General features: G+C 42.3%; 678 protein-coding genes, 11 tRNA genes and 1 other RNA gene (1 of these 690 only partly in view). 330 read left to right on the forward strand and 360 right to left on the reverse strand.

The window, feature by feature from the left end:
* Positions 1-848, reverse strand: partial view of a hypothetical protein gene (locus tag H6571_01010; GenBank protein ID MCB9322297.1) — the 5' end (the start) only. 1861 nt of this gene lie to the left of the window's left edge; the window shows 848 of its 2709 coding nt (coding positions 1-848); the start codon lies at positions 846-848; its stop codon lies beyond the left edge, outside the window.
* Positions 849-1288: 440 nt separating this feature from the next.
* Between H6571_01010 and H6571_01015 the strand changes: the two genes are divergently transcribed.
* From H6571_01015 to H6571_01050, 8 genes are all read left to right on the forward strand, one after another.
* On the forward strand, positions 1289-4417 hold the full coding sequence (locus tag H6571_01015; GenBank protein ID MCB9322298.1) for a glycosidase: 3129 nt from the start codon (positions 1289-1291) through the stop codon (positions 4415-4417).
* A 21-nt stretch (positions 4418-4438) separates the two neighbouring features.
* Positions 4439-6781, forward strand: coding sequence for a hypothetical protein (locus H6571_01020; protein ID MCB9322299.1), 2343 nt, complete (start codon positions 4439-4441; stop codon positions 6779-6781).
* Between the two features lie 66 nt (positions 6782-6847).
* Positions 6848-7669 (forward strand): glycoside hydrolase family 16 protein, encoded by an 822-nt coding sequence (locus tag H6571_01025; GenBank protein ID MCB9322300.1) that lies wholly within the window; start codon positions 6848-6850, stop codon positions 7667-7669.
* Positions 7670-7760: 91 nt separating this feature from the next.
* A complete protein-coding gene (locus H6571_01030) occupies positions 7761-11180 on the forward strand; it encodes a hypothetical protein (GenBank protein ID MCB9322301.1) in 3420 nt (1139 codons plus the stop codon).
* 1 nt (position 11181) lies between these two features.
* Positions 11182-12477 carry a glycosyl hydrolase family 17 gene (locus H6571_01035; GenBank protein MCB9322302.1) on the forward strand — a complete coding sequence of 432 codons (1296 nt, stop codon included), beginning with the start codon at positions 11182-11184 and terminating at the stop codon, positions 12475-12477.
* 51 nt (positions 12478-12528) lie between these two features.
* On the forward strand, positions 12529-14022 hold the full coding sequence (locus H6571_01040) for a glycoside hydrolase family 30 protein (protein MCB9322303.1): 1494 nt from the start codon (positions 12529-12531) through the stop codon (positions 14020-14022).
* A 2-nt stretch (positions 14023-14024) separates the two neighbouring features.
* The gene (locus tag H6571_01045; protein ID MCB9322304.1) at positions 14025-16364 is read left to right on the forward strand and encodes an MFS transporter; all 2340 of its coding nucleotides are present in this window, start codon (positions 14025-14027) and stop codon (positions 16362-16364) included.
* A 3-nt stretch (positions 16365-16367) separates the two neighbouring features.
* Positions 16368-17252 carry a glycosyl hydrolase gene (locus tag H6571_01050; protein MCB9322305.1) on the forward strand — a complete coding sequence of 295 codons (885 nt, stop codon included), beginning with the start codon at positions 16368-16370 and terminating at the stop codon, positions 17250-17252.
* 76 nt (positions 17253-17328) lie between these two features.
* Here the strand turns inward: H6571_01050 and H6571_01055 are convergent, their stop codons facing one another.
* Positions 17329-18852: an arylsulfatase gene (locus H6571_01055; GenBank protein ID MCB9322306.1), complete on the reverse strand. Its 1524-nt coding sequence runs from the start codon at positions 18850-18852 to the stop codon at positions 17329-17331.
* A gap of 382 nt (positions 18853-19234) precedes the next feature.
* On the opposite strand from H6571_01055, the gene H6571_01060 reads away from it, so the two are divergent.
* The 3 genes from H6571_01060 to H6571_01070 are packed head-to-tail and all read left to right on the forward strand — an operon-like array spanning position 19235 to position 27987.
* Positions 19235-25264: a hypothetical protein gene (locus tag H6571_01060; GenBank protein ID MCB9322307.1), complete on the forward strand. Its 6030-nt coding sequence runs from the start codon at positions 19235-19237 to the stop codon at positions 25262-25264.
* Between the two features lie 10 nt (positions 25265-25274).
* Complete coding sequence (locus H6571_01065; GenBank protein ID MCB9322308.1) at positions 25275-26552, forward strand: S8 family serine peptidase; 1278 nt, start codon at positions 25275-25277, stop codon at positions 26550-26552.
* 25 nt (positions 26553-26577) lie between these two features.
* Positions 26578-27987 carry a PASTA domain-containing protein gene (locus H6571_01070; protein ID MCB9322309.1) on the forward strand — a complete coding sequence of 470 codons (1410 nt, stop codon included), beginning with the start codon at positions 26578-26580 and terminating at the stop codon, positions 27985-27987.
* 79 nt (positions 27988-28066) lie between these two features.
* Here H6571_01070 and H6571_01075 read toward each other — a convergent pair.
* From H6571_01075 to dnaA, 5 genes are all read right to left on the reverse strand, one after another.
* A tRNA-Gln gene (locus H6571_01075) sits at positions 28067-28143 on the reverse strand.
* Positions 28144-28150: 7 nt separating this feature from the next.
* A complete protein-coding gene (locus H6571_01080) occupies positions 28151-28408 on the reverse strand; it encodes a GIY-YIG nuclease family protein (protein ID MCB9322310.1) in 258 nt (85 codons plus the stop codon).
* A 71-nt stretch (positions 28409-28479) separates the two neighbouring features.
* A tRNA-Ser gene (locus H6571_01085) sits at positions 28480-28571 on the reverse strand.
* Positions 28572-28593: 22 nt separating this feature from the next.
* Positions 28594-28668 (reverse strand) — tRNA-Pro (locus H6571_01090).
* Positions 28669-28745: 77 nt separating this feature from the next.
* On the reverse strand, positions 28746-30173 hold the full coding sequence (gene dnaA / locus H6571_01095) for a chromosomal replication initiator protein DnaA (protein ID MCB9322311.1): 1428 nt from the start codon (positions 30171-30173) through the stop codon (positions 28746-28748).
* A gap of 336 nt (positions 30174-30509) precedes the next feature.
* Here dnaA and H6571_01100 point away from each other — a divergent pair, with 336 nt between their 5' ends.
* From H6571_01100 to H6571_01110, 3 genes are all read left to right on the forward strand, one after another.
* Positions 30510-31904 (forward strand): HlyD family secretion protein, encoded by a 1395-nt coding sequence (locus H6571_01100; protein MCB9322312.1) that lies wholly within the window; start codon positions 30510-30512, stop codon positions 31902-31904.
* A gap of 6 nt (positions 31905-31910) precedes the next feature.
* Positions 31911-33233 carry an ABC transporter permease gene (locus tag H6571_01105; GenBank protein MCB9322313.1) on the forward strand — a complete coding sequence of 441 codons (1323 nt, stop codon included), beginning with the start codon at positions 31911-31913 and terminating at the stop codon, positions 33231-33233.
* A gap of 64 nt (positions 33234-33297) precedes the next feature.
* Complete coding sequence (locus H6571_01110; GenBank protein ID MCB9322314.1) at positions 33298-34770, forward strand: TolC family protein; 1473 nt, start codon at positions 33298-33300, stop codon at positions 34768-34770.
* A gap of 51 nt (positions 34771-34821) precedes the next feature.
* Here the strand turns inward: H6571_01110 and H6571_01115 are convergent, their stop codons facing one another.
* Positions 34822-35289: an Lrp/AsnC family transcriptional regulator gene (locus H6571_01115; protein ID MCB9322315.1), complete on the reverse strand. Its 468-nt coding sequence runs from the start codon at positions 35287-35289 to the stop codon at positions 34822-34824.
* 146 nt (positions 35290-35435) lie between these two features.
* On the opposite strand from H6571_01115, the gene H6571_01120 reads away from it, so the two are divergent.
* Complete coding sequence (locus H6571_01120; GenBank protein ID MCB9322316.1) at positions 35436-36716, forward strand: cystathionine gamma-synthase family protein; 1281 nt, start codon at positions 35436-35438, stop codon at positions 36714-36716.
* A 73-nt stretch (positions 36717-36789) separates the two neighbouring features.
* Here the strand turns inward: H6571_01120 and ilvN are convergent, their stop codons facing one another.
* The 9 genes from ilvN to H6571_01165 all read right to left on the reverse strand — a co-directional run bounded on the left by ilvN (position 36790) and on the right by H6571_01165 (position 45892).
* Positions 36790-37326 carry an acetolactate synthase small subunit gene (gene ilvN / locus H6571_01125; GenBank protein MCB9322317.1) on the reverse strand — a complete coding sequence of 179 codons (537 nt, stop codon included), beginning with the start codon at positions 37324-37326 and terminating at the stop codon, positions 36790-36792.
* Positions 37327-37403: 77 nt separating this feature from the next.
* Positions 37404-39110: a biosynthetic-type acetolactate synthase large subunit gene (ilvB, locus tag H6571_01130; GenBank protein ID MCB9322318.1), complete on the reverse strand. Its 1707-nt coding sequence runs from the start codon at positions 39108-39110 to the stop codon at positions 37404-37406.
* 63 nt (positions 39111-39173) lie between these two features.
* Positions 39174-40850, reverse strand: a complete 1677-nt coding sequence (gene ilvD / locus H6571_01135; GenBank protein ID MCB9322319.1) for a dihydroxy-acid dehydratase — start codon at positions 40848-40850, stop codon at positions 39174-39176.
* A 282-nt stretch (positions 40851-41132) separates the two neighbouring features.
* A complete protein-coding gene (locus H6571_01140; GenBank protein MCB9322320.1) occupies positions 41133-41831 on the reverse strand; it encodes an acyloxyacyl hydrolase in 699 nt (232 codons plus the stop codon).
* Between the two features lie 84 nt (positions 41832-41915).
* Positions 41916-42623 (reverse strand): hypothetical protein, encoded by a 708-nt coding sequence (locus H6571_01145; GenBank protein ID MCB9322321.1) that lies wholly within the window; start codon positions 42621-42623, stop codon positions 41916-41918.
* Positions 42624-42668: 45 nt separating this feature from the next.
* A complete protein-coding gene (locus H6571_01150) occupies positions 42669-43253 on the reverse strand; it encodes a hypothetical protein (GenBank protein ID MCB9322322.1) in 585 nt (194 codons plus the stop codon).
* 64 nt (positions 43254-43317) lie between these two features.
* A complete protein-coding gene (locus tag H6571_01155) occupies positions 43318-44283 on the reverse strand; it encodes a ParB/RepB/Spo0J family partition protein (GenBank protein ID MCB9322323.1) in 966 nt (321 codons plus the stop codon).
* Positions 44284-44325: 42 nt separating this feature from the next.
* Complete coding sequence (locus H6571_01160) at positions 44326-45111, reverse strand: ParA family protein (protein ID MCB9322324.1); 786 nt, start codon at positions 45109-45111, stop codon at positions 44326-44328.
* Between the two features lie 100 nt (positions 45112-45211).
* The gene (locus tag H6571_01165; protein MCB9322325.1) at positions 45212-45892 is read right to left on the reverse strand and encodes a metal-dependent hydrolase; all 681 of its coding nucleotides are present in this window, start codon (positions 45890-45892) and stop codon (positions 45212-45214) included.
* A gap of 252 nt (positions 45893-46144) precedes the next feature.
* On the opposite strand from H6571_01165, the gene H6571_01170 reads away from it, so the two are divergent.
* Complete coding sequence (locus tag H6571_01170; protein ID MCB9322326.1) at positions 46145-46687, forward strand: NAD(P)H-dependent oxidoreductase; 543 nt, start codon at positions 46145-46147, stop codon at positions 46685-46687.
* Here the strand turns inward: H6571_01170 and H6571_01175 are convergent.
* Together H6571_01175 and H6571_01180 are read right to left on the reverse strand one after the other, a co-directional pair.
* Positions 46684-47958 (reverse strand): tyrosine--tRNA ligase, encoded by a 1275-nt coding sequence (locus H6571_01175; GenBank protein ID MCB9322327.1) that lies wholly within the window; start codon positions 47956-47958, stop codon positions 46684-46686. The genes H6571_01170 and H6571_01175 overlap by 4 nt on opposite strands.
* A 145-nt stretch (positions 47959-48103) precedes the next feature.
* Positions 48104-49234: an acyl-CoA desaturase gene (locus H6571_01180; GenBank protein MCB9322328.1), complete on the reverse strand. Its 1131-nt coding sequence runs from the start codon at positions 49232-49234 to the stop codon at positions 48104-48106.
* Between the two features lie 305 nt (positions 49235-49539).
* On the opposite strand from H6571_01180, the gene H6571_01185 reads away from it, so the two are divergent.
* The 4 genes from H6571_01185 (at position 49540) to H6571_01200 (ending at position 54849) form a co-directional block, all read left to right on the forward strand.
* Entirely contained in the window at positions 49540-50835 is a 1296-nt protein-coding gene (locus H6571_01185; GenBank protein ID MCB9322329.1) for an ABC transporter permease, read from the forward strand.
* A gap of 187 nt (positions 50836-51022) precedes the next feature.
* A complete protein-coding gene (locus H6571_01190) occupies positions 51023-51970 on the forward strand; it encodes a magnesium transporter CorA family protein (protein ID MCB9322330.1) in 948 nt (315 codons plus the stop codon).
* Positions 51971-52474: 504 nt separating this feature from the next.
* The gene (locus H6571_01195) at positions 52475-54133 is read left to right on the forward strand and encodes an OmpA family protein (GenBank protein MCB9322331.1); all 1659 of its coding nucleotides are present in this window, start codon (positions 52475-52477) and stop codon (positions 54131-54133) included.
* A gap of 2 nt (positions 54134-54135) precedes the next feature.
* Complete coding sequence (locus H6571_01200) at positions 54136-54849, forward strand: outer membrane beta-barrel protein (GenBank protein MCB9322332.1); 714 nt, start codon at positions 54136-54138, stop codon at positions 54847-54849.
* A 23-nt stretch (positions 54850-54872) separates the two neighbouring features.
* Here the strand turns inward: H6571_01200 and H6571_01205 are convergent, their stop codons facing one another.
* From H6571_01205 to H6571_01215, 3 genes are all read right to left on the reverse strand, one after another.
* Positions 54873-55568: an NAD-dependent deacylase gene (locus H6571_01205; protein ID MCB9322333.1), complete on the reverse strand. Its 696-nt coding sequence runs from the start codon at positions 55566-55568 to the stop codon at positions 54873-54875.
* Between the two features lie 3 nt (positions 55569-55571).
* On the reverse strand, positions 55572-57077 hold the full coding sequence (locus tag H6571_01210) for an NAD(P)H-hydrate dehydratase (protein MCB9322334.1): 1506 nt from the start codon (positions 57075-57077) through the stop codon (positions 55572-55574).
* 79 nt (positions 57078-57156) lie between these two features.
* Positions 57157-57483 carry a YegP family protein gene (locus H6571_01215; GenBank protein MCB9322335.1) on the reverse strand — a complete coding sequence of 109 codons (327 nt, stop codon included), beginning with the start codon at positions 57481-57483 and terminating at the stop codon, positions 57157-57159.
* Positions 57484-57579: 96 nt separating this feature from the next.
* On the opposite strand from H6571_01215, the gene xseA reads away from it, so the two are divergent.
* The 7 genes from xseA (at position 57580) to H6571_01250 (ending at position 67048) form a co-directional block, all read left to right on the forward strand.
* The gene (gene xseA, locus H6571_01220) at positions 57580-58818 is read left to right on the forward strand and encodes an exodeoxyribonuclease VII large subunit (protein MCB9322336.1); all 1239 of its coding nucleotides are present in this window, start codon (positions 57580-57582) and stop codon (positions 58816-58818) included.
* A 12-nt stretch (positions 58819-58830) separates the two neighbouring features.
* Positions 58831-59028, forward strand: coding sequence for an exodeoxyribonuclease VII small subunit (gene xseB / locus H6571_01225; GenBank protein ID MCB9322337.1), 198 nt, complete (start codon positions 58831-58833; stop codon positions 59026-59028).
* Between the two features lie 263 nt (positions 59029-59291).
* Positions 59292-61586, forward strand: a complete 2295-nt coding sequence (locus H6571_01230) for a PSD1 domain-containing protein (protein ID MCB9322338.1) — start codon at positions 59292-59294, stop codon at positions 61584-61586.
* Between the two features lie 6 nt (positions 61587-61592).
* The gene (locus H6571_01235; protein MCB9322339.1) at positions 61593-63080 is read left to right on the forward strand and encodes a DUF1501 domain-containing protein; all 1488 of its coding nucleotides are present in this window, start codon (positions 61593-61595) and stop codon (positions 63078-63080) included.
* A 10-nt stretch (positions 63081-63090) separates the two neighbouring features.
* Complete coding sequence (locus H6571_01240; protein ID MCB9322340.1) at positions 63091-64128, forward strand: 6-bladed beta-propeller; 1038 nt, start codon at positions 63091-63093, stop codon at positions 64126-64128.
* A gap of 1 nt (position 64129) precedes the next feature.
* Entirely contained in the window at positions 64130-64975 is an 846-nt protein-coding gene (locus H6571_01245; protein ID MCB9322341.1) for a chitobiase/beta-hexosaminidase C-terminal domain-containing protein, read from the forward strand.
* A 12-nt stretch (positions 64976-64987) separates the two neighbouring features.
* Positions 64988-67048, forward strand: a complete 2061-nt coding sequence (locus H6571_01250) for a chitobiase/beta-hexosaminidase C-terminal domain-containing protein (GenBank protein ID MCB9322342.1) — start codon at positions 64988-64990, stop codon at positions 67046-67048.
* A gap of 69 nt (positions 67049-67117) precedes the next feature.
* On the opposite strand, the gene H6571_01255 is transcribed toward H6571_01250, so the two are convergent.
* The 3 genes from H6571_01255 to H6571_01265 form a co-directional block, all read right to left on the reverse strand.
* The gene (locus H6571_01255; protein ID MCB9322343.1) at positions 67118-71668 is read right to left on the reverse strand and encodes a gliding motility-associated C-terminal domain-containing protein; all 4551 of its coding nucleotides are present in this window, start codon (positions 71666-71668) and stop codon (positions 67118-67120) included.
* 217 nt (positions 71669-71885) lie between these two features.
* On the reverse strand, positions 71886-72803 hold the full coding sequence (locus tag H6571_01260; GenBank protein MCB9322344.1) for an alpha/beta hydrolase: 918 nt from the start codon (positions 72801-72803) through the stop codon (positions 71886-71888).
* Positions 72804-72851: 48 nt separating this feature from the next.
* Positions 72852-73457 (reverse strand): TetR/AcrR family transcriptional regulator, encoded by a 606-nt coding sequence (locus H6571_01265; GenBank protein MCB9322345.1) that lies wholly within the window; start codon positions 73455-73457, stop codon positions 72852-72854.
* Positions 73458-73671: 214 nt separating this feature from the next.
* Between H6571_01265 and folK the strand changes: the two genes are divergently transcribed.
* The 4 genes from folK to proC all read left to right on the forward strand — a co-directional run bounded on the left by folK (position 73672) and on the right by proC (position 77119).
* Positions 73672-74166 (forward strand): 2-amino-4-hydroxy-6-hydroxymethyldihydropteridine diphosphokinase, encoded by a 495-nt coding sequence (gene folK / locus H6571_01270; GenBank protein ID MCB9322346.1) that lies wholly within the window; start codon positions 73672-73674, stop codon positions 74164-74166.
* Between the two features lie 119 nt (positions 74167-74285).
* Positions 74286-74933, forward strand: coding sequence for a deoxynucleoside kinase (locus H6571_01275; protein ID MCB9322347.1), 648 nt, complete (start codon positions 74286-74288; stop codon positions 74931-74933).
* A gap of 27 nt (positions 74934-74960) precedes the next feature.
* Positions 74961-76283 carry an NAD(P)/FAD-dependent oxidoreductase gene (locus H6571_01280; GenBank protein ID MCB9322348.1) on the forward strand — a complete coding sequence of 441 codons (1323 nt, stop codon included), beginning with the start codon at positions 74961-74963 and terminating at the stop codon, positions 76281-76283.
* Between the two features lie 32 nt (positions 76284-76315).
* Positions 76316-77119 (forward strand): pyrroline-5-carboxylate reductase, encoded by an 804-nt coding sequence (gene proC, locus H6571_01285; GenBank protein MCB9322349.1) that lies wholly within the window; start codon positions 76316-76318, stop codon positions 77117-77119.
* 73 nt (positions 77120-77192) lie between these two features.
* On the opposite strand, the gene H6571_01290 is transcribed toward proC, so the two are convergent.
* The 5 genes from H6571_01290 to H6571_01310 form a co-directional block, all read right to left on the reverse strand.
* Positions 77193-78389: an IS256 family transposase gene (locus tag H6571_01290; GenBank protein MCB9322350.1), complete on the reverse strand. Its 1197-nt coding sequence runs from the start codon at positions 78387-78389 to the stop codon at positions 77193-77195.
* Positions 78390-78466: 77 nt separating this feature from the next.
* Complete coding sequence (locus tag H6571_01295) at positions 78467-79435, reverse strand: prohibitin family protein (GenBank protein MCB9322351.1); 969 nt, start codon at positions 79433-79435, stop codon at positions 78467-78469.
* Positions 79436-79580: 145 nt separating this feature from the next.
* Positions 79581-81419 (reverse strand): ABC transporter ATP-binding protein, encoded by a 1839-nt coding sequence (locus tag H6571_01300; protein MCB9322352.1) that lies wholly within the window; start codon positions 81417-81419, stop codon positions 79581-79583.
* Between the two features lie 187 nt (positions 81420-81606).
* On the reverse strand, positions 81607-82971 hold the full coding sequence (gene ffh, locus H6571_01305; GenBank protein ID MCB9322353.1) for a signal recognition particle protein: 1365 nt from the start codon (positions 82969-82971) through the stop codon (positions 81607-81609).
* Between the two features lie 173 nt (positions 82972-83144).
* Positions 83145-84077, reverse strand: a complete 933-nt coding sequence (locus H6571_01310; protein MCB9322354.1) for an amidinotransferase — start codon at positions 84075-84077, stop codon at positions 83145-83147.
* 248 nt (positions 84078-84325) lie between these two features.
* On the opposite strand from H6571_01310, the gene H6571_01315 reads away from it, so the two are divergent.
* From H6571_01315 to H6571_01345, 7 genes are all read left to right on the forward strand, one after another.
* The gene (locus H6571_01315; GenBank protein ID MCB9322355.1) at positions 84326-84772 is read left to right on the forward strand and encodes a SoxR reducing system RseC family protein; all 447 of its coding nucleotides are present in this window, start codon (positions 84326-84328) and stop codon (positions 84770-84772) included.
* Positions 84769-85680: a Fe-S cluster domain-containing protein gene (locus H6571_01320; GenBank protein ID MCB9322356.1), complete on the forward strand. Its 912-nt coding sequence runs from the start codon at positions 84769-84771 to the stop codon at positions 85678-85680. The genes H6571_01315 and H6571_01320 overlap by 4 nt, the downstream gene beginning before the upstream one ends.
* 115 nt (positions 85681-85795) lie before the next feature.
* Entirely contained in the window at positions 85796-87103 is a 1308-nt protein-coding gene (gene rsxC / locus H6571_01325; GenBank protein ID MCB9322357.1) for an electron transport complex subunit RsxC, read from the forward strand.
* A gap of 5 nt (positions 87104-87108) precedes the next feature.
* A complete protein-coding gene (locus H6571_01330) occupies positions 87109-88113 on the forward strand; it encodes an RnfABCDGE type electron transport complex subunit D (GenBank protein ID MCB9322358.1) in 1005 nt (334 codons plus the stop codon).
* Positions 88110-88697 (forward strand): RnfABCDGE type electron transport complex subunit G, encoded by a 588-nt coding sequence (locus H6571_01335; GenBank protein ID MCB9322359.1) that lies wholly within the window; start codon positions 88110-88112, stop codon positions 88695-88697. Before H6571_01330 ends, H6571_01335 begins: the two co-directional genes overlap by 4 nt.
* 41 nt (positions 88698-88738) lie before the next feature.
* Positions 88739-89332, forward strand: a complete 594-nt coding sequence (locus tag H6571_01340; GenBank protein MCB9322360.1) for an electron transport complex subunit E — start codon at positions 88739-88741, stop codon at positions 89330-89332.
* A 46-nt stretch (positions 89333-89378) separates the two neighbouring features.
* Positions 89379-89954 (forward strand): RnfABCDGE type electron transport complex subunit A, encoded by a 576-nt coding sequence (locus H6571_01345; protein MCB9322361.1) that lies wholly within the window; start codon positions 89379-89381, stop codon positions 89952-89954.
* 3 nt (positions 89955-89957) lie between these two features.
* Here H6571_01345 and H6571_01350 read toward each other — a convergent pair whose 3' ends face one another.
* A complete protein-coding gene (locus tag H6571_01350; protein ID MCB9322362.1) occupies positions 89958-90773 on the reverse strand; it encodes a queuosine precursor transporter in 816 nt (271 codons plus the stop codon).
* Between the two features lie 80 nt (positions 90774-90853).
* Between H6571_01350 and H6571_01355 the strand changes: the two genes are divergently transcribed.
* The 3 genes from H6571_01355 to H6571_01365 all read left to right on the forward strand — a co-directional run bounded on the left by H6571_01355 (position 90854) and on the right by H6571_01365 (position 94076).
* Positions 90854-91762 (forward strand): hypothetical protein, encoded by a 909-nt coding sequence (locus H6571_01355; protein ID MCB9322363.1) that lies wholly within the window; start codon positions 90854-90856, stop codon positions 91760-91762.
* Between the two features lie 84 nt (positions 91763-91846).
* Complete coding sequence (gene hscA, locus H6571_01360; protein ID MCB9322364.1) at positions 91847-93706, forward strand: Fe-S protein assembly chaperone HscA; 1860 nt, start codon at positions 91847-91849, stop codon at positions 93704-93706.
* Positions 93707-93722: 16 nt separating this feature from the next.
* Positions 93723-94076: a translation initiation factor gene (locus H6571_01365; protein MCB9322365.1), complete on the forward strand. Its 354-nt coding sequence runs from the start codon at positions 93723-93725 to the stop codon at positions 94074-94076.
* Positions 94077-94272: 196 nt separating this feature from the next.
* Here the strand turns inward: H6571_01365 and yidC are convergent, their stop codons facing one another.
* Entirely contained in the window at positions 94273-96165 is a 1893-nt protein-coding gene (yidC, locus tag H6571_01370; protein MCB9322366.1) for a membrane protein insertase YidC, read from the reverse strand.
* A gap of 111 nt (positions 96166-96276) precedes the next feature.
* Here yidC and H6571_01375 point away from each other — a divergent pair, with 111 nt between their 5' ends.
* A complete protein-coding gene (locus tag H6571_01375) occupies positions 96277-96708 on the forward strand; it encodes a DUF3293 domain-containing protein (protein ID MCB9322367.1) in 432 nt (143 codons plus the stop codon).
* A 162-nt stretch (positions 96709-96870) separates the two neighbouring features.
* On the opposite strand, the gene H6571_01380 is transcribed toward H6571_01375, so the two are convergent.
* The 3 genes from H6571_01380 to H6571_01390 all read right to left on the reverse strand — a co-directional run bounded on the left by H6571_01380 (position 96871) and on the right by H6571_01390 (position 98925).
* On the reverse strand, positions 96871-97755 hold the full coding sequence (locus H6571_01380) for a tetratricopeptide repeat protein (GenBank protein ID MCB9322368.1): 885 nt from the start codon (positions 97753-97755) through the stop codon (positions 96871-96873).
* 64 nt (positions 97756-97819) lie between these two features.
* Positions 97820-98407, reverse strand: a complete 588-nt coding sequence (locus H6571_01385) for a dephospho-CoA kinase (GenBank protein ID MCB9322369.1) — start codon at positions 98405-98407, stop codon at positions 97820-97822.
* Entirely contained in the window at positions 98404-98925 is a 522-nt protein-coding gene (locus H6571_01390) for a dihydrofolate reductase (protein MCB9322370.1), read from the reverse strand. The genes H6571_01385 and H6571_01390 overlap by 4 nt, the downstream gene beginning before the upstream one ends.
* A 115-nt stretch (positions 98926-99040) precedes the next feature.
* On the opposite strand from H6571_01390, the gene H6571_01395 reads away from it, so the two are divergent.
* From H6571_01395 to H6571_01415, 5 genes are all read left to right on the forward strand, one after another.
* Positions 99041-100057 (forward strand): PorP/SprF family type IX secretion system membrane protein, encoded by a 1017-nt coding sequence (locus tag H6571_01395; protein MCB9322371.1) that lies wholly within the window; start codon positions 99041-99043, stop codon positions 100055-100057.
* A gap of 13 nt (positions 100058-100070) precedes the next feature.
* A complete protein-coding gene (locus H6571_01400; protein ID MCB9322372.1) occupies positions 100071-102050 on the forward strand; it encodes a hypothetical protein in 1980 nt (659 codons plus the stop codon).
* 28 nt (positions 102051-102078) lie between these two features.
* Complete coding sequence (locus H6571_01405; GenBank protein ID MCB9322373.1) at positions 102079-104307, forward strand: hypothetical protein; 2229 nt, start codon at positions 102079-102081, stop codon at positions 104305-104307.
* Positions 104308-104389: 82 nt separating this feature from the next.
* Positions 104390-105277, forward strand: coding sequence for a DNA/RNA non-specific endonuclease (locus H6571_01410; protein MCB9322374.1), 888 nt, complete (start codon positions 104390-104392; stop codon positions 105275-105277).
* Between the two features lie 8 nt (positions 105278-105285).
* On the forward strand, positions 105286-106863 hold the full coding sequence (locus H6571_01415; protein MCB9322375.1) for a DUF853 family protein: 1578 nt from the start codon (positions 105286-105288) through the stop codon (positions 106861-106863).
* 4 nt (positions 106864-106867) lie between these two features.
* Here the strand turns inward: H6571_01415 and ribD are convergent, their stop codons facing one another.
* A complete protein-coding gene (gene ribD / locus H6571_01420; GenBank protein MCB9322376.1) occupies positions 106868-107905 on the reverse strand; it encodes a bifunctional diaminohydroxyphosphoribosylaminopyrimidine deaminase/5-amino-6-(5-phosphoribosylamino)uracil reductase RibD in 1038 nt (345 codons plus the stop codon).
* 310 nt (positions 107906-108215) lie between these two features.
* Between ribD and H6571_01425 the strand changes: the two genes are divergently transcribed.
* On the forward strand, positions 108216-108812 hold the full coding sequence (locus H6571_01425) for a Pathogenesis-related transcriptional factor and ERF protein (protein ID MCB9322377.1): 597 nt from the start codon (positions 108216-108218) through the stop codon (positions 108810-108812).
* Positions 108813-108868: 56 nt separating this feature from the next.
* Here the strand turns inward: H6571_01425 and mnmD are convergent, their stop codons facing one another.
* From mnmD to H6571_01440, 3 genes are read right to left on the reverse strand one after another with little or no spacing between them, the layout of a single operon-like run.
* Complete coding sequence (mnmD, locus tag H6571_01430) at positions 108869-109549, reverse strand: tRNA (5-methylaminomethyl-2-thiouridine)(34)-methyltransferase MnmD (protein MCB9322378.1); 681 nt, start codon at positions 109547-109549, stop codon at positions 108869-108871.
* Between the two features lie 39 nt (positions 109550-109588).
* Entirely contained in the window at positions 109589-109924 is a 336-nt protein-coding gene (ytxJ, locus tag H6571_01435; GenBank protein ID MCB9322379.1) for a bacillithiol system redox-active protein YtxJ, read from the reverse strand.
* Positions 109925-109931: 7 nt separating this feature from the next.
* Positions 109932-110099 (reverse strand): hypothetical protein, encoded by a 168-nt coding sequence (locus tag H6571_01440; protein ID MCB9322380.1) that lies wholly within the window; start codon positions 110097-110099, stop codon positions 109932-109934.
* 265 nt (positions 110100-110364) lie between these two features.
* Between H6571_01440 and H6571_01445 the strand changes: the two genes are divergently transcribed.
* The 3 genes from H6571_01445 (at position 110365) to H6571_01455 (ending at position 117385) form a co-directional block, all read left to right on the forward strand.
* Complete coding sequence (locus tag H6571_01445) at positions 110365-111351, forward strand: pyruvate dehydrogenase complex E1 component subunit beta (protein MCB9322381.1); 987 nt, start codon at positions 110365-110367, stop codon at positions 111349-111351.
* 23 nt (positions 111352-111374) lie between these two features.
* Positions 111375-112364 carry an alpha/beta fold hydrolase gene (locus tag H6571_01450; protein MCB9322382.1) on the forward strand — a complete coding sequence of 330 codons (990 nt, stop codon included), beginning with the start codon at positions 111375-111377 and terminating at the stop codon, positions 112362-112364.
* A 107-nt stretch (positions 112365-112471) separates the two neighbouring features.
* Positions 112472-117385, forward strand: a complete 4914-nt coding sequence (locus tag H6571_01455) for a translocation/assembly module TamB domain-containing protein (GenBank protein ID MCB9322383.1) — start codon at positions 112472-112474, stop codon at positions 117383-117385.
* 98 nt (positions 117386-117483) lie between these two features.
* Here the strand turns inward: H6571_01455 and H6571_01460 are convergent, their stop codons facing one another.
* Positions 117484-118497, reverse strand: a complete 1014-nt coding sequence (locus H6571_01460) for a hypothetical protein (GenBank protein MCB9322384.1) — start codon at positions 118495-118497, stop codon at positions 117484-117486.
* A 144-nt stretch (positions 118498-118641) separates the two neighbouring features.
* On the opposite strand from H6571_01460, the gene H6571_01465 reads away from it, so the two are divergent.
* On the forward strand, positions 118642-119304 hold the full coding sequence (locus tag H6571_01465) for a DUF2461 domain-containing protein (GenBank protein MCB9322385.1): 663 nt from the start codon (positions 118642-118644) through the stop codon (positions 119302-119304).
* Here H6571_01465 and aroC read toward each other — a convergent pair whose 3' ends face one another.
* The 3 genes from aroC to H6571_01480 all read right to left on the reverse strand — a co-directional run bounded on the left by aroC (position 119305) and on the right by H6571_01480 (position 122784).
* Complete coding sequence (aroC, locus tag H6571_01470) at positions 119305-120384, reverse strand: chorismate synthase (protein MCB9322386.1); 1080 nt, start codon at positions 120382-120384, stop codon at positions 119305-119307. It abuts the gene before it with no gap.
* Positions 120385-120414: 30 nt separating this feature from the next.
* Positions 120415-121710, reverse strand: coding sequence for a hypothetical protein (locus H6571_01475; protein MCB9322387.1), 1296 nt, complete (start codon positions 121708-121710; stop codon positions 120415-120417).
* A 204-nt stretch (positions 121711-121914) separates the two neighbouring features.
* Positions 121915-122784, reverse strand: coding sequence for an outer membrane beta-barrel protein (locus H6571_01480; GenBank protein MCB9322388.1), 870 nt, complete (start codon positions 122782-122784; stop codon positions 121915-121917).
* A 276-nt stretch (positions 122785-123060) separates the two neighbouring features.
* Between H6571_01480 and H6571_01485 the strand changes: the two genes are divergently transcribed.
* Positions 123061-124911: a SulP family inorganic anion transporter gene (locus tag H6571_01485; GenBank protein ID MCB9322389.1), complete on the forward strand. Its 1851-nt coding sequence runs from the start codon at positions 123061-123063 to the stop codon at positions 124909-124911.
* Positions 124912-125030: 119 nt separating this feature from the next.
* Here the strand turns inward: H6571_01485 and H6571_01490 are convergent, their stop codons facing one another.
* From H6571_01490 to H6571_01500, 3 genes are all read right to left on the reverse strand, one after another.
* Complete coding sequence (locus tag H6571_01490; protein MCB9322390.1) at positions 125031-126236, reverse strand: hypothetical protein; 1206 nt, start codon at positions 126234-126236, stop codon at positions 125031-125033.
* Positions 126237-126447: 211 nt separating this feature from the next.
* Entirely contained in the window at positions 126448-127512 is a 1065-nt protein-coding gene (locus H6571_01495) for a TlpA family protein disulfide reductase (protein ID MCB9322391.1), read from the reverse strand.
* A 260-nt stretch (positions 127513-127772) separates the two neighbouring features.
* Positions 127773-128390, reverse strand: coding sequence for a cytochrome c oxidase subunit 3 (locus H6571_01500; GenBank protein ID MCB9322392.1), 618 nt, complete (start codon positions 128388-128390; stop codon positions 127773-127775).
* Positions 128391-128506: 116 nt separating this feature from the next.
* Between H6571_01500 and H6571_01505 the strand changes: the two genes are divergently transcribed.
* Positions 128507-129331: a zinc ribbon domain-containing protein gene (locus tag H6571_01505; protein ID MCB9322393.1), complete on the forward strand. Its 825-nt coding sequence runs from the start codon at positions 128507-128509 to the stop codon at positions 129329-129331.
* Between the two features lie 896 nt (positions 129332-130227).
* Here the strand turns inward: H6571_01505 and H6571_01510 are convergent.
* Positions 130228-130860, reverse strand: coding sequence for a hypothetical protein (locus H6571_01510; GenBank protein MCB9322394.1), 633 nt, complete (start codon positions 130858-130860; stop codon positions 130228-130230).
* A gap of 112 nt (positions 130861-130972) precedes the next feature.
* Between H6571_01510 and H6571_01515 the strand changes: the two genes are divergently transcribed.
* The 3 genes from H6571_01515 (at position 130973) to H6571_01525 (ending at position 132138) form a co-directional block, all read left to right on the forward strand.
* Positions 130973-131173, forward strand: coding sequence for a hypothetical protein (locus tag H6571_01515; protein ID MCB9322395.1), 201 nt, complete (start codon positions 130973-130975; stop codon positions 131171-131173).
* Positions 131174-131442: 269 nt separating this feature from the next.
* On the forward strand, positions 131443-131670 hold the full coding sequence (locus H6571_01520; protein ID MCB9322396.1) for a transposase: 228 nt from the start codon (positions 131443-131445) through the stop codon (positions 131668-131670).
* Between the two features lie 51 nt (positions 131671-131721).
* Positions 131722-132138 (forward strand): transposase, encoded by a 417-nt coding sequence (locus H6571_01525; GenBank protein ID MCB9322397.1) that lies wholly within the window; start codon positions 131722-131724, stop codon positions 132136-132138.
* Between the two features lie 911 nt (positions 132139-133049).
* On the opposite strand, the gene H6571_01530 is transcribed toward H6571_01525, so the two are convergent.
* The 5 genes from H6571_01530 to H6571_01550 all read right to left on the reverse strand — a co-directional run bounded on the left by H6571_01530 (position 133050) and on the right by H6571_01550 (position 137779).
* Entirely contained in the window at positions 133050-133511 is a 462-nt protein-coding gene (locus tag H6571_01530; protein MCB9322398.1) for a hypothetical protein, read from the reverse strand.
* 838 nt (positions 133512-134349) lie between these two features.
* Positions 134350-134703 (reverse strand): hypothetical protein, encoded by a 354-nt coding sequence (locus H6571_01535; GenBank protein MCB9322399.1) that lies wholly within the window; start codon positions 134701-134703, stop codon positions 134350-134352.
* 237 nt (positions 134704-134940) lie between these two features.
* A complete protein-coding gene (locus tag H6571_01540; protein ID MCB9322400.1) occupies positions 134941-135237 on the reverse strand; it encodes a hypothetical protein in 297 nt (98 codons plus the stop codon).
* A gap of 251 nt (positions 135238-135488) precedes the next feature.
* Entirely contained in the window at positions 135489-135686 is a 198-nt protein-coding gene (locus tag H6571_01545; GenBank protein MCB9322401.1) for a hypothetical protein, read from the reverse strand.
* A 29-nt stretch (positions 135687-135715) separates the two neighbouring features.
* Positions 135716-137779 carry a Na+/H+ antiporter NhaC family protein gene (locus tag H6571_01550; GenBank protein MCB9322402.1) on the reverse strand — a complete coding sequence of 688 codons (2064 nt, stop codon included), beginning with the start codon at positions 137777-137779 and terminating at the stop codon, positions 135716-135718.
* Between the two features lie 120 nt (positions 137780-137899).
* Here H6571_01550 and H6571_01555 point away from each other — a divergent pair, with 120 nt between their 5' ends.
* Positions 137900-140227, forward strand: a complete 2328-nt coding sequence (locus H6571_01555) for a T9SS type A sorting domain-containing protein (protein ID MCB9322403.1) — start codon at positions 137900-137902, stop codon at positions 140225-140227.
* A gap of 336 nt (positions 140228-140563) precedes the next feature.
* Here the strand turns inward: H6571_01555 and H6571_01560 are convergent.
* The 4 genes from H6571_01560 to rseP form a co-directional block, all read right to left on the reverse strand.
* Positions 140564-140645: transfer RNA gene (locus H6571_01560), tRNA-Leu, on the reverse strand.
* A gap of 165 nt (positions 140646-140810) precedes the next feature.
* Positions 140811-140894, reverse strand: a tRNA-Leu gene (locus tag H6571_01565).
* Positions 140895-140922: 28 nt separating this feature from the next.
* The gene (locus H6571_01570; protein ID MCB9322404.1) at positions 140923-141447 is read right to left on the reverse strand and encodes a DnaJ domain-containing protein; all 525 of its coding nucleotides are present in this window, start codon (positions 141445-141447) and stop codon (positions 140923-140925) included.
* A 33-nt stretch (positions 141448-141480) separates the two neighbouring features.
* Positions 141481-142806 (reverse strand): RIP metalloprotease RseP, encoded by a 1326-nt coding sequence (rseP, locus tag H6571_01575; protein ID MCB9322405.1) that lies wholly within the window; start codon positions 142804-142806, stop codon positions 141481-141483.
* A 145-nt stretch (positions 142807-142951) separates the two neighbouring features.
* Between rseP and H6571_01580 the strand changes: the two genes are divergently transcribed.
* Both H6571_01580 and H6571_01585 read left to right on the forward strand, forming a co-directional pair.
* A complete protein-coding gene (locus H6571_01580; GenBank protein ID MCB9322406.1) occupies positions 142952-143653 on the forward strand; it encodes a 16S rRNA (uracil(1498)-N(3))-methyltransferase in 702 nt (233 codons plus the stop codon).
* Between the two features lie 127 nt (positions 143654-143780).
* Positions 143781-144455, forward strand: coding sequence for a DUF4159 domain-containing protein (locus H6571_01585; protein MCB9322407.1), 675 nt, complete (start codon positions 143781-143783; stop codon positions 144453-144455).
* A 12-nt stretch (positions 144456-144467) separates the two neighbouring features.
* Here H6571_01585 and H6571_01590 read toward each other — a convergent pair whose 3' ends face one another.
* Positions 144468-145055, reverse strand: a complete 588-nt coding sequence (locus H6571_01590; protein ID MCB9322408.1) for an SAM-dependent methyltransferase — start codon at positions 145053-145055, stop codon at positions 144468-144470.
* Positions 145056-145077: 22 nt separating this feature from the next.
* Entirely contained in the window at positions 145078-146262 is a 1185-nt protein-coding gene (locus H6571_01595; protein ID MCB9322409.1) for a DUF4230 domain-containing protein, read from the reverse strand.
* Positions 146263-146486: 224 nt separating this feature from the next.
* On the opposite strand from H6571_01595, the gene folP reads away from it, so the two are divergent.
* Positions 146487-147323: a dihydropteroate synthase gene (folP, locus tag H6571_01600; protein MCB9322410.1), complete on the forward strand. Its 837-nt coding sequence runs from the start codon at positions 146487-146489 to the stop codon at positions 147321-147323.
* Positions 147324-147332: 9 nt separating this feature from the next.
* Complete coding sequence (locus H6571_01605; protein ID MCB9322411.1) at positions 147333-148724, forward strand: hypothetical protein; 1392 nt, start codon at positions 147333-147335, stop codon at positions 148722-148724.
* A gap of 51 nt (positions 148725-148775) precedes the next feature.
* On the opposite strand, the gene H6571_01610 is transcribed toward H6571_01605, so the two are convergent.
* The 4 genes from H6571_01610 to ung all read right to left on the reverse strand — a co-directional run bounded on the left by H6571_01610 (position 148776) and on the right by ung (position 153294).
* Positions 148776-150059 carry a hypothetical protein gene (locus tag H6571_01610; GenBank protein ID MCB9322412.1) on the reverse strand — a complete coding sequence of 428 codons (1284 nt, stop codon included), beginning with the start codon at positions 150057-150059 and terminating at the stop codon, positions 148776-148778.
* A gap of 25 nt (positions 150060-150084) precedes the next feature.
* Positions 150085-151233 (reverse strand): hypothetical protein, encoded by a 1149-nt coding sequence (locus H6571_01615; GenBank protein ID MCB9322413.1) that lies wholly within the window; start codon positions 151231-151233, stop codon positions 150085-150087.
* Between the two features lie 114 nt (positions 151234-151347).
* Complete coding sequence (locus H6571_01620; GenBank protein ID MCB9322414.1) at positions 151348-152580, reverse strand: MFS transporter; 1233 nt, start codon at positions 152578-152580, stop codon at positions 151348-151350.
* A gap of 36 nt (positions 152581-152616) precedes the next feature.
* Positions 152617-153294: a uracil-DNA glycosylase gene (gene ung / locus H6571_01625; protein ID MCB9322415.1), complete on the reverse strand. Its 678-nt coding sequence runs from the start codon at positions 153292-153294 to the stop codon at positions 152617-152619.
* Positions 153295-153618: 324 nt separating this feature from the next.
* Between ung and H6571_01630 the strand changes: the two genes are divergently transcribed.
* From H6571_01630 to H6571_01675, 10 genes are all read left to right on the forward strand, one after another.
* Positions 153619-154167: a YceI family protein gene (locus tag H6571_01630; GenBank protein MCB9322416.1), complete on the forward strand. Its 549-nt coding sequence runs from the start codon at positions 153619-153621 to the stop codon at positions 154165-154167.
* 2 nt (positions 154168-154169) lie between these two features.
* Positions 154170-157085 carry a histidine kinase gene (locus tag H6571_01635; GenBank protein ID MCB9322417.1) on the forward strand — a complete coding sequence of 972 codons (2916 nt, stop codon included), beginning with the start codon at positions 154170-154172 and terminating at the stop codon, positions 157083-157085.
* 22 nt (positions 157086-157107) lie between these two features.
* Positions 157108-157857 (forward strand): response regulator transcription factor, encoded by a 750-nt coding sequence (locus H6571_01640; protein MCB9322418.1) that lies wholly within the window; start codon positions 157108-157110, stop codon positions 157855-157857.
* 821 nt (positions 157858-158678) lie between these two features.
* Positions 158679-160073 carry a tetratricopeptide repeat protein gene (locus H6571_01645; GenBank protein ID MCB9322419.1) on the forward strand — a complete coding sequence of 465 codons (1395 nt, stop codon included), beginning with the start codon at positions 158679-158681 and terminating at the stop codon, positions 160071-160073.
* A 171-nt stretch (positions 160074-160244) separates the two neighbouring features.
* Positions 160245-162122: a glycosyltransferase gene (locus tag H6571_01650; GenBank protein MCB9322420.1), complete on the forward strand. Its 1878-nt coding sequence runs from the start codon at positions 160245-160247 to the stop codon at positions 162120-162122.
* Between the two features lie 139 nt (positions 162123-162261).
* Positions 162262-162999 carry a hypothetical protein gene (locus H6571_01655; GenBank protein MCB9322421.1) on the forward strand — a complete coding sequence of 246 codons (738 nt, stop codon included), beginning with the start codon at positions 162262-162264 and terminating at the stop codon, positions 162997-162999.
* Positions 163000-163028: 29 nt separating this feature from the next.
* A complete protein-coding gene (locus tag H6571_01660; GenBank protein ID MCB9322422.1) occupies positions 163029-163400 on the forward strand; it encodes a hypothetical protein in 372 nt (123 codons plus the stop codon).
* A gap of 56 nt (positions 163401-163456) precedes the next feature.
* Positions 163457-163864: a hypothetical protein gene (locus H6571_01665; GenBank protein MCB9322423.1), complete on the forward strand. Its 408-nt coding sequence runs from the start codon at positions 163457-163459 to the stop codon at positions 163862-163864.
* A gap of 28 nt (positions 163865-163892) precedes the next feature.
* Positions 163893-164450 carry a YceI family protein gene (locus H6571_01670; protein ID MCB9322424.1) on the forward strand — a complete coding sequence of 186 codons (558 nt, stop codon included), beginning with the start codon at positions 163893-163895 and terminating at the stop codon, positions 164448-164450.
* Between the two features lie 67 nt (positions 164451-164517).
* The gene (locus H6571_01675) at positions 164518-165414 is read left to right on the forward strand and encodes a hypothetical protein (protein MCB9322425.1); all 897 of its coding nucleotides are present in this window, start codon (positions 164518-164520) and stop codon (positions 165412-165414) included.
* Between the two features lie 57 nt (positions 165415-165471).
* On the opposite strand, the gene H6571_01680 is transcribed toward H6571_01675, so the two are convergent.
* Together H6571_01680 and H6571_01685 are read right to left on the reverse strand one after the other, a co-directional pair.
* Complete coding sequence (locus H6571_01680; protein ID MCB9322426.1) at positions 165472-166704, reverse strand: multidrug effflux MFS transporter; 1233 nt, start codon at positions 166702-166704, stop codon at positions 165472-165474.
* A 96-nt stretch (positions 166705-166800) separates the two neighbouring features.
* Positions 166801-167139 (reverse strand): hypothetical protein, encoded by a 339-nt coding sequence (locus H6571_01685; protein MCB9322427.1) that lies wholly within the window; start codon positions 167137-167139, stop codon positions 166801-166803.
* A gap of 215 nt (positions 167140-167354) precedes the next feature.
* On the opposite strand from H6571_01685, the gene H6571_01690 reads away from it, so the two are divergent.
* The gene (locus H6571_01690) at positions 167355-168878 is read left to right on the forward strand and encodes a SulP family inorganic anion transporter (GenBank protein MCB9322428.1); all 1524 of its coding nucleotides are present in this window, start codon (positions 167355-167357) and stop codon (positions 168876-168878) included.
* A gap of 8 nt (positions 168879-168886) precedes the next feature.
* Here H6571_01690 and ygiD read toward each other — a convergent pair whose 3' ends face one another.
* From ygiD to H6571_01705, 3 genes are all read right to left on the reverse strand, one after another.
* Positions 168887-169771, reverse strand: coding sequence for a 4,5-DOPA dioxygenase extradiol (gene ygiD, locus H6571_01695; protein ID MCB9322429.1), 885 nt, complete (start codon positions 169769-169771; stop codon positions 168887-168889).
* A gap of 219 nt (positions 169772-169990) precedes the next feature.
* Positions 169991-170064: transfer RNA gene (locus H6571_01700), tRNA-Arg, on the reverse strand.
* A 301-nt stretch (positions 170065-170365) separates the two neighbouring features.
* Entirely contained in the window at positions 170366-171214 is an 849-nt protein-coding gene (locus H6571_01705) for a hypothetical protein (GenBank protein MCB9322430.1), read from the reverse strand.
* Positions 171215-171389: 175 nt separating this feature from the next.
* Here H6571_01705 and H6571_01710 point away from each other — a divergent pair, with 175 nt between their 5' ends.
* Positions 171390-174650 carry a hypothetical protein gene (locus H6571_01710; protein ID MCB9322431.1) on the forward strand — a complete coding sequence of 1087 codons (3261 nt, stop codon included), beginning with the start codon at positions 171390-171392 and terminating at the stop codon, positions 174648-174650.
* Between the two features lie 96 nt (positions 174651-174746).
* Here H6571_01710 and H6571_01715 read toward each other — a convergent pair whose 3' ends face one another.
* From H6571_01715 to trxA, 6 genes are all read right to left on the reverse strand, one after another.
* A complete protein-coding gene (locus tag H6571_01715; GenBank protein MCB9322432.1) occupies positions 174747-174953 on the reverse strand; it encodes a PspC family transcriptional regulator in 207 nt (68 codons plus the stop codon).
* Between the two features lie 121 nt (positions 174954-175074).
* Positions 175075-175521 (reverse strand): PKD domain-containing protein, encoded by a 447-nt coding sequence (locus H6571_01720; protein MCB9322433.1) that lies wholly within the window; start codon positions 175519-175521, stop codon positions 175075-175077.
* Positions 175522-176433: 912 nt separating this feature from the next.
* Positions 176434-177792, reverse strand: a complete 1359-nt coding sequence (locus H6571_01725) for an NAD(P)/FAD-dependent oxidoreductase (GenBank protein MCB9322434.1) — start codon at positions 177790-177792, stop codon at positions 176434-176436.
* Between the two features lie 4 nt (positions 177793-177796).
* On the reverse strand, positions 177797-178207 hold the full coding sequence (locus H6571_01730; protein MCB9322435.1) for a YeeE/YedE family protein: 411 nt from the start codon (positions 178205-178207) through the stop codon (positions 177797-177799).
* Between the two features lie 12 nt (positions 178208-178219).
* Positions 178220-178813 (reverse strand): YeeE/YedE family protein, encoded by a 594-nt coding sequence (locus tag H6571_01735; GenBank protein MCB9322436.1) that lies wholly within the window; start codon positions 178811-178813, stop codon positions 178220-178222.
* A gap of 193 nt (positions 178814-179006) precedes the next feature.
* On the reverse strand, positions 179007-179324 hold the full coding sequence (trxA, locus tag H6571_01740) for a thioredoxin (GenBank protein MCB9322437.1): 318 nt from the start codon (positions 179322-179324) through the stop codon (positions 179007-179009).
* 185 nt (positions 179325-179509) lie between these two features.
* Here trxA and H6571_01745 point away from each other — a divergent pair, with 185 nt between their 5' ends.
* The 3 genes from H6571_01745 to H6571_01755 are packed head-to-tail and all read left to right on the forward strand — an operon-like array spanning position 179510 to position 182407.
* Positions 179510-180283, forward strand: coding sequence for a tryptophan synthase subunit alpha (locus H6571_01745; protein ID MCB9322438.1), 774 nt, complete (start codon positions 179510-179512; stop codon positions 180281-180283).
* Positions 180284-180321: 38 nt separating this feature from the next.
* Positions 180322-181380: an RluA family pseudouridine synthase gene (locus H6571_01750; GenBank protein MCB9322439.1), complete on the forward strand. Its 1059-nt coding sequence runs from the start codon at positions 180322-180324 to the stop codon at positions 181378-181380.
* 10 nt (positions 181381-181390) lie between these two features.
* Positions 181391-182407 (forward strand): acyl-CoA reductase, encoded by a 1017-nt coding sequence (locus H6571_01755; GenBank protein ID MCB9322440.1) that lies wholly within the window; start codon positions 181391-181393, stop codon positions 182405-182407.
* Here H6571_01755 and H6571_01760 read toward each other — a convergent pair.
* Both H6571_01760 and H6571_01765 read right to left on the reverse strand, forming a co-directional pair.
* Entirely contained in the window at positions 182402-182977 is a 576-nt protein-coding gene (locus tag H6571_01760; protein ID MCB9322441.1) for a GNAT family N-acetyltransferase, read from the reverse strand. The two genes, H6571_01755 and H6571_01760, sit on opposite strands and share 6 nt — an antisense overlap.
* A gap of 475 nt (positions 182978-183452) precedes the next feature.
* A complete protein-coding gene (locus H6571_01765; protein MCB9322442.1) occupies positions 183453-183833 on the reverse strand; it encodes a hypothetical protein in 381 nt (126 codons plus the stop codon).
* A 95-nt stretch (positions 183834-183928) separates the two neighbouring features.
* On the opposite strand from H6571_01765, the gene H6571_01770 reads away from it, so the two are divergent.
* The 4 genes from H6571_01770 (at position 183929) to H6571_01785 (ending at position 194389) form a co-directional block, all read left to right on the forward strand.
* Positions 183929-189778, forward strand: a complete 5850-nt coding sequence (locus tag H6571_01770) for a hypothetical protein (protein ID MCB9322443.1) — start codon at positions 183929-183931, stop codon at positions 189776-189778.
* 13 nt (positions 189779-189791) lie between these two features.
* Positions 189792-191855, forward strand: coding sequence for a fibronectin type III domain-containing protein (locus H6571_01775; protein MCB9322444.1), 2064 nt, complete (start codon positions 189792-189794; stop codon positions 191853-191855).
* Positions 191856-191881: 26 nt separating this feature from the next.
* A complete protein-coding gene (locus H6571_01780; GenBank protein MCB9322445.1) occupies positions 191882-193588 on the forward strand; it encodes a hypothetical protein in 1707 nt (568 codons plus the stop codon).
* Positions 193589-193693: 105 nt separating this feature from the next.
* Positions 193694-194389: a response regulator transcription factor gene (locus tag H6571_01785; protein MCB9322446.1), complete on the forward strand. Its 696-nt coding sequence runs from the start codon at positions 193694-193696 to the stop codon at positions 194387-194389.
* Between the two features lie 43 nt (positions 194390-194432).
* On the opposite strand, the gene H6571_01790 is transcribed toward H6571_01785, so the two are convergent.
* Positions 194433-194747, reverse strand: a complete 315-nt coding sequence (locus H6571_01790; GenBank protein ID MCB9322447.1) for an Hpt domain-containing protein — start codon at positions 194745-194747, stop codon at positions 194433-194435.
* Positions 194744-198271: a response regulator gene (locus H6571_01795; protein ID MCB9322448.1), complete on the reverse strand. Its 3528-nt coding sequence runs from the start codon at positions 198269-198271 to the stop codon at positions 194744-194746. The genes H6571_01790 and H6571_01795 overlap by 4 nt, the downstream gene beginning before the upstream one ends.
* Positions 198272-198479: 208 nt before the next feature.
* On the opposite strand from H6571_01795, the gene H6571_01800 reads away from it, so the two are divergent.
* Entirely contained in the window at positions 198480-198908 is a 429-nt protein-coding gene (locus H6571_01800; GenBank protein MCB9322449.1) for a VOC family protein, read from the forward strand.
* 111 nt (positions 198909-199019) lie between these two features.
* Here the strand turns inward: H6571_01800 and H6571_01805 are convergent, their stop codons facing one another.
* From H6571_01805 to rlmH, 4 genes are all read right to left on the reverse strand, one after another.
* Positions 199020-199625, reverse strand: a complete 606-nt coding sequence (locus H6571_01805) for a thioredoxin family protein (GenBank protein ID MCB9322450.1) — start codon at positions 199623-199625, stop codon at positions 199020-199022.
* Between the two features lie 2 nt (positions 199626-199627).
* Positions 199628-200143: a TlpA family protein disulfide reductase gene (locus H6571_01810; GenBank protein MCB9322451.1), complete on the reverse strand. Its 516-nt coding sequence runs from the start codon at positions 200141-200143 to the stop codon at positions 199628-199630.
* 95 nt (positions 200144-200238) lie between these two features.
* A complete protein-coding gene (ychF, locus tag H6571_01815) occupies positions 200239-201336 on the reverse strand; it encodes a redox-regulated ATPase YchF (protein ID MCB9322452.1) in 1098 nt (365 codons plus the stop codon).
* A 281-nt stretch (positions 201337-201617) separates the two neighbouring features.
* Entirely contained in the window at positions 201618-202094 is a 477-nt protein-coding gene (gene rlmH, locus H6571_01820; protein MCB9322453.1) for a 23S rRNA (pseudouridine(1915)-N(3))-methyltransferase RlmH, read from the reverse strand.
* A gap of 426 nt (positions 202095-202520) precedes the next feature.
* Here rlmH and H6571_01825 point away from each other — a divergent pair, with 426 nt between their 5' ends.
* The 12 genes from H6571_01825 (at position 202521) to H6571_01880 (ending at position 220447) form a co-directional block, all read left to right on the forward strand.
* The gene (locus H6571_01825; GenBank protein MCB9322454.1) at positions 202521-203888 is read left to right on the forward strand and encodes a PDZ domain-containing protein; all 1368 of its coding nucleotides are present in this window, start codon (positions 202521-202523) and stop codon (positions 203886-203888) included.
* Positions 203889-204001: 113 nt separating this feature from the next.
* Positions 204002-204778, forward strand: a complete 777-nt coding sequence (locus H6571_01830; protein MCB9322455.1) for an SDR family oxidoreductase — start codon at positions 204002-204004, stop codon at positions 204776-204778.
* A 512-nt stretch (positions 204779-205290) separates the two neighbouring features.
* Complete coding sequence (locus tag H6571_01835) at positions 205291-207027, forward strand: NAD(P)H-dependent oxidoreductase subunit E (protein ID MCB9322456.1); 1737 nt, start codon at positions 205291-205293, stop codon at positions 207025-207027.
* Positions 207024-208295, forward strand: a complete 1272-nt coding sequence (locus H6571_01840; GenBank protein ID MCB9322457.1) for a (2Fe-2S)-binding protein — start codon at positions 207024-207026, stop codon at positions 208293-208295. The genes H6571_01835 and H6571_01840 overlap by 4 nt, the downstream gene beginning before the upstream one ends.
* Before the next feature lie 46 nt (positions 208296-208341).
* Positions 208342-209793, forward strand: a complete 1452-nt coding sequence (locus tag H6571_01845) for a Ni/Fe hydrogenase subunit alpha (GenBank protein MCB9322458.1) — start codon at positions 208342-208344, stop codon at positions 209791-209793.
* Complete coding sequence (locus tag H6571_01850) at positions 209774-210241, forward strand: hydrogenase maturation protease (GenBank protein MCB9322459.1); 468 nt, start codon at positions 209774-209776, stop codon at positions 210239-210241. The genes H6571_01845 and H6571_01850 overlap by 20 nt, the downstream gene beginning before the upstream one ends.
* A 283-nt stretch (positions 210242-210524) precedes the next feature.
* Positions 210525-213788, forward strand: coding sequence for a hypothetical protein (locus H6571_01855; GenBank protein ID MCB9322460.1), 3264 nt, complete (start codon positions 210525-210527; stop codon positions 213786-213788).
* A gap of 33 nt (positions 213789-213821) precedes the next feature.
* On the forward strand, positions 213822-214895 hold the full coding sequence (locus H6571_01860) for a hypothetical protein (protein MCB9322461.1): 1074 nt from the start codon (positions 213822-213824) through the stop codon (positions 214893-214895).
* A 162-nt stretch (positions 214896-215057) separates the two neighbouring features.
* Positions 215058-215228, forward strand: coding sequence for a hypothetical protein (locus tag H6571_01865; GenBank protein ID MCB9322462.1), 171 nt, complete (start codon positions 215058-215060; stop codon positions 215226-215228).
* A 604-nt stretch (positions 215229-215832) separates the two neighbouring features.
* Positions 215833-218727, forward strand: a complete 2895-nt coding sequence (locus tag H6571_01870) for a tetratricopeptide repeat protein (protein ID MCB9322463.1) — start codon at positions 215833-215835, stop codon at positions 218725-218727.
* Positions 218728-218761: 34 nt separating this feature from the next.
* The gene (locus tag H6571_01875; GenBank protein MCB9322464.1) at positions 218762-219571 is read left to right on the forward strand and encodes a hypothetical protein; all 810 of its coding nucleotides are present in this window, start codon (positions 218762-218764) and stop codon (positions 219569-219571) included.
* Between the two features lie 399 nt (positions 219572-219970).
* On the forward strand, positions 219971-220447 hold the full coding sequence (locus H6571_01880) for a CYTH domain-containing protein (protein MCB9322465.1): 477 nt from the start codon (positions 219971-219973) through the stop codon (positions 220445-220447).
* Positions 220448-220515: 68 nt separating this feature from the next.
* Here H6571_01880 and H6571_01885 read toward each other — a convergent pair whose 3' ends face one another.
* The 3 genes from H6571_01885 to H6571_01895 are packed head-to-tail and all read right to left on the reverse strand — an operon-like array spanning position 220516 to position 225299.
* Positions 220516-221724 (reverse strand): glycoside hydrolase family 27 protein, encoded by a 1209-nt coding sequence (locus H6571_01885; GenBank protein MCB9322466.1) that lies wholly within the window; start codon positions 221722-221724, stop codon positions 220516-220518.
* 28 nt (positions 221725-221752) lie between these two features.
* The gene (locus H6571_01890) at positions 221753-222835 is read right to left on the reverse strand and encodes an SGNH/GDSL hydrolase family protein (GenBank protein MCB9322467.1); all 1083 of its coding nucleotides are present in this window, start codon (positions 222833-222835) and stop codon (positions 221753-221755) included.
* A gap of 31 nt (positions 222836-222866) precedes the next feature.
* Entirely contained in the window at positions 222867-225299 is a 2433-nt protein-coding gene (locus tag H6571_01895) for a DUF5060 domain-containing protein (GenBank protein MCB9322468.1), read from the reverse strand.
* A gap of 386 nt (positions 225300-225685) precedes the next feature.
* Here H6571_01895 and H6571_01900 point away from each other — a divergent pair, with 386 nt between their 5' ends.
* From H6571_01900 to arsC, 11 genes are all read left to right on the forward strand, one after another.
* The gene (locus H6571_01900) at positions 225686-228901 is read left to right on the forward strand and encodes a TonB-dependent receptor (GenBank protein MCB9322469.1); all 3216 of its coding nucleotides are present in this window, start codon (positions 225686-225688) and stop codon (positions 228899-228901) included.
* 32 nt (positions 228902-228933) lie between these two features.
* Complete coding sequence (locus tag H6571_01905) at positions 228934-230595, forward strand: RagB/SusD family nutrient uptake outer membrane protein (protein MCB9322470.1); 1662 nt, start codon at positions 228934-228936, stop codon at positions 230593-230595.
* Positions 230596-230678: 83 nt separating this feature from the next.
* A complete protein-coding gene (locus H6571_01910) occupies positions 230679-231896 on the forward strand; it encodes a hypothetical protein (protein ID MCB9322471.1) in 1218 nt (405 codons plus the stop codon).
* 18 nt (positions 231897-231914) lie between these two features.
* Positions 231915-234035, forward strand: coding sequence for an IPT/TIG domain-containing protein (locus H6571_01915; protein MCB9322472.1), 2121 nt, complete (start codon positions 231915-231917; stop codon positions 234033-234035).
* A gap of 84 nt (positions 234036-234119) precedes the next feature.
* Positions 234120-235301, forward strand: a complete 1182-nt coding sequence (locus H6571_01920) for a beta-mannosidase (protein ID MCB9322473.1) — start codon at positions 234120-234122, stop codon at positions 235299-235301.
* A gap of 44 nt (positions 235302-235345) precedes the next feature.
* Positions 235346-237175 (forward strand): Na+:solute symporter, encoded by a 1830-nt coding sequence (locus H6571_01925; protein ID MCB9322474.1) that lies wholly within the window; start codon positions 235346-235348, stop codon positions 237173-237175.
* A gap of 27 nt (positions 237176-237202) precedes the next feature.
* Positions 237203-238387 carry a glycosidase gene (locus H6571_01930; GenBank protein ID MCB9322475.1) on the forward strand — a complete coding sequence of 395 codons (1185 nt, stop codon included), beginning with the start codon at positions 237203-237205 and terminating at the stop codon, positions 238385-238387.
* Positions 238384-239604: an AGE family epimerase/isomerase gene (locus H6571_01935; GenBank protein ID MCB9322476.1), complete on the forward strand. Its 1221-nt coding sequence runs from the start codon at positions 238384-238386 to the stop codon at positions 239602-239604. Before H6571_01930 ends, H6571_01935 begins: the two co-directional genes overlap by 4 nt.
* An 81-nt stretch (positions 239605-239685) precedes the next feature.
* A complete protein-coding gene (locus H6571_01940) occupies positions 239686-243900 on the forward strand; it encodes a response regulator (protein MCB9322477.1) in 4215 nt (1404 codons plus the stop codon).
* 527 nt (positions 243901-244427) lie between these two features.
* Positions 244428-245357 carry a cellulase family glycosylhydrolase gene (locus tag H6571_01945; GenBank protein MCB9322478.1) on the forward strand — a complete coding sequence of 310 codons (930 nt, stop codon included), beginning with the start codon at positions 244428-244430 and terminating at the stop codon, positions 245355-245357.
* A gap of 129 nt (positions 245358-245486) precedes the next feature.
* Positions 245487-245828, forward strand: a complete 342-nt coding sequence (arsC, locus tag H6571_01950) for an arsenate reductase (glutaredoxin) (protein ID MCB9322479.1) — start codon at positions 245487-245489, stop codon at positions 245826-245828.
* Between the two features lie 89 nt (positions 245829-245917).
* Here arsC and miaA read toward each other — a convergent pair whose 3' ends face one another.
* The 5 genes from miaA to H6571_01975 all read right to left on the reverse strand — a co-directional run bounded on the left by miaA (position 245918) and on the right by H6571_01975 (position 258935).
* Positions 245918-247066: a tRNA (adenosine(37)-N6)-dimethylallyltransferase MiaA gene (gene miaA, locus H6571_01955; protein MCB9322480.1), complete on the reverse strand. Its 1149-nt coding sequence runs from the start codon at positions 247064-247066 to the stop codon at positions 245918-245920.
* Positions 247067-247384: 318 nt separating this feature from the next.
* A complete protein-coding gene (locus H6571_01960; GenBank protein ID MCB9322481.1) occupies positions 247385-248311 on the reverse strand; it encodes a TIGR01777 family protein in 927 nt (308 codons plus the stop codon).
* A gap of 106 nt (positions 248312-248417) precedes the next feature.
* Entirely contained in the window at positions 248418-251876 is a 3459-nt protein-coding gene (locus H6571_01965) for a gliding motility-associated C-terminal domain-containing protein (protein MCB9322482.1), read from the reverse strand.
* Positions 251877-252086: 210 nt separating this feature from the next.
* The gene (locus H6571_01970; protein ID MCB9322483.1) at positions 252087-257903 is read right to left on the reverse strand and encodes a gliding motility-associated C-terminal domain-containing protein; all 5817 of its coding nucleotides are present in this window, start codon (positions 257901-257903) and stop codon (positions 252087-252089) included.
* 84 nt (positions 257904-257987) lie between these two features.
* The gene (locus H6571_01975) at positions 257988-258935 is read right to left on the reverse strand and encodes a PorP/SprF family type IX secretion system membrane protein (GenBank protein MCB9322484.1); all 948 of its coding nucleotides are present in this window, start codon (positions 258933-258935) and stop codon (positions 257988-257990) included.
* A gap of 727 nt (positions 258936-259662) precedes the next feature.
* Here H6571_01975 and H6571_01980 point away from each other — a divergent pair.
* From H6571_01980 to H6571_01995, 4 genes are all read left to right on the forward strand, one after another.
* Positions 259663-261150 (forward strand): hypothetical protein, encoded by a 1488-nt coding sequence (locus tag H6571_01980; protein MCB9322485.1) that lies wholly within the window; start codon positions 259663-259665, stop codon positions 261148-261150.
* A gap of 8 nt (positions 261151-261158) precedes the next feature.
* Positions 261159-262604: a LysM peptidoglycan-binding domain-containing protein gene (locus H6571_01985; protein MCB9322486.1), complete on the forward strand. Its 1446-nt coding sequence runs from the start codon at positions 261159-261161 to the stop codon at positions 262602-262604.
* Positions 262591-264315, forward strand: a complete 1725-nt coding sequence (locus H6571_01990) for an MBOAT family protein (protein ID MCB9322487.1) — start codon at positions 262591-262593, stop codon at positions 264313-264315. Before H6571_01985 ends, H6571_01990 begins: the two co-directional genes overlap by 14 nt.
* 127 nt (positions 264316-264442) lie before the next feature.
* A complete protein-coding gene (locus H6571_01995) occupies positions 264443-265075 on the forward strand; it encodes a DUF502 domain-containing protein (protein ID MCB9322488.1) in 633 nt (210 codons plus the stop codon).
* Between the two features lie 222 nt (positions 265076-265297).
* On the opposite strand, the gene H6571_02000 is transcribed toward H6571_01995, so the two are convergent.
* A complete protein-coding gene (locus H6571_02000; GenBank protein MCB9322489.1) occupies positions 265298-266503 on the reverse strand; it encodes a septal ring lytic transglycosylase RlpA family protein in 1206 nt (401 codons plus the stop codon).
* Positions 266504-266830: 327 nt separating this feature from the next.
* Between H6571_02000 and mnmA the strand changes: the two genes are divergently transcribed.
* From mnmA to H6571_02020, 4 genes are all read left to right on the forward strand, one after another.
* Positions 266831-267928, forward strand: a complete 1098-nt coding sequence (gene mnmA / locus H6571_02005) for a tRNA 2-thiouridine(34) synthase MnmA (protein MCB9322490.1) — start codon at positions 266831-266833, stop codon at positions 267926-267928.
* 25 nt (positions 267929-267953) lie between these two features.
* Entirely contained in the window at positions 267954-268724 is a 771-nt protein-coding gene (locus H6571_02010) for a hypothetical protein (protein ID MCB9322491.1), read from the forward strand.
* 337 nt (positions 268725-269061) lie between these two features.
* Positions 269062-276525 carry a choice-of-anchor L domain-containing protein gene (locus H6571_02015; protein ID MCB9322492.1) on the forward strand — a complete coding sequence of 2488 codons (7464 nt, stop codon included), beginning with the start codon at positions 269062-269064 and terminating at the stop codon, positions 276523-276525.
* A 33-nt stretch (positions 276526-276558) separates the two neighbouring features.
* Positions 276559-276981 carry a nuclear transport factor 2 family protein gene (locus H6571_02020; GenBank protein MCB9322493.1) on the forward strand — a complete coding sequence of 141 codons (423 nt, stop codon included), beginning with the start codon at positions 276559-276561 and terminating at the stop codon, positions 276979-276981.
* Between the two features lie 10 nt (positions 276982-276991).
* On the opposite strand, the gene H6571_02025 is transcribed toward H6571_02020, so the two are convergent.
* The 5 genes from H6571_02025 to H6571_02045 all read right to left on the reverse strand — a co-directional run bounded on the left by H6571_02025 (position 276992) and on the right by H6571_02045 (position 282609).
* Positions 276992-278920: an ABC-F family ATP-binding cassette domain-containing protein gene (locus H6571_02025; GenBank protein ID MCB9322494.1), complete on the reverse strand. Its 1929-nt coding sequence runs from the start codon at positions 278918-278920 to the stop codon at positions 276992-276994.
* Positions 278921-279066: 146 nt separating this feature from the next.
* Positions 279067-280116, reverse strand: a complete 1050-nt coding sequence (locus H6571_02030; protein ID MCB9322495.1) for a sensor histidine kinase — start codon at positions 280114-280116, stop codon at positions 279067-279069.
* Between the two features lies 1 nt (position 280117).
* Positions 280118-280804 carry a response regulator transcription factor gene (locus tag H6571_02035; protein MCB9322496.1) on the reverse strand — a complete coding sequence of 229 codons (687 nt, stop codon included), beginning with the start codon at positions 280802-280804 and terminating at the stop codon, positions 280118-280120.
* 190 nt (positions 280805-280994) lie between these two features.
* Positions 280995-281498 (reverse strand): hypothetical protein, encoded by a 504-nt coding sequence (locus tag H6571_02040; GenBank protein ID MCB9322497.1) that lies wholly within the window; start codon positions 281496-281498, stop codon positions 280995-280997.
* A gap of 160 nt (positions 281499-281658) precedes the next feature.
* The gene (locus H6571_02045) at positions 281659-282609 is read right to left on the reverse strand and encodes an SPFH domain-containing protein (GenBank protein MCB9322498.1); all 951 of its coding nucleotides are present in this window, start codon (positions 282607-282609) and stop codon (positions 281659-281661) included.
* Between the two features lie 156 nt (positions 282610-282765).
* On the opposite strand from H6571_02045, the gene H6571_02050 reads away from it, so the two are divergent.
* Both H6571_02050 and nth read left to right on the forward strand, forming a co-directional pair.
* The gene (locus H6571_02050; GenBank protein ID MCB9322499.1) at positions 282766-283938 is read left to right on the forward strand and encodes a phosphoribosylformylglycinamidine cyclo-ligase; all 1173 of its coding nucleotides are present in this window, start codon (positions 282766-282768) and stop codon (positions 283936-283938) included.
* Positions 283939-283982: 44 nt separating this feature from the next.
* Positions 283983-284615: an endonuclease III gene (gene nth, locus H6571_02055; protein ID MCB9322500.1), complete on the forward strand. Its 633-nt coding sequence runs from the start codon at positions 283983-283985 to the stop codon at positions 284613-284615.
* Positions 284616-284646: 31 nt separating this feature from the next.
* Here the strand turns inward: nth and H6571_02060 are convergent, their stop codons facing one another.
* Positions 284647-287118, reverse strand: a complete 2472-nt coding sequence (locus H6571_02060) for a BamA/TamA family outer membrane protein (protein ID MCB9322501.1) — start codon at positions 287116-287118, stop codon at positions 284647-284649.
* 2 nt (positions 287119-287120) lie between these two features.
* On the opposite strand from H6571_02060, the gene H6571_02065 reads away from it, so the two are divergent.
* The 6 genes from H6571_02065 (at position 287121) to H6571_02090 (ending at position 297895) form a co-directional block, all read left to right on the forward strand.
* On the forward strand, positions 287121-287876 hold the full coding sequence (locus H6571_02065) for an RNA methyltransferase (protein MCB9322502.1): 756 nt from the start codon (positions 287121-287123) through the stop codon (positions 287874-287876).
* A 291-nt stretch (positions 287877-288167) separates the two neighbouring features.
* The gene (locus H6571_02070; GenBank protein MCB9322503.1) at positions 288168-289850 is read left to right on the forward strand and encodes a S8 family serine peptidase; all 1683 of its coding nucleotides are present in this window, start codon (positions 288168-288170) and stop codon (positions 289848-289850) included.
* A gap of 222 nt (positions 289851-290072) precedes the next feature.
* Positions 290073-292337, forward strand: a complete 2265-nt coding sequence (locus H6571_02075) for an inorganic phosphate transporter (GenBank protein ID MCB9322504.1) — start codon at positions 290073-290075, stop codon at positions 292335-292337.
* A gap of 191 nt (positions 292338-292528) precedes the next feature.
* Positions 292529-293011 (forward strand): hypothetical protein, encoded by a 483-nt coding sequence (locus H6571_02080; GenBank protein ID MCB9322505.1) that lies wholly within the window; start codon positions 292529-292531, stop codon positions 293009-293011.
* Positions 293012-293043: 32 nt separating this feature from the next.
* A complete protein-coding gene (locus H6571_02085; protein MCB9322506.1) occupies positions 293044-294342 on the forward strand; it encodes a TRAP transporter large permease subunit in 1299 nt (432 codons plus the stop codon).
* Between the two features lie 154 nt (positions 294343-294496).
* Positions 294497-297895: a hypothetical protein gene (locus H6571_02090; GenBank protein ID MCB9322507.1), complete on the forward strand. Its 3399-nt coding sequence runs from the start codon at positions 294497-294499 to the stop codon at positions 297893-297895.
* A 76-nt stretch (positions 297896-297971) separates the two neighbouring features.
* Here the strand turns inward: H6571_02090 and H6571_02095 are convergent, their stop codons facing one another.
* The 4 genes from H6571_02095 to H6571_02110 all read right to left on the reverse strand — a co-directional run bounded on the left by H6571_02095 (position 297972) and on the right by H6571_02110 (position 303549).
* Complete coding sequence (locus H6571_02095; GenBank protein ID MCB9322508.1) at positions 297972-298667, reverse strand: response regulator transcription factor; 696 nt, start codon at positions 298665-298667, stop codon at positions 297972-297974.
* 53 nt (positions 298668-298720) lie between these two features.
* Complete coding sequence (locus tag H6571_02100) at positions 298721-299755, reverse strand: sensor histidine kinase (protein ID MCB9322509.1); 1035 nt, start codon at positions 299753-299755, stop codon at positions 298721-298723.
* 107 nt (positions 299756-299862) lie between these two features.
* Positions 299863-302301: a TonB-dependent receptor gene (locus H6571_02105; GenBank protein ID MCB9322510.1), complete on the reverse strand. Its 2439-nt coding sequence runs from the start codon at positions 302299-302301 to the stop codon at positions 299863-299865.
* A gap of 129 nt (positions 302302-302430) precedes the next feature.
* Positions 302431-303549 (reverse strand): TRAP transporter substrate-binding protein, encoded by a 1119-nt coding sequence (locus tag H6571_02110; GenBank protein ID MCB9322511.1) that lies wholly within the window; start codon positions 303547-303549, stop codon positions 302431-302433.
* Between the two features lie 249 nt (positions 303550-303798).
* Here H6571_02110 and H6571_02115 point away from each other — a divergent pair, with 249 nt between their 5' ends.
* The 5 genes from H6571_02115 to H6571_02135 all read left to right on the forward strand — a co-directional run bounded on the left by H6571_02115 (position 303799) and on the right by H6571_02135 (position 310240).
* Positions 303799-305040, forward strand: a complete 1242-nt coding sequence (locus H6571_02115; GenBank protein ID MCB9322512.1) for a U32 family peptidase — start codon at positions 303799-303801, stop codon at positions 305038-305040.
* A 171-nt stretch (positions 305041-305211) separates the two neighbouring features.
* Positions 305212-305442, forward strand: coding sequence for a ferredoxin (locus tag H6571_02120; protein MCB9322513.1), 231 nt, complete (start codon positions 305212-305214; stop codon positions 305440-305442).
* 395 nt (positions 305443-305837) lie between these two features.
* On the forward strand, positions 305838-308702 hold the full coding sequence (locus tag H6571_02125; GenBank protein MCB9322514.1) for a leucine--tRNA ligase: 2865 nt from the start codon (positions 305838-305840) through the stop codon (positions 308700-308702).
* A gap of 291 nt (positions 308703-308993) precedes the next feature.
* Entirely contained in the window at positions 308994-309704 is a 711-nt protein-coding gene (locus tag H6571_02130) for a hypothetical protein (protein MCB9322515.1), read from the forward strand.
* The gene (locus H6571_02135) at positions 309704-310240 is read left to right on the forward strand and encodes a DUF1415 domain-containing protein (GenBank protein ID MCB9322516.1); all 537 of its coding nucleotides are present in this window, start codon (positions 309704-309706) and stop codon (positions 310238-310240) included. The genes H6571_02130 and H6571_02135 overlap by 1 nt, the downstream gene beginning before the upstream one ends.
* Positions 310241-310248: 8 nt before the next feature.
* Here H6571_02135 and H6571_02140 read toward each other — a convergent pair whose 3' ends face one another.
* The gene (locus H6571_02140) at positions 310249-310980 is read right to left on the reverse strand and encodes a ZIP family metal transporter (protein ID MCB9322517.1); all 732 of its coding nucleotides are present in this window, start codon (positions 310978-310980) and stop codon (positions 310249-310251) included.
* A 10-nt stretch (positions 310981-310990) separates the two neighbouring features.
* Entirely contained in the window at positions 310991-311593 is a 603-nt protein-coding gene (locus H6571_02145) for a phosphatase PAP2 family protein (GenBank protein MCB9322518.1), read from the reverse strand.
* A 411-nt stretch (positions 311594-312004) separates the two neighbouring features.
* On the opposite strand from H6571_02145, the gene H6571_02150 reads away from it, so the two are divergent.
* From H6571_02150 to H6571_02165, 4 genes are all read left to right on the forward strand, one after another.
* Positions 312005-313990, forward strand: a complete 1986-nt coding sequence (locus tag H6571_02150) for an acetoacetate--CoA ligase (protein ID MCB9322519.1) — start codon at positions 312005-312007, stop codon at positions 313988-313990.
* A 44-nt stretch (positions 313991-314034) separates the two neighbouring features.
* Positions 314035-315330, forward strand: coding sequence for an aspartate kinase (locus tag H6571_02155; protein ID MCB9322520.1), 1296 nt, complete (start codon positions 314035-314037; stop codon positions 315328-315330).
* 23 nt (positions 315331-315353) lie between these two features.
* A complete protein-coding gene (tilS, locus tag H6571_02160; GenBank protein ID MCB9322521.1) occupies positions 315354-316691 on the forward strand; it encodes a tRNA lysidine(34) synthetase TilS in 1338 nt (445 codons plus the stop codon).
* Between the two features lie 183 nt (positions 316692-316874).
* Positions 316875-317933, forward strand: coding sequence for an Omp28-related outer membrane protein (locus H6571_02165; GenBank protein ID MCB9322522.1), 1059 nt, complete (start codon positions 316875-316877; stop codon positions 317931-317933).
* Between the two features lie 67 nt (positions 317934-318000).
* On the opposite strand, the gene ruvB is transcribed toward H6571_02165, so the two are convergent.
* The gene (ruvB, locus tag H6571_02170; protein MCB9322523.1) at positions 318001-319035 is read right to left on the reverse strand and encodes a Holliday junction branch migration DNA helicase RuvB; all 1035 of its coding nucleotides are present in this window, start codon (positions 319033-319035) and stop codon (positions 318001-318003) included.
* A gap of 225 nt (positions 319036-319260) precedes the next feature.
* Between ruvB and H6571_02175 the strand changes: the two genes are divergently transcribed.
* The 6 genes from H6571_02175 to msrA (H6571_02200) all read left to right on the forward strand — a co-directional run bounded on the left by H6571_02175 (position 319261) and on the right by msrA (H6571_02200) (position 327649).
* On the forward strand, positions 319261-320400 hold the full coding sequence (locus H6571_02175; protein MCB9322524.1) for a lamin tail domain-containing protein: 1140 nt from the start codon (positions 319261-319263) through the stop codon (positions 320398-320400).
* 155 nt (positions 320401-320555) lie between these two features.
* Entirely contained in the window at positions 320556-323282 is a 2727-nt protein-coding gene (locus H6571_02180; GenBank protein ID MCB9322525.1) for a TonB-dependent receptor, read from the forward strand.
* Positions 323283-323322: 40 nt separating this feature from the next.
* Positions 323323-325533, forward strand: coding sequence for a T9SS type A sorting domain-containing protein (locus H6571_02185; protein ID MCB9322526.1), 2211 nt, complete (start codon positions 323323-323325; stop codon positions 325531-325533).
* A 151-nt stretch (positions 325534-325684) separates the two neighbouring features.
* Positions 325685-326065 (forward strand): hypothetical protein, encoded by a 381-nt coding sequence (locus H6571_02190; protein ID MCB9322527.1) that lies wholly within the window; start codon positions 325685-325687, stop codon positions 326063-326065.
* A 108-nt stretch (positions 326066-326173) separates the two neighbouring features.
* Complete coding sequence (locus H6571_02195; GenBank protein ID MCB9322528.1) at positions 326174-326905, forward strand: methyltransferase; 732 nt, start codon at positions 326174-326176, stop codon at positions 326903-326905.
* A 66-nt stretch (positions 326906-326971) separates the two neighbouring features.
* On the forward strand, positions 326972-327649 hold the full coding sequence (gene msrA, locus H6571_02200; protein MCB9322529.1) for a peptide-methionine (S)-S-oxide reductase MsrA: 678 nt from the start codon (positions 326972-326974) through the stop codon (positions 327647-327649).
* Positions 327650-327939: 290 nt separating this feature from the next.
* Here msrA (H6571_02200) and H6571_02205 read toward each other — a convergent pair whose 3' ends face one another.
* Positions 327940-328452, reverse strand: a complete 513-nt coding sequence (locus H6571_02205) for a DinB family protein (GenBank protein MCB9322530.1) — start codon at positions 328450-328452, stop codon at positions 327940-327942.
* Positions 328453-328547: 95 nt separating this feature from the next.
* Between H6571_02205 and H6571_02210 the strand changes: the two genes are divergently transcribed.
* From H6571_02210 to H6571_02240, 7 genes are all read left to right on the forward strand, one after another.
* Complete coding sequence (locus H6571_02210; GenBank protein ID MCB9322531.1) at positions 328548-329966, forward strand: sugar MFS transporter; 1419 nt, start codon at positions 328548-328550, stop codon at positions 329964-329966.
* A 33-nt stretch (positions 329967-329999) separates the two neighbouring features.
* Complete coding sequence (locus H6571_02215; protein ID MCB9322532.1) at positions 330000-332933, forward strand: glycoside hydrolase family 92 protein; 2934 nt, start codon at positions 330000-330002, stop codon at positions 332931-332933.
* A 19-nt stretch (positions 332934-332952) separates the two neighbouring features.
* Positions 332953-333801 (forward strand): hypothetical protein, encoded by an 849-nt coding sequence (locus tag H6571_02220; GenBank protein ID MCB9322533.1) that lies wholly within the window; start codon positions 332953-332955, stop codon positions 333799-333801.
* Between the two features lie 64 nt (positions 333802-333865).
* Entirely contained in the window at positions 333866-334888 is a 1023-nt protein-coding gene (locus tag H6571_02225; GenBank protein ID MCB9322534.1) for a N(4)-(beta-N-acetylglucosaminyl)-L-asparaginase, read from the forward strand.
* A complete protein-coding gene (locus H6571_02230; protein ID MCB9322535.1) occupies positions 334878-335576 on the forward strand; it encodes a copper homeostasis protein CutC in 699 nt (232 codons plus the stop codon). The genes H6571_02225 and H6571_02230 overlap by 11 nt, the downstream gene beginning before the upstream one ends.
* A 61-nt stretch (positions 335577-335637) precedes the next feature.
* Positions 335638-337929: a glycoside hydrolase family 2 protein gene (locus tag H6571_02235; protein MCB9322536.1), complete on the forward strand. Its 2292-nt coding sequence runs from the start codon at positions 335638-335640 to the stop codon at positions 337927-337929.
* A gap of 298 nt (positions 337930-338227) precedes the next feature.
* A complete protein-coding gene (locus H6571_02240; protein ID MCB9322537.1) occupies positions 338228-338887 on the forward strand; it encodes a hypothetical protein in 660 nt (219 codons plus the stop codon).
* 58 nt (positions 338888-338945) lie between these two features.
* On the opposite strand, the gene H6571_02245 is transcribed toward H6571_02240, so the two are convergent.
* From H6571_02245 to H6571_02270, 6 genes are all read right to left on the reverse strand, one after another.
* A complete protein-coding gene (locus H6571_02245; GenBank protein ID MCB9322538.1) occupies positions 338946-340136 on the reverse strand; it encodes a trans-2-enoyl-CoA reductase family protein in 1191 nt (396 codons plus the stop codon).
* Positions 340137-340174: 38 nt separating this feature from the next.
* Positions 340175-342019, reverse strand: coding sequence for a TonB-dependent receptor (locus H6571_02250; protein ID MCB9322539.1), 1845 nt, complete (start codon positions 342017-342019; stop codon positions 340175-340177).
* Between the two features lie 157 nt (positions 342020-342176).
* A complete protein-coding gene (locus tag H6571_02255) occupies positions 342177-343514 on the reverse strand; it encodes a TolC family protein (GenBank protein MCB9322540.1) in 1338 nt (445 codons plus the stop codon).
* Between the two features lie 38 nt (positions 343515-343552).
* Positions 343553-346711 (reverse strand): efflux RND transporter permease subunit, encoded by a 3159-nt coding sequence (locus H6571_02260; GenBank protein MCB9322541.1) that lies wholly within the window; start codon positions 346709-346711, stop codon positions 343553-343555.
* A 52-nt stretch (positions 346712-346763) separates the two neighbouring features.
* Positions 346764-347873 carry an HlyD family efflux transporter periplasmic adaptor subunit gene (locus tag H6571_02265; GenBank protein MCB9322542.1) on the reverse strand — a complete coding sequence of 370 codons (1110 nt, stop codon included), beginning with the start codon at positions 347871-347873 and terminating at the stop codon, positions 346764-346766.
* Positions 347874-347898: 25 nt separating this feature from the next.
* On the reverse strand, positions 347899-348369 hold the full coding sequence (locus H6571_02270; protein ID MCB9322543.1) for a MarR family transcriptional regulator: 471 nt from the start codon (positions 348367-348369) through the stop codon (positions 347899-347901).
* A 231-nt stretch (positions 348370-348600) separates the two neighbouring features.
* Here H6571_02270 and H6571_02275 point away from each other — a divergent pair, with 231 nt between their 5' ends.
* A complete protein-coding gene (locus tag H6571_02275; GenBank protein ID MCB9322544.1) occupies positions 348601-349347 on the forward strand; it encodes a polysaccharide deacetylase family protein in 747 nt (248 codons plus the stop codon).
* On the opposite strand, the gene H6571_02280 is transcribed toward H6571_02275, so the two are convergent.
* The 7 genes from H6571_02280 to H6571_02310 all read right to left on the reverse strand — a co-directional run bounded on the left by H6571_02280 (position 349344) and on the right by H6571_02310 (position 359265).
* Complete coding sequence (locus tag H6571_02280; GenBank protein MCB9322545.1) at positions 349344-350531, reverse strand: DUF5009 domain-containing protein; 1188 nt, start codon at positions 350529-350531, stop codon at positions 349344-349346. The two genes, H6571_02275 and H6571_02280, sit on opposite strands and share 4 nt — an antisense overlap.
* Before the next feature lie 27 nt (positions 350532-350558).
* Positions 350559-352328, reverse strand: a complete 1770-nt coding sequence (locus H6571_02285) for a glycoside hydrolase family 9 protein (GenBank protein ID MCB9322546.1) — start codon at positions 352326-352328, stop codon at positions 350559-350561.
* Positions 352329-352395: 67 nt separating this feature from the next.
* Positions 352396-353514: an AhpC/TSA family protein gene (locus H6571_02290; protein MCB9322547.1), complete on the reverse strand. Its 1119-nt coding sequence runs from the start codon at positions 353512-353514 to the stop codon at positions 352396-352398.
* Positions 353515-354110: 596 nt separating this feature from the next.
* Positions 354111-355745: a glycoside hydrolase family 32 protein gene (locus H6571_02295; protein MCB9322548.1), complete on the reverse strand. Its 1635-nt coding sequence runs from the start codon at positions 355743-355745 to the stop codon at positions 354111-354113.
* Positions 355746-355792: 47 nt separating this feature from the next.
* Positions 355793-356662, reverse strand: coding sequence for a carbohydrate kinase (locus H6571_02300; protein ID MCB9322549.1), 870 nt, complete (start codon positions 356660-356662; stop codon positions 355793-355795).
* A 55-nt stretch (positions 356663-356717) separates the two neighbouring features.
* Positions 356718-358082, reverse strand: coding sequence for a sugar porter family MFS transporter (locus H6571_02305; protein MCB9322550.1), 1365 nt, complete (start codon positions 358080-358082; stop codon positions 356718-356720).
* 409 nt (positions 358083-358491) lie between these two features.
* Positions 358492-359265 (reverse strand): HAD family hydrolase, encoded by a 774-nt coding sequence (locus tag H6571_02310; GenBank protein MCB9322551.1) that lies wholly within the window; start codon positions 359263-359265, stop codon positions 358492-358494.
* Positions 359266-359464: 199 nt separating this feature from the next.
* Between H6571_02310 and H6571_02315 the strand changes: the two genes are divergently transcribed.
* Positions 359465-359746, forward strand: coding sequence for a hypothetical protein (locus H6571_02315; GenBank protein ID MCB9322552.1), 282 nt, complete (start codon positions 359465-359467; stop codon positions 359744-359746).
* 85 nt (positions 359747-359831) lie between these two features.
* Here H6571_02315 and lysA read toward each other — a convergent pair whose 3' ends face one another.
* Positions 359832-361064 (reverse strand): diaminopimelate decarboxylase, encoded by a 1233-nt coding sequence (gene lysA, locus H6571_02320; GenBank protein ID MCB9322553.1) that lies wholly within the window; start codon positions 361062-361064, stop codon positions 359832-359834.
* Positions 361065-361200: 136 nt separating this feature from the next.
* Here lysA and H6571_02325 point away from each other — a divergent pair, with 136 nt between their 5' ends.
* Positions 361201-361737, forward strand: a complete 537-nt coding sequence (locus tag H6571_02325; protein ID MCB9322554.1) for a sigma-70 family RNA polymerase sigma factor — start codon at positions 361201-361203, stop codon at positions 361735-361737.
* Positions 361738-361807: 70 nt separating this feature from the next.
* Positions 361808-362194, forward strand: coding sequence for a hypothetical protein (locus H6571_02330; protein MCB9322555.1), 387 nt, complete (start codon positions 361808-361810; stop codon positions 362192-362194).
* Positions 362195-362201: 7 nt separating this feature from the next.
* On the opposite strand, the gene H6571_02335 is transcribed toward H6571_02330, so the two are convergent.
* Positions 362202-363176 carry a helix-turn-helix transcriptional regulator gene (locus H6571_02335; GenBank protein ID MCB9322556.1) on the reverse strand — a complete coding sequence of 325 codons (975 nt, stop codon included), beginning with the start codon at positions 363174-363176 and terminating at the stop codon, positions 362202-362204.
* Positions 363177-363491: 315 nt separating this feature from the next.
* Between H6571_02335 and H6571_02340 the strand changes: the two genes are divergently transcribed.
* From H6571_02340 to H6571_02420, 17 genes are all read left to right on the forward strand, one after another.
* A complete protein-coding gene (locus tag H6571_02340; GenBank protein MCB9322557.1) occupies positions 363492-366632 on the forward strand; it encodes a TonB-dependent receptor in 3141 nt (1046 codons plus the stop codon).
* Positions 366633-366685: 53 nt separating this feature from the next.
* Complete coding sequence (locus tag H6571_02345; protein ID MCB9322558.1) at positions 366686-368116, forward strand: RagB/SusD family nutrient uptake outer membrane protein; 1431 nt, start codon at positions 366686-366688, stop codon at positions 368114-368116.
* A gap of 49 nt (positions 368117-368165) precedes the next feature.
* Complete coding sequence (locus H6571_02350; protein MCB9322559.1) at positions 368166-371273, forward strand: T9SS type A sorting domain-containing protein; 3108 nt, start codon at positions 368166-368168, stop codon at positions 371271-371273.
* A 50-nt stretch (positions 371274-371323) separates the two neighbouring features.
* Positions 371324-375424 carry a T9SS type A sorting domain-containing protein gene (locus H6571_02355; GenBank protein ID MCB9322560.1) on the forward strand — a complete coding sequence of 1367 codons (4101 nt, stop codon included), beginning with the start codon at positions 371324-371326 and terminating at the stop codon, positions 375422-375424.
* A gap of 265 nt (positions 375425-375689) precedes the next feature.
* The gene (locus H6571_02360; protein MCB9322561.1) at positions 375690-376739 is read left to right on the forward strand and encodes a glycosidase; all 1050 of its coding nucleotides are present in this window, start codon (positions 375690-375692) and stop codon (positions 376737-376739) included.
* A 25-nt stretch (positions 376740-376764) separates the two neighbouring features.
* Positions 376765-378084: an extracellular solute-binding protein gene (locus H6571_02365; protein MCB9322562.1), complete on the forward strand. Its 1320-nt coding sequence runs from the start codon at positions 376765-376767 to the stop codon at positions 378082-378084.
* Positions 378081-379196: a Gfo/Idh/MocA family oxidoreductase gene (locus H6571_02370; protein MCB9322563.1), complete on the forward strand. Its 1116-nt coding sequence runs from the start codon at positions 378081-378083 to the stop codon at positions 379194-379196. Before H6571_02365 ends, H6571_02370 begins: the two co-directional genes overlap by 4 nt.
* Positions 379197-379239: 43 nt before the next feature.
* The gene (locus tag H6571_02375) at positions 379240-380097 is read left to right on the forward strand and encodes a sugar ABC transporter permease (protein ID MCB9322564.1); all 858 of its coding nucleotides are present in this window, start codon (positions 379240-379242) and stop codon (positions 380095-380097) included.
* Position 380098: 1 nt separating this feature from the next.
* The gene (locus tag H6571_02380) at positions 380099-380908 is read left to right on the forward strand and encodes a carbohydrate ABC transporter permease (protein MCB9322565.1); all 810 of its coding nucleotides are present in this window, start codon (positions 380099-380101) and stop codon (positions 380906-380908) included.
* Between the two features lie 51 nt (positions 380909-380959).
* On the forward strand, positions 380960-382390 hold the full coding sequence (locus H6571_02385) for a glycosidase (GenBank protein ID MCB9322566.1): 1431 nt from the start codon (positions 380960-380962) through the stop codon (positions 382388-382390).
* 227 nt (positions 382391-382617) lie between these two features.
* A complete protein-coding gene (locus tag H6571_02390; GenBank protein MCB9322567.1) occupies positions 382618-383877 on the forward strand; it encodes a hypothetical protein in 1260 nt (419 codons plus the stop codon).
* Positions 383878-383904: 27 nt separating this feature from the next.
* Entirely contained in the window at positions 383905-385002 is a 1098-nt protein-coding gene (gene ugpC, locus H6571_02395; protein ID MCB9322568.1) for a sn-glycerol-3-phosphate ABC transporter ATP-binding protein UgpC, read from the forward strand.
* 134 nt (positions 385003-385136) lie between these two features.
* Positions 385137-386534, forward strand: a complete 1398-nt coding sequence (locus H6571_02400) for an arginine decarboxylase (protein MCB9322569.1) — start codon at positions 385137-385139, stop codon at positions 386532-386534.
* 39 nt (positions 386535-386573) lie between these two features.
* On the forward strand, positions 386574-387548 hold the full coding sequence (locus H6571_02405; protein ID MCB9322570.1) for a deoxyhypusine synthase family protein: 975 nt from the start codon (positions 386574-386576) through the stop codon (positions 387546-387548).
* 295 nt (positions 387549-387843) lie between these two features.
* On the forward strand, positions 387844-388458 hold the full coding sequence (locus tag H6571_02410) for a hypothetical protein (GenBank protein MCB9322571.1): 615 nt from the start codon (positions 387844-387846) through the stop codon (positions 388456-388458).
* Between the two features lie 233 nt (positions 388459-388691).
* Positions 388692-389369 (forward strand): response regulator transcription factor, encoded by a 678-nt coding sequence (locus H6571_02415; protein ID MCB9322572.1) that lies wholly within the window; start codon positions 388692-388694, stop codon positions 389367-389369.
* A complete protein-coding gene (locus tag H6571_02420; GenBank protein ID MCB9322573.1) occupies positions 389369-390352 on the forward strand; it encodes a HAMP domain-containing histidine kinase in 984 nt (327 codons plus the stop codon). The genes H6571_02415 and H6571_02420 overlap by 1 nt, the downstream gene beginning before the upstream one ends.
* 2 nt (positions 390353-390354) lie before the next feature.
* Here the strand turns inward: H6571_02420 and H6571_02425 are convergent, their stop codons facing one another.
* Positions 390355-391752 (reverse strand): hypothetical protein, encoded by a 1398-nt coding sequence (locus tag H6571_02425; protein MCB9322574.1) that lies wholly within the window; start codon positions 391750-391752, stop codon positions 390355-390357.
* Between the two features lie 5 nt (positions 391753-391757).
* Positions 391758-392897 carry a DUF1343 domain-containing protein gene (locus H6571_02430; protein ID MCB9322575.1) on the reverse strand — a complete coding sequence of 380 codons (1140 nt, stop codon included), beginning with the start codon at positions 392895-392897 and terminating at the stop codon, positions 391758-391760.
* Positions 392898-393039: 142 nt separating this feature from the next.
* Between H6571_02430 and H6571_02435 the strand changes: the two genes are divergently transcribed.
* Positions 393040-394431 carry a GIY-YIG nuclease family protein gene (locus H6571_02435; protein MCB9322576.1) on the forward strand — a complete coding sequence of 464 codons (1392 nt, stop codon included), beginning with the start codon at positions 393040-393042 and terminating at the stop codon, positions 394429-394431.
* Between the two features lie 98 nt (positions 394432-394529).
* Here the strand turns inward: H6571_02435 and H6571_02440 are convergent, their stop codons facing one another.
* A complete protein-coding gene (locus H6571_02440) occupies positions 394530-397178 on the reverse strand; it encodes a PKD domain-containing protein (protein MCB9322577.1) in 2649 nt (882 codons plus the stop codon).
* Positions 397179-397272: 94 nt separating this feature from the next.
* Positions 397273-398397 carry a T9SS type A sorting domain-containing protein gene (locus H6571_02445; GenBank protein MCB9322578.1) on the reverse strand — a complete coding sequence of 375 codons (1125 nt, stop codon included), beginning with the start codon at positions 398395-398397 and terminating at the stop codon, positions 397273-397275.
* 237 nt (positions 398398-398634) lie between these two features.
* On the opposite strand from H6571_02445, the gene H6571_02450 reads away from it, so the two are divergent.
* Positions 398635-400053 carry a hypothetical protein gene (locus tag H6571_02450; GenBank protein MCB9322579.1) on the forward strand — a complete coding sequence of 473 codons (1419 nt, stop codon included), beginning with the start codon at positions 398635-398637 and terminating at the stop codon, positions 400051-400053.
* 18 nt (positions 400054-400071) lie between these two features.
* Here H6571_02450 and H6571_02455 read toward each other — a convergent pair whose 3' ends face one another.
* On the reverse strand, positions 400072-402231 hold the full coding sequence (locus tag H6571_02455; protein ID MCB9322580.1) for a T9SS type A sorting domain-containing protein: 2160 nt from the start codon (positions 402229-402231) through the stop codon (positions 400072-400074).
* Positions 402232-402538: 307 nt separating this feature from the next.
* On the opposite strand from H6571_02455, the gene H6571_02460 reads away from it, so the two are divergent.
* Both H6571_02460 and H6571_02465 read left to right on the forward strand, forming a co-directional pair.
* Positions 402539-404350 carry a T9SS type A sorting domain-containing protein gene (locus H6571_02460; GenBank protein MCB9322581.1) on the forward strand — a complete coding sequence of 604 codons (1812 nt, stop codon included), beginning with the start codon at positions 402539-402541 and terminating at the stop codon, positions 404348-404350.
* 6 nt (positions 404351-404356) lie between these two features.
* Positions 404357-405274 (forward strand): hypothetical protein, encoded by a 918-nt coding sequence (locus H6571_02465; protein ID MCB9322582.1) that lies wholly within the window; start codon positions 404357-404359, stop codon positions 405272-405274.
* A gap of 81 nt (positions 405275-405355) precedes the next feature.
* Here the strand turns inward: H6571_02465 and lpdA are convergent, their stop codons facing one another.
* From lpdA to H6571_02490, 5 genes are all read right to left on the reverse strand, one after another.
* The gene (gene lpdA / locus H6571_02470) at positions 405356-406753 is read right to left on the reverse strand and encodes a dihydrolipoyl dehydrogenase (GenBank protein MCB9322583.1); all 1398 of its coding nucleotides are present in this window, start codon (positions 406751-406753) and stop codon (positions 405356-405358) included.
* Positions 406754-406907: 154 nt separating this feature from the next.
* The gene (locus H6571_02475) at positions 406908-408506 is read right to left on the reverse strand and encodes a mucoidy inhibitor MuiA family protein (GenBank protein MCB9322584.1); all 1599 of its coding nucleotides are present in this window, start codon (positions 408504-408506) and stop codon (positions 406908-406910) included.
* A gap of 427 nt (positions 408507-408933) precedes the next feature.
* A complete protein-coding gene (locus H6571_02480) occupies positions 408934-412197 on the reverse strand; it encodes an ATP-dependent Clp protease ATP-binding subunit (GenBank protein MCB9322585.1) in 3264 nt (1087 codons plus the stop codon).
* Between the two features lie 89 nt (positions 412198-412286).
* The gene (rmuC, locus tag H6571_02485; GenBank protein ID MCB9322586.1) at positions 412287-413639 is read right to left on the reverse strand and encodes a DNA recombination protein RmuC; all 1353 of its coding nucleotides are present in this window, start codon (positions 413637-413639) and stop codon (positions 412287-412289) included.
* Between the two features lie 58 nt (positions 413640-413697).
* Positions 413698-413913, reverse strand: coding sequence for a hypothetical protein (locus H6571_02490; GenBank protein MCB9322587.1), 216 nt, complete (start codon positions 413911-413913; stop codon positions 413698-413700).
* 169 nt (positions 413914-414082) lie between these two features.
* Here H6571_02490 and H6571_02495 point away from each other — a divergent pair, with 169 nt between their 5' ends.
* Positions 414083-415852: an agmatine deiminase family protein gene (locus tag H6571_02495; protein MCB9322588.1), complete on the forward strand. Its 1770-nt coding sequence runs from the start codon at positions 414083-414085 to the stop codon at positions 415850-415852.
* 766 nt (positions 415853-416618) lie between these two features.
* Here H6571_02495 and H6571_02500 read toward each other — a convergent pair.
* From H6571_02500 to H6571_02550, 11 genes are all read right to left on the reverse strand, one after another.
* On the reverse strand, positions 416619-416843 hold the full coding sequence (locus H6571_02500; GenBank protein MCB9322589.1) for a hypothetical protein: 225 nt from the start codon (positions 416841-416843) through the stop codon (positions 416619-416621).
* Between the two features lie 27 nt (positions 416844-416870).
* Positions 416871-417818, reverse strand: coding sequence for an RHS repeat-associated core domain-containing protein (locus tag H6571_02505; protein ID MCB9322590.1), 948 nt, complete (start codon positions 417816-417818; stop codon positions 416871-416873).
* A 3-nt stretch (positions 417819-417821) separates the two neighbouring features.
* A complete protein-coding gene (locus tag H6571_02510) occupies positions 417822-419168 on the reverse strand; it encodes an IS4 family transposase (GenBank protein MCB9322591.1) in 1347 nt (448 codons plus the stop codon).
* Positions 419169-419412: 244 nt separating this feature from the next.
* A complete protein-coding gene (locus tag H6571_02515; protein MCB9322592.1) occupies positions 419413-420360 on the reverse strand; it encodes an EamA family transporter in 948 nt (315 codons plus the stop codon).
* A gap of 21 nt (positions 420361-420381) precedes the next feature.
* Positions 420382-421569 (reverse strand): glycine C-acetyltransferase, encoded by a 1188-nt coding sequence (kbl, locus tag H6571_02520; GenBank protein MCB9322593.1) that lies wholly within the window; start codon positions 421567-421569, stop codon positions 420382-420384.
* Positions 421570-421662: 93 nt separating this feature from the next.
* Positions 421663-422607, reverse strand: a complete 945-nt coding sequence (locus H6571_02525) for an NAD-dependent epimerase/dehydratase family protein (protein MCB9322594.1) — start codon at positions 422605-422607, stop codon at positions 421663-421665.
* A gap of 148 nt (positions 422608-422755) precedes the next feature.
* Positions 422756-423205 carry a type I restriction enzyme HsdR N-terminal domain-containing protein gene (locus tag H6571_02530; GenBank protein MCB9322595.1) on the reverse strand — a complete coding sequence of 150 codons (450 nt, stop codon included), beginning with the start codon at positions 423203-423205 and terminating at the stop codon, positions 422756-422758.
* Positions 423206-423346: 141 nt separating this feature from the next.
* Positions 423347-424006, reverse strand: coding sequence for a fructose-6-phosphate aldolase (gene fsa, locus H6571_02535; GenBank protein ID MCB9322596.1), 660 nt, complete (start codon positions 424004-424006; stop codon positions 423347-423349).
* A gap of 71 nt (positions 424007-424077) precedes the next feature.
* An RNA gene (gene ffs, locus H6571_02540) (signal recognition particle sRNA small type) lies at positions 424078-424173 on the reverse strand.
* A gap of 84 nt (positions 424174-424257) precedes the next feature.
* The gene (gldC, locus tag H6571_02545) at positions 424258-424620 is read right to left on the reverse strand and encodes a gliding motility protein GldC (GenBank protein MCB9322597.1); all 363 of its coding nucleotides are present in this window, start codon (positions 424618-424620) and stop codon (positions 424258-424260) included.
* A 3-nt stretch (positions 424621-424623) separates the two neighbouring features.
* A complete protein-coding gene (locus H6571_02550; GenBank protein MCB9322598.1) occupies positions 424624-426741 on the reverse strand; it encodes a cation-translocating P-type ATPase in 2118 nt (705 codons plus the stop codon).
* A gap of 524 nt (positions 426742-427265) precedes the next feature.
* Between H6571_02550 and H6571_02555 the strand changes: the two genes are divergently transcribed.
* The 6 genes from H6571_02555 to H6571_02580 all read left to right on the forward strand — a co-directional run bounded on the left by H6571_02555 (position 427266) and on the right by H6571_02580 (position 436791).
* A complete protein-coding gene (locus H6571_02555; GenBank protein ID MCB9322599.1) occupies positions 427266-428057 on the forward strand; it encodes a phosphopeptide-binding protein in 792 nt (263 codons plus the stop codon).
* Between the two features lie 510 nt (positions 428058-428567).
* The gene (locus H6571_02560; GenBank protein ID MCB9322600.1) at positions 428568-431396 is read left to right on the forward strand and encodes a TonB-dependent receptor; all 2829 of its coding nucleotides are present in this window, start codon (positions 428568-428570) and stop codon (positions 431394-431396) included.
* A gap of 45 nt (positions 431397-431441) precedes the next feature.
* Complete coding sequence (locus H6571_02565; protein ID MCB9322601.1) at positions 431442-433016, forward strand: T9SS type A sorting domain-containing protein; 1575 nt, start codon at positions 431442-431444, stop codon at positions 433014-433016.
* Positions 433017-433264: 248 nt separating this feature from the next.
* Positions 433265-433714 carry a hypothetical protein gene (locus H6571_02570; protein ID MCB9322602.1) on the forward strand — a complete coding sequence of 150 codons (450 nt, stop codon included), beginning with the start codon at positions 433265-433267 and terminating at the stop codon, positions 433712-433714.
* 195 nt (positions 433715-433909) lie between these two features.
* Positions 433910-434968 (forward strand): T9SS type A sorting domain-containing protein, encoded by a 1059-nt coding sequence (locus H6571_02575; protein MCB9322603.1) that lies wholly within the window; start codon positions 433910-433912, stop codon positions 434966-434968.
* Between the two features lie 56 nt (positions 434969-435024).
* A complete protein-coding gene (locus tag H6571_02580) occupies positions 435025-436791 on the forward strand; it encodes a T9SS type A sorting domain-containing protein (protein MCB9322604.1) in 1767 nt (588 codons plus the stop codon).
* 602 nt (positions 436792-437393) lie between these two features.
* Here the strand turns inward: H6571_02580 and H6571_02585 are convergent.
* The 8 genes from H6571_02585 to H6571_02620 form a co-directional block, all read right to left on the reverse strand.
* On the reverse strand, positions 437394-437738 hold the full coding sequence (locus tag H6571_02585; GenBank protein MCB9322605.1) for a hypothetical protein: 345 nt from the start codon (positions 437736-437738) through the stop codon (positions 437394-437396).
* A gap of 429 nt (positions 437739-438167) precedes the next feature.
* Positions 438168-438833, reverse strand: a complete 666-nt coding sequence (locus H6571_02590) for a hypothetical protein (GenBank protein ID MCB9322606.1) — start codon at positions 438831-438833, stop codon at positions 438168-438170.
* An 89-nt stretch (positions 438834-438922) separates the two neighbouring features.
* Positions 438923-439165: a hypothetical protein gene (locus H6571_02595; protein MCB9322607.1), complete on the reverse strand. Its 243-nt coding sequence runs from the start codon at positions 439163-439165 to the stop codon at positions 438923-438925.
* A gap of 672 nt (positions 439166-439837) precedes the next feature.
* Positions 439838-440242 (reverse strand): hypothetical protein, encoded by a 405-nt coding sequence (locus H6571_02600; GenBank protein MCB9322608.1) that lies wholly within the window; start codon positions 440240-440242, stop codon positions 439838-439840.
* A gap of 12 nt (positions 440243-440254) precedes the next feature.
* Complete coding sequence (locus H6571_02605) at positions 440255-441088, reverse strand: RHS repeat-associated core domain-containing protein (protein ID MCB9322609.1); 834 nt, start codon at positions 441086-441088, stop codon at positions 440255-440257.
* The gene (locus H6571_02610) at positions 441075-443021 is read right to left on the reverse strand and encodes a hypothetical protein (protein MCB9322610.1); all 1947 of its coding nucleotides are present in this window, start codon (positions 443019-443021) and stop codon (positions 441075-441077) included. Before H6571_02610 ends, H6571_02605 begins: the two co-directional genes overlap by 14 nt.
* Positions 443022-443344: 323 nt before the next feature.
* Positions 443345-444994, reverse strand: a complete 1650-nt coding sequence (locus H6571_02615) for a Zn-dependent hydrolase (protein MCB9322611.1) — start codon at positions 444992-444994, stop codon at positions 443345-443347.
* A 27-nt stretch (positions 444995-445021) separates the two neighbouring features.
* The gene (locus H6571_02620) at positions 445022-446269 is read right to left on the reverse strand and encodes a M28 family peptidase (protein MCB9322612.1); all 1248 of its coding nucleotides are present in this window, start codon (positions 446267-446269) and stop codon (positions 445022-445024) included.
* A 785-nt stretch (positions 446270-447054) separates the two neighbouring features.
* Here H6571_02620 and H6571_02625 point away from each other — a divergent pair.
* The 3 genes from H6571_02625 to H6571_02635 all read left to right on the forward strand — a co-directional run bounded on the left by H6571_02625 (position 447055) and on the right by H6571_02635 (position 450268).
* Entirely contained in the window at positions 447055-447759 is a 705-nt protein-coding gene (locus tag H6571_02625; GenBank protein MCB9322613.1) for a hypothetical protein, read from the forward strand.
* Between the two features lie 50 nt (positions 447760-447809).
* Positions 447810-448709: a serine hydrolase gene (locus H6571_02630; protein MCB9322614.1), complete on the forward strand. Its 900-nt coding sequence runs from the start codon at positions 447810-447812 to the stop codon at positions 448707-448709.
* A gap of 92 nt (positions 448710-448801) precedes the next feature.
* Complete coding sequence (locus H6571_02635; GenBank protein MCB9322615.1) at positions 448802-450268, forward strand: acetyl-CoA carboxylase biotin carboxylase subunit; 1467 nt, start codon at positions 448802-448804, stop codon at positions 450266-450268.
* Between the two features lie 52 nt (positions 450269-450320).
* Here H6571_02635 and H6571_02640 read toward each other — a convergent pair whose 3' ends face one another.
* Entirely contained in the window at positions 450321-451166 is an 846-nt protein-coding gene (locus H6571_02640) for an acetyl-CoA carboxylase carboxyltransferase subunit beta (protein MCB9322616.1), read from the reverse strand.
* A 134-nt stretch (positions 451167-451300) separates the two neighbouring features.
* Between H6571_02640 and H6571_02645 the strand changes: the two genes are divergently transcribed.
* A complete protein-coding gene (locus H6571_02645; GenBank protein ID MCB9322617.1) occupies positions 451301-451741 on the forward strand; it encodes a hotdog fold thioesterase in 441 nt (146 codons plus the stop codon).
* Positions 451742-451863: 122 nt separating this feature from the next.
* Here the strand turns inward: H6571_02645 and H6571_02650 are convergent, their stop codons facing one another.
* Genes H6571_02650 through H6571_02660 form a run of 3 tightly spaced genes read right to left on the reverse strand, consistent with a single transcriptional unit; the run spans position 451864 to position 455175 of the window.
* Positions 451864-453405 (reverse strand): OmpA family protein, encoded by a 1542-nt coding sequence (locus H6571_02650; GenBank protein MCB9322618.1) that lies wholly within the window; start codon positions 453403-453405, stop codon positions 451864-451866.
* 51 nt (positions 453406-453456) lie between these two features.
* On the reverse strand, positions 453457-454482 hold the full coding sequence (locus tag H6571_02655) for a hypothetical protein (protein MCB9322619.1): 1026 nt from the start codon (positions 454480-454482) through the stop codon (positions 453457-453459).
* Positions 454483-454488: 6 nt separating this feature from the next.
* On the reverse strand, positions 454489-455175 hold the full coding sequence (locus H6571_02660; protein ID MCB9322620.1) for a hypothetical protein: 687 nt from the start codon (positions 455173-455175) through the stop codon (positions 454489-454491).
* A gap of 189 nt (positions 455176-455364) precedes the next feature.
* Here H6571_02660 and H6571_02665 point away from each other — a divergent pair, with 189 nt between their 5' ends.
* From H6571_02665 to purE, 5 genes are all read left to right on the forward strand, one after another.
* Positions 455365-456099, forward strand: coding sequence for a glycosyltransferase (locus H6571_02665; GenBank protein ID MCB9322621.1), 735 nt, complete (start codon positions 455365-455367; stop codon positions 456097-456099).
* On the forward strand, positions 456089-457009 hold the full coding sequence (locus H6571_02670) for an aldo/keto reductase (protein ID MCB9322622.1): 921 nt from the start codon (positions 456089-456091) through the stop codon (positions 457007-457009). The genes H6571_02665 and H6571_02670 overlap by 11 nt, the downstream gene beginning before the upstream one ends.
* A 13-nt stretch (positions 457010-457022) precedes the next feature.
* Positions 457023-458162, forward strand: a complete 1140-nt coding sequence (locus H6571_02675) for an FAD-binding oxidoreductase (GenBank protein MCB9322623.1) — start codon at positions 457023-457025, stop codon at positions 458160-458162.
* Between the two features lie 51 nt (positions 458163-458213).
* Positions 458214-459476: an arginine deiminase gene (locus tag H6571_02680; protein MCB9322624.1), complete on the forward strand. Its 1263-nt coding sequence runs from the start codon at positions 458214-458216 to the stop codon at positions 459474-459476.
* Positions 459477-459552: 76 nt separating this feature from the next.
* Positions 459553-460041 carry a 5-(carboxyamino)imidazole ribonucleotide mutase gene (purE, locus tag H6571_02685; GenBank protein MCB9322625.1) on the forward strand — a complete coding sequence of 163 codons (489 nt, stop codon included), beginning with the start codon at positions 459553-459555 and terminating at the stop codon, positions 460039-460041.
* 154 nt (positions 460042-460195) lie between these two features.
* Here the strand turns inward: purE and H6571_02690 are convergent, their stop codons facing one another.
* Positions 460196-461650, reverse strand: coding sequence for an OmpA family protein (locus H6571_02690; protein MCB9322626.1), 1455 nt, complete (start codon positions 461648-461650; stop codon positions 460196-460198).
* Positions 461651-462122: 472 nt separating this feature from the next.
* On the opposite strand from H6571_02690, the gene H6571_02695 reads away from it, so the two are divergent.
* Positions 462123-463649 (forward strand): S8 family serine peptidase, encoded by a 1527-nt coding sequence (locus H6571_02695; GenBank protein ID MCB9322627.1) that lies wholly within the window; start codon positions 462123-462125, stop codon positions 463647-463649.
* Positions 463650-463676: 27 nt separating this feature from the next.
* On the opposite strand, the gene H6571_02700 is transcribed toward H6571_02695, so the two are convergent.
* The 3 genes from H6571_02700 to murB form a co-directional block, all read right to left on the reverse strand.
* Positions 463677-464366: a PorT family protein gene (locus tag H6571_02700; GenBank protein MCB9322628.1), complete on the reverse strand. Its 690-nt coding sequence runs from the start codon at positions 464364-464366 to the stop codon at positions 463677-463679.
* A 123-nt stretch (positions 464367-464489) separates the two neighbouring features.
* Positions 464490-465824 carry a dihydroorotase gene (locus H6571_02705; protein MCB9322629.1) on the reverse strand — a complete coding sequence of 445 codons (1335 nt, stop codon included), beginning with the start codon at positions 465822-465824 and terminating at the stop codon, positions 464490-464492.
* Positions 465825-465858: 34 nt separating this feature from the next.
* Positions 465859-466872, reverse strand: coding sequence for a UDP-N-acetylmuramate dehydrogenase (murB, locus tag H6571_02710; GenBank protein MCB9322630.1), 1014 nt, complete (start codon positions 466870-466872; stop codon positions 465859-465861).
* Positions 466873-467438: 566 nt separating this feature from the next.
* Between murB and H6571_02715 the strand changes: the two genes are divergently transcribed.
* A tRNA-Val gene (locus H6571_02715) sits at positions 467439-467513 on the forward strand.
* A 50-nt stretch (positions 467514-467563) separates the two neighbouring features.
* On the opposite strand, the gene H6571_02720 is transcribed toward H6571_02715, so the two are convergent.
* The gene (locus H6571_02720; protein MCB9322631.1) at positions 467564-467770 is read right to left on the reverse strand and encodes a hypothetical protein; all 207 of its coding nucleotides are present in this window, start codon (positions 467768-467770) and stop codon (positions 467564-467566) included.
* 187 nt (positions 467771-467957) lie between these two features.
* Between H6571_02720 and H6571_02725 the strand changes: the two genes are divergently transcribed.
* From H6571_02725 to H6571_02795, 15 genes are all read left to right on the forward strand, one after another.
* Positions 467958-468311, forward strand: a complete 354-nt coding sequence (locus H6571_02725) for a four helix bundle protein (GenBank protein MCB9322632.1) — start codon at positions 467958-467960, stop codon at positions 468309-468311.
* A gap of 6 nt (positions 468312-468317) precedes the next feature.
* Positions 468318-468391: transfer RNA gene (locus tag H6571_02730), tRNA-Pro, on the forward strand.
* A 36-nt stretch (positions 468392-468427) separates the two neighbouring features.
* A tRNA-Pro gene (locus H6571_02735) sits at positions 468428-468501 on the forward strand.
* Positions 468502-468660: 159 nt separating this feature from the next.
* Positions 468661-469008 (forward strand): thioredoxin family protein, encoded by a 348-nt coding sequence (locus tag H6571_02740; GenBank protein MCB9322633.1) that lies wholly within the window; start codon positions 468661-468663, stop codon positions 469006-469008.
* A gap of 13 nt (positions 469009-469021) precedes the next feature.
* Entirely contained in the window at positions 469022-470050 is a 1029-nt protein-coding gene (gene trxB, locus H6571_02745) for a thioredoxin-disulfide reductase (protein MCB9322634.1), read from the forward strand.
* A 313-nt stretch (positions 470051-470363) separates the two neighbouring features.
* On the forward strand, positions 470364-471665 hold the full coding sequence (locus H6571_02750; GenBank protein MCB9322635.1) for a hypothetical protein: 1302 nt from the start codon (positions 470364-470366) through the stop codon (positions 471663-471665).
* A 39-nt stretch (positions 471666-471704) separates the two neighbouring features.
* Positions 471705-473792, forward strand: coding sequence for a hypothetical protein (locus H6571_02755; GenBank protein ID MCB9322636.1), 2088 nt, complete (start codon positions 471705-471707; stop codon positions 473790-473792).
* Positions 473793-473908: 116 nt separating this feature from the next.
* On the forward strand, positions 473909-475045 hold the full coding sequence (locus H6571_02760) for an NAD(P)/FAD-dependent oxidoreductase (GenBank protein MCB9322637.1): 1137 nt from the start codon (positions 473909-473911) through the stop codon (positions 475043-475045).
* A 123-nt stretch (positions 475046-475168) separates the two neighbouring features.
* A complete protein-coding gene (locus H6571_02765; GenBank protein ID MCB9322638.1) occupies positions 475169-475723 on the forward strand; it encodes a DUF1599 domain-containing protein in 555 nt (184 codons plus the stop codon).
* Positions 475720-477210 carry a hypothetical protein gene (locus tag H6571_02770; GenBank protein ID MCB9322639.1) on the forward strand — a complete coding sequence of 497 codons (1491 nt, stop codon included), beginning with the start codon at positions 475720-475722 and terminating at the stop codon, positions 477208-477210. The genes H6571_02765 and H6571_02770 overlap by 4 nt, the downstream gene beginning before the upstream one ends.
* An 87-nt stretch (positions 477211-477297) precedes the next feature.
* A complete protein-coding gene (gene nusB, locus H6571_02775) occupies positions 477298-478203 on the forward strand; it encodes a transcription antitermination factor NusB (protein ID MCB9322640.1) in 906 nt (301 codons plus the stop codon).
* A gap of 270 nt (positions 478204-478473) precedes the next feature.
* Positions 478474-479910, forward strand: coding sequence for an OmpA family protein (locus H6571_02780; GenBank protein MCB9322641.1), 1437 nt, complete (start codon positions 478474-478476; stop codon positions 479908-479910).
* 128 nt (positions 479911-480038) lie between these two features.
* Positions 480039-481580, forward strand: coding sequence for a glutamine-hydrolyzing GMP synthase (gene guaA, locus H6571_02785; GenBank protein ID MCB9322642.1), 1542 nt, complete (start codon positions 480039-480041; stop codon positions 481578-481580).
* Positions 481537-483009: an amino acid ABC transporter substrate-binding protein gene (locus tag H6571_02790; GenBank protein MCB9322643.1), complete on the forward strand. Its 1473-nt coding sequence runs from the start codon at positions 481537-481539 to the stop codon at positions 483007-483009. Before guaA ends, H6571_02790 begins: the two co-directional genes overlap by 44 nt.
* Before the next feature lie 35 nt (positions 483010-483044).
* Positions 483045-484433, forward strand: a complete 1389-nt coding sequence (locus H6571_02795; protein ID MCB9322644.1) for a dipeptidase — start codon at positions 483045-483047, stop codon at positions 484431-484433.
* Between the two features lie 649 nt (positions 484434-485082).
* Here H6571_02795 and H6571_02800 read toward each other — a convergent pair.
* Positions 485083-487575 (reverse strand): T9SS type A sorting domain-containing protein, encoded by a 2493-nt coding sequence (locus H6571_02800; GenBank protein MCB9322645.1) that lies wholly within the window; start codon positions 487573-487575, stop codon positions 485083-485085.
* Between the two features lie 266 nt (positions 487576-487841).
* Between H6571_02800 and H6571_02805 the strand changes: the two genes are divergently transcribed.
* Positions 487842-489266, forward strand: coding sequence for a hypothetical protein (locus H6571_02805; GenBank protein MCB9322646.1), 1425 nt, complete (start codon positions 487842-487844; stop codon positions 489264-489266).
* Between the two features lie 15 nt (positions 489267-489281).
* On the opposite strand, the gene H6571_02810 is transcribed toward H6571_02805, so the two are convergent.
* The 6 genes from H6571_02810 to H6571_02835 all read right to left on the reverse strand — a co-directional run bounded on the left by H6571_02810 (position 489282) and on the right by H6571_02835 (position 497177).
* Positions 489282-490016: a hypothetical protein gene (locus H6571_02810; GenBank protein ID MCB9322647.1), complete on the reverse strand. Its 735-nt coding sequence runs from the start codon at positions 490014-490016 to the stop codon at positions 489282-489284.
* Positions 490017-490049: 33 nt separating this feature from the next.
* Positions 490050-491372, reverse strand: coding sequence for a T9SS type A sorting domain-containing protein (locus H6571_02815; protein MCB9322648.1), 1323 nt, complete (start codon positions 491370-491372; stop codon positions 490050-490052).
* Positions 491369-492370, reverse strand: a complete 1002-nt coding sequence (locus H6571_02820) for an OmpA family protein (GenBank protein ID MCB9322649.1) — start codon at positions 492368-492370, stop codon at positions 491369-491371. The genes H6571_02815 and H6571_02820 overlap by 4 nt, the downstream gene beginning before the upstream one ends.
* A 133-nt stretch (positions 492371-492503) precedes the next feature.
* Entirely contained in the window at positions 492504-495956 is a 3453-nt protein-coding gene (locus H6571_02825) for a pyruvate carboxylase (protein ID MCB9322650.1), read from the reverse strand.
* A 100-nt stretch (positions 495957-496056) separates the two neighbouring features.
* A complete protein-coding gene (locus tag H6571_02830; protein MCB9322651.1) occupies positions 496057-496521 on the reverse strand; it encodes a sporulation protein in 465 nt (154 codons plus the stop codon).
* Between the two features lie 119 nt (positions 496522-496640).
* Positions 496641-497177, reverse strand: a complete 537-nt coding sequence (locus H6571_02835; protein ID MCB9322652.1) for a TRAP transporter small permease subunit — start codon at positions 497175-497177, stop codon at positions 496641-496643.
* Positions 497178-497352: 175 nt separating this feature from the next.
* Between H6571_02835 and H6571_02840 the strand changes: the two genes are divergently transcribed.
* Positions 497353-498684, forward strand: coding sequence for a hypothetical protein (locus H6571_02840; GenBank protein ID MCB9322653.1), 1332 nt, complete (start codon positions 497353-497355; stop codon positions 498682-498684).
* Between the two features lie 52 nt (positions 498685-498736).
* Here H6571_02840 and H6571_02845 read toward each other — a convergent pair whose 3' ends face one another.
* The gene (locus H6571_02845) at positions 498737-499651 is read right to left on the reverse strand and encodes a hypothetical protein (GenBank protein ID MCB9322654.1); all 915 of its coding nucleotides are present in this window, start codon (positions 499649-499651) and stop codon (positions 498737-498739) included.
* A 149-nt stretch (positions 499652-499800) separates the two neighbouring features.
* Here H6571_02845 and H6571_02850 point away from each other — a divergent pair, with 149 nt between their 5' ends.
* Complete coding sequence (locus tag H6571_02850) at positions 499801-503256, forward strand: T9SS type A sorting domain-containing protein (protein MCB9322655.1); 3456 nt, start codon at positions 499801-499803, stop codon at positions 503254-503256.
* A gap of 242 nt (positions 503257-503498) precedes the next feature.
* Entirely contained in the window at positions 503499-504488 is a 990-nt protein-coding gene (locus tag H6571_02855) for an IS110 family transposase (GenBank protein MCB9322656.1), read from the forward strand.
* Positions 504489-504860: 372 nt separating this feature from the next.
* Here the strand turns inward: H6571_02855 and prfB are convergent.
* From prfB to H6571_02870, 3 genes are all read right to left on the reverse strand, one after another.
* Positions 504861-505941 (reverse strand): peptide chain release factor 2 gene (gene prfB, locus H6571_02860; protein ID MCB9322657.1). Its coding sequence is split into 2 segments (ribosomal slippage): positions 504861-505880 and positions 505882-505941, totalling 1080 coding nucleotides; the frame shifts between segments, so codons are not numbered across the junction.
* A gap of 6 nt (positions 505942-505947) precedes the next feature.
* Positions 505948-506853: an FKBP-type peptidyl-prolyl cis-trans isomerase gene (locus tag H6571_02865; GenBank protein MCB9322658.1), complete on the reverse strand. Its 906-nt coding sequence runs from the start codon at positions 506851-506853 to the stop codon at positions 505948-505950.
* A 52-nt stretch (positions 506854-506905) separates the two neighbouring features.
* Entirely contained in the window at positions 506906-507916 is a 1011-nt protein-coding gene (locus H6571_02870; protein MCB9322659.1) for a bifunctional oligoribonuclease/PAP phosphatase NrnA, read from the reverse strand.
* A gap of 263 nt (positions 507917-508179) precedes the next feature.
* On the opposite strand from H6571_02870, the gene H6571_02875 reads away from it, so the two are divergent.
* From H6571_02875 to H6571_02885, 3 genes are all read left to right on the forward strand, one after another.
* A complete protein-coding gene (locus H6571_02875; GenBank protein MCB9322660.1) occupies positions 508180-508599 on the forward strand; it encodes a nucleoside-diphosphate kinase in 420 nt (139 codons plus the stop codon).
* Between the two features lie 406 nt (positions 508600-509005).
* Positions 509006-511996, forward strand: a complete 2991-nt coding sequence (locus H6571_02880) for a histidine kinase (protein ID MCB9322661.1) — start codon at positions 509006-509008, stop codon at positions 511994-511996.
* 20 nt (positions 511997-512016) lie between these two features.
* Positions 512017-512763, forward strand: a complete 747-nt coding sequence (locus H6571_02885; GenBank protein MCB9322662.1) for a response regulator transcription factor — start codon at positions 512017-512019, stop codon at positions 512761-512763.
* Here H6571_02885 and H6571_02890 read toward each other — a convergent pair.
* Complete coding sequence (locus tag H6571_02890; GenBank protein MCB9322663.1) at positions 512760-513302, reverse strand: exonuclease domain-containing protein; 543 nt, start codon at positions 513300-513302, stop codon at positions 512760-512762. The genes H6571_02885 and H6571_02890 overlap by 4 nt on opposite strands.
* Positions 513299-514078 (reverse strand): ion transporter, encoded by a 780-nt coding sequence (locus H6571_02895; protein ID MCB9322664.1) that lies wholly within the window; start codon positions 514076-514078, stop codon positions 513299-513301. Before H6571_02895 ends, H6571_02890 begins: the two co-directional genes overlap by 4 nt.
* A gap of 274 nt (positions 514079-514352) precedes the next feature.
* Here H6571_02895 and H6571_02900 point away from each other — a divergent pair, with 274 nt between their 5' ends.
* The 4 genes from H6571_02900 to ypdA all read left to right on the forward strand — a co-directional run bounded on the left by H6571_02900 (position 514353) and on the right by ypdA (position 518357).
* Positions 514353-515438, forward strand: a complete 1086-nt coding sequence (locus H6571_02900) for an NAD(P) transhydrogenase subunit alpha (GenBank protein ID MCB9322665.1) — start codon at positions 514353-514355, stop codon at positions 515436-515438.
* A gap of 52 nt (positions 515439-515490) precedes the next feature.
* Positions 515491-515802 (forward strand): NAD(P) transhydrogenase subunit alpha, encoded by a 312-nt coding sequence (locus tag H6571_02905; GenBank protein MCB9322666.1) that lies wholly within the window; start codon positions 515491-515493, stop codon positions 515800-515802.
* Positions 515803-515890: 88 nt separating this feature from the next.
* Positions 515891-517294 carry an NAD(P)(+) transhydrogenase (Re/Si-specific) subunit beta gene (locus H6571_02910; GenBank protein MCB9322667.1) on the forward strand — a complete coding sequence of 468 codons (1404 nt, stop codon included), beginning with the start codon at positions 515891-515893 and terminating at the stop codon, positions 517292-517294.
* Between the two features lie 94 nt (positions 517295-517388).
* On the forward strand, positions 517389-518357 hold the full coding sequence (gene ypdA, locus H6571_02915) for a YpdA family putative bacillithiol disulfide reductase (protein MCB9322668.1): 969 nt from the start codon (positions 517389-517391) through the stop codon (positions 518355-518357).
* Between the two features lie 26 nt (positions 518358-518383).
* Here ypdA and H6571_02920 read toward each other — a convergent pair whose 3' ends face one another.
* Both H6571_02920 and H6571_02925 read right to left on the reverse strand, forming a co-directional pair.
* Positions 518384-519322: a FecR domain-containing protein gene (locus tag H6571_02920; GenBank protein MCB9322669.1), complete on the reverse strand. Its 939-nt coding sequence runs from the start codon at positions 519320-519322 to the stop codon at positions 518384-518386.
* A gap of 103 nt (positions 519323-519425) precedes the next feature.
* Positions 519426-519995 (reverse strand): RNA polymerase sigma-70 factor, encoded by a 570-nt coding sequence (locus H6571_02925; GenBank protein MCB9322670.1) that lies wholly within the window; start codon positions 519993-519995, stop codon positions 519426-519428.
* Between the two features lie 431 nt (positions 519996-520426).
* Here H6571_02925 and H6571_02930 point away from each other — a divergent pair, with 431 nt between their 5' ends.
* Positions 520427-525439 (forward strand): hypothetical protein, encoded by a 5013-nt coding sequence (locus H6571_02930; GenBank protein MCB9322671.1) that lies wholly within the window; start codon positions 520427-520429, stop codon positions 525437-525439.
* Between the two features lie 43 nt (positions 525440-525482).
* A complete protein-coding gene (locus H6571_02935; protein MCB9322672.1) occupies positions 525483-527153 on the forward strand; it encodes a hypothetical protein in 1671 nt (556 codons plus the stop codon).
* On the opposite strand, the gene H6571_02940 is transcribed toward H6571_02935, so the two are convergent.
* Both H6571_02940 and H6571_02945 read right to left on the reverse strand, forming a co-directional pair.
* Positions 527141-528187 (reverse strand): hypothetical protein, encoded by a 1047-nt coding sequence (locus H6571_02940; protein ID MCB9322673.1) that lies wholly within the window; start codon positions 528185-528187, stop codon positions 527141-527143. The genes H6571_02935 and H6571_02940 overlap by 13 nt on opposite strands.
* A gap of 2 nt (positions 528188-528189) precedes the next feature.
* Entirely contained in the window at positions 528190-529152 is a 963-nt protein-coding gene (locus H6571_02945) for a GNAT family N-acetyltransferase (protein MCB9322674.1), read from the reverse strand.
* 38 nt (positions 529153-529190) lie between these two features.
* Here H6571_02945 and H6571_02950 point away from each other — a divergent pair, with 38 nt between their 5' ends.
* Positions 529191-530903: a hypothetical protein gene (locus H6571_02950; protein ID MCB9322675.1), complete on the forward strand. Its 1713-nt coding sequence runs from the start codon at positions 529191-529193 to the stop codon at positions 530901-530903.
* Positions 530904-530908: 5 nt separating this feature from the next.
* Positions 530909-532216: a glycosyltransferase gene (locus tag H6571_02955; GenBank protein ID MCB9322676.1), complete on the forward strand. Its 1308-nt coding sequence runs from the start codon at positions 530909-530911 to the stop codon at positions 532214-532216.
* On the opposite strand, the gene H6571_02960 is transcribed toward H6571_02955, so the two are convergent.
* Positions 532193-533227, reverse strand: a complete 1035-nt coding sequence (locus H6571_02960; protein MCB9322677.1) for a glycosyltransferase family 4 protein — start codon at positions 533225-533227, stop codon at positions 532193-532195. The two genes, H6571_02955 and H6571_02960, sit on opposite strands and share 24 nt — an antisense overlap.
* Positions 533228-533283: 56 nt before the next feature.
* Between H6571_02960 and wecB (H6571_02965) the strand changes: the two genes are divergently transcribed.
* Positions 533284-534393, forward strand: a complete 1110-nt coding sequence (gene wecB, locus H6571_02965) for a UDP-N-acetylglucosamine 2-epimerase (non-hydrolyzing) (protein MCB9322678.1) — start codon at positions 533284-533286, stop codon at positions 534391-534393.
* Here the strand turns inward: wecB (H6571_02965) and H6571_02970 are convergent.
* From H6571_02970 to H6571_03135, 34 genes are all read right to left on the reverse strand, one after another.
* Positions 534390-535664 (reverse strand): glycosyltransferase family 4 protein, encoded by a 1275-nt coding sequence (locus H6571_02970; GenBank protein MCB9322679.1) that lies wholly within the window; start codon positions 535662-535664, stop codon positions 534390-534392. The genes wecB (H6571_02965) and H6571_02970 overlap by 4 nt on opposite strands.
* Positions 535665-535752: 88 nt before the next feature.
* Positions 535753-536832 carry a mannose-1-phosphate guanylyltransferase gene (locus H6571_02975; protein ID MCB9322680.1) on the reverse strand — a complete coding sequence of 360 codons (1080 nt, stop codon included), beginning with the start codon at positions 536830-536832 and terminating at the stop codon, positions 535753-535755.
* A gap of 201 nt (positions 536833-537033) precedes the next feature.
* The gene (locus H6571_02980) at positions 537034-537768 is read right to left on the reverse strand and encodes a hypothetical protein (protein ID MCB9322681.1); all 735 of its coding nucleotides are present in this window, start codon (positions 537766-537768) and stop codon (positions 537034-537036) included.
* 5 nt (positions 537769-537773) lie between these two features.
* Complete coding sequence (locus H6571_02985) at positions 537774-538406, reverse strand: Uma2 family endonuclease (protein ID MCB9322682.1); 633 nt, start codon at positions 538404-538406, stop codon at positions 537774-537776.
* A gap of 59 nt (positions 538407-538465) precedes the next feature.
* Positions 538466-540172 (reverse strand): DUF1186 domain-containing protein, encoded by a 1707-nt coding sequence (locus H6571_02990; protein MCB9322683.1) that lies wholly within the window; start codon positions 540170-540172, stop codon positions 538466-538468.
* 19 nt (positions 540173-540191) lie between these two features.
* Positions 540192-540872 (reverse strand): sugar transferase, encoded by a 681-nt coding sequence (locus H6571_02995; protein MCB9322684.1) that lies wholly within the window; start codon positions 540870-540872, stop codon positions 540192-540194.
* Between the two features lie 9 nt (positions 540873-540881).
* Positions 540882-542096 carry a polysaccharide biosynthesis protein gene (locus H6571_03000; protein MCB9322685.1) on the reverse strand — a complete coding sequence of 405 codons (1215 nt, stop codon included), beginning with the start codon at positions 542094-542096 and terminating at the stop codon, positions 540882-540884.
* Positions 542097-542102: 6 nt separating this feature from the next.
* Positions 542103-543020, reverse strand: a complete 918-nt coding sequence (locus tag H6571_03005; protein ID MCB9322686.1) for an NAD-dependent epimerase/dehydratase family protein — start codon at positions 543018-543020, stop codon at positions 542103-542105.
* A gap of 10 nt (positions 543021-543030) precedes the next feature.
* Complete coding sequence (locus H6571_03010) at positions 543031-544221, reverse strand: glycosyltransferase family 4 protein (protein MCB9322687.1); 1191 nt, start codon at positions 544219-544221, stop codon at positions 543031-543033.
* Complete coding sequence (locus H6571_03015; protein MCB9322688.1) at positions 544222-545790, reverse strand: alginate lyase family protein; 1569 nt, start codon at positions 545788-545790, stop codon at positions 544222-544224.
* A gap of 215 nt (positions 545791-546005) precedes the next feature.
* Positions 546006-547094, reverse strand: a complete 1089-nt coding sequence (gene wecB, locus H6571_03020) for a UDP-N-acetylglucosamine 2-epimerase (non-hydrolyzing) (GenBank protein MCB9322689.1) — start codon at positions 547092-547094, stop codon at positions 546006-546008.
* A 51-nt stretch (positions 547095-547145) separates the two neighbouring features.
* Positions 547146-549266, reverse strand: a complete 2121-nt coding sequence (locus tag H6571_03025; protein ID MCB9322690.1) for a bi-domain-containing oxidoreductase — start codon at positions 549264-549266, stop codon at positions 547146-547148.
* A gap of 11 nt (positions 549267-549277) precedes the next feature.
* The gene (locus H6571_03030; protein MCB9322691.1) at positions 549278-550405 is read right to left on the reverse strand and encodes a glycosyltransferase family 4 protein; all 1128 of its coding nucleotides are present in this window, start codon (positions 550403-550405) and stop codon (positions 549278-549280) included.
* A complete protein-coding gene (locus tag H6571_03035; protein ID MCB9322692.1) occupies positions 550405-551367 on the reverse strand; it encodes an O-antigen ligase family protein in 963 nt (320 codons plus the stop codon). Before H6571_03035 ends, H6571_03030 begins: the two co-directional genes overlap by 1 nt.
* Before the next feature lie 331 nt (positions 551368-551698).
* Positions 551699-552868, reverse strand: coding sequence for a glycosyltransferase family 4 protein (locus H6571_03040; GenBank protein ID MCB9322693.1), 1170 nt, complete (start codon positions 552866-552868; stop codon positions 551699-551701).
* Positions 552869-552874: 6 nt separating this feature from the next.
* Positions 552875-554074 carry a hypothetical protein gene (locus H6571_03045; protein ID MCB9322694.1) on the reverse strand — a complete coding sequence of 400 codons (1200 nt, stop codon included), beginning with the start codon at positions 554072-554074 and terminating at the stop codon, positions 552875-552877.
* Positions 554075-554084: 10 nt separating this feature from the next.
* Positions 554085-555116 (reverse strand): glycosyltransferase, encoded by a 1032-nt coding sequence (locus H6571_03050; GenBank protein ID MCB9322695.1) that lies wholly within the window; start codon positions 555114-555116, stop codon positions 554085-554087.
* A 96-nt stretch (positions 555117-555212) separates the two neighbouring features.
* Positions 555213-555767 carry an acyltransferase gene (locus H6571_03055; protein MCB9322696.1) on the reverse strand — a complete coding sequence of 185 codons (555 nt, stop codon included), beginning with the start codon at positions 555765-555767 and terminating at the stop codon, positions 555213-555215.
* A complete protein-coding gene (locus tag H6571_03060) occupies positions 555748-557232 on the reverse strand; it encodes a hypothetical protein (GenBank protein ID MCB9322697.1) in 1485 nt (494 codons plus the stop codon). Before H6571_03060 ends, H6571_03055 begins: the two co-directional genes overlap by 20 nt.
* Positions 557233-557235: 3 nt before the next feature.
* Complete coding sequence (locus H6571_03065; GenBank protein ID MCB9322698.1) at positions 557236-558813, reverse strand: hypothetical protein; 1578 nt, start codon at positions 558811-558813, stop codon at positions 557236-557238.
* Between the two features lie 38 nt (positions 558814-558851).
* Positions 558852-559676, reverse strand: coding sequence for an SDR family oxidoreductase (locus tag H6571_03070; GenBank protein ID MCB9322699.1), 825 nt, complete (start codon positions 559674-559676; stop codon positions 558852-558854).
* Positions 559676-560662, reverse strand: a complete 987-nt coding sequence (locus H6571_03075; GenBank protein ID MCB9322700.1) for a Gfo/Idh/MocA family oxidoreductase — start codon at positions 560660-560662, stop codon at positions 559676-559678. The genes H6571_03070 and H6571_03075 overlap by 1 nt, the downstream gene beginning before the upstream one ends.
* A gap of 1 nt (position 560663) precedes the next feature.
* On the reverse strand, positions 560664-561200 hold the full coding sequence (locus H6571_03080) for an HAD-IIIA family hydrolase (protein MCB9322701.1): 537 nt from the start codon (positions 561198-561200) through the stop codon (positions 560664-560666).
* Positions 561181-562929, reverse strand: a complete 1749-nt coding sequence (locus H6571_03085; GenBank protein ID MCB9322702.1) for an N-acetylneuraminate synthase family protein — start codon at positions 562927-562929, stop codon at positions 561181-561183. Before H6571_03085 ends, H6571_03080 begins: the two co-directional genes overlap by 20 nt.
* Before the next feature lie 73 nt (positions 562930-563002).
* A complete protein-coding gene (locus tag H6571_03090) occupies positions 563003-565330 on the reverse strand; it encodes a polysaccharide biosynthesis tyrosine autokinase (protein ID MCB9322703.1) in 2328 nt (775 codons plus the stop codon).
* Positions 565331-565354: 24 nt separating this feature from the next.
* Entirely contained in the window at positions 565355-566128 is a 774-nt protein-coding gene (locus H6571_03095) for a polysaccharide biosynthesis/export family protein (protein MCB9322704.1), read from the reverse strand.
* Positions 566129-566133: 5 nt separating this feature from the next.
* Positions 566134-567105 (reverse strand): SDR family oxidoreductase, encoded by a 972-nt coding sequence (locus H6571_03100; protein MCB9322705.1) that lies wholly within the window; start codon positions 567103-567105, stop codon positions 566134-566136.
* Between the two features lie 35 nt (positions 567106-567140).
* Complete coding sequence (locus tag H6571_03105) at positions 567141-568106, reverse strand: Gfo/Idh/MocA family oxidoreductase (GenBank protein ID MCB9322706.1); 966 nt, start codon at positions 568104-568106, stop codon at positions 567141-567143.
* A 143-nt stretch (positions 568107-568249) separates the two neighbouring features.
* Positions 568250-568804 (reverse strand): UpxY family transcription antiterminator, encoded by a 555-nt coding sequence (locus tag H6571_03110; GenBank protein MCB9322707.1) that lies wholly within the window; start codon positions 568802-568804, stop codon positions 568250-568252.
* Between the two features lie 68 nt (positions 568805-568872).
* Positions 568873-570165 carry a nucleotide sugar dehydrogenase gene (locus H6571_03115; GenBank protein ID MCB9322708.1) on the reverse strand — a complete coding sequence of 431 codons (1293 nt, stop codon included), beginning with the start codon at positions 570163-570165 and terminating at the stop codon, positions 568873-568875.
* 4 nt (positions 570166-570169) lie between these two features.
* Positions 570170-570748, reverse strand: a complete 579-nt coding sequence (locus H6571_03120; protein ID MCB9322709.1) for an N-acetyltransferase — start codon at positions 570746-570748, stop codon at positions 570170-570172.
* Positions 570749-570770: 22 nt separating this feature from the next.
* Entirely contained in the window at positions 570771-571901 is a 1131-nt protein-coding gene (locus H6571_03125) for a DegT/DnrJ/EryC1/StrS family aminotransferase (protein ID MCB9322710.1), read from the reverse strand.
* A 59-nt stretch (positions 571902-571960) separates the two neighbouring features.
* Complete coding sequence (gene lhgO / locus H6571_03130; GenBank protein ID MCB9322711.1) at positions 571961-573181, reverse strand: L-2-hydroxyglutarate oxidase; 1221 nt, start codon at positions 573179-573181, stop codon at positions 571961-571963.
* A gap of 154 nt (positions 573182-573335) precedes the next feature.
* Entirely contained in the window at positions 573336-574133 is a 798-nt protein-coding gene (locus H6571_03135) for a hypothetical protein (protein MCB9322712.1), read from the reverse strand.
* Positions 574134-574498: 365 nt separating this feature from the next.
* Here H6571_03135 and lepA point away from each other — a divergent pair, with 365 nt between their 5' ends.
* Together lepA and H6571_03145 are read left to right on the forward strand one after the other, a co-directional pair.
* Positions 574499-576289 (forward strand): elongation factor 4, encoded by a 1791-nt coding sequence (gene lepA, locus H6571_03140; GenBank protein ID MCB9322713.1) that lies wholly within the window; start codon positions 574499-574501, stop codon positions 576287-576289.
* Positions 576290-576556: 267 nt separating this feature from the next.
* Positions 576557-578449: a T9SS type A sorting domain-containing protein gene (locus H6571_03145; GenBank protein ID MCB9322714.1), complete on the forward strand. Its 1893-nt coding sequence runs from the start codon at positions 576557-576559 to the stop codon at positions 578447-578449.
* A gap of 106 nt (positions 578450-578555) precedes the next feature.
* Here the strand turns inward: H6571_03145 and H6571_03150 are convergent, their stop codons facing one another.
* From H6571_03150 to H6571_03165, 4 genes are all read right to left on the reverse strand, one after another.
* Entirely contained in the window at positions 578556-581282 is a 2727-nt protein-coding gene (locus tag H6571_03150; protein ID MCB9322715.1) for a valine--tRNA ligase, read from the reverse strand.
* Positions 581283-581517: 235 nt separating this feature from the next.
* A complete protein-coding gene (locus tag H6571_03155; protein MCB9322716.1) occupies positions 581518-583311 on the reverse strand; it encodes an acyl-CoA dehydrogenase in 1794 nt (597 codons plus the stop codon).
* Positions 583312-583360: 49 nt separating this feature from the next.
* A complete protein-coding gene (locus tag H6571_03160; GenBank protein MCB9322717.1) occupies positions 583361-584149 on the reverse strand; it encodes a diaminopimelate epimerase in 789 nt (262 codons plus the stop codon).
* A gap of 20 nt (positions 584150-584169) precedes the next feature.
* The gene (locus H6571_03165) at positions 584170-584370 is read right to left on the reverse strand and encodes a hypothetical protein (protein MCB9322718.1); all 201 of its coding nucleotides are present in this window, start codon (positions 584368-584370) and stop codon (positions 584170-584172) included.
* Between the two features lie 330 nt (positions 584371-584700).
* On the opposite strand from H6571_03165, the gene H6571_03170 reads away from it, so the two are divergent.
* The 7 genes from H6571_03170 (at position 584701) to H6571_03200 (ending at position 596066) form a co-directional block, all read left to right on the forward strand.
* A complete protein-coding gene (locus tag H6571_03170) occupies positions 584701-586368 on the forward strand; it encodes a T9SS type A sorting domain-containing protein (protein MCB9322719.1) in 1668 nt (555 codons plus the stop codon).
* Positions 586369-586457: 89 nt separating this feature from the next.
* Positions 586458-587111, forward strand: a complete 654-nt coding sequence (locus H6571_03175) for an ABC transporter ATP-binding protein (GenBank protein MCB9322720.1) — start codon at positions 586458-586460, stop codon at positions 587109-587111.
* 30 nt (positions 587112-587141) lie between these two features.
* Positions 587142-588566 (forward strand): DUF389 domain-containing protein, encoded by a 1425-nt coding sequence (locus H6571_03180; GenBank protein ID MCB9322721.1) that lies wholly within the window; start codon positions 587142-587144, stop codon positions 588564-588566.
* Between the two features lie 9 nt (positions 588567-588575).
* Positions 588576-590471, forward strand: coding sequence for an ornithine--oxo-acid transaminase (gene rocD, locus H6571_03185; protein ID MCB9322722.1), 1896 nt, complete (start codon positions 588576-588578; stop codon positions 590469-590471).
* Positions 590472-590638: 167 nt separating this feature from the next.
* A complete protein-coding gene (locus tag H6571_03190) occupies positions 590639-593743 on the forward strand; it encodes a tetratricopeptide repeat protein (protein ID MCB9322723.1) in 3105 nt (1034 codons plus the stop codon).
* A 56-nt stretch (positions 593744-593799) separates the two neighbouring features.
* The gene (locus tag H6571_03195; protein ID MCB9322724.1) at positions 593800-595440 is read left to right on the forward strand and encodes a hypothetical protein; all 1641 of its coding nucleotides are present in this window, start codon (positions 593800-593802) and stop codon (positions 595438-595440) included.
* Positions 595441-595814: 374 nt separating this feature from the next.
* On the forward strand, positions 595815-596066 hold the full coding sequence (locus H6571_03200; GenBank protein ID MCB9322725.1) for a DNA-binding protein: 252 nt from the start codon (positions 595815-595817) through the stop codon (positions 596064-596066).
* 45 nt (positions 596067-596111) lie between these two features.
* Here H6571_03200 and H6571_03205 read toward each other — a convergent pair whose 3' ends face one another.
* On the reverse strand, positions 596112-599432 hold the full coding sequence (locus H6571_03205; protein MCB9322726.1) for a WG repeat-containing protein: 3321 nt from the start codon (positions 599430-599432) through the stop codon (positions 596112-596114).
* A gap of 140 nt (positions 599433-599572) precedes the next feature.
* A complete protein-coding gene (locus H6571_03210; GenBank protein MCB9322727.1) occupies positions 599573-600550 on the reverse strand; it encodes a polyprenyl synthetase family protein in 978 nt (325 codons plus the stop codon).
* Positions 600551-600675: 125 nt separating this feature from the next.
* On the opposite strand from H6571_03210, the gene H6571_03215 reads away from it, so the two are divergent.
* The 6 genes from H6571_03215 to H6571_03240 all read left to right on the forward strand — a co-directional run bounded on the left by H6571_03215 (position 600676) and on the right by H6571_03240 (position 606691).
* The gene (locus H6571_03215; GenBank protein ID MCB9322728.1) at positions 600676-601116 is read left to right on the forward strand and encodes a response regulator; all 441 of its coding nucleotides are present in this window, start codon (positions 600676-600678) and stop codon (positions 601114-601116) included.
* A gap of 238 nt (positions 601117-601354) precedes the next feature.
* On the forward strand, positions 601355-603274 hold the full coding sequence (locus H6571_03220) for a response regulator (protein MCB9322729.1): 1920 nt from the start codon (positions 601355-601357) through the stop codon (positions 603272-603274).
* 96 nt (positions 603275-603370) lie between these two features.
* Positions 603371-604444 (forward strand): phenylacetate-CoA oxygenase/reductase subunit PaaK, encoded by a 1074-nt coding sequence (gene paaK, locus H6571_03225; protein ID MCB9322730.1) that lies wholly within the window; start codon positions 603371-603373, stop codon positions 604442-604444.
* Between the two features lie 34 nt (positions 604445-604478).
* Positions 604479-605048 carry a TetR/AcrR family transcriptional regulator gene (locus H6571_03230; GenBank protein MCB9322731.1) on the forward strand — a complete coding sequence of 190 codons (570 nt, stop codon included), beginning with the start codon at positions 604479-604481 and terminating at the stop codon, positions 605046-605048.
* Positions 605049-605141: 93 nt separating this feature from the next.
* Positions 605142-606149 carry a potassium channel protein gene (locus H6571_03235; GenBank protein ID MCB9322732.1) on the forward strand — a complete coding sequence of 336 codons (1008 nt, stop codon included), beginning with the start codon at positions 605142-605144 and terminating at the stop codon, positions 606147-606149.
* Between the two features lie 23 nt (positions 606150-606172).
* Positions 606173-606691, forward strand: a complete 519-nt coding sequence (locus H6571_03240) for a gamma carbonic anhydrase family protein (GenBank protein ID MCB9322733.1) — start codon at positions 606173-606175, stop codon at positions 606689-606691.
* A 41-nt stretch (positions 606692-606732) separates the two neighbouring features.
* Here the strand turns inward: H6571_03240 and upp are convergent, their stop codons facing one another.
* The 8 genes from upp to H6571_03280 all read right to left on the reverse strand — a co-directional run bounded on the left by upp (position 606733) and on the right by H6571_03280 (position 615660).
* On the reverse strand, positions 606733-607383 hold the full coding sequence (upp, locus tag H6571_03245; GenBank protein ID MCB9322734.1) for a uracil phosphoribosyltransferase: 651 nt from the start codon (positions 607381-607383) through the stop codon (positions 606733-606735).
* 111 nt (positions 607384-607494) lie between these two features.
* Complete coding sequence (locus H6571_03250; GenBank protein MCB9322735.1) at positions 607495-608814, reverse strand: polysaccharide deacetylase family protein; 1320 nt, start codon at positions 608812-608814, stop codon at positions 607495-607497.
* An 11-nt stretch (positions 608815-608825) separates the two neighbouring features.
* Positions 608826-610160, reverse strand: coding sequence for a hypothetical protein (locus H6571_03255; protein MCB9322736.1), 1335 nt, complete (start codon positions 610158-610160; stop codon positions 608826-608828).
* Between the two features lie 12 nt (positions 610161-610172).
* Complete coding sequence (locus H6571_03260) at positions 610173-611747, reverse strand: glycosyltransferase (GenBank protein ID MCB9322737.1); 1575 nt, start codon at positions 611745-611747, stop codon at positions 610173-610175.
* 1 nt (position 611748) lies between these two features.
* On the reverse strand, positions 611749-612447 hold the full coding sequence (locus H6571_03265; protein ID MCB9322738.1) for a glycosyltransferase family 2 protein: 699 nt from the start codon (positions 612445-612447) through the stop codon (positions 611749-611751).
* A gap of 194 nt (positions 612448-612641) precedes the next feature.
* Positions 612642-613532, reverse strand: a complete 891-nt coding sequence (gene era, locus H6571_03270) for a GTPase Era (GenBank protein ID MCB9322739.1) — start codon at positions 613530-613532, stop codon at positions 612642-612644.
* Entirely contained in the window at positions 613532-614113 is a 582-nt protein-coding gene (locus H6571_03275; protein ID MCB9322740.1) for a hypothetical protein, read from the reverse strand. The genes era and H6571_03275 overlap by 1 nt, the downstream gene beginning before the upstream one ends.
* 50 nt (positions 614114-614163) lie before the next feature.
* Positions 614164-615660: a hypothetical protein gene (locus tag H6571_03280; GenBank protein ID MCB9322741.1), complete on the reverse strand. Its 1497-nt coding sequence runs from the start codon at positions 615658-615660 to the stop codon at positions 614164-614166.
* A 301-nt stretch (positions 615661-615961) separates the two neighbouring features.
* Here H6571_03280 and dnaK point away from each other — a divergent pair, with 301 nt between their 5' ends.
* From dnaK to H6571_03300, 4 genes are all read left to right on the forward strand, one after another.
* Complete coding sequence (dnaK, locus tag H6571_03285; protein MCB9322742.1) at positions 615962-617890, forward strand: molecular chaperone DnaK; 1929 nt, start codon at positions 615962-615964, stop codon at positions 617888-617890.
* 301 nt (positions 617891-618191) lie between these two features.
* On the forward strand, positions 618192-618995 hold the full coding sequence (locus H6571_03290; GenBank protein MCB9322743.1) for a hypothetical protein: 804 nt from the start codon (positions 618192-618194) through the stop codon (positions 618993-618995).
* A 43-nt stretch (positions 618996-619038) separates the two neighbouring features.
* Entirely contained in the window at positions 619039-619599 is a 561-nt protein-coding gene (locus H6571_03295; protein ID MCB9322744.1) for a sigma-70 family RNA polymerase sigma factor, read from the forward strand.
* Positions 619589-620992, forward strand: coding sequence for an outer membrane beta-barrel protein (locus H6571_03300; protein ID MCB9322745.1), 1404 nt, complete (start codon positions 619589-619591; stop codon positions 620990-620992). Before H6571_03295 ends, H6571_03300 begins: the two co-directional genes overlap by 11 nt.
* Positions 620993-620998: 6 nt before the next feature.
* Here the strand turns inward: H6571_03300 and H6571_03305 are convergent, their stop codons facing one another.
* Positions 620999-621349, reverse strand: coding sequence for a 4Fe-4S dicluster domain-containing protein (locus tag H6571_03305; protein ID MCB9322746.1), 351 nt, complete (start codon positions 621347-621349; stop codon positions 620999-621001).
* A gap of 405 nt (positions 621350-621754) precedes the next feature.
* Between H6571_03305 and H6571_03310 the strand changes: the two genes are divergently transcribed.
* Positions 621755-624088 carry a TonB-dependent receptor gene (locus H6571_03310; protein ID MCB9322747.1) on the forward strand — a complete coding sequence of 778 codons (2334 nt, stop codon included), beginning with the start codon at positions 621755-621757 and terminating at the stop codon, positions 624086-624088.
* Positions 624089-624104: 16 nt separating this feature from the next.
* Here H6571_03310 and H6571_03315 read toward each other — a convergent pair whose 3' ends face one another.
* Complete coding sequence (locus H6571_03315; GenBank protein ID MCB9322748.1) at positions 624105-624821, reverse strand: glycosyltransferase family 2 protein; 717 nt, start codon at positions 624819-624821, stop codon at positions 624105-624107.
* A gap of 135 nt (positions 624822-624956) precedes the next feature.
* Between H6571_03315 and H6571_03320 the strand changes: the two genes are divergently transcribed.
* Together H6571_03320 and H6571_03325 are read left to right on the forward strand one after the other, a co-directional pair.
* On the forward strand, positions 624957-626807 hold the full coding sequence (locus H6571_03320) for a hypothetical protein (protein MCB9322749.1): 1851 nt from the start codon (positions 624957-624959) through the stop codon (positions 626805-626807).
* Positions 626804-629854 (forward strand): histidine kinase, encoded by a 3051-nt coding sequence (locus tag H6571_03325; protein MCB9322750.1) that lies wholly within the window; start codon positions 626804-626806, stop codon positions 629852-629854. The genes H6571_03320 and H6571_03325 overlap by 4 nt, the downstream gene beginning before the upstream one ends.
* A gap of 66 nt (positions 629855-629920) precedes the next feature.
* On the opposite strand, the gene H6571_03330 is transcribed toward H6571_03325, so the two are convergent.
* The 6 genes from H6571_03330 to H6571_03355 all read right to left on the reverse strand — a co-directional run bounded on the left by H6571_03330 (position 629921) and on the right by H6571_03355 (position 639320).
* The gene (locus H6571_03330) at positions 629921-631363 is read right to left on the reverse strand and encodes a glycoside hydrolase family 125 protein (protein MCB9322751.1); all 1443 of its coding nucleotides are present in this window, start codon (positions 631361-631363) and stop codon (positions 629921-629923) included.
* Positions 631364-631484: 121 nt separating this feature from the next.
* Positions 631485-632711 carry a patatin-like phospholipase family protein gene (locus tag H6571_03335; protein MCB9322752.1) on the reverse strand — a complete coding sequence of 409 codons (1227 nt, stop codon included), beginning with the start codon at positions 632709-632711 and terminating at the stop codon, positions 631485-631487.
* Between the two features lie 12 nt (positions 632712-632723).
* Positions 632724-633350 (reverse strand): hypothetical protein, encoded by a 627-nt coding sequence (locus H6571_03340; protein MCB9322753.1) that lies wholly within the window; start codon positions 633348-633350, stop codon positions 632724-632726.
* 34 nt (positions 633351-633384) lie between these two features.
* Positions 633385-634044, reverse strand: a complete 660-nt coding sequence (locus H6571_03345) for a hypothetical protein (protein ID MCB9322754.1) — start codon at positions 634042-634044, stop codon at positions 633385-633387.
* Between the two features lie 56 nt (positions 634045-634100).
* The gene (locus H6571_03350; protein ID MCB9322755.1) at positions 634101-637556 is read right to left on the reverse strand and encodes a CoA activase; all 3456 of its coding nucleotides are present in this window, start codon (positions 637554-637556) and stop codon (positions 634101-634103) included.
* A gap of 57 nt (positions 637557-637613) precedes the next feature.
* Complete coding sequence (locus H6571_03355; GenBank protein ID MCB9322756.1) at positions 637614-639320, reverse strand: activator of (R)-2-hydroxyglutaryl-CoA dehydratase; 1707 nt, start codon at positions 639318-639320, stop codon at positions 637614-637616.
* Positions 639321-639658: 338 nt separating this feature from the next.
* Here H6571_03355 and H6571_03360 point away from each other — a divergent pair, with 338 nt between their 5' ends.
* Positions 639659-641998, forward strand: a complete 2340-nt coding sequence (locus tag H6571_03360) for a gliding motility-associated C-terminal domain-containing protein (protein ID MCB9322757.1) — start codon at positions 639659-639661, stop codon at positions 641996-641998.
* Between the two features lie 267 nt (positions 641999-642265).
* Positions 642266-646252 (forward strand): gliding motility-associated C-terminal domain-containing protein, encoded by a 3987-nt coding sequence (locus tag H6571_03365; protein ID MCB9322758.1) that lies wholly within the window; start codon positions 642266-642268, stop codon positions 646250-646252.
* 24 nt (positions 646253-646276) lie between these two features.
* Here H6571_03365 and H6571_03370 read toward each other — a convergent pair whose 3' ends face one another.
* Positions 646277-647971, reverse strand: coding sequence for a SulP family inorganic anion transporter (locus H6571_03370; protein ID MCB9322759.1), 1695 nt, complete (start codon positions 647969-647971; stop codon positions 646277-646279).
* 94 nt (positions 647972-648065) lie between these two features.
* Positions 648066-649481, reverse strand: a complete 1416-nt coding sequence (locus H6571_03375; protein ID MCB9322760.1) for an MBL fold metallo-hydrolase — start codon at positions 649479-649481, stop codon at positions 648066-648068.
* Positions 649482-650044: 563 nt separating this feature from the next.
* Here H6571_03375 and H6571_03380 point away from each other — a divergent pair.
* Entirely contained in the window at positions 650045-652216 is a 2172-nt protein-coding gene (locus H6571_03380; GenBank protein ID MCB9322761.1) for a S46 family peptidase, read from the forward strand.
* An 87-nt stretch (positions 652217-652303) separates the two neighbouring features.
* Entirely contained in the window at positions 652304-653074 is a 771-nt protein-coding gene (locus H6571_03385) for an FkbM family methyltransferase (GenBank protein ID MCB9322762.1), read from the forward strand.
* Here H6571_03385 and H6571_03390 read toward each other — a convergent pair.
* Positions 653058-653312, reverse strand: a complete 255-nt coding sequence (locus H6571_03390; protein MCB9322763.1) for a hypothetical protein — start codon at positions 653310-653312, stop codon at positions 653058-653060. The genes H6571_03385 and H6571_03390 overlap by 17 nt on opposite strands.
* A gap of 196 nt (positions 653313-653508) precedes the next feature.
* Here H6571_03390 and H6571_03395 point away from each other — a divergent pair, with 196 nt between their 5' ends.
* A complete protein-coding gene (locus tag H6571_03395; GenBank protein ID MCB9322764.1) occupies positions 653509-654309 on the forward strand; it encodes a hypothetical protein in 801 nt (266 codons plus the stop codon).
* 4 nt (positions 654310-654313) lie between these two features.
* Here H6571_03395 and H6571_03400 read toward each other — a convergent pair whose 3' ends face one another.
* On the reverse strand, positions 654314-657526 hold the full coding sequence (locus H6571_03400; protein MCB9322765.1) for a UvrD-helicase domain-containing protein: 3213 nt from the start codon (positions 657524-657526) through the stop codon (positions 654314-654316).
* A gap of 3 nt (positions 657527-657529) precedes the next feature.
* Positions 657530-658066 carry a dCTP deaminase gene (locus tag H6571_03405; GenBank protein ID MCB9322766.1) on the reverse strand — a complete coding sequence of 179 codons (537 nt, stop codon included), beginning with the start codon at positions 658064-658066 and terminating at the stop codon, positions 657530-657532.
* A gap of 203 nt (positions 658067-658269) precedes the next feature.
* Between H6571_03405 and H6571_03410 the strand changes: the two genes are divergently transcribed.
* The gene (locus H6571_03410) at positions 658270-659235 is read left to right on the forward strand and encodes a hypothetical protein (GenBank protein ID MCB9322767.1); all 966 of its coding nucleotides are present in this window, start codon (positions 658270-658272) and stop codon (positions 659233-659235) included.
* Between the two features lie 13 nt (positions 659236-659248).
* Here the strand turns inward: H6571_03410 and H6571_03415 are convergent, their stop codons facing one another.
* The 3 genes from H6571_03415 to dusB all read right to left on the reverse strand — a co-directional run bounded on the left by H6571_03415 (position 659249) and on the right by dusB (position 662500).
* Positions 659249-659740, reverse strand: coding sequence for an inorganic diphosphatase (locus tag H6571_03415; GenBank protein MCB9322768.1), 492 nt, complete (start codon positions 659738-659740; stop codon positions 659249-659251).
* Between the two features lie 133 nt (positions 659741-659873).
* Positions 659874-661295 (reverse strand): HD domain-containing protein, encoded by a 1422-nt coding sequence (locus H6571_03420; protein ID MCB9322769.1) that lies wholly within the window; start codon positions 661293-661295, stop codon positions 659874-659876.
* Positions 661296-661492: 197 nt separating this feature from the next.
* Entirely contained in the window at positions 661493-662500 is a 1008-nt protein-coding gene (dusB, locus tag H6571_03425) for a tRNA dihydrouridine synthase DusB (protein ID MCB9322770.1), read from the reverse strand.
* Between the two features lie 195 nt (positions 662501-662695).
* Here dusB and H6571_03430 point away from each other — a divergent pair, with 195 nt between their 5' ends.
* On the forward strand, positions 662696-663079 hold the full coding sequence (locus H6571_03430; GenBank protein MCB9322771.1) for a hypothetical protein: 384 nt from the start codon (positions 662696-662698) through the stop codon (positions 663077-663079).
* A gap of 42 nt (positions 663080-663121) precedes the next feature.
* Here the strand turns inward: H6571_03430 and H6571_03435 are convergent, their stop codons facing one another.
* Complete coding sequence (locus H6571_03435; GenBank protein ID MCB9322772.1) at positions 663122-663511, reverse strand: group III truncated hemoglobin; 390 nt, start codon at positions 663509-663511, stop codon at positions 663122-663124.
* A 246-nt stretch (positions 663512-663757) separates the two neighbouring features.
* Between H6571_03435 and H6571_03440 the strand changes: the two genes are divergently transcribed.
* Together H6571_03440 and H6571_03445 are read left to right on the forward strand one after the other, a co-directional pair.
* Positions 663758-665032: a replication-associated recombination protein A gene (locus H6571_03440; GenBank protein MCB9322773.1), complete on the forward strand. Its 1275-nt coding sequence runs from the start codon at positions 663758-663760 to the stop codon at positions 665030-665032.
* Positions 665033-665228: 196 nt separating this feature from the next.
* On the forward strand, positions 665229-665831 hold the full coding sequence (locus H6571_03445) for a PorT family protein (GenBank protein MCB9322774.1): 603 nt from the start codon (positions 665229-665231) through the stop codon (positions 665829-665831).
* Positions 665832-666182: 351 nt separating this feature from the next.
* Here H6571_03445 and H6571_03450 read toward each other — a convergent pair whose 3' ends face one another.
* The 3 genes from H6571_03450 to H6571_03460 all read right to left on the reverse strand — a co-directional run bounded on the left by H6571_03450 (position 666183) and on the right by H6571_03460 (position 678434).
* Positions 666183-667748: a peptidase C1 gene (locus H6571_03450; protein ID MCB9322775.1), complete on the reverse strand. Its 1566-nt coding sequence runs from the start codon at positions 667746-667748 to the stop codon at positions 666183-666185.
* A 175-nt stretch (positions 667749-667923) separates the two neighbouring features.
* A complete protein-coding gene (locus tag H6571_03455; protein MCB9322776.1) occupies positions 667924-676200 on the reverse strand; it encodes a gliding motility-associated C-terminal domain-containing protein in 8277 nt (2758 codons plus the stop codon).
* A gap of 413 nt (positions 676201-676613) precedes the next feature.
* Positions 676614-678434, reverse strand: a complete 1821-nt coding sequence (locus H6571_03460) for a tetratricopeptide repeat protein (protein ID MCB9322777.1) — start codon at positions 678432-678434, stop codon at positions 676614-676616.
* A 699-nt stretch (positions 678435-679133) separates the two neighbouring features.
* Between H6571_03460 and mqnE the strand changes: the two genes are divergently transcribed.
* From mqnE to gap, 4 genes are all read left to right on the forward strand, one after another.
* Complete coding sequence (gene mqnE / locus H6571_03465) at positions 679134-680333, forward strand: aminofutalosine synthase MqnE (GenBank protein MCB9322778.1); 1200 nt, start codon at positions 679134-679136, stop codon at positions 680331-680333.
* A 3-nt stretch (positions 680334-680336) separates the two neighbouring features.
* The gene (locus tag H6571_03470; protein ID MCB9322779.1) at positions 680337-681113 is read left to right on the forward strand and encodes a menaquinone biosynthesis protein; all 777 of its coding nucleotides are present in this window, start codon (positions 680337-680339) and stop codon (positions 681111-681113) included.
* Positions 681114-681175: 62 nt separating this feature from the next.
* On the forward strand, positions 681176-681718 hold the full coding sequence (msrA, locus tag H6571_03475) for a peptide-methionine (S)-S-oxide reductase MsrA (GenBank protein MCB9322780.1): 543 nt from the start codon (positions 681176-681178) through the stop codon (positions 681716-681718).
* Positions 681719-681993: 275 nt separating this feature from the next.
* The gene (gap, locus tag H6571_03480) at positions 681994-682995 is read left to right on the forward strand and encodes a type I glyceraldehyde-3-phosphate dehydrogenase (GenBank protein MCB9322781.1); all 1002 of its coding nucleotides are present in this window, start codon (positions 681994-681996) and stop codon (positions 682993-682995) included.
* On the opposite strand, the gene H6571_03485 is transcribed toward gap, so the two are convergent.
* The gene (locus H6571_03485) at positions 682974-683114 is read right to left on the reverse strand and encodes a hypothetical protein (GenBank protein ID MCB9322782.1); all 141 of its coding nucleotides are present in this window, start codon (positions 683112-683114) and stop codon (positions 682974-682976) included. The genes gap and H6571_03485 overlap by 22 nt on opposite strands.
* Between H6571_03485 and H6571_03490 the strand changes: the two genes are divergently transcribed.
* Positions 683113-684315: a phosphoglycerate kinase gene (locus H6571_03490; protein ID MCB9322783.1), complete on the forward strand. Its 1203-nt coding sequence runs from the start codon at positions 683113-683115 to the stop codon at positions 684313-684315. The genes H6571_03485 and H6571_03490 overlap by 2 nt on opposite strands.
* A gap of 57 nt (positions 684316-684372) precedes the next feature.
* Here the strand turns inward: H6571_03490 and H6571_03495 are convergent, their stop codons facing one another.
* The 3 genes from H6571_03495 to H6571_03505 all read right to left on the reverse strand — a co-directional run bounded on the left by H6571_03495 (position 684373) and on the right by H6571_03505 (position 687092).
* Positions 684373-684753: a rhodanese-like domain-containing protein gene (locus H6571_03495; GenBank protein MCB9322784.1), complete on the reverse strand. Its 381-nt coding sequence runs from the start codon at positions 684751-684753 to the stop codon at positions 684373-684375.
* 85 nt (positions 684754-684838) lie between these two features.
* Positions 684839-685630, reverse strand: coding sequence for a (Fe-S)-binding protein (locus H6571_03500; GenBank protein ID MCB9322785.1), 792 nt, complete (start codon positions 685628-685630; stop codon positions 684839-684841).
* Between the two features lie 115 nt (positions 685631-685745).
* Positions 685746-687092 (reverse strand): (Fe-S)-binding protein, encoded by a 1347-nt coding sequence (locus tag H6571_03505; GenBank protein MCB9322786.1) that lies wholly within the window; start codon positions 687090-687092, stop codon positions 685746-685748.
* Between the two features lie 117 nt (positions 687093-687209).
* On the opposite strand from H6571_03505, the gene H6571_03510 reads away from it, so the two are divergent.
* Complete coding sequence (locus H6571_03510) at positions 687210-687707, forward strand: phosphoribosyltransferase (protein ID MCB9322787.1); 498 nt, start codon at positions 687210-687212, stop codon at positions 687705-687707.
* Between the two features lie 200 nt (positions 687708-687907).
* Here the strand turns inward: H6571_03510 and H6571_03515 are convergent, their stop codons facing one another.
* From H6571_03515 to H6571_03530, 4 genes are all read right to left on the reverse strand, one after another.
* Positions 687908-688696 (reverse strand): patatin-like phospholipase family protein, encoded by a 789-nt coding sequence (locus tag H6571_03515; GenBank protein MCB9322788.1) that lies wholly within the window; start codon positions 688694-688696, stop codon positions 687908-687910.
* Between the two features lie 175 nt (positions 688697-688871).
* Entirely contained in the window at positions 688872-690017 is a 1146-nt protein-coding gene (locus H6571_03520; protein MCB9322789.1) for an acyl-CoA dehydrogenase family protein, read from the reverse strand.
* A 226-nt stretch (positions 690018-690243) separates the two neighbouring features.
* Complete coding sequence (locus H6571_03525) at positions 690244-693390, reverse strand: glycosyl hydrolase (GenBank protein ID MCB9322790.1); 3147 nt, start codon at positions 693388-693390, stop codon at positions 690244-690246.
* A 175-nt stretch (positions 693391-693565) separates the two neighbouring features.
* The gene (locus H6571_03530; GenBank protein MCB9322791.1) at positions 693566-695314 is read right to left on the reverse strand and encodes a PDZ domain-containing protein; all 1749 of its coding nucleotides are present in this window, start codon (positions 695312-695314) and stop codon (positions 693566-693568) included.
* Between the two features lie 241 nt (positions 695315-695555).
* Between H6571_03530 and H6571_03535 the strand changes: the two genes are divergently transcribed.
* Positions 695556-696848, forward strand: a complete 1293-nt coding sequence (locus tag H6571_03535; GenBank protein ID MCB9322792.1) for a DUF4403 family protein — start codon at positions 695556-695558, stop codon at positions 696846-696848.
* A 146-nt stretch (positions 696849-696994) separates the two neighbouring features.
* Here the strand turns inward: H6571_03535 and H6571_03540 are convergent, their stop codons facing one another.
* Both H6571_03540 and H6571_03545 read right to left on the reverse strand, forming a co-directional pair.
* Complete coding sequence (locus H6571_03540; protein ID MCB9322793.1) at positions 696995-698620, reverse strand: SDR family NAD(P)-dependent oxidoreductase; 1626 nt, start codon at positions 698618-698620, stop codon at positions 696995-696997.
* 568 nt (positions 698621-699188) lie between these two features.
* On the reverse strand, positions 699189-699989 hold the full coding sequence (locus H6571_03545) for an NINE protein (GenBank protein ID MCB9322794.1): 801 nt from the start codon (positions 699987-699989) through the stop codon (positions 699189-699191).
* A 238-nt stretch (positions 699990-700227) separates the two neighbouring features.
* Here H6571_03545 and H6571_03550 point away from each other — a divergent pair, with 238 nt between their 5' ends.
* Positions 700228-701424 carry an IS256 family transposase gene (locus H6571_03550; protein MCB9322795.1) on the forward strand — a complete coding sequence of 399 codons (1197 nt, stop codon included), beginning with the start codon at positions 700228-700230 and terminating at the stop codon, positions 701422-701424.
* A gap of 37 nt (positions 701425-701461) precedes the next feature.
* Here the strand turns inward: H6571_03550 and H6571_03555 are convergent, their stop codons facing one another.
* The 3 genes from H6571_03555 to H6571_03565 form a co-directional block, all read right to left on the reverse strand.
* The gene (locus tag H6571_03555; protein ID MCB9322796.1) at positions 701462-703192 is read right to left on the reverse strand and encodes a dynamin family protein; all 1731 of its coding nucleotides are present in this window, start codon (positions 703190-703192) and stop codon (positions 701462-701464) included.
* A gap of 90 nt (positions 703193-703282) precedes the next feature.
* On the reverse strand, positions 703283-703912 hold the full coding sequence (locus tag H6571_03560) for a WbqC family protein (GenBank protein MCB9322797.1): 630 nt from the start codon (positions 703910-703912) through the stop codon (positions 703283-703285).
* Positions 703913-704059: 147 nt separating this feature from the next.
* Entirely contained in the window at positions 704060-705460 is a 1401-nt protein-coding gene (locus H6571_03565; protein MCB9322798.1) for a TonB-dependent receptor, read from the reverse strand.
* Positions 705461-705604: 144 nt separating this feature from the next.
* Between H6571_03565 and H6571_03570 the strand changes: the two genes are divergently transcribed.
* Positions 705605-706843, forward strand: coding sequence for a hypothetical protein (locus H6571_03570; GenBank protein ID MCB9322799.1), 1239 nt, complete (start codon positions 705605-705607; stop codon positions 706841-706843).
* A 351-nt stretch (positions 706844-707194) separates the two neighbouring features.
* On the opposite strand, the gene H6571_03575 is transcribed toward H6571_03570, so the two are convergent.
* The 5 genes from H6571_03575 to H6571_03595 form a co-directional block, all read right to left on the reverse strand.
* Entirely contained in the window at positions 707195-708184 is a 990-nt protein-coding gene (locus tag H6571_03575; GenBank protein MCB9322800.1) for an IS110 family transposase, read from the reverse strand.
* Positions 708185-708440: 256 nt separating this feature from the next.
* A complete protein-coding gene (locus H6571_03580; GenBank protein MCB9322801.1) occupies positions 708441-709769 on the reverse strand; it encodes a hypothetical protein in 1329 nt (442 codons plus the stop codon).
* 99 nt (positions 709770-709868) lie between these two features.
* Complete coding sequence (gene gyrA / locus H6571_03585) at positions 709869-712505, reverse strand: DNA gyrase subunit A (GenBank protein MCB9322802.1); 2637 nt, start codon at positions 712503-712505, stop codon at positions 709869-709871.
* 223 nt (positions 712506-712728) lie between these two features.
* Positions 712729-713532 carry an ABC transporter ATP-binding protein gene (locus H6571_03590; GenBank protein ID MCB9322803.1) on the reverse strand — a complete coding sequence of 268 codons (804 nt, stop codon included), beginning with the start codon at positions 713530-713532 and terminating at the stop codon, positions 712729-712731.
* Positions 713533-713591: 59 nt separating this feature from the next.
* Complete coding sequence (locus tag H6571_03595; protein MCB9322804.1) at positions 713592-714701, reverse strand: ABC transporter permease subunit; 1110 nt, start codon at positions 714699-714701, stop codon at positions 713592-713594.
* 249 nt (positions 714702-714950) lie between these two features.
* Here H6571_03595 and H6571_03600 point away from each other — a divergent pair, with 249 nt between their 5' ends.
* Entirely contained in the window at positions 714951-715691 is a 741-nt protein-coding gene (locus H6571_03600) for a class I SAM-dependent methyltransferase (protein MCB9322805.1), read from the forward strand.
* A 232-nt stretch (positions 715692-715923) separates the two neighbouring features.
* On the forward strand, positions 715924-718047 hold the full coding sequence (gene ppk1, locus H6571_03605; protein MCB9322806.1) for a polyphosphate kinase 1: 2124 nt from the start codon (positions 715924-715926) through the stop codon (positions 718045-718047).
* On the opposite strand, the gene H6571_03610 is transcribed toward ppk1, so the two are convergent.
* From H6571_03610 to H6571_03625, 4 genes are all read right to left on the reverse strand, one after another.
* Positions 718022-718552 carry a hypothetical protein gene (locus tag H6571_03610; protein ID MCB9322807.1) on the reverse strand — a complete coding sequence of 177 codons (531 nt, stop codon included), beginning with the start codon at positions 718550-718552 and terminating at the stop codon, positions 718022-718024. The genes ppk1 and H6571_03610 overlap by 26 nt on opposite strands.
* 136 nt (positions 718553-718688) lie before the next feature.
* Positions 718689-719657 (reverse strand): YbbR-like domain-containing protein, encoded by a 969-nt coding sequence (locus H6571_03615; protein MCB9322808.1) that lies wholly within the window; start codon positions 719655-719657, stop codon positions 718689-718691.
* Positions 719658-719661: 4 nt separating this feature from the next.
* A complete protein-coding gene (gene yajC, locus H6571_03620; GenBank protein MCB9322809.1) occupies positions 719662-719994 on the reverse strand; it encodes a preprotein translocase subunit YajC in 333 nt (110 codons plus the stop codon).
* Between the two features lie 79 nt (positions 719995-720073).
* The gene (locus tag H6571_03625; GenBank protein ID MCB9322810.1) at positions 720074-720577 is read right to left on the reverse strand and encodes a DUF1573 domain-containing protein; all 504 of its coding nucleotides are present in this window, start codon (positions 720575-720577) and stop codon (positions 720074-720076) included.
* A 90-nt stretch (positions 720578-720667) separates the two neighbouring features.
* On the opposite strand from H6571_03625, the gene H6571_03630 reads away from it, so the two are divergent.
* Complete coding sequence (locus H6571_03630) at positions 720668-721183, forward strand: shikimate kinase (GenBank protein ID MCB9322811.1); 516 nt, start codon at positions 720668-720670, stop codon at positions 721181-721183.
* Positions 721184-721215: 32 nt separating this feature from the next.
* On the forward strand, positions 721216-721983 hold the full coding sequence (locus H6571_03635; GenBank protein MCB9322812.1) for a class I SAM-dependent methyltransferase: 768 nt from the start codon (positions 721216-721218) through the stop codon (positions 721981-721983).
* A 168-nt stretch (positions 721984-722151) separates the two neighbouring features.
* Here H6571_03635 and H6571_03640 read toward each other — a convergent pair whose 3' ends face one another.
* A complete protein-coding gene (locus H6571_03640; protein ID MCB9322813.1) occupies positions 722152-723438 on the reverse strand; it encodes an MATE family efflux transporter in 1287 nt (428 codons plus the stop codon).
* A gap of 241 nt (positions 723439-723679) precedes the next feature.
* Between H6571_03640 and H6571_03645 the strand changes: the two genes are divergently transcribed.
* The 4 genes from H6571_03645 (at position 723680) to H6571_03660 (ending at position 733394) form a co-directional block, all read left to right on the forward strand.
* Positions 723680-725740, forward strand: coding sequence for a S9 family peptidase (locus H6571_03645; GenBank protein ID MCB9322814.1), 2061 nt, complete (start codon positions 723680-723682; stop codon positions 725738-725740).
* Between the two features lie 214 nt (positions 725741-725954).
* A complete protein-coding gene (locus tag H6571_03650; protein ID MCB9322815.1) occupies positions 725955-729203 on the forward strand; it encodes a SusC/RagA family TonB-linked outer membrane protein in 3249 nt (1082 codons plus the stop codon).
* A gap of 21 nt (positions 729204-729224) precedes the next feature.
* Positions 729225-730820: a SusD/RagB family nutrient-binding outer membrane lipoprotein gene (locus H6571_03655; GenBank protein ID MCB9322816.1), complete on the forward strand. Its 1596-nt coding sequence runs from the start codon at positions 729225-729227 to the stop codon at positions 730818-730820.
* Positions 730821-730874: 54 nt separating this feature from the next.
* Positions 730875-733394 carry a T9SS type A sorting domain-containing protein gene (locus H6571_03660; protein MCB9322817.1) on the forward strand — a complete coding sequence of 840 codons (2520 nt, stop codon included), beginning with the start codon at positions 730875-730877 and terminating at the stop codon, positions 733392-733394.
* 69 nt (positions 733395-733463) lie between these two features.
* On the opposite strand, the gene H6571_03665 is transcribed toward H6571_03660, so the two are convergent.
* From H6571_03665 to H6571_03715, 11 genes are all read right to left on the reverse strand, one after another.
* Entirely contained in the window at positions 733464-734588 is a 1125-nt protein-coding gene (locus tag H6571_03665; protein MCB9322818.1) for a cysteine desulfurase, read from the reverse strand.
* Positions 734589-734700: 112 nt separating this feature from the next.
* Positions 734701-735585: a DDE-type integrase/transposase/recombinase gene (locus H6571_03670; GenBank protein ID MCB9322819.1), complete on the reverse strand. Its 885-nt coding sequence runs from the start codon at positions 735583-735585 to the stop codon at positions 734701-734703.
* Positions 735582-736004, reverse strand: a complete 423-nt coding sequence (locus H6571_03675) for a transposase (GenBank protein MCB9322820.1) — start codon at positions 736002-736004, stop codon at positions 735582-735584. Before H6571_03675 ends, H6571_03670 begins: the two co-directional genes overlap by 4 nt.
* Positions 736005-736148: 144 nt before the next feature.
* Complete coding sequence (locus H6571_03680) at positions 736149-737651, reverse strand: aminotransferase class V-fold PLP-dependent enzyme (GenBank protein ID MCB9322821.1); 1503 nt, start codon at positions 737649-737651, stop codon at positions 736149-736151.
* A gap of 204 nt (positions 737652-737855) precedes the next feature.
* Positions 737856-738488, reverse strand: a complete 633-nt coding sequence (locus H6571_03685; protein ID MCB9322822.1) for a DUF975 family protein — start codon at positions 738486-738488, stop codon at positions 737856-737858.
* 110 nt (positions 738489-738598) lie between these two features.
* Positions 738599-739990 carry a phosphoglucosamine mutase gene (gene glmM, locus H6571_03690; protein MCB9322823.1) on the reverse strand — a complete coding sequence of 464 codons (1392 nt, stop codon included), beginning with the start codon at positions 739988-739990 and terminating at the stop codon, positions 738599-738601.
* Between the two features lie 260 nt (positions 739991-740250).
* Complete coding sequence (locus H6571_03695; protein ID MCB9322824.1) at positions 740251-741663, reverse strand: hypothetical protein; 1413 nt, start codon at positions 741661-741663, stop codon at positions 740251-740253.
* Between the two features lie 222 nt (positions 741664-741885).
* A complete protein-coding gene (locus tag H6571_03700; GenBank protein MCB9322825.1) occupies positions 741886-742749 on the reverse strand; it encodes an AraC family transcriptional regulator in 864 nt (287 codons plus the stop codon).
* 105 nt (positions 742750-742854) lie between these two features.
* Complete coding sequence (kdsB, locus tag H6571_03705; GenBank protein MCB9322826.1) at positions 742855-743610, reverse strand: 3-deoxy-manno-octulosonate cytidylyltransferase; 756 nt, start codon at positions 743608-743610, stop codon at positions 742855-742857.
* Between the two features lie 79 nt (positions 743611-743689).
* Positions 743690-744574 (reverse strand): DDE-type integrase/transposase/recombinase, encoded by an 885-nt coding sequence (locus H6571_03710; protein ID MCB9322827.1) that lies wholly within the window; start codon positions 744572-744574, stop codon positions 743690-743692.
* Positions 744571-744993 (reverse strand): transposase, encoded by a 423-nt coding sequence (locus tag H6571_03715; protein MCB9322828.1) that lies wholly within the window; start codon positions 744991-744993, stop codon positions 744571-744573. The genes H6571_03710 and H6571_03715 overlap by 4 nt, the downstream gene beginning before the upstream one ends.
* A 243-nt stretch (positions 744994-745236) precedes the next feature.
* Between H6571_03715 and H6571_03720 the strand changes: the two genes are divergently transcribed.
* Both H6571_03720 and H6571_03725 read left to right on the forward strand, forming a co-directional pair.
* The gene (locus tag H6571_03720; protein MCB9322829.1) at positions 745237-745590 is read left to right on the forward strand and encodes a hypothetical protein; all 354 of its coding nucleotides are present in this window, start codon (positions 745237-745239) and stop codon (positions 745588-745590) included.
* Positions 745591-745684: 94 nt separating this feature from the next.
* A complete protein-coding gene (locus tag H6571_03725) occupies positions 745685-746647 on the forward strand; it encodes an endonuclease/exonuclease/phosphatase family protein (protein MCB9322830.1) in 963 nt (320 codons plus the stop codon).
* Between the two features lie 381 nt (positions 746648-747028).
* Here the strand turns inward: H6571_03725 and purL are convergent, their stop codons facing one another.
* The 5 genes from purL to tnpA form a co-directional block, all read right to left on the reverse strand.
* The gene (gene purL / locus H6571_03730; protein MCB9322831.1) at positions 747029-750697 is read right to left on the reverse strand and encodes a phosphoribosylformylglycinamidine synthase; all 3669 of its coding nucleotides are present in this window, start codon (positions 750695-750697) and stop codon (positions 747029-747031) included.
* Between the two features lie 304 nt (positions 750698-751001).
* Positions 751002-752057, reverse strand: coding sequence for a hypothetical protein (locus tag H6571_03735; GenBank protein ID MCB9322832.1), 1056 nt, complete (start codon positions 752055-752057; stop codon positions 751002-751004).
* Between the two features lie 152 nt (positions 752058-752209).
* Complete coding sequence (locus H6571_03740; protein ID MCB9322833.1) at positions 752210-753475, reverse strand: right-handed parallel beta-helix repeat-containing protein; 1266 nt, start codon at positions 753473-753475, stop codon at positions 752210-752212.
* 25 nt (positions 753476-753500) lie between these two features.
* Positions 753501-755897 carry a TonB-dependent receptor gene (locus tag H6571_03745; protein ID MCB9322834.1) on the reverse strand — a complete coding sequence of 799 codons (2397 nt, stop codon included), beginning with the start codon at positions 755895-755897 and terminating at the stop codon, positions 753501-753503.
* A gap of 199 nt (positions 755898-756096) precedes the next feature.
* Positions 756097-756546 (reverse strand): IS200/IS605 family transposase, encoded by a 450-nt coding sequence (gene tnpA / locus H6571_03750; GenBank protein ID MCB9322835.1) that lies wholly within the window; start codon positions 756544-756546, stop codon positions 756097-756099.
* Between the two features lie 174 nt (positions 756547-756720).
* Between tnpA and H6571_03755 the strand changes: the two genes are divergently transcribed.
* From H6571_03755 to H6571_03765, 3 genes are read left to right on the forward strand one after another with little or no spacing between them, the layout of a single operon-like run.
* Positions 756721-757188, forward strand: a complete 468-nt coding sequence (locus tag H6571_03755; GenBank protein ID MCB9322836.1) for an energy transducer TonB — start codon at positions 756721-756723, stop codon at positions 757186-757188.
* Positions 757189-757236: 48 nt separating this feature from the next.
* The gene (locus H6571_03760) at positions 757237-759579 is read left to right on the forward strand and encodes a M1 family metallopeptidase (protein ID MCB9322837.1); all 2343 of its coding nucleotides are present in this window, start codon (positions 757237-757239) and stop codon (positions 759577-759579) included.
* A 31-nt stretch (positions 759580-759610) separates the two neighbouring features.
* A complete protein-coding gene (locus H6571_03765; GenBank protein ID MCB9322838.1) occupies positions 759611-759817 on the forward strand; it encodes a hypothetical protein in 207 nt (68 codons plus the stop codon).
* Positions 759818-759954: 137 nt separating this feature from the next.
* Here the strand turns inward: H6571_03765 and H6571_03770 are convergent, their stop codons facing one another.
* From H6571_03770 to H6571_03870, 21 genes are all read right to left on the reverse strand, one after another.
* Positions 759955-760662 carry a sulfite exporter TauE/SafE family protein gene (locus H6571_03770; GenBank protein ID MCB9322839.1) on the reverse strand — a complete coding sequence of 236 codons (708 nt, stop codon included), beginning with the start codon at positions 760660-760662 and terminating at the stop codon, positions 759955-759957.
* A gap of 52 nt (positions 760663-760714) precedes the next feature.
* Positions 760715-761194 (reverse strand): thioredoxin, encoded by a 480-nt coding sequence (locus H6571_03775; protein ID MCB9322840.1) that lies wholly within the window; start codon positions 761192-761194, stop codon positions 760715-760717.
* A 9-nt stretch (positions 761195-761203) separates the two neighbouring features.
* Positions 761204-762181, reverse strand: a complete 978-nt coding sequence (locus tag H6571_03780; GenBank protein MCB9322841.1) for a permease — start codon at positions 762179-762181, stop codon at positions 761204-761206.
* 56 nt (positions 762182-762237) lie between these two features.
* Positions 762238-762672, reverse strand: coding sequence for a hypothetical protein (locus tag H6571_03785; GenBank protein MCB9322842.1), 435 nt, complete (start codon positions 762670-762672; stop codon positions 762238-762240).
* 2 nt (positions 762673-762674) lie between these two features.
* The gene (gene arsB, locus H6571_03790; protein ID MCB9322843.1) at positions 762675-763703 is read right to left on the reverse strand and encodes an ACR3 family arsenite efflux transporter; all 1029 of its coding nucleotides are present in this window, start codon (positions 763701-763703) and stop codon (positions 762675-762677) included.
* A 158-nt stretch (positions 763704-763861) separates the two neighbouring features.
* On the reverse strand, positions 763862-764095 hold the full coding sequence (locus H6571_03795) for a TM0996/MTH895 family glutaredoxin-like protein (GenBank protein MCB9322844.1): 234 nt from the start codon (positions 764093-764095) through the stop codon (positions 763862-763864).
* A gap of 56 nt (positions 764096-764151) precedes the next feature.
* Positions 764152-764493, reverse strand: a complete 342-nt coding sequence (locus H6571_03800; GenBank protein MCB9322845.1) for a winged helix-turn-helix transcriptional regulator — start codon at positions 764491-764493, stop codon at positions 764152-764154.
* 145 nt (positions 764494-764638) lie between these two features.
* Complete coding sequence (locus tag H6571_03805; protein ID MCB9322846.1) at positions 764639-765679, reverse strand: T9SS type A sorting domain-containing protein; 1041 nt, start codon at positions 765677-765679, stop codon at positions 764639-764641.
* 63 nt (positions 765680-765742) lie between these two features.
* The gene (locus H6571_03810) at positions 765743-766996 is read right to left on the reverse strand and encodes a T9SS type A sorting domain-containing protein (protein MCB9322847.1); all 1254 of its coding nucleotides are present in this window, start codon (positions 766994-766996) and stop codon (positions 765743-765745) included.
* Positions 766997-767261: 265 nt separating this feature from the next.
* Positions 767262-768836: a hypothetical protein gene (locus H6571_03815; GenBank protein MCB9322848.1), complete on the reverse strand. Its 1575-nt coding sequence runs from the start codon at positions 768834-768836 to the stop codon at positions 767262-767264.
* A 267-nt stretch (positions 768837-769103) separates the two neighbouring features.
* Positions 769104-769865: a hypothetical protein gene (locus H6571_03820; protein ID MCB9322849.1), complete on the reverse strand. Its 762-nt coding sequence runs from the start codon at positions 769863-769865 to the stop codon at positions 769104-769106.
* A 333-nt stretch (positions 769866-770198) separates the two neighbouring features.
* Positions 770199-772289: a DPP IV N-terminal domain-containing protein gene (locus H6571_03825; GenBank protein MCB9322850.1), complete on the reverse strand. Its 2091-nt coding sequence runs from the start codon at positions 772287-772289 to the stop codon at positions 770199-770201.
* Positions 772290-772676: 387 nt separating this feature from the next.
* The gene (locus H6571_03830; protein MCB9322851.1) at positions 772677-773942 is read right to left on the reverse strand and encodes a hypothetical protein; all 1266 of its coding nucleotides are present in this window, start codon (positions 773940-773942) and stop codon (positions 772677-772679) included.
* Positions 773943-774142: 200 nt separating this feature from the next.
* Entirely contained in the window at positions 774143-775426 is a 1284-nt protein-coding gene (locus H6571_03835) for a T9SS type A sorting domain-containing protein (protein ID MCB9322852.1), read from the reverse strand.
* Positions 775427-775520: 94 nt separating this feature from the next.
* Positions 775521-781217: a gliding motility-associated C-terminal domain-containing protein gene (locus H6571_03840; GenBank protein ID MCB9322853.1), complete on the reverse strand. Its 5697-nt coding sequence runs from the start codon at positions 781215-781217 to the stop codon at positions 775521-775523.
* A gap of 306 nt (positions 781218-781523) precedes the next feature.
* Entirely contained in the window at positions 781524-784373 is a 2850-nt protein-coding gene (locus H6571_03845) for a T9SS type A sorting domain-containing protein (protein MCB9322854.1), read from the reverse strand.
* A 217-nt stretch (positions 784374-784590) separates the two neighbouring features.
* Positions 784591-786090 carry a winged helix-turn-helix domain-containing protein gene (locus H6571_03850; protein ID MCB9322855.1) on the reverse strand — a complete coding sequence of 500 codons (1500 nt, stop codon included), beginning with the start codon at positions 786088-786090 and terminating at the stop codon, positions 784591-784593.
* Between the two features lie 96 nt (positions 786091-786186).
* Positions 786187-790314, reverse strand: a complete 4128-nt coding sequence (locus tag H6571_03855) for a carbohydrate-binding protein (GenBank protein ID MCB9322856.1) — start codon at positions 790312-790314, stop codon at positions 786187-786189.
* Between the two features lie 444 nt (positions 790315-790758).
* Complete coding sequence (locus H6571_03860; protein ID MCB9322857.1) at positions 790759-791586, reverse strand: M28 family peptidase; 828 nt, start codon at positions 791584-791586, stop codon at positions 790759-790761.
* A gap of 226 nt (positions 791587-791812) precedes the next feature.
* On the reverse strand, positions 791813-793627 hold the full coding sequence (locus tag H6571_03865; protein ID MCB9322858.1) for a hypothetical protein: 1815 nt from the start codon (positions 793625-793627) through the stop codon (positions 791813-791815).
* A gap of 642 nt (positions 793628-794269) precedes the next feature.
* Positions 794270-794773, reverse strand: coding sequence for a hypothetical protein (locus H6571_03870; protein ID MCB9322859.1), 504 nt, complete (start codon positions 794771-794773; stop codon positions 794270-794272).
* Positions 794774-795340: 567 nt separating this feature from the next.
* On the opposite strand from H6571_03870, the gene H6571_03875 reads away from it, so the two are divergent.
* Positions 795341-796162: a hypothetical protein gene (locus H6571_03875; GenBank protein MCB9322860.1), complete on the forward strand. Its 822-nt coding sequence runs from the start codon at positions 795341-795343 to the stop codon at positions 796160-796162.
* Between the two features lie 692 nt (positions 796163-796854).
* Here the strand turns inward: H6571_03875 and H6571_03880 are convergent.
* From H6571_03880 to H6571_03895, 4 genes are all read right to left on the reverse strand, one after another.
* On the reverse strand, positions 796855-797400 hold the full coding sequence (locus H6571_03880; protein ID MCB9322861.1) for a hypothetical protein: 546 nt from the start codon (positions 797398-797400) through the stop codon (positions 796855-796857).
* Positions 797400-798641, reverse strand: a complete 1242-nt coding sequence (locus tag H6571_03885) for a hypothetical protein (protein ID MCB9322862.1) — start codon at positions 798639-798641, stop codon at positions 797400-797402. Before H6571_03885 ends, H6571_03880 begins: the two co-directional genes overlap by 1 nt.
* Before the next feature lie 96 nt (positions 798642-798737).
* A complete protein-coding gene (locus H6571_03890) occupies positions 798738-799718 on the reverse strand; it encodes a hypothetical protein (protein ID MCB9322863.1) in 981 nt (326 codons plus the stop codon).
* Positions 799719-799793: 75 nt separating this feature from the next.
* A complete protein-coding gene (locus H6571_03895) occupies positions 799794-800174 on the reverse strand; it encodes a hypothetical protein (GenBank protein MCB9322864.1) in 381 nt (126 codons plus the stop codon).
* Between the two features lie 314 nt (positions 800175-800488).
* On the opposite strand from H6571_03895, the gene H6571_03900 reads away from it, so the two are divergent.
* The 7 genes from H6571_03900 to H6571_03930 all read left to right on the forward strand — a co-directional run bounded on the left by H6571_03900 (position 800489) and on the right by H6571_03930 (position 805765).
* Positions 800489-800773: a hypothetical protein gene (locus H6571_03900; GenBank protein ID MCB9322865.1), complete on the forward strand. Its 285-nt coding sequence runs from the start codon at positions 800489-800491 to the stop codon at positions 800771-800773.
* Between the two features lie 31 nt (positions 800774-800804).
* Positions 800805-801089, forward strand: a complete 285-nt coding sequence (locus H6571_03905; GenBank protein ID MCB9322866.1) for a hypothetical protein — start codon at positions 800805-800807, stop codon at positions 801087-801089.
* Positions 801090-801091: 2 nt separating this feature from the next.
* Positions 801092-801487 (forward strand): hypothetical protein, encoded by a 396-nt coding sequence (locus H6571_03910; GenBank protein MCB9322867.1) that lies wholly within the window; start codon positions 801092-801094, stop codon positions 801485-801487.
* A gap of 294 nt (positions 801488-801781) precedes the next feature.
* Positions 801782-803104, forward strand: a complete 1323-nt coding sequence (locus H6571_03915) for a hypothetical protein (protein ID MCB9322868.1) — start codon at positions 801782-801784, stop codon at positions 803102-803104.
* 101 nt (positions 803105-803205) lie between these two features.
* Positions 803206-803430 carry a hypothetical protein gene (locus H6571_03920; protein ID MCB9322869.1) on the forward strand — a complete coding sequence of 75 codons (225 nt, stop codon included), beginning with the start codon at positions 803206-803208 and terminating at the stop codon, positions 803428-803430.
* Positions 803406-803723 carry a hypothetical protein gene (locus H6571_03925; GenBank protein MCB9322870.1) on the forward strand — a complete coding sequence of 106 codons (318 nt, stop codon included), beginning with the start codon at positions 803406-803408 and terminating at the stop codon, positions 803721-803723. The genes H6571_03920 and H6571_03925 overlap by 25 nt, the downstream gene beginning before the upstream one ends.
* Before the next feature lie 563 nt (positions 803724-804286).
* A complete protein-coding gene (locus tag H6571_03930) occupies positions 804287-805765 on the forward strand; it encodes a hypothetical protein (protein ID MCB9322871.1) in 1479 nt (492 codons plus the stop codon).
* Positions 805766-805781: 16 nt separating this feature from the next.
* Here the strand turns inward: H6571_03930 and H6571_03935 are convergent, their stop codons facing one another.
* From H6571_03935 to H6571_03965, 7 genes are all read right to left on the reverse strand, one after another.
* On the reverse strand, positions 805782-807224 hold the full coding sequence (locus H6571_03935; GenBank protein ID MCB9322872.1) for a tetratricopeptide repeat protein: 1443 nt from the start codon (positions 807222-807224) through the stop codon (positions 805782-805784).
* 18 nt (positions 807225-807242) lie between these two features.
* Positions 807243-808916 carry a tetratricopeptide repeat protein gene (locus H6571_03940; protein MCB9322873.1) on the reverse strand — a complete coding sequence of 558 codons (1674 nt, stop codon included), beginning with the start codon at positions 808914-808916 and terminating at the stop codon, positions 807243-807245.
* Positions 808906-809211 carry a hypothetical protein gene (locus H6571_03945; GenBank protein ID MCB9322874.1) on the reverse strand — a complete coding sequence of 102 codons (306 nt, stop codon included), beginning with the start codon at positions 809209-809211 and terminating at the stop codon, positions 808906-808908. The genes H6571_03940 and H6571_03945 overlap by 11 nt, the downstream gene beginning before the upstream one ends.
* A 207-nt stretch (positions 809212-809418) precedes the next feature.
* The gene (locus tag H6571_03950; GenBank protein MCB9322875.1) at positions 809419-810012 is read right to left on the reverse strand and encodes an ATP-binding protein; all 594 of its coding nucleotides are present in this window, start codon (positions 810010-810012) and stop codon (positions 809419-809421) included.
* Positions 810013-810600, reverse strand: a complete 588-nt coding sequence (locus H6571_03955) for a hypothetical protein (protein ID MCB9322876.1) — start codon at positions 810598-810600, stop codon at positions 810013-810015.
* 1 nt (position 810601) lies between these two features.
* Complete coding sequence (locus tag H6571_03960; protein MCB9322877.1) at positions 810602-810922, reverse strand: hypothetical protein; 321 nt, start codon at positions 810920-810922, stop codon at positions 810602-810604.
* Positions 810882-811166, reverse strand: coding sequence for a hypothetical protein (locus H6571_03965; GenBank protein ID MCB9322878.1), 285 nt, complete (start codon positions 811164-811166; stop codon positions 810882-810884). Before H6571_03965 ends, H6571_03960 begins: the two co-directional genes overlap by 41 nt.
* A 45-nt stretch (positions 811167-811211) precedes the next feature.
* On the opposite strand from H6571_03965, the gene H6571_03970 reads away from it, so the two are divergent.
* Positions 811212-811490 (forward strand): hypothetical protein, encoded by a 279-nt coding sequence (locus H6571_03970; GenBank protein ID MCB9322879.1) that lies wholly within the window; start codon positions 811212-811214, stop codon positions 811488-811490.
* Entirely contained in the window at positions 811474-811887 is a 414-nt protein-coding gene (locus tag H6571_03975; protein ID MCB9322880.1) for a hypothetical protein, read from the forward strand. The genes H6571_03970 and H6571_03975 overlap by 17 nt, the downstream gene beginning before the upstream one ends.
* Before the next feature lie 66 nt (positions 811888-811953).
* Here H6571_03975 and H6571_03980 read toward each other — a convergent pair whose 3' ends face one another.
* Positions 811954-814110, reverse strand: coding sequence for a hypothetical protein (locus H6571_03980; protein MCB9322881.1), 2157 nt, complete (start codon positions 814108-814110; stop codon positions 811954-811956).
* A gap of 315 nt (positions 814111-814425) precedes the next feature.
* Here H6571_03980 and H6571_03985 point away from each other — a divergent pair, with 315 nt between their 5' ends.
* The 15 genes from H6571_03985 to H6571_04055 all read left to right on the forward strand — a co-directional run bounded on the left by H6571_03985 (position 814426) and on the right by H6571_04055 (position 827179).
* Complete coding sequence (locus H6571_03985) at positions 814426-815016, forward strand: hypothetical protein (protein ID MCB9322882.1); 591 nt, start codon at positions 814426-814428, stop codon at positions 815014-815016.
* 29 nt (positions 815017-815045) lie between these two features.
* Positions 815046-815357, forward strand: coding sequence for a hypothetical protein (locus tag H6571_03990; GenBank protein ID MCB9322883.1), 312 nt, complete (start codon positions 815046-815048; stop codon positions 815355-815357).
* Positions 815358-815362: 5 nt separating this feature from the next.
* On the forward strand, positions 815363-815629 hold the full coding sequence (locus H6571_03995; protein MCB9322884.1) for a hypothetical protein: 267 nt from the start codon (positions 815363-815365) through the stop codon (positions 815627-815629).
* Positions 815630-815922: 293 nt separating this feature from the next.
* Entirely contained in the window at positions 815923-816069 is a 147-nt protein-coding gene (locus H6571_04000) for a hypothetical protein (GenBank protein ID MCB9322885.1), read from the forward strand.
* A gap of 3 nt (positions 816070-816072) precedes the next feature.
* Complete coding sequence (locus tag H6571_04005) at positions 816073-816450, forward strand: hypothetical protein (GenBank protein ID MCB9322886.1); 378 nt, start codon at positions 816073-816075, stop codon at positions 816448-816450.
* A gap of 165 nt (positions 816451-816615) precedes the next feature.
* Positions 816616-816873 carry a hypothetical protein gene (locus H6571_04010; protein ID MCB9322887.1) on the forward strand — a complete coding sequence of 86 codons (258 nt, stop codon included), beginning with the start codon at positions 816616-816618 and terminating at the stop codon, positions 816871-816873.
* Between the two features lie 192 nt (positions 816874-817065).
* Positions 817066-817641: an N-acetylmuramoyl-L-alanine amidase gene (locus H6571_04015; GenBank protein MCB9322888.1), complete on the forward strand. Its 576-nt coding sequence runs from the start codon at positions 817066-817068 to the stop codon at positions 817639-817641.
* Between the two features lie 18 nt (positions 817642-817659).
* A complete protein-coding gene (locus tag H6571_04020) occupies positions 817660-818229 on the forward strand; it encodes a hypothetical protein (GenBank protein ID MCB9322889.1) in 570 nt (189 codons plus the stop codon).
* The gene (locus tag H6571_04025) at positions 818229-818591 is read left to right on the forward strand and encodes a hypothetical protein (GenBank protein MCB9322890.1); all 363 of its coding nucleotides are present in this window, start codon (positions 818229-818231) and stop codon (positions 818589-818591) included. Before H6571_04020 ends, H6571_04025 begins: the two co-directional genes overlap by 1 nt.
* The gene (locus tag H6571_04030; GenBank protein MCB9322891.1) at positions 818592-818807 is read left to right on the forward strand and encodes a hypothetical protein; all 216 of its coding nucleotides are present in this window, start codon (positions 818592-818594) and stop codon (positions 818805-818807) included.
* A gap of 31 nt (positions 818808-818838) precedes the next feature.
* Complete coding sequence (locus tag H6571_04035) at positions 818839-819120, forward strand: hypothetical protein (protein MCB9322892.1); 282 nt, start codon at positions 818839-818841, stop codon at positions 819118-819120.
* Positions 819120-821465 carry a hypothetical protein gene (locus H6571_04040; GenBank protein ID MCB9322893.1) on the forward strand — a complete coding sequence of 782 codons (2346 nt, stop codon included), beginning with the start codon at positions 819120-819122 and terminating at the stop codon, positions 821463-821465. The genes H6571_04035 and H6571_04040 overlap by 1 nt, the downstream gene beginning before the upstream one ends.
* Positions 821466-821478: 13 nt before the next feature.
* The gene (locus H6571_04045) at positions 821479-823026 is read left to right on the forward strand and encodes a S8 family serine peptidase (GenBank protein ID MCB9322894.1); all 1548 of its coding nucleotides are present in this window, start codon (positions 821479-821481) and stop codon (positions 823024-823026) included.
* Between the two features lie 32 nt (positions 823027-823058).
* Positions 823059-823271: a hypothetical protein gene (locus H6571_04050; protein MCB9322895.1), complete on the forward strand. Its 213-nt coding sequence runs from the start codon at positions 823059-823061 to the stop codon at positions 823269-823271.
* 92 nt (positions 823272-823363) lie between these two features.
* A complete protein-coding gene (locus H6571_04055) occupies positions 823364-827179 on the forward strand; it encodes a hypothetical protein (GenBank protein ID MCB9322896.1) in 3816 nt (1271 codons plus the stop codon).
* Between the two features lie 227 nt (positions 827180-827406).
* On the opposite strand, the gene H6571_04060 is transcribed toward H6571_04055, so the two are convergent.
* From H6571_04060 to H6571_04140, 17 genes are all read right to left on the reverse strand, one after another.
* A complete protein-coding gene (locus H6571_04060; GenBank protein ID MCB9322897.1) occupies positions 827407-828327 on the reverse strand; it encodes a hypothetical protein in 921 nt (306 codons plus the stop codon).
* A 244-nt stretch (positions 828328-828571) separates the two neighbouring features.
* Entirely contained in the window at positions 828572-829282 is a 711-nt protein-coding gene (locus tag H6571_04065) for a hypothetical protein (protein ID MCB9322898.1), read from the reverse strand.
* Between the two features lie 528 nt (positions 829283-829810).
* Positions 829811-831007 (reverse strand): IS256 family transposase, encoded by a 1197-nt coding sequence (locus H6571_04070; protein MCB9322899.1) that lies wholly within the window; start codon positions 831005-831007, stop codon positions 829811-829813.
* Positions 831008-831226: 219 nt separating this feature from the next.
* A complete protein-coding gene (locus tag H6571_04075; protein ID MCB9322900.1) occupies positions 831227-832840 on the reverse strand; it encodes a hypothetical protein in 1614 nt (537 codons plus the stop codon).
* 292 nt (positions 832841-833132) lie between these two features.
* Entirely contained in the window at positions 833133-834278 is a 1146-nt protein-coding gene (locus tag H6571_04080; protein ID MCB9322901.1) for a hypothetical protein, read from the reverse strand.
* Between the two features lie 135 nt (positions 834279-834413).
* Complete coding sequence (locus tag H6571_04085; GenBank protein ID MCB9322902.1) at positions 834414-834758, reverse strand: hypothetical protein; 345 nt, start codon at positions 834756-834758, stop codon at positions 834414-834416.
* Between the two features lie 184 nt (positions 834759-834942).
* Positions 834943-835674 carry a restriction endonuclease subunit S gene (locus tag H6571_04090; protein MCB9322903.1) on the reverse strand — a complete coding sequence of 244 codons (732 nt, stop codon included), beginning with the start codon at positions 835672-835674 and terminating at the stop codon, positions 834943-834945.
* A gap of 436 nt (positions 835675-836110) precedes the next feature.
* Positions 836111-837613 (reverse strand): N-6 DNA methylase, encoded by a 1503-nt coding sequence (locus H6571_04095; protein MCB9322904.1) that lies wholly within the window; start codon positions 837611-837613, stop codon positions 836111-836113.
* Position 837614: 1 nt separating this feature from the next.
* The gene (locus tag H6571_04100; GenBank protein ID MCB9322905.1) at positions 837615-839393 is read right to left on the reverse strand and encodes an ATP-binding protein; all 1779 of its coding nucleotides are present in this window, start codon (positions 839391-839393) and stop codon (positions 837615-837617) included.
* On the reverse strand, positions 839394-841715 hold the full coding sequence (locus tag H6571_04105) for a DEAD/DEAH box helicase family protein (GenBank protein ID MCB9322906.1): 2322 nt from the start codon (positions 841713-841715) through the stop codon (positions 839394-839396).
* A complete protein-coding gene (locus H6571_04110; protein ID MCB9322907.1) occupies positions 841712-841906 on the reverse strand; it encodes a helix-turn-helix transcriptional regulator in 195 nt (64 codons plus the stop codon). The genes H6571_04105 and H6571_04110 overlap by 4 nt, the downstream gene beginning before the upstream one ends.
* Before the next feature lie 352 nt (positions 841907-842258).
* The gene (locus H6571_04115) at positions 842259-843023 is read right to left on the reverse strand and encodes a hypothetical protein (GenBank protein ID MCB9322908.1); all 765 of its coding nucleotides are present in this window, start codon (positions 843021-843023) and stop codon (positions 842259-842261) included.
* 69 nt (positions 843024-843092) lie between these two features.
* Positions 843093-844268, reverse strand: coding sequence for a tyrosine-type recombinase/integrase (locus H6571_04120; GenBank protein ID MCB9322909.1), 1176 nt, complete (start codon positions 844266-844268; stop codon positions 843093-843095).
* 188 nt (positions 844269-844456) lie between these two features.
* Positions 844457-844532 (reverse strand) — tRNA-Lys (locus H6571_04125).
* A gap of 316 nt (positions 844533-844848) precedes the next feature.
* Complete coding sequence (gene dinB / locus H6571_04130; GenBank protein ID MCB9322910.1) at positions 844849-845925, reverse strand: DNA polymerase IV; 1077 nt, start codon at positions 845923-845925, stop codon at positions 844849-844851.
* Between the two features lie 273 nt (positions 845926-846198).
* Positions 846199-846594 (reverse strand): hypothetical protein, encoded by a 396-nt coding sequence (locus tag H6571_04135; protein ID MCB9322911.1) that lies wholly within the window; start codon positions 846592-846594, stop codon positions 846199-846201.
* A gap of 263 nt (positions 846595-846857) precedes the next feature.
* Positions 846858-847238: an STAS domain-containing protein gene (locus H6571_04140; GenBank protein MCB9322912.1), complete on the reverse strand. Its 381-nt coding sequence runs from the start codon at positions 847236-847238 to the stop codon at positions 846858-846860.
* A 699-nt stretch (positions 847239-847937) separates the two neighbouring features.
* Here H6571_04140 and H6571_04145 point away from each other — a divergent pair.
* The 4 genes from H6571_04145 to rplT all read left to right on the forward strand — a co-directional run bounded on the left by H6571_04145 (position 847938) and on the right by rplT (position 851903).
* The gene (locus H6571_04145) at positions 847938-850490 is read left to right on the forward strand and encodes an ATP-dependent Clp protease ATP-binding subunit (GenBank protein MCB9322913.1); all 2553 of its coding nucleotides are present in this window, start codon (positions 847938-847940) and stop codon (positions 850488-850490) included.
* Positions 850491-850575: 85 nt separating this feature from the next.
* Complete coding sequence (locus H6571_04150) at positions 850576-851163, forward strand: translation initiation factor IF-3 (GenBank protein MCB9322914.1); 588 nt, start codon at positions 850576-850578, stop codon at positions 851161-851163.
* A gap of 116 nt (positions 851164-851279) precedes the next feature.
* On the forward strand, positions 851280-851474 hold the full coding sequence (gene rpmI / locus H6571_04155; protein MCB9322915.1) for a 50S ribosomal protein L35: 195 nt from the start codon (positions 851280-851282) through the stop codon (positions 851472-851474).
* 81 nt (positions 851475-851555) lie between these two features.
* Positions 851556-851903: a 50S ribosomal protein L20 gene (gene rplT, locus H6571_04160; protein ID MCB9322916.1), complete on the forward strand. Its 348-nt coding sequence runs from the start codon at positions 851556-851558 to the stop codon at positions 851901-851903.
* A 72-nt stretch (positions 851904-851975) separates the two neighbouring features.
* Here rplT and H6571_04165 read toward each other — a convergent pair whose 3' ends face one another.
* On the reverse strand, positions 851976-853205 hold the full coding sequence (locus H6571_04165) for a hypothetical protein (protein MCB9322917.1): 1230 nt from the start codon (positions 853203-853205) through the stop codon (positions 851976-851978).
* Positions 853206-853814: 609 nt separating this feature from the next.
* Here H6571_04165 and H6571_04170 point away from each other — a divergent pair.
* The gene (locus tag H6571_04170) at positions 853815-854600 is read left to right on the forward strand and encodes a type III pantothenate kinase (GenBank protein ID MCB9322918.1); all 786 of its coding nucleotides are present in this window, start codon (positions 853815-853817) and stop codon (positions 854598-854600) included.
* A 58-nt stretch (positions 854601-854658) separates the two neighbouring features.
* On the opposite strand, the gene H6571_04175 is transcribed toward H6571_04170, so the two are convergent.
* The 8 genes from H6571_04175 to H6571_04210 form a co-directional block, all read right to left on the reverse strand.
* Complete coding sequence (locus H6571_04175; protein ID MCB9322919.1) at positions 854659-857766, reverse strand: hypothetical protein; 3108 nt, start codon at positions 857764-857766, stop codon at positions 854659-854661.
* A 372-nt stretch (positions 857767-858138) separates the two neighbouring features.
* A complete protein-coding gene (locus tag H6571_04180) occupies positions 858139-859062 on the reverse strand; it encodes an aspartate carbamoyltransferase catalytic subunit (protein MCB9322920.1) in 924 nt (307 codons plus the stop codon).
* An 85-nt stretch (positions 859063-859147) separates the two neighbouring features.
* Positions 859148-859714 (reverse strand): bifunctional pyr operon transcriptional regulator/uracil phosphoribosyltransferase PyrR, encoded by a 567-nt coding sequence (pyrR, locus tag H6571_04185; protein ID MCB9322921.1) that lies wholly within the window; start codon positions 859712-859714, stop codon positions 859148-859150.
* 67 nt (positions 859715-859781) lie between these two features.
* Positions 859782-861452 (reverse strand): glutamine--tRNA ligase/YqeY domain fusion protein, encoded by a 1671-nt coding sequence (locus H6571_04190; GenBank protein MCB9322922.1) that lies wholly within the window; start codon positions 861450-861452, stop codon positions 859782-859784.
* A gap of 20 nt (positions 861453-861472) precedes the next feature.
* Positions 861473-863314 (reverse strand): arginine--tRNA ligase, encoded by a 1842-nt coding sequence (locus tag H6571_04195; GenBank protein ID MCB9322923.1) that lies wholly within the window; start codon positions 863312-863314, stop codon positions 861473-861475.
* A gap of 93 nt (positions 863315-863407) precedes the next feature.
* The gene (locus H6571_04200; GenBank protein MCB9322924.1) at positions 863408-863944 is read right to left on the reverse strand and encodes an RsmD family RNA methyltransferase; all 537 of its coding nucleotides are present in this window, start codon (positions 863942-863944) and stop codon (positions 863408-863410) included.
* A gap of 132 nt (positions 863945-864076) precedes the next feature.
* Complete coding sequence (locus H6571_04205; GenBank protein ID MCB9322925.1) at positions 864077-864916, reverse strand: DUF3822 family protein; 840 nt, start codon at positions 864914-864916, stop codon at positions 864077-864079.
* Complete coding sequence (locus tag H6571_04210) at positions 864904-865488, reverse strand: hypothetical protein (GenBank protein ID MCB9322926.1); 585 nt, start codon at positions 865486-865488, stop codon at positions 864904-864906. The genes H6571_04205 and H6571_04210 overlap by 13 nt, the downstream gene beginning before the upstream one ends.
* A gap of 759 nt (positions 865489-866247) precedes the next feature.
* On the opposite strand from H6571_04210, the gene tsaD reads away from it, so the two are divergent.
* Together tsaD and H6571_04220 are read left to right on the forward strand one after the other, a co-directional pair.
* Positions 866248-867252: a tRNA (adenosine(37)-N6)-threonylcarbamoyltransferase complex transferase subunit TsaD gene (gene tsaD, locus H6571_04215; protein MCB9322927.1), complete on the forward strand. Its 1005-nt coding sequence runs from the start codon at positions 866248-866250 to the stop codon at positions 867250-867252.
* 156 nt (positions 867253-867408) lie between these two features.
* Positions 867409-867945, forward strand: coding sequence for a hypothetical protein (locus H6571_04220; protein MCB9322928.1), 537 nt, complete (start codon positions 867409-867411; stop codon positions 867943-867945).
* Between the two features lie 255 nt (positions 867946-868200).
* On the opposite strand, the gene H6571_04225 is transcribed toward H6571_04220, so the two are convergent.
* From H6571_04225 to H6571_04235, 3 genes are all read right to left on the reverse strand, one after another.
* A complete protein-coding gene (locus tag H6571_04225) occupies positions 868201-868866 on the reverse strand; it encodes a DUF697 domain-containing protein (protein ID MCB9322929.1) in 666 nt (221 codons plus the stop codon).
* 302 nt (positions 868867-869168) lie between these two features.
* Positions 869169-870503 carry an alpha-L-fucosidase gene (locus H6571_04230; protein MCB9322930.1) on the reverse strand — a complete coding sequence of 445 codons (1335 nt, stop codon included), beginning with the start codon at positions 870501-870503 and terminating at the stop codon, positions 869169-869171.
* Positions 870504-870789: 286 nt separating this feature from the next.
* A complete protein-coding gene (locus H6571_04235) occupies positions 870790-876894 on the reverse strand; it encodes a hypothetical protein (GenBank protein MCB9322931.1) in 6105 nt (2034 codons plus the stop codon).
* 236 nt (positions 876895-877130) lie between these two features.
* On the opposite strand from H6571_04235, the gene H6571_04240 reads away from it, so the two are divergent.
* A complete protein-coding gene (locus H6571_04240; GenBank protein MCB9322932.1) occupies positions 877131-877634 on the forward strand; it encodes a hypothetical protein in 504 nt (167 codons plus the stop codon).
* A gap of 173 nt (positions 877635-877807) precedes the next feature.
* Positions 877808-878725, forward strand: a complete 918-nt coding sequence (locus tag H6571_04245; protein MCB9322933.1) for an ion transporter — start codon at positions 877808-877810, stop codon at positions 878723-878725.
* A 338-nt stretch (positions 878726-879063) separates the two neighbouring features.
* Here the strand turns inward: H6571_04245 and H6571_04250 are convergent, their stop codons facing one another.
* On the reverse strand, positions 879064-880146 hold the full coding sequence (locus H6571_04250; GenBank protein MCB9322934.1) for an FAD-binding oxidoreductase: 1083 nt from the start codon (positions 880144-880146) through the stop codon (positions 879064-879066).
* Between the two features lie 79 nt (positions 880147-880225).
* Here H6571_04250 and H6571_04255 point away from each other — a divergent pair, with 79 nt between their 5' ends.
* Positions 880226-880840, forward strand: coding sequence for a class I SAM-dependent methyltransferase (locus H6571_04255; protein MCB9322935.1), 615 nt, complete (start codon positions 880226-880228; stop codon positions 880838-880840).
* 108 nt (positions 880841-880948) lie between these two features.
* Here H6571_04255 and H6571_04260 read toward each other — a convergent pair whose 3' ends face one another.
* Positions 880949-881305 (reverse strand): MmcQ/YjbR family DNA-binding protein, encoded by a 357-nt coding sequence (locus H6571_04260; GenBank protein ID MCB9322936.1) that lies wholly within the window; start codon positions 881303-881305, stop codon positions 880949-880951.
* Between the two features lie 93 nt (positions 881306-881398).
* Between H6571_04260 and H6571_04265 the strand changes: the two genes are divergently transcribed.
* The 6 genes from H6571_04265 (at position 881399) to H6571_04290 (ending at position 884366) form a co-directional block, all read left to right on the forward strand.
* Positions 881399-881470, forward strand: a tRNA-Arg gene (locus H6571_04265).
* A gap of 267 nt (positions 881471-881737) precedes the next feature.
* On the forward strand, positions 881738-882307 hold the full coding sequence (locus H6571_04270) for a TIR domain-containing protein (protein MCB9322937.1): 570 nt from the start codon (positions 881738-881740) through the stop codon (positions 882305-882307).
* Between the two features lie 5 nt (positions 882308-882312).
* Positions 882313-883158, forward strand: coding sequence for a hypothetical protein (locus H6571_04275; GenBank protein MCB9322938.1), 846 nt, complete (start codon positions 882313-882315; stop codon positions 883156-883158).
* 123 nt (positions 883159-883281) lie between these two features.
* On the forward strand, positions 883282-883578 hold the full coding sequence (locus H6571_04280) for a helix-turn-helix domain-containing protein (GenBank protein ID MCB9322939.1): 297 nt from the start codon (positions 883282-883284) through the stop codon (positions 883576-883578).
* Positions 883568-883834: a hypothetical protein gene (locus H6571_04285; GenBank protein ID MCB9322940.1), complete on the forward strand. Its 267-nt coding sequence runs from the start codon at positions 883568-883570 to the stop codon at positions 883832-883834. The genes H6571_04280 and H6571_04285 overlap by 11 nt, the downstream gene beginning before the upstream one ends.
* A gap of 16 nt (positions 883835-883850) precedes the next feature.
* Positions 883851-884366 (forward strand): hypothetical protein, encoded by a 516-nt coding sequence (locus H6571_04290; GenBank protein ID MCB9322941.1) that lies wholly within the window; start codon positions 883851-883853, stop codon positions 884364-884366.
* A gap of 2 nt (positions 884367-884368) precedes the next feature.
* Here H6571_04290 and H6571_04295 read toward each other — a convergent pair whose 3' ends face one another.
* A complete protein-coding gene (locus H6571_04295) occupies positions 884369-885391 on the reverse strand; it encodes a replication initiator protein A (protein ID MCB9322942.1) in 1023 nt (340 codons plus the stop codon).
* A gap of 645 nt (positions 885392-886036) precedes the next feature.
* Here H6571_04295 and H6571_04300 point away from each other — a divergent pair.
* From H6571_04300 to H6571_04320, 5 genes are all read left to right on the forward strand, one after another.
* Positions 886037-886687 (forward strand): ParA family protein, encoded by a 651-nt coding sequence (locus H6571_04300; GenBank protein ID MCB9322943.1) that lies wholly within the window; start codon positions 886037-886039, stop codon positions 886685-886687.
* On the forward strand, positions 886680-886916 hold the full coding sequence (locus tag H6571_04305) for a hypothetical protein (protein MCB9322944.1): 237 nt from the start codon (positions 886680-886682) through the stop codon (positions 886914-886916). The genes H6571_04300 and H6571_04305 overlap by 8 nt, the downstream gene beginning before the upstream one ends.
* 48 nt (positions 886917-886964) lie before the next feature.
* Positions 886965-887864, forward strand: coding sequence for a toprim domain-containing protein (locus H6571_04310; protein ID MCB9322945.1), 900 nt, complete (start codon positions 886965-886967; stop codon positions 887862-887864).
* Positions 887865-888157: 293 nt separating this feature from the next.
* The gene (locus H6571_04315) at positions 888158-888562 is read left to right on the forward strand and encodes a single-stranded DNA-binding protein (protein MCB9322946.1); all 405 of its coding nucleotides are present in this window, start codon (positions 888158-888160) and stop codon (positions 888560-888562) included.
* Between the two features lie 544 nt (positions 888563-889106).
* Positions 889107-889565 (forward strand): hypothetical protein, encoded by a 459-nt coding sequence (locus H6571_04320; protein ID MCB9322947.1) that lies wholly within the window; start codon positions 889107-889109, stop codon positions 889563-889565.
* 22 nt (positions 889566-889587) lie between these two features.
* Here the strand turns inward: H6571_04320 and H6571_04325 are convergent, their stop codons facing one another.
* From H6571_04325 to H6571_04340, 4 genes are all read right to left on the reverse strand, one after another.
* Positions 889588-889974: a hypothetical protein gene (locus H6571_04325; protein MCB9322948.1), complete on the reverse strand. Its 387-nt coding sequence runs from the start codon at positions 889972-889974 to the stop codon at positions 889588-889590.
* Positions 889975-890017: 43 nt separating this feature from the next.
* The gene (locus tag H6571_04330; protein ID MCB9322949.1) at positions 890018-890548 is read right to left on the reverse strand and encodes a hypothetical protein; all 531 of its coding nucleotides are present in this window, start codon (positions 890546-890548) and stop codon (positions 890018-890020) included.
* Positions 890549-890802: 254 nt separating this feature from the next.
* Positions 890803-891225, reverse strand: a complete 423-nt coding sequence (locus H6571_04335; GenBank protein MCB9322950.1) for a hypothetical protein — start codon at positions 891223-891225, stop codon at positions 890803-890805.
* Complete coding sequence (locus tag H6571_04340; protein ID MCB9322951.1) at positions 891188-893983, reverse strand: relaxase domain-containing protein; 2796 nt, start codon at positions 893981-893983, stop codon at positions 891188-891190. The genes H6571_04335 and H6571_04340 overlap by 38 nt, the downstream gene beginning before the upstream one ends.
* A 221-nt stretch (positions 893984-894204) precedes the next feature.
* Here H6571_04340 and H6571_04345 point away from each other — a divergent pair, with 221 nt between their 5' ends.
* From H6571_04345 to H6571_04360, 4 genes are all read left to right on the forward strand, one after another.
* Positions 894205-895704, forward strand: coding sequence for a hypothetical protein (locus tag H6571_04345; protein ID MCB9322952.1), 1500 nt, complete (start codon positions 894205-894207; stop codon positions 895702-895704).
* A 5-nt stretch (positions 895705-895709) separates the two neighbouring features.
* Positions 895710-896411 (forward strand): hypothetical protein, encoded by a 702-nt coding sequence (locus tag H6571_04350; GenBank protein MCB9322953.1) that lies wholly within the window; start codon positions 895710-895712, stop codon positions 896409-896411.
* 9 nt (positions 896412-896420) lie between these two features.
* A complete protein-coding gene (locus H6571_04355; protein ID MCB9322954.1) occupies positions 896421-897344 on the forward strand; it encodes a hypothetical protein in 924 nt (307 codons plus the stop codon).
* Positions 897345-897405: 61 nt separating this feature from the next.
* Positions 897406-898029: a hypothetical protein gene (locus H6571_04360; GenBank protein MCB9322955.1), complete on the forward strand. Its 624-nt coding sequence runs from the start codon at positions 897406-897408 to the stop codon at positions 898027-898029.
* An 88-nt stretch (positions 898030-898117) separates the two neighbouring features.
* Here the strand turns inward: H6571_04360 and H6571_04365 are convergent, their stop codons facing one another.
* Together H6571_04365 and H6571_04370 are read right to left on the reverse strand one after the other, a co-directional pair.
* Positions 898118-898387: a hypothetical protein gene (locus tag H6571_04365; GenBank protein ID MCB9322956.1), complete on the reverse strand. Its 270-nt coding sequence runs from the start codon at positions 898385-898387 to the stop codon at positions 898118-898120.
* 51 nt (positions 898388-898438) lie between these two features.
* A complete protein-coding gene (locus H6571_04370; GenBank protein ID MCB9322957.1) occupies positions 898439-899551 on the reverse strand; it encodes a hypothetical protein in 1113 nt (370 codons plus the stop codon).
* Between the two features lie 149 nt (positions 899552-899700).
* On the opposite strand from H6571_04370, the gene H6571_04375 reads away from it, so the two are divergent.
* The 6 genes from H6571_04375 (at position 899701) to H6571_04400 (ending at position 908534) form a co-directional block, all read left to right on the forward strand.
* Positions 899701-900102, forward strand: a complete 402-nt coding sequence (locus H6571_04375) for a hypothetical protein (GenBank protein MCB9322958.1) — start codon at positions 899701-899703, stop codon at positions 900100-900102.
* 795 nt (positions 900103-900897) lie between these two features.
* On the forward strand, positions 900898-901488 hold the full coding sequence (locus H6571_04380; GenBank protein ID MCB9322959.1) for a recombinase family protein: 591 nt from the start codon (positions 900898-900900) through the stop codon (positions 901486-901488).
* A 169-nt stretch (positions 901489-901657) separates the two neighbouring features.
* Positions 901658-903223: a type I restriction-modification system subunit M gene (locus H6571_04385; protein ID MCB9322960.1), complete on the forward strand. Its 1566-nt coding sequence runs from the start codon at positions 901658-901660 to the stop codon at positions 903221-903223.
* A gap of 12 nt (positions 903224-903235) precedes the next feature.
* Positions 903236-904429, forward strand: coding sequence for a restriction endonuclease subunit S (locus H6571_04390; GenBank protein MCB9322961.1), 1194 nt, complete (start codon positions 903236-903238; stop codon positions 904427-904429).
* A 16-nt stretch (positions 904430-904445) separates the two neighbouring features.
* A complete protein-coding gene (locus tag H6571_04395; GenBank protein ID MCB9322962.1) occupies positions 904446-907364 on the forward strand; it encodes a type I restriction endonuclease subunit R in 2919 nt (972 codons plus the stop codon).
* A gap of 87 nt (positions 907365-907451) precedes the next feature.
* On the forward strand, positions 907452-908534 hold the full coding sequence (locus tag H6571_04400) for a DUF4935 domain-containing protein (protein MCB9322963.1): 1083 nt from the start codon (positions 907452-907454) through the stop codon (positions 908532-908534).
* A gap of 97 nt (positions 908535-908631) precedes the next feature.
* Here the strand turns inward: H6571_04400 and H6571_04405 are convergent, their stop codons facing one another.
* On the reverse strand, positions 908632-910758 hold the full coding sequence (locus H6571_04405) for a hypothetical protein (protein ID MCB9322964.1): 2127 nt from the start codon (positions 910756-910758) through the stop codon (positions 908632-908634).
* A 519-nt stretch (positions 910759-911277) separates the two neighbouring features.
* On the opposite strand from H6571_04405, the gene H6571_04410 reads away from it, so the two are divergent.
* From H6571_04410 to H6571_04420, 3 genes are all read left to right on the forward strand, one after another.
* A complete protein-coding gene (locus H6571_04410) occupies positions 911278-911742 on the forward strand; it encodes a JAB domain-containing protein (protein ID MCB9322965.1) in 465 nt (154 codons plus the stop codon).
* Between the two features lie 160 nt (positions 911743-911902).
* Positions 911903-912814 carry a DUF1738 domain-containing protein gene (locus H6571_04415; GenBank protein ID MCB9322966.1) on the forward strand — a complete coding sequence of 304 codons (912 nt, stop codon included), beginning with the start codon at positions 911903-911905 and terminating at the stop codon, positions 912812-912814.
* Between the two features lie 308 nt (positions 912815-913122).
* On the forward strand, positions 913123-916893 hold the full coding sequence (locus tag H6571_04420; protein MCB9322967.1) for a CHAT domain-containing protein: 3771 nt from the start codon (positions 913123-913125) through the stop codon (positions 916891-916893).
* Between the two features lie 11 nt (positions 916894-916904).
* Here H6571_04420 and H6571_04425 read toward each other — a convergent pair whose 3' ends face one another.
* Together H6571_04425 and H6571_04430 are read right to left on the reverse strand one after the other, a co-directional pair.
* On the reverse strand, positions 916905-917555 hold the full coding sequence (locus tag H6571_04425) for a DUF3800 domain-containing protein (protein ID MCB9322968.1): 651 nt from the start codon (positions 917553-917555) through the stop codon (positions 916905-916907).
* Between the two features lie 263 nt (positions 917556-917818).
* Complete coding sequence (locus H6571_04430; protein MCB9322969.1) at positions 917819-918130, reverse strand: helix-turn-helix domain-containing protein; 312 nt, start codon at positions 918128-918130, stop codon at positions 917819-917821.
* Between the two features lie 418 nt (positions 918131-918548).
* Between H6571_04430 and H6571_04435 the strand changes: the two genes are divergently transcribed.
* Positions 918549-918911 carry a hypothetical protein gene (locus tag H6571_04435; GenBank protein ID MCB9322970.1) on the forward strand — a complete coding sequence of 121 codons (363 nt, stop codon included), beginning with the start codon at positions 918549-918551 and terminating at the stop codon, positions 918909-918911.
* A gap of 49 nt (positions 918912-918960) precedes the next feature.
* On the opposite strand, the gene H6571_04440 is transcribed toward H6571_04435, so the two are convergent.
* The 4 genes from H6571_04440 to H6571_04455 all read right to left on the reverse strand — a co-directional run bounded on the left by H6571_04440 (position 918961) and on the right by H6571_04455 (position 922666).
* Positions 918961-919212 carry a hypothetical protein gene (locus H6571_04440; GenBank protein MCB9322971.1) on the reverse strand — a complete coding sequence of 84 codons (252 nt, stop codon included), beginning with the start codon at positions 919210-919212 and terminating at the stop codon, positions 918961-918963.
* Positions 919209-919895 carry a hypothetical protein gene (locus H6571_04445; protein MCB9322972.1) on the reverse strand — a complete coding sequence of 229 codons (687 nt, stop codon included), beginning with the start codon at positions 919893-919895 and terminating at the stop codon, positions 919209-919211. The genes H6571_04440 and H6571_04445 overlap by 4 nt, the downstream gene beginning before the upstream one ends.
* A gap of 26 nt (positions 919896-919921) precedes the next feature.
* Entirely contained in the window at positions 919922-921241 is a 1320-nt protein-coding gene (locus H6571_04450) for a tyrosine-type recombinase/integrase (protein MCB9322973.1), read from the reverse strand.
* A 384-nt stretch (positions 921242-921625) separates the two neighbouring features.
* Positions 921626-922666, reverse strand: a complete 1041-nt coding sequence (locus H6571_04455; protein ID MCB9322974.1) for an OmpA family protein — start codon at positions 922664-922666, stop codon at positions 921626-921628.
* Positions 922667-922746 lie beyond the last annotated feature (80 nt).

Below are 922746 nucleotides of genomic sequence, written 5' to 3' on the forward strand. Positions count from 1 at the left end.
AAAGCTTCATAACCGCTTCCTTGCAAATTAATTTCCTGGTTCAAAAACCGCGTGGGGGAATTGATGTCCACCAGTGCAATCCCGTTTTGCATACCTACCCACAAGTTTCCGGAATAATCCTGAAAGGCGCGTAAGCAAGTATTGGTTAATAAGCCATCTTGTGTAGTGATGTTTTCTATAGTCTGTTTCTGTAAATCATACAAAAATAACCCTGCTGTTTGTGTAGAAATAGCTAACCTGGTATCGGAGAGCTGTAACACATGATTCACATACTTCCCCTGCAAAACTTTGCTCAGGTCGTCATATTTTGCAGTAACGCCAAAAGAGGTGGAAAATTCAATCTTTCCTGAATTGTAAAAAAATAAATATCCTTCATCTTGAGGAATTACACCAGCGATAATCTGATTTTTTTTGTTTTGGGGATAATCAGGAAGAAGCTCACGATCTCTTACTTCAAGAAGATTTCCTCTCGGATTTTGAGTAAACAGTTTTCCATTGGCTTGAAACGACCTGCCCAGCCCATCCTTATGTTCTATAACAGCAATTGATTGGCCATCATACACATAAATACCCTGGAAAGTGCAGAAATAAACTTTTGAATCAAACAGAAAGACGTCCCATACTTCATCAAAATCTCTTGAAGATTCCGGAATTTCTTCCGTTAGGGATACATAATTCCAGGCATCATTAAAATAGCCAAAGGCTCCTTGTGCGCCAACGTATAACCGGTTGGTATTTTCGTCAAATGCCAGGGATCTTACTTTCTTGCCTGTTTTGAAAGCATGTACTTCCCAATGGTTACCATTGTAGGAGAGCACGCCTAAATTGTTGGCTACAAAAAGAGTCATATCTCTGTTTTGAGCAAAATCAATATTTTGAATTCCGGCTTTATAATCCGCTGGGGTGAAATTTTGAATGGGGTATTTTCCCAAAAAGGCTTGGGCCGGTTGACTTGTCAAAAAAAGAAAAATCAAGCAAAAAATGTACTTTGTGATGTGTTTTAAATAATGCATGAGTAAGTTTGTGAAAAACAAATATACTTAATTATCAATTGTTTAGGTTTAATTATAAATATTTTTGTAGTAGTTATTTATTTAATTGATGAAATAATTGATGAGGTGATTTTTTAAATCTTTAATTTAAATTAAACCTAATTTTACGTAAATCAATGAAGTTTTTTAAAAAATCAAAACTATGGGAAATCCATAATTTATGGAATATTAATTGGTTTCCTTAGTCGATAGAAAAAGACAGAAAATATTAATTTAAACCAAATTCAATGATAAAAATGAAAAACATCATTCAAACACTGATTCTTTTCTTTTTTTCCACTTCTTTATTTGCCCAGCCTGATCAAGTATCTGTTGTTAATAACAATGAAGGGCTAAAACTGACAGTCAATGGAAATGATTTTATGATCAATGGGATGAATTGGGATTATTTCCCGATTGGCACCAATTTCTCTTATAGTTTATGGAATCAACCAGATGATATTATCAGGTCAGCGCTTGATACCGAAATGTCTTTGCTAAAAAACATGGGCGTAAATTCCGTTCGAATGTATACCGGAGTGCCTGCAAAGTGGATTAAGTATATCTACGAAAAATTTGGCATCCATACCATGCTCAATCATGCCTTTGGTCGTTATGGACTAACATTGGGAGGTACCTATGTGGTGAATACGGAATATTCCGACCCCCGTGTCCGCGAATTGCTCCTTGCAGAGGTAACGGAAATGGTACAAGAATACCGGGGTACTCCGGGCTTACTCATGTACTTGCTTGGAAATGAAAATAACTACGGTCTTTTCTGGGAGGGGGCTGAAACAGAAGACATTCCAATGGAGGATAGAAAATCCACCATGCGTGCCTATCCTTTGTATAAGTTGTTTAATGAAGCGGCAGTGGCGATGAAAGCGCTTGATACCTCGCATCCTGTTGCGATGTGTAATGGTGATTTACTTTTCCTGGATATTATTGCCGAAGAATGTAAAGATGTAGATATTTTTGGTACCAATGTGTACCGTGGCGTTTCCTTTGGAGATGCCTTCCAAAGAGTCAAAGATGAACTGAATAAACCAATCATGTATACAGAGTTTGGTGCCGATGCGTTTAATACCATTGAAAATGCAGAAGACCAGCAGTCGCAGGCTTATTATATGGTAAATAACTGGAAGGAGATCTATGAGAATGCTGCCGGTTTGGGAAAAGTAGGAAATTCTATTGGGGGGTTCACCTTCCAGTTTAGCGATGGCTGGTGGAAATTTGGCCAAACCAAAAATCTGGAAGTGCATGACAACAATGCTTCATGGGGTAACGGGGGATATCAAAGTGACTTTATTGAAGGAGAAAATAACATGAACGAGGAATGGTTTGGTATATGTGCAAAGGGACCAACAAGTGTTCGTGGGTTATATCAACTTTATCCTCGGGCGGCTTATTATGCTTTAAAGGAAGCTCACCAAATAGATCCATACGCAAATGGCGTTAAGCTTGAAACCATTGATAATCATTTTTCAAATATCCATTTGATGGAGGCTGTGCTCAAAGCCAGAGGAGATAAGGCTGCACTGGAAAGTGAACAAACCAAAAAAGTTCGTGTCAGCGGTTTGAGGGTTGATTTGTCTACCTTTAATACAGGTGGAGATCTGATTTCAACGCCCAAAGAGGCAGATCCTGATCAACTTAAATACCCCAATAGACTCGGTTTTGATCATATGCAGTCCTTTTACGTGGGAGTCGAAGCAAAACCTACCGAAAGTGTTCGGGCGAATGTCGTATTTAACGTTCTTGGAAATGTTGCTGAAAATCCGATTGATGAAATCTTTTACGAAAACCGCGGTCGTTCCCGTTTCGTCGATACTCAAAACGGAAGTCTGCAATTGCCATCAGTAGATCGCCTGAACATCTACAGAGCCGATTTTACCTGGAACAGCAAGATGTTCGACCTGACCGGATTTTACCGTACCGGCCATTATCATTGGGGTTATGAGGGTGATTTTTTTGGATTATATCCGGAAGCGAATTATGGTCCTAATATTGATATTTACAATGGCAATGCACCCTTTGGCTTTGAAATTGAAGGTAAAAAATCGCTGCATGGACTGAAGGTGGCTTTTGGCCCTGAATTGTGGTGGGGAGCCAACCCGGCAGTTTTGGTCAAGTACAGCCGAAAAGTAGCTTCTTTTGATCTTACGGGAATCTACCACGAAGACATTGCTGAGCAGGCACCGGCGGTAAGTTCTTTTGCCGTTCCAATGCCCCTTACACGACGGGTCACCCTTCATGCCCAAAGAAAATTCGGGCCTATTGGATTTGAAATCGGAGGTATTTGGGGTGGTCAGCCGCTGGTGAACAGATCATTCCAGATTGTAGATGAAGAAAAAGAAGAGGTTTACCAGGATAATATTACCTTAAAGGATACCTGGGGTGGAAAAATGAAACTCACCTACATGGGCGGTCCGGTCAAGTGGTATGCCCAGGGTGCAGCGATGGGATTGGTGGCCAACGGAGGCGCTGATTATACCAAAACGTTCACAGGCTGGAGACTTAAAGATAGCGGAAGTGGCAATCAATTTAATGTTTTAACCGGTTTGAGTTACATCATTGGTGATTTTGAAATAGCTCCTAATTTCTTGTGGCAAAAGCCCGTTGTGGGTCCAATCTCCGGAGATGTAAGTGCTCCCGGAAGACCAAGAAACATTCTCGATGATCCATTTGCGGTCAGAAGCAACAGGGAAACGATTGCCGGAGAAATCCTGTTTACCTATGACCCTACGCCGGGAACATGGATGTATGAATGGGATAATGATACAGCGGAAGATGCTGGTTTTGCTATCAGTGCCGGATTCGTTTACCGCCACCTGCCTACCATACAAGATGCCGCTATTGGTATTTTTGCAGACGGCCGGTCGCTTTTTGCTTTTCCCGGATCTGCTCCCGCAGAAGACCTTTGGGAAGCCTATGCACGTATTGTATCCAAGGTAAGTCCTGATTTTGGGTTTATTGCCAACCTCTATGGAGGTAATGCACAAGCCAATGGCAGCGACTCCAGATTAATTCAAAGAGTTGGAGGTGATCTGCGAATGGTCTATAAAAAAGTTAAATTGACTTCCATGGTTAAAGTAGATGACTGGGGACCATTCGATTATCATCGTGATTTCAACCTTACTTACCCGCTACAATTAATGGCAGACTTGTCCACTTCAGTGGGAAAACCAGGGTGGTTAAACCTTCCAAGTACCCGAATGGGGATTCGCTATACCTGGCGATCCCTGGATCAATACTCTCCGCGCTACTGCCCGGCGTACACCTTTGATGCAGCCGGTAATTACGTTTGTGACCCTACGGCTGTAGGATTCGGTAACGGCAATGAATGGGAGTTCAGAACTTATTTTCAAATTAACATTGGTATGTAATCCATAAAAAAGTTTAAAAAGATGACAACTAAAAAATATAATTATTCAAAATTGACCTTAATAACAGCTTTATTACTTTTTTTAGGGGTTAGCTGTATAAGAGACTTTGAAGATTTAGAGCCCGCCACTTACCCGGCTAATGGAGAAGTTTTTATTGATAATTTTAGCTCCGGATTGAATTATGCTGTTTTTGGCGGAGCAAGTTTGACGGCCTTTGATGTAGATACTGACGTTAAATACGATGGGTCAGCATCGATGAGGTTCGCCGTTCCTGATGCGGGATCCCCCGATGGAAGTTATGTCGGAGGGGTGTTCCTCACTTCGGTAGGCCGCGACCTTTCTGGATTCGACGCCCTCACTTTTTGGGCCAAAGCTACCCAACCGGCCACTATTGACGAGATTGGTTTTGGAAACGATTTCGGGGAGTCGAAATTCCTTGTTTTATTAAAAGGGGTGAAACTCAATACGAACTGGAAAAAATACATTATTCCGATTCCGGATGCTTCCAAACTTACCCGGGAAAGTGGTATGCTCCAAATTGTTGCAACACCAGATAACGGGAATGGATATACATTTTGGATGGATGAAGTCCAATTTGAAAAGCTTGGCACTCTTGCCCATCCACAGCCGGCCATCCTGGAAAAACAAGATCAGGTTGTTTCGGCAGCAACAGGCGATCAACTTACGATAGGAGGTTTGTTTGAAACGTTTAACCTGCCTAATGGTGTTGATCAAAGAATCGAAGTAGCGCCTTCCTATTTTACCTTTAATTCCTCTGATCCAGGTATTGCTTCGGTAAGTGAATTAGGAATCGTGTCGGTTATTGATAGCGGTGCTGTGGTGATAACGGCAAAATTAGGGGATATTGACGCCGCTGGTTCTTTGACCATTGCTACTTCAGGACAAGCGACGGGGCCTTTGACTCCCGCTCCTGTACCAACCGTTAGCCCTGATAGTGTGATCTCATTGTTTAGCAATGCCTATACCAATGTGCCCGTTGACTTATGGAATACTTACTGGGAATTTTCAACGGCTGAAACTTTTGATATTCAAATTGCAGGCGATGATGTAAAACGTTACAAAAATCTCAATTTTGTCGGCATTGAGTTTACTTCTCAAACGATAAATGCCACCAATATGACCCACTTCCATATGGATATCTGGACCCCTGATCCGACGGATTTTCCGGCAGCCTTTAAAGTTTTGCTGGTAGATTTTGGCGCAAACGGAACTTATGATGGGGGGGATGATTCTTCGCATGAACTTACGTTCACCAGTCCAACATTAGCCACAGGAACCTGGGTGAGTTTGGATATGCCTCTGTCTAGTTTTGTTGGCCTGACGAATAGAGCACATTTGGCTCAGTTGGTCCTTTCCGGAGACTTGCCCAATGTTTATGTCGATAATGTTTATTTTTACAATGCAGGGGATGTGGAAACTACTGGGCCAGCTACACCCGCCCCGACGCCAACGAATGCTCCTGGTGACGTCATCTCCATATTCAGCAATGCTTATTCCAATGTTCCGGGGACGAATTTTTATCCGGATTGGGGACAAACGACCAGCGTTTCGGAAGTGCCTATATTTGGGAATAACACCCTGCTTTACGCAGGATTTAATTACCAGGGCATTGAACTGGGTAGCAACCTGGATGTTTCCGGAATGAGCCACCTGCATATTGACTACTGGACGGCAAACTCCACGGGATTGAACGTGTATTTGATCAGCCCGGGGCCTGTAGAAGCGCCCTACGTATTAGGCGTTCCTACCTCAGGGTGGGCAAGTGTCAACATTCCTTTATCAAACTTTTCACCCGTTGATCTGGCTGATTTGATCCAGCTTAAATTTGATGGTAGCGGCGATATTTATCTGGACAATATCTATTTCTATAATGAAACGAGCGGGGGAAACATGCCAACTACTGCGGCGCCGACACCCACTGACCCTGCATCAGGTGTTATCTCTATTTTTAGCGATGCTTATTCAAGTGTAGATGGAACAAATTTCAACCCTGGTTGGGGACAGACTACGGTAGGATCAGTAGTGCCGGTTGCCGGCAACAATACACTGCTCTTTTCCGGCTTGAATTATCAGGGAATAGAACTGGGCAGTAGTCAGAATGTTTCCGCAATGACCCACCTGCATATTGATTTCTGGACAGCAAACTCCACCGCTTTAGACGTGTTTTTGATCAGTCCCGGCCCTATTGAAACGTCGTATGCACTAACCGTTCCTACCTCAGGCTGGGCAAGTGTGGACATTCCATTATCTAATTTTTCACCCGTTGACCTTACAGACGTTTTTCAGTTTAAATTCGTAGGTAATGGTGATATATATCTGGACAATATTTATTTCCATAACTAAATGGGATTTTTTTAATAACAGGGTTTAAAACTAATTAATAAAGAAACCGAATTAACAATATTAATCATGAAATGGAATCATTCAATTTTGACAAAAAGTATTCTGCTGTTCACTGCACTGTTCATTGGTTGGAGTTGCACAGATGATAATAAGATTGTAGACCGCAACTGGCAACTAGTATGGCAGGATGAGTTTGAGGGCCCTGCGGGTCAATCCCCTGATGCTTCGAAATGGAACTATGATATCGGAACAGATTGGGGTAACGCACAACTGGAATTTGATACGGATCGTCCGGAAAATGTCTCCCTTGACGGGGCAGGGAACCTGGCTATTATTGCGAGAAAGGAATCTTATTCGGGTTCCGCTTTCACCTCTGCGAGAATTACCACTCAGGGATTATTTGATCAGGCTTACGGCCGCTTTGAAGCGAGGATAAAAATGCCATGGGGCCCCGGTATCTGGCCGGCCTTTTGGTTGTTGGGGGCCAATGTTGACCAGGTTGGATGGCCTCAATGCGGTGAAATTGACATTATGGAATATCGCGGACAGCAGCCGCACTTAATTCATGGGACTATCCATGGACCTGGTTATTCCGGAGGTTCACCTATTTCAAAAACCTTTGGATTTGAAAATGACCGGTTTGATAATGATTTTCATGTTTTTGCGGTAGAATGGGTAGAAGGTACTATCAATTTTTTCGTCGATGATACCCTATATTCACAAATTAAATCAGACGATGTGCCCGGAGAATGGGTCTATGATCATCCTTTTTATATCATTTTGAATGTGGCAGTGGGCGGTAATTTTGTTGGCTTTCCAACTGATCAGACAACATTCCCTCAATCAATGCTTGTGGATTGGGTTAGAGTATATAAGGAAATTAAATAATGATTATCTTAGAGCGTTTAAAAAGGTCGGCTTAATTATTCGACCTTTTTTTACTCATTAACATGACTATAAGGTGTTGAAAAAAGAAATTATGACAGGGATAAACCGTGTTCAAATAGGGGGGGGAGATTATTACAGGATTTCAAACAGTGATGCGCTCCGCCCATTTTTTATGAGCATTGTAAGTGATTCCAACCACTGGATGTTTATTTCCAGTAATGGTGGATTGAGTGCCGGGCGAAAAAATGCCGAGTATGCTCTTTTCCCTTATTACACAGATGATAAGATAACCGAATCTGCGGAAATTACCGGGAGCAAATCTATTTTTTTGGTAAACAAAGAGGATAAATCCCATATTTGGGAACCCTTCTCTTATAGGTTTGAAGGACTGTATCAGGTCAGCAGAAATTTGTATAAGAATGTTTATGGAAATAAAATTCTTTTTGAAGAAGAAAACCATGACCTGGGATTGACTTTTAGATACCAGTGGAATTCGAGTAATATTTTTGGGTTTATTAAAAAGTCAACCCTTATTAATAATACAGGGAATGAAGTCAGGACATCTGTTTTAGATGGCATCCAGAATATTTTACCTTATGGGGTAGGCAGCGATTTACAAAACCAATCCAGTAACCTTGTAGATGCTTATAAACGGAGTGAACTTCAAAAAACGACAGGATTAGGCATTTTTTCACTGAGTGCTATTATCGTTGACAAAGCAGAACCCAGTGAAGCATTAAAAGCAAATATTGTGTGGTCTCTGGGCCTGGAAAATCCCAAATATCTCCTTTCGTCCCTGCAGCTCAAGCACTTTAGAAAAGGCATTCCGATTCAGCAGGAAGAAGATGTAAAGGCAGAAAAAGGGGCTTATTTTATTAATGCAGAGGTAATACTATCGGCAAAGGCTGAGAAAGCATGGATGATTATGGCTGATGTGAATCAAAATCATTCGGCCATAGCCAGAATTTCGGAAGCCATAAAAAGCGAAAAGCAATTAGATTCGATTGTGCAGCAGGATATAGATTTTGGCACCCAAAATTTAATAAGATTAAATGCGGCGGCGGATGGAATTCAACTTACCTCAGATAATTTGAGGGATACGCGACATTTCTCGAACACCCTGTTTAATATAATGCGAGGTGGAATTTTTGATCATAATTACCACATAGAAAAATGGGATTTCAGTGCCTATCTGTCAACAGCCAATAAGGACGTTTTTGAAACATCTAAAGATTTAGTAAATGCTCTTCCTGATGTGTTTTCGCTTTCCAGGTTAAAGGAAATGGCGCAGCAGAGTCATGATAAGGATTTCTGGAGGTTGTGTACAGAATATATGCCGTTAAAGTTTAGTAGAAGACATGGCGACCCCAGCAGGCCCTGGAATAAATTTTCTATCAATACCCGCAGTGAAATTGACGGGTCGAAAATTCTTGATTACGAAGGAAATTGGAGAGATATCTTTCAAAATTGGGAAGCACTGGCACATTCATATCCGGAATTCATAGAGAGTATGATTCATAAGTTTTTGAATGCGACTACTTTCGATGGATACAATCCTTACAGGGTTACAAAAGATGGATTTGACTGGGAAACCATTGAACCCGATAACCCTTGGTCATATATTGGTTATTGGGGAGACCACCAGATCATTTATTTATTGAAATTTTTAGAGTTCATTGAGCATCATTCCCCACAAAAACTGGAAAGTTATTTTAACGAAGACCGCTTTGTTTATGCTAACGTTCCGTATAAAATAAAAAGCTACGCAGACATTCTTAAAAACCCTAAGGATACCATTGAATTTGACCATGAATTAGATCAGCAGGTGCGTAAGCGACGGGCAAGTATTGGAGCGGATGGTGCTTTACTGCAAGATGTAAACAAGTCCATCTACCAGGTCAACTTCATTGAAAAAATATTGGCAACCTTGTTGGCTAAGTTATCTAATTTCATACCAGAGGGCGGAATATGGATGAACACCCAACGGCCGGAATGGAATGATGCCAATAACGCTTTGGTGGGAAATGGCGTTTCCATGGTGACGCTCTACTATTTAAGGCGATTCCTGAAGTTTTTTGAAGAGCTACTCGCCGCTTCGGAAATGGAAGGGGTAAAAGTCTCCAGTGAAATGGTTGACTTTTACAAAAATGTGCGTGATACCTTTAGTAAATTCAAGCACCTTCTGTCAAATAAAATCAATGATAAAGACCGCAAACTGGTTTTGGATGGATTAGGACAGGCTGGTAGTGATTTCAGGCAACATGTGTATAAACATTCATTGGGGGGCGAAAAAACCACTATTTCATTCAGGGATTTAAGGGATTTTATCCACCTGAGTCTTCAATACGTGGATCATTCCATCAAAGTGAATATAAGGCCTGATAATTTATACCATGCCTATAACCTGATGACGGTAAAAAATGAGGCTGAAATATCCTTGGCTCATTTAAGTGAAATGCTGGAAGGACAGGTGGCAGTATTGAGTTCGGGGTACTTATCGGACGCAGGAGCGCTGGAGGTTTTAGATGGTTTAAAGAACAGCTCCCTTTTCCGAGCCGATCAATACAGCTACTTACTCTATCCTAATAAGAATTTACCACTATTTACAGAAAAAAATAACGTACCTAAAGAAGCGGTCGCTCAATCAGCATTGCTCACTCAAATGCTAAGCGACGGTCAGGTTCAGATCATTGAAAAAGACATCAATGGGCTAATTCATTTCAATGGTAATTTTAAAAATGCCCATGATCTCCAGGCAGCCCTGGAGGGGCTTTCCCAAACCCATTATGCGGCTCTGGCAGAAAAGGATAAAAATTGGGTGCTGCAAACCTTTGAGCAGGTATTCAATCATAAAGCATTTACCGGAAGATCGGGTACGTTCTTTGGTTACGAAGGCTTGGGATCTATTTATTGGCACATGGTTTCCAAGTTGCAGCTGGCGGTACAGGAGTGTTGTTTAAAAGCCATTAAAGCGCAAGCAGGTGAAGAGATTATCGGTAGGTTACTGGAACATTATTATGAGATCAATGAAGGCATTGGCGTTCATAAGTCGCCCTCACTTTATGGTGCTTTCCCTACTGACCCGTATTCCCATACCCCTGCCGGTAAAGGGGCACAACAACCGGGGATGACCGGACAGGTAAAAGAAGATATCATATCCAGATTTGGTGAGCTTGGTGTTTTTGTCAGTGAAGGCCAATTGTATTTCAATCCCTGCTTACTCAGAAAAAATGAGTTTTTGGAGGAAACCAAAATTTTTGAATATGTCGATGTCTTCCTGGAACATAAACAGCTGACACTGGAGAAAGGATCTCTGTGTTTCACTTATTGCCAGGTGCCGGTGGTGTACAAACTGGGAACACAGAACCATTTGGAAATCCTGCATAAAAGCGGAACCTCTGCCATGTTCGAAACATTAAGCCTCGATCAAAATACCAGCAGGCAGGTTTTTGAACGAACTGGAGAGGTTGTTCAGATCATGGTTCACATTAAAGAATCTAAATTGAGGTAACATGAAAACAATAATTTGGAAAGCAATGGTATCTTTGATGGCTTTGATAATTAGCTTTTCGTGTAACAATGAGCAACCGGACAAAGGAATGAACCAATTACAAATAAAAAAAGAAGTGACAGCTAAAGATATCTTAGGAAACCCGAATTATCTGGCAATATCTTATGGTGGATATCGTGAGAAAACCCGTGACATACAACCCACCATCGACCAGTTGAAAGAGGATATGAAGATCCTTGCGGCAATGAATGTCAAAATTCTGCGTACCTATAATGTTAAGTTAAAACATGCCTCTAATGTACTGGAGGCTATTCATCAATTAAAAAAGGAAGACCCGGATTTTGAGATGTACGTCATGCTGGGAGCCTGGATTGATTGTAAAAACGCATGGACAGCCTATCCTGATCACGACAGTGAAGATGCAGAGGGCAATGCAGCGGAGATTCAAAGAGCAGTGGATCTGGCCAATCGTTACCCTGATATTGTCAAGATTATTGCAGTGGGCAATGAAGCTATGGTGAAGTGGGCGGCCAGTTATTTTGTACAACCGGGGGTAATACTGAAATGGGTTAATCACCTGCAGGAGTTAAAGGAAACAGGTAAACTGTCTAAGGATCTTTGGGTGACTTGTTCAGATAATTTTGCCTCCTGGGGCGGGGGCGGTGAAGAATACCATACCGAAGATTTGAAAAAATTGATCAGGGCTGTGGATTATGTATCCCTTCATACCTACCCAATGCATGATACTCATTACAACCCTGATTTTTGGGGTGTTTTGGAAAAGGAAGAAAATTTGGCGGATACAGAAAAGATTGCCGCTGCAATGGCCCGCGCCAGGGATTATGCCATGTCTCAATATCAAAATACAGCCGATTATATTAAGGGGTTAGGGATTGAAAAAGCGATTCATATTGGAGAAACAGGTTGGGCAAGTGCGTCCAATAGCTTCTATGGCCCTGAAGGTTCGAAAGCTACGGATGAATACAAGGAGGGGTTATTTTATTCGCTCATCAGAGACTGGACCAACCAGGAAGGAATATCCTGCTTTTATTTTGAAGCTTTTGATGAAATTTGGAAAGATGCCCCAAATCCAGGGGGATCAGAAAACCATTTTGGCCTTTTCAGTATAGAAGGACAAGCGAAATATGCCTTGTGGGATTTGGTGGATCAGGGTGTTTTTGAAGGGTTGAGTAGGGGAGGGAACCCTATTGTTAAAACTTATGGTGGAGATGAAAAAGCATTGCTGGAGGAAGTTTTGCTCCCTCCGGTAAAGCAAAGCATAGTGGCAGAGCATTAAAATAGAAGTGTATTGACCTTTCATTGTTGGTATTGAAAAATTTATAGGATAATGATAAAAAAAATTAGTTTTTCATTGTTATTGATGCTTATGCTTAGTACTTGTACCTCAATAGAAAAATTGGAAGTGGATGTTTATGAAACTTCCGCAGGTGGCAATAAGCTCCAGAAAATAACCGAATTTTCTCCCGGGGATACTCTGTCTTTTATAAAATTACATCCCGAAGATAAGTTCCAGACCATCACCGGGTTTGGAGGGTCCTTTACAGAGGCATCTGCCTACCTTTTAAACCGTTTAAGTAAAGAAAATCGCGACAAGATTTTGGACGCTTATTTTGGAGAAAACGGGGCCAGATATTCCTTAACGCGCACCCACATGAATTCCTGTGATTTTTCTTTAAGTAATTATTCCTATGCTCCGGTTGAAGGGGATACAACATTGGAGAATTTCTCCATAGAGGAAGATCGCGACGATATTATTCCGATGATCAAGGAGGCTATGGCTATTTCCAAAGACGGATTTAAAATAATATCCTCTCCCTGGACCGCCCCACCATGGATGAAAGATAATAATAATTGGGTAGGGGGTAAATTACTGCCTGAATATAATGATACGTGGGCATTGTTTTTCTCCAAATATTTAGAGGCCTATAAGGCTGAGGGGATAGACATTTGGGGCTTCACCGTTGAGAATGAACCCCTGGGGAATGGCAATAATTGGGAAAGTATGATTTTTAGTCCAGAGGAAATGACTGAATTCGTTAAAAATCATTTAGGTCCGAGGCTCGAATCCGATGGCCATGATGTGAAAATTCTCGGTTACGATCAAAACCGTGGCGAGGAACTCAAGGAGTGGACGCGGGTGATGTATAAAGACGAAGCTTCTGCAAAATATTTTGATGGAATGGCGATTCACTGGTATGCAAGTACTTACGACTGGTTTGCTGAGTCGCTTCAATTTGCCCACAATGCTGCGCCCGATAAATACCTGATTCAATCCGAGGCTTGCGTTGATTCTGAAATACCTCATTGGCAAGACGATAATTGGTACTGGTCAAAAGAAGCTACCGACTGGGGCTGGGACTGGGCTCCTGAACAAGACAAATACCTACACCCTAAATATGCCCCTGTTAATCGTTATGCGCGGGATATCATCGGCTGCCTTAACAATTGGGTCGATGGCTGGATTGACTGGAATATGGTACTAGACAAACAGGGTGGGCCCAATTGGTTTAAGAACTGGTGCGTGGCGCCTGTCATTGTAGATCCGGAAAAAGATGAGGTTTACTTTACCCCCATTTATTACACACTGGCCCATTTTAGTAAATTTATCCGGCCAGGTGCGCAAAGAATAGGATTTGAGAACGGTGACGATAGCCTTATGGTCACTGCGGCCCAAAATCCTGACGGATCTATTGCTGTGGTTATTTTTAATCAAGGATCAACTGCAAAGGATATAAAACTTTCTTTGGGCGAAAGTACAACGGAAATAAAAATAAGCGCTCAGGCTATACAAACAATAATAATACCAACTAAAAACAAATAATCATGTCAAAAACCAACAATCAACTCCCATTCGGACAAAAAGTGGCCTTCGGAGTAGGGATGCTTGCCAATCAAATGTTTCCTGCAGCGCTTGGAATATTTATGGTAGTATTAGTGCAGGACCTGGGATTCCCTGGTTGGATGTGGGGAATTTTGTTCTTTCTACCCAGGGTTTTTGATTCTATTACTGACCCTATCATGGGCTTTATTTCCGACAATACAAAATCGCGTTGGGGACGGAGAAGGCAGTATGTGTTCATAGGAGCTATCGTTATGGGTTTGGCATTTGTCATCATGTGGCAACTGTATAGAGAAAATGGGATCAACTATAATTTTACCTACTTCCTGCTGATGTCATTTGTTTTCTATTTAGGGCTGACTATTTTTAGCGTGCCCTATGTAGCCATGGGTTACGAAATGAGTAATGATTTTCATGAACGGACCAGCATAATGGCCATTGCCCAATGGATTGGTCAATGGGCCTGGGTTATTGCTCCCTGGTTCTGGGTAATTATGTATGATAAAGGCTGGTTTGAATCAGCCGACGTGGCAACCAGAACACTGGCCGTATGGGTGGGTATAGCCTGTATGCTTTTTGCTATGGTTCCGGCTATATTTATTAAAAGTAAATCCACGATTAATGAAAATTACTCTCCACTCACTGTAAAAAATATAGGAGGCGGGCTGAAAGAAATTCTTCTTGGTTTTAAAGAAGCCTTTCAGTCAAGGCCATTTGTAAAACTTTGTGTCTCTACCTTTTTAATTTTCAATGCCTTCAATACCATAGCCGCATTTTCATTTTTTATCATCGTTTATCATTTATTTAATGGCGATGCCGGGGCAGCCGGAGTATGGCCAACCCTTTTTGGTAGCTTGGCTTCTTTGGTCACTACTTTTTTAGTGATTCCCACCGTGGCCTGGATGTCAAAGAAAATGGGAAAGAAAAGGGCCTTTATCTTTTCTCAAAGCATTTCTGTCATAGGATATTTGATGCTTTGGTTTCTCTTTGTTCCGGGAAAACCTTTTATGTTTATATTCGCTTTGCCCTTTTTCTCCTTTGGTATCGGAAGTTTATTTACGTTGATGATGTCTATGACTGCTGATGTCATTGATCTGGATGAATTAAATACTGGAAAACGTAGAGAGGGTATCTTTGGAGCCATTTATTGGTGGATGGTAAAATTTGGTTTTGCTATAGCAGGATTGCTAAGTGGTGCTATTATGTCATTGGTAGGTTTTGTCCCCGGCGTGGCTGAACAGACAGAAACTGCCATTGTAGGTCTGAGGTTATTTTATTCTGGTTTCCCGATTTTAGGTACCCTCATAGCCATATATGTTATGCGCAATTATGACGTTACGGAAGAACGGGCGAATGAAATCCGGGCAGAATTGGACAGGCGTAAGGCTCCTGCTAAAAAATCGACTTCTTACTATCAAACAGATAAGCTGGCCTCCTTAATAACCCATGATTTCAATATAGGGTCAACATCTGATATTGACTTTACCTCTAAAAATACTTACGAAATAAAGAAAATTTTCGCTCAATCGTTAAACAAAGGGATTCACGGCATGTGTTTTAGTCCCTATCTGGCAGACCAGAATATTGGGGATCAATTATCTGAGGAACAAATCCGCAGGCGAATGGATATCATAAGTCCTTATACCCAATGGGTGCGTTCTTTCTCCTGCACAGAAGGAAATGAGTTTATTCCTAAAGTAGCACGTGAAAAAGGGTTGAAAACAATGGTTGGAGCATGGATTGGAGCAGATAAAGCCCAAAATGAAAAAGAAATTGAAGCATTGATTAATTTAGCTAAACAAGGATATGTTGATATTGCTGTAGTAGGTAACGAGGTGCTGATGCGTGAAGAGTTGTCCGAACAAGAAGTACTTAGCTATATAAATATGGTCAAAAAAGCCTTACCGGGTACGCTTATTGGGTATGTGGATGCTTATTATCAATTTCATCAGCGTCCGGGCCTTGTGGAGGCATGCGATGTAGTGCTGGTAAATTGTTATCCATTCTGGGAAGGTTGTAGTATTGATGAGGCGTCCTTGTATTTAAAGCAAATGTATGCTGTTTCAAAAAGTGCTGCTCAGGGTAAACCGGTTATCATTACGGAAACAGGATGGCCTAATCAGGGAGAAAGTACCAATAATGCGGAACCTTCTCAAACCAATGCCATGAAGTATTTTATCAATACCAATGAGTGGGCCCGACAGGAAGATATTCAACTGTTTTATTTCTCCTCTTTTGATGAATCATGGAAAGCACATCATGAAGGAGATGTTGGAGCACGTTGGGGAATTTGGGATAAAAACGAAAAATCCAAATATATTTAGAATATGTCATTTAGAAAAGATAAAAAATTGGCATTGGCAGGAATAGATTTTGCCAGTAAAACCCAGGAAGAATTAAAAGATTTATTCCGAAGTGTTTTGAATAATGGAACGCATGGGTTGTGTTTTAGTCTTTATGAAGAAGGACAAAAGCCCGGGGATATTATTACCGAAGAACAAGTAAGAAGAAGAATGGAAATTATTAAACCATTCACCAGTTGGGTCAGGTCTTTTTCCTGTACAGATGGAAATGAGCATATTCCCAGGATAGCCAAAGAATTCGGCCTTAAAACGCTGGTAGGGGCCTGGCTGGGCGATGATCCTGACATTAATATCCGGGAAGTGGAAGGCCTTATCCAATTAGCTAAAGAAGGCTATGTCGATATTGCTGCCGTTGGTAACGAAGTCATGTATCGTGGTGATCTGGCAGAAGAAGAATTATTGGATTTTATTCTCCAGGTAAAAAGAGCCATCCCAACTATTCCTGTGGGATATGTAGATGCTTATTACGAATTTTCTGACCATCCAAAAATCACCGAAGCCTGCGATGTGATTTTAGCCAATTGTTATCCTTTTTGGGAAGGTTGCAGCATTGAATATTCTTTGGTGTACATGCAACAAATGTATCATCAGGCTCTGAGTGCCGGGCAAGGAAAAAAGGTGATCATTACTGAAACGGGATGGCCTAGCCAGGGAAAAAGCATTGATGGAGCGCACTCTACCTCAGAAAATGCCTTGAAATATTTTATTAATACGCAACAATGGTCCGCTCAGGATAACATTGAGGTGTTCTATTTTTCTTCGTTTGATGAATCATGGAAAGTCGGAGCCGAAGGCGATGTAGGGGCCTATTGGGGACTGTGGGATAAAAATGAAAACCTTAAATATTAAAAAATGAAACATCCCGGCATTTCATGCCGAGTGCAAGTTCCCGAATTTTGGCATAAGTCAAAATTCGGGATGTTTTTTAATGAACAGTTCCTCTTATGGCTTCAAAGTCTTTAATCATTTCCTGCAGTTTTTCCGGATGACTTGCGGCCAGGTTATTTTGTTGCCCGAGGTCGTTTTTTAAATTATACAGGGCAAATGCTTTGGAGTTTCCTAATTCGTTTTTCGTTTGTTCGCTGATGGCAGGCCCTGGATAAGGAGGTATTAAAACCCAGTTCCCTTGCCGGAAAGCAGTTCTTGAGGTAGCTTCCAGGACAAGGCTTTTTCTGCCTATTTGCGTTTTTCCGAGAAAATCATCCAACAGTTGTTCGCTGTCCCTTGCACGGTATTCGCTTCCCACCATCGTTGCTAGGGAAGAAAACAAGTCTACCTGAGAAACCATCGCATCTGATTTGCCAGGCTGGATATGTCCTTTCCAAAAAGTGACAAAAGGGACTCTCGTTCCTGCTTCAAAAAGGCTGTATTTCCCGCCCCTTAATGGGCCGGAAGGTTTGTGGTTACCAAGCTTCTCGACGGCATCATCATAGTAACCATCGTTCAGCACAGGGCCGTTATCGCTGGACAAGATGATGAGGGTATTTTCCAATAATCCTACTTTTTCCAGAGTTTTTATCAACTCCCCGATACACCAGTCTGCTTCCACTATTACATCACCTCTTGGCCCCAGGCCTGTAGCCCCTGCAAACCGTGGGTGCGGAGTACGGGGCACGTGCGGTTGCTGCAGGGCATAATACAGGAAGAAATGCTCGTTTTTATGTGTCTGTATGAAATGCTGAGCTTTGACCAGAAAAGTGTCCGCCATATTTTCATCCACCCATTTCGCATGCTCACCGCCCTTCATGTAGCCGATGCGCCCTATGCCGTTCACGATGCTGTTGTTGTGACCATGTTCCCATTTCATTTTCAGCCTTTCAGGATGATCCAGGGCCGTCGGTTCCCCCGGGAAGTTATTTTTATAATCCACAAAAATCGGATCGTTTGGGTCTGAGTTGACGACCTGTCCATTTTCAATAAAAACCGTTGGTACCCGGTCTTGTGTGGCTGCGAGGATATAGGAATAGTCGAAGCCCACTTCATTGGGCCCAGGCGAGATTCTTTCGTTCCAGTTGACATGGCCCATTCCAAGACCCAAATGCCATTTGCCGACGATTCCTGTGTGATACCCTTTTTCTGCCAGCATTTTAGGAAGGGTCATTTGAGACGTGTCGATCAACAATGGTGCATCTCCCGGGAGGATTTTCGCCTCTTTATTCCGCCAGGGATAAACGCCGGTCAAAAGAGCATACCTGCTTGGCGTGCAGGTGGCAGAGGTGGCATACCCCTGTGAAAATTGCAGTCCTTGATGTGCCAATTTATCCATGTTTGGAGTAGCCAATTCGGTGGCACCGTAAGCTCCTAAGTCGCCATACCCTAAATCATCCGCATAAATGATGATGATATTGGGAGTGGAATCCTCATCGTTAGTTTGTTGATTGCCTTCTTTGTTTGAGGAAGAACAAGCCCAGCAGGAAATAGACAGGAATGTCAGGATGAAAAATTTCATGAACAATATTTTTTTTAAAATAAAGAGTAACTGCCAAAAGGGGAGTAGGATTCGAATTTACCTGGCTAAAACCAGTTAGACAGGCCTGCGGCCCTCCTCGACGTGACTTTCATTCATCCCGAACCGTAGGTCGGAATGGGCTAACCAGACTACGCCACACACCTCGAAAGTTAATCTTATTTTTTGATTTTCACAAATCTAAGCCAGGACGCTCTCTATTCTTGAAACCTTTAAGTTGAATAAATATTTTATATCTTTTTCCTGCAGAGATTGTATTTAATAATTGGTAATAAAGCAATAATATGGAAGATTATTTTTTAGAGTAATTAAAATTTGTATTTTTAGTACTTTATTTAGATTATTGTCCAATTAAAATGAAATAATGCCTAAACCCAATAGACTTATCAACGGCTCAGGAAGACTAGTTCAATTTGCCTTGCCAGAAGCTGGTTTCAATGAATCAAAAATTCAATCAATTGCTCCAGGAGAGGCCTATCCAATCTCTTCAGACACGCCAGAACAATATCTTGTCCGCGATGCCCATAGCAAGCGGCCACTGGTCCTGAAAAGGACAGATTTACCGGAAGGGAGCCTTGTCATTACAAATGAGAATCTGAATTCACAGGACGATGGCATTTCAGTTCAGCTTCAGATATATAATGATACCAATGCTGCCATTGAAATATGCAGATTGGAAGGAATGGGGCAGGAAGAACATTATGGAGCCAGCACGGTAGCTAAACTTCCTCCCAATGCTGTTATCACCATTGATGCCAGGGCTCAAAATGTCTATGCAGCAAGAATTTATGCCTCAGGAACCTATATACGTACCTTTATTACTGGTGATCAGCCCGCTCAAATTTTTAATGTAAAACTGAGACCCGGGGGGAGCCATGTTTCAACAAATGTCTTATTTGAGAATCAGAGTACCCTGGATCTGGTCCTTCAATGGGTTGATTTTGATGGCTCCCTGAGACGTTCAACAAAACTGGAGCCGGGGCATCTTATCCAGCAGGAAACATTCCTGTCTCATTTCTGGGTACTCCGGGATTTGCACAGTGGCTTCCTGGTTGACGCAAGCGTGGGAAGTCATCAAAGTAAAAAATGGGCTTTCACAGGAAGTGGATTGCGCTCGACAGGAGGAACCAAAACAACAATTGTCGAATTCTGGAACGCTGCTGCTTATCCTGTGAAACTGATTTGGGTGGATTTTGAAGGAAAAGGAACCGTAGTGGAAACACTTTTGCCTGGAGCCCGTAGGATACAACCAACCAATGCTGGTCATGTATGGGAAATGCGAAATGCTCATTCCAATGACCTGATTAAGACATTCCTTCCATCACCTGTCAAAGAACAGTTATGCAGGATCATACCAAGAAATACAAATCTTGAGCTTCCTCCTGAAATCACTTTTGATAATAATACCGGCTTAACGGTTGAATTGGTCGCCAAAGATATGGAAGGAGTGGAACGGGTTTTCGCAACCTTACCCCATCGGGCGATTCATCAGCAACCAACGACAACGTCAGACAGGTGGTTTATCAGAGATCAAATGACAGGTCTGGTTTTTGAGGAAGTGGTGACCAGCCAGGAGAATTTTACACACCTTATTACCGCTCAGGGGATTTCATCTCAATCCATGGTCAATGAAGTGGTCGCTGAATTTGTCAATACCACGCCATTTCAGGTGGATGTTTCCTGGCTTGATTATGATGGTATTGAAGAGCAATTTTACCGCTTAAAACCTGGTCAAAGTATCACCCAACCTACCCATGCAACGCATGTGTGGCGATTCCGTGAGCGGGAAACCCGGGATATTTTGCTTTTGTATGTTGCCGGCGAGGAAGCCAGTCAACAGGTGGAAATATTCATGAAACCTATCCACTCCCGGGAACCCGCTGTATTGCGTTTCAGAAATTACACCGGCCTGACAGTCGAAGTCGTATGGTTTAATGCAGAAGGCAAACCCGAGGTGTTGAGAACCCTCATCCCGGGCAGAAAAGCTGCTTTTAATACCTTTGCCTCACATGCCTGGGTATTACGGGATAAGTGGAGTGGAACGGTGCTCAAAACAATTGTCGCTCAACCAGGTGACAGAACGGAGACGGTGAACCATTCAGACATCCGCTCGAAACGATCTGATCGGGGAACTCAGCTTATCTTCACAAATAACATGCCCTTTAAAGTTGATGTCCATTGGATCGACTACGATGGGGCCGAAACGCCACACGAGACCTTGCGTCCCGGCGAACGATTGGTCAAAAGCAGTTATACCACGCAGCCGTATCGGTTCAGGCACCATATTACAAAACGCGAAGTTGGCGTCTTTTTACCAAAAGATGTTGCAAGGCAGGCAGTAAATATTGCCCTTATGGCTTATGAAGACCGGACAGCCACCTCTGTGGAGGTTCGGAATATGACTGCGCTGACGGTAAAAATTTTCACGGTTGATTTTCAAGGAAAGGAACAATTCAAGCACGAGTTAAGTCCCCGGGATGGCGTGAAAGTACAAACCTTCTCAACCCATCCGATTATTGTAAGAGATAAAGTCAGCGATGAGGCTGTAGCCTTTACTATTGCCGGTGACAAACCCCAATTGCTGGAGGTTAACGCTGAAATACTTCGATCTAATCGCACAGATTTTCCAGTGTGGATCAACTGGGAGAATACGATGGAGTTACCTGTTGACCTTTTTTGGGTGAAGTATGACGGAAGCGAGGAACACATGAGAACTCTGGAACCGAAGCAATCTTTTGAAATCAGTACCTACCCGACACATGTGTGGCGTGCAAAGTTTCAAAAAGCGGGCACAGAGGTTGATCTGTACATTGCGGGCATACAAGATAAGCAAACCAGAAGAATTGGAGCTGTTCCTCCATTGCGTACGCAAGAGCGTGAGGGAGGAAAATTGTGGCCAGGAGAGGTAGCCCTTTATGAGAATCCCAACTATGAAGGCCGGGTCTGGATTGCACATGGGGATTTGCCTGATTTTAGTTTGTTATCCGGGTTTAACGACAATATTGCCTCCCTTAAAGTGGCGCCGAATACGGCAGTATCGGTTTTTGAAGACAGCTATTTTAATGCCCTTCCACAGGATTTGAGCCTTATGGCTCGTGAAGTCAGAACTGTCGTTGAAGATGTTTTTAGTACTCGATTGAACACATTTAAAAGTGTCATGGTTGACGCTCTGGCAAATATCAGGCAAACGAATGCAGGTCAACAGGATTTTATTGCTAAGGTTGACCAGATACAAAGCATCATGGATATGGCTGCGGATAATTCCCCCCGACAGGTAGGGGTTATCATAGAGCGTTTTGTTGCCGGATCTGTTTTCCAGCCGGGGGAAATATTATCGAATCTCAACCTTGAGTATAGGGCTGATGTCTTCGAAGCTGATTTACGATCTGTTCTTGCATCCCGGGTGTCTACGGATGACCGTGGCGCGTTTGCCGAAGCTATAAAACAGGCTCTTTTTGAAACGCAGGAGGCGATTTTCTTTGCTTTTTCACGGGAATGGGTCGGCAAACTTGATGCCTCTATTCGGGATGTTGTTCACCAGCCCATTGAACAGCTCGGTGTAATGTTGGAAAAGGCAGCGGAAAGCGCAGGCCTTAGGGCCCGTCCGTTGGTTCAACAACCGGAAAGTGATGTTTTTCATATGGACGCACCGGATCTTGAAGGGACGGATATTGGACGGAGTGCGATGTCCTCAATCCGGGTGCTTCGAAACTATGCGCCCGAAAAACTGAAGATATCTTCGACCAATAAAGTAGCAGATGACCCCAAAGTGGTTGACAAAAAGCTGGTTTACAACCCTGTTTATCGCACTACTTTAAACTTTCCTCCGGAGGTGACAGAAGTACAGATTTGGGGCACTGAGGAAATGGTGATTTCAATTGGCGGTGTAGAATTGGACGTGGGTCCAAAGGACGATCAATTCGTAGGAGTGAAACCTAATGCCGGAGGTATTTTGATCATACAGATGACGCCTGACCGAATTGGAATTTCGCCCCTAATGATCCGGACCAACAGCATGCCGGCCAATGCAAGAGTTTTTATTTTTCCCGATGCAGATGTTCATCGCAAATTGGTGAAAATGGATGATGATGCTTTTGTCAATGGTATTCCTGACGAAAAGGAACCGGGGGGGCGGCGGAAACTAAAAACAAAACCTGGGGCATCCTCCGAAGAACTTACCTCCACGCAGAAAGCCATTCAGACTTTGTCCAGAACATCAGCTGCCTCCGCGAATGTCAATGGTACAGGTTCGGCAGCTGATCGTAGGTTGGTAGTCGGACGGATGGATATGTCTGCCTTTCAACTTGATTTTGGCACACCAAAGGGGGGCACAGATACTGCTTTCCGGCCAATTGATCCGGCACAGGTTCATGCAGGAGCGGAAGATGCTGAATTGCTTGGGCAAGGTTTCTTTGAATGGTTGGAAGATGTTGGTGAAGGGATTGAGCACATAGCTGTCGCTGCCGTGGATCTGGTCGAGGAGGGCGTTGATTACCTGGAGCAGGCAGCTCTAGACACAGCCCAGTGGTTTGAAGATGCTGCCAATACTATTGCCGAAGGGTTTGAAGATTTTGGCGAGGCACTTGAAAAAGGATTTGCGGAGATCGGTGAGGCCTTCCAAGATGCCGGCGAATGGATAGAGGATCGCTTTGAGGAAGGCCTGGATTTTTTTGAAAATGTGATAGAAGAAGCAGGAGAATTCTTTGAGGATATCGGAGCTGCCATTGAAAATGCAGCCCTGGCTGTAGCCGAAGGCATCAAACAGGGTTTGCAGATTATCGTCAATGTAGCGGGAAAGGCCTTTACGGTGATAGTGGATACTCTTGAAAAAGTTGGCGAGGTGGTCATGTATGTCGTCACACAGGTAGTTGAAGCAGTCGAACAGGTGATTGATTTTATCTGCTCCTTGTTTAATTGGGGGGATATTGTCAAGACTCAGAAATTCATAAAAAAATCCATTGACCGCGGACTGGAGATGGGCCTTGAATTGGAGCAGAAAGCAAGTGTCTTTGTAGAGGAACAAATGGATAACGCCAGAGATCTGGTTCATAATTTGCTCAATGACTGGCGGTCTGAATTAGGCATTGAAGTCAGACCCAAGGAACCTGATTCTGAAGAGGATAGCTCAGGTGCCATGGATGCCCTGATGTGGATTCTTGACAAGATAACTTCAGCTATGGATCTGATACCCAAGCCGGAACTCCCTCCTCCAAATTTTGCATCCGGAATGATAATCCCCGGAGAAATAATGAAGGAGTTGGAGGGCATTGGCGAGGATGTCGGAAGCATTCTTTTAGAAGGCCTGGTATCTGGAATTGACGGTGTTTCAGATTCTTTTCAACGGTTTGTTACAGGGATATCTGACGGAATTGAGAACCCCACAGAAATGCTTCAACTCCTCGGTGGTCTGATATTGGATATGCTGGAAGTCGTTATTGATCTTGCCCTGGATATTGCAGAAGCTCTTGCAAAAGTGGTTTTGGGAATAATCCGTGTTGGAATCAAATTGGTACGTTGGTTAATTGACTTTCCACTGGATATTCCTTTGGTAAGTGAACTGTATGAATTAATTACAGGGGATACGTTGACCATGAAATCTCTTGCCACCCTGGTGGTTGCAATACCTGCGACAATAATTGGGAAACTTATTTTTGGAGTCGATGAATATTTAAGCTATTTAAATGAAACGAAGAAACAGGAATTCGCCCTGGATATGGGGAATGGTGAAAGTTTTTTAAAGGCACTTTATGGATCGTGTCACCTGATAATAACCCTCACTGGTGCGATACAGGACGGTTTCCGGATAGCCGGCCCAAAAAAGAAGCCACATACTTATTATACATCTTTGAAAATGGTTGAGAAAGACGCTCTGATGACAGGGATTAATCTTTGCATTGGTATTGTTGCCGGAGTTTTTAGTGCACCCTACTTTCCCAGTGACGATAAAGAACAAAAGGATATTTACAACGGATTGAGTTGGGCATCCTGGGGTACCCAAATGGCCCTTCTGGCGCCAAGTGTGGTCGGTTTGGGTTTGGCCGGCTTGCAAATGAAAAAAGGGCATAAAAAATTAAAAAATTCAGATGCATTGGGCTCTGTCCTTACTGCTTTGATAGGTATTGGGGGAGTCGTGCATCTTGGGATAAACATTGCACTAACAATATATGAAAGCAAATTGGATCATTTTGATAAAGAAGGGGTAGGGGATGAGACTACGTTGAAGGCATTATTAGGCACTTCATACATTGCGACAACCTTGCCATCCATTGCGGAGTTTGCCTTTTTCGCCAAGGATAAAAGGATCCAGGGTGTGGCTGCCGCAATTAGAGGCATCGCTCATTTGTTGGAAGGGAGCGTGATGCTGGGAGCAGTTAGTGTCGCCAATGCAAAATAATGATCAGGACATGGGAAACCGATCAATGACAGAGAGGGAAAGAAATCAGGAATTCTCTCCCACGGAATATCCTATACGCTTAGCGGACCCACTCATCCGTTCAGGTATTTTGCCATTGCGGAATATGGGGCTTACCGGGTCGGGATCATTTGTGGGGCATCTTGATTCGGGCATTGATCCGAACCAAAAGGATTTGATATCACAAATGACCATCTTCGCAGAGATCGATAATAGCGGCCAGGTCATACTAAACCATGCCCCGATTGACGAAACGGGGCATGGTACACGGACAGCCGGGTTAGTTTCAGGAGGCTGTAGAAAGCGCAGGCTCCTTGGGGTGGCCCCTGAATCTTCACTCATAGTAGGCAAGGTGCTGGAAGGTGGAAATACGGTCGTTCGAATTCTTTCTGGTCTGAACTGGCTCATGGGAAATGATGTACGCGTCGTTCTTTTTTGTGGTGGGTTCCCTACAGCTAACCCCATTTTAGGACCTATGCTTTTACAAATGCGGAAGGCGGGAATATTGGTGATTTGTCCTATTGGAAATCAGGGCCAAGGAAATTACAGACAACCCGGTGATGATCCCTCGGTATTATCGGTGGGAGCAATAGATTCAAGTGATAAACCTGCTAAGTTTTCAGGAAGCTGTATCGGACGATTTTCGCACGAGGTGAAAGCACCAGATATATTAGCCCCGGGAGTTGCCATTCCATGCATAAGTGCTAAAGGCGGCGTGACCCGGTCCAGTGGAACTTCGATGGCTGCTGCCATAGTTGCCGGTGTGGTTGCCTTACTATTGGAGGCGGAAACGGAGGCGAGTGCTGATCAGCTTTATGACGCCATTTGTTATGGCTCAAAACCATTGGACAATGAAACACGGAAACATGCCCGTTTTGGTGTTTTGAATGCAGAATCTGCACTGAAATACCTCCGGGAGCATAAAAATAAAAAAACTTTACCCCGTCCTGAAAGACTTCCGCTGGTAAATTCCGGATGGAGGGATCCTCGGTTAAAATACCAACTGACCCATTCTGGACCTGAAGATACTATTATGGCGGTTTATGTTCTTTATCCTGAATTAGAAGCAGACCAATGGGGACGGGCTGTTCGTGAATTTCTGGCTCATGGGTTCAAAAAGCTGGACCAGGATTCCGTAAAATATTTGCCGGGGGGACGTGCACTGATTATCAATACGACATCTACGGTGCATCTTGAATTGATCGAAAATCCTCTTGTGACTTACGCTAGTGCGGCAGATGCAGGGCGCTTACTTATTCCAAATAAATAATTTTACTCTATTAAAATACAACGATATGTCACGATCTTTTAAATATCTCGCACTCTGTACAGCTGTCATCCTTTTTGTGTTCACGGCATGTACAACGCCTAAGATATTGTTTTCTGTTGCTGGAGGCAAACTATTAAGCGAAGAATCTGATCTGGTAATGGTCAGCCGGGACGATAAAACGCTACCTGGTAAAAATGATCTGAAACTCAAGGAAGGCGACCAAATTACAATCGCAGAAGGGGTTGACGGTACCGGTATCCGAACCTTTTATACCGTGAGTACTGTACACGGACCCGCAACTCTGGTGCTCTCCAAAGATTTTCTGGAGCAAAAAGATGGAACGGTGCTCCACGATGCTCTGCGGGGAAAATTACTCATTCCTGAAATGTCTATAGACCATGAAGGTGCCGCTTATCTTGTGGCTATCCAGGAAAAAACGATTGAATTGATTGTATTTGATGGGAGAATACTTGTAAGTTCCACCCAGGCAAATCCTCCCTGGAAACCTTTCTTTGTCGAAAGCCAACAAAGGCGAAAGATATGGCGGGATGGTCGTCTGGCACCCAACCAACCATTGGGTCCGGATGATTTGAACCATTGGATAGATAGTGAGAATCAGTTGCTCAAGGCCGGAAATTCGACTACTCGAATGGTGCCTAGCGTGATCACTTTACCTTCGGTTGATGCGGAGGCTTTAGTCGCATCAGCAGAATTTCCAGTAAGTTTACAATACCTGGAAGAAGGAGAAGGAGAGCTTGGTACCATCACAAAACAGGAACCAAGAGCAGGCCGTAGGGTTAAATCTGGTCAGCAAGTGGTGATTTATGAGCGTTCTCGCCCTGTTATCGTACCTGATGTTTTGGGACTTAGCCTTGGAGCGGCTATTAACAAATTACAGGATCTGGGCCTGGAAGGTCATGAGGCTGGGAGAACCATAACCCGTAAGGTTGATCCACATTTGGTAAATACGCAGATTCCAGCCGCCGGTGAAATGACTGCCGCCGGATCGTCCGTTGCACTCAGTATAGAGGCCGTTTCCGTTATGGTTCCAAATATAATCGGTATGTCAATTAGCAGTGCCAGTCAGGCTCTGGGGGTATTGAAACTGGAAGTTGATAGCACATATTATGTTTTGAACTTTGAAGGTGAGCCTAAAGTGATTTCTCAGACACCATTAGAGAATACCTATGTTATCCCGGGAAGTGTTGTAAAGGTATGGCGACAGGCCCTGGGATTTGAGGTACCCAATGTTGTTAGAAAAACTTTATTGGAAGCCACTGAAAAACTTACAAACGAAGGATTCGCCATCGGAGAAACAAAATTAAAATCCAGTGATAGTGTTGCTAAAAATTTAATTATTTCACAGGAGCCGGCTGCCGGGGCCATTAGCGGAAAAGACGTGCCAGTAAAACTTATCATTTCTAAAGGAAGGTAGGACTGTATTTGTGAAACATTTGGCATTGGAATTTGACTAAAACAAAAAAAGGCCAGCACAAGTGCTGACCTTTTAGTCGGGGTAGTAGGATTCGAACCTACGGCCCTCCTCGACGCAGAGCGTCGGGATGCGCTAACCGGACTGCGCCCTACCCATTTTCACCTTAATCGGCCTCCTTATTTTTTTCAATCCAGGCCAATATTCTTTCCCTATTTTTGAAACCTTTAAGTTTTCGTTCCAGTTGAACGGCTTTACTTCTGGATTCAAAAGGCCGGGAAAATATCAAAACCCATGGCCCCTTGTTTTTGGTCCATTTATTACGATTGGTGTTGTGTCGGATGATTCGATCATCGAGGTCATTGGTTTGCCCGATGTATAACTGATCTGTTTGAAGGGAGTGAATAATGTATGTGTGAAACATTTGGCATTGGAATTTGACTAAAGCAAAAAAAGGCCAGCACAAAATGTACTGACCTTTCCTTTATCTTTTTATGGCGGTGAAGGCGGGATTCGAACCCGCGGTACCCCTTTCAGAGTACGTCGGTTTAGCAAACCGGTGGTTTCAGCCACTCACCCACTTCACCAGAAAAATAGCCGATTATTTAGTCGGGGTAGTAGGATTCGAACCTACGGCCCCCTGCTCCCAAAGCAGGTGCGCTAACCGGACTGCGCCATACCCCGAGTGCTATTTTTCATAAGCGACTGCAAAGATAAAGGTTCATTTATAAATAGCAAATTGCAGTGGCTTTTTTTTCAAATTATTTTTCATTCAGGCTTAATTTGATCTTTTTTTCCAGATCAGCTACCGTGTCTTTTAGTATAGCATCGGTCTCCATAAGGTCCTGCACTGTTTTGCAGGAGTGGATAACGGTACTGTGGTCGCGCCCTCCGAAGTTTTCGCCAATGGCTTTGAGTGACTTGCCGGTTAGTTTTTTGGTCAGGTACATCGAAAGTTGACGAGCGATGACCACCTGGCGCTTCCGGGTCTTCCCGTGGAGTTTTTCAACAGAAACATCGAAATGATCAGCCACGAGCGACTGGATGAATTCAACCGTAATTTCCTTATTGATATGCTTGACAAAGTTTTTGATCACTTCTTTAGTGAGATCCAGATCAATTTCCCTGCGGTTTAGGGAAGATTGTGCGATCAGTGAAACCAAAACTCCTTCCAGCTCACGAATATTGTTTTTGATATTATAACAAATGAATTCGGTGATATCCTGGGGGAGATCAACTCCTTCCTGCGACATCTTTGATTCAAAGATGGCCATCCTTGTTTCCAGGTCGGGTGCCTGTAGGTCGGCGGACAATCCCCATTTAAATCTGGAGATGAGCCTTTCTTCCATGCCGTTGAGGTCCTTTGGTGGACGATCGGAAGTCAGGATAATTTGCTTGTTGTTTTGATGGAGCTGGTTGAACACATGGAAGAAAATTTCCTGGGTCTTGGTACGGTTGGCCAAAAACTGTATGTCATCAACGATGAGCACATCCATCAGTTGGTAATAAGTTACCAGGTCGTTCACTGCATTATTCTTAATGGACTGGATGATCTGGTTGGTAAACTTTTCTGTTGAAACGTACAGAATATTTTTATCCGGCCATCTTTCCATGACTTCATTTCCAATTGCCTGGGCAAGGTGGGTTTTGCCAAGACCAACATCGCCAAAAATGACCAGTGGGTTGAAAGAGGTTTTTCCCGGATTTTTGGCAATGGCCAATCCGGCAGAGCGTGCCAGGCGATTGCAATCTCCTTCAATATAATTTTCGAAAAGGTAGCTAGGGTTGAGCCGGGGTTCAACTTTTACTTTTTTTATACCCGGAATAATAAAGGGATTTTTAATATTCTCAGTGTCCACCATTCCCGGTGTGTAGGTGCTATCAGTGGTCTGGCCATTCTTTGATATCGGTGCTGCAGTGGCCGACACAGAAGAGCGGTTGGTGAGAATCTGATACTCCAGCTTGGCTTTACTTCCTAGTTCTTTGCGAATAGAAGTTCTCAACAGAGAAACATAGTGCTCTTCGAGCCACTCATAAAAGAACCGGTTAGGAACCTGGATGGTTAAGGAATTATCTTCAAGACGGACGGGTTTGATCGGCTCAAACCAAGTCTTGAAACTGCGTCCATTCACATTTTTGCGAATATTTTGCAGACACCTATCCCACACTGAAGTATGATCAATTACCATGCAGCAGTAAATTAATAGGGCCAAAGGCCTTGTTAAACAAAAATCAGTTGTAAAAGTATAAGTATCAGTGAGTTAGACTCAGTAGGGGGTGAAAAGGCAATCAGAAGAATACTGTAAGTAAATGGGCTGTAATTCAGCTTTTACCAGCTTCATTTTCTCTTTAGCCGGATTGCAAAGTTGCAACTTTTTTCCGACTTCAGAAGGGCTATTGGATTTATTTTTTATATTTTTTTTTCTTTAATAACTAAACGCTTCACCTCGAATTGTTTTTGTTGATTTTTTCCTTTTTTTGGCATTAATTAATTACTTTGGTGTTTCAAACGTAATCAAAAATCTATGAAAGCCAGATCCCGATATTTTTATCTTGGAGGATTTCTGCTCCTCCTTGTCGTAGCGTATTTTTTCTTCAGAAGTGAAAATAAAGAGCAAGACTCCGATATTTTTACGACCGTAAGCCAGGGTGAATTTTATATTTCAGTGAGTGGAACAGGGGAATTGAAAGCTAAAAATTCGGTCAAGATTCGTGCCCCCCAGGGCATGCGTCCTGCAGGGATATACGAAACCACTCTTTCTGACCTTGTACCAGAAGGAACCATTGTGAGTGAAGGTCAATATGTGGGTTCACTTGACCGGACGGAAATTTCAAACAAAATGAGTACTGTTCGGTCGGAGATCGAAAAAATAGAGACTCAGCTGGAACAGGCGAAGATCGATACGGCCATTGAAATGCGTGCCCTGCGCGACCAGCTGGTAAACCTCAATTTTAGCAAAAAAGAGAAAATGTTACTCGTTGAACAAAATAAGTACGAGGCGCATTCTGTTATCCGTCAAACAGAACTTGACCTCGAAAAAATAGAAAGAGATTATTCACAGCTTGAGCAAAAATATGTCTTAAAGGAGCAACAAACCGTAGCTAAAATCAGGGAAATCAATGCGTTGCTCAGACAAAATCAGCAAAAATTTGACACTTTTGTTGAATTGTCCGATGAATTTTCCATTTCTGCCCCCACCTCGGGCATGGTCATTTATGCACGGACCTGGAATGGTAAAAAAGAACCTGGCTCAAGAATTTCTGCCTGGGATCCTGTGGTGGCTGAGTTGCCTGACCTCACTGACATGATCTCCAAGACCTATGTCAATGAAGTGGATATCAGTAAAGTAAAACCGGGGCAGGAAGTCAAAGTCAAAGTGGATGCTTTCCCGGAAGAAAATTATTCCGGGGTGGTGTTGACCGTGGCGAATATCGGGGAACAATTACGTGGATACGATTCCAAAGTTTTTGAAGTGGTCATTCAGATCAATGAATCTGATACGATTATGAGGCCAGCCATGACGACGAGCAATGAAATCATTACCGATACCTTTCATAATGTAATGTTTGTCCCACTGGAATGCCTTCAGACGGATTCTCTCTCTTTTGTTTACCTGAAACAAAAAGGAGAGACGGTTAAAAAAGAAGTGATCACCGGCCTCAGTAATGATAACCAGATTATTATTGAACAAGGAATCGAACCCGGCGATCAGGTATTTTTGAGCATTCCAAAAAATAATACTGACCTTAGATTTATTCCCATAGATCCTGAAATTAAAAAAGAGATTCTTCGCAAACAGGAAGAAGCCAAAAAGGAAAGGGAGGCTCGATCCCAGGCCCGAAGGGATAAGATCAAGAACATCGATTTACCTTCCAACTCGGGCAGGGGTGATGATGGGATGTTTATCATTATTGAATAACCGGCTATGTTGCAAAAAATATCATTTAACCTATCCCTGGCCTTCGAAAGTGTGCTCAGTAATAAATTGAGATCCATATTAACGGCTTTGGGTATCATTTTTGGCGTCGGAGCCGTTATTGCCATGCTGGCTATCGGTACTGGTGCAAGGCAGTCCATCCTGGATCAGATGAAATTGATTGGTACCAATAATATTGTCATAAAATCAGTTTCCACAAGCCCTGAAGACGGAGAAAGTACAGGTGAAAATAATGGGCAGGAGGAAGAAAAGAAGAAGTGGTCTCCCGGCCTGAACCTTCAAGATGTTCTGGCTATCCGGGAAGTGTTACCGAATGTGGATCTGGTGAGTTCGGAAATTGTCATTCCAACAACTATCATTCAATCTGCCCGTTTGGAAAAGGCGAAATGTGTTGGGGTGAATAATGATTTCTTCAAAATGAGTCGCTTAAACCTGGAATCCGGCCAATATTTTCATGAGGTTCACATGGAGATGGGGAAATCAGTTTGCATTATTGGCAAAAATATCCAGTTGAAATTTTTCGGAACGGTGGATCCTATTGGTCAAATGATAAAATGCGGGAACACCTGGCTTAAGATAATCGGGGTCATTGAAAAAAGAAGCACCAGCAAAGCCAGCCTGGAAAGTCTCGGCATCCGTGATTATAATTCGGATGTTTATGTTCCGGTAAAAACGGCTCTTTTGAGATTCCAAAACAGGGGGATGCTCACCGAAGAGAATATTGGTAACCGAGGTGACGAGGAACAAACAACGGAGAACTACCATCAGCTGGATCGGATTGTGGTCCGTGTTAAAGAATCGAATACGATGAGGGCTTCCGCCGAAATCGTTGCCCGATTGCTGACCCGCAGACACCAGCAGGTCATTGATTTTGAAGTGGAAGTCCCGGAGTTATTGCTGGAACAGCAGCAGAAAACTCAGGATATTTTTAACATGGTACTCGCGGCCATCGCGGGAATTTCCCTGGTGGTGGGAGGGATCGGGATTATGAATATAATGCTGGCCTCCGTTCTGGAAAGGATCAAAGAAATTGGTGTGAGACGTTCCATGGGGGCACTCAAGACCGACATCATCCAGCAGTTCCTGTTTGAAGCCGTAATCATTAGTGTGATCGGCGGATTATTGGGTATTCTCCTGGGGTTTGTGGCTTCAGGGATTATTGCCCATTCAGCCGGTATTCCGTCTATCGTTTCGGCATGGTCTATTCTGCTGTCGGCCGGTGTGGCGATCATCGTTGGATTGGTTTTTGGCATTTTTCCAGCCCGGAAAGCTGCAGAGCAGGATCCTATAAAGGCTTTGCGTTCAGATTGATGGGCGATTATTTAATCAAACAGGAACATGTCGCTATGTTAAAGTAACTGAAATTGAACTAAAAATGAAAATAAAAACGCTCGCTTTTTTGATAAGTCTGTTGATGTCCTGCTCTTTAATTGGACAGACAGATACACTTAGCCTGAGCCTGATGCAAACCATTAAAATAGCTCAGCGGGACGGAATCGATTTGAGGTTTGCTGATGTATCTTTTCAAAATAACTACTGGCAATATCAGGCATTTCTGGCCAAATTAAGGCCTCAGCTCAATCTTCGGGGTGAAATTCCCAATATCAATCGCAGTATCGAACCAATTATTCTGCCCGACGGCACGGAGGCTTTTATCAACAGATCATTGATGTCCAATTCGGCGCGGATCAACCTGCAGCAATCTATCCCTCTGACAGGAGGCCAGATTTTTGCCCAGACAGGATTGAGGCGTATCGATTTGTTTTCGGCCGTTAACAATACAAACATCTCCTATTTGTCGACACCGGTTTCGGTCGGTTTTGTCCAGCCGATTTTTGGATTCAACTCCCTAAAATGGGAAAAGAGGATCGCACCCCTTCAATATGAAGAATCAATCAAAAAATACTCTGAGGATTTTGAAAAAATTGCCTATGACGCGACGGGGTATTTTTTTGAAGTGTTGATCGCTCAATTGAATTTACAGGCTGCCTACCGCGACAAGGCGAATGCAGATACCTTATATGTCATTTCAAAAGGCAGGTACGATGTTGGTAAAATTGCCGAAACCGAGGTGATGCAGATGGAGCTTCAGGCGATGCGCGCCAACACAACCCTTTCTGAAAGTATTTTGAACCTTCAAACGGCAACGGAAAGGCTACGGAATTTTATGGGAATTCAACAGGAAGTGGCTTTTAAACTGGTACCTCCCGAAGATATTCCAACTTTTGAGACCGATGCAACGGAAGCCCTGGAACTGGCTAACCGTAACCGGGCAAACGCCCTGGCGCGTCAGCGGCGGATGCTCGAAGCCGAAAGAACCCTTGCCCAGGCACGGGCAAATACAAGGCCTAGTTTTGACCTTTATGCTTCCTTTGGGTTATCGCAAACGGCCAATAACCTCGAGGAGGTTTATCGTAAGCCACTGGACCAGGAGGTCTTTACCCTTGGTTTTGATATTCCTATTGCAGACTGGGGTAAATCCAATGCCGCCAAACAAATTGCCAAAGCCAACGCCGAGTTAGTCCGGTTGCAGGTCGAGCAGGATGCGGTAAACTTCGAACGGGAAGTACTGGTGCGTGTGCAGCAATTTAAATTGGTTAAGGATCAGGTGAATTTGGCGAAAAGGTCTTATGATCTGGCACAAAGACGCCTGGATATTACACAGAAACGTTACCTGATTGGAAAGATTGGCCCCACAGACCTCAACCTCGCTATTACTGAAGAATCTTCTGCCCGGCGTTCTTATTACAGCGCGCTGAGCAGCTACTGGCTGGCTCATTATTATCTTCGGGGCCTGACGCTCTACGATTTTGAAAATGGTGTATCATTGGTAAAAGAAACCAAATAAATCCGCAAACCCGACGAACATCCGAAAATCATAGTATCAAAAAGTCAAACATCAATCCTCCGCTTCGATGACATAGGAATGTTTAATTTCTTTCATGACGAATGAACTTTTCACATTGCCTATGTTTTCCAGTCCAGCCAGTTTTTTGGTGATGAAGAGCTGGTAGTTTTCGATGTCTTTGGTATTGACCTTGAGCATGTAATCGTAATGGCCGGCGATGTGATAACATTCCTGTACCTCAGATAATTGGGCTACCTCCCTTTCAAATTTTTCCAGGAAATCTTTGGCATGTTCTTTAAGCGAAACATTGCAATAGGCGGTTAGGGTTTTACCGAGGGCTTTTTTATCCACGATGGCGATAACCCGTTGGATAGTCCCGTTGTTTTTTAACTTTCGTATACGTTCGAAAATGGGGGTGACGCTCATGCCTAGCCTGGAAGCAATTTCCTTATTCGTATAATCGGCATTCTCCTGGAGCATCTGGAGTATTCTTTTGTCAGTAGGATCTATATTTGACATCTAGATTTTTTTTCTGTTCAACCATTAAAAAAAAATGAGTTTAAGTTGTTTTTTCCTTAAGTCGCATAATAATAAGAAATAAAAACTGCTTGATTGTAAATTGTAGATTTAAAATTTAAAATATAGTAATTTTATAGAAAAAAGATATGGATAAGCGTAAAAAATTTCAACCTGAAAGTCTGATGATGTCTTATGGTTATAAACCTGAATTGTCTGAGGGGGCGATTAAAGTTCCGGTTTTTCAGACGTCCACTTATTGTTTTAAGACCGCAGAAGAAGGAAAAGCTTTTTTTGAGGTGGCATTAGGGAAACGTGAACAAAGGAAGGGCGAAGAAGTTGGTCTGATATACAGCCGCCTGAACAATCCCAATATGGAAATTTTGGAAAACCGACTTTGTTTGTGGGATAAAGCAGATGATTGTGCGGTTTTTGATAGCGGGATGGCGGCCATTTCTACGGTTTTACTCGAGTTTTTAAGACCTGGTGATGTATTGCTCTATAACAAGCCCTTATATGGAGGAACGGTTCATTTTATCGAGCATATATTGGTTTCCATGCATGTCACGGTAGTTGCGTTCCATGCCTGGGATGACCTCGAAGACGTAAAACAACAACTAATTGCTGATGGGCTGGCAGATAAGTTGAAGATGATTTACGTGGAAACTCCGGCAAATCCTACCAATCACCTCGTTGATATTGGGGGATTGCGGGAAATGGCTGATGCGTTGTCCACTAAGGAAAGACAAGTAATTTTGGGGGTTGACAACACCTATCTTGGTCCGTTATGGCAACACCCTTTGCAAGTCGGGGCTGATCTGGTTATTTATTCTGCCACCAAATTTATCGCCGGACACAGTGACCTGATTGCCGGGGCTGTACTTGGAAGCAGAGACCTGATGCGTCGGGTAAAAACATTGCGTACCTTCCTGGGTAATATGGCTTCTCCATACACCAGCTGGTTGATGTTAAGAAGTTTGGAAACCCTTAAGATCAGGATGGAGAAACAGGCCGAAAATGCTAAAAAGGTAGCTGATTTTCTCAGGAATCATCCTAAGGTAGAAAAGGTATATTACATTGGTTTTCTCAAAGAAGAAGATCCTAAATCGTATCAAATTTTTAAGCGTCAGTGTAGTTCAGCGGGATCGATGCTGGCCTTTGATGTAGTAGGGGGCGAAAAAGAAGCTTTCATTTTTCTTAATAACCTGCAATTGATGAAACTGGCCGTCAGTCTTGGCAGTACAGAATCACTGGCAGAACATCCCGCCACCATGACACACTCAGAGATGGAGGATGAAGTGAAAAACAAACTTTTTATTACAGGAAAATTGGTAAGGATCTCTGTCGGCATTGAAAATGCAGATGACCTGATCACCGATATCAGAGAAGCTTTAGATAAAGTTCCTATGCTGGTGGGAACTGAATATTAGTTACTTGTTGCTCCTCGATACTCGTTGCTGGTTTTTTACCGGCAGTGAGTATCGAGTATCGGGTAGCCATCGGTCAGATTCCCTGGGCTTTTTTTAATTCCTGCAAATATTCATTGAGTTTTTCCATAGGTTTGGCAACGGCAACTCTTCCTGACCGAACGAATTCGTAGATTCCGATCTTTTTAAACTCATCCAGCAGTGCTTCTGTTTCATCCGGATGGCCTGTTTTTTCGATCACCACGTATTGGGGTTCAATTACCAGTACCCGTGCATTGTGAGCCCTGATCATTCTTTCAACAGAATTTCCGTTCATAAAAACTTCCGTGGGCACTTTGTACAAAGCAATCTCCTGGTAGACGATCTCATCAGGTTCGTAATAAAACGCCTTGAGCACATCTATTTGTTTCTCCAACTGGGCCACCAGTTTTTTTACCATTATTTCGTCCACCATAATAACAATGGTAAATCGGTGGATATCCGGCATGGATGACTTGGAGGTGGTAAGGCTCATAATGCCGATATGTCTGCGGCTAAAAACTGAAACTACCCTGGCCAGTAAACCTGTCTGGTTTTCTGTAAAAACGGTTATCGTATATTTTTTTTCCTCCATTTTCTATTTTTTTGATAATCTGTTTGGGTATAAATGATCTTTATTTAATTCGATAATAAAAAACCTGAACGGTATGATTAACCCAATTGATCGGAAGTCAGGATAATCTCATCTACACCAGCACCGGTAGGAACCATGGGGAACACATTATCCTCTTGTTCAACCCTTACATGTAACAGGTATGGGCCTTTATGAGCGAGCATTTCGGTAATGGCCTCATTGAGTTCTTCAGGTTTGTCAATACTGCGTCCGGGCACTCCGAAACCATTGGCGATCATTACAAAATCGGGATTTGTCAAGGCGACCGAAGAATACCTTTTGTCGAAAAATAACTGTTGCCATTGGCGAACCATTCCGAGGTAGTTGTTGTCCAGTAATACGATTTTCACTGCTACGTCCCATTGGCTGCACATGCCGAGTTCCTGTATCGTCATCTGGAATCCTCCGTCACCGATAAAGGCGACCACCTCCTTGTCGGGAACGGCTACTTTGGCACCGAAAGCAGCAGGTAGTCCAAAGCCCATTGTTCCTGCACCGCCTGAACTTACCCATTGGTTTGGACCGAGGTACGAATAGTACCTTGCCGCATACATCTGGTGCTGACCCACATCTGTCACCACGATTGCCTGACCTTTGGTGACATCGGAAATTCTCTTGACCACCATTCCCATCCTGATCTTATCGGTTTTGGAAGGTTTGGTATCTTTTTGAATCACCTTTTCATCTTCTTCAGCCATGAAATCTGCAAACGTTTTCATCCATGCGGGGTAAGTCTTTTGATCGACCATGGGTAATAATTGTTCAAGGGCCTGTTTGGCATCTGCATGGATGGCCACGTCTGCATGTACGTTTTTATTAATTTCCGACTTGTCAATTTCTATGTGAATGACTTTCGCTTGTTTGATGTATTTTTCAAGATTCCCAGTAACCCTATCGTCAAATCGCATACCAATGGCAATGATAAGATCACTGTGGTTTTGGTTAATATTGGCTCCGTAATTGCCATGCATGCCGAGCATGCCCACGAAAAGGGGATGGTCAGAGGAAATAGCCCCCAGTCCATGGATAGTGGATCCAACCGGGATGCCGGTTTTTTCTACAAAATCCTTGAATACTTCCTGGGCATGAGCGATATGAATACCGTGTCCGGCGAGGATCATGGGGCGTTCAGCCTGGTTGATCAGTTTGGCAGCATGGGTGAGGTCATTTAAATCCGGGGAAGGCTTGGGGTGGTAACTCCTGATGACCGGATCCGGTTCATAATGGAATTCCATTTTATCTATCTGAGCGTTTTTTGTAATGTCAATCACCACAGGCCCGGGTCTTCCTGAATTGGCAATACGGAAAGCTTTGGCAAACACCGCAGGGATTTCGTCTGCGTTAGTCACCTGGTAGTTCCATTTAGTCACAGGCATGGTACAATTGATGACATCCATTTCCTGGAAGGCATCCGAACCCAATAGTTTTTGAAATACCTGCCCTGTGATGCATACTAGAGGGGTAGAATCAAGTAATGCATCTCCCAGTCCGGTAATCAGGTTCATGGCGCCAGGACCTGAAGTAGCCATACAAACAGCCGTTTTTCGGCTTGCGCGGGCATAACCTTCCGCAGCATGGATAGCTCCCTGCTCATGCCTTGGCAGGATGTGTCTGATCCTGTCGGTATAGTGATACAACTCATCGTAAATAGGCATGATCGCACCTCCCGGATACCCGAAAACGGTGTCTATGCCTTCTTCCACCAGGCATTTCAAGACGGCTTCTGCTCCTGTGATCTTTTCCATGTGTTGTGCTTATTTGTTTTGGCCTTTTAAAAGGCAACTAATATGTTTTTTGTTCTCACGAAATTAAATTTCATCGGTCACGCATCCTTCACTGGCTGATGAAACGGTCATAGCGTACTTTCTCAACAAACCGCCGGTTGCATTGATGGCCGGGGTGATCCAGTTTTTGCGTCTCTTTTCAATTTCCTGTTCGCTCAAATCCGCTTCAATTTTATTGTTTTTGGCGTCAATGGTAATCTGATCTCCATTTTCAATCAGGGCGATCAATCCTCCATTTTGTGCTTCCGGGGTAATATGTCCTACTACAAATCCGTGAGTTCCCCCCGAAAACCTTCCGTCAGTAATAAGAGCGACTTTATCGCCCAGCCCTTCACCCATGAGGGCGGAGGTGGGCTTGAGCATTTCAGGCATACCTGGTGCGCCGCGTGGGCCACAGTAACGGATAACGATGACTTCTCCTGCTTTTATTTTCTTTTGGCTGATGGCTTCGTTCACCTCATCTTCTCCATTGAAAACATGAGCGGGGCCGGTAAATAATTCTCCTTCTTTTCCGGTAATTTTGGCTACAGCACCCTCCATGGCAAGATTGCCAAAAAGGATCTGAAGGTGGCCGGTTTCTTTAATGGGATCTTCAAAGGAATGGATTATGTCCTGGCCTTCTTTTAATGGCTGTACCTGGCTGAGGTTTTCAGCTACCGTTTTTCCGGTTACCGTCATACAATCACCATGCAGGTATCCTGCTTCGAGTAACATTTTCATCACGGCAGGTACCCCGCCTACGTTATAAAGGTCTTCCATTACATATTTTCCGCTCGGTTTCAAATCGGCAAGGAAAGGAGTTTTATCGCTTATGCGCTGAAAATCCTGTATAGAAATATCCACTCCTACTGATTTTGCCATGGCGATGAGATGTAATACAGCATTGGTTGAACCTCCGAGCACCATAACGACCGTGATGGCATTCTCAAAAGCCTCCCTGGTCATGATGTCGCGGGGTTTGATATCCTTTTCCAGCAGGTTTCTGATGGCGGTCCCTGTATTGAGGCAATCAATTTGCTTTTCCGGGCTGGTGGCAGGGTAGGAGGAGTTGTAAGGAAGACTCATACCCAGCGCTTCAATGGCAGAGGCCATCGTATTGGCTGTATACATTCCGCCACAAGCTCCCGGGCCTGGGCAGGCGTTTCTTACAACTCCTTTGTAGTCTTCTTCATTGATGGAGCCCGCTATTTTTTGCCCCAGAGCCTCAAAGGCGGAAACGATATCCAGTTTCTGATCATTATGACAGCCCGGGCTAATGGTACCTCCGTAAACAAGGATTGCCGGGCGGTTGAGTCGGCCAATGGCCATCATGGCTCCCGGCATATTTTTATCACAGCCAACTACGGCAATTATTCCGTCATACCATTGGGCGGAAGCCACAGTTTCAATGGAATCCGCAATGATATCTCTTGAAGGCAGGGAAAAACGCATCCCGGAGGTTCCCATAGATATGCCATCACTCACTCCAATGGTATGAAATATTAGGCCAATTAGATCACTCTGCAGGACACCTTGTTTTACAGATTCCGCAAGTCCATTAAGGTGCATATTACAGGTATTGCCTTCCCATCCGGTACTGACTATGCCTACTTGGGCTTTATTAAAATCATCTTCTGTAAAACCAATCCCAAACAACATGGCATGCGCGGCCGGTTGGCTGTCGTCCTGGGTAATTCTTTTGCTGTATTTGTTTAATTCCATTGATACTGTGGTTGTTTATACATTAACAAGGCTGAGAGGAAGGCAATGACCGGTCTCAATCCTCAGATGTAAAAGAACAAAGGTATCATTACAGGATTTTGTTTTCAGGGTAAAATATGCTGAAGTTACGATGTAAAATGCAGTGTATTTATCCTTAAAATATTGATAATTAATGGTTTAAACAGGTTCCGCCTACAAGATGAATCAAAAGTATTGTCCATTAGGTCATAAGCGCGATATGGCAGGCTCTTTTGTTACGGAATTTCGACGAGAAGTAAAGGATTACTGGTAGTCGAAACGAAAACCTAACCTCAGCCCCAGGTAGATTTGCTTTAGACTGGTTTCGTCTTCCGGGTAATTCCATTCTTTGATTCCTATGTCGACGGTGGAAATATCTTTCCAGTCAAGAGTAGGGTAGTAGCGAAACATCGCAATGGGGGTAATGGTCACAAATTCTGATATCCCGAAGTCTATTCCGGCGCCGGCGCCGATGCTGAAAGCGAAAGCTTCCCCTTTGCTTTCGATTCCTGTTGACTGGATATTGCTTGAAAAATAACTAACCCCGGGAGAAATACGCAAAAATAACCCTTTCTGTAACTCGGGGCCTTTTTTGGAAAAAGTAGGACAGTGACAGTCGCCTTTTAAATCAAAGACATAAAAATTGGTATTGGCGAAAAAGCTGATTGTGGTGGAGCTCAATTCATATTTCAGCGGATCGTATTGATAACTATTTTTATTATTCTGGTAATTCAGTTCAGGCGTAAATTCAATCCTTTTATTTGGCAAGCGGAACCAATAATCAATACCAAAGCCAATATTATTTTCATAAAAATCGTGAATAACATCGTTGGTATTGTCGCCGTTCACTATTTTCCATTTTTCTGCATCATTAAAATGGTAACCGCCGTTAATTCCGAATTGAGCAAAAGAAGTGGAGATAGAAAATATAACTATTGACAGGGAAATGATTGTTTTTTGCATTTGCTTTGTTTTTAGTTCAAAAAAAACGAATAAAATAATTTGGGTTTTACACGATCATTAGAATTACCTCCAATGGTTTTCCAATTAATACATATCATATCCGCCCAGGGAAATGCTCGTTCGGAGGCCGAGGGAATAAATGCTCCTGTTGAGCTCACCGTCTTTCAGGATGCCTTTGATCCACATGACGAAAACGGGCTCGAGCGTAATGGCCAGTCCGCTCTCAAAGGATCGTTTCCATCCCATTCCGGTTTGAAAGGCAAAATTAACCTTCCTGAAATTGTCCCCGTCCAGAATAATGGTCTCTCCGTTTGTTTTTGATTCTCCTGAATAAAAAATGCTTTTTTCAGTATTTTGAAGGTTGTAACTCAACGCGGTTCCCAGGTTGAAGTATATGGCATTTTTATCATTGGGTCGCTGAATGAATTGCAGGACTATCGGGATTTCGATGTTTTTATTCTGATAAACAAATCGCTGGTAGGTATAGTTCTGTGAGAGTGGGTCGTCCGGTAAGATGAAATTTTTGATGCTTCGGTATCCGGTACTCATATAGTTTAATCCGAGATACAAGCCAATTTTTTCACTTTGCCAGTTGGCGAAAACACCACAGGAGTAGGAAGGACGAGCCGTTTCCATACTGTCAATTGTAACGATATCCTGTTCTGAAAAATTACCAATAGCGATCAGTCTTCTATTGGAAAAATTCGGGTGAAGGCTGATTCCCCAATCAAAACTCTGTCCAAATGAGGTGAGTGCACAAAAGAGGAAAAACAGGCTTAATACTTTATTCATGGAGTTTCATGCTTTTTTCTATCGGAAAATTATTAAACGAAATTTTTACCGGCTTATTGGAATGGTTAAGCTTAAGCCGACAATTGGCTGGTTTATTTCTGGTAGAAAATCAACGTTTGGGGTTATGTTAAAGCCAAGATCTTCATCGATATCAAAATTGCGCAGGTGCGCATCCACGAAAGCTTCGGTACCCTGAAGTACATAAATGGCAAAAGTAGCCAGAAAGGCCTGCTGCATGTATTTGTTGGCAAGATCTCTTTTGATTTTTAAAGTGGTGCTGGTGAATCCCAATTCAGAAAATTCGTGGGGCAACCCCTCCCGGGAAAGGTTTAGGGCATCTCTGAACCTGATGTAAAAACCGCGATTGTAATCAATGACCCAAATACCTCCTGCGATGGCTCCGTAAACCAGGGGCAATTTCCACCATCTTTTGTTGTAAATCTGGCCACCACCGGGAATGATGGCAAACAGTATCGCTTTGTTCGGATTGGGCCATTCCGAAGACCGGGTGGTTTTTTCCAGTTTTAAATCAGGCTCTTTTTCTGGCTTAATAGCCAGGCTATCCAACTGCTGCCCAAAGCCCTGGCACAAAAAACCCACAAGAAAAACAAAAAGGATTAGTTTTTTCATAGTAGTTCAACGATCAGACCGATATTTTGGTTGCGTTCGACGGATCTTTAACCCTTAAAACCATTTACTGCTCCACCCGCTTAAAATACTCATTGAGTTCATCCGTATCTGTAAAAGCGATCACGATCCGCCCGCCGCCCTTCTCTTTGTCGGTCAGTTCGATCTTCACTTTGATCGTTCCGAAAAAGGCTTTAAAATCATCCAGCACTGCTTTATAGTCCTGGCCGGCGTCAAGATTTGCTTTTACCTTTTTGGTGGCCACGGAAAATTTCTTGGCTTCTTTTTCAGCATCGCGTACTGAGAGTTTGTTGTTCAGAATTTTATCCAGTAGCTGTTTTTGCAACAATTTATCCTGAATTCCGGCTATGGCGCGGGCATGGCCCATAGACAACTCCCCTTTTTTCAAAGCCTCAATTACTTCGATGTGCAGATCCAACAATCTTAAATAATTGGTGATGGTGCTTCTTTTTTTGCCTACACGTTTGGAGAGCTCAAGGTCAGTAAGATTACATTCTTCTTTAAGGCGGTAATAACTGACAGCAACTTCAAAGGGGTTAAGATCCTGCCGTTGAATATTTTCGATAAGTGCCATTTCCAGGATGGTCTGGTCGTTGGCGATACGAATGTATGCAGGCACCTCTTCGAGTCCGGCAATTTGAGATGCCCTGTAGCGTCTTTCCCCGGAGATGATCTGGAATTCGTGGTCATTGAACCTTCTGACGGTAATCGGTTGAATGAGGCCATGAACCTGAATGGAGGCAGCGAGTTCTTCGAGTGCCTCAGGATCAAAATCTTTTCGTGGCTGCCCCGGGTTGGGTTCGATTTCTTTGAGCGGGATCATGGCAAAATGCTGGGAAAATTCCTTGACAATCTTTTCCGGATCCCGCTCAATCTCTTCGTCGATGTTTTTGGGGATAATGGCATGAATACCCCCTCCACTGCCCGTTCCTGCAAATCGGCTCTGAATACTTGATCTGAGTTGATCTTTGCTTACTTTTGTTGGGTTCTTACTACTTATTTTTTTTGCCATCCTAAAGGTTTTTACTGGTTTTATATACTGATTGATGGGGAATTATAAGTTTGCTTTGACTGTATCCTGGTTTTTTTCCAGGAATTCCATGGCAAGATTGAGGAAGTTGATGCTTCCCTGCGAGCCGGCGTTGATCATAATGGCCGGCATGTGCATATTAGGGGCTTCCCCTATTTTAGAGTTTCTGTGCACGATAGTATCATACACGAGGTCACCGAAAATATCCCTGATCTCGGCCACGATGACATTGGCCAGTCTGAGCCTTTTATCATACATAGAGAGCAGGATACCCTCAATGGTCAGTTTCGGGTTCAATTGTTTTTGGACCAGGGCGATGCTGTCTCTCAGTTTGGCCAACCCTTCGAGGGCAAAAAACTCACATTGCACGGGAACTAAAACGGAATCCGCAGCGGTGAGCGCGTTTAGCGTGATCAAACCAAGGGAGGGTAAACAATCGATGAAAATATAATCGTAATCATCTTTTACCTGCTCCACGACACCGCGAAGCACAAATTCGCGGTGCTGCATGCCGGCCAATTCAATTTCTGCGCCAACGAGGTTAATGCTGGAAGGAATGATATGCAAATTAGGGGTGTCGGTTTCGTATATAGCTTCCGTCGGATCAAGCCCGTTGATGAGGCAATCATAAATATTGGTGTCTACGTCTTCTTCAATAGCCCCAACACCAGAGGAAGCATTTGCCTGTGGATCTGCGTCGATGAGCAGTACCTTTTTTTCCAATACGGCCAGACTGGCAGCCAAATTGATGGCGGTGGTTGTTTTACCGACGCCTCCTTTTTGGTTGGCGATCGTCACTACTTTTCCCATGGTGTTCTTTTAATTATGAATTACTGGTTATGAATTACTATAAATGTGATGGTTTTGATTTGGCGGTTTGAAATGCGGCGGATTTATTAAATTTACCGAGCTATAATCCTATGCTTTCGCCAACCGGCAGCAAAATTAATTCTTTTCCGGTATCTTCAAAAGCTTTTTTTGCCGCATCATGGTCGATCATGATATAACCAAAGGTATCGTAATGGCAACCCACGATTTTTTTGCACTCAATAAAGTCTGCGGCATGGGATGCTTCGTTATAATCCATCGTGAAATTATCTCCGATGGGTAAAATGGCGAAATCAAGTTTGGGACAGCCCATCGGAATGAGTTTCATATCCATCGTGAGGGCCGTATCCCCGGCAAAATAAAAGCAATGGTTTTCATTCCATAGGACAAACCCGCCTGGATTACCGCCATAAGTACCATCGGGAAGCGCACTGGAGTGAATGGCATTAACATATTTTACAGTTCCGAAATCAAAATTCCATTTCCCGCCGTGATTCATGGGATGCCCGCTAAGGCCTTTTTGTTCAAACCAGGAAACAATTTCAAAATTGGAGATCACTTTGGCCCCTGTTCTTTTTCCGATAGACTCTACTTCCGCTACATGATCTCCGTGACCGTGAGAAATCAGGATGTAATCGGCAGGTATTTTTTCTATATCAATATTTTTTGCAAGGGCATTGCCGGAAATGAATGGATCAAAAAGTAAATTTTTTCCATTCATTTCTACGCCAAAACAAGCGTGACCGTAATAAGTGATTTTCATGATCTATTATTTTTCAGGTTAATAGTTTTCGTCAAAAGGCTGTGATCGGTTGCTTAAACCGTAAGAAATTCCTTTTGGTGTAAAATCTGTAAAGACGAAAATGATGAGATAAGGTGGTTAAATTTACCTAAACCTTATCTTTGCCGCCAAATTTAACAAAAAATTCGCCCTTTAAGGATTTATATTGAACAATAATGAACTAATCGACTTTTATTAATTGTTCTATTCATGTAGGAAAAAAATGATCAAAAAATGATTACAGTAGTATCGGGTTCGAACAGGGAATACAACAGGACGCTGGCCTTTGCGAAAAAGTACGTGGAAATTTTGAAGGAAATGACAGAAGAGGAAATCGTGCTTCTCGACATGTCCGAAATGCCTTTTGACTGGATGCATGAGGCCATGTATTCTGAACATCAGCAGTCGGAGAGTCTCGCTGGCTTGCAGGATAAGTATATTACCGCAGCAAATAAATTTGTATTTATCACCCCTGAATACAATGGCAGTTATCCCGGTATTGTAAAATTGTTTTTAGATGCTTGTTCCGTCAGGAATTATGATTCCAATTTCAAGCAAAAAAAAGTGGCTCTCGTAGGGGTGGCGACAGGCCGTGCCGGTAATCTCAGAGGTATGGACCATCTGGCCGACGCTCTCAACCATATGGGAGCCATCACCCTGCCCAACAGGATGCCTTACTCAAGCGTTTCGGGCCTGATTGATAAAAATGGTAACGTGGTTGATGAAGCCACGATCAAAACCATTCGCAAACATATAGCCGAGTTTGTGGAATTTTAGACCACCTCTACCAGGAATTTATTTTTCTTCCCGTTTTCTACCATAAGAAATCGTCCGTGCAGCAATTGAGATGCAGGCACTTCTTCCTCATGGTTGGTGATTTTCTCCTTGTTCACTGAAATGGCATTGCCCTGGATGGCCCGGCGTGCATCGCCATTGGAACTTACCACGGACGTCAGTCCGGCTAAGAGGTTTACGATATTTACACCCTTATTGAATTCATCTTTGGCAATCTGAAACCGGGGAATTTCCTGTCCCACTGTTTCCAGTTCAGCAGGAGTAAGGCTGGTTAAAAATGCCTGGTCAGCATTTTTATTAAACAGGAGTTCCGTAACTTTCAAAACCGATTCATAATCCTCCCTGGAATGAATGCGTACCGTCAGTTCTTCCGCCAAAATGCGTTTCAGTGTCTGAGGATCATTGGCGTACTCGGCTTCCATTCCTTCAATTTCTTCGCGTGATTTGAGACTGAAATAGCGGAAAAACTTTGGCAGGTCGGCGTCGTCTGCATTAATCCAGAACTGGTAGAACTGGTAAGGAGAAGTCAATTTGGGGTCGAGCCACAGGTTGCCCTGCTCGGATTTTCCAAATTTTTTCCCGTCGGCCTTGGTCAGCAGTGGGGTAGTGGCGGCATAAGCTTTTTCCTGTAGATTACGGCGTATAAATTCCGTACCGGAAGTGATGTTACCCCATTGATCCGATCCTCCCATTTGTACTTTACATCCGTATTCTTTGTAAAGGCACTGAAAATCGTAGGCCTGGAGCAGTTGGTAGCTGAATTCCGTAAAAGACAAACCCGTTTCGAGCCGGTTTTTGACAGAATCCTTTGACATCATATAGTTTACCGTCAGGGTTTTGCCTACATCGCGCAGGAAATCCAGTACGTTCATATTTTTGTAAAAATCAAGGTTGTTGACGATCTCAGCCTTGTTTTCTCCTTTTTCAAATTCCAGGAATTTATACACCTGTTTTTTTTGAAATTCGAGGTTTCCATCGAGTTCGTCGTATGACTTGAGTTGTCTTTCCTCATCTTTTCCGGAGGGATCCCCAATCCTTCCAGTAGCCCCACCCATCAAAACAATGGGTTTGTGGCCTGACAGCTGAAAAAATTTAAGCAACATGATTTGCACATAATTCCCAATCGTCATAGAAGGGGCTGTAGGATCGAAACCTATATAACCAGTCATCATGCCTTCATTGAGTGCTTCCTTTGTACCGGGAGTGGCATCGTGCAACATACCTCTCCATTCCAATTCTTCGATAAAATTCATGTTTTTAAATTTTTGAACCGCAAATGTATGGGAATTTAATTTTTAAAGCTAAAAGTACCCGGCAAAATTAAAGTTTTGCCCTTAAAAAAACAGGCGAATGAGTGTAAACTCATCCGCCTGCCGTATTTTTTATGACTTAGTTTTTTTAGTCGATCCTGAGTGATCCGCGCCAGCCCAGATCTGCTGTGGCGCCAAGTTGTTTCAGCATCCTGGCGTGGCTGATTAATGCCGAGCGGAATGTCTTTTCAGAATTATAGGGCAAGCCATATTCCAGGGCTGTTTTTTCTATGATCTTATTGATTTTGGAATAGTGTATATGGCAGACATGGGGGAACAAATGATGCTCTATCTGGTAATTCAATCCGCCGATAAACCACGAGAGAATCTTATTATTCGGGGCAAAATTGGTGGTCGTGTACATCTGGTGTACCGCCCAGTTGTTTTCAATAATGCCGTTTTCGTTGGGTAATGGAAATTCTGAGGTCGGCATGACGTGTGCCGGCTGGAAAACACTGGCCAAAATGAGTCCTGCCACAAAATGCATGCTAAAAAAGAAGGCCAGGGTCAGCCACCATGAAAAAGGTAACATGATCATGGGAAGGACGAGAAACATGCCAAGGTAAACTACTTTTGCGAGTAAAACTTTCACGAACAGGGTCGAAAATTGAGTCTTTTCAAATTGATTCAGTAAGCCTTTTATACGATACCGCTTCAATTGTTTGAAATCTTTGGTCGTTGACCACATGATCGTCATTAAGCCGTAAAAAAACCAGGCATATAAATACTGGAACTTATGGATCTTGTGGTGTTTTTGGTGAGGGGAGAAACGGAGAATACTTACCGTTTTTATGTCTTCATCAAGTCCTTCAACATTAGTGTAGGTGTGGTGAAGGACATTGTGTTGTATTTTCCAATTGAGCGCATTGCCTCCAAGGAGGTTGATGATCAATCCGAGGTATTTGTTGACGGTTTTGTTTTTTGAATAGGAATTGTGGTTGGCATCATGCATGACAGAGAATCCAACTCCTGCCATACCCACTCCCATGACAAGGTACAAGGCAAAAATGATCCAGGCATTGGTAATCAACCCGCTTAGGATGAGAAAATACGGAGCCAGGTAGATTAAGACCATTGCAACAGTCTTGATATACATCTGGGTATTGCCGTATCGGGAAATATTATTCTCATTGAAATACGCCCTGACTCTCTCCTTGGCTGTATTGATAAAATCAGAGGAAAATTCCTTTGAATATTTTACTTTTTTTGATTGCTGCATAGTAGCTTTTGTTTGTTATGGGTGTGAAAATAGGCTAATTATTAAAAAAAGAATGACTTTACTTCTTTTTTCTTTTTTCATAATGCTGAAATTTTCACCACCGGACTATATTTAATGCTTGTAAATCAATCGATTATTAACTGATGTGAATCACACCGGCCAATAGATTGGCAAGGTTAAAAAATTTAGGGAAAGGATATTTATTGTGGTCAGGATGAAAACTTAAACAACTAAGTTTGCGAATTGTTTATCATTCTCTTTTTCTTTGTTGGAATTTCCTACTTTTACGATCTTAAAGAATTTTTATGAATTTTGCTTATTTTATCACAAGGAAGGTCGCACGTTTCGGGCAACAATCTTTTTCAAGGCTGATTATCAGGTTTGCGGTGATCACGGTTGCGCTCAGCGTAACCGTGATGATTGCTTCCACTGCTTTGATCGCAGGGTTTAAAAAAGAAATAAGCAGTAAAATATTCGGATTCTGGGGACATATTCACATTTCAGATTCGGGAGTGAGTCGTTCCATTCTTGAAGCCAAACCAATCAGTAAATACCAGGATTTTTACCCTTCAATGGATACGATAAGGCAGGTTTCTTATTTTGATTACGAAGAATGGAGAGGTAAGGAAATAACCGTGGAGAAGAAGAGCAGGGAAGGCATCAGGCATGTCCAGGTTTTTGCCGTTAAACCGGGGATCATACAGGCGAATGAAGAAATCGAGGGCATTATCCTGAAGGGAGTGGATCAGGATTTTGACTGGAAGTTTATTCTAAGTTATATCAAAGAGGGCACGGTTTTGAATCTGCAGGATTCGGTTATGTCGAATGAAATACTGATATCAAGGCAAACGGCAAACAGGCTAAAAGTTGGCGTTGGGGATAAATTTACCATTCATTTCCCTGAAAAAAATGAGCAAAGGAAACGACGCTTTACCATTTGCGGAATTTACAAAACAGGGCTTGAGGAATACGACCAGAAATTTGCACTGGTGGATATCAGGCAGGTGCAGCAATTGTCTGATTGGAAGGAAGATGAGATCAGCGGATTTGAAGTTTTTCTGGATGATATTGAAGACCTGGACGTTATTACCAATTATGTTTATTACGATATATTGCCACCCACTTTGTATGCCGAAAAAATAAGTGAAAAATTCAGCGAGGTTTTTGATTGGCTCGACCTCCAGGATATCAACGAAGTGGTTATTATCGCTCTCATGCTTGTGGTGGCGATAATTAATATGATTACAGCCTTATTGATCCTGATCCTTGAGCGGACCAATATGATCGGGATATTGAAAGCGCTGGGGAGTACAAACTGGACCGTCAGGAAAATATTTTTGTATTATGCAGGTTATATCGTTTTGGCGGGATTATTTTGGGGTAATCTTCTAGGGCTTGGACTTTGTTTTTTGCAGGATACTTTTGGGTTTATAAAGTTGTCTGAAGAAAATTATTATCTCAGTGTTGCTCCTGTTGACATCAATTGGCTGGCCGTCCTGTTTCTAAATGCGGGGACACTGGTGGTAACGGTTCTCGCATTAATTATTCCTTCTTACCTGATTACCCGAATCAGCCCTGTTAAGGCCATTCGGTTTAAGTAAGTACAGGTATTTTATTTTGAATGCCCTGTTAATCGAAAAAGGATTTGGGTATTGCGCCGGCAAGTTGTAAGTTTGTAGGGATTTTGTTTTGAGTATTTATAAAATCCAGCCAATATCGTTTCGCAAAGGAGCTATTCACGGTAGATCAGGCCAAATAGTTGAAAGCTTAATACTGAATTTACAGATTATGATTCGCTATTATATAAAAGAGGATGGAAGATTAAAAGAACTGGAAACTCCAGAAGTTTCCTGCTGGATAAATATTAGTCCGCCTTTTACTCAGGAAGAGCTCGAAAATGTGGCCATTCAATTTGAGGTTCCATTGGATTTCCTTACTGACTCGCTGGATATTGACGAGCGGTCCCGCTATGAACGTGAAGATGAGACCCGATTGATTCTTTTTAACACCCCGATTCTCAATGAACTGGAGGGCGAAAATGAATCCATTTATACCACCGTTCCTATAGGCATTATTTTCACCATTGATCACTTGATTACCATATCGGCCCACCAGAGTCCTGTTTTGCAACGATTCCTGGATGGACGAGTCAAACATTTTGATCCGGAAGATGAGGCACTTTTCGCTCTTCAGATCATGGAACAAAACGTTTATCGTTTTTTGACTTGCCTGAAAAAATTAAATCTCAAACGGAACCTCATCGAGAATGAATTATCCGATTCAAGCAGGAACAAGGAATTAAAACAATTGCTTAGCATAGAAAAGAGTTTGGTGTATTTCGTTAATTCCCTGAGTTCAAACGAACTGCTGAAGCTAAAAATGAAACGAACTGATTTTCTCAACATCAGGGAAGACGAGGAAAAAGCTGATCTTTTTGAAGACATCATTGTTGACAACAGCCAGGCCCTCGAAATGTCTAACGTTTATACTAATATTTTGCATGGAACCATGGAAGCTTATGGGTCCATTATTTCCAATAATTTGAACATTACCATCAGGAGATTAACCACGATCACCATTATTTTGATGGTTCCAACCCTTTTGGCGAGTTTTTACGGAATGAACGTTCCTTTGCCGAATGAAAAAGATCCCAATATGCTGCTGTATATTCTCATCGGATCCATTTTAGTCAGTGCACTCCTTGCCTGGTATTTCCAGCGGAAACGACTTTTTTAAATGTCTTCCAATTTCCTTATGTATTTGTTTTTCGGGCTTATTTTTCATTTCTTGAGAGTTATCCACATATGTGGATAAAAAAATGTTAAACTTAAAGACTTCATTTATAAGTACTTGTGTTTTGGGTTCACAAAATGTGGATAACTTTATTAAGATGATTTTTTAATGTTTTTTATCTTAGTGGTCAAGTTATCTAATAGCTTTTATTAGATTCAAACTTACTGATACACAATTAACTGTCTGTTAAGTTTAGGGCAGACAATAAAAGGTAGTCCATGTAAATGGTCTACCTTTTTTACTTATCCTAACAGGAATAACCGTTCCGTAAATGAGCCGAGAATTTTAACACGTATTGCCTACCTTTATTTTTGTTTCGCCCATTTTCAAAATAGCTGTTGTTTTTTGCAATGGCAAAGTTTTTCATACATACTTTAAAGAACTGCTGCACAATTCAATTCCGGCTGTATTCTGCCGGTATAATAATGTTATGAAAATTTTGAACAAATGCAGCGTATTTATCTAGTGGTTCTTTCTCTTTTTGTTTTTCAATTGAGGGCCTATGCTCAACCGAAATGGGAGCTCAATACCTTCGGGGGATTCTCTAATTATCTGGGGGATTTGGTGGACACTCCCTTTCCTTACGCCAATACAATGATGCCTGCTTTTGGTATTGGAGTCGGTTTTTTGCCAAAACCATCTTTTGCCTTCGAATTCAATGCATCCATGGTGAACTTTACCGGTGATGATCAAAATATTGGAGGTAAAATTTTTTCAAGAAGATCCTTTAGCTTTACCTCACGGGCTGTGGAATTGAGCATAAATACCCGGTGGGAACCTTTGGGGGCACAGCGTTATCAGCAATATGGAAATTTTTCAGGCATGATTTCACCTTATGTTTATGTAGGAGCAGGAATCCTTTTTGTGGATGCTGCCCCGGATTTTAGTCAGTCAAAATCCGATAATTATTTTGAAGGAATAAATGAGGATATGAAAAATAATGCCCCTACCACAGCATTTGCCATTCCTGTCGGAGGAGGCCTTAGGTTTGATTTTAGAGAAAATTTCGCAATTGACCTGAGGCTGGGTGTAAGGGCTGCCTTCACTGATTACCTCGATGGCATAAGCTTTGCCGGAAATCCTGAAGCGAATGATTGGTATATGACAGGAGGACTAAATTTTGTCTTTAGATTAGGCGATAAGGATACGGATAAGGATGGGATAAAAGACCGGGAAGATTTGTGTCCGCGGGTTGCCGGGGTCATTTCTGCAAAAGGCTGTCCGGATGCGGATGGTGACGGTTTGGAAGACCTGGAGGATCTTTGTCCTTACAAGGCAGGAGTCATGGAGCTGAACGGATGTCCGGACAGGGATGGCGATAAAATTCCCGATGCAGAGGACGATTGTCCCGGCATCGCAGGGTCTCCGACTGCCGGGGGTTGTCCTGACCTGGACGGAGACGGTATTCAAGATGCCTTGGATTGGTGTCCGGGAGAAGCAGGCGGAAAGTTATTAAATGGTTGCCCGGATTGTGACCATGACGGCGTGATCAATTGGTACGATAAATGTCCGGAAGTACCCGGAAGCCCTCTATATGCAGGATGTCCGCTGGAACTTTATGATCGTGACTATGACGGGTTTGCCAACGATATTGATGAGTGCCCTGATTTGGCGGGCACAGCTGCAGGGTGTCCCGATGCCGACGCAGACGGTGTGGCTGATTCGCTTGATAAATGTCCGGATGCTCCGGGCGAAACGGGAAGCCTGGGTTGCCCGGTAATCACAAAAAATGAGTTGACAACTTTGGAAATAGCCACAAAAGCGATTAAATTTGAAACCGGTAGTGCTGTCCTTATCCAGGAATCAATCAGCAACCTACAGCAAATCATACCTATTTTCATGAAATACCCGAATTATAATATTGAAATTCGGGGACATACGGACGACGTAGGAGAAGAAACGCGTAATCAAAAACTTTCTGAAAAAAGAGCAGCAGCCTGTTACCAGTTTTTAATGGATAATGGGATTGCTCCCTCCAGGATGAAGTATGTGGGTTTGGGAGAAGCCGAGCCCATTGCGGACAACCGTTATCTGCAAGGCAGGAAATTAAACAGGCGTGTTGAATTTGTTTTGCATCAATTTTATTCCGGTATCGAAACTCATTGACTATGAAAAAACCTTACGCTCTTCTTTTGACCTTCTTTTTTACCCTGTCCCTAGAGGCACAATATTCCTGGGAGTTGGGCCTGACTGCAGGACTTGCAAGTTACCAGGGCGATTTTACCACAACCCCTGTACCCGGATTTAAAAACAGTTCATTTGGTTTGGGGGTCATCGGGAAGTATGTCTTTAATTACAAATGGTCGGTAAGGCCAGGTGTGTACTTTAGCAGTCTTAAAGGGGATGATTTTTCTTCCGGCGATGCCTGGCGTGAAAATATCAGGCGCGCATCATTTTCAACCGAGCTGACCGAAATTTCTTTTATTGCTGAATTTGAGCCTTTTGGTGAGGAACGTTACCTGGGAGGCCGTGGGTTCAGAAAACTGGTCTCTCCTTATTTCTTCGCGGGCATTGGCCTGGCGATCATTAAACCTGAGCCGGATTTTTCTAAGACCAGTGGTTCTGCCGACTTCCTTATGAAGGTTGGGCTGGACGAAAATGCCGGCAAAATAAAGTCCCATTTTGTTTTACCTCTTGGAGCGGGAGTGAAATTTGATCTTTCAGAGTGGTGGAATGTAAGTCTTGAAATGGGGGCGAGGGCCACTTTTACGGATTACCTGGACGGGCTCTCGGAAGCAGGAAATCCCGATGCAAATGATTGGTACTACTTTACCGGAATTACGGTCTTGCGCCGGCTGGATGGATCAATGAAAATTAGATAACTAACTGTTCCTTAAACATTATTTTAACCCAAAAGCTGATCAACAACTTTTCTTACTCCGGTGCTGGCCATTTCCGCAATGACATTAAGGTTTTTTCTCATGCTTAATTCAGCATTGATGGAGGGCTTGGGGTCAACATAATAAATAGGAGCCCGGTATGGGGCATACCCAACAAGACCTGCAGCCGGATAGACTTGCATGGAAGTCCCAATAATGATCACATGATGAGCTGTGGTGATTTCCAAAAGTGCTTTTTCCAGCATGGGCACCTCTTCTCCAAACCATACTATGTGCGGACGAAGTTGGCCCCCTTTTTCGCATTTGTCACCCATCTTCAAATCATCCGGCCAATCGTAAACCAAAGATGAATCCAGCGTGCTTCGAACTTTTGTCAGCTCTCCATGAAGATGAATGATATTACTGCTTCCACCGCGCTCATGGAGGTTGTCCACGTTTTGGGTAACCACGACGACTTTGTATTTTTGTTCCAGCTCTTTTAGGGCAAAGTGGGCGGGATTGGGATCCACTTCCTTGAGTTGTTTCCGACGTTGGTTGTAAAAGTCAATCACCAATGCGTTATTTCTGCGCCATCCTTCAGGAGAAGCTACTTCCATTACATCGTATCCTTCCCAAAGCCCCCCGGCATCTCTGAAGGTTCTTATTCCACTTTCAGCACTTATACCGGCTCCGGTTAAAACCACTATTTTTTCTTTTGCCATGCTCTAATTGTTTAATATTTCATACGCTTTTCCAATATATTCTATAATATCTCCTGCGATCATACTTTTCATCCCATGTTGTTGGGAGGCAAGGTCTCCTGCTAATCCGTGCAGGTACACCCCAAGGATGGAAGCTTGCAAAGGATCATAACCTTGTGCCAGCAGGCTTGTGATCATGCCACTGAGTACGTCCCCGCTACCTGCTGTGGCCATTCCCGGATTTCCGGTAGAGTTGAAATAACAATTTCCATCCGGGCTGGCAATACAGGTATGAGCCCCTTTTAAAATAATGATGACCTTTAAATCCTGGGCCAGTTGTCTTTGAAGTTTATTTTGCTCGAAGTCGTCAGCCGTTGCCCCAAACAGGCGTTTGAATTCCCCGGGATGTGGGGTTAAAATACTGTTGGGCGGTAACTCCCTGAGCCACGCCTTGTTTTCAGCCAGGATGTTAAGGGCATCGGCGTCCAACAAGAGAGGTTTTCGGGCGGTTTGAATCACCTGATGAAGTCCTTTTTTTGTGATGTCTTTAGTATCTAAACCACAACCCATGCCCACGGCTGAGAATTTTTCCATCGCCGGAGCCTGGGAAAAATAATGCTCTTTGTCATCAATGCTCGCCATAACTTCCGGAGCACTTATTTGCATGATTGCATAACCGCATTTGGGCAGGTGAACCGTAACCAATCCACAACCTGTCCGAAGACAGGCCTTGGCGGCGAGCACAGCTGCCCCAATTTTCCCATAACTGCCCATGATGAGTAATGCATGCCCATAAGTGCCTTTATGATCGAATTTTTTCGCAGGTTTTAAAAGTAATTTTACATCCTGCTGAGTGGTAAAAAAAAAGGATGTTTTTTCATTTTGTATATAGTGATTGGACAATCCGATACTCCTGGTATGCCATTCCCCCACATAATTTTGATTTTCCGGCAATAGAAAAGCCAGCTTTGGGAGTTCGAAAGACAGGGTTTGGTCGGCCATGATAATACTTCCGGAACTGTGCTGATCCGCAAATAACCCGGATGGAATGTCGATGGAAACGACCGTATTTTCCAGGCCATTGATATATTCGACAAGATTACCCCAATACCCTTCAACAGGCCTGCTCAGGCCTGAACCAAAAATGGCATCAATAACGATCCAGCCATGCTTAAGGGGTGGAAACGGGTCTTCTTTTTTGAGCACTATTTGAGAAGACTTTATACTGTCCGGTAATCTCTGGGCATTTATTTTATTGTCCTGAGTTGCATTAGGGCCAATAGCGCAAAAGATCACCGATACCGTATAGAACCTATCGTGTAGTAGCCTGGCCACCGCCAGACCATCGCCGCCGTTATTGCCGGGGCCGCAAAAAATACATACAGGAATATCTTCGTCAGGGTTTTGTTCAATAAACCAATTGGTAAAAGCAAGAGAAGCTCTTTCCATCAAGTCGATAGAGGTAATGGGCTCATGAGCAATGGTATAGGCATCCAGTGCTCTAATTTGATTTGCTGAAAAAATTTCCATATAGAAAAAAATGGCTCCTGCCAGTTTTAGCAAGAGCCATTTGTTGGTGAAATGAATAAAAACCTTAAAAGATCAGGTATTATACTTCTTCAATAGTAGCTTTTGGAGCATTGGTTTTAACAGAGTCAATACCATTTTCCATTCCTGATTTTCCGGCATACATCTGGCTTTTGCCAATTACTTGCTTATTTTGTGCAATCAAGTTGAAATGTAGCTTGCCGTTGGCCGCTTCTTTTCTTTCATAATTGGCATCATCGGCTGCATTTTTTTGAACGGATTCAACCCCGTTCATGCAACCTGCTTTGCTGGCGTAACCCTGGCTTGATAAAATGATCTGACCATTTCCCGCTTTGAGACGGAAGTAGTATTTTTGGTCTTTATCACTTTGGAAAACTTCAAACTTCATAGTTTTCTATTTTTGTGTTTAAAAAATCAGTCCCCAAATTAAAAAAAGAAAAGGAGAGCCACAAACTTTTTGTTGAAAGAATAAAAAATCATCATTTTGCAGGCATTATCATTGTTTGAACTTAACGAATTTATCAGGAGAATTACGGCATTGAACTTCCCGGAACCAATATGGGTGCGGGCAGAAATTGCGCAGTATTCCATTGCGCGGGGCAATCATTTTATCAGCCTGGTGGAAAAAGATGAATCGGCAGGTGGGGTCATTACGGCAGAATCAGAAGCCGTAATCTGGAGCGGACAATTCCACAGGATGGCGGCAGCCATGAATGTCCCTGTCAAGGCTATTTTGCAGGAAGGAATGGAAGTTTTAATAAAGGTGCAACCGGAATTTCATGAACGTTATGGGTTGAAATTGATCATTGTTGAAATTGATACAGCCTATACCATTGGCAAGCTGGCTCTTGAGCGGCAAAAAATCATTGAACAGTTGCGCGAAAAACAACTCCTTGATCTTAATGCGGAGGTTCGATTGGCTCCAGTGATTCAAAATATAGCCATTTTAAGCAACGATACGGCGGCCGGGTATCAGGATTTTATGGATCAGATCACTCGCAACAGGTTTGGATATGTATTTCAAACACGGTTATTTAAAACAGCTATGCAGGGCGAAAATACGGTGGCCGAAGCGCTGCAAAATCTCAAAAGAATTCGACGTTCCGGAATAAATTTTGATTGTGTCATCATCATCAGGGGCGGGGGCGCAAAATTGACCCTGAAAGCTTTTGATAATTATGAACTCAGTGAGGCCATCGCCAAATTTCCGATTCCTGTTATTTCGGGTATTGGCCATGAACGCGATGAATCCGTTTTGGACCTGGTGGCGCATACTTCCCTTAAAACACCTACGGCTGTGGCTGAATTTATCATTCAGCATAATTATTTTTTTGAAAGCGATCTCCTGTTATTGGGAAGGCAATTCGGGCAACAAGTGAGATACCGGCTGGGCAATGAAGTCCTGAAACTGAAAAATGCTCAGATGGAAATGAAACATTTGGCATTGGCCAGTTTAAAAAGCGATCTTCAAAAAGTATTGCAGTGTAGCTTAATTTTACCAACACAGGTTCACCGAAAACTTCAAACCGAGCGAAAAGAACTGGACCATGCTTCTCTAATTGCGGATCTGCTAAATGTCGAAAAAACACTGACAAGGGGGTTTAGTTTAACCACCAATGAAGCGGGAACACTACTCACTTCTTCGCTACAATTGAAAAAAGGAGACACCATTGTCACCCGATTAAAAGATGGAACGGTAAATAGTAAAATTACTAAAGCATAAAATTTAACAACCATGGAGCAAATGACTTATCAGCAGGCTTTTACGGAACTGCAATCCATCATAGAAGCACTTAAGGAAGAAATAATCGATATTGATGAATTGACGGAGCGATCCCGGCGTGCAGCCTATTTGATCCAGTTTTGTAGTGAAAAATTGAGGTCCACAGAGGAAGAGATTAAAGCGCTTTTTGATGATACTGAATTCAATTAAATAAAAAGTTTTCCTATTTTAGTATAGCTTTTTATAAACCAGCTACCATTATTTTAAAATACCTTAAAACCACCCCGACCTAACGTTCTGCGCTCAACCTGAAACCACTTGAAACAACTTTGAAACAACCCCAACCTAACGGTACGGGATTTCGCTGCGCTCAACTTCGAAACCATTTTGAAACCATTTTCCACACACTCTATTTATCCATCTAAAACCAACCGACCTTGACAAAAACAATCTGCCTGTTTCTTTTAGGCGTCATGATGATAAATGTGCAATCCTGCTCTAAAAACAAAGGAGTTCAGCAGGCCGACGGAGACCTCATTTCAGCAGGTTTCATTCCCGAAAAAGTAGATTTCAACCTGCATGTAAAGCCCATCCTTTCGGATCGTTGTTTTAAATGCCATGGCCCGGATGCAAATAAGGTGGAAGGTGGCCTTTCTTTTGCCGTAAAAGAAAAAGCCTTTGCTGCCCTGGGCGAAAATATGGATCACTATGCCATTGTTCCGGGCAATATAAAAGAGAGTGCCCTGATCGACAGGATTTTTTCTGAAGATCCACAATTTTTAATGCCTCCGCCGGAATCCAATCTGATGTTGGAGCCCTATGAAAAAGAAATCCTGAAAAGGTGGATAGAGCAGGGAGCCGAATGGAAAGAACATTGGGCGTTTACCCCTCCTGCTGAAGTGGAAATCCCAAAAGTCGTCAATAAAACCTGGGGTAAAAATCCGATTGATCAATTCATTCTCAGTAAATTGGAAGCCAGGAAGATCGCCCCTTCACCCCCCGCCCGGGCGGAAAAAATTTTACGTCGCCTGAGTTTTGATCTCACCGGATTGCCCCCCACGATGGCAGACCTTGATAATTTCCTTGCCGATCCTTCTGACGAAAATTATGAACACTTTGTTGATACTTACCTGAATTCAGCCGCTTATGCAGAACGCATGGCATCTGAATGGCTTGATTTAGCCCGTTATGCCGATACCCACGGGTACCAGGATGACCTGGAAAGGACCATGTGGCCATGGCGTGATTGGGTTATTCATGCTTTTAGGGAAAATATGCCCTATGATCAATTTGTCACCTGGCAACTGGCTGGAGATTTATTGCCGGATGCTTCCAGGGAACAGATCATTGCCACGGCTTTTAACCGCAATCATAAAATTACTCAGGAAGGTGGAGTTATCCCGGAAGAATACCGTGCGGAGTACGTGACCGACAGAACCAATACTTTTGCCACCGCCTTTTTGGGACTTACCATGGAATGCGCGAAATGCCATGATCACAAATATGACCCGATCAGTCAGAAAGAATATTTTCAGCTCTTTGGTTATTTTAATAATATTGATGAAAAAGGGCTGATCGAAAATTATGGGGAGATTCCTCAGCCATACATTATCATCACTGATGAAGAAATTAGGAAGACGTTGAACTTTATCCGGAACCCCGATTCATTGAAAGAAATTTCCTTGCTGGTAATGAAGGAAAAAAAGGAACCCAGGCAAACATATGTGCTGGAACGGGGATTATACGATAAACCTACCATACCTGTAACACCTGCCGTCCCCTCCTTTGGTAAGAAAAAAAGTGATCAGGAAGTATCTGATCGACTGGGGTTGGCTTTATGGCTGTTCAACGAGGATCATCCTCTTACCGCTCGTGTCATGGTCAACCGTATTTGGAAACAGTTATTTTTACGTGGAATTGTTGCTACTTCCTATGATTTTGGGAACCAGGGAGCACTGCCCAGCCACCCTGAGTTGTTGGACCACCTGGCGGTAAAGTTCAGGAAAGAAGGCTGGGATATCCACAAATTGATCAAATACATTGTAATGTCTTCCACCTATCGGCAATCGAGTTCCGTGTCACCGGAGTTGTTAGAGATGGATCCTGAAAACAGGTGGCTCGCCCGGGCTCCCCGGGCCCGGTTATCAGCAGAAATGATTCGGGATCATGCCCTGAGTATCAGTGATTTGCTGGTTTGTGAAATCGGTGGCCCCAGCGTTAAGCCCTATCAGCCTCCGGGCCTTTGGGAAGAGACCACAGGCGGTGGTGGCGGCAGTACCTCAAAATACGTTCAGGATGAAGGAAAGAAAAATTACCGCAGGAGCCTTTATACTTTTTGGAAACGCACCGTTCCTCCTCCGAACATGATGACTTTTGACACGCCGTCGAGAGACATGTGTAATGTGCAAAGAGAAAATACCAGCACGCCCTTACAGGCCCTGGTTATGCTGAATGATCCACAATTTCTGGAAGCCTCAAAGGCTTTGGCTTTTCGTGCAGTCAAAGAAACTCAAAATAGTGAAGATGAGACAATAAAGTACATGTTCAGACTGGCCACCTCCCGAAAACCGGATGCCGACGAATTAGCTTCCTTAAAAGAATTGTATCGTGAAGAGTATGAAATATTCAGGGGTAACCTCGATGGCGCCACCACCTTTTTGAATATAGGCCATATTGATACACCGGAGGGAGAAGCACCAAGAATGGCTGCTTACACTTTTATTGCCAACACCATTATGAATCTCGATGAGACGATTCGAAAAAATTAATTTGTGATGAATAAAAATAATCCAATAGAAGAACGTTCTTATTTGCTAAATCGGCGGGCTTTTTTAGCCAAATCGAGTATCGGGATTGGAGCTGCAGCATTAGGGGCTATAATGGGAACCGGGTTAACCAGTTGCATCAGAGGATCCGCGGAAGAAGAAGTTTCGGCTTCTCTTAAAGGAATACTCAGCAATCCTCATTTCGCCCCCAAAGCAAAAAGAGTTATTTATCTATTTCAAAGCGGGGGACCGTCGCAGCTGGACTTATTTGATTACAAACCGCTTTTGACCGAAAGAAGAGGTCAGGAATTGCCGGAATCCATCCGGAAAGGGCAGCGACTCACCGGGATGACCTCAGGGCAGACTTCTTTTCCGCTGGCTGATTCTATGTATAAATTTAAACAACACGGACAAAGCGGAACCTGGTTGAGCGAACTGCTGCCCTATACTTCAAAGGTGGTCGACGATATTTGCATCATAAAATCCATGTACACGGAAGCGATCAACCATGATCCCGCCATTACCTTTTTTCAGACGGGGTCTCAGCAAACGGGCCGGCCCTCTATGGGATCCTGGCTTAGTTACGGTTTGGGGAGTGAGAATGAAAATTTACCGGCATTCTGCGTATTGTTATCCCGGGGCACGGGGCGTCCTTTTGGCCAGCCGTTATATTCCAGACTATGGGGAAATGGTTTTTTACATTCCCTGCATCAGGGCGTTCAGTTCCGGTCAGGGAAAGATCCCGTGCTTTACCTGAAGGATCCGGAAGGACTTTCAAAAATGAGCCGTAGGAATATGTTGGATAAAATTGCGGCCTTAAACCAGAAACAGTACGATGAATACGGGGATCCTGAAGTTCAGAGCCGTATTGCGCAATACGAAATGGCTTACCGGATGCAGACTTCGGTTCCGGAATTAATGGATGTTTCCGGAGAGCCGGATAGTGTATATCGCCTTTATGGCGCGGAATCCACCCAACCCGGAACTTTTGCGGCCAATTGTCTCCTGGCCCGTCGATTGGCTGAGCGAGGCGTTAGGTTTATTCAACTGTACCACATGGGCTGGGATCAGCATTTTGACCTGCCTACGCAGATCAGGGGACAGGCAAAAGATGTCGATCAGGCTTCAGCGGCGTTAATCACGGATTTGAAGCAGCGGGGAATGCTTGAAGACACTCTCGTCATCTGGGGCGGAGAATTTGGCAGAACCAACTATTCGCAGGGCATGCTTACGGATACCAATTACGGAAGAGATCACCATCCGAGGTGTTTTACCATCTGGATGGCCGGCGGTGGGATAAAACCGGGTCTGGTTTATGGGGAGACGGATGAATTTGGATATAATATTGTTTCCAACCCGGTTCACGTTCATGATTTCCAGGCGACGGTTTTACACCAGTTGGGTATTGATCATGAAAAATTGACCTACAAACACCAGGGACGAAGATTTCGCCTGACGGATGTAAGTGGGGAAGTTGTCCACGATTTGATCGCTTAATGCAAATTTTATGATCCGAAGAAATTTTATAAAATCTACTTCCAGGCTATTGCTGACCCTTCCGCTGGGGATGTCAGTTTTTGATTTCCAAAAACATTTGGGATCAAAAGACCTGGTGGTGGGCCATAACACTCATCAGTATAAAGTGGATCTATTGTGGGGAGCCTTGGACCCATTGCGTTATCCTGTAAAGGATTGTCATGAAATGGTGCTCGACTCCAAAGGACGTATCGTGCTGTTGACCAATCATACCAAAAATAATGTCATCATTTACAACAAGGATGGAAAACCGGTACAAACCTGGGGAACGGAATATCCGGGGGCTCATGGATTAACCCTGGTCGATGAAGGGGGAGAGGATATGTTGTACATCACCGATACCGAAAGGCATGAAGTGATAAAAACGACCCTCGACGGGAAAGTGGTCATGACCTTAACCTATCCGGCTGACTTTGAAGGATACCGGGAGGCTGCCCAATATGTTCCTACCGAAACAGCCATTGCTGACAACGGAGACATTTTTGTAGCCGATGGTTATGGGGCGCAATACATCATGCACTACAATGCAAAAGGAGAACTGCTGAATGTATTTGGCGGACCCGGGAATGAAAAGGATAAATTTAACAATGCCCATGGAATTTGTATCGATAAGCGTTCGGCCATTCCTTCGCTTCTGATTACTGCCAGGCAACAAAATAAACTCAAGCGATTTTCCTTAGAAGGTCAGTGGGTGGAAAATATAGATCTACCGGGGGCTTATATTTGCAGGCCGGTCATCAAAGGCGAGCATGTTTACCTGGCAACCATTTGGTCGGGAGACGGATCTCCTAATTCCGGCTTTGTTTCCATATTGGATAAAAACAATAAACTTATTTCCGCGCCCGGAGGCTGTGATCCACATTATGATCAAAATGACCTGGCTCCGATGTATCAGAACCTCCAGTTGTTTAAACACCCTCATGATGTTTGTGTGGATGAAGATGAAAATATTTATGTGGCGCAGTGGAATGCGGGGCAGGTCTATCCTTATAAACTGATAAGAATTTAGTATGAATATCCGCTTTATAGTTTTGGTAAGCTTCTTTTGTTGGTGCCTGTTTCCGGGATGTGGGGCTCAGAAAAATATTGGCGAAAACCCGCCTTCGCCTGAGTTATTGATCACCAGGATTTTGACCCAGGAAGAGGATATTCAGTTGTCTTTGCCTGTTGCTCATTATAAATCCACTTTATTTGAAGATTCCATGGCCCTGGATTTTGCCCAGGGTTACCCGGGAAGTGTAGTTCGTTATACTACGGACGGCAGCCAACCTGATGAAACGTCTCCCGTGTTCGCCGGCAGGCATTATCTTACTTCCGAAACTTTAATCAAAGCAGGAGCCTTTCATGCTGCGCTTAAAAAAAGTCCTGTGGTCACCCTTGATTTTATCCAGGTGCCCAAAATGGATGATGTAAAAAGCATCACCATAGTACCGGAGCCCAATGAAAAATACAAAGGCCAGGGAGCAAAATCGCTAATAGATTTAAACAAGGGGTCCCTCAATTTTAAAGAAGCTGCCTGGATGGGTTTCTCTGACAGGGAAATAGAAATTGCGATAGATTTCGACCAGCCTCGAAAAGTGAGTAAAGTAATGTTGAGTACCATGGCCGATCATGGCTCCTGGATATTTTTGCCCGAAGAAATAGAGGTAAGCGGTGGGCAGAAACAGTTTACGGCTAATTTTAAAATACCAGAAAAGGAAGAAGAGAAAAGATTGGAATACCTTGTCGTCAGCTTCGATGAAATCAAAACAGATCATCTGCAGATTCGAATCAGGAATTTGGCGACACTACCTGCCTGGCATTCTGGCGCCGGTAATGCTCCCTGGTTTTTTATGGATGAGATTGTAATAAAGTAAGAAAATTAATAAATGTTAGATCAACTCTTTATTTTAGGCCGGTTCCACCCGTTGTTGGTTCACCTTCCCATTGGGATCCTGACCCTTGCCTTTTTATTGGAAATTTTCAGCCGGCGGGCTAAATATGCAGCCCTGAAACCTGCCGTTCCTTTTGCCTTGCTTTTTGCAGGAATAAGTGCTTTGGTCACTGTGTTTACTGGCTGGATCATGCCCAAGAATGGACAATTTGATGAATCGTTGCTCAACCTGCATTTTTGGTTTGGGGTGGCGCTGACTTTTGGCATTTTTATTTTATACAGACTTTCCCGTGCGGATGCGGCCGGACTTTCCGGGAAACTTTATTGGCCCTTTTTTATTTTAAATATGCTTTTGTTAATGGCCACCGGTCACTTTGGCGGAAGCCTGACTCATGGCAGCAATTATCTGTTTGAATCCAATTCGGAGGAAGGCGTATTGCTTGAAGGAAAAATAGAAGACATTAAGCTTTATGAACAGGTCATAGTTCCCGTTTTTAAAATGAAATGTACTTCCTGCCATAACCCGGAAAAGTTAAAAGGAGAGTTGTTGTTAACCACAAAGGAAGGCATTTTGAAAGGAGGGAAAACCGGTGCTTTTCTCCTTCCCGGGGATGCCGCCCACAGCCTTGTCATGGAAAGAATAGCCCTTCCAAAAATGGAAAAGGAACATATGCCTCCAAAAGGCAAAGTTCAACTCAATAACGAAGAGATCATGCTGTTAAAATGGTGGATCGACGAAGGGGCCGATTTTGAAAAAACAGTTGGAGCAATGAATCCACCGCCGGAAATAATGGATTTGCTTAAAAAATATAAAACCGGATCCACTCCATCACCCACGGCTAACCTGAAACCTGTAGATGAAAAACTGTTGAAGACTATGCGTTCCAAAGGGATTTTGCTCAATCCCCAGGATGAAAACGGTATTTTATTCGAAGCAAATTTAGCATACGACAGCCATGTTACCAGGGAAAAAATCAACGCATTAAAGAAGATCAGCGCCCATATTGTCAAGTTGAATTTTTTGTCCACCAATCTTGATGATGAACTGGCCAGAGAGATCAGATCGTTTAAAAATTTACAAAAGCTAGACCTTCAACACACCGATATTACTTCGAAAGGGTTGACCTTTTTGAAAAAAATGAACTACCTGGAATCTCTCAATCTCTATGCTACAAAAATCGATGACGAGGCAGTTCCCTACCTCGCAGCATTGCCCGCATTAAAGCATTTGTATTTGTGGCAAAGTGGCATTTCCTCTGAAGCCGTATTGACCCTTCAGGTAAAAAAGCCCCAACTCAGTATTTATCATACTATCGACAAAGGTCTTTTCAGTGATGCCCAACTAAAAGCTCCCGCATTTATTACCAAACAAGATCTTTTCAAGGATTCTCTATCCATTGAGATCGACACCCTCTTTAAAGGAGTGGTGGTTTATTACACCCTCGATGGTGCTGAGCCTGACACCAATGCATTGGTGTATAAAGCGCCCTTCAAAATTTATAAAACCACACGGGTTAAAACGCTGGCCCATAAAGCGGGCTGGCAGGAAAGTGAAGTGGCCGAGAAAGTATTTGTTGGGGCAAAATATGAAATAACCAAGGTTCAATTAAGCACTCCGCCAAACGAAAGTTACCAGGCCAACGGGGCGCTGTCTTTGGTGGATTTTGTGAAAGGAGGAGAGCGTTTTGCGGAGGGGGGCTGGTTGGGATACCAGGGAGAACATCTTACAGCCACCCTTGATTTAGGGGCATCAAAGAGGGTTTCCAGCGTAACTGTGGGGGCACTTGAAGATGTAGGCTCCTATATTTTTTATCCCCAGGGCATAGAAATTTTCACTTCCGGAGATGGTCAATCCTTTAAAAAAGTATCTGATAAAACCATTCCGATAGCTAAAGAGGCTCACCCCTCCGAAATAAATAATTTCCTCCTGGAGTTTGACGAGATTGAAACTCGTTTTGTCAAGGTATTCGTGAAGAGTAATCTCGTTAATCCCCCCTGGCATCCAGCTCCCGGGGCTAACTGCTGGATTTTTATCGATGAGATTGTAGTTAATTAGTAATAAAAAACCCCGAATCTTACTGCCGCAAGATTCGGGGTTTTTTATAGAAAGAAAAGATTTCAGATTTTATCTCAATAGCGTTATTTCGCCAGATTCTTCTTTTTCCTCTCCATTTAAAACATACACAGTCGTGTAGATGTACACGTCAGCCTGGGCAGGTTCTCCCTTGTAGGTGCCGTCCCATGCTTCATCAGTGGTTGTTTCAAAAACGAGTTGACCCCAACGGTTGTAAACGCGCACCAATTTGACATTCACTCCCTCAGTATGGTAAACTTTAAAGATATCGTTAAAGTCATCCCCGTTAGGAGTGAATACGTTTGGAATTCTTAAATCTGAGTAACGGATGACCAGAGAGGTATCGGCCATTCTTACACAGCCCTCAACGGAAGTTACCGTTACGCTAACCAATTCAGTAATATCTTTTGTTGGGTTACCCTGGATATTTGTGGCGGTGAATGTCGGCACATTAGTGGTACCAATGAGCTCACCTGCCAAAAACCAGTCATAGGTAAGGGTTCCGGTCAACGGAGGGTCAGAAAGTACTGTCGCTGTTAAAATGGCAGCCCCTCCGATAAATACGGTGTCAGGTTCTGTGTCAACGGTAACAGAGAAGTTGTTGCCCACGACATTGGCCGTAGCGGTTTGAGTAATGGTTCCGCAATTTTGTCCATATGTGTAATTGAGCGTAATCTCTGTTGTTTCAGTCAGATCGGGCACCTGAAGAGGATTGGTCATCGAAGTCATTCCGTTATAACTCCAGTCAAAAATCTGGTTGATACCTGCAGGAAGATCGGTGATGGCTTCCATGAACAAAATGTCTCCAAGACAAATCGTTTCGTCATTGAGCGTCAGATTTGGTTCTTCCACAACGGTTATGGTAACCGAGGCCGTTCTTGGCCCACATTCATTTTCGGCAACCAGTTCATAAGTAGTGGTCATGGCCGGTAATACCTGAACGAGGGGGTCACTTGAATTAAAAGTGGCATCGTCAGGAGAAGTCCATGTGTAGGTTACGCCAGCTTCAGGATCGGCTGTAAACAACTGGATGAAATCGGTATCCGTATCACAAATGGTAAGATCCGAAATGACACCAATAACAGGCAGGTTCTCAACTGTCACCGTAACGGATATCGAACTTGGACAGGCATCATCACTTGTGGCAGTAAATGGACTTGTAGTCGTCGGGGTCACCATTGGATCCAGGCAATCCTCGCAGGAGATCGTTCCACTGGAAGGTTCCCAGCTGATGCTTCCCTCTCCGTCATAGGTTAAGGTCAACTGAAGGCTTTCACCTTCACAGATCGTAGGATCTTCAGGGGTAATGCTCATGTTGGGAGGCTGTTGCACATTGATGAGGATGGAAGCCGTATCAACGCATGCCCTGTTGGTGGTTATTCTTTGATAATTAAAAGTATCCTGAGTGATGATTACCATGTTCCATAATGAATCAGGGGTTTGGTATCCCAGACCATTCAACCAGTCATGTTCGATAAATGGAAAACTTGAAGGATCGTAGGTAGTAGAGATCAGGGTAATCGTTTCTCCAGGGCAATAAGGGTCTTTTTCCGGGATGGCCATTATAGAGAGGTTCGGCAGGGAATCTACCCGGATAAATACTGAGTCGGTTCTTCCACATCCCGGAACGGAGTGACTGGCAAAATACCAGGTGGAAACTTCCGGTGTTGCCACAACCAGATTACCGGTGGTGTTGTTCAGGGAACCGTCATTGGGTACCCACACGGCTTGTTCACCCGCCGGCAGTACAAAGGCATCCAAATCTACGCTTTCCCCAAGGCATATTTCTACAGTATCTTGTGTAATGTCCACTGCGATTTCTACTACCTGGACATTTACGGTTTCAATCACCTCGCAAACTCCACGTGTGGCATTCAATGCATAAATACCGCTCACGCCAGGAGTGGCCAGGGTATTGACAAAAGTATCTGCTTCAATTTGATCAGGCCCCGTCCACATGTACACAACACCTTCTTCGATTTCAGTATTTCCAAGGGTAATGATTTCTCCCTGGCAAATCGTAGTGTCATTGGCAACCGAAATAATGGGGGCTATTTCAACCCCAATGGTTACACTATCCGTTACCGGGGTAGGGCAAATACCGTTTTCTACGGAAATAATGTAGGTGGTACTAGTTGTTGGAGCTACATTCGGATTGGATTCATCAGAAATAAACCCTTCAGGATTAGAGGTCCAAGAGTAAGTTACTCCAGGATTAGCAGCCCCCCCAATATTTACATCTTCTCCTTCGCAAATGGTAAAATCATCAATTAATGCATATTCCGGCGCGGGGGCTGAATTGACAACAATGGTTAATTCATCCTGAGTAGTACAAATATCAGTGATTAAAGTAGCCATTATATTGTAAGTACCTGGAGTGGAAGCCGTAACTTCTGGATTTGGACAATCCGTACAGCTGAATTCCAGACCGGCAGGAACATCCCATTCATAGGTGGCAAGATCAAAATTGCTTCCCGCGGATAATTGGAATTGTTCGCCAAGGCATACATTCAAGTCTGGACCTGCATCCACACTATATACGAAAACTTTTACATCGATTGTGTCCACATAACAAACGAGGTCTAAAACAACTTTATATACCGTCGTTTCATTGACCGTGGCGATTGGATTCGGACAATCGGTACAGGATAAAGTGCCTGTTGGATCTATCCATTGGTACTGATCTACCTCATTGGAGATGGACAATTGAACTGATTCTCCCGGGCAAACTGCCGTGTCAGAACCCATAATGGCCACTGCAATAGGTGCAAGTACCGCAGGGTCAGAAGGATTCCAGTCAACAGAAATTCCTCCTCCTTGTATCTGGTTACCCCAGTCATTGGCTAAAACGATATAAACCTCCCCTTGCTGAGCAGCAATGGTCTGTACGATATCATCATTATTTCCCTGGCAATCGTAAACATCTTCAATGGGGTAACCTAATTGCGGGTGAATATCGGCCAGGCCTGTAGGTTCTGTACCCCCCGAATATGAACTTCTTATCGGTTCGTTATTGGTTACGTAATTGATAATAGCAGCAGGTGTTTGACAAACTTCATCATTGGTAAAAGGGCCCCATACGTTAAAGTCAATATCAGAGGGAATGTCGGCACTTTCAAGGATAAACCCAAAAGGGCCATCAGCCTGAGCCTCAATGGTAAACCAGTAAAAGTCAGGTTGAGCACCAACGCCTAACCAACATCCACTATTCACTCCATTGACCATGGGTACGTCCTGGAATCCGTCCTCAAACATGAAAATAGAAGGAACACCTCCGTCTTCAATACAGCCGTTCAGCGGATTACAAAGGGCATCCACAAGGGCAGGGGAGAGGGCGCACTCCGTTTCGGTTATGTTTATATTAAAGTCATCACACCCTGAATCGTTGGCCACGACGATATAGTAAGTCCCGGCATCCTGGAAGTTGGCACTGGCAATGACTCCTGAAGCACTTTGCGCCACACAAACGGTTCCCGGGGCGCCTGGAATTCCATTAAGGACGAGTACTCCTGTTCCGGTCGGTGCATTGGAAACATTGATCTGGGCACAAATACCCCCCGGCGAATCATACTGGAAAACATATTCAGGACCTGCCATAAAATTTGCGCCTCCACAGGGAGTGGCCATAAAAGTAGCTCCTCCGTCACATAAGGAAACTCCGGTGGCTGTAAATGGCAACGATCCGATTTCAGTGGGGTTGTTCAACCCTGAACCATTACAGGCGAGAGGCGAACATTGCCAGGTCAGTTCAAAACCAGCCTGAACCGAGCTTCCGTCAGAAGTGAACTGAATGGTAACACATTCACTGGAAATCATTACCGGGAATCCATTCCCAATCATTGCGCCGGTAATCTGGGCTATAAGAGGAGCAGCGGTTGTATTCCCGGCATAGAAGTTTAGGAAATCAAAGTTGTTTTCCATATTAAAAGAAGCAACATCAATATAAATGCAGGAATTCAGGTCGCTAGGGCATATCGTAAAAGTATGGTTTTCATTGGAAGTATAATCATTTTCCGGTCCTCCGGAGTCGTAGAGAGTACCAAAGCAGGCAGTCGAGCCCGGCTCATCGCCTATATTGATATCCGGAATGTATTCTTCTGCACAAATGGTAAAATCTCCCCAGTTAGGCGTAGCCGTAGCTGAATAATCATTTACCCGGATAAAATAAGTTTCATTAGGAGTAAGCCCTAGGATATCTATCCGGGCAATCGTTTCTCCGTTAGCAGCTGAAAAACAGGAAAGCTCCGAAAGCCCATCGACTTCGCAACTACCCCTGTAGATCGCAATTTGCGGGTTTAGGATAGAGCTGTTTGGACCAGCATCTGTACCCAGAACGGAAACTGTGACGTCAACAATATCGGTCGAGGTGGTAAATGAAAACCAAATGTCATTTGCCACACTACCTCCGTTAAAGCAGGCAGGAATATTGCCAAAGCCAATGTTACTGGCGGTTGCATCAATATTGTTGTAAATTTCAGTATTGGCCGGGCAAGTTGGCACAACGCCCAGGTCAATTAATCCGCTACAGTCATCATTAGCGGGTTGTGCCCAGATCATGGTCGAAAAAAGCAGAGAAAAAGCAGTAAAAAAAAGTGTCCTCATTTTAACGTGTTTGTGCAATAGAAAATGGTCTCCCACCGGACGGTATTATGGTGTGTCTTATTTCAGGTGGAATTCCTTAAATTTCATGGCATTAGTTAAAGAAATTAAGTGGCTAAACAGAAGTGGAAAACAGCCCATTTAGCATGTTTTGACCAAAAATAGGCAAAAATTTGGAATTGAATAATGTTTAATTGGAAATGGTGTTAAAATGACAAATTTAATCGCATGAAATAAATTGTACTACCTTATTGATTACCATGGGGTCTTTTATCAATAAATAGTGGCCAAGTCCTTCTGTGGAGATCAGCCTGGCGTTATCAAATGCTTCAAAAGTGGCTTCAGAAGACAGAAAAGGCACCATTTCGTCTTCCTTGTCGTGGATGATTAAAAGTTCCTCTACTTCCACCGCACCGGCCGCATGCGCCAGGGAAGTCTCTTCTATGGGCAATTGAAGGATTTGTTCTATTTTATGAATAAATTTTCGGGCTGCTTTCGGGGGGAGATTTAATGTTTTTATGGCTTCAGAGACAGGGTCTCCGATATTCCGTGGAGAGGCTATTAAAACGATTTTTCTTGTTGAAAGGGTTGGATTGATTCGGTGAAAGGCAAAAATAGTGGCGGCTCCTCCAAAAGAGTGTGCTATTATAGCGTGTACGGGGCCCCTAAGGGTTAAAAGGGAAGTAATTGCTGTGGCGTATTCTACAATGTTCGTTTTGGTGCCCGGGGAGTCACCATGGGCAGGAGCATCAAAGGTTATTACCCGGTAACCCTGCTTTATTATGCCGGGAACGAATGTACGAAGCGCAGTGCCCCTGGATTCCCATCCATGTACCATTAATACATATTTTTCTCCTGTTCCCCATTCATAACCTTTTAATTGAAGCCCTCCTGATTCAAAAACAAATGGCCGGGCGGCTTCGAGAATAGAATCGCTGGTTTTGTGACGCGCTCTTACTCTTGGGGTGCCGAATAATTTCAGGGCCAGATTACTCGCCGCTTCGGGGAGTAATCGTCCAAGGGTCGCGAACCCAAACTGAACCAACTTCAGGATACGGGGTAGGGGAACGCCTCCATTATTTCCGTTTTTGGGAGACTCGGTGACGAGGTGTTCAATTCTTGGATTTCTTTGCACCATATTCAGGTTATGTTTAATTCACTTTAACAATTATACAGGAGATAAAAATCAAGCTTTTAGGTCATCAATTAATTTAATAAGTTGTCTGGCAATCACATCAAAACAATGTAATTCTTTATAAAGGCGTGAAAGCATGATGCCTCCCTCCAGGATGCCGATGAATTGGATGGCAAAATCAGCCGCATTGACATCCAGCCTCACTTCACCCCTTTTCATTCCTTTTTCCAGGTTGGCAACAATATTGGCTCGCCAGTTATCTACAGTTTGCTGAACTTTTTTTCTCAAAACAGGGTTGCCGTCATCAGCCTCAATGGTCGTATTTTGGATAGGGCACCCTCCTTCAACCGGTGGGTCCAATATTCTTTCTTTGTAGAAATACACCACTGCTTTTAGTTTGTCTAAGGAATGGTCTATCACTTTTGTTCTCTTTTTTACTTCCTCCCATACCATCTCCACCGCCTGATCATAGGCCGCTAATGCGATGTCTTCTTTGGTTTTAAAATTGCCATATAGCCCTCCTTTGGAGAGGCCCGTTGCGTCCATAATATCTTTCATGGAAGTCCCGGAAAATCCCTGCAGGTTGAAAAGTGTGGCGGATTTCTCAACAATCATTTGCCTGGTAAGGTCAGATTTTGAAACAACATTGTTTTCCATAGACTATATGGTTTGCCTTAAACCCTTTTATTTATTATAGTTTAATATTATTTTTCACAAAAATAGACCGATCGGTTTATTTTTCCTAATTTTTTAAATTTTAAAACCTGGTTTTTTTCGACAATGGTGGCAACCGGGAATTGAGAAGAATGGGTATTTCTGACTTTGGATAACTTTTTTAAGTATAAATTTATCAATTTAAGTATTTTTGGCCATGATTAAAATTTATCTTCATACCGGTTCGAATATTGGGGACAGAAAGGGTAATCTTTATGCGGTTAACCAACATATCATTGATTCTATTGGAGAGATCACCCGATTGTCAAACATTTATCTAACGGAAGCCTGGGGATTGAAAGATCAGGATGATTTTTACAACCAGGCCCTGGAAGTATTAACGACTTTGGGTCCGTTGGCTGTTTTGGATCAGATCAAGCGTATTGAAAAAGAAATGGGAAGGGTCAGGAATAAAAAATGGGATCGTCGTATAATTGATGTGGATATTCTTTTTTTTGGGAACGAGGTGCTTGATACCGAACGGTTAACCGTGCCCCATCCATTTTTACATGACAGGAATTTTGTACTTGCTCCGCTTTGTGAGTTGATTCCTGATTTTATACATCCCGTTTCCAAAAAAACGATAAGAACCTTGTTTGAAGAAAGTATCGATACGCTCAAGGCTGAGGTTTTGGAACCGGATATTATATGAATTACCAGTAAAGGGTTTTGGGCAATATAATTTCAGGATGCCTCCTTGGAAAAATGTCCGGGATTATCGACCTTCATGCCTTATTTTTTTATGTACTTTTTCGAAGCCTAAAAGAAACGATGGCGGATAAAAATTTACCGTATAAGTTTATCACCATAGAAGGAAATATTGGTGCCGGAAAGACCACCCTTACCCACATGGTGGCCAGGGATTTTAATTATAAAATCATCCTGGAAGAGTTTTCCGACAACCCATTTCTTCCTTTTTTTTACAGCAACCCCGAACGTTATGCTTTCCCGGTTGAATTGTTCTTTATGGCCGAGCGTCACAAACAATTACAGGAAGAACTGGCTAAAAAAGACCTTTTTCAACAGTCAGTAGTCTCCGACTATTTTTTCCTAAAAACCCTTTTATTTGCCAAGAACAACCTGAATGAAGAAGAATACAGACTTTTTCAACGTTTATTCGACGTGCTGAATCTTAGTTTTCCGTCTCCTGACCTCCTTGTTTACCTGCACCGCCCGGTTGAAAAACTGTTGGAAAGCATAAAAACCCGTGGCAGAGAATACGAGCAGGTGATTAAATCTGAATACCTGCAAGAAATCCAGGGGGCCTATTTTGGTTTTTTTAAAACGGAGGTGAATTTTCCGGTATTGATTATTAACCTGGGCGATGCTGATTTTTTGAATGAAACCGAAACTTACCAAAGCATTATCGGTTTACTCAATAAAAAGTACCCTGTTGGGATTCATAATGTTGAACTTTAAGTTAATTTTTGTCAAAAATATTGCTCCATGATCAACTTGCCGGAATCATCGCAAAAACGTATTGTCATAATTGGCGGCGGGTTTGCCGGGTTGAGCCTTGCCCGTAAACTGGCTAAATCGGATTACCAGGTGGTGTTGCTCGACAAAAATAATTACCACCAGTTTCAGCCTTTGTTTTATCAGGTGGCTATGTCCGGACTCGAACCCAGTTCCATCGTTTTTCCATTGCGGAAGTTGTTTCATAATCGTCAAAATGTCTATATCAGGGTTACGGAGGTGTTGTCTATTGAATGGGAAAAGAACAAGCTGAATACGCCCCTGGGTATTGTCAATTTTGATTACCTCATTATAGCCACCGGCGCACGCACCAATTATTTTGGAAATAAAGCGCTTGAAAAACTGACCATACCCATGAAATCAGTTTCCGAGGCATTGTACCTTAGAAACAGGATACTGGCTGACTACGAAACGGCCCATAGTATCACCGATTATGCCGAAAGGCAAAAATACCTTGATATCATTATCGTCGGAGGTGGTGCCACGGGTGTCGAGGTGGCAGGGGCTATAGCCGAAATGCGAAACACCATTTTTCATAAAGATTATCCAGAACTCAATCCCGGTGAAATAGATATTTATCTAATACATGGGGCAGATCAGTTACTCAAAGGGATGTCTGAAGCAGCTTCAGGGAAAGCTTTTAAATTTTTAGAAGCCCTTGGGGTTAACATCAAACTTAATACCAGGGTGACGGATTTTGACGGCACAACGATCACGATGAGTGATGGTTCTACTTTGCAGGCTTATAAAGTGGTTTGGGCGGCAGGCATTATTGCCAATGGAATAAAGGGATTGCCCGATTCATGTTTTACCTATGGCGGCAGATTAAAAGTAGATCGTTTCCATTTGGTGGAGGGTACCAAAAATATTTTTGCCGTGGGAGATGTCGCTTTTATGGAAGAGGAAAATTATCCTCATGGACATCCACAGGTAGCCCAGGTGGCGCTTCAACAAGCCCACAACCTGGCGAATAATTTTAAAAGGAAACAAAAAGCGGAAACTTTGCGGCCCTTTTCTTATGACGATAAAGGCTCAATGGCCACAATAGGAAAACACAAAGCGGTGGTAGATTTACCCAAATGGAAATTCCAGGGCTTTTTTGCCTGGATTGTCTGGTTGGTGGTTCACCTTTTTCAATTGATCGGGGTGAAAAATCGTATTTTTGTTTTTTTAAACTGGGTCTGGAATTACCTCACCTACGATCAGTCCCTGCGATTGTTGATCAGGCCTTACAATCCCGGTAATAAAAATGTAGAAATGGTTTCGGAAAACGAACCGGAGAAGAGTGAATAGCTCCTGTTTTTAGAGACTCAAAACGTAAAAAAATGAACATATTGATTATTGGTGGCGGAAACATGGGCAAAACTTATGCACATAGTTTTTTGCGCTCCCATATTTCCAACAAAGAAGGTATGATGATCCTGGAAAGGTCACTTGAAAAAGCAGAAGAGCTGCGGGCTGCGAATGTGGGGACAATATATACGGAGCCGGAGGAATGCATTCAAAAAGCAGATCTGGTTATTTTTGCCGTTAAACCTCAGGATTCTATGGCTTTATTTGAAACTTTAAGACCGTATGTTGATCCACAACAGGTATTCCTGTCTATTATGGCCGGGGTGAAAATTTCTACGATCGAAAAAGCCCTGGGCGCCAAAAAGATCATTCGGGCCATGCCGAATTTGCCGGCTCAGATCGGTAGAGGGATGACGGCTTTTACTTCTTCCGATGATGTAACACGCATTGAACTGGTCATGGTACAAAACCTGCTAAATACAACAGGGAAAACGGTTTATGCTGAAAAGGAAGATGCCATCGATGGGGCAACAGCCATCAGCGGCAGTGGACCGGCTTATGTCTGGCACTTTATGGATTCCATGCTGAAGGCGGCTCAGGAGATGGGCTTCACTTATACGGAGGCGGAATTGCTGGTCACCCAAACTTTCCTGGGAGCCGTAGAACTCTATAATGCTTCTGATATTTCACTGGAAGAATGGATAAAAAGGGTTTGCTCCAAAGGGGGAACCACCGAAGCTGCCCTGCATTCGTTCAGGGAAAATGAAGTGGAAAAGGATATCATTGCTGGCGCTCATGCGGCCTTAAACAGAGCCCGGGAACTCGGGGCACAGTAAAAAGTGATGTTACTTTTTATGACAGTATCCTATTAAGTGTGTAAATAAAAAATAGAGGGCTTCGCCCGAATTTTTAGATTTTGACTCTTTCGTCAAAAATAGCAATAAATTGGTTAAGAATAATGGGCCAGTTGCGAATCGGCATGGTCCATTTTTTCGTTATTTCAAAAATCGCCAGATAAACCGACTTTTTCAATGCATTATCCGTTGGAAAAGACATTTTGTTTTTGGTGTATTTTCTGATTTTTCCGTTGAGATTTTCAATCAAATTTGTGGTATAAATGATCGTTCTAATTTCAAGAGGGAAGTCAAAAAAAGTGGTCAGCTCATCCCAGTTATTATACCATGATTTAATAGCGTAAGGATACTTGTGATTCCATTTTTCATCAAAGTCCTTTAGAGCTGCCTGGGCGGCTTCTTTGGTCGGTGCTCCATAAATGGTTTTCATGTCTTTGGCAAAAACCTTACGATCTTTCCAGACAACGTATTTGGAAGCATTCCTGATTTGGTGCACGACACAAATTTGAGTGCTCGTTTCAGGAAAAACACTTTTAATAGTCTGGGTAAAACCGTTGAGATTATCCGTCACGGTAATTAAGATATCTTCTACGCCCCGAGCTTTGATATCGGTCAGTACGCCCATCCAAAAACTGGCGGCTTCACTTTTACCCAACCACATGCCCAAAACCTCTTTCCTCCCGTCTTTCTTGAGTCCTACGGCCAAATAGACTGTTTTATTGGTCACTCTGGAGTTCTCACGGACTTTAAAAACAATCCCATCCATCCACACGATTAGATACTGAGATTCCAGGGGGCGATTTTGCCAGGCAATGATATCCTCGGTCACCTTATCGGTGATTTTGGAGATGGTAGACGTAGAGATGTTGAAGTCATACAAATCCCGAATTTGTTCCTCAATATCGGCATTGCTCATCCCTTTGGCATAAAGTGAAATTACGATCGATTCAATGCCTTTAGCCAGCCTGGATCGTTTAGGAACAATCTGAGGTGTAAAACTTCCATCCCGGTCTCTGGGCACCTCGATTTCAGATTCGCCATAGGAGGTTTTGATTACTTTTTTAGAATTGCCGTTCCGGGCATTTGGATTGTCGCTCCTCTGGTGTTTGGCATAATCCAGATGGGCATCAATTTCTCCTTCCAGCATTTTTTCAATGCCGCGTTTGTGAAGCTCACTGAGGAAAGATTCTAACTCATCCCCAGTCTTAAATTGCTTCAGGAAATCATCGTTTAATAGATCTTCTTTTTTCATCATCAGTAAAGTATGTTTTAAAATTACAAAAAATTAAAATAGGGGGCCATGGCCCCCTATTTTAAAACTTACACACTTTACTGGATACTACCCTTTTTATCCAGGTTAAGCATTATCCCCTGGCCTGAACCGAGCATATAAGTAGGCAGTACCCCGTTCCATTTGTTTATCCATTCAAGTTCAATGATTTTTGGATTACTTGCAATCGATGAACCCTTGATTTGTAAGGCTTTTGCTTCACCTTCTGCCTGTTGTATAGCAATATCTTTATCAATCCTTGCCTGTTTAAGCAATTCTTCTTTTTGCCTGGTTACGTCAACCAGCCGAAGAGCTTCCTGCTCGGCAAGCTTTTTATTGTTTATGGCCGCTTCATATTCCAAATTATAATAGACTTCCCGAATGTCCACCTGATCAATAATCAAATGGTATTGTTCAACCTCTTTTCGGATTCTCCCTATTACATCGTTTTGAATGGCTTCTCTTTTGGTGCTATAAACTTCAATAGGGGTATAATTACTTACACTCAAGGCTAAGGTCGATTTAAGTTTTGTTCGTATTACGTTTTCTTCAAGCCATAAATACCTGCCCGTATTTCCCCCGTCATTTTCTGTTACGTTTTGATAAATCCAGGAAGCCATAGCAGGATCTATTCTCCATGAAACGGAAATATCAATCCCCATTTTTATCCCGTCTTTGGTGGGAGCCCAAATAGCATCTGAATGATCTTTTGCGCCCTCCCCTTGTTCATTGGTACAGGTATAAACCCAAACGGTTTTATCCATTTTGTGTACATCATTCCAGGGCATTACGATATGCCACCCCGTGTGTAATTCTTCATCACTAACCCCTGTAGGTGTCACTAAAACACCGACTTGCTGAGGATCAACACGAACAATCATGGAAGAAAAGGAGAAAAGAATAATCCCTACGATTAAGGCTGGAAATATCAGGGGGTAATTTATGGGTGACTGTCGTTTGCCAGAAATTAATCCAATAATGGAATAAATGATAAGCAGGATTGAAATTAAAATAAATATTGAAATCATTTTTTTTGAATTTTTGTTAATATTTATTCATTGTTATTTGTTGCGAAAAACTTCTCTACATAAATCTAATACTTCCCCTTAATTCAATAAAGATTCTTTCCTTTTTTTTTTCACTGGATTACAATAATAAATGGCACCGGCTTCATTACTGATACCCTTGCGCCTGCAGCTCAAACAGCTCTGCATAGAGCTGACGGTTTTCCATCAGTTCTTCATGAGTTCCGATCTCTAATACCCTGCCGTTTTTGAGTACCATTATGCGATCGGCCATTCTTACGGTACTGAAGCGGTGAGAGATGATGACGGAGGTTTTGTCTTTGGTCAGGGCGATGAATCTTTGGAATGCCTCATATTCAGCCCGGGCATCCAGGGATGCCGTCGGCTCGTCGAGGATCAGGATATCGGCATTCTTCATATAGGCTCTGGCCAGGGCAATTTTTTGCCATTGGCCGCCGGACAGGTCTTTTCCCAGTTTGAATCTTTTTCCAAGTTGCTGATCCAATCCCATGGTCATTTCATCCAGAACTGAGTTGGCGAGGCTTTGCTCTGCTGCCCTTAATATTCTTGCCTCGTCTGCCAGCTCATCGATTTTACCCACTCCAATGTTTTCCCGAATGGTCAGTTCATATCGGATGAAATCCTGGAAAATCACTCCAAAGAGTTGCTGGTACGCTTCCACGTCAAAGTTGGTAATATCTATCCCTTCTAATAGGATTCTTCCCGAGGTGGGTTTATAAAATCGGAGCATTAGCTTAATAAGGGTTGTCTTTCCTGCTCCATTTTCACCGACAAAGGCAATTTTCTCCCCTGGGAGAATAGTGAAATTTACCTCCTTCAACACGGTCTCCTCAGCGCCCGGGTACGAAAAACTTACCTTTTCAAAAGTAAAACCCTGTTTGATTTCTGAGGGGATGGGAACCAGGGTTTCATTGGGAATTATATGGCTCTTAATATCTACAAAATCAAAATAGTCCCTGAGGTATAGAGCGCTCTCAGCTATCCTGGTAAAACTGGAGAAGATCCTTTCCAGTCCGGATTTTAACCGATTGAAGGATCCTGAGAGGAAGGTTAATTCCCCAACGGTCAATGCGCCGTTTAAAACCCTGTAGATGATAAAAACATAGGCAGCATAGTAGCTGAGGACTCCAAGGGCGTTGAATACGCCTCCCCAAACAGATTTCCTAATCGTCAGGATTTTATTTTCTTCGTAATATTGATTGGCCAGGTTCCAAAATCGGTCTGCGATGAAATCGCTCAACCCAAATAATTTCAATTCTTTGGCGGTTCGATCATTGGCTCCAATGTACCTAAGGTAGTCTAATTCTCTTCGTTCCTGTGTCCAGCTCCTTGCCAATGAATACCCTTTTGAACTAAACCTAAACTCGTTGATAAAGGCAGGAATGATGGAGAGCACCACCAGCACGACCAGTAAAGGTTCAAAAATGATCAGCCCTATGGCAAGAGAAGTCACCGTGATCATCCCTTGAATCTGGCCTAAAGAAGAAGACATTAGGTTTACCCTGTTGTTGGTCTGCGTTCTGGCTCTTTCTAATTTATCATAAAATTCGGCATCTTCCAGTTGGCTTATCTCTACCTCTTTAGTCTTTTTGATCAGCAATACGGAAGAATTATTAGAGTATTTATCGCCCATTAGTCCATCAGTGAGGCTGATGGCTCTGTTGATCAGGTCATTGATAAATACAAGTCCCAACTCAATTCCTACATACATCCAAAGGGTTTGATAAGAAGTATTGTCCTGGTCAATTAGGGCCAATATCTCATCGACGATCAGCTTGCCCACCCATAAGACTAAAATGGGGGTTGAAGAGGATAAAAGCCTGCATATTATATTGGCCCAAAACAATTGGGGGCTGCTGTGGTGAATCTCTCTGAAAAATCTGGGGATATTCTTTAAAGCAATAAGATTGGATCTTAGGTTTATTTTCTTTTGATCGTTTATGGAATTGGGAGGACGTCTTGCCAATTTTTATTTATTTTGAATCGTTATTCTTTTTGCCACCAATACTATTTATCCCTCCACGAAGAGTGTTTACCTCAGGAGATTATTGCATAACAATAACGTATTGCCATTGAGATAAAATGATAGGTGCGGAAAAAGGGTATTTATCGTCGTCGGAGTGTTTGCCCCCCAAACGCCAGGTAATATAATCCTACCTCCGTCTGAAGCCAGGTTTTACGGCTCCACCGCCAAGACCACCGGCAGCGCCGCCCATGCCTTGCATTTTGGTCATCTGGCGCATCATTTTACGCATTTGATCAAACTGTTTCATGAAACGGTTGATCTCGTCCAGTGATTGACCACAGCCGCCGGCTATTCTTTTTTTGCGGCTCAGGCTCAACAACTCCGGATTAGCCCTTTCCTGGGGGGTCATGGAAAAAATGATCGATTCCACTTTGCTGAAAGCAGAATCGTCAATGTCCAGATCCTTGGTCATTTTGTTCATCCCGGGAATCATATTCATGAGGCTCTTCAGATCCCCCATTTTCCGGATTTGTCCGATCTGACTGAGAAAGTCGTTAAAATCAAATTTGTTCTTTTTGATCTTTTTCTCCAGTCTTTTGGCTTCCGCTTCATCAAACTGGTCCTGGGCGCGCTCTACGAAAGAAACGATATCCCCCATACCGAGGATACGCTGAGCCATACGATCAGGGTGGAAAATGTCAAGGGCATCCATTTTTTCGCCTGTGCTGGCAAATTTGATGGGTTTTCCAACGGTATATTTGACAGATAATGCCGCACCACCGCGGGTGTCACCATCCAACTTGGTCAGTACAACTCCATCGTAATTGATGACATCATTGAAGGCTTTGGCTGTATTTACGGCATCCTGACCCGTCATGGAGTCTACGACAAAAAGAGTTTCATTGGGAAGAACGGCTTCTTTGATGGCCGCGATCTCGTCCATCATTTCCTTGTCCACGGCCAAACGTCCTGCGGTATCGACAATGACGACATCATAACCATTTGTTTTCGCAAAATGAATGGCTTTGAGGGCAATCTCAACCGGGTTTTTACTCTCCGGTTCTTTATAAATTCCTGCTCCAACCTGCTCTGCAAGAACGGTTAGCTGATCGATGGCCGCCGGACGGTAAACATCACAAGCCACCAGCAGCGGTTTCTTTTTATCCTTACTTCTCGTTTTAAGATGATAGGCCAATTTGCCCGAAAAAGTCGTTTTACCGGATCCTTGCAGACCGGCAACAAGGACTACAGCGGGATCGCCTTTGACATTGATTCCTGTGGTCTGTCCGCCCATCAGGTCCACCAACTCGTCCATGACGATTTTGACCATCAATTCTCCGGGCTTAACGGATTGCAGTACATTCTGCTTGCCCAGGGCTTCATCCTTTATCTTATCGGTGAATTCCTTGGCAATCTTATAATTAACGTCGGCAGCGACTAACGCACGACGAATTTCCTTAATAGATTGCGCTACATTGATCTCCGTCAGTTTTCCTTCTCCCTTTAGGTTTTTAAAGGCCGATTCTAATCTATCATTTAAGCTGTCAAACATGGTCTATATATATTTTCGAGTTCGCAAGGCTGTTTTAAGTCAAAAAAAGAACTAACAAACAGCTCGTTTGGTTTTGAATTAATGGCGAAATTTTTGAAAGTCGCAAAGATACGGTGATTTGTTCCAATTAGACAACGGTTAACGGATCAATTTGAAAAAAGCCTGAATATTAGTTAGCACTCCGGCAAAAATACCTCTGCCATCATACACCGTACACTGCCGCCGCCATAGGTTTCAATGACCGGGATGGGGCTATGAATTATCTGAGTGTAATGCTCTATTCTCTTTAATTGCGATTCTGTCAGCGCATTAAAGGCAGTGTCTGACATCACCAAAAAGGTATCCTCCCGGTCATTTTTAACCTGCAGCATGTTTCCGGCAAAAGCATTCATCTGTTCAAGGCTGATGTCAATGATTTCCTTTCCTGTAGATTCGAGCGTTTCTGTTACCAGGGACCTTTCCTTTTTACCCCTGATGGAATCCAGGCAGATAACTGCAAAATCTGTTCCCAATGCCATCATTACATTGGTATGATAAATTTCCAGCCCGTTGGCATCAAAAGCGCCAAAGGTGACTTTTTTATAACCGGTCTTTTCACAGAACTCGTCCAGTAGCTGCAAATCGGTTCTAATACTCAGGCAGGCATAAACAATTTTGTTCACCCTGTCCAGGATCATGCTTCCTGTTCCTTCAAGAAAAACCTCCCGGTCTTCCGCTGATTCCATATGCAAACGATTGGTGATCAGGAATTTTTTAGCCAGTGTTTCAATGATTTCCTCTCTTCTTTCCTGTCGGCGGATGGGGGAGAACATGGGATAGGTGATTACTTTCCCATCCTGGTGAAAACTGACCCAGTTATTGGGAAAAACAGCATCCGATTTTACCGGTATATCCGTGTCCTGGATCACGATTACATTGATTCCGTTGCTGCTTAAATGGTTTACAAGACGATCGAATTCTTCGATGGCTTTTATACTAATTTCTTCGGAAGACAGCCTTCCGTCATTGGTCTGAAAGGCATTGTTGGCTGCCGTTTCGGCATTGAAGCCAAAGTGGGCCGGGCGAACCATGAGAATGTTATGGGTTATTTGCCTTGTTGTATGCATTGGATACTTAGTGATTTTTTGCAAATGTAGTTATTGTTTCACATTTAAAGGTCGAAACCTAATGATTATCCTTGTTCTTTTTCTTAAAAGAATTTTACTCAGTTATAAAATTCTTTCTATTATTTTTTAAATAAAAAACTGGAAACCAATACCTACCAGGAAAATTGATATTATTCATTCAGTTATGGTGAGAAAAGTCATTCGATTCGGGGTTACAAAGTGTCAATTTTACACTATAAATAATAGAAATGAGCGCCAGAATGCACCAGGAACAGATTACACACAAAGCTACAGTTCGACAACTGACCCAGGATGGGGTAGAGGTAGTACTCGAAGACCCACCTGGATGTGATGCATGCAATGCCCGGAGCAGTTGTGGTTTAAATCCTGAAAACCAGGGAGAAGAAGCGGCTAAATCACTATTTATTCCTGTTTTGGAGAACGTTTACCAGCCAGGCGAACAGGTGGAGGTTTCCATTTCCCCTGCTTTGGGCCTTAAAGCTGTTTTATGGGGATATATCCTGCCTTTTATCCTTTTAATGACTGTTTTACTCATTAGCCTGAATTTTTTAGGGGAACTGATGGCCGGTCTGACAGCCCTGGCTGTAGTGGCTCTGTTTTATATAGCGCTCTTTTTTAACAAGGAAAACATGCAGAAAACTTTTGCCATTGACATAAAGAAACTAAGATCATGACAGACACTATTTTATACACAGTTATTACTTTGACATCGGTAGGCGTTATTGCTGCTGCCATTCTTTATATACTCACCTTGTATTTCAAGGTATATGAAAATCCCCTGATTGATGAGGTGGAGGAAGTGCTACCCGGCGCGAATTGTGCAGGATGTGGATCTCCCGGTTGCCGTCCATTTGCCGATAAACTGGTGAACACGGAAGATATTTCCGATCTGTTCTGTCCGGTTGGAGGAAATGAAGTGATGGCTCAGGTAGCTAAAATTCTGGGAAAAGTAGTAGCCGAAAAGGATCCTGAAGTCGCCGTTTTACTTTGCCAGGGAAGTTGTGAGGTAAGACCTAAGACCAATTTTTATGATGGTCCATCTTCCTGCTCCATAGAATCGATGATTTATGGCGGAGATACGGGATGTGAATATGGCTGTTTAGGCGGCGGGGAGTGTGTTGACGCCTGTACTTTTGATGCCATGTATATGGATGAAAAGACAGGATTGCCCATTGTCATTACGGATAAATGCACCGGTTGTAATGCTTGTGTAACGGCATGTCCCAGAGATTTGCTTGAGCTCCGGCCAAAAAATAAGCGGGATTTGAAGATTTATGTAGCCTGCAAAAACCAGGAGAAAGGAGGATTGGCAAAAAAATCGTGTGCCGTAGCTTGTATTGGTTGTAATAAGTGCGTGGACGTATGTCCAAAAGATGCCATTACAATTGAGAATAACCTCGCTTATATCGATGCTGTTTTATGTACCCTTTGTCGAAAGTGTGTGCCCGTTTGCCCTACAGAATCTATCCTTGAAACCAATTTCCCGGCAAGAAAAGTAAAACCGGAAGATAGTGCAAAAGAGAAGAAACCTGTAAAACAAGAGGCGGGAATAGAAATGACCCCTGATCAAAAAGAGGTTTAAGCGGTAGCGTCGGACAAGCCATGTTATCTCATTTCCAATTTCCTTTTTCTGCAGTGATAATACAACATAACCGGCTGGATATTTCAGCCGGACAGTAGATTCTAATTTCAGCATTATGTTAAAAACATTTCCAAAAGGCGGTATTCATCCAGCGGACAATAAACTTTCCGCCAACATGGCTATTGAGCCATTGCCTTTACCCGTTTCGGTTTCCATCCCCATTTCCCAGCATATCGGTGCCCCGGCTGAAGTTATTGTAGAAAAAAAGCAAAAGGTGAAAGTGGGGGAAGTAATCGCTACAGCAAAAGGATTTGTGTCTTCAAATATCCATGCTACGGTTTCTGGCACTGTAACCAAGATCGATACCGTGCTGGATAGTTCTGGCTACAAAAGACAAGCCGTTACCATCCGTGTAAAAGATGATGAATGGGTCGATGGTGTTGACCTGGGGGATGAATTAATAAAAGATTTTGATCTTACGAAAGAGGAAATCGTCAGAAAGATCATGGAAGCCGGTGTTGTTGGCCTGGGAGGCGCGGCATTCCCTTCTCATGTAAAACTGGCCCCTCCGAAGGGAAAACATGCGGATATTCTTATTGTCAACGGGGTGGAATGTGAACCTTTTTTAACCGCCGATCACCGGTTGATGGTTGAAAAACCAGAGCAAATATTGGTCGGGATAGATATTTTAAAAAAGGCCCTTGATGTCAAAAGAGTTGGCATTGGAGTGGAAGCCAATACACCGGATGCGGTAAAAATATTCGAACAATTGACAAAAGACCGTGACGATATAAAAGTGTACCCGCTCCAGGTAAAATATCCGCAAGGAGGAGAAAAGCAGTTGATCAAGGCTGTTACCGGGCAAGAAGTGCCCGCGGGTGGGTTGCCTATTGATGTCGGCGCTATTGTTCACAATGTAGGAACGGTCTTTTCTGTTTATGAGGCCATCCAGAAAAATAAGCCTCTGGTGGAAAGAGTGGTTACCATAACAGGGAAATCCCTTGCTCGTCCTGCCAATTTCAAAGTACGGATCGGTACCTCTGTGGCCGATTTAATTGAAGCGGCAGGGGGGATGCCCGAAGATACCGGCAAGATCATCAACGGGGGTCCCATGATGGGAAAATCATTGAGCGACGTGACGGTGCCGATTACCAAGGGCACCTCCGGTATCTTGTTGGTTCCTGAAGAGGAAACGCGCAGGGGAAAGGTTAAAACCTGCATTCGCTGTAGCCGTTGTGTCAGTGTTTGTCCGATGGGCCTCGAGCCATATCTCTTAATGACTTTGGTGGAAAAGAAACTCGATGAGAGAGCACGGGATGAGGATCTTTTCGATTGTATAGAATGTGGGTCCTGCAATTACATCTGCCCTTCGAACCGGCCTTTACTGGATTATATCAGATTAGGAAAAAAAGTGCTTAAATAAACGCCATGGATAAATTTATAACCATATCAGCTTCACCTCATATTCATACCGATGAATCGGTGAAAAAAATAATGTATCGTGTGGTCTATGCATTGATACCGGCCTATTTAATCTCTTTGTACGTATTCGGATTGGGAGCGCTCGTCGTCAGTATGGTCGCCGTTATATCCTGTGTTGTTTTTGAATATATCATTCAAAAGTATATTCTGAAATCAGAGGTCACCATTATCGATGGTTCTGCGGCTTTGACGGGGTTGTTACTCGCATTTAACGTGCCTACTAATTTACCGGTATGGATGATCATCGCGGGTAGCTTTTTTGCGATTGCGGTGGCAAAATTATCCTTTGGCGGGCTTGGGAATAACGTCTTTAATCCTGCCCTGGCAGGTCGTGTATTCCTGCTGATCTCTTTCCCGGTGCAAATGACTTCATGGCCACTTCCTTTTGTAAATCAATATGCCTATACAGACGGAGTAACGGGAGCAACGCCTCTGGGGATCATGAAGGAAGGACTGAATAACGGAGAAGCTATAGGTTCCCTAACGGCCCAAATTCCTGATTACGCAGATATGTTATATGGATTTATGGGCGGCTCAATGGGGGAAATTTCCGCACTGGCGCTGCTGCTTGGAGGAGGCTATATGCTTTACAAACATGTTATTACCTGGCACATTCCCGTTTCCATCCTCGCTACCGTCGCTGTCTTTAGCGGGATCATGTGGATGGTGAATCCGCAAACCTACATGGATCCTTTGTTTCACCTTACTGCAGGGGGATTGGTACTTGGAGCCTTTTTTATGGCAACGGATATGGTGACCAGCCCGATGACGGGAAAAGGCATGATCGTCTTCGGGATCACCATAGGGCTGCTCACTATGGTGATCAGGTATTTTGGAGCTTACCCGGAAGGGGTTTCCTTTGCCATACTCATCATGAATGCTTTTGTGCCTTTGTTGAATAAATATTTTAAACCAAAACGATTTGGTCACAATTTAATCCAAAAACAATGAGTAAGCCAAAATCGACACTGATCAACATGGTATTGGTGTTACTGATAATTACCGGCGTATCCGGTTTTTCCCTGGGGTACATCAATGAGTGGACCAAAGGACCTAAAGAGGCTACCCGCCTGGCCAGGAAGCTGGAAGCCATCAAATCCGTCCTTCCTGAAATTACCAATAATCCGGCAGAAGAAATGGTATTATTGCCGGTGGGTACTTCCGGAGATAGCCTGGAGTGTTATATTGGAAAAAAAGACGGAGTCCCTGTGGGATTTGCCATTTCCACTTATTCCAATAAAGGGTTCAGTGGCCTGATCCGGATCATGATAGGTTTTACCGCTGATGGAAAGATCTTTAATACGGCCGTATTGGAACAAAAGGAAACGCCCGGGTTGGGTACGAAAATGAAGGATGCCAAATTCAAAGACCAGTTCCCGGGAAAAGATCCTGCTTCCTTTGAATTAAAAGTCAAAAAAGACGGGGGAGACGTGGACGCCATAACCGGAGCCACTATTTCTTCCAGGGCTTTTTCAGGAGCTGCTAAAATGGCCGTTGATGCACTGAATCAAAACAAGGAATTATTGGAAAAATAAGCTTTTTGGGGTTCAGCCCTGTAAATGCAAAATATACAAAAATGACACAGTGGAAAAATTTTATTAAAGGGGTGATCAGTGAAAACCCGGTATTTGTCATGCTGCTGGGAATGTGTCCTACCTTAGGGGTGACTTCAACGGCAATAAACGGGCTTGGAATGGGGCTGGCAACGGCTTTTGTCCTGGTCATGTCAAACGTAGTGGTCTCCCTGGTCAAGAATTTAATTCCCGATAAGGTAAGGATACCGGCTTTCATCGTGATAATAGCATCCTTCGTCACTATAGTGGAAATGGTGCTCGAAGCCTTCCTGCCGGGTTTGTACGAGCAGCTGGGTATTTTTATTCCCCTGATCGTCGTAAACTGCCTGATCCTTGGGCGTGCGGAAGCTTTTGCTTCGAAAAATCCGGTGATTTCGTCCATTGTAGATGGATTGGGTATGGGAATCGGGTTCACTCTCGCTCTGACGGCGTTAGGATCTGTTCGGGAAATCCTGGGGAATGGATCTATTTTTAATTTCTCGTTCGTACAGGAAGGCGCTTCTACTTTTATTTTGTTCATACTGCCTCCGGGAGCGTTTATTACGTTGGCCTATTTAGCGGCCATTTTCAACAGGGCAACCAAACAACAGAAATGATCATAAGTACTTTAATCTTTTGTCTTTAAACTTTAGCCTTTTTATCATGGAATACATTGTAATCATAATATCGGCCATTTTTGTTAACAATATTGTATTGAGCCAGTTTCTGGGGATTTGTCCATTCCTCGGGGTTTCAAGCAGGGTTTCCACTTCAGCAGGTATGGCAGGTGCTGTCGTTTTCGTTATGACGATAGCCACCATGGTGACCTTCCTGCTTCATCAATATTTACTTCTTCCCCTGGGCCTGGATTATATGCGTACCATTACTTTTATCCTGGTGATTGCCGCACTGGTGCAGATGGTGGAGATCGTGCTTAAAAAAGTAAGCCCGTCCCTTTACCAGGCCTTGGGCGTATTTCTTCCTTTGATCACGACCAATTGTGCCATTTTGGGCGTTTCCATCCTGGCTATCGGCTTTGAAAATGCTACTTTATTGAAGGCAGTCGTTTTTGCTGTATCCACTGCATTAGGATTTGGTCTGGCGCTGATTGTATTTGCCAGCATCAGGGAGCACATGGACCTGATTGATATTCCCAAAGGGATGAAAGGAGTGCCCATGTCTCTGCTCATTGCAGGATTGCTTTCTCTGGCATTTATGGGTTTTATGGGGATTGTTTAACAATTAATCTTCAGCAGCCTGGGCTTTCATAGCTGCGGCAACGGTATGCCCCAGGTATTTTTCGATAAAATAATGTCCAATGTATATCACGGGAGTTAATACTACTGCCATGATGAATTTATAGATATATTGAACCGTGCCTACAGCAAAGAGTAATGGCCATGACCAGGGCTCAATGAATCCGGTAAGCTGAGGGCCCAGCCTGAAGGCAATATACAAAACAACAAAACTATCCACCAACTGAGAGATTAAGGTAGAGCCGGTAGCACGGAGCCATATCCACTTTTCCCCCGTAGCATTTTTTATCCGGTGGAAAGATACAACATCCACCATTTGCGCCACAAGGAAAGCCATCACAGATCCTACAATGATCAAAAGCCCCTGTCCGAATACTGAATTGAAGGCACTTTGCATGTCCGGCACACCCCTGGAAACGTTTTGAACCACCCACCAGTCGGCAGGGGCCAGCCTGATGGCTCCGTAAACCATGATAAAGGCATAAATGATCATCCCGACCGCCAGGAAGGATAAAAGTCGAATACCTTTTCTGCCGTAATACTCATTGATGATATCTGTCATGATAAAAACCACGGGCCATAATAAAACACCGGCTGAAAACTGGAGGGCTCCTTTTTGGCCAAACAGGTTAAAATTAAAAGGTGCCCAGCCCAGCGTATCTTCCAGGGCAAATATTTTAACGCCGATAAATTCAGCGACCAGGGCATTGGCTATAAAAAAACCTCCCAGGAGGATAAAAAGCCGGGTAGGCTTTTGGCTAATAATATGATTGATACCGGTTACTTTTTCGTGCAGGTCCATTTGAGTGTGTTATTTGGCTCTAATTTAACGGGCCATCACCGGCTTTCCAAAACTTTTTTTATTTTGCAAAAAAAACGCGCATGAAGATTTTGATTAAAATGGTACTGTCGCTCCTATCTCTTTTGCCTTTTTGCCTTAATGCACAAACTTTTAGCCCTAATTTCAATTTTTCCGATACCACTCAAATTCACGTATTAAAAACTCATCGTGGTGATGTTTTTACAGGGAAGGTTATTGAAATAAAGGATACAAACTTGCGCTTTCTTGCCAATGGCGATATCCCCCTTGAGTTCCGTTTTGCAGAGATTAGTTCGGTGTCTGTGCAGGGAGAGGACCAAACAGCCGAAGCACCTTCGATGGAAAACCATAAACAAAAAGAGGATCACGGACTTGAAAACGATACTTTTCCCACACAGATCATGTTTTATACGCAATCGGCTTTTGCTTTGAAAAGAGGAAAAAAACTATTTACCAATGTGGATCTGCTTTGGAACTCCTTTGATTTTGCCGTTACGGATCGGTTTTCTGCGGGCGTGGGGGTGTTTTTACCCATTATGGCCATCGTCAGGGGAAAATATGCTTATGAGATTACCGAAAAGGTACACCTTGGAGTGGGCAGTAATATTTTTACGATTTATGATTTTTATGATCTGAACATGATGGGGCATGTTTACGGAGTGGCAACCTTCGGCACCCCTGAATTATTCGTCAATATGACTGGTGGATATTTTCTACCAGTTGGTTTTATTGAAGATCGGGTGATTGGGACGAGTGCAGGGGTGGGAGGCGAATCGAAAAGGTTTATTTACAAAGCGGAAGTTTTTGTTTATCGGGAACCCAACTGGAATGGTCAATTTATTACGAGCATCTTCCCTGAATTGGGTTTTGTAGTAAAATCGGGAAATAAACGTTATGAATTTGGTGTATTAGGCGTTCCGTTTTGGGATATTGCCGTTTTCCCTTACCTGGCTTTCAAGTCGCATTTTTAAAAGACTGATAAAAAACCCCTTTTAATAAAACCCTACTCCTTACCTTTGCGTTTCCAAAAATAAAAAGTAGTTTAAAATTGAACCATGGCAAAATTATCGATTGACCTAAAAGAGGGAAAGCTTAAAAAGGAGAGTGACGTGATCATCGGGATAGACCTGGGAACCACCAATAGCCTGGTGGCCTACATTCGTGACGGTGAGGCCATAGCGGTAAAAGATGAGCAAGGGAAAAGTACTTTGATGCCTTCCATCATTCATTTTCAGCAGGATAATAAGGTAGTTGTTGGGGAAATTGCCAAGCAAAAATTGATTTCAGATCCTTCCAATACTATATATTCCGTCAAAAGACTTATGGGAAAAGCCTTTAATGACCTTTCCGGACATGAGAATTATTTCGGTTATAAAATTATTGATGACGACACGGAAAGCCTCGTGAAAATAAGGGTTAGAGATTCCTTTTTTTCCCCCATCGAGCTTTCAGCAGAGATATTGAAAGGACTTAAGGAAAGAGTTGAAAAAGTATTGGGAGAAACAGTGACCAAAGCGGTGATCACGGTTCCTGCCTATTTTAATGATACACAGCGGCAGGCTACAAGAGATGCAGGTAAATTAGCTGGTCTGGATGTTTTGAGAATTGTGAATGAGCCAACGGCTGCAAGTCTTGCCTATGGCATAGGTCGTGAAAATGATGATCAGAAAATAATTGCAGTTTACGATCTGGGAGGGGGGACTTTTGATATTTCCATTTTGAGCATCCATGACGGAATTTTTGAAGTATTATCCACTAACGGGGACACTTACCTGGGCGGGGATGATTTTGACCGAAAGCTCATCGATTTTTGGCTGGAACAAACGGGCATTCAGCGTTCCGAGTTGATACAGCAAAAAGAACTTAGTCAAGCCATCAGGCTGCTTGCCGAAGAAGCCAAAAAAATCCTTTCAACAGAAGACAGTTACACAGGAAAGTTAAATGGCTATCAGGTTTCTATCACCAAAAGTCAGTTTGAAAAACTGATTAGTCCTTTAGTAGATAAGACGCTTGATTGTTGTAAAACGGCCCTGAAAGATGCTGCGGTCAATGTCGCTCATATCGACCATGTGGTCATGGTTGGAGGGTCTACCCGGGTTCCTTTGGTAAAGGAAACGGTGGCTGCATTTTTTGAGCAGCCGGTGTATGATAAACTCAATCCAGACGAAGTGGTCGCCCTGGGAGCCGCTATCCAGGCAGATGTCCTGGCCGGAAACAATAAAAATATTTTGCTCCTGGATGTAACTCCACTTTCCCTCGGGATTGAGACGGTCGGTGGGTTGATGGACGTTATCATACCCAGGAACAACAAAATTCCAGTGCGTGTGGGCCGGAACTACACTACCTCTGTTGACGGTCAAACTAACCTTAAAGTGGCTGTTTTCCAGGGAGAAAGAGATTTGGTGGAACACAACCGAAAATTGGGCGAGTTTATCCTACGGGGCATTCCTCCCATGGCGGCAGGAATGCCTAAAATTGAAATCCAATTTCTGTTGGATGCTGATGGCATTTTACGGGTGAAAGCCAAAGAATTGCGCTCCGGAGTGGAGCAGGAAGTTGAAATTCGCTCACAATACGGGATTAGCGAGGAAGAAATGGCCAAAATGCTGATCGAATCCATTCAAAATGCCGAGAAAGACGTCGCCATTCGTGGTTTACTGGAGGCAAGAAACGAAGCCAATAATATTATTTTGTCCTCAGACCGTTTTCTTAGTCAGAATGCGATTATCTTGGAAAAGGAAGAAATAGAAGAGACAAAACGGCTGACGGCTATATTGAGAAAAAAGGTAGAAGAAACGGATAAAGATGCCATCAATTTGGCGATAGAGGAATTGAATGCCTTTACCAACCCATTGGCTCACAGAGCTATGGATATGGCCATCGTCACTGCCATGAAAGGTAAAAAAATTGAATAACCAGTAACCAGGCATCATGTCAAAAAAAAACAAAAACACTCGTTCTGGCGTCGTTTTTTCAACGAATCCTGATTTCGAATATGTTTACGAAGATCAGTCTGAAGAGGTGAAAGAAGCGCCCGCTTCCCAGCAAAAATTACGTGTATTCCTAGACAGGAAACAGCGGAAAGGAAAGGATGTTACCCTGATTGCCGGTTATGCCGGTCCGGAAGGAACACTTAAGGAATTAGGCAAAATGCTCAAGACGAAGTGTGGGGTAGGAGGGTCTGTTAAAGAGGGTGAAATCCTGCTCCAGGGAGATCACAGGGATAAGGTGGTCGATATTTTGAAAGGCCTGGGATACACCCAGACTAAAAAGGCCGGAGGTTAAAAATAGATTAAAAAATATGAGTCATCCCGGCGTTCCATGCCGAGGACAGGTTCCCGGAATTTACCCCTCTTTAAAATGGAAATTATATGATTATTTGAAGAATTTTTTACGTTTTGTGGTTTACTTCTTAAAAAAAATCCCGAATTCCATCTGATGAGATGAAATTCGGGATTTTTAATATTAATGCGTAGATGGTTTACTTTTTCTTTTTGTCTTTCGCGGCCTGTTGCTTCTGTTGTTCTTCCATTGCAGCCGAAAGGCGTTCCCTGAAACCGGATTTCTTTTTAGGCTTTTGCTTGAATGCCTCAAGTTCTTTCTGTATTTTATCCTGATCGATAATATAGTTCTTGGTGATCACTGTCTGTGCTATATTTAGCAAGTTACTGAATAGCAGATAAGTGGTCAATCCTGAGGCATAACTGTTGAAGAACCCAAGGAACATGACGGGCATAATATATTGCATATATTTCATGGCCGGGTTAGCCGACATATCCATGTGCTTGGAATTATAGTAAGTATAGACCAGCATTGACACGGCCCACAATATAGTGAGCAGACTTACGTGGTTTCCAAAACCCAGTGGGACGGAAAAAGGTAAGTGCAGTATAGAATCATAAGTCGATAAATCCGTGGCCCACAAAAAGGATTGCTGTCGGAACTCAATAGCGGCGGGAAAAAACCGGTAAAGGGCAAACCATATAGGCATTTGCATTACCATAGGCATACAACCTCCCAATGGATTGGCACCATATTCCTGGTAAAGTTTCATGGTTTCCATCTGCTGAGCCTGCTTGTCATCTTTATACTTTTCCTTCATTTTCTCCATGCGGGGTTTCAGGGCCTGCATTTTGGACTGGGAGTAAAGCATTTTATAAGTCAAAGGATACAAAAGCAATTTAACCAGTAAGGTCAACAGGAGGATGGCAATCCCCATATTTCCAACCAATTTTTGCAAAAAGTTGAAAATAGGACGAATGACCCATCTGTTAATGGTGCCGAGAATACTTCTTCCAAAGGCTACAATATCTTCCTGGCCATCATCAAACTGTCGAAGAATGTCAAAATCATTGGGGCCAATATAATAACTCATGCCAAAGGTTTCACTGCTCGCATGGTTAAAGGGAATATTCACCTCTGACTTGGCGATTTTGAGATCTTCCATTTCATCCCCAAGGGTTTCAATCTCAAAAACTCCACTCGTAAAAGCCTGGTCAGCAACGAGGATGCTGCTAAAAAACTGGTTGGCATCTGCCATCCATTTTATCTGACCGCTGGGCGTTTCTTTATCGCTTGAGGTCCAGGAACAATTGTCCGGATCATCGTCCGTCTTTTTGAAGTGTACCGTAGAGTATGTTTTTTCAAAACGAACACTTCTTTCAATTTTATCGAGGAAATTGACCTTGGAAAGTTTAATGGACTGAGCCTCGCCTGATATGATGGTATTTAAATTTTCAAATTTGATATCGTAATCCAAATCATAAGAGCCATCCTTTAAGGTATAGGATTGTTCAAAATATCCTCCGTTGGCCGCCATGGCCCGGAAAGTAATTTTTTTACTTTCCGCAGTAGCTTCGAAATAAAGATCGCTCGTTTTCACACCTCCGGCTGGCAGGTTAGCGATGGGCAGAAAGTATTCGAATTTATTTTTTTCATCCTCCAGCAGTAACAAAGGAATTTTCACTTCTTTTCCCTCCTCATCCTCAAGTGCTTTGGAAAAATGCTTCAATTGAACTTGCTTGATTTTTCCTCCCTTATTGGTAAAAGTAATCTTCATCAAATCATTTTCGATGACACTTTCCTTTTCGGAACCGTTGGCAGAAGTAGAAAATGGGCCATAAGCACCTGCCATTTGTAATTGTAGGAGCGAATCAGATACCTGACTGGGAACGTTGCTTTCAGCCTCTTGCGCTGAACTATCGCTAGATTTGATCTGTGCGGAACTTTCGGCTTGCTTTTGCTCTACCAGGGCAATTGAGTCGCTGTAACGCTTTTGGGCCTCCAGCTGTTCCTGTGACGGAGCCGTTACCTGCTGGTAAACGACCAGCATGATAAAGATTAAAACAAGACCAATTATGGTATTCCTGTCCATTTATTATTATTTTAGTTTTTGCTTAAGTGTCCTGGATTTTGCAATCCTCACATAAATTCGGACGCAAATGTACAATTTTGTTTAAGATTGGCCGATAATTAAGATTAAAGAATGGATAACAATCACTTAAAAATAGACAAAAGCCTACTCCAGGCTTACGAGCGGGCTGATTATGTCGTACCGGAAATCGGCGAAATACTCCATATTGGGAAGCTTCATCCTCTATTGGATGCGTTTCTTGAGCAGCATCTTTATGAGCAATGGGCTTTTATCAGTGCCTTTAATCCATACTCAAATGTAAAGGATGAACAGTGGAATAAGGAAAGGCAACAAGAGCTTAAAACGCTCTTACTGAAAGAAGGTTATGCCTTTTTGGAGGCTTATGGTAAAGATCCTGAAGGAGAATGGCCGCCGGAGGATAATTTTCTTGTGATGGACATTTCAGAAGAGCGGGCCGTTGCAATGGGTAAAGTCTTTAAACAAAATGCTATTCTGGTTGGAAAACGTGGCGGGGCAGTCAGGTTGGTTTTTTGCATTGAATAATAAAAGACGGCCAACTATTTTTAATCCGAATGATTCAATCAATGATGAGATACACAGGCCTGATTTTTTACCATTAGCTCACTATTTTATTTTATCACGGGTTGCGAAAAAACAACAACCCGTAATAAAATAAATCTTTAGCACTAAATCTATTTGTTCCGGTTACTTTTTCTCAAAAGAACGGATCAGTTCCTCTTCGCTTTTGCCAAGGTTGTTCAATAGAAATTGGGCGTCATCGGCAAATTCATTGTCCGGGTATTTTTTGATAAAAGCCTCGTACTGTTTTTTGGCCTCATCGTATTGCTTTAGGTCGTTATCAAGTGTAAATCCATGGAGGAATAAAGCCTGTGGTGCTTTTTCGCTTGTGGGATAAACATTGTATATCCATTCGTAAAATTCAATGGCTTTGGGGAATAATTTAATGGAACGGGCTGTTTCGGCGGCTCGATGAAGCCATGTTGGATTTTCCTGATCTTTAGGATTAATCAGGGCATACATCTCGCAATTCAGCACAAAATTATTGGCGGAACGATAATCTACTTTGCCCGTCGTTTCATTGAACATCTGGGGGATCATAGCTTCCATTCTTTCTGCGAAAGGTTTCGTTTCTGCCGTAATTTCACCTTTCACCTTTTCTATACCTTCGTAACCAGGGAAAGCCGCTACCAAAGCCTGGCGTATGGTTGTGGCAACCTCGGGGTTCTGTAATTTATTGGCGTAAATTTCTGCGAGAAGATCACACGCTTTGGCTGAATTATCTGATTCGTAGTAATTTTTAAGGGCGAGTTTCAGATTTTCGGTCGCCGTAGCAAAACGATTCATGCGAAACATAATACTGGCAGATCTATAAAGGTAACGTGCGTTGTTTATGTCATCAGGATGTTCCTCAATGTATTTGCTGTAAGCTTCCAGAAGGGCCTCTGCATCCTTTGGATCTTTAGAAGTTTCGAGTTTTTGTTCAAGCGTGTCAATGGCACTTTTTTCAGAGTCAGCACCGCATCCTGAAATCATTACGGCTGCGATCAATAAAACGAATATTTTTTTCATGGATCTAGATTAAATTAATTTGAATGGTCAAAGGTAATAAAATGATAAAATTATTATAATAAATTCACCCGATCAACGACCGGTGAATAGTCACCACTTGTTCTATCAGACTTTTGTCCCCGTCATTATAAATCACAAAGTCGGCTTTTTTTACTTTTTCTTCATCGGGCATTTGTTTGGAAACCCTGTCTAATACCTCCTCTCTTTTCGCTCCGTCCCTTTCCATTACCCGTTTGATCCTTATTTCCAGGGGGGCGTAAACAACAATGATACTGTCCATCCGTTCAGCGCCTCCCATTTCAAACAAAATGGCTGCTTCTTCGAGTGTATAAGGGGTATCTTTTTTTTGATTGTGCCATTTTTCATAATCCCTCCACAGCGCAGGATGTACTATTTTATTGAGTTTTTTCAGTAAATTTTCATCTTTGAAAACAAGTTTTGCGAGATAGGCTCTGTTTAAAACTCCATTAATGTAACTGTTTTCGCCAAAGGTTTCTTTTATCCGGTGAACCAGGTCGGCGTCTTCTACCATTATCCGCTTCGCTTCCTCGTCAGCGTAATAAACAGGAATACCGAGCGTTTCAAAAATCCGGCAGACAGTGGTTTTTCCGCTGCCAATGCCTCCGGTTATGCCTATTTTTTTGACCTTCATAAAAATTGGTAATGCATGGCCACTACACCGGTAGGATACGACCTGCTGCTGATTAATTCCACTTTCCTGTCTGAAGAAGATTCGAGAAAAAGAGGAAGTCCATCGCCAATAATTACCGGCATGATGAAGAGCATCAGTTCATCAGCAAGGTGTTCTTTTGTGGCAATATCTACAATTTCACCTCCTCCTATGAGCCAGATATCCTTTCCTTCTTCTGCTTTCAGTTTTTTCATAAATTCAGCCGGAGATTCCTGGATAAAAAGAGTATTCTCATCCTTTATAAGGGCTTCGTTCCGCGTAAAAACATAATTCGCACAATCTTTGTAAGGATATTCGATGTCAAAATCCAAAATTTGTTTGTAGGTATTGTTTCCCATCAGAACGGTATCAATGGTTGCCAGGAAATCTTTATAGCCATAATCTTCCCCCTCGGCTGTCGGCAACCAGTCAATCGATCCATTTTTCCGGGCGATGAAACCATCCATGCTGGTGGCAATATAAACGACAATTTTCCTCATTGGACAATCTTTTTTCAGGCTAATATAAGGGTATGTTTTTGACAAAAAGTGCAAAATTGATGTTTTTGTTTGTGGGGATTGGTTTTCTTTTTTAACTTGGGTGAAAAACCGAACCGTGCATAAACCCATTTTTTTTGCCTGTTGTCTCCTATGCTTTTATTTAACTGGGCTAAACGCCCAGGATATTCATTATTCCCAGTTTTATCAAAATCCCGTTTATTTAAACCCGGCCCTGGCTGGCGTTACACAAGGGGATATGCGGTTTAGTGCCATTTACAGAGATCAGTGGAGTGGGGTGCCGGTACCTTATAAAACCTTCTCTGCGCATTTTGATCAAAAACTGACCTATCCTTTTTTGGGAGATGGCTGGCTGGGCGTCGGTGGGATTTTCACACATGACAAGGCTGGTGATGCAGGACTTTCCTGGGATGCAGTGGAGGCTGTTGCGGCCTATATCAGACCTTTGACAGATGAACATCATCTTTCAGCAGGGATAAAAATCGGTGCAGGACAACGTTCCTTTGACCCTGAAAAACTGACTTTTGGGGATCAGTTTAATGGAGATATTTTTGTGGCGGATCAGGTGAGCCTGGAAGCTTTCGAGCGTCCGGCTTTTCTCATGCTGGACCTATCTGCCGGAATTTCCTGGTTTTACAAGCAGTATGATTCGAGGACCAGTTCGGTGATTGGTCTGAGCTTCTCTCACTTAAACCAGCCCATCGCCAGCTTTAGGGGGAATCCTGAATACCGGCTTCCTGTTCGATATAGTGTTCATGGTATTTCCAGGCTGCAACTGGCCTCATCTGTAGATCTGGAAATCAACATTTTATGGAATTTTTTGCCTTCAACCAATATGGAGACCGTTTTCATGGCTGGTGGCAGGTATTATTTTCAGGAAGGGCTGGAAGAGGCTTTTAACATTGGGATTGGCGGCGGTTATCGTTTGAAGGATGCTTTTGTGGGTTATGCCTCTATCGGGTATCAAAACTGGAGGGTGAGTTTTAGTTATGATGTAAATACTTCGCCTTTTTTGATAGCGACCCACAAACGGGGAGGCCCCGAAGTTTCCATACAATACCTGATTTTTACCGTCAAACCGCCAGAAAATTTCAAGGCTTGTCCTATTTTTTAATTTTAATATAATTATGCAAACCTTCTTCATTAGAAGCCTGCTCTTTCTATTCCTGGTATTGCCATCCGTGGGCAACAGCCAATCCTTCAATGCTTACAAGAAAGCAGGGGATGAGGCTTTCCAGGCGAAGGACTATAACGCTGCCATGCATTATTATGCCCAGGCAATTGCCAAAAACGACAAGGATCCTTATCTCTGTTATCGATACGCTTTATCCGCACAATCTTTTTCCGCTTTTGAGGTGGCTGAAGACTATCTGTTGAAAACATTAAAAGCAGATAAGGAAAAAGCCTTCCCTGAAGCCGTTTATCACCTGGGAATGGTCTATAAAAATCTAGGGCAGTATGAACAGGCCATTCAGCAATTTAATCGGTTTATAACAGAAAATTCACAAGGCGGTTTGCGTGAAAAAGCGATAGAGGAAATATCTGCGTGCGGGCGAGCTATGGCACTACTGGAAGAGCCTGACCAAATGGAAATTGTGCATTTAGGTAAATCGATCAATACGGCATATTCAGAATTTGGTGCTTTAAAAAGGGGAGATACTTTATATTATTCTTCCTATCGTTTTGACAATAAAAAAGATAAAACCATCCCTTCCCGGAAGAACAGCAAAGTGCTGATCTCTGTTAAAAACGGACAGGGACGCCTTTTAAGAAAATTCAACGATGAAGAAGCCAATACCGCTCATGTAACCTTTAGCCTGGACGGCAATCGTATCTATTACAATGTTTGCACCTATGGTATTGGGCTGGATATAAAATGTACCCTTTTTTATAAAGAAAAAGACAACCGTGGTCGATGGAAAAAAACCGGAATTGCCTTGCCGGATACCGTTAATTTAAAAAATTTTACATCTACTCAGCCAACTATCGGGTATGATTCGGTGGAACAAACAGAAGTCCTCTTTTTTGCCAGCGACCGTCCGGGCGGCGCCGGAGGCCTGGATATCTGGAAAGTGTCGGTGGGAAAAGAGGACAAAAAATTTGGGGATCCTATGCCGGTAGAAGCCGTCAATACCTCCGATAATGAAATTACGCCCTTTTTTGATGTGGAGCGGCAGGTGCTTTATTTTAGTTCTGACCGAGTGCAGGCCATGGGAGGGTATGATATTTTTTCCTGGAAGATGAATCAGGGAGATGCCGTGGTGGAACAACTTTTTCCGCCAGTTAACTCAAGTTTTAATGATATCTATTATGTTCTGAATGAGGAGGGCGAAACCGGATATTTCTCGTCCAATCGTCCGGGAACCTATTACCTCGATAAATCCAATAAAGCTTGTTGTAATGATATTTATTATTTCCGGCCCATCCCTCCCGAAGAAAAAATGGATTCTTTTCTGGTGGAGGACAACTCTCTGGCTCCCTTACCTTTGCCTAAACAGGAACCTGCGTTGGAAAAAGAACCTGAAACGCTTGAGGATTTTCTTCCCCTGGCTCTTTATTTCGACAATGATGAACCGGACAAACGCACCCGGCGAACCACCACCCGGAAAAATTATGATGAAACTTTTCAGAAATATTATCCCAAAAAGGAACTTTTCGGAGAAAATTTCGCCGCGCCCCTGGAGGAAGATCAAAAAGAAGAAGCCCTTTTACTGGTGGAGGATTTTTTTGAAAACGAAGTGGGAAAAGGACATCGGTACCTTATGCTTTTTTCAGAGATATTGCTGAAACGTTTGGAGAACGGAGAAGAAGTGGAAATCTTTATAAAAGGGTTTACCAGTCCGCGGGCTCAAAGTGATTATAACCTTTCCCTGGGAAAACGAAGGGTAAGTTGTTTGAAGAATCATTTTTTTGATTATAAAAATAAAATATTTAAACCATATATTGATGCAGGGAACCTCAGGATCACCGAGCGCTCTTTTGGGGAAACTTCGGCGGCCTTAAATGTGAGTGATGCATTGGAAGATTTGCGAAATTCTGTGTTCAGCCCTGCTGCTTCCAGGGAGCGAAGGGTGGAAATAGTTGAGATTAAAATAGGGGAGGAGTAACTCCAAATTATAAAGCACAAAAGGTTGTATGAAAATTTTGGGGATTTCAGCTTTTTACCATGATTCTGGAGCAGCTATTATTGAAGATGGTCAAATACTGGCTGCCGCCCAGGAAGAGCGGTTCACCCGGATAAAACATGACCCTTGCTTTCCTGTCCAGGCGATCAGGTATTGCCTGGATCATGCAGGTTGCAGCATCGACGAACTGGATGCTGTCGTATTTTACGACAAACCTTTGCTTAAGTTTGAAAGATTACTGGAAACCTATTATGCTTTTGCCCCTAAGGGCATTGCTTCTTTTGTTAAAGGGATGCCCGGTTGGCTCAACGAAAAGTTGTTTCTGAAAAGGGTGATCAGGACAGCGCTTGAGGAAGTCGAAACTTATTCAAAAAAGAATCTCAGACTCTTATTTACCGAACATCATTTATCCCATGCAGCCAGTGCTTTTTTTGCCTCTTCTTTTTCCGAAGCGGCTATATTGACCATTGATGGGGTGGGTGAGTGGGCCACAGCGTCGATCTGTAAAGGGAGTGGGAATAAAATTGAATATCTGAAGGAACTCAAATTCCCTCATTCTCTTGGATTGTTGTATTCAGCATTTACTTATTGGTTGGGATTCAGAGTCAATTCCGGAGAATATAAGCTGATGGGTCTCGCCCCTTATGGAAACCGGGATTCGCCTCAGGTGGATCGTTTCATCGGGATCATAAAAAGCAAATTGGTGGATATTCGCACCGATGGATCTATGTGGCTGAACCAGGACTATTTCACCTACGCTACCGGTTTGAGGATGGTGGATGATACAAAATGGACCCACTTATTCGGTTTTCCTAGAAGGTTGCCTGACCATGAGTTGGAGCAGGTTCATTGTGATCTCGCATTGGCCATCCAGACGGTTACAGAGGAAGTGGTGCTGAAAATGGTCCGGGAAGCCAAACGACTGACCCATTCCAGTCACATCTGTCTGGCAGGAGGAGTCGCCTTGAACGGTGTTGCCAATGGAAAAATATTTAAAGAAAAAATATTTGACCGCATTTTTGTTCAACCCGCTGCAGGAGATGCCGGAGGCGCCCTGGGAGCAGCATTGGCAGCGTATTACATGTATTTCAACCGTCCACGAAAGGTGGATTCGCTTTTGCCGGATCTTATGCAGGGATCATTGCTGGGGCCTGAGTTCAGTAACCTGGAGATACAAAAGAACATTCGACGATATGATGCTCACTGGACCCTATATTCCCCATTTAGCGAGCTTACCGAAAAGGTGGTCCAAGCATTAAAAAACGGCAAAGTAATTGGCTGGTTTCAGGGAAGAATGGAATTCGGCCCGCGTGCTTTGGGCAATCGAAGCATTCTGGGCGACGCTTCCAATGTCGAAATGCAGCGAAAGTTAAATTTAAAAATAAAATTCAGGGAAAGCTTTCGCCCTTTTGCACCCTCGGTTCCGGAAGAGGATGTTTCCAAATATTTCGAGATTGATGTGCCTTCCCCTTATATGCTTCTGATGGCGAATGTGCAACCCTTTTATAGAAAACCACTGGATACCCATTTTAATGCCTTGCCCTGGCGGGAAAAACTCAAGGTGCAGCGATCCGGCTTGCCGGCTGTTACGCATGTTGATCTTTCCGCTCGGATTCAAACGGTAACCAAACAGGGAAACGAAAGATATTGGGAACTGCTTAAAAAGTTTGAAGAGCACACAGGTCAGAGTGTTCTGGTAAACACCAGTTTTAATGTTCGGGGAGAGCCCATCGTTTGTACTCCTGAAGAGGCTTATCTTTGTTTTATGAAAACTGAAATGGATCTCCTGGTAATGGGCGATATGATTTTTGAAAAACAAAACCAGGGCCCCTTAAAACAAGATAATAGTACAAGGGCAAAGCTTCCATCTGCAAATGTAAAGGATAAAACCATGGAAACCAGCTTAGTGATCACTACCGGATTGCTGCTCCTGTGGTTTGTTTATAAAATAGATTGGATCCTTTTTGTTTCCCTGATGATTGGGGTACTCAGCCTTATTTCGAGTACCTTTGCAGGGGGGATCACGATCACCTGGAAAAAGATAGCCGATATTTTAGGCTTGGTGATGCCAAAGGTGTTACTTTCCATCGTTTTTTACCTGGTACTTACTCCTGTTGCTCTGGTTTCAAGATTATTTACCAAAGATGCACTTTCATTAAAGCGTAAAAATAAAGAGGAGTCTTATTGGATAGAGCATGTCCATTTGTTTGAGCCGGAGGATTTTGAAAAGACCTGGTAAAAGAAATAAATTACAATTTACCCCTTAGAAATATACTTTTAAAACAAATTGTCTATTTTTACGATAAAATTAGTGACAAAATATGGCAAAGTTTCAGTCTAACCATTCTCAAAAGAGCGCAGGAACCTCGGGGATGATCGTTAAAGTCGGAGTTTTTGGGGCACTTATAGCCGGGTTGTTTTTTGTTTTTAATAAATTTACCGGCAAAACTGTTGGGGGAGAAGTGGATGATTACGCCCCGCTGGCCTTGTATTATCCAAAGAGCAGCAGTGGGGAGATCATTGTGCATAAAGGTTATGCGTTATCCTACAATGAGGAGCACGAGCAAGCGGAATGGACAGCCCATGAGTTGACGAGGGAAAATCTTGAAAAAGAATGGAATGAGCGGAGTGATAATTTTTTGCCGGATAAAGAGGTGAAAACAGGTTCAGCCACCCCTGATGATTACCGCGGGTCGGGTTATGATCGCGGGCATTTGGTTCCTGCAGCCGATATGGCATGGGATGCCAAGGCCATGGAAGAAACCTTTTTGTTAAGCAATATCAGTCCCCAGGCCGGGAATTTTAATAAAGGGATTTGGAGAGAACTGGAGGAGCTTACCCGGAACTGGGCCAAACAATTTGGACACCTATATGTGGTAACAGGTCCTGTTTTGACCCTTGATCCGAAAGGAAAAATAGGCGAAAACGAGGTTTCGGTTCCGGCAGCCTATTATAAGATTTTGCTGGACGATCAATCTGAGCCAAAGAAGGCTATCGCTTTTGTGATTCCCAATGAAGTGAGTTATGAACCCCTTTATTCTTACACGACCTCCATTGATGAGGTGGAAGCGTTAACCGGTCTGGATTTTTTCCCAGACCTGTATAGCCAGGAGGAAGAAGACCGTATTGAAGGCAGCTTTAATAAAGACCTTTGGACATTCAATAAGAAAAAATTTGATACAAGAATCAATAGTTGGAATAAACAATAAGCATAAAAATGGCAAATAAAGAAGCATTTATAAAGTTATTGGAAGGTGGTTATACCTTTAAAGGAGATCATATAGTTTTAGGAGGCGCCATGTTCCAAAAAGAGTGTTTAACAGGAACATTAGTAAAAATACCACTGAAGACGATGAACCGGCACGGACTTATTGCTGGGGCTACCGGATCAGGAAAAACAAAAACACTCCAAATCATTGCAGAGCAGCTTTCCGCAAAAAGCATTCCGGTGCTGCTGATGGATGTTAAAGGGGATCTTAGTGGGATTGCCGTCCCCGCTGAAGGGCACCCAAAAATTGATGAGCGCCATGAAAAAATAGGTTTCCCGTTTCATGCCGATTCAAGTCCGGTGGAATTCCTGACTTTGTCAGATGAAAAAGGGGCTCGCCTGAGAGCTACCGTTTCTGAATTTGGCCCTGTTTTGTTCTCTAAAATGTTGAATCTCAATGAAACCCAGGCGAGTATTGTCGCCGTTGTTTTTAAATATTGTGATGATAACGCCCTTCCTTTGCTCGACCTGAAGGATTTTAAAAAGACCCTTCAATTCATGTCTGGTGAAGGCCAAAAAGAAGTGGTAGAAATTTACGGCAGTATCGCATCGGCATCTATGGGAGCCATCATCAGGAAAATCATTGAACTGGAGCAACAGGGAGCCGACATTTTCTTTGGAGAAAGATCTTTTGACGTTAAGGATCTTTGCAGACTCGATGAAAACGGAAAGGGCATGGTTTCCATCATTCGTCTGACAGACATCCAGGACAAACCAAAGCTGTTTTCCACCTTTATGCTGCAAATGCTGGCAGAAATATATTCTTCCTTTCCGGAAGAAGGGGATATGGATCAGCCCAAACTAGTCATTTTTATCGATGAGGCGCACCTTGTTTTTGACCAGGCCTCTGAAGCTTTAATGGACCAAATCGAGGCGATCGTAAAATTGATTCGTTCAAAAGGAGTGGGACTTTTCTTCGTCACACAAAATCCGGCGGACATTCCTGAAAGCGTTTTGAGCCAGCTGGGGTTAAAAGTCCAGCATGCCTTACGTGCCTTCACCGCAAAGGACAGAAAGGCGATAAGGCTGGCAGCCCAAAATTATCCGGAGTCCGAATTTTACGAAGTGGATCAGCTGATCACAGAATTGGGGATTGGAGAAGCGCTTGTCACAGCACTTAACGAAAAAGGCATTCCCACTCCGCTGGCCCATACGATGCTTCGTGCTCCGCAATCCAGGATGGATGTTTTGACCAGTGTGGAGATCAGGAACATCATCAAGGATTCCTATATTATTGAAAAATACAATGAAGAAATAGACCGGGAGAGTGCCTACGAAATCCTGCAGGAGAAAATTGAAGAAGCGCATGAGGAGAGCAAACAACAGGAATTGAGAGATCAGCGGGAAAAAGCAACGACCACAACCACCCGCAGGGTACAAAAAAGTGCAATCGAGAAATTTATCAGCAACCCGACTACCCGACAAATAGGAAGAACGGTCGCCAGGGAGTTAACCAGGGGCTTATTAGGCGTATTAGGGATTGGCGGAACTACAAAAAGACGTACCACAACAAGGAAAAAGAAATAATTATTTAACAGCCTAAATCATTCAAATAAACAGAGATTTCATCACTTTCCAGTTGGAAAGATTGAGATGGAACCTTTTCAGGCATGGGAGCTTTTAATCCATTAACCAGGTAATTTGCCGAGGTAATGACGCGTGCCTCGTCCCATAAATTATCGTGGTAAAAAGAATCCAGTAAAGTCGCTCCCCCTTCAACCATGAGTGTGCCGATTTTGTGTTGAGCAAGGACGGTGAGTAGATTGTGAATCAGCTGTTGATCAAAGGCTATTTTTACCCTGTAAATGTTATCCAGTTCCAGATTTTCTTTTTCATTAAAAACAATGGTTTTCGCCTGGTGGTCAAAAATCTTTAATTTTTTGTCCAGGAGAAGGTCCTTATCCAGGACAACTCTAACAGGATTCTTACCATAGTAGAGTCTGTTCGTCAGGGAAGGGTTGTCCAGTAAAGCGGTGCGGGTTCCTACCATGATGGCATTGATCTCTCCTCGCCATTTGTGGGTTAGCCTATTGGTAAAATCATTGCTTATCCAAACCTGTTCTCCATTATTTTTAGCCATGAAGCCATCCTTGCTTCTGGCGTATTTTAAAATCACATAAGGCCTTTTCCGGCAAACGTAAGTGGTGCGTGGCTGACTCAATTGTATGCCAACTGCGGGCAAAACATCCTGGGTAACCGATATGCCGGCTTCGTTGAGAATTTTCAGGCTTTTTCCATTCACCTCGGGACTTCGGTCAATGGCTGAAATAACGACCCGTGGAATTTTTTGATCCAGGATCAGGTTGGTGCATGGAGGCGTTTTACCATGAATACAACACGGCTCCAGGGAAATATAAATAGTGCTTTGCGGGAGCAGATGGCGGTCTTGCTGTTTTACGCTGTTTACCGCATTAACCTCTGCATGAGGCTCCCCGTAAGCTTTGTGAAATCCTTCCCCTATTATCCTGTTTTCAGCTACGATAACTGCCCCTACCATGGGGTTGGGACTCACCTTTGCTCCCCCCAGCCTGGCAAGGTCAAAACTTCTTTGTATGAATAATTCATCCATGTTTTGTGTGGTAGGATTTCTGATTGTTCAATACGGATAGCAAAAATTAATATTCTATAAAACTGGAATTTGCTGCAAAAATACATGATTCATTCATATAACAACTTTTTTTCCTTCTTAACATTTGTTGTATGACAATTTTTTATTATTATTGTCGGAGCAAAAGCACCTGACTTCCCATGAACTTTTCTTAATGATGCATTTTCTTATTTTAAATCAATTTTGTTCCCCGCATTCTCCAAAGGAATTCTTCCCAAACTAAGCTACTTAAAATTCCGGTATTTTTATTTCTAATAAAAATCAAAAGAGCGTGTTATACAAAGTAAAACTCAAAAATGCTGACGAGGAGGTTTTACTCGATTCAGCAGTGTATGAGTACCTGACTACGGACCCATATTTAGTTAAAGTTGATTTTATCAATAGTCTGAGAAGGCACTCAAGCGGCTGCGCCGTTTTCCAGAAAACATGGAAAAAAGCCAGTGGCGGTTTTAAGACCGAAACGATTTACCTGCACAAACTCATCGCAGAAAAATTCCTTTCTGAATCAAAAAAAGGAAAGCAGAATCTCGTGGGCGCCAAAAATGGCAATAAACTTGACTGCCGACTGGATAATATTACTTACCGGTCGAGAGCCGTTGCCAGCCGGCAGCGAAAGTCCAGTAGTAAGGCAGGATACACTGGCGTTTACCAGGAGGGAAAACGTTATCGGGCTGTGATCTCCATCAATCGAAAATCAGTCCACATCGGCATGTTTGATACAGCCGAACAGGCAGCACTGGCGTACAATGTTGCTTCCCGGGAACTGTACGGTATTGATGGCAAGCAAAATGTATTGCATACCACAGTCCCGGTCCCCGAACCTGAAGTGGACATGAAAAAATTATGGAAATTATTTAAAGGGAAGTGATATCAGAAAAACGGCAAATTTTAAATACCCAATTTTAAAGTATTATTATCCGTATTTTATTTTAAAGCTCTAATCATCTCTCTTTTCCCCGGGGGGCCGGGGAGATCTTCTACTACAAATCCAAGTGATCTAAGGTTTCTTTTCACGCTGCCTTTGGCTGAATAGGTGACGAATATCCCTCCAGGCTTGAGTGCATTGTACATGAGAGAAAGGATCGGAATTTCCCATAATTCCGGTTGTGTGGCGGGAGCAAATGCATCATAATAAATCAGATCAAAAACCTCATTGTCAGTTATTTGTTCGAATTTTTTCAAAGATTTTTTCAAAGAGAATTTAGGTGAGATCTCGTGGACGAGGTCCCAATCCAATTGGTGCATCAAATTAAAAACCTCCTTTTCGGGCATTGCTCCAAGCAATTCGGGGAAATTGAGTTTTTCAGCTTCCTCCACAGGCACAGGGAAGGCTTCCACGGCTTCGTAGTAAATAAATTTTTCCCGGGACATGGTTTCCAGGTAAGTAATAAAAGCATTCAGCCCGCTTCCGAATCCTATTTCCAGGATGGACAAAGAATGCCCCGTTCCAAATTTGTAAAAAAGGCCTGCCTCAATAAAAACGTGGCGTGATTCCCGGATGGCTCCGTATCGTGAATGGTAAAACTCTCCGAACTGTTCAGAAAACAGGGAGTGCGAACCATCTTGGGTCGTTACAACCTTAATGTCGTCCTTTAAATTGGACATGGGTGAATTACTTTAAAATCTCCTGTTTATATTAAATGATCAGGAAAGTCGGGCCTGTAATTTTTCAGGAGAAATATCCAGATGTGAAGTATTCCAGGTACAATCACCATGCTCAATCAACAAAAGTTGAGGAGAGGCATGTTCCACCTGGAAAACTTCAGCTATTTTATTAGATATATCCCGACGTTCGATCAGATCCAGATAATAGACCTTAACCGAATGATTATCCCAATCCTTGCTTTTCTCCAAACGAGATTTTGCAATTGAACTGATAGAACACCTCGTACTGTGTTTGAAAATGACACAAGGAGTTTCTGAGGAGGATTGCCTGATGGCATTCAACTCTTCAATATCTTCAAGCGCTATCCAATTTATCATTCTTCTACTTATTGAAAATAACAGCAGATACCGTTTCGGCAACGTCCATGACCGTTATATTATGAGAGAAATTCGTCGGACAACCTACTCCTCTGTTGCAAGAAGAAAAAATGGTGGTTACTGCGAAAAAAGTCAAAATGATGGCCAGTCGATTTACAATTCGGTTATTCATCTGAATATGATTTAGTTTTAATAAAAAAAGTTGATTTTTTATGTTCTGAGTGTTAACGATTGAGCATTCAGGATATTATACACCAATAACATTAATTTTGTTTCGATAAGGTATAATTGATTTTGAATGGCACAAAGCGCTGCAAAAGTAAGTAATCTTGTTGATATATAGTTATTTGTAAAAAAATGATTAAAGCAAATGGCTAATTTTGTCGTTAGCTGTATTTTTTTTCCTAATTTTGCCCTCTGCAAAAAAAAGTAAACATATGAGTAATATACTAGCATTACGCGATGCATTAAATGAGGCTATGTCGGAGGAGATGAGACGTGATGAAAACGTCTTTTTACTCGGAGAAGAAGTAGCCGCTTATAATGGAGCCTATAAAGTCAGTAAAGGAATGTTGGACGAATTCGGTCCAAAAAGGGTGATTGATACCCCTATTACGGAATTGGGTTTTACTGCTATCGGGGTAGGAGCCGCTATGAACGGACTGAGACCCATTGTAGAGTTTATGACCTGGAATTTTGCGATTTTGGCATTTGACCAGATTGTCAACAATGCAGCAAAAACCCTTTCTCAGTCGGCAGGTGCTTTTAGTTGTCCTATTGTATTCCGCGGACCTTCAGGCTCTGCCGGACAGCTGGCACAACAACACTCACAATCTTTCGAAAGCTGGATGGCCAATGTTCCCGGGTTGAAAGTGATTTCCTGTATTGATCCGGGCGATGCCAAAGGATTACTCAAATCTGCTATCCGTGATGAAGATCCGGTATGTTTTATGGAATCCGAATCATTGTATGGATTTAAAGGAGAAGTGCCTACAGGTGAATACCTGGTTCCTATTGGTAAAGCTGCAGTGCGCCGCGAAGGAACAGACGTGACCCTTGTTTCTTACAATAAAATGATGCTTCCTACGCTTGAAGCTGCCGAAGCACTGGCTAAGGAAGGGATTTCAGCCGAAGTCATTGATCTGAGAACCATCCGTCCACTCGATTACCAAACGATTGTAGAATCAGTCAAAAAAACCAATCGTCTGGTTGTCATTGACGAATCCTGGCCGTTTGCCGGTATTTCATCAGAAGTGGCTTATCAACTGCAAAAATACGCCTTTGATTATCTTGATGCTCCGGTGTTAAGGGTAAATTCGGCGGACACTTCTTTGCCTTATGGCGCAGCTTTTGTGGAAGAATACCTTCCCAATGCCCAGAAAATCATCCAGGCAATGAAAGAAGTGAGTTATTCTGCTCAATAACAGTACCTCTTAATTTTGTAGAAATGCCTGTAATTCCTGGATCCAGCTACAAGCCTTCTTTTTTATTCAGGTTCAGGCACATCAATACCATATATCCATCTTTTTTTAGATCCTTTCCCGATTTTCCTTACAAACGGGAAAGGATCTTTACTCCTGATGGCGATTTTCTGGACCTGGACTGGACTGGAAATGGAAGTGATCGGCTGATCATTGTTTTACACGGATTGGAAGGAAGTGCTCAGCGCCCTTATGTAAAAGGAATCATAAAACATTTTAAGTCCCAAGGGTGGGATGGGGTGGGGCTCAATCAGCGAAGCTGTAGCGGAGAACTCAATGCTACCCTTAGGTCCTACCACATGGGCGTGAGCGATGATCTTGAGTTGGTGGTGAATCATATCCTGGAAAAATACAAATACAAAACCATCGTTTTGGCAGGGTTCAGTATGGGCGGCAATATTTTACTTAAATATATGGGGGAACAAAAAGATCAGATTCCTAAAGCCATAAAGGCCGGTCTGGCCTTTAGCGTTCCTTGTGAAATAGTTTCAGCAAATGAGCAGATCGGCAAATGGTACAACAGGCACTATGTGTGGCGGTTTATGGAAACATTGAATAAAAAGATGTTGAAAAAGGCGGATAAATTCCCCGGCTTGTTGAATGTCGATAAACCCTTGCCCAGGAATTTCACAGAGTTTGACGACCGGTTTACCAGCAAATTACACGGGTTTAAAGATGCAGTGGATTATTGGCAAAAGTGCAGCAGTCTGCCTTTATTGGAAGACATCAGGATCCCGGTTTTACTGGTAAATGCAAAAGATGACAGCTTTCTAAGCGAAAAATGTTTTCCCTATGAAATTGCAAAAAAAAATCCTTACTTTTATCTGGAGACCCCTGATTGGGGCGGACATGTCGGTTTTGCAGGTCATCGTCATGCAAAGGGGGCATACTGGAGTGAAATCCGGGCTTTTGAATTTGTAAGCTCAATGATCACTGAATCATTAATAAATAGTTAAAATTCAGTGGTTCGTACCACCTTTTTTTTGTTAATTGAGTTTATACTGGTAACGGCACGGTTTTTAATACATGAATCCTTATCGCCGGTTTATCGTATCATTATATAATGGAAGAACAACGAGATTACATTGAGGAACGGGTGCAGAAAAACTTTGTGATGCGCCAGGTTTTCCGCGTGCTCACCAGGACAGTGGCTTGGATAGGAGTCTTGTTGTTGGTTTTTTTGCTCATTTTTCAGATTCCCGGCGTTCAGAACTGGATGGTTCGAAAAGTAACAAGTGCCATTTCCCAAAAAACAGAGACGATCGTCAGACTAGATAATGCCTATCTTTCTTTTTTCGATCACCTGATATTAAAGAATGTTTACATAGAGGATTACAATTGTGATACCTTGCTTTTTGCCGGAAAACTCGAAGTGGATTTTAACCTCAATCCCTTAGTGTTGATCAGAAAAGGGCTGGTGGTGGAAAAAATAGGCCTTACCAAGGCTCTTGTGAAAATACAACAGGTTGAAGGGGAAAACTCTAGCAATATAGAAACTTTTGCTCAAAAATTATTGGCTTCCGATACTCAGTCGGAAAAGCCAAACCAGGATACAGTCAGGCAATCCTTTAGTTTAGGGTTGGAGGAATTGACCTTAAACAAGGTGAAATTCCTGAAAAACAATGAAATTTGGGGAAGTAAACTAGAGATTTTTCTTAATTCCGGGACCTTTTTGTTTAATGACCTGAATCTGCCCGATAAAATAGTCGATATTCAGACCATTGACATTAACGGTTTGTCTATGAGATCCGAAAATCATCCTTCAAAGCCCCTGCCAGCCGGTTCTTATGTAGAATATATCAATGAAGGATCAGACGATACAGCCCCCGGCGATACTACTAAATTTAAACTCATTGTCAATCAAATCGATCTTACCAATAGTGCTTTCTCCTTGCATAATTTTGAAAAAGCTCCGGTAAAAACCACCCCTGAATCGGAACTCGATTTTAAACATCTTGAAGTCTTTGATATTGGCATCCGGATTGATAGCTTTGAATTTCATGATATGAATTTCATGGGTAAAATCAATTCTATTGCGGCCAAAACTTCCAGTGGTTTTCAGTTGAATGAATTGTCGGTTAAGGATGCCAGGGTGACTCCGACAAGGACCACCCTAAATGGCCTGAAAATTATTACCCCCGATAGTGAAATTGGAGATACGCTCGTATTCAGATACCATCAATATCCTGATTTTAAAGAGTTTGTCGATGAAGTGCGCATCAATGCAAAAATCAATGAGTCATTCGTGGCGCTGAAGGATATTATGGCTTTTGCTCCGGCTTTGGAAGAAAATATTTTTTTCAATAACAATCGTAATACCATTTTAAAAATTGATGGTGTGGTAAACGGACAGATCAATAATCTCAGTGCGCGTAACCTGGATATCATATTACCTGACGGCAGCAAGATTGCAGGGAACTTCGGTTCGCGAAACCTGGCCGTTAAGACCCAGGAAATGGTTGATCTCCAACTGACGGAATTGCGGACTACCATGCACACGCTCAGACAACTCATCCCTAATTTTAACCTCCCGGAAACTTTTGGTAGGCTGGGCCATCTGTACTTTACAGGAAGTTTTTACGGCTTTTTTGCAGATTTTGTAGCTTTCGGTGATCTTCGGACAGATATTGGTCGGGCTAAAATGGATATGCAAATGAATCTGCTCAAAGGGTTGGATAAAGCCAGTTACCGGGGTAAATTAAGTTTGTTCAACTTCAACCTGGGCACCTGGACACAAAACCCTGACTTGGGATTGGTTAATTTTTCTTCAAAGGTGGAAAACGGAAGCGGGCTTACCGCAGAAACGGCCAATGCCGATTTGCAGGCCAATATTGAAAGTTTTTACTTTAAAAAATATAATTATCAGAATGCCATTCTTACAGGAAAGCTGAATCAGAATTTTTTTAACGGAGATTTTATCATTAAGGATGAGAACATTGATTTTTCCTTTGGGGGTGAAATCGACATGAAGGGAGAGATTCCTGCCTACAACTTTAAAGCCAATGTCAGGAAACTGGCTTTAAAACCATTGAACCTTTCAGGTCAGAACATTACGCTGGCCGGTGATTTTGACCTCAATCTTAGGAACAAAAAACTGGAGGACCTGGCCGGAAAGGCCATAGTAAAGAACTTCGTCATCCTGAGGGAAGATACCCGGTATGACATTAATTCCATGGTGGTGGAATCATCGGTAGACATTGAAGGAAAAAAGACCTTTATCCTGCTTTCCGAGGTACTGGGCTGCAAAGTGGAAGGAAATTTTAAAATTGATCAGCTGCCTAATATATTTGTTGGGTATATGGCCGAAAATTTTCCAGGTTTTGCCGGCAGAATGAACATTATCCCCCCCAAAAAGGAAGTTGAACAAGCAGACTTTAACTTTGAACTGAATATTATTGATTCAAGAGGGCTCAATTGGCTGGCGGATGAAAAGTTGGGGATTTTAAAAGATATACGTATCGATGGATTTTTGAGTGGGGCAACTAAAAGAGCATCTTTTAATCTTGTATCCCCGGGATTTAGTTACGGGAATATTGCTCTGGGGGAAACCACCCTGACTTTTAATGGGCAAGACAGCCTGGCCCAGATAGACCTGGAAGTATTTAATATTTTTTCCAAGGATAAAAAGGTATTACCCACATTAAATTTTGGGGGAAAATTGAGGCCTGATACGCTTGGGTTTAAAATAAGTTTTGCGGCTGATTCTCCTGCTTTTTTTGACAACCTTGCCTTACAGGGAGTTATTTTTCTTGCGGATACCTCCCATTATGGTCTGACATTGCTGCAGGACAACCTCATGATTTTTGAAAACCCCTGGCTGATCAACCCCAAAAACAGGATCATTTTTAAAAAGGACGAATTGGCCATCAGTAATTTTGAATTGAATAATGAAGACAAATTTGTAAAACTATCCAGCTTAGGGTCAAAAGGGGTAAATGTTAAAATTTCAAATTTGGATTTTAGTTATATAGATGAAATATGGGATTATGACCGGCTTGATTTCGCTGGAAATTATGACCTCAATGTCAATGTTCAGGACATTTTCAAACAGGAGAGTATTAGTGCTTCGTTTAGGTCGGACGCTTTTTATATAAACAATGATTATTTTGGTCAACTTGAACTTGATTTGTTTGCCAAAAGCCTCAGGGGAAGAGCCAACGCCCACCTTGAAATTGTCAAAGATGACTCCAGGCTGAATGTAGATGGATTTTACAATATAATGTCTGCCACAGAATCTCAGAAGATCCCTGAAGAGCAGAAAGCTAAATATTTTGATTTTAATCTGACCGTTGAAAATTATCCACTGAATTTCGCTGGTTATTTCGTTGCCCCTCAGGTAAAAGATATTACAGGGTCTTTTGATGTGGATTTTGCCATGAAGGGAATGTTTCCCAAGCCTGATATTTCAGGTAAGGTCATTGCCAAAAACGGCGCGTTTACAGTCGACTACCTAAAAACCCGCTACACCTTTGATCACTCTGAAGTAGTAGCCAAACCCTTATTGTTCGATGCCACAGGAACAGTTATTCATGACAAGTTTGGCAATACCGCAACCATTAAAGGGGGCATCAGTCACAATTATCTCAAGGAACTGGGGGTGGCAGCAACCCTTACGACGGATCGTTTTCTGGCCTTGGACACCAAAAAAGAAGACAATAGTCTTTTTTATGGAAAAGCACTAGGGAAAGGAGAAGTTCTTTTTAACGGTCGGTTTTCACAAGTAGACATCTATGTGAATGCAACGGTGAATGAACAGACTCACATTGTTGTTCCGGTAACTTACGATAGAGAAGCTACCGAATTGAATTCCATTCGATTTGTAAACAAACACGAAGACATGGAAGAAATCAGCGGCTTTACCACAAGGGAAAGTCCTGAAGGGATCAGCGTTGAAATGGATTTGTCAGTACGTGAGGATGCAATAATGGAATTGATTTTTGATGAACAATTAGGGGATATCATTCGGGGGCAGGGGAGAGGCAACATCAGGATGTTGGTGCCAAGAGGGGGAGAGTTCCAGATGTTTGGGGATTATACCATTGAAAGGGGGAATTATCTCTTTACTTTCTGGAATGTAATCAATAAAGATTTTAATGTCAGGGAAGGAGGCACCATCCTCTGGAACGGGGATCCTTTTGCCGCCAAAATCAACCTGGTGGCTGAGTACAAAAACCTGACGGTAACCCCTTTGAATTTTATCAAAGAATACATTATCCCTGGTAGCGAACTGGAAGCTGAGGCTTATAAACGGACGGATGTGGAGCTGACGCTGTTGTTGCAGGGAGAATTGCTTAAACCCGATATTAATTTTGACATCAGGTTTCCTAATCTGACCAGCCAGTTGCAAACTTTTGCTGACAGTAAACTCAGGTTGCTAAAAGGAGATCAGAACGAGCTGAACCGCCAGGTATTCGGGCTTATCGTTATGGGACAGTTTTTTCCTTCAGACTTTTCTTCTGCCAATGTTTTGGGTAACACAGCCGGCAATACCCTGAGTGAATTTTTATCCAATCAGTTTTCTTTATTGATCAATCACCTGTTCTCTGAAGCTTCTGAAGACAATAAAATATTTTCAAACACCCAATTTGATTTCGTTTATAAAACCCAAAACCAAAATGTGATTACTTCCGGACAAACCACTGGCACGACGGCTAATCAGGATATTCAACTCAGTATAACAAAGAAATTTTTAGATGACCGACTGTCCATCCAGGTTGGAGGCAATGTGGATATCGGAAATGATGTTTACGGGGTGCCCGATGAAAGTGGTGCATTTGTGGGAGACGATATTGTAATTGAATATATCCTGAATAAAAGCAGATCGTTGAAGTTGAAGATTTACCAGAAACTGGAACCGGATATCAGCGGTGGGAGAAGATTCCAGGTTGGAACCGGTTTGAGCTATAGAAGAGAATTTAACTCCTTTAGTGACTTCTTTGAAAGCTTTAAAAAGGCCAATCAAAAAATAGACAACTAAGACAGTTGGTGAAGGGTGGTTCAAGGATTTGTTTGAAATTCCGGCTACTTTCTTTTACAGAATTTCAAACAAACCTTTGAAATTGCCCACATCCCTTATTATTTCCTTCCCATCAATTCAATAGAAACAGGAAGATGGTCGCTGAACCCCCCATAATAATTTGGACCGCCGTAAGTTCTGTTCGGCGTAAAGCCGTCTTTCCCTTTATACATCAGCCAGCTAAAATCAACAATAGTGGCCTTTTTGACCAGTAACGAACCTTGTGGATTTCTTAGATCGGCAGAAACGATGAACTGATCCAGCATATTCCAGTCACCTCTATAGTAATAGGATCCTTTTTTTTCTGTATGGAAGCTGTAAAAACAATTGTACAGTAATCCTTCCAGGGAAGCACTGGAATCGGGAAGTGCCCCCAAAACCGAATTGATGCTGGTATTATCAGGTTCGTCATTAAAATCTCCCATGATTACAATTTTGGCACTGGGTTCCTTTCTTAAAATTTCATCGACTGCTTTCCTGACCTGTTGAGCCACAAACAATCTTTTGGGTTCACTCTGCTCAAGGCCTCCTCTTCGTGAAGGCCAGTGGTTGACAAAAAGGTGGATAATATCTCCATTGGAAAGTTTACCTTTTGCGTAAAGGATATCCCTGGTCGTGTAATCTTTTTCAATAAATTCGGGAAAGTTAACCCGGATAAATTCGGTTTCAAGTACCTTAAAATCTTTCTTTTTGTAGAGCAAGGCCACATCAATCCCACGCACATCGGGAGAATCTTTATGAATGATGCCGTAATCTTCCTCAACCAGTCCGGGGGCGTTGATCAGATCTTCCAGCACCTTTTTATTTTCGATCTCTGCCAGGCCTATAAAATTTGGCCTGCCAAGACTATCCATCACCTGGGCGATCTTCCCTATTTTAAGCTGATAGCGTTCCATATCCCATTTCTGCACTCCTTCGGGTGTGAAATCTTCGTCCAATGTGGCAGGATCATCTTCAATGTCAAAGAGGTTTTCTACGTTATAAAAGGCCAGTTTGTAGGACTGCTGCCCCATGAGTCCGGTGCTCACCAGCAGGAAACAAAACGCCAACCAGAATATTTGTTTTTTTTGCATTTCAATTTTTTTACAAAAGTAATTTTATTTTTACAATAAATTGTTTTAAATTGTGCTTAGATTATATCAATTGTTACATTGAGTAAAATCTTCCTGTAAATAACGTAATTATTCCCGTATTCGTTACAAATAAAAAGGCAAACCATGTTGACAAAAAAATCATTTGACTTTCTAAAAGATCTTTCCAAAAATAACAACAGGGAATGGTTTCAAACGAATAAGAAACGTTATGAGGCTGAGTTGAAATTGCCCTACGAGCAATTTATTTCCAACTTAATAGAGGCCTACAAAAAATTAGATCCTCAAATCAACATATTACCCAAAGATGCCGTATTCAGAATCTACCGGGATACCAGGTTTTCAAAAGATAAAACGCCTTATAAAAATCATGTTGGTGCCCTGATCTCACGATATGGAAGAAAAGGAAAGGAATTTCCCGGACATTACATACATATTGAAGTTGGCCGGTTGATGTTGGGAGGAGGAGCCTATTTCCTTGAAAAAGGCTCACTGGATGCCATCAGGGAGCATATCATGAGAAACCCGGAACGATTTTCTAAAATTATTAATAAGCCTGAATTTATTGAAAAATTCGGCGAGGTAAAAGGCGAGAAGAATGTGCGTATTCCAAAAGATTTGCAGGCCTTTGCAAAAGAACAACCCCTGATTGCCAACAAGCAATTTTATTTTATGGCCGAGTCACCCCCCGAAAATATTATGGGAGAAGGGGCCGTTGAATATGCCATGAATTATTTCCGTGCGGGAGAAGAACTTAATGTTTTTCTTCGTGAAGCCTTGGGCCTCTGATTACAAACGGGACATTTTATTGCGCAAAAAGTGATCTGCGATGACCAGCGCTGACATGGCTTCAACGATGGGAACGGCCCGAGGAAGTACACAAGGGTCGTGTCTGCCTTTTCCCTCCACCGTGGTTTTTTCTCCTGTCTGGGTGATGGATTCCTGTGGGGGGACTATAGTGGCGACGGCTTTGAAGGCTGCCCGAAAATAAATATCCATACCATTTGAAATGCCTCCCTGGATGCCTCCCGAAAAGTTGGTCCTGGTTTTGATCTTTTCTTTTTCCATGTAAAAAAGGTCATTATGGGCTGAACCTCTCATCGTTACTCCCGCAAATCCTGAGCCGTATTCGAATCCCTTACAGGCATTAATACTCAACATGCTCTTGGCAAGATCCGCCTGTAGCCGATCGAAAACCGGTTCTCCAAGTCCTGGGGGACATCCTTTGATCACACAACTTACTACTCCGCCAATAGTGTCTCCTGCTTTTCTTACTTCACGGATCAAATCCTCCATTTTTTTGGCCATTCCCAGGTCAGGGCAACGAACCGGATTCGATTCTACGAGGTTAAAATCTATTTCATGGTAAGCCGTTTGCAATTGGAGCGGCCCGACCTGCGAAACATAAGCATTAATTTGAATGTCTTGTTCAGATAACAATATTTTTGCAATGGCTCCGGCAGCTACCCTGGCTGCGGTTTCTCTGGCGGAAGAGCGGCCGCCGCCTCGATAATCCCGGATTCCGAATTTGGCCCAGTAAGTATAGTCAGCATGAGAAGGTCTGAACTTCTCTGCAATATGACCGTAATCCTTTGAGCGGGCATCGGCATTAAAAATCACCATGGAAATGGGAGTTCCTGTGCTTTTCCCTTCAAATACTCCTGACAGGATCTGTACCTTGTCGGCTTCCTTCCTTTGAGTGACAATCGCTGATTGGCCGGGACGCCGCCTGTCGAGTTCTTGCTGAATGAAAGATTCGTCGATGGCCAACCCGGCAGGACATCCATCGATGATCACGCCAATGGCTTCACCATGGGATTCTCCGAATGTCATTATTTTAAATGCCTGTCCAAATGTATTGCCTGCCATAAAAAAGATTTAATTGATGTACATTTTAGATTAGTAAAATGCGTGTGTCAGATTGATTCCGTAGGTAAATTTAAAGCCATCCAGTGCACTAATGGGTGAAAATACAGTACTCACGCCACTTTGAGAATAAAAATAGCCCAAATTTAATTGCAGCGCCGTTCTGGGTGAAAAATAGTAATACATGTTGCCGGCAATGCTCGAATAAACGGTAAATTGACCATCTGAATTGAAGGCAGTCCCATAAACACCCCCTGCTGTCAAAGTTGAATTGAAATAGGTCCGCGAATTTGGATAATAACCGAGAGCAACCGAAACTATTGGCTTGAGATACAGTCCGATATCCCTAAAAATATTCGTGTCCCAGGTGTACCCTCCCTTGAAATTTGCATTGATGTCCAGTTGCCACAATTGATCGATAGGGTAATTGAAAGTATAATCCACCAGGGCAAAAAAGCCGTATCCTGTTGAAGTGGTTTTAATTTGTTCATTGAACATATAAATGGATACCTCTGGCGCCAGTCCGAAAGTAAGCCGTTCTCCTGAACTGCGGAAGGCCTGGATACCATATTCGTACATATCATAAAGAGAGGTGAAATATGTGCTGTTGTGTTCTTTTACCAGCCCTGTTTTTTCGATGTACTTATCCAGGGTGCCAATTCTCCTGATCCTGCCCAGCCGGCTGTCAAAAATGCGTTCGTACCGCAATTGGGACAATACCTCGGCCATTTCATAAATATCCGAATGAGTTGGGTCATGGTCAAGCAATCCTAAGGTTTCAAAATCGGCCAGAATGCGCACGGCATGCCAGGCATCTGTAACGGGTTCAATCCTCCCGAACCCAAAAGTGAGGGGAATATTCAGGCTAGACTGAAGGGTATTATCATAGTACCTGATGTTTCCATTGTTCACCCCGGAATTGAAATTATTGATCAGTGAGAGGTTGGCGCTGACCCCGTAAAACCGTTTGGACGTGTAATAATTTCTATTGGTTTGATCGTAATAAATGCTTACGTTGTTGTGTAAAAGATCCATCACTGCCTGGCCATTGAGATCCTGTGCTGCATTTTGATAATTCAACGAAACCCCAAAATTTCCGCTTGTTATTTTCTGATGCCCGGGATCACTTTCGAAATTACTGTAGAAAAAGGAGGCCTGGAGGTTTTGACTGGTGTAATTCCCCGTGTTGATCACCGAGGAATTATTCCTGGTTTCTCCGTTTAAAGTACCCGAAAAATTCAATGATTTCCTCGAAATTTCAGGTAGGATAAACTGGCTGATATCAAAAGTATCTATTTGTGCTTTCAATGATGGTATGATGGAAAGCATAAAAAAAATAATTACGGAATATATTCTCATGTCGTGGAATGATCTGGCAAAAAAAACTGGTCAGTTGGGTTTCGAAATTAATACTGATTGCTTTTTAGGTACGATAAAAAAAATTGACATTCTTAATCTTGTAAATAATTGAAAATCAGTACTTTTAAACCTGCCTTCCTGCGGAGCTGGCAGGTTTATCGTTTTAAATTTTCATCAGTCCGTTGGGCAACCGGTTTTTCTTCTTTTGATCCTTTTACGGCTGCCCAGCATGCCGCTGTCGATGAAATTGTAGGTTATGGTTAACCCGGCAATGAAATAGAGGTCGTGGGATTTTTGATCACCGCGCTGAGTTCCGGTAGGTACCAGCACAGGAGGTTTTCCCGAATATTCTCCTTCCCTGTTGCCTAGGGCCGCTGTCAGTTCGCCATTGGTGGCGAAAAGATCTTCGTAATTCACATAAGTTCCCCCTACATCATCCACATAATCGGAAAGGGTGTACCTTGCCCCGAATTCTATACCCAGCGTCCAGTTTTCGCTCAACAGGTATTTGGCTCCCAGGCCAAAAGGAAAAGCCAGGTCGAACAATTTATATTTTGCTGACCTGTCGGGCATGCCCTGTCCTTCGGTGCCAAGGGGTTGCAGCGATACTTTTTGCCCCAGGTATTCAGTTTGAGGGTCAAATTTAAACCCCGCAATGCCTCCGAAAATAAAAGGGGAAAACGGCCGGCTGTAATTATAGGGTTGAAATCCCATAATGTTCCATTCTCCGCGGAGTGAAAATTCAAAAACATTGGTGAAAAAGCTTAGGTTCCTGGCCTGAATCAATTCATCTTTTGCATTGGCATCACTGCCGGATAACCGGGCATAATTGACCCCCAGTTTAAGTTCTGCAAAATCGTTGAACTGGTACCCGGCGAACAGCCCCCCCGCGAGTTTGGTCTCACCAATGATAATACGAGAAGAATTTTCACTAAGGTCGCCCAAATAATTGGATCCTCCTGCGAGCAAACCTGCATAAAAATGCTGGGCAAAGGTCGTTACGGAAAATAGAGAAATAATAACAAAAATGATCGATTTCTTCATGACTGAAATTTTTCACCCGGGAATTTGTAAAACCGGAGGTGCGAAGTTCTTATTCTCGGGGGATAAATCCAAGAACTTCCTGATTTAGATGTTTTATTAGGATAAGCTTGTTTTCAATTAAACGAAACTATTTATTAATTGTTTTTAGTGAAAATCATAATTGCGGCCTACCCATTTGCCTTCATTAGTAATTTTAAGGTTATTTTTGTGTTTTATGCTTTAAGCCCAATTGAATAGTTCTCTCTGAACTATTGCATTAAAAATTTGAACTGCAAAATGAAAAATTTATTTAACTTGAAACACTTCAGGGGGGACCTGTTCGGTGGAATAACGGCTGGGATCGTTGCCCTTCCACTCGCCCTGGCATTCGGAGTAAGCTCAGGCCTCGGCCCGAGTGCCGGATTATACGGGGCCATTTTTATCAGTTTTTTCGCTGCCTTATTCGGAGGGACGAATACCCAGATTTCGGGACCAACGGCACCAATGACCGCCGTAAGTATGATTGTCATTGCAGGCATCATTGCCACCTTTGACGGTGATGTTAACAAAGCGATGCCTGCTATTCTTTCTGTTTTCCTATTGGCTGGATTGATGCAGGTAGGATTGGGTGTTCTGGGGATCGGAAAGTATATAAAATACATCCCATATCCCGTGGTTTCAGGTTTTATGACCGCCATTGGGGTGATCATCCTCGTGACCCAGATTTTGCCGGCGGTGGGTTATTATCCAAAAGAAGATACAGCCTTTGTTGAACAGTATAAACCTTATGCGGAGGAGATCATTCTTGATAATATTCTTAAAGAAGAGGCAGGAGAAGGGATCCTGGTGTTGGAGGATTTTAAAGAAACGGTTGAAAGAGCAAAATACATCACGGACAACGATGTTCTGCAAGAATCACAAACCCTTGCGGGCAAAGAAGCTTCGGGCGTAATTGGAGCTTTGAAGGTGATGCCAAGGGCTTTTAAAAATATAAACTGGCTCGAATTCCTGTTGGCCCTTGGAACAATTTTCATCATTTATGGTTTCAAAAGAATCACCAAGGCGGTGCCGAGTACTTTGGTGGCGCTGGTGGTCATGTCTGGAATTGCTTTCGGGTTTGGATTGGATTACCGGCCGATTGAAACCATTCCCAGCGGGTTGCCAATTCCTAACCTCGCTATTTTTACCGAATTCAGGCTGGGGAGTATTACGCCCTATATTTTTACGGCCTTAACACTGGCCCTGCTTGGAGCTATTGATTCATTGCTGACTTCTGTGGTGGCTGATAATATGACCAAAACAAAGCACAAACCCAACCAGGAACTGATCGGGCAGGGAATAGGCAATGGGGTGGCTGCGATCTTTGGTGGAATACCCGGTGCCGGAGCGACCATAAGAACGGTGGTAAATATCAATGCCGGGGGAAAAACAAAATTATCAGGGATGGTTGCCGGGTTGTTGCTTTTGGCTATTTTACTGGCCCTGGGACCTGTCGCCTCTCAAATCCCCGCCGCGGTCCTGGCAGGAATATTGATTACTGTTGGAATAAATGTGATGGATTATAAAGGTTTGAAAGCCATCCCGTCAATGCCTCGTTCGGAAGTGGTTATTCTTCTTGTCGTTCTTGTCCTGTCTTCTGTCTGGAACCTGGTGGCTGCAGTGGGCATTGGATTGGTGATTGCTTCCCTGATGTTTATGAAACAAATCGGAGACCTGATGGGCAAGCGTTCAGATGTAGAGCCTTTATTGAAAGAAAAGGCCTGGCCGGACGAAGAGGGATTTCCGGATGAATTGGAAAAGAAATGTTTTATCAAACATATCAAAGGCCCTTTGTTTTTTGGCTCTACGAGTGATTTCCAGCAACTGGCCACGCAGATTCCCGATACTGCCCAAACCGTCATCATCAGAATGGGAAGAATGCAATACATGGATCAATCCGGCTTGTATGCTATAGAGGATGTTTTGGTGGATTTGGTCAATCAGGGCAAAAAAGTATTGCTGGTGAATATACCTGAACAACCCCGGTATATGATGGAACGCATCGATATTATTCCGGATTTGATCCCGGAAGAACAGATTTACCCTTCCTTCGCGCATTGCCTGGCCTGGATCAAGGGAAATTTACAAAACGGTAAGGATGGTTTTTAGACTGGAGCCATAACGGTATTTACTGGCAAAGTTGGCGGCAATTATAAAAGAATAGAGGAATGACCGCCAACTTTGTCTTTTTTGAGTTTGGTTAAGTGACAAAAACTGGACGTACTTTTTTAAAACGCCACCTGGAATTTCATTTGAAAAATATTGCTGTTTCCAACCGACTCTAACATCGCATGGGAATAGTCAACGCAAAATTTACTGGCGGGATTGAGGTGCCAGTTGATTCCTGCCGTGAATGTTTTTTCGATTCCCCCATTGACTGTTTTGTCAGAAAAATCAGTGGAGGCGTATCTTGCTATCAGTTCAAAAGCTCCTTTGCCTTTTTCGACCGGGTTAAAGTTTGATTTTGGGGAAACCCGTTTGAAAAACCCAGCCTTGTTGGAATAATTACGGCTCTCGCCTGTGAGAAAATAGCTGACTTCCATGTAGTAGCCTGAAAAATTGAATTGCTCAGGAGTACTTTGTACACTGGATTGAATGTATTCTCCCTGCATGGAAAAAGCATTATGAACCAGGGCGATCTCGGCACCGAACAATTGGACTTTATCTACATTTTCAATGATGCCTGTTTGGATAAAGGAGGGTAAAAGATGGGCCTCCGGTATCGATTTCAGGCTGTAATCGCTTTGATCTTTCATCCGGTAGCTGTAGGCTAATCCAAGGTGCAGCAATTGATTCTTTTCCTTGAAATAGGGGAGTGCAGAAATTCTTCCTGTAAAGTTGAGGTTTTTTGTATTCAGCGATTTTCCAAAGTTGTCGGTCTCTTTGTAAAATCCAATGGACCAGGTTGCCCGGTGGTCTTTCAGGGCGGTATTCGAGATTTGAATTCCGTTGTTTCTTCCCGGTGTGATATCGAAATTTGAGGCTCGCTCTATGAAGGTCATATCATTACTGCTGTTCAACTGGTCGAGTCCGAAGGGTTCCTTAAAATGACCGATGGTAATTTTACCAATGACAGGAATTTCATTCAGGCTAACAAAAATGTCTTTAATGGTGGTTGATCCTCCCGTAAAATCAACTTCAAGTTTGTACCCAATATATTTATAAATAGTGCCCTGGTTGTAGAAACGAATTCTTCTGAACTCAGAGCCTCCTGAGTATTTTCCGAACATTTGGTCTATTTCCGGATCACTGGAAAACAAGCTGATATGCTGATGGAGACGTCCCCCGAATTGGAGGCTGAACTGCCCGTCTTTACTTTTAACCTGAAATCCCTTGTCCCAGTAGGCATTGAAGTCAGTCTGATCTTGTGCATTTAATGAAGTAAAAAGCATTACATGGAACAGGATGAATATAAAAAGACTCCCTTTTTTCATGTTTTTGTAGTTTTTTCGTTTTGGATTGATGGGCAAATTTAGAAATAATTCAAAATTATTAACAATAAATTAACATTGAATTAATATTTGATTTACATGTAGTTAATGTATGAGGTTGGAATGAAATACCAGTCTGAAGGAAATAAAAAAAACCGGCCATTTGAGTGTTAATCAAATGGCCGGTTTTTTACCACAATTATACCCTATAAGATTACAATAGTTTTATCAACTCTTCTTCCAATTCTTCAGCGCCACGAACGCTGGTAGCGGCTACATTTCCGTCCCGATCAATCAGGAAAGCTCTTGGAATGCTGCGAACGCCATAAGTCGCAGCAGGACCGGATTGCCATTTGCGGAGATCACTTACGTGGTAGGGCCATGATAGTTTATCCTGCTGGATTGCGTCTGCCCAGCGTTCTTTACTACCATCCAGTGAAACACTGAATACTGTAAATCCTTTGTTTTTATATTTTTCGTAAACTTTTACCACATTCGGGTTTTCCGCACGGCAGGGGCGGCACCAGCTGGCCCAAAAATCGAGTAGCACGATTTTGCCTTTAAGGTCGGAAAGCTTGTATTCTTTGCCTTCAGGAGAAGTCAATCTGATTTCGGGAGCAGGTTGTCCCACTGCCACAGGGCCTGCCGGCTCTACGGCGCTTTTTGAATTTTCCAACTGCTGCAAAAATGAGGCGTAGGCTTCTGCCGTTGGGGAACCAGGTTCGGTGGCATTAAGTTTTGCAAGAGCTTTTTTCTGGAGGTCCAGTCCGTTTTTGCCCAGGGACATATAAGCCAAAAATGCTCCCAGTTCAGGGTTGGAGGTGGTGTCTATGAAAGTTTCCATATTGGAAGAGTTGAATGTCCTGGCCACCATCTGCTGGATTACATCGCGGAGCACTTTTGAATCTTTTGACCCGGTAATCTCAAAATTGTACCGGGATATTTCTTTGAGGTCACCCTTAAATTCTACTACTTTTTCTCCTCCTGAATACGCCATGCCTATTCTTCCATTACTTCCGATCCTCATATTGTAAATTCCTTTTTCAATGCCTTCAGGAAAGGAAATAGAAAAATTGCCATCGGCATCAGTGGTGGTACTGGTTAGCACTTCACTGGCCTTTCCAATGTACATTCTGTCGATAAAAATCTGGGTGTTCGAACCATTGGTGAATTGTCCTTTAATGGTGGTACCCGGCGGGGTGTTGTTGCAGCCCGACAAGGAAAGGACCAAAAAGCCCAGGACCAAAAAGGTGAAATGTGTTAGGATATTTTTTGTCATGATTATAATGTTTGTTTGATTTAACAAAATTAAACCTTGGCGGTTTAATTTCAGTGAATTTTGAAGGTTTAATATTGTTTCTGAATGCGAAAAAACGGTTTTGCCGTGAGTCTTTCAGTGAAATGGATCACAGGAAAAATTTGTTTGTCTCCCGTGAATTTTCAATGTGCTCATTTTTTGGAAGGCAAAGATAGGCTTTGGATTGATAATATGGAAGTAACTTTTTTAAAAACAAAAGGGAATCATGGTATGGTTCGGGGTCATAACAGGGAATTGATGAAGAAAAAAAGCACCAGGTAGATCCATAAAAAATCCAAAAAATGCCAATACACCGAAACCAATCTCAACCTGAGCTGGTTGGCTTTATCGGAAAAGTAAACGAGTTCTTCCACCGGTTCCCGGGTTTGTTCATTGGCCCGATATAAAAAAACTGAAAGAAAAGGAATTCCCGCCATGACGTGTATGAAATGAAGCGCCGATAATAGGTACAAATAGCTGGCGGAATTATCTGTTCTCAGCAAGATATTTTTTTGGATCAGCAGGTTCCATCCCCAAATCTGGGCGGCCAGGAACAGAATGGATAGAACAAGCGCTGCGCTTAAGTATTGTTTGTATTGTTTCGACTGATCATTTTCAAAAGCCTTTTTGGCACGAGCCATGGCTAAACTACTGAGGATCAATAGACCTGTATTAAAAAGAAACAGGTAGGGGAGTTCCAGAGGAGCAAGATTACTCTGCACACGGGTGTACACAAAAGCTATCGTCAGGCTAATGAACATGGCCGAAAGGCCGAAAAGCCCTACAAACAAAATGACGTTGTAAGGATGGAAAACAAATGACTGGTATTCTTCAATACCATGTGCATAATATTTACGCATGGAAAAGATTTTTAACCCGGTAAAGGTATAAAAATTACTTTAACCGATCATCGCTTTACCTTGCCCGGGCATCCATTTATTACTCAATTTTACTATCTTAGCAGAAAAGAAAAGCCATGTTGACTTGTAATACTTGCAAAACGGTATTGCCGGCGGAAGCCAGGTTTTGTTTTAATTGCGGAACTCCGGTGAAAGTTACAGAAAAAAAACAGGAAGAGCCTCTCGTGCTGGATCCTCATGGAAATGTAACCCTGCAAATTAATGAGTTGTTTTTTAAGCATTTGAAAGTATTACTGCAACAGGAGCAGGATGAAAAATTGTTCCAGAGTTATTCTGAAAGGGTTTACCAATGTGGCTATCGTGACATCATTCAGCGACGTGCAGAAGGCCTGGCTGAAAAAATAACCCGTCCCGGATTCAGGCTGGCAGATCTCAATGAGATGGTATTTGACCTGATCGACGAATTGCTCGACTTTTTTATTATTCGTTTTTGTGGTGATCTGAATGTTGTTTCCATGCCTGAGGCTATTTTAAAATACCATAAAAAAGGCATTCATTTCGCGGAGCTTTTTCAAATGACGCTGGATTATCTCAATTTTGACAGCGAAGAGGAGACCGTTTATACGGATTTTCTAAAGATGCCTGTCGAAAAACTAAAGACCGCTGGAAGATCCTTTCTTTTTCCTGAGCCGAAAGAAAAAATCCTTTTCATTTGCGACCTCAGCCTGCTCGGTTCCTGCCGGGAAGGATTTGCGATGACAGAAAAGGCCATTTATTGGAAACACCCCATGCAAAAGGCGAAAAAGGTCTTTTATAACGACCTGGAGGAAATCAATAGAACCGAAGATTGGATCACCATCAACGGGCACTTTTTCAATGTCAGTCCTTCCCTCAATATTCGTGTTTTGAAATTGTTGAAAAAACTACACAAACTCAACTAACTTATTGGGTCGGGGCTTTCTGCTTCGCCCTCTACGATGGTGATTATTGTTTAGTGAGACATGCTTTGGATATCACATTCCGTACCTAACGACACTTGAGTACCTGCATATCATATTGCGTCCCGCAGGGACTCAGGGATAGCCCATCAACCAAGACCTTCAGTCTCGTAGAGACGTAATATCGGCAAAACCCTGCCGTGATAAAAAAGGTAGTGCCGTCAGGTACGGAATGCGGGTTCCCCGATAGCCGAAGCACTGCAAAAAAAGAAAAAAGCCGATGGTCGCAGCCTGTCAACTGACGCCGGAGGCAGGCTTTAAACTTCGACTCCGCTCGCCTAAACCATTGACTGGAACAAGAAACTTGAACCGCACGGGTGCAGAGCACCAAAATCTTTGTTGTCCAACAAAGGAAAAAGAATCCAAGGTGCAGAGCACCGCAACATCCCTCCGATCTGCCATTACCGTATGCTGTGGTGGCCAGCGCTCTTTTCATGCCACAAAACATTCCCTCCGAAGCCCGGCCCAAAGCACGAACCTGTCTGCCGCCGCAGAAAGGCAGGCCATAATGGACGCTACCTCGACCATGCTCCTGTTAGTCTCACGGCGGGTAGCTCAGCCATTATGGGTCATGTATAAGACAAACGGCCGCCTCCAACATAGAAGACAGCCGCTTGATCTTTCTTTCGTTGTCTGTGTAACTATTTTAGCCTTGACTAAAAGTCTTAAAAGTATATTTCAGTCAAAGCTTTTAGCCTAGGCAGGCGGTCGACTTTTTTATTTTTTTATCGATTCGCTTCGGGCATCACGAGAATTCCTATCGGAGCGAAAACGCCTAAACGATCGGTTCTTTTTTTTATAAATACGCTTCGAGCATCAGGGAAATACAACCCAACTCGTTATTTTGCTGTACCAAATTTAAATCCTCCCACTTTATCAATTTCGGATTTTAAATAGACTAAGTGACCTTCTTTTAATATGTAATAGTCTCGCATATATGGGTAAAACCCAGAAGACCAATATCCATCTTTGCGATGCTTCTCTCCAAAGGCATAAAAATTAAGTACTTTTTTTGTAGAGTGAACTAACGATTTTCCACCGGTTTCGTTCTCGTAAATGAAATGTTTTAAACTTCCATTGAGTTTTACTAAAATACCTTTGTAGATAATTACTCCAAACCCTTTGTCAATCACACTGGGATTATCTTCATCTGGGGGTCTAAAGTCCAAGGTGTAGCCCTTTTTCGCAGATAGTACAAAACATGGCGAATTATCCTCAAAAAGGGGAGTAATTACAATATAAAAAGGGTAATCAGGTACCTCATTCCTGAGTTCTGGGAATTTATCCACTATGGTAAGAAGACAATCAATTTTCTCACTTAGTAGGCTATTCGTAAATTCATACAATGGCAGAGATACTTGAAAAGAATCAATTTTAAAATTTTTTTCCCTTGGACTTTTTTCTCCAAGACCAATAGTACCTTTACATGATTGTAGAAAACTAAGTGAAGATAAAACAAATATTATTGTCAATCGAATCGTATTAATATTTTTAGGGTAGTATCCAGTAAAGTGTGTAAGTTTTAAAATAGGGGGCCATGGCCCCCTATTTTAATTTTTTGTAATTTTAAAACATACTTTACTGATGATGAAAAAAGAAGATCTATTAAACGATGATTTCCTGAAGCAATTTAAGACTGGGGATGAGTTAGAATCTTTCCTCAGTGAGCTTCACAAACGCGGCATTGAAAAAATGCTGGAAGGAGAAATTGATGCCATCTGGATTATGCCAAACACCAGAGGAGCGACAATCCAAATGCCCGGAACGGCAATTCTAAAAAAGTAATCAAAACCTCCTATGGCGAATCTGAAATCAGGTGCCCAGAGACGGATGGAAGTTTTCACCTCAGATTGTTCCTAAACGATCCAGGCTGGCTAAAGGCATTGAATCGATCTAATTTCACTTTATGCCAAAGGATGAGCAATGCCGATATTGAGAACAAATTCGGATTTGTATGACTTCAACATCTCACGTCTACCATCTCAAAATCACCGATAAGTGACCGAGGATATCATTGCTGCAAATCGCCCCTGAATCTCAGTATCTAATCGTGGATGGATGGGATTGTTTTTAAAGTCCGTGAGAACTCCAGAGTGACCAATAAAACAGTCTATTTGGCCGTAGGACTCAAGAAAGACGGAGGAAAGAGGTTTTGGGCATGTGGTTGGGTAAAAGTGAACCGCCAGTTTTGGATGGGCGTACTGACCGATATCAAAGCTCGGGGCGTAGAAGATATCTTAATTACCGTGACGGATAATTCAACGGTTTTACCAGACTATTAAAGTGTTTTTCCTGAAACGAGCACTCAAATTTGTGTCTGCACCAAATCAGGAATGCTTCCAAATACGTTGTCTGGAAAGATCAAGTTTTGCAAAGACATGAAAACCATTTATGGAGCACCGACCAAAGAAGCCCAGGCAGCTCTAAAGGACTTTGATGAAAAATGGAATCACAAGTATCCTTACGCTATTAAATCATGGTATAATAACTGGGATGAGCTGACCACTTTTTTTGACTTCCCTCTTGAAATTAGAACGATCATTTATACCACAAATTTGATTGAAAATCTCAACGGAAAAATCAGAAAATACACCAAAAACAAAATGTCTTTTCCAACGGATAATGCATTGAAAAAGTCGGTTTATCTGGCGATTTTTGAAATAACGAAAAAATGGACCATGCCGATTCGCAACTGGCCCATTATTCTTAACCAATTTATTGCTATTTTTGACGAAAGAGTCAAAATCTAAAAATTCGGGCGAAGCCCTCTATTTTTTATTTACACACTTAATAGGATACTGTCATTTTTAGAAATCATCATATCAATTTCCATTTATATAAAACCCTTCATATGGTTTGCTATATCTTCCTTGAGTATAAATCCTGAATTTTGCACTCTTATTTCCTGCCTTTCTAACTTTTGTCACCCCCGATGGTCGCAGCTTTCAGCTTCGACCCTATAAGCTCATCATATCACCCGACCAAAAATAACCCATTCCTTTTCACAAATCAATATATCCAATATTATTCCGAAAATCCAAAATTTCCACATTCTAGCAAAGCACAAAAATCCAATGCCCAAGGTGGTCAGCCTTATGTTTTTGTTTCAGTATAAAAGTAATTCAGATCGCCCAGGTTCACCTGGCTTTGGACAGGCTGCAAGCCTTACAGGCATATTCCGGTCAAAGCTTTAAGCCTTGACCATCGACTAGATCGACCTTTTTTTATTTTTGGTCGATATGCTTCGGCCATCAGGGTATGCGCAAACCCACGAAAACAAAACGGCCATCTCCGATTTGAAGACAGCCGTTTACTTTTATCATTTCATTATCTGTGTAACCCTAACGCCCGAGCTGTAAGCTCTACAAGCGTAGCCCGCTTAAGCGATGACGCTTAACCGATCGACCTTTTTTATTTTTTGGTAGGCATGCTTCGGCCATCAGGGACTTTTTTTATTTTTGTGGCATGCTTCAGCCATCAGGGTATTGCCTGACGCACGAGCTGGAAGCTCTGGAAGCATATTTCAATCAAAGCTTTCAACTTTGACGAACAACTGTTTATTTTTTTGTCGATATGCTTCGGTAATCAGGGAAAAAAAGCTGTGAATTTCTTAGCCATGGTCAAACTCGCATTCATCAAAATATATTTTAAAAAACATTTTTCAGACACACTTTAATCTAGTTAATATATTATTAACCTCTTCGATGGTCTGTTCTTTCCAAAATGATAATTGTGATGTCATTTTACCAATTAATTTCCCATCTAAATCTTTTATTCTTAAAACCATACCTTTTGCTGTTCGACCATATCTTTCCCTTTCATAAGATATTTCAATTTCATTATGCTGCAGTTCAATTTTTTCACTAAGCATTGTAATTATTGAGGTAGTTATTTCTACCCTTTTAGTTTTTTCATCTATTGAAATTTTTCTAATATTTTTTTTATCCAAAACCTTTCCGAATAAAACAAGATCAAAAATTATAATGAGAATTAAATATGCATTTACATGATATCGCTCTATAAGAAAAAATATGGAAATTGAAATAAAATTCAAAAAGACGACGAATGAATAAAAATTCTTTAATGAAATTGAAAATACATGAATAGGATCATTTTTTTTCATGAGACACCTAATTAGAGAGTTTTAAAATAATAATAATCAATAGTTCGGTAATTTTTTAACAGGCGATTTTGCCAAAATTCAACAGTTTTTGAAAGCCGGATTTATTTTTCTACAAGTTTGGGTTGATTTCAAAGTTTGATAAAAACCCGATTTTCGAGACAGCCGTTTGGGCTTTCTTTCGTTGTCTGTGTAAATCCTGAGGCATCAAGACTGATATTACCGTCTATGTATGAGAAAACACTTTTCTTCTTTATTTCCCAAGCTATCCAAGGAAAATAGCTTTTTCCCTTTCACCAAGAATGCATCTTTGCTAGAAGAATAAGCCCCCGATGGTCGCAGCTTTCAGCTTCGACCCTATAAGCTCATCATATCACCCGACCAAAAATAACCCATTCCTTTTCACAAATCAATATATCCGATATTATTCCGAAAATCTAAAATTTCCACATTCTACCAAAGCACAAAAATCCAATGCCCAAGGTGGTCAGCCTTATGTTTTTGTTTCAGTATAAAAGTAATTCAGATCGCCCAGGTTTACCTGGCTTTTGACAGGTTCACCTGGCTTTAGACAGGCGGCAAGCCTTACAGGCATATTCCGGTCAAAGCTTTAAGCCCTGACCATCGATTCTTTTTTTATTTTTTTGTCGACATGCTTCGGACATCAGGAGGCAAAAAGCCCGACGCGCGGCCAGGCTTTTTGTTTCATTGTTTATGTATTTGAAAACGCCCGAGCTGCAAGCTCTACAAGCATAGCCCGGTTAAGCGAAAACGCTTAACCGATCGACCTTTTTTTATTTTTGTGGCATGCTTCGGACATCAGGGGTACGATAAAAAAACACTAATTATTATAAAAATAATCCATTTGAAAAGTATAGAAAATTGTTTCATCTTTTTTTATTAATGTTAATGTATCTGCAAAAGCCGGTTTTTCAATAAAATCTCCAATATTAGCATTTTGATCGAAAATTCGAAAATCATTCAATTTACTTGTTACCGGTTTAAAAACGAATACTTCATTGTTTATGGTTATATGTACACCTGAACTTCCAGCATATAATTTTTCAATTTTCCCACTTATTTCAGACGAATAAAAATCATCAAATTGATTTTTTGACTTTTCATCAAAGTAAAAAGTTAAATAAATGAGAATTCCAACAAATAGGATTATTATAAAAAAAAATATTTTTTTCATTTTTATTTAACTCAGCTAAATATTAATGGTTCTTTGACATTTTAGTTGGTGAATCCGAAAAAATGTAAATTTCTATTCCCAAGGAAATTTACAGTTGCTTAAAAATCACCGATCGACCTTTTTTTATTTTTGTGGCATGCTTCGGCCATCAGGGGGTAGGTTAAAAGCCTTGAAGAACGACTTTTCTATTTTTTTGTCGATTTGCTTCGGGCATCAGGGTATTAACTACATAGGAAGCTAAATTTCAATTTTATCAAATCCAACAGGAAGACAAATCTTTTCTATGAGAAAAGACCTAAAATTCGTCATTAAACCTGCTTGTTCCTTGGCTGATAATTGCCTATTATTATCCATTATTTTTGAATAATTGTCAAATTCAATAATCAAGCCAAGTTTTTTTGATATTTTTTCAAAATCGTTTGATTCCATCAATTCTAAAAACAAATCGAGCCGATTCTGGGAAGCCGCTAATAGCTTCATGGACTTAAAGTCCATATTCTTCAATAAAAGCTGTGCATTACTCGAAGGTTTCATGATATTATAAAATTTTTTATCAACAATTATATAAGAATTTAAGATGCTTCCAAAGGATTTAACAAAGGTCAGCTTTTGGCTATATTTTATTTAAAGCAAATAAATTAAATCATATACAATTCGATTAAAGGTTACAGAATCTTGTTCATACGTTAATAAACCATTGTGAAGATTTTTTTGATAAACTTGCCATCTTTTTGCAATATTATTCAGTGCTCTGGTGGTCTTTGGGTTTTTACTATATTTAATTGCTAATTCAATTGCTTCAGCGACCTTTCCTTTAGAAAGTGTTCTTCTAATAAGATCTCCGGATCAATCAAGCTTATCGGATTCCCCATCACATAATTATAAGGGCTCCAGGCTGCATATTGTTCTGCCAGTGGATCCACCGCATTCCACCTCCCGATCGCCGGATCATACCACCTGGCCCCATAGTCATACCAGCCAATATCCTCATTCCACTCCTGATAGGTTCAGTTCATAACTCAATTTTCCTTCCAAATGTCCTGAGGATTAAATACATCACGCCAAACCCGGCAAACAGGATCAGGGTACAGATCAGCCATCCGCCGCCCAACAAGGCTGAGATGGTTCCGGAAAGAACACTTACCCCGCCAACGGTCAGGGCGTAAGGCAACTGCGTTCTGACGTGCTCAATGTGTTTGCAATCCGAGGCAAGAGAACTCAGGATAGTGGTATCCGATATCGGAGAACAGTGATCGCCTAAAACGGAGGCCGCCAGCACTACTGCAATAACGTTCAGTAAAATTTCCAAAGAAGCCTCGTTGTCCATACCGGCGCTTTGGCATACGGCCCAGGCGGTCGGAATGGCAATCGGGTATAAAATAGCCATGGTACTCCAGCTTGAACCGGTGGAAAAAGAAATCAGCGCAGCCAATACAAAAATAATGGCCGGCAATAGGTAAGGGTTAATGCTGTCGGCCAGGGCAGAGGTGAGAAATTCTGCCGTATGCAACACATCGGTGGTGCCGGCGAGGGACCAGGCCAAAGTTAATATAATGATGGCGGGAAGCATCGTTTTGAATCCGGTGGTCATGGTGTTGATGGTGTCTGGCAATTTCATGATACGACTTACTATAGTAAGAAAAATCGCCACCACCAAACCACTGATCGAAGCCCAGATCAGAGCCACATAAGAGTCTGCACTACCAATTAGTTTGCCGAGTTTCAGGAAGAAACCCGCTCCACCATTTGGAAATAAAACATTCATATTCCCCCAAACCTCTCCCCAGCTATGGGCGATAATTCCTCTACTGCCTAATTCAGCACTCAGGGAAGTGATTCCTGTATCAACCAATCCGAAAAGGGTCATGAAAATTACTACCAGGACCGGTAAAGCCGCATTGTACCACTTCAATGGTGCACCTTTTACAGGGGTTAGATCCTCCATTTCTTCAGTAAGTCCCGTTTCGGTTTGTGGGGGAGCTACCTGACCTGTATCATTGGCTCTTTTTTCAGCTTTGAGCATTGGACCATATTCTCTTCCCATCCAGATCACCATTAGCATAAAAACCAGCGTTAGCACCGGGTAAAAAGAATATTTCAGGGAGTGAAAAAACACTGTGTAGGGAGTGAGTCCCAGTTCTGTCATGATTCCGATTTTATGCATCCCGTCGTCAATATAGGTGAGCTCCGCGCCAATCCAGGTAGTAATGAAGGCTACCGAGGCCACAGGGGCTGCCGTACTATCGACGATATAGGCCAGTTTTTCTCTTGAAATTTTAAACCGGTCGGTTACCGAACGCATGGTATTTCCTACGATGAGCGTATTGGCATAATCATCGAAAAAGATGGCTACGCCAAGAAACCAGGTGACCAATTGGGCACTTTTTCGGGTCGTCGCAAATTTTGCCAGTACATTAACGACTCCTGCCATGCCGCCGTTTCGGGAAATGACGGCCACCATGGCACCGATCAAAAGGGAAAAGATAATCACCGACATGTGGCCGCTATCCACCAGTGCCGAAATAATATATTTTCGAACCACCTCGAAAAGACTCATGAGGAAGTAATAGATTGAATCTATCCGCAAGCCGCCGGCGATAAAAGCCCCGGCGAAAATGCCTACGAAAAGAGACGATACCACTTCTTTGAATAAAAGGGCAAGAAAGATAGCAATGAGCGGCGGCAGAATGGAGAACCAGAAAGGAATATGTCTGAATCGGAACGAACCGTCTGACCGGGCGGCAATGTGGTATAATTTGTTGCCTTTTTCCGTATGGAACAACAACAATTCCCCTTTGGCGTCTGTGTTAATTGGTAGTTTGGCAATACCGTTTTCGAAGATCAATTCACGGCTTTCCCCACCAATATCGATGGAGGATTTTCCATTGAGCGAACCCGATCGAAATTCGAGATTTCCTGCATTGGTGGTTACCTCGTAATCCTCTAAGGTCACTTGAGGAATTTGTACTTCAACAGGCGCAATGGTAATTTGTGTGGAATCTTCCGGGCTTTGAGCGATGGAATTGAATGACAGACTACAAATGCCCAAAAAAGAAAGCAAATAGCGGATTTTCATAAGCGGATTTTATAAATTTGGTGTTTGTTGTTTATGCCGGGAGTAATGGGTGGAATTAGGAATGATCATAATTCAAATCCAAGAAACGAATATTCCTCGATTTGTCAAAATAATAGAGAAATGAATAAAATGAAGCGCTTTTTCAAGTATCCCAAAAACGTGGTGAATTCTTATTTGTACAGCCTTTTTCGGGGTTATTACCACCTCAGATTACAGGTATTAAGCTTTAGCCCGATCATTATAATGCTTGTTTTCAGTCAACAGGCCTTTTCCCAGTTAACCGGCCGATTGGATATCGACTTTATTGTCGATGGAAATCAATTGGCCACCCCTTTGACGGGCGGACTCAACGCACCCCAACTTTCCGAGGTTGACTTCAATAATGACGGGATGCAGGATCTTTACATTTTTGACCGGATAGGAAATCGCCATCTCACCTTTTTAAATACAGGAGGAGAAGATTATGAATACGCACCGGAATACGAAGAGAATTTTCCTCCTGTCACAGGCTGGATCTTATTGCGGGATTTTGACGGAGACCACATCATGGATATTTTTGCTTATTCCGATGCGATTGTAAGCGGGGTCATGGTTTTTAAAGGGGAATATGAAGCGGGTAAAATAAAATTCGTCCGGCATAATTTTAATGAATTGCTCAACATTATTTTTATTCCCTTACAAACAGGAGGGAGTACCCAACTTTATGTCAGTGAAGTTGATGTGCCGGCCATAGATGACATCGACTGTGATGGAGACCTGGACATTATGACCTTCAGCGTTGCCGGAGGATATATTGACTGGTATCGGAACACTTCGGTGGAGAGCGGGTTTGGAATGGATAGTCTGCGTTACGTCCTGGAAACAAATTGCTGGGGCGGTGTTTTTGAAAGCGGCATTTCCAATGAAATTAACCTCTCCGGTGGTGCCGGGGATTGTTATGAAGGCTTTCAGGACGAGTCGGTGGAAGAACGCCATTCCGGATCCACTTTACTTACTTTTGACCGAAATAATGACGGTAAAAAAGAACTTTCTCTGGGGGACATCTCGTTTTCAAACATCATATTGTTGAACAATGGCGGCAATTGTGGAGAAGCCTGGTTTAATGCCCAGGAAGGCAATTTTCCTGCAGAGGATGTGGCCGTGGATATTCCTGTTTTTCCATCGAGTTATTACCTTGATGTGGATCATGACGGAATTAAGGATTTCCTGGCGGCTCCTAATTCTACCGCTGCCGCGGAAGATTATAACGCTTTATGGTTTTATAAGAATACCACTTCTAATGAATATCCGTCTTTCCAGTTGCAAAAGAAAAATTTTCTCATAGACGAAATGCTGGACTTTGGCTCCGGAGCACAACCGGCACTTGTCGATTACAATGCAGATGGTTTATTGGACCTGGTGGTGGGCAACTATTCCTATTTTGTTCCATTCGGCGACAGGGATCCCCGGTTGTTTCTGTTTTTAAATACGGGAACCGCTACTAATCCAGCGTTTACACTGGAAGATGATGACTTTCTGAATATGAGCCTGTTTTCTCAAAGTTCCTACAATTATGCACCCACCTTTGGCGATTTGGACGGGGATGGGGATATGGATATTCTTATAGGGGAACAATATGGTCAGTTATTTTACGGAGAAAACACGGCAGGACCGGGAAACCCCGTGAACATTCCATCGGTCACTTACAATTACCTGGGCATCAATGTCGGACAGGCCAGTGTGCCGCAGATCATTGACCTGAACAGGGATGGTTTGAAGGATTTGGTCATCGGTGAAAAAAATGGGAACATAAATTATCTTGTCAATACGGGTACTACTACCTCGCCAGTTTTCAATCCCGATCCGGCAATGCCGCCAAATATTTTTTACCTGGGAACCGTCGATACCCGTATTCCTGGATATTCTACGGGTCATTCTGCTCCTTTTATCATCGATACCGAAACAGACGGCTACAGGCTCTATACAGGTTCCGAAATTGGCAGGATTGAGGTTTATGGAAATATTGACGGAAACCTGGGAGGGACTTTTTCCACCCAGACAGAAACTTTCGGTGGCTTGGCAGAGGGGATTCGCACGCATCTGGTGTTGGAAGATCTGAATGAGGATGGTTTTTTGGATTTAATTCTCGGCAATTTTTCGGGAGGACTGGAGATTTTCGGAACGGATATTCCAAAGTATATCAATGTTTCTAATGAAGAGGTGGCTGATGTGGATGGCTTGAGGATATTCCCAAATCCGGCCGATGAAAAAATCATCATTTCAACAAACCATTCTTCTGGTGAATTAATAGAAGTTGAGCTATATGACCTTACCGGAAAAAAACTCCTGACCAGCAAATGGTCAGGAGTTTCCCAAGCCATTGATGTATCAACATTACCCCCGGCCATTTATGTGGTTAAAGTTTTACGGGGGCACCAAATAAGGGTAGAAAAAATAATAGTTGAGTAAAATCACCAAAATAATGGTGCAAAGGATTAAAATTTGTTTTACCTTTGCGTTATTATATTTAGAAGATAATTTTATCAAAGATAGTTTTCATTTGGTTTTTTGGGGTTGGAGCCTCCCACAATGGGAGGCTCTTTTTTTTTATTCCTGAATAGTTTACGATTTTTACGCCCGGAGGGGAAACTCGCACCACGCCTTGCGGCACACGCACCTGAAATGTGCACGTCTACCAACCTGCCTACTGACCGTAGGGAGGTAGGTTCCGCCACTCCGGCAGTTGTTTTTCATCCGTTCAGTAAAATAAAAAAAGCCCAACCAGAAATATGATTGAGCTTTTCGTGCCCGGAGGGGGACTCGAACCCCCACGCCTTGCGGCACACGCACCTGAAACGTGCACGTCTACCAATTCCGCCACCCGGGCCTTTTTGTATTGGAAGCGCAAATATGAACAATTTTTAAGTTAATTGCAAATAACTTTTCAGGGAAAAAATTAAAGTTTTTTTTGACCTTACTTTTCATTAGGAATTAAGCCAGTACACTAATACAAAAGCCCAAACCTTGGATTAAGATTTGGGCTCTAATTTTGTACCGACGGGGGGAATCGAACCCCCACTCACTTGCGTGAACTGGATTTTGAATCCAGCGCGTCTACCAATTCCGCCACGTCGGCTCAGTACTATTTAATTGATAACTTTCTATCAACGGGACGCAAATGTAGCTAATTTTTCAGAAATTCGCAACAAGTAGCGTTTTTTTAGATAATAATTTTTGACCTCTAAAAGTTCCTCTTCCGAAGCTTCTGTTATGGTCTTTTTTTTCAGTATGGAAGCTACTTCATTACGCAATTGATTTTCAATTTGTTGTAGTTCATTTTTTGATTCTTCCAATATTTCCGGTGAAAAATCAAACTCCAGTTCCATCAGTTTTTCATTAAAATCCATCATATCCATCAGGAAGTCCTGCGGGATGTCGTTTTTATTTTCCTCCGTGAGAATTTTTTCAGACTCAAGGATATATTTCATCCTTAAGTCTTCATCCGACAGTACTTTATAGGCTTCATTGTTCAGACTTGATAATTTCAGGATTTCATCTTGTCTGGATTCAGATTCCTGGGTGAAAAAGTCAGGATGATATTGCTTGCTGTTGACAAGGTACTTTCTCCGGATTTCAGTCATATCCGGAGAAAAGGAAACGGGAATTTCATAAAATTTAAAATAATCCATCATACTCCTGTCTTCAATCAACATTCTTTAATCCTAAAACCACGCCCGTACAATATCAAGTCCATTGGCATAAAGCAAAAGCCCTAAAACGAGCACGAAGCCAATCGTGTTGGCAACTTCAATGACCTTATCGCTTGGTTTTATACCGGTGACTACTTCAAAAATGAGAAACATCACGTACCCGCCGTCCAGCGCAGGAATCGGCAATAAATTCATAAAGGCCAGGATAAGAGATAAAATGGCCGTCATGAGCCAGAACCGTTCCCAGTTCCACTGGGCTCCGAACATCTTGCCTATTGAGGCAAACCCTCCGAGGCTTTCAGAGGCGTCAATATTGCCCCGGAACATCTGCCCGAAAGCTTTTAGCTGGGTAGTTAAAAAGCTGATTCCTTTGGTGAATCCTGCGGGAATAGAGGCTCCAAAAGTATAATCGATTCGTTCAAATTCGAATCCGATTGGAGCCACCCCAATCGTACCATTTTTAGTGGTGGTCATATTAAAGCTCAAGGTGTCCGTTTGATTGCGAATCACCCCTACCTTGACGGGAGTTTCCTTGAGGCCTCCTACCGCTTTGGCAAATTCATGGAAATAAGGTACCGATTGATCATTCAGGCTAATAATGCGGTCATTTTTTAGCATACCGGCTTTATCAGCAGGAGAATCCGTTATTATACTGTCTGCGATAAATAACATCCTCGGCCCAAAGATGGCTTTATCCTTATTGTCGTGGCTGATCAGTTTATTGGCCCATTCATCACTTACGGGAAGATCGATCACTTCATTATTCCTGTTCACCTTAATATGATCTGCATTCTCAATGCTTATGGCATGAATGAGCTGGCGATCGTTAAACTGGTCAAAAGGCGTATCGCCAATGCTAATGATCTTATCTCCATCCTGCAAGCCAAGTTCCATCCCTAATGAATCGACATAAATGCCTTCTGTCACCTTATCCGCGGGAAGATATTCTTCGCCCCACACCCAAAGCACCATACCGTAGATGAAAAATCCTAATATAAAATTCACCGTTACGCCCCCAAGCATAATAATGAGTCGTTGCCAGGCCGGTTTGGTCCTGAACTCCCAGGGTTGGGGAGGTTGGGCCATTTGTTCTTTATCAAAACTTTCATCGATCATGCCGGCAATTTTGACATATCCTCCCAGGGGAAGCCATCCGATGCCATATTCGGTTTCACCAATCTTCTTTTTGAAAAGGGAAAAACCTGCGTCAAAAAATAAATAAAATTTTTCAACACGGGTGCCAAACAATCTCGCCGGGATAAAATGTCCCATTTCATGCAGAATAATCAGTATTGAGAGACTGAGCACCAATTGACCGATCATTATTAATATATCCATTCTAAGTATTCTTTATTAAACCTGTAAAACCAAAGAAACAGGCATTTAATGACTTTTGTTGTGAAAGTGCCGCAAAAGTAAGCCTTCTTTTGCAATTATTTCCCTTCAAATTTTAAAAAGACAGTAAGGAGATTAAATTTGCAGCGTGAATATATTTTATTGCGACAATATTGAAGGTGACAACGCCCGCCTTAGTGAAGAAGAGGCTATCCATTGTTCCCGCGTGCTGCGCAAACGGGAAGGAGATGAAATTGTCATCATTGACGGAAAGGGTCTGATGTGTAAAGCCGTTTTGACCAGTGTGACCAAAAAAGGGTGCGAAGCACGGGTAGGAGAGGTGCTGCAAAAAGATAAAAAAAGAAATTTCCACCTGCACATTGCCATAGCTCCCACCAAGAATATAGATCGTATAGAGTGGTTCCTTGAAAAAGCAACGGAAATCGGCATTGACGAGGTAACCCTTTTGCTTTGCGAACATTCCGAAAGGAAAAATGTCCGCCTGGACCGGCTGGAAAAAATTGTGCTTTCAGCGGCGAAACAATCGCTAAAAGCTAGGCTGCCCAAAATCAACGGGCTGATGCCTTTTTCGGAATTTGTCGGGCAATCTTTTGGCGATTCACGCAAATTCATGGGTTGGTGCGAAGAGGATGAACAAAAACTGCTCCGAGATCATTATCAACCGAAACAGAACGTATGTTTTCTCATAGGTCCCGAAGGAGGGTTCAGTTTGCAGGAGGTGGAAATGGCCCGAAGTCATGGTTTTGAAACCATAAGTTTCGGAGATAGCCGTCTTCGCACGGAAACTGCCGGACTGGTGGCCTGCCTTTCTGTTAATTTTGTGAATTAAATAACAGTAAAACGCATGAGGTGTCAAACATTTATTTCACCTTACTCGTTTTAAGAGGTACGTTGTGTGAAACCATTTAAAAAAACACACGTTTTTTGTCAAAAGGAATAATTAAAATTTAACGCTAATGAAATACTTCTTAATGCTGCCTGTTTTGGTCCTGATATCAGCTTTTTCTTTTGAATCGATTCACAGCAGCAGCGAACCCCCAACCCTTCAATTGGCACTGTTAAAATACAACGGTGGGGGAGATTGGTATGCCAATCCCACCTCTCTGCCAAATCTGGCGGCTTTCTGTAACGATAAACTGGGGATGAATTTTGAAAAGGACGAAGCGGTGGTTGAAGTGGGAAGTGCTGATCTTTTCAGTTATCCCTTTGTACACATGACCGGCCACGGAAATGTGGTCTTTTCGGAAATGGAGGCTGATAACTTAAGGAATTACCTTAAGGGAGGTGGGTTTCTTCACATTGATGATAATTACGGCATGGATCCTTATATCAGGGTAGCAATGAAAAAAGTATTCCCGGAGCAGGATTTTATTGAATTGCCTTTTGAACATGAAATTTTCCACCAAAAGTTTGACTTCAAATCAGGGTTGCCCAAAATCCATGAACACGACGGAAAACCTCCGCGTGGATATGGTCTTTTCTGGGAAGGAAGACTCGTTTGCTTTTACACCTATGAATGTGACCTTGGAGATGGATGGGAAGACCCCGCTGTTCATAAAGATCCTGAGGCTACTCGTCGGATGGCTTTGCAAATGGGGGCCAACATCATCCAGTACGTATTTGAGAAATAAATCGGGCAGGCCCTATTTTTTTTCCAATTCAATAAATAGCTCCCTGCCCAATCTGGGTTTAATTGACTTTTTGCTGCTTTCCATGAGCCTGATGTGAAAATAGGGTTCAAAGTATTGGATGTACTCGGCTGCCGTTCCTCCAAAAGGCGGCCCCGGAGTGGTAAAGTTCTCGGAAAACAATACGCCGGCTAATTTTCCTCCATCGGCAAGTAATTCCGATGCTTTCCGGGCATAATCAGGCCGAAGGGATGGCGGGATGGCGCAAAAAAAGGTTTGTTCCAGGATCAGATCAACGCTTAACTCCAGCTTGAAAAAATCATTGACCAATTTGTGTGCTGAAGGAAAATCAGGGCAAGAACGGTCAAGATGTTTAAAAGCTGTTGGCGCCCAATCACAAACAAAAACATTTTCAAAGCCCCTTCTGTGTAAATAAATGGCTTCATGAGCATGGCCCGCCCCGGGGATCAAAATCCGTTGAGTCATATCGCTGACCTGATCCACATAATGCCTCAATGGGGGAGAGGCGTAGCCGATATCCCAGGGAGTTTGCTGACCTTGGTACTTATCTTCCCAAAAGGAAGGAATAGTAGGTGAATCCATCGTTTTTATTGGGTTTATGAGGTCAATTTTCAAAATTTTCCTCTATGGCTTCATCAGGTTCAGGCTCCTTAAACCGAACCTTGAGTTTGTACTTATTGTTCATGGAAGTAATAATGGGTAAAAACATGGTATTCATCAATTCAACTGCCTGAGTTTTTGATTTTTCCATAATATCACTTTCCAGGGCTTCCTGCCGGAAGACGGTTCTTAACTTATTAAACCCTTCGTTTAAATTGACATCCTGAACTTCCCTAAGCCATCCGATGTCCAGTTTTTCAATTTTGGGATAGACTTCATGAGAAAGAATCACCGGCTCAGGAAGGGTGATAGTCACTACATTGGCTTTGGAGTTTAGATCCACCTTGAAATAGTCATTCAGCCGAAATCCTACTTTCAATATGCTAATGGCCGTGATTTGAATATCAGAGGAAGAAACATTTACTCCCCATATTTTAGTCTGTAATTGTTTGTTGATACCCTTTTTATCGCGTACTTCCATGGTAGCAAGTTCCGCTATGACCTTTTCCACTTTTTCCTGTAATAACCCCTTTGACCGGCTGAAATCCTCAATGGCGGCACGGTCTTCCATTCTTTTCAATAATGGCCGAAGCGCCTCGGTCAGGGCAATGCCACAAGGGGTATCCACATTGGTTCCTTTCCCCAAAATACTTCCGCCATGGGTTTCGACCAGGGTAGTTACTATTTGGTTGACGAAAAAGCAGGTGTATTTGGAAGCCACTTCGTTCAATACATCAATGGCATTAGTCGATTCGTTGTCGTACCAGGTTTGGTATAAGGCAGAGGTAGTATCTTTGAGTGCCACAAAATCGTGGTAGTATAAATTTTTGAGATATGGATGGTGTTTTTGGTATTCTCCTTCCAGTTTGCTCTTGAGGTTATCGTCTAACCCCATCCTGTTGGCAACGTGCTTTAAAATGGACATATTGAGGTTGTAAACCAGGTTATCAAAATCTTTTCGGTTTCGCTGAGGATTGGCCAACACAGCTAGAGCTTCATCCGTATCGATGTCAGCCTTAAAATCTGAAGGAAGATAGTTGATGGTCATTTCCTGGGGAATATTCGAATAGCCCGTTTTCCCGGAATAATTTCGGTAGATTAGAATCCCTCCAAGGGTAATGGCAAGCACAACGACCAGCAAACGACCCATGTTTTTGGCCCGGGTTGTTGAATCAATTTTAGTTGACATGTATTATTTTTTTGCGAATTTAAGGATTAATAAGTAAAATGGCTTAAAAATGAAATCCTTTATCCTTTGATCCTCTTTATTGAATTTTTCTACATGGTTAGACTTCATGCATTGGATGAGGTAACAAGTTTGTTTGCCATAACGTTTAGGGTTCCGCTCTTTAAAAATTAAAATTTATCCTTTAAAATTTATCATTTCCGTTACCTTAGCACCAAATTTAATTCATGCTTAACCCTCAGCTGACAATTAACTGTGCAGGGCAACTGCTGAGCCTGGAATCTCCCGTGGTAATGGGGATCATAAATGTAACTCCGGATTCTTTTTATCAGGGAAGCAGAACCCTGAGTGTGGATTCGGCATTGGCCCAGGCTGAAAAAATGCTCCGGGAAGGTGCCCGGATTATTGATGTAGGGGGCATGTCTACCCGGCCAGGAGCTGATTTGGTTACCGAAGAGCAGGAAACCAGCAGAGTAATCCCTGTTATCGAAGCAATAAATAAGCGTTTTCCTGAAGTTCATATTTCCATAGATACAGTCCATGGGTCAGTAGCCAGGAGAAGTGCCGCGGTCGGGGCAGGAATGATCAATGACATTTCTGCCGGTCGTATGGATCCTGAAATGTATGCCACGGTGGCTGAACTGGATTTACCTTATGTTTTAATGCATATGAAAGGAACGCCTAAAGATATGCAGCAAAATCCTGCTTACGAAAACGTAAGTTTGGAAGTATTGGATTTTTTGATTGCGGAAGTGGGTAAATTGCGTGAACTTGGTGTAAAGGATATTGTACTGGATCCCGGGTTTGGGTTTGGCAAAAAGGTGGAAGATAATTATGAACTGCTCAAAAATCTTGATGTGCTAAATATCCCCGGATTGCCTTTGATGGTTGGAGTTTCACGTAAATCAATGATATACAAACCATTGAATATCAATCCGGAAGAAGCTTTGGCCGGAACTTCAGCTCTACATCTATTTGCATTGATGAGGGGAGCAAAAATTTTGAGGTGCCATGATGTAAAGGAAGCCATGCAGACTATTAAACTTTGGAAAATGTTACAGTAAATTAAAACTTTGGAAAATCTCACCGAACAAAATATTAAGATAACGGTCCTTAAGTTTCTGAAGGCCCATTATAAACACCGTACTCGCGCCGGGGAGACCATTGCGAAAATTGATATGCAGGGGGAGGGGGGGATCATTGCCGACGGATATTTGAAATTTACCACGGACGAAAACAAATCTTTCCTGGCCACCTTTGAGGCGACCTCATTTGATTCAAAAGAAGAACTATTCTTTTCGCGTGAGAACGACAAGCTTTATTGGGACAGTCTTGCTTTATCTTTTCTTTTTTCGACGCTTTGCCTGGCTATTGTGCATGGTATGGGGATTTACCCGGCTCAAAAATTCATGTTTTTGCCTGCGGTTGGGATTGGGGTTGTGGTCATCCTGATTTTCTTCTATTTCTACAGGTTTATTTTTAAGACATTCAGTATCAGTCGGTACCGATATATTTATGCCATTGAACAATTCAAACGGTATTTTGCAGATGAACAGTGGATCGCCTTTGGTGAGGATGTATTTCCCAATCAGGATGATAAGCATTTTAAGGAATTAAAGCACCAGTGTTTTAGACTGGGTATCGGGCTGATCATTGTCAACCGAAACCTGGGATGCAGATTTGTAGCTACGCCCTCTATCCATAATTTAAGTTTGACCAACAGGGAAACGATTCGTTTTTTCAGGAAAGAAAAAGCAAAACAGACCACAGGGAATAGTTATTTGGGTACGCTGAAAGGAACGTTGCTTTACTGGTTGAATCCCTACAGAACCATCGATTTGTTCAGGTTCAAAAAAGTGCCTTTTCATCAGTTCACTCTGGTAGTTATTTCTTTGATCATCATCCTGACTTTACTGATCTTTGAGTTGTATAATGGTCCTGTAAAAATCATTGCCGATCAGAAAGCATACAATAAGGAATTGGCTGAGAATGGCAAAAACGCCCGAAGTGAACCCCTTTCTTATATTGTGGATACTCCCTTGGAACCCGGAGATTTCGAGCTCCAGAAAGAAAAGGCGAAGAATGAAATAGACAAATTGTTCTCAGCAAAAGTCCCTACGGATATTATCATCTCCGATGCAAGGAAAGAGGCTTTTCTTTATTATGATTGCTCCCGTTTTGCGAATTACTCAGGTAAATATTACATTGTACAGGATACCATTCTTTTTACTTTCCAGGAGACCATGCAAAGGATTCGGAAGCTCAAGGAATACGGTATGGATGCCACAGCCATCTGGCGGGGATGTTTTCTGGGTTACGGCACGGGATATTTAATTTATTTTGACGAAATTTATCCCGATACAAGTAGCACAAGAGCCGAATTGGAGGCTACCTATTTGAGAACTTTTTTTAGTTCAGCAACGATTGATTCTCCTGCGAAAGTAACTAAACTGGAAATAAAATAACCAGGAAGGAGTCGGTGAACCCTGTTGACAAACTCCTTCCTGGTTTTAGATTTATTCGATTTCCATTTCCAGCCATTTTTCAAGGGCATTCACGAGTTTTTTACGCTCTTCGCTCGTCATGTTTATGATTCGCGCATCTCCATGGTTTCTGCCTTCCAAAATGAACCACAGCGCATCTACTTTATCCGACTTTGGAACACCCGCTGAAGTCCAGGTATCGGTTCCCCCGTAAATATAGATGAATTCGTTGCCATGTGTGGTGACCCACTCCAGTGCTTTTTTACTCAGGGTGGCATCGTATTTTATGGAGGCGTCTTTTGGATAAAAAGACGCATGGAATTTTAGAGGTCTTGTTTTGAGTAACTTTTTGAAATCATCGGTCTGGTATCCGTAATATCCTGTTTCCGTGGCGGATTGGTAGTAGTGTGGATAATAGGCTGCAATTTCCTGGTCAGAGAAAAAAGACATTCCGACAACATCGATAAAATGGTCCAACACCTCATTGAGCGGGGCATCGGGGCCGGGAATACTTTCACATTTATGGCCCATTTGCCAAAAGCTAAAAGAATATTCCAGTACACCGTATTCGAAAGCTGTTTCAAAACCAAGGTAATCAAAAGTATGATTGAGTGCTTTTTCATACCAGTAAAGTCTGGGCAAACATTCCTCCCTGGATTTTAAAAGCCGGGTTTGAAAAGCAGTTATTTTATCCCTGCATTCATCCGTACCTACAGTATGCAGAAAGTTGTAAATACGGGTGTCTTCGAAGGCAGTATCGAGTGGGGCTACGTAAGGAACAGAGACGTCCACATCTTCAGGGTAGAAATACCGGTAATAAATGGTGGTCATGCCTCCCTTACTGATGCCCGAGCTTACCCATTTTCCGGAATAAATGTCAGCAAAAAGGGTCCTTACGTGGTGAAGGTCTGCAGTCGCCTGTTCCATGTTCAGATATTTCCAGTCCATGGGCTCCGGCACCGATTCTGCAAAAAAACGATGTTCCACACGGATTTGGTTCGCCTTGAGGAGGTCCGGCAACTCATAGAGCCTGTTGGTAGGCGTATCATAACCTGAAGTAATGATCACAGTTGGACGATCGGAACCTCGGTGGTTGAGCCATACCCGCTGATAGAAATATCCCATTTGGGGATTATTATGGTCAATAGGTTGTTTGACTTTAAGGACATAGGATGCCTCATAATCCTTACCCGTAGTGATTTTTTCGAAAATAACATCAGGTAAATTAAAGAGCTGTTCTTCAAGTTTCGTCTGTGCCTTAATGCTGAATTGGAGCATGACGAAAAAAATGAGGGTTAAAACGTATTTGAATTTCATATCAATAAATTTTTGATTTTATTTATCAGAAAACGGTTTCTGCATTGAAACGCATACTTAATTCTAAAAAATCTTTCCATTGATACCCTTTAAGGGTTCTACCTGACGGGCGTTTTGCAAAAACATCATTCAGCCAGAGCTGATTGGTTAGCTGGAAATAGGTCAGGCGGTCGCCATAGTTTGCGGCAGCCTTTAATGCTGCGATAGCCGGGGAAACCGAATCCAGGGGATGAAGCAAGTTGGAAGCATAGGCCGGGGTGATCTCTTTGGGATGGTATTGTTCAAAACTGGCAAAGATGCCAAGCTTCCCGTTTTTGTATTTGTTTTTAAATTCCTTCCAGATTTTTTTGGACAGGGCAGGAGCACAATGTGATAATCCACTGACCATCGTCGCGAGGTGCGTACCATGTGGCATTTCCTTGCATTTGTTTTTTTCGGTGAAGGCCGAACAGGGCAAACTACTGCCATCATAAGAGACTTCGCTAGCAACAAAATTTGACCAGTCTTTTGAGGCGCGGACCGCCTTATTGGTATGGCTCAGTTGATCCGTTTCGTAAAGGCTTGAGATCAAAATGCTATTATCGGCCGGCCAGTAGCTATTATCGCCCTTCAGGGTTTGAATATTTTTATAACGTGACATAACGATTCCGTCTGCCAGGTAGTTATTGACATTTTGGTGAAGCGGACTGATTGAATCACGACCCAGCGTTTTTTCATAGCTGGCAAGGATGCTGTTCAGGTGAATAAGATAGAAGTAGTTATTCTTCCAGAGTCTTTTATTGGTGGCGGACGGATAATTGGCATCGTCCGTAACAAAGTCCACAATTGATCTTAATTGACTCAGGCAAAAGGAATCCTTTTCGGGATAAGCCGAGGCGTATTGGGCGATTCCTTCAGCGGCATTACTCAAACCCATTAACAGATATTGCTGTTGATTTTCATCTGACGGCACAGCAAGCGATCCGCTTACGATACTGCTGATACTATTAAAATGAGAATGGGCCAGGGAGTCCGATAGGTCAAGGATCCAAAGCAGGGTAATAAAAGCCACAAGACTAATCCCGCTGATGAGGAATACCCTGGCAAGAATCAATTGTTTGTTTTTTAGCCAAAAAAAGATCAGGATCAATACCAGCCCCGGCAGGAGCATTACGAGAAGTGCGAGTAAGTTCATAGTATTATCTTTTGTTAAAAAGGACCATGTGCTTTTTATGGGATCGCATGCATTTCAATGGCCTAAATATAGTCAAATCACTTCGCAATCAGCCTTTCCCCAGACGTTTTTACTTTAATATGTTTTTTTCCTGTCCTTAAAAAAAAGCATATAAACCACCCAGCTCAAAAAGATCAAAACGGCAGCGGCAATGATAGGGTAGGCGGTATCCAGAGAAGTAAGATACCCTGCGATAAGCGGAGGTAAAGCAGCCCCAAGCGATTGCATCGACTGTTTGATCCCGAGGACTTCGCCCTGCCTTTCATCAGTAGCCTGGTCTGAAACCACCGCAGTTAAGTTAGGCCCGGTTATTCCGTTTGAAATCGCAATCAAAGGGCTAATGAGAAAAAACCAAAAACTTTTTTCAGGAATGAGGAGCATACCCACGGCCAAGGCCAACACTAAAAGAGCATAGGTAATCACCCTGGTAGATGCGATATTGCCACTCATCCTTCTCACAATGAACCCTTGGGTAAAAACAAGCCAAAAACCAATCCAGGCATAAAAAAGCCCAATATCCTTTACACTATAATCAAAATCCTGGATCAGGTAAACAGAGAAAAATTGAGTGAAAAATGAAAATCCAAGACCAAGCAGTAAAACTACCGTGAATATTACCCGAAGGTTCGGTAATTTGAAGGACAATACTACATTTTTTGCACCGGAGAAAAAGCTGATTTTCCGGTTGTTCCTTTCTTTTAGGGTTTCAGGGAATTTGAATTTCACCAGAGCCATATTTACCAGGGTAAGAAATGCAGTTACCCAAAAGGGAGTGGCATGGTTAAACCAGGAAACGATACTACTGTCTCCCAGAAGGCCACCTAAAGAAGGCCCCAACACAAAACCGATCCCAAAAGCTGCTCCTACCAGCCCGAAATTTCTCGCTTTTGATTCGGGACTGCTGATGTCCGCCATGGCTGACATGATAATGGAAATATTTCCGCCCATGAAACCAGGTAACATTCTGCTAAAAAATAACAACCATAGATTTTGTTGTAAAATAGCAATAGCGAACAAAATATAACCAATAAAGGTCCCCAGAAGGGAAATACTTAAAATGGGTTTTCGCCCATAACGATCCGACAATGCTCCCAGGATGGGGGCCCCGAAAAATTGCATAAGCGGATAACTGGCCACCAGTAATCCATACAATATGCCAATGGTAGCATTAGAGGTACCTGCAGAGAAAAAATCGGAATTCTCTGTAAAAAAAAGGGCCGGAATGATAGGAATTACAATACCTACACCCAGCATATCGATAAGCACTGTCAAAAAAATTACGGAGGTGTTGGCTTTTTGATTATCCATGGTTCAAAATTTGAAGCCGCAATATAAGCATAATCCTTACAATGGCAACCGCCAATTTATGGGTGAAACGCCGTTTTGCTCTAAATAATGATTGGCCTTCGAAAAATGCCCACTGCCAAAAAAAGCACCCCTGGCTAAAGGAGAAGGATGGGCGGCTTCCAGGACAAGGTGTCTGGAGGCATCAATCAATTCTTTTTTTTCTTTGGCAAAGTTACCCCACAACATAAAAACCAGGTTTTCCCGGTGGTCGGAAAGGGTTTTGATCACCGCATCCGTGAAATGCTGCCAGCCAGACTTCCTGTGAGATCCGGCATTTTTATGTTCAACCGTAAGCATGGCGTTCAGTAAAAAAACCCCTTGTTCTGCCCAGTAAGTCAGGTCGCCATGAACGGCCAAAGGAATCTTGAGATCATTGTATAATTCTTTATAAATATTGACTAATGAGGGGGGAGTTTTGATTCCCCGGGGAACCGAAAAGCTAAGTCCCATCGCCTCTCCTGGATTGTGGTAGGGATCCTGCCCTAAAATAACCACTTTAACCTTTTCAAAAGGCGTCGTATTGAAAGCATTAAAAATGAGTGCCCCAGGAGGATAGATTTTTTTGCCGGCCGCTTTTTCTTTTCTAAGGAAATCTCCCATCGATATAAAATAGTCTTTTTCAAATTCTTCCTTTAAAATGGCCTTCCAGCTTTCTTCTATTTTTACATTACTCATGGGTATTATCAATTATTTGCAAGGGGATAAAGGTAAGGAAAATGTAAAATTTAAAATGCTAAATTTAAAATTTAAAAGTACTGATTCTCAGTAATTTCTTAATTCTAGGTTTATTAAATTCGGTTTCAGCGCCTTTTTTTTCCCGGTGGGCCGAAAATTTGCAATATTGGGAAGACGTTTACCTAATTTAGAACCGGTAAATGAACAATTTGCAGATGGAACAAGCATAAACTTAGTTCCACTGAACATAACTTTGAATAAATAATCGTTGAGCATAAGAAGTTGTTGTGTTTGCCCTTGATAGATATAAAAATTTGTCCAAAAATGAAATACTTGCCAATACCTGTTTTACTGCTCTTGTTTTCCTCTTTTTCGAGTCAGGATGAAAAGGTTTTTCGTGTGTCTGACGGGAATGTTCATTTTTTGTCGGAAGCTCCCCTGGAGATCATCAAAGCTTCCTCCACGGAATTAAAAGGAGCACTGGATACCGAAAAGGGCACTTTTGCCTTTTCGGTATCCTTGAAATCCTTTGAAGGATTTAACAGCCCTTTGCAAAAGGTCCATTTTAATGAAAACTACATTGAAAGCAACCGGTTTCCTGCTACCACTTTTGCCGGCAAATTAATTGAAAAATACGACCTGTCGCAAGATGGAACATACAGCGTTCGTGCCAAAGGTAAGTTCACTGTACATGGAATCACCCAGGAAAGGATCATCAAAAGTCAGGTGGTGGTCAAAAGCGGTAAAATTAATATCCAGGCTTCATTTACAGTTCTTTTGGAGGATCATGATATCGAAATTCCAAAAATCGTTTTTCAAAAAATTGCCGAAGAGATCAAAGTGACCCTTGAGGCTAATTTGCAAATTCAATAAAATTGACTGTATCCGGCATAAATAGCATTGTATTGGGAATCTTCCTGCTCTTTTCAGGCAGCGTGGCAGGACAGTCGTTCTTTTTCAAAATCCCCGAAATGGACGAAAACATGAAGGGACTCTCTATCCATAATGTCTTTCTGGACAAAAAGGGGTATTTGTGGCTGGCTTCTTCAAGGGGATTGATTGAATATGACGGGGTGTCTTTCGAATTTTTCGAAAAACAGGATTCGACTTCAAATGTGGCCACCGCCATAGGTCAGGATCTGGAAGGGAATATTTGGGTAGGGTATGAGGATGGTACCGTATGCAAAAAGACGTACAGCGAGCTTATACCTTGGGTGCCGGAAGCAGGAAATCCCCAGGTACCGGTGAACGGATTGTCGTTTCTTCCCAACGGACAGCTCTGGCTATCCACTTATGGTGAGGGGATTTATGTCTTTGACCATGACCGGTTGTACAATTTTAATATGGATGACGGTCTGACAGGGGATGACGTTTACGATATGGTGCAGGACGATGACGGGCGTATATGGGCTGCTACGGATGGCGGAATCAGTATTTGCACTTTTGTAAATGCCCGGAAAAAAGTACTGAATTACACGCGCCAGGACGGATTGCCCGACGAAATTGTTCACGAATTAAAAAAGGATACCGAAGGAAACATTTGGATAGGCACTTACGAAGCGGGTTTTGTTTATTTTGATAAATCCCTGGACAGGATCGTTGACCCGGGAGTCATTTGGCCGGGAGGGATCATCAACTGCTTTGAGGTCTTTGACCAAAAAGAACTTTGGATCGGTACGGAAGACAATGGTTTGTGGAAGTACGATTTCCTGAAAAAACACCTTTATCCTATAACAGATGAGGTCTTCCTGGCCAATGCCAAAGTGCAGGATCTGCAAAAGGACAATGAAGGAAATATTTGGATTTCCACGAATAAAGTCCCGTTTTTTTCCACAAACCGGCTATTTGAATTTGTTTCCCATCCACCGGAAAACATACAGGCGGTAACCACGGATAAAAAAGGGACGATATGGCTGGGAACCCAAAGCGGACTCTTTTCCTTTTTGCCCAACGGGACGCTTCCGGGTAAATTCATTGAACACCTGGGCAAACTCCATATGAATGTTGTGAGCCTTTATGAAGATGACTTCAATCATTTGTGGATCGGTACTTTTGGAGATGGCCTTTATTGTTATAATCCGCGAAACGGCAATTACAGGCATTTCGGCAAAAAGGAGGGGTTGACCAATGGAAGTATATTGTCGTTGGACGGTGCCAGGGGGGAAATATGGATCGCCAGCCTGGGCGGGGTAACAACCTTTAAATACGATGGCGAGCTCATCAATAACGGGAAGTTTGTTTCGAGGAATTTTAATGAAACTTCAGCCCTGGGGACAAATTTCATCTATAAAGTATTCCTGGATGATTCGGGGAAGGTTTGGTTTGGAACCGATGGTCATGGATTGGCCGTTTTGCAGAATGGTGAGATCATAAATTACGAATATGCCCTTGATGTTACCGGCATGTCTGAACGTAAAAAAAAAGACCAGAGGTTAAAGACCGTGTACTCCATAACCCAAAGTGCTGACGGAAACATCTGGTTCAGTACGGCCAGGGAGGGACTGTTTAAATTTGACGGACAAAAATTCACCCGTTTTACCCTTGAGAACGGGTTGAGACAATTGGAAATATCCTGTTTGGGTGCGGATGAAAAAGGCAACATTATCATTGTCCATCCGGATGGAATTGATTTGCTGAATACGAGCACCGGGAGTATTGTATATTATGGAGAAGAAGTGGGGGTGTTTGATTTTGATCCCAATTTGAACGCCATTACCACAAACAAGGATGGGGCAATCTGGGTGGGTGGACAAAAAGCTTTGATCAAATACGCCCCGATTAACGAAAACCTCGTGATTCAACCTCAAACCATACTAAAAGAAGTATCTGTTTTTCTTGAACCTATACCAATGGATAAGGATTCCGTTTTCAAACACAATGAAAATTACCTCAGTTTTAAATACGATGGCCTTTGGTACACCAACCCAACGGGGATAAGGTTCCAGTATATGCTGGAAGGTTATGATCTTGAATTGATCACTTCAAGGGATAATGTGGCCACTTACTCCAATTTGTCTCCCGGAACCTATACCTTCAAAGTGCGGAGCACCCAAAATAAAGTTTTCACCAACGAGGTATTTGAAACCTATGTCTTCAGGGTCAGGGAACCTATCTGGAAAAGAGTCTGGTTCATTATTTTATGTGTCGGCATGGCTTTGTTCTTATTTTATTGGTATCAAAAGGTAAGGGATCAAAGGCTTCAAAAAGTGAATTTATTAAAAAAAGAAAAAATCGAAAGTCAATTTGAGGCGCTGAAAAGTCAGATCAGTCCGCATTTTTTGTTCAACAGTTTTAACACCTTGATCACTATCATTGGCGAAAACCCAAAACTGGCAGAGCAATACGTAGAAAACCTTTCCGATTTTTACCGTTCGATCATGCAATACCGCGACAAGGAACTTATTACCCTCAAAGAAGAAATGGAATTGGTTATGAATTACCGTTTCCTCCTGGAGAAACGGTATGAGGACCACTTCCGGCTTGATATTGATGTTAGCCATTATGATGTACTCGTGGTGCCACTGGCTTTGCAAATGCTGGTGGAGAATATTGTCAAGCACAATGTTATTTCCAAATCTCAGAGGCTTCATGCAATGATTGAATATCACGGAGGGGATTACATCGTCATCAAAAATAATATTCAGAAAAAAATTACCCCCGAACAATCCACCCGGTTCGGACTGCAGAGCATAGTGAAACGTTACGATTTACTGACCAACAGAAAGGTCTTGATCACTCAGAATGAAAAGGAGTTTATCGTCCAATTGCCTGCCATTTTAAAGAATACCTAAACATCCACAAAACACTAGACTTATGAAAGTATTAATCATTGAAGATGAAGCCGCCGCGACGAGGAGGTTAACAAAACTAATCCGGGAAATCGATTCGCAAATTGAAATAATAGATACCCTGGATTCCGTAACGGCCAGTATCAACTGGCTGAGTTCTCGGGAACATCCTGATTTGATCTTTATGGATATTCATCTAGCTGACGGCAGCAGTTTTGAAATATTCAATTTCGTCGAGATTAAAAAACCCATTGTATTCATCACAGCATTTGACCAATATGCCGTTCAGGCCTTTAAAGTGAGTGCTATCGATTACCTGTTGAAACCCATAAAAAGCCATGAATTGGCTCAGGCCATTGAAAAATTCAAGGCCTTGAAAAAGAACCAGGCTTTTGATTACCAGGAGATTGCCCGGGCGATGCGCAAGGATACGGTGGGGAAGCGTTTTCTCATCCGTTTCGGGCAACAGATCAAGGTGGTCGAAATGTCACAGGCTGGATATTTTTACACACAAGACAAAATCACTTTCATCATAACCAAAGACGGTAAAAGATATCCGTTGGATCATTCCCTGGAAAAGCTGGAAGAAATGCTGGATGAAAATCTTTATTTCAGGGTCAATCGACAGTTTATTGTCGGTATTGAATCTATCAGGGAAATGTATGCCTATTCAAAATCAAGAGTCAAGGTAGAATTGATCCCCCCTTGCGAAATTGAAACCATTGTCAGCACCGAAAGATCCCCACAATTCAAAAAGTGGCTAACAGGAGAATAAATCTTACTCAGTCAGGAAAAATTCCTGTTCGGAGGACTTTTATTTTAATTGCCTTCCTTGTTGTCTAAATTTAACTTCTGAGAATATAAGGTTTAATTGTATCAGATGCCAAAGATTTTCCCGAGCATCCTGATGGTTTAACCGTGGGACTTATTGTCCCGAAAAGAGTAGGCAAGCTTTCTTATTATTCGCCCCACACCGGTAATCACTGGTGTGGGGCTTTTTCTTTGGTTTTTCGGTTTTTTTTTTTGACATGAACATACAACTGAAACAGACCGGATTTTCAACAGGAAAAGATGACCCGATTGGGGGGCTAATTATTCCCGTTGGGGGAATTTTTGTTTACCGAACCTTGCATTACCCTTAAATTTGTAATATCAAAGGCAAGATAATATGCTAATTACCTTGCTGATATGTCTGAAAAATTTTTAGTTGAAGGACAAAATCACAAATCGAATCTTTGCTTGTAACAATAAGTTTTTGCGACAAATCATAAGAAGCCTGCCAAAACTACAGCCTTGAATGGAGGCTGTACAACAAAAGAAAAAATGGTGTTACGGCACATGAATTAGTTGAATTTAGAATCACATACAGTTCAATCACCAACGATGTGGCTGCCCGGAGGAGTCATCTGGAAGGTTTTAGCAGGCGACTAAGGTTGACTATCACCGAGGCGGTTTCAGGAATCACTCCGCCCCCCTTTCAAGGAGTGATTCCTTTTTAGATTGTTTACTGGACTTTTTATTACCTATAGGCTTTTGGAACAACCAGAGGAAGATAACCCGGATGGTCATGGCCGGCCTATGCAAATTATGCAAATTATGAACAGACATCCTTTTATTCCAGGCATTTTTTTAAGGAGAAATTATTTCCCGGCTGCCTTTAATTCAGTCAATTTCTTGTGGCTTTTTATGCTGTGTCTTATCGGGACTCCCGGCTTTTCACAACAGGAAATTTTGAATGAGGCCCGGCAATTGGCCATAAACGGAGCACATGAATCAGCAGATTTGTTGCTAAGTGACCTGGTCAATTCCGGTGCAAACCCAATTGAAGCACGTTTGTTAAGAGCGCATAACTATTCCTGGTGGAAAAAATACAAGACCGCCATTGATGAATTTTCGGAAGTTTTAAAAAATGATCCGGATAATATCGAGGCTTTAATTGGTAAAGGATATGCTGAAACCTGGTCCGGATCTTCCGATGCTGTTGGGACCTTTACAAGGGTGCTGAACATGGACAAAGGATCAGTAGAAGCCAAAAAAGGACTTGCCCATTATTTTCTCGCCAGCAAGAATGCCAGGATGTCTGACCGGATTTACGAGCAACTGACCCTGGAGGATGCCGAAAATCCCGAATACCTTATTGGCAGGGGCAAGGCCTTATTGATGCTGAATGAGAAACAAAAAGCCCGAAAACAATTTCAGCAGGCGCTGAAACTGGATCCCGCCAATACAGTCATCCAGCAATTAATCGAAGATACCCGTTCAGAAATTTCGGTTCTTGAATTTGATTTTACCACGGGTTATTCCTCCGTGGGTGATCAGGGCAGCTTTGGGGTAAGGTTACTGCAGGCTACGTGGCATTTTGCACCGAAATTCACTGTTTATGGCAGGTATGATAACACCCTTTCCCTGGACAACCTTGACCTGGTCAATCGCAGAAAAGCAGTGCCTCAAACAAGTTTAGGCGGCATGGCCGCCTGGAACGACAAGACAGTGACACGCTTAGAGCTCGGATCCAGGTTTTTTCCCGGGAAACCCTTACAGAGTATGTTCAGGCTGGAACAGGTTTATTTCCTTCCTGAATCCTTTAATTTAAAAATAGGAACCTATGGAGGATTTTCCGCTCAGGAAGCTCCCGAGTGGGTTGCATACTCAAGTGTAAATATACCCGTATCGGAGAGATTTGTTTTTGAACCTGCTTATTTCTACGCCAGGGATGGCAACAGTTTAAAACCGCAACATCGCTTTCTGGTGGTTGGAAAATTCCATCACCCCAAAGGGCTGGAACTTTCTGTTGGGGGATTTTACGGCATACCCAATATCAAAGGGGAAGGCCTTAACGATAACATCACAGGAGGGTACGCGCTTGTCTTTTTTCCGGTCACGAATAAATTATGGGGCAATATTTCGCTTAGCCTGGAAAACGGGGTTTTCGATCGGTCAAGAGTGCTGTCCTTTGGAGTGAAATGGAAATTAGAAAAAACCGAAAAATAATTGATTGTTCAATTCTGGGAATAAAAGTGGTCCACGTTGCAGGTTCATCAATCTGTTGTTTATAACCCGGAATAAAGATGATTAAATCATATTGTTGATAATCATTGGCTTATAGTTCTCCATTTAAATCGGGACGACCTGAGTTTTTCCGATTAATAAAAAAAATACATCATGATACAATATACCAAGAAAGACGAAAAAGCAGCTCATAATGTAATTGATTTACCACCGTTGGTTTCCATTGGATCTTCAAAGCTAATAACAAAGAGCGTGCCCACCCAAAAATTGTCCTATGATCCCAAACCTCATTTATACGTTTCGGTTTTTGTGGCCTGGATCGCCTCTATTGTCTGGTTTCAGCCAAGATTGTTTCAGCTGCTTGACATGAGTTACAACTGGGGCAGTTGGATGGCATTGATGGGCTTTATTTTGTTTATTGACTTCGCCTGGTTATATGGTTTTTACAATATTGGTGTAGTCGTTTTTTCATTGATACACAAATATTTTTCTCCAAAGCCGGAGCAGGCCCTTACCCGATCCTGTCTTACGGATGCACCGGCGGTAGCCATACTCTATACCACTTACAATGATTTCATTGAGGAAAGTGTATTATCCTGTGTCAACCAGGATTATCAAAACTTTAAAGTCTATATTTTAGACGACAGCACCCACCCTGAATTCATGGATCAGGTGGATGCCTTCTCTGCCCGTTTCCCGGGATTGGTTCAGGTTGTCCGGCGGGAGGACAGAAAGGCTTTTAAGGCCGGGAATATGAACCATGGTCTGGCTCATTTTGCTACGGAGGAGCCCTATTTTGCCATCGCGGATGCCGATGAGATTCTTCCTCCCGATTTTTTGACCAAACTTGTTCCGATTATGGAATTTGATCCCATGGTTGGTTTTGTACAGGCCAACCACCGTGCCAACCCGAAGAACAAAACCCCTCTGGGAAAATCTCTGGGTATCGGCATCGATATCCATTGGCAGTGGTATCAACCGCTGCGCAATGAATACGGATTCGTAATGTTCCTGGGACATGGAGCATTGCTTAGAAGAAAATGTTGGGAAGAAATCGGTGGTTTTCCAGACATCGTCAGTGAAGATTTGGGGTTTGCAATAGAAATCAGAGCAAGGGGATATCGTGGCAGATTTGTGGAAGATGTGGTTTGTTATGAAGATTTTCCGGACACTGTGAGGGCTTTTCGTATCCGTCACATGAAATGGACCCGTGGAACAAGCGAGTTTCTGAAAAAGAAAATGACTTGGTTACTCAGAGCCAGACGCATTACCTTGACCGAAAAGCTCGACATACTTTTTCCTACACTTAATTTACCTTTAACCCTTTTGTATTTCTTGTTTATGATCAATGCCAATTTATTGTTGCCTTATTTTTTTGGTCATCAAAGGGACATTACCATGGCATTGGGGGGTACAGCATATATATTCCCGGTAATGGTTCTGGATGATGCCTTCAGGGCAATATATTCACCTGATTTTTTCGCCATCACCATATTGACCTTTTTTGCGCCGGTACTTTGTTTTATTCTGGCCATGGCCAGGGAGCCACGCAAATTATTCAGGTTTCTTACCCATAGCACCGTACTTTATGCGGCTTTGGGGCCTCTTTCCTCCATTGGAGTGATCACTTACATGATTTCGGGAAAAGCGATCTTTTTGGTAACCGGGGATACCCTTCAGAAGGAACATAAGACAAAAGAAAATGCCATGGGTTTAATTGGTGGAATGAAATCTGAATGGCAAAAATTCATCACCAGGAGCCATCCTGACTCCCTTGTAGTTCAGGCTTTTGAAGTATTGACGGGGATTGTATTCGCGGTGGTTTGCGTGTATATGTTCCAGGTTTCCTTTTTGGGGTTGTGTTTGGCCTTCATTCTGCTTCCTGCCATGCATTATTTGGGGTGGGATCATAAAATTATTAAACCACTGGTTTATATTCCATTTGCACTGATTTTGATTGGTGTGGGACTTGCAACGCTCAGTCTTGTAGGCATGCAGTCTGTATTTTTTGGATATGGGTTTCATTTTTAGGTGTTTGTTTTGAGGAATTTGGGTTTTCTTAATTGAAAACCCAAAATTCCTTATTCAGGGGGCTTTTATGCCCGTTCGGAGATTATTGTTATTTAAGTGGACATGTTCCCTTTAACTTTGTAATGAAAATTAAATCACAATGCGAAAATTTCTACCTGCTTTGATGTTTATTACAACGGTAATTGCCGTGGCCGGTATTTCTTCCTGTAGACATGATATCTCCTTTGATGACGATATCGTGATGCCGAGTGATACCCTGACCAATCCCATAGACACGCTCAACAATCCTTGTGATCCTGATGTTGTTTACTTTCAATACGAGGTGCTCCCAATATTGATATCCAATTGTTCCACCACTGGCTGTCACAATGCCGCTTCCCATGAGAAGGGGGTCATTCTTGAAAGTTATCAAAGCCTCATGGAAACTACTGACTTTGAACCTTACAATCTGGAGGATACTGAAATTTATGAAATGATCACTGAATCAGAAGACGAACGTATGCCACCTTCTCCCAATGCGCCACTTTCACCAGAGCAGATTCAACTTATCGCTACATGGATTTTACAAGGTGGAAAAAACCTTGATTGCGACTGGGAGTCAGAGACATGTGATACGGAAAATGTGACCTACACCCAGGTAATTTCACCGGTCATTTCAACCTACTGTTTGGGATGTCATAGCGGGGCAAATCCAGGGGGCGGGCATGATTTCAGCACCCACTCCGGGCTAAAGGAAGCTGCAGATAGCGGTCATCTGTTGGGAGCCATTAATTGGGATTCAGGATACCCTGCAATGCCACAGGGAGGCGATCGATTGCCCCAATGCACCATCAACCGGATCAAAGCCTGGATTGATGCCGGGGCACCCAATAATTAATATTTAACAAAGGAAAAAATACCATTGACATGATACTGAAAAGATTATTTTATCTTCTTTTGATTTCCGGTACCTTCTTTTATTCCGGATGTTATTATGATGTTGAAGAAGTTTTATACCCTTCCGGGGAATGCAATACCGACAGTGTGACTTATTCCCTGGTAGTCTTACCCATCCTGGAGCAGCAATGTTATGGTTGCCATACCGGGCCTTCATTGTCGGGAAATGTCAATCTGGAGGGATACAATAATTTAAAAACCCTGGTAAATAGCGGTAAATTTCTTGGAGCCATAAAACATGAAGTGGGCTATACTCCGATGCCCGATGGAGCACCTCAATTACCTCAATGTGACATTGCCATGATTGAGGCCTGGATTGCGGAGGGAGCACCAGATAATTAAGCGGGAAAAACATAGGGCAAAGGGAAAGATCTTTAATATAAGAAAAACAGAATAATATGAAACTCCTTAAAATAGGACTCGTTCTGGCAGCGGTAGGATTGATAGCCGGCTTGTATTTATACAACAAACCTCATCAAAACATGATGAGTGCCAAAACCGATATCAGCATAGAGGCCGCTCAGTTGTTTGGAGCCTTTGAGGCTGACGAAAACGGTTCCAATGAAAAATACCTGGATAAAATAATTGAAGTCAAAGGCAAGGTTCGTGAGGTTAAAAAAGATGAGACCGGAAACCTTTCCGTGATATTGGAGACAGACGACATGATGTTTGGTGTTGTTTGCCAGCTGGATGAATTATCAACGCCGAAAAGAACCGCCTTTCAACCGGGAGAGGAAGTAACCTTTAAAGGCGTTTGCACAGGAGTCCTGATGGATGTTGTTTTGGTCAGATGCGTTGAATTATAATTTTTGAATCAATATAAACCATATCAATATGAAAAAACTTAATTTTTGCCTGTTATGCCTGTTTTTAGGGACTGTTTTTTTGAATGCACAAAAAATTTATACCCGTGAAGGCAATGTCTCATTTTATTCAGAGGCACAAAAAGAAAATATTCAGGCTCATAATTCAAATGCTACCAGTATCATTGATACGGAAACCGGCAAAATCGAATTTGCTATCCTGATCAAGGCTTTTCAGTTTGAAAAAGCACTCATGCAGCAGCATTTTAACGAAAATTATATGGAAAGTAGCAAATTTCCTAAGGCTTTATTTAAAGGTCAAATTATTAATTTGTCTGAAATACATTTCGATAAAGATGGCACCTATACAGCGCAAATAAAGGGTGAAATTACGATTCATGGTGTGACTAAGCCGATTGAGACTGAAGGGGTAATTACGGTAGCAGGAGGGGAGGTGTCCGGGAAGTCCGATTTTCATCTGACCGTAGCTGATTACGGAATTGAAGTCCCTTCCATTGTCAGGGATAATATTGCCAGGGAGATCACTGTGGACGTATCCTGTCACTATCAGGAATTTAAAAAGTCATAAAAAATTTATATGGCATAGACGGGAACCTAACCAATCGAGATAGCCATTATGTTTAAACAAACCGCATATGAAACGTTTTTTAAGTTTATTGCTAATCATTTTTGCTTTACCGGCCGGTGTCTTTTCTCAGGAAGATGAGGACGATTTATTATCCTTATTGGGTGAAGAACAACCGACTATTGATTTTATCACCGCGAGTTTTAAAACCAATAGGGTGATCAATTTGCATTCCCTTGAGAATACGGCAAGGGGAGTGCTGGATGTAAAAATTTCCCACCGCTTTGGTTTTGTTAGCGGAGGTATCCAGGAATTGTACGGGCTGGATGCCTCCATGGTGCGTATTGGCGCCGATTTTGGGTTGACGGACAGGATTTGTATTGGCGCCGGGCGAAACAGTTTCGAAAAAACTTTCGACGGGTTTTTGAAATACAAATTCCTGAGACAAAGTAAAGGGGCAAAAAATATGCCTGTAACAGCGGCAGCCCTGGCTTCCATGGCGATAAAAACCATTCCATGGAGGTATCCTGATCGCGACAATCATCCTTCTTCAAGACTTTATTACACCTTTCAGTTGATCGTCGGACGAAAGTTCAGTGAAGGATTCTCCCTTCAACTTTCTCCCACGCTGGTGCACAGAAACCTGGTGGCCACGGTGAACGAAAGCAATGATGTTTATGCACTCGGAATTGCCGCCCGGCAAAAACTGAACAAACGACTGGCTGTAAACGCAGAATATATTTATGTCTTTCCTGATCAGTTAGGATCCGCTTTCACAAACTCCTTGTCGATCGGACTCGATATTGAAACCGGCGGACACGTATTCCAATTACACTTTACCAATTCCACTTCAATGGTGCCCAAGGGATATATTACTGAAACTGTTGGAGACTGGGCAAAAGGAGATGTACATTTTGGCTTTAATGTATCAAGAGTTTTCACAGTTGTTAAACCTAAAGGGTTTTAATTAGAATGAACCCGATTGATTTGAATGGCTTGCCCCCAATCCCCGGGCAAGCTTTTTTTATATGCGGGCTTCCGCCAATTCCACTTCGTAATTTTCTGGTACTTTTTGTCCCCTCAGCCATAAAAATATGATCATGGAAATTAGGCCGGAAAAAGCAAAGCCCAATACCAGTGGCAAGGCCGTTTGTTCAATGTAACGTCCGATTGAAATACCCAAAGGAACGGAAATTAACGTAGAAACGAATCCAACAACCGTTGACCCCAACCCGGCAACATGTCCTAATGGTCGCATCGCCAGGGCATTTAAATTTCCGAAAAGGATGCCCGTGCAAAAGAGTAAGGCAATCAGGAAGACCATAAACATCCATAATGGAGGGTTCTGATGAGAGAAGATGGTAAATAAAACGGCTGCGATGACCGACAGTACCGTAAAACCCGCCAGAGACCAGAATGTCATTTTATCCATTCCGAAGATCATCACCATCTTACTGTTGACCAGTGATGCCACACCGATAGACAAGGCTAAAAGAGCGAAAACAAGGGGGAATTTATCGCCCAGGTTATATTGTTCCTGGAAAATTTGCTGGGCGGAACTCAGGTAAACAAGAAAAGCTCCCTGGATCAGGCCCATTATGAGCGTAAAGGCAAGGGTGGTTTTTGTTCTGAAAATTTCGGCTACCGCTTTATTTATTTTCCTGATGGAAAACGGGATTTTATTTTCAGGTTTGAGCGTTTCCTCCTGGCGAAAGTAGAACCAGAATACAATAACAATGGCAATCAATATCTGGGTCCCGTAGATGGCTTTCCAGCCGGCAAGGTGTAAAACTTCCTGGCCCACTGCCGGGGCAACCATGGGAACCAGGATGAAAACCACCATAATAAAAGACATGATCCTGGCCATGAAATCGCCAACGTAACGATCCCTTACCATCGCCATACCGATCGTTCTTGGTGCGCCGAGTCCAATCCCCTGGATGAATCTGCTGAACAGCATCCATTCAAAACTCGTGGAAATTATGGAAAGCAGACTCCCCACAATAAATATGGAAAAGCCAAAGTAAACCGCAGGTTTCCTGCCCAGGCTGTCTGATAACGGGCCGAAAAAAATCTGCCCTATGGCAAGCCCCAGAAAGACCAGGGAAACAAGTAATTGATTGTCGTTGGTATTGGTAATTCCAAAATCATCCCCTATAACCTGCATGGCAGGAAGTATTGCGTCTATGGAGAAGGCCCCGATGGCCATCATGAACGCCATAAGAGCAATGAATTCGACCGGCTTTTGATTTTTCATAAGTTGCAAAGGTATGGAATTGCCCCTAAAGGACATTTTATGCTGTGTTTAAAAATAATTTAAGGAAGAGGGCATTGCCGGTTTAAAGAACTGCCTTTAAGTCAAAATTAATCGTTTGAGTCCTAAAAATATATTCCTTTCCATGGTATCAAATGTTCCATCGGAGAGAAAGAGTTTCATGATTTCTGAGACAAGAATTTCCTTTGCTTCGGGGGTGGGATAATATTTCCCTGCAGCGGCAACGATCTTTTCAATACTTTCATAATCATTATCCCCGTCGAATTCTTGGTGAATTTTTTGGTAGACTTCTTTATCAATCTTCGATTTAATCAAGTCTTTTTCTTCTTCGGTCTCAATATAGTCAGCGTGGGCGCAATACATGAACAGATATCCCAGGAATTCATTTTTTGACCAGTTTGGCATTTTATCGCTCATTATGTTTTTTTTACAATGTAATTTCAGATAAAGGGAATGCTTCAAAAGTATATCAAAAATAGGATAAAATGTGGTGTTTGCCGTAATAAAAAAAATACCTTTGCAAACTTTTGCTTTAACCTGGGACGATTGCCTTTGTTCCAAAATAATAGAGCCACCTAAATTTTATTCATTTTGCCTTCCGGGATCCATGCCGGAGAGGTTAATTTATACTTATGAAAAAATATTTAAATTTATTTGATTTATCCCAAAAGGTGGATTATAAAATAGAGGTCCTGTCAGGTCTGACCGTCGCTTTGGCATTAATACCGGAAGCCGTTGCTTTTGCCCTTATTGCAGGCCTTTCCCCTCTGACGGGTTTATATGCAGCTTTTGTTATGGGTTTGGTTACTTCGGTGCTGGGTGGGCGTCCGGGGATGATTTCCGGAGCTACCGGGGCGGTGGCCGTTGTTTTAGTGGTACTGGCTCAAACTTATGGCATTGAGTATATTTTCGCAACGGTTGTTTTGGCCGGTATTATGCAAATTTTGGCCGGAGTTTTGAAGCTGGGAAAGCTTATGCGATTGGTTCCCCATCCTGTTATTTTTGGTTTTGTAAATGGATTGGCCATCATTATTTTTATGTCACAACTGGAACAATTCAAGGATGCCTCCGGGAATTGGCTGACAGGCCAGCCTTTGTTTGTTTTGTTGGCCCTGGTATTGTTTACCATGCTGATTATCTGGGGATTGCCGAAGTTAAGCAAGGCCATTCCTGCCTCCCTGGTAGCTATCCTGGTTATTTTCGGACTGGTGGTCGGGTTTAATATTGATACAAAAACGGTGGGGGATATTGCTTCGATCAGTGGCAGTTTTCCTCCATTTCACATTCCGGAAATCCCTTTGAGCTTTGAGACTTTTCTAATCATTTTACCCTATTCCGCTATCATGGCAGGAGTGGGGCTGATTGAAAGTTTGCTGACTCTGAATATCATTGATGAGATCACAGAAACGAGAGGCCGTGGCAATAAGGAGGCCGTGGCACAGGGAATCGCCAATATGCTTTCAGGATTTTTTTCCGGTATGGGAGGATGCGCCATGATTGGTCAAAGCCTTATCAACATTTCTTCAGGAGCAAGGGCCAGATTGTCAGGGATCGTAGCGGCGGTGATGTTATTGGTCTTTATCATGTTTGGTGCCAACCTGATTGAAAAACTTCCAATGGCTGCCTTAACTGGGCTGATGATTATGGTTGCCATCGGAACTTTTGAGTGGGCCAGCCTGAAAACTTTTAAACGCATGCCCAAATCGGATATTTTCGTGATGGTCATGGTCACCCTGGTGACTGCTGTTTTGCATAATCTTGCCCTCGCTGTGCTGATAGGGGTGGTCATTGCGGCCCTTGTTTTCGCATGGGACAATGCAAAACGCATCCGTGCCAGAAAGCACATCGATGAAAACGGAGTAAAACATTATGAGATCTACGGACCGCTGTTTTTTGGATCGGTTTCTGTTTTTAATGAAAAATTTGATGTGCTCAATGACCCGGATGAGGTGATCATCGATTTTCAGGAAAGCAGGGTAGTGGATATGTCTGCGATAGAAGCCCTGAATAAAATAACAGAGCGATACCAAAAAGTAGGCAAAAAAGTACATTTGAAACACCTGAGTGTGGACTGCCGCAAATTGTTGCAAAATGCGGAAGAGATCATTGATGTCAACGTACTGGAAGATCCTACTTATAAATTATTGGTGGATTGAAATAATCCTTATGAAATTTTAACCGAGGTCATGCTCAAAGAGCCTGCCAACAATTTGTCATTAAAAAGAGCTATTTCTTCGTTTTTTTGTTTGAGACTAAGGCTGTAAATAAGTGGCAGATAATGATCAGGAGTAGGAACAGCTAATTGCAGGGCTTTCCCCTGCTGGTGATAATCAATAATGGGCTGAAAATTGCCATCCTGCATCCAGACATTGATTTTTTCTCTGGTTTCAATAGCCCAGTCATACCCGTAATTGTCCTTGTCCATATTTTGCCAATCGACCATCCCCAGGTTATGGATAATATTACCACTACCGATGATCAATATTCCTTTACCCCTTAGGGCATTTAACTTTTTGCCTAATTCGAAATGGTATGCAGGAGGTTTTGTGTAATCAATACTCATTTGAATTACCGGAACATCTGCCTGGGGAAACAAATGTTTGATCACACTCCATGCGCCGTGATCCAGTCCCCATTTTTCGTCGAGTTCCACTTCGATGGGGGCGAGTAGGGTCTTGGTATTTCCGGCCAGTTCAGGGCTACCTTTGGCCGGGTACTGTACTTCAAAAAGTTCCTGTGGAAAACCGCCGAAATCATGGATGGTCCTGGGCATTTCCATGGCAGTTACCTTCGTGCCCCTGGTGTACCAATGAGCAGATATGCACAAAATCGCCTGTGGCCTGGGCAATGATTTCGCAACGGTTCTGAAGCCGGTTACAAATTCATTCTCCTCTATGGCGTTCATCGGGCTGCCGTGTCCTAAAAAAAGTACGGGCATTTTTTCTGTTAAAGGAAAGCCCTGGGAAAGTTTGTCTAAAGCATTGAGTGGTTCCATATAAAAAGTAAAGGGTGTCAGACCAATTAATTGCAAGAATTTTTTCCGGTTCATTTAAGCTCGATTGATTGCCTGTTTTTTCTGGTGAATTCACTTTTGTTATTTTGAGATGTTGGGGTAGAAATGTGAGGGAAAGATAATAAAAACTGGGGGGATTACCTAGCCTTGTAATCAGTCAAAAGTTATGCAAAGTTCCTCTTTTTAAATCGACAGGAATTAACAAAAAAAGTCCTTGCGCATTTCTACACAAGGACTTACCGATTTTCCGGTCTGTGATCCCGCCAGGGCTCGAACCTGGAACCTGCTGCTTAGAAGGCAGCTGCTCTATCCAGTTGAGCTACGAGACCGGATAAATATTTTTTGTTTCACTTGGTACAGTTGTATGGCCAGGGCTCGAACCTGGAACCTTCCCGACACTTAGTGTCGCGGATGCTCTATCCAGTTGAGCTACGAGACCGGATATTCCTTTTTTAGCGGCGCAAAGGTATCTTTTTTTAAAAAAACTTCAAAGTTAAATGAAGAAATATTTAAAATAACTATTTCCAGAGGTTTTAAGATAACTTGATACCAGCTTATAAAGGGAGTGTCTGTTATTTTAAACCGGGCACAAATTTGTAACAAAAGGATTCCTAAAAAGGTTCAACCTGGTTATTTTCCTCTTTTCGTAAGACTAAGGTTAATGTCGGTACTGGTTTTCATATTCATCCCCTGGACCGACATGTTGAGGTTTTGTTTAATCACCGAAGTTTTCAAAAAGCCATCCGCCCTGTTGATCGTTATGTTGCCGTTGAAATCACCTGAGCCGGACATCATGGCTTCTGGACTAAATTTGATGGTACCTTTTACGTCGAGTAAAACAGTAGTAGCCGTAATTTCCTTGACAGTATAAGTTAAATGTTGAGTCATAGGCGCTTGGCCCTCAATATTTATATCCGCATTCCAGCTGTCGCCTACCTTCAGCACATTTTCAGGATAATGAATGAAAGTGTTCTCCAGGGATTGGTTCATTTGTTGGATCTGGCTGGTCATTTCCGGATCGTCTCCAAAAATTTTATGGTAATCAGGATATTCAAGCACTTCTCCTCGGGTATTTAGTTTACTCACCATGGATTTATTTAACATTCTTCCCATCGTTTTATGCATTTCCTCGATAGAGGGATCGCTGAGGTCCGGATTATCCGAGTCATAGTCAATACTCATCATCGAATTTTTGATATTCATCCCTGCTTTTTTGACGGTATTCTCCAGGTAAAAAGCCCCATCTTTACCCACCTCCCCAATGGAAAGGTCATTGTCCATTTTCATGGACATGGTCATACTTTGAGCACCGTCCATTAACAGGTTCATTTGCATGCTCATGCCATATTGGTCTCCTTTTGCGGGTTTGAATCGCAGCAGTACTTCTTTAGTACTTAAAACTTCAGCCGTTTTACAACCCGAAAACGCAATGGCTAAAAGGGTAAAAGCTAGAATGGAATGCCTGAAAAATTGATTCATTACAGCAATATTTTATAGTGATAACAATAATTACTTTTTAGAAGTCAGGTGGGTGTTGAATACTGAAAAGACTTAATATCATGACTTCGAAAGACAAATTTACAAAATAAGGTATCGCAATCGGAACTAATTTATAAATTTATACTTCACAATTATTCATTAAAAAATCCAGTCCATGAAATCTGCTGTATACAAAACCTTCCCTATTCCAGGGAAATTAATCGTATTGAGTATTTTATTGTTCCTTTCCACAGGCCTGTTTGCCCAGTTGGATCTGGACAAACTAAAGGAACTGAAACCCAGGGCCATTGGGCCTGCGGGCATGAGTGGCAGGGTAACCGCAGTTGACGTGGTTAATGATCATCCGGAAATTATTTATGTGGGAACGGCTTCCGGAGGCTTATGGATGTCTGAAAGCGGTGGCGTCGAATGGGAACCTGTTTTTGAGAAAGAAGCCGTGGCATCCATTGGTTCAGTAGCCATTCAGCAGAGTAATCCCGATGTTATCTGGGTAGGCACCGGGGAAGGAAATCCGAGAAACAGTGTGTCAGGGGGCTATGGTATTTACAAAAGCCTCGATGGCGGTAAACACTGGAAACTCATGGGGCTTGAGAAAACACGTAATATTCACAGAATTGTGATTGATAAAGATAACCCGAATACGGTTTATGTGGGAGCTATTGGCTCTCCCTGGGGGGAACACCCTGAGCGCGGGGTATTCAAAACTACGGATGGAGGCAAAACCTGGAGTAAAGTTTTATACGTAGATGAAAAAACAGGATGTGCCGACCTGGTGGTGGATCCTTCAAATCCAAACAAACTCATTGCTGCGATGTGGGAACATCGTAGAAAGCCATGGACATTCAATTCAGGCGGACCTGGATCCGGTTTGTACATTACTTTCGATGGAGGAGAAACCTGGGAGAAAAAAACAGACAAAGACGGTCTTCCGAAGGGGAACCTGGGAAGAATAGGTCTGGCCTTTGCCCCGTCTGAACCCAGAATTATTTATGCTCTTGTGGAAGCCAAAAAGAATGCCTTGTACCGATCAGACGACGGAGGATTTAAATGGCAAATGATCAACGATAAACCAGACATTGGCAATCGGCCATTTTACTATTCTGACATTTTTGTCGATCCACTGAATGAAAACAGGGTTTATTCCGTGTTTACCTATATCAATGTAAGTGAAGATGGCGGACGATCTTTTAGCCAATTGATGCCAGCGTATGGAACGACCAAAGGAGTTCATCCTGACCACCATGCATGGTGGATACATCCTACTGATCCTGATTATATGATTGATGGGAATGACGGAGGGATGAATATTACCCATGACAGAGGGAAAACCTGGCGCTTTGTTGAAAATCTTCCTGTAGCCCAGTTTTATCATATCAATGTGGATATGGAATATCCGTATAATGTTTATGGGGGGATGCAGGATAACGGATCCTGGGGCGGCCCAGCCTATGTATTAAAGGATCAGGGCATCAGAAATTCCTATTGGCAGGAACTTATGTTTGGTGACGGTTTTGATGTGGTGCCGGATCCTAAGGATTCCCGTTATGGGTATGCAATGTCTCAGGAAGGATTTATTGGCCGTTACGATCTTAAAACCGGAAATACAAAGATGATCCGACCTACCCATCCGGATCCGGACGTGCAGCTGAGGTTCAATTGGAACAGCGCCCTGGCGATGGATCCGTTTGACCAGACTACCCTTTACTTTGGGAGCCAGTTTGTCCATAAATCTTCTGACCACGGATATACCTGGGAAATCATTTCACCGGATCTTACGACCAATGATCCTGAAAAACTCAAACAATACGAGAGTGGGGGATTGACCATGGATGCCACAGGTGCTGAGAATCACTGTACTGTGCTGGCCATTGCGCCAAGTCCGATTGAAAAAGGATTGATCTGGGTAGGAACAGACGATGGCAATGTGCAGTTAACGAGGGATGGAGGTTCCACCTGGACCAATGTTTCCCCTTATTCAGCCGGGATGCCCAAAGGAAGTTGGGTTCCCCAGATCAAACCTTCCGAATTTTCAGCCGGGGAAGCTTATGTGATTGTCAACAATTATCGGAATTTCGACTTCAAGCCCTACCTTTTTCGGACCAAGGATTATGGTGCGACCTGGGAAAGCCTCGTAGAAGAAAAAAATATTCCGGGGTACACCCTTTCTTTGGTGCAGGATCCAAAGGAGAAAAAACTGGTATTTCTGGGAACGGAATACGGATTATACATAAGCATAGACGAAGCTAAAACGTGGACCAAATGGACCAATGGATTTCCGACCGTTTCTACCATGGATCTTGCCATCCATCCACGTGAACAAGATCTCGTTATCGCTACTTTTGGTCGGGCAGCGTTTATTCTGGATGATATCCGGCCGCTTCGGGCCATCGCCTCCGAGGGAAAGGAAATTCTCGACCGGCAATTAGTACTTTTTGATCCTCCCTCTGCCTTTATCAATGAATATCAGCAACCTTCCGGTACGCGGTTTGGCGCAAATGCCATTTTCAACGGTGAAAACCGACCCGGGGGAGCCATGATCAGTTTCCTGGTGAATAAACCCAAAATGGAAAAGAAAGCAGAATCCAAGGAGGACGATGAAACCTCGGAAAGAATAGAGGGAAAAGAAGAAGGAAAAGAAAAAATAAAACTGGACTCTATCAAACTTGAAATCTTTAACGTTGGCGGAGAGTGCATTCGGATTCTCAAACAAAAAACTCCGGAGGAAAACGGGTTCCATAGAATGTATTGGTATCTCGACGAAAAAGGCGTAAGAGGACCTTCTCGTAGGGAAAGGAGAGGAGGAAGAGGTGAACCAGGAGGGGTAACTGTACTCCCCGGAAAATACATGCTAAAAATGACTTTCGGGGATCAGGTGGATTCTGTTTACATTGATGTTGATTACGATCCAAGAATTGAAATGCCTATGGAGGTTTTGGTCCAGCAGCACGATTTGTTAAAAGAACTGGAAAGTAAAACAGAAGTTGCTGGAAAAGCAGTAGAAAGATTAAGAGCCTCTCTGGAAATTATTGATGATTATAAATCGCGTATTGAAGCTGAAAAGGATAAAACAGCTTTTGAGGATTTGTTGAAAAGACAAAAAACGTTGAAAGACACCATCAATACCATGATGGATGAACTTTTGGGCAAGGAAGACAAACGACAGGGAATCACTATGGATGAAAAACCCAGTACGGTCTCTTATTTATATACTGCCCGAAGTTATGTAAGATCACTGCAAGCAGTACCCGGTCCAACGGAAAGACAGTTGATTAAAAATGCGGATGACAAATTGAATCAGGTCCTCGATAAGATCAATAATTTTTATTTAAATGAATGGCCTGTTTACAGGAAAGAAGTGGAGGAGTTGAAGTTATCTCCATTTAAAGATTTAGAACCTTTAAAACTTAAGGAATAACCAGATCTTGCCTTTTGCCGGGAGAGTTGAGTTATGCTCTTTTCTCCTGGCAAAATCCAAGATTTTCCATATGAATTGTGACAGGATTTAAACAAATTATTGCCAGAGTAAATTCTTTTTATTTCTGATATAACGTTTCACATTTAGCCAGAAGGCCAAAAACAGGTAAATTATAACAGGTGAACCCAGGGTTAGGAAAGAGAGGTAAATAAAATACAGCCTGACTCTGGAAGTAGCGATCCCTATTTTAACGGCAAAATAGTCGCACACCCCAAATGCTGAACGTTCCAATAATTCTTTCATGACTTCAAAGCGGGTTGGAATTTTCATTTAATGAACATTTTAAATAAAAGTACAAAAAAAAGGCTCTTATGTTTAAATAAAAGCCTTTTTAAGTAAAAAATTGTAGTTTTTTAACAAAAAATCAGTTGGAACCTAAAATTTCAGCACTTGCAACTATCTGGTTGTCAATACTTATAATTTCAGAATGTGCCAGTTTTGTTTTTCCATTGTAGGTTACGTACAATTTAAGATTAAAATCCCCGGCATCCTTGTAGGTATATTGTTCTTTCTTGCTGTGGACAGCTTTTTTCTCACCATTGCCAAAGTCGATCAGGTAGTGGGCATTGCTGTTAAAGCTCTTTACTTCAAATTGCATCTTTGCTCCGACTTCCTGAATACCCCTGATTTTTAAAATAGAGTTCGTTGCATCCTCGGTAAAAGTATGACTTTGAGATTTGGTTATGCCCATAATCGAAGTTTCTACGGAATCCTTTTCAAGTGTAGCGGATGAGGTAAAACTGAAAGTCATGCCTGCTCCGCCCAGAATGATTAATATTAATAAAAACGCATTTTCAATTAAGTGTTTCATTGTAAAAAAAATGTTTCATAGTGTTGTTAGTGTTTTATTGCTTTTTCCTTTTTTATCTTGACGTAAAATAACCTTTGGACATAGGAGGGGCCTGACGATTCGGGACCATTCAGTTCCTTCCGTTTTGTAAATGGCATAACTTTGACAGGGATATGCAGGTGCATATCAGTCCTGAAAATGAAAATTTACCAATGACGATTTATCTGCAGGATTCAGGGAGTGGGGACAATTTCACTGCCTGATTTGCAGGTTGAACAAGGTTAAGTTCGGTTGCGTTTTTCTGAATGTTGCATATCCGATCCCGTTTCAAGATCCCATGGAGGGAAAAAGCCGAATTGTTTGTAAAAAGATTTCATAGTGTTTCAAATTTTAATAATAAATAGTGTTTTACTTTTTTTTTGGTATGGAAAGACAACCTCAAAGTGGGAAGAAATAGCCACAATTGATTCCGCTGCACAATTTGACAGCGCAAGGAAGATAGCCTTGATTGTTGTTGTAGGATAGCAGTAAAATGCGCTAAGCGCATAAAACAGTTATTGGGAAGAAAAAAGAGTGATGTGTTGTTCGTATTATAACAATTGCAAATATGTAATTATATTTTAAATTTTCATAATGTGTGAACAATTTTTTTCCTTTTTTCTTCATTTTGCTCTCACTTTATTAATAGGCAAAATGCGTGCCAAACTAGCTTTCAGTAGTTAATGAATATGTTTTTTATCTAATATTTTAAGGTAAAAGCTTTGTATGGTAAAATATTATCAATCAATAAATATTTGATTTTTAGTATTTTACATCAAAAAAGTACTGTCCTTATTCTTTTTGCCGGGTTTACAAAAAAATAACCCTGCTTCGGGAAAGAGGCACTAAGCCATCCGGAGCAGGGTTAAGTTTTTTTTACGAAAAAATTATTTTCTACCCATCTAAACTGGTAACCAATTCACTGACTGAAGGGTAGGCGAGAGGTAATTTATTGATATCAGTGTAGAGCAGGTTATTGTTCATCGCCACTTGAATAACAGCCATGACGTCGGGCATATGGTCTCCGTAACCTGAGGCCCCCAAAATGAGTCCGGAGGTTTTTGAGATTTTTATTTTAAGGAAGCCTTCTGTTTTATGCCTGATGTTTAATTTGAGTAAATCGCTATAGGATTTTGTAATATATAAAGCATCTTCATCCTGGCTCATATCACCGATTTGGGCAATAGCAGGGCTGGTATAGATGGCTTCAATAAATACTCCGGGAAACAAAGTGGATTCTTTACCTCTTAAAATATGACTGACCGCTATCCGGGCCTGCATGGTGGCACGGTTTGCCGTCATGGGTGCCCCGGTTACATCACCAATAGCATAAATTCCAGGAATACTTGTCTTACAATAATCATCGACCTCAACGGTATTTCTTTCCGTTAATTGGGGTTTCATTGATTCCTCAGCAATAAAGGAAAGATCAGCCTTTCTACCTATTGCAATAAAGCCGTATTCACTTTCGAAAGTTCTCCCATCCAGGGTGGTGGCAACTACCTTTTGGTCAGCCTGAATCATGCTTTCCACCGTAGCATTGGTAACGATTTCAATAGGGTAGTGAGAGGTCAGATAATTTTCAAAAAGGAGGCTAACTTCTTCATCAAGGCGCGGAAGCAAATGGTCGCTGTTTTGTAAAATGGTGACCTTAGTCCCCAGCGCTGCAAAGGCATAGGCATATTCCGTTCCGGTCACACCTCCGCCTGCCATCACTAATGATTCCGGAATTTTGGGGATGCCGCTGGCAATTTTTGGAGCAATGATATGATCCATATTGGGTTTAATCCCTGGTTTAAACATCGGCTCGGATCCACTTCCTATAATAATATGCCTTCCGTATATTTCAACCGGTGCATGATCTTCTTTGGCAATGACAACTTTTTTGTCCTCATGCAATGTAGCTACGCCATACAAAAGATGAACACCGGCTGTATTTAGGTTTTCGAGATAGCGGTCAGAAGCTCCCTGGCTCTGTGCTCCCACTTTTTTTCTCAATTTATCCAGGTTTAGGGCAGGAATCTCAGCAACAGGTTCAAAAGCAAAATCATCTGTTCTTTTCAATGCATCAGCTTTTTCAGCGCTTGCAAGCCAAACCTTGGAAGGAACTAAACTGCCCCAGGTAGCTCTTCCTCCGATTTTTGTGGCCGAAATCAGGCAAACAGAAAGCTTTTCTTTGGCAGCGACTAGGGCCGCCTCAATTCCGCCGGGTCCGGCTCCGATTACAATTAAATCGAATAATTTTTGATCCATGATTTTAATGAGGAAGTTTATGTTTTATTGTTGCGTAAGAAAAAGTTCCAAGGGTCGCACTTATTATGACGAGGACAAATATCCAGTACCCGTGTCCTAAAAGGGTGTACATAGGTCCTGGACAGGCCACTAAAGCCCAGCCCAGACCGAAAATAGTGCCTGCGATCAGGTGGCGCGGGATATATAGTTTTTTCGGTGTATAGGAAACATAATTACCATCAAGGGTTTTAATTTTATACTTTTTCATCGCCCACATAAAAAAAGCTCCAATGACCACCGCCGTGCCAATAACTCCGTACATGTGAAAACTCTCAAATCGGAACATCTCATGGGTTCTGTACCACGAGATTGCCTCTGATTTTGACATTACAATGCCAAAAAGAATTCCTATAATAAAGTATCTAATTATTTTCATGTTTTAAATTGGTTAGCCTAGAATAAAAGGTAGAATTCCGAAGGTCATAATAAGCCCCCCGATAAAGAATCCAATGACCGTGATTAGGGAAGGCAATTGGAGATGAGCCAATCCCGTAATGGCGTGCCCTGATGTGCATCCATCACCGTATCTCGCTCCAAAACCTACTAAAAATCCTCCAAAGCAAGCCAAAAGCATCCCCTTTAGGTTTTTGAGGTTATAAAGCGATAGGGGGATATATCCATCGCCTTCGGAGAGGTCTTTTGGATAGGTCATTCCATAGTCGTTCTGAAGGTGGTCAATAGTGGCTGTTGAAATAGCAATAGGTTCCGGGCTATGCAAATGGTGACTGGCAATATATCCGCCAAGCACTGTACCAGCAACGAAAGCCACACGCCAGAATTCATCTTTGAGATTCAAATTAAAAAAGGACATGAATTTACCTGCCCCTGCCATACTACAGAATACTTTATAAGAAGAGGAGACCCCGAAGCTTTTTCCAGCCCAGGTGGAAACCAACAATACCAAAGCAATGATAAGGCCCGAGAAGGCCCAGTGCCAGGGTTGACTTAAAAGGTCAATAATTGAAAGGGTTAAAAAACTCATTGGTTAGGTTGTTTTCAGCGTTCAATATTTACTAAAAAAGTCTGGCAGAGACAGGAATTTACTTTTTTCAAATTTATTTGTTTGGGTAATTAACTTGAAGTAAATCCTGCCTGGGTACCAGACTTTTTAAGTTATATGATGTTTATCCTTAAATTTTCCTTACATCGGTTTGATGTTTAGGGTCAAAAACAATTTATAATTTTCCGGAAATAGCCTGATCTATAACGTTCTCCAGTGCATTGGCTGATTGCATCCCTGCCTGACTCCATTTTTTTATTCCGTTTTGGAAAAGCATAAAAGTAGGAACACCCCTTACGCCCATTTCTGCAGCAAGCGAGGCATTTTTGTCCACATCAATTTTGATGATCTTTGCTTTGTCCCCAATGGATTTTGCAACATCCTTAAGAATGGGATTCATGGCCTGACAGGGACCGCACCACACTGCAGAAAAGTCAATTAATACCGGTTTGTCACTGTTTATTAGTTCTTTAAACGAAACTTGTTTTGCCATTTTATTAATTTTCACAGTTTGTTTAATGCAAAAATAGTATCCCTTCAACTGGAGGTCTGTGATGAGCGTCACAAACAAGGCAGAAATTAAATTTTTGATCTTTATTAAATTGACATCAAATACCGAATTTCACTTGTTGAAGACTACCTTTGCGTGAATTATGTCGAAATAAGAACATTTTTTACATGAACAGAGTTGATAAATTATTTGCTAAAAAACAAAACGGGGTCTTAAATGTCTACTTTACAGCAGGTTATCCCTCGCTGAATAGTACGGGTACTATTATCAAGGCCCTTGAGAAAGCAGGAGTGGATCTTATTGAAGTGGGAATGCCTTATTCCGATCCGCTTGCGGATGGGCCCACGATACAACAAAGCAGTCAGGTGGCCTTAAAAAACGGCATGACCCTTCCCCTGTTATTTGATCAAATTGAAGCGGTAAGGAAAACAACCGAAATTCCCTTGATTTTGATGGGGTATTTTAACCAGGTTATGCAATACGGGGAAGAAGCTTTTGTAAAAAAATGTGTTGAGGTAGGAGTGGATGCACTCATTTTGCCGGATCTTCCGTTGAAGGAATATGAAGAATCCTACAAACAGTTATTTGAAGATTATGATCTCGGCATCAGCTTTTTAATGACTCCTCAAACGGATGAAGCAAGGGTCAGGAAAATAGATGCACTTTCACGTGGATTTGTTTATATGGTGTCAAGCGCCTCCATAACAGGGGCAAAAAGTGGGATTACCGACGAACAGATCACTTATTTCGAGCAAACTAAATCCTTGAATTTAAAGAGTCCCAGGCTCATAGGATTTGGTATTTCCGATAAAAAAACATTTGATACAGCCTGTAATTACGCTAACGGAGCCATTATCGGTTCCGCTTTTATCAAAGTTTTGGATCAGGAAGATAACCTGGAAGAGACTGTCAATTCTTTTATTGAGGGAATTTTATTGTAGTTTTAACTTTATGTAATTTTGTACTTTATTGGAAAAAGATGGATGAAAAAAATTTTGACGAGCTCCAGGAGGCGTTTTACGAGACTTACGATATTACTGTTGATCCCAAGCAATCCCCCCTTAGGATCGATAAGTTTCTGTTGGACCGACTGGCAAAGGTGTCCAGGTCTAAAATTCAGTTAGCCATTAAGGCTGGTTCAATAACGGTAGATGATGAGGAGATAAAACCAAATTTCAAAATAAAACCGGGTCATAAGATCACGGTGGTGCTTCCCCGTACTTTTGATGGGGAGACAGAAGTTATTCCTGAAGATATTCCCTTGGATATCAGGTATGAGGATGACGATCTACTCATTGTACACAAACCTCCGGGAATGGTTGTTCATCCCGGTATTGGCAACCGGACCGGTACTTTGGTTAATGCACTGGCCTGGCATTTTAAGGATCTGCCGGTCATGGAAGGCAATTCAAATGACAGAATTGGCCTTGTCCATCGTATAGATAAAGATACTTCAGGATTATTGGTAGTGGCCAAAACGGATTTTGCCATGACTAAAATGGCCAAACAATTCTTTGACCACACCATTGACCGAACTTATACGGCACTGGTTTGGGGTAATATGGAGGAAGAAGAAGGTACTATTATTGGAAATATCGGCAGGCACCCTGTCAATAGAAAAATCCGGACCGTTTACCCGGAAGGGGAGGAAGGCAAACATGCGGTGACACATTATAAGGTGCTGACCAATTATTATTATGTTTCCCTGGTGGAGTGCCGTTTGGAGACAGGCAGGACACACCAGATTAGGGTACACATGAAGTATCTTGGGCATCCTTTGTTTAATGACATGACTTATGGAGGCGATCGGATTGTAAAAGGCACGGTTTTTAGCAAGTATAAATCTTTTGTGGAAAACACCTTCAAAGTACTTCCGCGTCAGGCTTTACATGCCAAATCCCTGGGCTTTGTTCATCCTACCAAAGGAGAATATATGTTTTTTGAGTCCGATTTGCCCGATGATTTTAAGAATGCGCTGAGCCGTTGGGAAAAATACCTGGATGGCAGGAAAGCCGCTTTAAAATCGGATGAAATCTAATAATCATTCAATGAAGCTTTCGGAAAGATTAGCAGTCTTGGTGAAATTGGGAGAACATCTCAAGGGACAAGATGAATACCTCGAAGCGGTAATGGCCCGCTCTTTATACCATAATGGCTGGTTTACGATTGAAAACCAACAGGCGGCAGTGAAAGCTATAGCCAGTGAATTTCTGGATAAAAAGAAACTGGAGGACTGGGCTTCCCTGTATTTTATTGGAGAACCACCCCTCCCCAAAACGGTGGGAATGGTTCTCGCGGGAAACCTGCCTTTGGTAGGCTTTCATGATGTACTCGCTGTATTCGTGTCGGGACACAAATCTCAGGTCAAACTTTCGGAAAAAGATAAATTCCTGTTGCCTTACCTTTTTCAATTATTGAAAAGGTATGACGACCGTACGGCCCATTATTTTGAAGTAGTGGAACAGCTTTCCGGTTTCGAGGCGGTTATCGCTACCGGAAGCAACAATTCTTCCCGGTATTTTGAAGCTTATTTTGGTAAGTATCCGCACATCATTCGTCGTAACAGGAATGGAATTGCTGTACTCACCGGCCATGAAACGCCTGAAGCACTACACCTTCTCGGGGAGGATGTTTTTCGCTTTTTTGGACTGGGGTGTAGAAATGTCTCAAAAATTTACGTTCCGGAAGGATATGACTTTGATCCCTTACTGACGGCATTGCATGAATTCAGAAAAATAATCCTGAACAATAAGTTTAAGAACAATTTTGATCACAATTACGCCATCCTGATCCTTAACAAGGCTTCGTTTAAAGCCAATGGCTGTATTTTGATGAGCGAAAACGATTCATTATCCTCACCGATTGCCTGCCTGCATTATAGTTATTATTCCTCTTTGGAGATACTGGAAAAGGAACTACAGTTCAAAAAAAATGAAATCCAATGTGTGGTCAGCCAACAGGAATTCACCAATGTGCCCGTAATTCCTTTCGGTAAAGCTCAGGAACCGGGCTTAACGGATTATGCCGATGGCATCGACACCATGGAATTTCTGCTGGGATTATGATCCGACTCCGGTTAAATTTTTCACTTTGTCATACTCGGTTTTGGTGAGCCGGTACTGCTTCACACTTCGGTATTCATTTCCCTTTTTGTAATGATCCGCCAATTCACCTTCCTTGATCATGCCGTTTTTGGTCATTACCTTTCCAGAGGCAGGATTGCCAATCAGGTGACGGGCATAAATTTTATGCAATTTTAGTTTGTTGAATCCATATTCAAGCACCAGAGCCATGGCTTCTGAGGCAAAACCTTTATTCCAGAAAGGTTCTCCTACCCAATAACCGACTTCGGCATTGTCATGTGAATGATTGACATGTAAGCCGATTCCGCCAATGAATTGATCTCCTTCATTGAGAAAAATGCCAAAAATATGCTGGTGCCCTTGTTTGAAGCCCTGGTGAGCCATATTCAACCAGAAGATGGCATCTTTTTCAGAATAGGGCGTTGGAATATTAAGGGTCATTTCCGAAATGCGGGGATGACTGGCATACTCAACAATTTTGGGAATATCACTGGCTCTCAGTTCGCCGAGTCGGAGCCTTTTGCTTTTTAGATTGGGTTGTGTTTTAGTCATTTTTATTTTGTTTCAAATCTCAACTTCCTTTTTCATAATTTAGTTCCCTCGATATGGTAACCTTCTTAATCTTTTTTTATCTTTTTTAAAAAAATATTAATCCTTAGCACCTCGTAACGGCCGAACTTTGGAACCGTGGAAATTTATTTTCTGAATTTACAATCAATCCAATGGAGAAGATTTTGCGGCTATTCTTTAGAACCCATGCCACGCTGATCAATATTTCTTTTTTACTATTGTTGAACGCAGTGATGATATTGGTAATCATTCCCGAAGCTTCTCAGGGAGTGATAATGGGCACGGAGCAATCTGAATTGATAGATCGGTTTTTCTTTTTTACGTCTGCTGATTTTTACCCTGTAATTTCGGGATATGGAGATACTGGGAGAACCAATTATGTATTTATGCTCTTGACGGCAGATATTGTTTTTTCGATACTCTATTCTGTATTGTTGGTCTTTCTTGCGGTTGTTTTTTATGAAAAATTGAATTTTACTTCCCTTAAAAAATGGATATTTTTCCCTTTAATTTTCCCTGTAATTGAAGGGTTAGAAAATGTATTGTTGATTTTTTTGCTTGTTTCATACCCTGTTAAACACCCATTATTGGCCAATTTTTTGGGAGGATCAATTATGTTGAAATGGTGCATGCTGTTTTCTTTCCTCCTTGTATTTTTTTCGGGAGCTTTATTGACATTTATTAAATATGTTAAAAAAAAGGCTACTTGAACCAGGGGGCTGGCTCCATTCTTTTTACACTTTTTTACATTTTTTAAAAAAGGCTTTAACCTTCCAGGTTTTTCAATCCTATAATTTTGCTTTAGTGTTTGTAAACCATTATTGAAATGGGTTTTCAATATGCTGCATGGATTTTTTCAGGATAAAAAAAATAACTATGATTCATAAATTATTTTCTTGCAAAAGGCTAACATTCATATTCCCTATATTGCTTTTGGCAATAAATATCTTTGCGCAACAAGTCAGGGTATCCGTTAATATACCTCCTCCATACCCGATTCATCTGGAAGACTACTTTTCCTTTGGGAACATGACCGTCATCACCCTTACCAACCAGGGAAATTCAACGTTGAATCTCAAATTGATTACAACGGTAACCGATCACCAGGGAATTGAAGGTCACGTCAGGGATTCCTGGAGCCCTGTGCTTCCTGTTACACTAAATCCTTTTGAAGTAAAAGTGTTAACAAGCAACCTCCTTCAGGATCACTTCAATAACCTTACTAAAAATAATATTTCCGTTACAGGGTATAACCTCAACCAGATCATCCGCACAGAAACGCTCCCTGAAGGTTTGTATGAAGTTTGTGTAAAGGCATATGACGTCAGCACTAACCAGCAAATTTCAGATGATTTTGGATGTACCCAGCTTTTTCTTACCAATTATGATCCACCGGTAATCCTTTCTCCCGCAGAAGACGAAACTGTCAGTGCCCAAAATCCTCAATTTATTAATTTTATATGGACTCCTTCAGGCATGGCAGGCTTATCGCGGTATCGGCTTCAACTGGTTGATATGACTGCTACCGGGTTATTCAATCCCAATGATGCATTCCAGGGATCTACTCTCGTTCAGCCTTTTTTTGAAAAAGACAACCTTATTGCTACCATGTTTCCTTACAGTATCGGTGACCCACCGTTACAAGCCGGACATGAATATGCTGTAAGGGTAACAGCTTATGATCCACAAGGGAGGCTTGCTTTTAAAAATGAAGGCAAAAGTCCCATTTCTACCTTTACTTATAATTTCCAGCAAATGATAAGCTTGCCAGCGGGTTCGAATGCAGGCAACGCTCCCGGTAACCAAGACCTGAATTTTGTCAATAACAACAATAATAACCCCGATCCACCCAATGGGGATTGCGTATCGGCTACACTTTACGCTGGGCCAACAGGAGCTCCTTTGAGTGAAATTTCCAATGGAACGGATATTTCAGTGGGGTACTTTGTGATGAAAAATACGATTTTCAGCAAAAACAACGGAGGCTCATTCAATGGGACGGGCACTATTAAGATCAATTTTCTGAATACTACCATGAAAGTAGAATTCCAGGGCATCCAGGTAGATAATAATAATCGCCTCATGTCCGGCAAGATCACTGCTATGGTCACCTCGAACAGTCTTATTAATGACCAAATGTCTAAAGTGAAAACCGGGGTGATCGAGACCTTACCCGATGCCCAGGGATTGTATGAAAAATTACAGGCTGCCAACCGACTGGTAAGCCAGTTAATCCCAGAAAATCCTATTGATCTTCCGATTTCCTGGGATGGAGATCATTACAATGTAGGCATAGTGGGGTTTATCTTTGAGCCAACTGAAGCCTATCTAAATGCGGTGTTACCGATTGATGTTCCTCAATCCATGAATGGAGACTGGATCAACATCACGACGAAGGGTGTTTCCATCCATCCCAACGGTTTTGGTGCTGCAGAAATTAAAATCGCGCTGGTCAACGATCAGAATATTCAACTTTCCAATAATCTCTCCCTGCATATTTTAGGTGGGGAGAATCAAACTTTTGTGACCCTCGATTGTGATGGATTTCATGCTTTGGCCATTAAAGGCGCAGTGGAACTTTCCCGGAATATTGCCTTGCCTCTCGACAATGAGTACAAGGTCATTGCTGATGTAAATACAAAAGTAAAGGTTCCTTTTGAATTAAATGGAGGGGTTGATTTTGAAAATTTCATTCTGCCAGATCTGGAATTAAGTCATCCATTTACAGTGCCGGAAGCCCAGGACTTTGTCATTGAAGCAGGTGCAGTGACCTTTGATTTTGCAAGCTCTAAAAATAGTTTATCCTTCCAGAATGCATTCCCCGGAAAACCTAATGATTGGATCGGCTTATACATGAAAGAGTTGATGCTTACCTTGCCAAAAGGGTTTAAAAAATCTGGAGGAGGCACCATAAAGCTCAATATTTCAGACTTTATGGTGGACAAAATGGGGGTTAATGGCGACTTTTTTGCCGAAGGTACTCCGCTTGCGGACGGAAGCATTGCAGGCTGGGTCTTTGAACTTAAAAAGGTGGATGTCCAGATTAAGAACAGTAAACTTTCCGGTGGTGGTTTGGGTGGCCTGGTCAGGCTTCCCATAGGCGAGGCGGCGAACTTCGGTTTTTGGGCGCTGGTCCAGAAAGGAGGCGAGAAGGGAGCCAATTTTGCCTTTGAACTGGAAACTGCTGATCAGGTCGATGCAGATTTATTTCTTGCAAAAATTAAGTTATTCGAAGGATCAAAAATAACGATTGTAAAAAAAGACGGCAAATTTGAAGCATCAACCTCTCTCAACGGGGAGATCAGTGTCAAATTCGACAATAACCCTGGCAATAGTAATGTTTCCAAATTTAATTTACCAAGCCTGAAATTCCAGGAATTGGTGATTACAGGAAAAGACCAGGAGGGATTTGTTCCTGATTTTGATATGAAGTTTTTTGCCCTCAATAACCAGGGAAATATCCAGGCCAAACTCAGCACATTTGAATTGGGGCTAAAGAATCTGGCATTCAATAAAAAAACTGAAAACGGGCAAACCCTGGTCGGTTTATCAATCGGACTGGAAATTTCTTTATTCGGTGGGGAAAACAACCAATCTACCGGAGCAGGAGGCTCAACGGATTTTACACTTTGGGCCAATTTCAATAAAGAGCTCAAAATTTTTAAATACAAAAATGCACAGCTCAATGAGATAAGCGTAAAAGGAGACCTGGGAGTGGCTTACATTGCCGGAAAAATTGAGATATTCAATGAGGACGAAACATACGGGAATGGCTTCCGAGGTTCGTTACAGGCTGAGGTAACGGGCATCAATCTGGGCATAGATGTCAAAATGCAGTTCGGGAAAACCTTGCAAAATAAGGGGAATTACAAATATTGGTATTTTGATGTGATGGCAACTTTCCCTAATCCTGGTATTAACATTCCTTCAACAGTAGCTTCCATTTATGGCATAGGAGGAGGAGCCTGGTGTAATATGAGCCGACAGGGAGGCATGACCCAGCCACTGCCGCCCGATCAGTACACTGAGGTTAAAAAAGGAGGCCCGGCACCAACTGTTTCAGGGGTGAATTTTGTACCTCAAAAAGGAATTGGCGGGTTTAAAGCCAGCGTTCTGTTTGGAATCACCGGTAGCCAGGATGCATTTAATGGCGACCTGACATTTTCTATGGAGTTGAACACCAATAATTTATCGGTCAATTTTATCCGCTTTGAGGGCAGTGGATACGTGATGCAAGACGTCAACAAGAAACCGAGGTCTGAAGCGAGTGCATTAATACAGGTTCATGCAGAACTTGAAGTAAACATGATCAACAATCTGTTTTATGGAAATTTCGGCGTGGATGTTGACGTGTATGGTTTAGTGACGGGGTCGGGAGCTATAGCCATGCAGTTCCAATTGCCGGAAAAAGACGAGCAAGGTATGGTAATCGATCAACCTAATCTCAAGTGGTTCATAAAAGTGGGATACTGGACGCCGGGATTCAACCCTTTTGAGGACCCTAACCGAATAAAGGCTACCATTGGATTTGAGAATGCGGCTGCGGAATACAATCTAAAGTTCCAGGGATACCTGATGGCTGGGAACGACCTGCCCAACGGCTTACCACCTTTGCCTTCTTACATTTATGACCTCTGCCAAAGTCTTGGAGCTCCTGGACAAAACGATCTTCCAACACAGGTTGCTCAATCTCAAAATCTGGCTTTTGCCTTCGGAGCAGGACTTCAGTTCAACGCAGGATTTGATTTTAAAATTGTTTATGCAGACATGCAGGCGGAGGCAGCTTTTGATGTACTGCTTGGGAATGTTAATGCAAAATGTGATGGAGAGCCCATCGGGTTTAATGGCTGGTATGCCCAGGGCCAGGCATATGCCTATGTTTCAGGAGACGCCGGGATTTTCGGATTGTCCCTGGTAACCGTAAAAGCAGGGGCGGTGCTGGAAATCAAATTACCCAACCCGACCTGGGTGAAGGGCACGGTTGACATATACATGAAAATAGTGGGTTTTGATGCCGGCACCTACTCAGGAAACTTTGAGCGGGGAGAAAAATGCAATGTAGAAGTAGATATGGATCCTTTTGAGGGCACCAAATTGGTAAAGAAGATAACGCCCGTAAATAAATCCAAGGATATCGACCCTGTGAATCCTGATCTGACTGTTGATTTTTATTATCCCTGGAACAAATTTATCTCCGTTTACAACCCTTATTTGGGATACGATGAAACGTATATGTTTGATCAGGAGGTTTCTTTGACGGATAAGCAAGGGAATGAAATTCTTCACCAAATAGCCAAGAACGATAAGCGATTTACCATTAATCCCAAGGATAATTTGCTTCCACAAAAGGACTATCGCATAGTTGTCAAAGCCTATCTCAAGAATATTCTAAAGGGGACGATAGAGATTGAAGAGAATTACGTTATCAATTTCAAAACCGGCAATATGCCCGTTAAATTTGATATCAGTGATTTGGTATTCTCCTACCCACTGCCCGGACAGCGGTATTTTATGAAACAATCCTTTGAGGGTGGGCCTTCCACCGGAATGCTTAAGTTGAAGGAGGACATGTGTTATCTCATCAATGACCATCCAACCAAAAAAGCATATGCTGTGATTACAGATTTAAAAACACAGGATACCTATGAAGCTCCTTGTGATTGCGTGGGTAAAAACCAGGCCATGATCCGATTTGACATTCCTCAGGCATTAAAAAATAAAACAATTTATGAGTTAAAGATCATCATGAAGAAACCGCCCCAAAACAATAATCCTGGGAACGGAATGGTGCTTGATCTTGATTTTGCAGCCAACAGCAACGATCATGTCCTTTTTGACGGGCTGTATTTTCAAACGAGTAAGTACGATGATATGAATCAGAAAATAGCGGCGTGTAAAGTCAGTAAGGTGGGGTATATACCCCAAAGCTACGGATACAATTTCGGCAATTACAATTCAAGCAGTTATGACAATTTCAAACTTCCTGTCGTTTTACTGGAAGTGGGTGAAGCTTTTGAAAATTACGAAATAGCCTTTTACAATGTAATGATGGAAAACCAATACGGGGATATGGAAAGCCAGCAAGAAGGTCGATTCATAGCCTTAAAACCACTCTCCGGCTGGATGAAGCAGATGGACAATAAATACAGGAGTTTTACCACTTTGAGTAATGCACAAAAACAGAATTTATACGCGGCTATAGGAACGCTCCCGGTAAATATTAAGGTGAAAAGAGCTCCCGGTTTTCCATATTACGGCGTCGAAACCTTTGCTTTCAGAAAGCAGTTTATGGACGATGACTTTAAGTGGATGAAGAACCATTCCTATTATGATCAATTGCTTAGGGCTGCGGGGGCATTGGACGGAAAGGAAACCCTGCTTAAACCCCAAGATCCTTTATCCGCATCGGAAATCAATGCAGCAAAGGGGAATGGCGGGAACGGCATGTACCTCAACTTAAACCTGCAGGCTAACAATAACAACGGAAATGGCATGGTCAACAATAACCTGAATTTTAATCAGGGAGGAACTGCTTATTTCCCAATTATCGATTTTGCACCCCATTTGGCAACGATTGACAAAGCAAAACTGGACGTAAAATTGCTGAGCAAGGCAGCTGCTAACAATAAGTTTTATGTTGCCTATAACCTCATAAAAAGTTTGGGTTGGCCTACTTATCCTTTAGGTGGCAAACAGTTTGAGTTTAATATTTGGGAGCCCAGGAAAATAAATGGTAAGAAGTATAAGCAATATCCTTTTAGTTATTCGATCACTCAAAATTAATATGGAAAGCACCATGAAATTAATAAAAATTGCACTGTTAATCTGTCTGGCTTTTTTCCCTGGTCTGATGCTGATGGGGCAGACTGAAGAATCTCCAAATTTAAGAATGATTGGCCGCTATAATAATGGAAAGGTGGAGCTCAGATGGTTTCCCACCTCGGCTGCCAAATGGCGATTGGCCAATCAAAACGGATATATCCTTGAAAGAATGGAAATGACTGATACAGACTCAGGAAAAGGATGGGTGAAATTGACAAAAGATGCCATTAAACCCATGAGTATGGATCAGTGGAATAACTCGATGGACATGACCAATAAATATGTGCAGGCCACGGCAAGAGCCATCCATGAAAAACCTGAACCTCCCAGGCAAAATGCTGAAATTGAAAAGTGGCTGGATTATCAAAACCAGGAAACAGGTCTATATACTTTTGTGGTGCTGTCCACCAATATTGAGCCCGAGGCGGCTCTTGGCGCTGCCATGCGTTTTGAGGATCAAAATATAACTTCAGGCCATCCTTATGCTTATCGTTTAACGATCAATGAAACCCGAAATCCCACCGCCCAGGATACTGCATTGGTGATTTTAGAGGATACCAGAACGTCCTATGTCCCACCATCTGTTTATGGACTTCGCCTGGAGGAACACGAACAAACCCTTAAATTATTCTGGGAGGCTGAGAACAATGACCGCCTTTTTGGTTTATACCATATAGAGCGATCCACAGACAAGCAAAATTTTAAACGTGTAACAGACTTACCCATTTATCTTGGAGCAAAAGATGCTACCGAGCACATTTTTATTGATTCTGTGGAGAATTACCAAAGGTATTCCTACCGGGTCATTGGCATCACCCCTTTTGGTGATGAAGGGAAAACTTCTGAAGTTGTTGAAGGTATGGCCCGGGATTTTTCTCCTGCCGTGGGAGCAACAGAGATTAAAGCAAAAGGAAACAGGCAGGCAGTTGACGTGACCTGGAACCTGTTGGTGAAATCGCCAGATCTTTCTGGTTTTTACATTGGCAGGGGGCCAAATGCCAATGGACCGTTCGCCTATATTAATGAAAAATTATTATCTCCTAACGCTCGCTCTTTTAAAGATGAGAGCCCACGGGCAAATGAACCTTTTTATATTGTTCATGCAGTGGATACGGCCGGTAATGTCAGCCCTGCCTTCGCGGCCATGGCCAGTGTTTTTGATGACGAACCCCCTTCAGCCCCGGTTGGACTTTATGGAGAAATAGATACATTGGGATTAGTGACTATTCAGTGGAAAGAAAACAGAGAGTCCGATTTAATGGGCTATCACGTATTTACCGCGAATGGTAAAAATGATGTTTACAGACCATTGACCAGTCGGCCTGTCCACAGTGCTTCAATCAGGGATACGGTCAATATGAAAAACCTGGATAAGGAGGTTTATTATAAGATCACCGCGCTTGATTATAACAATAATCCTTCAGGGTACTCGGATGTATTGGTATTAAAAAGACCAGATATCATTCCTCCTGTTGCACCCTCCATTTACAAATATGAAGTTGGAGAGGGGACCGTGAACCTCATCTGGCATAACAGCCCTTCTGACGATGTTAGTCGACACAAATTGATCCGAAAAAAAGAAGCTGCAAGGGAGTCTGTCGAATTGGTTAGCTTTGAAAACAAAGAGCTAACGTCTTTTGGCGATAAAGGATTGGAAGCTGGATCGTCTTATCAATACACCCTCATCGCTATGGATGAAGCAGGAAACCAAACGACCTCTGTTCCTTTATTGGTCACCGTTTATGACAAGGGAGTCCGGCCAGCTGTCCAACAATTTACCGCTGAAATGGATAAGGAAACCAAAACCGTTAGCCTCAGCTGGGTCTATGATCAGCCTTCCAATGATTACAGGTTTGTCATTTTTAAAGGCAAGAACGAAGAACCATTAAAAAGTTTTAAGTCCACAGGTGCGGATCGGACCACTTTTCAAGATTTAATACTTTCAGAGGGAATATATAAATATGCCATTAAGGTTATTTATCCTGACGGCGGCGAGTCCGGACTAAGTGAAACAGTTCAATTAATGGTAGGGAGATAGACTTCCGAATAATAATATACATCCTAATGAATAAAATATCCCGTTTTTTCATAATTCTGCTCTGCTCAATGGGCTCTTTAAATGCCCAGGACATTGAGGGGTTGAATCAGGCAACACCCTTTGCATGGTCCGGAGCCCTCGCTGTTCAAACAGGATTTTACCAAGCTAACGGAATTGGAGATCGCTCGCCGAGTTCTATCTGGAGCTTAAGCAGTAATATGAATTTCACTTTGTATGATCAACTGAATTTGCCTTTTTCATTTACGGTGGGGCGTTATGGCACCCAGTCCAGTTATCCTACTTTTGGTCAGGTTGGGCTCAGTCCCAGTTACAAATGGGCGACCCTGCATTTGGGACACCGAAATATGACTTTTTCTCCTTACACTCTTGCCGGGCATACCTTTTTGGGAACAGGTATAGAGATCACCCCCGGAAAATTTCGATTTTCGGCCATGTATGGAAAATTGCGCAATGCAGCTGAAGTAGATACCACCTATTCTTATGTTCAGCCATCTTTCAAGCGGTTGGGTTATGGTTTTAAAATCGGGGTGGGCAATGAAGAACAATATGTGGATTTAATACTCTTTAAGGCAAAAGATGATGCGCAATCGCTGGTGGAGTCCCAGGAATCGATCACTCCTGCAGAGAATTTGGTTTTAGGGGTAAGTGCTCAGTTTTCGTTGTTTAAAAGGGTATTTGTGCATTATGACGTAGCGGGTAGTATTTTCACCAGAGATATGAATTCGTTAGCCATTTTCATTGAGGATACTCCAAAGGTTTATGAAACCTTTTTGAGTAATAATTTCTTTGAAGCCAAAGCATCAACCCGAACCAACCTGGCCAATAAAGTCAGTATCAATTATCAACATCCAAAGGCTTTTAACATAAGATTTGAATATGAACGCATTGATCCTCAATACGAAACCATGGGAGCCTATTTTTTTGCCAATGATCTTGAGCGTCTCACCCTGGGGTCTTCGATGAATCTTTTTAAGAATAAGGTAAGCCTCCGGGGAAGTTATGGTATTCAGCGGAATAACCTCCTTAAAAATCGGCTCGAAACCACCCAAAAAAACATAGGTTCTGCGAATCTAGATATCCATCCCAATGCCCAATTTGGCATGAATGTGAATTATTCCAACTATTCGATTTACCAGGAAGCAGGCAGGTTTGATCTCAATGATACCGTTGCTTTCAATCTGGCCACCACCACAGTAGGCATTGTTCCCCGACTAAACATTCAGCGAGCTAATATTATCCACAGTTTTTTTATCAACGCCAATTATCAGAAGAGTAACCAGGACAACGATCTGTTTTTTGGAAAAAATCAGGATTTTGAATCCCAAATGGCTTCCTTAAATTATACCCTAGTTTTGCTAACTTCTCAATTTACCCTCAATACTGCGATCAATTATCATGCTTTTTCTGTTGCCGGTACGACTACAGAACTCCTGGGGGGGACTCTAGGAGTAAATTTGTCGTTCCTTGAAGGGAAATGGACCCTGGGGCTTTCAAATTCCCTGAATGCACGGCATTTGAATGGAGTAGGGGATGGCAATACGTTCAATGCCAATCTGGCGATTAATTTCAGACCATCAAGTGCCCATTCATTAGGGCTGAATGTAGGGTGGCTTAATAATTTTTTAACTGCGTCAAATGATTTTTCAGAAATCAGGGGAGGACTGGTTTATTCCTACCTCATTGGCCCTGCCGGCAAAAAAACACCGAGGTAAATTTTTCCAAGTATTAAAAAGTATTAAAAAACGTCAATTTCAGGTTAGGATGTTTAGCCGTCGTCCAGTATTTTCGTACCTTAAATGGGCAAAACAACGAAATACATGAAAATCACTCCGCATATCCTACTCGTGGACGACGATTTTAATTTTAGTGAAATTACTCGCGAATACCTTGACGCTAAAGGGTGTAAGACGGTATTGAAACACAATGCTGACTCGGGGTTGTTGGCCTTTAAGCATGAGCATTTTGATCTTTGCGTCCTGGATGTTAAAATGCCAATGAAAAACGGTTTTGAGCTGGCAGAGGAGATACGGGCCCTGGATGGCCTTGTCCCCATCATTTTTTTGACCGGACAAACCCACAAGGAAGACAGAATAAAAGGGTTAAAACTAGGGGCTGATGATTACGTTACCAAGCCGTTCAGTATGGAAGAACTATATTTACGCATCAGGAATATTTTGAAACGCACGCAATTTCATAGTGAAGGAAAACAGGAAATGGAAAGGTACCAGATTGGCCAATTTAGCTTTGATGCAACCTCCAGGCAACTGTTTTTTTTAGAAGAAACAATCAGACTTACTGCCATTGAGGCCAGCCTATTAAAAATGTTCTGTGACAATGAGAACGGACTGCTGGAGCGCAACCTTGCTTTAAAAAGAATTTGGGGTGATGATGACCTGGTTCGAGGACGTAGCCTCAATGTCTATGTTTCAAAATTGCGTTCATTTCTGAAAAGGGATAAAACCATTGAAATCCTAAATGTCCATGGAATTGGATACAAAATGGTAGTCATGTAAGTTGTCTTTTTTACATTACTATGTTGCATTCCCAAATAAATCTTCAAATCGTTTCGATTACCTCCTGAAGCATTTTTGATAAATCAAATAAATAGATGGGAATGCTGTCCAGATCATCTTTTTCGTCCGCGCATATTTCCAAATCTGAAGCAACAGAGGCGATCTCGATTAAATCCAGGTATTTGGCTTGGCTCTTAATGCCATGCGCAATAATCGAGATGTTTTCCCAGTCTGATTGATCCATGGCCTCTAAAAGAAGATCTAGCTGTTTCGGCATCTCTGTCTTGAACATTTCTAAAAATTTATGTACAAGTTTATCATCATTACCCAATAGAGACCTTAATTTTTCTACATTCATTCCGTTCCTTTCTTTAGGTATTTGACTATTTTGTCCAATAACTCATCACTATTTATAGGTTTGCTGATATAATCATTCATCCCGGCCAATTTACAACTTTCAAGTTGTTCCGGAATGGCATTGGCTGTAACAGCAAGGATGGGTATGGCACGTTTTTCCTTGTTTTCATGTTTTCTGATCAATTGGGTAGCTTCCAATCCATCCATCACGGGCATTTTGACATCCATCAATACCAGATCATAATTTTTTATACTAATCTTTTCCAGGGCTACCTTGCCATTATCGGCTAAATCGATTTGCGCATTTGGAAAAGATTTTTTTAATAATTCAACCGTCAGCATCTGGTTGAAGAGCGTATCTTCTGCAATGAGAAACTTGAATGGGTCGGTAATAATTGAGGTAGCAGGCTGGTTTTTATCGGATTGCTCCCCTGTCACATCAAGGGCAAATAACAAGGTGAAATAAAAAATTGAACCATTCCCTTCTTCACTTTCTACCCAGAGAGTGCCTCCTTGATCTTCTACCAACTGCCGCGAAATGGACAATCCAAGTCCAGCCCCTTGAATAATTACTGATTGTTCATTTTGAATTTGCCTGAAACTTTCAAAAATTTTCTCATGGTTCTCTTTTTTTATGCCTATCCCGGAATCTTTCACGCAGAAAAGAATTGTCACCCCGTTTTTGGATGTTTCTTTTACAGAAACAGAAAGCCTAACCCTTCCTTTTTCTGTGAATTTAAAGGCATTTCCTAATAGATTCATCAGAATTTGGTTGAGTCTTGTTGCGTCACCAATAAGGCGCCGAGGAACGTCCGGGCCTATTACGATATCAAAGTCAAGTTTTTTTTCAATAGCCCGAAAAGAAAAAATATGATGCAATTGGTTCAGTATTATATCCAACTCAAATCCTCTGTTCTGGTAAGAATAATGTCCTGATTCTATTTTCGATTGGTCAAGAATGTCGTTGATGATTACCAGCAGATTCTCCGCCGATTGCTGAACGATCTTAGCATATTCATTTTGTTTTTCATTCAGATTTGTATCCAGGATCAGCTTACTCATGCCTACAATGGCATTCATGGGAGTCCTTATTTCATGGCTCATATTGGCAAGGAACCTAGTTTTATATAAGGCAGAATTCTCGGCCGCTTTTTTGGCTTCTGCCAGTTTTTGCGTGTGTTGTCTGCTGCGGTAAACCATATAAGCGATACTGCTCAAAACCAGACAAATCAGGGTGTAAAACCAGTTGGATTGCCAATAAGGGGGTCTGATAAAAAGCTTAACGCTTAATGGGATGTCGGCCCAGATACCGTCCGAATTGGCGCTAAGTACTTTAAAGGTATATTCGCCAGATCTCAAATTGGTATATGTCGCATCTTTCTTTTGCCCGACGTTTCTCCAATCTTTATCAAAGCCTTCAAGCATAATCCGAAATTGATTCCTTTGAGGCTTGTAAAAGTGTAGTGCCGAATATTCAAAAGTAATGACTTTGTCGTTCGCCGTAAGAAAAATGGTATCAACAAACTCTTCCGCTTCGCCAAAATTAACGGCTTCATTATTTATTTTAAAACCCGTTAAAACCGCCCTTGGTGCAACCAGATCCAGCTTGATACTATCAGGATGAAAAGTTAATATTCCCTTGATGGCGCTGAAAAATATTCGCCCGTCTTTTCCTTTGTAACCTCCACCATTGGTAAAACCATGTGTTTTTTCCATGCAATAATAGCTATGGAAATTTCGGGTTTTCGGTTCGAATATCGATATGCCATTATTGTCGGCGATCCATACATTGCCTTTGTCATCCGTTTCCATGGCAGCAATGCCGTATTGGAACAAACTATCGCTTTGAGGGTAATTGAAAAAATGTTGAGCGCCGTTTTTTAGGAAACTCAACCCATCTTGAGTGCTTACCCAAAGCCCCTCGGTTGTTATAGACATATTCGTAACCAAACCTGGTAAAATAGTTAGCGAATCTGAGGGATTATTTGTAAGATAATGAAATTGTTCGTTCCGTTTATCGAATTTAGCCAATCCACCACTGTTGAGCGCTATCCAAAGATTCCCGCTGGCGTCTTCCAAAAAATGACCTAACCCATCAGTTGATATACCCTGGTTAAAGCCATCATGTGTGAACCACTGTCCGGAGGCGGTTTTTTTATTGTACCGGAAGAGCCCTCTTTGTGAAGTATACCAAATGAGGTCTGAATTTTGGTTATCTCCCAAAACATAAGGATAATCGTTATAATTTTGCTGTCCTAAATCGATAAAATCATGCAATTGACCTTTGGGGCTATTGAATACATAAAGGCCATAGTTTCTCATGGCCAACCACAATTTATTCTGCTCATCAAGATAAAAAAAGCGAATACCGGAATATTGATTTTCATTTATGGGAGGGGCTATAAATGACTCCGGTGCAGCGTTTAAGTTTTTCCTGTAGAATACACCTCTCATGGTATTGGTCCAGATACCGCCGTTTCTGTCTTCATTGATTCGGAGGATGTAATTTTGTAAACTTTCGGAGCCAGGATTGTTTTGGTAAAGATGAAATTTTTCAGCTTTCAGATTGGTTTTATTGATCCCATTGAAAGTGCCGATCCAGAGATTTGCAAACCTGTCAGTGGCCAAAGAATAAGTTGAATTGACGATGAGACCATCGTAATCGAGCGGGTTACGTGAATAACGCCTATGTACCTGATGACCAGCCAAGTCCCAACTGATCAAGCCTTCATTTAATGAGCCAATCATCAGAAATCCTTTCGGATATTCCACAATAGCTGAATAAGTATCATTTCGAATGTCCTTGGGCAAATCGAGTTGAAAAACTTTTTGTTCATTCGGTTTATAAATCCAGATCCCCTGGTCCTTAGTCGTAATCCAGATATCTCCCTGGCGATCTTCCCATGTGGAATTCAGGTCTACCGGACCGTCATGCACTTGTTTTATGTTGAGAAATTGGACTTTTTCAATAGAAACGTTTTTTGAATCTATTTTATATAGACCATTACTGGAAGTTACCCAAATATTATTCCGGCTGTCTTCCATAAATTTCGGGGAATATCTTCCTCCAAGAAAGGATGGAGTATCCAACCTGATAAAAGACTGTTTGGATTCATCAAACAGACAAATTCCTTCAATGGTTCCTATCCAAATTCGATTTTGAGAATCTTCAAAAATATCGCGAACACCATTGTGAATTAAACTGGTTTGATTTTCAATGACATGATAAAATCGCTGAAATTGTTGGGTGCGGCGATCCATTAAGTTAAGTCCGTTTCCGGTTCCAATCCAAAATCGCCTCTTACTATCTTCGAGTCCAGCGAAAACCCAGGAGGAGGAAAGGCTGGTGCTGTCCTTTTTATTGTTTTTAAAAAATTTAAGCTGATTCCCGTCGTATTTTACCAATCCTTCATTGGTGCAAAACCACATGAACCCTTCCGAATCTTCAAAAATATCAAAGATATGCTCCAGTTGGAGTCCGTTCTCCTTTTCGAGGCGGTCGAAATGTACCTTCTCTTGTGACATAAGCTTTATACACAGGAAAAGAACAAAAAAAAGCAATAGATATTTTTTAAACCCCAAAAGTTCCTAATTCTTGAATTAATTAATTAATTAAGCAACTTAGCAATTTTTACTTAAAACAAAGTGCCTGTCAAACTAAATCAAAGAATTTTTAATACTTTTTTACCTTTTAAACTATCTTCATTGTCTTAAATAAATTTAATGCAAAAATATGAACCTCAATCCCTTTCATCTCGCTGTTCCGGTTCGTGACCTTGAAGAAGCACGATCTTTTTATGGTCAATTATTGGGCTGTGAAGAAGGCCGCAGCTCAGACAGCTGGATCGATTTTAATTTTTTCGGACACCAGTTTGTCGTCCATTTGAATAGAACTTTGGGCAAAGACGGCTCTAATGCCTCCATCCATAACCCTGTTGATGGTCACGGCGTTCCTGTGCCACATTTTGGTATTGTGCTGACGATGAAAGATTGGGAAAAACTTGCTGAATCAATGCGCGGCAAGGTGGAATTTGTGATAGAACCTTATATCCGGTTCAAAGGGCAGGTAGGGGAGCAGGCCACCATGTTTTTTTATGATCCCTCCGGCAATGCTTTGGAGTTTAAAGCCTTTAAGGATATCAATCAACTGTTCGCCAAATAAAAAAGAAGAGGCTGTTTACTTTATGTGTGGTAAAAGAATCCGTTTTGCAGGTTCTATCCGTTTGCGTCGAAATCAACACCAACACTTATGAAACAGCCTCTCCTTTTATTTTTATAGAGATTTAATGGAACAGCCTATAGCTTTTGTAAAACTCGGATTAGGTTCCTGCCCGTTCTCTATGGCCTTAATAGCTTCAGCAACATACCGAACATTCACTGCCTCTGGGTCACGGGCACTATCATCAATGGCCCCGATGTAACGAACTTTCCTTGTTTTATCCAACAAAAACACATGAGGTGTTCTGGAAGCACCATAGTCAGGATAAACATGCTGTCCTTCATCAAACAGGTATTTAAAGGGGAAATTTTTCTCCTTGGCTCTTTCAATCATTTTATCAAAACTGTCGCCAGGTTGTGCGGCCGGATCATTGGGGTTGATCGCAATTACAGGCCATCCTTTTGGTGCCATTTCATTATGCAAAGCAATGAGCCTGTCTTCATATAAAACAGCGTAGGGACAAGTGTTGCAAGTGAAAGTAACGATCCAGCCTTTGATCTCTTCTGAAGGTTCAAAACTGAAATTTTTTCCGTCCACGCCTTTGAGGTCAATCTGCGGAGCGATGTCTCCAACCTGGAGCCCTTCTACTGGTTTGTCGGTGAGCGACATCATTACAGCAGAAAGCAATAAAATGCCAAATAATACAGGTAATTTCTTCATTTTTAATGGTTTATAAATTGTTCAACAATAGTATCCAGAGCATTGAAATTTTCAAATTCCTTTAATGTCAATTTCCTTTTTTCTGCCTGGTAGACCAGGGTAATCGGAATGGCTCCATCCCATGAGGGGTCCACTTTGTCAATCCAGTCGTTGAAAGCACCGTCAGTCAGCACCACGACCTTAGACTTTAATTGATTTTTTTCAATAAAGGGGAGCAATTTTGATTTGATTTGCTTTGGAAAATCCAGACTCACCAAAATGATGCTGATCTTTTCTCCGGCATATTTTTCGTGTAATTGCTCAAAGTAAGGAAGTTCTTTGACGCATGGGCCGCACCAGGTTGCCCAAAAATTGATGATATAGGTGGTGTCATTTTCTTGATGGAGCAGGTGTTCCATGTCGGAAAAATGCTCGTAAATAGTCACAGGAAGCAGAGTTGAGTCCAATGTGTCTGATTGAGCTTGCAGCCAGGAAGCAGAAACCATTATAAAAAAGGAAACCCTGATTAGTAAATTCATAAGTTGAGCCAATAATCTTTGTAGCGGAAATGCTCATTAAAAACGGCTTTAGCTTCTGAATAGTTTAATTCTTGCTCAATAATTTTTTGGAGCTTTTAAACATTAAATCTAAAGTGCATGACATCGCCGTCCTGAACCACATATTCTTTGCCTTCAATATGTAATTTACCCACTTCCTTTACCGCAGCTTCGGAGCCATATTGTACATAATCGTCATAATGAATGACTTCTGCGCGGATAAATCCTTTTTCAAAGTCAGAATGGATAACACCTGCTGCTTTGGGGGCTTTGTCCCCTTTATGGACCGTCCAGGCGCGCACTTCCTTCTCTCCGGCAGTAAAATAGGTGATGAGGTGCAGTAATTTATAGCTGGCCATGATGAGTTTATTGACCCCGGGTTCATGCAATCCCAACTCTTCCAAAAATTCAAGACGTTCTTCTTTGGATTCCAACTGGGCAATTTCTGCCTCCATTTCTGCACTGATGTAAATGACTTCGGCATCTTCTTTGGCTACAGCTTCTTCGAGCATTTTTGTGTAAGCATTACCTTCTATCACGGCATCTTCGTCCACATTACACACATATAAGATTGGTTTGGCCGTCAGCAACATCATATCATTAAAGATATCCAGTTCATCATCTTCCAGTTCCAGCTCCCTTGCAGGACGCTCACTTTCGAGATGTTTGAGGATTTTTTCGCCAATCGCCAGTTGCCCAAGTGCATTCTTATCCGCTCCTTTGGAAGCCTTTCGTAGCTTGTCCACCCTTTTTTCCGCAGTTTCAATGTCTTTGAGGAGCAACTCCATATCGATCACTTCTTTGTCACTCAAAGGGTTCACCGCTCCGTCGACATGTACCACATTGTCATTATCAAAACAGCGAACGACATGAATAATGGCGTCCACCTCACGAATATTGGAAAGGAACTGGTTCCCCAATCCTTCTCCCTGGCTGGCTCCTTTGATCAGCCCGGCAATATCCAGGATTTCAATGGTCGTCGGAAGAATACGTTGTGGCTTTACGAAAACGGCCAGCTGATCCAAACGGCTATCCGGAACGGTTATGACCCCCACATTGGGGTCTTTGGTGGCAAAAGGATAGTTTGCCGCAAGCGCTTTCGCTGAAGTCAGTGCATTAAACAAGGTAGATTTTCCTACATTTGGAAGGCCGACAATTCCACATTTCAAAGCCATATTCGAAGTTGTTTTTAGTTGATAATACCCTTAGAAAATGGGCATTTACTTTAAAGCGGCGCAAAGATAGATTTTTTACCAGTAACGATTGTGCTTTGGTCTGAAAAATTAAATATTGGTTTAAAAGGGCTCAAGTGGAGCGCAGCGAAATCACGTACCGCAGGTCGGGGTGGTTCCAATTGTTCAAATTGTTCAAGTGGAGCTCAGCGGAATCGTACCGTAGTCGGGAAAGTTCAAGAAACTACCAATTTATTTAATCCAACCAGCAACCCGCAACAAGGTTACCCCTCATTATGGTACTTTTCGTTTCTGAGTATAGTCATGGCCCGGTACAATTGCTCGGTAAAAAACAACCGAATCATCTGATGGGAAAAAGTCATGTCGGAAAGGGAAAGCTGGCTATTGGCACGCTGATAAACCTCTTGGGAGAAACCAAAAGCGCCGCCTACCTGGAAAATGATACGTTTGTAGGATTGCTGTAATAATTTACTGAGAAAACCGGCAAATTGGACAGAGGAAAAAGTCTTTCCTTTCTCGTCCAATAAAATCAGGCAATCATCGGGATTGATCTTTTGGAGGATCATTTTGCCTTCCTGGTCTTTAAGCTGTTCAGGGCTCAGTTTTCCAGCCTGTTTGATGTCGGGTAAAACTTCCATGGCATAGGGAAGATAGTGACCGATCCTTCTATGATAAATTTCGATGCCCTCCTTTAGGTAAGCTTCGTTGGTTTTTCCTACAACTCTGAACTCAATTTTCATAAGAAATAATTTTGCCGGTTGGCTGAATGCTTTCCTGCAAAGAACGCTAAACTCCCAATAAAAAAAAAGGCCGGTTGAAATAATCAACCGGCCGGCTTCCCTGTAATTGGGATATTTAATCACCTGTCAAACTTTGTTCTTTGCGAATTCATTCATCCGACTTTACCCTTTTGACGTCATTTTTATCAAAAGGATTACTTTCCACCGGTTAAGGTTTGGTTAAAAAAACAAAAGTTTTTGTTAAGGATTTTTTATTTGGTTCGTCTTACTTAAAATCAGAGCAAAAAAATTCTCATAAAATTGTGATTAGGTTGCAACGTTCAGTTTTTCTTTTTGTCTCTTTTTTTATAATTAGGTAGATATTGAGGTTCGTTTTTGGGCGAACCTTGATTCAACCGGTTTTTTAATCACCTAAATTTGTCAAAAATGAAAAGTTTTAACATCCGACTGTTAAGTTTAATCTTAGTATTGTCACTCGCGCTTACAACGACTTTTGCCCAAAACCAATCCCCTTCTCAAATGGTCATCATCCAAAAAGTCGAAAACACTGACGGGACCACCTCCACTGTAAAGAAAATCATCTCAGACAAAGCAGAACTCAAGGCAGCTCTTGAAGGGTTGGGAACATTGGACGCCAAAGATGTAAACCTGCATTTTGTCACTGAAGATACAAAGACTGAAGATACCGACACCGATAATGAAGATATGATTATGTTTATTCGCAAGGCAAAAGATAAAAATGCCGAAGCTAACCAGGAATTTGAATCCTTGAAGATTTTCATGTCTGACGAAATCACTAATGTCAGGCTTGACGATGCTCCTATTGCGGAAAAGGAGAAAATAACAAAACCTTTGCTCGGAGTTTATATCGACGAGTCACGAAATGGTGACGGGGTTAAACTTACCGGTGTGGTTAATGGAAAAGGATCTGAGAAAGCCGGTTTGAAGTCAGGCGATATTATTACTCATATCAACGGGCAGGCTGTGAATAATGTGTATGATCTTAGAAATGAGCTCAATAAATACCTGCCTGGAGCAAGTGTCAATGTTAACTATTCCCGGGATGGACAGGTGGCCGACACGCAGGTTAATTTGTCAGAAAGTACTACCTGGCAAACCAAACGCAATCCCTGTAAGGTATTTATCGGAGTACAGTTGGGGGGGCATAATTTTGCCGGTCGCGGGGTGAATATTGACGGGATCATTCCAGGATGGCCGGCTGAAAAAGCAGGACTGCGGGCCGGGGACGTTATTGTAGCCCTCGATGATGCGGAGGTCAATACCTTCGACGAACTCCTCACTGAGCGCAACAAACACACTCCCGGAGAATTTTTTACCCTTTCCATTTTGAGGGAAGGAAACGAAATAGATATTGATGGTCAATTCCTCGTATGCCAGGAAGAAGAAGGATCGCCGGAAGCGTTTGTTGAAGAGGAAGATGCCACCGAAGTTGACCCCGTAATGGAGATTCCAGAAGATATACCCACTACAGTGGAAAACGGTCCTTTAGATAATGAAATTGATGGGGCACTTAAACTGGAAGCTTACCGGGCTTTTCCCAACCCAACATATGGTAAAGTGAAAATTCAGTTTATCGCTGAAGAAGGCCCCACAACCATACAGGTAGTGGATGTTTCAGGCAAAGTCCTTTATAAAGAACAGCTGAGACATTTTGACGGATATTACAATAAAGAGATAGACATCAAGGACGGGACCCCCGGAACCGTTGTCCTGTATATCAGCCAGAACGGAAAAACGGTTTACAAAAAACTGGTATTGATGCCTAGAGCATAAATGGTTAATTTATTCTTATAAATTTGAAAAGCCTGTGACCTGGTCATGGGCTTTTCCTGTTTTATCGCTAAATTTACGGGTATCTTTTTTGTTTTGTATCAAAATAGCATAGAATGGATCGTTGGAGCCTGAAAGGTAAAAAAGCCCTCGTGACGGGAGGAACAAAAGGAATTGGGGCAGCCATAGTAAAGGAATTGCTGGAATTGGGTGCTGAGGTTTGTATGGTATCGAGAAGCCTTGAAGACATCGATCATCAGATCGCGGAATACCATCAACAAAATTACAGCCTTTCCAGATTCCAGGGAGACATGAGTATTCCGGATGACCGACTCAGGCTAGTCGGGTTCATACAACACCAATGGGGAACGCTTGATATTCTGGTGAATAACGTCGGAACAAACATCCGCAAGAGGGCTGAAGATTATTCCTTTGAAGATTACCAAAAAATAATGGATACGAACCTCACTTCCTGTTTTGATCTTTCCATTAAATTTTATACCCTGTTAAAAAATGCCGGTCAGGCAAGTATCGTCAATATCTCTTCAGTCGCTGGAATCCTGCATTTGCAAACAGGTGCCGTTTATGGCATGACCAAAGCCGCTATGAATCAATTATCCCGAAACCTGGCCGCGGAGTGGGCCGGTGATGGCATCAGGGTCAATAGCGTGGCTCCATGGTATATTCAGACTCCATTGGCAGAAACTGTGCTGAAAAACGAAACCTACAAATCAGCTGTCCTGAAAAGAACCCCTTTGAAAAGAGTAGGGGAGCCCGAAGAAGTAGCGGCTGTGGTGGCTTTCCTTTGTATGCCAGCCGCCAGTTACGTGACCGGACAATGCATTAGTGTGGATGGTGGATTTACCATTTATGGGTTTAATCCAGGGGCGTAATCATTCCCTTTTTTCCCGCGAACTGTCTCCTAATTGTTTTTTTCAGCCTTTTAAAATCACGGAAATTTGTAGTTTCGGAATGATTGATTGAAGTCATTTGGTTTTAGTGATTTTCGTCATTGAAAAGATCCCAATATTTATTGAACATTAGGTCATTGACAAATTAAATTTTGAATTAAATGAATAAAATTTCATGTTTTTTATTAAAATTTTGAATGTCATTTTAATTCTTGATTTTAATTTTAAATATTTTAAATTTTGCAGTCATTGATATTTTGAGCTGAAGACTCAGCAAACAGGCAAATAAGAATATACAATTGACCATTTTTCAGATAACCTGTATTTTATAAAAAGAACCGATTTAAACCGAACTTTTATCTTTCTTTTTCGATTGCGCTTTGTCTGAAAAAATTACTTCTACCTTCTAAAGAACACCCTTCTTTCCTGTTGCCGGTGACTGACTACTATTAACTGTTGGTACCTATTTTTTTTGTGATTGAAAAAAGCACATTATGGCAGCAATTCAATTAAGACAAGACAGAACCCAGATTCTTAATTATCTGTGGGATTTGCAAAACGACAAAGGATACATTAGCGATTCCGATGTCCGCAGACTTTCCAGGGAATTGGATTTCTCGGTGGTTGAAGTAGAAGGGATATTGTCCTTCTATCACTTTTTCCATCGTGAGCCCACCGGAAAGTATATTATTTACCTGAATAACAGCATAGTTTCCGAGGTCAAAGGATTTGAGAAAATTAAAGAAGCTTTTGAAAAAGAAACCGGAGGGAAATTTGGAGGCGTTGATCCCACGGGCACTTTCGGGTTATTTGAAACCTCCTGTATCGGACTCAGCGACCAGGAACCTGCAGCACTCATCAATTTTGAGCCATTTGTCAATCTTACTCCCGCAAAAGTCAAAAAGATCATCCTTGCCATTCGAAATGGTGAAGACATCAAAAAGATCAGAGACGAGGTAGTTGATAATATTTATTCCCTGACCAGCGACCCTGTTTTTTTCAGGCCTTACACTATTGGTTCCGCCTTAAAAAAATTGATAAAATTGAGCCCGGAGCAAGTCATTGACATCGTTAAGGAATCCGGCCTTTCAGGCATGGGGGGAGCTTTCTTTCCAACAGGAGTAAAGTGGCAGTTTTGCCGCAGAAATATGTCTTTCCAAAAATATATTATCTGCAATGCTGATGAAGGTGAACCCGGTACTTTTAAAGACAGGGCGCTGTTGCAACAGGTTCCCGGCAGAGTAATCGAAGGAATGATCATCGGTGCTTTTGCCATTGGTGCCAGCAAAGGTATTATCTACCTGCGTGCCGAGTACAAATACCTTTTGCCTAAACTAGAGGCAACCCTTGAACAATTCAGAGATATAGGCTTGTTGGGAGAAAATATCCTAGGTAAGGATGGCTTTGATTTTGATATTAGAATTCAGCTGGGAGCCGGTGCCTATATTTGCGGCGAAGAAACGGCCCTGATCGAATCCCTTGAAGGAGAAAGGGGAGGCCCGCGGACTAAAGTGTATTTCCCGGTAGAAAAGGGCTTGTTTAATAAACCGACCGTAGTGAATAATGTGGAAACTTTCTGTGCGGTATCCAATATTTTAGATTTGGGCCCGAAAGATTTCAACAGAAGAGGAACAGAGATTTCAAAAGGAACAAAGTTGCTCTCCATTTCCGGACATTGTAAAAAACCGGGTATTTATGAAATTGAATGGGGGGTGAAAATTAAAGATATTCTGGCTGGGTGCGGCGCCCAGGATCCCTATTTCATCCAGGTTAGTGGTCCCTCTGGAAAACCTATCCGGGCAACAGAAGTGGATCGCACTATATGTACCGAAGATATCTTGTGTGGCGGGTCTTTTATGATCTTTAATTCAAAAACAGACGTTTTTGATATTCTTAGAAACTTTTCCAAATTTTTCATTAACGAATCCTGTGGCCTATGTACTCCTTGTCGCGCAGGAAACTTCCTTGTCGGCCAAAAATTATCACGTATCAGGAAAGGCCTGGAACAGGAAAAAGTATTGAGCGAAATTATTAGCTGGAGTCAGATTATCAAAGCTGCAAGCCGCTGTGGACTTGGAAAAACTTCTACCAATTTCATCATCGAAACCATTGAAAAATTTCCCGAAGTATTCGAGGGGAAATTGTTAAAAGATGAAGGACAGAAAGAATTTAATGTAACAGAGGCCACACAAGCTTACCTTAATTACACCAATAAAATTAATAAATCATGATGAACGAACTCATAAAGCTTAAAATAGATGGCAAAGAGATTGAAGCTATTGAAGGTCGACCATTGGTGGAGGTAGCCAGAGAAAACGGCATCAATATTCCGACGCTTTGTCATTTTAAAGATATTTATCCCCCGTTATCAACCTGCCGCATCTGTACCTGCAAAATTGATGGCAGAATGGATACGGCCTGTACAACTAACGTTAGGAACGGCATGGAAGTAGATGTCAGCTCTCCTGAAATAGCAGATATAAGAAAAGCAGTGGTTGAAATGTTGTTTGCAGAAGGAAACCACAATTGTCCTGCGTGTACCAAGAGTGGAAATTGTGACCTTCAAAGAAGGGGATATGAAATGGGATTGTCCATTTCCAGGTTCCCACACCTTTTTAAACGTCGTCCGCGTGATTTTAGCATGGAAAGAATTTTCATGGAACACAACCGCTGCGTACTCTGCAAACGGTGTATTGAATTAATCAAAACAGACGATGGTAAAAACGTTTTCTCCTTCCAAAACAGAGGACATAAAGTTTTGGTGGGCATCGATTATGAACTGGAGCGGGAATTAAGTGATGAAAAGATTGAACTGGCCAGGGATATTTGTCCCGTGGGAGCTATTCTGGTGAAAGGAAAAACAGGAGCTACTCCTTTTGGGGTACGTAAATTTGACCTTGACCAGGATATGAAATACGTACCTACCCAGGAATTGAAAGTCAATTTGCCTAAGGATAAAAAACCGGTTATTGCTACTACATCGCTTGCCGGTTGCTTCGGGTGCCATATGTCTATCCTTGATATCGATACTGAATTGCTCGACATCATCGAATTGGTTGAATTCAATAAGTCTCCCCTGACAGATATCAAAAAATTCACTAAACGGTGTGATATAGGAATTATCGAAGGCGGTATTGCCAACAATGAGAACATTGAAGTGCTGAAAGCCTTCCGGGATAATTGTGATATTCTGATTGGTCTGGGAGAATGTGCCATCTGGGGTGGGCTGCCTGCCATGAGGAATATCGTACCGCTGGAAGAATGCCTGGAAGAAGCTTATTTACACTCAGTAACAAGTGAGGCCGGGGCAAATATAATCCCGAGAAGCGACGATATCCCAAGATTACTTGATAAGGTTTATTCAACCAATGATATTGTTAAAATAGACTATTTCATTCCGGGTTGCCCACCTAATGCTGATCACATCTGGAAAGTGGTGAAAAGTGTATTGTCCGGTGAGCAAATTCCAATTTCTTACAAAGAATTCAAATACGATTGATTTTAAGCAAACCATTCGTTTTTTGAATTAACATAAAAGCAATAATATGAAAAATAAAATAGTCATTGATCCGGTAACCAGAGTGGAAGGTCATGGAAAGGTGACCATCAATCTGGATGAAAACGGTAAGGTTAAAGATTCTTTTTTCCATATAGTTGAATTCAGGGGTTTTGAAAAATTCATCCAGGGACATGGATATTGGGCCGTTCCCGTGATAGTGCAAAGACTTTGCGGTATTTGTCCTGTGAGTCACCACCTGGCGGCTGCCAAGGCTATCGATCAAATTGTGGGGATTGATCCTGAAGACTTGTCTCCCACAGCCTATAAATTGAGAAAACTGCTGCATTACGGGCAGGTATTTCAATCCCACGCCTTGCATTTCTTTTACCTGGCTTCCCCTGATTTATTGTTTGGGGTGGAAGCCCCGGTAGAAAAAAGAAATGTGGTAGCCGTTGCCATGGAGCACCGAGAGTTGGCCCGGCAAGGTATTACCATGCGTAAATTCGGTCAGGAAATCATTCGCGCTATTGCCGGAAAAAAAATTCACGGAATCTCTGCGGTTCCGGGGGGCGTTCACAAAAACCTGAGCGTTCATGAAAGAGATTATTTCCTCAATGGAAAGGAAATCGAATCTATTGATACCATGATAGAATGGTCATTGGGTACACTGGAATTCCTCAAATCTTTTCATGTGGCCAACCAGGATTGGATGGATTCTTTCGCCGCCTATAATACCGGGCACCTGGGACTCGTGGGAAAAGATGGAGCCATGGAATTATATGATGGAAACCTCAGAGCTATTGACAGCTCAGGAAAGATCACCCTCAATGACGTTCCTGATTTCCAATATGCCGATTATTTCGCCGAAGAGGTGAAATCATGGTCTTACATGAAGTTCCCCTATATTAAACATCTGGGACGTGAAAACGGCTCCAATAGAGTAGGGCCTTTGGCGAGAATAAATATTTGCGACAAAATTAATACGCCCCTGGCAGAAATGGAACGTAGAGAGTTCATGGCCTATACTGGTAATAAGCCGAACAATATGACCATGCACACCCATTTGGCAAGGGTCATAGAAATTCTACATTGTGCGGAAGTTATGAAAGAGTTATTGCACGATGAGGATATTTTAGGAGATGAGTTGGTAAGAAAAGGTACGCAGCGGGAACATGGCGTTGGCATCATCGAAGCACCCCGCGGAACCTTGATTCATGATTATGAGGTAGATAAGTCCGGTAAAGTCCGGAAATGTAATCTCATTGTTTCTACCACGCATAATAATGCGCCTATGAACGAGGCGGTAAACTGGGTAGCAAAAAAGATCTTTGACAAAAAGCAAAAAGTGACCGATGTCATGCTCAATCAAATTGAGGTGGCTATCAGAGCTTATGACCCCTGTCTGAGTTGCGCAACCCACGCGATGGGGCAAATGCCATTGCATGTCGAAATAATTGATTCACAAGGAAATATGATAGATGAAAAATTTAAATCATAAAAAGACTTTTATCATAGGCATCGGCAATAGCGGGAGACAGGATGACGGGTTGGGATGGGCACTATTGGACGAACTGAGCCGCTTTACGGATTTCCAGGGAGAACTGATCTACCGGTACCAGCTAAACATTGAGGATGCAGAATTGATCAAAGAAGCCGAGACGGTTATTTTTGTGGATGCCACGAAAGAGGAGGGGCCTGATTATGCCTTGCAGCCCCTGGAACCGGGGGGAGCCTTTGAATTCACGAGCCATGCTTTGAAGCCTGAAGTGATTTTGGCCCTGTGTCAAAGCCTTTATGAAAAATTCCCCAGTGCCTATACTTTTCTGATCAAAGGCTACGAATGGGAACTGGGAACAGGGCTGACTCCGGATGCCCAACGCAACCTGGAGAGAAGTACCTCCTTTTTCGAAGCCTTGATATTTGGAAAAATGATAGGATTGAAATGATTTAATGATTTATAAGTTCTGTTAAAAAACAACAGGAAACATTTGGCATCCCGGATTTTCTTCATTGAAGATTCGGGATTTTTTTTGCCTTGAAAATACCTGCGAGCTATAGCAATGAATTAAATTCCCTATCTAAACAGCAAAATACGTTTTACCGAATATAGAAAAATTCTGACCGGATTATGGGTAAACCCTGACCGAATAAAGGAATGTCGGGAGCTAAAGGTAAAAAAATCATAAATTGCAACATCTTAATTCATAAACGAAAATGAAAAACTCAATCTTGATATTCATTTTTTTATTGCTTCCCTTTTTCGTTTTTTGCCAAAACAAGGGCATACGGGTTCTTCCCGAAGCTGGGCTGTCCAACCCGATAGGTGATTTCAAAGCGGAAAACGTATTTGCCAAACGCGGGGTTCAGTTTGGGCTGCACCTGGAAAAAATGTGGGGAAAGTTTGGCCTCGGCGTATATGGAGGCATGGATATGAATGACATCCAATTTGATGACGTACTTCCAGCGGGAAATTCAGGCCTTTCCCTCACAAAATCAGAAAACATCGTCCAAAACCAGTGGAAACAATTTCTGGCCGCAGCAGGACCTGTTCTGAAATTGGACCTTTCCAAAAAAATCAATATAGAGCTCACTTCAAAATTGGGACTGGCTAAAGTTTCCTATCCTGATTTTGGAAAATTTCTGGAGGTGGGGGCTCCGCTCAACCAGGCATATACCTTGTATCAAACAAAAAATGAAACGATTGAGCAGAAGCTCAACCCTGTATTGTTTTCTGCCTTGAGAATTAATTTTAAGCTGGCCAAGCGGGTAGACCTTTCCCTTTCCGGGAATTATAAGTTTGTCAAAGATGTCCTCCATTCCTACAGTTTTTTAAATGCAGAATTTACGCCGGAAATGTCCAATGATGCCCTGATTCAAACCTTGCGAACGGCACCAACCTATGCCGAAGTCAGGAAATGCGATTTCAATTCCTTTGGTGTTGCCGTAGGCCTTAGTTTTATTTTTGGCAAAGACAAGCCTAAGGACAAAATGGACCCTCCTGTTCCGGACTACCCGGAAAATGTACCTGTGCAGGATTCCTGTTTGAACAGCCTGATCCGAAACAGTGAGTTCAATATGGGGATCAACAGGGCTTCGGGCACCTCTTTCTGGACCACAGCATACGGGAACCCGGCTTTTCTCAATACCCCAGGTGAGGGTTGTTTTGATCCCGGTTATGTGGAATTTTCAGGAGATCAAAAGGGCGGCGATGCGATCGCACAAAAACTGGATGCAGCGAATGGTATTAAACTGGGAAAGAAATACGTGGTCAATATAGCCGTCCGGTTTTTTGACCAGGCCAACACCCTGGATTATGCCCGGATCCGGGTCATTGCTTTTAACAATGTGCTGCCTTCCACCGGTGCTCATCCTGATCCTGGTCCGAATGTGGCGATCATCGGCAGAAGCGGAAAGATCAAAGATTGCGGTGATTGGTCCATTATTGAGTTCCCGGTCTGGATGGCCAATAAGAATTTTTCAAATATTGCCGTCAATGTTTTCACCAATGACGGTACTACTGCCACTATTCTTATAGACAATATAACCATTTGTGAAGTCAGCAATACCTATGACTGTGATGAACTTCAGGTGGACGCTTCCGGAAAGCCAATAATTCCTCCCGGACCGGGAAATCTTCCTGCGGGGTTTACCTGTATTCCTGAACCCGAGGAAGATGAATTCTATAATGGCGCCTTACAGGACCTGTACGGCGGGCTTTATGGCTATGATGGCACGGACAATTGGTATGCGAATGCTTCCGACAAGTGTTTTTCCATTGGGGGAACCTTGCCCGATGGGATCGCTCAATACAATTGTGATGATAGTTTGAAGATGGCAGGGATCAATATGACGTGTGAGGAATTTAAGAAACTTTTGGACGGGCCCGTTGAAGGTCATTATATCAACGACCTGCCAGCAAACCTGCCGCCCATTGGAAATCTTACTGCTAATTGTTCTGATTATCCATTGCCAAAAGATTTTGGAAATATGGCATTTGGCGGTAAGGATATTATTTATATTCATGGACTATCCCTTGACCATGTTTTTGGCCGAATCCTTAACATTCCACCAGAGGCAGCACTCAATTGGCCTGCTGACCAAACGGAATTTTATGGAAGTGGTTATTATAAAAAGTCAGCCGAAAAGACATGGAAGAACCACATTAAATATTTTGCCACTGACAAAAATTATCTCAACCGGTATTTAGTGGTTTCCTATAATTGTTCACAAAGGCTGGATGTCGCCATTCATAGTGTATTGACCCAAATTCGTGAGGCTATGGAAACGGGCCGGGGGGTTAAAGTCCCCCATCCGAATGACCCCAGGGGGACTGGCTGCTTTGGCAGGGAATATGTCATTATTTCACAGTCCACCGGCGCCATAGTATCGGATGTGGTTCTGGCAGTTGCAGAGAAAACGAAAGCGGACCCTGTTTATGCTGCTAAATATGGGAATCTGGGATTAATTGCGGACAGGTGCAAAGGTCATATTGCTCGTCGGGGTGCTTTCACAGGAAGCGATCTTGCCACCATTTTGGTCGGGATAGCCAACCAGGCCTCGCCAACGGCGACTATTTTGGCAACGGCTATGGCTTTGCAGCAGGATGACCCTATTGTTGATGTCAGGTTTAATTATCCTGTCATCCGGCAAAGCATCCTGGTAGATTTAATCCCGAGCTATACACGGAGCCATTGGGGCCCCTATATGGATCATGTCCCGGTTCCGGTACTTACTGTAACCGGCGGTCACCCATCATTTATATCAGAGAATCAATTGGCGTTAACCAATTTATCGGGCTTGATCGGGGTGCCTCAAAATGTGGTTCAGGCAGCGGCTTTGAGTATGAAACATGTTATTCACCCGGGGTATGATGATGGTGTCATAACCATGGATTGTGCTTCTGCGAGAAAAAATACTTATTCAAGTCAGTCCAATTTTAAACCAACGAAACTGGTCAAAGTATTTGATATGGGGATACCAACAGCCCGGGCCATTTCTTATTTCGTTGACCAGAGGCTTCCATTGGATCCTCTTAAATTTGGCGCTGCAAGCTCCCCTTTCCTGTCCCCGACAGGGATGGTTCAGCCGGTGTCATCTTATGCCATGAACACACCCTATAACAACCACTATTCCTTTATCCAGGCAGCAAGTGAGCACTGGATAAAAAAAGATGCTTCACAATGTTGCGATTATAATACCACCGCGCTAGGCGGCAGTCCTAATAATGAAGAAGAGCTGGTCGTGAATGACGTCAGTTTATATAATCCTGTTACCGGAATTATTGACCCTGCCATTATCCCCCAAATGGGGGAGTTTATAGTAGGAGAATATATTTGGGTACCCGATTCCATAAAATTTAAAAAAAAGGGACTGATCTGGATACCGGTCGTTCATTTCAAGCCATTATATATTTGGAAAAGAACATATCATAAATTTAGAGACCCCGGGTTATACGATTGTGATTACGTGTACAAATACCTGTTTAAGAACTGATAAGGTTTTATTCACAAAGCAAATGCTAAAAAAATGAAAATTCAACGCCTCATACTCTTTTGCTCCCTGGGAATATTTTCCTATTCCTGCCAAAAATGCGAACTCGTCGAGCAAACCATCACCGACCCCATTATTGTGGACACCATGCCGACCTGCGAAGGTGTATTTTACGCCAGCCAGGCGGCTCCCGGGATCGATTTGAGCTTCTTTTTCAATGAGTTCAACAAGCCCATTACCGTTCCCTTTGAGTATGCCGAAGGCCCGGGCCCGAATCCTGTGGGTACCCTGATCTATAATTTTGAGTCCAATTTCTCCGCCTATGACAGTATCGGTCAGCAATATGTGTTCGAATATTATTATACCAATGGCGGGCCGGTGGAGGTGCTGTTCTATCACCAATCCATAACAACCGGGGCCTCCACTTTCACCTCGCCCATGACGGCCTATGCCGCGCCGGTATTCCTGAATGGCTTCCTGTATGCGATACAGCTGGATTCAGGAAATCCGTCCGTGTTATACCAGATCATCCAGCTCGATCCCCTGACCGGGCAGAACCTGGGGTTGATGCACTCGGGATATGTTACAGCCAACAGTCCCTTCACAGAGATATCCATGTCTTCCACCTCCAATGGCAAGGACAAGATATATTTCCTCTCAGGCACCACCCTGATCGAGTTTAATGTGGAGAACCTGGTGGCCAACGAGATCGACCTGGATCCGACCTTTCATCCCATCGATAATGTGGTGCAATTTTTCGGGCTGGAATATAAAAGGGATGAGGGTCTGCTGATCGCCATGAAAAACAGGTTCGATACTGTGACTCCAGCACGTACGGACCTGGTGTCCATCGAGCCAGCATTCAGCACCGCCACGGTCACCCAGCTGTTGGATATCACCGGAAATCTTCCGGCAGGGCAGGACGGGCAAATCAACCCGGAATTTTATTCCACCACCTTTGATCAGTGTGACAACACCTATTACATCACCGAAATGCAGGGAAATGATCCGTTCACGACCAATCTGTTTGAAATTGACCTGGAGGGCAAGATATTGAAACCTTATCTGTTTGATGGGTATTGGTATGGGCTGGATTTTGCGAATTTATAAACCCTAAAACAAAAAAATCCCGTTCGAAAACAGATTCATAATACCCGAAAAGGAGAACCCGGGTAACAGAATGTGTGAAAGGGTGATATTACAAAAACAAAAAAAATGAACTTCTAAACAAAATTAAAAATACTAAAGGCAAGTTTATTAATTTTAATGTTTATGTCATGTAATCTTGGAATACCAGACATAAAAGAGTTGAAAGTCAAAAGCACTTTTGAAGGAGATATGAGGGAAGTCATCGATCAAAGTGAAGGTGCTTTTTCTCAAAATTATTCCGTAAAAACATGGAACTATTCAAAGGAATTTAAAATCGCCGATCTAAATAACTGACGTTACGCACTAAGTTTACGCCAGTTGAAAAATTGTCAGACTTTTTTAAAATCAAAGCTGATTTTTTTTGAATGTAAAACCTACCTTTCTTCGACAGTAGGCAGGTGTAGAAGTGTTTGGGGATAAGAGTTTGGGTCGGAAGAATAAGTAATGATTTTTGTGAGAAATTGGAAATGCACAGCGGCCCAAAGAGATACAAGGCGTCAGATGGCTTCGGGAAGTGGCTTGGTCACAAATGATTCCTACCTATGAATGCTTTAGTAATTTCAATTGCCAGGCATACAGAAATCGGTGCCACTTAACGGGAAAATCGCCTTGTATCAAACGAAAGAGTCAGATAAAACCTTCGATTATACCATGCGAAATACCGGGGGTGAGCTTGCCGCCTTGCATTTCCAGGCATTTTTGTTTCTTTTTTTGCGGAAAAAAGAAAATTGATTCAAACGGGCTACTATCAAAAACAAACTAACAAAAACCAGGAGCAACGAAATGTCTTGAAGCCAAGGGAGACTATTTAACACCAAAAGAGAGAAAAAAGTATAATAGTTTCGTTCGCGTAACATCAGTAAATAAATAAACGCCGTTTGGCCAAAAACACAAAACCATGAGCGCAAAAATCAAAATCCTTCTTTTTACGGCAGCACTCATTCCCAATCTCCTTTACGCTCAAAAAGTGGATTGTTTCCAGAAAGGGCTGGATTCAAAAGACCCTGCGGAGCAGGTGACCTTTTTTACAAAAAGTCTGGAAGAAACGGGGCCAGATCCGGTCACCTACTATAACCGGGGAAACGGCAAATATGCCCTGTTTGACTATGCCGGCGCCATAAGCGACTTTACTGAAGCCATAAAACTCGATACCTTTTATTCTGTGGCCTATGCCAACAGAGGGATCGCTAAATATGATGCAAGGGATCATGCCGGGGCCATTGCCGATTTATCAATGGCCATTGAAATTGATCCGCAATTTGCTTCAGCTTTTTACCATCGTGGCCTCGTGAAATCCGACCTGGGAGATGAGCAAGGTGCCATAGAGGATTTTTCAAAAACTATTTTGCTGGACCCTGAATTTGAGCCAGCCTATGTCTCACGGGCCTATGTAAAAGTGGTTTTAGCCGACAATCCCGGGGCGATTGCTGATTTTTCAAAAGCTATAGAAATTAATCCGTCTGATGGCACGAATTTTTACAATCGGGGTTATATAAAAGCAAAGTCAGGGGATTATGCCGGTGCCGCTGCTGATTTCACGAGCGCCATTGAGCTCGGTCTTGGGATGCAAGCGGTTTATTTTAATCGGGCTATTGCCAGAAACGCCCTTCAGGATTTACCGGGGGCTGTTGTTGATTATTCAGCTGCCATCGAATTGGATTCCAATTTTACTGATGCTTATACCTACAGGGGAAGAGCCAGGTTTGATATGGAAGATTATGCCGGGGCACTTGCCGATTTTACAGAAATCATAGCCCGCGAACCGGCATGGAGTACGGGATATTTCAATCGGGCCATCACCCAAGCGGCTTTAAAAGACTATCCGGAGGCTATTGCCGATTATTCAAAAGCCATTGAACTCGATCCGGAGGAGGATGATGCTTATATCAATTTAGGATTATTATTTTTTGAACAAAATGATCCGGTCAGCGCCATAAAAGTTACGGAAACGGCTTTGGAAAACGGAATTCACAATCCTGAATTGAACCAAAACTTGGGATACTTTTATCTTGATGTCGGAAATTACGATAAGGCTGTTGAAACCTTTGAATCCTATTTACAATCGATACCCGATGGAGAGACCCTTAATGTCACCCTTGGGCTCTCTATCGCCTGTTTTTTAAAAGGGGACTCATTGACTTCGAAAATTTACCTCGTCCAGGCTATTATCATGGAACCCCTCCTGGGAAAAGGAATAGAAGGCTTGTCAGTACTGGAAAGTCAGGGATTTACCTTTTCTCAAAAGTTAAAAGATTCCCTGAAATTGATGTTTGATCAGTTCCAAAAAGGAGGGGATCCGAAAGTTTCTGCGGAGCAGTTGACCCTTTTTACAAAAAAACTGGAAGAGACCGGTCCTGATGCAATCGCTTATTGTAAACTGGGCAACGAGAAGTCAGATCTTCAGGATGATGCCGGCGCGATTTCTGATTACTCAAAAGCGATTGAACTCGCCCCCAACTTTGCCATGGCTTATTACTTCCGGGGTGTTGCCAAATCAAAGATGGGGGATAATCCGGGCGCCATATTGGATTATTCAAAAGCCATCGAACTCGAACCCAACTTTGCCATAGCTTATGACGTCAGGGGCAACGCGAAATCAGCGTTACAGGATTATCCGGGAGCCATATCGGATTATACTAAATTGATTGAATTAAATCCGTCCGATGAGATGAATTTTTACAATCGGGGCTATATGAAATCAGAATCGGGTGATTATACCGGTGCGGTGGCTGATTTTACGAGGGCCATTGAACTCGACCCAAAAAATGCTGATTCTTATTACAACCGGGGCAGGGCTAAATCAAATCTACAGGATCATTTAGGTGCTATTTCGGATTTTTCAAAAGTCATCGAACTCGACCCCAACTTTCCAATGGCTTTTTACGACAGGGGTGTTGCTAAATATTTGATGCAGAATTATCCAGATGCACTATTGGATTATTCAAAAGCCATCGAACTCGAACCCAACTTTGCACTGGCCATTTTCTACCGGGGTTGTGTTAAAAGTGAGATGCAAAATTATCCAGATGCACTATTGGATTTTTCAAAAGCCATCGAACTTGATCCGGATTTTTTAGAGGCTTATTACAACCGTGGTGGGACAAAATCTGACCTACAGGATTATGCGGGTGCCATATTGGATTACTCAAAAACCATTGAACTTGACCCCAACTTTGCCATGGCTTATTACTTCCGGGGTGTTGCTAAATCTACCAAGGAAGATTACGCAGGCGCCATTATGGATTATTCAAAAGCCATTGAACTTGACCCCAACTTTCCAATGGCTTTTTTCTACCGTGGTGTTGCTAAATCTATTAAGGAAGATTGGGCAGGCGCCATAATGGATTACTTAAATGCCATTGAACTGTCTCCAAAATATGCTTCGGCCTACCAAAACCTGGCAATTTCATATGCCAGCCAAAACGACTATGATGCTGCTATCGAAACCCTTGAAAAAGCTAAGAAAAATGAGATCCATGAATCAAGTTTGCTTGACAATTTGGGGTATTGTTATTTGGAAAAGGAAAATTACGATAAAGCTATTGAGCAATTCAATGAGTGTATAAAAATTGGAAACGATATAGATTCTATAGACGCAATTCTTGGCCTTTCTTTGGTATACTTTTACAAAAATGATAAAAAAAATGCTAAAAAATATCTTGATCAGGCCAGAGAGATGAAACCGATATTGAACAAAGGAATGCAAGGGTTATTGGAGCTGGAGAAAGAAGGCTATTCTTATTCGGAAAAGAAAAAAGAAACTTTGAAAAAGATGTTTGAAGTATTTAAATAGATTTCTATTGGATAACCATATTAATCCAACTACCATGTTCTCAAAAATATCCAAATTTATTAAAGGTTTCTCTGGTAAGGATACCGGTACAACAGAGGAGCTAAAAAACCAGGTCAGGACCCTCCTGGCACAAGGGGAATTACCGGAAGCCATCCAACTCCTGGTCGACGCCGGTTACCCATCCCTGATATTGCTCAAAACTCAATGGGACAATGCCCATAAACAGTTTGAAGATCGAAAGATCAATGCGGAGACATTCAACATTACCAGAAACCGGATCACCTATGCTGTCCTCGAAACTATGGATCCTTCTGAACAAATGACCTCTAAAAACCGGAAGAAGGAAAGCAACCAGAATTCGGTAAATTTACCAGATGGGTTTACCGAAGATCAACGTCGGCAATTGATTGCACTCCTGGCAAAAAATCAATGGAAACAAGCCCTTGAATCAGGGAAAGATTTCAGCAAGGAAGGTCTGATGTTTTTCACCAGGAACCGGCAGCTTGAGCGTGATTTCAATCTGGGGCTTGTATCGAATGAGCATCACCAACGAACCCTGCAACAAATAAAACAGGCACTGCTCTCCATGGTGTTGCCCGACGGAGCTGGTGAGCCAATAAAACTCACTGATGCACAAAAAGCAAAACTCCATTCATTGTTGGAGCAAAAAAAATGGCCCGAGGCCCTGGAATTGGCTTGCGGATGGAGTAGCGCTTTTCTTACCTGTTCAAGCCGGTATTATGCCCTTGAAAGAGATTTTCATTTGGGATTGGTAACGCCCTCGGATTACGATAAAACTTTGAAAGAAATAGCAAAAGACATTCAGCGAATAGGGCAGGGATGATCCTGCGAGAATCTTTTTGGTAAAGATTCGAAGTCCCTCATCATACACTTTTTTGATGGTTTTGACGGGTCATTTCATCAAAACAGGTATTTATACGCTTTTTTTCCCAAAAATTATTTTCCAATTTTGCCTTGAGATGATAAAAACCCGTCCGGCTTTCTTAAAAATGAAAGGGTCAGGACGGTTCTGCCTCTTGATTTCCCTTAGCCATTCTTCAAGCGATCTTCGCTAAAATCAATGAAAACCCCCAAAATTCCAATGAAACTATTTTACCAATTTCTGTTTAACCTTCCCCCTTCATAAAACAGCTTAAAATACCTCTTTCCAGAAGTATTCTATTGCCATTAGGCTTCCCTTCTTTTTTGAGTAGTAAAGCGTACCTTGCCGATAAAATGATTTATGGCACTGGAAATAGAACGCAAATTTCTCGTCAACGGAGATTTTAAAAGGCATGCAAGTAATTCCTTTGAAATAGTGCAGGGATATTTAAATTCAACCCCTGAAAGATCTGTTCGGATCAGGATAAAAGGGGATAAAGGCTTTCTTACCATTAAAGGGATGGGCAATGAATCCGGGGTGTCGAGATACGAGTGGGAAACCGAGATAAAAAAAGAGGATGCTTTGGATTTATTGAAACTTTGTGAACCGGGCGCCATCCATAAAATCAGGTATTTAATCCCGTCGGGGGAACATGAATTCGAAGTGGATGAATTTTTTGACGAAAATGCAGGATTGATTATTGCAGAAATTGAATTGAGTCATGAAGATGAAGGATTTGAAAGGCCTGATTGGCTGGGGCGGGAAATTACCGGATTACCACAGTATTATAATGCAGTTCTGATGAAAAATCCTTATTCAAAGTGGAAAAAACAATAGGGTGCACTTGATTAAAATGCACCCTGCAACACTGGATTTTGTATGTAACAAAATTTGGACTAATAAAATTATTGTTTAGTGAGTCGAACCATCAGGCAATCATGCCCGGGAATAACCGCCTTAAGGTTTTGAGCCGTGGTGCCTATATCCTTTTTATTAAAAAGATCCCTGATGGAGTAGGTGTGCTGGCCGATATCAAGACTCCTGCCAACAAAACTGTCGCCGATCTGATCCCTGTTCCAGTCAAAATTGATGTCAAGCGGCGCTTCCTTCATGTTGACAAAACACATGGCCCAGGCACCATCGGCCAAAGGTTTGAGCCATATATCCAGGTCGCCATCATTCATCAGTCGAAATCCCTGCACCCCCAATGGATCCTGGTTGACCGCGATCACTTCTTTATTGGTCAGGATATCAAGGGTTTGCTTTGAAGCGGAACGAAGATCATTTCCCATAATTAAAGGAGAGGCCAGCATCGCCCACATTCCAAAATGTACCCGGTCTTCACCGCTGGTCATGCCATTTCCCACTTCCATCATATCAAAATCGTTCCAGTGACCAGGGCCTGAGGCCGAACGGATACCTTTTCTCAAATTAATGATCCTCCACACCCCTAGAGAGGACCAGCCGCCATAGCCATATTCACAATCCCAGCAGGGAGTGATATCCCCGGAAACCCGCCATAAATGCCCAATGTCTTTCGCCCATTTCCAGGGCTCATCGGTACCCCATTCGCAAATACTGAAAACCACTGGCCGGCCGGCTGCATACAAGGCATCTCTCATGGTAGTATAAGCTTCCTCTGCATTCAGTTTTCCCGTATTGCACCAATCGTATTTCAAAAAATCTATCCCCCAGCTTGCATACAACAGCGCATCCTGGTATTCGTGCCCACGACTTCCCGGAAATCCGGCACAAGTCTTGGTTCCTGCACAATTGTACAAACCGAATTTCAACCCTTTGCCATGCACGTAATCGGCCAGGTTTTTCATGCCGGAAGGGAATTTTGCAGGGTCGGCCACCAGGTTTCCGGAAGCATCCCGCTCATGCGACATCCACCCGTCATCGAGCACAATGTATTCATAACCAGATTCTTTTAATCCAAGGTTGACAAAAGCATCTGCGATATCCCGGACAAGTTGCTCATTAATATCGATGGCAAAAGTATTCCAGCTGTTCCAGCCCATGGGTGGTGTCTGGGCCAATCCTTCAAATTTTTGACTGTATGAGGAGGTTGATAAAAAGGTAATTACAAGTATAAATAAACTTTTTTTCATCAATGCTGATTTTATTGAAAGAAGGAAGTTACCAATTCATTTTGGCTTTTAGAAGTGAAGATAAGGCTTCAGCGATCTGTGCATGTTCTTTAATGTCCGGATGGTAGTCACACCCGCTGTTGAATTGCCCTGAAAAAAAGAAATGATCCACTTTAAGATCGCCTTTGTCGTGCATTGTTTTGACTACACGTGACAAGTTTTTTTTCATGTCCGCTTTTAGACTTTCATCCGCCATTGGACTGTTCAGACAAATGATCTGAGCAGTAGGGTAGTAGAACCGAAGTTTCTCTATGAAGGCGACATAAGCATTACAAAAAGTATCAGCATCCTGAATACCATCATTCTGTCCGAGGCAAATGGTTACCACATCGGGTTGATAATTTTTAAAATTCCAGGCAAGACTATCCCCGCGCATATCGATATTGTCATAAACCTGGGGCATCAATACATCCAAATTGCAACAGCTGTGAATCAGCCCAATACCAGATACGGAGCTGAGGTGCCAATCTGCTTTTAAAGCCCTGGCTGTTACAGGTCCGTAGCTTAGATAAGCATTGTGTTGATCATGCCATTTTCCACCGCCACAAGGAATGCCTGAAAGATCGGCACTGGCCCCGCAAGTGATGGAATTTCCAATGAATTCGATCTTATGCCGGGGTGGCGGAGGTAGGGAAAGTAGTTTATTGCAAATGATCCCGCCTAATTCCAGCCAGCCGATGTTGGCTTCGGTATCTTTACAAACCAATAACGTATGTCGCCCTTCAGGCAAGCCACTGGCCACTTCAATCGTGTCTATAGCTCCTGTGGTCTGAATTCTTCTGCTTTCTCCATCGACAACCACCTGAAGGTAATTTTGATTTTGACCCCAAAGCTGCTGATCGCGGACGATGATCCGGCAGTCTTTTCCTTTAAAGATGGCTTCAAAATAAATGCCGGGCTGATAAAACCTCGGCCACAGCGGATCACGAAAATCAATTCTGCCAACAAACCGTATATTTTTGTCGGTGGGAAGGAAAATCCTGTCCTGTTTTACCACCGTCTGGTTTTGAATGGCACATCCAAAAATCAGCAAGGAGACGAACAAAAAAAAGGCAAGGAATCCGGTTCTCATATCATTTTAACTTTCAGTTTGAAATTTGCATTTATTCCACCACCACTATCGGTGTAAGAGAAGTTCCGTTCCGGCTTTCAAATTTCACCCAATAAGGACCGTCGGGCAATCCGGCAGGAATGATTATCTGATCGTTTTCCGGTGTCATGCTCAGCACCTCCCGACCCGTGGGATCAAGAAGGGCAATCCGGTCTGTCATGGCGTTTACATCTTTAATCCTGAATTGTACTGTTCCGCCCGGTCTGACCGGATTAGGATAGACTTCGATGGCAATATCCGCTCTTATATCTTCGGTAGCCACCAACGGATTGTCCACAATAAACACCTTATCCCAAAGAAAACTCCCGAGGGGGATACTCAGTATGCCGTTGTTTGCCAGGGCCACATCATTGCCCTCCAAGGTTCCTGTTTCTGGGTCGTACCAACGAAGCGCATAAGTTCCATTTTGCATATTATCAACCATTATTGTTGACGGAGGCGTTGGATCCGGCTCACCAAAAGCGGAAATATATTGGTGATTATAACGATTATTCAGTGCCCAGCCGGTCGCCATTTCCTTGGAAGCTGACACTAGTACATGAGCATCGATTTGTGATCCCAATCCCTCGAAACGATAGGAGGAGATCAATATCCAGTCTGTACCAGAATTATCTACCTGTATGGTATGGTTTCCGGCCGGAACGGTAATGGTATAAGTTGTCCCCGTCAATGCATTTTGATCAATTAATGTAATCCCATCCAGTTTTATAGTTATTTTCGGGCCTGTCCCTGTTTCTGAACCCGTGGTCACGGTAAAATCTGCGGAGGCGGGATAATGAACCAGGAAAATGGGAGGACTTCTGAATTGGGTATTCCATTGAGAACCGTAAAGGAACTGCCCCAGTACAGCACCTTGTGGCAGAACCAGTCCTGCTTCGGTGATGGTGATCTCGCTGGTGCCAATGCCCCCCCAGCCAAGGGAGGGTGTGAGGGTAAGGTCGTCAGGGGCTCCCAATACATAGGCGTCAGCAGGCGATAGGTTTTCTTCCACAAAAGGGATGTCGTTTACCAATTGGGAAACGCCAAAAAAATGGTGGTACAGATCCTGGGGATGAATGTAATTGTCCCACCACCAGGTCATGGCAGTACCGAAACCACCGCCAAAGAGACTTCCCCACAGGGCATTATGGATATGAATCCCATCGGGATCCTGGTTGGCCAGGCTGGCGGTTCCACCCAAACCAAATTCACCATTCAGGGTTGGCTTGTTAAACTCATTAAGATACAACCCGTTTTCATTGGCCAGGGTCCGTTCTATGTTTGCAACATTACTATAGGTGTGTGTCTGCGTAAGATCAATACTGGGGTAGGCCCAAACCTCTTCATCCGTAAGGTCGTCTCCATAACTGGTAGTGACCAAATGCAGATTGGGGTCGATGTCTTTCAGGTAATCGGCCATCTCAAAATGCCAATTGGCAACATCTGCTTTATTGACTTGAAAATTATCCGTCCAATGTACCTCGTTGAACAATTCCCAGCAGAGAATGCTCCTTGAATATCCCCACCTTGCAATAATATACCGATAACGGTTTTTAGTGATATTACGAGCTTCTTCATTGGTGAAAAAATCCAGGGTACTTTGGCAAGGACCTCCGTTTGCTGCATTATAGGGGCTTTCGTTCCAATTCGGGTTGACCTGGGTGGAAACCGGCCCATGATGCTGAAGGGCAAGCATGATATAAACTCCGTTTTCAGCACAATAGTCAAACATCCAGTCCTGGTAATAACAATTTGTTTGCTTGTAGTTTAGCAAGCCCTGAAAACCATTTCCCGGGCTCCATTCAATGCCCAGCCCCCAGTGCGCATGCCAGAGGCGGAAGAAATTACCTCCATTTTCAATCAGCATTTCCAGCCAGGATTTGTAATTTAAATATGCATTATTATTTTGCCAGGCCATATTTTCTCCAATGGCAATATATTGATTGCCGTCATCGAACTGGAGATAATTCGTGGAACTTTTGCGTATAAAACCGTGGTTTAGTGGGTTTGCAATGTCCAGGCATCCAAAGTTGATCAGTTCGGAAAAGCTGCTTCCCGTTCCGTCCACCACGGAAACGATAAAACTCCAGGTTCCTGTTTCCGTTGGAGAAAACCTTATCCGAAAAATGCCCGTTCCGTTGATCGATAAATTGCCGTTGGTCTCATTTAAGTTATAATCCTGCATAAAAAAACCGTCCACCGTTTTAGTGGCGCCGGCAGGAGAGGTAAACGTGGCAGATACTTCAATTTGGTTGTAATTATAAGGATTCGAATAACTGGCGCTAAGATCAATTTTTGCTTCAAATTTCCCAAAAAGTTCAACAGTCGGGGTCAATACCTCCACCGAGTTAATAACAGGTCCCAGGGTGGATCCATTATTTGCCAATAGTTTATGCATAAATAAGTTTGTTATGGCCAGGGTCCATAAAAAAATAGTTTTTTTCATTGCTCAAATTTAAATTTTATGGTTTTGGGGAGTACATAAACTTCCTTGAATTTTTGAAAAAATTTCCACCAAAGGAAAAAAATCCCAAATAGGTTTTCATTTATTGTACTAAATGTCAAAAGAAAAAGGTCATTTGGCCTTGCATAAATATTTCTTTCTTCAAATTCTTGTTTTTTAAAATTATGACAAATAAGGTTTTGTAACGGTAGTGTCATTTTTCAATTTGAAGGGGAAATAGTAACAGAAAATACCATCCAGGGTGAATTGTACTAAATACCCCCTGTTTTTGAACATTTTCCCCCTATACCATGCCTCTCAGTTGAATAAATTTGAAATGAAAATATCGTATTGATATACTTTCATGTTAAAAAAAACTGAACAGTATTATGCAAGTAAATCAACTTTTATCTAAATGGCTTAGCCTGTCAATTTTGTTGTTATTGACGGCCAGCCTCAGTGCGCAAATGCGTACCATTTCAGGCACTATAACTTCTACCGACGGAGAATCTCTTATTGGTGCAACCGTTTTGGTAGAAAATTCTGTTGCCAGAGGAACCTCTACCGATTTTGATGGTAAATTTTCCATCGAAGTAAAAACCGGAGAAACGCTTTCCATTTCCTATACCGGTTATGAGACAAAAACGGTCCCGGTGACCGCAGAATCCGTTTACACCATTGTCATGGAGATGAATTCGGAAGTTTTGGATGTAGTCGTTGTCGTAGGGTATGGTACTCAGAAAAAAAGAGACCTTACGGGTGCCGTTTCCTCCATTTCTTCAGATGACATTCAAAATTCGGTAGTAACTAATGTCGACCAGGCATTGCAGGGTCGTGTTGCCGGAGTACAGGTTACCCAAAACTCGGGGCAACCTGGTGGGGGCGCCTCTATCAGAATCAGGGGATCCAATTCTATTACAGGATCCAGTGAGCCCCTTTATGTGATCGACGGTATTCCCTTTCAGGGGGACGGTACGGCCGTCTCAGGCTTTGACTGGGCCGGAGGGGCAAACGGACAGAACAGGGTGAATCCGCTTTCCACCATTAACCCCAATGACATTGTTAGTATTGAAGTGTTGAAGGATGCTTCGGCTACCGCCATCTATGGAGCTCGTGCAGCCAATGGCGTAGTACTCATTACCACCAGGAGAGGCAAATCGGGAGAGGCAAAAATATCCTACAACGGGTATTACGCCATGCAATCATTACCCAACAAACTGGATATGATGGCTCTGCCTGATTATGCAACCTATCAGGTGGAAATCGCAAAGGATTTGAACAGACAGGTGAATTTAAGATACCTTGATCCTTCATTGCTCGGGAATGGAACCGATTGGCAGGATGAAATTTTCCGGGATGCCGGAATGCAAAGCCACCAGCTTTCTGTTTCAGGCGGTAACGATAATACTCAATACGCCGTTTCCGGAGGATATTTCCAACAGGATGGTATTGTCATCGGTTCTGATTTTAATCGATTTACGACCCGCGTCAATCTTGACAATAAAGTCAAAGAATGGTTTAAGATCGGAGCCAATCTGGCTTTTGCGGACACCAAGGAAAAAATCACCCTGAATGACGGTGGGGACGGCGTAATCATGCAGGCTCTGGTAATGCCTCCGGATGTTGCAGTAAGAGACTTTAACGGAGAATTTGCCGGTCCTACCAGCAATACTTCCGATATCAGCTTCAATCCCGTAGGAGCAGCTTTGTTGAGAAACAATACGCTCAACAGACAAAGGCTTACCGCCAACGTTTTCGGGGTAGTTGACTTTTTCAAAGGCCTTAGTCTCAGATCAGAATTTGGTCTTGATAACAATCATGCCCTCAACAAGGCGTTTCACCCAACCTACAACTGGGGCGTTTTACAAAATAACGAAAACCAGTTGCGTCAACGCGAAGAAAGCAGCTTTTTCTGGATCTGGAAAAATTACCTGACCTACAATGTTAATTTCGGCGGTCGCCATGATCTTACTGCCATGATCGGTAGTGAGGCCCAAAAATCGAACTGGGAAGGTTCTCTTGTTACGAAAAAACAATTTTCAAGCAACGACATTCAGGTGTTGAGTGAAGGAAATGACGAGACTTCCAGTACTTCAGGTTGGAAAGATGGAGCTTCTTTGGCTTCTTATTTCGGCCGTTTCAATTACAGTTTTGACAACAAGTATCTTTTTACCGTTACTTTGCGGGCGGACGGTTCTTCCAAATTCGGAGCGAATAACAAATGGGGGTACTTCCCATCCGGCTCTTTTGCCTGGAGGATCAGCAGTGAAAAATTCCTTGATAATGTCGAAGCCATTTATGATCTTAAGCTAAGATTAGGATATGGTGAAGTCGGAAACCAGGCGATCGGCAATTACCTCTATGGTTCTTCCCTGCTGACGATTAATACCCCTTTTGGAACAGGATATCGTCTTGAAAAAATTTCGAATCCTGACCTGAAATGGGAAGCCACCAAGCAATTTAACGCAGGTATTGATCTTTCCCTTTACGAGGGACGTATAGACTTTTCTATTGATGTTTACAAGAAACAAACCTCTGATATGTTACTGCAGTTATCCATTCCAAGTTACCTGGGTGGAACCAACTACAACGATATCCGCGCACCTTTTGCCAATGTAGGTAAAATGGAAAACAAGGGGGTCGATCTCTCGTTGACTACACGTAATATAAGAGGAAGAAATTTCAACTGGACTACCAGCCTGACTTTTTCAAAAAACAAAAATAAAATACTTGAGTTGGATGATGATTCCAGGATCTACTGGAGAAACCTGTACTGGTATAGCCAATTCCAGACGGCTACGAGAACAGGTGTTGGCTCTCCAATAGGCATGTTCTACGGTTACCAGGCAGATGGCTTGTTTACCGACAAGGACGACATTCTCAATCATGCGGTACAGGTGAGCGATGGTAACATCACAACGGAACATCCTAATGGACAGAATCTTGTCAATAAAACACAAGGTGTTTGGGTAGGGGATGTCAAATTCAAAGATATCAATGGCGACGGTGTCATCACCACGGAGGATCAAACCATCATCGGAGATCCTAACCCCGATTTTGTCTTTGGATTGAACAATGAATTCAATTACGGACCTTTTGGATTGACGGTTTATCTCAATGGAGCTTTTGGCGCAGATGTGCTAAATTATTCAAGAGTGGTTATCGAAGGACAAACCAGCGTGTTCAACAACCAGGCTTCTTCGGTTATCAATCGTGCGCAGGTTGGATTATACGATGCCAATGGGGCAGCAGATGATCCAGACAATGTTTACCTGGTCAACACAGGTACTGACATTCCAAGACCTACCACAAATGACAACAACGGAAATAACCGTATGTCTGACCGCTTTATCGAAAACGGATCTTACCTCCGGATTCAAAATGTCAGATTGAGCTACACTTTGCCTGCTTCTTTTACCACAAGATATAAAGTGCAAAGGCTAAGATTTTATGTGAATGCACAAAACATTTTCACCTTCACCAAGTATTCAGGATATGATCCTGAGATCGGGGCCTTCAACCAGGATCCGTTGCTTCAGAATGTGGACATGGGACGATATCCATCGCCTCGCCTCGTTACTTTCGGCGTTGACCTGGATTTCTAAAATTTCCTTTGTTAAACATTAAATTAATTCAAATGAGAAATATATTTAAATTTGTATTGCTGCCTTTGGTTTTAGCCTTTTTCACAGGTGCCTGTACCAAAGATTTCCTTGAAATCGAGCCGGTAGACCGACTTACGGCAGACAACTTCTTCAAGTCAGAAAGTGAAATAAAGGCAGCTACCGCTTCTTTATACGGCTTCCCTTGGTTTGATTACAATGACAAATTTGCCTGGACGGCAGGAGACTGTATGTCAGGTGATATATATCATACCTGGGACCAGGAAGGTCAGTTCTTCTATTTTTCCTTTAATGCTGGAAATGCACACATTTCTTCAGGCTGGAAAGGATTATTCCGGGTAATTTCCTATGCCAATTCTGTCATCAATGACATGCCTCGATCTGCTGAGGGCAATGTCCCACAAGAGGTTATTGACAAGGCGTTAGGAGAAGCACGATTTATTCGTGCCATGGCCTATTACATGATTACGGAGTATTGGGGCGATGTGCCTATTGTTGAAAATTCAACAGAACTTGTGGTGAGCAATAATTTCATGCTGCCCAAAAATACCCATGCCAGCGTCCTCGAATTTATTCGCCGGGATTTGGTTTTTGCTGCAGAAAATCTGCCTGATTCAGACACACCGGGCCGTGTAACTTCCTGGTCTGCCAAGGGGTTGCTGGCAAAAGTTCATTTGACCATTGCCTCAAACCTGAGCGATCCTAAATCAGGAGAGAATTTTAATCTGGCCAAACAATATGCAGCTGATGTGATCAATAACAGTGGTTTATCGCTAATGTCCAACTATGCGGATATTTTCAAATACGACCAGAATAACAACCAGGAATCACTTTTTGCCTTGCAATGGATGGAAGGTTCCTATGCGATTGGAAACAGCCGGCAGGCCAACTGGGCCCGGAGCAGCCTGCTCACCCAGAATACGGAATGCTGGGGTGGATTTAAATCCGTTACCTATGATTTTTTACAACAAGTAGAAGGTGGTGACGCCCGCCGGTCTGCGATTTACATGACCCAGGGTGATTACTACCCTGAACTTCGGAAAAACGATGGGGGCTACACCTATTATATTGTACATCGCGATCCTGCGGATCCTAATACGATTCTGGAAAGTGCAGCACCTCTGTTGAATAATATCAAAAAATACGTCATCGGCAGCAATGACGATACCGATGGTGGGGTAACCACCGGTCAGGCTACCCGGATCAATTCGATTCTGCTGCGTTTGGCTGATGTTTACATGATTTATGCTGAAGCTGCCCTTGGGGCTCAGACTTCAACTTCAGATCCTATGGCATTGCAATATTTCAATGCGATACGTGATCGTGCCAACCTGCCGGCAAAATCAAGCCTTACCTGGATGGATATCCTGAAGGAGAGGAGAGTAGAGTTCGGTTTGGAAGGAATAAACTGGTTTGACATCAAGCGTTATTTCTACAGGGATCCATCAGGAGCCGTACAGTATGTAAATTCCATGGACAGGGAATCCGTTTACAACCGGGATAATGGTCCAAATGCCGCAGATGAAAATACCATCGAAGGATATATTCTGACACCTCCGACAAACCCGATTTCCATCAATGCGTCTCATTTCCAGTTGCCGATTCCTTCCGCAGAGGTAGTGGCCAACCCTCTTTTGGGACCAGATGAGCCTGCAGTGGATTATGATTTTAATTAGAATTGAAAAGAGGCTGTTGGTTTTTACCGCAAAACAGCTCCTGAATTTTCAATACTATTTCGAATATTCAAAATAATGTAAAAATGAATTTATCATATAAAAAAATATCGCTTTTTGCTCTCCTTTTCATGGTGATCGGCTTTATTGCAACCTCCTGCATGAAGGAAGATGAGCCTGTGGTTATCGATCCAAATGCGGATATAGGCAATCCTGCTGTTCATTATATACGCTCCACAGACCCCAATGCGGCTGATTCACTATTGGTTGGATCATTCATGGGGTCTCTAATTGCTATCATTGGAGAGGATCTTGGATACACGGTTGAAATTTGGTTCAACGACCAAAAGGCATCCCTGAATCCGACTTATGTTACCGACAAAACGATCCTCGTTAATGTACCAAGCAGCGTGCCTACAGAAGTAACCAACCAGATTCGTTTTGTCTTTGCCAACGGAGATGAACTGTTCTACGAATTTTTTGTAAATGTACCTGCACCAATACTATCCTCCATTAAATGCGAATACGTCGAGGATGGGGATATCGCAGTATTGAACGGAGATTTTTTCTTCGAACCCACAACCGTTACCTTCCCTGGAGGGGGAGAGGCTACCATCGTTTCCCTTACTAAGACACAGCTCCAGGTGATGGTTCCTGAAGGAAGTGAGATGGGAGAAATTTTGGTCACCACAAATTTCGGAACAGCAAAATCCGGTTTCTATTTTCGGGATGACCGCAACGTCATAGTAAACTTTGACAACTGGCGTTCACGCAGCTGGAACTCCCCGATCGCAGATGCCTCAGGTCCAACGGATCTGAAGCCTTGTTCCGGCAATTATACCTACTTCAAAAAAGATAACGTCGGTGCCTGGCAGTGGGTCAATGAACTGAACATGATGTACATAGCCGAAGACGGAGAAACAGGAAGAGGTAATGTGCCGATCTTTCCTAACGGAGCCTCTGTCAATGAATGGGGAGTGCGTTTTGAAATCAATAGCGCGTTTGAATGGCGGGAAATTCCGCTGGAAATATTCTTTGCCCCTTACGGTGGTGATCATGGACGGGACATTCCGGTGCCTTTGGCCCGCTGGAAACCCTGGGAAGCAACAGGTGTTTATCAGACAGACGGATGGGTTACGGTTACAGTACCTTTGACTGAATTTACACAAGATAAAGATGGTAATCCTGCACAGCTTGAGGATCTTTCTCAATACACAAACTTTACTATTATGTTATTCGGCGACGCCAGCGGAACACAGAATGTCCTGATTGGCATTGATAATCCGAGAGTAGTAAAGCTTTAACAATAAAAAAAAGGAATCATGAATAAACCATATAAATTTTTAACCATTTTAAGTGTCGGTTTCCTGGCTGTAATGATCTTTTTCAGTGCTTGCAAAAAGGAGGACGATACCCCAACCGACGCCATTCAATTATTGAGCTTCGGCCCTTCTCCCGCACTGCGCGGAGGAACGCTTAAGATAATTGGAACCAATCTCGATAAAGTAACGGCAGTTATTTTACCGGATAATATTAATGTATCCAATTTTGATTCTAAAACGGCAGAGTTGATCACCTTGACTATTCCTCAGGAAACTGTTGAGGGGCATATCATCTTAAAAACGCCGGATGGAGATATTACTTCTCTTACAATCTTAACCATTTCCGAACCTATTGTTTTGACCTCGTTCAGCCCGGCATCTGTTAAGGCCGGCAATATGCTGACCATTCAGGGGGATTACCTGAATCTCATTAATACTGTAGTGTTTAGCGATGGTGTAGCTATTGGAGATACCGCCTTTGTAAGCCATACCCGCCAGGAAATTCAGGTGCCAGTTCCCGAAAGGGCCCAATCAGGAAAAATTGCGATCTCAAATGGGGAGGAAATCCCTATTGTGGTGGAATCCGAAGCAGTACTTGATGTTGTCCTTCCTTCCATCGCCGGCATATCTCCCAATCCGGTAAAGGCAGGAAGCATGCTGACCATTAGCGGGGCAGACCTCGACCTGGTTAAACAGGTTGAATTTTCCGGAACTGCGGCGATTACCTCTTTTGTAAGTCAGTCCCTGACAAGCATTGAAGTTATGGTTCCCGGAGATGCACATGACGGGAATGTAAAAATTACTCCGGCTTCTTTGGTCACCGTGACTTCTGCAGATGCACTGGTGATGGTTGTCCCTCAGATCACAGGCATTGCACCTAATCCTGTTAAAAACGGGGCGGAATTGACCATAAGTGGTAATGATCTTGACCTGGTTACGGATGTTAAATTCGGCGGCGGGTCTTCAGGTACAGTCTCTAGTGGATCGGCCACAACAATGGTTGTTACTGTTCCCATGAATGCTACAAGTGATGTGGTTACGGTATATACCGCAGCGGATAAATCCGTTTCAAGCAGTAATGTGCTCAATTTTGTATTGCCGACCATTACAGGTTTATCTCCTGATAATGGCCAATTCGGAGAGGAAATAACCATAGAGGGTACTAATCTCGATCTGGTTACAACCATTCAGTTTACCGGAGATGTTTCGGCTGCCGTAACCAGTACAACTTTAACCACCGCAACGGTAAATGTGCCCATTGGAGCAACTACTGGTCCGGTAACTGTGGTAACCACCAATGGAAGTACCGTTACGTCTTCAATTGATTTTGAAGTCGCTGTCGCTACTGCGGCCGTTATTACAAGCATGCCGGCTACAGCATCTCCCGGCGATATGATCAGCATAGTTGGCGAGCACCTGGATGAATTAAATGAAGTAATTTTCCCCGGGGATGTGCCGGCAACAATGTTTGGAACCAAAACAGCTAATTTGATTGAAGTATTTATTCCTTTAGCCACTCAAACCGGGCTGGGAAATATTAAATTCATCACTTTCACCGGCCAGGAATTTTTCTCTCCTCCAATCAATATCCAGGGGGTAGATCCTGTGGTTGACCCAGCACTGGTATTTTTCAATTTTGACAACCTTGGATCATGGTGGGGAGATACCGGCGGAGTCGAAAATGATCCTGATCTTTCTCTTGATGGCTCAAACTATTTCCGTGTTAATGATGACCTTTCTGGCTGGAAAGGATTTTTCTGGAGAAACGGAGCAGACAATTTCCCTGGAGCAACTGTTGGAACCAACATTTCGGGTTATGTACTTAAGTTTGACATCAATGTATTAGAACCGATTACTGGCGGGGTATTTCAATGGAGATTGAATGGTACGGAAGGTGATTTTTGGTATAGATGGAATCCTTGGGCCGATACAGGATCCTATAGTACCAATGGCTGGATTACAGTAACTCTTCCATTGTCAGAATTTACTGATAATTATGGCTGGGGAACATTGACTCTGACAGATTTGAACAGTATCACTTCTGATTTTGGTGTGGCATTTAACGATGGGGATTCCCACGTAAATGTTTGCATTGACAACGTGCGTTTCGAAGCTTTATAAATTCTTTGAACAAAATACGCAGGAGCCTGAAAAAGGCTCTTGCATATTTTTCAAAACTTTTTTGTAAAAATTCGATTTGATGCCATGAAAGGATTAAAATTTTTCCTGCTACTCTTGTCTGTCGTAGCCTGGTTTGGCTTTGCTGATCAGAGTGATAGTGATAGACGAGATCCTCCTAATATGGTGGATCCAAACGCCAACAGGCAAACTCAGGCCCTTTACGAAAACCTTAAAGAAATCTCCGCTGAGCATATCCTTTTTGGTCACCAGGATGACCTGGCTTATGGTGTAACCTGGAAGGAATGGCACAAAAAAAGATCCGATGTAAAAGATGTATGCGGAAATTACCCGGCGATATTTGGATGGGACATTGGCAAGTTGGGAAAACTCGATAGGAATATCGATACCATAAGATTTGCCTCCATGAGGAAATGGATGCTCGAAGCCTACAAAATGGGAGCCGTGAATACCGTTAGCTGGCATGCGGATAATTTTGTAACAGACGGAAGTTCGTGGGATGTAGGTCAAAATGTGGTTTCGGCCATTTTGCCGGGCGGCCCTCAACACGGAATTTACACTCAGCAACTGGATGTATTGGCTGAATTTTTCAAAAGCCTTCGAAAAGGTTTTTTGATTAAACAAAATATTCCCATAATTTTCAGGCCTTTCCATGAACAGACAGGAGGGTGGTTTTGGTGGGGACAACCTCATTGCACCCCGGAAGAGTACAAAGACCTTTGGAGATTTACGGTGGAATACCTGCGTGATAAAAAGGGCGTACACAACCTGTTGTATTGTTATTCCCCTGATGTTTTTACAGACAAAGAGCATTATCTTCAATGTTATCCAGGAGATGAGTATGTCGATATTCTTGGCCTGGATGATTACCATGACGTAAGCCCCGAAAATGATCCTTCCGAATTGACCCGCCGGCTTAGATTGCTTGTAGAAATGGCGGATGAAAAAAGTAAAGTTGCCGCCCTTACCGAAACGGGGCTCGAGGGGATTCCTGTGGCCACCTGGTGGACCGAGTATTTATTGAAAAACATCAAAGTGGATCCTGTGGCCAGTCGCATCGCCTGGGTGTTGGTATGGCGAAATGCAAACAGCACACATCACTATGCTCCTTATCCAGGGCACCTTAGCGCGCCTGACTTCATGGAATTTTCCAGGGATTCAATTATCCTGATGGAGGAAGAATTACCTAAATTGTATAAAATTGGCAAAGGAAAAATGCCCAAAACGACACAAAATCAACAGCCCTGATTTACTTTTGGAAAACAAACAAACCACTACAAATAACAGCATAAATGAAATTATCGACAATAGATTTATTGATAATCGTTGCCTACCTGATAACCACTGTTGTCATTGGGCTATTATTGAAAAAAAGGGCTGAGCAAAGCAAAAACAGCTACCTTCTTGGCGGAAATAGCTTGCCATGGTATATGCTTGGCCTTTCCAATGCCTCCGGAATGTTTGATATTTCCGGTACCATGTGGTTGGTGACCCTGTTGTTTGTTTATGGATTAAAAAGTGCATGGATTCCCTGGTTATGGCCTGTTTTTAACCAGATATTTTTGATGATCTTTCTTTCCGTCTGGTTGCGAAGATCCAATGTGACTACCGGTGCGGAATGGATAAATACCCGTTTTGGTCTCAAAAAAGGAGCCCAAATATCCCACAAAATAGTGATCGTTTTTGCCATTATCATGGGGCTGGGTTACCTGGCCTACGGATTTATCGGGATTGGCAAGTTTGCCGAAATATTTGTGCCCTGGGAAGTGGTTTCCGCTTATGTTCCATTTGATGTAGCTCCGGAATACGTCCCCCATTTTTACGGCATTATTTTTACCAGTTTTGCCGTATTCTATGCCTTACTTGGGGGAATGCTAAGTATTGTATGGGCCGATGTCCTACAGTTTGCCCTGATGGCCGTTTCTGCTATTGTGGTGGGAGTGATCGCCATGAACGCCCTGTCAGGCAATGAATTTTTGGTCCCTGATGGATGGTTGACGCCTTTTTTTGGAATGCGCCTGGAACTGGATTGGTCCACTATAATCCCTGAAGTCAATGAAAAAATCAAAACGGACGGATTTAGCCTGTTTTCGGTCTTTTTTATGATGATGATCTTCAAAGGTGTTTTGGTCAGTCTTGCAGGGCCGGCGCCCAATTACGATATGCAGAAAATTCTATCGACTAAGTCCCCCAGAGAAGCTGCCCTGATGAGTGGTTCTGTGAGTCTCATTTTAATGCCCATCCGGTATTTCATGATCGCGGGTTTCGGCGTGTTGGCTATTCTTTTTTATGATAAACTCGACCTTATGGTTGGAGGTAACATTGACTTTGAGCAAATTTTACCATCAGCCATTAGTCAATTCGTTCCTGTGGGATTCCTGGGACTTTTACTGGCAGGATTGCTGGCAGCTTTCATGTCTACCTTTGCAGGTACATTAAACGCCACACAGGCATATATAGTCAATGATATTTACCTCAAATATATTAAACCAGATGCCCCGGCGACGCGGATAAAACTGGTCAATTATGCGGCAGGACTTATTATGGTATTTATCAGTATAGTGCTGGGGCTTTATGCCAAAAACGTCAATGATCTGTTGCAGTGGATCGTTTCGGGTTTGTACGGAAGTTATGTCGCGGCCAACGTTCTGAAGTGGTACTGGTGGCGCTTCAACGGGCACGGATTTTTTTGGGGTATGGTAGGTGGTTTGGTGCCCGCATTGTCTTTCCGCTTTATTTTCGATGGAGTGCTTGACCTCTATACTTTCCCGCTCATGCTTTTGGTTTCCCTCGCTGGATGCCTGATCGGTACCTTTACCGCTCCTCCTGTTGAAGAAGAAATTTTGAAAAAATTTTACAAAAATGTTCGTCCCTGGGGTTTTTGGAAGCCCATTCATGAAAAAGTAATGGCAGAAGATCCTGATTTTAAGAGAAATACCAATTTCAAAAGGGATATGTTTAATGTAGCCATTGGAGTGGTCTGGCAGACCTCATTGGTAATTTTTCCGATTTATCTGGTGTTGATGCAAGTGGTTCCAACCATTATTGCCATTGGAGTAGCGTTGATTTGCAGCCTGATACTAAAAAAGACATGGTTTGATAAATTGCCCAAAGCTGCATAGAATTTTTTAAAGCATTAATTTTTAAACATGACTGATTTTCAGGAAAAAATAGCAAAACTCTTTTCGACGCACGATGAATTGATTAGAAAAAAGAATGTGCCGGAAACCGACGGCAACAGGATTTTTTCCCGCTGGAAAAATCCTGTCGTAACGGCTAAGCATACCCCGATCTTCTGGAGATATGACCTCAATGAAAAAACAAATCCATTCCTTATGGAACGGCAGGGGATCAATGCCACCTTCAATGCAGGAGCGATGCTGTGGAACGGAAAATATTTGCTCATGCTCCGGGTAGAAGGTTACGACCGGAAATCTTTTTTCGCCGTCGCCGAAAGTCCTAATGGTATCGATAATTTTCGCTTTTGGGATTACCCGGTTACTTTACCGGAGACTGAAGAACCGGATACCAATGTCTATGACATGCGATTGGTCCATCATGAAGACGGCTGGATTTATGGCCTGTTTTGCACAGAGCGCAAAGATACCGACCGGCCTCAGGACACCACGGCCGCTGTAGCGGCCTGTGGTATTGCCCGGACGAAAGATTTGGTGACCTGGGAGCGCCTTCCTGACCTGATTAGTCATGCCGGCCAACAGCGAAACGTAGTCCTTCACCCCGAATTCATCGACGGAAAATACGGACTTTATACTCGCCCCCAGGACGGATTTATCGAGGTGGGCGGTGGTGGCGGTATTGGCTGGGGGCTCATTGAAAACATGGAAAACCCTACTGTGGAAAAGGAGATCATCATCGATAGTAAAATTTACCACACCATAAAAGAAGTGAAAAACGGGCAAGGGCCGGCCCCTTTAAAAACAGATAAGGGGTGGCTCCATTTGGCTCATGGTGTCAGGAATACTGCTGCCGGGCTTCGTTATGTGCTTTATATGTTCATGACCAGCCTGGAAAAACCCTGGGTAGTGACCCATGCTCCAGGAGGCTATTTTATCGCCCCTCAGGGAGCTGAACGGGTAGGGGATGTTTCCAATGTAGCCTTCAGCAATGGCTGGATCGTTAATGAACAGCATAAGGTGTTCATTTATTACGCTTCCTCGGATACCCGCATGCATGTGGCCACCTCAAGTATCGATAAATTGGTGGATTATGTCGTCAATACTCCACCGGATAAATTCAGGTCGGCAGCTAGTGTGGAAACCCGAAATCAATTGATATCCGATAATTTAGAAATCATGAAACGCCTGGGATTATGAAAATATCCAATATTGAAAAAGGAGCCTGGCATGTCGAAAGGATTCAGTTAAAAAAGGAATTCCAGGAAGAAATGCATAAAATTCTCGGTTGGTGGTCTCATTATATGATTGATGATAAAAATGGTGGCTTTTTTGGTAGAATGGATAGTTACGGCACTCTTTTTCCAAAGACTGATAAAGGAATTATTTTGAATGCACGGTTATTATGGACTTATTCCGCGGCGGCCATTGAAACCGGTAATTCAGGATATCGTGAATTTGCAGACAGAGCCTATCAGTACCTGCTGGAATTTTTTTGGGATGAAGTGGAGGGGGGCGTATTTTGGTCTGTTGATTTCCAGGGGAATTATGCCGACGATCAGAAGCAAATTTATGCGCAGGCTTTTGCTATCTATGCCCTGTCTGAGTATTATATTCTTACGCACAAGCGAGAGGCCCTGGACATGGCAACTGAAATATTCTGGCTCATTGAAAAATACAGCCTGGACATGAAAAAGGGTGGATATTACAATGCTTTTGCACGCGACTGGACCGATACTGATGATATCCGGCTCAGTGAAAAAGATGCAAACGAAGCTAAAATTATGAACACTCATTTGCATGTTTTAGAGGCCTATACCAATTTTTACCGGGTTGAATCTGCTGATTTTGTAAAAAAGGCACTGGAAAACATTATCCAAATTTTTATCGATCATTTCTTTATTTCCGAAAATGGAAGCATGCACATTTATTTCGATGAGGACTGGCAACCTAAAAGTGAACATATTTCTTTTGGGCACAATATTGAGGCAAGCTGGTTGTTGTGGGAAGCCGCTGAAGTGCTTAAAGACCAAAAATTATTGAAAAAAATATTGCCAATAAGTATCCAAATGGCAAAATCGGTGATGGAACAAGGATTGGATAGTGATGGCGGATTACTATACGAGGCAGACCATGAAGGGATCATCGATTTCGACAAACATTGGTGGCCCCAGGCAGAAGCGGTGGTTGGTTTTTGGAATGCGTGGCAGCTTTCCGGGGAAGAGGCCTTTGCAAAAGCCAGCGTAAACAGCTGGAACTTTATTAAAGCTTTCATCATTGATCCCGAATTGGGGGAATGGTACTGGCGTACCAATCGGGAAGGAGTGCCCATCCTTTCTGAAGATAAAGCAGGGCCATGGAAAGCACCTTATCATAATGTGAGGATGTGTTTGGAACTCATCAATCGTTTATCCTGAGATTACCGGCTTCATTTCTTTATTACAACAATCTAATTTTTGTAACTTGTTACGATTTTTAAATTTGAATCTTCGAGATCAATGATCAATTATCGTAACCTTATCCTTTTTATGATTTGTGCTCCTGTTTTCCTGTTTGCGCAGGATAAAGGAATCAAATTTCAATTTGAAAAACTCCCGTCGGAAATAGGTTTCCCCAATTCAGGGGTAAATGATATTGTTGAAGATCATCTCGGTTTCCTTTGGATCGCCACCTGGGCAGGCCTGGCCAAGTACGATGGTTATTCGGTAAAAATGTATCGCCAGCAACCGGGTAATACCAATGGAATAAAAAGCAATAAGATTACTGAAATTTTTGAAGACAGCAAGGGTAACCTTTGGATTGGAACGAGTTATTCAGGCTTTTACCGCTATGACCGTGAGCAAGATACCTTTAAGCAGTTTTGCCGGGATCCGAAGGATATGAACAGTTTGAGCAATGATAATGTCAGTGCGATACTGGAAGATAAGAACGGAATATTTTGGATTGGAACGGAGAGAGGGCTGAACCGGTTTGACCCTGAAAGTGGAAACTACATCCATTACTTGAATGATCCTACAGACACCAGAAGCCTTAGTCACGATTTTGTTTATTCCCTGGCCCAGACCGCCGACGGATCCATTTGGGTTGGCACGGAGGAAGGATTGAACCGATTGGTTCAAAAAGGCAGCAAAGAATATTTTATCCGGTATGATCTTGCTCCTGCCAGAGCGGTTGATGAAATATACCTTAGCCATAACTTCATTTTTAAAATTATTCCCTCAAAATATCAACGGGATGTTTTTTGGATTTGTACCAGTATTGGTCTGAAGAAAATTCACTATTCAGCCACTGATCCTGCGTATCTGGAGTACGACTATTATGGCCATGAGATGGGCAACCCCAATAGCCTGAGTCATCCGTTTGTATCAGATATTTTGGAAGAAGATTCCTCCCTGGTGTGGGTTTCCACTTATAACGGTGTGAATTTGCTTAATACAAAAACGGGGTACAACAGATGTTTTACTGCAGTTAAAAACGACCCCAACAGCCTGAGTAACAATGTGGTTATGTCGCTTTCGAAAGATCGGACCAATAACCTGTGGATAGGATTGGACAAAGGTGTGAATAAGCTGAACCTCAACGCCAAAGCTTTTCAATTGATCCATCCGGAAACCAAGGATAATGCCGGGAGTAGTATCACCTGTATTACTCCGGCAGTAAGCCGACCGGGAGTATGGGTTGGCTCGAGGGGAGGAGGGCTGAATTTCCTGGCATTGGATGCTGACAATAATCTAACTTCAACTTCCCGGAATTATCAATTTGATGTCTCAAAAATGCAGGACCTTACCGGGTTTGTTTTCGATTTGTTATTAGACAAAGACGGTTGGTTATGGATCGCAACGGATGGCGCTGGAGTGATTAGAATTAAGGAAGACCAGATTCCAAAACAAGGAGAAGTGGTCAAAAATCTGCAGCAATTTACCACAAGTGACCAACAGCTCGGGGACAACTATGTGATGTCGCTTCTTCAGACCACTTCAGATGATATTTGGCTGGGCTACTGGGATAAAGGTCTCGACCGCTATGATGCGGCCACCGGCACTTTTTATCACTATTTACTGACCAGGGATCTGGATATAAATTTTCAACTTTACCCGATTGTACATCTTATTGAAACCATTGAAAATGGACAGGCTTTCATTTGGGTGGGGACTCGGGGAGGTGGAGTGTATAAATTAAAATTCGACAAAATATCCAATGCCCTGGAGCTGGTAGAATGGTTTCGTTCTGAAGGAGGCCAGGAGGGTAATTTGAGCAATGATTTTATCAACGACTTTTATATTGACACCAATGAGCAACTCTGGGTGGGCACAGATAACGGGCTGAATCTGCTGGATTCAAAAACAGGAAAATTTACCAGTTTTTATGAAAAAGATGGCTTGAGCAGCGGAACGATTCAATCCATCCTGCAGGACTTTTCGGGAAAGATATGGGTGAGTACCCAGCAAGGTATTTCTTACTTCAATTTTGTTGAGGGAAAGATGGCTATAAAGAATTTTGATGGGTTCAACGGCCTGCAGGATAACTATTACAATGATGATGCCGGCTACATTACGGATTCCGGGCAACTCATTTTTGGTGGCGTAAATGGTTTATCCGCCTTTAATCCAAATAACATCCATCTGGATACTATTGCTCCAAGGATTGTCATTTCAGATTTCAAATTATCAAACCGTTCCGTCGGCATTGGGGAAACAAGGAACGGGCATGTAATTCTCAATAAAAGCATTTCAGAGACCCTGGAATTGAAATTGAGTCATAAGGAAAAGGTAGTCTCTTTTGAATTTACCGGCTTACACTTTGGGGAACCTAAAAAAATTCAATACGCCTATCAATTGATAGGATTTGATCCGGATTGGGTGTATACGGATGCCACACAGCGTACGGCACATTATACCAATCTTCCTTACAAAGAATTCGTTTTTATGGTAAAAGCCGCCAACGGAGATGGAGCCTGGAGCGAACCGGCGGAACTGAAACTTGTTATTAATCCTCCATTTTGGCTTACCGGATGGGCTTATGTCCTTTACGGAATGGTGGCTGCATGGCTGATCTACATTGGAATCCGTTTGACCAAACTTCGGGCAGAATTTCGCCATAACCTGGAACTGGAACGGGTGGAGCGCGAAAAACTCGAAGAAGTGAATTGGCTGAAGTTGCAATTTTTTACCAATCTTTCCCATGAATTCAGAACCCCTTTAACTCTAATTATCAGTCCATTAGAGCAGTTTCTCCAGCAGCCCATAGACAAAAAAATGCATCAAATTTTTTCCAGGATGTACTATAATGCCAACCGCCTGCTTACTTTGATCAATCAACTATTGGATATTCGGAAAAACGAAGCAGGGCTGATGAATCTTCATGTTGGAGAGAAAGATCTGGTTGAGTTTTCAAAGGAAATTATCCTGTCCTTCAAGTATTTGGCCAAACAACGAAACATTAAACTTACGTTTGATTCCGCCCCTAAGGAAATCCCGGCCTTTGTAGATCATGAACAACTTGAAAAAGTTCTTTTTAACCTTCTTTCCAATGCTTTCAAATTTACCAAAGACGGGGGATCCATTTCCGTCGATATCCAGGAAAATGATTTCATTTATCTTTCTGTTTCGGATACCGGGATGGGAATCCCCGCAAATGAATTGGAGAATATTTTTGAAAGGTTCTACCAGGTTGAAAAAAATATCGACCGTTCCAGAAGAGGAGGTACAGGAATAGGTTTGTCCCTGGCAAAAATGATTGTGGAAAAACATCACGGAAAAATTGAAGTAGAAAGTACAGAAGGGGTAGGGACTACCTTTCGGATCAGGATCCTAAAAGGAAAAGATCATTTTACGGACAGTGAATTGCTTCCCGGTGAGAAGGAAGATCATACCAACTCAACATCAGGGTTTATTTTTCCTGAGCCACCGTCAGAATTATCTGAAATTACGATGGAAATGGATAAATCTAAAAATGGCAACAGCAATAAGCCGGGAATCCTGATCGTAGAAGACAATCCCGATGTCCGTGCCTATCTGCGTGAAAACCTGGAGCATGATTATAAAATAAGTGAAGCTTCTGACGGGCAGGAAGGGCTGGAAAAAGCACTCGCAGAACCGCCATCACTTATTCTTGCCGACATTGCCATGCCTAGAATGGACGGAATTGAAATGTGTGCCAGGATAAAATCCAATATTGTAACCTGCCATGTACCAGTCATATTACTCACCGCACGAACCTCCCTTATTTTTAAAGTGGACGGACTGGAAACCGGGGCCGATGATTATGTAACCAAGCCCTTTCATATGCGGCTGCTGGTCACTCGTATCAAAAACCTGATCGATAGCAGGAATGTGCTTCGGGAACATTTTGCCAAAAATTTTGACCTGAGCCCTTCGGGAGTGGTGCTGAATTCCATGGATGAAAAATTGCTCTCCCAGATCAAGATCGTGGTAGAAAAACATATTGATGACAGCGATTTTTCAGTAGATCAACTGGCCTCCGCCCTGCAAATGAGCCGAATGCAGTTGTATCGAAAACTAAAATCGCTCACCGGAAAATCTCCCAATCACATTATTCGGAGCTTCAGATTGCTGAGGGCGGCGCAGTTGCTGGAATCCGGGCAATACAATGTTTCGGACGTAACCTACCTGGTGGGCTATAATGACCTCAAATCTTTCCGCGATCAGTTCAAAAAAGAATTCGGTATGAGTCCTTCCAGGTATCATAAATAATCATTTTTTTGAATTAAGCCGTACTTTAACCAATTCATCCTGGTTTCTTTGAAATACCTGCTATTTTTCCGAAGGAAATCCATGTCAAAAACAATGGATGAAATCCATTGAGAAGAGAATAAGCACTGCCAACCCCGAAGCGGGTTGAATGGATGTTCGTAATCAAAAGCAAATTTAAACACGCTCTAATTTACTTTGGTCCTTAATAATTTTGACCGCATTCCATTTTCAAAAAATTTCCTGCACAGGCCGATTGGCCTAAAAGGTCCAATTGGCACCCGATCAACATTTACCCCCTTTTTTTGAATAAAACACCTCTGACCGGTTATTTTCATCTTGGTTAAGTTTGAACCAATGAATTAAAATGTTCTGCGATGAAAAAATTCAATTGTGTTCTCCTGTTAGTCTTTGGCCTAAGCCAGATTTTTCCTGTTTTCAGCCAGGATCATTTTTTTGATACTGACCGGGCAGATTGGTGGAATGAAGAATGGATTCCTGCCTACCAAATTAAATCAACCGCCCTGGATATGGATTTCATCCGGGTAAAAAAGAACAAATTGGTCAATGAAAATGACGAGATACTGGTTTTTAAAGGATTATCCATTGCGGACCCCGATAAAATAGTTAAAGATGGCCGTTGGAGCAAAGCGCATTTTGAAGTCATCAAAAGTTGGGGGGCAACCCTGGTCAGAATTCCTGTTCACCCTTTGGCGCTGCGGCAAAGAGGGATAAAAAATTATCTAAAATTACTCGACCAGGCTGTAGATTGGTGTAGCGAACTGGGCATTTATGTCATTATCGACTGGCACAGTATTGGAAACCTTCAAATGGAGATGTTCCAGCATGACATCTATGAAACGACCAAAAGAGAGACCTACTATTTCTGGAAAACCATCGCCAGGCATTATAAAGATATTCCTACGGTAGCTTTTTATGAAATCTATAATGAACCAACGGTTTTCAATGGAACCCTGGGCAGTTGTACCTGGGAGGAATGGAAAAAAATAGCAGAGGATATCATCGATATCATCTATGCACACGATAATAAAGTGATCCCTCTCGTAGGTGGTTTTAATTGGGCTTATGACCTTAGAAATATGGAATACAACCCGATAGCGAGACCGGGAGTAGCTTATGTAACCCATCCATATCCCGGAAAATGTGAACCTCCCCGTGAAAACCATTGGGAAGAACATTTTGGTTTTCTGACTGAAAGATATCCTATTTTAGCCACGGAACTGGGGTATTTCTTTGAAGGGGAGGAACACCTGATCGAAGACGGGACTTACCGGGAGGCTATTGTCAATTATTTTGAACAAAAAGGCATTTCCTGGTGCGCCTGGGTTTTTGATCCCAATTGGGTTCCTCAAATGATCAAAAATTACGATTACGAACCCACCCACCAGGGCGCATTTTTTAAGGAAGTAATGTTGGGGAACTACAAGTTCAGAGAGTAAAAAACTGTTTCATAAATACGATCAAGGCAGGATGCAGACCATTGGGTTGCATCCTGTTTTTTTTTTGCCTTTTTTCTTTGCTTTAGGTTTGTCCTTCAATTTTCCTTATTTTTGACCAAAACAAAAGCTATGCAAATTTATCATAATCCCCGATGTGGGAAGAGCCGCCAAACCCTTGCATTATTGGAAGAAAATAACATCCACCCGGATATTATCCTTTACCTCGAAGACACTCCTTCCCGGAAAGAATTGGCCTCCTTGCTGGAAAAACTGGGAATGAAGGCTTCAGAAATTGTCAGAACGGGCGAGCAAATTTTTAAGGATAATTTTAAAGGGCGAACGATTTCAGAAGATGAATGGCTCGATATTCTTGTGGAATATCCCAAACTGATCGAAAGACCGATTGTGGTAAAAGGAGACAAAGCTGTTTTGGGCAGACCGCCGGAAAATGTGTTGGAGTTGTTGGGGTAGAGGTTTGTTACTGGTTACTGGTTACTTGTTACTGGTTACTTGTTTCTCGTTGCTGGTTGACTTGTTAAAATATAGCTTGACCTGAAAAATTATTTTCCCATTTCTTCCCTCAATAACCTGGCTTCGTGGTTTAAAATCGTCTCCAGTTGCTGATCCCCCTCAAGTATCACCGGGTTGTACCAAACCGTTTTTTTGGGATGTATTTCAAAGGCCAGATAGGCCTTTAGGCTTGATTGGTTAAAGGCTGCGAGTACTTTAGTGTTTTGGGGGAACATTGTGTAGACTTCAATGCCTAATGCCGCAGAAGGCATTATTGCAAGTCTTAACTTTTCCTGCACCACGAGGCTAATGTAATCAAAAGCCATTTCTGTTTCCTCCGGTCGGAAATGCTTCCAGAAGCCATCCCTTCGCATCCAGGTGATCTGCCTTTTGGCATAACGCCTTGAATTTTGTTTGATCAGTTCCACAGCCTTTTCAAGGGAAAGTTTTGCTTCAAAATGAGCTATGAGCTCCTGATAACCTACCGTTTGAAGCCCATTCAGGTGCTTTTCGGCCAGAAGGCAATTTACTTCTTCCAGCAGTCCGGCGGCCATCATACCATCCACCCGGGTATTGATGCGTTGGTAAAGCACCTCACGAGTATGATGCATTTGCAGGAAAATGGGCTTGAATGATCGCTCCGGGTTTTTCCCTTTACGGAAAGAGGAGAAAGGTTTTGCTGTAGCACGGATGACTTCAATGGCGCGCATCAGTCGATGGGGGTTTTGCAAGTCTACTTGCTCATAATATTCCGGATCACCGGTTTTTAATGCTTCCTGTAAATACCCGATCCCTTTTTCCTCAAAATCTGCTTCAACTTGTTTTCTGATTCGTTCGGGCACTTCAGGAAATGCATCCAGTCCAAAACAAACCGCATTGATAAATAAGCCACTTCCACCACTCATCACCACATAATCCCGTGTCCTGAAAAGATCTTCCAGTAAAACCAGGGCCTCCTTTTCAAAATCGCCCACACTATAATCATCCTCAATGCTGAGACTGTTTATAAAATGGTGTTTTACCTGAGCCTGTTCCTCTAATGTTGGCTTAGCGGTCCCAATAGTCATCTCCCGGTAAAACTGGCGACTGTCACACGAAACGATCTCCGTCTGATAATGCCGGGCCAGTTCGATGGCAAAGGATGTCTTGCCACTTGCCGTAGGGCCTCCGAGAACGATTAAGTATTTGTTTGCAGACATAAGGCGAAGATAGGAAAAATGAAATACCCGGATTTCGAAAATGAACGAAATTGTCTATTCGACAATTTATTTTCGAAATGGGTGTTTCAAATACCCGAAAATCAAAAAACATTTCATCCCCTTTAAACAAAATCTAAGACCAGGCAAGATCTTCTATATGAATCCAGCTGACAAATTACCTCCTTTCGCCTTCTTCATTCTGCGATTCTGCCAGATTTAGCTCAAACTCCTTGAACTCTCCCGACCTGCGGTACGCAATTTCGCTGCGCTCAACTTGAACAATTTGAACAACTTGAACCATTTGAACCCCTCACCCCCCTAAGACCACCCCCGCGTCAAATCCAACAATGCCCGCTCCAGTTTAGGAAATTTGAATTCAAAACCTTCCGCAGGCAGCCTGCTGGAAACTACTTTTCTACTTTTAAGCAACAATTCCGTTTCGGTACGAATGAAAAAGGCGCCTATCTCTAATATCCAGGCCGGAGCCGGAATGCCGATCACATGCCCAGTAACCTTTCGAAGCGTTTTCATAAAATCAATGTTGCGGACAGGGTAGGGGGCTGCCCCGTTGATCACGCCTTCAATATTTTCTTCCTCAATGATCCATTCAATGATCCGGGCAAGATCTTCGATGTGGATCCAGCTGACAAATTGCTGGCCATCACCTTGCCGGCCTCCTAATGTCAATCGGGTGAGCCAGCGCATAGGGACAAGTGCACCGCCATCTCTGCCCAGGGTAATGGCGGAACGAAGGGCAATTCTCCTCGTTTGAGGGGTATCGGTTTTAAAAAATTCATCCTCCCATTGACGGCAGACCCTTACGGAAAATCCTTCTCCAGGCTGACCATTGATTTCATCATTTGGACTTTCCTCGGTAGTGTGACGGTAAATGGTGGCTGAAGCCGCATTGATCCAGACTTCAGGTGGTTTTGTACATTCTGCGATGGCTTGACCGATGGCTCTGGTGGAAAGGATTCGACTGTTGAGAATAGCTTCTTTATTGGCAGGAGTGTAACGGCAATCGACGCTTTTACCGCTCAGGTTGATGACGGCTTTTGCATTTTCCAGGAGAGTCGTCCATGGTCCGGGGTTAAGACCGTCCCAAAACACCTGATTTATGCCGGGTTGAGATTTTTTGGGGTTGCGGCTAAGGATGATTATGGAGTAATTCCTTTTGGCAAAGTATTCCGCCAGGTATTTCCCAATGAACCCGTTGCCGCCTGCTATAACTATCTTTTGTTCCATTGTTGTGATTTTGAAACAAAGATAATGGTTTATTTCATAACTTTCAATAATTATTGAAAGTTATGAAATAATTTGTTTTGTAAGAAAATGCAGTAGGGTAAGCTGCCTATTTCAGCAGGATTACATCCCCTTTGAAAACTTCAGTAATGCCATCGACAAATTCAATTTCAGCCATAAAGACATAAACGCCTGCATTTAGCGGTTGACCCTGGAATTTCCCATCCCATCGATTCCCGGGATCATTGGGTGCAAAATGAGTCCTTTCGAAAAACATATCTCCGGCTCGTGAGAAAATGCGGAATGATTTAATGGCTTGAACGCCCACTCCTCCGTAAATGCCAAAATCATCGTTGACTCCGTCATTATTAGGACTGAAAGCGTTTGGAATATAGATATTTCGGTTTTTATTTACCCAGATAAAAACCGCATCTTCTGCGGAACATTTTGTGAGGGTATCAAAAACGGCTACATGATAGAGGCTTGAAACGAGTGGACTGACCACAATATCGCCTACTTTCACGGTATCGGAATGATTCCAGGTGAATTCCAGCGTATTACTGTTGCTCAGGGCGGCCAATTCTATGGTTTCTCCAAGGGAGATTTCAAAATCTTCTCCCAGGTCGACAAACAATTCAGGAGGACCGTTTACGGTAATGTTCAGCAATACTTCACAGCCCGCAGCATCCTGAACCACTACTTCATAAGCTCCTTCCGTCAATCCGCTAAAGGTCTGGAAAGAAGAAAAATTCTCCCCGTCCACAGAAAAAAGATAACCCGGCATGCCCCCAAAAACGGTATCGACCCTGATCTCCCCACCGTTGGGAGGATCCAGACAGGTAATATCTTTGGCACTAACATTGGCCAACAATTGGGAGGGCTGGGTGAGGACATAGTCGGCATTAGCAATACAGCCCTTCTCATTGATAATCATGAGGTTATAATTCCCTGCTCCGAGGTTGGCGGCCACTGCCGTTTGAGCACCTGAGCTCCATGTGTAAGTAAGAGTGGTCCACGGGCCTGAAACATCGGCCTGCAAGGCACCATCTGATTCGCCAAAACAACTTACCTCATTTAAGACATCTATCCCCACAAGCAGGGGAGCCGACGGTTGTGTAATCTGGACGGAGGTATAAGCTTCGCATCCATCTGTATTGGTAACGGTAACATCATAAAAACCGACAGAAAGGTTGCTGATCTCCGGGGTAATTTCTCCATTGACCCAATGGTAAGAAGCTGCCGTTCCGTTCTGAAGTAAAACCCCTGCCTGCCCATCAGCACCCTGAAAACAGGAGACCTCCTGGATGGGATTTCCGGTGGCAATAAATTCCAGGGGTTCTATAATATCGAACGGAGAGACGGATTGACAACCGTTGACATCGGTTATCGTCAAAGTATAATTTCCGGCACAAAGACCACTTAAATCTTCGGTAATCATTCCGTTGGACCATAAATAAGTCCGGTTTCCTGTACCTCCTGAGCTGGTGATATCAATGGAGCCATCACAAAATCCGTAACAGGATGCATTTTGTATGGATTCAGTGACAAGCTGAAGCTCGGCGGGTTCATAAACATTGGCCATGAATGTAGTGTCAAAGAAGGTATCGGAAATGGTAATTTCCACGTCCCCGCCAGGCAGGTTTTCAATTGCAGTTTCCTCCCCCTCTGTTCCAATAACTCCTGAACCTGCCAAACCGGTTGAACTTTGCACCCAGGAGAAAGCATAAGGAGGCACTCCATTGTAGGTGGAAAACCGAATGATCCCGCTGGATTCCCCAAAACAATTGAGGGAATCATTTTCAAAAACAGGGATGATTCCCGTAAGAAATTCGACATCAAAACATTCAACGATTTCACAACCGATACCATCTGTTATCGTCACACAGCAGTTATCACCGCCTACAAGAGCTGTGGCGGTCTGTCCCGTTTCGCCATTGCACCATGCGTAGGTATAGTTGCCGTTCCCGCCTGTAGCAGTGGCAGTAGCCATTCCGGTGGCCGTCATGCCTATGGCAGGCGTCTGATCAATGATCAGGCTCAAAGGTTCCAATACGGTCAGGTTCGTAAAAACGATACTGTCACAACCGGCAAAAACCTGGAGAGTATCCGCATAACTGCCACTCATGGAATAAAAATTCGGCCCTACATGTATTTGAGCACCGGCACATATCGTTGTGTCAATGGTTAACTTGGGCGTGATATCCCCATTATCGGTAACCCTTATCTTAAAAATTCCTTTTGCGTTAAACCCGGTGCCATCCACCAGTATCCAATAGGGTCTGCCCGGATACAAACAGGTGGCAATCATGCTTTGATCCAAATCGTCAATATCATATTGACTCATGACATGACCAAAAGGGCCATTGCATAAATTATTAAAAGAACGATACAGTGCCAATTGAATGCCAATAGAATCTACAAGCCTGTCCGTAATCCCCTCGATGAGAACATGCCCTGAAGGAGGGGCAATAAAACTGAACCAGACGGAATGTTGGCTCACAAAAGCCTGAACATAAGGATCATCCGTGTCTGTGGCGCAAAAATTAGACACCCAATTCGGCGTTTCGACACTTCCCCCTTCGGGCACCGCGCCAAGGTCTTCAAATTCACATCTGAAATCACCGCCTTCAGTAACGCCAATGTCAATGACTTCCAGTCCGAAAATCCCCATTGGAAAGGTAGGCGCTGCCCCGTCAACCATGATAAAATAAGTGGTATTCGGCAGCGGGCATATTATGGACACCCATGCATCATTGGAATTATTGACAGAAAGAGCGGTTACGAGATCTAAAACACCTGTACAATCTCCTGTTTGGGAGGTATAAACCGCCACCTGGAGGTCGATCACATATCCTGTGTTTTCAGGATCACTGAGCGTATTGATGAAAAGCTCTCCTGAAGGATTAGGCCCTGTGGTAAAGGAAAACCACACCCCGGCATCATTAAAGAAATAACCATCATCAATGGGTTGAGGTTCGTTGGTATTGGTAGCGCACAAATTGCTGTAGAGCCCCTGTGTTGCATCGCCCAGTGTTTCCGAAAAGTTCAACATTCCCAGGTCAACAGCGCTGCATAAAATATCATTCCCTGTAGGAGGAATTAAGGACGTTGTGGAAATGGTGAAGTTGACCTCACCCCCTGAAGACAGGTTGTTCGGTAGCGCAAGGGTTTGTACGGAATTCGAGCCAATGGGAGGAATAAGAAAATTATTACAAATGGTCTGGCTGCATGACTTGGTCACATCACACCCGGCTCCTAATTCAAAAATTAAATTGTCATTTTCAAATGCATTAAAACATACTTCAACGGAAGCCGGGATATCCGCTACACAGCCGTAGTCGGCCGTGTATTGCAAATTCGGCAAGGCAGTGTAGCAATTTCCTGTTTCAGGGTAGAAAACTTCACCCTGATTTTCAATATTAACGCTCCAGGCCGGATCCGCAGCTCCGAAAATATCAGTACAGGTAGTCGTAGAATTTCCACTGTCAATGGTAACGGTGACCTGGATTTGAGCCCAAGCCGATAGGGTCATTAATATTGCAGGGAATAGTAGTAGTAATTTTCTCATTAATTTTTTGTTTTCAAAAAAAGCAGAAGTTGTTGTTACGGGGTGCAACAATAACAGAAGGGTGTGGAGAAAATAAGATGCCTAATTAACGCGGGGCAATTTACGATTATTATAAATCAAAAGAAATAATTCTGCCGCTGGAAGATCCATAAAAAAAGCCCTTTGCAAGATCGGTTACTTACAAAGGGCTTAAGTGGGAGTTAATGTCCCTTATTTTATGATCGTCACATCACCGCGAATAATTTCTCCTTTTGAAATATTCAGCCGCAGAATGTAGTAATATGTACCGTGAGGCAACTCTTTTCCTTCAGCATTTAGCCCGTTCCAGTCATTATTATAAGGAGCAGCCTGGTAAACAATATCTCCCCACCGATTGAAAATGATGATTTCATTATCCGGAAATTGATCAGGCGGATTGTTCGCAATGATATCAAAAATGAGAAAATCATTCAAACCATCCTCATTAGGCGTAATCGTATTCGGAATTTCCGGTTGGTTCGGGTCTTCAGGTACGATGATGATGATGGTCGCCTCATCGCATTTATCAGGGCAGCTTGTACTGCAAATCTGGTAAACGACTTCCGTTTCTCCTGAGGCCCCGGGCCCGACGGAGTAACTGTAAGTTCCGTTAACAAGACTATCCATCTGACCAAAAGAAGGTTCTGAAAGGAGTGTTATGGTCACCTCTCCTGTGGTAATGTCATTGGCTAAAATATTGGTAGAACCAAACCTGATCTCTTCCGTCAGTTCGATTAAATCGTTATTGGCAATAGGAGCCGATTCGCTCGAAATGATAAGCGTATCTGAACTGTAAGCGTCACATCCGTCAGCAGATAAAGTCCATATAAAGAGGTTATCACCCGGCAAAAGGGGCGTTGCAAGGGAAGTAGCCGAAGTTGGATCATTCACCGTGGTTGCGCCTAATGAAGTCCAAACGCCTGTTGTACCCGCAGGTAAATTCGCTGAAATGGTTATGGAATCTCCACAATGCAGTGAATCGATCATCGTTACCGCATCCGGTGGAAATTCAAAAGTGATCATAACTGTATCGGCGCTGGCACAACCGTTGTCCGTGTTGGTCACATCAATGACATAGGTGCCCGCACCTTCAACCATAGGAGAAATTCCTGTTGGATCTCCTACAATAGTTCCTGTGAGCGCCGTCCAATTATATTCAAATGCTGCCCCCTGGGAAGATCCGCTACCGTCTGCTGCACCGACCTCTCCACATTCAAGTATAAAATCTTCACCGGCATTGGCAACCGGTAATTCCGTATCGCTGTCCACGGTAACCACATCGGTGGCTTCACATCCGTTGGAAAGGAAAATAACATGAAGTTCATAATCTCCAGGCTCATCAACTTCAACCATCAGGTTGCCGTTTGGAGGGGTAATACTTCCTGGGCCAGTCCATTCAATAGTGCTGTAATCACCAGCGGCTCCGGTACCTGAGGCATCGAGTATGGAAGTAAGTTCGGCACAGGTAATCAGTGAGGGTACCTCAAAAGCAATGACGGGTACTGTTATGTCTGCCTCCACCAGGATGGTATCCAATCCGACACAGCCGTTGACGTTATTGGTAACGGATACGGAATAACTTCCCGCCTCGCAAACGGAAGTAACCAATGCATCAACAGGATTGGCAGCGCCGCCGTCAAGCCCGAGCCAGGCCACTGTGATATCGGCCAAACCACCCGCTGAGGCAGTAAGATCAACACATTCCTGAATACAAGTCAGCATTTCAGGATCTGCGATCGTAACAACAGGCACTTCAAAATCTTCTGCTACTTCAATCTCATCAGCAGTAGAACAACCGTTGTTAGTATTCATAACGGTAAGCTGGTAGGTTCCTGCCGTCATGACATCTGTCATCGGGGTGTTGTCCGGTGTCGGAGTTTCCCCGGCTACCGTATTGGCCCACAAGTAAGTATATTCAGGACCGGAAGATGAATTGTTCGACCCCAGGGTAACCACATCAGTAATACAGTTTAAAAACAACGGACCCGTTCCTGCATCCGCGACAGGTGAAATAGTATCCATTCCGATCACGAAATCTCCAATACCCACACATCCGGTAACTGGATCGGTTACACTGATCTGGTAAACCCCTGCCATATCCACCATGATAAATTCCAGTGTATCATCTCCAATAAAAGAATCTCCACTCCACAAGACGTCATAAACGCCATTCGGAGAGGTGATCATATCTGGTTGTAACGTAAGCGTATCATTTTCACAGGTAATATTTTGTATAAAGTTCGCACTGGTGACCACAGGAAGTCCTGCATTGAGGATCACTTCGGCGCAGTCGGAGGACGAACAACCCGATTCAGTATTGATGACCTCCAGGCAATAAGTACCTTCAGTATCTACCACCAGAAATGACTCCGTAGAAAGAATCATTCCATTGGAATCGGTCCAGGCATAGGCCATATTAACTCCCGTGGAGGTATTTGGTCCTTGCAGAGTATCTGATTCCACGGCACAGGTAAGCACCAGGTCCAGACCAGCATCTGCGACAGGGGCGATGGTATCGAGCGCCACTGTAATTTCCGCTATGGCGGTACAATGGGTTGATGTGTCCATCACTTCAAGTGTATAAACCCCTGCGGCAACGATTATTGGCATCAGCGTTGTATCGGTGCCCGAAACAAATTGGCCATCAAGAGTAGACCAGGAATAAATGTAATTTATCGGATTCCCATCCACTTCCGCAATGATCTGTATGGTGTCTACCAAACAAGTAAGGCTGGTATCCGCGGCCGGAATGGTGGTGATCACAGGAAAATCCTCGTTGGGCACCACCTGTATTGTATCTGAAGCCTGACAACTGGTAAGTGAGTTAAAGGCAACCAGGTAATAAGTCCCCAGGTCACTGACTGCAAAATTTGGATTGGTTGATAAAGAGTTATTGGCGCTGTCAAACCATTCATATTCTACAATAACCGGTTCATTATTTTGAGTGGCGGCATTTAAAATCACTGCAGCATCACATGTGAGGGTTATGGTTTCTGCACCATTATTGATGATCGCTTCCGGCAACAAACGGTCATCTTCTACCCGCACCGTATCGGTAATAGCACATTGGTTGATCTCATTTTCAACGGAGATCATATACAATCCTGGGCCTGTTACCTGAGGCATAAGCAAATTCTCATCCCCTGTAACAATATCTCCTCCTTCTAAAACACTCCAAGAATAAGAAATGGTATCTCCCACAGAAGACCCTGTACCATTGAGCGTTAATGTATCTGACAAACAAGTGTAAGATAAATTATTCCCGGCCTGAGCAATAGGATAGGTTCCTGCAAAAACCTGGGCCGTATCCATCGCACTACAACCGGATATGGGGTTCTCTGCTGTGAATTTAAAAATTCCGGGATGGTCAGCAAAATAGGTATTTCCAGGTAAGGTATTTCCATTGGAAAGATCGGTCCAGTAAACATTTGCACCGGGAGAGGCGGTTCCCTGCAACAATGCCAACCCTGTATTACAGTTGATGGTCGCATCATTTCCTGCATTTGCCGTAGGCACATTAATCGTATCCAACGGCACCACAAAGGTAAAAGTCTCGAATAAAATAGGCTGACTGTTGTCAAAAACAGTAACGAAAACAGTGTCTCCTGCGCACAAATTAGTGGCATGAAACGGCATGAACTGTTGCTGACCATTCTGATTCCATGTGGTCCCCAATGGTTCTGTGCCACCGGCCACGCTAAAAGTGATTTCCCCGTCACATTCTCCTGGACAAGTAGTCGGAACGATCACCAAATCCGTCAAGATGTATCGATCTTCAATACAAACCTCTCCATTTTCATAAACCAGGCTTCCCATGCCATTAGAGGTACTAACAATAGGAGCAGGGAAACTGGAGATTGAAACAGGAGTGCATACCGGAGCATCTCCGATGAGCTCAAAACACATTTCAAAAACGTCGGTTCCATCCGGAATAGCAGTGGCACCTGGCATGCTCCAGTCAATCCCAATCAATCCGCTCGAGCTGCCCGCTGTATTGAGCACCAACCCCGGCCATGTGCCAAAGTTATTGGCTTCAACGAAATTAAGCATGGTAGGATCCCAATTAATCCGAAGGGTGGCGTCTGTAATATTATCAAAGGATTCAACCGAAACGGTAACACATGCCGTATCCAGCCATAATCCGGAAACGGTATCAACATAAATGCCAAAACCTTCAGGGAATAAGGTACACAAATCACCAGGAGAATCGAGAATGCCAATATTTTCCCCGTTCGAGCTGGCGGAAATGGCTTCCGGTGCCAAAGGAACGGTGATCATTTCAAGGGGGGTGCAGGTACCCGGAGTACCTAGTGGAGCAAAACAGATCTGCATGATAACTGTTCCGTCATCGATGGTGATGGGGGTATTACCGTTATAATCAAAGAAAATTAATCCTCCGTTACTACCAGCATCCGTGATGTTGGCATTGGTAGCGCCAGGGAAATTCATAACGTTTGAGGAAATGTAATCAAAAAGAGCCGGGTCCCAGTTAAGGGAATATTGATAAGACGTTATCGAATCAAAATTGGATACAGCAATATCAACGCAAAATTCTTCGCCAAAAGTTGCGCTCCCGCTACCTAATGACATGGCAACACCCTCTGGCTGAATCACTTGTACCTGGCAGTTGCTAGGATTAATTCCGATGTTCGGTCCATTCATCGACTGAACATTGGAAGGGGATTGGATAAAGGTGAAAGGACTGTTCCCTCCAAGTCCCGTAACCGTAAAACAAACGTCAAATAATCCACCTCCGTTCGGGATGGTCGCCGGGGGAGGGCCTTGCCAATCCACGCTCAAAAATCCGTTTTGAATATTGGCAGAAATGGAGTTATTGAGGTTTACCACATTGGAGTTTAAATTTTGAACCCCGGTAAAAGTGAGAATCTGCTCGTTCCATTCCATCAGAAAAGACATATCGGTGATGGCGAAAAAATTATCACCAACCGTAACCTCCACGCAAAAATTATCATTGATATTAACGGGATCGCCACAATTGGCAAAAAGCTGCAATCCTATGGGATCACAATCCCCGGTGGTAACACTTCCCGCTGAATACTGATAGGGGAGTGAAAACCCATCCTCCGGAGAAGTGGTATTAGTAATCTCAACCAGTGCGCTGACGTCAATATCCAGAGAGGTATAAGATTCACAGGGAGCAAGAATATCAAAACATGCTGTAAAGAAAAGCGTTTCATCATCTACCGTTACACCCTGATCAGGCAAACTGGCCCAGGAAACCCTGAATTTACCTCCCGGCAAACAGTTAAAGTTGCTGCTGTTTAGATTGGGAATATCTCCCGGAATCTGATTGACACACGCTAATACGGTAGGATCCCAGATGATATCAAACTGGGCACTTTGCATGTCAATAAAATTCGACACCGAAAAATCGACACAAACCAAATCACCGGTATTGCCGGATTCCTGGGAAGCCACTATCTGAAGCGGGCTAACATCGAAAAACACGCATCCCGGTTCATTGATCACCATACCAATATTCGGGCAGCCAACGTTAAAAGTGAATGCTCTGTGAACTACCGGAGGATTATTTGGCGGGTTCACCACCTCAATGGGAGCACAACTGCCGTAATCGCCGGTGGCTGAATCAAAACAAATGTCAAAAACGGGCATGGCATTATTGATGTTAGGGAAAGTCACACCGGGACCACTATCATTTTCGAGGGAACATTCCAGATAAACCCAATCCATCATCATCGTTCCAAGCCCCTGGTTGATGCTAAAATCTCCAGGATCAAGCCCCAGAACGGCGGGGTTTATATTTTGAATATTGATGTTGGTAAAGTTGGCCGGATTCCATTGGAACATCACATTTTCAATAGAAAAAATATTGGGAATCCCCAAAGGGGCAAAACTTCCAATGGTGACTGTGATACAGCCGGCGTTACCATTGTTTACCGTAACGTCATTTAATGTCATTACAGGTTGGGCAATGGCCGATAAACTACAACCCAGTAAAAATACCAGGCTTATGAAAAAATTCTTCATAATATTTCTTAGTTTGGGATATCTTAGTTTTTGAAACATGGGAAAGGAGATGTTTAGGTAATAAGGTATAGGTAATTATTTCAATTATCTTTCGAAAGAAATAGACAAATTTAACTCATGAGTACTTCCCACAAAGGGGCCGAAAGGACTGAATGAATAATCATAACCATAACCGAATTTGATTAAGTTATCAAACCCAACATTATCCCCGAGATCAAATCCTAAATCAAGGTGAAAGTTCTTTGCGGTGGAGACTCCTGAACCCACCCAAATGCTGCCGGGCAATTTCACCCTAAGGTTGAAGTCAGCATTGACAGGTGCATTAGGAGTATATTTTAACCAAATGGAAGGTTCTATGAAATTTTCTTCGTCGCGTAAAAATTTATAAAGCCCAACGTGACCATAAAAGTGCTGCACTCTTTTTACACTAAATTCTCCATTCTCATCCGAAAAAGCCAGATCAAGTCCGAGAATTTGAGGTACGGAAATTCCTCCATAGAGCATATTTCCATCGCCTACCACCTGATAAGCAAATACGCCTACTCCGACATCGGGATGTAATTGAGAATAACTCTGTGTACCCAACACATCACCCTGATCATGTAAAATGATTTCGCTGGCATCTATTTTGTATTGAACGAGCCCTCCACTCAATGCCAGAGCAATACCACTATATTCAGGATCGGGACTAATCACGGCTCCTACACGGCCGTAAACCCCTGTTACTCCGGTAGGTCCGGTAACATCACTGATAATGTGCCCCCCTACCAAAAATGAGGCGCCGCTTGATTTTGAATTGACAAAAGAGCCTCTCAGCACCCTTGTCCTCGGTCCGCCGCTGATTCCTGTCCACTGACTCCTGATGGAAACACCAAAGGTCATATTTTGGGCAGAAGCCAGAAAATCACTTTCCATGGAAGCCGGATTGATTAAGGTCGCATTTTCCCGGTACTGGGTAAAAAGAGGAAGCTGTTGTGCACGGATAGAAAGTGCAATAAACATAAATAAGGGAAGTAGAAAAAGTCTTTTCATGGGACATGTTTTTGAGATAGCAAAGTTATAAAAACAAAGATTCTTCAATAACGATAAGGTGTTTTTCTTTTTGTTATCGAGAAGAAATTTTAACTAACTTACATTTCAGCCAGCCCTTATTTTTTTCCCTTTATCTGGTACCAGAACCGGGATAACTCTAAGGCCGGATAAAAAATTTATTCATGATTTCAAAAGGCCAGATTTGAGGTTCAAATGATGATCTGTATAAGTGTTCGCCAAAAGTATTTCAAAAATGCGCCCAAAATTAGGAGTTTGGCGCTTTAAATTTCTAATTCTGAGAATTTATTTTGTCATCTTTTCAATTTAATTTAGGGAGTGGTAGCATAAATAGGGAATATGGGGACAATTACCACGAATTTGGTGCAGGCCCATTCGGAAAAAATAAAACGCAACCTTCTTTCTTTTATCTTTTTTCGCTGGATTTTCTCATTTATTGGCGTGAATATTTTTTTATAACCGCTTTACAACCAACGTATTACTTATTTAACATATTGATGTTGTTTTAATATTAAAACATGATATAGAGTAAATTTTTTGCCGGAGACAAAAAGTCATGCATCGCACAGGACACATCGTGTAAATTCAAAATGAGGCAGCATTTTTTGAAGCAGGAGAGTTCATTTTTTAACAAAAAAATAAAAGCAGGGAATACGTGATTAATGTTTTCAAGTAATTATCTTCGCCCTAGTTTAAACACCTACCCGGGATGCAGAGAGACGCCATGAGAAGTGCTTTTTTTATCATTATATCAGCTGGATTACTCGTCCTTTTATACCCGTTGATGCATGAGAAATCATCTTTTCTTTCCGACCATTTTCGTACTTATCATTTTTTGGACAAGTATCTCCCGATAAAACCGATTCCTTTTTCTGATACCATCACTACAGATACTATTCCCTTGATTTTGGAAGAGGAACCAGAAGAAGTAAAATATTCAGGCACCCATTTTTTATCTGATTTTTTCAATGATCTGGCACAAAATAACACGCAAATAAGAATTGCCTATTATGGTGATTCGGCCATTGAGGGAGATCTCATCAGTCAAACGGTAAGAGACAGTCTTCAAAGGCAATTTGGTGGAAATGGAGTAGGTTTTGTACCATTGGTTTCACATTTAAACGGTTTCCGAAGGAGTGTAAATCTTCATTTTTCAGACGACTGGGCAATGATCAAAATGAACAAGACGGCTCCTGAAGGAATTTATTTCGGTTATTTGGGTTCAGCATTCACCTGTAAAAATGTTTTTACTGAAGAAAACAGCATTGGATCAGAAGAACCGGTTTTGAATACGGCTGACACAATAAGTCTGGATTCAGATGTCCCGATTGTTATTGATGCTCCTCTTGTGACTCCTGTAGAAAAACCTGCTCACGAAGGGATTTATTCGGCGAGGTTTTCCGCATCAAAAAGGTTCCCCGGAACCAGTGTTTTCACTACTTCGCGATTGTTTTACAGCGCTCCTTTGAGCGATGAGTCTCCTTATGGAAAAGTGAAGGTAAAAGTAGGCGAAGACATTAAAGAAATTGACCTTGCCGGAACAGAAATGGTCAATGATGTAAATCTTTATCCCGGAGCCTGCAGAAGGATTGAATTAGATTTTGACAGCATTTGTAATCAATTGATCTTTGGGGTCAGTTTTGAAAGCAAGAGGGGAGTGATTCTTGACAATCTGCCCCTGCGCGGTAATTCAGGAGTCTGGCTCAACAGGATTCAAACCGATATCATGCAAAGTTTTCAAAAGACATTAGATGTAGATCTGGTCATTTTGCAATTTGGATTGAATGTCCTCAATACGGAAATGACAGACTATAGTTGGTATGAAACTGAGATGAACCAGGTGATCAGGCATGTAAAAAGGGGATTCCCGGGGGCAAGTATTTTAGTTGTCGGCCCTGCGGACAAGGCGGTTCGTCTAAACGAAAAAATGCAGACAGACCCAAGCATTAATTTGATAACCAATGTTTTAAGGTCTGTTTCCGAAAAAAACGAGGTTGCCTTTTTTAGCTTTTTTGAAGCTATGGGTGGATCAGGGAGTATGGTTAAATGGGTAGAAGAAAGCCATCCGAAACTAGCCAACTCCGATTATACACATTTTAATTTTGAAGGCGCAGAAAAAGCAGGAGATTTTTTGTTGGATTTTTTGCTGGGAGCTTTCGATGATTATTTAACCGAACAGCAGCGATCTGAAAATTAGCGCCAAAAATGAGTAATATCCGAATCCATATTTTTATCTTCATATCTATTCTTACATTTTCCAATGCCCAGGCATCAGGAAAAATACAACAGGATTCTATTCCTGTTCCGTATGACCAATTCACATTTTTGAAAGCTGAATCAAATGTAATCACCAACCCGCAATTCCTGGACGCATTTTATGCCAAACTGGCCGCACTTGAAAGAGGGGAGATCGAGCAGGTTCGTATTGTTCATATTGGAGATTCTCATGTGCAGGCAGATTTCTGGACCGGTCAGCTGCGCAAATTGTTCCAGGAAAGATTCGGTTATGGTGGGAGAGGGTTGGTATTTCCTTTTACCCTAGCTGAATCTCATAACCCTGCCGACGTTCATACCACTTCAAATGCTACGTGGGAATATCGCCGTAATATCTACAAAGACGGCCCGCCACTGGGTATTGCCGGAGCGAGCATTGCCACCCAAAATCCTGAATTTTTCATAGAATTGACATTAGGGGATTCATTGAGTGTGGAGAAATTCAACAAGGTTACCCTTTTCAACAGCAAAGGCCCCACTGTGTTTGATTTCACTCTTGGACAAGGAGATGTTAGCCAGGTTGATGTAAAAAAAATTCCCACAAAAAGACAATATCATCGGGTTCGCTCCGGGGAAACATTGTCCCATCTTGCAAGTCGTTATGGCTGTAGCGTAAGTAGTATCAAGCGTTGGAACGGACTTCGTTCCTCTCGCATCAATGTCGGGCAGAAGCTTATCGTAAGTAAACCCATTTATCTGAAAAATCAGGCACCGGAGTTTAAACGATTTGCATACCTGGCCAATACGGAATATCCTGATTCGATTTTTTCTGCCACCCTTTTTCTCGATGGCCCTGCAAACCAGCTGGTCATTAAGGGGGAAAGGCAATCCCCGACACAACATGAGATCGTTTTTTACGGGGTTTCCCTTGAAAATACATTAAATCCGGGCATAATCTATCATTCCATTGGGGTAAATGGGGCAACTTTTTACCACTATAACAATGCCTCAGGTTTTTTTAATCAGGCCGCAATGTTGGAGGCCGACCTGGTTCTGGTTTCGTTAGGCACCAATGAGTCCGTGGGCTCCGGACTGACCTCAGAGAATTTTTCCACTGAAGCCAATACATTTTTTAACAATATTCATAAGAAATTCCCTGAAGCCTCTGTTTTAATCACCACAAATCCTGCAGTATTGAAAAAGAAACAGGAAAATAATCCTGGCAATGATATCGTCAAAAATGCACTTGCCAAATTAGCAGCGGATCATGGATATGCCATTTGGGATCTTCAGGAAGTTATGGGCGGCTCCATAAAACCCTGGCAAAATGTTTCATTGGCTCAACAGGATGGAGTGCATTTTACCCGGCAAGGGTATGAATTACTGGCGAACCTATTGTTCAATGCAATAATGAGAAATTATGATGCGGGAAATTAACTGGCAAGCCATATGGTCCCTACTGGATTATAAGCCGACTAGTCCTTTGCTTTTTAATTCTGCTGATTTTTTCCTGTTGTTCTCCGCTTTTTTCGCGGTTTACCTTCTGCTCAGAAGCAAAACAAACCTGCGTATTGTTTTTACCCTTGCTTTTTCTCTATATTTCTATTATTTATCCAGTGGATTTTTCTTCTTTTTGCTCATTTTTTCCACCCTCGCCGATTTTGTTTTAGGACACTTCATCTATAATGCCCGGTCTACAACGGGCAGCAAATTTTTTCTTGGGCTAAGCATCGCCATTAATCTGGGCTTACTGGGCTATTTTAAATACACTAATTTTCTGATCGACCTGACCAATGGTATTACCGGATTAGACCTTTCCTTTAAAAAAATTTTCCTTCCGGTTGGTATATCCTTTTATACCTTCCAGACCATGAGTTACAGTATTGATGTTTATCGAAAAAAACTCGTGCCACTCACCAATTATGTCAACGACCTGAAAAGTCTGTTTCAACGGCTGAATGATTTCGCATTTTTTGTCAGTTTCTTTCCTCAACTTGTGGCGGGACCAATCGTCAGGGCAGCGGATTTTATTCCCCAGATCAGGAAAACCCCTACTTTAAATAAGCAGCAATTGGGACAGGCACTGCTGCTTATTTCAGGAGGATTATTTAAGAAAGCAGTCATTTCTGATTATATCAGCGTTAATTTTGTGGACCGTGTTTTTGAGGCTCCTGCTTTGTATTCAGGTTTTGAAAACCTCATGGCCGTTTATGGGTATGCTATCCAGATATACTGCGATTTTTCAGGATATTCGGATATGGCCATCGGGTTGGCCCTGATTTTGGGTTTCCATCTCCCTGAAAACTTCCGAAAACCGTACCAAGCGCATTCCATTCGAAATTTTTGGCAACGTTGGCATATTTCCTTATCGACGTGGCTCCGGGATTATTTATACATAGGTCTGGGCGGAAACAGGAAGGGCAAATGGCGCACTTATGGCAACCTTATGATCACCATGTTATTGGGGGGCCTTTGGCATGGTGCTGGCTGGGTATTCGTTGTTTGGGGAGGATTACATGGTTTTGCGCTAGCCGCCGACCGGCTCATGGAGGGAGCGAAAAAGGGTTTTTCGAATCCGGCTGTCCGGGCTTTACTGATTTTACTGGCCGTCCATATTATGGGTGAATGTGTAATTTTGGCAAAATTTTACGGCAAGGAGCCCGAAGTTTTCAGGTCGCTCACCCAGGGCAATTTAACCCTGGCCATCCTTTGGCTATTCATTTTTGGCTTGTTTCATGGACTTTCATTGTTGGGAAAACAACCGGAGTTTCGGCTGCGTTTTCAAAAAGTGGCCGCAAGGATTTTTGTTTTTCATTTTGTGGCACTGGCCTGGATTTTTTTCAGATCCGGCGCTTTAAACAATCCTCTGTCCCCCCTGGAAACCACCAGTCAGGTTCTCGGCCAGATACTGGCTTCTTTTGACCCTGGATTGATCCGGGATATTTCCAGGGGATATGCGATGGTGTTCAGTTTTATCATGCTGGGATTTATCCTGCATTTTCTTCCCGAACGCCTTGATAAAAAGGTCTTAAGCTTTTATGAACGAGCTCCAGTGGTATTACACATCATTACTCTTACAATCATGATTTGGGCCGCCATCCAGGCAGCCGGTTCAGAAGTGGTTCCTTTTATATATTTTCAATTCTAGGGATATCAAATGAAAATAAAAAATATCTGACAGGAAGTTACCTTTAAGACAACCTAATTGCACTTTTTTTCGTTTCAAGGTTAATATGAGAAGGAAAATAATAAAAGGAAAAATCTTCCTAAAAAGATTGCAAAAATTTTTTGTCACAACCGTCATCGGGGGCATTTTCGTATTGCTTCCTTTTGGCTTATTGGTTTGGATCGTCAAGATTTTTTTTAAAGCCATAAGCAATTTAATATCTCCTTTAACTCAAATATTTAAATTTCCTCCAACCATTCACCTTTGGGTAGTGGATCTGGTTGCTTTTGGCCTCGTGATTGGTTTGTTTTTTTTCATCGGTTTATTTGTCAGAACAACCTTTGGGCATCGACTTTTTAATTTTGTTGAAGAAAATTGGCTGAGGAAATTACCTATCTATGGAACACTCCGGGATGCTATCTCTACTTTTACCACACGTGACAAAACCCCTTTCAGGCAGGTAGTTTTAGTGGATGTATTCAGCAATCCGACCCGCATGACGGGGTTTGTTACAGATGAACTAGAGTCGAGCGGATATGTGACAGTCTTTGTTCCCACCGGGCCGAATCCTACTAATGGTTTTATCTTCCATGTAAAAAAAGACCAATTGGAATACCTGGATATCAAACCAGAGGATGCCATGCGCACCATTATAGGGGTAGGAGTGGGGTCAGATATTTTATTTGAACCCGGGGCAAAGAAGGATTCAGAACCTAAGGCCAAGGAGCTAATACAAAATTGATCCGTTTAAACAAAAAACATGAGACATCCCGGCATTTCAAAAACTGCCTAAACTAGATATTCTATGATTGTTTGAAGTGTTTTTTAAATGTAAAACCTTGCCCGCAGACGCAGGAAGGCAGGTTTTGCAGTTTAACTCTTTACATAAAAGAAAAATCCCGAATTTCATCTAATCAGATAAAATTCGGGATGAGTTATGTTTTAGGTAAACCTGCAATAGTTATTATTCAGTCAATTTCACTACGAACCCATTCATTTTGTGTTTTTTCTTCAGGCTGGCCTGGTAAACTTTTGCCGACGCTTCATCCGCCATTGGGCCGAGGATCACTTTACATCCATCCGCTTCGACTTTTACCAACACGTCCTTGAACCACTTTGCTTTTAAAATATCTACCTGTCTTAATGCGGCGTCAAAACTTTCAAGAGAAGCCACCTGTACTCCATAATCCCCGGGAGTAGGAGATTCCAGGATAACACTTTTTGCAGAAGCTACTGTTGGTTCACCGCTTTTTACGGTGGTGGTTGATTCAACAGGCAAATCAACTACAAAACCTTTCATCTTATATTTTTTGGCAAGACTTTCCTGGTAGGCTTTAGCGGAATCCTCTCCGTCGAAAGGCCCCAACATTACTTTATAGGAAATGCCTTCCCCCTTAGCTTCAGTCAGGAGAATTAATTTATCAAAAGACTTTTCCTTGAGCAAAGTCAACTGCCTCATAGCATTTTCATACTCGCTAAAGGAAGCCACCTGAACCCCGTATTGTTGTACAGATCCGGGTAAAGAAACCTGGTACACTCCCTTTTCAACAGCTTTTTGAACAATAGCTGTTTCTGTGATCAGCAAAAACCCAAAAGTCTCGGCAGCCTGAGGATCTTTGGTCGTTTTAACCTCTGCTTTGGCTTCCGTTTTGGCTACAATTGCAGTTGCTTTTTCTTTTACAGGATCTTGAGTTGACTTCGGCTCAGATTTTGCATCGAATTCATCAGGACGAACCGTTTCAGTCACTATTTTTGTGGTAACCGCCTTGGCATCGGAAGTATTGACGGTGTTTTCGTCATTGGTCGTTTCACTACCGACTACTTCAACTTTAACCTCAGCAACTCCATCCTGAATCAGGCCTATTTTTTCAGCTGCTGCATAAGACAAATCAACGACCCTGCCTTTGACAAACGGTCCTTTGTCAATCACTTTTACGACAACCGACTTTTTGTTATCGATCCTGGTGACCTTCAACTTGGTGCCGTATTTATGCCTTTTGTGGGCACAGGTAAATTCGTTCCGGTCATAAGTGTCTCCGTAGGAGGTTTTACTCCCCTGAAACTTATCACCGTAATAGGAGGCAAGTCCCAATTCTTCCGATTGAGCAAAACTGCTAAAAGTGATCATCGAAAAAAGGACTACTAACGAAAAACTCAATATTTTATTCATGTTAGGTTAAATTTTTGCAGCAATTGAAAACATAAATCAGATAATTTACCAATTTTTTTGGCATGAATCTTCAGTTGTTTTTTCTACTGCATTAATTTTAGAGTATGCGAATGAACAGAAAATTGCATCATTTTGAGTAGAAAAAAAAATCTATTCTCAAAAAAGTACAATAACCTAACGTCAAAGATATCCATAATATTTAATTAGCACAATGATTTTACAAAAACTGTTTAGAGGTAAATGCGTTTACTTTTGTGCAGCTTTATTTTCAGGGAACTAACCTTAACAAGTTTTAGTTTTCTTAATTTTGCCTTGAAAAATATTTTTATGAGTAAACACGGGAAAGTTTTGGTGGCCATGAGTGGCGGAATTGATAGCACGGTCACGGCAATGTTGTTGCATGAAGAAGGTTATGAAGTGGTGGGCATCACGATGAAAACCTGGGATTATGCCAATTCAGGGGGGACGAAAAAAGAAACGGGTTGCTGTAGTCTTGATTCCATCAATGATGCAAGGGAAGTTGCTGTAAATATGGGCTTCCACCATTTTATCATTGACATACGAGACGAATTCGGCAACTACGTGATTGATAATTTTATCGAGGAATATATGGCGGGCCGCACCCCGAATCCTTGTGTTCTCTGCAATACACATATCAAGTGGACCGCCTTGCTAAAAAGAGCCGACGCACTTGACTGTGAATATATTGCCACAGGACATTATGCCAGGATCAATGAGTTGAATGGACGGAAATATATTTCCAAGGCCAAAGACCTTAACAAAGACCAGTCTTATGTTTTGTGGGGTCTTGATCAGGGATGTCTTCATCGGAGTAAATTTCCCCTGGGCGGCATGACCAAACCTGAAGTACGTCAATTAGCTGCAGATCTTGGGTATCAGGAGCTTTCCCAAAAACCGGAAAGTTTCGAAATTTGTTTTGTTCCTGATAATGATTACCGCTCCTTTTTAACCAGGAATGTGGATGGCCTTGAAGAAAAAGTGGCAGGCGGAGTGTTTGTCAATACCCAGGGGGAAGTATTGGGCACACACAGGGGGTATCCGTTTTTTACGGTAGGTCAGAGAAAAGGGCTTGGCATTGCCATGGGAAAACCCGTGTACGTTACGGAAATAAGGCCTGAAACCAATACCGTTGTTTTGGGAGATATGGATGATCTCATCCGCAATGGCATGCGTGTTTACAAACTCAATCATATGAAATACCCGCAAATTCCTGACGGCATAGAAGTCGTTTCCAGGATTCGTCACGGAAACGAAGGCACCCTTAGCCGGCTGAATGTGGATGGTGATGAACTGGGAGTTGAATTTTATGCGAATGTAAGAGGAGTGGCTCCCGGACAGTCTGCTGTTTTTTATGAAGGGGATGATGTGGTAGGCGGCGGAATCATACGAACGAGTATCATGTAATTAGTTCCATCCAAAATTTCCTGAAATGCTCAAAACAATAACCTTAATCTTCGGCGTATTTCTTGCACTTTTCTTTATTGCCTGCGATGGCAACAAGATTGAGAATCCTCAGGACAAAGGCTATGATTATTTTCCATTGGAAATTGGAAGGTCAATGGTTTACCAGGTTGATTCTGTCATTTTTGATCCCGAAATAGGAGGAATCAACCGAAAAGAGATCAGCCTGCAGGTCAAGGAAACAGTGGTTGATACCTTCAGGGATGAAACCAATATACTCCTCTACAAAACAGAGCGGTATGAACGCCCGGATGAAAACCATGAATGGCAGATAAAATCCGTATTTGCCAAAGGAACGGATGAGGATCAGGCCGTTTATATCAGTGATAATTTGAGATTTATTAAATTCATCTTTCCTCCGAGAGAATATAAACATTGGGATGGGAATGTTCATTTTGATGAATTCCTTACCGTGGAAGTCGCTGGCGAACCCGTTCAGATTTTCAAAAGCTGGGCTTACGAAATGACGGAGGTGGCTAAACCTCTTGTTCAGGATCCTTTCCAATTTGATGAAGTAACCACCGTAGTCAATGCCGACAATGAAAATATCATTGAATACCGGTACGTGGTAGAAAAATATGCCCGTGGCATCGGTCTGGTATATCGCGAAATGAAAATACTGGACACTCAATGCGAAGCCTGCTGTAATAATGATATAAATTATTGTGAATCAATACCCTGGGAAGAAAAGGCTGAGGCTGGGTTTATCCTCACTCAAAGGCTTATTGAATACCGCTAATGCCCGGCATACTTTGTATTCATTCTGAATATTGAGCCATATCCTAAATTTATTCTACTATTTTTCTAATATAAGAAATTTTCCCTCTATATTTACCAAGGTATAAAAGGAAAGCTAACCTAATATTGTTTAAACTAAAATCTCGGGGAATTTTTTCCTTTCAGCGTTTAAACAATTTTCCAAAGTGTTTTTATGATTTAGATTTGCCCTGGTGCAATGAATCCTCGGATTCAATTCCCTTATTAATCATATTTCACCCCCTCTGAACCGTGGTAAAAACGAACATCAAATTTGGCCATGTAACAGTTATTTTGGATATCTGAAATTTCAAAACACAATGAAAAAATTACTTTACACACTACTCTCTTTTATTTTATTAAGTAATGTGCTTTCAGCACAAGGGGATAACAGCGTATTTATTACCAATGATGTCAACCAAAGGGTTACAGCCAGTTATTCCGGAAATAATAATTACGTTTCATTGTGCAATTTAGTCCCGGGTGAACAATATAAGGTAATCATCAGCTCCGAATTGGACGAGGGATGTAATTACAGAATAAGTTTACCGGGCTCCGGTCAAAGACCTGAAGCCATGGTTTTTTTTACGGCTAATTCTGTATGTGAAGGATTAACCATCATTGCAGATTGTCTCACTGTGAAAACTAAAACTTTCCAGTTAAGTGTTTCAAAAATGGAAAAGAAAGACAGGAATAAGCCTGTTGAAAAAGAAATACTCTCCACAATTTTAACTTCCCAAAACAGTGATGCTACCAGTCTTGTCCAAAATGTATTTATCGGAGGAGATTGTTTTGAAGTGACCGGAGTTACCTACAGTGGTTCTTCGGGGCAATTGGGCTCATTTTCAAATGGCCTGTCTTCCATCAATATTGACCAGGGGGTTATCATTTCTACCGGGGCAATAGGCAATGCTTCGGGTCCGAATAATTTCCCCAATGCGACAACCGGCTATTTTGTTTCTGGAACGGACAGTGACCTGGATGCCATTAGCGGCGGTGGCGCTTTATACGATATTGCAAAAATAGAATTCGACTTTACTCCAACGGAAGATCAGATTTCTTTTGAATATGCTTTTGCTTCTGATGAATATTGTGAATTTGCGGGTACTCAATACAACGATGTATTTGGTTTTTTTATCAGTGGCCCGGGAATTAACGGCCCATACTCTAATAATTCCGACAATATTGCTATCGTACCCGGTACTGGAGACAACGTGGCCATCAACTCGGTAAATCACTATACCAATATTCCATATTATCGCGATAATTCCATCACAGAAGCCTGTGCCAGTGGATTCCCGGTGGCTCCCAATGATATAGAATTTGACGGTTTTACGACCGTACTAACCGCCATAGCCAATGTAATCCCCTGTGAAACTTATCATATTAAGCTGATCATTGGAGATCGGGGAGATGATATTTACGATTCGGCAGTATTTCTTAAGGCCAACAGTTTCGGGGGAGAACCCGAAGCCAATGTCACCTCTGAAATTTCCGGAAATGCAGCCAGCGATATTGCCGGTTATGAAGGATGCAGTGATGCCGTAATTACTTTTACAAGAGTTGGGAATGACTTAAGTAATCCTGTTGTCATCAATTATGTGCTTTCCAACCAAAGTACCGCGACCCCCGGGGTGGATTATGAGCCCTTGCCGGCAAGTATTGTCATTCCTGCCGGTCAGGTCAGTGTTTCGATTTCCATTGAGATATACCTGGATCTGATCGCGGAAGGGATGGAAACCATTTTTATCGAGTTACAGCAGGCTTGTAGCTGTCAGGCTTCATTGGTGGAGATCCAAATATTCGATTCCCCTCCTCTAGAAGTAACGCTGCCCGATATCGAAGTTTGCGCAGGACAGCCCACTACCATTACTCCTGTTGTCAGTGGGGGAATCCCTCCCTACACTTATTTATGGAGCGATGGAAGCACTTCGGAATCTATTGAAGTCCAGGTGGATGATCCTACTTCTTTTTCGGTTTCTGTCTCTGATGATTGCCATACGGCTGAAGCGACCTTTTTTAATGTTACTCCCACCACCGCATCGGCAACACTTAGTGGAAACGGCCAAATTTGCGGAGGCAATTCTTCTGTTACCTTGAGTGTGGATCTTACAGGAATTGGCCCATGGGATATTACCTATGCCGTCGATGGAGTGCCCACCACAGTCAATAACATAAATAGTTCTCCCTATACATTTGAAGGGACTGTCGCAGGAAACTATGAGCTTATTTCGGTAGTCAGTGCAGGCGGTTGCCCAGTACAAATTTCAGGACAAGCCAGCATTTCCGAGAATTCATATACAGCCAACCTGAGTGGAGGAGGGGAGATTTGCGGAGGATCCAATTCCGTCGACCTAAGTATCAACCTTTCGGGCAGTGGTCCCTGGAATATTACTTATGCTGTCAATGGAGCACCGACTACGGTGACCAATGTGACAAGTAGTCCTTATATTTTCAATGGTACCGAATCAGGCACTTATTCATTGATCTCAGTAGAAAGCGCTGATGGATGCCCCGTTGATGTGTCGGGCCAGGCCACTATTACAGAGGTGGTAAATACGGCTACCTTGAGTGGCCAGGGACAGGTTTGCGGAGGAAGCAGTTCCGTTGATCTGAGCGTAGCCCTGCCGGGTTCCGGGCCATGGCATGTAACCTATGCCGTAAATGGTGATGAAACTACTGTTTTTGATGTCACCTCCAATCCTTTTATTTTCCAGGGCACTCAAGCCGGAACATACAGCCTTGTTTCAGTCGAGAGCGCTGATGGATGCCCAATCCAGGTAACCGGCCAAAGTGAAATTACAGCATTCCAGATAAATGTTTCGCCTACGGTAGAACAGGTGAATTGTTTTGGAGAAAGCACCGGAAGCATTCAATTGAGTGCACAAGGAGGGACTGCACCTTATTTGTACGATTGGGGCTTGGGGGCATTTAATCAATCCACGATAAACAACCTTCCTGCGGGTGCCTATTTTATTACTGTTTATGATTCCTTTGGCTGTGCCGGAGAAATATCCGTTCAGATTTCAGAACCCGCCGAACTGCTAGCTCAGGTTACCAATGTCATAGATGTAGATTGTCTGAATATGGGAGGCAGCATCTCCCTGACCGCTTCAGGAGGAAGTGGTTCTTATAGCTATTATTGGGCGGGAGGACAAAACGGCCAAAACCAAAGCAACCTTGATCCCGGGAATTATACCATTACCGTTTCAGATGCTGAAGGTTGCCAGACTACTGTTGATGCCACCGTAGCGGATCTGATTGATTACCCGGTTGCCGAGGCCCAGGCAAGTGTAATCAATTGTTATTCAGATGTTTCCAATATCAGCGCTGAAGGCTCCGCCACCCAAAACGTTTATTATGAATGGTTTGCTCCAAGCGGCGCCTCATTGCCGGAGACAGGATTAAACATTAATGTAACCGATCCAGGAACATATACTCTAGTTGTAACCAATACGCTTAATTATTGTGCCACTCCAATCCAGGTTGAGGTCATTGCGGATACCCAGGCTCCGATAGTTGATGCTGGTACCAGTGATCTTCTGGATTGTACCACAACAAGTATTTGGCTGGAAGGATCAGTAGACAATGCAACTCCAGAGTTTTTATACCAGTGGAGTACGCCGGACGGAAACATTCTACAAGGGGATGATACCCCCATGACTCAAGTGAATGCACCGGGCATCTATAATTTCAGCGTTTTTAATCCTCAAAATGGCTGTATTGGTGAGGATGATGTATTGGTACAGCAAGATCTTGATTTACCGGAAGTGGTAATCCAAAATCCTCCGGTCCTTACTTGTGATGATCCTGAGATTACTTTAACTTCCACGGGAACCATGAGTGGACCGGGCATCACTTATGAATGGGTCACGACTGGCGGGAATATTATCGGGACTAATAACAATGAGGAAGTAGTCCTTGACCAGGCTGGATTTTACCAGCTTGTTGTGACCAATGCCAATAATGGCTGTATCAATTCCATGGAAGTTTTTGTTCCCATCGACACCATTGCTCCGGTGGCGAATGCAGGGGAAGACATGGAACTCGATTGCCTGGGCACCTCATTGTTCCTAAACGGAAACGGTTCCAGTGTCGGAGCCAATTATGCCTATCAGTGGAGCACTCTAAACGGAGCCTTGATTTCCGGGCAACAAAGTTTGTCGCCTGAAACCGACGCCGCAGGAACTTATACGCTTCTTGTGACCAATACGGAAAATGGATGCACGGCCACAGACCAGAACCAGGTTTTTAACAGCAATGGAGCCCTCACCCTTTCGGCGGAAGTGAATGATGTGTTGAATTGCTACCATTCGTCAGTACAAGTGAGTGGCTCTATTACGGAAGTAAATTCCAATTATTCAGCCTTGTGGACCAGTCCTGCTGGTAATCCTATCGTAAATCCGGGAAACCTGAATATACAGGCGAGCGCACCTGGCGTGTACCTCTTACAGGTGGTAAACACCGATAACGGTTGTGTTTCGAATGCGGGAATTGAAGTCTTCCAGGACATAGCGGCTCCCTTGGCTGATGCGGGACCAGATCAGATCATCAATTGTTTTAATCCTTCGGCTACTCTGGATGCTTCAAATGCTGATTCAGGGCCGGGATTTTCCATCCAGTGGATCAATCCGGACGGAAGTACATCAGCCAATTCAAATGGCGTTTTGCTGGAAACAGCATTGTCAGGTATATTTACCCTCGAAGTTTTAAATGTGGAGAATGGCTGTATGAGCACGGATGAGGTGGTCGTACAGCCTGATTTTGCCCAACCTACTGCGTTAGCTGGGCAAAATATGGTACTCAATTGCGCCGTAACCAGCGTCGAACTCAGTGGCTTGGCTACCGCTGGAGGTGATGGATTTGAATTTGAATGGATTGATAATCAAACCAATACGGTACTCTCCAACACTTCTCTTGATTATAGCATCGAAGATCCGGGAATCTATATTCTTTCTGTTTTAAATACGGACAATGGTTGTGCAGCCTCCGATTCGGTTGAGGTAGTGCTTGACATAATACCGCCCGTGGCTGCTGCCGGAGTTAACGGCGTCCTTAATTGTATGAACGCTAGTGTAAACCTGCTAAGCAGCGCTTCATCCCAGGGACCGGAAATTAGCTATCAATGGACAAGCCTTGATCAGAATATGAATATTTCCAGTGCCGCTTCCCCTTCGGTGGATCTTCCTGGAAACTACCAATTAATTGTAACGGATACCGACAATCATTGTGTAGATACAGCTTTGGTGCAGGTTGCCCAGGATTTGGAAATGCCGGTTGCTACCATCGCCCAACCAGAGGAGATCACCTGTGAACAACTCGTCGTTTCTCTTAATGGTACAGGATCCAGCATCGGGAACCAATTTCAATACAACTGGACCCTCCCTGATGGAAGTACCTCCACCCAGGCCACAGGACCCAATTTCACCGCTTCCAATGTTGGAATATTCACCCTTGAAGTGCTCAATACCATCAATGGATGTGCAGCACAGTCTAGTGTGGAAGTCATCAGTCAGGACGAGTTACCCACTGCAGAAGCTGGCCCGACTCAACTATTAAACTGTTACACCTCAGAGGTTACCCTGAATCCTTCTGGTTCTTCTACAGGTGGCAACTACAGTTATCAATGGCAACAGCAGGGTGGGGGACAAATCAGCCAGTCAACCGCTCTTCAATCCATTTCGGTTGATGCTCCGGGCATTTACGAGTTTGTGGTCACAGATACAAGTACCGGGTGTGCTTCAGCGGATGCTGTAGTGGTCAATATCAATGTTACGCCTCCTGCCGCCAATGCCGGTCCGGAAATGACCTTAACCTGCGAGGAAACCAGCCTAAATTTGGACGGGAGTCAAAGCAGTACAGGAAATATGTCTTACCAGTGGAGTACAACTAACGGCGTCATTGTCTCGGGGCAGAATCTTCCTGCGCCCCTGATTGCTGCCCCTGGGATTTATAACCTCTCTGTAACGAATCTTACCAATGGCTGTCAGGCTTCTGACCAGGTGACCGTAAATATTGATACGATCCATCCAGAAATAGGCATTCTTCCGGCAAGCTTATTGACCTGCGCCGTCACAAGCGTAACCCTCCAGGGCACCAGCGACGGGAGTTACATTTATCAATGGCTGAATGAGAATAACCAGCCATTAGGCACCGGAAATGCAATTGCTGTTCAGGCGCCGGGCAGTTACCAATTTGTGGCGACGGACACGAATAACGGATGTCAGAGCGCCACCTCTGTGGAAGTAGATCAAAATATAACGCCCCCTGTTGCGGAGGCGGGCGGAGGAGGAACCCTGACTTGTGCAACTACCAGTTTAGCACTCAATGGTTCACTCAGCAGTGCTAATAGCTCCTATCAGTGGATGACTAATGGAGGATTTATTCAATCGGGAGCAACCGGCCTGACGCCTGTGGTCACCTTGCCGGGGACCTATATCATCCATGTTACCGATAACTTCAACGGCTGTGAAGCCTGGGATGAGGTTACCATCAGTCAGGATATTGAAATCCCCATAGCAGCGGCGGCCAACAATGGCTTGCTGACTTGTACCAATACTACTGTTACCCTTTTCGGAACCAGTAATCCTGGAATTCCACTTGAATATGAATGGCAATATGCCAACGGACAAACATTCGTTACGGGCAGCCCGAATACTACTGTAACCAGTCCGGGAACCTACCAGTTTTTCGTTTACAATCCTGAAAATGGATGTGAGAACAGTGCCACCGTTGCCGTTCAACAGGATATTACCATACCGGTTGCCGAGGCCGGAGTGGCCGACGATCTCACTTGTTTGGTAACCAGCCTCGCGTTAGATGGAAGCGTGCTTTCAGGGGGTGGAAATTACAGTTATGATTGGTCGGGCCCTACCGGTGGTATTATTGCCAATATGAATACTCCTAATCCAATTGTCCAGATGCCGGGGATTTATACTCTTTTGGTGACCAATGTACAGAACGGTTGCACCGATACGGATGTGGTCGAAGTGGACCTTATTGCTCCAACAGGGATTGAAGTGACTTTAGAGCAACCGCTTTGCCATGGGGATCCTGCATTTTTGGAAATAGAAACCATTGAGGGTGGGGCAGAGCCTTATATTTACTCGATAAACGGGGGGGCTTCTTTTGTGCAAAACAGTAATTTCACGCTGCTTTCGCCAGGATGGCACCTGGTCGTGGTGCAGGATGCCAACGGATGTGAATTTGCACAGGGCGTACAGGTTGAGGATGTTCCTGTTCTGGAAATTGAACTAGATCCGCTGGCAACCATAAAACTGGGAGAGAGTTACCAGATCAATGCCAGCGTCAATTTTCCGGTGAATCAGCTTTCTTCCATAAGCTGGGCCCCAGCAGAGAGCCTTAGTTGCGATGATTGTCTAAATCCGCTGGCTGCTCCCTTCAGAACCACTGATTACCATCTTGAAGTCGTCAATGAAAACGGATGCAGGGATGATGCCTGGCTTCGTTTAATCGTGGATGAACGTCCGAACATCTATATCCCGAATGTTTTCTCGCCCAATGAAGATGGCACCAACGAGATTTTTTACATTTACGCCAAGGAAAACACCATTAAAATTATTAATTCACTCCAGATTTATACGAGATGGGGAGAATTGGTGTTTGAAGTGTACGATTTCCCACCCAATGATCCGCAATATGGATGGGATGGTTTTTTCCGGGGAGTTCCTATGAATTCAGGAGTTTTCGTATATTGGACTGAGGTTGAATTGATCAATGGTCAGCCCATTATTTTAAAAGGCGATGTGACCATTATCAGATAATATGACATTTTTTAACCCGGAAATCTGTTCAGAATGTCCAAAAAAGTTGAAATTCAGGAGACGATCTCTGGTTTTATGAATAGCTTCGATTTGAAAGACTGGGGGCGGATGAAGGAAGTTTTAGCAGACAGTTTGTTCGTCGATTACAGTGATCTTCGGGAAGAAGAAGCCGGAGAGATCAGTGCGGATGATTATATCGGGAAGCGGATTGCTCTTCATGACAAATTACGACTCCATCATCTCATCACCAATTTTGAGGTAGTGGTGGGCGGCCGATCCGCTTCCGTTTTGGCAAGTTGTGTTATTTACAGGAATTCGGGCCTCCAGTCTTTCAATACCCATGCCCTGTATGAATTCGGATTGATACTAGACGATGGGGAAAAATGGAAGATCAGTCGGATCAAACAGGTAGTGCTATGGAATGAGGGCGACCTTAAAATTGATTGGCAATATTAGAAGAAGCGGGTTATTCTCCCGCTTCTTCTAATGCTGAAGAAGCCTGTTCCCATTCGTGCATAACCTGCTCCAGATCCTTTTTCTTTTGCTGGTAAGCTTCCATTTTTTTGGAGGCATCGGGAGTGGTGTAAAATTCAGGCGTTTCCATCAATTGTTCTACCTCAGCAATTTCCTCCTCCAGTTTTTCTATTTTTTTCTCTGCATTGGAAACCGCACGCATCAGCTTTTTTCGATCTTCATAAGAAATTTGCCTGGATGGAGCAGGAAATTCCTCCCGGATGATTTCAGGCTTAATTACCTTGCCGGACAATTCAACTTCACGCATACTGTCCATGGAACGTTTTTCCAGGAAATAATTGACATCCCCAAGATGGGTAAATAGTTTATGATCCCTGAATTCTACGGTTTTATCCGTCAGGCCTCCAAGAAATTCCCTGTCGTGCGAAACGACGATCAGCGTTCCGTCATAATCCATCAGGGCTTTTTTCAATATATCTTTTGAAATGATGTCCAGGTGATTGGTCGGCTCATCCAGCACCAGTAGGTTAAAAGGTTTGAGCAGCAGGCAGGCCATGGCCAACCGGGCACGCTCCCCGCCGGAAAGTACGCTTATCTTTTTATCCACATCTTCCCCACTAAACATAAAAGCCCCTAAAATACTCCTCAGTTTGGTGCGCAACTCAGCAGGAGAATGTTGCTCCATGGTATCGAGTACTGTCGAAGTCTGATGGAGGGTATCTGATTGATCCTGAGCATAATATCCTATCTGAACATTGTGCCCGAGTTTTATATCTCCCGAGGTGGCTGAAATATTATTGATCAGGATTTTAGCCAGGGTGGTTTTTCCCTGTCCGTTTTGGCCGACAAAGGCCACCCTTTCCCCTCTGAGAACCTGCAGGTCCACTTCTCTAAGTACTTCAAGGCTGCCATAAGTTTTAGAGATCCGTTTTCCGTCAATAACGACTTCCCCGGATCTGGGAGCGGGAGGAAATCGTAGGCTCATTCCGGCTGTATCAAAGGAATCTACTTCGATACGATCAATTTTGTCCAGTTGCTTTTTCATGGATTGAGCCATCTTTGTCTTATTGGCTTTGGCCATGAACCGGTTAATGGTTTTTTCTTTTTGGGCAATAACACGTTGCTGGTTAACGAAGGCCGCCTGTTGTTTTTCCTGCCTTTCTTCCCGAAGTTTGATAAACTGGGAATAAGACGCTTTGTAGTCAAATGCTTTGCCCAGTTCTATCTCTACGGTGCGTTTGGTAATATTGTCGAGGAATTGTTTATCGTGCGAAATGATGACTACAGCACCGGGGTAATTGGCCAAAAACTGTTCCAGCCAAATAATGGATTCGATATCCAGGTGATTGGTCGGCTCATCCAGCAACAGAAAGTCCGGCCTTTTGAGCAGCATTTTTGCCAGCTCGATCCTCATTTGCCACCCCCCACTGAATTCATCAGTAAGGCGACCGAAATCTTTTTGACCAAACCCTAAACCATACAACACTTTTTCTGTGTCGGCCTGCATGGAATCGCCGCCCATGACGTGAAAACGTTCGTTGATATCTGCAAATTTATCGAGCAGGTCGTGGTAGGATTTACTTTCATAATCTTCACGCTCGGCAATTTCATCATGTAAAACTGTAATTTCCTTTTGCAGCTTTTTAACTTGATCAAAGGCCGTCATCGTCTCTTCGATCACGGTTTTGCCCTTTGGTAAATACATTTCCTGGTGAAGAAACCCTAGAGTCCCTTGTCCACCAATAGTCACCTTGCCATCGTCGGGGGTTCGTTCCCCTGCGATTATTTTCAACAAAGTAGATTTCCCGGCACCATTTCTTCCGGTCAATCCTAATTTATCCCCGGGCATTATGCTTAAATTGATGTAATCCAGCAAAATCCGGTCCCCGTATTTAACGAAAATATCTGTAAGTGAAATCATATGTTAAATCCTTGCGCAGCTGTCAAATTTCTGCGAAGATAAGGAACTTGGGAAAATGATAAATTTTAAATGATAAATTTTAAATTTAAATTCCTGCAAAGGACATTTCAGAAAGCAATAATAAAACTACTGCATAAAAAGAGTATCTATATTTTATCCAGGGTAAATCCAAAAGTAGATCCTACCCCAGGCGTACTTCTGACATTAATGCTTTGTTTGTGAGCCTCAATGATGTGTTTTACAATAGCCAGGCCCAGGCCGGAGCCTCCCTGTTTGCGAGACCGGCTTTTATCCACCCGGTAAAAACGGTCAAAAAGAAAAGGAATATGGCTGGCAGGAATACCGATTCCTTTATCGGAAACCTCAATCAGCAACCGTTTGTCCATATCATAAAAACTTACCAGTGTCTGGCCGTTCTCGTCGCTGTATTTGATGGAATTTCCAATCAGGTTCATCAAGACCTGACGGATATTTTCCTTATCGGCTTTCACTTTTGCATGCTGAATATTTCCTTCTTTAAATCCCAATCTGATGTTTTTCTGAGCCGCCTTAAATTCGAGATCTTCAAACACCTCTTCGGTTAGGGCTTTGATATCAAATACTTCAACATCCAGGTTCATGGCCTCTGATTCAAAACGTGAGATGGCACTCAGATCCTCGATAATCGTTTGAAGACGTTCCACATTTTTAATGGCTTTCCTTAAATAAGCCTTATTGATTTTTTGATCATAAAGACCGCCCTCGAGCAGGGTATGGAGATATCCTTGTATATTAAAAACCGGCGTTTTGAGTTCATGAGAAATATCCCCGATATATTTTCTTCGGTAATCTGCCCAGGATCTGTATTTCTCCATCTCTCTGTGCTGATTCTGCGCCCATACTTCAACCTCCTTTTCGACTTGTTCGAGAATATTTTCCTGGACGTTTATCCTCAGTTTGGGTTGCTGATCGGCAACTTTCTGACGGTGAATATTTTTATAAATAAGTTTGATTTTCCTGTAAATATATTTTTTCAGGAAATAGATGATTGCAAAATAGGAGGTGACATAAACGAGTAGTGGCAAACCTATAAAGATAAACAAAATATGTGCCTTAGGTTCGACATAGACCGCAATAAAATAGGAAATGGCTGCTATGATAGCAATCGGGAAAGAAGCAAAAAACGCAATTTGTTGGGGGGTCGGATTTTTCAGCATATTAAAAATCAAATTTATATCCGATACCCTTTAATGTTTTGATGTATTTGGAACCAATCTTTTCCCTTAGCTTTCGGATATGTACATCAATAGTCCTGTTGCCTACAATAACATCTGATCCCCAAACTTTGTTGAATATTTCATCCCTGGTAAAAACCTTTCCCGGTTTTGACATTAAAAGGGACAACAGATCAAATTCTTTTTTTGCGAGTTCAATGATTTTATCTCCTTTGTAAACGCAAATTTTATCTTTATCCACAATAAGGTTCCCCACCTCGATAATATTTCTTTCCTGTTCCTCCGATTCATTCTTGCCGGATCGTCTCAATAAAGCCTTGATCCTGCTAATGAAAACTCTTGGCTTCAGGGGTTTGGTGATGTAATCATCCCCGCCAACCTCAAGCGCCGCAATCTGGCTGTAGTCTTCTTCTCTTGCCGTTAAAAAAGCGATCAGCGTTTCATCAAATTCGCGATTCTCCCTTAACTGTCGGCATAATTCAACCCCATCCATCCCGGGCATCATAATATCCAGGATGATCAGATCAGGTTTGGTTTTTATGGCCTTTTCAAGCCCTTCCTTTCCGTCAGAGGCCGAAACAACCTCATAACCCTCTTTTTCCAGATTGTAGGTCAAAAATTCTAAAATATCCGGTTCATCATCAACAATGAGTATCTTGGTTTCTCGCATTACGACTTTTTTTTGAAGACAAACTTTTGGAAATAATTATAAACTGCAAATTAACGGGAATAGATCGGTAAAACAGGAACGCCTGCTAAAAATTTAATATTGAATTAACTCTTGATTAATGTATCCTTCATTTCTGTCAAAAAATATCATTCCAAGACGTAAATTTAGTGGATTAACCCGAAATAACCGATCAAAATACCACCGCAATACCAAAGGAGTTTTCCGACAACCTGAGTTGCAGTCCTGTGTGGGAAGCTCCGTTTTTTTTCAATATTTCTGTGTTGTAGATAAACACCGCCTCTCTTTTGAGCCTGGCATGAAAAATCTGGAAGAGCATTCCGGCACCCAAAAATACTCCGCCAGACTTTATTAATTTAGGGCTCAGGTTGTTATTCTCATTGATTGTGGAGAGCCCGCTAATCATCAGTAGTCCACCAAATCCATAAGAAGCTGCGGTGAGATGGTCCAGCATGATAGCATTTTGGATTTTGATTTCTGCCTGAGGCACTTCATGCATAAGCCACTCCAAAACCGAAGTGTTTAATTTCCTTCCGTTTATATAAAAAAAACTTCCAAAAAGTTCCTTCCTGACAAAAATGGTATCCTGGTTTTTGTTCTCCCTGGTTTGTTGGCCTTCAAGGGATGGGGCACACAGGGTGATTATTGCTATAAAAACCGGTATTTTCAAAAACATTTTTCTTGCGTTTTTTGGAATGATTAGGTCCGGGTTATTCAATTTCCTGCCAAGGGGGGACAAAATCCTGCTCAATTTACAATTTATCAGGCATAAAAAAAACCAGGTAGTAATCATTCTAAGATACTACCTGGTTTCAAATTATTGAATACTCAAAAAATTATTTTGTCGATTTTACCTTTTCAGGATTTTTCAACTGAAGTAAATTTTGCTTTTTCATCTCTTCGCCAATGTGGTGCGAAGCCACAAAACTGGTGATGGTATCCGACAACATTTCGCTACCGGCAGAAGGCGTATTAGGTAACAGGATCAAATTGGAATTGGTATGTTCTCCAATCGACTGCAAAGTATCGTAGTGTTGAGTCACCACAATAAGCGCTGAGGCTTCCTGAGAATTAATCCCCACTTTGCTCAATACATCGACAGACTCTTCAAGTCCCCTCGCAATTTCACGACGCTGGTCGGCGATACCTTGTCCATGAAGGCGCTTACTTTCGGCTTCTGCTCTCGCTTTGGCCACGATCCGTATTCTTTCTGCTTCTCCTTCGTATTCAGCGGCCACTTTTTCCCTTTCCGCAGCATTGATACGGTTCATCGCATTTTTCACATCATGATCTGGGTCGATATCCGTTACAAGGGCTTTTACGATAACATATCCGTACTCATTCATCGCCTCGGAAATGTCCCGGCGAATAGCATCTGCAATATCATCTTTCCTAACGAATACATCATCCAGCTTCATCTTAGGTACTTCTGCACGTACTGTGTCAAAAACATAGGAGGTAATCTGCTCGTAAGGATTTTCAAGCTTGTAAAAAGCGTCGTAGATCGATTCTGAGAGAATTTTGAATTGAACAGAAACTTTGAGTTTTACAAATACATCATCTTTGGTTTTGGTTTCAATAATAACATCCAGCTGCTGGATTTTCAAACTAAGCTTTCCGGCAATTTTGTCAAAAAAAGGTATTTTGAACTGGAGGCCGGCGATTTTGATGCTATGGAACTTTCCAAAACGTTCCACCATGACAGCCGTTTGCTGTTTTACCGTAAAAACACCAGAAAGGAGAATGAGTAAAATCATCACTCCGAATACAAATGGTACAGGATTCATACTTATTAATTTTTTTAGCTATAGAATTTATTAATTGATGGTTAACAATTTGCTAACACTTGCTAATGTAGTGAATTTTTTACGATGAAAGAAGGAAAATAGTCGAGGAAAGAATAAAAAGAGTGTATTTTTGCACATCTCTTTAAATACGAAATTATGTCAGATAAATATAAATATGATCTTCGGGGCGTTTCAGCCACCAAGGACGAAGTTCACGCTGCCATCAAAGATCTCGACAAGGGAATTTATCCGAATGCTTTTTGCAAAATCCTACCGGATGTTGTAGCCGGTGATCCGCTCTACTGCAACCTTATGCACGCAGATACCGCCGGAACAAAAACCAGTCTGGCTTATTTGTATTGGAAAGAAACGGGCGATTTGTCCGTCTGGAAAGGCATCGCACAGGATGCCCTGGTCATGAATCTCGACGATATGGCTTGCGTGGGTTGTATCGATGATATCCTGATCTCTTCCACCATTGGCCGCAACAAACATCTCGTATCCGGAGAAGTTATTGCCACCATTATCAATGCTGCCAATGAGTTTATTGAAAAAATGAAATCCTTCGGCATTAATATTCACATGACAGGAGGAGAAACCGCGGATGTGGGGGACATTGTTCGCACCCTGGACGTTGGTTATACTGCTTTTGGAAGGATGAAACGTGAGGAGGTCATTACAAACGATATTAAAGCAGGAGATGTGATTGTGGGACTGGCTTCTTTCGGAAAAGCGACTTACGAGGAACAATACAATGGAGGCATGGGAAGTAACGGCCTCACTTCTGCCAGGCATGACGTTTTTTCCAAAAAGTATGCTGATAATTATCCTGAAAGTTTTGACCCGAATACCTCCATGGAGGTCGTTTACACCGGCAGCAAAAGCCTTACCGATACTGTTGACATAAACGGCACCTCCATTTCAGTTGGAAAATTAGTGCTTTCCCCTACAAGAACTTATCTGCCCGTATTAAAAAAATTGCTCTCGGAATTAAAAGGCAATATCCACGGGCTCATTCACTGTACCGGGGGCGGACAGACCAAAGTGAGCAAATTTGTCCAGAACAAAAGGATTATAAAAAATAATCTTCTTCCTGTTCCTCCTCTGTTTCAACTCATTCAAAAGGAATCCGGCACAGAATGGAAAGAAATGTACCAGGTTTTTAACATGGGGCAGCGATTGGAAGTATATCTCGATAAAAAATATGCTGAGGAGGTAATCAATATTGCCAACAATTTTGGAATTGATGCCCAGATATGCGGTTATGTTGAAGACGCGGTGGGGGAGCATGTCCGCATAGAAAGTCCTTACGGCGTTTTTGAATACTAAACAGCCTTGTTTGCCGGCTCATCCATCATGCGCAATTGACTAAAATGACTAAAAAAGAAAAAGCCGCTGCCATAGCCCAAATACTGGAGGATTTATATCCCGAAACCCCCATTCCGTTAACTCATGAAGACCCTTACACCTTACTTATTGCCGTATTGCTTTCGGCTCAAAGTACGGATAAACGGGTCAATACCATAACACCGATCCTCTTTAATAAAGCAGACACGCCAGAGGAGATGATCCAACTTTCAGTGAAGGAAATCGAAGACATCATCCGGCCTTGCGGTCTCGCTCCCCGAAAATCTCAGGCTATTTGGGATCTTTCCAATATTCTTATCCAAAAGCATAATAGTCAAGTTCCTGTTTCTTTTGAAGATCTGGAAGCCTTGCCCGGGGTAGGACACAAAACGGCCTCGGTGGTGATGTCTCAGGCTTTTGGCGTGCCCGCCTTCCCCGTGGACACACACATCCATAGGCTGGCCTACCGTTGGGGGCTTAGTACCGGGAAAAATGTGGTAAAAACAGAAGCAGATTTAAAAAAATTATTCCCTAGGGAGACCTGGAATAAATTACATCTTCAGATCATCTTTTTTGGAAGGGAGTATTGTCCGGCAAGGGGGCATAACCGGGAAAAATGTCCTATTTGCAGTAAGTACGGCCGAAAAGGAATGAAATAGAATGCCTGCTAGAAGCGGTTAAAACCAGAAGCTAAAACGGATAACCCAATCCAAAATTAAAGGTGGCGTCTCTCAGGCTCCACTTTCTGGGAGATTGCCAATACCCTGAACCGGAGCCGTTCTCATTCCTGATTTCAGGGTAGGGGTTTCGCAGTTTCAGTCCCATATCGAGGCGAAAAACAAAATAAGACACATCCATTCGTATTCCCAGCCCGGTGCCAATGGCCAGTTGTTGTAAAAAGGCATCGTTATATATCTTTAGCCCCGGTTCATTATCCACACAACCATAAACGCATTTTCTCTTAAAGAGAAACTGTGAACCATAACGGCTGGTGTCGAGTTTAGTGGTCCAGATGTTGCCGATATCCAGTAAAACGGCCATATTGAGGGGGCCGATAATATTAAACCGGTATTCTGCATTTAGCTCCAACCTCAAATCTCCTTTTTGGTAAAGCCGGTTTCTGTTTTCTTTATTTAATGACAAAGGATCGAGATATCCGCCGGGACCGAGACCGCGCGGTAGCCACGCTCTTATACTATTGGAACCGCCAGATGCAAACTGTTTGACATAAGGCACATCCGAGGTAAAACCAAAAGCTTTGGCAATCCCAATATTCATTCGGGAAGCGAATTGGTTCCTGACATTTAACCTCCGTTGATAATGCAATTCACTTTCGAACCTGAAATATTGTGAAAACTGAATGTCTTTTCCTGGCTGGAAAATTTTCGGGTTGAGAGAAAATTCGTTGTACAAGGCATTTATTCCCCAAACTTCCATCCCTGCCAGTTCAAAGGATAACCCGGCATAGGTGGTTTCTCCAAACCTGTTTTGGCGGCTGGTGAAACTGTAATCCAGGTTTTTGAATAACAAACTCACAAAAACCTGTTTCCCGAAACTTCGCTTAAAAAAATCATTGGATGCCAGAATCTCATCTTCAAAATAGGGTTCGGTTTTAGGGTAAAAATAATCGATACCTATATGGTTGATGGTATATTTTTGGGTAACCGACCGCTGCAGATCATAACCATAGGAAGCGCTTAAAAGGTTGCTCCTGTACCAGTCCAGGATAAACTGGAAAGTGTACCCGGCAGAAATTCTTGTAGCTGAATTTTCCAATAACGAATTGTAAAAACTGGTATTGATCAACTGTCTTTTTTTTCCAAACGGAATATTGTGCATCCCTTGCCAAAAACCAAAATAGTCCAGGAATTTAGGTAGAAAAAGATCGGTCTGTAGGCTTGCATCAATGGTGTTCCAAAATCGGGTACTATCAAAGGGACTCACCTCGACACCTGTATTTAGGTCTATCACCATTAATTCAGCCCCGTGAAAAAGATTCCTGTTCTTAAAACTCGGTTTAAAAGAAACCCCAAAAAGATCGGCAGGAGTGGCCGAAGAATTGCTGTTGGTATAATTGACTTCAAAATCCCAGCCCATTTCCATCTTAAAGGCCGGGGTTAGTTCTATCCGTATATTCAGCACATCCGGTTCGAGCGGATCCGCCGTTTCTTTGATCCTGATAAAACGATAGATGCCTAATTCCGATAACTGACGGTGGGTCAGGTCCAGTTGTTTTTGTTTATAAACCTCACCTTTTTTTATATAAAGGGAACTGATAAGCACAGAAGGCTTAATAATGAACCGGGAATCATTGGAGATTATTCGGTAGCCTTCAATAAGGGTATCGATTAATGGAGGCGTATTTCTTACAGGGTCATAATCCGGGAAAATGACGATCTCACCGATCCTGTACTTTTTATGAATGCTGTCTTCTGGAGGCGGCAGGACTTCAAAATACAGATTGGCTTTGCCGCTATGCTGAAAAGTATCCACATCCATTTTATCGATGTAACTCGGATAAAAATAAGCGTAGCCGGAATTATTGAGGTAATCACTGACCCTCGTTTTTTCGGATTCAAATAAATTCAGGTCAAATCCCTGTCCTCGTTTTAGATAAGTGTTGGCGGCTATCCTCTGAAGGATGCTATCCACCTGCTGATCGGAACTGTGGAAGAATACCGAATCAATTTTAAATTGCTGGTTTGGGACCACATTATAATTGACGCTGATTTTTTTTCGCTTAATTTTGGTTACATAGTCCACTTCTGCATAATAATATCCTTTATGATGCAAATAATAACGCATGGCATTCGCAGTGGCCCGGGTAAGGGAATCACTATAGACAGCAGGGATTTCGGCAATATATTTACGTTGAAGCCGATCCAGGGAAGTGGTATCCTTGCTATCCTGGGTGGCGAAATAAAACCATTCACGTGGGAAGAAAAATAAGAAATTGGTATTTTCTTTTTGTTTATAAAGGTAAGTAAGCTCGTATCTAAGCGTCCTTTTATTTTCAATTTTGTCTTTGGTTTTCAGGGAAGTTGTATTTTTTTCAATAAGATATTCATCTTCCCCCAGGAATTTTGTACTATTACAGGAAGTCAGTAAGACAACTAATGTAATCAGAATAAAACTGTATTTTGCGGTCAAATTATTATTCATAAATGGCGATATCCAAAAACAGCATAAAATTCATTCAATCCCTCAGGATTAAAAAATTTAGACAAAAGTATAACAAATTCATCGTAGAAGGGGATAAAATGGTTGGGGAAATCCTCATGCAAGAAGATACTGCCATCGACTTCCTTTACGCCACCGACTCCTGGATTAAAACGCATGACCTGGCAAACAAAATATCCGATGATAAAATAGTTAAGATTTCGTCCGGTGAGCTGGAAAGAATTTCCACTCTGAAAACACCCAACCAGGTTCTGGCAATACTCGACATACCAAGTTATGAGATTGACAGCGTACTGATCAAAACTGAAATAAACCTTTTTCTCGACGATATCCAGGATCCCGGAAATTTGGGAACCATACTGCGTATTGCTGATTGGTTTGGTATTCGACAGGTGATCTGTTCCCCGGGAACAGTGGATGTGTACAACCCCAAGGTAATTCAATCCACCATGGGAGCATTTTTAAGGGTAAATACGCCGGTAGCAACACTGGAATCCATCATTAACGCAAACGACCATATGCCTGTTTTTGGAGCGGTTATGGATGGAGAAAATATTTTCAAAATTGACCGAAAAAATGAAGGATTGATCGTGATCGGTAACGAAGGCAAAGGCATATCTCCTGAAAATTACCCTTTTTTGACAAAAAAAATCAGCATTCCTGCAACCGCACAATCCGGAGCGGAGTCTTTAAATGCAGCAGTGGCCACGGGGATTATTTGTGCATTTTGGAAAAACTGACGGACATGAAATTATTTTAAGGTTAATTAGCATCATTTCATCCTATTAATTATTACGTTTGTCCGGTTTTTTTTGAAATTGGGCGATATTGCGGCCGTTTAAAACAAAAATTCTTGTTTTATTTCGATATTTGTGACGCTTTCATCATCATTTCAGGAAGTTTATTCCACCAATAATAAATCCAATCGAACAACTGTTAATGTTACAGGGTAAATTTTAATGGCAAGTCAAGCTTGCAGATTATTTAACAATAGATGTGGCCAAATTAACCACATTAAGAAATGTAAATTTATGAAATTCAAGTTATTGGTATTATTTGTGAGCCTGCTGGCAACAAATTTAATTTTCGCTCAGAGTACATCAGTTCCTGAAAACTGGTATAACCTTGATCCAAAGACGGACGGGGTTTCCGGAATGAGTACTGAAAAGGCTTATAAGGAACTATTGAAGGACAAAAAAGGCGAAACGGTCATCGTTGCCGTGATCGACTCTGGGGTCGACTATGAACATGAGGACCTTAAAGACATCATGTGGGTCAATAAAGGTGAAATTCCAGGCAACGGCATTGACGATGATAAAAACGGTTATATCGACGATGTGCACGGATGGAACTTTATCGGAGGAAAAGACGGCAAAAATGTGAACGGAGAAAACCTTGAAGTGGTTCGCGTTTATAATATGCTCAAAGCGAAATATGAGGGAAAAGATGTTTCAAAGCTTTCCAAAAAAGAAACGAAAGAATATGAAACATATAAGGATTATGAAAAGTCCATCAATGAGGAAAGGAAAAAAACAGAGCCTAAAGTGCAACAATTCGAAATGCTGGCCGGAGCCGTAAAAAATATGGCCAAGGAGATAGGAAAAGCACCTGCGGACATCACAGTAGACGATCTTAAAAATTTTAAATCTGACGATCAGATGTTATCTAATATGGCTCCGAACCTCGCAAATTACATGGCTGAAGGAGCTTCTTTCCAGGACATCATAGATGAATTGGAAGGTGCTTACGAATATTACGATCAACAGTATAATTACAATTATAACCCTGATTTCGATGCCCGCTCTATCGTAGGGGATAATATTGCTGATAAAACTGAATGGAACTATGGAAATAATGATGTAGAAGGTCCTGATGCGCTTCACGGAACACACGTTGCAGGAATTATAGCTGCAGTCAGAAATAATGGCATCGGAACGAACGGAGTGGCTACCAATGTACAAATCATGTCCGTAAGGACCGTGCCAAACGGTGATGAAAGAGATAAAGACGTAGCCAATGCCATTCGTTATGCTGTGGACAACGGGGCCAGCGTGATCAATATGAGTTTTGGAAAAGCGCCTTCTCCATACAAAGAAGTGGTGGATGATGCGGTGCGTTATGCCGCAAAACACGATGTGCTGTTGGTACATGCGGCCGGTAATGATGGCAAGGAAGTGACTTTCGAAAACAACTATCCTAATGACAAATATGCAAAGCGTAAATTATTCAAGCCTAAATACGCTGAAAACTGGATTGAAGTAGGGGCCATAGGACCGGAAATGGATGAAACCATGACTGCCTCTTTTTCTAATTACAGCCCAACCAACGTGGACGTTTTTGCTCCCGGCGAGCAAATCAGGGCTACGGTTCCCAATAATCAATACAAAAATCTTCAGGGAACCAGCATGGCTTCTCCAATGGTTGCTGGTGTAGCCGCATTATTGCGTTCTTATTACCCTGACCTTACTGCTAAGCAGGTGAAGCAGATCATCATGGATTCTGCGGTGCCACAAACACAACTCGTTGAGGTACCCGGAGACGAAGAGAAAAAGGTTTCCTTTAAGAAACTGAGTGTGACGGGGGGAATTGTCAGCACCTATAATGCACTCAAATTGGCAGAAACAGTAAAAGGGAAAAAGAAAGCTGCCAAAGGAAAGGCAGCTTCTGATTTAGGCGCAGGGATGAGCAAAGAAGGCAAGAAAGATAAAGCTTAATTGATCTTGCCAATTATTGGCTGTATTATTTAAGAAATAATTAATAAATAAGTACTTTGAGCCGCAGGATTAAGGATGAATTTTATCCTTGATCCTGCGGCTTTTTTATTGCGGTTTTTTAAAGCAGGAAAAGACGGTTAAATTTTAATGTATAGTTAACATAGAAAAGTCTCTTTTAAGGGTAATCTTACGTAAAATTGCTTTTTTATACTAAAACAGATTATGGGAACGATATTTTTAGGGTTAGTCATCGTCCTTTTTTTATTGGCAATTTCCGACCTGGTCGTCGGAGTGAGTAATGACGCAGTTAATTTCCTGAATTCAGCCATCGGCTCAAAAGCTGCAACCTTTAAAACCATCATGATCATTGCCACGTTGGGTATATTGCTGGGAGCCAGTTTTTCGAGTGGAATGATGGAAGTGGCCAGGAAAGGGATTTTTCACCCACAGAATTTCTTTTTTGATGAGATCATCATCATTTTCCTGGCCGTAATGATCACAGATGTTATTCTTCTCGATCTTTTCAATACTTTTGGGATGCCCACTTCTACCACGGTATCCATTGTATTTGAGTTGTTGGGAGCCGCTGTAGCCATTTCGATGATCAAAGTTAACGGAGAAAATCCTTTGGGATACCAAATGGGAGATCTCATCAATTCCGCCAAAGCCCTGGCCATCATTTCCGGGATATTATTGTCGGTGGCCATTGCGTTTATTAGTGGATTGGTCGCACAGTTTTTTGGACGACTGGTGTTTACTTTTGATTATGAGAAAAAACTAAAATACCTCGGTTCTGTTTGGGGAGGGTTGGCTATTACGGCCATTACCTATTTTATCCTGGTGAAAGGGGCTAAGGGTTCTGCTTTTATCTCCAATGAAACTGCGGCATATATCCAGGAAAACACCCTGAAGATTTTAGCTTTCAGCTTCGTAGCCTGGTCGGTTATTCTTCAAATTGTTTACCTGGTTTTCCGCATCAATATCCTCCGGATCGTCGTTTTGGTTGGTACTTTTGCCCTGGCAATGGCCTTTGCCGGTAATGACCTCGTTAATTTCATCGGGGTACCCCTTGCCGGATATGAAGCCTTCAGGGAATGGTCGGCTCAAACGAATTTTGCAGCCAATGAATACCTGATGTCCGGCCTTGCCGGAGCCGTGAAGACCCCGCCATTTTTTTTGTTACTGGCCGGAGCCATCATGGCGGTCACTTTATGGTTTTCCAAAAAAGCACGTTCGGTGACTGAAACAGAGATCAACCTGGCCAAACAGGAGGTGGGTTACGAACGTTTCGAGTCTTCCATGTTATCTCGTTTTTTGGTGAGATCTTTCTCCGGAATAGGAAATATATCTAAAATAGTCCCCGATGCTGCAACAAGCTGGATGAAAAACAGGTTCGATCGTACCTCACTTACGGACAATGCAGATACTCCTTCTTTTGACTTGCTAAGGGCCTCCGTCAACTTATTTATGGCCAGTATTCTAATCTCCTATGCTACCGCTCAAAAGTTACCCTTATCCACTACTTATGTAACCTTTATGGTGGCCATGGGATCTTCCCTGGCGGACGGAGCCTGGGGAAGAGAAAGTGCTGTTTACCGCATTTCCGGGGTATTGTCTGTAATTGGAGGCTGGTTTTTTACGGCCTTTATGGCATTTTCGCTGGCATTTGGCATGGCATTGCTCTTTCATTATGGAGGAACGGTAGGTATCTTCGCAATGATTGCAGTCGCTATTTTTATCATCTTCAGAACCCATGCCCTGCACCGTCGCCGGGAAGAAAAAAAAGGAGCCATGCAACATGAGTCGGAAACAGAAGACCAGATTACTTCCTCAAAATTGGTTCAAAAAAGCCAGGAGTACCTGCTTTACCTGCTCGAAAATGTAAAAATTGCTCTGGGGGAATATTTGACTGGATTGGCTGCAGAAGACCGGAAACTCCTCAAAAAAGCCTATGAGGATTTTGAGATCGTTTACGAAAAAACGACCACCCTCAAAAAAAATCTCAACAAAACGGTGGATAGGTTAAATGAATCTGCGCTTGAATCAGGATATTATTATGCGCGGGTTCTTGAAAACCTGAGGAATGTTGCCAATAGTACTTTCTTTCTCATTTCGCCAAGTTTCGAACATGTGAGCAATAACCACCGGCCACTCACGGATGACCAGCACACTGAACTTTTAAATATTAATAAAGAAATCACCGAATTCCTGGAGGAAGCCGGAATTAATATTGAGCAAGGGCATGAAGTGCCTTCCGATAAGCTGAAAAAGGAACGTGATGATATTCTGCTCGTGATTCGCGGCTGTCGTAAAAATCAGATTAAACGCATCAAACACGGAACGGTAGGTACCCGAAACAGTATGCTCTTCTTTGGATTATTAGAAGAATCCAAGAACCTGATCCTCTTTACCAGCAGTCTTCTTAAATCCCACAGAGATTTAATGGACATTGTTCTCGGCAAAAAAGTTGAGGAAGAAGACATTTAGGAAGTCTGACCGGACATCATTTTACTCCTAAAATGATGTCCGGATTAAACACCTTACTGGCTAAATCCAATGCCAGGGTTCTCCTTTTTTTCCATTCCGGTATTAAAACCATTCCCCTGGTCAGTTTATTCAATGCAATTGACCTTTATTCCAAATTTGTTCTTATTTTTGGTCAATAAAATATTACGACCATGACATCAACAGCTATAGAATTTCCCAAAACATCCCGCGTCTGGATTTATCAAAATAAAGGGCCCATTGCCGCTGATATTCTTTCTTTAGTAAAAGAAGCTATGGCAGGTTTTGCCATTGCCTGGGTGAGCCACAACAAACAGATGACAGCCTTTGGCGGAGTCCTGGAAGATCGGTTCCTGGTTCTGATTGCCGATGAAAGCAGGGTAGGAGCGGGAGGATGCTCCATTGACAGCTCTGTTCATTTCTTTAAAGGGCTCGAAGATCGGTTCGGACTGGATCTTTTTGATCGGATGTGTTTTTCCTACAAAGCAGCTGATGGAATTCATACCGTAAACAGAGATGAATTCGCAGCACTCTTTGCGGAAGGAAAAATCAATGACAACACCATCGTATATGATACTTTAGTTAATACTAAAGGTGCCCTGGACAGTAGTTTTGAAAAACCTCTCGGCCAAAGCTGGCACAAAAGGATGGTTTAAAACATTCTCCACCTAAAAAACACCCTGCAGATATGGAATTCCTGGCCATCATATTGTTCATAAGCATTTTCGTGCTTTTGCTTTATGGTTTCCCGGTGTCACTCACACTGGGAGGAATTTCGATTATTTACGCGCTGTGTTTTTTACCGGTAGAGAGTTTTGCGGCCTTGCCTCCCAGGGTAATAGGAGTTATGAGTAATTATGTGCTTCTTGCAGTTCCACTGTTCATTTTCATGGGGATCATGCTTGAAAAGTCAGGGCTGGCAGAATCCCTGCTGGAAACGATGGCCGTTTTATTTGGCCGTCTAAAAGGAGGGCTTGCCATTTCCGTGACCATCGTAGGGGCATTATTAGCCGCCTCAACTGGCATTGTAGGGGCTACGGTCATTACCATGGGCCTCATAAGCCTGCCCACCATGCTCAAGCGCGGATACAGAAAAGAATTGGCAACAGGCACCATAGCGGCTTCAGGAACCCTTGGACAAATCATCCCCCCTTCAGTGGTATTGGTGCTATTGGGGAGTGTGCTCAATGTATCCGTAGGGAAATTATTTTCCGCTGCACTGATTCCTGGACTTTTACTCGTCGTGTTGTATATAATATATATTCTTTTGATTGCCCATCTTCGTCCAGACTGGGCGCCCCCGATATCTAAGGAAGAACTCGCCGCGTTCAAAAAAGATGATTTTGCCAAAAAAGTATTTATTGCTTTTTTTCTTCCCATGCTGCTCATCGTTGCCGTACTGGGGTCTATTTTAGCCGGTATTGCCTCTCCGACTGAGGCCGCAGCAGTGGGGGCCCTGGGCGCTTCGCTGTTAACCATTTCACAAAAAAAATTCAACCTGCCTATTTTAAAGGCAGTCATGCGTGAAACGACCCACCTGACCAGTATGGTATTTCTCATTTTGCTCGGAGCCACTACCTTTTCATTTGTCTTCCGCGAAATGGGGGGAGATGTCTTTTTAGTCGATCTGATCAAAAATTCCAACCTTTCCGCTATGGTTTTTTTGTTTTTAGTCATGGCTGTGGTATTTATTTCAGGCTTTTTTATCGATTTTATTGAGATTATTTTTATCCTGGTGCCGATTGTCACCCCGATTTTCATTGAATTTGAGGTGAACCTGATCTGGATCGGCATTTTACTCGCCCTGAACCTTCAAACGTCATTCCTTACCCCGCCCTTTGGGTTTTCCCTTTTTTATCTCAAAGGAGTGGCTCCCGAAGGAGTATCCACCGCGCACTTGTACCGGGGCATCATCCCATTTGTCCTGATCCAGCTGGCATTTTTGCTGATCGTCATTTTGTTTCCCCAGATTTTATTCTGGTATTGAGAGGGGGAACTCCCGCGCCCTAAGGCTTGGAAGAAATGTTTTAAATCGCTATATTACCGTAAAAAAGAACGAATAGTTCAAGTGATTTTTATTCGGTAATAGCCGATTTTTGCTTACCTTAACTCGACAATAAAAATCAAAAAATTCTCTTTCCATGAAGCGTCTTCTCTTTTTCATTATTTTGATGATTTCAGGAAATTTAATGGCTTTTAGTCAGGTGTCTGCAGGTACTTTTTTCCAGGGCTATCAACGTGATATTCACGGTTTTCCTTTCATCTACCATTCTCCATTGCCCAACGTCTCTGAATCGCTCATTGTGAGGGCCAATAAAGATTTCAGGCCCATTGAATGGGAAACCGAAACCATCCCGGAAAATTATTCTGAGTCAACCGCTTCTTTCGTTTGGGCCTTTGGAATGGATACAGATGTCAAAAGGTATCATTTCGATCTGTACGTCAACGGAGAGAAATATTTCACCTTTACCAACCCGTCAGGCAATGAGCAGGCAAAATGGAGTGTTCAAGGCAAAAATGGGGCAATACTCACCTTCCATGTGACCATGATCGACAAATACCGGGACCAAATGGGTTTTGCAGTGCTTTCTCTTCCCCGTATGGCCTTTGTGTCAGGAGAACCAGTGAATTTAAGAATGGTCGGGGAAGATAGCGTAGACGGTAGCATCTGGTATATGACTTTTAAATCCGCCATACAGGATACCCTGTCCATCCATCAGGAAAAGGTGGTCAAGCAAGAAGAGGGGAAAGAGTTTTACCTCGCACGTTTTGATTTTACGTTCCTCGGAGAACCCTCCAGTTGTGAAATAGCGGTCAATAATTCAACAGTCCGAACCACTTTAAATCCTGGCTACAACAGCGTTGAATTAAAACTTCCAAAAGAATCTGCCTCCAAAAAATATACTGCCAAAATAAAGATCGAAAACAGGCCGGAACAGAACGTCCTGTTTTCGATGGATCCCGTAAAAGAATGGTATATCTACCTCGTGCAGCATACTCATACGGATATTGGTTACACAAGACCACAAACGGAAATCCTGCCGGAACATCTGAGGTACATAGATTATGCCCTTGATTATTGTGACCAGACCGATGATTATCCGGAGGAGGCTCAATTCAGATGGACTTGTGAAGCGTCGTGGGCCGTGAGGGAATACCTTAAAAGTCGCCCCGAAGAACAGATCGATCGATTGATAAAAAGAGTAAAAGAAGGACGCATAGAGGTGACGGGCATGTTTTTTAACTTTTCTGATATCATCGACGAAGCCGGGCTGGCCGCCCAAACCCGCACCATTCGCAACTTTAAGGAAAAAGGAATTGAGGTGAGTACTGCCATGCAAAATGATGTAAATGGGATAGGGTGGTGCCTTGCAGAATACGGAGAAGATATCGGGCTAAAATACCTCACCATGGGTCAACACGGTCACCGGGCCAGGATTCCTTTTGACAAACCCACTGCCTTTTGGTGGGAATCCCCTTCCGGGAAAAAGCTTTTGGCCTACAGAAGTGAACATTATATGTTTGGCAATACCCTTGGATTGATTTCAGGAGATTTAAAAACTTTTAAAACCAATCTTTCTGAATACCTTGAACAACTGGAGGAAAAAAAATATCCATTTGACCGGACCGCATTCCAGTTTTCCGGGTACATCACCGATAATTCACCTCCTTCAACCATCGCCTGTGAAATGGTCAGGGACTGGAATGAACAATTCGTCTGGCCAAAACTGCGGCTGGCCGTTGATCATGAGTTCATGCAATTTATTGAAAAAAACCATGGAGGTGAACTGCATACGCAGCGAGCTGCATGGCCGGACTGGTGGACAGACGGGGCCGGTTCTGCCATGATGGAAACCAAGGCCACCCGGACCATCCAGGCGGAGATGACTGCCAATAACGGTCTTATTGCTCTGGCCTCCCTGTTAGGGGCTGAATTTCCCGGAGAGATGGAAAGGGATATCAGCGATGTACAGGACGACCTGCTCTTTTATGATGAGCACACTTACGGAGCAGATCAAAGCATATCCGATCCTTTGGTAGAAAATTCGGTAATTCAATGGAATGAAAAGGCCGCGTACGCCTGGGATGCCGTAAAACGTTCAAGCCTGCTGAGAGAAAAAGCCATGGGATTTATGCAGTCTTTTTTGCCCAGGATGAAAAACCCTTCTATTGCCATATTTAATACCTTAAACTGGCCACGATCTGGTCAGGTAGTCACTTTTATTGACCATGAAATCCTGCCTGATAATAAAAAATTCAGCATCCGCGATCTGGAAGGGCATGAAATTTCAGTCCAGGCGGTGAAAAGCAGGAGTGACGGGACTTACTGGAGCCTTTGGGTCGAAAATGTGCCCCCAATGGGATATAAAATTTATGAGATCGCCGTGGAGGAAGAGACGAGAATTGATTTGAGCAGGGTTTCATATGACCTCCTTTTTGAAAATGATTTTTACCAATTGAAGATTGACACGACCAAAGGGAGCATTTCCAGCCTGTTCGACAAACAATTGAATCAGGAATTACTCGATCAGACAGATACTGTTCAATTAGGGCAATTCATATACGAAACGCTGGCCAACAGGCATCAGATGGAGCGTTTTACCTATAATAAAACGGACACCGTTTATGTGCCCCTGGAAGGACATCAGCAAGGATTGTCAGATATTGAATTTTTAGGGGTGGAAGAAGGCCCCATTTGGAAAAGCCTCTTCCTCAAAGGAAAAATTCCGGGATGCGCAGATGATCGGGGCCTGAACATGGAGATCAGGTTATTCAAAAAGGAAAAACGTATCGAATTGCATTTTGCATTACACAAAGTGGCTGTTTATAACCCCGAGGCCATTTATGTGGCTTTCCCGTTTGTTTTGGCAGGAGGAAAGATTGGTTTTGAGGCCCAGGGTGGGGTAGTGTATCCTGGAGAAAACCAGCTGGAAGGCACCTCGTCAGATTGGAATGGCGTTCAAAATTTCGCCTTTGTCAGAAATGCTGATAGCCAGATCGTCATGGGGAGTAATGATGTTCCGCTTATGCAGTTTGGAGCCATCAATACCGGACGTTTTTATTACAAACACCGTCCCGAAACGAATCATATTTACTCCTGGGTATTGAATAACTATTGGACAACTAACTTTAAAGCCAGCCAGGAAGGTGAATTGAAATGGAGTTATTATTTGACCTCCGAAGGAAGTGCAAAAAATGCCGATGCCACCCGCTTTGCATGGGCATCACGAATCCCAATGCTCTCCAGAGTCTTTACTTCTGGCGAAAAAGGAAAAAGCCCGGCTTCCGCTTCCCTGATTAACATTGCTCCTGAAAATCTGCTTATCGTCGTTGCCAGGCCTTCAGATTCAGGCAAGGGAATCGTACTCCAGGTTCGTGAAACGGAAGGAAAAACAGCTGCTCTGAGTAAAAGTGAGTTGCTCCGTACCAACAGATTTAGCGACGCCTTGGTGGTTAACGTTTTGGAAGAAGACACCACTGAAAATGCCGATCAGATCATTTTTAAACCTTTTGAAACGAAGTTTATTTTATTGAATTAAATTCCAGGTATGATTTGCTAAAACGAGTGACCGAGTATCCTGCAAAAAATGCAATTACTGAAAAGGAGTCCTAAAACTATGCTTCCATTTTTTCCATGAAATCTTTTTGGTAGGTGCGGCCAACAGGAATTTTCACCTTGCCCAGGGTAATCTCGGTGCTAGTGAAAAAGTTTATTTTCGAGAAAGGCACTACAAAGGATTTGTGGACCCTGCAAAATTGCTCACCTGGCAATTGATTCAATAGTTTCTTAAGACTTTGCTGGGTCATGTGATAAGTGTTGCCAACATGAATCTTTACATAATTATCCATGGCTTCCAGGTAAGTAATTTCAGATATTGGAATTTTAACATTTTTATACTCCACCTTTACGATAATGAAAGCTTCATCTGCTGAAAGAACCTTGTCTTTATCTGCTTCAAGAAATTTTTTCGCCTTTTGAACGGATTTATAAAACCGGTCAAAATCAAACGGCTTCAATAAATAATCGATGGCATCAAGATTATAACTCTCCACCGCAAATTTGCTGTAGGCCGTGGTAAAAATAACCGGGGGACAATCCTTAATTCTTCCAACCAATTGAATGCCCGTCATCTCAGGCATATTGATGTCAAAAAAAACCAATTCGGGTTTATGAACTTCAAGGAAAGCAATAGCTTCAAAAGGATTGTCAAATACCTTTATCAATTCCAGAGAAGGAATTTTGCTACAATACTCTTTGATGATCTCCAGCGCAATGGGTTCGTCATCAACGGCTATACATGTTATTTTCATTACTCCATTCGTTTGTGTCACGGGTTTCAGCACTTTTCTCAAACAGGGTAAGCCTAAAGATTTAACCTCAAGTCGACCCGATAGATTTCTCCATTATCCTGGATGATCAATTCATGCCGGTCCGGGTAGATAAGGTTCAGGCGTTTCATGATGTTTTTCATACCAAAGCTGGTACCGTTTGTCTCTTCCTTTTTGGCAATAATCCTGTTCTCCACGGCTAAAGTAAGGATTTGTTTGTTCACTTTAATGAAAATTTCAATAGACGATTTGGTGTTGGCGCTCACGCCAAATTTAAAGGCATTTTCAATAAAAGGAATCAGGATCAGGGGAGCAATCACCACATTTTCAGCATTGATTTCTTTGTGATAATGTAACGTGGTTTGTTTCGGAATCCTCAATTCCTGGAATCCGATATATTTTTCAATATAGTTTATTTCCTGCTCCAGGTCGATAAAATCCGCATTGGCTTCCGTTAGGATATAACGCATCATGTCCGACAAGGTGATGATGGCCTTTGGAGCTTCATCCATTTTCTTGAGCGCCATAAAATAGATGCTATTCAGCGTATTGAAAAGAAAATGGGGGTTAATTTGGGATTTTAGCAAAGACAATTCTGCTTTGGTCTTTTCACTTTCCAGATCTTTTTTCAAACGCTGTAATTCGAACAAATGAAAAATGATGCTGAAGAGCAAAATGACGAAAAACAGGATCATAGTGCCCATTCGCAGTTTCACCTGGTGTGCCGGGCGAATGCCGGACATAGGATGGTTCCATTCTCCTTCAGGAAATACCGATGTAATCCATACGGGCAAATACATATATATCAGGATACTTAACAATAATATCCCTGAATAATAAATTACCTTTTTTTGAAGAAAGTAATCAGGTATGAATTTAAAATAATTAAGGTAGTAAAAAGGGATGAGCAGGAGGCATGACGAAACATAAAAAAGTGGGGCATAATGATAAATACGATCAAAACTGTCCAGTAAAAAAACGGGCAATATGAAAAAAGTCGCCCAAGCCACTACGTGAATGATAATTTTTCCGGTAAGATTGATCCTGTCTGTTATTGGCACCTTATTCATTTTGACCATTTTATTAAATGACACAGGAGCAGAAGCCCTTAGCTACTGGTAGCCAATGCTTCTGCCCTGAAATCATTCACTAAACCCGGGGGGATCCCTATTTTTTTCTAAAATCCTCCTTCACCGTTGTTGTTGCCATTATCGTTTCCATTTTCTCCTTTCTTTTCCATTGGGTTGTAATTATTGAACCGGTAACTCAGTGAGAGTGAAACCATCGGCGCATAATTTCTCCAGCTGCGATAATTGTAAAAATTGGCATCCTCAACGATAGAAATCCGTTTTCTGGTACCGAATACATCTCTGACCTGAAGCACGGCAGAAAGCTTTTTATCAAAGAAATCGGATCTCAAGGCCAGGTTAAAGGCATAATAACCTTTGGTCTCACCCTGAGCGGTAATGGAAGGGCTATTGTAATCGTAGTCCAGCTGGAAACGAATGTCCTGAGTCAATTTGAAAGTATTATTGATCCGTCCACTCCAGTTAAAAGAACTGTTTTCAAAAGCCAACTCATCCAATTGGCCTACGATGCGATAATCGTATAGGTTTCCCATAAGATTCAGTTCCCACCATTTGAACAAGGTGTAATTGTACATGGCTTCAAGGCCAAGTGAATAATCCTTCCCCACATTGGCAAAGGTGGTCAGGAAAGTTTCTTCATCATATACCTCTAGGATACGTTCAATTTTATTGTGTTTGATGCGATAGTAGGCTTCAAGGGATAAGCTGGACTTTTCCCAGGATTTTAAATAAGACATTTCCAGGGCATCAATGTACTCCGGTTTCAGCTCTGGATTCCCCCTGCGCACATTAAACAAGTCAGACCAGGAGAGAAAAGGCTCGAGAGCCCATCCATGTGGCCTGTCGATTCGTCTGGAATAGTTGGCCATCACCTGATTTTCTTTGGGCAGCTGGTAAGAAAAATGTACAGAAGGGAAAAGATCCCAACGGTTGATGGTGAAATTCTTATTCAATTCCACTGCCTGGATATCCCGGTAGGTATATTCACCGCGCAGCCCGGCCTGGTATCCGAATTTGTTCCACGATCCTTTATAGATGCCATAAAGGGCATAAATTTTCCGGTCATAATTGATGGAATTTCCTTTATCCTGTTGAAGGACAAAATCCTGAATGTCCGTGTCGTACAGGAACAATTCCGTTTCATCCACGCTAAAACCCCTACGGAGTTGAAGCCCTGTTTCAAACATGTTTTTTGAACCAATAGGCCTTGTATAATCCAGTCTCATTTCCCAATTGTTGGAAGGACCTTTTTCTGTAGTCTGAGCCCCTGAGGTAATGGTTTGTCCTTCGTCTTTGAGTACATTTTCAGAATATTCATCTCCTTTCCGCGCCCTGTAATTGAGCTGAAGAGACAATTCATGCTGGTCATTATTAAATTTATGCAGGTAACTTCCTGTCATATTGTAATAATTTCCACTTCTTCCCGATTCATTGATGCTGAATTCATGCATAGAGAAATTGTCGGCCTCCTGGGTGGTGAGATAATCCAATTCAGAACTTCCTCCACGGTTATACTTTCCCATACGCAATCCTAAAGAAAACAAGTCCTTATCCGAAATATCCCAATCAAACCCAGCCCTGAGGCCTTGGTTATTGCGCAGTCGTTCGCTCTTTCCTTCCGAAACAATACGTGTGGAAATGCCATCAATAGTGGTGAGCCTATCACTATAACTTTCCCCGGGAAAAGGCTGATACCCGTAATCGGCACTAACATAATAATTGGTCTTTTCTCTTTTGTAATTCACCAAAAAATCACCTCCATAACTTCCGAAAACTCCGCCGTTTAAATTCAAAAGCCCATTAAACCCGAGCATACGGCTCTTTTTGGTTACGATATTGATGATCCCGCCGGTTCCGTCTGGTTGATACCGGGAGGATGGATTGGTAATGATCTCAATATTGAGGATGGTGGAAGCGGGGGTTTGCCTAAGGACATCACTTGGATCCAATACGGTGGGTTTTCCGTCGATCAACACGGTGAAACCACTGCTTCCCCTTAAAAGCACATTCCCTTCAAAATCTACCTTGATGGAAGGAATATTTTCCAGCACCTCAACAGCGGACATGGAAGCGGAAGTCATTTGCTCACTGACCGTGACCACTTTTTTATCGATCTGGTATTCAACACTATTTTGATTGGCCAATACCACTACTTCCTTAAGGGTTTGCTTGTCCGGACTAAGGCGTATTTCTCCCAGATCGACAGCTTTTGAACCTTTTTCTACCTCGATGGCATCCCGGGAAATCATTTCGAAACCAAGGAAGGTGATCTCAACAAAATAAAGGCCTGCGTTCAGGTTGGTAATTTCAAAATCCCCGTTATAATCTGAAATCGTTCCCGTTACAATACTACTGTCAACAGTATTGTAAACAGTAATGGTAGCATATTCTATAGGGTTTTTTGATTGCTGGTCAATTACCTTTCCTTTAATTTTCCCATTTGCATCCGGATCCATGGATCCGGCAGTCAGGGGAAGCGTAAGCACAATACTGAAAAAGAATAACAAAAGTAATTTTACTTTATTCATGGTGTTTTATCTGTTTTTCACAAAACTAAGGGCTAAATGCCGTTTGGCCGAAAATAATACGTCAACGACATAAATCCGGTGGTATGTGAAATTTAACAGCGACAAAGAAAAATTGTTCTGAAGGGCTTATTACTCCTGCAGCGTATTGTAATAAGCCTTTTCCGAAAATTCGGACCAGGCAGCCGCTTTTTTACTAAAAGCCTGGTAGGAGGAATAAACCTTTTGAGCAAAATCATCTTGTGCAACAAGTTCTTCAATAACTTCCCTGGTATAAATTCTCAATTGATCCAGCACCTCTTGCGGAAAAAACCGGATATCTACGCCGGCATCCTTCAAAATTCCGAGATACTCGCCATTTTTGGCTTCCATCTGGGTGAATACATACAGATGAGCCTGCCATCCGGCAGCTTTGATGATCGCCTGGAGGTCCTGTGGCAGGGCATCGAATTTTTCTTTATTGAGAATAAATTCAAGTGAAGTTCCCGGTTCGTGCCATCCCGGCGCATAATAGTATTTGGCGATCTCCTGGAAGCCCATAGAATAGTCATGAAAAGGACTCAGCCATTCCGCGGCATCGATGATCCCGCGTTCAAGCCCTGTGTACAATTCGCCACCGGCCAGCAAAACGGCCGATCCTCCGGCCTTTTCAAGCACCTTGCCGCCAAGGCCCGGAATGCGCATTTTTAATCCTTTCAGGTCATCGATGGAATTGATCTCTTTATTGAACCATCCACCCATTTGCACCCCGGAGTTGCCGCCGGGCATGGGCACAAGGTTGTATTGAGCATAAAGTTCTTCCCACAATTCCAGCCCTCCTCCCGCTGCGAGCCAGGTGGTCATCTGCTGGGCATTCATCCCAAAAGGCACGGTTGAAAAAAACTGGGCCGCCGGTATTTTTCCTGCCCAGTAATAGGCTGCTCCGCTTCCCATTTCTGCCCCACCATTGCGTACGGTATCAAAAGTTTCCAGGGCAGGCACCAATTCTCCTCCGCCATACACATGGATTTCCATTCTGCCGCCTGACATTTCATTCACCAGTTTTGCAAAGAGGTTGCAGGCTTCTCCCAAAATCGGGTAGTTCGGGGGCCATGTGGTGACCATTTTCCATTTGTATCGTTCATTGCTTAAACTTCCGGGAAGGGAATCTTTTTGAGCAAAATTTTCATTCAAACAGCCTCTTAAAAAAACGGGGAGGGAAATAGTTCCCAATGCTAATCCTTTAACGAATGTCTTGCGGTCAATCTTCATGGTATCTAAGTTTAAGCTCCGGTAGGTTCAGAGCTTCGGGTTTAAGCCAAATAAGTTCCTAAAGTAAAAAATATTTATGGAAAATTTTCTCCTTACCCACGTAAAATTGGAGGGTTGCGCCGGTTTGCTCGTGAAAGTTTGTAAATAAATAATCCATTATAAAACCTGAACAGGTTGCGTTTTGTTAATCAACATCATAAATAACTCTATTAGAAGTATTTAATTTCCAAAAATCACTAATTTTGCGGCATGAACACAATTGACAAAATAGAATTGATGGCCCCGGCGGGGTCATTCGAGGCTTTGCAGGCTGCTATCGACAATGGAGCCGACTCTGTTTACTTTGGCATCGAGCAGCTGAATATGCGCGCTCGTTCTTCCATAAACTTTACTTTGGAAGACCTTAAAGAGATTGCCCAACGATGCAATGAAAAAAATGTCCGCACCTATATTACGCTCAATACGATTATATACGATCATGACCTTTCGATGGTGAAAAAGATCATCGATACCGCTAAGGAAGCGGGGATTACTGCCGTTATTGCCTCTGACCAGGGGGTGATCGGATATGCCAGGTCCAAAGGGGTTGAGGTTCATCTTTCTACTCAGCTCAATATCACAAATGTTGAAACTTTGAAGTTTTATTCACTATTTGCTGATGTCGCGGTATTGTCCAGGGAGTTGAGCCTGAGACAAATAAAAACCATCTGTGATGCCGTGAAAAGGGAAGAGGTACGCGGACCTTCAGGCAACCTGATGGAAATCGAAATATTCGGCCACGGGGCGTTATGTATGGCCGTTTCCGGCAAATGTTACCTCAGTCTGCATTCCAACAACTCCTCTGCGAATAGGGGAGCCTGCGTGCAGAATTGCCGCAGAAAATATACGGTGATCGATGAAGAAGGCATTGAATTGGAGATCGATAATGAGTACATTATGTCACCAAAAGATTTATGTACGCTTGATTTTTTGCCACAGGTCATTGAGACAGGCATAAACGTATTAAAAATCGAAGGCAGAGGAAGAGCTCCCGAATATGTAGCCACGGTCATCAAAGCTTACCGGGAAGCTATTGATGCTGTTTATGACGGAACATATTCTCAGGAAAAGTCCGATGAATGGATGAAACAACTCGAAACCGTTTACAATCGCGGGTTCTGGGGCGGATACTACCTCGGACAAAAACTGGGAGAATGGTCAGGAGAACCGGGATCCAAAGCCACCCAAAAGAAAGTTTACCTCGGTAAAGGCATCCACTACTATCCACAACCCAAAGTCGGTCACTTCCGGATCGAAGCCCACCAGCTTAAAGCCGGAGATAAAATTCTCATCACAGGGCCTACAACGGGAGTGATTGAAATGGAAGTCGATGAACTCTGGGTAGATGAAAAAATCGTAGCCGAAGCCGCCAAGGGCGCAGATGTCACTTTTAATATCGAAAAAGTCATTCGTCCTTCGGATAAGTTGTATAAAATTGTTCAGGAAGCGTAGAAGGTTTTTCAAAGGGATCGTGGTGTAATAAATCTTTTCAATTTAGGTCAATCATTACCCCGATTTTCCATCTTTTATCTCAATATGTCTCTACGTTTCATTCCTCTAAGCTAATGCTTTGCAATTATTACTTCTTTTAGACTAAACATAAGCAATAAAAAAATATCTAAATTGATCATCATCACCCAACAACGCATCAAATGTATCGGCTGTAACTATTGCGTGGAATTCGCGCCCGACCGTTGGCGCATGTCCAAAAAGGATGGTCGTTGTACGTTGATCGGAGCAGAAAATAAAAAAGGATTTCATTCTGTCCGGGTGAATGATCATGAGTATGAGGATAATGTAAAAGCGGCAGAAGCCTGCCCGGTTAAGATTATTCAGGTGACGAAGTTGAAGTGATTTGTTTTTAGCTTCGTCCTTTTAAAATCACCTCGTTTATCCTGTTTCAAAGCTACTCGAATCATTTTCCATGAAATAGCCTTAATGAAACGACAAACCAATTCGGTTGGCAGTAATAAAACTACTTTTTTTTGGGTAGATAGATGGATTTTGAAAGTAAATGGAAATTTGCGAACTTCTGATAAGTTAGAAGGAACTATCGTAGTATCTCAACATCAAACCATCTTAGTATCAAATCTTTTCCTTATTTTCGCCCCTTAAATTTATTAACAAGCATTTGGCAAGGATTAAAATGTAATGCCCAGGAACTTTTGTTCTGAAAATGACATTCATTTAGTTGATAAACCATAGCAAATTTTGTCCCTCCATCAGAGCGGACCGACAACAGAAAAAACATGGAATTCAAATCAGCGGAAATTGAGCAGCATTGGAAAACATTCTGGAGTGAAAACGGCGTTTATGAGGTAAGTAACGACTCCGACAAACCGAAATACTATATTTTGGACATGTTTCCTTATCCCTCAGGATCAGGATTGCACGTAGGGCACCCTCTCGGGTATATTGCCTCCGATATTTTGTCCAGGTACAAACGTATGAAAGGGTTTAACGTGCTGCATCCCATGGGCTATGATGCTTTTGGTTTGCCGGCCGAACAATACGCCATTCAAACCGGGGTACATCCTGCAAAATCGACCGCAGAGAACATCAGCCGTTATCGCAGCCAGTTGGATAACCTGGGATTCAGTTTTGACTGGAGCCGGGAAGTTCAGACTTGCGATCCCAGCTATTATAAATGGACCCAGTGGATTTTTATCCAGTTGTTCGAGCATTATTATGATTATGATGCGGACAAAGCACAACCCATTTCCGCATTGGTGGCCCGGTTTAATCAGTCCGGAACGGAGGGAATCAACGCGGCCTGTTCAGAAACCCTTCAATTCAGTGCTTCAGCATGGAAAGGCATGTCGCCCAAAGAGCAGGATGATGTCCTGATGAATTTCAGGCTGGCTTTCAGAAAAGTGAGTTATGTCAACTGGTGTGAAGCCCTGGGAACGGTGCTGGCCAATGATGAAGTAAAAGACGGCGTTTCCGAGAGGGGAGGGCACCCGGTGGAACGCCGGGCGATGCTGCAATGGTCGCTGAGGACTACCGCCTACGCGGAACGTTTGTTGAATGGGTTGGATACCATCGACTGGTCGGATTCCATGAAAAAAATGCAGACCAACTGGATCGGGAAATCAGTAGGGGCTCAAATGTTTTTTGATATAGAAGGCGCTGAAGATAAAATAGAGATTTTTACCACTCGTCCTGATACTATTTTTGGGGCCACCTTTATGGTATTGGCTCCGGAGCATGAACTGGTGTCCAAATTGACTACAGAGAGCCAAAAGGAGGAAGTAGCCCAATACCTGGAATACGTCAATACCCGCTCTGAACGCGACCGTATGTCGGATGTGAAATCAGTTACGGGGGCGTTTATTGGTACTTACGCCATCAATCCTTTTACGGAAGAAAAAATTCCCATCTGGATCGCAGAATATGTTTTGACCGATTACGGTACCGGAGCCATCATGGCCGTACCGAGTGATGATGACCGAGATTTTGCCTTCGCCACCAAGTTTAATATTCCGATCATTGATATTATTGACAAATCAAACTATCCGGGGGCAACCCGCCATGATAAATTGGGGGTTATGATCAATTCAGGATTCCTGGACGGTATGGAAGTCCCTGATGCAATAGATGAGATCATCAACCGCTCAGAAGCAAGAGGCATTGGAAAGAAACAGATCAACTACCGGTTGAGAGATGCTTCCTATAGTCGTCAACGCTATTGGGGAGAACCCTTTCCCATCATTTACGATAAAGACGGTGTCGCTCATGCAATGGATGTCAAAGATTTGCCTTTGGAATTGCCGGAACTGGATGATTTCCAACCTGCCGAAGGGGCTCAGTCTCCATTGGCCCGGCATAAAGAATGGATGAATTTACCCGGCGGTTATACTCGGGAGACAGACACCATGCCCGGTTTTGCAGGGTCTTCATGGTACTTTTTACGATACATGGATGCCCACAATGATGAGGCCTTTGCCAGCCGTAAAGCCTTGGATTACTGGAAAGATGTGGACATCTACATCGGCGGAACGGAACATGCGACAGGGCACTTGTTGTACTCACGCACCTGGCATAAATTTTTGTATGACCTGGGATTGGTGCCGGTGGACGAGCCTTTCAAACAGTTGGTCAACCAGGGCATGATTCAGGGAGTGATTGAGTCTATCTATTTGATGAAAGATAAAAAGGACGGTTACAACCATTTCATGTGTGCGAAATTGGCCAAAGCCAAAGGCATCGAAGATTATGTGAAAATTCCTGTTCACGTGGATTTTGTCCATGACTATGGAACGGAAGATTCCTTCCTGGATACCAGCAGCATAAAGAAATTCATCGATTGGCGTCCGGAATACGGAGAGGCTGTTTTTGAATGCAGCCAGGGGATTTTCCATAAAGGAATCTTCACTCCTTCGAATGGAGCAACAGAAAACCATCTGGTGACCTATTCTGAAGTGGGGAAAATGTCAAAATCCAAATTCAATGTGATCAACCCGGATGATGTGGTGGATCAATACGGCGCCGATTGTTTCCGGATGTACGAAATGTTTTTGGGTCCCCTGATGCAGGCAAAGCCCTGGAACACCAATGGCATTGACGGGGTAAGCAAGTTTTTGAAGAAATTCTGGTACCTGTTTTTTGACTCCAATGGCCAATGGGTTGTAACGGAAGAGGAGCCCACCAAAGATGAATTGAAAATTTTACACCAGGCCATTAAAAAAGTCACCGATGATATTGAAAGGATGTCATTTAATACTTGTGTGAGTGCATTTATGGTGGCCGTGAACGAACTGTCCAAGCAAAAGTGTAATAAAAACCGTATTTTAGCTCCTCTGGTCCGCTTGATGGCGCCATTTGCTCCTTTTATGAATGAGGAATTGTGGCACAGACTGGGCAATGAATCCAGTGTTCACCTGGCTGACTATCCCGTGTATGAGGAAAAATACCTGGTGGAAGATTCCGTGACTTATCCCATTGCCATCAATGGAAAAACGAGAATGACCGTTGATTTTCCTTCAGACGCTTCCATAAAAGAAGTAGAAAAGGGAGCCCTGGAATTGGAAGACCTGCAAAAATGGATTGATGGAAAAACAATTCGCAAGGTCATTGTAGTTCCAGGAAGAATGGTTAATATTGTAGTTGGATAATATGTTTAAGTTTTTATAGCAACTGTCTTTGCCTTTATGGCGAGGCAACCGAAAGGAGGTACTGTTTTTCAGTATCTCCTTTTTTTTTTGTTAAATCCTTAAAAATCAATGGGATTTATACAGCAATACACCATCTTTCCTTTTGCAAACGTATTACCAGACACTAAATTAATTTAAATTTTTAAAAAAAACTGAAAAATAATTTTGCGAACATTTTAAATTATTGTACATTGATTTCAACAATGGGTCAGGGATTCCATTGCATAACATTAACACAAAACTAAAATCGCCATGTCCAAACAATTCGAAGTCAGCGGGTATGTCATTAAAGAAGAAAACGTACATACCTTGTCCCACAGCATTATGCCGGGCACCTTTGTTGTAGAGATTAATCATCCTTTTCCCGGTTATTATGCCGAAGCCATGAAAGAGTATTCAAAACCTCGTTCGGTTATATTTATGACCAAAAAACTCTACACCTGGGAGAGCATTCTGCGCACCTCAGCAAAACTAAATAAATACCTTGATATCAATTTTAGTGCCAGTTCAGCCATTATGTATGTTGGTAATAAGGAATTCCACGGCATCCGCGTGAAAGGATTCGAAAAATTCGAAGATATCGCCACCGTCCAGAAAGCCTTTGCCGATGAAGGCTACAAATTTGCCAAAGCCTGGGCAAAATTTAAGGATGAGACTGTTTTGATCAAGGTCAAAAAGTTTTATGTGCTTAACGAAATAGGAGAGGGGGTATACAATGATCTGAATCAACCCGACGTAAGTTTCGCACTGATTCCCAGTCGCTTAAATTGGGAAGTCTTCCGAAAAATGACGGGAAAGATCAAAAACAATATCAGCGACAGAAATTATGACGTAGCCCTGGTCACCTTTTATATGAATGGGGGGATTCAGGATGCTTTACGTATTTTCAAACCCAATTCCAACCTGAAATTGATGGAAGAGATTCGTAAAATGTATTTGGAGAAAATGGCAAATATGAAATAATGCCCGTGGAAAAATATATTGCTCAAACCAAAAATTGGGTCCAAACGGTCATTATTGGACTCAATTTTTGTCCTTTTGCCAGGTGGGAATTTGACCGTGGGACGATTCGTTTCAGCATTTTAAAAGGCTCCATTGAACACTGCCTTGAATCGCTGATCCTGGAATGCGACCTGCTCGAAGCCGATAAAACCGTAGAAACAACCCTGTTGATCTTACCGGAAGGGTTTGAGAAATTTGATTATTTTCTTTACCTGCTGGATCTGGCGAACGATCTTTTGGCTGATCAGGGCTATGAGGGCATTTATCAGCTGGCCAGTTTCCATCCTGACTATTGTTTTGCCGGGGTTCCTGCGGAGGATCCGGCCAATTATACCAACAGATCTCCTTACCCGATGCTGCACCTCCTTAGGGAAGAAAGTCTTGATAAAGCGCTGGAGCATCATCCTGACCCTGAAGGAATCCCCTTACGCAACATAGAATTGGCCCGGGCCATGGGCGAAGATAAATTAAAGAATCTTCGGGCAGCCTGTTTTTAAAAGCGGTTCTACATGGTGAGCAAAGCCGCTGCCAGCCCCAAAACAATTACCCCCATTTTTAACCATGAAATGTGATGGTGGTTGGAATTGTCCGATTCAAACAAAATAGTGGTCGAGATATGAAGGAAAGAACCGGCTACCAGGGCCAGGGCATTTTGAAGAATAACCGTCCCGGGAGCCAGTTGGGCTGACAAAAAAGCCCCCAAAGGTGACATGGTAGAAAAAAACAGGATACATCCCACCGTAAAGGCTGTTTTCATACCTGATTTTAATAGCAGTACGGTAAGGGCGAAGGCTGCCGGTGCTTTGTGCAGCACTATTCCAAATAGCAAATGGTTGAATTCACTTTCATATTCCCCATGGTTATGCTCCAGTATCTGATAATTACTTAACGGAACTCCTTCGAGGAATGCATGAAGGCAAAGCCCCAGTAAAATTTGAAAGGCAAAGATACGATCGGCGTTCTTATGAGCATGAATGTGGCCGTGTTCAACCCCCTGGGAAAGTTGTTCGAGGAGCAGTTGTATGAAAAAACCTCCCAATATCCACATACTAGTAGAGGAATTAATGGCAGCATATACCCCCGGTAAAATATGCAATACTGTTATGCCCAGTATATAAGCTCCACTGAATGAAAGCAGCAGCCTTAACCGTTGTTTGGTGTCATTCTGAAAAAAAAAACCAATGCCCCCTCCGACGATTACAGATAAAAACAACAAAAAATATTCCCAGATCTCCATTAAATATTATTTAAACGACAGACTTTCTTTTTCCAGATCCTCCAAATAGCAATTTTTGGCCGAGTTTGGTGGTCAATAATAATTTTGCCATGACAAAACCGATTACACTCCCTAAAATAGCCCCGGCAAGGACATCAAAAGGGTAGTGTACCCCTACATAGACCTGCCCGAATGCAATGCTACCGGCCCAAAACAACAATAGGTATTTCCATCTTCTGCGCATTCCGCCAAAAAGCGTTATTAAAAACACCGCTAAGGCAAAATGGTTGGTAGCATGGGAAGAGGTAAAACTGTACCCCCCTCCACAAGGTACTAATAATTGTAAGTCTTGTGCAAGGGCTTCGTTGCGGCATGGCCGCGGGCGCTGAACCGTTTTTTTTATCAGCTTGCTACTCATAGCATCAGCCACTGCAACGGTTAATAAAATCGACAGGATGAAAAAAATACTTCTCAACTTGTATTTCCATACAAGGTACCCGGCCCCGATTATATAGGCCGGAATCCAAAATTTTTTGTCCCGCCATAAAGGCATTATATAGTCCATTAAATCATTGTGCCAGTGGCCGTTGATGATCTGGAAGAGATGCTCGTCAAATTGAAGTATTGCTGACATAATTTCTATTTATCTAGAAAAATTCAATCATAATTTTCTTGCTGACCTTTGTGTCAAATTTTGGCTTTGAGATAGTAAAATTAAATTCAGTTAGAATTTTCTTTTTATGATTTTTGAATCACTAAAATAAACAAAGAAACATCAAACCAGATTTCATACCGTTGTTTTCTAATGAAAACGGATGATATTTAATGGCTGATTTTAATTACTTTCAGAATTCAACTAAAAAGTGCACAAAGATAAGCATCAAAAGTTTAATTTTGGGCAAAATGTGCCGGATTGGTTTGAAGTTTATGGCATGAAATGGTATCGATGTAATGAAAGAGGACGTCGGGATTTCTTCTTATCCTTTTTTTAGAAATGTTTCGCCTTTTCCAGCTGAAGCAAGATTTTGTTTTTCCATTCCAAATTATGTTAATTATGAACAAAAATACTCCCGAACAATTGTGGAAGCCCTCACCGGCCTTCATAAACAATTCAAATTTAACTCATTACATGGAGTGGCTCTTCGTTAAACGGGGGCTGAAATTTCCTGATTATTCCGAACTTTGGAAATGGTCGGTAGATCACCTGGAAGATTTTTGGGAAAGCATCTGGCAATATTTCGAGGTACGTTCCTTTACTCCCTATACCAGGGTTTTGTCTGCCCATCAAATGCCCGGAGCCAAATGGTTTGAAGGCAGCACCCTCAACTATGCCGAGCATATTTTCCTTCAACAAAATGAAAATCACCCAGCCCTGATATTCAAATCCGAGCAAACAGATGTTACTGAAATTTCCTGGAGTACCCTACATGCGCAGGTAACCTCCCTCCGAAAATGGCTTACAGACCAGGGGGTAAGCAAAGGAGATACCGTTGTAGCCTATTTGCCCAATATTGCTGAAGCTACCGTCGCCTTCCTTGCTACCTGTTCGCTTGGAGCGATCTGGTCCAGTTGCTCGCCTGATTTTGGCGTAAAAAGTGTGGTGGATCGTTTTCTGCAAATTGAACCTAAAATACTGTTTACGGTTGACGGATATCAATACGGAGGCAAACCCTTTGACCGGTCGGCAGAAGTGAAGGAATTAATAGCCCACCTGCCCACGCTGGAACAAGTGGTTATGCTCCCTTATCTCAATAAGGAAACAAGCATTGCCCTTTTTCCAAAAGCCATTCACTGGGCCGAGACACAAAGGGAGCCTGATGCTTCTTTGACCTTTGAAGCAGTTCCTTTTGATCATCCCATATGGGTGCTTTACTCTTCAGGGACAACCGGAATTCCCAAAGCCATTACTCATTCACAAGGAGGAGTATTGCTCGAACATCTTAAATACCTGTATCTTCAAAATGATGTAAAAAAAGGGGAACGCTTTTTTTGGTTTGCCACCACAGGCTGGATGATGTGGAATTTCGTACAGGCCTCACTCCTTGCCGGAGCAACAGCCGTATTGTATGACGGCAGTCCGGGATACCCTGACCTTAATGAATTATGGACCTTTTCAGAAGTTGCCGGAATCAATCATTTTGGGACCAGTGCCCCATTTTTGGTCGCTTGTATGAAAAAGGGAATCAACCCGGGTAAACTCAACGACCTCAGCGAATTAAGGTCGATTGGTTCAACCGGTGCTCCATTGCCGCCGGAAGCCTTTGATTACGTATATAAAAAAATAAAAAAAGACCTTTGGCTTTGTTCTATGAGCGGAGGTACCGATGTTTGCACCGCATTTGTGGGAAGCAACCCGCTGGAGCCCGTTTTTCTTGGTGAAATTCAATGCCGCGGGTTAGGTTGTGCGTTGTATTCATGGGACGAAAGCGGACAGGAAATACTGGATGAAGTAGGGGAGATGGTCATCACAAAACCCATGCCTTCCATGCCGGTTTTCTTTTGGAATGATGAAGGAAATAAACGTTATCTGAGTAGTTATTTTGAAGATTACCAGGGCGTATGGAGACATGGGGATTGGGTCCGAATTACCGACCGAGGTTCCCTGGTCATTTATGGTCGTTCCGATGCCACACTCAACCGACAGGGGGTGAGGATCGGAACCAGTGAAATTTATAGCGGTGTGAATAAGATAGAAGAGATCCAGGACAGCATCATTGTCAATCTTGAATTAAGCGGAGGAAGACATTTCATGCCTCTTTTTGTGGTGTTGGAACCCGGAGAAAAACTGGATGAAGCTCTGGTCAAAAAAATTAAAACACAACTCAAAAATGAATATTCGCCACGACATGTGCCGGATGAAATCATTGAGATCAAAGAAATTCCGTTTACCATCAGCGGTAAAAAACTTGAAGCACCTGTTAAAAAAATACTATTGGGCATGGAGATAGGGAAAGCCGCGAACCAGGATGCAATGCGGAATCCTGAATCCTTAAATTTCTTTATTGAATACGCTAAAAAAATTGAACATTAATTTTTAATCTGCTGCATGGCAAAAAAAAATATCCAGGTTTTAAAATGAACACTAACAACGTTAAGGTCTTTAAATTCGGCGGAGCCTCCTTACAAAATGTAACTTCTATCAGGGATGTGGCCCACATTTTAAAAAGGTACAAAGGGTCTCCTTTATTCATTGTGGTTTCAGCCATGAAAGGCATCACCAATCAACTGGAACAGGTGGTCGCTTCCTATTTGGCCAAAGATGGCAAAACCGTGGAACTACTGGAAGGCATTAAAAAACACCATTACGAAACCTGTAATGAGCTTTTTGATGAAGAGCATGAAATTTACACCACTCTAAACGATATTTTTGTGGAGATCGAATGGATCCTGGAAGAGGAACCCGTAGACTCATATGACTTTATTTACGACCAAATCGTTTCCATAGGAGAAATACTCAGTAGTAGCATTGTTTATGCTTTCCTGAACGAATCAGGATTCAATATTCGTTTTCTGGATGCGCGAGACGTCATTATTACCGATAATATTTACCGTTCCGCCACGGTTCTTTGGGACGAAACACAGAGCCGTTGTGACAAACTGGTCAGACCCATGTTTGATGAAAATCATTTTGTCATCAGCCAGGGATTTATCGGGTGTACTTCCGAGAATTTTTCTACCACCCTGGGCAGGGAAGGCTCTGATTATTCCGCAGCGATTTTCGCCTATTGCCTGAATGCAGAAAGCATGTCTATCTGGAAGGATGTTCCAGGCGTGCTCACAGCAGACCCCCGGCTTTTTGATAATGTGACCAAACTCGACAGAATGTCCTATAAAGAAGCTATTGAAATGACTTATTACGGGGCAAAAGTGATCCACCCCAAAACGATCAAACCGTTGCAAAACAAGAGTATTCCCATGTATGTAAAATCATTTATTGACCCAAATGATGAAGGGACGCTTATTTCTGACGATATTGAAGATACGTATCCTCCACTTGTTGCAGTAGAGCAAAACCAGGCCCTGCTTCAATTATCGACCCTTGATTTTTCTTTTGTCGCCGAACACCATTTGAGCTTTATTTTCAGCTTATTGGCCACCTTACACATTCAGGTCAACCTCATGCAAAATACAGCCATCAGTTTTATGATATGTGTACATGATAAGGATGGAAAAGTCGATCAGTTTGTGGAAAAGATCCAGGGAAATTTTAAGGTGGTACTCGACCGTGGCCTGGAATTGGTTACGGTTCGTCATTATCATGGGGGAATTCTTGAAAGTCTTAAAAGCGGCAAGATCATCCTCATCGAAGAAAGAAGTGCCAGGACCGCTCAATTAGTCATGAAGGATGTGCCGATGGTAAGGAGAAAATGAATTTTTGAAAAATAAAGACCAATATGCTTGAAAGATTCAAATCCTATATTCTGGAAAACGAATTGTTCTCAAAGGAGAACCGGATACTTCTTGCGGTAAGCGGGGGGGTAGATTCAGTCGTTATGGCCCATCTTTTCAAGCTTGCCGGTTTTGAAACCGCGATTGCCCATTGCAATTTCATGCTCAGGGGCGCCGAGTCAGATATCGATGAAGATTTTTGCCGGCAATTGGGAAAAAAACTGGATATCCCTTTTTTATCCGTTTCATTCAATACGCGTAAAGTGGCTGAAGAACGGGGTATTTCCATCCAGATGGCAGCACGTGACCTGCGGTATGAATGGTTTAACGAAGTGAGCATTATGCTGGGGTATGATTATATCGCCACTGCCCATCATTTGAATGATTCCATCGAGACTTTTTTGTTGAATTTCACCAAGGGGTGTGGCATCAGGGGGTTACACGGAATCCCTGTAAAAAATGAAAACAAGGTTCGTCCTTTGTTATTTGCCACCCGTGAAGCTATTGAAAAATTTGCTGAAGCTTATCAAATTTCCTATCGGGAAGACGCTTCAAATGCAGAAAAAAAATATGCCCGAAACCAAATCAGGCTGGAGGTAATCCCTGCCTTAAAAAACATCAACCCTTCGTTTGAAGCCTCCGCCGCAAAAACCATTCAGCGCATTCAGGATGCCGAAAGTTTGTTCAATTTTTCGCTCCAGCATTTTAAATCAGCATTGTGGGAGCAAAAGGGAGAACAGGTTCAGATCGACCTCACCGGGTTAAAAAAATCACCCGGTTTCGGAATCTTGCTGTACGAAATGGTAAAGGACTTTGGGTTTCACCCTGATCAAACCGACCAGGTTTTGGATGCCCAAACGAACACAGGAGCCATTTTCTTTTCCAAAACCCATCGCATGCTTTTGAATCGGGAAAATCTAATGATAGAACCACTTTCTGAGGAAGAAAAAGTAGTCAAACATTTTATTCAAAAAGAAGACAACAGGATCGAACTTGAAACCGGGGTGCTGTTATTGGATCTAAAAGAGGGGAGGCCGGACCGTTTTTCTTCGGATCCCAATTTCGCTTACCTTGATTACTCTTCATTAAAATTTCCACTGCGAATAAGGCCCTGGACCCCGGGAGATGTATTTCAGCCTATTGGTATGGACGGACAGAACAAAAAATTGAAAGATCTTTTTGTCGACGCCAAATTATCTGTTTTTGAAAAAGAAAAGGTTCTTATCCTGGAAAATGGGAACGGAGAGATCATTTGGGTGATCTCACACCGGGCCGATGAACGATTTAAGATCAGGGAGCAAACAACAAAACATATTGTTGCAGCTTTTTTCCAGAAGGCCTGATAACCTTTTTATATTTTATTTGTTTGTTATAAGGTGAATGACCAGATCAACAACAAATCCTTCTAATTCATCACTCAATCACCAATTTTTATGGAATTTTCATAAATATTCCATCATATTTGTAAAAAATCATTGCTAACCTTTGAGGTTAGGGCAACCTGCCTCATCATATTTCCACCCATTATGAAAAAAAGATTCCTTACACTTGCCTTTTTTGCCTTTGCCATCACGTTTGTCAGTGCTCAGGAAATAGAGGTTCCACAAACCCAAATGTCATTAATCAACAAGGTCACTGCCGATTGGTGTCCTTATTGTGGCACTTGGGGATGGGACTTTTTTCATGACCTCAATACCGACAACAGTGCAAAGGCGGTAGTTTTCGCAATTCATTATAGCGGAGGATTACAAAATCAGACGGCCAGCGCCCTTACCACCAACTATGGAGCGGTCTCCCAGCCTCGATTCATCCTCAATGGGGTGGATCAAAATGTACTCTCCAATACAACTGCTGCTGCCCGGGAGTCTATCCAGGAAAAAGTAAATCTTGAAGCCAGCATGAGTCCCCTTGCACAGACAGGACTTAATGCCACCTACCGGGATGATAACATGCTCTATTGCAATACCAGAACTACGTTTTTCGATGCTGCAGACGGAGCCTATTACATGGGCATCTATCTTGTTGAAAAACAAGTCATTCATCAACAAGCTTCCCTTGGAAATAATGCCCAGCATCTGAATGTCCTCAGGCTCTCCTTCACAGGAAATACTTTCGGAACCCTTTTGGCTAATGGATCCATCGCTGCAGGAACTTCATTTGATTATCAGTTTTCCATTCCAAAGGATAGTTATACGCCTTCGAATTTAGAAATTGTAAGTATTATCTGGAAAAAAGAAGGCGAGACTTATAAGTTTGTTAATGCCAATAAGGATAGTGATGTGGAGTATGAAGTGGTCAATGGAATACAGCTCCCTGGAATAGATGAATCCGCCTTTATCATTTCCCCAAATATGATTAAAGACCATGCAAACATATCCTTTGAAATGCCTGAATTTACCCCTTCTGCGCAACTTTCAATTACTGATTTACAAGGAAAGACGGTAAGTGTTTTACACGACGGTTCTCTGCAACAAGGGACAAATGGTTTCGAATTTTACCGTTCAGGTCATTTTCCGGCAGGCCTTTATGTGGTAAGGCTGAAAATAGGAAACCAGGTTATTTCCAGGAAAATTATTTTAGAATAGAATCAATAGAAATAATTTGAGTTCACCCCGAATGTTGATTTAGGTCAACATTCGGGGTGAACTTTTTTTATTCAGTGATCTCAAACAAGGTACCTGCTCTTCCGGGTGGTACCACTCCAATGTGTTTATAGGCTTTTTCGGTAGCTTCCCTTCCCCGGGGAGTGCGCTGAATATATCCTTCCATAATCAGGAATGGTTCATGAACTTCCTCGATGGTTCCCGGTTCTTCCCCTACTGCTGTAGCAATGGTGGTGAGGCCCACAGGACCTCCTTTGAATTTATGGATAATCGAGGATAGAATTCTGTTGTCCATTTCATCCAGCCCACCTTCATCCACATTCAGGGCTTCGAGGCCGAATTGAGCAATTTTAAGATCGATGGTACCATCGCCTTTAATTTGGGCAAAATCGCGTATTCTTCGCAATAGGGCATTGGCAATACGCGGAGTCCCTCGGCTTCTTCTGGCAATCTCTGCTGCGCCTTCATCTGAAATGGGAATATCAATAATACCAGCGGACCTTTTTATGATGCCTTCCAGTATTTTTATGTCGTAATAATCGAGATGGCAATTGATCCCAAACCGGGCACGCATCGGAGCGGTAAGCAATCCCATACGTGTTGTTGCGCCCACCAAAGTGAACGGGTTGAGGGAGATTTGAATACTTCGCGCATTAGGCCCGCTGTCGATCATAATATCGATCCGGTAGTCTTCCATAGCCGAATACAGGTATTCTTCCACAACGGTATTGAGCCGATGTATTTCATCGATAAAAAGTACATCCCCTTCATCAAGGTTAGTCAGTAAACCTGCGAGGTCTCCGGGTTTTTCGAGCACCGGCCCCGAGGTCATTTTAAGGTTGGCGCCCAATTCATTGGAGATGATGTGGGAGAGGGTAGTCTTACCCAATCCCGGTGGGCCATGGAGCAATACGTGATCCAAAGCCTCTTCTCTTTGATTGGCAGCAGCGATAAAAACCTTTAGGTTTTCCACAATCTTGGGCTGACCGCTGAAATCGACCAGAGACTTCGGTCTCAGCGTTTTTTCCAGCTGCTGATCTCCCTGGTCAAGGTATTCCCCTTCGGCATCTAAATTTGGGTTCATTCCATTCTATTTTCGAATTGTCCTTGGGTTCCTGGAAACACTACTAAAGCGAATACACGATTCCTTAAAGGACAGGATTAATTCAATTAATGCGAAAGTATTTACTGGCAGACACTTTACATAAAATTAACAGCTGAATCAGCTATTAATGATGATTTTATATTAATTTTGTGCACCGTCTCCAGAAAACAATTTTAATAATTTATCACCTCAATTCAATTTAATATGCAAAAAATTTTACTTTTTTTCGCGCTGATTCTTTTTTCTTCCAACTTAATGGCTCAATGTAGTCAATTATTCTTTTCCGAGTATGTTGAAGGTTATGCGAATAACAAAGCTCTGGAAATTTACAATCCGACCACTGAAGCCATCAACCTTTCTGGTTACTCTATTGCACGTTTTAGCAACGGAGCTACCACCGCTGGCTCGACCAAGGTGATCCAATTGCCAGATGTAATGCTTGAATCTAATGATGTGTATGTGGTTGTGGTGGATTTGACTGATACTACTTTATGGAATTCCGACCTGGACAAACCGGCCTGGAATGGTTATAACCTAATCGATACGCTTTTTGATTCTGTAACTGGAGCTCCCCTTTTGGATAATGACGGAAATGTCATCTTTGGCCCTCAATATCTTGATGGAAATGCTCTTTTTGGTGACGAATACCATGAAGAATATGATCTTCAGTGCAAAGCTGATGTTTTCTTATGTCCCAATTATGATGTCAACAATGTTATGTACTTTAATGGAAATGACGCTATGGCCTTATTGACAGGAACGTCAGTAGCCGCGGATGGATCCAACCTGATCGACGTGATCGGAGTAATCGGAGAAGATCCGACTGCCACGATTGGAGAAGATGCATGGGTAAATGCGGATGGCTATTGGCTCACCAAAGACCGCACGTTGGTGAGGAATTTTGATATTGCCGGTGGCAGAGCCTCACTCAACGATGTTGTTTTTTCCCTTGGAGGAACTTTCACTGGTGAGGAATGGCAAAGCTGGTATAAAAATGCCTTCCAGTTTTTAGGTACCCATAACAGCATTTGCAATACTGAGCCAATGGCTGATGAATGGAGCTGTATTACCGGGCCGGTGATCGCCACCAACGATATCAACCAGGTTCCCTTCAAAATGTACCCTAACCCTAACGCTTCCGGAATATTGAGCATGGAAGCGGAACAACCCATCCAACGGGTAGAATTCTACAATCTGTTGGGACAACACGTTTATACGGAGCAGATTACTCATGGACAAAATTACGCGGATGTAAATCTGAAGGTACTCGAAACCGGTATGTATATGGTAAAACTCGTTTTTACTGAAAACCGGATCTCTATCCAAAAACTGATCATTGAATAAATGATGCTAAAAACCAGCCCCGTAATTTAACCGGGCTGGTTTTTATTTTACCTGAGACTCGTTCACTTTTTCTCATTTTTGACTGCTTTCCAAACTAGACACCTCTACATTTTCTGATCAAATACTGTCTGTCAGTATTGAAAAATAATTAACAAATGAGACAATCATTTTTGATTTTGCTTGGCCTTATTTTTCTGGGCACGGTTTCTTTTGCCCAAAAATCAACCATCAGCGGGATCATTTCCGATGCCGGAAATAAGGAACCACTGGTTGGGGCCACCGTTTATGTTAACCAGAGCGGTGCCATTTCCGATTTTGATGGCCGCTATGAATTAAGTCTGAACAATGGAAAGTACACTTTGGTGGTATCCTATGTAGGGTATGAACCACTGGAACAGGAAATTGATGTGACCGGAGACAGGGAATTAAACTTTGAACTGGAAAGCAGTATTGTTTTAAAAGAAATCGTAGTAACCGCGGACATTGCACTGCAAAGGGAAACTCCGGTGGCTTTTTCCAACATTCCTACCCGGAAACTGGATGAAGAATTGGCAGCCCAGGATATCCCTATGATCCTTAATTCAACGCCCGGGGCCTATGCCACCCAAAGCGGTGGAGGGGACGGTGACGCCCGGATTACCCTCCGCGGATTTAACCAGAGAAATATTGCCGTAATGCTTGATGGTATCCCGGTAAATGATATGGAAAACGGGTGGGTTTACTGGTCAAACTGGTTTGGCCTTGACCTGGTCACTCAAACCATGCAGGTACAGAGAGGACTCGGAGCCTCCAAACTTTCCGTTCCTTCGGTAGGCGGAACGGTAAATATTTTAACTAAAGGCATTGATGCCAAAAAGAGCCTCAAATTCAAACAGGAAGTCGGAGACCATGGATTCCTGAGATCCACGATAGGCATGACCAGCGGCCGGCTCAAAAACGGATGGGGCATTTCCGCCGCTGGCTCCTACAAACAAGGCGACGGATGGGTTCAGGGGAACTTTACCAAAGGCTATTTTTATTATTTGCGGATTGACAAACAACTGGGCAATCACCTTTTGAGCTTTTCCGGATTTGGGGCTCCCCAGGAGCACGGCCAAAGACCATTTACTGCGGAGATCGCCTTGGTGGATGCCGATTATGCCCGTGAACTCGGCGTTCCTGAATCTGCAATAGACCAAATGCCCGTTAAAGACAAAGGGCTTCATTACAGTGAACACTGGGGCCTAATTGACGGAAAAATAGTCAATACCCGAAAAAATTTCTATCACAAACCACAGTTCAGTTTGCGACACAGCTGGCAGGCTTCTGAAAAACTCTACTGGTCTAACGTCGTTTACCTATCCATTGGAACGGGCGGCGGCGCATCTCCCGCAGCAAGTGCTGACGGTGGTCAAACTATTCCAAGAACGGAAGACGGTGCCCAGTTTGACCTGGAACAGGCCATCCTAAATAACCAATCCACCAATTTTGCGAAACCGGACGACCGCTCCGAACATATTTTGCGTGCCAGCAATAATGATCATTTCTGGTATGGAATACTGTCTACCTTACGGTATGATCTTGGGCAAAGTTTTACTTTGTCGGGAGGAATTGACGCCAGGTACTATCGAGGGGATCATTATCGCTCGGTTTACGACCTTTTGGGAGGATCCTATTTCAGGGGAACGGGCAATTACAGGATTGACCAGCTCAATACCAAATTGGTTGAAGGAGATAAAATCAGTTATGACTATAGTGGTTTCGTAAGATGGGGAGGTCTTTTCGGTTTGCTGGAATACAAAAAAGACCGGATTTCAGCCTTTGTAAATGTCTCAACGGCCCTTTCGGCTTATAGCATGGAAGACTACATGAAGCCCATGGAAGTTAACCTGGCAGATACCACTTTTTACGTTTCTTATAATCACGACGTTGAATACGGAGGTACCACCTATTCCATGGATTCACCCGAGGCTCATAACCAAAAAATTGATTGGATCCAGATCCCGTCATTTACCTTTAAAGCCGGAGCAAGTTATAATTTCAATGTGAACAACAGCATATTTGTCAATACAGGTTACCTTTCTAAGGCTCAACGATTCAATAATGTGATCAACAGCAATATTGCCGGAACGGAAATATTACAGTTCCGGGAATATGACAATGAAAAAATTCTGGCTTTTGAGCTGGGCTACAGCTTTACAAGTTCCAAATTCTCCGCCAACCTGAATTCCTATTATACTTCCTGGAACAACAAACCTTTGGATTCTCCGCCAACGATCTCCGAAGATCCAAGTGATCCTGATGCCGATAGATTTCCTGTAAATATCCCGGGAATTGACGCCTTGCATAGGGGAATAGAACTGGATTTTGCCTATAAACCTTTAAAAAAACTGGTGATCGAAGGATTGGCTTCTGTCGGAGACTGGATATGGAATTCAGGCGAAACGGCTACAGTTACTTTACCCAATGACCTCATTTATGAATACACCTTTGATGCCGTCGGGGTGCATGTTGGGGACGCTGCTCAATTCCAGTTGGGTGGAATGGTGCGATATGAACCAGTCAAAAATCTCTACTTCAAGCTGAAGGCCACTTATTTTGCTAAAAACTTTGCCGAGTTTCAGCCGGAAAACCTGAAAGGTGAGGATGCAAGGCGTGATTCCTGGCAAATTCCGAATTATACGCTTTTTGATTTTCATGCTGGATACTCCTTCAAAATTAAGGGGGTTTATTGTGACTTAAGGGCCAATATCCTCAACTTGCTCAATGCTACCTACATCAGTGATGCAAGAAACAATGATGCTTTCAATTCCCCTGCCTTTTCAGATTTTGATGCCAAATCAGCTTCAGTGCATTTTGGGCAGGGCAGGAGAGGTTCCTTGTCTTTGCAAATCAATTTATAAAACTTGAACAAACCATTAAATAAATTAAACAATACAACAAATGAATAAATTATTTTTTCTGGCCATTGCCATTGTATTTTCTATGACAACCCTGAATGCCCAGATTCCCATTGCGGACGCCCGTGCTTTGGGAGATGGTACGACGGTTACTATCGAAGGCGTAGTCACTAACGGACCCAGCCTGGGCGTTATCCGTTATATTCAGGATGAAACAGGCGCTGTCCCTGCCTACCCGGGAACCGGATCTGCTGCCAATTTTGCAAATAATGTACAACAGGGAGACATAGTAACCCTAACCGGCGTATTAAAAACATATAACGGTTTGTTGGAAATCGACCCGATCAATTCATATACGGTCGTTTCAAGTGGCAATGCCCTTCCCGATCCGCTAGAGGTTACCCCTAACGGCGTCAACGAGGAGAATGAATCTAAATTGTTAAAAGTAAATGGAGTGACTTTTGCCGACGGTGGCGGTGTTTTTTCCGTAGGCAATTACACTTTTAGTGCCGGTGGGCAATCATCTGAAATATATGTACGCTCGACTCACCCGTTAATAGGTACTCCCATTCCTAATGCCACGGTAAATTTAACCGGAATAGGCTCAGAATTCAATGGGCTTTACCAATTGTTGCTCAGAGGAACTGATGATATTGAGGTAGCTGATGATTTTTACATCACTTCCCCCCTTGTTCAGTCGGCGATTACCAGTGACGGATTCACCCTGAGTTGGCAAACCAATAATACTGGAACCTCAGGGGTGCGTTATGGAACGACTCTTGCCATGGAAAATCAGGTAGATAATGGTGGCTCAACCACGAACCATACCGTTGCCCTCTCCGGACTGGATGCCGCTGAATTTTATTATGTGCAGGCTTTTTCCAATAATGGTAACACCACCATTTATTCCACCGAAAAGCTCGTGAGTACAGCCTCCAACTCATCAGGCACTATGCTTGTGTATTTCAATCATGGAGTCAATGGTACTTTTTCTGACGGGAATCATCCTTATGGAACAACCCCCGCTGAAATGGATGCCGCCATCATCAACAGGATCAACCACGCCACTACTTCTATCGACGTGGCTATGTACAATAACGGACGCCCGACAATAGTGGCAGCTCTGACAGAAGCCTATAACAATGGCATACAGGTTCGTTACGTAACCGATACAGATACAGGCAATTTAGGGCTCCAGGATCCAACTCCTCCTTTTCCCATCATCAAGGGGAATACCGAAGGGCTAATGCACAATAAATTTTTTGTATTCGATGCAGATTCTGAAGATCAATCATGGGTTATCATGGGTTCTACCAACCTGACGCCCAATAACCTGGCCGATGATTTTAACAATATGGTGTTCATCCAGGATCAAACCATTGCCAAATGTTATACCCTTGAATTCGAAGAAATGTGGGGTTCTTCCGGGGCAACACCTGGAATATTCAACGTTAAATTCGGTCCGGACAAAACGGATAATACGCCGCATTTATTCAACGTTAACGGCGTAACAATTGAATCTTATTTTTCTCCATCCGATAATACCACGGTTGGTATTGTGGATGCCGTCAATACCGCAAATGATGACCTCCAGTTCGCTATCTTGACTTTTACCAACAATGAACTGGGTTCTGCCGTCTTGAATGCTCACAACAGCGGGGTAAACGTTCGGGGCATCATCGACAATATCAATGACCAGGGAGGAGAATACCCTTACCTGCTTGCCAATGGCGTAAATGTTTCCCCGGATAACACCGGGTTTCAAACGCACCATAAATACTGCGTTATCGATGCTACTAATCCTGCTTCCGACCCTATATTGGTGACCGGATCTCATAACTGGTCAGCCAGTGCGGAAAACAGCAACGATGAAAATACGCTGATCTTTCACGATGCTGCTTTAGCCAACATTTTTCTCCAGGAATTTGAAGCCCGCTGGTGTGAGGCTACCGCCGGAGGAAATTGTACCACGAGCACAAGAGAACTCAATGAGCTGGAAGGATTTTCTGCTACCCTTTATCCCAACCCGGTGAAAGATATTGCCAATATAGAGATGGAGATGGATTATACATCCGATATTACCATCAGCTTGTGGAATCTAAATGGGAATTTGCTTCAGTCACAATTATTACGCAAGGTGACGGGCTCCATTCAGACACCAATGGTGGTAAGTGGGTTGCCCGCCGGAAAATATTTGGTTACTTTTAAATCAAGGAATGGCATTGCGGTAAAAAACCTGGAAATAGTCAAATAAAACTGCTGTAACGAAGTAGTATTAATTTTATATTTTATCAATTTCGTACAATTAATGGTTGTTTTTTTATAATAAATCCATTAATTGTACGAATTTCGTTGAGAACAATCAGAATTTTTTTTTTAACCTTTAACCTGAAAACAATTTAATTATGGGATTTATTTTTGGATTATTAGTAATTGGAATCGTATTCGTCGTCATTGCCGGCATGTGGAAAATTTTTGAGAAAGCCGGACAACCGGGTTGGGCTGCTATTGTTCCGATCTACAATATAGTTATTTTGCTGGAGATTGTCAGAAAACCATGGTGGTGGTTGCTTTTAATGATTATACCCTATGTCGGTATGATTTGGAGCATTTGGACCTACAATTTGCTGAGCAAAAGCTTTGGAAAAGATGAAGGATACACCGTTGGAATGATCTTTCTGCCTTTTATATTCATCCCCATGTTGGGATTTGGAGAAGCTCAGTATATCCATAACAGGATCGAAGCTCCACAGGATAATGATATTCTGGATTCGGATCTGGTATAACCAGAAGCGTTTATTTTTTTGGACCATTTAGTATCCATTTTAATATCAAAATAAAAAGAAAAAAGCCGGTACCCGTAAACTTCAGGTATCGGCTTTTGTTGTATTGCCATGATTTCTAAGAAAACAAATCCATTTCGATTCAAACAGTTTACCATCCGTCAGGATCAGACAGGGATGAAAGTTGGTACGGATGGAATCTTACTGGGAGCCTGGGCAAATATAGAATCTGCTGATGCCATACTTGACATAGGTAGCGGATCAGGCGTGATTGCCCTTATGCTTGCTCAGCGCAACCCTTTCGCTGCCATTCAGGCCGTGGAAATCGATGAACATTCCTTTGCCGAAGCATCCGAAAATATCCGAAACAGTCCATGGCCGGGTCGTGTTCAAATTTTTCACACCTCCATACAGGAATTTTCGAAAAGTACCCCGGACAAATTCGATGCCATAGTGAGTAATCCACCTTTCTTCAGCGGGGGAACCTTCTCTGATTCCCAGGAACGGAATAATGTGCGTCACACAGTGAAACTGCCCCACGGTGAGCTCCTGCTGTCTGTGAGAAAACTACTTTCTGAAGAAGGCCGTTTTTCTCTTATTTTGCCTTACCTGGAAGGATTGCGATTTTGCGAACTGGCAGAGTCCTATAATCTCTATTGTGTCAGATCACAGGAAGTTTTACCAAAGTTGGAAAAACCAGTCGAACGTCTGTTGATGGAATTTCGCAAAAAGAAACCCGATAGCTGTTACGTCGAAAAAAAACTAGTCATACAAAAGGGAGAAGCCAATGACTGGACCGATGATTATAGAAATTTAACCAACGCTTTTTACCTGAATATGTGACAGATGGTTTATTATTCCGTCCCCTTTTGTGAACATTCCCCCTTAACATTATTAAAAATTATTGCCATGAAAAAAATTCTATTGCTCAGCCTGTTATGCTCATTTTTAGGAACAGCATGCAGCCAGCAACAAAAAACTCTCACGAATACTAATAAAGAAAATCCCTCCATTGAAAACTATATCCAGGGAAAAAATTATGAAAACTACGAAGTGGCCACCTTTGCGGGAGGTTGTTTTTGGTGTATTGAAGCTGCTTTTTCACGCATCAACGGTGTGGAGGATGCCATCAGTGGATACTCAGGGGGTGAAGTGGAACATCCAACCTATTCCCAGGTAGGGGAGGGCAACACCGGCCATGCAGAATCTGTCATGGTTTATTATGATCCGGAAAAAATTGACTTTAAAACCTTACTCCAGGTCTTTTTTGTGGCCCATGATCCCCGTTTTCCTAACCGGGAAGGCAACGATGTCGGGACTGAATACCGCTCTATCGTATTCTACCATAACGATGCCCAAAAAGAAACTGCCGAGGCTTATATCAAAGAGTTGCTGGACAATGGAGTATTTGATAAAATTGCTACAGAGGTGATACCATATACTGAATTCTGGGTCGCAGAAGATTATCACCAGGATTATTACGAACACCATCCTGAAAATCCTTACGTCAGAAGCGTTAGCCGCCCCAAGGTGGAGGCTGTTAAGAAGCAATTTGCGGATATCCTGAAGCCGGAATTTTCCAATTAATTTGAATAGTAAAAACATGAGACATCCCAAATTTTGGTTAACACCAAAATTTGGGATTTTTGTGTGGCTTGAATCTATCAAATGAGGTAAAATGGTAGATGGAGCCTGAGGTAAAAAGCCGGAAGTGCGCTTTTTTTCTGTCAAATTACTCACAAATGCTAAACAATGCGCGAAAAAATCAGAAAATCAATTGTTCCGCTATTGTGCCAGAAGGATTGATACTACCAGGCCTCAAAAAATATTTTGAATTTTGCCGCCAGGCAAAATTCGGGATGACTCATATTTCCTCATCACCATCCTCTATACCTTGGTGGCTTTATCCCGTTTAACCGCAAATAAACTATCAGTTGCCCGCGATGATGCGTGGAATGATCATTCATCAGGGTAATGATCTGGCGTTTCGATTTTGGGCCTGCAAAAAATTCAACGGTTTCTTCCAGTTGCCCGGGAGTCACCATATCCACAGCTTTACCAGACAATTCATAACCAGAATTGAGCATTTCCAATATTTCGGCCTTGGAATAATCTTCCCTTTTAAGGTCGAAATCAACAGGGGTGCCTCCCAGGTAACTGGTACTTAGCCAGTTCATATTGCTAATCATGTGTAACAATTGACTTTTGAAACTCATTTCTTCCTCTGTTGGTTTGAAGTCGTAATGTTCTTCGGGCATAGCAGCAGCCAACTCAATGGTATATGCTGCCGAATTTTTCCATTTTTCTTTAAAATCTTCTATAAAACCATTTTGCCCCCGGGCAGTAAATGTTATCAGTCCGAGCACCAACACTGGCATCCATTTTTTCATAAGCCTAAAATTTTATTTGTAATGTAACCAAATTCTTTTTTTTTTAAGGGGGAAAAGCTAGATTTATGCTTTTGAAACCACCTTAACCTGAAATTATGAACATTGACCAATCTGTAAATAGAAAGTCCTTTTTGTTTTTATCCTCCCTTTTTTTTATGTGGGGGTTTATTACGGTGACCAACGATATTTTAATCAACACCTTTAAGGGCATTTTTGATCTTACGGCTCCTCAAAGATCCCTTGTGCAATCGGCTTTTTTTGGTGCTTTTTTCATCATTTCGCTTATCTATTTTTTACTGTCCACTTCCACCGGGAGAGACCCGATTAATCGCATTGGGTATAAAAACGGTATGGCGATCAGCCTGGCCGTTTGCGGTATGGGATGTCTTATGTTTTATCCTGCTGCTCATTTTCATTCTTACGCATTTTTCCTGTCTGCCCTTTTTGTGCTGGCTTCGGGAGTGACTTTATTACAAATTTGTGCGAACCCTTATGCTACGATCCTTGGCCCTCCGGAATCAGCTTCAAGCCGGCTCAACCGGGCCCAGGGGCTCAATTCATTAGGAACAACCCTCGGCCCCCTTGTAGGCACCATTCTCATCTACCAGGTCTTTTCAAAAGGAAACGTGGATGTTAATTCCGTATCCGATACATACGTTCTTTACGGGTTTGTATTTTTGGGGATGGCTCTTTTTACCTTTACCCGAAAAATGCCGACCTTCAAAAATACTGAAATTATCGAAAAAGGGCTGGCCGTGTTAAAAAACAGGCACCTTTTCCTGGGAGTCCTTGCCATCTTCTTTTATGTGGGATCGGAAGTTGCTGTTGGCAGCTGGGTGGTTGAATTCATCCGATCCGATAAAATCATGGGATTGGGCGAAGCAGAAGCCAGTTATTTCCTTTCCTACTTCTGGGGAGGACTGATGATCGGCCGGCTGTTGGCGGGAATATCCCTGAACAACGAATTCAGCGTAAAACAAAAAGCCATTCGTATGGCCATATACTCCATAACCACTTTCTTCCTCATTTATGTCGTAACTGCCATCAAATTTGAAGAAGGCCATTTTACCCTTCGATTCCTCGAATTTAGTAAAATAAGCCTTTATCTGTTGCTGATGGTGATCAACTACTCCGCCTTTTTTATCACCTTCAATAAACCCGCACGTGCACTGGTCGTTTTTTCCCTGATCAACGCAGTATTGATCTCTGTAGCGATTTTGGGAAGCGGACACCTGGCCTTCTGGTGTTTATTGGGCTCAGGGTTATTTTTCTCGGTGGGCTGGTCCAATATTTTCTCTCTCGCTATCAGGGGGCTTGGCAAACTGACCAGCCAGGGATCTTCGCTTCTGGTCATGGCCATTGTCGGAGGAGCAGTATTACCCGGCATTCAGAGTTTTATTATTGAAGGATTTGGGGTTCAAATTTCGTTTTTGATTCCTCTTTTAGGAATGATTTACCTCATTTTTTATGGATTAAACGGTTATAAATCCAAATCAGAATTGAAAAAGTCGTAAAATCTAACAATCAATCAAATAAAATCATCAAAAGTGAGAAATATATTATTGTTATTCATCCTTGCCATTTTCGTATTTAGCTGCAGCAATTCCAATGAGACCGAAAGTCCCGTGAAATATGTCAATCCATTTATTGGAACAGGCGGACACGGCCATACTTATCCGGGAGCCAGTCTCCCTTTTGGCATGATGCAATTAAGCCCGGATACGCGGCTGGAAGGATGGGACGGATGCAGCGCCTATCATTACACCGACAGTATTGTTTACGGGTTTAGCCATACACACCTAAGCGGAACGGGAATTCCTGATTATGGGGATGTGCTTTTCATGCCTACTGTAGGAGCCGTTCAATGGGATAATGGTTACAAAACGGGGGTAGATAATGGGTATGCCTCTCGTTTTGATCACTCAAAAGAAATCGCGGAAGCCGGTTATTATAGTGTGGACTTACTCGATTACAATATCGGGGTGGAATTAACCGTGACGAAACGGGCAGGGCTACACAAGTATAAGTTCCCGGCCTCCTCCCAGTCCAATATCATCCTGGATCTTGATCACCGTGACCGTTTGTTGGATGCTGACATAGAAATTTTAAACAATACCACCATCCAGGGAAAACGTTTTTCAAAAGAATGGGCACAACAACAACAGCTTTATTTCTATGCTGAGTTTTCAAAACCTTTTGAAAACAGTCAATTGTATCAAAATGAACTCATCGAATTGGAGGGAGCATCGAGGAACACCAAAGCTGCTTTTTCGTTTAACACCGAAGCAGGCGAAGAAATTTTGATCAGGATTGGCATCTCAGCGGTGAGTACCGAAGGAGCAAAGAAAAACCTTGAAGCTGAAATTGCTCACTGGGATTTTGATAAAACCCGATCGGAAGCCCGGGAGGCCTGGAATGAAGCTTTGAATAAAATCACCGTAAAAGGAGGCAGTGAGGATCAGAAAACCATTTTCTACACTGCGCTTTATCATACGATGCTCAGCCCGAACCTTTTCATGGATGTGGATGGAAGTTACCTTGGAACCGATTTTAAAACCCATAAGGCTGAGGGATTTAATAATTATACTGTTTTTTCGCTTTGGGATACTTACCGGGGAGCCCACCCGCTTTATACCTTGATAGAAAGAGACAGAACGCTGGATTTTATACAAACTTTTTTAAATCAGTATAAAAATGGCGGACAATTGCCGGTTTGGGAACTGGCCGCAAATTATACCGGGTGTATGATCGGATATCATAGTGTCTCGGTGATTGCCGATGCTTATGCAAAAGGCATTACGGATTTTGATACCGCCCTGGCCCTGGAAGCCATGAAACACAGTGCCAACCAGGATCATCTCGGTTTAGATGCCTATAAAAGTTTGGGGTACATTCCTGCCGATCACGAGCCGGAATCCGTTTCCAAAACACTGGAATACGCCTATGACGACTGGTGCATTGCCCAATTCGCCAAAGCAATAGGTGCAGAAGAAGACTATTTTAATTTCCAAAAGAGGTCTCAGAATTACAAAAATATTTTCGACCCTACAGAAGGGTTTATGCGGGCGAAAATGTACAACACCTGGTTTGCTCCCTTCGATCCTGCCGAAGTGAATTTTAATTATACGGAAGCCAATAGCTGGCAGTACAGTTTTTGCGTACAGCAAGATATCCCCGGAATGATAGCACTGTATGGCGGGAATGATAAATTCGAAGCAAAATTAGACCAGTTGTTTGAAACGGAAATGGAACTCTCCGGAAGAGAGCAGGCAGACATCACCGGTTTGATCGGTCAGTATGCCCATGGCAACGAACCGAGCCACCACATGGCCTATCTTTACAATTATATCGGCAAGCCCTGGAAAACCCAGGAAAGAGTGCGAAAAATTCTTCGCACCATGTACCATAACCAACCTGACGGGCTTTCGGGAAATGAAGACTGCGGACAAATGTCGGCATGGTATGTATTAAGTGCCATGGGTTTTTATTCAGTGACCCCCGGATTGCCTTTTTATGCCCTGGGAACACCTATTTTTGATGAAGTGAGTATTCACCTTGAAAATGGAAAGACCTTTACCATAAAAGCAGATAACCTGTCACAAAAAAACCTTTATATACAATCAGCCAGCCTGAATGGCGTTGCTTTAGAGGAAGCTTTCTTATCGCATAAAAGCATCCTTGAAGGTGGAACGCTTACCCTGAAAATGGGACCTGAAGCCAACAAAGACTGGGGATCAGGCAAAACCTCCTTCGAAGAGGAACAACCCGTAAACATTACTCCGGTTCCTTTTATTCTTTCAGATTCCCGGACTTTTATTGATGAGTTGGAAATTCAGATACAATCGGTGGATCCGGACAGTAAAATATACTACACCCTGGATAATAAACCTGTCACTAATGGCGCCCAATTATACCAGGGCCCCATCCTTTTAAAAGAATCGACCACAGTAACGGCAATGGCCATCAATGAAGGAAGAGCCAGCGCTCCAATTAGGAGCGAATTCTTTAAAATCGACGGAGGCAGGACTATTGAATTGAAATCAACATATGCCAACCAATATGCTGCCGGCGGGCCTAATGCCCTGATCGATTACATGAAAGGCACCAATAATTATCGTACAGGCGCCTGGCAGGGATATGAAGGACAGGATGTGGTAGCTGTTGTGGATCTGGGAGAAATAAAATCACCTACCCAGGTCGGCATGGGGTTTGTCCAGGATATCAAATCATGGATATGGTTTCCCAAAGAAGTATCATTCGAAATCTCCAAAGATGGCCTGGAATATAAAAAAGTGGCCGTGGTTCCCAATGATTTTTCAAATAAGGAATACGGCGCCTTCACCAAGCAGTTCAGTGCCGAGGTTCATGAACCTTTTAGATTCCTTAGAGTCACAGCGGTTAATTTTGGAAAATGTCCAGATTGGCACCTTGGGGCAGGAGGGAATTCCTGGATTTTTACAGACGAAATTGATATTAGATAAATTAATACCCAAAAGGAAAATGATTTTAGTAGCGGACAGTGGGTCGACGAAATGCGACTGGGCATTAATAGACGCTAAAAATAATATTACCGAATTTCAGACGATGGGGTTCAATCCGCTTTTTCATTCGGAAGACCTCATCGTGGAAACATTGAGAAAGCACCAGGCTGTGGACGCCCATTTTAAAAGTGTTACTTTCTTATATTATTTTGGAGCAGGCACCGGAAGTGAGACCTTGAGATTGTCTATGCAAGCCGCGCTGAAAAAAGTATTTCCTTTTGCAGAAAAAATATCCACCCACACGGATCTTCAGGGTGCGGCACTGGCCACTTATGAGGGAACACCATGTATATGCTGTATTTTGGGAACAGGGGCCAACGCCTGTTTTTATGACGGGCATAATCTGAAAGAGAAAAATCCTGCACTTGGATTTATCCTTGGAGATGAAGGCAGTGGAGCCTTTTTTGGCAAAAAACTGTTGGCAGCCTATTTATACCGTCAACTACCACCTTATTTAATGACTGCTTTTGAAGAGCAGTACGGGTTGAATAAAGAAATTATCATAGAAAAGATTTACAGAGCTCCCCGTGCGAACGTATTCCTAGCCTCATTTATGCCTTTTTTCCATGCCCACCGTAACGATGAATTTATTCGCAAAATACTGAGTAACGGGTTCAGGCATTTTTTTTTGGAACACGTTTTATGTTTTAAGGGCTATCGAAATCTACCGGTTCATTTTGTCGGTTCCATCGCTTATTTTTTCAGCGCCGAATTATTGATTGAAGCAAACAGGCTGGGGATTACCCTGGGGCAAATTGTGTCCCGTCCGATAGAAAAACTGAAAGGACTGGATTGGAAATCCAATTGATTAACTTTGATAGCCGGACAGAAAAGACATTAAATCAAACCGATTATCGAAAAAATAAAACAAAATGCAAAACAGAAGAAAATTCCTGAAACTATCTGTGCTCACAGGAGGAGCTATGTTGACTCAATCGGCATGTATTCCCAAAGAATCTGAGGAGAGAAGCACCACGACCCCGGATGCCCAAAACGATAGCATTCAAACGAAGCCTGTTATTATTTCTACCTGGAATCACGGACTGGATGCCAATAAAGTGGCCTGGAGTGTATTGAAAGCGGGCGGAAGCGCCCTGGATGCCGCTGAACAGGGCGTTAGGGTCGTCGAATCAGATCCCAAGGTTTCCAGCGTCGGGTATGGTGGCGCACCGGACAGGGATGGCAAGGTAACCCTTGATGCATGCATCATGAATCATAAAAATCAATGTGGATCCGTTGCCTTTTTGCAACATATAGAAAATCCAATTTCTGTGGCCAGGAAGGTCATGGAAGAAACGGAACACGTAATGCTGGTGGGCGAAGGAGCTCTGCAATTTGCCCTGGAAAAGGGATTTAAAAAAAAGAACCTTCTAACAGAGGAGGCTAAAAAGAACTGGGAAAAATGGTTGAAAACTTCACAATACAAACCCATCATCAATATCGAAAACCATGACACCATCGGTTTATTGGTCATGGATGCCGAAGGGAACCTTTCCGGGGCCTGTACCACCAGCGGAATGGCATACAAATTACACGGAAGAGTAGGGGACTCGCCGATTATTGGAGCAGGCCTTTTTGTAGATAACGAAGTGGGCGGGGCTTGTGCTACCGGCGTCGGAGAGGCCGTTATTCGGATCGCGGGAAGCGCTATTGTAGTGGAACTGATGCGCCAGGGGAAATCACCCCAGGAGGCCTGCAAAGAAGCTGTGGAACGAATTATTCGAAAACATGACAATATAGACAATATGCAGGTAGGTTTTATTGCCCTCAATAAGAAAGGGGAATACGGAGGATACAGTATTTACAACGGTTTTAATTTCGCCCTAAAAACGGAGACCATAGAAAATTTAACGGATGTCCCTTACTTTAAAGAAAATGGGAAAGATGGAAATTGAAATATGCCTTGAGGAACCGGAAACAGCTGTGCTGGCCGATCAATCAGGCGCGAAACGAATAGAGCTGTGCAGCGCCCTTGACCTGGGTGGACTTACTCCTTCCTTCGGGCTCATCCAAACCTGTGTTACCCAATGTGATCTTGAGGTTTTCGTAATGATAAGGCCACGGGGAGGAGATTTCGTGTACTCAGCTGAAGAATTGGCCATTATGGAAGCAGACTTAGTGGCGGCAAAAAACGCGGGAGCACATGGCGTGGTTTTTGGCTGTCTGACCGAGAAGAACGAATTGGATCTGGCGGCCAATAGAACATTGATCCAAAAATCAAAAGAGCTGGGCCTCGGAACCACCTTTCACAGAGCTTTTGATTTTTGTACACAGCCTGAAAAATCTCTCTTTGACCTGATCGATATGGGCTTTGACCGGCTTTTGACTTCAGGACAAAAACCACGAGCTATCGATGGAATTGATCTCATTAAAAAGCTCGTCAGAATAGCGGAAGACCGGATTCAGATCATGGCAGGCAGTGGGGTCAACGCAGAAAATGCATTCATGCTCTCTGCAACAGGGATACATGCCATTCATTTTACGGCCAGAAAACCTGTCAGCTTAGAAGATCCCCTGAATATGGGGCTAAAATATATTCCCGATCCAGAAAAAATAAAACAAATTATTCATGCAATCAGTTAAAGTATTTCGTCCAGGATTTTTTTCTCTACCTCTTTTTTTCTTCACTTTATGCTCATTCTTTATGAATCAATTAACCTTCGGACAGCAAGTACACCAAAAAGCCCTTCCCTCAAATTGGGAATTCCAGCTTTCCCCTTCAGGAACCAATGGCCCCGAAGCAAAAAGCCTGAGCGGACAGTGGTTTCCGGCCAAGGTACCCGGCGTGATTCACACAGATTTACTGACTAACAAACTGATTGAAGATCCTTTTTGGGAAACAAACGAAATAAAATTGCAATGGATAGAGCGGGAGAATTGGGATTATCGGACAACCTTTGAAATAACGAAGGAAGATTTGTCCTACCAACACCTGGAAGTTGTGTTCGAAGGACTGGATACCTATGCCGATGTTTTTATCAACGGCAATAAAATCATTTCATCGATCAATATGTTCCGAGCCTGGCGGGCTGAAATACGGGATTTGCTCCGACAGGGTCAAAATGAAGTATTGGTCAAATTCAGGACGCCGCTGATCGAAAACAAACAAAAACTGGAGGATTATCCGGTGAAGCTGCCTTCAGGCAATGAAACGGTTGATCTCCAGGTGGGTTCATTTACCCGCAAGGCAGCCTATCATTTCGGATGGGACTGGGGGCCACGATTCGTAGGTTGTGGCATCTGGCGACCGGTATATATTGAACAATGGAATGTAGCTAAAATTACGGACGTTTTTTGTCGGACGATTTCAATGGACAAGGATACGGCCATCGTAAAGATCCAGGTTGAAGTGGAAGCGGATATACCCGCTGAGACGGATTATAGTTTGAATTTTAATGGCAGAAAAATAGCCTGCACCCTAAAGCCTGGAAACAATCTGGTGGTATTCGATTACCAGATTACCTCCCCTAAATTATGGTGGCCCAATGGCCTGGGGGATCCATATCTCTATGATCTTGCAGTTGAACTGACCAGTGGCAACAAACTCGTTGACAGGTCTTTAACTCATTTTGGCGTCAGGACAATCAAGCTGGTCAACCAACCCGATGAAATAGGTACTTCCTTTTATTTTGAAGTAAATGGCTTCCCTGTGTTTATGAAAGGGGCCAATTATATCCCCCAGGATATTTTTCTCACTGAAGTCACGCCTGATCGTTATCAAAAACTCATTGCCGACGCCAAAGGAGCCAATATGAATATGCTTCGGGTATGGGGAGGGGGTATTTATGAAAATGACCTTTTTTATCAACTATGTGATCAAAACGGCATTCTGGTTTACCAGGATTTTATGTTTGCCGGAAGCATGTATCCGGATTTCGACGATTTCAAGCAAAATATAAAAGAAGAGGTAGCCTACAATATCAAAAGGCTACGCAACCATCCCTGCATCGCTCTTTGGTGCGGAAACAATGAAATAGAGGTGGCCTGGGCCAATTGGGGCTGGCAGAAAAAATTCGGATATTCAGAAAAAGATTCACTTAGAATATGGAACAACTACCTGAGTATTTTCCGGGAGATGATCCCTTCACAGGTGGGTTTGCTTGACCCTGACCGGCAATATGTGAGCACTTCTCCTTTGAGTAACTGGGGGAAACCCGAAAAATTCAATCACAGTTCCATGCATTATTGGGGCGTTTGGCACGGAAAAGAACCCTTTGAAAATTTCAAGACCAACGTGGGAAGATTTATGGCAGAATACGGTTTTCAGTCTTTCCCCTCCATGGAGACCATCCGAAAGTTTGCTTCCGACAGCAGTTTTTACCTGGAATCTGCCACCATGGCCAATCGCCAAAAGAGCTACATCGGCAACGGGATGATCAAAAGCTATACCGAAAGCTGGTACGGAGAATCGAATTCTTTTGAGGAGTTTGTCGAATTGAGCCAGAAAGTCCAGGCAGAAGGCATAAAAATGGCGATTAAGGCCCATAGGATGAATAAACCGCATTGCATGGGTACGCTGTTCTGGCAACTTAACGATTGCTGGCCAGGGCCCTCCTGGAGCAGTATGGATTATTACGGAACATACAAACCACTGATGGAGGTCGCCAGAAAATTTTACCAGCCTGTTATCGGGATCATGGATACCGATAACAAGAATTTTGATATCACCCTCGTTTCAGATAAACGGGAAAGGGTAGAAGGACAAATGATGGTTCGGCTTATCAATTTGAATGATGAAATTCAGCGGGAATGGAATTTGCCTTTCAAACTTCATCCCAATGAGGTTCAAAAAGTATTCACGATTGAAACAAAAGAATTGCTTAAGGGCCTTAAAGAAAAAAATGTATATATGGAATTGGATCTTATTTCGGAAAATAACCTGATCTTTAATGATACTTTTTATTTTGTCAAGCCCAAAGATCTTGGAAAAAATTAAACCATACCTGCATAATTAAGAATTTTACTTGTTAATAACGGTAATTTTTCAGCGCTTTATTTTGACAAAAAGATCAATTTTTTTACTTTTATGCCAACCATTTAAAACCCTGTTAAATGGTTGGCATAAACAATTGTCAGCAATTATCTTCGTTTCTATAAATAATCAACTACTTATCTCCAAAATAGAATACCCTGCTTTTGCTCTTTTCTAGTTTGCAACCATTTTTAATTTATGGTTGTTACAAGACAAGAGCATATTTTACTAATTATTGCTATACACTTTAAGACCAATTATCATGAACTATTCCAAGTTGATCGTTTTGAGTATCCTTAGCTGGTTACTATTTTTTTCAGGAACCCACCCGGATTTAAAAAAATGGGAATTCTGGAAAGAAAAAGATGGGGTAAAGGTCTATACCAGGCTCAATACTGGTTCGAAAATTAAAGAGCTTAAAATGGAAACGGTTTATCGGGGTACTCTTTCCAGTTTTGTTGCCGTACTTCAGGATCTTTCTTCCTATGAAAGATGGGTTTATGCCAACAAAGAAGCTATGGTTGTCAACCATATTTCTGATACAGAATTGCTCTATTATGGCCTGACGGACTTCCCCTGGCCTATGAGTGATCGGGATTATGTCGTCCACAATAAGATATGGCAAAATCCAAAATCGCTGGAGTTTTATTCACTTTCCATTGCCAAAGATGGTTACCTTCCTGAAAAAACAGGCGTTATCAGGGTTTCTACGCTCGAAGCTAAATGGACATTGACACCCAAACATAAAGGCGAGTTTAACGTCGTTTATACCGTAAAATCAGACCCAGAAGGATCCATTCCCTCCTGGATGACCAATATGATGCTTGATGTTGGACCGTTTAAAACACTAAAAAATCTGGAATTGGAGACCCAAAAAGCTCAATACAAATACGCTACTTTTGATTTTATCAAAGAACCGTAAAATCTGACAACGTTAAGTGAGCCCGGCAACCAGGCCCGGCTCAACTCTTGTTGTTTTATTATAATTGTAACCCCGGAATATCAACCATTTCGTCGGCATCCTTTTCATAATCAATTCCATCAAAATGAAAACCGAACAGATTGAAAAATTCTGTTTTATAGCCCTCTAAGTCTCCAATTTCCGGCAGGGTTTCCGTGGAGGCCTGCGCCCATAATTCCGATACTTTCTCCTGAACATCTGGGCGCATTTCCCAGTCGTCCAGTCTAATTCGTCCCGCTTCATCTGTGGGTACGCTTTCAAGATACAAGCGATCATTGAAAAGCCTGTAAATTTGTTCAATACAGCCTTCCTGGAGGCCTTTGGCTTTCATTACTTTGTATAACAGAGAAATGTACAAAGGAATTACAGGGATGGCTGAACTGGATTGGGTGACCAGCGCTTTGTTTACAGATATATAGGCCTTCCCATTGATATCTTTCAACGCATCGGAAATGGAAAAAGCTGTTTTTTCCAAATGGTCCTTTGCCTTGCCAATGGTACCTTTCCTGTAAACAGCCTCGGTCAGTTCAGGACCAATATAGGAAAAGGCAACCGTTTTAAATCCGGAAGAGAGCAAATTTTCCTGTTTTAAAGCATTGATCCACATTTCCCAATCTTCGCCTCCCATCACGGCTACGGTATTTTCAATATCTTCCCCGGTACAAGGTTCTATGGTAATAGCCTTGACCTCTCCGGTGTGAAAATCAACTGTTTTATCCGTAAATGATTTTCCAATGGGTTTCAAGGTAGATTTGTACCGCATTCCGCTATTGGGATGTGTCCGGACAGGAGAAGCCAGAGAGTATATCACCAAATCCACCTGGCCTAAATCTTCTTTTATTAATTTCATGGTCTGCGCCTTGACTTCATTTGAGAAGGCATCCCCATTTATACTTTTAGCATATAAACCAGCCTTATGCGCTTCATTTTCAAAAGCCGCTGTGTTATACCATCCGGCAGATGCTGTTTTGCCTTCCATGGGTGGTTTTTCAAAAAAAACGCCAATGGTAGCCGCATTGGACACAAAGGCACTGGTGATCCTCGAAGCCAGTCCAAATCCTGTTGAAGCCCCAATCACCAGCACTTTTTTGCCACTTTTGATGGCTTTTTTTGATTTTATATATTCAATTTGATTCAGTACATTTTGCTCACAGCCTTTTGGATGGGCCGTAATGCAAATAAATCCGCGAGTCTTTGGTTCTATTATCATCGTATTTTTCTTTTTTTAATAATTAAATCCCTGGTTTATTAAAATAAATCAACGGACAACCCCATTGAAGCCCATCTTCCGGGCATTTCCACAAGATTCGTTTCTTTGTATTTCGTGTCGAAGACATTACTCACATTGGCGAATATCCTGAAATGACCGGACTGCCACGTCAATCTGGTATTCAGCACAAAATAGTCATCCAGATTCACTCGGTCAAAATATCTTGCCGAAATAGTCTGGAATAATTTTCCTTTCAAATAATTCAATCTTAAACCAGAAGTAATTTGATATTTGAGATTTTCCAGCGCATAGCGCGATTCAGCGCCGCTTTCTTTTACCTCTGCATGGATGTAGGTGAATCCAATATTAATATTATCCAGCCAGTAATGCTTCCGCTTTAGCAAAGAAGCCAAATAGACCGTTGCATTGCTTTCTACGCCGAAATGGGAGAGTTTGGCAATGTTATTTGCCGTCCATACCACATCTTCAGGTTTTTCCTTAATCCAATCGATGATATCCATACCATCGCGATAAAACAGGCTAAACTGGGCATCAAGTCCCTGAATTTTTCGGGTTTTAAGCCCGACTTCGTAACTTAGTGCGCGCTCCGGTTGTAAATTTACATTTCCGATATTGACCGGCCCATTGTAATATAGATCCGTATAGGAAGGCACCCTGTAGGTGTAACCGGCATTTGCGATTAAATTCAAATGATCCGTCAACTGGTAACCCAGGTCGATCCCCGGCAAAAAAACAGTTTTAAAGTCTGAGTAGGTATTGAGTTGAATACCCGGAGTAATGCTGAGCTTTCCATCCAGCAAATTGAATCGTTGCTCAGCAGAAAGGCTCACCACCGTCCGGTTCCGTTTACCCAAGTTATTACTTGACAGCCAAACTTTATTGATATCAACCCCAACTCCCAGTATACCGAGGCCATTATATGCCATTAAATTTACTTCCCCGCCGAGGGTATTGTTGATATGGAAGTTTCTGAAATAATCCGGATCCTGACGTAGAAAGAGGTATTCATCCTGATTGCGCCTCCAGTATAAATTGCTTTTTAAAACCAGTTTCTCGGTTAGAAATTGATTATAACTCATGGTTACGAGGCTGGTTTGAACCGCTTCGTACTGATCCTTGTAATCGGGGCTGGCATAAAAGCCGTTGGCTCCAAATGCCCGATTGGTGAACCCTGCCATAAGCCCAACTTTTCCTTGAGCAAGATCCCTTCCTGCCTGGTAAAAAATATTGCTTATCCCATAATCTGTATTATACTTGTACCCGTCGCTTTGGTCATGGCTTCCGGAAAGGGTATGATGCCAGTTTCCGGATAACTTTGATCCGGAAATTTTCCCGCCCAACAAGGCATGCTCTCCATAAGTGACCTGGGCTTTCAGTCCATTTTTGTCGGGCGTTTTGGTAATGATATTGATGGCTCCGGCAAAAGCATTTTGGCCAAAGATCCTGGCTCCGGGGCCTTTGAGTATTTCAATGCGCTCAATATTTTCAATATCGACAGGAATGTTCAGTGAATGGTGTCCTGTCTGGGGGTCTGATATTTTTACGCCGTTCAATAAAATAAGGACCTGCTCAAAAGTGCCCCCCCTGATGCCTGCATCGGCCTGTACACCATGCGGCCCCCTTTGGCGGATGTCAATGCCTGCCTGGTAATTCAATAATTCCTGGATATTGTTTACCGGTGCATTTTTGATCTGTTCAGCGGTAATAACCTGTATACTCCGGGTTTGATCGGAATAAGGTATTTCAATTCTTTTTTCCAATACAACGACCTCTTCTATATTCTCTTTGGTTTGGCCGCATAAAGGACTATTTCCCAAGGCAAAAATCGCCAGGAAAAGAATGATTGTTCGATTGATTGTCATGGTTAGTTATTTTTTTGCCTACGAAAAGGCGCAAAGGTAATAGAGTAGGGGGACAAAAAAAAGCTACGGGTTACGAGAGGCATGTTTTATGAAAAAACCATGACATCCCGCAACCCGTAGTTGGATTATCCTATTTTTGAAACAGCATCTCTGCTGACTAATACTGTGCCCCGATCAATTGCCCGCTCAATTGCAAAAGAGAAAGTTCAATGACTTTGGCATCAAATTTAGCCTGGTTGTAATTGCGGGTTGCATTGAGTAAATTTAATTGCGCCTGCCGGTATTCCACCGAAGAAACCTGGCCAATGCTGAATTTTTCATCGGTATAGCGAAAATTCCTCCGGTTGGTTTCCAGGTTTTTGTCTTCAGCTTCCAGGACAAATAATGCATTCTGGTAGGTCTCCCAGGCATTGATCACGTCGCGTTCAATTTCCTGTTCCAGGGCTGATCGGTTCAGCTGTTGGTTGGCCATGGCAATTTTAGCATTCTGAATCCTCGTCCGGGTAACCCCTCCGTCAAAGATATTCCAGGAAGCACTCAAGCCTATATTAAGGCCATTATTTCGGATCAGGTCCGTTTGAAAAGCACTCGGATTCTCCCCCAATGCGTTATCGGTTAAGCTCCAGGAGTAGGAGAGACTGGATCCCACTGTCGGCAATTTATTGGCTTCAGCCAATTTGAGACTGTAGTCGCTTTGGGTAATATTTTGTTCTGCCAAAAGCAATTCAACATTATTGACTTTAGCATTCTGCACCAGGTCGGGAAGGGAGAGTCCGGCAGTGTATAAAACGAGGGTATCCACCTGGAAATCATTTCCCAGGTCGTTGCGCAAAATAAGGTTCAGGTTGCGTTTTGAATTGGCCAACAATCTTTCCAGGTTCCTGTAATTGATGCTGTCACGATTTACATCAACTTCAGCGTTAAGGATATTTAATTTAGAACCCTGGCCATAATCGAATTGATATTGGGCTCTTTGAAGACGTTTTTTTGAAACTTCCAGCGTTTGCTGTTGTGCATTGACATCGAGCGTAATCTGTGCGATATCATAATAGGCCGTAAACAATTGAAGGAGGGTAAATTCAATGCCTTGCCTTACATTAAGCTCGGCAATCGAACGAGCCACTTTGAGTCCTTCCAGGTTGTATGCACGCCTTTTGCCATCATAAATAAGATAATTAGCCCCAATGGAGGCATTGGAGCGTTTTGTCGCGGCGCCACTCACACTTTGGGTATGTCCGTCGGCAAAGGTAATTTTCGATCCACCAAGATCAACACTTGCCGCGGCATTGGTAGAAACCGTTGGCAAATACCCGGTATTAAAAATACTGGTATTGTTGTCTGCAACTTCCAGCTGATTGTTGATAATTTGCAGATCGTAATTGTTTTCCAGTGTCATTCGGACAGCCTCGTCTTTTAGCAAGATTTCCTGTGCCGAAGCGAAATTTACTAAAGCAAAGAAAAAAAGGAGAAGTCCTGATTTAATATTATTACTCATTTTTAGCTTTTTCATTTAAAGTTAATCATTGATCAATATTACGATTCCCGCTCTTCTTCCTCGGCTTTCATTTCAACAATAGCCCTTTCTATTTCCTCACGGGTAGGTTTTTTCCCGGTAAGGAGCCAGTGCCCCCAAACCCTGAAACTATTCCATGAATAAAGCAGGATAGGTAGCATTAAAAGGGTCAAAAACGTCGCCAATCCAATACCATAAGCAATTGATATAGCCATAGGAATGAGAAACTGCGCCTGGCGACTTGTTTCAAAGATCAAAGGAGCCAAACCGGCAATAGTCGTAACGGAAGTCAGGAAAATCGCCCTAAACCTTGATTTACCTGCCCGCAGCAGCGCTTCTTCAAAGTGCATGCCTTCCTTGAGATAAAGGTTAAATTTCCCGATAAGCACCAGACCATCATTGACGACGATCCCAATCAATGCAATAATGCCCAGCCATGATAAAATGTTTACCGGGAATCCGTGTAACCAGTGGCCCCATAAAACGGCAATCAGGCTGAAAGGGATCATTAAAAACAATATCAGCGGCTGGCTATAAGATCTGAAAGTGAAGGCGATCAAAGCGTAAATAATGGCGAGGATAACAGGAATGATCAGTTTCGCCGAAACAGCCACCTTATTGGCTTCCCTGTTCTGACCTTCGTACAAAGCAGAAACCGTTGGATATTTGGCCTTAATGCCGGGCATAATATCCGTTTTGACCATTTCCAGGATATCCGAGGCGCTGTCTTTTGGATCCTTCAAGTCAGCTTCCACGCGAATTTCCCGCTGCCCATCCAGGTGGTTGATGGAAATTTCCCCCCTGGCGATGGTATAGGAGGCAATTTCGGAGAAAGGAACTTTAGCTCCCGAAGGAGTGTTGATCCACATTCCATCAAGATCCTTAATGGATTGCCTGTCGCCCAGTTCATATCTTACCCAAACCTTAATCTCATCCCGGCCTCTTTGGAACCGTTGCGCCTGGAACCCAAAGAAACCACTTCTGACCTGGGCCATGACCTGGTTTAAAGTCAGCCCCAGAAGATAAGCATTATCTTTCAGTTGTATCTTGATCTCCTTGATCCCGGCAGGATCGTTATCGGCAACATCTTTCAGGTTGGGAATTTCATTAAATGCCACTTTAAGTTCTTCTTTTGCAGCCTTTAGGTCTTCAATATTGTTGCCCACTAATGATACGGATACCGGCCTGCCGCCAAAGTTGGACCCAGAACCATACTGGACACTTTCCGCCCCGTAAATAGGCCCCATTTTTTCCTGGATAGCATTGGCAATGATATCGGAGCTAAAATCTCTTTCCTCTCCCGGCAGCAAGTTCACATCAACTGATGCCGTCGATGTGCCAGGTCCCACACGTTTAATGATATTATCAACAATATTTTTTCCTCCGGATTGCAGTCCCAAAAAGTCTTCGTTGACGTCCCAGGCAGCCTTTTCGATCTTTGTAATGATCGAATCAGTGATATTTTCATTGGTGCCTTGTGGCATTTTGAGCGTAATGGCAATCCGGTCACTCGCAATAGTTGGGAAAAACGTGGTTCTGATGATCCCGCCTTTTAAGGCTCCAATGGTTACCAAAAACATCGAAAGAGGAATCGCGAAACCCAAAAATTTGTTCTTTAGAAAAAAGGCCAGGTAAGGTCCGTAAAGTTTATCCCGCATCCAGTTCATGAAACGGTCGCCGTAAACATTAAATAAATAGGTCTTTTGATCACTCGCCAGGGCTTTGGAATGTGCTATGTGAGCGGGTAATATGATCATGGCTTCCACCAGAGAAACAGATAAGGTCAACATAACGATAGCAGCCACTTCGCTGAAAAATGATCCAATCCTGCCATCCAGGAAAAAGAAAGTGGAGAAGGCTACAATAGTCGTTAGCACAGCGCTCACGATAGGGGGGATGACTTCTAAAGTACCATCTACCGCAGCGCGAATGGGGCTTTTTCCTTTTTCATAATGGTGGTAGATATTTTCTCCGATCACAATCCCGTCATCCACGAGAATACCAATCACGATGATCATACCAAAGAGAGACAAAACATTTATGGTAATTCCCGCACTTCCCGCGAAGATAAACATTCCAAAAAAAGAAATTGGGATCCCCGTAGCCACCCAAAAGGCAATACGGGGTTTCAGGAAAATGGATAGCAATAACACGACGAGTATAACTCCAATACCGCCGTTATTCATAAGCAGTTTTGTCCGCTGGATCAAAGTAATAGAGGAATCCCTGGTGACATCCAGGCGCACATTATCGTGTTCCGCATTAAATTTTTCAATAAATGCATTGACCTTTTCCGCAGAAGATATAAGATCTTCATTATCCGTACTTTCCACCAGTACCTGGATCGATTCCAACCCATTATAAAAAACCCGGTCAGGTGTCTCCGACCATTTGTCCCTCACCGTTGCCACATCTTTCAAACGAATGACCCGACCATTATTATCAGCTCTCACCACAATAAAGTCAAGTTCATCTCCATAATAAGAGCGGTTGTTGGCCCGGATAAGGTATTCTTCTTCATCCGTTTTAACTCGTCCGCCAGTGGTCAGGATATTAGATCCGGAAACGGCCTGTGCCACTTCCTGGAAGGTCAGATCATAGGCCCTCAGGTCATTTTCCCTTACTGCAATTTCAATTTCTTCGTCCGGAAAGCCTGAAATCGAAACCTGGGAGATTCCTTCAATGTTGCGGATTTCATTTTCCAGTCCTCGCGCAATCTCTTTGAGCGTTTTTAAGGGAATTTCCTTGCCACTAACCGAAAAACTCACAGTTTCCCTTCTGTTTTCGACTTTTGATACAACAGGAGGTTCCATGCCTGAAGGGTAGGAGGGTACCCGGTCTACTGCATTTTTTACATCGGCAAGAATAATATCAATGTCGAATCCCTTAATGATTTCAACATTAATCCTTGCCGAATTTTCTGAAGAAACAGAAGTAACCCGGTCTATCCCGATTAATCCCCTTAAGTTGTCCTCAATTTTGATCACTACACCTTCCTCCATTTCCCTTGGAGACGCACCGGGGTACGTTAATTGAATGCTGATGTTCTGTGATTCGACCAAAGGGAAAAAGGAGGATTTTAGCCTAATAGCCCCAATTAGTCCAAAGGCTACTACAGCGATAAGAATCACGTTGACCGCAACAGGATATTTTATAAAATACGATACGATATTTTTCATCTTTTTTTTAAGTAAGTTTCCCGAGAGGGCATTAATAAAGCAAACCTAATGTTTAGTCTTTCAGTACTTCAACTTTCATCCCCGAATAAGCTCCGGGAACGGGTTTTGCTAAAATTCTGATCCCATCCTCTAAACCTTTTATCACTACGGAATTTTCATTAAAATAAACAGGAGTGATTTGTCTCAACTCAAGTACGGTATCTAAAATGACAAATATTTTATTATTTTCCACTAATAGCTTACGGTCGATTTCGAAGGTTTCTGCCTCATCTTTTGCACTGATCTCCGCTTCCAGGTACATCCCTTCTTTGAGGTCTTCACCTCTTACCTGGATATAAGCTTTGACCGTTTGGGAGGTAGCATCAACTTTTCCGTTGACACGGATAATTGTTCCGTTCCAGGTCTTTTTCTTTTCCAGGTCATGAAGCGCCACCTGTTTGCCGGTTTTGAGTCGGCCTTCAAGGGAAATATTGACCGGAACCTCCATCTCAAAAACACTTGGGTCGATAAATTCTCCCAGTTTTTGTCCCGCACGAACCAGGGTTCCCGGGGTGACATCAGCTTCAGTGAGAACCCCGCTAAAAGGAGCGTAGATGACGTATTTACTCAACCTTACCTGCTGGTTTTTGATATTGTACCAGGCAGATTGTATATTTCTACCCGCAATGAAGAGTTTTTCTTTTTCGGAAAGAGGCTCAGGAAGCGGGGCAAGTGCTTTATCCATATCAAACTTTGCCAGGTAAGATTTCCAATTCGGCAAGGCTTCAGGAAAGTCCAGTTGCAGATCAGGTAATAGGGCAACAATCTGATTGTACAAAGCGCTTTTTTGGGCCTGCAGGGAGGCAAAAAACTCTGCGCTGTTGAGTTTCAAAAGAACTTCCCCTTTTTTATAAAAAATACCCGGTTTAAATTCCCTGGCACTATTTTCAAAAATGCCCTGAACTTCGGAAAATAACTGAACCTTGTTTTTGGCCACCAACTGCCCGCTTGTGGTGATAAAAATCGGAATATCTGAATTGGCAACGGTTTGAGCATAAACTGAAGCGACCTTCTTTTCAGTGGGAGGGGGGCCCTGTTTTTTTATGTTGGACAATTTTTTGTACCCAAATAAGCCGGCAGCAATTAATAATGCACCGAGAATAATCGTAATTAATGATCTCATTTCTTTTGAAAATTTTATTTTTTGCTCAATAACAGTCCTGCTCTACATCCACACTGTTATTGTTCATCTGATTTATATTATGCTGAATTTGTTTTAACACTTCGATGGCCATTTCGAGTTTTTCCGACGGTATATTATGCTGAACTTCTAAAATGGTCATTTGAACAACCGGGACAGCCTGCAAATAAGTAGTTTTTCCCTTATCAGTTAAAAAAATCTGTTTGGTTCTCTTATCCGATTCCATTGGGATCCTGTTGATAAAACCTTTTCGTTCCATCGTGGTCACCAGCCTCCCCAAAGATGTTTTATCCCTGCCGGTAAGGAAAGCGAGTTCTTTTTGAAGTTGTCCGTCTTTTTCACAAAGCCTGCTCAGCAATAACCATTGGATTTTGGTTAGATCCAAACCGTGGGCCTGAAATTTTTCTGTAAGAACCAGCCCCATCATTTTAGCTGTTCTACCGACCCAGGGCATCAATTCATTTCCAATATCCTTCATTGATCTTTGTTAAACTTCAAAAAGAGGTGCAAAGGTAAAATAAATACTCACTTTGGTTGCATATGCATCTAAAATAATTCCAATAGGAGAAAACAGGGGTAGGGTAGTCCCGAATTTTAATGGAGACATGATCGATATCACTTGGTAAATATTATCTTGTGGCATCATTTATTAGCCCATGTAATTATGTTGACATCATTTTTGAAAACCTGTTTTTGGGTCTTTTTCTATATGATTATTGGTGAAATAAAGGCTCAGACGCCAGATCATCCCTTCGGTAAACATGCGATCATTCGGTACGGTGGCCTGGAGAGAGCAGACAGCACGCGAAAAAACATTTACCTGGTTTTTACCGGCCATGAATTTAATGATGGCAAAAAAATGGTCCCGAAGATTTTAAAAAAAGCGGCATGTCCGGCCCATTTTTTCTTTACCGGTGATTTTTACAGAAACCCTGCCAACAAAAAAATGATAAAGAGATTGAAACGACATGGACACTACCTCGGTCCACATTCTGATAAACATTTGTTATACGCCTCCTGGAATAACCGCGACTCACTTCTGATCAGTAAGGAGGGTTTCGTCAAAGATGTCCTGGATAATTATTTGGCTATGCAAACCTTTGGGATTACCAAAGCAGATGCTGCTTATTTTATGCCGCCTTATGAGTGGTACAACCCAAAGATAAGCGATTGGACCGAAGCACTGGGCCTGAGCCTTGTAAACTTCACCCCGGGCACTCGATCCAATGCAGATTATACGACCCCGGATATGGGAAACCGGTATATTAGCAGTAAAGCCATTTTTCAAAAGATATTGGATTATGAAAAGCAATCTTCCTGTGGCCTGAACGGTTTCATTTTGCTGGTTCATATAGGCACCCATCCCGGTAGAAAAGATAAATTTTACTATTTGTTGCCTGAATTGATTGATGAGCTTAAGGCACGTGGTTATGAATTTACTTTATTAAAAGTTTAAAGGTGCAAACGGATACCCTTTTTAGTCAACCATTTCGCTATCCATAATATCATCAAAGAGAAAAGAATTGCCCAAAAGAATCCCACAACACCATCTTTTAGCCAGACAGGAAAAAATCCATATCCGATTATAGCGTAAATCAAAGAGGGTAGGATATAGGTGAGCAACGGATTTTGTCCCGCCGGTTTAAGAAAATTTGCCCAGTTTTTGAGGCCTTTAACATCGACCAGCCAATACACAAAAGGGAAAATGAAACAGCAGATAGCTGCGCAATAAAGTGCCCAGGCTGGCGTCGCGTAAATTTTAGAAATACCTCCATAAGGGCGAATGAAATAGGCTGCTATGACCAGCATAATTCCCATGACGACTATATTTCTTATTTTAATTGCAGGGGATGTTAAAACACCATCCTTTCTTAATATCAAGGAACAAATGATCCCCGCAATCGTGAGCATCGAATGAGCAATGTGCCCGGTTTGCCCTCTCAACCAGCTGATGTTAAACGGAAATGCCATCGATTCACTTCTGAGTCCCAGTAATAATATGAGCAACAGCACAAAAATACCTGATAGCACGAGCAGGTTTTTCCTGGAAACAAAATAAAGCAGAATGGAGACCAGGTAAGCCCAGCCGATCAATCCTAAAATACCCCACCAGCTTGGTGTCATCCCGGTGAGTTGGTCTTCCGGCCCTTTCCTGAAAAGAAAAATCAGGACAAGCAAAACAACCGCTCCAAGGATTTTTAATCCCATGTATAAGGTTTGTCTTGGTTTTTCTGAGGAAAGGGGATAAATATTCCAAAGCAAAATGGCTGACACGTAAAAAGAGGCTGCCCACCATCCATAAGGGATCAAATTGGCCTCTCTATTCATTTCTTCAGCATTGACCATAAAAACTCCAAGAATTAACAATCCAAGCGTCCTGGCAAGGACGTGCCGCCAAAACTGAAAAGAACTCTCACCTTTGGCCTCTCTGTTGTTCACCGCAAAAGGGATCGCCATGCCAACAATAAAAAGAAAGGCCGGGAAAACGACATCCACAAAAGTCATTCCGTCGAAATCTGCAGCCCGGTGTTTCATCCACCCGGGTATATTGGAAACACCAGCGAGTTCATTCACAAAAACCATCATAAAAATGGTGAATCCTCTAAAAATATCGATGGAAAGGATGCGGACGGATTTCATAGTTTATTGTTTCTCGTTTTAAATTAATTAATTTTTTGCACACCAGAGTGCCATCATCAATATAGCATCTGCAGTGCCGTCCATTGTTGGCTCATTGGTGGAGTAATCTCCTATATCGTCATGGTACACGACAAAGTCATTTTGAAATAGCAGCAACTCATCCGGTTCGGTTAAACTAAGTCCTTTAAGGGTAGTGAAGATGGTGCGATAAATGGGGCCGTCGACCAATCCTCCGGCAGGGGTTTGTTTCAACAATGCACGGGAAGGCAAGTGTACATCAATGGGTGTTTCTCCTCCTTTAGGAATCCCCGTAAACATGCTGGTTCCCCATGGATTTCTGCCAAACAGCCAATCCCGATGCAACTGCATAGCGGTATGATATTGATAATCTCCCGTCATTTTTTCATACAGCAAAACCTGGGTAATGAAATTGACTAACAGGTTGTTGGAACACCAGAGAAAAGGAATCCCTATTTGAAAAGCATTTCCTTCGGATCGCTTTATTACTTTTTCAATATTAACCTTGTACCACCTGGCGAGTTGCAACTGAACGGTATCCGAAACGAACTGAAACAAGGCAAAATGCCCGACATTCATAAACGGATATTTTTGATAATGATCCATTGAATCACGGGCCATCCAACCGTCTTCTTTGATGAGGTAGGCGTATTTTAAGGCATCCTCCAGGTAAAACGGCTCCCTTGTAAGCCTGTAAAGGGCCGCCGCGGCCCATTCCATATCGTCGGCCCAACTATCTTCATTGTAACGGTAGGGAGATCCATAAGAATTGCCTTCCTGGTATCCTTCGTTTTCCCTGCCCAATTGATAAAGTTCTATAGCTGCTTGTTGGCATTTCAGCGCAAAGGCTTCATCCCATCCGTTTTTTTGCCAAATCCTTGCCCCAATGGCCAGTGCAGCAGCAGACCTGCCTGCAATATTGGCTATTCCGGTCGCATCACTTTTCCATTTGCCCAGTCCCTGAGGCGTTCCTGTGGCAAAATAGGCAACCCTATAGGAATTGGGTCCCCAACCATAATCTGCGTTGTCTTTATTAGGGAATTTGAAACCGCGATGATCCCTGTCGTCAGCAATTTGGTGAATCAGCCAGTCGGGTTTGGGATGCAGTTTTAAAATCCAGTCAAGCCCCCATTTGGCTTCATCCAGCACATCAGGGATCCCGTTAGGGTAGGGATGGCCCAAATGATCTACCTCGTCGGAAAATTGCCCAGGTGCCAGTTCATAAGCCAAAAGCAGCCGGGCCGTGGCATTTGAACTGGTGATAAGGTATTTTAACTGATCCCCGGCATCGTGCCAGCCGCCGCTAAAATCATAAAAAGTGGAATCATTTACAGGAGCATAAAAAATCCGGCCGTCGTGTTGATGGCATACCTCACCAAAGTAAGGATTGTAACCACACCTTTGCTGGCGCATGAAAGCAATCAGGTCGTTCAGGTAGGGTTCATAAACCAGGGGATCAACGGTAAAGGATTGAGAACGGATTTTACCTACTTTCAACGCATAGTGGCCGGGAATTGTCAAGCTACTGAAATCAAACAGGTATTGATGCTGAAACTGGCCCCATTTTGTTCCTGCCACAGGCTTCAATTTTCCCTTAAAAAGGGTATTGCCGGATAAACTGTCAATCAACTCAATATTAAGCGAAATGGCCTCCTTAGCCATAATGAAAACCATTTTCGCATCTTCAGGGTAGTAGCCGGCCTGATTAAAGCGAAAATAAACTTCCTGAGCGGACAAAATATTGGTCAGACAAATCAATAAGATAAAAAAATATCTCATGTATCCATATTTAATCAAAAGTAGGGTAGGGGCTTGATTTTCAAGCCCCTACCCTAAAGTTCTTATTTTATAACAACAACTCTTCGAGTTTTTTCCGAAGTTCCTCACCTCTAAGATTTTTGGCAATTATAATTCCATTTTTATCCAGGAGAATAGTATGAGGAATGGAACGCACCGCGTATAATTTCCCAACGGCATTGTTCCAGCCATTCAGATCAGAAACATGGTGCCAGGTTAGTCCGTCTGCTTTTATAGCTTCCAGCCAGTTGCTGCGTTTTGTATCAAATGATACGCCGATTATTTCGAAACCCTCTTTGTGCAATTCGTTATACAATTTCACTACATTAGGGTTTTCAGCCCTGCATGGACCACACCAGGAGGCCCAAAAATCGATCAATACATATTTACCGCGCAGACTGGATAAAGAAACCGGAGTATCCGTGCTGTCATTTTGAGTAAAATCAATGGCAGGCTCTCCGACAGCAATTTTACTCCAGGTATCTATCATCTCTTTAATGCGAATCGTATAAACTGAACTGTCTACTGCTGCACTAAACTGCCCCGCCAGCTCTTTCATTTCATCCAGTTTGGAATCGTCGTAATACATGCCGGATACCAGGTAAGGTCCAAGAGGGTTGTCCAGGTTCTTCATCACCACAGTACGTGTATAACCATTTCTTTCTTCGGAAATGCTTTCATAAATACTGTCGAGGTGGGCTTCCATCACTTTATCTTTGAGGCTGTCGGCCAGGTCGTATTTCGGATAAAGCTCTTTGATTCGTTTGCCAAAAGACTCCAGGCCATCGTTATAGGCTTTAAAGGAATCATGGATAGGGGAGCCTGAAATGACGGCCTTATTCAGGCTGTCAGCATGAGCAGAAACATTGATCGTCACCTGCGGCTGAGCAAAGATCTGGACATAACTTTTTCCATCGCCGATACTGAGATAATACATTTCGGCAAGAGTCGTATTGCCTTTCAAGGCAAAAGCTTTATTGACCACGATAGAGGAGTCCTCTACCACCCATTCACCGTCCACTCTTTTTTGTAACTTTATCACGGTCGAATCTGCTGCATTTTCAACGGTTCCGGAAACGTCAAAAGCAGTAACAGGAGCTTTCTCAGGAGCAGAACAAGCAAATAAAAAAAGTAGCGTAAATAGCAGGAGTGATTGAAATTTATTCATATTAAATAGAATCTTGATTTAAAAAAAATGAAATGAATAATGGAAGGTCTAAATTATGAAATTTATTTTGTCCAAAGGAAGAATTTTGGAAAATCCGGCAATTTGATGGTTTTATATTATTATGTTAAATAGAACTCAGGGATTAGGTCTCACGCCAAATAGGGCGGGGAAAGCCCAAATGAGCAGATGCCTGAGATTGGTGTAAAAATATTTATCCGGGCAACTGCGCTGGATTTTAGTTAGCTGTGCAGTGTGTTTTATTTACAGCAGGTGATCTGACTTATATTTTAAACCTACTGAAGGTATTGTTTCCGTATAACTAACTTTTATACATGCACATGTAGAAATCATAAAACGATTGCTAAGCCTGTGTCTTTTATGTGCCTGACGTTCCCTGAATATATTTCCTATAATATATATTATGTTAAATAGTGCAATTTAGCTCTACCACACAATTAACCAGGAAACAATTTCAAAAAATAATACTGCGTCCGAAATTGCTCACCTACATCATTCACACCTGAATATTCTGATTTCACCAGGAAAGCTTAATCTCCCCTCTCCTACCCAATTCAACAACCGAAACCTTATCATTATTAGCCTTGAATAACAACAGGAATTTTAAGTCCATTAATTTCAATATTGTCAAGAATGAATTCCTGGTTTTCAGGTTCAATACTTAATGTTTCAAATGGCGCATTGGGAAAAAATATTTCCGTCATGACTGTTTCGCCATGATCAAAAAATAACTCTATAGATGTTTTATCGAGAATAATTGTGCCGGACAAATCGGGATTATGAGACGTTCTTTTAGCTATTGAAACACGATCTGCGAATTTTTCTGAAAATCCTGTTTTCCCGGATTTTCTTCTATCGACAAAAAAGTTTTTATCGCTGTGATTGTATCCAAAAGCCAGGGTATCCCCTTGTTTATTAGCAAGTTTGTAGGTGAACCCGCTATCCTTTAAAGCTGAAATTTTAAAATTGATTTCTGTGCTTGATAAATCGATAGTTTTTGAATCAATAAGTTTCGTTTCTCTATCAATTTTTATGGACTCTTTTTTATACTTTGTAATTCTGTAGTTGGCTAATTCTTTTACAGGTTGGAATAATAGTCTGTAACTATCATCGATTTTTTGAAGCTCAACTGTTCTGGCAACGGTCATGGCGCTTCTCCATGTTTCAGTAGGTGTTTCCTGCCCATAATTCCAATTAGACATCCATCCTAAAAATAATTTTCTACCATCGGTATCGGGGATATTAGCCCAGGTTACCCCCGCATAATTATCTCTTCCGTAATCTATCCAAATAGATTTATGTTCAGCATTATTTAAGTCCTTCTCAAAAGATGGGTCTATCCTAAATTGTTTTCCATCAAAATCTCCAACAAAATATTGGGTAGCACTCCCCCCATTTGGCCCTCCTGGATTAATACTAACAAACAATACCCATTTTATTTCGTCTGTTCCCTGAACTGCCATCGGAAAGAAATCCGGACATTCCCAAACGCCACCATGTGCTCCTACCCCATCGCCAAAATCAGATTCTAATGTCCAGTTTTTCAGGTCAGAGGAACTATAGAACATTATTTTTTGACCAGCTGCCAATACCAAAGCCCATTTCTTGTCTATTGGATCCCAAACCATTTTGGGGTCTCTAAAATCTTTTAACCCTGGATTTTTAATTACCGGGTTTTCAGCATATTTAGTAAAAGTTTTTCCTTCATCTAAAGAATAAGCAATGGCTTGTGATTGGTAATTTGTTTTTCCAGCTTTTTCAGCATCCATATCATGGTAAGTAAACATGGCTATTACAGGTTGAACACCACCTTTGCCAAAGCCGGATGAATTATTAACATCAACCACAGCACTACCAGAAAAAATATATCCTTTTTCGTCTGGATATATGGCTATTGGCATTTCTTTCCAAACCACCATATCAGTACTTATAGCATGCCCCCAATGCATTGGGCCCCATACATTGCCATCAGGATAATATTGAAAATATAAATGATAATAGCCATTGTAATAAAACATTCCATTAGGATCATTCATCCAGTTTTCTTTTGGCGTAAAATGAAAATTGGGCCTGTATAAAAGCTCTTCCATGGTAATAATTGAATCCTGGTTATGGCTCATAGCATTGTGCTCATTTTTAATTTCATTCTTGCAGGAAAATTGAACAGCTATGATGCTCAATACCAAAACAGTTTTAAATAAATTATTTTTCATTTTTTACACTTTAAATTATTCCCAATTAAACTCTACCTGTCGCTTTTCTATATACTGTCAATTTCTTCTTTCGTCAAACCAGGAGTACCTCCTTTTTTTGATGCCACCAGGGCTCCTATCTTACAGGCAAACTTCAAACATTCTTCAGATGGTTTACCCCGTAAATGCTGACTTAAAAAACCGGCCAAAAAGGAATCTCCGCTTCCTATGGTATCCTGAACTTTTATAGCAATCCCGGGTTCTTCCAAATAAACTTCACCATCATAGTATCCTGCCCCTTCTGCTCCTTTTGTTACGATGATGCCCTTTAGTCCGAATCTTTGGTATAATTCTTTTAACTGCTCATGTTCCTCTTTCCCGAGAGAAAACCAGTCAGCGAAAATGTTCAATTCTTCATCATTCATTTTCACCAAATCTGCCTTTTTAAGTAAAAATTCAACGCCTGGCTTATCAAAAAAAGGGACCCGCAAATTCACATCAAACACCCGGTATTTGGAGCATTCAATCAATCTCAATAATGTTTTTCTTGATTTTTCATGGCGAACGGCAAGCGTGCCGAAAATGATCACATCGGTATCAAGCACTTCTCTTTCAAGCACCTCATCAAAATCCAGAAAGTCGTAGGCTACCTGATCGGAAATTTCATAGGATGGAAATCCCAATTCATCTAATTCTACCTGGACAGTACCCGTTTCAACAGCAGGGTCAATTTGAATTAGAGAGGTTGATATATTTTTAGACTGTAAAAAATCCAAAAGTTCCTTTCCAAGGCTGTCCTCCCCTACTTTACTAATCATCTGGGGATTCCATCCAAATTGATTCAAATGAAAAGCTACATTCATTGGAGCACCCCCCGGAATCTTGCCTGAGGGTAACATATCCCATAATACTTCACCAAAGCAAATTATCTTTTCCATAATGAGTTGATTATTATTTTCGGATTTTTTTAATCTTTCTTCTTATTCCTTTTTATTATTTGTCGCTGACAGCTGAAACCTTTTGCTTGTCACCCTCTCCATTTTTGACCAATTGCTTTTGCAACTCTTCCAAAGGCACTCCTTTGGTTTCAGGCATGATAAAAACAACCCACAACAACTGCAGTACCATCATAAAAGCGAAAAATGAAAAGATCGCTACCGACGAAAATGCCTTTAAAACAGCCGGTGTGATCAATGTAATCGTAGCGGCAAAAACCCAGTGGGTGCCCGAGCCAAGTGACATTCCCTGTGCCCGGACTTTATTGGGAAATATTTCAGAAATGAAAACCCAGATAACGGCTCCCTGTCCAATGGCATGTGCAGCCACAAAAGCAGTGATAAAAGCGACGACAACAAACCCTTCTGCGCCGGAATAAAATGACCACGCTACCCCAAGTAAGGTTATGATATAACCAATGGAACCTACTACCATCAATTGCTTTCGGCCAGCACGATCAATGATGTACATGCCAACCAGGGTGAAAATTAAATTAACTATTCCAATGGGCGTTGAAGCGATAAGGCTGTTGGTTTGGTCAATGCCCGCACTTTGAAAAATACGTGGCGCGTAATAAAGCACAAAATTGATCCCTGAGAGTTGATTGAAAAAGGCTATAAAAAATGCCAGCATGATTGGAATACGGTATTTACCTCCCAAAAAGGTCTCCCCCACTTTTGTAACCACCGAAGCTTTGATACTGGCTACTTTTTCTTCTACATCAACATGTGGATCGATTCTTTTCAATAAGACTTTTGCGGTCTCCTCATCCCCTTTTTTTAATATCAACCACCGAGGGCTGTTTGGAACACCTAAAATCAATATAGAATAAATTGCTGCAGGAATGGCTTCTACTCCAAGCATCCATCTCCAGGCATTTTCGCCCATCGTTAAGCCAATGAAATAATTAGAGAAAAACGCTACTAAAATCCCAAAAACAATATTAAACTGGTAAGCTGCAACCAATTTGCCCCTGTTTTCAGCAGGAGCAATTTCAGAGATATAAATGGGTGCTGCAACGGAAGATGCTCCTACTCCTAAACCGCCAATAAAGCGGAAGATGGAAAACATGTATGGATCAGTGGCCAATCCGGATCCTATTGCTGATACCAGGTATAATACCCCGATCAAGAAAAGCGTTTTTTTTCGTCCGATTTTATCGCATGGAATTCCTCCAAAAATGGCACCGACGACGGTTCCCCAAAGGGCCATTGACATGATAAAAGTTCCATGGAACCATTCTCCTGTATTCCATAATTTTTGAATGGGAACATCCGCACCTGATATAACAATGGTATCAAATCCAAAAAGAAATCCTGCAAGTGCAACGGTAATGGTCCAAAAAGTAACTTGATTCTTCATCTGCTTTAGTTTTGTTATTTAAGGCCCTTAAAAGGCATATGATTTCAAAAATGTTTCAAATAGTATCAATCATGTTCCAATAATCAAAATGTTGCCTCACGGGCTTTTTTCGCCATTTCCAGCGTTTGGTTACATTGTCGAATGACTTCCTGGTTTTTTATTTCAAGGTTTTGACTGGCTATTTTTTTTGCTCGAAGAAATAACACTGTTGAAGCGCACAGGAAAATGGGGAGTGCTAAACTTGCTGAAAGAATATAGAGAAAAATTCGCTGGTTTTTTATCACCAGCCCTGTTTCCCATTCGCCCTCTACTTCGGTAATCTCCTCAATGCCGGGGTATTACCAGTAACCAGGAAATTCTTAACCAACCGGGGTGCAGCATTTTTTAGTCGTGGTTAACCTCTATAAAATTATTTCAGCCAGGTAGTAAGGTCGATATCAGCCGCCGTTTTTACAATCAAATCGGGACTAAATGCGAATTCTTTAATGTTTTCCTCCTTGGTAACCCCGGAAAGCGTAAGTATGGTCCTATATCCCATCTGAATGCCACCCAAAATATCCGTAGCCATGGTGTCGCCGATCATCGTCGTTTCCTCGGTCATAAGGCCCAGTTTCTTCCTGGCCACGCGCATCATTACCGGGCTGGGTTTTCCCACGGAAAAAGCCTTAATGCCTGTAGCCTCCTCAATCATGGCGATCACCGCCTTGATCCCCAGGTTGTTCCAACCCTTTATTTTTGGAGAAGGATCCAGGTTGGTGGCAACGAGTTTTGCGCCGTCGAGGATCATATCCACCGCATTATTCACCATTTCCAATGTAAAATTACGCCCCTCTCCTACTACTACAAAATCTGGATTGTGTGTCGCCAAAGAATAGCCATATTCATGGATACTGGTCAGGAGTCCCCCTTCTCCGAGCACGTATGCCGTCCCACCGGGCTTCTGTCTTGATAAAAACCAGCCGGTAGCCATAGCACTGGTAAAGACCTCTTTTTCTTCCGCCTCGATTCCCAGCCCGGTAAGTTTATTGACCACATCCCTGGGGGTGCGCTGACTGTTGTTGGTAAGAAACAAAAAGGGCACCTTTTTTTTCTTTAAATTTTCAATAAATTTATCTGCTCCGGGGATAAGGTCATTACCGCTGTAGATAACACCGTCCATATCGATTAAAAATCCTTTTGCCATTGTGTATGTTTGTTTTGGTAGTTAATTAAATAATTTGAATTCGATACTCTTTGACAGAAATTAACCTACCGGTATTCCGCCCGAAAATACTAAAAAAAATGACCAATGTTATTTCGAAGGCAAAAAATCAGGGCTTTAAAAAGCTTTTTATATGAAGGCTTAGTAACTTTAGTCCCTCTATTAAAATTATTTTGTCCAGATGGAAGATAAAATAGCTATGGTTTTGGGGATTTCTTTTGTTACTAAATATCTACTGGCCGACTACCTGATTTCTCTCGACGACCTGGACGAAGATACGCGAGCTCAAAAAAGAATGGTCAAAGGAATGTTTTGCTATTTTAAATTTCCATTAAAAATAAAAACCGAGGACCATTGGCTAAGAAAATTTGCCACTCAAGTCCATAATATTGCAGCTGGTATAATGTACATTTCCTTTATAGGATTAATGGCGTATTTAGCCATCCACCAAATTAAAGAATGAATCCAATAGCCAAAATAAAGGATTCATTCTTTATTTAGATGAAGCATACTAACTTGCTGATATTAAAACAATTAGTCCCTCATGACTAAATTTCAATAACATGCTGACCTTTCAACAAATCTTCAAAAGATTCCCTCTCCCTGATCAGGTAATGTTTTCCTTCATGAACCAAAATTTCCGGAGGTCTGAGTCGTGAGTTGTAATTGGACGACATGGTATAACAATAGGCCCCTGCGTTTTTAAAACACAACACATCACCTTCCTGTATGGTATTGATCCTTCTGTTTACTCCAAAAGTGTCCGTTTCACAAATATAACCTACAACCGTATAAAACCTCGGGGTTCCTTCAGGATTCGAAATATTGATAATATCGTGGTGGGCTTCGTAAAACATGGGACGAATGAGGTGGTTCAATCCTGTGTTCAGCCCTGCAAATACAGAGGAAAGTGTTTGCTTGATCACATTTACCGATGCCAGGAAAAATCCGGCTTCACTGACCAGGTACTTTCCCGGTTCGAAAATCAGCCCCAACTGGCGACCGTTCTCCCTGCAAAATTCATTAAAACGTTCAGAGATTTTGGCGCCTATCTCGGCGATATCGGTATGGATGTCTCCTTCTTTATATTTTACTTTAAAACCGCTGCCGAAGTCGAGAAATTTCAGATCCGGGAAATCATGAGCAATGTTGAACAAAATTTCAGCCCCGCGAAGGAATACTTCAGGATCAAGAATATCCGACCCTGTATGCATGTGCAATCCGATAACTTTTGTTCCGGTGTTTTGGACCACACGCCTGACATGAGGCATCTGGTGAAATGAGATCCCGAATTTCGAATCGATGTGTCCCACTGAGGTTTTATGGTCATAGCCGGCCATAATATGGGGGTTTATTCGGATACAAACAGGAACTTCCGGGTGAATCTGCCCAAATTGTTCGAGGATGGAGATATTATCGATGGTAATGGAAACACCGAGTTTTACCGCTTCTTCAAATTCGTCCAGCCCCACGCCATTTGGCGTAAAAAAGATCTTTTCCGGGGTGAACCCTGCCTTTAATCCTAATTTAACTTCTCCAATCGAAACCGTATCCAGTCCACTACCCCATTTATTAAATAATTTAAGCACACTTATATTGGTCAGCGCTTTACACGCATAATTTATTCTCAGATCAGCCACATCAAAAGCCTTACGAAAGTCATCATACTTTTTTTTCATGATGGCACTGTCATAAACATAAAGAGGCGTTCCGTATTGTGCAGCCAATTCCAGAGGATCTACTCCCCCACTCAATTGGTAGCGGTTGTTTACTATTTCCATAATTTTTAATTTTGAGGCGCAAAGATAGGTTACACACCAAAATAAACCAAAGGCGCATCTTCTTTAACATATAACCAGGTTTCAAACCAATTAAATTATATGTCGTAAATTAGTCGAAAATTGAAAAACTACTGATTTGACCGAGCAACAACTCATAGCAGCCGTTAAAAATGGGAAAAGAAAAGCACAAAAGCTGCTTTTCGATCGGTATTCGCCCCAGATGTTAGGTGTAGCTAAAAGGTATGTCAAAGTAACTGAGGATGCAGAGGATGTACTGGTCTCTGCCTTTTTTAAGGTGATGACCAACCTGGAACAATTCCAGGGTACCGGAAGTTTTGAAGGCTGGATACGAAGAATCGTAGTCAACGAGGCGTTAATGTTGCTGCGAAAAAGGCATAATTTCAATTTAACCCTTGAGGCCGAAAACTTTGATATCCAGACGGATATGACGGTCGAAGAAGATTTGGCTGCTCAGGATTTACTGCAATTTCTCGAACAATTACCCGATGGGTACCGAACTGTTTTCAACCTGTATGTACTGGAAGGGTTCAAACACCGGGAAATCGCCGATCAGTTGGGGATCAGCATCAATACTTCCAAATCTCAATTGATCCTGGCTAAAAAAAGGTTAAAGGATATTTTAGAAAAAGCCAATTATATGAGATACGGCTGATTTTATACAAAGAAATGTTTTTAAAATGATGAATTAAGATTAGCGGAGAAAAGGAAAATTGGAAATAATAATGAAAAAAACAGATTTAGAAAAATTGTACAGGGCCAATCAACATAAATTTTCGGAAAAACCGTCCAGGGAAGCCTGGCAAAGGCTTGAACGACGGCTGGATGATCATTATGGCCGCAGACGGCAAAGGAGATTTAACCGGCAACATCCTATGGCCATGGCCGCTACCCTTTTGATCCTCATTGTGATGATAGGCCTGATCACCCTGCTGACTGACAGAAAATCATCCGCAAATGGTCAGCATGCTTCCGTTCAATTCGAAGAAATTCAGGCAGGAAATGCCGAGTCTGTCAAGGAAGTCATGGAGTTTACCCGTCGCCACCAGGAAAGGCTTTCCAAACCCATTGCAGAAGGGGAAGACGGGAAAAAATTATTGATTGCACGTTAAACAAAGATCATACATGCATAACTCTGGTCGTACTGAAATCCGAGGGCCACAGCACACGGTTTTTGATATTTTCTGAGGGGATGAACTGTCCCGGGGTGACTTGCTTTGTCCAGTCAAAAGCACCCTTTTCCAGGTCACGGCGGCGAAATTCAAGGGGAGTACAGGACCGGTATTTTTTGAACAGGCGATTGAAGTTGGCCACATTGTTAAACCCCGAATTATAACAAACCTGTCGTACATCTTCATCGGTTTCCAGCAAAAGCTTACAGGCATGGCCGATCCGGACATCTATTAAAAACTGGCTAAAACTTTTGTTGGTGTATTTTTTGAAAAAATGGCTAAAAGCAGAAATACTCATATTCAACAGCTGGGCAACGTCTTCTATTCTAACTGTTTTTTTATGAAAATTTCTTAGAATATATCCATAAGCAATTTGAATCCTGTTACCCTTTGAAGGGATAGCATGAGGGCTGAATCCTTCACTCGCCAGAAAGGTCGTCTCCCGTGAACTCGATAACAAATCCAATAACTCCAGGAATTGCACCATCCTTGAAAATCCGGTATTCTCTGTCAACCCTATCATCATTTCCGCAGCTCTATTGAAAGTATTGCCATGAAATTTTATGGCCCTTGAAGCATCCTGTAATAACTTTCTGATTTTTGAAAACAAACTTTTCCGAAAAAAATCCGAATTAAACAGATCCATTTTGAACTGAATGGTAATCACCCGATGTTGGTTAAATTCCTGGGATTTATCAATATCCCACTTATGGAAAAGATAGGGCCCTATCAGCACCAGATCCTGTAAATAATACATTTCGGTGGAATCCCCGACTATTCTTGTCCCGGAGCACCCCATCACCAAATTGAGTTCAAATTCGGGATGGTTATGGATGGGATAATCAAAATCATTGTTAACGGAATCTAGAATAACATAAACGTCAGGATCCTGCAAAGGAGTAATTTCTCTGTAAATCTGCATTTTTTTTAAATTTTATGCGGAGGGGCTACACCCAATTATTCTAATGCTTTGAGAATATCGAAGCATTGAAAATTTTAAAACCCGTATTTTTTGCCATTGAAAATTTAATCATTTTATTTAATCAATGGTATCCATTTTTATCTGCCTTAATTGAGGTTATTTAGAAACAAGAAAGTCAAGCACAAAATAAAATTACCACAAAATACCATAAAAGTATCTTAATCTTGCGGAAAAGTATCAAAAAATGATTAATTTATGGAGTAATTTTACAGAACAGAATCACATCCTAACCAATTATCGTAAAACACAGAGAAGATGAACGGACAAATACCTCATGCTCAAGAATCCCTTAAATTATTCAAGCGGTTGTTCTTTTTCCTTTTCGTTTTAATCCAATTCAATCCGCTTTTTGCCCAGGATATTCCAATTAACATAACAGGAACAGTAACTTTGCCGGACAACGAGCCCATGTTTGGGGTCAGTGTTTTGGAAATGGGCACTAATAATGGTACAACCACAGATATGGATGGCCAATATGTCCTTACCGTTTCCCCTAAAGCTGTTCTGAAATTCTCCTTCATAGGTTTTGAAAGCCAGGAGATACCTGTTCAGGGAAGAACGCTAATTGATGTGGTTTTGGAAGATCAAGCCGAATTGCTGGATGAAGTAGTGATCACCGGTTATAAGAAAGAAATAAAATCTGACGTCGCCACCGCCATTTCGTCCATCAAATCCAAAGATATTGACAAACTGGTGGTCATGGGGATAGATCAGGCCCTGCAAGGACAAGCTCCGGGCATTATGGTTACCCAAACCACCGGGGCTCCGGGAGATGATATTGCGGTGCGTATCCGTGGTGTTGGAACCATTGGAAATAACAATCCCCTTTACATCATTGACGGAGTCCCTACTACAGGCAACATCAATATGTTCTCTACCAATGATATTGAATCCATACAGGTTTTGAAAGACGGGGCTTCTGCATCCATCTACGGAGCACGTGCGGCCAATGGCGTGGTCATTATCACCACCAAAAAAGGAAAAGCGGGCAAAGTGCTCTTCACCCTGGATGCCTCTTCCGGAACTCAACAAGCCAATCGTTTGCCTGAACTGTTAAATGCCGAAGAGTTTTTAACCATCAGGAATGAAGCCATTGCCAACGCCAACGAATTGAGGATACCTATCAGGCAACTCCCACTGTATGATCCTGCCATTCTGGATACTTTACCGGATACAGACTGGATGGATTTATTATTCAACAATGCCCCCATTCAACGCTATTCCCTAAGTGCTACCGGGGGCAGTGAAGCCAGTAAATTTTTTATCCTGGGAGAATATCAGGATCAGGACGGTGTCTTTCGTGGACAGGCGTTTAAAAAATACTTGCTGCGTTTCAACGGAGAAGTAGGAAATAAGTGGTTGAAAATCGGGAACAATATGTCTTTTTCCGTTACCGACCGGAAGATCATTAACTCCTCCGGTGACGGCTTCGGAGCCGGAAATGAATTGAGCGGAATACGTTACACCATGATTACCTCTCCCCTGGTACCTGTTTACAATCCGGATGGCTCTTATTTAAAGGTGACTTCCGAATTAGGTGACCCAATGTTGTACGGAGACGGCAACCCAAATCCCATAGCCTTTGTTGATGCCACAGACTGGACCATCAACCGGTACCGTATTTTTGGCAATGTATATGCTGAAGTAAAACTTATGGAAGGGTTGAATCTAAGAACCACCCTTGGCGCCGATATGCTTTTTGAGATCGGAAAATTGTTCAAGGAAAGACTATCACAGGCCGTTTACGATCCTACTTCCCTATCTGAGAGCCGTGTTTTTGATCGGAATATTATCTGGAATAACACCCTGGATTTTACCAGAACACTAGGAAGATTCAATGTTTCTGCACTCATTGGAACGGAGGCTATCCAAAACAAGACCAATTATCTGGACGCGGCGGCCAACAACTTTTCCAGTACCAATCCATTGTTCCGATATATCAATTCAAGCGTAACGGCTGAATTGGGGGATGTCAGTGCAGGCGGGGTGGAAACCGAGTGGGCTTTGCTGTCCTACTTCGGCCAGGCTGGCGTCAGTTTCGACCGCAGATACGTAATCAATGCTTCCCTCCGTCGTGATGGTTCTTCCCGTTTTGGCAAAGGCAATCGCTGGGGACTTTTTCCTTCTTTATCTGCTGCATGGAATGTATCCAACGAAGCATTTTTTGCCGATGTTCCTGTAATTTCAACCCTTAAACTCCGGTCAAGCTGGGGAAAATTAGGAAACCAGGAGATCGGCATATATCCGTTTAGTTCTCTGGTGGAAACGGGCCTGTATGTTTACGATTTTGGCAATCAGATTGTCACGGGTGCCCGGCTGGTGGAAGCAGGAAACAGCAATATAAAATGGGAAACCACCAGCCAAACTGACTTTGGACTGGAACTGGGTATTCTCGAGGATAAACTTTCGCTGGTAGCGGATTATTACATAAAAACAACGGAAGATATCCTCGTTCGAGTACCTATCCCTCAGGCAGGAGGCTCTCAGAACCCTCCTTATGTCAATGCGGGAGTAGTGGAAAACAAAGGACTTGAATTGGGTTTAATCTACCGGGGAGGCTCAGGACAGTTTAATTACAGCATAGGTGCAAATATAGCTACCGTACATAATGAAGTCCTTTCATTGGCAGATAGCGAACCCATCCCCGGAGGCTTTGGCTTATCCGATGGTGCTATTACAAAAACCGAAGTAGGCTACCCTATCGGATCATTCTTTTTGTGGGAAATGGAGGGCATCTTCCAAAGCCAGGAAGAAATTGACGCCAGTCCTTTTCAGACCGTAGATACGCGCCCCGGTGACATCAAATTTGCGGACCTGAACGGAGACGATATTATTGATGATGAAGACCGTGCGCATCTTGGTAATCCTTTCCCGGACTATATATACGGGCTGAACCTGAACCTTAGTTACAAAAATTTCGACCTGTCTGTAATGGGCCAGGGAATAAAAGGCAACGATGTGTATTTCCTTTATGGTAATTTCGCTTACGAAGTGCCCTCAAGGGGGTTTAATTCTTACAAGGAAATTCTCGATCGATGGACACCAGAGCATACCAATACGGATATTCCTAAAGTAAGCATTGATGACCGTAACGGCAACCGCAGGATATCAACCCGCTGGCTGGAAGACGGTTCTTATTTCCGTATTCGTAATATTTCCCTGGGCTACAATTTTAAGGACCTCTTCAAAACAGATGCTATTGGAAGTTTCCGTGTTTATTTGACGGTTCAAAACGCCTTTACCTTTACCAAATACCCTGGATTGGATCCTGAAATACAAGCCAATACCAATGACACCCAAGGTATTAATATTTCCTCTGACCTTGCGGTAGGAATCGACTGGGGAACCGTCCCGGCACCCCGTACCATTATTGCCGGAATCCGGATGGATTTTTAGAAAGGAATGAACATTTCTTTAGACAGGTTAATTTTTATTAAAAAGCTTTTAGCATGAAATCGATACCATATTTTTTCCTAATAGTGTTACTGACCTTCACTTCCTGCAGCGGTTTTCTGGACAAAGACCCTCTGGGTATCCTGGATGCTGACTCTTTTTTCCAGTCCTCGGAAGATGCAGAACAAGCTATCAATGCTGCCTATCAGTCCTTGTTGTTCAATAATGAAAACAGCAATTTTTACTGGGCCTTTGCCGAAGTAACGTCGGATGAAGCCATTGCCGGTGGAGATGGTTCCAGACCAGGGATCAATGAGCTGGATTTTTTAACTTACACCCCTCGAACAGAGGAATTTAATGATTATTGGAAGGTCAATTACAATGGTATTGCCCAGTGTAATGCCATCATTGAAAAGGTTCCTCCCATTGAAATGAATGAGGAATTAAAAAACCGCATCCTTGGGGAGGCTTATTTTCTCCGTGCGTACTATTATTTTGCACTGACCCAGGTCTTTGGCGATGTGCCGTTGCTCATCAGGGTAACGCCACCGGATGAACTAAAAATACCTAAAACAGCCAAGACGGTCATTTACGATCAAATCCTCAATGATTGTGATCAGGCGGCAGCCTGGCTCCCTGAATCGTATTCAGGGGCTGAAACGGGAAGAGCCACAAAAGGGGCTGCTTACGCCCTGGCCGCCAAAACCAATATCTATAAAAAAAACTGGGCGGAAGCATTAGCTTATATCGCTGAAATTAAGGGTTTAAACCTTTATGCTTTGGTGCCTGATTACCAGGACAATTTTAATGAATATACCCAAAACAACAGCGAATCAGTTTGGGAAATACAACACGCCAATCTTGAATTAGGAGTAGGTAATTTTCTGAATCAATGGTGGCGGTCCAAAAAGGTCGACGGTTATGGATTTGCGGAACCCACACCGGAGTTTTTTAATACTTTCGAACCTGGCGACCCCCGTCGTGGATTTACCATTGCCAAAAACAACGATCCTTATTTCGGTTATGTTTTCAAACCATCCTATTCTTCAACAGGTTACGGCATCAAAAAATACCTGCAAATAGATACGACAGTTACCCAGGCCTCCGATGGCGATATCAACTACACCGCCATCAGGTATGCCGAAGTATTGCTTTGGGAAGCTGAAGCTTTGGCGGAGTTGGGACAGGTTCAGGAAGCCCAGGCACCGTTAGAAGAAGTCAGAGCAAGAGCCAGGGCTCAATCCGTTGATCCAGATAATACTTTACCTCCCATTTTGACTACCGACAAAACAGAAATGATAAACGCCATCCGCAAGGAACGGCAAGTGGAACTGGGATTTGAAATGCACCGGTTTTTTGACCTGGTTCGCTGGGGAATTGCCGCCGATGTGATTCCGGAGTTTCAGGTAGGCAAACACGAAGTATTTCCGCTTCCGCAAACCGAATTGGATCTCAACCCTTTCCTGATACAGAATCCGGGATACTGATCGGTTTTAAAAGCTAATTACTTAAAAAAAAAAAAGATAACTCGGAATAATGGTTAGAAATACTTTACTGTGCTTATTGATTGGTATAACCCTCCCGCTTGGAGCTCAGGTTTCCCAAATAGACATCAATCGCATTGAAATGATGCCTAATGAACCTTCTCAATTTTTTATTCGGGACTGGGAGGAGGTGGCTATGTTATATGACTCTTTTGTATATGACATCCAAAAGACCGGTTTATATCTACCATTAGTATCCATACAATCTTCCGGGGTAAATTATCCACAGCATACGGCTTATGGCCTCAAAACCTATGTGGGTTCGGGTTCCATTGGAAAAGAAGCCATAAACATTTTGCCCTCACTTGTCGGTGCCACCCTCGTTGGCATTGATAAATCAAATCAGTTTGACCAAAACTGGGTATTGATGAGCCAGGATTTTTTCAACAAAAACAATGGCGAACTCCTCTACTTAAACAATCCTTCCACGAGCAGCGGGAATGATTGGTGGTATGACCTGATGCCTAACCTTTACTTTTATCAATTGTACGAGTTGTATCCTGACCTGGGTGGTGATGAAGATTTTCAATTCATCAGCATTGCTGATCGTTTCCTCGAAGCCGTCAGAGCCATGGGAGGCAGCGACAAACCGTGGGAAAAAGCCTACATGAATTACCGGGCCTGGGATTTCAGCCTCATGCAACCCAACGCCAACGGAGTCGAAGAACCTGAAGCCGCTGGTGCTTACGCCTGGGTTTTATACCATGCCTGGAAACAAACGGGCAATCCTGAATATCTCAAGGCTGCAGAATGGAGTATAGAATTTTTGAATGAATGGACCTCCAACCCTTCCTATGAATTACAATTGCCCTACGGTGCCTATACGGCGGCAAAGATGAACGCCGAGATGAACACGGACTACGACATTGAAAAGATAGTGAACTGGACTTTTGACAGAGGACCCATCCGGGGCTGGGGCGCTATTGTAGGGCAATGGGGCATCTTTGACGTGCATGGACTTATAGGCGAAGCCAATGACAACGGGAATGATTATGCCTTTCAAATGAATGGTTTACATCAGGCAGCAGCACTCGCGCCCATGGTACGTTACGATAAACGATTTGCCAGAGCCATTGGCAAATGGATGCTCAACCTGGCCAATGCAACAAAATTGTTTTACCCCGGTTTTCTGCCTTCTTTTTTACAGGATGCCTCTGATTGGTCAAGTGTTTATGACCCGGACAATGTAGTGGGTTATGAGGCACTAAGAGAGCAATGGGAAGGCAACTCTCCTTTTTCTACAGGAGATGCCGTTGGAGGGGGCTGGGCAGCAACAAACCTTGCATTGTACGGTACTTCCTCTATCGGATACCTTGGCGGGATTCTAAAGAAAACAAATGACCCCAAAATTCTGAAAATCGATTTACTTAAAACAGACTTCTACAATGATGAAGCTTATCCGACTTATTTGCTTTTCAATCCATACAGCACAGCAAAAACCGTAAACATAAACGTTGGCAATGATGCAATAGATGTTTACGAAACTTTGTCAGAAACTTTTGTTCTCCAAAACGTAACAGGCGATGTTGAAATCACTATACCAGCCGATGAAGCTGTTGTACTGACATTGGCCCCATCAGGCGGGAGTATTTCCTATGAGGAAAATAAAATGATGGTCAATGGTGTGGTGGTTGATTATATGCAGTCGGCTGAGCCTTTTCATTATTCCCCCAGGATCCAATCCCTGGCAGCTGAAAAGGTGGAAATCGAACCGGGAGATTCCACCATAATCTATGCCAAGGCCTTCGACAAGGATTCTGAAAATCTCACTTACAGCTGGAGCGCTACAGGAGGTGAACTCAATGGCACCGGTACTGAAGTGAAATGGTTCCCTCCTGCAGGGATTACTGAATATGAGATCACTTTGATCGTAACGGATGAAACCAATAACCAGGATACGGCAACAATCACCCTTAATGTGGTTCCGGAAATAAATAAAGCCCCTCAAATCCTGGAAATAATCAAAAACCCTGCTTTCGTGGCTCCTGGAGAAATCATGCAACTTCAGGCCATCACCTTCGATCCCAATGAAGATCCCCTTACTTACGAATGGACGGTTTCAGCAGGTAATTTCTCAGGAAACGAAGGCACCATAAACTGGACGGCACCTGCCTCTTCAGGTGTTTACACGATATCCATTACGGTTACAGATCCAGGTGGATTATCCGCTACGGCATCCGCGGCTGTCTGGGTCAATATTTTTGGTTCCTCTGAGGGAGATCTCATCGCCTGGTATCCTTTCTCCATGAATGGGAATGACATCAGTGGCAATGAATTACACGGCCAGGTCAGCGGAGCAGTATACGCGAATGATTATTTTGAAAATCCATTGAGTGCCCTTCAAACGGATGGCCTGAATGACAGGGTGACCGTGAACAATGAACCTATACTTAATTTTCAGAACGGAATCACCGTAAGCTGCTGGTTTAATGCCAAGTTGTTTCCCAACCATGAAATTTTCATGCTTTCCCATGGAAGCTGGCAAAATCGGTGGAAAATTTCCATCACTCCGGATGAAGTAGTTCGCTGGACGGTTAATACCTCCAATGCGATCGGCGATCTGGACTCAGATACAAAAATTGAATTAAACCAATTTTATCACCTGGTGGTAACCTATGACGGACAATGGATGGCGCTTTACCTCAATGGTGAATTAAGCAGCGTACGACCGCTGGCGGGCAGCATTCGAACGACTACCCTCCCCTTACTTATTGGTCAAATGTTGCCTGACAATACAGAATACAACTACAAAGGAATTATAGATGAGGTAAAAATCTTTGATTATGCCCTCACCCCTACACTGGTTTCTACGCTCTACGACGAAAGTATAACTACAGTTGGACGGCTTGCTGAACAGGAATTTGGATTGCTGCTTACCCCTAACCCGGCATCTGATATTCTGTCTGTAGAGTTGTCCGGAATTTCTTCTGAAAATGGAATGTTATCTGTTTTTGATCTTTATGGCCGGCTCATTACCAGTCAGCCATTTAGTGCTGAGACAGAAACAAATTTGATGATTAACGATTGGCAACCCGGAATTTATTTTGTTGCTTTCACAACCGGGCAAACGACAATTGTCGCCCGATTTTTAAAGTTATAAAACCGGCTGTCAAAAGTTTTATTTTAGATCACCTTTAAAAAGTACAAAAAATGAGAGTATTTCTACGGCCTTTTCACTTTTTTCTCTGCTGTTTCTTATTGGCAGCGGCGGGTTTAAATGCCCAAACACCAGTTGCCAACTATTCTTTTGCAGGAAATGCAAATGACCAGTCTGCAAACAGCAACAATGCTGCTATTTATGGCGCTACGCTGACACAGGACCGTTTTGGTTTTGCAAATAGTGCCTTTAGTTTCGATGGCGTCCAAAGCCACCTCGTAGCGGCCAATTCAGCCGCCCTAAATTCTGATTATACCACTGTAGCCTTTTGGATAAAAGCCAATGATTTTCCTGTGAACGGAGAAGTTTTTCCGCTTTCTTTCGGAGGATGGCAGGAACGTTGGAAAATTTCTCTTCCCAGCCATGGCAAGTTAATATTCACTACCCATCCAGGATTTTGTTGCAGTGACATGGATTCAGGAACTCCCCTGGTTATTGGCGAGTGGACTCATGTGGCCATGACACATAATGGAGCCAAAGATATTATTTATTTCAATGGTGTTCAGGTGGCTGAAAAAGACGTAGTGGGGGCACTTGATGCAACCACTCATCCACTGGGCATTGGCTACGACCCTATTGACCAGGCCAACTTTTTCAATGGAAGCTTAGACGAAGTTCAAATATACGATACGGCTTTGTCTGCACTTGAAGTGGAAGCACTTTATAATGCACAAAATACCCCTCCGGTCATTGGATCTGAAAGGGTAGCGGCCTATTCTTTTACCAACAATACCACAGACGGAACTTCTTTCGCTAACCATGGCACTGGCACGGATATAACCGCTGTAACAGATCGTTTTGGATTTGGCCGAAGCGCTTATTCTTTTAACGGAACCACTTCCGGCGTCGTAGCAGCAAACTCTGCCCAGTTGAATTCCGCCAACACAACCATTAGTTTCTGGGTCAATGTTGCCGAATTACCTGTCAGTGGGGAAGCTTTTATATTATCCAGCGGAGGATGGCAGGAGCGGTGGAAAATCTCCCTGCCCAGCCATGGTAAAACCGTTTTCACCACCCACCCGGGATTCTGTTGCAGTGATATGGATTCGGGCACACCGCTGACCGTTGGCGTGTGGACCCATGTGGCCATGACACATGACGGCACCAAGGACATCATCTATTTTGATGGCGTTCAGGTAGCAGAAAAAGACGTCGCAGGCCCTCTGGATCCAACTACCTATCCTTTGGGAATAGGTTTTGACCCAATCGACAACGCCAATTATTTCAATGGTAGTTTAGACGATATTGAGATATACAATTATGCCTTTTCATCTTCTGAAATTGCCGATTTGTACACCGCTCAATCTACCTTCCCAGGAACGCCTGGCAATTTGGTTGCAGAATACAAATTTGCCGGAGATGCCGAAGACTCTTCTCCTTTTGGAAATCATGGAGTGATAAATGGTGCAACTACAACAACAGACCGGTTTGGTTATGCAAACAATGCCCTTCAATTCTCTGGTAATGAAGGAGTAAAAGTAGACCATTCAATCGCTTATAATTCCGACAATACGACCATCAGTTTCTGGGTCAATGTTGCCGAGTTCCCAGTCAGTGGAGAAGCTTTCATTTTATCCAACGGAGGATGGCAGGAGCGGTGGAAAATCTCCCTGCCCAGCCATGGAAAAACCGTTTTCACCACCCACCCGGGATTCTGCTGCAGTGATATGGATTCGGGAACTCCATTGACCCTTGGCGTGTGGACCCATGTGGCCATGACACATGACGGAACCAAAGACATCATCTATTTTGATGGCGTTCAGGTAGCTGAAAAAGACGTGGCAGGCGCTCTGGATGCAACCACCTACCCTTTGGGTATCGGTTATGATCCGATCGATAATAATAATTTTTTCAACGGCAGCCTTGATGATATCCAAATATACAACGTGGCTTTGTCTGCGCAGGAAATCATGGATCTCTATGACTTACAAAGTCAACCCCCGGTTATTGTAGATGATTTGGTTGCTGACTATTCATTTAGCGGAAACGCCAAAGATGGCACACCTTACCACAATGATGCACAGGTAAACGGAGCGCAGTTGAATAATGACCGTTTTGATCTGGCAAATAAAGCTTATACATTCAACGGCGTGAGTGATGGCCTGTTGGCCGCGAACTCCCCACAGTTGAATTCAGATAATACAACCATCAGTTTTTGGATCAATCCAGCGGAATTCCCAGCCAGTGGAGAAGCCTTCATTTTATCCAGCGGTGGATGGCAGGAGCGGTGGAAAATTTCCCTGCCCAACCATGGTAAAACCGTTTTTACCACCCACCCGGGATTCTGTTGCAGTGATATGGATTCAGGCACACCATTGACCCTTGGCGTGTGGACCCATGTGGCCATGACACATGACGGAACCAAAGACATCATCTATTTTGATGGGGTTCAGGTAGCGGAAAAAGATGTGGCAGGCGCTCTGGATGCAACCACCTACCCTTTGGGTATCGGTTATGATCCGATAGACAACGCCAACTATTTCAAAGGCAGTCTTGATGAAGTTCAGATATACAACACGGCACTTACGGCTCAGCAAATTGCTGACCTTTATGCCGCACAATCCACACCACCGGTAATGACGGATAGTGAAGCGCCTTCTTCACCATTGAATCTTGCGTCCAGTGTAAACTTCAATAATGTAAGTTTAAGCTGGTGGCCTTCAAATGATAACGTTGGAGTCACAGGATACAATGTTTTCCAGGATGGCACAAAGGTGCTCACTACGGCTAATACATCGGCTTATTTCCCTGGCCTAACGCCTTTGACGGAATTTGAATTCAGTGTAACGGCGATAGATGAAGCAGGGAACGAATCTTTGCCATCGTTCTTGCTGGTTACCACTGATGTAGACGAAACACCCGATACTGAAGCCCCTACAGCCCCTGGAAACCTGGCTGTTTCTGCGGGATCCACTTCCGTTTTACTCACCTGGGAACCTTCTGTTGACAATGTTCTGGTAGCGGGATATGTGGTTTTTGTTGATGGAATATATTTTGATAGCCTTGCCGCAAATGTTACCTCTGTTTTCATAGGAGGTCTTGAGGCTGAAACGGCTTATACCTTTGAGGTTTATGCTTATGACCTTTCAGGGAATAATTCTGAATATGCTGAACTTACCGCTTCCACCAACCCGGAACTCATTACCAGTGAACCGGGCCTTGTAGCCTGGTATCCTTTTGATGGCAATGCCAATGATGCGACTCCATATAACAATCATGGAACGATTGGAGGTACTCCTACATTCATAGACGTCACCCATCCAAATGGCACAGGAAATAAAGCAATCGTTTTTGCAAGTAATCAGGATTCTGTGCTTGCCGCCAATGCTGTACAGCTGATTTCCGACTATACCACTGTTAGTTTCTGGATCCGGGTAGATGCCATTCCAACCGATGCGGAAGACTATGTGATATATTTTGGAAACTGGGACCAGCGGTGGAAGATTTCGTTGCCACAACACCTTAGAATAGTATGGACCACCAACAGTTCAAATTCAGCCTCAGAGTCATTTGTTCATGACATGGATAGTGGCGATGGAAATGATTTATTACTTGGTTACTGGTGGTATGTAACCATGGTGCATGATGGTGTAAATGATATCATTTACCTGGACGGAGCAGAAGCAAAAAATTTACCTGCAGAAGGCACACTTAACAGTACTGGACGTCCTTTGGTTATGGGTACCAACCCAGAATGGGATGGATCTTATTTCAAAGGAGCTTTAGATGAAGTAAAAATCTATAATAAAGCATTAACTCCTGAGGAAGTAGCCATGTTGTACTCCGTGGGCAGCACCGTTGTGGGAGTGAACGACATTCTTGCCGGAGAATTGGCCAATGTGGTACAGTCCATTTATCCAAATCCTGTTTCAAAAGAGCTTGTGGTTAACCATAGCTTTAATGACAAAGAATCCCTTTTGCTTAGGGTATTTGATACGGCAGGTAGACAGGTGGATGCCATAAGGTTTGATAAAAACGCCATTCCTGCTGACCAGTTTTCAATTAACGTTGAAAAGTATGTCAGCGGTACTTACTCCTTAAACTTCGTTTTAGGAGGTAAAAATCTTGGTTCACTAAAATTCACCAAGCAATAAATAAATTTATAAAGAGTTGCCCGGTATTAGGCCGGGCAGCTCCTTATTTAACCCTCTTTTTTTAAGGAAGTGATCCATCTTCTTAAACCTAAAAACAAGTATTCTTTTATGCCTTTCGGGTAAAAGTTCCCATTTATAACTACATAAAGAGTTCGTCAATCCTGGAGCAGGATATTTTGTGTAACCAGCCCATTAATTGGCCACTTTTTTTTTGGTTTTGAGTGCCTTTAATTACGACTGACAAAAAAGGGACGCTTCAATCATTATGGTAAAAAGATTCATTGAAAATCCGATCATCACCACTCATGATATTTCCCCCAGTCAGTCAGACTTCGTGGTTGAATGTGTCATGAACCCTGGTGTATTTCGTTTTGAAAACAAAACCTGGTTGTTGTTAAGAGTATCAGAACGTCCTCCTCAGAAGGACGGTGAGGTATCTCTTCCTATCATGCGGGAAGATGGAAGTCTGTACAACCTGGAGTTTGATAAAAACGACCCGTTACTGGACACTTCCGATCCTCGAAAATTTACCTATAAAGGAAATATGTTCCTTTCTACCATTTCTCATTTACGGCTGGTATGCAGCGAAGACGGTATTCATTTTTACGAGCCGGAAGATTTCCCTACCCATATTATAGGACAAGGAGGTCTAGAAACTTATGGTATTGAAGATTGCAGGGTCACTTTTATAGACGACATTTACTATTTAACCTATACCCAGGTATCAAAAAACGGGGTTGGGGTTGGCCTGATGCATACCAGGGACTGGAAACACTTCACCAGAGAAGGAATGATTCTACCTCCTCATAATAAAGATTGCGCACTGTTCGGAGAAAAAATTGAAGGAAAATATTACTGTATGCACCGCCCTTCCGGATTGGGTCTTGGAGGTAATTTCATCTGGATTGCTTCTTCCGAAAACCTTACCCACTGGGGCAACCACCAATGCATCCTGCACACCAGAAAAGGTATGTGGGACAGTGAAAGAGTGGGCGCAGGAGCCGAACCCATCAAAACCAAAGAAGGCTGGCTGGCTATTTACCATGGCGCAGATGAGAATGATCGATATAGTTTCGGAGCCGTATTACTCGACCTGAAAGACCCTTCAAAAGTACTCGCCCGTTCCAACGATCCATTAATGGAACCCACAACAGATTACGAAAAGAATGGTTTTTACAATAATGTTATTTTCACCAACGGACATTGGGTAAACGGAGATAAAATAACCCTCTACTACGGGGCTTCGGATGAGGTTATCTGCGGGGCAGAACTATCCATTAAACATATTTTGTCGGAATTAAAAGTGGCGGATTAATTACCTTTTGAAAAAATTCAGCGTTATGAATTGCTTTTTACTTAAAATATCAACCTCCATCCCCGCCCGGATCGTAATCCTGCTGCTCCTTTTTTCGTCTTGCAAAAAGACTGAAATTAAAAATAATGGGCTGATTTTCTGGTGTGCCACCAATAACACTGAAATACAATTTGCGACCCAATTTACCGAACAATGGAACCAAAACCACCCGGAACTTCCCGTCCGAACGCAACCTGTTCCCGAAGGCCAATCCAGCGAAGAAGTGATCCTGGCAGCCGTGGTGGGGAAAACGACTCCTGACATTTATGCCAATATGTGGCAGGGAAGCGTGGAAATGTATGCCAACGCAGGAGTGTTGATTCCATTGGATACCCTGGACGGATTTACAGACTTTATCAGAGAACGGTGCGGGCAGGAAACGCTGGAAGAAATTACCTCATCAGACGGACACATTTACCAGGTTCCCTGGAAAATAAATCCGATCATGACGATTTATAATAAAACTTTGCCTGATAAATTAGGCACCTCCCAATTACCCGACACTTATTCGGCCTATCTTCAAGCGGGAGCCCGGGTCAAAAAAGATGTGGATCAGGATGGCTATACGGATCAGTGGATCGGGTATACGGAGGTCAAAGCGATATGGTATCAGCGGTTTTTTAATTTTTACCCTTTATATCTCGCAGCCTCAAATGGAGGGGCTTTGGTGAGGAATAATAAAGCTGCTTTTAATAATGAATACGCTATAGGGGTATTTCGTTTTTTGCAGGAATTGTACAACAAAGAATATTTTTCAAGAGAAAGATTATCTGCTGGTCAAGATCAGTTTATTTCCGAGAATATATTGACAAAATGGACCGGACCCTGGGAAATCTCCTACCTTGAAAAATTCAAGAAAAGAACAGATTTTGATTTTGATTTTTATCCTATGCAGGTTCCGGACGATCATACCGGACCGATTTACACCTATGCAGATCCCAAAAATATAGTTGTATTCAATACTTGTCAGCAACCCGAAGCGGCCTGGCAATTCATAAAAACCCTTATAAACAGGGAAGGCGACAAAACATTCCTGGAAATATCCGGGCAGTTGCCCCGGAGGAAAAACCTGGAGCGCGATACGCTTTTTTCAGCCTATTTCGCTCAAAATCCAAAGGCCCTGACTTTTGCTGTTCAAGCCAATCATGTCAAAGGAGTGGACAATTGTGAAGTTATTGTGGAAGTTTTTGACATCATCTCCCAGGAATATGAAGCTTGTGTCATTTACAATAAAAAAACACCGGAAAAGGCCATTGAAGATGCTGCCAGAGCGGTAAATGTTCTGTTGGGAAATAATATTTTATGAATAAATTAGCCATCATAGGAGCAGGTAATTTTTCAACTTTTGCTTTACCGCAAATGATGAAAAACAAGAACGTCCAATTCGTTGGCATTTTAGACACTGATGTGTTGAAAGCCAGGCAGTTCCAATCGAAATTCGGGGGAATTGTTTTTGATGACCTTGATCAGTTAATTGCCAATACTGACATAAATTTAGTATACATTGCTACCCCACCCTGGCACCATTTCATTTCCGCGAAGCAATGTTTACTGGCCGGAAAAAATGTTATTTGTGAGAAACCGGCAGCATTGAAAACAGAGGAAGTAGAACAATTGATACAAATTGCCCGGGAAAATAAAAGCTTGTACGTGGTAAACCTCATGCAGCGCTACAATCCCATTTATCAAATAGTGCAGACAATTATTAATCAAAATATTTTCGGTACTTTTTTACACGGCTTTTTTGAAAATTATGCCACAGATGAGTTTTCCGGACCCGCACATTGGTTTTGGGAAGAAAGCAAAAGCGGAGGTATTTTCATCGAACATGCCGTGCATTTTTTTGATATGTTCGAAGGATGGTTTGGCCAGGGCACTCTTTTAACATCTCTGGAAATAAAAAGGAAAAACTCCCCCATCGAACATTTGGCTGCCGACAGGGTCCAGGCGGTGGTTCAATACGGCCAGGGGGTGGTGAATTTTTATCATGCATTCGATCAGCCCAAAAGAATGGACCGACAGGAAATTCGATTGGTTTTTGAAAAAGGAAGTCTCAGTTTATACGAATGGGTTCCTACAAAATTTAAGATAGAGGCTTTGGTTACAAAAAAAGATTTAGCAACCTTAAAATCGCTGGCTTCTCCCCTTGACATTAACATTCTTGAAGAGTATGAAGGTGATCAAAAAATATCCAGGGGCAGGTTTAAAACTATCGAATCAGATTATAAAGTGGAATTAACCTATAATGGGGCTTCAAAAACAACCATTTACCAAAGTTTGATTGCTTCTATGATTGATGATCAGCTTAAATGGATCAAGGACAAAACTCATGACAGGGTTATTACGGAACAAAATGCCTTGAATTCACTGCAAATTGCGGTTGAGGCCCACGAAAAGGCTAAAAGTATAATATTATGACCGTAAGCCCATTATTATTGCCCACAACAGGATATCAATAAGTATGAAAAAAAATAAATGGTTACCGTATTTATTCGTAATGCCTTATCTGTTACACTTTTTGGTGTTTGTGGCATTTCCTGTTATCTTTTCATTGTTTTTAACCTTCCACAAATGGAACATCATTTCCCCGGTTGAATACACCGGGTTGGCCAATTATTCGAGAATGTTTCACGACCGTATGTTCTGGAAAGCCATTGTAAACACCCTGAAATTTTTGATCATTCACATTCCGTTACAATTGGTCTTTTCGCTGGCCCTGGCCGAGTTTTTAAACCAGAAGATAAAACTAAAAGGATTTTACCGGGCCGCCTTTTTTCTGCCGGTCATTGTTTCCGGAGTGGTAGTCACGATCCTTTGGCAACAACTTTTTGGCTTTGACACCGGCTTGATCAACAGGTTGCTGGTCGATTTGGGGTTTCATAAAGTTGGCTGGCTCATTGACCCGAACATCGCCATGGGTTCCATTGCCATTATGGCCACCTGGAAAAATGTCGGGCTCTACGTTATCTTATTTCTGGCAGGGCTACAAACTGTTCCCCGTGCTTATTATGAAGCGGCGGAAATCGAAGGGGCTACTCATTGGCAGCAATTCAGAAGCATTACCTTGCCGTTGATCAATCCCACTATTTTTATGGTCGTCATTTTGTCCACCATCGGCGGTTTTTCTCTTTTCATCGAGCCGTATATTATGACCGGAGGTGGCCCGCTGAACAGCACCCTGTCTTCCGTATTGTATATTTACAAACAGGCCTTCCAATATTATCACATGGGTTACTCGGCCACCCTTGGCTTTTTCTTTGCCCTGCTGATTTTATCGGTTGTCATTATCCAGAAAAGGTACATAGAAACGAAAGATTGATATGAAAAAAATATTCCTATACCTATGTTTAAGTATCGCGGCCATCACCTTTTTGTATCCGTTTTACTGGATGATCGTGGCGTCGCTTTCTCCGGAATCCGAGATAGGAGGATTAACCTTTTTGCCTTCTTCCTTTACCTTTGACAGTTACATTCAAATGTTCGCCAAAATACCTATTGGCAGGGCGCTCGCCAATAGTATTTTCGTGGCAACGATGACAACAGGGGGCGTCATATTTTTTAGTTCAATGGTTGGGTATGCTTTGTCCCGAATGGAATTTAAAGGCAAAAACCTCATTTTTTACGTCATCATTTTTACGATGACGCTGCCCTTTCAAATTACCCTGATCCCGAATTATATCACCATGGTCAAACTCAACCTGGTGGATACTTACGCAGCCCTCATCATTCCCTTCCTGCTCAATTCTTTTGCCATTCTTCTGTTTCGGCAGGCTTTTATGTCCATTCCGCAGGCCCTGATTGATGCTGCCCGGGTAGATGGCTGTTCTGAATTTAGGATAGTGTACCAGGTCTTGTTCCCCAATATTATTCCAACGGTCGTGATTGTGGGTATTTTGACTTTTATGAGTTCCTGGAATGAGGTATTGTGGGCTCTAATCGTGATAAGAGAAGAGAATTTGATGACGCTTCCTCAAATGGTTACCTTATTTTCCGTAGGGGGCAGGGCAGAAAGTCAACTCGGCGTAAAACTGGCTTCCGCCGTATTTCTGGCTTTACCGATCATGATAGCATATTCCTTTTTCCAGAAATACTTCATACAGAGTATGGCCAGCTCGGGGTTGAAAGATTAATGCCGAAAAAACGCAGTTGAAATTGATACTCAAACTCTTAAAATTTAAAGCATGCAAATAAATCGATCCGATATCCGAATCAAGGCTGATGTAAAAAAGGTGATTGTAAACTATTTGGATTTAGGGCTTCCGGGACAATCTAAAAGAGTTGGCTTGATGGTGAACCGTGTCCTTGCACTGCCGGAAGAAGAGGTTTCCAGATTATACGAAGAAGTTTTAAGAGAATTCAGGAACCGGCATTTGGACTTAACCTGGTTTTTCAATGCTCATTATCAAAAAATCAGTGAGGTGATTCCGAAAGATTATGAGATGACAGAAACCCGTAAATTGTTATTGGGTGCTTTTTTTACCAAAGAGTATTCCATCCAATCAGCGGCCCTGTTCAATCCATCCATCGTGGCGCATCCGGATCAAAGTGGTTTGGCAGCTGGTGAAATTAGGTTTATTATAAGTTTAAGAGCCGTTGGAGAAGGACACATTTCTTCCATAGAATTCAGAAGCGGGACTTTGGATAGCAAAGGAAATATAAAACTCGACGAAAATTCCGGCTTTGCGACGACCGCCATGCAGGATCCCACCAAATCCTTTGATGCGGCGAAACTCAAAAATAGAACAAAAATTTTGCCGGGTTTTGATCCTTCCATTTTCGATGAACTTGGGCCTGTTTTTACAAAAAAAGATTACCTAAATGCTTCCGTTCAAACCTTCAAACAGTACGATGAAATATCACGTGAAGTGTTGGACAAAATACTGGACTCCAATTATGATGTAGTGGCCCAGGATGGCTCACAACTTTCAGAACGGGTGGTTTTCCCAAGTGCAAAACAGGAATCGAGGGGTATGGAGGACGTTCGTTTTGTCGAATTTTCAGAAAATGGGAAATCTACTTATATCGGAACCTTTACGGCCTATGACGGGCATCATATTTCTCCTCAACTTATCATTACGAAAGATTTTGTCAAGTTCAAAATAAGAACCATGTACGGTGCGGCGGTCAATGATAAAGGCTTTGCCCTTTTTCCTGAAAAGATCAATGGCCGGTTTGTGATGCTCGGAAGACAAGGCGGTGAGGAAATCACCATAATGTATTCGGATGACTTATTTATCTGGGAAGATTTCAAAACGCTTTTGAAACCGGAATTCAGCTGGGGTCTGCTGCAATTGGGAAATTGCGGGTCACCCATAAAAACAGAGGAAGGCTGGCTGGTCATCACACATGCCGTTGGCGCCCTTCGGAAATATGTGATCAGTGCCATTTTGCTGGATTTGAAGGACCCTTCCAAAGTGATTCGGAAACTGGACATCCCCCTGATTTCCCCCAATGAAGAAGAACGGGAAGGTTATGTGCCGAATGTGGTCTATTCCTGTGGTGCCATGAAGCACGAAAATTTACTCGTGATTCCCTATGCCATGTCCGATTCGGCTTCGACATTTGCTACCCTAGACCTACGGAGTTTATTGAACAAAATGAAACAATGTTAAATAAAATTTCTCTACCGTACACTTTTGCGGGAAGTCCTGAAAATGCATGGTTGGTCCTCGCAGAAAACGCAGATAAACGCAGATGGAATATAATGACATTCCGTACTTTAGTCGGAAAAACAAGGCAAAATTTTCGAAAATGATCAGCGAAAATCAGCGGAATCAGCGTGACACAAAAAAGTGTACGGTAGCGAAAATAAAACTTACTCAAACAACTAATCAAAAGAATGAATAATATTTTAAATATCATTATTTTAATTACAATAAGCACTTTTCTCGCTTGCAACACTCCCCACCCTACAGTTCAAAAAGCTGGAGACCCGGAACTAATGCAAGTAAACCTAAAGCATTTTGAGCACCTCTACAAGGAAATAAGCATTAATGGAGACCGTATGGCCATTGTACACATTTACAGTGAATACCCAGACTATTCCTATGCCATTGAACCCTCAGAAGGGTTTACCTGTGTGGATGATGTGGCTCGTGCAATCGTCATGTTATCCGAATACTATAAAACAGGCGTACAAAAAAAAGAGACGCTGAGAACAATAGAAATGCTGACTAAATTTGTATTGCACATGCAAAACAACAATGGGTATTTCAATAATTTCCTTTGGCACGACCTAAGCATCAATACCACTTATCAAACCACCGTAGCAGAATTAAACTGGTGGTCCCTTCGTGCTTTCTGGGCGCTGGAAACCGCCTATCCTCTGGTGAGTAAAAATACTGAATTGCAACATGAAATCGATATTGCAGTATCAAAACTGGTGGCGAATATCCAAAGGGACTTAACGATAGAAGAATCCGTCTTTGACACCATAAATACCCTGGTGGTTCCGGCATGGCTTCCGCAAAAATATGCTGCAGATCAAACGGCTGTTTTGATCCTGGGGCTACTCCCCTACTTCGCCCGCACAAATGACGCTGAAGCTAAAGTTTTGATCGATAAATTAGCCCGTGGCATAATGCAAATGCAAAAAGGAGACAAGACCCATTACCCATTCGGCGCCTTTCTCAGTTGGGGAAATTTATGGCACGCCTGGGGCAATAGTCAGGCTTATGCCTTGCTGAGGGCAGGCCAACAACTGAATAATGAGGCCTACATAAAAAGTGCACTCCGGGAAGTGGACCATTTTTACCCCTTTTTATTGAAAAGTGGCTTTGCCGAAGCATTTTGGGTGGAACAGGAAGAAGATCATTTTGTCGAAACAAAAAGAAATGATTTCCCCCAAATTGCCTATGGAGTACGTCCCATGGTCTGGGCCACAATGGAAGCTTACCATATTACCGGGAAACAGGAATATTTAGATTTGGCCAAGGATCTAAAATCCTGGTTTAAGGGGAATAATATTGCCCAAACGACCATGTATGATGCAAAAACAGGGCGGGGTTACGATGGTATTATTTCGGACACTACTATTAATCGAAATTCAGGGGCTGAGTCCACAATTGAATCGTTGATGACCCTGCTCAAAACAAATTAAAAGACTTCTCACTTAATACAATACACCATGGCTGAAGTACAATTAGTGAATATTGGAAAAACCTATAAGGAAGGAACACTGGCGGTTAAAGACATCAGCTGTACCATCAAAGACAAAGAATTTGTTGTTTTGGTGGGCCCATCCGGCTGTGGTAAAACAACCGTGTTAAGAATGATCGCCGGGTTGGAAGACATCACAAAAGGGGAATTATTTATCGGAAAAGATAAAGTCAATGACCTGGAACCCAGCAAAAGGGAAATTTCCATGGTTTTCCAAAACTATGCCTTGTATCCGCATATGACGGCTTATGGCAACATGTCTTTTGGGTTGAAAATAAAAAAAGTCCCCAAACAGGAAATTCACGAAAGGGTAATGAGGGCTGCCAAAATCTTAAACATCGAAGATATTCTGGATAAAAAACCGGGAAAAATGTCAGGAGGCCAACGGCAGCGTATTGCCATCGGCCGGGCGATTGTCCGACATCCAAAGGTATTCCTGTTTGATGAACCCCTGAGTAACCTGGATGCCAAATTGCGCGGACAAATGCGCATTGAGTTGGCCAAATTGCACAAAAAACTGGATGCTACCATCATTTACGTTACGCATGACCAGGTAGAAGCCATGACTCTGGGAGACCGGATCGTGATCATGAACAAGGGCGAAATCATGCAAATGGCTACCCCGATGGAGTTGTTTAAAAATCCTGCCAATAAATTTGTGGCTGAATTCATTGGCACCCCAAAAATGAATTTTCTCACCGGCACTCTCTTCCAAACAAACCAAAAAATAGTGCTCAAAAGTGATTTTTTTGAGTTCGATCTTTCAGGGCTCTCCCTGAAAGATATTAAAAATCACATAGGCAAGGAAGTAGACCTGGGCATCAGGTCAGAAGATATACATGCCGATGCAACAGGGTTAAAACAATTCGCCCGGATCAGCACCCATATTATTGCCAGTGAGTTATTGGGCAATGAAAAACTCATTTATTCAGAATTTGGCGGCAAGGATATGGTTTCGAAATTCCGGTCAGAATACGCCATAGAGATCAATACCACCGTAGATCTATACGTCAACCTGGAAAAGGCCTATTTTTTTGATGGAGCTACCGGCCAATCTATAAAATAAAAAAAAACGCACAGGAAGTTTTTTAGAACCTGTCTAATTTAATAGCTTTGCACTTTTATTCATGTTTTCAGTTTTTATTCAGATTCTTCGCATAGCTTTGCGCCCTTCTTTCATTTTACACCACAGTTTCCGAGATGAAAAATACATATTTCGACTTAATCAATCAGACCTACTATTTCCCGCAGGAAGGCCTTGATCTCAATAACGGATACCTTTATTTTCATGGAGTTTCCCTCCAACATTTGATCGACACTTATGGTACGCCGTTCAGGATTACCTATTTGCCAAAAATTGGAGATCAAATAAAAAAAGCCACCAACTGGTTCAATAAAGCCATGAAGGTCAATGGTTATAAAGGCGACTATTATTATTGTTACTGCACCAAGTGTTGTCACTTTGAGCACGTCATCAGTAAAGCACTCGAATACGGTGTGAATCTGGAAACTTCTTCAAGTTTTGATATTGATCTGATCCTTAAATTATACGAAAAAGGTAAAATTGACACCTCCATTGTTTTGGTACACAATGGCTACAAAACAGATGAATACCTGGAAAAAATCATTAAGCTGAATGAATTGGGATTCAAAAATTCCATAGCGGTGATGGACAGCATGGAGGAACTGGACAGGCTATACAAGCGCCTGAAAGAGCCTATTAAAATAGGGATCAGGCTGGCCACTGACCTTCAGCCCCAATCCCCCTATTATACTTCCAGGCTGGGCATCAGGTCGTCGGAGATCATCAACTTTTACAAAAGCAAAATTGCCCGAAAATCAAAAGTGGAACTGAAAATGCTCCATTTTTTCGTAGATTCAGGAATTCGGGACACCTTATACTACTGGGGTGAATTCAATAAGGCCCTAAAGGTTTTTGTTGAACTTAAAAAAATTGCCCCTTCCCTGGACTCACTCAACATCGGAGGAGGGTTTCCCATTAAGAATAATCTCGGCTTTGAGTATGATTATAAATACATGGTCGGGGAGATTGTTCAGAATATCAAGGAAGAATGTATGAATGCAGGCGTTGAAGAGCCCGATATCTACACAGAGTTTGGAAAGTATTCAGTTGGAGAAAGCGGAGCCGTTATCTTCCAGGTATTGGAACAAAAGATTCAAAACGATACCGAAAACTGGTATATCATCAACAATAGCCTGATGAATACCATTCCCGATGCCTGGAGTATCCTGGAAAAATTCGTACTCCTGCCCGTCAACAAATGGAACGATGAATACGAAAAAGTAAATATCGGCGGGATCAGTTGTGATCATTCCGATTATTATAATTCTGAAGAGCTCAATCAACAAATCTTTCTCCCTAAAATGGATCCTAAAGACAAGGAACCCCTTTATATTGGGTTTTTCTATACCGGGGCTTACCAGGATGCCATCAGTGGGTACGGAGGCATCAAACATTGTCTGATCCCGTCCCCGAAACATATTGTAGTCGACCGCGATAATACAGGTAACTATACCGTCGCTTTATACAGGGATGAACAGCAGGCTGAAGATATGTTACGTATTTTAGGTTATTAATTGTCGGAAGCATTTATTGTGAAATTTTAAATTTGAATAATAATGGAAAGACCAATCACAAATTTCATGCTGGAACATTACCGGCATTTCAATGCTGCGACCACTGTTGACGCAGCAAAGGCCTATGTGGACCAACTTGAAAGTGGACATAATATGATGATCACCCTTGCCGGGGCAATGAGTACCGCCGAATTGGGAAAATCACTGGCAGAAATGATACGCCAGGACAAAGTTCAGATCATCACCTGCACCGGCGCAAACCTGGAGGAAGACATTTTCAACCTGGTGGCACACACGCATTACAAAAGGGTGCCCAATTACAGAGACCTTAGCCCACAGGATGAAATGGATCTTTTGAACCATCACTTCAACCGCGTGACCGATACCTGTATTCCTGAAGAAGAAGCCATGCGTCGAATTGAGCAAAAACTGGTGGACGTCTGGACCAAGGCAAAAAATGAAGGAAAACGGTTTTTTCCTCACGAATTCCTCTATCAAATAATTCGTTCCGGCGTGTTGGAAGGATCTCTCGATATTGATCCCAAAGACTCATGGATGGTAGCTGCCTGTGAAAAAAACCTGCCAATCATCGTACCGGGATGGGAAGATTCCACGACCGGCAATATGTTTGCCGCAAGATGTATGCGGGGAGAGTTCCAGTCTTCCATTGTGAAATCAGGAATTGAATATATGATGTTTTTGGCAGACTGGTATATGAAAAACGCAGGCAACAAAGGAGTCGGTTTTTTCCAGATCGGAGGTGGTATAGCTGGAGACTTCCCCATTTGCACCGTCCCAATGCTTCGGCAGGATATGGAACTTGATGAAACTCCTTTTTGGTCTTATTTTTGTCAAATCAGCGATTCAACCACTAGCTACGGATCCTATTCAGGTGCCGTGCCCAATGAAAAAATAACCTGGGAAAAACTGGATATTGAGACGCCTAAGTTTGTCATCGAAAGTGATGCTACAATCGTTGCACCCTTAATTTTTGCATATATACTCGGGTGGTAAACGAGTGTAAAAAAGCTTAAAACAGCGCAGCATTATTTAGTTGAAATTCAGATTTCAATTCAGTATTTATTCAGATTTTACCTGTAAAATTGCACTGAAATAAAATCAGGACCCCAATAAGGTTAATTATTGTTGATTTAACTTTTTAAAAATCACCCGAAAAAAACCTGCCATGCCGGTCGTTGCGCCATCCCGCCCAGCAAAAAAAAATGGTAATAAAGGTTTTTTCTTCATTATTTTTTTAGAATTAAACTTGTATCTTGGCGGCGCATTACGAAATTTTAAACAACCAGGTATGTCTAATGAAAGCCCAAACGCGAACCGTTATTCCAACGAAGAGCTCGCGGAGTTTAAGGTAATTATCGAACAAAAGCTTCAAAAAGCCAATGAGGCTTTAAAGTTCATTCTCGATCAGATTGAAGCCATCACTGAGGTCGGAAGTGAAGGCGACTGGATGGACGACACTTCCAATAGCAATGATCTTAAAATGCTATACACTATGGAGGGCCGCCACCGTAAACACATTATTGATTTGGAGAATGCCATGCTCCGCATCAAAAATAAAACTTATGGAGTTTGTTTGGCAACAGGTGAATTGATCGACAAACGTCGTTTGATGGCTGTGCCTACGACCACCAAAAGTCTTGAGGCCAAAATGATTGAGGCAAATCCTCCTAAAAAAGTTAACCGTCCCAGTACGGATGAAGAGAAAAGGATTCGAAAAGAAACCAAGCCAGTTTCTATTGTTAAAATCAAAAAGAAGGAAGTTAAATCTCCTGAAAAAATCAATCTCAAAGATCCTCTTGATTTTGTAAATGACGATCTGGATGATGATTTCGATGATCCTTTCCTCGGCGAAGATGACTTTTTAGCGGATGACATTAATTTTGACATCGATCTCGACGATTAAATAAGGTGGGTTTGCCAAAAGTATCTTTGCTCTAAATTGAATTCCCGGTTTTAAAAGTTACCATTGAAAGTGCTTTTAACCGGGAATTTTAAATTCCACTTGAATCGTCTATAATCTTTTCTCCTCCAAAAGAGCGAATTTCCTGCTCCCGTGCATTTTTTATAACCATTTCTTTTTTATCTTAGGCCAAACAACCTCTGATCTTTATTCAAAGGAATCCATAATTCAAAGAAATGAAACTACTATTAGTAGAAGACGAACCGGATTTACTCAGCTTGATGGAGAGGTATTTAAAGAGAGAAGGATACCTTTGTGAGCACGCTTCCAATTTTAAGGATGGGTTTATCAAAATAAACAATTACGAGTATGATTGTGCCATCATAGACCTGAACCTTCCCGGAGGGGACGGGCTGAAACTCGTAAAAATGCTCAGAGAAGATAATTCTGAAACAGGCATCCTAATCGTCTCGGCAAGAAATACAGTGGAAGACAGGATCAGGGGGCTGGAGATCGGAGCTGACGATTACCTGACCAAACCTTTTAACCTTTCCGAATTAAATGCCCGTATTAAGGCAGTATTGCGTCGCAAAACCAACCAGTTTAATAATGAACTCAACTTCGGAAAATTAATCCTCAATACGGATGAGCGAACCGCTATCGCTGATGGCAATTTACTGCAACTGACCAAAAAAGAATACGATATCCTTGTTTTTCTGGCCAGAAATAAAAACCGCGTCGTTACCAAAGACAGTATTGCCGAACACCTTTGGGGTGATTATATGGACAATGCCGTTTCCTTTGATTTTATTTATGCCCATGTAAAAAACCTGAGGAAAAAACTTGCCGAGAACAACTGCGGCGAATTCCTTAAAACTGTTTATGGTATTGGTTATAAATTCCATGGAAATTGATGCAATTGAAAAAACAATACAGTTTACCTATTGCCATAGCGCTGGCCTCCGCCATGCTTTTAACCGTATTCTTATTCCCTCCGGAATGGTACCTGAAAGTGGCCATTGTCGTCATCGTCCCCTGCATGGTCCTAATTATTGGAAACCGTTTGGTTACCTCCGAGCGGATAAATGCCATCAGGAGTCAATTGGAAAATATTATTCAAACGCTTGAAGGATTTGACCTGGATGAACCTAAGAAAGTGACCTTCGAAATTTCACACCTTCCCATTTTTAATGAATTAAACGAATACCTGATGGATCTCATCGACCGGGTCAGGTCAAACTACCACGCTAATAAACAATTCACCCAAAATGCCTCTCACGAACTTCAAACCCCTCTAGCCATTATAAAGGGACATGCAGAACTTTTACTACAGTCGCGAAACATAAGAAAAAAAGAAAGCGAAGCCCTTGGACTCATCCTTCAAAATGCCAACCGGCTTTCAAAGATCAACAATGCGCTGATTCTATTGTCAAAAATCGAACACCATAGGTTTGCAGATACTGAAATGGTAAACTTTTCAAAGGTCACAGACGATATCCTTAGTAATTTTGACGACCTGATCCAGATGAATGGCATTACCATAAAGAAAATCAATAATGCCGATATGGTAGTGGAAATGAGTAAATCCCTTGCCGAAATACTCATCACCAATTTAATCCAGAATGCCATCAGGCACAATTTGAAAAACGGGTTCATAGAAATGGTGTACGCTGCCGATGAGTTTTTGGTGACCAACCCGGGAGTAGAACTGGAATATCCCCCGGAAAGACTTTTTAAGCGTTTTAAAAAACAGTCCACCTCTGAAGAAAGCATCGGACTGGGGTTATCCATTATTAAAAAGATATGCGATCAAAACAATTTGGAGGTTGCTTACCTTCACCACGATAATATGCACACCTTTAAGATCAAACGGCTTAAAAATTATGCCCGCATTTAATTTTACTCGCCAATCCACCTGTATTTTGCCGGATTAAACCTGAAGTATTGAGGATTCACCTCTTCAAAAGGAATTTTTTGAAAATTGGTCAATAAATACTTTTTCTCCGCCAACTCCTCTTTATATTGGCCTTTTCTTTGAAGCATCAGCAAGCAAAATGATTTTTCCTTTCCCTCCATGGCACTTAATAAAATAGATTCATAGGAGATTCCCCAACTGATGATCATTTTATCTTCAATCTCCGGCGAATTTTGCATGACAAATAACTGTCCTCCTTCCTTTTCCTGCTCCTCCCCTATTTTTTGGGAAATCCATTCCAATCTTTCTGTATATGGCTTATGATTCATAAAAATAGCGAACAGCCGGAATCCAAAAATAATAATCAAAAAAGTTACAATACGATTTAATTTAACCTTTGGGAGTATTTCAAAAACAAAAGGAGTCATCACAAATATGGTCAATGGCATGTAACTAACCTCAATGTAAAATCTATACGTAGCATGTGGAGAACCAATATGTACCAGGGCCAGGTATCCCAGGCAGGAAAGCAATACAAACCCTGCAGAGACCCAGTTTTTCCTCCTAAGATACCAGGCCTCAACCACAAACAGGAAAATGGGGAAGAAGTACCAGTACTTTAGGCTATTGACCAAAAATTTCCTGTTAACCGGCATAGACAAATAATTGGGGAAATAATCAGTCAACCCTTTGGTAAACTGTTCAAATTTGCCGGAATCATACCAGTTTCCGGCAAACAAATGTTTTAACACCATTACCAAAATGAAAAAACCGGCGGTGACATACATTTCCTTTCGCCTGAAATCCGGTTGGGTCAATAAGAAAAAAAGAAAAAGAAAGAAAAAGGGAACAAAAATGAGCGGATGGTAAAATACCAGGGTGGGAATCAAAAAGAAGACAAAAAGCTTTTGCCACCCTTTTTTCAGGGTTGGAAAACGCAGCAAAAAAGCATAAAAAAAGAGGGTAAAAGCCAGCCCCTGCTGAAATTCTGAAGTGGCCCAATAAAATCCATCCAACACCGTCAGGGTAAATAAAAATACGAGTACCAGCCCCATATAATCATTTTTGAACCATTTGACAATCAAAAGGTACAAACAAAGATACAAGAGCGTGAAAGATATGGAATACAGGATTAAAACGACCTCCAGTGGAAATCCTGCCTGAATAGCTAAATAGGGTAAAACATGAACGATGGCCGATCCAAATCGAAAGACCTGAACCTGCAACCCTCCCTCCTGTATCATCAAAAAAGTCTGGTAGGCAATGTCAGCAAAAAGGGTCCGCTCTTTATAAAAAACAACCGACAGCAACAGCAACAAAACCATGGTAACGAAGCCCGTTCTTGCCGGCCATCGATTTGAAAATCGGTATGGGTATTCCATGCTTGTTATTCGAAATCTTTGTACAGGATATATTTTTTCCTCATGATCTTATAATTCGTAAGATCTTCCTGCCAGGAGCTCCTGATCTGATCTTCCGACATGCCCGCTTTAATTTGCTGGCGAAGGGTTTCATTTCCGGCCAACTTTTCAAAAAAATCAGTCTTTAAGAAAAAATTATCCTTATCGGGAAACTGATGATAGGCTTTTAATAAATAGCCCAGGTCAATTCGCCGCTGATTCCTGATAGTCTCCAACGGGATAGTGGTCAGGTCTTCCCCATAACACAATTGATCCTGCAACTTGGGGAATTTTGCGCCTGGCATAGAGACCGGAGTAAAGGAAAAACCACTATCCGGCAAAGCAGGATGCCCATACAACTGGAACTGTTTGTTGGTTCCCCTGCCTTCACTAAGCACCGTTGCTTCAAAAAAACAAATCGAAGGATACAGGTAAATGGACCGGCTATTGGGCAGGTTAGGCGAAGGTTTGACAGGCAATTCATAAAAAGTATTGTGGTCATAATTTTCACAGGGAATCACCGTCAGATCACATGATTCCGCACTGTTTATCCAGCGCTCGCCAGTGATCATCATCGCAAACTCACCACTGGTTAAACCATGAACCACAGGAACCGGATGCATGCCTACAAAAGACCTCCATGCAGTATCCAATACCGGACCATCAACATAGTAGCCATTGGGGTTGGGCCGGTCGAGAATCACCAGGGGAATCCCATATTCCGCACAGGCTTCCATCACCAGGGTCATGGTAGAGATATAGGTATAAAAACGCACCCCGACATCCTGCACATCATACACCAACAGGTCTATCCCTTCCAAATCTTCCTTAGAAGGTTTTCGCTTTTTGCCGTAAAGGGAAGTTATGGGTACTCCGGTTTTAGGGTCAAGGCCATCGGTTAGCTTCTCCCCGGCGTCAGCGTCCCCCCTGAATCCATGCTCAGGAGCAAATACTTTCCTGATATTTACACCCAGAGAGAATAAACTGTCTACCAAATGAACGGAGCCAATGGTTGAAGTTTGGTTGACTACCATAGCAATGCGATTGCCTTCCAATAATGGCATATAGACCTCTACCCTTTCAGCTGCTGTCTTGACGACTTTATTTTCGGCAACAGGCTGAGGCATGGCCTGTGTTTTTGATTCGAATACACAATTTTGTTGAAAAATTGTAAAAAAAAGAACAATTATTTTTAACTTCACCGTGTTGATATTTTGATGCTGTGATATTGCGATTGTTTGATTCTATGATTTGATACTTTGATATTGTATGTCGGATAAAATTTATGCCATTGTAGATATCGAAACGACAGGCGGTCGGGCCAGCCGGGATAAAATTACGGAAATTGCCATAGTTTTACACGATGGCGAAGATATTATTGATACTTACGAGACACTAATTAACCCTGAATGTTCCATTCCTTATGGCATAACCGAACTCACAGGTATCAACCAGGAAATGGTAGCCGATGCTCCCAAGTTTTATGAGGTGGCCCGGAAGATCGTCGAAATGACGGAGGATTGTATTTTTGTGGCACACAATGTCCGGTTTGATTATGGTTTCATCCGTACGGAATTCCAGCGATTGGGATTTAGTTTTGTCCGCAAACAATTGTGCACGGTGCGTCTGGCCAGAAAAACGATCCCGGGACTTGGATCTTACGGCCTGAGTAACCTCATCCGTTACATGGGCATTGAAGTGGACAACCGCCACCGCGCTATGGGTGATGCCCTGGCCACTGCCGAATTGTTCCGACGGATCATGGAAGCTCAACAGAATAAAACGGAAGTAGCCAGTATGGTCAACCTGGGGATCAAGGAATCCAAATTGCCAAAGAATATCAACATGGAATACATTCATGCCTTGCCAGAGGAATGTGGCGTTTATTACATGCACGACAAGGAAGGGAAAGTGGTTTATGTTGGAAAAAGTATTGACATCAAAAAGAGGATTGCCAGCCACTTTGCGGAACAATCCTCCAAAGCCTCCAGGTTGCAGCAATTGGTCCATGAGATCACTTACGAACCCACCGGAAGTGAATTGATCGCCCTCCTGCTCGAATCCCATGAGATCAAAAGAATTCGCCCACAGGTAAACAGGGCACAGCGATCCCAAAGATTTCCCTGGGCCATCCATTATTATTACAATGACGACGGGTTTATTTGTTTTGATGTCATAAGAGTGGCGGCTAAAGACAGGGCGAAATATCATTTAATTTCTGAATACCCCAAACCGGCCATTGCCAAGGGGCGGCTCAACTTTGTGCTGGAGAATTTCGAACTTTGTGCCCGATATTGCAATATTCAAAAAGGAAATGGCGCTTGTTTTAATCATCATGTAGGCAAATGCCACGGGGCCTGCGCCGGCAAAGAAGACAGGGCGAGTTACAACATCAGGGCCCAGGAAGCCCTGGAATCTTTAACCGCCATTTTTAAGGAGAATTTTTTTATCATAGATAAAGGCCGATCTGAAGAAGAATTAGGCGTGGTGCTGGTTAGTGATGGCAATTACCAGGGATTTGGCTACATTGACAAGCAGGAGAATCATAATGCTTCTACCCTACTGGACGCCATCAAATACTATCCGGGCAACCCTGAAACCACACGAATCATCCAGTCTTTTTTGAGTAAACATCCGGAAGTGAAGGTGATTAAAATATAGTTTTACACAGGGCCACTCTAAAAAAGGCAGCCCCGGAAAATCCGAAGCTGCCTCAGAAGGAATTAAAATTTAAGGTGCTTAATTCTAATATTCTAAAATCAATCCTTTACAATTTTCAAAGTCGTCGTACCTGTACCACTTTGTATCCTGGCAAAATAAATGCCTTCGGGAAGGGCGACAATATTCAGCTCTGCCGTATTGGTTCCGATTTTGCCCTCTCCGGTTTCCGACATTACAACGGCACCGTTAATACTCATCAGATCAATCTGATACCTGGTGGCTTCTGACAGGTCAAAACGAAGATTGACTTTTTGGGTCGCCGGATTCGGATATGCAGCGGTGGCAGTAATCGCTTCTGTTTCATCAACACCTGTGGTCAGGGAATACTGAGGTGTCCCCGCGAAATCATCTTCATCCAGATTGACGGTGGCGCTTAGCGTATTGGTACAACCCGAGGCACTAATGATCGTAAGGGTTACCTCATAGGTTCCTCCTGCCTGATATTGGTGGATAGGAATAAACTCATCGCTGGTTGAGCCATCACCAAAGTCCCACTGGAATTCAATGGCGTCCGGTGACGACAAATTGAGGAAGAATACCGTATTATCATCGAGGTCGTTGGAAGGGTCACCACCAATAAATGGTACGAACAAGGCCAAACATTCATTTTCATACCAAACGTTGGGATCGGAGAAAACCAGCATACTCACCGTGCTGCTGCAATCATCATTTCCAACGGTAAGGGTAACGATGTAAACACCCGGATTTTCATATACATGAACGGGGTTTTGTTCGCTGCTGGAAGTGCCATCACCGAAGTCCCATGACCAGTAAGTCAGGTCGCCTATAGACACATCGTGGAAAGCAAAAGAAGTACCCACATCATTGGCCAGATCAAAATAGAAGATCGCCTGGCAATCAGGGCCCTCATAGGATCCACCGTTTCCAACGCAAATGTGGAGTTCAAAAACGGAAGTGCAACCTTCTGATGTTTCAATTTCAAGGGTTACTTCGTAGATGCCCTCTCCTGGAAACAAATGCGTCGGATTTTGCTCGGTACTGGTGGTACCGTCACCGAAATTCCAGGCCCATGAAGTGATCTCACCTGTGGAGGCATAAGAGGCATCGGTAAATGAAACTTCAAGTCCAATGATGCCTATCGGGTTATCATAGTTGATGTAAAATTCGGCATAACAATCCTGCTGCCAGTTGCAATCGACGTATGAATCAGGTCCATACCCTTCACATTCGGCAAAACAAGCGTTCGGGAAAGTAAAAATAGCTCCTCCCGTGGCAACGCATACAGGATCCCAGACGTCCGGGCAATTACAATCATTTTGACAATCTACAAAGGAATCAGGGCCGTAACCCTCACACTGTGCAAAACAGGCGTTGATAAATTCAATGATCTGTCCGTCAGGCATTATTACGCAAACCGGATCATAATTCTCGGGGCAATCGCAACCTCCATCGCAAGGGAAATACATATCTGCAGTGAAGCCTTCACACTCCGCATAACAGGCATTTGGAAAAGTTAGGAAGCCCCCGGAAGGAGTAGCCACACATACCGGAGCCCATACATCAGGACAGACACAATCATCCACACAATCTACGTATGAATCCGGGCCGTAACCTTCACATTCGGCAAAACAGGCATTGGGGAAGGTTAAGATAGCTCCCCCTGTAGCCACGCAAACAGGATTCCATTCATCTGTGCAATTGCAATCATTACAATTAACAAAGGAGTCCGGACCGTAACCGGCACACATGGCATAACAATCATTGGAAAAAGTAATTATTTGTCCATCCGCTGTTTGCACACAAACCGGTGCATATAGATCAAAACAATTACAGTCATCTTCGCAATTTACATAAGTATCGGCCCCATAGCCCTCACATTCCGCTAAACACTGGTTGGGGAAGGAAATAATGAGTCCATCCGGAGTGGCCACACATACCGGATCCCAGATGAAATCACAATTACATGGATCCACCCAATCGCATTCGATTAACTGGGCATCTGTATAACCTTCGCATTCAGCAAAACAAATATTACTAAAAGTCACCGTATCGCCGGCGTCGTTTACCGCACAAACAGGATCCCAATAGTCAGGACAGTTGCAGGAAACAATATCATCGATCCAGACTAAAGAGGTAAAAGTGGAAGAACAGGAATCACTCGCGATAGTGAGGGAAACCTCATAAGATCCGGTTTCGGCCCATTCATGAGTGGGGTTAGGTTCAGTGCTCGTGGTGCCATCCCCAAAATTCCACAACCAGGAAGTGGTAGGAGGAAAAGAATAGGAAACATCATAAAAAGCGACTTCATAGGGCTGAACAGAAACCTGCTCGTAATAGAAATACGCATCGCAAACAACCGGAGGATCAACCGGATCGTCGTTGGTGCAAACATAAAAATCGATTACAAAACTCAAGTTGTCCGGGATAGCTGCCAGATCTATGTCCTGCTGTTCCCCGGTACAGAAATCAAAAACGGAAACCACGGCAAGAAAGTCAACAAGTGGACTTATCTCTGCCTCAAATTCAACAGAATAAAATCCGGATTCATCTGTAACAGCATCAAAAACATCTCCTGTGGAGGTTACGATCATCACCGGGTAACCCGGTATTGGCTGAGCCAATCCATCGGGTCCAAAGTAAACATGTCCGCTTATATTAGCTGTTTGGGACATCCCCCAAAAACTCAGCAGCATTAAGGTGAAAGTGTAAAAGGTTTTTAAATTCATTTTTTGTACTTTTGTAATGGTTAAATAATTGTAGAAAATTTATTTTTCCATACAGCCGCCTGTTTTCAGTCGGCTGTATTCGTTTTTTTATAGGTTATTCCCGTTGGATGATCACTTTTTTGGTCAATGACCCCTCCTCTGTATGAATCCTGAGAATGTAAATCCCCGGAGACCATTTTTCCAGATGCCTCACTTCATAAAAATACCTTTCCTCAATCCGCTGCGCTAGAATACATTCTCCTAAGGTATTGAATAATTCAAGGCCCGTCAAAGGAATTTCTGATTCGATATAAAAATAATTTCGTGCCGGGTTCGGGAATAACTTAATACTTTCTCCCAATGGTTCACTAAGGCCAACAGGCAGTGCCTCCGGGCCATAGATCATAAGATTAACACTATCTGAAACGATGGGAACCGACCAAAAATCAGCGTTGACTGATTTTATGTTCCGGATATTGACAATTACATTCGAACTGTCAGCTGGGGAAGCAAGTAAGGTGCCCAGGTCGTCAATAACGATAAGAGAAAGCGTACCGATCTTCCCATGGCCGGCGACTGCCGACATTCCATTTCGGCTTATCGCAATTTCCTTTGTGCCCAATTCACTTTCAGGACCCTGAAAATCAAAACATCCGACACCTACGTTAATCCAGGAATCTTCCTCGGGCACAAAATGGATAGCTGCAATAAATTCGGGATCGTACTCAATGGTAAAGGCAATGCCCTGAAAAGATTCAAGCGGAATATCCTCACTACCCAAATATACCGGAATTTCAAAATAACTTCCTTCGGTGGGAAAATCCGGCACCTCACTTTTGTCTAAATACAATGGAGAGTGTACCCCCGGAATGCCGGGATAGAAATTTACGGTTTCTGAGCCATTAGGATTTTCTGAGCCGTAATTTGCCGAGACGGTGGCGATATCGAGATAATTGACCCAACCATTTCCATCCGCATCGGTAAATGCAAAATTGAGTCCTTGTGGAAAATAATCCGACCACAAGATGGTAAAAGTTTCAGTTCCGGGCTGGGCTCCGGTTTCCAAACGAGAGGGTCCATAAGTTCCCAAAGCATAACCAATATTCAGCACATCCAGGTTATTGACGATCCCGTTATTGTCAGCATCCCCGGGAAAAACCTGTCCGAATACCGATTCAGCCGACAAAAGATTGATTATCAGAGAGAGCGCTAAATAAAACCGCATTTTCTTAAAAGGCATAAGTAGGTTTCTTTTAATTGCACGGTAAAAGTACGCCCTATTATCCTGTCAAACAATTACAAAATTTATAATTTATCAAAAAATATTTATTGTTAAATTATTTTTAATAATTGATTATCAATCATTTAAAGTAAATATATTTTACGAAAAATCATTTTTTTATTTCATCTCCGTTTAAATTTTGTTTTATTTGCAGTGCAGATGACACTTTAATACCAGGCCAATTCAACCACCTTTATGAAAGACAGCAAGTTATTAAGCCTGTTCAGGCAATTCAATTCAAAAGAATGGCGGGATTTCACCCTCTTTTGTGCGTCCCCTTATTTTAATAAGAATGAAAACGTTCAATCATTATTGGAGCATTTAAGAAAACTTTCCCTGAAGGAATTCCCGGAAAAGGAAATCGAAAGAAAAGTTATTTACCAAACCATGTTTCCGGAAAAACCATATAACGATAAAGCTTTAAACCATATCATGAGCCAGTTATTTCAATTGGCCGAAAGGTTTTTGAGCATTGAGACTTTTGAGGCGGACGGCATCCTGCCTGATTATTATTTACTGAGCAGTTATGTGCATCGGAAACTGGAAAAACCATACCAATTGGCCAGTCAAAGAGCTGGGAAAAAATTAGCCGCTTCCCCATTCAGGGACGATCATTATTACTTCCAGGAATACTTGCTGGAAGATATTGGTGACAAGCAATTTCAGACCAGGGAACTGAGGGAATACGACGATCATCTTGAAAAAGCATCCGCTGCTTTTGATAAGTTTTATTATGCTCAAAAACTCAAATACATCGTGGCCAAACTGGGATGGGAAAAGATCATTTCCAGGCCTTTTGAAAAACCAATGATTGAAGAGGTAAAACAGATTGTAGTGAAATACGATATGCTCTCTGTGCCCCAGATCAAAATATATTACCAGCTGCTACTGATGCTTTCTTCCCAAAATGCTGAGCAGCATTACCTCGAAATGAAAAAAAATCTGGAATCATATTTAGGTCTTTTTCCGGAGAGGGAATTAAAAAACCTTTATTCTTTTATCAGTAATTATTGTACTGAAAAAATCAGGCAGGGAGATAAAAAATATACACAGGAACTCATGGATGTTTATCTGAAGGGGCTGGAAGAAGGCTTTTTCCTGGAAGATGGATTGGTTTCTCCCTGGCTTTTTAAGAATATGGTAAAACTAGGCATCGGGCTGGAAAATTATACCCGGGCAGAAAAATTCATCATGGAGTATTCTGACAAATTACCAGAAGAAAAGCGAAAAGATGCCTATTATTTCAATATGGCTGATGTGTTTTACGCCCAGCAAAAATACGATGAAGCTATTTTTTACTTAAACCAGGTGGAATTTTCCGATGTTCATTACAGCCTGGGCGCCAAAGAATTATTGCTCCGCATCTATTATACCCTTGGAGAAACCGAGGCATTTTTATCGCTGGTCTTTTCGTTCCGTATTTATTTAAAAAGAAACAAACTGATCACCACGGAAGTGAAGTCCGCTTATGAGAATTTTATTCGATATATACATCTTTTACATAAATCGGGAGACAAAAAAGCAAAAGAGTTCGAACAAAAAATCAAATCAACAAAATCACTAATAGGCCGGAATTGGTTGCTCCAGCAGGTCGGTTCCTTCAAAACTGATTAAACTAAAGTGACTCTAATCTTAATTTATAACGAATTGCCTGCTGATCACTTTTCCCGACTGGGTTCCAAGCTGAATAAAATAAATTCCAGCAGGAAAGTCATTGACCGGCACAACAGTCCTTTCCTGGTTTTCCCCTGTTCCCAATTGCACTAAACGGATAAGCCTCCCTGTTGCATCGTATAACCGGATTGAAAAAAGAAGATCTTCATGATTGTAATAAATTACTTCAAGCTGCCCTTCCGAAACCGGGTTGGGGAAAATTTGGATTCCAGCATTGGCCGTTTCCAGGTAGATGACCTTTACGGGACTATAAGTAAAAATGCCATTCACATCTGTTTGCTTGAGTCGGTAATAACTTGTTCCGGGCAATGGTTTATGATCCAGGTAATGGTATTCATTCAGAGAATTTACACTCCCGGCGCCGGAAATAGTGGCAACAAATATAAAATCCTTTCCATCTGGTGACCTTTCAATGGTAAAAAAGGCATTATCCGTTTCCGAAGTGGTTGTCCAGGAGAGCTCCACTTCTTCTTCGATGAGCCTTGCCTCAAAATCAAGAAGATGAATGGGCAATACAGAACAATTAGCAGGATCGATGGCTGTCATGGGGCCTGGAGAAGGAATACAATTATCTTGTATGCTGTGGCTCATTTTAAAAAGTCCTCCCGAAATATCATCTGGCGACAAATTCCGGATATCATTTCCTGCATTCAACAAAAAATTCATCACCTTACCTGGTGCATTAATATGCGCCATACCATGACCATGTCCCAGTTCATGTAACGTCACGCTTTCAAAATCAAATTGAGCATTATTGGAAGCTCCGGGTCCGAAATTCCAGCTATAACCTCCGGAAAGGCTATTATCGAAACGCATATCTATTTCTTCGAGATACCAAAAAGTGTCTTCCATCGTACATCCGGTATTAGCTAAAGCAGCATACCTGCTGGTGGTAATGCCGAGTGTCCCGCCGCTCAAATTTTGAAACATAACAATACTCCCGTTATCTGATGCATGTCCCTCGAAAGTTCCGGAGTTATCAATCTCCCAGTTTACAAGGGTATTGCACATCCAATTGTCAACGGATCGTCCAAAGGCCTGTTTTGCAGGACCATTGGCAAAAAAGCTGGATCCTGGGGCAGGATTGTTATTATTGAATTGAAAAGTGTATCCTCCCAGGTTGTTCATATCCACCATTTCAATCCTGTTGCGCTGGTCGGAAGGCCAGAGATAAAAATTACTTGAGACGTTTTTAACGCTGTAATCTATGACAATGGGGGCAGAGCCTTTGGAACTTCCCGATGCATCCCTAATCTCTACACTTCCGGTTCCCGCTTCGTCAGGAATTTTTACTCGAACCTTAGTGTCAGTCCATGAAACAATATCCGAAGCAATGGTGTTCGTTGGAACGATAATTTCAGTGGATCCCCCATAGTTTGCGTCCATGAATACCACAGAGCCCACCGTGCTCCCAAAACCACTACCGGTAATAACGAGTTCATTGTCCGGTTCAATGGTTCCTGCTATAAAACCGGAGGGAGTACTTCCTGCCCCATTATCCAGGTAAAGTAAAATTTTCGGAAGGCCCGAATTTTCTTTTGCAGCTCTTGGCAAAAAGATTTGTCCATCCGGTCGTTGCGCCTTTTTATTAGTCAGGCCTTCCGTGATCTCCAGGAGCTCACCTTCAGTCATCAAAGCCCCCGACAACACATCATGATAATATCCGTTTTGAAATTTGAGTACTCCCTGAACGCCAAAACTACTGCGGCATTGCAAAAGTTCAGGTCGTCTCGAGCGTAAGAGCCTGTTGTCCAATAGTTGCTCATCGTTATCCAGCAAAACCAGCACCTCCTCCCCTTCACTCAATTGGATGCCGGGAAAATTTATTTCCATTTTATTGTCCAAAATTCCGCCTGAACTGATCAGCCCGATTTGTTTTGCATCAATTGCCCCTTTCAGAAAAGCCGTTACATCAAGTATGTTTAACGTATAAATATTGCTGTTGGACTCATCGCGATATGCCGTTTTTTCAAGTACCTTTCCAATTACCATGAATTCCGAACCCGCTACCCTCTCAGAAAATGAAACCGGATATAACTGCGCCTCAATGCCGGTAAGAAAAAAGAAAGTGGAAAAAAGAAGCATAAAAAACCGAAGAACTATACTGCTGCTTGTCATGAAAGGGGGAATTAAAAAGTTAAAAAATAGTTTATCCTTTGATTTGAAACCCAAGAGAGTACAAATCAAAAAGCAGGGACAATCAGGGATTTAGCCCAATATTTTAGGATGAGATAAAAAAATTAACTGCAGTTTGTTCAAAAGTCTTCTTACAACGGGAAGTTGAATAAAAACGGGGGTGAAGTGATGTGTTGTTACAAAAATATAAATAAAATCAAATCCCTGCCGTTATCAGGGAATAATTTCTAATTCAAAATGAAAAATTCTTGTATTTTGAGTTAACTTTTAACAAAAACCGAACATACACATGAGATCGTTAAAAAAAATTTCCCTATTTTTTCTGTTTATTATTTTAACTCAATGGGTATCTGCACAAAGCGGATGTCCCGGATGTGGGATAGGACTTCCTGTGAACATCCCTGAAGATACTATTTTCATCACCGATGCCCCTAACGGGCACATTGCTACCTATTACGACGGAGATATCAGCTTCAGAATGCCCAAAACCACCACACCGGTGCATGATTCCGACCCTACCGTTCCGGCCGGATTCGATATCAACAGCATCTCCATTTCCGGAGTCTCTAATTTGCCCCCGGGATTAACCTGGGAACCCAGCCAGTTTGATTTTATCCCTGCTAATGAAACTGATGGCTGTGTGAAAATTTGCGGCACACCGCTTCAATCCGGACTATTTTTAGTGGAAGTCAATGTTACGGCACAGGTCTTTGTGGTTGAGCAATCGACCTCTTTCACCTTTCCCATTCTGATCCAGACGGATACCAGCACTACCGATGGATTTACCATTATCAATGACAATGGCTGCGGAGAGGTGACCTCCGCTTTTATCAATAATGTGCCTTCCGGCGGGGTGGACGGATTTTCTTACCACTGGAATTTTGGCAACGGCAATAGTTCCATCGATGAAAATCCGGGAAATCAAACTTACGATGAACCGGGAATCTATGAAATAAGTTACCAGGCTATTGTGGATACCAGCAAATACTACCTTTCACAAGTAACCGTAAACAGTGTTTCCTGTTCCGATTTGCTTAACGGGCCTGACCTTTATATTGAAATTTCTGATCCCCAGGGCGAGGTAATCTACCAACCTGCAGAGTTGGTCAATGCAAGTACCCCACTCAACTTTTACCTTTACCTGCCCATTGGAGCGGGAGATTATACCCTGCGGGTGATCGATGATGACCAGGGCATTGACGGAGGAGATGATATTTGCGGAGTGGTCAACTTCAGTCAGCTTTCAAACGGCACCCTCAATGACACGGAAATGAGCCTTTCCATTACCATTCTGCACCAGGTCGATACCATAACGTCGGTAGACACAGTTTGGGTTTATCCAATCCCTGACATGCCGGAAGTTACAGATGACATTACCGGCCCCCTATGCAAAGGGAATATGGTTACTTTAGTATCATCTTATGAAACAAGCAATCAATGGTTCAGGAACAATATACTAATGGAAGGAGAAACCGGTCAGGAGTTAACCGTTACAGAGAATGGTTCTTACCAGGTCGAATACACCTCTCCGGACGGCTGTACTGCCCTCTCCGAAGCCGTGGAGATCTTTTTTAACGAAGAACCTCCTGTAGCTCCTTTTGTAAATGAAAATAATTTACTGCAGTTGAGCGATCCTGGCCAGATTTCTGACCTCTACAGTCTTCAATGGCTCTTGAATGATGTAGTCATCCCGGATGGAACGGAAGCAACTTATTGCATCAGCCAGGATGGTTTGTATAGCCTTGTGGTTACGGATATTATTACGGGATGTAAATCCGTATTTAGTGCACAGGAAATTTATAATCCCGGTTATCCCAATTGCGTCAACGCCACGGAAGATATTTCAATGACTGATTTCAGGTTATTCCCCAATCCTTTTAAAAGTGCTTTTTCCATTGAAGCTACCTTATTGGAAGCGGGGAATATTGATTTAAAAATCAGCAACGCCATCGGACAAGAGATTTTCCAAAAGGATTTTGGTATGGTCTCCGGTGTTTTCAATTACCAGCTGGATATGTCAGACCAGGCGAATGGGATTTACTTTCTTTCGTTGCAATTAAACGATCAACAAATCATTGCAAAATTGATCAAATCAAATTAAGGATAAATGTTTAAAATTGAGACCTATACCTGGCTTGACGATCGGGAAGAAATAGTCATTATCAATCAAAACAAGCAAATTTATGTTTCGATCCTTCCTTCCCTGGGAGGTATATTAAATGGTTATAAAATTCATGACGTGGAAGTGATCGACGGTATAAGCCTTGATCAAAATGGCATTGATGATTATTTATCTGCCTACAAATCGGCCTTTTTGACGCCTTTCCCTAACCGGATTGCGGGCGGAAAATTTGAGTATAACAGTCAAAATCATCAACTGGAGTGCAATGAAAAGAGCCTGGGAAACGCCCTCCACGGATTTGTTTATGATAAACCTTTTACGGTGAGCAGTAAATTAATCACCAACAGCAGTGCCTCGGTTGAATTGTCTTATGATTATGACGGAAAGACCGACGGTTTTCCTTATCCCTTTCAACTTGTACTGCGATACAAAGTTGAATCTTCCGGTTGGCTCATCTGCACCTGCATCATTACAAACAGCGGTGAAAACGTTATGCCTTTCGGAAGTGGCTGGCATCATTATTTTTCCCTTAACCAGCCTATTGATGATCTGGAGTTGAGCTTTCATCCTGCCGAACATTGGCAAATGAATGATAAGATGATTCCGACAGGCCAAAAAACATCAATAGGGCCGGTGGAAGGGAGAATAGGTGGAAATACTTACGATGATTGCTTTACTCTCGAGGAACAATTTGTGAGATTGAAAGATGGAGAGGATAATCAATTGCTCCTCGATTTGGGGAAAGATTTTCCTTTTTTACAGATTTATACACCGCCTCATCGCAAAAGTATTGCGATCGAACCAATGACATGTCCACCGGATGTATTCAACAACCGCGAAAAGCTAATTGAAATACTTCCAGGTCAAAACGGGGTTTTCGAATTTTCGATGCTTATTGAATAACAGAAGGCAGGTACAAATTAGATTATTATTACGGGGATGCGAAGGAAATTGACCTTCACATCCCCGTAAAATTTAGTTCTCTTACAAGTGGATCACTTCATCATAAGCAGCAGCTGCTGCTTCCATGACCGCTTCACTCATTGTTGGGTGAGGATGAACGGTTTTGATGATCTCGTGTCCGGTAGTTTCCAGTTTACGTGCAGCCACCACTTCAGCGATCATCTCGGTAACGTTGGCCCCTATCATGTGAGCGCCCAGGAATTCACCGTATTTGGCGTCAAAAATCACCTTGACGAACCCTTCTTTCACTCCGGCGGCACTGGCTTTTCCAGAGGCTGAAAATGGGAATTTTCCAACTTTTATTTCAAATCCTGCATCTTTAGCTGCCTGTTCGGTATATCCTACAGAAGCGATTTCAGGACTACAGTAAGTACATCCGGGAATATTGTTATAATCGAGCGGGTCGGGATTAAGTCCCGCAATTTTCTCAACACAAATAATCCCTTCAGCACTTGCAACGTGAGCCAATGCCTGCGTCGGCAAAACATCTCCGATAGCAAAAACACCCGGAACATTTGTCTGGTAATAATCATCCACCAGAATAAAACCACGATCGGTTTTAACGCCCAGCGATTCGAGCCCAATACTTTCGGTATTAGGCGTAACGCCTGCCGCCGAAAGCACGATATCACATTTTATTTCCTGCACTTCATTCGTTTTCATGTCTTTCACTTTCACCGTGCACCCGCTGCCTTTTGTATCCACTGATTCAACTGAAGAATTAGCGAATACATTAATGCCTTTTCTCTTATAGATACGATTGAGTTCTTTTGAAATGTCGGCATCTTCCCGAGGAACCAGGCCTTGTTTTAAAAACTCTACAATAGTTACTTCGGTGCCAATGGAATGATAGAAATAGGCAAACTCAACGCCAATTGCTCCTGCGCCTACCACCACCATCTTTTTAGGTTGTTTAGCCAGCGTCATAGCCTCTCTGTACCCAATAATCTTTTTTCCGTCAATGGGTAAACTAGGCAACTCTTTCGCCCGCCCGCCGGTAGCTACAATGATGGCATCAGCCGAGTAAGTGGTCTTTTTGCCCTCAGCATCGGTTACCTCCACTTTTTTCCCTCTGCCCAGAACACCGTTCCCACTGATTACCGTAATTTTATTCTTCTTGAATAAAAACTGGATGCCTTTGCTCATTCCCTCTGCCACTCCGCGACTTCTTTTGATCATGGCACCAAAGTCGGCTTTTGCCTCCTTAACCTTGATTCCGTAATCTTCGGCATGACTGAAATATTCGAAAACCTGTGCACTTTTCAAAAGCGCCTTTGTAGGGATACAGCCCCAGTTAAGGCAAATTCCTCCAAGAGATTCACGTTCAACCACTGCTACTTTTTTGCCTAGTTGAGCCGCCCTGATGGCTGCTACATACCCCCCGGGGCCACTTCCTATAACTATGATGTCGTAATGCATATTGATAATAAGGATTTTGATTTAAAAAATTTGGCGTAAAGCGATTAAGCCTGCAACATGAAATGGGCATACCTGATACCTGGTATTCAAAAAGGTTGCTTTACCGCGCAAAGATATAGCTTAGGATGTAATTTATAATAGTTAATCCCATGATTTATTCCAACCTCAAATTCATAGTCTTGGGGTATTTCACTGAATATTTAAAACCAAGCGTTTCCGTTTTTCCGGGTTTCAACTTAAGTTCCCATCTCAGAATGCCCGTTGCGGGATCTACTATTGCTCCGTTGGAGGAATCAAGACTCACCTCAATCTCATCGGAAGTCGAAACAGGAATCTGGTCTTCAATAACGATATTGATATCCTGCTTCCTGGTGTTTCTCAAGGCTATATTCCACCCGATCGTCCTGGTGACTTTACGGCCTATAAACTGTTTATCCTTGTATTGCTTGTTTTGCTCACGTTTGATCACAATACCCGCATCCCTTCCCAGGGAAAGGTCAAGGGTATCATTTGAGGTAGCCACATTGATATAGGATTTTCCAAGGTAAGTTCCTTCAAAGAAAAGGCTGGCCTCCCCATTTAGCAAATTGTAGGCTTCCCATCCCGTTACCCTGGCAGTCAGGAAAGCATTCTTATCAAGTTTTGGGGCCGCATAATAAACGTATTCAGCCGGAAGTTCATAATCGGCAATATTGACGGTATAGGGTTTTCCGTCGGCGACTATAGTCTGAGGAAGTTTAATGGCAAATTCCGTAAAGGTGGTACGTTCAATTTGCTCCACTTCTGCATACCCTGCATTTTCGGCTACATCATCACTGTATGCATAAGGGGTAGGAGCTGAAGCCATCTCTCTTTGCATTTTTTTCTGGGCGGCATAAACCACAATATTTTCCCGCAGCCACCAGGTGGCCATCGTGGGTTTGGTACCTCCCAATGACGGGTTTCCGGTAGCCAGACTTAAGGCAACATCCTTCCAGTCTTCGCCGGAATTTTGGCTCACCAAAGCTTTGTAGGTCAGGCCCACCGGGTTGTTGACATCCATCACCCTCAGGTCATATACGGGTTGCCAACTGGCCTGGTTGACAATGTACTGAAGCACAAATTCTCCCTGGCTTTTTTTATCCGCCTGCACTGCGACTACAATTTCACTGGTGGCTTTGGATACATTTGACGCATTGTATTCATTGATCTGCTGCTGAATCGCATTGATCTTTTCATTTAATTTTGCCATGCGTTTGGCATCATCCAGTTTGGCTTTTTTTATTTCAAAAATATGCTCCCGCAAAAAAGCCGCGTTTTTGGCCAGGTTTTCAGCAAGGACTCCTTGCTGCTGACTGCCGATCATTTTGTTGGCCAGGATCATGTCTTCTTCCTGGGACAAAGTCTGTAAATGTGCATTTTCAATATTCAATTCGTCTCTGAGCCCGTCCTGTTCATCTTTCAGTTTTTGTATTTTTTCAGGAACCTCTTTGGGCTGAATGTAATTAAGCCGATGGTTTACCGAAAGGATCGTAAAAGTTCCCAGGGCCTTGAACTGGATGCTGGAAGGATCTACAGAGGAAGAAATGCCTGTAAAAACAAGATTACTTTTACCCGCCGGAATCATTTCTTTTGCCTGACGCTCTACCTGGGCAGATCGGGGAAAAACGGTTACATTTTTAATTTCAGAAGAAATTTTAACTTCAGTATCCTGCGCAAGCAGAATGGAATTAGCCAGAATCGCGATCAGAAAGATCAATAAATTTTTCATCATATCAATTTTTTATCAGAAAGATGCTGTTTGGGTCTAAATTACATAAAATATGTAATTAAAATGCTGATAAAAACTATTGATGCTAAAAAAAAACTCCATTGCGTAAAACACAATGGAGCTCATCTAACTTACTGATACTAATATTATTCCTTTCATTTGATCTTGGGATTGTAAAAGTATAAACTAAAAGGCTAACTGGCAAGAAAAGGAAAGAAAAAATGCAACCAAATTTAATTCGGAAAAAATGTAATTTTTTTGCTTAATAAGTTAATAATGAATATTTTACATATTATTTTATTTATTAACTTATTTTAAAAAGGAAACGTAAAGTACCTGAAAAACAAGGGAATACAAAATGGTAAAACACTTCCGAAAAAACTAAAAAAAAGTTTTTTTATAAGCAATACATGGATTCGAATGAAATGATCTAACCGATGGCTTTTTCGACTTCAATGATTAGTTGATCCATTAAATTGCCCTCCAGCCATTCCAGTAATTCGGTAACGGATTGGCCCGGTTTTATGACCAGCGTTGGAGAGTCTGGATGAATGGCATTCACCTGTCTCATTGACTTTTGGCGTTTATAAGTTTCAGCCCGGTGGATAAGTTTTGGAGTAGGAATGGGAATATCTGAAACTGAAATAATGAACAAACGTTCCTCTTTTTCTCCAAATTGCCAGCTTTGGGTTCCCGACTCAGCCTTTAAAGCCAGATAGGCGCAGGTCCCGGACACTACAAATTCAACGCCATACAGGGTATCACTTTTTTGTTCAGGTATGAAAGGTTTTGACCAGTCCTCAATATGTGTTTTAAGGTAGGATTCTCTTGGAGTTCGTCGTTTTTGTCCAACCCCGTCCTCCTGTTCAGATTCAATTAAAATTTCCTGGTAATAATATTTCTCCCGAAACCAAATGGCCTGAGCATCCACCCGGCAATCCATTTCTCTAAAAAGTTGCAGGTAAAATTGGACAACTTCTTCGGGTTGTTTGCCATAAACAGAGAAACGGGCAGTATTCACTTTGGGCATCAAAATGCTCAACAATTCCATTTTGTAATGGAAAAAATCAACCGACCATGATTCAATTTTTTGATTGATTTCCGGATGATAAAATTTTTGATTCAGATAGGCCAGGCATAAATCCTCCTCATATTCTCCAATCGATTTGGAAAGGGCTTCATGAGTCTCCCGGCATTTATAATAATCCGCGTATTTTTTTGACTCGATAGCATCTTTCCACCTGGTTCCCGGTTCAGGCTCTTCTTCCTCTCTGGCTTCCATCATTTCCAATTCACTCTGAAGCCATGTAAAAAGATGTCCCTCCTTAAGATTATTTATGGCCCGCCTTAAGCTGGAGGCATGGTTGGCATAATTGGAGATTTCCAATTCCTCCAGAAGCAATTCGAAGCCTAATGGATCTTCCGTTGCTTTGATCTCAATACCGGCAGGGCCCATTTTGGCATTTACCACCAATTGTTCGTCTGCTTCAAACCGATTGATCACCCGTGCAACGGGAATGATCAGTTCATCCCTGATGGTTCGTTGCAGGAAGCGTGCCCCGTATTTCTCATCATACCCGATTTTTCCCAGGTGGTCATAAATGGCAGGATGGATTTCAAGGTTAATTTTTCGATATTTTATTCCTTCCCGTTTAAAGAAAGCCGCAATTTCCCGATCTACTACAAAACGGATGCCCTTCGCATCAAGTGGATTAAAAATGACCACCTTATCTATTCGGTTATACAATTCAGGGCGGAAGAATTTTTGCACTTCTCTGTCCAGTTGATCCGCAAGTTGGCTGCCCTGGGTTTTATGGGTATTTCCTCCCAATCGAACGGCAGATCGTTTTAAAAGATCTACCCCAATATTGGAAGTCATTAGGATAATAGTGCTGCAGAAATTGACCAGTTTGCCCGTGCCATCCGTCAATCGGCCCTCCCCCAGTATCTGCAACAGGAGATCGAAAAACCCCTGGTCAGCCTTTTCCACTTCATCAAACAACAATACACAAAAAGGTTCTTTGCGAATCGCATCACTCAGGAGGCCTTCATGTCCGGAATACCCGCTAAGTCTGTAAATGGAGTATGGGTCAGCATATTCACTCATATCAAACCTGACTATCCGCTCGCGACTGCCAAACATATAGGCCGCCAGCGTTTTGGCCAATTCCGTTTTTCCCACTCCGGTGGGTCCGGTAAACAATAAAGACGCAATGGGTTTATCTCTCCGGGTAAGCCCCATTTTAACAGAAGCCAGGGTATCCACCACGGCATCGATGGCTCCTTCTTGCCCAAAAATGATGTGTTCAAAATGATTTCTTACTCTGTCCAGATCAATGGGTATCTCAGGATCTACAATAAAAGCAGGCAGACCCGACTCAATACAAAAATGTTTGATCACATCAGATGCTTTGATTAAATCCTCCGTTTTTCCTGATTGATGCCTTTGTAAGATGAGCCTTTCCAAAAATCTTATCGGACTTCCCGGCATGCCTTCATACGGCATAAATCTTTTGGAAAGACGAATCATCTCAAAAACGGCCTCATCGGCAATTGTTATGTTTTTACTGTCCGCAATACTGAGCACCTTTTGTTTGATGATATACTCTAACACCTTTCCTTCGGGTTGTTCCAGCCGGATTAAATGGAAGAGGGAAAGAAACCCCGGGTATTCGAGTTCTATTCTCGCCAGTTCATCGTTGGTGCATTCGGAAATCAGGTTCAGTTCTCCTTTGGATAAAAATGTTTGCATATACTCAGCCATACTTACCGAGTTGCCCACATATTTGCCGACTTCAAACAATTCCATCAGGTTTCGGACAAATAAAAAGTCATTTTGAGCGGAAAGCTCTTTAATAAGGGTAACCAGGTTCGATTTCCAACCGCCTCCAAATACAAGTTCCTTGATCAGGAGTGAGGCGGTGGTTTCCCAAATTTTTCCCGAAATCCCATGTTGTTTCTTGATGTACTCCAGCTCCCGGATCATGGTTGTTTTCCCCACACCGGAAGGCCCCACGATGAGAATATTTCGACTGTATTTATTATGAGTATCCCGGATTAATTGCTCCATTTCTTTTTCAAAACCAAATAGCTGACGCGTTTCGATTTTTAGGGAAAACGCCAATTGGGGCAACAACCCATCCGCCTGATCAGACTCATTCGCCTCTATTTCTCTGGGGGTTGGAATTTTGAAATTGACCTCGGTACGGGTTAATTCTACGGATTTGAACCAAATGGTTTCCAGAATATCCTGTACAACCTGGAGACGCTTTTTTTTCAGAAATTCCAACCGAACGATTTCTTTCAGTCCTTCCTGTAATTCGACATCATCTTTACCGAAAGCCTCCAGGCCCAGGGCAGGAATGATGCCCCAGAAACCATTTGCAGAGATATTGTAGTAATATTTAAAGGATAGCTCAATAGCAGGATATGATATTCCATCAGCCGACGCAGGAAAATCAACCACGGTTTCATTGTGATAAAAATCTCCGTCACGGTATTCGTCCAATATATCGTAAAAATTGCCTTCGTCCAGCATTTTGGATTGATACAATTCTGTAAACCGTTTGACCAACGCCTCCTGGCTCTGACCGATATGCAGCGCATTTTTATCCGTCATAGGATACCGGATGACAATGCCCTCACCAAGTTGAAGGTGAAGTATATAAAAGGGTATTTTGAGTTTAAACGGCATGCCTTGCAAAAGTGATTAGAATGCGCTAATTTAGGATAATTTGGGATAAAAAATCCCTTCGAACCCGGTATTTCAACACTTAAATACCATCATTCATTTTCCTCATCCAGCTCACTCCCCTCCTCCAGTAAGTCTTTTGGCAAATTTTTAGAGGCCCGGGCGCCCAACATTTTAATCTTTTCGGCCCGGCCAATTAGCGTATCTCCGAATTTTTTAGATTCTGTGAGTTTATTCATAGCCCCCTGGTAAGCTCCCTGGGCCTGGTCGAGCCGCAGACCAATATCTTTAAGGTCGTCCACAAAGGCACAAAATTTATCGTATAACATCCCGCTCTGGCGGGCGATCTCCAATACGTTTTTCGTTTGTTTTTCCTGCTTCCAAATATAGGAAACTGTTCTCATGGTAGCCAAAAGCGTTGAGGTGGTTACAATGACTATATTTTTATCCAGGGCGTCCAGAAAAAGGTGTGAATCTTGTTGCAAAGCAAGGGCAAGAGCACTTTCAATGGGCACAAAGAGCAAAAGGTAATCAGGAGAATTGATTTGGTATAATTGCTCATAATTCTTGCCGTTCAGATCCTTGACATGCCGACGCAGGCTGTCCACATGGGCTTTGAGATGTTTTGACTTGTCGGGCTCATCCGAAGCTTCACAATAATTTTGATAGGCAGTAAGAGAAACCTTGGAATCGAGAATGAGTTGTTTGCCCCCGGGCATATTGATGATAAAATCAGGTCTTTTCTGATTGCCATCCTGGTCGGCAAAAGAACTTTGGGTATGGTAATGAATGTCTTTATTGAGACCGGATTTTTCCAGGAGCATTTCGAGCTGGAGTTCTCCCCAGTCCCCCTGCGTTTTGCTGTCGCCTTTGAGTGCAGTGGCCAGGTTGTTGGCATCCGTACTCAACTGCTGGTTCAGGGCGCGAAGGTGTTCGATTTCCGTTTTTAGTGAAACCCGGTCTTTGGTTTCTAAAAGGAATCGTTTTTCCACATTGTCTTCAAAGGTTTTTATTTTTTCCCGGAGCGGGTTCAGGATATCACTTAACTGACGGTGATTGTTTTCCATGAATTTAAGGCTCTTTTCCTCCAGAAGTTTGTTGGAAATGTTCTCAAATTCTACACGCGCCTGCTTTTGAAGCGCCTCCATCTCCTGCATTTGCTGGGCAAGTTTTTCCTGAAGATGTTTCGCCGACTGGTTTTCAGCGGCCAGGGAAGCGGTCAGCTCTTTTATTTCCTGGTCTCTTTCTGCCAGGTCTTCTTTCAACAGATCTGCCTGCATCTGGAGACTTTCATGGATCTGCCTCAATACGTAATCTTTGTCCAGCTCGGACTTACTCACGGCATTCACCCGCAAATTGATTTTGGCATAAAACCATACTAAGGCCCCGCCTAAAAACAAACCAATGAGTAAATAGAGTATTCCCAACAATAAAGGGTCTTGCATAAAGCATCGTTTTTGTTGCTTTCAAAGTTAACAAAAAAATGCGTTACTTACCCCTTTATCATTCTTTTGATGAAACCTTTTTTTCAGGAATTTGGCAATTCCCCCCCATGCAGGCCCCACAGGCGACGTTAAATACCCCCTGGTAAAGGAATATTCCACCAATGATTATTGACAATGCAAATCCAGTGACTATCCCGTCGATCAAGATTACGCCCCCGATAACCACTCTGAGCACTCTGAAAAAGGTCCAGTCATTTAACAATAATTCTTTCATAATTATTTTTTGGCTTTGTTTAACCCAAGGTTCAAATGTATGAGTATTTATCCCTAACCTTACGTGACCAGCATCACAAAAGTGTCGGTTTTGCTTCATTAAGGGTTGAATTTTTAAAGTTTGCCGAAAAAGTCTTTATTTTTGGCAACAATTAAAAAATAACGGACGGATGAAAAAATATTTATTACTCATTTTTACCATTTTATCTGCATTTTCTATTCAGGCCCAACAGGAGCCGGAACGAATTTTACCCCGTGGTTTTGCCAAAGGGGAAGAGGCGCAAATGCGTGATTACATCCAGTCGGTTCATCTTGAAAAAAATGTCAACTGCATCACTACAGCTCCTGAGCAAACACCCCGGTCTATGGCAGAATGGGAAGAATTACAGGCTGTGGTTATAACCTGGACTTCTTACAATGCAATTCTCACGGAAATTGTCAGGCACGCCAAAGAAGAGGTGGAGGTCATTATCGTTTGCTCCAACCCGGCCCTGGTAAAAAACACCCTGGGAGGAGCCGGTATTGACTGGACTACCAACATAACCTTTGTTCAGGATGAATTCAATTCCGTATGGGTTCGTGATTACGGCCCAAATACCATTTATCTGAATGAGGTAGAATCCCTTGCGTTTGTCGATTGGATTTACAATCGCCCCAGGCCCAAGGACGATGTGATTCCGGAGGCCATTGCAGAAACGCTGGGGCTTGATATTTACTGCACGACCCAACTTCCTACTGACCTAGTTCATACCGGTGGCAATTATATGTCTGACGGAATGGGGACTGCTTTTTCTTCCAACCTGGTTTTAGATGAAAATGGCCCGAATAATACCTGGGGCATTAGCAATCATTCCGAAGAAGAAGTAGAGCAGATCATGTTTGACTTTATGGGAATACAGACCTACCCGAAAATGACCAATCTCCCTTTTGACGGCATCCACCACATCGATATGCACATGAAATTGCTCGATGAAGAACGTATCCTGGTGGGACAATATCCTGAAGGCATTGCCGATGGCCCCCAGATAGAAGCCAATATTGAATACATCCTCAATAATTTCGTTACCGCTTATGGCAATCCTTTTGAAATTATTCGAGTACCTATGCCTCCTGAAAACGGAGCTTTCCCTAACACCAACGGTGATTATCGCACTTATGCCAACGCCATTTTTCTCAATAAAACCATCCTGGTGCCCACCTACGAGGAACAATTTGACACCACAGGGCTCAGAATCTGGGAAGAGGCGATGCCTGGTTATAACATCGTAGGCATCAATTGTAACCAGATCATCCCCGCGAGCGGAGCCATCCACTGTATTACTAAGGAGGTAGGCGTAAATGCCCCCCTGCTGATCAACCACGAGCAGGTTCGCGAAGGATGCCTGGGAGAATCCACCTATGTTGCGGCAACCATGAAACACAAGTCGGGCATATCCTGGGCGAAGGTGCATTATACCACTGATATCAATTCCGGTTATTTGTCGATGGATATGGTTTATGCAGACAACGATACCTGGGAAGCCGATTTGCCGGCGATAAGTGAGGAAACGACCTTGTATTATTATTTTGAAGCTGAGGCCAATGATGGCAAAACCATGGTGCGGCCCATTACAGCACCCCAGGGTTATTTTGACTTTGGTATTAAAAACTGTAATGTTGGTACTGAGGATATTACCCTGGGATATACACAATTACTTGCTGCTTTTCCAAACCCCGCTTCAGCCATTACCTGTATTCCTGTGGAAAGTCAAAGTGCTGTAGAAGCATCCATTGAATTGACCGATGTACTAGGACGCAGGATCATGAATATTTTCGAGGGTAAGATTGCTGCAGGTACTTCAAAATATTTTATCGATGCTTCCTATCTTGAATCAGGGGTTTACTTCATAACCCTTAAATCAGGGGGAGCCTCACTGGTTCAAAGCCTTGTGGTAAAATAGACCATTTTGGTGGGTCAGGTCACCCCGTCTAGCTCCATCCCAAAGGGGTAATAAAGCTTTTAAAAAGGCAAAAGGCTAAAAAATATGAGAAAGAACTTTTACTTTTCAGGTTTGGTAAATTTAAGGGATTATAGGTTGCGGTCAAAATGTGAAGGCAAAAAGCCCGGCGTGCGGCCAGGCTTTTTGTTTTCGTTTCAGTGTCTGTGTATTTTATAAGGCCCAGATTCACCTGGCTTTAGATCGGCTGCAAGCCTTGCAAGCATAGTCCGCTTAAGCGATGACGCTTAAACGATCGACCTTTTTTATTTTTTGGTCGATATGCTTTGGCCATCAGGGGAAACAGATGAGGATTGATCTTCTCATTCATTAGCACTTTTTCATAGAATTTTAATCTGCATTTTAGCACCGCAGGTCAAGAGCAATTTGGATGACAACTCGGTTGGCGTCCAAATTGCAATCTTGCATATTGAGTTGAGGAAAGAATAACCTATCGGACATTTTGATGTTTTGAATAAATGTCCGATAGAATTCATTCATAAAAACAGTTTAAAACCAAAAATAACACAGCCCATAATGGACGCGATTACAGTCATGCTCCCATAGCTCGCACTTAACGTATCGCTTGGCCATTATGAAGCCATGTATAAAGCAGAAAGCCCGGCACAAAGCCAGGCTCCCTAAGTAATAAATAATCTTATTTCCAAATACATCTGGATTCTTTGTCACGGCAGGTTTTTTCGCTACCATGCTTCATCAATCATGAGATTCAATAATCATGTTGTGTACTATCAATAAGTTCAAGAAGTTGGTTTTTTATTGAATCTTGAGGGTTTACTCCATTCGATAACCATTCCTTATTTGCATTTCTAACGCCCTCTATTGTTTTTACAGTAGCTCGACCAAATCCAATTCCCAGATGGTAATAAAATGCAAACATTAGGATTAATAAAATCGAAGCCATCCCAATTATTAGTTTTACTTTTTTTTTCAAAACAAATTCAATTTAAAGGTTTATAAATTATAGCCCTGCTTTTTTTAATTCAATGACTGAAGGGAGTTTACCTTCGTAATAAGTATCTTTTTGTAACTCTTTTTGATTCGTATAACTTACAACAACTTTTCCAGTAAATTCCATATCATCATTTCCAAATTCTACATCATCAAATTGGCCCCTATATATGCTTGTAAATTTGCGATCATATGACTGTCCTTCAGCATTTATTGCTTGCCCTTTTGAACCATCATAGTCATATAGCCCTGTCAAAATATCTTGATCAATTAATTCATTTACACTTCTTAAGAGGAATTCCATATAGTAATTGAAACGGTGATCTTCGGAACTTAAAGAAAGTCCTTCTTCAACACTACTTGGAGTAAAAGCTTTTATCGCTTTATTAATTCCAATTCTGGCAGCCCATTTTGGAATGACTAATCCACTAGGTCTATCAGCCTCAAAAAACATCTTACCAAAATCAATTTGGGCTTTATTTGACTTATATCCATCTTCTTTTGAATATGTACCAGACACTCCTCCGAGCCCTTCTAAAGCAATGCTATAACTAAAACTATAATTGTTACCGATATCTATACTCGCTTTACCGGCTACTCTATTCGAAGTTTCTCCTATTTTAATATATCCAGCAATATTAAAACTCACTTTCTGCAAACCCCAAAGATCAATATGCCCAATCGGTTCATTCTCTGCATAATTAAACGGACTAACGTGAGCGAACTTCTCCGCAATTGGATCGACCCCAGTAAATCTACCTATTACCGGATCATAATGCCTGAACCTGAATTCATACCACCCAGTCCCCTCATGCCACTCCTTATCATTAAACAGCCTTTTGAGCATTGGAGCTGTAGTATCCGGCGTTACCCCGTCTAGTTCCATCCCAAACGGATAATAAAGCTTCTTCAAGAGCACCTCCCGATGGTCGCTGCTTTCAGCCTTATCCTGTCCCATAAATCATGGCGGTTTAGTTTTCAGCATATAACCTAATTTCATGGCTCGTAGTAATTTTAAACTTTGCCATAATAATTTTTCTCCAGGCAAAGGTTGAACTTTTGATTTTGCAAAACCTGATAAAGAACCTAAGGCTAAAATAAAATCTGTTACTGTTTTTATTTTTACTCCAGTATATTGTTTCAAAATTTCAATTTCAATTGTATCAAAGACCTCTGCTGCTATTGCATTGGGCTTAGCTTTCCCTATATATGCTAACCACAATAGCTGCCAGGCGACTAAAGAACAAACTTCTAAAGCATGTTTTAACCTAATGAAAACATCAAATTGCAAACGCTCCACTTTTAACCCTGATTTGAGTACTAAATGAAACCGTTCGATAGGCCAGCGTAAAACATAAAAATGTAATACTTCATATGCCTCATCAAAATTATTTACTTCTAAAGTCGTCAATAAATACCATTCAACAGGTGATTTTATTCCTTCCTTTTCTATTTCTTTAACATGGACTAATGTTAAGGAATGGGTTTTACCTTTTTTATGATAAGCAGGGGGATATTCTATTTTTGCTACTCGAAGGGATAACTGCGCCTTCCTTTTTTTTCTGTTTTTTTGACGAGGAATGGTTACTTCTAGCTTCCCTAATTCTTCTACCAATTCTGGGATTTTTGATACTTTAGTTTTATTTCCCTTATAAAAAATATTGCGATTAAGGTGTTGTGCTCGAATTAAAAGTTCAATCGACTGTTTTCGTGACCATGAAAAATGTTCATAAAAATCAGCCTCCCTGTCTCCAACTACAATTACCTGGCCGTGATAGTCCTCAAACCATTCATTAACCCAGTTTTTTGTTCGAATCCATTTGAAACTTTCCTTTTCTTGTATTGAATAGTTATGGTTTTTCTTCTTTCTCCCTGAAGCTCTAGGAGCCCAAATATATTGACCAATCAATCCTAATGGCTCTGCTTCTGTAGTCAGAACCATCGCAGAATGAATATTTAGCCCTTTTGTATTTTTTCCACCAAGACCACCAAGACCTTTAGTGCTTTTGTGGCTACTATAATTCAAATCAGCTGTATCCTCAATTACTAAAATCCGGTTGTGATTTTTACACCGCTCTAGCGTTTTGTGCCGATGCCCAAGTTGAATATCAATTGATTCTTCTTTTGAAAAAAGACGATGTGCTGATTTTCTCACGACTTCTCCACATGCAGATGAAAAAGAATGTTCTGGCTTCTCTTGCAAAGAATGGCACATCTTTACCAAGTTTGATCGAAAACGTTCATCAGGTAATTTTGAATACTCGAGTTCTTCGCTCCAAAATTCTAAACTAGCCGTATTTTTATGCATAATAAACACTTGTATTTGACATAAAAATAAACTTTTTTAAATTTATGGGACAGGATAAGGCTTTCAGCTTCGACCCTATACGCTCATCATATCACCCGGGCAGGTGCTTCAAAATATTTTATCGATGCATCCTATCTTGAATCAGGGGTTTACTTCATAACCCTTAAATCAGGAGAAGCCTCACTGGTTCAAAGCCTGGTGGTGAAATAGCCAATAAATTGAGTAATGATGCTTGTTTTGGGCATCAAATTGTGATCTTTTTTTCCGCCATCCTTTGTTTGAACATTGGCAAGGGTTTACTACTGATCAGGTAAACCCCCATGATGACTAAAACGCAACAGGCGATTTTCAACAGGCTGATATCATCTTTATAGGTATCCACATGCAGCCAAAAAGAATAAATACTTACCACGATGAAGGAAATGGCTGGTTGCAAATAAATATAACTTCCCGATACACTTGGTAAAAGGTGCTTGGAAGCATAAATATTGAACAGGTAGGCCAGGAAAGTCGGTCCCATTACCACGAAAAAAATAACCAATACCGTACCGGTGGTAAACCCGGCAAAATCAGTTTCAATAAATTGTTTAATGGCAAAAGGGACCATAAAAACAAACCCAAAGAAGAAGACCCAACTGAGCACCGTAATGGGCTTATATTTCTTCATCAGCGGTTTGACAATCACCAGGTAAAAAGAAAAAGCCAGGGAATTCATCAGCACCAAAGAATTGCCCAAAAGCGTTCCGGTTCCTTTTGAGGCTACGCCTGCATAAATGAGTAATATGGCCCCCAGCGCACCGACCAATAGACCTGCTATTTTCTGAAAAGTAATTGTTTCTTTAAGCAGGATGGCGCTAATGATTAGAACAAAAACCGGGGTGGCGGTCATAATGATGGAAGCATCAATGGGAGAAGTAAGGCTGAGTCCGTTAAAAAACAACAATTGGTTGGCAGCCGCTCCTAATAACCCGCACAACATGAGCCTGCCCATATCTTTTCTTTCCACCCGTTCATAAAAGAATACCTTGATCATCCAAAACAGGCTGCCTGCACCCGTTATGCGGATAAAAACCAGGGCCGAGGCCCCTATCTTATCCGGCATAATGCCTTTGGCTATGAGGTAATTGACGCCGTAAATAAAACTTACGGCCAATAAAGCCAGGTGGGCCTTATGGGTATTGGAAATGTTCATTATATTATTTTACCCTGGCGGTTAAATGACCCCAAGTTCTTTTCCTACTTTCGTGAAGGCCGCTACGGCCTTTTCAATATGCTTGCGTTCATGCCCGGCAGAAATTTGAACACGTATCCTGGCCTGGCCTTTCGGCACCACAGGATAAAAAAAGCCAATCACATAAATGCCTTCTTCCAGGAGCCGGTTGGCAAATTTTTGCGAAAGCGGTGCATCGTAAAGCATTACAGGTACGATGGGATGCACTCCGGGAATGATATCAAACCCAGCCCTGGTCATTTCCTCCCGGAAGAATTTCGTATTTTCCTCCAGCTTATCGCGCAAAGCAGTAGAAGCCGTCAGCAAATCAAGCACTTTGATGGAAGCTCCGGCAATGGCAGGGGCAAGTGTATTGGAGAACAGGTATGGCCTGGAGCGCTGGCGCAGCATCTCCACGATTTCTTTTCTGGCAGCGGTGAACCCGCCGGATGCTCCGCCGAGTGCTTTTCCAAAAGTTCCTGTTACAATATCCACCCGGCCGATGACATTCCTGTATTCAATGGCTCCTCTACCCTTTTTTCCGACAAATCCTGTGGCATGGCATTCATCCACCATCACCATAGCGTCATACCGATCAGCCAGATCACATATCTTATCCAATTGAGCGATCGTTCCATCCATCGAAAAAACGCCATCTGTCGCGATCATCCTTCTCCTTGCTGATTGTGCCTCTTTTAATTTTTCTTCCAAAGAAGCCATGTCGTTGGTCTCATAACGATAACGTTTTGCTTTACACAAACGGACTCCATCAATGATAGAGGCATGGTTCAAGGCATCGGAAATAATGGCATCTTCCTCTGTGAGCAAAGGTTCAAACAAGCCACCGTTGGCATCAAAGGCCGCGGCGTACAAAATGGCATCCTCCATGCCCAGGAAATCAGCAATTTTGCGTTCCAACGCTTTGTGAAGATCCTGAGTACCACAGATAAAACGCACGGAGGAAAGCCCAAAACCGTGAGTGTCTATGGCCTCTTTTGCGGCTTTGATCACCTCGGGATGGGATGATAGCCCAAGATAGTTGTTTGCACAAAAATTGAGTACTTCCGCTCCTTTATTCGTTGTTATTTCTGCTGCCTGGGGGGTAATGATGATTCGTTCTTCCTTATAAAGTCCGGCTTCACGGATCTCATCCAGCTCTTTTTGAATTTCAGGTTGAATATTTTTATACATAATAGAAAAATTACGAATGAAAAATGAGAAAAAGTTAATTGGAACTTTCTAATATCAAAAGTGCCGGAAAATTAATTTCCGGTAGGCACCCCGTCAGGGACGGAGTATCTTTTTTAGATTTTTGATCATATCTTCGGTCATGGATTCAAGATCGTAATCGGGTTTCCATGCCCAATCACTTCTTGCCTGTTGGTCGTCAATCGTTTCGGGCCAGGTATTGGCAATTTCCTGTCTGAAATCAGGTTGGTAAGTGACCTTGAAATCAGGGTAAAATTTTTGGATTTCGGCACTAATCCCGGCGGGCGTGAAACTCATTGCCGCGAGGTTGTAACTCGTCCTGACCTTAATATGCTCAACCGGAGCTTCCATGAGTTCCAAAGTGGCTTTGATGGCATCGTCCATATACATCATGGGAAGCATCGTATCTTCTCTGAGAAAACATTCATAATCCTCCCCCGCGACCGCCTTATGGAAAATTTCCACCGCATAATCGGTAGTCCCGCCACCAGGAAAGGATTGATAGCCAATGATTCCCGGGTAACGAACGGAACGTATATCCACCCCATAATGCAAGTGATAATACTGACACCAGTTTTCTCCGGCTGCCTTACTAATCCCGTACACGGTTTCCGGATGAATGATGGTCTCCTGGGGGGTGTGACTCCTGGGGGTATGGCTTCCAAAAACAGCAATGGAACTGGGGAAAAACAATTTCATTTTGTACTCCCGAGCAATTTCCAATACGTTGAAAAGTCCGTTGGTGTTGATATCCCAGGCCATTTTAGGATGCTTTTCCCCCGTAGCAGACAGGATGGCGGCCAAATGATAAATTTGAGTAATCTTATACTTTCTGACCAACCTGGACAACTGTTTTCCATCCAGTATATCAAGCAGTTCAAAAGGACCATGATCCCGGTTTCCCATACGGATATCCGTAGCGAGAACAGCCTCTTTACCATATTTGGCGCGTAAGGCTTCAGTAAGCACAGAACCGATCTGGCCATTGGCCCCGCTCACCAAAATTTTTTCTTTTGTCATATAATTCGGTTAGGCATTATCTTCGGAAAAAAAACAGCACAGAGGCCGCATAAAATCTAAATAACTCTGAACCAATCCTTTCTGGGCCGAAGTACAATTTTCGCTGTAAAATACAAAGGTTTGGTAAAAAATATGTGAGACATCGGGATTATTTTGCCACCGGAATGTCATTTAGAAATTCCCATGATTTTTTGATATAATCCATCTTGCAACAGTAGGTTTGTATCCCATTGGTTACCAATAAATAATCCACTTCAAAAGACATGTTGTAAATGGCGATTTGCCTAAAAACATCCTGCGTTATCTTAACCTTAGGAGCCTTACATTCCACCAGCATCAAGGGTTGTGTATTTTTATCAAAAAGCAAAATATCACAACGCTTGCTCAAATTATTGACCTTAATGCCCCGTTCAATGGCAATGCTGTTTTTGGAATAACTTTTTTCCTCGATTAAATATAAAATCAGTAATTGACGCACCAGCTCTTCCGGTAATAAAACCAGCCATTTTCCGCGGATGAAATCAAACACATAGGTTTTTTCCTCCGTTTTTTTGAGCCTGAGTTTTGACTTATAGGGTATGAGGTCGACTGAAATCATGCCTAAGTAGTTGATTTGCTTGTAATAAAAATACTGCCTAAAGCAAAAAAAAATCGTCAATTACCGGTCAATATACGCATTGTAATTGATTCCGGCAATTGACGATTTCAAATATTATCTTTGAACAGTCTAAACTGTTTGTTATTCGTTTACTTTCTTATGATCGGCCAAAAAGGTAGCCAGGCCGATGTCTGTCAACGGGTGTTTTAACAATCCCATAATGGAAGATAAAGGACAAGTCACTACATCTGCTCCTGCCAGACCGGCATCAACGATATGTTTGGCATTACGGATGGAAGCTGCCAGGATCAGAGTATCAAACCCCTGGATGGCGTATAATTCCGCAATCTCACGGATCAAGGCCACGCTATCCCAGTTTACATCATCAATCCTTCCCATGAAAGGAGAAAGGTAAGTAGCGCCTGCCTTTGCCGCAATAAGGGCCTGCCCTGTTGAAAATACCAGGGTACAGTTGGTACGGATACCATTATCAGTAAAATAACGGATAGCTTTTACCCCTTCCTTAATAATTGGCACTTTAACGACAATATTGGGAGCAATGGAAGCTAACTCCTCTCCTTCTCTTACCATCCCGGCAAAATCCGTGGCAATGACCTCCGCACTTACATCTCCTCCCTCTACGATTTTACAAATATCGGCATAGTGTTTCATGATATTGTCTTTCCCTTTAATCCCTTCCTTTGCCATAAGAGAAGGATTCGTGGTAACACCGTCAAGAATGCCCAGGTCTTTGGCTTCCTGGATTTGGTCGAGGTTTGCTGTGTCGATAAAGAATTTCATAATAAGTTGAATATTTAAGGTTTGAAAAGCTGCGCCACGGGAAAACAAGCCTTCAATAAGGCCTAAAAAAAATAAGGTGAGACAACATACCGACTGCTCAACCTCCTACCCTTGCTGCGTTTCCGCCCTGGGGGAGTTCAGAAGGAGCTATCGTATGCCGCTCACCGGGCGCAAAAGTAAATAATTTTCTTTAGAAGACAAACTTTTTATACTTTTTTAGTGACTAATACACAACCCGGTTGAATCTGAGTCTATTTTGGTTCTTCCTTGGGAATGATGCCGGTTTCCAGTCCAAAGAAATGAACAAACTGCTGCATTTGGGATGCCAGCTTAGCATTCTGGGTGGCCTGGTAATAAGTATCTGTCAGGGAACGCAGGGTTTGAAACATAAACCGGTCCATTTCATTGACCATCATCTCCTTGGTCCAAAGGTCCACCTTTATCGTCTCCTGTTGTTTTTTATCAAATAAAGCCAGTAACATGGCTTTACATTCCTGTTTTTTAGGGCCGTCCGGATTATCGGTAGCTTCCCAGGTCATCTTTTCGGGAATATTATTGGGGTCGCGATCAATCGTTATATTGATTTTTGCTCTTTTGTTTTTTTCGTTCATCATCTTTTATTTAAAAATTCTCTTTCTTTTGAGCCTGATGGAATTGCCTATTACCACCACATCTGAAAAGGCCATAAACAAGGCGCCCCACATGGGATTTAAAAATCCCATGGCTGCAACTGGAATGGCTACGACATTATAGGCAAAGGCCCAGAATAAATTTTGTTTGATCGTTAACAGGGTGTGTTTACTAATGGCATGAGCCTGTTTTAAATGCTCCAGGTTTCCGTTGAGCAGCACGATCTGAGCCGTCTGTATGGCTGCCTGGGAAGCATTGCTCATGGAAATCCCAATGGTGGCTTTTGCCAGGGCAGGAGCATCATTGATACCATCCCCGACCATAGCGGTGTACGCTTTTTGTGAGAGCCGCCCAATAACTTCGAGTTTTTCATTAGGGAGCTGTTCTCCGAAATAATCCGGGATGCCCACTGATTTAGCGATAGAAGCCGTTTTTTCCACCTTATCCCCACTCAGCACATAAGGCCTGATATCATTGGCTTTCAAATAGGCCACCACTTCAGAAGCCTTTTCTTTAATATCGTCGGTGATTTCCAGGGCTGCTAATAACTGGTCATTTTCCGTCAGGTAAATATGCGCGCCTGAATTAATGGGCCGTCCGTCAAATGAAGGGCGACCGGATCCAATTCGAAAAACATTTCCCTGTGGATCAACGCCTTCCAGGCCGCTTCCCCGATGTTCTGAAACCTTTAGTTCCAATGGAGGTGAACCGTTTTTCCTGTTTTCCATTTCTTTCACCAGGGACCGGGCAATAGGATGGCTTGAATGCTTTTCAAGCAGGTAGATCATTGCATGGACTTTATTCTGGTCAGCGGTAAAATACTGAATGTCCTTGAGTTTAAAGGCTCCCGTGGTAAGGGTGCCTGTTTTATCAAAAACAATATTTTTGATTTTAGCAAAAATTTCCAGCGTCTGCCCGCCTTTGACCAGAATACCGTTTTTAGCCATCCGCCCCACTCCTACCATAACGGCTGTCGGAGTGGCCAGCCCCATAGCACAGGGACAGGAAATGACCAGAACGGCGATACCATTCATGAGGGCTTGTTGGAAAGAAAGTCCGAAAACAAAATGCCCGATCAGGATGGTTCCCAGGGAGATCAGGATAACCGCCGGAACAAAAATGGCACTTATCTTATCGGCCAGGCGCTGGATATCGGGTTTGTCTGCCTGAGCCATTTTGACCAGCTCAATCATTTGGCCCAATACGGAACCCTCGCCGGTGGCTTTCACTTCCATTTGGAAATTTCCTGAAACCAGCAGGGAAGCGCCCACTACCCCATCTCCCATATTTTTATCAATGGGTAAACTTTCCCCGGTAAGCATAGATTCATCAATGGTGGCATTTCCGGAAATGATGACCCCGTCAGCGGGAATTTTATCCCCTTCATTCACCTGAAGGATGTTCCCTTTTTTAATATCCCTGGCATCAATGGTCACCACGGTGCCGGAAGGCATCACCTGGCGGGCCGTTTCCACCTGGAGTTTTGTCAGTTCACCTATAGAGGTGGTCGTTTGTTCCACGGCTCTTTTTTCAAGCCAGTTTCCTACAAGTACCAGCGTAATGATGGTTGCTGCTGTTTCGTAAAAGATATAATCAGCCTGGCCCGTTAAAGTACCTACCAGGCTATAGATAAATGCGGCAGAACTTCCGATAATGATTAATACATCCATATTGGGTACTCCTCCTCTCAGGGATTTCCATCCACTGACCCCAAAATGAGCTACCCCAATGGCGAAAACAGGAAGGCAAAAGGCAAACTGTACCCAGGGATTTTCCATCCAGTGCAGATGAATCCCTGCCATCATCAACAAATGTTGAAGGAGCAGTGGCACGGTGAACAGCGCACTGAACCACAACTTCCTCTTCAGGCTCCACCAGGATTTTTTGGTGCCGTCATCCATGACAACGTAGCCCAATTTATGGATACCGGCGGTTATTTTATCAAGCGATATTTTTTCGTCGTCCTTTTTAAAGCGGACTTCCTTGGTCTGGAAATTCACATAAACCTCCTCTAATCCCTTACGTTCTAAAAAGCGGGAAATGGACGTAGCGCAATTGCTGCAATCCATTCCATCCACTTTTAACTTTATGATCTCATTACTCATTTTTCCAAATTATGAATGAAGGGGCAAAATTAATCAAGTTATTACATTTTTGCGCGAAGCGGGTGAGGAAAATGATAAATTTTAAATCGAACAAGGCTAAATTTTAAAACATTGATTATCATTATCTTGCACCATAAATTTAATAAGATTTATTTTTCACCCCCCTTGAAAATGGCGCCTACAATAAATACTTCTGAAAACCACTCTTCAATCCTTTATAAAATTAAACCGATTCAGGAGATATTAGTTCAGGTAAAACCCGGCTGATTGAAGAATTGTAACAAAACCGCTTTGAAATTAATAAATCGAAGGAAATAGAAACCCTTGAAAGGTTTTCTAGTAAAAAAAACTACCATAAGGCCTGATTAGCACTTCAAACATTCAATCCATAAAATTTTAAATTATATTCCTTTCATTTTTTTATCAAGAGGATAGAATTATTTACATTGCGTGATAAGTCCGACTCCAATGAGTTCGGAAGAATGATATTTAAAATTTTAATAATCAATAAAAAAGAAATTGTTATGAAGAAATTTTTATTTATTTTTTTTGCCTTGAGCCTGTCGCTCACCGGCTGCAAAAATAATACAGCCAGCACTGAAACAGCCCCCGCTGAATCAACGGAAACGGTAGCCAATAAATACACCCTGACCCCATTTACGCCCTCAGTCTCATTCCCCGGGGCCAAAATGGAATCCATGGATTATAAAAACGGCCGTTTCACCTACGTCCTTGGAGGCGAAGGATATGAATTAAAAGCTCAAACGCCTGATGCCGATCAGAAAATGTGCGCCAATTCCGGTGAAGGACAACACATTCACCTTATTGTGGATGATCTTCCCTATGCGGCCAAGTACGAAGCTTCCTTTGAGCACCCGGTGGAAGATGGCAGTCACTATATTTTGTCTTTTCTTTCTCGTTCCTACCATGAAAGCATCAAAACCAAAGCGGCTCACCTTGCCATGAATGTTAACGTTAAAGATGGAAGCATTACAGGCAGCGTCCCTGTTGAAACCGAAAAAATGTTGTTTTACAGCCGGCCTAAAGGAACCTATGTTGGCCAAAAAGATACCGAAAAAATCATGCTGGACTTTTACCTGATCAATGTAGAATTAGGTGACGAGTACAAAGTCAAAGCAGAAATCAACGGAGAAGCGCACATACTGGATACCTGGCAGCCCTATTATATAGAAGGGCTGGAAATGGGTGACAATACCATAAAACTGACGTTGATCGACAAAGATGGTAATGCAGTGAACACCCCTTTAAACCCGGTAGAACGTACCTTTACCCTAAAGCCTGATCCGACTGAATAAGGAAAAATTTACGTTAACAGGAGGCGTACTGGCAGTTCAATCTGAAATGATTGTGTTTATTGCAGGTTGATGGTTTATTTGCCATCAACCTGCAACATTTTGATTCCCCTAATTTATGACTATTATTTTCGGCCTTCCCGGGTTGAAATAATATGGAACTCTTGATTCCTTTTTCCTTTTTTAAAAAGTCAAAGAAAACTACCAACGATCAAAAAAGCAGGAAAATCGAATTTCTGAGGTTCTTTACCCCCAAAATGGTCAGAACGATATCCATGGCTTTTTAATAATTAACTACCGGAAATATCGCAATTGATTTTTTTTTCCTAATTTGCTTTCAAATTAATGGCCTAACAGTAAATTTGCCTTTTGAAAAACCTTGGGGTATTGAAATAATCATGTTGATCAATACCTATTGAATTAAGTTTTAAGCTTAATCATTTTTCAAACCTAATTAAATAAAACTCCGGTTGCATCCTTAGGGCTGCTACATAAATTTAAAGGACAATTTTTATGAAATTTTTTTTAAACAATCTCCTATTCAGTGCCCTGCTGCTGGTTTGGTTGCCAATATTATCGAATGGCCAGATAACTACAATTGAAGGGGTTATCGTGGACGAAGATCTTGGAGAACCGCTGATCAATGCCTCCGTATTGGTCAAAGGCACAACAGATGGCACCATTGCCGATTTTGATGGTTATTTCCTGGTCAAAACAGATCAGCCACTCCCCGTGACCCTTGTTGTTTCTTTCATTGGGTATTCCACCAAAGAAGTAGAAGTGACTTCGGCAGAAGGCAGAATCCGTATTAACCTGGGGTCAGATGCCGTTACCATTGCTGCCGTAGAGATTAAAGGACGCAGGATTTCTGAAAAGCAGCAGCAGGCAGCACTCACCGTCGAAACCCTTGATGGCATCGGGATAAAAGAAACACCTTCCGCCAATTTTTACGATGGTCTGGGTTCATTGAAAGATGTGGATCTCACCGCGGCCAGCCTGGGATTCAAAATCATTAATACCAGGGGATTTAACAGCACAAGCCCTGTAAGATCCCTTCAGATTATTGACGGGGTGGACAACCAATCCCCGGGATTGAATTTTTCTCTGGGCAATTTCCTGGGAGCCTCTGAGCTGGATGTCAACAGGGTTAACCTGGTCATCGGCGCAAGTTCGGCCTTTTATGGCCCCAATGCCTTCAACGGGGTGCTTTCCATGGAAACCAAAAATCCATTCGTCCATAAAGGACTTTCGGCCATGGCCAAAGGAGGTGAAAGAAGTTTGTTCGAAGGAGGCTTTCGTTACGGGGATGCTCTTCGCAACAGCAACGGCGATGCTTTTATGGCTTTTAAACTGAATTTCTTCTATTTTTCTGCCAATGACTGGGAAGCTGACAATTACGACCCCGTTTATGATACCCGCACAGACCGAAGTAACCCAGGTGGATACGACGCGGTGAACATTTACGGTGATGAATACAGTGGTTCCAGCGATTATTCCAAAGTGCTTGCTTCTCCCGGTCTGGGCATCATTCACCGTCGCGGGTATAAGGAAAGTGACCTGGTGGATTACGATTCAAAGAATATGAAAATGGGCGCAGCAGTTCATTTTCGTTTGCAACCCGGAAGGGAATTTGATTCACCGGAACTGATATTGGCGAGTAATTACAGCACCGGAACCACTGTTTACCAGGGCGATAACCGATTCAGTCTGAAAAATATCCAATTCTTCCAGCACCGGATAGAAATACAAAAACGCGATCATTATTTCCTGCGCCTTTATGCCACCCATGAAGATGCAGGGGATTCTTATGATCCCTACTTCACGGCACTCTTATTACAGCAGGATGCAAAACTTGACCGATATTGGCGTTCCGCTTATAAGAACTATTGGGATGTTAACATAGTTCCCAAGATAAAAGGTACAGAAGGATATCCCAATCCACTGGATTACCTCGGCATGCCTGCTGAATTTAATGCGGCTACGTCTGCCTTTCTCCATAGCCCGGGCATGCAGGATTCATTATTCATTTGGCATGCACAGGCCCAGCAGGTGGCTAATCAGGATGACCCCATCAACAATCAGGGGGCTTTTTATGCACCGGGCACCCCTGAATTTGACGCCAAATTCCAGGACATCACCAGTAAGGTTTCATTCACAGAAGGGGGCACCAAGTTTTATGACAAATCCGCCCTGCTTCATGCGCATGGAGAATACCGGTTTAATGATCTTGTAGCAGGCGACGGCATTTCCGATCTTGACCTCGTTATGGGAGCCAATTACCGGATGTATCTTCCGGATTCCCAGGGTTCTCTACTGCTCGATACTTTCGGCAGGGATATCAAGACTTATGAATATGGAATTTATGGCGGCGGAACCCTTGAAGTGAGTCATAAACTAAAAATAAACGCCTCATTAAGAGCAGATAAAAACCAAAATTTCGACCTGCTTTTTTCTCCGGCGGCTTCTATGGTGTTTACGCCAAAGCCCAACCAAACCATGAGGTTATCTTTTTCCTCGGCTATCAGGAATCCCACCCTTAACGACCAATACCTTTTTTACAACGTAGGAAGAGCTATTCTTATAGGCAACCTTGACGGCTTTACAAACCTAATCACGGTTGAGTCGCTCATTGAATATCTCAATACCAATGACTCGGAAAAACTGGTTTATTACGATGTAGATCCTATTCGGCCCGAAAAGGTAAAAACAGTGGAAGTCGGATACAGAACCACCATTTTTAACCAGTTTTATGCCGATGCCACCTACTATTTCAGTTTTTATGAGGATTTTATCGGGTATAACCTGGGAGTGGATGCCCGATTTGATCAGCTCACCGGACTACCTACTGCTATCCAGGCCTATCGGGTAGCTGCCAACGCTGTTGATAAGGTAACCACACAGGGCTTTTCTATTGGATTGAACTTTTATTTCTGGAACAATTATGTCGTCAATGCCAATTATTCCTGGAACAAACTGAATACAAATTCTGACGATCCGATCATTCCGGCTTTCAACACCCCCGAAAACAAATACAACCTGGGACTCTCGGGAAGAGACATCAATTTAGCCATTGGAGGCCTCAGAATAAAAAACCTGGGCTTCAATATTAACTATAAATGGATAGATAATTTTATATTTGAAGGTTCTCCCCAGTTTACCGGGAAAATTCCCGCTTATTCCCTACTCGATGCACAAATAAATATCAATTCGAAAAAACTGAACAGCACCTTTAAATTAGGGGCTTCCAATTTACTCAACGTCCAGACTTTTCAGGCTTATGGCGGGCCGAGAATCGGAAGGTTACTCTATTTTTCTGTACTTTATGAATTTAAAAAACAATAATTTTTTAGTTACAACTTAATCTTACTTATCAAAAAAACGAAGTTTATGAAAAAATTCAACAATCTTTTATTTTTATTATTTGTCTTTGCCTTCATTCATTTGAATGCCCAGGATACACGGTACATTGACCCAATCTTCAGTAGTGTATCTGTCGAGTCCAATGTCACGTATGCCACTAATATTTCGATTTTGACAGGTGCTCCGGCAGCGACAAACCTTCTTATGGATGTGTACACACCAGACGGAGATGATGTGACTTCACGTCCTGTGTTTGTCGTCATCCACACAGGAAGCTTTCTGCCACAGTATTTCAACGGACAGGTGACCGGTTCCCGATTAGATTCTGCAGTGGTAAATACTTGTAAAAGACTTGCCTCAAGAGGTTATGTAGCCGTTGCTGCAACCTACCGCCAGGGATGGTTACCTTTGGCTGAAGATCAAAATGTTCGGACCAGCACACTGCTCCACGCTGCTTACAGAGGGATTCAGGATATTTACAGTTGTGTTCGCTATCTGCGTTATACAGTAGCCGAAAATGACAATCCATACGGAATTGATCCTGATAAGATTGGTGCATTCGGGTTGGGTACCGGAGGATATATTTCTTTTGGCGTAGGATATCTCGACAGATATGAAGAAACGGTCGTTGATAAATTTATCGACACCGAAACGCTTACTCCTTATATCAATCCTGCGGTTGACGGTGATCCATTGGGATTGGATACGGCTATTTTAAATATGGTCAATTATCCCGACTATGATTCAAAAGTTTCTTTCGTGGTAAACTTAGGAGGTGCCATGGGGGATATTTCATGGTTGGAAGGTAATGATGACGAACCTGCTGCGGTAGGTTTCCACGTGGTGAGTGATCCATTCGCACCTTATGCAAATGGTCCGGTAATTGTTCCTACCACCGGAGATTTTGTCGTCAACGTATCCGGAACCTGGACGGTGATCAATGAAAATAATTTGTCGGGGCAAAACGATATTCTGGCGCCGGTGAACGCTCTTGACAATCCACTCAACCAGATCGTCAATTTCTACAAAACCCAGCAAATTCAATACGGTGGTGAAACCATCACCCTTGCCGTGGACAATATTTACCCGTTTATTATGCCTGGTTACCAGGGCAGCCCATGGGATTGGTGGGATAAGCCAACGCTTGATGTGCTGATTCCTCAAATCAATGCATTGTTCGGTCAAAACTTTAGTGCAGATCAACTCCATAACGACGGACTGATTACGAGCCCGAATATGGGGCCAGAACAAGGCAATGCTTATCTGGACACCGCTTTCATGTATATGTTGCCACGTGCCTGTAATGCTTTTGAATTGGGTGAATGCATGACGGTAAGTGTTGCGAATCCGATAGACAGTAAACTGGTAGACTTTAAGGCTATGCCTATCCCGGCAGACCAATACATCACATTGGAAAGCAAAGAAACTTCTCCAATGCTGAACGTTTATCTTTTTGATGTAAACGGTAAAGTGATCCGTTCTTATACCAAGATCGATCAGAGCCAGCTTACCATTCAAAGAGAAAATCTGCCTTCAGGCGTTTATTTTGTAAAAGTAAAATTCAAGGAAGGATGGTTATCTGACCAGGTGATGTTCAAGTAATTTTTTCCTTTAGCATAAAGATTAAGCCACAAATGCCGGATGAGGTGTTTGTGGCTTTTTATTTCTAAAACAGCTAATATAGGACCGTTTAAAGGCAAAGGCCGCCAAGTTAGCGCAAGGTGCGCCATGCAATTTTTGATTATTCAATGGTAATTGCTTGACCGGGAATTTTCAGCACACTCAAGGGGTGAAAAAAATCATTTTTACAGAACCATATTGTTTGTATCTTCCGGCTGAAATGAAACATCATGCCCTATTCAAAATCAATTCTGGTCACCCTCCTGCTGACGGGTCTTTTGGCCTGTATCAAACCAACACCCATCGACAAAAACATTCCGGATACTTCCAGCTGGATCGTGCATTGCGAAACCATTAAAAAAGAACTTTTGGACCATGCCCCGTCCGAACCCTATACGGAAGTGCTTTCTTCCGAGATCAACCGCTTATTGAAACGATTGCCCCCCTACCCGACCGATACAGATCCGACGGGTCACCTGGAGAATCTCAAAGCTTTTGTAGCCGAATTAAATTTACAGTGTGAAGCTGTTTTTGAAATGGAGCTGGGATGTTATGCCTGCCTGGAGCCGGGGAATACAGCATCTATGGTCTATTATAAAACTTCAGAGATATCCGACCCTGTTATTTTAAAAATTATCACGCCGGCGGGCAAACCAATGCGGTTGGCGAAGAATGATTGAAATTGATCAGAGGCCAGGCTTTTTGATTTCTTCATTGTCTGTGTATTTTTAACACCCGGACCTGTCTGCTGTCGCAGAAAGGCAGGCTGTAAGTCCTGCCTACATAACCCGCTTAAGCGAAAACGCTTACCGATCGACCTTTTTTTATTTTTTTGTCGACATGCTTCGGCCATCAGGGGTCCTGAAGTCTGTGGTATGAGTGATTGTCCATTCATGTTTATTACTTACCCATCGATTGGAGAATTGACCGTTAAAATCGCAGAAGGAGAAACTTTGACAACTTTGTATCCACAAATCAGTAAATGGACAGCTCAAAATACTCTATATAATTCCTTAGAGAACAATCCAGGGTTATTGGGGCAAAACACTTCTGTAGATAATTTCTATGGCGCTACAGCTGTTACAGAAATTCATGATTTTTATGCTGTAAAAAGTGATATTACTAATGCCTGGACAGGATTATCTGCCGAGTTGGACAATTTGGCACTTCACAGCAGCCAGCTTGCGGCTTATTTAGATACACTTCTTGATGTAGATGCATTAATTGCGATTAACCCAACAACTGCTTTATTGCAACAAAGGGAGAATTTGATTTTGAATATTGAGACAGAAAGTGGTAATATTGAAACCATTTTGACAACTCTGGCATCAGCAAGAAAGGTAAAAGTAACTGTTACAAAGCAAAATAATACTGCTGTTTATACCAATACTGTTTTTGAAGATAACCAGCGTACTGTAAATGATATTTATTTAAACACAATAGCTTCTACAGAAGATGTTACAGTTTCAGAAACCCAAGCTGCAATTTTGGAATATATTGCAGGACAATGCCCATTAACAGGCGGTAATGCAGTATTTCAGGCCAGGGCTTTATATGCATTAGTTTCCGAAAAAGATTTTGATGATGAAATATTGTGTGGTGGAAATGCCCCAATGGAGGCTTTTATTGGATATGACGAAGAAGTTTCTATTTTCCCCGAGGATTCGAAGGAGGAAATTGAATCAGTGCAATCGTTTTTAGTCTATCCGAATCCGGCCAATGATGAAATCATTATTGAATTTTCATTAGATTCAAAACCAAAGTTGATTGTATTATTTGATGCTTTTGGAAAACAGGTTTATAAGATTATTCCTGATGAATCCGGTAGTCACATAATCAATACTTCTGATGTTAATAGTGGAATATATTTCCTGAAATTGTTTATCGAAGGCAAGCGAACGGACTTCACAAAGAAAATTATCATTACACATTAATAAATTTCAAAATTAGAACCGGGAGAAAATTCTCCCGGTTCTTTTAACTTTCATTTATGAGTAGGCAGTTAATAATCCTGATTATTTTTTTCGCAAACCAGGCTATAGGGCAAGTCCCTTTTTTAGAAGAAAAAAGAGACTTCATCTGGTTAACAGGTTATGATGATACCTTCCCCCCCTTTGGCGGTACCGTCATTAATTTTAATAATGATACAGTTTTAGTTCAATATGAATACCGCGAGATGAATTTTGATGTAACAAATTCCAGCATCTGTAGCACAGAGGGTGAATTGTTATTTTATACTAATGGCATTTATATTGCTGATCAAGAAGGAGAGTTAATGGAAAATGGAGATAGTTTAAATCCCGATCCATATACTTTGAGTTGGGCTGAAAATGGACTAATACTCCCCCAAGGTGCATTAAGCATTCCAAAACCAAATCACCCGGATATATATTATTTATTTCATGAATCACTTTCATTCGAAGTAATCCCAGACGGTCCCATTGCAAAACCATTATATTTTTATTATTCATTAATTGATATGAATGAAAACAACGGCTTGGGGAAAGTCCTTGAAAAGAATGTACCTCTGATACAAGATACCTTAGATCTTGGAAAAATAACATCCTCCCGTCATGCCAACGGAAGAGATTGGTGGATCATATTTGGAGAATTTAATAAACAGAGTTTTTATATATTTTTATTGAGCCCAAATGGGATTGAACCATATGATCACCAATTATTACCTAATGCCGATAATTATTTTTCTGGTTTAGGTCAAGCTGTATTTACACCTGATGGTACTAAATATGTAAGATTAAATCTACATAACCTATATACTGACCAATTCATTGACATCTTTGATTTCGACCGTTGCACGGGTGAATTCTCAAACCCAATCCAAATCACCTACATTGACACAGCTTATGCAGGAGGAGTTGCTATTTCTCCTAATAACCAATATTTGTATGTGTCTTCTTTTAAGTACATATATCAGTATGATCTGGAAGCAAATGATATCGAAGCCAGTAAGCAAATAGTAGCTATCCTTGATGGATTCCAATCCGAATCATTTGGCTTGTACACAACTTTTTTCCTGGCTCAACTGGCTCCGGACAACAAGATTTATATCAATGCTAATAATTCGGTGGAATATATGCATATCATTCATAATCCCAATGCTGGCGGGGAAGATTGTCAGATAGAACAACACGGATTAGTGCTATCGACCTTAAACAGTTTTTCGATGCCTAACAATCCCTATTTCCGTCTCGGGCCTCTTGACGGCAGTCCGTGTGATACCCTGGGGCTGGATAACCACCCCAAAGCAGATTTCTATCACATAGTCAGTGATACCCTGGCTTCCTTCTGGGATTACTCCTTGTTTGCACCTACAGAATGGAAATGGGATTTTGGAGATGGAAGTGAGCTTAGTTATGAACAAAACCCTCAGCATATTTATGCCCAAAGCGGCATTTATGAGGTTTGTCTGACCGTCAGCAATGACAATGCAAGTGATACCCATTGTGAGTGGGTAGAGATCATTATTACCGATACTCAGGTCCCTGACAGCCCTGTCAAAAATCCACGTCTGTTTCCCAATCCGGTAGGGGATTATTTTTATTTTTCTTATCATTCTGATAAAACCGGGAGTTGTACACTATATGATGCTTTGGGACGGGCGGTTCTACAACGGCCTCTGCTATCCGGTAATGTCACCCAGGCATGGGATGCCCATAGGCTTGCAGCAGGGGTTTATTATTTGATGATTGAGGTGGAGGGGCAGGTGGTGTTTTCGGAGAAGGTGATGAAGTTGTAGGTGAGTCACAAACTAACTTTCTTTTTTTATCTCATAATATGTGAATTGATTCCAAAAGATCATTAATAGGAATAAGCGCTATATTTTTCCCAGAGAGGGTGTTTCAATAACAACTGACTATTGAGATTAGTCTTCAGTTGCTCGCTTCGTTCAGGTTTCAAACACATTCTATTTTAGGGTGCTTGAAGAATATGCACTTTCATGGTTGCGTTGCATAGTTGTTACTTTTGCTTTAAGAGCAAAAGACTAATAAATCCAGCCTATCCGGAGGAATTAAAGACTTTATGGGATGGTCGCAGCCTGCCTGGTGACGCAAGAGACAGGCTTTCAGCTTCGACCCTATACGCTCATCATATCACCCGATCAAAAATAACCCATTCCTTTTCACAAATCAATATATCCGATAGGGAAAAAGCCCGGCGCGGCCAGGCTTTTTGTTTTTTCATTTTCTGTGTATTTTCCTAAGGCCCAGGTTTACCTGGCTTTAGACAGGCTGTAAGCCTTACAGGCATATTCCGGTCAAAGCTTTAAGCCTTGACCATCGACCTTTTTTATTTTTTGCCGACATGCTTCGGCCATCAGGGTGCGGCATGCTTCGGGCATCAGGAGGTTCCCCTTTTTTTGAAGGAAAAATCAAAGAATGCTATTAATACAATAATTACTAGCAAAACAAATTTTTCAAGCTGAAATTTATGCTCTAAAAATCCTCTAAAAAGGTGTATCCCCAAAAGAAATACTACAGGTAAACCTATCCCAAACTTTCCTTCTCGAATAGATTTGAAAAGAGCTTTTTCACTTTTATGCCAATGAAGAAAATAATAGATTGTCAAAGTTACAAGTAATATTATTTGGTAATTTAAGTATTTTTGAGTTAAATAAAGTTCTGAATACATGAAAAACGGAATTACAACACAAATTCCAATCAATGTTCCTTTTATTACATTCACTTTTTAACGAATTAAAATATAAGTAGAATAGACAATTTCTTGCTTAAAAACTTATTATTTATTACCTAAAAGTCTCTTTCTTTTGATCTAAAACCAATCTTGTATTTTCAGGTTTAACCCATGGACCTGTTTTATTTGTCAAGTAATCCATTGTTAAACCAACCGCTATCCCAGTTTTAGGATTCTTAGTTAATAATGTTGTAAGAACCCCGATCGACCTTTTTTATTTTTTGGTCGATATGCTTCGCCCATCAGGGGACAGCCGCTTGATCTTTCTTTCATTGTCTGTGTATTCAATACCGCCCGGACTACAAGTCCTGTATGCATAGCCCGTTTAAGCGTGAACGCCTAAATGATCGACTTTTAATTTTTTGGGCGATTCGCTTCGGCTATCAGGTTGAGGACACTGCCAAATTTCCAGACATACTCTCAATTATCATTTTCGTAAATTTCTACTGAAAGAAAATTTTTCTCCCATGCTGGTCCTATCCAAAATCTTCTGTCATCAAGATTGTACTTATATATACTTTCTCCCTCTCTATTTTGAATTGAGGCTAACTCATTGAAATATTTACTTCTTATTCTCTGAGATGCTTCTTCATAAGAATGGAAATTACTTATATTTAAAACCCTCATCCATGCTAAGTGATATTTTGTTTCGGGGTCTTTTTTCTCCCCTAAGAAACAATACGCGTCAAAATGAAATTGATCACTTGGATATTCTGGAAGTTCACCTCCTCCTAATAACTCAAATTTTTGGTTTGAATTTTTAGTTATCACAAAAAACGCAATCTTGTTCAAATTAGGACTATAAAGGATAGTATCAATTAAAATCATTGTTTCATTGTCGTTTTCACTCGAATGATAAGGTTCTGTTCTGCTTTTAATCAAATCCATTATGTCATGAATTAAGGAAATACTATCCTTTGTATAGTTTTCTATTGAAATTGAATTTAAGTAGGTGAACTCTTGAGGGGTGGTGGAAGAAAAAAAACCAGAATTAAACAAAAACACGCGAACAATTATGATAAAAATAATGGTTCCAAAAATAATTGATAGAAATAATGAAATAATAAATTTGGAGTTCTTTCTCATTTAATAATGTTTGATGGTTCAAAACATACACTATAAATAAACAGGACTTTCAATTTAATGAGAAAGCCCTGTATTATTAGCCGTTATTCTTATTCCTTTTTATCACCCTGTAGTTCCCAATCCTTACCATTCCAAATATAAGTTCCTTCGCGTAAATCCTGAATATTATTGAAGAATGACATTATTGAATGGCTTCCGCTATTTGGGTCTTCATTGGATTCTTCCTCCCCTGATTGTGATTGATTTGCTAGCTTTCCGGTTATCGATCTCTTTCCAGAACCTCCTTTGTGGGTAAATTCCATTATTTCCACCATGTATATATGATGCTTCATGATCTCCAAGTTGATCCATTACCGCTAAATCAAAAGCTCGCACCCCCCGATGGTCGCAGCCTGCCTGGTGACGCAAGAGACAGGCTTTCAGCTTCGACCCTATACGCTCATCATATCACCCGATCAAAAATAACCCATTCCTTTTCACAAATCAATATATCCGATAGGGAAAAAGCCCGGCGCGGCCAGGCTTTTTGTTTTTTCATTTTCTGTGTATTTTCCTAAGGCCCAGGTTTACCTGGCTTTAGACAGGCTGCAAGCCTTACAGGCATATTCCGGTCAAAGCTTTAAGCATTGACCATCGACTAGTGCGGCATGCTTCAGCAATCAGGGGACCTTTTTTATTTTTTGGTCGATATGCTTCGCCCATCAGGAGGTGCGCAGACATTCCTTCGCATTATTGTTCATGCGGCCACCTCACAGAAAAATAAACGGCCATCTCCGATTTGAAGACAGCCGTTTACTTTTATCATTTCATTGTCTGTGTAACCCTGACGCCCGAGCTGAAAGCTCTACAAGCGTAGCCCGCTTAAGCGATGACGCTTAACCGATCGACCTTTTTTATTTTTTTGGTAGGCATGCTTCGGCCATCAGGGGGACATGCTTTGGACATCAGCGGTATCCATATGTTTCGGCCATGAGGGAACGGCATGCTTCGACTATTAAAGCTATTTACTTTTTTGTTGAATAAGGAAATGTACATAACACATATTTCATTCCAATGAAATCTTTTTTAAATCGATCATAAATATATAATAAATTAAAATGTGATTCAATTTCATAACAAATTGTATAATATTTCGTTTGTTTTAAATTTCGACTCCATCTAATATGTGCACTGTGAACCTCTCCTAAAGAATCAACCTTTAAAGAAAACGCTATTTTAAAATAATCATCATTCGGATCAATGTAATAATCTTTTTTTATTATTTTATTTAGTTCCTCTTTCAGACTAACATCATTTGGAATATTTATTATATATGATGAAAAATCGGTTTGACAATATAAAGTATAAGAACTTAGGACTAATATAAATGATACAAGATTCAAAATCTTAGAAACTTTTTTACATCTCATAATTATTATTTTTTAATAAAAATCTCCATTTTCCAACCTTGGGCCTATTAAGTTATCTTCATTTGCCCTTGCTTCTCGAAAAACTTTTTTTAAAGCTAAAGCCCCTACCCTTGAATTTTCTTGAACATAAGAGAAAGGAGCTTTAGTGCCAAATTCTTTCTCTCTTTGCTTATAATAATTAATTCTTGCATCAACGGCAATATTAAATTGTTTGTCAAAAGCCTCTGTCATAACAGACTCATCATATATTCCTTCTAAATCAACGAATTCATAATTTATTCCTTGATCCCAAGGGGTACCGATAAATCCAAATGGCGAAACATCCATTGCAACATTTGCGGATACTAAATCTGCCTCCGTTTCTCTTACCGATTTGTCATTACTATCATATACACCTAAATCACTTTGATAGGCATGGAATAATTCTTGAGATAAAGTATGAAGGTCATTAACTGAATGGATTTCATTTGTATTAGGATTAAAGGAACCAGAACCATCTCCACCAGAGCCTGGTTTTATATAATAGGTAACCTTTGAATTAACTAATCTTGTATAATAAGCTTTGAATAATTTATTATTGTTTAATTGTTTAATGTTTTTGGAGTAAGCCTCTTTTTCTGATTTAGATAGACTTCCAAGATCAATATACATTCCATCGATATCAATAAATTTTATCGGACTATTAGCAACATAAGCATATGGAGATATGTTCGTGTATTTTTCCGCCAGCGGATCCACCGCATTCCACCTCCCGATAGCAGGATCATACCATCTGGCGCCATAATCATACCAGCCAATCTCCTCATTATACTCCTTGCCATTATACAAGTAACTATTCCTGCGGATCTGCGCTCACATTCGCATCCCCGATTTTGATGCCGATAAAGTTGACATTCAAAAAATCGGCATCGAGGAAAAGGGTGCCCGTTTGGGGGAAAGGCGGAGTAAATGGATCATTCAGATCAGGAAAAGTATAACCGGCGGGCACAAAACGCCAGGAGGGGGCTCCTCCGTCGCCAAAGCCTACCTGGATGGCCAGGATGCGCTTTTGTATGCGTATAATGTCAGCCGTAGTCACCGAGTTGGAAAGGTTTGCATCTCCGCTGATGATCTTATAGGGGGTGTCAAAATGTTCCACTCCCAGGATGTGTTTCCTGATCTTGATCAGATCGGCGGTGGTGACCCCGTTGACATAATTGGTATCCTTAGCTACCGCTACGAGGTATTCTTCCTGGCCGGGGAGTTCCGCAGCCTCAAAATATCCGTTGGCGTCTGTGGTAAACTGGAGGAGTCCGTATGTCGCATTGTCCAGGAAAACTTTTGCATTGCCGATTCCGGCACCGTTTTCGTTGACAATATGTCCGCTGATGGTATAAACGTCCCCGGCCGGCTGTTCCATGCCGTGAAGAGTGTCATTTTCCATTAAAACGGGCTCCAGCCATTCTTTCAGGCGCGTTTCAGGGGTTTGGCCATTTTCCCAGGCATAGGTAAAATGACCGAAATATCCGATGGTGGCTGTATCAGGACTACAGGAAGCGGTCCCCCCGTTCAACTGTCCCACAATAAGCCCGTACTGATCTAAAAGGCCTGCCCCGGAAGATCCTACCTCAAAAGTGCCCCCGGTATAATCTACCCGGTAGTGGTGATAGGGAGGTGTGATCACACCATTGTTCCAGTTGATTGCATTCGGTTCAATACCGGCACCTATACTGGACCAGGCAACCTTTTTGATATCCCCCACGGGATGATGTATAATGGTCGAATGGGTTGGAGCAAACTGGGAATGACTCCAACCGATAAAGTACAAATGATAGGAAGGCGGAATGTCCGGGATGAGTTCCAACAGGGTAAAGTCGCTTTGCTGACGACCCGCCACCAGTTGACTGCCAAGAATCGATTTGAAAGTGGGTGCCGTGGCCGGATTACTACAGGTTGGGCTCTCAAACTCAAAATCAAAGCGGTACATGTCCCATAAAGGGGTATAACCGTCCTGGCAGTGATAAGCGGTCAGGATATATGGCGTGGCGTCGCGATTGCTGTTGTTGATCAGGTTGCCGGTACAGTAGCCCATCCCTTCTTCTACCACAAGGATAATCCGGCAAACGCCTCTTTGCTGGTCACGGGTACTGTTACCTTCCGTGCAGTTCACATTTTTGTGACAATCCCAGGAAGCGCCGAATCCGAACGCCTGGGTATCCAGGGATTTTTCTGCCCCAAAATTGTCTTTCTGATAAACGTGGTCGGCCCTGAAAATATGAAAACGGCCCTGCCCAATGACGGACAGTGGTTCGTAATATTCGAGAATGGCTTCCTCGCCCAGAATGAGGCCGGTCCAGAAACGACGGGTGTCCCGGTTATTGCGCCAGGTATAGGCGCCTTTTACCTGGGATTTGTCCGGACTGTACATAAACAGTTTAGCGCCCTGGGGCAGGAAAAAGTCGTCATAAAAAACAGCAACGGCCAATGCTCCGGAGCTTTTCAGATGCAAACGCCACAAGCGATCGCCATTGGGCAAAATCGTCCATTCCCCGGCAGATTCTGTGTCCATATCCAGGGGGATAGGCACTGAAAACCGGGTACCAGGCCCTTCGGCATCTTCCCGGGCCACTTTTTCCCAATCGGGGGCTTTTAGCATGACCGGAGCCGGGGCAGCTGAAATAAAAGGTTGTAATTTTGGATCGGAACTTACCGGTACTCCACCGGCGGTTATTTGTGCCTCAAGGGATTGATAACCTAATAACATTAAGGAAAGCAGGAAAAGTAAAGTAGTTTTTTTCATGGGATGTGAATTTATGGAAACCGCAAAATGTAAAATTAACCAATAAATCAATACTTCTCCCGGAATTGAAAAGCCAAAATTTACATTTTAGATTTTTTATTTTACATTTTGGGGTTTAAGAAAGAAATCAAAAATAAATTGAACTATTTGCCGTGCTCGCCCAGCCTTTGTAAGGCGGGAAAAATAAATTTACACTCTTGCTCCCTTCCTCCCCGGCCCTAAAGAGGAGTCAGCGCAGAAAATGTAAATTTATTTTTGAACCATCCTTTAAAGTGGTGATTGCTCTGAATAGTTCAATTTATTTCGTCACTTTGCAAAGAGTCTTAAATGCCTAAAACATCAGCTCCCTGTTCAAAAATGACATCAACGGGAATATTGGCCTCCTGCAGACGATCCAGGTCTTTTTGCAATTCTTCGCCAATACCGCCCATTTCGGTGACGAGTTGGGCCACTCCGTCATAATCTCCATCTCCCTGGAGCGTGAGTATTTTATTGGCTAAAGATTCCATAGCTTCTTCGAGTTTATCAAATTTGACAGAATAGGTTCCGTCAGCATTGCGTTCAAATGCACCAAAAGATTTGAAATAATTGAAGCGGATCATATTGGCTCGACCATGAGCACTGGAGCTGCCAAACCGGACGGATCTGAAAATGCCGGCCATAAAGGTGACATAATAATCCTTCAGGTCTGCCGTCAACTCTCCCTTATCGTGAAGCTGTTTGATCATGAAAAGGCCGAGGATGTCAGCTTTTCCTTCTTCCAGGGCTGAAGCATGTTCTTTCAATGCCTGACGTACGGTACCGCCTTGGCCTTTGATCACATTTTTGATCCCCAGTCCGTGAGCCACTTCATGGAACATGGTATTGCTAAAAAAGGCATCAAAAGTAATATGCTGGCGTTGGTCTTCAGCGATCAACACATCCGCGATCGGCACCATGATCTTATCGAATTTTGCCTGCATGGCATTTTTCAACTGGAGGCGGCGGGTTCCCTTTTCCAACTGGACCTTTTCGTCGTTGGGCAGGTTGATGGCAATGGTTTTGCTTCCTGCATTACAATCGCCGGCATAATAAACCACATCATAGGCATTGAGGTCTGCATCGGTCCCTGGCTTTTCCTTTTTATAAGGGGCCTCCACCGGCAGGGCTTCCTGCAATTCAGGAAGAAAAGCCGCATATTTGGCCAGGCGGCCGCTCCATTCCATATCCTTGATCAACACATAACATTCGTGGGAAGCTTTATACCCGAACAATTGGTCTTCATAAGTCTCAATAGGACCGATCACCACATCGATCTGGTTGTTTTTCATGTCCATCCAGGCCATATCGCTGGCCAGGTAGTCGTCATTCATCAAGGCATCGGCTCTCAATTTCAGGTAATTTTTCAGATCAGCATCCTTGGTAAGCTGGGCCGCTTCCCTTAACAAGGTAGCCGCTTTATCAACTTCAACTCTAAACATCTGATTGTAAGGAACGGTCACGAGTTTGCCGTTTTCATCTTCCCTGATGAAAGTATAAAGCCCATCCTTTCCGGGAAGGTCAGCGGCTTCGAAAGCTTCTTTGGTCATGGACACCGGGTAAAAATTAGCGCCCGCTGGTTTTTCCCCAATGTTGTCAATAAAGGAAGCATTTCCGTCCAAACGGTCCCATGGACCATAATTGATCTTCACAAAAGTTTTGGTATCTTCATCCTGGATGCCATCCAGTAAACCCGCTTTGTCGCCATAAGCCTCGTACCAGAATAAATCATCCATTATTTTACCTGCCTCGATCAGTTTTTTGATCATTTGCTTTTGATCATCAGATAATTTGCTGAGATCGGAAGTCAGCCGAACGGTCACATATTTATTCAAATTAGCCTGCATGGGAGTCAGCATTGTTTCTGTTTCAACCTCCTGTGTATCTTGTGTGCTATTGTTGCAGGAAAAGGCCAGAAATGCCAATAACAGCAACATAAAATTCATCTTTTTCATTTCCTTATAAATTGATATCATTAAAAATTAAAATTCAACTTCCGTTTTCATTTCCTTGCCGTCCCGCAAAAAGACAACAGTCGTTTTATCCCCTGTATTAAACTTCCCAAGGGCGTCCATATATCCGTAAATATCCTTGATCTCAATATCGCCTATTTTTATGACGACATCTTTGGCCAGCATCCCTGCATTAGCGGCAGTGCGGCCTTCCATAACGCCATCTATCCTGAGACCGGTCCCGTCGTAAACATAATCAGGCATAACGCCAAGTGTTACTTTGTACGATCTGCGGCTTTCTGTCGCTTCTTCTTTTGTTTTGGTGAATTCAAGCTTCTCGGAAGCATCCAGTTCATTAATCACGGCCATGACGTAGTTGGTCACTTCCACAATGCCTTTAAAATTGATCAAATTAGCATCGTCGCTGGGCTTATGGTAATCGCCATGCTGACCGGTGAAGAAAAACAGAACGGGAATGTCCTTCAGGTAAAAGGAAGTATGATCGGAAGGGCCGATCCCGGAGTCGGTAGTTTTTACTTTGATTCCGTGCAACTGAATATTTTCAAGAACAGGTTTCCAGGCGGGAGAGGTTCCTGCGCCACCAACAGCAAGGACCTTTTCTTCCTTCAGTCGGCCCACCATATCCAGGTTGAGCATATAATTCACTTTTCCAAAATCTATCGTTGGATCATCGGCGTATGCTTTTGAGCCAATAAGGCCAAGTTCCTCCGCAGAAAAACTGATGAACAGGTAATTATTGTTTTTGGCTTCCCCTGCCTTGAGCCGGGCAGCCAGGTTGAGCATTGCCGATACCCCGCTGGCATTGTCATCGGCCCCGTTATGGATCGCAGGTTCTCCTGCATGTAAGGAACCACTTATGCCCATCCCCAAATGATCGTAGTGAGCGCCGATGATAATCGTGTTCACCGCACCATTATCGAGATAGCCAACCACATTCCTTCCTTTGCGCGGTTCCGGATTATCTTTGGAATGAGGGTTTGGGTAATAGTTAAAGTCAAACTCGTGGAACCAGGTATCGTCGGTGCCTTTAGGTTCCAGGCCGATCTGTTCAAAACGGCGGGCAATATAATCCGCAGCCATTCTGGCTCCCTCCTTGCCGGATTCCCTGCCTTCAAGATAATCCGAAGAAAGATAAACAAGATCTGTTTTAATATCCTGCTTTAAGGCGGTGCCATTTTGGGCAGAAGAAACGCCAGAAAGTAATAAAATAAAAATGAAGGTAAAAAAATGCTTCAATTGAATTTTTTCATTAGCCATTGATCATAAATTTTATTTTCCGTACCTCTCTATATCCCAGCGCGAAATTCCAGCAGGTGACTTTAAAAGGTTAAACGGTTGTTTTTCAATATTTTTAATCCTGCAAACTTACGGAAAGGAAAAGAAAAAAGAGCTAAGAAATGAAAATTGGAATAGGCAAAAAGTGTCAGAATTAAGTAAATTTATCAGCATGAGAATAGAATAAAACAAAAAACGGCTGCAACTTTAAAAGTTACAGCCGTTTTTGTAAAGAACACTAATACGTTCTTTGCACTTCTGCCTGGTTAAAAACTATCAGGGTGGCCCGAATTTATGAGCCTTTGCTGATCGGTTTTGTGCAGACGTGTTTTTCAGTTTGTTAATGTTCATGTTCATGAGATTTAATGTCCTCGAGGAGAAGGACGTGTTTAAAAAATGGAATTAATAGCCTAAAGATAGAAAATATTTTAATTCAAAGAAATTTAATTTAATAAATATTGCAAAAAAAATATTCACCCAAAATCATCGGTGCTTCTGACTCAAAAACATTGCCCGGGACAAAATAAAATTTCAGGTTTATTTCCCTTTTGAAAAAATTATACCCTCCTCTACTCTTCTTTGTTTTTTAATCTTGTATTTTCTTTTTTTGTAGATAAAACAAAAATAGAAAGAAATTTTTGAATGAGTAAAATTTAACATAGTATTTGTTTTATTTAATATTTAATTAATAAAATTTGTTTTTGAATAAAAACTTACTTAAATTTGTTAGGCACAACTACCAAAAATTAAATTCGAAATAACAGGTAATGAAAAAACAGGTTCAACACAGACAATACAACTACCCTGATGCCGACCTTTATCTCCAGTGTATGGAACATATCCGCTACGCCCTCAGGGATATTCAGTTTTTCGAGCAGTACGGGTACGGCAAGGATCGACTGGCCGTATTCAAAAACAATTGTGAAAAATTCAGATCGCTACCCGATGATGATGAATTATTGGGGGATCAGATGATCACCACGGAAAAAAAATCGGACGCTGCCGAAAAACTAAAAACAGCCATCCGGAGCATCATGACCCGTGTGGCCATGAAATACAGCACCCGAAGTGGGCGCTACAGAAAATTCGGAACATCGAAAATCGGAGACATGACGGACGCCCAGCTCCTTTTTTGCGGGCGACGGGTAGTCAGGGTAGCCCGCCAACAATTTGACTTCCTCGCAGAAGTAGGGCTGACGGAGCAAGTGATCCAACGCACCGTGGAGGCCTGCCAGGCTTTTGAAAACAGTATGCATATTCAGCAAGACCGTGTTTCTGAAAGGGATATTGCAGTAGAAAGAAGGATTGAACAAGGCAATGAGCTCTACCAGGAATTGATCGTCCTTTGTAATATAGGTAAAGACATTTGGGTAGAAAAAGACCTTTCCAAATATGAAAATTATACCATTTACGAGAGTAATAATGAACAAAAGAAAGCCAAAAAATCCAGGGAAGCTACTGAAAAAAGCTAGCCGTTATCCTAAATATTACTTGGGCCATTCATCACTAAAATGCTAAAAAGATGCAAAAATTCTCCGTCCTTGCTTTCATGGCTTCTGTTATTATTTCCGCCTGCTCCCCTGCCCTGTCCCCCATGGATCAACTCAAAGTTGATATCCAGTCCATCATCGGAGCGTCTCCGGGTACCTACGCAGTCGCCCTCCAGGATTTGAAAGACAGCAGCATTCAATTGCTGATCAATGAAAAGGTCGTTTTTCATGCCGCGAGCACCATGAAAACACCTGTAATGATGGAGTTATTCAAACAATCCAGGGAAGGAAAACTAAGCATGGAGGAGGAACTTCCTGTGAAAAACGAATTTATCAGCATAGTGGACGGAAGTACGTTCAGTATGGATATCGGGGAAGATTCCGATGAGATGCTCTATGAAAAAATTGGAGAAAAAGTGAAAATTTATGACCTGATGTACAATATGATCATCCATAGCAGCAACCTGGCCACCAACCTGCTCATCGAAAAGGTGGATGCCCAAAATGTAACCCAAACCTTACGGGACATGGGGGCAATGGATATCAAAGTGCTGAGAGGCGTAGAAGATATAAAAGCCTACCGCAAAGGATTAAGCAACACCACTACTGCCTATGATCTTATGCTGATTTATGAACAATTGGGGAAGGGAACCTTCCTCGACAAATCAAGTTGTCAGAGAATGATCAACATCCTGCTCGACCAGGAACACAACGACCTCATCCCTGCCAACCTTCCCACTGAAGTAAAGGTGGCTCATAAAACCGGATTCATTACCAAAATCCTTCATGATTCAGGAATCGTTTTTCTTCCGGACGGCCGCCAATACGTTCTGGTCATTTTAAGCAAGGAATGGGATAAAGAGGAAACGGCTCAAAAAACCATCGCGAATATCTCCAAAAGGATTTACGATTTTTATATTACGAACCCCTAAATGACCCGGCATTGAAATTATTGCCCTTTAAATTCCATTGATTCAGTAAAATTTTCAGACATTAGCCATTCAACAATTTTTATCGAAACACCATGCGAAAAATCCTAGTAGCTAACCGTGGGGAAATTGCCTTGCGCATCATGAAAACCATCAGGCGCATGGGCATTTCCATTGTCGCAGTTTATTCAGAAGCTGACCGCCATGCTCCACATGTGAGATTTGCCGATGAAGCGGTATGTATTGGTCCTCCGCCATCCTCGGCCTCTTATCTGCTCGGGGATAAAATCATTGAAATTGCGAAAAAACTAGGGGTTGAAGGCATTCATCCCGGGTATGGTTTTTTGAGTGAAAACGATGATTTCGCCAGGAAGGTGGAAGAAAACGGCATTATTTTTATCGGCCCGGGGCAAGAAGCCATCAGGATGATGGGGAATAAATTAGCCGCCAAGGATGCTGTAAAGTATTACAATATCCCTATGGTGCCTGGGACAGACAAAGCCATTTCTGACATAAAAGCGGCCAAAAAGATAGCGGTAAAAACTGGTTTCCCCATACTGATCAAGGCCGCAGCAGGCGGAGGGGGAAAAGGCATGAGGGTAGTGGAAAATGAAGCGGATTTTGAAAGCCAGATGAGCCGGGCCGTAAGTGAAGCCCTGTCTTCCTTTGGAGACGGTTCCGTTTTTATCGAAAAATATATTTCACAACCAAGGCATATTGAAATACAGGTATTAGCCGATACTTTCGGAAATACCATTCACCTGTTTGAAAGAGAATGCAGTATCCAGAGAAGGCATCAAAAGGTGATAGAAGAAGCCCCTTCTTCTGTTTTGACGCCAAAACTCCGGGCAGCCATGGGAACCGATGCCATCAATGTAGCCAAAGCCTGCTCTTATGTCGGGGCCGGAACGGTTGAATTCCTGCTCGATGCGGAAAATAATTATTACTTCCTCGAAATGAACACAAGGTTACAGGTAGAACACCCTGTCACTGAATTCATTACGGGAATAGACCTGGTGGAACAACAGATCCGCATTGCCAGGGGAGAGCCATTGAGAATCGACCAGGAGAGTCTTTCTATCAAAGGGCATGCGATTGAGCTTCGCGTTTATGCTGAAGATCCTGATAACGACTTTTTACCCAATGTAGGAACCCTTAAACATTATCAATTACCTGAGGGAGATGGTATCAGGGTAGATGACGGTTATGAAAGCGGGATGGAAATCCCTATTTATTATGACCCAATGATTTCGAAGCTCATTGTTTTTGCTGAAAACAGAAAAGCTGCCATCCGTAAAATGTTAAGCGCCATTGAGCACTATAAAGTGGACGGTATCACCACTACCCTGCCCTTTGGGCGGTTTGTCATGCTTCACGATGCTTTTATCTCGGGAAATTTTGACACTCATTTTGTAAAAAATTATTATTCCAAAGAGGCCGTTCGGAATACTAAAGAAGAAGAAGCGCGTCTTGCCAGCCTTCTTGCATTAAAACTTCAAAGAAATCACGCTGGAAAATTACAGGTTCCCAAAATTCATGACTCAGCATGGACGAAACGATAATACCGTTGCCCCTATTGATTTTTGCTCGAAACCTCTAATGAAAGGCAAGTGATTATGATTTCGCAAACATAGTAAGCAAATCTCCTACCCTTTCCTTAAGGTCTTTTCGATCGACAATAAAATCAAGGAAACCATGTTCAAGCAGGAATTCTGAGGTTTGGAAACCTTCAGGTAAGTCGCGCTTTATGGTCTCTTTTATCACCCTTGGACCTGCGAAACCAATGAGTGCCTCCGGTTCGGCAAAATTAATATCCCCCAACATGGCAAAAGAAGCCGTTACCCCTCCGGTGGTAGGGTCGGTCAGGAAAGAAAAATAAGGGATTCCGGCCTCCGCAAGTTGCGTAAGTTTGGCGGATGTCTTCGCCATTTGCATCAGGGAATAAGCAGATTCCATCATTCTGGCCCCTCCGGATTTGGCGATCAACAGGAAAGGCGTATCGTGCTCCCGGCAATAATCAATCGCAAGAGCTATTTTTTGCCCTACCACTGACCCCATGGACCCTCCGATAAAGGAAAAATCCATCGCAGCGATCACTAAAGGCTTTCGGGATGATTTTCCCACCGCAACTGCCATTGCATCTTTAAGACCGGTTTTTTTTACGGCTTCTTTCAGGCGTTCCGGGTAAGGTTTTAAATCCACAAAATGCAGCATGTCCTTAGAAATCAAATTGGAAAACAGTTCCTCATACTGCCCGTCGAAGATGATGTCAAAATAATCGTGAGAACCAATACGAACGTGGTAATTGCATAACGGGCACTTATAGTAATTTTCCCGCAGATCCTTCATGGTTGAAGTCTCCTTACAGGATTTACACTTATACCACAATCCATCGGGCGCTTCCTTTTTATTTTTGGTGGCCGTTTGGATGCCGTCCTTCAATCGTTTAAACCATCCCATGTGTATAAATTAATCCCCGACTATTGTCAGTTATGTTTTAATTCTTGTTTTTTACTGACCCAAAATTAAACAGTTCAGCCAAAAACCGTACATTTCTACCAAAAGAATTTAAAATAATCACAAAATAAGTCGAAATGATTTGGAAGCACAAAATTGATCTGGAGGTGCTCAATTCCTTTAGTTCGAGAACGATGGTTGAACATCTTGACATACAGTTTATATCTTTTGGCGATGATTTTATCACCGCAAAAATGCCCGTTGATCACCGGACCGTTCAGCCTTTTGGTCTCCTTCACGGAGGAGCATCCGCGGCACTTGCAGAAACCATTGGAAGTGTAGCCTCTTCCTTATGTGTTGAAGATATCACCAGGGAAGCTCCGGTAGGCATTGAGATCAATGCTAGTCATTTGAGCTCTGCCCGTTCCGGGTATGTTTATGGCACCGCCCGTCCAATACGTGTCGGTCGTAAAATCCATGTATGGAATATAGAAATCAAGGATGAACAGGAAAGATTAATCTGTGTAAGTCGCCTTACCGTTGCCATTATTAATCATGGCCGGGTAAAAACACAGTGAAAGGGACTTGAGATTCCTCGATTTTTTGAAAATTATTAAAGTCGAGCTAAATGGAAGAAGGCCACCCTGAACTTTACATTGACAAATTCAGGGTGGCCTTCTTCTTTTCATCTCAAAAAAAATTAATCTTTCACCAATTCAAAGTCGGTTCGCCTGTTTTTAGCACGTCCATCCTCGGAATCATTTGAAGCGACAGGTTTGTCCGGTCCGTTTCCGATGACAATAATCCTGTTGACATCCATGCCGTGTTCTTTAATCAGGTAATTTGCCACAGATTGAGCACGACGCTTAGACAATGCTTTATTAGAGGCGGCGCTTCCCACATTATCCGTATTGCCTTCAATACGGATACGTGCATTACCGAATGCTTTGGCAATATCAATAAATTCTTTGTCTATAATGTATTTGGCGTTTTCATCCAAAATGTACTCGCCAGTTCTGAAATTAATGCTCACCCTTTTGGTGGCAACCGCTTCTTTATCCTTAGCGTCTGCGTCATCAAGTTTGGTAAAGGATTTGGATTTTTCAGCCTCGTGAATGGTGCCGGAAAGAGAGGCATTTTGCACAAATGCAGGATAGGCAATCTGTCGCCAGGTAGGTACGGCATTGCCTGTAAATCCGAGCGCTTTGTATTTGGTAGCCATTTGAAGGTACAAATCATTTCCGGTCACGCCTGAATAGGAAGTATTCAACCCAAAGAAATTTTTATTATCCCCAAAGGTGGCTAGTCGGACATTATCAATAGCCCCGACAGCATCCTCCTCAGGAAGTCCCAGTCCGTCGGCCAGAATTTTAGCTGCTTTATCTTTAGCCTTAGCGGAAGAATTGATCTCCGCTGCACCGATCATCCAGCCTTCAAACAATTTTTGCAGTTTATCCCGATTGGCATCTGCATAAGCTCGTTTGGCGAAGAAAAAGTCAGCAATAATATGAGAGGCGCCTCGGCTGCTTTCCAATATAATAGAACCCGGCACATCCCGCACACATTGCAGATCATCAGGGCTCCATACTACCGCAGCATCCACCTGCTGACTTTTAAACGCCGCTGCAGCATCCACGGCACTCGCCTGGGGAACCACCTGAATATCGTCAGCGGTCAAGCCCGCTGCATCAAGGAGATACAACAAAAAGGAATGCGAAGGAGTCAATTCAGCCACCGCCACCTTTTTTCCGCGCAGGTCGGATGCATTTTTGATGCCCCGGCGCACCACAATGGCGTCCCCACCTCTTGACCAGTCGGCCTGCCAAAGGGCTACGGGGTCGAAGTCACGCAATCCTTCAATAATAGTAGGGAAAGCATCTATGGTGTACCAATGCAAGTCGATATCACCGTTTTTCCAGGCGTTGAGGGAAGCATCCAGATCATCATTCACCACGAACTCCACTTTCAAACCATAATCCTGGTAAAAACGCGAGGTTTTACTGGCTTTAAAGCCTTCGTTAAAATATTGCCCCCCGGCATATCCCCCCCAGGTAACCACCCCCACTTTAATCACATCATCGTCTCGTGTACTGAAATCACCACTATTTTCTTTCTTGTCCTGCACTGGCTTATCTCCACCGATAACACCGGTTTGGAGCAAGTATTTCACGCCAAAAAATGCAGCTGAAACGATCACCAGAACGATCAGTAATTTGGAAAAAGACGTTAATCGTTGTGCCATTTTTATAAGTTTAAAGCTTGTATGTTGATTAATAAATTAAATTGAAAATCGTTATTCAAAAAATGAGTCGTACTGGTTGCGTTGCCCTTCTTCCCGAACAGCTTCCTTAACCGGCGCATTTAGATCCAGAATATCAGAATCATTATTAGCCTGTTCCAATAACTGGGTTTTATTATCGCCCAAAATGAGGCTCACGCCTTCTTTTTCCCATTTTTCAAGCATCTTCAGGCCTTCTTCCTCAAAAATACCGTTTTGAAGGTCAACGGACTGCATGAAATTAGCAGACAATTCCATGAATTGCTCCATCTCCCCTACCTTACCGGCAACATCATCCGTAATCGCCTCCATTGCGGCATCAAACATGGCTCTACGATCCGGATCCCCGGAAATAATACTCATGGCTGAATTCATGGCATTGTGGCTCGCATGGATCGCTTTGCGTTCCTGCTCCTTCACCTCTACCTGGTCCTTGATATCTTCCATCAGAATCTGAGAATTCTCGTACATTTTTGTCAAAACCCGGTAAAGGATTTCCATTTTTTTGTACAGATCATCCAATTTCATGTTCGATTCTCTCAGACGACCAGCTTTCCTGGATTTCAGGATCATTACGGCCTCTTTGTTAGAAGCTTTGGCCTTACTGGCCAATTGTAGGTTGCTGGTAATTTCTTTTTTGTTATTATAAATGATCTCATTGAGCTTATGCATCTGCCCGCGAAGCATACTGATCTGCTTATTCATTTTACGCAGATTATCTTTAAGATCATCCACATAGGATTTTAAAATGCCGATGGGGTCGATTTGAACGAAAAGGCCTGTAACCCAGCGCATCACACTTTTATACATATAAGAAACCATGGCACGCATCTTTGGATCAAGCACCATATAAATAATGGCCCCGAGTGCCACGAGCATTCCTGCCAGGTACAAGGTATTTTGGGCCAGTGTGATGAGGGTTGGCAAAGCCATGGTCAGTAAAACCCCTCCTCCAATGATTATCCCGGCAAGGAAAATAATGCCGGTTACCCCTTCAGGGCGTTTCCAAAATGATTTGGATTTTAATTCTTGTGGATTCATTTATTGTTATTGACTCTTGTTTTGTAAATAGGTTTTTATTTTGTTTACATCTTCTGTAATTTGATTGGCTACTGATTCATAAGAAGCCTGAAAATCTGCGCTTGTTTGCTTAACTTTTATTACAGCCGCTTCAATCTCGCTTTCAAGTCCTGTCGCTTTTTGCTGGCTTGCCGTGATTTCTTTTTGAAGCTGTTGTATTTGCGCTGATTTTTGTTTGACCAGGGCTTCAAGTTGTTTCAACTCCTCCTCCTTGCTTCCGATTTGTTTCACCCTCTGGTTGGCCAAAGCTTCCTGGAATTTATTTTCCTCTAACTTCAGCACGTTGAGATAATGATCAGCCGTTTTTAGAATTTCTTCTGTTTTGACGCCCATGGTCTGAGCCATGGCCGCTGCCGACTGAAACCTCGTTCTTTCATCCATTTGCATTTTCTGGAGGGATTGAAGCGAATTTCTGAATTCAAGGTAGTCAAATCCTTCAAGATTATTTTCTTCTATGGCCCTGAATAAAATCTCTCTGAATTTATTGGTGGCAGCACCCTTTACCGGCTGTTGGTCACGAGCCGGCGTGGAAGAATTTGCCGTTGTTTTAACCGCTTGACTTTTATCCGGATCTGCCTTGATCTCCTTTGCTTTTGCCTGCCTGGAAGAAGAATCTTCTTCAATAATAAAAAGCGACTTTAAATTTTTTAACATAAATTTTGCTTAAGTCCAAAAAGAAAGAAAGGTTATTTCAAACAGATTGTTTTTATCCTTAGACAAAAGTATCAGAATTTTCTACAAAATCCAAAAGCTAACCTCCTATGATTCAAAAACCATGAAAGGTGGCCGTACAAATCGTTTTTTTTTAAATGAATATTACCCTTAGTCCCGTATATTTGCAATATGCAAAAAACTAAGACCTTCGAGATTACGATTCCTGTCCTGAACGAAGAAGAAACGCTGGAAAAAAACGTAAAAATACTCTACGATTTTATCTGTTCTCATTTTCCGGATAAGAATCTTTGGAATATCGTAATCGCTGATAATGGTTCGACGGATCGAACCCCTGAAATCGCAATGGATTTAGGCAGGATAATGCCTGAAGTCAAACTGGTCAGGGTTCCTGAAAGAGGCGTAGGGCTTGCTCTTAAAACCTCGTGGGAACAATCCAATGCTGACATTGTCGGATATATGGATCTGGATCTTGCCACTGACCTTCGGCATTTCCTTGAAGCATATAATGCACTTGCCCATGATGATTACGATTTAGTTTATGCTACTAGGCTGCATAAAAAGGCTAAAGTGATCAATCGTACGCTTAAACGGGAAATTTCTTCCCGGGTTTTCAATTGGCTGGTAAAAATATACCTGGGCACCAAATTTTCGGACGGTCAATGTGGTTTCAAATGGCTAAAACGGTCGGTATTTGCAGACCTGAGGGATCACGGGGTTCGGGATAACGGCTGGTTCTTCTCCACGGAACTACTCACCGTAGGGGAATGGCTGGGGCTAAAAATTTTCGAGCTTCCTGTCAAATGGACGGACGATGTCAGCAGCACCAAAGTAAAAGTTATCCCCCTGGCAAAACGGTATTTAAAAAATATGCAGGAGTTAAAACAATTCAGGCATGCAAAATAAATCTTTCCCGATTCTTGGAACAGCCATGTGGGGATGGACAACGCCCAAAGAAATTTGTTTTGAGTTGTTGGATACCTTTTATACCCGGGGATTCCGCCAGGTGGACACGGCCACCAATTACCCGATCAATAAAAAACCCGAAGATTTCAGAAAGGCAGAAAATATCCTCAGAGAATGGATACTGGCACACGGTATTTCCGATTTGACTATAATGGTAAAAGTCGGAAGTTTGAATAATTTGGGCGGCCCGGAGAACAACCTGTCAAAAAGCTTTTTATTGCTGGCCCTTGATGAATATAGTTTTTTGTTTCACGACAACCTGCGAACTTTTTCCATACATTGGGATAACCGGGAAAATGAGGCGGACATCCGGGAAACTTTTGAAGCCTTAAAAATCGCCTCTGACAACGGTTTGAATATCGGTTTATCGGGCATCAAACACCCTGAAATTTATGCAAGGATTAATGAAGCATTTGGGTTTAAATTCAGCATTCAATTCAAACACAACCTGCTTTATTCGGATTTTGAACGATACGCCCCCCTTCATCATCAGGGCAAGTTTTTAGCCTATGGTATAAATGCAGGCGGCCTTAAGCTCAATCCATCAGCCTATCATGATAAAAGTACCTTAAACGTAAGAGGGGGGCATACTGAAGACCAGCCCCCTTTCGCCCCTGCCCTGCTCCAATTGATAGAAAAAGCCAATCAAAACAACCGACGACCGGCAATCGAAAATTTTAACCAGTGCGGACTCTGTTTTGCCTGGTATAAAAAAGGGATTGAGGGCATCCTGATCGGAACTACCAAGGTAAAACAATTGGAACATTCCCTGGATTTTATGGAAATTTTATCCAATCACAGTTATCTTGACGTTTTTGAGGATTTGAAGACCCTAAATCAACCCCAATAATTATTCAATATTTATGGCCACAGAAAAATACGATTTTGCTATTCTTGGCGGGGGAATTTTCGGCATTTATTCTGCACTTTTTCTTGCGGAGAAAGGGTTACATATCTGCCTGATTGAAAAAGAAAAAGAATTGATGAAAAAGGCCTCGGTGGTGAACCAGGCACGCTTGCACAGCGGTTACCACTACCCCCGTAGTGTAGCTACAGCCATTATGTCCAACGAAAACAAAGCCCGGTTCACGGAAGATCACAAGCAATTCATCAATTTCCATTTTGAAAAATATTACGCCATCGACAAATACGGTTCCTTCACGGATTCGTTGCAGTTTGAACGGTTCTGCCGGCATATAGGCATCAAATGCGATAAAATTCCCCGGCACAGATTATTTAATTACCACAGGCTCGAAGCCTTGTATTCCACCATTGAGTATAGTTTTGATCCTTTTTTAATAGCTCAGTCTTATCGAGAAAAAGTTGGAGGAGTAAAAGAAATTATTATTAAAAAAAACACGGTCGTCAAGGAAGCTGAGGCCGTGGGGGATGAATGGATCCTGAAGCTTAAAAACATTTCAGGAGGAGAACAAGAGGAAATAAGAGCCTCCCAGGTGATCAATGCCACTTATAGTGCCAGCAATGCCATCAATGCACTTTTCGGGGTCAATCAAATCGACCTCATGCATGAAATTTCGGAAATTGCACTGATGACTTCCCCTCAACTTGGAGAAATTGGCTTAACAGTCATGGACGGGCCATTTGGATCAATCATGCCCTATGGATTGTCAGGGCTGCTTTCCCTTTCTTCAGTGGTGTACACCCATCACAAGGTTTCCTATGAAAAAACGCCTCATTTTAATTGCCAGGAAATCAATACCGATTGCCGGCCTGACTATACAGGCAATTGCAATGACTGTGTGGCCCGTCCCAGGACACATTATCCCAAGATGATCAAACAAATGAGTCAGTATTTCAGCGAGGACGTGGAATTTAATTATTTTTCCTCCCTGTTTACCATAAAGTCAAAACTGATGGCCAATTACATCGACGACGGCCGACCAACTGAAATCAGCGTTTTGAATGAAAATCCACGTTTTTATTGCATATTTGCCGGAAAAATAAACTCCATTTATGAAATCGAAAAAGTCGTGGACATTTAGTTTACGTTGTCCATTTCTTAAAGATTAGATTGACCACCATAAAAACAAATTATGAGTAAGATTCATGTTTCTTCAGAGATCGGAAAGTTAAAAAGAGTAATTGTACACCGCCCGGACAGAGGCATCGCCAGGATCAGCCCCCGCCGGGCTGAAGAATTGTTATTTGACGATATAGTCTTCCTGCCAAAAATGCAGGAAGAGCACGATATTTTCACCAATGTCCTGAAACGATTCATCGGGGAGGAAAATGTACTGGAAACCCAAACCCTTTTGGAGGAGTGTTTTGGAATTGACGTAGAGATCAAGGAAGAACTTATCGATATGGCCATCAGCTATGAAGAACTTCCCACCTACACCAAAAAAACATTGATGAACCTTCCTGATGACGAACTGGCCCGGGTGCTCATTACCGGTTATTATCCTGCGGAAGAACACATCCTCTTTGACCCCATTCCCAATTTTATTTTCACCAGGGATATCGCCGTAACGGTAAACGACCATATCATTATTACCAAGGCATCAAAGGAAGCCAGGGCGAGGGAAAATTTACTCACCCGGTATATCATTCGTACCCATCCCTGTTTTAAATCATTGGTCGACGAAAAAAAGATCATTAACCTGAATATGATCGATGATTTTCCTCCTTCAAAACGGAATGAAAAGGTTTCCATTGAAGGAGGAGATGTGATGATCATCAATAAAGATTACCTGCTCATAGGTTGCAGCGAACGTACCACTACTCATGCCGTACGGTCTTTGGCCAAAGTATTGTTCGAAAAAAATATCGTTTCAAATGTGGCCATGATTGACGTGCCCAACGAGCGATCTTTTATGCACATCGATACTTTGTTCACCCAGATCAATCCGACTGATTTTGTCGGCTACAAACCCATAGTCGTGGACGGGCATGGATCGAATGTAGAGGTGATTCATAAGAATGGGACAAATACAAAATACCTGAGCATTGAAGCCTTTTTAAAAGCTGAGATCAATCCTAATATTCGTATCATACATGCAGGAAAAGGGATCAGCCCCTATCAGGAAAGAGAACAATGGACCGATGGATGTAACCTGGTTACCATAAAACCTGGCGTTGCGCTTACTTACGACAGAAATCCCTGGACAGAAGATGCCTTTAAGGAAGCCGGTTATCGCGTGGTGTACGCCATCGATCTTTTAAAAGCTTTTGATGACGGCATTCTCACTCCCGATGAGGTAAAAAACACCATCATCACCCTTCCCTCAACGGAATTATCCCGGGCACGTGGAGGATCTCATTGCATGACCTGTCCCATTGAAAGGGAAGAGATTTGAAAGGGAAAAGGTTAAAGACTAAAGATTAAAGTTTTTATCGCAGTATCATAAAATTATACCATCAAAATATCAATACATGGTTAGCATAATAATGGGATCTGACTCTGATTTTCCGGTCATGAAGGCGGCCAAAGCAATGCTTATTGAATTAGGGGTTCCCTATGAAATAAATATTGTTTCTGCCCATCGCACCCCGGAATATATGTTTGACTATGCCAAACAGGCACATTTGCGCGGCATCAAAGTCATCATAGCAGGAGCAGGAGGAGCTGCCCACCTTCCGGGAATGGTGGCTTCATTAAGTCCGCTACCTGTTATCGGCGTTCCGGTCAAATCATCCAATTCAATAGATGGCTGGGATTCTATATTGTCTATTTTACAAATGCCAAATGGTGTTCCGGTCGCTACGGTGGCATTAAATGCTGCAAAAAATGCAGGAATTCTGGCGGCACAAATTATTGGAACCCATAACCAGGAAGTACAGGAAAATATTCTGAAATACAAAGAAGGTATGAAAGAAGAAGTATCGGTCAAAAGACAGAAACTGAGAGATTTGGAAAATTAAACAGGGCTAAAACAATTAAAGTCACAGCCTGTTGTTTAAGGTTGTGGAAGAATTTACTTCTTTCAAAGGTTACGGGTTGCGGGGACTATTCACCCGCAACCCGTAATGTTATGATTGTCATATTTTTACAATCAATTACCTTTCGGTTTCATTTTTATTCAATATACAAATTAAACTCCACTCTCCTGTTCAGTTTCCGTCCTGCGGCGGTCTTATTATCTGCCATTGGAACGGTCTCCCCGAATCCGGAGAAGCTCAGGCGGGACGGGCTTACGCCTTTGGAAACCAAATACTGGAAACAGGCCTTGGCCCTGTCTTCAGATAAAACGCGATTCAATTCTTCATTTCCAACATTATCGGTATGTCCGGCTATGGAGAGGCGATATCCCACGTATTCTTTCATGATATCAACGATCTGGTCCAGTACTTCAAAAGACTCCTGCTTCAAGGTAGCTTTTCCTGTCTCAAACCGGACAGCACGCATGGCGAATTCCAATACCTGCTTTACTTCCTCTTTAATTTCCGGGCAGCCTTTATTACTTGCCAGCCCGGGCTGATCGGGACATTTATCGTCCGGATCGATTACAGAATCCCCATCTCTATCCGGGCAACCATTGATATCTCCGGCTAAATCCGGGCACGGGTCGTCTTTGTCTGCAATGCCATCTCCGTCTTTATCCGGACAACCACTTAAGGCAACAGTTCCGGGAATTTCCGGGCATACATCATCTGTATCAGGAACTCCGTCTTCATCCTGATCAGGGCAGCCCTGGGTAGCCTCAGGACCTGCTTCTTCAGGACAACGATCGCTGGAGTCCTGCAAACCATCCCCATCTGTATCCGGGCACCCGTTAAAAGCTTCTAATCCGGCAATATCAGGACAATCGTCAGAAGCATCAGGAATACGGTCCATATCAGTGTCCGGGCAACCGTCAGCATATTTAGGTCCAATTTCATCGGGGCAGGAATCTTCAAGGTCTATGATTCCGTCTCCGTCTGAATCCGGACAACCTTTACTCGTAGCAGGGCCGGGAATATCAGGACATTTATCATCAGTATCGATCACCCCATCACCATCCCGGTCAGCTTTCACGAAATTATAAATATAACCCACCCCAAGTTGCAGGTTATTTCTATCCTTTGCCCGCGACATTCTGTATTCGCCCTGGGCATTGATGATGGAATTTTCTCCAATTTTATAATTGAGTCCAATGCCCATAGGTACCTGAAAACTGGAGGAGTTGTCTTCATTGATAAAACCGCCACCACCAAAAACATAAGGAACCAGCTTGTTTTCCGCTTTGTCGTATTTGACCTGAAAAACGGCATCAAGACTTACAATAAAATGATTGTTGACATCCCCGGGAACATTGGCTACCCCTACCTTAAAAGGAAAAGCAAGATTCAAAAAATTATTAAAACCGTGAATATAGGATAATTCAATGCCATTGGTAATCGAAAGACTATCGATCCCATTAGGAATACCATAATCAATAAATAATACTTTAGCCCCGAGGCCGCGGATATTCTTACCGGAGGGTTCCTGTGCCGTTAAATGGAAAACACCAAGCATAAAAAAGCTTAGCAAGAGGATGGTTGTTTTTCTCATATTTTGTTTGAATTGAAAATTGGACAAACACTTAATTAATAATAATTGATAAATGTAAAAGTGCAGGAAAATATATCTTAACTTTTATGGACAGTCCCTTTAACTCAATAACCAAATTACTATTGTGCAATAATACAAAAAATAAAACTAAGACGAAAGGTTAATTATTCAAGTCACTACACTATGCCGGTAAGAGCTTGTCTAAATTTCCATGATTGAGCGAAAGTGAGCAAATTTTATTCTGATCAAGGCAAAAAACGCAGGCATACCTGGAAGGTAAGGCGAGGCTTTTTAACGCAGAGCAGGATGAAATTTGCCGCTTGCAGCCAATTGATGGAATTTTAGACAAGCTCTAAATAAATAAAAACCCAAAAAATAACAGGCCTTTTTTTTTAAAAAAATAATTTTGTTTATCTTGACCTTGATATATCATATTCTTAATTTTAACTAATTCACAAAACTATCTATCAAAATGAAACGAAAACACATTCTTTTGACCCTCAGCATTGGAATTCTGTTAGTCGGCTGTAGTAAGGAAAAGCTCAACGATTTAAGCCAGGAATCTTCTCCCATTCCCAACAAAGCAGCAATAGATGCATTCATTAAAATTCACCTGGAATCAGGTGAGGTTTTCAGATGGGAAACCGCCGGACCGGACCTGCTGGCAGGGGCACTTATTCATAGCGATTCCGTTGCTTTTGTAGGGTACAAACCAGCAAATGAAACCAATATTAAAGATAAAATCCATGAAATTGACGTTAAGTCGCCGGAATGGATGGCTGCCCGCCAAAAAGTAATTAACAGGATTGTCGAAAAAACCAATGAGCTTTACCCGGGACAAAATTTTTCCCAGGCTGATTTACTGCTCAGTGATGAAACCGAAACCTTTCCTTCTATTGACATCAAAATTTTTAATGAAGCGGTCGTTGATATGCTCAGGAAGATGCCTGAAGTACGGTATGTTGAACCAGGTAGTTATTCCATGGATGAGGTAGGTTATCGAAGTGATTCTGGATGTGGAGGTTCGGCACCAAGTTCCATTCCTGCTGCGGATTACACTCCCACAGCCCCGGACGCAAAAATATCATGGCATCTCGATTACATGAACGTGCCTGCTGCCTGGAGCATCACCAGTGGGGACGGAGTTACCGTTTGCCTTATTGATACCGGTGTTTCACCCAACCAGGATAAATTAGGCAGCAGTTTCAATTCAGGCCAGTCCCAGGGACGTTTTTTGGATAAAACCGGTACCTATGTCAGTTCATGGTGGTGGTGGGCCTCCCCTGATGGCCCCAATGACCAATGTGGACACGGCACCTCCATGGCGGGCTTAATTGCAGCTCCAAGAGGATACAATGGAACTTCTATAGGCGTCGCCTACAATGCTGACCTTTTGGCCATCAGGGGAACAGGAGATGTGATAATTAACGGATCAAGTGAAAAGACCGGAGTCAAAAATGGTTTAAAAATTGCAGGAGACCGCAGTGATGTGAAGGTAATCAGCATGTCATTAGGAGATATTTTCTGGAGCAGTAAAGTAGCCGATGGCATTTATTATGCCTACAACAAAGGAAAGATGATCATTGCCGCCGCCGGGACTTCCACCTCATTTACCAATTGGGTAGGAGTGATTTTTCCAGCTTCAATGAGCGAGACAGTGGCCGTTACCGGCGTCAAAGACGGCAGTCCTATGCAGGAGTGCGATGTATGCCATACAGGAAGTGCCGTAGATTTCGTGGCAGTTATGCAGCGCAGAAATGACAACTCGAGAACGGCCTTAACGCTTTCCATGAGCGGAAACCAGGTAGATCGTGTGGGCGGTTCATCCGCTGCTACGGCAACAACGGCTGGAATAGCCGCGCTAATATGGTCCACCAATCTTTCTCAAACGAGAACACAGGTCTTTAACAGGATGAAGACTTCCGCTTCATTCTATCCAAACAAAAGCAATTCGTTCGGATGGGGCATCATTAATGCCGGGCAAGCCGTTGCCAATTAACCCAATTTTCACCGGCATGGAATGTGATCATTCTATGCCGGTGATCTTTTCTGCTTTTTCATTACCCAAAAAATAATACCCGAAAGACACCTGGAGAGTATTCGCATAATGGTGATAATGCCCCAACGGCGCACCATTCATATCCGAAAAAGTGATATCGCCGATAGACAGCATACTTCTTACCCATCGAATTTCCGTAAAAAACTGTTCAACGGAAAATTTAAATCCCACACATATAGAAAAGTCGATTTTCTGATCCCCCAGAAAAGTAAGGTCATTCTCCACCAATACATCATTTCTCAGTACTTTCATATTGATCAAATATCCTATTTCAGGGCCGGCTTCCAGGGCAAGTGGACCAAAATTATATTGAACAAGCAGCGGCAGGCTCAGGTAGCTCATTTTGTATTGCCAATAGGCTTCAAGAGGATTCGGCATGCTTAAATCGACGGGGCTTTGTCCTCCTTTTTGGTTGAATAGCAGGTCTGTCTGTAAAGAAATATTTTTTGAAAGATCAAAGGTGCCGTTCATCCCAAAATGCCAGAGGCGGAGTGGTGCATAATGCTCATCTACCAAAAGGGTTTCAGACCTTACTTTGATATCTCCCATATTCATGCCCGCTTTAATGCCGAGCTGGAATTGTCCCGATCCCGAAACGGGAACGAGAGATATTATCGCCAAAAGCAAGTAAAAATAAAATGTCTCCTTTCTACTCATGGAAAAATTTTAATCTGGCCAGAAGTAAACGTATCCAATTTATGACAAACTAAAGGAGTAACGATTTTAGGAGAACCGAATTTTGGAACCGTAAGAATTTAACAAAAAAGACCAGGAAAACGCCTATCGCAAAAATAAAAGCCGTTCCCCTGACTTCCCTTCCCTGAAGACTCCATTATCATAGGCAAGGTGACCACTCACAATAACCTGCTCTACCCTACCCTGAATCTCCATTCCTTCTATCGGCGACCAGCCACATTTGTAATGTAGGTCTGATTTGTCAATTACCTGCTTTTGAGCAGGGTCAAATATTACGACATCAGCCCAATTCCCCTCATCAAGATAACCTCTTTTGTCGATTTGAAAACAGATTGCCGGCGCATGGCACATTTTTTCAACGATTCGCTCCAGGCTGATCATTCCCTTTTTGTAAAACCCCAACATAATGTTGAGGGAGTGTTGCACCAAAGGCAGACCACTGGGAGCAGAAAAATAATTGCCTTGTTTTTCTTCCCATGTATGAGGGGCATGATCGGTGGCTATAATATCGAGTCTGTTATCAAGCAATGCAGGAAATAAGGCTTCCTGATGTTCCCTGCTTTTTATAGCAGGATTACACTTTATCAACGACCCCAGAGATTTATAATCATCGCTATTGAAATATAAATGGTGAACACAAACTTCTGCGGTGATCTTTTTTTCTTCAAGAGGCAGGGTGTTGGTAAACAAATCCAGTTCATCCCTTGTGGAAATATGTAAAATATGCAGGCGTGCATCATGTTTTTTGGCCAGATCCACGGCAAGAGAAGAAGATAGCCAACATGCCTCCACGCTTCGAATCTCAGGGTGCATGCTCACCGGGATATCTTCCCCATATTTTTTCCTGAAAATTTCCGTATTATTCCTGATGGTGGTTTCATCCTCACAATGGGTGGCAATCAACATTGGCGTACGGCTAAATAGTCCCTCCAGCGTCAACGGATCATCCACCAGCATATTCCCTGTACTGGATCCCATAAAAGCCTTGATCCCGCATACGTTAACCGGATTGGTCTTAAGCACCTCTTCCAGGTTGTCGTTGGCAGCCCCCATAAAAAAAGAATAATTGGCCAGGGAAGTTTTGGAGGCGATATCGTATTTGTCCTGCAGGAGTTCCTGGGTGAGGGCAGCGGGTTTGGTGTTGGGCATTTCCATGAAGGAAGTCACTCCCCCTGCCACGGCAGCCCTGGATTCTGTATAAATATTGGCTTTGTGCGTCAATCCAGGTTCTCTGAAATGCACCTGGTCATCAATAATTCCAGGCATAATGTACTTTCCAGAGGCATCAATCTCTATATCGGCGGATTTGTCGAGCCCGGTTCCAACTTTAACAATCTTTCCTTTTTCAATAAAAATATCTCCCTCTACTATTTGTCCCCGATTAATCATTTTCCCGTTACGAATGATGATACTTCCCATAATTGATTTGTTTAAAAAGTTGCAAAATCTGACGCTAAAGAATATTGACCTCCCGTGAAAGGGACACCCCAAATTTTTTAAAAACATCGTTAGCGATTTCGTCCGAAAGCTTTTTTATTTCTTCACCCCCTGCTTTCCCGTAATTAACGAGGATCAGGGCCTGTTTTTCATAACACCCGGCATCGCCTCTCCGCCTTCCTTTCCAGCCACATTGCTCTATAAGCCAGCCAGCGGGAATTTTCACCCATCCGTCTTTTCCGGGGTAAGAAGGCATGTCCGGAAATTGTGCCTTTATTTTTTCAAAATGAGCCCTTTCGACTTCAGGATTTTTAAAAAAACTGCCTGCATTGCCAAGCAAGGTCGGATCGGGTAATTTTGATCGTCTGATTTCGATCACGGCCCTGTGAATATCATAAATCGTTGGTTGGGAAATGTTATGTTCCTTCAAAAGTGACTGCAGGGCTCCATAATCATCCATTATCCTGTGGCCGGAAGAGGTCAATAAGAAAGAAACTTCGGTGATACAAAATTTATCTTTCAGCTCATTTTTAAAAATACTGTCGCGATAACCAAACCGGCATTGGGCCCGATCAAAGATCTTCTTTTCCCCGGTCTCCAGGTCAATGGCTGCTAATTCCCAAAAAACATCTTTCAACTCCACCCCATAGGCACCGATATTTTGAATGGGTGCCGCTCCTACGGTTCCCGGAATCAAAGAAAGGTTTTCCAATCCGCCAAAACCCTGCATCAGACACCAGACCACAAAATCATGCCATGGTTCACCGGCGCCGGCGGTTACCATGACTTTTTCATCTGTCATTCTTTGAAAGCTTCGGCCGGAAAGGGCATTTTTTACCACCAGGTAAGGGAGATCTTTGGTAAACAGCAGGTTGCTGCCGCCGCCAAGAATAAAAATAGGCAGGTGATCAGTTTTGGATTGAATCAATTCTTCAAGTTGCCTTTCGCTTTCTAAAATCATGAACTGCCCGGCTTTTACTTCGATGCCAAAAGTATTGTATTGCGCAAGCGAATGATTTTTCAAAAGCATAGTATTCTATTTAGGAAACAAAGATAAAGGAAGCAGGAAAAAGAAAGGCATGCTTTTACATAAAAAAGACCATACCCGGGAGTATGGTCAAAAAATTTGGATTAGTATGAACGGTTCATACTTGGTGGAAAGACTCCCTAATGGCTAAAAAGTTGCATTTTTTCCAGGTTATTATCTGTGGGCAAAAAAAAAGCCGTGCTCCTGGCACGGCAACAAAATTTGGACTAGTATGAAAAAACTCTCTTCTTACAGAGAAATCTTATAGGTTTTGTTTTCAAATGATAGGGTTATTGTATTGTAGATATTTTAAAGACTACGTATATCTGCAAAAGTTGCCCGTTCATGAAAAAAGTTCAATTTTTTTCGACAAAATGATATTGTCACTAGTTGAATGAATGGGATAAGAAGAAACTTAGTACTCTTTTACGCAGGTTTGAAGGAATTGATTCAAAAAGAGTCTGTTTTTTTTCAAAATAAAATAATAATGCCTAACCAATTTTTAAAAAAAGTAGTATTTTTGCGCCCTGGGAGTAATTCCAATGTTTCTTTGTCATGAGGAAATTTATGAGGGTATAGCTCAGTTGGTTTAGAGCGCTTGCTTGACAGGCAAGAGGTCCGCAGTTCGAGTCTGCGTATCCTCACTCACTTTTTAAGAGAAAATCCTTTCTCTTTATTCCTTGGTAATTTGTTTCTAGATTTTTCCACCCTTCATCACGAAGGAGACGTCCTCGAGTACTTTAATATTATCCAATGGATTTCCTTCTACCCAAACGGCCCAATCCGTGTGCATGGATTCTCCGTCAAATACCCGGTCGGCTAAAAGTAGATACCCTTCATCCTGCGCAAAAAGGGAAACATTAAATACAAAAAGGAAAACCGTAATAATTATTTTTTTCATAAACATAATTGATTTGGTATCTGCTAAGCTTATATCTTACAGGCAATTATAACACATACCTTTCAAAACTAGTCTAAAGTCCTTCCTAATTTCTTTTGTAAAATCTACATCGGTATTTGGAATTAGTCAATTAAGTTTTAATTTTGCCCATTATCTTCAGTGGTGATAAAAGTTACAACCCAATTGGATGTTCGATTTTGAAAAATTAGATATTTACCAGCATTTGAATCGACTATCGGTTGACATACTCAAATTTATGGCCGAAGATATCGCTATTGATGTTTATTATAAAAAACAACTCAAAGAAGCCATTTTAAAATCGCTTTATCACCTGACAGAAAGTACAGGTAGAATGGAAATCACCGACAAGAAAAATTTTATCGTTTCCTCCAGGTGTGCCATTTTTGAATGTGTGGCGATTTTACATGTGATTGACGGCGTATTTAACCTCGCGCCGGATAAATATGAAGACTTCTACGACAGAATGACAAGTGCTTCCAAAATGTTACTTGCCATGTATCGTAGTTTCGAAAGAAAATAATATTTTCGGGATGTAGCTCAGCCCGGTAGAGTGCTGGTCTGGGGGACCAGAAGTCGCAGGTTCAAATCCTGTCATCCCGACTAATTTCAATAAACCTCACCACTTCATTCATTCCTCGGGATGTGGCGCAGCCCGGTAGCGCACTTCGTTCGGGACGAAGGGGCCGCAGGTTCAAATCCTGTCATCCCGACTCTTTATTCGACAATATTTCCAAACCTAATTCTTTCCATCCGTTCTGTAACAGAGGTTACAGAATCTATTCTATCCAGGTCCTAGATTTGCACTATTATATTTCATCACAGAGGTGATTTTTGGAAATTATTATTTTTTAAATTAAAATATTTAAATTATGACACTGCAAACGAATCTGGACCATATTGAAACCGCTGATCAATTTAGTGAAATCATCAACAAAAATGAAAATGTCATGATTTGCTGTGGAAGGATGGGCCCTATGTGTCTGCCTGTGTATGCAGAAATGGAGGATATTTCCGGGGAATGTGACAATGTTAAATTTTATGACATGCTTTTCGACAACCCGCACGCTGCCGTTGTTCGTAATCTTCCGGAATGTTCGACCTTCATGGGACTTCCGTTTACCGTTTATTTCAAAAACGGACAACTTGTAAAAGCGACCAGCAGCATACAATCCCGCGAGCAAATTATGGATATTCTGAACGAAAATTTTTGCAACTAAAGAAGCATAAACTATGGGGTATCGGGGGGATTGGATCCGTCCAGACCTCCGGTATCCTGAGTTTATTTCATCAACATATAATCCGCATATTATGGATGAAAATCATTATGATGTTATCGTTATCGGGGCTGGCCCTGCGGGACTGACCGCCGGAATTTACCTGTCCAGAGCAAAGATGAAAACCCTGATTATCAATAAAGGGGTATCCGGGGGACAAATGGTGCTGACGCATGAGGTAGCCAATTATCCGGGAGTGGAAAACATTAGCGGATATATGCTCTCCAGAACCATGGCACGACAGGCACAATCCTTTGGATGCAAGATCATTTCCAATGCCACCGTGGAGGATCTTTCGCTGGAGGGAGAAGTGAAAAGTGTTTCGATTTCAGGGAAAGGCATCTTTACGGCCCAATCCATTATTTTGGCGTCTGGAGGGAAATCAAGGCAACTTGGTGTCCCCGGTGAAAAAGAATTTTCAGGAAAAGGTATCTCCTATTGCGCCACCTGTGACGGAGATTTTTTCCAGGATAAGGAGATTATCGTGGTCGGTGGCGGCAACTCCGCCCTCGAAGAGGCTGTCTCCCTGACTCAATATGCATCAAAGGTGACTATCGTGCATCAATTCGATCATTTCCAGGCCTATGAACATGCTATTGACGAAGCTAAAGGCAATGCTAAAATTGATTTCATCATGAGCTCAACGATCAGCCAGTTTCACGGTGACGGCAAACTCAATAAAGTGACCATTAAAAACCTGGAAACTCAGATAGAAATGGAGAAACAAATTGACGGGGTGTTCATTTTTATCGGGTATGTGCCCCGAACTGATTTTCTAAAACACAAGGTAAAACTAAATCAATGGGGTGAAATACTCACCGACAGCGATCTGGAAACCAATGTAAAAGGGGTTTATGCTGCCGGAGACGCCCGTGCTAAAAAATACAGGCAAATAACCACGGCCACAGCAGATGGAACGATTGCTGCACTCAATGCCATTGCTTATGTAAACGAATATAAGAAAGCCAACGTTTTGGCCTTCTAGGAATCCCCTCCCCAATTCTGGACTCGGTCCGGATTATCCCGAATTTTGCAAAGTGTCAAAATTCGGGATTTTCTTTTCATTTATCGCTTAACATTTTACGGTACAATCAATAAAACAGGTATTTATACCCTTTCCCGCCTATTGAAATTCCCTGACCTTTGATGTATTGAATATTACAACTTAGCCGTGTTAACACCAAAACCTAAAACCATACCATTCTCACCCCCCAACACCGGAGGTGAAAAATTGTACTGTTTGTTCAAACAGGGTTGAAGTTAATGAGGCTTCATCTATCACCTAAAAGCTATTATTTATGCAAAATTCATCACAACGGAACAAACCATTCAGTCTGATTCTTGCCTTTCTTTTTTGTCTGTTTTTACTCCAGACATGCAAACAAGCCGTCACTGTCCCTCCCGAAAATGAGGTTGAAGGAGAGGAATTGATCGAAACCCCGAATTTAGGGCAAACTTTTCCGATGCCTGATCCAGCCGCCTTTAAAGCTTCCTCCAATTTTGATTTTCACCAAATCTCCTGGGAATATTTCCTGTGGCTAACCAGCAAGGTAGATATGGATCATTTGGTATTTGACACCATGTATACGGACAAAGCCATCCTGCCAGAATTTAAAGAGGACAAAAACCATATTTTAGGCGGAGTAAATCAGGCCGAATCCAATGGTATTGTGGTCGATACAAATGGCCGCGCCGTATATACTACTATGTCCATAAACGGCACTTACAGGGATTTTGTATTAGAAAACAAACTCTATGATCCTGCTGCGTTTCAGAATTTCCCCGCAGATACGACTTTTCCTGTGGGGGCACTTTCCTTGAAACTGGCCTGGAAACTCGTCGGTGAAGGAGAGGATGTCAGCAATTTTTATACCACAGAAGCCGAGATCCAGTTACTGGAGGAGGTAGATGGGCTGGTTACGATTCCAGATAATCCCAAAACACAGAAAAATGTAAAAGTAGCCCTCGTAGGATTTCACATTGCAGTGGTGGTCGAAGGGCATCCGGAGGCTATTTGGGCAACTTTCGAGCACGTCGACAATGCACCTTACCTGGCGGCCAACGCCCAGCGGGATGGCGGAGTTTCGGAATTGAATCATACCTTTTACAACAAGGATACCAAACTCGCCGATGTGAACCAGAATAATGCTCCCATTTTGACTTTAGACGCTGCCACTCAAAAATTGTCCCCTGTTACCCAGGTGGCGCTTCAATTCCGAAGAGGAGGAGGCAACAGCATCAACCAAAATAATATCGATGAAATTAATGAAATGATGCATGCAAAACTGGATGAAAAATCCATTTGGAGAAATTACATTGAAATAGGAGCCGTTTGGTTTAAGGTTGCGGATGGTCTGAAACCTGACTGGAACCCGAATACCGATCAAAATACCCTGATCACCGGTTCCGTTCAATTGTCCAACTCGGTGATTGAAACTTTCACGCAAAATATAGTTTCGCAGAACGAATGTTTCAGTTGCCACAATACCATGACCACTACAAACACTCCGGACGGGCTGCCGATCCTCCCGGGAAAAAATGTGAGTACCAGCCATATTTTGCTAAAAAATTACCTCGGACAGCGGGTTTCCAGGTTTTAACCCCACCCCTATTTTTTTATCTTCAAAACTAAAAACATCATGGAAAATAAAATAAATTTGCGCATTCACCCGGCTATTGGCATGGCCAGAGTCGGCAACAGTGAGGATTATTATATTGCCCCCGAAACAATGGCCGGCCGAAAAGGGGAAAATGGTTTAACCGGCGGGCTCCCCATAAAAAAAGGCCAGGAAACACAAACCATTACCAGCGATGATATCCGGGACACCTCTGGACAACTCAAACGTCAGGCCGCTCGTTTCAAAATATTTCAGTACGATAATGATGCTCCCACGAGTTACCCATCCGGGGCAGGAACAGAGGTGATCATTGGATCTGTCGTTAATGGAAAAAAAGTTGTGGACATAGCATGGACCGTCCACCTCGCCAATAAGAAAGCCAACTGCTGGAGTATCGATGAGGATGCAAATCAGGGCATTGAACTATACGAAAACGGAGCTTTTCCTCCTATTAGAAACCCTCAATTTGCAGGTTCCAACGATCCGTCGAATAAGACCAGGTTGCAAAAACTGGTCATTGATCCTGGTCCCAGGGCAATCAAAGCCTCCAATAAAAACACCGCCGAATTCAAAAACGGTGTGATGGCTACCTATTGGGATTCAACCAGCGGCACCATCAAAAATATTGAAAATTATCCCCAATCTTTCCCGGGAACCAAAGGAAATACCACCGGCATTCAATCCATTGAGTCACTGGGCGAAATTCTGACAGAAGACAACGGAAGACTATTGGTATTGGGGGGCTTTGGCAAAGCCTGTGGATTCAATAGCCAGGGAGATCACGATCCAAACGCTCCCTTAAATATGGATGTTGACAACAACAACTGGCTCGATGACACTTCTGACGGGCCGGTAAAGGCAACAGTGATTTTTGACGATGGGAGCAAATGGGATATTCCCGGCAGTGCCTGGGTGGTATCGACGGATCCTTCCTATGCTCCCCAAACATTAAATGTGGTTTCCCTCTGGGACGATATATTTACCAACTGGCTGGAAAACATGAATCTCGATCCCGAAATTTATTCCGATGGAAAATATCAGCCCAGTTTTAAACCTCATTTTGAAGATGAAGTTGCTCCTACCCTGCTTGCAGCCCATCTCCAGATGTGGAATACCAATCTGCCGCAAAAAGCCATACAGGCTCACAGGAATATGTCCAATATGGGGGAACAAAAACCATCTTTTAATATCATGTCCTACATCAGAAATCCGAACCTGACTGGAAAGGACGATCAGACTGAAACTGGTTCTCCTTTGATGCCACTTTCGCTGGGCGACTCCGCCAAAGGATTTCTTACAGTTTCCAAAACCCAGTATTTTTTTCTGAGTCAATGGGCCAATGGTATGAGTGAAAATGCTCCTGCCAAACCACTTGGCCCCGGAGAATTTCTGGATAAAGCAACACTGGTTAATTGCCTGGGAGGACGATTCAGCCCGGGCATAGATATGACTTTTATTGCCAGGGATCCCAACCTTTTTAACCAGGACTGGAAAAACCCTGCCATAGGGCCTTTCCGGATCAATGCGAAACACCTTGATTATGCTCAGGCCAGCCAGGACAATCCCTTTTTAGGGGTTGGATACACTCCTTTACGAACCAACACCCCGGTTGAACCGGGTGATATTTCAAAATTCATGGCCATCCCGTGGCACACCGATTACAATTCCTGTGCCACTCATATTCCTGCACCCAACCCGGGAGGAGATCTTACCCCACAAAATGCCTATAGTGGCACGGTGAATACCAGCTTATTCTGGTCCTGGCCTGCTCAGCGCCCTGTGGCTGTATATACCTTTGACGACCTGGTGGCCAATAACGGCAAATTACCCGTTCAACGATATTCATTAAGGGGAAAAGGCACTGCGGTAGATGCCACCTCCACCTTTCCTGCCACTGAGGTAGGCAGGTTCCAGAGTCGTTTGGACATTTTAGACAATTGGAACAATATCGGGGTGATTATCCAGGGGCCGGCCATTGAAAATTACCCGGATAATTTTGATAAAGATTATTATCTGGAGGTAAAAAGCAATTTCAAAAAAGACGAAAGCAACCTGGTAGTTCCCTGGCCCAATACGGCCACCGATAAGAATTATCCGCCGAAAAGTTGAAATTGATCTGACTTTAACTTTGATATTTATATAAAAACGCTGGTAGCCACAGACAGGTTATTTTAAATGCCTGATTGCGGCTGCCAGTGCTTATTTCTTTCTCAGATTTAGCGAAAATGACTGAAATTATCCCCCCGTCCATTTATTCTGTTGCCATATTGGGAGGCGGTCCCGCAGGAAGTGCCTGTGCCATCAATCTTTGTCGCCTGGGAGTAAAGGATATTATCATATTGGAATCAGGGGAATACGAAAAATTCAGGATCGGTGAAAGTATCCCTCCGGAAACTCGCAACTTGTTTCAACAAATGGGCATCCTCCCTGCCTTTCTCCAGGAAAAGCATGACCCATGTTTCGGGAGTGTATCCTATTGGGGAGATGAGCGTCGTGGTTATAACGACTACATATTAAGTCCTTATGGCCATGGTTGGCACCTGGATCGACGAAGGTTCAATTTATTCCTGGCAAAAGAAGCCCAATCTGCGGGGGCAACGGTTTTGACCGGCGCCAAATTTCTGACCTCCAAGGTGCTGAATGATGATACCTTTGAACTCTCCTATTCAGACAGCCAAAATCAACTGGATCAATTTAAGGCACGAATAGTGGTGGATGCCACAGGATCAACTGCCCTGTTTGCCCACCAGCAAGGCAGTAAAAAGATGGAAACAGCTTCCCTCCTTTGCCTGGCTTCACGATTCGCTGCAACGGATACCCCGCCTGTTTTTAAACTAACCCACCTGGAAGCTGTGGAGTACGGCTGGTGGTACACTGCCCGCCTGCCTGACAAAAATTTACTGGTGACTTTATATTCCGACCAGGACACTATCAGGCAAAAAAAACTGAACCGGGCCGATCAATGGATGGAACACCTTAAAAACACACCCAATACCTTCAAACTTGTTTCCGGGATGAGCTTGCAGGATTCATCACCAAAAGGATTTCACGCACCGTCTTACCGACTGGACCGAATAGCAGGCAAAAACTGGGTAGCCCTCGGAGATGCGGCCTCAGCCTATGATCCGATCACTTCCCAGGGCATCATCAAATCACTGTCCAATGCGTGGGAGGTGGCTCCAATTATCGCCAAAAATCTACTCAGTCCCAATGGAGGATTTGAAGATTTTGAGCAATCAATGGACGAGAGATTCCGACAATACCTCGAAATGCGCCAACATTACTACCGGTTAGAAAACCGATGGCCTGATTCTGCTTTTTGGCAAAAATTTCACCAGTTAAATACCACTGCGACCCTTTAATCATTCTCTGCATTCCAATTTCGGAAATCATTAACAAAGATTAAGCTCTTCTTAAACTTTTAAAGCCCTTAAGTTTCCTAATGTATTCAGGCAATCTGTATATTTGCGTAAAATATCAGAATAGTGAAAAAAACCCTCGGGCAATACGACGAAATCAGCAGCCATTGCAGAGCACTTTTTCTCAAAAAACATGAGGATTATGGTACTTCCTGGCGAATTTTGCGTCCCTCTTCCCTGACGGATCAGATGTACATCAAGGCTCAACGGATCAGAAGTATTGAAGAAAAATCGACTCAACTGGTGGAAGACAGCATCGAAGGAGAATACTGGGCATTGGTCAATTACGGAATCATCGCCCTGGTTCAACTTTCACTTCCTCCTGAAGCTCCACTGGAAATGGAAACCGAAGAAATCATTCCCCTTTACGATCATTTTGCCCACGAAACACGTGAGTTAATGATCCGTAAAAATCATGATTATGGTGAAGCCTGGCGAGAGATGCGCATCAGTTCCATTACAGATCTCATCCTCGCAAAAATCTTAAGAATCAAACAAATTGAAGATAACAAAGGAAAGACCATTGCTTCTGAAGGGCTGGATGCAAACTACATGGACATCATTATTTATGCTATCTTCGCATTAATCAAATTAGCAGAAACAAAAAACAAAGGGATATGACACTGACAAGCATGTTAATTGGCGTGGGTATTGTGGCATTTATTATAACACTGGCCATTTATTTTCTCAAAGGAGAGATCAAAAACTGGCTGATCAGCTACCTTCAGAATTTCACCGGGGTTTTATTCATTTTCTCCGGATTGGTAAAGGCCGTTGACCCGTTGGGTACTGCCTACAAAATGCAGGATTACTTCGGCGAATTCGAAGCTACTTTTAGCGGTACCAGCTTTAGTTTTATTGCCCCCATGTTCCCGTGGTTTAGTGAACATTCAGTAGGCATTTCCGTATTTATGATCGTGCTTGAAATTGTGCTGGGAGTAATGTTGATCATCGGCGCCATGAAAAAATTCACCGCCTGGACTTTTTTACTGCTCGTGATATTTTTCCTTATCCTGACCGGATTCACCTACCTCACCGGATATGTGCCGGAAGGGGTCAATTTCTTCCAGTTTATGCAATGGGGTCCGTGGGTGGAAACCAATATGAAAGTTACGGACTGCGGATGTTTCGGAGACTTCATCAAATTGAAACCCTTTACTTCTTTCCTAAAGGATGTGGGGCTCATGTTTCCTGCCATATTATTTGTATTTACCACCAAGAGTATGCACCAATTATGGTCGAAAGGAACGCGTGCCATCGTGAGCATTGCCACTTTGGTTGGCCTTACATTTTATTGTATCAGTAATTATGTATGGGATATACCGGATGTGGATTTTCGCCCATTCAAAGAAGGTGTAAATATTGCTGAACGCAAAGTACAGGAAGAAGAAGCCGCAGGTAATGTGAAGGTAACCCACTATGAAATGACCAATAAGAATACCGGTGAATTCGTCAAGTTGCCTTTCGATCAATACATGAAAGAATTTAAAAACTATCCCAAAGAAGAGTGGGATTTGGTGCAAATAAAATCAACCCCTGAAATTGAAGCCACCAAAATCAGTGATTTTGCATTGGAGGATATGAACGCCAATGAAGCACAGGATGATTTACTTGCCATTGAAGATTACAACTTCCTGATCGTTGCCTATAAACTCTACGGTACAAGAAGCAGCCGCACCGTAACTGTTAATGATACCACCTTCGTTCAGGATACCATAATGGTTGTTGGCGATACCCTTGAACCTCCCAAAATCGTCACAAGCATTGATACCATTGTAAAACGGCAAGTGGTGGAACCAGTCTTCATCTGGGATGAGGATTATCTGAAACACTGGACCGGAACCGTTAACCCGGTTATGAAAGCCGCTATAGAAGCCGGTTATAAAGTCAATGTCGCCACCGCCTACCTGGGCCCGGAAGGCATTAAGGCTTTTCAGGAAGCATCAGGTTGTGAATTTCCGTTCTACCAGGGCGATGACATCATGCTCAAAACGATCATTCGTTCGAATCCGGGGATTCTATTAATGAAAAATGGAACCATCATAAAAAAATGGCATTACAAAAAACTACCGCACTTTGAAAAGATCCAGGAAGATTATTTCAAATAATCAAACAATCATAAAGCAAATACGGTATATTTGCCAAAAGTCTAAATAAAAACTATGCTAAGCAGAAGGAACGTCCGCATAAAAGTAATGCAGATGCTATATACCATGAGCCGTGACAAATTAGTTGATCTGGAGACTATTTTGTCACGGTATCGGGCAAGCGTACACGATACCTACGAATTGTACCTCTTCAACCTGCTGCTTTTCATGCGAACCGCTGCTTATTCAAGAATTGATGCAAAACGTAAAAAATCAAAACATCTGCCTTCTGAGGCGGACAAAAATTTTACGCCTAAACTTGCAGATAATCCACTGATGACCTCGCTGCTGCAAAACCAATCCATTTTCAGACTCTTCAGGAAATACAACCTTGAAGAAAAACTCGAAGAAGATCAGGTCAGAAGGTTTTATGCGGAATTTACAGAAAGTAAAGAACATGCAGACTTTATTGAAAAGCCTGATTCTACTGCCGAAGATTATAAGGAAGTACTCATGTCCTTGTACAAGACCTGCATAAATAATGAAACGTTCATAGAACTGGTTAGTGATCATTACCCGCTTTGGGAAGAAGATAAATCGCTGGTGGTCGGGACCATCAAAAAGACCATCAAAGCACTGCCTCTCCCGGAAAATTTTTATGAAGAATATGAACCAGGGGCTGAAACCATTGAAGAGTTCGGAAAAGTCTTGCTGATTAGCGCTGTGCAGAAAGAAGAAGCCCTCCTGGAGATCATTAGCCCGGCCCTAAAAAACTGGGATGCTGACCGCGTTGCCGTAATCGATATGATCCTTATTAAAATGGCTATCACTGAATTTATGACATTTCCCAGTATCCCGACGAAGGTAACCCTTAACGAATACGTAGAATTAGCCAAAATTTATAGTACAGACAAAAGTAAAGACTTTGTAAACGGTATACTCGACAGGTTGGTAAAACAACTCATGGAAGAAGGTAAAATTGAAAAAACAGGCAGAGGTCTGGTTGGAAATTAACCATTATTATCCCCGAAATTTCAACTATTCTTCTTTTTGCGAGTGAAAACCTGCCATGATTAGGACTCTATGTCTTATAATGCACCTATCAGGGAACTTCCCCCTTACCATCTCCTAATCATATTCCCAAGTCAAATTTATCAACCAGTCTGCAACTCCCAGGTTACTTTTGCCGTGAAAAACAGTCCAAAAATTAGTTATCGGGAAAAGTTAACCGGAAGAAGTTTCATTCCTTCCCTACGACTTTTATTAAACCAAATTTATTTAATTATGAAGAAACTAATATTTCTGTTGCTAACGATTGTATTGACCTTTCAGGTTGCTATCGCACAATATTCCGGAGCAAAAAATGGGGTAGCCTTTAGGTTAATCAACACCAATTATCATTGGCCCATAACCAAAGAATTTTCTACTTTGGATTTTGCCGGTATTGGATTGGAAATGGAATACATTCGACATCTGAATGATTATCTGAACTTTTCCGTCCCCGCCAGATTACAAAAAGGCAACATCCCGTTGGATGGCCAGGGAAGATTTCAATCGATGGCTCTTGCCAGTATGGATTTGCTTTTACAATTAAAATTGTTCAGGGAATCCAATTTGTTGTATCCTTATGTTTACACAGGGATACGTGGCATTTCGGAAGATTTAACCAGCGATATTTCTTTCGCTGCCCCAATCGGAGCCGCACTCAATCTTCGCGTATTCAAACATTCCTACATTGGGGTAAAAGCCGAATTAGGATTAGGCTTTAAAGCATTCAGAAATCATTTTCAGGTTGGTGCAGGGGTACTTGTACTATTAGGTGATGGAGAGGTTCCCATGGTGCCTAAGGCTATCAACGACAAAGACCACGACGGCATTGCAGACAGTGAAGACCTCTGTCCTGAGGTGGCCGGCCTGGCAGGCCTCAACGGCTGCCCGGATAGTGATGGTGACGGGGTTTCTGATGGAGAGGACGATTGCCCTGACATGGCGGGAATTAAAGCGTTGAAGGGTTGCCCTGACCGGGACAATGACGGGGTCCCGGATCAAAAAGACGAATGCCCGGATAAAGCAGGCCGGATCGATAATAAAGGATGTCCACTGGCTGCTGATGCAGACAGGGATGGAATTCCTGATGCGTTGGATGACTGTCCGGATCAACCGGGAGAAGCGGCCACGAACGGATGCCCGGATGCCGACAAAGATGGAATTTCCGATAGCATGGATGATTGTCCAAACAACGCCGGACCAAAAGCCACCAGGGGGTGTCCAGACACTGATAAGGATGGAGTTTTGGACAAATTAGACAAATGCCCTGAGCAGCCCGGCCCGATAGCCAATAACGGTTGCCCCGCCATAACGGAAGAAGATAAAGCAACCCTTGAATACGCGGTGCAGGCGGTTCAGTTTGAAACAGCCTCTGCAAATTTAAAACCCGAATCTTACGTTATTCTCGATAAGATTGCCGACATCATGAAACGCAACACTGCTCATAAACTCAATATCAGTGGCCATACCGATAGTGTGGGAAGCAGCGAGGACAATCAAAGATTATCAGAAAAACGGGCAAAAGCTTGTGCTGATTACCTGGTTTCCAAAGGCATCAAAGACTATCGCATCTTTCACAAAGGATATGGAGAAACCGTTCCCATTGCCGACAACAGATATAAAGAAGGTCGGGACAAGAATCGTCGGGTAGAGTTCAATTTGTTTATTGAATAATAACCTTTAGGATACTTTTCAGTACAAGGCTTCCAACAAACTAAAAAAAATGAGAAATGGAGTACAGCCTGTTTTGCAAAATTGCAAAATAGGCTGTATGCTTTAATTTTTAAATGTATATTTGCGGAATGGAAGAAAAGGTAATCATACTCGACTCCGGGTCGCAATATACACAGCTAATAGCCCGGCGTGTGCGTGAATTAGGCATTTATTGTGAAATTACGCCATTCAATAAAATTCCAGAGGCAGATCCAGGGATTAAGGCTTTTATTTTATCCGGAAGTCCATTTTCGGTTAAAGATGAAAATGCCCTGCAGATAGATCTGGAAAAGTTTATCGGTAAAGTTCCGGTATTGGGAATATGTTATGGAGCACAATTTATCGCAAACTACTACGGGGGCTCCGTTGAAAAATCAGACAAAAGAGAATACGGAAAAGCCTCCCTTTCCCTGATTCATCCTGAAGATGATATTTTCCATAATATACCAGAGGAATCACAAATATGGATGTCACACGGGGATACCATTTCCCGGATTCCTGAAGGTTTTCAATTACTGGCGGGAACAAATAGCATTTCTACAGCAGCTTTTAAAGCCCCGGAAGGGACATTTGGATCTCCCGTATATTGTTTACAATTCCATCCCGAGGTAGCTCATAGTCTTGACGGCTTGCTGCTCCTGGGAAATTTTCTTAAGAGAATTGTTGGCATGAAAGGCGATTGGACCCCGGCTCACTTTGCAGAGCATTCTGTTGCGGAACTAAGGCACCAAATTGGCCATGAGCATGTGTTGCTCGGCTTATCCGGAGGCGTGGACTCTTCCGTCGCGGCTATGTTGTTAAAACGAGCTATTGGCGATCAACTCACCTGCTTTTTTATCGACAATGGTCTGTTGCGCAAAAATGAATTTGAAGAAGTCCTGGCTTCTTATAACAACCTCGGTCTTAACGTGGTTGGGATCGATGCCAAGCAACATTTTTATGATGCCCTCAAAGGCATTTCCGACCCCGAGTTAAAGCGTAAAGCCATAGGAAGAGTATTCATAGAGGTTTTTGAACGGGAAGCCGCCAAACTGCCCAAAATAAAATGGCTCGCCCAAGGCACCATATATCCCGACGTCATAGAATCCGTCTCCGTTCATGGCCCCTCAGTAACCATAAAGTCGCACCATAATGTTGGAGGTCTGCCGGATTTATTGAAATTAAAAATTGTCGAGCCCTTAAGAATGCTTTTCAAGGATGAAGTTCGTAAATTAGGAAAAGAAATTGAAGTGCCGGCCACCATTTTACACCGGCATCCTTACCCGGGTCCGGGCTTGGGAATCAGGATTATTGGTGATATAACCCCTGAAAAGGTGGCCTTACTGCAGGAAGCTGATCATATTTTTATTGAAAATCTTAAAAAATTCGATATTTACGATGAGGTTTGGCAGGCAGGCACTATTTTACTTCCTGTTCAATCTGTGGGAGTCATGGGCGATGAACGAACTTATGAAAAAACGGTAGCGCTGAGAGCTGTTTCATCCTCCGACGGGATGACCGCTGAATGGAGCCGGCTGCCCTATGAATTACTGGCCACTGTTTCAACTGAAATTATCAATAATGTAAAAGGCATAAATAGAGTTGTTTATGATATTAGCACAAAACCTCCTGCGACAATTGAGTGGGAATAAATCTTTACTGTTATTTTTAACCGGTCTGATATTTTTTTCCTCATGTGAAATTTTCAAACCGCTGAATAAAGACAAAGATAAAACGCCTGCAAGTGATACCCTTGAGCCCATCTCCGGTAAAAAAGTATACGACCCGGAAACAGGCACTTATGTTGAAGTGAAAGAATTTCCCGTAGGTGATCTGGATACGGTCATATGGAAGGACTTTCCTAAAATTAAATACCCGCCCATCACTTCTGATGGTGCCATTGAGTCTGGAATCAATCCGACGAATGTTATAAATGTAAATGAAATTGGATCAGAGAAGCTTTCATCTTACAATGTCAGTCTGATTCTGCCGTTTCTCACAAACGAATTCAATGCGAGTGAGGATGCGATTAATAGCAACTCACTTTGGGCTATTAACTATTATGCCGGCTCCAAAATGGCAATGGACGTACTCAGCGAGGAAGGTGTGCGCCTAAACGTTTCTGTGATGGACTCCAAAGCATCCGCTTCAACCATTTCTTCTTTAATCAGGTCAAATCCAGATCTCAAAAATGCCAACCTCATTATTGGTCCTTATCGAAGGGACAACATCGTACAGGTGGCAGAATTTGCGGAAAATAATGAGATTGCATTTGTTTCACCCCATAGTGCTGCTTCAGGACTGACCAAGGCCAACCCGGAATATATACAGGTCAACCCAACCCTGGAGACCCATTGTGAGGCGATAATGAAACATGCATTGAAACACTACCGTCCGGAGCAAATCATCCTTGTAAGCAAAGATGTTGAGGCGGAACGTTCACGCCTGAAATATTTTTATGAGGAATATATTTTTGAAAAGGGCGTGAAAGATACGATCATGCTCCAGGAATTGATCATAAAAGATGAAACGGCCGGCCTGGAAGATTTTCAACTCATGCCATTCATTAACCTTGAAGACACCACTGTATTCATCATACCCAGCTGGTCAGAATCGTTTATCTATTCTCTTTTAAGAAAGATCGATGTTTCCAAATCAGAATACAACCATATTGTAGTTTATGGAATGCCTCAATGGATGCAGTTTGAAAAAATTGACTACAGTTATTATGAAAAATTGAATGTACACGTTACGGCTAGCTCTTTCATCAACCCCCAATCCAAGGATATTGCCGCATTCAAACAACAATTCTTCGATCGGTTTGGAACCATCCCTACCCTTGAAGCTTACCTGGGCTACGACAATCTGATATATTTTGGTAGAATGCTGAACCAATACGGTACCAAATTTCAATACTATATGGATAAAGAGAAACAGCCGACCCTGCTGACAAGGTATGAATTTGAGCCTATTATATATTCAGATCCCACTACCCGTGAGCTCAGCCCGATACAGCGATTTGAAAACAAATATGTTCATATTCTGAAATTTGAAGATTTTCAGTTCCAGGTAACAGATTAATCTTTATTCAATTTCCCTAACCAGATTATTCAACCATGCAAGAAGTACAAAAGTATATCGAACAACACAAAAATCGTTTTTTAGAAGAATTACTTGAATTGCTCAAGATACCTTCAGTAAGCGCAAATGTTGAATTTAAAGGAGATATCTTAAAAACAGCCCAATACGTTGCTTCAAGCCTCATCCAGGCAGGTGTTGACAACGTGGAAATATGTTCAACCGCCGGCAACCCAATAGTTTACGGAGATAAAATAATCGATGCTTCCTATCCTACGGTTCTGGTTTACGGGCATTACGACGTTCAACCGCCGGATCCCATTGAACTTTGGGAGTCAGGCCCTTTTGAACCGGTAATTAAAAAAACGGAAATACATCCCGACGGAGCCATTTTTGCAAGAGGCTCCTGTGATGACAAAGGACAATTATACATGCACGTCAAAGCCATTGAGGCGATGCTTGCCACCCATTCCCTACCCTGCAATGTAAAATTCATGATTGAAGGGGAAGAGGAAGTAGGTTCCATAAACCTGGGTATTTTCTGTAAAGAGAATACAAGTAAACTGGCGTGCGATGTCATTTTAATTTCAGACACCTCTATCATTGCCAATGATACGCCCTCCATTACCACTGCTCTTCGTGGGTTAAGTTATGTTGAAGTGGAAGTGACAGGGCCTAATCGTGACCTGCACTCCGGCGTTTATGGAGGAGGAGTTGCCAATCCGATCAATGTTCTGTGTGATATGATCGCCTCCCTCCATGATGAAAACGGCCATATCACCGTTAAAGGGTTTTACGATGATGTAGATGAAATAAGTTTGGAGGAGCGTAAAAAAATGGCAGAAGCTCCTTTCAATGAAGAAGACTATAAAAAATCTCTCGGGATTGATGCCGTTCAGGGCGAAAAAGGATATTCAACGGACGAAAGGGTTTCCATCCGTCCTACTTTGGATGTAAATGGCATCTGGGGGGGATATACCGGTGAAGGCGCTAAAACTGTTCTTCCTTCCAAAGCGTATGCCAAGATCAGCATGCGATTGGTTCCTCACCAGAACTCAGAGAACATTACAAGACTTTTCACAGAACACTTCAAAAGTATCGCACCGCCCTCAGTGAAAGTAGTGGTGACCCCACTTCATGGTGGAGCTCCTGCTGTTACACCTACTGACACTCCTGAGTATGAGGCCGCTCATTTAGCGATGAAAGAGACTTTCGGAAAAGACCCCATCCCAAAGCGGGAAGGCGGAAGTATTCCTATTGTAGCGCTCTTCGAGGAGGTGTTACATGCAAAATCAGTACTGATGGGCTTTGGACTGAACTCTGATGCCATCCACTCTCCCAACGAGCATTTTGGATTGTTCAATTTTTATAAAGGCATTGAAACCATTCCTTATTTTTATAAATTCTATGCTGAGCTCAAAAAATAGGTTTTAGATAAACCATTAAACAGAATAAACATGAGTTCATCCCGAATTTTGCCGACCGGCAAAGTTCGGGATTTTTTTCAATAAATTGATTGTCAGATAATTATTACTTTTTATGGTTTTTTAAATTTGAAACAGGTTACATTCAACTCTTTCAGAGTTGGTTTTTGTCCCTTTTTTGGCAGTATTTCATACTGCGTTATTGATATTTTTCCCCATGCGGGGATAAATTTAATCTTCTTTTTAAAAATTAACTCTATTCTTAATCCATTTCCCGAAGGGAATTAACCTGCCTGCCTGCCGGTATTAATGGCAATGGATGTAATCCATTGGAAATCAAACAAAAACAATCTCAACTCTACCTGGGGCGTCGCCGGAAGACAGGTCTGAAGGAGTTGATTATATTGCAGATAAATATTGTTAATATATTTTCAGCATCCATTTGAATTAAAAAATTCGGGATGACTCATGTTTTTTTATAAAAAAAGCCGTACTTCTTCAGTACGGCTTTACATGAAATAATTCCACGAATATGAATAAAGCAATGAATGTCTAATTTACCTACAGATTGAGAATCGATGGTTTTAAAATAACGATTTCAGAAATCTGTTTAGTCTCTTGCCAGAGTATATTTTTTATCTAATCTTTCGATTTACTCAATTACTTCAAATTTCTTACTGATCACCCCTTCGGCGGTATAAACACTGACGAAGTACATACCACTTTGCCATTTACTCACATCAATCTGAGTCCTGTTATCTCCTTCCAGATTACCTGCATTATAAACTGTTTGGCCGGTAAGGTTACGAACCACTACATTTTCAAAACCCTGAGCTCCATTGAGATGCACATTGAGGTAGTTGCTGGCAGGATTAGGAGACAACTTTAACAAATCGGGATTAAGCTTGTCAAAATCTTTATCCTGCTCAAAAACGATATGGATGGTTGCTCCTCCCATTTTCATGCCAAAAGTTTGTCCTGCACTGTTCATTACAGTTGATACTCCTCCTCCGACCCGGGATTGAACCGGCTCCTCACCTATTCGGAAACCTGCGAGGTCATCCACTACCACAAGACTAACTTTACCGATAGGACCATGTCCACTAGCCGACAGACCGCTGGTACGAGTAAAGGCCCCTTCGAATTTTCCATCGAGGTCGTTGTGAGTCATGTAAAGAATAGGAGAATTATAAGAAAGCCAGCTGGAATTCTGAAACTCCATTTTAACACTTTCCGGCACAAAGAATAGTGGATTATATTCAAAAGGAACTGTAAATCCATAAATATCAATAGCAGGATCGGCTGTACTTCCCAAAATCATATCCAATTCAACCAAATCACCGGGGGATACAAAAACATCTCCCTGTAAAAGGATTTCATCTTCATAAAATGGCATTATGTTAGGCACTAATGCGTGTGTCCTGCCATAATATTGATTGATCGCCAATGTATCCAGTGCAGTGACTATAGAATCTCCATCAGCATCGATATGCTTGAGATCAACGAGCTCCGTATTAAATGGCCCGTTCCAGTCTGATCCATATTCACCATACCAGTAACCCGTTTGGCTAACGTCTCTTGAAGATCCGATTTCCCCCATACTTAAGCCAATAGGCAACAAATCCTGAAGATTTACGGTTCCGTCAAAGTTGGTATCGCCACGCCAAACACAATCGTCAAAACACATAGGCTCATTTCCAGATCCTACATTGAGGATTTCCATTTCAATTTTAACGGATTTTTCTACAGCACAATTCCCCTCAAGGTCAAGTGCGCAATAACTGATCTCAAATTCATCCTCTCCATCCGTTACATCCTCATTAGGAATGTAAATTAAAAGGTTATACCCTGAAATTAATTTATCATAAATCAGGGTATCTACCTGACCGGGAAGAAAAATAACTTCACCAAGGTCTCCCTGATCAATTATAGCAAAGCTATAAGCTGTAACAGGAAGGTCATAACCAATGAGCAACGGGGTGCGCTTAGGTGTTGACATGAAGAATTTATCTGCAGAAGGCTCAAAATTGCTCACATGTATATAAACGCGTGCCGTTTCAGCAGGGCTTCCGCATGTTGCTCCGGAATGGCCGGTATAATCAAACCAATCCACTCCCTGGAAACCGGCAGGAGGAATATATAATATCTGTCCATTAGGGATGTTAGGCGAATTACCAGTGTAAACCAATGATCCGAAATGAGGCGTTCCTATTCCAATACATCCGGTCGATTGTCCGTATAGATCATTATCTAAAATATTCAATTCAAGAGGCTCAACGGATGTCGTGAAAAATTCATCGTTGAACAGGAAAACATTTTCAACCACATCAAGCACTTCAATCATCACAGTGGTCTGAGCTCCATCATGCTCGAAATACAAATAATCCATTCCCGAAAAGTCAACATCAGGAATGTAAACCGGGGTATCGTCCGAGTTATCAAAAATACCATTTTGCGGCCAGCCTGGAAGGAGCGTATAACTTTGAGGAACCAGCACCACTTGTTCGAGGTTCTTTTTCGTAAAGATTCTCAAGGTATCGTTCTCACTTACTAAAGGCATCACCGTCACACTGACGGTACCGTTATCACAAGTTCCTGCTCCATCGCAAACCACATAATTTAAATGGGTAAGTCCTGAAAATCCGGGATTAGGATGAAAAGTGACTGTCGAAGCCCCTGGTTCAAATTCGGCCCAACCGTTGTTTACCGCCGGAATAGCCGAAAGAATAAATACATCGTTACTGCTGAAATCATTGGCGAGTACCTCTATAGTCACTGGGCTGCCCGCCGTTGTGCTGGAATAGTCTCTGAAAGCGATTACTTTCGCCGGAAGAACATCAACATGAACCTTGAGTATTTTGAGTGTACCACTGAAGTAGTACAATTCAAAATTATCCGGTCCGTAATAATCTTCATTAGGAGTGTACGTTACATCCCATTGAAAAGATCCCAGATTGGTTAGTTGAACTTGTCCATGCAACGGAACTGTATGAACAGATGCCGGTCCTGGACTTGAGGAGAATTGATGTTCAACACTTGTGTTCCCGTAGGTCTCCAGATTCAGGGTGACTATCGATTGTCCAAATAGGACAACCCCCGAAAAAAGGAACACGAATGTCAAAAAATTTCGTAAAGTTACATTCATGGATCGTGGATTTTCTACAAAGCGTTTTTGGATTATAATTTGTTACTGTCTGAATTTAATTCAAACGATACATTCATTGCGTAGCCAATTTGATCATTTGTGAAAAAAAATCAAACACAAAAAATCAAACTAACCTTTTAATAAGTTGAAAATCAATTACAAAAAAAATAAAAATACGTACCTTTGTGAAAAGGCAAATTCTTAATAATTTTATAACTCATATTTAAACTTACTCCACCCGGTAAAGATACAAAAATATTCCCTAAATGCGCAACACAAAACTGTATTCCGTTCTAGAATATTTTGATAAAAAAGAGCAAAGTCAGTTGAAAAAATTTTTAGAATCGGCTTATTTTAACACAAATGAGGATCTTGTGAAAATTTTTGACCTTACGATCAAGCACCTCAACGCCAACAATAATGAAAAACCTTTTGAGAAAAAAGAAGTCTGGAAAGCAGTACAGGGGAAAAAACCTTACGATGATGTTCGGTTTCGAAAATACATGTCTGACCTTTTGAAATTAATCGAATCATTTTTGGCACAAAGGATTTATGAGCAAACCCCATTGCTCCAGGCTACAACATTATTGGAGGCTGTTGAGCAAAAGGATCTTGTAAAAATTTACAATAGTGCCATGCGGACTGCAAGGCGTTTTTCGGAACAAGCCACCTACAGGGAGGCCAATTATTATTTCCATCAATACCAGATCGAACTCAATTACTATAAACTCACCGACTTCGAAAACAAACGAACCGTAGCGACCAATGAAAAAGAAATGGTCCAGAATCTGGATTATTTTTACCTGGCAGAAAAGTTGCGAATATATTGTTCAATATTGAGCCGACAGTCCATTGTAAATTCAAAAACGGATCTTCTGTTCTTCGAAGAGATCATCAGCCATATCGAAAAACACAAGTTTGACCAAATCCCGGCCATCACCATTTACTACCAGATATACCTGACCCAAACTGACATTGAAAATGAGGAACATTTTTTCAAACTAAAAGAACTGCTCAACGAACACTATGAGCTTTTTCCGCCCAGCCAGTCTTACGACATGTACACCTTCGCCATCAATTATTGCATCAGGAAATCAAATGCAGGAGCGGCGAATTTCCTTAAAGAACTCTTTTTCCTGTACAAGGAATTACTACAAAAAGACCATATCATTTCTAACATTGAATTTTCTCCCTGGCACTTCAGAAATATCGTAGCCGTTGGAACCCGACATGGGGAATATGATTGGGTCGAAAATTTCATCAATGAATTCCAACATTATCTTCCTTCAAATTTCAGGCTAAACGCTGTTACCTATAACCTGGCAACCCTTTATTTCTACCAGAAAAAATACGATCTTGTCATTGAAAAGTTAAGGGATATTGAATTCGAGGATTTTTCCTACAATCTGAACTCAAAGACAATGCTCATTGCCACCTATTACGAAACGGAGGAAACAGAACCTCTTTATTCTCTTTTTGACAGTTTCAGAGCCTACCTTCGAAGACACAGGGATCTCCCCGGTTCCAGAAGGGTTCTTTATACCAACCTTATCAAATTCACCAAAAAGCTTACAAAGCTCACCTTCCGGGATAAAAAGGAAATTCAAAAAATTAAGGAAGAAGTCGAGGCGACCAAAAACATTGCCAGCCGTAACTGGCTCCTGGAAAAAATCGCAGAGCTGGATTCCTAAACATGTTCCTCTTTTCTACCTCGGGTTGAACTGTGCGCTGATCACATAATCATCCCTGCGTATGAATTCGATCATTTCCCGGGGCGGGATGATATCCTTATTGAATTTTATTACCCAAAATTGTCCCGAAGGAAGAGCCTTGACCACGGCCATCTCCTGTTTTGCATATTTTCGCACCCAGGTGGTCGCATCCACATTGTAGATCAACTGCACAATGATCTCATCCGGTTTTACATTATCCGGTAACCCATAAGTTGGTTTTTCTTTCAATTCCCATCCATCGGCAGTCACCAGATTGTCCAACAAATTTTCTAGTTCCAAAACAGTTGATGGTCTGCCATCTTTCCCTACAATAGTCTTAATATCTCCCTCTTCGTGATACACCAATGTAACAGTCTGTAAATCAGGAACCTGACTCTTATAAAAATCCTGGAATTGCCATAAGTTCGCATCAGAAAAAGCTTTGACAATATTCTGAAACTCTCCCTTTTTGAGTACCTTAATGTACAGTCCCAGCTTATCAGTAAAGCGTTCTCCTTTATACGCCACTACCCCATTGTCATAAACTGTTAAAGTAAAAACAGGACAAGTGCCAAAACATGGCCCCTTACTCATTTCAATGACCTTGCCCAGTTCTTCCAACCGGGTATTTTTTTCAAGAACGCCACAGGAATTGAGCATTAACAAGCAAAATAAGGTCAATAAAATTACGGGGGGAGTGGAGGCGTGTAATTCTTGTTTAAAAGCCATAAGCTGGAAAAATTATTAATGTTAAATGATAAATTAATGTATCACAGCGATTTTTTCAATACCGGAATATTCGTCATCTGATATTTTGACAATATAGAGCCCATTTTTTAGATTGCCAAGGGATAAACTATTATTTCCGGTTTTCAAAAATATATTCCCGAAAATCCTTTGCCCGGAAATATCAAATATTTCAAGCGTTAAACCATTCGTTACTTCCGTAGCCAAATTAATTTGAAGCTCATCCACCACCGGGTTGGGGAAAATTTTCACCCCGGCGGGCAAAGTCAGATTTTGCGTTGCCACACTACACCCTGAAGGATTTAGCAGTGCAGAACGAGAAAGCTGGATAGAAGCCCAAACACGAAGTTTTTGTCCCTGGGTAAACATGGCCATGCAAGCATCGTCCGTATAATTCATAAAATTAAAATGCATATCCGGCGTTCCGCAGGATTGGTGAATGGAAGAGAAGCAGGTATTCTTATAGGTAAATGCCTGCTTGGGGGTATCCGCCACCCCATCATCCCCTGTACAATCGAGATTCGGAGGATCATCATCACTTTCGCCCCAAAGGTGTAATAAATTAAAAAAATGGCCCACCTCATGGGTCAGGGTTCGGCCCAGATGATAGGGTTCCTGGAGGTTTGGTGTCCTGCCAAAGACGCCCGGAGCGATCCTTATGCCGTCTTCCTCCGGATGATTGATCTCCTGCCCCGGAAAACTTGCCTCACCAATCACTCCCCCATCAAATCCCCCTACCCAAATATTGAGATAATTATGGTAACACCAGGCATCAGCGCCACCTAAGTCTTCATGGCAAATCCTTCGCATGCCGGCTGAATATTTGGAAGCAATATTTGGAATATCTGTATGGACGTAATGGATGCCGTTCGTTGGGTTTCCGGATGGATCTATCGTCGCCAGTTTAAACTCAATTTCCATATCCGCGGCTATGTCCAGAAATAAGGGGAAAGTAACCAGATTTAAACTGGCATTCAACATCCGGTAATCCTCGTTTAATACCTCTATTTGTGATAATACCTGCTCCTCACTGATCATTTCATCGGTTTGGTTCCATACCACATGAACCACTACCTCGATGGTCTGCAACTCACGAAAAGAGATCGCTTGCCGTGATTTTTCTATCCAATCTAAGGTCCGGGTTTCCAGTTCGGCCCGATAATCCGCCACATTATTATGGCTGGCGGCCTGCACATTTAACATTTTTTGGGAAAGACAATGCTGGGCATCTCCTGATGAAATCATAAAAGAATACAGGAAGCCGGTAAAAAGAAATTTAATCAAAAAGACTGGGAAGTATTTCTCATAAGAATGCCCCAGCCGCAAATCAAAAATCATCGATTGAGTAATTTGTACAATTCACTCCAATCCGGAGAGAGGACAATCTCTGTACGATTATTTTCGGCCCTGCCACTGGTTGTGAGATTTGAGGCAACGGGGTCGTAAAAGCCACGACCTGCAGCGGTAATAGATTCCGGTGCAACACCATAAGAAGCCAGCACGTTTACCACAGCCGCTGAACGGAGCACACTAATCTCCCAGTTACGGGAGGCAATGCCGTCCGAAGCAGTATTTCCGACCACCATAATTTTAAGATCACGATTGTTCACCAAAACATCAGCAACCTGCCTCAGGGCCGTTTTGCCATTCCAGGCAACACTTTCATCCCCTTCGCTAAATAAAAGGTTTTGGCCGAGTACTATATGCAACATGCCATCTTTGGCAGTTATCTGGGCGTCCTGGGGAGCATAAGCTGAAAGTACATTGGAAAGGCTTTGGGCCACTGAAGAAATTTTGTTTTTATTATTCGTGGTAAGGTCCTCAATCTGTTTGAGTTTATAGTCCGATCCCGTGTTATTCGAAGCTACGGATTGCCCGGGGCTTCCTTCACGCATGTTCAGTTGGGCCTCCTTTTGATAAAGTTCGTATTCAAGCTTAGCCAGTTCTCTTTCCTTGGCATCAAGACGGGTCTTCATTTCCGCAACGGACTCCTGCAGCCCTATGCTTTCATAGGAGGAAGTCGCCATGACTTCATCATTTTCATATTTGAGCAGGTTCAAACGATCCAATACCTCAGCATAACTACGGTGCAAATTGATATTGGCAGCCTTCATATCTTCCATTTCACGCACCACAAGACCATAATCGTCCTGTACTTGCTTGTTTTCAACTTCCAGTTTCCTGTTTGTTTCGGCAATGGAATCTACGCCTACAGATTGGCCTTTGTAATAAGCAAGTTGATCCAGCACTTCAGCGTGTTCCGCCTGGGTTACACATCCTGTAAATAAAATACTCAGAGCAAAAAAACTGAGAACGAATAAGTGCAGTTTTTTCATCGCGGGTCATTTTTGGTTTTAATTAATATTCTATAACATGAGGCACTAATGCTAATGCCAATAAGCCATCCCTTTAAATAAATGATTAATGTAAGGCTTTTTGTTTGTATTCACAAAATTAAGCAATCTAAAATCATTCAAACTCAATAATCAGGTCATCCTGCTCTACAAGAGTTTTTTCAGATAAATGAATGCGTTTGACTATGCCGGCAAAAGTGGACGTAATTGTACTTTCCATTTTCATGGCTTCAATCGTAAATAAAGGGGTATTAATATTTACCTCATCCCCTACGTGCACCAAAATCCTGGATAAACTCCCCTGCAAAGGCGCACCAAGTTGTTTTTCTCCTGTCGCTTTCGGATGAATAATATGTTCAGTATGTATATTATTATCGCGAACCGGAATAGAGCGCATCTGGCCATTGAGTTGAAAAAATACCAACCTTTGGCCTAATTCGTCGGGTTCGGTAATATTCAGGTACTTAATGACCGTATTTTTTCCCTGACCAAGGGTAACGATGATTTCTTCGTTGGGTTTTAATCCATAAAAGAAAGCCGGAGTAGGCAGAACACTTACGCTTCCGTACTTCTGTTTGTGAGCGATAAATTCTTCAAAAACTTTTGGATAGAGTTTATAAGAAAGAAAATCCCTCATGGAAAAATCATTTCCGAATTGTTTCAGAAATTCGGGAAACTCCTTGTCGAAATCGATAGGCTCCATATGAGCGTTAGGTCTTTCAGTATAAGGTTTTTCATCCCGAAGAATGATCTTTTGGATATCTTTGGGAAAGCCTCCGTCAATCTGCCCCAGGTCACCGCGCATAAGGGCTTTTACGCTATCAGGGAATGATAGTGTATGTCCCTTCGCATATACATCTTCTTTTGACAAATTATTTGTAGTCATGAACATGGCCATATCGCCAACCACTTTGGAAGACGGAGTTACTTTGATCAAATTCCCGAATAATTCATTCGCGATCGTGTAATTTTCCTTGATGGTCTCAAATTTTTCTTCAAGTCCCAATGCCCGAGCCTGTGGCCTTAGGTTGGAATATTGTCCTCCTGGAATTTCATGGTCATAAACCTCAGCCGTTCCAGCCCTCAATTCCGTTTCAAAAGGATAATAATACCTTCTGACGGTCTCCCAATAGGTTGAGAAAGCATTTAGGGAATGTAAGTCCACTTTTTGTTCCCGTGGATGTCCCTTCATCATTCCAACAATAGAATTAAAATTAGGCTGGGAAGTCAATCCTGACATCGAACTCAAAGCCACGTCAACCACATCTACGCCGGCCTCAATTGCCCTGAGATAGGTTGCCGCCTGGATGGAAGATGTATCATGGGTATGCAGATGAATAGGGGCATCGATGACTTTCTTTAATTCCGTGATCAGCGTTTCGGCTGCCAGAGGCTTCAAAAGCCCCGCCATATCCTTTATCGAAATGATATGCGCCCCTTCGTCCTCCAGTCGTCTGGCCAGGTCAAGATAATATTGCAGGGTAAATTTGGTCAGTTCCGGATTAGTGATATCCCCGGAATAACAAATACAGGCTTCCGCGATAGAATCTGTTCGTTCCCTGACGGCCTTAATACTTGTTTTCATCGCTTCCACCCAATTGAGGGAATCAAAAATGCGGAACAGGTCGATGCCTGTCTCTGACGCCTGCTCAATGAACTTAACTACCAGGTTATCCGGATAAGCGGTGTACCCGACTGCATTAGACCCTCTCAGCAACATTTGCAAAATCACATTGGGCATGGCCTGTCTGAATAACGCCAGACGTTTCCACGGATCCTCTTTCAAAAATCTCATGGCGACATCAAAAGTGGCACCGCCCCAAACCTCCATGGAAAATATTTCGCCCCCATGATGCCGGGCAAAGCTTTCTGCAACTCTTGCCAGGTCAAAGGTTCTCATTCTTGTAGCCAGCAAGGACTGGTGAGCATCCCGGAAGGTGGTATCGGTATATTGAATTGATTTTATTGATTTAAGATGCCGGGCAAAGGCTTCAGGTCCCAGTTCCTTTAGCGTGTCCCGCATTCCCTTAGGATAAGGTAAATCAGGATCAAAGGACGGCACTACTGATCTTTGAAAAACGATTGAATCATCCTTGTGTTTAACAGTGGGATTGTCATTGACGATCACTTCTGCCAGGTAGCGCAACATTTTGGTGGAACGATCCTGCCATCCACGACCTACCTGCAATTCAGGATGATCCTTAATAAAATTAACAGTTACCTTACCGGAGCGGAATTCTTCATTTTCCAGCAAATTGAGCAAAAAGGGCATATTCGTTTTGACGCCCCGTATCCGGAATTCCCGCAGAGCGCGGTGCATCCGCTGGGAAGCACCATCCAATGTGCGCCCCCAAGCAGTCACTTTAACCAATAAACTGTCAAAGAAAGGAGAGATTTTGGCGCCCGGATAAGCACTTCCTGCATCCAATCGTATCCCCATACCAGCTGCGCTCCTATAAGCTATAAGGCTGCCGTAATCAGGCTTAAAATCATTTTCGGGATCCTCGGTGGTTATCCTGCATTGAATGGCCACCCCGCTCAAATGCAAATCATCCTGCGAATAAATACGAATGGTTGGATCCGTTAATTTGTACCCTTCAGCAATCAATATCTGGGTACGCACAATATCAATACCAGTGACCGCTTCTGTCACGGTATGCTCTACCTGTATTCTAGGATTAACCTCGATGAAAAAGATATTATTATCCGCATCGACCAGAAACTCTACGGTGCCTGCATGGGTATATCCCGCTTCGCGAGTCAGCCGGGTGGCATAATCGTACAACTTTTCCTTGACTTCCTGGGGTAAAGTGAGGCAAGGCGCCATCTCCACTACCTTCTGAAAACGACGCTGTACCGAACAATCCCTTTCGAAAAGATGCACCAGGTTTCCATGTTTGTCAGCCAGGATCTGTACCTCAATGTGTTTGGGCCGGTCAATAAATTTTTCAATAAAAATAGTATCGTTACCGAAGGCCGTTTTGGCTTCTCCTTTTGCTTCATGGAGTTCTGTGATAAATTCTTCCTCCTTTCTCACCACCCTCATTCCGCGTCCACCGCCACCCGCCACGGCCTTGATCATTACCGGAAAACCAATTCTCCGGGCTTCAGATAAGGCTGTTTCTTCATCTACCAGATCAATATGACTATCTTCAATAAGCGGAACATTAACACTCCTGGCCAGGTTCTTGGCAGCCACCTTATCCCCCACTTTGTCCATAATTGATGCAGAAGGACCAATAAAAACAATCCCTTCCTCATCGCATCGACGGGCAAAGGTGGTATTTTCACTTAAAAATCCATATCCAGGATGAATCGCATCAATTTTATTGAGTTTCGCTACCCGAAGAATCTCTTCTACATCAAGATATGGCTTTAGCGGTTCGTCCTTCGCACCGATATGATAAGCTTCATCGGCTTTATACCTGTGCTGGGAAAACCGATCCTCATACGTATAAATAGCTACGGTGGTAATATTCAACTCTGACGCGGCGCGAAGTACACGAATAGCAATCTCGCCACGGTTCGCAACGAGTAATTTTTTGAACTTTTTTATCTCTTCACTCATGGGCTTAAAGGTAAAAAAAATAGAGTGAAAGTTTCATTTAAAAATAGAAATAGAACGAAGAAAATAGATAATAAAAGTGCTTAATTACGAAATCGCAATCCTATTTTATTATAATTTCAACCTTATCAAAAGGGCTCAGGGCAACCCCTTTAACAGTAGCTTCCGCCTCTACGCGATAGGTGGATTTTGCGCCATGGGCCAGTTTGGCCAACCTGGAAATGCCCCCGTATATAAAATTCTTTTTCCCAAAGGTTTCAACTTCAGAATGAGCCACCTTAAAGGGTAATTCAAAGTCAACTTCAACCAACTCGTCAGCCGGCACCTCAAATTCAATTTGCAGTTCGAGTTTGCCCAATTCATATTCGTCGATGAGTTTGTCTTTTCCTCTCCCCCTGACATATTTCTCTATTAAAACAAAACTAATTCCCGTAACCGTCTGGGGATTCATCGATTGAAAGACCGCCTGGCCTTTAACAACCTCATCTATTTCCGCTATTTCTTCAGGCAGCATAAGCTCCATTTTCACCCCCTCGATACCAAGCCATTTTTTCATTTTATTTATCATAACATTAAAGTCTAAAGTTTAAGGACTAAATTAATAAAAGTGTTTGTAAAAAACTTTGGGTTCATTGTTGAACGTTGGGTAAGTTCTTAAGAAAAAAAGAGCCTGGGAAGAATTTTCTATCAATCCTCTCCTGAAATAGACGAGTGATTCCAATCCTTAAGGACAAATATTGAAGAAATGATACTGGAAATTCCCTGTAATAATAAAAGACCTATTCCAAGGGGGACTACAAATTTGATGATATACCTCGCGGGCAGTCCTCCCGGGTCGGGAGATCCTTCCCTGACAGACAAGGATAAATTTGCATAATCAAAGGACCAGTAAATGACCATCAGGCACCAGGGAACCAGGAACAAAATCCCACCGAGCAAATTGACCCATGCTTTATCTTTTTTGGAAAAATCGGCATAAAATAGGTCGACCCGCACATGTTTATCATGCTTTAATGCGTAAGCAGCCCCCAGCAAAAAGATCAATGCAAACAAATGCCACTCCAGCTCCATGACCCATGCCCTCGTTTCATTCATCATGTACCGGGTAAAGACATCATAACAGACAAGCAGCACCAAAAGTGCGGTCAACCAGGACGTAAGGCGGCCAATCTGCTCGTTAATTTGGTCAATGCCATTTTTTATGTTTAGCAGGATTCCTTGCATGCAAGCAAGATAATAAGTTTTGTGAATACTTAGAAATGAAGTTCAAAAAAAATAGAATTTCAGTAACCCTTAGCATTTTCAGGGGATCAACCCATGATAAAAACATTTTCCTGAAGACTTGGTGGATCTTCCATAAAGATCTTTCGAAGATCAGGTTAACCCTTAAAAACATAACATGATGAGTAATTTAAAAAATGAAATCACAGAAAAATCAACAGGATGTTGCCCCGAAATTGAAAAAGGAAAGGAATGTAATGTATTGGACTTCCATTATCGCCTGGTCAATTTCACACAGGTCGGCAACCAAAGAGTTCCGGTTGAGGTGCTTATTCATGCCAGGCTCGAAAAATGCAGTGAAGGCCTCGAATTAGGCAAACTCGCTTACAGCACGACCCTCTTCCCGGGAGAAAAAGTCAACCTTTTCACCACCGACCGCCGAACCCGTTTTAGTTTTGACCAGGAAACCAACCTGAGTTACCGTAATGAACAAACCCATGAATCACAGTACTACATGGCCTCAATGGACAAAATGATGTCTGACCTCAACATTACAGATCGTGGAAATTCAAATTCAGCATCACATTCAGATTTTTCTACTACAGGGTCTACCAGTGGAGCCATTCAGAGTTTTCTATCGGGAGCATCCATCAATGTAAAGGGAAATTTCAATGCTTCCTCTTCCATGGATTTTATCAGAGAATTGAGCAGCCATGCTGAAGCCTCCCACAGCCGCTCTGTAGAAGCCACCGCCGCCTCAAGTAGTGTTTCCGTCGGGGAGGTGCAAACCCGCAACCATGCCGAGGGAGAAACAGAAAATCATTTTGAAGCTTCTTCCCGTTCATTTTCCAATCCAAATCAATGCCATGCGGTAACTTATTTTTTCCATCAGATCAATGTAAAACAGCGTGTGAGCTTTAAAATCGTTTCGATCAAAAGAAGGGTTTTGGACAGTGTTGGAGATGCAACCGTTTCCAACAGACCTGTCGTATCAAAGGGGGAAATCTCTATAATGCCTTCCGTCATCCCCGCAGACAATCCGAAACGAGTTGAAATAGAAGAGCGGGCAAGGGTCAGCGAAAATTTCAAACTGAACGCGGTTTCAGGATTAAATACCTCCTCTTTGGCTTTTTCTCCTGCAGCCTTATTTGCTCAACCCTCTGCTTCCACAGGAAATTTGGATGAAGCAATGAGAAAACAAGCTTTGAAACAAGTGGACGAAGATCTTATTGCTACCGGGTTATTAGATAAGAGCACCAGGAAAATCAGCGAAGAAGTGAAGGCAGAACTTTCCTTCACCAATATTACCAGCCTGCCTACCCCAGGACTTTTGGTTAAATCCTGTCTTGATGAATGTTGTGTATGTGAACCAGAATTGGCCAAAAAAATCAACCTGGACCTCGAACGCAAGCAACTCGAAAATGACTTATTGAAAAAGCAGATCGAATTGCTGGAAAAATCCCAGGAATACCGGTGCTGCCCTCAACCCGAAAAAGAGGAAGAGGTTTAAGATTAAAAAAAAAGAAAGATGAACACAATGTCATCCCGAATTTTGCCCAACGTCAAAGTTTGGGATGACTTATTTCATCGGTGCCAGGATGTATAGTATCGATAGATTTCCCGGCCGGATTTCCTTTCCAATAATACAAAAGCAACACGAAAGGACCTAAACCATGAATAAGCCTGAAAGCCGCTTCAAATAACCACCTGTGTAAACTATCTTCCCAATAGATCCAATAAAAATATGCCCAGGGGCGAGCCAGCGCCGTGGCCACCCCCCAAATAGAGGCGTAGATCAATCCGACCAAAACCGCCTTCCTGAAAGGCAGGAAAATGAGGAGGACCGAAATAAAATCAAGTGTCCCAACCACCGACAAAAAATTTGCAGCCTGATCTTCATTGATGGGAAGAATGTTCATGCACATGACCAGAAAATTGGCAGGCCTTGGGTAATAATTGACAGCATACAATCCGTGTCCTACAAAGGTCAGCGCCACCGCTATTTTTAAGGCCATAACCAATCGCGGCGTAAGTCCTCCTGATTTAACGAGGTGCCATAAAATAAAAGGCGAGGAAAACTGCAGGGTATATTCAATGAATTCTCCGGGAGTATAAAGCTTTTGTTTAAAATATAACCCGGCAAGGAAGATAAGACTGATGCCGCCGGTGATAATAAAAGGGGAGGTAATTTTCGGATATTTTTTCACGCCAAGAACACTCAAGGCACAGAGTAGATAAAAAATGCCCATACCGTTAATAAAAGAAGTGATGCCAGCGTCATACTGAGGATTAGTCACCCACTCGGTCCAGGTGAGCCCCAAGAATTTATGAATAATCCATTCCATCCGGCCCTGGTCCCATAACAATTCCCGATAAGGAGCCTCATAAAACCAATGTTGCCAGGCTCTTCCCAGGAAAATAAAAAAAACACCGAATTGCATTAAGCGGAAATAACGCCGGTCGTTATCAATCTTCAAAATATGGTCTTTGCTGGTGAAACAATTTAGGCCAAGGTAAGCATTTTTTCCCCTATTCATGTACGCCAAATTACATAAATCACATTGGAGAATTAATTTTATTATTCGAATGGTTACCTTGGCTCCTCTAATCTAAAAATATGGTTTCAATGAAAAAGGTCTTCTTTTTTACTTTACTTTCCCTATTGTTTGTAATTTCTTTAAATGCCCAACTTGAGCAGCAATATGAGATCAGGCAAAATGCTCCGGTGTGGGTACAAATGATGTATAACAATCCTGAGGATCCTGAAGAGGTTATTAAAGCCTACACAGCTTATTACAATCAACATGAGTTCATCAAAAACAAGCATACTCAGTATTATAAAAGATGGCTTAGGTCTATATCAAGATCCGACATCCTCCTCCCCTATGGAAAAGATCAACCGAGAAAAAACAAAGAAAATATTGATGATTATCTGAGCAGGTCTTTAGCGTTGCAACAATTAAAATCCCCTACTTCCGAATGGGAATGTATTGGTCCCTTCGACTTTGACATAGAAGCGGCCGGGAGAAGTTATGCGCCGGGAGCCGCCCATGTTTACACCGTTGAAAGAGCATTTTCCAATCATGATGTTCTTTATGCAGGAACAGCTACGGCAGGTATGTGGAAAAGCACAGACGGCGGAGAAAACTGGACCTTACTGACGCAGAATATCTTGATTGGAGGCATTAAGTCCATAGAAATCGATCCAACCAATCCCAACGTCGTATATTTCGGAGCTTCAGGAAGTCTTTGTAAAACCACCAACGGAGGCAATTCATGGGTGATTATGGGAACATCCACACTGGGCAGCAATCATGACATCAACGACATTGTTACTCACCCGGAAAACCATGAAGTCCTTTTTCTTTCCTCCAACCAGGGGCTATTTAAAACCACTAATGCTGGTGAACAGTGGGAAACCATCATGACAGGCAGTTTCCAGGAAATCGAATTTCACCCGGCTAATCCCAACATTATCTATACCATTAAACAGGTTGACAATAAAACTGAATTCTATAAATCCGTGGATGGGGGCATCACCTTCGCCACAATAGCCAACAATGGATGGCCATTCCCCCCGGAAGGCGCTGAACAAAAGAGAGTTGAAATTGCGGTTACCCCTGCCGATTCGAATAGGATTTATGCCCTTGCAACAGGTTCTGTTAATGGAGGGAGCGGACTCTATGGCATTTATGTCAGTGAAGACGCCGGAGACAATTGGAGCTTCCGTTGCTGTGGTGAACAGCCCGGAGGAGAACCCGCCGAAGACAACATCAATATGATGGGATGGGACAAAAACGGCCTGGATGACGGCGGGCAATATTATTATGACCTTGCTCTGGCCGTTGATCCGGAAAATGCCGACAAGGTCCATGTGGCAGGAGTCAATCAATGGATCTCCAACGACGGCGGATATACTTTTACCTGCCCTGCCAAATGGTCTGAACCTGCTGAACCGGGATATGTTCATGCCGATATTCACGATATCCGGTATTACGAAGATGAAATCTGGGCCGCCTGTGACGGAGGAATATTTATTTCTACTGACGATGGTAGCCATTTCACCAAGAAAATGGCAGGCATTGCGGGAAGTGATTTTTGGGGATTTGGTGCCGGTTTTCATGGAAATATCATGCTTGGAGGTGCCTACCACAATGGCACCCTGCTCAAAGATGAGGATACTTATATCAATGGCTGGATCTGTACCGGTGGCGGAGACGGGGTAAGGGGGTTTGTCAACTTCGGAAACAATCGCCTGGCTTACGATGATCGGGAGGGACGTATTTTAACCGGAAACAGGGAAGCTGATTTCGGATATTTTGAGTTTGATCTGCTGCCAAACAGCTCATATATCGTAGGAGAATCGAGTGATATGACGTTTGACCCACGATTCTACAATACCATTTACACAGGACATGAAACCGAATTGGTCAAAACGACCAATAACGGGAAAACATTTGAAACCATACACGACTTTGGGGCCAAGGTCACTTCAATAGAAATTCCCTGGGGCGATCCTCAAACGATTTATGTTGTAACTTATGCCGGATGGTGGGATGCCAAAAAAATATGGAGAAGCAATGATGGCGGAAACTCCTGGACAGAAATAACCCCGCCTTCTTCCTTGCTCAACGGCAATGAATGGGTGCCCTGGGATATTTCTGTAAGCAGTAATAATCCCGACATCATCTGGGCGGCACGTACTTCACAATATGGAGATACCAACTTAGATGGCCACCGGGTTTACCAATCGACAAACGGTGGGACCACCTGGCTCAATATTACCACGCCTGTCCTCGACGGAGAAGCCATTACCAATATTGTCCATCAAAAAGGAACTGATGGTGGCGTTTATCTTGGAACAAGGAGGGCTGTTTATTACAAAAACAACACGCTTTCAGATTGGGAGTTGTTCAATGCCAATCTGCCCCTGAACACATTCTCAACAAAACTGGTTCCCTACTACTGGGGCAACCAGCTACGGAATGCAACGAACAGGAGTGTTTATGAGGTCGAACTGTACGAGCATTCGAATCCGATGGCGCAAATTTCGGTGGACAAGACCAGGTTGAATTGTTTTGACAACACTGTACAATTTGTAGATCATTCGGTACTTGACGGAAATAGTGCCACCTGGTCATGGTCTTTCCCCGGCGGAATTCCCGAAACTTCAACAGAACAAAACCCTGTGGTGACTTACGATATCCCGGGTAGTTATGCGGTCTCTTTGGTGGTTACCGACGAATTTGGAACCAGCAGCCAGGCCTATACCGATTTTATCCACTTTGAAGACCACGTTGAAGCTCCTGATTTTTCAGAAGATTTTGAAGCCGGCCTCGATGAATACTGGATTTTATACAATGCCAATAACTCTTTTAACTGGAATGTTATCGACATCAACACCGGTGTTGATTGTGCCCCCACCCAATGTATGTACGTCGATCATTTTAATATCAATCAACCCAATCATGAAGCGGAACTCATTACGCCGAATATTGACCTGACCAATATGAAGGTAGCCATCCTTCATTATGATTATGCCTATGCAAGATGGGGGTCAGGGTATGAAGACGGGTTCAGAGTGGATATTTCAACAGACTGCGGACAATCCTGGTCGGAGCTTTATTATGCCTTTGGCACAGACCTGACTACAATAGAGGATCAATCGGACTGGTGGCAACCCGGGGATTGTTCCGAATGGTCCGTTGATAACATGCTCGACCTGAGTGATTTTACAGGATCAATAGTAAATATCCGGTTTGTGGCCATCAATGGGTGGGGCAATAATTTCTTTTTGGATAATGTAAATATCACTGACCTGATGGTAGGTACTGAAGAGGTTAATATCTCCTCAAGAATGGAAGTTTTTCCAAATCCTTCAAAAGGAAATTTTTATGTCCGGCACAATATGGAAAATGCTGAACTGAGCCTGATCGGGATGGACGGGAAATTGATACTCAATCAAAAAACGGGTAAAGAAAAAATACCATTTGACCTAGAACTTCCTCAGGGCGTTTATCAGTTACAATTGAAAAACGGACAGGAAATACTGACCAAAAGATTGGTCGTTTCGGGTAATTAAAAGGCAGAACATGAGTCATCTTACCTTAGGGGCAGGAAATTAAATTTGGTAAATTTGAAATGAAAAAATAAGGAAGCGGCATAAGACTATAATGAGTCATTTGTCATTAAGACAGTTCGGGATAGCCAGTCCCGCTTCCTTTTCTCTGTTTCACCTCGGACAGTTTGTTAGGCAAAAAGCCTGAGTAAGATAGATGAGGCATAACAGAAGTTATTTTATCAACACAAATTTACCGATTTAGTATGAAACAATCTGATCGTTTTGTAGGAATTGACATATCAAAAGATAGTTTTGATGTCTGCGTTTTATCACAAGGGGCTCTATTAGAAGAAAGCCGTTTTAATAATGATGCTCAAGGTTGGCAAAAGTTTGCTAAAAACCTTAGTGATCAGGACTTATGCATAATAGAAGCAACGGGATCTTATCATGTAGGGTTGGCATTATATTTAGTTGAGCATGATAAACGTGTTAGTGTAGTCAACCCTTTGCGTGTAAAGTATTTTTCTCGATTGAATCTCAAGAGGGCAAAAACAGATAGGGTAGATGCTTATGTTATTGCCCAGTATGGCCAAGTATTTAAGCCTGAAAGTTGGACAGCTCCACCGACACATTTAAGACAACTTCAACAGTTAATGACAGTTTCTGCACAATTAACAAAACAAAAGACGGCATTAATCAATCAACAAAAAAACTTTGAACTTGTACCAGACCCCAGTAAAGAAGCCCTTGAAATAATAAAGTGCCAAATAGTAAAATTAGAGAAACATTTACAAGAAATACAATGCCTTATCAATAATAGCATTAAAGAACATTACAAAGAATTAGAGGCTTCTTTACGATCAATTCCCGGTTTAGGTCCCAAAACGGTAGCCACCTTAATCCTAATAACTGGAGGCTTTACCAAGTTTGGATCATATAAAGCTTTGATAGCCTATGTGGGGTTAGCTCCTCGGACATACGAGTCAGGAGTAAGTGTTAAGGGAGCTTCACACATCTGCAAGTTAGGGTCATCCTATCTTCGAAAGTTACTTTATGAATGTGCTTTAAGTGCCAAAAGGTTTAACCCTGTATGTAAGGAACTATTTGAAAGACTCTATATTGCAAAGAAAAAACCATTTAAAGTAGCCATGATTGCGGTGGCCAATAAGTTGCTGAAAATCGCTTTCACTATAGCTATAACTGGACAAAAATTTGATCCGGAATACAGACTAAAACATTATTTTGCCAAATAAAATTTTCTGATTTTCCGAAAAAAATTTGGAGATGAACACAGTTCATCCCGAATTTTCAAAAACTGTCTGAAATAGAAATTTTTTGATTATTTGAAGTATTTTTTAAATGTAAAACCTGCCTGCTGACGCAGGAAGGCAGGTGTAAAACAAGGAATTTAAAACCTGCCTGCAGACGCAGGAAGGCAGGTATAAAAGTGAGTGGGCAAAAGGTTTGGGTTTTGGAAAAAAGTCATTTTTTGTCGCAAAACACCTAACCCACGACCCAAACACTTCTAAATTTTGCGGTTTATTTCTTTTGTAAAAGAAAAATCCCGAATTTAATCTGATTAGATGAAATTCGGGATGACTCATGATTTCTTGTTACTGAAAACATTATTCTTCGTGATGCATGAGCAGGGCTTTCAGGAACCCTTCAATTTCTCCGTCGAGCACTTTGTCCGGATTGGTCAGCTTATAGCCCGTCCGAAGGTCTTTAACCCAGCGGTCATCCAGAACATAGGATCGAATCTGTGATCCCCATTCGTTTTTCATTTTCCCGGATTCGACGACATCCCGCTCTTCGCGTTGTTTTTCCAGCTCTTTTTCGTATAACCTGGATTTCAACATGGTCAGGGCATGTTCCCTGTTCATATGCTGGGAACGTTCCTTTTGGCATTCCACTACAATCCCTGAGGGAATATGTCGAACCCTCACGGCTGATTCTGTTTTATTGACATGCTGTCCACCTGCTCCACTCGACCGGAATGTATCCCAGCTGAGGTCTGCGGGATTGATCTCCACCTCAATAGTAGAATCAATTCTCGGATGCACGAAAACAGAAGCAAAGGAGGTCATTCTTTTGCCCTGTGAGTTAAACGGACTTATCCTTACCAGCCGGTGAACACCATTCTCTCCTTTAAGCAGGCCATAAGCAAAATCACCTTCAATTTCGATCTCACCGGATTTAATACCGGCCACATCCCCATCCTGGATATTTAAAGTGGACACTTTAAATCCCTGCCTTTCCCCATAACGAATGTACATACGCAGCAGCATGGCAGCCCAATCGCAGGCTTCAGTTCCTCCTGCGCCGGCATTTACCTCCAGAATCACTCCTAATTCGTCCTCGGGACGATTCAGGGTAGACCGGAATTCAGCATCATCCAAAGTTTCGACTGCTTTTTCGTATTGAGCCTCAACTTCTTCTTCGGTAGCTTCGCCTTCTTTGTAATAATCGTATAAGATCTCGGCATCATCAATATAGGCTTCAACAGCCTCGTATTTGGCGACCCAATTCTTATGCCCCTTTAATTCTTTAAGAATACGCTCCGCTTCCTTTGAATCGTTCCAAAAGTCCGGGTTGAGCGACAGTTGCTCTTTTTCTTCTATTTGAATTTTGCGTTCAGGGATGTCAAAGATACCTCCCCAGCAAAGCCAAACGGCGTTTTAATTCCTTCAATTGATCTGAAGTCATGATTGATTAATTTACTTTTTCTAATTCAATATAAAATACCAAATCCGATTTCTCCGGGATTACCGGTGGGTTCCCTGAAGCCCCGTAAGCTAAATTATAGGGAATAAATATCAGCGCTTTTGAACCTTCAGGGATTAGCAAAAATGCTTCTTCCCATCCGGGAATCACACCACCTTGCCCCAGTTGAAATGAAATGGCTTCTCCCCTTTGAAAAGAGTTATCGAAAATAGTTCCGTCCATCAGCATCCCAACATATTGTGCTTTAACAAAAACGCCCGGAGGCGGTAAGTCTTTATCTGTTTTTTCATGAAAATACAACTTCAACCCACTTTCAGTCACGATCAGGTCTTTGTCAAGTGCTCCTGATTTAAGCCGGTTGAGGTCGTCCTCTGCCAATGCCTTAACTTCCCCGAAACGAGCCTTGGTTTCGGCCACCTTTGCCAAACCTGCGACCCTCTGTTCCTCCTTAGCGGCCTGGAATTGCTCCTGAGTTTTGATTTCAAGCATTACCATATCATACAACATAAAATCTGCATCCTTGAATCCCACTGGCTTTTGTTCCGGCAAAAGGGTATCCAAAGGAATGTAAATGGTTACACTATCTCCAACACTCATAATCCTTAAAAGTTCCTGTACAGGAGAAATCTGTTGATTTGCCGGAGTCTCACTCGTAATTTGCAGAAAAGGCCTGGTGCCACGCCCGCTCTGGCGGCTGGAATTCATCACTTTGTCGCCGTTACGTGTTTGAGCATGGAAATAAACGTAATCGCCCGGATTGGCTTTTGCCCCTTCATTTTGGGTATGCATCACATATTTATACCCGGCAGGAGTGACGGTGGCTTCCTCCCCTTCGTTCCCACAAGCCCAAATCATCAAGAAAAGGCTCAGAAAAAATAATAATCTGAATTTCATTTTACTTAATATATTTAAAAAAATAATCAATTCCTTTAAGGAAACAGGGGCGTTACTTGTCGTTGGCCAGGGATTCCATTTCAGCTAATGCTTCTTTAAAACGCTTTACCGTTGTGGGAAGCGTATTGTAGGCAAACCCCCCAGCGGCATTTTTGTGTCCTCCTCCTTTAAAATACTTGGTAGCAATTTGTTGTACACTGATATCTCCTTTGGAGCGAAGGGAGATTTTGACGATTTTAGGTTGTTCGGTAATAAAAGCGGCAATATTGATGTTTTTCATGGTAAGCAAAAAGTTGACCACCCCTTCCGTGTCACCACGTTGAATATCAAATTCGACATAATCTTCTTTGGTCAAAGTGATCAAAGCAGCGTTATGCTCCGGCAATACCTCCATACGATGATACAGACAGAAACCCAACAATCTCAGCTCCTTTTCTTTCCTTGTATTAAAAATAAGATCCTGCAACAAATAATCATCCACCCCTAACTCAAGTAATTCCGCTACGATCCTGAATAATTTTGGGGAGGTGCTGTATTTAAAGGAGCCTGTGTCGGTAAGAATCCCCGTAAAAATGCTCTCTCCTATTGTTTTATTCAGCCCGGCCTTGTCTCCCAGCATCTCGATAAAATCAAAAATGAGTTCAGAGGTGGAACTGGCCGTTTCATCTGAAAGGGTAAAATCTGAAAAAGGTTCCGGATACAAATGGTGATCGATCATCGCAATTTTACAATGTTTATTGGCGGCGATCATTTCCCCAAGCCTGTCGATACGATCCAGGGAATTAAAATCGAGGCAGAAAACCAACTCAGCTTTTTTGACCACCTCTTCCGATCTATCAGGATCTGAATCAAAAATGATGATATCATCAATATTTGGCATCCACGAAAAAGCATCCGGATATTCGGAGGGAACCAAAATTTTGATCACATGGCCATACTGCTTCAAGTAATGAAAGAGTGCGAGGGAAGAACCGATAGCATCCCCATCCGGATTGCGGTGGGATACGATTACAATATCCCTGGGCATGTTGAGCAATTCTTTTAATTGTTTGAGATTTTCCATCTGCGTATTTAATGAAGGTGCGAAGTTCTCAAAAATAATGAAGAAAGCAAAATTGACTTTATTGAAAATTTTTGACCCCGGCAGATCTCATCCTCCTAAAAAGAGGTAAATGCCTGCCCAGTATCTTGTTATAGATACAAACTATCCTCAATTAGGGCAAAAAAAAGAATTAATTTAGAATTAATAACTTTAAAGTATTAAAATTTTCTTCTGCTTGATTACCTTTGCACCGCTTTTTAAAACCAGAAAAAAATATATACAAAATGGCTGGAAACAGAACATTTACAATGATCAAACCCGATGCTGTAAAAGCCGGGCATATCGGTGCGATTCTCGCAAAAATCAATGAAGGCGGTTTCAGAATTGTCGCCATGAAACTGACCCATCTTTCTACCCAGAAAGCCGGTGAGTTTTATGCGGTCCACAAAGCCCGTCCTTTTTACGGAGAACTGGTGGAGTTCATGTCTTCAGGACCTATTGTTGCTGCAATCCTGGAAAAAGACAATGCAGTGGAGGATTTCAGAACCTTAATCGGGGCCACAAATCCTGCTGAAGCAGCGCCAGGCACCATCCGTGCCCTTTTTGCGAAGAGCATCGGTGAAAATGCTGTCCACGGTTCTGACTCTGATGAAAATGCTGTCATTGAAGGCAGTTTTCACTTTGCAGGAACGGAGATGTTTTAAAACGAAAGGTTTATTAAGAACCAAAAGGTTCATAGCTCGGAATGGGCTGTGAACCTTTTTTTATTGGTTAAAAAAAAAAAAGGCAAAAACTTTTTGAAAAGTATTGCCCCTTACTTGTCTGAAAAAAATTCAGCGCGTAATAAAAATATCATCTGGTTCCAAGGTTTAGTCTTTAGTGCTTTCGCACAGTTTTCATTTGTTCTCTGGGCATTATTATCAGTGAAAAAATATTTTCAGCGATAATAAATTCTTTTTGAATCCTTGATTCTTCCAAATTTAGTCAGAATAAAAACTATAAACAACCAGAATGAGTGAAGCCCTGCCGGATAAAGTGTGAATTGTTACCCTGAATGAGTGAACAAATGGCATCTTTTACTAATTTTACCTTCCATTAAGTAATTTCAATATGCCACTAAAACAACCTATTCATTTTTTTAAATGGTATGTTTTGGCTTTTAGCCTGTTTTGTGGGATTTATTCCAATCATATTCAGGCTCAGGATCCCGTCTATTGGCAGCTTACGGATGAGGAAGGGTTGCCTAGTATGACTGTTTATCAAATGCTGCAGGACACCTTTGGCTTTATCTGGATGGGAACTTCCAACGGCCTTGTGAGATATGATGGAGTAGAATTTAAACCCTACAGGCATGCCGCCCAAAAAGACAACGAAATTGTAACGGTAACTAAGGATAATTTTGGAAGAATATGGTACAGTGATTTATCCCACCAACTTTTTTATATTGAAAATGACTCTACTCATTATTTTTGGGGTAACGAATTGAGGGCAAATAATGTGTTTGAATCCTATATTATTTCAAAGGATAAATTAATACTCAATTTAAGGAATAAAAACAAACCAGGCACTACTACTCTTGGTTTGATATCTTTGGAGGGTAATTTGCCTAAAAATGATATCAAAGGTATTATCCTCTTACCGGAAAATCAAGGAGAGCGTTTTACCTACTTAAAGGAAAATGGAATAGATTTTGTCTATATCTACGATTCAGCCTTTGAAAATAATAATAGTTTTCGCATTGATGAAAATGGTATCAGTGAAGTTAACTTTTCAGATTTCATTCAAACACAAAATAAATCCCTGGGAATTACCTCGAGAAGCTCTTTTTATGAATTTAATGGAACGCTTTTTGTTCACCTTGGGAATAAAGTTCATTACAAAAACCAAAATTCTGATAAAATTTCAACGCTGGTCTTTTCCCAAATGATAAATCAAGTCCATTTTTTTGGAGATGAAATTTGGTATTTAACAAAAGGAGGATTAAATATTGTTCAATTTGGTGAGCAATTTCAATTGAAAAAACATTTATTTCAAAATATTTGCCTGAATAATTTTTTCAAAGACAAGGAAGGAAATTATTGGTTTGCTACGGATACCCAAGGGGTCATCATTGTACCATCCATGGATATTATTAAAATTAATCCACCGGATGACATAACTTCCATTTATTCAATAACCCCCGATTTAGAGCGAAAACATCTTTTCATTGGCCAGAACGAAGGATTAATTAGTATTGTTGACAATAAAACAGGCAAAGTTATTCATAATATTTCTTTACCTGCTACCTCCGGGCGCGTCGCTAAAATTCTACTGAAGGACAAAATATTTTTTGGGACTGACAATGGCTTATTTTATAAAGATAAAATACTTGCAACAAAATATCACAGAGTTGTAAAAAGCATAGCCGTTAAAGATATATTAATAGATGAAGACAATTTTATTTGGATAGCCAATAATTTCAATACAAAAAAAATACCCCTTGACTCTTCAAATTTTGCAGAAAACATTTTTTTTGACGATTATGAAAAAATGGTAGATGAGAGGTGTTATGCGTTATGCAAGTCATTTAATGGTGATATCTGGATAGGAAGCACTCGGGGGCTTTTTATTTACAACGAGGGAAAGACTGCTCCATTCCTTGAAAAAGGAGAACAAATCCCATACAGTGTTTCAGATATTATTCAAACCAAAGATTCCTCAATTTGGGTAGCCACCAGTACCGATGGCCTGATCCGTATTAAAGCTAATTCCGTAAAAAACAAGTATACTTCATCTAATTTCCTTCAGTCCAATACCTGTAACACTTTGTTTGACGACGACCAACATCTTTGGATAGGAACAGCCGCTGGTCTCTTCAGATTGGATATCCAAAAGGAAACTTTTGATTGCATTGATAAATTCGATGGTTTGTCTTCTCAGGATATTCTATCTGTTGCTGTACTAAATGGCATTGTCTGGGTAGGAACGCCAAAAGGGTTATTTTCGTTCCCCAAAAACAGTATAGCAAAAAATACTTCGCCTCCTCCAGTTTACATCACTAATATTTCCATTCATGACAAGAATTCTACCCTACTCGATCATTACGACTTTAAATACAATCAGAATAATCTTCAGATTGATTTTTTAGGCCTTGGATATCGCTCAAGAGGAAATCTGAGCTATGAATACCAAATGCTAGGTATTGACAGTTCGTGGACCAGCACAGAGGCCCGTTTTGCCCGGTTCCCTGGTTTAAATCCAGGAAATTACACCTTTAATGTTATTGCCGTAAATGAAGATGGCACAAAAAGTGCAACCCCTGCATCCATCAAAATCTTTATTGCTCCTCCCTGGTGGGCAACATGGTGGTTCCGAATTTCTGCCATAACAGGCTTGGTCGGCTTTGGATGGTTTTTACTACACTTAAGGTATAAAAACATCAGAAAGCGCGAAATCATGCAACAGCAATTTGATAAAAAAGTCAATGAATTATCTATGCTTGCGCTTCAAACCCAAATGAACCCGCACTTCATCTTTAATTCTCTAAATGCTATTCAGCAGTTTCTGACCACTAATGATAGAGAAAGTGCTATGAACTACCTTTCCAAATTCGCTCGTCTGATCAGAATGGTTTTTGAGCAATCCGGCAAGAAAAAAATATCATTGGAGGAAGAATTAGAGTTTCTTAAAATATACCTCGCCCTTGAAAGTTTACGTTTTAGCCATGAGGTTGAAATTGAACTAAAAATCTCAGACGAAATCGAACAACAGATGGATGATTATTACGTCCTTCCTCTACTCATTCAACCTGTCATTGAAAATGCTTTCAAACATGGTTTGTTTCATAAAAAAGATGAAAAAAAACTATCAATCCTTTTTAAGAAAGCAGGTAATTATTTAAAATGCACCATCATCGACAACGGTGTTGGCAGGACAAAAACAGCAGAAATTAACCAATGGAAATCTGGTAACCACAAGTCTTCCGGTCTTAAAACAACCAGGGAACGGCTTGACATATTTCATCAAAATCACCCGGAATTTAAACACGAACCTTATTTTAAAATTACTGACTTGCACCAGAATGGACAACCTTGTGGCACAAAGGTGGAGGTTGTAATTTAACACTTAAATACTACTGCATAATGAATACATTAAAATCCGTAATCGTTGAAGACGAGATAAGTAGTCAGAATACACTTAAAAATATGCTGAATGACTTCTGCGATGGTATTGAAGTTTCAGGCATAGCCGGGACAGTTGATGAAAGCATTAAGTTGATCCAAAAAGTGAAGCCCGATATTGTATTTCTCGACATTGACCTTCCTGAAAAAAATGGTTTTCAGCTATTGGATTATTTTCCGGATGCATCTTTTGAGATTATTTTCACCACTGCACACAATCAATATGCCATCAAGGCCTTTAAACTCTCTGCCATCGATTATCTTTTAAAACCGATTGATCTTGAGGAACTTCGTCTGGCAATTTCAAAAGTAGCCGATAAAAAAAAGGATATATCCAGCCGGGAAAAATACAGATTGCTCATAGAAAACATGAACAATAAATCTAAAATGCTCAGCCTGCCCTCCAGGACAGGCCTGGTTTTTGTAGAAATAAAAAATATTATACATTGTGAAGCAGATGGGAATTACACCATTTTTCACATGACAACAGGAGAAAAACATATTGTTTCTAAAACATTAGGCATTTATGATCAACTCTTATCCGATTTAAATTTTTATAGAATCAACAGAAAGGATCTGGTTAATCTCAATCATATTTTAGAATTAAGGCGACAGAAAAAAATGACTGTTAAACTAAGTGACAACAGTTTTTTACCAATTACCGATTCCAGAAAAGATGAATTTCTGGACTTATTGGGTGCCGTTTAATAATACCAGCCATCCAAATATTTGACAAATATTTTGGCCAGGTTTCTCGCATCATCAATGCCCCGGTGGTGTTCTCCTGTGAAGTCAAACCCTTCTTTTTCAACGGCAGATTTTAATCCTCTGCTGCGGTGCAGCCCTTTGATTTCCTGGTACTGTTGCTTAACATTGAGATGAGGTGCGGTCCAATCAGAATCAAGATCGTGCAAATTACAATCCTGAATCAACATCTTTTTATCAAAACTTCCCCAGGAACACAAAGTATAATCTTCGTCGAAAATATCGATCCATTCCTGGAAGGCTTCCACTACATCAGGAAATGTTGCGGCCCGGTCCACCCGTTCCTGTTCAATCCCCGTCAATTGCCGGCAAAATAAAGACAAATTTGGACTGAGCACAGGTTTTACGAACTTGCAGAAGCTATCAAGCAATTCACCGTAGCGGTTTACTTTTATGGCGCCGATCTCTATGATTTCCTGTATCTTTCCCGGCGGCCGGCCTTCCCAACAGGTAGCTTCAAGGTCATAAACGATAAATATCATTTGTTTTTCTCTTTACTCATTTCCAATAATAAGTCGATCTTGGTTTCCAAGGCTTCAATTTTATTTTCGAGTTCTGCATTATTGTCCATGGTCATTTCATCTACAAATACAGCATTCGCCAGGGACATCCCGAAAATCCCCCCTGTCAGTACTACCATCACAAAATAAGCCCGAGTCATTCCCATCAAAATTTCATTATCCAATCTTTCTGAAATCAAAAGAGGAATTTCGTTCCATCCTTCAATGGTAAACATTTGAAAGATAGAATAAGCCGACAATATCGGGTTTTCAAAATATTCCGGCACCACCTCTCCATAAAAATGACAGGTAATTACCGCCAACAGTAAATCCAAAATCAATAAGGCCACAAAAACAAAAACAGAGGCTTTCATCGCACGTCCCAAACCTGTGACTACTTTTTGCACGTCCGGGACAAAGCGGATAAAACGCATGATCCTCACCAACCTGAAAATACGAAGTATCATTACAATTGAGGTATCCGGCAATGGGAAAAAAAGCATCAACAAAGAAGGAAGACTCCCAACCACCAGGATAAAATCAAAAATATTCCAGCCATTGGCAAAGTAGTTTTTTCTTCCATACTCTCTTATTTTCACAAGGGCTTCCATGGTAAAAAAAAGGATAAAAAAATGATCCACCCATTCAAGGATCTGGCTCCCTTTGAAAATCGGAAAATACATGGTAAAAATTACGATCGTATTCAATACGATGGCAATTAGCACCTTTCGCTCTTCAAGGAATATTCTTTTAAACATTTCGATATTACTTTGTTGATATTTTCGGCCCTAAAAGGGGATAATTTAACTTAGGCTCAGTAAATATTAAGTATCTTGGATCCGATGAACAAGTATACAGAAAAAATCCAATACTTAAAATCTATTAAGGTCGGATATCGAACGGAGACAAAAATCACCATAATTTTTGAAAAAAGGTGTTATATATTATTGTTTTTTAAATAATTACTTCTTGAAAGAAAATTTCCTTTTTTTTTAATTTTTTTTATTTAAATTCGCCGACAAATCAGAATTAATGAAACTCGGAGTATTAAAAGAACAAAACGACAATCGCGTAGCTCTGGTTCCACAAAGTCTATCAAAATTCAAAGATCTTGGAATTGAAATTTTAATAGAAACAGGAGCCGGAGAAGGTGCAATGCATTCAGACGCTGATTATGCAGAGCACGCTACCGTAACCTCTCGCGGAGAGATCATCCAGCATGCTGACCTTTTACTCAGCATAGATCCGTTAAGCGATGAAGAATTAAAGATGGTGCCGAAAGGCAGAACCATTATTGCTCAATTCGAACCGTTCCTCGACAAAGAGATCACCGGTAAACTGCAGTCCATGGGCCTTAATGGCCTTAGCATGGATATGATCCCCCGGACCTCCCTGGCTCAGGCAATGGACGTACTGTCATCGATGGCTTCGGTCGCCGGTTACAGGGCCGTACTGGAAGCGGCGACCTACCTGCCGAGATTCCTGCCTATGATGATTACTGCCGCAGGAAGTATTAAACCTTCAAGGGTTTTAATACTCGGTGCAGGGGTTGCAGGCCTCCAGGCTATTGCCACGGCAAGAAGACTGGGTGCCATTGTGGAAGCCTCTGACACACGTTTGGCCGCCAAGGAAGAAGTAGAAAGCCTTGGTGCAAAATTTGTTGAAGTAGAAGGTGCCAAAGACGATACCAGCGCGGGCGGTTATGCTGTTCAACAATCAGAGGAATTCCTCCAAAGACAACGCGCAGAAGTGCAGTTGAGAGCGTCCAAAGCCGACATCATTATCACAACGGCCCAGGTTCGGGGTAGAAAAGCACCTATCCTGATTCCAAAGGAGACCATTGGAAAAATGAAAAAAGGCGCTGTCATTGTCGATCTGGCTTCTTCAACAGGCGGCAATGTCGAAGGCAGTAAAGACAAAGAAGTGGTGAAGATAAATGGCGTAACCATCATCGGTAATTCAAGCCTCGCTTCTAAAATGCCTGAAGATGCCAGTTTCCTCTACAGTACCAACGTTCTCAATTTCGTAAAAATACTGATCAAAGACGGGGCGTTGCATCTGGATAAGGGAAATGAAATCATCAGAGGGGCATGGTTCACAGAACCAGCAGAAGCTTAATCGGCCCGATCAGTCTTTTTTCCTAATTTAATAATTACCAATCAATTAAGATATGGATACGTTTTATCAGTTTTTTAATACAAACCTCATCCTGCTCTATCTGTTGATCTTCACGATCATCCTCGGATTTGAGGTTATCTCCAAAGTACCTACGGTTCTTCATACGCCTCTGATGTCAGGAGCAAATGCCATTAGCGGAGTGGTTATCATAGGAGCAATTCTGCTGGTCAGACAGGCAGATCCCACTGACTATTTCTCGCTTGGATTGGGCTTTTTCGGAGTCGTCCTCGGAATGATTAATGTTATGGGTGGTTTTGTGGTAACGGACAGAATGCTGGAGATGTTTAAAAAGAAGAAAAAATAAACGCACTCAATTCAGTCCCGCATCTTTTAGGGAAATAAATATGACTCAATTCAACATTGGGGATTAACTCAACAAGAAAAAAAAGAAAATGGCTTACGATTTTTTTATAAACTTAGGATATTTAGTCGGAGCGGTAGGTTTTGTATGGGGCCTTCGTCTCCTGAGTTCTCCTGACACAGCAAGAAGGGGAAACATCCTGGCAGGAATAGGTATGGGACTGGCAATTTTGTCCGCCATGCTGGCTCCTATGGCCGGTGCAAGCAATAACTACGGATGGATTCTCGGCGGTATGGTCGTTGGGGGCATCATCGGAGCTTTTGCTGCCAAAAAAGTAAAAATGACGGATATGCCTCAAATGGTTTCCGTTTTTAACGGCCTTGGTGGAGCTTGTGCCGTATTACTCGCCTCCGTAGAATTAATGCTGGTGTATAAAGGCGGCAATTCGATAAGCAGCGGCCCCCTGGCTATCCTGCTTAGTACTATTTTAATCGGGGGCGTGACCTTTACCGGTAGTATGCTGGCTTATGCCAAATTACAGGGCCTGTTGGGAGACAATAAACTATTATTGCCAATGCACAGCATGGTCAACAATGTTCTGCTTCTTATCATTTTGGCTTTTGGAATTTACATGTTCACCTTGGGCGGAACTGCAGGAGTCACCTTAGGAATCATCTTTCTATTGTTGTCTTTAATTTATGGTGCATCCTTTGTTATCCCAATCGGGGGGGCGGATATGCCGGTAGTTATCTCCCTGTTGAATTCCTTTTCAGGGATTTCAGCCGCCGCCGCGGGTTTAATTTATGGAAACAATATCATGCTCGTCGGGGGGATCCTTGTGGGGGCATCAGGAACCATTCTTACGGTTTTAATGTGTGAAGCGATGAACCGTTCTCTGCTCAATGTACTGATCGGTGGTTTTGGAGGTGGAGGGGCCAGTTCCAAAGGGGCTGACGGAGAACAGGTTGCCAAAGAAGTTTCCCTTTCCGATGCTGCCATCCAATTATTCTATTCCCAATCCGTGGTGATTGTTCCGGGATACGGACTTGCCGTAGCTCAGGCGCAGAAAGTATGTAAAGAAGTGGAAGATCTGTTAACCGCCAACGGCGTGGAAGTAAGATACGGGATTCACCCCGTTGCCGGACGTATGCCAGGCCACATGAACGTATTGCTGGCCGAAGCTGATGTTCCTTACGACAAACTGCTCGACCTCGAGGCTACTAACTCCGCCTTGAAGACCGCTGATTTTGCAATTATTGTCGGTGCGAACGATGTAGTCAACCCTGCAGCACTCGACGACCCGGGAAGTCCTATTTACGGTATGCCTGTACTCGAAGTTTGGAACGCCAAACACGTTATCGTGCTCAAACGTAGTATGAGTGCCGGTTATGCAGGTATTCAGAATCCATTGTTCTTCCACGACAAAAACAGAATGCTCTTTGGAGATGCGAAGGCAACACTGTCTAAATTAGCCAATGAGTTAAAAGACATGTAACCTTCATTTCAATATTTTGTGTAAAATGGCAGTTAATTCGAGTGAATTTAACTGCCATTTTTATTTTTGTGTTGTTATTCAATAAACCTATTTTATGGATCCGAAAATATATGACCTGATTATTATTGGTGCCGGCCCTATAGGACTGGCTTGCGCAATAGAAGCAAAAAAAGCAGGGCTGACCTACACCATCATTGAAAAAGGATGCCTGGTCAATGCGATGTATAATTACCCTAAAAACATGACCTTTTTTTCCACCTCAGAACTGTTGGAAATCGGAAATGTACCTTTTGTTTCTCATGGTCATAAACCTACCCGTTCGGAAGCCTTAGAGTATTACAGGCGGGTGGCTGACCACTGGAACCTTAAATTGAATCTTTATGAAGAAGTAATTAGGGTGACCAGGCAAGACGGTGGTTTTGACATAGAGACCATAAAAAATAAGCATAAAACTAAAAATATCATTGTAGCCACCGGATTTTACGGGCTGCCGAATCTTATGGGGATTGAAGGGGAGAATCTTCCCAAAGTGCTCCATTACTACGATGAACCCCACCCCTACTACCGGCAGAAAATTGTCGTAGTGGGTGGCGCCAATTCGGCAGTGGACGTGGCATTGGAGACTTTTCGTAAAGGGGCCGAAGTCACCATGATCATCAGGGAAGACACCATTGGAAAAAGAGTAAAATATTGGGTTAAACCAGATATTGAGAACAGGATAAAAGAAGGGAGTATTAAAGCCTATTTCAATTCAAAGCTAAAAAGGATAACTCCCGGAACGGTAGAAATTGAAACCCCCGAAGGGCTGAAAGTAATAGAAAATGACTTCGTTCTTGCGATGACCGGATATGTTCCCGATTTTTCATTTTTACAATCCCTTGGAATTGAATGCTACAATGACGACAGAAAGCCGGCCCACCATCCGGAGACTTTTGAAACCAACATTAAAAATATTTATTTGGCAGGGGTTGTTTGCGGCGGAATGAATACCAATTCATTATTCATTGAGAACTCCCGCTACCATGCGGTCAACATTATTAGAAATATTGTTGAAAACCAATAAATTAGTATCAGTAAGCAAGCCAAAAATTACCGACAGGCCTTTCCGGAAATTAAGTACCTTCCTGTTGATTTTTCCATGATCTCAACCGGGAGAATTTTTTTAATGGCCTCAAAAACTTCTTCAATGCTGGTTTGAGCATCAAAGTTAGAGGTAAAAGTACACTGGTTCAGTTCAACAGGCAACTCAATCTCAACTTTGAATTTTCTTTGGATCAAGGATACTGCCTCTATCAGGGGCAATTCTTTAAAAACCAATTCTCCCGTGCGCCATGCCTGGGCATTCGTAAAGGGCGCCGGGCGTTTTTCCAGTTTTTGACCGTGGTTATAAATCCCTTTTTCCCTGGCAGTAAGCTGGATACTTTTACTACTCCCCTTAGGCTTGAACTCCACCTTTCCTGTTTCAACTTCCACCTCTGTAAAATTTTCACCGGGATAAGCTCTAAGATTAAAGGAGGTGCCCAAAACCTGAACCCTGGATTCCTGTGTTTCAATAACAAAAGGCTGAGCCGGGTTGTGAGCCACTTTAAAATAGGCCTCTCCGGTAAGTTTAACCACCCGCGTTTTTCCATCAAATGATTCCGGATAGTCAAGTTGACTGTTTTGATTCAGGGTTACGATAGTCCCATCCTGCAGGAAAATGTCTTTTTGCTCATTAAAAGCTGTAATATCAGAAAGGGAATGATCCTGAAAAATCGTCTTCCAGCCAATAGCCACCGTCAAAATCAAAGCGATGGCAGCGGCTGCCCGCAAAAAGTAACGGCGAGAGGAGGTGATAGAAACTACTTTTGACGTTTTTTCGGGTTTATGCATCCTGCTTTTTAAGCTGGAAAGACCGCCTTCCACATCAGGTTGGTATCCTGATTTATACCCCCCGCTAAGGTTCCAAAGGGCTTCCACATCCTTTGATGAAATTTCGGGGGAATGGTCTATCCAGTTTTGCAAATGCTTATTTTTTTTCGTACTCATAACAGGCTTTCAAAAGATGTTTATTTGATCTCGGAGTAAATTATCATTTTTCATTAATCCTGACACCAATTTAAAACCCTCCCCCTATTCTTTTACAGAATAATTAAAAAAACGGAATATGGCCGACAAATAAAGCCAAAACCATAAAGGAATCAAGGGCCGTGCGCAATATTTTTAGTGCCTTGGAAATTTGGTTTTCGACAGTTTTAACAGAAATATCAAGATCTTCTGCAATTTCTTTGTAGGATTTTTCTTCGAAGCGGCTCAACACAAAAACCATTCTACATTTTTCGGGTAATTCATCAATCGCCAGGTCAATTCTTTCCTGCATTTCGCTGGCTTCAAGGTTTTCCGGTGCCTCGGTAAATTTACTATGCAAATCAGGACTCTTTTCCACATCCACGGTTTTCAGACGCTGATCCCGAATATAATTGAGGGTTTTATTGACCGCAGCACGCCTGAGGTAGGCTTTAATCGATGTGTTGATCTGAAGGCTTTCATGTTTGCGCCATAATTCAAAAAAGACATCCTGTACAAGATCTTCCACGACCTCCGCTTTTGGCAATACACGGTAAACCGCACGACACAAGGAATCGTAATGCTCTCTGAAAAGAATCTCTACCGCCTTTTCTCCATCACGGTGTAATAAGTCTAATAATTCCGCGTCAGTCAATACATTTTCTGTTTATGAAATAAGCTTAAACCTGCCAAAAATATATCTAATGGTTCAATAAATGAAATTCGCACTTACTTTCTTCCCAACAATTATGAGGTAAATAATCCAATAGTGTTTGCCGAATAAAAAAGAGCACCCCACTTTCTAACCAAAAACACCCACTTTCCATGTATGGGGAGCCACAATCTAATTAACCAAAAATTAGCCCTTTGAACCGTTTATATTTGCATCGTGTAGTTTTCTCATAGTATGTTATTTGCTCCTACGTCCGATTTGCCTCCCCAGATGTAGGAGCTTTTTTTTTACCCCAACCAAAGGGTTTCTTTCCATCGCTGATAAATCTCTCTTTCCCGACAATTTAACCATATTACCGCTCATCTGTCCTCTTTTTCATCTATTTTTGTGCCGTTATGCAAAAATCGATATTCATGCGGCAATTGTTTTCTCTATTATTTTTTTCTTTTTTCTTCAACCTTGTACTGTCCGCCCAAATGTGGAACGGCCAGGATTCCCTTTACGGAAATGAATGGATCCGATACGACCAAAATTATTTTAAAATATCCATCGCAGAAGACGGATTGTATCGACTTGACTATACCACGTTGCTCAATGCCGGCATTCCTTTAAACGATATTGCCCAGGATAATTTCCAATTATTCCACCTGGGAAAGGAGATTCCCTTATTTATTTCTTCGACAGGGAACAATTTGACGAACAGTGATTACATCGAATTCTACGGCCAGAAAAATCGTTCTGAAATAGACCAATACCTTTATGAATTGCCGGAAGAAGAACTGCTCAATCCCTATTACAGCCTCTTTTCCGATACGGCGGCCTATTTCCTCACCTGGAGAGACAGCGGAACGGGACTTAGATTTGACCCACTGGAAAATGAGCTGACCAACCTGCCGCCAAAAGAAATGTGGTACTGGCAGCAAGCACAAATGGTATTCAGCAACCGCCAGGTTCAAAAAACTTACACTGATGGCATTGCAGAGTCTATTTTCGAAAAAGGAGAAGGATTTGCCTCACAATTTGCGAACAACGTTACCTATAGCATCCCAACTTCCAATGTTTTTACCGGAGGCCCTGACAGTGCCGATTATGAAATCAGGCTGGTCTCCAGTACCGGGTTTACCCACAACCTGGAAATAAACATCAACAATGTAAACCTGGTTGATGAAGACTTTTCAGGGTACAATTTCAAAAACTACCAGATCAAAAAACCAGTTGCAGCTTTAAACAACGCTGAACAAATTAATATCAAGGGAGGTACCACCAGCAACGACAATTATGCCGTGGCCAGCATTACCTGTAAATATCCAAGGACTTTTAATTTTAACAATGCCGCTTTATTTCATTTTTCTTTAGCAGGAAATGGCATTCCACAATACCTCGAGATACAAGATTTCAATACCAGTGGCAATATTGTGCTTTACGATATTACCAATCAAATAAGGATCAAAGCTACTACAGAAGGTAATTTGGTTAAGGTAAAATTACCCGCCTTCACCGGCAAGGCTGACCTGATCCTCCAGCAAACAAATTCCGGCTGGACTCCGGCTTCCTTAAGCCCCGTTAACTTTGTTGATTACCAGGGTGCCAATGCCGACTATATCATCATCAGCAACAAAGCTCTTTTCAACGATGGACAGGGCAATAACCGGGTGCAGGAATATGCTGATTACCGGAGTTCTGCCGACGGAGGGAACCATAATGTACTGATCGCCGAAATTCAGCAGCTCTACGATCAATTCGCTTATGGGATTCCCAATCATGCCATTTCCATCAGGAATTTTGGACATTGGGCCAAAAAAAACTGGTCCGCGGCAAAATTCATGTTCATCATGGGTAAAGGAAGACAATACGATGCCATTCGAAAACCGGACCAACTGGCGGCACCGGGAAACCAAACCTATTTTATTCCCACGTTCGGGATACCGGGCTCGGATAACCTGTTATTGGGCAGTACCACCTCTCAGGCTCCCATACTTGCCATCGGACGTATTCCTGCCTCATCTGCCCTGGATATTAAATACTACCTGGACAAAATTAAAACCCATGAATCCGGATTTACTTCGGAAAATGAAAAAGACCGAAGCTGGCGTAAAGAAATCATCCACCTTGGCGGAGGTGGAAGTCCGTCGGAGCAGCTGACGCTGAAAAATCATCTCGAACAAATGGCCGATATCATCGAAAACAATGAATTCGGCGGCCACGTTTACGGTTTCTACAAAACGAGTTCCGAACCTGTTCAGCAGTCACAATCTGCTGAACTGACCAGCAGGATCAATTCAGGAGCTTCGATCATCACTTTTTTCGGCCATTCAGGCACCGGAGGATTTGATTTCAGTATCGATGATCCTACAACCTACCAAAACTACGGCCATTATCCCATTATGTTTTCATTGGGATGCCTTTCCGGACAAATCCATCTGGACCTGGAAAGTGTGGGTGAAAAGTTTATTTTCCAGGAAGAAAAGGCTGCCCTGGGTTTTGTGGCTACCACTGGTTACGGTTACATCTTTGCGCTAAGCAATGCGGCCAAAAAGATTTACGAATATTTGGGCACCGATCTTTACGGAAGGGGTATTGGAGAAATTCTCCAACAGACCCTTCAACATTTTGATGAAACAACAGGCATTCCAACACGCACACTGGTTCAACAACTCACCCTGAACGGAGATCCCGCCCTGGTCGTCACTCCCGGTGCGGGCCCGGATTACAAATTTGACGTGGCCAATACCAAATTTTCTCCGACGGTCATTGACGCCCAAAGGGATAGCTTCGAACTAAAATTCAGGGTGCAAAATATCGGACGTGCTTTGGCCGACAGTTTTTGGGTGGAAGTCACCCGGCAGTTCCCGGATCAATCCCAGGTGCTGGTCATAAAACAAAAAATAAAAGCTCCTTTATATTCAAGCGATTTAAGCTATAAATTACCCGTTCTGGGAACGAGCGCCATTGGTTCCAACCGTTTTTTCATAAAGCTCGATTCAGAAAATGAGATCGAAGAATTTCCGGCTCCTTACGCCGAAGAGAATAATGAATTGTCTAACGGATTAGGGGAAACCGGTGTTGAACTTTACATCTTCGCCAACCAGGTGATGACCCTTTCCCCTGTGAAATTTGGCATTGCCGGAAATGCTCCGGTTACCTTAAAAGCAGCGACGGCTGATCCCTTTGCGTCACAAGCCACTTATATTATTCAGATAGACACGACCGCACATTTCAACAGTCCTGCACGGCTGGAGACGAATATTTCCGAAAAAGGAGGAATCATTGAATGGATGCCTCCGGTGAACTGGCAGGATAGCACCGTCTATTATTGGAGGATAAGTGCAGACACCTCTGGCGGGTTTGATTACTTGTGGGATAACAGTTCTTTTATTTTCCTAGATGAAAGCGGGCCGGGCTGGAACCAGTCCCATTATTTTCAGTTTACCGACGACTATTATGAAAACATGGAAATCGGGGAAGTTAACCGCCGGTTCAATTACCTGGAAGATGTAAAATTTATCCGCATCCAAAACGGAGTATTCCCTACCGTCTGGCCCAGCATCAATTTCAACAATACGCCCTATGGTTACATTGCCTGGAACGAATCCACCAACGGAGGGGTTTATATTGCCGTAATGGATTCTACCACCATCGATCCATGGCTCAATAATCCTCCCGGGCTTTATGGAAGCCGGTTGGACAACTCATGGGCATACGGCTGGGGCGTTTTCCCTTTTTCCACGCAAACCCAGGAACAACGGGAAAAGGTCATCAACTTCCTCCGGGATACCGTTCCTTCCGGCAATTATGTTGCCATTTACACCATCCAGCATGATAATATCGATTACGAACCGGAGGAGTGGGCCGCCGATTCAATTGATCTGGGAACAAACCTATTTCAACTATTTGAAAATCAAGGGGCTACACAAATAAGATCTACGGCTACATCAGGAGCAATCCCGTATGTTTTTGTTTATAAAAAGGATGACCATTCATTCCCCGCGATAGAAACCACGGGCAACCTGACGGATCCGTTTGAAGTAGTGTTTGACATTCCCGGAATATGGGATAGTGGTGCGCTGAGGTCAACAACCATTGGTCCGGCGGCTTCCTGGGAAAAAGTACAATGGCGGCAAAGTGAAGTGGACATTTTGGATGAAGTTCAATTTGACCTGTTTGGCGTTAGAAATGATGCCTCGAAACAATTGCTGATAAAAAACCTTACCCAACCCGATACGGTACTTTCATGGATTTCCGCCGAAGAATTCCCTTATCTGCAACTCAGGTATGCCACGAAAGATACTTTATTGAGAACTACCCCTCAACTGGATTATTGGAGAGTGATCTTTGAAGGACTACCGGATGCAGTGATCAATTCCAATAAACACTTTGCCTTTCATAAAGACACCTTGCAACAAGGGGAAACGCTTTCCCTGGAATTTGGCATCGGCAATGCCAGCCGTTATGATATGGATAGCTTACTGGTTTCCTTCAAGGTGACCAATGAAACCAATGACATTTTAATAAAAGAAAAACGATTCGCTCCGTTACCTGCAGAAGAGGAAATCATAGCAAATTTCAACCTCGACACCCGCGAACTGAGCGGGCCTCAGCGCATGATGATCGAGATCAACCCACACAATGATCAACCTGAATTGAATCACATCAATAACATCGGGCTACTCGATTTTTATGTCGAAAAAGACCAGCGCAACCCATTATTGGATGTCACTTTTGACCAGGAACGGATTCTCGATGGCGATCTTGTTTCTGCTAAACCTCACATTGTCATTGCCTTATTGGACGAAAACAGGTTCCTTGCCTTAAATGATACGACCCAACTCAGGATACTGATCAAAAAGCCGGGAGCAACAGATGTGAGTCCGATCTATTTTAATTCCCAATTATTGCATTTTTATCCCGCCAATGAAAACCAGCTGAGCCAGCAGAATAAGGCTGTGGTGGAATTTGAGCCTCAATTTACCGAAGACGGGATGTACGAACTCATCGTGCAGGGAGAAGACGCAACAGGCAATCCATCAGGATCCATTGATTACAAAATTTCATTTGAGGTAATCACCAAAAGCAGTATTTCAAACATCCTGAATTACCCGAATCCGTTCGTTCACTCTACCCGGTTTGTTTATACCCTGACGGGAGACCAGGCTCCCCCCTATTTTTCCATCCAGATCATGACCGTTTCGGGCAGAATTGTTCGTACTTTAACACAAGATGACCTCGGCCCTTTAAAGCCGGGAACCCACCAGACTGAATACGCCTGGGATGGCACGGATGAATTTGGAGACAGGCTGGCCAACGGGGTGTATATTTATAAGGTGACCGTAAAGGATGAAAATGGTAAGGCTTTCGACCATTTTGGCAATGAAAGCGCAGATCGGTTCTTCCAGAAAGGATATGGAAAAATGGTAATTTTAAGGTGAGATGATTTTGAGTAATTGACTTTTTATCAAATATTTTCCAAATTTGAATTTCAAACTAAAATTCCTTCCTATACTCTTACTGCTGCTGGTGGATCTTGTTCTGCTATTCTTCGTTTATGACGATTATGGCATCGGCTGGGATGAAAACTCAAGTCGGGACATCGGGGTGCATAATGCCCTGATCGCCAATGAAAAAACGGGATACCAGCTCTATCCAAAAGCTGAACTGGAATCCAGGATCAAAGAAAAACTGGACGAAACGAAACAAAGTGAATATTTAAACCAGGACCATATACAAACCTATTCATACCGCATGTATGGCCCCGCTTTTGAACTGGCACTAGTCGGATTAGAACGAATAATAGGACTGAACCAGGACCGGGAGCTCTACCTGTTTCGTCATATAACCACCCACCTTTTTTTCCTTTCCGGAATCTTCGTTTTTTACCTGTTGTTGTTTTACCATTTTCAGGATTGGAAAATTGCTCTTTTAGGAACAATCATGCTCTTGTTGGTTCCTAGGTTATATCCACATTCATTTTTCAATCCCAAAGACATTCCGTTTCTGGTAACGTGCATTTTTGCTACTTACAGTATGTTCCGGTTCGTGGATAAGCCTGGAGTGGGCTCAGCCATAATTCACGGCCTCATTTGCGCATTGGCGATCGACATCAGGATTATTGGCCTGCTGTTTCCGTTGATCACCATCGGGTTATGGGGAGCAGAAATTTTCCTGCTCAGAAAACCCCAGGGAAAAGAACCATTTCAGGCCTTTAAATATTTGCTGGTTTACGGCATCAGCATTTCTCTTTTTGTGATCCTGTTCTGGCCGTATTTATGGAACAATCCTCTGGAGCACCTGGTCTGGTCTTTCAAAAGTATGTCAAACTATCCCTGGCAGGGATCCTTATTGTTCCTGGGGAAGATTTATACGCCCGTGGAATACCTTCCCATTAGCTTTTACCCGGTATGGTTCAGTATCATTACGCCTCCTGTTTTTTTCGTTGGGTTCCTTTTTTCCTTTTTCAGGTTTTCACGGATTAATTTTAGGGCCCTTACAACTGAACGCAAGATCGACCGGCTTCACCTGACTTCCATTTTATTATTTATTCTCCCCGGGTCATCGGCCATTTTATTAAAATCCGTGTTATACGACGACTGCCGGCATTTCTTTTTTGTCTATCCCTATTTCATCATTATGGTGTTATCAGGTTTTTTATGGATCAAACAAAAACTGGAATGGCTTTACAAGTTCAAAATCATATACTTTTACGGAGGCATGGCTACTTTACTGCTCCCCATTCTGGTTAAAATGGTTATGTTGCATCCCTTTGAATATGTCTATTTCAATGGCCTGGCAGGAAAAAATATCGAAAAAAACTTTGAGACAGACTATTGGGGAATTTCATACAAGGAAGGATTCGATTGTATTTTGGAAGTTGAAAAAACATCCAAAAACATTAAAATAATGATGGATGATTCCCTGCTCTCTCCCGTCGTTTATAATTCATTTTTATTAAAACCGGAACAACTGGAGCAGATCGAATGGGTAAATGACATCAGCGAGGCCGATTATTTTATGACCACTTACCGTTGCACTGCAGACCGAAGGGAACATTTAAAACAATGGCATATCGATCCGGATTGGGAAGTCGATTCCATCTATGCCGGGGGCATCAAGATACTTAGTGTGTTTAATATTCAGAAAGAGTAAGCGGCATCGAGGTAAAATTTAACGCCCCAGTTGAGCCATTTGGCTCTCTGGTATTTACCCCAAAACGGATCAGAACCGGGAAACCCTCCCTTAATGCCTTTAATGGGAATTTGAGATTGAGCCCGTTGAGCGCGGACAAAAAGATTTTGAGCCCATTTTTGATAAAGCTCTTTGCCGGTTCTTTGAAAAAGTTTGTTGAAAATGATTACCAGTTGAAAATGCCCGGGCACACAAATATAGGAATAGTCTCCTTTCCAGTTTTCATCATAACTACCTGCCAAGCGCCCGTTTTCTTCGAGCAATTCAATTAATTTTCCGGCGATTTTTTCTGCCAGAGCTATATATTTTTCATTTATTAAAAGTATGCCACTTTCAAAAAAGCCCCGAATAGTGTAAGCAATGGTATGCGAAAAAGCCGGTTCACCGGGAGCAAAGCTCCAATTTTTAACGTTCAGTTCAGGGGTTATTTGCTGAGCATAATACTCGAGAGCATTTTCCATTTTCGGGCGGAGATACTGGAGCTCCAAAATTCCGTCGGCCAATAACAAAGCCCATACCACACGTGTATAATAGGAAGGCAGATATCCTTTTATATAGCTATCCTGTCTCCAACTGCCGTCCGTTTCCAGGATATCCAGTAAACGATCCACTGCAAGTCGTAAGGCTTCATGATAATGGTCACAATTCATCTTTAGAATCGCCGCCGTCAGGCCCAGTACAATTTGCCCGGTGTCAAACACATTCGGGGGCAACTTCCCTCCCACTCCACCAGGAAAATGACCGTCTTTCAACTGAATAGAACAAAGCCAATCCGCACATGAAAGCGCATATCCGGTCATTTGGGGATTGCCTGTTTTTTCGGCAATATCCAGCAACGTCGGAATAAGATAGCCCGTTGTTTCGGGGTACGCAGGTGCCCAGCCGTTGAAAGGTTGATAGAAGGCTGCTGATCCTTTGCCACTACAGACCTCAATACTTTGAACCAGCCAGTTTTGAGCTGCAGCAACCTGCCTTGGGGAAACTACATTGTCCATGCTCAATAGGCTTTGTTGAATAAAATGCTCAATATGGCCAGCCACTTATTACTTGTTTTTGAAATACAATAATAGGGAACACGCTCCCCTCCAAAGGATCGGAGTGACGATTCGATCCCCGGTAAAATACTGCCGCAAAAATCGACGTTTAAATTCCACTCCGCGGCATCCTGGATGGCCTGCCAATACAAGAGGTACAAAGCTCCGCTTTTTTTCAAAACCGGATCAATACCGGTCAACAAGATATAAGCCGTTGAATGATCCATAACGAGGTAAAGCCCTGCATGGACCGCCCCACTATCGTTATCTTTGGCGAGGTAGATATGTCGGGCTTCTTTTTTCGTCAAAGTGGCATCCAATCTTTTAAGCAGCTCAAAATCAAAAGAAGGTTTTACCCCTTTCCTTTCGAAGGAAGATTGATTGATTTTATAAAAATCATCCAGGCTTCCCGCTTTTTCCACTTTCACCTGCTGTGTTGCCTTTCGAATTTCTGTCCGCACGGAATATTTAAAATCCTGGAAAACCTGCTCCTGGTTTACAGGTCGATGGATACGGTAAGTAAAGTAAGGAGTTGCCTTATAACCTTCCCACATGAAAGGCAGACTATTTTTAAGGGAAGGGAAATAAGTTTGGTAAAATAGGGCTGTCCGGGGCAATTGAGCCACCAGGTCAGACAATATGGAAGTTTCTATATTGTATCGGCTCACCCTTTTGAGTTTGTCTTCTTCTGGAAAACGCATCCACGGCCCCATGTAATCCGTTAGGGGTGGCATAGTAATGCGCTTCATTCCAAAACTGCTTTTAAAGTAATAAGGGAGTATTCCTGCTATTTCCCCTTCCTTATCAAAAGACAGGCAGAGCTCCCAATTTGCGGGGCCGCACACCGCATCCAACCACCAGGGCTGCATCTGCAATGGCAGATTCACCTGTTCACAAAAAAGAATGTATTGTTCTTTATGATCCACAAAACGTATCTTTGACCCGGTTTAATTGCAAAAATTCAATGCTGATATTATTACTCAACTGGCTTTTTATCTTTATCACTACCTACGCAATTGGCTATGGTGGGTTACAATTGCTAAACAAGGTTTTCAGTCTCGATGGGAATTTACGTTTGCATCCAGCCCTGATGTCCCTGTCAGGATTGGCCATGATCACCACTGCCGCAAATTATGTTTCCCTTTTTTCCCGCATAAGCCTGGCCTTCCTGATCGGCCTTTCCCTTTTGAGCATGCTCAGTCTTTTGCTAAATTGGAAAAACATCAAAAATTCCTTCTCTGGGATAAAATTAAAAAATATTCATCCGCTCACAGTATTTTTTGGCGTGGCATTTTTGATCATCGCATTTATTAAATCTTCCGGGCCGACTGAAATATGGGATGAAGGCCAATACTTTCTACCCCTTATCAGGTGGATAGAAACTTACCCGGCCATTCCGGGAACAGCCCTTTTTCACGATCGGATGGGGTACAATTCCGCCTTTCACATGAGCAGCGCCGTTTACAGTTTTGCTTTTTGGTTTAAAGGCGGGCTTTACGATCTGAACTCCTTTTTATTTATCCTGATAAACTTCTATTTTTTATCCGGCATCAATCGCATACTGAAAAAAAACTTTAATTATCCTTTGCATGATTACCTTATGCTTTTCGCCTGCATTGCCCTGTATCGTCAATTGCTGACCAGTATGGATTCTGATTACCCTCATGTTTTTATAGGGTTGGTTTTATTGCTTTTGTTCATTGAAAAATCGGATGATTACAGTTTGAAAAAATGGGATATCCGTGCCGTTATTATCCTCCTGCTTTCCTTTTACCTCGTTACGGTAAAATTTCTGGCGGTTTATTTTTTCCTGTTCCTGGGCGTAATGTTATACTTCCAGCTGAGACAAAGGAAGTTAAAAACAATTGGGGCAGCGGTTATTACAGGTTTTTTATTCATTTTGCCCTGGCTGGTAAGAAATGTAATCCTGACGGGCTACCTGGTTTATCCTGTTTACCAATTTGATTTCTTCAATGTTGATTGGAAGATCCCTCTGGAAATGGCAAGAAACAATTTCCTATATGTGGGCGAGCATGCAAAAACCCTGGTGGAGCGGCATACTCTATACTACGATGGGGCTACGAACGTACCCGTTTCCGTTTGGCTGCCCGAGTGGTGGAATCATCATGCCACGATCAACATCAGCGCCGTAATTACGGCTATAGTCTTTCCCCCTACCATAATTGTGTTACTGATCCTTTTAGCCACAAAATTCAAAATAATGGCGCGGGAAAACATTGGACATATCGTGGCTATTGTGATCACCATGATATTTCTGATTTTTTGGTTTTTTCAATATCCAAACGTGCGTTTTGGCTGGGCCTGGATACTCTTTGCAATCGTTTTTACGCTGGTAAAGACCAATGAGCAATTGTTACGTATCCCCTGGAAAATGATCAGGATCGTTACAATGATCCTTTTTTCGCTGAGTCTTTTCCGCGGCACCTGGAAAAGCGTAAAAGAAGCCGACCATGTGATGGAATTCCTGGTTTCTCCCCATGAGGTGACCCAATTAACGAATTATACTACAAAACAAATTGGCCCTTATGAAGTCAGCATGGCTTTGGATATGCACTGCTGGGGGCAAACGCCGCCATGTATGCCTTCGTATTATGATCCCTTAAAGATTGTTCCTCGCGGAAAAGATATCAAAGCAGGATTTAAACTAGAAAAATAGCACAGATGCGTATCCTCATCCTGAATGTTCAGTATTATCCGGTGGTCAATCCCAACGTTTATCGATGGGGAGCCATTGCCGAGTATTGGGTGGAACAGGGTCATGAAGTTCATATTGTTTGCAGCAAGCGCACCGGGTTACCCAAATCATCCATCATTAATAAGGTTCATGTACATCGCACCGGTCACAGCACTTTACTGGATTTTACCTTAAATCTTTTCAGGATAATAAACAGGCGGGGAATTTCAGACTTAACCCCTAAGAAAGGCTCCGGATTTTTAAGAAATTTTCTGGAAAGAATAATTGACGGTACCTGGAGAAAATTATACTGGCCTGATGGCAGTTGCCCATGGTATTTTCCAGCTAAAAAAAAGGCGATTGCTTTACATCGGGTACATAATTTTGACGGGATCATCACGGTAGGCCTGCCCTTTACCGCTCACCTGGTGGGCCTGGCTTTCAAAAAGCGTTTCCCACTTGTTCACTGGCACATGGATATTGAAGATCCTTTCTGCTTTTCAAAGGAGTTCTTTGTGAATAATTTCAGGCTTTACGACAAGCTCAATCACCAGGTCGAACGAAAAGCATTTCAAAAAGCAGACACCATTTCCCTAACTGTCCAATCGGCCAGGGAACAATATGAAGCTTTATTCCCTGAATCGAAGGACAAAATTTCGATCATCCCTCCCCTCTTCAACCTGCCTGAAGCCACCGAAAAAACGGAATGGTTTGACCAGGACAAAATCCACCTTGCCTATTTCGGATCCTTTTATGAAAACGTTAGGTCACCTTTGAGTTTATTATTGATTATCAAGCAATTAGTTCAAAAAAACTCAACCATATTCTCAACCTTTCATTTTCATATTTTTGGAGAAATTGATCCAAAGACCAAAATGGTCTTTGAGGGATATCCTGAATTGTCCTCTTTGCTCACTTTTCATGGATTGATCGATCGCTCCAAAGTTGGATCGGCAATGAAGCAGGCGGATTTTTTGATCAACATAGGTAATACTACTCCTTATCACCTGCCCAGCAAAAGTGTGGATTACCTGATGAGCGGAAAGCCGATCATCAATATTTGTCAAAATCAAAACGACACTTTCAAATTTTTTTTAAAAGACTATCCATTGATCGTTAATATTGAAGGATGGAAAGAGGATTACGAAACGGCCTCCAACACTATGTTTGATTTCATCCGAAAAAATAAAGGCAGGAAGGTTGAGGCTGGTTTTTTAAATGAGTGCATCGTTCCGCACAAAACCGAGTCCATAGCTCAAAACTATTTCAACTTAATCGCTAAGGAACGTGGCTAATCGCCCTGTATATTCTCCTTCTCCGCTGCGTGCCCGCGCCAACAAATTTTGGTGAATATTTCTATACCTTTCCGGATCATTGATAAGATCCAGTATAGCCTTTTTTAGGGCAAAGGCTTCGGGGGCGATAAAAACAGCTTGTTCAGGGGTCAGTTGTTCCGGCAATCCACCGACATTGGTACAGATCATTGGGATGGCCGCACCAATCCCTAAAGTAACAATACCTGACTGTGAAGCTTCCCTATAAGGCAATACGAGAATATCATGGCTGTTTAACAAATCATCAATTTCCGTATCCTCCAACCAACGGCCGACCCAGTTTACCGAAACCTCACCCATTTTGTCAGGCTTAAAACCGGAATAATTTCGGCCGGCAATGGTAACTTGTCCCAAACGATCGCCGGGAAATCCGTTTAAAGCTTCAAGCAACAAGTCAACGCCCTTATACTCCACAATCCTTCCCAGAAACAACAAAGAAGGCCTTTCCGGTAAATACCTGTCTTTGATCACCGGGGAACCGATCCTCAACAGTGGATGAGGAATAATGCATGTTTTAGCGGTAAAGCCTATTTTTTCCCTGGTCAATTCCTGCACATACCTGGACAGGAAAACCAGTTTATCCGCATTTCGGATGCAAAAATTTAACATTTTTTGATCCCAGTTATGTTGTTCCCCTTGATGAAGCACTCCATCGTGCACGGTAAAAACCACTTCAAGTCCCCAAATTTTGCACCATAACAACAACACGGGATTCCAATGATGAAATACAGGAAAATAGGCCCCCCGGAATCCTTTGGTCTTCACCAGTTTCATCACTTTGATACACAACCAGGGCAAGTTCAGAAGAGAGTTAAATACAAATTCAAGACTATTGCGATAAGTTCTGATCTTGTGATTATCTTTGGGCAGCACTTCGGGGGAATACCTGGACACAAATATGGATTTTTCAAAACCATGCAGTGCATTGACCATGTTTGTGGCATATGGAATGCACCCCGTTCGGCTTAACATAAAAACCAGTATTTTGGGTTTTTGATCGGGCATTATTTACTGAATTAAGTTCAATCTTGAAAAAAATATTAATTCTTATCGGTACGCGACCCGAAGCTATTAAATTAGCTCCACTAATAAAAGCATTTAAGGCGAAAAAGGAGTCGTTTCAAATCCGGGTATGCACATCCGGGCAGCATATTGAAATGGTAACCCAGGTTTTATCCTTTTTTGAAATAAAAGAAGATAGCCGGCTGGAAACCATGAAGGAAGGACAAAGCCTTACGGCTTTAAGCACCTTCCTGCTGAGTGAAATTGAAACAGAATTAATTCATTTCAATCCTGATTTGGTAGTGGTCCAGGGAGATACCCACACAGCCCTTGCAGGGGCAATGGCCGGGTTTTATCATGGTGCCAAAATCTGCCATGTTGAAGCCGGGCTGAGGACTTTCCAAAACAGGGATCCCTTCCCGGAAGAAATGAACAGGAGGCTCATCAGTCAATTGGCCGACTGGCATTTTGCGCCAACCACCCGGGCGAGGGCAAATTTATTGCATGAAGGCATCCCTGAAAAAAAAATCGTGCTGACGGGAAATACCATCATTGATGCCCTGAACAAAGGGATGCATAAAATCGAGAAGAAGCAATATCCATCGGTTGAAAAGGTCAAAAAAATATTATCTCATTCCACCCGGCCATTTATTCTTGCAACAGTTCACCGGAGGGAAAATCAAGGTGAAAAACTTGTCAAAATTTGCCAGGCTTTCCGGGAGGTGGCAGAAACATTTGGCGTAAGCCTCATTATACCTGTTCATCCCAACCCTGAAATTGCCGGGCCATTAAGAGCCATCCTGGGAACAACACCCAATATCATCCTAATTGATCCGGTTCCTTACCCTGGATTCTTATGGCTCATGAAAAATTGCATGCTGATCTTAACAGATAGCGGTGGGATACAGGAAGAGGCAACAGCTATTGGAAAAAATGTGATATTGCTCCGGGAAACGTCAGAAAGAAACGAAGCCATTGAAAGCGGGTTTGTTTTTAAGGCGGGAACCGATGTAGAAAAGATCGTTCGGCTGACGGGAACACTTCTGGAGAAACAGAGTGTTCCGGGGATAAAAAATATATTTGGATCAGGGGATGCGGCGATACAAATCGTAACTTTTCTAAAAAAGCAACTTTAGGAATGCTTAGTATTTGTTATTTCCGAGCCCATAAATGTATCCTTTCCTTTGGAATCTTTTGATCGCTTTCTAATACCTTTTAGGTCAATATATTTACTGAGAACATTCAGGTAATGGCCAATAATGATTTCTTCATCAAATTCGCGGAGCACTTTTTTACGGCCTTCCATCCCCATTTTAAACCGGTCAATCCTACTCATTGAAAGGAAGATTTCAATTTTTTTAATAAGATCGTGTTGATTGCGAACTTCACACAAAAAACCGTTCACCCCGTCGTCCACCACTTCCCGGCATCCTACGAAATCTGTTGTAATGATGGGCACAGCCATGCTGGCACCTTCCAACAACACCCGGGGAACGCCTTCCCCAAAATACGAAGGCAATACAAGACAATCCGTTCCTTTCAGGTAGGGCCTGATATCTTCGGTTTCTCCCAGGTATTCCACCACCCCATCCTTATGCCATTGCTGAACCAGGTTAAACGAAACTGCATCAGGATGTTCAGGAACAATAAAGCCAAGCATGGAAAATTCCACCTTCATCCCTTTATTCTTAAAATGTAAGGCTGCCTCGTAAAATTCTTTCACCCCTTTGCTCCATACAATCCGCCCCGCATATAAAAATTTGAGGGATCTTTTTTCAGAAAGATCTTTATCAAAATCCGGTTGATATTCAATAATATTGACGCCTTCACTCGGCAAAAGGAAAGCTTTCGAACGTGAGACCACTTTCTTTTGCAAAAACAGCCCCAAATCATCATTATTCAGAAACCAAACTTCCTTGCTCAAAAACGAGGCGATCCGATAAAGAAAGAATAAAACGGATTTTGAAATCCGGGTCCTGCGATCCCGGATTACTCCCAGGCCCGTTGTAATGGCAATGGAAGGAACGTTAGTGACCCAGGCCGCAAAAGACCCGTAAATGTTTGGTTTTGCCGTATAATGAAACACAAAATCAAAGTTATTCTCCCGGTAAATACGGATTAAAGACCTGATAAGATTTAATTCTTTCAGCGGATTTGTACTATAAATGGAAAGCGGAAGATGGGTAAAAGTAAACCCCTCAGCAATGAGCTTGGAACTGAAATGATCTTTCGGAGCAATCACATGAACCTCAAAACCAATTTCCTTCAACCTCCTCAGCAATCCTAACCTGAAATTGTGGGTATACCAGGAGGAATTGGTAACGATGGCAATTTTGGTCGGGAGCTTTTTCTTTTTTCGGTTTTTAGTTATGAACCGCTCCATAAAATTTCGGAGTAGTTTTCTCAAGATAAATATGTTTATTGATTAGGATTATGAGTGATTTGATGACAATGATAACAAAGTAATGTCGAAAAACCAATAGTAAACATCTTGATTACAGATGTTTTTCTCCGAATATCTTTTTGATCTCTTCGGTTTCCTGCTTGATCTCCTGCTCTTTTGATTTAGGGTAAATGAGCAAAACATCCCCTTCATCAATGACAAAAAAACCATCGAGCCCCCGAATGAGCGCCAACTTTCCTTCCGGTAACCTTATCAGACAATTGGTTGTTTCAACGAGACGCACTTCCTGTGAATTACATACATTTCCTGCTGCTGACTGTGGCAGCTCTGCATGTAAAGAAGCCCAGGTGCCCAAATCTGACCAGCCGATATCTGCAGGAAGGGTGCAAATATTCTGAGCCTTCTCCATGATGGCAAAGTCCACAGAAATTTTGGTCGTCTGAGGGTAGAATTCATCAATAAAGGCTTGTTCGTTTTCCGTATTATAATAATCCTTTCCCTTTTGCAGTAACTCAAAAATTTCAGGAGCATACGATTTAAAAGCCTTCAAAATATTTTCAGCTTTCCAGATAAAAATACCGGCGTTCCAAAGGTAATGCCCGGAATCAAGATAAACCTGCGCTGTGGACTCATCCGGTTTTTCTTTAAAACTTTTTACTTTAAAAATTTGCTCGGATACCGCCTCCCCGAAATTGATATAACCATATCCTGTATCGGGTCTGGAAGGTTGAATTCCCAAGGTCAGCAGAGCATCGTTTTTTTCAGCAAACGAAAGGGCCATCCTGAGTTTTTGAATAAAAGCTTCCTCCTTGAGAATAATATGATCGGAAGGAGCAATGACAAAATTGGCGTCAGGATTCAGGGCATGGAGTTTAAAAGCCGTATAGGCCACACTGGGCGCTGTATTATTCCGGGAAGGTTCACAAAGCACCTGGTTGGTCGTCAATTCAGGAAGTTGATCCAGGACCAGCTGTTTATACTTTTTGTGGGTAACGATAAAAATATTTTCCGCCGGGCACAAAGGGAGAAAGCGCTCAAAAGTCAATCGAAGGAGTGATTTACCCACTCCCAAAATATCCAAAAACTGTTTGGGTTTAGCTTCACGGCTGCCAGGCCAAAATCTCGAACCTACCCCTCCTGCCATGATGGCAACGTATGTATTGTTATTCATTAGCTATATTCCTTCATTTGTAACATCTAAAATCTTCAATAGGTAATACCCTTTGGACCAAAAAATGGGAGTCCTTTTGCCAGGAAATATTTTCTCGTTCCACATCCCAAAACAAATGAGGAGATAAATCAGCTATTTCGTAAGATTCTAAATCCATTTTTTCTTTTTAATCCTGAGCAAAATAAAGGGATTAATCCATTTTTACAAATCTGCATTTTGAAAAGGGTAATCTTTATACTTTTGCCACTTTCCCGAACGAGCTAATTGCTGTAGTTGAGCCGTATGTCCCAGGTTATGACAATCAGTTCCGAAAAAGGTAACCATTTCTTTTTTAAGCAGCTTTTCTGCCGTTTTTCGGGCCAGTGCTCCATAATGACCGGTTAAGGACAAAGCATTGATCTGAAGGGCACAGCCCAGCTCCACCAGTCTTTCATAATATTTGAATTTATTGGCAAAAAAAGCGTACCGTTCCGGATGGGCCAAAACGGGATGGTACCCGGCGAGTCTCATTTGGAAAATGTATTCTTCCAAAGCAGGCGGGGCGCCAAAGAAGGACATTTCCACTAAAACAAAATTCGTCTCCCCCAGGGTCATCAATTCCTTTTTCTCCAGCAATGATTCAAAATGTTCATCCATAAAATACTCTGAGGCTGCACTTACCTCTACCTCTATCCCTGCCTTCTCCAGTGCATTTCGCAAATTTTCCAACCCCTCAAGAATAACTGCAGCGGTATTCGGATAATAAGCTTCATAGGTATGAGGCGTTGTGATAATTTTTTTATACCCCAGATCCCTAAGCTGCTCAATGATTGCCAGGCTATCTTCCATATCTTTAGCGCCATCATCAATTCCGGGAATGAGATGAGAATGCATATCCACCCCAAGGGTAGAAAATGGATGGTTGACCACCTGTTTGCTTTTAAAAAATGAAAACATAATTTTTATTCAAAATCAAAAACCTCGTTCAAATCCAGTTCTAGTCCGGGTAAAACAACGGAATTCACTTTGTCCCCTTTTGTAAATAAACGACTGGCCTGGTATTTTCCTCCCTCATTGAGCCTATAAATGAGTACAGTGGAATCTTCGGGATGAACCACCCAATATTCCCCGACGCTATTCCTTTCGTACAATTCATACTTTTCTTTGAGATCACGTTGTAAAGAACCTGGTGAAAGAATTTCCACGATCAGGTCAGGAGCCCCTAGGCAACCGCGCTCATCCAATTTAGAAAGTTCACATACTACGCATAAATCAGGCTGGACTATGTCAAAAACGTGTTCATTGTCAGCAGAAGCCTTTGGAAACCGAACGTCAAAAGGGGCTGAGAATATTTCACATTTGTTCCCTTGAGAATTCATGAATACTCCTAACTGAATATGAATTCGACTTGAAATTCTTTGGTGTTTCATTCCGGGAGCCGGGGACATTTTGAAAATATGACCTTTAATTATTTCCACCCGCTCCTTGAACTTCCACGTCAAATAATCCGCATAGGAGTATTTCTTACTGAGGTCCAGTTCCTCAAAAGCTGTTACTTCGTTCGGACCTTCTTCAATGGTTTTGTAAGGTTTCATATCGGCATTTTTTTGTTCCAACCAAAAGTAAAGGAAAATGGTTCATTGTTCAAATGAATTTACTCCCGTTTATTCCAGCAACATTTTTTATATTTTTTCCCACTTCCACAAGGACATGGATCATTTCTTCCTATTCTGGGGCTTTCTCGTTTATATGTTTCGACTGGATTTGCATATTCAGGTACTCTCCTATCGGCGAAAGAATTTTCCAAATTAAAAATATCGTCTTCTTCCTTGTCCGAAAATACAGCTGCTCCAATTTCCAATAAATATCTTTCGACTTTGGAACTTAACTTTCCTTTCAAATGGTTATCGTCCGAAAAGTCTCTCGGCGCTCCCCTTTCCTTATAAATTTGAGAATAAAATTCGAAAATATTTTGAGGTTGAGGTTGGAAAACATGGGGATCCAAACCAAGGGATATTTCCTGAATAATTTCTTCCCTTTTTCCGCAAATAGATTCGAAGATCCAGCCTTTTTCAAACATTTCCTCAATTACCGATAATAATTCTATCGCTCTAATATCGACTAAACGGCCAACAAGGAATGATAAAAATTCATTGTCAAATCTTGTTTCATCATCCGGATTATCCAAAAGTACCCTCAACATATCCCGAAACCAATCCAGCACTTCTTCTCTTCTGGCTGGTTCATGTAAAACAAACTGAACAAGGACTTCTACCACAATTAATCTCGGTGAACTGGCTATGTTAGGTTCAAGGACAAAAGCCTTCAATTCGTCCAATCTGTTTTTTCCCAGCGCAAAAATGGTTTGAAATGTAAATTCCTCGAGAAAATCACCAAACCAAAAATCCAAAAAACCTTCCCCTTGCCTAAAAATATTTAAAATGCACTGCAAACCTGGTTCCGCCTCCAGGGCCCCCAGAAAAAATATACTATGAACGGGAAAAAAAGTAGTGGATTCATCGAATTCATCGATATTATTTTCAAATACTTCAAATCGACGAATGCTATCTTCCAAAATAGCAAGTAAATCAAGAATAAGTGTTTCCCTGGGTAATTCAATCAGTAACCTGAGTTTAGGCTCCTCCATCGAATCAATATCCACTTCATAAAAACATTTCAATTCCTCATGATGCAACAAAGGAGGAGTTTTGCTTTTGGGAAAAATGACCGTTGGAAAACTTTCAACAGATCGTATTTTTTTTCTGTCTTCCTCTAAGTGCTTAAGGTTTTCAATAGATTCCTCAAAAAAAATCTTTTTCCCCAGATCCATTGTTGCAACGTGATCTTCCAGCGCTGCCTCTAATAAAATTTCAAGGATTTCCTTTGCCCCTGCAACATCTCCGGTTTTTACCAAATAATTACCTAATGCACTATAGTAGGCTGTTACTTCATCCTGGTGAAAAACGACCCGGTCAGGATAAAGCGACCTGATACTCTTGTCTCCGGCCCCTAGTAAGGATTTAGCTCTTTTAAAATCAGGTTTTTTCTGATTTAAAAGGGATAAAACTACATTCGTTCTGGCAAACAAATAGTCAGGTGCATCTTTTAATAATTGTTCACTTATCGCTACCGACTTTTCAACCATCCCCAAACGATTGTAAAGAGCCGACAAATTATTTTTCAGGCTATTTTCCTCCGGATATTTCTTAATAATATTTTCAACCTTTACAATGTCACTCCGCCCACCGTTTGAAGTAAAAAAATGGGCGAGCTCCAAATCCCTTGCTTTTTGAATGCTTAAATTCCCTGCATTAAGGGGTTCGGTTGTCATTTCAAAGTCCAGTAATTTTATGTTTCCCATTTCAAAAAATTTAAAATGATCATTTATAAATTTGAAGAGCCTCCGGTTTTTTCGGAAGATCTTTAAATATTCGAAAAACGAGATCACTTCCTGGGAAAAAGATCACCCAGGCCGTCAGGAAGATCAATTTTATATCCGTAGCCAATGAGGCATTTTCAAGATACCACAGCTCAAGAGCGCCTTTATAGGGAGCGATGTGGGTGGCGTAACATTCCTGGGGGGATAAATCAGAGGTCGAAATAATGCGTTCTTCATCCCGGAAGATGATGGAGCCTATGCCGGTAATGCCGGGTTTGGATTGGTAAACCAAGGATTGCATAGCTTCAGGGTAAGCCAAAAATGCCTTATCATCCAGCGGGCGGGGGCCAACAATGCTTAAATCTCCTTTCAGGACATTGACAATCTGAGGCAATTCATTGATTTTGCTCATTCGCAAATACCGGCCAAAAGGAGTTACCCTGGGATCGTTACGAAGGGTAATGGTTCCTGTTCCTATTTTCGCACTGTTTTTCATCATGGTGGCAAATTTCCATATATCAAATGGTTTGTTTTTCCACCCTACCCTTTTTTGAAAATAAAATACTTCTCCTTCAGCGGTAAATCTTAAAATCAGGGCAACCAATAAAAACAGGGGCATGAGAATAATCATGCTTATTCCTGCCAAAATCAAATCCAATAGACGCTTAAAAAAAATATACATAGTGTTCCATCACATTTTTTGATCAAGACTTTTTCCTTTTTCCATGTGATTAAAGGTAGGAAGGATCTCCGTTAGTAGCGTTATCACCTCCTTTTTTTCTATGGTTTCCCTGGAAAACAAAGCATGCAATTTTTCAAATATCTTTTCTATTTCATCAAGGGAAATGGATTTCAGTCTTTTGATCACTCCGAGTTTTTCAAAATGATCCAGATCCAATGTTTCTTCTTCTGTATAAAATTCTTCAAAAGGTTTTTCTCCTGAGGTATCGGATTTAAAATAGTAAACTGGATAATTTACACTTCCTGCAGAAAGATTTAAGGCTTTTTCACGGGCTTCCTGTTCATCCCGGCAATAATCAGGGACAAACCCCAATTCGTCCAGGAGCCGGGTGCCAATTTCTGCAAAATCCTTCATCGTCTCCGTGGAAAGTTTAGGAAAAAAAATATCCCCCGAGGCTCCTAAAACGCAGGCCAGCATACACAATTGCCCCGACTCCCGGGGAGAAAGAAAGTATCTTTTGATATCAGTAGGAGCGGAAAAAGGCTGGCGATTCATATACCTTTGGAGAAATCCGAAAAGAAGACTCCCGTTGGAAAAAGCGACATTGGCAAAACGTGCCGTGGTGATTGGAATTTTTCCGGAATATGACATGATGACCTCTTCCATCAATTTTTTACTGGCCCCCATGACATTAACAGGGTTGGCTGCTTTATCCGTTGAAACGCAGAAGAAATGTTTTGGAGGCCGTTCCAGCAGCAGGTCCAGGAGCTTTTTTGCATTGAAAACATTGTTTTCAATCATGGCCTGGATGGAATAGGGATCTTTTTCACTTCTAACATGTTTGTGAGCGGCAAAATTAGCTACAATGTCAAACGGTCCGGTTTGCCTGAACAATTTTTCAAAAACGGCATCGCCCATATTCATGGGATAAGTCTTATAGTCCTCCGGAATGTTTAAATGATAGCTGCTCCTAAGGTCCCTGGTCAGTTCCGTTAAGGCATTTTCATTGATATCCACCACATACAATCGTGACGGATGAAAATGCAACATGGCTTTGATAAATGAACTGCCTATAGTTCCTGCTCCGCCAATCACCAGAATACTGGCATTATTTATACGATCACTTAAAACATCGTGATAATGATTCAAATCCTGCTCAAAAAGGCTCTTTTCTCTTTCGGTAACATACTTGGAGATAAAACGATCCAGGTCTATAAAATGCATACTTTCTTAAGGCTTATAATTTGATCGAATGAAAGGCAATACAGGATGAGGATTCCACCCTATTTCCCTTTTTGCTTTGGCACAACTAAAAGTCAGTGAAGTAGTGATCTTCAAGAGTTTCCGGCTATTCAGGGGGGCAGGTATTTTATATTTGGTTAAAAAGTCTCCCACCCTGGCCAAAGTTTTTACCCAATGGATTGGCAATGAAAACCGCAATGTTTTTCCTAACCCAAACGCTATGGCATCCTCTACTTCTCCAAAAAAAGGATCCTGGTCGTCGGTGAGATGATACACCCCATTTTGGGTCGCTAAACCAGGGATCAACCTGGCAATGTCCTGATCCAGCACCATGCTCTTTCGGGCTTCATTCCCTGTTATCTTAAAATAATATCCTTTTTTTATGGCACGGTATATCGAAGCCAAATTTCCCGGCGCAGCCTTTCCTGCGACAAGAGGAAGCCTCAAAATGACACAATTTACCTTATGTTTTGCACACCAGCCCGATATTGCTTTTTCCGCCTGAATCTTACTTAAAGCGTAAGGAGTATTACCGGCCAATGGGGAATCCTCAGTAATGGACCTCCCTTCCTCCAAACCATAAACCGCCACGGTACTCACAAATATAAATCCTTTGGGTTTAACCACCAACAGATCCAACCCTTTCAATAAATTTAAAGTGCCTGTTGTGTTAACATCGAAAAAACTTTGGGCTTCTGCCTCGCCTGAAGGCAAAACATGGGCTTTTCCGGCATTGTGAACCACGCAATCTATTCCGGATGGAAACCGGGGTATATTTTCGCTCAAATCACAAATAATGTCATTATGGGCCGATCTGCCTAGCGTAATCACTGAATGATTTTTGTTCAGTTCAGCCCCAAAGGATTTCCCTAAAAAACCGGTCGCCCCGGTTAGCAGGAAGGTCATTTTGCCGGAATCAGAGAAGTTGCTCAAGGGCATTCAACATTTTTAGGGCCAACACATCCTTATCAAATTCGGTACGAGCTATGGCTGCCGCCTGTTGTCCCATCGTTTTAAGTTTTTCCGGATTGGCGTCCAGCTCAATAAGCAGGGCCGCCAACTCCTGGGGATCATCAGGATTCACGGTAAAACCGACTTCATTTTCCAACAAAAAATCCTTCATCCAGCCTGTTGTATTTTGTACAACTGGAATCCCCGCTGCAAGGGATTCAAAAAATTTATTCGGAGAAGAGGTATTTAACACCGGAGTTCCTTTCAAAGGCACCAAAGAAACCATTGCATGTTGTACATAAGCCACCAGATCCTTTTTAGGCATCAGCCCCAGCCTGATAAAATTATCGACTCCTTCGCTATTGGCCATAGTCTCCAATAGCTCTCTTTCCTGGCCTTCCCCAATAAGGATTATTTTTATATCATCCCGACCAAGTTCTTTAAGTGCCCTGGCTGCCTCATACAGCCAGCGCGAATTATTGACCCGACCGATATTCCCGGTATAAACAGCATATTTTCCGGGTTTGAACCGCTTTTCTTTCCATTCAACTTTCTTTGAAAAAAGAGCAATATTAGCGGCATTGGTTACCGAAATAACATTCTTGTGCCCATGCTTTTGTTCGATATAGGATTTCATGCCCGGTGAAAGACTGACCACGAGGGAAGATGCCCGGTAACAAAGCCGCTCAAAGGCATAGGCTGCTTTTTTTAAAAACCAATTATTTATAATGCCTAATTCAATGGCGCCCTCAGGCCAAAGGTCCCGGGTTTCAAAAACCAGCGTTCTGCCTCTGAAATAACGGCTGACCAACCCGGGAAGCCCAACGGTAATAGGTCCGGAAGAGGCGATCACCACATCTGCCGGCTCGGTTAATGCATACCAGGAGGATACAACACTATACGCAAGAAACGTCCAAATCCTTTTCAGGAAAGGTTGTTTATTGTCAATCTTAATATTCAATACTTTGACTTTCACCCCGTCAAACATCTGGTTTTCAACGAACCGCTCAGCCTGTAAATCACTTTTTGAGTAAATGCTGGTGACCACCGTAACTTCATGCCCCATGGCCACCCATTCCCGCGCAAACTCATAAACCCTGGTTCCCCAGGAACCATTGGGAGTGGAAAAATATTGATAGAAATACAGGATTTTCATTTAAGAACCGAATTTTATTTCTGAGGACAATCTTTGGTTAAATGCAACCGTGATTTTCCGGGCCCGAACACGTTTATTAAACCCCAACGGATATTCATAGTTTTCCTGAGCTATTTCGGTGGCTCCTTCAAAATGAATGGAGCAATGGCCAAGGAAAACAATGTTGCTGTCTTGGGCAATCCTGATTTCACAATCAGGATGAAGGTGAAAATGGGCCTTACCCGGAACCGGAGGTCCTTCAAGAAGGTCCTCAATCAACAATACTTCATTATTCACTTGAAAAGTCCTTTGGTGTGAAATATTCACAGATTTAAACCCATTGTGTTTTGCAGCAACACAATGCGGCTCATCTTTTATCCCTTTCACTTTCGCCCTTTTGGCTACTCTAAAACTTCCCCAAACCTGGGATGAATTCATATTTCCCACCGTCACCGTATTGTGATAAGCGGTGGATCGTTCCCTTTGCCTGATAAAATTATCCTCATAAGTGGACACGCCGGGATCCACGAATACCTGGTTTTGATTGACACGTAATTCAAAGCTAAAGGTATCTGCATGCGCGTGGCCGGGCTGATAGGCAGGAGCAACAGATCCTATATCTACAAACAGTTCATAATTTTCCATCTCCAATTTTCGGTATCCGGAATCAGAAAGGGTACTTTTTCCCCAGCTCAACCCCAGAGTTCCTGCATACCTGAATAAAACATCTGAGGAAAATGCAATGTCAAAAGCACTGTCCTTGACCAGTGGAATGTCCCCGTTTTTATAGGTGATGGCCGACAACCAGGAGAGCATAGCTATTGCTTTCTTTTCTAAAAATTCCACCAGGGCTCTATCTGCCGGCCAATGGTTGATTTTCGAAAGATTTAGACAATCCAATAGTCGGTGCAAAAGAAGCTGATGATACATGGGCGAGCGCTCAAAATGGCCGCCATCGTTTAAAATCTGCTCCGCCAATTCTGTTTTCAATAATTTCCTGGCAGTATTAAACAGGTGATTATCCTTAAAAAAACAGGCTCCAAAAAAGAGGGAGAAGCCGTTTTCCAGTAAATGGTTGCCCATTAAATGGTATTCCAGGTGATGCCGCAATATTTGATAATGTTGGAATAAGACCCGATTAATCGCCTCATCCGACACTCCATTCCCGGATAAAAATTTGATCCAGTTTATGGCTCTTAAAGATATTGGATAAGGATCCTTTCCATCCTTCAAATCGGGATCATTTTTGATATAATCCCTGATCAGCCCAAGCCCTTCAGCCGGGGTTATTGATTGTTGATTCAAAAAATCAAAATAATTCAACTGGTAAGTCCATAACTTTCCATACTGGTCGATATTCCAATCGATGGAATTCGAAAACTTATGTTTTATGTTTAAAAAGGAAAAGGTTTGGTTGCCGAGATAACTATCGGGATAAATGAGGTCATTTTTCCAGACCAAAGAAGCCATGGTTTTGGGAAGCGTTTTCGAATAATTCGGTTCATAGATCATCTTCCTCAATCGGTAATAAAACCTGTAGAAAACCTGTTTGACTTTCAGGTATTTGACCGTATGAAAGTAAGAGGACAAACTAAATAACTTATTATTTTGAGTGACTTTTTGCCTCATCCTGCGTTAAAAATACTCGCCGTAGTTATGGCTATGCCTGCGTTTTTTGCCCCCGACACTTTGTATACGGGGCAGGCTTGTTTGAGACAAAAATTCATCTCAATATAATGGTTACCCAATTTTGTCTTCTTACTTATCCAGAATTGAAAATGCTTTAAGTTCACTCACCTAAGGGGTTATTTCCCCGATAATAAATCTTTTACAATACGGATCCCTGTTTTACCATCCCATAATTCCGGAATTTCACCCTTTTTCCAGCTACCGCTATGCAATTTTGCCATAAAAGGGGCAATGTTTTCCGGAGCCGTACCCACCAGTTCGTTGGTCCCCAAAGAAATTGTTTCCGGACGTTCGGTATTATCCCGCAAGGTCATACAGGGCACCTTCATTACGGTAGTTTCCTCCGTGATGCCTCCTGAATCGGTTATGACCGCAAAAGCATGTTTCACCAGGTAATTAAATTCAAGATAACCCAATGGTTCAATCATGTAAAGATTCTTGGCCTGTATGCCGAGTTGTTTTAATATTTTGGCGGTCCGGGGATGGACGGGAAAAACTACCGGCATTCCGAGCGCGCCATGGACGACTTCGTCAATTAATGCTTTAAGCTTATTTTCTTCGTCCACATTAGCCGGACGATGTAAAGTCATGACAAAATAGGCTTTGGGCTGCAGGTTTAATTCAAACCAAATCTCCGGTTTCCGAAACCGGGCCATATGTTTTAACAGGGTGTCGATCATCGTATTGCCCACATAGCGGATTTTTTCTTCTGGATGTCCCAGACGCCTTAAATTTTCGTTGGCCACCAGGGAAGTCGTGTAAAAAATATCCGTAATCGAATCGGTAACCATGCGATTTATCTCTTCAGGCATCGAGAGGTCATAGGAACGAATGCCGCCTTCAACATGGATTACTTTCAAGCCCATTTTTTTAGCGACTATGGAACAAGCCATCGTAGAGGTGACATCTCCCACCACCAAACAACAATCGGCCAATGCTTCGGATAACAAAGCCTCATATCCAATCATGATCTTCGCTGTTTGTTCGGCCTGAGTCCCGGATCCGACCCCCAGGTTTACATGAGGGGAAGGAATGCCCAGTTCTTTAAAAAAGCTGCCCGACATCCTTTCATCGTAATGCTGGCCGGTGTGGATTAAACGGTATTTGATCCTGTCTTCAACATCCTTAAGGGCATCGATGATGGGGGCGATTTTCATGAAATTCGGCCTCGCTCCGGCGATAATATCTAACTTTATCAAACTCATTGTTTTATTTTGTTCGGAATCAGCGCTTTTGGGAAAAATTTAAACCTGCGCTTAATGGATTTCTATCCATCCTCCCTGCCGAAGGGATTCTACTGCGGCAAAGGATGCCTTGGTGGTGTTGACTATCTCTTCAAAGGGGATGATGGCGGCTCCTCCTTTTTTCTGGCGCTCTATCAATGATTTAAACTGGTTCAAATGGCCCTTGTCCTGTTTCCCGGAGGCATCGGATCCCCGCTTGAAACCGTAAGCTTTGAGTTTGCGCCAATTGTCCATCACCAGGGTGCGTTCCTGGGAATAGACCTCAACGCGTTCCTTTGCATAAGCTTTACTGCCATTTCCAAAATAATTGATGACCGCATTGGTGCCGTTTTCATATTTCAATAAAATACTGGCATTGTCCGTATTTTCCTCCGGATTCATTCCCATGGCATTCATACAAACGGCTTTGACTTTACTGCCTGACAAATAGGTGCAGAGATCTATGTAATGACACGCCTCTCCAATAATTCGCCCGCCACCTACTTCCATATCATGAACCCAAACACCTGGCGGGATAAAGCCGGCATTCATAGTGGCAACGATATTTTGGGGTAATTGATCCTCTCCCAGTAAATGTTTCATTTTTTGGGCCAAAGGTGCAAATCTCCTGTTGTAACCAACGGTTAAAGTAGCCTGTTGCTCCTGGTAAACGGAAATGATCTTCGATAATTCTGCTTCGGTCAATGCCAGGGGTTTTTCGACAAAAACACTTTTACCTGCACTGAGCGATTCGACGACCATGGAGGCATGTAAATTATGCTTAGTCGTGATAAAAACCAGATCGACTTCATCATCAAGTAAGATTTCTTTATAATCTGAAGTGGAATATTTGATGCCAAATCGTTTAGCAAGAATAGTGGACGACAGCCCGCCTAAACTTGCTATGTATTTAACATCCACCCCCAGTTTTTTCAATTGAGGCAAAACCGTCGAACTCGTGAAATTTCCAGCCCCTACAATGCCCACCACTCCTTTTTCACCTTCAAACGACCTGGAGGAAAGTTCTATGGTTGAACGAGGAGGTTCATGACTTTCATAAATAAGGAGGGTCGCTATCGCTTCGGACCCGGTCATATTGTCATAAACCGTTTTGTACTCCGACAACGGCAGCCTATGGGTTATCAATGGCTGTACATCAAGTCTTCCCGTAGAAATGGCGTTCAGTACTGCTTCAAAATTTCTTTTTTCAGTCCACCGGACAAATCCAATTGGATAATCCTGGCCTTTTGCTTCATAGGATTCATCATATCTACCGGGACCATAAGAACAGGATACCTGGAAAGTGATTTCCTTTTCATAAAAATCAGCCCGATTCAGGTTGAGTCCGATCACGCCAATGAGCACTACCCTACCCCGTTTACGGCACATCTGAGCCGATTGGGCAATGATGTCATTGCTTTTGGAAGAAGCGGTAATGATCACCCCATCCGCTCCTTCGCCTTGGGTTGCCAGGTTCACAAATTTGACAGGATCCGTGCCCTTCGACGGGTTGATGGCCAAAATGCCTTTGGATTCGGCGATTTTGAGTTTTTCAGGGTCAATATCAAAGCCGATCACATTACAGCCATTGGCCTTCAGTAACTCTGCTGTAACCAGGCCAATTAGTCCCAATCCAACAACCACGATCGTTTCGCCGAAGGTAGGTTGAAGCAACCTTATTCCCTGCAATCCGATGGCGCCAATGACTGAAAAAGCCGCTGCTTCATCCGAAACATTATCCGGTACTTTCGCCGCCAGGTTTTTGGGTACCAGTACATATTCGGCATGAGGCCCGTTGGAGGCCACGCGATCTCCTACCTTAAATTCCTCCACCCCTTTGCCAACAGCCACCACCACCCCTGCATTACAATACCCCATGGACAGCGGTTGATTTAATTTATTGAAGACAGCCTCTATGGTAGGCTTCAGCCCGTCAGTTTTAGCCTTGTCCAACACCATTTTTACCCGCTCAGGTTGCTGGCGGGCCTTTTGCAAAAAATTGGCTTTCCCGAATTCCACCAACATTCGTTCGGTCCCTAAAGAAACCAGGCTCCGGCTCGTTTTCACCAGAATATATCCTGGTTTAACCAGCGGCACCGGCACTTCCACCAAAATGGTATCTCCTTTTTTAAGGTCTTGGATGATTTGCTTCACTGATTGGTGTTTTATTTTCCCTCACTGTTAGAACGATAAATGTGTTCAATAAAATCAAATGTTTCCTGGGCCGATTTTTCCCAAGCAAACGTTTCTGCAATATGATATGCTTTTTTAGCTATTACTTCTCGTCTATTAGGATCATTTAATAATTTTTTGATTCCCAAATAAATTGAGTCTACATTAGTCGGATCCATATAATCTCCTCCATCCTTTAAAATTTCTGGCATAGGGCCGAAGTTTGAACATAAAATTGGTAACCCTGCAGACATTGCTTCTACCAAAATATTAGGCATATTTTCACAAGATGAAGCAAAAACAAATAAATCAGCCTCTTTATATTTATTAGAAATCTGATCGTAATCAACTCGCCCAATATAGTTTATAAAATCTTCAGAACCCTCAATAGATTCCTGGAATCGCATTCTGGCTGGTTCGTACATAGGGCCAATCAAGTCTAATTGAATTGGAAAATGTTCAGAACGCAACCGTTTTACAGCCTCAATTACATTCCATTGATGTTTATAAAAATTTATTATTGAAACATAAAGTAACTTAAATGGTATTGCCTCACTATAGGCCTCTATTCTATTTTGTGTTTTGGGCTTAGCTCGAAATTCATTTGATATTCCATGATAGATTACAGTGGATTTTATACTAGCCAGTCTTGGATATTTGCTTAAAATATAATTCTTAGCATAATTTGAAATAAAAATAATTCCAGCTGCACTTTCAAAAGATCGTAATTGGAGTCTTTCCAAAATAATATATCTCACCCAATTAAAGGAAATTGGGAATCGATCTCGTTCATCTTTCTCAAAAACCAACATATTTTGCGACATACTTACATATGGCCTTTTTTTTGTACTGAAAGTTCCTCCAGGCACAAAAATGATATCGGTTTTATTTAATATTTTGGGTAATCGAGTTCTTTTAAAAAATTCCTGTGTCAATAGTGAAGCAAATGGCTTCAAAAAAATAACCTTCGTTAACCATATTTTGTTAGAAATTGCATCAAGCCATTTTCCTCCGATCACTGAAATTTCAATGTTTGAAGGAGGGTTATTTTCAAGAATTTTTTTCAAATGTACCAACCCTCCACCTGCCTTTATATTTGTTGCATCTATTCCAATCTTCACTATGAAAGCATTTTTTCATTCAAACTTGGATTACTGATAGTTCGTTCTCTTTTTAATAACAAACTTATCAAAAACCAATAAACAAATTCGCCCTGAACTGACCCAATTAAGTAATTTGGCTCAAGAAAGGTAATTATCAATGTTGAAAAAAAGAGGATATAGAAAAACTTCCTTTCTTCTCTTTTCAATGTGAAATTATTTCGTATTTTTTTAAAAATTTCAATAAAGAAATATAACAAGAAAAAGAAATAAATTAATCCCCCATCAACTACATTCCTCAGCCAAATAATATGTGCATCAAGGCTTAATTCCATTTCTTCCTTTTCGCCAAAACCATATCCAAACAATGGTCTTTTTAAAAATTTTTCATAATAATACTTATCCAGATAAAGCCTTCCTGAAGAAATTTCATCCAAATTTCTTTCATATCTGTTTTTTCCTGCATTTGTGATTCTAAAATGTCTTTGAACATTTTCAGACTGAAAAGCAAATGCAATAAGTATTATCAGAAAGACTTTAAGAATAAATGACGCTCGAAAACCAATAAAAATAACAAACAAAGAGGCTAAAAGTCCTGCTCTTCCACCACTTATATATTGTGCGGAAATAATAATCAAAATAATTACAGTCTCCTTTGATATGATTTTTCTATTCGCAATTCTATACTTGTAAACAATAAAAGGAATAAATAAAAAAAGTGAGTTCGAATACCCTGTTGGATACCCTCCAAATCCTGCAGCAGAAAAACTTGAAAACCATGGTCCATTTGCCTGAAAATCCATTATTCCTGTAAAAGCGGAAAAAATACTCAGAAAACAAATTATAGCCACGGTTAGAGAGGCCCGATACAAAACATCATAATAGAATTCTTTTTTATAATTTAAAATCCAGATCACTGTAAATGGAATAAAAATATCAATTAATGCATTAAAATCCATGGACAAAACCAATCCTGGAATCATTGAAAGTAATATCAATATCAATCCAATAACAGATAGGTAATTAGATGGGTAACGAATTTTAAAATGATTTACCTCATACAAAAAAATAAAAACGTAAGTAAAATATTTAAAAAATCTTACCAGATTATTATCAATGAAAGGCAACCAATTTACTACACTTAATACAAGGTATAAAGCCAAAACACTTGCATAGAATCGACTTGGCTTCTTTCGATGAGTTAGGATAAGACTCAAAGTGATAATTCCAAATTTAAAAAAGATTGAAAAATGATTGGTTCATGCTTACTCAAGGCAAAGGTTCATTTTAATATTAGAAACAATGGTCACACATTTAAATTGCTAAAAGTTCAAGAATATTTTCTTCAAATTTTTTGGCTGTTTCTTCAGGTGAATTTTTTTGAAATAATTCCAATGATTTTTTCCCATGAAGCCCAATTAAATCAGGATTATCAATATAGAATTGCATAGCAATTGTTAAACTTTTTACTGAATTTGCTTTTACCCTAAAACCATTTTTATTTTGCTCGATTAAATGAAATGCTGCACCACACTGGTCGGTTGAGATTAAAGGTTTACTTAATGAAGCTGCCTCATTTAATACTGCCCCCCAACCATCAAACAATGTTGGCAAAATTAAAATATGAGCACTGTTTATATATTCGAGGACCTTTTTATGATTTACAGCTCCTGTAAAGTAAACCTTTGATTTTAGTTTTAAGGCATCGGTAAGTTTTTTATAATAACCATTTGAATGATCATCCCCTACTAATATCAACATCCACCCCTCCGAATTTTTAAGTCTCGAAAAAGACCTTAATAAAGGCTCAATCCCCTTATGTTTGGTTAAAGATCCTACGTAAATAAAATATTTAACCTGTTTGTTTTTTTCAATAAACGAATCAAATTTCAATGTAGGAAGATCAATTAGCGGCTTTAGTGAATAATTTAACAGTCTGATTTTCTCTGATTTCACTCCCCAAAGAATAAAATCATTATAGGCTAATGAACTTACAGCAAATGAACCTAGTCCGTATTTATTAATTTTTTTTGAATAAGAATAATAGCCTTTAATCCATAAAAAAATGGGGTAAATAAGTTTTACAAGAGAATAATTGTAGTTTAATAATTTAGAAAATGGTTTACCACTGCGTTCACTCCAATGAATCCAATTGACATCTTTCTCGATTAAAATAGCCAGTAATTCCTTTAAAAAAGGATGGGAAAAGCCCGGTACAATATGAACACATTTTTTCCAGTTGGAAATAGTTCCTAAAGCATCCATTACATTTCTATTAGGAATATAAGATTGATTTTCAGGTAATGTACTATGATTATCCCATCCCAATTTTATTCGACTCATTGATACTTTATCATAAAACCGAATTTGTAATTTTATACGATTTCGATTTCCCAGCGCTTCAAAAAATGCCTGCTGATGATGTGAAGGCATGTTCATCCAAATAACAATTGAAAAAAATTCCGATTTCTTTAAATTTAACAACCGATATTATTTTTTTGAAGACAAAAATTTTGAATTTTCAAAATAACCTCCAATTACTTTAATCATGTCAGACATGATATTTAAATAATCAAATTCATCAACATTTCTTTCATATTTAGCGGTCAAAATATTTTGGTTTTTAACAATAAATGGCATCAATTCATTCCATTCATTTATGGTAAGAAAAAACACACCTGGCTGGTTATTAAATACTTCATTTGTCACACCTCTATTCCCAATAAATATAATAGATCCCTTCGTTGCAACCTGTGAATACATTTTCAGGGGAATTACGCGTGAGTCTATTAAATCCTCCTCCGGTAAAAGTGATAGATGCACCGATGCTTTTACCATTAATTCTTCTACTCGTTCGGGGCTCACCAAACCATAATGTTTCCAAACCTTTCTATTCTCAGGAAATACTTCAATATTTGGTCCTGCAGTAACGATTTGCCAATAACTGCTCAACCCCAAAGCTTGTATTTCGGAGGCCAGCTTATTGATTTTTTTTGTTACAAATCCCTTGTATCCACCTCCACAATAAACAATCGTTCGGGCTGAATAACTTTCACCATAATTTCCCATTAAAAGCTTTTCCCTAAAAGAGGCTTTAAAACCATTTGTGAAAACAAAAATTTTATCTGAATTTTCCTTAAACTTTTGGGAAAAATCTTTAGCAACTACAGGGATGGCACAAAAAACAGCTAAAGCTTCATTAATAACTTTTTTCTCAACCAATGCTGAAAAATATTTGTGTAATTTTGTTAAATGGTTCAATCGATGACTCCCCATCCAATCATCACGAAAATCAGAAAAAAAAGGTATACCTAAAATCCGTTTACACAAAAGACCGATAATATGTAAACTATGTGGAGGGGAAGACAATAGACAAAAGTCAATTTCTTTTAATTGTCGCCTATTATTTAAAATCCGTAAAAAAACTTTAAGAGCCCAAAAAACCATTGGATCCGGTATCCCAAATAATTTACTAAAACCCTTATTAAAAAAATTTGCTTGACGATTATTTACTACATGAACAACTTCCAAACTGCTATTGGAGGTTAGCTCTTTTTTTACGGGCAGAGTTGAGGTGAAAAGCAAAATAGAATGACCTTCTCGCAATAAGGATTCAATAATCACACTTATCCTAAAAGAAGCCGCTAGCCCTGTATCAGTAACATCTGGTGCTACAATAATTATTCTCATCTTGATTTGATCAATTGAATAATTTTTCAAAATCACTTATCACCTCTTCCCATGAATAAATGGTATTGTTTGAGAAAATAGCTTCTTTTCCCGTTGGGAATGATATCAAGTCGAGCAATTGGGACAATACTCTTGGGTCAAAAAGATCCCCCACCATGTCATTTCCTGAAACCAATTCATGAAAATTTTCATTTGCCAATACGGGGGTGCCAAAGGCCTTTGCCAATAATAAAACTCCCGAGTTTAAAGTATTTATATAAGGCAAAACGAGCCGATCAGTTTGCTGAAAATAGCACTCAACTTCAGAATCTGGTATAAATCGATCATCGAAAATAATATTTTCATTTGAATTTGCATGGTCTTTAATTCCCCCACTCAAGTCTTGTTCGATGGATTTTCCAGCAATCAATAAAACCCATTTCTCCGATTTTACCTCAAGGAATGATTTTATAAACTCCATAATGCCTTTTCCTTTTCTTACATTTCCAAAAAAAAGTAGAATGCGTTTTGAGGTTGGGATCCTATATCTGTCATTTAAATTTACTTTTGTTCTTTCCTTAAAAAAATATGGCCCTTGGGGAATAAAGATAATTTTTTCGATTCCTATGTTGAGATACTTAGCAACTTTCTGAACATGAGATTTATCAAAGACTCTTATAAAATTTACTTTTCGGGCTAAATATTTAAAACAAAATCTTTCAATGACTTTATATTTTCCATCATGACGACTTAAATTATGCATGTTCCATATAATTACAATCCCTTTCTTATCAAAAGTGGCCAAATCTATTATACCCAAAATGCTTTTAATTACAGTGAAAAAAAATCTAGGGGAAGTATAAAATGAATGAACCCAATCTAATATTAACACATCAATCTGCTGATTAATCGCGTTAGAAATTGGGAAGCCCTTTTTATAAATTAATTTTTTAACATGATACCCTTTTTTTTGTAGCTCTGCTTTAAATAAAATCTGATGGGTATCACCTTTTTCCTCCTCATTCTCTACCCAGGGGTAAATTCCGATATCTTTTTTAGTCATTAAAAATAAAAAGTTCATTTAGAAAAATCATCAAAAACTGGTAAGGATTCTCCTTTCCCGCCACCGGTAAACAGGCTATCGTGATCTTTCCTTCCATTACCTGAACCAGGGCTGATAATTTAGAGAATAGTGCAATTTGCTTTTTCGCGTTCCAATAGGCTTTGCCGGGATTCCACCAACAATCGTCATGGCTTCCACGTCTTTTGTAACGACCGAATTAGTGGCAATGACCGCTCCCCTCCCCACTTTCACTCCTGGCAAAATAGTCACTCTGGAAGCAATCCAAACATAATCCTCTATGATAACATCTCCTCCCTTATCTGCATGAACATCACTGTGTACATCATGTTCCAAGGTCCAGATATTGGTTTCCTGGGCAATGTCTACGTTGTTTCCGATGACTAATTTTCCCCCACGTCCATCCAATAACACTTTTTTATTTACTACGGAATTGGATCCTATAGAAATATTTTTAGGATTGCGAAATTCCACCCCGATCAAAAAGTTCGTATTTTTTCCTACGCTGTTAAACTGCATTTTTATCAAGGCTTTCCGGAAAGCATGAAAAGGGACAAACATTAACCATTCCCGGATCAAATATTCCATGGCGCTTTTATAAACAACATAAAGACTAACTAATATTTTCTTCATGTTTTAATACTTTAAAGGTGGAAAATATAGGATACAGAGACATTAAAAAGACCAAAATAAAAAAGGCGAAATTCAAAAGGTGCAGATTTTGAACCTGCAAATATCGTGGGAGAACATATTTCAGGGCCACTGCCATGCCCACCAAGCCAAAACCGATTAAAGTACGATGATTATAAAAGTTGAATTTCTCGGAATCTGCTGTCGTTTTATACATTAAAAAGCTCGTAATACCCAATAAAAACGCATTGATGGGAATGATAAAAAACAACCCGTTTGTTTGAAAAAACCTGATCAGGAGGTATGAAAATCCTGCCGAGAGCAACTGAGCGATGACCCAGAATGAATAGAGGGATTTAGCCATCCCATGCGCCACTGCCATTTTCCGGTAAATGCTTCCCAAACTATTGATCAATATTGCCAATACATTGAATAATAAAAAAACATAGGCCAACTGAACATCTTCACTTCCAAATTTTTTACCTCCCCAAATATAATCGATAATGAGATCGCCTACCAATACGGATCCAATTATGGTGATTACATTGACATTAATCAAGCTTAGAATATTATTCGAAAAAGTCCTGGAAACCGCCTTGGCTCCATGCAATAAATTGGAATAGGCCGTAAAAAATATGGTGAGAAACGGCTGGACAAAAAGTCCGCTGATTTTATTGGCTAAATTTTGAACATATTTAAAAACTGCGAATACCCCTTCTGGTAAAAAAGAGATACTGGCCGTCAGCACAAAACTGTATATTTGAGTCGCCCCGACATACATAAAAGTGCTGCGCATGGTTTGAAAAAAAGATTGATGGTCAAATCCTTCTGTCTTTAATAAAGGCTTATATCTATATCCATTCAAAAATAACTGGTAAAAATAAAAAACGAATTCGATTATCTTTCCCAGTAAAAGGGAGACTACTAAGGCCCAAATGCCCAGGATGTCAAATAATAGGACCAGGGACAAAATATTGACCACACTATTGGTCAGGCCAAGCAATTCTGCTCTGCCAAATTTTTTCTCCGCGTTCAGGACCGTAATAAAAAAAGAATTCATCAATTGCAAATACAGGTATGGCAGTAATACCCTGAACATCAGGGTTGCCAAATTCTTGTCTGGCCGGTCAAATCCCGGGACTAAAATGTTTACGAAAAAGGGAGCGAAAATAAAAACCGCAAAAATTAACAGGCTTCCATAAATCATCATACGGTTGATCACCACATTTAAGGCATCATATCCCGAATCCTGTTTTTTTATGTTTAGCTTGTGGTATTCCGGAAGAAAAACCTCCGCCAGTTGCCCGCTTTGTGTTAAAGAGGTGACCAGGTAAACCAGGCTTTGGGCGGCGAAATAAATTTCAATAGTCCTGGACGCTCCAAAATAGCGCACCTGAAATATGGAATAAACCAAACCTAATATCGAAGCAATCAGTTTAAGTGAGAATAATTTGAGTAAAATTTTCACGGATTATTCCCAGTTGACAAAATCAATATTTTTTCCTTCCCTAATGCGAGCAAGCATATTTTTTAGCACAGGATCTTCGGCGGCCTTGTTCAGCGTTCCATAGGAATATCTTCTAAAAACGCCGTTTTCGTATAACAACGGGGTTTTATGCTGATATTTAAACATCATTATGAAAAAATATTTCCTGGCCAGGTCAATTTGGCTATCCTTTAATTTCGGATTCATCAACAAATCTTCCATAACGGAAAAATATTCCTTTCGGGAATTCACATCAAAAGTAAATCCCTTATTTCTGTAATGGGTTTCGGAAATCAAAAGTACAGGTTTCCCGGATAAGGCAAATTCCAGTCCAATGGTAGAGGTATTAACCACTCCAATATCAGAAATATCAATTACCGAAAAAGAATTAATGGCCATTTCAGGATCAATAATGGTAACGTTTTGTGGGAAATCGTTGCCGTAATATTGTCTCAGAAGATCGCCGTACCTTTCTTTGGTTCCCAATACTTTTTCAGCAGGATGAGCTCTTAGGACAACATGTACATCTTCCCTGTTTTTGTAGTGTTCAATAGTATGGGTCAGACATTCAAAAGCACTTTCAAATGCCAAATCCCGGGCCACATTGGCTGCGTCCCAGATTAAATTGGTAAAAACCGTTATTACCCTTGTATCCAAAGGGATTTTCAACATGGTCTTCAATTCTCGAATATCATTTTCCCGCTCGGAAAAATTGTAGGAATAAACGTCATTGGATTGCAGTTCCCGGTCTTTTAAATATTTTTCTACCAGGCGCTCTTCTTCAGAGGTCAGCCTTCTGTCGGAAAATCTCTCCCAGGCCTGGTCAAAGCTCCAGTCCGGAGCCACCTGGTTAAAATTAATATTAACCGTATTTTTAGTTTTTGCCCGATCGTAGGAAATGAAATCAATATTTTCTTTTTTGCAATATTCCATGACGGGCTCCCAGGTAACATATATTCCATGGGAGAACAGGACGTAATCATATTTTTTGGCGCCTGTTCTTTTGGCAATTTCGTAATAATTGACCAGCGCGGTATGCAAAAAATCCTTTCCCACCTGTAAGGCATCATCATCAAAGGTGAGGCTTTTGTAATACCTGTACATGGTTCCTTTCACCATCTCACCTATCCGAATTCCGTCCTTTTCAAAAGCAAAAATATTATCCAGATTCCCCCCCAGTGTTTCTATTTCCGCTGCTATATCCTTGTCTTTTGCATCAATAAATTCAAAATCGACTTTTGCCCTTTTAAGCAAACTCACTGCATTTTTTACACTGCGATTCCAAAACTTAATTTTTCCACTTTTTTGAATGACTTCCTTGGTGATTACCTCGTTGCTGCGAATATGTTCATCGTAAATGAGGTAATCCACCTCATAGCCTTCCCGCTTCAGCAAATGATACATTAAAATTTCGAAATAACTGATGTACATGTGACCAATCCCGGCATAAATTAATATCTTTTTGCCATTTCCAATTTCTTTACCGCTCGCAGCAAAAAACCTTTTCAATAAATAATTGGTCGTTATGGACTTATAAAAGGATTTAATTTTTTTGATCGACATATTCAGAAAAGGCATTTAGAAAAAAAAAAACTTAGATATTACCAGGCTGTCCAGCCTCCATCCACTACCAGGTTGGCTCCTGTCATATAAGAGGAGGCATCGGACATTAAGTAGAGAATTGCGCCCTGGTAATCCTCAGGAACAGCCATCCTTTTTAAAGGGGTCAGGTTGGTGTAATTGGTCAAAAACTCTTCAGACTGGTTGTTAAAGACGCCCCCGGGACTTAAACTGTTGACCCTGATATTTTTATCGGCCAGGTGAGTGGCCATGTACCGGGTCAGATTGAGTAATGCGGCCTTTGAAGTCGCATACGCTACCGGAGAATTAATCCCTGAATCTCCGTAAATATTTTTATTGGCACTGACCAATCCATAAGTGGATGAGATATTGACAATAACGCCTTTCCCGTGCTTTTCAATCAAGGGCAACGCTTTTTGGCTCATCAGAAAACTTCCCTTTAAATTAATATCGTGCACCAGATCCCAGGCCTCCTCAGGATAATGCTCAAATCCGGCAAAAAAATTGGAGGAAGTATCGAGTTTGCGCGTGTTTCCTTTAAAGTGAAAGACATTTACCAGGCCGTATATTGTTCCAAACTCCTTTTCCAATTCGCTGTAGAAATCATCGAGCCCAGCCCCGTCGGAAACATCTGCTTTTTTGATAAAAACACGTGATTTATTTTGGAGGGCAATGGCCGAAGCATCACACTTTTCCTCCGCCATTTGTGTATCTATATCCGCAATGATGATCGTGGCCCCGGCATCCAGAAGTATTTCCACAAAGGCAAATCCTATTTGACCGGCTCCTCCTGCTATGATAATGTTCCTTCCGGTCAGGTTAAATAACCGATTAACTAATTCCATTAAATTTTTACGTTTTTATGGGTGTCCGAAGATTGATGCAAAGCTAATGTTATTGATGTGTTTTCAAAAGCATGGCTTTTATCGAGGCTATGGTGAATATTCCCTTTTTCAATCAATTCAAAAAAAGATTTTAACTCATCAATATACAATTGGTTCACCTCAAAGTCTTTCAGCTCAATTTTCTTTATCTCAGATTTATGTTTTTTGACCACCAGCTCATTTTCATGCCAGTTCCAGGTAACGCTTCCTTCATCAAACAGCATCCGAATCCTTCGATCGTAATCTTTTTGAAGATAATCAAGGTGCAGTGTAACTAATTTATTGTTATAAATTAGAATACCTTCAAAAAGCTCCTCCACTTCAATATCCAGTTTATGAAGGTTTGTTTTATGAGTCATAACACTTTCAGGTTTTCCGAAAAAGTACTGCACCAAATCCAATTCATGGGTTATGGTGTTGATCACTCCACCTCCCAGCGCGTTATTGGATGCATAGGAAATTTTATAGTCTTCCCAGGGATGCCAATACGGCAAATAACTTCCAAATTCAAAGCGGGCCGAATAAACATCACCCAGTTCTCCTTCCTCAATAATTCCTTTCAATGCTTTTACCAGTGGATGAAACCGCAACATAAAGCCAATAAAAAACACCTTATCATATCCTTCCATTATGGATCGCGCCTTTTGAAGTCCTTCCTCGTTATGGATCAGAGGTTTTTCCATAAAAATATGCGCTCCGTTGCGGACAGCGATTTCGAGGCTTTCCACATGAAGGGAAGTAGGGTTACAAATAAAAACCGCCCAGGGCTGAATATGCTCCAATTCACGGTAATCCGTGAGCACTTCAACTTGAAATTTTGTTTCAAACGCGGGGTCAGCGGCTCTCTTGAGACAAAAGATATTGGAAAAACCCAACGACTGCAGGTTTTTAATGTGTCGTTGGCCAATGGATCCCCCGCCAATTATCACTATTGGTTTATCCTTCAAATTATTGATTTAATGAGTTCTGCTGGTCCAGGAATAAAAGAATCACTTTTTCCATTGCTTCGATTTGCTGCAAAAAAGCTTCTACAAATTCACGAAACACTCCTTCTCCTCCGTTTTTTGTTAAAACCCAGTCCACTCTTGATTTAACATAATCCGGTGCGTTGGCAGGGCAAGCACTCAGGCCTGCCTTTTCAAGCAATTTTATGTCATTTAAATCGTCGCCGATATAAGCCACCTCACTCCAATCCAACCCATATTTTTCCAACAGTTTTTCTGCCACCACGACTTTATCTTTAACCCCCTGGAAACAATCCTGTATTTTTAGCTTTTTTGCCCGGCGGGTGACGATTTGAGTTTCCTCACCGGTAATAATGGCCACTTTTATTTCAAGCAACTTCAAAAACAGTACGCCGGCACTGTCGGAAGTATTAAATTTCTTCCACTCATTATCCCCCTGATCGTAATACATTCCTCCATCGGTCCATACTCCGTCAATATCTGTAATAAACAGTTTAATATTATTCAAAATCGGCAGCATTTAGAGTAACATCGGCATTAATATTTCGCAGGGCTTTTTTACCAACAATCAGCCCCCTGTCTCTCCATCCAATTCCGGTGCCCGGAGATTTAAGGCATATCATTTCGGCTGTTAAAATTGTTCCTGCTTTTATTTCAGTCCTGCTCGTGAGGCTTCGGGCTAATTTATGCTTTGCCGCAATGGTCGCAGGATTAACCGCTTTTACTCCATCTCCCAAGGCAATTTCACAGGCCCGGATGTAATCCACCAGCTTAAACAATCCGGCACGTTCCAGGGAACCCGGTTGGTCGGTTCCTTTCATCGTCCGATCCAGGGTGATATGTTTTTCTATCACTACTGCGCCTAACACCGACGCGGCGGTCGAAACCACAATTCCGGAAGTATGGTCTGAAAACCCGGTAATGAGCCCATATTTTTCCCTCAGGGTATCCATGACCTTTAAATTAACATTTTCCAGGGCACAAGGATATTGTGAGGTACATTGTAAAATAATAAGCTGGTCTTTTTGCATGTTTAAGGCAGCCAATGCATCATCAATATCGGAAAAATCAGCCATTCCCGTAGAAAGGATAACCGGTTTTCCCGTTTTTCCCAAGGCCTCCAGCAGCGGAATATTGGTCAAATCTCTTGAGGCTACTTTATAAAAAGGGCAATTAATCCGTTCCAACAATTCGACTGAGGGCACGTCACAGGGTGTACAAAAATAGGTAATCCCTCTGGCCAGGGCATATTCCTTCAATTCAAGGTGCTGAGCTTCATCCAATTCTAAAAATATCCTGTGTTCACCATAAGTCGCCCCAAAAGAATTTGGATTTTCATAAGGCTTATCAAAGGCCTCTTTTGTCAATTCTGAGGCAATATCTCTTTTTTGAAATTTCACAGCGTTGGCCCCGCAATCAACAGCCATGTCAATTAATTTTTTTGCCAACCGGACATCCCCATTATGATTTTGGCCTATCTCTGCAATGATATAAGTTGGATATCCCTCCCCCACGGGAATGCCATCCAATTTAACCACTATTTTTTCCGGCTGTTCCAATTTATGATTGACTCCGTCCAGGTAACTGTAAATTTCTGAAAGAGAAGCCTTTTTGTTATTGTAATCCAAAGTTTCCAACATTTTCTCAAAGGCATAGAGTTGATCGTTGGTATCAATGGTAAGCAAGGCATCCAAATCAGGACGTAACCCCTCGAAATCATTCGGCAGTTCCAATACGTTGAAAAGATCGGTTTTTTTTCTAAAGAAAGGAGTTACATGTTCCCGGTCAAAACTATCCCGGGTCAGAAGGTTGGCTTCCCTTATCGACCCAACATTAAAAAATTCAGGCACGATATGAGATAACCCATGAATATGAGTATAATCCGCCTTGTTTTTAACATGGGCTTCAAAAGCTTTTTGAGATATCTCCGTGTTGTACAGTGGGTTATCTGCTGTAAAGCGAACAATGAGATCGCTTTCTGAACAATCCAGGCTCGCCTCCACAAATCGGTTTAACACATCAAGGGCATCTCCCCTGAAAATCCCGACCCCCAGTTCTTTGGCCGCCGCTTCGATGGGATCATCCGCAAAGGAAGTGGTTGTAGCCACTATGATCCGGTCAATAAAAGTCAATGCTTTTATCCCTTCCACCACCCGGTACAATAAGGGCTTATTATTCACAGACATTAAAGATTTACCCCTAAGTCGGTTGCTCAACATTCTTGCCTGGACAATTGCTACTACCTTCATTTTAAACCCCTAATTTATTCAACGAATTTCCTTTATTTCCCAAGGCATCTTTTTTGATGCATTACCTTTGAGATCAATCTTCATAATACCCATACCCATAACCGTAACCATACCCATAACCGTACCCGTAACCATATCGTCCCTTTTTATTCATTCCGTTCATTACGATACCTGGATTGGTCAGTTTCTTCTGTTGGTAAATGTCTTCAATGACTTTAAGCAACCCTTTTTTGGTTTGGCCAATTCTGACGACAAAAAGACTGATATCAACGAAACGATTCAGTAACAAGGCATCTGTGACCAATCCAACGGGGGGAGTATCTAAAAAGATGATGTCAAATTCCGTTTTTAAATAAGCGATCAGGTCATCCAGTCGATCCTGCATCAATAATTCTGCCGGGTTGGGCGGAATGGGGCCTGCGCTGATGTAATACAGGTTTTCATGCAAATCCGTTGGCATGACAATCTCCTCCTTGGTGGCAGCCCCCACCAAAAAACTGGTGAGTCCCTTTCCATGGTTTCCCTTTCCGATATAAGTAGCCAGTTTAGGTTTTCTCAAATCCATGCCTATTGCTATGGTTTTTTTTCCTGAAATGGCCATACTCATGGCGGTATTAAGCGTCACAAAAGTTTTGCCGTCTCCCCCGGAGCCTGAAGTCACCAGAATGCATTTCTTTTCCTTGTCTGCCGCCAGAAAATGTAAATTAGTCCTCAACAACCGGAACATCTCAGCAATAGCCGATCGGGAAGAACTGTCCACCACAATACTTTTGCCGCTTTTGCTGTGAGAAATTCCTCCTAAAATCGGGGTAGAGGTTTCGCCTTTAATATCCTCTTCCATCTCAATTTTATCATTGAGCAATACCCTCAAAAATACAAGCAGCGCCGGTAATCCTATTCCGAAAAGAAAACCAGCCGCATAAATTAAACTATTTCGTGGTTCGATGGGACTGGTAGGCAATCTTGCGGCATCAATCAATCGGGAATTGACGGTGGCTATGGCAAGAGAAAGGGCAGTTTCCTCTCTTTTTTCCAGCAAATAAACATAAAGGTTTTCCTTAATTCTCTGCTGACGGGTAATTTCCAGCAATTCACGCTGCTTTCGCGGAATAGTACTGAGACGCTTCCTGTTCGTATTTATTTTGCTCTCAATACTAATGCGGCTTTTGCTGATGCCTTCCTTCAATCTTGCCAATGCTTCAGAAATAATGCCTTCCAGTGAGGCTATTTCCCGCTCTATTTCCAGTAACTCCGGGTTTTCCCCCCCTGCGGATCTCAGCAGACGGCTGCGTTTCAGGATGGCCTGATTAAACTCCGAAATATGAGCGCTTACCGTCGGATCATCCACGGTAAGGTTTGCCGGTAACAATTTATACTTCCCAATGTTTGAAGAAAAGTAATCTTCAATATAATTGAGAATATTCTCTTCCACTTCTATCTGGGAAAGTTTCCCTTCCTGGTCATTCAGGTCTTCAATATAATCCACTACTTCACCCATCTCCGGGGTAATCACATTATTATCCCTGCGATAATCCTCCACATTCCGCTCCACAATTTCCAGCTCATCACGGATTAATAATAACCGATCCTCAATAAATTTCAAGGTATTGGCAGCCACTTCATTTTTATCTTCCAGGGCCGCTTCATTATAGACCTTTACCAAAGTATTCACCACATCTTTGGCTCTTTCAGGGACAGCATCCTTTAGGGTAATGCTCAGTACACTGCTCCATTCCTGTGCTTCAGAAATTTTTATCAACCCGGAGTAACTTGCGGCAACATCCTCCCTTTTCCTGAAATTAATCTTGATCGGTACATTAAATTTTTGCTCCGCAATCCGCTTAAAAATAAGAGTATCTTTCTCTATAATAACAGGAATTCCGTAGGCATAAACAGTGCTGCTGTCCCCAAGGATCAACTCAAACTTTTTATCATCAATATCCTTGATCACCAAAGACCCCTTTACTTTTGGCCTTCCCTTACGAATGACTTCAACCGGCATCTTAGAATAGGCTTCAGAATCTTTAACCCTACCCTGGTGGATATAATTAATTTCAAGGCCCAGCTCATCCACGACTTCCTCCATAAGCGTCCTTGATTTGAGGATATGGATTTCATTTAGTACATTTTTGGTTCCCTGGGCAATACCAAGGCCTTGAAACAATGATTCCTGGGACATCCCGGAAGCACCACTTTCGTCTTTTATCAAAATCGTCGCCTTGGCCAGGTAAACAGGTTTTGCATAACGGAGGTATATCCAGGCCCCTGCGATCCCTAAAACCAACCCAATCAAATACCAATACCAATAGAGAAGAATATACCTGAAGAAGAAACCTCTCAGGTCTATCGGGCGTTCTTCTTCAACAAAAAAATCAGACTGTCCGGGCATTTTTTTTACCATTTATTTTCAAATGATTGTTTTAAATTATCTGGTCACTGAAACAATTAGGGTTGCCAGGGTAACGACCACCGTTGCCCAGGGCAATATTTTTGAGGCTTGTGTATTAATCGTTGCCGCCTTTTCTTTAATCGGTTCCACATAAACCACGTCATTTTGCTGTAAATAAAAATAGGGAGAATTAAACACTTCCGTGGCATGCAAATCAAGTCTCCCGTAATAACGCTGTCCTTCTTTTTCCCTGATTACCAAAATATTGCTACGATTGGCATAAGGCGTTAAATCACCCACCTGGCTCAATACTTCCAATATCGTGACTTGTTCTTCCTGCAGCACTATAGTGCCAGGGTTTTTGACTTCCCCCAACAGACTAATTTTAAAATTCAATACCCTGACATTAACACTGGGATCCTTCAAATAGGGTTTTAGGCGATTAATCAAGGTATCCCGAATCGCTTTGGTGGTCAACCCTTCCACATTAATAACTCCCAATACAGGAAAATTTATTTCCCCGTTATTGTTCACCAGGTAACCACCTGAATTACTATTACTATTTTGATACCCGCTGCTCTTTAATTCAGCACTTACATTAAAAGGGGCTGCCGCCTGGGTATCCCAGCTTTGAACATTGATTTGCAAAATATCATCTGTCTGCACAATCAATTCCGGTACCTGGAAATTTTCTCCACTTCTATTTTCAAATGCTGTTCCTTCATTAAAATTCACCAGGTGTTCGTACGGGACACAAGACGATAGTCCTGTAAGTGTGATAAATACCAAAAAAACATATAAAATTTTCATGCCTTTTATTTTTCTAAAGAATCATTGAATAGACCTTTGTACCATTTTAAACTGTTTTCCAGGCCATCCTCTACCTTAACTAATGGCTGATAACCTAACAGTTGAATGGCCTTACTTACATCAGCCAAACTATGTGGAATATCCCCTGCCCGCTCCGGTCCGTAAAGCGCATCCAGCGGGCAGCCGATAATTTCACGAATATAACCCCAAAGTTCATTCAGTGTCGTACGTTCTCCACAAGCAATATTGTAAACCTGGTTGAGCGCTTTTTCCTCTTTGGTAAACAGAGAAAGCACATTAGCCTGCACAGCATTATCGACGTAGGTATAATCGCGGGAAAAACTACCGTCACCATTGATGGTGGGTGGTTTCCCGGTAATGGCCGCCTTCATAAACAAAGGAATCACCGCTGCATAGGATCCGTTAGGGTCCTGTTTGGGGCCAAAGATATTAAAATATCTAAGGCCGATATACCTGAATGAATAGAGCCTGGCGAAAACATCGGCATATTGCTCATTGACCACTTTGGTAATGGCATAAGGAGATAAGGGCTTCCCAATATTTTCTTCGACCTTGGGCAAGGCTGGACTATCGCCATAAGTGGAGGAAGAAGCGGCAAATACTACTCGTTCTATTCCTTGTTCCTTGGCCGCTGTAAAAATATTCAGCGTCCCCGTTATATTAACCGCATTGGTGGTCAAAGGGTCTTCCACTGAGCGGGGAACAGAACCTAAAGCTGCCTGGTGTGAAATTTTGTCCATCCCTTCACAAACCTTTAAACAAGCTTCGTAATCCCTGATATCCCCTTTCACAAACTCAAAATCATTACGATCCATATAAGGATGCAGGTTGGCTAAATTCCCCGTCGACAAATTGTCGAAGACCCGAACAAGGCCTACTCTATCGTCTTTCAATAAAGCTTCCACCAGGTTGGATCCAATAAAACCGGCCCCTCCGGTAATCAGTATTTTTTGCACTAATCAATATTTATATTCATAAACAGCTCAGGAAATTACTTCTCAAAAGGGTGCTTGCTCAAAGGCCGTTTCGCCAACGGATGGTAATCTCCCTTTATCCCAATCGGTTTGCTATTCCGGATGGCATGTACAATTTCAATGGCCTTCCTGGCCTCCCCTATTCTAAATCCGTTGCCGGACAATACCGCTTCGTAACTTCGGGTATGCAAATCCGTAAACCCTTCACTAAATTCAATATCTTCCCCATCCATGGTTATGGATCGATAAGTCCTGGCGCCTGTTGCTTTTATCTTTTCCGGAATAACATCGTAATTGATACTCAAAAACCAACGGACTCTTGCCTTTTCAAACTCGAGGTAACCCGCTGCTCTGTCATGGGTATGAAGGTGCACCGTATTTTGCTTCACTTCCCCAAAAACCCATTGCAACATATCATAAAAATGAACCCCTATATTGGTGGCAATCCCTCCTGATTTTTTCTCATCGCCCTTCCAACTGGTATAGTACCAATGCCCCCTGGAAGTCAGGTAGGTCAGGTCAAGATCAAACATTTTATCGGCGGGACTTTCTTCCACTCTCCGCTTCAGGTCAATAATCCCCGGATGCAATCTTAACTGGAGGATGTTGTAAATATTTTTTCCGGTCTCTTGCTCAATTTCTTCGAGGGGGTCGATGTTCCAGGGATTGAGCACAATGGGTTTTTCACAAATGACATCTGCTCCGTGTCGCAATCCAAAACGGATGTGAGCATCGTGCAAATAATTCGGGGAACAAACTCCCACGTAGTCTACCTGTGCTCCTACCCGCTTGAGTTTTTCCAGGTGGCGGTCAAAACGTTCAAACTCCGTAAAAAAATCGGCATTGGGGAAATAGCTGTCTATAACACCTACAGAATCAAAGGGATCGAATGCCGCCAACAGGTGGTTGTCTGTATCCCTGATGGCCTTCATGTGCCTTGGAGCAACATAACCGGCGGCCCCTATTAATGCAAAATTTTTCATGCTCAATTTTCCTTTTCTATGGTTGGGGGTCTATTTACCTGACAAAATAATTCTGCCGCATGGCTTCGCCGTCGATAAGTCGCAAATGGACTTAATCCCCGAATTGTAAAAACCCGAAAAAAACCGATCAATAATATATCCCGTTATAACCGGGCGCCAATATTTATCTTTTTCAAAAGCTTTTGGTCAATTTGCCATTCCAGTCCCATCCCCAGACTGTTTAATTCAACCAAAAAACGTTGTTTCCCTTCTTCTTTAATGAGCTTCCCCCTGATCCCCGTCAAATTTCCACCTATTATTTCCACCAAATCTCCGGGTTTGAAGCCCAGCGTTTCGATCCTGACTTCAATGCCTTCCCCCACCACTCTTTTTACCAGATCAATCTCATTCTGTGGAATGGAGACCAAATTTCCGGAAAACCTGACAAACTTAACCACATCAGGAGTCTGCAGTACCTTGATGTAATCTTTATAGGTAATGTTGACAAAAAGGTAACCGTTAAAAAGAGGCAATTCAACCTTTTTCGCTTTTCTTGTATAATGACGGGTAAGGTGTAATAAGGGTAAGTAATTGACGATCCCCTGCTTATCTAAGCGGGATTTGATCACTTTTTCTCTTTTATAAGGGGTACAAATGGCAAACCACCGAGCTTCATGCTCATCCAAATGATTTTCAAATATCTCACTTTTTGTTGCCATTTCAAAAATATTTTTGATTGTAACCGGAACAGTTATATCGAGATGTAGTTATTCTTTTAAAATACAATTTAAAGCCTCCAATAAGTAAGCGACTCGCCCAAAGACTTGTCATAAATACTTTTTATATCCATGAGTATCGGATCTTCATTCATCAATTGCCGGAAATAATTCCCGTCCAGGTGCTGGTAATCTTTATGATTCACAGCCACTATTACGGCATCGTAATTTTTTCCTGGCACGGCAGACAGTTCAAAACCATATTCCTTACTGACCTCTTCTCCAGAGGCATGAGGATCTACAATATCCACCTTTATGGAAAAATCCCTGAGCTCTTTGATTAGGTTTGCCACTTTGGAGTTGCGAATATCTGAAACATTTTCCTTAAAAGTAATGCCCTTCACCAAGACCTTACAATTACTTGGGTTTTTCCCTTTATGAATTAACATCTGGGTCAGGCGTTTGGCCAGGAAGGCAGGCATTTCATCATTCAGCTTTCTTCCACTGGTGATGATTTGGGGGGTGTAGCCAATTTGATTTGCCTTATATAACAAATAATACGGATCAACCCCGATACAGTGTCCCCCGACCAAACCGGGGGTAAAGTTAAGAAAGTTCCATTTTGTTCCGGCGGCCTCCAGCACTTCTTTGGTATCAATATTCATTTTATCAAAAATAACCGACAACTCATTCATGAAAGCTATGTTAATATCTCTTTGAGTATTTTCAATGACTTTGGCGGCTTCCGCGACCTTTATAGATCCGGCCTTGTAAATTCCTGCGGTGATCACCTCCCCGTAAACCTGAGCAATGACTTCTGCTGATTCGACGTCACTTCCCGAAACGATCTTGAGAATCTTTTCCACCGTATGCTCCTTGTCCCCGGGATTGATCCGCTCAGGAGAATACCCAACCTTAAAATCAATGCCTTCTTTTAAGCCTGAATACTTTTCCAGGATGGGCACACATTCTTCTTCGGTACAGCCGGGGTAAACGGTTGACTCGTAGACGACATAATCCCCTGTTTTCAAGGCTTTTCCAACGGTTTCTGAAGCCTTGAAAACAGCGGATAGGTTGGGAATATTATGCTTGTCCACCGGTGTGGGAACGGCAATAACATGAAATTGTGCCTGCTTTAATATCAGCGGGTCGGCTGAATAATGAATATCCTTATTGAGAAAAGCACTTTTGTCCAATTCATTCGAAGGATCAATGCCAGTTTTCATCAACTCCACCCGGTCTTCATTGACATCAAAGCCAATGACGCTGAATTTTTTGGCAAACTCCAGGGCAAGAGGAAGTCCTACATATCCCAGGCCGATAACGGAAATCCGGCTTTGCTTTCTTTTTAGTTTATCTAACATGATGTTATATTTTCTCCACTTTATTACCGCTCAATTTATATTGCTCTCGGCTTTCGGGACAAACAGCCTCCCCATTTCTGTCAAAAGTCAACCGATGACCATGTTCGCTCATCCAGCCGGTTTGCCGGGCCGGGTTACCGACAACAAGGGCGTAGGCCGGGATCGATTTAGTGACCACAGCGCCGGCGCCAATAAAAGCATACTGTTCAATGTCTACTCCGCAAACAATGGTTGCATTAGCCCCTACGGTAACGCCCTTTCCCAGCTTTGTTTTCTGATAATTTCCTTTCCTGTTTACAGCACTTCGGGGATTGATCACGTTGGTAAAAACCATAGATGGACCCAAAAAAACATCGTCACCACAAACCACCCCCGAGTATATGGAAACATTATTCTGTACCTTAACATTGTTGCCCAATTCCACGTCCGAAGCCACAAAAACATTTTGGCCAAAATTACATTGCTTGCCAATCCTGGCTCCGGCCATAATATGGCAAAAATGCCAGATTTTGGTGTCCTCTCCAATTACCGCTCCATCGTCCACGATCGAGGAAGGGTGACAATAGTAATTTTTTTCAGTCATTCCGGATTTTTTTTCCTTAGGCTCAATTGAAAAAAGACAACACCGCTTTGATTATATAATTTTGTATTTCTTCTGTCATTTCAGTATGGATAGGCAACGATAAAACTTCTTTACACAATTGATCCGTGACTTCCAAAAACTCTACTCCTCCTGAAAATTCCCCTCGGTATGCTTCCTGAGCATACAAGGGTACCGGATAATAAATCATACTCGGCACCCCATGTGCGCTGAGATATTCCTGCAACACCTCTCTTTTTCCATTTTTAACCAACAGCGTATATTGGTGAAAAACATGGCTTGAGTTGGGTTGTCTCACCGGAATTTGGAGTCCGTCAACATCCGCAAAGGCTTTATCGTAATAGGCTGCAGCGCTTTGTCTGGCCCGGGCATACTCATCCAAATGGCTCAATTTTATATCAAGGATAGCCGCCTGGATAGTATCGAGGCGTGAGTTGACCCCAATTTCGTCATGATAATATCTTCTGACCTGCCCATGATTGGCGATCATTCTGCATTTTTTAGCCAATCCTTCATCATTGGTATAAAGTGCTCCTCCATCCCCAAAGGCACCTAAATTTTTGGAAGGGTAAAACGAAGTACATCCAATATGACCTATAGTCCCTGTTTTGGACCGGGTTCCATTACTAAAGGTATAATCCGCTCCGATCGCCTGGGCATTGTCTTCCACCACATACAAATGGTGTCGGTTGGCCACTTCCATGATGGGCTCCATATCGCAACTTTGTCCAAAGAGATGAACAGGAACAATGGCTTTTGTTTTGGGAGTGATGGCTTTTTCAATGATTTCAGCGGTCACATTGAAGGTTCCAGGATCCACGTCTACCATAACCGGGATCAGTCGAAGCAACGCAATAACTTCCGCCGTAGCCACATAGGTAAAGGCCGGAACGATTACTTCGTCACCCGGTTCGAGCCCCAGCGACATCAAGGCAATCTGAAGCGCATCAGTTCCATTGGCACAGGGGATAACATATTTTGCGCCCAGGTATTCTTCCAAATGCTGCTGAAAAGCATTAACAGCGGGTCCGTTAATAAAAGCCCCGGATTCAATTACATCAAGTACCGCCTGATCAACGGCTGATTTTATTTTTTGATATTGGCCTTTAACATCGACCATCTGAATATTTTCCATAAGTAGAATTATTTTCTTATGCTTTAAATAGTTTATAGTTTTTCAACCCGGGCAGATCACTAACGGCCAGGTTCCTTATTAAATTTTACAAGGGCCTTTTCCGCAATCGTTTTCCCTATTGATAATGAGGCCGTTGCGGCAGGAGACGGGGCATTGCATAAATGGATGGCTCCGGGCACTTCAAAAATACGGAAATCATCGATCAGGTTGCCTTCCTTATCGCAAGCCATGGCCCTAACGCCGGCATTTCCTCTTTCCAGGTCATCGTAACCAACTTCCGGAATCAAATGTTGCAACGCTTTCACAAAGGCCCGCTTTGAGAAAGAGCGGTAGAGTTCTCCCAAGCCAAATTTCCAGTTTTCGGAAACAATTTTATGAAATCCCCTGAAAGACAGTACCTCCCACAGCTCTTTAAAATCAATATCCCAACGGCTATAGCCCTCCCGTTTAAAAGCAAGGACAGCACTGGGGCCTGCTTCAATCCCTCCTTCAATCATTCGCGTATAATGGACCCCCAGGAAAGGAAAAGCCGGATTTGGAACGGGGTAGATCAAATTATTGACGAGGTGTTCTTTTTCTTTTTTCAGGTCGTAATATTCTCCGCGAAACGGAATGATCTGCAACCCGGTATCCATACCACTCATGGCCGCCAGTTTATCAGAATAAAGACCGGCACAACTGATCACCAGGGTAGCGCGAAACGATCCGTTACTGGTTTCCACTACCTGCTCTTCAGCTGAATGACGAATGCTCCGGACTTTTACCCCGAAATGGGCCTGTCCACCATTTTGCTGGAAAAGTTCGAGGTATTTTTCCGATACTTTTTTATAATTGACTATTCCGGCCTGTGGCACCCAAACGGCTTCAAGGGCATTGACGTGGGGTTCAATTTCCCTGGCCTCCTCCGCTGTAATTTTTCGGATTCCTTTAAGATCATTCTGAGTGCCACGTTCCAGGATTTTATCCAAAAAAGGTCGCTCCTCTTCATTTGTGGCTACAATGATTTTGCCGCAAATTTCATAATCAATTCCATGTGTTTCACAAAAGGATAACAACATATCGTAACCACGTCGGCAATTAACGGCCTTTTCACTTCCGGGAAGGTAATAAATACCAGAATGGATAACACCACTATTATGCCCGGTTTGGTGGGCTGACGGGCCGCTTTCTTTTTCCAGGATGCCGATACGGAGATCAGGACTTTGCCTGTTTATTTGGTAAGCTGTGGATAATCCAACAATACCGGCACCGATTACCAGAATATCATAACTTTTGTCCATTCTCTCAAATTCAATTATGGCTCAAAGGTACGTTATTATCTTGTTAAGGTTAAAAAAAAGATAGGTTATTTAATAGGGAATACGGGTACGAAAAACCTGCCCTACCACTGAATTTTTGAACAGATCTCAATTAATTGAAAACATTTAATGCCCGTTAATATTGCCGGCCTTTATCATCAAACAATTTCAAGGAAATTCCTGGATAATCTGCCATAAATTGATCTGCTGCACCTGTAAGGTCATCCCAGTCTCCCTCGTAATCAAAAACAAACTGTTTAAGAAAAGTACTTTCGGCAATGTCTGTAATTTCAATGCCTTCCTCGGTAGAATTAATGGTAAAATAGCCATAAAATCCTTTCGCCAGGTCAGAGGCGGTGCCCATTGAATTAAGCTGTTCCATTAGGGACATGGCATGCTGTTCGAGATCCGCTTCATTATAGGTAAGGTATCCCCAAACAGTATGTTCAGGGACTCTGAATATTTCCTTATGCAACAAAATGACCCCTTCCTGAGTTTCCAGGTTCAAAAGAAAACGATGGTCTTCCACCACAAGGCTGCCTTCATTTTTCACTGCATCCCGAAGATTAAAATTAAAAAGATAAAAACCGCTCTGAAGTGGCCCGGCTACGACATCTGCCAAAGAGGGTGCTATTCCCGGAATACAATCTTCAGGATCCACCACATTATTGACGGAAACAGTCAATCTGTTCCCGGTTCGGGTAAAATCAAAGTCAATGGTGCCATTGAGACACTCGCCGTTCTCGATAGTTCTGATATTGAAGTGGGTAAATCGTTGGGTAGGACTCAGCGATTCGGAAAGATCAAGATAGAATTCTTTTTTTATGTTGGAAATGATGATAGGATCACCAAGTTTATCCTCTTTACAAGATGGTAAAAAAAGCAGCAAACAAATTGCTCCGACAGCAAATGTCAACGTTCTGAAAATAGGCATACGCTCTAATATTTTTTCCCAAAGTTACAATAGCTGAAGCGTTATCGATCTAAGTTATTTCAATTTATGGTAAAAAATTTACCAAATCTCCTTTCATCGAAAATCCGCATGCTCTGATGTTATATAAGTCTCATCAAAAAAACGCTCCTATTGCCAAAACGCTGCCACCCCCATTCGATTTATAGGATAATTATTGCCCACAATATTAATTTTCTACTCGAATGAATTTCAGTAAAAAGTCTTTTTTATATTTCATAAAAAAAAGAAAATGGAATAACAACCAAGCCCAAAAGCAAAATTGATAAAATCTTGGCTGGCAATAGGCGGGAAATCATAAGCAAAGCATATCTTTGCGGTCTATGAAAATGAAAAATATACGGAATTTTTGCGTTATCGCACATATTGACCACGGGAAGAGTACGTTGTCTGACCGCCTATTGGAATTTACCCACACCATTTCCGAAAGGAATATGAAGCATCAGGCATTGGATGATATGGATTTGGAGCGGGAACGCGGCATTACCATTAAAAGCCATGCCATCCAGTTATATTATCCCCACACAGATGGTGAGATCTATACCTTCAACCTGATAGACACGCCGGGTCACGTTGATTTTTCTTATGAAGTGTCCAGATCTATTGCAGCGTGCGAGGGAGCATTACTGCTGGTAGACGCTTCGCAAGGTATCCAGGCACAAACCATTTCAAATCTTTACCTGGCCATTGAGCATGACCTGGAGATCATACCCATTCTTAATAAGGTAGATATGGACAGTGCCATGATCGACGAGGTTTCCGAACAAATTATCGATCTCATTGGCTGTGATCTTGAAGATATCATTCATGCAAGCGGTAAAACGGGGTTAGGCGTTCAAAATATCATGACCGCCATTGTCGAAAGGATACCCGCACCCGAGGGAGACCCAAGCGCCCCTTTCCAGGCATTGGTGTTTGACTCCATGTTTAATTCTTACCGCGGGGTAGTTGCCTATTTCCGGGTGATGAATGGCACCATCAAAAAAGGAGAAAAAATCCGGTTTGTCAATACTGGAAACGAATATGAATCCGATGAGATCGGCATATTGCAGATGACGCAGATTCCTAAGAAAGAACTCTCTGTCGGCAATGTAGGCTATGTCATTACAGGGATAAAAAATTCAAAAGAGATCAAGGTTGGGGATACCATTACCACGGTAGATAATCCATGTCCGGATGCCATTCATGGTTTTGAAGATGTAAAACCTATGGTCTTTGCCGGCATCTTTCCCATCGAAAATGAAGATTTTGAAGATCTGCGGGAAAGCCTGGAAAAATTGCAGTTAAACGATGCTTCCCTGGTCTTTGAACCGGAAACTTCCACTGCTTTAGGCTTTGGCTTCCGTTGCGGATTCCTGGGCATGTTACACCTCGAGATCGTACAGGAAAGGTTGTCCAGGGAATTTGACCAGGAGGTGATCACCACCATTCCCAACGTTTCTTATGTGGCCTATAACAGGCGAGGAGAGAAACTTACCATCCACACACCGGTGGATCTTCCCAATCCAACTATTCTGGATTATGTTGAAGAGCCTTATATTTCAGCTCAAATCATCACAAAACCTGAATTCATTGGTTCCATTATGACCCTGTGCATGGAAAAACGAGGGACCTTGCTGTCTCAACACTACCTCACAGAAGACAGGGTTGAGTTATCCTTTGATTTGCCTTTGGCAGAGATCGTTTTTGATTTTTACGACAGGCTCAAATCCATTTCGAGGGGATATGCCTCTTTTGATTATCAGCCGAGTGAATACAAACGGTCGGATCTCGTAAAGCTCGACATCATGCTCAACGGAGAACCGGTGGATGCCCTTTCGGCCCTGGTACATAAGGATAAAGCAGCAGCCTTTGGCAGACAAATATGTAAAAAACTGAGGGAATTATTGCCCCGCCAGCAGTTTGTCATTGCCATCCAGGCGGCCATAGGAGCCAAGATTATTGCCCGGGAAACGATTTCCGCCATGAGAAAGGACGTAACGGCAAAATGTTATGGAGGAGATATCTCCCGTAAGCGAAAATTATTGGAAAAACAGAAAAAAGGCAAGAAAAAAATGCGTCAGATCGGAAAGGTCCAGGTGCCGCAAAGAGCCTTCCTCGATGTTTTAAAATTAGATTAACGCGTTCCTAATGTAAAAACATAAATTGTCGTTCATAAGCCTATTTATAACTTTTACTTTATAATATTCTTTTTACCTTTGCACATGAAAATATGCCTTCCACTTTTGAAGACCACTAAACTAACTACCCTATTTTCTATTACATCATCATCTTATTCAAACCCCTTTGTTAACCAATCAAAGGTATTTTCCCTACAAGGTTAATTAAATTAACCTTGTAGTTCATTAATATTAAAATCAATCCATTAATAACAAAAATCTGATAGTATGAGATTTAAAAACATTACATTAATCGCCTTATTTAGTTTCCTCTTTGCTGCAGGAATGTCAGCCCAAACCTTCTTCTCTGAAGATTTTGGAAGTGGAATTCCAGCGGACTGGATGAACATCGAAGTAGAAGGAAACGGACAACCTTCATCCGTTTGGTTATATACCACAGAAGGACCTACAGGACCTACCGCTGTTGATGCGCTTGTATCAACAACAGCTGCCAACGGTTGGGCTATCTTTGATTCTGACCTCAACAATAACCTGGGTTCTCCTCAAAATGCCTGGTTAATCTCTCCAGAAATCGATGCCACGGACAAGGCAAATGTATGGCTGCTTTTTGAAACTTACTACGTTAGTTTTGATGACAAGCCCCAGGTTCGTGTAGGAACTGATCTCAACGACCTGGAAAGCTGGGCAACCATTGAAGTTTTTCCTGGAATCGGAGCAACAGATGATAATGGTTCCAATCCTGAAACCAAAAAAATTAACCTAACGGAATTTGCTGCGGGCCAGACCTTCCGTTTTGCGTTCCAGTTTCTCTCTGATGCAACAACCAACAATGGTGGTGGCACCCAGGGATGGGCTTATGCATGGCAAATAGATGATATATCGCTTACTGACCAAAATCCATTGGCTGCCATTGATCTTGCTATAGCCAATGACTTTTACTCCATTTCCCCTAGTGCCGTAACGCCAGGAAGCCAGGTGATCCCATTTGGCTTTATCAACGATGCAGTAAACAATGGCTCCGGTACGGTAAATGCTGCTACCATGGAGATTAGCATCGCTAATAGTGGGGGTACTGTTTTTACAGATTCACACCCTTATGGCACGCTTGCACCCGGTGAATTTTTTATTGATTATATTTTTGATAATCAATTTACGCCTTCATCTGATGCAGACGATTACACAGGGACTTATACCCTTACCCCAACCGACGGAGCCGACGGATTGCCTTCAGACAATACCATTAGCTTCAATTTTTCGGTTAGTGATACCCTTTTCAGTAAAGATTTAGGGGCTACGAGAAGTGTGGCTCCTAGCGCCGATAATAACTATGCTTATTCAAATGTGTACTATGTGCCTGAAGGAGATGGAATGTTTGCCCGTTACGTATCCTTTGGAGTTTCTGACTCACAGGGAGCCCTTGCCGGAAATTCATGTAACATCTTCCTCTACGAATGGGAAGGGGACACCAATGAAGACGGTAACATCAACACAGCAGAAATGACCGGTGGCGGAGCGATCGCTTTCAATAGTTATGAATTCGATGGTACAGAACACCTTCAAGTCCTTACTTTGCCTATCGATATTGATGCACAAGCAATTCCTTTAAATAGTGGCAAATATTATGTAATAGCCATCCAATACATCGCACAGGCGGATGAGAACATGTTCCTTTTAGCTTCGGAAGAATTCAATTACTTTGGAATGAATTATCTTACCGACTCTTTGAATGTTCTTGACAACAACGTAGCGGTACAATATGCCTCTGCTTTGGACGTAGGAAATTCAGGTGAATATTTCATCCTTGGTTTTGGCTGGGATATCGTTCCTTTGGTACGTATGAGTATTGGTAACAATGCTGATATGAATGGCCCTGCTATCACAGGCATTCAGGAAACTATCCTGGCCGACGGATCTTTGAGTGTTTTCCCTAATCCTGTGGACAAAGTGGCTAACGTTGAGTTTAACCTCAATGAAATGTCGGAAAATGTCACCCTGGAAATGTTTGACCTGAATGGCAAACTCGTCAGTAAGACAAAATACCAGAATGTACAGTCCGAAACGGTTAACGTAAATGTAGCCAACTTACCAGTAGGTAACTACAAACTCCGTGCTCGTACCGATGCCGGAATCAAAACCGTAAACGTTTCTATTCAGCGTTAATATTGGTTGAATAACGAACTGTTTTAAATTAAAAAAAATGGCGATCAAAATATTTTGATCGCCATTTTTTTTATCGGTCACTTACCTTTTGTAATCCTGTCTTGTTTCAGGATTCCAAATCGGCCAAAGCCGCCTGAATATTTTTAATCTTGGACATTCCGTCGGCCAGTTTTTTGCGTTCGAGGGCTACTACATTCTCCGGGGCCCTGCCAACAAAACTTTCGTTTGAAAGTTTTTTCTCAACCGTTTGGACAAACCCCTGGAAATATTCCAACTCCTTAGTCAGCCGTTCGAATTCTTCCTCTTTATTGATCTCCTGATTGAGTTCTACAAAGAATTTATGGGTTTTTACCAGGAAAGAAACACTGTTGTCTATTGTTTCTTCTGTCATATCCAGACTTTCCAAAACTGCCATTTTCATGACCATAGACTTCATGCCATCTGAATCAAGCAATTCAGATAATTCCTTTGAAGCCTGTCCATGTACCTTGAGCAATTCCTTCTGTTTAATGCCGTTATTATTGCGTACATCCCTTACCCCGGAAACAATGTCTTTGGCCAATTCAATTTCATCAATAAAGTGATCATCGAACATTCCTGCCTCCGGCCATTTGCTAACGATACAATCGTCCCCTTCCACACGATCCCTAAGCTGGTGCCATATTTCTTCGGTAACGAAAGGCATAAAAGGATGCAATAAAATCATCATTTTTTCAAATAAAGCGATGGATCTTTCAAGCGTTGCGCGGTCAATAGGCGCCTGGTATTCGGGTTTAACCATTTCGAGGTACCAGGAACAAAAATCGAACCAAATGAATTTGTAAAGATCCATTATGCTGTCCGACAAGCGGTACTCCTTCATTTGCTGATCCAACTGCCCGATGATACGATTCATCTTCTGCTCCAGCCAGTCTCCGGCCAGTTTGTTGATCTCGGCAGTAGTGGCATCAACAGGTTCATCCACCACCTCCCAGCTATTTATGAGTCGAAGGGCGTTCCACATTTTATTGCAAAAATTCCTCCCTTGCTCGCAAAGCTTGCTTTCATTGAGTACGATTCCCGTTTTAGGATCTATAGGGGCATCGAAGATAATATCATTGCCGGCTGCTGCACTGGAAAGCATTCCAAATCGCACTCCATCAGCACCGTAATTTTCGATAAGCGACAAGGCATCAGGAGAATTGCCCAGGGATTTACTCATCTTTCGACGCTTGGAATCCCTCACCATACCGGTGAAATACACATCATGGAAAGGCTGTTTTCCTTTCTTATCGGTAATTTCTTTTCCCAAAAGTTCTTCGGACCATTCATAACCCGCCATGATCATCCTGGCCACCCAGAAAAACATAATGTCCCATCCAGTCACCAAAGTATTGGTCGGATAATAATAAGCCAGGTCATTTTTCTCCTCAAAGCCGTCAAAAACGGTTAGCGGCCACAACCATGAAGAAAACCAGGTATCCACTACATCTTCATCCTGGTGCAAATCATTGATAGTCAGATTTTTATTCCCTGTTTCCTTTTGGGCCATTTCAAGCGCTTCCTCTGCGGATTCGGCCACGAAAGTTTTATCATCGATATACCAGGCAGGGATCTGCTGGCCCCACCATAACTGGCGGGAAATACACCAATCCTTAACATTTTCCTCCTTCAACCAACTGTTGTACATGTTCCACATGCTCTTTGGATAAAAAGTGACCTCATCGCTTTTCACTGCTTCGAGGGCGGTAGCGGCGAATGCTTCCATGGTGAGGAACCACTGCATCGTGAGCCGGGGTTCAACGATGGCATTGGTGCGTTCGGAGCGGCCCACTTTATTCTTGTAATCCTCTATCTTTACCAGGTGTCCGGCTTCGTCCAGGTCTCTGGTGATCATTTTTCTCGCCTTAAAACGATCTTCTCCCACGTATAGTTGGGCGGCTTCATTGAGTGTACCATCTTCATTCAGGGTATCTATTACCTCGAGATTATGGCGTTGCCCGATCTCATAATCATTCATATCATGAGCCGGGGTAATTTTTAAACAGCCCGTCCCGAATTCCATGTCAACGTAGCGGTCCGCAATAATGGGAATAGGCCTTCCAATCAAAGGAACGAGCACCTTTTTTCCATGCAAATGCATAAAACGCTCGTCTTTGGGATTAACCGCAATAGCGGTATCGCCTAAAATGGTTTCGGGACGTACGGTTGCGATGGTAACATACTCATCCTCAGAGCCTTCAATCTTGTAACGCAGGTAATACAGTTTGGAATTTTCTTCTGAATGGATTACTTCCTCATTTGACAATACGGTTTTGGCAGAAGGATCCCAGTTGGTCATGCGCAGTCCGCGGTAAATTTTTCCTTTTTTATAAAGATCCACAAAAACCCGGATGACGGCATCAGACAATTTGGGTTCCATGGTAAAACGAGTGCGTTTCCAGTCGCAGGAAGCTCCCAGTTTCTGAAGCTGATCGAGGATAATTCCTCCGTATTTGTCTTTCCATTCAAAGGCATACTTCAGGAAGTCTTCCCTGGACAATTCCGATTTTTTTATGCCTTGTTCGCGCAACATTTTCACCACCTTCGCCTCCGTGGCAATGGAAGCATGATCCGTTCCGGGCACCCAACAGGCATTATATCCCATCAGCCGGGCGCGACGGATCAAAATATCCTGAATCGTATTATTGAGCATATGCCCCATATGAAGGACACCGGTAACGTTGGGCGGCGGGATTACAATACTGAAAGGCTCTCTTTCGTCTGGTTCTGAATGGAAATAATCTTTTTCCATCCAATGATCATACCATTTTTTTTCCGTCTCTGAAGGCGTATATCTCGTGGATAGTGACATGTATAGATTTTTGTTGAAATTCTTTATTTGAAATTCACTGTTGATTTATTTTGAAAGTTTACAGCTCAGTACATTGTTAAAGCAACAGCAAATAACAGTTTTTCGTTCCTCAATCCGACAAAAATGCCGGATATGAATTAAATGCTCATTTCAGCAGCATAATATTTCGCTGAAAATGCCGCAAAGATAGGATTTTATTTAGAGTTGTGAGCGGATAAATAGAGTATTTTTATGATTACAAATAATCGATTATCTCCTTCCCTATAGTTAATTTTTCTACGTTTTGAAGCGTTTGAGCCAGGGCCTCCATTTTCGGAACTTCGTAGTGGAAAAAAAACTTCATGGTATGTAATTTTCCCTGGTAAAACGGGCTATTCTCCTTCACCTCGATTGTTTTTTGGGCGACTATTCCCATTTTCAGCCATTGCCATGCCACGACAAGAGTTCCGGCAAATTCCATAAAAACGGTGGCATCTGCAAGAAAACGCTCCATATCTCCCGTTTTGGCAAAGGCGGCCAAATGCCTGAAAACCTGGTCAGTCAACCTGAGCTTTTCGCCGAGCAATTTTGCATAAGGCTTTGTCGCCTCAAAAGTTATGGCATCATTAATGGTCTTTTCAATTTCCATCACCAGAAGATCCACCGCCCTTCCATTTTTCATGGTCATTTTGCGCCCAAGCAAATCAAGAGATTGAATGCCTGTGGTGCCCTCGTAAAGCGACATTATCCGTATATCACGGTAGTATTGCTGCAAAGGAAAATCAATACAAAAACCATACCCCCCCAAAACCTGCAAACCATTATTGATAGCCCTCTGCCCGGCTTCAGCTGGATAAGTTTTGGCAATAGGGGTCAATAATTCAAGTAACATATGATAATCGCCATTCTTCCCGTCGGTAGCATGAGCATGCAAATCTGCCAGGCGGGAACATTCAAACAATAAACTCATCGAGCCTTCAGTAATGGCTTTTTGCAGGAGCAACATTCGTTTTATATCCGGATGATTGATAATCAATGTCTGCCCGTCTTGGGTTCTATCCCCAGTCAAAAGTGTGCCCTGGGAACGTTCTTTGGCATATTGTAATGAAGCATAATAAGCAGCCGTTGCGGTAGAGGCGGCAGTCGCCCCGACATCAATTCTTGCGGCGTTCATCATCTGGAACATATATTTCAATCCCTGGTGGGGCTCCCCTACCAGCCAGCCCCGGCAATTTTCATTTTCGCCAAAAACCAAATGGGTGGTGGCGTACCCCCGTTGACCCATTTTTTGGAAATCCCCGGCGGTAATCACATCATTGGGTTCAAGCCCACCCTCCGAATTCGTACGGAATTTTGGAACGACAAACAGGGAAATTCCCTTTGTTCCTTCAGGGGCTCCTTCAATCCTGGCCAAGGTAAGGTGGATGAAATTTTCAGCAAACTGGTGGTCACCGCCTGAAATGAAGATTTTCTGCCCCCTGATATGATAATATCCAGCGTCTGTAGGCTGTGCAGCAGTGGTCAGGAAGGAAAGAGAGCTTCCCGCCTGGGGTTCAGTGAGCGCCATGGTTCCCATCCAGGTACCGTTTACCATTTTGGGAACGTAAGTTCTTTTTAACTCCTCATCGCCGAAAGTAATGATGAGATTAGCCGATCCTGTGGTAAGATTTAAATAACCGGTGGCACTGTTATTTGCAGATTCCAGGATATGGTTTCCCGCCAGGAAAATGGATTCCGGTATTTGCATCCCGTCAAATTCATAGTCAAATCCAGGACCCAGCCAACCCAAATCAGCCGCTTTGGCTATGATGTTCTTTAGTTGAGGGTGGGCAAGTACTTTTCCATTTTCAAACCGAACCGGTTTTTCATCCATTGCCGTAAAAAACGGATAGAGTTCTGCATCCGCGAAATCCTTCATTGACTGCAGAAACATTTCGATAGATTCCCGGTCGTAATCCTGAAATCGCTCCAGCTCAAATAATGCTTCCACGTTATGGACATCGAACATCCAAAACCGCAGATTCTCCATACTCATATACTGATTGTCCATAGTTGATTATTGTGTTGTGTTATGGTAGATTGAATGAATACCTGTCGTACTACCGGATACTGTAAATACCTTCAAATGCCTGTTGTGCCGGTCCGATCAGCCATACATCAAAAAAGCCGTTATCTTTTGCCTTAAAGCGAACCTTCAGTTGTCCTCCTTTGGCCGTTATGGCCGTTTCAAAATCGCCCGTCATGCCTGAATGAATATAATGAGCAATGGAAGAAGCCACAATACCTGTACCGCAAGACAAGGTTTCATCCTCTACCCCTCTTTCATAGGTGGCGACCCTGATACTATTCTCAGCCACTTCGACAAAATTTACGTTCGTTCCTACTTTTTTAAAACGATCCGAATAGCGCACTTTTCTCCCCTCATCAAAAACCGGAAATCCTTCCAGTTGATCCACAAACCGAACGAAATGAGGCGAACCTGTATTGAGAAAATAATCCCCCTCCCCTTCTTCAATCCCGGAAACGTCTCCCATTTTCAGTTCTACCTGGTCACCGGAGACTTTTGCTTCATGAGCACCATCCACTGCCAGAAAAGAAGCTTCATGACCAATAACACCGAGCGCATGAGCAAAAGATACGATACAGCGGCCTCCATTTCCACACATGGATCCTTCAAAACCATCTGCATTGTAGTACTTCATCACAAAGTCAAATGAATCATGTTGCTGCAATAATATCAGTCCGTCTGCCCCGATTCCGAAACGACGGTCACACATGGCACTGATTAACTGGTGGTTTTGTGCATCAAAGGAAGCACTTCTGTCGTCAATCATGATAAAATCGTTGCCGGCTCCCTGGTATTTATGAAAATGTATTTTGGTACTCATCATAATAGATATTCGTTGGATTAATCAGTTTTCAAGCTATCCACCCTTTCTTGTTGATCCTGTTTTTCCTCCACCATTCCAAAAGGTTTGTCCAGGACAATATGCCTGAAAAGAGCCAGCGCAATAAGAAGGAGAATAAAAATCCCCCCGTAGAGGTTAAATTTTTTTCCGAATAAAGGCTCTGGTTTTGGCGGAGTTCCGGCCGGTTGTTTTTCTTCCATATTACAGAATATAAAATTGCAATTGAATGTTTCAAAGAGTCAAGGGGTTCAAAGGGTTCAAGGGGATAAACTGTGTCGCAAAAAGGATTAAGTATTGATTTTTAATGACAATCCGACCGTTTTAACAAAGATGCCACCATGCTCTCCATTTTAACTTTAAATCTTGGATCATAAAAGTAGAGCTTTATTAACGGATATGCAAAAATAAAAAGGTTTGCAATTTAGGGATATTATTCGTTTATTAAGGTGATTTTGAATTCTACGCCTTTAGGGGACCAAGGCGGACCACTCAATTGATGGTATTGTATTGTGAATTAAATTATAAATGTTATGAAATCAAATGTAAGAACTCTTCTTATTGCCCTACTGATATTTTTTACCCACCGTAGTTTTAGTCAGAATTGCGATAGTCCAATGGCACAGGTTGATCTAGCGGCAAACAATGTTCGGGCACGGCTCAATCAAGGTGGTAGTTTGTGGTGGGATGGCAGTGATGGTCGGTATATTTTTCCTGCCAACTCCAACCCTACCAATGAAGTTTCAGCCCTTTTTGCCGGTGGTTTCTGGATGGCTGGTTTTGATGATGGTGGCAATTTAAAAATGGCTGCAAGTACTTACGGTCTGGGATCAGGTGCGGGAGCTTACTGGGCCGGACCATTAAATATGAACGGAGATACTGATGCCAGCACTTGTGCCAATTGGGATCGTTTTTTCAAAGTCAACCAACTGGATATCAACGCACATAGAGCTGACTGGCAGGATAATGGTGTGATCGACAATACCATTCCTGTTTCCATTTTGGGCTGGCCAGGAAAAGGAAATCCGCATTTCATTGGCATTCATGGATTTGACCTGCCTGATGCCTCACTCGCTCCATTTTTTGACAATGATGGCAATGGTCAATACAATCCTTACGAAGGAGATTATCCAATGACCAGGGAGGCGGATGAAGCTATATGGTGGATTTTCAATTATTCCTCCTCCCTTGAACTTGCGGGGAGCCTTCCACTTAACGTTGAAGTGCGCGTAATGGCCTACGCTTATGCCAGCGATAACGATGCGATTAACAATACCACATTTTACGATGTTCAAATCGTCAATAGAGCGATCACCTCTCTTGACTCCACCTATTTTTCCCTTTGGGTGGATCCTGATCTTGGTTGTTACACAGATGATTTTGTCGGATGTATTCCTGACGAAAAAATGGCTATTATTTATAATGAAGATGCCGTGGACGGGAGCATTGGTTGCAATTGTGACCAGGGTATCAGTACCTACTGTGAAAACATACCCATGATGGCCATTAAGTTAATAAAAGGATTTAGTGATCAAAACGGTGATGATTTAGGACTTTCCTCGTTCATTATTTACGGTTATGGCTTACCCCCAAATCAATCGGTTCCGAACAATGCATCCGAGTATTACAACCTCATGACAGCCCATTGGCTCGACGGATCATCCATGCTGGACCCACAGGGTAACCCCACAAACTTTCAGTACCCGGGATCACCTGCCGACGAGAATGCCTGGAGCATGTGTTCTGCTAATTTGCCGCAAGGCGATCACCGGATGTTGATGAATTTCGGGCCTTTTCGATTAAATCCGGGCGAATCCAACTCCATGACTTTTGCCGTCATTGGGGTAGAAGATGTGGAATATCCGTGTCCTGCAACGGATCAAATAAGTGGGGCGGCCTCAGAAGTATGTGATTTTTATAACATACTAAATAAACAAAACGAAATATACCTTCCGGAAAACGCCGTGACCTTCAGCCCCAACCCAATGACTGATCAATCAGTACTGAGTCTTAAATCAAGTAAATTAACTATTAACGAGTTGGCGCTTTACACTTCGGAGGGCAGGCTTTTATTACATCAGCAAAATTTACATACAAAATCGTATAATATTGAAGGGACCAGTCTGCCTTCAGGAATATATCTCTACAAAATCATTTGCGAGGATGGGCGGATAGCCGTTGGCAAGTTTGTTGTTCAATAAGATGATCGGCCACTCTTCAATTATCATTTTACCAAAAGGGTTTACATTAATCATTTAATTTTCCCTATTTTAGCCCCAAATTCAACACAGTGATAAAAGCGACCAATATTCATAAATCCTACGGTACCCTGCATGTCCTGAAAGGAGTAGATTTACACATCCCAAAAGGCGAAGTGGTATCCATTATAGGTAAATCAGGTGCCGGAAAAAGTACGTTATTGCATATTCTGGGTACCTTGGATAATGCACACCAGGGCGAATTGTACATCCAGGATGAAAATGTATTTAAATTATCCCAAAAACAGTTGGCGGCCTTTAGAAATAAGAACATTGGTTTCATCTTCCAGTTTCATCATTTACTGCCTGAGTTCACGGCTCTGGAAAACGTATGCATCCCCGCATACATAAGGAGACAATCTGTAGCAGATACGGAGCACCGGGCCAAGGAGTTGCTGGATTACCTGGGGTTATCCGAACGCCTGACCCATAAACCGTCACAACTTTCCGGCGGCGAGCAACAAAGAGTGGCGGTGGCCCGCTCTCTGATCAATAATCCGGGCATAATTTTTGCAGATGAACCTTCGGGAAACCTCGATTCAGCTTCCTCTAAGGAATTACACCAGCTCATATTCAAACTTAGAGAAGATTTTAACCAGACCTTTGTGATCGTCACCCACAACAGTGAATTAGCGGAAATGAGTGACAGGATTCTGGAAATGGAAGACGGATTGATCAAAAATTAATAGATAAGGAGTAACTGTTAACCACGAAAGATGGAAAATAATCCGACAGAACAGGGCCTTCCTGAAAACAAATCACTCAAAAGCCTTTTTAAAGAGGTTTTCTATGCCGTAAAAGACTGGTTTGCCGATTTGATTGATCTTAAGGAAGGGTTGAGCCGCGAAGGAACCATAATTGCCATAAAAAATAATAAGAGGATGCGTGGGGCCAATGCATGGATGCTCATGTGTTCAATCATGATCGCCTCTCTGGGTCTGGATCTGGACTCCGCAGCCGTGATCATCGGCGCCATGCTCATTTCCCCTCTGATGGCTCCCATCCTTGGCATAGGGCTGGCAGTAGGCATCAATGACCGGGAAGCCCTTATTATTTCACTCAGGCATTTTTCCATTGCCATTTTTATCGCGCTCATCACCAGTACTTTTTATTTTTCGATTACCCCCCTGGGGTTACCAACGAGTGAAATTCTAAGAAGAACAAGCCCTAATCTCCTGGACAGCCTTGTCGCCGTTTTTGGGGGATTGGCCGGCATCATTTCCATTTCCAGAAAAGATCAGTCCAATGCCATTCCCGGAGTAGCTATCGCAACGGCCTTGATGCCACCATTGTGCGTAAGCGGTTATGGTCTGGCCAATGGAAACTGGCAGGTCATGCTCAATGCTTTTTACCTGTTCTTCCTGAACTCTTTTTTTATCGCACTAACCACTTACATCATCATCAGGTTGCTTAAATTTCCCTTTAAGGCTCACCTTGATGAACGGGATGCCCGCAGAACGAGCATTTTTATTCTGGTATTTAGCCTAATCATTATCCTGCCAAGTGCAAAAATTCTCAAAGACCTCATCGTCTTCCAGAAAAATAAAGCAAAAGCAGAGTTGTTCATCCAGGATCATTTCAAAGAAAATTGCATTGATTTTTCCTTTGTAGAGGGCGACACCACCAACCAATTGGTGCTCGAGTTACTCGGCAGGAGTATTACTCCTGATTCCGTCAATCATTACAATAATTTGCTGGCAACAGATTACGATCTAAAAAATACCATTCTTAGTATCATCCAGGACAACAGTATTCGCCTGGACAAGATCAATAAGATGCAGCTGGAATTATCGAGTTTGGGCCAGATTGCCAACCAACTCGAAACAGTGAATATGGTCAAAACCGACCAGGAAACTCTAATCAAAGAACTTTCCCACAAAATTGACAGCATCAATTCCATCAGCATTCCGCTTAAGAAAATCGGGAACGAATTGAAAACAATTTTCCCCAAACTGGATGAGGTGGGTTTTGCCAATATTGAAAAAAGCGCCTTCAATAACGGGACCGTCACCTTGCCGCTGTTAATCATAAAATGGGATCGAAAGACCTCTTTAAATCAACGACAAAACGATGAAAAAAAGATCTACGATTTTATGATCCAACGAGCCAATCTGGATACGTTACAAATCATTGCTTACTAATTAATTTTGATGAATGCATTAATACTCGTTGATATCCAAAACGATTTTTGCCCTGGAGGGGCACTGGAGGTTAAAGAAGGGGATCAAACCGTTCCCATAGCCAACGCCCTGTCCGAGATATTCGACCTGGTAATCGCCACACAGGACTGGCACCCTTCCAACCATGGCAGTTTTGCGGCCAACCACCCCGGCAAACAAATGGGAGACGTGACGGTATTGAACGGTTTACCCCAGATCCTTTGGCCCGTTCATTGTTTACAAGAAAGCCATGGAGCAGAATTTGTCGCCGACCTGAACCTTAAAAACATCGATAAAATATTCGTAAAAGGAACGGATGCAGGGCTAGACAGTTATTCAGGATTTTTTGACAACGGCCACACCAAGTCCACCGGATTACACGATTTTTTGCAACAATCAGGAGTTAAAACAGTTTATATCATGGGGCTGGCGTTGGATTATTGTGTGAAATTCACCGCCCTGGACGCTGCAAATCTGGGCTACAAAACCTACCTTGTTGCCGATGGCTGCCGTGGTGTGGAACTCGAAAAAGGAGATATCAAAAAAGCCATCGAAGAAATGCAGGAAAACGGCATTTCGATCATTAATTCAGAAGACGTCGTCGCCTCTTTTAAAGAAAACAAAAGGAATCAAAAACTACATCAAATGATATCAACAGAAAACTTGTCTTCTCATGAGCTTAGAGAAATGGAAGATGCCTATGGTGCCCATAATTACCATCCTCTCCCGGTCGTTTTATCACGGGGAGAAGGGGTTTTCGTATGGGATGCGGAAGGAAAAAGATATTATGACTTTTTGTCTGCCTATTCAGCCGTAAACCAGGGCCATTGTCACCCCCGGATCATAGAGGCACTTATTGAACAAGCCAAAGTCCTGACCCTGACTTCAAGAGCCTTTTACAATGATATGCTGGGCCCTTACGAAAAATTTATGTCCGAATATTTCGGTTATGATAAGGTGCTTCCCATAAATACCGGAGTGGAGGCGGTTGAAACGGCCTTAAAACTTTGTAGAAAATGGGCTTACAAAGTGAAGGGTGTTCCCGTCAACCAGGCAAAAATCATTTTTGCCAGTGCCAATTTTCATGGCAGGACGCTGGGGGTCATTTCTGCGTCTACCGATCCTGATTCAACGGGAGGATTTGGGCCATACATGCCAGGCTATATCATTATCCCTTATAACGATCTTGAGGCTTTGAAAGAAGCCATGCAGGATCCGAATGTTGCAGGATTCATCGTTGAACCCATCCAGGGTGAAGCAGGTGTAGTCGTACCGGACGACCATTACCTTCCGGAGGCTTATGCCTTATGTCAGCAACACAAGGCACTTTTTATTGCTGATGAAGTTCAAACGGGAATTGCCCGCACCGGAAGATTACTGGCCTGTGACTATTATGGGTTTAAACCAGATATCCTTATCCTGGGCAAAGCCCTTTCCGGAGGAGTTTTTCCGGTTTCCGCTGTACTGGCAAGAGATGAAATAATGATGACGATCCTTCCCGGAGAACACGGCTCTACATTTGGCGGAAATCCTTTGGCCTGTGCGGTAGCTATGGCGGCTCTCGAAGTGGTCAGGGACGAAAAGCTTGCGGAACGAGCGACAGATCTGGGTAAAAAATTCAGGGCCAGACTTCAGAAGGAACTGGTCGAAAAATCCGATCTAATCACCTTGGTTCGTGGCAAGGGACTCCTAAATGCCATTGTCATCAATGATGATGAAAAAAGCAAAACGGCCTGGAATATGTGTATGAAACTCGCCGAAAACGGGTTGTTGGCCAAACCAACTCATGGAAATATTATCAGGTTTGCCCCGCCATTGGTCATGACAGAAGACCAACTTGATGAATGTTGCGACATCATTATCAAAACGATCCTGGATTTTGAATAATTTGTCAATAGGAATGAGAAAGAAGAAGATAACAAATAACGAAATGGTTCAAAAGTTAATCATTTGAACAATAAAATAACATATTAACATAGTTTAAGTGATGTTTTGGATGAATCAGATCCGAAGCAAAAAGCTATGTCACAATTTTGAATAAAACACCTGTAATAATGATAAAAAGAATTTATTTGTCTTTTGCGGCAATTTTACTTTTTTCAATGTTGAATGCTCAGGAAACCACAGTTTATACTGAGGCCGACAGAGCTTTTAAATCCGGAGAAGAATTGCTCGCTAATGGATTATTTGCCAAAGCTCAGGGCGAATTTGAAAATGCCGTCCATTTATTGTTGCCTGTCAATGAAGCGGCCAACCGGCAATTGCTTGCCAAAGCGGAATTTTATTATGCAAAATGTGCGGTCTTGCTGGAACAACCCGACGGTGAAAAACTCATGCTTGATTTTATTCGCACCTATTCTCCTGATCCCATCGCGAACGATGCCCTGATCGAAGTGGCCAATTACTATTACAATTCACGAGATTTCGACAAAGCACTGGAATATTACAACCAGGCCCCCCTTTCAGGACTGAGTAAACAACAGCGTGCAGAGGTTAATTATCGACAAGGATATGCCCTTTTTGTAAAACAAAAGTTTTCAGCCGCCAAGGCAAAATTCAGGGATATTGCCAATTACGACAGTGAATACCAATCCCCGGCCAATTACTATTTGGGGCTTTGTTATTTCTTTGATGGGGATTATGAAAATTCCATCAAACACCTGAGGGTGGCAGAACGCTCCAAGAGATACCAACCACACATTCCCTATTACCTGGCGCAAATCTATTTTGCCCAGCGCCGCTACCAGGAATTGATCGATTATGCCGAACCGAAACTGGCCAGCCGCGGGCTGCGAAACCAAACAGAAATATCTCAGCTCGTCGGACAATCTTATTTTGAACTGGGTAACTACCCAAAAGCCCTTGATTACCTGCGGTACTATGCCGAGAATAGCCGCAAGATGAGGGAAGAAGAGTTTTATCAGCTTGGTTTCACGGAATACCAGGTAGGAAACTATAGTAAGGCCGCCCAAAGTTTTGAAGAATTGAATGGTATTGATTCCAAACTCGGCCAGTCAGCTATGTATTATCTGGCAGATTGCAATCTGCGGGCAGGCAATAAAAGAGCTGCCCGAACCGCTTTTGCCAGTGCAAAAAGAATGGATTACGATTCACAAATACAGCAAGAGGCATTATTTAACTATGCCAAACTATCGTATGAACTTAAGGATTCCAGGGAAGCCATCACCAGTTTACAGGGCTTCAAACCTGAATCTCCCTACTATACTGAAGCTCAAAAACTGATGAGTGAAATTTTCCTAAGCTACCGCGATTATCAACAAGCCATGGAAATTATCGAAAAACTGCCTAATAAAACGCCGGACATCCAGGAAAGTTACCAAAAAGTAACTTATTTCCGTGGATTGCAATTATTGCAGGCTGGAGATATCCCGGGAGCTAAAAATCTATTCGATCGTTCCCTGCAGTTCCCGATGGATACCAAAACCAAAGCACTTACCACATTCTGGCAGGGAGATATTGCTCACCGTGAGGATCAATATGAGACAAGCATCCGTAAGATCGATCAGTTTATGACCATGGCCAAAACGCTTACTGGTTTACCAGACGAATCTTCGGTTTTTACGGCCAATTATATCCAGGGGTACAATTACCTGAAAAAAGAAAATTACGCTGCTGCCGTAGGCTTTTTTGATGAGGCCGTCGCCGGTATTAAACGCAATAAAGCCTTTATCAAAAACACAGAAGTAAGCAACAAAGTCCTGGGCGATGCTACGGTAAGAGCAGGTGATTGCTACTTCAAACGCAACAATTACAACAAGGCGGCGAACTATTACGATGAAGCCATCAACAACCGTTATACCGGTTTTGATTATGCTCTTTATCAAAAAGCCGTTATTGAAGGCCTCAGGGGGAGAACCACGGAAAAAATCCTTGCGCTGGAGCGCATTCCCCGGGATTTTCCAAATTCCGAATATGCCGACGACGCCCTTTTCCAATTGGGCGTTACCTACCAGGAAATCAACAAGTTAAACAACGCCGCCGTACCGCTTAAAGCTTTGGTGGAAAATTATAAAAACAAATCCGACCTGGTCAACCAGGCACTCATCCAGCTGGGATTGATCAGTTACAACCAGGGAAACCTCCAGGCAGCAATCAATTATTACAAGCAGGTATTTTCGAATAATCCTACGCCGGAAGAGGGCAAACTAGCCCTTGCCGCCCTGGAGGAAATTTACGTCCAGGATCTTGGCCAGTCCGACCAGTATTTTGCCTTCCTGGAAACCATTCCTGGTTACAAGATTGATAGTGACGGCAGGGATGCCATCGACTTTAAAGCAGCAGAGACTCAATACGAAAGAGCCAATTATGCCCGGGCGATAGAAGAGTACACCAACTATATGCGCAAACATCCAAATGGACTGAATTTGCTGACAGCTTATTACCACCGCGGAGAATCCTACACCATTCAAAAAGAATATGATCTGGGTTTGTTGGATTATGAGTATGTAGTGGATCAGGGATCAAGCCGTTATTATGTAAAAGCGCTGGAGAAAGCAGCCATTATTACCTATAACCATTCTAAGGATTTCCAAAAGTCGTATGACCTATATACAAAACTCGAAGCGGCTTCCACTAATGAAGACATGAGGTTCGAGGCACAACTGGGCGCCATGAGGAGTGCCTACCGCACAGGAAACACCCAGGCTGTTTATGCTATGGCCGGCAAGGTGGCTACCCACCCTAATGCTTCAGCGGAACAAAAAGCCACTGCCAATTATTTCCTTGGTAAGATAAGTTATGACCGCCGTGATTTCGATAATGCCCTCACCTCTTTTGAGGAAGTAAAACGACTGAGCGATAATGAGTATACCGCCGAAGCGCGTTATCTCGTTGCAGATATTTATTACCAACGCCGGAACCTTGAAAAAGCCCAGGAAATTTGCCTTAACGCCAATAAGGAAAGTTCAGCCTATCCTTACTGGGTGATAAAAAGTATTATCCTTTTGTCCGACATTCTGGCAGAAAAAGGTCAATTGTACGACGCGCGTGCCGCCCTGGAGGCTGTTCTTGAGAACTATAACGAGGATGCTGAACTGGTCAATATTGCTCAAACCAAATTAAATGCTATAAACAAGCAACTTAATAAGAACAGCAATATCGATTCGAATAATACCCTTGAACTCATTGATGGCAATTGATGATGAAGATCTTTTGGAGGGCAATAGATTTGTTTAATGACTAAATGCTAAAAAAAATGCAACCAATTAAAAATATATTTTTTCTTATCGCTGTATTGTTTGTGCAAACAGCCTTTGCACAGGGGGATCTCCCTGGCAGCCAGGTGGATGTGGTAAAAAGTTTTAATGCCCGTTTGAACATCACTGAAAAAGTTGACGTCACACCAACTTTACCTGCCCTGGATACCACTTCAAAAAGGCAACAGTATAATGTGGTCACAAAAACCATCCAGGTAGAGTATCTGCCCCCCAAAATAAAACCCCTGGCTGATAAAACTGAAACGTTACAAAAAAAATACGATGGCTATCTCAAAGCCGGCGTAGGACTGCCCATTTCCTTGTACGGGGAAGGTTCTTATAACATTATCAACAAAAAAGACAAACACCGCTTTGGCGTTGATCTATACCACTACTCGGCCAATAACAATAAAAATATTGAAAATCAAAAATTCAGCGATACCAAAGGGGAAGTGAATGGTGCCTATTTCTTCGACCAGGGTTTTGCCGTAAGTGGGCTGCTTGGCTACGAAACGGACAAGGTTCATTTTTATGGTTACAATGACCTGAACAAGGAAACCGGTACAAATTTCACCTTTGATCCGACAGACATTGAGCAAAGGATCTGGACGCTTTATGGAAAAGCCAATATTTTTAACGGAGAAAGGATGGCGCTGGATTTTAATTATGATGCAGGAGTAGATTTTTACCTGCTCCAGGACAGTTATGCCGCCAAGGAAAGAGGATTCGCCCTTAACATCGGCGCTACAAAATGGATCAATGAAAAGCATCCTTTAAATGTAAAACTGGTCACGGATTTCACCACCTACAATGTCGATGAAAAAGCAACGCTTAACAACTTTTCTTTGGCACCCAATTTTACCTGGCACCAGGACCGTTTCAAAGTTAAACTGGGGGTCAATATCGCCACCAATGAAGATAACTTCTCCTTTTTCCCTGATGTTGAAGCCAATGCCACCATTGTTGAAGGCATCGTCACGGCTTTTATCGGGGCTAACGGAGAGTTGTATAAGAATAATTTTAAGCACTTAAGCGATTACAACCCTTTCATTGAATCAAAGGTAAATATTAAAAATTCAAAATATCTCCAATATTATGGTGGGGTAAAAGGTAATATCCGTGGTATTGATTACAACGCACAAGCCGGATACAAGGCCGTCGATGATCTGGCTTTGTTCCAGTTGTCAGCACAAGAAGATTCCATTGCAAGATTTGATGTACTTTACGATACGGCCACCATTGTTTACTTTAAAGCCAACCTCTCCGCCCCTATCGTTAAGGGGTTAAAATTAACAGGATCGATCTCTCAGAATATTTATAGTCTCAATAATGAAGCAAAAGCCTGGCATCTGCCTGCTTTTTCGGTAAGTGCCGGAGCACGTTACAGAACCGAAGACCAAAAGCTTCTAGTTAAGGCAGATTTTTTCCTCGAAAACGGTGTACCCTACAAGGACATCAATGGAAAAGCGCAAAACCTGAACGGACTGTTTGACATCAGTTTGGGCGGTGAATATTTCTTTACCGAAAAAATAGGCGGCTTTATCCAACTCAACAACCTGGCCAGCAACAACAGACAAAGATGGCAGCGTTATCCTACGCTGGGACTCAATGCCCTGGTCGGGATCACCGCGAGGTTTTAAACCAATTTATTTCACTGCTGAACCAAAAAGAACGGCCGATCTGCAGTTATCCTGAATTTTGCATTAGTGCAAAATTCAGGATTTTTTTTTGAAGTGCTGCACCGGGGTTTTTTGAATGAAAAAATGGATGATTTTTTGAAAATAAATTAGAATATTTTTTGGGCAAAAACTTTGCATGAAAGGGGAATTATTCTATCTTTATCAGTGACTAAAAACATTTATTTTTTATCATAAAGACATCAGCAATAATTGATTTATCCCTTATTATATACAACAAAGTGGGATGAGTATTTTTTGCAAGTCCGGCTGCTCGCCGGGCGTATTTTGGAACCGTTCCTGTTTAAGGAACATTTCTTAATCAAAATTATTAACAGATGAATATTTCTTTCAACGAATTACGGGAAATTAAACACAATTTACCCACAGGAAGTGTAAAACGCATCGCTGAAACGTTGGGCATTGAAGAACAAACCGTTCGGAATTATTTTGGTGCCAATAAATTCGGCGATGGAGAAATTGTAGAAAAACATGTACAACCCGGTCCTGACGGTGGCATTGTATTTCTGGAAGACACCACCATTTTAGAACTGGCTAAACAAATGATCGAAGAAGGCCAAAACAAATAACTAAAATAAAAAACGGGAAATAGTAAATTTACTACTTCCCGTTTTTTATTTGGTTAGATTCCAAACCCAATTTCCCTGGCTGTCGAGGTATCCCACCTTGTCACCTTGTTCTGCCCTGAACAGTCCTTCACCGGCATAAGTAATCAATTCGTAAGAAGGTTTGGCGATAGATTGCCCGTTAAGATTGGTCAAACCGCTATAGCCGGAAATCATTACCTTGGCATAACCACCAACAAATTTTTCAATTTTATCATATTTTGGAGGGATGAGTGCCATTCCCTTTTGATTGATGACTCCCCATTTACCATCCATTTGAACAACTGCGACTCCGTGATTATAAGCTCTTGCCGTTTCGTAATAGCCGTTGTAAAGACCTGCCTGTTCCGTAATATAATAAAACCTGAATTTTTTATCCCGCACCAGTCCTCTGCCTTCGTTAAACCTGAGGAGCCTGTCCAGGCTGGGTTTGATGATATAATTCCCTTCCGGGTCAATCAACCCGGCCTTGCGGATGCCTTTGTAAACAACGGCCCTGCCATCTTCAAAATCCTGGCACCGCGTAAAGGAATCTTCAATCCCTTCCTGTCCGCTTTTGCGAATATAACCGCAATTGCCTTGCAGGCTAACAGCAGCAAGGCCCTCGTTAAAACCTGAAGCTTTGGAATAAATGCATGGAATAATGAGTTTTCCCAGCGTATCAATAAATCCGTATCCATCCTTATCTTTCACTACCGCCAGGCCTTCGCTGTAATCTTCAATTTTGAGATAGTCATTATTGGTGATCTTAACTCCCTCCTTATTAATAACCCCATACCTGACCTTATCCTTGCCATAGCGCACTACCGCCAGTCCATATTGGTTAAAATCACTGATTTCGCCATATTTAGGCTTCATCACAAAGGACCCCGTTTTATCGATGAGTCCATATTTCCCGCCTATTACTACTCGTGCTACGCCATGACTGAAATCGTAACCTTTCTCGAAAAATCCTGAAATAACGGTTGCGCCCTCCTTATTAATAAATTTCACCCCTTCGCTGTCAAGCACCCAGCTGAGGCCTTCACTGAAATTGCCACACTGCCTGTATTTTACTTCTATTTGTATATCTCCGTCCTTATCAACAAAACCCCAGTAGCGCCCCATTTTTACGACAGCCAATCCTTCATTAAAATTGCCCACTTCCTTAAAACGACATGGAATGACCTCTATCCCATCTCTGTTTACATAACCCCATACCCCATTGCGTTTGACGGAAAGCCTGTCCTCGGCAAAATAACCTATTTCATCATAAACAGCACTTACGCATAATTCGCCCAAAGTATCTATCAATCCATACTTTGGAGCTTTTAAATATACTTTTACAATTTTATGTCCCGTATTTTCCAGGTAATCAATCCCATCATACTGACAGGCAATGAGTTGTTTTCCGGAAGAGTCAATCATCCCCCACTTATCTTCGCATTGAACCATCCCGGTGCCGTTGATAAAGTCCCTGGCAAAGGTGTATTTAGGTCCGATGACCACGCTTCCCAAAGTATCGATATACCCCCATTCACAGTTTTCACAAACCAAAAATGCATCCTGCTGAAAAAGCTTATCATAATTGGTATAATCCAACATAAAAGAAGGCGCAAAAATTCCATTTAGATAGTCGGATAAACGCCCCAGCTCCCTGTCAGGCTTCATACTTCCCGATAATTGCCCGGAAAGACTCATCCGTGCACGCCCCTGATTAAAATCACCTATAAACGCAAAATCTCTTCTGACCACCCTCCCAATCCTGTCCATAAGTCCATGTCTTCCATTGGAGGCAATAAACCTCGCCACCGGGTAACCGGAACGAAAATCATCAAAATATACATGCAGAAAATCCATCTCCGTGACCAGTATCCCTTCAGCATTATTGACCAACCCAAAAACCATTTCAAAGCGGTAGGTCGTTCTTTCAAAATCATATTTATTGTATTTCCACATTCCTACCAGGGTAAAACCGATATCCGATTCCACCTGAACATACTGAAAGGCAGGTTCAATTTGAATGCTCCCGTCAACAATTTTTCGCAGGCCCCAGCGATCGGTCTCAGGAGAATAAAACCATTCGAAATTGTCCAGTTGATAAAAGGTTTTGGTTTCGGCCGCCTCATCTGCAGCGTTTTTCCCGGCAATTTGTACCTGGAAATGATTGGTAAATTCGTCCGAGGAGAGCAATGCCCCCTCCTGATCAAATTCAAATAACTTCAACTGGTCTTTTCCATCATTTCCCACATAAGCCCTGGCCTTATTACCTGAGATCTCTATTCTTTTAAATTCGGGTGCAATGACCTCTGCTCCAAATTTATTGGCAACCCCGAACAAACCATTTCTTTTGATCAGGCAAATATTACCCTCCAGCGGAGAGATATAATCGTAAGCAAAAGGAATGAGTGGTTCATCCTGTTCTTTGACAATACCCCATGCCCCTTCATAATTCACCCTGAACAATCCTTTATCGTAGGCCTGGATTTCCGAATATCGGGGAAAGAGGATTTGGTTCCCACACCAGTCAATGAGCCCCAGTCGGCGTTTCTTCTTAACAATGACGTATTTCTCTGAAAAAGCATAAAAATCATCATAGTCGGCTTCTGTGATGATGCGTTCGCAGGCTACCGAATACAGGGAAAATTTTGTATCGGCCACCAATTTTATATATTCATCAGAGAGGGATCGCCATGCCTCGTATTTCGTTTCAATAATGTGTCTTCCCTGAAAATCAACGGCGCCCCAGAAATTATCTTCACGGAAGAAAAACAGACTGTCATTTTCGATCTTAATTTCATTGGCAATATTGGGGAGAATTTCCTTTCCGCAGTTGGACAACAGGCCCATCATTTTCCCTTTGATGGTCAGAAAAAAATTGCCCTCTTCAAAGGAAATTTCATCGTACAGCGGTTTGGCTATTTCAGTTCCATCCATTTGTACAATTCCCCATTTTTCATTTTTCATGAAAGCGAGATAGCGGCCTCCCCAGAGTTGGAGCCGGGTATATCCTTTGTTCAGAATTATTTTTCCGGAAAGGTTGATGACCATCCATTCTCCGTTATCCATTACGGCTACCAGGAGAGAATCTAGGACTTTAATATCATGATATCGGGGAACAACAATTTCCACTCCGTTTTTATCGAGCAGTCCAACGCCACCGTTTCTTTGCATGATGGCGTAACCAAAATTTTTGAAATCACCGATGGCTTCGTAATTCGCTTTTTTCACGAGTTCTCCCTCGGCATTGATAAGCCCCCACATCTTGTCTATTCTTACCGGGAAAAGCTTTTGGGCTGTCACTTCTAAAAACAGGAGAAAAAAAGTAAATAGCAGAATGGATTTCCTCATGGGTTTATTTAGCATTTTAGACTAAAAAGGGAAATACCAAAGACCTCACTTCAAAAAATCAATGGTAACACTTTCCCACAACAGGCACTTTTAAGGTTTTTGGTCTAAAGTGTTATAACGCATTAGTAAAAAAAATATTTTTAATAATCCCTGACAATGATCAAATCAGCTAATTCTTCCAGGCCCTGCTTTGATGAGCCTGAGCCTGATATTTTTTCGAGATGAACAAGGGCCTCTTCCTTATACCGCTTCATTGCTTCAACCATAAGATGTGGGATATTGAGCGTGTTAAAAATTTGGGTCACTTCCCGAACCTTCAACTGATCGTCTCCTTCAACATTTTCCATCCATTTTTGAAGGGTCTTCTTCAAATCCGGCGGAGCGATCTCCAATGCCTTGAGTATCAACCAGGTTTTCTTATTTTGAATAATATCCCCCCCGGGTTGTTTCCCCACTTTTTGAGCATCTCCGAAAGTATCTAGAAAATCGTCCTGAAGCTGAAAAGCTATTCCTATATTTCGCCCGAATTCACAAATTCCGTAGAAATCTGCCGCTGAAGCCCCTCCTATAACGGCACCGATGCCCAGGCTTCCCACCAACAATGCGGCTGTTTTCAACTCGATCATTTTTAAATAATCAGGAATGGAAATATCATTGGAGGTTTCAAAATCCATGTCATATTGTTGCCCCTCACAAACCTTTATTGCTGTTTCATTGAAAATGTCCAATATCCTGGGGATGACAGTTTTATCCTCTGTTTTACACAAATACTCATAAGCAAGGATTACCATTACATCCCCGGAAAGGATGGCCGTATTTGTATTATACCGTTCATGAACAGTGGGTTTTCCCCTTCTCAGCGGCGCATCATCCATGATATCATCATGTACGAGGCTAAAGTTGTGGAAAATCTCCACAGACAAAGCTGCAGAAAGCGCTTTGTGATAATCCGTACCAAAAAGGTCACAGGCAGCCAAAACCAGAACCGGCCTTAGCCTTTTACCCCCAAGTTTCAGAATGTAATTAACAGGATCATAAAGTGCCTGTGGGTCCCTTGAAAAAGAATTTTCTATAAGGTACTTCTCTATTACAGGATAAAATCGTTGAACCAGCTGCATGATAATTTTTAATTTTAAACAAAACTAACAAAGATTACCAAAGGCCATAAAAAGATTGTAAAATAATGATTAATTTGTCTTCCAGAAAATGAAACATTATGAATCCCAAATAAGTATTACTAATTATGAGAAGTAAAAGACAGGTTAATATTCTTCTGATCGAAGACAACTCAGGTGATATTTGGTTAACAAGGGAAGCATTTAAACAAAGTAACAAAAACACTAACCTGGAAGTAGTTACTGACGGGGTTGAAGCTTATAATTACCTTAAAAAAAAGGATCCATATCAAGATAAACCCCTTCCTGATCTGATCTTACTAGATCTGAATCTGCCTAAATGGGATGGTAGAGATGTGCTGGAAAAGGTAAAAACAGACGAAGACCTTAAACACATTCCGATCATTATCCTGACTACCTCAAACGCAAAAAAAGACGTTATCAATTGTTACAAGTTATATGCCAATTGTTTTATCACCAAACCGGTTGATTACGAGAGTTTTTTTTTAATCATCCAACAAATAGAGGGCTTTTGGATTGATACCGTTATTTTACCCACTTCAATTTAACCGGAAAAAAGAACCTATAGAAACTCTATTGAATTTTTAAATCAAGATCTGTTATAAGGTTTTGGGTGTCAATTGGAGCAAAGGTAAACCTATGAATATTTCCCTTCTGACCTAAAAAAATAAAAATTATTTTTTTAAAGCTCACTTACTTAACTTTGCATTACCCGTTTTAACAGAAAGAGGCCTTAAATAATTTATTTTTTGCCGAAATGAGACAAATATTACATTCTTTAAAATCATGAAACAATTATCGGTTATCAATATTTTGGTTATTGAAGATAACCGCAGGGACGTCCAACTGATTAGAGAATTTCTCAAAAGTGCTTCATTTAAATATAAGCTCTTTCATTCCGCTTCTTTAATTGGCGGTCTTGACTTGCTCGAAGAAAAGCCCATTGATCTTGTTCTTTTGGATTTGTCCCTGGATGACACATCTGGTTTCAATACCCTGACAGATTATTTAAAGAAAGTTGAAAACATCCCGGTAATTGTATTAACCGGAGATAAAAAGGAGTCCGTAGGAATCAAATCCGTTTCGGCCGGGGCACAGGACTTTCTAGTCAAGGGGGAGTTCAACGAGGAGAGGCTGGCCAGTGCCATAAAATATTCGATCCAAAGATTTAAAAGCCAGGCTAAATTATTGGAAAAAAACCAACAACTATCCATAAAGGAAAAAAGATACAGAGAAGCCCAAAAAATAGGAAAATACACCAATTGGGAAATGAATATCGTCAGCAATAAAATGAAATGGTCTGATGAGATGTTCGATATTTTTGGCTTTTCTCCCCAAAGTTTCACTCCCAGTCTTTCTGATTTTCTAAGGTACGTACATATTGAAGACAGGCAAAAGGTTGAAGCCTTTTTTGAAAGCGCTATCAAGACCGGCGAGCTGACCAAAATTAAACACAGGATTTTGGTTAATGGCCGGCAAATAAAACTCCTTAGCCTGAGGGTTCACGTCAAATACGATGAAACCACAAATAACATCATCCTTTTTGGAAATCTTCAGGAGTTGACCGAAGGCTCTGTTAACCATGTTACAAATAATGATCAGACTGAACAAATTCCTTCTGGTCTTAAACTCGAATATTCCTCAGCTATCCCAAAAAATTTCAACTTTTTTGAATACCTGGCGATTTCTACAGGGTATCTTTCAGAATTGTTAAATTCTGACCTTAACCCCGTCCAATTAGATTTGGTAAAAAACATAGCCCTGGCCCTGGGAAATTATACAAAATTGACCAGTAGTCTTCAAAACCTGCTCCCAATACTGGCGCAAACCAATCCGGCGCCTGACCAGGAATTTATTACATCAGAACTGGCCGAGGATATCAAAAATCTATTTCAACTACAGAAATTACTATCCAAAACGGTTGTAAATTTCCACCTGAGAAACAATCCTCCTGAAAACCTGTACGGATCCCGAAAGGATATTCGAATCGCTATTTTTAACCTTTTATTACAAGCCATTGCCTTTAATGAGGAAAACCAGGATATCAACGTTGACATTGAATACCTGGAACACCCCGTTTCCGTGCTTCAATTCAGTATAATTTTCAAGGGCGATCCAACCGAAATCAACGAAACCGGCAAACTGAGCAGAGAACCCAATGTTTTCAGGCTGGAAAATATCCCAAACCTGCTACAGGTTCATCCATTGGACATCGTCACTAATGCCTATCACTTACTTAGATCGGATGCCAGATTAACCGTAAAAAGGGCGAGATTAAATACCATTACCGTTACTTTCCCTGTTGAAAAGATCGAAAAAAAGGCCGATGGCGAACAGATTTCGAGCCCCGTCAATTTCCTGTTGGTAGAAGATCATGTCATGAATCAAATTGTTTTGAAAAAAACACTGACCGCATGGTCAGGAAAAATTTCCGTGGAGGTTGTGCCTTCCGGTAAAGCCGCTATTGAAGCGCTAAAAAGGAGATTTTTCGACTTGATTCTGATCAATGTAAATCTTCCCGATATAGATGGCATTGAAACAGCACGGCTAATTAGGAAACATAAAACAACTCCCATCCTGGGGATCAGCTCCTACCCTTCCAGCCAGGAAAAATCCCTATGCCTTGAAGCCGGGATGAATGAATACCTCGAAAAACCTTTTATCCATAACCAACTATTCGAAAAAATCCTTTTTTTGCTCCAATAAAAATAAACCTGGATAGGTACCCGTTTTTAGGATGGATTAAATTGCACAAACGAACGTTCATTCGTACTTTTGCGCAAATTCAAAAACCATTCCTAAATTATGTCAAGATTCCATACCTTAAATATCAGGGACGTCAATAAAGAAACAGAAGATTGTGTATCTGTTGCATTTGATATTCCTGCTGACCTTTCCACAGAATTTTCCTATTTCCCCGGTCAGCATCTTGTACTCAAAACAACCATCAACGGGGAAGAAATCAGACGCTCCTACTCTATTTGCTCCAGCCCTTCGGAAAACGAACTTAGGGTTGCCATCAAACAAATAGAAAGCGGACTATTTTCTTCTTTTGCCAATACGATCCTAAAAGCAGGAGATCAACTTGAAGTCATGCCTCCATCCGGAAAATTCGGTTTTGGAAAAAATGTATCGACAAAAGGAAATTATGTTGCCTTTGCAGCAGGAAGTGGCATCACCCCCATTATTTCTATTATCCAATCCACTCTTGAAAGCAATGAAGAGAGCCAGTTTACTTTGTTTTACGGCAATAAGACCGAGAACTCAATCATTTTTAGCGAGCGGCTATCCGCGCTAAAAAATAAGTTTATGAACAGGCTCGGCATTTATCATATCCTAAGCCAGGAAAATCCGGGAAATGACCTTTTTTACGGAAGAATAAACCAGGATAAATGCAAGGCCTTTTGTGAAAAACTAATTGATCCCAAAACCATTGATTCCTTTTTCATTTGCGGACCATCTGACATGACGGAGGACATCCGCCAAGGCCTGCTGACAGCAGGAGTCCCTTCTGCTAAAATTCATTTTGAATTATTCACGGCTCCTGATCAAAAAATTGAACGAAACACCCCTGTTTCCATTTCCAGGGAGGTTTTTAAAGTTCAACTTAATATTAAGATAGATAATAAATCCTTTTCTATCGAATCCCCCACCAGCGACGGAACCATTCTCGAAATGGCCTCCAGAGCAGGACACGACCTTCCATTTTCATGCAAGGGGGGCGTATGTTGCACCTGCAGAGCTAAACTAACCGAAGGAGAAGCTAACATGGATGTCAATTATGCACTGGAAGAAGATGAATTGGAATCGGGATATATTCTCACCTGCCAGGCCAGGCCAAAATCTAAAAAAATAAGCGTAGATTTTGATGCGTGATGTGATAAACCTTTAAACCACGGGAAATCAATCCATGATAAAATCGAAGAAAGAAGAGATTCAGATTGCAGCCGCCACACTTTTCAGAGACCGTGGATACGCTTCTACCTCTATGAGGGATCTCGCTGAAGCGGTAAACCTTAAAGCCTCCAGCTTATATAACCACATCAGCGGGAAGGAAGAAATTTTAAAAGATATTTGTTTTGAAACAGCCCAGCGTTTTTTGGATACATTGGAGTCGGTTGAGCGACAGAACATATCCAACACCGAAAAAATAAAAACCCTCATTAACCTGCACATCCAGACGGCTATGACAGATGTAACCTCCATCACTGCTTTCAACGATGAATGGCGTCATTTGAACGAACCCCACCTTGGTGAATTTAAAAGTATCCGAAAAGCCTATGAAAACCGATTTAAGGCCATTATCAAAAACGGAATTGAAAATGAAGAAATCAAATCGATAGAACCTGCAGTAATTCTATACACCATTCTTTCATCCGTGCGATGGATTTATGATTGGTACAAACCGGCAGAGAAATCCTCCCTTAAAGCCTTGGAAAATGATATGAAAAAAATATTAATGTCCGGCATCACGAAATAATCTTAATTTTGCAGCAAGCAATTAATTTTATTGATGAATACGAGAAGAGTTATTGGGGAAAATACACAGATTAAAAAAAAGCAATCCTCATTTTTGAGCCTAAGATTAGCCATCTGGCTTATGGTTGCTGAATTGATCCTGGGAATTGGAGGTTATATTCAATTGGAAGGCTATACCCTGAGAGAAGCTTTTTACATGACCATCATTACCATTTCAACGGTAGGCTTTTCTGAAATCAGGCCATTAAGCCCCAGCGGCCAGATGTTAACCTCTGTTTTAATTCTTGTAAACATTGGTATTTTTGCCTACCTGCTTTCCGTTTTCAGTTATTACGTCATACAGGGTGAAATTTTTAAAAAGATGAATTACGAATTGATCCAGAAAAAAATCAGTAAACTTAAAAACCATGTCATCATTTGTGGCTACGGCAAATACGGCAAAGAAATAGCTCTACATTTACAGCAACATAGCATACCCTTTGTAATCATTGACCAGGATGTGGCTATAATTGAAAAAATGAGATTGGACCGCGAAAACCTCTTATACATCCATGCAGATGCAACCATGGATGATACGTTACAAAATGCGGGGATCGATCGCGCAGAAGCTATTATTTCAGCTTTACCAGATGATTCTGAAAATGTTTTTATCGTCATTACAGCCAAAAATATGAACCCAAATATCAACATCATCAGCCGGGCTTCACAAATAAAATCACAAAAGACATTATTACTCGCGGGCGCCACACACGTCATAATGCCAGAGCAGATTGGAGGTTATTATATGGCTACCTTGGTCAGTAAACCGGGGGCAGTGGAGTTTTTTAGTTTCATCACAAGAGATAAAGAATCAGACATCAGCTTCGAGGAATTGAAATATGAAGATATGCCCGCCGGATGCCGGGACATCTCCTTAAGAGATATGAATATCCGAAAAAGAACCGGTGGCGCCAATGTGATCGGTTTTATCAATCCAAACAACAGTTATGTCGTAAATCCGTCCCCTGACACGATTCTCGAACCTGGTTCCAGTTATATCGTTTTGGGAAGCGATTCTCAATTAAAAGCACTCAAAGAATTACTGGAGGATTATACTGTTTAAGCAAATACAAAACATAAATTTAAATGGCTCTCATTAAAAAAGTTAGGGGTTTCGAACCCCAATTTGGTGAAAATTGCTTCCTTGTTGAAAATGCAACCATTGTAGGAGATGTTCAGATGGGCAACCACTGCAGCGTTTGGTTTCAGGCAGTGATTCGGGGAGATGTCAATAGCATTAGAATGGGTGACAATGTGAACATCCAGGATGGTGCAGTCATTCATGGCACTTTCGAAAAATTCTCTACCACTATCGGGAATAACGTTTCTATCGGCCACCAGGCCATGGTACACGGCTGTACCATAAAGGATAATGTACTCATAGGTATGGGCGCAATCGTTTTGGACAATGCCGTGATCGAAGAAAATTGTCTGATCGCAGCCGGTGCCCTTATCCTTGAAAATATGGTGTGTGAGTCGGGAGGAATTTACGCGGGGGTTCCGGCAAAAAAAGTTAAATCAATGAACCCTGGAATCCTCAAAGAAAAATTTGAAACCTTGGCGCAAAGTTACATCAAATATTCAGGCTGGTACAAAGAGGAATAAAAAAAGGCTAAAGACTAAAGAAAAAAGGTTAACGGGATTTTTCACTCTTGTAATTTAGCACCATAACAAAGATCCCCCGCATCCCCAAGCCCTGGAACGATATAAGACTTTCCTGTTAACTCTTCATCTATGGCCCCTACCCAAATGGTAATATCAGGAAATTGCCCGCGAAGATAATTTATACCATCTACAGATGCGATAGCCGTGACAATATGTATGACTTCAGGAGTTCCGTAGTCTCTTAAGGATTTTAAAACAACCTTCATTGAAGCGCCGGTTGCCAACATGGGGTCAATCAGGATTAAGGTTGACCCGTCCAGATCAGGACAAGTAATGTATCCGGCCTTGATGTCAAAAGAACCGTCCTTGCGATGCCGGCGATAAGCAGAAATAAAAGCACTCCCCGCCTCATCAAAATAATTGAGCAAACCGTTATGCATGGGCAAACCGGCCCTTAGAATAGTGGCCAAAATGATACGATCATTGGATTTCCGGGATTGGGCAATACCCAGAGGCGTTTCAACCTCGTGATCGACATAATTCAGGGTCTTGCTTATTTCATAGGCAAAAATCTCTCCCAGTCTTTCGAGGTTCCGCCTGAAACGCATACTGTCCTGCTGGAGGCTTTTATCCCTCAATTCATTGAGGAACTTGAATACCACACTATTTTGCTCGCTAAGATTGATTATCATTTTGGGTAAATTTAGCCTCAATATAAATAAAATTTCGTCCTGTTTAAACTCCTGGACCCATTAAATTTTTGCCCCATAAAAAAGAGGCTTCTTATCTTCAAATGTTGCCGGCTAAAGGCATATTTTGACGATTTTCCGGTAAGCATCTTCCCAACCTTTCCATCCATGAATAGCTGAAAAAGAACTGTTGTGCCACAAAGTGGTAAAGGTGCCGCCATATTTTCTCACCTGCTGCACCAGGGAATAAACTTCATCAACAGCCTGGTCTGGTGTTAATTTCATATAATTTTTCAAAGTAACATCCATTACCTGAAATGGATAAATAAGAAGAGAGGTGGCGGTTTCCCTTTCCAGGTCATACCAGAAAAAGGGACTGGCCATCCCGGCCCTAAAGCCTATATCTTCGGCAAAACCCATGGTGTAATCCGCTTTAACGCCAGCCTGAATCAAAGACCTGTAAGTTGTTGGAAACGAAAGTTTCAGGTAATGTTGCCTGCTGTTTTCAACAGCACTTTTCTTGATGATAGCCAACCTCAGGATTTCCGCTTCCATTTTTTTATAATCGTCGTTCGAAGCGTAAGATGGATGGATGCCGATGGTTTCCCTGGGGCCAATGTTTCTAATGAGTTCCTGGAAAATATGGTTTTTCCAGGAAATACTTTTATCAAAAGGACCATGCTCTCCCATTAAAAAGAACCAAAGAGGAGTCAAATTATAATGCTTGTGCAATACTTTTAATCTTTCAAAAGTAAAAAAAGGATCCTCCTCTCTTCCCAGCCATACCTTTAAGCGGGAGTCCAACATTTGGGTTTTAAAACCAAGAGCATCTTTAGCCCATCCACCAACAGAACGCCACCCCTTGTGTTGGAAGGCCCAGGCCATATCAACATCGTAAGTAGGCTGAAAATAATATTCCGGGGCCTGTAATTCCAGCCCCGGGAACTTCAACATGAATAGTTCCCGAAGATATTTTGCCCAAATATTGACAAGGGGTAAATGTAAAAATCCATTTCTGGAAGCAAGGCTTTCCCCGGCAGTAAATCGACCATGGACATCTGCATTAAATGGCAGATATTCCTCATAACGGCTCAGCAAAAAGAAAATCATGGCAGGCAGATCGAAATCTATATCCGCACCAGGGGTATCTAAAATAAAAAACCGTGGAATTTCATCCATTTTTTCAACCTTCAAATCCACCGGCCGGATCGTATTCTCGAAAAGGAATCCTGATGACGGAATGAATATTTCCCGCGCTGAAAGTCTTTGACTACTATAATTCAAACCACTCCCTTGAAAAGACCTGAATTCATCGCTGTTTCCTGTGAACCGAAAATTCAACCCTAACAATTGCCCTAAAAGAACCTCCATGGTGTAGGTCAATCTCGGTGCAATTCCAGTGGTATAAACAAGACATTCCATAAATGACGACAAAAATCGGTTGATTAAGATTCCTGTTTCAAAGATAAATATTTTGGCCGCCAAAGCTCTATCGCAGCCCAGCTAAAAACCAAAATATACTCAATTCCGACGACCCAAAGGTTTTCAAAGAAGGGGTCGTAAGTGTAATTAATATAGGTCAAAGTAATTAACCCCGACCAAAGCACCGCAAAGCGAAAATGAGTAAATATGGAAAGGGCAAGCGGAAGCAGCACATACCAGGGGTGCACAGTAGGGGTAAATGACAGGTAAAGACAAATGGCAAACAGCATTTTATGCATCAGACTTCCCCCGGTCAGGTCTTTTTCTTTTATGGCAACCAATAGAATGCCCAGGAAGGTCAAGCTTGCCAGGATCGGTCCGATGAACTTGATCAGGTTGAAGCCGCTGATGATATAACCAACGTATCTCACCAGGTAATAAATGCTGGCGTTGAATTCAAATTTTCGAAAATAAAGGTCAAGACTTTCTCCAAAATGATCAAAAAAAACGCCGTTGATCAAGGGGATAAATAAGACCAAAAGCGTTACACCCAAAACGGCAAAATAAGCCATCGATTTTTTCCACCCTAACCTTTTTATGAAAAACATCAAAAACAATAAAGGCAACAATTTTGAGGCCACCGCCAGTGCCATAGCTATAGCCGAAAGGTAAATCCGCCGGGTAAACAGCCAGAAAATCCCAATCATTAAAAAGAAAATCATTACCCCCTCAAAATGAAGATTCCCGGTGATCTCAATAATGACCAGTGGATTCAAAGCATATAATAAGGTATTCTTTACAGGAAGTTTCAGGTGATTCAAAAGCCTGGGTAAAATAAATATAGTCCCCGCCTCAAAAGCGAAAATCACTATTTTCATCACCACAGTACTCCAGTAAATGCTATGGGGAAATAACCAGGTTCCCAGGGTAAAAACAACCTGGGCCACGGGAGGATAAATGGTATAATGGTCAGGAGAATTGAGTCCGGCATAAAGATTTTGATCCAGCCAGGGCCTGGCCCAACCTTCTGCCATGATTTCATCGGGCAAATAATTAAAAGGATTATGACCATGACAGATCAGGCGACCGTCCCAGATGAACCGGTAGATATCATCAGAAAGTTGTGGAAAAGCAAAAATCAAAAAAAAACGAACCAGCAGGGCGAGCATAAAATAAAAAGGCAGATCCTCCGTTTTTGCCCTCTGCCAAATCATAAAAAAAGCAAAAAAAGCAAAAGCATATCCCCCAAAAATAAGCTCAAAGTCAGATTGACCTGCCAGGAAGCCCAATACCAACAGAGGTATCATAAATAGCCCCCCCAAGGCAATGGATCCTTTATTAAATGCTATTTTCGACATACTGTCTTATTCCTACCCTGCGACCCGCAAATGTTTGACGGTGAAGAAAAAGATACCGCCGTACCCAATAAACAACATCAGGTGGAAAAAGAAAAAAGTCGTATTCTGCAGGTAGAGGCCTAAAATCATCGCCCCCAGGAAATATAGGGCCAGTAGTCCTTCAAATACTGTGGTCCACGAAAGTTTGGCATTGACGTACTTCTTGCTTTTTACCGTATCAGCAATATCTTTAATGTTGAATTTCGGGGTTCTTACAAAAGGAGATTTTTTGCCCATAAAACCCTGGATCACCGCGATGGAATTATGAAGGGACAAGCCCATTGAAAGACTCAGAAATAAGGGAAAAAGCAAAACAAAATTCACTATTTGCTTTAAGGGGCTTATCCCTTTATGAACGTCTGCCTGAACATTGGCTACATAATAAACAGCAATGACAGAAAGGAATCCTGCCAGGAAAATACCGAAGAAATTTTTACTGATTCCTGCATTGAAAATATCCCCCAGGAAATATAATAAAGGTACACTGAACACGCCGATGATAAATACAAAAACAAAAATGGAACTGGCCAGCAAGTGAACCGTCGTGTGGATCTTTTCCGGGAAAGGCATAGATGATCTCCAAATGGTAGGCAGCATTTTTTTGGCCGTTTCAGCCCCGCCTTTCATCCAGCGGAATTGTTGAGATTTAAGGCTGTTCATCTCAACGGGAAGTTCTGCCGGTGAAACAACTTCTTCCAGGAAATGAATCTTCCAGCCCCTAAGTTGGGCCCGTATGCTGAGGTCAAGATCTTCAGTGAGTGTGTCCGCTTCCCATCCTCCGGCATCTTCAATGGCTTTCCTTCTCCAGACTCCGGCCGTGCCGTTAAACTGCAACATATGTTCTCCCACCATGCGACCTTTCTGTTCCACCGTAAAGTGAACGTTCAACTGCAAAGCCTGCAAACGAGTAATCAGAGAATAGTTGCCATTGATATGCTCCCAACGGGTTTGAACCACGCCCACTTTTTCATCATCGAAATAAGGAATAGTGGTTTTTAAAAAGTCGGTTTTGGGAAGAAAATCTGCATCAAAGATAGCAATAAATTCGCCTTTGGCCACCTGGGTGGCTGCCTTTAAAGCTCCTGCTTTAAACCCCTTGCGATCGGACCGGGTAATATGGACAATGTCCAACCCTTTCGCTTTATATTCATTTACTTTATTTCGGGTAATCTCGACTGTTTCATCAGTAGAATCATCCAACACCTGAATTTCAAGACGGTCATGCGGATAATCAAATTCCGCAACAGTATCAATCAACCGCTCCACCACATACATCTCGTTGAAAATGGGCAACTGAACCGTGACGAAGGGATAATCAAAATCCCCGGCTTCAGCGGATTCCGTTTCTATCTGGTCTTCGCCGGCCATAACCATTTTTCTGGATTCAATTTTATTTTGAGCAGCGGTAAGTGCTGAAGCATTAGCAGCATCTTTTGCATGCCCTCTCTTGTAATGATAAAGCAAATTGAACTGAAAAAGACAGTAGATCGTAATGTAACCCAACGCTACCGTGTAAATAATGAAAACTATTGCTCCTAATATTGGCATTTTAAAATAATTTAAAAATGGTCCATAAAATTTTAAACCCTGCGAGAATCGTTCCTTTTACTGTCCCGGAAACTTTGGAAACACCAATGCGTCTCCTGTAAGTAACGGGTATTTCTGTGCTTTTTAGCTTCAATTTGGCAGCCTTCACCTGCATCTCAACGGTCCATCCAAAGTTTGGATCGGCCATTTCCATTTGCAGTAAACTGGTCCATTTCACAGCCCTGAAGGGGCCCAGGTCTGTAAATTTGTAGTTATAAAAAAAACGGATAAGTGTAGTTGCCAGCCAATTTCCAAAAATTTGTTGAGGCATCATGGCTCCTTTTTCAAGACTACCAAGTGTTCTGGAACCTATTACGAGATCAAAATTATTATTGACAATCGGGATGATCAATTCGGGCATTTCTTCCGGATGATCGGAATAGTCCCCATCCAGAAATACGACTATGTCGGGTTGATCGTTAAGATCTTTTCTTTTCAAATACGCTATTCCCTTCAAACAGGCACTGCCATAACCCTTTAGCGGCTGGTCCAAAACGATTGCCCCGGCACCTGCGGCCACCTCTGCAGTTTTATCGGTGCTGCCATTATTACATACCAAAATGTCCCTCACCAGGTTTTTTGGAATATCGGCAATCACCTTCCCTATTGAATCCTCCTCATTGTAAGCAGGGATGATCACATCCACTTTGGGTGGTTCCAAATTTAGTCATTTTTTTAGTGACCGCAAAGATAGAAGAATTTTAAATAAATCTTATGTGGTAATTTTATCAGGAGAAAATACATCCGTCCAAGATTTAATGAGATTGAAAGACTGTATGAGACGGGGAAACTCAAAACATATCAATATGATAGGCTTCTCGCCTCCAGGCATGGGCACATTCATTCATTTTCTCATCAATACCCAAATCGTTTAAGCATCTGGTCATCATCGCGCCAGTTTTCTTTGATTTTCACAAAAAGTTCGAGGAATACTTTTTGCTGAAGGAAAACTTCGAGGTCTTTTCGTGCCTCCGTGCCGAGTTTTTTGATGGCGCTCCCGGCTTTTCCGATGATGATGGCCTTTTGTGTCTTTCTGGCTACGTATATGTCAGCGGCAATTCTGACCAGGTCCTCGCCGCTATTGGTTTGAGTCTCTTTGAACGAAGTAACGATCACCTCACAGGAATAGGGAACTTCCTGCTCGTAAAGGAGTAATATTTTTTCACGGATAATCTCGCTGACGAAAAAGCGTTCCGGCCGATCGGTGAGCTGATCTTTAGGATAATAAACCGGTCCTTCAGGCAAATTTTCCAACAAGAGGTCAAATAAAGTATCTGTATTTTGTTTGTGCAGGGCTGCGATAGGTATTGTTTCCGTAAATTCAACCTGCTCATTCCACCACTTTATTTTCTCAGCCACCTTGTCCGAAGTGGAAACATCGACTTTATTGATGATCAGAAACAAAGGTACCTCAACTTTTTTTAGCCTTTCAAGAAAAGGGTCACTAGCCTCATATTCCTCCAGCATATCAGTAACAAAAAGCATAATGTCTGAATCTTCAAAAGTGGATTGCACAGAACTATTCATGGCTTTTTGCATCCGGTAAGCTGGGTCTTTGATCACCCCGGGGGTATCTGAGAAGACCATTTGAAAATCGTCCCCGCTCAAAATACCCATGATCCGGTGACGGGTGGTCTGGGGTTTGTTGGTAATAATAGACATCCGCTCCCCCACCAGGGCATTGGTCAGGGTTGATTTTCCAACATTCGGACGGCCTACGATATTTATAAATCCTGATCTGTGCATTATCCTAATTGTTTTCCGGACTTCATCATCAATAATTCAACGGCTTGTTCTACCAATTCCGGCTTGAGTATCCGCCATTTATCCAACATTATTTTCGGTCCAAAATTAACATAAAATTGCAAACGTGTCTGCTCCATCTCTTCGATAACGTGTTTTAGTGGATTTAAAAAACAAACCCACCCGTTATCATCCTTAATATCATCCCACCATTCTTCGTAATAACTGTCATCCGAACCATGAAAATTATAGACGTTTTCAACGATGAGTACAAATTTATAGATACCATGCTTAACCATCCCGTCTATCACATTACGTTTTAGTTCCATAATGTCATTGTGAAGCGCATCATTCCATTCTCCAATAAATTCCATAATGGCAAAGGAAGCATCGTAATCCACGAATATAACCTTCAAGTAGAGTGTGGAGGATCCGAAAAAATCCCATTGGGGGTGAATGAAATAGTTGTAAACCTTATGGGTATAATGGAATTCATCATTCTTACGACCATAAAAAGGGCTTTTTTTGTCCTTCGAGGCTTCATACTGATCCTGCCACCTGTGATAGGGTTCAATGTCGTGCATTTGTAGTAAAGCTTATTTACTTGAAAATTTTAAAAATCTAAAGCAACATCTCATTTCCTTTCCATTAAAACCGCAGACGCTCCTTTAAAGTTTATGGCTTTGACCACTTCAAAGGATTTTAACAAAACGCCCATTTCTTTATCCTTTTCAACGCGGGCCGATTCGGATATCAGGTGCGAATATATGACCCAAATTCTATTGGCAGGCTGCTCGTTAATATGAAATATTTCAGGAGCAGGATTTAATCGCCAGTCTCCTTCAACGTAGTGATCAAAATGATACTTTGTTTTGTTTTTATGCAGTAACGTGTAAAAAGTAAACGCAGGTTTAGCACTGTGATTGATATAGAGCAAATCATTGGGAAGGTGCTGCTTTTCGACAACATCCAGTACCTGCCTGATCTCCTCAATTTCATACCGGGTCCACAAATATTTAGCTCCGTCATGAATACTGAGGGTTATAATGGTAAAAATGACGACCACGGTTTTTACCCAGATCCGGTTGATATCAAATAATTTTTGGATTCCCATACCGATGACCATCAATAATATAGGAATGAAAAAAAGCGTCAGCCTGGGAATAAGGGAATACTGATGCAACGTGGAGGCAAAAAATACCGCCAAAATAGGAAGCAAAAGCAAAACGGCTTTTTTCCAATCTTGTCTGATCAAAAAAAAGAGCCCGAAAATCAGTCCTGACAAGCCTGTCAGCAAGGCCAAAATAGTATGGCCGACAACCGTGCCCAAGATAGACTGAAAAATTGTCCCATATTGCTGAATATCTGCCATGCTGGCCGGGAAACCCGGGAGAAAATAAATGCTATGGTAATTTTGCAGGTAATCGCTTTCTACATCCGTTTTGAGAATGGCAAAATAATAGAGTCCAAAACTTGCCAGCCAAAGCGCTACCATTCCCAAAATGCTGAATAATACGCCTTTTTTCCATTGAGGATAGGATTCGATCATAAAAAAGATTCCCACCCCTGCCAAAATAAACACAGAAGGCATAGAGAACCAAATGATTGTTATTCCGATTAAGGCCCACTTAGAAAATGCTTTCCAGCCCCACGGCAATTGTTGTGTCAGTGCCAAATTCAATAACAGGAGGGCAAACATCACATCCGAGGCATATTGTTTTCCCTCTGTACCGAAATGAAGATAATACTCCGAAAATGAGAACATAAAAAAAATGAACAATAGTCCGATTCCGGGTTTAATAAACCGTAAGGAGAGTTTATAAAATAACCATAGGGACAACAGGCTACATAGTAAAGGAAAAAAGCGCACTCCGAACTCCGTGGCACCAAGCCACCATACATTTATTTTTTGTACGCATAAAAATAAAGGAGGGGCATATTGTTCATAATCCAGGGTCCTGAAAAAATCCCATGGCCTCTTTTCTACCACATTCCTGGCCAGGTTGGCTTCATCAAGAAAGAAAGATCGATTTTGAAAGAAAATAAGTACCCGGACCAGACCGCCTGTCAACAGGATTCCTTCCAGTAGCCTTAGACTGTAACGATTAATATCTTTTAAATTGAACCCCATGCTAAACTTGCCCTTCTTTAAATTTAGCGCAAATAGCAAAAAACTTTTCAAAACAAGAACTCATCCGGGAATAAATACGAGTATGTTTAAATTTCCAACCAACCTCCAGCATTGAATTGGGTTAAAAACGGTTACCTTCTAAGAACATCTCTGCCACTTTGTCACACATAAATTTGTCATGACTGCCGAAAACTGATACTTTAAAGGATTACTTCCGAATATTTGTCATTTTTAAAAAATGGCATAACCATTGATGTTAGGTAGTTGTGAACAAAATTTGAAAAATTTAAACCTAATAAATATGAGCAAAATTATAGGCATCGATTTGGGAACGACGAATTCCTGCGTTTCGGTAATGGAAGGAAACGATCCCGTGGTCATTCCTAATGATGAAGGAGGAAGAACGACTCCGTCCGTAGTCGCTTTTTTAGATAATGGCGAACGTAAAATCGGAGCTCCAGCCAAGAGGCAGGCGATTACCAATCCGACCCGTACGGTTTCATCCATCAAACGATTTATTGGAACACGTTATTCAGAAGTAGCGGAAGAAGCCAAAAATACTGCTTTCAAAGTGGTCAAAGGGGAAAATGATACCATCCGCGTAGATATTGATGGCAGATTGTATACTCCTCAGGAAATCTCTGCAATGATATTGCAGAAAATGAAAAAAACCGCAGAAGATTTTCTCGGATATGAAGTCACGGAAGCAGTGGTTACCGTTCCTGCCTACTTTAACGATTCTCAGCGTCAGGCTACAAAAGAAGCTGGTGAGATCGCAGGACTTACTGTAAAAAGGATCATCAATGAGCCTACGGCAGCTGCCCTAGCTTATGGATTGGATAAATCCCATAAAGATATGACCATTGCGGTCTTCGACCTTGGTGGTGGAACTTTTGATATCTCCGTCCTGGAATTGGGTGATGGCGTTTTTGAAGTAAAATCTACCAATGGAGACACACACCTCGGTGGTGATGACTTCGACCGTGTGATCATTGACTGGATGGCAGATGAGTTCAAATCACAGGAGCGTATTGATTTGCGTAAAGACCCTATGGCACTTCAACGCATCAAGGATGCTGCCGAAAAAGCGAAGATCGAGTTGTCTTCCGCTATGGAAACTGAGATCAATCTGCCTTACGTGACCGCTGTTGACGGAGTGCCTAAACACCTCGTGATGAAACTCTCACGTGCGAAATTTGAACAATTGGCCGACAACCTGATCCGCAGAACCATTGCTCCTTGTGAGGCCGCTCTCAAAGATGCAGACCTCAGCAAAAACGATATAGACGAGATCATTTTGGTAGGTGGATCAACACGTATCCCTAAGGTACAGGAAGCTGTTGAACAGTTCTTCGGTAAAAAACCAAGCAAAGGGGTGAACCCTGATGAAGTGGTTGCTGTGGGCGCTTCTATCCAGGGAGGAGTACTGAGTGGTGATGTAAAAGACGTTCTCTTGCTGGACGTTACGCCTCTCTCAATGGGAATCGAAACCATGGGTGGGGTGTATGATGTGATCATTGAGGCCAACTCGACGATCCCGACCAAGAAAATGAAAGTTTACTCCACTGCGGCAGACAATCAGCCTTCCGTTGAGATTCATATTCTCCAGGGAGAACGTCCCATGGCTCAGGATAACAGAACGGTAGGCCGTTTCATCCTGGACGGAATTCCACCGGCACCAAGAGGGCTTCCACAGATCGAAGTTGCTTTCGATATCGACGCTAATGGTATTCTTAATGTATCTGCAAAAGATAAAGGAACCAATAAAGAACAGAGCATCCGCATCGAAGCTTCAACAGGTCTCTCCAAGGAAGAAATCGCCAAGATGAAGGCTGAAGCTGAAGCCAATGCGGATACCGACAGAAAGGCAAGGGAAAAAGTGGACAAGATCAACCAGGCTGACGCTTTGATTTTTCAAACGGAAAAACAGATCAAAGAATACGGTGACAAGATTCCGGCCGATAAAAAAGGTGCTATTGAATCAGCCCTTGCTGAACTGAAGGAGGCTCACAAGATGCAGGATCTGGATAAAATTGAAAGCTCAAGCAAATCGTTGAATGATGCATGGCAGGCAGCAAGTCAGGACATGTACCAGGCCACACAGGATGGTGCTGCCGGTGCCGGACCACAATCTAATGCAGGCGGAGCTGATGACACCGCTTCAAAAGGCGGAAATGCCGGAGAAGATGTAACCGATGTGGAATACGAAGAAGTGGATGATAAAAACTAATTTCGATTAGTTGGAATAATAAATCGTACTTTTTAAAGCAGTAACTCAGATGAGTTGCTGCTTTTTTTTTGAACACCTCCCATAAAAATAAATTCTTCGTCTTTTTCTCCAACCTTTTCTTTCCTTTCTTCCGTCTTGCTTGATAAGTTAAAGACCTTTAAAAGAAAAGGTCGAACCTAGCTTTTCTAATTTTCATTATTTATTTAATCCGGCTATCTTTGATAGTTCTTTAAATCAACTAAATACTTTTTCCCATCCGGTCCTTCAGGTCGGAAGGAAAATCAATAAACGTGAATCTGAAATGATGGAAAAGCTGCTCCTTTTATGTTTTATGCTAATGACCTCAATGCTGAATGCTCAAAGTGAGGAAAACATCGCCACTATTTATTTGAACAACGGCGAGGTTTACAAAGGCAATATGGTGGACTATCGGAAGGGGGAATATTTAGTATTGAAACGCCTCAATGGCACTTTAGATACAATACCCGACAACGATATTCAAAGGATTGAACAAATCCAAATGGATATAAAACCGGTGAAAAAGGCCTCTGTTCAGAAGCGTGTCCCCCAGGTAGTACAAAAACCTGCTCCTAAAAAGAAAAGGAAATACCTTTTCAGGGAAACGGGATGGTATAATGCTACAGGGTTTTCCGGGTTTGGAGGAAGGTCCGGCAGTTACCTTAAAATGGGCATCGGAATTTCTACCACCACCGGGTATATGTTTAACCGGATGGTGGGCATTGGCCTGGGCATTGGCAAAGACAATTATTCCTCCAGGCAGGGCGAAGGCCTTTTTCCGGTATATGGCGAGGTCCGAGGGTATTTAAAGAAGAAATCCAATACCCCGTTTTATGCGATCAAGGCCGGCTATGGAATGGCTTTTGCGAATGAAAAATTCGGCATTACCCAGGCGGAAGGAGGATTGATGCTGAACCCCTCCGTTGGTTACCGGTTCGGAGGGGATAAAACAGGAAATATATATTTTGAAATGGGTTATAAATTTCAAAAACAATTTATAGAAAAAACATCCACTTTTAACTCAGACATCACCGTTGTAGATGCCATTTACAATCGAATAAGTCTAAGTGCAGGGATCATTTTTTAAACGATGGGATTAAATTCTACATTACACTATACGCACCTTACTTATGTTTGGTAAAAGGGAACCATCAGAGGCAGAACTCATCAAAGGCTGCGTCGGGAATGACCGACGTTACCAGGAGATACTTTACAAGAAGTACTTTCCTGCCATGATGCGTATGTGTATGAGATATACCAAAGATCAGGAAATTGCGCTCGAAATCATCAACACAGGTTTTCTGAGGGTTTTCCAGAAAGTGGATACCTATGCTTTCAAGGGCTCTTTCGAAGGGTGGATACGCAGGCTGGTTTTTCATAGCCTAGCCGACTATTTTAAAAAAGAATCCAGAACCATAAAGTTTTTGGATATCAACGAAAAAGATGGACCCGCCAGTGATAATGTTTTAAACAAACTTTATTACGAGGACATCATTGCCCTGATCGATCATTTATCAGGATCAACCAGGGAAGTTTTTTGGCTTTTCGCCGTGGAAGGATTCTCCCATGTAGAGATCGGAGAAAAACTGGACATCAGTGCCGGTACTTCCAAGTGGTATCTGTCGGAAGCGAGGAAAAAACTGAAATCTTTATTAGAAACGCAACTCAATATTAAACATCATGCGGGATAAGGACATACAGCGTTATATGGATAAGGAGTTTACCGAAAAGGCATGGCTTGAGATGAATAAGATGCTCGACCTTGAAATGCCGGTGGAAAATAAAAAACGACGTGCAGCCGTATGGTTCTGGATGGCTGCAGGAATCCTGCTGCTCCTCAGTTCAGGAATTTTGTTATGGTCTAAAGATTCCACCTCACCAAAAGATGAATTTAAAGAAAAAATCATTGCTTCAAATATTCAGGAAAACAACGACTCAAAAAATTCAGCGATACCTTCAACTCCCCCTGCTTCGATTGAAATGTCGATTAAGGAAAAAAATAGGATCTCCACTCAAAAAGTAACCCCAAATAACCTTCCCAAAGCGCGCACTCAAAACACGGATGCCCCCATCAATACTCCCGTTACGATTGTTGATCCGGATGCTCCCTCCCTCCTGCCAAATGAACCCCTGGATAAAAAAACAATTGATTCCAGCCCGGAGACCTTGCCTTTAAACGGATTTGCTCAGGTTGATGAGAAACCTTATACTTCAAGAGTTGATCATTCAATCAGGAAAATCAGGACGCTGTCTTTGTCCTTACAGGAACCCGCTCAGAAGGATTATGCTTTTTCCGAAAATGACATTGATTTACCCCGGGGCAGCAAACCCTCCTGGCTTGATTTAATGGCCTACGCAAATAGCCAAACAGAAGGATTCTCTTCATTAAAAGGATTTGAAGCAGGCATTGCTTTAAACAAAAGATTGCCGAATTCCAAATGGAGCCTTTCCATGGGTTCCGGCTTCCAATCGGAAATCCGGACGCTGGAGGTCAACACCAATAGTTATTTCAATTTAACCCTGGAAGATTCTTCCATTCCGACCACCACCGAGATCAATGCTCAGGTTTTTGATAATTTTAATTATGACCCGAGTGATGTGACTTCAAGCCCCGTAAATGGATTCGAGGATGCAGCGCAGGCATCAGGAAGCTCCAACCTTAACGTTCAGCTCTACTACCTGGCCTTTCCTATAAAAGCGGGATATAAATTAACTCCAAGGCTTGCCCTTAGTGCCGGAATCACGCCTTCCATTTATCTCCGTGGCAAGATGACCAACAGGGAAAATTATATCAGTCCTGCCGGCAAATTAGCCCTGGACAACACAAATTACGTAGCGGGAGCAGACCTGGCCACCCCAATTCCTATTGCCAATAACCGCTTCTTCTATTTCACCTCAAAAGCCGTAGCGCCGGCAGCCATAAAAAAATGGAAATTCCCTGTACATATTGGCCTGGATTACCAGATAACCAAGCACTTTGGCATTACAATGGACTACCAGGTGACCCCTGGTTCTTTAACCGACAAAAACTACATTTCAACAGGTAACCAAAGGTTTCGCTTAGGAGGGTACTGGATGTTTTAAACATGATTATTCACCATGCAGGGCTAGTTTTCTGGCCAATAAAATCTCATCCGATTCCTCCCGGTCAGGATCCGGCACACAACAATCCACAGGGCAAACTGCGGCGCACTGTGGCTCATCATGAAAACCCATACATTCTGTACATTTGTCGGGTACTATATAATAATACTCCTCAGAAATAGGAGCCTGAGACTCATCATGCTCGACAATAATTCCGGTCTCCAGCTTGAAAGAACCTTTTAAATTAGTCCCCTGAGCCATTGCCCATTCTTCTCCGCCTTCATAAATGGCATTGTTGGGGCATTCAGGTTCACACGCTCCGCAATTGATGCATTCATCCGTAATGATAATAGCCATGGTCTTTTATTTTTTGCAAAAATATAGGTTTGAATGGTCAACCCCAAATAAACCGCTAAAAGTATCTTTCCTTTTGCAACAATAAAAACTTACGTTAAGTTGCCAGGAATAAAAAAGGGTCAAGTTATGTTAAATTAATACCCCCGTAAAATACAGCCATAAAAAAAGGGTTAATACTCCATAAAACGTGCTCTCTTATCAGGCATCTAAGAACCTGAAATTTTAAAACGACGTATGCTTTCCGCTACGTCGTTTTTTATTTGTCGTTTGACAGATACTATTGCAAAAACACTTTCAATACCCGACCCAACATTTGGAAAGCACCCAAATTAAAGATTATCTTTGCGGCTCGAAAATAGAAATTTGAAGTTTAAGATAACCGCTCGACAAAATTTGGCTAAGACGATGAAAAAAACGATATGGTTTATTGCCCTCTCACTGATGCTCACGCCCTTTCTTCACGCCCAAAACACAGGCATCATTCGGGGGAATATCTTTGACATGGAAAGCGGAGAACCCATCATTTACGGAAACGTAAGAATTGCCAACACCGACCTGGGAGCCACCACCGATCTTGATGGTTTTTTCACCTTCCCCAGTGTTCCTGAAGGCCCTCAGACCATTGTAGCCTCCTACCTGGGATACGATAGTACCCTGGTGGAAGTGACTGTTATCGCCGGAAAAATAGTTTACGAAAGAATCGTCATTTCACAAAATATGGTCAACCTACAGACCGTAAATGTTTCTGCTGAAAAAGAAAAAGCTCGCTCCGATGTACAGGTCTCCAAAGTAAGGGTTACCCCAAAACAAATCCGAAGCCTGCCCTCCACGGGCGGTGAATCTGACATTGCACAATATCTGCCGGTATTGCCCGGCATTATCGTTTCAGGTGATCAGGGAGGACAGCTATACATTCGGGGAGGGGCTCCGATCCAAAATAAGATACTACTCGACGGGATGACGATCTACAACCCTTTCCATTCCATAGGATTCTTTTCCGTTTTCGAAACTGAAACCATCAAAAGTGTAGATGTACTCACGGGAGGTTTTAACGCTGAGTATGGAGGTCGAATTTCGGCTGTAGTTGATATAAAAACCCGGGAAGGTAATAAAAAAGAATTCGGAGGCTTAGCGTCGGTGAGTCCTTTTCAGGGTAAATTATTACTCGAAGGTCCTATAAAAAAACTGGATAATAAAACTGGGTCCAGCACCTCCTTTATCCTCACAGGAAAACACTCTTACCTCGATCAGACCTCCAAAGTGCTTTACAACTACGCTACAGATACCAGTTTTTATTCCTTTGCCAATGGTGATACCACCCTGGCTGATGTAGGTGATATTGGTTTGCCTTACTCTTATTCTGATTTTTATGGCAAATTCTCTATTGTGGGAGGCAACGGCAGTAAGATCAACTTATTTGGGTTTCGCTTTGCTGACCGATTCAATTTTATCGGCCTTGCCGACCTCAATTGGAAAGCTTTCGGATCAGGTGCCGACTTCACTCTGGTACCCCCAAGTTCCAACCTGGTGATTAACGGAACAGCCGCCTTTTCCAATTACGATATTTCCCTTGTTGAGTCTGACGACAAACCCCGAACGAGTTCCATTAATAACTATTTTATCAACATGAACTTTACCTATTTCGGTAAAGACAGTCAGCTAAACTACGGATTTGAATTCAATGGTTTCAATACCGATTTTGAATTTTACAACAGTATTGGTTTGTCTTTCCAGCAAAAAGACTTTACCAGTGAGCTTTCCGGTTACTTAAAATGGAAAAAGAAAATTGCAGGAAGAGTCATCATTGAACCGGGGATCAGGTTACAATATTATGCTTCACAATCCAACATGTCTTTAGAACCCAGGATAGGCCTGAAATACAATGCCACCCCGGGATTGCGCTTTAAATTCGCCGCAGGAATCTATTCTCAAAACCTCATCAGTACGGTAAATGAACTGGATGTGGTCAACTTTTTCGTCGGATTCCTTTCCGGACCAGAGGAAAGAATTTTCAAATTGAATACCTCCGCAGAAACAGACCACAGGCTTCAAAAAGCGACACATGCCATTGGTGGTTTCGAAATGGATTTCGGAAAACATACTACTGTTAATGTTGAGGGATACCTGAAGCGTTTCAATCAACTCATCAGTATTAACCGAAACAAACTTTCGAGTGAAGATGCCAATTTCGTAACAGAAACCGGCAATGCGTACGGTGTTGATTTCTCTCTGAAATACGAGAAACAAAATCTTTATCTTTGGTTTACCTATTCCCTTGGTTACGTCAACAGGGATGACGGAGAACAGGTCTATCCTACCATTTTCGATCGTCGCCACAATGTTAATGCATTGGCAACACTGAATTTCGGAAAAAACAAAAACTGGGAGGCGAGCGCCCGCTGGAACCTGGGGTCAGGCTTTCCTTTTACCCAGACACAAGGCTTTTATGAAAATATCGATTTTTCAAATTTGCTTTATACTGATATCCTTACCGGAAATTTCAACCTGGGTACTGTCCTGTCAGAAGACAGGAATGGAGGACGTCTCTCCTGGTATCACAGACTGGATCTCTCCCTAAAACGCACCTTTGAGTTTTCGGAAAAATCGTCTTTGGAAGCTGTTTTTAGTCTGACGAATGCCTACAACCGGGAAAATGTATTTTATGTGGATCGGATCACGAATAACCGGGTAAACCAATTGCCGATTTTACCAAGTGTGGGGCTGACCTTCAAGTTTTAACAGAGAAAGCGAATTTTTACCGGAACAGGTTGTATTTTAATATGCAGTAGATTGCCCGGAAACCATCTTTCCAGTTTATCTTTTTTCCTTCTTCATACGTGCGACCATAGTATGAAATACCTACTTCGTAAATACGAATATTGGGAATACGGGAAATTTTAGCGGTTACCTCCGGTTCAAAACCGAAGCGGTTTTCCTTAAGTTCCAGCTTTTGAATGGCCTCCGTTCTAAAAAGCTTGTAACAAGTCTCCATATCGGTCAGGTTTAGATTGGTCAGGAAATTGGAGAGCCCTGTCAGCCATTTATTGCCGATAGAATGCCAGAAAAACAATATTCTATGGGGTTTCCCACCCATAAACCGGCTGCCATAAACCACATCCGCAAAACCATCAAGCACTGGTTTTAATAAAATATTGTACTCTTCAGGATCATATTCGAGGTCTGCATCCTGGATGATGAGCCATTCCCCTTTTGCCTCGCGTATTCCGGTGTGCAATGCAGCACCTTTCCCTTTATTGATCTCATGCTCGAAATATTTTATGGAAAAATCCGGATTGGATTCCATATAGAAATGCACCGCTCCCCGGGTATCGTCGGAAGAACAATCATTCACAATGATGATCTCTTTGGAAAGGTTCCCGATAAGATCGACAGCTTTCACCTTATCTAATATTAGGTGAATGGTACGTTCTTCATTGTATGCCGGAATAACGATTGATAAGGTTTGACTCATTAAGCTTTTATGTTTTTTCTCCAATGTTTCGGCAAATATCCCAATATAAGTGGAATAACTTTATGTATTTTACAATTTTTATACCTTTAAGGAAAATATTGTTAATAAACCATTGCCTAAATTTATCGTTACGTTATGTTTCATTCCAAGTCAATTAAATGGGTTTTCTTTGGCGTGTTGATCGTTTACCTGGCTTCCTTCATTTATTACGAAAAATGGGATACCGGAATTATTGGCGGAGGTGATAGCTGGGGATATAATGCATATTTGCCGGCCGTGTTTATCCATCGCGACCTGGACAATCTCAAAACGACCTATGCTACCCGGGGTAAATACCATCCAGGCTTCGAAAGTGGCTCATCCAATCCACTGGGAACAGATGTAGCCCTTCATATCGGGGATGGCAAACAAGTGATCAAGTACACCATGGGCGTGGCTATATTACAGGCCCCATTCTTTTTACTCGGGCACCTGACAGCTAAGATCTTCCATTATCCTGCGGACGGTTATTCCCTTCCCTACATCGTATTTGATCATTTATCGGCCTTTTTTTATGCCTTCCTCGGACTTTGGTTCCTGATGAGTATTTGGCGAAAATTATTTTCAGAAAAAATCACCCTGCTGCTCCTGATAAGCGTCACCCTCGCCACCAATCTCTACTATTTCACCGCATACAACAGCGGAATGGCCCATGCTTATCTTTTTGGCCTTTATGGTTTATTGATGTATGGCACCGACAGGTTTTACGAGAACCCAGGCTGGAAAATGGCCCTGTTAATTGGCTTTTCTGCCGGAATGATCACCCTCATTCGGCCGGTCGAAATTTTTTGCCTGTTCATCCCTTTACTGTATGCCCTGAAAGGATTAGGAAACCGGATAAAATATGTGTGGGAACACAAAAATTTATTTCTTTTGTCGGCCATTGCCTATGGCTTGGTGGGTACGTTCCAGATGATCTACTGGAAAAGCATCACCGGGGAATGGATTTTCTACAGTTATGGAAACGAGGGGTTTAACTTCAGCGACCCTCATATTCTTAGCGGCCTGACCAGCTTCCACAACGGATGGCTGGTGTACACCCCTATCATGGTGCTGGCCCTTTTGGGAATGTTTTCTTTATTAAAACACCGGGACTGGTTCTGGCCTATCGTGTTTTTCCTTCCCATCCATATTTATATTGCCTATAGCTGGTGGTGCTGGTATTACATCAATGGTTTTGGCTCACGCCCCATGGTCGAAACTTATGCCCTGTTAAGCATTCCATTGGGTTATGCCCTGTCCTTTCTTAACACAAAAAGGATCGGCAGTTATGTCGCCCTATTCCTTATTGGGTTTTTCTCCTTATTGAATCTTTTTCAGACCTACCAGTTGTCCAAAGGCATCATGTGGTCAGAAACCGCTTCCAGGGCCTATTATATTTCCACCTTTGGCAAGACAAAACTGAATTACCAGGATCTCGTCCATTACGAATCCAATGAACCTCAACCCGGCTTAGACAATCATTTCAAAGTCAGGGAGTTATATTATAATACTTTTGAAGATTCTCTCGACGAAAATTACCAAAGGTCAGTGGTCCATGAAGGTAATTTTGCTTATCAACTCACCAAGGAAAAAACATATTCCCCGGGATTGTCTGCGACCCTGGGAGAACTCAACGCCACTCCCGGACAATACTTAAGAATTAGTGCCTGGTGTTTTAAAGAAACCAAAGAACCTTCCTGGTGGAGAATGTCCCTCATGGTGGGTTATTTTGAAAAGGAAGGGCAAATCACCAAATTCAGACAGACCTGGATCGGGAACAAATTGCAAAACCGGTTCATGAGTCTTTGGGGCGGACAAGCCGGAGTATGGGATGAAGTGGTCTTTTTTGTAAAAATTCCACCCACAGCTTCTCCGGAAGATACTTTCAAGGCTTTTATCCAAAACAGCAACGGATACCCGGTTTATATCGATAATTTCAAGGTGGAATTATGGGACAGAAAATGATCAAATTCACGGAAAGGATAAGTCCATTTTTGTGGAGTGCTATTTTGTGCCTTTATTTTTCTACCCTGCCTGACCTGGTGGTAGGGCAGCAATTTAATTTTCACAATTATTCCATTAGTGATGGATTGGCCCAGTCACAGGTTTATTCCATATTAAAAGACAGCCGTGGTTATTTGTGGCTGGGGACCAACGGGGGCGGATTGAGCCGGTTCGATGGTTTAGGATTTTACAATTATTCCCGCAAGGACGGACTATCTGGAAGTTATGTATTTGCCCTACAGGAAGATAAAGACGGCAATCTCTGGATAGGAACAGACAAAGGCATATGTGTTTATGATGGAGTGAAATTCAAAACTTACGCCCTGGATTCATTGGAGCGTCAGGTCATTATAGCCCTGACCATTGATCAAAAAGGTAAAATATGGCTAGGCACAGCGGCCGGACTCTACCTTTTTGATGGCAAATATTTCACCAACCAGAATGCGCTGTTGCCCAAAAACATCCCCAATCTTCGAATTAACTGCCTCTTCCCGGATAAAAAAGATAATTTATGGATCGGGCTCGACAATCAGATCATCTGCCTGGGAGAGGAAACAACATCCTGGGGGTATCAAAACGGCTTTACGGGAGGCAAAGTTTACGCCATTTCTCAGGACCACCATGAAAACCTCTGGCTGGCAACCTCTCGGGGAGCTTTTGTTTTTGATGGCAAAACATTCAGCAGGCTAAATACCGGGAACGGCCTAAAATCAAATTTCGTCCAATCTCTTTTTATTGACCGGGACCATAAAACCTGGTTAGCCTATCAGGACAAAGGCCTATCCGTCTTTAACCCTGTCGATTCCTCGTTAACACACCTTTCCGAACAGGAAGGATTGTGTAAAAATGACATCAGGTGCATAACCCAGGACCAATGGGGGAATATCTGGCTCGGATCATCAGGCGGTGGCATTAGCAAATATTCCGGGCAGCAATTTGAACATTTTGACCGCAATAACAGCCTCCTGGCCAACCGGGTGTATGCTTTACTCCAGGATACTTCAGAGAATCTATGGGTTTCGGCATCCAACCGCGGATTTTCAGTCCTGACCGATTCCGGCGTAGTACACCACGGAGCCAATACGGATTTTATTGACATTCCCGTTAAAGCCATGTTATTGGACAGCAATGGAGGTGCATGGATTGGTACGGAAGGCAAAGGATTGGTTTATAAAGACAATTTGTCCTTTATTTTTTTTACGGAATCCCTGGGCCTTGCCGGAAACTGGGTAAAAGACATTATCCGCGACCCATCCGGAAATCTTTGGGTTGGGACAAATGACGGGATCAGTAAAGCAAATGTTACCAGGGATTCACTTGGATTATCTATTGACTTTAAGAATTTTGATGCCAAAGTGGGATTGCCCCGACCCTATACCAATGACCTGCATGCCGACAAACTCGGAAGAATATGGGCCGCTCTCAGATTCGGGGGGTTGGCCTGTATTGAACAAGATTCCATAAAGTTTATCCTCGATCGGTCCAACGTGTTATTCACGGAATCCATTCGTTCGCTCGCTGAAGACTCTAGCGGATACCTTTGGATGGGTACTGCAGATGCCGGAGTTGGCCGATTGTCTTTGTATTCCGATAGCCTGGACATTTCTTTTTTACCGCTCGATAAGCTTTATTCTGAGAATATTTATTCGCTTGTTATCGATGATGAGCAGCGTTTATGGGCAGGGAGTCAACAAGGAGTGGATTGTATCCGCTTTACCGAAGATCGAAATCTTCTCGAGGTGAAACATTATGGTCGGGCTGAAGGATTTTCCGGCATCGAAAATTGCACCAATGCAGTGCTTAAGGATCATCAAGGTAATTTATGGTTCGGTACCATGAACGGATTGACCAAATATAATGCCCAATACACCAATAAGGACACCATTCCTCCTTTCCTGCGTTTCACCAATGTTGCCCTCGAATACACTCCCCTGCGCGAAACCAAATTTGCCCAAATCATGGACAACTGGGGACGGGTAAAAGGCGCCCTTTTCCTGCCCTGGAACATCAATGATATCACTTTTGAGTTCCAGGGTACAGACCTTTCGGCTCCGCAAGCCATTCAATACCGGTGGAAACTGGAAGGACTCGATGAAGCATGGAGTCCCTTTTCCGAAAACAATACGGTACGCTACGCCAATCTTGCCCCTGGGCAATATTCTTTTTTGGTGAAGAGCCTCAATAGTAACGAGATTGAATCCTCAGAACCTATATCCTTTCCCTTTACCATCCAGGCCCCTTTCTGGCAAAAAAAATGGTTCCCATGGGCCATTGCCGGGCTACTGATTTTGCTCCTCGGAGCCATAGTGAAAAAAAGATTCAACCAGCTAAAACGAAAGTCCTACCAAAAGGAACAGCAATTATCCATGGAAAAGAAAATGCTGGAACTGGAACAAAAGGCTCTGCAACTTCAGATGAATCCGCATTTTATTTTTAATACCCTCAATTCTATACAGGCCCTCATTGGTCAAAAAGACCCCAAACAGGCGCGGTATTACCTGTCAAAATTTTCACGGCTGATGCGAAAGGTGCTCGAAAATTCAAGATCCGAACTCATCCCTCTTGCGGATGAAATGAAAAGCCTAGATGACTATCTTTCCCTGGAGCAATTTGGTAAAGACCAGGCCTTCACTTACGAGATCACAGCGAACCCGGGCATTGCCACGGAAGATGTTTTCATTCCGCCACTGATGATCCAGCCGTTTGTGGAAAACGCTATTGTGCATGGGCTGGCTCCTTCAGGAAAAAACGGCCGGATCGCCATCCTGTTTGAACAAAACCAGGATCAACTGCTGTGCACCGTTACCGACAATGGTATTGGCCGTGCAGCCGCATCGAAACAAAAAAGTCAGCGGGAATCGCATCATAAATCAATGGGGCTGGAGGTGACTGCGGAACGACTATATCTGCTGAATAAAAATATACAGGATGGTTTTATAATTGAGGATATTATTAACCAGGATGGTTCCCCAGGCGGAACGAAGGTTTTAATAAAGTTAAAAATCTGATTTATTGCCTGGTGGATTTCATGTGCAAAAAATCATCGGTGCACACTGAGAAAATTTACCCCCTAATTATTCAAACACCCGTGATAATACCTCCCTTCGTTCATGATAAATTTTTATAATCAACTCTCCAAACAAAGTGTTCGCCCAGGCAAACCATGACCGGTTGAAATCCGAAGGGTCGTCCTTGTGAAATGCCTCGTGCATGAATCCCGTTCCGGCATGTGTATTTTTTAACATTTGCAGACAAAACACGATTTCCTTTTCGTCGGTACTCGTGATCGCTCTCAAAATAATACCCATCGGCCAAATTTTTTCTTTCCCCGTATGAGGACTGGCCTGCCCCTCCCCTGCTTTCCCTTTCAGGTAGTACGGGTTGCTTTCGCTCAGTAGAAAAGTCCGTGTATTTTTATACCAATCATCTTCAGTGGAATGTGCGCCCAGGTAAGCCAGTGACATTAATGAAGGTACATTGGCATCATCCATAAACACTTTATTCCCGAACCCATCCACCTCATAGGCATAAATCTCCCCAAAGTCAAGGTGTTCTGTAATGGCATACTGACGGATGGCGGCATCCACCTCTGCGGCAAATTCGGTCAATTCATTCGCGGTTGAATCATCCTTCAAAACATCCCGGAATAGAGCAGACAATTGCCGTAAGGAAATGACTGCAAAAATATTGGAAGGGATTAAAAACGGAAACAGTGTGGCATCATCTGAAGGGCGAAACATAGAGGCAATCAATCCAACGGGTTTCAGGGGCCTTCCAGTGCCTGAAAAAGTGGGGGCATCGATCATAGCCGTAGTTTGACGGACAAATGAGTAGGGAGATTTTCCGTCTTTACGTTGTTCTGTCCGGAATGTTTTGACCACCAATTGCATCGCTCGCTCCCAGTCCTGATCAAAAATGGAAGCATCCCCCGTGATGACAAAATATTCATAAGACAGCCGGACAGCATAACACAGGGAGTCGATTTCCCACTTTCTTTCATGTACGCCAGGAATAGGCGAAGGCCGGTCACTCTTCCAGTCCGACTCCTTAGTCAGGTCTTTGTAAAAAGCATTGGCATAAGGATCTTTAAGAATACATTTTATCTGTCTGTTGATCAACCCTTTTACCAGGTTCCTCAATTTTTCATCTTTTGTAATGAGCGGCATATACGGCCAAACCTGGGCGGTGGAATCCCTCAGCCACATGGCATCGATATCCCCGGTGATGATAAAAGTATCGGGCTTCCCGTCAATAACCTCGTAATCTACCGTAGTATCCAGGGTATTGGGATAACAATTCTCAAACATCCAGGCGAGTTCCTCATCTTTTATGGCAGCTTTTACTTCTTTGATAAGGGCCTCCACTGCCTCACTGGTAAAAGTACGATCCTTCAGCGGAGGGCGATTGGATTTTAATACCCGGGGAAATATCCGCGAAAAATCCAGGGATAGAGACGCAGGGAATGCAAAAGCTCCAAGTGCCATGGAATGGTGTTTCAAAAATATTCTTCTATCCATAAATTTTATGCTGTAATTTGGAATCGTTCAGGAAATAAGGCAATTCCAAAACTACGGTTTAATCACAAAAATAAAAAGAGTGTGAATTCATTTATTTTTTTAAAAAAATACCTGATCTCTATCACGAGGCGTAAAAATGCATTTCACCGTATTCCCACAAGTCCATAGCTTCTGCAAAAGTCCTTAAGCCATTTTTGAATTCGAGTACATTATTCCTGTCCACTTTATAAACAATTGGCTGATTTTGAATGACACCATTTTTCCATTGTTTAAAACATTGTTTGATCAAATCAATTTCTTCATCTTTGGTAATATCCATGTCCAACCGGTACAAACTCCTCATAAGCCCAATAACCGCTTCAGGAGTATTATCATCTATATGAATCATGGGGGAAAGCCGTATAAAACGATCACAAGGTTCTTCATCAAGTTGCTCAAAGAGAAACATCAATGCGACATAATTAGCCCAGTCAGGGGGCTCATAGAGAATAGTTTTAGCCTGATTCAAAACTGATTTGACAAAATAGGCCAATTGGTTTTTTAACTTAAAAAAATTCCATTTCTTTCGGCGGTCCTCAATAGCACATTGCTTTATCTTGTAGAATTGTTCTTTATCCTCTGCGGACATTAATTTATTTCCCGTACCAAGCGACACAATACTGATTTCACTTTTAGGAACACCCAGTTTTATCGCTTCAATTATTCCGGCAACAACGGGATTATTAAAACCACCCAAAGCCCCATCCCATAACTCATAAAAAACCTCGGTTTGTTTGGCTTTAAACCTGGCTGGAAAATCAAAATACTGAATCGGCGCATTGGAAGAACCGTGGATGGCTTGTGTCAGTCGGATAGAGTCAAAACATTCATCTCCTTCTTCATACCCGTAAGATTTAAAAAATTTGGCCCTGTTATTCAGGGCGTCATAAGTACACACGACGATCCTCAATTGATCCTTTCCGATAAATTCAGGCAGCTCACACATCTGGCGTTTATCAATTTCGGGAAACAGCCGTTTAAAGGCCTCTCCTTTTCTTTTAGCACTATATTTGGGCCCGAAGGCACCAAATAACCGGGTATAATCCGTAGGAAAGAAACGCTCCATAAAACGATTCTTGCTAAAAATGGATTCCCGGATTCCTCTGTTTTCAAATAGAGAAAGGGCCTGCGTCAGCGGCCAGTTCTCGGCAAGAGCTGCCAAAACAATACTTCCCCCGGAATTGGCTATGACAAGGTCATATTCCTTCAACACCTGATGACCTGACCACCCCGGATAACGTTCATTTAAAGTCAATAACTGAAGTATCGCCCAGCTTCCTCCACCATCCAATGATAATATTTTATACATGGCATATATATTTTAAAATCCCAAATCAATCAGGTGGATCATCAACATGCCCTGGACCACAAACCTCACAATCCGGAACAATCCAAAAATCAATAACATTCTGAAAGGGTACTTCAATACGGATACTGCCAACACCACCGTGGCATAAGGAGAAAAAGGAAAAAGGGCAGCAATAGTGATAAAGGCACCGCCCCATTTTCGGGTCAGGTTAATATATTTTTCCAATCTCTTTTCGGTAAATGCTTTGATCTTAGGGCGACCTGAGATCCAGGTACCAATCTTATAGGAAATCACACCTCCCATATAGGACAGCACCCCCAGCAGGGTAAGCATAAATACCGGCGAATTAAATTTACCTGCCCAAAGCATAAAAATATCGGGGGGAAGAGGGCCTAAAATGGCTTCGGAGACAAAAAAAATGGACAGGACCTCAATATTCGTAAATTTATCAATAGCCCCCTGGTACAACTGGTCAAAATCCAGTAAAAACCTTCCCAATAGAATAAAGGCCACAATAACCAATCCGTAAAAAAAAACTATCTTAAGGACATTGGTACCGATAAAAGTGTAATAACCTTTACGCTTGTAGTAAAAAAACTTCCTTTGTAAGTTTTGAATGATTCTGCTTATCTGATCCATTATTACAGTTTGTCAGGGTTAAAAAAAACGCATTTTATTGAGGTATTGAACCATCTGTGACTTGATCCTTATTGAGGTATTTTAACCTTTCTCTGAGATTTGAAAAAGTATTTATCGGGAAATTTGAACTCACCAGATTGGTGACCCATGCAGGGACAGCTCCTCCCGGATCCACCTCAAGGAAATATTTAACTTTAACTTTTTCGGGGCCAATGGGAATCACCTCCAGCACGGAATAGTATTCTTTTATCCTGACAAACCCTTTTTTTTCAGGCAATATGTCCGGTACATTTTCCAGTTTCACCATCAGGTGCCCGGTCTTTGGATCCTTTTTTACACTCAAATGCAGGACGACAAACCGATCCATAATCGGCCAGGGTGCCTTCGCCTCAGTATAATAGATCAATTCCTCCTCATTGATCTTTCTGATCACATAAGGATTAGAAGCCGCATAATTCCAATATTGGTATTCTGCCACGTTCAATACAATGGAAGCATACTGAGCCAAAGTTGTTTCTGCCTCAAACCCGGCCCTTACGGCATTGAAGTCAGAATTTTCACGTTTACAGGAGTATACTTTAATACCGTCCTTGACCGTCTGTAACTCACAATCCGGCTGAGCCGAAGTGCTAAGACTCAAAAAGAGAAACAGAAAGAAAAAAGAACCCGCTTTAAGACATTTTAGATGACACATATATCATGCATATTTTTGCAATAAAAAATAAGTGCCAATTGGATGTTGTCAAAATATCAGCTCAGTTCAGTGGAATAAGCGTGTTCAAAAACCTGCTCACGGTACTGCTTGAGGAAGTAATCAATCGTTTCAATTCTGAGTTTTATAGAACCTTTAGGTTTGTTTTCATCGATATCCTTGAAACTAAAAAACGGAGTTCCGGAAGTTTCGATGATCTCTTCAATGACATTGTAGGTTGGAGCATCGTGACCGCACTTAAAGCTAGACAATTCCAACGCCACCAGGTTGGGGTGCCTGGCAACGAATTTGGCAGCCCACAACTTAATATTTACATTGGAACTCAGAGACCTTTTCCACACATCAGAAATCTCCATAGGATCATTTATCCTTCCTGACCGAATGTCATCCCCGAAAACCTGCTCAAGCGTAGCGTCGTCTAAAGGCAGAATATCCTGGGCCAGCACGGGATAGCCCAATTTCTGGAATTCATCGAAAATCTCGTGATTGATCCCGGGATCCTTATGATAAGGCCGTCCGAGTAATACGATACCTATTTTATGGTTGGCCTCCAACTCATCCAGCACAGTTCTTGAAGCTTTCCTCATTTCATTCCGGTATTGTTCAAGCATTTTCCAACCTGTTTCAATCGCACGTTTATTTTCTTTCCGTGTCAGTCCAAAAATGGGTTTGAACATTTCATACATCTGTTGTTCGAATAACTCCGGTTCCGCCAGATTGATAAAAGGGCTGACGTATTTTATACCTTTTTCAGCAAAAATATCTCCCTCCTTCGTAAAGGCCGCTTTGACAGATTCAGGCGAAGGAGCAATGGAGGGACATGCCCATTTTCCTACCATATCTTTCAACCCGGCATCCAGGTTGCCTATCATGGGAAAGAAAATCATGTCCAGTTTCCTTTTTTCATGCTGGACGTAAAGCAGATCATGCACGTGAGAAAGGGTCACCTTACTGGGGTAACAAGGATCAATGGTTCCTCTTTTCCCGCCTTCCTTAAATAACTTTTCACTGGTGAAATCCGAAAAAATAATATTGCCCTTTTTTACACCCAAACTTTCAAAATAGGCCCGGAACAAAGGAGCAAAGGAATACATCAATAAAGCGCGAGGCATCCCGATTCTCCATTTTGCCCTTCGGGCAAAAGCTTCCTGTCGTTGCCTGGAATCAAATGTCCGGACAGGATCAAATACCCCTTCCGGGTCATAACTTTTAAATAATTTTTTATTGCTCACATTCACCAGGTTAGGAGTAGCTTTTAAAGTAGCATCTATTTCCTTTTTGATGCTTCGCATATCCTTTACATCTTCCACCGATCCTTTGTCACAAGAGTTTCCAACAATAATGCGTTTATGCAATCCGTGTTTGCCATTCCCATTTTGGGAAAAAATTCCATTTGTCTGGATGGGCAGATACGCTTCCCTGGTGTTTTTCCCATTGCTTTTCCCATTGCCATTTAATAGCCCAATTCCTTCCATTCCTGGAGGAGGCAACAGGTCGAGTTCGATGAACGTTCGCAGGCAATTGTTTTTACAAAAATGGCACCGGGTATCTTCGTTGGCCGAAGAGGTATAGTGAATGCCCGAAACCGCATCAAGCCCGATAAAGCTGGTGGTTTTATGCCCGTTTTCCCATAATCGAATGGCTTCCAGTCCGGCTCCGATTGCTCCGCTTTCCCCGCAATGTTCGTGCACTGTTATATTGGGTTTTTCAGTCTTGCCTTCAAAGCGGGATTCGATAAAATCCACCTGGGCTTTGACCGCTGCCAGGTTCTTTTGCGTGCCCCCCTGAAGAACGAAATTCGTTCCCAGTTTGGCAAAATTGGGTATTTGAGCTACATAAAGCCATACATTTTTGGGCAATACGGCGGCCAAACCAGCAAGGATCTCTTCTGGTTTCCAACCCAGCCTTTGGAAGTTTACAATATCCGACTGTAAAAATACGGCGCAACCAAAACTGAAGGTCGGATTCAGACGGGCCGTGAAAGCCACTTCTGCATATTTTTCCACCGGTATGCCAAAACTTTCCACGGTCCCCTGCAAAAAATACCCGTTTCCCGCAGAGCATTGAGTGTTCAACTCAAAGTCTTTCACCTTGCCATCTTTAAGCATCATAATTTTGATATCCTGCCCTCCTATATCACAAATGACATCGACATCTTTATAAAAATGCAGGGCAGAATTGGTGTGGGCCACCGTTTCTACTACAGCCGTATCGGCAGATAAAACCTCCCTGAGTACATCTTTTGCATAACCTGTTGTCACCAGTCCTAGTACCTCAAGCGAAGCCCCTACTGAAATTACCTGTTGGTGGATTTTATGCAGCACCTCTTTGGTATCTTCAATCGGATTTCCTTTGGATAACTGGTAGGCTTTTAATAAAACCTGTTTCTCCGGGCTGAGCAATACGGCTTTGGTAGAAGTAGACCCCACATCCAATCCTATGAACCCACAAACCTTTTCGCCTCTTTCAAATGAAGCCGGAACAAATGGTTTAGGGTTATATTTTTCAAGAAAAGCTGCCAGTTCTTCCGATGATGCCACGAGCCCTTTGTCAACACCGGACCGTATTTGCAAACGTCCTTCGTTAATATAATACTCAAGCTGCCCGATTCCAGTGTATTTTCCAAGGTCTTCCTCTTCTTCGAATCCAAATTCTACCGCGCCAATGGCCGCAAAGTAGAGGGAATTTTCAGGGGCAAAAATGAGCTCTTTAGGATCCATATCCGAAGGCAGGGGATAATTTCTTTCCTGCCATATCAGAGTGATATGGTGCTTCCAGGCTTCCTTGATCCCCCTGATATAATTATTGGGACCTCCAAGCAACAGGACAAGCGGGCGTAACGTGTGCCCCCTGGTCAATACCGTCAGGTTTTGAAGTACGATGGCTTCAAAAAGACTGGCCATGAGCTCGGAGGTCTGAATGCCCTGTTTTTGGAGACTATTGATGTCAGTTTCTGCAAAAACACCACATTTCCCGGCCACATTATGCAATTTAACGCCATCATAACCTTGCTCACCAAGAGCTGTAGGAGAAAGGCCCAATTTAGCATTGATCTTGTCGATGACCGCCCCTGTACCTCCGGCGCATTTATCATTCATGCTCGGAATTTTTTTCTTTTTACCGGTACGTGGATTTTCTTTAAAAATGATGATCTTGGAATCCTGTCCTCCCAGATCAATGATGGATCCTACTTCTGGATACAGCTTTTCAGCGGCCAGGCAAACGGCCGTTACTTCCTGGACAAATTTGGCGCCAATGAGGTGTGCAATATTCATTGCACCGCTGCCCGTCATAAATATGCGCATTTGATCCATAGGAACATGCGAAAATTCGGCCTCTATTCTTTTGAGGAAAGACAATACCTCCTCCGGCTGTTTCGTCTCATGGCGCCGATAGTCCTGCCAGATGATCTCTTTGGAAACTGCATCGATAACCACCGCTTTAACAGTGGTAGAACCTACGTCTATCCCGATATATATTTTAATGTTCTCCATAAGGTTAGTTTTAGAGTGAAATGGAAACTATAGTAATGACGATAAAATAATTCCTCGTCAAGTCCTCTGAGTTTTTTGAATCAGGTCATCAACATGGTAAATAAAGTTTGCAGCCATACTGACTACCCCTTTACGTCGCGGAACGATATATAACGGATTTTTTAACTCGGCGTGGTTTTCGACGTAAGTTCTCATTTCCTCCATGCTGGAAGTCACGATTTTCCGGGCTTCATTAATTTCAGTTTTTACTTTTACCCGGGCATCCCCCAGCGACATCAATACACGACTCTGGGCATTTGTTTCCCCTTCCCCCGCTGTTTCCAGGGGGAGGTAGATCATTTCTTTGTTACTTTCCATGACGGAAGCCTGAACAGCGTCGGACTGGGTACTTGGCATACATCCGAATGGTTTTAAACTCAAAACCATATGCGCCAGATAGTGCTCGTGGTAGTAAATATTCTTGGCTATCTCCATATAACCCTCCCCCCCTTCGATATTGATATTGTAGTAAGGTTCTGCAATTTTTTGTAGTTCATTCTGATCGAGTAACATGTGATAATCGCCCCCCAATGCTTTTAATAAACGGGCGTATTCTCTTCTGAAAAGGAGATTTCCAAGCCACAAGACCAGGGCTTTCTTTTGATAAGCGAAATAATTATTCAAGCGGGTGACAGGATTCCATCGATGGGTCAGGTTTTGCTTTAAAAGCACTTTCCGACGATTGGCATGCCGGAGTTTACCCTTGCTAAATAAAAACTGAACAAGAGAGGCTACCGGTTCGATCAACAAAGCGGAACCTTCTTTTTCAAGAAATTCAAACATATTGAAGTTCCCGGCACCAACGGTAGTGATGGCCCAAAACTCACCGGTTATTTTGACCGTGGTTTTGGCTTTAAACCTATCTACTTCAATGGTTTCAAACATTTTACGGACCTCTTTAAGTGCATCGGTATAATAATTACTACTCAACTGGTCCAAAAACCGGGCAATAAAAGTGACCGGCTCACTCAAATGAAACAGGTTCAAAAACTGGTCCCATCGTTTAGGGAGAACAATTCTCTTTTTATTTTTGAGCTTTTCATATAAAAACCGTTTTGCCTGTTCCAGCACCTCATCCGTTTGTCCTTTATTGACCTCATAAGGCCTGGTGGCATAGGTCAACTCGTTGATTACGTCTGCCAGGTTAAGAGCATTGACCGTAGCCAAAAAGAATTCAGGATCCACATTGATCCCATCCCCTTTGACTTCCTGTTTCAATCCCCCTTCATTCTGAAAAAGAATTACCCTGAACCCGTCAAAACCACAATCTTTAAGAGCCATTCGGTATTCCGTTTCCAACATTCCAAAACGACAAGGAGCATTACATCCTATCGTAAAAAACACATTATTTTCAATAATATCCTCTTTACTCACCCCCGATTTTTCCAAACCTTTCAAATAGCGGATCAGGTTTCCCACGGTAAAATAAGCAGGGTTGCAATAACCGTTATTGCCGTATTCCCTTCCATAGTGGAAGGCTTCCAGATTGGTAGGAGGCAGCATTTTAGCTTTTATTCCCAACTCGTTCAGGGTCGCTTCAAAGAGGAAGTCATGGGTTGGCGACAAACCGCCTACCAGAACCGTCGTGGTCTCCCTTTCGTGGAATAAAAATGGTCGTTCTTTGTGTATTCGAAAGTGATGATCAACAGGAGTTTTAACGGGGGGAGATTCAAAAATCGGGAAAAAAGTACCTGTTTGCGTTGTTGTGTTTTGAAGGTTATCCATATGCAAATAAATTATCCAGGTTAATCAATCAATTAGCCGTGAGATTAATTCCTATTCAATCAAGGAACACGAACTCCAAACGATTTACAGCAAACAGTAGTTATGGAAAGGTATTCAATTAATGCAGCCCGGGTGTGATGGTCAATATTGGGCTACAATTAAAATGAAGAAGAACACAATTTAATATTTTTTGCCTGAATAGTCAATTTTTCAATCAAATATTTTGATTAACTTTGCAATAGTGAGTAATTAAGGCCAGCCGGATTGATTAAAAAAAATGAGTCATTCAACAATAATGAATACCCTTGGGTAATTTTATTATTATAATCTTTAATCAAATGTATAGAGCCTGGTTCCAGATCATTTTACTGAGCATTCTTCCGTTTTTTTCCTTTGCTCAAAACTGTGATTTTACAATTGATGCCGGAGTGGATATGATCCTCTGCGAAGAAGGAATGGTATCCCTCAATGCCTCAACTTCTTCGATCCCTTTATCTGTTACCTGGTCACCCCAAGGGCTATTTTCCGATCCAACCAGCCTTTCCACCATTGCTAATATCCTGACTTCTACAACATTAAGTCTATCTGTTGAAATACTATCGGAGGTTAACCTGGTGGTCAATGGGGATTTTAGCCAGGGAGACACCGGTTTTTCCAGTGATTACATCTATGGCACAGGCGGCGGTGTAGGACTGTTATCCAACGAAGGGCAATACGCGATAGCGGACAATGCCGGAGATACGCATAACCATTTTGATGATTGCTCTGATCATACCGGTGGTGGAAATATGATGGTAGTAAACGCTTCAGGATTACCCAACAATATCTGGTGCCAGACCATAACCGTGGCGCCTGGAACAGATTATGATTTTAGCGCCTGGATTACCTCTGTGACAGATGAGAATCCCGCACAGTTGCAATTCTCCATCAATGGAAGCCTCATCGGGGATATTTTTAATGCAAGTTCCACTACCTGCTCCTGGGATCAATTTGCGGCCCAATGGAATTCAGGGATCACCACCTCTGCAGAAATATGTATTGTTAACTCCAACCTCACGCCCAATGGGAATGACTTTGCCATGGATGATATTTCCTTCCGGCAAATATGTGTTTTGACAGACGAGGTCACCGTTGAAGTCACCACGCTTGATGCTACCTGGAACAACCCGGGCCTCTTCTGTGAAACGGATGCCCCTGTCAATCTAAACAACTGGCTCTCCAGCACCGCCACAACGGGAGGAAGCTGGACCATAAATGAAATTGGTGCCGTCGAATTTGATCCTGGTTTCCTTGGACCAGGCCTGCATGAGGTCATTTATACCGTAGAAGCAACTGATTGCAGTGAATCCTTTTCCTGGACACTAGGCGTAGCGCCCTATTTGGAAGCTGGACAAGCAGAATCCATGACCTTATGTCAGAACGAAAACCAAAATATTCTGCTATCTGACCTGCTGCTGGGGGAAAGTCCCGGTGGATTGTGGACGGAAGTCTCTGATTCCCCTTCCTCAGGCAATGCTTTTAATCCCAATGCCGGCACTTTTAATACCCTTGGGCAGTCGGTTGGCACATACCTCTTTGAATACAACCACGGAAATATTGCCCCCTGTCCTTCGACTTCGGCCACAGTGTCGGTGACCATTGCTCCCGAACCAACGGCTACAGCCGGACCGGACCAAAGCCTTGATTGTTTCAATGAAACAGTCACTTTGGGTGAATCAATTACGAACCCGGATCTGGCCTTTACCTGGCAGGCAGCAGACGGTTCCCTATTGGGTGAAGGGACTTCTGTGTTAAACGTTAGTGAAGAAGGCGTTTACACGCTGAATGTTATCAATGCTGTTACCGGGTGTTTTGCCTCAGACGAGGTAACTGTTTCTTCCAATATTTCGGATATTTCCCTTACGGCCTCCACTACCCCTATTTCATGCAATCAAACCGATGACGGGGCCATTACCATCGAATCGGTCAGCGGCGGTACCGGGCCTTATTTATTTTCTATTGACGGAGAAAACTTCAATTCTTCCCTGGCATTCCAGGGATTGGAAGCAGGGAATTATACCCTGACGGCCATGGATGTTTTTGGTTGTGAAACCATACTTCCGCTTACCCTGGAGCCTTCCAGCCAGCTTTCTGCTGTATTAAATGCAAGCATCTCCGGTAATCCTGTGATAATCAGCCTGGGGGACAGTTTAACTCTAAGTGTTCAAACGAATATTGTACCCGAAAAAATTGACACCATTATCTGGGATCCTTTTGTTTTCCAGTGTACGGGGTGTCTTGAAATGGTAATAACCCCTGTAACCACCACAACTTATTCGGTTACCATTTCAGATGATAACGGCTGTACCGCCTCCGATGAACTTACCGTTATCGTGGAGAAAGAAGACGATATTTACATCCCCAATGCTTTTTCACCAAATGATGATGGAATTAATGACCTCTTTTATATTCACGCCGCAAAGGGTGCGGTTAAGGTAATTGAGTTCATCATTGTGGATCGTTGGGGAGGATTGGTATTTCAAAATAAAGACTTCCTCCCTAATGCCCCGGAGGGTGGCTGGAATGGCAGGCAAAAAGGCCAATTGCTCAATGCTGGGGTTTATGTCTATTCGGCCCGAATTGAAATGTCCGACGGAAGGGTGGTTAAAAAAATGGGAGAAGTTAACCTGATCTATTGATTACAGCCTGACATAGGACATCCCTTATATTTTAATTGGATAATATCTTGATGGCTCTTGCATTGTTTTCAAAAAGAACCAAATAAGGCAGTCATTATTTCCCAAAAATTGAATTTTTATCTTCTATATAGATAATTTTCATAATTTGTGACAAATTTCTTCACAGGTATGACGAAGTTAACGCTTCCATTTTTGCTTTTGGCTATATGCCTATCCTTTGTGCATACGGATGAGAAACAAATTTCAAAATCACAGGGTGAATCAAAAATGTTGAAACAGACATTTTGGGAGGCTCCATTTTTATTACCTCCTGATCTGCCCTACACCTCAAAAAAAAACACCTTTTTTCTTTCTGAATCCGACTTCTTTTCAACCACCACCAATCTAATCACTAGCGAGGTCAGTATTGACTCCATAGCCCCCATTTGTCTTAAACCCTCTACGAATGCATTTGAACTTACTGCAACCATAACAGGAGATCCTGGAACCGGAACATGGAGCGGAAATGGAATAACCGATAGCGTTTTCGGTATTTTCGACCCCCAAATAGCTGGTATCGGTACCCATATTATCACCTATACTTTTAGCAATCCGGATACCTTAATCATTGCGACCACTGAGATACAAGTCATTCAGCAACCCGATGCAACATTTTTCACTGATGACGTCATTTGCGAGTTGGACACCCTTGACATCCTCTTTTTTGGGGAAGCGGGCCCGACTGCTCAATTTGAATGGAATTTTGACGAAGGAAATATCCTTTCCGGAACAGGCGAAGGGCCATACAGGATTTACTGGGACACTTCTGGCGACAGGCTGGTGCAATTACTGATCGTTGATGGGGTTTGTATGTCCGATACTTTCGAAATGAATATACAGGTGGACCCAAAACTGGACACCCCGAATATTGTATGTGAAGAAACTTTCACCAGCATTTCTTATGAATGGAACCCCATTGAACACTCGACTGCCTACGTGGTCTCTGTAATAAACGGGCCCTTGGGATTAATAACTTCCGATACCAGCTACCTTTTACAAGGATTAACCCCGGGGCAATCCATAGGAATTAAAATGGTTGTAGTAAGTGCAAACTCATGCCCGGGCAGTATTACCCTGCCAGTCTGCACCACCACCTATTGTCCTGAAAATGTTGATGCCATTGTTCCTTTTGGGCCGGTATGCATTGCTCCCGGACAAACAGACACTATCACTCTGGAACACAATATTGATGAAACACTGAGTGATTTTTCCATTTCATGGTTTGGACCCGGCATCATTGATTCTATTGAGGGCAAGTTGGTGATAAACGATCAAATGTTGGGAGTGAATGAAGTCTATCTTTTCCTGGATAGTGATGTTTGCACCGCATATGATACATTGACATTCGAGGTCTTCCCGGGTCCGATTGCTGATTTTTCCCTGCCCGATACGGCTTGTTTTACGGAGGAAATTCCTCTGGTTTTTACCGGAACAAATGTAACCGATTCGATTTTAAGCTGGGAACTTGACGGAGGAAACATCCTCAGTAATTCTCCCAATAATGACAGCCTCACCGTTCATTGGACGACTCCCGGCTCAAAAGTGGTTACCCTGCAAATCGATCATCCTGAATGTATCGGAAGCAGCGTTTCTTACCCTATCGAAATCCAGGACGCGCCTATTCCTCCCCAGATAAATTGCGAAGCCAATCTTACCGAAATACTCTTTACCTGGCCTTTTGACCCAATAGCTTCGGGATACCAGGTCATTGTCAATGAAGGACCTCCGGGAAATTTAACTTCGGACACTTCCTACCTGGTGCAAAATCTCCTCCCGGGGCAAACATCCGGCATTGAGGTCATTTTGTTAAGTTCCAATGAATGTCCTTCCGTAAGCAATTTTGGCTCGTGTACCACTTTAACATGCCCGGATGTAACCCTTGAAATAGAAGAGATTACCCCTATTTGCTTTGAATACACAGACACCCTTCAGTTGCAACTTGCTCAAAGCCTGGGGATAGATACCGGCACCTTCTATTGGTTCGGGAATGGGATCATTGACGATCAAAATGGTTTATTTGAATTGAACGCCATGCAAATAAACCAGCTCAATGAAGTCATTGCCATTTACGAGGAATCCGTTTGTTTCTACTCCGATACCATTCAAATAGCGGTAAATCTTCAACCGGAAAGTTCTTTTGTCCTCGCAGACAGTTTATGTTTGGGCGACACCACTTCGGTTGTTTATACAGGAAACGCATCCCTAAGTGATAATTTCAACTGGAATTTTGGCAATGCAACTGCTATAAATACTTCAACAGGGCCCGGCCCCATTCAACTCACCTGGAATAGTCCCGGCATTCAAAATTTATCCCTTTCCGTGGAAGCATCAGGTTGTGTTTCTGAAGAAACCATGGATTCCATTATGTTATTCGCACCGCTAAATATCCCGGAACCTGAATGTAATGCCACGGCAAATACTATTGAAGTGAACTGGCCAGCGATACAAGGCGCCGCCGGGTATGAGTTCGAAACAGGGCAAAATTTCGATTTCACCTGGACCTCAGATACCTCTGTTTTAATAACAGGTTTAACACCGGACTCCCTTCTGGATTTCACCTTAATTGCTTTAAACGATAATCTTTGCGGAAATACCGAGACTTCTTTTTCCTGCACTACCCTGCCCTGCTTACCGGTTATTTTTAACTGGGCTGCCGACCAGGAAAACCTCTGTCTTGGCGATCAGACCAATATCCTTTTTGATATTACAGGGAGTGATACTTTTAATATAATAATTGCAGCCGGAAACGATACGACTGCTTACACAAGTATTGTAGATGGAATCGGCATACCCTTTATTCCAGCTCAAAATACGGTTTATCATATCATCAGTATAGAAAATCAAAACGCACCGGCCTGTGTCCCTGAAATCCCTGAGGACATCAATATCGAAGTGCATGAGCCATTAGAAGCCGGGACCTCTACTGATCCTGAAGAAATATGCAGTGGCCTCAATACGTTAGTCTTACTGCCTGATCTCATCCTCGGTTACCAAACGGGAGGCATCTGGTCAGACCACTCTACTCCCCCTTCTCCTCCGGGCGCGCTGAATGTCAACACAGGAACTTTTTCTGTGGACAATTCTCCTGCCGGAACCTATTCGTTCCTTTACACTTTACCTTCGCCCCTGCCTTGTCCGGCAGTCGAGGTCGAAGTTAGCCTGATTATCAATGAATCACCCATTGCGGATGCGGGCGAAGACCTGACCTTAGGTTGTTTGATTGATGAAGGAAGCATTGGAAGCGGTGAGACGAGTACTGGATCTGACATTAACATTCAATGGACCTCGGCTGGAGGCACGCCTATTGAAAATCCTAATGATCCTGTGATAGAAGTTAACCAGGCGGATCAATATTTTCTGACGGTAACCAATAACCTGACGGGCTGCACAAGTATGGATGAAGTAATGGTCAGCTCTGATATATCATTTCTAACCGCCTATACCTCCATTACCCCAATTACCTGTTTTGGAGAAAACAACGGAATTATCCGTTTGGATTCAGTGGCAGGAGGCACGCCTCCTTATCTTATTTCGTTCAACGGTAATCCACCTGTTTCCCAAACGTTTTTTTCAGATTTGCCCTCCGGCGATTACGAACTTTTGATCATAGATTCTGAAGGATGCCAAACGTCAAGCAATATTAGCCTTGATGCCCCTCAACCTTTAACCGTTCAGATTAACGGCAATTTTGAAAACGGAGAACCTTTTATTCAAATTGGGGATGATTTACAGTTAACGGCCATAGTCAACAGGCTGTTTTCCGAGATTGATACCGTCGTCTGGAACCCGAATACACTCCAGCAGCTGGGCCCTCTTTCTGTTTCGGATCAGCCCGGCGTAACCATTACCTATACTATTAGTGTGACTGATGTAAACGGCTGTAAAGCAATGGATGTGTTGACGGTTTTTGTCAGGAAAAACAGCAATGTGTATATTCCGAACTCATTTTCGCCGAATAATGACGGCATCAATGACCTGTTCATGATCTTTTCAGGTAAAGGGGTTGAGGAAGTCGTTAATTTTTCCATCTTCAACCGATGGGGAGAAATGGTCTTTCAACAAAATAATTTTCAACCAAACGATGACATTTATGGCTGGGACGGTAACTTTTACGGGCAGCCTATGAATCCAGGGGTGTTTGTTTATTCAGCGGAGATCAAAATGATCGGCGGTGAGGTGGTCATTTTCAAAGGTGAAGTAAACCTAATTCGCTAATGCCAATCATCGCAGGCCTTATTTCTATTCGCATCTTTTTTTGATTTCGTCCACTGCTGTTTCCATATCGGCAAAAAATACATCCGAACCAATTTGATTAAAAAATCCTCCTTTTCTCAATACATCCTGGCTGACGACTTTCATCCCCTGGAAATAAATACCCCCACGTGTGTTCTTCCATTTTTGGACTTCAGTAGCCAGCCATTCAGCAGCACCAAAGTCAATAAAATTGATGCCAGCGGACATGACGAGAATGCTTTTTACCTCATTTTCTTTGTAAGCCTTATGAAAATATTCAGCCACAGTTTCTATCGAACCAAAATAAAGGGAACCATCAATTCGTATTATTTTACAATTCAAATCCTCTTTCAGATTTTCCTCCCGAATAAGATTGATGTATTTGTTGTCCTCATTTAATCCCATCACAGCAATATTGGGTTTGGAAGTCCTTTCAAGATAAAAATAAAGAGAAGCCAGGATCCCGGCGAGCAAAGCCATCTCCAATGCGAAAAACAAAGTCCCGATAATGGTGATCATCAAAACGATTAACTCTTTTTTACTCGTCTTGAAAATATGTTTGATATGAATGATATCTACCAGGTTATACCCAACAAGCAAAATGATCCCCCCCATAGCGGCTTTGGGCAGATAAGCGGCATAATTTGCCAAAAATAATAAAACAAGCATTAAAAAAAAGGAAGCAAAAATGGCAGAAAGCGGCGTTTTTGCCCCAGCCTGAAAATTCACGCCTGACCGGGTGAACGATCCGGAACTCGCGTAACAGTTAAAAAAACTGGGAATGATATTGGAAAGCCCCTGGCCTATAAACTCCTGGTTGACATTTAGCCGTTGGTTAGAATACAAGGCAATGGCCCGGGCAATGGAAACGGCTTCCACCAATCCCAGAAGTGCCAAAATAAAAGCGCCAGGCATTAATAACTGGATGCGTTCCCATGAAAACTGGGGGACTGAAAATGGCGGCAGATGGGAAGGAATTTGACCCACCGTTTCGATACCTACTGAATCTCCCCCCAAAATCAACGCCAGGATACTTCCCGCAAGCATCGCTATCAACATATTAAAGCGCTTTAACACCTTAATATATTTTTTGATTAAAATCGCAATGAGTAAGGTGGAAACAGCAGTGACAAAAACATACCAGTTAATCTCACTCCAATGCTCAGGTATGTACATCAGGATTTCAACAATTTCGCTTCCCTGGGGCATCTTTAATCCAAAAACGTGCTTTAATTGTTTAAAGGCGATCAGAATCCCTGCCCCGGCAGTAAAACCAATGACTACTGTATTGGACACAAAATTGACCAATTTCCCCATCTTTAAAAGCCCCATAAACAACTTGATAAAACCCGTCATCGTCGTCAATACCAATGCCAGGGAGATATAGGTTTCGAGGTCTGTTTCAGGATGGACAAATTTAGTGATGGTCCCATAAACAACAATAGAGCTGGTAGTAGTAGGGCCTGATATCAGATGGTAGGAAGATCCCCAAAGGGCTGCGATGATTGGCGTAAGCATGGCCACATAAAACCCATAAACCGGAGGCATTCCCGCAATCATTGCAAAGGCAACTGCCTGTGGAATAACGATAATGGTTCCCGTAATCCCCGCAATCAGATCATCCTTCCATGTTTTTTTGGTCATGGGAAGCCATTCGAGAAATGGAAATACTTTTTGTAAGGTGGCTGATCGGTTACTCATCGAAAACGCTTTGTTATTGAATCCTAAATATACAAAATAAAAAAAACAGGACCCCATTTAATCATGGAGCCCTGTTGGTTTATCTAAAAATGATTTATTTCAAGGTTGATGGACAAACATACTCAGTTCTCGGAATGTTCGTCTTTTCGAAATCTTCTATATTAGCCAGCACATTTACAAGGTTATTAAATCCTCTTGCTTTCAGGATGGAAGCAGCGATGGTCGAACGGTTTCCACTACGACAATGAACGTAGTAGGTTTTATTCCTGTCCAATGCACTCATATTGGCATTGATATAATCCAATGGAAAGTTTTCCGAAGCAGCAAGGTGCTCTGCCTGCCACTCACCGGGCTTACGAACATCGAGAAGATTGATCTCTTTATTTTCAACATAAGCTTTTTCAAGACCTTTCGCATCAACCGAAGGTAAGGTGTCTATTTCTCTTCCTTCGGCTTTCCATGCGTCAAAACCACCTTTCAGGTATCCGATCGCATTGTCATAACCTACACGGGCCAGTCGCATAACCGCTTCCTCTTCTCTTCCTTCAGTAGCAACGATCAAAATGGGCTGCTTCAGGTCAACGATTAAGGCACCTACCCAAGTGGCAAAACTTCCGTCAAGACTGATGAAAATAGAATTAGGAATAAATCCGTTTCCAAACACCTCCTGTGCACGGGTATCCAGGATCAATGCTTCATGCTCTTCTGCTGCAGCTTCGAAGGCTCTTGGTGAGAGTGCAACAGAACCACGTTTCAACACTACATCAACACTTTCATAACCTGTTTTATTCAACATCGCATTTTTGGGGAAATACTGGGGAGGAGGAGCCAAACCATCGGTCACCTCTTTAATGAACTCTTCCTTTGTCATATCCGCTCTCAAAGCGTAATTGGTTCTTTTTTGGTTGCCAAGGCTATCCACTGTATCGGTGCTGAGGTTCTTACCACAAGCAGAGCCGGCACCATGTGCGGGATAAACGATCACATCGTCAGCTAATGGCATGATCTTGTTCCGCAAACTGTCAAAAAGGAAACCTGCAAGATCTTCTTTGGTAATTGCCCCCTGCTTTATGGCAAGGTCCGGGCGGCCTACATCCCCCAGAAAAAGGGTATCTCCCGTAAAAATGGCATAATCTTTTCCTTGTTCATCCTTCAGCAGGAAAGTTGAACTTTCCATGGTATGCCCCGGAGTATGGAGAACGGTCATGGTGACATTTCCTACATGAAAAACTTCACCATCTTTTGCCTGGTAAGATTCATAGGCAGTTTCAGCGTTTGGACCATAAACGATTGTGGCCCCTGTTTTTTTGGCAAGGTCAACGTGCCCGGAAACGAAATCCGCATGGAAGTGAGTCTCAAAAATGTATTTGAGTTTAACGCCATCATTTTCCAATCGTTCGATATAAGGACCCGTTTCGCGAAGTGGGTCAATGATAAGGGCCTCGCCTTCGCTTACAATATAGTAGGCAGCCTCAGCCAGGCAGCCTGTGTATATTTGTTCAACTTTCATGGTACAATTTTTAGTATTTATAAATTATTTCTGTGCAAATGTATGAACATGAATTCATATGTTTTGTAAAATAGATCACAAAAGGGAAAATTTTATCCATTTTCAGCATTTTCAGCATTTAAAATTGTATTTCAACCATTATCAGAAATAATAAAATACCTGCAAATACTAAGGATCTCCCCCATGCCAAATCCTTTCGGAAGATGAAAATAAAAAAAAAAAGAAAATGCTGGAAAACGAAAAAGGAAATTTCGCAAAAAAGGTTTTGAGGCAAAAAAAAAGCCCTCTAACCGTTAAAAGTTAGAGGGCTAAAAAGTCATCCCTATGATTATAAATCTTTATTTTCATTTAAATGTAAGGCTAAGGTATAAAATGATTCCCGAATCTCATAGAAATTAAAGCATTTTTTCGGAAATTGCACCCTGCAAAAACATCCGGGGGAAAAATAGTCCTGAATTGCCATCAACCAGATTTCCTGCCTATTCCGGATCAAGATTATCTTTCAATATCCAACATTGGGGTCAAAAAAACCTCAATTCTGAAAAAACCTTAAAATATTAGTTATGAAAAAAGCGATTCTTTTTTTTCTCCTCGTTTCCTTTTTTTCGATAAAAATTACGGCACAGGGAGGCATGTGGATTCCCTCCCTTTTAGCTGATCTGAATGAAAAAGAGATGCAATCCCTGGGCATGAAAATGACTGCTGAAGACATATATAGTGTAAACAGCAGCAGTTTAAAGGATGCCATTGTCCATTTCGGCGGGTTTTGCACCGGGGAAATCATTTCCAAACAGGGACTCGTACTCACCAATCACCACTGTGGTTTTAGTGCCATTCAAACCCATTCCACGCTTGAAGATAACTACCTTCAGGATGGATTTTGGGCCGCTTCGCTGAAAGATGAAAAGCCTAACGAAGGCCTTTTTGTAAGATTCATTGTAAGAATTGATGATGTTACCAATGCTGTTTTAGCCGGGGTAACCGCTGACATGAATGAAAAAGAACGGCAATCCGCGATTGATAAAAATATCGACGCAGTCACAAAAAGTGCCGTTAAAGAATCCTACCAGGAAGTTTCGGTCAAACCATTTTACAAAGGGAATCAGTATTTTCTCTTTGTCACAGAAACTTACAGGGACGTAAGGCTGGTAGGTGCTCCCCCTTCTGCCATTGGCAAATTCGGGGCCGACACCGATAACTGGGTATGGCCCAGACATACGGGTGATTTCTCTATCTTCCGGATCTATGCTGGTAAAGACAACAAACCTGCCGAATATTCCCCGGACAACGTTCCCTTCAAACCAAGACACTACCTGCCCGTTTCTCTGGATGGAGTTTCCGAGGATGATTTTACACTTGTTTTCGGTTTCCCAGGAAGCACAGACGAATATCTTACTGCATCAGGAGTGGACCTTCGCGTCAACAAATTGAATCCTGTACGCATTAGCGTTCGGGATGAGTCACTGGATGTGCTAGGGGAAGTCATGAGGAAAGATCCTGCCCAACGATTGAAATATGCTTCAAAACAATCAAACATTGCCAATGGCTGGAAAAAATGGATCGGAGAGATACAGGGCGTTCAAAAATCAAATGCCATTGAAAAGAAAAAAGCTTTCGAGGATGAGTTTATGGCAAAAATTAAAACCAATAAATCATTTAGGGAGGCCTATGGTTCAGTCATAATGGATCTTGACGGGCTGTATAAAGAAATTGAGCCTTACGCCATCAGCCGTGATTATGTGAGCGAGATCAACAGCAGAAACATTGAAATGTTTTACGTCGCTGGCGTCCTGGCCCGATATGCAAAAATGTATGAAAACAGCGGACTGGAAGGCATTCAAGACAGATTGCCTGGCCTGATAAATTTCCTCGAAGGGTATTATAAGGACTTTAGCCCGGATGTCGATCAGGAAATTTTCAAACGACTTATGAAAATTTATTTTGACAAAGTCGACAAAACCCATCAATCCACCTATGCCAGGGATCAGTATTCCTTTGCAGGAGGCAATATGGACGTGCTGGCAAAGACCATCTATACCCAAAGTATCCTTACAAAGGGAGACAGGGTAATTGCCACCCTAAAAGAAAAACCGGAATCATTCTTTAAAGCCCTGGCTGGCGATCCCGGGTACATGCTGCGGCAATCAATTCAGCTTGCCGCTGATGAAAAAATTTCACCCGCCTATAACCGTATAAATGACAAGATCAACCTACTGAGCAGTAAATACATGAAAGCCCAGATGGAAGTTTTTCCGGATAAACGGTTCTTTCCTGATGCGAACAGCACTTTAAGGGTAACCTATGGCCAGGTCAAAGGCTACCAACCAAGGGATGCCGTCACTTATGACCCCGTCACTTACCTGGACGGCATCATTGAAAAGTATGTTCCGGGGGATTATGAATTTGATGTGCCTGAAAAATTAAGAAAATTATACCAAACCAGGGATTACGGCCAATATGCCGATAAAAATGGCAAGGTTCCTGTATGTTTTATTGGCACCAACCACACTTCCGGTGGAAATTCAGGTAGCCCGGCCATCGATGCTTATGGCAATTTGATCGGCCTCAATTTTGACCGGGTGTGGGAAGGAACCATGAGTGATGTGAACTACGACCCGAATATTTGTCGCAATATTATGGTGGATGCCCGGTATATTTTATTCATCATTGATAAATACGCCGGCGCTACGAGGCTCATCGAAGAAATGGACCTGGTGCATCCGAAAAAGAAATAGGAACTAGGCGGACAATAATAAACGGATGAAATACTTAACCTGTCTGATGACGTCAGGAGACAGGTTAAGTATTTTTAACCCATCAACATGAGATCCAATCCAAAAAAGCAACTCGGTATTCTTCGCTCTGTTTTTATATACTATTGGAAACCATTTAACCGGCGTAGGTTAAATCGTTTTTATAGCCAGTTCATTCAAAGCGGAGACCTTTGCTTTGATATTGGTGCCCATCTTGGCAACCGCTCTGATAGCTGGCTTCAACTGGGCGCAAAAGTGGTTGCAGTGGAACCTCAGCCAGCCTGTATTGACTTTTTACACAAAAAATTCCACGGGGAGGATCGATTTACCCTTGTTAAAAAAGCCGTAGGCCGCCAATCCGGAACCGCGACTTTACACATCAGCAATCTCACCCCAACAGTAACCACACTGGCCGATGCCGGCTGGAGGGATATGATTAATGAAGATACTGCTTACCAGGTAAATTGGGATGAAACCATCACCGTGGAAGTGATTACCCTTGACGGCCTGGTCGAGAAATATGGCCTGCCTTCCTTTTGCAAAATCGATGTTGAAAATTTTGAATTTGAAGTGCTCTCCGGGTTAAATTTCCCAGTGCCGGCCTTGTCTGTCGAATTTTTCCGGGAAACGCCTGATATTACCCTTGCCTGCATCCGCAGGTTAAAAGCCCTGGGCCATTACGAATTCAACTGGTCTTTCGGGGAAACCCAAAAAATGTACCTCACCAACTGGGTCAATGCGGAAGAGGTTATTGTCATGCTTCATGGAATTCGCCCCGACCAACCGGCAAGCGGGGATTTGTATGCCCGCCTGGTGGATCCCATCAAAAATATTTCGTAACAACATACCAGCAAACGACTCCTGTAAGAAGAATAATTATCCCCCATTGTTTGAATAATGCCTTCCGGGGATAAGCAGGAATTGGCGGTATCCACTTCCTCTTTTTAGGCTTAGGTAAATGGCCGGTCATTTTCCATGTTTTTTTCAGGTTTTCAGTAAAATTGCTTTGATGTTGAGGTTCAATAATACGAACTCCTCCCGGTCCTCTATAACCAGGCCAAATACTTCGTCTTTTCATTTTCCTGTTTTTTAAAGGCTTGTGATTTCCTGAAATTAATTTTTCTGAGGCTATTGGTTAAATTTTATCGACTAAAATATTTTTTTTTCGCCTGAGCCATCCTTTTGGCGTGAGCTGTACAAAGTTGGTATTTTAAAATGCGGCTTATTTTGTCAATTATTTGTAGTTTGCATATCAAACTGAAAACACGTACACCATGAAAACCTTTTTCGCTGCTCTGCTGATGACTGTTTCTGCTTTTCATTTCTCGTTTGCCCAACAACATTTCACCAAAGGCACTCCCCTGCCCTGCCTGGATAAAAAATTCAGCGTAGTCGTCCATATCGTGCGGGACACCTTTGGAGATTTAGGAGTTACTGAGTTGGATGTACAAAATGCCATTGATTCTCTCAACTTTTATTTCGCCCCCATTTGTGCGCGCTTTGAAATTTGCGAATTTCGCACCATTGATAACTTTCAATATTCAGATCCCCTGAATTTTAATGAATGGGAGGCCATGCAGGTCAAATACCATCAACATAACCGGATCAATTTATTCCTGGTCAACAGGGTTACCTGGAGTGATGACATTTGTGGATTTGCCACCTATGAAGGGATAGCCGAAATGGAAACGGGAGGTATTCTGCTGAATAAATTTTGCAGCATCAGCAATTTTAAAGGCCTTCCCCATTTGATGGGGCATTATTTTGGCCTTTACCATACCAGTCGTGGAGGAGGCACAGAACATGCCAATGGGGACAACTGTGAGACCGCAGGGGATGAAATATGCGATACGCCTGCAGACCCTTACCAGCTGTCTGACGATCTTTTGGATTATATCGATCCTGAAAATTGTCGTTTCATTTACCCGGGCTATGATGGCAATGGCCAATTCTATTTAACACACACCTCAAACATAATGTCTTTTTACCCCCAGGCTTGCCAATGCGGTTTCACGCACGGTCAATTTGAAAGAATGGCTGAGTTTTATATGACTGCGGCCTCCAAGATGTGGTAAACCTTTAAACCGGATGATCCACCTCTACGAGAATTCCATCGAGAATGAAATGAACCAGTGTGCGAATCCGGACAGCTCCTTTGAGGGATTTCAAGGCCTCTTTGCAAAGGCCAAGTTCGGCGGAAAGGGCCAATGCTCTTTTTTTAAGCAACTTTTCCTCTCCCGACAAAAAATCATTCTTTATGACCACAAAACCGTCTTCGGTTTCTACAACAAAGTCGATCTCTGTTGCGTATAATTGCTTGTGGATAAAATGCCGTATGGGATAATGTGCCAATAATTGAACCGGGGCAAATTTTTGTTCCAGGTATTTTTGGAAAGCTGCAGATCGTTCCATTATGGAGGAAGGCTCCATATCTGCCGCTAGATCAAAATTGTCCAATAGGCGTTCCGCCATTTCCAACCGTTCCGGATCCTCCATTGGATTTAAATCCCCTACAAAAAACGCAGAAACCACCTGGCCGATATCCTGTGTAGAAAGGGCTTCGTCATTCAGAAAAGGTTTTTCATAATGATGGATAGCCAATACGCTTCCCTTGCTCTCCAGTTCATTCAGATCCACCTTATAGGGCAAAAAAGGTTCTTTGCCTTTGTTTTTGTCAAAATAAACCGGATCATTTTCCTGGGCGGTGCTCCCTGGCTCAAAAGTCCGGGGCATTTCAAAAATGGTGGTGTCCACATTGAGGAAGCGGTTATCCCACTCCCAGGGACTTTCGTTGCTTTCCGGATCCAATACCGGATAATCTTCTCTTCCGTTATGCCAGACCCTGTTCAGCCACTTTGTCGGGTAAGCATTGGATGGGAAAATGATATAATCCCTCGCACGGGTAATGGCCACGTAGAGCAATCGCGCTTCTTCCTGAAGTGCCTGTTGTAATTTTTGGGCCTTGGCTTCACTTTCATTGATCCGCTTATCCAATGCTGTATTCCTAAACTGGTCACCGTAGGGATTTTCCCAAAACCTGAGCCATCTGTTTCCCAAAACATCCTGAAGATCAACCGATTCATTTTCCGGAATGATATCAAGCCCCCATACATCTGACCTTAATGAATCATCGAGGTTATGGCAAATCACGATAGGCCATTCAAGCCCCTTGCTTTTATGATAAGTCAGCACGTTCACGGCATCGGGACCCGTTCCAGCCCCCTGGAGGTCCTTACTGTTCCGCTCCAGGTTATCGAGCCAGAGATAAAATCCGCCCAACGAAGCAGCACTATGCAATCTATTGCAGGCCTCCTCATAGTCCAGGGCAAACTTCCTGAGCGTTTCCACATTTTCCATACGCTGACCTCCCTGCCCCCAGGAAATAATGATCCTCCTTAAATCCAGTTCTTCCAGCACATAATTCAGGATTTCAGCACTGGACAACTCTGAGGTTTCCAGGCGGAGTTCATCCAGTTTTTTAATATAATCCTGATCCGCAACCCAATGATTAAAATGAGTATCCTGTTGTTTCTTTTCCAGCCAATCAAGCCTGTTTTCAATGATTTCTTCCACAGGCACATTGGCAGCAAGCAATAAAATTTCGGCAACCGATAAGGAATCCTTCGGGTTGAGCAGGTATTTCAAACAGGCCAGGATAAGTTTAGCCTCTGCCGTATTCAACAAACCACTGCGGGCAATGGCGACCCTTAATCCCGCATCGCTCAGCGCCTCTGCCATGACCTGGCAACCTGCATTGGAGCGACACAAAATAGCCACATCTCCCGGAACAGCCTTCCTGCACTGGTCCGATCCTTTGGGAAGAATATAAACCCCTTTATCAAGCCATTCTGAAAGGCTTCTGGCAAGACAATGTTCCATCCAGGGTTTTCCCGGCTGTCTGCCATCTCCCTCGGCCTTAAAATGCCAATGGATCAGGGCATTTCCCATTTCTATAGGTTCATCCTGGTTGTTCGCACTTTCAGGTGTTGCCTTGATCCTCCGTTTCGGGATTAGTGCCACCTGTTCTGCCGGCATATTGGCAAAAGCCTTGGTAAAAATAGCATTTGAAGCGAATACGGCATCTTCCCTGGAACGCCATGAAAATTTTTGGATATCCTCAGGTTTGACGCCCCCACTTTGATTAACGATTGCTTCCATCAGCCGTGGTTCTGCCCCTCTGAAGCCATAAATAGATTGTTTGGGATCTCCTACCCAGATAGATATTTCGGCCAACCGGGCCAGCTTGATAAAAATAGATAGCTGGATAGGGCTGGTATCCTGGAATTCATCCACCATCAGCAGGCTCAATTCTTTCTTCAAAACAGCTTTTACCTGTTCGTTGTCCAGCAATTTATTCACAGAGGCTTCCATATCCGTATAATCGATAAGGCCTCTTTTGTTTTTATAAGCACTGTATTCGCTCATCGCTTCAATAGCGATGGTAAACAACAGATCGATGTACGCTTTAATATCTTTATGAAAATCCGGGTGGGCATCATGGGTCTCGGCAAACTCCCGCAAAGGGGCTACATCTTCCCTGCTTTTGGCGCCCACGTCGGTTTTGGAAATTTTAGCCCACTGGTGCCAGTATAAAAAACCGCGCAGGCCTAATTCTCTCGCCATTAATTTCAGATCGTCCACCACTCCGGCGGTCTTTTTGGTGGAATCCTCATTGGCTTCAAGTGCGGAAAGGGTGGTTTCCAACATTTCAGCCAATTTCGTATTGAACCAGGGAGCTTCTTTATCAGATACCGGGTTTAGAAATTTTTCATAAGTTTCAAAAGAGCGGTTTTTACTCCGTTCAAGGACTTCAATAGAAAAATCATTGGCTCGTGCCAAAGCCGTAATTTGATGCACCCTTTTCCGCCAGTCAAAAAAATCTCGTTTGTTCAACCCCAGTTTACCCGACAATTCATCCATCATTTCAACCCGATGGCTGGTCAGTACGGTGGCAAGGGATTGGTTAAACATCAGGTGTTCATCCTCTTCGGCAATAATGCTCACTTCCGGAGAAACTCCCGCTTCAAAGGCGAACCGCCTCAATAACTTTACCCCAAGACTGTGCACCGTTCCAATAAGCGCATTGGTAAGTTCGTCAGCCTGGGCACTAAATCCTTCTTCCAACAAGCTTACCCGAACCCGTTCCTGCAACTCGGCAGCAGCTTTTTTCGTGAAAGTAGTGGCTATAATACCACTGGCAGACATACCCTCTCCGAGTAATTTGACCAATTCACGGGTAAGTCGGTACGTTTTCCCACTCCCGGCACCAGCTGATATTATTTTTAGATTCATGATTTAAAACTTATTCTTCCACATCATGCTTTCCACAGGTCTTATGGTACGGGTATTGTATTTTGCCCCCTTCTTTTTGTTGTAATAATTCTTAATTTCTCCTTCCACCAGGAAATAAATGAGCTGACCAATGGGCATGCCGGCATATACACGGACGGGATGAGTACAGGAAATTTCAAGCGTCCAGGTATTGCAAAAGCCAACATCGCCTTTTCCTGCCGTGGCATGAATATCAATGCCCAATCTCCCGACACTGGATTTTCCTTCCAGGAATGGAACTGAATTATGGGTTTCTGTATATTCCTCCGTTACGCCCAGGTAAAGTGTGTTGGGATGTAAAACAAATCCCTCCTCCGGAATGTCAAAATGAACGATCTCATTATGCTTCTTCGCATCGAGAATATGGTCTTTATAAAGAGCCAGTGATTTCCCTAAATGTACATCGTAGGAATTGGTTCCCAAACAGGAAGGATCAAAAGGCTCGATCACAATTTCTCCGTTCTCAATGCCTTCCATAATTTTCACATCGCTAAGAATCATATATTTTTGCTGATTGTTTTTTTGAATATCGAGGCCGCGGCTTTTCGTTTGTTTTACAAAATGCCTTTACGCAAAGATCAGGCCCCGACGGTTTAAGTTCTGTTAAATTTTCTCCGCCAAAGATAACATTTGATTCTAAAAACAATACCATTTTCCATATTACCGTTTAAGGATCGTTGAGTTATGCAACACAAAAGGAAAACATGAATAAAAGAAAAATGGTAACCACTAAATATTTTGGAATTTTACTGGCACTTCTGGTGGTTTTCGGGCTGAAAGGTCAAACGGCCGGACCATTACAGGCGGCAGACAGGGAGGAAATACATACTTATGAAGATACTATTGCAATAATGGGTTATGCCATTGTTAATGACTCCCTGCAATCCAACCGTTATGCGGCCTGTAAAAAGATGATCCTTACGCTTAAGGAGGCCTTGAAACATGAAAATTCCTTTAATTACCCTTTCGAAAGGGTAAAAACTGTTTCCATTCAATATCCTCAGGACAGCAGTTTCAGAATTTTCACCTGGCAGCTTTATATGGATGAAAACCATTACAGGTACTTCGGAGCCATACAGATGAACACACCGGAACTTACTCTTTTTCCATTAATAGATCGCAGCGGGGATATTGAAAGTGCCAATATAGAACAATTTGAACTGACGGCCGACAAGTGGTACGGTGCGCTTTATTACAAAATAATCGAAACCGACAGCCGGAATGGGAAATACTACCTTTTATTCGGATTTGACGGGTACGAATTTTTTCATAAACGGAAACTCATCGATGTGCTTACCTTTAAAGGAGGGCAACCCGTTTTTGGAGCACCCGTTTTTAAATACGACGATGATACAGAACCGGTCAAAGTAAAAAAACGATTTTTGGTAGAATACTCTCCCGAATCAAGTGTAACGGTCAATTATGACGTCATTCGGGAAATGATCATTTTCGACAATCTTACCATGGTTACAGGTCAGTATGGTGAAGGGCCGACAAAAATTCCGGATGGTACTTACCAGGGATTTGAACTGAAAGACGGATTTTGGGTACATGTAGATAAGGTATTCCATGTAATAATGGATGAACCACCAGTCCCTCACCCTGTACTGGATCACAAAGAAGGAGAAAAGAAAAAGGATTTGTTCGGGCGAAATAAGAACCGCCCCTAATAATGGATCATTATTATTGGGCAACCTGCCATTTTTCGACTTCCCGCCAGGCAAAGCTATCGTCCCGCCAACCAATGAGTTCGACCTGGCGGTTTCCTTTGTAATGGGTAAACCATTCCTCAATGATTCTTTTTGCCGCATCGTACTCGATAAAAAAGACCTGGTAACTTCGGGCGTCGATCACGTTTTGGAGGGTATCCAGCGGAACGGCTACTATCTTGGTATCAATCTCCCCGTTATCCAGCAAAAGAATGGCCCCGATCGGGATGACTTCAGCGACACTTCCTGTGGGTAAACTTTCAGAGATGAGTAAAATATCCAAAGCATCTCCGTCCCCTCCCCTGTCTTTGTCCATCAGGGTGGAAGGGATAAAACCGTAATTTCCGGGGTAAGGTAAAAAGTCGACCACTCGCTCATTCCCGTTGATGGTTTCTATCCTGAATTCCTTCGCGCCATAATCATATTCGTATTTATGGTTGGTTCCCGCAGGAATTTCCACCACCATATTCAGCGTTCCATTTTCATTGATTGCGGGAAGTTTAGCATAATCAGGCTTAACAATGTTAACCTCTTTACACGAAACCAAAAACAAGCCCAAAACACAGGAGATAAGCAGAGGTCGTATTTTCATAAATAAATTATTGTTGTTTCACTTTAAGCCCAATACTTTTTCCTTTTTCGATCATAAAATCATACGCCGCCTGGTATTCATTTTCGATTTCGCCATCGAGTATGGCTTCTCTTATGGCGTTTTTAATTTCTCCCACAGGTCTTGAAGGGGATATACCAAAGGTCTCCATGATAATTTCCCCTGAGATGGGAGGCTGCCAGCTCCTGATATGGTCTTTTTCTTCTACTTCAATCAGTCGTTCACGAACCAATTCATAATTACTCAAAAAACGCTTTACTTTTTGTTCATTTTTTGAGGTAATATCAGCCTGGCATAATAACATCAGATCATCAATCTCCTCCCCCGCATCGTAGAGTAACCTGCGGATAGCTGAATCGGTAATATTTTCCTTGGTCAAACTAATGGGGCGCAAATGAAGCCGGACCAATTTTTGTACATATTTCATTTTATGATCCAGGGGCAGGCACATTTTTTTAAAAATGCGAGGTACCATTGTTGCGCCAAGGGCTTCATGCCCGTGAAAGGTCCAGCCGACTTTTGGCTGAAAGCGCTTCGTTGCAGGCTTGGCAATATCATGCAAAATAGCGGCCCACCTCAACCAAAGGTTTTTAGTGTTTTTGCTGAGATTATCCAAAACCTCCAGCGTATGATAAAAATTATCTTTATGACTGATGCCATTCTTTGTTTCGACCCCGTGCAAAGCCACCATCTCCGGGAAAATAAGTTTCAATAAGCCGGAATCAAATAAAATTTTGAATCCTTTGGAAGGGACATCTGACAGGATAATTTTATTGAGTTCCGTGATGATCCTTTCCTTGGATACAATATTGATCCTGTTACGATAAACAGAAAGGGCTTTAAGGGTTTCAGCTTCTATTTCAAAATCCAGCTGGTTGGAAAACCGTACTGCACGCATCATACGCAAGGGATCATCTGAAAAGGTACGCCCGGGTTCAAGCGGTGTTTTTATTATTTTCTCTTCAAGGTGTTTCAGTCCGCCAAAAGAATCAATGATCGCACCAAAATCCTCTTCATTCAGGCTTACTGCCAAGGCATTGATGGTAAAATCGCGTCTGTTTTGATCGTCTGCCAAAGATCCTTCCTCTACAGCAGGCTTGCGTGAGTCCTCGCGATAGGATTCTTTCCTGGCACCTACAAATTCTATTTCCATTCCTCTATACATCAGCATAGCTGTACCAAATCGTTGATACACCGTGACCCGGGGAACAGGTCTAAGACAGGTAGCTACGGCTTGAGCCAATCTTATTCCGTTTCCCACACAGACGATATCAAGGTCTTTTGAAGGTCGTCCCAGCAGCCGGTCACGAACATACCCCCCTACTACGTAAGCAGGATACCCCAGTTCTCTGGCGTTTTGGCTGACCAGGTCAAAAACTACTTTTTCGTCTTTTTTTATTTCAAAAATCACGTATCAATATTTGGTGTGGCAATTGCATGGACAATTTAAATCAAAACCTATTTCCAAAAGGCAGAGGAGCAGGTCTATCCTACCCACTTTCCTTCGCCTGAAAATTTCAGCCAATTCATTTTGTCACCATGCTGAATTGGGTTAATTAATCTTAGTGTATTAGCTTTTTTTTAAAAGCACAAAGAACGGTCCGCATTTCACTGGTTTATTTTATCTCCAAATTCATACCCGGCATATACCTGTGCTATCTGATCTAAAATTTCAAATAATAACTCCGGTTCTTCATGGGTCACCAGGGCCTGCCGGTAATGTTTAATATTTGGCAAAGAACGGAAATAATTGGTATAATGGCGACGCATTTCCAGGATTCCCAATTTCGGACCTTTCCACTGGATGGAATGCATCAAATGTTTCTTAGCTGCAGTTACCCTTTCTTCAATGGTTGGGGGGTCCATTAACTCTCCCGTTTTAAAATAATGTTTGATTTCCCGGAAAATCCATGGATAACCAATACTAGCCCTACCTATCATCAGGCCGTCAACACCAAAACGATTGCGGTATTCCAGCGCTTTTTGAGGGCTGTCAATATCACCATTGCCAAAGACAGGAATATTTATTCTTGGGTTTTCCTTCACCTTGGCGATCAGGCTCCAGTCTGCCTGGCCCTTATACATTTGTTTGCGGGTACGGCCATGAATACTGATGGCTTTGATCCCTACATCCTGAAGGCGCTCGGTGACCTCTTCAATATATTTGGAATTATCGTCCCAACCCAACCTTGTTTTTACGGTAACCGGCAATTTAGTCGACTTCACTATGGCGTCTGTCAGTTCAACCATCCTGTCTATATCCTGCAAAATACCGGCACCGGCCATTTTGTTCACAACGTTCTTAACCGGGCAGCCATAATTAATATCGAGGACTTCGGGGTTTGCCGCTTCCACCATCTCAGCAGCCTGTCGCATCGAATCCAGTTTAGCCCCAAAGATCTGGATCCCGATCGGGCGCTCTTCATCATAGATATCGAGTTTCTGGAGGCTTTTCTCCGCATCCCTTATCAGACCTTCCACACTAATAAATTCGGTATACATCATATCACACCCCTGCTCCTTACACAAAGCACGAAAAGGAGGATCGCTGACATCTTCCATGGGGGCCAGCAAAAGCGGGAATTCTCCCAATTCTACATTTCCGATTTTAATCATGGTGCAAAGATAACCGCCGGGGTAAATTTTAACAATGGATTGAAGTTGTTTTTTTCAAAGCATTGGTTATTTTCGCGACTCCACCAGTTACCAAAGGATTTTATTAATCTAAAAAAGTGCCATTTTATTAAAAAAGTGTTGTATTTCAACACGTTAACTTGTTCTTTCTTACGTTTAAAACATAAAAATTACTCCATGAAGTATTTAAAAATTATTTTGATATTTTTCACGGTTCTCGTGTATTCCGGTTGTAGTGATTTATCCAGCAGTGATTTAATTGGCAGCTGGGAAGCGGTGTCCGTTACAGAAGCCGGGCTACCTCTCGAAGTAGATTACCCCCTCATCCGGTTGGATATCATGAAAGACGGAACCTATAAATACCAGGGAACGCTCAATTATCATGAGGCTGGTCAGTGGCACATCAAGGCACATCATCTCTACACCATGGACACGCTCAAGCCGGGTGCTGGCGAAAAAGCTGTATTGATCTCATCCTTGACAAGAGATTCCTTTGAATTAAAAATGTCAGAAAACGAGACAGAAAGGATCATGAAAATGGTGAGAGTTGCTTCGAATTAAGCACATCATTAAATTTTCAAACAAGTTCTAGCGTTAGTATTGTCAGAAAGTTAATGAATTTCCAAGTATCTTCATTTCCATAAGTGTTGCGATTTGCAGAGCTCTGCTTTTGGCAAGCGTTGCTTTTTCTCCCTCAAAACATTCATCCACGCTATTGGAGAAATGTGTCAACCATTTTTCAAAATGTATCTTCATTAGAGGATACCAATCGTTTAATTCAATGTGTTTTAACATCGCATTGTTCTTATAGGCTCCTGTAAAAAATAAAATATTATCCCAAAAATCGACCAGTATGTCAAAATGATGATCCAGCCCCTTTTTGATCACTTTCTCAAAAATCGGTACCATTACCGGATCGTCCAATAATTTATCGTAAAAATAGCGCATGAGTCGGTCGATATCTGCCCTGGTTTGTATATCTGTTTTTTCCATTATTAGAATGCCTGATTTTGTCTGTCAAATGTACCATTTTACTCCATTTTTTGGGTGAGTGAGGTATAAAATGAAAAATAATTAGAAAGAAATTTTTAACTGAGTAAAAAATAACATTAAAATACATTTAGACCTTCTCACTTGAGCCTTTGCCCTACTCCCCCAAAATCCCTTTCACAAAGTTTTCGGTTCACTTTTACATTTTACATTTATCATTTTACATTTTACATTTCCTACCTTTGTCCTATGCAACCATTAGCAGAACGCATGCGGCCGAAAACATTAGATGATTATGTCGGACAGGAACACCTGGTCGGCAAAGGAGCTGTATTACGTAAAGCGATTGAATCGGGAAAACTTCCTTCATTTATTTTATGGGGCCCGCCGGGTGTAGGCAAAACGACATTGGCTAAAATTGTAGCCAATACGCTGGAAAGGCCTTTTCATAGCCTGAGTGCTATCAATTCCGGGGTAAAAGATGTACGTGATGTAATCACCAGGGCCAAAAGCCAACGATTTTTCGATGCCCCCAACCCCATTCTGTTCATCGATGAGATCCATCGTTTCAGCAAGTCCCAACAGGATTCCCTTTTGGGTGCCGTTGAACAAGGAGTGGTAACCCTTATTGGAGCTACCACAGAAAATCCTTCATTTGAAGTCATTTCCGCCTTATTGTCCCGATCCCAGGTTTATGTTCTGGAGCATCTAAAAAAGGAACAACTCAAATCCCTTGTCGACAAGGCCCTCATTGAGGATGAATTTTTAAAGAAAAAAAAGGTCATTGTTAAAGAATACGAAGCCTTGCTGCAATTTTCGGGTGGGGATGTCAGGAAACTATATAATGTACTTGAGTTGGTGACCAACTATGCCGGGTCAGATGAACCTTTTGAAGTGACCAATGAAAGTGTTACCACCAATATCCAACAAAACATAGCACTTTATGATAAAGGAGGAGAGCAACATTACGATATCGCCTCAGCACTGATCAAATCCATTCGGGGAAGTGATCCTAACGGAGCTGTTTATTGGCTGGCGCGGATGATCGAAGGAGGTGAAGACCTGAAATTCATTGCCAGAAGGTTGCTAATCTCTGCTTCTGAAGATATCGGTTTAGCCAACCCCAATGCCTTGTTGATGGCCAAAACGGCCTTTGAATCGGTGCAGATGATCGGTTATCCAGAATCCCGAATCATCTTGTCACAGGCAACCATTTACCTGGCTACTTCTCCTAAAAGCAATTCTGCTTACCTGGCCATCAATGAAGCCCAGGCGCTGGTTCAGAAGACTGGCAACCTTCCTGTACCGTTACATTTAAGGAATGCCCCCACAAAACTGATGAAAGACCTGGACTACGGGAAGGGGTATCAGTATGCTCATGACCATCCCGGCAATTTCGTCAATGAAGAATTTCTGCCCGAATCGATAAAAGGCACTCCCCTCTTCCACCCTCAGGCCAATCCGCCTGAAGAAAGTATAAGACAGCGACTTAAACAATTTTGGAAAAACAAATATGGATATTGAATTTATTTTCAATGGTCCATTTTATAAAAACCAACCAATTCAAAAGAGTCAAAAGCGATCACAAAACCTGCTTTGCCCGATATTGTCTTTTTTTTGATAACAAACTTTAACAACCTTTTGTGATAATCTTCACATTATTTCCATCTTTCAAACCGTTTTACAGCAAAATAATCATTTGTACTAAAACCATAATAAGATGAAACAGTCAGCAAAAATTTTAGTTCTTTTACTCAGCATTATGATTTCAGGTTTTCAGATCAATGCTCAATCCGAATCAAAAGTAAAAATAATTCCAAAAGTTGGATTCAATGTTTCCCGCTTTGATGTCAATTGGGACAACTATAATGAATTTGAAGATCGCGCCAAGGTAGGATGGCAAGCCGGAGTGGATGCTCGTTTTGGAAAATTCCTTTACCTCAGCCCAGGCTTACACTATTCAAGCTTTACCATGAGAAATGTGACCAGAGATGAGCTGGAAGGCGGTTTCCGGATTGGGGATGAAACCACTATTCAAAGCCTCAAGATGCCCATAAATGCGGGTTTGAAAATACCCCTCATCGGGGTAAGAGCACAGGCAGGTATTACACCTAGTTATGTTTTAAACATCAAAACGCCAAACGGTACCAATATTGGAACCGAGCCCCTTAACCGGATGGGATTTGCCACCAACCTGGGTGTAGGAGTAGATATTTTTTTCCTGACTCTTGACCTGACCTGGGAAAAGAGCCGAACCGATTTCTTTAAAAATCTTGAAGGCAAAAACAATATGTTCGCCCTAACGGCAGGTATCAAATTCTAAATTTGGTTTATAAACGTGAGTCATCCCGAATTTCATCTAATCAGATAAAATTCGGGATTTTTCTTTTACAAAAGAGATAAACCGCAAAACCTGCCTTCCGTCGCGGCAGCAGGCAAGGTTTAAAACAAGTAACCGCAAAATTTAGAAGTGTTTGGGTCGTGGGTTAGGTGTTTTGCGACAAAAAATGACTTTTTTCCAAAACCCAAACCTTTTGCCCACTCACTTTTACACCTGCCTTCCTGCGTCTGCAGGCAGGTTTTACATTTAAAAAATACTTCAAATAATCAAAAAATTTCTATTTCAGACAGTTTTTGAAAATTCGGGATGACTCATGTTTATTGTCCTTTTGGTTTAGCGCTTATCTAATGCTAAAACCATCCCCACAACATTCTTTTCTCCAGCATCAGCGGTAAAAGAGACCGTCTCTCCCGCTTTAAAGCTGACATTATTAATCTGCTGGCTCCCCAGGACTTCCTTTAGTTTTGAGGCATAACTGGATTGTCTGCTGTTATTAATAGCCGTATTTAGCTTTTTAAAGTCCAATTCTTTTTTGCTCACCACAACAGCCATATAATCGGTACTTCCTTTTTGATCGGCTACCATAGAATAATCACGTGGAAACAATCGGGTGCCTGTTATTCCACAGTATGCGGAATGTTTTTCCGTATAGGGAAACAAAACATAACTGGAACCATCCGTTTCCTGCCCAAAAACATAAATATAACACTCAATGGAATTGGCGACCAAAACTTTAAACTTATCTCCTTTACTAATAGGGCGAACCGTCTTAAAGGTCATGTCGCCCTGGCGTTCCAGTGTGATGGTTTTTTCTGTTTTCAGATCGAGTAACCCAAACTTCACATCTAGTTTTTTATCATCAAATTTCTCGGAACTTCCCATTGGGTATAGTCCATAAGCCTCCTTAACGAAGGTTTCGAAATCACGATACCTGACCCATCCGAATCCACGATCGCCCCATTTTTCACCCCAACTGTTCATGAGCTGAAAGGCTCCCCCTTCAAGATTGTCATCATAACCGATAACCGACATCGCGTGACCGCTGAATCCTCTTTGGGTATAATCACTTTGCGTGGGTCGCCAGACTTTTTGTCCAACCATTCTGCTCATGAAGGTTCCTCCCACCTGCATACCGATAACAACAGGAGCCCCTTGTGCAATATTTTGTTTGATAGCCAAAATATCAGGAGTGTATTGATCCGCATCAAGAGTAAGGCGATTATACCCTTTGATCTTAAATTGACGCCCCTTGGCTATGTCTCTGTTTTGAGGATAATTTCGGCAAGTAGATTCATCATAACGAAACTCATTAAACGGGAGGCCACCATTATCATACATGGTTTTCATAGCATCAAGCATATAAGCCCCCTGACAACCATCCAATGCAATCTGGTTATAGAGGTAAGCCGGGCTAAATGCTACACTGTTAGGATCTTTACCTGTGGCTTTTGCATGAAGGATTGTTCTGGCGCTATAGGCACTTGCCCAACCCACGCAAGATCCTTGTCTACCTTGCTGGCCCCGCTTTGGAGCATAGGCCTCAAGTGAAACTTTGGAAGGCATGCCATTCCAAGAACCAGCTGCCAGCGGGGCGAAAACTTCTGTTTTATCATATTTTTCCTGGTCAAAATTGGCGCCTAAAGAAAACATACTTTCATCAAAGCCGATATTTTCATCGTTTCCGCTACTAAACATTTGAGATCCTCCAAAAAAGAAATACCAGGCTCCCCCTATGATCAAAACCGGAATGAGCAATTTAGGCCGTTTAAATAAAAACATTAAAAGAAAGGGAAGTATTTTAGTGAGCATACTTCCACCACCTGTATTTTGGCTCCCCGGGTTTCTAGGCTGTTGTCCCCCTTTGTCTTGTTGGGGATCCTTTTCCATTCTGATTGGCATAAAATAATTTTTATTAAATGAGTGAAGACATGGCCTTCCTTTTCAAAAAAATGACAGGAGGAAGATCAAGTATATTTTGATCTTCCTACCCAACCTTCAATTATTAATCAAAGGTAACGCCTAATTCTTTTCACCCCAATAAATTAAGGGTAGTATTTGCAATATTCGACGGCGTTTATCTCATTAAAGTCACATCGCCCTGGAATAATACGACTTCCCCATCAATAAATTCAACCTCGGCAAAATATGTAAACACCTGGGCATTGTACACCTTACCCCTGTCATAACCATTCCATCCAAACCCTGAATCATTTGGTGGAAAATCATACACTTCAAATACATTCTCTCCCCAACGGTTAAAGATCAAAAACGAATGGATTTTTTCAATATCTTTTCCACCCAGTATGGTGAGAATATCATTGTTCCCGTCTCCGTTCGGAGAGAATACATTGGGGATAAATACCTCGTGCGGGCGGTTCACAAAGATCGTGATTTCTTCCGTCTGCGCACAACCGTTATCATCAGTGATCGTTATGCTGTAATTCGTCGTCGTCAGCGGCTGCACCGTAAAGGACAGACAATCCCCGCAGTCAACCACGCCCGGAGCTTCCCATACTATACTCATCAACTCCGCCGGATCTACATTCAGGATCGCATCCACCGCCGCATCATCTCCCAGGTTGATATAAATATCCTCCCCGAGATCCAGTTGAAGGTCATTGCCATCCTCCAGCAGCAGTTCCTGTTCATATTCACAGCCTGCCACATCCTGAACTACAAGGTTGTAAACGCCTCCAGTCAATCCCTGATAACTCGGCGATGCCGTAAACGGACTACCGTTGATACTGTATAAATACGGTGAAGATCCTCCCATAACACCCGAGATCACTATGCTCCCGTCGGCATCACCAAAACACGTCGGGCTATCAAACTCTGCCAGTATGCCCGTCGGGGCTGCGGCATCAAGGGTCACCAACACCTGGCTCTGGGCGCTACAGCCGTTATCTTCATTCTCTACATTCAGTGTATAAACTCCTGGGGCCGATACTTCAAAGATCAGGCTGTTCTCCCCTATCGGGCTGCCTCCATAACTCCAGGTGAACACTATATTGCTGCCCGTACTCGTTCCGCTGGCATTGATCGTCACCGATTCACTGTGACAATCGATCTCCTGGTCGGCACCGGCATTCGCTATCGGCGCCGCGATATCCTGCGTCACCATCACTTCATCCGTATCCTCGCAACCATTCTCCGTATTCAGCACCGTCAGCACATACAAGCCCGGCTGCGTCACCGCCGGTGTCGCCGTATTGCCTCCCGAACTGATCAATCCCTGCGCCGTCGTCCAGCTGTAACTGATGTTCGGCCCTGTCTCCGAGGCCGTTCCGTCCAGCGTATAACTCAATACATTACAGTCCAGGTGACCCGGATCCCCCGCTACCGCCAGGGGCTGATCTATATTCTGACTCACCTCAACGCTGTCCATATTATGACATCCCGTGGCCATATCCATCACCTCCATCGAATAGATATCTGCCTGGGAGACTTCTATCATTGGCTCCGAACCCTCGGCTATCGTGTTCCCCAGACCATCCTTCCAGCTGTATAAAATATCAGGCCCTGACTGCGATCCACTGCCGTCTATCAACACCATCTCCGTTATACAATCCAGCTCATCGTTTACCTCAAGGCTCACCAGCGGCACATACGCCAGGTCTTCCACCCCGATCATCGATACTTCCGAGACACACTGATGTACCGTATCCGTTACCACCAGGCTGTACTGGCCTTCCATATCCACCTCAGGATGAAGCATATTCTCATTGGCGGCATTGATCCCCGGGCCCGTCCACACATAGGTGTATGCCGGTCCTGCGCTCGTCAGGTCACTGCCCAGGACTGTCGTTAACACCTCACAATCAAGGTCCTGGTCCACTCCTGCGGCCGATACCGGCAGCGCGATCTCTTCCACCAAAACCTCTTCGTAGGCCGCACAGTTGTATTCATTCGTTACCGTGACCCCCATTAACCCGGGGCTCGTCACCATTATGGTTGAGCTGCTTGTATTGTCCGTCCATTCAAAACCTGTGAACGTGCCGGTTACTTCCAGCATCGTCGAACTGCCTTCACAGTAATACGTCGTCCCGCTTATCGCAAATACCGGTAGCGGATTTTCTGTCACCATTACTGTGGTGGAGTCCACACATCCAAAGCTGTTGCTCACCGCTACGCTGTAACTCCCCGGACTGCTGACTACCAGATTCTGGCTCCCTGCTCCCGTCGACCAGCTATAACTAGTAAAACCCACGCCCGCATCAAGCGTCGTTCCCGATCCGGCACAGTAATCCAGCACGCCCGTGATCTGGGGAACGGGCAGTGCGTTTTCCGTGACCACGACCGTGGTGGAATCCACACATCCAAAACCGTTGCTCACCGCTACACTGTAACTCCCCGGACTGTTCACTTCCACCTCCTGACTGTTTGACCCCGTAGACCAGGTATAATTGGTAAAACCGGCGCCCGCATCAAGCATCGTCGAAAAGCCCGAACAATAATCCAGGTTTCCTGATATCTGTGGACTCGGAAGCGGGTTTTCTGTCACCGCTACACTGGTAGAATCTATACAGCCAAAGCCGTTGCTCACCACTACACTGTAGTTTCCGGGGCTACTCACCGAAAGGTCCTGGCTCACGGCTCCCGTGGACCAGCTATAGCTCGCAAATCCGGCGCCCGCATCAAGCATCGTCCCTGCTCCCGAACAATATTCCAGTCCCCCCGTGATTTGGGGGGTTGGCAATGGATTTTCAATGACTTCCACCATTGTAGAATCTACACATCCCTCGGCGCTGGTCACCGCTACGCTATACTGACCCGGTGAGGAGACCGTCAATTGCTGGGAGCCTGCTCCCGTCGACCAGTTATAAGCCGTATAACCTGCTCCCGCATCCAGCATCGTTGCTGAACCGGCGCAGTAATCCAGCACGCCCGTGATCTGTGGGATGGGAAGCGCGTTTTCTGTCACATCCACAGACGTCTCTCCTATGCAGCCTCCTGAATCCGTGACCGTCACACTGTACGTCCCCGGGCTGCTCACCTGTAAGGTCTGCCCCGTACTGGTATCGCTCCACTGATAGGTCGCAAACCCGCTGCCCGCATTTAAGGTCGTCGTCGTCGTTTCACAATAGGCCAGCGGACCTGAGATCACAGGACTCAGTTCTGTATCTTCCGTTATCATCACACTGTTTTCCCCTACGCATCCGTTATCATCCGTGACCGTCACCGAGAATGCCTCCGCGCTGCTCACATTGATCGTCGCCGTAGTACTTCCGTCTGACCAAAGGTAATTCGCATATACGCCCGCATCAAGCGTTGTGAAACCGCCAATGCAGTAACTCGTCGAGCCTCCTATCACCACCACCGGCAGTGCATTCTCCGTAACCGCATAACTGCCCGTCGTCTCACAACCATTACCATCCGTTACCGTTACATCGTAATTCCCGCCACTGCTCACCGTGATCTGCTGCGTCGCTTCTGTGCCCGACCAGTTGTAGGTTACATATCCCGGCCCGGCATCCAGCGACACATCTGCCCCGCTGCAAAATTCAGTGTCCCCGGTGATTACCGGATCCGTTACCGTATAAATGGTCGTCAATATATCTGAGGTCGTTTCACAACCGTTGTTATCCGTGACCACCACGCTGTAGGTCGTCGCGGCATCGGCTTCGATCTGTGGGCTCAGGGCGCCGGTTGACCAAACATAAGCCGCAAAAGCATTGCTCACCTCCAGTGTGGTGGTCGTACCCGGACAAAAATCCGTCACCCCGGTGATCTGTGGATCTTCCGTTATATATTCACTCACCGTGACCATATTACTGCCCACGCAGCCATTGTCATCTTCTACCGTCAGTTCATAAATGCCCTCCGCACCTACCTCAAGGGTGGTGCTTGTCTCCCCGCCTGTCCAGCTGTAGGATACATATCCCGTCTCGCCTTCCAGCATCGTCGTCGTGCCCGGACAGTAACTCAGCGTTCCCGTGATCGAAGGTACCGGTAACGTATTTTCCGTTACTGTCATATCAGCACTGCCGACACAGCCGTTGACATCCGTGACCGAAACACTGATCATCCCCGCCGTCGATACCTCCGTGGTCGGGCCTGTTGTCGCATCCGACCAGGCATAACCTGTATAAATATCATCCACGAAGACCGTCGCCGTGGCGCCCGTACAGAAATTATCTGCTCCCTGTATCGATAAAACAGGATTGGCGTTCTCTACCACATCTACACTCGCCTGACCGCTGCATCCATATGCATCTGTCACCATTACCGTTACCTGACCCGGTGCCGTAACCTCCGTCATGGCGCTCACATCACTCGTACTCCAGCTATAACTCGCATAGCCACTGCCGGCAGACAGCGTAGTGGACGATCCTTCACAATATTCAAGTGACCCGGTAATCACCGGACTTAATTCTGCCTCCTCCGTCACCATGATCCCTGCACTTGCCTCACATCCGTTATTATCCGTTACCGTGACCCCGTAGGTTCCTGCCGTGGTCACCGTCAGGGTCTGATTTGTACTGTTGTCTGTCCATAGGTAAGCTGCAAAAACTCCCTCTGCCGATAACTCCGCGGCTCCGCCAGGACAATACGTCGTACTGCCTCCTATGCTTACCGTTGGAAGAGCATTGGTGGTCAGCGTCACCGTACTTTGAGCCGTACAGCCCGAGGCGCTCGTCGCCGTTACCGTATAGGTGCCGGCCTGGGTAAATTCAGGCGTTGCTCCCATCGTTCCATCCGACCATACATAAGTGTCAAAGCCCGGGGTCACCCCCAGGGTCACCGAACTGCCTTCACAGAATTCCGTGTCGCCCGTTATCGCTATATCTGTGGGCTGAAGGACCACTTCAAGAGGCTCACTCACACTCTCGCAGCCCGAGGCCGTAATTCCTGTCACACTATAGATCCCTATGGTATCAACCGTCAGTGTCTGACCCGTATCCCCGGTAGACCATTCATAACTCGCAAAGCCCGCATCCGCCGTAAGTAGCGTGGTGCCGCCTTCACAAACCTCTGCCGTGCCGCTTATCGTGATTGGCGCAGGCGGAAGGATCGTTACATCGGCAGAAGTGCTGCCCGTACAGCCGTTCGCGTCCGTTACCGTTACGCCATAAGTTCCCGCTGAGGTCGCCGTATAACTTGAAGAGCTGCTCCCGCCTGTCCAGGAATATCCTGAATAAATCCCCGTAAGGCTCAGCGTCGTGGTGCCTCCTTCACAGATCGACAGGGCGCCCGTGATCACAGGCGCCGGTGGAGTGCCCTGCGTTACCGTGACACTCGCCTGACCTTCACATCCTGTCGTATTTGTTACCGTGACGCTGTACGTCCCGGGGCTATTTACCGTGATCGTTGTACTGCTCAGTCCATTGGACCACGCATAGGAATTAAAGCCCGCTCCTGCACTTAAGGTCGTGCTGCCCCCGGCACATAACTGCGTATTCCCACTGATCGTCACACTCAGGGACGCGGCCAGGTTTACATCTATCGAGGCCTCTCCCATACAACCATTCACATCGGTTACCGTGACGCTATAGGTCCCAGGGTCGTTCACCCCGAGAACCTGTTGGTTCCAGCTGTTATTCCATGCGTAGGACGCATATCCGGAACCGGCATCGATGAACCCTGTCTCTCCCTGGCATATCGTTGAATTCCCGTTGATCGTCGGAACGGGGTTCCCATGCTGGATCACCTCAACAAAGGTTGATCCCACACAGCCTTCATCATTGGTCACCTCCAGCGTCACCACGCCGGGGGCCCCGATGATATATTCTGTTCCATTCGGCGAGCCCAGCCCGCCCCAATTATAGGAAATATACCCTCCATCGGCCATTAAGGTCGTATATCCATCTTCACAAAAACTCAAATCTCCACTGATCACTGGATTGGGAACCGCCGCCGCCGTGGCCGTAAAACTCCCTGTGGTCTCACATCCGTTATTGTCCGTAACTGTTACACTATAAGTCCCAAGGCCCGCCGCCGTCGTTTGCTGCGTTGAGGCTCCCGTTGACCAATTGTATCCCGAAAACCCGCTTCCTGCATCCAGCGGGGTACTTTGACCCGGGCACAAGGTATTGTCCCCTGTTATCGTCGGGGACGTTACCGCAAAATTATTTACCTGTACCGTCTGCTCTCCTGCACAGCCTTCCCCATCCGTCACCGTCACTGTATAACTTCCCGGACCGTTTACCGTGGTCGTCTGAAGGGTTCCCCCTCCCGTCCACTGGTAACTTACAAAACCGCCCCCCGCATCAAGCGTCGTGCTCGTATTGCCCTGTGGGCATACCGACAAAACTCCTGTTATATTGGGCTGGGGCAGTGCATTTTGGCTCACCGAAACACTACCCGTGCCCGTACAACCGTTCACGTCTGTCACCGTTACACTATAAGTTCCCGGAGCATTATAATTATTCGTCTGGCCGCTCCCGCCGCCTGACCATGCATAATTTACATATCCTCCCCCTGCATCAAGCGTCGTGGTCTGACCCGGACAGATCATCAGATCTCCTGTTATCATCGGTGTCGGGGGCGCTTCCTGTGTGATCGTAAACGACGTCGACCCCATACAGCCATTCGCATTCGTCACCGTTACACCGTAGGTGCCCGGCGTATTATATACATTCGTCTGGCCAGTGCCGCCGCCGCTCCAGCTGTAACTCGAATAACCCGGGCCCGCATCATATGTCGTCGCTATCCCCGGGCATATTGTCATATCCCCACTCACGCTCGGCGTCGGAAGCGGGTTTTCAGTCACCGACAGGGAAGTCTGACCTGTACAGCCGTTCGCATCCGTTACCGTGACCGATACCGTTCCTGGGCTGCTTACCGTCAGCGTCGACCCTGTACTCATATCCGACCATGTATAGCCTGTGAAACTCCCGCCACTTACCGATAACGTCGTACTGTTCCCTGCGCAAAAGGAGGCCGTCCCACTGATCACCGGAGCCAGAGGGGCCGCCTGCGTGACGTTTATCGTGCCTTCGTACAAACAGCCCCCGGATCCTTCTACTGTGACCCCATATGTCCCGGCGGAGCTCACCGTGATCATCTGCGTCGTCTCATTCGTACTCCAGTCGTAATTCATATATCCACCTCCCGCATCCAGCGATATGCTCCCGCCCGAGCACAATACTCCCGAGGGCGTGATCGCTACCGGGGATGTCGTGGCCTCTGTGATCACGATACTCCCCACTCCCGTACACATATTCGCATCCGTGACCGTGACCGTATAGGTACCCGCCGTCGATACCGTGATCGACTGCGTATTGGCATTCGTATTCCAGAGATAACCCGAGTACCCTCCGGGGGCGCTGATCACTACGCTGCCGCCCGTACAAAACGTCGGGCCTCCACTGATCGCTACATTGATTGGTGGAAGTTCTGTTACATTATAAGTCGCCACCCCTTCACATCCGTTGCCATCCGTGACCGTGACCGTGAATATTCCACTTGTGGATACCGTGATCGAAGGACTCGTGGCATTTGTACTCCAATTATAGGAACTCCAGCTGCCGGGGCTCAACGTAACCCCGGTGCCTGAACAGAACGAGGGATTCCCGCCGCTTGGCTGCGGGGGGGCAAGAGTGGTTACTGTAATATTATCCGTTCTGACACAAGTACCATCAGTCATGGTAATGGTGTAAGTAGCATTTACTGCAACACCATCTGGCAATAAGATATCCGGATTTAATACATTGGTGGCACTTAAATAGGAGAGCGCACTGGCAGGATTGGCTGTCCATACGTAGGTTTCAGCACCGGAGTTTCCATTTACTGTGGGAGAAAAGGAAGCCATTCCCCCCTGGCAAATATTAATATCAGGTCCTGTGGAAATGGATATCGTACATCCATCACAAATTATATAATCAGAAGCCTGGTTGGGTGAGGTGCCATCAAAAGTCAGGGACATTGCGCCACCATTGCCGCTATAGTCATTTATAAGAATTAAATACGTTTGTCCCGGCTGAACAACCAATCCTGGCTGGTATCCGCTATTAGACCCCGTATTAGAAAGGCCAGCAATATCGGAGGCTGAAAAATTACAAGTAATTGGACTTCCTAAATTACTGCAATCAGGATTGGGGCCCCACATGGCAAAATCGGTATCAACAGGAGTGCCCACTGATGTTGCCGTAAATTCCAAAACTGAGTTTGGTGGCATTGTGGCGTCAAAGGTAATTTCAAACCATTGGGAATTATCCTCCTGAGACAAAAGACATCCTGAATCGTTATTTGGATTGGCAAAATCATCAATTGGCCCTATGCCTGAAGGATCAAAAACCAATTGACCATCATTACAAATTTGTTCAGCAGTGCTGCAATCGGACTGTGAAAAAGATTTGAAGGAAAGGAACAGGAAAAGAAATACAATAAAAAGGATGTAATTTTTCTTCATAACTGATATAAGCGCATGTTAATTTTGTAGAAATAAAATCACTTTTACTTCTACATGAATAAATTTTAAACTTGAGTCGAAACTCATATAAGCCAACCTTTTAACCAACCTGGATGCGAAATTCAAAAGAAAAATAAGCCATAACTCTTTACTTCCTTTTCCAGGCAGATAGTTAAAATGGTAGTCAAAAAGAGTTTTCGAATGGCGGGAAGGGGTAATTTTTAATTTTATAGAGCGCGTATGTAGTTATTTTAATCTTGTAATTAAGGACATTACAAAATAATGAGGTTTTGGATCGTTATAAACCACGAACTGGCTTAATAAATAACTGTTTGCCAACATTGCACCAAAAAACAATCTAAGCAATGAAATGGGTAGGTTTAAAAGAAAATCTTACAAATTTACTTTAAAATCTAAGCTTTACAATCATTAAATTCAACAAAAATAGTAGTTCCTTCATCTAATACAGACTCAGCCCATATTTTTCCTCCGTAGATATCGACTATTTTCCTGCAAACTGAAAGTCCTAAGCCAGACCCACTGGAATCTCTATTATTAAGCCGTTTAAATGGTTTGAAAATATAATCAAGATAATCTTTTTCAATTCCCTTACCATTATCCTTAAAAGAAAACAGACACCCGTTATTATGAAAATGTTGCCCACGAACAATAATTACAAGGGGTCTTTTTTCTGAGGCAAACTTAATCGAATTATCGATAATATTGAAAAATAAATTTTTTATTAAAACGGGATTGCCTAAAATGTATCCTAGATTCTCCTCACAAATTAAAGAAAAATCTACTTCTCTATCACTGAAAAAATGATTTTTTAACTCATGAAAAATATTATTAATATCCACCAGTTTTCTGGTTTTCAAGTCAGCACTAAGGTTAGCATAATTGAGTAAATCATCCAGAGTTTTGCTCATCCTCAAGCTACTTTCTCTTATAAAAGTGAGGCTTTTATCATTTTCGGCCCCCGCTTTAATGTCCTTATTTTTTGCTCCGAGAATTTGAGAAAAACTAATTACCGATCGCAATGATTCTTTCAAATCATGAGAAGCGGCGAAAGTAAATTGTTGCAAACTATTATTACTCACTTCCAATTGCCTGTTTACAGCGTTTAATTCCTGATTGGCATCGGCCAGTTTTTGATAACTTTCATTTAATTCCTCATTACTTTTGACAAGACGGGCATTTATTTTTTTTCTTTGAAGGTTACTCAAAAAAAGCGCAAACAAAAGTATCAGAATACATACCAAGGCAATAGTCAACCGGGCAATAAATCTGTTTTTTGCCTTTACCTCCAGGAACTGAAATTCCTTTTCTTTTTCATGAATCGCATCAGCACGTGCCAAATCCTGGTTATATTTTGCATTCAACTCCATTAAAAGATTCGAATTAGCCCTTTGTTCAAGACTATCACGCATTGCTTCCGCGCTTTTTAGGGCTTCAAGTGATTTTTTAAACTTGCCGTTTTTTTCGTAAATGTTCGCTATCAAACGAAAAATTTCTTCGCGGTCTTCCAGAGTTGCAAAATCAGCTACTTCTTTAAATTTTTCGGCATATTTTAAGGCTAATGAAAGATCTCCTGCGTCAAAATATGCTTCACTGAGATTGTATAGGGTATGAGCATAAGTTTGGGATTGGGGGTTTTTCCTCCGGGTATCCAGACTTTTTCGGATATAATCAATCGCCATAGCAAAATTACCTTCCTTTTTCTCCAAATCCCCCAAGGCATCATAACAATAGGCGGAAAAGCCCTCATTTTCCAATTCTTCGGCTAACATTAAAGCCTTTTGATAATAAATACGTGCCAATTCAAATTGATTCTGTCCCTGGTAAACTATCCCAAGGTTATAACTACTGGAAAAAACCCCAATAATATCATTCATTTCCTGGCGGATGGACAACGCTCGTTTATAAAATTCAAGGGCGCTTTCATAATTCTCCATATAATTGTAAACCCCGGCAATTCCATCTAGCGTTTTAGCTAAAGAACGCTTATCAATGTGAGCGCTTTTCTCCTTAATCCTCAGGCTGGCAAAATAGTATTCGAGGGCTTGGCTGTAATTCTCCTGTTTTTCACTGATCAGGCCAAGATTCTGATAAAAACCGGCAATCCTGATACTGTCTTTGATCTCTGCTTTTTGAGCAAGTGCCAGCCCTTCCTGAGTGTACTTTAACGCCTCGTCAATATTTCCAAGAACATGGTTGGCATAACCAATATTCATGTAACTTCGGATCAATCCGCTTTCATTGTGAATGGCCTCAAACTTATCTTTTGCCAGCAAATAATATTCCAAAGCTGAAAAATGATCCGATTTGGCCCAATAGGCCGACCCTTGAATCAGGCTTGCTTCCGCTAACAGATTATTATCAGAAGCCTTTTGGGCAAGTATAATGCCTTCTTCTAAAAAAATCAATGCGCTATCAGGATCAGCAGAATAATACAAATCTCCCAAGCGAATAAACAATTTGGCTTTGGCTGTGTCTGTAGTCACACTTTTAATCCGCAATTTCAGGCTGTCAATAACCTGCAGGCGATCCTGGCCATGGGCAACAAAGGCATAACAAACAAGAAAAAGAATAATCGGCTTTTTGAAAAAACTCATAGCAGTTGAATTAACCTGTTTAGGGCTAAACTATTAATTTCCATATTAAAGGTAATAAAAAAAACAGTCTTTCCCCTACCCCTCTCGAATGGGCACATTCTGTTTATTTAATATTCTGCTCTTCATTACCTGGAATTATTTAGAAAATTTTGTCATTTTTTTATTAAAATCACCGCGGGTTTAGCTTTATGATCATAAATTTTCAATGCAATATTTTAATGCCTTCATCGATTAGTGTAATTTTGCGAAAATTTTTCCTCCTATTTTTATTTTCATTTTTTTTTGAAAATTTCGAAATATGGTATTAACTTTGATAATATGAAAGCAATAACTAATTTAAACGCTGTTATAAACGATAAAAAGCTACCTAAGGAATTACGGATAATTGCCGAAAAGGTTTCAAAAAATGAAAGAATTACCACAGAAGAGGGTGTTCTTCTATTTGAAAAAGGTTCTCTTGCTTTTGTGGGCAGTCTGGCCAACTTTGTTCGACAGGAAAAGAACGGGAAAACGACCTGGTTCAACCGAAATTTTCATATCGAGCCCACCAATGTGTGTCTTTATACCTGTAAATTTTGCTCCTATTCCAGAATGATCAAACAAAGGGGTGAGGGTTGGGAATATTCCATAGATGAAATCATGGAGATGGTTAAAAAATATGACGATCAGCCTGTCACAGAGGTGCATATCGTCGGAGGCGTTTTGCCGCAATATGATTTTGATTTTTACACCACTTTATATCGACAAATAAAAGCACATCGCCCTGAATTGCATATTAAAGCACTTACGCCGGTTGAATATCATTATATTTTCAAAAAGGCGAAGATCAGCTATGAAGAAGGGATGAAAGCGATGCACGAAGCAGGGCTGGATTCCTTACCTGGAGGAGGTGCTGAAATTTTTGACGAAGCCCTGAGGGACGAAATTGCAGGAGGAAAATGCAGCTCAGAAGAATGGTTGCGGATTCATGAGATCTGGCATGAAATGGGGTTACGCTCCAATGCAACCATTTTATACGGGCATGTAGAAACTTTTGAGCAAAGGATTGATCACATGAACAGGCTCAGAGCATTGCAGGATAAAACCGGTGGATTTCAAACTTTCATTCCTCTTAAATTCAGGAATAAAAACAATGAAATGTCCCATGTTCCAGAAGTAAGCGTTGTCGAAGACCTTAGAAACTACGCCATCAGCCGTATTTTTCTCGACAATTTTGATCACATCAAAGCCTATTGGCCCATGATCGGAAGGACGACCGCACAGTTATCTCTGGATTTTGGTGTGGATGACCTTGACGGCACCATTGACGATACGACCAAAATATATTCTATGGCAGGATCTGAAGAACAAAACCCGGCAATGAGTACAGAAGATTTGGTCAAAACCATCCGGAGTGCAGGGTATGTTGCAAAGGAAAGAGATACTTTATACAACATCGTCAGGGATTTTACTGATTATCAGTTTGAGGATGATAAGGTCTATAAAGGATACGTTTCCCTGCCTGTGGTCAATAATTAATATATGGACAAAATAAAAGTTACTGCCGTTAGTTACCTGAATACCAAGCCACTGCTTTACGGTATTCTCAATAGTAGTATCGCCGGTCAAATTGAACTCCAACTGGACATCCCTTCAGTTTGTGCCCAAAAACTCAATTCAGGAGAGGCAGACCTGGGGCTCATTCCGGTGGCGGCAATTCCTGAAATCGAACATGCTGAAATTATCACCGATTATTGTATCGGAGCTAATGGCAAGGTAAAAACCGTATGCATTTACGGCGATTGTCCTATTGAGGAAATGGAGGCCATTTACCTGGATTACCACTCGAGAACTTCCGTGGAACTGACCAAATTGTTGTTAAAAGACTATTGGAAATTATCTCCCAAACTTATCCCGGCACCCCCCGGATACGAAACTAAAATAAGCAAAAAAACCGGGGGCCTCATTATCGGGGACAGGACAATAGGACTCGATAGTCAATATCCCTTTATTTACGACCTGGGGGAATTGTGGCAAAAGCATACCGGTCTTTCTTTCGTTTTTGCTGCCTGGGTAAGTAACCGTACGTTGAATCCTGCTTTTATCCGCCAATTCAATGAAGCGATGAAAAAAGGAGTCGCTGCCATCCCGCAACTGATTTATTTACTCCCTACACAGGAATTCGACCTCGAAGCTTATTTTACCCACAATATCAGCTATGAACTGGATCTTCAAAAAAGGGAAAGCCTTGCTTTATTTTTAAATTCCATCAGCGGCGATTCATTGTCTGAAGCAACAAAAAAGAGTCTGGTTTGTTGATTTATGGTTATTTATCCATTTAGCTTTTTTTTTAAAACTGAACACAAACCATAACATTCACAATGAATTTTGAATTAGCTACCCTCGGTGGAGGTTGTTTTTGGTGTCTTGAGGCCGTTTATGAACAACTCCAGGGCGTTCAATCGATTGTTTCCGGATATGCAGGTGGAACAGCAGCTACCGCTAATTACAGAGATGTTTGTTCCGGCACTACGGATCATGCTGAAGTCGTCCAGGTCAAATTCGATCCTGAAAAAATTTCTTTTTCGGAAATCCTGGATGTTTTCTGGACTATTCATGATCCCACTACCCTGAACAGGCAGGGGAATGACGTTGGGCCACAGTACAGATCCGTTATTTTTTATCATAATGAAACACAAAAAAAGTTTGCGGAACAATCCAAATCAGTAATTGCTCCAAAGATATGGGATGACCCTGTGGTAACAGAAATCAGTGCACTCCATGAATTTTTTCCGGCAGAAAATTACCACCAGGGATATTATGAAAAAACAGGGTCACGAAATCCTTATTGTTCCTTCGTTATTACTCCTAAAGTGACAAAATTCAGGAAACAATTTGCAGAAAAATTAAAAAAAGAAAGCTAGTTGATTTTTTTGGGTGATTCAGATTTATTTCAAAATTTAGGTTTCGTAACATAATCACGTTTCATTTTCCGAAGACTTAATAAAGGCGCTGGATTAATCCATTCTAATGCCTTGAATCCAGATAACAAACGCTGTAAAACATTAATATTTATTCATTAAACTTAGTTAGTTTAGATTCTAAAATAAATATCTTTTTTTTGTACCTTTACATTGCAATTTAATTGCGTTTGTGTTACTTTTACACTTTCAATTTTTAATTAAATCAACTTCTTACCATGTCTAAAAAAATTGCGATTAACGGGTTTGGCCGGATAGGTCGTTTAACATTAAGAAACCTTCTGAAAAAAGACGATATTGAAATCGTTGCGATCAACGATTTAACGGATAACGAAACACTGGCATACCTGTTAAAGTATGACTCAGCACAGGGTCCATTTGACGGAACCGTCAGTGCCACCGAAAATTCGTTAATCATCAATGGCAAAGCCATCCATGCTTATGCAGAGCGCAACCCAGAAAATCTTCCCTGGGCAGAATTGGGTGTAGATTTGGTGCTTGAATGTACCGGAATTTTTACTACTAAGGAGGCAGCAAGCAAACACCTCACAGCAGGAGCTAAAGATGTACTGCTTTCTGCTCCAGGAAAAGGAGAAGGCATTCAGACCATAGTATTGGGCGTCAACGGTCATGACCTTGATCGTCGTGCAAATGTTTTTTCCAATGCATCATGTACCACCAACTGTCTTGCACCCGTTGCCAAAATTCTTGAAGACAACTGGGGCGTTGAAACCGGATCAATGACGACTATTCACGCTTACACTTCTGATCAGAACCTCCAGGATTCTCCACACAGAGATCTCCGTCGTGCCCGTGCTGCTGCTTACAATATGGTACTTACCAGTACCGGTGCTGCTGATGCAGTAGGCAAAGTCATTCCAGGTTTTGGTGGCAAATTGTTTGCTATTTCAGTTCGCGTACCGGTTATTACAGGCTCAATGATCGAATTAAACGTGACGCTTAAGAAAGCAGCTACTGTGGAAGAGGTAAATGCCAAATTCAAAGCTGCTGCAGAAAGCGGCCCAATGAAAGGCATTTTACAATACACTGAAGATCCTATCGTTTCCAGCGATATCGTCCGCAGCAAATACTCTTCCATTTTTGATTCGCAAATGACCGCTGTAAAAGGAAATTTACTGAAAGTCATCAGCTGGTATGACAACGAAGCCGGTTATTCAGCTCGTTTGGCTGATCTGGCTCACATGATCTGTACTAAGTAATAAAAACAAACATAAAGAAAGGGATTTCGGAATCGTCCGGGATTCCTTTCTTCTTTTATTCCATTGGCCAGCTTCTGAACCTTGTCCAGCGCAGCCTTCATTCCAATTTCCAAACTCATGAATCTTCCATTTAAAGATAAAAAAGCTTTGGTGCGTGTCGATTTCAACGTACCCTTGAATAATCAATTCGAAATAACCGATGACACCCGCATCAGGACTGCCGTACCTACCATAAAAGCTATACTGGATCAGGGAGGATCGGTAATTTTGATGTCCCACCTCGGTCGTCCTTTGAAAAAACTCAAAGCCGACGGCAGCATTGATGTCGAAAAATTTACCTTAAGACACCTTGTCCCCCATCTTTCCAAACTGACAGGAGTGGCGGTTCAGTTTTGTCCCGAAACAGTTGGAGAAAAAGCGACTGCTATGAGTGCCGGACTTAAACCGGGATCCATTTTACTACTTGAGAATACACGCTTTAACGAGGGGGAAACCAGTGGGGATGAAGATTTTTCAAAAAAACTCGCCGCACTTGGAGACGTTTACGTTAATGACGCCTTTGGAACTGCCCACAGAGCCCACGCCTCAACCGCGGTAATGGCTAAGTATTTCAACAAAGAAAGCAAGTCTTTTGGCTTTTTGATGGAGGCAGAGATCACCAATGCCAATAAGGTTCTTAACCATCCGGAAAGGCCATTGACCGCGATTACCGGCGGGGCGAAGGTGTCTGACAAAATCCTGCTGCTGGATCGCATGCTTGAATTTGTAGACAACCTAATCATCGGCGGCGGCATGGCTTATACCTTTTTTAGGGCACAGGGCGGAAAAACAGGAAACTCCCTTGTCGAAGAAGATAAACTTGACCTCGCCCTGGAACTGCTCAAAAAAGCAAAAGCCAAAGGAGTACAAATTTATCTGCCGGAAGATTCGATCATCGCAGATAAATTCAGCAATGATGCCCAAACGGAGATCAAATCAAATATGGAAATTCCGGACGGCTGGATGGGACTCGACATAGGCCCGAAGGCTATAGAAACTTTTTCTAAGGTAATCCTTGATTCCAAAACGTTACTTTGGAACGGACCAATGGGTGTTTTTGAAATGCCGGCCTTTGCCACCGGAACAAAAACGATTGCCGAAAAAGTAGCGGAAGCCACTTCCAAAGGAGCATTTTCACTGATTGGCGGCGGCGATTCTGTGGCCGCTATTAACCAATTAGGATTGACTGAAAAAGTAAGCTATGTTTCCACAGGAGGTGGCGCTATGCTTGAATTCCTGGAAGGTAAAGAATTACCGGGAATCGGTGCCATTTTGAATTAAGGGAGAGCAGTTCAGCCAGTATTTTTCCTGAAGGAAAATGCTGGCTGAACCCATGTTTTATATTTTGTTTAGCTCAAAATCATAATACTTTTGAAAAGAATTCAATCCTCCATCAAGGTTAAAAATCTCATCTTCATCAAACCCTCCGTTTTTCAATAAGGTACAAACCCTTATGCTGCGGCGACCGGAGCGACAAAAAACGAAAATTTTCCTGTTTTTATCCAGTGCTTCCAACTGATCCCACAAATCACCGGAGGAATAGTTAATATTCAAGGCGCCGGGAAAACTTCCCAGGGTGAATTCTTCAGGAGACCTCACGTCGATTAAAACAGCAGCCGGATCCTGGGAAAGCATAGAGGCAAATTCTTCCGGGTTCAAATTATTCAACTGGGCCTTCAGCAGGGACCAAAAAGAAGTTTTACAAACTGTTTTTTCCATTTAAAAATTGTTCGATTACTCAAAACCGCGGGCCCAAAAAAAGGCTTCCATACAAGAAGTTTTTCCTAAGGCATCTCCATCCCGGTTATTTCATATTATTCAAAATCAATTCGGCGAGGTCATAGACCATCACCTGATCCTGCTTCTCTTTTTCCTTGATTCCATCTTCGAGCATGGTGAGACAAAAAGGGCAATTCGCGGCCACAATTTCAGCCCCGGTATTGATGGCTTCCTCTCCGCGTTCCGTATTGATCCTCCTGTCGCCGGGTTCATCTTCTTTCCACATCTGCGAACCACCGGCGCCACAACACAGGCCGTTGGCTCTTGAGCGTTTCATCTCCACCAAATCGGCATCCAGTTGCTCCAACACGGCCCGGGGCGCTTCGTACTCCCCTCCTATTCTACCCAGGTAGCAGGAATCATGGTAGGTTATTTTTTTGCCGGAAAAAGTACCCCCGCCTTCCATTTTCAACTTCCCTTCCTCGATCAATTGCTGCAAAAGCTGGGTATGGTGCAATACTTCATAATTCCCCCCCAAGGCAGGATAATCATTTTTAAGGCTGTTAAAGCAGTGCGGGCAGGCCGTAACGATCTTCCTGACGTTATACATCTTCAAAGTCTCTATATTCGTCAGGGCGGTCATTTGAAAAATAAATTCGTTTCCCGCTCTTCTTGCCGGATCGCCGGTACATTGTTCCTCACTTCCCAGGATGGCAAAATCCACGCCTGTTTTATTTAAAATTTCACAAAAGGCCCGGGTAACTTTCTGGGCGCGATCATCAAAACTGCCGGCACATCCTACCCAAAACAGGATTTCAGGTGATTTGCCCTCGGCTGCCATTTCCGCCATAGTGGGAACATTCAAATTTTGTGACATTTTTTATGTTTTTTCAGGGAGGAGTCAGGCTTCAATTTTCAACCATTAAACAAAAAAACAGTTTAACCATTTCAACACCTTTTACCCCACCCAGGGTAATTTAAAATGAATTGCTTTATTTACGCCAGGCATCCCTTTCCACGTTCATCGCCCAGGCTGACCCTCCGTTTTCTATACTATTGAACAAAGGAAGCCAGTCGGAAGGCCCTTCGGAAAGTGTCAGGATTTCATACCGCCGAAGTTCCAGTATCGGGTCAACAGGTTTGATCAATACCGGACAAGCCTCGACACAGGCATTACAGGTCGTGCAAGCGTGAATTTCCTCTTTGGAAATATAATCAAACAAGCTCTTCCCGTCATCGAAATTATCCTTACTCAAAGGTTTCTCTTTGTCTTTTGCGTATTCCATGTTACCGCTTTCGATCCTGACGGCCACTTCCTCCGTCCGGTCACGAATATCCATCATGATTTTCCTCGGAGATAATTTTTTGCCGGTGATGCTGGCCGGGCAAACCGAGGTACAGCGCCCGCATTCCGTGCAGGTGTATGCCTCCAGGAGAGTTTTCCAGCTCAACCCGGTAATGTCATTGGCCCCAAAATCAGGCAATACTTCCTCTATGGGCATTTGCTCCCCTCCTTCCACCGAAAGGCCCATCATGCTTTTCACTTCATTCATAATCACCGGCATGTTTTCCATTTCACCGCGAGGTTTCAACGAAGCATACCAGGTATTCGGGAAAGCAAGAATGAGGTGAAGGTGTTTCGATTTTGGCAGATAATTCAAAAAGACAAAAACCATGATCAGGTGCAACCACCAGCCAAACCTTTCAATAACATGCAGTGTTCCGAGGTCAAGATTTCCAAAAACGGCAGGACCAAACCAACTGCTCACCAACAATTTGCCCGTATCCGGGTAATGTTCCGCGTTCATGGATTGAAGGACGGTATCCGCGCCATTCATGCTAAAAATACCGATCAGCAATAAAATTTCAAAAATAAGGATTAGGTTTCCATCCCGGAATGGCCATCCTTTCATCTCGGCGCTTTGAAAACGGGGCAATTTCAGTAAATTTCTACGCGAGAGAAAGATGATGGTTCCCACAAAAGCGAGTACGCTGATCCCTTCAATAAAACTGATGACAAAAGTATAAAAACCGCCCAGGATTGGAGCAAAAAACCGGTGACCGCCTCCAAAGCCATCTATAAATATTTCTATCAGTTCGATCTGTGTTATGAGAAAGGCCACGTAAATAAAAAGATGCATAACACCCGGAACCCAGCGGTTGAACATTTTGCCCTGTCCCAGGGCGATCAGCAGAACATTTTTCCATCGCTGCCCTTTATCCCCCAAAGTCGGCTCAGGTTGGCCCAGCATGATATTTTTCCTGATCCGGAGAAACTGCCAGCCGGCAAAACCCAAAGCCGCAACCGATACTATTCCAAATACAATTTGCTGTATCATCTGTTTTTTATTATTTGCCTCAAAATACAACCCAAATCAATTTATTTAAAATATTCCACTCAAATTTTTTATTATACCTTTGTCAGGATATTTTTGTGCTTAATAAAGCAATTACCCATGAAAGTACTGGATCACCGCACCATCTGCCAGAAATTAAAAAGACTGGCCATAGAAATTCTCGAAAACAACTACGAGGAACAGGAAATCCTTATGGTCGGAATCAACAATAGTGGTATGACGCTGGCCAAACTGATCATGGCGGAATTGGAACAGATGAAATCCACCCCCAAATTAGCCCTGGCCAACTTAAGATTAAATCCGGCTAACCCTACGGGAAATGAGATTACTATAGGTATTACTCAGGATGAAATAAAAGGAAAAGTAATCATCCTGGTGGATGATGTTGCCAATACCGGCAGGACCTTATTTTATGCATTCAAACCCTTTCTGGAAGTGGTGCCCAAAAGGATAGAAACGGTGGTATTTGTTGACCGGACCCATAAATCCTTTCCGGTAAATATCGATTATTATGGTTTGTCACTCGCCACTACGCTCAAGGAGAACATAAAGGTTGATTTGAGCAATCCTGATGATTTGGGAGTATTCCTCAATTGATTTTGGCTATACAGGATCGAAATTTTTTTAACCGCAATGGTCGCAAATGGAGCATCCCGTACCTAAAAGGTCGTGAAAGGCCTGGAATTCTAGAATCATTACTTATTATTCCTGCCGGGAATAAGGGAATGAAGTTTTTTTTTAAGTTTGAGAAACTTCAAGGCTGCACTTTAATATAAAATCTTCCGGAAGGCTGCCTGCTAAACATGCCCTTGCACTTTAGAGGCTTCAATTTTTTCTTTGATCTCTGGGATTAAAGACAAGGTTTTTTCGTATCCTATCTCGCATATTTCTCTATATTTACTAAGCTGAAAAACATGAAAAGGATGCACTTTTTCAGGTTCTATGAGTACATCACAATATTTGAAATTAGGGCGTGTATTGGCAATAACGGAAAGCTGGAAAGAGCGGGTAGCCACAGCAAAGGTAGATTCAAAAGAGCCGCTATCGATCTGAATATCCGGCATTACATTTACGCCGATAATGAAATCAGCCTTTTTCCGCAAACGGTTCATTGGCATATTGTTTAACAACCCTCCGTCGACAAAAACCTGGCCTCCAATTTCAACGGGTTGAAAAACCAGCGGAATACTTGCTGAGGCCACGATCACATCATAAAGGAGGCCTTTGTCGATCTCCTCTGTTTGTCCGGTATTTAAATTGGAAATGGAAACTATGAGTGGTTTGGGCAGGCCCTCAAAAGTATCTGAAGCGATATTCTTTTCCAGGAGGCTCCTCAGGTAGGTCAGTTTTGAAATCCCCCTATTGGGAATGCCAACGGTAAATAACCTCAACAGGCTGCTTTTGCGAACCAATTGAAATATTTGATCGGGCGTCATGCCTGAGGCATAAAACGTCCCGATAATGGCCCCGGCACTGGCCCCGGAAATAACATCTGGGTAGATCCCATTTTCCTCCAGCGCTTTCAAAACACCGATGTGGGCGATTCCTCTCGCTCCTCCTCCTGAAAGACTAATGCCTATTTTCATGGATATTTTATTCGTTCAAAAATACCTAATTACCTGAAAACGATTTATTACCTCAATAGTTATAAATAATAGCTAATTAATTGCAATGAAAGCTCCTTTAAGCCTTATATTCATCAAAGTATAAGCACCTAGTCTTGAAAGAGGGAAAAAGCATCCTGGAAGAACGAAATCTAACCTATTGGTCTTTCAACAACTCGCGGGAGATCACCAGTTTCTGAATCTCTGTTGTTCCCTCTCCAATGGTACATAATTTTGAATCTCTGAAGAATTTTTCAACAGGGTAATCTTTAGTGTAACCATAACCACCAAAGATCTGGATGGCATCTGTGGAAACTTCCACTGCCGTTTCGGAGGCATAAAATTTTGCCATAGCCGAGATCTTGGTCGTCTTTTCTCCGGCCATTTTCATTTTCGCGGCTTTGCGGGTAAGCAACTCGGCGGCTTCTATCTTGGTCGCCATTTCAGCCAGTTTAAAACTGATGGCCTGGAAAGCAGCGATGGGCTTGCCAAACTGGTGCCGTTCCTGCGAATATTGTACCGAAGCATCTAAAGCTCCTTTAGCAATTCCCAGAGAAAGCGCAGCGATGGAAATCCTTCCTCCATCGAGAATTTTCAGGGATTGCACAAACCCTTCCCCGACTTCTCCCAGCACCTGGCTTTCGTGAACACGACAATTGTCAAAGATCAATTCGGCCGTTTCGGAGGCCCGCATGCCCAATTTATTCTCTTTCTTACCGGCCCTGAACCCGGGGGTTCCTTTCTCAATGACAAAGGCCGTCATACCACGGCTATCCAACGGTTCTCCAGTACGCGCAATCACTACGGCCACATTCCCGGATTTACCATGGGTAATGAAGTTCTTCGAGCCATTAAGGATGTAATATTCGCCTTCTTTTTTAGCCACGCATTGCATTCTTCCTGCGTCACTCCCGGTATTGGGCTCCGTTAATCCCCATGCCCCTATCCATTGGCCACTTGCCAGTTTAGGGAGATATTTTTGTTTTTGTTCTTCGTTACCGAATTCCAAAATATGATTGGTGCACAGTGAATTATGTGCCGCGACGGACAATCCTATCGAACCGCAAACCCTTGATATCTCAACGAGAATCGAAACATATGCCTGGTATCCAAGGCCAAAACCACCGTAGGTTTCGGGCACTAAAACGCCCATAAATCCGTGTTCCCCCATTTTATGAAACAAGTCCACAGGGAAAATCTGATCCTCGTCCCATTCCATTACGTGAGGACGGATGTGCTTCTCTGCGAAATCACGTGCGCTATCTACTATTAAATCCAAATTTTCAATCGTATGTGTATCCATTTGTCTAAAGTAAGAAATGATTTATCGTAAAAAAATAGGCCATATTTTCAGGGGTAAAACAATTTTCCCATGGAATAGTTTACACCACAATTATTCAGACCGCGAAGATAATCATATTATTCAGGAACCCGTAAAGTCCTGCCGGCTTTTCACCGCTTCGGGGTTAGCCTTTGTCTTTTTTTTGCAATGCATTTTTGTTTCCCTTCAATCGCTTCCTTAACTAAAATCAAATAGATTCATTCAACAACACAGCATTGATTCCCAACTTTTTGATCAATTCATTGAAGCCGGGAAGGGCCTCATTGCGTATGCGTTCATATTCCCTGATTTGATCGTCAATTTCCCTGGTCAATTCATTTTTGACGTCATAAGATTGTTCCGTTGGCCTGAAATCGCCCATGCTGTTTAAGGAATTCAGGTGTGCCAGTTTATTGGTTAAGCGTATAGGAAAATTTAACGGATCCTGCCCACTCCTGTTTTTTGTCTGGTATAAAGTCTCTTCCACTTTTGACAACTCTTTTTCGATCTCCTTCGCCTGGTCAATAATTTCTTTTTTATCGGCTTCGTCTTTCAGGCGTTTGGTTATATTCGACAGCTGCTCTTTAATATCACGGATATCGATAATGGCTTTGTGCGCCTCCGTCACTTTATCTCCTAATTCTTTTAAAAAGGTAAATTGAGCCAACAAGTCATCGGAGGAAGCTTCGGAAAGAGGATTCTTAATGATTTCAAAAGTCTGCTCCTGAATTTCGCCTCCTACATTTAAAACTACCTTGTAGAAGCCCGGCAAGGCCAGGGGACCGGACATACTCGCCCACCACAGGATCATCCCTTCAAATTTTTTGGCATCGGGATACTTCATATCCCAACGAAACATGTTCCCGCCTTTTTTCAACTCCAGTTGATCTTTCTTTTCCTTTGCTTTATTGGAAAAAGTTCGAATGGTATCCCCTTCCATTTCCAAAAAAGTTAGCGAAACCTCAACAGAATCAGCCGGAGTTTCTTTCAGGTAGAAATTGACCATAACGCCTCCGGGATGATTCAAGCCTTCATGAACATTCTTTTTATTCTGCCCGCCTTGCATCCTGATGGAAGGCCTGGGTTGAAAAAGTTTAATGGCCGTGGATTTATCCTGATCACTCAACTGATGCAAAACCGTCAGGTCATCGATCATCCAAAAACTTCGGCCCTGGGTAGCGGCGATGAGGTGATCGTCCTTAATAGTGAGATCCGTGATAGGGACAATGGGTAAATTCAATTGAAAGGGCTGCCAATTTTGTCCATCATCAAACGAAATATACATACCCGTTTCTGTGCCTGCATACAACAATCCTTTTCGATGGGGATCAGCCCGTAGTACCCGTGTAAAATGTTGCTTATCAATTCCTTTGGTAATCAAACGCCAGGATTTACCATAATCTTCCGTTTTGTACAAATAGGGAGTATAATCACCTGATTTGTAACGTGTTCCGGCAACATAGGCTCCCCCCTTTGTAAATGGATCGGCATCAATACTGTTGATCATCATCCATTCCGGCATATTTTTGGGGGTAACATTTTCCCAGTTTTTTCCGCCGTCACGGCTGACGTGTACCAGGCCGTCATCAGAACCCGTCCATAAAAGATCCTGCTCATAGGGCGATTCTATTGCTGCGAAAATGGTGCAATAATACTCTACGCTGGTATTATCCTGGGTGATCGGTCCACCGGAAGATACGAGTTTGGTGGAATCGTTCCTGGTGAGATCAGGGCTGATAATTTCCCAGGATTGGCCTCCATCATAGGTGACATGAAGGTGATTCGATCCTGCATAAAGCTTTTGGGGATTGTGAGGAGAGAAAAATATGGGGAAATTCCACTGGAAGCGGTATTTCATGCCTTCTGCTCCGTATCCCATTGGGTTGTCCGGCCAGACATTGATTCCCTGGGATTGCTGAGTCTGGTGATTGTATCTCGTAAGAAATCCTCCATAACTGCCTCCAAAAACAATATCATTGTTCTCGGGAGAAACGGCAATATGCGCACTTTCTCCCCCTGCGGTAGATTCCCAATCCCGTTCTTCTATGCTGTTGCCGGTGGTCCTGTGGGCAATCCTTACGGTGGAATTATCCTGCTGTGCTCCGTAAATCCTGAAAGGAAAATGCTCATCCGTGACGACCCTGTAAAATTGTGCTGTTGGTTGGTTGTGATCAGTGGACCAGTTCTCCCCTCCGTCAAAACTGACCTGCGCGCCCCCGTCATCCGCGATGATCATGCGCTGGTTGTCTTCAGGAGCAATCCAGAGATCATGGTGATCCCCATGCGGAGCATTATAGGCGGTAAACGTTTTACCACCGTCTTTTGATTTGTGGTACCTTACATTGACCACGTACACAATGTCCTCATCCTTTGTGTCCGCATATATTCTTGAATAATACCAGGCCCGCTGCCGCAAATCACGGGAGTCATTCACCTTATTCCAGTTTTCACCCCCATCATCCGACCTGAAAACACCTCCGTTTTCATTTTCAATTATAGCCCAGATCCTGTCAGAATTCAAAGGAGATATCGCCACTCCGTTGATCCCCCAAACGCCTTCCGGCAAGCCAGGCTTATCTGAAATATTGGTCCAGGTGGTCCCGCTGTCGGTACTTTTCCAAAGCGCAGAACCTTCCCCCCCGCTGGATAGGCTGTATGGGGTTCTCCTCACCCTCCATGTAGAAGCGTAGAGGATGCGCGGGTTATTGGGGTCGAGTAAAAGATCAACTGCCCCGGCATCTTCATTGACAAAAAGCACCTTATCCCACGTTTTTCCGCCATCCATGGAACGATAAACGCCGCGATCTTCGCTCGGCTTAAATAAATCCCCGAGTACTGCTGCATAAACAAGGTCAGGATTCCTGGGATGGATCCTGATTCGCGGAATGTGCTTTGAGTTTTCCAATCCTATATGTTTCCAGGTTTTCCCGGCATCTGTGGATCTCCACATTCCGTAACCATAAGAAACGTTACCACGCACCGTGACCTCTCCCCCACCGACGTAAATAACATTAGGGTCATATTCACTTACGGCAACCGCTCCAATAGATCCTCCGAAAAAGCCATCGGAAATATTATCCCAGCTTTGTCCCCCATCTTTGGTCTTCCATACGCCACCTCCGGTAGCCCCCATGTAGAAAAGATTAGGTTTTCCCGGAACGCCCGTCACAGCAGCCGAACGCCCTCCCCGGAACGGACCTATGCAACGCCACTGTTGCGCTTCGAATAAAGCCTCATCGAATCCGGCAGAGCTAATGACTTTTGACTCTTTCTGAGAAAAACCATTCAATGTGAACAACAAAAGAAAAAAAGAAAGCGCAATGAAGTGTTTAAAATAAAAGCTGGCATTTTTCATCGTTCCAAATTTTGTGTAAAAGATCAATAATGTCTGTTGGGAATATCCAACTCCTAAACATTAGTGTTCATTTCAAAGGTAAAAAAAAAGCCCCACTCCGTTGAGTAGGGCCCAAAAAAACTATCTTAAAAAAGATTGGATTCTTAACCTGCCGCAAAAGACAGTACTTTCTTTTTCACAATGCGGCAAGGGTTATTTTTTTACTGAGATATTTATCGCCATGTGTTATTTCTATAAAATAATTACCGGTTCCATTTTGGGAAATATTCACCGTGTCGGAGAAAGGACCGGTAAAATCAGCAGTTTCATAAGAATAGATCTCTCGCCCTGCTCCATTATGAAGTCGAACATTAAGATCTCCAATACCGGAAAGATTGAATTCTAACAAAAATTTTCCACTTTCAGGATCAGGGTTTATGGATAAAAAGTCAACCTGCAAATCCGAAGATTCTGTTTTATAGTGCATCAATTCGGCCTCCTGGAGGGTAATATCTGAAATCATGAGGTCAACGTTATTGATATCGACCGGATCGCCCTCCTCCATCATACGTGGAGCGCTGCTCGACCAGGATTCCACCTCTTTACCCATAAACTCAGCCTCCCCGATCCCTTCTGTTTTTTTGGTTTCACAATAAGATTTAATGGGAGCAGATTTTTTCATGGTTTTTCCGTTACGAAGGAATTGAACTTCAATTTTATCCCCCACCTTTAGCTGGTAAATCGCCGCGGTGATGTCCGTCCAGTCGTAAGTATGGTGATTATTGATTTGCAGGATCATATCGCCTTTTTGCAGGCCCATAGATTCAGCTGTTGAATTCGCTACGATATCCACCACCACCCCTTCCCAATTGTCATTGGAATTGATCTGAATTATACCAAAGAAAGCCTTTTTACATTTATCGACCACCATGTCCCTTTTATCTGACAAATCTCCAAAAACGACATCAAGATCTACCGCCCCTCCATCCCGAATAATATGTAAAACAGCCTTATCTCCCGCCCGGTATTTTTGCATTACCGCCGCCAGATCCTGGCCCGCTCCAAAAATATAGTCATCAATCCCCACCAGGTAATCAAAAGCCATAAGGCCAGCTTTTTCGGCGGCCGTTTGCTCATAAACCAGAGTGATATAGGTTCCATAAAAATTATTGATTCCCATTTTTTTAGCTTTCTCTTTGGGAAGATGATCATATTGAATGCCCAGGTAAGGCATTTCTTGTGTCTTTTGTTTCACCACCACATATTGCTTTGTTTGCCCAAGCGATTTCAATGTTGCTTCCCCTTTCATTTTCTGTCCTTCCCGGATATAGGAGACCTTGATCCTATCCCCCGGTTCCATTGCCTCGACCACTGTGGTAATATCCGACCAGGTGATCATAGGGAAGGCATTGATCGTCAGGATTAAATCACCGTTTTGAAGCCCCATTTCCTGTGCTGTGGAGTTTTCGATCACATTTATTTTAACTCCGCTTTTATTTTCCTCATGCCCGCTATGCTGACTCACGCCAAAAAAAGCCTGAGATTCAGGAGTTTCCAAGACATCACTTTGGACACCCAGGGTAACGGGGACAGCCAAGGCTTTACCTTTTCGGTAAATATGAAAAACCACCTTATCGCCGGGCTGATATTTATTCAGGACCTTCCCCAAATGATTATCCTTTCCCACACGAAAGTCGTTCAAACCGTAGATATAGTCGAAAATCTGGATGCCGTCTCTATCTGCGGCAGTGTTTTTTATTACCTTTGTCACGTAATCCCCATAAGGATTATTAAATCCCAGCAAACTGGCTTTTTCGCTTGAAAGGAGTGCATAATTAATCCCCAGATAAGCTTTTTCTGAATCGCAGGATTCATTGTTTTTTTGGCCCGATAAAATGGTAGAGCCCAATACCAACAGACAGAGAAGAGTAATTCTGTGATGCATTTTGATGAGGTTTTAATTAACTTAATAAATGACATTGTTATCTGAAAAGGGTTGCACTTTTGCGAAGAACTTTTCAAAATTACCCTAAAAAGACCACTAATATCAAAAAATCCTATTACCCAATTTAAATAATTTATCAATGCACGGTTCCTGGAAACAAAGAGATTTTACTTTTACCCTCTTTATTTTTTGTATTCTTATCGGATTCGTTTCATGCAAAACCACAAAACCCGTCCGTCCTATGGAACAATACGAAACATTTTTTGAAGAAAAAACTTCATTTATCCATATTCCTGTTCGCATCAAAATTGATGAGCTGCAAAAAATGTTAAATGAACAATTTGACGGACTGTTGTACGAAGACAACACCTTCGAAGACGGCGACAATATGAAAATAAAGGCTTCCAAAACCGAGCGCCTTACCATTGTTCCGGATATCATGGCCCTGAAGTATTCCGTCCCGCTGGATCTCCAAATCGATTATAAAACACCTTTAGGGGTAGTAAAAGCCGACGCTTCTATCCGCCTGTTTTTCCGGACGGCTTTTGATATCGATAAAGATTGGAATCTCAAAACAGAAAGTAGTGTATTGAGTTATGTGTGGTCAAAAAAACCAGCGATCAATGTGGCAGGTCTGAGGATTTCAGCAGGCTTTATCGGAGACCTGATCCTCAACAGGAGTAGTAGTTTCATTGGAAAGTCTATCGATGAACAAGTGGCGGCCAACTTCAATCTCCGTCAAACGGTTTCAGATTCCTGGAAGGGGCTTTTTGATCCTCTGCTCATCTCCCCGGAATACAATTCCTGGCTGACGGTCAACCCCGAATCCCTCGGTTTAACCCGACCACAAATGGATAATGAATCCATCAATATGACCATTATTATCAAAGCAAGACCCGATATTAAAATGGGCGCACGCCCCGAACCCGTAAAAACAGCATCGACCAAACTGCCGAATTTTCAATATGCCAGTGAATACAAGGATGACTTTTCCCTGAACATTGGGGCGGAGATCACCTACGCTCAGGCCGATAGTATGGCCAAAACAGAACTTTTGGGGGAGCGCTTTGAATCAGGCAAATACTACGCGGTCATTGAGGATCTTGAAATGTATGGACAGGGCAACAATATTATTGTGAACACCAAACTCTCCGGCAGTTACAAGGGAAGTATTTATCTAACGGGAAAACCTACATACGACCCGGAAAAAGGATCAATTGATATTGACGATCTCGAATTCACCCTCGACACCAAAAATTTTCTGCACAAGTCAGCTGCCTGGCTTCTTAAAAGCACCTTAAAAAAACAGATCAAGGAAAATCTTAATTTTCTGCTGGAATACAACCTCAAGGAAATGGAAAAAATGCTCAAGGATCAACTTGAACATTACGAACTTTCCAAAAACATTTTCCTTGAAGGAAAGCTGAATGAGCTCAGTATTCAAAATGCCTGGCTATCGGCGGATGGCATAAAAATGATCATTGGTATTGAGGGAGAAGTCGGCATCAAAATGGAAAAGAGTGCCGACAAATAAAAATATCCCAAACAAACTTATAAACGCTTTAAAATAAATTGACCTTTTTGCCACGGCTTCCCATCCAAAAAGGTCAATTTATTTTTCCAAATCTCACGGACTCCCCGGTTCCCGGAATTAAAGAATGTTCCCCGCCCAGGGTTGCTCTATTTCCTTCCCGAACGGTCGATGATGGTAGCGCTAGGCTGCTGAGTGCCTTGAATGACCACATCCAGGATGTTGACATGTTGGGGTCGAGTAGCCATGAAGTATAACGTTTCAGCAATATCACGCGAATTAACAGGAGTAAAATCCTCATAAATCTTTGCTTTTTCCTGATCGCCATCGAAACGCACCAGAGCAAACTCCGTTTCTTCCACATGCGCCGGAGAAATCTGGCTTACCCGGATATTGTGTTTATGGAGGTCCATTCTCATGGCCCTGGTGAGCCCATCCACCGCAAATTTAGTGGCGCAATAAACATTGCCATTAGGGTAAGGTTCTTTTCCGGCAATAGACCCGATATTGATAATGTGTCCTTTTTGGTTGGCCACCATAGCAGGAGCCACGAGGCGCGTCAGATACAATAATCCTTTGATATTGGTATCGATCATTTCCTCCCAATGGTCAAAATGTCCTTCGTGAATAGGGTCAAAACCTTTGGCTTTCCCTGCATTATTAATAAGAATATCAATATGATTCAATTCATCTCCGAGGCTCTTCAGGGCTTTTTCCACCTCTTTCAGGTTTCGCACATCGAAAACAAGCCCTTTGACCGTAGTATCATATTTTTCTGAAAATTCCCTGGCAATAGCCTCTACCCTATCTTTTCTCCGACCGGTAATGATAACCTCAAAACCATTCTGGGCGAATAATTCGGCAGTTGCTTTACCGATCCCGGAAGTGCCGCCGGTAATCAATACTTTTTTATCGTTGCCAGGGCGTAATTTAATCACCTTTTGGGCGGCCTCTTCCTTTTCCTTTAACAGAACGGTCAGCCTGTTGATATTATCACGTAAAGCATCAAGTGCGTTTTGGGTTGCAGAATCAGGGGCTGGCTTTTCCCCTGTTCCTGACGCTGATTTGCCTGAAAAAGAAGCTTCCTTTTCCCTGGATTGAGAAGGTTCCGGAGATTTAGCTTTTGACAATTCCGGTTCAGGATCCCTTTTTTTGGGTACCGTTTCTTTCTCCTCAGCAGCCTGTGTTTCTTCATGCTCAGGTTCCGGCACAGATTCACTCACCAGGGATTCAGGCTGATTCGCTATTTCAGGTTCTTCTTCAGGTTCAGTCGACGCCTCAATATCTTCTTCCGGATGCAATAATGAAAACCCAGGGATATCCGCCAGTTCTACTTCTACGGGCAAATCTTCTATATTGGCTTCGGATACTTCTTCCTCCTCTTTTTCCAAGGTGTTTTTTCTTTTCTTTTTAAACTGCTCCCAGGCGGGTACATCATCAATGAATTCAAAGAATATTTCGTAATCAGCAGCTTCAAACTCAGAGACATTACAGTAAGTTGAGGTTCTCAGTTGACGTAAAAACTCCCCCACTTCTGTTGAAATTTCACGAATGCGCTTGAGATGAGCATTAAAACTATCTTCATCCGCCAGGTGCAATTCTTTTTTTTGTTTGCGTAGATCCAGGTAATGCTCCTGCCAGTAATTGATGTATTTAATTATTCCCCCGACTCTTTCTATATCCGGTACTGTGGAAACATCACCACTTTTCTGTGGTAAGAGAATCGGGTAGATCTGGTCTTCTTTTTTTTGAAAAAATTGAAGTATGCCGGTCATACTTGTGGCAGACTTTAGGAATTTATCACTTACAAATAAAAGAATGGGCCATTGATAATCGGCCAGTGATTCATATAATAAAAAATCCGGTTTGGACTTGCCAAAGTTAAAATGTACAAATGAATATCCGCTAAGACTTAAATCGGTTTCAAGTTTTTTAATGAGTTGGCTGTCTTCCTCATTATAAGCTAAAGCTATTTTCATAATAAATCGGTGGTAGTGTCTTTTTAATAAATTAATTTGGGTAATAAACGGTAATCATTGTGATTTCTTGAGCATTAAAAATGACATTATTAAAACCCAACTAAAATTACAAATGGGGTTTTTTCAAAGGAAATACTGCGATGAGGCCTCCAAAATTTTATTTAAGATAGAATCGAAATTATAATATGATAACTTTTACGATATAAAAAGTTATTGGTTGCAAAAACCAGTCATAATAATATCCCGGGGGTTAAAATAATACCATACAACCAACATGAATTTCACCTGAAATATTTCACGACAGGGAATAAATTTTCAATAAAAAGGAGATAACATAAAAGTTCAGGTTCAAAAGAGTCTTGGTTTATAAATCCTCGAGCAATTTTTGCTTCTGAAGTGCAAATTCTTCCTGGGTTAAAACGCCTTGTTCAAGCAAGTCTCCCAATTTGGAAATTTGGGTCAAAAGGTCATCTTCTTCTTTTATTTCCTGCACTGGGGCAGTATCCAGGATATTTGCCTGCGGGGTAGGCAAGGCCTTGACTATACGGAAACCGTTTTCCACAAACCGATCAAAATCAGGATGAGTACGCAGATAGGCCAGCGCCGTATGCACATGAATCTTTTTCGTCGCATCAAAACCACATTCAACTGCCTTTTGCAAATGGTTGAAAGCAGAATCTGCTTCTTCAACCATTGAATAACAACAGGCGAGGTTGAAATGAATTGAGGGATCATTGGGCGCTAATTGGAGGGCTTCAAGAAAAATTTCGGCTGCTTCTTCGAATTCATAATCCCTGAATAATTCAATGGCATTTTTTTTGAGGGATTGTAGCTCTGAGGTAACAGGCCTGGCTGCCGCCAGCGGTGGATGAACAGGTGCAGCTTTTTGGTGGGCAAACTTCCTCTCCGTATGCTGCAGCCTCTTTTTATTATAACGATCATCAAAATCTTCCTGGGGCATCACAAAGAGTAGAACAGCATCAATAAATCCAAGGATGGCAGGAATCATTACGGCAGGAACATTTTCTTCCGCAGTTATAATCAATGTAAAAAAAAAGGCAAAGGTGTATAAGACGCCTAAAAGACGTTGTCCCAGGTAGTATCGGTGGACGCCAAATATTCCCAGGAGAAGAGCTAATATACCGGCAACATGTTTCTTTTTCATAATTTCTTCAAAACGAATAATTCGATTAAAGGTATAAATATAGCCCAAAAGTGGAAATTGAAACCCGTTTTATTAGATGAAGTAACCCAATAGCTATATGAGCGTTTTAAAAAACACATGAGGAGACCTTAAACCGACAATTTTTCGGTAGTATCCAGTAAAGTGTGTAAGTTTTAAAATAGGGGGCCATGGCCCCCTATTTTAATTTTTTGTAATTTTAAAACATACTTTACTGATGATGAAAAAAGAAGATCTATTAAACGATGATTTCCTGAAGCAATTTAAGACTGGGGATGAGTTAGAATCTTTCCTCAGTGAGCTTCACAAACGCGGCATTGAAAAAATGCTGGAAGGAGAAATTGATGCCCATCTGGATTATGCCAAACACCAGAGGAGCGACAATCCAAATGCCCGGAACGGCAATTCTAAAAAAGTAATCAAAACCTCCTATGGCGAATCTGAAATCGAGGTGCCCAGAGACCGGGATGGAAGTTTTACACCTCAGATTGTTCCTAAACGATCCAGGCTGGCTAAAGGCATTGAATCGATCGTAATTTCACTTTATGCCAAAGGGATGAGCAATGCCGATATTGAGGAACAAATTCGGGATTTGTATGACTTCAACATCTCTACGTCTACCATCTCCAAAATCACCGATAAGGTGACCGAGGATATCATTGCCTGGCAAAATCGCCCCCTGGAATCTCAGTATCTAATCGTGTGGATGGATGGGATTGTTTTTAAAGTCCGTGAGAACTCCAGAGTGACCAATAAAACAGTCTATTTGGCCGTAGGACTCAAGAAAGACGGGAGGAAAGAGGTTTTGGGCATGTGGTTGGGTAAAAGTGAAGCCGCCAGTTTTTGGATGGGCGTACTGACCGATATCAAAGCTCGGGGCGTAGAAGATATCTTAATTACCGTGACGGATAATCTCAACGGTTTTACCCAGACTATTAAAAGTGTTTTTCCTGAAACGAGCACTCAAATTTGTGTCGTGCACCAAATCAGGAATGCTTCCAAATACGTTGTCTGGAAAGATCGTAAGGTTTTTGCCAAAGACATGAAAACCATTTATGGAGCACCGACCAAAGAAGCCGCCCAGGCAGCTCTAAAGGACTTTGATGAAAAATGGAATCACAAGTATCCTTACGCTATTAAATCATGGTATAATAACTGGGATGAGCTGACCACTTTTTTTGACTTCCCTCTTGAAATTAGAACGATCATTTATACCACAAATTTGATTGAAAATCTCAACGGAAAAATCAGAAAATACACCAAAAACAAAATGTCTTTTCCAACGGATAATGCATTGAAAAAGTCGGTTTATCTGGCGATTTTTGAAATAACGAAAAAATGGACCATGCCGATTCGCAACTGGCCCATTATTCTTAACCAATTTATTGCTATTTTTGACGAAAGAGTCAAAATCTAAAAATTCGGGCGAAGCCCTCTATTTTTTATTTACACACTTAATAGGATACTGTCATTTTTTCAGCCATCTCCCCTAGTTTCGTTTCGATATCAAGTTGTTTACTATTCAATTCCTTGAGTACATTTTCTTCTTTAACCAGGAGTTCATCAAATTTTACAAAATTTCCATCAATTTTTTCCTTCAAATGGCCAATATAAACTTTTAAGTTCCCCGTCACTTCATCGTTGATTCGGGTACGGCCTTTTTGAACTTCCGTGCTAAAACCATCCAGTATTTTTTTTCGCTTGACACTTGTTGACACGCCGGCAAAGATCAAACCGATGGTAGTGAGTACTCCTCCTGTAATATCAAACACCATTCCGTTGGTCACTGCCATCAGGATAACGCCGATAGCCGCCAATCCAGAACCGGCGGCCAGGTTTGGCGACAAGGTTTGTTTATCGGGAAAAAGACTCTTGTCGGTAAAATTTTCCGCCTTGTTAATAAAGGTGGTAAAGGTATCCTGGAGATCACGAAGGACATTGCTGCGCCGTTCAGCAATAGCGCTGAATATTTCGTGGTCATTTCTTAAGATAGTTTCACTGTTCCTTAGCTTCAGGTCGATGATTTTTGCCATTTGCTGAATGCTGTCAGCCAAATCTATCACCCCGTCATTGAGCTTAATACTCAACTCTCCCTGCATATCTTTTTCCAAATTCGCCGCCAGGGTTTCCAGCCATTCTTTTGCAGAAGCCTTTTTACTGAACATAGAAACAACAGAACGCCTCAACAAGGAAAAAAATGACAATCCGGTTGCCAATTCCTTTTCTTTTTCCCTGGTAATACGATCATAGGTGGCAATAAGGTTCTCCACCAGCACATCCACATGCTTATTGGATTTCAATTCCTGGTCCTCCAGGGTATCTTTAATATCCTGTCGGAACAAAATATCCGCTTCCAGTTGTTTGCTTCTTAAGCTGAGTCCTTCAAAAATTCGGGTATTGATGTTCCTTGAGGTATCCACGGTATTCAACAATTTCAATGCGGGAGCTTTTCCCCCGGTAATGTTTTCGTGAATGTAGGCCCGGATGGCGGTAAATCCGCTTCCTGTTTTGTCTCCTTCCAGTTCCTGTTTGGCAGAAACGGCGAAAACCACCGCTTTTTCAATCCCTTTTTTGAGCGCCTGTTCTTTTACCCCGCTGATATTAATTTGTAAATCGTCTTCAGAAAGTAAATCTTTTTGTTGCAACACAAAAATGATCTTTTTGCGCCAATCCTCGTGGATAAAATCAAAGAAATCCCAGGCAGATTGCCGGTATGGATTTTTGGCTTCAAATACAAAAACGATCAGGTCGGAAGCTGGGATAAAACTTTCAGTAATTTCCTGGTGGTGCTCAATGATGGTATTGGTACCGGGGGTGTCAACAATGGCTATTTCCTTGAGAATCTCCACCGGCACCAGTATTCTTTTGAGAAAGGGATTGATATTGATGTATTCTTCTTTCTCCCCATAAAGAATCTGCTGGATAGTATCTGTCATAGGTTGAGGGGCAACCTTGGTGATCTCTCTTTTGGATTCGAGCAACGCATTGACAAAAGAGCTCTTCCCGGATTTGACCTCTCCAACAATTACGAACATAAAGGGGTCGTGAATGCGGTTTCTTAAATCGCTTACCGTTGCAGACAATTCCTTGTGATTGATCTGTATGGTCAGCTCGTGAAGTTCCTTGATCAATTCATCCAATTGTACACGGAAAACACTGAGTTGCTGATTAATTAATGTTGTCATACTGGTAGTGTGGCAGATTTCTGATGATTACAAAATCATAACCTAAAAAGAGATCCCGGAAAATAGTGCTTTTACGAAATCTATTTATTTTCAAAGATAACTAATTGCTTCCGGTCCGGTGCAAAATAATAAATCCAATATGCTTAAACCGGATAAAAAACCATGCTTTTCCATAAAAACCTGTGCATAAGGGATTTCCGTAAAATATGGGTCAGGGACATTAACCTTTGCCCTCGGAGCAATGCTGTTCCTGAAGTCAATGATTCCATCCGGCACTTCCCGATGATAAGTCTCGGTAAAAATCAACTTCGAATCCAGCTCCAATAATCTGTGTATTTTGAGGATCAGCTCCAGATTCCAGTCAAATAAATAGGTATATTGCTGCATAAAATAAGGGCGTAATTCATCCTCATAATAATCAAAAAAAGGAGCATTTCCATAAGCCGAATGAATGGCTTGCCAATGTCTTTTGGCCCATGGTTCATACCACGCTATCTTCGTTTCCCGAATAGGTTGCTGCTCATTTTTTCCCTTTACAAGCGGAATAGATAAACGTTCAAGACCATTTGCGCTGGCGATATGGGCACGGTTTCTATAACTTCCTTTGTTATAGTGTTCGTGTTGTTCGATCAACACCTTTTCAAATCGTTTTAATTTGGAAAAGTATTGAATGGAAGGCAAATACTGAATTTCTAATATTATCGAAGAACCCGTTGACATGATTTGATAAATGATAAAAGTTAAAAAGGAGGCCGCTAAAAAAACCTGCACTGAATCATGCTAAAGAAAAGGCTGGCCCTGGTATTTATCAACTATTCCCTGGCTCAGACTGGAGATTTATTGACTTTAAATTTTCTATTTACTCCGTCAATTCCCCTTATATCCAAGAGCTTTCTTTTCCTTAATGTAGTTCGCCACAGCTTTAGGTACGAGTTGTTCCCAACCTTCTTCTCCTTTTCGCAATTTTTTCAGCGCTGTTTTGGTAAAAATGTGTAAAATCTCTTTTCTAAATTTTCTAATATCGACAATCCTTCCGTTATGCAAAAGATGCTGGTAAAGAAACTTCATATCCGGAGGCGTTTCAATATTTTGGGAGGTCAGCAGTTTATCTTCGGAAGTGGGCTGCGCAGGATACACATAAAGCACTACCTTATTCCGGAATAACTTTCCAAATCCCAGCAAAAGGCTGGTTTCAAAATATTTTTCATATTTTTCGAGGATCAGTTTTTGAACTTTTTTTGCCCCCATTGCGATGCCCAGTTTTTTAAATTTAAACTCACTGAGGTAATCAACAAGCCGCTCGTGCTCCCGGCAATTGGAAACGATCACTGAATGTCCTAGCAGGCTTAACATATCTGCTCTTTCTATGAAGTCTTTTTCATCATTTTTTGCTTCCTCTCCTTTTTGAGCAGGCATCATTTCCGTAAAAATAAATGCATCCTCTCCACTCTTCGCCTCGCATTCTTCGCAAAACTGTTCAAAACCATTTTGGATCAGGTTTTCGGTAACCACGGTAATAGGCCGAAAATTGCTCCTGACCACCATGATATTTTTTTTGTACAAAAAATTGGAAGCATGCATTGTTTCTCCCATGGCATTAAACATCGTAATGGGTGCCAGGTCATGTTTTACAAGCCAATAGGCCAGCAAGCGGTTGTCGAGGTCGAAATCAGGGCCACTCAACCGGACCATATCAATATGAACCCGGCCGCGAATCTCATCTACCAGGGAGCATATCATTTTTTCCGGATCATGGGTATAGGCATAAATCCCATAAAGCAGGTTAACGCCCAATATACCGACAGCAGATTGTTGCTGTGAAGTTGTATTGTCCAGCATCCTGACGTGCAGGATAATATCATTGGAAGGCCCATCCGGTTTGAGTTGAAAACGGATCCCCAACCAACCATTCCCCTGGATGGTCCTGCTAAAATTCAGGGTAGCCACCGTATCTGCAAAAACAAAAAAAGTGCTTTGGGGACGGATTTTACTGAGCCTCTTGGTAAGTAATCCATACTCATGATCCAGCATCTTTTCCACACGGGATTCACAGACATAGCGGCCAGAAGTCTCTACACCGTATATTTCATCAGAATAAGTTTTATCATAGGCTGACATGGTTTTGGCAATAGTTCCCGCAGCAGCTCCCACTTTAAAAAAAATACGGGCCACCTCCTGCCCCGCACCAATCTCGGCAAAAGTTCCGTAGATCTGCTCGTTAAGGTTGATTTCGAGTGCCTTTTGATCGGTATCCAGCATATTGCTTATCGCCATTCGAAGTGTAATTTAATTTTTTTTGCGAAGATATAAAGATAACTGCAGGAAGGCAATATACGGGAAACTACTTTTAAAAGCGGTCCGGTAAAACATCAAATATTCTGACTTTTTTCAAACATTTCGTACCTTTCCATTATGACCAGATATCTTCAACAAAAGACTCTTTTTGCGCCCCAGGTCGATTCCCGGATTGCCGCCAACCTGGGTATGATAGTTGTCATTCCCTGCAGTGATGAAGAGGCACTTTTGTTTTCCCTGATGAGTCTCAAAAAATGTGACCCACCCCAGTGTTCCGTTGAAGTGATTGTCATCATCAACCATAGTGAGAAGGCCGGGGCGCCGATCGTTGAAAAAAACCAAAAAACTTATCAGGAGGCCAGCGATTGGGCCCAAACAAACAGCAGGCCTGAGATGAAATTTCATATCCTTTACCATCCGGATTTGCCATGGAAATATGCAGGAGTAGGTCTCGCCAGAAAGATCGGGATGGATGAAGCTTCGTGGAGGTTGGAAAAAGCCAATAAGCCCGATGGAATCATCATTTGTTTTGATGCGGACAGCAAATGTGAGCGAAATTACCTGACGGCCATCGAAACGCACTTCCAAAATCATCCAGGATCATCTGCCTGTGGAATACATTTTGAACACCCGTTGTCGGGGCCGGAGTTTGACGATACCATTTACCAGGCCATTACGCTCTATGAATTACACCTTCGTTATTACGTGCATGCACAACGTTTTGCCGGATTCCCCTTCGCCTATCAGACCATTGGTTCAAGCATGGCGGTGAGAAATAATGCCTACCAGTTGCAGGGAGGGATGAACAAGAGGAAAGCCGGAGAAGATTTTTATTTTCTGCATAAATTCATTGAGCTGGGCACATTCACGGAGATCATTACCACTAAGGTGATTCCTTCGCCCCGCCCTTCCCATCGGGTACCGTTTGGAACAGGAAAAGCAGTGGCTGCCTTATTGAAAGACAAAATGGCGTACAAAACTTATGCTCCTGAAAGTTTTGAAGCTATAAAAAGCCTGTTTTCCGAATTAAAAAGCTATTACAACCTATCGGCCTCCGACGTGTTCCAGGTTCTCCCTGAACCCGTTGCTGTGTTTCTGCAAACGGTGAATTTTAAAGAAAAATGGGAAGAACTCCACCATCATACCGGTCATTTTGAAACCTTTCAAAAGAGGTTTTTCCGATGGTTCAATGCCTTTATGCTAATGAAATATGTACATTATGCAAGGGATCATTTTTACCCGGATGTGGAGGTGGCAAAAGCAGCCCATAAGCTCCTGGCAAAAGCCGGCCACTCCATGGTTCCAGAGGATGAAAAGAATCTTTTACTATTTTACAGACAACTGGACCTTCAATAAAAACATGAGTCATCCCGAATTTCATCTAATCAGATTAAATTCGGGATTTTTCTTTTACAAAAGAAATAAACCGCAAAATTTAAAACAAGTAACCGCAAAATTTAGAAGTGTTTGGGTCGTGGGTTAGGTGTTTTGCGACAAAAAATGACTTTTTTCCAAAACCCAAACCTTTTGCCCACTCACTTTTACACCTGCCTTCCTGCGTCTGCAGGCAGGTTTTAAATTCCTTGTTTTACATTTTTCATTTAAAAAATAATTCAAATAATCAAAAAATTTCTATTTCAGACAGTTTTTGAAAATTCGGGATGAACTGTGTTCATCTCCAAATTTTTTTCGGAAAATCAGAAAATTTTATTTGGCAAAATAATGTTTTAGTCTGTATTCCGGATCAAATTTTTGTCCAGTTATAGCTATAGTGAAAGCGATTTTCAGCAACTTATTGGCCACCGCAATCATGGCTACTTTAAATGGTTTTTTCTTTGCAATATAGAGTCTTTCAAATAGTTCCTTACATACAGGGTTAAACCTTTTGGCACTTAAAGCACATTCATAAAGTAACTTTCGAAGATAGGATGACCCTAACTTGCAGATGTGTGAAGCTCCCTTAACACTTACTCCTGACTCGTATGTCCGAGGAGCTAACCCCACATAGGCTATCAAAGCTTTATATGATCCAAACTTGGTAAAGCCTCCAGTTATTAGGATTAAGGTGGCTACCGTTTTGGGACCTAAACCGGGAATTGATCGTAAAGAAGCCTCTAATTCTTTGTAATGTTCTTTAATGCTATTATTGATAAGGCATTGTATTTCTTGTAAATGTTTCTCTAATTTTACTATTTGGCACTTTATTATTTCAAGGGCTTCTTTACTGGGGTCTGGTACAAGTTCAAAGTTTTTTTGTTGATTGATTAATGCCGTCTTTTGTTTTGTTAATTGTGCAGAAACTGTCATTAACTGTTGAAGTTGTCTTAAATGTGTCGGTGGAGCTGTCCAACTTTCAGGCTTAAATACTTGGCCATACTGGGCAATAACATAAGCATCTACCCTATCTGTTTTTGCCCTCTTGAGATTCAATCGAGAAAAATACTTTACACGCAAAGGGTTGACTACACTAACACGTTTATCATGCTCAACTAAATATAATGCCAACCCTACATGATAAGATCCCGTTGCTTCTATTATGCATAAGTCCTGATCACTAAGGTTTTTAGCAAACTTTTGCCAACCTTGAGCATCATTATTAAAACGGCTTTCTTCTAATAGAGCCCCTTGTGATAAAACGCAGACATCAAAACTATCTTTTGATATGTCAATTCCTACAAAACGATCAGATTGTTTCATACTAAATCGGTAAATTTGTGTTGATAAAATAACTTCTGTTATGCCTCATCTATCTTACTCAGGCTTTTTGCCTAACAAACTGTCCGAGGTGAAACAGAGAAAAGGAAGCGGGACTGGCTATCCCGAACTGTCTTAATGACAAATGACTCATTATAGTCTTATGCCGCTTCCTTATTTTTTCATTTCAAATTTACCAAATTTAATTTCCTGCCCCTAAGGTAAGATGACTCATGTTTATTGGCTTATTACCAAAGATTTAATCCTTGAAGAAGGAAGTCTCGTTGGTACCACCATTTTGGACATTTTCCAACCTGGCTTTGATTTCATTTGAATCATCAAAACGATCCTGACGCACGAGAATTTCTTTTAACGCTATCAGGGTATTGATATCATTAGGATTGATCTTTTCTGCACTTTGGAAATAAGGAAAAGCCAGATTAAAATTCTCATTCGCCTTGGCTCTCAAAGCGTCTGCATCTTTCATACAGGCTGGCTTGGTGCAATCAGCAAGAATTTTGTTTTCTTCGACAGTATAAAAGGCCCCTTTATTGAAGTACAAGGCTCCCACACTGTAAATAGCGTCAAAGTAGGTTGGATCTTTTTCCAAATCTACTGTGTAGTATTTTAGTGCCTGTGCAAAATATTCTTCTGCTTTTTCTTTATCTCCGGCTTCATTCGCTTTTTGGTATAGGTTGTCGTAAACATTACCCATAGTGGAATAAAGGGAAAGATTTTCAGGTTCTTTCTCAATGGCCATTTCCAACTTGGCAATCAGCTCATTTAAGCGGTTTTCCTTCAGGAAATGGTTAATCTCTGTAAACAGCAGGGATACATCTTCAGGGAATTTTTGTCTTCCTTCTTCGAGATATTTATAAGCTCCTGCAAGGTCTTCTTCCATTTTAAGCTTATAGATAGACTCGTAAACGGCAGGTTTATCTGTTCCTTCGTTGTACATTCTCATGAAGTATTCCAATGCCAGATCATCCATTCCTGCATTGATGGCAGCAAGGGCTGTCACATACACCTGGTCTGAGTAGGCCGTAGCATCGTCCAAATTACTTGGTGCATCTTGTTTTTTCAGCAGATCATGAGCAGTGATGACTGTTTTGAAGTCTTTAACGGCACTTTCAAAATTTTTGTCCTCATAGGAATAAATCCCAAGATTATAAAGGTTTTGCTGGGCAGCCTGGATTCCCTCGCAAGCTTCTTTGATCTGAAATTTTTTCTCGGCCAGCTCAAGTGCTTTGGCATAAGATTCAAAGGCGAGATATCCCGGATCTTCTACCTGGGGAAGCGCTGCTTCTCCCCCCATTCCCAATTGGCGGGAAACCGCTATCTGGGTGGCAATTTCATTGTAGATTTTACCCCTTGTTTCCCAGGTTTTATAATCACCAGCCGTTTCGGTTCCTGTAGTGGCAATTTCAATTTCGTCAACCGCTTCCTGAAGTTTTTCCTTTTTACTTTGATCCAGGTAATAGGTACTGATCGCTTTTGAGGCGTTTTTCAACGCCTTTTTTCCATCCTGAGCCTGGGCAGTTCCAAAAATAAATGCAACTGCGAGAATGGCTGAAATAAGTTTTTTCATAACGTAATAAATTGATTTTTTTATCAAATTAAATAAAGCTAAAGCCTTTTTTCAATAAGACGCATCCAAAGTGAATTAGGCTCTTATCAAAATGTTAAATTAATCTTCAGGATTTGGCTCATCTGTTTTATCAACAGTATTTTCACCCGTATCCTTTATTTCTTCAGTTTCATCAATGATTTCGATAATATTTTCCTCTTCATCACTATGTGGCACAACGGCAACATCTGCGATTTCATCGTTATCATCCACCCTGATCACCCGAACGCCTTGTGTGGCACGTCCCATAACCCGAACATCACTTACAGACATACGGATCATAATTCCAGAACGGTTGGTAATCAAAAGGTCATCGTCATCCTTTACCGCTTTAATGGCGATCAATGCACCTGTTTTATTAGTGATCTGCATCGTTTTCACCCCTTTACCTCCTCTGTTGGTCAAGCGGTAATCATCAAAATCGGAGCGTTTTCCGTTTCCTTTTTCAGAAACCACGAAAATAGTGGTTTCCTTATCCTGCGGATCAATACAAACCATACCAACCACTTCATCCCCTTTTTCGGCGATCCGGATTCCTCTCACCCCGGCAGCAGATCTTCCCATGGCACGAATAGCTTCTTCATTAAAACGAATAGCCATCCCTTTTCGTGTACCCATGAAAATTTCATTATGCCCGTTGGTCAAACGCGCTTCCAGCAACTGATCTTCATCCCGAATGGTAATCGCAATGATTCCACCTACTCTTGGGCGGGAAAAATCCCGTAATGGTGTCTTTTTCACCACCCCGAGTTTCGTCCCAAACATGATAAAGTTATTATCCAGAAAATCTTCATCTTTGAGATCCTTCACAATAATATAAGCCCGAACCTGATCTTCCTTAGGAATGGTAAGAATATTTTGAATCACCCTTCCACTTGAGGTTTTGGACGCTTCGGGAATATCATAAACCCGCAGCCAATAACATTTCCCGCGATCAGTAAAGAGTAACAGGTAATCGTGATTGGTGGCGGTGAACATATGTTCTATAAAATCCTCATCCCTGGTTTTTGACCCCCTGGACCCACGACCACCGCGGTTTTGCGTTTTATATTCAGCAGTAGGGGTACGTTTTATATATCCAAGGTGAGAAATGGTCACGACAACTTCTTCATCCTTGATAAGATCTTCCATCGAAATATCTCCCCCTGCATAGTTGATCTCTGTACGTCGGGCATCCCCATATTTTTCTTTGACCTCAGCAAGCTCCTCTTTAATGATCTCGCGACGAAGTACCTCACTTCCCAGAATATCCCTCAGATGATTTATCGTATTGAGCAATTCATCATACTCGGCACGAATACTGTCCCGCTCAAGTCCTGTAAGTTTCTGCAACCTCAGTTCAAGAATAGCCTTGGCCTGGTGTTCCGAAAGCACTTTGCCTTCTTCGACCATCAGCTCGTCTGTCTGGCTATTGTCAATTATGGTTTTAAATTTATCCCAGAAAGCATCCAGATCATCAATAAAGGCCCCTTTCATCAATCCATCCCGTGCTTCATTAGGCGTCGGTGAATTACGAATCAGGGAAATAACTGCATCAAGATAATCTAAAGCAATCAGCAATCCAACCAGGATATGAGCCCTGCTCAATGCCTTTTTGAGGTCATATTGCGTCCTTCGAACGATGACCTCAAGACGGAAAAGTATAAATTCTTCAATCAGGTCTTTCAGATTGAGCAACATAGGACGCCCACGAACCAGGGCGACATTGTTGATCCCGTAAGAAGTTTGGAGCGCAGTATATTTGAATAATTTACTCAGTACAACGGATGCCATCGCATCACGTTTAATATCAACCACCACACGCAATCCTGTTCTGTCGGATTCGTCCCTTAAGTCGCTGATCCCTTCGATTTTATGTTCATTGACCAGCTCAGCAATTTTAGCCACCAGGTTAGCCTTATTAACCTGGTAGGGAATTTCGGTAATAATGATCTGTTCACGACCATTGTGCTCTTCAATATTCGTACGAGCCCGCAGCAGCACCCGGCCTCGGCCCGTTTCAAAACCCTCTTTTATCCCTTCATAACCGTAGATAATTCCACCGGTAGGGAAATCAGGCGCCTTGATAAATTCCACTAATTCATCGATGGTAATATCAGGGTTATCAACGGTGGCAGACACACCGTCGATCACTTCGCAAAGATTATGTGGCAACATATTCGTTGCCATCCCTACTGCGATTCCGGAAGCTCCGTTTACCAAAAGATTGGGCAGCTTGGAAGGCAAAACCGAAGGCTCGGTGAGGGAATCATCAAAATTTAAGGTAAAATCAACAGTGTCCTTTCCTATATCTGCCAATAATTCATCACTGATTCGTGTCAGACGTGCCTCTGTATAACGCATCGCTGCCGGGCTATCCCCATCCATTGAACCAAAATTACCCTGGCCATCCACCAAAGGGTAACGCAAAGACCAATCCTGGGCCATACGCACCATGGTGTCATATACGGATGAATCCCCATGTGGGTGATATTTACCCAAAACCTCCCCTACAATACGGGCAGATTTCTTATGAGCTTTGTTATAAGGCAATCCCAATTCGGACATTCCGTACAACACCCTCCGGTGTACGGGTTTTAAACCATCTCTTACATCCGGAAGCGCCCTGGAAACAATTACCGACATAGAATAATCTATGTAAGCAGACTTCATCTGATCCTCGATGGTAATTGGTATAATTCTTTGACTTGGAGGCATTTATGTTGATATATTTTAATTTAAATAAAAGCTATGTTCCTTCATTGATACAAAGGCCCAGCAAAGACACACAAAGATAAGAAAAACAAGTAGTTTTTTAGTAAAAAAGAAGCCTTTTTTAAGCCCCCGAACCTTCGCTTAATTGATTGTTCCCAATGAAGGGAAAAGAGAGATGGAGTGCCTTTTTATTGCATCAAAATTCAGTGGTCGTATGGTCTTAAATCTATCCCATTTTGGACACATGAATCATTTTATCTTCTACCAGTTGCACCAGTTCTACAAAATGTGGGTCACGTTTTGTTTCATGGGTACGGTGGAAGGGTAAATCAACATGAATGTGTTCCACAAAATTGGAGGGAGCGGATTTCATGATATAAATATCATCCCCAAGATAAACAGCTTCTGAAATATCATGGGTTACAAAAATAACCGTTGGGTGGAAGGTCAGCCAGATGTTCGCCAGCAAATCCTGCATCTGCAAACGAGTATTTACATCCAGCGCACCAAAAGGCTCATCCATGAGGAGGATTTCCGGATTGGCCAACAAACTCCTGGCAATTGCGACCCTTTGAAGCTGTCCGCCGGAAAGGGTCGGATACTGGGCGAATTTATTTTCATGCCCGGCCAGGCCAACCATTTCAATAATCTCCATCGCTTTTTCATGTCGTTCTTTTTCCTCAACGCCTTTATACAAAAGGGACAAGCTTACGTTGTCGAGGACAGACATCCAGGGAAGAGAAGAATACTGCTGAAAAACCATCCCAACCCTGGTTTTGTTATTGGCCGGAGCATCGTGGATGAGCACTTCTCCTGACGTTGGTTGCTGTAATCCTGCGATATACCTTAACAAAGTAGATTTTCCGCAACCAGACATCCCCAGAATAACGACGAACTGTCCTTGCGCAGGTTTGTCCTCCACAAGAAAATCGAGGTCTTTGATGATAAAGGTTTCTCCCCCATCATAACTTTGACTCAGATTTTTCAACTCAATAATATTCGGGCTGGGCGTATCTGTAAATAAACTCATATTTCTTTAGGAATATTTGGCTTTAAATGCATCTTTAATAAAAACGTTTCCAACCGGCATCAGGATTCCTTGAATTTCCATATCCTGAATTCCCCATAAAGAATAGTGATGATTCCGGTGATTAAAACGATAATCATTATATTCATCAGATAGGCCGGAATGTTGGAAACAAACATAGGGACCAGCACAGCAGCAGTAAACAATGCCAGGATGATATAAATACCACTTGAAGTCTCTTTGGTTCCCAAAAGGCTCTTTTTAAAATACTTATGGGTAAATAACCGCCTGTCGAGGTAGATAAAAAGACGATCCTGCAAAAATCCAATGAAGATAATGACAATGAGAATACCAAAAACCTTATCGATTTGTCCCTGTCGGGCTTTCAGGTAGATCAATCCTCCAACACCGAGTTGTCGGTTGATCAACTCGGCAATAATAATATAGGTCCAGGAGATGGCTGTCAAAACCCTGATATCGTCCATTAAAACGGAAAAAACAGAAGGAAGATATACGGTTTTTATGGTTTGCCAATTGGTTGCCCCCAGGGTGAATACCGTTTTTAGATAGGTATCATTTACTTCATCAATCCGTTGCACCACCACCGGCAATAAAAATACGATGATCCCAAATGCAAGGAAAGCCACTTTCATCTGGTCTTCAATTCCGAACCAAATGATGAACAACCCGGTCAGGGCGGTCAGCGGGAGAAATCGCATCGCATCGACCTGTTTACTGAAAAGCCCCCGAAACAAAGGCACCAGCCCGATCAGGAACCCCATGGGGATGGAAATCAAAACGGCCCAAAAATACCCTTTGAGATTTAACCAGATTGAGTGCAGGGCATTATCGAACAATTTGTCTTTTTTCACCAGCTCCGGGTAGGATTTTAAGACTTTTCCCGGGGTGGGAAGTAATGGATATACTTTTTCAAACTCGGTGGCATTGGCAAATCTTATGGAATCTTCTCTAAAAAGAGAATCCCTGTTAATTTTCACGGCCGTAGTATCAAAAGCAGAAGGTGGATGGGTATCATATTCCACTATAGGTCTTTTCTCTGAAAGGCTTTCAGCAAGTGCCCACCAAATACCAATCAGGATGACGAAACCTGCTATACTCAATAATATGCTTTGCTTTTGATCGAGTTTTCCGTGTAATTGGAACAATGACATTTATTCAATGGTTTATTATTCGCCAAGATAGAAATTCCCGTTGCTTTCTTAAAACTAAATCCATATTATTTTCTTTTTTAATCTACAGATTATGCAGTTTTGCAATGTGCTTTTATAATATTGTTTTTTAACAGCTAAAATGATTCACCGAACCTAATGACTCTTTTGTATTTCTATGTTTCCTTCTTCAAACGCTGGCTTAAGTTTTATTTAAAGGCCCGAACGCGCCATGATGTCCACTCGCCTTTTGTGAGTGAATTCATACAGGAGGTGGTAGAAAACAAACGTCCCTATTACACTTTTTTCATCGTTGAACAATTGCGCAAAAAATTGCTCTCCATCGAGTCCGGGATCAAAATAACAGATTATGGCGCCGGGTCAATGGTCAGAAACAATAATGAACGCACGATTAGTGACCTGGCACGGTTTGCTGCCATCTCCCCTCGATTAGGCCGGATAATTTTCAACATCACCAGGGTCTACAAACCGGAGACCATTCTGGAATTAGGAACCTCTCTGGGCATTTCAACCCTTTACCTGGCGGGGGCGGCTCCTCGCTCCCGTATGATTACTATCGAAGGGTGCCCTGAAACCGCCAAAACAGCTTCCAACAACCTGCGCAACCTGGGCATGTCGAGTATTAGTGTATGGACAGGCCCGTTCAAGGAAAATCTCCTCCCGGCGCTTAAAGACCTTCAACAGTTGGATCTGTTATACCTTGACGGAGATCACCAGAAAGGGGCTACCTTAAAGTACTATAAACAATGCCTGAAATATGCCCACGAACACAGTGTTTTCATCATTGCAGATATCCACTGGTCTTCTGCGATGGAACAAGCATGGGACGCGTTAAAGAGCAAGGAAGAGGTAACGCTTGCTATTGATCTTTTTCATTTTGGGGTATTGTTTTTCAGAAAAGAACTTAAGGTGAAAGCATCCTATTCTATTGTGCCTTACCGATGGAAACCCTGGAGAATGGGATTTTTTTAGGCCCCCCGATAATTATCAATCTACAACTCTGAAAATTGAAAGATCATTTTGAAAATTGGCAGTTAACCCCTAATTTGGCAACCGCAGCCAGGCCTAATGTTTTTCGCGCTTTTGGATTCCAGGTTTCTTGAGTTTTGATTCGGCCGGCTTTTGTAATTATTTTATTTTTATGGCGATTGAGAAACCTGGAGAGCTATAAAATTTCTTTCATTTTTTTTTGAAATAACGAATTATGCCAGGTAGAAAAAAACCATTACTTATTAGAGACATTAGCTGGTTGTCTTTTAATTATAGAGTCATGCAGGAAGCTAAAGACCCCAGGGTTCCACTTTTCGAAAGGATAAAATTCCTGGCTATCTACTCTTCAAACCTGGATGAATTCTTCAGGGTCAGGATGGCCAACCATAGAAACCTGGTCAGAGTTGGAAAAAAGACAAGGGCAAAACTGGATTATGACCCACAAGAGATCATCGAAAAAATACAGGAAACCGTCAATCTTCAACAGGAAGAATACAGTCAAATATTCCAGGAACAAATCGTACCGGAACTTGAAAAAAATAACATTTTTTTGCTGAGACGACTGGACCTGAATGAGGAACAAAAAGAATTTGTCGAAAATTACTTCCAGGATCATATGCTGCCTTTTGTACAGCCTGTACTGCTGGTCGGCAACAAAATCAGACCGTTTCTAAATAATGCCGCCCTTTACCTGACCGTTCTGATCAAAGAAAAAGAAAACCCTGAGGCTGAAAAGCAAATCGCCATTGTCAAGATTCCTTCCGACCATTTACCAAGATTCATACATTTGCCCTGTCCTGCCGGCATTCATCAAATCATACTTCTCGACGATATCGTTCGCCACAGTATTTCGTGGATGTTCCCTGGATATAACATTATTGAAACATACTCCATTAAACTCACACGAGATGCCGAACTGTATATTGATGACGAATGGAGCGGCGACCTTATGAATAAAATAAAATCAAGCCTGGCCAAACGTCATGTCGGCCCGGCTTCGCGTTTGATCTACGACAGGGAGATGCCAAAATTGGTATTGGACCACCTCAAGCATGTCCTTGAACTGGATGATCTGGATTTGCTCAAAGAAGGGCGATACCATAACAATTCCGACTTTTTTAAGTTTCCGGATTTCGGGCTCGAAAAACTCAAGGATCCGCAACAACCCAACATGCCCTACCCTCCACTTGAAAAAACGAATCGCTTTTTCGCAAAGATGAAAGAAAAAGATCACTTCATTCATCCGCCCTATCATTCCTACGAATCTGCCATTCGATTTTTTGAAGAAGCGGCCGAAGATCCTAATGTTACCCACATAAAAATTGTTCAGTACCGCGTAGCATCAAAATCCCGAATCATGCAGGCGCTGATGAAAGCTGTTAAAATGGGGAAACAGGTAAGCGCTTTTATTGAAATTAAAGCCAGATTTGATGAAGAAGCCAACCTGGGCTGGGGAGAAAAACTGGAAAAAGCAGGCGTTACGGTCAATTACAGCATTCCCGGGCTGAAAGTCCATTCAAAACTTGCTCTGGTAAGAAGGATGGAAAACGGAATAGACAAACTTTATGCCTATATGGCCACCGGGAATTTTCATGAAGGCACCGCTAAAATTTACGCCGATATGGGATTGTTTACCAGTGACCCCCGCCTGGTAAATGAAGTAGCCCGCGTATTTTCTTACCTGGAAACAAAACAGAAACCCATAAAACCATTCCAACACCTGCTCGTGGGGCAGTTTAACCTTCGCTCCAAACTTGAGGCTTTGATCAATTATGAAATCGCCCAGGCTGAAAAAGGTAAAAAAGCAGAAATCATCCTAAAACTGAACAGCCTTCAGGATCCAATGATGATCGAACACCTTTACAAAGCCAGTCAGGCAGGGGTCAAAATAAAACTCATTATCCGTGGTATCTGCTGCCTGGTGCCGGGAGTAAAAAACCTGAGCGATAACATTGAAGCCATAAGCATAGTGGACCGGTACCTGGAACATACCCGGGTGTTCATTTTCCACCACGGGGGCAAAAAACCAATCTATTTATCTTCTGCTGACTGGATGACCAGAAACCTGAGCCATAGAATTGAAACAGCTTTCCCGATTTACTCAAGGGAAATCAGAAAACAAATTTTCGATTTGATCAACATTCAGTTGTGTGATAGCATAAAAGCACGTATTTTAGATAGAAATCAGACCAATACTTACAAAACGGTAGGTTGTTCAGATATCCATATCAGAACCCAGGTGGAATCTTACTATTACATAAAAAGAAAATTGGAATTGGACAAGCGGAAAGTTCCCAATACCCCCACAATCCCTATTGGTCCCAAAATTTCCAATTGATCTTTTTCTTTTTGTTACCGTTTTGCCTTAGGTTGAGCACCTTGCGTTTTTTGATGACATAACGAACACTTACGCCGGTTTGGCTGTAAATGCGTTTTTCGCCACCGACAATATTGATGGCAGGTTTGAAATCCCAGGAGACATTGATGCGTGCCGCTGTGAATTCGAGTCCGGCAATCAAGGTTACCCCAAAAGGGTCTTTCACAGGGAGGTTGCTTTCAGGTATTGAGAGCCATCCTTTGTGAAAACCTCCACCAGTATAGAAATTAACCCTGCGCGTAATAAATGGCATATGCTTTTCAGCAAGGAGGGTAACCATGGCCTCTTCGCGCTGAAAGCTGGATTGGATGATCCCTTCCAAGGTTACGCGTTTAGCGATCCGCTGTTTGTAAGTAATGCCCTTGTCCGTTCCAAGACGAACCCCCATGGAAATGTCATAAGACTGTGAAGCAAGTTGAAAGGAACAAGCCAAAAGGATTCCGAGAATGAGTGTTTTTATTTTCATGTTTCTCAAAACGGAACCTGTTGAAATTATATTGTGATTTTCGATATGTAACTAAAAAAACGTCAGGAGTGAAGGTGGCAAGCTAAACCGAATTATAGATCAGCGTAAATTGTAATTTACCCGGAAGCAACATTTTTTACTGGCCAGGAGGAGGTTCATGAACGACATGAGACTTTTTAATGATAAAAAAGGTGGCTGCTTTTGGGGTGTATTTAACGGTCTGGACATAGTCAGGGTATTTGGCCAAAACAATAGGAGCCGTATTTTTTCCCTCTGAGAGATGGGCAATCCCTAAATCGACTTCAAATTTGATCTTATCCGCAGTCAGGTCGTCATATTTACTCAACCCAACGACGCAACTTACATTAACGCTGGAGGGAAAAATAGAAAGGCTGTCGCGTTCGGGCACATTTTTGATTTCCAAAGGAATAAAAAACGACTTTTCGGTAAAGTTTTCGATAGGAATTTTCACCATAGTACTAGCCTCGCTGAGATGTAATTCACGGGGTGGCGGGAATAAAGAAACCGCTCTGTCGACTGTTTTTTTCCCATTGAGCAAAGTCAGGCTATCTGTTTTCCAAAAAGTAATGGTCTCCACCAGGGAGGCCGGCCCGGAAACGGTGACACTATCGGGATGGATGGAGAGGGTATCTGAATAATTGAACCCTTCAGAAAATTCAATTTTTTTAATCAGCACGATCGGAACTTTGCGTTCCATTTTTTTCTCGAGTTTCAGAAAAAGTTCATTGTAATTGACATCCACCACCTTGATCCTGGGAGAAGGCAGGTTTTCCAAAATATCTGACCGCAATTGTCCGTCAGGAATTACAAGCTCATTCTCTTCTTCCATATCGTAATGCAAAGCAAGCCTGGAAAGATTATGACTGTTAAACAGAAGATCCCACCCCCGGGCTTCAAACCTCAACATAAGATTATTGGGCGGCATTTTTGTGAACGCCATCTCTTCCGGTACATTAACATTGATGGATGCCGGCTTCCAAACCCTGTACACCTGGGAAAGCTTAACAAGAATCCAAAAAACAAGAGCTATACCGATGCAAATCATCAGTATAGCCCTGTCTTCCTGAAGTTTAATCCTTGCCAAGGTACTATTTTTTTTCTGTGGTGTTGAACAAACTCTCTGTCATTTCTTTGGAAATGGCACTTTTTGTCACACGAATAAAAACTTTAGTCGCGATCTCTAAAGTAACGATCTGATCTTCGATTTTATTGATTTTTCCTAAAATTCCACTGGCGGTAACTACTTCGGTACCTTTTTCCAGGGCAGTCTCAAAATTACGTTGCTCTTTTTGCTTTTTGGCCTGTGGTCTTATCAGGAAAAAGTAAAAAACGATTACCATTCCTGCCATCAGGATCATACCCATGCTACCTCCTCCGCCGGGAGCTCCGCCGGCTTGTAAAAAAATGAATCCTAAGTTCAACATATTAAATTTATTTTGTATAAAAAATGCCTCTTGTAACAGATAAAAACTATCTGTAAAGGGTTAATTCACCACTGTTTTATTTGTTGTCGTTTCCTGGTTTCACAAATCCTGTCAGCGTTACCTTTGTGGTATTGGGATAAGTATTGGCGGTAACGGTAACGGGTTTGATTTGCTCGTTTGATTTGCCCCTTGTATTGAATTTCACGGTTATTTCACCACCTTTTCCCGGATCGATCAATTCTTTGGGCCATTCGGGAATGGTACATCCGCAAGTGGAGCGGGCACCACTGATGAGTAAGGGAATCTTCCCTGTGTTCGTAAATTTAAAAACATGTTCGACCACATCGCCTTGATTCACCTCACCAAAATTGAATTCTTCTTCCTCGAAAGTCATTTTGGCAACGTTAACGGTATCCAGGGGCTCTTTTGCCGTCACCGGATTCCGGATAATATCTGAATTGGTAATTTTACCGTCAGCTTGAATCTCTTCAATGGTTTTCTCTTCTTTGAGTTCCGGCGTTGATTCACAAGCCGAAAAGATCAGGAATATTAGAGCAAAAAATGAAAGTAAACGGTTCATAGCATAAAATTTTGACAAAAATAGAACTTTTTGTTTTCCATTCGGCAATAGTGTTTGTTTTTTCCGCAATTTTGTGAAAAGAAAAAAAATATGCGCCTTTTCCTGATAGGATTTATGGGCTGCGGGAAAACATACACCGGCTCACGACTAGCAAAACAACTAAACTATCCTTTTGTTGACCTCGATGATTATATTGAAGCCCAAACCGGAAAAAGTATTTCGCAACTATTTGACCAGGAAGGAGAAGATGGTTTCAGAATTATTGAAAAACAAGCCCTCCGAGAAATGGCTAACTACGATGAGGTTGTCGTTAGCTGCGGTGGAGGCACACCGTGTTTTTTTGACAATATGGAATGGATGAAAAAACACGGAAAGACTATTTTTTTAGACCTCCCTCCAAAACTACTCGAAAAAAGACTAATACAAGGCCTTGAAAAAAGGCCACTTATCAAAGACCTCAATAAAAAAGGAGCATTACTATCCTTTATAGCATCAAAACTTTCAGACAGAATTCCCTTTTATCACCGGGCCGATATTATTTTCAATCCCGACAATGAAACCCTGCCCCCCTGGATTGCTTTGGAGCATTGGATTTTATACGGCTAATAACTTCGCCAGCAGCGAAAAACTACATCATTATGAAAAAGACAATTAGAGAATCCTTCTTTAAGATTTGGTACTGGTACATCAGCACGAAGGATAAAGACGGGGAGATTACCTTTATGAATTACGGCCACTCTGACGGAAACCAGCTTTTGCCATTGCCTAAGCACCAGGAAAAAGACAGGTATTCTATTCAATTGTACCATCATTTGGCTTCAAAAATAAACCTCCAAGATAAAAACCTCCTGGAGGTCGGTTGTGGAAGGGCAGGCGGATTGACTTATATTAAAAAAAATTTGTTGCCAAGGCAAGTGACAGGGATCGACCTGAATAGCAAGGCCATCCAATTCTGCAAAACATTCCATTGTCAGGAAAATGCAGCGTATTTACAGGCGGATGCACAAAATCTGCTATTTTCCGATCATTCTTTTGACATCGTTATGAATGTGGAATCCTCACACCGATATCCCAGTCCTGAATTATTCTTCAGCGAAGTGAACCGGGTGTTAAAGCCGGGAGGTTATTTTTTATTTACGGATTTCAGACTTACAGATAAGGTGGAAGCATTGGAGGCTCAATTCAGGGATGCCCAATTAATAACTGAAGAAAAAAAGGACATTACTGAAAATGTTTTGGAAGCATTGACACTAGCTACTCCGGGAAGGGAAAAACTGATCAAAAAAATTGCGCCCGTTTTTTTACATGGATTGGCCAGACAATTTGCAGCCACCACCGGAACACCAACTTTCAATAAATTTTTGAACCGGGATTTCTTGTATCTGACCTATGTTTTAAGGAAGTAAGGAAACTTTTTATTCCCGATGATCGTCCTTTAACAGAGGTGGCTTTTAGTCGAAAATCTTTAGGGATCCCTGTCCCCTGGTTTATAAACAATTCCAAACAGGTGAAAGCTTCAAACATGACCCCGAAGGAGATTTTCTTACACCGGTGAGGCTATTGACAGCCAAGGCTCAAACCTGCAATAAGTGCCACTGCCTCGACCGGATATACCAAATAGACAAAAGCAAAATGGCAATCCAATAAAACATTTCTGCCGCCCAGGCCCACACTAATCCACCGTTAGTGTAATTTACTTCGATATAAATATAGATCAGGTAACCTATAGCGCAAGCCAGTTGTATTTTAAAACCGTAAAAAGTGGCTCCTGTGCCAGCCAACCCGTTGAAATACACCCCTCCTATGGAAAAAGCCGTCAGGATACCTGCAAGAACGTAAAACACCGGACGCGCCTCATCGATGAGGAATACATTTTGCCCCCCCAGCAACGGGTAAAGTATTTCATGGGGGAACAGGAGAATGGGTATCGTCATTACCATAGTGGTCATCCATGATATCTTTGCGGTTTTCCAAATAATGGGCAAAACAGCCTGACGCTTTTGCTGGCCAATAAAATTGCTTACCATGGTGTTTACCCCTGTGGAAAAACCCCAGGTAGGGATGGATAAAATGAGGTACACCATCCTGACGAGATTGGTGATAGCCAACTGACGTTCCCCAAGGTTTTCTACTATACTAAAAAAGACAAACCAACTTCCCAGCCCAACCATCGCCTGCATCACCATGGGGGTGGACAACCGGAATTCGGTTCGGATCAGTTCCATATCGATCGCCGGGATTCGAAATAGTGCATAACCCCGCGATTTTTTATCCATAAAAATGAATACAATAAAAACGCCAAAGGCCACCATTTCAGATATTGAACTTGCCAATCCGGCACCGGCGATGCCCATCTCCGGGAATCCCCAATGGCCATAAACGAGCGCATAATCCAACATTATATTAAAAGCAGCAAGGAAAATAGCATCAACGAGAATGAACCAGGTTCGGGCAATGCCGGTATAAAGCGCGATGATCGCCACACCGGCATAGGAAAAAAATACCCCCCAGGACCGGTATTCAATGTATTCAAGACTCTTGTGAAAAATAATATCCGAATCTACAAAGAGCTGGAAGAAATAATAACAGCCATATTTCATAAAAAAGAACATGAACACTGACAGTCCAAGTTCGAAATACAACATCGCATAAAAAGTCCTCCCCACTTCCATGGGGTTCCCCTCTCCTATTCTTCGGGCAATCATGATCTGTCCTCCGCGGGAAAAACCAAAACCAATGGCGGCCACAATCAGGTAAAAAACACTGGCAAATCCAATAGAAGCAAAATCTTCCTCACTCACATGATAAAGGAATACGCTGTCCGTCAAAGCAATGACATTTTGCGCTGCGCTACCCAACATTATCGGGGCCGAAATAGATAATATTTTACCGTATGAAGTGCTGCTCCTCATTATTTTGCAAATGTAAGATTAATAACACTAAAATGGTAACGTTGAACAGTATTCCGCCATACAGTTTTTTTGGCAAAAACTTTTTAGTTAATTTGCACCCTGTCGGAAAAAATCCATGCCCAATTGATAATTTTACCAAACCAGATCTTTTAAATTAAAAAAAACGATCCAAACGAATAAATTAAGTCCTATGCAATCATCAAAAAATGCTCCAAAGGCCCAAAAAATTCCTAAAGTCCTGACCCTTCACGGAGATACCCGGATAGATTATTACTACTGGCTCAACGATCGCGACAATGAGGAGGTCGTCAACTATCTCAATGCCGAAAATGAATACCTCGAAGATAAACTTTCCCACATCAAACAGTTCCGCCAGGATCTTTTCCTGGAAATGAAAAGCAGGATCAAAGAAGATGACCAGTCAGTACCTTATAAGGATAACGGTTATTTTTACATCACCCGTTACGAAAAAGGAAAAGAATACCCGGTATACTCCAGAAAGAAAGATTCGCTGGAAGCCCCTGAAGAAATTTTACTCGAAGTAAATGAGCTGGCCAAAGATTTTTCCTATTTTAAGATCGGGGGATTTGAAGTTAGCCTGGACAATAAACTGATGGCTTACAGCGAAGATATTGTCAGCCGAAGAATATATACCATCCGTTTTAAAAACCTGGAAACCGGGGAAATGCTGGAGGATGTCATTCCCAATACATCGGGCAATATCATCTGGGCCAACGACAACAAGACTTTATTTTATGCAGTAAAGGATGAGGCTTTACGTCCATACAAAATTTTCAGACACAAACTGGGAACGCCGGTTACTGATGATGTGGAAATCTGGCATGAAGCAGATGATACTTTCCGTACTTATATTTACAAAACGAAATCCGATCGTTTTCTCATCATCGGCTCTGATCAGACGATAACTTCCGAGTACAGGATTCTCGACGCCAATGATCCGGAAGGCACCTTTAGAATTTTCCAGAAAAGAACGCGTGGCCTGGAGTACGACCTGGCTCATTTTAAGGATGATTTTTTTGTAAGAACCAACCTCAATGCAAAGAACTTCAGGTTGATGAAAACGCCCGTCGATGCAACGGAAAAATCCAACTGGACAGAAGTTATTCCACACCGGGAGGATGTCTTGTTGGAAGACATGGACATTTTCAATAACTATCTCGTACTTTCAGAAAGGATAAAAGGCATTACCCAATTGAGAATAATGCCTACCGAAGGCAGCGAACACTATATTCACTTCCAGGATGAAGCCCACCTCACCGCTACCTCCATCAATCTTGATTTTGATACTGATATTTTGCGCATCAGTTACCAGTCGATGACCACTCCGCCGACCATTTACGACTACAATATGAAAACCAGGGAGTTCAAGCTGATGAAACAACAGGAAGTCGTAGGGGATTTCGATCCTGAAAATTATGAATCGGAAAGATTTTTTGTGACGGTGAGAGACGGAGTCCAGGTGCCCGTATCTATTGTTTACCGCAAAGGATACCAAAAAGACGGTAACGCGCCGCTGCTCCAATATGCTTATGGCAGTTACGGACACAGTATGGAACCTTATTTCAGTTCTATCCGATTAAGCCTGCTCGATCGTGGATTCGCCTTTGCCATCGCCCATATTCGCGGCGGCGAAGAGATGGGCCGTCACTGGTATGACGATGGCAGGTTGCTCAAAAAGAAAAATACTTTTACCGATTTTATCGACTGCGCCAAATACCTGGTCGAACATAAGTACACCAGTAATGATCGTCTTTTCGCCATGGGGGGCAGTGCAGGCGGACTGCTGATGGGCGCCATTATCAATATGGCTCCTGAACTTTGGAAAGGAGTTCTGGCCGCCGTGCCTTTCGTCGATGTAGTAACGACCATGCTTGATGACAGCATCCCTTTGACTACTGGCGAATACGATGAATGGGGCAATCCCAATGAAAAAGAGTATTACGATTACATAAAATCTTACTCTCCCTACGACAACGTCGAAGCCAAAGATTACCCCGCGATGCTGGTCACGACCGGACTACACGACTCCCAGGTTCAATACTGGGAGCCGGCCAAATGGGTGGCGAAACTGCGGGAGATGAAAACAGATGACAACATTTTGCTCATGCATACAAATATGGAGGCAGGGCATGGAGGCGCCTCTGGCCGGTTCGAGGCGATCAAGGAAATTGCGCTTGAATATGCTTTTATTTTAGATCTTGCAGGAAAAATAGAAGGCGAAAATAAATAAGCGCATCCTTTAAGGTATTATAAAATCTGGAAAATTAGCCGGGTGGGGAGTTGCAAAGGTTGTTAACCTGTAATCTGCATCTCCCAACCCGCATAATTGTTCTAAAATAAATTATTACATTTACTACCATAAAATTAAATAGCCCGCCTAAAACCGGATGTCTTCTAAGCGAATTGGCCATTGGTCGCTATTTAACGGACAATTTTAAACAGGCATGCAAAAATATTTACTTCTACTCCTTTTCCTTACCTCAGGTATTCTTTCCCTTTCTGGGCAAAAAGTAATCACAGGTGTGATCACTTCGACTGAAGACGGTGAACCTCTATTTGGAGTTAACATTAGCATCAAGGATTCAAACACTGGTGCCATTTCCGATTTCGAGGGGAAATATAGTCTGGAAGCCAAAGAGGATGACATACTGGTTTTCAGTTTCATTGGATTTCAATTGCAGGAAATTCCCGTTGCAGGGCGGAGCGTCATTGATGTTTCTCTTGTGACAGATGCAGAACAATTAGGAGAAGTGGTCGTCACGGCCCTCGGTATCAAACGCCAAAAACGCGAACTCGGATATTCTGCTGAAACTTTTGGTGGAGAAGGTCTTGAAAAGTCCAATGCCACCAACCTGATTTCTGCCCTGAGTGGCAAATCAGCAGGCGTTCAGGTGGGCACGTCAAACGGAGTAGACGGAGGAACCACAAGGATCACTATTCGCGGCAATAACAACCTTAAAGGCAATAACCAACCACTCATCATCATCGACGGCGTTCCGCTTGAGAATGAATCGGGTTTCACAGATGTCGGCCGCGGAGTGGATTGGGGGTCATCCATCAACAATATCAACCCTCAGGACATCGAAACCATGAATATCCTGAAAGGCCCAACCGCTTCGGCCCTTTATGGTTCAAGAGGTGCCAACGGAGTCATCCTGATCACCACTAAAAGAGGACAGCAGCAAAAAGGAATTGGCATCACCTACAATGTGTCACACAAGATCATTCAGCCTTTCAGATACCGGAAAGTTCAAAATACCTATGGATCCGGTGGGCCGGTCAGCTTACTGGAACCTCAACTGGAAATGAATGCCGACGGGGAATACATGTACCCCAATAACATTCACACCAATTCCGGTCCTTTTGGCAAAACGACCTTTGAGACTTTTGGTTTTTATTCCACCGGCGTTTCCTGGGGCCCAAAAATGGAAGGACAAATGGTCCGTTGGTGGGACGGCGAGTTAAGACCTTACACCCCCCAACCCGACAACCTGAAATTATTTTTCCATAACGGCCACACGACTGCTCATAACCTTTCCTTTTCGGGAGGTGGAAAAATGGGAACCATGCGGGTTTCCCTGACCCGAAACAGTCATGAGGCGGTCATCCCCAACAGTAATTTTGACCAAACCACCGCCAATATCGGATCGAGAATCGACATTTCTCCAAAAGTACACGCCGATCTTTCTATCTCCTACATCAACTACCACCGATTAAACAGCCCAACTCTTGGCGATGATAATACAGGCTCCTTCGGTAAGGGAATTCTCTACAGCTGGCCAAGAAGTTATAAAGGCCTGGAAAAAGATATAGATATATTGCCCGACGGCACCCAAAATGATTATGGCGGAAATTATCCCTTTACTTTTTCACCGCCTCATTTATGGTGGAATGCGTATAACAACAACACCAGCCTTGACCGGAATAAACTGATCGGCGGGCTTTCCTTAACCTATGATGTTACCAACTGGCTCAACATTACCGGGAAATTAGGGCTTGATTTTACCCTTACCCAGTTTGAGAAAAAGCACAACCCGATCGATAAGCTCGGAATCCTGGGAGGTTTTTATGCCAACGAACTGGACCGAAACAAAGTGGTCAACAATGAATTTCTCGTCACTGTGCATAAAAAAAATCTGTTCGGAAAAACATTTGGAGGCAGCATTTCTTTGGGGGGAACCCAATGGCAACGCAGCCGATATGCCATCAAAGGAAGCAGTTCCACATGGATCAACCCCTGGTTGTTCACCTTTAACAATTATGAAAACAGGATTGATGTTCCCATCCCCACTGAAATCCGTTACGACAAAAAGATCAATTCCATATATGGGTTTTTGAACCTCCATTTCAAGGAATACCTCTTCCTGGAACTCAGTGGACGAAATGACTGGTCTTCGGCCTTACCCATTCAAAACAATTCATATTTCTACCCATCCGCCTCTATGAGTTTCATTTTGAGCGAAGTAATAGACTTCAGCCATACGGGGATCAGTTTTTTAAAACTCAGAGCCGCCTATGCTGAAACTGCCACAGATACCGATCCGTTCGCGTTGGATTTTACTTATGCTACAGGTAGTTTCGGAGGAAGTCAAACAGCAACCCTGCCCACCACTATCCCTCCTTTGGAATTAAAACCCCAATTGGCCAATTCCTACGAAGCCGGGATCAGCATGGGATGGCTCGAAGATAAAATTCAACTGGATTTGACCTATTACCAGATATGGTCGTATGCCCAGATACTCGATTCTCCCCTTCCTGCCTCCTCCGGAGCCAATTTTATTAAGATCAATACTGGTGAAATTCAAAACAGGGGCTTTGAAGCGACCCTTGATATTACATTGCTTCAAAAAAAGAATTTCTTCTGGCAAACAGGTTTTAATATCAGCCGAAACAGAAACAGGATCATCAGCCTTGGAGATGGAGCCGACATTCTCCAACTGGCAGATATCTGGGGGCTGAACGGGCCTGCCATAGCCGTGAGAGAAGGAGAAGATTATGGTACCATCGTCGGATATGATTATATTTATGATGAGGCTTCCGGCAAACCCATATTAAACGAGGAAGGAACCCACTACTTATTTACGGAAAACCAGGTACCCATTGGTAATGCCTCCCCTAAATTTACCGGCGGATGGACGATGAGACTCGGCTTTAAAAACTTCAGCCTGAATACCCTTGTAGATACCAAATGGGGCGGAGATATTTATGCAGGGTCCTACGTCATCGGATTACAAACCGGTCAAAGTCCTGAAACCCTTTTAGAAAGGAACGGGGGCGGTCTTCCCTATACGGATCCTGATGGAAATATCCGTAATATCGGGGTTATCCTGGACGGCGTTTATGCTGACGGTACGCCTAATGACAAAGTCGTACATTATTACTTCAAATACGTGCCTAATGCCGGTGGCTGGGGACACTTTCTCTCCACACCAGGCATTCTGGAAAACTCCTGGATCAAGTTAAGGGAGGTCGCATTGACTTATAAGTTCCCCACAGGCATATTGAATAAATCAAAAGTTTTCCAGGGATTGACGGCATCCATCGTGGGGCGGGACTTATTCTACCTATACACTACCCTACCTGACAACATTAATCCCGAAGGCTCCAATGGCTCAGGCAATGCACAGGGGCTGGAATGGGCTTCGTTTCCTAGTATGCGATCTTTCAGCTTTAGTTTAATAGCCTCTTTCTGACCTGTGATAAATAGATTTGAAATGAAAAAAATAAACGTATTATATATCCTGGTTTCAACGGTTTTGATGCTTCCCTCCTGTGACAAAGGTTTTGAGGCCCTCAATAAAAATCCATTCGAGTCCACTCAAACCGAGATCGGACCTCTTTTTAATACTTGCGTCAATTCCCTGAGATTGGGCTGGAACGAACAATTCTACCTTCACAATGAGACGCTGTATGAGATCACCCAGCAAGCGGCATTATCGTCTGTTACTTTCCAAAATGTTTCCATTGGCACGGAGGAAGTCTGGAACAATTATTATATCACCCTTGCCCATTTCCGGGAACTCGAAGCCAGGTTTGATGCCTATGAAGGAGATACTGAGGTGCTCAACAATGTAAGAGCCATGACCAAAATCCTCCTGGCCTATAAGACTTTTAGGGTCACAGACCTGTTTGGCGACATGCCTTTTTTTGATGCAGGAAAGGGATTTGAGGATCTTGCCTATGCGCGCCCCAAATTTGATACCCAGAAAGATATCTATTTCTTTTTACTGGATGAATTAAAATGGGCCGCCGAGCACATTAATCCTGCGCCCAACCCGATCACCGCAACCGGAGAAGCCTATTACAATTTAGGAAATTTTGATACTTTCTTCAACGGAGATCTTCACCAATGGATAAAATTCGCCAATAGTTTACGATTGCGTCATGCGTTGAGGATGTATGAAAAAGCCCCATTGGAGGCCGAAACCATCATTTCGGAAATATTGGAGAACAACCTGCCCCTGGTGAGAGAAAATGAGGATAATGTTTTGATGAACCCCAGGGCACAGCAATGGCTCAACCAGTCAGTTGGATGGTCCTTCCGTGAGCATAAAAAACTGAGAATGGGAAGCAACATCTGGCACCAGATGTCGGAAAATGACAACGTGGACGGCAGCGGCATATTTGACCCCAGGGCCTATGTATTTTTTGAAACCAATAACGCCAATGAATGGGCACCCTTCCCTCAGGTTCCCGATGAAAATACACCACAGTCCGGGGGAATTCCTTATCAGTACCACCGGGATGATAATTATACCATAAAGGGGCAGGATAATATTTATTCTCCCTTCAATTATTACCTGGTCAGGGACGAACAGGATGTTCCGGAAATCATCCTCACGGCTGCCGAAGTTCATTTTATCAAAGCGGAAATTTTGCTGCGGGGTATTGGTGTTCCTGCAGATGAAGGGGAAGCAGATGGGGAATACACATTGGGATTAGCCGCTTCCATTGAATTTTGGCAGAAGGTGGCGTTTAATACGGCCATTTGGACGAATGCCCAAACTCCTTTAACTACAGGAGAAATATTTGCGGTCACCAATCATCCCCGCTTGAGCATATTTACCAGCCAGGACAAATTGGGCCTCATTTATACCCAAAGATGGATCGATGCTTTCCGGCAGCCCTGGGAAGCTTACGCCCTTGTCAGACGAACCGGGCAAACCCCACATGAAGGCCCGATAAAACAACATTACAGGTTCCCTTATCCGCCGGGAGAAATCGAAAACAATCCCGACAACTGGGCTGCTCAGGTAAGCAAAATGGGAGAAGATTCTTATTTGACCAAAATTTGGTGGATGCCCGGTTAAAAAACATGGTTATAACCTTCTGAGAAAATATTTCTAAAACTTAAAATCTGATATATGAAAAATTACTACTACTTAAAACAAGGAATACTCCTGATGTTTTTGTTATTCATCCAATCTTTTAACTTAATAGCCCAATCGGAACAATACCTTCATTTCGACGGAGTAAATGATTATGTAGTGCTTGAAAATGGTTCACAATACATTGTCAACTCAACTGAAATCACCATGGCCGGATGGTTTTACACCGACCAGCTGGCTTACGGGCAAGGCATGATGGGCATTAGGGATGGAAGTGGAAACGGGATGTATGTCATCCAACTGGACAATGGAATCATGGAATGCCGTTTGGAGACCAATACCGGTTTACATGAGTTTGTCGCTCCGGCCTTTACCATTGTTCCTCAAACCTGGCAGCATATTGCCTGGGTGTATGATGGCGCTTCTGTAAGGCTTTACATCAACGGCACCCTGAAAGGAAGTTCAGTCGCATCAGGCACTATTTCCAATGCCAATATCCACTTTGCTATTGGCAGAAGTATCCTTTCCAATTTCAATTTTTATTTTGGAGGAAGAGTCGATGAAGTATCCTTGTGGAGTAAGGTATTGAATCAAACGGATATCCAGAACATGATGGAAAATGAATTGGTGGGAGATGAGGCAGGACTTGAAGCCTATTATAAATTCAACCAGGGCGTTCCTTATGAAGATAATACTTCCATCACCGAGGCAGTCAGTGAAGTGGGTGCAGGCGAAAGAGATGCCCAAATAATTAACTTCGCCCTCACCGGAGAAACTTCCAATTTCGGAGGTGATCTCAACGTAGGATTCCAGGCGATCACCTTCCCGCAAATTCCCAACAAGCTCACCACCGATGCACCGTTCAACCTGAATGCAAGTGCCAGTTCAGGGCTCGATGTCATTTATGAAGTGGTATCCGGCCCGGCCAGTGTTTCAGGAAATACGGTTACCCTCGATGGTGTCGCCGGCCAGGTGATGATTAAGGCCACTCAGCCCGGCGATGGAACTTACCAGCCTGCCGACGAATTGTTGAATACTTTTCAGGTCATTGACCCGACCACCTATGCTCCTGCAATTGAGGCCAGGAGCCCTTTGGCCGGGGATGTTTTTGTTCCCTCCCTTTCTGCCATTCAGCTGGCTGCGATTGTCGACATTGGATACCCTGAATTATTCTCTGTCCAAAACGTTTCTTTTGAAATAGACGGACAGTCTATCCCCGCAACAGATTGGAACAACAATCACTATACTGGCTGGTGGACGCCTCCTGCCTATGGAAGCTACACCCTGGACATCATTGCCAGTAGCAATTATGGGGCTACTTATACCGAAAGTGTCAATATAAATATCGTGGAAACCGCTGTGGGTATGGATGTGCTGGCGGCAGATGATGTTTGGCTGAATACAAGTATTTCCTCACAGATCGTACAAGCGGAATTACCGTCCTACCAGGGTGCCTATAATCAAATTACCGCTACCCTGGACGTCAACTGCCCAAATGGGAGCTGTGGAGAATGGGACAGAGTCGCAAGTGTAGATGCCAAAGGCCATAATGGGGAATGGATCGAAATTTTTCGTTACATCACTCCATACGGGGTTCCATGTTCTCATACCATTGATCTGACGGATTATATGTCCATTCTGCAGGGAAAAATCGCCTTCCGGCTCAATTGCGGTACCCTTGATAACGGATTCCTTTATGACCTTACCATTTCTTATTCAACCGGAACGCCCGAATATCCATACAGTTCCATTACGCGCCTGTGGAATGAAACCTATCCTTTTGGGGATCCTGACAACTTACAGCCTTGTCCGCCACTTACCGTCTCCTTCCCTGCCAATGCAGTGGCGTCAACGCTGAAACTGGTTTCTACCGGTCATGGCTGGGGCGATAACAACACGGGCAATGCCGCCGAGTTCCACGATGACACCCACCACGTTTGGGTCAACGGTAGCCAAACCTTTGAACAACACAACTGGAGCGACTGTAATCCCAACCCGGATGGCTGCAGTCCTCAGAATGGAACCTGGTTTTATGACCGGGCAGGATGGTGTCCGGGATCCATCGCTCCCTGGTTTGATTTCAACATGACGCCCTTTCTCGGCGACAATGTAGCCCTTGAATACATCTTTGATGAAGATTACGTGGATAACTGCCACCCCAACAATCCGGGTTGTATTTCCGGCGTAACCTGTCCTGATTGCAACGACGGATTTAATCCTCACTTAATCGTGGCAACCAATTTGGTGACCTTCTCAGGGGTTCCTTTGGTGGAAGGAGTTGTGGTAAATTCCGAGGATCTGCTTGTTCAGCAAAATGCTGTGAGCATATTCCCCAACCCTAGCAGCGGACTATTTACCATAGGCCTCGAAAAGGTGATCACCGAACTGCAGATCAGGATCATCAACAACACCGGTCAGCTGGTGAAGGCCATCCACGAAACCGACAACCAATCCAAAGAAATTTTATTAAATATGTCGGAGCTTCCGAAAGGAATCTACCTTATTGACCTGTTTATGGAAGGGCAAAGGATTACCAAGAAATTGATTCTCGAATAATTCATTTTGATAAATAAAAAGCCGTTTACTTTTCCTGAAGTAAACGGCTTTTTTTATGGTTTTCAACGATTAAAGTTCTAAAATTTGTTTCAACTTTTCCACCACAATATCCACTTCTTCCCGGGTATTGTGATGAGAGAAAGAAAAGCGGATTGTTTTTCTAAGGGAGTCGCCATGAATGGCCTGCATAACGTGGGAACCTACATCCACTCCTGAAGTGCAGGCACTTCCCCCGGAGACGCTGATGCCTTCAATATCCAGATTAAGCAGCAGCAGGTCCGATTTGGGGCCGGGTGGAAAGGAAGCACTGAGCACCTTGTAATGTCCATTTCCAGGGCTGTTAAATTGGACATCAGGCAATTCCTCCAGCCGGGACTTAAGGTAAGCCCGGAGCGTTTCCACATGTTGTTTCCTTGCTTCCATATTTTCATAAGCCAGTTCCATGGCTTTAGCGAGGCCAAGAATATTGTGAATACTTTCTGTTCCTGCACGCATATTACGTTCCTGCCCCCCTCCGTCGATCAAAGGCTTGATGATATTATCATTATTGATGTAAACAAATCCTACCCCCTTGGGACCATAAAATTTATGAGCCGAGCCGCTAATGAACGCAATGTTGGCCGAAGAAAGGTCAAAGGGAAAATATCCGATGGTCTGAACGGTGTCGGAATGAAAAAGCGCACCTGCTTCGTTGCAAATGCCGGCCACCTCCTGTAAGTTGATCATACTTCCCGTTTCATTATTGGAATGCATGAAAGATACCAGGGTCTTTTTATCGCTTAAAGGCAAAATTCGTTTGAGTTCCTCCAGGTCGGGCAACCCCCATTCATCGATCCCGAGCATAACGATCTCCGCATCCGTATCACGCCCGATGCTGTCAAAGCTGTGCAGATTGCAATGGTGTTCGACAGGCGTACTAATGATCCTTTTAACCCCAAGATCGCGAACGGCTCCTTTCAAAACCATATTATTCGATTCCGACCCTCCGGAGGTGAAAAATATTTCTCCAATGGAAGCTCCAAGGTAATGGGCTACCTTTTTTCGTGCCTGTTCAATGGCTGAGCGTGCCTTGCGTCCTTCTGCGTGAATGGAGGAAGGGTTGCCATAAATCTCTCTCATGGCATCGATCATCACCTTTTGGACTTCCTCGTCTATGGGAGTAGTCGCTGCGTTATCAAAGTATATTCGGGACATTTTGCTGATTACTGGTTACTGGTTACTGGATGATCTGGTTGCTGGTTGCTGGTTACTGGTTACTGGTTACTGGATTGTCAATGCCTAAAATAGCTTGACCAATTTTAGTTAATTATAAATCAAATTGTAATTCAAGTTGCATTGGATTATCTAACATTTTGTTTATTGTAAAGACTTCCATTTCGGGTCTTTCTTTTTCCTTTAGGTCTTTGATATATGTTTCATAAACCATTGGTGTCATCTTTAAAGAATTGTGTAAACGGTTGTTGTAGTTTTCAACAGCCATGGCTACTCGTTTCTTTAACTGTCCAAAATTTTGGATACTCCACCTTTTGAGGTATTCATTTTTTATGGTTCCATTTGCCCGCTCGCAATGTGCATTTTCAAGTACGTTAGTACACATACTGATCCTTATGCCATAGGATTTAAGTAAGTTCGTATAATCAGTACTCGTATATTGCGAACCTCTGTCAGAATGATGAATCAACTCATTATTATAATCATCAATGCCTCTGAGGTTGAGTGCCATTGTTAATGCAGCAATATTATTCTCTGACCGCATATTGTCAGAAACCGAATATCCTATGATCCGTCGAGAATAAACATCCATTATTAATACAACGTAATAATGCTGTCCCCCTAATGGAAAATAAAAAAGGTCACTAACCCATAATTGGTTGACATTTGTAAACCTCTTTCCTATCAGTACATTACCATATTGACTTCCCTTATCGCTGTAAGTAGTCTTATAGGGACTTTCTAAGGCCCGTAAACGATAGCCTTCGCGTAAACCTAATATTATAAAAGCATCCCGTCCAATGCCTTCTGGTTCGAACTGTTCATATATCTTGCGCAGGCCCATCCCCGGATGCATCTCCCTAATCTCCTCAATAAAACCTATGTAAAGGGGAGCTTTTAATAATTGCTCTCGTTCCCGTTTCAGGGCATCCATATGCCCTTGTTTGCTGATCCCCGATAAACTGTATAATGTCTTCATTTTATATCCGTGTTCGTCAGGGTGTTTTCGGAACCATTCCAGGGTTGGAGTACGTACTTTTTTTTTACATCATAACCCAGATCTTCACTCGCAAACTCGTACCCCTTCTCCAAGAGATCTATTGTCATCTGTTTTTGTCCGATTATGCGTTCATATTCGGACAATCGTTGCATTAATATTTTCGTCTTTTGTGCTTCACTTTCCATTTGTACTACTGTCTTTACTTCTTTTGTACTGTCAGAATACAAATATATCCATTTATATACACTTGTTCGTGATACTTCATATAGCTCACATATATCTCGTACCTTTATTCGTCTTGAAACCAGGTCTTTAACTTTGCTCCTTTTAAAGGATTCACTGAAAGTCCTATTGCTATTTGGTTGTTTTTGAAACTTTTTGTTATTTTTGTTTGCCATGTTTAGTTGACTTTTTTGGTCAAGCTATTTTAGGCAATGACAGATGATCTGGTTGCTGGTTACTGGTTGATCGGTGCTGGTTGCCAATGAACGAGCAAAGGTAACCAGAAACAAGTAACGAGTAACGAGTAACGAGTAACAAGATTAATGTAATTTTCTGTCAAACCACCCCTTCACGAGTTTTTCCTCCCGGTTATCATTTCCTATAAAGGTAAACTCGTTGGTATGCAGGTTATATTCGTAGGATTTGGACCATTCTTCATGATTTTTACAAAGCCCTTCAAGGCCATCAAGCAGGTAATCCACCTCTGCGTCAGTCATGGTGGGATGAATAGACATTCTAATCCAACCGGGTTTTCCGGAAAGATTACCCATGCCTATTTGTTCGGTAATTTGTTTGGAGAATTCCTGAGTGACTTCCAAAAGATAATGGCCATAAGTCCCGGCACAGGAACATCCGCCCCTGACCTGGATTCCAAAATGATCATTGAGCAGTTTTACCCCCAGGTTAAAATGCAGATTGTCAATATAGAAAGAAATTACGCCAAGACGATCCCGCACATTATTGGCGAGAACATGCAAATTGGGCAACTGATCAAGGCGGTGCCAAATCTTTTCCAGTATTTCTTCTTCTCTTTCCAGCATTTTATCAATGCCCATTTCCTCTTTGAGCTGCATGGCAAGGGCCACCTTCATGGTTTGAAGAAATGCCGGGGTACCCCCGTCTTCCCGGTTTTCGATCTCGTCGATGTATTTGTGTTCGCCCCACGGATTGGTCCAGTCAACGGTACCTCCCCCGGGATTATCGGGAATTTTGTTTTTATATAATTTAGGGTCAAAAATTAAAATGCCTGTACTGCCGGGTCCCCCAAGGAATTTATGGGGTGAAAAATAAATGGCATCCAGGTGCCTGGCTTTATTTTCAGGACGCATCTCAATTTCAATGTAAGGCGCCGAACAGGCAAAATCCACGAAACATAACCCTCCGTACCGATGCATCAGTTCAGCTACATCGTGGTAAGGGGTAATGATTCCAGTAACATTCGAGCAACTCGTTATAGCAGCGATTTTAGATTTCCTGTCTTCATACTGTTTGAGTAAGGCTTCCAGGTTTTCCAGTTCCATCAGCCCTTCCTTATTGGCAGGAATGACGACCACGTCCCCAATGGTTTCCAGCCAGGAAGTCTGGTTGGAATGATGCTCCATGTGACTGACAAATACCACGGGGCGTTTTTCTTCAGGCAGATTCACCCCTTTTCTAAAGCGCTCATGCACTTTTAACCCTAATATGCGTTGAAATTTATTCACCACGCCGGTCATCCCGGAATTGGAGGAAATGATGACATCGCTTTCCCAGGCGCCTACATGTTTTTTGATGTATTTTTTGGCATGGTGATAAGCCATCGTCATGCTCGAACCGGTCACTGTAGTCTCCGTATGGGTATTGCCAACGAATGGCCCGATCTCTTCCGTCAGCAATTTCTCTACCGGGCTATACAGCCGGCCGCTTGCGGTCCAATCGGCATACAAAATTCTTTTTTGACCAAAAGGGGTCTCAAAAATCTGATCATAACCAATCACGTTTTTACGGTATGGCTCAAAGTAAGTTTCTAACTTACCCTTAGGTTTTACTTTAGCTGACTGCATGGCCTTAAGCTTTTCAATTTTCTGAATGATCCAATTTAATGCAAAGAAAAGGAAAAGTAAAGCAATAATGAAATGGAATCCCCGGGGAAAAAATGAATCCCGCGTTTGTCGGTCATTTAAACAAAAAAAAAATCCCCTGTGGGCCCTCGAAGAAGGATCAACCACAGGGGAAGCCTAATGTTTTATATATTTTTAACCCTTTTTCTAAACAAGGTCATTATCTAGAATATCTTCATCGATCATATTAACATCCAGGGAAAATTCTCCTTTGATGTCATCGTAAAAGTTGGCATAACTCACGTTTGCGTAAGGGATCAACCACAAAAATCCTATCCCCAGTGTCAGAATACATAACAAGGACAGTCCAAAAAACACCAGCCCCATTTCAAAGTATTTCCATTTATAGCCATCCATCATTTCCCGGCTTTTTCTCAAAGCATCCATTGGTCCTATTGAACTGTCTTCGGCAATAATATAAAAAGTCTGCGAATAGGAAATGGCAGCTATGATTCCGGGGACAACTAGTAAGAGCGTCCAAAGGAATATGAAAATCACCATTAGAATGTAGGCTCCCAGAGCATTCCCGAAATTTTTAAACCCTTCAAAGATTTGTTCCAGTTTTGCCTCCTGGTTCCTTCCCAGGTGCAGGGAAAAGATGGCCATCCCCACCGCCATCGGGCCTCCAAGAATCAATGATCCCACGTTGCCCAGAAAGGGAATGCCGTTCGAGGCTCCGACGATTAAAAAATAAACAATAAAAGTACCGATGGCGAGTCCCCACTTTCCTTGAAGGGATTGGCGCGCCTGACTCATTAATACTGCGTTTTCTGAAGCCATTTTAGTTTGTATAAGTTTTAAATGATAAAAAATATACGTTCAATGTAATCCTGTGACTTCGGAGATGCCAGAAATCTCTATGAAATGAATTAAAAAATAGACATAACCAATTATCTGGCACCCAGGCCGCTCATTTCTTCAAAATCTGCCTTTATCTTTGCGACAAGCTCGACAGCCAGAGCTTCATTTTTCGCTTCCGCATAAATACGGATAATGGGTTCCGTATTGGATTTACGCAAGTGCACCCAACTTTCAGCAAAATCAATCTTAAGTCCATCAATAGTATTGCAATCTTCGCTTTTGTACCTGTCGTGCATTTGCTGCAACAATGCCTCCATGTCCAGGGAAGGATCGAGGTCGACCTTGTCTTTGGTCATAAAATAAGAAGGATAACCTGACCGAAGCTCCGTCATCTTTTGTCCTGTTTTCGCCAGGTAAGTCAGCAAAATAGCAACCCCCACCAATGCATCGCGTCCGTAATGCAATTCCGGCAGGATAATCCCTCCATTGCCTTCACCTCCGATCACAGCATTTTCGGCTTTCATTTTTTCTACCACATTGACTTCCCCGACTGCTGCGGCAAAATAACTTCCGCCATGTTTTTGAGTCACATCGCGTAGGGCCCGAGAAGAAGACAGGTTGGAAACCGTATTGCCTTTTTTATGCTTTAAAATATAATCAGCCACTGCCACCAGCGTATATTCTTCGCCAAAGGGACTCCCATCTTCGTTGACAAAAACGAGGCGATCTACATCTGGATCCACAGCGATACCCATGTCTGCCTTTTCTTTTAGGACCGTTTCCGCCAGGTCTGTAAGGTGCTGAGGCAAAGGCTCTGGATTGTGGGCAAAGTTCCCGTCCGGGGTAGCGTTGATCAGGAGGTATTCACAACCCAGTTTTTCCAGTAAAGGAGGCATGGCAATGGCCCCGGAAGAATTGATACAATCAACCACCACCTTAAATTTTTTTTCTCTTACCAGGCTGACATCTACTGTATCCAGATCAAGAATTCGGTTGATATGGTAATCGATCATATCCTGTCTGGCCACGTAACTTCCCAGCTCATCCACTGTAGCATAGTCAATCCCTCCTCCATCGATGAGGCTCAAAAAGGCTTCCCCGTCAGCGGCGGAAATAAACTCTCCCTTAGCATTGAGCAGTTTCAGGGCATTCCATTGCCTGGGATTATGGCTGGCGGTGAGGATGATGCCGGCACCGGCCTCAAGGGCAGGCACGGCCATTTCCACGGTAGGCGTGGTAGAAAGTCCCAGGTCCACCACATCAATCCCAAGGCTCAACAAGGTTTGGGTAACCAGGTTACTCACCAACGGCCCGGAAATACGCGCATCCCGGCCAATGATTATTTTGGGCGCAGCCCCTTTTCCCAGGAGCCAGGTTCCAAAAGCAGCCGTACACTCCACGATATCCTGTGGGGTGAGATTCTCTCCTGCTTTGCCCCCTATGGTTCCCCTGATGCCCGAAATTGATTTTATTAATGCCACGTTGTTATTTTTACTGGCAAATGTAGGCAAGATTTTTGCTCGCGCAAAAGATATTGAGCCCAGATCCAAAGCAGATCCGTAAAAAACAAACCCGTTGGAGCAGCGATGCTTCCCCAACGGGCCAATTAAGTGTTTTAGGCGTTTTTCCGGTTTGAACTGCCTGGTCTCTATTGTCAGGTGATTTCTAATGGCAGTTTCAATTACAGGGAAACACCGGAAAACCGAAATTACTAAGGGTCTCGTTAAAAGGGTTTACATTTTTATGGTTTTAATTTTTCCTGCACATTTTTGAGGTTCTCCCGGAAAACCTCCAGTTGGGGATCATTATTCTTCTCTCCTAGCTCAACGGCTTTCCGGTAACTCGCAAGGGATTCATCCAGTTTGCCCACAGCAGCAAGCGCTTCTCCATAACTGTCAAATACGTTGGCCGACTCGGGAAACAACATCGTGTTGGTTTTGAAGATGGCCTCCGCATGGTTCGGTTTTTCATAATCGTTTAAAAAGTTGTATCCCATAATATTGATGTCGCCTTCATCAAATAACCCGGCAGCTACAGACAATTTCAGGCTTTCGAAAACACGCATTTGATATTTTTCCCTTTCTGGTTCCGTTTTTGCATTGGAAAACCCCTCCAGATTGGCCTGGACTTTTTTGAAAATATCCTTATACTCCTGCTTTTTACGATCCCGATAAGCTTCAGCGGCGGCTGTGGCCAGTTCAACCCCTTTGTCAAATGCTTCTTCCGCCGTGGTCTGAATTTCTGGCACTACTCCAACGCCTTCCCAGTTGGTTCCCGTTATCGGATTGATGGCTCTTCCCATCGGGATAAAGACACTTAAATATTCGTTGATGCGACGTGTTCCCCCGGGATTGGCACCGCCACCTGTGGTTTCTCCGACAAGCGTAGCCCTTTTTTGGGTCTGCATATTGTAGGAAAATTCTTCAGCTCCCGAAAACGTGTAATTACTGGTCAGGACAAATAATGGAATGTCCGGCAATTGGTCCCCATTAACGGAATCCAACGTCCAGAATTCGTCCGTACGGTCTCCCTGACGCCAGTAAAGGCTGTTTAAATGGACCTTTTTATCAAAGAAATAACTGCAGAGGTACTGAACCATGCCGGGGTCTCCTCCTCCATTTTTGCGTAAATCAATGATAATGGCATCTGAAGAGGACAAGAGTTTCATATAATGGTCAGCCATTGGGCCGGCCTCATAGACATTGGCAAACCCTCTCAAATCCAGGTATCCGATATTGCCGGGAAGTTTTTTGGCTTCCTGGAAACCCAAATTATTACTTCGAGATCGCATCTTATAATCCAGATGCTCCTCAAACAGTCGATCGATGGTATTTACGGGAGCATTCCCCGGCGGACGAGAACGAACGCGCATGTGTTTATCCTTATTGATCGACTGGACTTGTTCCGTCAGAGCCTTTGCAAAGGATTCTGTATCTTTAAAAGCGTCAAAATAACCGGTCTCCAGTAATTTATTTAAATGATCCCCGGTTTTCTGGGCCACCTCGGGAAAAACGTAAAAATCATTCATCAGCTGATTGAGCGTTTCAATGGAAGATTTCCTGAATGCGGCATCAATTGGAATTTCCTGAGCATTAACGTAAGCCGTGAATGAGGAAAGGAATAAGATCAAAATAAGAGCGGGTGATTTCTTCATAAAGTTTGTGAAATTAAAAAGTGAAACATTAAATCGAAGTATTTAAAATTATAAAACATCAGAAAATCAGGTTAAATATTTATGCAATCCAATGCTTCACTTTTAATCAAAAAACAAAATTTGGATCAGCAGTTTCCTGCAACCATGCAAAGTTAGTTCAGAAGGAACTCCAAAAATTGTAAAAAAGTTAAGCAGGAAGATATCTATGAAAAAAAAGCAGGATCAATTCACCGGATCATAGACATTAAAAAGCCTTTTGGAAATGGTTTCCTGGGAAATTTTCAACAAATGGTGTTCATTTTTGAAAAAATGCAAAGGGCTACAATGGAAGAACGATTTAAATTCCTTGATAAAATGAGCCTGGTCGTAAAAGCCGGCATCCAATCCCAGTTGGGTTAGATTTTGACAGGAAGTGTTTTGTTGCAAATAAAGAAAATAGTTCAGTCTCCATATCTGTGAAACCTTTTTTGGAGTGAGCCCGATTTTATTGATAAAATTGTTACGCAAACCTACCTTGCTGATCCCAAATTCACTGTACATTTCATTGACCCGAAGTATGCCTTTTCTTTCAAGGATATAATTGACCTGGTCGCGTAGCATGGGATCGACAATAAGGTTGTCTTTTGAAATATTCAACATCAATTGTTCCGATAATTCCATTTTAGCCTGCACCTCCGATCCGGACAAGATACGCTTAATCAACTGGTTGCAGAGCGGAGTGATTTCGAAGATGTCGGTAAGTGAAAAAGCCTTGTCATTCAGTTTGTAAAGCGGAAAAGGAATGAGATTCCAAAAGGCAAAGGGTTTAAAACGAATGCCGAATATTTTAACCGGCCGGGTCACCTTATACTGAATACTGCTGGTTCGTTGTCCCATAAAAGCGGCTCCGGTAGGAATCTTTTGCCAGGTTGAAGCATTAATGGGACGGAACGATAAATTTTCGGTTGAAAAAATGATGTCATAGGTGCAGTCAGGAGACAACATCTCAAACTGCCCCCTGAGGTCATCGGGCGCAAAATCCAGTTCCCAGAAACATTCAACGTGTCTGGAGAGGGTACTTTTGGGTAAATATTCTACATACAGCATAGCGGAAATTTATCTCTCGGCCACAAATCAATTTAAAAATAGGAAAAAGAAAGAAAAAATTGGATCAGCAAAGAGATTTTAACGATAAAACCGAACAATAGCCAATTACTCTTTATCAAACAGGAGTTGCCGTTTCATCAGTCGTTGCAGATCTTCGGGTGTATCTATCCCAATGCTGTCGTTTTCGGTTATGCCCACAAATATGGAAAAACCGGCTTCCAGCCATCTCAATTGTTCAAGTGACTCTGCTTTTTCGAGGCTCGAGGGTTTGAGGCTACTCAACATCATCAAAGTCTGGCTCCGAAAACCGTAAATACCCAGGTGTTTGAGATATTGCTGGTGAGTGAGCCAGTCACTTTGTGGAACGTTGCGCATAAAAGGAATGGCTTGTCGGCTAAAATACAAGGCTTCACCGGATTGTTTACGAACTACTTTGACGGCATTGGGGTCAAAAAGGGTTTGTGTCGTTTTCACCGGAGTAGAAAGGGTTGAAATGGACAACCCCGAATCATTGGTTAATGGTTCCACTACCCTGTCCACATCATCAGGCGACAAAAAAGGTTCATCCCCCTGCACGTTGATCACCACCTCAAAATCAGGGAATGCCCTGGCTACTTCCGCACATCGGTCTGTTCCGCTGACATGGTTCTCCGAGGTCATCATTACGTCTCCCCCGAAGGATTTTACATGATCGAAAATACGACTATCATCTGTGGCCACGATCACCCGGTCAACCAGGATGGCACGGCTCACCTGGTCATAAACCCTTTGAATCATGCTCTTTCCGGCAATATCCACGAGGGGTTTACCCGGGTAACGGGTGGAGGCATATCTGGCGGGAATGATGGCTAGGGTGGACATATTGGTTACTGGTTGCTGGTTGCTGGTTACTGGTTCTTGTTATGTCAATGCCTAAAATAGCTTGACCAATTTTAATTAATTATAAATCAAATTGTAATTCAAGTTGCATTGGATTATCTAACATTTTGTTTATTGTAAAGACTTCCATTTCGGGTCTTTCTTTTTCCTTTAGGTCTTTGATATATGTTTCATAAACCATTGGTGTCATCTTTAAAGAATTGTGTAAACGGTTGTTGTAGTTTTCAACAGCCATGGCTACTCGTTTCTTTAACTGTCCAAAATTTTGGATACTCCACCTTTTGAGGTATTCATTTTTTATGGTTCCATTTGCCCGCTCGCAATGTGCATTTTCAAGTACGTTAGTACACATACTGATCCTTATGCCATAGGATTTAAGTAAGTTCGTATAATCAGTACTCGTATATTGCGAACCTCTGTCAGAATGATGAATCAACTCATTATTATAATCATCAATGCCTCTGAGGTTGAGTGCCATTGTTAATGCAGCAATATTATTCTCTGACCGCATATTGTCAGAAACCGAATATCCTATGATCCGTCGAGAATAAACATCCATTATTAATACAACGTAATAATGCTGTCCCCCTAATGGAAAATAAAAAAGGTCACTAACCCATAATTGGTTGACATTTGTAAACCTCTTTCCTATCAGTACATTACCATATTGACTTCCCTTATCGCTGTAAGTAGTCTTATAGGGACTTTCTAAGGCCCGTAAACGATAGCCTTCGCGTAAACCTAATATTATAAAAGCATCCCGTCCAATGCCTTCTGGTTCGAACTGTTCATATATCTTGCGCAGGCCCATCCCCGGATGCATCTCCCTAATCTCCTCAATAAAACCTATGTAAAGGGGAGCTTTTAATAATTGCTCTCGTTCCCGTTTCAGGGCATCCATATGCCCTTGTTTGCTGATCCCCGATAAACTGTATAATGTCTTCATTTTATATCCGTGTTCGTCAGGGTGTTTTCGGAACCATTCCAGGGTTGGAGTACGTACTTTTTTTTTACATCATAACCCAGATCTTCACTCGCAAACTCGTACCCCTTCTCCAAGAGATCTATTGTCATCTGTTTTTGTCCGATTATGCGTTCATATTCGGACAATCGTTGCATTAATATTTTCGTCTTTTGTGCTTCACTTTCCATTTGTACTACTGTCTTTACTTCTTTTGTACTGTCAGAATACAAATATATCCATTTATATACACTTGTTCGTGATACTTCATATAGCTCACATATATCTCGTACCTTTATTCGTCTTGAAACCAGGTCTTTAACTTTGCTCCTTTTAAAGGATTCACTGAAAGTCCTATTGCTATTTGGTTGTTTTTGAAACTTTTTGTTATTTTTGTTTGCCATGTTTAGTTGACTTTTTTGGTCAAGCTATTTTAGGCAATGACATTACTTGTTGCTGGTTACTTGTTACTTGTTACTGGTTGCTGGTTACTGGTGCTGGTTGAGATAGAAAAATTTGAGTTATCGATACAAGTTTAAAAATAAAGCCGAATAATTTCGATTTTCCATCAAAAGAATTTTGCTTATTCGTTACATTTATGTTTTTAAAACAAGAATCCAGTAACCAGTAACCCGCTACTCGTTTTTATGAAAAAGATATACTACCTCTCCACCTGTTCTACCTGTAAAAGGATTATCGAAGAACTGGGAATCGGCGATGATTTTGAAATGCAGGACATTAAATTCGATAAGATTACTCCGGAACAACTCGACACAATGGCTGCGCGGGCAGGTTCTTACGAAGCCCTTTTCAGCAAACGTTCCAGGCAATTCCGTCCCCTGGGTTTACATGAAAAAGTGCTCACCGAGGCCGATTATAAAAAGTACATCCTCGAAGAATACTCTTTTCTGAAACGGCCGGTTTTACTCATCGACGGCGATATATTTGTCGGCAACTCAAAACAAGTGGTGGAAGCTGCAGCCCTGGCTCTGAAAAAATAACCATTTCATTCAAATTTTGCCCTTTACTTGACTTTATGGTCAACTTCCCGTTACTTTTATCGTTTGTTTATTATAAACCAAAAAAACACCACCAATGCCTACCATATTTGATACTCTTCCTGAAAACATACAGATAGAACTTACTGAATTAAAAGCAGATCTTGACAAAAAAATACCTGCCAAAAAACTGGACCGTAACCTGCTCATTGCCACCTGGAACATCAGGGCATTCGGCGATCTGACCAGGGAATGGGAATCCACGGAAAAGGACAGCCCGCGTCGTGATCTCCAGTCGGTAATGTGCATTGCTGAAATTTTATCCCGCTTTGATGTGGTCGCCATCCAGGAAGTAAAATCCAATATTCGGGCCTTTCGGGATACAATGAAAATTCTTGGAAACAACTGGAGCTTTATTCTTACCGATGTGAACCGGGGAAATGCCGGCAATGATGAGCGGATGGCGTACATTTTTGATACCCGAAGGGTGAAATTATCCGGGCTGGCTTCAGAGTTGGTGGTTCCCAAGGAATGGATGGGAAAAATCGGGGAAGATGCCTTCCAGGAACAATTTGTAAGAACTCCTTATGCGGTTGGTTTTCAATCTGTTACCAAAACATTTATCCTGGTTACCCTTCATGTTAAATACGGAAAAAAAGCCGCTGAACGTATAGGTGAATTAAAATCCATCGCCAAATGGATCGCCAATTGGGCCAAAGACGTTAATGCTTACCACCAAAACCTTATTGCCCTGGGTGATTTCAATATCGATGCCCGCGGTGACCTGCTCAACGAAACTTTTTTATCGGAAGGACTTCATGTGCCGGCTGCGCTTCAAAATGAAACCGTTACCCGATCCATTTTTGACGAAACGAAATATTACGATCAGATCGCCTGGTTTGAAGGCAGCGACAATCAACCCAAACTTTCCTCAGATTTTCTGCAGGGCGGGAGTTACGATTTCCTCGGCCAGGTGCTGAAGAGCAGAAATCTATCCAAACTGCAATTGTCCTGGATGATGTCGGATCATTATCCTTTGTGGGCGGAGTTTGCGTTGTGATTTAGTACCGCGTAACAAAAATAATTGTTGCCTGGAAAATGCCAAAAACAAAGCTTCAGGGCTTTCAGCCCTTTCTTATCGTCGTTTATTGGTAAGGCCTATTGGTTTTAGACATTTAACCGCCGAATTTTATAATAGGTGCAGAGCACCACAACATTTTTTTGATGTTTGGAGATTTAGGTTGCGGTGCTCTGCACCTTGAATCTCCTTTTCCTTTCTTTGGCAACAAAGATTTTGGTGCTCTGCACCTAGTTTCAATTCGGCGGTTATTAAATCAATTTCAATAAGGCCTGGGTTCTTGATGATATTTTACCCAGCGTTAAAGCGCTGGGCAATCGAAATTTTATTTAAAGCGATTATTTTTGTTGCCAGGTAATAAAGTTACCCCTTAAATACTTCCAGCCACTTCCTCGCATTGACAAAGGCCTCGATCCAGGGAGAAACTTCATCCTTCCTTCCCGCCGGATAATTGGCCCAGTTCCAGCGGAACATGGATCGTTCGATATGTGGCATCATTACCAAATGGCGTCCGTCAGCGCTGGCCATCATGGCTGCATTGTAATCACTTCCGTTGGGATTGGCCGGGTAACCTTGGTAGCCGTATTTGGCAACAATATTGTAAGCACTTTCTGCTAAAGGCAAATGAAATTTCCCTTCACCGTGCGAGATCCATACACCCAATTTTGAGCCCGCCAGACTGCCCAGCATGACCGAGTTGTTTGCAGGGATTTCCACGGAAGTGAACCCGCTTTCGTGCTTGTGAGAATCATTGTGCAGCATCCTGGAGGGTTGAGCATGATCCGGATTAATCAGGTTGAGTTCTACAAACAATTGACAGCCATTACAAATCCCGACAGACAGTACATCTTTCCTGCTGAAAAAACGCTCAAGCGCCTTTTTAGCTTTTTCATTGTAGAGAAATGCCCCGGCCCAACCTTTGGCCGACCCCAAAACATCCGAATTTGAAAAACCTCCCACGGCACCGAGAAACTGGATATCTTCCAATGTTTCCCTGCCGCTGATCAGGTCAGTCATATGAACATCCTTAACATCAAAACCGGCAAGGTACATGGCGTGGGCCAGTTCCCGCTCGGAATTACTGCCTTTTTCGCGAAGCACGGCCGCTTTCGGTCTTGGTTTACTAAAATCATTGGTTGGCAAATTGCCTTTAAAACCTTCGGGAAAACGATACTGAAGTGGTTGCTTTTTATAATTTTGAAAACGCTCTTTCGCTTTCAGCTCACCCGATTGATTTTTGTCCAGCAAATAAGAAGTTTCAAACCATACATCTCTCAATTCAGCGACCTTAAAAGTAAAAGACTCGCCGATGTTTTTAACCTTCACCTCTCCTTCTGCCGTTGCTTTTCCTATTTTAAAATAAGTCAGGCCTGCCGCTTTCAGTGAGGTTTCCACTGCACTATCTTTAGCCTGAAAAACTATGCCGGCATTTTCTGAGAATAACAACTTTACCGAATCTTTTTCGCCCACTTCAGACAGGTCAATCTCTGCCCCAAGGTCATTATCCGCAAAACACATTTCCAGCAAGGTTGTTAGCAGGCCGCCGGCAGAGATATCATGGCCAGCAAGAATTTGTCCCTCAGTGATCAGCGCCTGAAGAGTATTAAAAACCTTTACAAAATTTTCTGAATCCCGCACATCAGGCACTTCTGTCCCGATCTTATTCTGTACCTGTGCAAAAGAGGAACCACCGAGTTTATAAGCATCTCCTGAAAGATCAATATAATAAATATGGCCGCCTTCTTTTTGAAGCACCGGCTCCACGATTTTATAGATATCATTACAATGCCCTGCGGCAGAAATGATCACGGTACCTGGTGCAATGACTTCAGCATCCGGATACTTTTGTTTCATGGAAAGAGAATCCTTCCCGGTAGGTACATTCAGTCCTAAGGCAATAGAAAAATCAGAAACGGCTTTAACGGCCTCATACAAACGGGCGTCTTCCCCTTCGTTTTTACAGGGCCACATCCAATTGGCAGACAAGGAAACCGAACGAATTCCCTCCTTAAGGGGCGCCCACATAATATTAGTCAGCGCCTCAGCAATGGAATTCCGTGATCCTGCTTCGGGATTGATCAATCCACCGATGGGCGCATGTCCTATGGAAGTGGCAATACCGTCCTTTCCATCAAAACTAAGTGACATTACCCCACAATCGTTGAGCGGTAATTGTAACGGCCCGGCACATTGCTGCTTAGCCACCAAACCGCCGACACATCGGTCCACTTTATTGGTCAGCCAATCTTTACAGGCCACTGCTTCGAGTTTGAGTACCTGGCGGATATATTCCTGCATATTGGCTGAAGCATATTCAACCTCAGCATATTGTCTGTCCACGGTACGGTCTTCCATGATGGTCTTTGGCGAACTGCCAAACATATCGGTCAGGGCCAGATCCATGGGACGTTCTTTTGTGGAAGAGGATTCAAAAGTAAACCGAAAATCTCCTGTCACCTCCCCTACCTGGTACATGGGCGCCCGTTCCCGTTCAGCAATACGTCTGAGGGTTTCCAAATGTTCCTCGGCAATCACCAGTCCCATGCGTTCCTGTGATTCGTTGCCAATGATTTCTTTTGCCGACAAAGTCGGATCTCCGATCGGCAGTTTGTCGAGGTCAATTTTCCCGCCAATATTTTCGACGAGCTCAGAAAGGCAATTCAAATGCCCGCCCGCCCCGTGATCATGAATGGAAACGATGGGATTGATGTCGTTTTCGACCATGCCGCGGATGGCATTGGCTGCGCGTTTTTGCATTTCCGGATTGGAACGCTGTACGGCATTTAATTCAATTCCCGAACTAAAGGCTCCGGTATCTGCGGAAGAAACAGCCGCTCCGCCCATCCCGATCCGGTAGTTGTCGCCGCCGAGAATGACTATTTTATCTCCTTTTTGGGGGGCATCCTTTAAAGCCTGATCTGCTTTGCCGTACCCAATGCCTCCTGCCATCATGATCACCTTGTCAAATCCTAATTTACGGGCTTCTTCTTCGTGCTCAAAAGTCAGCAATGAGCCGGAAATCAGGGGCTGTCCAAACTTATTGCCAAAATCCGAAGCCCCGTTGGAAGCCTTGATCAAAATGTCCAGAGGCGTTTGATAAAGCCATTTTCTTTCGGGCATTCCGCTTTCCCAGGGGCGGTTGTCGGCAAGTCGGGAATACGATGTCATGTAAACAGCCGTACCAGCCAGCGGTAAAGATCCCTTTCCCCCGGCGAGGCGGTCGCGAATTTCACCTCCAGACCCTGTTGCGGCACCGTTGAATGGCTCTACTGTTGTTGGAAAATTATGCGTTTCCGCTTTCAGTGAAAGGACGGAAGTATAGGTTTTCTTTTCGTAATAATCCGGCTTGTCAGGACTTTTGGGAGCAAATTGGGTCACCACCGGTCCTTTCAAAAAGGCTACATTATCTTTGTAAGCCGAAACAATGTCGTTGGGATTTTCCTGGGATGTTTTTTTGATCAGTTTGAAGAGGGATTCCGGTTTTTCTTTCCCATCGATCACAAAGATCCCGTTGAATATTTTGTGTCGGCAATGCTCGCTGTTCACCTGTGAAAAACCAAAAACCTCGGAATCAGTCAGCGGCCGGCCAATTCTTTCCGCCATTTCTTCTAGATAAGTCACTTCCTCCTCATTCAAAGCCAATCCTTCTGAAACATTGTAGGCGGCAACATCTTCGATCTCCATAATGGGAGCCGGTTCGATTTTTATGGTAAAAATGGCCTGGTTCAGCGACCCGTATTTTTGACTCAGCATGGGATCGTAACTGGCAGCATCCCCTGCAAAACGGACAAATTCCTCGATACGCTTAATACCAGTAATCGCCATATTTTGAGTGATCTCCACCGCATTGGTACTCCATGGAGTGATCATCGCCGCTCTCGGGCCGACAAAAGAGGTATCTATTTCAGTTCCCTCAATTTTAGGCTGGTTCCCAAACAACCAGACCAGTTTTTCAATATCGTTATGAGAGAGTTCCTGCTCCACCTGTACAGCGAAGACTTTTTGTGTAATATCACCGAAAAAAAGGATCATGGCGCAGCGTTTTGAAATGAAGGTGCAAAGTTCACTTATTTTCGTTTAAAAAAGGCAATGGAAGGGAGGGAAAATTTGTTTTTCAGGCGGTTTATTGGTTTTCTGCTGGCAGTGGTTGTTTTTGTTTTCAAGAGTTTCAGGTTGTTTCAGATTGTTTCAGGATGTCCCGGCACTGCGTACACGAGGATCTCCCTTCGGTCGATTTCAATTTCTTTCAATCTTCCTCAATCTCTCTCGATCTCCTTCAATCTTCTCCATGACTGGTTCAGCGATGATCTAAGATACCTGTTTTTGCTCCTTTCGCTTACCCTCCACATAAATTCTCCTCCATCGCAGCGATCCACTCCCTGATCAACTCTACGCCTTCTGTATGAACCAATGAACGGCCCAGTTCCGGCATCATGGCTCCGGGATCCAGGGATGTCATCCGGTAAATGGTAATGCTTTTTTCCGGGTGGCCGGGCATGATGTCAAAATCATTGTCCCCGGCACCTTTTCCGGCGGACACCGGAGCTTTGCAAATGCCCAGGTTAAAGGGACGATCTTCGTAAATGGTAAAATTCAACCCCGAGGTATTGGCCGAACCTTGGGGATTATGACAATGAGCGCAATTGATTTCCAGGTAAGCCATGGCCCGGTCATGTAAACTTCCTGAGGCAGGATCATTCCAAACGGCCATTTTGTGGATGTCTTTGGTCTCCGGTTTGCCTTTCAAATACCCCAGCGATTCCCACTTTTCAAGTTGGTTCATCGTTCCTGTTGCGTAAGCAAAGTCTTTATTCAGGCTGCGGGCAGTGGGACCAATGGGCACAAAACTACCGCCTTTCTGATGACAATTCTTACACTGGTTCTTGTCGGGAATAACATAGGTAAATTCGAGGTTGCCGCGGGTGGGGTGTGCATAGGTCATGGCTTCTTCAGCCCCAATGATATTGAGCTCGGCATCCGTTTGTGCCTCGTTCCACTGGTAGGTGGCCGCATTCCAGCCTTCCGACGTATTCATTAGGAGCCTCGTTTCTTTTATGTCCTTTTGCCCTGCTTTTTCGTAATAAAAATGCTTGATCAAAACGGTCCCCACAGGAAAATCCAAAGCATTTTTTTCATCGTATCCGGCTGCAACGCCTTTGGGCATCCACACAAACCGGGCCTTTTCTGCATAATCGGTAAACAAGGGTGAATTGAGATCGTAAGGAAGCACGCCCTCATTGGGCTGAAAGGCTGATAGATCCCCGGTAAAAAGATGATAATCGGATAATTTTTCAAAAGGAAAATTGTCCGGATCGACCTGCACTTCATTGTTTGTTTTAGCACAATGAGTAACTGAGAAGGCTAATAAAAAAAGTAAAATGGCCTTTTGCATGAATTATTAGTTTAGATAATTTTTATACGCTTTTTTTAACCGCAATGGACGCAGAGAAAGCGCAACGTTCGCAATGAATTCCTCGCGTACTTTGCGCCTCCTTCGCGTGCTTTGCGGTTAAATTTTTTTCTCTTAATTCCCCAATCAGAATATCAAATTTCCGGCTCCGCATTAGCTTCCTGTGGAGGCAATGTGCAATCGAATTTTGACATATCAGAATCGATATATTTGGCCATAGCCCTGATGCTTTCCGCTTTTTGGGCATTGAGGTTGGCGAAGGTAATGTCCGTTCCGTTATCATGAATGCAAATGCGGTGAGATTCGGGATCCGTGGCGAAATCGGGATGCATCCAGCCATCCACAAGGATATCCTGAGGCGTTGCTTTAAACATCACATTGATCAATTGCCCCCATTCCCTGGTCAAATCGGGCATAGCATCTTTTCTTACGATTTGATTGTCATGCACATGGACATTGGAACTGTAGGGCACAAAGTCCGAATTTTCATCAAAAGGCCGCTGCGTCATGTAAAAACTTCCAATCCCTAATCCGATGGTCTTGTGGTTTTTGATCTGGTTATTGAATACTTCAACCTCCTTCGCCGCAACGATCATGAATCCGGTTCCCGGCGGAACCATATGAACTATGCCGCCTTTGGGTGCAAAATTCTGGAAATTATTATCGTGAATATTATTGTCAAAAGCCCGGATAAAACGTCCGTTCGCTACAGGCAATCCCGACAGATCATAAACCAGGAAACCCATCGTATTGTCGTGTGCCTCATTATTGTAGGCATCTACATAACTGCAGTTTTCAATTTCAAACCCGGCTACATTGTGATGCACCAGGCAATTTTTCATATGTACATTATGGGTCTGTCCGACATAAATTCCGGCATCCGAGGCAAAGGAGGATTCACAACCGTCAATGATCACATTTTTACATTTCACCGGGTAAATGCCGTAGCTGCCATTGGTTTCTTTAGCTCCTTCGGTCCAGGTAGTCTTCACATTTTTCAACAGTACTCCTTCACAATCCTGAATTTTTAACGCATCGCCTTTGGAATCCTCAATGGTGAGATCAGACAGCTTAAAATGTTTTAGGTTGGTGACCCGAATACCTTCCGCTCCCTGGGTCTGGTTCAGAAAAGACAACACCGTTTTGTCCTTCCCCGCCCCTTTTATGGTGATGTTATCAATGGCATCCAGGGAAAGGGATTTGGTGAGGTTAAAACGGCCGGCCGGGAGTTCTATCACATCCCCCGGGTTGGCCAGGATCAGTTTTTCCTGGAAGCTTTTCAGCAGTTTATCGTGTGAAGCCTGGTCGAGTGCCTCTCCGCTTTTTTCTTCTTTGGCATTTGGGCCGCAAGCCAACAGGCCGGCCATAAGCAACAGGCTGAACAAATATCTTAATTTCATAAAAATAATAACTTTAAAAAATTTATTAAAAATCAAATTTTACGCCCAAAACGGGAATCAATCCTCCCGGATAATAGGTGTATGAGGTTTCTTTTGTTTCGGGGTCATAAGCCACAGAACGGATGTTTTTGGTGTTTAAAATATTTTGAACATCCAGAGAAACGATTCCCGAAAACCGTTTGCCATTGAAGCGATAAGCCAACCGGTGATCCAGTCTGAAATAAGGATCTACCTGTGCTTCATTTACCCTTGAATAATCCGGTAAGGCGCCCGTTTCAGCGGTTGAATTTACCAGGTCAACCGGTGTGTACCGGAATCCTCCATTGTAAATGAACCTTGCCCCCCATTGGATAGCTCTTCCTTTGTTGAGATGAAATTCCTTTCCAAGCGTAAGGTTGCTGGCAAACCTGCTATTGAAAGTGGTATTAAATTCATGGCCGCCGGGGAGTTTATATTTGGAATCGTAAAAGGAAAAATTGGCCATCAGGTTAAAATTATTGTCAAAATTTTTCTCCACATTCAAATCAAACCCAATATTCGTTGAGGTTCCGCCGCTATTGGTGGGCAAGGTCACCACCCCGGATTGGGTGTTCAAAAAATAATACCCCTGCGTTTCATCGTCCTCAACCGGAATGTCATATAAATACTGGTAATAAGGCTCTATCGCAAAATGCCAGTTATTTCCCAAATACAAATTATAGGAAAAAATGGCATGAATGGATTTCATCATTTCCAGGTTTTTATTGGGAAATGAATTATGGATTTCCCCGCTTATGGTATCTTTTTGTTCATAAAAATAATTGGCCATTGGCAATATCTGGCTATACTTTCCAAGGGCAAAACTAATCGATTGTTTTTCGCTGGCAATGAATTTTACCGAACCCCGGGGATCAAGGCTATACGTATTATTTAATCCTAAAAACAACCCGTTTACCCCCGCATTTACAATAATCCTTTCGGTAACATTACGAGACAACTGGGCATAGGCAGATCCATAGGCTGTTTTCCCGCTTCCATCGATAATGCCTTCAATGCTTTTTCGGGTGGAAAAATCATCAAACCTTGGCAAATAGAATAGAAACCTCCTAAATGTATAGTCCACAAAATTAAAGGACAACCCGGTTTTTAACCTGGTTTTCAAATTAAATTTATTGCTGTACACGAAAGAAGCCGATAAACGAGCGTCTTCATGAGCTTCATCCCGGGTATTGATGGAATCGTTATTCAGGTCAAAGACATCATTTTTAAAAGTAATGACATTGGCGATTCCCGCCAGTCCAATTTTAATATAGGAATTGGCATCCACCAGGTAGGTATAGGTCGTTCCGATAGCTCCCATATTGCTAACCTGAACAGCTCTTTCGGCATCATCCAGTTTTATGGAATCTCTTTCCAGGATGGGTAAAGGCTCCTTCGTTTCATTACTCAGGCCGCCAATGCCAAAGACGGTGAATAAATGTTTATTGTTTTTGGATTTGAACCCGAGGTTAAAGGATAAATCCTGAAATTTATTGGAAAAACGGGGTCCCACCAGGGAAAAACCCAGGTTATTCAGAATGCCCAAAGTAGAATACCTGTAATTGGCGAGGTAGGAAGAGCGCCCCTTTTGAATAGGACCTTCGGTAGCAAAATCAAGTCCAAGCAGGCTGATGCCTACCCGGTGTTCCCTTGTTTTGTTGTTGCCTTTTCTGAACTTGATATCGAAGGCGCCGGAAAGAGCATTCCCGTATTCTGCCGGCATACCGCCTGTGGAAAAATCCGAACGGCTGAGCAGCTGTGCGCTGAAAATGGTGGTGCCTCCTCCAGATGTACCGGGACGGGCAAAGTGATTGGGGTTCGGAATATCAATGCCTTCCAGTCGCCATAAAATGCCTACGGGCGCATTGGCTCTTACAATTATGTCGTTTTCTCCGTCATTGCCTCCCTGTTGAACCCCCGCATAAGACAAGGCCATCCGGCCCGGATCATTTACTGCGGCGGCGGTTCTGTTGGCTTCATCAACGGAAAAAGAACGGGTACTGACGGTGGCCAGTTCATTGACGGGGGCATTAATTTTACTTTGGGCGCTGATGACCACTTCGTTAATCGTCAGGGCGGATTGTAACATGGTAATTTCCAGATCCACTATTCTTGAAGAGCTGACAATAATACCTTCCGTTTTAAAAAGTTCGTACCCCAAATATTCACAAACTAAAGTATGTCGCCCGAGTGGAACGCCTTTTAATTCAAAATTGCCATTGATGTCCGTAGTGGTGGCTATTAAAGGTTCAAGCTCATCCACCCTGACGGTTGCACCAAATAAAACCTGTTTGGTTTCTTTGTCCATAACCGTGCCTATGATATCCTGAGTCTGGCCAGACAATGAACCTAAGAGAAGGAAATTAGCTACAAAAAACAAAACCCATGTAAAGTTTCTCTGCATAATTATTCTTTTTCATTTTTACATAAAATGCGAACATTAATTTTAAAACCACATACAAAAGCCACATTTTACGAACGCAATAATACACTTCGGGCAGTAGTTTTTAAAATTATTGGAAAGGTTAATTTTTCAAAAAGTAAACGACCACCACCAGAGGTGGTGGCTTAGATAAAACAATACCCCCAAAGGGGGATAACCTCTAAAAGAGGGTGAAATCTTTGCGATCGTTTTCTTGTGCTCGTTCTTTATCTTCTTGATATTTTACGTATCTGACTATTTTGTCTTCATCTATTCCTATTGTGCTAACGAAATAGCCTCTCGCCCAAAAATGATTGCCCCAATATGGCTTTTTCTTCAAACTGGGAAAACTTTTAAACATGGCTATTGCTGTTTTTCCTTTTAGGATTCCCATGAAATCAGATATACTTAGTTTTGGAGGGATAGAACAGACCAGGTGTATGTGATCAGGTTGTATATTTAATTCAATTACTTCTACATCCTTCCATTCACATATAGTCTTTATTTTATCCTCCATGTAATCCGCTAGAAGATCTCGGAGCATTCGAAAGCGATATTTTGGCGTCCATACGATATGATAATTACAATGGTATACCGTATGTGCCAATTTCCGGTATTTTATCTTTGCCATTCCACAAGATAATACTTTTTACCGGCAGAGCCTACATCCATGACCACCGTCTTAGACGGTGGTTTTTCGGTGGAATAAAAAAGGAAGTTTTTTCAAATGAAAATCAATTTCAGAAAGTGACGATACTTTTTTACTTTGTGGTATTTTCAATTTTTAACTTTCAAAAATAACTTTATGAAAACGATTTTATTGATCAGTGGTATTTTGCTTATTAACGCTTCCCTTTTTGCACAATTTGAACCTGGAAAAACAGTTTATTCTACTCCGGAAGGCGATGTATACAAGGTAGTAAATGAAATGCCAAGATTTCCGGGATGTGAAGAAATGGAAGGTACCAAAGAGGAAATAAAAGAATGTGCAGTCATAAAACTGATGGAATTTATTCAAGATAATCTTGAATATCCCGAAGAAGCTATGGCCGAAAAAATTCAAGGAAGGGTTTTTATTTCGTTTATAGTCGAAAAAGATGGTTTCCTCAGCAACTTCAAATTAGTACGTGACATCGGAGGAGGCTGTGGAGAAGAAGCCATGCGCATTGTAAAACTCATGGATGACTTGGATATGATGTGGCGTCCCGGAATACAAAACGGAAAGGCGGTAAGGGTTCAATTTAATATCGCGGTTCACTTCAGACTCAATTAACCACCTAAATTAGTGTTTTAAACTAAAAAATTAATCATGTATAACAAAATGAAATCACCCGTTTCGCTGTTGACTTTGTGTTTGTCCCTTTGGCATTTCGCCGCTTTTTGCCAGGGCGAACCCAACCACGGGAGCAAGTTTGAACAATTGGGCCCTATGCTCAACAGTCCCAACAGTTACAGAGGTGCCGATGGGGCCCCAGGGCCGGATTACTGGCAACAAAATGCAGATTATGTCATTGAGTGCACCCTCAACACCGAAGAACAACGCCTCGACGGTACTGAACTGATCACTTACCACAACAATTCCCCCAATACGCTAAAGTACATTTGGCTGCAGCTCGATGAAAACCAGCATGCGGCCGATGCCAATAACCAGCGTTTTGAGCCCAGCAACATTAACTCAACCATGAGCGAGCAACAGCTTAGAGCGCTGGAACCCTGGCGAGAGCTGGACAAGTTCGGCGTAAACATAGAAGCGGTAACCAATGCCTCTGGAAGTTCACTGGACTACAGCATCAATAAAACCATGATGCGTATACTACTGCCTAAGCCTCTGAAACCAGGGGAAAGTTTTGCTTTTCATGTGAAGTGGCATTATTACCTGATCGACCGCATCAACTCCATCAGCTGGGGCCGGGGCGGTTATGAATACTTTCCTAAAGATGACAATTACCTTTTCACCATAACACAATGGTATCCAAGACTTTGTGTGTACAGCGATTTTGAAGGCTGGCAAAACAACCAGTTTACCGGAAGAGGAGAATTTGCCCTTAACTTCGGAAACTTCGATGTAAAAATGACGGTGCCTTCCGATTATGTGGTAGGCGGAACCGGGGAGTGCCAAAATTATGCCGCCGTACTCACTCCGGCACAATTGGCACGCTGGAAGGCTGCCCAAAATGCTGAGGAACCCATTGAGGTCGTCACCCTTGAAGAAGCCAAGGCCAATGAGCAAGCTCCAAAGGCATCGGCCACAGAAACCTGGCACTACAAAGCGGAAAACGTCCGGGATTTCGCCTGGACAGCCAGCCGGAAGTTTATCTGGGACGCCATGGCCCACAAAAACGAGGATGGCTCAAAAGCCATGTGTATGAGTTATTATGCCAAGGAAGCGTACCCGATCTACAGGAAATACAGCACCAAAGCCGTGGCGCATACCATTAAAACTTATGGCGACTATTCCATCCCCTACCCCTACCCTGTCGCCATTTCCGTTGAGGCTCAGAATGGCATGGAATATCCCATGATCTGTTTCAACCCGGGTAGAGCGGAAGAAGACGGTACCTATACTGAAGCTAACAAAAACGAGTGCATTTCCGTAGTCATCCATGAGGTAGGACACAACTTTTTCCCGATGATCATCAACAGCGACGAGCGGCAGTGGGCCTGGTTTGATGAAGGCATCAACACCTTTGTCCAGTACATCGCCGAGCAGGAATGGGACAATAATTACCAATCGTGGGTGGGTGCCCATTTGATTACCGACTATATGAGGCTGCCAAAAGATCAACTGGAGCCCATTATGACCAACACGGAAAATATCGTTGATTATTTTGCCAATGCATACCTTAAACCAGCGGCTGGACTGAACATTCTCCGGGAAACCATTATGGGACGCGAGCAGTTTGACTTTGCCTTCAAGGAATATTGCAGCAGATGGGCCTTTAAACACCCTACCCCGGCCGATTTCTTCAGAACAATGGAAGATGCCAGCGGAGTAGATCTCGACTGGTTCTGGAGAGGGTGGTTCTATACCACCGATGCGGTGGATATTTCTCTCGACAGCATCAACTGGTATAAAGTGGATCTGCAAAATAATCCCGAACCCATAGAGGTGACCAGTACCCAAAAACCACAACCACCGTTCCAGGATATTACCCGGATGAGAAACAGGGAATCGGGTATGGTATTCCCGGTCCAGGAAGATGAATCGCTTCAGGATTTTTATACAGAATACAAACCCTGGGAAACGGAGGATTCGGTCACCACAACTACCACCATCCTGTACGATGAGGTATTCACAAAAAAAGAAAAGAAAAAACAGTTTGGCGACAACAACTATTACGAATTGTTCTTTAGTAATAAAGGAGGTTTGGTCATGCCGGTCATCATCGAATGGACCTTTAAGGATGGATCAACTGAAATAGAGCGGGTTCCCGTCGAGATATGGCGCAAAAATGAAAACAGTTTCCAGAAAGTTTTTGTGAAGGATAAAGAAGTAACCGCCATCCGCATTGATCCCTACAAAGAGACTGCAGACATAGATACCAGCAATAACGACTGGCCGGTCAGGGAGTTGCCATCACGGTTCCAGGTGTTTAAGCAAAATAAACAAAAAGAGCAGTTGAACCCCATGCAGAAAGCTCAGATTAAGGTTATAAAACCGTAAAACTTAAAGCTAAAAGACAAAAGGCTAAAGTATGGAAATTATAACAAAATCGGTGATCACCTGCCCGGAGTGCGGGCATAAAAAGAAGGAAGAAATGCCGACGGATGCCTGTCAGTTTTTCTATGAATGTGAAGTGTGTAAAACGATTTTGAAACCGCTTCCGGGAGATTGCTGTGTGTATTGCAGTTATGGCACGGAGAAATGCCCGCCGGTTCATGGGAATAAAAGTTGTTGCTGAGTTCCACTTTTACTGTCTGGATCAGGATGCTCAGGATTATTGGATTACAGGATTAATTTTTTGGGAGAATATTGGGTTAATGCTAAAAACCAATCCTGCAAATCCACCCATCCGGTAAATCCTGATCCTGACAATGTTTAAATTATTCCCGCAAATATGGAAACGTAATATAAGCCGCTCAGAATAAATACCACTCCGGCCACTTTTCTCATGACCTTTTCCACCTTTGATATCCTGGTGTAAAAGGCACCAATTTTACCGGCGGCATAGGCCAACAGATACGTAAAAATGATCACGGGCAAGCCCGTTCCCAAAGCAAAGACGAGGGGCAGGTAAAGTCCTTTAATACTGGCAATCGTCATTGGAATCAACACCCCAAAAAATAAGGCTCCACTGTAAGGACAAAAAGCCAGGGCAAAAACCACTCCAATTAAAAAAGCCCCCAGCAGCCCTTTATCTTTGAATTTTTCGGAGAGCTTTTCCTGGAAGTCAGATTTGCCAAAGAAATTCAATCGAATCACATTGAGCATGATCAACCCAATGAGGATGAGCAAAGGCCCCAGGAATTTTTCTCCATTTTGATTCAGAAAGCGGGCTATATGGAATTTGCTGGCGCCCAGGTACAAAATCAACCCGATCATGGTATAACTAAAAGCACGCCCGAGAGCATAAAGAATCCCGCTTAAAAATACTTTTTTGGGATTGGAAATATTTTTGGAAATGTACGCCGTGGCAGTAATGTTCGTCGCCAGCGGACACGGACTTATGGCCGTCATAAGACCAAGAATGAAAGCGGAAATTACAGGAACATTATACTGATCCAGCAAATTTTGTAAATATTCCATAAGGCAGCATTATCAGACAAATAAGAGATTGAAAATAAACTATGAAGTCCATTTAATTTAAAGAAGACAATTCGTTTTCAATAAAGAACTTCAATTCATCAGAGAAAACAGCTTTGTCTCTGCCGTTTTCAAAGGCTTGTTCCGTCAGATCGATATGTGTTTCCTGTCCCGCTTTGACTACATTGAGATACAAAGCAGTTCCCGTGGCCTCGTATAACTCGGCTATTTTATAATTTTCGGGAGCATCAACATTTACCGTTTTAAAAATGACTCTCCCTGTTTTGAGTTCTTCTTTAAAAAATGTCTCCACAGTATATTGAGCATTAGCTTCGATAGCCTTACAGGTAATGCAACGATGCGTCCCGTAAAAGTCAATGACTTCCACCCGATTTTCTGCCAAAACCTGCACCTCGGCGGCCTGGCTTTCGTTCCCGGAAGAAGCTGTTGTTTCCTGCCCCGGTTTTACATCCGTGTTGCATGCCATTACCATTGAAGTAACCATCCAAAAACTTGTCCGTTTAATTAAATTCATAATCTTGTTTTAAAAAATTACATTAAAAACATATCCTGAAAAAATGATGCATAAGGTGACCACTCCGAAGAAAACACCGATCAATTTCAGCGTCATCACCTTTTTTAACAACATCGCTTCCGGCAAAGAAAGGGCTACCACTCCCATCATAAAAGCGATGGCAGTGCCTAGTGGTATACCTTTGGCTACCAATACCTGAACCACCGGTAAAATCCCCGAGGCATTGGAATACATCGGGATCGCCAGGATCGTGGCGACGGGGACCGCGAAAATATTGTCTTTACTCATGTATTGCTCAAAAAAGCCCTCGGGCACATATCCGTGCATCAATCCGCCGATGGCAATACCGATTAAAACATAGGGCAAAACTCCTTTGATGATTTTCAGGGCTTCGGCCCAAATGAAAGGAAGGCGCTGGCGGAAAGGTGTCTTCTCCGCAATAAAAACTTCCTCCTCCCGCTGGGCATTGGCAAGCACTTCCTTGACCCATGGAGTAAGGAAACGCTCCAATCTGAATTTACTTAATATGATTCCTGAAACCATGCCCAATAAAACTCCGCTGATGACATAAATCAGGGTGATTTTCACCCCAAAAAGGCCGAGGAAAAGGCCAACAGCCACCTCATTGACTAATGGAGAGGTCACGAGAAATGCAAATGTCACCCCCAATGGAATACCGCCACGGACAAACCCGATGAACAAAGGCACGGAAGAACAGGAACAAAAAGGCGTCACCACACCAAACAATGAAGCCATCAAATATTCAAGCCCGTAGAGTTTGTTTCGGGACAAATAATTTTTCACCTTTTCCACGGGAAAATAACTGTTGACAATCCCCATCAAAAAAATGATAAAAAAGAGGAGCAACAATATTTTTACACTGTCATAAATAAAGAAATTAAGCGCCTTTGCCAAATGACTTTCCCGTTGCAGTTGGCTCAGGTCAAATACCAACCAATCCGCCAGTTTTTGAATCCAGTCGAACATAGTTTTTGTGTTTATTTATCTTAGCGCCAGGTCAATTCCCACGCTTATCCAATGTCTTATAACTTCCCAAGGGCCTGCCGGATCTTTTCGGCCAGTTCAGGTTCGAATTGATCATTTCCGCTGTTTTGAAAAGCCCATGGTGTGATATCGTCGATTTTTCTTTTTCCGTTTTTGGTAATACTAATAGCAAGGGTAGTTCCAAAGGCACCAAATTCTTCCACCAGGGCTTCATTTCGGGGATCTTCAGCATCAACCAGTTTAAAGGAAATTTTCTTTTCTGCCAGCTCTTTTGAGAATTGGTCCTTCAAAACCTTTTTCGTTGAATTTTCAATATCAATGCAGGTTTTGCAACGGTGTTTCATATGAAAATCATAAACCGTAACATAACTTTCAGCCATATTACCTTTCCCGGCAGTGATTGGCTGAGCCTCGGTTTCACGGCCACAGGACACCAAACATAAAACCGTAACAAAGAGAACTATCGTTTTCATAATCAATAGAATTTTTTCTTCAAATACAAGGCCACATTGACCAGACCGATCAACACAGGCACCTCTACCAAAGGGCCGATCACCCCGGCAAAAGCCTGGGGAGAATTCAACCCGAAAACAGCGATCGCCACTGCGATGGCCAACTCAAAATTGTTGCCTGAAGCCGTGAAAGCCACCGCTGCATTTCTCTTGTAATCGATGCCCATCCAAATGCCAATGAAAAAGCTGATAAAAAAAATGAGGGCAAAATAGATGACCAGCGGCACCGCGATCAGGAGGATATCCATCGGTAATTCAAGAATCATTTCCCCTTTCAGACTAAACATCAAAACGATCGTAAACAACAAAGCAATCAGGGTGATTGGAGAAATGAAAGGAATATATTTTCGGTTGAACCAGTCCGCTCCCTTTGCTCTGATCAGCCACTTCCGGCTCAGGAATCCCGCCAGGAAGGGAATGCCCAGGTATATGGAAACACTTTTGGCTACTTCTCCCATAGATACATGAATATCGGTTCCTTCAAATCCAAAATATCCCGGCAATACATTGATGAACAACCAGGCGTAAAAACTATACGTCAAAACCTGAAAAATACTGTTCAAGGCCACCAATACGGCTCCGTATTCACGACTTCCGCCCGCCAGATCGTTCCAGACGATGACCATTGCGATACAACGGGCCAGACCAATGAGGATAACACCTGTCATATAACCGGGATGGTTTCGCAAGAAAATAATGGCCAAAACAAACATCAGAACCGGGCCCACGATCCAGTTGAGAAAGAGTGATAATCCCATCAACTTCCTGTCCTTGAAGGCTTTGGGCAATAACTGGTAATCCACCTTGGCCAGCGGCGGATACATCATTAAAATAAGTCCAATGGCCAGTGGAATATTGGTGGTCCCTATTGACATGGAGTTGGTAAGGTCAGCCATTCCGGGGAAAACCACTCCAAGCCCCACTCCCATCGCCATGGCCAGGAAGATCCAGAGGGTGAGGAAACGGTCCAGCAGTTTAAGTCGTTTTTTCATTTGTTTATAAAATTATTAATATTTCGAAAATGAAGTGATTAACAATTTTATAAACAAATGTAACCACTACGTTTTCCCATAAATTTTTTCAACCATGATGGATTGGTATGGTTAATAAAGTTTATGCTCATTTCATTGTTCGATACTGTGAATTGAGTTTAAGCAAATAAGGCTTCCACTTCCGCTTTGGTGGGCACCCGGCCTTTGATCATCACGACTTCATCAACCACTACTGCCGGAGTGGACATGATATTGTACTGCATGATATCCATGATGTCTTCCACTTTCACGACGTTTACATCGAGGCCTTTTTCCTTAACTACCGCTTCTACAACGGCAGTGGTTTGTTTACACCTTGCGCAGCCTGTTCCGAGAATTTTAATTGTTGTCATCTTTAAGTAGTATTGTTTATCGCCAATAGACGATAATTATTTATAAAAAAAGTGTTTTATTGAGGGTCGCAGGAAATATCTTCCGGCCCCTTAAGGTCAAATAATGCGGCAAAGATGAGCCGGGCTTTTTGCCAGTTTTCCTTATTAATGCAATACTTGATCCGTGGCGGGTTGATCTCACCCTGAATCAATCCGGCCTCTTTTAATTCCTTCAGGTGCTGGGAAATGGTCGACTGGGCAAGTGGCAGAACCTCTACCAGGTCACCCGTAAAACAACAGGATTGATGGGTAAGGTATTTGAGGATTTTGATGCGGGTTGGGTGCCCCAGGGCCTTGGCAAACCTGGCCAGTTCCTCCGTTTCTATGAGATAGTCCACTTCTTGAATGGTCCTTTTCATTTACATCTATTTCGTTCATCGCAAATGTACGATTGATTTATGGATAAATCAATTTTTTTACTGTTTATTACAAAAAAAATCCCGGATTCTGGGTTGAGCCAAAATCCGGGAAAACCTTGATCTAAAAGGAATCAAGCCTTTTTTATTAGCGAATTATCTGGACTGGTTTTGAGAAGACCTGCTGTCCTAGTTTAATACGCATTTCATACATTCCTGAATTCAATGCAGCCGCTGGAATCCAATCAAAAGAATGAATGCCTGAAGTGAGGTTCGATAAAGGAAGCAGTCCAAATACCTTTTGTCCATTCATATTAAAGATGTCAATCTGAACAGAAGCCGTTTCCTTCAACTCGAAAGAGACCTTTGCTGATTCATTTATTGGATTGGGAAAAATTTCAAAGGCCGGAATGACTTCGATGATATTATTATTTGTGGTGATTACTGAAGCAAAAAAATCAACCACGGACGATACGGTATTATCTATGACGCCCTGTGAAGATGCTAATGCCAGATCGAAAGCAAACGAGAGGCATTTTGAGGTTCCGTTGTCATACCATAAACCTGCCGTGCTTCCCTGCAAAGCATACCCATCTCCTCCCATTTCATAAATGGACACGGCTCCTTCGCGTCCGGTAAAAGAGTCTGCATACCAAAGCGTAGAGAACTGCCAGTCAATATCTCCTAACCCGGTAATAGGCTGATCCATTGCAGGAGTAACAAAAGCAACACCGAAACCACCGTCATCAGCATACGTCTGTGCATCGTAGGATTCGATCCCAAGAAAATCATATGCAAAATCGCCCTCTACAAAGGTAGAAGGAGTATTGTAAACATCATATAAAAAATCGTTTCCGGTGAGCCATAAATTACCCCCTTCAGAAAGGTATTGCGCCAGACCGCCATTGATTTCATCATTAAAATTCCAAAAACCAAGCCCTACGCCATCCGTTGAAGTATGCCAGATGACCAGATCGTAATTTTGGAGATAAGCAAATTCCGGCACTGCCAAAGAATCAGGAACGTTGTACAAATCAAATGCATAACTGCCATTTTCCAGGGCCGTCTTTAGCAGATCTGTATTAAAAAAATCATCTTTCGAGTCGTCCACCAGTAAAATACTAATGTCCTGACTCAGCGTCAAAGTGCTCATAAAGAGCATAAAAACAAAAGGTAAAAAGTACTTCATTGATCAAAAAAGTTTTATGAAAAAACAGACTAAAAATTTACAGCTCAAAATTACTCATTCTATTTATTTAAAAATAATCTTCCTCACAACAGGCTGAATGTTTTTATCCTCGAAGACCACACTCAGCACAAACACTCCGGAACCGAATTCGGAACGATCCAACACAAATTCACTTGTATTTTGGTTGAATTTGCTGAATACGGTCTGACCGAGTTGGTTGCTGACCTGAATAGTGTAAGGTGAAGGAGGCAGTTCTTCAAAAACCAGTTGCATATAATCTGATGCAGGATTTGGGAATGCCTTAGCCTGGGTTTCTACCCTTAAGTCCTGATTCCCTGAAACCCCGTTACACAGGATATCTCCGAGAAAGAGCGTGGATCTCACCAACATACTATCGTTAAACTCCTGGGAAAAATCTCCATGGCCTCCTCCCGGTACGGTGATCAGCTCGTTGGGAATGCCTAAAGCCTGAGCACGCGGATGCAACTCCCCGCTCCCGTCGATGGCGACGATGGGAATCACTACCACGACAGCAAAGCCATGACCATAGGGAACGATCGGGTCGGCATCGCCGTGGATGCTGATGATGGGCGGGTCCCCGGCATCCATGTATTCTTTCCGGTGCAAGGCTCCGAAATAATTGACCACTCCTTGAATTGAGGACGAATAGCCCATATTGGAATCTTCCGGATCATCGGTATCGCCTTCCATCCCTCCGTTGTCATCCAAAAATTCCTGAACATAAGTCGGGGCCTCTCCATCATCGAGATAGGCTGCATGCAAGGAAACAATTGAACCAGATGAATATCCGCCTGTGAAAATGAAATCCGAATCAATGCGAAATGTATTGGTGGTGGCGGCATCTTTTCTAAAATAACGGATGGCTGCCTTGAGATCTCCAACCGCCATGACCACTTCTTCCATCATCAACAATGAATCCGGAAAGGGGCCGAAAGGTGGAAACTGAAAATCATAGAGGCGATAATCAATAGCCGCAGTAACATATCCCTTTTTGGCATAAGCCTTACAAATGTCATGCGTCTGGGAACGTTCTCCCCCAATGAAGGAACCTCCAAAGGCAAAAAGCAAAACAGGACGGTTATCGGCTTCATCCCCGGCGGGTTCGAAAATATCCATAAACAACTCCTGGAAAACCCCTGAAATGGTGGTATTTTCTCCAAATTTGACCGTCGTCATGACCGGTTCATCCGGAAAAACATCCGTCAGGTAACGCTCCCCGTCACAGTTGGGATTAATCTGGGCCTGAGCCAGGAAAGGAAAAGCCAGGGCTAAAAACAGCAGGTATAAATGCTTCATGTTTTAATGATTAGGTTGTAAAAGTTCCCAATATAGGACATTGGAATGAAACACTGAAATGCAATTTTGGTTTGGTGTTAATTAATATCTTAACCGTATCGCCAAAATTAATCTTTAGGATTTCCTAAAATTATCGCTTACCAAAGGGCAGAAATGAACAGTTTTGCCAATTCTTTAGTCGGATGCTCCCTGGTATCCTGTCATAGGGCTTCCCTCAAATCTTCTAAGGTAAGCAGGTTGATATTGTTATGCATCTTTGATGTTTTTACTGCAACATGAAACGGAAAGTGATAGTTCCACATTCCTTTTCCAGAAGAGCAGCAGAAAACTCCCATAACCCGATGTTCTCTTTGGCGAGATTGATCAAATACTCATCCGTTGTGGTTGAGCCCATTTCCTGGTAGTCCGCGCTGATGACAGCACCCAGGCTGTCGAGGCAGATTTCTAGAACGACGGTGCCTTGTTTTTCTGAATAATCAAGAATCTTTTCTGTTTTTATAATTCTTTTGCTAAAGGAATTAGTTGAATGTATTTGCAGGCTATCGCTTCGTGCTGTATTACTTTCAAAGAGGCTTGTTTCGCCAAAAGTTAAGGCTTGATTTTTTATTTTATCTTCAACCGTTTTTTGGGAGGAAGAGTCTGGGTGGCGGTTATTTTTTTCAGTTTTAAGTTCTTGCATTTGAAAGGTAAATTGAAAATCATTCCAAAAAGCAACGATTGGTTTATTACTAATATCGTTGTCTCCCGCTGTTTGCAAAGTCTTTTTACGTTTTGTTAATATTTCTGAATCTACTTTTTTAATATTTGAATAATTTTTCCATACATAAGAATTTGGTCCTGATGCATTGTATCCTAAAGCCCTTTCAAAATGGTTATTCAAAATTATTTGGAAGTCAAACGGTTCATCTAAATAAAAGGAATGATAAATTTTATTCTCAAAACTTACCTCCTCTCCTGGTTGTAATTCTAATTTGAAAATATCAACAGCAATTCCATTAATAAAGATATTTACTGTGTTTTTACTGGCTGGATAATCCGATTTCAAAAATCTTGTCACTTTAGCTAATTTTATACTCACATCAGCCTGCCTTAGTGGATTCTTAGATTTTTTTGCCCAGAATATTACATCATACTCCGGACCATTATTTGCGGATACCCCAAGACAGTTGCAATTTGGGTCTATTAACGGGTATACGCTTGTTAAATCATCTATGACTCCCAAATTTATAGGAAAGTTATTTATTTGTTTTTTTATTTTTGAATTAATAGTTTCATGAAAAGCCTGATGTAGAGGGTTCATTTCTTGCCACCAAGCATGATCTTCTTCTAATTTGATTTCTACCTTAGGTATAATAACGAGTTTGCCTGAGTCCAAAACCTCCCAATTTTGGCACCTGAATTCAAAATCTATTGATAAAAATAAATCTCTGTCAGGCACAGGTATCGCTACGTCTGAGGAAAGAAAATATTTAATATCTCTTAAACCTAATTTTAGTCTAATTCCAAAATGAATAAATCTATCATTTGGCTTATCCAAATTCATATCACTTTGAAAAATAGGTTTAGTTGCGCAATCGTAACCACATTCATCAGGTAACTCACCAAGAGGAATTAGGCTAAAACTTATTTCCTCATATTCTCTCGTATTAATTTCATTAATTATTTTAAGTAACGTATCTTTTACAAAATACCTAATAATAGAAATGGGAAGTTCTTGAAAATCAGCCCCAGTCTGGAATGTTGAAACAGGAGGCCCAACAGGAGATGGAGGGAATTGAGTTTGAGAAAAACCCAGCTCCATAGTCATCATTATTATCAAAAAATTTATTAATCTTTTCATATTGATTATTATGATTTAAAGTATTAGAAATTATTAGCCAATATTTCTAGAAGCTGCTCTCTAAACATGTATCAACTCGAATTAGGATCAAAAAATAGAGAAGCTTTATGATTTTGAAAAAAAATGCTAATCAATTAATTTTTAATGGCTTACAGATAATGAAGGGTAAAAAAACCGAATTTTGGCTATAGCCAAAATTCGGTATGATTATGTTTTTTAATTTTGGCTGTTGATTTATTAATTGAGGAATTCCCCTAGAATTCTTTTCTAATTTTTCCCAAGTTTAAGAGGGGTGTCATAATTAACCTGACTTAAATCTAATATTGTTAAAGTGCCCCCACACATAAGTTTCACCGTTTGTAACTGTTCATATTTTGAACCAGCATTACAATCGTTACCTAAAACACACTCCAGGTAATCACAAAATGCTCTCTGACAAGAAGAACTCACGCTATCAAAACTCAGGTTTTTACAATATTTACTGAAGGGGCTTTGGGGCGCTTCAACCGATTTTATTTTGTTATAAACAAAGCCAGCGTAATCATTCGCGCTTTGACCTTTCATTATTTCAAAAGTCGTTTTTTTACCGCTCCTGAGATGTAATTCTACAATAGTAGTACCGGTCTGATAGATTAGGTAGCTAATAGATTTATTACCATTAGAAATCAAGTAAATAGACGATGTATAATAACCATCTATTTTTTGAAAAAGCCCCTTTTTCTTACCTTTAGCCGAAGCCGGTTCACGATCTCCCTGATACAAACCAGCATCACCAGATGAAGGTTCGCTGATTTCAAGTCGTTCTGCATCAACTCCATATTCAGTTTTACAACCTGAAATACATGCTTGTAATAAGGTTAATTTAAAATACGATTCAACATATGAATCAGAATCACTTGGCCTATAAAAATCCCCACATTCATTTAAGCAAGTTCTGTACCCGGTCTGATAATCGTCCTTTGGTAACTGTTGGCAAAAGGAATATGTAACAAAAAATGAAACGACAAAAAATAAAATTGATTTTTTCATGACAATAAATTTTTAATTTAAAATGGTATTCACTTTCTTTAAAAGAACGACACAAAGATGGAGGTCATTTGTTCTTCTATTTTGAGATATTTAAAAAAAAATTCTACTATTAAGGTAAAAAATCGATACAAACAATAAGTATTATCACAATTAGTGGAATTATTGTAACTTTTCAAATAAGAACAGCCAAAGTAGAATGAAGGGGTATAAAAAAAACCACGAATGCACGATTAGCTTAAAAAAACTAATCGTGCATTCGTGGCTTCTTTACTAAGGCTCTTTCCTAAGGCTTCTTTCCTGTCGTTATTTAATTTTAATCAAAAAAAGTCAGGGTTATGGCTTTACCGTTTGAACCGGATCAATCACCAGATTTTCAATAAAAAACTCCATCATGCGATCCACATCCAAACGAGTGTGTCCTTTGTCGGGTCCGATTTGCACCTCGAAACTTTTCCCGGCCTCCTGTAATGCCTGGATCAATTGCAGGGAATTGGACGGATGGACGTTATTATCACTGGTTCCAAAATAGATCATCAGCCTGCCTTTTAGATCCCCGGCGTAATTCATAAGGTTTGCCGCCTCGTACCCTTCTTTATTGTTCTCCAGGAGATTCATGAATCTTTCGGTATAAATATTATCGTAATTTCTCCAGTCGGTAACCGCTGAATTGGCACAGGCGACCTGGAAGACCTCAGGATGCCTCAGTAAACAAGTGGCTGCCGTGGTGCCTCCATAGGAAGTTCCATAAGCCCCTACCCTTTTCCGATCCACGTATGGGCGGTCGTACAAAGACTTAACGCCTTCCGCAAAATCATCCATTTCCACTATTCCAAGATTTCCATAAAGCTGGTCCAGGAACCTTTTACCACGCCCAGCCGTATTGCGGCCGTCTATATTGACTACCAGAAAACCATACTCAGTCAGGGCATTCGGCAGGGTGAAGGTTTCGCGAAAGGCATTGGTTCCCGGGCCACCGTAATTGGCCAGGAGTACCGGATACTTTTTAGCCGGGTCAAAATTGGAAGGAAAGTGCAACATGCCATGCAATTCCGTTTCACCGTCTGCTGAAATGAAGGTAAAAACCTCTACTTTTTTCAGCCCCAGGTTTTCAAATTCGGTCATATCGCTTTTGGCCAGTTCTACCAGCATTTTTCCATTGCCGTCCAGTAAGTTGGTAAAAGGAGCAATATTGTGGGTCTGAGCGACATCAACAATATAATTCCCATCAGGCGAAATATAAACCCGGTGGTCATAAGCAGGATCCGTCAACCGCCTGTCTCCTTTTCCATCGAGTTTTACACGATGTAATTGCATCTTCATATGGTTCTCCCCACTTCTGGCCATATAATAAAGCACCCCTTGTTTTTCATCGACCTGGGCTATTCTGGACACCTCAAAAGCATGATCAGTCAGTTTATTGATTAGTTTTCCACTGATATCATAAAGATAATAGTTGTTAAATCCGGTTCTCTCTGACGCCCAGATAAAGCGTTTTCCATCTTCTAAAAAATGTATCTCAGGGGTATTCTCCGTGTAACTGTCCAACCACTCCTCTCGAACGATCGTCCTGGTTTTACCGGAAACGGGATCCGCTGCCGCCAGTTCCATGATATCCTGTTTGCGGTTGGTTCGGTGAAACAGGAGCTCTGTTCCGTCAGGGGACCATTCAATGCCATAAAGGTAGGTTCCTACGGTTCCATCAATGAAAGGTTCACCATTGCGAACATCCAGGGTGATCACTTTTTTAGTTTCCAGATCATAAACCATAATGTCAACCGGAAGGTTATCCGCTCCCACTTTTGGATAGGCTTCTATTTCCACTGAATCCTGTATGGAGGTTTGATCATAGAGCACATAATACTTTTTGGCTTCCTTTTCCTCGAAACGGTAAAAGGCGATTTTTTTACTATCGGGAGACCACCACATGGCCGTGACCTGTCTGAGTTCCTCACCGTAAACCCAGGTGGCTATGCCGTATTTGAGTTGTGTTTCGTCATTTCCATCACTGGTAATGGCCATTTCATCGCTGCCATCGGCATTACTGATCCACATATTCCTGTCTCTGGTAAAGGCCTTCAGTTTTCCGTCCGGTGAATCCGCAGAGGAATATTGTCTTCCTCGGGCAGGTCCCCCTCCGAATCTTCGGAAGGAGCGTTCTGAAGCTTCTCCAATTTCTGCAGCTTCCTTTTTAGAAATATTATAGCTGTATTTTTTTCCATCCTGATCGTATTCAAACGAACGGCTGTCTTCATTCCATTTTACGGATAACTGCCCCATTTTTACCGAATTTCTGATCTTGGGCGCCATTTCCTGGTATTGCTCGTAACCGGGCATCTTTTTGAGCCTGTCCTGGGAATAGGAAATATTGGAAATCAATGTCAAAAAAAACATCGCAGCGAATGTTGACTTTAGGAACTTATCCATTTCTATGAAGATTTTCTGTTTACAAATTAATTTTAAACCTTGATATACGAAAAGCCAATTTAAGAAAATTTTTCCAACACAAAGTACGTCAGAAAAAAAGAGGACCAGAGTTCATTAAAACATTCCGAAAAAGATAGAAATTCCGTTCTTGCTAAGTGTTAAATTAGAACACGGATTTGGACGGTTTTACGGATTCTAACTGATTTTTCCGTGATTATCCGTTCTATCCGAGTTCCTGATAAGCGTCGAATGGGAACACAGATCTGGACGGATTAAACGGATTCTAACTGATTTTTCCGTGATTATCTGTTCTATCCGTTCCTATCCGCGTTCCTGTTTAGCGTTGAAACCGGAACACATATCTGGACGGAATTATTCAGTCAAAATTCAATTCCCCCTGATCTTTAACTTTTCCCTGATTTTGTTCATGTTTTCAGTATTTCGGGGGAATCCAATGGAGTCAAACAAGCCAAAATCCTGCTCCACCATTTCTTTCCACCGGACACCATTATCCAGTTTTTCCTTTTTATGTTCCAGGTAAATGGCTTCAGCGCTTTCGTACTCGTCCATCAGCAGAAAGCAGTGGGCAAGGCAACCAAGGTACCTTAAATTGCCGGGATCCATCGCCAGGGCAGTGCCAGTATTTTTTCGGGCCAATTCATAATTGCCCGTCAACAGCGCATTACGTCCGATCGAATAATAAATTTCCGCCTCCTGGTACCCCAGGGCCTCGATCTGGATGTACTTCTCCAGGGCTTTTTGATAATCATGGGTCAGAACGGAGGCATTAGCTTCTGCCATGAGGTCCATCAAATCTCCCTCCTTTCCAGTGGCACCCGGGGAGCGTTGCACGGTATAACAACGATCCAGCGACTTTTTGAGGTTAGATTCCAAAGCACCCGCATTCATTTCCTTATACTCACTTGGTTTGAAAACTGCCGTAAAATCATCCGTGGCGCAAAAACAAAGATCGTTGGCTTTTTCCCCGAAGCCGGACAAATACCCTTTGCAGGAATTGTAAATATCCTGCCGGGTATTTTCGTGCCATTCATCCACATAGACATTGTTTTCCACCTCCGCCACCACCTCTATGGTCAGCCAGATACCTTTGAGCAAACTGCTGTTTTTAAAACATAAATATTGAGTACTTTTTGTCAGATCATTGATCAAAACCCTGCCTTTGACAGTATTGGCCACGGAACCTTCCTCCAGATAAACCGAAGGCACCGCATTGGCATAAGTTCCGAGCATGTCGAGCTCAAAAAAAGATTCGTACCCCTTTTGGTCAGTGGCAAAAATGTCCACCACGTTGGCTCCCTGCGGCAATACGATCTGCTGCAACACCTTGGCGGATATCCGGTAGGCGGGATCAGGAATGAGACTGGTAAGCTGGTTTAAAAGATTGATGGCGATGTTGGCCTCCTTTTCCGTTTCGGCTGTAGTAAAGACATACACCCACTGCCGGGTATTTTCCGGCAAATCGACCTTTACAAAAGCCCGGGATTTCCCCCTGGGTTTGCTGGATAAATAGATGGTTCGTTTTCCAACTACCTCCTTCAGTTCGTTTTGTGTGTAAAATTTTTGAGCCACCCCAAACAATGGGGCCAATAAAAAGCAAACAAGTACGAAGTAAATTTGAAATGGTTTTTTCATGCAAAAGAAATTTTAAGGAAAGATAGGAAAAGTTCAAATCTAAGTTGAAAAAAAAATCCGGCAGCAAATTAAACTCAGTTATTCAAACGGCCCAATACAAGTCAAAATACCAGAAAATGGGAAAGGTATAAAACACAAAAAGCCCTGCCGAAGCAAAGCTTTTTATGTCCCCGACTGTGGGTTCTAAAAGTAATAAAAATTTATTCTTTAACCAGCCTTATACTCCCCCACCCTGAATCGGTGGAAATTCTTGCAACGTAAATTCCATCCGCAAATTCTGATGCATCAATTTTTACAACAGAATTTTTGGGTTCAACCCTATGGATCAGCTTTCCTTGCAGGTCAAACACTTCAATCAAGGTTATCATGTCGTTTTCAGATGAAATGGTCCATTGGTTGTGTGTTGGGTTAGGAAAGACACTCAATCCTTCCAGTAAATAATCGTCCATGCTCATCACCAGGTTTCCGAACCGTACATCATCAAAATAATAGGTCTGCTCCCCGGCGGTTGCCCCGTCTGTCCCAAAATTAAAAAAGATGGAGGCCATGTTATAAGTCCAGCCCATACTCAGGCCAACACTCAATAACTCCGTTCCGGTAGCCTGGTTGGTGAAGTCGAATTCCAATGTTTCCCATCCTGCGACGGTGGTATTCGTTTGGGTTTCACAAGTGTGGGTTTCATCATTTGAATCTTCCACTTTCAGGCGAACAGGGATACCCGCTGCCGGAGTCCATACCCTCACGGTCATTTTGGAATCAGATAATGTCAAAGGGATATTCGTGGCAAAACCGGCAGGTGTACCAATGGTCGTTCCGGCCCAGGTTGCCGCTCCAACGGTTTTGATGACCTGTATGACCTTATTACTTGCATCCGTTGGATCCGTCACCAAAGAGGAAACATTCCCTCCAAAGTCAGACATGGTATAATTTACCGTTGACCCTTCGAAATCGACGGGCAAATCAATTTGAGTGCCCCCGAATAACTGTTCAATATCATCAAAAAGAAAAGTGGAGGTCGCGGAACCATTTCCCAAATTACCAAAATCAAACATAAATACCAGGTAATTAAAATTAGCCGGCTCTCCTGTAAAATCCCATTCCAGTGTTTCCCACTCATTCGTAACGGTCGTTTGCACATCTCTTTCAGTGGCTCCGGTTCCTTCCAGTTTAAATTTTACTGTCGTTCCAATGGGTGCCGTGGTAAAAACCTTCATTGAAATAATGTTATTGGTGGTAAAATCCAGGTTGGCCGCCAAGGCTATTTTGCTCCCTGCCCAGACCTCTCCCCCATTTCTGACTATCTGTGCCACTTTAGCACTCGTATTTATCCCGCCGGATTGAGGATTGTCGATTACCGTTGCTGTTCCGCCGTCGAAATCTTCAAAATTACCGGTAACGATTGTGGTTTCAAAGTCTATGGGTAAGGATTGAGAATAACCTATTGATACGGTGAAAAGTAAAAAAAGAAAAATATTTTTTTTCATGTTATTTTTATTATACGAAAATTTGTTTTGAATACTTAATTTCAATGAATCAGAAAAAGGCTTAATTGCCAAATGCTTCATTCAACTCCCTGACTTATCTCACCACCGTTATTTCCCCGCTTAATAACTCTTTATGCCCATCCGTGAATTCAATCTCAACAAAATAAACATAAACACCAGGACTAACCTGCTGCCCGCGATATTGTCCATTCCAGGCAAATTGAATATCATTGGCTAAAAAATCGCTCTCAGAAAATAAGGCTGAACCCCAACGATCAAATACTCTGAAGGTTCTCACCAAACTTACCTCAGGACCAGCATTGATCATAAAATAATCATTGATCCCATCACCATTAGGAGAGAAGACGTTGGGAATGAAAACATTTTCTTTGACTTGTCCCTGGCAAGGAATACATATACTGCCATCACAATCCAGCACCGTTTCCATATCATTGATGGTAGTCGGGTCACCATCATTACAAGCTTGTGTTGTAGTAGGTCCATCTGAACAATCTGTTTTTAAGCCCTCGCAAGGGATACAAATACTGCCGTCACTATTCAGAATGGTTTCCATATCATCAACCGTACACGGATCGCCATCGTCACAGGGTACCTCTGTTTCGCAAGAGGCGTCTGTGTCACAGGGTGCCATTTCACCAGTACAAGGTACGCAAATACTTCCATCCGACAAAAGTTGTATTTCAACGTCATTGATCGTGCAGGGATCATTATCATCACAAGGCAGGGTGACCTCACAGGTGCCATCCGTGCCGCAAGGGGCAGCTATTCCCGAACACGGAACACAAATGCTGCCGTCACTGTTCAGGATAGTTTCCATGTCGTTGATCGTGCAAGGATTGCCATCGTCGCAAGCCTGTACTGTCGTCGGACCTGTATCACAATCGCCAGAGGTTCCCTGGCAAGGGATGCAAATGCTACCGTCGCAGTCCAGCACCGTTTCCATATCGTTGATCGTATTCGGGTTGCCGTCATCGCAGGCCTGGGTCGTCGTCGGGCCGGTGGCACAATCCAGCGGTACGCCCTGGCAGGGCACACAAATGCTGCCGTCGGACAGCAGTTGTATTTCTACGTCGTTTATCGTGCAGGGATCATTATCATCGCAAGGCAGGGTGACCTCACATGCGCCATCCGTGCCGCAGGGAGCGGCTTCTCCGGCACACGGAACACAAATGCTGCCATCGCTGTTCAGTACAGTTTCCATATCGTTGATCGTACAGGGATCGCCATCGTCGCAAGCCTGTACTGTCGTCGGACCTGTATCACAATCGCCAGAGGTTCCCTGGCAAGGGATGCAAATGCTACCGTCGCAGTCCAGCACCGTTTCCATATCGTTGATCGTATTCGGGTTGCCGTCATCGCAGGCCTGGGTCGTCGTCGGGCCGGTGGCACAATCCAGCGGTACGCCCTGGCAGGGCACACAAATGCTGCCGTCGGACAGCAGTTGTATTTCTACGTCGTTTATCGTGCAGGGATCATTATCATCGCAAGGCAGGGTGACCTCACATGCGCCATCCGTGCCGCAGGGAGCGGCTTCTCCGGCACACGGAACACAAATGCTGCCATCGCTGTTCAGGACAGTTTCCATATCGTTGATCGTACAGGGATCGCCATCGTCGCAAGCCTGTACTGTCGTCGGACCTGTATCACAATCGCCCAAAGTGCCCTGACAAGGGATGCAAATGCTACCGTCGCAGTCCAGCACCGTTTCCATATCGTTGATCGTATTCGGGTTGCCGTCATCGCAGGCCTGGGTCGTCGTCGGGCCGGTGGCACAATCCAGCGGTACGCCCTGGCAGGGCACACAAATACTGCCGTCGGACAGCAGTTGAATTTCTACGTCGTTTATCGTGCAGGGATTATTATCATCGCAAGGCAGGGTGACCTCGCATGCGCCATCCGTGCCGCAGGGAGCGGCTTCTCCGGCACACGGAACACAAATGCTGCCATCGCTGTTCAGGATGGTTTCCATGTCGTTGATCGTGCAAGGATTGCCATCGTCGCAAGCCTGTACTGTCGTCGGACCTGTATCACAATCGCCAGAGGTTCCCTGGCAAGGGATGCAAATGCTACCGTCGCAGTCCAGCACCGTTTCCATATCGTTGATCGTATTCGGGTTGCCGTCATCGCAGGCCTGGGTCGTCGTCGGGCCGGTGGCACAATCCAGCGGTACGCCCTGGCAGGGCACACAAATACTGCCGTCGGACAGCAGTTGAATTTCTACGTCGTTTATCGTGCAGGGATCATTATCATCGCAAGGTAAGGTGACCTCACAGGTGCCATCCGTGCCGCAAGGAGCAGCTATTCCCGAACACGGAACACAAATGCTGCCGTCACTGTTCAGGATAGTTTCCATGTCGTTGATTGTGCAAGGATTGCCATCGTCGCAAGCCTGTACTGTCGTCGGACCTGTATCACAATCGCCAGAGGTTCCCTGGCAAGGGATACAAATGCTACCGTCGCAGTCCAGCACCGTTTCCATATCGTTGATCGTATTCGGGTTGCCATCATCGCAAGGTAGGGTCGTCGTCGGACCGGTGGAACAATCCAGCGGTACACCCTGGCAGGGTGTACAGAAAGTTCCATCTGACATGAGTTGTATTTCTACATCGTTTATCGTACAGGGATCATTATCGTCACAAGGCAAGGCTATCTCACAAGCTCCATTTGTCCCGCAGGGGGCCGGTATTCCCGAACACGGAACACAGATGCTGCCATCGCTGTTCAGGATGGTTTCCATGTCATTTATCGTGCAGGGATCGCCATCATCGCAGGCCTGAACCGTCGTCGGGCCGGTGGTACAATCGCCTAAGGTTCCCTGGCAAGGGATACAAATGCTGCCGTCGCAGTCCAGCACCGTTTCCATATCATTGACCGTATTCGGGTTGCCATCATCGCAGGCCTGGGTCGTCGTCGGGCCAGTGGAACAATCCAGCGGAGTGCCCTGGCACGGAACACAAATGCTGCCATCCGATAACAGTTGAATTTCTACGTCGTTTATGGTGCAAGGGTTATTGTCATTACAAGGTAAGGTCACCTCACAGGTGCCATCCGTGCCACAGGGGGCCGGTATTCCCGAACACGGAACACAGATGCTGCCATCGCTGTTCAGGATGGTTTCCATGTCATTTATCGTGCAGGGATCGGAATCATCGCAGGCTTGGGTCGTCGTCGGGCCGGTGGTACAATCGCCTAAGGTTCCCTGGCAAGGGATGCAAATGCTACCGTCACAGTCCAGCACCGTTTCCATATCATTGACCGTATTCGGGTTGCCATCATCGCAGGCCTGGGTCGTCGTCGGGCCAGTGGAACAATCCAGCGGAGTGCCCTGGCACGGAACACAAATGCTGCCATCCGATAACAGTTGAATTTCTACGTCGTTTATGGTGCAAGGGTTATTGTCATTACAAGGTAAGGTCACCTCACAGGTGCCATCCGTGCCACAGGGGGCCGGTATTCCCGAACACGGAACACAGATGCTGCCATCGCTGTTCAGGATGGTTTCCATGTCATTTATCGTGCAGGGATCGGAATCATCGCAGGCTTGGGTCGTCGTCGGGCCGGTGGTACAATCGCCTAAGGTTCCCTGGCAAGGGATGCAAATGCTACCGTCACAGTCCAGCACCGTTTCCATATCATTGACCGTATTCGGGTTGCCATCATCGCAGGCCTGGGTCGTCGTCGGGCCAGTGGAACAATCCAGCGGAGTGCCCTGGCACGGAACACAAATGCTGCCATCCGATAACAGTTGAATTTCTACGTCGTTTATGGTGCAAGGGTTATTGTCATTACAAGGTAAGGTCACCTCACAGGTGCCATCCGTGCCACAGGGGGCCGGTATTCCCGAACACGGAACACAGATGCTGCCATCGCTGTTCAGGATGGTTTCCATGTCATTTATCGTGCAGGGATCGGAATCATCGCAGGCTTGGGTCGTCGTCGGGCCGGTGGTACAATCGCCTAAGGTTCCCTGGCAAGGGATGCAAATGCTACCGTCACAGTCCAGCACCGTTTCCATATCATTGACCGTATTCGGGTTGCCATCATCGCAGGCCTGGGTCGTCGTCGGGCCAGTGGAACAATCCAGCGGAGTGCCCTGGCACGGAACACAAATGCTGCCATCCGATAACAGTTGAATTTCTACGTCGTTTATGGTGCAAGGGTTATTGTCATTACAAGGTAAGGTCACCTCACAGGTGCCATCCGTGCCACAGGGGGCCGGTATTCCCGAACACGGAACACAGATGCTGCCATCGCTGTTCAGGATGGTTTCCATGTCATTTATCGTGCAGGGATCGGAATCATCGCAGGCTTGGGTCGTCGTCGGGCCGGTGGCACAATCGCCTAAGGTTCCCTGGCAAGGGATACAAATGCTACCGTCACAGTCCAGCACCGTTTCCATATCATTGACCGTATTCGGGTTGCCATCATCGCAGGCCTGGGTCGTCGTCGGACCGGTGGAACAATCCAGCGGAGTGCCTTGGCACGGAACACAAATGCTGCCATCCGATAACAGTTGAATTTCTACGTCGTTTATGGTGCAAGGGTTATTGTCATTACAAGGTAAGGTCACCTCACAGGTGCCATCCGTGCCACAGGGGGCCGGTATTCCCGAACAGGGGACACAGATACTTCCATCGCTGTTCAGGATGGTTTCCATGTCATTTATCGTGCAGGGATCGGAATCATCGCAGGCTTGGGTCGTCGTCGGGCCGGTGGTACAATCGCCTAAGGTTCCCTGGCAAGGGATGCAAATGCTACCGTCACAGTCCAGCACCGTTTCCATATCGTTGATCGTATTCGGGTTGCCATCATCGCAGGCTTGGGTCGTCGTCGGACCGGTGGAACAATCCAGCGGAGTCCCTTTACAAGGTTCACAAATGCTGCCATCACAATCTAGCATAACCTGAACATCATTGATAGTGCAGGAATTTCCATCATCACAAGGCTGAATGCTGGTGGTCCCGTTCGCACAATCCACCGGGGTGCCCTGACAAGGCACACAAATACTGCCATCACAATCCAACACCACTTGTTCATCATTTATGGTGCAGGCATCACCATCATCACAGGATTGAGTTGTCGCTGGTCCAGTCAAACAATCCAAAGGAGTCCCCTGGCATGGAATGCAAATGATAGAATTATCACAGGCATCTACTACTTCCACATCGTTAATAGTACAAGAATTTCCATCATTACAGTTAAGGCTTATTGTATTGGTACAGGCAGGAGGTATATCCTGGTCATAAGTATAAACAAGGCAGATTTCATAAGAAACCGTAACAATGCCATCGGTAATTGCTGTCCCGGTGGAAGGACATAAGGCTGAAAAATCCGTAGCAGGAATGATATCGACACCAATTACGTCGGTAGCATTAATCGCATTACAGGTAGCAATGTCCAGGGAATACATTCCGGTTACGGATGAGCCCCCTCCAAAAGTATTACACCCCGGGGTGAGCACGTCCTGGATGATCGGACAAACAGAAGTGTTGTTTAAGGAACAATTCAACAATATATTTCCAAATAATGGAATCCCTGAGCAATCAACCGATGAATTAATACTAATTATATCAATGTTTACCACTAATGACGTAATGGATGGATTATTGATGCCACATGGAAGGATAGGAGGATCGAAATTATGCAAATAACCTTCGTTAACGATGAGGAGATTTGCATGAGACCAATCATTTCGGTCAGGACCAATCAGGCTGCTGGTTACGGTTTGGCAAGAGGTTGTTGTATATTGACTAATACCTAATTGAGGCATAGCAAATAATAAGGCAATCAATATTGTTTTCAAAAAAAAACGAGAATAGACCATTTAGTGCGTATTTTTTTTGGAAATGCTCTAAAAACCAAAAAGAATTTGACAAAAGGGTCGAATGCCAAAGGTTAGTCAGAGATGAGTGGTTTGCAGAAATTTTGTACAATAAGTTGGCTTGCCAATCTTTCTGCAAAGCTACGAGCCATAAAATCCACTTAAGGAAATAAGACCGGTAAGTTTGCAAAAAGACTGGTAAGCCGTTATTGAAACAATTTCAATAATCTGTCTGGTACATTAAATCAATTGAATTTATCCTTTAACAAATCGTTTTGAAAGGATGCCTCCTTCTGTTTTTACATTCAAAACATACACCCCTGCAGGCATATTCATTTTTCCAAGGTCAAGTTGTAATGAAGTACCTTCAAACAAATAGGTCTGAACATAAATCAGGCTGCCATTTACGTCCACAATCTCCACCGAAACTGATGTTTCATCATCAAGAGACAAATCAACGTTCAACAGGTCATTTACCGGATTTGGGAAAAGGCTGAGCACATCGTTATTTTGATATACATCCTCCATTATTTCAGGGTTATAAGGAGAAGTAAAAGGAATAATTCCCACCTCGGGTAATTCACCACAAGTCGGATTCCAGCCCCATACTACGTTATCCCCTGAGCTTAAATCATCACAAATAAACATACCATTCATATAGGTAGTCAAATAAGCTCCGGAATCGCCAACATCCATCCCTTCGGGTGCATAAATATCGGCTTCAATGACTGATCCCTGGCCGATGGAAACTTTATCGGATACGTAAATGACAACAGAAGGTCCGCCTACATTTACATCGCTGCTCATGATATTCATCTTCCTTCTGATCATAAGGTTGGTCGACTGATTAAAATTAACGGTACCATCCTTATAAACCGTAAGGCTCTTCATGTACATTTCTGCATTATCAACATAAAGTGTTGCGCCAGGGTAAACTAAAACATTACCATAATTGGAACCGGACAAAGTCATGTTTGAGGTAACCGTCACGTCATTGAAATTATTATATGGATTTGGCATAAAATCAGGGAGCTCAACCAGACAATCAGCATTGATATAGTTGTTCACCATACTGGTGCCATCAATGTTTGCCGCCCCGGATCTCAGGAAAGTCGCAATATCCGAATTGTGCTGAATGCTCACTTCGTCTGCATCAAATACCCCGACACCGCCATCGACCACCAGAGAAGCGTCCATATCCATGTCCTGCTCCACCAGGATCGTATAAGCAGATAATAAGGTAGAAAGGTCCTCATTCACCAGGAAGGAGGCCGTTGCAGTACATCCATTCCCGTCGGTTACTTCTACGGAATAAGTGCCATTAGCAAATACAGTAACCTCATCAGAACTTCCTAAACCATCCGACCATTGGAACGTAACCGGCTGCGCAAGGTCTGCTATATTATTTACTTTGACCGCCAATTTTTTAACCCCCTGGCACCATTCAGGAAGATAAGCCTGATCTGTTTCCAGTGCAATAACCGGGTCATCATTTGAGAAATAAACATTATCTACATAAACGACTCCCGATCCAAAAGGAATTGAGGAGAGAATCAATTGAGCGATATGCGCAGTAGAATTCAACCCAACAAAATCAGCTAAAGGAATTTTATAGGTTATCCATGTATTGGGGGTGGGATTAGGAAAGGTAATTTCATATTCGCTGTCATCCCCTCCTCCGTAATTGCCATTCGGACCAAAGTCAACCAATTTTACATTAAAGGTAGTCATATTCGGTGTCCAGATATCTATATTAAAATGGGTCATGGAAGACGCATCAATAAGATTTGCTCCTACCGTTTCAATTCCCAGGTAACTAACATTTTGATACAATTTGGTATCGTTACCAGCGATCTGCATGTCAGTAAGGGTAGCTCCTGGCGACCAAACAGTCAACCAGGTATTTACCGGTACATTGGGGTAAACATTACTGAACATGGAGATAACATTCTTACAGAATTCAGGTGATGGAGCGGCTTCTGTAGGTACGGGCAAGGTAAAACAAGTTTCCTCACAAGTTTCCCAGCCGTAAGTAACGGTTTCTGGCACCCCATTTACTACGGTAACAACCCTATTGGTATACATATCCCCACAACAAGAAACCGTACAAGAAGCTCCCGGGGTGAATGATTCTTCCAATCCATTGGCCAGAAACTTATATTCCTGAGCGCCGGGTGTCATAAAAATAGTGGTACACCATGTTCCATCGTTTTCAGGATCAGAAAGTGGATTTGCACCGCCATTCCATCCATTAAATGCACCAAAAATATTGACGGAATTAATTCCAGGAAGGCAACTTACATCTACGCAAAAAGTGACATTTGCTCCAGCAGGACCAGAACAATCAGCGGAACAACTTTCCCAGCCGTAAGTGACCGTTTGTGGTACGCCTTCCACAACCGTAAGGGCGCGATTGTTATTAACCACACAAGGATCTCCCGGGTTAAGGTCTTCCCATTGTTGCTGGGCAAAGAAAAACTTGAATTCATGAGGACCTGCAGGCACGGCTACGGTGCCACAATAAGTTCCAGAGCCATTGTTTGACAAGAAATTAACGCCCGGACTCCAGCCATTAAAGGTTCCCGCAACGGCAACAGCATCTGCTACCGGAAAGCAAGAAAGATCCACACAAAAAGTAATATTGGTAGTAGTCACTTCTGCACAAGCCGGATTACAAGTATTCCAACCATAGGTAACGGTTTGTGGTACGCCTTCAACAACCGTAATAGGACGAAAATGGTTAGGAGCAGCATAGGTTGGGCCGTCGTACACAACAGCACAAGGCTCAGCAGCAAGGTTTTCAAACTGGCCATTGGCCGTAAAGAACTGGAAAACGTAATCACCCGCGCTTAGAGCCACAGTCTTACAGTACACATTGGGGGTAGCTGTACCCCCTAAGAAATCAGTACCATTTGAGAAGTTATTGAAGTCGGCCACTAAAGCAGCCGCAGCTGGACCTACAGGACAACTCGTGAGATCGAGACAGAAGGTGATATTTGTTAATGCCTCTGAGTCATTTTCTCCAAAGGAAGAATAATTGGCATTATTTGCGTTCCCCCAAAGGGCGTAAAGAGAAAAAAGAGAAAGTAGTAGAAGCTTTTTCATATTGAATTTTTTTTAAAATAAAAAGACACTAACCGCACAAATCCGTTGAATCCATCATTTAGACCCCCACTGAAATGTCAGGCAGATTAGTTATGGATAATAACTTTAATTGACTAAAGTTAATCAACTATAAACAGTTACATGCAATAAAAAACCGTGCATTCCTAACGCTCATCACTTTGCACGGATATCCGTGGACAGAAATTCCTCTTTCAATTCATTCTTCAAATAATATTTGCATCACTTTCAGGATCAGTTCGACCTTTTTATTACCCGGCGTTTTTATATCAAATGCAGCATACATTCGCCTCAAAGAAGAACTGACACCTTCCAGACTTAAAGACACTTCATTGGCAATCTCTTTGTTACTAATGGACGGATTTTCGAAAAGGAGTTTGAGAATCATCCAGGAGGATTCTCCAATTTTGGAATTGATTGCTTTTTCGATTTTTGCTTTGTCCAGAGCCATAGCCTTAGACTTTTCAAAAGAGGTTAGTGACAGGGAAGCAAGCCTTTCCTTTAACGATTCAATTTCATGGAGTGATTTTTTTCGTGCTGCAGCATTTCGTTTGTGGCTTATCCATAGAAAAACACCAAAGGCAAAAACAAGAAAGAGTATTATGCCTATAAAGGCAAAACGTTCTCGTTGAATACGCAACTTATTTTCATGCAATATTTTTTCAGCCTTTTTGCTTCCAAATTTTACATCATCAAAATAATAAATGCACTCCCCGGCAGCAATCCCGTCCGTCCCAAAATTAAAAAACAGGGAGGCTTTATTATAAACCCATCCCTTTTCAAGGCCCTCTCTCAATGATACTGTACCAAGTGCCTGCTTAGAGAAATCAAACTCTAAAACCTCCCAATTCCTTGAAAGGGTCGTTCGGTTTTCTGCCTCACAGGAATGGGTCGGATCATTTGAATCCTCCACTTTTAAGCGGATTATCGTTCCTGCGTTAGGCGACCATACCCTTATCGTCATTTTGGCATCAGCTATCGTCAACGGAATATTCGTTTTAAACCCCTTTGAAGTACCAATGATGGTTCCAGCCCATGTGGTCGCATCTTCTTTTTTGACCACTCGAACCACTTTGTTACTGGCATCCTCCGGATCAGTTACCAACGATGAAAGGTTGCCCCCAAAATCTATCGTGGTATAATTTACAGCGTTCCCTTCGAAATCAACAGGCAGATCAATTTGAGTCCTCCCAAAAATCTGTTCAATATCATCAAAAAGGAAGATGGACGCTGCCGTACTGTCCCCAATATTACCAAAGTCAAACATAAACACAAGAGAATTGAAATTGGCCGGCTGGCCGGTAAAATCCCATATTAAAGTTTCCCACTCATTTGAGGTTGTGGTTGGGACATCCCTACTGGTTTCTCCTAATCCTTCAAGTTTTAACTTGATGATCGTCCCAACAGGAGCATGGGTAAAAACTTTCATGGAAATAATTCCCCTTACGGAGAAATCAAGATTCTCATCCAATGTTAATTTACTGCCTGCCCAGGGTTCGCCCCCATTTCTGATGATCCGTGCAACAGTCGCACTCGAATTAATACCCCCGGGTTCCGGATTACTTATTATTGTGGAAATGGCACCAGCAAAATCTACAAAATCCCTCTTAAACATTGTTGTTTCGAAATCAATAGGCAAAGTTTGTGAATACCCTATTGATGCCGTAAAAAGGAAAATAAGTACCGTTACTATTCTCATGTAATCTTTATTTTCAAAAATAGCTGTTCTTAATTGTTACGGATGGTGCATTTTTAGTTTCAATCAATCTGATTGAATTTTTTATTAAATTTTTAATTATTTACTTATCACCTTAAATGCTTTCATCCTATCATCATTTATGACCTTAAAAATATAAAGGCCCGTTCCTAAATTGCTCATATTCAGGCTATAAAATTCATCGTCCACTTGAAATTTAGTGATCAATTTACCTGTCTGGTCATACACCATAATTTCGTTTTTACCTTTGGGCAATTCCAAATGTAAAGTGTTCGTTACCGGATTAGGATAGTACTTTATTGAGAAATTCCACTCATAATCATTTACGGGGGTTACCTCCTTACAACTCCCAATTTCATAGGTATCCTTGTGTTGGGAATTATTGCGTTCCACTTCTCCCGGAAATGAATAGGTGTAATAAAAATATATTTTAGTCCCTTCACTCGCATTCAGTGTATAAGGCACATTAGGTGTCACATTGTAGCCGGGAAGGCTATTTGCATTTGTTCCGTAATACAATATACAGGTCGGTGTGCCAACCCCTGCCGCCGAAGGAATAAAAGTTAAGGTTGGATTATTATTATCCGGAGAAAATTCATAATCGAAATCGCCATTATAAGAAGTACCATAACAGGAAGGTGCAGCGGTAATCGTGATATTGACCGGTGCCGATACCGTTGAACTGCCATCATTATCGTAGGCAATGGCGGTGATGCTGTACTCTCCGGGAATCGAAGACCAGTTAATCGTATAAGGAGCCTCTGTTAGGGTTCCGATAATTTCATTATTGACAAAAAATTCCACCTGTGTTACATATCCAGCCAAATCAGAGGCAGACGCTGCAATAAGGATTGGGTCATCTTCAATATATTCAGCATTATTCATTGGAGAGAAAATCGATACATTAGGAGCAATATTCGGGCTGGTGCTCGAAATAATATAAACTTCATCGTCATCGGAATAACTGCCATTATCTACGGTTAACCTGACCAGGTAAACCCCTTCGTTTAAGGAAGATACCATCGGCTGAGCAATCTGTGGATCAGAAAAAACCAGCATAGAAGGTCCGTATATTTGTTCCCAGGAATAAGCTAAACTCCCCCCTTCCGGGTCCGAACTATTGCTGCCATCCAGGTTGGTCGTTGTCTCCGGAAGAACCACAAGCAGGTTGTCCCCTGCATCGGCTACCGGCTGATCATAATCAAGAGGAGATTCATAAGTAAACGTCATGCTGCCCAGATTTAATTCTCCATTGTCAAAAAATACCCTCAGAACCTGCTTCCCGATTTTCAGGGGAATATTATTAACGGTCTTATTAGTCCAGGTATTCCAGGATCCTGTATTGTTTACCGTGATGGAAGGGCTGATTATTTCCCCATCGGATTCCAACCGAAAAGGCCCTCCCCCATTTTCATTGCCACTGGCATACCTGAAAACAAGCGTATAATAACCTGCCTGCTGCACATCAACAGTGTATTCCAACCACTCCCCTGGAGATATCCAGCCTACATACCCCCCTTCTGAAAAATCCAGCGAAGCATCGACATATTCATTAAGCCTGAAATCTCCGTCATTGCCGGGGCTGGCATCACTGTAAGAAATATCCTGACCTATGCCTCCTTCAAAAATATCATAAGAAGCAGCCGAAAAGGAACCGGGAATTGCTATGGGATCCCCTAAATAAGGCAATTGTTCTCCAACAATCACTGAAACCAGATTGCTGACATTAAAATTACTGCCTTCATAAATCTTTGCGTAAAAATTATGTTTCCCCGCAAACAGATTATCCGCCGTTAAAACATAGGGAGCCTGGGTAATTTGGCCTATCAGGTTTCCACTATCAAAAAATTCAATACTGTCGGCTGTGCCTCCGTTGATGACGATGCTCAATTCGACACTTCCTCCGGGGTAAGCCCTCTGGAAACTGGAGGATAATATCCCACTCAAAGCAATGTCTTTACTGGTAGCCATGCTTTCCGCAGGCACTTCAAGTACATATCCATCAGAAAAGGTGACACTAACGGGCTGATCGGAATAGTTGTGAGCGGTGTAAATTATCTCTCCGTCGTTATTGAAAGCCACGCCTAGAGGGGAATCTGCCGTTACAGAAGTGTCAACATTCCCCAACACATTCATGGAGTGCAACCAATGATAGGTCTGAGCATCTGAAATGCCAAATTTCAGGGATCTGTCAGGATAGGAATCATACAATTGAATGGCCAATTCCGGATTGATAAAGGACAAATACTTCCACATGACATCATGCCAGAGGTTATCGTTGGCCTCGTTGGATAAAATGCCCGTATTTTCTTCTATTTCATTCCAAAGTTGTTCTACGTAATTTAAATTATGCCCCAAATACAGGGAGCCTCCATGTATGGGGTACATTTCGATCCCATAGGAAGCCGCAATATCATTGGTCCAAAAAGTGCCGTTATCATAACTGTTTCCCCAAACGCGCGAAACAAGACTGTATGGCTGGGAAGGAGCAAAATTACGGTCATACATATCAAACCAATATTCTTCAATGGCTGATTGCTCTGTGGTGTATAAATAAATGCCTAAATCCCTGATATCATCATTGCCTGTAATAGCCCCCCAATGAATGAGAGAGGAATTAAACTGCATACTCTCAGAGGTCGATTCCTGATCATTTCCCTGGGGAAAGGTGGCAAATCCGTTGGCCCAGCAATGCCCGGCGTAGGGGCTGAAATTGCGTAAGAATGGGAACATCTCGTCATTACGGTCACCTCCGGCAGCATCGCGAACCAATAAATTGACCATTTCACCCCATTGATTTGCCCAGCCCGGTTCAAATTGTTCCACAAAAGCCGCTGCATGGATAAAATACCCCCAATGAAAATGGTGATCATTTAAATTTCCATCCTGCCCATGACCTGCCGGATAACCGATCATCGCCGACCAGGTTTGGTTGTAATAAAACAAAAAAGCCACTTCATCTGAATTAGCACTTAACCAATCCTCCAACCTGTTTTTTATGGTGGTTAACATCTTATCTCTTGCGGTGGTATTCCCGATTAAATCCGCTATACGCGCCGTTTGGATTAAGCGATTCATCATTTGCCCTTCATTATAGGAATCGGTCCAGGTGCTCAACCCGTCATTTTCCAATAATTGAACCTTTTGGTTTATTTTTTGAAGATCAAATCCATCGCTATAATTATCTACATAAGGAAGCGTGGGTAAAATACCATAAAAAGTGTTCTCTACACTAAACCTGTTTCCATCCAGTGTTTTTAAAGCTCCCCGAACAGAGGTATAGGAATACTGGTCAGGTAGAGGAGAATCGTTCGCCAGGTTCGCCCATTGGTGGGGAAGTAAGCCCAATAGCATGGTGGTGTCCTGCCCTTCTTTCACCTCCGTTTCAACCATAAAATCGGTCCTCACCACGGAAGTATTGATATCGTAATTCCAGGTGGTCACGGTGTTTGAAGGGAACACATAAGCGTATTTTTTATATTCATTGGCAACAGTGGTAATGCTGGCTGCATCCAGTGGAATAAATGCCATGGACCAGTAATTTTTTCCATTCAGGGCAGAGGTGTAGGTATCCCCATTTTGGGTCCAGACACTGCCGACAGGAGCATAAACGGCAAAATCTGCCCCGTTCCTTGCATCGGTAATGATCAACATTTCGTCCTCAATGACAACGGAACCCTGGGTGATCTTAATTTGAGCTTCATCGGCAGAATCTTTGGTAAAATACAAAAATGGCATGCCGATACCCGCGGTGGTCTGAAAGTGATGCGTTGCATTGCTCCAATCCATGGTAACCGTCCAGTCAGAAAAATCAGCGACGTTTGCTGCCGCTGCATTTAACCCCGTCACCCCTACCGTGACCGGCAAAACATCATCAATCACGCCCCAGGGGATATACGTTACGACTAAACCGCTATTGACCGTTTTAAGCGTATAGGGGTAATTGAATAAATTGTCTGCATGACTATTTTTTATCTTAGCCGACCACCAATCGTTTGTTGGAACCGGTTTGGTTGCCGCAATTCCAGTAGTAAAAGGGGTGCCTGACGGATAGGTATTTCTACCCGCAGCATCCACTCCAGGGAATTGAGTGGTATAACTACCACTGCCCACGTTCACAATTTGCCCGGATGAGTCAAAACAAAAGTAACCAACCAACAAAAAAATAAGGTTGAATTTCAAAAGGTAGAAACGTTGATTTTTCATCTGTTTAAAAATTTATTAATGTTTTGAAAATGAAGTGATTAACAAATTTTTAAACAGATGTAACCACTACGTTTTCGCATAAACTTTTTTAATCATAGGTGAATGGTATGCCTGCCTGGCAGCAGACAGGCTTAAAAAAGTTTATGCTCATTTCATATTTAAATATTCTGGAAAAAATGAAGGCTTTTTTGATTTATGGAGAAAACCAGGGCATTTATAATCATTTGCCCTTGGTCCATGTATGGCGCTTCAAGTCAAAGTAAAATATTATTCAGTTCAAATATCGTTTTGTAAATATTTTAAAAAGAATATTATACTACGACAATTGCACTACCTCAGCAATAATAATTAGAAATTTCTGAGTTTGGAAGATGATTTGTTGCAGGCGTTAAATCCTGTACATAGAAAAGAGGAAAAGTAAGGGGCAGGAATTAACCCCAAAAATTACTGAAAGGAATTCAGCCAGTTCAGCATTACTTTTTCAACAGACAATAATCCTTCAAAATTGAGGTATTCTATGTCATCCGTCGTTTTATGGTAATCGATGTGCCGGCCAGTGGTAAAGGTTACCACAGATATATTGCGTTCCAGGAACCACTTTGTATCCAGGATACCGACGCGGTCAAAAGTGCTTTTCACCAGCCTGACCTTTTCTGCTTGCGCTCCGGAAAATGAAGTCAATAAATCCGGAGAACAATCGTAATACAAGGCGCCACTATTATCCAGGCGACCCACCATATCAAAATTCATCGTAAAGGCGATGGGTTTGTACTTCTTTTTTAAATGACCTGCGAAATATTTAGACCCAAATAATCCTATCTCATGCCCGGAATAGGCTACAAAAAGAAAATTATACCGAGCCTTTTTTTGGGCAAGTATTCTCGCCATGTCCAACATTAAAGCCACACCGGAAGCATTGTCGTCCGCTCCATTGTGCACTTCATCGGTCTTTTTACTCAGGGAACGTGATCCTCCCAGCCCCAGGTGATCATAGTGGGCCGAAATGACAATGGTCTTTTTTGCGTGGTTATTCACAAATCCTATAACATTCTGTGACTTTAAACGCAGGGAATCCAGCTCAATCCTGAAATATTGATGCCTGACCTGGCAATGCGGAATTTTGTGGAATTCCTGTGCGATGAAATCGGCGGCCAGCACTTCCTGTTCAGACCCCGTGGCTCTGCCCTGCATTTCATCGGATGCGAGAAATCCCACCACCTTTTTCATATAATCAATGCTAAGTGAATCCGACGGCTGACTGGATAGTGCCATCGCAAGAAACATAAAGAGCGGGATAAAGCTTGGTGAAATGTAAAATTTAAAATGCAAAATGTAAAAGGTAAAAGGTAAAAGAATTAAAAATCAGTAGGTTATGGTATCAAAAGGTCTGGTTTAATGATTTTAATTTCCTTGGTTTGGTTTATTTAAAAATGAGTCATACCATACACGAAGTATTGGTATGACTCATGATTTATAAATGGGTTAAAAAACGTATCGGTTATTTCCCGTCTTCAGCCGGACGCTTAACCGTAGCTAAATGTTCAGGAAGCTGACCAAACTGAAGGGATGATCCGTCCCACCAGATACCCATGGCATTTCCTTCGATGTTTCCATCAGAGTACAATACCTGCTGAATATTCCGATCGAAATCAGTAGCACTTACAATTTGGGTAGCCAATTCCATTTTGTTGTTGTCGATGCGGTTCCCCACAGCGATCCAGGAAATGGCAGTAGTGCTGGTTCCATGCATCAATTCCTTTACGGTAAATCCGTTTCTGTCCACAGAAGCAATATAAAGTCCGTTGCATTCACCGTTAGGGGTAACTGTTACCACCGGCGTTTCGCCAAGTAGCCCTTGATACTCCGAAGAAAATGAAACAAACGCTGTTCCATTGGTTAAAGTTATGGTTCCTTTAGCATACACGGTAGCTTCAGTGCTTGAAACGGTGTAAACGGGTGTAACGCCATCATTTACTTTTACCAACTCAACATTTTTGCCCAAAGTGTAAACGTTGCCACTGTTGTACTGGGCAAAAAGTTCTCCCGAGTTCAGCTGACCAATGACTGATCCCTGTGAAGTCGATCCAATGAGGTCTCCGTAGAACCCCCCGCCAATACCAATGGCTTCAGCATTGGGAAGGTATCCCGCTCCACCAGCGTAACCAGCAGACCCGTAAACACCGTAAGTGCCAGAGGCACTATTTTTATATCCAAGAGATCCCCAGTAGGCGCCGGAATAATAACCGCCTAAAACACCCCCTGTTCTGGTGTAATCATTCCAGCTATGCCCGGTTACACCGAATGCATATTCATCACCCCAGTAGTTGTATCCACTCATTGCACTGTTTGTTCCAGTCACACCATAGGTAGTACCATCATTTTGGCTATCACGAGTTCGATAACCATAAATGGTAGACTGACCATCCCCGTTCCCTGTCAATTGATATCTGTAAACATATAATTGACTTGTAGGGCTTGGCGCAGCATTGATACCAACACCGGTTCCATTATCCTGTATTTGTGAGTTACCTCCTGTAGTAGCGCCAGTGAATTTCACAACGTAGTTCGGTGTTCCACTGATATTAGCTGATCCTGCAGGTCCTGCAGGTCCTGTGGCGCCTGGAACACCCTGAGGTCCAATGGGTCCTACAGGTCCTGTGGCGCCAGTTGGTCCTGTCGCTCCTGTGGCTCCATTAGCGCCTGGAACACCCTGAGGTCCAATGGGTCCAATGGGTCCTGTGGGTCCAATGGGTCCAATGGGTCCAATGGGTCCTGTGGCGCCAGTTGGTCCTGTCGCTCCTTGTGGGCCTATTGGTCCGGCAGGTCCTGTGGCACCTATGGCACCTATTGGTCCGGCAGGTCCTGTGGCGCCTTGTGGGCCGGGTACGCCCTGTGGTCCTGTGGCACCTGTGGCACCTATTGGTCCGGTGGCGCCTTGCGGGCCTATTGGCCCGGCAGGTCCTGTGGCACCTATTGGTCCGGTGGCGCCTTGTGGGCCTATTGGCCCGGCAGGTCCTGTAGCACCTGTAGCACCTATTGGCCCGGCAGGTCCTGTGGCGCCTGTAGCACCTATTGGCCCGGCAGGTCCTGTGGCGCCTTGTGGGCCGGGTACGCCCTGTGGTCCCTGTGGTCCGGTATCAGGTTCTACCCAGGCATAATTACCCAGGCCATTCGTCGATAATACCTGGCCATTAGAGCCTCCTGCTGGCAATTCGATTTCGTTGGTCGGATCAAGGTCGTTATCTGCCAGGAGATGCGCGGCAAAGGCGGCGGTTGAGGCATTCAAATATCCTTTGGTCACAGCATCCTGCATATCCACAGGATCCGCGAGGTTTTTGATATTGTTCCCACTCATCTGAAGATCACCGCCTGGCAGTAAGCGCATGCGCTCCTGGTTGTTGGTTCTGAAAACCAATGCTTTGGCATCGGTGGTACCCAGGAACTGGTATTTGTCCAGAACACCATCATTGCCATTGGTTTTCCAATAAGGGCCTGCTGCTTTTTCAGAAGGGTTGTCGCCGGTTAATTTTCCGGCCGTTCCTGCATGAAAAGCATAAGGTACTGACAACAACCGCGTCGTGTTTATCGAAACAAAGGCATCGTCTATCTTGAGTGCGATATCCATCCATACCTCGGTGCTTGCCCAGGATACTTCCGAGAAATCACCTATTGCTCCACTTCCTTGTCCGATGACTACGTTGAATAAACCTAAAGCAGTCGTCGTCACATCATGGATCTCGCTGTACATCACCTTACCCTGGGGGCCTTCTCCCAACAGGCTCACTTTTAATTGGATCGGCTCACCAGCCAATACCTTGCCCTCAGTATTGCGGGCGACCGCCTGGTAATTCATGCCCTGTGGCACACTTTGAGCCACAAGGCTGAGCGATATGCCTAAAAGCAGCACTAAAAATAATAGTCCTCTTTTCATTGTTATTAATTTTTGATTTGTGAGTTAGTTTATTTTACTGATTTTAAAAGTGCGCAGGAGTACGCCATTTTCATCCCGAAGCATCAGGCTGTAGAGGGCTGCCGGATATCTGCTCAGGTCCCATTCCAGCTGTTCTCCCGGCAAGTTGACTTTAGCCGTTTCCAGGCGATTGCCCTGAAAATCCCACAGTTCTATTGCGCCTTCACCTTGCCATTCAGCACCGATCCGGATCGACAATGTCGAACTCACCGGGTTTGGTGCTACACTGAATTGCAGGCCGTCGGCCATTATTTTTGCGGGCGTTTCAAAGGTTTCTTCCACCAACAGCATCGGTTGATGAAAGCCTTGGGTCAACAGGCCATCTGAGGTGGCAAGCGTGCTTACCGCCATTTCGCCCAGCGTCCAGTCCAGCGTAATGCCGGGACCTTTCGCTGTGCTGCCCGCAGCGGAAAATACCATTGGATCTTGCTGAGCCATGACAAAAATTGCCAAAACCATAGCTGTCCAAAGACACAGAATTTTTTTCATACAAGAAAATTTAAATTAATTAAAAATTGAGCAATTGTGAGGAATCGAGGGCCGATAAAGTACTTTTCTTAATCAGCTCAGGCCGTTTTTGCTGTTTCTTATGTTTATCTTTTACTGCTCTTTTTAAAAAATGTTGCAAAATGATTAATAAAAATTAAGAAATAATGTGATTAAACAATTAAACCAATAAATATTTTAAAAAATTACATAAATTAAAATAAACAGCCAACATACAAACACAAAGACTTATAAAATTTTACGCCGTGATCCTGAGAGGTGTCCCCACGAAATGTTAAGCCTTGATGCTCAATATTTAAAAAACAGGTAGTGAGGTGACATCCTCGTATATGGCTTGTGAGATAGTAGCTAAAGGTGTCATCTCAGTGCGCATTATTTAAAACAGGGTACCTGAGGTGACATCTTCGTGCAAAGCCTGCGAGGCTAGTAAAAGGTGTCATCTCAGTGCGGGCAATAGAATAAATTTAACAACCTGTAGCTATATCATAAGCAGAAATTGCGGATATTGCATATCATTTCCTGGAGGGAAAGTCCCAGGATGAAAGCATTATGGACAAGCAACACCTAAAGAAACTGGTAGGCCGTGGGGAACTGGAACAGGCCTTCGATGCCATGCTAGACTATGGCAAAAGCCAAAAGGCAACAGCCTGGTATAATACCCTTTTAATGCAGTACAACCAATTTACAGAATTGCAGCAAAACAAGCTGAAGGGCATTTTGTCTGCAGAGGAAGCGAGCCTGGTCAGGAACCGGATCCTGTCCGCACTTCTTTCGCTCATTGATGATCTGCAAGAAGGAGAAGACGGTGGTGCCCCGGGTAAACCATTGACGCAAAAGAACGGTAAAACCCGATGGCCTCTATGGCTGCTAATCGGCACTATTGTGCTGATCGGGCTGATCGTCGGTTATTCCAAACTGAACCTTTTTACACCGGAAAAAGGAACAGAGTCTCCTCCGGCAGGGGTATCATTGCCTATAGAAAAAGCCTCAATGGTTCGCCCCCTTCATTTTCCGGAAGGCGACGCAGTAACCTTCCTGTTCTCTACCGGCATGGAGATAAACTACCGTCTCCTGAATGGCGAGCTGAAAAACCTGGGCGGTGATGTTCAACAGGTGTCTTTCACCATCCGCTGTTCTGCCCGAAAAGGCAATGGCGCCAATTTCTGGGATGACACCTTCCGCCTCGAGTTGGACGAGCCCGGCGCCCTGTTGGCCCCTTCCAGCGGGCTGAATGAATTGGTAGAGAACAACAGCTTCAAAGACGGCACAGTGTCTTTCGTAGTGAAAGGTCTTTTTTCCAGCATGAAACTCGCTGTCGTGAACCCCTGGGACCCGGAAGATATCCGAAAATTGGCTATTAGTTTAGAATAGTAATTCCTCTGCGTGGAAAATAGCTTCGTTACTGATGTTTGGTTTTGGGGTTGGAAAAATCAGCTTTCAATATTATTTACCAATCTGGATTAAAAGTGTTTGTCTGATGGAATATGGGAAGTACAATAAAATAAAAGAGGTGTACCTGACAAAAATGAGTACTTGAGAAGGGACTTTTTTAAACAAAAAAAGCCTCGCCGAAGCGAAGCTTTTGGTGATCCCGCTGGGGTTGATATTTGTGCCAGAATATGTTTTAAATCAATTGATTATGAAATAATAAAATAAAAGTTGGAAAAAAGTTAGAAATAAAAAAAGGCTTAAAACTCAAAAAAACTCCCCAGGATATTCAGGGGAGCTTTTTCTAAACCAGTTTTTTCAAGGCATTGATCAGGGCTAAAATTAAATTCATTCGTTTTTCGCCTTTGGCCTTTTTTTGTTGTACGCGAATAGATTTGGTTTGAGAAATCGCCTTCTCTTTTGTTTTACTCATAGGATGCCGTTCATCGGTTAGCAATAGGATGAAGAGTAAAAGTAAAACAAAAAGTTTAAATAAAATAAATAATAAAACAATTTAAAATAAATCTAAGCTGCCAATTTATTCAAAGGCCGAGCTTAATAATTCATAAAGAGGCTAAATCAAGTTTGATTCGAGCATATCAAGTTTAAGACAGAGCCTTAAACTATCGGGGGGCTTAAAAGCTTAATTTGGATTGAAGGTCCATATTTCGAAACGGGAACTCCTTTTTGTAAATAATTTTCGAAAGGCTCAGTAGGCATCCAATTACACTCTCTAATAGTATTTTAACCTCTTCTTGAGTAATTGTAATCTCCTCTTTAGGATGAACAAGTCCATTTCTAACTTTTAAAGATTGTTTCAAAGGTCCCCACCAAGCTTCACTATCTCCATTTAAATGAGCTTTATTGTATTTGTAATATAAATATTGAATTCGATCTGTTAGCCGTTGGATTTTTAACCTTTCAGTAAGTATAAACTCTCCATTCTTTAATTCTATTTCCTTTTCCCCTAAAAGAGATTTCTCATGAATAGGAGTTTTTGGAAAGTTTATTAATTCTTGAGAAATCCCATTTATATACGCTTCCAAAGCAGATGTTCCAATTAAAACAGCTGAATGCTTATATGCTGTCTGGGCATCTTTGTCTTTAGTCTCCTGTATTTTTTCAAAAAAACGTTTGGCTTCTTCCAATAGAAGAGCCGAAAAGTCATCAAATGCAGCCATTATAATTTCTTTTCCATTTCTTGAACACGCAGGTTGGCCTCTTTCGCATGATACTTTTCAACTGCTAAGTCCACCAATCTTTTATTTATTCCAGTTCCTTTTTCCGCTTGAAGGAAAAATAATTCAGCAAGTCGTCCCCTGTCTTTTACATCAGTTCTTGTTCCTAATCCTCGATAATTTTCTGGATCTGTTTTATGCCTGCCTTTAGCGAGAATAGCGGAATTTAATGGGTCACCAGAGGTTCGCTTTGATAAATCATAATGCCTTGTTAGTCGTTCTTTGTTTTTGTGTAATACGCCAGCTACAAATGACCAAGATGCTAATACAGCATAACTAAGAGCCTTTTCAGAAAATTCAAAGTTCTCTTTATCCGTAAAATAGTATTTTTGTGTTTTCAGGAGGTCAGCATATGCTTTACCCATTGAAATCATCTTTTTGTCAGCCCAAAGATTTGGTGTTTGTCGAATTGTTTCCCATTCTTCATCTACCCCCCCAGTACCTGTAATCGAAGGAGTAGTTCTTATAACATTAAAATCAATGTCTTTAATCTGTTTTCCATTAATGTAATTAACAATCAAAGTTCGAGCACCTCTTACCGAAATTTGGCTTCCTCTTTGTTTTTTATCAGCAAAGTCTTGACCTTCATCAAGTATTCCACATTTCTGACACCAGTCCCGTAATTCAGGCCCTTTTACTGTTTCAAACATACGATCTAAAAGGTCGTTAGAAACAGCAATATTGGTGTTTGAAATTAACTGAACATCAAGTCTTTGTTCCGTACTTAAATCAAAGTAGAGTTTGAACCCATGATATTCATTAACTCCTTTTTTCAAAGCTTTTTGAATGGCTAAAAAGCGATGCTGACCACCAATAATTTTTAATGGCTTATCAGGCTCAAAATCAGGATTGAACTCTGCAACGATATTGCTAAAAATCCTTTTTTCCTCAGCATCATTCACCATTTTTAAATAAGCAGGGTTATTTTCTACTACTTCTCTATTTGCTCGGTAATCCGACTGATTTTCAGGGTCTAATGGAACGTCAATAGTACCTTTCTTACAAATATCTTTTGCTTTTATATGGCACTCTATGTAAAAGGCCAAGGTTTTGTTGTCAGTATGAATTATTATGTGCTCTTTTTCTTGAATATCAAAATCTTCAAGAAAAATATTTACAAGCTCCTCAACTTCACTCCGTTTGTGAACTACTGATTTATCGATATAGTCAAATCCTAATTTCATTTATTCTGTATTTAATTCCTCCCAACGGTATCGCATACACAGCGTGACCAGCTTTTGCTGGGCATGATCGTTGTATGCTTTGTTTATGGTTGGCTTCTAAGTTATCATTTTGTTAATTAAACCTAATACTCCAAAATTGACTTTTGCTATCTCCATTTGATAGGCTTCACTAGTTATCAAATTTTGACTAAACTCAGATTTAATCCTATTAATTGAAGATGCATATATTATTACTTCGTTTAATTCTTCCTTGAGATTATGTTCCTCCAAGACTTCACTTAACCATTCAATTGCATTCATTGTTTTATTTTGTGCAATATAATTTCTCAACTGAGAAGTCATATTATTTAATTTTTCAATAAAATTTGTCCTATCTAAAATTCTTCTTTGAGATAGCCGGGCAACTGAATTTACAATTCCTAAGCTTAAAGGAAGAATATTTTCACTTAGTTCGTTTAGTTCGAGTGATTTAGCCCATAAGGAATGTCCAAGAAGTCCTTTATCTTCTTTGGGTGTCAATATTTCCTTAAGTTCAATAAGATAATTTAAATCATCCTGTTTTATCGTCTTGATAAGAATATCCATTAATTGATCTAAATTTTTATCATTTTTACATGCTGCTAAATTTAAAATTAAACCATCTACGTGTTCAATATTTTCCACTATTGGAATTCTGGTGAAGATGATTAGCGGAAATCCATTATGCAAAAAATAGTCAATTCCACTTGTTTCATTTGGGCTTCTTTTTTCGTGTGAATTATTAAAATTTGGATCGAATACTTTAGCTATTTCGTTCCCATAGCTAACCTTTGAGACTCCTTGTTCTTCAAATAGATAACTATCCGAAAAAGTATATCTACTATTTTTAAATGAGTCTAAATAATATTCTTCTTTTCTTGGCAATGGGCCTATGATAACACCAATAGGACCTAAATTTTCTGCAATTTTATAAAAATTGGCTTCCAACCAATCATTTATCCAGTTATACCCAAACTTACTTGTTGGAATATAGTATAAAAAGTATTTATGCTTGTCATTTGGGCTAACAGAAAAAGCTGATGTTACTCTATATCCCATATTGTTTTTTTATCAATTTTGTTTTGCTTGCCGTGAACTTTGGTATAAACGAATATTAACCGATTTTTATCCCCCCTACTCTATCCCCAACTCATCAGCCAAATCCGGATTATTTTTCCGGATCTCCCGCTCCAATGTCAATACCCGCTGCTCCAGGAGTTTATTCATTCGCTCATAGATTTCTTCATCCTTCTCCTTCGTGATATCCACCATCCCCATACTCTCCTCCTCCCCGGGCTCCAGCCACATTTTACCCTCTCCAAGCAATAACCACATGGGATTTAGCTTCGGATTGTCGTAGAGTTTTAGAATGGCTACCAGGGTGGATGATTTTACATTTGAATCCTTTTTTATTAAGGCAGCTAATCCTGCAGCTGATATTCCAATTTTATTTGCGAAATCCGTCGCTGATTTCTCTTTTTCAAACAGTTTCGCAATTCTTTGACTTATAGACATTAATATATTATTAGTATAAAATTATATACTATAGTTTAAAATAATTAAACTATAGTTTGATTTTTAAACTGTAGTTTGTATATATTTGCATTGAACACAAACATATAGTTAACCAAAACAAAATCAAGTGTTTAAGTTAATCGCAAGAGGCTGCCTGCGAAACAAAAACACTGTGTTTGTTTCAAAGATACTACAAACTTTTGGAAATGGTAAAGGCCAGTTTGCCTTTTTGATAAGGGTGGGTGTGGTTTAAAGATTTTCATTATCCTGCAAGTTTTAATTTGACTGTTTTTACACCTTACAAATATATGATTATGAAAGAGATAAAGAAATTTTTGGCGAACAATTTGACGAAGTATCAGTTTGATACTTTGCCCAAAACATTGCAGGTAACCCCCAATCTTTTGACCATGATGTTAAAGGATCCCGGGCGCTTCGAACTGGATCACATCCGCAAAATTGCTGAGCTCACCGGAACCGATGCGTATGTCCTGGTTTTCGAATTCAAACTCGGGTACAGCCGTTTCAACGGTCCTGAACTGGATGCCATCGCCAGGGAAGCGGGTTATACTTTAGGACTGATTCAAGAAGCGGCATAAGATGATCGGGCAAACCATTACATACGAGCAAATGCAGCAACTGATCAGCCAGAATGAAAAGCTAGTCCAGGTTATGGAGGCCATGCTGGACCGCATTGAAATGAATGCCAAAGAATGGTACACGCCCGACGAGGCCCTAAATGTTCTTGGGTTCCATACAACAAAAAACAGCCGGCGCCGGCTGCAGTATTTGAGAGACAATAATTTGCTCACCAAATTCGGCAGCCTTAAGCCTTTCACCTATGACGCACAACAGGTCAAAGAAGTGGCCGACCTGATCAGGGCCGGTCGCATCGCAGTACCTGCAAAATTTTGATTATGGAAACAGTAGCTGTCACAAACGCAAAATGTATTCATACCGGGATTCCCTTAAGGTACACCCCGACGAAGATCACGAAAAAGGCAAAGCAGATCCTCAGGGATTACGTGGAAGAATTTGGAGTTGTTGCCCGGTCCCTGGGGCTTACCATGGAATTTGCCTACCGGAATTTTAAGGACGATGCATTTCCGACGCACAATCAAACGATCATGACGGCGGAATGCCAGGCATGGTGCCGGGCAGATCACCGGGATCCTCAACTGCCGGTTTCTCGTTACAGTTCCGGCAGTTTTATGGGAGTCAATCATTCCTGGGGCTCCGTGTTCACCTGCGGGCCTGCCGACTACACTAAAGCCGATCCATTGGAAATCATAGATGCCATTCCAACGCACTAAAAGCAAGGTACCAGGATCAGTAATCAAGGGATTATAATATGTTTTGTTGGGTAGCTGGCTGCCCGAAAGAGTTTGTTTTCATTTGGTTTTTTGGGATTACAGGAGGTTGGCCATATCCTCTTTGGCCGGCCTCCTTCCCGGCCCCCAAAGTTCCCCAAGGGGAATATTTGTGAAGTAATGGTTTTCAGGGTGTTCGATTCCCCTGCTTCACCGAACCGTGCAAATGCACTTGCTTTCATCTTAATTTTAATTGAAACGGCGGGTATCGAAAGGTGCCCGCCAAAAATTACAAACATGGGGATTTTAGGGACACAGGCGGTTTATACCGTCAGGCTTGGACAGTCGAAGGCCCTGGCGGACGGCTTTTTTGATCGATACAACCAGGACAAGCCTCTGGGCGACCGGCTCAGGGGACAGCACAAAACCCTGACCGGCATCCTGGTCTATTATTTTTCAAAAGAAATAAGGAAGGCCCAGGCATTCGGGGATGGCGTCCGGGAGGGCGCCTCCCTCCCTACCCTACGCACGAACAACAATCAACTGGCCCGCAAGCTTGGTACTTGTGAGAAAACCGTCAGAAACCTCCGCAAAAGGCTCGAAACGGCCAGGATCATCCTTAAAACAGTCTTCCACGGCTCCAATTCAAGCTACGAGCTGACGTTGAGCCCTGCGATCCTGCATATCTCAAAGCAGGGCGACAGCGAAAACCGGGTGCTCTATTTTTCAGAAGCCCACGCTGCCTCGGACTCTTTTTTTGACCCCAAAAGGAAAAATTTACCGCATACGGTAACCAGAACAGTTCAGGATACTATTAAATTAAATAAATTAGAAGGCGTTGTTTTTCAACAAAAGCCTGAAAATCAGTCAATTGAAGGTAAAAAGGATGTGGATAAACTGTTGATTGGCAAAGGAGAATTGCCCAAAACGGTTGAAAATCAACAATTTGAACCTGTTCAGGCTACACCCGAACCAGATTCAGGTTACGAACCATGCAAAACCCGGCAGGAAACGGCCCCCCGAGTTGCGGCGCACCCCCCAAAAGTAGCCCCGGACACCGTGGCTGAAGCCGTTGCACACCGGCCAAAGCCCATCCGGGAAAAAATTCAGCGCCATGTTGATCGGTTGTTCAGCATTGCCCTGATCAATTTGTACGATGGCCGATGGCTCACCGACGAGGAAAAGGAAAAAGGAAAGGCCCGCCTGGCGGAATATTTCGCTTATTCGGATCCCAACCGCTACACTGCAGGAGCCGACGAGATCACCGGCAGGATCATCCTGGTTAAAGTCTGGATCCAGCGCAAAGAAAAGAAAGGCGACACCCGATGGACCACCCCCATCCCTTCCGCCTACTTCGATATTCGGAACGAAAAGGGATTCTCCCAAACCAAAGCCTGGTACAAAAAACACAAGGCCGTCCGCCACGAGATTACCCTTAAGACAACGGTCACCAAGGCAGTCAATTTTTACATGCGCTCCCTTGAAGATGGTGCCAAAATGAGCCCATCAGAAGCTTACCGCATCATTACCCAGCGATTAGGCAAACGAAGCCAGGAATTGGTCCGATTGTTTAATGAACAGATCGCCGGGCTTCAAAAAACAACTCCTGAAACCATTTGAAATCGACCGAATGGAGATCCTCCTGCACGCAGTGCCGGGACCATGTGGAACAAACTGGAACAATCTGAAACTCATTGAACAACTTGAACAAAATCATTCCTATGAACAAACCAGACCGCCCCAGACCTTTCAAACTCGGCATCCGATGGATCAACAACCCGACCAAGATCTTCTACTTCAATTTTGAAAATATGGGTCGCTTAAAGAAGGTCCTGCATTCTTCAAAATGGTCCGGAAAATACGAATGGGCAGCGATCTATCGAAATACAATTTTACTGGAGGAATTTAAAATGGAGAAAGGTTGGCAAAGAATTCAAGCGGGATAAGGACTTTGAAAGGAGGAAGCGTCAGCCTGAAAATGACCGCACAAGTTAAGCGGGTTCTACAGATTGCCATCCAATTCCGATTATCCATCCTTGACGATACGGATGAATTGAGGAGTATGATGCTTAAGGAAATTGGAAGCCGGCTTAATGCTGAAATGACCCGGTTGAAACTTTCAAAATATGAATATACCTGTCTGTTTGAAAAGGAATTGATCGATTTGATTCCTGATCAGTACCAGGCATTGCTTTTTGCTACGATTAATCCGGGGTTGAGGCCAATAGAGATAAAATAGAGATAAACTTACTTAAAGAATATTACCCATAAAAGTTGAAGAACAGAATTAAAAAAACACATGAATTTATGAAACCGGAAATGCACAGCGGCCCAAAGAGATATAAGGCGTCAATGGCTTCGATAAGTGGCAAAACAAAGAATGATGCCGAACCACAAATGAGTAGGTTATTCCAATTCTCAGGCATTAAAACAAAACAGCCACTTATCGGGGAAATAGGCTTATATCCAGCGAAAAGGCCAGGCGAAGACTATAAACTTAATTTTCCGAAAGTGTCAAAATCATCCTCGCCGCCTTGCATTTCCAAGCCTTTTTTGCTTCGTTTTTTTGGCGATTGCAAAAAATGAAGGTGCCAAACAAAAGATCCCCAATAAAACTACATAAAAGACTAAAGCCAGGAGTAAAAACAAGCTCTTTTAAGTATGACTGAAGAAGCACACCCAGATTGAATTTTCTTAACGCCAATTCTATAAGGCCGGGGAAACTCCAACCAAAGGAAATAAAAAGTAAAACAGCACCGGGCAACCGGAAAAGGATAATTATAAACGAAACAATTACAAATCATGAAAATCAGACTAAACTTGCCAACACTGGGAGAAGTATTTTCACACGACGCACCACTCTACAAAATAATCAAAATAGCCCTCCCGGCTTTTATCCTGATTTCTTCCTTAACAGTTTTTGCAGGGGTCCGCTCTCACATTAGCGATTACCTGGGCCAATATTCGTTATGGATAACGCTTCCAGGTTACACTTTTTCTTACCTGCTCTTTTCCCTTTCCCCGGATGTTTTGAATGCTGTCCTGGTGGCCTATTTTGTGCGCTCGATGTTGAAGAAAAAGTTCCAGGGGACCGACATCGTTTTAAACCTGTTTGCCCTGGGACTGATCATTTTCTTGACAAAATACTCCTACAACATGAGCCAGTTTTCTGCCGGTTCCATGAGTAACGAAATGGGTAAGGAGATAGAGGAAATTGACTTAAGCAAAATCAATGCTGAATACAAGTTGGAAAAGAAGGAAATACAAACCACTTTCAACGAAGATAAGGCCGAAGTCGAAAAGTTATACAACGAGCAAATAACACTGCTCAATCAGCGGTATGAAAACCAGTTCATTCCCTTAAGAGAAAAGATCAAAGGTTATGAGAAAAACAGAGTGACAAACAACACCAGCTGGACCGATAAGAAGATCAAAGAACAAAAAGACAAGATAACCAGCCTGGAAAAGGACAAGCTTACGGAGGCCGACCATTTCCTTAAGGAAAAACAGGGAAAAATAGCCCTTTTGCAGGAAACCAGGGATTCCCAAATTACAGCCCTGGGAAGTGATAAGAAAAACGACAGAAATAATGCCCAATCCCTTAAGGAAAAAACCAACCAGGAAAAGGCTCAGGCGAATGATTTTTTGAAGAAAGAATTTGAGAAGATAGCGGGGGTGGCCATTTTCATTGTTTTGGTCCTCGCTTCCCTTAAGGAAATAATACATTTCCGGAATGATATAGATCCTCAGCCGATTATCAGCGAACTGGACTTTCAGTTTGACTGGTTAATGGAAATACTGTCCTATCCTTTTGTATTCATACAGCGGCATTCTGTTAACAGGGTCCGTGAGTGGTATAACAATCTTCCTGATCTGGTGGAGCCACCCAAAGAAGCGGAGGAAATTACGGACTATAAGGCTTCGCAAAAAATAGTGCCTTTAAAAGTAGTTTCCAATTCATCTGCAGAAGAAGGTGATCGTACTTTTTTTCGTCAGCCGGAAAAGGCAAAAATTAGTGCTTCATTTCGTCAGCCCTTTATAGCAGACGAAAATCACACGAAAAACAAACGAAATGGCGCACACGAAACGATCGAAATGCGCGAAGCAAAACGCAGACTAAAACAGTACAAAAAAGACCTTGGAAGGCATCAGCAAAAGGCGAGAGTGCAAGCTAAAAAAGACGGTTACATTTCCACCAGAACGCAGAATGCTATCGATAACAATTTATCCTGGGTAGAGCATTTTACGGATATTTTGAATGGAGGGAGTGGAACGAGATGATCACGGAGGATACTGTCTATTTAAAAATTCTTTTTAACAGATTTGAAAAAAATCCTCCTTTTCCCTTGGAAACCCAATTGCCCTCATTCCAATAATCAATATTTTCCTGAGCTATTTTTTCCCATTTTTCTGCATGAGGAATAGGGTATTTACCATAAAGGGAAACAGCCTTTTTTGCATAATCCAGAGATCGGTTTTTATCTTTCAAATTATGCCGATACAAATTACTTAAACATAAAAACGTATCTGCCAGTGGGATTTCAAAAGCTTCTGGTAGTAATTCAGCAAATTTAAGCCTGATTTTCAAAGCTTCCAGATAGCTTTCCTCGGCTTTTTTATACTCATTTTTATCACTCTGTAAATTAGCCAAATTATTCAGCGTCGCCCCTACATCCGGCAAATAGGTTTGAGGATTCAACTCTGCCAGTTTTCTTCTTATCTCTAAGGCTTCCAGATAGCTTGCCTCCGCTTTTTTATACTCATTTTTATCACTCTGTAAATTAGCCAAATTATTCAGCGTTGTGGCCACATAAGGCAAATAGGTTTGAGGATTCACCTCTGCCAGTTTTCGATATATCTCTAAAGCTTCCAGATAGCTTGCCTCGGCTTTTTTATACTCATTTTTAGCCCTCTGTAAAACCGCCAAATTATTCAGCGTCATCCCTACGTCGGGCAAATAGGTTTGAGGATTCACCTCAGCCAGTTTTCTTCTTATCTCTAAAGCTTCCAGATAGCTTGCCTCGGCTTTTTTATACTCATTTTTATCACTCTGTAAAACCGCCAAATTATTCAGTGTGGTGGCTCTTTCCTCCTCGCTTTCAGTATTTTGGATACAAAAACTATAATATTTTTCTGCCTTATTAAAGTCGTTGATAAATGCAAAATAGTTTGCCGCTTCCAGGCAATTGACCCAGCTTTGAAATAACTCGACCGCTTTTTCATAATTGACAGCGGCCTCATTATGTCGATTTTTAATCTTAAGCATTTTAGCTTTTAACAGTCGTGTTTCTGCTCTTTGCATCATTTCATCCAGCGCCCGATTTTCCTCTTCCTCCATTTTTGCATCATCCAGAATTTCAATTGCTTCATCGATATTACTTTCTGTAAAGAGTTCAAATGCTGTTTGATATAGATTGGAAGTTTGGCTTAAATCCTTCCCTTCCATACCTTCAAGAAATTGGCTTATTTGTTGGTTGAGTTGCTCATTCTTGTCTTTTAAGGTTTGAATTTCGTCCGATAATTTAATTACTACCGAATCTTTGTATCCAAGCAGCTCAGTTTTGTCAGCCAAATGAACCTTAAGCTCCTTGATCCTTTCTTCATTTGGTCCGATAAAGGGCTTTAAAAACTCTTCGAGGGATCTTTTTTCCTCAGTCTTATTGCCAGCACTGTCAATGTATTGGAAAATAAAAATGTTATCGCCCTTGGCTTCAACCTTATTAATTCTCTTATTGATCATTTTTGGATGGGGATTATTTCAATTAATTATTTTTTTATCTTTCCAAAAATCAATATTTTCCTGAGCCACTTTTCCCCATTGAACTGCATGTGGAACCGAATACGTGGAATAAATAATAGCAGCCTTTTTAGCATATTTTACACACAAAATTCTATTTTCCAAATTATAACGGTACAAAATACTCAAGCATAAAAACGTATCTGCCAACTCAATCTTAAAAGCTTTAGGAACTAGTTCTGCATAATTCGTTCTTATTTCCAAGGCTTCCATGTAGGTTGCCTCTGCTTTTTTATATCCTCCTAGCACCCTATGCAAATTGGCCAAATTATTCAATGTGTCAGCAACACAAGGTAAATAAGCTTGTGGGTTAACCTCAGCCAAGTTCCGAAATATATCTAAGGCTTCCATGTAGCTCGATTCCGCTTCACTATTCTCCTTGGTAGAACTTATCAAAAAACCTAAGTTATTTAATGTCCTCCCTACTTTTGACAAATAAGTTTGCGGATTCCCTTTTGCCAAGTTGCGAAATATATCTAAGGCTTCCATGTAGCTCGATTCCGCTTTTTTACTTTCTTTTTTATTAAACTGTAAAATTCCCAAATTATTAAGGGTTACTGCAACATTAGGCAAATAAGTTTGTCGATTAATCACTGCCAATTTTCGGTATATTTCTAAAGCTTCATGAAAGCTTTCTTCCGCTTTTTTATATTCTCTTTTGGTGTTCTTTAAAAGCCCAATATTATTCAGTATCATCCCTACATCTGGTAAATATTTTTCAGGATCGATAGCTGCCAATTTTCTTCTAACCTCTAGGGCCTCCATATAGCTTGCCCCGGCTTTTTTGTACTCATTTTTTGCATTTTGCAAAATCCCAAAATTATTTAACGTATCAGCAAGATTGGACAAAAATGTTTTAGAAGAATTAACCTTTACCTGTTTTCTTCTTATCTCTAAAGCTTCCAAATAATTTGCTTCTGCTTTTTTATACTCATTTTTTGCTCTATGCAAATTAGCCAAATTATTCAGGGTTGTTGCCTTTTCTTCCTCGTTTCCAGCTTTATCTATGCAATAATTGTAATATTTTTCTGCTTTGTCAAACCTATCGACAAATTTGAAATAGTCTGCCGCTTCCAGGCAATTGCCCCAACTTTGAAATAACTCGACCGCTTTTTCATAATTGACAGATGCCTCTTTATGAAGGTTTTTTAATTTAAGCATTTTGGCTTTTAACAGACGTGTTTCTGCTCTTTGCTTCATTTCATCCAGTGCCTGATTTTCCTCTTCCTCCATTTTAGCATCATCCAATATCAAAATTGCCTGATCTATTTCACCTTCCGTGAAAAGTTCAAAGGCGGCCTGGTATAAATTGGAAGTTTGACTCAATTCCTTCCCTTCCATGCCTCCAAGGAATTGGCTTATTTGTTTTTCCAGTTCCTCATTCTTACCTTTTAAGGTTTGAATTTCCTCCGATAATTTAATTACTTCCGAATCTTTGTATCCAAGCAGCTCAGTTTTGTCAGCCAAATGAACCTTAAGCTCCTTGATCCTTTCTTCATTTGGTCCGATAAAGGGCTTTAAAAACTCTTCAAGGGATCTTTTTTCCTCAGTCTTATTACCAGCACTGTCAATGTATTGGAATACAAAGATGTTTTCGCCCTTGGCTTCTACCTTATTAATTCTCTTATTGATCATCTTTGGATGGGGATTTTTCTTTATTGATCTGTTGATTAATATGGATATTAGTTCCGGATACTTTTCGGTTCACATTTTTATTCACTTCCAGAAACGTACCGCTCAGTTTACCATTCCGTTCAAAATAATCCAACACCAAAGCCAATCCGGCCAAGGCAACTAAGAAAATGCTCACAGCATCCCCGACTTCAGAGCTCCCTACCTTAAAATCAATTCCGGAAATGTTTCCAATTACCTGAAAGAAAAACTTGTTTAAAATGGTAAGCATTGACAGGATAACCCAAAAGACTTTCATATACCTCCGTTTTGGATTCCTTAAAATAACGAGAATAAATATTATGACTGAAGCAACAATAGAAATCTTCAGGTTCGATGTGAAATAAAAAGTTAGAATGCCGCCAATTAGGCCTGCAATCAGGGAGGTGATAATCCAGTTTCCTTTCATTTTTGTCCTTGTTGGTCGGAGGACAAATTACAACTTTTTTTATACAAAAAAAATATTCTACGGCCTCACCCGCACAAACAACCCATAATGACTATTATCCCCCCTGGCCAACGCCTTACGAAAAGCAGCATTCACCTTTTTCTGTGCTGCAATAATTCTTTCCGCTGAATCCGTCTGAATCCTACTCTTCGGAAAAATAGCATCCGTAGCCCCAATAAAAGCCGTCCGGTAAAACGCCCAAATGCGGGGCGGCACGTCGGTCGGCGCGTGGAATACAAAAAACAGATCCAGCATTTTATGGCGGAAGTCGATTAACAATCGCTTAAGATAAATATCACTATCCACGTTGCTGGTCAGGTATCCCCTGCAATCATCAAAAACGATAATCCCGTCCCTGAAATATTTGTGGATATACTTCATGGTATCCTTCTCCTGGCGCATATAATACACCTGTTTGATGCCTTTCTTAAACTTCCAGCTTTCCTTTTTGGTAATATCAATTTCCTCATATTGTCGCCAGATGGCCGGTTCCCCGTTTAAGGTAATCACAATGACCCTTTCCTTCATCGCTTTGATGATGGTGTGCGCCAAATAACTTTTGCCGGTCCCGTTGCGCCCCATGACCATGGTCACCTGTGCGTCTCTGTGCATTTAATTGGGTTTTATCGGTTCAACAGACTGCTTTTGGGATTCCACTTCTTTGCGGTCCTTCAAAGCCTTGTTCATCATTGGAGCGTAACCGATCACCAGGGCGGAAATGAACATCCATTCCAGGCTGAGGCGCATTTGGTATTTTTTGACCAGGGCAGCCCCGATCTCCGCCTCATAGTCATTGCCCTGGATCTTCTCCTTCCTGCGCCGGTACCGGTCGCTGTCCATTCCGGAAACCATACCGAAGGAAAAGGCCAGCACCTTGTCGATTTGGATCAACAGGAATTCTGCAGTGAACTTGTGTTCATCGGTATAATCCAAATGGTTCGCCATTTGCTCGTCCGATTCTCCGGGGAGATCATCGTCCGGGTCGTCCGGATCCGGCTCGTCCGATTCAAAGGCCGGTGGCGGGTCGATCTTCTCCCTGGGAGCCTTCATTTCCTTAATGAAGGCATCCACGTCCCCGGAGGCCTGTTTGGCCGTGAAAAAATCGTCGGCACTGGTAGCCTGTTGTTCCTCCGTAACTTCCGCTGGTTTGATTTCCTCAACCGGTTGGGGCGGGTTTTCTTTTTCTGCTTGTTTGGTCATTTTATTTTGCATTTAAAAGTTCACTAAGAGGAAAAGAAGAAAAGGGGGCGCTCATGGTCATGGTCCCGTTTTCTTCCCGTTTGAGGGCATGTACGGATAAATTTAAAGCCCCGTTGATCGCCACAACACTGTAAGCGATTTTATCCCAATCTTCAGGTAGTTTGCCACCTTCGCTTTCCGGTCTTTCCATGCTTTCCAGTTTTTCGACAAACTGTTTTTCGAGCCCTGGAAGCATATTGGCAGCCATGCCCACCATGGCCGATTGAGGATTAAAATGTTCTTTAAAGCCCTTGAGCTTGTCCAATAGATTCTTGTCCGACATTGATCTTGTATTTAGTTACGAAAATATTGTTCTGCCCCATCCGGTGAGGCTCCAGCACCACGACACCCGTGGCCAGTAATCGCTGAACCGCCGACCTGATCCGCCTCTCCAGATTTTGTTGCTCTCGCCGGGTTTCATAGATATGAATGAGCACCGCCAGTTCTCTGACAGATAGCGCCTTTTCGGCGGATTCTAGCTTTTTCTTTATCAGGTAGCCCAGGTAAGTGCCATATAATTCCATCAAATTAGTTATATTTGTACAAATATAATCATATTAATTACATTTTGCATGAATTTAAGCATATCAAATAAAGTTGTCTCCCCAACAGGTAAACGGATGGACTGCCAGGTAAAGGTCTCCGGATTGTTCTCCGAACCCTATGAAATCAAGCTCAGGATCGTCAGCCGTGAAGTGATGAAAGACAACCAGATCGAGGATCTGATCGAACAGGTGATCGATCGCAAAAAGCAATGGAAACAAGGAAAGAAATTTTTGGCCTTGAACCTGAACGGTATCAACGCCAACGCTTACATAACAAAAATCAATAACGATGCAGATAACAGCTAAAGACACCGCGGATTTTTACAACAGCCTGTTTTTTGACGAGGCCGGCAACCTGGTGGAGCCGGAAGTGTCCATTCTGATCGAACACGAGGGCCAGCAATTGATCATTCCAAAGGCCAAAGTTTCGGCTAAAATGGAATTCCATAAGCTTATCCTGGATTTTCACCGGCAACTGGAAAAGGATGGACCACTCGAACTTTCCCAAGCTCCGGAATCGAAACCAATGGAGTCTGCCCTGATCGATTTCAAAAGAATTGAATACCGGAACAACATTTATTTTGTTGAGCAGATTGGCAAGGAGGAGTTTCGGGTCCTGAATGAGGAACGGACTAAGGAGATCAGTTTGAAGAGTCCTACGGCGAAGGGAATTCTTAGGAGGTTTAGAGATGGGAATAATTGACCGGTTCTATTTATTGCTTAAGAAGGTTTCCTCCGTTGATGTTAATGTGGGTCCATTTTTATTAGATTAGCACACAAGAATCAAAACCAAAATAATTAATACTCTTAATACTCTCAAATGACTACCTGGGTTTTGTTTTTTTTTCAAAAAGTTTTTCTCATTTCTTTTATGTTCCTGCATTTTTTTTGACAACAAACTTGAATAGTGTTCTTCAAACCAATCAGCCAAACTATTTTGAATTAATTGATGTCGATATCGCCAAAGACCACCATCTTTTTCTAATAGGCCAGTATCTGAAGACACCTTACCAAGAAAAGTAGCGTATTTGCGTGGGATTGCTGTTTCAGAATATAAAATAATTCTTAAAATAAAATGTGCGAATATAGGGGATTGAATAAAGGCAACAAAAAAACCTAAAATCATTCCTAAAATAGCATATGGAAAAAAATTATTCCCAAATACATATCCAAGTAAACCTAAGCCAATTGATATCATTATTCCTTTTTGAATAAAGTCTCTCCAAAATTGAGCTTTTAATCTTTTGTATGGTTGATTGATTACTTGAAAATTTTTTGTTGCCCTTAGGCTGTAATAAAGTCCTCTTGTTAGTCCCATATACACTCCCCCGAAAAGACTAACAAGTAGGGCAAGAAAATAATCATTAAAAAATATTGCAGCGAAAAAAGCTCCTAGTGAACCCAAAATAATTGCATTTAAAGCATATCTAATAAAGGTGCTTTTTTTAAAATGTCTAAAACTAAAACTTACAATTTCTTCCGTTTCAATATCGTTAATAAAAATACTAAACAACAAAAAGGTTAACAAGCCAACACTAAAGCCAATACCAAGGTCAAGCAAAAAACTAAATAATACACCAGCAATCAAACCACTAATTAGGCCTCCAATTAGGCTAAATAAATATTGCCTCTTTGCCCAATTGGGTTGCAAATCTGTCAGTTCAAACGTAACAGATTGTTTATTATTAGTTAAATGCCATGCCAACCATGCCAACCATTTTTTAACCGAATTAAATTTATCATTCAAGGTTATCTCTATCTTTCCAATCTCTGAATGGATATATTCTGTTAATATTTTAGCTCGAACTTCTTCTACCGATCCACCAAAAACCTCCGGTACATTTCCCGTTGTATACAAACTAAGAAGAGTATGAACAAAAAAAGCAGAAGTGACTGACTCCCCTAAAAGTTTATTTTCATTTAAATCCTTTTGAAATTCCTTAGCTGAAAGGTCATTGTCTTTCAATAAAGGTTTTAAAGCTCTAACAACATCTTTCGCGCTTAATCGTGGTATTATTACACTAGCGAAAACAGGAGCATCCTCTGCTTCTTTGTATTCTTTTATCCTAGAACAAATTATGACTTCTGGGTAAACTAACCTTTTGCTACTTCTCACCTTTTTCAAGTAGATAAGTAAATTTCTAAAACAACTATTCCTGAATTTTTTTGGAATTTCATCAAACCCATCTAACAGAGGTAAGATTTTGTTTTCTTTTATCAATTCACTTGAATATGCTTTAGAAATTCCAAATTCACCAGCAGCGTATGGAAGGTTTTGTTCTAACCAACTATTAAATGTTTGTTTAGGGTTATTCCATGAGGATAGATTAAAAATTACAGGTATAGGATAGTCTGGATCATTTTCAGCAAGATAAATTAATTTAAGGGCAAAACGGAGCAGGATTACAGATTTACCTGCACCAGGGTCTCCCAAAATTAACAACCTCCTAATTTTTTTAACATAGGCTTCAAAAAGTTTATTAATGTTCCCGGTATTATATTCAGTATTAATGACAAAATCATCTAGAGATTTTAGGGTTGTCCCTACATTTGAATACTGAAGTTGGAGATTAATTTCAAACCTCAATTCATTATTCATCTTTTGTTTTAGCCTATACTCATATCTCTTTTTCAACCCTTCTAGTAGCTGCTTCCTCTTATTTTCAATTTCACCAATTTTATCATTATTATTAGAATTATAAGTAAGAACAAAAGCGACTACCATTAAACCAACTGCAATGCTCCCAAATATATTCCCGTAAGTCCTAAATGCCTCTTCTCCAATTCTGGCAATTATTAACTCTTTATAATAATCTGCAAACATTTCTTGAAAGAAACCAAAAAGGACCTCCCCTATTAAAACTGTAATAAAAGTCAATAGGGCAACTCTAATTATTATTTTACTATTTGATTTTTTTTTCAACAAAAGTTACTTATTTAAGTCCTAAAATTACCAAATTTTATTAGAATTTAAATATTGTGACAATTCCAACAAGGTTGGAAAGACAACTTAAAGGTTTTCAAGAAACAAATAATCAATATCTATTTCATACTTTTCAAAAATATTTTGATTTGTAGAAAATAAAAGTAAGTTATACCCAATCAAATCTAACGGTTTCAAGTTGTTAACACAACGATAATTCCTTCCGCAACCTTTTCCCGTCCTCTATAGTCTGGTACGAATTTGTGAATTAACATTGCACTTCAAACGCAAACGATTTTTCACCAAAATACAATTCGTATGTACAATCAAAGAGTTGCAAGGCGGGTTCAGAAAGTGCCGGGAAATGTGCAGATGATCAACAACCCCACGGTTGTTCCGGTCACCAGGGAGGTCGGCCCCTCCATGCCTGCAGATCCTTATATTTCCCTTACGGTGGATACCACCGATGCCGGCATTACCGTCCCGGTCACCATTGTGTTGTTCGATGCTTCCATGGGGTATCAGCTGGGTAATTCATTCGCCATGAATCCCCTGATCAAAATTACCGGAAACACGGCAGCCTACCAGTTCATCCTGAACGACCTGGGATCCAGCAACGGCAGTTATTTCGATACCATCCAGCAAAGGATCTCCGATGACAGTATTGCCATGAACCAGTTTGGCCGTCCGATCGAATTATTTGAATCCAGCAAGGGAAGTGCTCCCCGATTGCTGCAAACGATCCATCCGGGCATGGGTATCCATGAAGGGCAGTATCAAAAAGGCATCAACACCTTCTCCTTCCCATTTACCGTAGGTAACAGGACCGCATTTGTCTATGTCCAGGAACCGGGCATCAAGATCACCTGGGGATTCTACCAAAAAGCAGAATTGGGACGGATTAAGTAATCCGATTGCATAAATCGAAAAAAAGCAATATGCTTTTAACAAATAATCCAACCTTTTCCGGGTATTACAATCCGTGGGAGGGTCAAGGCGGGGTCATTGAAACGGGAGGAGGTTATTCAACCCCCGAGGAATCTCCGGGCCGGTTTTGGGACTGGTGGGGCAGAAACGGGGATGAAGCCAGCGATTTTCTCAACAGTGTGATTTGTGCCATTAAGCCGGAACGCTGTCAGGGAATGAACGGTTATCCGCCTCCTGTTCAGCCAAGGCAGGATAGTACAATAATGTATGTTTTGCTCGGCATTATGATCGTCTTGCTGATTGTTTTCATGTTCAAAAAGTAATCAAAATGAATAACCATTTAGCCGTCAAGAACTCAGCCCTGTCAAAGTTGGTGTCCATCAAAGGGGTGGCCGCCAACGATGAAGTGCCGGGGAAGGAGACCATCGAGGATATTGCGACCGGCGAACACATCGGGGAAGCCCAGGGTTGGGACTGGAAGAAGTTTGTCAACGGCACCACCGAAAAACGCACCTACTGGATTGCGGCGGGGATCTCCCTGGCGTTTATCGTGGTTTTCGTGGTGGCTGTCAAATACAAATGGATAAAGCTTTAAGGACATGAAGATCACCCTAAACTGGTATATCATTGGCATCATTGCCATCATTCTGATCATCTTCATCCGGGCTTTTGACGTAGATCAGCTACTGGGAAGAGACTCGGATTAAAAACTTAAATACAATGAAAAATATGCATTGGGCTTTTCAGCTTCTTATTGCTTTTGCAGTGATCACGGCATCCTTTTATGTGGCCGATATCCTGCTTGAGAAAAGAGCCTTGAAGAAATTGCCATCGGCTGAATAAACAGCCTTTGAGGATTTAATTATTCATTTAGAAAAGGAATAGATCATGTTGGAAGACTTTTTTACCATTGATAGTGGCAAAGTCAAGTTTACGGTTAACGTGGCTTTTGATCCGGTCAGCGCCTTATGGCTCGCAGGGGCCATTTTCGTCGGACTGGTACTGGCTCTTTTGATTTATTCCAAAATTCGCTAAACGATGAAAAGCATTTTTGTCGGTGGAATAGGTGTTTTAGGACTTGGTTTACTGCTTTGGTATTTTTTGAAACCTCAAAAAGAAGGCAGCGACGAAGCCGGAAATACCTGCATAAAAGTGAACCGCGAAAAGTTCCAGGTACGGTGGATGGAAGACAATATTCCCGGCGGTGTTATCGGCAATATTGCCCAGAGCATCTTTGGTTCTTCCGATCCAAAATTTGGCAATATAGTCAGCGGATTTTTTAAGGCTATCGATGTGTATCCGTCGGAAGGAGCCGGAAAGTATTATAAAAACCAGATCACAGCCTATTACAATAGCCCTAACGGACTTCCCCGGTGGGAGGTGGTACAGGGGGAGCTGGCTTGTGATTCATTTTAAAAAATTATCATTATGGCAATCGAAAAATTTGGTGTCGGTGCTTATTAGGATTATTTCAAAATCAAAGGCAGCGGAACAACGCAGTCCATTGCCGCATTCGTCCAGGACATCGACGGTGGCGGAACCGATGCGATTGAAGAAATTTACCAGGGAGCTTACCAGGGCATGGTCCTGACTTCCGGCGGAAATGTAATGTCCATCACCGGATTCGTAAAATATGCGGAACTCGGCGGAACGGATACCATAACAGGCCAACTAATCGGTGCCGGGTCAAATGTAATTGTGGACGGCGGAGTGATGAAGAGCCTGGTGGAGAAACAATCCGGAAACATTCAGGTGCTGGAAGAGGAGCCGCAGATCGGCCTATTGGAAAGCAGGGAATCCGCAGACGGAGAAGAAGGCGACGAGGACCCGGAGCAATAAAGGGGCCGTGGTGCCCCTTGCTGAAATTATTATCAAAAGACAAAATTAAGCTTTTATGACTTTGACCAGTAATAAAATAGTTCAGGTCCTTTTTGTGGTGGCCGCCGTATTGAGCATCATTGTGGCTGCAAAAACCCTGAGTAAAAAGAATTGTACCTGTACCGGCAGCGATGCTGTTGAACCGATTTAGCATTGAAGATCAACGCCAAGATATTATTTTTCATCCTGGCGATCGCAGCCTTATCGATCGTAGTGTATTACAATGTCGGCATTGGCATCAGGAACATCACCGGGCTTTTGCCAAGGCATCCGACAAAGCGGTTTGACAAACGGAGCCTAACGGTCATCACCGAAGCGGTCATTCACCACACGGCCACCGATAGCCGGAATACGACCATTGAAAGCATTGCCCGGTATCACGTTGAACCCGGCAATCATATTTGTGCCGATGGATGCCCCGGGATCTCTTATCATTTTATGATAAAACCCAGCGGCGCCATTTACCAGGTAAACGATCTGGAAACCATCAGTTACCAGTGCGGCGGATGCAATACCTATACCATTGGAATTTGCCTCATTGGGAACTTCAACGAAGAAATACCGACGGAAAAGGCCCTGAAAGCGGCCGCCAAAACGATCCGGTATGTAAACAGGAGATTGGGCCGGAGCCTGGCCATATCGGCCCACAAAGATCATAAAAGTACATCATGTCCGGGCGACAACACCAATGTGGACAAAATTATCGAAATGGTGTACCCTGTGGCATGATCAAAAATTCAGGGAATCATGCAAAAATTAACGGTCTTATTTGTCCAGGATGTTGAAACCATTGAGCAGGCCATCTCTTGCGACGGCACGGTGGACACGCCCATTTGCAACAAACTGACGGCGGCATTCGAATCCGGACATTTTGACTATAACCTTACCGAATTTATCGATGTTCCGGCCAGGAACGAATATGTCGCCCCTTCGGTCGTCCGCTGGAACCTCAGACACTTCCCTGCTTTAATTTTCATCGACGGAGATACGGGTTTATCCTTTTATGCACTGGACGGCAACAGGATCACCGAACAACGGATAAGAAAAATTATGGAAACAGCTTCACAATTAACCGATGCCTACGGCAATGGCCAGTATATGGACGGCCACGGCCAAAGCGTGGATATTGAAGACGAGATCAATAAAAAATTAGGCGGTGTCCTCGGGGCTGACTGGGGACTTCCCCTGGGGGGTATGTGGAGCGGGTGCAAATCCTATCTGCCGGATTCCGTGGACAAAGTTTGCGATATACCAATATGGTTTTACGGCCTGGTCCTGTTGATCATGCTTATTTTATTAATCAAAATGGTGAGCTGATGGGATTTTGTTTAGGAGGAAAATGGTGCAGAACACAGGACTGCAAAGAACGGTGCAAAGGATGGTTCGGAGCGCAACCCGACATTGAAAGGTCATGTAAAAATGCCTGCAAGACAAATTCCGGCTTAACCAAGGACGATTTTTTATGCTCGGGTAACTGGATAGATCAGCAGATCGTTTTTGCGGCCTATGGATACGATCCATGCGCTGGAGACAATACTACGATAGAAGATTATTTTGATCCACTGGATGACCGGGCAAGGGAGGACGCAAAACCCGAAAAATACAAAGATTTAATCATCATCGTAGCCGCCATTTTACTGTTGGCCCTGGCCGCTTTGATTTATGTAAAAATGAAGTAAATGGAACCCGTTAGCGCGATAGCAAATGCAGTTTCGAATATTTTCGGCGGAGTCGTGGCCCTCATTGAAGGAAGGCGGGAATCTAAATTTGGGAGGCTCCCGGACTGGCTCAGCCCCCGGGACTTCCAGCGCAGGGACTACACGGTTGAGATTATTATAGGCGCTATGCTTTTGGTGTTGATCATTGTGATCATTGGCATAACGAGAGCAAAATAATGACATGAAGTGAATTTAAAAAAGGAACAAAATGGCTGATTTAAGCGGCATCACGGATTTGAACTTTACCGGCCTCATGCGCGGAGCTTATAAAGATCCTGTTTTTGGCCTGGAGGGAGTGGACGAGCTGGCCACTCTCGTGGAGATTCTTGATTGGCTTAGTGATCATGCCGGCGGCGGTGGCGGAATGACCATTTATGGTGAATTCGACGACGATGTGGCGGCCGCCGCCGGAGGGGTGCCCCTGAACGGATTTTATACCCTGTCCATCGCTTCCGGGTTTCATGGATTGGTTAAAAAAAGACTTACATAATGAAAAAACTGTTTTTGTTGTTTGCTTTTATTTTCGTATTCCGTTCCCTTTCGGCTCAATCGATTATCAAAGGGACGGGAACGATCTATTTTGCCGGCAAGGCAAGTATGGATCTTTATACTCCGAATATTAGTTTCGGGTCTGAAACAGCCATTACTGTCGATAATGGTAAGCCCTACACCTGGGACCGGGTACAGCATAAATGGATCCCCATAGACAACACGGGCACAGACGACCAGGTGATCAGCCTGGCGGGTACGACCTTAACCCTGGAAAACGGTGGATCCGTGGACCTGTCCACCTTGCAGGACGGCACCGGAACCGATAACCAGGTAATCAGTTTGGTGGGAACAACCTTAAGCCTGGAAAATGGAGGAAGCGTTAATTTATCCCTGGTTCAGGATGGCACCGGAACCGATGACCAGGTAATCAGTTTGGTGGGAACCACTTTAACCCTGGAAAACGGTGGATCCGTGGACCTGTCCACCTTGCAGGACGGAACCGGAACCGATGACCAGGTAATCAGTTTGGTGGGAACAACTTTAAGCCTCGAAAACGGTGGAAGTGTCAATTTATCCATCGTTCAGGATGGTGTCGGAACCGATGATCAAATCTTAAGCCTTGCCGGAACAACCCTTTCCATTGAAAGCGGAAACTCCGTAAATCTGTCTTCCTTGCAGGACGGAACCGGCACCGACGACCAGCAGATCAGTTTATCCGGTTCAAATTTGATTTTGGAAGATGGCGGAAGTGTCGATCTCTCCGCCCTGATCAGCGGTGGCGGCACTGATGACCAGTTGCTGAATCTTACCGGAACAACGCTTTCCATCGAAAGCGGGAACTCCGTTGATCTATCTATTTTACAGGATGGCATTGGTACGGACGATCAACAGCTCAGCCTGTCCGGAACAACTTTAACCCTTGAAGATGGCGGTAGCGTAAACTTGTCATCCCTGCAGGACGGAATCGGCACCGATGACCAGACATTGAGCCTGGCCGGAACGACCCTTTCCATTGAAAGCGGGAACTCCGTAAACCTGGCATCTTTACAGGATGGCATAGGCACGGACGATCAGCAGCTCAGCCTGTCCGGGGCAACTTTAAGCCTCGAAGATGGCGGAAGCGTGGATTTATCCATTTTGCAGGATGGCACCGGCACCGATGATCAGACTATAAGTTTGGCGGGAACAACCCTTTCCATCGAAAACGGTAATTCCGTAAACCTGTCATCCTTGCAGGATGGCACCGGCACGGATGACCAACAACTAAGCCTGGCCAGTAATATTCTGACCCTCGAAGACGGGGGAAGCGTGGATCTTTCCGGTTACCTCAATACAGATGACCAGACATTGAGTTTGACCGGAACAACCCTTTCCATCGAAGATGGTAATTCCGTGGATCTGGCTTCCTTGCAGGATGGCAATACGAATATTTATAATACCAATGGCAGCTTGCCGGCAGCCACTATAAGAGGGATTCAATTCGGCAGCAACGCCAGCCGTTTTAGATACCTGGATCCTGATAACCCGGATCAGTATTTTGAACTTTTTAATAACTCTACTCTTTCCGGAAAAGCCGGAATGTATATCCTGGATGATGACCTGGGATCCGATGGGAATATTGGCGAAATTGGCCCCTCTGTTTATGGGGTTCTGACGGCGGCCACCGCCAGCGTAAAAGGAAGTTTTGCCTCCCTGATCAATGCCCCCGGAACGACATTTTTTGCAGTGGACGGCTCAGATATAGCCAGGATACAGTCTTCCGTTTCTGATTATCGAATCGGGAACCCGGGCACTCCATCCTCCTTGTTAAGCAAAAATAATGCTTTGCTTAGAATCATGGTTTACGACCATACCACCGGAAAAGTTCAGTACAAAGAGGAATCCTCCATCGTGCCAACCATTCCTGCAAAGGGATATGCACAAATTGACAGAGCCAATACAGTGGTTTCCAATGCTTTCACCGCCGGATCATGGCAAACCATGACCACCGGTTTTGGATTCAATGAAACATCGAGTAACGCAACATTCACCTACACGGGAGGCACCGGCGCCATAACGTTTAACGGAACTTCCGGAGCGAATATAATTGTCTCTGCTTCCATTGGGTTTAAGTCAAGTAATAAACTGGGCGGGCTCGCCATTACTGTAGAAAAAGACGGCGCAATTCCGGCCACCCAGGAAAATCATATTGCCGACGGTGTGGGGTTCGCCTGGAACACTTTGCCCTATTATAAAATTTACAACAACGTGAGTAACGGTGCCGTCTTTAAACTTAGGGTAAAAAGCGATCTAACCGAGACTTTGGACCTAAAGAACATTCATCTTTCAATACACGAATTCTAATAAAAAAACAACTATGAAACGCTTTTTGATCATTTTGATGACCGTACTTTTTGCGGTCCCGTTATTTTCCCAGGAAATCGAAATTCCCCGGAGTTACGAACGTCAAATTAAACGCCAGTCCAAAAAGGTGGAACGCTTTGAAGAAAAGCATGATGTAGTATTAGACCCGGAGGCGACCATCCCGCTTTTACAAACCTTTGATAACAACCCGTCAGCCCTTGAAAACTGGGGGATAAAATACCTGGAGTTTGACCAATACAGGGAGAAAATCAAAGCAAAAAAAGATAAAAGAAAGGTCCTGATCGTCATCTTTGATACCGCCGGGGAATTGAAACACCCCTCCCTTTTAAAGGCCGCCCTAAAAGGATATTCATACACAGGTGAACCCCTGGCGGATGAGCATTGCCACGCCACCCATGTAGCGGGAATTATGGCTTCCGATTTTACCAATATCGGACTTTTGCAGGTTTTGATCAATGAAGGTTATGTGAAACTGCTCCCGGCCAAAATATTGCACAACCAGGGATGGGGCGACAAACCCGAAATCATTGCAGGGGTAAAGGACATCCTCAATAAAGTCCAGGTATATCTGGACAATGGATGGCTGGTGATTTTCAACAACTCCTGGGGAGGATCGCAGCTGATTGAGGAATTAGTTCCCCTTTATGCGGAAGCCGAAAAAAAGGGTATTATCGTATGCGCCGCTTCCGGAAATAATGGCAGCAGTCAGGTATCCAATCCGGCCTCCATCAAAAATGTTATTGCCGTCGGGGCTTTGCAACAGAATGAAAAGGGGGAAGTCAGCCGGGCACCTTATTCCCAATACGGGGAAGCACTGGAATTCGTGGCCCCGGGTTCCAATATTTACAGCACCTACAAAAACGGCAGTTTTGCCTTTCTCTCCGGCACCTCGATGGGAACACCGGAGGAAGTCGCTTGTCTGGCCATAACAGGGTCATACCACAGTCAAAACACCCCTTTGGAAATTGTTTCTCATGTAAGAAAAAACGCCAGGGATCTTCCACCGGTGGATAAGGATATTTTCACAGGTTACGGAAGTACGCCCATTGGCAACCTACTCGATAATATTCCTGAAAAAATTGGAGATGAACCCGATGACCCGGAAGATCCAGGCCAGGATAGCATGGTGATCAAAAAGGAAAGGATCATAACATTACCCATCAATGACCTGCAAATGGTCTGGGGCATTGGTTCCTTCAAAGATCAGCGCCCCATCAGGGTGGACCTGGTTTTGAATATCACTTCCGATCGCCTGGCAGAAATTACTCTCGACAAGACACTTGAGATCGCCAACAGCTTTTTCGGGCATACCGGTTTATCGTTCTCCGACAAAAAAGCCGACGTTTACGACGCAGCCGAATGGACGGCAAGATTCTTCCACAGGCATGCAAATGAGATACAGGACATTTATGCCTTAGGCATCAAACAGATTACCGTTACCGATAAAACAGGCCGGACTTTTATCCGATACGGCGAAGACCTGAAGATCTCAGAAAATGTACGATTTGAAGACATTCCGATCCTGACACAATTGAAATAAATCGAATTATAAAATTCAAAACCACTCACACTATGTTCACTAAAGACAAAAACACTACCATCGCCGGAATACTGGCTTTTATTTCCTTGCTGGCCGGTCAGCTTCAATCCATGTTTGATGCAGATCCTTTGACCAATCCGGAATGGTCCCTCATCGTTTCAGCCCTTTTTGTGCTGATCGGACTGTTCAGGGCAAAGGATTCCGCAAATGAGGAGCCTACAGAATTCAACAGAAGGAACACCTGATAAAGAGTAGTAAATAATTATCCTGAAGTTTACAATTTGGCGCGGGTAATTCACTTTTAGGTGAACTGCCCGCCATTTAAAGTACTTAACAAATGTCCTATCCATTTTCAAAATCAGACATCCCCTACAAAACGGCTTACGAAGCCCACAGAGGTACCTCATTTTCACCTGAGCGACGGGCGAAGGGTGACCAGGAAAGTTATTTCGAGGATCTGAAAAATGCGTATGAGGAGCTTCATGCCCTGGCCGTCAAATGGGATGCTGTGGAGAAGTTTGAAAAGCGGTTTGGCTATTTTGTGGATGGCTATAAAAAAAGATACCTGGACTATTTGTACAGCCAGCACGGTTGGGTAAGTACCATGATCGCCGGTCCTTCCAATTTCCCTGCAGCCCGGATGAATAAAAAAGGAGACCGGGTGCATAAGAAATTGAATGAACTGTTGTCTTACTACAACCTGCAGCTCAAAAAGATAAAAAACTACCTCAAACCCGCCCATCTCAAACCGGTCAAAACCGGGCAGGATGGCGCCATCGACATCCTCCAAAAACAACTGGATGACCGCATGGCTACCCAGGAAGCGATGAAAGCCGTCAATAAGATCGCCAAATCAAAGAAACTGAGTAAGGAGGAAAAGATCGAAAAGCTTAAAACCGATCTCAAATTTTCCGACAGTATGATTGCTGAAATTATGACCCCGGATTATGCCGGACGCATCGGATATCCGGGTTACCTTTTGACAAATAATAATGCCAACATCAAAAGGCTCAAAGGCCGGATCAGCGAAGAAAAGAAACTGGGAGTCCAAAGAGAGCAAGGCAATAAAGAACACAAATTCGACGGCGGATTGGTGATCGAAAACTATGACCAAAACCGCCTGCAGATCAAACACGATGAAAAGCCATCCAGGGAGATTATTCAGAAATTGAAGGCCCGTGGTTTCCGCTGGTCACCTTATTACGGGGTTTGGCAGCGCAATTTGAATACTACTCCGATGTTTTATGCCACTAACATCGTAGGAGAGCTGACACCGATCGCCCAGGAAACCGCCGAGCCTGAAAATGGGGTTGAAATAGAACTTTCTGAAGAAGAGCAAAAGCGTATTGAGGACCAGGTGAAAGAGCGGATGAAGGAAATAGAAACGGAAGCTGAGCCAAACAACAATGATAAATCCGCTACCCAATTAATCGATGAGGCCCTGGAATCGGTTCCGGAAAAACCGGCCAAAAAAATCAACCCGCAACCAGAACCTGCAGGAGAATATTTCCAGGCCAAAGGCAAAGCCTATGTGATCAGATTAGAATATCCCAACGCCCCTACAGACTGGGGAAAATTTAAGATGTATGAATGGGAAAGTTTTAATGACAATCCAGACATTAAAAATTCAGCAATGGATTTTGATGGAATGTGGATGGAAGTTAAAAACCCCAAAGCACTGGAGGAAATTTATATCCTTTACCGGCATTTGGAGTCGGAAAGTAAGGAGCCGGCGATTCCTTTGATTGATGCGGGCATCAAAATAGCCGTGCATTTGCATCAAAAAATAAAAAGGAATTTTGACCATTACAGGGTATCGATAAATGTAAAAAAATACTTCATAAGGATTGAACCGGAAGGAAACCGATCGGACCTGCCCAAAGTGATCTTTGAATTTTTCGAAAAAGCCTTTACAACTCCCAGGGGATATTTTGAGAAAGTCATTTTCACCACGGGTTACATTTGGCTGAAAAATGATGCAGATATAAAACAAGTCTTGGCCTTCATCGAAAAGGGTCCCCTGGGAAAACCTGCAACTTTAACAGAGGAAGCAAAGATTGTCAGAGCATTCATCAAAAAGAAATGGCCCACCTCTGCCAAAAAGATTAAAGTCTTAAGCAAGGTGGATAAGCGTTTATCCGCGAGAACGCATGTATTGATCGATTCCGGCAATACCCCGCTGGACTATAAATTAAAAGACTGGTTTTTCAAAGCCCTGGGAGAGCCCAAGGAGCCGAATAATGTGGTCAAAGCATACGGCATCGTTTTGTACCGGCCAGAGCTGTCGGTCATTGTAAAAGCCATCCAAAAAGAGGACGAAGTTCAAAGCCCCCAGGAAGATCACCAACCACTTGAACTAATAAAAGGTTACGCCGAAAAGGCCGAAGCCTACTTAAAAGCCGAATTCCCAAAATCGACAAAAACCATGAAAGTCTACAGACCTTTTGGCCGTAATTGGGTAGGCATTGAATTTGAAGAAAACCGACCCAAAGACGTTGAGCAGTTCTTCCTCCAGGCCCTGGATAAAAAACTCATCACGGAATTGGAATTATACCACACATTCCCGGATGACAAAAGCAAAATTTTGATCCATGGCAATGAATGGCCAGCCGTTTTTGACTATATAAAAAACAAAAAAAAGAAAGATTCCTCCAGGACTTCACCTCCCAAGGAGGAAAAAGAAAACTGTGCCCGGAAGTTCTACATCAACAAGATCCACACCGACCCGGCACGTTTCCAAAACCGGGAAAAGCTTAACCAGGAGATCATCAACGAGATCGCCGAAAACTTTGACTCCAACCAGTTCGACCCGGTGGTGATCTGGTACGACAAAAAAGCCGAAAAATGGTTTTTACTGGCCGGCCACCACCGACTGAAAGGAGCCGAAAAATCAGGCCGAAAGATGGTTAAAACCCGCTGTTTTGGAGGTTCGGAAGCCGAGGCCATCAAATATGCCAAAGAACTGTCCAATGCCAACAGGACGCTGGAGACGCCCATGGAGCGGGCAAAGATATATCGGGCCCAGATATCCAAAACCGATAAAAAGGAGCTGGAGCAAAAAGCCAAACGCCTGGAGGGCAAAAACTGGAACTATGTTTTAAACATCGCCTACTTAAAGCCCACAGGAAAGGTTGTAACGGCCCTGGCTGCCCTGGACCGCAACAGCGACAAGGTAACCCAGCAAAACCTGGAGAAGATCGCCGACTGGACCGGTGAGGCTCGTCGGTTGTTCCCCCAGCTGACCGATGCCCACGAGGATGAAATCTATGATTTCCTTTTGTCCAACTTCGCCAAGGCCAAAAGCATTTCCCGAAAAACGGACTGGATCACCAAAATAAATGCCATAGTCCACCGCCTGGACTTCGATCCGGAGGAGCCTTTGAACCTCAAAAGGATCGCCTACAAAACGCAGGGAGAAAGCGAATACGAGACGCAAATGTTTGCGATCGACGAAGAGATCAAAGCCGTGGAGAAAAGCAAACAGGCCCTAAAGGATCGCTTCAATGATCCCAAGGTGCCTGGGTATGTTCACCCGGATCTTCCGAGTTATGAGCAAATGCAAAAAGAGGCGGAACAGATTTCTGAAAAACTGGATCAGAAACTAAAAGCGCTGAGAAAGAAGAAACTGGACCTCATGCAACAAAAGGGCCGCATGATCAAAGGAGGCCTGGATCAGGGAAACCTTTTCGCCCAGGTGATCCAAAAAGTGGATGCAAAAGTCATTGAGATTCGAAAAGAACAAAATAAACCGACCGGAGCTTCTTATGATCTTTTGCATAAAGAGATCCATATCCTTTTCAGGAAAAAAGCAGATGAACCCAACGGCTTTCTTTTTGTCAGACAAAACCTGAAATACATAAAGAATATTTTGGAGGTAGCCAAAAGGGATAAGGTTGAATTCTCAACTTCTGATGTGATAAAATTGGGCATTATCATTCAGCCGATTTTACAAGGAGATAAAGCCATTGAAAATGATGTAGGACGATCCAATAAAAGAACCCTGGCCCCTACATTCAACAACCTGCTCCGCTGGACGGGAAACCCTGGCAGATACGATTTAATTGGGGTAGATACCTTTAAAAATGAAAAACCGACCCTCCTGGCAAGGAAGGTCAAAAAAGCACGAATATTTAATCTTTTAGGAATAAAGTAAATTTTAAAATTATGAATACTGAATTAACGACAGGACAGACGGTTATGGCTTATTTGATTTTGGTGATTGTTATTGCTGTTGGGGTGACGGTGGGGATTGGGGTGAGTAATCGGGTGTTATAATGATAGGGTGTAAAATATTACTCCGACTTCTGTAGGACTAAATTTATAATCTTCCTTGAACGGTCTCGGTCAGGCTTATATTTACACCCTCCTTTCAATCAAATTCTAATCAATCATTGGACGAATAAATGGAGTATTAGGTTTCTTCCTATATTGTAAATAATATAGTTTCTTATCCATTGTTTCCAATGTGCCATTAATTACTCTTTGACCATTTTCAAAGGTCCTTAATTGCTCCACTTGTATGTTATTCAATTCTTTAAATCCTGAATCTATGGAGTATCTTAAATTACTAATTGCGGATAAAATCTCATCCTTCATCCTATGTATTGCTTGTTCTAAATTACTAAAACCTGCAATTAGGATTTTTTGAGTTTTTCTGTGTTCCCAAATATTAGCAAATTCAAACTTCGTCTGTGCTTTCCTAATAACAAAATTATAGTCATCTAAAATTGAAGAAGAAATTGAAATATTTGTTTCAATTGGAAATGGAAGTGGAAAATTATGTTTTTTTTCTTCTAATATTTTCGAATAGATTTCACCATTAATAATCAATTGTTCAACTGCATCTTTATAACAGCCTAGAAAATTGCTGGACTCTTCTATTCTATCCCAAAATGGAGAAAGAGCATTATCAACAAAATCAACTTTAGCAAATTCAATACTTTTTTTTGCAGAAGCTTCAAAATAAGGTAGAATTTGATTAATTATTTCATTTGATCTTGCTATAATTTCATTAAGGCGACTACTTAACTTTTCTGCCTCTTCTTTAGCAGTTTTTATCCTTGCTTTTTTGTCATCTTGTTTGATGAATTGCCCCATTACCAACACCATAATAATAAATAGTATAACAAATAATTTTACACCTGGCCACCATATAAACAAAGAAATTATTATTCCCAAACTTGACATCCCAGCAGCAAATCCGGCAATAGCAGTTTTATATGAGCCTTGACCTTGACTTTGAATATGTTTATAATTAAAAAGATCGTCGGGTTCAACCTTATAATAGAATTTTGTCTTCATAGTTGATGCTATTGTTGTTTTTATTCTGCTATTGCTTATTCGACCATTTATACATTTTTAAAGAAGTATTAAATTAACGGTTAGATAGTTTTGGTGCAATTAAATTTACTCTGAAATACATTTGGAACACAGAAATATAAACCACACAGACAATTGTAGCTTATTTGGTTTTGGCCATTGTGATCGCAGCAGGGTGAGTTTGGGGGTAAGTATATTACTTGAAATTTTCAAAGCCGAAAAACTATTATTCTTGGCTTTCAGGAATAAAATTGATGTCCTCAAAAATAACCTGATTGATTCTTTTCCTTTGGTTATTAGATTTATTGATTACATAAAAAAATAATAAAATAAAAGAGCCTACAAATATTGCTTGTAAACAATAATTCTTTTGGAAAAACCAGGAAATAATAGCCGCCACTACCGCGAAAATCATTCCAATAAGAGAACCAATTTGGTCCTCCTTTATCCATCCTTGGTATTCTTTACCAAGGTTTTGAAGTTCAGGAGAAAAGTCAAGGGTAACATTTGTAACTCCATACCTATTATAGGTTATTCCAACCGCTAGCGCAAAGTAAATTGCTAAACAAATAAACCACCAAAATAATCCAATTGGCTGATTGTCAGTTGTTTTTTTAATATAAAGAAGTCCAAAAAGAAGAACCTCAGTAATCCCCAGTAATAATGGAAATACTGAATCCCAAACGTTTCCTCTAGAATTTGTTAGTGTAATTCCTCTACTCCATGTAAAATACGTAGTCATGGCCGCAGCGAGAGATGCTAGCCAAAACAATATGTACAACCACATGTTTGGCATCCCTGTAAAAATTTCAAGCAAAATCAAAGTCCCTGTAGCAAGTGTAGCACCTTTCATTACACTACCGATGTATATATAACCGTCACGATGGTAATTACGCAAACGCGAAACAACTTCTTGGTATGTAATTTGCTCGGACATAATATTAAAATTTTACTGTTGAAAACTAAATACGATAAACTAATTTGCCAGTTGATAGACCATTGCTTTTAATGGAATATGCAGTTAAATCCATGCAAAGAGTTTAAAATACAATTGACAAATTACATAATAAATAATTTAATATATTGAACCTGAGGAAAAGAAAAAGCGAAGTACTTTAATAAATAATAAGACTAATTAAATTAAAAAATTCTGACATAATTTGGATTAAATTTTAAAAACGTAAAAGTCATAATTTGATCAGATGCCCAGGTTTAAAATCAGTTTCCAACTGTAGCATTGCCAGCGAAATATCTATTGCCGTTCATATCCTCTGTACAATTCAGTATCTTCATCATAATCAGATCCCATTTCTGCACAACTTTTAACACTTACGGCTATAAAAACTAAAAAGCATAAAAAAAACAAAATTTGCATTAAGCAATTAGGGCTTGAGCCATCCTTCTTTTCAATAGACAGTATCCTATTAAGTGTGTAAATAAAAAATAGAGGGCTTCGCCCGAATTTTTAGATTTTGACTCTTTCGTCAAAAATAGCAATAAATTGGTTAAGAATAATGGGCCAGTTGCGAATCGGCATGGTCCATTTTTTCGTTATTTCAAAAATCGCCAGATAAACCGACTTTTTCAATGCATTATCCGTTGGAAAAGACATTTTGTTTTTGGTGTATTTTCTGATTTTTCCGTTGAGATTTTCAATCAAATTTGTGGTATAAATGATCGTTCTAATTTCAAGAGGGAAGTCAAAAAAAGTGGTCAGCTCATCCCAGTTATTATACCATGATTTAATAGCGTAAGGATACTTGTGATTCCATTTTTCATCAAAGTCCTTTAGAGCTGCCTGGGCGGCTTCTTTGGTCGGTGCTCCATAAATGGTTTTCATGTCTTTGGCAAAAACCTTACGATCTTTCCAGACAACGTATTTGGAAGCATTCCTGATTTGGTGCACGACACAAATTTGAGTGCTCGTTTCAGGAAAAACACTTTTAATAGTCTGGGTAAAACCGTTGAGATTATCCGTCACGGTAATTAAGATATCTTCTACGCCCCGAGCTTTGATATCGGTCAGTACGCCCATCCAAAAACTGGCGGCTTCACTTTTACCCAACCACATGCCCAAAACCTCTTTCCTCCCGTCTTTCTTGAGTCCTACGGCCAAATAGACTGTTTTATTGGTCACTCTGGAGTTCTCACGGACTTTAAAAACAATCCCATCCATCCACACGATTAGATACTGAGATTCCAGGGGGCGATTTTGCCAGGCAATGATATCCTCGGTCACCTTATCGGTGATTTTGGAGATGGTAGACGTAGAGATGTTGAAGTCATACAAATCCCGAATTTGTTCCTCAATATCGGCATTGCTCATCCCTTTGGCATAAAGTGAAATTACGATCGATTCAATGCCTTTAGCCAGCCTGGATCGTTTAGGAACAATCTGAGGTGTAAAACTTCCATCCCGGTCTCTGGGCACCTCGATTTCAGATTCGCCATAGGAGGTTTTGATTACTTTTTTAGAATTGCCGTTCCGGGCATTTGGATTGTCGCTCCTCTGGTGTTTGGCATAATCCAGATGGGCATCAATTTCTCCTTCCAGCATTTTTTCAATGCCGCGTTTGTGAAGCTCACTGAGGAAAGATTCTAACTCATCCCCAGTCTTAAATTGCTTCAGGAAATCATCGTTTAATAGATCTTCTTTTTTCATCATCAGTAAAGTATGTTTTAAAATTACAAAAAATTAAAATAGGGGGCCATGGCCCCCTATTTTAAAACTTACACACTTTACTGGATACTACCTTTCAATAATTCCATCACCTTTCCTTTGATCCATATTGTTTTGATTTAAGTCTTCTTAAGATTATCCTCTTCAACTAATTTGGCTCCCACCCCATTCTCTTCCATCTTCCGCAAAAAACTTTCAAGATCATACCCAATCTTTGTAAGCTCCCGATCTATAAAATTCCTTAATTGATTCAAGTGTTTTGATACGACTCTGTCCTTCTCTAATAGATAATAGAATTTCCCCTCCTTCAAGTACCTCTTTAATTCGTCTGTGCATTCTTGATGATCCTTCACTATTTCTGTTCTCAGCTGCTTCAACAATTTGTCCTCCAAGGCTTTCAAATTCTCGTCTAGTTTGTTCCTCAAGGTTTTGATATTCGATTTCGATTCCTCTGATTTTTGGATCAAATTCTTCTCGAATTTCATTCTCAAGGATTCTATATTCTTCTGGTAGCTGATTCGTTTTTTGATCAATATCGATTGTTTCGATTCTTGTAGCTTCAGAAGCGCTTTGTATTGCTTCTTTATTCCTGTCAAAGTCTTGCTTAATTCTTTCCTCTTCCCTTCTAATGTTTCTAATTCTTTCGTCAAAACTGGTTGGATCTTCTCCCAGTTCTGCAAGGTATTTTTCAATTCTTTCAATTTCTGATTGGCACTCTGGTTGATAGTTTTCTTGTGTTGTTTCAATAGCTTCTCTCTTTCGATGATATCTTTGGCCCAATTCTGCAACTCGTTTTCGAAACTTTCGCTCCGAATCTTCAAGTCTTTCCACTTCCCGTTTAAATTCGTCTTCCTCTGGTTTAAACCGCTTCTCCACTGCTCTGTAATGGTCTCCTTGTAGTTTATACAACCGTTTGCGACTTCTTTCTGTATTGTTCTCAATTCGCTGTGTTTCTCCTCCAATATATTGTTTTGAGAATCTAAATTGTTCTGAGTCCAGACACTTTCTAATTCCGCGTATAAGGTTATTAATTTGCGAACTTCGGCACGAGTAAGATTCGGCTGCTTTAAGAAGTCTTCTTTGGAATTCATCAGTTGGTAGTATTCCTTCCTGATTTCCTTGGGGAATTTGTAAATAAGCGGTAGTTTCTTGCTCATAATTATATACCCATTTAGTTCTATGGGTTCGGAAAAAACAATTTTCTATTTCTTCAGGAGAGTCCTTAGGTATGGTTACTTGAATGGTATCTATTCCTAACCTTTTTATTTTTGATAATTTTTCTGAATCGATCTTATGGGTAGCAACAATTTCTATTAACAAAATCGGGGTACCTTCTTTATCATAAAAGGAAACATCCGGTTGGATTAGCAAAAACTTTTCTTTTTCTGATTCAAAATCCACGTTTTGACCGAAACAAATTTCACCGGATTCATTTTCATAAAACTGTCGTTCAATTTTCACTTGGTCAGCTTCAATTGTCCATGAGTCTCGTATTTTACGAGGTCTTCCTTCAACACCGGCAGGTGGAAACTTATATAAGGCGGGGACTTTGATTGTCTTAATCCTCTGGAGTATTTCCTTTGCTAACTTATGTCTATACGTTTCATCAGAGTAGGTACATTGTCGCACTATTGAAACATCGGTAGGGACATGGGCAAAATAATAGGCTCTTTTATCCCCTTTACGGGCCTCCATTTCCGCCTGACAGCCAATACAATAATATCCTTTTCGACCCCGCTCAACTAGAGAAACGTGTTTCGGCTCTCCTTTTTCATTCAGAGCGTAAACGTTATTGTTATGGTATTCAGTTTTCATTGAATTTGTCTTAAAATAATAACCCAGGGTTATTTAATAAATCAATGCGTGACAAATTACAAAAAAAGAAATACATTAAAAAAGAAGATAAAGATTTTTGATGCAATAAAAAGCTAATCTAAATAAAGGAGGCTTTTATTCAAGCATTATTAGTCGCATGGTAAGGACCCGTAGTGATTTTTTTCAACCACACAGGCAATTGTAGCTTATTTGATTTTGGCACTTGTGATCGCAGCGGGGGTGAGTATAGGGATTGCAGTGAGTAATCGGGTCTTGTAATAGGTGAAATCTACTATTCACTAAACTCTTTCAGCATAATTGCTTTAAGTAATTCCTTTACCAAATATAAAGAATCCCAGTGATTAACTTGTAATACATGTCCATGGTCAGTAGTTGGACTTAGTTGGGGAATATATTCGCCTACACACAAGTTATTTGCTGAAAAGTATTTTCCCGTATGCAAATATTTAGACCTTTTATCATACTCTTTCTTTATTTGTCTTCTTAAATTTTCAGATCCACTCATTTCGAATATTAAATCAGCTACTCTTTTTGATATTTTGTACATAGGTTGTCTACATTTTTCACATTTTTCATTTTTCCCATTAGTACTTGCCATAACTTCAAAACAAGACATATATAATGAATGGGCTGCCTCTTTAAAATTTATTGAAAAGCTGTTGAAACCATATCTTTCAATTCTTAATCCATCTCGAAAAAGTCTTGCCATTTTATAAATTTTATCATCAGAATTTTCTGGTTTTATTTTTGCCACTTTTTCAAGTATTTTAATTAAACCTTCATCAAGTTCTAAGACTTTATATTTAACAAAGTTTGGATCGGTATTAATCAACTCTTCTGGGGTTGCAAGAGAAAAATATCTATCACTAAATTGATGTCTTGAATCAAAAGGTATATTGTAGAATAGAGAAATGATATCTACCATACTTTCAAAAATAAATTTATTGAAAGTAAAAATATCTTCTATATCAAACCCTTCCCCGTCAAAAGAAATAGTATTAGAATAATCCTCTTTATTCAATGAAATTTCAAAATTTTTAGCTGTAATCGGTTTAATATAATGAGTAGTGGATTCAAATAAATATGTTATTTTAATTTGGTTAAGTTTATTTTGATAACCATTTAAAGCTTCATGAACACAATATTTAATAATATCTGAAAGTTGGGCAGGAATGTCATTAAAAATCAATGATTTGATAGTTCCCTTTTTTCCATATTTACATGTAACTCCAATAGTATGATCAGAAATTGTCAGTAAGCCTAAAGCAATTTTTTGTTTATTTCCATTTTTTGCCGGAGTTGCAGTAAACCTTGATTTGAATGGTCTTAAAACAGAAAAAAATTTCCGTAGAAACAAGTTGGAACCCTCATTATCGTTTAATCCTATCTTTATTTCTAATTCCGTATTGGGATTCAAATTCTAAATTTTTATGATATTATAAAAAAATCAATTTGCTAGCAATAGATTGTAATGGCATCGTATTTGATTTTCGCCCTTGTAATCGCTTTGGGTGCCAGCTTAGGTATTGGGGTGAGTAATCGGTTCTTGTGATCAGTTAATCCGGGGATCAATATCACCAGATTGCTCAAACATCACGGTTTCATCCAGGTATTCTATGACCGTCCTATTCTGCCGGAACTCAGACATAAATGATTTAGCGAGATCCTCAATTTCATTTTTTAACTGACTTACAGGCAAGGGGAACTTGGGATAATTAATAAAACTCAATTTCAAATGTGGTTCAACCTGACCACTTAAAACAATCTTACATTCAGATACGGAAGCACTCAAATAGATGCCTTTATTTTTTATCAGATCTTCCTGATAATATTGAATAAACCGGATTATTTGAGGCTGATTTATTTTAACCTGGTCATAACCAGACTCCAATCCAATGGTGATCGTTGCCAAAAAGAGTTTATGGATTTTTTTATCATTGTGTTTATCTGGAGTTTGTAACGAGCATTGTTTCTTTTTACAGATCTTCTAGATTGTCTTTTAATTCTTGAAAAATTACGAGGCGCGAACCGTGGCTATTACTGGATCGAAGCTGGAAGCTTAAACCATCGAAGTCTTCATTCTATAGTTCTCCTTTAAATGCTTGATCTAGTAAACTACTTTTTAAAGCCTTGAGATTTTCTAGTTTTTGATTCAATTCAAGAGTAATGTTTGTATGAAGTGAATAGAATTTTTCAATCCGTTCAACAACCTTTTCTTGAATTTCAATAGGAGGCAAGACCATCATTCTACTTTCTATGTAGCCCTTTGTAATGTGGATCATCCCAACACCTCTTCCGTTTTCTTCCTTTATTTTGTCTGTATCTCTTTCTAAAAGGTAATACATGTACTTCCTTGAAACTTTATCCGAAGTTGGCACCATTTTCCAAATGTGGTAATGGTAAATTGATTTTTCGCCATCCCAAATTTTAGGACCAAAGGATGCAGACCAGGCATAGAGTAAATCACCTTTTTCGCAGTATTTCGATTCATCAAGTTCCATGTCAGAATAATACCAACCTCTATTTGAAAAGAAGTTTCCAACTCTTAATATTGGATATTTACCAGAATCAAACATTTCAGTTTGCTTATAAGCTCTACCATTAATGACTCTTACAATTTCAGCTAGAGGTTTGCTAGTGTATTTCAATTCCAATTTTCCAAATTCCTCGTCTAGCACACTATTGATTAGTGCTTGAGAATGGCTAATATTCTCTACCAAAAGAATAATTGCTTTCTCTATATTTTTAAAAAGATCGTCTAATTTTGAAACAATTCTTTTTTGATCTGTTATTAGAGGAAATGGGATTTCAATCTCTTTTAAAACATTGGAATTTACACCTGATTGGCCTATCCATTTTTTACAAATGCGAGCAAAATAGCCATCAAGCCACAATTTATTTAAATAGTACACAGCGTATCCAGGAAGGATTTTGTCTTGATCGAACTTGATTTTAGTCAAGTGATTACTATATGCGTAATTAAAGTTTTCTTTAACTAAAGCGGTCTTTCCAACTAATTCTGTGGAGTTAGTATTATTAAAAAGTACATCACCTGCTTTTAGTGTAGATTTTTTAGGATCTACTTTTTTAGGATCTATCTTAATAAATAGGTCCGTATTCAGATTACCGGACGTATCAATATTATGAGTTCTCAGATGCACGTAACCATTAGCAACCTCAAAACTTTTATTACATGCGAAACCAGAACTTACATTAGTTGAAAGTTGTCTGATTGTTTTTGATTTCCAACTATCCATCAATTAAAATTTCAATTTGGTTCATTAAATCGTTTATCTGAAGATCATTTTGCTTTATTGATTTAAGCAATTTTTTTGGAGATAAGTGTTCAATTTCGATCACTTTATGAGGGTTTTTTGCACTTATATCAAAATCTTCTATATCGTCTACAGAAATAGTCCAGTCATAACACTCTTCACCTGTTTTGGCATTGGTGTGATTTCGTCTCTCTGGATGTTTAAAAAGATCTACAAATTCTTTTATATGCTCATATGCAATTGGTTTGTTCTTAGTCAGTTTGTAAGGTGGAGTTACATCATAGTACCAAATTTTTGAAGTAGATCCCTTTCTATCAAAAAACAATATATTAGTCTTTACACCGCTGTATGGAAGAAATACGCCACTTGGTAAACTAACAATAGTATGGACGTTAAATCCTTCTAACAAATCTTGTTTTACCTTACTAAATGCACCAGTAGTTTGAAACAAAACACCTTCTGGAATTATGATAGAAGCACGACCTTCCAGTTTTAGCATTTTCATAAAATGTTGAAGAAAAAGCAGTTCAGTTGCATTTGCTTCTACAGGAAAGTTCTGTTGAATTTGTTTTTTCTCTTTTCCACCAAAAGGAGGATTGGCTAAAATTACATTGTGTCTATCTTTCTCTTGAAAATCACGAATGTTCTGAGTCAAGGTATTTCCTTTATAAACATTGGGGCTTTCAATGCCATGTAATATCATATTCATCATTCCCATTACATAACCTAATGAAGTTTTTTCTTGGCCATAAAAGGTTTTTGTTTGAATTTTTTCCCAGTCAGATGCTGAATATTTTGCCTTCTTATCATCTGTTGTCATATATTCAAAAGCTTCTACCAAAAATCCTGCACTACCTACTGCTCCGTCATAAATGGTTTCACCCACTTTAGGATCAACAGCTTCGACCATTGCCTTAATGATTGCTCTAGGAGTATAAAACTCTCCTGAATTTCCACCATCAGACCCCATGCCTTTAAGAAGGTTTTCATAAATCTGAGAAAGTTCAAACAGCTCATCAGAGCTTTGGAAATCTAATGCATCAATGATGTCTAAAACCTCTCGCAAAGTATGGCCACTAGCAATACGGTTATCCAAGTACTCAAAAATGGCACCTATCTTATATTTAATCGATTGAGGATCGCTGACATTATTCTTAAACCCTTTTAGATAAGGGAAGAATGTAATGTTAACGAATTCTATTAAGTCGCTACCTGTTAGTGCTCGCTTAACATCTAATTTACCGTTATCATCTTTTGGACAAGCCCAAGATGCCCATCTTAAATCTTTACGAATAACATATTCATATTCTTTACCTTCTAATATTGATTCATCGGCTTTGTTTTCTTCGAAATCATTCAAGAATTTCAAGAACAAAATCCAAGAAATTTGTTCGGTGTAGTGCATAGCTCCGCTAATACCATCATCTCTTCGAAGGATGTCTGTAATTCGGTCTATTTTATTTTGTATTTCGCTCATCTTATATTTTTCCTTTTATGAAATTGTAAATGTTTACAATGTCATTTGATATTTCGTTTTCTGGTATTTCAGCAATAATTGCCGATAGTTTATTATAATCAACTCCGCTTTCGTCAGTCGGCACAAATGCTAAACCGTCCTTGAGATACAAAGGTTGAAGCATTGTTTTTACGTCCAAATTCCGAACGTCATCATTATCCCCAGGATTACCCTCTTGCAATTGATTGACTGGGGCTATGTTTTGATTTATTTCTTCCAGCTTTCCATGTGCAGAAAGCATTGTATGACTCAAAAGGTAATTTTCAATTTCTCTTCTTTTCCAACTCATTAAGTAAGCGTACTTATTTCCTTTTAATTGAATCCTCTTTCTTCTCCCTGTTGCTTCTGAATCTGTTACCAGGCCATTGTCTAGTACATCATTCACTGATAAGTTGTCTCGGTCGCATATTAGAAAAATAGACTTGGTAAAGGGTTCTTTGTGATGTTTCTTAAAAGAATCCACCCAATCAAGTTTAGAATTACCAAACCTATCTGCATAACTATTGAAGCCTGCACTGCATTTTATGTAGTGAATTTGTTGCATTATATTAAGATCAAAGTCTGCAACCTTCTTTTTGCAAAGCTCAAGGAAAATAAACCAGTCAAAATAGTCTTCAACTAAAGCTAGGTATTTGACCTTACCAGCTATTGATAATTTATAATTCCCCCCCGCAGATAAAGACTCTAATCGATCAAGAATTTGATTAGCAACCGTCTCTTCTTCAATTTTTCCGGCTTGTACCAGTTTTATGTTAGAGAACTCATTAAGGATAATGGAATCAGCGGAGTGTGTTGTTGTAATTACCTTACCATCTATTGTTCCAAATACATTCCAAAGCTTTTGAATATTTCGATAATATAAATGAGAGTCAACTTCATCTAATAAAAACAAAGTGTTTTCTGAATCAAACAGATCCACTAAAGAATAGATTGCAAGCAGTTGGTGTTCGCCATCGCTCAACTGATTTAATTCTAAATCTCCTTTAAAGTACAAACCGCATTCATCTATAAAAATGAACTGATTATAAAGAGAAGCCCAAGCTAAAAATGAGAATATCTTATTAGTGTCTGTACCTAAAACAAGTGCAGCATCTTTTGCATTGAACCATTTCCAAGCTTTTACAATTCTGGAATCATCAGCCTCAAAGTCGAAATCACTTGAATGAATTTTTTCTGTTAGTTTAGTTAAGAACTGATGGAAGAAGGTTTTTCGAATAGACTTTTGCTCGTATTCAAAGTCTTCAGCTTCTAAAGCAATTGCACGGACAATTTTATGATTATAAGCTCTACGAACTCTAAAAGGAAAACCAATTTTTGTGGAAATGTCAACTCCATCAGCATTTGTGTCTATTAAATCCTTTGATTTAAGATATTCAATAGTCTTACCATCTCTCTTAAGTGCAGTTGCAAAAAATATTAAGAATCTCACCCATCCTTTATCAAAGTAGAATGCGTTTATTGCGTTTTCAAACTTCTCTTCGTCATCGGAATTGTTTACTACGAATCTTTGTTTTCGTCTGATACTATTTTGAAAAATAGAGGAGAATGATTCATTGTTACCAGAAGAGAACGTAATTAGTCTTGTGTCCTCCTGATTATCTTCAAGGTGGTCAGTAAAAATACTTTCTAAAATGGCAGATTTACCACAACCATTTTCACCTACAAAAGTCATGACACTACTGTCCAGAGTGAGTGTCTGAGGAAATTGGTGAATCTTATTTTTTGATATAGTTAATTCCATTTATGAGGCTCTATATATGTTTTCTTGAAGTTTATAATATGCTACAAGTAAAGTTTTCATGTCTCCGAAAATGACTTTTGCGTCTTTCGGTGTTCCTAATTTAAGTTTTACTAAATCGCCAAGCTTGTCTCTTTGTAGTTCTTCAATTCCGAATTTTTCATAGTGGTTTAGAACATATTCCAAAAATTCTCGCGCTTTCAAATTCTGATAAACAGAGAAGAACTCATCATCATTTCGTACCGAAAAAGCACGGTCTTTTCTTGTCATTAAATCAGAACTAAAAGAAATGTGAGATAGCACATCAAAGATGTCGCAATCTGGAGTGGCGATCATATTACGCAATGCGTCCAACTGTTCTTTGTCAAAACCAAGTTCACCTAATTGCACAAGTAGATCTTTTCTTGTGTCTGGATTAGCCCAAATTTTTCTTAATTGTGCTTCATCTTTATAGATTACAGGAAGTTCTCCAACTAGCTTTTCTAAAAACTCTCTAGCTGTTAAAGGTTTGCCATTTTCGTCAATGTAACGAGTGTCAATGTCAATTATTTTAAGTTTTCTTCCGTTACTTAATTCGATAATCAATTTTTCTTTGTTCTCTCCGTATTCTCCTTCAGTGTCTTCAACGATTGGAAGTTTTGGTTTCCTTGATTTTGTTTCTTTGGTGCCAGCGCCATTCTCATCTGTTTCTACTTCGTCTTCGGGAATTCCATCCCATTGGGCATCATAGAATAGGTCAGTAGCACCAACAAAATCTATTATTGTAAAGAAATCCTTTCCGTCATAAACTCTAGTTCCTCTACCAATTATTTGTTTGAATTCAACCATTGAACCAATTGGCGCAGTAAGAACTATGTTTCGGACGTTTCGTGCATCAACTCCCGTTGTTAACATTTTGGAGGAAGTTAGTATCACAGGAATGTCTTTGTCATTATCCTGAAAAGATTCCAAAAAGGTTCTGCCAATTTTACCTTCATCTGAAGTTACACGAACACAATAGTTGGAATCAGTAACTGTCTTGTGTTTATTAATCATATCTCTCAACTCTAAAGCATGATCTTGATTAACACAGAAAACAATAGTTTTTTCCATTGCTCCAATATTGTTTAAAATGGCTTGAGCAATAAGTTCAGTTCTCTGAATAATAGTTATGCTTTTGTTGAAGTCTTTTAATTCGTACCGGTCTTTTTTGACCTCACCTTGTATTACTTTACTGTCGTTTGTGTGGATGTATTCGTCAATATTGGTTTTAACTCTTTTCAATTTGTATGGAGTCAAAAAACCGTCAGAAATGCCATCTTTTAATGAGTATTCATAAATCGGCTTTCCAAAGTATTTGTAGGTGTCGACATTATCTTCACGTTTTGGTGTAGCTGTCAAACCTAAATGAACTGCTGGTTTGAAATGATCTAGAATCGCTCTCCAAGACCCTTCTTCATTTGCACTACCTCTATGACATTCATCAATAACGATTAAATCAAAAAAATCAGAAGGATATTTTGAGTAGTATCCGCCAATATTTTCTCGCTCTGCAATTGCCTGATAGATTGCGAAAAAGATAAATGCGTTTGTTGGTACAACACCATTTCTGCTTTTAACTTCTTCACCATCTATTTTAACCACATCATTTTCATAGGGGTTAAAAGTATTTATGGCTTGATCCGCTAGTACATTTCTATCAGCTAAAAATAAAACTCTTGGTCGTCTATCTTCTCCATCCAAATTCCATTTTGCCTGAAGTAATTTGTGAACTATTTGAAATGAAATAAATGTTTTGCCAGTCCCTGTAGCAAGAGTTAATAGGATTCTTTTGCCTCCATCTGCAATACTTTCTATTACCTTGTTTACTGCAATTTCTTGATAATATCGAGGACGCATTGTACCGGTAAGGTAAAAAGGAATACCATGCAATTTCTCTTTTAGTTCGAGGTTCTTGCCGTACAATCTGTTGTAAAGAGAAGTTGGAGTTGGGAATTCATCAATATATTCTCCAGAACCTTTTTGCCTATCGAATTCATAAATTCGCTTACCATTAGTGGCATAGACGAAATTGATTCTTAATTTTTCGGCATAATCTAAAGCTTGTTGAAGTCCTTTAGTAGGATGGTCATCAATCTTTTTTGCCTCAATGATTGCCAGATTAGTATTGTTAAATTTCAATAGATAATCTAAAAAGAGTCTTTTTCCTCTTTTGTTTCCAATTAGTTTTCGCCCATCAGTGAAATAATATTCACGTTCGATATTATCCGAAGTCCAATCACTTTCAATAAGTTTTGGATCAATGTAATTTGCTCTAGTATCTGCTTCGGATATATTTCTTCTCATGATTCTGAGTTAGTTAATAAGTCCTTAGCATTTACATTCAATATTTCTGCAATCTTGTATAAATCTTCTATACTTGGTTGTCTTCGGTTCTGCACATATGCGTTCACCATATTGTAACTCTTCCCAAGTTTCTCTGCCAGCCAAATCTGTTTGATCCCTCTGTCTGCAAGTACTTCCTTAATTCGATTCATTGCTATCAAATAATTTCGGCCTAAAATACAATTATATCTTAAATAATGAGATATTAAATCAAAGTTATATTGGGTAGGCGGTAGAGATTGGGCTCTATTTCAAAGCTTGACTTGAGGGCTGAGGTGAGTGGCATGGTTTGACTGATATCTAATTGTGAATGGTTATAGCTTTGACCAGAATATGGCAGTAAGGCCTGCAGACTGGATTATTGGAAAATTTTCAACTTGGACCTTCGGAATAATATTTTGCCTTTAATCGAAAATCTATAGTCTATTTCCCCTCTGCTTCCGGTAATGCTTCGTTCAACAAAGTCCGAAATCACGGTTGCACCAGTGACTTCAGCCTTTAATATTACCGCCAGGCTTTTTTTATTTTTTCTATTTCTTTTCTTGCTCTTTTTGAAATTTCATTCTCAAATCTATCAGGCCACGGATTTTTTTTTGTTCTTTTCATAAGAATTCCAGGATGCGGCAAACACATCACATTTCTTGTTTCGCCATTAATTTCCTTGGTCTTTATCGAGCCGTCCATGTATTCTTTGGCTATTTTATCTGATAAACCGAAAACCATTTTTGTGACCTCCATTCCGAGAAGAATTATCACACTTGGCTGACATATCTTAATTTCCTCCTCAAGCCAAATCAGGCTTTTCCCTGCATATTCCTCAAATTTTGAACGGTTTTCCTCAATGTCTTTTGTCCCAAGTTCTTTATATTTATTAATATGCCCATCTTTGAAAAGGAAAACTTTGACCATATTTGTTATCCAGCAATCTTTCCTTTCTAAGCCTATTCGTTGGAGTATTACTTCGTTTAGTTCTTTTCCTGAAGGAATTGATCTTACTCTCGAACCATCAAAATATAATTCATTTGAAAATGGTGAATCATTACTTGCTAAGGGTACATCAGTTTTTCCTTCAATTGTAAAAAACTTTGCTGATGGATATGCCCCAACAATCATAGCTTTATTTGTTTCCGTCTCTATTGGCACAAGAACATTTATCAGGGTTCCGTGAAGATACCTGTATTCAATTGGGTAACCAATACTTGGTTTATAATTCTTGAAACAGTTTTTTTGATATTTCTGGATTCGTCTTTGGTTTTGGTCTTCTGTCATTTTTATTTTTTTATGCTTGGCGGTAACATTGGTTTATATACGCTATAAATATTCCAATATCATGACAATCTAATTAAAAAACTCCAAATCCTTAGCCACCAAAGCCGAATCCAACCCCGAAGCCCTCAAATAAATCCTCAAAGTTCGTATATCCGTCCACCCGCCAAGGTCGCCAATGATTTTGATATTTACATTCTGCAAAGCCAGATTTGTGGCAGCACTGCGCCTGGCGGTGTGTGTCGTAACAAATTTCCATTTGGGGGCGCTTTGATCCCCTTGTTTGGTAATTTGATCAATCTTGGCCATGGCACAGATGGTCTTTATATCTCTGTTACTCTGTGGGTTGCTCCCGCTGTCCAAATCAAAATTTCTTCTTTGAAGGATCTCCCATACCTCTGTTTTTACCGGAATAATACATTCACATTCCGTTTTTTCCTGTTTATACTTGATATAATTACGGCCTGATTTTTTAAAGAAGTTTTCTGCTTTAATTTTCCTGGAATCTTCATAACGCATTAAGAAATAATAACTGACCAGGAAGCGGTCACGTTCCCGGTCAAGTCCCGGATCAAAGGAAAGGTCTAAGGCACTTATCGCCTGTATTTCATCCTCAGTTAAATAGATTTTATTGGAAGTCTTTCCCCGGTGCCTTTTAAATAACCGGCTTTTATAGGTATCATTTTTATGGAGGCCAAGATCCTCCGCATTCCGCATAACCGTTTTAATGATCTTTATGTGCTTTCCGAATCCAACTATCCCACAATTGCAGTCTTCATGGAGGAATTGCTGAAAATCCTTGTAAAAATTCATATCAATATCCTTAAAAAAGAGATCCTTTAATTTCCTGGAATCCCGATACTGATTAATGCGGGTTATTAAGGAGGTATAATTTCTGGCTGTGGTGGGTCTAAGGCTCGTGAATCCGTTTTTTATTTCATCCCGCTGGGTCACAAGGAAATCAATAAAACTTTCCTTCTTCACTTTCTCAATCGTTCTGAGATTTTCTCCGGAATTCATTAAATGATCCAAAATCCGTTTTTTCTCCTCCCCTATTGCTGCATTTATGCGCATATGATTAGGGTGATTTCTTTTTACTTCGCCTTTTATATCATCGAATTCTGAGGGCAAAACATGAAATTTCGTCTTGAAGTATTTCTTATCGCCTTCAAAACCGACGTAGATTTTAATATTGCAGGTACCGTCCTTCCGGGGTTTATAAGTCCATAACATTGCATGTGCTCTCATAGATTTACAATGAAAAGTTAGAAATTTTCAAAAAAGTTGGAAGGAAGTTAGAAAAAACCAATCAAATAACCACAAATACAGGCAAAAAAACACAAATGAGAGGGAATAAGAATAGATAGGTAAGTCCCTGATAATCAATAAAAAAAGCCCTTATGTATTGAAACACAAGGGCTTACGATATTTGTTGTTGGTGATCCCGCTGGGGCTCGAACCCAGGACCCCTTGATTAAAAGTCAAGTGCTCTACCGACTGAGCTACGGAATCTTTCGGTGTGCCTTTTTTCAAAAGCGATGCAAATATACGGCCATTTTCAAAAAAACCAAGTCAGATGAAATTATTTTTTCCTAAAGGTCATTTTTTTTTGTTTTTATATCGCAAATTCACCCGGATTCTCTTTTAACACGGCTTTGGTGTAAATAGTTTCCGGGGCCCTGGTTGCGGGTTACTGGTTTATTTGCATGGATAATTATTATTTATTCGCCAAATCTAATTATTCATTTTTTATCAAAAGTTCTGTATCTGCCATCTAATACCCAAACGAGCAACCAGAAACGAGCAACCAGCAACCAGAAACAAGCCCCTAATCCTCAAATTCAAAACTCAACTGTATTCCCTCCCCTACGTGTTCCTTCTCGAGGTTGGAAACGGTAAGGCCGAGAAGACGTACTTTTTCAAACCCTTCCAGGCAACTTTCGAGCAACTCAATGCCTACTGCCTCTATCTGTTCCAAATCCCGAACCTCGCTGTTGAAGGAACGACTGCGGGTAATGGTCTTAAAATCCTCATTGCGCACCTTAATGCTGATGGTACGGCCGAAATTGTCCGTCTTTTTCATGTAATCGAACACGATACCGGCGAGTTTTTTGAGCTTTTCTTTTTTTTCAGCGGTACTGGATATGTCTTCAGAATAAGTGCGCTCTGCTCCTATCGACTTCCTGATACGATTGGGATTTACGGGACGATTGTCCTGTGCACGTACGATTTTATAATAATGCCGGCCAGCCTTGCCAAAACGGTGTACCAGGTCTATTTCAGAACATTTTTTCAAGTCGGCTCCATTAAACACCCCCATGTTTTTCATCCTCTCGGCCGTCACCTTTCCGATCCCATGAAATTTATGGATGGGCAATTGATCGAGAAAAGCTTCGGCTTCTTCCGGCAGGATGACCTTCAATCCGTCCGGTTTATTAATATCAGAGGCAATTTTTGCCAGGAACTTATTAAAAGAAACCCCGGCCGAGGCGGTCAACTGAGTGGTCAATCGGATCTTCTCCCTTATTTCCATAGCTATTTTGATGGCAGAGCCTATCCCTTTCTTGTTTTCGGTCACATCAAGGTAAGCTTCATCAATGGAAAGGGGCTCCACAAGATCCGTATATTCATGAAAGATCTCCCTTACCTGGGCCGACACCTCGCGATAAACATCAAAACGGTGTTTTACAAATATAAGGTTGGGACACAAGCGAACAGCTTTGGCGGAGGCCATAGCGGAGCGAACCCCAAAAACCCGGGCTTCATAACTCGCCGCGGCAATCACTCCTCGTGAACCGCTCCCACCGACCACCACAGGTTTGCCTTTCAGCGAGGGATTGTCACGCTGCTCAACGGAAGCAAAAAAGGCGTCCATATCGATATGTATGATCTTACGGTCAGTCATGGGAAGTAAAATTACGAAAATGATCCGGAGATTGTTGGTTGGTGATTGAAGATTGTTGATTGGGAAGTGGGTTTGGGTGCGGGTGCGGGTTTGTTTAAACGCAAAGCACGCGGAGAAGGCGCGGAGGGCGCAAAGGAAGCATCCTCAAACCCAAACCACCTTAAACAATTTTGAAACCACCCCGACCTACGTCACGGGATTTCACTACGTTCAACCTGGAACCGCTTGAACAATTTGAACTCATGGAACAATTTGAACAAATTAAAAAACCGTTTAGAAGATCGAAATGTCTTTACTACGAATCTCGATCTCTGTTTCGATAAGGGTGCGGAGGTGGTCTGTAAAACGATAAGTGGTGAACCTTCGCTGGAACCGATAAAGGATCATGGCGGAAAGCCCTGCGAACAACGGGATGAAAAACAAGAAAACATACCCGAAAAACAGGTGGTCGGTCATAAAGGAGTAAATGGCGGTGGACAGACAGATCACGACAATAAAACCGGTAGAGACCAGCATTCTTCTCAGGAAGAAGACTTTTTCCGTCTGATCATCCAGTTGGTGGAGAAAACTATACAATTCATGCGTTTCAAAATAATCAGGACCGAATTCAAGCAGGAGTGCCAACTCATCATTAACCTCCTCCTCGATGCGAAGAAGATACCTATCCAAATGATCCGTTTTTTTAATTAATTGCATAAATAATAATACCCTTTCCTTGTTCTAAAAACGAAAATACAAAAAAAAATTCTTGCCTGCAAGACCACGTCTGCAACAGGCAAGAATTTTTTCCGGGGCCAGGCCTCCGTTTTCCGTTTACAAAAGAGCACTGAATCCGACAGTATCCTGGATAAATGACATGCTAAAAATTAATCCTCTCCCTGACAAAAACCCCAAACAACATCTTCCGGAGGTCCGAATCAAAAGAGAACCGGTTAATACTCTTCCTCAGAATTGAGTTCGTTTTCAATTTCCTGCATCATGATCAGGTCTATTCCATCAGCAACTGTATCCACTATGGTCAGGACAGAGTCCAACCTGGAAATAGTGATCAATTTCTTAACGGAAGGATGATCGATACCGGTAACGATAAAATTTCCCAATTCCTTCCACAAACGGTTGGCGGTCAAAATAGCGCTCAGTCCGGAAGAATCAACGAATTTTACCTCTGAGAGGTTGAAAATCAAATTGCGCACTCCTTCGTTAGACAAGATGACGAATTCGGATTTCAAATCCGGCGCCAACAGTGAATTGAGGTTTTCTTCCTCCAGACGAAAAGCCGTATATTTATCTTTTTTATCTATAGTAAACTTCATGTATCAATTATTATTAACCAATAGAATGGATGCCAGGTAATTTGTATCCAATCTTTTGTTTTTGCCTCACAAATGTATCAAATTTAATAGTAGTAAACACAAATATTTCCAAAAATATTGTTCCGTAATTTTTTTTTGGTAACCTTGTGCCGATCCATGATCCTAATAAGTAGGTGAACGGATTGATTCAGATCGTTTTTTTATCGGATTTCTTGCAGTAAAAAAACGACTGAGGTCAGGATACACTTTTGGCGTTAAAGAAATTTCAGGGGGAACACGGTCTTTTGTGCCATGAGTATAAAATTTTGCGCTATTGGATCTTCTGCTTTATGAATAACAGACAGCTATTGGATTCCCTTAGGCATAATGAGTCCAGGGAACATTAATCTGGTTGGAAAAATTCTTGTTATTTCAGGGATCATTTAATCAACCTAAAAAATCTTCCGAACCTTTTGATGACAAATTCTTAATGGATATTCGCAACAAAATTTACAACCAAATGTTATAATTCAATCTGCTTTTTTTAGCCCTGTAAATCCATATTGTTTTGAAAAAAATACCGGATTTGTCATTAAAACCGGAAAAAAAGGCAGGATTGGCATACTGGCACGATTTTTATTAATTTTTATTCCCGCATACTTGATTTAAAGGCATTTTATTAAGATTATTGCGTTTAAGAACTTGATGAATCAAATTAAGATGAATAATAAAAAATTTTCACCAAAGGTAAAACAGGTTATTTCCAAAAGCCGCGATGAAGCATTGCGTCTCGGATATGACTTTATAGGTACAGAGCATTTGTTGCTGGGTATCGTTTCAGATAACAAAAGTCTGGCTATTCGGGTATTACAGTCACTCGAGGTAAATCCGACGGAACTCAGGCAGGTTATCGAAGAATCCATTCAACGGCTCCATACCTCCATTGCCAACCTGAACGTTGGTAATCTTCCTTTCAACAGACAGGCAGAAAGAGCATTAAAAGTCACTTTCCTGGAAGCCAAGCTTTTAAGAAGTGAAGAAATTGATACAGAACACCTGCTGCTTTCCATTCTCAAAAACAAAGAGAATCCTGCCGCTAAAATTCTGGAACAGTTCAATGTCGATTACCAGACCTACAAGGACGAGCTGGAATATGTGAAGCAGGAGCTCGATGGGGACGACCGCATCGATCCATTTGCCCAGGCTTCCGACGGAGACGAGCCCTTTGAGGATGATGACAACCCTTCAAAAGGTTACCAACAGAGCCGTAAATCACCCGTTAAATCCCGCACCCCTGTACTCGATAATTTCGGTCGTGACATTACCCGACTGGCAGAAGAGGATAAACTTGACCCGATCATTGGTCGTGAGACAGAGATCGAGCGCGTTTCGCAAATTCTCAGTCGCAGGAAGAAGAACAATCCGATACTTATTGGAGAACCCGGTGTGGGTAAAACCGCCATCGTGGAAGGGCTTGCACTTCGCATCATCCAGAAAAAAGTTTCGCGAACTCTTTTTAATAAGAGACTGGTCATGCTGGACCTCGCGGCTCTGGTAGCAGGCACCAAATACAGGGGGCAGTTCGAGGAGCGGATGAAAGCCATTATGACAGAACTGGAAAAATCCAGGGATGTTATTTTATTCATCGACGAGATTCATACTATTGTTGGCGCAGGAGGAGCCACCGGTTCGTTGGATGCCTCCAATATTTTCAAACCAGCGCTGGCAAGAGGTGAGCTTCAATGTATTGGAGCTTCTACCCTTGACGAATACAGACAGCATATCGAAAAGGACGGGGCGCTGGATAGACGTTTCCAAAAGGTTATGGTAGATCCGCCGTCGGCAGATGAAACCATCCACATCCTGCACAATATCAAAGCCAAATACGAGGAATTTCATAATGTGAGCTACAGCGACGAGTCTATCAAAGCTTGCGTTCACCTCAGTGACCGATATATTTCCGATCGTTTCCTGCCGGATAAGGCGATTGACATCCTGGACGAAGTTGGTGCACGTGTGCATTTGAAAAACATATTCGTTCCGGTTCATATCGAAGAACTGGAAAAGGAAATAGAAGAACTCAAAGAGTTGAAAAACCAGGCCGTTAAAAGCCAGCAATACGAAAAGGCAGCCGATCTGCGCGACAAGGAATCAAAACTCGTCCGCAAACTGGAATTTGCCAAAGTTCAATGGGAAGAAGAGGCCAAAACCAAACGCTACCCTGTTGATGAAGAAGATATTGCTGAAGTAGTGGCCATGATGACGGGCATCCCTGTGAGCAGAGTGGCACAGAAAGAAAGCAAGAAACTCATTGAGATGACCAAAGACATGCAAAGTGTCATCATCGGTCAGGATGAAGCGATCACCAAGATCACCAAAGCCATCCAAAGAAATCGGGTTGGTTTGAAAGATCCTACCAAACCTATTGGTTCCTTTATTTTTCTCGGACCAACAGGTGTGGGTAAAACAGAGCTGGCCAAGGCACTTGCCCGTTACCTTTTCGACAGTGAAGATGCCCTGATTCGAATAGACATGAGCGAGTACATGGAGAAATTTTCTGTCAGCCGACTGATCGGAGCGCCTCCGGGATATGTCGGTTACGAAGAAGGAGGCCAACTTACCGAGCGGGTAAGACGCAAGCCTTATTCTGTGATATTGCTGGATGAAATTGAAAAGGCACACCCTGATGTATTTAACATCTTGTTGCAGGTGTTTGATGACGGACAACTGACCGACGGGCTCGGACGCAAAGTCGATTTTAAAAATACCCTTGTGATCATGACCTCGAACATAGGTGTTCGGCAATTGAAGGATTTTGGACAGGGAGTAGGATTTGCGACCAAATCGCGTTTGGAAGCTACAGAGGACTATTCCAAAGGAGTAATCCAAACGGCTCTGAAAAGGACCTTCTCTCCTGAATTTTTGAACAGGATCGACGATATTGTCATTTTCAACAGCCTTGGAGAAGATGAAATCTTCAAGATCATCGACATTGCCCTCAAGGATCTTTATAAGCGTCTTGCTGGAATGGGATACGAACTTTCCCTTACTGAAACCGCTAAAAAGTTTGTTGCGGAAAAAGGATTTGATCCTCAATTCGGTGCTCGCCCACTCCACCGGGCCATTCAAAAATACATTGAAGACCCGCTTGCTGAGTTTATTCTCAATGAGCGCCCGGAGGAAGGAGCCAAATTAAAAGCAGTACTCAACAAAGCCGGTGATGGTTTAAATATTACACTCGCAAAAAAAACCAACACCAAAGTTGAAAAATAATTAATATTACCTTAGCTTAGCACAGCTGTTTGATCACGCTTGGTTGAACAGCTGTGCTTTTTATTTTTAAACAAAAAAAATTATATTGGCAAAGAGAGCAAAAACTCCACAGACACCTAGTACCAAATTCCAATACCGGATAAACGAAAGAATCCGAATTCCTGAGGTTAGACTCGTGGGAGACAATCTTGACGAAATCAGCGAAAAAGTAGGCCAGGCGATTGAACCTGGAGTGTATTCTACAAATGTGCTGAGAAAATGGGCGGATGAGGTAGATCTGGATCTTGTGGAAATTTCACCTAATGCAATCCCACCTGTAGTCCGTATAACCGATTACAACAAATTTCTTTACGAAAGAAAAAAGAAAGAAAAAGAACTAAAAGCCAAAACCGCGAAAACCGTCATCAAGGAAATCAGATTCGGTCCCAATACGGATGACCACGATTTTGATTTCAAACTTCGTCACGCACGAAAATTTTTGGAGGAAGGAGCTAAAGTCAAAGCTTTTGTTCAATTTCGTGGCCGGACCATTGTATTCAAAGATCGTGGCCAGCTTTTACTGCTCAAATTCATCAAAGAGCTGGAAGACTGCGGTCTCGTTGAAGCATTACCGAAGATGGAAGGGCGAAGAATGTTCGTGATGATTTCTCCTAAAAAGAAAGTCAGTAAATAAAAGATTTTTCACTAACGGGCGGGGTTATTTTTTTTAGGTACAAAAAGGATATAAAACTTTTTTATTGAGTGATCTTTTTATTACCTTTGCCGACCGTATCAAAAAAATATATTACGATGCCTAAGATGAAGACACATTCCGGTACTAAGAAGAGATTCAAACTTACCGGATCAGGGAAAGTGAAACGCTTTCAGGCAGGTGCTGCTCACCTTTTAAGAAAAAAGAGCAAAAAAGCAAAGTTGCGTCTGAGTGGTGCTACTACAGTTAGTACACATGATACACCCAGAATTAAAAGACAACTTGTTAAGTAAACCTTTATTTTTTAACGAGAATGCAGAACATAAAGCGTGTTTTAAACTTTACACCTCTGCATTGTACTAAAACAATTAACGATGCCTCGTTCAGTAAATGCTGTTGCGTCCAGAAGAAGACGTAAGAAAATTTTAAAAGCGGCCAGAGGATATTTTGGCGCGAGAAGTAAAGTCTATACGGTTGCGAAAAATGCTGTTGAAAAAGCATATAAGTACGCCTACCGTGACAGAAAAAATAAAAAGCGTGCCTTCCGCAGATTGTGGATTGCCCGTATCAATGCAGGAGTTCGCCAATATGGGTTGAGTTATTCAAAATTCATTCACCTCTTATCTGAAAACAAGATCGATCTGAATCGTAAAGTGTTGGCAGATATGGCTATGAACCATCCTGATACATTTAAAGCAGTGGTTGATTCTGTAAAGAAATAGCCAATCAGACTTTCAAAATAAAAAATGGCTGGCAGGGTTTCCTGGCAGCCATTTTTTATTGGTTTTGTAAATTCAATCCTTTAGTCGAAACCGCCTGATCAGGATGGCATCACTTTCTTTAAGATTGGAGTTCATGATGATTACCGTTTCTTTTGCACCATCAACAACGGATACGGCCACGGTGTTCGGTGGAATATCCCCCAAATCTTCCGCATGAAGAATGAGCAAATTTTCTTCAGCATTGAGGACTACCGGAATCCCCTTTTTATACTTCTGTACCCGGTAATTATTTAAAATGCGTTCTCCGTTGAGAAACAGAGTCGCATAATCTCCATCCACCGTTCCGCTATCCCAGATTTTTATCTTCACATTTTTACTATTCACTTCTACCGTCCTGCCCACTTTTACTATACGGTCAGTTTGTTCTTCATAAGGTTTGGTCAAAACACTTATTTCCCTTTTGATTTCGCGGGTCAGCACCGGTTTTTCCAACACAAGGCTCCCCGACGCACAGGCGCCGAGTTCAGGGTCTTTTCCTTCAATAAATCCAGCCCAATCTCCTTCAATAAAATAACTCATCCCCTGTCTTCTTAGTTTAAAGGAGCCCGATTTTATGCACCATTTCCAGTTTTCATCCGTCCGTTCGATAACATAATCTTCTTTTATGGTAACCATTTCGGTATTTTCATCGTACCACCAGATCAAAGCATGGCTGGCGCTGCCCCCGTTTCCTTCCGAAACAATCATGGAAGTCCCTACTCCTGCTTTTTCAAGCTCAAGCTCATAATAAAACCCGTAATCCCGATCTGACTGAGAAAGATTGCCTGTCCATTTTCCAGTCATGACAAAGGCCTCTTCCTCAATGTCCCTCTCTATCGTTGCCGTTTTTTTCAGCACCATGGTCCCCGGTTTGCACCCTTTTGCGGTCCAGTTTCCGGCTAATTCCGATCCTGCATCTAATTCGGTATAATCCAGTATTATGGATTTAAGACACCATTGAGGCTGTTCCGGCTTGAGCTGTTTTATTTCCTGGAGCAAGAGCCTTGCTCCCTCTGCAATTCCGGTGATAAGAAATTCAGCCGAGGTTTTTCCATCCTCAGATTTGGAAGTCGCATAACCTGATACGGCCTTTTCTTCCACGGTGATTTCCAATGTATAATAATATACGTCCCTACTCCCCTCCTGTTCGACGGAACCTTCCCAACGCCCCGACAGTTTTTGGCCCACCAGCACTACCGGAACAAAAAACACAAGCATAAAAAATAAGTTCCTAAAATAAGTCTTGTTCTTTTTAAGTGCCATATATTCAATTATATGCAAAAATCTATTCTAAATCAAGAAAAACCCATTCTCCTCCATTTCATAACTTTATCCTACCGACCTCTAGTATAATAATAATTGTTTAATGAAAAAATAATGTTATATTTTATAAAAATAATAATAACTTTGCAACCATATCAAATGGGATAACGTAAAATAAAGTTAACTAAAGTTAGACTCTTATTTACCATACCCCATAATTATGGGGTGCATCTAGATTGAAATTTATTTTAGCTTTACACGAATGAAAACAAAGAAAATTTGAAAGGGGGACATTAAAGTAACAACACTTTATGTCGATTTCACCCGGATAGGTAATATCCGGGTTTTTTTTATCCCTAAACTGCAACTACAATCATTTCCTTTAATTCTTTCCCGTAATTTCCTCTGCAATAGCTAATTTCACTTTTAAATAATCCCGTAATACAGCGATCTGTCGACCGTTAGCAACTTCACTTTTGAACACCAAAGTCGAACTTAAATCGGTTTTGGATTGCCTTTTTGATCATTTAGGCCGGCAACCATTTTTTTTGAGGAATTACAGCTTTCATAGCGTTTAATTCGATAAATTAGCGTCTCAAAATCATTACCATGCTACTTGTTATAGATATAGGAAATTCCAACGTTTGCCTGGGCCTTTGGCAAGAAGATCAATGGAGGAACATTTGGAGACTCCCCACCTTTCAAAATGACCTTGAGGTTTATTACGAGACTCAATTAGTCAACCGGTTCCTGGAAGCCAACGTCCAATTGATGGAGGTAACCCGGGTGGTCATGAGCAGCGTAGTTCCAGACATGAATCACAGGATGCTGATTTCCCTTGAAAAATTGTTCGGCATGGGGGTTATTTTGGTCGGGCCTGAAATTTACCCAAAGATTGATCTTCAAATAGACAACCCTTCAGAAATCGGTACAGACCTGGTGGCAAATGCCGTGGCTGCTTATCACCAGTTCGGGAGAGATTGTATTATCGTTGATTTCGGAACGGCCCTCACTTTTACGACCTTAACCAAAGAAGGCCAGATCCTGGGCGTTTCCATCGTGCCGGGATTAAAAACGGCCATCAAAGCCCTCTTCACCAAAACCGCGCAACTTCCGGAAGTGCCCATGGAACATCCGGTGTCTGCCCTGGGGAAAAATACGGTTCAGGCCATTCAAAGCGGAATATTTTATGGATATACCGGATTGGTCATCAACATGGTGGAGAGTATCAGAAAAGAAGTGGGTGAACACTACGAAGCCATTGCAACCGGCGGACTTTCAACTACCATCAAATCACTGGAAGAATACTTCCTGGCCATTGAACCCAATCTTACCCTAAATGGGCTAAGGTATATTGCCCAGGAAATATCTGACCGCAAAAAGGATAAAACCTAATGCATGAAGGTATAATCCTGCCAATTGAAATATCCGAAAGGTTGTTCCCCCGGATGCACTAGTCGTTCCCCGAACCTTTTTCTTTTGCTTGTTCCTGTAATTTTTTGAGCTGCACTTCAGCTGCTTTTATCCTGCGCTCCAGATCATCCAAAACTTTTTGTTTTTCTTCGGCCGACTTTTCTGCTTCCTTTTCCTGCTGTTTTAGCAGTTGAATTTGTTCCTGGCTATTTTTCCTGGCGGTGAGAACTTCTTCCTGAAGTTCTTTTTTGATGGCATCGGTACGCGTTTTCTCTTCGGCAATTTGAGTGGCCGCATCTTCCTTGATTTTAGTCACCTGGTTGGATGCCTCGTGTTTGGCATCGTAAATGGTAGTGGAAGTCTCTTCTCTTACTTTGGTTATTTCCTCTTGAGAATTTTTCCTTGCCAGAGCTGTTTCATTCGCATAGTCCTGTTTCTTTTCAGCGGCATTATCCCTGGCCTGAGTGACCTCCACTGCTGCTGCTGCCCGTGCCTTTTCCACTTCAAGTTTACTTTGTTCCTGGGCATCTTTTATTTGCTGAGCGTAATCGGCCTTTTTGGCGGCCATATCTTCCCGTGCCTGACCGACGGCGTTTGCAGCGTTTTCCCTGGCTGTGGCTACTTCAGTGGCTGCTTCTGCCTTTACTTTTTCCAACTGGGCAGAATTCTCTTGTCTGAATTTTAATAAATCAAGCTGCAGGGATTCCTTTTCCTGTACTGCTTTTTCCCTTGCTATTTTAATTTCTGCAGCCGTCTGTTCTCGGGCGGCATTCAACTCACGGGCTGACCGTTCCCGGGCTTCTGCCACCTCTGCTGCTATCTTGTTGCGTTCTTCTGCAGATTTCTCAAGGGCCGCCTTAACGGCAGCAGCCTCATCTGTTCTTATCTTCGAAATCTGATCAGCAGCAGCTTTGCGGGCATCTGCCACTTCAATGGCAGCACTTTCTCTTGCCTTGCTTGCGTTTGCTTTTATTGCAGCAATTTCATTCGCGGCATTCTCACTGGCTTTCCTCACTTCTTCCGCTGCTTTTTTACGAGCCATCTGCACATCTTCCACCGAAGCTTCCTGGGTTTCTTTTTCTTTTTTCTTCGCTTCGGCTATTTTCCTGGCGGCTTCTTCCTGTGCTTTTTTAACCTCCTCACTGGAAGCGCTGCGGGCGTTGAGCACCTCTGATGCGTAATTTTCTTTTGCCTGGGAAGCGGTCTGGCTCGCTTCCTGAACAGTAGCCTGGGCAGACAACCGTGCTTTCTCTATTTCCGCATTGGCTTTATCGCGTGCCTCCTTGACTTCCAGGACAAGCGCATCCTTTGCGGCATTTTCCCGTTCCCTGATCTCCGTAATACTCTTTTGGGATTCCGCCTGCACCCTTTCCATCTCTTTGGTAGCATTCTGACGAGCTATAATTACCTCCTCTGCAATGGATTCCTTCTGCTCCTGGGCCAGTTTTTTGGCATTGGCGATCTCCTCAGCCTCCTTTTTCCTGATCTCTTCGATCGTCATGGCCGCATTTTGCTTGGCGGCGACCACTTCAGTGGTCAATTTCTGTTTTTCTTCTTCAGCTTTGGCCCTTGCTAAGGCCACTTCTTGAGCTTCGCCTTTTCTCGTCTCGGTAATTTCATTCTGAGCCCTGTTTTTCTCTACTGCCACTTGCTCTCTGACACTATTGATCTCCTCTGAGGCACGTTTTTTAGTATCGGCGACCTCTACGGTCACAGATTCTTTTTGCCGGGCGGCATTCTCTTTTAATTCACCAATTTCAGAAGCCAGCTGTTCCTGTAAAATCCCTTTTTGTTCAGCAGCCGTTCTTCTCACCTCTGCCACTTCAAAAGCGATTCTTTCTTTTTCCAATACGGCGTTTTCCCTGGCCTGGGCAACCTCCAGGGCACTTTCTTCCCTTATTTTCAGGATCTGCTCCTCTGCTGTTTTTTTGGTAGCCACTACATCATCAGTAGTTTTATTCCTTTCCGTTTTGGCCTTTTCTCTGGCTAATTGAATGGTATTTGCCGTTTCCTCCCTGATGCGCTCCAATTCTAACCTCGAATTTTCCCGGGCTGAAGCAATTTCATCAGCATACTCCAGTTTGGCGAGATCGAGTTTTTCCTTTTCCTTTTTCAATTGTTCAGCAGCTGCATTCCTTGCTGCAGCCACTTCTTCAGCAGATTTTAATCTTGCTTTCCCTATTTCATCTGCTGCTTTTCGCCGGGCCTCATCCACCTGCAGGTTGATTTTGTCCAATTCCGAAGTTGCTTTTTCCCTGGCTTCTTTTATGGACATGGCCAGAGCATTTCTGGCCTCTTCGATTTCTTTCTGAGAGGCCTGTCTTGCGGCCAAAACCTCCTGGGCATATTCCTGTTTTTTATTCTGCGCATTTTCCCGGGCCGCTGCCACGTCCTCCTGCAGTCGTGTTTTGATGGAAGCTGCTTTATCTTTTTCAGCCTGTATTTCTTCCCTGAGTTTTTTCTTGGTATCCGCAAGTTCGGAGCGGAGATTCAGCACTTCAGAATCATTGGCAACATTACCCTGAGCAGCGGGTTTCCCCGACTGCCCTTTGTTGGGACCGGCAACAGGGGTGCCCGAAGATTTTGCACCGGGTAAATCCACTTCAGCTATTTCCACTTCCACCACCTGGCTCGGATCCAGGCTCCGGGAAAAACAAATAGCCATATCACGAAAGTCTTTCTGGCGACTTTGGTTTACCGAAAATTTCCTGATCTCATTGCTCGTGTTGTTTTTGATATAAATAGTTCCGATATCCACCGAAGAAAACCATTCAATCGCTGAAAGATCCAATTGAAGGACATTTACATTAACCGGGCTCCCCTTTTCACGAATAACCTCTCCCATCTCCACAAATCGGTAGCCACGGCGCATCATGTTCATATCCATAAATATGATCTCATCATCCTGATTAAACTCAACGCCTGCTTTTGAATACATTTTTGCCGTTACTCCTTTATCACTATTGTTGAGTTCGATACTATAGGTATAATTCCCCCTAACGACAAGTGTTACCGAAACCGACTTGAGAAGCCTCGTACCACTGACCATGCGGTCATCAATAATGAGTTCAGAACAAGACTGAGCGAGGGCTGAATAAGCCGTGAAAAGGGAAAGGAAAAAAGAAAAGTAAAAAATTACTGACTTCATTTCAGGCAATTTATTAATAAACAGATTACTGCATTATAAGTAAATGCGGTACATAATAAAAATGAAAAAACAGACATCAAAGTTGCTTGGTCCGGGGACGGAAAGAATATTTTGTACTTGAAGATATTTTCCTGCCGGCAGACTTTAAACCCTAAAATCTGTAAATTTTTCAATTATTTTTTTCGCAACCGGGTGGATTATTTCCAATGCTTTTTGAAATAAGTTCAGGATTACAATATAGCTCCAAGACTTAATTGCCCCATATCGGGCAAAGAATATTTCATAAATTGTAAAGCAAAACTATTCTTTGCCCGGATTAATTGCATGTAATATAATTATTTTCGGCTTTATCCGGAAAAAAAAGAGTGTAAACTATCGCTTTGAGGCTAATAAAAAAAGTACAGCCATTCGAATGGCCACCCCATTTTCTACCTGCTGCAGAATAATAGAATGATCCGAATCTGCAACATCGCTGCTAATTTCCACCCCACGGTTTATGGGACCAGGGTGCATAATAACGATTTGTTTGTCCAGACTGTCCAACAATGATTTGTTGACACCGTAATATAGGGCATACTCCCTCAAAGAAGGAATGTACCGCAAATCCTGTCGCTCCAGCTGGATGCGTAAAATATTGGCTACATCACACCATTTAAGAGCCTTTCGGAGGTCGAATTCTACTTCAACGCCCAAACTTTGAATATGCTTGGGGATTAAAGTCGGGGGGCCACATACTTTTACCTGGGCGCCCAGTTTTTTTAAGCAAAAAATATTACTCAGGGCCACCCTGGAATGTACGATATCGCCGATAATTACAATTTTTTTTCCTTCAACATTTCCCAACACTTCCTCCATGGAATAAGCATCCAGCAAAGCCTGGGTGGGGTGCTCGTGGGTTCCATCCCCTGCATTGATGATGTTGGCATCAATGTGTTTGGAAAGAAACATCGGGGCACCGGGAGCCGGATGTCTCATAACAACCATGTCCACTTTCATCGACAGAATATTGTTGACGGTGTCCAACAGGGTTTCTCCCTTGCTAACGGAGGAAGAGGAGGCCGAAAAATTGATAATATCTGCGGAAAGTCTTTTTTCCGCCAATTCAAAAGACAAACGAGTCCGGGTGGAGTTTTCGAAAAACAGATTCGCAATGGTAATATCCCTCAGAGAAGGCACCTTTTTAATCGGTCGGTTGATGACCTCCTTAAAGTTGTGCGCCGTATCAAATATCAACCGAATATCCTCGGAAGTGATTTGCTTAATTCCGATCAGATGCTCCGTGCTTAATTGACTAATGACCGCCATAAGTTCTTTTGAAATTGAAAAATTTTTTTAATCAATCATTGGTATACCGGGCCTTTTTATATTGGGCAAGTTTTTTTTAATACAAGGGAGTTTCTCCCGCTTTTGCAGGCGGAAACAACAGGATTTCATCCTGTCCGTTCAAGTGTTCCCAATTCACCTTCACATATTCATTCTCAAGGGCATCAATCGTCAATCCTGAATAATCGGGGCTAACAGGTATTTCACGGTGAAAACGGCGATCCACCAAAACGAGCAGCTCCACAGCCCTGGGCCGCCCATAATGGTTAAGCGCTGTCAAAGCCGCCTGGACAGTACGCCCCGAAAACAATACGTCATCGACTAAAATGACTCGTTTATTTTCAACGAGAAAATCCATTTCGTTAGCATTGACCCTTAGCGGTTTGTCCCGTCTCCTGAAATCATCCCTGTAAAAGCTTATATCCAGTTTGCCATAAGGAAAAGGGGTAATACCATGCACGGTAGTCAATCGCTCGTAAATGCGGTCAGCCAGGAGTACTCCGCGGGCCTGAATACCTACGAGACAAACATCCGAAAAATCAGCATGATCCTCGATCAATTGTTGACATAGCCTGTCAATAGTGATCAAAAATCGTTCCCCGCCTAATATAATACGTCCTTCCATATCTGGTGCTGGTTGCTGGTTTCCTGGTGCTCGTTACCGATTCGTAACGCACCTCCAAAAGCTATAATTATTTTTTCCAACTGTCCTTAAGGGAAATCGTAAGATTAAATACAGGATTTTCCTTTGTTGATTCAGTATCTACGCAAAAATAACCTTTTCTCATGAATTGCAGATAACTTCCCGGCTCAACTTCTGCCAGGAACGGTTCGATTTTTGCCGTGATGATCTCCAAAGAATTTTCATTAAAAAAATCGAGGTAATCCTTATCTTCATAGGCATCAGGAGTCGGATCGGTAAACAGTCTGTCATACAACCTGACCTCAGCATCCTTGGAGTGTGGCACCGATACCCAGTGAATTACCCCTTTGGCTTTTATGCCGGAAGTATCCGAACCGCTCCGGCTGTCAGGAAAATAAGTACAATGTACTTCCACTACTTCCCCCGTTTCCGGATCAGTTTTATAATCTTCACAATGAAGAATATAGGCACTTTTCAACCGGACATTGGTGCCCGGTCCCAGTCTGAAAAATTTCTTGGGAGGATCGACCATAAAGTCCTCTCTTTCAATGTAGATCTCGCGGGAAAAAGGCATATTCCGGGACCCCATACTTTCATCTTCCGGGTTATTGATGGACTCCATTTGTTCCACCTTATCCTCAGGGTAATTGGTAATGACCACCTTAAGCGGATCAAGGATGGCCATCACCCGGGGAGTGATCCTGTTGAGCACATCACGAGTGTTGAATTCCAGCCTTTCGATCTCAATGACATTTGTTCGTTTCGCAACCCCCACCTCATCACAAAATTCGCGAATGGCCTGGGCCGGAATACCCCGGCGACGCATCCCTGCAAGCGTAGGCATTCGGGGGTCGTCCCAACCAGTTACATAACCTTCTGTCACCAACTTAGCCAGCCGGCGTTTGCTGGTGATCATATAAGATACATTCATCCGGGCAAATTCAATTTGCCGGGAAGGAAAAATACCCAGTTGCTCAATATACCAGTCATAAAGAGGCCGATGATTTTCAAATTCTATGGAGCAAAGGGAATGGGTGATCCCTTCGATGGAATCAGATTGCCCGTGAGCGAAATCATACATGGGATAAATACACCACTCATCCCCTGTGCGATGGTGATGTTCATGTTTGATCCTGTACATTACGGAATCCCGCATATGCATATTGGGGGAAGCCATATCTCCTTTGGCCCTTAAAACCTTTGAACCGTCAGGAAACTCCTCCTTCCTCATGCCTTCGAATAACCGCAAATTTTCTTCAATGGAGCGATCACGGTAAGGGCTGTTTGTCCCTGGCACTGTGGGAGTTCCCTTCATGGCGGCAATTTCTTCCACTGAAGAATCATCGACATAGGCCAGTCCTTTTTTGATCAGCTCTACTGCGTATGCATAGAGTTGATGAAAATAATCCGAGGCATAATGCTCTTCCCCTTCCCACTCGTAGCCCAGCCAACGTATATCATTTTTGATGTTCTCCACAAAAAGAGTCTCTTCCGTAGTCGGATTGGTATCATCGAGGCGCAGGTTGGTCTTTCCGCCAAATTTTTTGGCAATTTCGAAATTGACCACAATAGCCTTGGCATGACCAATATGCAGGTAACCATTGGGCTCAGGAGGGAAACGGGTATGAACCGTTCCTTTGTGTTTGCCATTGGCAATATCTTCAGTAATAATTTTTTCAATAAAGTTCAACGACCTTGAATCTTTTAACTCTTCGCTCATTTTTTTTGTATTTTACGTCATTACATTCTTTCCGGCATTTCAATCCCCAGCAGGTCCATTCCCGTTTCAAGGGTATGTCCAACGGCGAGGCATATCATCAGTCTGAAGGCCCTGGCCTCGTCTGATTCAGCCTTTAATATAGGACATTCATGGAAAAACCTGTGGTAGGATTTCGCCAGATTATAACAATAGTTGGCAATATCCGAAGGATCCAGGTTTTTTGCAGCAGACTGGATCAACCCGGGAAACAATTGCAGTTGAATGAGGATATTTTTCTCCTCCCCATTCAGGGCTTCATATCCGGCGGCCAGACTTGCGTCGAATGCCCCTGCTTTTCTGAGGACGGATTGAGTCCGAACGTAGGCATTTTGAACATAAGGTCCGGTCTGGCCCTGAAAATCGAGGGACTTCTTGGGATCAAAAGTCATCCGTTTTTTAGGGTTCACCTTGATGATAAAAAACTTCAGGGCTGCCATGCCTATTTTCCTGATAATCTCCAGTTGCTCGGCTTCGCTCAAATCGTTGGTGGTATCCCGCTCTTTTGAATTTTCAGCAGCCTCCTCAATCACTGTTTTCATCAAATCATCCGCATCCACGATGGTGCCTTCCCTGGATTTCATTTTGCCGGTGGTCAGATCGATCATTCCGTATGAAAGGTGATGCAATCCATCGGCATAGGGCTCTCCTAGTTTTTTCAGAATATGGAACAAGCCCTTAAAGTGATCATTTTGCTCATCTGCAACCACATAAACCATTTCCTTCACCCCGTAATCATCATACCTCAATCTTGCTGTTCCCATGTCCTGGGAAGTATAGGTCGAAGTTCCATCACTTTTAATCACCGTTTTGGGCTCCAGCCCTATCTCTTCAAAATCAGCCCAAACACGCTTGCCATCCCGGTGCATTACGCCCTTTTCAATGGCCGTTTCGATTATTTCCTTTCCGAGGAGGTAAGTGTCCGATTCGTAATAAAGTTTGTCGAATTGTACTCCCAGTTCCTGGTAAGTTTGTTCAAACCCTTTATAAACCCAGCCATTCATCTCTTCCCAAAGCGCCCTCACTTCAGGATCTCCGGATTCCCAAGCCAGGAGCATATCTCTCGCCTGCTTCCCCAACACACTTTCATTATTGAAGTAGTTGTTTTTATACTTTTTGAAAAAAGCTTCCCGGGTTTGGGTGGACATGCCTTCAGATTGGTAAACTTGCTCCGCTTCACTGGTCTCTTGCCACAGGGCGTATTCTTCCTCGTATCGTTTGGCAAATTCAACATAAAAACCTCCCACAAAATGATCGCCCTTGATCCCTGAACTTTCGGGTGTTTTTCCTTCCCCAAAATTTTTCCATGCCACCATACTCCGGCAAATGGCAATCCCCCTGTCATTGACAATCTGTGTCCGAATCACCTCATTACCCGCAGCGGTCAATATCTTATAGGCTGACCAGCCAAGTAAAATGTTCCTGATGTGCCCCAGGTGCAGGGGTTTATTCGTATTGGGCGATGAGAATTCCACGAGTACCTTTTCCCCGGTGGGCGCAGCGTAACCGTAGTGCTCATTATTGTAAATACCTGTAAGAAAGGATTTCCAGAAAGAATCCGCTATGACCAGGTTTAAAAACCCCTGGACCGTATTAAACCTTACCACCTCCGGGAGTTCCTTTTCGAGATACCGGCCAATGTCCTGCCCGATGTCCTCGGGTTTCTTTTTGGCCATCCTGGTAAAAGGAAAGGTCACCACGGTATATTCTCCTTCAAAATCCGGCCGGGTGCTGCTTACCGAAACCTCATCAACGGAAACATCCGTTCCGTACAATGATTTGACCGCTTTTACCACCCCTTCCTGTATGATGCTCGTAATATTCATTTACGAAAATTGCTTTTGTTAAAAAAATTCGGCCAAAGTTAAGGCTTTCCGACCATTGATTATGGGAATGAACACAAAAAAGCCAACAAAAATTCATTTAAAGAAGCTAAAAATATTGTTGCCATATTTTTGCTTCCTGAAAAAACGGGAATGGGTCTCAAAATCAGACTTATTGTCATGTTCTAAAATGAACCATCCCTCCGGATTGAGAAGCCCATACTCAAAGATCATGTCAGGCAGTTTGGACAGGTCGGGGTGGGCATAGGGTGGATCCGCAAAAATCAGATCAAACCGGGTTTCTGTTTTGGGAATAAATTTAAATACGTCATATTTTATGATTTTTATTTCACCCCTTAAGTCCAGTAGGTCTTTTGTCTTTTTCACATAAGCGATACAAGGAAAATACTGATCCACATAAGTGACATCGGAACATCCGCGGGATACCAATTCGTAGGCAATACTCCCGGTTCCCCCAAACAGGTCAAGGGCTTTGACTTCCACAAAATCGAAAACGTTGGTAAGAATATTGAACAGTCCTTCTTTTGCAAAATCGGTGGTAGGCCTCGTGGGCCACTTCCCTGCCGGAGGGTTAAATTTTCTACCTTTAAATTTTCCGCCGATAATTCGCATAATATAAAAGGGACTAATGGTTCGATGAGACAATGATCAACCGGTAATTAAATGAATGATTTCAAGACTTACCAAAATACCCTGGCGCATGGAAAAAGGCAGCATTAAAACATTCTTCTCTGCCTCATTTACTCATTGATTGAGACTCAACACATCGTAAAAAAACCACGAAGGCATTTTCCCCAGTTTGCTACCCATTTTTACGGGTGCCTCATGTTCAAAAAAGAATAATTTATCGATATACCGGTACAATAACCTGAACAACTCCGAATCGCGCAAAAGTTGTCCCAGGAGAAAAACGGGGGTCTGGGTATTGTCCAGGCCATGTTGTTCAAGTACGAGCAACACATAATACAACACATCCTTGACTCCTGTAAAATCAAAGCTGTTTGAAAATTTAATCCTGCCGTTGTCAAATAAAAATATTCTTAAACTCCTTGGTCTGAAATACACATAAACCTGGTGACCCGGATTGGCTTTGGCATGAGATTCAAGGGTTCGCATCATGACGGATGAGAAATGCAAAATATGGAAACCAGGCAGGTGTTCCTCGAAAATGGACAATACGGAAGATTTGACGGCATATACATTTTGGGCCGACTGACCATCAATGGAATCAGTGAATATCGCTGATTGATCCACCAGTGGCATTAAATGTTCGAGATAGGACCTCCTTTCTTTTTCATGATAAAAAGAAGTCGGAATCAACGTGGAATGTGGGTTGTCAATGCCCAGTAAAACACTTCGAAAGGCGGCATTGAGCTGTTTGTCCGAAGACAGGATATTTTTCACCTCATCTTCCTGATTCACATGTTTTTCCAACGTATAGTCCTTTAGGAGTCGTGATTGATTGTTCCCATCACTTATCATATACGTAAAACTGTCCACCCCTAGCAGGATGGACAGTTCCAGTGCAGAGGTAAAACTTCTGCTATAGTTATCTTCAATTATTTCTAATATTAATCTTCCCAATTTCCTGCGAGCTTTGGTGCATTCATATCGCCAAACTTAAGAGGTTTATCGGGATTATAATTCTGGTCGTAACGCCTGAAATGATTGGTACCCCATGGCCCCATGAATTTCTTCCTGATCACCCCTACTTCCACTACATTTACAAGGGTTTTCTGATAGGTTAGCGTATCGGCCGCAATCTCAAAAGTAATTCCTTTTCCAAAAGGAACGTAACGCAGGGAATCCAGATTCATCCCCAGAGCTCTTACTGAATCTATTGCGGGAGTAAGCAGTGTATCCTTGATGATTTCTCCGGTAAATTCAGGATCATCAGGGTCACCGATAATTTTAATGATAGCAAAACTGTCTTCTCTCAAAACTTTAGCCAAAGTATCAAAATTCCCGGCAAATTCACCGGTAATATAACGATACATTTCCTGAGCTGCGCGGACTTCCTTGAGCTTGTTGATCACAGCAGTTTCCCGGATAGCCCTTTCTTTATTGAAAGCTATCGGCTCACGAATACTACTATACAGCACCCACAATAAGAAAAGGGCGATAGCAACGAATAACAGATTAAGTACAATTCTCATATTTTCGTTCGTTTTGTTGCAATTATAAGGTTTTTTATTGACAATGTCATAATCGGACGCAATTTAAAAATATTTGACATCGAATTCATTAAAACGGATATAATTTTGCTTGAAAATGTGAAAATACTGTGATCCATTGATCCTGTGAGATTTTGATCCTGCGATCTGGTAAAACAAGGGTATTTTGAGGCTGAAATGTTATGAGTTTATGATTTCAGCTTGCCTCGATCGATTGGAAATGTATTGTAGAACTTAGGAATTGACTGGATTTTTAAAAAATCAAAGCCGATTATTTTGAATGTAAAATATTGAGTGTAAAATCCCCCAAAGAAAGATCCCGGCACTTTGTTTCGAGGACAGGTTCCCTCCGTAGGGAAACACTGAGTGTCATTACATCAGGGGTAACAATTTGTAATTTGCTATTTGTCAAGGAGTTGAATTAACTTCTTTGGTTTTTACAGGCTTGGCATCGCCTCAAGCCGGCTGGGCTCTTACTTTTTTGGCCGAAAAAAAAGATAATGATTCTAAAAGCTCCTCTCAAAAACAGACATTCCCAAGGCTAAAAGGAACGAAGCATATCGAAGTTCTTTAAGTCTATAGACAAACAGACCAGACCAATTAATTATTATATGGCGAAATAACGCCTAGTTAATAGTGTATATTCGTGTAACATCTGATATCAAGTTCCAGAGGAACGGGTCCTAAGGGTTTCAACTTGCCGTGAAATATAAGTATATTTGCGCCCTGAAAATGAATGTTATGACAACCATAAATATCCTGGCCATCGAATCTTCCTGTGATGATACCTCTGCAGCAGTCATCCAGAACGGGAAAGTGCTGAGCAATTGTGTCGCCAACCAGGAGATCCACACTCAATATGGCGGTGTGGTGCCCGAAGTGGCCTCCCGGGCTCACCAGGAAAATATTGTTCCCATCGTGGACGTAGCTTTGAAACAGGCCGGCATCGAAAAAGAAGACATCCATGCCGTGGCCTTTACCCGCGGTCCCGGCCTCATCGGTTCCCTGATCGTGGGCATATCTTTTGCCAAAGCCTATGCCCTAAGCCTCGGCATCCCGCTGATTGAAGTCAATCACCTGCAAGCTCATGTGCTGGCCCATTTTGCCCGGGAGCCCTACCCTGCTTTTCCTTTCCTCTGTTTGACAGTCTCCGGAGGCCATACCCAGATCATCATCGTCAAAGATCATCTCGAGATGGAACTCATCGGCAGCACCATCGACGATGCCGCCGGCGAAGCTTTTGACAAAACCGGCAAATTGCTCGGCCTCGACTACCCTGCCGGGCCATTGATCGATCACTACGCTCAAAAAGGAATCCCCCGCTTTGACTTCCCGGAGCCCAAAGTAAAAGGCCTGAATTTCAGCTTCAGCGGACTAAAAACCTCCATCCTCTATTTCCTGAAGGACAACCTGAAACAGGACCCCGACTTCATCCAAAACAACCTCAACGACATCTGTGCCTCCGTGCAGACCCGTATTGTAAGCATATTGCTGAACAAGCTTAAAAAAGCGAGCAAACAAACGGATATCAAGGAAATAGCCATCGCCGGGGGCGTTTCCGCCAATTCAGCTCTGAGGAGCGGTTTGAAAGCCATGGAACAAAAACTTGGCTGGACGACACATATCCCGGATTTTGAATTTTGTACGGATAATGCGGCCATGATCGGGGTGACGGGGTATTACAAATATTTGAAGGGGGAGTTTTCGGATCAGCGGGTGATGCCGCTGGCAAGGTGGAGTTTGTAAGGAGATAATTGGAGGCAAGAGAGGACATGTAGAGATAAAAGTGGAAACGAGGAGATAGAAGAGGATGTGGAGATAGAATGGAGGATATCAGGAGATATGTGAGCTGGGGATAATATTTCTTTTATCCGTGGTTCCCTTTTTTGTCAAAATAATTAAATGAAGATCACCAGTCACAACAACACTATCGACTCCATCTTGTCAGAGTACGAAAGTATTCTCGGCAACGATTTCACTGCTTACCGAAATCACGTTTACCGGATTTTTAACTTTTCGATGATCCTCGATGATCATCCGGAAAACATTTCCCGATACGCCATCGCCGCCTCCCTCCACGATCTTGGCATCTGGACGCATAAAACCTTTGATTACCTGGAGCCTACCCTGAACCTTACCAAAAACTACCTCGCCGGGGCAGGGCAACAATCGCTGGAAGCAGAAATCCTGCTGATGATCGATATGCACCACAAGATGAGCCGGTACACGGGCCCTTTCGCCCAAACGGTGGAGGCCTTTCGCCGGGCCGACTGGATTGATGTGAGCATGGGCCTTTTGAAATTCGGGGTTTCAGGGGAAGCGCACAGGAAAGTCAAAGAGGCTTTTCCTTATAAAGGATTTCACCGTTTTTTACTCCGACAGACTTTTAAAAGGTTTTTAAGCCATCCACTGGATCCTTTACCTATGTTCAAAAAGTAATTTTCCGCCGGCGGACAGGAGTCCGCTGCTTAGCACATCGAGATGACACCTTTTTTCCGCTCACAGAGCCTGCCCGGCGGAAGACGTCACCTCGTGCAGCTATGCTTATTTTAAACGAACAAGAGAAGAATCCCGGCGGACAGGAGTCCGCTACTTTGTCCGCTGCCGACAAGATGTAGTGGCGAGCTATTAAAAAAAAGGCCGCAGCACTACGCTACGACCTTTATCGCTAAACCTTAATTTTATTTATCTTGCTTAGAATGAGTCTATTAACTTTTTCTTCATGGCCTCGAACTCTTCGTCGGTGATGATGCCTTCCTTTTTCAGGGCACCCAGTTCACTGAGTCTTTTCAACACATCAGATTCTACCACTTCATCCATATTAGCCGGAGCTTCGACCACCACATCATCAACATTGATCTTTTTTGTTTTTTTGATTTTGCTTTCTTCTTCTTTTTTGATCTGCTCGGCTACTTTTTTACCTTTTTCAAATTTCTCACGATAGTATTTCTTCAGCCTTTCTGTGTCAAAATCGAGGAAGGTGCCTCCGGCAGAAAAATGCTTTTTGAATACTTCGCCCAAAGCGTAGGTTGAAGCTCCGTTGAACACAGAAAGTGTCACCCCACCGATCAGGGAACCGATACCGGGAACGAGTTTGATAAGACTTCTGGCTCCGATCCTGGCCAGGGCTGAACTGGTCAGCGTAGTCACGATGGCTTTGCCTTGTGTTTCTGAAAAATTTACATCATACACCCTGCACAGGCCTTTCACCATATCGAGTTGTAAACCGCTGACCGCAAAAACGTCAATCACGGGCAGCGGAATAAAACTGGCCCCCATTGCCCAGACGATGTGGTTCTTGATTACCGTATCGGCATGCATGCTCTTTTGATCTTTGTCATTATTAGTGGTGTTACTCATAATCGTATCTTTTATTTTCTTTTTTGCATAATCTTTGATGTCCATGGCTCAATAGTTTTGAGTTTAAAAATCCAAAATCAGCTTATCTAAGTGCTGAATCTGGAAAAACCAGTTTTTAATAATAACCTATCTTTCATTATTAATCGAATAATATGGGACAAAGTTGTGGGAAAATGCCGAATATACTCCGTTTTCCCGACGATGATCGGAATTTTTTAGATGAATGCTGGTTGCTGGTTACGAGATACTCGTTACAAATTAATTAAAAACCGAGAAACCAGTAACGAGAAACCAGTAACGAGTTAATTACTCTCAATGACCTGACCGGCTTCACCGTATAAATCTATTTTCCCGTCCAAAAGTACCGCCAGTACGGTCATCCGGGGATCGAGTACTTCTTTCGGAACCTGGATATAAGCTAATCCGGGCACAGCACTCCAGTAGGATTTCATGTAGATATCATATTTCAGTTTGGTCCCGTTGCCCACCACCCAAATGCGGTTGATTTTATTTTTGATGCCTTTTAAAACAAGGTCTTCATTAGGTACATAATCGAAAAAAAGGTATAAAATGGTGCTGTCTTTGGATAAAGTGGACGGCCCGTTAAAGTAGGCACGCGGGATGCCGGGCAGACTGCCGTAAATGGCTGTTTCATGTTTTTGGGTCCACTGTCCCAGTTCTTTCAGTACTTCCACCTGGGGTTCAGGAATGGTGCCGTCTTCCATGGGGCCTACGTCGAGCAGGAGATTTCCTCCCAGGCTGATCACATCCGCAAATATGGAAATGACTTTATTGGCCGATTTAAACTTTTTATCGTGAGGCTGGAACCCCCAGGAATCGTTGATGGTCATACATAATTCCCAGTAATCTTCTTTGGGTGAAGTGAGCGGCAGTCCCTGTTCCGGGGTCCCGTAATCCCCTCCGCGGAGACGGGAGTTGCAGATCAAATCCGGATTATCCTTATACAATTGAGCTTTGACCCTGTCGGATTGAAAAGCTTCCGCATCGTATGACCAGTCGCCGTCAAACCAGAACAAGTCGGGTTTGAACAAATGGTTCAACTCATTGAGCTGGGCGGAATAAAAATCGACGAAAGAGGCAAACCTTTTGGGATCATTTTCGAATTTCTTTTGCGTCCGGGTAAATTCAGGATAATCCGGATGCGACCAGTCAAGGATGGAAAAATACAACCCGGCCTTCAACCCTTCTTTTCTTACCGCTTCTACAAAGGGAGAGACCAGGTCTTTCCCTGCGGGGGTGCTTTTTACGACATTCAGGTCGCTTAATTTCGTGGGCCACAGGGCCATACCGTCATGATGTTTGGTGGTGAGTACCGCATATTGTGCACCACTTTCCCTGAACAACTTAGCCCATTTTGCCGGATCGTAATTTTTAGCGGTAAAACCATTCCGCTGCGCCATATAATCCTCGTAAGAGATCATATTGTTGTAAAAACTCCAGGATTCGTCAATGCCCTTGACGGAATAAATGCCCCAGTGTATAAATATGCCCAGTTTGGCATCACGAAACCATTGCATACGTTCGGTTCTGGCTTCGGGTGATTCGTCAGGCTTTTGAGCGTATGACGTGGTTGAGAAAAGGAAAAGGATGACTAAAAAGGCAAGATGTTTTTTCATTGAAAGTTATTTTTTAAACGCAAAGTGCGCGAAGAAGGCGCAGAGAACGCAAGGAGTTTATGCTAAAATATTGGATTGGGGATGATTGCAAAATACAATTTTTGGGGAATGTACTTTTAATTTGTAATATGAAGTGTCCACTAGTCAAAAAAATCGGTGTTCTTTGTCCGAAATCCCAAAAATAAATGGGAATATTGAACAAGGAACACCGATTAAAGATTTCAAAAATACTTCGAAAAATCAAATCATCATAGTATCGCAGCATCGAAATATTACAACCTCATTATTAATCTACTTTAACCCGTACTCCTTCGGAGTGGCTGGTGAATTTTGGCGCATACATACATTGAATGGTCGTTATTCCATTGGAAAAATCTCCTTTGTGGACCACCCGCACAGGATATTCAAATACATAGGTTCCCTTCGGCAGGTAGCTGAAGAAGAAATTCGTAGCAGCATCCCCGGTGCTTTCGTAATAGCCCAAACCTCCCTGCCATTTGTAGGTACTCAGCACATTCATAGGTTCAAACCCACTGGCACGCATATCTTTCATGTGAACATATTCCATGTCTCTGTCCACCTTCAGTTCAATCCTTACGGTCACTTTATCTCCTGGCTTCAACCCATTTTTATCGTTCACAGGAAGCAAAACAGGACCTTTATCCGAATTATCCACCCGGTACAACTGTTTTTTAAGCGTCAGCGGCGTTTCTTTGAAAACATCTATCTTATCCAATTCTTCAAAGTATTGCCAGTACATGCTGCCCCAGGCCACCACATTGTTCTGGTTTTCCACCTTTACGCTACCCATTCGAGGATTGATCTCGTTGTCCTGCCAATCGACCCGGAAATAACCGGAACCGGCTTCTGCCGTTCCCATGGCTTTACGAATGGACACCTCTTTCTCCTTGGCCTTTGGCAGGCTGATTTTCAATGGTTTATCTTCCACCAACCAATTGGAGCCATTGGCCAGGAGGGCATAAACGGCATTTGCCGTGGCTTTAGTGGTTTCCCAGTGGGTCGTTTCCTTGTTTTTCAGGAGCCAGATTTTCAGTTCATCCACTGCTTTATCATCTTTGGCCACCTCCGCGAAAACCTCAATCATGAGGGCGTGGGTTTCAATCGGCAACTGGTACCAGAAATAACCATAGTCATATTTCCAGTACATGCCCATTTCCTCACTTTGCAGTGCTCTTTCCCGGAAAGAACGAACCAAATCGGCCGCTACTTTGGAACGATCACTTCTTTGCAGGGCCAGGGCGATAAGGCCTTGCTGGTAAATCCCTCTCTTGGTCCAGTATTGCTCTGCCTGTCCCAGATAATATTCCCTGATTTTTGACAGTTCCTGGTCGATTTGATTATCAAAAAAAGAACGTGTATAAAGATAGTGGATCGCCATATTACTCAAATGATCCTCGGCGAAAGTAGTCCTCCCTTTTTTGACCTCTTTTTCCAATTCGGCGTATTCGTATTTCAGTTCTTCGTCCATAAAAACGATCGCATTATCCAACATCTGCTTTACACCGGGATTATTGTTGAAATCTTCGGCTCCTAGATGTTTCAGGTGGCCCATGCCTTCCACAAGATACTGGGTGATGTAACGGCTATCTTCCCCTCCCGGGAACCATGCGAATCCACCCGAAGGAGATTGTCTCTCTTTCAGTTTATTCAATGCTGCCTCCTTTTCGTGCCCCATTTTGTTGAGGTCGAACAGTAAGCCAATGTTTTTGCGCTGTTGTTCCTCACTCTGGGAAGCCAGCACCCATGGAGTCTCTTCCAGTAAAACTGCTTTAAGGTCCTGGTTTTTCGACAATTCGCTTTCCAGCGCCGGAGTATCTTTCCATTGATCAAAGACCTTCCTGATTTTTGGATATTTATTCGCCACCGAAGAAGCCAGGGCATTGGCATAATAACGATTGAAGATCTGTTCCGTACAATCGTATGGGTATTCCATCAGGTAGGGCAATGATTTCACGGCATACCAGGCAGGATTGGAAGTAAATTCCAGGCTCAGTTTATGATTTTGCAAAGTGCGTGAATGTGACGCCTTTTCCATTTCAGCAAAGTCAAAAGACTTTTTCTCACCGCCCCGGATATTCATCGGCATAGTTTCCGTGACCAGCATCCTGTTGGTCAATACGGGCAAAGCACTTTCTTCCCCATCGCTAAAACTGCCGGCGCGGGCCGTCACCCGATGGGTAATGGCCATCACCTTGCCCACCGGAATATTTAATTTCCAGGACAGTGGCGCCGACTGACCGGCCTCGGCTTCAAAGGAAACTTCGGCATTGGCATTGCCTAATAACGCGTCCACCGGCTGCATCGTCAGGGCATCAAAAAGTTCCAAACGGGCAGTCCCTGACAATTTTGATTCACTCAGGTTACTGACTTTTGCGGTAAAATAAATCTCATCCCGCTCCCTGAAAAATCTTGGCGGATTCGGCTGTACCATCAGTTCTTTTTGGGTAATCACTTCCTTGACACCAATGGCCGTTTTCAGATCCGTGGTATGAGCAAAAGTCATGAATTTCCACTTGGTCAGTGCCTCGTTCATGGTAAAGCTGATGACCACATTGCCGTCTTTATCGGTCCGCAATTGCGGCATAAAAAAGACCGTCTCATCGAGGTTGGTTCTGACACTAACAGGCGGTGCGGATGCTTCTTCCATGGAAACAACCTTCCCTTGAGCATTTTCCATTTGCGGGTCAAAAGTGACGACCATTTCTGACAGCTCCTCGGGCTGTGGCGGAGGCGGAGCACCATCGGCCATGGCAGGAGCCGATTTTAGCATGACATTAGCCCTAACCTGCACCCCGTCATCATCTTCCATTGCATAATAATTGCCCCTTCCGAAATATACGTTGTAAAAATCAAACCAATTTAAAGAAGGATAGACCCTCTCAGGTCTTGTATAATCGCGATATGTCTGAGCACTGGCATACTTTTGTCCAAAAGAGGTAGATCTCCATTGGGCATAACTGTAATTAAAAGTTGGGAAGAACCCGGCAGACCAGTTGTTCGGCGCAAAAGCATCCAGCGAGGCATCATACATACCGGCCAGTACCTCAGCGCCTACCTTTTCCCCTTCAGGGCCGCTGATCTTTATCTGCCATTCTTCTTTTTGCCCTGGTTTCAGTTTATCACGGAATGTTGAATAGGTAATTTGCAATTCCTTATCCTCCCAGGGTACGGCTATGTTCTGGACATTGGTAAACACCCGGTTATTTTTAATATAGGCCAAATGACAAATCAGGCCTCCTTTATCTTTTTCACTCAACCGAATGCGCTGGTTACTTAAATTATTGGCCAGTCCCCAACGGATATCCGCTGTTTTATCGGTTCTGCGTTCAACATCCAGCAGGTAATGTACCGGTCCGAACGCTGTTCCTACATTAAGTTCGGCGGTTTCATTCGCTTTGTATTTGGATTTTGACGGACTAAACCAAAGGGTAGTTGTGGAAGGAACGGTTTCTGTGTTGAGATCGTAAAGGTTAAAAAAGCCTTTATCTTCGATCAACTCTCCGCTTTTATCATCTTTTGTCTGAAGGATAACCACATAACTTCCTGTTTCCCATGAAGCAAGTTTCAATTGTAGTTCCTTTGAATTTTCGGTATTAAAAGAACCCACGAATTTTTTTTCCAGCTGTGGCCAATGCTGTACCTGGTCTTCCTCGCCGTAGGCAAAATGCGGGAACAACCGGTTGAATTTATTCTGATTGATCATTGGTTTATCGGGCATTCCCCAATAACGGCTCACGAATTCCTTTTCGGGTTCCTGGAGGCGGTACACTTCGATTTTACCGCGTGCAGGGATAAAGTTGCCATCCAGGTTAGTGGTAGAGATGCCAAAAGAAACCATGTCCTGCCGCTGCACGGTGGCCGGAACATCAAGTTTTGCCTGTAAACTTAAGTAAGCCAGGTTGAAGCTCCGTTGAGCAGAATGCGTTTCGCCGGTAATATCGACCACATCGGCATAAACGGTAAACTGGAAAGAAGGTTTTTGATCCTTTCCTATAGACAAATCCGGCAAAGCTTCAAAAGTTACGGCAAAGGTACCGTCTGGCGCTGTTTTTACTTCTCCGCTGGCAATTTCCATCTCTCCCCCTGAAGGCATAGGCCTGCGATACCACCAGGGCCACCAGGGAAACCTGGCCTGACGAACCACCCTGTATTTTACCATAGCCCCGTCAATCGCATTACCGGCATAACCTGTCGCCACGCCCTTGGCCACTACCCTATCGCCAAGGTTAACATTTTCTTCTGGGGCTTTCATTTCGACCTCAAATTTCGGTCGTTTGTATTCTTCCACCCTGAATGTCTCCCTGTTTTCACCTACGCTGGACTTCAGGGACATGCTTCCTCTAAGCCCAAATTCCGGGGCCACAAATGATCCCTGGACCGTACCAAATTCATTGGATCGGAGATCCAGTTTTTGCACTTCCTGCCAGTTGACATCCAGGAAGGTTATGGTTACGCTTTTATTGGGTAAAATGCCGGGAATACCGTCTTTGTCTTTTTCCATCAACAAGGCCTTGAAATAAACGGTCTGTCCAGGCCGGTAGATCGCCCTGTCCAGGAAAAAACGGGTAAGCTGGTATTTTTCATCAGAAGGCCGGTCACGGTAATTTAAAGAATACCCGTCGTTGGGCAGCAAAACATCCTTTCCGTGGCTTAGGCGGATGACAAAATATTGATTTTCTCTGAATTTAGGATCCACAAAACCATCCGCATCACTTAAGTCTTCGCTTATTTTGATCCGCTTGTTTCTTCTTTCTTTTCTGTCGTATTCATTTTTAAAATACTCCACCTTCACCCCGGGGAAAGGGGCTCCCGTCTCGCGATTGGCGACTACAATTTTCAGGTCCTTGCCCGACAATTTTTTATACAAATAACCAATTTCTGAAACGGTGAAACTCAGGTAAGCCACCCTTTCATCTCCTTCCTTAAAGTTTGGATTATCCGCTACCAAAAGGGCATAAAACCCAACCGACATCGGTTCGCTCATGATTTCTGTGCGGTGGTTTTGAAAATCTCCTTCATTGGGAAGCGTTTCCTGCCAGCGATGTACGACTTCTTTTTTGTTGAGAAAACCGATAATACTGTTATTGTCCATCCGGGACCATTGTTCAAGGTCTTCTTCCGTTAGCCGGACGACCTTCGCATATACTTCCGGAGTATTTTTGTACTGAATGGAAATGAGTACTGGTTTGTTTGGCAAATTGACCTCTTCAATACTTACATCAAATCTTTTTTGTTCGATATCTCTAACCCTTTCCATACAAAGGCCGGCACCATAACTATTAGGATGGAGGGTCATGCCCTTGTTGCACAGCTCCCATGCTTTTTTGAGATCCCATTGCCCTTCCGGTGCCGAAACAGGAACATAGCTGGATCCGCTGTTGTAATAAACCCCCGATTGGGCATACAGGATTTCCGAAACAGCCTCATTTCCCAGGTGCTTCTTTTCCAATCGTTCGAGCGCACTCAGGTACCATTTGTCTTTGAACTCACTGGTTGAATTTGCGTGAACAAAACGGAGTCTTTTCAGGTCTGCATCGATTAACGCCGCCGGATCCCGGTCCTCCAAATGCCTGGACAGCAAAGCCTGGAAAAGATGAATTGTTTTCAGCTTTTGAGAACTCGTATCCCTGGAAACGAATGAATGACCCACAAATGAAGCAGCATCAAGGAAAGGTTCTTCCCCGGTGATGTAGTATTTGTAATTGGGTTCCGTCAGGTAAGCCTGGTCGTTCATAAAATGATCGATGGCCCTGTTCATGAGGAAATCAAAAAGGGTCGGCCGTAATTTCTGGGCATTCGGATCTCCCGTAAAGATGGATCGGAACAACTCAATTTCCACTTTTGCCAACCGATTATCATCCACAGAACATTCGTAATTCAACGAACTGGCTTCGATGAGTTGTTCTGCCGTCCAGGTGCCAATGTCATCGGATTTATATTCCGGCGTGTTGGTCAGATTACTGAGGCGCCAGTAATTTTGCTGAAGATAATTCTGGTAGAGTTCCCCGAGCATGGACTGCAAAATTTGTTTGGTAGGGAAATCCGCTGTATTGGCTTGAGATTCAAGTTTATTCAACACTTTAATATACCCGTCTTCTTCCAGTTCCCTGAAATACTTTAACCGGTATATGGTGGTTTTTACGACCTGAGCGGGATTGTTGTCTTTTTGGGCCTTTTCGTACAAGGCCTCAACTTTTTCAAGGGCTGATTGGGGTAATCGTTGCTGATCAAGTTCAGTAATTTCTTTCCAATCCTGTGTGTAAGGATCATTGGTAAATTTCATAGTCTTTTCATCTTGTGCAAAGGCATTACCACTCATTAAAGCCAGGTTAATGAGGAATAATACCCGAAGGAAGTGCTTTTTTGTCATATCTGGAATCCTGTTTTTTGTTAATAACTATTATACGGATGCAAAAAGTATAGAGAATGCATAAATAATTGGTTACAGGTGGCTGGTTGCTCGTTGCTCGTTGCTCGTTGTTGGAGGTTGATTTTTGAACTTTGAAAATAACGAGATACGAACCGGAGGGTAACATTTTTTCATCCGTTTGATATCATGGTGTAAATAACAAAAATACTTTTTTAAAAACTAAAAAATTCAAGACCATGAGAAACTATTTTCTGACCACATTGATCCTTGCCATTACAATGTTTGCTTTTACCAATTGCGAAAAAGATCCGTTCCAATCAACTGAACGTTCCCAGTGGGGAAATTCAAATGGAAGGTGGAGTGATACCGCAAAAGACTGTAGCGGAAACGGATGCCGCTGCCTGCCGGAAGTCATCATTGTCGGAATTGCAGCGCCTCATAATGATCTCGTAGATGATCTCGTCAACGGCGCTACCGGCGTAGGATCGGGCCCCTTTATCGTGGACTATTTCTCCATGGATGCAACACAACAGCTTTTTACCAACCTGAATGAATATCAATTGGGGTTGTTACAATCCGGGGAATACGAGGTAAAGCCCTATTTCTTTGAAAAAGAATTGTACGAAACCCAAAAACTGGGAAGAATAAAATTCTTTGCCGCCAGAAAAGCGGTTGTAAAGAATCCTGAAGCTTCCCTTGAGGACTATGAATTCTCCTTTGAAGTGGATATCAGACCTTAAAAGCCTCTAATCCGCCATCCCACGAACAGATAACCACTGATTGCCATAAACATTTTGCACAGCTAAATCAAAAATCAGGGTAGCGTTAAGCCAAATCATTTTCAGAGAAAGTCATTGCCACGGGTGATGGCTTTCTCTTTTTGTTTATTTTTGGCAAAGAAAAATTACAGACCATGGCAAACAGAATAATGGATCCCGGATTCGGGCTCTTTTCCAGCAGTAAGGCAAAAAGGTACATCACCGATAATGGGGCAACGACTGTTGTCCATCTAAACAAAAGGTGGACCATTTCCGACATGTACCTACAACTCATCGAAATTTCCTGGGCCAACTTTTTCATATTTGTCACCTTAAGTTACATTGGGCTCAATATTATTTTTGGGCTCACGTATTTTCTTATCGGTATTGAATCGATCACCGAACCCAGCGGTAACCTGTTCAAAGATTTTATGAACGGCTTTTTTTTTAGCGCCCAAACGGTTACCACGGTCGGATACGGAGGCATTTCACCCCATGGAACCATGGCCAATATCGTGTCCACTTTTGAAGCCTTGATCGGATTACTCAGTTTTTCCTTCATCACGGGATTACTTTATGGCCGTTTTGCAAGACCCTCCGCTTCAGTAAGGTTTAGTTCCAACATGGTTTACCGAGATTTTAAAGGGGGAAAAGCGTTGATGTTCCGCCTGATGAACAACCGGACCAATATGATGATCAAACCGAGGGTATCTGTCTCGCTGGGAATCACCAAAGGAGATCCATTGGGAGATTTTAAACGTGAATTCTATCAACTTTCCCTCGAACGCGACAGCATCCAGGCTTTACCCACCATTTGGACCCTGGTGCACGAAATCGATAAGGACAGTCCGCTTTATCAATATTCAGAGGAAGAAATACTGGCGCTCAAAGCGGAACTTTTCATCCTGCTGGAATATTACGACGATGCCTATGCCCAGGAAGTTTTCAAAATGCATTCCTACGACTTTACCCAGATCATTCCCAACCGGAAATTTGTCCGTTCCTTCATGTACAACGAGGACGGTTACCTGGAATTGGACCATGATTCGCTTGATATGACGGAGTCGGTTTGACAACAAGGGAATAAGGACGAAAGGACGGAGGGACTTTCAAATGGTTCAATTGGTTCAATTGGAGCGAAGCGACCTCCGGGGTTGTGTAAAAAGGCTAAAAATCTATTAAATAACATGATTATTTAATGTGTAAAAACTCTATTTTTTTTACGCTTTACATATTCCATTTTCAAAGATATTTTAGAAAAATTGAGTTTTTTACCCGGGTTATTTATATTAATGTCTTTAAGAGATTTGGAATATCCTGAAAAGATAAAACATCAATAACCGCGGGTGTAACCTGTGGGAAACAGAGGAAAATCGAAAGAACCCCGAAGTGGGTTCAATCATTGTTCGCATTATTCGGTAAAGTAGCGTTCGTATTTTTTGACATCTACCTCTTTGTCCAGGGGAGTATTTTCCAAAAGATGTAGTACGGTATGCTTTGCCCAGAATGGAACAAGTGAGGTGCCTTTAGACCCCATTCCGTTGAATAAAAACAGGGATTTATGGGTCGGGTGGGAACCGATAAATGGCCGGCGATCCCGGACGGTGGGTCGGACGGCTGCCTGGTGGTCCAGCACTTCAAAGGGAACGGACAGGATCTTTTCCAATAATTTTAGCAGGTAATTTCTTCCCTTTTCAGAAGGCAACACATTTTTAAAATCACGCTCCATGGTGGCACCAACCCAATAAGTATCGGCTTCCTCAGTGGGGATCAGGTACAATTTATGTTTGAGAATTTTATCAAAACCAGAACCCGGAATTTTGACGATCAAAACCTCCCCTTTGTCTCCAAGGAAAGGCAAGTAATTAAAATACGGGTTGTCCTTTACTTTGGCTCCCTCGCAAAAAATGATCTTTTTCGCTTCCCATCCTTCGTACTTTATGCTTTCCTCCCCAATCTCGAGCAAGTCAAAATCAAATTTCGTCTGGGTGTAACAGGCTTCTGCCTTAAAAAAAGTCCGGTAATGATCGATCAGTTTACCCACCTCCACTCTTGCGCTTTCGCCAATTTCAATAAAATCATAAACCTGTGAAATCTTTTGTTCAAAGGCTTTTGCATCCACATTTTCCACAACAAAACGGTCGTATCCGGATTCTGCACTGCGGGCCAGCCATTCATTTTGTTCACCTGCATTAAAAATAGCCCTGACAATATTGCGGGAATGATAGAATTTAGTGTTAAATTTTCGCTCCAAAACCTTATAAGTTTCCACCGCCGTGGGAAGAAACTCTTCAACACGCCATGACTTGACAAAATGCCTGCCGGTGATGGGATTGATGAGCCCTGCAGCCACCGCTGTAGAACCTGCCGGATCAGCATCGTCTATGATGTGTATGGAGCGGCCGGCTTCCAGCAGAAAATGGGCAAGTATCGTCCCTGCAATACCCTGCCCGACGATGAGAAAGTCGATCTTTTTGGAAACGGTTTGATTCATTCGTCAAAGGTACTTCTTTCAGGGAAACAAGAAAACAAATGAATCATTCTCGTATTAAATCATTCAAGTATTCAAGAATATGAGCAAACTATATCAAAAACTATTTGCGGCGGCCTACGATCCGTTTATGTCATCAGCTGAGAAATCGTTGGAAAAGAACCGACGGGAACTGCTCGCACATTTGCGCGGCAACATTTTTGAAGTGGGCGTTGGAACGGGAGTGAATTTTGATTTTTTCCATCCGGAAGCAAATGTTTTAGCAATTGAGCCCTCCATGCCCATGATGAAAAAAGCCCTTGCCAGGATTCCTGTGGGAAAAAATATTCAGGTGTATCATCTTGGTGTAAACGATGAGTCGCTGGAAGATCTGATCAAACCCGGGAGCCTTGACGCTGTGGTTTGTACGCTGGTTTTATGCACCATTTCCCATCCTGAAATAGCCCTTCAGAAGTTTAGACGATGGCTGAAACCGGAAGGCCAGCTGGTCATCCTTGAACACATCAGGTCAAAACACCACTGGCACGGCAGAATGCAGGACTGGGTCAATCCACTGTGGAAAGCCTTCGGAGAAGGATGCAACCTGAACCGAAATACAGATGCGATGGTTAAAGCAGCGGGATTTGTCCCTGAAAATGAAATGTATTTCAAAAATTCGGTCACCTGGTATCAGGGGGTTTTTAAAGCTGGAGGATAAAAACCAGTCAATACCCTGGAATAATTTAACCGCAAGGCACGCCAGGAAGGCGCAAGGGACGCAAGGAGTACTTATGGAATCAATAGAGGCCCTCCTATAAAATCATTCCTACATACGCTCCCACTCCAATCGTATTTTTTTGGGCAGGCTTTTCACGATCAGGTCGTAAGAATGATCGACGAGCTCCAATAAAAAATCATCCTCCAGGCTTTCTTCAAAGGAAACGGTATTCCAGTGGACCTTACTCATGTGCCAGCCCGGTCGGATTTCCGGATATTCTTCCCGCAACTCAATGGCCCGGTCGGGGTCACATTTTAAATTGACAGTAAATTCGGCACTGTCCAGTCCGGTCAGGGCAAACATTTTACCCATTACTTTGAAAACCAGGGTTTCCGGTCCAAAGGGAAAAGTTTCTTCCACGCCCTTTTTAGAGAGGCAATAATCTCTGAAAACTTCGATGTTCATTCTGAAAAATTTTTACAAAAATAAAGAAACTTTTCCTGCATGCTTTTCATTTTAACATTCAGGGTGTATCTTTGCCGCCCAGCCACCAAAAATGGCCCCGTAGTTCAAGGGATAGAATGGAAGTTTCCTAAACTTTAGATCCAGGTTCGAGTCCTGGCGGGGCTACTATCTTTAAAATCTTACCATTGATTTCCAACGACTTATGCGCTCCCGAGAGGGAGCGTTGTCGTTTGAGTTGTCGTTTTGAAGCTTTGTAAAGATAGTGAAAATGTATTGAAACTATCAATATTACTGAAGGAATAAAGGTTGTTTCTTAAAATTTGAGTATCTTTTATATTCATATAGAAAATATGGTAACTATATGTATATTGAGAAAAATTGCATTCAATTATTTTTAACGCTTGGGTAGATTTGAAAAAAAAGAAATGAGATATGGCTTATAGAAACGGAAATTATTCAGCATTCTATGTGAGTGAACCATTTAGCGAAAGCAGCCTTGGTGCTCATGCGACAAAAGATTTTGTTTATTATAATATGGTTAGAGCGTGGAAAGGTGCTGATTCATCATTTCCATTCAATGATTCGCACAATAAAAATTATAACGTAAGAGATAGCAGTAATTGGGAATCAACATTAAAACCAAGAATTCGTGAACGTATCAGAAAGTCGAAAAACATAATATTGTTTTTGAGTTCTCTAACAAAGAGCTCAAGAGCAATCAGAGAGGAGATGGATTATGGAATTAATAATCAAGGATTGCCAGTTATAGTTGTTTATCCAGAATATACCGAAAAAAGTGATATAATAAATTGCCAATCAGAAACCTTTAAAAAACAAATAACTAACCTGTGGGACAAATTACCGATTTTTAGAGATTCAATGAGTGATGTTCCAACGCTGCACATACCGAAAAAAAAGATTCTAATAAAAAGTGCACTTAATGATCCAGATTTTATGGTTGCATCTAAATGCAAGGCAGGTACATACTTTTACAAGTGTTAGCAAGAATGAAGTATTTAATTAATTCAATATCAAGCTGTGCTTATTGGCGCTACATTTTTTCTTTAGATGGTCTGAAATCTATACTTGCTATCTTTGGTATTTTTTGGCTCATAGTTGAAACATTGGATTTCTTTCAGGTTTATACAAGAGACCAATATGGATCATATGCATTCTTCGTATTCATTACTCTTTCTGTTCTGATTTCTATTCTTCTAAAAAGACCAATAAAATCTATCATTATTCCTTTCAATGAATATGACTTCTCAATTGAAGTTAGGATCGCCAATTTGTTCGATATCTCAGGCGCAACTATGATTAGTACTAACACAACGTTTGAGGCAGATGTGGCTGGAGGTAAGATTGCGGTAGATAGTTTACAAGGTCAGTTTACAGCAAAGTATTATACAGGAAATCAAGGTGAATTGATAAGTAAGATAAAAGAGGGACTGAATGCCATTAATATGACTCCTCCTTATCCAATGGGAACTACTATTTCAATACATACTCATGGAAAAACATTCTATTTTACAGTAATGGCAGAAATTGGGGAAGGAGGTAATGCTTCTTCATCCATTCCAGATATTAAAACTGCATTAAATGGATTGTGGGAATATGTAAGAATAAACGGTGAGTTACAAGAATTAGCCGTTCCAGTGGTTGGGACTGGAAGGGGACGAATAAAAGTTTCTAGAAAAAAAATGATAGCATTGATTGCTGAATCATTTGTAAAAGCATCAATTCAAAATAAATTTTCGGATAAATTGATTATTACCATCCGGCCAGAGGATGCCCAAAATTTTGGAATAAATCTATACGAAATAAAAGACCACCTAAAGCATGTAATAAAATAATAATTTGCACCTCTAAATTGATGCAGGTAGAGAACAATCTTTAGGGAACATAACCGATAGGTATATTTCAGTATTTTTGTCTTTCATGATAATTGATTTATATTTACAAAAATCAATTCCTCCATGCCAGAATTCACCTCCAACATGCAAATTATCTGCCTAGAAAGTGATGCCTTCAAAGCATTACTGAAAGAGGTTGCTAATCAGATAAAGCAGGAGGAGATGTTCCAGTTTGATCCTTGGGTGGATGAGAAGGAGGCCATGCAGCTTTTGAAAATCGCTTCCAAAACGACTTTCCAGAAATATCGCGATGATGGGAAAATTGATTTCCGACGGATAAGCTCCAAACATATTGTTTACCGCAGGCAGTCCATTCTTGATTTTATTGAAAACAGCACAAAATCCGAAAATGATGAATGATGAAAAAGACAGGCTGGCTGGCTTTAATACCGGCTATCTGATCGGGAAATACCGTACACCTCTTGGCAAGCAACTGACAGAAGGCTTGCAGGGCGTTGAAACGCCTTTTTTTGAGGGGTTTGTTGAAGGAAGTGAGCTTTCTATTAAAGAGAAGGGTAAAGAGAAGTTTTTGGATGCTTTGCGGAAGGATACTTTACCTCCTCCAGTTGCTAAAGATAAAAACAAAGACGATAAGGAAATGGATTTCGAAAAATGATTATATTTTTTCCCCGATGAGTAGTTCTTCAAAAACAATAATAATTTTACTGCTAATTCTTGCAATATTAGGCTTTGCCGTTTATCATGGATATTTCCCAACCAAGCTTGGTAACGTGGCAGAATTTGATAAGATTGAACAAGAAATTCCTTCTGAAAATAATTTTGAAGGTTCTTGGGAATTACGTTCTGTTTTAAAAAATTGTATCAATGAAGAAAGATTAAATGGCGTAGAAGTTCTATATCAAATAGAAATTACGCAAAATAGAAAATCAGTCATAAAAGGAACAGGAAAAAAAATTGGAGAATGGGTAAATGGGAAATTTGTTCCTTTATCTCACAAAGATGTACTTTTGGAAGGCATCATAAAAAATGGTCAATTAGTTGCGAAATTATTTGAAAATGGTTTAGATAGAGAATTAACGGGTGAAATGAATTTTGATGTTGAAAATTCCAGATTCGAGTACCATGCTGAATACAAAGGAATAAAGGGGAATTGTGATGGGGATGCAGTGTTAAAAAGAAAAAATTAATACTACCCACCCACCTTCCTCCTCACAAACCCCACAAAAGCACCATCCACATTCTCCGGCCTAAACCCATTGAGCAAGGATTGCGAAAACTGCTGATGGATCGAGTAAAAATCCAGGCCAGTACCGGAATTTTCGACAATCTCCCTGCAACGTAGGATGGTTTCCGGTTTGATGTAGGGCAGATCATCAATTTCGATAATTGGTTTTCGGATTCGGAAGGTGACGAGGTCATTATCGGAAATGCCGATGGTGTAATCCGGCAGATGATTGGATTTTACGATTTCTTTGATGAAGAAACGGAATTTTGGGAGTGTGGAGGTTGATCCGGTTTTCTCTTTCAGTTTGTCCAGGCTTATAGGCCATTCCGATTGGTTGCCGCAGTGTTTGCGGGCGATTTCGTAAATCCGGCGTTCCAGGGCTTTGCCGAGGCGAAAATAATCAGGGTGAATGGTGAGGACCTCTTTTCCGATAATGGAATTGTAAAACCAGTCAGAAAGTGTTATTTGCAGTTTTATCATTCTGTCCTTTACCCGGCTGCTTTCCACTATTTCATAGCTTTCAATCAACCCAAAAGCGCTGGTTATTTCCCGTTTATTGGTTGTGATGTTTGTTTTGACACTTACACCTTTCAGCCTATCCAGAGCTTTTTTCAAGAGTTTATAGCTTTTTCCGTTTGTCTGTCGGTTGGTAGCCACCAATAGGTCGTGACTGGAAACTCTCAATGTTTTGGGCGGAATGATACCTTTGTTGATTTGTTCCATCAAAAGTGATCCACAATACAGCAACACATCCTTATCAAAAATAGTGGGCAGACCGTCAGTGGTTGGCTTTATTGTAATCTTAATATTGCCGTTTTGATACTCCAGGTCCCTGACATCCTTTTTCTTGGAAAGTGAAAATAATGGATGCTCCATTGAGGCAATATCATCTTTGAAAGGCAGGCTATCGAAAATATCTGCAATAAAGAAATCTTTCGTGGGGTGCCTGTCGGGCAAAAGAGATAAGTTTTTTGAGGCTTCAGTCATACGTTATCTTCGGTACTTCAGGAATCATATTACCGCTTTTTACAACTATTTCAAGCCAAAATTTCGGTACTTCAGGAACGATCACCCTGATATTCCGTTTTTGGTAGATAATTTAAGATCAATTCCTCAATTCATCATTTCAAAAACCGTTCGATACTTTAGGAATTTCCATACGGTACTTCAGGAATTTCCGTTCGATACTTTGGGAATAGCCGTACGGTACTTTAGGAATCCCTAATATTATGGAAGCCGCAGTTTCCCAAATTTTCAAGCGATCCTTTGAGGGCGTAACACTACACTAACGTAAGTATTAACATATAATAACACTAAGCACCTACCCTCCGTTCGCATTCGCTCACTCCGCCCGATGCTTCGCATCGCCTTGTAATGAGTTCGCTAAGGCTCACCATTCTCAAAATTTACTACTGAAAAGAGAATCTTTATGGATTTTGATAAATGATCTTGAAGATAAAGGTATCTGCTTATGGAGTAAATAAGAATTCTTTAAAGCACGAAAGCACGACATCGTTGCATCTTTACATCGTGCCAGCACGAAAACCGCCTTTCTTTCAGTCTTCCTTTCGTTTTTTCTGCAATTAAACGATTTCTTCTGCTAAGATCAGCAAATAACAAAAGGAAGGAATTATGAGAACTGGTGTACTTTCCCAAAAAGGTGGTGTTGGAAAATCTACTCTGGTGCGTTCGCTGGCGGTTGAATTTGCCCGTAACAAGTGGAATGTCAAAATTGCTGATATGGATTTAAAACAGTCCACATCTACAATCTGGAACCGCAAAAGAATGGATAATGAAATTGTTCCGGGGATTTCTGCCGAGCCTTTTTCTTCGGTGAAGGATGTTTTAAAAATTGAGCCAAACCATGATTTGGTCATTTTTGACGGAGTAGGACAGGCAGATGGACAAACACTTGAAATTGCGAAAGTGTGTGATTTTGTCATTTTACCAAGCGGCGTAACCGCAGATGACCTTGAGCCGCAGGTGAAGCTCGCCCATGAATTGAAAAAGAAAGGCGTTCCATCCGCAAAAATCGGATTTTGCTTGAGTCGGGTTGGCAACAGCAAAAATGAGTTTGAGGCAGCAAGGGAGTACATTACCATTTCCGGATATACTTACCTGGGGATGATCCCTGAAAAAACATCAATCGGTCAATGCTCGGATGAAGGATTGGCAGCCAATGAAACAAAATATCCGTCAATAAATTTGGTCGTGGATGAATTAATTCAAAATATTTATAATCAGGTAATGCAACTTAATGATGAGGAGGTGCAGTATGGCTAATCTCGCCAAACCCAATAAATCTGTTCAACGAAAAGGTATGCCTCCAAAAGAAGAAGAGGCCAGTGACAATATGCCTGTTACTGAAAAGGAGGAAAAGAAACCGCTTAATTTCAAGGTGCCTTCGTCGTTTAGAAAGAAATTCAAAAACTTTGCTACCAACCATGAAATGCCAATGAGCGAATTGCTCATTTTATGTTTTGAAGAGTACGAAAAGAAGAAATCCATATAGCAAGAAAGCACGACATCGTTTTTTCTTTAAAGCCAGATTTAACGAAATATGAATACAGAGCAAGCCAAGAAAATATCCCTGCCAGAGATTATGTCCCGTCTTGGATATGAACCGATTTCCATAAAAAAGGGCGGGAATGAATATTGGTATCAATCTCCTTTCCGAACAGAGCAGGAGGCCTCTTTTCATACTTCATACCTTGGCGGAAAATGGATTTGGAATGATTTCGGTGATATGGGAGGCACGGTTATTGATTTTATCCTGCGACATGAAAATCTTTCCAATGTTTCAGATGCCCTTCAATTCCTGGATAGGATGCTTTATTCGAAGAAGTTTGAAAAAACAAAAGGGGCAAGATCGCAGAACCTTTTTTCTTCTCAAAAGCCCAATTCCACGCTGGAGCTTGTGGAAGTAGTCAGGCTGTCCAATAAGGCTTTGTTGGGTTATTTGGCCGGAGAGCGCAAGATCAGCCTTGATGTAGTTTTTCCTTACCTGTCAGAGATTCACTACAAGAATACTGAAAGTGGTAAAACCTACTTTGCATTTGGCATCCAAAACAAATCGGACGGTTTTGAAATCCGCAACCGGTATTTCAAAAGCAGTATCGGCAAAAAGGATTTTTCCTTTTTCAAAGGTGCAGGTGACAATACCTCCGTGCTTGTTTTTGAAGGATTCCTGGACTTCCTGAGCTATCTGACCCATCAGATAATCACCCTTCCACAGGAAGATGTTATTATTCTTAATTCAGCTTCCTATAAAAATCCCGTGCTGGATTTCATTAAAGCCCACGGTTATCAAACAGCCTTTACCTTTTTCGATAATGACAAAACCGGGGAGCAGATCACAGATCAGTTTTTGAGCGATTTGGCAGCGACACAGGTAAAACCTATGAATCATCTTTACGCCGGGTTTAAAGATTACAATGACTTTCTGACCCACCGTTTTTAGGGAATTGCCTTTGATCGTTTTCGTTATTATGCTTCCATTTTCTACTTAATTTTCACACAAGTTTCCGGTCTTTCAATGAGTTCACCGGCCAATTGTTCCCATTTTTAAAGAACAAACCTCCCCTCCGATATACATTCCCGCATAAATCCGCCAAGTAAAAAAACGGCTTTCCGGGGGAAGCCTTCCGTTTTTTGTACTTCCTGCCCGTGAGCGAGCCTTTGCAGATTTCTTTGCTTGAAATGCTTTTTGCTGAGGGGTATAAGTTTTATTAATCTTAAAAATGGAGAATCAAAATGGCTTATAACTGTAAAATTGAACTAAACGGCAATCTTGGCGCTGATCCCAAAGTGATCGATAAAAATGGTAAGACCTTCATCGCTCTTCGCGTAGCGACAAAAGACAGCTACCCTGAAAAAGAAGGTGAAACAACAGTCTGGAAAGATAGTAAAACAACCCTTTGGCATGATGTTTTGGTATTCCGCCCGATTGCGGTTGAAATCGCCAAAAAGCTTGAAAAAGGTGATCGTGTAGAAATCATCGGTTCCCTTTCCTATCGTCCTTTTAAAGACGACCAGGGTTTTACAAAATACCAGGCTTCTATCATCGGATCATTCATTCAGAAAGTTGAATTCAACAGTGCTGATGAACCTACCGAAGAAGAAATTTCTGCGGCTTCGGAAGAAGTTCCGAGAAGTTAATCAACTTCAATGGCAGGAGATTTTTGTCTCCTGCCTATTATGCTTTTTTCATTGTTGATTGGACAAGCTTATCAATTTGGTTTTTCAATTGCCGGGCAGTCAAAATGGATTTCGTCCTTTCATCATAAAAACCGGCCTCATCCAAAGTATGTTCCAACAGATTCTTTAGTGTCTCAGGCCTTTTAAAAGCACAGTTCACGGTACAGGTCAAATCTGAGGGCTGGCCGGAGAATGAAATGACTTTCACATCTTCTTTGGAAAGTTCATTTAAGCATTCTATCATTTTACCTGCAAATGCTAAACCTGAGTCGTCCTGGATGAAAACAATCTCCCAACAAATTGGGAAATCTGAGTTTATTTTAGAATTGTTAAAGGTGAAATCAGTGATGCCTTTAAGAGGATGATACATTTATTACTCCCGTTCTTGCCAATTATCAATAATGCAAAAAAAGTCAAAATGCGTAAATTTTGCATTTTTTTAATTTTGACAAAACTTTTTTCGTCAATTCTACGTTTTTATATTTTTATTCTCAAAATATCAATCATGGCAAAAGCAAAAATTGTATCAAGGGATCTTGTTAATAGTTATACAATTGGAGGCGGAGCTTTTTCTATAATTCCAATTCCCGGGATTCACTCAATAGGATTGACAGTCGCAGAAGCTAAATTAGCTGCTGATATCGCTCGTATATATGGTTTAAAACCAATTGGTATTATTTGGACAATTATCCTAAAAGGAATAATGCTTCATTGTGGAGGAAGCCTATTATTGAAAGGATTAGGTGAATTTCTTAATGTAATTCCCATTTTTGGTTGGTTAGCAAAACCACTTGTTGCCTCCACGGTCATTAAAGGATTTGGTGAATTGGTGATTTTGTACTTCGAGGATAGGTTCCCAGAGCAGGAAGCGTATGTTAAACCAACATTGAAAAAAATGTTAATTGCATTTAGCGGAGCTGCAGCAGCACACGAGATAACTGAATGGTATCATAAAAACGATTAGTAATTAGGCTTCTATACTCTAATTAAAAAATCAGTGTAATTACCGAAATAATCCAACCAAGAACTAACAAAATTGAAAATACTCGTCGAGTTGGATTTAACTTCCAAGGAGTTGGAAATGGAAAATTTTTTTTAACTAATCCTGCGAGAATCCTACGTACTGCATAAATTGCAATTCCACCAACTACTAAATCATCTATTATTATCCAAAAAGGATCAAAAATAATATAAAGCAATGCAGCTAAAGAGGTTCCAATTACTTTGGTATATCCTCCAACATTTGCACCAATCAAAGCAAATCTCGCAGCAGTTGCGTTGGAAAATTGTGCGGGATTAAATGAAAATGACCAAATTGCAAAAAGGAAAGGAACTAATATGGTGACTGGCCATTGGATAATAGATAATTCCATAGATATCTTTTTTTTAAATGAAAATTTAGAAAAGACCTCTTTTTTAGGTGCCTTTTAATTCATTATAGACCTGAATAATAGATTGATAAGTTTCAGGCTCTGGATTTTGAAAATATTCCCTTGTTGCTTCATCTTCAACTATTTGCTTGATTTCCAAATGCTTTTGTTTGCGGAAACGTTCCTTATTAATTCGATTTGCCAAATAATAATCACATAATATTTCATATTGATTTAACAAACTTTCGACAGCAGCTTTGAAAAGTTGCTCATATCGGAGAAGGTCTTTCTTCGAGGAATCAGGTTGAAATTGCGAAATTTCTTGTGCAACTTCATGAAGTTTATACTTTGCCAGGTTTATTTCTCTAGTTATCGTATGCTCAAAGCCATCTCTTGAAACTTCTATAGCTTCACCTGATTTCTCTATTGCTTTTTTGGCTTGGCTCAAACCTAAATCTACTTTTCCTCTAATTTCTTTATTATGCGCTTTTTGGCCAAAACGGAAATATAGAGAAACTATTAATGAGATAACAGAAATTAGAATGGCTATGCCAGATAAATAAACTTCTATTGCCATGTTGAGGATTATTTTTTAAATAAGTCTTTGATCATTTGAATTAAATTAAGAGTTTCTCTGGAGCTTGTAAGATTTGAAAAAAATCTAAAAAAAGACTTAAGGAATCCGAACATAATAATTGAATTACAAAAGGGAAAAAATACAATAATACTCTTTGAGAAACGCCTGTTTGTATATTTTAGTTTCGTATTCATTTAGAAAATCGAATAATACTTTTATTTTATGTAACTTTTTTAGGATTCTGTTTGAATCCATCATTCTTCCTCAATCCTAATCCTCTCAATCACCACATCCACTTCCTCAGCCTCCACGAAAGAGCTATCATTTTCCTTCACCCAAACCAATCGCTGTTCCAAAATATATTCATAAACAGAAGATAGATTCTTTCCTTCAATGATAATATCACGGCCCCCAGCGCGTAGGGTGATCGTTTGCCCGCTGCCATTTGTGCCAAGATTGAACATAATGGGCGAGGAAATTTCCATGTAGTAAATGCCAAAACGATTTCCTCCTTTGGTGAAAATGTCCAAAGCCATAGAAAGCGGATGTCGTCCGTTGGTTTGGTCAAACGTATAACCAAAATACTTTCTGTCTTTTGCCTTGCGTATGAACTCCGGGCGATCCCCGTTGAAGGGAGTACTACTTTGCCGGAGCTGATCTTGAAATTTGCTTGACATTACTCATTATTTTTTGGTTCACATTGCCGATATATTCCTTACTCTTATGCCACATATCTTTTGATTTGGAAACTGCCACTTTGAAAATATTTTCCTTGCGCTTGTACTTATCCCGCATATTTTCCGAGGCAGCCGCCACTTCCATTGCCGTTGTCCTGGTAGTGGACTGCTTTACTGATTTCAGTAAATACTGCTTGTCGTCAGTATATACTGAAATTGAAAACTTACCACGCGAAGCGCTTACGTAAAATTGTTCCTTGCTGGAAGCCTTTCCCGAAGCTGAAGATTGCATCACTATAACCTTGTCCACGGATTTTCCCTGTGAAGCGGGGGAGGTGGTGTAATAACCATGTGTCATGTTGCGATAATCCTTATCAAGGGTGATAATGTTCTTTGCCTTGTCCCCCTTAAAAGCTAACACATTGCCACCTTTGTCAAATCCGTGAACGGTCATGATCTCCCCATTATTCAATCGCTTTTTTTCGTTGGACATGCCATTCTTGGTAATTCTGATTTTATCCCCGATGGCAAGACCTATTTCCTGTTTTTCATAAACCGAAAAACGCTGGCTATGCTTCAAAGGCAAAACCATGCTTTCTGTTTTCTTTTCATTAGCAACCGCCGCGGAAACCAGCACATTTCCCTTTTTATCAAACCCCATCACATCATAAGTACTCCCTCTTTTAAAACCACCGGCGGCGTTTTGATGAAACTGGATGGACATACCTTTTTGAAAGTTGGCACTGTCCTGTTTTTGGGCTTCCGTGTAGGATTTATCTTTATGAATGGTAAAAGCTTTATCTTTCATTTCAAGGGCTCCCTGTTCTTTGAGCTTGTGGCGGATAGCCTTTGTCGCTTCTGCGCCTTGTGCGTGGGTAGTTGCCACCACAAGAATATTTTCCTTTTTATGGGCAGCATCGGCATATTCTGAAGCAACCTGAGTTTTTAAGCTATTCATATCCACCACTTCTTTGATAGCTCCCATCTTGTCCAGCTTTTCATAACCCTTTTCAACCTTGCCTTCAGAAAGATGCTTTACTGCACTTTTGTACTGGTCTGTTTTCTGTCTATGGATCTTTTTGATAAAAGCTGGCATTGTGCCACCATAATCCTGAATGATCCGCATGGCATCCCCGCGCTCAACACTGTTGTGTTGTTTGGTGTCACCAGTGAGCAGAATCCGGGCATTTTGGTTTTTCGCTACATCAATTAATTGGTTCATGGTTTTATTGCCTACCATGCCGCTTTCATCGATCCACATCACTCCGTCCTTGATTTTGCTTTGAAGCTTTTCATCCTGTAAGAGGGCGGCAATGGTGGTGGCATCCTTAAAGCCTTCTTCCCGCTGCACGCCACGTGAGGCATCCGCAGAAGGGGCAAAAGCATGGAATGATTTCCCGGAGGCCTCCACGCCCTGAGCCACTTCTTTGATCGACCAGGTCTTTCCGGTACCCGCACCACCGGTGATAATAGTGATAAAATCTCTGGAATTAAGTGCATGATTAACAGCATGAGCCTGTTCATCGGAAAGCTGCTTATTCTGGACTTCATAGGATTTATTGATGGGTTCATGATTGCCCCTGCCTGCGCGAACGGAATGAATCAGTTTTTTTTCTTCATCTAGTGCTTCGCGGGTAGTGATGATCTTATCTTTGGTGCGCTGATCGGTTTTGGATAGAATATCCTTTCGTATGCCATACTCCCTTTTTATTTCATCCGCACTAACCTGTCCAATTCCGCGTTTTAAAGCCTCACCAAGCATCCTTTTCTCTGAAATGGTGGATTGCCTTTCCAGTGCATGGGAAAGCGCATAATCAATCGCCTGAGCAGCATTTAACCCCTTATCATCGGTATCACCTCCACCATTTTTAGCAGAAAAGACCTGTTCCTTTTCAGCATTAGTGAGTCTTTCCAGCCACTTTTTTTCCAATTCCTGGTTGGATAATCCTTTGGATTTATCCGCTCTTGTCTTGGCACCCAGGGCGCTTTTATCTTCGGAATAAGTAATCCCCAATTCCTGCGCTTTATCTTCAATTTCGCGGGTACGATTGGAGAATTTATCAACCGTTTCTTTGCTGAATCCTTTTATCTGAAAATTGTTTTCATCCCGTTCAATTCCATATCCAATTTCCTGTAGGTTATTGGCCAGATGAGAATGAAAAAGCGCTTCGTAATAAGGCGCATTGCTTTTCACCGTCCCCACCTCGATGGCCTGAAAGCGGTCTTTTTCTTCATTTTTGGTGGTGTTAAAAACATAGCAATGTTGATGCAAATGAGGGTCAGGAATACCATCCACCGGACGTGCATTAAAATGTGTAAATGCTGCATAAGCGATATTGGAGGTGAGCTGATATTCTTTATCATTTCCCTGTCCTTTTTGAGTTTGCATATCCTTTTCTATTTCCATCATGGAGGACTGAACGGACTTTTCAAAGGCAGCTAAAATTTCCTTATCGCCGGTCAGGGAATAGATCATAGATACACTTTTTGGTGCCGAAAATGTGAAGTCATATCCCGCTCTTCTTGACTCGCTATCCCGAACATTTAACTGTTCATCGGTAGCCGGATTTATATTGCTGGCAAGCTTTTCAAAATCCTCTTTTTTGACCTCGCCGCGCAGATTAAATCCTTCGGAAAGTTTGCCGTGCCACTTCCCCTGAATCTCATTTTTTTCGGAATAATAATCCTGTCTCGACAGACCCTCATCGAAGTATTTTGAGGCTGCTTTTGCACTTTTCGACACCGTTATTCTTAGCATAGGCAGGTACTATTTTATTAAGTAATATTTAAGGCAGACGTCTCGTCTAAGCAGTGCTTACACCTTTATGGTCGCAAGGTATCAAGGATAGGAAAGGTGGTCAATAGGGTTTTTATGGAAAAGGTGGGAAAACTGGATGTGATATTTTTCTATATGGCTTTTTTGAATATCTTTGAAATAAAATTACAATTCTATTGATCACCTAAAACTATATTTTGATTTTGAAGACTACTTCCAATTCATTTCTCAAATTCGAATCTCCAATTATTCGATTTTCACAAGAACCAAAAGATTTTTGGACTCTTAGCGATGCCCTCAGAGGCACCCAAATTTTTGGTGGGATAGGATCAGGAAAAACCTCCGGTAGTGGAGCAATGATCTCAAAAGCTTTTTTGGAAAATAATTTTGGAGGCATTGTGCTTTGTGCAAAACCGGACGAAGTGGAGAACTGGAAGAGAGTTGCCGCTTTAACCGGGAGAACAAAGGACTTAATTATTTTTAATGAAGATAGTCCTTATCGGTTTAATCCCTTGGACTACGAAACCAATCGATCAGGAAAAGGAGCCGGAGAAACCTTTAATCTGGTATCGCTTTTCATGAATATTTATCAGATGGGTAGAAATGTAAGTGGGGAAGGATTGTCCAGGGAAAATGACAGATTTTGGGATAATGCTATGAAACGGAGTTTGAAGCGCATGATTGATTTATTAAAACTCGCAAAGGAACCTGTGTCTATCAGAAATATGCACCGCATTATTTTGGACGCTCAAAAAACAGATGATATAGAAGAAATCATGCAAGCATCCACAGATAAAAACTTGGAAAACGGGCAAAGAAAAATTTCTGAAATAGGGAATTATTACGGGATTTGCATAATGAAGGCGATTCGAAATTACGCTAGCAAAAACACCAGCCTGAAAGATCAGCAAAAAATGGAGTGGGAACTCCAATTAATTATCAACTACTTTAATCGGGAGTTTGCTAAATTAAGTGACAGAACCCGGACTATCATTGTTGAATCCTTTTTGGGAATTGCAGAACCTTTTTTGGGCGGGATGCTCAAAGAGTTTTTTGCAGGTGGAACTTCGGACGAAATAAAACCAGAGGTTTGTTTTGATGGAAAAATCATTGTGCTGGATTTTCCTATAAAAAACTACCTTGAAATGGGGGTATATGTTCAAGGTATTTACAAATTGCTTTGGCAGCAAGCGATGGAAAGAAGAAGTTTTAAGGATGGTAGGGACAGGCCTGTTTTTCTATGGGTTGATGAGAGTCAAATGTTTTTGAACGATTATGATCAAATTTTCCAGACCACTGCCCGAAGTTCAGGTACGGCTACTGTTTATTTATCACAAAATATCAGTAATTACTACGCCGCTATTGGAGGTAGAAATCCTACCGCAAAAGTTGATAGTCTTCTTGCTAACCTTTCAACAAAGATTTTCCATTCTAATAATGACGCAGTAACTAATGAATGGGCTGCTCAAACTATAGGAAAATCTTTTAGGATAATAGAGAGTTTTAATGTAGGAGAACAAACCAGTGCTGGGGCAAGTAAGCAATTTCATTATCAGGTTGAACCTGTGAAGTTTTCTGTATTGAAAAGTGGAATAAGTGACGATGAGGACAAACTTGAATTTGGGACATATATTACAGTTGCCAACAGAAGGTGGTCTAATGGCAAGAATTTTATCACATATACCTTTGAAAAATACATTTAAGAATTATGAACAAAAACCCATACAATAATCCAGAAAGGAAAAATGTATCAAAAAGCCTTTTTGAAGCCTTTACAAGTATTCTAGGTTTGAAAAATGCTGGAGTAATTAGTGGAATATTTTGGTTTTTAATATTGTTTATGGAAACGGTTGCCTTACCAGCTAAACTTTTATCAAGAAAAAGACCGGGTATCAGATCAGTAGGAAGATTAAAGTTTATTCTTTTTGTTGTAATTGTTTTGTTCGTTCATCCTTATTATCTCCGGTTTCTTCTAGGAGACGAGTTGATTTTGTACAATGACAATGAGTGGGACTATTTATTTTCTTTAACTCTCATTTGTTTAATCATTTGGATTAAAAATTTGAGAAAATTCAAGGAAAGAACTGGCTTTGAACAACATTCATTTTTTAGGGGTTATCCTTTAATGAACTGGTTTGATATTGGAAAATTAGAAGTTGAAGAAAATTTAAGTGTTGGTAGATTTTTAGATCCATTTATTATTGCGTTGACATCCTATGGAGCGTTGTATTTTCTTGGAGATATTTTTAAAATAACTGCTGTATTTATTTGGGTTTCTTGTTCTGTATTACTTATTGAAGAATTGATCCATTATTATGACCACATTAATTTTGACCTTGACTTCACAGATCAAAGAACTTTTTCAGAAAACTTAGCTAAACGTGATCAAAACTCGACTACTGACTATTAAAATTTGAAAATGAATATGGATTTGTTTTTTAAAATAACTGGCTATTTGGGAGTCTCTTTATTTGTGTTAATTATCATTGGCCAAATTTTTTTTGATAAAATTGATATTGGAAAATTAGGAGAGGGACTTAATTCCTTTTTGATTTGGTTTTTCAAATATTTGATTTTGATTTCAGGAGTGATTATAACAATTGGAGTAATTTCTATGCCGGCATTTTTTTTGGTTTTCATAGAGAAGAACAATCTTTATTCCGGAGCCCCAAAATACATTGCCAACTTGGGAATAATTTATATTTTCACATTTTTACTTGGGATAATCTTGTTTTCTTTTGCAAAGAAAAATGGAGGAATTTCTTATTTTAACTCGCCGAGATATTCCAGGAAAATTCTTCTAAATCCCGTTATTGTTTTTATATCTTTTTTAATTCCCACAATTCCGTCAATACTTTTTTTCGACTTGATAAGGCGAATATTTCCAATAGAAAATGTGTTTTTTTCTATCTTGGTCTATGGTTTATTTACGTTAATATTTGTATTAATATTTATGGAGGTTGTGAAAAAAGGGCAGCTTAAAAATAAGATTTACGGTTATTTTTTTCGAGAACATTATTATTGGCATAAGTCATGGAAATTGACGGACAGTGGTCAGCTTGATAAAATATCTAATGCATCAATTTTAGATCAAGCTATTGGAAATTTGACTAGGTCGGTTGAAATATATCCCACAATAATTGCGCACAAGTATATAGCAAAGGTATATGCTAGATATTTTTTTTTAACAGAAAGTAACAACCCTATAAAAGCACAAAAATTTGAAAAGAAAATAGAAGAACATTTAGAGTCGTTACAAGATTTAAATGAGGAGGCGCTTTATTTATATAAACTGAAAAAGAATATTAATTCTCTAAAGTCTGGATCTTTCGAACTTTATTAACTATTTTTTAACCATTTCCCTCTATAATGGACTAATAATAAATGAATTTAAGGAGGTTATCTTGGTTAAAGAAATTGATTTAGGAAAAAAATCACATCTCACAGGTGAGATGTCAAAGAATATTGTAGCTCAAATAGTCCATGATGGTAGCTATATTTCTCCTCATGCCATAGCTCATGTAAGATCAAGAGCAAAGTCTTATGGAGGGCTTGAATATCCTCCTTATGAAGGAGTTTCAAGAGAAGAAATGGAGGAAATGAAAGCTTCCGAATTTAGTAGAATCACAAGGGAAGTTCCAAGGATTTATAATAGCAATTTGACTGGCATTGCCTATGAAATAGGTAATGAAATTGCCAATTCTGGAGAATTAAAGGTTGCACAAGATGACCGAGTTAAAGTTCTCATGGATGATAAAATGTATAAATTAATATCTGAGACCCTTCCTAAACTTTCAGATGAAATATATGATTTAGGGAAATCAATCGGTAGAGGTTTTCGAGACTTAGTAAGAGGAAATTCATTGCAAACCGAGATGAAAAACAAAATAAAAAGTGAAATGGTAGAACCATTAAGAGAGTATCTAAAAAATGAAAATATCAATACAATGAAACCTAAAGAGGAGATCAATTCTTCTCTAGACGCATTGTTAGAAAAATACTTTTCCACCTCAAAGGGTAGGGGTTAAGTGTTGGAATATTGAAGGCAATAATAAATAAATAATCACAGAGGAATAGATTAATTAATTAATGAGGGTGTAATTTCAATTACCTTCTCTATTTTTCATCGCTAAAATTATCATCGAACTCAATTACGGCAAATCCTTGAATATAGACAAATCGCCCTTCAGGGCTTTTTAATAGAAGAGTTGAGGCATCGCTGTCAGAATATTCAACTGTATAATTTACATATTCAATAAGCTGGCCACCCAAATTAGTTTTTACTGTACCCTGTTTCCCTACTATTGAAGTATAATTAAACGCTTCATCTTTTCTCTTATCAATGAAGCCACATCCTGAAAAAAATAATTGAGAAAAAACAATCATAAAGAATAAAAATGAAATTCTTTCATTTCATAATCATTGTATTTGATATGACTAATCACCACCGCCATCTCCACCACCGTCGCCGCCTCCATCTCCGCCGTCACCACCGTCGGCATCGCCATCCATTGAAGGATCACCTACGTCATCATAATCTTCGTAGGCACTTTCAATTTCTGGTTCCTGATATGCTTCCGGTGCTATCATAATATTTTTGTTTTCCTGAATTTCCTGTAGTCGGCCCATATCCAGTTCTTCCACTTCTCCCTGATTGGGGTCTTGCTTGTCAATTTCCGGCTCTTCTTCATTGATGAAATTTTTCTCATCCCTAAATACATCCCAGGCTTTTTGCATTCTTTCTTGATCCACTAATTCCTCTGGTTGTTCAATTTCGGATTTATTTATCGGATCAGTATTGGTTTCATTTCCCTCCACCTCTGGCTCCGAAATATTTGGCTCCTGTTCAATTTGTGGCTCTTCCATGTTTTCTGGAAATTCAGGTCGCTCATCCTGAAATTCGCGCATGGCACCTCCTAATTTAATTCTTTCCTCAGAATTGATTGAATTGATGTTATTCTTTTCATTTTGACTAATTGGTTCATTTTTGAAGCCTTGTTCCAATTTCTGTTTTTCTTCCCATTCCTTTATCATCCTTTGCTCTGTTGCTTCATCAACTGTTGATTTCGGGTCAAAAACACTAACCACCCCTCCAACGGGGCCAGCAATTCTTCCAATTCCTCCCAAAACTTTTCCTGTTCCCTCTAAAACCGGGCCTGCTTTTGCCGCTAGGTCATCAAGATATGGAGCTGCTTTTTTTAAATCCTGCTCGGCCTTTTCAACCAAGTCATCAATCTTATCCGCAATCTTTTTCCCAACCTCAGACTTTTTTTCTGGCTCAACTTCGGGAGTTTCAGACATTCTATTTTCGTATGACTTTATTGACCTTTTTTCCTGGGCTTCCATAGCCTCATCCAATTTCTTTTCATAAAGGTCTCTATCAAATTCCTGAGGCTTGAATTCTGGTTTTCCTGATTTTTCAGCTTCCATTTTTTTTACATCGAACTTGTTGTTCTCCTTTCTTGGAAGGCTGTTCTCTCCGCCAATGAATTTTTCGTCAATCTTTGAAGGGCTTTTTACCCTGTCTTTCCAATTGTTTTTGTCTGCCATAATCAGGTTTTTAAAATTCTGTCCTAAAATTAGCTATTTTCTGATATAATGAACCAACCGAAAGATTATTTAGTTTTGCTTCAGCCCTGCATTTCCTCTTTTTTGTTTCCCGAGAACGGAGGGTGAAGAAACAAAAAAGGAGAAAATTTATGAAAGATCATAATGACACTAAAAATCATAACGCTCCCTTATCGGATAATTCGTTTATGATAGATTCCGATTTATTACCTCTATTTGATAAAGCGGAAAACGGTTGTTTATCTTCCCAAATAAAATTGGCAGTGGCTTTCTGTGAAGGAGAAGGGGCTAAAAAGAATGAAGCGTTAGCAAGAAAATTTGAAAAGTTAATGTTTGATACAACCGATGACTATAGGTTTAAATTAGCTGCCCTTTGGAACCCTGCCATCAGGGCACATGAAAGAGGTGATTTGGAAGACATGAAAGCCTATTTTCACAAAGTGATAGACTTCATGCAAGAAAATGTCCCCATGGAAAAATGGGATTTTTCTCTTTTTGAGGTGATGGAAAAACTGACTCAAGGGAAAGAATAACCCTTTATCCATAGCTTTCAAACTTTGATAGTAATTCCAATTTTTGGAAATATTGGGTCCAGAGGTGCTTTTTATAGGAGGATTGGTTCATGGGGGGCATTTTTGACAGAAAGGGCAACCCTTTTCGGATTGCCCTGTATCTATTTAGAATGGGAATTCTTGTAGAAAGCTAATTAAGTCCGAAGAAAGTTCAAAAAAACCTTTTAGCATTTCAAAATAGTTATATCCTTCGAGAAGGATCTTAGCTATTTTTCTGATTCTCTTCCAAATATATCTGCGCTTCCTCCTTCGGGAAGCTGTTTTGTGTTTCCTTTTCATCTGTCAAATTCGACCAGATAACATTGAGGAAATCACAATAAATAGCAAAAAACACCATAATTGAAAATCTGCCAGCCAGAGCTGGTCATTTATTTGTAGGCTTCTAAATAACGGTCAATTCTAAGGTCAAGAACTCTAACAGGCTGTTTTCAACGCAACTAAGTTTTTCTTGAACAGTTAGTCTTTTCCATTGTTATTTTCCACCTAGATATTGTATGATGTAGAAAGTTGCTAGCTTTCCAATTTAATATTAGAGCACCCCAGTTGGTTCGCAGCCATAATGATTAATACGGATGCCCTATTAGATTAGTTTCAAAACTCCAAGACTCATTTAATAGTCCCAAAAAACGACCGTTTTCCCGAACCCCTCCCTCCATTTCCTAATTTCCCCATTTTCTTCTCACCCGCTGTCCAAAAAACTGGTTTTCAAAATCAAAGTATGATAAAAGCAGTTATCAACCCTTTTATTGGACAATTATGAAAATCGGATATGCCAGAGTAAGTACCAAAGACCAAAACCTTTCTATGCAGATTGATGCCCTCAAAAAAGAAGGGTGCAAAATCATCTTTGAAGAAAAAGTCACCGGCACGAAAGCCGGCCGGCAGGAGCTACGTAAAATGATAGATCAACTGCGGGAAGATGATACGGTAATAATATGGAAACTCGACCGTCTCGGTCGTTCACTTCGTGATTTGGTGAATCTGGTGACGGAAATCCAGGACAAAGGTGCGGGGCTGAAATCTCTCAATGATTCTATTGATACCACTACGCCACAAGGAAAGCTTACTTTTCACTTATTTGCTGCGCTCTCCGAATTTGAACGGGATATTATCAGTGAGCGGACAAAGGCTGGTTTGGAGGCTGCCCGCGCTCGGGGGCGGAAAGGCGGGCGACCAAAAGGACTTTCTAAAGAGGCACGGGATAAGGCGATAATTGCTAAGACACTTTATGAGCAGGGGGAAATGTCTGTTTCGGAGATTTGTAAGTATGTAGGGATTGCACGGAGTACGCTTTATAAGTATTTGAATATTTCCTCTGCTTCAAATTCCGGCGAAAAGACGGATTGAATAGTGTTATTTCCCACAAGTTCCATTTACATTGTTAGGAATCTCAATTATTGTTTCCATAACTTATTGTTAAATCTTAAATTTGTTACTTTTAGAGGTTGAAATGACTGAACCAAAGCAAAATGAAAACGAATCTTTAATTCAGCATATAAAATTCCAAAGTGATATAATGTCAGAAGAACACAAGAAACAACTTGAAACCCAGCTATGGAACATAGCCAATACCCTGAGAGGGAAAATGAATGCCGATGAATTTCGGGATTATATCCTGGGCTTCATTTTTTATAAATACCTTTCGGAAAAGATGCACCTCTATGCCGATAAAATCCTGCAAGAGGATGGCATGAAGTATGAGGATATTGACGAAAATTCGGAAGAAGGACAGGAATATCTGGAAGCTATCAGGGAAGAATCGGTTTTGCAGTTGGGGTACTTCCTGAAGCCCTCCGAGCTTTTCCATGCTATTGCTGTTCGTGGCAATGGCAATGGTTCCAAAAATTTCATCCTCGATGACCTTTCCAAAATCCTGACCAATATCGAGCAGAGTACGATGGGGACGGAGAGTGAGGACGATTTCGATAAACTCTTTGAAGACCTCGATCTCACTTCTACCAAACTTGGCAGGACGGAATCTGCGAAAAATGAGCTGATCTCCAAGGTGCTTTCTCACCTTGATGCGATAGATTTTGAATTGGAAAATACGGAGCTGGATGTTTTGGGCGATGCTTATGAATATTTAATTGCTCAATTTGCCAGTGGTGCGGGCAAAAAGGCCGGGGAGTTTTATACGCCCCAGGAAGTATCACAGGTTTTGGCCAAACTGGTGACTACCGGAAAGACCAAACTTAAATCCGTTTATGACCCTACCTGTGGTTCAGGCTCCTTGTTGTTGCGGGTAGCGAAAGAGGTAAAGGAGGTTTCTGCTTTTTACGGGCAGGAACTCAACCGCACCACCTATAACCTCGCAAGGATGAATATGATCCTGCACGGGGTGCATTATCGAAAATTCGATATTCGGCAGGAAGATACTTTGGAGCGGCCTCAGCACATAGAGGAACGCTTTGAAGCTATTGTAGCAAATCCGCCATTTTCGGCTAAATGGAGCGCTAACCAACTACACATGAGCGATGATCGCTTTAGCCAGTACGGAAAACTTGCACCTGGCTCCAAGGCGGACTTTGCCTTTGTCCAGCATATGATCCACCATCTGGCAGATAACGGTCAAATGGCGGTGGTATTGCCGCATGGTGTTTTGTTCAGGGGCGCTGCGGAAGGGCTTATCCGAAAATACCTGATCGAAGACAGGAATTATTTAGATGCAGTGATCGGGCTGCCGGCCAATATTTTTTATGGCACGTCCATTCCTACCTGCGTACTCGTTTTTAAAAAATGCAGGGAAACGCCGGACGATATTTTATTCATCGATGCCAGTGCTCATTTTGAGAAAAACAAAAACCAGAACCGCCTGCGGGAAGAAGATATTGAAAAGATCATTACCACCTACCGGGAGCGGAAGGCGATGGATAAATACAGCTACATAGCACCTCTCGATGAAGTTAAAGAAAATGACTACAACCTCAATATCCCCCGCTATGTAGATACTTTTGAAGAAGAGGAACCGATAGATATTGAAGCCGTTTCTGACGAGCTGGCAGTGCTGGAAGGCGAAATCCGTACCAACGATGAGGTGATTGCCGATTTTTGTAAACAGCTGGGTATTTCAACACCTTTTTAAAACCGGATGATAATGGCAGAAAAAAAGAAAATACCGGTTTTGAGGTTTCCTGAGTTTGAGGGGGAGTGGAAAAAGAAAAAGATTAAGGATTTAGGTCATGTCATTACCGGAAATACTCCAAAAACCTCAAGGAATGATTTCTATGGAGGCAAGAGACTTTTTGTTTCACCAGCAGATTTAAATGGAGTTAGGCATATTTCAGAAACCTTTACAAAGGTAACAGAAAAAGGATTTGATACAGGTCGAGAAATAAGAAAAGGGAGTACAATGTTTGTTTGTATTGGTTCTACAATTGGTAAGGTGGCTCAAGCTGCAGTTAATTGTATCACGAACCAACAAATTAACTCAATTATTCCAAATGGACAATATTCCGATAATTTTATTTTTTCTTTGCTTGAAAGAAATGCCAGGCAAATAAAGACGTTGGCAGCAATTCAAGCAGTTCCTATAATTAATAAAACAACTTTTTCAAAAGTCAAAATTGTTGTCCCCTCCCTCCCCGAACAAACCAAAATCGCCAATTTCCTCACCGCCATAGACACCCGCATTCAACAGCTCAACCGCAAGAAAACCCTTTTGGAGCAGTATAAAAAAGGGGTGATGCAAAAGATATTTTCGCAGGAGATCAGGTTTCGGGATGATGAGGGGAAGGGGTTTCCGGAGTGGGAGTTAAAAAGGGGCAAAGATTTATTCCAAAGCCATTCCAATAAAAATCACAATGGAGAATTAGCAATTTTATCAGCTTCCCAAGAATTTGGAATGATTTATAGAGGTGAGGGAGGAATTCAAATTCAATCTTCTGATAAAAGTATTAAATCTTATAAGATAGTAGAAAAGGGTGATTTTGTAATAAGCTTGAGATCCTTTCAAGGCGGAATAGAATACTCAACATTAAAGGGCATCTGTAGCCCTGCCTACATTATTTTAAAACCCAAGGTTCCAATAAATGAGCTTTTTTTTAAATTCTATTTTAAAAAAGATTCATTTATTGAAAGGTTAAGTAAAACTGTTGTTGGAATTAGAGATGGCAAGCAAATATCGTATGATGCATTCGGGGGGCTAAAATTAATAATCCCAAGTGTTAAGGAACAACAAAAAATAGCTAACTTCCTAACCGCCATTGATAATAAAATCGCCCTTGTCTCAACCCAAATCCAAAAAACAACCGCCTACAAAACCGGCCTTTTGCAGCAAATGTTCGTATAAAACCAAAAATCCTCCTATGACACAATCAGAACAAATTTTAGAAGACAATTTAGTAAAACAGTTGGGAACGCTGGGTTATGAATTTGTGTCCATCAATGACGAGGCGGATTTGCTGGCCAATCTGAAAAGCCAGTTGGAAAAACACAACGGGGTCAAACTGTCGGAAAAAGAGTTTTCTCAAATTCTCAATCACCTGAATAAAGGCAATGTCTTTGACCGGTCAGAAACTTTGCGCGACCGTTTCCAACTCACTAAAGAAGATGGAGAAAATATCTGGATAGAGTTTATCAATCAGGAACACTGGTGCCAGAATCAGTATCAGGTCACGCAGCAAGTCACCATCCAGGGCCGGTATAAAAACCGGTATGATGTCACGCTGCTCATCAATGGCCTTCCCCTTGTGCAGATTGAATTGAAGCGGCGTGGGCTGGAAATCAAAGAAGCATTCAACCAGATCAATCGTTACCAGCGCCATTCTTTTTGGGCATCGAGCGGTCTGTTTCAATATGTGCAGATTTTCGTCATCAGCAATGGGGTGAATACCAAATATTACGCCAATAACCGCAAACAGTCTTTCAAACAAACCTTCTACTGGACAGATAAGGACAATAAAAAGATCACCAATTTGGAGGCTTTTGCAGAAGCCTTTTTGGAAAAGTGTCACCTATCCAAGATGATCTGCAAATACATCGTATTGCACCAGTCGGATAAAATCCTAATGGTATTGCGCCCTTATCAGTATTATGCTGTGGAAGCCATCATCGACCAAGTGAAGAACAGCACCAAAAACGGTTATATCTGGCACACCACCGGATCGGGAAAAACCCTCACCTCTTTCAAGGCCAGCCAGATTCTGGTGAACCTCCCGCATATCGACAAGGTGGTTTTTGTGGTGGACAGAAACGATCTGGATTACCAGACCACCAAGGAATTCAACTACTTTGCAGAAGGCAGCGTGGATGGCACAGACAATACCAAAGTGTTGGTGGACCAGTTTGCCGGAACCTTCAAAGACAAAAAAGGCAGTCCGAAGGAAACCAAACTCATTGTCACCACTATTCAAAAACTGAACAATGCCATCAGCCGGACACGCTATTTGAAGCGTATGGAAAAGCTGCGCGATCAGCGCATCATCTTTATTTTTGATGAGTGCCACCGAAGCCAGTTTGGTGATACCCACAACCGGATAAAATCCTTTTTCACCAATCACCAGATGTTTGGGTTTACCGGCACACCTATTTTTGTAGAAAATGCCGTTTCCAACAAATTAGGCAAGCGCACCACGCTGGAGCTTTTTGATAAAAGATTGCACGAATATGTCATCACCAATGCCATACGCGATGAAAATGTACTGCGCTTTTCCATTGAATATGTTGGCCGCTACAAACAAAAGGAAGACAGCCAGACCAACATCGACATCCCGGTGGAGGATATCGACACCCGGGAATTGCTGGAATCTGAAGACCGGCTGGAAAAGATCGTGGATTACATCATCGCCAACCACGACCGGAAGACCTACCGAAAAGATTTTACCGCCATCTTTTGCGTGAGCAGCGTGGAGAGCCTGATCAAATATTACGAGATATTCAAACGCAAAAAAGAAGCCGGGCAACATGATCTCAGGGTGGCCACCATTTTTTCCTATGCTGCCAATGAAGACGACAAAGACGCAGACGGACTCATTGACGATGCCTTTGAACCAATGATGGCGATGGCTGCCGAGCCGCACGTTGCCTATGCTGCCCACAGCCATACACGCGACAAGCTGGATTCCTTCATTGCGGATTACAACGCCATGTACCAAACCAACTATTCCACCAATGACAACCAGGCTTATTACAATTATTACAAAGACATCGCCAAGCGAATCAAGAACCGCGAAAAAACGAGTTTCCAGGACAAAGACCGCGTGGATATCCTGCTGGTCGTGAATATGTTCCTGACAGGATTTGATGCCAAAAAGGTGAATACCCTCTACGTGGACAAAAAGCTCAAATATCACGGCCTGATCCAGGCATTTTCCCGCACGAACCGTATTCTGAACGAAGTAAAATCCTACGGCAACATCATCTGCTTCCGCAACCTGAAGGAAGCCACAGACGATGCCATTGCCCTGTTTTCCAATCCTGAGGCCAAGGAGATCATTTTCATGCAGCCTTACGAGGTTTACATCAAAAAGTTCAATGAAGCGCTGGATAAGCTAAAAACGATTGTCCCGACGGTGGATAGCGTCAACGAGCTGCCAAGCGAAGAAGAAGAACTCGAATTTGTAAAAGCCTTCCGAAACCTGATGCGCCTGAAAAACATCCTTTCCGGATTTTCTGATTTTGACTTCGAAGACCTGGCGATGGAAGAACAGGAGTTTGAGGACTATAAGAGCAAATACCTCGATATTTACGACAAGGTCAAAAACCGCACCGAAAAGGAAAAAGTATCCATCCTGGAGGATGTAGATTTTGAGCTGGAATTGATCCACCGCGACGAGATCAATGTGTCCTATATCCTGAAGCTCCTCAGCAAGCTCCACGAGGCCGAAGAACACGAAAAAGAAAAGCATCGCAAAGCCATCATTGACCTGCTGGGCGGCGAAGCCCAACTCCGCAGCAAGAAGGAACTCATAGAAAAGTTCATCAATGAAAACCTGCCCCACATTGAAGACGTGGACGACATCCCTGATGAATTTTCCGAGTTCTGGAACATCGAAAAGCTAAAAGCCATCAACGCCCTCTGCGAAGACGAGAATCTGAATAAAGATCATTTAATCACCATCATCGACAATTACCTCTTCACCGGCCGCACGCCCCTCCGCGATACTGTTGTCGAAGCCCTCACCGTCAAGCCCAAATTGCTGGAACGCAAAACCCTGGTGGAACGGGTTATCGGGAAAATATTGGACTTTGTGGAGGTCTTTGATGGGGGGATGGGGGAAGTGTAGGTTTGAAAATTCTACTCTTATTTAAGCATCTTTTTCTTTAACTTGACGTATGCCTTTATATGACTTCATTGCTAAATAATGAAATAAATGATCTATTTAATTTTAGATACTAATACCTGGATTTATCTCGCAAACGGATACCATAATTTATCTCAGAAATATCAAGAGGAATTTCATTTTCGTCTCTTAAATGAATTGATTGAAAGGGAATCTAAAATTTCAGTTCTAATTAATGAAATTATAATAGAGGAATGGGTAAGGAATAAAGCAACAACTGAAGTGCTAATAAATAAATATTCTCAAAAGATAGAGGATAATCAAAAACATATAAAAAAAATTTCAAAACATCTAAACCGAGCCGATGTTAAGCGATTAAAGAGGATACATAAGCATTTTAGGCGAAGATTAGAAAAGTTGATAGAAAAAAACCGCCTGCATATACAAAAAGTTGAAGACTTTTTAACACATAAAGCCTCCAGGATTCCAATTACCCCTAAGGTGAAAAATTTTGTGACAGATTTTAGCATCAAAAAGAAAGCCCCATTTCATAATTCAAAAAATAATATGGCGGATGCCTTGATACTTTTTAGTACAGACGAATTTGTTAGGCTCAATGTGAAAGATCCATCTTCTGAGGTCATTTTTATCTCTAATAATGTTAGTGAGTTTTGCAATCCAAATGACCATACAAAATTTCACGATGACATTTTACAAGCATTAAGTACAAGGATTCATTTTGAAACTAACCTAGGTAAAGCTTTAAATTTGAGTAAATCTTTAATAGAAGATTACGAAAAAATAATTGAGGAAATTGCTGAGACAAATGAATTTGAATGTATGGCAATAAATTGTATAACTTCAGAGTCTTTCAGCGGTTTCGGACACCTTGATAGCAAAATAGCGGCTACCCAAATCGTTAGTGAAGAAAACCCTTATCAATTGAAAATCAATCTTGGTTTACCTGAGCAACATACTTCTGTTCCAACCCGAACAAAAATTCTTTCTGGAGAATGTCATTTTTGTGGAACAACTCATTTTTTATGCCCAGTATGTGATGAATTAATTTGTTTGGAGCAAAACGAAGATGAAATTGAATGTGAGTGCCTTACAAAAATATACATTAAATATTTTCCTGATAATTATTCAATAAAAGCAATTGAGTTCATTTAAACTGCAATAACTTTGAATTACTGATGGAATTTACTTCGTGAAAATATTGAATAAAGACAAACAGTTACCCCCCTGATGTGTCTTTGTAAATTAACTGTTACTGAAAATCGTATAGACTAAAATATTTACTCTGAACTATTTGATCTAACACCCTTGACAACCTGTTTTGTAATCTGTTATTGTTGGTTATGATATGTGAATCTCTAGTCTTTAAGACTTCAACTGAAATTACCAAATCAGTTTTGTCATCTACTTTTTTTCCATTCAAGGTGCTGGGGAAATTAATGGAAGCAATGCACGCCCCCTTGTTCCCATCAATTTGAAAATTATACCGAATTTTTATTCTCGATAGAAGAATCGCATTTTTATATGAATCTTTCTCTATATGAGGTAGTTCTTCCAGCAAACTGCCATTAATATCTAAGTTCCTGACCTTATTCCTGTATGGTTCCAAGTCTGCAGGGATAACTTTTAGGGATTCGTCGGGTTTAAACTTGATATTGACCACTTGTCCCTCAAAAAAGGTATCCGTTATATCAATATTAATAAACCCCGTCATGAACTCAACTCTATCAAGATTGGATTTGAAATCTCGAAACTTAATTCCTTTTAAATCCACGATTATGCATCCTTCCTTCTTTAGCTTAAAATTCAGACTAGAGGAAAGTTGATCAAGATACTTTTTTGTGTCAGTAGAAGTGTATTCTTCCTTGACATTTAGTTTATCATTTATGAGTGAAATGGTGAGCCTTCCTTCATGGCGAGTTTTCCCACTAATTAAATCCTTGGTAGTATTGGTTCTTTCAATATTTATTTCTAATTCATAGCGGTTATCCCCTTTTGGAATAAAAGTAGGCTGTTTTAAATGTTTACAGTTTCCTGATAAAGGGACAATTTTAGGGTCCAATGCAAGAACTACTTCCCTGAGCTTTTTTTCCGTACCTATAAAAGGAGCCGTTTTATTGATTGCCTTAGGCTTTTCTTCCTTATCAATTAATAACCCTTTTAGGTAATCTAACTCATTTGGCGAAAGTAACATATTAGCTATAAGGGGAATAATCTGTCCCTTGTCTGCATATTTCACAAAAATGCCCTTCCTTTTTAGAAAATTCTTCAGGTCTGAAGCCCCTAAAATTGAAGAATCGAGTATTGGTTTTATTCTGCTTCCAAAAGGTAATATCTTTTCATAATCATCACTGATTTTTCCATTTATACGATTTTGGTCATTTTGGGGAAAATCCTGAACACCTAAATTTCGGGCTGTATCCAAGTATTCTCCTTCTGAATCTTTTAGTTTAATAAAGGAATAATCATCCCATTTCTTTAAGCTTATTTTGTTAAGATAATCACTTTCTTGAAATTGTTGTTTCACAGAATTCGCCATTCCTTTGTGTTTGCCTGAGTCATAGTCGGGGAAAAAAATGATTGTTTTTGCTGCAAACCCCGACAGTTTATGAATAAGCCAAAATATTCTTTTAAGGTATTTTTTTTCGATGGGATCATTACAGAAAATTAACACGTGATTATTTTCTTCTTTCTCCACCAAAATAGGTAAAACATCACTACACATTAACTCTAATGGGAGTATTTTGCCACTTACAGAAATATCTTCTGTATTTTGGGCACCTGTATCTGGATAAATAAAACTAATTTCTCTGTTACTACTATATTGTCTTGCTTCAGATATTGCAGAATATAAGAATGTTGCTCTTTTATTGTCTATGAAAAATAATGTGTCAAAATTATCTGATGGAATACTTACAAATTCATAATTTTCAAAGAAGAAAGAATTATGCTTTTCAGAAATATCAGATGAGAAAAAGGTAATTAATCCATCATATTCTATATCTCTAAGTGAATCAAATCCATCAAGATAATCATCCTTTATCTTAGGGCTTACCCTAGCACAATCAAGACATTGAGCATGCTCTTTAATAGCATTATAGATTTTGTTCTTAGAAGTTGAAGGATAGCTATCTGCGTGGTGCTTAGAAGATATAAGAATAAGTTTTGTAACAGATAGGTTTAAAGGGCTGTAATAAACATTAATTCCATCGACACTATGTTCTCTCCTTCCTCCTTTATTTTTAGGGGGTTTGTGTTTTTCATTCGAAAAACAAGGGAAATCTATGTGCTCAGAAATATTCCAGCCACAAAGTCGCAAAAGTCTTGAGGTTATTTTTTGTCCATCTTCACCAGACAGAACAGATTTTTCTCCTGCCATCTTAATAATTTTAATATATAAAGATAATCAATTTTCAGGATATGGTGTGAAAATGTTGTTTTCCAAAGCGCTCACATTTTCCCTCCCCCTCATCCACCCCCTAAATTGTCACGATTTCCATTCAAAAATACATACCAATTCAGGCACCAGGGGTAGAATCGGGTGATGGATTGGGTACGTCCGGGGCAAGGTGATCATTGCCTTTTTCGCCCTTCATCCAAATCTCATTTCGGTATCATCCTGCCCTTTTTTCCTCCACTAATGTACTGTTGGCTCCCACTGCGGCAAGGAACGACCCTTTGGGTGCTTTCTCCCCGATTTTTTGGACGCAAGGCCACAAATAATAGTGGATAATCCTTGTCCTCATGTCCGCTGTCCAGTTACAAAGTTCCGCAAAAAGGGAGGAAACCTCAATTAAGAGTTTGGATAACAAACGGGCTGCAAAGCCTCTCCAACCTTCCCTCGCACTCCCGGATAAAGGGAGTTTTCCTTATTAAAAATTTCAAAAATTCAGCAGACATGACTTATCAAATTCCGACGCAAGTCACCGAAGTAAAACTGGTTTATTACAACAAAGTAAATGCCAAAGACAGACCACAGCTAAAAAGTTCTTTTGATGCTTACGAAGTCTTAGCCGCTAATTGGGATGAAGGCACCATAAGCCTGTACGAAGAATTTTATATTCTTCTGTTAGATCGAGGAAACCGTGTAATGGGGCGCTATCTGGTTTCTCAGGGCGGTTTGACCGGCACAGTAGTTGACCCGAAAATGATCTTTGCAGCCGCTTTAAAAGGCCGTGCTGCCTCAATTATTCTGGCACATAATCACCCCAGCGGAAATTTAAAGCCCTCCAAGGCTGACAAGAATTTAACGCGCAATCTCATTCAGGCCGGAAAATTTCTGGAAATCCCGGTATTAGATCACCTCATTTTAGCCCCTGACGGCGGTTACTACTCCTTTGCCGATGAGGGGGAAATGTACTAAGGGCTTCGCCCTCACGCTCGCAAGGGGTTTCCCCTGTTTTCGGAGGTTCGCGAACTCCTGCAAACGGGTGATTCCCCTCCCCATTGCCATTGTTACCCCATTTCTCGCCGAAAAGGCAGAAGGTTAAAACACTTCATTAACAATTTAAAATATTAGAACAATGACTAAAACAACTAAAATAGATTTATACGAAACAGTAACTAACAAAATGATTGCATTACTTGAAAAGGGCGTTGCCCCCTGGCGCAGTCCGTGGAGTAAATACGGCCTTGCCCGCAATTATGCCACCGGTCACGTTTACAGCGGAATAAATGCTTTTTTGATGAACCTCACCGAACACCCGATTCCCTATTTTATGAGCTTTAAACAGATTAAAGCCAAAAGCGGGAAGATTAAAAAAGGAGCTAAATCGGAAATGGTATTCTTTTATAAAACCTACTATAAAGATGAACAAGGGCAAACGATCAGCCCCGACCAGTACAGCGCACTTTGTGAAATGGGCGGAGAACCGCAACGCATTTCTTTTTTGAAGTATTACCCCGTTTTCAATATTCAGGATGTGGAAGGCATCGAAATTGAAATTCCTGAAGTGGAGCTAAAAGAACATGAAAGAATTGAAAGGTGCGAGGCAGTTAAAAACAATATGCCCAACCCGCCGGAGTTTGTTTTTCAGGATGCAAACCGCGCCTATTATGCGCCAATGTCCGATAAATTAAATATGCCTGATATTGCACAATTTGATACACCCGAAGAATATTATTCAACCCTTTTTCATGAGTTGACCCACTCCACCGGCCACGCTTCCAGACTGGCAAGAAAGGGCATAACGGAATTGACCACCAGCGACAGAAAGCAATATTCCAAGGAGGAATTAATTGCTGAAATGGGGGCTTCATTCCTTGCCGCTCATACGGGCATCAATACGGATGATTTAACCGAAAACAGCGCCGCATATCTTGAAGGCTGGTTAAAGATTTTGAAATCTGATAAAAAGCTGATTTTTAAAGCAGCAGCCAAAGCACAAAAGGCCGTTGATTATATTTTGAATGTAAAACGGGTTTACAAGGATTAACCGTACTTTTTTAGATGGGTGGAACTGTGGGAGGTTTCACCTATTTTTTCTTTTCAGGGGTGGGGAAAAAAATTCATTATTTGCGTATATGGTCGCGCGAACCCGCCTGCGGCGGGTTGGAAAAAATTTGAAACAAAACAATCATTTTTACGTTTAAACTGATTGAATAGAATGAAACTTTGAAATTTTTTTTGTAATATTTCAGGCAAAATTTCTATGAATTCATCCCTTTCTGGGACATTTCTAAAATACATAAATTTATGCCTTTTATTAATGTCTCGGGTTATTAGTCAATAAGATAATTACAAATGATTGAAGGTAAGATTACTATTTTTATTGGTTTTGCAAATGATTACTCTGATAACGGAGGGCACCTTGAAACTTTGTTAGAAGAAGAGGGAGCAATAGATAAACACCTAGACCAAGTAAGAAATAGAGGAAAATGTCATGTTATTAGAGAAAATCCTTTAACAGTAGAAGCTCTTTTTGAGAACCTTCAAAAGCATAGAGGTAAAATAGATATTTTTCATTTTTCTGGACATGCTGATCATGAATCAATTTTTTTAGAAGAAATCAATGGTGAATATCCAAAAGAAGTAGGTACAAATTCAATAATCGACCTATTTGGCAATCAAAATGGAGGACTTCAATTAGTCTTTTTAAATGGGTGCAATACCGAAAAATTAGGATTAGAATTAAAAAAGCGAGGAGTCAAAAACGTCATTGCTACAACTGAAAAAGTTGATGAAGAGGACGCACTAGTTTTTACAAAAGCATTCTATAAATCATTAATTTTAGGAGCTTCAATTAAAGAATCCTTTTTTGAAGCAAAAGGAGAGTTACAAGTTATTACAAAAGATATAAAGGATACGTCTTATCAATGGGTATTAATTGATGACGGACAAGAATCTTTTAATTGGCGTCCATTTGAGGAAGTCAATAACAATAATAAAGTGAACTTTTTACAACTATCAGATATTAATGCGAACACATTAGATTTTTCAACGATTCACGAAAAATTATTTTCTGACAATGGAAAAATTGATTTTGTTTTTTGCACTGGAAATATAACCAAATCATCAGGGAACCCAAAAGAATTTAAACAAGATTACCATGAATTCGTCCAAAAAATATGTCAAACAACAAAAGTTTCTCCTGAGAATATTCTTTTCTGTCCTGGTTCAAAAGATTTAGATGAATCTAAAATATTGCCAGCAGTTCACGATAGTCTCAACAAAATGAGAACTAATGAAGATCTTTTTAATTTTACAAGGTTTACAGAACAATTTTTCGCCAGTTGCAAAATGTCAGATAATTTCCGTTCAATTGTATATGATTCATATAATGAAAAGGATAAAACAAATGAGCTTTATTCCAGTCATAAAAGATTTGTAGGTGATAAAACAATTGGTATAGTTTGTATTAATAGCGTCTGGAGTATTCAAAAAGAAGGTTCGGATCAGTTTGTATTTCCTGTTGAATTTTTAGAACAGTCTTTGGACGAAATAAATGGCACTGATCTGAAAATTCTTCTTTCAAATCAACCGCTTTCTTCTTTTAAACCCTTTAATAGGAAAGAACTTGAAAGTGTTATCTATTCGAGTTTTGATATGATTTTTTTAGGAGCTGATTATCTAGGCACCACAAATAAGAAATTAATTAGTGATGAAGGAATTTATCAAAGTTTTTCTGGTCTTAATCTGTCAAATGGCTCCGATTATATTTATCATAGTTTTGATTTTATAACAAAAAAAATATCTAATGAGGCCATAATAATGATAGATGGTGATGAATGTATAGTTGAAGAGAAAATTGAGAATGGACAATATTCCCTACCTAAAGGAACTGAAAAAAGGAAACAAATAAAATTGTTGCGTACCCTTAGTATGGAGCTAGAGAGTTTTCATCAAAGAGGTGAAGAATTATTTATTGATTATAAAGATGAAGGAAAAAAATTCCATGAACTTTTTACCCCCCCTGTTATTAAAGAAAAACCCGTAGAAGAACTTCAAACCTTAAGTGGAACAAAGCTCCTTGGTCAAAATAAGTTTAAAAGTATTTTTAACAATGATGAAAACTTCATAATCTTTGGTAAAGACAAATCAGGAAAATCGTCTTTACTAATTCATGTCGGAATAAAATTATTAGAAAACTTCACCAAAGACAAAATTATTCCTTTTTATATAGATTTGTCCAACTATAAATATCGAGCAGAAAAACTTAATATCTTAAATTTAATATCTAATTTACTAGAACGAAACAAGCGAGAATCAATCGCTTTAATAACTAAATATCATATTAGGTTTTTATTAGATAATTACGATCCTGCAAATAACGAAATCACAAAAAAAATTCGTGAATTTTTGTTGGAATACCCTGTATGTAGCTTTGTTTTAGTCACTGATCAAACCACGATTAGGACTTTTGAAGATTTTGATTTTGGTGAAATTACTTATAGAAAATTGTATTTCCATGAAATCTCCAGAGTTGAAATAAGGTCTTTAGTGAAAAAATCACTTAATAAACCTGATGCTTTTGTCGAAACTATTGTTCAAAGGCTTGTAAAAGTTTTTAGGCAATATAAAATGCCTTTTAATTATTGGACAGTTTCAGTTTTTCTTTGGATTTTCCTGAAAAGAAGATTAGAAGATTTTGAAATTCAAAATAATACCGCATTAATCGAGTTATACGTACAAGAACTTTTAGGGCAAAAAGAGCTTGCCTATGACACTACAAATAAGCTCTCTTTTTCCAAGTACAAAAGATATTTAAGCTCATTAGCAACAATACTTTATAGAAAGCATGAAAAAGACAGCTACTCTACAACTTATGAAAACCTATTAAAATACACTAAAGATTTTCTTGATCAAAGTAAAAGGAATAATGCTGAACCTAATGATGTCCTTCAATATATTTTAGAAAGAGGAATTTTAAAAAGGATATCTCAGACCCATTTTTCTTTTAGATTAAACGGAGTTTTTGAGTATTTCTTGGCGAATGAGATGCTACACAATCAAGAATTTTTGGATTATGTCCTTTCCAATGAGGATAATATTTATTTATCGTTCAAAAATGAATTAGACCTCCTTTCTGGCTTTGAGAAAAACGACCCTGAAAAAGATAAACTATTAATATCTAAAGTGTATGAAAAAACAAAACTTAGATTTAACAGAATAAACAAGGCCTTTTCTAATAAAGGCAGCATCGATGAAAATTTAATTGATCAGGCAGGAAGTGAATCCATTTTTGAGACTATTGGGAAATTAGATATTAGCAAAGTTGAACCCTTATCCTATGAGAAAAAAGATATTGTTGAAACCGCATTAGAGAAAAGCGGAGACCCTGATTTGCCCTTTGAAGACTTCAACGATGAGGTTCAGGTCAAGCGGTTATTCGACGAACAATCAAGTGAATATGAAAAATTAGAGCTTCATATTTTTATTTTGTCAAGGGTATTCAGGAACATCGAGGTTGATGACCAAAAAGGGGACCTGGACGATGAAATTTTCTCTTTTATTTTAAATTCGACTTGTAATTTAGGCTTTCTTTTAATTGAAGACATAATAAAAATTTCGCAGAATCAAGGCATTCAAGAAATTGAAGAAAAATTTGGCCTGCCTAAAGAACTATTTAAGTTAATAGGAGGAATGCTTCCATTAATTGTACAGGATTTTTTCTATAACGCCGTTGGACATATTAATTTAGAAATAATAATAAAGGAAAAAATAGATGAATTAGAAAAATCATCTGATCAAAACCAATTTCAACTTTTTATTCTGTATTTTACTTTGCTTGATTTGAATTTAAAATCAAATAAGAAATATTTAGACCAGATTTTTGGCTTTGTCAGTTATGGAGTTTTAAAAGCTTCAGTACTAACCAAACTGTTATATTATTTAGTTTTTAAAGCTTACAACGATAAAAATCTAGTGAATTTTTTAAAGGATAAGTTTCGAAAATATCAAATCAAGGTAAATCCTAAAATTGACTTTCAAGAGTTGGATAAAAAAATGAGTGAATTTGAAAAATTAACTCTAATAAAGCGAAATTCAGAGAAACTACCCGATTTACCTGAATGATATAGCCTTATTTATACCCAACTGAATTCAATACAAGAATTTTTCATTCTAAAATACGCCTCCCCACGCCCATCCTCAAAATTCCGCCACACGAAATTAGCCACCCAATCAATAAACATAAGCCGTTTATTGTGGTGGCTATCCTCCGGGGAGTAGGTGATTTTTACATTGGCGTTATTTTCCAGCCAGAGCTTTGTTTTTAAAAGATCAGGACAGCTATTCTGGCTGCCGGTTGGCACACTTCTTTTATCGGGAATTATTCGGACACTTTTTAACGTTTTCAGGACGGGTGTCAGCGCCACGGCCACCATGTAGTTATAGAGGATATTGCTATTCCTGGCATCAATGATTTTCGGCACTTCCTCCTTTTTCACCGTTATGGCACCAATTTTGACATCCTCATTGGTTTTCAGGAATTTCACGATGCGCTTGGCCGCAATCACCGCGAATTCATCATTGAAATTCATTCCCTTGAATTCTCTTTTGGCTTCAATGGAATAGCTTTTGTAAAACCTGCGAATGAATCTGTCGAGTAGAATACTCTTTTCTGAAGGGATGAGAACATACGCAATGGTGAAATACCTGCTGGAACCTCCGTCTCTATATGGAGCATCCAGAATCCAGCCTAAATCCCCGCTCTCATCAAAATAAACATCGTGCATGATAGCCTATATAAATAGAAAAGAGGTCTCCAATCATTACGATCGAAGACCTCTTTTGAAGTCAAAAAAGAAAGAAACCTATGGGCGACGTACTTACAGCACGTTTAGGATAGTTTATATACTTCCGTACTAAACCGTCCCGCCTTACACAGGCATATTTAATTCTTTCACTGCAAAGATAGCATTTAAACGAACTTTTGTCAAGTTCAACAGTGAAATCAGGACGGCAGAAAGGAAGTACATTATTGATGTTCATCACCAGATTATCCTTTTAGTTTTTTCAGCCTGCTAACCCGATGCTGATTTCTGAAATCAAGTAGTTCAGCTCTGATGTACCGCTTTTCCTTCATGTGATAGAAAACGGTAAAATGCCCCTCCTGAACCAAATAACGTAGCACCTTGGAACAAACCCCAAGAATCCTGCAAGCCGTCCCGGTACTCACCAGATCATCTTCGCCGATGACCCTTTGCATTTCCTGATTGATGTTTTCAAATTCTTCTCTCACCAACTCCCGCAAAAGCTCTTTTAGCTCCGCCGGAGTGATCGAATGCAGTATAATATTGTTGTTTTGCATGGCAGCTATTTTTTTGAATGAAGCCTTGAATAGCCGCAATTTATGGCAAGCCTTTCGGTTATGCAAATAGCAGAAAATCAGTGCATTAAGTGTTAAAATGAAAGCATTTGGAATGATTTTTTTGTTTTTGAATCACAGAACTGTATTCAAATGAAACCATATGGAATCATTTGGGGAAATGTTAAAGTTGGGAAAAAGGCCAAACTTTAACATTTTTTCTCTTCTAAGGGGCCTTGCCCCTCTCGCACTGCAACAAAAATTCTTCCTTACCGTGGCTCAAATTTAGATTCCTAAACCCTGCGCCCGCACCACTAAATCGAATTTATTATTGCGTTTGACTCCCCATCCTCGCCGGAAGGCAGAAGGTATAAAGCACACAAGGTGTTTTTACCTTTTTATTAAATATTGGAGAATAATAATGACCGATACCCAAAAACTAATCAATGAACTAAGTCAATTTCACGGAACTGAAAACTGGTATAAAAACCCATTATTTCCAGGTTATTATTATACCGATGGTATTCAATACCTTGCAGAACAAGCAGGAGCCTATTGGTTGATAGATTATATTTTCAGCAATCAATCTATTTCAGCGATACGCAAACTTACTTTTCAGGCCTGGAAATTGGATGTAAATGATGATCACACCGCAAAAATATCTGTTATGGATGACAACGGAGCAGAAGTTTATTCATTCCATCTGGAATTCACGGATTTTCCATTGAAAGAAATTTCATTGTGGCTGACAGATAGGATTCTTTTACTTCCATCGGAGTATTAAAGAACAGAAGAAAACCCTTCCAACAAAGTGTTGAAAGGGTTTTCAATTATCAAATTTCAGTATTGAAGGCTTCTTCCAAAAGGGCAGTTTTCAGCAACCGGACCATGAGGATTCTTTTTTCATTTTCCTCAATGGATTTCAGCACGGTTTGATGAACAGGTTTGCCTTCCTTTTTCCTTTCTACTTTCTTTTCAACAGATGCCAAAAAACGCTGTTGGAAGCGTTTTTCCAATCGTTCAAGGTTCCGTTTCAGGAATGGATTCTCTTTGTCGAGTTCCACTCCATAAAACCTGGGATTCAATTTTTCCCGCCCCTCACCGTCCCGTTCAGTGAAGGGCGGGCTTCTTTTCCCGATAAATGCTCATTTAGTTCTGACAGCAAAGCAAGCATTTTGCTTTCTTCCTTATTCGCCGGTTCAGGTGGTGGAAGTGCTTTTTCGTTAGCTGTTTCCACTTCAATTTGAGGAATTTCCCCTTGAAGGAAATTCTCCATTTCTTTCTGAGCCAGATAAAAAGCCTTTAGCTCCGCCCATTTCTCCTTGTCCTGGAATAGTTCCATTTGCGTGGAAAAGATTGTTTCCTTCAAGATCATGATCTCGATCACCCAGCCGACGATCATCAGGGTAGAAACGGAAACAATCCAGCCAACTCCATGAGGAGCCATTACAAAATAGGCTTCTATCAGAGAAAGCAATAATAGCACCGAGGCAGCAATTACCCCAAAGGAATATTTGCCTTGTATTCGCGCAGGGTTGAGTTGGAAGAAAAACACCAACGTTCCCCTGCCCGCTTGAATAGAAAGCGGTACCAGAAAGGCCGCAATGGTAAAACCGATATTCGGGGATTTCTCCATGTGAAAAATCCCCATAATGATGGCAGAAATCAAATAGGTGCCTATCAATAATCCAAAACTCAACACCGGCAAGATCGAACGCAGCCGGGCAATGGATTTACTGAATGATTGGTTGATGAGTGTATTTTGCATGATTCTGTTTTTTTATCGTTTGAAAATTATTTGACAGCCCTCAAAAAGTTGGCGGCTTTGCCATTGCCTGTTTGAGCAGCTTTTATGATTTGAAGGCCGATTTCCTCAGCGTTTTGTTCATTGTCAATTCCGATATAAACCCGAAGCTGGGTTTCGGTGGCGTGGCCGGTCATCGGCATGATCTGAGAAAGATTATATCCCATCCGGTAAAGATTCGTTGCAAATGAACGCCTGCAAGTGTGAGAAGAAATCACATCATGCTTTTCGACAAACTCTTTTTCCACTTTTGCCTTGCGCCCCATATATTGATTCACCTTTAACATCCTTTCACTGATTCCGGCATATTTGCAAAGCTCCTTTATGCCATCATTAAATTTCTGCATGGAAATCTTTGGGGTGGCGTAGTTATTCCGTTCAAGTACCGGAATAAGCCAGGGAAATAGATTCAAAGGTACCTTTGTCGGTATTTCCGTTTTTACCGAGATCAAAGAAAGGATAGGAACGCCGCTGGGCGTGATATAAAAGTTGTCGGGGGTGTACCTACTAAAATCACTAAAACGCTGCCCTGTGCCTGCCCCTATCAAACATATGTCCCTGATTTTTGCCAGATGCCCGGAAAGTTCAAGATCGGCCAGAAATTGAAGTTCCTCCGGTGAAAGGGTTACAATCTGGCCGGTAGCCTTTTTAGGAGAGATCGTCCAACCAACGCCGTGGTAGTCCGTATTGGAATGCAGCTTTTTTCGCCTTGCCCGTTCCATGAACTGCCGTAGTACCTTCAAAGTCTTATTGCCATAAGCAAGCTGCATATTCCTTTCTGCACACCAATCGACGAGCTTATCCCTTAAACTCCAATCGACATCCGAGAAATTAAAACCATCTTTTCCAAATACTTGGTAACCGAATTCTTTGATAAAGGCAGAATGAAGCTTGAAGTTCTTGAAGCTGTGATACTTCATGTTCGTAGCTTTCATTTCTGCAAGCTCCATATCCATGAACTCAAAAAAGGATATCTCATCACTGTCTTTTTGTTCAGCGACCTTTCCGGTTCTAAGATCAAGCTGATCTTTAAACTCCTCCACACCAATAGCACCATAGTTATATTCAATGAAAATATCAGTGCAATGGGTAGCGAGATCATCAAGCTGTCGCTGGATGGAAAAAAGGTCTGTCCTTCTTGCCAGAGCAAGCGGTCTTTGCTTTTTAAAATCCCAATCTTTCGGATGGATAGAATATCCGGTGGAGTAAACGAGCCGTTTTCCCTTGTATCGAAACACAAGAGAAATCAGTGTTGGAGATTTGGCTTTAGCAAGCCTCAAATTGAATTTAGGAATAGGTAATTTTGCCATAACGCCTGTTTGTGATTACGAAAATAGTATTCACTTCGCACGGCAACTGCGTTGTCGGAATAGTTGTCGAAAGTGTTCCCGACTTTTCCGACGAATGGCAAAAAATTATTTTAAGTAGTCGCTAAAATCCCTGTATTTAAAGGGATTCAGGCGAAAACCTGAGAAAACAAGATTTAAAAACGTTTCCTGGCGGGGCTACTCTTTTAAACCGCAAAATGCAAAATGTAAAATTTTAAATTAAAAAGTGAGCGGGTTGGCGTTTGGGTTTGGGCCTGTCTTTGGAATACTTCCTTTTTCATTCTACATTCCGTGTTTTACATTTTAATGGGAGCGGACTATGTTTGGGACCATCTGTTCAATGTTGTGGTGTTTCTATATTATGGATCACTTAATAACCTCAAATTCAACTCTTCTGTTTTTTGATCTGCCGGCGTCAGTTTTATTATCAGCAATTGGATATTCTTCTCCAAATCCTTTCCACTCAATTCTGTATTGACTAATTCCATTCTGAATAATATTTTGTGCTATAAACCTTGCCCTCCTTTCAGATAGCGACAAATTAGATTTCTTACCTCCTTCTGAGTCTGTATGACCATTAATTCTTATTCTTATTGATGGGTTTAATTTTAAATATGCTGTTAAATCGTTTAAAAGTTCATAAGATTGAATATCCTTCAGTTCGGTTGTTCCTGATACAAAATGTAGGTTATTCAATGGAATGATACTTCCTATCGCCAATTCCGCGCCCTTTTCCAAAGCCCTGTAATCCGTTAATTCCTCGACCAAAACATCATCTATAACGTAATACCCCTTCTTTAAAGTAGGGGCTTCACCTTCCTTTTGAAATTGACCAATATAAAGTTTATCGTATTTCCTTTTTGGTGTAAAATATTTTGATACTTTCACCCATTCCCCGGAAGTTATCAAGAGTTGAGTATCTGCTTTAACCTGAGGAGTACCCGTTAACATTTTTCCATCAGAAGTTTCTATAAAATCTAAATCTGATGAAAATAGAATTCCGAAATGGTCATCCATTTTTTGATCAACATTATTACTTGGACTTATACAAAAGGATCTTCGAATCCAATACTCAACATAATAGGTTCTATTGGGTATTAACTCTTTTGTTAAAGCCACTCCGACACATTCAATCCAGTCCTTTTTGCTGAATTGAATACCAATCATATTCGATCCCGAATGAGGAGCAGGTGGAATAATATATTTCTCTTTAAAATCAGGAGTTATCAAATCAGGAGAAGCAGCATTAGGTGTTGTCCAATTTTTAATTTTGCTAATGAATTCAATGTTATTATTTGTAAACCCACCAATGGTGTCATTTATTTCTTCAAAGCTTGGATTAGGCACCAGGTTTTGACAAAAAACTACTGAATGACAATATAAAATAAAAACGATTGTTATTCTCATCTTATAAATCTTTCCTGCATAATGGGAAGCTTCTCAATAGTTACAGTTTTAGTGTGCTTTTTTCTTTGAAGTTCCTCATG

The sequence above is a fragment of the Lewinellaceae bacterium genome (assembly GCA_020636105.1).
In the GTDB taxonomy this organism is placed as follows: domain Bacteria; phylum Bacteroidota; class Bacteroidia; order Chitinophagales; family Saprospiraceae; genus BCD1.

Excerpts from the sequence above, each read along its gene's own strand:
- H6571_01015 (MCB9322298.1), top strand. The coding sequence starts at position 1,289 with ATGAAAAACATCATTCAAACACTGATTCTTTTCTTTTTTTCCACTTCT.
- H6571_01020 (MCB9322299.1), top strand. The coding sequence starts at position 4,439 with ATGACAACTAAAAAATATAATTATTCAAAATTGACCTTAATAACAGCT.
- H6571_01025 (MCB9322300.1), top strand. The coding sequence starts at position 6,848 with ATGAAATGGAATCATTCAATTTTGACAAAAAGTATTCTGCTGTTCACT.
- H6571_01030 (MCB9322301.1), top strand. The coding sequence starts at position 7,761 with ATGACAGGGATAAACCGTGTTCAAATAGGGGGGGGAGATTATTACAGG.
- H6571_01035 (MCB9322302.1), top strand. The coding sequence starts at position 11,182 with ATGAAAACAATAATTTGGAAAGCAATGGTATCTTTGATGGCTTTGATA.
- H6571_01040 (MCB9322303.1), top strand. The coding sequence starts at position 12,529 with ATGATAAAAAAAATTAGTTTTTCATTGTTATTGATGCTTATGCTTAGT.
- H6571_01045 (MCB9322304.1), top strand. The coding sequence starts at position 14,025 with ATGTCAAAAACCAACAATCAACTCCCATTCGGACAAAAAGTGGCCTTC.
- H6571_01050 (MCB9322305.1), top strand. The coding sequence starts at position 16,368 with ATGTCATTTAGAAAAGATAAAAAATTGGCATTGGCAGGAATAGATTTT.
- H6571_01055 (MCB9322306.1), bottom strand. The coding sequence starts at position 18,852 with ATGAAATTTTTCATCCTGACATTCCTGTCTATTTCCTGCTGGGCTTGT.
- H6571_01060 (MCB9322307.1), top strand. The coding sequence starts at position 19,235 with ATGCCTAAACCCAATAGACTTATCAACGGCTCAGGAAGACTAGTTCAA.
- H6571_01065 (MCB9322308.1), top strand. The coding sequence starts at position 25,275 with ATGGGAAACCGATCAATGACAGAGAGGGAAAGAAATCAGGAATTCTCT.
- H6571_01070 (MCB9322309.1), top strand. The coding sequence starts at position 26,578 with ATGTCACGATCTTTTAAATATCTCGCACTCTGTACAGCTGTCATCCTT.
- H6571_01080 (MCB9322310.1), bottom strand. The coding sequence starts at position 28,408 with ATGTTTCACACATACATTATTCACTCCCTTCAAACAGATCAGTTATAC.
- dnaA (MCB9322311.1), bottom strand. The coding sequence starts at position 30,173 with ATGGTAATTGATCATACTTCAGTGTGGGATAGGTGTCTGCAAAATATT.
- H6571_01100 (MCB9322312.1), top strand. The coding sequence starts at position 30,510 with ATGAAAGCCAGATCCCGATATTTTTATCTTGGAGGATTTCTGCTCCTC.
- H6571_01105 (MCB9322313.1), top strand. The coding sequence starts at position 31,911 with ATGTTGCAAAAAATATCATTTAACCTATCCCTGGCCTTCGAAAGTGTG.
- H6571_01110 (MCB9322314.1), top strand. The coding sequence starts at position 33,298 with ATGAAAATAAAAACGCTCGCTTTTTTGATAAGTCTGTTGATGTCCTGC.
- H6571_01115 (MCB9322315.1), bottom strand. The coding sequence starts at position 35,289 with ATGTCAAATATAGATCCTACTGACAAAAGAATACTCCAGATGCTCCAG.
- H6571_01120 (MCB9322316.1), top strand. The coding sequence starts at position 35,436 with ATGGATAAGCGTAAAAAATTTCAACCTGAAAGTCTGATGATGTCTTAT.
- ilvN (MCB9322317.1), bottom strand. The coding sequence starts at position 37,326 with ATGGAGGAAAAAAAATATACGATAACCGTTTTTACAGAAAACCAGACA.
- ilvB (MCB9322318.1), bottom strand. The coding sequence starts at position 39,110 with ATGGAAAAGATCACAGGAGCAGAAGCCGTCTTGAAATGCCTGGTGGAA.
- ilvD (MCB9322319.1), bottom strand. The coding sequence starts at position 40,850 with ATGGAATTAAACAAATACAGCAAAAGAATTACCCAGGACGACAGCCAA.
- H6571_01140 (MCB9322320.1), bottom strand. The coding sequence starts at position 41,831 with ATGCAAAAAACAATCATTTCCCTGTCAATAGTTATATTTTCTATCTCC.
- H6571_01145 (MCB9322321.1), bottom strand. The coding sequence starts at position 42,623 with ATGAATAAAGTATTAAGCCTGTTTTTCCTCTTTTGTGCACTCACCTCA.
- H6571_01150 (MCB9322322.1), bottom strand. The coding sequence starts at position 43,253 with ATGAAAAAACTAATCCTTTTTGTTTTTCTTGTGGGTTTTTTGTGCCAG.
- H6571_01155 (MCB9322323.1), bottom strand. The coding sequence starts at position 44,283 with ATGGCAAAAAAAATAAGTAGTAAGAACCCAACAAAAGTAAGCAAAGAT.
- H6571_01160 (MCB9322324.1), bottom strand. The coding sequence starts at position 45,111 with ATGGGAAAAGTAGTGACGATCGCCAACCAAAAAGGAGGCGTCGGTAAA.
- H6571_01165 (MCB9322325.1), bottom strand. The coding sequence starts at position 45,892 with ATGAAAATCACTTATTACGGTCACGCTTGTTTTGGCGTAGAAATGAAT.
- H6571_01170 (MCB9322326.1), top strand. The coding sequence starts at position 46,145 with ATGATTACAGTAGTATCGGGTTCGAACAGGGAATACAACAGGACGCTG.
- H6571_01175 (MCB9322327.1), bottom strand. The coding sequence starts at position 47,958 with ATGAATTTTATCGAAGAATTGGAATGGAGAGGTATGTTGCACGATGCC.
- H6571_01180 (MCB9322328.1), bottom strand. The coding sequence starts at position 49,234 with ATGCAGCAATCAAAAAAAGTAAAATATTCAAAGGAATTTTCCTCTGAT.
- H6571_01185 (MCB9322329.1), top strand. The coding sequence starts at position 49,540 with ATGAATTTTGCTTATTTTATCACAAGGAAGGTCGCACGTTTCGGGCAA.
- H6571_01190 (MCB9322330.1), top strand. The coding sequence starts at position 51,023 with ATGATTCGCTATTATATAAAAGAGGATGGAAGATTAAAAGAACTGGAA.
- H6571_01195 (MCB9322331.1), top strand. The coding sequence starts at position 52,475 with ATGCAGCGTATTTATCTAGTGGTTCTTTCTCTTTTTGTTTTTCAATTG.
- H6571_01200 (MCB9322332.1), top strand. The coding sequence starts at position 54,136 with ATGAAAAAACCTTACGCTCTTCTTTTGACCTTCTTTTTTACCCTGTCC.
- H6571_01205 (MCB9322333.1), bottom strand. The coding sequence starts at position 55,568 with ATGGCAAAAGAAAAAATAGTGGTTTTAACCGGAGCCGGTATAAGTGCT.
- H6571_01210 (MCB9322334.1), bottom strand. The coding sequence starts at position 57,077 with ATGGAAATTTTTTCAGCAAATCAAATTAGAGCACTGGATGCCTATACC.
- H6571_01215 (MCB9322335.1), bottom strand. The coding sequence starts at position 57,483 with ATGAAGTTTGAAGTTTTCCAAAGTGATAAAGACCAAAAATACTACTTC.
- xseB (MCB9322337.1), top strand. The coding sequence starts at position 58,831 with ATGGAGCAAATGACTTATCAGCAGGCTTTTACGGAACTGCAATCCATC.
- H6571_01230 (MCB9322338.1), top strand. The coding sequence starts at position 59,292 with ATGATGATAAATGTGCAATCCTGCTCTAAAAACAAAGGAGTTCAGCAG.
- H6571_01235 (MCB9322339.1), top strand. The coding sequence starts at position 61,593 with ATGAATAAAAATAATCCAATAGAAGAACGTTCTTATTTGCTAAATCGG.
- H6571_01240 (MCB9322340.1), top strand. The coding sequence starts at position 63,091 with ATGATCCGAAGAAATTTTATAAAATCTACTTCCAGGCTATTGCTGACC.
- H6571_01245 (MCB9322341.1), top strand. The coding sequence starts at position 64,130 with ATGAATATCCGCTTTATAGTTTTGGTAAGCTTCTTTTGTTGGTGCCTG.
- H6571_01250 (MCB9322342.1), top strand. The coding sequence starts at position 64,988 with ATGTTAGATCAACTCTTTATTTTAGGCCGGTTCCACCCGTTGTTGGTT.
- H6571_01255 (MCB9322343.1), bottom strand. The coding sequence starts at position 71,668 with ATGAGGACACTTTTTTTTACTGCTTTTTCTCTGCTTTTTTCGACCATG.
- H6571_01260 (MCB9322344.1), bottom strand. The coding sequence starts at position 72,803 with ATGGTGCAAAGAAATCCAAGAATTGAACACCTCGTCACCGAGTCTCCC.
- H6571_01265 (MCB9322345.1), bottom strand. The coding sequence starts at position 73,457 with ATGGAAAACAATGTTGTTTCAAAATCTGACCTTACCAGGCAAATGATT.
- folK (MCB9322346.1), top strand. The coding sequence starts at position 73,672 with ATGATTAAAATTTATCTTCATACCGGTTCGAATATTGGGGACAGAAAG.
- H6571_01275 (MCB9322347.1), top strand. The coding sequence starts at position 74,286 with ATGGCGGATAAAAATTTACCGTATAAGTTTATCACCATAGAAGGAAAT.
- H6571_01280 (MCB9322348.1), top strand. The coding sequence starts at position 74,961 with ATGATCAACTTGCCGGAATCATCGCAAAAACGTATTGTCATAATTGGC.
- proC (MCB9322349.1), top strand. The coding sequence starts at position 76,316 with ATGAACATATTGATTATTGGTGGCGGAAACATGGGCAAAACTTATGCA.
- H6571_01290 (MCB9322350.1), bottom strand. The coding sequence starts at position 78,389 with ATGAAAAAAGAAGATCTATTAAACGATGATTTCCTGAAGCAATTTAAG.
- H6571_01295 (MCB9322351.1), bottom strand. The coding sequence starts at position 79,435 with ATGATTTCAATATTTATTTTAATTTCAATCCTGCTTATCATTTATTCC.
- ffh (MCB9322353.1), bottom strand. The coding sequence starts at position 82,971 with ATGTTTGACAGCTTAAATGATAGATTAGAATCGGCCTTTAAAAACCTA.
- H6571_01310 (MCB9322354.1), bottom strand. The coding sequence starts at position 84,077 with ATGCATACAACAAGGCAAATAACCCATAACATTCTCATGGTTCGCCCG.
- H6571_01315 (MCB9322355.1), top strand. The coding sequence starts at position 84,326 with ATGAGCGCCAGAATGCACCAGGAACAGATTACACACAAAGCTACAGTT.
- H6571_01320 (MCB9322356.1), top strand. The coding sequence starts at position 84,769 with ATGACAGACACTATTTTATACACAGTTATTACTTTGACATCGGTAGGC.
- rsxC (MCB9322357.1), top strand. The coding sequence starts at position 85,796 with ATGTTAAAAACATTTCCAAAAGGCGGTATTCATCCAGCGGACAATAAA.
- H6571_01330 (MCB9322358.1), top strand. The coding sequence starts at position 87,109 with ATGGATAAATTTATAACCATATCAGCTTCACCTCATATTCATACCGAT.
- H6571_01335 (MCB9322359.1), top strand. The coding sequence starts at position 88,110 with ATGAGTAAGCCAAAATCGACACTGATCAACATGGTATTGGTGTTACTG.
- H6571_01340 (MCB9322360.1), top strand. The coding sequence starts at position 88,739 with ATGACACAGTGGAAAAATTTTATTAAAGGGGTGATCAGTGAAAACCCG.
- H6571_01345 (MCB9322361.1), top strand. The coding sequence starts at position 89,379 with ATGGAATACATTGTAATCATAATATCGGCCATTTTTGTTAACAATATT.
- H6571_01350 (MCB9322362.1), bottom strand. The coding sequence starts at position 90,773 with ATGGACCTGCACGAAAAAGTAACCGGTATCAATCATATTATTAGCCAA.
- H6571_01355 (MCB9322363.1), top strand. The coding sequence starts at position 90,854 with ATGAAGATTTTGATTAAAATGGTACTGTCGCTCCTATCTCTTTTGCCT.
- hscA (MCB9322364.1), top strand. The coding sequence starts at position 91,847 with ATGGCAAAATTATCGATTGACCTAAAAGAGGGAAAGCTTAAAAAGGAG.
- H6571_01365 (MCB9322365.1), top strand. The coding sequence starts at position 93,723 with ATGTCAAAAAAAAACAAAAACACTCGTTCTGGCGTCGTTTTTTCAACG.
- yidC (MCB9322366.1), bottom strand. The coding sequence starts at position 96,165 with ATGGACAGGAATACCATAATTGGTCTTGTTTTAATCTTTATCATGCTG.
- H6571_01375 (MCB9322367.1), top strand. The coding sequence starts at position 96,277 with ATGGATAACAATCACTTAAAAATAGACAAAAGCCTACTCCAGGCTTAC.
- H6571_01380 (MCB9322368.1), bottom strand. The coding sequence starts at position 97,755 with ATGAAAAAAATATTCGTTTTATTGATCGCAGCCGTAATGATTTCAGGA.
- H6571_01385 (MCB9322369.1), bottom strand. The coding sequence starts at position 98,407 with ATGAAGGTCAAAAAAATAGGCATAACCGGAGGCATTGGCAGCGGAAAA.
- H6571_01390 (MCB9322370.1), bottom strand. The coding sequence starts at position 98,925 with ATGAGGAAAATTGTCGTTTATATTGCCACCAGCATGGATGGTTTCATC.
- H6571_01400 (MCB9322372.1), top strand. The coding sequence starts at position 100,071 with ATGCAAACCTTCTTCATTAGAAGCCTGCTCTTTCTATTCCTGGTATTG.
- H6571_01405 (MCB9322373.1), top strand. The coding sequence starts at position 102,079 with ATGAAAATTTTGGGGATTTCAGCTTTTTACCATGATTCTGGAGCAGCT.
- H6571_01410 (MCB9322374.1), top strand. The coding sequence starts at position 104,390 with ATGGCAAAGTTTCAGTCTAACCATTCTCAAAAGAGCGCAGGAACCTCG.
- H6571_01415 (MCB9322375.1), top strand. The coding sequence starts at position 105,286 with ATGGCAAATAAAGAAGCATTTATAAAGTTATTGGAAGGTGGTTATACC.
- ribD (MCB9322376.1), bottom strand. The coding sequence starts at position 107,905 with ATGGATGAATTATTCATACAAAGAAGTTTTGACCTTGCCAGGCTGGGG.
- mnmD (MCB9322378.1), bottom strand. The coding sequence starts at position 109,549 with ATGTCCAATTTAAAGGACGACATTAAGGTTGTAACGACCCAAGATGGT.
- H6571_01440 (MCB9322380.1), bottom strand. The coding sequence starts at position 110,099 with ATGAATAACCGAATTGTAAATCGACTGGCCATCATTTTGACTTTTTTC.
- H6571_01445 (MCB9322381.1), top strand. The coding sequence starts at position 110,365 with ATGAGTAATATACTAGCATTACGCGATGCATTAAATGAGGCTATGTCG.
- H6571_01450 (MCB9322382.1), top strand. The coding sequence starts at position 111,375 with ATGCCTGTAATTCCTGGATCCAGCTACAAGCCTTCTTTTTTATTCAGG.
- H6571_01455 (MCB9322383.1), top strand. The coding sequence starts at position 112,472 with ATGGAAGAACAACGAGATTACATTGAGGAACGGGTGCAGAAAAACTTT.
- H6571_01460 (MCB9322384.1), bottom strand. The coding sequence starts at position 118,497 with ATGCAAAAAAAACAAATATTCTGGTTGGCGTTTTGTTTCCTGCTGGTG.
- H6571_01465 (MCB9322385.1), top strand. The coding sequence starts at position 118,642 with ATGTTGACAAAAAAATCATTTGACTTTCTAAAAGATCTTTCCAAAAAT.
- aroC (MCB9322386.1), bottom strand. The coding sequence starts at position 120,384 with ATGGCAGGCAATACATTTGGACAGGCATTTAAAATAATGACATTCGGA.
- H6571_01475 (MCB9322387.1), bottom strand. The coding sequence starts at position 121,710 with ATGCTTTCCATCATACCATCATTGAAAGCACAAATAGATACTTTTGAT.
- H6571_01480 (MCB9322388.1), bottom strand. The coding sequence starts at position 122,784 with ATGAAGAAATCGATCATTTTTGTTATTATTTCTCTATTTTCCGTAACG.
- H6571_01485 (MCB9322389.1), top strand. The coding sequence starts at position 123,061 with ATGAAAAATTTATTTAACTTGAAACACTTCAGGGGGGACCTGTTCGGT.
- H6571_01490 (MCB9322390.1), bottom strand. The coding sequence starts at position 126,236 with ATGAAAAAAGGGAGTCTTTTTATATTCATCCTGTTCCATGTAATGCTT.
- H6571_01495 (MCB9322391.1), bottom strand. The coding sequence starts at position 127,512 with ATGACAAAAAATATCCTAACACATTTCACCTTTTTGGTCCTGGGCTTT.
- H6571_01500 (MCB9322392.1), bottom strand. The coding sequence starts at position 128,390 with ATGCGTAAATATTATGCACATGGTATTGAAGAATACCAGTCATTTGTT.
- H6571_01505 (MCB9322393.1), top strand. The coding sequence starts at position 128,507 with ATGTTGACTTGTAATACTTGCAAAACGGTATTGCCGGCGGAAGCCAGG.
- H6571_01515 (MCB9322395.1), top strand. The coding sequence starts at position 130,973 with ATGATGAAAAAAGAAGATCTATTAAACGATGATTTCCTGAAGCAATTT.
- H6571_01520 (MCB9322396.1), top strand. The coding sequence starts at position 131,443 with ATGGATGGGATTGTTTTTAAAGTCCGTGAGAACTCCAGAGTGACCAAT.
- H6571_01525 (MCB9322397.1), top strand. The coding sequence starts at position 131,722 with ATGCTTCCAAATACGTTGTCTGGAAAGATCAAGTTTTGCAAAGACATG.
- H6571_01530 (MCB9322398.1), bottom strand. The coding sequence starts at position 133,511 with ATGAAAAAAAATGATCCTATTCATGTATTTTCAATTTCATTAAAGAAT.
- H6571_01535 (MCB9322399.1), bottom strand. The coding sequence starts at position 134,703 with ATGAAAAAAATATTTTTTTTTATAATAATCCTATTTGTTGGAATTCTC.
- H6571_01540 (MCB9322400.1), bottom strand. The coding sequence starts at position 135,237 with ATGAAACCTTCGAGTAATGCACAGCTTTTATTGAAGAATATGGACTTT.
- H6571_01550 (MCB9322402.1), bottom strand. The coding sequence starts at position 137,779 with ATGAAAATCCGCTATTTGCTTTCTTTTTTGGGCATTTGTAGTCTGTCA.
- H6571_01555 (MCB9322403.1), top strand. The coding sequence starts at position 137,900 with ATGAATAAAATGAAGCGCTTTTTCAAGTATCCCAAAAACGTGGTGAAT.
- H6571_01570 (MCB9322404.1), bottom strand. The coding sequence starts at position 141,447 with ATGGATTATTTTAAATTTTATGAAATTCCCGTTTCCTTTTCTCCGGAT.
- rseP (MCB9322405.1), bottom strand. The coding sequence starts at position 142,806 with ATGGATATATTAATAATGATCGGTCAATTGGTGCTCAGTCTCTCAATA.
- H6571_01585 (MCB9322407.1), top strand. The coding sequence starts at position 143,781 with ATGAAATACTTCTTAATGCTGCCTGTTTTGGTCCTGATATCAGCTTTT.
- H6571_01590 (MCB9322408.1), bottom strand. The coding sequence starts at position 145,055 with ATGGATTCACCTACTATTCCTTCCTTTTGGGAAGATAAGTACCAAGGT.
- H6571_01595 (MCB9322409.1), bottom strand. The coding sequence starts at position 146,262 with ATGTCAACTAAAATTGATTCAACAACCCGGGCCAAAAACATGGGTCGT.
- folP (MCB9322410.1), top strand. The coding sequence starts at position 146,487 with ATGCTTAACCCTCAGCTGACAATTAACTGTGCAGGGCAACTGCTGAGC.
- H6571_01610 (MCB9322412.1), bottom strand. The coding sequence starts at position 150,059 with ATGAAATTCAAATACGTTTTAACCCTCATTTTTTTCGTCATGCTCCAA.
- H6571_01615 (MCB9322413.1), bottom strand. The coding sequence starts at position 151,233 with ATGAACTTACTCGCACTTCTCGTAATGCTCCTGCCGGGGCTGGTATTG.
- H6571_01620 (MCB9322414.1), bottom strand. The coding sequence starts at position 152,580 with ATGGATAATCAAAAAGCCAACACCTCCGTAATTTTTTTGACAGTGCTT.
- ung (MCB9322415.1), bottom strand. The coding sequence starts at position 153,294 with ATGAGTAATGTAAAAATAGAAGAAAGCTGGAAGGCCATTTTAAAGGAA.
- H6571_01630 (MCB9322416.1), top strand. The coding sequence starts at position 153,619 with ATGAAATACTTGCCAATACCTGTTTTACTGCTCTTGTTTTCCTCTTTT.
- H6571_01640 (MCB9322418.1), top strand. The coding sequence starts at position 157,108 with ATGAAAGTATTAATCATTGAAGATGAAGCCGCCGCGACGAGGAGGTTA.
- H6571_01645 (MCB9322419.1), top strand. The coding sequence starts at position 158,679 with ATGAACAGACATCCTTTTATTCCAGGCATTTTTTTAAGGAGAAATTAT.
- H6571_01650 (MCB9322420.1), top strand. The coding sequence starts at position 160,245 with ATGATACAATATACCAAGAAAGACGAAAAAGCAGCTCATAATGTAATT.
- H6571_01655 (MCB9322421.1), top strand. The coding sequence starts at position 162,262 with ATGCGAAAATTTCTACCTGCTTTGATGTTTATTACAACGGTAATTGCC.
- H6571_01660 (MCB9322422.1), top strand. The coding sequence starts at position 163,029 with ATGATACTGAAAAGATTATTTTATCTTCTTTTGATTTCCGGTACCTTC.
- H6571_01665 (MCB9322423.1), top strand. The coding sequence starts at position 163,457 with ATGAAACTCCTTAAAATAGGACTCGTTCTGGCAGCGGTAGGATTGATA.
- H6571_01670 (MCB9322424.1), top strand. The coding sequence starts at position 163,893 with ATGAAAAAACTTAATTTTTGCCTGTTATGCCTGTTTTTAGGGACTGTT.
- H6571_01675 (MCB9322425.1), top strand. The coding sequence starts at position 164,518 with ATGAAACGTTTTTTAAGTTTATTGCTAATCATTTTTGCTTTACCGGCC.
- H6571_01680 (MCB9322426.1), bottom strand. The coding sequence starts at position 166,704 with ATGAAAAATCAAAAGCCGGTCGAATTCATTGCTCTTATGGCGTTCATG.
- H6571_01685 (MCB9322427.1), bottom strand. The coding sequence starts at position 167,139 with ATGAGCGATAAAATGCCAAACTGGTCAAAAAATGAATTCCTGGGATAT.
- H6571_01690 (MCB9322428.1), top strand. The coding sequence starts at position 167,355 with ATGAAAAAATATTTAAATTTATTTGATTTATCCCAAAAGGTGGATTAT.
- ygiD (MCB9322429.1), bottom strand. The coding sequence starts at position 169,771 with ATGAACCGGAAAAAATTCTTGCAATTAATTGGTCTGACACCCTTTACT.
- H6571_01705 (MCB9322430.1), bottom strand. The coding sequence starts at position 171,214 with ATGAATCAATTTTTCAGGCATTCCATTCTAGCTTTTACCCTTTTAGCC.
- H6571_01710 (MCB9322431.1), top strand. The coding sequence starts at position 171,390 with ATGAAATCTGCTGTATACAAAACCTTCCCTATTCCAGGGAAATTAATC.
- H6571_01715 (MCB9322432.1), bottom strand. The coding sequence starts at position 174,953 with ATGAAAGAATTATTGGAACGTTCAGCATTTGGGGTGTGCGACTATTTT.
- H6571_01720 (MCB9322433.1), bottom strand. The coding sequence starts at position 175,521 with ATGAAACACTTAATTGAAAATGCGTTTTTATTAATATTAATCATTCTG.
- H6571_01725 (MCB9322434.1), bottom strand. The coding sequence starts at position 177,792 with ATGGATCAAAAATTATTCGATTTAATTGTAATCGGAGCCGGACCCGGC.
- H6571_01730 (MCB9322435.1), bottom strand. The coding sequence starts at position 178,207 with ATGAAAATAATTAGATACTTTATTATAGGAATTCTTTTTGGCATTGTA.
- H6571_01735 (MCB9322436.1), bottom strand. The coding sequence starts at position 178,813 with ATGAGTTTTTTAACCCTTTCAATTATTGACCTTTTAAGTCAACCCTGG.
- trxA (MCB9322437.1), bottom strand. The coding sequence starts at position 179,324 with ATGGCAAAACAAGTTTCGTTTAAAGAACTAATAAACAGTGACAAACCG.
- H6571_01745 (MCB9322438.1), top strand. The coding sequence starts at position 179,510 with ATGAACAGAGTTGATAAATTATTTGCTAAAAAACAAAACGGGGTCTTA.
- H6571_01750 (MCB9322439.1), top strand. The coding sequence starts at position 180,322 with ATGGATGAAAAAAATTTTGACGAGCTCCAGGAGGCGTTTTACGAGACT.
- H6571_01755 (MCB9322440.1), top strand. The coding sequence starts at position 181,391 with ATGAAGCTTTCGGAAAGATTAGCAGTCTTGGTGAAATTGGGAGAACAT.
- H6571_01760 (MCB9322441.1), bottom strand. The coding sequence starts at position 182,977 with ATGACTAAAACACAACCCAATCTAAAAAGCAAAAGGCTCCGACTCGGC.
- H6571_01775 (MCB9322444.1), top strand. The coding sequence starts at position 189,792 with ATGAAATTAATAAAAATTGCACTGTTAATCTGTCTGGCTTTTTTCCCT.
- H6571_01780 (MCB9322445.1), top strand. The coding sequence starts at position 191,882 with ATGAATAAAATATCCCGTTTTTTCATAATTCTGCTCTGCTCAATGGGC.
- H6571_01785 (MCB9322446.1), top strand. The coding sequence starts at position 193,694 with ATGAAAATCACTCCGCATATCCTACTCGTGGACGACGATTTTAATTTT.
- H6571_01790 (MCB9322447.1), bottom strand. The coding sequence starts at position 194,747 with ATGAATGTAGAAAAATTAAGGTCTCTATTGGGTAATGATGATAAACTT.
- H6571_01795 (MCB9322448.1), bottom strand. The coding sequence starts at position 198,271 with ATGTCACAAGAGAAGGTACATTTCGACCGCCTCGAAAAGGAGAACGGA.
- H6571_01800 (MCB9322449.1), top strand. The coding sequence starts at position 198,480 with ATGAACCTCAATCCCTTTCATCTCGCTGTTCCGGTTCGTGACCTTGAA.
- H6571_01805 (MCB9322450.1), bottom strand. The coding sequence starts at position 199,625 with ATGAAGAAATTACCTGTATTATTTGGCATTTTATTGCTTTCTGCTGTA.
- H6571_01810 (MCB9322451.1), bottom strand. The coding sequence starts at position 200,143 with ATGAATTTACTAATCAGGGTTTCCTTTTTTATAATGGTTTCTGCTTCC.
- ychF (MCB9322452.1), bottom strand. The coding sequence starts at position 201,336 with ATGGCTTTGAAATGTGGAATTGTCGGCCTTCCAAATGTAGGAAAATCT.
- rlmH (MCB9322453.1), bottom strand. The coding sequence starts at position 202,094 with ATGAAAATTGAGTTCAGAGTTGTAGGAAAAACCAACGAAGCTTACCTA.
- H6571_01825 (MCB9322454.1), top strand. The coding sequence starts at position 202,521 with ATGAAAAGTTTTAACATCCGACTGTTAAGTTTAATCTTAGTATTGTCA.
- H6571_01830 (MCB9322455.1), top strand. The coding sequence starts at position 204,002 with ATGGATCGTTGGAGCCTGAAAGGTAAAAAAGCCCTCGTGACGGGAGGA.
- H6571_01835 (MCB9322456.1), top strand. The coding sequence starts at position 205,291 with ATGGCAGCAATTCAATTAAGACAAGACAGAACCCAGATTCTTAATTAT.
- H6571_01840 (MCB9322457.1), top strand. The coding sequence starts at position 207,024 with ATGATGAACGAACTCATAAAGCTTAAAATAGATGGCAAAGAGATTGAA.
- H6571_01845 (MCB9322458.1), top strand. The coding sequence starts at position 208,342 with ATGAAAAATAAAATAGTCATTGATCCGGTAACCAGAGTGGAAGGTCAT.
- H6571_01850 (MCB9322459.1), top strand. The coding sequence starts at position 209,774 with ATGAAAAATTTAAATCATAAAAAGACTTTTATCATAGGCATCGGCAAT.
- H6571_01860 (MCB9322461.1), top strand. The coding sequence starts at position 213,822 with ATGAAAATTCAACGCCTCATACTCTTTTGCTCCCTGGGAATATTTTCC.
- H6571_01865 (MCB9322462.1), top strand. The coding sequence starts at position 215,058 with ATGTCATGTAATCTTGGAATACCAGACATAAAAGAGTTGAAAGTCAAA.
- H6571_01870 (MCB9322463.1), top strand. The coding sequence starts at position 215,833 with ATGAGCGCAAAAATCAAAATCCTTCTTTTTACGGCAGCACTCATTCCC.
- H6571_01875 (MCB9322464.1), top strand. The coding sequence starts at position 218,762 with ATGTTCTCAAAAATATCCAAATTTATTAAAGGTTTCTCTGGTAAGGAT.
- H6571_01880 (MCB9322465.1), top strand. The coding sequence starts at position 219,971 with ATGGCACTGGAAATAGAACGCAAATTTCTCGTCAACGGAGATTTTAAA.
- H6571_01885 (MCB9322466.1), bottom strand. The coding sequence starts at position 221,724 with ATGAAAAAAAGTTTATTTATACTTGTAATTACCTTTTTATCAACCTCC.
- H6571_01890 (MCB9322467.1), bottom strand. The coding sequence starts at position 222,835 with ATGAGAACCGGATTCCTTGCCTTTTTTTTGTTCGTCTCCTTGCTGATT.
- H6571_01895 (MCB9322468.1), bottom strand. The coding sequence starts at position 225,299 with ATGAAAAAAACTATTTTTTTATGGACCCTGGCCATAACAAACTTATTT.
- H6571_01900 (MCB9322469.1), top strand. The coding sequence starts at position 225,686 with ATGCAAGTAAATCAACTTTTATCTAAATGGCTTAGCCTGTCAATTTTG.
- H6571_01905 (MCB9322470.1), top strand. The coding sequence starts at position 228,934 with ATGAGAAATATATTTAAATTTGTATTGCTGCCTTTGGTTTTAGCCTTT.
- H6571_01910 (MCB9322471.1), top strand. The coding sequence starts at position 230,679 with ATGAATTTATCATATAAAAAAATATCGCTTTTTGCTCTCCTTTTCATG.
- H6571_01915 (MCB9322472.1), top strand. The coding sequence starts at position 231,915 with ATGAATAAACCATATAAATTTTTAACCATTTTAAGTGTCGGTTTCCTG.
- H6571_01920 (MCB9322473.1), top strand. The coding sequence starts at position 234,120 with ATGAAAGGATTAAAATTTTTCCTGCTACTCTTGTCTGTCGTAGCCTGG.
- H6571_01925 (MCB9322474.1), top strand. The coding sequence starts at position 235,346 with ATGAAATTATCGACAATAGATTTATTGATAATCGTTGCCTACCTGATA.
- H6571_01930 (MCB9322475.1), top strand. The coding sequence starts at position 237,203 with ATGACTGATTTTCAGGAAAAAATAGCAAAACTCTTTTCGACGCACGAT.
- H6571_01935 (MCB9322476.1), top strand. The coding sequence starts at position 238,384 with ATGAAAATATCCAATATTGAAAAAGGAGCCTGGCATGTCGAAAGGATT.
- H6571_01940 (MCB9322477.1), top strand. The coding sequence starts at position 239,686 with ATGATCAATTATCGTAACCTTATCCTTTTTATGATTTGTGCTCCTGTT.
- H6571_01945 (MCB9322478.1), top strand. The coding sequence starts at position 244,428 with ATGGATTTCATCCGGGTAAAAAAGAACAAATTGGTCAATGAAAATGAC.
- arsC (MCB9322479.1), top strand. The coding sequence starts at position 245,487 with ATGCAAATTTATCATAATCCCCGATGTGGGAAGAGCCGCCAAACCCTT.
- miaA (MCB9322480.1), bottom strand. The coding sequence starts at position 247,066 with ATGTCTGCAAACAAATACTTAATCGTTCTCGGAGGCCCTACGGCAAGT.
- H6571_01960 (MCB9322481.1), bottom strand. The coding sequence starts at position 248,311 with ATGGAACAAAAGATAGTTATAGCAGGCGGCAACGGGTTCATTGGGAAA.
- H6571_01965 (MCB9322482.1), bottom strand. The coding sequence starts at position 251,876 with ATGAGAAAATTACTACTACTATTCCCTGCAATATTAATGACCCTATCG.
- H6571_01970 (MCB9322483.1), bottom strand. The coding sequence starts at position 257,903 with ATGAAGAATTTTTTCATAAGCCTGGTATTTTTACTGGGTTGTAGTTTA.
- H6571_01975 (MCB9322484.1), bottom strand. The coding sequence starts at position 258,935 with ATGAAAAGACTTTTTCTACTTCCCTTATTTATGTTTATTGCACTTTCT.
- H6571_01980 (MCB9322485.1), top strand. The coding sequence starts at position 259,663 with ATGCAGAGAGACGCCATGAGAAGTGCTTTTTTTATCATTATATCAGCT.
- H6571_01985 (MCB9322486.1), top strand. The coding sequence starts at position 261,159 with ATGAGTAATATCCGAATCCATATTTTTATCTTCATATCTATTCTTACA.
- H6571_01990 (MCB9322487.1), top strand. The coding sequence starts at position 262,591 with ATGCGGGAAATTAACTGGCAAGCCATATGGTCCCTACTGGATTATAAG.
- H6571_02000 (MCB9322489.1), bottom strand. The coding sequence starts at position 266,503 with ATGAATAAAATATTGAGTTTTTCGTTAGTAGTCCTTTTTTCGATGATC.
- mnmA (MCB9322490.1), top strand. The coding sequence starts at position 266,831 with ATGAGTAAACACGGGAAAGTTTTGGTGGCCATGAGTGGCGGAATTGAT.
- H6571_02010 (MCB9322491.1), top strand. The coding sequence starts at position 267,954 with ATGCTCAAAACAATAACCTTAATCTTCGGCGTATTTCTTGCACTTTTC.
- H6571_02015 (MCB9322492.1), top strand. The coding sequence starts at position 269,062 with ATGAAAAAATTACTTTACACACTACTCTCTTTTATTTTATTAAGTAAT.
- H6571_02020 (MCB9322493.1), top strand. The coding sequence starts at position 276,559 with ATGTCCAAAAAAGTTGAAATTCAGGAGACGATCTCTGGTTTTATGAAT.
- H6571_02025 (MCB9322494.1), bottom strand. The coding sequence starts at position 278,920 with ATGATTTCACTTACAGATATTTTCGTTAAATACGGGGACCGGATTTTG.
- H6571_02030 (MCB9322495.1), bottom strand. The coding sequence starts at position 280,116 with ATGCTGAAAAATCCGACCCCCCAACAAATTGCGTTTTTTGCTTCTTTC.
- H6571_02035 (MCB9322496.1), bottom strand. The coding sequence starts at position 280,804 with ATGCGAGAAACCAAGATACTCATTGTTGATGATGAACCGGATATTTTA.
- H6571_02040 (MCB9322497.1), bottom strand. The coding sequence starts at position 281,498 with ATGTTTTTGAAAATACCGGTTTTTATAGCAATAATCACCCTGTGTGCC.
- H6571_02045 (MCB9322498.1), bottom strand. The coding sequence starts at position 282,609 with ATGAATCCTGTACCATTTGTATTCGGAGTGATGATTTTACTCATTCTC.
- H6571_02050 (MCB9322499.1), top strand. The coding sequence starts at position 282,766 with ATGTCAGATAAATATAAATATGATCTTCGGGGCGTTTCAGCCACCAAG.
- nth (MCB9322500.1), top strand. The coding sequence starts at position 283,983 with ATGACTAAAAAAGAAAAAGCCGCTGCCATAGCCCAAATACTGGAGGAT.
- H6571_02060 (MCB9322501.1), bottom strand. The coding sequence starts at position 287,118 with ATGAATAATAATTTGACCGCAAAATACAGTTTTATTCTGATTACATTA.
- H6571_02065 (MCB9322502.1), top strand. The coding sequence starts at position 287,121 with ATGGCGATATCCAAAAACAGCATAAAATTCATTCAATCCCTCAGGATT.
- H6571_02070 (MCB9322503.1), top strand. The coding sequence starts at position 288,168 with ATGAAATTCAAGTTATTGGTATTATTTGTGAGCCTGCTGGCAACAAAT.
- H6571_02075 (MCB9322504.1), top strand. The coding sequence starts at position 290,073 with ATGGGAACGATATTTTTAGGGTTAGTCATCGTCCTTTTTTTATTGGCA.
- H6571_02080 (MCB9322505.1), top strand. The coding sequence starts at position 292,529 with ATGACATCAACAGCTATAGAATTTCCCAAAACATCCCGCGTCTGGATT.
- H6571_02085 (MCB9322506.1), top strand. The coding sequence starts at position 293,044 with ATGGAATTCCTGGCCATCATATTGTTCATAAGCATTTTCGTGCTTTTG.
- H6571_02090 (MCB9322507.1), top strand. The coding sequence starts at position 294,497 with ATGAAGCGTCTTCTCTTTTTCATTATTTTGATGATTTCAGGAAATTTA.
- H6571_02095 (MCB9322508.1), bottom strand. The coding sequence starts at position 298,667 with ATGAAAATAACATGTATAGCCGTTGATGACGAACCCATTGCGCTGGAG.
- H6571_02100 (MCB9322509.1), bottom strand. The coding sequence starts at position 299,755 with ATGAATAAGGTGCCAATAACAGACAGGATCAATCTTACCGGAAAAATT.
- H6571_02105 (MCB9322510.1), bottom strand. The coding sequence starts at position 302,301 with ATGAATAAAGTAAAATTACTTTTGTTATTCTTTTTCAGTATTGTGCTT.
- H6571_02110 (MCB9322511.1), bottom strand. The coding sequence starts at position 303,549 with ATGAAGATTGACCGCAAGACATTCGTTAAAGGATTAGCATTGGGAACT.
- H6571_02115 (MCB9322512.1), top strand. The coding sequence starts at position 303,799 with ATGAACACAATTGACAAAATAGAATTGATGGCCCCGGCGGGGTCATTC.
- H6571_02125 (MCB9322514.1), top strand. The coding sequence starts at position 305,838 with ATGGAATTCAAATCAGCGGAAATTGAGCAGCATTGGAAAACATTCTGG.
- H6571_02130 (MCB9322515.1), top strand. The coding sequence starts at position 308,994 with ATGTCCAAACAATTCGAAGTCAGCGGGTATGTCATTAAAGAAGAAAAC.
- H6571_02135 (MCB9322516.1), top strand. The coding sequence starts at position 309,704 with ATGCCCGTGGAAAAATATATTGCTCAAACCAAAAATTGGGTCCAAACG.
- H6571_02140 (MCB9322517.1), bottom strand. The coding sequence starts at position 310,980 with ATGGAGATCTGGGAATATTTTTTGTTGTTTTTATCTGTAATCGTCGGA.
- H6571_02145 (MCB9322518.1), bottom strand. The coding sequence starts at position 311,593 with ATGTCAGCAATACTTCAATTTGACGAGCATCTCTTCCAGATCATCAAC.
- H6571_02150 (MCB9322519.1), top strand. The coding sequence starts at position 312,005 with ATGTTAATTATGAACAAAAATACTCCCGAACAATTGTGGAAGCCCTCA.
- H6571_02155 (MCB9322520.1), top strand. The coding sequence starts at position 314,035 with ATGAACACTAACAACGTTAAGGTCTTTAAATTCGGCGGAGCCTCCTTA.
- tilS (MCB9322521.1), top strand. The coding sequence starts at position 315,354 with ATGCTTGAAAGATTCAAATCCTATATTCTGGAAAACGAATTGTTCTCA.
- H6571_02165 (MCB9322522.1), top strand. The coding sequence starts at position 316,875 with ATGAAAAAAAGATTCCTTACACTTGCCTTTTTTGCCTTTGCCATCACG.
- ruvB (MCB9322523.1), bottom strand. The coding sequence starts at position 319,035 with ATGAACCCAAATTTAGATGCCGAAGGGGAATACCTTGACCAGGGAGAT.
- H6571_02175 (MCB9322524.1), top strand. The coding sequence starts at position 319,261 with ATGCAAAAAATTTTACTTTTTTTCGCGCTGATTCTTTTTTCTTCCAAC.
- H6571_02180 (MCB9322525.1), top strand. The coding sequence starts at position 320,556 with ATGAGACAATCATTTTTGATTTTGCTTGGCCTTATTTTTCTGGGCACG.
- H6571_02185 (MCB9322526.1), top strand. The coding sequence starts at position 323,323 with ATGAATAAATTATTTTTTCTGGCCATTGCCATTGTATTTTCTATGACA.
- H6571_02190 (MCB9322527.1), top strand. The coding sequence starts at position 325,685 with ATGGGATTTATTTTTGGATTATTAGTAATTGGAATCGTATTCGTCGTC.
- H6571_02195 (MCB9322528.1), top strand. The coding sequence starts at position 326,174 with ATGATTTCTAAGAAAACAAATCCATTTCGATTCAAACAGTTTACCATC.
- msrA (MCB9322529.1), top strand. The coding sequence starts at position 326,972 with ATGAAAAAAATTCTATTGCTCAGCCTGTTATGCTCATTTTTAGGAACA.
- H6571_02205 (MCB9322530.1), bottom strand. The coding sequence starts at position 328,452 with ATGAAAAAATGGATGCCAGTGTTGGTGCTCGGACTGATAACATTTACT.
- H6571_02210 (MCB9322531.1), top strand. The coding sequence starts at position 328,548 with ATGAACATTGACCAATCTGTAAATAGAAAGTCCTTTTTGTTTTTATCC.
- H6571_02220 (MCB9322533.1), top strand. The coding sequence starts at position 332,953 with ATGATTTTAGTAGCGGACAGTGGGTCGACGAAATGCGACTGGGCATTA.
- H6571_02225 (MCB9322534.1), top strand. The coding sequence starts at position 333,866 with ATGCAAAACAGAAGAAAATTCCTGAAACTATCTGTGCTCACAGGAGGA.
- H6571_02230 (MCB9322535.1), top strand. The coding sequence starts at position 334,878 with ATGGAAATTGAAATATGCCTTGAGGAACCGGAAACAGCTGTGCTGGCC.
- H6571_02235 (MCB9322536.1), top strand. The coding sequence starts at position 335,638 with ATGAATCAATTAACCTTCGGACAGCAAGTACACCAAAAAGCCCTTCCC.
- H6571_02240 (MCB9322537.1), top strand. The coding sequence starts at position 338,228 with ATGAACTATTCCAAGTTGATCGTTTTGAGTATCCTTAGCTGGTTACTA.
- H6571_02245 (MCB9322538.1), bottom strand. The coding sequence starts at position 340,136 with ATGATAATAGAACCAAAGACTCGCGGATTTATTTGCATTACGGCCCAT.
- H6571_02250 (MCB9322539.1), bottom strand. The coding sequence starts at position 342,019 with ATGACAATCAATCGAACAATCATTCTTTTCCTGGCGATTTTTGCCTTG.
- H6571_02255 (MCB9322540.1), bottom strand. The coding sequence starts at position 343,514 with ATGAGTAATAATATTAAATCAGGACTTCTCCTTTTTTTCTTTGCTTTA.
- H6571_02260 (MCB9322541.1), bottom strand. The coding sequence starts at position 346,711 with ATGAAAAATATCGTATCGTATTTTATAAAATATCCTGTTGCGGTCAAC.
- H6571_02265 (MCB9322542.1), bottom strand. The coding sequence starts at position 347,873 with ATGAGATCATTAATTACGATTATTCTCGGTGCATTATTAATTGCTGCC.
- H6571_02270 (MCB9322543.1), bottom strand. The coding sequence starts at position 348,369 with ATGAAGGATATTGGAAATGAATTGATGCCCTGGGTCGGTAGAACAGCT.
- H6571_02275 (MCB9322544.1), top strand. The coding sequence starts at position 348,601 with ATGATTATTGGTGAAATAAAGGCTCAGACGCCAGATCATCCCTTCGGT.
- H6571_02280 (MCB9322545.1), bottom strand. The coding sequence starts at position 350,531 with ATGAAATCCGTCCGCATCCTTTCCATCGATATTTTTAGAGGATTCACC.
- H6571_02285 (MCB9322546.1), bottom strand. The coding sequence starts at position 352,328 with ATGAGATATTTTTTTATCTTATTGATTTGTCTGACCAATATTTTGTCC.
- H6571_02290 (MCB9322547.1), bottom strand. The coding sequence starts at position 353,514 with ATGAATAAATTTCAATCACTCCTGCTATTTACGCTACTTTTTTTATTT.
- H6571_02295 (MCB9322548.1), bottom strand. The coding sequence starts at position 355,745 with ATGAAAAATAATTTATTTAAAACTGTTTTGGTATTGAGCATCATAGCT.
- H6571_02300 (MCB9322549.1), bottom strand. The coding sequence starts at position 356,662 with ATGGAAAAGATAATTTGCTTTGGTGAAGTATTATGGGATATGTTACCC.
- H6571_02305 (MCB9322550.1), bottom strand. The coding sequence starts at position 358,082 with ATGAAGAATCAAGTTACTTTTTGGACCATTACCGTTGCACTTGCAGGA.
- H6571_02310 (MCB9322551.1), bottom strand. The coding sequence starts at position 359,265 with ATGGCAAAAGGATTTTTAATCGATATGGACGGTGTTATCTACAGCGGT.
- H6571_02315 (MCB9322552.1), top strand. The coding sequence starts at position 359,465 with ATGGAAGATAAAATAGCTATGGTTTTGGGGATTTCTTTTGTTACTAAA.
- lysA (MCB9322553.1), bottom strand. The coding sequence starts at position 361,064 with ATGGAAATAGTAAACAACCGCTACCAATTGAGTGGGGGAGTAGATCCT.
- H6571_02330 (MCB9322555.1), top strand. The coding sequence starts at position 361,808 with ATGAAAAAAACAGATTTAGAAAAATTGTACAGGGCCAATCAACATAAA.
- H6571_02335 (MCB9322556.1), bottom strand. The coding sequence starts at position 363,176 with ATGCAGATTTACAGAGAAATTACTCCTTTGCAGGATCCTGACGTTTAT.
- H6571_02340 (MCB9322557.1), top strand. The coding sequence starts at position 363,492 with ATGAACGGACAAATACCTCATGCTCAAGAATCCCTTAAATTATTCAAG.
- H6571_02345 (MCB9322558.1), top strand. The coding sequence starts at position 366,686 with ATGAAATCGATACCATATTTTTTCCTAATAGTGTTACTGACCTTCACT.
- H6571_02350 (MCB9322559.1), top strand. The coding sequence starts at position 368,166 with ATGGTTAGAAATACTTTACTGTGCTTATTGATTGGTATAACCCTCCCG.
- H6571_02355 (MCB9322560.1), top strand. The coding sequence starts at position 371,324 with ATGAGAGTATTTCTACGGCCTTTTCACTTTTTTCTCTGCTGTTTCTTA.
- H6571_02360 (MCB9322561.1), top strand. The coding sequence starts at position 375,690 with ATGGTAAAAAGATTCATTGAAAATCCGATCATCACCACTCATGATATT.
- H6571_02365 (MCB9322562.1), top strand. The coding sequence starts at position 376,765 with ATGAATTGCTTTTTACTTAAAATATCAACCTCCATCCCCGCCCGGATC.
- H6571_02370 (MCB9322563.1), top strand. The coding sequence starts at position 378,081 with ATGAATAAATTAGCCATCATAGGAGCAGGTAATTTTTCAACTTTTGCT.
- H6571_02375 (MCB9322564.1), top strand. The coding sequence starts at position 379,240 with ATGAAAAAAAATAAATGGTTACCGTATTTATTCGTAATGCCTTATCTG.
- H6571_02380 (MCB9322565.1), top strand. The coding sequence starts at position 380,099 with ATGAAAAAAATATTCCTATACCTATGTTTAAGTATCGCGGCCATCACC.
- H6571_02385 (MCB9322566.1), top strand. The coding sequence starts at position 380,960 with ATGCAAATAAATCGATCCGATATCCGAATCAAGGCTGATGTAAAAAAG.
- H6571_02390 (MCB9322567.1), top strand. The coding sequence starts at position 382,618 with ATGAATAATATTTTAAATATCATTATTTTAATTACAATAAGCACTTTT.
- ugpC (MCB9322568.1), top strand. The coding sequence starts at position 383,905 with ATGGCTGAAGTACAATTAGTGAATATTGGAAAAACCTATAAGGAAGGA.
- H6571_02400 (MCB9322569.1), top strand. The coding sequence starts at position 385,137 with ATGAAAAATACATATTTCGACTTAATCAATCAGACCTACTATTTCCCG.
- H6571_02410 (MCB9322571.1), top strand. The coding sequence starts at position 387,844 with ATGTCTAATGAAAGCCCAAACGCGAACCGTTATTCCAACGAAGAGCTC.
- H6571_02415 (MCB9322572.1), top strand. The coding sequence starts at position 388,692 with ATGAAACTACTATTAGTAGAAGACGAACCGGATTTACTCAGCTTGATG.
- H6571_02420 (MCB9322573.1), top strand. The coding sequence starts at position 389,369 with ATGCAATTGAAAAAACAATACAGTTTACCTATTGCCATAGCGCTGGCC.
- H6571_02425 (MCB9322574.1), bottom strand. The coding sequence starts at position 391,752 with ATGGAATACCCATACCGATTTTCAAATCGATGGCCGGCAAGAACGGGC.
- H6571_02430 (MCB9322575.1), bottom strand. The coding sequence starts at position 392,897 with ATGCCTCAGCCTGTTGCCGAAAATAAAGTCGTCAAGACAGCAGCTGAA.
- H6571_02435 (MCB9322576.1), top strand. The coding sequence starts at position 393,040 with ATGTCGGATAAAATTTATGCCATTGTAGATATCGAAACGACAGGCGGT.
- H6571_02440 (MCB9322577.1), bottom strand. The coding sequence starts at position 397,178 with ATGAATTTAAAAACCTTTTACACTTTCACCTTAATGCTGCTGAGTTTT.
- H6571_02445 (MCB9322578.1), bottom strand. The coding sequence starts at position 398,397 with ATGCCTTTTAAGAAAATGCGGTTTTATTTAGCGCTCTCTCTGATAATC.
- H6571_02450 (MCB9322579.1), top strand. The coding sequence starts at position 398,635 with ATGAAAGACAGCAAGTTATTAAGCCTGTTCAGGCAATTCAATTCAAAA.
- H6571_02455 (MCB9322580.1), bottom strand. The coding sequence starts at position 402,231 with ATGACAAGCAGCAGTATAGTTCTTCGGTTTTTTATGCTTCTTTTTTCC.
- H6571_02460 (MCB9322581.1), top strand. The coding sequence starts at position 402,539 with ATGAGATCGTTAAAAAAAATTTCCCTATTTTTTCTGTTTATTATTTTA.
- H6571_02465 (MCB9322582.1), top strand. The coding sequence starts at position 404,357 with ATGTTTAAAATTGAGACCTATACCTGGCTTGACGATCGGGAAGAAATA.
- lpdA (MCB9322583.1), bottom strand. The coding sequence starts at position 406,753 with ATGCATTACGACATCATAGTTATAGGAAGTGGCCCCGGGGGGTATGTA.
- H6571_02475 (MCB9322584.1), bottom strand. The coding sequence starts at position 408,506 with ATGATGAAAAATTTATTGATCTTTCTGATCGCGATTCTGGCTAATTCC.
- H6571_02480 (MCB9322585.1), bottom strand. The coding sequence starts at position 412,197 with ATGCCGTTTAAACTCAAAATACCCTTTTATATACTTCACCTTCAACTT.
- rmuC (MCB9322586.1), bottom strand. The coding sequence starts at position 413,639 with ATGCAAGACCCTTTATTGTTGGGAATACTCTATTTACTCATTGGTTTG.
- H6571_02490 (MCB9322587.1), bottom strand. The coding sequence starts at position 413,913 with ATGAAAGAATTATTGTTAAATGACTGGACCTTTTTCAGAGTGCTCAGA.
- H6571_02495 (MCB9322588.1), top strand. The coding sequence starts at position 414,083 with ATGAAAAAATATTTATTACTCATTTTTACCATTTTATCTGCATTTTCT.
- H6571_02505 (MCB9322590.1), bottom strand. The coding sequence starts at position 417,818 with ATGGGACAGGATAAGGCTGAAAGCAGCGACCATCGGGAGGTGCTCTTG.
- H6571_02510 (MCB9322591.1), bottom strand. The coding sequence starts at position 419,168 with ATGCATAAAAATACGGCTAGTTTAGAATTTTGGAGCGAAGAACTCGAG.
- H6571_02515 (MCB9322592.1), bottom strand. The coding sequence starts at position 420,360 with ATGAACATTTCCAATACCCATAAGGCCCACCTGGCTTTATTGGCCGTA.
- kbl (MCB9322593.1), bottom strand. The coding sequence starts at position 421,569 with ATGTATAAAAATATTCAACCTGAAATTCAAAAAGAGCTGGATGAGATC.
- H6571_02525 (MCB9322594.1), bottom strand. The coding sequence starts at position 422,607 with ATGACAAAAGAAAAAATTTTGGTGAGCGGGGCCAATGGCCAGATCGGT.
- H6571_02530 (MCB9322595.1), bottom strand. The coding sequence starts at position 423,205 with ATGATTTCAGTCGACCTCATACCCTATAAGTCAAAACTCAGGCTCAAA.
- fsa (MCB9322596.1), bottom strand. The coding sequence starts at position 424,006 with ATGAAATTCTTTATCGACACAGCAAACCTCGACCAAATCCAGGAAGCC.
- gldC (MCB9322597.1), bottom strand. The coding sequence starts at position 424,620 with ATGATGAACGAAAAAAACAAAAGAGCAAAAATCAATATAACGATTGAT.
- H6571_02550 (MCB9322598.1), bottom strand. The coding sequence starts at position 426,741 with ATGAGTAATGAGATCATAAAGTTAAAAGTGGATGGAATGGATTGCAGC.
- H6571_02555 (MCB9322599.1), top strand. The coding sequence starts at position 427,266 with ATGAAGAAATTTTTATTTATTTTTTTTGCCTTGAGCCTGTCGCTCACC.
- H6571_02560 (MCB9322600.1), top strand. The coding sequence starts at position 428,568 with ATGAAATTTTTTTTAAACAATCTCCTATTCAGTGCCCTGCTGCTGGTT.
- H6571_02565 (MCB9322601.1), top strand. The coding sequence starts at position 431,442 with ATGAAAAAATTCAACAATCTTTTATTTTTATTATTTGTCTTTGCCTTC.
- H6571_02570 (MCB9322602.1), top strand. The coding sequence starts at position 433,265 with ATGCCCTATTCAAAATCAATTCTGGTCACCCTCCTGCTGACGGGTCTT.
- H6571_02575 (MCB9322603.1), top strand. The coding sequence starts at position 433,910 with ATGAGTGATTGTCCATTCATGTTTATTACTTACCCATCGATTGGAGAA.
- H6571_02580 (MCB9322604.1), top strand. The coding sequence starts at position 435,025 with ATGAGTAGGCAGTTAATAATCCTGATTATTTTTTTCGCAAACCAGGCT.
- H6571_02590 (MCB9322606.1), bottom strand. The coding sequence starts at position 438,833 with ATGAGAAAGAACTCCAAATTTATTATTTCATTATTTCTATCAATTATT.
- H6571_02595 (MCB9322607.1), bottom strand. The coding sequence starts at position 439,165 with ATGAAGCATCATATATACATGGTGGAAATAATGGAATTTACCCACAAA.
- H6571_02600 (MCB9322608.1), bottom strand. The coding sequence starts at position 440,242 with ATGAGATGTAAAAAAGTTTCTAAGATTTTGAATCTTGTATCATTTATA.
- H6571_02610 (MCB9322610.1), bottom strand. The coding sequence starts at position 443,021 with ATGAAAAAAACTACTTTACTTTTCCTGCTTTCCTTAATGTTATTAGGT.
- H6571_02615 (MCB9322611.1), bottom strand. The coding sequence starts at position 444,994 with ATGAAAAAGATGAATTTTATGTTGCTGTTATTGGCATTTCTGGCCTTT.
- H6571_02620 (MCB9322612.1), bottom strand. The coding sequence starts at position 446,269 with ATGGCTAATGAAAAAATTCAATTGAAGCATTTTTTTACCTTCATTTTT.
- H6571_02625 (MCB9322613.1), top strand. The coding sequence starts at position 447,055 with ATGAAAAAACAGGTTCAACACAGACAATACAACTACCCTGATGCCGAC.
- H6571_02630 (MCB9322614.1), top strand. The coding sequence starts at position 447,810 with ATGCAAAAATTCTCCGTCCTTGCTTTCATGGCTTCTGTTATTATTTCC.
- H6571_02635 (MCB9322615.1), top strand. The coding sequence starts at position 448,802 with ATGCGAAAAATCCTAGTAGCTAACCGTGGGGAAATTGCCTTGCGCATC.
- H6571_02640 (MCB9322616.1), bottom strand. The coding sequence starts at position 451,166 with ATGGGATGGTTTAAACGATTGAAGGACGGCATCCAAACGGCCACCAAA.
- H6571_02645 (MCB9322617.1), top strand. The coding sequence starts at position 451,301 with ATGATTTGGAAGCACAAAATTGATCTGGAGGTGCTCAATTCCTTTAGT.
- H6571_02650 (MCB9322618.1), bottom strand. The coding sequence starts at position 453,405 with ATGGCACAACGATTAACGTCTTTTTCCAAATTACTGATCGTTCTGGTG.
- H6571_02655 (MCB9322619.1), bottom strand. The coding sequence starts at position 454,482 with ATGAATCCACAAGAATTAAAATCCAAATCATTTTGGAAACGCCCTGAA.
- H6571_02660 (MCB9322620.1), bottom strand. The coding sequence starts at position 455,175 with ATGTTAAAAAATTTAAAGTCGCTTTTTATTATTGAAGAAGATTCTTCT.
- H6571_02665 (MCB9322621.1), top strand. The coding sequence starts at position 455,365 with ATGCAAAAAACTAAGACCTTCGAGATTACGATTCCTGTCCTGAACGAA.
- H6571_02670 (MCB9322622.1), top strand. The coding sequence starts at position 456,089 with ATGCAAAATAAATCTTTCCCGATTCTTGGAACAGCCATGTGGGGATGG.
- H6571_02675 (MCB9322623.1), top strand. The coding sequence starts at position 457,023 with ATGGCCACAGAAAAATACGATTTTGCTATTCTTGGCGGGGGAATTTTC.
- H6571_02680 (MCB9322624.1), top strand. The coding sequence starts at position 458,214 with ATGAGTAAGATTCATGTTTCTTCAGAGATCGGAAAGTTAAAAAGAGTA.
- purE (MCB9322625.1), top strand. The coding sequence starts at position 459,553 with ATGGTTAGCATAATAATGGGATCTGACTCTGATTTTCCGGTCATGAAG.
- H6571_02690 (MCB9322626.1), bottom strand. The coding sequence starts at position 461,650 with ATGAGAAAAACAACCATCCTCTTGCTAAGCTTTTTTATGCTTGGTGTT.
- H6571_02695 (MCB9322627.1), top strand. The coding sequence starts at position 462,123 with ATGAAACGAAAACACATTCTTTTGACCCTCAGCATTGGAATTCTGTTA.
- H6571_02700 (MCB9322628.1), bottom strand. The coding sequence starts at position 464,366 with ATGAGTAGAAAGGAGACATTTTATTTTTACTTGCTTTTGGCGATAATA.
- H6571_02705 (MCB9322629.1), bottom strand. The coding sequence starts at position 465,824 with ATGGGAAGTATCATCATTCGTAACGGGAAAATGATTAATCGGGGACAA.
- murB (MCB9322630.1), bottom strand. The coding sequence starts at position 466,872 with ATGCTTTTGAAAAATCATTCGCTTGCGCAATACAATACTTTTGGCATC.
- H6571_02720 (MCB9322631.1), bottom strand. The coding sequence starts at position 467,770 with ATGAAAAAAATAATTATTACGGTTTTCCTTTTTGTATTTAATGTTTCC.
- H6571_02725 (MCB9322632.1), top strand. The coding sequence starts at position 467,958 with ATGTTCGATTTTGAAAAATTAGATATTTACCAGCATTTGAATCGACTA.
- H6571_02740 (MCB9322633.1), top strand. The coding sequence starts at position 468,661 with ATGACACTGCAAACGAATCTGGACCATATTGAAACCGCTGATCAATTT.
- trxB (MCB9322634.1), top strand. The coding sequence starts at position 469,022 with ATGGGGTATCGGGGGGATTGGATCCGTCCAGACCTCCGGTATCCTGAG.
- H6571_02750 (MCB9322635.1), top strand. The coding sequence starts at position 470,364 with ATGCAAAATTCATCACAACGGAACAAACCATTCAGTCTGATTCTTGCC.
- H6571_02755 (MCB9322636.1), top strand. The coding sequence starts at position 471,705 with ATGGAAAATAAAATAAATTTGCGCATTCACCCGGCTATTGGCATGGCC.
- H6571_02760 (MCB9322637.1), top strand. The coding sequence starts at position 473,909 with ATGACTGAAATTATCCCCCCGTCCATTTATTCTGTTGCCATATTGGGA.
- H6571_02770 (MCB9322639.1), top strand. The coding sequence starts at position 475,720 with ATGACACTGACAAGCATGTTAATTGGCGTGGGTATTGTGGCATTTATT.
- nusB (MCB9322640.1), top strand. The coding sequence starts at position 477,298 with ATGCAGATGCTATATACCATGAGCCGTGACAAATTAGTTGATCTGGAG.
- H6571_02780 (MCB9322641.1), top strand. The coding sequence starts at position 478,474 with ATGAAGAAACTAATATTTCTGTTGCTAACGATTGTATTGACCTTTCAG.
- guaA (MCB9322642.1), top strand. The coding sequence starts at position 480,039 with ATGGAAGAAAAGGTAATCATACTCGACTCCGGGTCGCAATATACACAG.
- H6571_02790 (MCB9322643.1), top strand. The coding sequence starts at position 481,537 with ATGATATTAGCACAAAACCTCCTGCGACAATTGAGTGGGAATAAATCT.
- H6571_02795 (MCB9322644.1), top strand. The coding sequence starts at position 483,045 with ATGCAAGAAGTACAAAAGTATATCGAACAACACAAAAATCGTTTTTTA.
- H6571_02800 (MCB9322645.1), bottom strand. The coding sequence starts at position 487,575 with ATGAATGTAACTTTACGAAATTTTTTGACATTCGTGTTCCTTTTTTCG.
- H6571_02805 (MCB9322646.1), top strand. The coding sequence starts at position 487,842 with ATGCGCAACACAAAACTGTATTCCGTTCTAGAATATTTTGATAAAAAA.
- H6571_02810 (MCB9322647.1), bottom strand. The coding sequence starts at position 490,016 with ATGGCTTTTAAACAAGAATTACACGCCTCCACTCCCCCCGTAATTTTA.
- H6571_02815 (MCB9322648.1), bottom strand. The coding sequence starts at position 491,372 with ATGATTTTTGATTTGCGGCTGGGGCATTCTTATGAGAAATACTTCCCA.
- H6571_02820 (MCB9322649.1), bottom strand. The coding sequence starts at position 492,370 with ATGAAAAAACTGCACTTATTCGTTCTCAGTTTTTTTGCTCTGAGTATT.
- H6571_02825 (MCB9322650.1), bottom strand. The coding sequence starts at position 495,956 with ATGAGTGAAGAGATAAAAAAGTTCAAAAAATTACTCGTTGCGAACCGT.
- H6571_02830 (MCB9322651.1), bottom strand. The coding sequence starts at position 496,521 with ATGATAAATAAAATGAAAAAATGGCTTGGTATCGAGGGGGTGAAAATG.
- H6571_02835 (MCB9322652.1), bottom strand. The coding sequence starts at position 497,177 with ATGCAAGGAATCCTGCTAAACATAAAAAATGGCATTGACCAAATTAAC.
- H6571_02840 (MCB9322653.1), top strand. The coding sequence starts at position 497,353 with ATGATGAGTAATTTAAAAAATGAAATCACAGAAAAATCAACAGGATGT.
- H6571_02850 (MCB9322655.1), top strand. The coding sequence starts at position 499,801 with ATGAAAAAGGTCTTCTTTTTTACTTTACTTTCCCTATTGTTTGTAATT.
- H6571_02855 (MCB9322656.1), top strand. The coding sequence starts at position 503,499 with ATGAAACAATCTGATCGTTTTGTAGGAATTGACATATCAAAAGATAGT.
- H6571_02865 (MCB9322658.1), bottom strand. The coding sequence starts at position 506,853 with ATGAAATTCAGATTATTATTTTTTCTGAGCCTTTTCTTGATGATTTGG.
- H6571_02870 (MCB9322659.1), bottom strand. The coding sequence starts at position 507,916 with ATGGAAAATCTCAAACAATTAAAAGAATTGCTCAACATGCCCAGGGAT.
- H6571_02875 (MCB9322660.1), top strand. The coding sequence starts at position 508,180 with ATGGCTGGAAACAGAACATTTACAATGATCAAACCCGATGCTGTAAAA.
- H6571_02880 (MCB9322661.1), top strand. The coding sequence starts at position 509,006 with ATGCCACTAAAACAACCTATTCATTTTTTTAAATGGTATGTTTTGGCT.
- H6571_02885 (MCB9322662.1), top strand. The coding sequence starts at position 512,017 with ATGAATACATTAAAATCCGTAATCGTTGAAGACGAGATAAGTAGTCAG.
- H6571_02890 (MCB9322663.1), bottom strand. The coding sequence starts at position 513,302 with ATGATATTTATCGTTTATGACCTTGAAGCTACCTGTTGGGAAGGCCGG.
- H6571_02895 (MCB9322664.1), bottom strand. The coding sequence starts at position 514,078 with ATGTTTAAAAGAATATTCCTTGAAGAGCGAAAGGTGCTAATTGCCATC.
- H6571_02900 (MCB9322665.1), top strand. The coding sequence starts at position 514,353 with ATGAAACTCGGAGTATTAAAAGAACAAAACGACAATCGCGTAGCTCTG.
- H6571_02905 (MCB9322666.1), top strand. The coding sequence starts at position 515,491 with ATGGATACGTTTTATCAGTTTTTTAATACAAACCTCATCCTGCTCTAT.
- H6571_02910 (MCB9322667.1), top strand. The coding sequence starts at position 515,891 with ATGGCTTACGATTTTTTTATAAACTTAGGATATTTAGTCGGAGCGGTA.
- ypdA (MCB9322668.1), top strand. The coding sequence starts at position 517,389 with ATGGATCCGAAAATATATGACCTGATTATTATTGGTGCCGGCCCTATA.
- H6571_02920 (MCB9322669.1), bottom strand. The coding sequence starts at position 519,322 with ATGAGTACGAAAAAAAATAAGCATTTGCAAAACTGGATAGACCATTCC.
- H6571_02930 (MCB9322671.1), top strand. The coding sequence starts at position 520,427 with ATGCGGCAATTGTTTTCTCTATTATTTTTTTCTTTTTTCTTCAACCTT.
- H6571_02940 (MCB9322673.1), bottom strand. The coding sequence starts at position 528,187 with ATGGACAATGTAGTTTCCCCAAGGCAGGTTGCTGCAGCTCAAAACTGG.
- H6571_02950 (MCB9322675.1), top strand. The coding sequence starts at position 529,191 with ATGCTGATATTATTACTCAACTGGCTTTTTATCTTTATCACTACCTAC.
- H6571_02955 (MCB9322676.1), top strand. The coding sequence starts at position 530,909 with ATGCGTATCCTCATCCTGAATGTTCAGTATTATCCGGTGGTCAATCCC.
- H6571_02960 (MCB9322677.1), bottom strand. The coding sequence starts at position 533,227 with ATGTTAAGCCGAACGGGGTGCATTCCATATGCCACAAACATGGTCAAT.
- H6571_02975 (MCB9322680.1), bottom strand. The coding sequence starts at position 536,832 with ATGAATAACAATACATACGTTGCCATCATGGCAGGAGGGGTAGGTTCG.
- H6571_02980 (MCB9322681.1), bottom strand. The coding sequence starts at position 537,768 with ATGTTTTCATTTTTTAAAAGCAAACAGGTGGTCAACCATCCATTTTCT.
- H6571_02985 (MCB9322682.1), bottom strand. The coding sequence starts at position 538,406 with ATGAAACCTTACAAAACCATTGAAGAAGGTCCGAACGAAGTAACAGCT.
- H6571_02990 (MCB9322683.1), bottom strand. The coding sequence starts at position 540,172 with ATGGGAAACATAAAATTACTGGACTTTGAAATGACAACCGAACCCCTT.
- H6571_02995 (MCB9322684.1), bottom strand. The coding sequence starts at position 540,872 with ATGTATATTTTTTTTAAGCGTCTATTGGATTTGATTTTGGCAGGAATA.
- H6571_03000 (MCB9322685.1), bottom strand. The coding sequence starts at position 542,096 with ATGCATTTTATAGACCTGGATCGTTTTATCTCCAAGTATGTTACCGAA.
- H6571_03005 (MCB9322686.1), bottom strand. The coding sequence starts at position 543,020 with ATGACCTTCCTGCTAACCGGGGCGACCGGTTTTTTAGGGAAATCCTTT.
- H6571_03010 (MCB9322687.1), bottom strand. The coding sequence starts at position 544,221 with ATGAAAATCCTGTATTTCTATCAATATTTTTCCACTCCCAATGGTTCC.
- wecB (MCB9322689.1), bottom strand. The coding sequence starts at position 547,094 with ATGAGTTTGATAAAGTTAGATATTATCGCCGGAGCGAGGCCGAATTTC.
- H6571_03035 (MCB9322692.1), bottom strand. The coding sequence starts at position 551,367 with ATGATTCCAGGATTGGTTTTGTCCATGGATTTTAATGCATTAATTGAT.
- H6571_03045 (MCB9322694.1), bottom strand. The coding sequence starts at position 554,074 with ATGAGAATAATTATTGTAGCACCAGATGTTACTGATACAGGGCTAGCG.
- H6571_03050 (MCB9322695.1), bottom strand. The coding sequence starts at position 555,116 with ATGACTAAAAAAGATATCGGAATTTACCCCTGGGTAGAGAATGAGGAG.
- H6571_03055 (MCB9322696.1), bottom strand. The coding sequence starts at position 555,767 with ATGAAGAAAATATTAGTTAGTCTTTATGTTGTTTATAAAAGCGCCATG.
- H6571_03065 (MCB9322698.1), bottom strand. The coding sequence starts at position 558,813 with ATGTCGATCAAAAAAATTAAATCCTTTTATAAGTCCATAACGACCAAT.
- H6571_03070 (MCB9322699.1), bottom strand. The coding sequence starts at position 559,676 with ATGGAATTAGTTAATCGGTTATTTAACCTGACCGGAAGGAACATTATC.
- H6571_03080 (MCB9322701.1), bottom strand. The coding sequence starts at position 561,200 with ATGCTGCCGATTTTGAATAATATTAAACTGTTTATTACAGATATTGAC.
- H6571_03085 (MCB9322702.1), bottom strand. The coding sequence starts at position 562,929 with ATGAAGGTAGTAGCAATTGTCCAGGCAAGAATGTTGAGCAACCGACTT.
- H6571_03090 (MCB9322703.1), bottom strand. The coding sequence starts at position 565,330 with ATGGTAAAAAAAATGCCCGGACAGTCTGATTTTTTTGTTGAAGAAGAA.
- H6571_03095 (MCB9322704.1), bottom strand. The coding sequence starts at position 566,128 with ATGAAAATTTTATATGTTTTTTTGGTATTTATCACACTTACAGGACTA.
- H6571_03105 (MCB9322706.1), bottom strand. The coding sequence starts at position 568,106 with ATGAAAAATTTTGCATTAATAGGGGCCGCCGGTTATGTTGCTCCAAGG.
- H6571_03110 (MCB9322707.1), bottom strand. The coding sequence starts at position 568,804 with ATGGCAACAAAAAGTGAGATATTTGAAAATCATTTGGATGAGCATGAA.
- H6571_03115 (MCB9322708.1), bottom strand. The coding sequence starts at position 570,165 with ATGTTAGATAAACTAAAAAGAAAGCAAAGCCGGATTTCCGTTATCGGC.
- H6571_03120 (MCB9322709.1), bottom strand. The coding sequence starts at position 570,748 with ATGACTGAAAAAAATTACTATTGTCACCCTTCCTCGATCGTGGACGAT.
- H6571_03125 (MCB9322710.1), bottom strand. The coding sequence starts at position 571,901 with ATGGAAAATATTCAGATGGTCGATGTTAAAGGCCAATATCAAAAAATA.
- lhgO (MCB9322711.1), bottom strand. The coding sequence starts at position 573,181 with ATGGACAAAAGTTATGATATTCTGGTAATCGGTGCCGGTATTGTTGGA.
- H6571_03135 (MCB9322712.1), bottom strand. The coding sequence starts at position 574,133 with ATGCCTATTTTCAGAACGTTGACATTTGCTGTCGGAGCAATTTGTTTG.
- lepA (MCB9322713.1), top strand. The coding sequence starts at position 574,499 with ATGAAAAATATACGGAATTTTTGCGTTATCGCACATATTGACCACGGG.
- H6571_03145 (MCB9322714.1), top strand. The coding sequence starts at position 576,557 with ATGAGATTTAAAAACATTACATTAATCGCCTTATTTAGTTTCCTCTTT.
- H6571_03150 (MCB9322715.1), bottom strand. The coding sequence starts at position 581,282 with ATGTCACTATCCACGAGATATACGCCTTCAGAGACGGAAAAAAAATGG.
- H6571_03155 (MCB9322716.1), bottom strand. The coding sequence starts at position 583,311 with ATGGACAATCAGTATATGAGTATGGAGAATCTGCGGTTTTGGATGTTC.
- H6571_03160 (MCB9322717.1), bottom strand. The coding sequence starts at position 584,149 with ATGAGTACCAAAATACATTTTCATAAATACCAGGGAGCCGGCAACGAT.
- H6571_03165 (MCB9322718.1), bottom strand. The coding sequence starts at position 584,370 with ATGGAAGAAAAACAACCGGCCGGAACTCCGCCAAAACCAGAGCCTTTA.
- H6571_03170 (MCB9322719.1), top strand. The coding sequence starts at position 584,701 with ATGAAATCAAATGTAAGAACTCTTCTTATTGCCCTACTGATATTTTTT.
- H6571_03180 (MCB9322721.1), top strand. The coding sequence starts at position 587,142 with ATGGAAAATAATCCGACAGAACAGGGCCTTCCTGAAAACAAATCACTC.
- rocD (MCB9322722.1), top strand. The coding sequence starts at position 588,576 with ATGAATGCATTAATACTCGTTGATATCCAAAACGATTTTTGCCCTGGA.
- H6571_03190 (MCB9322723.1), top strand. The coding sequence starts at position 590,639 with ATGATAAAAAGAATTTATTTGTCTTTTGCGGCAATTTTACTTTTTTCA.
- H6571_03195 (MCB9322724.1), top strand. The coding sequence starts at position 593,800 with ATGCAACCAATTAAAAATATATTTTTTCTTATCGCTGTATTGTTTGTG.
- H6571_03200 (MCB9322725.1), top strand. The coding sequence starts at position 595,815 with ATGAATATTTCTTTCAACGAATTACGGGAAATTAAACACAATTTACCC.
- H6571_03205 (MCB9322726.1), bottom strand. The coding sequence starts at position 599,432 with ATGAGGAAATCCATTCTGCTATTTACTTTTTTTCTCCTGTTTTTAGAA.
- H6571_03210 (MCB9322727.1), bottom strand. The coding sequence starts at position 600,550 with ATGCAGCTGGTTCAACGATTTTATCCTGTAATAGAGAAGTACCTTATA.
- H6571_03215 (MCB9322728.1), top strand. The coding sequence starts at position 600,676 with ATGAGAAGTAAAAGACAGGTTAATATTCTTCTGATCGAAGACAACTCA.
- H6571_03220 (MCB9322729.1), top strand. The coding sequence starts at position 601,355 with ATGAAACAATTATCGGTTATCAATATTTTGGTTATTGAAGATAACCGC.
- H6571_03230 (MCB9322731.1), top strand. The coding sequence starts at position 604,479 with ATGATAAAATCGAAGAAAGAAGAGATTCAGATTGCAGCCGCCACACTT.
- H6571_03240 (MCB9322733.1), top strand. The coding sequence starts at position 606,173 with ATGGCTCTCATTAAAAAAGTTAGGGGTTTCGAACCCCAATTTGGTGAA.
- upp (MCB9322734.1), bottom strand. The coding sequence starts at position 607,383 with ATGATAATCAATCTTAGCGAGCAAAATAGTGTGGTATTCAAGTTCCTC.
- H6571_03255 (MCB9322736.1), bottom strand. The coding sequence starts at position 610,160 with ATGTCGAAAATAGCATTTAATAAAGGATCCATTGCCTTGGGGGGGCTA.
- H6571_03260 (MCB9322737.1), bottom strand. The coding sequence starts at position 611,747 with ATGCCAATATTAGGAGCAATAGTTTTCATTATTTACACGGTAGCGTTG.
- era (MCB9322739.1), bottom strand. The coding sequence starts at position 613,532 with ATGCACAGATCAGGATTTATAAATATCGTAGGCCGTCCGAATGTTGGA.
- H6571_03275 (MCB9322740.1), bottom strand. The coding sequence starts at position 614,113 with ATGCACGACATTGAACCCTATCACAGGTGGCAGGATCAGTATGAAGCC.
- H6571_03280 (MCB9322741.1), bottom strand. The coding sequence starts at position 615,660 with ATGGGGTTCAATTTAAAAGATATTAATCGTTACAGTCTAAGGCTACTG.
- dnaK (MCB9322742.1), top strand. The coding sequence starts at position 615,962 with ATGAGCAAAATTATAGGCATCGATTTGGGAACGACGAATTCCTGCGTT.
- H6571_03290 (MCB9322743.1), top strand. The coding sequence starts at position 618,192 with ATGATGGAAAAGCTGCTCCTTTTATGTTTTATGCTAATGACCTCAATG.
- H6571_03295 (MCB9322744.1), top strand. The coding sequence starts at position 619,039 with ATGTTTGGTAAAAGGGAACCATCAGAGGCAGAACTCATCAAAGGCTGC.
- H6571_03300 (MCB9322745.1), top strand. The coding sequence starts at position 619,589 with ATGCGGGATAAGGACATACAGCGTTATATGGATAAGGAGTTTACCGAA.
- H6571_03305 (MCB9322746.1), bottom strand. The coding sequence starts at position 621,349 with ATGGCTATTATCATTACGGATGAATGCATCAATTGCGGAGCGTGTGAA.
- H6571_03310 (MCB9322747.1), top strand. The coding sequence starts at position 621,755 with ATGAAAAAAACGATATGGTTTATTGCCCTCTCACTGATGCTCACGCCC.
- H6571_03315 (MCB9322748.1), bottom strand. The coding sequence starts at position 624,821 with ATGAGTCAAACCTTATCAATCGTTATTCCGGCATACAATGAAGAACGT.
- H6571_03320 (MCB9322749.1), top strand. The coding sequence starts at position 624,957 with ATGTTTCATTCCAAGTCAATTAAATGGGTTTTCTTTGGCGTGTTGATC.
- H6571_03325 (MCB9322750.1), top strand. The coding sequence starts at position 626,804 with ATGATCAAATTCACGGAAAGGATAAGTCCATTTTTGTGGAGTGCTATT.
- H6571_03330 (MCB9322751.1), bottom strand. The coding sequence starts at position 631,363 with ATGGATAGAAGAATATTTTTGAAACACCATTCCATGGCACTTGGAGCT.
- H6571_03335 (MCB9322752.1), bottom strand. The coding sequence starts at position 632,711 with ATGTATAAAATATTATCATTGGATGGTGGAGGAAGCTGGGCGATACTT.
- H6571_03340 (MCB9322753.1), bottom strand. The coding sequence starts at position 633,350 with ATGGATCAGATAAGCAGAATCATTCAAAACTTACAAAGGAAGTTTTTT.
- H6571_03345 (MCB9322754.1), bottom strand. The coding sequence starts at position 634,044 with ATGTGTCATCTAAAATGTCTTAAAGCGGGTTCTTTTTTCTTTCTGTTT.
- H6571_03350 (MCB9322755.1), bottom strand. The coding sequence starts at position 637,556 with ATGGAGAACATTAAAATATATATCGGGATAGACGTAGGTTCTACCACT.
- H6571_03355 (MCB9322756.1), bottom strand. The coding sequence starts at position 639,320 with ATGGATAACCTTCAAAACACAACAACGCAAACAGGTACTTTTTTCCCG.
- H6571_03360 (MCB9322757.1), top strand. The coding sequence starts at position 639,659 with ATGTATAGAGCCTGGTTCCAGATCATTTTACTGAGCATTCTTCCGTTT.
- H6571_03365 (MCB9322758.1), top strand. The coding sequence starts at position 642,266 with ATGTTGAAACAGACATTTTGGGAGGCTCCATTTTTATTACCTCCTGAT.
- H6571_03370 (MCB9322759.1), bottom strand. The coding sequence starts at position 647,971 with ATGAGTAACCGATCAGCCACCTTACAAAAAGTATTTCCATTTCTCGAA.
- H6571_03375 (MCB9322760.1), bottom strand. The coding sequence starts at position 649,481 with ATGAAAGTTGAACAAATATACACAGGCTGCCTGGCTGAGGCTGCCTAC.
- H6571_03380 (MCB9322761.1), top strand. The coding sequence starts at position 650,045 with ATGAAAAAAGCGATTCTTTTTTTTCTCCTCGTTTCCTTTTTTTCGATA.
- H6571_03385 (MCB9322762.1), top strand. The coding sequence starts at position 652,304 with ATGAGATCCAATCCAAAAAAGCAACTCGGTATTCTTCGCTCTGTTTTT.
- H6571_03390 (MCB9322763.1), bottom strand. The coding sequence starts at position 653,312 with ATGAAAAGACGAAGTATTTGGCCTGGTTATAGAGGACCGGGAGGAGTT.
- H6571_03395 (MCB9322764.1), top strand. The coding sequence starts at position 653,509 with ATGAAAACCTTTTTCGCTGCTCTGCTGATGACTGTTTCTGCTTTTCAT.
- H6571_03400 (MCB9322765.1), bottom strand. The coding sequence starts at position 657,526 with ATGAATCTAAAAATAATATCAGCTGGTGCCGGGAGTGGGAAAACGTAC.
- H6571_03405 (MCB9322766.1), bottom strand. The coding sequence starts at position 658,066 with ATGATTCTTAGCGATGTGAAAATTATGGAAGGCATTGAGAACGGAGAA.
- H6571_03410 (MCB9322767.1), top strand. The coding sequence starts at position 658,270 with ATGAATAAAAGAAAAATGGTAACCACTAAATATTTTGGAATTTTACTG.
- H6571_03415 (MCB9322768.1), bottom strand. The coding sequence starts at position 659,740 with ATGGTGGTGGAAATTCCTGCGGGAACCAACCATAAATACGAATATGAT.
- dusB (MCB9322770.1), bottom strand. The coding sequence starts at position 662,500 with ATGATTAAAATCGGAAATGTAGAATTGGGAGAATTCCCGCTTTTGCTG.
- H6571_03430 (MCB9322771.1), top strand. The coding sequence starts at position 662,696 with ATGAAGTATTTAAAAATTATTTTGATATTTTTCACGGTTCTCGTGTAT.
- H6571_03435 (MCB9322772.1), bottom strand. The coding sequence starts at position 663,511 with ATGGAAAAAACAGATATACAAACCAGGGCAGATATCGACCGACTCATG.
- H6571_03440 (MCB9322773.1), top strand. The coding sequence starts at position 663,758 with ATGCAACCATTAGCAGAACGCATGCGGCCGAAAACATTAGATGATTAT.
- H6571_03445 (MCB9322774.1), top strand. The coding sequence starts at position 665,229 with ATGAAACAGTCAGCAAAAATTTTAGTTCTTTTACTCAGCATTATGATT.
- H6571_03450 (MCB9322775.1), bottom strand. The coding sequence starts at position 667,748 with ATGCCAATCAGAATGGAAAAGGATCCCCAACAAGACAAAGGGGGACAA.
- H6571_03455 (MCB9322776.1), bottom strand. The coding sequence starts at position 676,200 with ATGAAGAAAAATTACATCCTTTTTATTGTATTTCTTTTCCTGTTCCTT.
- H6571_03460 (MCB9322777.1), bottom strand. The coding sequence starts at position 678,434 with ATGAATATTGGTTATGCCAACCATGTTCTTGGAAATATTGACGAGGCG.
- mqnE (MCB9322778.1), top strand. The coding sequence starts at position 679,134 with ATGAAAGCAATAACTAATTTAAACGCTGTTATAAACGATAAAAAGCTA.
- H6571_03470 (MCB9322779.1), top strand. The coding sequence starts at position 680,337 with ATGGACAAAATAAAAGTTACTGCCGTTAGTTACCTGAATACCAAGCCA.
- msrA (MCB9322780.1), top strand. The coding sequence starts at position 681,176 with ATGAATTTTGAATTAGCTACCCTCGGTGGAGGTTGTTTTTGGTGTCTT.
- gap (MCB9322781.1), top strand. The coding sequence starts at position 681,994 with ATGTCTAAAAAAATTGCGATTAACGGGTTTGGCCGGATAGGTCGTTTA.
- H6571_03490 (MCB9322783.1), top strand. The coding sequence starts at position 683,113 with ATGAATCTTCCATTTAAAGATAAAAAAGCTTTGGTGCGTGTCGATTTC.
- H6571_03485 (MCB9322782.1), bottom strand. The coding sequence starts at position 683,114 with ATGAGTTTGGAAATTGGAATGAAGGCTGCGCTGGACAAGGTTCAGAAG.
- H6571_03495 (MCB9322784.1), bottom strand. The coding sequence starts at position 684,753 with ATGGAAAAAACAGTTTGTAAAACTTCTTTTTGGTCCCTGCTGAAGGCC.
- H6571_03500 (MCB9322785.1), bottom strand. The coding sequence starts at position 685,630 with ATGTCACAAAATTTGAATGTTCCCACTATGGCGGAAATGGCAGCCGAG.
- H6571_03505 (MCB9322786.1), bottom strand. The coding sequence starts at position 687,092 with ATGATACAGCAAATTGTATTTGGAATAGTATCGGTTGCGGCTTTGGGT.
- H6571_03510 (MCB9322787.1), top strand. The coding sequence starts at position 687,210 with ATGAAAGTACTGGATCACCGCACCATCTGCCAGAAATTAAAAAGACTG.
- H6571_03515 (MCB9322788.1), bottom strand. The coding sequence starts at position 688,696 with ATGAAAATAGGCATTAGTCTTTCAGGAGGAGGAGCGAGAGGAATCGCC.
- H6571_03520 (MCB9322789.1), bottom strand. The coding sequence starts at position 690,017 with ATGGATACACATACGATTGAAAATTTGGATTTAATAGTAGATAGCGCA.
- H6571_03525 (MCB9322790.1), bottom strand. The coding sequence starts at position 693,390 with ATGAAAAATGCCAGCTTTTATTTTAAACACTTCATTGCGCTTTCTTTT.
- H6571_03530 (MCB9322791.1), bottom strand. The coding sequence starts at position 695,314 with ATGCATCACAGAATTACTCTTCTCTGTCTGTTGGTATTGGGCTCTACC.
- H6571_03535 (MCB9322792.1), top strand. The coding sequence starts at position 695,556 with ATGGAACAATACGAAACATTTTTTGAAGAAAAAACTTCATTTATCCAT.
- H6571_03540 (MCB9322793.1), bottom strand. The coding sequence starts at position 698,620 with ATGACCGGCATACTTCAATTTTTTCAAAAAAAAGAAGACCAGATCTAC.
- H6571_03545 (MCB9322794.1), bottom strand. The coding sequence starts at position 699,989 with ATGAAAAAGAAACATGTTGCCGGTATATTAGCTCTTCTCCTGGGAATA.
- H6571_03550 (MCB9322795.1), top strand. The coding sequence starts at position 700,228 with ATGAAAAAAGAAGATCTATTAAACGATGATTTCCTGAAGCAATTTAAG.
- H6571_03555 (MCB9322796.1), bottom strand. The coding sequence starts at position 703,192 with ATGACAACATTAATTAATCAGCAACTCAGTGTTTTCCGTGTACAATTG.
- H6571_03560 (MCB9322797.1), bottom strand. The coding sequence starts at position 703,912 with ATGTCAACGGGTTCTTCGATAATATTAGAAATTCAGTATTTGCCTTCC.
- H6571_03570 (MCB9322799.1), top strand. The coding sequence starts at position 705,605 with ATGACCAGATATCTTCAACAAAAGACTCTTTTTGCGCCCCAGGTCGAT.
- H6571_03575 (MCB9322800.1), bottom strand. The coding sequence starts at position 708,184 with ATGAAACAATCTGATCGTTTTGTAGGAATTGACATATCAAAAGATAGT.
- H6571_03580 (MCB9322801.1), bottom strand. The coding sequence starts at position 709,769 with ATGAAAAAACTTATTTCAGCCATTCTCGCAGTTGCATTTATTTTTGGA.
- gyrA (MCB9322802.1), bottom strand. The coding sequence starts at position 712,505 with ATGCCTCCAAGTCAAAGAATTATACCAATTACCATCGAGGATCAGATG.
- H6571_03590 (MCB9322803.1), bottom strand. The coding sequence starts at position 713,532 with ATGAGTTTATTTACAGATACGCCCAGCCCGAATATTATTGAGTTGAAA.
- H6571_03595 (MCB9322804.1), bottom strand. The coding sequence starts at position 714,701 with ATGTCATTGTTCCAATTACACGGAAAACTCGATCAAAAGCAAAGCATA.
- ppk1 (MCB9322806.1), top strand. The coding sequence starts at position 715,924 with ATGCCAGGTAGAAAAAAACCATTACTTATTAGAGACATTAGCTGGTTG.
- H6571_03610 (MCB9322807.1), bottom strand. The coding sequence starts at position 718,552 with ATGAAAATAAAAACACTCATTCTCGGAATCCTTTTGGCTTGTTCCTTT.
- H6571_03625 (MCB9322810.1), bottom strand. The coding sequence starts at position 720,577 with ATGAACCGTTTACTTTCATTTTTTGCTCTAATATTCCTGATCTTTTCG.
- H6571_03630 (MCB9322811.1), top strand. The coding sequence starts at position 720,668 with ATGCGCCTTTTCCTGATAGGATTTATGGGCTGCGGGAAAACATACACC.
- H6571_03635 (MCB9322812.1), top strand. The coding sequence starts at position 721,216 with ATGAAAAAGACAATTAGAGAATCCTTCTTTAAGATTTGGTACTGGTAC.
- H6571_03640 (MCB9322813.1), bottom strand. The coding sequence starts at position 723,438 with ATGTTGGGTAGCGCAGCGCAAAATGTCATTGCTTTGACGGACAGCGTA.
- H6571_03645 (MCB9322814.1), top strand. The coding sequence starts at position 723,680 with ATGCAATCATCAAAAAATGCTCCAAAGGCCCAAAAAATTCCTAAAGTC.
- H6571_03650 (MCB9322815.1), top strand. The coding sequence starts at position 725,955 with ATGCAAAAATATTTACTTCTACTCCTTTTCCTTACCTCAGGTATTCTT.
- H6571_03655 (MCB9322816.1), top strand. The coding sequence starts at position 729,225 with ATGAAAAAAATAAACGTATTATATATCCTGGTTTCAACGGTTTTGATG.
- H6571_03660 (MCB9322817.1), top strand. The coding sequence starts at position 730,875 with ATGAAAAATTACTACTACTTAAAACAAGGAATACTCCTGATGTTTTTG.
- H6571_03665 (MCB9322818.1), bottom strand. The coding sequence starts at position 734,588 with ATGTCCCGAATATACTTTGATAACGCAGCGACTACTCCCATAGACGAG.
- H6571_03670 (MCB9322819.1), bottom strand. The coding sequence starts at position 735,585 with ATGAAGACATTATACAGTTTATCGGGGATCAGCAAACAAGGGCATATG.
- H6571_03675 (MCB9322820.1), bottom strand. The coding sequence starts at position 736,004 with ATGGCAAACAAAAATAACAAAAAGTTTCAAAAACAACCAAATAGCAAT.
- H6571_03680 (MCB9322821.1), bottom strand. The coding sequence starts at position 737,651 with ATGCAGTCAGCTAAAGTAAAACCTAAGGGTAAGTTAGAAACTTACTTT.
- H6571_03685 (MCB9322822.1), bottom strand. The coding sequence starts at position 738,488 with ATGGCTTCAGAAAACGCAGTATTAATGAGTCAGGCGCGCCAATCCCTT.
- H6571_03695 (MCB9322824.1), bottom strand. The coding sequence starts at position 741,663 with ATGAAGAAATCACCCGCTCTTATTTTGATCTTATTCCTTTCCTCATTC.
- H6571_03700 (MCB9322825.1), bottom strand. The coding sequence starts at position 742,749 with ATGCTGTATGTAGAATATTTACCCAAAAGTACCCTCTCCAGACACGTT.
- kdsB (MCB9322826.1), bottom strand. The coding sequence starts at position 743,610 with ATGTCCACCCTAGCCATCATTCCCGCCAGATATGCCTCCACCCGTTAC.
- H6571_03710 (MCB9322827.1), bottom strand. The coding sequence starts at position 744,574 with ATGAAGACATTATACAGTTTATCGGGGATCAGCAAACAAGGGCATATG.
- H6571_03715 (MCB9322828.1), bottom strand. The coding sequence starts at position 744,993 with ATGGCAAACAAAAATAACAAAAAGTTTCAAAAACAACCAAATAGCAAT.
- H6571_03720 (MCB9322829.1), top strand. The coding sequence starts at position 745,237 with ATGAAAAAGATATACTACCTCTCCACCTGTTCTACCTGTAAAAGGATT.
- H6571_03725 (MCB9322830.1), top strand. The coding sequence starts at position 745,685 with ATGCCTACCATATTTGATACTCTTCCTGAAAACATACAGATAGAACTT.
- purL (MCB9322831.1), bottom strand. The coding sequence starts at position 750,697 with ATGATCCTTTTTTTCGGTGATATTACACAAAAAGTCTTCGCTGTACAG.
- H6571_03735 (MCB9322832.1), bottom strand. The coding sequence starts at position 752,057 with ATGCAAAAGGCCATTTTACTTTTTTTATTAGCCTTCTCAGTTACTCAT.
- H6571_03740 (MCB9322833.1), bottom strand. The coding sequence starts at position 753,475 with ATGAAATTAAGATATTTGTTCAGCCTGTTGCTTATGGCCGGCCTGTTG.
- H6571_03745 (MCB9322834.1), bottom strand. The coding sequence starts at position 755,897 with ATGCAGAGAAACTTTACATGGGTTTTGTTTTTTGTAGCTAATTTCCTT.
- tnpA (MCB9322835.1), bottom strand. The coding sequence starts at position 756,546 with ATGGCAAAGATAAAATACCGGAAATTGGCACATACGGTATACCATTGT.
- H6571_03755 (MCB9322836.1), top strand. The coding sequence starts at position 756,721 with ATGAAAACGATTTTATTGATCAGTGGTATTTTGCTTATTAACGCTTCC.
- H6571_03760 (MCB9322837.1), top strand. The coding sequence starts at position 757,237 with ATGAAATCACCCGTTTCGCTGTTGACTTTGTGTTTGTCCCTTTGGCAT.
- H6571_03765 (MCB9322838.1), top strand. The coding sequence starts at position 759,611 with ATGGAAATTATAACAAAATCGGTGATCACCTGCCCGGAGTGCGGGCAT.
- H6571_03770 (MCB9322839.1), bottom strand. The coding sequence starts at position 760,662 with ATGGAATATTTACAAAATTTGCTGGATCAGTATAATGTTCCTGTAATT.
- H6571_03775 (MCB9322840.1), bottom strand. The coding sequence starts at position 761,194 with ATGAATTTAATTAAACGGACAAGTTTTTGGATGGTTACTTCAATGGTA.
- H6571_03780 (MCB9322841.1), bottom strand. The coding sequence starts at position 762,181 with ATGTTCGACTGGATTCAAAAACTGGCGGATTGGTTGGTATTTGACCTG.
- H6571_03785 (MCB9322842.1), bottom strand. The coding sequence starts at position 762,672 with ATGAAAACGATAGTTCTCTTTGTTACGGTTTTATGTTTGGTGTCCTGT.
- arsB (MCB9322843.1), bottom strand. The coding sequence starts at position 763,703 with ATGAAAAAACGACTTAAACTGCTGGACCGTTTCCTCACCCTCTGGATC.
- H6571_03795 (MCB9322844.1), bottom strand. The coding sequence starts at position 764,095 with ATGACAACAATTAAAATTCTCGGAACAGGCTGCGCAAGGTGTAAACAA.
- H6571_03800 (MCB9322845.1), bottom strand. The coding sequence starts at position 764,493 with ATGAAAAGGACCATTCAAGAAGTGGACTATCTCATAGAAACGGAGGAA.
- H6571_03805 (MCB9322846.1), bottom strand. The coding sequence starts at position 765,679 with ATGAAGTACTTTTTACCTTTTGTTTTTATGCTCTTTATGAGCACTTTG.
- H6571_03810 (MCB9322847.1), bottom strand. The coding sequence starts at position 766,996 with ATGAAGCATTTATACCTGCTGTTTTTAGCCCTGGCTTTTCCTTTCCTG.
- H6571_03815 (MCB9322848.1), bottom strand. The coding sequence starts at position 768,836 with ATGAAAAGATTAATAAATTTTTTGATAATAATGATGACTATGGAGCTG.
- H6571_03820 (MCB9322849.1), bottom strand. The coding sequence starts at position 769,865 with ATGAAAAAATCAATTTTATTTTTTGTCGTTTCATTTTTTGTTACATAT.
- H6571_03825 (MCB9322850.1), bottom strand. The coding sequence starts at position 772,289 with ATGGATAAGTTCCTAAAGTCAACATTCGCTGCGATGTTTTTTTTGACA.
- H6571_03830 (MCB9322851.1), bottom strand. The coding sequence starts at position 773,942 with ATGAAAAAACCATTTCAAATTTACTTCGTACTTGTTTGCTTTTTATTG.
- H6571_03835 (MCB9322852.1), bottom strand. The coding sequence starts at position 775,426 with ATGAAAAAAAATATTTTTCTTTTTTTACTTTTCACCGTATCAATAGGT.
- H6571_03840 (MCB9322853.1), bottom strand. The coding sequence starts at position 781,217 with ATGCCTCAATTAGGTATTAGTCAATATACAACAACCTCTTGCCAAACC.
- H6571_03845 (MCB9322854.1), bottom strand. The coding sequence starts at position 784,373 with ATGAAAAAGCTTCTACTACTTTCTCTTTTTTCTCTTTACGCCCTTTGG.
- H6571_03850 (MCB9322855.1), bottom strand. The coding sequence starts at position 786,090 with ATGAGAATAGTAACGGTACTTATTTTCCTTTTTACGGCATCAATAGGG.
- H6571_03855 (MCB9322856.1), bottom strand. The coding sequence starts at position 790,314 with ATGAAAAATCAACGTTTCTACCTTTTGAAATTCAACCTTATTTTTTTG.
- H6571_03860 (MCB9322857.1), bottom strand. The coding sequence starts at position 791,586 with ATGGCACTATCCAGTCAGCCGTCGGATTCACTTAGCATTGATTATATG.
- H6571_03865 (MCB9322858.1), bottom strand. The coding sequence starts at position 793,627 with ATGCAGGATGCTGTGACCAAAGGATATTTGAATGCCTCAACCGCCGCC.
- H6571_03870 (MCB9322859.1), bottom strand. The coding sequence starts at position 794,773 with ATGAAAAAAATTCTGTGTCTTTGGACAGCTATGGTTTTGGCAATTTTT.
- H6571_03875 (MCB9322860.1), top strand. The coding sequence starts at position 795,341 with ATGGACAAGCAACACCTAAAGAAACTGGTAGGCCGTGGGGAACTGGAA.
- H6571_03880 (MCB9322861.1), bottom strand. The coding sequence starts at position 797,400 with ATGGCTGCATTTGATGACTTTTCGGCTCTTCTATTGGAAGAAGCCAAA.
- H6571_03885 (MCB9322862.1), bottom strand. The coding sequence starts at position 798,641 with ATGAAATTAGGATTTGACTATATCGATAAATCAGTAGTTCACAAACGG.
- H6571_03890 (MCB9322863.1), bottom strand. The coding sequence starts at position 799,718 with ATGGGATATAGAGTAACATCAGCTTTTTCTGTTAGCCCAAATGACAAG.
- H6571_03895 (MCB9322864.1), bottom strand. The coding sequence starts at position 800,174 with ATGTCTATAAGTCAAAGAATTGCGAAACTGTTTGAAAAAGAGAAATCA.
- H6571_03900 (MCB9322865.1), top strand. The coding sequence starts at position 800,489 with ATGAAAGAGATAAAGAAATTTTTGGCGAACAATTTGACGAAGTATCAG.
- H6571_03905 (MCB9322866.1), top strand. The coding sequence starts at position 800,805 with ATGCAGCAACTGATCAGCCAGAATGAAAAGCTAGTCCAGGTTATGGAG.
- H6571_03910 (MCB9322867.1), top strand. The coding sequence starts at position 801,092 with ATGGAAACAGTAGCTGTCACAAACGCAAAATGTATTCATACCGGGATT.
- H6571_03915 (MCB9322868.1), top strand. The coding sequence starts at position 801,782 with ATGGGGATTTTAGGGACACAGGCGGTTTATACCGTCAGGCTTGGACAG.
- H6571_03920 (MCB9322869.1), top strand. The coding sequence starts at position 803,206 with ATGAACAAACCAGACCGCCCCAGACCTTTCAAACTCGGCATCCGATGG.
- H6571_03930 (MCB9322871.1), top strand. The coding sequence starts at position 804,287 with ATGAAAATCAGACTAAACTTGCCAACACTGGGAGAAGTATTTTCACAC.
- H6571_03935 (MCB9322872.1), bottom strand. The coding sequence starts at position 807,224 with ATGATCAATAAGAGAATTAATAAGGTTGAAGCCAAGGGCGATAACATT.
- H6571_03940 (MCB9322873.1), bottom strand. The coding sequence starts at position 808,916 with ATGATCAATAAGAGAATTAATAAGGTAGAAGCCAAGGGCGAAAACATC.
- H6571_03945 (MCB9322874.1), bottom strand. The coding sequence starts at position 809,211 with ATGAAAGTCTTTTGGGTTATCCTGTCAATGCTTACCATTTTAAACAAG.
- H6571_03950 (MCB9322875.1), bottom strand. The coding sequence starts at position 810,012 with ATGCACAGAGACGCACAGGTGACCATGGTCATGGGGCGCAACGGGACC.
- H6571_03955 (MCB9322876.1), bottom strand. The coding sequence starts at position 810,600 with ATGACCAAACAAGCAGAAAAAGAAAACCCGCCCCAACCGGTTGAGGAA.
- H6571_03960 (MCB9322877.1), bottom strand. The coding sequence starts at position 810,922 with ATGTCGGACAAGAATCTATTGGACAAGCTCAAGGGCTTTAAAGAACAT.
- H6571_03970 (MCB9322879.1), top strand. The coding sequence starts at position 811,212 with ATGAATTTAAGCATATCAAATAAAGTTGTCTCCCCAACAGGTAAACGG.
- H6571_03975 (MCB9322880.1), top strand. The coding sequence starts at position 811,474 with ATGCAGATAACAGCTAAAGACACCGCGGATTTTTACAACAGCCTGTTT.
- H6571_03985 (MCB9322882.1), top strand. The coding sequence starts at position 814,426 with ATGTACAATCAAAGAGTTGCAAGGCGGGTTCAGAAAGTGCCGGGAAAT.
- H6571_03990 (MCB9322883.1), top strand. The coding sequence starts at position 815,046 with ATGCTTTTAACAAATAATCCAACCTTTTCCGGGTATTACAATCCGTGG.
- H6571_03995 (MCB9322884.1), top strand. The coding sequence starts at position 815,363 with ATGAATAACCATTTAGCCGTCAAGAACTCAGCCCTGTCAAAGTTGGTG.
- H6571_04000 (MCB9322885.1), top strand. The coding sequence starts at position 815,923 with ATGTTGGAAGACTTTTTTACCATTGATAGTGGCAAAGTCAAGTTTACG.
- H6571_04005 (MCB9322886.1), top strand. The coding sequence starts at position 816,073 with ATGAAAAGCATTTTTGTCGGTGGAATAGGTGTTTTAGGACTTGGTTTA.
- H6571_04010 (MCB9322887.1), top strand. The coding sequence starts at position 816,616 with ATGGTCCTGACTTCCGGCGGAAATGTAATGTCCATCACCGGATTCGTA.
- H6571_04020 (MCB9322889.1), top strand. The coding sequence starts at position 817,660 with ATGCAAAAATTAACGGTCTTATTTGTCCAGGATGTTGAAACCATTGAG.
- H6571_04025 (MCB9322890.1), top strand. The coding sequence starts at position 818,229 with ATGGGATTTTGTTTAGGAGGAAAATGGTGCAGAACACAGGACTGCAAA.
- H6571_04030 (MCB9322891.1), top strand. The coding sequence starts at position 818,592 with ATGGAACCCGTTAGCGCGATAGCAAATGCAGTTTCGAATATTTTCGGC.
- H6571_04035 (MCB9322892.1), top strand. The coding sequence starts at position 818,839 with ATGGCTGATTTAAGCGGCATCACGGATTTGAACTTTACCGGCCTCATG.
- H6571_04040 (MCB9322893.1), top strand. The coding sequence starts at position 819,120 with ATGAAAAAACTGTTTTTGTTGTTTGCTTTTATTTTCGTATTCCGTTCC.
- H6571_04045 (MCB9322894.1), top strand. The coding sequence starts at position 821,479 with ATGAAACGCTTTTTGATCATTTTGATGACCGTACTTTTTGCGGTCCCG.
- H6571_04050 (MCB9322895.1), top strand. The coding sequence starts at position 823,059 with ATGTTCACTAAAGACAAAAACACTACCATCGCCGGAATACTGGCTTTT.
- H6571_04055 (MCB9322896.1), top strand. The coding sequence starts at position 823,364 with ATGTCCTATCCATTTTCAAAATCAGACATCCCCTACAAAACGGCTTAC.
- H6571_04060 (MCB9322897.1), bottom strand. The coding sequence starts at position 828,327 with ATGAAGACAAAATTCTATTATAAGGTTGAACCCGACGATCTTTTTAAT.
- H6571_04065 (MCB9322898.1), bottom strand. The coding sequence starts at position 829,282 with ATGTCCGAGCAAATTACATACCAAGAAGTTGTTTCGCGTTTGCGTAAT.
- H6571_04070 (MCB9322899.1), bottom strand. The coding sequence starts at position 831,007 with ATGAAAAAAGAAGATCTATTAAACGATGATTTCCTGAAGCAATTTAAG.
- H6571_04075 (MCB9322900.1), bottom strand. The coding sequence starts at position 832,840 with ATGAAAACTGAATACCATAACAATAACGTTTACGCTCTGAATGAAAAA.
- H6571_04095 (MCB9322904.1), bottom strand. The coding sequence starts at position 837,613 with ATGAGCGAAATACAAAATAAAATAGACCGAATTACAGACATCCTTCGA.
- H6571_04100 (MCB9322905.1), bottom strand. The coding sequence starts at position 839,393 with ATGGAATTAACTATATCAAAAAATAAGATTCACCAATTTCCTCAGACA.
- H6571_04105 (MCB9322906.1), bottom strand. The coding sequence starts at position 841,715 with ATGAGAAGAAATATATCCGAAGCAGATACTAGAGCAAATTACATTGAT.
- H6571_04110 (MCB9322907.1), bottom strand. The coding sequence starts at position 841,906 with ATGAATCGAATTAAGGAAGTACTTGCAGACAGAGGGATCAAACAGATT.
- H6571_04115 (MCB9322908.1), bottom strand. The coding sequence starts at position 843,023 with ATGACAGAAGACCAAAACCAAAGACGAATCCAGAAATATCAAAAAAAC.
- H6571_04120 (MCB9322909.1), bottom strand. The coding sequence starts at position 844,268 with ATGAGAGCACATGCAATGTTATGGACTTATAAACCCCGGAAGGACGGT.
- dinB (MCB9322910.1), bottom strand. The coding sequence starts at position 845,925 with ATGACTGACCGTAAGATCATACATATCGATATGGACGCCTTTTTTGCT.
- H6571_04140 (MCB9322912.1), bottom strand. The coding sequence starts at position 847,238 with ATGAAGTTTACTATAGATAAAAAAGATAAATATACGGCTTTTCGTCTG.
- H6571_04145 (MCB9322913.1), top strand. The coding sequence starts at position 847,938 with ATGAATAATAAAAAATTTTCACCAAAGGTAAAACAGGTTATTTCCAAA.
- rpmI (MCB9322915.1), top strand. The coding sequence starts at position 851,280 with ATGCCTAAGATGAAGACACATTCCGGTACTAAGAAGAGATTCAAACTT.
- rplT (MCB9322916.1), top strand. The coding sequence starts at position 851,556 with ATGCCTCGTTCAGTAAATGCTGTTGCGTCCAGAAGAAGACGTAAGAAA.
- H6571_04165 (MCB9322917.1), bottom strand. The coding sequence starts at position 853,205 with ATGGCACTTAAAAAGAACAAGACTTATTTTAGGAACTTATTTTTTATG.
- H6571_04170 (MCB9322918.1), top strand. The coding sequence starts at position 853,815 with ATGCTACTTGTTATAGATATAGGAAATTCCAACGTTTGCCTGGGCCTT.
- H6571_04175 (MCB9322919.1), bottom strand. The coding sequence starts at position 857,766 with ATGAAGTCAGTAATTTTTTACTTTTCTTTTTTCCTTTCCCTTTTCACG.
- pyrR (MCB9322921.1), bottom strand. The coding sequence starts at position 859,714 with ATGGAAGGACGTATTATATTAGGCGGGGAACGATTTTTGATCACTATT.
- H6571_04190 (MCB9322922.1), bottom strand. The coding sequence starts at position 861,452 with ATGAGCGAAGAGTTAAAAGATTCAAGGTCGTTGAACTTTATTGAAAAA.
- H6571_04195 (MCB9322923.1), bottom strand. The coding sequence starts at position 863,314 with ATGAATATTACGAGCATCATACAGGAAGGGGTGGTAAAAGCGGTCAAA.
- H6571_04200 (MCB9322924.1), bottom strand. The coding sequence starts at position 863,944 with ATGCGAATTATCGGCGGAAAATTTAAAGGTAGAAAATTTAACCCTCCG.
- H6571_04210 (MCB9322926.1), bottom strand. The coding sequence starts at position 865,488 with ATGAGAATTGTACTTAATCTGTTATTCGTTGCTATCGCCCTTTTCTTA.
- tsaD (MCB9322927.1), top strand. The coding sequence starts at position 866,248 with ATGACAACCATAAATATCCTGGCCATCGAATCTTCCTGTGATGATACC.
- H6571_04220 (MCB9322928.1), top strand. The coding sequence starts at position 867,409 with ATGAAGATCACCAGTCACAACAACACTATCGACTCCATCTTGTCAGAG.
- H6571_04225 (MCB9322929.1), bottom strand. The coding sequence starts at position 868,866 with ATGAGTAACACCACTAATAATGACAAAGATCAAAAGAGCATGCATGCC.
- H6571_04230 (MCB9322930.1), bottom strand. The coding sequence starts at position 870,503 with ATGAAAAAACATCTTGCCTTTTTAGTCATCCTTTTCCTTTTCTCAACC.
- H6571_04235 (MCB9322931.1), bottom strand. The coding sequence starts at position 876,894 with ATGACAAAAAAGCACTTCCTTCGGGTATTATTCCTCATTAACCTGGCT.
- H6571_04240 (MCB9322932.1), top strand. The coding sequence starts at position 877,131 with ATGAGAAACTATTTTCTGACCACATTGATCCTTGCCATTACAATGTTT.
- H6571_04245 (MCB9322933.1), top strand. The coding sequence starts at position 877,808 with ATGGCAAACAGAATAATGGATCCCGGATTCGGGCTCTTTTCCAGCAGT.
- H6571_04250 (MCB9322934.1), bottom strand. The coding sequence starts at position 880,146 with ATGAATCAAACCGTTTCCAAAAAGATCGACTTTCTCATCGTCGGGCAG.
- H6571_04255 (MCB9322935.1), top strand. The coding sequence starts at position 880,226 with ATGAGCAAACTATATCAAAAACTATTTGCGGCGGCCTACGATCCGTTT.
- H6571_04260 (MCB9322936.1), bottom strand. The coding sequence starts at position 881,305 with ATGAACATCGAAGTTTTCAGAGATTATTGCCTCTCTAAAAAGGGCGTG.
- H6571_04270 (MCB9322937.1), top strand. The coding sequence starts at position 881,738 with ATGGCTTATAGAAACGGAAATTATTCAGCATTCTATGTGAGTGAACCA.
- H6571_04275 (MCB9322938.1), top strand. The coding sequence starts at position 882,313 with ATGAAGTATTTAATTAATTCAATATCAAGCTGTGCTTATTGGCGCTAC.
- H6571_04280 (MCB9322939.1), top strand. The coding sequence starts at position 883,282 with ATGCCAGAATTCACCTCCAACATGCAAATTATCTGCCTAGAAAGTGAT.
- H6571_04285 (MCB9322940.1), top strand. The coding sequence starts at position 883,568 with ATGATGAATGATGAAAAAGACAGGCTGGCTGGCTTTAATACCGGCTAT.
- H6571_04290 (MCB9322941.1), top strand. The coding sequence starts at position 883,851 with ATGAGTAGTTCTTCAAAAACAATAATAATTTTACTGCTAATTCTTGCA.
- H6571_04295 (MCB9322942.1), bottom strand. The coding sequence starts at position 885,391 with ATGACTGAAGCCTCAAAAAACTTATCTCTTTTGCCCGACAGGCACCCC.
- H6571_04300 (MCB9322943.1), top strand. The coding sequence starts at position 886,037 with ATGAGAACTGGTGTACTTTCCCAAAAAGGTGGTGTTGGAAAATCTACT.
- H6571_04305 (MCB9322944.1), top strand. The coding sequence starts at position 886,680 with ATGGCTAATCTCGCCAAACCCAATAAATCTGTTCAACGAAAAGGTATG.
- H6571_04310 (MCB9322945.1), top strand. The coding sequence starts at position 886,965 with ATGAATACAGAGCAAGCCAAGAAAATATCCCTGCCAGAGATTATGTCC.
- H6571_04315 (MCB9322946.1), top strand. The coding sequence starts at position 888,158 with ATGGCTTATAACTGTAAAATTGAACTAAACGGCAATCTTGGCGCTGAT.
- H6571_04320 (MCB9322947.1), top strand. The coding sequence starts at position 889,107 with ATGGCAAAAGCAAAAATTGTATCAAGGGATCTTGTTAATAGTTATACA.
- H6571_04325 (MCB9322948.1), bottom strand. The coding sequence starts at position 889,974 with ATGGAATTATCTATTATCCAATGGCCAGTCACCATATTAGTTCCTTTC.
- H6571_04330 (MCB9322949.1), bottom strand. The coding sequence starts at position 890,548 with ATGGCAATAGAAGTTTATTTATCTGGCATAGCCATTCTAATTTCTGTT.
- H6571_04335 (MCB9322950.1), bottom strand. The coding sequence starts at position 891,225 with ATGTCAAGCAAATTTCAAGATCAGCTCCGGCAAAGTAGTACTCCCTTC.
- H6571_04340 (MCB9322951.1), bottom strand. The coding sequence starts at position 893,983 with ATGCTAAGAATAACGGTGTCGAAAAGTGCAAAAGCAGCCTCAAAATAC.
- H6571_04350 (MCB9322953.1), top strand. The coding sequence starts at position 895,710 with ATGAACAAAAACCCATACAATAATCCAGAAAGGAAAAATGTATCAAAA.
- H6571_04355 (MCB9322954.1), top strand. The coding sequence starts at position 896,421 with ATGAATATGGATTTGTTTTTTAAAATAACTGGCTATTTGGGAGTCTCT.
- H6571_04365 (MCB9322956.1), bottom strand. The coding sequence starts at position 898,387 with ATGATTGTTTTTTCTCAATTATTTTTTTCAGGATGTGGCTTCATTGAT.
- H6571_04370 (MCB9322957.1), bottom strand. The coding sequence starts at position 899,551 with ATGGCAGACAAAAACAATTGGAAAGACAGGGTAAAAAGCCCTTCAAAG.
- H6571_04375 (MCB9322958.1), top strand. The coding sequence starts at position 899,701 with ATGAAAGATCATAATGACACTAAAAATCATAACGCTCCCTTATCGGAT.
- H6571_04380 (MCB9322959.1), top strand. The coding sequence starts at position 900,898 with ATGAAAATCGGATATGCCAGAGTAAGTACCAAAGACCAAAACCTTTCT.
- H6571_04385 (MCB9322960.1), top strand. The coding sequence starts at position 901,658 with ATGTCAGAAGAACACAAGAAACAACTTGAAACCCAGCTATGGAACATA.
- H6571_04390 (MCB9322961.1), top strand. The coding sequence starts at position 903,236 with ATGGCAGAAAAAAAGAAAATACCGGTTTTGAGGTTTCCTGAGTTTGAG.
- H6571_04395 (MCB9322962.1), top strand. The coding sequence starts at position 904,446 with ATGACACAATCAGAACAAATTTTAGAAGACAATTTAGTAAAACAGTTG.
- H6571_04400 (MCB9322963.1), top strand. The coding sequence starts at position 907,452 with ATGATCTATTTAATTTTAGATACTAATACCTGGATTTATCTCGCAAAC.
- H6571_04405 (MCB9322964.1), bottom strand. The coding sequence starts at position 910,758 with ATGGCAGGAGAAAAATCTGTTCTGTCTGGTGAAGATGGACAAAAAATA.
- H6571_04410 (MCB9322965.1), top strand. The coding sequence starts at position 911,278 with ATGACTTATCAAATTCCGACGCAAGTCACCGAAGTAAAACTGGTTTAT.
- H6571_04415 (MCB9322966.1), top strand. The coding sequence starts at position 911,903 with ATGACTAAAACAACTAAAATAGATTTATACGAAACAGTAACTAACAAA.
- H6571_04420 (MCB9322967.1), top strand. The coding sequence starts at position 913,123 with ATGATTGAAGGTAAGATTACTATTTTTATTGGTTTTGCAAATGATTAC.
- H6571_04425 (MCB9322968.1), bottom strand. The coding sequence starts at position 917,555 with ATGCACGATGTTTATTTTGATGAGAGCGGGGATTTAGGCTGGATTCTG.
- H6571_04430 (MCB9322969.1), bottom strand. The coding sequence starts at position 918,130 with ATGCAAAACAACAATATTATACTGCATTCGATCACTCCGGCGGAGCTA.
- H6571_04435 (MCB9322970.1), top strand. The coding sequence starts at position 918,549 with ATGACCGATACCCAAAAACTAATCAATGAACTAAGTCAATTTCACGGA.
- H6571_04445 (MCB9322972.1), bottom strand. The coding sequence starts at position 919,895 with ATGCAAAATACACTCATCAACCAATCATTCAGTAAATCCATTGCCCGG.
- H6571_04450 (MCB9322973.1), bottom strand. The coding sequence starts at position 921,241 with ATGGCAAAATTACCTATTCCTAAATTCAATTTGAGGCTTGCTAAAGCC.
- H6571_04455 (MCB9322974.1), bottom strand. The coding sequence starts at position 922,666 with ATGAGAATAACAATCGTTTTTATTTTATATTGTCATTCAGTAGTTTTT.